The 664131-nt window shown below is 71.5% G+C and carries 647 protein-coding genes, 7 tRNA genes, 8 pseudogenes and 1 riboswitch (1 of these 663 only partly in view); of the genes and pseudogenes, 263 read left to right on the top strand and 399 right to left on the bottom strand.

Features of this window, described 5'->3' with window-relative positions:
* Positions 1-732: 732 nt before the first annotated feature.
* The 15 genes from tyrS to infC all read right to left on the bottom strand — a co-directional run bounded on the left by tyrS (position 733) and on the right by infC (position 16966).
* Positions 733-2046: a tyrosine--tRNA ligase gene (gene tyrS / locus HUN58_RS05845; protein WP_058742108.1), complete on the bottom strand. Its 1314-nt coding sequence runs from the start codon at positions 2044-2046 to the stop codon at positions 733-735.
* A 64-nt stretch (positions 2047-2110) separates the two neighbouring features.
* Entirely contained in the window at positions 2111-2791 is a 681-nt protein-coding gene (locus tag HUN58_RS05840; RefSeq protein ID WP_180224672.1) for a DNA-3-methyladenine glycosylase, read from the bottom strand.
* Positions 2788-4236, bottom strand: a complete 1449-nt coding sequence (gene argH / locus HUN58_RS05835; RefSeq protein ID WP_180224671.1) for an argininosuccinate lyase — start codon at positions 4234-4236, stop codon at positions 2788-2790. Before argH ends, HUN58_RS05840 begins: the two co-directional genes overlap by 4 nt.
* Before the next feature lie 75 nt (positions 4237-4311).
* Positions 4312-5487: an argininosuccinate synthase domain-containing protein gene (locus HUN58_RS05830; RefSeq protein WP_180224670.1), complete on the bottom strand. Its 1176-nt coding sequence runs from the start codon at positions 5485-5487 to the stop codon at positions 4312-4314.
* A 70-nt stretch (positions 5488-5557) separates the two neighbouring features.
* Entirely contained in the window at positions 5558-6481 is a 924-nt protein-coding gene (gene argF, locus HUN58_RS05825) for an ornithine carbamoyltransferase (RefSeq protein WP_180224669.1), read from the bottom strand.
* The gene (locus tag HUN58_RS05820; protein ID WP_180224668.1) at positions 6478-7698 is read right to left on the bottom strand and encodes an acetylornithine transaminase; all 1221 of its coding nucleotides are present in this window, start codon (positions 7696-7698) and stop codon (positions 6478-6480) included. The genes argF and HUN58_RS05820 overlap by 4 nt, the downstream gene beginning before the upstream one ends.
* A complete protein-coding gene (argB, locus tag HUN58_RS05815; protein WP_058742102.1) occupies positions 7695-8723 on the bottom strand; it encodes an acetylglutamate kinase in 1029 nt (342 codons plus the stop codon). The genes HUN58_RS05820 and argB overlap by 4 nt, the downstream gene beginning before the upstream one ends.
* Positions 8723-9913 (bottom strand): bifunctional glutamate N-acetyltransferase/amino-acid acetyltransferase ArgJ, encoded by a 1191-nt coding sequence (gene argJ / locus HUN58_RS05810; RefSeq protein ID WP_229666867.1) that lies wholly within the window; start codon positions 9911-9913, stop codon positions 8723-8725. The genes argB and argJ overlap by 1 nt, the downstream gene beginning before the upstream one ends.
* A gap of 5 nt (positions 9914-9918) precedes the next feature.
* A complete protein-coding gene (locus HUN58_RS05805; protein WP_058742101.1) occupies positions 9919-11016 on the bottom strand; it encodes an N-acetyl-gamma-glutamyl-phosphate reductase in 1098 nt (365 codons plus the stop codon).
* A 75-nt stretch (positions 11017-11091) separates the two neighbouring features.
* Positions 11092-13587: a phenylalanine--tRNA ligase subunit beta gene (gene pheT, locus HUN58_RS05800; protein ID WP_180224667.1), complete on the bottom strand. Its 2496-nt coding sequence runs from the start codon at positions 13585-13587 to the stop codon at positions 11092-11094.
* Positions 13587-14627: a phenylalanine--tRNA ligase subunit alpha gene (gene pheS, locus HUN58_RS05795; protein WP_114849564.1), complete on the bottom strand. Its 1041-nt coding sequence runs from the start codon at positions 14625-14627 to the stop codon at positions 13587-13589. Before pheS ends, pheT begins: the two co-directional genes overlap by 1 nt.
* A gap of 70 nt (positions 14628-14697) precedes the next feature.
* The gene (locus HUN58_RS05790; RefSeq protein WP_114849514.1) at positions 14698-15549 is read right to left on the bottom strand and encodes an RNA methyltransferase; all 852 of its coding nucleotides are present in this window, start codon (positions 15547-15549) and stop codon (positions 14698-14700) included.
* Between the two features lie 71 nt (positions 15550-15620).
* Positions 15621-16004: a 50S ribosomal protein L20 gene (gene rplT, locus HUN58_RS05785; protein WP_022908516.1), complete on the bottom strand. Its 384-nt coding sequence runs from the start codon at positions 16002-16004 to the stop codon at positions 15621-15623.
* Positions 16005-16032: 28 nt separating this feature from the next.
* The gene (rpmI, locus tag HUN58_RS05780) at positions 16033-16227 is read right to left on the bottom strand and encodes a 50S ribosomal protein L35 (RefSeq protein WP_022903519.1); all 195 of its coding nucleotides are present in this window, start codon (positions 16225-16227) and stop codon (positions 16033-16035) included.
* Between the two features lie 79 nt (positions 16228-16306).
* Complete coding sequence (infC, locus tag HUN58_RS05775; protein ID WP_083519974.1) at positions 16307-16966, bottom strand: translation initiation factor IF-3; 660 nt, start codon at positions 16964-16966, stop codon at positions 16307-16309.
* A 274-nt stretch (positions 16967-17240) separates the two neighbouring features.
* Between infC and HUN58_RS05770 the strand changes: the two genes are divergently transcribed.
* Positions 17241-17594, top strand: coding sequence for a DUF1844 domain-containing protein (locus HUN58_RS05770; protein WP_058742096.1), 354 nt, complete (start codon positions 17241-17243; stop codon positions 17592-17594).
* A 163-nt stretch (positions 17595-17757) separates the two neighbouring features.
* Here the strand turns inward: HUN58_RS05770 and HUN58_RS05765 are convergent, their stop codons facing one another.
* Entirely contained in the window at positions 17758-19020 is a 1263-nt protein-coding gene (locus HUN58_RS05765) for a phosphotransferase (protein ID WP_180224666.1), read from the bottom strand.
* Positions 19021-19120: 100 nt separating this feature from the next.
* Between HUN58_RS05765 and HUN58_RS05760 the strand changes: the two genes are divergently transcribed.
* Positions 19121-20977, top strand: a complete 1857-nt coding sequence (locus tag HUN58_RS05760; RefSeq protein ID WP_180224665.1) for a glycoside hydrolase family 2 protein — start codon at positions 19121-19123, stop codon at positions 20975-20977.
* 103 nt (positions 20978-21080) lie between these two features.
* Here HUN58_RS05760 and HUN58_RS05755 read toward each other — a convergent pair whose 3' ends face one another.
* Positions 21081-21920 carry an alpha/beta fold hydrolase gene (locus HUN58_RS05755; RefSeq protein WP_058742093.1) on the bottom strand — a complete coding sequence of 280 codons (840 nt, stop codon included), beginning with the start codon at positions 21918-21920 and terminating at the stop codon, positions 21081-21083.
* Between the two features lie 124 nt (positions 21921-22044).
* On the opposite strand from HUN58_RS05755, the gene HUN58_RS05750 reads away from it, so the two are divergent.
* The gene (locus HUN58_RS05750; protein ID WP_180224664.1) at positions 22045-23280 is read left to right on the top strand and encodes a hypothetical protein; all 1236 of its coding nucleotides are present in this window, start codon (positions 22045-22047) and stop codon (positions 23278-23280) included.
* Positions 23281-23456: 176 nt separating this feature from the next.
* Here the strand turns inward: HUN58_RS05750 and HUN58_RS05745 are convergent, their stop codons facing one another.
* Complete coding sequence (locus tag HUN58_RS05745) at positions 23457-24506, bottom strand: amidase domain-containing protein (protein ID WP_114849511.1); 1050 nt, start codon at positions 24504-24506, stop codon at positions 23457-23459.
* A 73-nt stretch (positions 24507-24579) separates the two neighbouring features.
* Here HUN58_RS05745 and HUN58_RS05740 point away from each other — a divergent pair, with 73 nt between their 5' ends.
* On the top strand, positions 24580-24963 hold the full coding sequence (locus HUN58_RS05740; protein WP_180224663.1) for a hypothetical protein: 384 nt from the start codon (positions 24580-24582) through the stop codon (positions 24961-24963).
* 99 nt (positions 24964-25062) lie between these two features.
* Here HUN58_RS05740 and HUN58_RS05735 read toward each other — a convergent pair.
* The 4 genes from HUN58_RS05735 to galU all read right to left on the bottom strand — a co-directional run bounded on the left by HUN58_RS05735 (position 25063) and on the right by galU (position 28089).
* Positions 25063-25135 (bottom strand) — tRNA-Ala (locus HUN58_RS05735).
* An 84-nt stretch (positions 25136-25219) separates the two neighbouring features.
* Entirely contained in the window at positions 25220-26326 is a 1107-nt protein-coding gene (locus tag HUN58_RS05730) for a hypothetical protein (protein ID WP_180224662.1), read from the bottom strand.
* A gap of 119 nt (positions 26327-26445) precedes the next feature.
* Positions 26446-27108, bottom strand: a complete 663-nt coding sequence (locus tag HUN58_RS05725) for a GNAT family N-acetyltransferase (protein ID WP_141862916.1) — start codon at positions 27106-27108, stop codon at positions 26446-26448.
* Between the two features lie 90 nt (positions 27109-27198).
* Positions 27199-28089 (bottom strand): UTP--glucose-1-phosphate uridylyltransferase GalU, encoded by an 891-nt coding sequence (galU, locus tag HUN58_RS05720; protein WP_114849507.1) that lies wholly within the window; start codon positions 28087-28089, stop codon positions 27199-27201.
* Between the two features lie 114 nt (positions 28090-28203).
* On the opposite strand from galU, the gene HUN58_RS05715 reads away from it, so the two are divergent.
* The 3 genes from HUN58_RS05715 to mscL are packed head-to-tail and all read left to right on the top strand — an operon-like array spanning position 28204 to position 29658.
* Positions 28204-28788 carry a 5-formyltetrahydrofolate cyclo-ligase gene (locus HUN58_RS05715; RefSeq protein WP_180224660.1) on the top strand — a complete coding sequence of 195 codons (585 nt, stop codon included), beginning with the start codon at positions 28204-28206 and terminating at the stop codon, positions 28786-28788.
* Position 28789: 1 nt separating this feature from the next.
* The gene (locus tag HUN58_RS05710; protein ID WP_058743107.1) at positions 28790-29101 is read left to right on the top strand and encodes an FmdB family zinc ribbon protein; all 312 of its coding nucleotides are present in this window, start codon (positions 28790-28792) and stop codon (positions 29099-29101) included.
* Positions 29102-29157: 56 nt separating this feature from the next.
* Entirely contained in the window at positions 29158-29658 is a 501-nt protein-coding gene (gene mscL, locus HUN58_RS05705) for a large conductance mechanosensitive channel protein MscL (protein ID WP_058743106.1), read from the top strand.
* Between the two features lie 118 nt (positions 29659-29776).
* Here mscL and HUN58_RS05700 read toward each other — a convergent pair whose 3' ends face one another.
* Positions 29777-30361 carry a CDP-alcohol phosphatidyltransferase family protein gene (locus HUN58_RS05700; RefSeq protein ID WP_114849505.1) on the bottom strand — a complete coding sequence of 195 codons (585 nt, stop codon included), beginning with the start codon at positions 30359-30361 and terminating at the stop codon, positions 29777-29779.
* Between the two features lie 355 nt (positions 30362-30716).
* Positions 30717-34553 carry an ATP-binding protein gene (locus HUN58_RS05695; protein ID WP_180224659.1) on the bottom strand — a complete coding sequence of 1279 codons (3837 nt, stop codon included), beginning with the start codon at positions 34551-34553 and terminating at the stop codon, positions 30717-30719.
* A gap of 138 nt (positions 34554-34691) precedes the next feature.
* Here HUN58_RS05695 and HUN58_RS05690 point away from each other — a divergent pair, with 138 nt between their 5' ends.
* The 3 genes from HUN58_RS05690 to HUN58_RS05680 are packed head-to-tail and all read left to right on the top strand — an operon-like array spanning position 34692 to position 37295.
* Entirely contained in the window at positions 34692-35564 is an 873-nt protein-coding gene (locus tag HUN58_RS05690; protein ID WP_180224658.1) for a CoA ester lyase, read from the top strand.
* Positions 35565-35574: 10 nt separating this feature from the next.
* Positions 35575-36057 (top strand): DUF6264 family protein, encoded by a 483-nt coding sequence (locus tag HUN58_RS05685; protein ID WP_180224657.1) that lies wholly within the window; start codon positions 35575-35577, stop codon positions 36055-36057.
* Complete coding sequence (locus HUN58_RS05680) at positions 36054-37295, top strand: FAD-dependent oxidoreductase (protein ID WP_180224656.1); 1242 nt, start codon at positions 36054-36056, stop codon at positions 37293-37295. The genes HUN58_RS05685 and HUN58_RS05680 overlap by 4 nt, the downstream gene beginning before the upstream one ends.
* Positions 37296-37308: 13 nt before the next feature.
* On the opposite strand, the gene HUN58_RS05675 is transcribed toward HUN58_RS05680, so the two are convergent.
* Complete coding sequence (locus HUN58_RS05675) at positions 37309-38046, bottom strand: hypothetical protein (protein ID WP_141862933.1); 738 nt, start codon at positions 38044-38046, stop codon at positions 37309-37311.
* Between the two features lie 153 nt (positions 38047-38199).
* Between HUN58_RS05675 and HUN58_RS05670 the strand changes: the two genes are divergently transcribed.
* Positions 38200-39075 carry an aldo/keto reductase gene (locus HUN58_RS05670; RefSeq protein WP_141862935.1) on the top strand — a complete coding sequence of 292 codons (876 nt, stop codon included), beginning with the start codon at positions 38200-38202 and terminating at the stop codon, positions 39073-39075.
* Positions 39076-39203: 128 nt separating this feature from the next.
* On the opposite strand, the gene HUN58_RS05665 is transcribed toward HUN58_RS05670, so the two are convergent.
* A complete protein-coding gene (locus HUN58_RS05665) occupies positions 39204-39713 on the bottom strand; it encodes a hypothetical protein (RefSeq protein ID WP_180224655.1) in 510 nt (169 codons plus the stop codon).
* A 109-nt stretch (positions 39714-39822) separates the two neighbouring features.
* On the opposite strand from HUN58_RS05665, the gene HUN58_RS05660 reads away from it, so the two are divergent.
* Positions 39823-40788, top strand: a complete 966-nt coding sequence (locus HUN58_RS05660; RefSeq protein ID WP_141862937.1) for an NAD(P)H-quinone oxidoreductase — start codon at positions 39823-39825, stop codon at positions 40786-40788.
* Positions 40789-40935: 147 nt separating this feature from the next.
* On the opposite strand, the gene HUN58_RS05655 is transcribed toward HUN58_RS05660, so the two are convergent.
* The 6 genes from HUN58_RS05655 to HUN58_RS05630 all read right to left on the bottom strand — a co-directional run bounded on the left by HUN58_RS05655 (position 40936) and on the right by HUN58_RS05630 (position 47208).
* Positions 40936-41697 (bottom strand): amino acid ABC transporter ATP-binding protein, encoded by a 762-nt coding sequence (locus tag HUN58_RS05655; RefSeq protein WP_254631669.1) that lies wholly within the window; start codon positions 41695-41697, stop codon positions 40936-40938.
* A 50-nt stretch (positions 41698-41747) separates the two neighbouring features.
* On the bottom strand, positions 41748-42626 hold the full coding sequence (locus tag HUN58_RS05650) for an amino acid ABC transporter permease (RefSeq protein WP_114849498.1): 879 nt from the start codon (positions 42624-42626) through the stop codon (positions 41748-41750).
* A 4-nt stretch (positions 42627-42630) separates the two neighbouring features.
* On the bottom strand, positions 42631-43452 hold the full coding sequence (locus tag HUN58_RS05645; RefSeq protein WP_114849497.1) for an ABC transporter substrate-binding protein: 822 nt from the start codon (positions 43450-43452) through the stop codon (positions 42631-42633).
* Positions 43453-43584: 132 nt separating this feature from the next.
* Entirely contained in the window at positions 43585-44088 is a 504-nt protein-coding gene (locus tag HUN58_RS05640; RefSeq protein WP_254631627.1) for a cupin domain-containing protein, read from the bottom strand.
* A gap of 49 nt (positions 44089-44137) precedes the next feature.
* Positions 44138-45511: an amidohydrolase family protein gene (locus HUN58_RS05635; protein WP_217488583.1), complete on the bottom strand. Its 1374-nt coding sequence runs from the start codon at positions 45509-45511 to the stop codon at positions 44138-44140.
* Entirely contained in the window at positions 45508-47208 is a 1701-nt protein-coding gene (locus HUN58_RS05630) for an adenosylhomocysteinase (protein WP_180224654.1), read from the bottom strand. Before HUN58_RS05630 ends, HUN58_RS05635 begins: the two co-directional genes overlap by 4 nt.
* 322 nt (positions 47209-47530) lie before the next feature.
* Here HUN58_RS05630 and HUN58_RS05625 point away from each other — a divergent pair, with 322 nt between their 5' ends.
* Positions 47531-48253 carry a hypothetical protein gene (locus HUN58_RS05625; protein ID WP_141862945.1) on the top strand — a complete coding sequence of 241 codons (723 nt, stop codon included), beginning with the start codon at positions 47531-47533 and terminating at the stop codon, positions 48251-48253.
* Between the two features lie 41 nt (positions 48254-48294).
* Here HUN58_RS05625 and HUN58_RS05620 read toward each other — a convergent pair whose 3' ends face one another.
* Entirely contained in the window at positions 48295-49287 is a 993-nt protein-coding gene (locus HUN58_RS05620; RefSeq protein WP_141862947.1) for a PrsW family intramembrane metalloprotease, read from the bottom strand.
* A gap of 73 nt (positions 49288-49360) precedes the next feature.
* Between HUN58_RS05620 and HUN58_RS05615 the strand changes: the two genes are divergently transcribed.
* The 5 genes from HUN58_RS05615 (at position 49361) to HUN58_RS05595 (ending at position 53229) form a co-directional block, all read left to right on the top strand.
* Entirely contained in the window at positions 49361-49624 is a 264-nt protein-coding gene (locus HUN58_RS05615) for a glutaredoxin domain-containing protein (RefSeq protein WP_141862949.1), read from the top strand.
* Positions 49625-49791: 167 nt separating this feature from the next.
* Positions 49792-50781 (top strand): amidohydrolase, encoded by a 990-nt coding sequence (locus HUN58_RS05610; protein WP_217488582.1) that lies wholly within the window; start codon positions 49792-49794, stop codon positions 50779-50781.
* A 48-nt stretch (positions 50782-50829) separates the two neighbouring features.
* Positions 50830-51684, top strand: a complete 855-nt coding sequence (locus HUN58_RS05605) for a fumarylacetoacetate hydrolase family protein (RefSeq protein WP_180224648.1) — start codon at positions 50830-50832, stop codon at positions 51682-51684.
* Positions 51684-52427: an SDR family NAD(P)-dependent oxidoreductase gene (locus tag HUN58_RS05600; RefSeq protein WP_180224647.1), complete on the top strand. Its 744-nt coding sequence runs from the start codon at positions 51684-51686 to the stop codon at positions 52425-52427. Before HUN58_RS05605 ends, HUN58_RS05600 begins: the two co-directional genes overlap by 1 nt.
* A 124-nt stretch (positions 52428-52551) precedes the next feature.
* On the top strand, positions 52552-53229 hold the full coding sequence (locus HUN58_RS05595; RefSeq protein WP_083519733.1) for a FadR/GntR family transcriptional regulator: 678 nt from the start codon (positions 52552-52554) through the stop codon (positions 53227-53229).
* Between the two features lie 139 nt (positions 53230-53368).
* On the opposite strand, the gene HUN58_RS05590 is transcribed toward HUN58_RS05595, so the two are convergent.
* From HUN58_RS05590 to HUN58_RS05555, 8 genes are all read right to left on the bottom strand, one after another.
* Positions 53369-54319, bottom strand: coding sequence for an aldo/keto reductase (locus HUN58_RS05590; protein ID WP_180224646.1), 951 nt, complete (start codon positions 54317-54319; stop codon positions 53369-53371).
* Entirely contained in the window at positions 54316-54636 is a 321-nt protein-coding gene (locus tag HUN58_RS05585; protein WP_058740450.1) for an L-rhamnose mutarotase, read from the bottom strand. Before HUN58_RS05585 ends, HUN58_RS05590 begins: the two co-directional genes overlap by 4 nt.
* Positions 54636-55961 (bottom strand): alpha-L-fucosidase, encoded by a 1326-nt coding sequence (locus HUN58_RS05580; RefSeq protein ID WP_180224645.1) that lies wholly within the window; start codon positions 55959-55961, stop codon positions 54636-54638. The genes HUN58_RS05585 and HUN58_RS05580 overlap by 1 nt, the downstream gene beginning before the upstream one ends.
* Before the next feature lie 52 nt (positions 55962-56013).
* Positions 56014-56931 carry a carbohydrate ABC transporter permease gene (locus HUN58_RS05575; RefSeq protein WP_217488581.1) on the bottom strand — a complete coding sequence of 306 codons (918 nt, stop codon included), beginning with the start codon at positions 56929-56931 and terminating at the stop codon, positions 56014-56016.
* Complete coding sequence (locus tag HUN58_RS05570) at positions 56924-57895, bottom strand: carbohydrate ABC transporter permease (RefSeq protein WP_141862961.1); 972 nt, start codon at positions 57893-57895, stop codon at positions 56924-56926. Before HUN58_RS05570 ends, HUN58_RS05575 begins: the two co-directional genes overlap by 8 nt.
* Positions 57896-58002: 107 nt before the next feature.
* Positions 58003-59238, bottom strand: coding sequence for a sugar ABC transporter substrate-binding protein (locus HUN58_RS05565; RefSeq protein WP_254631626.1), 1236 nt, complete (start codon positions 59236-59238; stop codon positions 58003-58005).
* 75 nt (positions 59239-59313) lie between these two features.
* Positions 59314-60654, bottom strand: coding sequence for an enolase C-terminal domain-like protein (locus HUN58_RS05560; protein WP_180224643.1), 1341 nt, complete (start codon positions 60652-60654; stop codon positions 59314-59316).
* A gap of 210 nt (positions 60655-60864) precedes the next feature.
* Positions 60865-62856 carry an MDR family MFS transporter gene (locus HUN58_RS05555; RefSeq protein WP_180224642.1) on the bottom strand — a complete coding sequence of 664 codons (1992 nt, stop codon included), beginning with the start codon at positions 62854-62856 and terminating at the stop codon, positions 60865-60867.
* A gap of 149 nt (positions 62857-63005) precedes the next feature.
* Here HUN58_RS05555 and HUN58_RS05550 point away from each other — a divergent pair, with 149 nt between their 5' ends.
* A complete protein-coding gene (locus HUN58_RS05550) occupies positions 63006-63461 on the top strand; it encodes a hypothetical protein (RefSeq protein WP_180224641.1) in 456 nt (151 codons plus the stop codon).
* A 94-nt stretch (positions 63462-63555) separates the two neighbouring features.
* Here the strand turns inward: HUN58_RS05550 and nadE are convergent, their stop codons facing one another.
* Positions 63556-64383, bottom strand: a complete 828-nt coding sequence (gene nadE, locus HUN58_RS05545; RefSeq protein WP_058740456.1) for an ammonia-dependent NAD(+) synthetase — start codon at positions 64381-64383, stop codon at positions 63556-63558.
* 436 nt (positions 64384-64819) lie between these two features.
* On the bottom strand, positions 64820-64987 hold the full coding sequence (locus HUN58_RS05540; RefSeq protein ID WP_167510149.1) for a hypothetical protein: 168 nt from the start codon (positions 64985-64987) through the stop codon (positions 64820-64822).
* Between the two features lie 340 nt (positions 64988-65327).
* On the opposite strand from HUN58_RS05540, the gene HUN58_RS05535 reads away from it, so the two are divergent.
* Positions 65328-66482, top strand: coding sequence for an AI-2E family transporter (locus HUN58_RS05535; RefSeq protein ID WP_114849484.1), 1155 nt, complete (start codon positions 65328-65330; stop codon positions 66480-66482).
* Between the two features lie 104 nt (positions 66483-66586).
* Here the strand turns inward: HUN58_RS05535 and argG are convergent, their stop codons facing one another.
* The 5 genes and pseudogenes from argG to HUN58_RS05510 form a co-directional block, all read right to left on the bottom strand.
* Positions 66587-68029: an argininosuccinate synthase gene (gene argG, locus HUN58_RS05530; RefSeq protein ID WP_058740458.1), complete on the bottom strand. Its 1443-nt coding sequence runs from the start codon at positions 68027-68029 to the stop codon at positions 66587-66589.
* An 86-nt stretch (positions 68030-68115) separates the two neighbouring features.
* Positions 68116-68190, bottom strand: a tRNA-Arg gene (locus tag HUN58_RS05525).
* Between the two features lie 13 nt (positions 68191-68203).
* A complete protein-coding gene (locus HUN58_RS05520; protein WP_180224640.1) occupies positions 68204-69307 on the bottom strand; it encodes an epoxide hydrolase family protein in 1104 nt (367 codons plus the stop codon).
* A 240-nt stretch (positions 69308-69547) separates the two neighbouring features.
* Positions 69548-69796: pseudogene (locus HUN58_RS05515) on the bottom strand (HNH endonuclease); the annotation flags it as partial.
* A gap of 60 nt (positions 69797-69856) precedes the next feature.
* Positions 69857-70018 (bottom strand): helix-turn-helix transcriptional regulator, encoded by a 162-nt coding sequence (locus tag HUN58_RS05510; RefSeq protein ID WP_180224639.1) that lies wholly within the window; start codon positions 70016-70018, stop codon positions 69857-69859.
* Between the two features lie 129 nt (positions 70019-70147).
* On the opposite strand from HUN58_RS05510, the gene HUN58_RS05505 reads away from it, so the two are divergent.
* From HUN58_RS05505 to HUN58_RS05470, 8 genes are read left to right on the top strand one after another with little or no spacing between them, the layout of a single operon-like run.
* Complete coding sequence (locus tag HUN58_RS05505; protein ID WP_180224638.1) at positions 70148-70837, top strand: hypothetical protein; 690 nt, start codon at positions 70148-70150, stop codon at positions 70835-70837.
* Positions 70838-70877: 40 nt separating this feature from the next.
* Complete coding sequence (locus HUN58_RS05500) at positions 70878-71465, top strand: hypothetical protein (protein ID WP_208745443.1); 588 nt, start codon at positions 70878-70880, stop codon at positions 71463-71465.
* The gene (locus tag HUN58_RS05495; protein WP_180224636.1) at positions 71458-71775 is read left to right on the top strand and encodes a hypothetical protein; all 318 of its coding nucleotides are present in this window, start codon (positions 71458-71460) and stop codon (positions 71773-71775) included. The genes HUN58_RS05500 and HUN58_RS05495 overlap by 8 nt, the downstream gene beginning before the upstream one ends.
* The gene (locus HUN58_RS05490) at positions 71768-72781 is read left to right on the top strand and encodes a hypothetical protein (RefSeq protein WP_208745442.1); all 1014 of its coding nucleotides are present in this window, start codon (positions 71768-71770) and stop codon (positions 72779-72781) included. The genes HUN58_RS05495 and HUN58_RS05490 overlap by 8 nt, the downstream gene beginning before the upstream one ends.
* Before the next feature lie 13 nt (positions 72782-72794).
* The gene (locus tag HUN58_RS05485; protein ID WP_180224634.1) at positions 72795-73073 is read left to right on the top strand and encodes a hypothetical protein; all 279 of its coding nucleotides are present in this window, start codon (positions 72795-72797) and stop codon (positions 73071-73073) included.
* A gap of 50 nt (positions 73074-73123) precedes the next feature.
* Positions 73124-73975 (top strand): antitoxin VbhA family protein, encoded by an 852-nt coding sequence (locus HUN58_RS05480; RefSeq protein ID WP_180224633.1) that lies wholly within the window; start codon positions 73124-73126, stop codon positions 73973-73975.
* Complete coding sequence (locus tag HUN58_RS05475; protein ID WP_180224632.1) at positions 73972-74217, top strand: hypothetical protein; 246 nt, start codon at positions 73972-73974, stop codon at positions 74215-74217. The genes HUN58_RS05480 and HUN58_RS05475 overlap by 4 nt, the downstream gene beginning before the upstream one ends.
* Entirely contained in the window at positions 74217-75242 is a 1026-nt protein-coding gene (locus HUN58_RS05470) for a hypothetical protein (protein WP_208745441.1), read from the top strand. Before HUN58_RS05475 ends, HUN58_RS05470 begins: the two co-directional genes overlap by 1 nt.
* A 472-nt stretch (positions 75243-75714) precedes the next feature.
* Here the strand turns inward: HUN58_RS05470 and HUN58_RS05465 are convergent, their stop codons facing one another.
* Together HUN58_RS05465 and HUN58_RS05460 are read right to left on the bottom strand one after the other, a co-directional pair.
* Positions 75715-76299 (bottom strand): uracil-DNA glycosylase family protein, encoded by a 585-nt coding sequence (locus HUN58_RS05465; RefSeq protein ID WP_208745440.1) that lies wholly within the window; start codon positions 76297-76299, stop codon positions 75715-75717.
* Positions 76296-77453 carry a TDT family transporter gene (locus HUN58_RS05460; protein WP_208745439.1) on the bottom strand — a complete coding sequence of 386 codons (1158 nt, stop codon included), beginning with the start codon at positions 77451-77453 and terminating at the stop codon, positions 76296-76298. Before HUN58_RS05460 ends, HUN58_RS05465 begins: the two co-directional genes overlap by 4 nt.
* Positions 77454-77523: 70 nt before the next feature.
* On the opposite strand from HUN58_RS05460, the gene HUN58_RS05455 reads away from it, so the two are divergent.
* A complete protein-coding gene (locus HUN58_RS05455) occupies positions 77524-78450 on the top strand; it encodes a LysR family transcriptional regulator (RefSeq protein ID WP_208745438.1) in 927 nt (308 codons plus the stop codon).
* Here HUN58_RS05455 and HUN58_RS05450 read toward each other — a convergent pair.
* The 7 genes and pseudogenes from HUN58_RS05450 to HUN58_RS05420 form a co-directional block, all read right to left on the bottom strand.
* Entirely contained in the window at positions 78435-78572 is a 138-nt protein-coding gene (locus HUN58_RS05450) for a hypothetical protein (protein WP_302694868.1), read from the bottom strand. The two genes, HUN58_RS05455 and HUN58_RS05450, sit on opposite strands and share 16 nt — an antisense overlap.
* 6 nt (positions 78573-78578) lie before the next feature.
* Positions 78579-78731: pseudogene (locus HUN58_RS05445) on the bottom strand (inorganic diphosphatase); the annotation flags it as partial.
* A gap of 47 nt (positions 78732-78778) precedes the next feature.
* Positions 78779-79150, bottom strand: coding sequence for a CrcB family protein (locus tag HUN58_RS05440; RefSeq protein ID WP_208745437.1), 372 nt, complete (start codon positions 79148-79150; stop codon positions 78779-78781).
* Positions 79147-79650, bottom strand: a complete 504-nt coding sequence (locus tag HUN58_RS05435) for a CrcB family protein (protein ID WP_254631625.1) — start codon at positions 79648-79650, stop codon at positions 79147-79149. The genes HUN58_RS05440 and HUN58_RS05435 overlap by 4 nt, the downstream gene beginning before the upstream one ends.
* Positions 79647-80384, bottom strand: a pseudogene (locus HUN58_RS05430) (2,3-bisphosphoglycerate-dependent phosphoglycerate mutase). Before HUN58_RS05430 ends, HUN58_RS05435 begins: the two are co-directional and overlap by 4 nt.
* A 5-nt stretch (positions 80385-80389) precedes the next feature.
* The gene (locus tag HUN58_RS05425) at positions 80390-80893 is read right to left on the bottom strand and encodes a universal stress protein (RefSeq protein WP_208745436.1); all 504 of its coding nucleotides are present in this window, start codon (positions 80891-80893) and stop codon (positions 80390-80392) included.
* A 290-nt stretch (positions 80894-81183) separates the two neighbouring features.
* Positions 81184-81783 (bottom strand): biotin transporter BioY, encoded by a 600-nt coding sequence (locus tag HUN58_RS05420; protein WP_208745435.1) that lies wholly within the window; start codon positions 81781-81783, stop codon positions 81184-81186.
* 270 nt (positions 81784-82053) lie between these two features.
* Here HUN58_RS05420 and HUN58_RS05415 point away from each other — a divergent pair, with 270 nt between their 5' ends.
* The 4 genes from HUN58_RS05415 to atzF all read left to right on the top strand — a co-directional run bounded on the left by HUN58_RS05415 (position 82054) and on the right by atzF (position 90007).
* Positions 82054-83748, top strand: coding sequence for a cytosine permease (locus HUN58_RS05415; protein ID WP_217488580.1), 1695 nt, complete (start codon positions 82054-82056; stop codon positions 83746-83748).
* Positions 83745-84461, top strand: a complete 717-nt coding sequence (locus tag HUN58_RS05410; RefSeq protein ID WP_208745434.1) for a GntR family transcriptional regulator — start codon at positions 83745-83747, stop codon at positions 84459-84461. Before HUN58_RS05415 ends, HUN58_RS05410 begins: the two co-directional genes overlap by 4 nt.
* A gap of 85 nt (positions 84462-84546) precedes the next feature.
* Entirely contained in the window at positions 84547-88215 is a 3669-nt protein-coding gene (uca, locus tag HUN58_RS05405) for an urea carboxylase (RefSeq protein WP_208745433.1), read from the top strand.
* A gap of 31 nt (positions 88216-88246) precedes the next feature.
* On the top strand, positions 88247-90007 hold the full coding sequence (atzF, locus tag HUN58_RS05400; protein ID WP_208745432.1) for an allophanate hydrolase: 1761 nt from the start codon (positions 88247-88249) through the stop codon (positions 90005-90007).
* Positions 90008-90349: 342 nt separating this feature from the next.
* Here the strand turns inward: atzF and HUN58_RS05395 are convergent, their stop codons facing one another.
* The 6 genes from HUN58_RS05395 to HUN58_RS05370 are packed head-to-tail and all read right to left on the bottom strand — an operon-like array spanning position 90350 to position 96254.
* Entirely contained in the window at positions 90350-91189 is an 840-nt protein-coding gene (locus tag HUN58_RS05395) for a DJ-1/PfpI family protein (protein ID WP_208745431.1), read from the bottom strand.
* 41 nt (positions 91190-91230) lie between these two features.
* On the bottom strand, positions 91231-92010 hold the full coding sequence (locus HUN58_RS05390) for an ABC transporter ATP-binding protein (RefSeq protein ID WP_208745430.1): 780 nt from the start codon (positions 92008-92010) through the stop codon (positions 91231-91233).
* Positions 92007-93062: an iron ABC transporter permease gene (locus HUN58_RS05385; RefSeq protein WP_217488579.1), complete on the bottom strand. Its 1056-nt coding sequence runs from the start codon at positions 93060-93062 to the stop codon at positions 92007-92009. Before HUN58_RS05385 ends, HUN58_RS05390 begins: the two co-directional genes overlap by 4 nt.
* Before the next feature lie 8 nt (positions 93063-93070).
* Entirely contained in the window at positions 93071-94099 is a 1029-nt protein-coding gene (locus tag HUN58_RS05380; RefSeq protein ID WP_208745428.1) for an ABC transporter substrate-binding protein, read from the bottom strand.
* A gap of 58 nt (positions 94100-94157) precedes the next feature.
* Positions 94158-95642 (bottom strand): PepSY domain-containing protein, encoded by a 1485-nt coding sequence (locus HUN58_RS05375; protein WP_208745427.1) that lies wholly within the window; start codon positions 95640-95642, stop codon positions 94158-94160.
* A gap of 15 nt (positions 95643-95657) precedes the next feature.
* Positions 95658-96254 (bottom strand): DUF5134 domain-containing protein, encoded by a 597-nt coding sequence (locus HUN58_RS05370; RefSeq protein ID WP_208745426.1) that lies wholly within the window; start codon positions 96252-96254, stop codon positions 95658-95660.
* Positions 96255-96390: 136 nt separating this feature from the next.
* Here HUN58_RS05370 and HUN58_RS05365 point away from each other — a divergent pair, with 136 nt between their 5' ends.
* From HUN58_RS05365 to HUN58_RS05345, 5 genes are read left to right on the top strand one after another with little or no spacing between them, the layout of a single operon-like run.
* A complete protein-coding gene (locus tag HUN58_RS05365) occupies positions 96391-96783 on the top strand; it encodes a BlaI/MecI/CopY family transcriptional regulator (protein WP_208745425.1) in 393 nt (130 codons plus the stop codon).
* 16 nt (positions 96784-96799) lie between these two features.
* Positions 96800-97612: a hypothetical protein gene (locus HUN58_RS05360; RefSeq protein WP_208745424.1), complete on the top strand. Its 813-nt coding sequence runs from the start codon at positions 96800-96802 to the stop codon at positions 97610-97612.
* A gap of 55 nt (positions 97613-97667) precedes the next feature.
* Positions 97668-97877 (top strand): heavy-metal-associated domain-containing protein, encoded by a 210-nt coding sequence (locus HUN58_RS05355; RefSeq protein WP_180224631.1) that lies wholly within the window; start codon positions 97668-97670, stop codon positions 97875-97877.
* Positions 97878-97935: 58 nt separating this feature from the next.
* Positions 97936-99966, top strand: a complete 2031-nt coding sequence (locus HUN58_RS05350) for a cytochrome c oxidase assembly protein (RefSeq protein ID WP_208745423.1) — start codon at positions 97936-97938, stop codon at positions 99964-99966.
* The gene (locus HUN58_RS05345; RefSeq protein ID WP_180224629.1) at positions 99963-102218 is read left to right on the top strand and encodes a cation-translocating P-type ATPase; all 2256 of its coding nucleotides are present in this window, start codon (positions 99963-99965) and stop codon (positions 102216-102218) included. Before HUN58_RS05350 ends, HUN58_RS05345 begins: the two co-directional genes overlap by 4 nt.
* Positions 102219-102264: 46 nt before the next feature.
* Here the strand turns inward: HUN58_RS05345 and HUN58_RS05340 are convergent, their stop codons facing one another.
* The 6 genes and pseudogenes from HUN58_RS05340 to HUN58_RS05315 form a co-directional block, all read right to left on the bottom strand.
* Positions 102265-103185 carry a hypothetical protein gene (locus HUN58_RS05340; RefSeq protein ID WP_180224628.1) on the bottom strand — a complete coding sequence of 307 codons (921 nt, stop codon included), beginning with the start codon at positions 103183-103185 and terminating at the stop codon, positions 102265-102267.
* A gap of 183 nt (positions 103186-103368) precedes the next feature.
* Positions 103369-103941, bottom strand: coding sequence for a recombinase family protein (locus HUN58_RS05335; RefSeq protein WP_114849219.1), 573 nt, complete (start codon positions 103939-103941; stop codon positions 103369-103371).
* 128 nt (positions 103942-104069) lie between these two features.
* Positions 104070-104684 carry a hypothetical protein gene (locus HUN58_RS05330; protein ID WP_180224627.1) on the bottom strand — a complete coding sequence of 205 codons (615 nt, stop codon included), beginning with the start codon at positions 104682-104684 and terminating at the stop codon, positions 104070-104072.
* Positions 104685-104925: 241 nt separating this feature from the next.
* Positions 104926-106088: pseudogene (locus HUN58_RS05325) on the bottom strand (IS3 family transposase).
* 216 nt (positions 106089-106304) lie between these two features.
* Positions 106305-107594 carry a hypothetical protein gene (locus tag HUN58_RS05320; RefSeq protein ID WP_180224626.1) on the bottom strand — a complete coding sequence of 430 codons (1290 nt, stop codon included), beginning with the start codon at positions 107592-107594 and terminating at the stop codon, positions 106305-106307.
* Positions 107595-107796: 202 nt separating this feature from the next.
* Positions 107797-109299 (bottom strand): hypothetical protein, encoded by a 1503-nt coding sequence (locus HUN58_RS05315; protein ID WP_180224625.1) that lies wholly within the window; start codon positions 109297-109299, stop codon positions 107797-107799.
* A gap of 104 nt (positions 109300-109403) precedes the next feature.
* On the opposite strand from HUN58_RS05315, the gene HUN58_RS21010 reads away from it, so the two are divergent.
* Positions 109404-109733: a helix-turn-helix transcriptional regulator gene (locus tag HUN58_RS21010; protein WP_217488578.1), complete on the top strand. Its 330-nt coding sequence runs from the start codon at positions 109404-109406 to the stop codon at positions 109731-109733.
* Here the strand turns inward: HUN58_RS21010 and HUN58_RS05305 are convergent.
* The 6 genes and pseudogenes from HUN58_RS05305 to HUN58_RS05280 form a co-directional block, all read right to left on the bottom strand.
* Positions 109730-112204, bottom strand: a complete 2475-nt coding sequence (locus tag HUN58_RS05305; RefSeq protein WP_180224624.1) for a site-specific integrase — start codon at positions 112202-112204, stop codon at positions 109730-109732. The genes HUN58_RS21010 and HUN58_RS05305 overlap by 4 nt on opposite strands.
* Positions 112205-112206: 2 nt before the next feature.
* Complete coding sequence (locus HUN58_RS05300) at positions 112207-113394, bottom strand: tyrosine-type recombinase/integrase (RefSeq protein ID WP_180224623.1); 1188 nt, start codon at positions 113392-113394, stop codon at positions 112207-112209.
* A gap of 45 nt (positions 113395-113439) precedes the next feature.
* Entirely contained in the window at positions 113440-113958 is a 519-nt protein-coding gene (locus HUN58_RS05295) for an HNH endonuclease (RefSeq protein WP_180224622.1), read from the bottom strand.
* A 77-nt stretch (positions 113959-114035) separates the two neighbouring features.
* Positions 114036-114284, bottom strand: a pseudogene (locus HUN58_RS05290) (HNH endonuclease); the annotation flags it as partial.
* A 377-nt stretch (positions 114285-114661) separates the two neighbouring features.
* Positions 114662-115627, bottom strand: coding sequence for a C40 family peptidase (locus tag HUN58_RS20910; RefSeq protein WP_114849481.1), 966 nt, complete (start codon positions 115625-115627; stop codon positions 114662-114664).
* Between the two features lie 300 nt (positions 115628-115927).
* On the bottom strand, positions 115928-116623 hold the full coding sequence (locus tag HUN58_RS05280) for a metal-dependent transcriptional regulator (protein ID WP_114849480.1): 696 nt from the start codon (positions 116621-116623) through the stop codon (positions 115928-115930).
* A gap of 222 nt (positions 116624-116845) precedes the next feature.
* Between HUN58_RS05280 and serC the strand changes: the two genes are divergently transcribed.
* Positions 116846-117964: a phosphoserine transaminase gene (gene serC / locus HUN58_RS05275; RefSeq protein WP_114849479.1), complete on the top strand. Its 1119-nt coding sequence runs from the start codon at positions 116846-116848 to the stop codon at positions 117962-117964.
* Between the two features lie 128 nt (positions 117965-118092).
* On the opposite strand, the gene HUN58_RS05270 is transcribed toward serC, so the two are convergent.
* The gene (locus HUN58_RS05270; RefSeq protein WP_180224621.1) at positions 118093-118740 is read right to left on the bottom strand and encodes a DUF3027 domain-containing protein; all 648 of its coding nucleotides are present in this window, start codon (positions 118738-118740) and stop codon (positions 118093-118095) included.
* Positions 118740-119117 carry a cold-shock protein gene (locus HUN58_RS05265; protein ID WP_114849477.1) on the bottom strand — a complete coding sequence of 126 codons (378 nt, stop codon included), beginning with the start codon at positions 119115-119117 and terminating at the stop codon, positions 118740-118742. Before HUN58_RS05265 ends, HUN58_RS05270 begins: the two co-directional genes overlap by 1 nt.
* Positions 119118-119172: 55 nt before the next feature.
* On the opposite strand from HUN58_RS05265, the gene HUN58_RS05260 reads away from it, so the two are divergent.
* From HUN58_RS05260 to HUN58_RS05240, 5 genes are all read left to right on the top strand, one after another.
* On the top strand, positions 119173-119472 hold the full coding sequence (locus HUN58_RS05260; protein ID WP_058740465.1) for a hypothetical protein: 300 nt from the start codon (positions 119173-119175) through the stop codon (positions 119470-119472).
* 28 nt (positions 119473-119500) lie between these two features.
* A complete protein-coding gene (locus HUN58_RS05255; protein ID WP_180224620.1) occupies positions 119501-121264 on the top strand; it encodes a helicase-associated domain-containing protein in 1764 nt (587 codons plus the stop codon).
* A 74-nt stretch (positions 121265-121338) separates the two neighbouring features.
* The gene (locus HUN58_RS05250; RefSeq protein ID WP_180224619.1) at positions 121339-123033 is read left to right on the top strand and encodes a DNA repair helicase XPB; all 1695 of its coding nucleotides are present in this window, start codon (positions 121339-121341) and stop codon (positions 123031-123033) included.
* A gap of 55 nt (positions 123034-123088) precedes the next feature.
* A complete protein-coding gene (locus HUN58_RS05245) occupies positions 123089-123784 on the top strand; it encodes a response regulator transcription factor (RefSeq protein WP_058740468.1) in 696 nt (231 codons plus the stop codon).
* A 61-nt stretch (positions 123785-123845) separates the two neighbouring features.
* Positions 123846-125534 (top strand): cell wall metabolism sensor histidine kinase WalK, encoded by a 1689-nt coding sequence (locus tag HUN58_RS05240; RefSeq protein ID WP_114849474.1) that lies wholly within the window; start codon positions 123846-123848, stop codon positions 125532-125534.
* A gap of 134 nt (positions 125535-125668) precedes the next feature.
* Here the strand turns inward: HUN58_RS05240 and HUN58_RS05235 are convergent, their stop codons facing one another.
* From HUN58_RS05235 to HUN58_RS05205, 7 genes are all read right to left on the bottom strand, one after another.
* Positions 125669-126574: a hypothetical protein gene (locus HUN58_RS05235; protein WP_180224617.1), complete on the bottom strand. Its 906-nt coding sequence runs from the start codon at positions 126572-126574 to the stop codon at positions 125669-125671.
* Positions 126575-126840: 266 nt separating this feature from the next.
* On the bottom strand, positions 126841-128460 hold the full coding sequence (gene groL, locus HUN58_RS05230; protein WP_114849472.1) for a chaperonin GroEL: 1620 nt from the start codon (positions 128458-128460) through the stop codon (positions 126841-126843).
* Between the two features lie 265 nt (positions 128461-128725).
* Entirely contained in the window at positions 128726-128929 is a 204-nt protein-coding gene (locus tag HUN58_RS05225) for a cold-shock protein (RefSeq protein ID WP_058740472.1), read from the bottom strand.
* Positions 128930-129121: 192 nt separating this feature from the next.
* Positions 129122-129718: a LytR C-terminal domain-containing protein gene (locus tag HUN58_RS05220; protein WP_180224616.1), complete on the bottom strand. Its 597-nt coding sequence runs from the start codon at positions 129716-129718 to the stop codon at positions 129122-129124.
* Complete coding sequence (locus tag HUN58_RS05215) at positions 129715-130014, bottom strand: DUF3263 domain-containing protein (protein WP_229666864.1); 300 nt, start codon at positions 130012-130014, stop codon at positions 129715-129717. Before HUN58_RS05215 ends, HUN58_RS05220 begins: the two co-directional genes overlap by 4 nt.
* Before the next feature lie 98 nt (positions 130015-130112).
* Entirely contained in the window at positions 130113-131192 is a 1080-nt protein-coding gene (locus HUN58_RS05210) for a DUF2332 family protein (RefSeq protein WP_180224615.1), read from the bottom strand.
* The gene (locus HUN58_RS05205; RefSeq protein WP_180224614.1) at positions 131189-131656 is read right to left on the bottom strand and encodes a GNAT family N-acetyltransferase; all 468 of its coding nucleotides are present in this window, start codon (positions 131654-131656) and stop codon (positions 131189-131191) included. The genes HUN58_RS05210 and HUN58_RS05205 overlap by 4 nt, the downstream gene beginning before the upstream one ends.
* 62 nt (positions 131657-131718) lie before the next feature.
* Between HUN58_RS05205 and msrB the strand changes: the two genes are divergently transcribed.
* The 4 genes from msrB (at position 131719) to HUN58_RS05185 (ending at position 133805) form a co-directional block, all read left to right on the top strand.
* A complete protein-coding gene (msrB, locus tag HUN58_RS05200) occupies positions 131719-132120 on the top strand; it encodes a peptide-methionine (R)-S-oxide reductase MsrB (RefSeq protein ID WP_058740477.1) in 402 nt (133 codons plus the stop codon).
* A gap of 33 nt (positions 132121-132153) precedes the next feature.
* Positions 132154-132226: transfer RNA gene (locus tag HUN58_RS05195), tRNA-Thr, on the top strand.
* Positions 132227-132275: 49 nt separating this feature from the next.
* Positions 132276-133553, top strand: a complete 1278-nt coding sequence (locus HUN58_RS05190; RefSeq protein ID WP_180224613.1) for a DUF2142 domain-containing protein — start codon at positions 132276-132278, stop codon at positions 133551-133553.
* A 15-nt stretch (positions 133554-133568) separates the two neighbouring features.
* Positions 133569-133805 (top strand): hypothetical protein, encoded by a 237-nt coding sequence (locus tag HUN58_RS05185; RefSeq protein WP_180224612.1) that lies wholly within the window; start codon positions 133569-133571, stop codon positions 133803-133805.
* A gap of 264 nt (positions 133806-134069) precedes the next feature.
* Here HUN58_RS05185 and HUN58_RS05180 read toward each other — a convergent pair whose 3' ends face one another.
* Together HUN58_RS05180 and HUN58_RS05175 are read right to left on the bottom strand one after the other, a co-directional pair.
* A complete protein-coding gene (locus tag HUN58_RS05180) occupies positions 134070-135101 on the bottom strand; it encodes an aldo/keto reductase (protein WP_180224611.1) in 1032 nt (343 codons plus the stop codon).
* Between the two features lie 73 nt (positions 135102-135174).
* Positions 135175-135966 carry an alpha/beta fold hydrolase gene (locus HUN58_RS05175; RefSeq protein ID WP_180224610.1) on the bottom strand — a complete coding sequence of 264 codons (792 nt, stop codon included), beginning with the start codon at positions 135964-135966 and terminating at the stop codon, positions 135175-135177.
* Positions 135967-135988: 22 nt separating this feature from the next.
* Between HUN58_RS05175 and HUN58_RS05170 the strand changes: the two genes are divergently transcribed.
* Entirely contained in the window at positions 135989-136771 is a 783-nt protein-coding gene (locus HUN58_RS05170; RefSeq protein ID WP_180226104.1) for an NAD(P)H-hydrate epimerase, read from the top strand.
* A 54-nt stretch (positions 136772-136825) separates the two neighbouring features.
* On the opposite strand, the gene HUN58_RS05165 is transcribed toward HUN58_RS05170, so the two are convergent.
* A complete protein-coding gene (locus HUN58_RS05165) occupies positions 136826-137770 on the bottom strand; it encodes a 2-deoxy-5-keto-D-gluconate 6-phosphate aldolase domain-containing protein (RefSeq protein ID WP_180224609.1) in 945 nt (314 codons plus the stop codon).
* Between the two features lie 60 nt (positions 137771-137830).
* Here HUN58_RS05165 and HUN58_RS05160 point away from each other — a divergent pair, with 60 nt between their 5' ends.
* Positions 137831-138721: a neutral zinc metallopeptidase gene (locus tag HUN58_RS05160; protein WP_114849462.1), complete on the top strand. Its 891-nt coding sequence runs from the start codon at positions 137831-137833 to the stop codon at positions 138719-138721.
* A gap of 28 nt (positions 138722-138749) precedes the next feature.
* Here the strand turns inward: HUN58_RS05160 and HUN58_RS05155 are convergent, their stop codons facing one another.
* On the bottom strand, positions 138750-139679 hold the full coding sequence (locus HUN58_RS05155) for a thioredoxin domain-containing protein (protein ID WP_167510151.1): 930 nt from the start codon (positions 139677-139679) through the stop codon (positions 138750-138752).
* Positions 139680-139927: 248 nt separating this feature from the next.
* On the opposite strand from HUN58_RS05155, the gene HUN58_RS05150 reads away from it, so the two are divergent.
* Positions 139928-141028 carry an ABC transporter ATP-binding protein gene (locus tag HUN58_RS05150; protein ID WP_058740485.1) on the top strand — a complete coding sequence of 367 codons (1101 nt, stop codon included), beginning with the start codon at positions 139928-139930 and terminating at the stop codon, positions 141026-141028.
* Positions 141029-141132: 104 nt separating this feature from the next.
* Positions 141133-142443 (top strand): DUF4032 domain-containing protein, encoded by a 1311-nt coding sequence (locus HUN58_RS05145; protein ID WP_114849460.1) that lies wholly within the window; start codon positions 141133-141135, stop codon positions 142441-142443.
* A gap of 258 nt (positions 142444-142701) precedes the next feature.
* Here HUN58_RS05145 and rlmB read toward each other — a convergent pair whose 3' ends face one another.
* From rlmB to HUN58_RS05125, 4 genes are read right to left on the bottom strand one after another with little or no spacing between them, the layout of a single operon-like run.
* Entirely contained in the window at positions 142702-143712 is a 1011-nt protein-coding gene (rlmB, locus tag HUN58_RS05140) for a 23S rRNA (guanosine(2251)-2'-O)-methyltransferase RlmB (protein ID WP_058740486.1), read from the bottom strand.
* A gap of 28 nt (positions 143713-143740) precedes the next feature.
* On the bottom strand, positions 143741-145150 hold the full coding sequence (cysS, locus tag HUN58_RS05135; RefSeq protein ID WP_114849459.1) for a cysteine--tRNA ligase: 1410 nt from the start codon (positions 145148-145150) through the stop codon (positions 143741-143743).
* A gap of 29 nt (positions 145151-145179) precedes the next feature.
* Positions 145180-146382: a 2-C-methyl-D-erythritol 4-phosphate cytidylyltransferase gene (gene ispD, locus HUN58_RS05130; protein ID WP_167510207.1), complete on the bottom strand. Its 1203-nt coding sequence runs from the start codon at positions 146380-146382 to the stop codon at positions 145180-145182.
* Between the two features lie 13 nt (positions 146383-146395).
* Positions 146396-146878: a CarD family transcriptional regulator gene (locus HUN58_RS05125; protein WP_017888066.1), complete on the bottom strand. Its 483-nt coding sequence runs from the start codon at positions 146876-146878 to the stop codon at positions 146396-146398.
* Positions 146879-147037: 159 nt separating this feature from the next.
* On the opposite strand from HUN58_RS05125, the gene HUN58_RS05120 reads away from it, so the two are divergent.
* A complete protein-coding gene (locus HUN58_RS05120) occupies positions 147038-147643 on the top strand; it encodes a hypothetical protein (protein ID WP_180224608.1) in 606 nt (201 codons plus the stop codon).
* 145 nt (positions 147644-147788) lie between these two features.
* Here HUN58_RS05120 and HUN58_RS05115 read toward each other — a convergent pair whose 3' ends face one another.
* Both HUN58_RS05115 and HUN58_RS05110 read right to left on the bottom strand, forming a co-directional pair.
* Positions 147789-148469, bottom strand: coding sequence for a response regulator transcription factor (locus HUN58_RS05115; protein WP_058741548.1), 681 nt, complete (start codon positions 148467-148469; stop codon positions 147789-147791).
* Entirely contained in the window at positions 148466-149632 is a 1167-nt protein-coding gene (locus HUN58_RS05110; RefSeq protein ID WP_180224607.1) for a cell wall metabolism sensor histidine kinase WalK, read from the bottom strand. Before HUN58_RS05110 ends, HUN58_RS05115 begins: the two co-directional genes overlap by 4 nt.
* 158 nt (positions 149633-149790) lie before the next feature.
* On the opposite strand from HUN58_RS05110, the gene phoU reads away from it, so the two are divergent.
* Positions 149791-150462, top strand: coding sequence for a phosphate signaling complex protein PhoU (phoU, locus tag HUN58_RS05105; protein ID WP_058741550.1), 672 nt, complete (start codon positions 149791-149793; stop codon positions 150460-150462).
* A 127-nt stretch (positions 150463-150589) separates the two neighbouring features.
* Entirely contained in the window at positions 150590-151135 is a 546-nt protein-coding gene (locus tag HUN58_RS05100; RefSeq protein ID WP_114849456.1) for an AAA family ATPase, read from the top strand.
* Positions 151136-151203: 68 nt separating this feature from the next.
* On the opposite strand, the gene HUN58_RS05095 is transcribed toward HUN58_RS05100, so the two are convergent.
* The gene (locus HUN58_RS05095) at positions 151204-151950 is read right to left on the bottom strand and encodes a phosphoglyceromutase (protein WP_058741552.1); all 747 of its coding nucleotides are present in this window, start codon (positions 151948-151950) and stop codon (positions 151204-151206) included.
* Positions 151951-151994: 44 nt separating this feature from the next.
* Between HUN58_RS05095 and HUN58_RS05090 the strand changes: the two genes are divergently transcribed.
* Positions 151995-152768: a class I SAM-dependent methyltransferase gene (locus tag HUN58_RS05090; protein WP_180224606.1), complete on the top strand. Its 774-nt coding sequence runs from the start codon at positions 151995-151997 to the stop codon at positions 152766-152768.
* 24 nt (positions 152769-152792) lie between these two features.
* Here the strand turns inward: HUN58_RS05090 and HUN58_RS05085 are convergent, their stop codons facing one another.
* From HUN58_RS05085 to HUN58_RS05075, 3 genes are all read right to left on the bottom strand, one after another.
* Positions 152793-153857: a folate-binding protein YgfZ gene (locus HUN58_RS05085; protein WP_180224605.1), complete on the bottom strand. Its 1065-nt coding sequence runs from the start codon at positions 153855-153857 to the stop codon at positions 152793-152795.
* Positions 153857-154459 (bottom strand): FABP family protein, encoded by a 603-nt coding sequence (locus HUN58_RS05080; RefSeq protein ID WP_058741555.1) that lies wholly within the window; start codon positions 154457-154459, stop codon positions 153857-153859. The genes HUN58_RS05085 and HUN58_RS05080 overlap by 1 nt, the downstream gene beginning before the upstream one ends.
* A gap of 136 nt (positions 154460-154595) precedes the next feature.
* Positions 154596-154877, bottom strand: coding sequence for a hypothetical protein (locus HUN58_RS05075; RefSeq protein ID WP_141863002.1), 282 nt, complete (start codon positions 154875-154877; stop codon positions 154596-154598).
* Positions 154878-155042: 165 nt separating this feature from the next.
* Between HUN58_RS05075 and HUN58_RS05070 the strand changes: the two genes are divergently transcribed.
* From HUN58_RS05070 to HUN58_RS05060, 3 genes are read left to right on the top strand one after another with little or no spacing between them, the layout of a single operon-like run.
* Complete coding sequence (locus HUN58_RS05070) at positions 155043-155726, top strand: winged helix-turn-helix domain-containing protein (protein WP_058741557.1); 684 nt, start codon at positions 155043-155045, stop codon at positions 155724-155726.
* Positions 155726-156586 carry a mycothiol synthase gene (gene mshD, locus HUN58_RS05065; RefSeq protein ID WP_180224604.1) on the top strand — a complete coding sequence of 287 codons (861 nt, stop codon included), beginning with the start codon at positions 155726-155728 and terminating at the stop codon, positions 156584-156586. The genes HUN58_RS05070 and mshD overlap by 1 nt, the downstream gene beginning before the upstream one ends.
* A 45-nt stretch (positions 156587-156631) precedes the next feature.
* Entirely contained in the window at positions 156632-158638 is a 2007-nt protein-coding gene (locus HUN58_RS05060; protein ID WP_180224603.1) for a serine/threonine-protein kinase, read from the top strand.
* Between the two features lie 154 nt (positions 158639-158792).
* Here the strand turns inward: HUN58_RS05060 and HUN58_RS05055 are convergent, their stop codons facing one another.
* From HUN58_RS05055 to HUN58_RS05045, 3 genes are all read right to left on the bottom strand, one after another.
* Complete coding sequence (locus HUN58_RS05055; protein WP_180224602.1) at positions 158793-163073, bottom strand: FtsK/SpoIIIE domain-containing protein; 4281 nt, start codon at positions 163071-163073, stop codon at positions 158793-158795.
* Positions 163074-163180: 107 nt separating this feature from the next.
* Positions 163181-164635: a hypothetical protein gene (locus HUN58_RS05050; protein ID WP_180224601.1), complete on the bottom strand. Its 1455-nt coding sequence runs from the start codon at positions 164633-164635 to the stop codon at positions 163181-163183.
* On the bottom strand, positions 164632-167388 hold the full coding sequence (locus HUN58_RS05045) for a hypothetical protein (protein ID WP_180224600.1): 2757 nt from the start codon (positions 167386-167388) through the stop codon (positions 164632-164634). The genes HUN58_RS05050 and HUN58_RS05045 overlap by 4 nt, the downstream gene beginning before the upstream one ends.
* Positions 167389-167650: 262 nt before the next feature.
* On the opposite strand from HUN58_RS05045, the gene HUN58_RS05040 reads away from it, so the two are divergent.
* Positions 167651-168616: a hypothetical protein gene (locus tag HUN58_RS05040; protein ID WP_180224599.1), complete on the top strand. Its 966-nt coding sequence runs from the start codon at positions 167651-167653 to the stop codon at positions 168614-168616.
* 634 nt (positions 168617-169250) lie between these two features.
* On the opposite strand, the gene HUN58_RS05035 is transcribed toward HUN58_RS05040, so the two are convergent.
* From HUN58_RS05035 to HUN58_RS05010, 6 genes are all read right to left on the bottom strand, one after another.
* Positions 169251-169541, bottom strand: a complete 291-nt coding sequence (locus HUN58_RS05035) for a hypothetical protein (RefSeq protein WP_180224598.1) — start codon at positions 169539-169541, stop codon at positions 169251-169253.
* Complete coding sequence (locus HUN58_RS05030; RefSeq protein ID WP_180224597.1) at positions 169534-170001, bottom strand: hypothetical protein; 468 nt, start codon at positions 169999-170001, stop codon at positions 169534-169536. The genes HUN58_RS05035 and HUN58_RS05030 overlap by 8 nt, the downstream gene beginning before the upstream one ends.
* Before the next feature lie 289 nt (positions 170002-170290).
* Positions 170291-170743 carry a hypothetical protein gene (locus HUN58_RS05025; protein ID WP_180224596.1) on the bottom strand — a complete coding sequence of 151 codons (453 nt, stop codon included), beginning with the start codon at positions 170741-170743 and terminating at the stop codon, positions 170291-170293.
* Positions 170744-170857: 114 nt separating this feature from the next.
* A complete protein-coding gene (locus HUN58_RS05020) occupies positions 170858-171289 on the bottom strand; it encodes a hypothetical protein (RefSeq protein ID WP_144804009.1) in 432 nt (143 codons plus the stop codon).
* Between the two features lie 23 nt (positions 171290-171312).
* The gene (locus HUN58_RS05015) at positions 171313-176613 is read right to left on the bottom strand and encodes a DUF6531 domain-containing protein (protein ID WP_180224595.1); all 5301 of its coding nucleotides are present in this window, start codon (positions 176611-176613) and stop codon (positions 171313-171315) included.
* 129 nt (positions 176614-176742) lie between these two features.
* Positions 176743-177024 (bottom strand): hypothetical protein, encoded by a 282-nt coding sequence (locus HUN58_RS05010; protein ID WP_058740961.1) that lies wholly within the window; start codon positions 177022-177024, stop codon positions 176743-176745.
* A 263-nt stretch (positions 177025-177287) separates the two neighbouring features.
* Here HUN58_RS05010 and HUN58_RS05005 point away from each other — a divergent pair, with 263 nt between their 5' ends.
* From HUN58_RS05005 to pstB, 6 genes are all read left to right on the top strand, one after another.
* Complete coding sequence (locus tag HUN58_RS05005) at positions 177288-179453, top strand: RNA degradosome polyphosphate kinase (protein ID WP_180224594.1); 2166 nt, start codon at positions 177288-177290, stop codon at positions 179451-179453.
* A complete protein-coding gene (locus HUN58_RS05000; protein ID WP_174777423.1) occupies positions 179450-180397 on the top strand; it encodes an NUDIX domain-containing protein in 948 nt (315 codons plus the stop codon). Before HUN58_RS05005 ends, HUN58_RS05000 begins: the two co-directional genes overlap by 4 nt.
* A 303-nt stretch (positions 180398-180700) precedes the next feature.
* Positions 180701-181813 carry a phosphate ABC transporter substrate-binding protein PstS gene (locus HUN58_RS04995; RefSeq protein ID WP_174777422.1) on the top strand — a complete coding sequence of 371 codons (1113 nt, stop codon included), beginning with the start codon at positions 180701-180703 and terminating at the stop codon, positions 181811-181813.
* A gap of 126 nt (positions 181814-181939) precedes the next feature.
* Positions 181940-182887, top strand: a complete 948-nt coding sequence (gene pstC / locus HUN58_RS04990; RefSeq protein WP_058740965.1) for a phosphate ABC transporter permease subunit PstC — start codon at positions 181940-181942, stop codon at positions 182885-182887.
* Positions 182888-182900: 13 nt separating this feature from the next.
* The gene (gene pstA, locus HUN58_RS04985) at positions 182901-183986 is read left to right on the top strand and encodes a phosphate ABC transporter permease PstA (RefSeq protein ID WP_180224593.1); all 1086 of its coding nucleotides are present in this window, start codon (positions 182901-182903) and stop codon (positions 183984-183986) included.
* A 50-nt stretch (positions 183987-184036) separates the two neighbouring features.
* Positions 184037-184816 (top strand): phosphate ABC transporter ATP-binding protein PstB, encoded by a 780-nt coding sequence (gene pstB, locus HUN58_RS04980; RefSeq protein ID WP_114849437.1) that lies wholly within the window; start codon positions 184037-184039, stop codon positions 184814-184816.
* 159 nt (positions 184817-184975) lie between these two features.
* Here the strand turns inward: pstB and HUN58_RS04975 are convergent, their stop codons facing one another.
* The 3 genes from HUN58_RS04975 to HUN58_RS04965 all read right to left on the bottom strand — a co-directional run bounded on the left by HUN58_RS04975 (position 184976) and on the right by HUN58_RS04965 (position 187640).
* Entirely contained in the window at positions 184976-185872 is an 897-nt protein-coding gene (locus tag HUN58_RS04975) for an anti-sigma factor (protein WP_180224592.1), read from the bottom strand.
* Positions 185869-186468 carry an ECF RNA polymerase sigma factor SigK gene (gene sigK, locus HUN58_RS04970; RefSeq protein ID WP_114849435.1) on the bottom strand — a complete coding sequence of 200 codons (600 nt, stop codon included), beginning with the start codon at positions 186466-186468 and terminating at the stop codon, positions 185869-185871. The genes HUN58_RS04975 and sigK overlap by 4 nt, the downstream gene beginning before the upstream one ends.
* Positions 186469-187010: 542 nt before the next feature.
* Complete coding sequence (locus tag HUN58_RS04965; protein ID WP_114849555.1) at positions 187011-187640, bottom strand: DNA-directed RNA polymerase subunit beta; 630 nt, start codon at positions 187638-187640, stop codon at positions 187011-187013.
* A 127-nt stretch (positions 187641-187767) separates the two neighbouring features.
* Between HUN58_RS04965 and HUN58_RS04960 the strand changes: the two genes are divergently transcribed.
* The 4 genes from HUN58_RS04960 to HUN58_RS04945 all read left to right on the top strand — a co-directional run bounded on the left by HUN58_RS04960 (position 187768) and on the right by HUN58_RS04945 (position 189088).
* Complete coding sequence (locus HUN58_RS04960) at positions 187768-187929, top strand: hypothetical protein (protein WP_167510153.1); 162 nt, start codon at positions 187768-187770, stop codon at positions 187927-187929.
* 56 nt (positions 187930-187985) lie between these two features.
* Positions 187986-188061 (top strand) — tRNA-Lys (locus tag HUN58_RS04955).
* 119 nt (positions 188062-188180) lie between these two features.
* A complete protein-coding gene (locus HUN58_RS04950; RefSeq protein ID WP_058740970.1) occupies positions 188181-188573 on the top strand; it encodes a hypothetical protein in 393 nt (130 codons plus the stop codon).
* 194 nt (positions 188574-188767) lie between these two features.
* The gene (locus HUN58_RS04945) at positions 188768-189088 is read left to right on the top strand and encodes a hypothetical protein (protein ID WP_058740971.1); all 321 of its coding nucleotides are present in this window, start codon (positions 188768-188770) and stop codon (positions 189086-189088) included.
* A gap of 84 nt (positions 189089-189172) precedes the next feature.
* On the opposite strand, the gene HUN58_RS04940 is transcribed toward HUN58_RS04945, so the two are convergent.
* Together HUN58_RS04940 and HUN58_RS04935 are read right to left on the bottom strand one after the other, a co-directional pair.
* Entirely contained in the window at positions 189173-190108 is a 936-nt protein-coding gene (locus HUN58_RS04940; RefSeq protein ID WP_144804003.1) for an aldose 1-epimerase family protein, read from the bottom strand.
* Positions 190105-190959 carry a DeoR/GlpR family DNA-binding transcription regulator gene (locus tag HUN58_RS04935; protein ID WP_114849431.1) on the bottom strand — a complete coding sequence of 285 codons (855 nt, stop codon included), beginning with the start codon at positions 190957-190959 and terminating at the stop codon, positions 190105-190107. Before HUN58_RS04935 ends, HUN58_RS04940 begins: the two co-directional genes overlap by 4 nt.
* Before the next feature lie 64 nt (positions 190960-191023).
* Between HUN58_RS04935 and galT the strand changes: the two genes are divergently transcribed.
* Both galT and galK read left to right on the top strand, forming a co-directional pair.
* On the top strand, positions 191024-192121 hold the full coding sequence (galT, locus tag HUN58_RS04930) for a galactose-1-phosphate uridylyltransferase (protein ID WP_180224591.1): 1098 nt from the start codon (positions 191024-191026) through the stop codon (positions 192119-192121).
* Positions 192118-193254, top strand: a complete 1137-nt coding sequence (gene galK, locus HUN58_RS04925) for a galactokinase (protein WP_180224590.1) — start codon at positions 192118-192120, stop codon at positions 193252-193254. Before galT ends, galK begins: the two co-directional genes overlap by 4 nt.
* A 169-nt stretch (positions 193255-193423) precedes the next feature.
* Here the strand turns inward: galK and HUN58_RS04920 are convergent, their stop codons facing one another.
* Both HUN58_RS04920 and glyA read right to left on the bottom strand, forming a co-directional pair.
* Positions 193424-194362, bottom strand: coding sequence for a tetrahydrofolate dehydrogenase/cyclohydrolase catalytic domain-containing protein (locus tag HUN58_RS04920; RefSeq protein ID WP_254631571.1), 939 nt, complete (start codon positions 194360-194362; stop codon positions 193424-193426).
* A complete protein-coding gene (glyA, locus tag HUN58_RS04915; RefSeq protein ID WP_302691048.1) occupies positions 194359-195642 on the bottom strand; it encodes a serine hydroxymethyltransferase in 1284 nt (427 codons plus the stop codon). The genes HUN58_RS04920 and glyA overlap by 4 nt, the downstream gene beginning before the upstream one ends.
* A gap of 59 nt (positions 195643-195701) precedes the next feature.
* Positions 195702-195787: riboswitch (ZMP/ZTP riboswitch) on the bottom strand.
* A gap of 37 nt (positions 195788-195824) precedes the next feature.
* Between glyA and clpS the strand changes: the two genes are divergently transcribed.
* Together clpS and HUN58_RS04905 are read left to right on the top strand one after the other, a co-directional pair.
* Positions 195825-196124 (top strand): ATP-dependent Clp protease adapter ClpS, encoded by a 300-nt coding sequence (clpS, locus tag HUN58_RS04910; protein WP_180224589.1) that lies wholly within the window; start codon positions 195825-195827, stop codon positions 196122-196124.
* Positions 196121-196597 (top strand): DUF2017 family protein, encoded by a 477-nt coding sequence (locus HUN58_RS04905; RefSeq protein WP_114849427.1) that lies wholly within the window; start codon positions 196121-196123, stop codon positions 196595-196597. The genes clpS and HUN58_RS04905 overlap by 4 nt, the downstream gene beginning before the upstream one ends.
* Before the next feature lie 39 nt (positions 196598-196636).
* On the opposite strand, the gene HUN58_RS04900 is transcribed toward HUN58_RS04905, so the two are convergent.
* Positions 196637-197509 carry an NAD(P)H-binding protein gene (locus HUN58_RS04900; RefSeq protein ID WP_180224588.1) on the bottom strand — a complete coding sequence of 291 codons (873 nt, stop codon included), beginning with the start codon at positions 197507-197509 and terminating at the stop codon, positions 196637-196639.
* Between the two features lie 60 nt (positions 197510-197569).
* Between HUN58_RS04900 and HUN58_RS04895 the strand changes: the two genes are divergently transcribed.
* The 6 genes from HUN58_RS04895 (at position 197570) to nagA (ending at position 202559) form a co-directional block, all read left to right on the top strand.
* Positions 197570-198028: a MarR family winged helix-turn-helix transcriptional regulator gene (locus HUN58_RS04895; protein ID WP_180224587.1), complete on the top strand. Its 459-nt coding sequence runs from the start codon at positions 197570-197572 to the stop codon at positions 198026-198028.
* A gap of 61 nt (positions 198029-198089) precedes the next feature.
* Complete coding sequence (locus HUN58_RS04890; protein ID WP_180224586.1) at positions 198090-198509, top strand: MarR family winged helix-turn-helix transcriptional regulator; 420 nt, start codon at positions 198090-198092, stop codon at positions 198507-198509.
* 87 nt (positions 198510-198596) lie between these two features.
* Positions 198597-199937, top strand: a complete 1341-nt coding sequence (locus HUN58_RS04885) for an MFS transporter (RefSeq protein ID WP_306669579.1) — start codon at positions 198597-198599, stop codon at positions 199935-199937.
* A 130-nt stretch (positions 199938-200067) separates the two neighbouring features.
* The gene (gene purU, locus HUN58_RS04880; protein ID WP_180224584.1) at positions 200068-200958 is read left to right on the top strand and encodes a formyltetrahydrofolate deformylase; all 891 of its coding nucleotides are present in this window, start codon (positions 200068-200070) and stop codon (positions 200956-200958) included.
* Between the two features lie 6 nt (positions 200959-200964).
* Positions 200965-201381, top strand: a complete 417-nt coding sequence (locus HUN58_RS04875) for a YrdB family protein (RefSeq protein ID WP_180224583.1) — start codon at positions 200965-200967, stop codon at positions 201379-201381.
* Positions 201378-202559 (top strand): N-acetylglucosamine-6-phosphate deacetylase, encoded by a 1182-nt coding sequence (gene nagA, locus HUN58_RS04870; RefSeq protein WP_254631624.1) that lies wholly within the window; start codon positions 201378-201380, stop codon positions 202557-202559. Before HUN58_RS04875 ends, nagA begins: the two co-directional genes overlap by 4 nt.
* Positions 202560-202605: 46 nt before the next feature.
* On the opposite strand, the gene HUN58_RS04865 is transcribed toward nagA, so the two are convergent.
* Positions 202606-203436 (bottom strand): helix-turn-helix transcriptional regulator, encoded by an 831-nt coding sequence (locus HUN58_RS04865; RefSeq protein ID WP_114849420.1) that lies wholly within the window; start codon positions 203434-203436, stop codon positions 202606-202608.
* Positions 203437-203560: 124 nt separating this feature from the next.
* Between HUN58_RS04865 and HUN58_RS04860 the strand changes: the two genes are divergently transcribed.
* Both HUN58_RS04860 and HUN58_RS04855 read left to right on the top strand, forming a co-directional pair.
* On the top strand, positions 203561-204499 hold the full coding sequence (locus HUN58_RS04860; protein WP_114849419.1) for an SDR family oxidoreductase: 939 nt from the start codon (positions 203561-203563) through the stop codon (positions 204497-204499).
* A gap of 28 nt (positions 204500-204527) precedes the next feature.
* A complete protein-coding gene (locus HUN58_RS04855) occupies positions 204528-205697 on the top strand; it encodes a MalY/PatB family protein (protein ID WP_114849418.1) in 1170 nt (389 codons plus the stop codon).
* A 39-nt stretch (positions 205698-205736) separates the two neighbouring features.
* Here HUN58_RS04855 and nagB read toward each other — a convergent pair whose 3' ends face one another.
* A complete protein-coding gene (gene nagB / locus HUN58_RS04850; protein ID WP_114849417.1) occupies positions 205737-206522 on the bottom strand; it encodes a glucosamine-6-phosphate deaminase in 786 nt (261 codons plus the stop codon).
* Positions 206523-206580: 58 nt separating this feature from the next.
* Here nagB and HUN58_RS04845 point away from each other — a divergent pair, with 58 nt between their 5' ends.
* Positions 206581-207060 (top strand): NUDIX domain-containing protein, encoded by a 480-nt coding sequence (locus tag HUN58_RS04845; RefSeq protein ID WP_114849416.1) that lies wholly within the window; start codon positions 206581-206583, stop codon positions 207058-207060.
* Positions 207061-207138: 78 nt separating this feature from the next.
* Here HUN58_RS04845 and HUN58_RS04840 read toward each other — a convergent pair whose 3' ends face one another.
* The 4 genes from HUN58_RS04840 to HUN58_RS04825 all read right to left on the bottom strand — a co-directional run bounded on the left by HUN58_RS04840 (position 207139) and on the right by HUN58_RS04825 (position 211247).
* Positions 207139-208209, bottom strand: a complete 1071-nt coding sequence (locus HUN58_RS04840; RefSeq protein ID WP_180224582.1) for an ABC transporter ATP-binding protein — start codon at positions 208207-208209, stop codon at positions 207139-207141.
* Positions 208206-209045 carry an ABC transporter permease gene (locus tag HUN58_RS04835; RefSeq protein WP_229666860.1) on the bottom strand — a complete coding sequence of 280 codons (840 nt, stop codon included), beginning with the start codon at positions 209043-209045 and terminating at the stop codon, positions 208206-208208. Before HUN58_RS04835 ends, HUN58_RS04840 begins: the two co-directional genes overlap by 4 nt.
* 32 nt (positions 209046-209077) lie before the next feature.
* The gene (locus tag HUN58_RS04830) at positions 209078-209872 is read right to left on the bottom strand and encodes an ABC transporter permease subunit (protein ID WP_254631667.1); all 795 of its coding nucleotides are present in this window, start codon (positions 209870-209872) and stop codon (positions 209078-209080) included.
* Between the two features lie 232 nt (positions 209873-210104).
* Positions 210105-211247 carry an ABC transporter substrate-binding protein gene (locus tag HUN58_RS04825; RefSeq protein ID WP_180224581.1) on the bottom strand — a complete coding sequence of 381 codons (1143 nt, stop codon included), beginning with the start codon at positions 211245-211247 and terminating at the stop codon, positions 210105-210107.
* Between the two features lie 349 nt (positions 211248-211596).
* On the opposite strand from HUN58_RS04825, the gene HUN58_RS04820 reads away from it, so the two are divergent.
* Entirely contained in the window at positions 211597-211932 is a 336-nt protein-coding gene (locus HUN58_RS04820; protein ID WP_306669548.1) for a YdeI/OmpD-associated family protein, read from the top strand.
* A gap of 172 nt (positions 211933-212104) precedes the next feature.
* On the opposite strand, the gene HUN58_RS04815 is transcribed toward HUN58_RS04820, so the two are convergent.
* From HUN58_RS04815 to HUN58_RS04775, 9 genes are all read right to left on the bottom strand, one after another.
* Positions 212105-212968 carry an NAD(P)H-hydrate dehydratase gene (locus tag HUN58_RS04815; RefSeq protein ID WP_114849410.1) on the bottom strand — a complete coding sequence of 288 codons (864 nt, stop codon included), beginning with the start codon at positions 212966-212968 and terminating at the stop codon, positions 212105-212107.
* The gene (locus HUN58_RS04810) at positions 212958-213698 is read right to left on the bottom strand and encodes a histidine phosphatase family protein (RefSeq protein ID WP_114849409.1); all 741 of its coding nucleotides are present in this window, start codon (positions 213696-213698) and stop codon (positions 212958-212960) included. The genes HUN58_RS04815 and HUN58_RS04810 overlap by 11 nt, the downstream gene beginning before the upstream one ends.
* A 70-nt stretch (positions 213699-213768) precedes the next feature.
* Positions 213769-214731 (bottom strand): hypothetical protein, encoded by a 963-nt coding sequence (locus HUN58_RS04805; protein ID WP_180224580.1) that lies wholly within the window; start codon positions 214729-214731, stop codon positions 213769-213771.
* A 374-nt stretch (positions 214732-215105) separates the two neighbouring features.
* Entirely contained in the window at positions 215106-218222 is a 3117-nt protein-coding gene (locus tag HUN58_RS04800) for a glycoside hydrolase family 38 C-terminal domain-containing protein (protein WP_180224579.1), read from the bottom strand.
* Between the two features lie 60 nt (positions 218223-218282).
* On the bottom strand, positions 218283-219182 hold the full coding sequence (locus HUN58_RS04795; RefSeq protein WP_180224578.1) for a carbohydrate ABC transporter permease: 900 nt from the start codon (positions 219180-219182) through the stop codon (positions 218283-218285).
* Positions 219183-219184: 2 nt separating this feature from the next.
* Entirely contained in the window at positions 219185-220048 is an 864-nt protein-coding gene (locus tag HUN58_RS04790; RefSeq protein ID WP_229666868.1) for a carbohydrate ABC transporter permease, read from the bottom strand.
* 196 nt (positions 220049-220244) lie between these two features.
* Entirely contained in the window at positions 220245-221606 is a 1362-nt protein-coding gene (locus HUN58_RS04785) for an extracellular solute-binding protein (RefSeq protein WP_114849405.1), read from the bottom strand.
* Between the two features lie 268 nt (positions 221607-221874).
* Entirely contained in the window at positions 221875-222717 is an 843-nt protein-coding gene (locus HUN58_RS04780) for a PhzF family phenazine biosynthesis protein (RefSeq protein ID WP_180224577.1), read from the bottom strand.
* A gap of 93 nt (positions 222718-222810) precedes the next feature.
* Complete coding sequence (locus HUN58_RS04775) at positions 222811-225240, bottom strand: lamin tail domain-containing protein (RefSeq protein WP_180224576.1); 2430 nt, start codon at positions 225238-225240, stop codon at positions 222811-222813.
* 180 nt (positions 225241-225420) lie between these two features.
* Between HUN58_RS04775 and HUN58_RS04770 the strand changes: the two genes are divergently transcribed.
* A complete protein-coding gene (locus HUN58_RS04770; RefSeq protein ID WP_058741254.1) occupies positions 225421-225849 on the top strand; it encodes a hypothetical protein in 429 nt (142 codons plus the stop codon).
* A gap of 144 nt (positions 225850-225993) precedes the next feature.
* Here HUN58_RS04770 and HUN58_RS04765 read toward each other — a convergent pair whose 3' ends face one another.
* A complete protein-coding gene (locus HUN58_RS04765) occupies positions 225994-227244 on the bottom strand; it encodes an ROK family transcriptional regulator (protein ID WP_180224575.1) in 1251 nt (416 codons plus the stop codon).
* A 101-nt stretch (positions 227245-227345) separates the two neighbouring features.
* Here HUN58_RS04765 and HUN58_RS04760 point away from each other — a divergent pair, with 101 nt between their 5' ends.
* Complete coding sequence (locus HUN58_RS04760; RefSeq protein WP_114849402.1) at positions 227346-227801, top strand: GNAT family N-acetyltransferase; 456 nt, start codon at positions 227346-227348, stop codon at positions 227799-227801.
* Positions 227801-228136: an MGMT family protein gene (locus tag HUN58_RS04755; protein WP_114849401.1), complete on the top strand. Its 336-nt coding sequence runs from the start codon at positions 227801-227803 to the stop codon at positions 228134-228136. Before HUN58_RS04760 ends, HUN58_RS04755 begins: the two co-directional genes overlap by 1 nt.
* 1443 nt (positions 228137-229579) lie before the next feature.
* Here HUN58_RS04755 and HUN58_RS04750 read toward each other — a convergent pair.
* The 6 genes from HUN58_RS04750 to sucC form a co-directional block, all read right to left on the bottom strand.
* Positions 229580-231403: an ABC transporter ATP-binding protein gene (locus HUN58_RS04750; protein ID WP_114849398.1), complete on the bottom strand. Its 1824-nt coding sequence runs from the start codon at positions 231401-231403 to the stop codon at positions 229580-229582.
* Between the two features lie 646 nt (positions 231404-232049).
* A complete protein-coding gene (purH, locus tag HUN58_RS04745) occupies positions 232050-233684 on the bottom strand; it encodes a bifunctional phosphoribosylaminoimidazolecarboxamide formyltransferase/IMP cyclohydrolase (RefSeq protein WP_180224572.1) in 1635 nt (544 codons plus the stop codon).
* Entirely contained in the window at positions 233681-234274 is a 594-nt protein-coding gene (purN, locus tag HUN58_RS04740; protein WP_114849396.1) for a phosphoribosylglycinamide formyltransferase, read from the bottom strand. Before purN ends, purH begins: the two co-directional genes overlap by 4 nt.
* A 31-nt stretch (positions 234275-234305) precedes the next feature.
* Positions 234306-236390: a DUF6350 family protein gene (locus tag HUN58_RS20905; protein WP_180224571.1), complete on the bottom strand. Its 2085-nt coding sequence runs from the start codon at positions 236388-236390 to the stop codon at positions 234306-234308.
* 146 nt (positions 236391-236536) lie between these two features.
* Positions 236537-237424, bottom strand: coding sequence for a succinate--CoA ligase subunit alpha (gene sucD / locus HUN58_RS04730; RefSeq protein WP_058741263.1), 888 nt, complete (start codon positions 237422-237424; stop codon positions 236537-236539).
* A 14-nt stretch (positions 237425-237438) separates the two neighbouring features.
* Entirely contained in the window at positions 237439-238608 is a 1170-nt protein-coding gene (sucC, locus tag HUN58_RS04725) for an ADP-forming succinate--CoA ligase subunit beta (protein ID WP_114849394.1), read from the bottom strand.
* 199 nt (positions 238609-238807) lie between these two features.
* Here sucC and HUN58_RS04720 point away from each other — a divergent pair, with 199 nt between their 5' ends.
* The 9 genes from HUN58_RS04720 (at position 238808) to HUN58_RS04680 (ending at position 246507) form a co-directional block, all read left to right on the top strand.
* Positions 238808-240439 carry a RecQ family ATP-dependent DNA helicase gene (locus HUN58_RS04720; RefSeq protein ID WP_180226013.1) on the top strand — a complete coding sequence of 544 codons (1632 nt, stop codon included), beginning with the start codon at positions 238808-238810 and terminating at the stop codon, positions 240437-240439.
* 236 nt (positions 240440-240675) lie between these two features.
* Positions 240676-240969 carry a hypothetical protein gene (locus HUN58_RS04715; RefSeq protein WP_058741266.1) on the top strand — a complete coding sequence of 98 codons (294 nt, stop codon included), beginning with the start codon at positions 240676-240678 and terminating at the stop codon, positions 240967-240969.
* 44 nt (positions 240970-241013) lie between these two features.
* Positions 241014-241382, top strand: a complete 369-nt coding sequence (locus HUN58_RS04710) for a hypothetical protein (RefSeq protein ID WP_180226012.1) — start codon at positions 241014-241016, stop codon at positions 241380-241382.
* Complete coding sequence (locus HUN58_RS04705; RefSeq protein ID WP_180226011.1) at positions 241379-242236, top strand: oxygenase MpaB family protein; 858 nt, start codon at positions 241379-241381, stop codon at positions 242234-242236. The genes HUN58_RS04710 and HUN58_RS04705 overlap by 4 nt, the downstream gene beginning before the upstream one ends.
* Before the next feature lie 27 nt (positions 242237-242263).
* Positions 242264-243100 (top strand): phosphoribosyltransferase family protein, encoded by an 837-nt coding sequence (locus HUN58_RS04700; RefSeq protein ID WP_180226010.1) that lies wholly within the window; start codon positions 242264-242266, stop codon positions 243098-243100.
* A complete protein-coding gene (locus HUN58_RS04695; RefSeq protein WP_180226009.1) occupies positions 243097-244653 on the top strand; it encodes a nicotinate phosphoribosyltransferase in 1557 nt (518 codons plus the stop codon). The genes HUN58_RS04700 and HUN58_RS04695 overlap by 4 nt, the downstream gene beginning before the upstream one ends.
* On the top strand, positions 244650-245303 hold the full coding sequence (locus HUN58_RS04690; RefSeq protein WP_180226008.1) for an NUDIX hydrolase: 654 nt from the start codon (positions 244650-244652) through the stop codon (positions 245301-245303). The genes HUN58_RS04695 and HUN58_RS04690 overlap by 4 nt, the downstream gene beginning before the upstream one ends.
* 18 nt (positions 245304-245321) lie before the next feature.
* Positions 245322-245957: a pyridoxal 5'-phosphate synthase gene (locus tag HUN58_RS04685; protein WP_180226007.1), complete on the top strand. Its 636-nt coding sequence runs from the start codon at positions 245322-245324 to the stop codon at positions 245955-245957.
* A gap of 55 nt (positions 245958-246012) precedes the next feature.
* Complete coding sequence (locus HUN58_RS04680; RefSeq protein ID WP_180226006.1) at positions 246013-246507, top strand: GNAT family N-acetyltransferase; 495 nt, start codon at positions 246013-246015, stop codon at positions 246505-246507.
* Positions 246508-246597: 90 nt separating this feature from the next.
* On the opposite strand, the gene HUN58_RS04675 is transcribed toward HUN58_RS04680, so the two are convergent.
* On the bottom strand, positions 246598-249054 hold the full coding sequence (locus HUN58_RS04675) for an ATP-dependent helicase (RefSeq protein WP_141863105.1): 2457 nt from the start codon (positions 249052-249054) through the stop codon (positions 246598-246600).
* A 126-nt stretch (positions 249055-249180) separates the two neighbouring features.
* Here HUN58_RS04675 and HUN58_RS04670 point away from each other — a divergent pair, with 126 nt between their 5' ends.
* On the top strand, positions 249181-249693 hold the full coding sequence (locus tag HUN58_RS04670) for a hypothetical protein (RefSeq protein ID WP_141863107.1): 513 nt from the start codon (positions 249181-249183) through the stop codon (positions 249691-249693).
* On the opposite strand, the gene HUN58_RS04665 is transcribed toward HUN58_RS04670, so the two are convergent.
* Positions 249667-250680, bottom strand: a complete 1014-nt coding sequence (locus tag HUN58_RS04665) for a glycerophosphodiester phosphodiesterase family protein (RefSeq protein WP_141863109.1) — start codon at positions 250678-250680, stop codon at positions 249667-249669. The two genes, HUN58_RS04670 and HUN58_RS04665, sit on opposite strands and share 27 nt — an antisense overlap.
* Positions 250681-250918: 238 nt before the next feature.
* Here HUN58_RS04665 and HUN58_RS04660 point away from each other — a divergent pair, with 238 nt between their 5' ends.
* Positions 250919-251803, top strand: coding sequence for a Bax inhibitor-1/YccA family protein (locus HUN58_RS04660; RefSeq protein WP_141863111.1), 885 nt, complete (start codon positions 250919-250921; stop codon positions 251801-251803).
* Positions 251804-252039: 236 nt separating this feature from the next.
* On the opposite strand, the gene guaA is transcribed toward HUN58_RS04660, so the two are convergent.
* The 5 genes from guaA to HUN58_RS04635 are packed head-to-tail and all read right to left on the bottom strand — an operon-like array spanning position 252040 to position 256889.
* A complete protein-coding gene (gene guaA / locus HUN58_RS04655; RefSeq protein ID WP_180226005.1) occupies positions 252040-253620 on the bottom strand; it encodes a glutamine-hydrolyzing GMP synthase in 1581 nt (526 codons plus the stop codon).
* On the bottom strand, positions 253617-254063 hold the full coding sequence (locus tag HUN58_RS04650) for a DUF3817 domain-containing protein (RefSeq protein ID WP_022906980.1): 447 nt from the start codon (positions 254061-254063) through the stop codon (positions 253617-253619). The genes guaA and HUN58_RS04650 overlap by 4 nt, the downstream gene beginning before the upstream one ends.
* Before the next feature lie 10 nt (positions 254064-254073).
* Positions 254074-254850 (bottom strand): SURF1 family protein, encoded by a 777-nt coding sequence (locus HUN58_RS04645; RefSeq protein WP_058741279.1) that lies wholly within the window; start codon positions 254848-254850, stop codon positions 254074-254076.
* Positions 254851-254855: 5 nt separating this feature from the next.
* Positions 254856-256355, bottom strand: a complete 1500-nt coding sequence (locus HUN58_RS04640) for a cation:proton antiporter (protein ID WP_180226004.1) — start codon at positions 256353-256355, stop codon at positions 254856-254858.
* A gap of 3 nt (positions 256356-256358) precedes the next feature.
* Positions 256359-256889, bottom strand: a complete 531-nt coding sequence (locus tag HUN58_RS04635) for a cation:proton antiporter regulatory subunit (RefSeq protein WP_180226003.1) — start codon at positions 256887-256889, stop codon at positions 256359-256361.
* A 73-nt stretch (positions 256890-256962) separates the two neighbouring features.
* Between HUN58_RS04635 and HUN58_RS04630 the strand changes: the two genes are divergently transcribed.
* Positions 256963-257469 carry a hypothetical protein gene (locus tag HUN58_RS04630; RefSeq protein ID WP_180226002.1) on the top strand — a complete coding sequence of 169 codons (507 nt, stop codon included), beginning with the start codon at positions 256963-256965 and terminating at the stop codon, positions 257467-257469.
* 55 nt (positions 257470-257524) lie between these two features.
* Here the strand turns inward: HUN58_RS04630 and HUN58_RS04625 are convergent, their stop codons facing one another.
* The 7 genes from HUN58_RS04625 to HUN58_RS04595 form a co-directional block, all read right to left on the bottom strand.
* Complete coding sequence (locus tag HUN58_RS04625; protein WP_180226001.1) at positions 257525-259447, bottom strand: glycerol-3-phosphate dehydrogenase/oxidase; 1923 nt, start codon at positions 259445-259447, stop codon at positions 257525-257527.
* 116 nt (positions 259448-259563) lie between these two features.
* On the bottom strand, positions 259564-260685 hold the full coding sequence (locus HUN58_RS04620; protein ID WP_114849381.1) for a GuaB3 family IMP dehydrogenase-related protein: 1122 nt from the start codon (positions 260683-260685) through the stop codon (positions 259564-259566).
* A gap of 9 nt (positions 260686-260694) precedes the next feature.
* Positions 260695-260901 carry a hypothetical protein gene (locus HUN58_RS04615; RefSeq protein WP_114849380.1) on the bottom strand — a complete coding sequence of 69 codons (207 nt, stop codon included), beginning with the start codon at positions 260899-260901 and terminating at the stop codon, positions 260695-260697.
* A gap of 190 nt (positions 260902-261091) precedes the next feature.
* Positions 261092-261898 carry an ABC transporter ATP-binding protein gene (locus tag HUN58_RS04610; protein WP_229666858.1) on the bottom strand — a complete coding sequence of 269 codons (807 nt, stop codon included), beginning with the start codon at positions 261896-261898 and terminating at the stop codon, positions 261092-261094.
* The gene (locus HUN58_RS04605; RefSeq protein ID WP_180226000.1) at positions 261895-262782 is read right to left on the bottom strand and encodes an ABC transporter ATP-binding protein; all 888 of its coding nucleotides are present in this window, start codon (positions 262780-262782) and stop codon (positions 261895-261897) included. Before HUN58_RS04605 ends, HUN58_RS04610 begins: the two co-directional genes overlap by 4 nt.
* Positions 262775-263761: a branched-chain amino acid ABC transporter permease gene (locus tag HUN58_RS04600; protein WP_114849378.1), complete on the bottom strand. Its 987-nt coding sequence runs from the start codon at positions 263759-263761 to the stop codon at positions 262775-262777. Before HUN58_RS04600 ends, HUN58_RS04605 begins: the two co-directional genes overlap by 8 nt.
* A 12-nt stretch (positions 263762-263773) precedes the next feature.
* Positions 263774-265264, bottom strand: coding sequence for a branched-chain amino acid ABC transporter permease (locus HUN58_RS04595; RefSeq protein WP_254631623.1), 1491 nt, complete (start codon positions 265262-265264; stop codon positions 263774-263776).
* A 353-nt stretch (positions 265265-265617) separates the two neighbouring features.
* Here HUN58_RS04595 and guaB point away from each other — a divergent pair, with 353 nt between their 5' ends.
* The 3 genes from guaB (at position 265618) to HUN58_RS04580 (ending at position 269914) form a co-directional block, all read left to right on the top strand.
* Positions 265618-267120 carry an IMP dehydrogenase gene (guaB, locus tag HUN58_RS04590; protein WP_114849377.1) on the top strand — a complete coding sequence of 501 codons (1503 nt, stop codon included), beginning with the start codon at positions 265618-265620 and terminating at the stop codon, positions 267118-267120.
* 218 nt (positions 267121-267338) lie between these two features.
* Positions 267339-268235, top strand: a complete 897-nt coding sequence (locus HUN58_RS04585; protein ID WP_141863115.1) for a hypothetical protein — start codon at positions 267339-267341, stop codon at positions 268233-268235.
* Between the two features lie 344 nt (positions 268236-268579).
* Positions 268580-269914 (top strand): ABC transporter substrate-binding protein, encoded by a 1335-nt coding sequence (locus tag HUN58_RS04580; RefSeq protein ID WP_180225999.1) that lies wholly within the window; start codon positions 268580-268582, stop codon positions 269912-269914.
* A 236-nt stretch (positions 269915-270150) separates the two neighbouring features.
* Here HUN58_RS04580 and rarD read toward each other — a convergent pair whose 3' ends face one another.
* Both rarD and groES read right to left on the bottom strand, forming a co-directional pair.
* Positions 270151-271113, bottom strand: coding sequence for an EamA family transporter RarD (gene rarD / locus HUN58_RS04575; RefSeq protein WP_180225998.1), 963 nt, complete (start codon positions 271111-271113; stop codon positions 270151-270153).
* Between the two features lie 169 nt (positions 271114-271282).
* The gene (gene groES, locus HUN58_RS04570; RefSeq protein WP_058743061.1) at positions 271283-271579 is read right to left on the bottom strand and encodes a co-chaperone GroES; all 297 of its coding nucleotides are present in this window, start codon (positions 271577-271579) and stop codon (positions 271283-271285) included.
* Between the two features lie 158 nt (positions 271580-271737).
* On the opposite strand from groES, the gene HUN58_RS04565 reads away from it, so the two are divergent.
* Positions 271738-272940 (top strand): class I SAM-dependent methyltransferase, encoded by a 1203-nt coding sequence (locus tag HUN58_RS04565; RefSeq protein ID WP_180225997.1) that lies wholly within the window; start codon positions 271738-271740, stop codon positions 272938-272940.
* Between the two features lie 68 nt (positions 272941-273008).
* On the opposite strand, the gene HUN58_RS04560 is transcribed toward HUN58_RS04565, so the two are convergent.
* The 4 genes from HUN58_RS04560 to tsaB all read right to left on the bottom strand — a co-directional run bounded on the left by HUN58_RS04560 (position 273009) and on the right by tsaB (position 276376).
* On the bottom strand, positions 273009-273713 hold the full coding sequence (locus HUN58_RS04560) for a DUF4190 domain-containing protein (RefSeq protein WP_208745421.1): 705 nt from the start codon (positions 273711-273713) through the stop codon (positions 273009-273011).
* Between the two features lie 116 nt (positions 273714-273829).
* The gene (tsaD, locus tag HUN58_RS04555; protein WP_180226099.1) at positions 273830-274864 is read right to left on the bottom strand and encodes a tRNA (adenosine(37)-N6)-threonylcarbamoyltransferase complex transferase subunit TsaD; all 1035 of its coding nucleotides are present in this window, start codon (positions 274862-274864) and stop codon (positions 273830-273832) included.
* 322 nt (positions 274865-275186) lie between these two features.
* On the bottom strand, positions 275187-275753 hold the full coding sequence (rimI, locus tag HUN58_RS04550) for a ribosomal protein S18-alanine N-acetyltransferase (RefSeq protein ID WP_306669576.1): 567 nt from the start codon (positions 275751-275753) through the stop codon (positions 275187-275189).
* Positions 275750-276376: a tRNA (adenosine(37)-N6)-threonylcarbamoyltransferase complex dimerization subunit type 1 TsaB gene (gene tsaB, locus HUN58_RS04545; protein ID WP_180225996.1), complete on the bottom strand. Its 627-nt coding sequence runs from the start codon at positions 276374-276376 to the stop codon at positions 275750-275752. The genes rimI and tsaB overlap by 4 nt, the downstream gene beginning before the upstream one ends.
* Before the next feature lie 186 nt (positions 276377-276562).
* Here tsaB and HUN58_RS04540 point away from each other — a divergent pair, with 186 nt between their 5' ends.
* Positions 276563-277312 (top strand): glycoside hydrolase family 16 protein, encoded by a 750-nt coding sequence (locus tag HUN58_RS04540; RefSeq protein WP_180225995.1) that lies wholly within the window; start codon positions 276563-276565, stop codon positions 277310-277312.
* 276 nt (positions 277313-277588) lie between these two features.
* Here the strand turns inward: HUN58_RS04540 and tsaE are convergent, their stop codons facing one another.
* From tsaE to glmS, 5 genes are read right to left on the bottom strand one after another with little or no spacing between them, the layout of a single operon-like run.
* Positions 277589-278116 (bottom strand): tRNA (adenosine(37)-N6)-threonylcarbamoyltransferase complex ATPase subunit type 1 TsaE, encoded by a 528-nt coding sequence (gene tsaE, locus HUN58_RS04535; protein WP_254631622.1) that lies wholly within the window; start codon positions 278114-278116, stop codon positions 277589-277591.
* Positions 278113-279324: an alanine racemase gene (gene alr, locus HUN58_RS04530; RefSeq protein ID WP_180225994.1), complete on the bottom strand. Its 1212-nt coding sequence runs from the start codon at positions 279322-279324 to the stop codon at positions 278113-278115. Before alr (HUN58_RS04530) ends, tsaE begins: the two co-directional genes overlap by 4 nt.
* Positions 279321-280424, bottom strand: a complete 1104-nt coding sequence (gene alr / locus HUN58_RS04525; RefSeq protein WP_180225993.1) for an alanine racemase — start codon at positions 280422-280424, stop codon at positions 279321-279323. Before alr (HUN58_RS04525) ends, alr (HUN58_RS04530) begins: the two co-directional genes overlap by 4 nt.
* On the bottom strand, positions 280421-280801 hold the full coding sequence (locus HUN58_RS04520) for a holo-ACP synthase (protein ID WP_058743050.1): 381 nt from the start codon (positions 280799-280801) through the stop codon (positions 280421-280423). Before HUN58_RS04520 ends, alr (HUN58_RS04525) begins: the two co-directional genes overlap by 4 nt.
* A gap of 7 nt (positions 280802-280808) precedes the next feature.
* Entirely contained in the window at positions 280809-282656 is a 1848-nt protein-coding gene (gene glmS, locus HUN58_RS04515) for a glutamine--fructose-6-phosphate transaminase (isomerizing) (RefSeq protein WP_180225992.1), read from the bottom strand.
* Between the two features lie 70 nt (positions 282657-282726).
* On the opposite strand from glmS, the gene HUN58_RS04510 reads away from it, so the two are divergent.
* Together HUN58_RS04510 and coaA are read left to right on the top strand one after the other, a co-directional pair.
* Positions 282727-283212 (top strand): glutathione peroxidase, encoded by a 486-nt coding sequence (locus tag HUN58_RS04510; RefSeq protein WP_180225991.1) that lies wholly within the window; start codon positions 282727-282729, stop codon positions 283210-283212.
* A gap of 181 nt (positions 283213-283393) precedes the next feature.
* Entirely contained in the window at positions 283394-284338 is a 945-nt protein-coding gene (gene coaA / locus HUN58_RS04505) for a type I pantothenate kinase (protein ID WP_058743047.1), read from the top strand.
* A 136-nt stretch (positions 284339-284474) separates the two neighbouring features.
* Here the strand turns inward: coaA and glmM are convergent, their stop codons facing one another.
* The 10 genes from glmM to HUN58_RS04455 all read right to left on the bottom strand — a co-directional run bounded on the left by glmM (position 284475) and on the right by HUN58_RS04455 (position 294449).
* Positions 284475-285845, bottom strand: coding sequence for a phosphoglucosamine mutase (glmM, locus tag HUN58_RS04500; protein ID WP_180225990.1), 1371 nt, complete (start codon positions 285843-285845; stop codon positions 284475-284477).
* A gap of 22 nt (positions 285846-285867) precedes the next feature.
* Positions 285868-286353, bottom strand: a complete 486-nt coding sequence (gene rpsI / locus HUN58_RS04495) for a 30S ribosomal protein S9 (RefSeq protein WP_180225989.1) — start codon at positions 286351-286353, stop codon at positions 285868-285870.
* A gap of 36 nt (positions 286354-286389) precedes the next feature.
* The gene (gene rplM, locus HUN58_RS04490) at positions 286390-286836 is read right to left on the bottom strand and encodes a 50S ribosomal protein L13 (RefSeq protein WP_180225988.1); all 447 of its coding nucleotides are present in this window, start codon (positions 286834-286836) and stop codon (positions 286390-286392) included.
* Between the two features lie 356 nt (positions 286837-287192).
* Complete coding sequence (locus HUN58_RS04485; RefSeq protein ID WP_180225987.1) at positions 287193-290246, bottom strand: ExeM/NucH family extracellular endonuclease; 3054 nt, start codon at positions 290244-290246, stop codon at positions 287193-287195.
* Positions 290247-290352: 106 nt separating this feature from the next.
* Positions 290353-290610, bottom strand: a complete 258-nt coding sequence (locus tag HUN58_RS04480) for a hypothetical protein (protein WP_141863136.1) — start codon at positions 290608-290610, stop codon at positions 290353-290355.
* Positions 290607-291233: a hypothetical protein gene (locus HUN58_RS04475; RefSeq protein WP_180225986.1), complete on the bottom strand. Its 627-nt coding sequence runs from the start codon at positions 291231-291233 to the stop codon at positions 290607-290609. The genes HUN58_RS04480 and HUN58_RS04475 overlap by 4 nt, the downstream gene beginning before the upstream one ends.
* A gap of 80 nt (positions 291234-291313) precedes the next feature.
* A complete protein-coding gene (locus HUN58_RS04470; protein WP_257222209.1) occupies positions 291314-292192 on the bottom strand; it encodes an ABC transporter ATP-binding protein in 879 nt (292 codons plus the stop codon).
* A 62-nt stretch (positions 292193-292254) separates the two neighbouring features.
* Positions 292255-292665, bottom strand: coding sequence for a hypothetical protein (locus HUN58_RS04465; protein ID WP_141863140.1), 411 nt, complete (start codon positions 292663-292665; stop codon positions 292255-292257).
* Positions 292666-292788: 123 nt separating this feature from the next.
* Entirely contained in the window at positions 292789-293535 is a 747-nt protein-coding gene (locus HUN58_RS04460) for an MBL fold metallo-hydrolase (protein WP_141863142.1), read from the bottom strand.
* Complete coding sequence (locus tag HUN58_RS04455) at positions 293532-294449, bottom strand: tRNA pseudouridine(38-40) synthase TruA (protein WP_114849357.1); 918 nt, start codon at positions 294447-294449, stop codon at positions 293532-293534. The genes HUN58_RS04460 and HUN58_RS04455 overlap by 4 nt, the downstream gene beginning before the upstream one ends.
* Before the next feature lie 166 nt (positions 294450-294615).
* Here HUN58_RS04455 and HUN58_RS04450 point away from each other — a divergent pair, with 166 nt between their 5' ends.
* Together HUN58_RS04450 and HUN58_RS04445 are read left to right on the top strand one after the other, a co-directional pair.
* Positions 294616-295617 carry an ATP-binding cassette domain-containing protein gene (locus tag HUN58_RS04450; RefSeq protein WP_180225984.1) on the top strand — a complete coding sequence of 334 codons (1002 nt, stop codon included), beginning with the start codon at positions 294616-294618 and terminating at the stop codon, positions 295615-295617.
* Complete coding sequence (locus tag HUN58_RS04445) at positions 295614-296447, top strand: ABC transporter permease (protein WP_058743221.1); 834 nt, start codon at positions 295614-295616, stop codon at positions 296445-296447. Before HUN58_RS04450 ends, HUN58_RS04445 begins: the two co-directional genes overlap by 4 nt.
* Before the next feature lie 21 nt (positions 296448-296468).
* On the opposite strand, the gene HUN58_RS04440 is transcribed toward HUN58_RS04445, so the two are convergent.
* From HUN58_RS04440 to infA, 8 genes are all read right to left on the bottom strand, one after another.
* Complete coding sequence (locus tag HUN58_RS04440) at positions 296469-299756, bottom strand: BTAD domain-containing putative transcriptional regulator (protein ID WP_114849356.1); 3288 nt, start codon at positions 299754-299756, stop codon at positions 296469-296471.
* 26 nt (positions 299757-299782) lie between these two features.
* Positions 299783-300895 carry an aromatic acid exporter family protein gene (locus HUN58_RS04435; RefSeq protein WP_114849355.1) on the bottom strand — a complete coding sequence of 371 codons (1113 nt, stop codon included), beginning with the start codon at positions 300893-300895 and terminating at the stop codon, positions 299783-299785.
* 160 nt (positions 300896-301055) lie between these two features.
* Positions 301056-301631, bottom strand: coding sequence for a 50S ribosomal protein L17 (gene rplQ / locus HUN58_RS04430; protein ID WP_114849354.1), 576 nt, complete (start codon positions 301629-301631; stop codon positions 301056-301058).
* Between the two features lie 60 nt (positions 301632-301691).
* Entirely contained in the window at positions 301692-302684 is a 993-nt protein-coding gene (locus HUN58_RS04425; RefSeq protein WP_058742348.1) for a DNA-directed RNA polymerase subunit alpha, read from the bottom strand.
* A gap of 206 nt (positions 302685-302890) precedes the next feature.
* On the bottom strand, positions 302891-303289 hold the full coding sequence (rpsK, locus tag HUN58_RS04420) for a 30S ribosomal protein S11 (RefSeq protein WP_017885507.1): 399 nt from the start codon (positions 303287-303289) through the stop codon (positions 302891-302893).
* Positions 303290-303298: 9 nt separating this feature from the next.
* On the bottom strand, positions 303299-303673 hold the full coding sequence (rpsM, locus tag HUN58_RS04415; RefSeq protein WP_058742347.1) for a 30S ribosomal protein S13: 375 nt from the start codon (positions 303671-303673) through the stop codon (positions 303299-303301).
* Between the two features lie 139 nt (positions 303674-303812).
* Positions 303813-303929 (bottom strand): 50S ribosomal protein L36, encoded by a 117-nt coding sequence (gene rpmJ, locus HUN58_RS04410; protein WP_022903266.1) that lies wholly within the window; start codon positions 303927-303929, stop codon positions 303813-303815.
* A 70-nt stretch (positions 303930-303999) separates the two neighbouring features.
* Positions 304000-304221 (bottom strand): translation initiation factor IF-1, encoded by a 222-nt coding sequence (gene infA, locus HUN58_RS04405; RefSeq protein ID WP_017885509.1) that lies wholly within the window; start codon positions 304219-304221, stop codon positions 304000-304002.
* Positions 304222-304524: 303 nt separating this feature from the next.
* Here infA and HUN58_RS04400 point away from each other — a divergent pair, with 303 nt between their 5' ends.
* Positions 304525-305796 carry an LCP family protein gene (locus HUN58_RS04400; protein ID WP_114849353.1) on the top strand — a complete coding sequence of 424 codons (1272 nt, stop codon included), beginning with the start codon at positions 304525-304527 and terminating at the stop codon, positions 305794-305796.
* A gap of 251 nt (positions 305797-306047) precedes the next feature.
* On the opposite strand, the gene map is transcribed toward HUN58_RS04400, so the two are convergent.
* The 43 genes from map to HUN58_RS04185 form a co-directional block, all read right to left on the bottom strand.
* A complete protein-coding gene (gene map, locus HUN58_RS04395; protein WP_257222208.1) occupies positions 306048-306878 on the bottom strand; it encodes a type I methionyl aminopeptidase in 831 nt (276 codons plus the stop codon).
* A 23-nt stretch (positions 306879-306901) separates the two neighbouring features.
* Positions 306902-307492: an adenylate kinase gene (locus tag HUN58_RS04390; RefSeq protein ID WP_058742345.1), complete on the bottom strand. Its 591-nt coding sequence runs from the start codon at positions 307490-307492 to the stop codon at positions 306902-306904.
* Positions 307489-308811: a preprotein translocase subunit SecY gene (secY, locus tag HUN58_RS04385; protein ID WP_058742353.1), complete on the bottom strand. Its 1323-nt coding sequence runs from the start codon at positions 308809-308811 to the stop codon at positions 307489-307491. Before secY ends, HUN58_RS04390 begins: the two co-directional genes overlap by 4 nt.
* 146 nt (positions 308812-308957) lie before the next feature.
* A complete protein-coding gene (gene rplO / locus HUN58_RS04380) occupies positions 308958-309422 on the bottom strand; it encodes a 50S ribosomal protein L15 (protein ID WP_058728270.1) in 465 nt (154 codons plus the stop codon).
* Positions 309419-309604 carry a 50S ribosomal protein L30 gene (gene rpmD, locus HUN58_RS04375; protein WP_031273241.1) on the bottom strand — a complete coding sequence of 62 codons (186 nt, stop codon included), beginning with the start codon at positions 309602-309604 and terminating at the stop codon, positions 309419-309421. The genes rplO and rpmD overlap by 4 nt, the downstream gene beginning before the upstream one ends.
* Positions 309604-310329: a 30S ribosomal protein S5 gene (gene rpsE, locus HUN58_RS04370; RefSeq protein ID WP_180226094.1), complete on the bottom strand. Its 726-nt coding sequence runs from the start codon at positions 310327-310329 to the stop codon at positions 309604-309606. The genes rpmD and rpsE overlap by 1 nt, the downstream gene beginning before the upstream one ends.
* 5 nt (positions 310330-310334) lie before the next feature.
* The gene (gene rplR / locus HUN58_RS04365; RefSeq protein WP_058742351.1) at positions 310335-310706 is read right to left on the bottom strand and encodes a 50S ribosomal protein L18; all 372 of its coding nucleotides are present in this window, start codon (positions 310704-310706) and stop codon (positions 310335-310337) included.
* Positions 310707-310708: 2 nt separating this feature from the next.
* Positions 310709-311245, bottom strand: a complete 537-nt coding sequence (rplF, locus tag HUN58_RS04360) for a 50S ribosomal protein L6 (protein WP_058742344.1) — start codon at positions 311243-311245, stop codon at positions 310709-310711.
* Between the two features lie 6 nt (positions 311246-311251).
* The gene (gene rpsH / locus HUN58_RS04355) at positions 311252-311650 is read right to left on the bottom strand and encodes a 30S ribosomal protein S8 (protein WP_058725384.1); all 399 of its coding nucleotides are present in this window, start codon (positions 311648-311650) and stop codon (positions 311252-311254) included.
* A gap of 154 nt (positions 311651-311804) precedes the next feature.
* Complete coding sequence (rplE, locus tag HUN58_RS04350) at positions 311805-312395, bottom strand: 50S ribosomal protein L5 (protein ID WP_058742343.1); 591 nt, start codon at positions 312393-312395, stop codon at positions 311805-311807.
* Positions 312395-312754, bottom strand: coding sequence for a 50S ribosomal protein L24 (gene rplX / locus HUN58_RS04345; RefSeq protein WP_058742342.1), 360 nt, complete (start codon positions 312752-312754; stop codon positions 312395-312397). Before rplX ends, rplE begins: the two co-directional genes overlap by 1 nt.
* Before the next feature lie 3 nt (positions 312755-312757).
* Positions 312758-313126 (bottom strand): 50S ribosomal protein L14, encoded by a 369-nt coding sequence (rplN, locus tag HUN58_RS04340; protein ID WP_017885523.1) that lies wholly within the window; start codon positions 313124-313126, stop codon positions 312758-312760.
* Between the two features lie 31 nt (positions 313127-313157).
* Positions 313158-313448: a 30S ribosomal protein S17 gene (gene rpsQ, locus HUN58_RS04335; RefSeq protein WP_180225983.1), complete on the bottom strand. Its 291-nt coding sequence runs from the start codon at positions 313446-313448 to the stop codon at positions 313158-313160.
* Complete coding sequence (gene rpmC / locus HUN58_RS20900) at positions 313448-313768, bottom strand: 50S ribosomal protein L29 (RefSeq protein WP_058742341.1); 321 nt, start codon at positions 313766-313768, stop codon at positions 313448-313450. The genes rpsQ and rpmC overlap by 1 nt, the downstream gene beginning before the upstream one ends.
* Complete coding sequence (gene rplP, locus HUN58_RS04325; protein ID WP_022903279.1) at positions 313768-314187, bottom strand: 50S ribosomal protein L16; 420 nt, start codon at positions 314185-314187, stop codon at positions 313768-313770. The genes rpmC and rplP overlap by 1 nt, the downstream gene beginning before the upstream one ends.
* Positions 314188-314189: 2 nt before the next feature.
* Positions 314190-314987, bottom strand: coding sequence for a 30S ribosomal protein S3 (rpsC, locus tag HUN58_RS04320; protein ID WP_058742340.1), 798 nt, complete (start codon positions 314985-314987; stop codon positions 314190-314192).
* Positions 314987-315379, bottom strand: a complete 393-nt coding sequence (gene rplV, locus HUN58_RS04315) for a 50S ribosomal protein L22 (RefSeq protein ID WP_058742339.1) — start codon at positions 315377-315379, stop codon at positions 314987-314989. Before rplV ends, rpsC begins: the two co-directional genes overlap by 1 nt.
* Positions 315380-315404: 25 nt before the next feature.
* A complete protein-coding gene (rpsS, locus tag HUN58_RS04310; RefSeq protein ID WP_017885529.1) occupies positions 315405-315686 on the bottom strand; it encodes a 30S ribosomal protein S19 in 282 nt (93 codons plus the stop codon).
* Positions 315687-315697: 11 nt separating this feature from the next.
* Entirely contained in the window at positions 315698-316537 is an 840-nt protein-coding gene (gene rplB, locus HUN58_RS04305) for a 50S ribosomal protein L2 (RefSeq protein WP_022903282.1), read from the bottom strand.
* A gap of 18 nt (positions 316538-316555) precedes the next feature.
* Entirely contained in the window at positions 316556-316855 is a 300-nt protein-coding gene (rplW, locus tag HUN58_RS04300; RefSeq protein ID WP_058742338.1) for a 50S ribosomal protein L23, read from the bottom strand.
* Positions 316852-317511 (bottom strand): 50S ribosomal protein L4, encoded by a 660-nt coding sequence (gene rplD / locus HUN58_RS04295; protein WP_058742337.1) that lies wholly within the window; start codon positions 317509-317511, stop codon positions 316852-316854. The genes rplW and rplD overlap by 4 nt, the downstream gene beginning before the upstream one ends.
* A gap of 2 nt (positions 317512-317513) precedes the next feature.
* Positions 317514-318167: a 50S ribosomal protein L3 gene (gene rplC / locus HUN58_RS04290; RefSeq protein ID WP_022906340.1), complete on the bottom strand. Its 654-nt coding sequence runs from the start codon at positions 318165-318167 to the stop codon at positions 317514-317516.
* A gap of 13 nt (positions 318168-318180) precedes the next feature.
* Complete coding sequence (rpsJ, locus tag HUN58_RS04285) at positions 318181-318489, bottom strand: 30S ribosomal protein S10 (RefSeq protein ID WP_022903286.1); 309 nt, start codon at positions 318487-318489, stop codon at positions 318181-318183.
* A gap of 517 nt (positions 318490-319006) precedes the next feature.
* A complete protein-coding gene (locus tag HUN58_RS04280) occupies positions 319007-319822 on the bottom strand; it encodes a DarT ssDNA thymidine ADP-ribosyltransferase family protein (RefSeq protein WP_180225982.1) in 816 nt (271 codons plus the stop codon).
* Positions 319823-319935: 113 nt separating this feature from the next.
* Positions 319936-320913, bottom strand: coding sequence for a DNA topoisomerase IB (locus HUN58_RS04275; RefSeq protein ID WP_180225981.1), 978 nt, complete (start codon positions 320911-320913; stop codon positions 319936-319938).
* Between the two features lie 136 nt (positions 320914-321049).
* A complete protein-coding gene (gene tuf, locus HUN58_RS04270) occupies positions 321050-322237 on the bottom strand; it encodes an elongation factor Tu (RefSeq protein WP_058742334.1) in 1188 nt (395 codons plus the stop codon).
* Positions 322238-322374: 137 nt separating this feature from the next.
* A complete protein-coding gene (gene fusA, locus HUN58_RS04265; protein WP_058742333.1) occupies positions 322375-324489 on the bottom strand; it encodes an elongation factor G in 2115 nt (704 codons plus the stop codon).
* A gap of 100 nt (positions 324490-324589) precedes the next feature.
* Positions 324590-325060, bottom strand: coding sequence for a 30S ribosomal protein S7 (rpsG, locus tag HUN58_RS04260; protein WP_058742332.1), 471 nt, complete (start codon positions 325058-325060; stop codon positions 324590-324592).
* A 5-nt stretch (positions 325061-325065) separates the two neighbouring features.
* On the bottom strand, positions 325066-325434 hold the full coding sequence (rpsL, locus tag HUN58_RS04255) for a 30S ribosomal protein S12 (RefSeq protein WP_058728453.1): 369 nt from the start codon (positions 325432-325434) through the stop codon (positions 325066-325068).
* 337 nt (positions 325435-325771) lie between these two features.
* Positions 325772-326902, bottom strand: coding sequence for a hypothetical protein (locus HUN58_RS04250; protein ID WP_114849348.1), 1131 nt, complete (start codon positions 326900-326902; stop codon positions 325772-325774).
* A gap of 115 nt (positions 326903-327017) precedes the next feature.
* A complete protein-coding gene (locus HUN58_RS04245; protein WP_180225980.1) occupies positions 327018-327470 on the bottom strand; it encodes a DUF6121 family protein in 453 nt (150 codons plus the stop codon).
* Between the two features lie 58 nt (positions 327471-327528).
* Positions 327529-328179 (bottom strand): hypothetical protein, encoded by a 651-nt coding sequence (locus HUN58_RS04240; protein ID WP_180225979.1) that lies wholly within the window; start codon positions 328177-328179, stop codon positions 327529-327531.
* A 172-nt stretch (positions 328180-328351) separates the two neighbouring features.
* Positions 328352-329143: a hypothetical protein gene (locus tag HUN58_RS04235; RefSeq protein WP_114849345.1), complete on the bottom strand. Its 792-nt coding sequence runs from the start codon at positions 329141-329143 to the stop codon at positions 328352-328354.
* Positions 329140-329892 carry a hypothetical protein gene (locus HUN58_RS04230; protein WP_180225978.1) on the bottom strand — a complete coding sequence of 251 codons (753 nt, stop codon included), beginning with the start codon at positions 329890-329892 and terminating at the stop codon, positions 329140-329142. Before HUN58_RS04230 ends, HUN58_RS04235 begins: the two co-directional genes overlap by 4 nt.
* Positions 329889-330938: a type IV pilus assembly protein PilM gene (gene pilM / locus HUN58_RS04225; protein ID WP_114849343.1), complete on the bottom strand. Its 1050-nt coding sequence runs from the start codon at positions 330936-330938 to the stop codon at positions 329889-329891. Before pilM ends, HUN58_RS04230 begins: the two co-directional genes overlap by 4 nt.
* Positions 330939-330959: 21 nt before the next feature.
* Positions 330960-331799, bottom strand: coding sequence for an A24 family peptidase (locus tag HUN58_RS04220; RefSeq protein WP_254631621.1), 840 nt, complete (start codon positions 331797-331799; stop codon positions 330960-330962).
* The gene (locus HUN58_RS04215) at positions 331796-333580 is read right to left on the bottom strand and encodes a hypothetical protein (RefSeq protein WP_180225977.1); all 1785 of its coding nucleotides are present in this window, start codon (positions 333578-333580) and stop codon (positions 331796-331798) included. The genes HUN58_RS04220 and HUN58_RS04215 overlap by 4 nt, the downstream gene beginning before the upstream one ends.
* Positions 333577-334275, bottom strand: a complete 699-nt coding sequence (locus HUN58_RS04210) for a type II secretion system protein J (protein WP_058741126.1) — start codon at positions 334273-334275, stop codon at positions 333577-333579. The genes HUN58_RS04215 and HUN58_RS04210 overlap by 4 nt, the downstream gene beginning before the upstream one ends.
* Positions 334272-335654, bottom strand: a complete 1383-nt coding sequence (locus HUN58_RS04205) for a prepilin-type N-terminal cleavage/methylation domain-containing protein (protein WP_180225976.1) — start codon at positions 335652-335654, stop codon at positions 334272-334274. The genes HUN58_RS04210 and HUN58_RS04205 overlap by 4 nt, the downstream gene beginning before the upstream one ends.
* Positions 335655-335724: 70 nt before the next feature.
* Positions 335725-336225 carry a type II secretion system protein gene (locus HUN58_RS20895; RefSeq protein ID WP_208738924.1) on the bottom strand — a complete coding sequence of 167 codons (501 nt, stop codon included), beginning with the start codon at positions 336223-336225 and terminating at the stop codon, positions 335725-335727.
* A 180-nt stretch (positions 336226-336405) separates the two neighbouring features.
* A complete protein-coding gene (locus tag HUN58_RS04195) occupies positions 336406-337629 on the bottom strand; it encodes a type II secretion system F family protein (RefSeq protein WP_180225975.1) in 1224 nt (407 codons plus the stop codon).
* Positions 337629-339311 carry a type IV pilus twitching motility protein PilT gene (locus HUN58_RS04190; protein WP_114849339.1) on the bottom strand — a complete coding sequence of 561 codons (1683 nt, stop codon included), beginning with the start codon at positions 339309-339311 and terminating at the stop codon, positions 337629-337631. The genes HUN58_RS04195 and HUN58_RS04190 overlap by 1 nt, the downstream gene beginning before the upstream one ends.
* A 22-nt stretch (positions 339312-339333) precedes the next feature.
* Positions 339334-341004 (bottom strand): GspE/PulE family protein, encoded by a 1671-nt coding sequence (locus HUN58_RS04185; RefSeq protein ID WP_114849542.1) that lies wholly within the window; start codon positions 341002-341004, stop codon positions 339334-339336.
* Between the two features lie 317 nt (positions 341005-341321).
* On the opposite strand from HUN58_RS04185, the gene HUN58_RS04180 reads away from it, so the two are divergent.
* Entirely contained in the window at positions 341322-341687 is a 366-nt protein-coding gene (locus tag HUN58_RS04180) for a VOC family protein (RefSeq protein ID WP_058741130.1), read from the top strand.
* 157 nt (positions 341688-341844) lie between these two features.
* Here HUN58_RS04180 and HUN58_RS04175 read toward each other — a convergent pair whose 3' ends face one another.
* The 6 genes from HUN58_RS04175 to HUN58_RS04150 all read right to left on the bottom strand — a co-directional run bounded on the left by HUN58_RS04175 (position 341845) and on the right by HUN58_RS04150 (position 352757).
* Complete coding sequence (locus HUN58_RS04175; RefSeq protein WP_058741131.1) at positions 341845-345726, bottom strand: DNA-directed RNA polymerase subunit beta'; 3882 nt, start codon at positions 345724-345726, stop codon at positions 341845-341847.
* A gap of 47 nt (positions 345727-345773) precedes the next feature.
* Complete coding sequence (gene rpoB, locus HUN58_RS04170; protein ID WP_180225974.1) at positions 345774-349262, bottom strand: DNA-directed RNA polymerase subunit beta; 3489 nt, start codon at positions 349260-349262, stop codon at positions 345774-345776.
* Between the two features lie 336 nt (positions 349263-349598).
* Complete coding sequence (locus HUN58_RS04165; protein ID WP_114849337.1) at positions 349599-350144, bottom strand: hypothetical protein; 546 nt, start codon at positions 350142-350144, stop codon at positions 349599-349601.
* Positions 350145-350440: 296 nt separating this feature from the next.
* A complete protein-coding gene (locus HUN58_RS04160; protein ID WP_141859335.1) occupies positions 350441-351094 on the bottom strand; it encodes a response regulator transcription factor in 654 nt (217 codons plus the stop codon).
* Positions 351091-352260 (bottom strand): sensor histidine kinase, encoded by a 1170-nt coding sequence (locus HUN58_RS04155; protein WP_180225551.1) that lies wholly within the window; start codon positions 352258-352260, stop codon positions 351091-351093. The genes HUN58_RS04160 and HUN58_RS04155 overlap by 4 nt, the downstream gene beginning before the upstream one ends.
* On the bottom strand, positions 352257-352757 hold the full coding sequence (locus tag HUN58_RS04150) for a hypothetical protein (RefSeq protein WP_114849334.1): 501 nt from the start codon (positions 352755-352757) through the stop codon (positions 352257-352259). The genes HUN58_RS04155 and HUN58_RS04150 overlap by 4 nt, the downstream gene beginning before the upstream one ends.
* Positions 352758-352889: 132 nt before the next feature.
* Between HUN58_RS04150 and HUN58_RS04145 the strand changes: the two genes are divergently transcribed.
* The 6 genes from HUN58_RS04145 (at position 352890) to HUN58_RS04120 (ending at position 358258) form a co-directional block, all read left to right on the top strand.
* The gene (locus HUN58_RS04145) at positions 352890-353732 is read left to right on the top strand and encodes a spermidine synthase (protein ID WP_180225550.1); all 843 of its coding nucleotides are present in this window, start codon (positions 352890-352892) and stop codon (positions 353730-353732) included.
* 294 nt (positions 353733-354026) lie between these two features.
* A complete protein-coding gene (locus HUN58_RS04140; RefSeq protein WP_141859341.1) occupies positions 354027-354764 on the top strand; it encodes a hypothetical protein in 738 nt (245 codons plus the stop codon).
* A 123-nt stretch (positions 354765-354887) separates the two neighbouring features.
* Positions 354888-355730, top strand: a complete 843-nt coding sequence (locus HUN58_RS04135; protein WP_058742817.1) for a hypothetical protein — start codon at positions 354888-354890, stop codon at positions 355728-355730.
* Positions 355727-356188 carry a SprT-like domain-containing protein gene (locus tag HUN58_RS04130; protein ID WP_180225973.1) on the top strand — a complete coding sequence of 154 codons (462 nt, stop codon included), beginning with the start codon at positions 355727-355729 and terminating at the stop codon, positions 356186-356188. Before HUN58_RS04135 ends, HUN58_RS04130 begins: the two co-directional genes overlap by 4 nt.
* A gap of 47 nt (positions 356189-356235) precedes the next feature.
* A complete protein-coding gene (locus tag HUN58_RS04125) occupies positions 356236-356931 on the top strand; it encodes a CGNR zinc finger domain-containing protein (RefSeq protein ID WP_058742815.1) in 696 nt (231 codons plus the stop codon).
* A gap of 73 nt (positions 356932-357004) precedes the next feature.
* Positions 357005-358258, top strand: coding sequence for an Nramp family divalent metal transporter (locus tag HUN58_RS04120; RefSeq protein ID WP_180225972.1), 1254 nt, complete (start codon positions 357005-357007; stop codon positions 358256-358258).
* Positions 358259-358284: 26 nt separating this feature from the next.
* Here the strand turns inward: HUN58_RS04120 and HUN58_RS04115 are convergent, their stop codons facing one another.
* Both HUN58_RS04115 and HUN58_RS04110 read right to left on the bottom strand, forming a co-directional pair.
* On the bottom strand, positions 358285-358587 hold the full coding sequence (locus HUN58_RS04115; protein WP_058742825.1) for a DUF427 domain-containing protein: 303 nt from the start codon (positions 358585-358587) through the stop codon (positions 358285-358287).
* 50 nt (positions 358588-358637) lie between these two features.
* Complete coding sequence (locus HUN58_RS04110; RefSeq protein WP_175326882.1) at positions 358638-359258, bottom strand: hypothetical protein; 621 nt, start codon at positions 359256-359258, stop codon at positions 358638-358640.
* Between the two features lie 110 nt (positions 359259-359368).
* Here HUN58_RS04110 and HUN58_RS04105 point away from each other — a divergent pair, with 110 nt between their 5' ends.
* The 4 genes from HUN58_RS04105 to HUN58_RS04090 all read left to right on the top strand — a co-directional run bounded on the left by HUN58_RS04105 (position 359369) and on the right by HUN58_RS04090 (position 361650).
* A complete protein-coding gene (locus tag HUN58_RS04105) occupies positions 359369-360001 on the top strand; it encodes a GNAT family N-acetyltransferase (RefSeq protein ID WP_180225971.1) in 633 nt (210 codons plus the stop codon).
* Positions 360002-360070: 69 nt separating this feature from the next.
* Entirely contained in the window at positions 360071-360550 is a 480-nt protein-coding gene (locus HUN58_RS04100; protein ID WP_058742811.1) for a hypothetical protein, read from the top strand.
* Positions 360551-360686: 136 nt separating this feature from the next.
* Positions 360687-361256 (top strand): DUF1684 domain-containing protein, encoded by a 570-nt coding sequence (locus HUN58_RS04095; protein WP_180226093.1) that lies wholly within the window; start codon positions 360687-360689, stop codon positions 361254-361256.
* A 34-nt stretch (positions 361257-361290) separates the two neighbouring features.
* Positions 361291-361650, top strand: coding sequence for a GntR family transcriptional regulator (locus tag HUN58_RS04090; protein WP_229666987.1), 360 nt, complete (start codon positions 361291-361293; stop codon positions 361648-361650).
* A gap of 157 nt (positions 361651-361807) precedes the next feature.
* On the opposite strand, the gene HUN58_RS04085 is transcribed toward HUN58_RS04090, so the two are convergent.
* On the bottom strand, positions 361808-362701 hold the full coding sequence (locus tag HUN58_RS04085; RefSeq protein WP_180225970.1) for an endo alpha-1,4 polygalactosaminidase: 894 nt from the start codon (positions 362699-362701) through the stop codon (positions 361808-361810).
* Between the two features lie 271 nt (positions 362702-362972).
* On the opposite strand from HUN58_RS04085, the gene HUN58_RS04080 reads away from it, so the two are divergent.
* Both HUN58_RS04080 and HUN58_RS04075 read left to right on the top strand, forming a co-directional pair.
* Positions 362973-364595, top strand: coding sequence for a DEAD/DEAH box helicase (locus HUN58_RS04080; RefSeq protein WP_180225969.1), 1623 nt, complete (start codon positions 362973-362975; stop codon positions 364593-364595).
* Between the two features lie 140 nt (positions 364596-364735).
* The gene (locus HUN58_RS04075; protein ID WP_058742809.1) at positions 364736-364939 is read left to right on the top strand and encodes a CsbD family protein; all 204 of its coding nucleotides are present in this window, start codon (positions 364736-364738) and stop codon (positions 364937-364939) included.
* Between the two features lie 120 nt (positions 364940-365059).
* Here HUN58_RS04075 and HUN58_RS04070 read toward each other — a convergent pair whose 3' ends face one another.
* A complete protein-coding gene (locus HUN58_RS04070) occupies positions 365060-365602 on the bottom strand; it encodes an NUDIX hydrolase family protein (RefSeq protein ID WP_058742808.1) in 543 nt (180 codons plus the stop codon).
* Positions 365603-365675: 73 nt separating this feature from the next.
* Between HUN58_RS04070 and HUN58_RS04065 the strand changes: the two genes are divergently transcribed.
* Positions 365676-366296 (top strand): alpha/beta hydrolase, encoded by a 621-nt coding sequence (locus HUN58_RS04065; RefSeq protein ID WP_254631620.1) that lies wholly within the window; start codon positions 365676-365678, stop codon positions 366294-366296.
* Positions 366297-366536: 240 nt separating this feature from the next.
* Here the strand turns inward: HUN58_RS04065 and HUN58_RS04060 are convergent, their stop codons facing one another.
* Entirely contained in the window at positions 366537-367208 is a 672-nt protein-coding gene (locus tag HUN58_RS04060) for a PadR family transcriptional regulator (protein ID WP_254631619.1), read from the bottom strand.
* A gap of 151 nt (positions 367209-367359) precedes the next feature.
* Between HUN58_RS04060 and HUN58_RS04055 the strand changes: the two genes are divergently transcribed.
* Together HUN58_RS04055 and HUN58_RS04050 are read left to right on the top strand one after the other, a co-directional pair.
* Positions 367360-372150, top strand: a complete 4791-nt coding sequence (locus HUN58_RS04055; RefSeq protein WP_180225967.1) for an ATP-dependent helicase — start codon at positions 367360-367362, stop codon at positions 372148-372150.
* A gap of 41 nt (positions 372151-372191) precedes the next feature.
* On the top strand, positions 372192-372971 hold the full coding sequence (locus HUN58_RS04050) for an Fpg/Nei family DNA glycosylase (protein ID WP_180225966.1): 780 nt from the start codon (positions 372192-372194) through the stop codon (positions 372969-372971).
* Between the two features lie 119 nt (positions 372972-373090).
* Here the strand turns inward: HUN58_RS04050 and HUN58_RS04045 are convergent, their stop codons facing one another.
* The 4 genes from HUN58_RS04045 to HUN58_RS04030 all read right to left on the bottom strand — a co-directional run bounded on the left by HUN58_RS04045 (position 373091) and on the right by HUN58_RS04030 (position 379327).
* Entirely contained in the window at positions 373091-375076 is a 1986-nt protein-coding gene (locus tag HUN58_RS04045) for a glycosyl hydrolase (protein ID WP_180225965.1), read from the bottom strand.
* A gap of 75 nt (positions 375077-375151) precedes the next feature.
* Positions 375152-375892, bottom strand: coding sequence for an HlyD family secretion protein (locus tag HUN58_RS04040; protein ID WP_141859364.1), 741 nt, complete (start codon positions 375890-375892; stop codon positions 375152-375154).
* Complete coding sequence (locus HUN58_RS04035; protein WP_254631618.1) at positions 375889-377847, bottom strand: glycosyltransferase family 2 protein; 1959 nt, start codon at positions 377845-377847, stop codon at positions 375889-375891. Before HUN58_RS04035 ends, HUN58_RS04040 begins: the two co-directional genes overlap by 4 nt.
* Positions 377848-378292: 445 nt before the next feature.
* Positions 378293-379327: an aldo/keto reductase gene (locus HUN58_RS04030; RefSeq protein WP_114849323.1), complete on the bottom strand. Its 1035-nt coding sequence runs from the start codon at positions 379325-379327 to the stop codon at positions 378293-378295.
* 151 nt (positions 379328-379478) lie between these two features.
* Between HUN58_RS04030 and HUN58_RS04025 the strand changes: the two genes are divergently transcribed.
* Positions 379479-380024, top strand: coding sequence for a TetR/AcrR family transcriptional regulator (locus HUN58_RS04025; RefSeq protein WP_144803818.1), 546 nt, complete (start codon positions 379479-379481; stop codon positions 380022-380024).
* A 6-nt stretch (positions 380025-380030) separates the two neighbouring features.
* Here the strand turns inward: HUN58_RS04025 and HUN58_RS04020 are convergent, their stop codons facing one another.
* Complete coding sequence (locus tag HUN58_RS04020) at positions 380031-380957, bottom strand: LysR family transcriptional regulator ArgP (protein ID WP_180225963.1); 927 nt, start codon at positions 380955-380957, stop codon at positions 380031-380033.
* A gap of 70 nt (positions 380958-381027) precedes the next feature.
* Here HUN58_RS04020 and HUN58_RS04015 point away from each other — a divergent pair, with 70 nt between their 5' ends.
* Positions 381028-381855, top strand: coding sequence for a LysE family transporter (locus tag HUN58_RS04015; RefSeq protein ID WP_254631617.1), 828 nt, complete (start codon positions 381028-381030; stop codon positions 381853-381855).
* A gap of 134 nt (positions 381856-381989) precedes the next feature.
* Here the strand turns inward: HUN58_RS04015 and HUN58_RS04010 are convergent, their stop codons facing one another.
* The 5 genes from HUN58_RS04010 to HUN58_RS03990 all read right to left on the bottom strand — a co-directional run bounded on the left by HUN58_RS04010 (position 381990) and on the right by HUN58_RS03990 (position 387889).
* Positions 381990-383459 carry an APC family permease gene (locus tag HUN58_RS04010; RefSeq protein WP_058740747.1) on the bottom strand — a complete coding sequence of 490 codons (1470 nt, stop codon included), beginning with the start codon at positions 383457-383459 and terminating at the stop codon, positions 381990-381992.
* Between the two features lie 296 nt (positions 383460-383755).
* Positions 383756-384628, bottom strand: a complete 873-nt coding sequence (locus HUN58_RS04005) for a hypothetical protein (RefSeq protein WP_180225961.1) — start codon at positions 384626-384628, stop codon at positions 383756-383758.
* Positions 384629-384657: 29 nt separating this feature from the next.
* Entirely contained in the window at positions 384658-385653 is a 996-nt protein-coding gene (locus tag HUN58_RS04000) for an alpha/beta fold hydrolase (protein WP_180225960.1), read from the bottom strand.
* Positions 385654-385788: 135 nt separating this feature from the next.
* Entirely contained in the window at positions 385789-386301 is a 513-nt protein-coding gene (locus tag HUN58_RS03995; protein WP_180225959.1) for a methylated-DNA--[protein]-cysteine S-methyltransferase, read from the bottom strand.
* Between the two features lie 19 nt (positions 386302-386320).
* The gene (locus HUN58_RS03990; RefSeq protein ID WP_180225958.1) at positions 386321-387889 is read right to left on the bottom strand and encodes a DNA-3-methyladenine glycosylase 2 family protein; all 1569 of its coding nucleotides are present in this window, start codon (positions 387887-387889) and stop codon (positions 386321-386323) included.
* 105 nt (positions 387890-387994) lie between these two features.
* Here HUN58_RS03990 and HUN58_RS03985 point away from each other — a divergent pair, with 105 nt between their 5' ends.
* Positions 387995-388534, top strand: a complete 540-nt coding sequence (locus tag HUN58_RS03985) for a molybdenum cofactor biosysynthesis protein (protein ID WP_114849315.1) — start codon at positions 387995-387997, stop codon at positions 388532-388534.
* A 17-nt stretch (positions 388535-388551) separates the two neighbouring features.
* Here HUN58_RS03985 and HUN58_RS03980 read toward each other — a convergent pair whose 3' ends face one another.
* The 5 genes from HUN58_RS03980 to folE form a co-directional block, all read right to left on the bottom strand.
* Positions 388552-389097: a type 1 glutamine amidotransferase domain-containing protein gene (locus tag HUN58_RS03980; protein WP_208745419.1), complete on the bottom strand. Its 546-nt coding sequence runs from the start codon at positions 389095-389097 to the stop codon at positions 388552-388554.
* 113 nt (positions 389098-389210) lie between these two features.
* Positions 389211-389864 carry an HAD-IA family hydrolase gene (locus tag HUN58_RS03975; protein WP_254631616.1) on the bottom strand — a complete coding sequence of 218 codons (654 nt, stop codon included), beginning with the start codon at positions 389862-389864 and terminating at the stop codon, positions 389211-389213.
* A gap of 146 nt (positions 389865-390010) precedes the next feature.
* Positions 390011-390754 carry a pyrimidine reductase family protein gene (locus HUN58_RS03970; protein ID WP_229666842.1) on the bottom strand — a complete coding sequence of 248 codons (744 nt, stop codon included), beginning with the start codon at positions 390752-390754 and terminating at the stop codon, positions 390011-390013.
* Complete coding sequence (gene folP / locus HUN58_RS03965) at positions 390751-391689, bottom strand: dihydropteroate synthase (protein ID WP_208745418.1); 939 nt, start codon at positions 391687-391689, stop codon at positions 390751-390753. Before folP ends, HUN58_RS03970 begins: the two co-directional genes overlap by 4 nt.
* On the bottom strand, positions 391686-392309 hold the full coding sequence (gene folE / locus HUN58_RS03960; RefSeq protein WP_114849311.1) for a GTP cyclohydrolase I: 624 nt from the start codon (positions 392307-392309) through the stop codon (positions 391686-391688). Before folE ends, folP begins: the two co-directional genes overlap by 4 nt.
* 150 nt (positions 392310-392459) lie before the next feature.
* Between folE and HUN58_RS03955 the strand changes: the two genes are divergently transcribed.
* Entirely contained in the window at positions 392460-393932 is a 1473-nt protein-coding gene (locus HUN58_RS03955; RefSeq protein ID WP_180225957.1) for an NCS2 family permease, read from the top strand.
* A gap of 160 nt (positions 393933-394092) precedes the next feature.
* Here HUN58_RS03955 and HUN58_RS03950 read toward each other — a convergent pair whose 3' ends face one another.
* The 3 genes from HUN58_RS03950 to HUN58_RS03940 form a co-directional block, all read right to left on the bottom strand.
* Positions 394093-394557 (bottom strand): hypothetical protein, encoded by a 465-nt coding sequence (locus HUN58_RS03950; RefSeq protein WP_058740737.1) that lies wholly within the window; start codon positions 394555-394557, stop codon positions 394093-394095.
* Between the two features lie 166 nt (positions 394558-394723).
* Positions 394724-395998 carry an MFS transporter gene (locus HUN58_RS03945; RefSeq protein WP_180225956.1) on the bottom strand — a complete coding sequence of 425 codons (1275 nt, stop codon included), beginning with the start codon at positions 395996-395998 and terminating at the stop codon, positions 394724-394726.
* Positions 395995-396567 carry a transcriptional regulator gene (locus HUN58_RS03940; protein WP_141859396.1) on the bottom strand — a complete coding sequence of 191 codons (573 nt, stop codon included), beginning with the start codon at positions 396565-396567 and terminating at the stop codon, positions 395995-395997. Before HUN58_RS03940 ends, HUN58_RS03945 begins: the two co-directional genes overlap by 4 nt.
* A gap of 97 nt (positions 396568-396664) precedes the next feature.
* On the opposite strand from HUN58_RS03940, the gene HUN58_RS03935 reads away from it, so the two are divergent.
* On the top strand, positions 396665-397180 hold the full coding sequence (locus tag HUN58_RS03935) for a DUF1697 domain-containing protein (RefSeq protein ID WP_141859399.1): 516 nt from the start codon (positions 396665-396667) through the stop codon (positions 397178-397180).
* A 10-nt stretch (positions 397181-397190) separates the two neighbouring features.
* Here the strand turns inward: HUN58_RS03935 and HUN58_RS03930 are convergent, their stop codons facing one another.
* The 6 genes from HUN58_RS03930 to HUN58_RS03905 all read right to left on the bottom strand — a co-directional run bounded on the left by HUN58_RS03930 (position 397191) and on the right by HUN58_RS03905 (position 405919).
* A complete protein-coding gene (locus tag HUN58_RS03930) occupies positions 397191-397958 on the bottom strand; it encodes an SDR family NAD(P)-dependent oxidoreductase (protein WP_058740730.1) in 768 nt (255 codons plus the stop codon).
* 181 nt (positions 397959-398139) lie between these two features.
* Entirely contained in the window at positions 398140-400650 is a 2511-nt protein-coding gene (locus tag HUN58_RS03925) for a glycoside hydrolase family 65 protein (RefSeq protein WP_058740729.1), read from the bottom strand.
* 65 nt (positions 400651-400715) lie between these two features.
* Complete coding sequence (locus HUN58_RS03920; RefSeq protein WP_114849304.1) at positions 400716-401465, bottom strand: HAD family phosphatase; 750 nt, start codon at positions 401463-401465, stop codon at positions 400716-400718.
* 321 nt (positions 401466-401786) lie between these two features.
* A complete protein-coding gene (locus HUN58_RS03915; RefSeq protein WP_058740726.1) occupies positions 401787-402524 on the bottom strand; it encodes an alpha/beta hydrolase in 738 nt (245 codons plus the stop codon).
* Between the two features lie 2 nt (positions 402525-402526).
* Positions 402527-403687, bottom strand: a complete 1161-nt coding sequence (locus HUN58_RS03910) for a GNAT family N-acetyltransferase (RefSeq protein ID WP_208745417.1) — start codon at positions 403685-403687, stop codon at positions 402527-402529.
* Between the two features lie 153 nt (positions 403688-403840).
* Positions 403841-405919, bottom strand: coding sequence for a glycosyltransferase family 39 protein (locus HUN58_RS03905; protein ID WP_208745416.1), 2079 nt, complete (start codon positions 405917-405919; stop codon positions 403841-403843).
* A gap of 45 nt (positions 405920-405964) precedes the next feature.
* On the opposite strand from HUN58_RS03905, the gene HUN58_RS03900 reads away from it, so the two are divergent.
* Both HUN58_RS03900 and HUN58_RS03895 read left to right on the top strand, forming a co-directional pair.
* Positions 405965-406750 (top strand): hypothetical protein, encoded by a 786-nt coding sequence (locus tag HUN58_RS03900; protein WP_141859413.1) that lies wholly within the window; start codon positions 405965-405967, stop codon positions 406748-406750.
* A 20-nt stretch (positions 406751-406770) separates the two neighbouring features.
* Positions 406771-407163, top strand: a complete 393-nt coding sequence (locus HUN58_RS03895) for a hypothetical protein (protein WP_141859416.1) — start codon at positions 406771-406773, stop codon at positions 407161-407163.
* Between the two features lie 89 nt (positions 407164-407252).
* On the opposite strand, the gene HUN58_RS03890 is transcribed toward HUN58_RS03895, so the two are convergent.
* The 8 genes from HUN58_RS03890 to HUN58_RS03855 form a co-directional block, all read right to left on the bottom strand.
* Entirely contained in the window at positions 407253-407774 is a 522-nt protein-coding gene (locus HUN58_RS03890) for a GNAT family N-acetyltransferase (protein WP_229666843.1), read from the bottom strand.
* Positions 407755-408471, bottom strand: coding sequence for a response regulator (locus HUN58_RS03885; RefSeq protein WP_058740724.1), 717 nt, complete (start codon positions 408469-408471; stop codon positions 407755-407757). The genes HUN58_RS03890 and HUN58_RS03885 overlap by 20 nt, the downstream gene beginning before the upstream one ends.
* Entirely contained in the window at positions 408468-410960 is a 2493-nt protein-coding gene (locus HUN58_RS03880; protein WP_141859418.1) for an ATP-binding protein, read from the bottom strand. The genes HUN58_RS03885 and HUN58_RS03880 overlap by 4 nt, the downstream gene beginning before the upstream one ends.
* 143 nt (positions 410961-411103) lie before the next feature.
* The gene (gene kdpC, locus HUN58_RS03875) at positions 411104-411706 is read right to left on the bottom strand and encodes a potassium-transporting ATPase subunit KdpC (protein WP_114849299.1); all 603 of its coding nucleotides are present in this window, start codon (positions 411704-411706) and stop codon (positions 411104-411106) included.
* Positions 411707-411710: 4 nt separating this feature from the next.
* Positions 411711-413807 carry a potassium-transporting ATPase subunit KdpB gene (gene kdpB, locus HUN58_RS03870; RefSeq protein ID WP_180225954.1) on the bottom strand — a complete coding sequence of 699 codons (2097 nt, stop codon included), beginning with the start codon at positions 413805-413807 and terminating at the stop codon, positions 411711-411713.
* Between the two features lie 29 nt (positions 413808-413836).
* Entirely contained in the window at positions 413837-415528 is a 1692-nt protein-coding gene (gene kdpA / locus HUN58_RS03865) for a potassium-transporting ATPase subunit KdpA (protein WP_141859420.1), read from the bottom strand.
* Positions 415528-415617, bottom strand: coding sequence for a potassium-transporting ATPase subunit F (locus HUN58_RS03860; protein ID WP_058729515.1), 90 nt, complete (start codon positions 415615-415617; stop codon positions 415528-415530). Before HUN58_RS03860 ends, kdpA begins: the two co-directional genes overlap by 1 nt.
* On the bottom strand, positions 415614-415751 hold the full coding sequence (locus HUN58_RS03855) for a hypothetical protein (protein WP_167509948.1): 138 nt from the start codon (positions 415749-415751) through the stop codon (positions 415614-415616). Before HUN58_RS03855 ends, HUN58_RS03860 begins: the two co-directional genes overlap by 4 nt.
* 250 nt (positions 415752-416001) lie before the next feature.
* Here HUN58_RS03855 and HUN58_RS03850 point away from each other — a divergent pair, with 250 nt between their 5' ends.
* Complete coding sequence (locus HUN58_RS03850; RefSeq protein WP_167509949.1) at positions 416002-416976, top strand: Abi family protein; 975 nt, start codon at positions 416002-416004, stop codon at positions 416974-416976.
* Here HUN58_RS03850 and HUN58_RS03845 read toward each other — a convergent pair.
* Positions 416962-417930 carry a YafY family protein gene (locus HUN58_RS03845; protein ID WP_114849533.1) on the bottom strand — a complete coding sequence of 323 codons (969 nt, stop codon included), beginning with the start codon at positions 417928-417930 and terminating at the stop codon, positions 416962-416964. The genes HUN58_RS03850 and HUN58_RS03845 overlap by 15 nt on opposite strands.
* Positions 417931-417992: 62 nt before the next feature.
* Here HUN58_RS03845 and HUN58_RS03840 point away from each other — a divergent pair, with 62 nt between their 5' ends.
* Complete coding sequence (locus HUN58_RS03840) at positions 417993-418412, top strand: VOC family protein (protein ID WP_180225953.1); 420 nt, start codon at positions 417993-417995, stop codon at positions 418410-418412.
* Positions 418413-418558: 146 nt separating this feature from the next.
* Here HUN58_RS03840 and HUN58_RS03835 read toward each other — a convergent pair whose 3' ends face one another.
* Positions 418559-419377 (bottom strand): putative RNA methyltransferase, encoded by an 819-nt coding sequence (locus tag HUN58_RS03835; RefSeq protein WP_208745415.1) that lies wholly within the window; start codon positions 419375-419377, stop codon positions 418559-418561.
* A gap of 35 nt (positions 419378-419412) precedes the next feature.
* Between HUN58_RS03835 and HUN58_RS03830 the strand changes: the two genes are divergently transcribed.
* From HUN58_RS03830 to HUN58_RS03810, 5 genes are all read left to right on the top strand, one after another.
* Entirely contained in the window at positions 419413-420168 is a 756-nt protein-coding gene (locus HUN58_RS03830; RefSeq protein ID WP_114849293.1) for an SDR family NAD(P)-dependent oxidoreductase, read from the top strand.
* Positions 420169-420193: 25 nt separating this feature from the next.
* Positions 420194-420805, top strand: coding sequence for a hypothetical protein (locus HUN58_RS03825; RefSeq protein WP_208745414.1), 612 nt, complete (start codon positions 420194-420196; stop codon positions 420803-420805).
* 82 nt (positions 420806-420887) lie between these two features.
* Entirely contained in the window at positions 420888-421562 is a 675-nt protein-coding gene (locus HUN58_RS03820) for a 4-phosphopantetheinyl transferase (RefSeq protein WP_208745413.1), read from the top strand.
* A 46-nt stretch (positions 421563-421608) separates the two neighbouring features.
* Positions 421609-425004: a thioester reductase domain-containing protein gene (locus HUN58_RS03815; RefSeq protein ID WP_180225951.1), complete on the top strand. Its 3396-nt coding sequence runs from the start codon at positions 421609-421611 to the stop codon at positions 425002-425004.
* A gap of 149 nt (positions 425005-425153) precedes the next feature.
* The gene (locus HUN58_RS03810; protein WP_180225950.1) at positions 425154-426080 is read left to right on the top strand and encodes an aldo/keto reductase family oxidoreductase; all 927 of its coding nucleotides are present in this window, start codon (positions 425154-425156) and stop codon (positions 426078-426080) included.
* Positions 426081-426211: 131 nt separating this feature from the next.
* Here the strand turns inward: HUN58_RS03810 and HUN58_RS03805 are convergent, their stop codons facing one another.
* From HUN58_RS03805 to HUN58_RS03775, 7 genes are all read right to left on the bottom strand, one after another.
* On the bottom strand, positions 426212-426415 hold the full coding sequence (locus tag HUN58_RS03805) for a hypothetical protein (protein WP_141859439.1): 204 nt from the start codon (positions 426413-426415) through the stop codon (positions 426212-426214).
* Between the two features lie 70 nt (positions 426416-426485).
* Positions 426486-426716: a hypothetical protein gene (locus HUN58_RS03800; RefSeq protein ID WP_058740758.1), complete on the bottom strand. Its 231-nt coding sequence runs from the start codon at positions 426714-426716 to the stop codon at positions 426486-426488.
* A 34-nt stretch (positions 426717-426750) separates the two neighbouring features.
* Positions 426751-429939 (bottom strand): GH92 family glycosyl hydrolase, encoded by a 3189-nt coding sequence (locus tag HUN58_RS03795; RefSeq protein WP_254631615.1) that lies wholly within the window; start codon positions 429937-429939, stop codon positions 426751-426753.
* Positions 429940-429991: 52 nt separating this feature from the next.
* Entirely contained in the window at positions 429992-431653 is a 1662-nt protein-coding gene (locus HUN58_RS03790; protein ID WP_180225949.1) for a serine/threonine-protein kinase, read from the bottom strand.
* Positions 431654-431663: 10 nt separating this feature from the next.
* Positions 431664-432554, bottom strand: a complete 891-nt coding sequence (locus HUN58_RS03785) for a phosphatase PAP2 family protein (RefSeq protein WP_180225948.1) — start codon at positions 432552-432554, stop codon at positions 431664-431666.
* A 66-nt stretch (positions 432555-432620) separates the two neighbouring features.
* The gene (locus HUN58_RS03780; protein ID WP_180225946.1) at positions 432621-434306 is read right to left on the bottom strand and encodes a bifunctional 3'-5' exonuclease/DNA polymerase; all 1686 of its coding nucleotides are present in this window, start codon (positions 434304-434306) and stop codon (positions 432621-432623) included.
* Between the two features lie 156 nt (positions 434307-434462).
* Positions 434463-434687 carry a multidrug transporter gene (locus tag HUN58_RS03775; RefSeq protein ID WP_180225945.1) on the bottom strand — a complete coding sequence of 75 codons (225 nt, stop codon included), beginning with the start codon at positions 434685-434687 and terminating at the stop codon, positions 434463-434465.
* 130 nt (positions 434688-434817) lie between these two features.
* On the opposite strand from HUN58_RS03775, the gene HUN58_RS03770 reads away from it, so the two are divergent.
* A complete protein-coding gene (locus HUN58_RS03770; protein WP_180225944.1) occupies positions 434818-435039 on the top strand; it encodes a hypothetical protein in 222 nt (73 codons plus the stop codon).
* Between the two features lie 301 nt (positions 435040-435340).
* Entirely contained in the window at positions 435341-435610 is a 270-nt protein-coding gene (locus tag HUN58_RS03765; protein ID WP_058741314.1) for a GlsB/YeaQ/YmgE family stress response membrane protein, read from the top strand.
* A gap of 95 nt (positions 435611-435705) precedes the next feature.
* On the opposite strand, the gene HUN58_RS03760 is transcribed toward HUN58_RS03765, so the two are convergent.
* A complete protein-coding gene (locus HUN58_RS03760) occupies positions 435706-437079 on the bottom strand; it encodes an L-serine ammonia-lyase (protein WP_180225943.1) in 1374 nt (457 codons plus the stop codon).
* 86 nt (positions 437080-437165) lie between these two features.
* Between HUN58_RS03760 and HUN58_RS03755 the strand changes: the two genes are divergently transcribed.
* A complete protein-coding gene (locus tag HUN58_RS03755) occupies positions 437166-437984 on the top strand; it encodes a shikimate 5-dehydrogenase (protein WP_180225942.1) in 819 nt (272 codons plus the stop codon).
* Between the two features lie 58 nt (positions 437985-438042).
* Here the strand turns inward: HUN58_RS03755 and HUN58_RS03750 are convergent, their stop codons facing one another.
* The 3 genes from HUN58_RS03750 to HUN58_RS03740 are packed head-to-tail and all read right to left on the bottom strand — an operon-like array spanning position 438043 to position 440653.
* Complete coding sequence (locus HUN58_RS03750) at positions 438043-438486, bottom strand: SRPBCC family protein (RefSeq protein ID WP_180225941.1); 444 nt, start codon at positions 438484-438486, stop codon at positions 438043-438045.
* Positions 438487-438488: 2 nt separating this feature from the next.
* Positions 438489-439934 (bottom strand): NAD(P)/FAD-dependent oxidoreductase, encoded by a 1446-nt coding sequence (locus tag HUN58_RS03745; RefSeq protein ID WP_180225940.1) that lies wholly within the window; start codon positions 439932-439934, stop codon positions 438489-438491.
* Between the two features lie 35 nt (positions 439935-439969).
* Positions 439970-440653 (bottom strand): hypothetical protein, encoded by a 684-nt coding sequence (locus HUN58_RS03740; protein ID WP_058741309.1) that lies wholly within the window; start codon positions 440651-440653, stop codon positions 439970-439972.
* Positions 440654-440754: 101 nt separating this feature from the next.
* Here HUN58_RS03740 and HUN58_RS03735 point away from each other — a divergent pair, with 101 nt between their 5' ends.
* A complete protein-coding gene (locus HUN58_RS03735; RefSeq protein WP_114849281.1) occupies positions 440755-441030 on the top strand; it encodes a hypothetical protein in 276 nt (91 codons plus the stop codon).
* Between the two features lie 74 nt (positions 441031-441104).
* On the opposite strand, the gene HUN58_RS03730 is transcribed toward HUN58_RS03735, so the two are convergent.
* The gene (locus tag HUN58_RS03730) at positions 441105-441632 is read right to left on the bottom strand and encodes a GNAT family N-acetyltransferase (RefSeq protein WP_180225939.1); all 528 of its coding nucleotides are present in this window, start codon (positions 441630-441632) and stop codon (positions 441105-441107) included.
* 139 nt (positions 441633-441771) lie between these two features.
* Between HUN58_RS03730 and HUN58_RS20210 the strand changes: the two genes are divergently transcribed.
* Positions 441772-442395 carry a TetR/AcrR family transcriptional regulator gene (locus HUN58_RS20210; protein ID WP_058741306.1) on the top strand — a complete coding sequence of 208 codons (624 nt, stop codon included), beginning with the start codon at positions 441772-441774 and terminating at the stop codon, positions 442393-442395.
* 176 nt (positions 442396-442571) lie between these two features.
* Here HUN58_RS20210 and HUN58_RS03720 read toward each other — a convergent pair whose 3' ends face one another.
* From HUN58_RS03720 to HUN58_RS03685, 8 genes are all read right to left on the bottom strand, one after another.
* Entirely contained in the window at positions 442572-443654 is a 1083-nt protein-coding gene (locus HUN58_RS03720) for a glycine betaine ABC transporter substrate-binding protein (RefSeq protein ID WP_180225938.1), read from the bottom strand.
* The gene (locus tag HUN58_RS03715; protein WP_174777277.1) at positions 443651-444424 is read right to left on the bottom strand and encodes an ABC transporter permease; all 774 of its coding nucleotides are present in this window, start codon (positions 444422-444424) and stop codon (positions 443651-443653) included. Before HUN58_RS03715 ends, HUN58_RS03720 begins: the two co-directional genes overlap by 4 nt.
* Positions 444421-445713, bottom strand: a complete 1293-nt coding sequence (locus HUN58_RS03710; protein WP_114849277.1) for an ABC transporter ATP-binding protein — start codon at positions 445711-445713, stop codon at positions 444421-444423. Before HUN58_RS03710 ends, HUN58_RS03715 begins: the two co-directional genes overlap by 4 nt.
* Positions 445700-446347 (bottom strand): ABC transporter permease, encoded by a 648-nt coding sequence (locus tag HUN58_RS03705; RefSeq protein WP_180225937.1) that lies wholly within the window; start codon positions 446345-446347, stop codon positions 445700-445702. The genes HUN58_RS03710 and HUN58_RS03705 overlap by 14 nt, the downstream gene beginning before the upstream one ends.
* Positions 446348-446553: 206 nt before the next feature.
* The gene (locus tag HUN58_RS03700; protein WP_180225936.1) at positions 446554-447249 is read right to left on the bottom strand and encodes a DinB family protein; all 696 of its coding nucleotides are present in this window, start codon (positions 447247-447249) and stop codon (positions 446554-446556) included.
* On the bottom strand, positions 447246-447869 hold the full coding sequence (locus HUN58_RS03695) for a hypothetical protein (protein ID WP_180225935.1): 624 nt from the start codon (positions 447867-447869) through the stop codon (positions 447246-447248). Before HUN58_RS03695 ends, HUN58_RS03700 begins: the two co-directional genes overlap by 4 nt.
* Before the next feature lie 58 nt (positions 447870-447927).
* Entirely contained in the window at positions 447928-448806 is an 879-nt protein-coding gene (locus HUN58_RS03690) for an aminoglycoside phosphotransferase family protein (RefSeq protein WP_114849273.1), read from the bottom strand.
* 118 nt (positions 448807-448924) lie between these two features.
* Positions 448925-449590 (bottom strand): ScbR family autoregulator-binding transcription factor, encoded by a 666-nt coding sequence (locus HUN58_RS03685; protein WP_083519857.1) that lies wholly within the window; start codon positions 449588-449590, stop codon positions 448925-448927.
* Positions 449591-449670: 80 nt separating this feature from the next.
* Between HUN58_RS03685 and HUN58_RS03680 the strand changes: the two genes are divergently transcribed.
* Positions 449671-450114 (top strand): hypothetical protein, encoded by a 444-nt coding sequence (locus HUN58_RS03680; RefSeq protein ID WP_180225934.1) that lies wholly within the window; start codon positions 449671-449673, stop codon positions 450112-450114.
* Positions 450115-450129: 15 nt separating this feature from the next.
* Here HUN58_RS03680 and HUN58_RS03675 read toward each other — a convergent pair whose 3' ends face one another.
* Together HUN58_RS03675 and HUN58_RS03670 are read right to left on the bottom strand one after the other, a co-directional pair.
* The gene (locus HUN58_RS03675; RefSeq protein WP_180225933.1) at positions 450130-451281 is read right to left on the bottom strand and encodes a GAF domain-containing protein; all 1152 of its coding nucleotides are present in this window, start codon (positions 451279-451281) and stop codon (positions 450130-450132) included.
* Positions 451278-452054: a ThuA domain-containing protein gene (locus HUN58_RS03670; protein WP_180225932.1), complete on the bottom strand. Its 777-nt coding sequence runs from the start codon at positions 452052-452054 to the stop codon at positions 451278-451280. The genes HUN58_RS03675 and HUN58_RS03670 overlap by 4 nt, the downstream gene beginning before the upstream one ends.
* Positions 452055-452115: 61 nt before the next feature.
* Here HUN58_RS03670 and HUN58_RS03665 point away from each other — a divergent pair, with 61 nt between their 5' ends.
* A complete protein-coding gene (locus HUN58_RS03665; protein WP_114849270.1) occupies positions 452116-452571 on the top strand; it encodes a DUF3817 domain-containing protein in 456 nt (151 codons plus the stop codon).
* Positions 452572-452897: 326 nt separating this feature from the next.
* Here the strand turns inward: HUN58_RS03665 and HUN58_RS03660 are convergent, their stop codons facing one another.
* Entirely contained in the window at positions 452898-455108 is a 2211-nt protein-coding gene (locus HUN58_RS03660) for an NADP-dependent isocitrate dehydrogenase (RefSeq protein ID WP_180225930.1), read from the bottom strand.
* A 622-nt stretch (positions 455109-455730) separates the two neighbouring features.
* Positions 455731-456219 carry a hypothetical protein gene (locus tag HUN58_RS03655; RefSeq protein ID WP_114849267.1) on the bottom strand — a complete coding sequence of 163 codons (489 nt, stop codon included), beginning with the start codon at positions 456217-456219 and terminating at the stop codon, positions 455731-455733.
* Positions 456220-456381: 162 nt separating this feature from the next.
* Between HUN58_RS03655 and HUN58_RS03650 the strand changes: the two genes are divergently transcribed.
* The 3 genes from HUN58_RS03650 to HUN58_RS03640 all read left to right on the top strand — a co-directional run bounded on the left by HUN58_RS03650 (position 456382) and on the right by HUN58_RS03640 (position 459971).
* Positions 456382-457461 carry a M23 family metallopeptidase gene (locus HUN58_RS03650; protein ID WP_208745412.1) on the top strand — a complete coding sequence of 360 codons (1080 nt, stop codon included), beginning with the start codon at positions 456382-456384 and terminating at the stop codon, positions 457459-457461.
* A 138-nt stretch (positions 457462-457599) separates the two neighbouring features.
* The gene (locus tag HUN58_RS03645) at positions 457600-458907 is read left to right on the top strand and encodes a hemolysin family protein (RefSeq protein ID WP_208745411.1); all 1308 of its coding nucleotides are present in this window, start codon (positions 457600-457602) and stop codon (positions 458905-458907) included.
* Between the two features lie 149 nt (positions 458908-459056).
* A complete protein-coding gene (locus HUN58_RS03640; RefSeq protein WP_181819176.1) occupies positions 459057-459971 on the top strand; it encodes a helix-turn-helix transcriptional regulator in 915 nt (304 codons plus the stop codon).
* Here the strand turns inward: HUN58_RS03640 and HUN58_RS03635 are convergent.
* On the bottom strand, positions 459968-460195 hold the full coding sequence (locus HUN58_RS03635) for a hypothetical protein (protein ID WP_114849264.1): 228 nt from the start codon (positions 460193-460195) through the stop codon (positions 459968-459970). The genes HUN58_RS03640 and HUN58_RS03635 overlap by 4 nt on opposite strands.
* A gap of 37 nt (positions 460196-460232) precedes the next feature.
* Here HUN58_RS03635 and HUN58_RS03630 point away from each other — a divergent pair, with 37 nt between their 5' ends.
* The 4 genes and pseudogenes from HUN58_RS03630 to uraH all read left to right on the top strand — a co-directional run bounded on the left by HUN58_RS03630 (position 460233) and on the right by uraH (position 462518).
* Positions 460233-460883 (top strand): SAM-dependent methyltransferase, encoded by a 651-nt coding sequence (locus HUN58_RS03630; RefSeq protein WP_208745410.1) that lies wholly within the window; start codon positions 460233-460235, stop codon positions 460881-460883.
* A gap of 181 nt (positions 460884-461064) precedes the next feature.
* Positions 461065-461547 carry an FBP domain-containing protein gene (locus HUN58_RS03625; protein WP_141859471.1) on the top strand — a complete coding sequence of 161 codons (483 nt, stop codon included), beginning with the start codon at positions 461065-461067 and terminating at the stop codon, positions 461545-461547.
* Between the two features lie 173 nt (positions 461548-461720).
* Positions 461721-462179, top strand: a pseudogene (gene uraD, locus HUN58_RS03620) (2-oxo-4-hydroxy-4-carboxy-5-ureidoimidazoline decarboxylase); the annotation flags it as partial.
* 18 nt (positions 462180-462197) lie between these two features.
* Entirely contained in the window at positions 462198-462518 is a 321-nt protein-coding gene (uraH, locus tag HUN58_RS03615; RefSeq protein ID WP_208745717.1) for a hydroxyisourate hydrolase, read from the top strand.
* A gap of 79 nt (positions 462519-462597) precedes the next feature.
* Here uraH and HUN58_RS03610 read toward each other — a convergent pair whose 3' ends face one another.
* Both HUN58_RS03610 and HUN58_RS03605 read right to left on the bottom strand, forming a co-directional pair.
* Entirely contained in the window at positions 462598-463995 is a 1398-nt protein-coding gene (locus HUN58_RS03610; protein ID WP_254631614.1) for a nucleobase:cation symporter-2 family protein, read from the bottom strand.
* A gap of 191 nt (positions 463996-464186) precedes the next feature.
* Positions 464187-465173 (bottom strand): aldo/keto reductase, encoded by a 987-nt coding sequence (locus HUN58_RS03605; RefSeq protein ID WP_141859473.1) that lies wholly within the window; start codon positions 465171-465173, stop codon positions 464187-464189.
* A gap of 97 nt (positions 465174-465270) precedes the next feature.
* Between HUN58_RS03605 and HUN58_RS03600 the strand changes: the two genes are divergently transcribed.
* The 7 genes from HUN58_RS03600 to HUN58_RS03570 all read left to right on the top strand — a co-directional run bounded on the left by HUN58_RS03600 (position 465271) and on the right by HUN58_RS03570 (position 470998).
* Positions 465271-465504, top strand: a complete 234-nt coding sequence (locus tag HUN58_RS03600; protein ID WP_180225929.1) for a hypothetical protein — start codon at positions 465271-465273, stop codon at positions 465502-465504.
* 67 nt (positions 465505-465571) lie between these two features.
* A complete protein-coding gene (locus tag HUN58_RS03595; protein ID WP_114849259.1) occupies positions 465572-466141 on the top strand; it encodes a thioesterase family protein in 570 nt (189 codons plus the stop codon).
* Positions 466142-466150: 9 nt separating this feature from the next.
* On the top strand, positions 466151-467716 hold the full coding sequence (locus HUN58_RS03590) for an FAD-binding oxidoreductase (protein WP_180225928.1): 1566 nt from the start codon (positions 466151-466153) through the stop codon (positions 467714-467716).
* A gap of 21 nt (positions 467717-467737) precedes the next feature.
* Entirely contained in the window at positions 467738-468322 is a 585-nt protein-coding gene (locus HUN58_RS03585; protein ID WP_180225927.1) for a YdeI family protein, read from the top strand.
* Between the two features lie 148 nt (positions 468323-468470).
* A complete protein-coding gene (locus tag HUN58_RS03580; RefSeq protein ID WP_058740627.1) occupies positions 468471-469352 on the top strand; it encodes an aldo/keto reductase in 882 nt (293 codons plus the stop codon).
* Between the two features lie 204 nt (positions 469353-469556).
* The gene (locus tag HUN58_RS03575) at positions 469557-470156 is read left to right on the top strand and encodes an ATP-binding cassette domain-containing protein (RefSeq protein ID WP_180225926.1); all 600 of its coding nucleotides are present in this window, start codon (positions 469557-469559) and stop codon (positions 470154-470156) included.
* Positions 470157-470242: 86 nt separating this feature from the next.
* The gene (locus HUN58_RS03570) at positions 470243-470998 is read left to right on the top strand and encodes an SGNH/GDSL hydrolase family protein (RefSeq protein ID WP_180225925.1); all 756 of its coding nucleotides are present in this window, start codon (positions 470243-470245) and stop codon (positions 470996-470998) included.
* Between the two features lie 43 nt (positions 470999-471041).
* Here HUN58_RS03570 and HUN58_RS03565 read toward each other — a convergent pair whose 3' ends face one another.
* Positions 471042-471707 carry an SDR family NAD(P)-dependent oxidoreductase gene (locus HUN58_RS03565; RefSeq protein WP_141859485.1) on the bottom strand — a complete coding sequence of 222 codons (666 nt, stop codon included), beginning with the start codon at positions 471705-471707 and terminating at the stop codon, positions 471042-471044.
* 133 nt (positions 471708-471840) lie between these two features.
* Between HUN58_RS03565 and HUN58_RS03560 the strand changes: the two genes are divergently transcribed.
* Positions 471841-473046: a sorbosone dehydrogenase family protein gene (locus HUN58_RS03560; RefSeq protein WP_254631613.1), complete on the top strand. Its 1206-nt coding sequence runs from the start codon at positions 471841-471843 to the stop codon at positions 473044-473046.
* Positions 473047-473197: 151 nt separating this feature from the next.
* Here HUN58_RS03560 and HUN58_RS03555 read toward each other — a convergent pair whose 3' ends face one another.
* Both HUN58_RS03555 and HUN58_RS03550 read right to left on the bottom strand, forming a co-directional pair.
* Positions 473198-474169 (bottom strand): NAD(P)-dependent oxidoreductase, encoded by a 972-nt coding sequence (locus tag HUN58_RS03555; RefSeq protein ID WP_114849529.1) that lies wholly within the window; start codon positions 474167-474169, stop codon positions 473198-473200.
* 119 nt (positions 474170-474288) lie between these two features.
* A complete protein-coding gene (locus HUN58_RS03550) occupies positions 474289-474774 on the bottom strand; it encodes a DUF4126 family protein (RefSeq protein ID WP_180225923.1) in 486 nt (161 codons plus the stop codon).
* A 101-nt stretch (positions 474775-474875) separates the two neighbouring features.
* Here HUN58_RS03550 and HUN58_RS03545 point away from each other — a divergent pair, with 101 nt between their 5' ends.
* From HUN58_RS03545 to HUN58_RS03535, 3 genes are all read left to right on the top strand, one after another.
* Positions 474876-476567 carry a BCCT family transporter gene (locus tag HUN58_RS03545; RefSeq protein ID WP_180225922.1) on the top strand — a complete coding sequence of 564 codons (1692 nt, stop codon included), beginning with the start codon at positions 474876-474878 and terminating at the stop codon, positions 476565-476567.
* A gap of 73 nt (positions 476568-476640) precedes the next feature.
* Positions 476641-477282: an SDR family oxidoreductase gene (locus tag HUN58_RS03540; protein ID WP_180225921.1), complete on the top strand. Its 642-nt coding sequence runs from the start codon at positions 476641-476643 to the stop codon at positions 477280-477282.
* Between the two features lie 85 nt (positions 477283-477367).
* Positions 477368-478069 (top strand): alpha/beta hydrolase, encoded by a 702-nt coding sequence (locus tag HUN58_RS03535; protein WP_180225920.1) that lies wholly within the window; start codon positions 477368-477370, stop codon positions 478067-478069.
* A 79-nt stretch (positions 478070-478148) separates the two neighbouring features.
* Here the strand turns inward: HUN58_RS03535 and HUN58_RS03530 are convergent, their stop codons facing one another.
* A complete protein-coding gene (locus HUN58_RS03530) occupies positions 478149-478850 on the bottom strand; it encodes an SDR family oxidoreductase (RefSeq protein WP_180225919.1) in 702 nt (233 codons plus the stop codon).
* A gap of 93 nt (positions 478851-478943) precedes the next feature.
* Here HUN58_RS03530 and HUN58_RS03525 point away from each other — a divergent pair, with 93 nt between their 5' ends.
* Both HUN58_RS03525 and HUN58_RS03520 read left to right on the top strand, forming a co-directional pair.
* Entirely contained in the window at positions 478944-479333 is a 390-nt protein-coding gene (locus tag HUN58_RS03525) for a MerR family transcriptional regulator (protein ID WP_180225918.1), read from the top strand.
* A 137-nt stretch (positions 479334-479470) separates the two neighbouring features.
* Complete coding sequence (locus HUN58_RS03520; RefSeq protein ID WP_180225917.1) at positions 479471-480274, top strand: DNA-formamidopyrimidine glycosylase family protein; 804 nt, start codon at positions 479471-479473, stop codon at positions 480272-480274.
* Positions 480275-480358: 84 nt separating this feature from the next.
* On the opposite strand, the gene HUN58_RS03515 is transcribed toward HUN58_RS03520, so the two are convergent.
* Positions 480359-480883 carry an AAA family ATPase gene (locus tag HUN58_RS03515; RefSeq protein ID WP_114849249.1) on the bottom strand — a complete coding sequence of 175 codons (525 nt, stop codon included), beginning with the start codon at positions 480881-480883 and terminating at the stop codon, positions 480359-480361.
* Positions 480884-480961: 78 nt separating this feature from the next.
* Here HUN58_RS03515 and HUN58_RS03510 point away from each other — a divergent pair, with 78 nt between their 5' ends.
* Complete coding sequence (locus HUN58_RS03510; protein WP_058740639.1) at positions 480962-481363, top strand: arsenate reductase ArsC; 402 nt, start codon at positions 480962-480964, stop codon at positions 481361-481363.
* A gap of 43 nt (positions 481364-481406) precedes the next feature.
* Here the strand turns inward: HUN58_RS03510 and HUN58_RS03505 are convergent, their stop codons facing one another.
* The 8 genes from HUN58_RS03505 to HUN58_RS03470 form a co-directional block, all read right to left on the bottom strand.
* Positions 481407-481793, bottom strand: a complete 387-nt coding sequence (locus HUN58_RS03505; RefSeq protein WP_180225916.1) for a DUF1304 domain-containing protein — start codon at positions 481791-481793, stop codon at positions 481407-481409.
* Positions 481790-482293 (bottom strand): VanZ family protein, encoded by a 504-nt coding sequence (locus tag HUN58_RS03500; protein ID WP_114849247.1) that lies wholly within the window; start codon positions 482291-482293, stop codon positions 481790-481792. The genes HUN58_RS03505 and HUN58_RS03500 overlap by 4 nt, the downstream gene beginning before the upstream one ends.
* Before the next feature lie 3 nt (positions 482294-482296).
* Entirely contained in the window at positions 482297-482914 is a 618-nt protein-coding gene (locus tag HUN58_RS03495; RefSeq protein ID WP_208745716.1) for a CoA pyrophosphatase, read from the bottom strand.
* A 65-nt stretch (positions 482915-482979) separates the two neighbouring features.
* Entirely contained in the window at positions 482980-483609 is a 630-nt protein-coding gene (locus HUN58_RS03490; RefSeq protein ID WP_208745409.1) for a copper resistance CopC family protein, read from the bottom strand.
* A gap of 25 nt (positions 483610-483634) precedes the next feature.
* Positions 483635-484072, bottom strand: coding sequence for an ester cyclase (locus HUN58_RS03485; protein ID WP_208745408.1), 438 nt, complete (start codon positions 484070-484072; stop codon positions 483635-483637).
* 194 nt (positions 484073-484266) lie between these two features.
* Positions 484267-485187, bottom strand: coding sequence for a LamG domain-containing protein (locus HUN58_RS03480; protein ID WP_114849244.1), 921 nt, complete (start codon positions 485185-485187; stop codon positions 484267-484269).
* Positions 485184-486068 carry a S26 family signal peptidase gene (locus HUN58_RS03475; protein ID WP_208745407.1) on the bottom strand — a complete coding sequence of 295 codons (885 nt, stop codon included), beginning with the start codon at positions 486066-486068 and terminating at the stop codon, positions 485184-485186. The genes HUN58_RS03480 and HUN58_RS03475 overlap by 4 nt, the downstream gene beginning before the upstream one ends.
* 286 nt (positions 486069-486354) lie before the next feature.
* A complete protein-coding gene (locus tag HUN58_RS03470) occupies positions 486355-487017 on the bottom strand; it encodes a hypothetical protein (RefSeq protein WP_141859514.1) in 663 nt (220 codons plus the stop codon).
* Positions 487018-487168: 151 nt separating this feature from the next.
* Between HUN58_RS03470 and HUN58_RS03465 the strand changes: the two genes are divergently transcribed.
* The 9 genes from HUN58_RS03465 (at position 487169) to HUN58_RS03430 (ending at position 493218) form a co-directional block, all read left to right on the top strand.
* On the top strand, positions 487169-487615 hold the full coding sequence (locus HUN58_RS03465; protein WP_114849241.1) for a MarR family winged helix-turn-helix transcriptional regulator: 447 nt from the start codon (positions 487169-487171) through the stop codon (positions 487613-487615).
* Between the two features lie 150 nt (positions 487616-487765).
* On the top strand, positions 487766-488695 hold the full coding sequence (locus HUN58_RS03460; RefSeq protein ID WP_180224818.1) for an NADP-dependent oxidoreductase: 930 nt from the start codon (positions 487766-487768) through the stop codon (positions 488693-488695).
* Between the two features lie 7 nt (positions 488696-488702).
* On the top strand, positions 488703-489668 hold the full coding sequence (locus tag HUN58_RS03455) for a helix-turn-helix transcriptional regulator (protein WP_114849239.1): 966 nt from the start codon (positions 488703-488705) through the stop codon (positions 489666-489668).
* A gap of 95 nt (positions 489669-489763) precedes the next feature.
* Positions 489764-490774 carry a heavy metal-binding domain-containing protein gene (locus HUN58_RS03450; RefSeq protein WP_208745406.1) on the top strand — a complete coding sequence of 337 codons (1011 nt, stop codon included), beginning with the start codon at positions 489764-489766 and terminating at the stop codon, positions 490772-490774.
* Positions 490775-490798: 24 nt separating this feature from the next.
* Positions 490799-491302, top strand: coding sequence for a YbjQ family protein (locus HUN58_RS20205; RefSeq protein ID WP_217488576.1), 504 nt, complete (start codon positions 490799-490801; stop codon positions 491300-491302).
* Between the two features lie 50 nt (positions 491303-491352).
* Positions 491353-491616, top strand: a complete 264-nt coding sequence (locus HUN58_RS20200) for a heavy metal-binding domain-containing protein (protein WP_254631612.1) — start codon at positions 491353-491355, stop codon at positions 491614-491616.
* Positions 491613-492455: a hypothetical protein gene (locus HUN58_RS03440; RefSeq protein ID WP_114849236.1), complete on the top strand. Its 843-nt coding sequence runs from the start codon at positions 491613-491615 to the stop codon at positions 492453-492455. The genes HUN58_RS20200 and HUN58_RS03440 overlap by 4 nt, the downstream gene beginning before the upstream one ends.
* Complete coding sequence (locus tag HUN58_RS03435; protein WP_208745405.1) at positions 492452-492664, top strand: hypothetical protein; 213 nt, start codon at positions 492452-492454, stop codon at positions 492662-492664. Before HUN58_RS03440 ends, HUN58_RS03435 begins: the two co-directional genes overlap by 4 nt.
* 53 nt (positions 492665-492717) lie before the next feature.
* A complete protein-coding gene (locus tag HUN58_RS03430; RefSeq protein ID WP_208745404.1) occupies positions 492718-493218 on the top strand; it encodes an RES domain-containing protein in 501 nt (166 codons plus the stop codon).
* Between the two features lie 211 nt (positions 493219-493429).
* Here the strand turns inward: HUN58_RS03430 and HUN58_RS03425 are convergent, their stop codons facing one another.
* The 6 genes from HUN58_RS03425 to HUN58_RS03400 form a co-directional block, all read right to left on the bottom strand.
* The gene (locus HUN58_RS03425; protein WP_141859527.1) at positions 493430-493954 is read right to left on the bottom strand and encodes a hypothetical protein; all 525 of its coding nucleotides are present in this window, start codon (positions 493952-493954) and stop codon (positions 493430-493432) included.
* 2 nt (positions 493955-493956) lie between these two features.
* Positions 493957-494592 carry a zinc ribbon domain-containing protein gene (locus HUN58_RS03420; RefSeq protein WP_141859529.1) on the bottom strand — a complete coding sequence of 212 codons (636 nt, stop codon included), beginning with the start codon at positions 494590-494592 and terminating at the stop codon, positions 493957-493959.
* Positions 494589-495251: a TetR/AcrR family transcriptional regulator gene (locus tag HUN58_RS03415; RefSeq protein ID WP_208745403.1), complete on the bottom strand. Its 663-nt coding sequence runs from the start codon at positions 495249-495251 to the stop codon at positions 494589-494591. Before HUN58_RS03415 ends, HUN58_RS03420 begins: the two co-directional genes overlap by 4 nt.
* An 84-nt stretch (positions 495252-495335) precedes the next feature.
* Positions 495336-496568 carry an MFS transporter gene (locus HUN58_RS03410; RefSeq protein ID WP_141859533.1) on the bottom strand — a complete coding sequence of 411 codons (1233 nt, stop codon included), beginning with the start codon at positions 496566-496568 and terminating at the stop codon, positions 495336-495338.
* Positions 496565-497281 carry a cysteine hydrolase family protein gene (locus HUN58_RS03405; protein WP_141859535.1) on the bottom strand — a complete coding sequence of 239 codons (717 nt, stop codon included), beginning with the start codon at positions 497279-497281 and terminating at the stop codon, positions 496565-496567. The genes HUN58_RS03410 and HUN58_RS03405 overlap by 4 nt, the downstream gene beginning before the upstream one ends.
* Positions 497278-498633 carry a uracil-xanthine permease family protein gene (locus HUN58_RS03400; protein ID WP_208738876.1) on the bottom strand — a complete coding sequence of 452 codons (1356 nt, stop codon included), beginning with the start codon at positions 498631-498633 and terminating at the stop codon, positions 497278-497280. The genes HUN58_RS03405 and HUN58_RS03400 overlap by 4 nt, the downstream gene beginning before the upstream one ends.
* A gap of 207 nt (positions 498634-498840) precedes the next feature.
* On the opposite strand from HUN58_RS03400, the gene HUN58_RS03395 reads away from it, so the two are divergent.
* On the top strand, positions 498841-499476 hold the full coding sequence (locus HUN58_RS03395) for a helix-turn-helix domain-containing protein (RefSeq protein WP_208745402.1): 636 nt from the start codon (positions 498841-498843) through the stop codon (positions 499474-499476).
* Between the two features lie 81 nt (positions 499477-499557).
* Here HUN58_RS03395 and HUN58_RS03390 read toward each other — a convergent pair whose 3' ends face one another.
* Positions 499558-499725, bottom strand: a complete 168-nt coding sequence (locus HUN58_RS03390) for a hypothetical protein (protein ID WP_167509953.1) — start codon at positions 499723-499725, stop codon at positions 499558-499560.
* Positions 499726-500096: 371 nt separating this feature from the next.
* Between HUN58_RS03390 and HUN58_RS03385 the strand changes: the two genes are divergently transcribed.
* A complete protein-coding gene (locus tag HUN58_RS03385; protein WP_141859541.1) occupies positions 500097-500660 on the top strand; it encodes a GNAT family N-acetyltransferase in 564 nt (187 codons plus the stop codon).
* A 659-nt stretch (positions 500661-501319) separates the two neighbouring features.
* On the opposite strand, the gene HUN58_RS03380 is transcribed toward HUN58_RS03385, so the two are convergent.
* Positions 501320-503716 carry a hypothetical protein gene (locus tag HUN58_RS03380; RefSeq protein ID WP_180224822.1) on the bottom strand — a complete coding sequence of 799 codons (2397 nt, stop codon included), beginning with the start codon at positions 503714-503716 and terminating at the stop codon, positions 501320-501322.
* 584 nt (positions 503717-504300) lie between these two features.
* Between HUN58_RS03380 and HUN58_RS03375 the strand changes: the two are divergent.
* The 3 genes and pseudogenes from HUN58_RS03375 to HUN58_RS03365 all read left to right on the top strand — a co-directional run.
* Positions 504301-505308, top strand: a pseudogene (locus tag HUN58_RS03375) (IS30 family transposase); the annotation flags it as partial.
* A 48-nt stretch (positions 505309-505356) separates the two neighbouring features.
* The gene (locus tag HUN58_RS03370) at positions 505357-505935 is read left to right on the top strand and encodes a hypothetical protein (protein WP_180224823.1); all 579 of its coding nucleotides are present in this window, start codon (positions 505357-505359) and stop codon (positions 505933-505935) included.
* An 805-nt stretch (positions 505936-506740) separates the two neighbouring features.
* Positions 506741-507334, top strand: coding sequence for a hypothetical protein (locus HUN58_RS03365; protein ID WP_141859547.1), 594 nt, complete (start codon positions 506741-506743; stop codon positions 507332-507334).
* A 51-nt stretch (positions 507335-507385) separates the two neighbouring features.
* On the opposite strand, the gene HUN58_RS03360 is transcribed toward HUN58_RS03365, so the two are convergent.
* Both HUN58_RS03360 and HUN58_RS21005 read right to left on the bottom strand, forming a co-directional pair.
* Positions 507386-507826 carry a hypothetical protein gene (locus HUN58_RS03360; protein WP_141859549.1) on the bottom strand — a complete coding sequence of 147 codons (441 nt, stop codon included), beginning with the start codon at positions 507824-507826 and terminating at the stop codon, positions 507386-507388.
* A gap of 61 nt (positions 507827-507887) precedes the next feature.
* Positions 507888-508274, bottom strand: a complete 387-nt coding sequence (locus HUN58_RS21005) for an amidohydrolase family protein (protein ID WP_368075799.1) — start codon at positions 508272-508274, stop codon at positions 507888-507890.
* On the opposite strand from HUN58_RS21005, the gene HUN58_RS21000 reads away from it, so the two are divergent.
* The 6 genes from HUN58_RS21000 (at position 508224) to HUN58_RS03330 (ending at position 512787) form a co-directional block, all read left to right on the top strand.
* On the top strand, positions 508224-508508 hold the full coding sequence (locus tag HUN58_RS21000) for a hypothetical protein (RefSeq protein WP_368075798.1): 285 nt from the start codon (positions 508224-508226) through the stop codon (positions 508506-508508). The two genes, HUN58_RS21005 and HUN58_RS21000, sit on opposite strands and share 51 nt — an antisense overlap.
* 326 nt (positions 508509-508834) lie before the next feature.
* Entirely contained in the window at positions 508835-509497 is a 663-nt protein-coding gene (locus HUN58_RS03350; RefSeq protein ID WP_141859553.1) for a hypothetical protein, read from the top strand.
* The gene (locus tag HUN58_RS03345) at positions 509497-509712 is read left to right on the top strand and encodes a helix-turn-helix transcriptional regulator (protein WP_141859555.1); all 216 of its coding nucleotides are present in this window, start codon (positions 509497-509499) and stop codon (positions 509710-509712) included. Before HUN58_RS03350 ends, HUN58_RS03345 begins: the two co-directional genes overlap by 1 nt.
* Before the next feature lie 310 nt (positions 509713-510022).
* Positions 510023-510715: a DUF6766 family protein gene (locus HUN58_RS03340; RefSeq protein ID WP_180224824.1), complete on the top strand. Its 693-nt coding sequence runs from the start codon at positions 510023-510025 to the stop codon at positions 510713-510715.
* A gap of 646 nt (positions 510716-511361) precedes the next feature.
* Entirely contained in the window at positions 511362-512402 is a 1041-nt protein-coding gene (locus tag HUN58_RS03335; RefSeq protein WP_254631611.1) for an alpha-L-arabinofuranosidase C-terminal domain-containing protein, read from the top strand.
* Between the two features lie 244 nt (positions 512403-512646).
* Positions 512647-512787 carry a hypothetical protein gene (locus HUN58_RS03330; RefSeq protein ID WP_208745401.1) on the top strand — a complete coding sequence of 47 codons (141 nt, stop codon included), beginning with the start codon at positions 512647-512649 and terminating at the stop codon, positions 512785-512787.
* Between the two features lie 148 nt (positions 512788-512935).
* On the opposite strand, the gene HUN58_RS03325 is transcribed toward HUN58_RS03330, so the two are convergent.
* Positions 512936-513931 carry an AraC family transcriptional regulator gene (locus HUN58_RS03325; protein WP_141859557.1) on the bottom strand — a complete coding sequence of 332 codons (996 nt, stop codon included), beginning with the start codon at positions 513929-513931 and terminating at the stop codon, positions 512936-512938.
* The gene (locus HUN58_RS03320; protein ID WP_141859559.1) at positions 513928-514146 is read right to left on the bottom strand and encodes a hypothetical protein; all 219 of its coding nucleotides are present in this window, start codon (positions 514144-514146) and stop codon (positions 513928-513930) included. The genes HUN58_RS03325 and HUN58_RS03320 overlap by 4 nt, the downstream gene beginning before the upstream one ends.
* A 238-nt stretch (positions 514147-514384) precedes the next feature.
* Here HUN58_RS03320 and HUN58_RS03315 point away from each other — a divergent pair, with 238 nt between their 5' ends.
* Both HUN58_RS03315 and HUN58_RS03310 read left to right on the top strand, forming a co-directional pair.
* Complete coding sequence (locus tag HUN58_RS03315; protein ID WP_141859561.1) at positions 514385-515062, top strand: GAF and ANTAR domain-containing protein; 678 nt, start codon at positions 514385-514387, stop codon at positions 515060-515062.
* Positions 515059-515799, top strand: a complete 741-nt coding sequence (locus HUN58_RS03310; protein WP_208745400.1) for a GAF and ANTAR domain-containing protein — start codon at positions 515059-515061, stop codon at positions 515797-515799. Before HUN58_RS03315 ends, HUN58_RS03310 begins: the two co-directional genes overlap by 4 nt.
* A 3-nt stretch (positions 515800-515802) precedes the next feature.
* Here the strand turns inward: HUN58_RS03310 and HUN58_RS03305 are convergent, their stop codons facing one another.
* Positions 515803-516105 (bottom strand): GrpB family protein, encoded by a 303-nt coding sequence (locus HUN58_RS03305; RefSeq protein ID WP_141859565.1) that lies wholly within the window; start codon positions 516103-516105, stop codon positions 515803-515805.
* Between HUN58_RS03305 and HUN58_RS03300 the strand changes: the two genes are divergently transcribed.
* Entirely contained in the window at positions 516104-516373 is a 270-nt protein-coding gene (locus tag HUN58_RS03300; RefSeq protein ID WP_141859567.1) for an MFS transporter, read from the top strand. The genes HUN58_RS03305 and HUN58_RS03300 overlap by 2 nt on opposite strands.
* Before the next feature lie 127 nt (positions 516374-516500).
* Here the strand turns inward: HUN58_RS03300 and HUN58_RS03295 are convergent, their stop codons facing one another.
* The 3 genes from HUN58_RS03295 to HUN58_RS03285 form a co-directional block, all read right to left on the bottom strand.
* Positions 516501-516782 carry a hypothetical protein gene (locus tag HUN58_RS03295; protein ID WP_114849217.1) on the bottom strand — a complete coding sequence of 94 codons (282 nt, stop codon included), beginning with the start codon at positions 516780-516782 and terminating at the stop codon, positions 516501-516503.
* Positions 516783-516846: 64 nt separating this feature from the next.
* A complete protein-coding gene (locus tag HUN58_RS03290; RefSeq protein WP_208745399.1) occupies positions 516847-517143 on the bottom strand; it encodes a hypothetical protein in 297 nt (98 codons plus the stop codon).
* 359 nt (positions 517144-517502) lie between these two features.
* Complete coding sequence (locus HUN58_RS03285) at positions 517503-517919, bottom strand: nuclear transport factor 2 family protein (protein WP_022904490.1); 417 nt, start codon at positions 517917-517919, stop codon at positions 517503-517505.
* Here HUN58_RS03285 and HUN58_RS03280 point away from each other — a divergent pair.
* The gene (locus HUN58_RS03280; protein ID WP_208745398.1) at positions 517912-518277 is read left to right on the top strand and encodes a hypothetical protein; all 366 of its coding nucleotides are present in this window, start codon (positions 517912-517914) and stop codon (positions 518275-518277) included. The genes HUN58_RS03285 and HUN58_RS03280 overlap by 8 nt on opposite strands.
* A gap of 114 nt (positions 518278-518391) precedes the next feature.
* Here HUN58_RS03280 and HUN58_RS03275 read toward each other — a convergent pair whose 3' ends face one another.
* The 7 genes from HUN58_RS03275 to HUN58_RS03245 all read right to left on the bottom strand — a co-directional run bounded on the left by HUN58_RS03275 (position 518392) and on the right by HUN58_RS03245 (position 524564).
* The gene (locus HUN58_RS03275; RefSeq protein WP_022906758.1) at positions 518392-518619 is read right to left on the bottom strand and encodes a hypothetical protein; all 228 of its coding nucleotides are present in this window, start codon (positions 518617-518619) and stop codon (positions 518392-518394) included.
* 369 nt (positions 518620-518988) lie between these two features.
* Positions 518989-519510 carry a GNAT family N-acetyltransferase gene (locus HUN58_RS03270; RefSeq protein ID WP_141859571.1) on the bottom strand — a complete coding sequence of 174 codons (522 nt, stop codon included), beginning with the start codon at positions 519508-519510 and terminating at the stop codon, positions 518989-518991.
* The gene (locus HUN58_RS03265) at positions 519507-519902 is read right to left on the bottom strand and encodes a low molecular weight phosphatase family protein (protein ID WP_141859573.1); all 396 of its coding nucleotides are present in this window, start codon (positions 519900-519902) and stop codon (positions 519507-519509) included. The genes HUN58_RS03270 and HUN58_RS03265 overlap by 4 nt, the downstream gene beginning before the upstream one ends.
* A gap of 12 nt (positions 519903-519914) precedes the next feature.
* Positions 519915-521312: an FAD-dependent oxidoreductase gene (locus HUN58_RS03260; RefSeq protein ID WP_180225915.1), complete on the bottom strand. Its 1398-nt coding sequence runs from the start codon at positions 521310-521312 to the stop codon at positions 519915-519917.
* 20 nt (positions 521313-521332) lie between these two features.
* Positions 521333-521749: an arsenate reductase ArsC gene (locus HUN58_RS03255; RefSeq protein ID WP_141863187.1), complete on the bottom strand. Its 417-nt coding sequence runs from the start codon at positions 521747-521749 to the stop codon at positions 521333-521335.
* A gap of 23 nt (positions 521750-521772) precedes the next feature.
* A complete protein-coding gene (locus tag HUN58_RS03250) occupies positions 521773-523176 on the bottom strand; it encodes an arsenic transporter (RefSeq protein WP_180225914.1) in 1404 nt (467 codons plus the stop codon).
* The gene (locus HUN58_RS03245) at positions 523176-524564 is read right to left on the bottom strand and encodes an FAD-dependent oxidoreductase (RefSeq protein ID WP_141859577.1); all 1389 of its coding nucleotides are present in this window, start codon (positions 524562-524564) and stop codon (positions 523176-523178) included. The genes HUN58_RS03250 and HUN58_RS03245 overlap by 1 nt, the downstream gene beginning before the upstream one ends.
* 110 nt (positions 524565-524674) lie before the next feature.
* On the opposite strand from HUN58_RS03245, the gene HUN58_RS03240 reads away from it, so the two are divergent.
* From HUN58_RS03240 to HUN58_RS03230, 3 genes are all read left to right on the top strand, one after another.
* Complete coding sequence (locus HUN58_RS03240) at positions 524675-525031, top strand: helix-turn-helix transcriptional regulator (RefSeq protein ID WP_022906751.1); 357 nt, start codon at positions 524675-524677, stop codon at positions 525029-525031.
* Positions 525032-525082: 51 nt separating this feature from the next.
* Positions 525083-525487, top strand: coding sequence for a hypothetical protein (locus HUN58_RS03235; RefSeq protein WP_180225913.1), 405 nt, complete (start codon positions 525083-525085; stop codon positions 525485-525487).
* A gap of 399 nt (positions 525488-525886) precedes the next feature.
* Positions 525887-526381 (top strand): hypothetical protein, encoded by a 495-nt coding sequence (locus tag HUN58_RS03230; RefSeq protein WP_180225912.1) that lies wholly within the window; start codon positions 525887-525889, stop codon positions 526379-526381.
* A gap of 180 nt (positions 526382-526561) precedes the next feature.
* Here the strand turns inward: HUN58_RS03230 and dnaB are convergent, their stop codons facing one another.
* The 6 genes from dnaB to HUN58_RS03200 form a co-directional block, all read right to left on the bottom strand.
* Positions 526562-527890 (bottom strand): replicative DNA helicase, encoded by a 1329-nt coding sequence (gene dnaB / locus HUN58_RS03225; protein WP_114851329.1) that lies wholly within the window; start codon positions 527888-527890, stop codon positions 526562-526564.
* 632 nt (positions 527891-528522) lie between these two features.
* Positions 528523-528975, bottom strand: a complete 453-nt coding sequence (rplI, locus tag HUN58_RS03220; protein ID WP_058728351.1) for a 50S ribosomal protein L9 — start codon at positions 528973-528975, stop codon at positions 528523-528525.
* Positions 528976-528989: 14 nt separating this feature from the next.
* Positions 528990-529247, bottom strand: coding sequence for a 30S ribosomal protein S18 (gene rpsR / locus HUN58_RS03215; protein WP_017887834.1), 258 nt, complete (start codon positions 529245-529247; stop codon positions 528990-528992).
* A gap of 50 nt (positions 529248-529297) precedes the next feature.
* Positions 529298-529876: a single-stranded DNA-binding protein gene (locus tag HUN58_RS03210; protein ID WP_114851306.1), complete on the bottom strand. Its 579-nt coding sequence runs from the start codon at positions 529874-529876 to the stop codon at positions 529298-529300.
* A 3-nt stretch (positions 529877-529879) separates the two neighbouring features.
* On the bottom strand, positions 529880-530251 hold the full coding sequence (gene rpsF / locus HUN58_RS03205; RefSeq protein ID WP_114851305.1) for a 30S ribosomal protein S6: 372 nt from the start codon (positions 530249-530251) through the stop codon (positions 529880-529882).
* 158 nt (positions 530252-530409) lie between these two features.
* A complete protein-coding gene (locus tag HUN58_RS03200; RefSeq protein ID WP_114851304.1) occupies positions 530410-531846 on the bottom strand; it encodes a CCA tRNA nucleotidyltransferase in 1437 nt (478 codons plus the stop codon).
* A gap of 124 nt (positions 531847-531970) precedes the next feature.
* Between HUN58_RS03200 and HUN58_RS20415 the strand changes: the two genes are divergently transcribed.
* The 6 genes from HUN58_RS20415 (at position 531971) to HUN58_RS03170 (ending at position 540727) form a co-directional block, all read left to right on the top strand.
* Positions 531971-536095, top strand: coding sequence for a DUF6049 family protein (locus HUN58_RS20415; protein ID WP_254631610.1), 4125 nt, complete (start codon positions 531971-531973; stop codon positions 536093-536095).
* Between the two features lie 91 nt (positions 536096-536186).
* Positions 536187-537185, top strand: a complete 999-nt coding sequence (gene trxB / locus HUN58_RS03190) for a thioredoxin-disulfide reductase (RefSeq protein WP_180225911.1) — start codon at positions 536187-536189, stop codon at positions 537183-537185.
* A gap of 59 nt (positions 537186-537244) precedes the next feature.
* The gene (gene trxA, locus HUN58_RS03185; protein ID WP_022832611.1) at positions 537245-537571 is read left to right on the top strand and encodes a thioredoxin; all 327 of its coding nucleotides are present in this window, start codon (positions 537245-537247) and stop codon (positions 537569-537571) included.
* A gap of 203 nt (positions 537572-537774) precedes the next feature.
* Positions 537775-539079, top strand: a complete 1305-nt coding sequence (locus tag HUN58_RS03180; RefSeq protein ID WP_141859623.1) for a PLP-dependent aminotransferase family protein — start codon at positions 537775-537777, stop codon at positions 539077-539079.
* Between the two features lie 40 nt (positions 539080-539119).
* Positions 539120-540082 carry a D-alanine--D-alanine ligase gene (locus HUN58_RS03175; protein WP_180225910.1) on the top strand — a complete coding sequence of 321 codons (963 nt, stop codon included), beginning with the start codon at positions 539120-539122 and terminating at the stop codon, positions 540080-540082.
* A gap of 30 nt (positions 540083-540112) precedes the next feature.
* Positions 540113-540727, top strand: coding sequence for a YdcF family protein (locus HUN58_RS03170; RefSeq protein WP_180225909.1), 615 nt, complete (start codon positions 540113-540115; stop codon positions 540725-540727).
* A gap of 542 nt (positions 540728-541269) precedes the next feature.
* Here HUN58_RS03170 and HUN58_RS03165 read toward each other — a convergent pair.
* The 8 genes from HUN58_RS03165 to rpmH form a co-directional block, all read right to left on the bottom strand.
* Positions 541270-542250 carry a ParB/RepB/Spo0J family partition protein gene (locus tag HUN58_RS03165; RefSeq protein ID WP_114851299.1) on the bottom strand — a complete coding sequence of 327 codons (981 nt, stop codon included), beginning with the start codon at positions 542248-542250 and terminating at the stop codon, positions 541270-541272.
* On the bottom strand, positions 542250-543143 hold the full coding sequence (locus tag HUN58_RS03160; RefSeq protein WP_114851298.1) for a ParA family protein: 894 nt from the start codon (positions 543141-543143) through the stop codon (positions 542250-542252). The genes HUN58_RS03165 and HUN58_RS03160 overlap by 1 nt, the downstream gene beginning before the upstream one ends.
* An 81-nt stretch (positions 543144-543224) precedes the next feature.
* Entirely contained in the window at positions 543225-543872 is a 648-nt protein-coding gene (gene rsmG, locus HUN58_RS03155; RefSeq protein WP_180225908.1) for a 16S rRNA (guanine(527)-N(7))-methyltransferase RsmG, read from the bottom strand.
* Complete coding sequence (locus HUN58_RS03150) at positions 543869-544393, bottom strand: R3H domain-containing nucleic acid-binding protein (RefSeq protein WP_231049759.1); 525 nt, start codon at positions 544391-544393, stop codon at positions 543869-543871. The genes rsmG and HUN58_RS03150 overlap by 4 nt, the downstream gene beginning before the upstream one ends.
* The gene (gene yidC / locus HUN58_RS03145) at positions 544394-545356 is read right to left on the bottom strand and encodes a membrane protein insertase YidC (RefSeq protein ID WP_114851326.1); all 963 of its coding nucleotides are present in this window, start codon (positions 545354-545356) and stop codon (positions 544394-544396) included.
* 8 nt (positions 545357-545364) lie between these two features.
* Complete coding sequence (gene yidD / locus HUN58_RS03140; RefSeq protein WP_180225907.1) at positions 545365-545745, bottom strand: membrane protein insertion efficiency factor YidD; 381 nt, start codon at positions 545743-545745, stop codon at positions 545365-545367.
* Positions 545742-546086, bottom strand: coding sequence for a ribonuclease P protein component (gene rnpA, locus HUN58_RS03135; RefSeq protein ID WP_114851296.1), 345 nt, complete (start codon positions 546084-546086; stop codon positions 545742-545744). The genes yidD and rnpA overlap by 4 nt, the downstream gene beginning before the upstream one ends.
* Positions 546087-546141: 55 nt before the next feature.
* A complete protein-coding gene (gene rpmH, locus HUN58_RS03130; RefSeq protein WP_019181680.1) occupies positions 546142-546279 on the bottom strand; it encodes a 50S ribosomal protein L34 in 138 nt (45 codons plus the stop codon).
* Positions 546280-546855: 576 nt separating this feature from the next.
* On the opposite strand from rpmH, the gene dnaA reads away from it, so the two are divergent.
* The 10 genes from dnaA to HUN58_RS03080 all read left to right on the top strand — a co-directional run bounded on the left by dnaA (position 546856) and on the right by HUN58_RS03080 (position 558369).
* Complete coding sequence (dnaA, locus tag HUN58_RS03125) at positions 546856-548316, top strand: chromosomal replication initiator protein DnaA (RefSeq protein WP_229666935.1); 1461 nt, start codon at positions 546856-546858, stop codon at positions 548314-548316.
* 626 nt (positions 548317-548942) lie between these two features.
* The gene (dnaN, locus tag HUN58_RS03120; RefSeq protein ID WP_058741034.1) at positions 548943-550088 is read left to right on the top strand and encodes a DNA polymerase III subunit beta; all 1146 of its coding nucleotides are present in this window, start codon (positions 548943-548945) and stop codon (positions 550086-550088) included.
* Positions 550089-550157: 69 nt separating this feature from the next.
* Positions 550158-551045 (top strand): phosphogluconate dehydrogenase (NAD(+)-dependent, decarboxylating), encoded by an 888-nt coding sequence (gnd, locus tag HUN58_RS03115; protein ID WP_114851295.1) that lies wholly within the window; start codon positions 550158-550160, stop codon positions 551043-551045.
* A 33-nt stretch (positions 551046-551078) separates the two neighbouring features.
* Complete coding sequence (recF, locus tag HUN58_RS03110; protein WP_180225906.1) at positions 551079-552305, top strand: DNA replication/repair protein RecF; 1227 nt, start codon at positions 551079-551081, stop codon at positions 552303-552305.
* Complete coding sequence (locus tag HUN58_RS03105) at positions 552305-552805, top strand: DUF721 domain-containing protein (RefSeq protein ID WP_058741037.1); 501 nt, start codon at positions 552305-552307, stop codon at positions 552803-552805. Before recF ends, HUN58_RS03105 begins: the two co-directional genes overlap by 1 nt.
* A gap of 133 nt (positions 552806-552938) precedes the next feature.
* Entirely contained in the window at positions 552939-554948 is a 2010-nt protein-coding gene (gene gyrB / locus HUN58_RS03100; protein ID WP_180225905.1) for a DNA topoisomerase (ATP-hydrolyzing) subunit B, read from the top strand.
* Positions 554949-555082: 134 nt separating this feature from the next.
* Positions 555083-557713 (top strand): DNA gyrase subunit A, encoded by a 2631-nt coding sequence (gene gyrA / locus HUN58_RS03095; protein WP_058741038.1) that lies wholly within the window; start codon positions 555083-555085, stop codon positions 557711-557713.
* Complete coding sequence (locus HUN58_RS03090) at positions 557706-558113, top strand: DUF3566 domain-containing protein (protein WP_058741039.1); 408 nt, start codon at positions 557706-557708, stop codon at positions 558111-558113. The genes gyrA and HUN58_RS03090 overlap by 8 nt, the downstream gene beginning before the upstream one ends.
* A 75-nt stretch (positions 558114-558188) precedes the next feature.
* Positions 558189-558265 (top strand) — tRNA-Ile (locus HUN58_RS03085).
* A 31-nt stretch (positions 558266-558296) separates the two neighbouring features.
* Positions 558297-558369, top strand: a tRNA-Ala gene (locus HUN58_RS03080).
* Positions 558370-558675: 306 nt separating this feature from the next.
* Here HUN58_RS03080 and HUN58_RS03075 read toward each other — a convergent pair.
* The gene (locus HUN58_RS03075; protein ID WP_058741040.1) at positions 558676-559251 is read right to left on the bottom strand and encodes a hypothetical protein; all 576 of its coding nucleotides are present in this window, start codon (positions 559249-559251) and stop codon (positions 558676-558678) included.
* A gap of 116 nt (positions 559252-559367) precedes the next feature.
* Here HUN58_RS03075 and HUN58_RS03070 point away from each other — a divergent pair, with 116 nt between their 5' ends.
* The gene (locus HUN58_RS03070) at positions 559368-559907 is read left to right on the top strand and encodes a peptidylprolyl isomerase (RefSeq protein ID WP_058741041.1); all 540 of its coding nucleotides are present in this window, start codon (positions 559368-559370) and stop codon (positions 559905-559907) included.
* Between the two features lie 5 nt (positions 559908-559912).
* Positions 559913-560782 carry a rhomboid family intramembrane serine protease gene (locus HUN58_RS03065; protein WP_114851292.1) on the top strand — a complete coding sequence of 290 codons (870 nt, stop codon included), beginning with the start codon at positions 559913-559915 and terminating at the stop codon, positions 560780-560782.
* Positions 560783-561153: 371 nt separating this feature from the next.
* Here HUN58_RS03065 and HUN58_RS03060 read toward each other — a convergent pair whose 3' ends face one another.
* On the bottom strand, positions 561154-561408 hold the full coding sequence (locus HUN58_RS03060; protein WP_058741043.1) for a cell division protein CrgA: 255 nt from the start codon (positions 561406-561408) through the stop codon (positions 561154-561156).
* Between the two features lie 82 nt (positions 561409-561490).
* Here HUN58_RS03060 and HUN58_RS03055 point away from each other — a divergent pair, with 82 nt between their 5' ends.
* Positions 561491-562135, top strand: a complete 645-nt coding sequence (locus HUN58_RS03055) for an aminodeoxychorismate/anthranilate synthase component II (protein WP_114851291.1) — start codon at positions 561491-561493, stop codon at positions 562133-562135.
* Between the two features lie 335 nt (positions 562136-562470).
* Here the strand turns inward: HUN58_RS03055 and pknB are convergent, their stop codons facing one another.
* From pknB to HUN58_RS03020, 7 genes are all read right to left on the bottom strand, one after another.
* Positions 562471-564264 (bottom strand): Stk1 family PASTA domain-containing Ser/Thr kinase, encoded by a 1794-nt coding sequence (gene pknB / locus HUN58_RS03050; RefSeq protein ID WP_257222173.1) that lies wholly within the window; start codon positions 564262-564264, stop codon positions 562471-562473.
* A gap of 121 nt (positions 564265-564385) precedes the next feature.
* On the bottom strand, positions 564386-566134 hold the full coding sequence (locus tag HUN58_RS03045) for a protein kinase (protein ID WP_114851289.1): 1749 nt from the start codon (positions 566132-566134) through the stop codon (positions 564386-564388).
* The gene (locus HUN58_RS03040; RefSeq protein WP_180225904.1) at positions 566131-567585 is read right to left on the bottom strand and encodes a penicillin-binding protein 2; all 1455 of its coding nucleotides are present in this window, start codon (positions 567583-567585) and stop codon (positions 566131-566133) included. The genes HUN58_RS03045 and HUN58_RS03040 overlap by 4 nt, the downstream gene beginning before the upstream one ends.
* Positions 567582-569018: an FtsW/RodA/SpoVE family cell cycle protein gene (locus HUN58_RS03035; RefSeq protein ID WP_058741047.1), complete on the bottom strand. Its 1437-nt coding sequence runs from the start codon at positions 569016-569018 to the stop codon at positions 567582-567584. Before HUN58_RS03035 ends, HUN58_RS03040 begins: the two co-directional genes overlap by 4 nt.
* Complete coding sequence (locus HUN58_RS03030) at positions 569015-570367, bottom strand: Stp1/IreP family PP2C-type Ser/Thr phosphatase (RefSeq protein WP_058741048.1); 1353 nt, start codon at positions 570365-570367, stop codon at positions 569015-569017. Before HUN58_RS03030 ends, HUN58_RS03035 begins: the two co-directional genes overlap by 4 nt.
* A 7-nt stretch (positions 570368-570374) precedes the next feature.
* On the bottom strand, positions 570375-570932 hold the full coding sequence (locus HUN58_RS03025) for an FHA domain-containing protein (RefSeq protein ID WP_058741049.1): 558 nt from the start codon (positions 570930-570932) through the stop codon (positions 570375-570377).
* Positions 570929-571609: a DUF3662 and FHA domain-containing protein gene (locus HUN58_RS03020; RefSeq protein ID WP_114851288.1), complete on the bottom strand. Its 681-nt coding sequence runs from the start codon at positions 571607-571609 to the stop codon at positions 570929-570931. The genes HUN58_RS03025 and HUN58_RS03020 overlap by 4 nt, the downstream gene beginning before the upstream one ends.
* A gap of 110 nt (positions 571610-571719) precedes the next feature.
* Between HUN58_RS03020 and HUN58_RS03015 the strand changes: the two genes are divergently transcribed.
* A tRNA-Leu gene (locus tag HUN58_RS03015) sits at positions 571720-571806 on the top strand.
* A 226-nt stretch (positions 571807-572032) separates the two neighbouring features.
* On the opposite strand, the gene HUN58_RS03010 is transcribed toward HUN58_RS03015, so the two are convergent.
* Positions 572033-572896 (bottom strand): aminoglycoside phosphotransferase family protein, encoded by an 864-nt coding sequence (locus HUN58_RS03010; protein WP_180225903.1) that lies wholly within the window; start codon positions 572894-572896, stop codon positions 572033-572035.
* Positions 572897-572980: 84 nt separating this feature from the next.
* On the opposite strand from HUN58_RS03010, the gene HUN58_RS03005 reads away from it, so the two are divergent.
* The gene (locus tag HUN58_RS03005; RefSeq protein WP_180225902.1) at positions 572981-573892 is read left to right on the top strand and encodes a GNAT family N-acetyltransferase; all 912 of its coding nucleotides are present in this window, start codon (positions 572981-572983) and stop codon (positions 573890-573892) included.
* Between the two features lie 39 nt (positions 573893-573931).
* On the opposite strand, the gene HUN58_RS03000 is transcribed toward HUN58_RS03005, so the two are convergent.
* From HUN58_RS03000 to HUN58_RS02990, 3 genes are all read right to left on the bottom strand, one after another.
* Entirely contained in the window at positions 573932-574609 is a 678-nt protein-coding gene (locus tag HUN58_RS03000) for a response regulator transcription factor (RefSeq protein ID WP_114851284.1), read from the bottom strand.
* Positions 574606-575865: a sensor histidine kinase gene (locus HUN58_RS02995; RefSeq protein ID WP_254631609.1), complete on the bottom strand. Its 1260-nt coding sequence runs from the start codon at positions 575863-575865 to the stop codon at positions 574606-574608. The genes HUN58_RS03000 and HUN58_RS02995 overlap by 4 nt, the downstream gene beginning before the upstream one ends.
* 663 nt (positions 575866-576528) lie before the next feature.
* On the bottom strand, positions 576529-577212 hold the full coding sequence (locus tag HUN58_RS02990) for an SDR family NAD(P)-dependent oxidoreductase (RefSeq protein ID WP_141859645.1): 684 nt from the start codon (positions 577210-577212) through the stop codon (positions 576529-576531).
* Between the two features lie 66 nt (positions 577213-577278).
* Here HUN58_RS02990 and HUN58_RS02985 point away from each other — a divergent pair.
* Positions 577279-577509: pseudogene (locus HUN58_RS02985) on the top strand (manganese catalase family protein); the annotation flags it as partial.
* A gap of 85 nt (positions 577510-577594) precedes the next feature.
* Here the strand turns inward: HUN58_RS02985 and HUN58_RS02980 are convergent.
* The 3 genes from HUN58_RS02980 to HUN58_RS02970 form a co-directional block, all read right to left on the bottom strand.
* A complete protein-coding gene (locus HUN58_RS02980) occupies positions 577595-577900 on the bottom strand; it encodes a hypothetical protein (RefSeq protein ID WP_141859647.1) in 306 nt (101 codons plus the stop codon).
* A gap of 19 nt (positions 577901-577919) precedes the next feature.
* Entirely contained in the window at positions 577920-578360 is a 441-nt protein-coding gene (locus tag HUN58_RS02975) for an Hsp20/alpha crystallin family protein (RefSeq protein WP_058741058.1), read from the bottom strand.
* Positions 578361-578483: 123 nt separating this feature from the next.
* Positions 578484-578978, bottom strand: coding sequence for a MarR family winged helix-turn-helix transcriptional regulator (locus tag HUN58_RS02970; protein ID WP_141859649.1), 495 nt, complete (start codon positions 578976-578978; stop codon positions 578484-578486).
* A 63-nt stretch (positions 578979-579041) separates the two neighbouring features.
* On the opposite strand from HUN58_RS02970, the gene HUN58_RS02965 reads away from it, so the two are divergent.
* Positions 579042-579569, top strand: coding sequence for a phenolic acid decarboxylase (locus tag HUN58_RS02965; protein ID WP_114851281.1), 528 nt, complete (start codon positions 579042-579044; stop codon positions 579567-579569).
* Positions 579569-580360 (top strand): alpha/beta hydrolase, encoded by a 792-nt coding sequence (locus HUN58_RS02960; protein ID WP_180225901.1) that lies wholly within the window; start codon positions 579569-579571, stop codon positions 580358-580360. Before HUN58_RS02965 ends, HUN58_RS02960 begins: the two co-directional genes overlap by 1 nt.
* A gap of 442 nt (positions 580361-580802) precedes the next feature.
* Here the strand turns inward: HUN58_RS02960 and mgrA are convergent, their stop codons facing one another.
* The 7 genes from mgrA to HUN58_RS02925 form a co-directional block, all read right to left on the bottom strand.
* Positions 580803-581846 (bottom strand): L-glyceraldehyde 3-phosphate reductase, encoded by a 1044-nt coding sequence (gene mgrA / locus HUN58_RS02955; RefSeq protein ID WP_180225900.1) that lies wholly within the window; start codon positions 581844-581846, stop codon positions 580803-580805.
* Between the two features lie 69 nt (positions 581847-581915).
* Positions 581916-582770, bottom strand: coding sequence for a MurR/RpiR family transcriptional regulator (locus HUN58_RS02950; RefSeq protein ID WP_180225899.1), 855 nt, complete (start codon positions 582768-582770; stop codon positions 581916-581918).
* A complete protein-coding gene (phnE, locus tag HUN58_RS02945; RefSeq protein WP_180225898.1) occupies positions 582767-583687 on the bottom strand; it encodes a phosphonate ABC transporter, permease protein PhnE in 921 nt (306 codons plus the stop codon). The genes HUN58_RS02950 and phnE (HUN58_RS02945) overlap by 4 nt, the downstream gene beginning before the upstream one ends.
* Complete coding sequence (gene phnE / locus HUN58_RS02940; RefSeq protein WP_180225897.1) at positions 583684-584523, bottom strand: phosphonate ABC transporter, permease protein PhnE; 840 nt, start codon at positions 584521-584523, stop codon at positions 583684-583686. The genes phnE (HUN58_RS02945) and phnE (HUN58_RS02940) overlap by 4 nt, the downstream gene beginning before the upstream one ends.
* Positions 584520-585341, bottom strand: a complete 822-nt coding sequence (gene phnC, locus HUN58_RS02935; protein WP_180225896.1) for a phosphonate ABC transporter ATP-binding protein — start codon at positions 585339-585341, stop codon at positions 584520-584522. The genes phnE (HUN58_RS02940) and phnC overlap by 4 nt, the downstream gene beginning before the upstream one ends.
* Entirely contained in the window at positions 585341-586366 is a 1026-nt protein-coding gene (gene phnD, locus HUN58_RS02930; protein ID WP_114851274.1) for a phosphate/phosphite/phosphonate ABC transporter substrate-binding protein, read from the bottom strand. The genes phnC and phnD overlap by 1 nt, the downstream gene beginning before the upstream one ends.
* 47 nt (positions 586367-586413) lie before the next feature.
* Positions 586414-587142, bottom strand: coding sequence for an HAD family hydrolase (locus HUN58_RS02925; RefSeq protein WP_180225895.1), 729 nt, complete (start codon positions 587140-587142; stop codon positions 586414-586416).
* Between the two features lie 234 nt (positions 587143-587376).
* Between HUN58_RS02925 and HUN58_RS02920 the strand changes: the two genes are divergently transcribed.
* From HUN58_RS02920 to HUN58_RS02905, 4 genes are all read left to right on the top strand, one after another.
* Complete coding sequence (locus HUN58_RS02920; protein ID WP_058741066.1) at positions 587377-587559, top strand: hypothetical protein; 183 nt, start codon at positions 587377-587379, stop codon at positions 587557-587559.
* A 45-nt stretch (positions 587560-587604) separates the two neighbouring features.
* Positions 587605-588138: a MarR family winged helix-turn-helix transcriptional regulator gene (locus tag HUN58_RS02915; RefSeq protein WP_114851273.1), complete on the top strand. Its 534-nt coding sequence runs from the start codon at positions 587605-587607 to the stop codon at positions 588136-588138.
* Between the two features lie 41 nt (positions 588139-588179).
* Positions 588180-588803: a TetR/AcrR family transcriptional regulator gene (locus tag HUN58_RS02910; protein ID WP_141859667.1), complete on the top strand. Its 624-nt coding sequence runs from the start codon at positions 588180-588182 to the stop codon at positions 588801-588803.
* A gap of 106 nt (positions 588804-588909) precedes the next feature.
* Positions 588910-589713 carry an SDR family oxidoreductase gene (locus tag HUN58_RS02905; RefSeq protein ID WP_180225894.1) on the top strand — a complete coding sequence of 268 codons (804 nt, stop codon included), beginning with the start codon at positions 588910-588912 and terminating at the stop codon, positions 589711-589713.
* Between the two features lie 44 nt (positions 589714-589757).
* Here HUN58_RS02905 and HUN58_RS02900 read toward each other — a convergent pair whose 3' ends face one another.
* From HUN58_RS02900 to HUN58_RS02890, 3 genes are all read right to left on the bottom strand, one after another.
* Positions 589758-590318 carry an MOSC domain-containing protein gene (locus HUN58_RS02900; RefSeq protein WP_141859671.1) on the bottom strand — a complete coding sequence of 187 codons (561 nt, stop codon included), beginning with the start codon at positions 590316-590318 and terminating at the stop codon, positions 589758-589760.
* Positions 590319-590387: 69 nt separating this feature from the next.
* Positions 590388-591503 (bottom strand): Gfo/Idh/MocA family protein, encoded by a 1116-nt coding sequence (locus tag HUN58_RS02895; RefSeq protein WP_180225893.1) that lies wholly within the window; start codon positions 591501-591503, stop codon positions 590388-590390.
* Positions 591500-592315 (bottom strand): sugar phosphate isomerase/epimerase, encoded by an 816-nt coding sequence (locus tag HUN58_RS02890; protein WP_180225892.1) that lies wholly within the window; start codon positions 592313-592315, stop codon positions 591500-591502. The genes HUN58_RS02895 and HUN58_RS02890 overlap by 4 nt, the downstream gene beginning before the upstream one ends.
* A 234-nt stretch (positions 592316-592549) precedes the next feature.
* Here HUN58_RS02890 and HUN58_RS02885 point away from each other — a divergent pair, with 234 nt between their 5' ends.
* The 3 genes from HUN58_RS02885 to HUN58_RS02875 all read left to right on the top strand — a co-directional run bounded on the left by HUN58_RS02885 (position 592550) and on the right by HUN58_RS02875 (position 595926).
* Complete coding sequence (locus HUN58_RS02885; RefSeq protein WP_114851269.1) at positions 592550-593845, top strand: MFS transporter; 1296 nt, start codon at positions 592550-592552, stop codon at positions 593843-593845.
* A gap of 100 nt (positions 593846-593945) precedes the next feature.
* On the top strand, positions 593946-595265 hold the full coding sequence (locus HUN58_RS02880) for a carboxylesterase family protein (RefSeq protein ID WP_180225891.1): 1320 nt from the start codon (positions 593946-593948) through the stop codon (positions 595263-595265).
* An 82-nt stretch (positions 595266-595347) separates the two neighbouring features.
* Positions 595348-595926: a TetR/AcrR family transcriptional regulator gene (locus HUN58_RS02875; RefSeq protein ID WP_114851267.1), complete on the top strand. Its 579-nt coding sequence runs from the start codon at positions 595348-595350 to the stop codon at positions 595924-595926.
* Between the two features lie 90 nt (positions 595927-596016).
* Here the strand turns inward: HUN58_RS02875 and HUN58_RS02870 are convergent, their stop codons facing one another.
* From HUN58_RS02870 to HUN58_RS02860, 3 genes are all read right to left on the bottom strand, one after another.
* Positions 596017-597507 carry a hypothetical protein gene (locus HUN58_RS02870; protein WP_180225890.1) on the bottom strand — a complete coding sequence of 497 codons (1491 nt, stop codon included), beginning with the start codon at positions 597505-597507 and terminating at the stop codon, positions 596017-596019.
* A gap of 66 nt (positions 597508-597573) precedes the next feature.
* Complete coding sequence (locus tag HUN58_RS02865; RefSeq protein ID WP_180225889.1) at positions 597574-598326, bottom strand: DUF4184 family protein; 753 nt, start codon at positions 598324-598326, stop codon at positions 597574-597576.
* A complete protein-coding gene (locus tag HUN58_RS02860) occupies positions 598326-599627 on the bottom strand; it encodes an esterase family protein (RefSeq protein ID WP_180225888.1) in 1302 nt (433 codons plus the stop codon). The genes HUN58_RS02865 and HUN58_RS02860 overlap by 1 nt, the downstream gene beginning before the upstream one ends.
* Positions 599628-599901: 274 nt before the next feature.
* On the opposite strand from HUN58_RS02860, the gene HUN58_RS02855 reads away from it, so the two are divergent.
* Both HUN58_RS02855 and HUN58_RS02850 read left to right on the top strand, forming a co-directional pair.
* Positions 599902-600342, top strand: a complete 441-nt coding sequence (locus HUN58_RS02855) for an NUDIX hydrolase (RefSeq protein ID WP_114851263.1) — start codon at positions 599902-599904, stop codon at positions 600340-600342.
* A gap of 31 nt (positions 600343-600373) precedes the next feature.
* The gene (locus tag HUN58_RS02850; RefSeq protein ID WP_180225887.1) at positions 600374-600715 is read left to right on the top strand and encodes a hypothetical protein; all 342 of its coding nucleotides are present in this window, start codon (positions 600374-600376) and stop codon (positions 600713-600715) included.
* On the opposite strand, the gene HUN58_RS02845 is transcribed toward HUN58_RS02850, so the two are convergent.
* On the bottom strand, positions 600702-601070 hold the full coding sequence (locus tag HUN58_RS02845) for a VOC family protein (protein WP_058741566.1): 369 nt from the start codon (positions 601068-601070) through the stop codon (positions 600702-600704). The two genes, HUN58_RS02850 and HUN58_RS02845, sit on opposite strands and share 14 nt — an antisense overlap.
* Before the next feature lie 70 nt (positions 601071-601140).
* Here HUN58_RS02845 and HUN58_RS02840 point away from each other — a divergent pair, with 70 nt between their 5' ends.
* The 3 genes from HUN58_RS02840 to HUN58_RS02830 are packed head-to-tail and all read left to right on the top strand — an operon-like array spanning position 601141 to position 604434.
* Positions 601141-602880 carry an alkaline phosphatase family protein gene (locus tag HUN58_RS02840; RefSeq protein WP_180225886.1) on the top strand — a complete coding sequence of 580 codons (1740 nt, stop codon included), beginning with the start codon at positions 601141-601143 and terminating at the stop codon, positions 602878-602880.
* Positions 602881-602932: 52 nt separating this feature from the next.
* Positions 602933-603562: a nucleoside/nucleotide kinase family protein gene (locus HUN58_RS02835; protein WP_114851259.1), complete on the top strand. Its 630-nt coding sequence runs from the start codon at positions 602933-602935 to the stop codon at positions 603560-603562.
* Positions 603563-603600: 38 nt separating this feature from the next.
* The gene (locus HUN58_RS02830) at positions 603601-604434 is read left to right on the top strand and encodes an SDR family oxidoreductase (protein ID WP_175325550.1); all 834 of its coding nucleotides are present in this window, start codon (positions 603601-603603) and stop codon (positions 604432-604434) included.
* A 114-nt stretch (positions 604435-604548) separates the two neighbouring features.
* On the opposite strand, the gene HUN58_RS02825 is transcribed toward HUN58_RS02830, so the two are convergent.
* The 4 genes from HUN58_RS02825 to HUN58_RS02810 form a co-directional block, all read right to left on the bottom strand.
* Positions 604549-605799 (bottom strand): CynX/NimT family MFS transporter, encoded by a 1251-nt coding sequence (locus HUN58_RS02825; protein WP_180225885.1) that lies wholly within the window; start codon positions 605797-605799, stop codon positions 604549-604551.
* Entirely contained in the window at positions 605796-606461 is a 666-nt protein-coding gene (locus HUN58_RS02820) for an HAD hydrolase-like protein (protein WP_180225884.1), read from the bottom strand. Before HUN58_RS02820 ends, HUN58_RS02825 begins: the two co-directional genes overlap by 4 nt.
* A gap of 143 nt (positions 606462-606604) precedes the next feature.
* Positions 606605-607300: an endonuclease NucS gene (nucS, locus tag HUN58_RS02815; RefSeq protein ID WP_180225883.1), complete on the bottom strand. Its 696-nt coding sequence runs from the start codon at positions 607298-607300 to the stop codon at positions 606605-606607.
* Positions 607301-607309: 9 nt separating this feature from the next.
* Entirely contained in the window at positions 607310-608716 is a 1407-nt protein-coding gene (locus tag HUN58_RS02810; protein ID WP_254631607.1) for an MFS transporter, read from the bottom strand.
* 84 nt (positions 608717-608800) lie between these two features.
* Between HUN58_RS02810 and HUN58_RS02805 the strand changes: the two genes are divergently transcribed.
* From HUN58_RS02805 to HUN58_RS02775, 7 genes are all read left to right on the top strand, one after another.
* Positions 608801-609952 carry a LacI family DNA-binding transcriptional regulator gene (locus tag HUN58_RS02805; protein WP_114851255.1) on the top strand — a complete coding sequence of 384 codons (1152 nt, stop codon included), beginning with the start codon at positions 608801-608803 and terminating at the stop codon, positions 609950-609952.
* Positions 609953-610024: 72 nt separating this feature from the next.
* Positions 610025-611125 carry an esterase family protein gene (locus HUN58_RS02800; protein WP_147281493.1) on the top strand — a complete coding sequence of 367 codons (1101 nt, stop codon included), beginning with the start codon at positions 610025-610027 and terminating at the stop codon, positions 611123-611125.
* 282 nt (positions 611126-611407) lie between these two features.
* Positions 611408-618235 carry a PA14 domain-containing protein gene (locus HUN58_RS02795; RefSeq protein WP_208745396.1) on the top strand — a complete coding sequence of 2276 codons (6828 nt, stop codon included), beginning with the start codon at positions 611408-611410 and terminating at the stop codon, positions 618233-618235.
* Positions 618229-618612, top strand: a complete 384-nt coding sequence (locus HUN58_RS02790; RefSeq protein ID WP_147281492.1) for a hypothetical protein — start codon at positions 618229-618231, stop codon at positions 618610-618612. The genes HUN58_RS02795 and HUN58_RS02790 overlap by 7 nt, the downstream gene beginning before the upstream one ends.
* A gap of 250 nt (positions 618613-618862) precedes the next feature.
* A complete protein-coding gene (locus tag HUN58_RS02785; protein WP_208745395.1) occupies positions 618863-619351 on the top strand; it encodes a hypothetical protein in 489 nt (162 codons plus the stop codon).
* Between the two features lie 1260 nt (positions 619352-620611).
* Positions 620612-620968, top strand: a complete 357-nt coding sequence (locus HUN58_RS02780; protein WP_208745394.1) for a hypothetical protein — start codon at positions 620612-620614, stop codon at positions 620966-620968.
* Positions 620969-621361: 393 nt separating this feature from the next.
* Entirely contained in the window at positions 621362-621838 is a 477-nt protein-coding gene (locus tag HUN58_RS02775) for a hypothetical protein (RefSeq protein WP_208745393.1), read from the top strand.
* A gap of 13 nt (positions 621839-621851) precedes the next feature.
* Here the strand turns inward: HUN58_RS02775 and HUN58_RS02770 are convergent, their stop codons facing one another.
* Together HUN58_RS02770 and HUN58_RS02765 are read right to left on the bottom strand one after the other, a co-directional pair.
* Positions 621852-623063, bottom strand: coding sequence for a lipopolysaccharide biosynthesis protein (locus HUN58_RS02770; RefSeq protein ID WP_208745392.1), 1212 nt, complete (start codon positions 623061-623063; stop codon positions 621852-621854).
* Positions 623060-624403 (bottom strand): MATE family efflux transporter, encoded by a 1344-nt coding sequence (locus HUN58_RS02765; protein ID WP_208745391.1) that lies wholly within the window; start codon positions 624401-624403, stop codon positions 623060-623062. The genes HUN58_RS02770 and HUN58_RS02765 overlap by 4 nt, the downstream gene beginning before the upstream one ends.
* A 31-nt stretch (positions 624404-624434) precedes the next feature.
* Between HUN58_RS02765 and HUN58_RS02760 the strand changes: the two genes are divergently transcribed.
* Complete coding sequence (locus tag HUN58_RS02760; RefSeq protein WP_058741580.1) at positions 624435-625097, top strand: GAP family protein; 663 nt, start codon at positions 624435-624437, stop codon at positions 625095-625097.
* A 186-nt stretch (positions 625098-625283) separates the two neighbouring features.
* On the opposite strand, the gene HUN58_RS02755 is transcribed toward HUN58_RS02760, so the two are convergent.
* Positions 625284-626621, bottom strand: a complete 1338-nt coding sequence (locus HUN58_RS02755) for a uracil-xanthine permease family protein (protein WP_144803553.1) — start codon at positions 626619-626621, stop codon at positions 625284-625286.
* Positions 626622-626718: 97 nt separating this feature from the next.
* Here HUN58_RS02755 and HUN58_RS02750 point away from each other — a divergent pair, with 97 nt between their 5' ends.
* The gene (locus tag HUN58_RS02750) at positions 626719-628731 is read left to right on the top strand and encodes a M13 family metallopeptidase (RefSeq protein WP_254631606.1); all 2013 of its coding nucleotides are present in this window, start codon (positions 626719-626721) and stop codon (positions 628729-628731) included.
* A complete protein-coding gene (locus HUN58_RS02745; RefSeq protein WP_231049799.1) occupies positions 628731-629690 on the top strand; it encodes a serine hydrolase in 960 nt (319 codons plus the stop codon). The genes HUN58_RS02750 and HUN58_RS02745 overlap by 1 nt, the downstream gene beginning before the upstream one ends.
* A gap of 6 nt (positions 629691-629696) precedes the next feature.
* On the opposite strand, the gene HUN58_RS02740 is transcribed toward HUN58_RS02745, so the two are convergent.
* The gene (locus HUN58_RS02740) at positions 629697-630365 is read right to left on the bottom strand and encodes a DUF4232 domain-containing protein (RefSeq protein WP_180225877.1); all 669 of its coding nucleotides are present in this window, start codon (positions 630363-630365) and stop codon (positions 629697-629699) included.
* A gap of 113 nt (positions 630366-630478) precedes the next feature.
* Here HUN58_RS02740 and HUN58_RS02735 point away from each other — a divergent pair, with 113 nt between their 5' ends.
* Positions 630479-630760 carry a hypothetical protein gene (locus HUN58_RS02735; RefSeq protein WP_144803541.1) on the top strand — a complete coding sequence of 94 codons (282 nt, stop codon included), beginning with the start codon at positions 630479-630481 and terminating at the stop codon, positions 630758-630760.
* An 18-nt stretch (positions 630761-630778) separates the two neighbouring features.
* Here the strand turns inward: HUN58_RS02735 and HUN58_RS02730 are convergent, their stop codons facing one another.
* Together HUN58_RS02730 and HUN58_RS02725 are read right to left on the bottom strand one after the other, a co-directional pair.
* Positions 630779-631183, bottom strand: coding sequence for an NUDIX domain-containing protein (locus HUN58_RS02730; RefSeq protein ID WP_257222231.1), 405 nt, complete (start codon positions 631181-631183; stop codon positions 630779-630781).
* A 23-nt stretch (positions 631184-631206) separates the two neighbouring features.
* A complete protein-coding gene (locus tag HUN58_RS02725) occupies positions 631207-632517 on the bottom strand; it encodes a glutamyl-tRNA reductase (protein ID WP_180225876.1) in 1311 nt (436 codons plus the stop codon).
* A gap of 89 nt (positions 632518-632606) precedes the next feature.
* Between HUN58_RS02725 and hemE the strand changes: the two genes are divergently transcribed.
* From hemE to hemL, 11 genes are all read left to right on the top strand, one after another.
* Entirely contained in the window at positions 632607-633749 is a 1143-nt protein-coding gene (gene hemE, locus HUN58_RS02720) for a uroporphyrinogen decarboxylase (RefSeq protein WP_229666931.1), read from the top strand.
* The gene (locus tag HUN58_RS02715; protein WP_180225875.1) at positions 633746-635074 is read left to right on the top strand and encodes an NAD(P)/FAD-dependent oxidoreductase; all 1329 of its coding nucleotides are present in this window, start codon (positions 633746-633748) and stop codon (positions 635072-635074) included. Before hemE ends, HUN58_RS02715 begins: the two co-directional genes overlap by 4 nt.
* A 98-nt stretch (positions 635075-635172) precedes the next feature.
* Positions 635173-635427 (top strand): hypothetical protein, encoded by a 255-nt coding sequence (locus HUN58_RS02710; RefSeq protein WP_114851235.1) that lies wholly within the window; start codon positions 635173-635175, stop codon positions 635425-635427.
* Entirely contained in the window at positions 635424-635855 is a 432-nt protein-coding gene (locus tag HUN58_RS02705; RefSeq protein ID WP_114851234.1) for a phage holin family protein, read from the top strand. The genes HUN58_RS02710 and HUN58_RS02705 overlap by 4 nt, the downstream gene beginning before the upstream one ends.
* A 38-nt stretch (positions 635856-635893) precedes the next feature.
* On the top strand, positions 635894-636124 hold the full coding sequence (locus tag HUN58_RS02700) for a hypothetical protein (protein WP_114851233.1): 231 nt from the start codon (positions 635894-635896) through the stop codon (positions 636122-636124).
* Between the two features lie 70 nt (positions 636125-636194).
* Positions 636195-636920 (top strand): hydrogen peroxide-dependent heme synthase, encoded by a 726-nt coding sequence (hemQ, locus tag HUN58_RS02695; protein ID WP_058741589.1) that lies wholly within the window; start codon positions 636195-636197, stop codon positions 636918-636920.
* Positions 636917-638155 (top strand): ferrochelatase, encoded by a 1239-nt coding sequence (locus tag HUN58_RS02690; protein ID WP_180225874.1) that lies wholly within the window; start codon positions 636917-636919, stop codon positions 638153-638155. The genes hemQ and HUN58_RS02690 overlap by 4 nt, the downstream gene beginning before the upstream one ends.
* A gap of 62 nt (positions 638156-638217) precedes the next feature.
* Positions 638218-639231, top strand: coding sequence for a hydroxymethylbilane synthase (hemC, locus tag HUN58_RS02685; RefSeq protein ID WP_175325573.1), 1014 nt, complete (start codon positions 638218-638220; stop codon positions 639229-639231).
* A gap of 141 nt (positions 639232-639372) precedes the next feature.
* Positions 639373-640071, top strand: a complete 699-nt coding sequence (locus HUN58_RS02680) for a uroporphyrinogen-III synthase (RefSeq protein WP_175325574.1) — start codon at positions 639373-639375, stop codon at positions 640069-640071.
* Positions 640068-641123, top strand: coding sequence for a porphobilinogen synthase (gene hemB, locus HUN58_RS02675; RefSeq protein ID WP_167509962.1), 1056 nt, complete (start codon positions 640068-640070; stop codon positions 641121-641123). Before HUN58_RS02680 ends, hemB begins: the two co-directional genes overlap by 4 nt.
* The gene (gene hemL / locus HUN58_RS02670) at positions 641120-642490 is read left to right on the top strand and encodes a glutamate-1-semialdehyde 2,1-aminomutase (RefSeq protein ID WP_180225873.1); all 1371 of its coding nucleotides are present in this window, start codon (positions 641120-641122) and stop codon (positions 642488-642490) included. The genes hemB and hemL overlap by 4 nt, the downstream gene beginning before the upstream one ends.
* A gap of 104 nt (positions 642491-642594) precedes the next feature.
* On the opposite strand, the gene HUN58_RS02665 is transcribed toward hemL, so the two are convergent.
* The 4 genes from HUN58_RS02665 to HUN58_RS02650 form a co-directional block, all read right to left on the bottom strand.
* Entirely contained in the window at positions 642595-643380 is a 786-nt protein-coding gene (locus tag HUN58_RS02665) for an ABC transporter ATP-binding protein (protein ID WP_254631604.1), read from the bottom strand.
* A gap of 8 nt (positions 643381-643388) precedes the next feature.
* A complete protein-coding gene (locus HUN58_RS02660; protein WP_180225872.1) occupies positions 643389-644054 on the bottom strand; it encodes a GntR family transcriptional regulator in 666 nt (221 codons plus the stop codon).
* 108 nt (positions 644055-644162) lie between these two features.
* On the bottom strand, positions 644163-645140 hold the full coding sequence (locus HUN58_RS02655) for an MDR family oxidoreductase (RefSeq protein WP_180225871.1): 978 nt from the start codon (positions 645138-645140) through the stop codon (positions 644163-644165).
* A 202-nt stretch (positions 645141-645342) separates the two neighbouring features.
* Positions 645343-646371: a 6-phosphofructokinase gene (locus HUN58_RS02650; RefSeq protein ID WP_058741596.1), complete on the bottom strand. Its 1029-nt coding sequence runs from the start codon at positions 646369-646371 to the stop codon at positions 645343-645345.
* Positions 646372-646444: 73 nt separating this feature from the next.
* Between HUN58_RS02650 and HUN58_RS02645 the strand changes: the two genes are divergently transcribed.
* Both HUN58_RS02645 and HUN58_RS02640 read left to right on the top strand, forming a co-directional pair.
* Positions 646445-647404, top strand: a complete 960-nt coding sequence (locus HUN58_RS02645; RefSeq protein WP_254631603.1) for a DNA-3-methyladenine glycosylase — start codon at positions 646445-646447, stop codon at positions 647402-647404.
* A 263-nt stretch (positions 647405-647667) separates the two neighbouring features.
* Positions 647668-647856 (top strand): zinc transporter permease, encoded by a 189-nt coding sequence (locus HUN58_RS02640; RefSeq protein WP_180225870.1) that lies wholly within the window; start codon positions 647668-647670, stop codon positions 647854-647856.
* Between the two features lie 104 nt (positions 647857-647960).
* Here the strand turns inward: HUN58_RS02640 and HUN58_RS02635 are convergent, their stop codons facing one another.
* Complete coding sequence (locus HUN58_RS02635; protein WP_180225869.1) at positions 647961-648824, bottom strand: NAD-dependent epimerase/dehydratase family protein; 864 nt, start codon at positions 648822-648824, stop codon at positions 647961-647963.
* A gap of 250 nt (positions 648825-649074) precedes the next feature.
* Here HUN58_RS02635 and HUN58_RS02630 point away from each other — a divergent pair, with 250 nt between their 5' ends.
* From HUN58_RS02630 to HUN58_RS02615, 4 genes are all read left to right on the top strand, one after another.
* Positions 649075-649752: a hypothetical protein gene (locus HUN58_RS02630; protein ID WP_141859738.1), complete on the top strand. Its 678-nt coding sequence runs from the start codon at positions 649075-649077 to the stop codon at positions 649750-649752.
* A gap of 163 nt (positions 649753-649915) precedes the next feature.
* Entirely contained in the window at positions 649916-650614 is a 699-nt protein-coding gene (locus HUN58_RS02625; RefSeq protein WP_180225868.1) for a YceI family protein, read from the top strand.
* Between the two features lie 2 nt (positions 650615-650616).
* Entirely contained in the window at positions 650617-651126 is a 510-nt protein-coding gene (locus HUN58_RS02620; protein WP_114850614.1) for a sigma-70 family RNA polymerase sigma factor, read from the top strand.
* Positions 651123-651845 (top strand): anti-sigma factor, encoded by a 723-nt coding sequence (locus tag HUN58_RS02615; RefSeq protein ID WP_180225867.1) that lies wholly within the window; start codon positions 651123-651125, stop codon positions 651843-651845. The genes HUN58_RS02620 and HUN58_RS02615 overlap by 4 nt, the downstream gene beginning before the upstream one ends.
* A gap of 422 nt (positions 651846-652267) precedes the next feature.
* On the opposite strand, the gene HUN58_RS02610 is transcribed toward HUN58_RS02615, so the two are convergent.
* Positions 652268-652744, bottom strand: coding sequence for a MarR family winged helix-turn-helix transcriptional regulator (locus HUN58_RS02610; RefSeq protein ID WP_180225866.1), 477 nt, complete (start codon positions 652742-652744; stop codon positions 652268-652270).
* A gap of 119 nt (positions 652745-652863) precedes the next feature.
* Between HUN58_RS02610 and HUN58_RS02605 the strand changes: the two genes are divergently transcribed.
* Both HUN58_RS02605 and HUN58_RS02600 read left to right on the top strand, forming a co-directional pair.
* Positions 652864-656442: a bifunctional proline dehydrogenase/L-glutamate gamma-semialdehyde dehydrogenase gene (locus HUN58_RS02605; RefSeq protein WP_180225865.1), complete on the top strand. Its 3579-nt coding sequence runs from the start codon at positions 652864-652866 to the stop codon at positions 656440-656442.
* Entirely contained in the window at positions 656435-657190 is a 756-nt protein-coding gene (locus HUN58_RS02600) for a tyrosine-protein phosphatase (protein ID WP_180225864.1), read from the top strand. Before HUN58_RS02605 ends, HUN58_RS02600 begins: the two co-directional genes overlap by 8 nt.
* 51 nt (positions 657191-657241) lie before the next feature.
* On the opposite strand, the gene HUN58_RS02595 is transcribed toward HUN58_RS02600, so the two are convergent.
* The 8 genes from HUN58_RS02595 to HUN58_RS02560 form a co-directional block, all read right to left on the bottom strand.
* On the bottom strand, positions 657242-657448 hold the full coding sequence (locus HUN58_RS02595) for a hypothetical protein (RefSeq protein WP_114850618.1): 207 nt from the start codon (positions 657446-657448) through the stop codon (positions 657242-657244).
* 63 nt (positions 657449-657511) lie between these two features.
* Entirely contained in the window at positions 657512-657805 is a 294-nt protein-coding gene (locus tag HUN58_RS02590; protein ID WP_180225863.1) for a hypothetical protein, read from the bottom strand.
* A 35-nt stretch (positions 657806-657840) separates the two neighbouring features.
* Entirely contained in the window at positions 657841-658836 is a 996-nt protein-coding gene (locus HUN58_RS02585; RefSeq protein ID WP_180225862.1) for an SDR family oxidoreductase, read from the bottom strand.
* Positions 658837-658939: 103 nt separating this feature from the next.
* A complete protein-coding gene (locus tag HUN58_RS02580; protein WP_180225861.1) occupies positions 658940-660214 on the bottom strand; it encodes a phosphatidylserine decarboxylase family protein in 1275 nt (424 codons plus the stop codon).
* Positions 660215-660300: 86 nt separating this feature from the next.
* Positions 660301-661083, bottom strand: coding sequence for a YqjF family protein (locus HUN58_RS02575; protein WP_180225860.1), 783 nt, complete (start codon positions 661081-661083; stop codon positions 660301-660303).
* The gene (locus HUN58_RS02570) at positions 661080-661910 is read right to left on the bottom strand and encodes a nitroreductase family protein (protein WP_174779210.1); all 831 of its coding nucleotides are present in this window, start codon (positions 661908-661910) and stop codon (positions 661080-661082) included. Before HUN58_RS02570 ends, HUN58_RS02575 begins: the two co-directional genes overlap by 4 nt.
* Positions 661911-661913: 3 nt before the next feature.
* On the bottom strand, positions 661914-662297 hold the full coding sequence (locus HUN58_RS02565; protein WP_114850624.1) for a hypothetical protein: 384 nt from the start codon (positions 662295-662297) through the stop codon (positions 661914-661916).
* Positions 662298-662307: 10 nt separating this feature from the next.
* The gene (locus HUN58_RS02560; protein WP_058741615.1) at positions 662308-662745 is read right to left on the bottom strand and encodes an Lrp/AsnC family transcriptional regulator; all 438 of its coding nucleotides are present in this window, start codon (positions 662743-662745) and stop codon (positions 662308-662310) included.
* 235 nt (positions 662746-662980) lie between these two features.
* On the opposite strand from HUN58_RS02560, the gene ddaH reads away from it, so the two are divergent.
* A complete protein-coding gene (gene ddaH / locus HUN58_RS02555) occupies positions 662981-663871 on the top strand; it encodes a dimethylargininase (RefSeq protein WP_180225859.1) in 891 nt (296 codons plus the stop codon).
* A protein-coding gene (rocD, locus tag HUN58_RS02550) for an ornithine--oxo-acid transaminase (RefSeq protein ID WP_180225858.1) crosses the window boundary here: on the top strand, positions 663871-664131 show its start. 960 nt of this gene lie beyond the right edge of the window; only the first 261 of its 1221 coding nucleotides appear in the window; it begins with the start codon at positions 663871-663873; its stop codon lies beyond the right edge, outside the window. Before ddaH ends, rocD begins: the two co-directional genes overlap by 1 nt.

Raw genomic sequence — 664131 nt, 5'->3', positions numbered from 1 at the left:
TCCACCACCAGACCATGCGGCCGGCAGTCATATCCAGTATTAGACGTCGTTTCCAACGCTTATCCCAGAGTCAGGGGCAGGTTACTCACGTGTTACTCACCCGTTCGCCACTAATCCACCCAGCAAGCTGGGCATCATCGTTCGACTTGCATGTGTTAAGCACGCCGCCAGCGTTCGTCCTGAGCCAGGATCAAACTCTCCGTAAAAAAATACAACCAACACCCGAAAGTGTCAGCGAGTTGAAACTGACCGTAAAGACTGTCTACTGACAATCAATTCAATCCAAAAGGAATTGTCTCCGACAACCGTGACCCCAAAAGAGCCACGATCGCACGGGGTCAAAATAATTGGCATTGACAATGTGCACGCTGTTGAGTTCTCAAGGACCAGACGCACCCACCAATCAGCCCGACAAACACCGGACCTCAACAGAGGGGCTTTCGATCTTGGTTGTCACCGGCAACGCGTCGGACCGAGGTCCTGTGGCTCATCCCGTGGGAGAGGGCCGGTGGAGTGTTCATCCTAAGCGTCGAAGCGACCGAGCACAAGACCCGGATCGAACTTCGGTGGAGGATGGCGCCCGCTTGAGGCCGGCAGGCTCTGGGCTCTCGCTCCAGCCGCTCCGCCGCACCTTTGGGGTGACGAGTAAGAACTCTACGCAGGGATCCCGACGAGCGCCAACCGTGTCCGCTCCCGGGCGTGTCGCGTTCTGCAACACGCTCCGGGATCCGATCAGGACAGGGTCACGCCGGCGAGCGTCTTCTTCCCCCGGCGTAGGACGACCACGCCACCGGGGAGCGCGAGCCCGGACAGCGGTGCGGTCGCGTCCTCGGCACGTGCGTTGTTCACGTACACACCGCCCTGGTCGATCGCGCGCCGCGCCTCGCCCAGGGACTTGACGAGTCCGGTCTCCACGAGGGCGCGCGCCACGTCGGCATCGCCCTCCAGCGACGCCGAACCAGGCAGCTCGGCGACCGCGGACCGCAGGGTCTCCGCGTCCAGCGCCGCGAGGTCGCCGTTGCCGAACAGAGCGGCCGAGGCATCGATCGCGGCCTGGGTGGCGTCGTGCCCGTGCACGGTCGCGGTGACGTCGTACGCCAGCGTCCGCTGGGCCTCACGTCGGAAGGGCTCGTCGGCGACGGCACGCTCGAGCCGTTCGATCTCCTCGCGGGACAGGAAGGTGAACTCCCGCAGCCGGGCGATCACGTCTGCGTCCGCGGTGTTGAGCCAGAACTGGTAGAAGGCGTACGGCGACGTCATCTCCGGGTCGAGCCAGATCGCGTTGCCCTCGCTCTTGCCGAACTTCGTGCCGTCGGAGTTCGTGATGAGCGGCGTCCCGATGGCGTGCACCGAGGCACCCTCGGACCGCCGGATCAGCTCCGTGCCCGACGTCAGGTTGCCCCATTGGTCGGAGCCGCCCGTCTGGAGCGTGCACCCGTACTGCCGGTACAGTTCGCGGTAGTCGAGTCCCTGCAGGATCTGGTAGCTGAACTCCGTGTAGCTGATGCCCGCATCGGAGTTCAGGCGCGCCGCGACGGCGTCCTTCTTGAGCATGCTGTTGACGCGGAAGTACTTGCCGACCTCGCGCAGGAAGTCGATCGCCGTCAGCGGCGACGTCCAGTCGAGGTTGTTCACGAGCCGGACGCCGTTGTCGCCGTCCGCGCTGAGGAACCGCGACACCTGCGCCTGCAGCCGCGACACCCAGTCGGCGACGGTCTCACGGGTGTTCAGCGTGCGCTCTGCCGTCGGGCGCGGGTCGCCGATGAGTCCGGTCGACCCGCCGACGAGCGCGAGGGGCCGGTGCCCGGCGAGCTGCAGCCGCCGCATGGTCAGCAGCTGGAGCAGGTTGCCGCAGTGCAGCGACGGGGCGGTCGGGTCGAAGCCGCAGTAGTAGGTGACCGGCTCGCCGTCGAGGGCCTCCTTGAGTGCCGTCTCGTCCGTGGAGACGTGCACCAGACCACGCCAGCGCAGTTCGTCCCACACCGAGGCGAAGGTGGGGTCGTTCCGCTGACGTGTCAGGACATCGTGATCGGTTGCGCTGGACACACGACGATCGTAGCGGCGCGCGGGCGCGCACCGGGATCCGGACTGGAGGCGCGGGGCGGCTCCGTCAGTCGAGGGCACCCTTGTGTCGTCGGTACGCGGACACCGTGGGGTCGCCCGCGAGCCAGAAGCGCCAGGGGAAGGCGGCGCCGCCGGCGACGCCGCCGACGCCCGTCCGCGGCCCGCGCGCGATGCGCGGTCCGGCCGCGCCGGATCCTGCGGACAGGAGCGCGTCGACGACCGCAGCGGGCCCGTCGGCGGTGATCCGCGCCTCCAGGCCGGGTGCCAGGGCGAGCACGTAGGGGCCGGAGCCGTCGAGCAGTGACGTGCCGTCGTCCGTCCCGAGGACCGCGCCGAGCGCGGTGCCGAGGTTGCCGGGGCCACGGGCCAACGCCGTGTCCACCGGGCGGTCACCGCGGCGGCCACGCGCCACCGGCACGCCGTCCACGACCTCGGCGGCCCGCAGGAGCGACCCCGAGGAGGTGCCCTCGGGACCGCTCACGACGTTGACGCACGTGTGGATGCCGTACGAGCGGTAGGCGTAGAGGGTCCCCGGCGAGCCGAACAGGTGGCGGTTGCGCTCGGTCATGCCGCGGTGCCCGTGCGAGCCCGGGTCGGTCGGACCCCAGTACGCCTCGACCTCGGTGATGCGGAGGACGACGCCCTTGCCCGTGATCGTCGCGCCGAGGAGCGCCGGCGCCGAGGTCGGCGCCGGCAGCTCGAGGAGGGCGTGGAGCGGCGAGGTCATCGCGCGAACGGCGCCCCCGCGGCGAGGTCGTGGACGCGCCGGGTCAGCGACGCGAGCTGCTCGGCGACCCGGTCGGTCGCGGTGCCGCCGACGCCGGACCGCGACGCGACGCTGCCCTCGATCGTCAGGACGCCGCGGACCTCGGGCGCGAGGTGCGCGGACACCGCGCGGTACTCGTCGTCGGTCGGCTCGTCGAGCTCGATGCCGCGCTCCTCGCAGTGCCGCACGAGCGCGCCGGAGACCTCGTGCGCGTCGCGGAACGGCACCCCCTGGCGGACGAGCCACTCGGCGACGTCGGTCGCGAGCGAGAAGCCCTGCGGCGCGAGGGCGGCCATGCGGTCGGTGTCGAAGGTCAGCGTCGCGATCATTCCGGTGAACGCGGGGAGCAGGACCTCGAGCTGCGCGACCGAGTCGAACACGGGCTCCTTGTCCTCCTGCAGGTCACGGTTGTACGCGAGCGGCAGGCCCTTCAGCGTCGCGAGCAGCCCGGTGAGGTTGCCGACGAGGCGCCCGGACTTGCCGCGTGCGAGCTCGGCGATGTCCGGGTTCTTCTTCTGCGGCATGATGCTCGACCCGGTCGAGAACGCGTCGTGCAGCCGGACGAACCCGAACTCCTTCGTGTTCCAGAGGATGACCTCTTCCGCCAGGCGGGAGACGTCGATGCCGATCTGCGCGAGCACGAACGCGAACTCGGCGACGACGTCGCGAGCGGCCGTGGCGTCGATCGAGTTGTCCGCCGGGCGGGCGAAGCCGAGCTCGTGCGCGATGGCCGTCGGGTCGAGCCCGAGCGAACTCCCGGCGAGGGCCCCGGCGCCGTACGGGCTGACGCTCGCACGGTCGGCCCAGTCGCGGAGCCGCTCGAGGTCGCGGACGAGCGGCCATGCGTGCGCGAGCAGGTGGTGCGCGAGGAGCACGGGCTGCGCGTGCTGCAGGTGGGTCCGGCCCGGCATGATCGCCCCGGGGTGCTCGTTGGCCTGCTGGCTGAGTGCGTCGACCAGGTCGATCACGAGGTGCCCGATCCGGCGCGCGTGGTCGAGCATGTGCATGCGTCCGAGCGTCGCGATCTGGTCGTTCCGGCTGCGGCCGGCGCGGAGCTTGCCGCCGAGCTCCGGACCGAGGTCGGCGATGAGCAGGCGTTCGAGGGCGCCGTGCACGTCCTCGTCGCCGTCCGCGGGCTGCAGGGAGCCGTCGGCGTGGGCGGTCTCGAGGCGGTCCAGTCCCGCGAGCATCCGCTCGAGTTCGTCCGCGGTCAGGTACCCAGCGGTGTGCAGGGCACGGGCGTGAGCCCGGGACCCGGCGATGTCGTACGGGGCGAGCTGCCAGTCGAACTGCGTCGATCGGGACAGCGCGGCGAGCTCGGCGCTCGGCCCGTCTGCGAAGCGGGCACCCCAGAGGGCGCCCGTGTTGGTGGCGTCGGTCTTGGTCGGCTGGTTCGCGTCGCTCATGTCGTCCTGCGTCGTTCGGTGGTGCGGGGTCTGGAGTGGTCGTGTCGTGCTCTGGCCGGGCGCTGGTCGGGAGGGTCAGTTGGCCCGGTTGCGTCGGGCGGCGGTCCTGCCCGGGCGGGCCCAGGCGTCGGCGAGGCTCGTCGCACCAGGGGCCGCGGCGAGCTCGAAGTCGTAGAGGCTCTGCTCCGAGCGGCGTCCGGTGACCACCGCTCCGCCGCCGTGCAGCCGGAGCCGGACCTCGCCGGAGACGTGCTGCTGGGTCTGCTCCAGGAACGCGTCGAGGCCCCGGCGGAGCCCCGAGTTCCATGCGCCGTCGACGACGAGCCGTGCCCACTCGGCTTCGACACCGCGGGAGAACACGGCGACGTCCCGCTCGAGCGTGAGCCGTTCGAGGTCCCGGTGCGCGACCGTCAGGGCCGTCGCGGCCGGGGTCTCGGCGACGTGCCGGGCCTTGCGGCCGTCACGCAGGTCCACGACCACGTCGTGCCGGCCGATCCCGTGCCGTCCCGCGAGGGCGTCGAGTTCCTGCAGGAGCCGGACGATCCCGAAGCGCTGACCGTCCAGGGCGACGGGGACGCCGTGCTCGAACGTCACGGTGACCCCGTCGGGGTCCGGGACGGTGACGGGGTCCTGCGTGCGCAGCCACCCGGTGTCGGTCGGCGCGGCCCAGGGGTCGTCCGCGGGGTCGGTCGCCGTGCCGGTCGGCGGTCCCGCCGCCGGCCCGGTCGTGCCGGTCGCCGGGACGAGTCGGCCCCACAGGTCCTGCTCCGCCCCCGTCGGGACCGCGTCCGGCGGCACCGGCACGACCTCGAGGTCCGGGTCCACGCCGCCGACCAGGGCGGCGAGGGCCGGCTCGTCCGGGGCGGCCGTCGCGTGTGCGACCAGCCCGGCGCCGAGCTGCCGGGCGGTCGTCACCAGGTGGGCGGCGACGAGGGGCCGTCGGAGCGCGGGGACGAGCGAGCGCCCCGTGTCGAGGGCGTTCGCGCGCAGGGCGGGAACCACGTACCGCTCGGCGTACTCCGTCTTCGCGTCGACGACGATCGCGTCGACGGCTCCGGCCGCTCGGGCGCGGTCCCGCACCTGCTCGACGTCGCGGCTCCGCCCGCCGACGTCGACGACGAGCGCGATGACCTCGCGGTCGGACGGGCCGAGCGCAGTGTGGTCGTCCGCGGGGCCGCTGTGGGCGAGCCGGGCGACGGCCTCGGCGGGATCGACGCCGGCTGAGGCCGCCACGACGATGCGGTCGGTCACGGGGCTCCTTCCGGACGGGCGGGACGGGGTCTGCGGGGCTGGCTCCGCGGGGCTGGTGCCGCGGGGCGGATCAGGCGGCGGCGAGCAGCCAGGCGAGCAGGGCCTTCTGGGCGTGCAGCCGGTTCTCCGCCTCGTCCCAGATGATGCTGCGCGGACCGTCGATGACCTCTGCGGTCACCTCGTACCCACGGTCCGCCGGCAGGCAGTGCATGAAGACGGCGTCGTCCGCGGCGTGCGCGAGCAGTTCGTCGTCCACGCGGTAGCCCGCGAAGGTCTCGAGGCGCGACTGCTTCTCGTCCTCCTTGCCCATCGAGACCCAGGTGTCGGTGACGACGACGTCCGCGCCGGCGACCGCGGCCACCGGATCCGTCACGACGAGGACCGACCCGCCCGTCTCGGCGGCTCGGCGCTCGGCGTCGCTGACGACCACGGCGTCCGGGCTGAAGGCCGCGGGGGCGGCGACGCGGACGTGCATGCCGGCGGTGGCACCCGCGAGCAGGTACGACTGCGCCATGTTGCTCGCGCCGTCGCCGACGAACGCGACCGTCTGTCCGGCCAGGGCACCGCGGTGCTCGCGGATGGTGAGCAGGTCGGCGAGGAGCTGGCACGGGTGGAAGTCGTCGGACAGCGCGTTGACGACGGGCACGCGGGTGCCCTCGGCCATCTCCTCGAGTCCGGACTGGGCGTAGGTGCGCCACACGATCGCCGACACCATGCGCTCGAGCACGCGGGCCGTGTCCGACGGGGTCTCCTTGCCGCCGAGCTGGCTGTTCGCCGTGGTGATCACGAGCGGGCTGCCGCCGAGGTCGGAGATCCCGACGTGGAAGGACACCCGGGTGCGGGTGGACGACTTGTCGAAGATCACCGCGACCGACTGCGGGCCGGCGAGCGGCTTCTCGGCCCAGCGGTCGGCCTTCATGCGGGCGGCCAGGTCGAGGATCGCGGACTGCTCGGCCTGGGTGAGGTCGTCGTCCCGGAGGAAGTGGCGGGTCATGCTGAGGTCTCCTGGGCGGCGGCGGCCGCGAGGCTCTGGCCGAGGATCGACACGAACTCGTCGATCTCGGCGTCGGACACGATGAGCGGCGGCGCGATGCGCAGGCTCGACTCGTTCGGGGCGTTGATGATGAGACCGCGCTCGAGCGCGGCGGCGTTGACGGCGGCGGCGACCGGGGCGGCCAGCCCGACGCCGATGAGCAGGCCCGTCCCGCGGACCTCGTCCACCAGCGGCGAACCGAGGCTCGCGATGCCGGCGCGGATGCGCTCGCCCTTCGTGACGGCACCGGCGACCAGGTCGGCCCGCTCGATCTCCGCGAGGACCGCGTTCGCGACCCGCGTGCCGAGCGGGTTCCCGCCGAAGGTCGACCCGTGCTGCCCGGCGGAGAAGAGCTCCGAGGCCCAGCCGAAGGTGACGAGGGCGCCGATCGGGAAGCCCCCTGCGATGCCCTTGGCGATCGTGACCGCGTCCGGCGTGAACCCGTGGCCCTGGAAGGTGAACCAGTTGCCGGTCCGGCCGACCCCGGTCTGGATCTCGTCGAGGATGAACAGCGCGCCGTGCTCCTCGGTCAGGCGACGGGCCGCGAGCAGGAAGCCCTCGGGCAGGTCCACCACGCCGGCTTCGCCCTTGATCGGCTCGACGATGAGGGCCGCCACGGTGTCGTCGATCGCGGCCTCGAGTGCCTCGACCGTGGAGTCGATGTGGTCCACACCGGCCACCATCGGCAGGAAGTCCCGCTGCAGCGCGGGCTTGCCGGTCAGCGCGAGGGCGCCCATGGTGCGGCCGTGGAAGCCCTGCTTGAGCGCGAGGATGCGGGTCTTGCGCCCGTCGGCGCCCTTGTTCAGGCGCGCGAGCTTGAAGGCGGCCTCGTTCGCCTCGGCCCCGGAGTTGCCGAAGTACACGCGCCCGGCGTCCCCGGCGCCCGTGATGCGCTTGAGGCGCTCGGCGAGTTCGAGCTGCGGCGGGGTCGCGAAGTAGTTGGAGACGTGCACGAGCTTGGCGGCCTGGTCGGCGACCGCCTCGACGAGCGCCGGGTGCGCGTGGCCGAGGGAGTTCACCGCGATGCCGGCGAGGAAGTCCAGGTACTCGTTGCCGTCGACGTCCCAGACACGGCAGCCCTTCCCACGCTCGAGCATGATCTTCGGGGCGGGCAGGGATCGCATGAGCGACGCCCCGAACCGGTCGTTCCAGGTCTGGGTCTGCGTCTCGGTGCTCACTGCTCGTTCCCCTTCTGCGTGGTGTCGGCGTCGGCTGCGTGCCGGCCCGGGTCCGCTGCGGACTCGGGGACCCGTCGGCCGACCTCGGCGTGGGTGTTCTGGTTCTCAGTGCGACGGCTCGGGTCCGGGATGACCTCGGTCCCCGCGCCGCGGAGGGTGAAGACCTCGAGCAGGATCGAGTGCGGGATGCGACCGTCGATGATCGTCGCACCGCCGACACCGCCGACCACGGCGTCCAGGCACGCGGTCATCTTCGGGATCATGCCGGACTCGAGGCTCGGCAGGAGCTCCCGGAGTTCCTCGACCGCGATGAGGTCGATGATCGAGTCCCGGTCCGGCCAGTTGCGGTAGAGGCCGGGAACGTCGGTCAGCATGAGCAGCTTCGCGGCGCCGAGGGCGATCGCGAGTGCGCCGGCCGCGGCGTCGGCGTTCACGTTGAGGGCCTGGTCCGGGTGGGCGTCGTCGATCGCGATGCTCGACACGACCGGGATGCGGCCGGCTTCGATCGCGGCCAGGACGCCGGACGGGTCGACGTGCGTGATGTCGCCGACGTGGCCGAGGTCGAAGTGCTCGCCGTCCACGACGACGCCCTTCTTCTCGCCGGTGAACAGCGAACCGCCGTCACCGAACACCCCGACCGCCAGGCCGTCGCCGTGCTCGTTCATCAGGTCGACGATCTCGCGGTTCACCTCGCCGGCCAGGACCTCGCGGACGACCGTGATCGCCTCGGTGGTCGTGACCCGGTAGCCGCCCCGGAACTCGGACTCGATGCCCTGCTCCTTGAGTGCGGCGGAGATCTGCGGGCCGCCGCCGTGCACCACGACCGGGTGCAGGCCGGCGTACCGGAGGTAGACCATGTCCTCCGCGAACGCGCGCTTCAGGTCGTCGTTCACCATGGCGTTGCCGCCGAACTTCACGACGACCGTCTTGCCGGAGAACCGCTTCAGCCACGGCAGGGACTCGATGAGCGTCGCGGCCTTGACGGCGGCGAGCTCGTGCTCTTCTTCCTTGGTGAGGTCGCTCATCAGCTGGAGTACGCGCTGTTCTCGTGGACGTAGTCGTGCGTCAGGTCGTTCGTCAGGATCGTCGCGGCGTGCGGACCGACCCCGAGCTCGATGAGCACGTGCGTCTCGCGCGGGCTGAGGTCGACCTCGTCGACGGGTCGGTCGGGCGCGCCCGCGTGGCACACCCGGACGCCGTTCATGCTCACATCGACGGCGTACGGGTCGAACTCGGCGTCGGTCGTGCCGATCGCGGCGAGCACCCGCCCCCAGTTGGGGTCGTTGCCGAACACCGCGGCCTTGAACAGGTTGTTCCGGGCGACGCTCCGGCCGACCTCGACCGCGTCGTCCTCGGACACCGCGCCGGTCACCGCGATCGTGATGTCGTGGCTCGCACCCTCGGCGTCCTGCTGGAGCTGGCGGGCGAGGTCCGCGCAGACGGCCGTCAGTGCCTCCTGGAAGTCACCGACCTCCGGGGTGACTCCGCTCGCGCCGGACGACAGCAGCACGACGGTGTCGTTCGTCGACATGCAGCCGTCGGAGTCCACGCGGTCGAAGGTGACGCGGGTCGCGGCGCGCAGGGCGTCGTCGAGCTGGGCCGGGGTCTGCACGGCGTCCGTGGTGATCACCACGAGCATCGTCGCGAGCCCCGGCGCGAGCATCCCCGCACCCTTTGCCATGCCGCCGACGGTCCAGCCGTCCTCGGTCACGACCGACTGCTTCGCGCGGGTGTCGGTCGTCATGATCGCCGCGGCGGCGTCCGGCCCGCCGTCCGCGGACAGCGCGGCAGCTGCGAGGTCGACCCCGCGGAGCACACCGTCGCGGAAGGTCTGGTCGCCGCGGCCGATGAGGCCGGTCGAGCAGACGACGACGTCGCCCGCACCGACGCCGAGGGCGTCGCCGACGGCCTCGGCCGTCAGGTGGGTGGTCTGGAAGCCGAACGGCCCGGTGAAGCAGTTCGCACCGCCGGAGTTCAGCACGACGGCGCGGGCGGTCCCGTCGCCGACGACCTGGCGCGACCAGATCACGGGGTGCGCCTGCGCACGGTTCGTGGTGAACACCGCGGCCACCGCGGCGTCCGGTCCGTCGTTGACGACGAGCGCGACGTCGGGCTTGCCGCTCTCCTTGAGACCGGCGGTCACGCCCGCGGCGCGGAACCCCGCTGCCGCGGTCACGCCCTGGAGGCTCGTGCCTGCGTCGTCCGTCTCGGTCACGTCGGTCACGGTGCGACTCCGTCCACGCTGAGGCCCAGGGTCTCGGGGAAGCCGAGGGCGATGTTCGCGGACTGGACCGCGGCACCGGCGGTCCCCTTCGCGAGGTTGTCGAGGGCCGAGACCGCGACGACGCGGCCGGCGGCCTCGTCGACGGCGAGTCCGACCAGGCAGGTGTTCGCGCCGACGGTGTCGGCCGTCCGCGGGAACTCGCCCTGCGGCAGGAGGTGCACGAACGGCTCGTCCGCGTACGCCTGCTCCCAGGCCAGCCGGACGTCCCGGGCGCTCACGCCGGGCGCGAGCCGGGCCGTCGTCGTCGCGAGGATCCCCCGCGACATCGGGACGAGCACGGGGGTGAACGAGATCGTCACGTCGCCAGCCCCTGCGGCCACCAGGTTCTGCTGGATCTCCGGGATGTGCCGGTGGGTCCCACCGACGGCGTACGCGCTCGCGGAGCCCATGATCTCGGAGGCCAGGTACGTGGTCGCGAGCTTCTTGCCCGCTCCGCTCGGCCCGACGCTGAGCACGGCGACGATGTCGTCCGACTCGACGAGCCCGGCCTGGATGCCCGGCTGGATGCCCAGGGTGACGGCTGTCACGTTGCACCCGGGGACCGCGATGCGCTTCGTCGCGGCGAGCTCGGTGCGCTGGCGCCCGGTGCCGGCGATGTCGTCGACGTCGCGCCACTCCTCCGCCGAACCCGGCGTCGGCGCCGCGTGCAGCAGCTCCGGCAGCCCGTACGTCCACGCGCCGTGGTAGTCGCCGCCGTAGAACGCGTCCCACGCCGCGGGGTCGGTCAGCCGGTGGTCCGCACCGCAGTCCACCACGAGGGTGTCCTCGTCCAGCTCCGCCGTGATCGCCCCGGACTGCCCGTGCGGCAGCGCGAGGAAGACCACGTCGTGCCCGCGCAGGTGCTCCGCGGTCGTCTCGACGAGCGTCAGGTGGGCCAGCGATCGCAGGTGCGGCTGGGTCGCGATGAGCGGCTGACCGGCGTTGGAGTACGCGGTCACCGTCCTGACGTCGAACTCCGGATGGGCGGCGAGCACGCGCAGGAGCTCACCACCCGCGTAGCCGGAGGCTCCCGCCACGGCGACGGATACGGACATGGGTTCCACCTTTGGTCGGACTGGTCGTCGAGGGAGTCGGAGGCGGCGGCCCCGCGCGGTGCTGATCCGTCGGGATCAGTCGCGGAGGGTCGCCCCGAATCGCTCGCCGGCACGTCGGACGGCGCCGTCACGGGCCTCGGAGGCCTCGGCAGCGGTCAGCGTGCGGTCCGTGGCGCGGAAGCGCAGCGCGAACGTCAGGGACTTCTGTCCCTCGTCCACGCCGGTGCCCCGGTAGTCGTCCACGAGCCGAGCATACTCCAGCAGCTCGCCGGCGCCCGAGCGGACCTCGGCGAGGACGTCACCGGCAGGGACGTCCGCGTCGACGACCAGGGAGAGGTCCTGGGTGGCCGCCGGGTACGACACGATCGGTCCGACCGACGCCAGGTCCGGCGCCGCGGCGACGAGGGCGTCGAGGTCGAGCTCGACGACGGCGACGACCCGCGGCAGCACCGCGGCCTCGGTCAGCGCGGGCAGCAGCTCGCCGGCCACGCCGACCACGGTGTCACCGACGAGCAGGGATGCCGCCCGTCCCGGGTGCAGGGACGGGTGCGACGTCTGTGCGACCGAGAGCTCCACACCGCCGACCGCCCAGGCGACCGTGCGGGCGACGTCGAGGGCGTCCGCGATGCCGTACGGCTCGGGCTGCACGCCGGGCTGCTTCACGACGCGGTTGCCCGTGAGCAGGGCCGCGACGTGGAAGGGCTGCGCGGGCAGCGCGGCGTCGAGGGCGGCGAGCACGTCCGCGCCGGGACGGACGGCCCCGGCCGGGACCGTGTCCGTGCCGAGCACCGTGTCGGCCGCCGGCAGGAAGACGCGGGAGGTCTCGTAGAGCGCGACGTCGACGAGTCCGCGGGAGACGTTCCGACGTGCCGCGTCGACGAGGGCGGGGACGGCGCTGCGGCGGAGCAGGTCCTGCTCGCTGTCGAGCGCGTTCGCGAGCACGACGCTCGGACCGCCCGTGCCGTCGATGCCCGGGTACGCGTCCTGCGTGGCGCGGGACACGAACGGCGCGGTCACGACCTCGAACAGACCGGCCGAGGCGAGGGCCGCGGCGACGCGACGACGGGCGCGCTGGTGCGCGGTGAGGCCACGTCCGGGCGGCGCCACCGGGAGCACGCTCGGGATGCGGTCGTACCCGACGATCCGGGCGACCTCCTCGACCAGGGTCGTGTCGTCGGTCAGGTCGGGGCGCCAGCTCGGGGCGGTGACCGCGAGCTGCTCGCCGTCCACCTCGACCGTGGCACCGATCGCGCGGAGGGTGTCGATGACCTCGGCGTCGGTGTACTCCACGCCGATGAGCTCGGCGGGGCGACGGAGCCGCATCGTGACGAGCGGGCGCGGGGTGGTGTCGACGAGCGTCGAGCCCAGGGCGTCCGGGGTACCGCCGGCGAGCTCGACGAGGAGCTCGACCGCGCGGTTCGCGGCGGCCTCGGCCACGAGCGGGTCGACGCCGCGCTCGAAGCGCTTCGAGGCCTCGCTCGGCAGCTTGTGGCGACGGGCCGTGCGCGCGATCGACACCTGGTCGAAGCCGGCGGCCTCGATCAGGACGTCGGTCGTGGTGTCGGAGATCTCGGTCCGCGCGCCGCCCATCACACCGGCGAGACCGACCGGCCCCTGGTCGTCGGTGATGACGAGGTCCTCGGCGTCGAGCGTACGGGTGGTGTCGTCGAGCGTGACGAGCTGCTCCCCCGCGGTCGCACGCCGGACACCGAGTCCGCCCTGCACCTTCGCGAGGTCGTAGCCGTGCAGCGGCTGCCCGAGCTCGAACATGACGTAGTTCGTGATGTCGACCGGCAGCGAGATCGACCGCACACCGGCGAGGGCCAGGCGGGACACCATCCACGCCGGTGTCGTCCGCGCCGGGTCGATACCCCGGACGACGCGCGTCACGAAGGTGTGCGCACCGACGCGGCCGCGGATCGGCGCCCGGTCGTCGATCGTGACCCGGAAGCCCTCGCCGGAACGGGGCGTCACGCGCTCTGCTGGGTCGTGGAAGCTCGCGCCGGTCGCGTGGGCGTACTCGCGGGCGACGCCGCGCAGGCTCATGGCGTAGCCGCGGTCCGGCGTGACGTTGATCTCGACCGCCGCGTCGTCGAGCCCGAGCAGGCCGATAGCGTCCGCACCGACCTCGGGCTCCATGCCGAGGTCGGCGAAGCGCAGGATGCCGTCGTGCTCGTCACCGAGCCCGAGTTCACGGGCCGAGGCGATCATGCCGTCCGACACGTGGCCGTAGGTCTTGCGCGCGGCGATCGGGAACGGTCCGGGCAGGACGGCTCCGGGCAGCGTGACCACGACGAGGTCACCGACGTCGAAGTTGTGCGCGCCGCAGACGATGCCGCGGGGCTCGGGCTCGCCGACGTCCACCTGGCACCAGTTGATGGTCTTGCCGTTCTTCTGCGGCTCCGGCTCGCGCGACAGCACCCGGCCGACCACGACCGGGCCGGTGAGGTCGAAGGTGTGGACCGCTTCTTCCTCGAAGCCGACCGACACCAGCGCGGCGTGGACGTGCTCGAGGCTGACGTCGTCGGGGAGGTCGACGCTCTCGCCGAGCCAACGGACTGGGACGCGCATCAGACCACCGTTCCGAACTGCTGCGAGAAGCGGATGTCGCCCTCGAGGAAGTCACGCATGTCGTTCAGGCCGTTGCGGAACTGCAGCGTCCGCTCGATGCCCATCCCGAACGCGAAGCCCTGGTACTCGTCCGGGTCGATCCCGGCGGCACGCAGGACGTTGGGGTTCACCATGCCGCAGCCGCCCCACTCGACCCAGCGGGCACCGCCCTTGGCGTTCGGCTGCCAGACGTCCATCTCGGCGCTCGGCTCGGTGAACGGGAAGTAGTTCGGGCGCAGGCGGATCTGCGCTTCGTCGCCGAAGACCTGGCGGGCGAAGTGCTCGAGCGTGCCACGGAGGTGCGCCATCGTCAGGCCCCTGTCGATCGCGATGCCCTCGACCTGGGTGAAGACCGGCAGGTGCGTCGCGTCGAGCTCGTCGGCGCGGTAGACGCGTCCGGGGGCGATCACGTACAGCGGCAGCTCGCGGGAGAGCAGCGACCGGACCTGGACGGGCGACGTGTGCGTGCGCATCACGAGGTGCCGGTCGACCGGCTCGACGAAGACGGTGTCCGCCATCGCCCGGGCCGGGTGGTCCTGGTCGAAGTTCAGTGCGTCGAAGTTGAACCACTCGTGCTCGAGCTCGGGACCCTCCGCCACCTCCCACCCCATGCCGACGAAGATGTCGGCGACGGTCTCGTTGAGGAGCGACAGCGGGTGGCGCGAGCCCGGCGTGCGTCGGCTCGGCAGGGCGGTGACGTCGACGCGCTCGGCCTCGAGCCGCGCGTGCTCCTCGGCCTCGGCCAGGACGCTCTCCTGCGCGGCGATCGCCTGGTTCACCTGCCCACGGGCCTGCCCGACGAGCTTGCCGGCCGCGGCCTTCTGCTCCTTCGGGACGCTGCGCATCGCCGCGTTCATCCGTGCGAGCGGGGACTGCTCGCCGGTGTGCTCGGCCCGGGCCTGCTTCAGCTCCGCCACGGTCGTCGCGGCACGGACGGCGGCGAGGGCCTCGTCCACGGCGGCGGCGACGGCCGGTTCGCTGATCTCGAGGTGTTCTGACACGAGGCCCAAGCCTACCGGCCGATGGGATACCGCCGTCCTGTACCGCCCGGACCGTGGACGGACCCCGCGGTCAGGCGCCTGTGGAGGAGGAAGCCGCGGTGCGCTGGGCGAACGCGCTCTCGTACAGGCACACCGACGCGGCGGTCGCCAGGTTCATCGACTCCGCCTTGCCGTAGATCGGGACCTTCACGGCCCGGTCGACCAGGGCCAGGTCCTCGCTGGTCAGCCCGCGGGCCTCGTTCCCGAAGACCCACGCCGTCGGCCCGTCGAGCATCCCGTCCGCCCGGACGTCGGGCAGGTCGTCGCCCGAGACGTCCGCCGCCAGGACCGTGTAGCCGAGGGCCTTCGCGCGGGCGACCGCGTCCTGCAGCGAGACCCCGACCGACACCGGGACGTGGAAGAGCGACCCGGTGGTCGACCGGACGACCTTGGGATTGTACGGGTCGACCGAGCGCCCGGTCAGCACCACGGCGTCTGCGCCCGCGGCGTCCGCGGCGCGGATGATCGTGCCGGCGTTGCCGGGGTCGCGCACCTGCTCCAGGATCGCGACGATCCCCGGGAGCCCGCCACGATCCTCCCGTCCGACCGTGCCGGGGTCGGGGAAGACCTCGCGCACCGACGTCGGGAACTGCTGGCAGACCGCGACGACGCCCTGCGGCGTCACGGTGTCCGCCATCGTGTCGAGCACCTGCTCGGTGACGAACCAGGTGTCGACCGGCGCGTCGTCGAGCGCGTAGCGCGCGGCGGCCGTCGGCGTGACGTACAGCTCGCGGAGGAGCTCGGGACGGTACTCGATCGCCTCGCGCACGGCCTGCGGCCCCTCGAGCAGGAACAGCCCGGTGTCGGCTCGGACGTCCTTCTTCGACAGGGCGGCCACGGCCCGGACGCGGCCGGCCTTCGGGTTCTCGAGGAGATCGCTCACGGACCAAGTGTCGCAGCATGCACGAAGCCCCCGCTCCGTGGACGGAGCGGGGGCTTCGGGAGCTGGCGTGACTACGCGGCCTTCGGGGCCGAGGTGTCGGCCGGCAGGGCCTTCTTGGCGGTCTCGACGAGCGCCGCGAACGTCTCAGGGTTGTTCACCGCGAGGTCCGCGAGGATGCGACGGTCGACCTCGACGCCGGCCAGGCCGAGGCCCTGGATGAGGCGGTTGTACGTCAGGCCGTTCGCACGCGACGCGGCGTTGATGCGCTGGATCCAGAGGCGACGGAACTCGCCCTTCTTCGCGTGACGGTCCCGGTACGCGTAGACGAGGGAGTGGGTGACCTGCTCCTTGGCCTTGCGGTACAGGCGCGAACGCTGGCCGCGGTAGCCCTCGGCGCGCTCGAGGATGACGCGGCGCTTCTTGGCGGCGTTGACCGCTCTCTTTACACGTGCCATGTTTTCGTTCCTTTACGATTCCGCCGGCTCAGTGGCCGAGAAGCTTCTTGACGTTCTTCGCGTCGGCCTTGGCGAGGACCTGGTCCTCGTTGAGGCGGGCCTTGCGCTTGGCGCTCTTGACCTCGAGGTTGTGACGCATACCGGCCTGCTGCTTCATGATCTTGCCGCTGCCGGTGACCTTGAAGCGCTTCTTCGACCCGGAGTGGGTCTTCTGCTTGGGCATCGTGGTGCCTTTCCGTGGGGTGGATGGGTGGGCCGCGTCATCGCGGTTCGGGGAGCGCCGCAGGGGCGATCACCAGGACCTACTCGGCGGGAGCCTCGGCCGGTTCGGACTCGGAGGACCCGGAGGTCTCCTTCCCCTTCGCGGCGTGCTCCGTCGCGCGACGTTCGGCCTTCTGCGCAGCACGCTTGGCGTTCTGCTCGCCCTTGACGTCGGACTTGTTCTTGAGGGGGGCGATGATCATCGTCATGTTGCGGCCGTCCTGGGTCGGACGCGACTCGACGACACCGAACTCGGCGATCTCCTCGGCGAACTTCTGGAGGAGACGGACGCCCTGCTCCGGACGCGACTGCTCGCGACCGCGGAAGAGGATCATGGCCTTCACCTTGTCGCCACCGAGGAGGAAGCCCTCGGCACGCTTGCGCTTCGTCTCGTAGTCGTGCACGTCGATCTTCAGGCGGAACCGGACTTCCTTCAGGTCCGTGTTCACCTGGTTGCGACGGGCTTCCTTGGCCTTCTGCGCAGCCTCGTACTTGAACTTGCCGTAGTCCATGATCTTGGCAACGGGCGGCTTCGAGTTCGGGGCGACCTCGACCAGATCCAGTTCGGCTTCCTGCGCGAGACGCAGGGCCATGGCGATCGGGACAACGCCGACCTGCTCACCCTGGGGGCCGACGAGTCGGACCTCGGGAACGCGGATTCGGTCGTTGGTGCGGGGATCGGTGATGCGGAGCTCCTTCAATCAGGTGGTGGCCGTCCGGGGCTGTTGCCCTGGACGACGGCACGAGAGAGGAGATCTGACGCACGGATCGGAACCCGTTCGGCAGCCGCCCGACGCCGTCCCCTGCGGGACGGCCTGCCAGCGAAGGGCCGGCGGAGCGGTGGGACCCGGTAGCCTTGGTGCACGGCCGCGGGTGGGAGAGACTCCTCTTCTACGACGCCGTTCGACCACCTTGGAACAGGTTCCAGGGCACACGGACAGCATCTGCCGCCGACGAGTCTAGCAGAGGAGCACCGTGACCGACACCCCGCCGAACGAGCCCACCGGGGCCGACGAGGCACGCGACATCGCCGAGGTCCCCGCGGTCGAGCTCATCAACACAGTCGCGGTTCACCTGCTGAGCGCCGCCGCCGTCAAGGTCGGGCTCGCGGACGACCCGCAGGAGCAGACCGACCTGGACGAGGCTCGGAAGCTCATCACCGCCCTGGCCGGCCTCGTCACGGCGGCCGCGACGGAGATCGGCGACCACCACGCCCGTCCGCTGCGCGACGGGCTGCGGTCGCTGCAGCTCGCCTTCCGCGAGGCGTCGGCGATCCCGGACCCGGTCGGCAAGGGCCCCGGCGAGAAGTACACGGGCCCGGTGAACTGACCGGACCACACGACGGACGGGAGGCACGGTGCCAGCTGGCACCGTGCCTCCCGTCCGTCGGTGGGTCGGCCTGGCAGGCAGCGCTGCGCGCGCCCTGCTCCTGTCGAGCAGCGCTGCGCGCGCTCTGCTCCTGTCGAGCAGCGCTGCGCGCGCTCTGCTCCTGTCAAGCAGCGCTGCGCGCTGCGAGCCGCGCGACCGCCGCGAGCGGGATCCCGGCCCAGTCAGGGCGGTTGCGGGTCTCGTAGACGACCTCGTACACGGCCTTGTCGAGCTCGAAGGCGTCGAGCAGCTCCCGGTGCTCCCGCAGGTCCGTCCCGGTCCCCCGCTGGTAGCCGTCGAGGAACGCGGCCCGGGCGGTGTGCGCCCACGCGCCGGCGTCCACGAACGTGGCGTCGTGCGCGAGCGAGCCCGCGACGTAGTCGAACGAGCGGAGCATCCCGGCGACGTCGCGGAGCGTCACGTCGGGCAGGGACCGCTCGGTCAGCGGGCGGAGCGGCTCGCCCTCGAAGTCCAGGAACACCCAGCCGCGGGGCTCCGGCGCGGCGAGGACCTGCCCGAGGTGCAGGTCGCCGTGGATGCGCTGCAGGTCCGGCCACCGCGCGGCCGCGGCGCGCTCGTAGACCGAGCGGACGGCGTCGACGTGGGGTTCCACCGTCGGGGCCTCGCGGACGGCGGCGTCCAGGCGCGCGTGCATCGTCGCGACGGCCGCGGCACGGCGCGCGTCGTCCGCGGGTTCCGTCGGCAGGGCCTGGGCGAGGGCGCGGTGCACCTCGGCGAGGGCCTCCCCCAGCCGCTGCGCGTGGTCGTCCCACGGGGTGCCCTCGCGGGCGTCGGTCAGGGCCACGCGCCAGGCGTCGTCGAGCCCGGGGAGGAACTCCTGCGCGAACGCCAGGTGCCCGGTCGCGGTGCCGTCCGGACGACCGGTGTCCGGCCAGCTCGCCCGGAGCGCGCCGTACACGGTCGGGACGCGCGCGCTGCCGGCCGCCGAGAGCGCGAGCTGCGTCGTCACGTCGGGGTTGTCGCCGTGGTGCAGGACGCGGAAGACCTTGACGATCACCCGCGCGCCGTCGGCGGTGTCGCAGATGACCGAGGTGTTCGACTGCTCGCCGGACAGCACGCGCGATGCCGTGACGCGGCCGATCGGGCGGAGGCTCGCGGGGTCGGCGTCGATGCGCGCGGCGAGCTGCTGCACCCACGCGGTGTCGGTGGTGGCGTCGACCGGGTCGGCGTCCGGTCCGCCGCCGGAGACGGGCACCTGGTACAGGACGGGGCCCGTCGGGGCGTCGTCGAGGACGAGCCGGGTGCCGTCGGTCTGCGCGATGGTGTGCAGCGCCGGGGTGCTGCCCTTCGCGGTGTACCAGCGCTGCCGGGCGATCCAGCCCTCGAGCGTGCGGTCGCTGACCTGGTCGGGTGCCTCGGCGCTCATGGTGTGGACGGTACGCGGCGGTCGCCGTGAAGGCACCCGCAGTGCTCAACAACGATGCACATCGCTTTACAACGATGTACGCGATCGGCAGCATGGACCCATGAGCACGCTCGACGGCACCGTCGCCGCACCCGACCTCCCGCTCGCATCCCGCCAGGACGGCGAGTACCCCCGCCCCCAGCTCCTCCGCGGCGCGTGGGCCGACCTCGACGGGACGTGGTCGTTCCGGAACACCGGCGACGACCCCGCCTGGCGGAACGGCTTCCCCGACGCGCGGGAGATCACCGTGCCGTTCCCGCCGGAGTCCGCGGCGTCCGGCATCGACGAGCCCGGCTTCCACCCCGTCGTCTGGTACGCCAGGACGATCGGTCGCGAGGAGCTCACGGCCGCCGGACTCGGCGCCGACCGGGACCGACTCCTGCTGCACTTGGGTGCCGTCGACCACCGCGCGCGGGTGTGGATCGACGGGCAGTTCATCGGGGAGCACGAGGGCGGCCACACCCCCTTCGTGCTCGACGTGACCGAGGCGCTCGGCAGCACTCCGGACGACGGCACCCCGGACGGCGGGCACCTGCTCGTGGTCCGTGCCGAGGACGACCCGCACGACGTGACGCAGCCCCGCGGCAAGCAAGACTGGCACGAGCACCCGCACGCCATCTGGTACCGCCGGACGACCGGGATCTGGCAGACGGTGTGGCTCGAGGCGGTCCCGTCCCGCTCCGTCGCGGCCCTGCGGTGGACGAACGTCGACCACGCCACCGTGCGCCTGACCGTGCGGCTCCGCGGCGAGCGCCGGACGGACGAGCGGGTCCGGGTCGAGGCCTGGTGGGAGGAGCAGGGCGAGCGGATCGCGCGCGTCGAGACCAGCGTCCCGGCCACGGCGGACGAGGTCGACGTGACCGTGCCGGTCACCCGGCAGACGAACGGGCAGGCGGCGGACGAGCTGACGTGGAGCCCGGAGACCCCGCGGCTCGTGGACGCCACCGTCACGCTGCTGCAGGACGGGGTCACCCCCGTCGACGCCGTGGCGAGCTACTTCGGTGTCCGGACCGTCGGGCTCGACGGCGGCGCGTTCCTGCTCAACGGGCGCGCGTACGACGTCCGGAGCGTCCTGAACCAGGGCTACTGGCCCGAGTCGCACCTCGCCGCCCCGTCCCGCGCGGCACTCCGGCGCGAGGTCGAGCTCATCAAGGAGCTCGGCTTCACCGCGGCCCGGAACCACCAGAAGATCGAGGACCCACGGTTCCTGTACTGGGCCGACCGGCTCGGGCTGCTCGTCTGGGGTGAGGCACCCGGGGCGTACGCGTTCTCCCCGCTCGCGGTGCAGCGCCTCGTGCGGGAGTGGATGGACGCCGTCGAGCGCGACGCCTCGCACCCGTCGATCGTCACGTGGGTGCCCGCGAACGAGAGCTGGGGCGTGCAGCAGATCGCGACCGACCCGGCGCAGCAGGCGTACGCCCGGGCGCTGGCCGACGTCACCCGGGCCCTCGACGCGACCCGGCCGGTCGTCTCCAACGACGGGTGGGAGCACCCCGACTCGGACATCGTCACGGTGCACGACTACGAGGGCGACGGCTCGCGGCTCGCGGCGACCTACGCCGACGACGCCGCCCGGACGGCCCTGCTCGGCGGACGGGGCCCCGCGGACCGGCGGATCCTGGTCGGCGGCGCGGTGGACCGTGGGCAGCCCGTCATGCTGACCGAGTTCGGCGGCGTCGACTACCAGCCGGGGGCGCAGCGGGAGGACGGGTGGGGGTACACCTCGGCCGTCGACGGCGACGACTGGATCGCGCGCATCACGGCGCTCTACGACGGCGTCCGGGCGAGCTCGTTCCTCGCGGGGTCGTGCTGGACGCAGCTCACCGACACCCTGCAGGAGACGAACGGCCTGCTGAACGCCGACCGGACCCCGAAGGTGCCGATCGAGCGCATCCGACGGGCGGTCACGGGCGCCTGACGGAGACTGGCCGCCGTTGATGGAGCAGACGACGTCGGGTACCTGACCGGGACCCGACGTCATCTGCTCCATCGATGCAGCCGGCGGAGACGCCGGGGGCGCCTCAGGAAGCGAGGAAGCGCAGGACCGCCTCGTTCCACTCGTCCTTGTGGGACGCGAGCACCCCGTGCGGGCCGCCCTCGATGACGTGCGTCTGCGCGTCCGGGATCGCCTCGGCGGTGCGCTTCCCAGAGGCCTCGAACGGCACGATCCCGTCCGAGTCGCCGTGGATGACGAGCGTCGGGACGTCGATCTTCGTCAGGTCGTCGCGGAAGTCGGTCGTCGCGAACGCAACGGTGCAGTCGAGCGTGCCCTTCGGCGACGCGAGCTCGGCGATCGCCAGGTCGTACGCGCGCTGGTCGGCGGAGACCACGGGCTCCCCGGACTCCCCCGGCGTGTAGAACATGTCGACGAACTGGTGCAGGAACGCCGGGCGGTCCCCGGTGATGCCGTTCGCGAACCAGTCTGCGAGGTCCTGATCGACGGCCCCGTCCGGGTTGTCGTCCGACTTCCACAGGTACGGCGGCACGGCGCTCGCGAAGACGAGCTTCTTCACCTTCGACGTCCCGTAGGTCGAGACGTAGCGTGCCAGTTCGCCGCCGCCCATCGAGAAGCCGATGAGGGTGACGTCCGACAGGCCGAGCTCGGTGATGAGCTTGTCGAGGTCGGCCGCGAACGTGTCGTAGTCGTAGCCGCCCCACGGCTGCGACGACTGGCCGAAGCCACGGCGGTCGTAGGCGATGACGCGGTGGCCGGCCTCGACGAGTGCGGGGACCTGGCCCTCCCACGAGCGGCCGGAGAGCGGCCAGCCGTGGATGAGGACCACGGGGTCGCCCGTGCCGAGGTCGTCGTAGTGCAGGTCGATGTCGTGGCCGTTCTCGGCGCCGACGGTGATGAAGGGCATGGTGCCTCCTGTCGTTGGTTTCCGTGGAACGTGCTCGATGCAACGCCCGCTCCGCTGACGGAACCTGACCGCGTGCGGTGACCGGACAGCGCACCGGCGCGCGCGGAGGTGGGAGGATCGGGCGGTGACCGACCTGGCGGAGCCGACCCGCGCCTCCCGGCCGGGTCTGCCGACCCGCGTCCGACGCGTGGTGACGGACGGACTGGAGGCGCGGCACAGCGGGTGGACGGCTCCCCTGCTCGTGTGGCTGGCCTCGCGCGTGGTCAGCACCGTCCTGCTGCTCGGCGTCTGGCTGATCGCCACCGCGCAGGGCTGGACGTTCGCGTCCCACCGCCGGGAGGGCACGTTCTGGTCGTTCCTCGGCTCCTGGGACGCGTCCTTCTACCGGACCATCGCGGAACGCGGCTACCCGGCCGTGCTCCCACTCGACCAGGACGGGCACGTGCTCCCGAACGCCTGGGCATTCCTGCCGGTGTTCCCGACGTTCGTACGCGCGGTGCAGCCGCTCGTCGGCGGGTCCTTCTGGGTGGCCGGGGTGCTCGTCGCGACGCTCGCGGGGGCCGGGGCGTGCGTGGTGCTCTACCGGCTCGTCGCGGCGGTCGCCGACGTCGGGCGCGCGCGGTGGGCGACCGCCCTGTTCGCGTTCGGGCCCACCGGGTTCCTGCTCCAGGTGGCCTACGCGGAGAGCACCTTCCTCCTGCTGCTGTTCGGGGCGCTCCTCGCGCTCGTGCGGCGGCGGTACTGGCTCGTGCTGCCGCTCGGGCTCGTGGCGGCGTTCACGAAGCCGGGGGGCCTCGCGCTCGCGGTCGCGCTCGCCGTGCACCTGGTCGTGCGGTGGACACGCGAGCGTCGGGCGCTGCCGGTGCGGGACGCGGTGGCGATCGTCGTCGCGGGGCTCGGGATCGCGGCGGCCGGTCTGGCGTGGCCCGTGGTCGCCTCGGCGGTGACCGGACGACCGGACGCGTACCTGGACACCGAGCTGTCGTGGTGGGTGGGGTTCGTCGGTCGGCAGCACTTCGCACCCCTGACGCCGTGGTTCACGATGGCGGGGACCTGGCTCGGGCCGGCCGGGATCGTCCTGGTGGTCGTCGTGCTCGCCGGGGCCGTCTGGTTCTGGACCCGGCGGGGCGTCCGTGCGCTGGGGGTCGAGGTCGTGTCGTTCACGGCGGCGTACGCGCTGTACCTCGTCGCGGTGTTCCTGCCGCAGCAGAGCCTGCCGCGGCTGCTCATGCCGACGGCTCCGCTCTTCGGGGCGGACGCGTTCACGGCGACGCGGCGGCGGGCGGTGGGGTGGCTCGTGGTCGGGGTGTGCCTGCAGCCGGTGGCCGTGGTGCTGCTGTGGTTCCTCGGGTACCCGTGAGCCGCGGCGGCGCGGGGCAGCGCGGCGGGCGTGCGGGGCGGGCCGCGGCTTGTTCGGCGTGTCTGCGCACAACGGGAAGCACGCCGAACAACTGAGTTCCGTGGCGCGGCGTGCTTCCGGTTGTGCGGGCGCCCGCGGCGGCCCGGCGGCCCGCCCGAACGCGCGCGCGGCGGCGGCTACGCGTCGAACGTGTGGAACCAGGCGGTGCCGCCCGGGTGCTGCACGGTGATCATCTCGTCGAGGTCCCGGTAGGGCCCGTCCTGGTTGTGGCTCGCCGACTTGATGCGGACGGTGCCGTCCGGCTCGGTGAACACCTCGGACACGATCGTCACGTGGTCGGGTGACTGATTCGCGTTCCAGTCGTAGAAGACGATGTCCCCGACCTTGACCTTGCTGCGCTCGTCGAGGGGCCGACGGGTCAGACCGAACGTCGACGCGTTCGCGCTGAGCCACGGGTCCATCGACGGGCAGTAGGTCCACGTCGCACTGTGCTGCGCCCCGCCGTCCCGGTTGTACCAGTCGCTCCGCTGCTGCCATCCACGCGCGATCAGCGTCTGGCTGACGTAGTTCGCGCAGTCACCGCCGATCGGGTTCATGGTGCCGTACTCGGCGGTGTTGTAGTCCTCCCAGTGCGCCATCGCGTACTCGAGTTGCCGGTCCACGTCGGTCAGGGCCGCGTACGTCAGCGAGCTCGTCGCGACGGCGGTCGACGCGTCCGGCACCGGTGCGACGGTCGGGCTCGGCGTCGCGGTGGCGTCGTCCTGCGTCGCCCCCGCCTGACCGTCGTTCGCGGCGCTGCCGTTGCCGTCCGACGAGCGGTTCGCCGACGGCGAAGGCTCGATCGCGGTGGTGAAGAGTGCGACGTCCGCGGCTCCGGCGGTGTACATCGCCTGGTGCGGAACCGTGAAGGTCACCTTGGTCGCCGAGGCCTGCACGTCCCGCGCGGCGACCCCGCCGACCGTGACCCCCCGGACGGCACCGAGGCCGGTCCCCGCGATCGTGACCGTGACCCCGCCGGCGAGCGGCACCTGCGCCGGCTCGAGCGAGGAGGCCGCGGGTGTCGCCGTGCCGGCCGCGCTGCCGGACCCGCCGGACGCACGGCCCGAGGCGGCCCCGGTGGGGTCCGATCCGCCGTCCCCACCACGGGAGCAGGCGGCCACGGCGAGGCCGATGCCGGCGACACCGGCGAGCGAGAGCAGCGAACGACGCGTGAACGAGGAAGACATGACCTGTCCAGGGTAGGCGACGGTGCGGCAGGATCACCCGTAGCAACCCGACCAGCACCGGAAGGATCAGACCATGCCCGAGAGCCACGACTTCTTCGTCGCCGCCGACCCCGAGTCCACCCGAGCCCGCGTCCGCGACGCCCTCGTCCGCGAGGGGTACGCCGTCGTCGACGGTGAGCAGGGCGCCCTGCAGGCCACCCGTGGCAGCCTCGGCCTCACGCTGCTCATCGGCGGCCTCGCGAACGACCGCACGTTCCACACCCGACTCGACGTGCAGGTGATGGTCACGCCCGACGGACGCACGGTCGCCCGCCTGCTCCGCGGTTCCGGCAAGTCCGCGCTGAAGGGCGGCGCGATCGGGATCTCCCGCGGCAACCGCGCGTTCGAGCAGGCAGCGAACGCGATCCACGCCGAGCTCACCCAGGCAGGCATCCTGACGGACAGCATCGCGAGCTGACCCAGCGGCCCGGGGAACACCGCCCAGGAAAGACAGCCCGGGAAACACAGCCCGGGAAACACAGAAGGCCACCCCGCGGGGTGGCCTTCTGCACTCGAGTGGAGCTAAGGGGATTCGAACCCCTGACCTTCTCATTGCGAACGAGACGCGCTACCAACTGCGCCATAGCCCCGAGTGCTCGACCACACTAGCACCACGTCGTCGACGATCCGAAATCGGTCCGACCCGCTCGGGCGTGCCGCGCGGTCGACTCCGGTCAGACCGCGCGACGGCGACGCATGATCGCGTCGAGGTCGGCCTGCTGGAAGCCGTCCTCGTCGAGCACGCCCATGCCCGCCCATCGGCTCGGCGGCGCCGGTTCCGCCACGGGCTCGGCGGTCGGGGCAGCGGCGGTCTCCTGCCCGCGCGGCTCCGGCGCGGGCGCCCGCAGTCCGAGCCGCTCGGCGAGCCGGCCCTGGTCGTGCGCGGAGAGCGAGGCGACCGCTTCCTCGACGTCCGGCCGCATCCGCGACACCCGGGCGAGCGAGGGGTCCGTCTCGGCGGCGCGGATCGCCGCGGCCTCGGCGTCCGCCTCGGCCTTCGCCGCGGCGACGCGCTCCCGCAGCCGCGCGGCGAGCTCCGCGGACGACTCCGGCGAGGGGGTCGGTGCGGCGGGACGCTCGACGTAGAGCGGCTTCGGGACGGCGTCCGGCGGGGTCCAGGTGCGGTCGCGCGCGGGCTCCGTCTGCTGTTCCGTCGGCAGCGGCGGCGCCGGGTCCGTCCACGTGGTCGACGGCCGGGAGGCACGGCGTGCGTCGGCAGCGCCGGCTGCGGCACGCGCCTTCCGCGCCTGGGCGACCTGGTGCAGCTGGGCGAGGACCGCGGCGGAGGCTCCGGCCGCGACGAGTCCGGCGACCGCGACGAGCCATGCGGACGGCGCGGCGACGAGGACGACGAGCGCGACGACGAGGCCGATCGCGCCGAACGTCGTCGCGCCGAGCCGGGACCGTCGCATCCGACGGGCGGTCAGTGCCGGAACGGCCGACACGCGCTCGAGCTGGGGCTGCTGCTCGGCGAGTCGCCGGGTGATCTCACGCTGCCGAGCAGCCTCGTGGGCGCGGACGATCGCGGCGCGCTTCGCTTCCTCGGACCGGGCGACGCGCTGCGCCTCGGCGAGCGACCGGGCGTTCATCTCGACGCGGACCTCGTCCGGCAGCTCGGCGGTCTGGGCGAGGATGCGGAGGGTCTGCTGCAGCCGGATGGCGTTGCGCTCGGTGGCGAGGTACTGGCGTCGGGCGGCCCACGAGGGCATCAGGTAGACGACCCAGAGCACGGCCGCGATGAGCAGGACGATGCCGCCGCCCCAGGAGCCGATACCTGCCATGGGGCAACGGTAGGGGTGCGGGTTCCCCTGGCGGGTGATTGCCGGTCGCGTGTTGCGCGGGTCGCGACGGATCCGGTGGAGGCGGGGCGCGCCTCCCGGCCGTCACTGGATGCGCGCGGTCACTGGATGCGGGGACGGGTGTCGAGCGGCATGGCGGCCTCGTCGCGGGCCGCCAGCGGCACGCTGCCGACGCCGGCCGGGACGCGACCCGCCACCCAGCGGTCGAGGACGCCCTCGCGGACCTCCTCCGCGACGAGGGCGAAGCAGAAGTGGTCGCGCCAGTCGCCGTTGATGTGGATGTAGCGGCGGCGGAGTCCCTCGTACCGGAAGCCGAGCTTCTCGACGACCCGCAGGCTGGGGGCGTTCTCCGGACGGATGCAGATCTCGATGCGGTGGATGCCGACGACCCGGAAGCAGTGGTCGACGGCCATCGCGACGGCGATCGGGGTCACGTTGTGCCCGGCGGCGTCCTCGACGACCCAGTAGCCGATCGACGCGCTCGCGAGGGAGCCGTAGGAGATGCCGGACACGTTGAGCTGGCCGACGAAGCGACCGTCGAGCTCCATCGCGAACGGGAGCCCGAGCCCGGCGCGGGCGTTGGCCTGCAGCGCGCGGATGCTGCCGCGGACGTCCGTCGACACGTGGCCGGACGGGTTCGTGGCCTCCCACGTCCGGAGCCAGCTGCGGTTCGAGGCCAGGGCGACGTCGAGGTCGCGTGTGTCCCGGAGGCGGAGGGGCCGGATGGTGACCCGCCCGTGGGACAGGGTCGGGATCGTCGTCATCGCTGTGGTTCCTCCGGTACCCGGTGGTCGGCCGGGTGGATGCACGAACGGGCCCGGGGGTGACCCCCGGACCCGTTCGCACGGGGTCGGCTATTCGCCCGCGTTGAACTCCTTGAGCCACGACTTGAGGTCGGGGCCGAGGTCATCGCGGTCCGAGGCGAGCTGCACGATCGCCTTGATGTAGTCGAGTTTGTCACCGGTGTCGTACCGACGTCCACGGAACACGACGCCGTACACGCCGCCGGTCCACTCCTCGGCGCCGGCCATCTTCATGAGGGCGTCGGTGAGCTGGATCTCGCCGCCCTTGCCCGGCTCCTGCTTCTCGAGGACGTCGAAGACCTCGGGGCGGATGACGTAGCGGCCGATGATGGCGAGGTTCGAGGGGGCTTCGCCCTGCGGGGGCTTCTCGACCAGGCCGGTGATCTTCACGACGTCGTCGGTGTCGGTCTCCTCGACCGTCGCGATGCCGTACATGTGGGTCTGCGAGGCCGGGACCTCGAGGAGCGCGACGATCGTCGCGTTCTTCTCGCCCTGGACCTCGATCATGCGCTTGAGGAGCGGGTCGCGGGCGTCGATGATGTCGTCACCGAGCAGGACCGCGAACGGCTCGCGCCCGACGTGCATCTTGGCCCGGAGCACCGCGTGGCCGAGGCCGAGCGGGTCGCCCTGGCGGACGTAGTGCATGTCGGCGAGGTCGGTCGACTGGTTGACCTTCTGGAGCTTCTCGTGGTCGCCCTTCTTGCGGAGCGTCTCCTCGAGCTCGGCCACGTGGTCGAAGTGGTTCTCGAGTGCGTTCTTGTTGCGCCCGGTGATCATCAGCACGTCGGTGAGTCCGGCACCGACGGCCTCTTCCACCACGTACTGGATCGCCGGCTTGTCGACGACCGGGAGCATCTCCTTCGGCATCGCCTTGGTCGCGGGGAGGAAGCGCGTGCCCAGGCCTGCGGCCGGGATCACCGCCTTCGAAATCTGGAAGCCCATGCCGAGAACGTATCGGATGGCCCCTGCACGGGGCATGTCGTCACTGCTGGGGACACGGCTTCCCGCGTCGAGCGGCGGGAAGCCGCATCGTGCCCGCTCGCTAGACTCCTCGCCATGACCGCCGACCTCGGGAACGAGAAGCGAGCCCTGCGGGCCGAGCTCCGGCAGCGCCGGCGCACCCGGACCGCGACCGAACGGGACGGCGACAGCCTCGCCCTGACCGCGACCCTGCAGCGCTTCGTCGAGGAACGGCAGGTCCGGTCCCTCGCGCTGTACCTGTCGGCGCCGGACGAGCCCGACGTGCGACCGTTCCTGAACTGGGCGCACGAGCACGGCGTGCGGGTGCTCCTGCCGGTGACCCGCGAGGACGGTCTGCTCGACTGGGCCGTCGGCGACGGAGAGTCCGAGCGCGAGGGCCTGTCCGGCATGCCCGAGGTCGTCGGCGAGGTGCTCTCCCCGCTCGCGCTCGGCGACGTCGACGCGATCCTGACCCCCGCGGCCGCCGTCGGGAAGGACGGCTGCCGGATGGGCTGGGGCCGCGGCTACTACGACAAGACGCTCGGGTCCATGGCGAACCGTCCGCCCGTCTATGCTGTGATCTTCGACGCGGAGTACCTCGACGAGGTCCCGCGCGAGGCCCACGACGAACCCGTCGACGGCATCATCACGCCGTCGCGCATCATCACCTTCCGGAGCTAGGGTGCCCACCTACTCGTACCGCTGCACCGCGTGCGACAACGCCTTCGACGTCAAGCAGTCGTTCTCCGACGCCGCACTCACCGAGTGCCCGGTGTGCGGGGGCGTCCTGCGCAAGGTCTTCTCCCCCGTCGGCGTGACGTTCAACGGCGGCGGCTTCTACCGCACCGACTCGCGGTCGACGCCCTCGTCCGGTGGCTCGTCGTCGGGTGGCTCGTCGTCCGGCGGCTCGTCGTCCGGTGACTCCTCGTCGAGCACGTCGAAGGCCGCACCGAAGAAGACCGAGTCGAAGCCGGCCGCGCCCAGCGCCTCCTGACGAGGACTCGTCCCCATCGGTACGGTGGGGTCTCCTCGACACGGAAGGAGGCCCGCGTGAAGGGCTTCAAGGAGTTCCTGCTCCGCGGGAACGTCATCGACCTGGCCGTCGCGGTCGTCATCGGTGCGGCGTTCACCGCCATCGTGACCGCGATCGTCAACGCCGTCATCAACCCGGCGATCGGCGCGGTCTTCAACGCGTCGAGCCTGGACAAGGCGCTGCCCGTCGCGATCCCGACCGTCTCGGGCGGCGAGGCGGTGATGTACTTCGGCGCGGTGATCGGCGCGGTCATCAACTTCGTCATCGTCGCGGCGGTCGTGTACTTCGCACTCGTGCTCCCGGTGAACCACCTCAAGAAGCTCGCCTTCGAGCGGGTGCAGAAGAACCAGGAGCAGACGCCGCAGGACGTCCCGCCGACGGACGTCGAGGTGCTGCTCGAGATCCGCGACCTGCTGCGCACGCAGAACGGCGCCGCGGTCGGCACGGGTGGCGGGGCGCACGTGGCCCCGTCGACCGCGCCCGAGGGTCCGGGGATCGCCGGCACGACCAAGCTGTAGCGCGCTGGGCGACCGCGGTCGCCCCGCTCCGAACCACGGAACCGACGTCGAACCATGCACGTGTGCTGATTCCACGTCGGTTTCGTGGTTCGATCCGCCCGCGATGGCGGGCGGCGCGTCAGCGCGCGCGGGACTCCGCGCGGTGCTTCGCGGCGAGGGCCCTGGCGTACTGCACGCCCGCGACGACGTGTCCGATCGTCCCCGCCCAGACGAACACGAGCGCGGTGACCCGCACCCAGTCGTGGTCGGCCGCGAACGACGTCGACGAGAACAGCAGCAGCGGCAGGCCGACGAACAGCAGGGCCGAGCGCACCTTGCCGGTCCAGGTGACGTCGAGGTCGGGATCGCCACGGAACCACAGCCCGGACAGCAGCGCCAGCACCGCGTCGACGAGCACGATGATCGCGACGCTCGGCCACGGCAGCAGTCCGACGAGCACGAGCGACAGCACGATCGCGATGATGGCGAGCCGGTCGGCGATCGGGTCGAGGGCCTTGCCGAGCTTCGAACCCTGGTCGAACTTCCGCGCGATGAACCCGTCCGCCCAGTCGCTCACGCCGAGGACGACGAGGGTCACCAGGGCCCAGCCCGAGTGGTGTGCGACGACGAGCCCGATGAACACCGGGATCAGCAGGAAGCGGACCACCGTGATCAGGTTCGGCCACGTCTGCCAGTCGGGGCGCTGCCGCACGGTGTCAGTCATCGCGTCCCAGGCTACCCGTCACCAGTGCGGGGGGACGTCGCGGCGGAGCTGGTCGTCGTTCTCCCCCGTGCGGTGCCGCGGCGGTTCCGGTGCGGGAGCGGGGTCGCTGCCCGGCACCGGCTGGGTGGTGACGCGCCGACGGGGTCGCGCCGTGCCTCCAGGCCTGTCCCCCGTCTCCGGTCCGGCAGCCGCCGGCCGGACGGGAGACGCGGGGTCCGCCGCGTCGTCGGCCCGCGTCCACGTGCCCACCAGCTGGTCCGTGTCGGGCGTCACCGGTCCCGCGGGCCGGTGCGCCCTGCGGCTCATCGGCGGGCGGGGCCCGGAGCGGGCACGCGGGGCGCGAGATCCGACGCGCTCATCGGCGGGCCGGGATCGGCGGGATGCTGATCTCCTGGGTGGCCCCGCGGTCGACGCCGAGCACCGACGCGACCGTGTCCGCGACGCGGTCCGGGTCGGAGAACAGCTGGAAGGCGTGCACACGCACGTAGTGCCAGCCGAGTCGACGGAGCACCTCGGGACGGAGTCGCAGGCTCTCGCGGAGCGACCCGCGGACGAGCGACGCGTCGGTCTCGATCGTGACGCAGACCCCGCCGTGCGCGGCCACCAGGCCGAGCTTCCCGCGGTGCCCGAGCGCCACCGGGATGCCGCGCATCTCGAGGCGTCGCGCCAGGTCGACGAGCAGCGGGTCGGAGTCGTCCGGCACGTACTCGGCCGTGGTGCGCGCGCGGACCTCGGCGAGGATCTCGGCCAGCGCGACGGTGCCGTGCCCCATCCGCTCGGCCTCGATGTCGGACGGCTGGAAGCACGTGACGATGACCATCGAGCGGCGCGCACGGGTCATCGCGACGGCGAGCAGGCGCTCCCCGCCCGGCTTGCCGAGCGCCCCGAAGTCGCGGAGGACCCGGCCGTGCGGCGTCCGCCCGTAGCCGATCGAGAACACGACGCGGTCGCGGCTCTGGGCGACCGACTGCTCGAGCGTCGCGACGATGAACGGCTCGGCCCGGTCGCCGATGACGAACTCGGTGAGGTCCTTGTGTCCCTGCGCGGCCGTCAGGACCGCCTGCTCGACGCGGACGGCGTGCTTCGCGGAGGCCGTGATGACCATGAGCGACTCGGACGGCCGGGTGCGGGCGTGCTCCATGACCAGCCGGACGACGCGGTCCACCTCGGCATCGACGCTCTCGACGGCGCCGGACTCGGGGTCCGGGACCGCCTTGCCGTCGCTGACGTAGTCGATCGCAATCGAGCCGTGCCCGAGGAACGACCCGGCCCACGGCAGCGACTCGATGCGGCCGCCGTAGAAGCGCCGGTTCACGAGCTCGGCGAGGTCCTCGCCGCCGGCGCGGTACGACCGCGTGAGCGACAGGGTCGGCAGCAGCGTGGAGAGCTTCGCCAGCGCGGAGTCGGCGTGCAGGGCGTCGAGCGTGCCCTCGTCCACCTGCAGGGCGCGGTGGTCGGGGTCGACGGCGATCCGGAACGGCGACGGCGTCTGCGTCACCGGGTCGCCGAACGCGACCATCTGCCGGGCGCGACGGATCGCACCGACGGTCTCGGCGATCGTGACGGCGCCGGCGTCGACCAGGATGACCGTGTCGAACGGCATCGTGTCGGCGATCTGCGCGACCTCGTACGGCGATGCGAGCCACACGGGCGCGATCGACCGGGACAGGTGCGGCGCGGAGTCCTGGAGCAGGCGCGAGGTGATCGCGCCCTCCTTGAGCTGGGTGCGGAGTGCGGTCGCCTCTTCCGGCCAGTCGACGAGACCGACCTTCCAGTTCTCGGCGAGCTGCCACGCCAGACCCTGGGACACCCCGGCGGCGTGCGCGTCGTCGACGAGACGGAAGTCCGCCTCGACGCGGTCGAGCATGTCGGTGTTGCCACCGAGCAGCGCCCGGTCGGACTCGAGCATGGTCTCGAGGGCGGACTGCCACCACGCGAGCTCGAGCTCGGCTGGGACCTGGGTGTCCGGGACGTGGCGGTTCGCCAGGTCGGTGATGAGCGGCTCGAGCTGCAGGTCGCGCAGGGTCTGCATGAGCTCGGTGCGCTCCTGCAGGTTGTGCAGGACGTCGGACTCCTCGGCCAGGCGCGCGATCGTGGGGACGAGCTCGTCGATGGGCAGGTTGGCCAGCTGGGTCTCGCGGGATGTGCGGCCGAGCGGCTCGTCCAGGCGCGCGAGGTCCTGCACGACGTTCGAGAAGAGCACCTGGACGTCCCCGATGCCCGTGGGCACCTCGGGGTTCACGCCGGCGGCGACGTACCGCTGCCAGAGCACGCGCTGCTGCTGCACGCGGGTCAGGGCCTCGTGCAGGTCGGACACGTGCACGCCCGGGCGGACGTACTCGCGCGCGAGCTTCTTCAGCCGGCGCCGGTTCGTGGACGACATCGGGGCGCCCTCGCCGCGCGGGGCGGTGGCGGCGACGAGCTCGGCGACCGAGCGGTCGAACACGACGGGCAGGAAGCGGTCGAGCGTGTCCCGGATCTCGGTGAGCAGGCGGAGGTAGATGCCGAGCTCGTTGATGGTCGTGAACTGCCGCATGTGCGTCGAGGCCACGAGGTCCTGCGCGCGCCGGAGCAGCGTCGGCAGCCCGTCGGCGTCGAGGTCCTGCGCGGTGCGGTGCGCCCGCTGCGCCCCGTCGCTCGAGCCGAACTTCGCGCCGTACCAGGGCGAGTCGTCGGGCCCGTAGCGGAACTCGCCGAGGTTCGCCGCGCTGACCATGGTCTCGGCGACGCGCGAACGCCCCTCGACCATGCTCGTCACCGAGGTGGACGACAGGCGCGCGGTCGTCGACGGCGGCACCGGCAGGAGCGAGAGCCGGGACAGCTCGACCAGGCAGTCGAGCACGGAGACGCGGAAGTGCGGGTCGACCCGGGTCAGCGAACCGCGGTAGTCCGTGAGGACCTTGCGGAGCCGGACCAGGGCGTCGTCGACCTCGCGGAGGTTCGGCCTGGACGCCTTCTCGTTCCGGGCGATCGCGCGGACGACGTCACGGCGGAGCGTCGACGGCGTGACGGCGACCCCGGGGAGCTGCACCTCGGCGAAGCGCGCGGCGATCCCCCGCAGGGTCGCGCGGCGCGGGCTGACCACGAGGACGCGTTTGTTCGCCGCGACGAGCCCGCCGAGCGCGTTCACGATGGTCTGCGTGCCGCCGGTGCCGGGGAGGGTCTTCACCACGATCGAGTTGCCGGCCGTGATCTGCGCGATCACGTTCTCCTGCTCGTCGTCGGCGTCGAGCAGGAGCGTGTCGGTCTCGGGGCTGCGCTCGTCCGACGGCGTCTGCTCGACCGGGTGGTACGACTGCTCGACCTGCCACTTGGCGCTCGGGTTGCCGGCGAGGGCGTCGAGGACCGGGTGCGACAGGTCCTCGGTGTCCTCGACCAGGCCGCTCGCGACCTCGGCGAAGGTCGACACGACCAGGCGCGCGTGCACCGAGAAGCCGGGGATGTGCGCGGTCAGGCCGCGGAGCCGGTCGATGACCGGGTTCGGCGTGAACGAGCCGTCCTGCTGCGCGAGCGCGACGAAGGACTGCGCGTCGAGGATGACGCCGTACTGCTCGTGCAGGGCGTCGGCGAGGCCCGGGTTCAGGACGGGTTCGCCGAGCAGACGGACCTCGAAGTCGCGGCCGTGGCGTCGGATGGCCAGCGGGCGGAGGAGCACGGGGCCGCGGAAGTGCTCGTCGGCGTGCGTCCAGTCGGCCATGCCGATGCCGAGCTCGACCGCGTCGATGCCGCGGACCGTGGCGAGCTCGGTGCCCTTCTCCTCGACCCGGGCGGCGGCGACGCGGGCGGCGCGGAGCGCCACCTCGTCGCGGATCAGGCTGGAGAGCAGGGTGGTCTTGCCGGTGATGAACTGCGCGAGGCCACCCGGGTGGGTGGTCGAGAGCTCGATGCGGGTGCGCGGGTGGTCGCTGAAGTGCGTGAGGGGGCTGACGCCGCCGACCCCGGTCAGCTGCTTCCGCCACGCGTCCCACGCGGGTTCCGCGGCGTTGCCGGCCTGGAGGCGCGGATCACCCAGGCTGATCGCCTGCGGACTCGTGAGCTGCAGCTCCGGCCGCAGGGTCCGGTCCGGTTCGTCCGTCACGACGTTCGCTCCCTGCTCCACCTGCTGGTCGTCATGCTCCCCCCGGCCGTCGGCGGGCACGGCGCGGCCGCGCGCGGGGACGTCGCCGTTCGCGTCGCCCTCGTCGTCGGTCACCCTGTCCGCTCGCCACACATCGGACACTGTAGGCGGAAGCGACCGCCCTCTCTGGCAATGAACCGAGGTTTCCGGGATTCCGGGCCGCCCCGGGACGGTCGGGCTCCCCCGCCACCCGCGTGTGGTACCAACGTGGACATGGCCATCGACGACCGCACCACCACGACCACCCCTGCGCCGGACCGGCGTCGATCGGTCCCCGCCGAGATCTCCCGTTCGTGGCTCCTCGTCCCCGGCACCGCCGCCGACCGGTTCGAGCGGGCGCAGCGGTCCCGGGCCGACCAGATCATCCTCGACGTCGAGGACGCGGTCGACCCCGCCGCCAAGCCCGGCGCCCGCCAGACGGTGGCATCGTGGCTCGCCGGCGGCGGCGAGGCCTGGGTGAGGATCAACGACGTCACGACGGACTTCTGGGCGGACGACGTCGAGGAGCTCCGCGGCCTGCCCGGACTGCAGGGCGTCATGCTCGCGAAGACCGAGTCGCCCGCACAGGTCACCGACACGTGGCACCGGCTCGGCGGCCACACGCCCGTGATCGCGCTCGTCGAGTCGGCGCTCGGCATCGAGGAGGCGACGTCGATCGCCCGCGCGCAGGGCGCCTTCCGACTGGCGTTCGGCTCCGGCGACTACCGCCGTGACACCGGCACCTCCGCCGACACGATGGCGATGGCGTACCCGCGCTCCCGGCTCGTCGTGGCGTCCCGCGTCGGCGACCTGCCCGGGCCGATCGACGGCCCGACGGTCGGGTCCGCGCACGCGATCCTGCGTGAGCAGTCGCAGGTGGCGGTGTCCCTCGGCCTGACCGGCAAGCTCTGCCTGGACACCGAGCAGCTCCCGGTCATCAACGAGGTCATCTCCCCCACGCCGACCGACGTGGCCTGGGCGCAGGACTTCCTCGACGACTTCGAGGCCCGGGGCCGGGTGATCCGCGACGGCTCCGACCTGCCGCGACTCGGCCGTGCGCAGAAGATCCAGCGACTCGCCCAGGCGTTCGGGGTCGAGGCGCGGTAGACCGGTCCCCATGACCTGGTCGAACGTGCCCGGCGGTCCGCCGCAGTCCTCGCCCACCGGCGGTCCCCACGACCGCGACGCCCAGCAGCAGGCCGAGTGGGCGCGCGGCGGGACGACGCTGTTCCCCGCCGGGCGCATCGCCGACCGGGTGTCGACCGTGCTCCTGCTCGTGTTCGGCGCAGTGATGACGCTCGTCACGGCGGTCGTCGGCATCATCGCGCTCGTCTCCGCCACCGCCGGGTGCGACGCCGCGACCGGGTGCTCGCCCGGCGGCTACCTCGGCGGGACGGCCATCGCGGTCGGCGGCGCCTTCATCGTCGGCGTCGCGACCGTGGTGCTGACGATCGGCGCCTGGCTCCGGCGGCGCTCGTCGTGGTGGATCGCCGCGATCGGCTTCGTCGTGGCGATCGCCGTGATCACCTGGGGCGGCGTGGTGTTCGCCGACGCGGCGGACGGTGTCGGGACGGCAGGGACCGCGACCGCAGCACCGTGAGGGTCTCGCGGACGTCGGTCGCCGTCGTCGGAGGCGGCCCCGCCGGTGTGGTGCTCGGGCTGCTCGTCGCCCGGGCCGGCGTCGACGTGCGGGTCGTCGAGTCGCATCACGACTTCAACCGCGACTTCCGCGGCGACACCGTGCACGCCTCGACCATCCGACTGCTCGACGAGCTCGGGCTCGGCGACCGGTTCCGGGCGCTCCCACAGTCGCGCCTCGACGACTTCTCGCTGCCCCGGCCGGACGGGTCACGGCTCGTGCTCGGCGAGTTCTCGCGGCTCCGTCCGCCGTACGACCACGTCGCGATGGTGCCGCAGTGGGACCTGCTCGACCTGCTCACCACCGCGGCGCGCCAGGAGCCCTCGTTCACCATCACCATGGGCACCGCGGCCTCCGACCTGATCGTGGAGGACGGGCTGGTCACCGGCGTGCACCTGACGCCGCGCGACGGCGGCGAGCCCGAGGAGCTGCGCGCCGACGTGGTCATCGCGTGCGACGGCCGGAACTCGGTGTTGCGTGCCGCGGCGGGACTGCGTCCGCGACGCTTCCCGGTCGGGTTCGACACGTGGTGGTTCCGGTTGCCTCGGTACGAGGACGACGACGCGACCGCGCTCGTGCCGGCCTTCACCGGTCGAGACGTCCTGCTCGCCTTCCCGCGGCAGGGGTACCACCAGGTCGCGTACTTCGCGCCGAAGGGGTCCGACGCCGCCCTGCGTGCCGCGGGCGTCGAGGCCTTCCGGGCGCGGATCGCGCGGCTGCGACCGGACTTCGCCGACCGGGTGGAGGGCATCCGGTCGATGGACGACGTGCACGTGCTCGACGTCCGGACCGACCGGCTCCGTCGCTGGTGGCGTCCCGGGCTGCTCTGCATCGGCGACGCCGCGCACGCGATGTCCCCGGCCGGCGGGGTCGGCATCAACCTGGCCGTGCAGGACGCGGTCGCGACCGCCACCGCCCTGGTCCCCGCACTCCGGCAGGGGCTGCGCGGCCGGGCCCTCGACCCCGCGCTCCGGGCCGTGCAGCGCCGTCGGACGCCCCCGACCGTCGTGGTGCAGACGGCGCAGCGGTTCCTGCACCGGGTGGTGTTCGAGCGCGCCTTCGCCGGGCGGCTGCAGGGCGGGCCACCGCTCCTGCCCGTGCTGCTCGCCCGGTGGGTGCCCCCGGCGCGGGGCCTCTACGCGCGGGCGGTGGCGTTCGGACCGCTGCCGGAGCACGCCCCCGCCTGGGCACGGCGCTGACCGCCAGGAACGCTCAGGCCGGCAGGGGCTTCTGCCAGCGGTCGATCCGCACCGCGATGCGCTGCGTGGTCTGCCCGTCCCAGTCGGCGTCGAGCCCGTGGTCGACGAGGGCCGCCACGACCGCCGAGGCCGCACTCACGCGGCTGTGCCGGCCCAGGACGGCCCGCCCGTCGGCGGACTGCTCCGCGAGCGCGACGTGGTCCGGCTCGAGGTCGGGCGACGGTCGGAAGGCGCCGTAGGCCAGGTACAGCAGCGCAGTCGGCTCGGCCAGCCGCTCGGCGTCCTGCTGGTGGAAGAACACGTAGGCCCACTCCCGGTGCCCGTCCGGCGCGGTCGGGTCCGGCGTCCGGGCGTCCGCGCACTCGGCGACGCCGTCGGCCTGGTCGACGCCGACCGCCATGCCGGTCACGAAGCCCTGCTCGCGGAGCGTGGCGAAGGCGTCCCGGAGCCGCTCGTACTGTCCGGATCCCGGCTCCCACGCGTGCTGCTCAGTCAGGCGCGCGGCCCAGCGGTCGCGGACGGCCCGCTCGACCACCGGCCGGAGGGTCTCCGGGTCGTCGACCTCGTCCTCGTGCACCTCGACGACCGTCTCGACGACGTCCTCGAACGGGGTGAAGCCGGGCAGGACGAGTGCGTCGATCGTCTCGGCGAGCGCCACGGGGTCGATCGCGACGGGTGCCGGCGCCGGTGCCGGTGTGCTCGTGTCGGGGGTCGCCTCGGAGCGCCGTCGTCGCCACCACCGGAACGCCATGCGCCGATGCTACCGAGCGGCCCCGTGCCCCGGACCCGACCAGACCGGACCGGTCTGGTCGGCGGACGCGAGCCGACCCGTGGGACGGGCACCGTGCCTCCCGGCCGTGCGCACACTGGGCACCCACCCGACGGACGGGCGCATGCTGGCGACATGAAGCAACGAGTCATCGGAGACGTGTCGGTCAGCGCGATCGGACTGGGCGGCATGCCCATGTCCATCGAGGGCCGGCCCGACGAACGGCGGTCCATCGCGACCATCCACGCGGCGCTCGAGGCGGGCGTCACGCTCATCGACACCGCGGATGCCTACCACCTGGCCGGCCACGACGAGGTGGGGCACAACGAGACGCTCATCGCGAAGGCGGTGCGCGAGTTCCACGGCGACACGGACGCCGTGCTCATCGCCACGAAGGGCGGGCACCTGCGCCCCGAGGCGGGGCCGTGGGCGCAGGACGGGCGGCCGGAGTACCTCAAGGAGGCGGCGAAGGCCTCGGCGAAGCGACTCGGCGTCGACGCCGTCGGGCTGTACCAGTTCCACCGGCCGGACCCCGCGGTCCCGTACGCCGACTCGGTCGGCGCGCTCGCCGAGCTGCTCGACGAGGGGGTCATCCGGATGGCGGGGATCTCGAACGCCGACCCGGACCAGATCCGCACGGCGAACGAGGTCCTCGGCGGGCGACTGGCGTCGGTGCAGAACCAGTTCTCGCCCGCGTTCCGGTCGAGTGAGCCCGAGCTGGAGCTGTGCGACGAGCTCGGCATCGCGTTCCTGCCCTGGAGCCCGCTCGGCGGCATCGCGAAGGCCGCGGACCTGGGCACCGCGTACGAGGACTTCGCGGTCATCGCCCGGGAGCGCGGGGTGTCCCCGCAGGTCGTCGCGCTCGCGTGGGAGCTGCGGAAGAGCGACGTCGTCGTGCCGATCCCGGGGGCGTCCCGGCCGCAGTCGATCCTGGACTCGGTCGTCGCGGCGACCGTGAAGCTCCGCGACGAGGACGTCGCCCGGCTCGACGCCGCACGGCCTGCGGCCTGAGGCACGGGCGCTGCGGCGCGCGCGGCGCGAGGTCCTGCGCGGCGCGTCTGCCGCGCTCCCGCTCCCCCGGCGCAGCGACGCCCCGTCCGGCAGTGGTGCCGGGCGGGGCGTCGTCGTGCGGCCCGGGGTCAGGCCGTGCAGACCTTCTGGAACTCGGTGCCCGCGTCCTGGACCTTCTGCGTCGTCGCGGTGAAGGCGGAGAGGTCGGCGGACTTCGGGTCCTTCGCGATCGACTCGATCTGGGTGAGCATCTCGTCGTAGGCGGAGCGGAACGCCTCGGCCTTCGGCTTCACGTCCGTGTTCTGCACGGCGTCGACGCCGTCGGAGAGCGACTGGTCGAACTCCTTGAGCTTCGCGACGGCGGCGTTCGGGTCGGACTGCAGCGCGGAGACCTGGGACTGCAGGCCCTTCGCGGCGTCCTCGACCTTCGACTGGAAGGCGGAGCAGGCCTCGGCCTTCGACTGGGACGACGCCTGCGACGACGCCTTCGGTGCGCTGCTCTGTCCCGTGCTGCCGCTGCCGCTCCCGCTGCTGTTGCCGTTGCCGTTGCCGTTGCCGCCCGATCCGCCGGCCGAGCAGCCGGCGAGCAGTGCGACGGCGAGTGCGGCGGTCGCGAGTGCGGTGGTCTTCCTGGCCATGTGGGTCCCCCTGGAGTCCGTGCCCGCGCCTCGGTCGTGCGCGGGTCGCCGTCGACGGTACATGGCGGACGCACAGGTGGTCGCGGGTCCCGGGGCTAGCGTCGAGGGCATGCAGGCGATCACGGCACACGACGGCGCACCCCGACTCGACGAGCTCCCGGACCCGGTGGCCGGTCCCGGCGAGGTCCTGGTCGAGGTCGCCGCGGCCGGGGTGAACAACGCGGACCTGCAGCAGGTCGCCGGGAACTACCCGCCGCCGCCCGGCGCTTCGGACGTGCTCGGCCTCGAGGTCTCCGGCACCGTCCGTGCCCTGGGCGACGGGGGGACCGGGTTCGCGGTCGGCGACCGGGTCTGTGCCCTGCTGTCCGGCGGCGGGTACGCCTCGCTCGTGGCGGTCCCGGCGGCGCAGGTGCTCCCGGTCCCGGACGGCGTCGACCTGGTCGAGGCCGCGGCGCTGCCCGAGGCGGCGTGCACGGTCTGGTCGAACCTCGGGATGATCGCGGGCCTGCGTGCCGGGCAGACACTCCTGGTGCACGGCGGCACCGGCGGGATGGGCTCGCACGCGGTGCTGCTGGCGAAGGCCATGGGTGTCCGGGTGATCGCGACGAGCGGCGGCGAGCGGAAGGTCCGGGCGTCGCAGGAGCTCGGCGCGGACCTGGTCGTCGACCACCGCACCGAGGACTTCGTCGAGCGGGCCCTGGCGTTCACGGACGGCCGCGGGGTCGACGTCGTGCTCGACGTCGTCGGCGCGGACTACCTGGCGAAGCACCTCGCCGTCCTGGCGCCGAACGGGCACATCGCGGTCATCGCGGCGGGCAGCGGCAGGACGGGCGAGCTCGACTTCGGCGCGATGATGCGGAAGCGCGCGACGATCAGCGCCACGACCCTGCGCGCCCGGCCCCTCGACGAGAAGGCCGCGATCGTCGCCGCGGTCCGGGAGCACGTCTGGCCGCTCGTCGCCGACGGCAGCGTCCGACCCGTCGTGGACAGCGTGCTGCCGCTCGCCGACGCCGCCGAGGCGCACCGCCGGGTGCGCGACGGCGAGGTGGTCGGGAAGGTGCTGCTGCGCCCGTAGCGCCGGCGCCGGCCAGCACCCGGCCCGAGACGCCCCCGCAAGACGCAACGTCGACGGTTGCTCGCAGCGACATACCGCTGCGAGAAACCGCCACCGTTGCGTTTCGCGAAACGCCAGACGCGGGAACGCGAGACGCGGGACGCCGGGTCAGGCGTGGACGCGCGCCAGGAACTCGACGAGGGCGGGGTGCTGCGGGCGGTCGAGCACGTCAGCCGGGGCACCCTGCTCGACGACCTCGCCGCGGTGCAGGAACACGATCCGGTCGGCGACCTTCCGGGCGAACTGCATCTCGTGCGTGGTCATCAGGATCGTCGAACCCTGCTCCTTGAGCTCGCGCACCAGGTCAAGCACCTCGCCCACGAGCTGCGGGTCGAGCGCGCTCGTCACCTCGTCGAGCAGGAGCAGCTCCGGCGAGGTCGCCACCGCACGCACGATCGCGACGCGCTGCTGCTGCCCGCCGGAGAGCCGGTCCGGGTACGCGTCCGCGAAGTCCGACAGTCCGATCCGCTCGAGCAGCCGCCGGGCCGTCGCCTCGGCCTCGGCCCGCGGGACGCCGTGCACCCGACGGGACGCGAGCGTCACGTTGTCGAGGACGCGCATGTGCGGGAACAGGTTGAACTGCTGGAAGACGACGCCGATGCGCGCCCGGGTGGCGTCGACGTCGATGCGCGGGTCGGCGATGTCGGTGCCCTGCAGCAGCACCTCGCCGTCGTCGATGCCCTCGAGCAGGTTCACGATCTTGAGGAGCGTCGACTTCCCGGAGCCGGACGCCCCGATGACGCAGATCACCTCGTGCCGGTGCACGGTCAGGTCGATGCCGCGCAGGACCTCGTGTCCACCGAAGGCCTTGCGCAGGCCGCGCAGTTCCAGGACGGGGACCGACGCGTCGGACGCACCACGTGCCTCCAGGCCGGTGATCGGACGGGAGGCGCGGCCCGCCCCCGCAGCGGATGCTTCGGTCACACGGTCCCTCCGATCTGCTCACGGCGCTGCTGGCGCCGCGCGACCGCGTCGGTGACGCGGATCAGCGGCAGGCTGATCACGACGAACAGGAGTCCGGCGACCAGGTACGGCGTGAAGTTGTAGGCCTCGGCCTGGGCGATCTGCGCGCTGCGGACCGCGTCCACGGCGCCCAGGATCGACACGAGCCCGACGTCCTTCTGCATCGACACGAAGTCGTTCATGAGCGCGGGTGTGACCTTGCGAATCGCCTGCGGCAGCACGACGAGCCGGAGCGTCCCGGCGTGCGACAGCCCGAGCGACCGGGCCGCGAGCCGCTGCGAGGGGTGCACGGCCTCCATGCCGGCGCGCAGGACCTCGGCGACGTACGACGAGTAGGTGAGCACGATCGCGATGGTGCCCCAGACCTCCGGGGGCTGGCGCGGGAAGATGCCGAGCCCGGGGATGCCGAAGCCGACCAGGTACAGCACGATGATGAGCGGCAGGCCGCGGAACAGGTCGGTGTAGGCCGTCGCGAGCATCCGCAGCGGGAAGAACACCGGGTTCCGCAGGCCCCGGACGACCGCGAGCAGCGTCCCGAGCACCGCGACGCCGATGCTCGCGAAGAACAGGATCCGGATGTTCAGCCAGAGGCCGAGCAGGACCTGCGGGAAGACGTCGACGGCGGTCTGCGGGTCGAAGAACGACTGCTGGACGGCGGCCCACCCGGGGGTGTTCACCACGCCGAGCCAGAGCACCACCACGACGACGAGCGTCGAGACGACCGACACCACGACCGAGCGGCGGCCGCGCTGCCGACGGTACAGCCGGCGCTCGGCCTCCACCGGGCTCGGCGCTGGTGTGGCGACCGGGGTGCCGGCGCCTGCGGGGACGGTCACCGGGCTACTTCAGGACGGGGGTGTTCGTCGCCGAGGAGAGCCAGGTCGTCTGCAGCCGCTCGAGCGTGCCGTCGGACTTCAGGGCGGCCAGCGCCTCGTCGACCTTGCTCGTCAGCGCGGAGCCCTTCGGCAGCACGAAGCCGAACTGGTCGCCCGTGCCGTCCTGCGGGAACTGCGCCGAGACCGTGCCGTCGTCGAGCTGGGCGCCCGACATGTAGAACGCAGTCGGCAGGTCGGTGACGATGGCGTCGATCTGCCCGGACTTCAGGGCGAGGACCGCGTCGTCGTTCGAGTTGAACACCTGCGGGGTGACGCCGAGGACGTCCTTGACGCTCTGGATGCTCGTCGACCCGGCGGCGACGCCGATCGTGTCGCCCTTGAGCGCGGCGATCGTGGTGTCCTTCGCGGCCTTCGACTTCGTCGTGGTCACGACGGCCTGGGTGGTCGTGTAGTACGCCGTGGACATGTCGACGGCCTTCTTGCGCTTGGCGTCGATCGAGAACTGCTGGACGTTGAGGTCCCAGTCCTTCGGTCCGGGGGCGATCGCGCTGTCGAAGGTGCTGCGCTTCCAGACCACGTCGCTCTTGCCGTAGCCCATCTCCTTCGCGACGGCGTACGCCACGGCGGCCTCGAAGCCCTTCCCGGACTGCGGGTCGTTGTCCTCGACCCAGGGCGAGTACGCCGGGTCGCCGGTGGCGATCGTGAGCTTGCCCGCGGTGACGTTGCCGTCGGCGGAGCTGCTGCCCCCGGCGGAGCAGGCGGCGAGCGCGAGGGCGGCGACCGCGGCGGTGGCGACTGCGAGGGAGAGACGGCGGGTGCGGGTCACGGGCGGGCCTTCGTCAGGAGGGTCGGGGGCAGGACGCAGTGTACCGGCGGCTGGGATACCAGCGCGACGCCGGCGACGGCCCGTGACACGCGGAGCGGTCGGGACGGGCCGGGCAGGCGGGCGCGGGTCCGCTCAGGCGGGGTCCGCCATCGTGAAGTCGTCGAACGAGAAGCCGGGCGAGACCATGCAGCTCAGGAGCACCTCGCCGCCACTCGGCAGGGTCCGCTGCCAGACCCCGCCGCGGACGAACGCCTGCGCGTCGTGCAGCCGGTGCCGGCCGGCGTCCGGACCGAGCGTGATGCGGTCGCCGGGCTCGGGCTGGTCCCCGCTGCCGCCGAGCTCGAGCACGACGGTGTCGGGACCGTGCCACATCCAGATCTCGTCGCGCGTCACCCGGTGCCAGGCGGACGCCTCACCCGGGGGCAGCAGGAAGTGGATGAGCGTCGCCGCGGGACGCTGCCCGGCGGGGGTGGCGACCTCGGAGGGAGAGGTCCACGTCCGGACGTACCAGCCGCCCTCGGGGTGCGGGTCCATGCCGAGCGCCGCGGCACGCTGGGGCACGTCGAGCCACTCGAGCACGCGGCCGTCGACGGTGCGACGGGGGACCATGCCGGGACGGGGTGCGGTGTCGGTCATCGGGACTCCTCGGGGACGGGGTGGCGGACGAGCGCGCGGACGCGGTCGGTCACGGGACGGGGACGGGGGTGCCGGCGTCGAACGGGTGCAGGACGCCGTCGCTCGCACGGACCACCCCGCGGACGACGGTGGCGACGGCGCGACCGGCACCGTCCTCGACGAGCTCGGCGAGCGCGTCCGGCACGGTGCGAGCGTCGACGTCGAACACGGCCAGGTCGGCCCGCGCCCCGACGGCCAGGTGCCCGGCGCGGTCCGGCCCGACGGCCAGGCCCATCGCGTGCGCGCCGCCGAGGGTCGCGGCGGCCAGGAGCCGCTCGTGCAGGTCGCGGTGGCCGTAGCCCTGGGCGCGGGCGATGCGGTGCAGGGCCGTGACGTCGGCCATCGGGTCGAGCGAGGGCGACGACGAGAGCGAGTCGGTGCCGATCGCGATCGGACTGCCCTCGCGCAGGTAGTCGGCGACCGGGGGCGGGTCGAGTCCGATGACGGCGTTCGAGCGCGGGCAGAGCGCGACCGCGGTGCCGCGTGCCCGGAGCAGTGCCCGGTCGGCGGCGGTCACGTACACGCCGTGCGCGATGTGGCAGTCCGGCCCGAGGACCCCGAGCCGGTCGACGAACGCGGTCGCACTCGCGCCGAACCCGAGCGCGCGCATCGCCCGGAAGGACGGGACGTTCGCCAGGTGCCAGTCGGCGCTGTGTCCGCCCCCGGCCGGTCCGACACCGTCGACGCCCTCGAGCCCGGGGACCGGGCCGAGCGCGGTCCGCTCGCCCTCGAACGCGGCCTCGCCGAGGTGCAGGTGCAGGCGGAGTCCGTGCTGCCGCACGATGTCGGGGAGCTCGAGCAGGGGCGCGACGTCGAGCGAGTACGGCGCGTGCGGGGAGAGTCCGGCGCCGGGCGTGGTCGGGATGCGCGCGAGCTCGTCGAGGACCTGGGCGCGGCCGTGCTCCTGCCACGCCTGGTTCTCCTGGTCCATGACCTCCCAGTAGGTGATCCCGCCGAGGCCGTAGGAGCCGAGGACGGTCGCCGCCTCGATGTCCGTGACGATGTCCGCGATGCTCGTCACACCGGCGAGCATCGAGGCCTCGGCACCGGCGGACGCCTCGGCCCGCCAGTCGTGCGGCAGGGCGTAGTCGACGTTGAACGCGGCGGCCCAGTCCTCGAAGCCCTGGTACTGCCGCTGCCCGACACCCGCCATGCCGGTGTACTGCAGGTGCGAGTGCGCGTTCACGAGCCCGGGCAGCAGGGCACCCCGCCACCGCCGCTCGGTGAACGGCTGGCCGTCGAGCTGGTCGACGACCCAGGAGCGGTCGCCGACGTGCAGGATCCGACCGTCGCGGACCGCCACCGCACCGTCGGCGATCGGCGGCGCGGTCATCGGGACGACCACGCGGGCGGAGTGGACGACGGTCGGGTGCGCGGCGCTCACGGCCGGCCGCCCGCCGACGGGTCGCCGAAGCGGTGGGTGCGGACGTCCGGCTCGCGGTCCGGCAGGTGGCCGGCGGGACGGACGGGAGGATCGGAGCGGCTCCCCCAGGCGGCGAGCGCCGCGCGGGCGGTCGCGTCGTCCACCGCGGGGTCGACCGGCACGACGGCGCGGTCGAGCTCGTCACCGTGCTCGAGGAGCATCCGCACGGCCCCGAGCTGCACCGCGAAGGACAGGTCCATGATCTCGACCGGGTTGCCCTCGGCCGCGCTCGTGTTGACCCCGGCACCCCCGGCCAGGAGCAGCACGTGGTGGCCGTCCGGCCAGGTCAGGCGCTCCACGCCCGGCGCCTCGGGGACACGGGTCGCCCCGGCGGCCAGGGCGTCCTCGACGGCGACCTCGTTGTCGACCCCGCCGGCGACCGACACGACCGCGCCGGCTGCTGCGGCCCGGAGCACCGCGTGGTCGATCGTGTCCGGTACCCCGGTCGCGCTCATCACCAGGTCGGCGTCCCGCACCGCGTCGACGAGCGGCGCCACCGCGGAGCCGGCGAACCGGGCCTGCAGGGCCCGGACCGGGTCGACCTCGGCGACCGTCACCCGGAAGCCGAAGGCGCGGAGTACCTGGGCGACCCCCTCGCCGACGGGACCGGACCCGGCGACGACCGCCGAGCCTCCCGGCCGGACGCGGTGCGCGGACGACGCGAGCCCGTCGACCAGGTCGAGCGTCGCGGCGACTGTGGACTGCCCGGTGCCGTACCGGTTGTCGAAGAAGGTCTTGCTGCGGGCGTCGTTCACGGCGACCACGGGGATGCCGAGCGTGCCGCGCGCCGCCATCGTGCGGAGCGGTCGGAGGCCGCTCGTCGTCTCCTCGGCCGCGCCGAGCATCGTCGGCAGCAGGTCCGGCCGCTCCTGGTGGGCGAGCCGGACGAGGTGCGAGCCGTCGTCGAGCAGGACGTGCGGACGCGTGTCGAGCATCGCGAGCGCGAGGGTCTTCTGCTCGGCGGTCGTCGCCGTGCTCGACGCGTGCACCGGCACACCCGCGTCCCGGAGCGCCTGCGCGACCGCGTCGTCGGTCTCGTCGGCGTGCGCGTAGACGACCACCTCGGCGCCGGCGTCCCGCAGGAGCAGCACGAGGACCGCGGTCTTCGGTTCGAGCACCATCGACACCCCGACCCGGGTGCCGCGGAGCAGGCCGCCGTCCCGGAGCTCGGCGGCGACCGCGCGCGACACCGGCATCGAGCGCCGGGCCCAGCGGATGCGGGCTGCCGCGGCGGGGTCGTCCTCGGGGTCGCGGCCAGTCGAGACGAGGAACACGTCGTCGGACAGCGCCGGGACGGCGAGCACCCCTGGGCGTGCCGGGGCGACCGGGCCGAAGGCGTCCTCGTCGACGGCGGGGACGTACCGGCCGACGTCCACCACGACGAGGGTCGCGCCGCGGGGGCGGTCGGCCTCGCGTTCGACGGCCGCGGTCGACTCGGCGGGGTCCCCGAGGCACCACAGCTGGTCGACGGGCTCATGTGACTCGGCCGGACGGGCGCCGAGTCCGGTCAGCAGGGCGTCGAGCGCGGCGGTGTCGCGGGGGTCGCCACCGACGATGCGGTAGGTGCGGGCGGCGACGAGCAGGTTCGTCGCGGCGGCGAAGCGGCGGACGGCTGCCGAGGCCCACGCGACCCGGGCGGGGTCGGGTCGCTGCGGCATGGGGACATCGTAGGGGGCGGGGGTGGCGGGGCGGGGTGGGGAGTGGCTCGCCCTGGCCAGACCCGCGCGACACGCGCGGCTGGTGTGAATATCTGATTCCTGATGTTTGACGCCGCGGGACCGGTCTTCGATCGTTGAGCGCGGAGGAGATGATGCGCAGAGATCACCGAGGGAAACGGCTCACAGCCGCACTGCTGCTGATGACAGCAGGATTGGCTGCCGTGGGCGCAGCAATGCCAGACCAGGCGATCGTCGCCTGGAGTGCGGCGGTGCTCCTGGCCTCCCTGGCGGCGATCGTGACCCTTGCCATCCACCACAGAAGATGAACACTGCAGCGCTCTCGAAGCGGTTCACGGCCTTCCTCGTCGGGGGTGCCGCGATCGCCATGATCGCGACGACACTGAGTCCGGTCCCAGCCGAGGCAGCGGCCGTCCGAGACCGCGCGGCTGAGATCGCGGACTTCGAGCAAGCCCTCGTCCAGAACCGACTCGACGAGCTCCCCGCGTCAGAACGCGAGGCGGCTGTCCGTCGAGCTGCTCTCGATGATCACCGAACGTCGAGCGGAGCGACGCTCGACGGATCCACCGCGACGGTGCTCGCGAACGGCAGCGGCTCCGTCGTCAGGATCGGCCTGAAGGGGGCAGGGCTGGAGACCATCTCGAGCCGATCCTCCTTCTTCGACGCAGCTGGTCGCTTGACGACCACGGTCGAGTTCGCCTTCCGAGGGGACGGCGAGGGCGGCGGGAGCCTCGAGGTCTGGCAGGACCGCGAACTGCGCTTCTCGAAGTCGATCACCGCTGCGGAGGCAGAGAAGAGCGTCGCGCTCGCCGCACAGCAGTCACGCGCGTCGGCCGGGTTCTGGGCCAGGCTCAACGACTGCCTGAGCAAGCAGAACGTGAACGCCTGGGCCCTCGCCATCCTCGCCGGGGTGTGCGGTGCCGCTTGCATCGTGACCGCCGGCACGGCGTGCGCGGTCTGCATCGGAGCGTCGATCGGCTTCCCGACGGGCGTCGTCGCGAGCTGTGTGGTCCGCGCGAGCCAGTAGCGAGCGCAGGAAGCGGAGGATCGGGCCCCGTGCCGGACGCATCACTGCCCAGGCAGCCGGGGTGGCGTCGACCGCCAATCCCGATCCTCCGCACCCGCGTTGCTGACCGACCATGCCGGCGCGGACGACCGAGACCACGCCACGGCTTCGGGGCTGCCGTCCCGGCGGTGATGGTGCACGAGCACCGCGACGAGGACGACCACGCCGATCAGGGTCACGACGAGCAGCCCGACGACGTACAGCGTCGTCGCGAGCGAGGCGAGCCCGGGCGGCAACGTCCCGGTCTGCGCCGCCGACAGGGGCGTTCCGGTGAACACGAACGCCAGGAGCGTCGACAGGGTGCTGTTGCTGTCCCACAGCCCGTGCAGCACCGAGACGACGACGTACGCGGTCGGGATCCACCACGACCAGCGTAGCTTCGCCCCGCCCCGCGCGGCGCCGAACAGCACCGCCCCGAGGATCGCCGTCCAGAGCACGTGCCCGACCGGTGACAGCACGGCCCGCACGACCTCGGTCTGCAGCAGGGACACCAGGTCAATGCCGCGCTCGGTGATCGCCGCGTTGAAGGCGTAGCCGGCGGACTCGAACGCCGCGAAGCCCGCGCCGATCGTCGCGCCGAGCAGGGCACCCTGGCCGGCGGTCTTCGGGCGGACGCGCCAACCGACGAACAGGAGCAGGACGCCCTTGACGAACTCCTCGACGAAGCCCACGAGGACGTAGATGAAGGCGCCCTGGCGCAGGTCGGCCTCGAGGAGCGAGGCGCCGAGCACGCCGAGGATCCCGCCGACGAAGAACGCGGTGACGAGCTGCATCGTGCTGACGGTCCCGGTCACCCGCTCGATCACGAACAGGACGACCGTGAACGGCACGAGGAAGCTGCCGAGCAGGATGATCGTCGGCACGAGGTTCGTGTTGAGCGTCACCACCGTCACGACGATGGTCACGGCCCAGAGCAGGAAGCCGGCGAGCAGGGTCTTCCACCACCAGCCGTGGCGGTGGTGCGGGTGGACGGCGACGTCCGTCGTCAGGGTCATGCGGCCATCGTGCTCCCGCCGCGCCGCCGATGCCGCGGGAATGTCCGGACCTGTACGGACGTACTGTGTGGACATGACTGACGAGACGTTCGACAAGGTGACGATGTTCGGCGCGGACTGGTGCCGCGACTGCCGGCGGTCGAAGGCGCTGCTCGACCGGCTCGGCGTGGACTACGAGTACGTGGACGTCGAGGCGGACCTGTCGGCGGCCGACCGCGCCGAGGCGATCAGCGGGCGGAAGAACATCCCCGTCGTGGTGCTCCCGAACGGCAAGCACTTCGTGGAGCCGTCGGACGCCGAACTACAGGGCGAGCTCGAGGCGTCCGGGGCGATCTGACGCCGGCCGCGGGGTCTGCGCGGCTCGAGTCTCGCGCTGAGCGACGAGGCCCGGCCGCGCATTCGCGAGACTCGTCGTCCAGCGCGAGACTCGGCCACGCCACCAGCCCGCGGGTCGGGAGCGCGCACCCCCGCGCGGACATCGGATGAATCCGGCAGGATGAGCTCGTGATCATCGACGCTCACCACCACCTCTGGGACCCGTCCGACCGGCCGTACCCCTGGATGGACGACTCGGTCGCCCCGCTCCGCCGCCGCTTCGACACGGACGACCTCAGCGCCCTCACGCGAGCCGCTGGCATCGACCGGACGATCGTCGTGCAGGCGGCGCACGACCCCGGCGAGACCGAGTGGCTCCTGACCCAGCCCAGCCCGGTCGTCGGGGTCGTCGGCTGGGTCGACCTCACGGCACCGGACGTCGCCGACCGACTGGCCGCCCTGGTCGACGGCGCCCGCCCCGGCGGCGTCGGCCCCGGCGGCGCCGGCCCCGGCGCCCGCGGCGCAGACTCCGGCCCCCGCCTGGTCGGCATCCGGCACCAGGCCCACGACGAACCCGACCCCGGCTGGCTCGCCCGCCCCGAGGTGGTCCGCGGTGTCCGTGCCGTCGCCGCCGCCGGACTCGCGTTCGACCTGCTCGTCCGCGCCCGGGAGCAAGCGGCTGCCCTCGCCCTCGTCGACGCCGTCCCCGAGGGGCGCTTCGTCCTCGACCACGCCGGCAAACCGGCCATTGCCGACGAACCGCGCACCACCCGACCGCGCGCCGGCGAACCGTGCGCCGCCGAGCTGCGTGCCGCCTCCGCCCACCCCGACCGCGGCCCCGGCGACCCCGGCCCCGCCGACGCCTGGCGCTCCCGCATGCGCGACCTCGCCGCCCGCCCGAACGTCGTCGTCAAGGCCTCCGGACTCCTCACCGAGGCCGGCCCGGACTGGCGGGAGCGCCCCGTCCACCGGTACATCCGCGAGACCGTCGAGCACTTCGGCCCGGACCGCACGATGTGGGGCTCGGACTGGCCCGTCTCCACCCTGGTCGCCGACCACGCCGCGGTGCTCGCCACCACGCAGGCCGCCCTCGACGACCTCTCCCCCACCGAGCGTGACACCGTGTTCGCCGGCACCGCCACCCGGACGTACCTTGTCGAGCACCCGAGCCAGACATAGGATGTCTGTGCGACGTCCGGTCGCGTACACCCAGAGGAACGGGGAACGATGCAGTTCGCACGACTCGGCCCGACCGGCGAGGAGATCCCGGTGGCCATCGACGAGGACGGCCGGGTCCTCGACCTGCGGAGCCTGACCTCCGACATCACGGGAGCGTTCCTGGCGAGCGACCCCGGCCCCGCGCAGCTCGTCCGGCACGCCCGCGACGCCGGGGACCTGCCCGAGCTCGCCGGCGCGGACACCATGCGCCGCGGCGCCCCGCTCGCCCGCCCGGGCAAGGTCGTCTGCATCGGCCTGAACTACCGGGACCACGCCGCGGAGACGGGCGCCGACATCCCCACCGAGCCGATCGTCTTCATGAAGGACCCGTCGACCGTGGTCGGGCCGGACGACACCGTGCTCGTCCCCCGTGGCAGCGAGAAGACCGACTGGGAGGTCGAGCTCGCCGTCGTCGTCGGGCGGACCGCGCGCTACTGCGTCTCCGCCGCCGACGCCGCAGCGTGCATCGCCGGGTACGCCGTCGCGAACGACGTCTCCGAGCGAGCGTTCCAACTGGAGCGCGGCGGGCAGTGGGACAAGGGGAAGTCCTGCGAGACCTTCAACCCCCTCGGACCCTGGCTCGTCACGGCGGACGCCGTCGACCCCGCCGACCTGCGGATGCGCCTGACCGTGAACGGCGAGGTCCGGCAGGACGGCACCACCGCGGACATGGTCTTCGACCCGGTCGAGGTCGTCCGGTACCTGTCGCAGTTCATGGTCCTCCGCCCCGGCGACGTCATCAACACGGGCACCCCGGCGGGTGTCGCCCTCGGCGGTGGCGCACCGTACCTCCGTCCGGGGGACGTGGTCGAGTGCTCGATCGACGGCCTCGGCACGCAGCGCCAGACGATGGGGGCTGCGTGATGCCCGGGACGCACGAGGGACTCCGCGCCGTCGTCACCGGCGGCGCCTCCGGCATCGGCGCCGCGATCGTCGCAGCACTGCAGGAGCGCGGCGCGACCGTCGTCGTGCTCGACCTGCAGCCGTCCCCGTCGGCGCCGTCCGTCACGTGCGACGTGTCGTCGGACGAGTCCGTCCGGGCCGCCGTGGCGGCGGCCGTCGACCAGCTCGGCGGACTGGACGTGCTCGTCAACAACGCGGGCATCGGCGCGCAGGGCACGGTCGAGGACAACCCGGACGACGAGTGGCGGCGCGTGTACGAGGTCAACGTGCTCGGCGCGGTGCGGCTCTCGCGCGCGTGCCTCCCGCACCTGCGGGCGTCGACGGCAGGGTCGATCGTCAACACCTGCTCGATCGCCGCGACCGCCGGGCTGCCGCAGCGCGCGCTCTACTCGGCCACGAAGGGTGCGATCGCGGCGCTGACGCGCGCGATGGCGGCCGACCACCTCCGCGAGGGCATCCGCGTGAACGCGGTCAACCCGGGCACCGCGGACACCCCGTGGGTCGCCCGACTGCTGTCGACGGCGGCGGACCCCGAGGCGGAGCGTGCCGCGCTCGAGGCACGGCAGCCGCACGGTCGCCTCGTCGCGCCGGAGGAGGTCGCCGAGGCGGTCGCCTACCTGAGCAGCCCCAGCGCGCGGTCGACGACCGGGGTCGACCTCGCGGTCGACGGGGGCATGCAGGCCCTCCGTCTCCGACCCGCGTGACGGCCGGCGCGTGGCGGGCGGGGCCGGCCGGGAGGCACGGGTCGGCTAGATTCGGCGTGTCCGGACGCGTACGCGGTCCGGCCCGTCGACCCGGCGCTGCCGGGCAGCAGCAGGAGGTGGTGACGTGGCGTCGTTGACCGACGATGCGATCGCACGCATCCAGCAGATGATCGTGAGCGGTGAGCTCCGACCGGGGCAGCGCCTCCCTCCGGAGAAGGAACTGAGCGAGTCGCTCGGTCTGTCCCGCAACAGCCTGCGCGAGGCGGTGAAGGCCCTCGAGCTCATCCGCGTGCTCGACGTCCGGCGCGGCGACGGCACGTACGTCACGTCCCTCGAGCCGAACGTGCTGCTCGAGGCCGTGTCGTTCGTCGTCGACATGCACCACGACCGGTCGCTCGTCGACCTGCTCGAGGTCCGGCGCATCCTCGAACCCGCCGCCGCCGTGCTCGCGACCGCCCGCGCGACCGAACAGCAGATCGACGACCTCGCGGTGCTCATGCAGAGCGTCGGTGAGGACACCGGCGTCGAGGACCTCGTCGCCCACGACCTCCACTTCCACTCCACGATCGCCGGCATCGGCGGCAACCGGTACCTGTCCGGCCTGCTCGACGCCCTGTCGAGCAAGACCGTCCGCGTCCGGGTCTGGCGGGGCCTGACGCAGAACGGCTCCGTCCAGCGCACGCTCGACGAGCACGCGGCCATCGTCGAGGCCATCCGTCGCCGCGACCCGCAGCTCGTGCAGTCCCTCGTTGTCGCACACGTCGAGGGCGTCGAGCGCTGGCTCCGCCGCTCGCTCGAGTGACCGGGCCCGTCGCTGCGGAGCCCTCCGGCGCGGTCCGCGCCGCACCCCCGGACGGACATCGCGCCCCGTCTGGTCGGGGTGCGACGTCCGCGGCGGGGTGCGATGCCGGGCGGGCGGCCACGGCCCGCTGCACGCCGGGTCAGGCCGGGAGCAGCGATGCCTCGCGCAGCTCGTCCCACAGCGCCTCAGGCACCGTCGCAGCGGCCCGGGCGGCGTTCTCGCACACCTGGTCCGCCGACTGCGCACCGACCGCCACGGCTCGGACGGCCTCGGCACGACGCGGGAACGCCAGCGCGGCCTCGGGCAGCGTGACCCCGTGCCGTCCGCACACCGCGGCGAGCGCCCGCGCCCGCTCGACCAGCTCGGGCGGGGCCGGGGCGTAGTCGTACGTGGTGTCCGGCGCCGGCAGCGGACGGCTGAGCAGCCCGGAGTTGTAGACCCCGACCGCGACGACGTCCACGCCGGTCTCGGCGCACCGGTCGACCAGCGCGGCGGCGGGCTGTTCGAGCAGTGTGTACCGCCCGGCCAGCATGACGACGTCGCACAGTCCGGTCTCGACGGCGGCCGTCAGCGCAGCCACCGAGTTCGACCCGACGCCGACCGCCCGGACCACGCCCTCGTCCCGCAGCGCGGCGAGCGCCGGCAGCGCCTGGGTCAGCCCGGCCGCCAGGTCGTACACGTCGGGGTCGTGCAGGTACGCGACGTCGACCCGGTCGAGGCCGAGCCGGTCAAGGGACTCGTCGAGCGACCGACGGACCCCGTCGGCGGTCGGGTCCCACTGCCGGACGAGGTCGTTCGGCACCGCGAAGCCGTCGTCGTCGACCCCGTCGCCCGGCCCGGGCACGAGCCGCCGCCCGACCTTCGTCGAGATCGCGTACTCGTCCCGCGGCCGTCCGGCGAGCGCCGCCCCGAGCCGCCGCTCGCTCAGCCCGAGGCCGTAGTGCGGGGCGGTGTCGAAGCCGCGGACGCCGACGTCCCACGCCGCGTCGACGGTCGCGCGGGCGTCGTCGTCGGACACCTCGCGCAGCAGGTTCCCGATGACGGCCCCGCCGAGCCAGAACGGCCCGCGGTCCAGGTCCACGTCGCTCATGCCTGCCCTTCGAGCGTCCACACCAGGGGGACGCCGTCGTCGTTGCCGGAGTAGTCGTCGTCCGCCTCGAGCAGCGGGTTGACCACGGCCTGCCACGCCGCGTTCACGGGGTCGTCGGCGAGGGCCCGTCGCATCGCACGGTAGTCCTCGACCTCGATGAGGTGGACCAGGTCCTGGCCGTCGCGCCAGATGCTCCAGTTCGCGACCCCGGCGGCGCGCAGGCGTTCGGCGAGCTCGGGCGGGATGCTGGCGTGCACCCGCTCGTACTCGGCCTCGTGTCCGGCGCGCAGCCGGGTGCGGGAGAGGATCCGCTGCATCAGTCGCGGAGGAACAGCTCGACGACCGGCACCGCCACGTCGGGGCGGACGATCGGCAGCGTCAGGGTCAGCGTCCCCGCGGGCTGGCCGCCGAGTCCGGTGTTCTGCGCGCGGGTCCCCGGCGGGATCTCGCGGAAGTGCACCTCGGACGCGTCGTTCAGGAGCTGGGCGTACGCCACCTTCCCGGCGAGGTCGGGCAGGTGCACGTGCTCGAACGGCCAGGTGAGCAGGTGCAGGTAGAGCCGGTCGCCCCGCTGCGTGTAGACCGTGCCGGCCGGCGCGCGGTACGACGACGGCCCCGCGCCGTACACCGAGCGGTCGTGCCGGCGCATCCACTCCCCGATGCCCTCGAGCGCCCTCCGCGCCACCCCGTCGAACTCGCCGCGGCCGGTCGGGCCGACGTTGAGCAGCATGTTCCCGTCGTTCGAGACCCCGTCGACGAGCATCCGGACGAGCAGGTCGACGCTCTTGACGGTGAGGTTGTCGCGGTCGTAGCCCCACGAGCCGTTGAGCGTCTGGCACGCCTCCCAGGGCACGGGGACGCCGTCGACCTCCATCGGCTTGTCCGGCTGGTACTGCTCGGGCGTGACGAGGTCGCCGGGGATGTCCAGCCGGTCGTTGACGATGATCCCGGGCTGCAGCCGCTTCGTCAGCGCCATCAGCTCCTCGGAGCCCCAGTCGTCGCGGCCCTTGCCGCCCCATCGGTCCTCGTGGTCGTTGTCACGGTACGAGAAGTCGTAGAACAGGTAGTCGATGCGGCCGTAGCCGGTCAGCAGCTCCTCGACCTGCCCGTGCAGGTACTCGCGGTAGCGGGCCATGTCCCGGCCCTCGTTGAGCCGGGCGATCTCCTCCGGGCTGTCGTCCCGACGAGGGTGCACGCCGTCGATCGTGAAGTCCGGGTGGTGCCAGTCGATGAGCGAGTGGTAGAAGCCGACCCGGAGCCCCTCGGCGCGGACGGCGTCGACGAACTCGCGCACGATGTCCCGTCCGAAGCGGGTGTTCGTGGACTTGTAGTCGGTGAGGGCGGTGTCCCACAGGCAGAATCCCTCGTGGTGCTTCGTGGTGAGCACGACGTACTTCATCCCGGCCTCGCGCGCGCGGCGGGCCCAGTCGGCGGGGTCGAACAGGTCCGGGTCGAAGTGGTCGAAGTACTTCTGGTAGTCCTCGTCGGTGATCCGCTCGAAGTTCTTCACCCACTCGTGGCGGGCCGGGAGCGCGTAGAGGCCCCAGTGGATGAACATGCCGAACCGGTCGTGGCGGAACCACGCGGGCAGACCGGAGGCGTCGGTGTCGGGCTGCGGCTGGGCGGGTGCGGTGATGGTCATGGGACCGGTGTTCCTTTCCGAACGGACGAACTGGTGGATGGACGGGCGCAGGTCACCGGCCGCCGAGGCCGGAGGTGACGATGCCCTTGACGAGGTGCTTCTGCAGCAGGACCAGCAGCACGACCGTCGGCAGCATCGAGATCACCGACGCCGCCATCACCAGGTTCCACTCGGAACCCTGCTGGCCGAAGAACTGCTGGAGCCCGAGCGGGATGGTCCCGTGCGCCTCGACGTCGTTCACGACGACGAGCGGCCACAGGAACGAGTTCCAGTAGGAGATGAACGAGAAGACGGCGAGCACCGCCATGGTCGGCCGCGCGAGCGGGAGCATCACCGAGAAGAACGTGCGGATCGGTCCCGCGCCGTCCACGCGCGCCGCGTCGTCGAGCTCCTGCGGCACGGTCAGGAAGAACTGCCGCACCAGGAACGCGCCGAGGGCCGTGAACGCCCACGGGATGATGAGCGCCTGGAAGGTGTCGACCCACCCGAACCCCTGCATCATCACGTACATCGGGATCACCAGGACGTCCTGCGGGATCATCAGCGTCGCCAGGAACAGCACGAACACCGTGTTCCGCCCGCGCCACCGCAGCCGCGAGAACGCGTAGCCGGACAGGACCGCGACCGTCACGTTGATCGCGGTGCCGGCGACCGCGACCAGGATCCCGTTCAGGATGAACCGCGCGAACGGCAGGTACGTGAACGCCTGGACGTAGTTGTCCCACTCGAGCGAGCGCCCCCAGAGCGTCGGCGGCGCGGTGAACACCTGGTCGGCGGGCTTCAGGCTCGTCGCGACCATGTACACGAGCGGCGAGACGAACAGCAGCGCGACGAGGCAGAGCAGCACGTACCCGACGGCGTGGCGGACCCGGCCGGGGCGCGGCGCCGACTTCGTGCGGGCGACGGCACGGGGGTTGACCGTCCGGTTCGACGTGGTCGCGCCGAGGCGCGAGCGGACCGCTTCACTCATAATGCACCCACCGCTTCTGTCCGAGGAACTGGACGGCCGTGATCCCGAGGATGATGACGAAGAGCACCCAGGCACCGGCGGAGGCGAGGCCGAGCTGCTGGTTCTGGAAGCCCGTGTTGTAGATGTACTGCACCAGGGTCTCCGTCGCGGTGCCCGGTCCGCCCTTGGTCAGGACGAAGGGCTGCGTGAAGACCTGGAACGAGGTGATGAGCGTCATCATCGTCGCGAAGAACACCGACGGCGAGATGAGCGGGAACTTGATCGCCCAGAAGGTCTGCCACGCGTTCGCACCGTCGAGCTGCGACGCCTCGATCTGGTTCTCCGGGACCGCGTCGAGCGCCGCCGAGAAGATCAGCATGTTGTAGCCGAAGCCCTGCCAGACGCTCATCGCGACGATCGCGAGCATCGCCCAGTGCTGGTCGGCCAGGAAGTTCGGCGCGTGCACGCCGATGGTCGACTGCAGCGTCGCGTCGATGGCGCCGTCGGGCTGGTACAGCATCCGCCAGACGACGACGTTCGCGACGATCGGCGTGATGGTCGGGATGAAGAACAGGACGCGGAAGACGTGCCGGCCGGCGATCCGCGGCGTCAGCCAGGCGGCGAGTCCGAGGGAGACGACCAGGTTGAGCGGCACGTAGAGCACCACGAACAGGGTCGTGTTGAGCGCGACGGTGCGGAACACCGGGTCGCTGAACAGGCGGACGTAGTTCTCGACGCCGGCGAACGTGCGTTCGCCGAGCATCGGCCAGTTCATGAAGCTGACGACGAGCGACGCCAGGATCGGGAACGCCGTGAAGACGACGAGCCCGATGGAGTGGGGTGCCGCGAACACGGCGCCCCACCACGAGCGGCGGCCCGTGACGCCCTCGGCGTCGCCGGTGGTCCGGCGCGGCGCGGCCGGGCCGGCCACCGCGGTCGCGACCGCGGGCACGGCCGCGGTGGGTGGGTCCTGGATGGTGGTCATGCGACGACCTCCTCGTCGTTCACGCGGTCCTGGTGGCGGGATGGGGCGGACGGGAGGCACGCGGCGGGGTCGACCCGTGCCTCCAGTCAGTCAGGTGGTGGGCTCGCTCACTGCGAGCCGAGCTGGCCCGAGATGGAGGACATGGTGTCCTTCCCGGAGGCCTGTCCGTTGACCGCCTGCAGGGCGTACTGCGTGAAGAGCTGCGAGAGCTGGTCGCTCTGCTTGTTGCCGAGCAGCGGCGACGACTTCGCCAGCGCGGCCTTGAGCGCCTCCTCGGCGCCCTCGATGCCGGCGCTGGAGTACCACGACGCCTGGGCGGAGGTGCGTCCCGGGAGGGCGCGGCCCTCCTCGGCGAGCGAGGTCAGGACCTTCTCGCTCGTCATCGTCTGGACGGCCTTGAACGCCTGCTCCGGGTACTTGCACTGCTTCGAGATGCCGAAGCCCGAGCCGGCCGCGAAGGTCGACGGGCCGGAGGTACCGCTCGGCAGCGTCGTGACGCCCAGGTCGAACTGCACCTTGGCCTTCTGGCTGATGAGCGACCACGGACCGTCGGTGTACATGGCGACCTTGCCGGCGGCGAAGTCGTTGCTCGACTGGGACGAGTCGGACGACGCCTGCGTGGCGTAGCCCTTCTTCACCAGGCTGCCGAGCCAGTCCAGGCCCTCGGCGAACTTCGCGTCCGTGGCGTCGATCTTCCCGCCCTCGGTGATCACCCGACCGCCGTTGTAGCCGTAGATCATCGACTCGAGGTTCAGGTCGCTGACGGTGGAGCCGAACTCGGTGATGCCCTTCGCCTTGAGCGCGGCGCCGGCGGCCTCGAACTGGTCGACGGTCCAGCCGGGCTTCGGCTCGTCGACGCCGGCCTGCTTGAACAGGTCCCGGTTGTAGAACATCATGATGGGCCCGGTGTCGTACGGCAGCCCGTAGAGCTTGCCGTCCACCTTCATGCCGTCGAGCGCGGTGCTGTCGAACGCGGACAGGTCGAGCCCGTCCTGCTTCGCCAGCTCGTCGAGCGGCAGGAGCGACGAGGTGTAGTTCGCCGCGCGCAGGGACTGCATGCTCACGACGCACTGGGCGCTGCCGCCGCTGAGCTGCGTGCTGAGCTTCGTGAAGTAGTTCTCGAACGGCGCGCCCTGGATCGTCAGGGTGATCCCGTCGTCGCTCTTGACGGTGTCGGCGACCTTCTGCCAGGCGGCCTGGTCCTCCTTCCCGGCGATCCACATGGACCAGGTCAGGGAGTCCTCGGTCTGGCCGCCGCCGGCGCTGCTGCCGGAGGAACAGCCGGTCAGCACGAGGGTCACGGCAGCTGCTGCCGCGAGCCCCGCGATGAAACGTCGTTGCATCGGTGTCTCCACTTCGTCGTGGTGGTGCTGGGGTGTGTCGGGGTTGGTCTGGCGAGTCGGTCTGACGTGTCCGGCTCAGGCGACGCGGATCGTGTCGCGGACCGGGTCGGCGGCCGAGGCCGCCGCCCAGACCGGGCCGTCGGGGTAGGTGTGGGCGTCGAGGGAGTCGGCGAGCATCTCGGTGCCGGCGCCCGGGGCGGTCGGGGGCCAGTAGCGGCCGCCGCGGACGTCGACCGGGGTCACGAAGTGCTCGTGCAGGTGGTCGACGAACTCGATGCAGCGGTCCTCGAGCGCCCCGGAGAGCGCGACCGCGTCGAACATCGACAGGTGCTGCACCGCCTCGCACAGCCCGACGCCGCCCGCGTGGGGGCAGACCCGGACGCCGTGCTTGGCGGCGAGGAGCAGGATCGCGACGTTCTCGTTGACGCCGGCGACCCGGGTGGCGTCGATCTGCAGCACCCGCATCGCGTCCGCCTGGATGAGCTGCTTCGCGATCACGCGGTTCGCCATCTGCTCCCCGGTCGCCACCGGCACCGGGGCGATGCGGCGGGCGATCTCGGCGTGCCCGAGGACGTCGTCCGGACTCGTCGGTTCCTCGACCCAGGCGATGTCGAACTCCCGCAGCCGGTCGATCCACGCGACCGCCTCGTCGACGTCCCACCGCTGGTTCGCGTCGATCGCGATCCGGACGTCCGGGCCGACGACCTGCCGGGCGATGCGGAGACGTCGGACGTCCTCGTCGACGCTGCCGCCGACCTTGAGCTTGATCTGGGTGAAGCCGTCGGCCACCGCCTCGCGGCACAGGCGGGCGAGCTTGTCGTCGTCGTAGCCGAGCCAGCCGGGCGTGGTCGTGTACGCCGGGTAGCCGGACTGCTCGAGCCGGCGTCGGCGTTCCGCACGGAGGGGCTCGGCGGCGCGGAACAGCTCGAGGGCCTCGGCCGGGGTGATCGCGTCGGTCAGGTACCGGAAGTCGACCAGGTCGACCAGGTCCTCCGGCGACATCGATGCCAGGAGCGCCCACAGGGGCAGTCCGGCGCGCTTGGCCTTCAGGTCCCACAGCGCGTTCACCACCGCGCCGATGGCCATGTGCATCACGCCCTTCTCCGGGCCGAGCCACCGCAGCTGCGAGTCGTGCACCATGCTCCGCCACGTGCCGCCCATGTCGGCGAGCAGTGCCTCGGCGTCGCGACCGACGACGTGCCCGCGGAGCGCGGCGATCGCGGCCTCCTGCACCTCGTTGCCCCGACCGATCGTGAACACGAACGCCGAACCGGTCAGGCCGTCGAGGGCGTCCGTGGTGACCTCCACGTACGCCGCGGAGTAGTCGGGGTCGGGGTTCATCGCGTCCGACCCGTCGTGCTCCCGCGAGGTCGGGAACCGGATGTCCCGGACCCGCAGACCGGTGATGCGGCTCATCGTTGCTCCTGCCCGTCCGGTCGCCGTCGACCGAACGAGGACATCGAAACATCGGATGTCTCGGCTGTCAAGAGCCGATCGGCCCGCGTTCTGCGGTCAGGAGCGGCGGAGTCGTCCTACCGGTGACACGGAGAACGCCCCGTGGCGGCTGCCACGGGGCGTTCTGCGGACTGCGTCACCCCGGCGGGCACACACCCGCTCGCGGTCGGGTCAGGCGCGGACCGCCGCCGTCGCGGGGAGGTCCTCTGCCGCACCGGCCCGGTCGGCCTGCTCCTGCAGCGCCGAGCTCTTCCGGAGCGGGGGTGCCTTGAAGAACCAGCTCAGGACGAACGCGAGCAGGATCACCGCGAAGCCGACCCAGTAGACGGTGACCGCCGAGGCGTTGAAGCCCGTCATGAAGGGCTTCGTCAGCGCGGGGTCCGCCCCGTTCAGGAACGAGGTGTCGCTCGTCTCCGCGGTGGCACTCCCGCCCTTGCCGGACCCGGACGAGATCGCGTCCGAGAGCTTCGGCGCGAGCTGGTCGACCCAGTAGGTGCGCTGCGCGGTGTCCGACCAGTCGACCACCAGGCGGTCACCCTGCACGGACGCGTGCGCCTGGTCGGCCGCGGCCGCGAGCGCCTGCTGCTGCACGGCCTCCGGGGCACCGGCGGTCGCCGCGGTCACCTTCGCCGTGGCCTGGTCGAGCCCGGACTGCACCTGCTGCTCGAGCGGGGTGACGATCGGTGTCCACAGCTGGTCCATCACGCCACGGTTGACCTTCGCGCTCGCGACGGTCGGGTTCAGGGCCGCGTCGAGCGCGCCGGTCAGGTTCGCCTTGTCGGCGGTCGCCGCGGTGATGTTCGTCGGCATGAGCGAGAACAGCACGCTGAGGAGCACCGCGGTGCCGAGCGTCCCGCCGATCTGCCGGAAGAAGGTCGCCGACGACGTCGCCACGCCCATGTCGCGCGGCTGGACCGAGTTCTGCGACGCCAGGGTGATGCTCTGCATGAGCTGGCCGAGGCCGAGGCCGATGAGGAACATGCCGATCATCAGGAACCAGAGCGGCTTGTCGATCGTCATGAACGTCAGCACGACGTAACCGGCGGACACCAGCGCGGTCCCGATCACCGGGAACACCCGGTAGCGGCCGGTGCGCGCCACGATCTGGCCCGAGGCGATCGACGCGATCATCAGGCCGCCGATCATCGGCAGGGTCGCGAAGCCGGACTCCGTCGGGGTGAGCCCCGTGACGATCTGCAGGTACAGCGGGATGGTCAGCATGGCGCCGAACATCGCGAAGCCGACCAGGAACCCGAGGACCGTGGCCATCGAGAACGTCCCCGAGCGGAACAGCTTGAGCGGGATGATCGCGTCGTCGCGCATGAGCGTCTCGGCGACCAGGAACGCCACGATCCCGAGCCCGCCGACGACGTAGCAGGCGATGGAGCCAGCGGAGGCCCATCCCCAGGTGCGGCCCTGCTCGGCGACGAGCAGCAGCGGCACGAGCGCCACGATCACTGCGGTCGCGCCCCACCAGTCGATGCGCGGCTTCCGCGCGGCGTCGCCGAACTTCGGCAGGTGCAGGAACGCGATCACCATGAGGAGCGCGCCGATGCCGATCGGGACGTTGACCAGGAACACCCACCGCCACCCGGTGACCCCGAGGATCGAGGACGCACCGGCGAACAGCCCACCGATGAGCGGACCGATGACCGACGAGATGCCGAACACCGCGAGGAAGTAGCCCTGGTACTTCGCACGCTCACGGGGCGCGAGGATGTCGCCCATGATCGCGAGCGGCAGCGACATGAGCGCGCCCGCACCGATGCCCTGGAACGCCCGGAAGGCGGCGAGCATGACCATCGAGGTCGAGAAGGTCGAGAGCAGCGAACCGAGCACGAAGACGCTGATGCCGAAGATGTAGAGCGGTCGGCGGCCGAAAACGTCGGAGAGCTTGCCGTAGATCGGCGTGGTGATCGTCGACGCGATCAGGTAGGCCGTCGTGACCCAGGCCTGCTGGTCGAGCCCGTGCAGGTCGTCACCGATGGTGCGGATCGCGGTGCCGACGATCGTCTGGTCGAGCGAGGACAGGAACATGCCCGCCATCAGCCCGTAGATGACGAGCAGGATCTGGCGGTGGGTCATGATCGGCTTCGCGGGTGCGGGAGCCGTGGCCTCCGGTCGGCCGCGCTGCACCTCGACGGGTGCGGTGGCAGTGGACATCGATCCTCCTGGGACTCTCTCTTGCAGACCGTGCAACTTTACACCCGTGGCACCTTTGCCACCAGCGCAAGGTTGCCCCGTCTGCACGCATCTTCAGGCGTGCGTCGAGTGCGCAGCGCGTCCAGGGTGCGCGGCGTACCGTCCCCGCCATGACCGACGCGAACGAACACCCCCGCCCGGAGGACGACGCCGCACGGCTCGGACTCGTCGTCGTCGGCGAGGCCGCCGCCCTGCACGCCGGGGACGACGGCGCACTCGACGCCAGCGAGGAGAACATCCGCGAGACCGTCGACAGCATGGTCGACGAACCCCTCACGGACCGGCAGGAGCAGGTCGTCGAGCGCCTGGCCTCGGCCGGCGGCACCCTGACGGCCGGCCTGAGCGGCGCGCTCGCGGCGAAGACCGGCAGCAGCGTCGACGACGTGCTCGAGGGCGCGGCCCGGAGCGTCGTCTGGCAGCAGCGCCTCGCCGCCGAGCGGGACGCCGCGGCCACGAGCGCACTGCAGCCGACGGAGGCGGACCCGGGGAAGGACACCGATGCCGGCGAGCGCGAGGACGCCGGGCACCCGCAGCGACGCGACGACGACCCCCGCGACGACGGCTGACCAGCCCGAGCACACGAGGAGGCGCGGTGCGGGACGAACCCGCACCGCGCCTCCTGTCCGTGGCCGCGGTGGTGACCCGGCGCCCTCCTGGTGACTAGGAGCCCTGGCGCCACCACGCGTCGAAGGGCGTCGCCGGGACCTGGCGCTTGTGCTCGGTCGCGCGGTAGCGCGCCTCGATCGCCTCGGCGACCTCGTCCGGGACGTCGTGGCCCTGCAGGTACGCGTCGATCTCGGCGTAGGTCAGGCCGAGGTTCGCTTCGTCCGTCTGGCCGGGCAGGTCGTCGAGCAGGTCGGCCGTCGGCGCCTTCTCGTAGAGTCGCGCGGGCGCCCCGAGGTGCTCGAGCAGCTGCCGCCCCTGGGTCTTCGTGAGGCCCGTCAGCGGGGTGAGGTCCACGCCGCCGTCGCCGTACTTCGTGAAGAAGCCCGTGACCGCCTCGGCCGCGTGGTCCGTGCCCACGACGAGGAGCCCGCGCTGCCCGGCGACCGCGTACTGCGCGACCATCCGCATGCGCGCCTTGACGTTGCCCTTGACGAAGTCGCTCAGCTCGACGCCGGCGGCCGTGGTGTCCTGCACCACCCCGTCGACCCCGTGCTCGATGTTCACGACGATGCCCGGGTCCGCCGCGATGAAGCGGAGGGCGAGCTGCGCGTCGTCCTCGTCGGCCTGCACGCGGTACGGCATGCGCACCGTGACGAACTCGGCCGGGTGCCCGTCAGCGCGCAGGCCCTCGACCGCGAGCTGCGTCAGCCGTCCGGCGAGCGTGGAGTCCTGGCCGCCGCTGACGGCGAGGACGAAGCCCTTCGCACCCGTGGTGGTCAGGTAGTCCCGGAGGAACCCGACGCGTCGGGCGATCTCCTGCTCCGGGTCGATGGTCGGCTGGACGTCGAGGTCCGCGGCGATGGCGGCTTGGAGTTCACGCACCGCTCCAGTATCACGCGCCGGGCCGCGGACGGCACGGATTCACCGCGAGGTCGCGGCTCCTTCCGGGCGGATGGTGTTGTCGTGGTCCGTCCCGATCGCGCAGGTGCAGACCACGCGCAACGTCTCGTCGCCGCGGGTCAGGCGGAAGCGTTCGACGTGGGGCGGGCCGACGTGCCGGTCCAGGGGGTGGGTGTCGTGGTCGTGCACTCGGGTCCTCGCTCTCCGGCGGCCACGGATCGCCCCGTGCCCGCCGCTGATCCGCGCTCCACCGGTGATGTGGAGGCACCTCCGCCGGGCACGCGGAGACATGAGCAATCTACAAGGCTACGCGCGGAACAGCCAGCGAGAGCCACGGACCGCACTGACGGACGGGAGGCACGGTGCCAGCTGGCACCGTGCCTCCCGTCCGTTGGGTGGGCGCGTCGCGACGCGCGGGTCAGACCTGCTCGCCGAGGAAGTCGGCGTACGACGGTTCGTCGTGCTCCGCGCCGGCGGGCGCGGACGCGTCCGAGGCGCCGGCGATCCGCTCGGAGATGATGTCGGCGACCTCCTCCGGGGACCGGAGACCGTGCCGGTGCCAGTCCTCCGGGGCCCGGGGCGTCACGAGAGCCCCAGCAGGACGGTCGTGGCGGACGGGACGACGGGGGTGCGGGTCTGGCCCGCCGAGAAGTCGAGGGGGTGTGCGGTGCACGAGCAGTTCGTGGCGGCCATGGTGACAGCCCTTCATCGAGGAGTTGCAGACCTCGGATCCGACCGGGCCGTCCCGCTGTGCCAGACCTCGCAGACCGCGAGGGCATCGTGACGACGGGACCTGGAGGAGAACCCGGTGACTCCAGGGTAGGAGTGGTGGTGGACCGCGTCCAGGTGGATGCGGTTAGCGGCGACCCCGCCGAGGTGCTGCCGCGCCGGTAGCGTGGTGGCTCCGCACGACCACGAGGAGCCCCATGCCCCTGTTCGGCCGTCCCAGCGACGCCCAGTCCGACGCCGCCCGCCCCGACGCCGCCCCCAGTGTCTTCGCCCGCAGGTGGGCCGACCCGTTCGGCACCCTCGCGACGCGCTGCCTGCAGATCATCGTGGTGCTCGTCGTCGCGATCGGCATCGTCTACGCCGCCGCGACGCTGAGCGTCGTGACCATCCCGGTGCTCCTCGCGCTCATCATCGCGTCGGCCATGCACCCCGTGGTCTCCTGGCTCCGACGCCACAAGGTGCCGTCGGTGCTCGCGACCCTCGCGGTGCTGCTCGGTGTGCTCGTCGTGCTCGGGCTCGTCGGGTGGCTCATCGTCGTCGCCGTGATCGCGCAGTGGCCGGACCTGCAGAAGTCCGCGATCAGCGGCTTCCAGCAGCTCCAGGACGCGGTCGACCACCTGCCCTTCGCGATCTCCGACCAGCAGGTGGACCAAGTCGTCGACGGGGTCCAGGGCTTCCTGACCAGCTCGCAGTTCGGCTCCGGCGCACTCGCGGGCGCCTCGGCCACCGCGAACTTCCTCACCGGCCTCGTGCTGATGATCGTCGTGCTGTTCTTCTTCCTCAAGGACGGTCCGGCGATCTGGGAGTTCCTGCTCCGCCCCTTCACCGGGGCCCGCTACGAGCGGGCGCGCCGCGTGGGCGACCGCGTGGTGCAGACCCTCGGCGGGTACGTCCGCGGCACGGCCAGCGTCGCCGCGGTCGACGCGATCGGTATCGGCGTGGGGCTCGCGATCGTCGGGGTCCCACTGGCGCTCCCCCTCGCCGTCGTCGTGTTCATCACGGCGTTCATCCCGATCGTCGGTGCGACCGCCGCCGGCATCCTCGCCGCCCTGGTGGCCCTGGTGGCGAACGGCCCCGTCGCCGCCCTCGTCGTCGTCGGCATCGTCGTGCTCGTGAACCAGCTCGAGGGCAACCTGCTCCAGCCCGTCCTGATGGGCAAGACGCTCAAGCTGCACGGGCTCGTCATCCTGATCGGCCTGACCGCGGGGACGGTGCTCGCGGGCATCACCGGCGCGATCATCTCGGTGCCGCTGCTCGCCGCGGCCTGGGGTGCCGTGCAGGTGTGGGACGGACCGGGGCAGCCTGCGCTGCCGTGGCGGCAGAAGCGCCCGGAGACCGCCGAGCGGCGGTAGCGCGCCGGCGCGGCACCGACGCCGCCCACGCACCACGAAGGGGAGCCCCCGCACGCCGCGGTGGCTCCCCTTCGACGTGTCCGGCCTCGACCCGACGGGACGGGTCAGTCGGTCCCGGAGTCGAACGCAGCACCCTCGGACGCGGCGTCCGTCGCCCGCCCGAGCGCGTCGTCCGCGTCGGAGGTCACGACCGCGCCGCCGAGGATCTCCTCGGCCTCGCCCGCCTGCAGCTGCCCGACGAGCTCGCCCGTCGCGCCGCCGATCAGACCGGCCGCCGCGTACTGCTCGAGCCGCGCGCGCGAGTCCGCGATGTCGAGGTTCCGCATCGTGAGCTGCCCGATCCGGTCGTCCGGCCCGAAGGCGGCGTCCCCGACGCGCTCCATCGAGAGCTTGTCCGGGTGGTACGACAGCGCGGGCCCGGTCGTGTCGAGGATCGTGTAGTCGTCCCCGCGACGCAGGCGGAGCGTGACCTCGCCGGTGACGGCCGACGCGACCCAGCGCTGCAGCGACTCGCGCAGCATGAGGGACTGCGGGTCGAGCCACCGGCCCTCGTACATCAGACGGCCGAGGCGACGACCCTCGTTGTGGTACGCCGCGACGGTGTCCTCGTTGTGGATCGCGTTGAGGAGCCGCTCGTAGGCGATGTGCAGCAGCGCCATGCCCGGCGCCTCGTAGATGCCGCGGCTCTTCGCCTCGATGATGCGGTTCTCGATCTGGTCGGACGCACCGAGGCCGTGCCGACCACCGATGGCGTTCGCCTCGTACACCAGCGCGACGGCGTCCGGGAACTCGACCCCGTTGATCGCGACCGGGCGGCCGGCCTCGAAGCGGACCGAGACCACCTCGGTCGCGACGTCGACGTCGTCGCGCCAGGCGGCGACGCCCATGATCGGCTCGACGATGTCCAGCCCGCTGGAGAGCTCTTCGAGGCTCTTCGCCTCGTGCGTGGCGCCCCAGATGTTGGCGTCGGTCGAGTACGCCTTCTCGGTGGAGTCGCGGTACGGGAAGCCGCGCGCGACGAGCCACTCGCTCATCTCCTTGCGGCCGCCGAGCTCCTCGACGAACTCGGAGTCGAGCCACGGCTTGTAGACGCGGAGCCGCGGGTTGGCCATCAGGCCGTAGCGGTAGAACCGCTCGATGTCGTTGCCCTTGTAGGTGGAGCCGTCGCCCCAGATGTCGACGCCGTCCTCCTTCATCGCGCGGACGAGCATCGTGCCCGTCACGGCGCGGCCGAGCGGCGTCGTGTTGAAGTACGTCTTGCCGCCCGAGCGGATGTGGAAGGCACCGGTCTGCAGCGCGACGAGGCCCTCTTCGACCAGGGCGCTCTTCGCGTCGACCAGGCGGGCGATCTCCGCGCCGTACTCGTGGGCGCGACCGGGGACGGCGTCGATGTCCGGCTCGTCGTACTGGCCGATGTCGGCCGTGTACGTGCAGGGCACCGCTCCCTTCTCGCGCATCCAGGCGACCGCGCAGGAGGTGTCGAGACCTCCGGAGAACGCGATGCCGACTCGTTCGCCGACGGGGAGACTGCTCAGGACCTTGGACACGGGGACAATCGTACGGGTCCGCCGGGCCGCACTACCGTCCGGGCCGACGGTTGTGGATCGATCGTGTCCTGGTGCTCTGGCGGCCCTGGTGCCCCTGGAGGGACTCGAACCCCCAACCGTTTCCTTAGGACGGAACTGCTCTTCCGTTGAGCTACAGAGGCTGGCTCGTCCACTCTAGCGGCGGTAGGGCTCCAGGAACGTCCGGACCTCGGACACGTACAGCTCCGGCACCTCGACCGTCGCGAAGTGGCCGCCCCGGTCGAGTTCGTGGTGGTACACGAGGTTCGTCGTCCGCTCGAGCCACTCCCGCGGTGCCCGCACGAGGTCCCCCGGGAAGACCGAGAACCCCGACGGCACCTCCACCCGCCGGGCCAGCTGCTCCGCCGGGATCGCCGCGTTCGCGTGGTACATCCGCATGGACGACCCGATCGTCCCGGTCGCCCAGTACTCGGTCAGCAGCGCGAGCACCTCGTCCCGCGTGTACACCGACCACAGGTCCCCGCCGCAGTCGCTCCACGACCGCAGCTTCTCGACGATCCACGCCGCCGTGCCCGCCGGCGAGTCCGTCAACCCCACCGCCGCGGTCTGCGGCTTCGTCCGGTGCAGCATCGCGTAGGCACCCTCGTCGGTCCGCCACCGTGCCGTCTCGTCGACGAAGGCCCGCTCCGTCGGCGAGAGCGCCGAGGCGTCGAGCCCCGGCCACGCCAAGCCGCCGTCGATGCGGTGCACTGCGACGACCCGGTCCGGCTGGTCGAGCGCGAGGTACCGGACCACGTGCGTGCCGATGTCGCCGCCGGACGCCGCGAAGCGCTCGTACCCGAGCGTCGTCATGAGCTCCGCCCACATCCCGGCGACCTGTCGCGCGTCGAGGACCTGCGGCGGCGCGTCCGAGAACCCGTAGCCGGGCATGTCCGGGACGACGACGTCGAAGCCCGCCGCGACGAGCATCGGCAGCACCTTCCGGTACCGCCACCCGGAGTCCGGCCAACCGTGCGCGAGCAGCAGCGGGATCGCGTCGTCCCGTCCGGACCGCGCGTGCAGCACGTGCACCCGGATGCCGTCGACCTCGACCAGACGCGAGGGCAGGGCGGCCAGGGCGGCGCGGTGCGCGTCGAAGTCGAACCCGTCCGCCCAGTACGCCACGAGCGGGCGGAGTTCGTCGAGGTCGACGCCCAGCGACCAGCCGTCCACACCCGTCGCGTCCGGCCAGCGGGTCGCCCGGAGGCGTGCCCGGAGGTCCGCGATGGTGGCGTCGTCGATGTCCGGCGTCTCGCTCATGCAGCGCACGCTACGCCCGCGTGTTCCTTCCCATCACGCTCGCGATCGGAGGACGTTCCGCGCATGATGCGCAGGAACACCTGACCCACCACGCGCGGATCCGCACACCACGCGCGGATCGGCCCACCACGCGCGGATCGGCACACCACGGTCGCCGGGCGCGACCACCGGCGGACGGGAGGCACGTGGCGGCGCCGCACCGTGCCTCCCGTCCGTCCGTGGCTGCGGCAGCAGCCGCCGCTACGCGGCGACCAGGTACTCGTCCCACTCCGACTGCGGCCGCTCGATGCCGCGCACCACCCACGAGGCACCGTGCGGCGCCTTCGGCCGGAACCGGAGTCGCCAGCCCATCTCCTGCGGGGTGCGGTCGCCCTTGGTGTTGTTGCACGCCAGGCAGCAGGCGACGAGGTTCTCCCACGAGTCCTGCCCACCGCGGGACCGCGGCTGCACGTGGTCGATCGTCGTCGCGTGCCGGTCGCAGTACGCGCATTCTCTGAACTAGCAGTTCGTACGAGTCGGAGCGCTCAGGGTTTCCGGCATCCCGGTGCTTCAGGCCTCGTCCAGAAGTCGAACCATCGCAGCGAAGTCTGCGTCGAGAGCAGTTGCCATCCGCCACCAGGACTCGAGCGAGCCGCCACGGTGGCCGCGCAACATCCGAAGCACGGTGAGCCGATGGAGTCCGGTTCGCTCGGCAAGCAGCTCGTAGCTCACGTTGGCATCGACGCGCATCTTGTCGAGTGCGGTGCGGAACGCGTGGAGGTTGGGCTCCCGCGTTACATGCACTCCGCGAACCTTGCAAAGATGCGCCTCTAGCGCAGTATCCAAATGGATACTACTTTGATGAGCATGACACCCGCGCCTCGCACCGGGCCTGGCCGCCCCTCGCGCGCAATCGCCCTCGCTGAGGTCTCGGCCTCCCTCGAAGCCCTCGGGCTTGATCCTGTTCGCGCACTGTCCGACATCGCCGAGCTCCTTCGGCTCTACGGCACCCCGTCCATGCTGTCGTCGATTCACCGGGAACTGATGCTCCAGTGGTTCGGCTCGTCTGACCTGCAGGCAGCTTTCATCGGGTCCGGTCCCCTTCGCCGGGAGGAGCTTGTGGCAGTTGCGGTGAGGATGAGCGCCCTCGACACCGTGACCGCGTATTCGGTCAAAGAGATCGCCGGTCTGCTCGGAGAAACCGAGCAGCAGATTCAACGACTGATCGACGATCGCGAACTGTGGGCATTCGGCCATAAGACGATTCTGATCCCCGCTTGGCAATTCGACGTTGCGGAGGATAGCGCGAGCTTGATCAGCCCCCACTTGAGCACCGTGGTGAGAGCCATCCCCAGGAATGCACCTCCCGCTCTCGTACGCGGCCTAATGACGCTTGATGACCCTCAGCTCAGCAGAAACCACAACACGTCGACTTCTCCTCGCGATTGGCTGCTGAAGGGGTACGGACCGATGCCCGTGGTTGCTTTACTGCTACGGCATCTTGAGGGCAGCGATGACCGCCTGCTGAGCTATCTCTGGGGAGCAGCATGATTTGGGCGCTCGCGAGTGACCGCGCGATAACCACCCTGCAGTGGAGGACATTGTCTCGCAGAACGGGGAGCGAGCTGTGATGAAGAAAAACAGCGACGTCAGTTTGGCGCGAATCCCGTTGTCGAATCTACGCGACCAGGCTCCCCCGGACCTGATCGCGCTTTATGCCGAGGTTCGGGAGGGCCAAGCTCTCATTCCGGGTCTCAAGATGGGTGTCGGCGCCCTCACCGTTGAGCGTTGGAATCCGGCCTGCGCGGCCGCCGGTTGGACGCTCTACGGCGCGGACCTCACCCTCGACATGGGTCACCCGTTCGGGTCGATGTTCTACCGCAATGACGAGGACGGCCGGGTGCTGCGCGTTGGGGTGAAGTGGCATCCGCCGGTGCAGCGGCTCGAGTTCCCGGCCCTGCATCCGTCGAAGCCGGAGCTGACGTCCGACTGCACGGCTGAGGAGGTCGCTGCGGTGGTGTTGGATGCGAGGAGTCGAATCGGGACGCTTGTCGCGGTCAACGCGCAAATCGGGTCGTTCGTCGCCACCGAAGAGTCAGAGAACGCGATCCTCGACGCATCAGGGCTCGGGCTCGAGCGGCTCGCCGAAGACGACCCACGGTTCGCTGGCGATGCCTGAGCGTGGGGCGGCGCTGCGATTCAAGCCGGTGCTGTTGCGGCTGCTGTCGTTGTCGGCGCAGTTCGACGCCGGGATCTGGCCGACGTTGGCCGGAATGACGTTCACGAACTCCACCGGGCCGAAGATCCTGCAGCGGACCGTCAACGTCCGCACCAGCGAAGACGGGTGGGTGTTCACGCTCCTCAACGGGGCGCCGCTGAGGGATCCTGCTGACCCGCTGCTGGAAGCAGCGACTCAGGTGGTGGACGTGCTGTCGAAGCTCCGCGCGGTGGGGCGTGGTCCGGAAGCGGTGGGGCCGGCTGATGTCTGACCGTCAGTGGGTGCAGGACATCCGGCATGAGCAGACGATCCTTTCGTTGCCGTTCGGCCTCGGCTACACGATCGACATCACTCAGACCCTCACCGCCCTCGCCGCTGCCGGGATGCCGGCACGGGTGGAGGCGTTCGACCGGCTCCGCTTCGACGACGGCCGCTCCGCGTTCCTCGCCACCCCAGACCCGACCACCACCATCACCGACAGCGACGGCGGTGAGGGTCGCGTGGATGATGTGATCCTGCTCCCTGGCGGGTCCGAGGGCGGGGTGCTGTCACTGGTGCGCCGATACCCCGACCTGGTGGTCGTGAACGGGAAACGCGGGCGGGTGTGGGCTAACGGGCGGCAGCTGTCCGGCACGACGATGCAACGGGAAGCGACCCCAGGGTGGCGGACCGTCTTCGCGATCGCTCGCAGCATCGTCATGCACGGCGGCGGCACACACGCCATCGCGGACCGCAGCGGGGTTCCCTTCCAGGAGGCGCGCGCCGCCATGCCAGCACTCGGCGTGCACGTCTTCCACACGCCTCTCGGGTGGGAAGCCAGGGACCGACCAGCACTGGTCGACTGGGCACTGGCGGCATACCCGGGTCCTGGCGGGATCCGGACCTGCTGGCGCAGGGACACCACCATCGACCAGCAGGCGGACCAGCTCATCAGCCTCGGCGGAGTGATGTCGGACCGGTGGGCCGCGCAGCAGTCCGGCGTGCTTGTCGCCCCGAACCGGTTGACGGCGTTCTTCGCCCAGCACCCCGACATGGCCGCACTCGGCTACGAGCCAGCGTCGGCGGATGACGCGACGGTGAAAGTCATCGTCCCGCAGGACACCACCGTCCTGACCGGCGCTGAGGGGTGCTGCGCGGACGACTTCATCACCGCGCACGTCCTCTACGAAGACAGTTGGGTGGCTGCGAACACGGATGCGGTGAACGGGCTGCGGCAGCTGCTGCACTTCCGATCAGACCTCGCCCACGACCTCCGCTGGCACCCCGGCGGCAGCTGACAGGAGCGCGCTGATGACCTTGCAGCTGCTGTCGCTGACCTTGGCGTACGACGACACCCGATTCTTCGGGTCCGTCATGTTCACCGACCCCGACCACCCGGACGACAAGCCCGCCGCGGTCCTGGTTGATCACGCGGATGAACCGCCCTGGTTCCGCCTCACAAACGTCGACCCGAGCGGGCAGGACCCGGCGGCGCCGGCGATGGTCGAAGCGGACCGCATCATGCGGTTCCTCCTCCGCTACACACCCGACCGCATCGGCCGTGCCCCCGCCGACTTCCCCCAGCCCTAACCGCTGCGCACACGCCCATCCCCAGGAGGTTCCCGCTGATGATGCGTTTGGTGTCCATGCACCTGTCGAACGACCGGATCCTCTGGGGGCATGTGCTCCTCGAGGACACCGAGAACCCGGACGCGCACCTGGCGCAGATCCTCGTCCGTGCCGTGGATGTCGAGCCGGGGTACGAGCTCTACGACAGGACCAACACGGTCCTGTCGGACCTGACGGTGCCGGCGGTGCGGGAGGCGAACCGGATCGTGCAGACCCTCCTCATCCCCGCCTCCGAAATCGCACGACGGGAGAAGGCCGTCCGAGCGGTGATTCACTCGGGCTACTTGGAAGGGTTCCCGGACGACATGCCGTGGCAGTCGCAGCTGTGGATGTACGCCCGCGGTGAAGTCACCCGCGAACAACTCTCCGCATACGCCGATGAAGGCAGGCAGATCCCCCGCCAACCCGACAACAGCGCGGTCGGTCCGGCGGACGTTTCCGAGGACTGGTGGCAGACCGCGCAAGCCCGGATCCGCCGGAACCTGCTCAACACCACCCTCACCGAGCCGGAAGTCGCTGCGGCCCTGCAGGTCAGCATTGAGGAGGTTGGGGAGCTGTTTGAAGCGAACCGGCTGATGAGCTTCGATCTCGACGGTGAAGAACGCATCCCGGACTGGCAACTCGTCACGCCGGCCCTTCCCGAGTTCGGCGACCCGTCGTCGCTGCTGCCCGGCCTCGACGTCCTCTACGCGGCAGCACCCCAACCGCTCCTTGACGCGGCCGCGATGACCGAGTTCATGACCACGCCCCTGGACTTCCTCACCGTCGACGACCGGGTCCTGACGCCATTGGATTGGATGCGGGAAGGTCGGCCGTTGACGACGATCATCGCCCTGTTCCGCGGACGACGGTGGCGGCCATGACCCGCCGACCGGATCTGTTCCTCCTCAGCGTGGCCTACGACGTCACTGGCGTGCACGGGCACGTGTTCTTCCGCGACCCACCCAGCACCGTCCTGCGGCAGGTCATCATTCGCAGCACCGACATCGGCAACATCTGCGAACCAGCACACGGTGACCCCCGTACCGGGTGGGAACCGTTCCTCGAAGAGACCCGCTGGCTTATCGCCCTCACCCAGCCCGACACCCCAGACAAGCGCAGCTGATGATGCCTGGGCTCGAATGGGTCAACGCCGCATACAGCGGCAGGCCGCAGGTCACGCTGCCGTATGGGCTCGGCGACACCACCGACCTCACCAACACCCTCAGTGTCTTGAAGCTCGCTGGGCTTCGCGCGGTCGTGGAGTCGCACGACACGATCCGCCTCGCCGACGGCCGCCGCGCACGCTTCCCACCCCTCACCCAACGCCCCCGCGACGACGACCCGAGCAACGCGGAACTGCTCCTGCTGGCGCCTAGGACCGTGACTGCGACGCAGATCGCGCTCGCGGAGCAGACCGCGACGGTGCTGCTGGTCGACGTCGACCGGGGCCGCGTCTGGCTCGACGGCGAGCAGGCCCTAGGGACGAAGGATCGATGGAAGGACGCCGCCCCCATCTACGTCACCTTCGCCGTCGCTCGAATGCTCGCCGTCAACGGCGCCACCTTCGAAGGGCTCGTCCGGGCCGGGCTGACTGCAGGCCAGGTGGACGACGCGCTCGCACGCCTCGGGAAACGCGTGCACCGCACGGACGTCGGATGGGAGTCGCGGCAGGTGGGCGGTCTCGTGGACTTCACCATCGCCTGCTACCCCGGACCAGGCGGCGTCAGGACACGGTGGACGTCCGACTTGCCGCTCATCGAACAGGCGGAACGGCTCATCGCAGCTGGCTGCCGAATCTCCGGCCGCGCCATCTCCGACCGCCCCGGCTACCCCGCCATCAGCAAACGCGAGATGCCCTACCGGGTCGTCGCATTCACCGAGCAGGAGGTCGACATGGCCGCGCTCGGCTTCGAACCCGACACGATCGGCTTCGCCGGCACCGAACTCATCCGACCCGCCGACCCCACGATCTTCCTCACCGCCGCCGCTGGATACACGGACCGCACCGATGACATCATCACCGCGAACACGCTCCTCCGCGCCGACTACCGCAACGCGGACGACACGGCCTCGCTCGAAGAGGTCCGGAACCGGTTGCAGTTCCTCGCTGACACCGGCTACGACCTCCGCCACAACCTGCCGGACTGACCGCGGGAGATCGATCAGACCTGGGTCGCACCAACTTGCCGTCGGAGCTTCACCGAACTGCGCCAAACCCAAGCAGCCAGCTTGGTCTCGCCGCAACCTGCTTCCACCCAAACTGCGTCTCGGGTGAAGCGGTACGCCCGGGCGTCACTTCGACGAATCAGCCGGTCCGGCAGCTGGAACCACGCATGCACTGGCAACGGCTCCGGCAGCTCACGCACCTCCACGCCGCGAGCCTCTTCCTCGAGCGAGAACGGCGAGCCGGGCACCCAACGATCCGAACGACGACGACCCACGATGGCGACAGTAGGAGCCGGCACCGACGTTCGCATACGGGGCCCTCAGCGAGAACATCACCGGACTAGTCATCTGAGACAGAAGTAGCTGCGGTAAGAGCAGGACGCGCTGGCGCGTCCGTTGAAGGACCGGCTACCGGTTCACTCGTGCCTTGCCGGTGAAGGCAGCTGAAGCCTCGCTATATCCGACGCGTCCGTGCGGCGAGTCGGAGTGCCTGGACGGAACGTCGGTGCTGTTCCGCGCGGTGGCGGCCGTTGGCGGGAGAGGGGTGTGGTGCCGCGATGACGGGGACGAGTCGGGCGTGCTCGTCCAGGGTGAGGTGTCGCATGACTCCCTCGAGAGCGATGCTCCCGTACGTGACGATCGCCTCGACGGAGGGAAGCGCCCTGAGGAGAACGCCGAGGGCATGTCGTCCCTCGTCGATGTCTGCAGGTCGTCCACGGCCGGGGAGTTCCCACGGGATGAGGTTCCAGCGGAGGTACTCATTGCGTGCAAGTCCGGACTCGATGCGGGCTGCGCGGAACGCGGCCGCGGTCGGCCCCGGGTTGTCCTCGCTGCAGACCGCCGAGTGCGCTGCGGCAATGGTCTGCGGGCCGGGCGACTGCATGAGGACCAGCACTCGGCTAGCCGTGCCGCCGGATCGTGGGTCGAAGCTCGGGACGAACCGTCGCGAGCCGTCGGGTGCGGTGCGCCATGCCTCCGCGAGGACGTTCAGCGATCGAACGTCCGCGACCTCATCCGCGAGTTCGTCAGGGGTGCTCACGCCGGCTGCGGTGGTGCGAGGAGCGTGCCGCGGATGACGGAGCCGTGGAAGGTGCGGACGGCGACGGTGATCCACGCGGTGACGAGGCCGGCGTAGTAGACGACTGCGAGGACGGCGATGACGGTGAGTCCGGAGTGGAGGGCGAGGCCGTTGAGGCCGGTGACGCAGGTGCCGACGGGGAACGTGAACGACCACCAGGTCAGGCTGAACGGCAGGTGCTGCCGGGCGGTTCGGATGGTGATGGCGAGGGCGATGACGGTCCACAGCAGTGCGAACCCGAGCATCGCGAACCCGTACACCAGCGCCACGACGAGGAGCGCGTGCGCGGTGGAGGCATCGACCACGGTTGGCGCGTTCGAGGCGAGGAGGTTCACTGCGGTGATGGACTGCCCGACGGGTCCGAGGACGATCCACAGCGTGGGCACCATCCCGGCGGCGCCGACCTTGTGCTGCGCGAGTCGGTTCCAGATCAGCGTGATCACGACGAGGGACGTGATGAGGCTGAGGCCGAAGAAGCCGTAGCAGGACCATAGGAGGGTCTCGCGCGCCTGCCCGGCGGGGGCGTACGGCAGCAGGAGCGCGCCGGTTGAGGCGGACACCATGGGCGGGACGATCGGCATCAACCAGCCGCCGAACGCGGAGTCGGGCTTGTTCTCGTGACGGGTGAACGCCAGGTACGGCACGAGGACCGCGGTGAGGAGGCCGCCGATGGTGCCGATGGCCCAGAGGACCCAGTCGATGGTGACGGCGGCGGGGAGGCCGATCCAGTCCTTGCCGAGCAGGATGGTGCCGGCGCCGACGGTGAGGAACGCCATGGGCGGTGCGCCGTAGAAGTGCGAGATCACCGGGTTGAGGTGGTGCTTCGCTGCGGTGCTGCGGTAGCGGATCCAGTGCAGGGCCGTCGCGATGGTGAGGGCGACGAGCAGGGCCGCCGCGATCGCCCAGATCACCGTCGCCGCGGTGCGCAGGCCGGGGAACTGCAGCGGCAGTGACGCGGCCGCGACGGCGACGATCCCGGTGCCCATGATCGACGCGAACCAGTTCGGGGTCAGGTTCGACACGATCAGACCAGGCCGCTCCAACTCCCGGAACAACCGCCGGTCTCGCACACCATGCTCGAAGGCCGCGGGCGCGTGGGCGAGGTGAGCGGACATGCACCCATCGTGCGCGTGTGCCTCGTGGTTCGGGAACGGCGGACTCGTTGGCAGGGCACAATGGTTGCTTGTGGCACTGCGGCGGCTGACGGACCGGATCCTGGACCTCGACACCCTCGAGGTCCTCGTCCGCGTCGCGGAGACCGGTTCGTTGACCCGCGCGGCCGAGGTGTTGGGGGTGACACAGCAGGCGGTCTCGGCGCGCTTACGTGCCGCGGAGCAGGCGACCTGTCAGCCGCTGGCGCACCGGACGGCGTCCGGGACCGTGCTGACCGACGCCGGCCGGGTGGTGCTCGGTCTGGCCGTCCCGGTGTTGGAGGCCTCCCGGCGTCTCGAAGCAGGCGTCGCCGCGCTTCGGGAACCGGCGGGATCCCTCGTGGTCGCAGCGTCGCAGACGATCGCCGAACTCCTGCTGCCCGGATGGTTGCTCACCCACCGGGCAGCCACGCCGGATGCGTCGGTGCGGTTGATCGCGGGGAACTCCGCCGACGTGACCGACCTCGTCCGTTCCGGCGCTGCCGACGTCGGGTTCACGGAGACTCCTGCTGCGCCGATTGGCCTCTCATCGCTGGTGGTCGATGAGGACGAACTCGTGGTCGTCGTCGCCCCGCACCATCCGTGGGCAAGTGCTTCGGCCATCACCGCGGATGACCTCGCGGAGACGCCCCTGCTGCTCCGTGAGGAAGGGTCCGGCACCCGCGCCACGGTCGAGGCATGGCTCGACGAGGCGGGCCTGACCCTGGTCCCGCCGGCTGCAGTGCTGGAAACGACCGGCATCATCCGCGCCAACGCTCGAGCGGGCATCGCGCCCGCGGTGATGAGTCTCCGCACCGTCGACACTGACCTCGAAGACGGCGCCCTCGTCCGGGTGCCGCTGCTCGGCCCGCCACTGATCCGGTCGCTGCGTGCGATCTGGTCGGGCCACCCGAGGCCTGCTGTGACGGCGTTCCTGGACACCGCTCGCAGCTCGAGCGTCGGTGGTCAGATCAGTCCGTAGGGCAGATCCGGGTGCTGCTCGGCGATCTCGGTGAGCCGGTTGTACTTCGCGACGCGTTCCCCGCGGGCGGGTGCGCCGGACTTGATCTGCCCGGTGCCGGTTCCGACAACGAGGTCCGCGATGAACGTGTCCGCGAGCGTGTTGTCGATGGAGCCGTAGTCCTGGGGGAACACCATGCTGGTGAACACCGCCCGGTCGAGCCGGATCCGGCCGGTGGTGTGGTCCACTTCGTACTTGTTGCCGCTGCCGCGGGGTATCTCGATCGTGACGTCGAACAGCATCAGCGCCTTCGGTTCTGGAGCGGGTGTGTGGTCAGTGGGCGGGGTGGTCACAGGGTGCCGCCGAGGAGGACGCCGGCGGTCGCGGCGGCGACGGAGACGAGAAGCATCCCGAGACCGTTGATCGCGGCGGCGGTGATGCGGCCGCTGCGGGCGAGGCGGACGGTTTCGAAGCTGGCGGTGCTGAACGTGGTGTACCCGCCCATCACCCCGGTGCCGAGGACCGCGACCGGCACGGCGCCGAGGTGGGTGGCGGTGCCGACGATGAGTCCCAGCAGCAGCGATCCGGTGATGTTGATCGTCAACGTGCCGACGGGGAGCCGGAACTCTCGGCCGGTGTTGATCACCCCGTCGAGGAAGAACCGGCCGGCAGCGCCGGCACCGCCACCGAGGGCGACGGCAAGGATGAGGGCGGCGTTCATGCTTCCTCCGTTCGGGGACGGAACCAGCCGGCGACGACGAGACCGAAGGCGGTCGCGACCGCGCCGGACAGGACGGTGAGGAGCGCGTAGCCGGTGCCGGCGAGGCCGTGCCCGTTCAGGAACAGCGCGGCGGTGGACTCGGCGAGGGTGCTGTAGGTGGTGAACCCGCCGAGGACCCCTGTCCCGAGCAGCAGCCGCAGCACGCGTCGGCGGCCGGCATCGGGCCCGCGGTGCGCGAGCGCTTCCAACAGCACACCGAGGGCCAGCGCGCCGGTGATGTTGATCCAGAAGATCGACCAACTCACCCCGCCATCGGCAGGGAGCAGGCTACTGATGACGTCGCGGAGGGCAGTGCCAGCGGCGCCGCCGAGCGCGACGAGGCCGACGTACCGCCACCGCAGATGCACCAACCGCATCGCTGCTGACGGGTCGGAGACGTCGACGTCCGGGTCAGGAGGGAGCTGGTCGTCGGGCATCGGGGTGTCCGTTCGGGTGGTCATGTTCCGCCTTCTGCCGCGACCAGCGCCGCGGCGTGCTGTGCTGCTACCGGATCCAGGAACGCCCCACCACGCGGAACGAGAGCACCCGTGGCAGCGAGGTGGTACTGCACGGGTTGCCCGGTCGGCAGGTTCAGCTGCTCGAGGTCCGGATCGGTGAGGTCGTCGATGCATGCGCAGAGTGCGCGGAGCGAGTTCCCGTGCGCGACGACGAGGACGCTCCGCCCGGCCCGCAGCATCGGCAGGAGCCGGTCGTGCAGGACGGGGCGGATCCTTTCGATGACGTCCGAGAGTGCCTCGGTGCGTCGGAGGGCACCGGCGGGCAGGCCGCGCAGCGCGGAGCTCGACCGCAGTTCCTCCCATAGCTGCAGCGACATCGGTGGCGGTGTGCCGTTACGGGACCTGCGGAGCCGCATGTACTCGTCGTCACCAAGCGTGTGGCGGGCGTCGGTCTTCGTCATCCCGGTGAGGGCGCCGTAGTTGCGTTCGTTGAGCTGTCACATCGCTTCTGTGGGCAGCTGTGTCCCGAGGGCGTCGCAGACCAGTTCGGCGGTGCGGACGACTCGGCGCAGTGCGGAGGTGACCACGACGTCCGGCGTGATGTGGTTCGACCGGAGGAGCCATCCGGCTGCGGATGCTTGCCGTTCACCGCGGTGCGTGAGCGGGACGTCGAGCAGCCCGGTGAAGATGCCGGCCTTGTTCGCGGTGCTCTCCCCATGCCGCAGGAGCGTCAGCATGCCCGTCACGGGGCAACCGACGGCTGGAGCGCGATGATGCCGACCGGATCGTGCGGGACGACCAGCACCGGCCGGTGCTGCTGATGGGTCAGGTGCGCGGCGACGGACCCGGTGAGCAGTTCCGCCATCCGGCGTCGGCCGGCCTGCGATCCGACGACGATCATCACCGCGTCACGTTCCTCGGCCACCGAAGCGAGTGCGTGACTCGGATCCCCGACGCGGGAGACGATCTCCACGTCAACTGATCGCGCCGCAGCAAGATCGCGGATGACTCGCACGTCATCGTCGGGGAGCCGCTGCGGCTCGCTGTCCGCCGTGTCCGGGTCGATCGGTTCGATGATCTCCGACCCGTCCGCACGGAGCCCCGTCGACAGCAGCGCCGGATCGACGACCACACACACCACTCGGGCGCTGAAGCGTTCAGCGACGGCAGCCGCGACACCGACGACGTCGTGCCCCTGCCCTGGCTGCACACCGACGACAACACCGGCAGTGTTCGATTCGACCATGACATCTCCCTACCTCAGGCGCACAGAAGCGCAACCAGCTGAGATAGGGACTGTTGTCGACGAGTGTCGAGGTTGGGTCCGGCAAGCCCCACTGCCGGGTCCGAAGACACCACCAGTATGCACCCACCACCCCATGCCCGCACCGACGATCTTCCGCACCTCGAGAACCGGTCCGCTTCGTGACGCGGGACGACAAGGAGAGAAGCTTGAAGGGCGACACTGAGCGGAGCTGCTCACACCTCGCGTCTGGCGGTCCGAGTGTCCGGTTGACGACCGGCAGAGCGTCGCGCTCAGTGCCGGTCGCCCTTGGTGAGGCGCCAGGTCAGGGGGAGGAGCCCGGCCGCGAGTGCGGCTTTGAGAGCGTCTCCGATGAGGAACGGGACCAAGCCGGCGGCGAGCACTGCGCTGAGGCTGTGGGGTGCTCCGAGGGCGGAGAGGCTGATCGCGAGCCAGGGGAGTGCGATGGCGTACATGGCGGCGGATCCGAGAGCGAATGCTGCAAGCGATCGCAGGGGCGTGCGATCCCAGCCGCGCTTGGCGAGGTAGCCGATGAGGGTGGCGGCGGCGATGAAGCCGACGAGGTATCCACCGGAGGGCATGGTGAACGGGTTTCCGGAGGTGGCGCCGGTGAAGATGGGGAGGCCGATGGCGCCCAGGAGGAGGTAGAGCGTGGTGGTCGCTGCGGCGCGTCGGGCGCCGAGGGCTGCACCGAGGATGAGGACGGCGAAAGTCTGTCCGGTGATGGGGACGGGCCAGAGCGGGACGGTGAGTTGCGCGGCGGCGGCGAGGAGTCCGGTTCCGCCAATGATGACGGCGGTGTTTGTGATGGCGCCGTGGGCGACGAGGTCGCTGAGTACACGTGGTTGGTAGGTGCTGCTGGGCAAGGTCATGGGAGGCCTCCGGGTGCTGTTGTGGACGGCGGAAGTGCGTCGAGCGTCGCATGGATGCGGCCGGGAGGTTGTACACAACTGTGTATCCGGCGTTGTCGACACAGAAATGTTCGTTGCGGAAAACAAGCCGGAAACATTGGCTAGGCAGGCTCGTTGCCACGCCAGCGACCGACGTGTTGCTGGTGTTGCCCGGCCTGCTCCGATGACGTGGTGGGTGCTGTATCTGGGTCTTCCTGTTCCCCCGTGCACCACCGATCGAAAGGGTTTGCCATGTCGACTGACGTCGAGGCACCTCACGACGGCACCACCACTGCTCCTGGCGCATCTGCGTCGTCTGCGACCCGCGCAGCAACGCGAGAAAGCCTGGAGGACTACACGCTGCGGTTCGCGCCGCGTTCATATCGGAAGTGGGGCGCTGGGGTCGTTGCCACGAGCGCGCTCGGTGGCATCGCCTACCTCGCGGACTTCTCGATCGGCGCGAACGCCGGGATCTCCTACGGCACCACGAACGCGCTGCTGGGGATCCTGGTGGCGGCGGTCATCATCTTCGTCACGGGCATCCCGCTGGCGTACTACGCGGCCCGGTACAACATCGACCTGGACCTCATCACCCGAGGTTCCGGGTTCGGCTACTACGGGTCGGTGATCACCAACGTGATCTTCGCCACGTTCACGTTCATCTTCTTCGCCCTCGAGGGCTCGATCATGGCGCAGGGCCTCGAGCTGGGTCTGCATGTGCCTCGACCGCTCGGGTACGCCGTGTCGACGCTCATCGTGATCCCGTTGGTGATCTACGGCATGAAGGCTTTGTCGAAGCTGCAGGTGTGGACCACCCCGCTGTGGCTGGTGCTGATGGTGGTGCCGCTGGCGTACCTGCTGATCTCCGACCCGTCGTCGCTGTCGACGTTCTTCGCGTACACGGGCAAGGACGGCTCCGGATCCGGGGTGAGCTTCGCGCCCGTGATGCTCGCTGCGGGCGTGTGCTTGTCCCTGATCGCGCAGATCGCGGAGCAGATCGACTACTTGCGCTTCATGCCGCCCCGCACCGACGCGAACCGCCGTTCGTGGTGGCGGGCCGTGATCATCGCAGGCCCGGGCTGGGTGGTGTTCGGCGCGTTGAAGCAGGCGATCGGCCTGTTCATCGCCGTGTACCTGATCGCGACGCTGGACCCGGCTGCGTCGGCGACGGCGAATGAGCCGGTGCACCAGTTCCTCGGCGTCTACGAGCGGATGATGCCGGGTTGGCTCGCGATGACGCTGGCGGTGATCCTGGTGGTGCTGTCGCAGATCAAGATCAACGTCACCAACGCTTACTCCGGCTCGTTGGCGTGGACGAACGCCTTCACCCGCGTCACCCGTACCTACCCGGGCCGGCTGGTGTTCGTGATCGTGAACCTCGTCATCGCGTTGGCGCTGATGGAGCTGAACATGTTCGACTTCCTCAACACCATCCTCGGCTTCTACGCCAACTGCGGCATGGCGTGGATCGTGACCGTCGCAGCAGACATCGGCATCAACAAGTACCTCCTGGGCCTCTCACCGAAGCACCCTGAGTTCCGCCGCGGCATGCTCTACGCGTGGAACCCCGTCGGGGTGGTGTCGCTGCTGCTCGCAGCCGGCGTATCGATCGCGATGTTCTTCGGCGCGTTCGGTGCGGGGATCGCTCCGTTCTCCGCGATCTTCGCCGTCGCGATCCCGATCGTCGCGACACCGTTGATGGCGGTGCTGACGCGCGGCCGGTTCTACCTGCGCCGCACCGATGACGGCATCGACCTGCCGATGCTCGACGCGGACGGGAACCCGTCGGATGTGCTCCTGCGCTGCCACGTCACGGGGCTCGAGTTCGAGCGGCCCGACATGCTCCTCTCTGCCGAGGCCGCTCCGGATGGCTCCAAGCAGTACATCTCGTCGCTGGCGTTGGCGACCGACAAGACCGGCAAGTACGTCCTCCCGGAGCAGCGATGACCGCCGCGGCCGATGGTCGGACGTCGACCGGCCGGACGAAGCGGTCCCGCACCGATGCGGTGTACGAGCACCTCCGGGAGCAGCTGATGAGCGGCCGCTACGCGCCCCGCACCCGGCTCCGAGAAGACGCGATCGCGCACGAGCTGCAGGTCTCACGCACCCCGGTCCGGACGGCACTGTTCATGCTCCGTGCGGACGGGCTGATCGACAACGACGAGTACGGCTACCGAGTCGTCATGCCGGATCTGCACCACCTGACCGAGCTGTATGAGCTGCGCGTCACCATCGAGATGCGCGGCGTGCAACGCACCACCGAGCGCGAGCTCGCTGGCTACGACTTCGCGATGCTGAACGCGGAACTGGACCGCTGGCGGGACCTGCAGCAGGCCCCACCATCGCCGACACCGCAGTTCGTGATGGACGACGAACGGTTCCACGTCACGCTCTGCCGCGCCGCCGGTAACGAAGCCCTCGTTGAAGCGCTCGAGAGCGTCAACCATCGCATCCGCGCGGTCCGCATGTACGACTACGTCACCGAGGACCGCATCACCGCAACCATCGACGAGCACCTCGCCATCGGCGACCTCATCGTCGCCGGACACCTCGAGCAGGCCAAAACCGCGCTGGGGGAGCACATCGGCGACTCGATGGACACCGTCATGGAACGCGCCACCCGCGCAATCACCAACATGGTCACCCGCGGCGTCCTGTAGCCCCTCACCTGCCCGCGCCGGCAGCTTCGCCGGCGCGGGCACCCTCACCGTCGTTCACCCTCCACTCGGGAAGAGCACCATCGTCATGTCTGAGCAGCAGCAGCCCGCGTTCGACAGCGTCCTGATCGCCAACCGCGGCGAGATCGCCCGCCGCATCATCCGCACCGCAAAGCGGATGGGATTGCGCACCATCGCGGTGTACTCCGACGCCGACCGCGCCAGCGCCCACGTCCGCGAAGCCGACGAAGCACACCGGCTCGGCCCGGCAGCACCCGAGCAGAGCTACCTCGACATCGACCGGATCCTCAATGCCGCTCGCGCTTCCGGTGCCGGCGCAATCCACCCTGGCTACGGGTTCCTGTCCGAGAACCCGGACTTCGCTCGCGCCGTCGAGGCGGCAGGATTGGTGTTCATCGGGCCGACGTGGCAGCAGATCGAAGCGTTCGGTCCGAAGCACACCGCGATCGCCATCGCGACCGAAAGCGGCGTGCCATGCGTTCCCGGGTCCGGTCTGGTGGACACCGCCGACGCAGCCGCCGCGGAAGCGGACCGGATCGGCTACCCGGTGATGGTGAAAGCATCCGGCGGTGGTGGCGGCGTTGGGATCTCCACCTGCTGGAACGAGGGTGACCTGCGGGCAGCATTCACGTCCGTGACCAGGCTCGCCGCGGCGAACTTCGCCACGCCGGGTGTGTTCGTGGAGAAGTTCATCGCCCGCGCCCGGCACCTGGAGGTCCAGGTCTTCGGTGACGGCGATGGAACGGTCCGGATCCTCGGCGACCGGGACTGCAGCCTGCAGCGCCGGCACCAGAAAGTCATCGAGGAAGCACCCGCCCCGAACCTGCCCGAACAGGTCCGTACCCTCATGCACGCCAGCGCGACAGCGCTGGCCGAACACGTCGGGTACCGGTCCGCGGGAACGGTTGAGTTCGTCTACGACACCGACACCGACACCGAACAGGTGTACTTCCTCGAACTCAACACCCGCCTGCAGGTCGAGCACCCCGTCACGGAGCAGATCTTCGACGTCGACCTCGTCAAGTGGATGCTCCGCGTCGGGCTCGGCGACACCGGCCCCTCCGGGTTCCTCGCCGCCACCACACCCACCAGCAACGGCCGGCACGCGATCGAAGCGCGCCTCTACGCCGAAGACCCGGTGAAGAACTACCAACCCTCCACCGGGCTGCTCACCCAGGTCCGCTTCCCCGCCACGGACGGCACCGAACGTGGTGACGTGCGCGTCGAGACCGGGGTCGAGACGGGCGACGAGGTGTCCCCGATCTACGACCCGATGCTCGCCAAACTCATCGTCACCGCCGACACCCGCCGGGAAGCGTTCACCGCCCTGCAGCAGGCTCTCGCAGGTACAGAGCTCGCCGGCATCGAAACCAACCTGGGCCTGCTCGATGCGATCTGCGACACCGAAGCTGTCCTCGACGCCGCCCTGACGACCAACCTCCTCCAGGACGTCTCCGACCGCCGGCCCCGCATCGACATCCTTCGCGGCGGCGCGTCGACCACGATCCAGGACTGGCCCGGCCGGATCGGGTACTGGCAGGTCGGTATCAGCCCCGGCGGGCCGATGGATGATCGCTCCTTCCGCGCAGCGAACATCGCTGTCGGGAACCCCGAAGGCGCTCCCGCCCTGGAGTGCACCGTCTCCGGCCCAGCACTGACCTTCACCGAAGACACCGTCATCGCTGTAACCGGCGCCCGCACCGAGGTCACCGTCAACGGTGACCCGGTACCGCAGTGGGAACCGATCACTGTGCCCGCCGGCAGCACGCTCGACATCGGAACCGTCCGCGGAACCGGCGTGCGCACCTACCTCGCCGTCCGCGGCGGTTTCGACGTGCCCACCTACCTCGGCAGCGCCGCCACGTTCACGCAAGGACACTTCGGCGGTCATGGCGGCCGCCCCATCGCCACCGGCGACGTGCTCCGCGCCCGCACCGACACCTCCCTCGAGGCGCCGCGGATCATCGACCCGGCTGACCGGATCAGCACCACCACCAGCTGGGAGCTGCACGTGGCCGAAGGTCCGCAGCCAGCCCCGGAGTACTTCACCGCCGCCGACATGCAGCAGCTCTACGACGCCACCTGGACGGTGCACTTCCACGCCGCCCGCACGGGAGTGCGCCTGACCGGACCCAAGCCCACCTGGGCGCGCAGCGACGGCGGGGAAGCAGGCCTGCACCCCTCGAACCTGCACGACAACGCATACTCCGTCGGCGCCGTCAACTTCACCGGCGACACCCCCTCCATCCTCGGCCCCGACGGCCCCAGCCTCGGCGGGTTCGCCTGCCCCATCACCGTGGTCAGCGCCGACCGATGGAAGCTCGGTCAGCTCCGCCCCGGCGACACCCTCCGCTTCGTTCCCGTCGACACCGCCCAACTGCCGGCGATCGCCGCCGCGAACCGCACCAACACCCGCTTCATCCCAACCGTGACCCGCCGCGACGACGACAACGGTGTCCTCGCCGAGCTGGCCGCCACCGACACCACCCCGCAGGTGGTGTACCGGCGCGGCGGCGACGACAACGTCCTCGTCGAGTACGGTCCGATGACTCTGGACCTCGGGCTCCGGATGCGCATCCACGCCCTCATGCAAGGGCTCCACGAAGCAGCACCGGCAGGCCTGATCGATCAGACCCCCGGCGTCCGATCCCTGCACCTGCACGTCGACCCGGCGGTCCTGCCGATCCGTCGCCTCGTCGACCTGCTCCTCGAGATCGAACAACGACTGCCGGCCACCGGCGACCTGGTGGTACCCAGCCGGGAAGTGCACCTGCCGCTGTCATGGGATGACCCCACCGTCGCCGAAGCGATCAGCCGCTACAGCTCCCTCATCCGCGACGACGCCCCCTGGAACCCGTCGAACATCGAGTTCATCCGCCGCGCCAACGGCCTGGACTCCGTCGACGACGTCCAACGCATCGTCACCGACGCCGAATACATGGTCCTCGGCCTCGGCGACGTGTACCTCGGCGCCCCCGCCGCGGCACCCCTGGACCCCCGACATCGACTGTTGACCACCAAGTACAACCCCGCCCGCACCTGGACAGCAGAAGGCACCGTCGGGATCGGCGGCACCTACATGTGCATCTACGGCATGGACAGCCCCGGCGGCTACCAACTGATCGGCCGCACCATCCCGATCTGGGCAGGCCTACGCGAACGGCGCACCTCCTTCACCGACGGCAACCCGTGGCTGCTGCGGTTCTTCGACCGCATCCGCTTCCACCTCGTCAGCCCCGACGAGCTCACCGACCTGCGCGCCGAAATGGCGGCCGACCGGCTGCAACTCGACATCCGACCCGGCACCTTCTCCCTCCGCGACCACGAACAGTTCCTCACCGACAACGCCGCCGACATTGACACGTTCCGCACCCGCCAGGCAGCCGCGTTCGAAACCGAACGGCTCGCCTGGGAAGCCGCCGGCGAATTCGCGCCGCGAGCCGACACCGCCGCCGCGTCGACCACCACCGATGACGTCTACACCCGCCTCCCCGACGGTGCAACGGTCATCGAAGCGCCTATGGCTGGTGCCGTCTGGAAGGTCGACGTCGCAGCAGACGACGTCCTCGAAGACGGCGCGAACCTCTTGGTGCTCGAAGCGATGAAGATGGAAACCCCCGTCCGAGCCCCACACACGCTGACAGTGCTGGAGCTGCTGGTCACCGCCGGTGACACCGTCGCGGCCGGACAGCCCATCGCTATCGTCACCGCAGCCGACGTTCCCGTCCACGCATAACCACCGGCCAGCGCACCGAAACGGAACCACCATGAGCACCACCACCCCCACGATCGCATCTGACGCTGCGGCGAAGTTCGCGCTGAACCCCGTGGGCCGCGTCGCCGCGGCGTACGACCGCATCGATGACGTCGACCGTCCGGAGATCTGGATCACGCTCCGCACCCGCGACGACGCCCTCGCTCACGCGCAGGCCGTCCAGGAGCGCCTCGACCGGGACGGCCAGGCAGCGGTACCGCTTGCTGGCGTCGTCATCGCGGTGAAGGACAACATCGATGTCGCCGGGCTCCCCACCACCTGCGCTGCTCCCTGGACCAGCGTCGTCCCGGACGTCAGCGCCACCGCGGTCGCCCGGCTCGAGGACGCCGGCGCGATCGTGATCGGGAAAACCAACCTGGACCAGTTCGCCACCGGGTTGGTTGGCACCCGAAGCCCGTATGGTGCTGTCCGGAACGCGATCAACCCGGACCTCGTCTCCGGCGGTTCCAGCTCCGGATCCGCCGTCGCCACCGCGCTCGGCATCGTCGACGCAGCCCTCGGCACCGACACCGCCGGCTCCGGCCGTGTCCCCGCCGCATTCAACCGGCTCGTCGGCATCAAGCCCACCCTCGGGCTCATCCCCGCCCGAGGGATGACTCCCGCAGCACCTTCCTACGACACCGTCACCGTGTTCGCGCCCACGCTCGCTACTGCGGAACAGCTCGCCGCCACCATGGCCGGCGTCGACCCACACGATCCGACCAGCCGCGCATGGGATCCCGCCGCTCCCGCGGCAGCTTCCCCGACACCGCGCCTCGCTGTGCCGCAGGAACAGAACCTCACACCGTTGAGCCCCGCTTGGCGCGCCAGCTACAACCACACGCTCGACGCGCTCCGCGCGGCTGGTGCGGAACTGGTTGCAACGGACATCACTCCGCTGTTGGACGCCGCGAAGCTGCTTTACGACGGAGCACTCGTCGCCGAACGCACCTACGCCATCGGGCACCACCTCGAGGACGCCGACCCGGCACAAGCGGACCCGAGCGTGACCGGAATCGTCCGCGGCGGCGACACCAAGAGTGCCGTCGACCTCATCACCGACCAGCAGACCCTCCGAGAAGCGGCACTTATCGCGAGGACGATGCTCGCCGACGTCGATGCGCTCCTGCTGCCCACAGCGCCCGGACACCCCAGCATCGCCGACGTGCAAGCCGACCCCATCGCCGTGAACTCGTGGGTCGGCACCTACACCAACTTCGTCAACCTCCTCGACCTCGCGGCCCTCGCAGTCCCCGGCGTCGAAGCCGACGGCACCCCCTTCGGTGTGACGTTCGTCGGGCCCGCGTTCTCCGACGCAGCCCTCGCGGATCTTGCCGACCGGCTGCTGCTGCACGAGAACCGAAGTGCGACCGAGTGGGCGCCGCCGACCATCGACGTCGCCGTGTTCGGCGCGCACATGACCGGCCAACCCCTCAACCGGCAGCTCACCGACCTCGGCGCCGTCCACGTCGGCGCAGCAGTCACCGCCCCCACCTACCGGCTGTATGCGCTTGCGACGACGCCAGCGAAGCCCGGCTTGGTTCGCGTCACCGACGCTGACGCCGGCGCCGCCATCACCGGCGAACGCTGGTCGATTGCCGCCGCGAACGTCGGAGCGTTCCTGACCCAGCTCGCCGCGCCGATGACCATCGGCGTCGTTGAACTTGAGACCGGTGACGGCATCCTCGGGTTCCTCTGCGAACCCGCCGCTGTTGCTGGCGCACCCGACATCACCGACACCGGCTCTTGGACGACCTACCTCGCCGAGCAATGACATGTGCGGCCGAAGAGCGCGGCGGCCGCATGAGGGCGTCCGGCAGCCGGCCCATCATTGAAATGTTGCTTCGAGCCTGATTCGACACGAGACTGAGCCAGCTGCTGGACGCCCTGACAACACGCCCGATTGACGACCGAGCGCTGGCGCCTAGGACCGGTTCTGCCGCGGAGTGCCGCCGCTGGCAGAGGCGGCAGCGGTCTCGTCGTCAGACCGCGCTGGCGTTGCCGAGCGTGCGTCGAACGCTTCGCATACCCAGTCGAGGGCGCTCTTCTCGGCTTCTTGCTGATCGTGTGAGTGCATAGTCATACCGTCCGCGGCCCTAGCTGGATGGTCTCTTGGTTACCGCGCTGGTTGTGCGCGGAGTTCTTCCTCGAGCGGGGCGAGGAAGTCGCGGGACAGTTCGGTGAGCGCGGTGCCTGCTTGCTCGGGTGTGCCGGCGGTGAAGGGCGGTTCGGGTGCGTACTCGGCTCCGAGGACGGCGAAGCGCGCGAGTGTGTCGCCGCAGAGGTAGGACACGAGTCGGATCGCGAGGTCCATGCCGGCGGTGACGCCGGCGGCGGTGAGGCGGTTGCCGTCTTCGACGACGCGCTCGTTGACCTCGGTGGCGCCGTATCCGGGGAGGAGGTGCCGGACGGACCAGTGCGAGGTCGCACGGCGGCCGTCGAGGAGTCCGGCTGCTGCGAGGGCGATCGATCCGGAGCAGACGCTGGTGACGTACTCGGCATCATCGCTGAGCCGTCGAAGATCAGCGACGGCGCGGGTGTCGCGGAGGAGGATTCCGGTGTCGCCGCCGGGGACGAGGAGCACCGCGAGCGGCGTCTGGACCGCGGCGAGGGTGACGGTGGGGACGAGGGGCGCGCCGCTGCCGCTGGGCACCGGGTCGAGGGTGTCGCTGGTGGTGGCGAGGTGCACGGTCGCGCCGGTGCCTGCGAGGAAGTGGAACGGCCCGACGACGTCGAGGAGCTCGAACCCCGGGTGGAGGACGATGACGATTGCCTTGTCGGTGGCGAAGCGGACGTCGGGGAGCGCTGCGAGGGAGTGGTGCGCGGCGATCGACCGGTCGATCGCGGCCTGCTTCACCGGGTCGTCGGAAGCGGTGAACAAGGTGCTGGCGCTATCGGCGGGCATGCTCGTGTGCCCGGGCAGGTCGAGTGCGTCGGATTCTGGGGCGTCGTGCATGGTCGGTGCTCCTTAACGTGTGATCTGGTGGCGGAGACGTGTCACTTGTCGGCGTAGACGAGCTGCAGCCGCCCGGTGAGGGGGTTGGTGAGGGTGTCGGCGCGGACGCCGAACACCTGATGCAGCAGCGGCGGCGTGAATACCTCGCTGGGCGTTCCGGCTGCGACGACTCGGCCTCGTTCGAGCATGACGATCTCGTCGCAGTACGCCGCTGCGAGGTTGAGGTCGTGCAACGTCACCAGGGTCGTGATCTGCAGGTTCCGGACGAGGCCGAGCAGCTGCAGCTGGTGGCGAATGTCGAGGTGGTTCGTCGGCTCGTCGAGGACCAGGATCTGCGGCTCCTGCGCCAAGGCACGTGCAAGCTGCACGCGTTGGCGTTCGCCGCCGGAGAGGGTGCTGACGTCGCGGTCCGCGAACCCGGTCACGCCGGCTGCTGCCATGGCCTTGTCGACCGCGTCCCGGTCCTCGGCGTGCCCGCCGCCGAGGAGACGGTTGTGGGGGAGGCGGCCGGTGGCGACGCAGTCGGCGACGGTGAGCTCGAGGTCGGCGGGACTGTCCTGGACGACTGCCGCGGTGACCCGTGCAGCGTCCCGTGCGGGCATCGCCCACACATCGTCGCCGGCGGCACGCACCTGCCCGTCCGCGGGCTGGAGCATCCGGTACACGGTGCGCAGGAGCGTGGATTTGCCGCTGCCGTTGGGCCCGACGAGACCGACGACGTTGCCGCTCGCGCGGAGGGTGACCTGGTCGATGATGCGTGCGCCGGCGAGATTGACGCTGACGCCGTCGATATGCAGCGCGGCGGGCGCGGGCGCGGTCATCGTTCGATCCGTCCGGATCGGCGGAGGAGGAAGAGGAAGAAGGGGGCGCCGACGACTGCGGTGAGGAGCCCTACGGGCACTTCCGTGGGTGCGAGGACGAGGCGGGCGCCGATGTCGACGACGACGAGGAGGAGCCCGCCGGCGACAGCTGAGGCGGGCAGCACCCACCGGTGGTCGGAGCCGATGATCATCCGCACGGCGTGGGGGACGACGAGGCCGACGAAGCCGATCGCCCCGCTGACGGCGACGACGACGCCGACGAGGAGCGACGTGATGACGAACAGGACCAGGCGGATCCGGCCGACGTCGACGCCGAGGCTGGCAGCGGTCTCGTCGCCGGTGAGAAACGCATTAAGGATCGGCGCCATCACCACCAGCGTCACCGTCGACGCGACGACGACGAGGGTCGGGACACCGAGGTCGCTCCACGTCGCGGCGGCGAGGCTCCCGGCAAGCCACGACAGCACCTGACCGACGCCCTGGTTCGTGCCGCTGGAGCGGAGCACGAGGTAGCTCGTGATCGAGCTGAGCAGGTACGACAGCGCGACGCCAGCGAGGACGAGCCGGTTCGGAGTGACCCGGCCGCCCTGCTGCGCGAGGACGAACACCAGCACGGTCGTGATGAACGCACCGACGAACGCCGCGACCGGCGTCGACACCGCAGCGACCGCACCGGTGGAGAGGGTCAGCGCGGCGACTGCGGCTACCGACGCACCGGAGGAGACCCCGAACACGAACGGGTCCGCGAGGGGGTTCCGGACGACGGCTTGGAGCACGGCGCCGGCGACGGCGAGGGCGGCGCCGACGACGAAGCCGAGGAGTGCCCGGGGGAGCCGGAACACCCACACGATCTGATCGTCCAACCCGCCGGTACCCGGCCCGGTCCAGGGCAGCAGGTGCGCGCGGATGACGTCGAGGACGGTCAGCGGTGCAATCCCGACGCTGCCGACGGCGACGGAGAGCACCACCGCGACCACCGACGCGACCAGGAGCACCCCGACGAGCAGCCGCGGACGACGGACGGACCGTGCACGCGGTACCCGGGATGCCACGCCCTGGGTCATGAGGTGGGGACCGGGAGGTCCAGGCCGGGGTGGATGGCGTTGGCGATCTTCGTCAGCCCGACCATGACGGAGATGGATGAGTCGGTCTCCTGCGTCGGGACCTCGCTGATCCGGCCGGCCTTCACAGCGGGCAGGTCGGGGAAGTTCTTCTCCAGGAACGCCTTCTGCGTGGCGAAGTCCTGCCCCGGGAACGTGCCGACGAGGATCACGTCCGCGTTGGAGGCGGCGAAGGCTTCCTTGCTGACGTACACGGAGTCCTTCGCGAAGACGTTCTTCCCGCCGGCGGTGCCGATTAGGTCGTCGTAGATCCCGCCCGCGAGGACGATCACGTGGCCGGTTCCACCGTTGAAGTACGCGGTCTTGACCGTCTGCTTCCCCTTGACCGCGTCGACGACCTTCTGCTCCTCGGCGTTGAGACGGCTGATGACCTGGTCGGCTTTCTTCGACGCGTCGAAGATGGTGCCGTAGTCGCGGAGGGTGGTCTTCACCGAGTCGATGTTCCACGTCTTCGTCGACTGGGAGTCGGTCGACTTGCAGAGGTTTGCGCCGTAGACGGTCGCGCCGGTCTGCTCGAGCTGCTCCACGGAGGTGTAGCCCTGCTTGGTGTCGAACGCGAACCCGTCGAGGACCTGTCCGGTGACGAAGTCGGGCCGCTCACTGAGGAGCACTTCCTTGGATGGGAACCCCATGCTGCTGCCGATCTCCTTGAGCCCCTCCGCCTGCTTCGCGACCGAGTCCGGGTACGGCGCGTACGCGCCCTGCACGGCGACGATCCGGTCCCGCAACCCGAGTGCGAGAAGCGCTTCGGTGTTCGACTGCCACAGGCTCACCACCCGCTTCGGCTCCGAGTCCACGGTGAGCTTCCGACCGCAGTTCTCCACCGTGACCAGGTACCCGGACGACGCGTTCCCGCTCGAGGAGGTGGACGCTGTCGGGGTGCTCGTGCCGGCGCAAGCGGTGGCGAGGAGCAGGAGCGCAGCAGCGGCTCCGGAAGCGGCGGTGAGACGTCGGACGGTCGGGCGCATGCAGCGCTCCTTCGGGCTGGTAATGGTGTCGCCGGCAGGTTGCCAGCAGTGAGGTGGACTACTTGCTGGGTGCAGCAGGCGTGCGCGGGGCGGCGGACCGGCTGGTGATGAGGACGTCGATGACGACGAACGCGAGGAGGGTGACGCCGAGCGCGGGCAGGAACGCACCGATGACGATCGCGCCGACCGCGACGAGCCCGGACCCCCACCACGGCGCCCGTGTCAGCGCACCAGCAGATGGAGCTTTCCCGACGCGCTTGCCGGTGGGGCGGCGCTTCCACCACATGACGTAGCCGAAGACGACCATGGCGGCGATCCCGAGCGCGGTGACGAACAGCAGGATCTGGTTCGGCAGCCCCCACATGGTGCCCATGTGGGTGTCGATGCCCCACCGGGTGAGCTTGGCGGGGATGGAGAAGGTGTCGAAGTTCGTCTCGGACACCACGCTCATGTCCCGCGGGTCGATCGCGACGGAGTTCACCGCGGTCGGGTAGGACCGCTTGATCTCCGCGACCGTCCACGCCTGGTCCGCGGTCGCCGGCGGGGTGATCTGCAGCTGTGAAGAGTGGATGTTCGCGCCCTTCGCCTTCGCCAGGACCTCGTCGAACAGCGCCGGGGTGACGGTCGCCGGTTCCGCGTCGGTCGCTGCGGCGCTGCCGCTCTGGTGGGCGGCGTGCTCGCCGCTAGCAGCTGCCGTGTCGGTGCCGGTGAGGGTGGTGGTCAGGGCGGGGGTGCCCCAGTTGAGGGCGTTGCGGAGCTGGTCGACGTTGCCGCCGCCGTACTGGGACCAGGTGATTCCGGTCGCGGACAGGAACAGTGCGCCGAGGAGCAGCCACACCCCGGTGGAGGCGTGCCAGGAGAAGACCCGGCGGTAGCCGCGGACGCCGCGTGCGGGGCGGACCATGTCGCGCTTGGCGCGCATCTTCCGGATCCGGATCACCCACAGGCCGAGCCCTGCGAGAGCGACGACGCCGAGCCAGGACGCGGCGGTCTCGGAGTAGAGCCGGCCGATGTCGCCGAGGAACAGGGATCGGTGGAACGTGTCGACCCAGGTGCGGAACGGCAATGACCCGGAGGTGCCGTAGACGAGGAGGTCGCCGCGGACCTCGGCAGTGCCGGGGTCGATGAAGATCGCGCGGTTCTGCGAGTCCATCAGCCCCGCTTCGGCGTACATCACCCGGGTCGTGGCGCCCTTCTCGGATGCCGGTCGGACGGCGGCGAGGGTGTCCTCGGGGTGGTGCGTGCTCACGTAGGCCTGCGCGGCGTCGATCTGGTCCGCGAGCGGCTTCGCGGCCGCGGTCGACGGTGTGGTGAGCTCGTGCCGGTACATCCCCTGCTCGATCGTCGGGCCCAGCGCGTAGACGGCGCCGGAGAGCGCGGCGATGAGGATGAACGGTCCGATGAAGAGCCCGGCGTAGAAGTGCAGGCGCAGCAGGAACTGCCCGAACCAGCCACGCTGCGTGTTCCGCGGCGGACGCACGGACGGCGGCAGGCCAGTCTCGGCTGCGGGGGCGGTGGTGAAACGGTTGTCGGTGGCGGTCATGGCTCTTCTTGGTCCTCAGCTCGTGGGGATGAACGCGAGCGCCATGCCGGCACTCATCAGCAGTAGCAGCACGCCGTCCAGGCGTGCCAGGGGGTGTTGTCGAACGCGGGCGGACGCGATCAGCCGCACCAGCATCCAGATGGTCGCGGCCGCGAACAGAGCGACGAGAATCCACGAGATCGGCGTCCACCCGGTCCAGGAGCCGTGCATGCTGTGCCCGCCGGAGCTCATGTCCATCTCCGGCATTGACATCGCCGCCCCGCCGGCCATCGGCAGCATCATCACACCCATGACGACCATCGCCGCCATCATCAGCACGTGGTAGCCCAGCACCAGCCGGCCGGACCCACCGGGACCGTGGTGCTCGTGGCTTCCGTAGCGGCTGCTGCCGAGGGTGAGGACGAGGTAGAACAGCGTCGCAACGGCGAACACGATGATCTGCAGCGTCGGCGGTGCGAACGTCATCCCCCAGGACCACGGCATCGCCAGCATCGCGATGCTCATCAGCACGTGGAGGACATCGCTGACCCGCGATACGCCGGTGCTCCCGTGACGGAACGCGAAGCCGAGGTACCCGAGCGCCGTCACGGTGAACAGCACCGTGAGGAGCACGGACAGCGGCAGGCTGTGTGACACGGAGGGGAACCTCTCATCAAAGCAGGGCAGGCGGCGTCACTCTACAAGTTGTAGAAGCAGGTTTCTACTTTATGTAGAATCGGCGCATGGTCGACACGGTCGGAACGCGCTGATGAGTCCGCGCCGGGCACACGGATCCCTCGAGGCGAGCGTCCTGCAGCTGCTCTGGGCGCAGGATGCTCCGCAGACCGGCCGGCAGATCCGTGACGCTCTCGCCGAAGACGGCGACCCGCTGGCATCCACAACCGTGCTGACAGTCCTCGCCCGGCTCGAGAAGAAAGGCCTCGTCGAGCGGGACCCGGCATCCAAGGCCTACCAGCCGACGCGGGCGGACCCGGCCCGGACGGCGGACTCGATGACAGAAGTCCTCGGCAGGTCCAGCGACCGCTCGGCGGTGCTGCAACGCTTCACCGGCGCGCTCGGCGCGGACGACCTTCAAGTCCTGCGCGCCGCCCTCAGTGGCGCTGGCATGAGCGGCACAGGGGTCGACCGCGCGGAAGCGTGATGGGAAAATCGGTGGCGTGATCACCGTTCTCGCCCTCGTGGTGGTCGCGGTTGTGGTCACCCTGCTTGCGCCAGCGGTCCTCACCCGCGGCACCTGGTGGCTACACCGTCCGCAGCTCGCCCTCCGCCTCTGGTTGAGTGCGTTGATCATCGCCGCGACCTCGTTGCTGCTGAGCGTCGGCATCGCCGCCGTCATCGTCGCAACGAACACGCACAGTCATGGTGTCGGCGCTCCCGCGGCAGGGCTTTTCGCCTGGTGCGGCCTCGGCGTCGCTGGCGGTATCGCCGCGCTCCTCGCCGCGAACGCGGAACCGATCTCTGCCGCGAAGCGACGCACTGACGTCGCTGTGTCGCTCCTCGTCGCCCGCTCGACCGCCCGCACCGAACACATCGGCGGGCAGGAGGTTGCCTACCTGCAGACGGCGGACCCGATTGCCTGCTCCACCGCTGATGGCCGCGTGTTGATTTCCACCGGCGTCGAGGACGCAATGCCCCGCGCGTGTGTTCGCGCCGTGATTGAGCATGAACGTGCGCACGTGCGCGGCCGCCACGGTCTCATCGCCCGGGTCGCAGCGCTGAACGCTGCCGCGTTCCCACGGCTGCGAACGGCGCGGGAGTTCCGCAAGACGGTGGCACTGCTGATCGAACTCGTCGCCGACGACACGGCCGCCCGCGTCTGCGGGCCCGCAACCGTCTGCAACGCGCTGACTCTGATGGACCGCATCGACCCGAACCCCGGCCTTGCGCTCCGCGCCGCGCGGCTCGCCGCATCGCCGGTGAAGAGCTGGCCGCACCGCCGCCACCTCGCACCGGTCCTCCGGTCCCGCTGAACGCGTTGCACGGCCGGGACTCGCATCCTTTTCTACGTTTTGTAGAATGACCGGTATGGAACGCTTCGAGTACCACGTCGTCGGGATGACCTGCGAGCACTGCGAACGCCGCGTCGCCGGCGAACTCGAAGCGATCGCCGGAGTCGAAGCGGTCACCGCTGACGCTTCTACCGGTCTCGTCGTCGTCACCGCGCAGACGCAACCGGACGCTGCCGCGGTCGCCGAAGCCGTCGACGAGGCAGGCTACGAGCTCGCCAGTGCCTGACCATCCGGCCACGCTCCTGCAGCCGAGTCAGAACGTCGCAGTGCGGCGTTCAGTCTCGGTGACGCGCGTCCTGCCGTGGATAGGGGCTGTCGTCGCGGTCGTGATCGTGGTGGTGGCCGTGGATCTGCTCGGTTCCTCGTCGTACGATCGGCTGAGCCGCGGCTACCCCGGCATGCTCACCTCGATGCTGAGTGCCCTGCTGCGTCTGACCGCGGACGTCACGGGCGGCCTCACCGTCGGAGGGCTCTTCGCGGTCGCGTTCCTCACGCCGCGCCGTTCCCGCACGCTCATCGACAACCACCGCGACCTCCGCCTGGTCCGCCCCGCAGCCACCGCGTGGCTGATCGCCGCGGTCCTGCTGGTTCCGGTCGACGCCGCCGATGCCGGCGGGGTGCCGCTGTCGAAGCTCCTCACCCCGGGCGCGATCGGCTACCTCGTGCAGGCGAGCTACCTCCCCGGGGCGTGGATCGTCGTGGCCTGCATCGGGGTGACGATCCTCGTCGCCGCGTACCTCGTCCGCAGCTGGGTCAGCACCCTGCTCCTCACCGGCATCGGAGCAGTCGGCCTCCTCGCACCAGTCCTGGCGACGCAGGTCCTCGTCGGCCCGAACCACGACTTCGGCGGCGACGCCGCCATGTTCGCCACCCCCGCGCTCGGCATCTGGATCGGCGCGACCGCCGCTCTCACCCGCCGCTGGCAGTCGAACCGGCCCGGAACGACGACGATCCGCCGACACCGGATCCTCGCCGTTTCCGCGTGGATCACCTGGACCGCGGGATCGGTGGTCGTCGCCGCCGTCGAACTCGCCGGAACCGCGTTCTGGGCGGCGCCGACCGGGATCCTGTTCGCCGTGCAGCTGCTGCTCGTTGCCCTGGTCGCCGGGCCGATCCTGCTCCGCCGCACCTGGTTCACCACCCGCGCCGCACCCGCCGTGCTTGTGACGGTGCTGATCGTCGCGGTGGGGATCGGCGTCGTGATGGCGCGGATTCCGCCGCCGGTGTACTTCGTCCCAACCGACGGGCAGCAGCTCTTCCTCGGCTACCAGGTCAACACACCCCTCACGCCGATCACGCTGTGGACCGCGGGACGGGTGAACATCCTCTTCCTCGTCATCGCCGTGGCCGGCATCGCCGCCTACGCGGCCGCCGTCATCCGGCTTCGTTGGCGCGGCGACCACTGGTCGAACGGTCGCACCAGCGCGTGGATGCTCGGCTCGGTCTCGGTGATCATCACCACCTCCTCCGGAGTCGGCCCGTACTCGTCGGCGTCGTTCGCGGTGCACATGGGGCTGCACATGAGCCTCAACATGCTCGGCCCGCTGCTGCTCGTCCTCGGCGGCCCCGTCACCCTGTTCCTCCGCGCCACCACCGCCCATCGCCGCGACGCCTTCGCCGGCCCCCACGAGTGGCTCGTGGCACTGACACAGTCGAAGCTGCTGCGGTTCACCTACAACCCGATGTACGTCCTCGCCGTCTTCGTCGGGTCCTACTACGTCATCTACCTCACCCCGTTCTTCGGCTGGGCGATGCGGTACCACTGGGCGCATCAGGCGATGACGCTGCACTACCTCGCCATCGGGTACGTCTTCTATGCCCTCATCATCGGTGTCGACGCCCCACCCCGACCCCTGCCGCACATCGGCAAGCTCGGCCTCGTCCTCGCCGCGATGCCGTTCCACGCGTTCTTCGGTGTCGTCGTGATGACCAGCGACACGCTCCTCGCCGGTACGTACTTCCAGTACCTCGACGTCCCGTGGATCGGCAGCCTCGCCCACGACCAGTACGTTGCGGGCGGCGTCGCCTGGGCCGCCGGCGAGCTGCCGCTCATCGTCGTCGTCATCGCGCTCGTCACCCAGTGGGCGAAGCAAGACACTCGGCAGGCCAAGCGCATCGACCGGCATGCAGACCGGGGCCTTGACGACGACTACGAGCAGTACAACGCCATGCTCAACAAGCTCACCACCCGCGACACCGCTGCCGCGCAGCCGACCGATTCGAACGCTTCGACCGTGCCCGCGCGGGCGATCGATCATGAGGGCGCCGACGACCGGCCGACGCTGACCGTCACTGACCACCGGGAGCAGCCGTGACCACTACCACCCCGTCCCGACCCGACCAGCAGACCGAGCAACGGCTCGAGCTCGACATCGGCGGGATGACCTGCTCCGCCTGCGCCAACGCCATCGAACGCAGACTCAACAAACTCGACGGCATCACCGCCTCCGTGAACTTCGCCACCGAACGCGCCACCGTCGCAGGCCTGGGCCCCGACGACGCCGCCACTGCGATCGCGCAGGTCGAACGCGCCGGCTACACCGCAGCCGTCCACACCCCGGGCGACGACGCCTGGTCCGCCCGAGCCGCAGAAACCCGAACCACGACCCTCCGGCGTCGCCTCGCCGTCGCGGCGCTGCTGACGATCCCGCTGTGCGACATCACGATCATCCTCGCCCTCGTCCCCGCCTGGCGGTTCCCCGGCTGGCAGGCGCTGTGCGTCCTCCTGGCCGTCCCGATCGTCACCTGGGCAGCATGGCCGTTCCACAAGGCCACTCTCCGGGGCCTGCGGCACCGCAGCACCAGTATGGACACCCTCGTCTCCCTCGGCGCCGTCGTGTCCTTCGGCTGGGCGCTCTGGACCCTCCTCGTCGACCCTGCCACCGAACCCGGGTACTGGCTCGGGTTCGGGAAGACCCCCGCCGGTGCGGACTCGATCTACCTCGACGTCGCCGCCGGCATGGTCACCTTCCAACTCGCCGGCCGCTACTTCGAGAGCCGCAGCCGCCGCCGCGCCGCCGACGTCCTCGAAGCCATCGGCGACCTCGGCGTCACCGAAGCGCAACTCCTCACCGACGGAGAAGAACGCACCGTCCCGCTCAGCGCGGTCCGGGTGAAGGACCTCGTCGTCGTCCGACCCGGCGGCCGCATCCCCGTCGACGGCACCGTCACCGACGGCACCGCGACCCTCGACGTCTCCGCGATGACCGGTGAGTCCGTGCCGGTCGAAGCTACCGCCGGCACTGCTGTCGTCGGTGGCACCCTGGTGCAGGGCGGACGGCTGATCGTCCGCGCCGACGCCGTCGGCACCCGTACCCGCCTCGCGCAGATGGCCGCCGTCGCCGACGACGCCCAACGCCGCAAGGCCGCCGTGCAGCGCACCGTCGACCGCGTCACGAGCGTGTTCGTGCCCGTCGTGATCGGCATCGCGGTCCTCGTTGCCGCGGGATGGCTGATCAGCGGCGCGGAAGCCGGGATCGCGATTGCGAACGGCGTCGCCGTTCTCATCATCGCCTGCCCGTGCGCGCTCGGCCTTGCGACCCCGACGGCGCTCATGGTCGGTGTCGGCCGCGGCGGCCAGCTGGGCGTCCTCATCAAGGGCCCCGACGCCCTCGAGGCCAGCGGCCGCATCGACACGGTCGTCCTCGACAAGACTGGCACCCTCACTACCGGCCGGATGACCCTTACCGCGATTGACACGTTCGCCACCGATGCTGACACGGCGCTCTCATTCGCAGGTGCCCTCGAAGTAGCATCGGAGCACCCCATCGCCCGCGCGATCGCCACAGCCGCGAGCACCCGGTTCGGCTCCCTTGAGTCCGTCGCTGACTTCACCGCGCACGCCGGGCTTGGAGCCGCCGGGACGATCGACGGACGCCCGTGCAGCATCGGCCGGGCCGAGCTCCTCGAGCAAGCCGGCGTCACGGTCGACGCCCGAGTCGCCGACGTCGTCGCGGAACAAGAGGCATCGGGTGCCACCGTCGTGCTGCTCGCCGTCGACGGGACCGTGGCAGCCGTCCTCACCGTCCAGGACACTCTGCGCCCCGGGGCGATCGAGGCCGTCACACAGCTGCGCGCCCTCGGCCTCCGCACCGTCCTACTCTCCGGTGACTCCGAGACCACCGCCGCCGCCGTCGGTCGTCAGGTCGGCGTCGACGAGGTCATCGCCCGCGTCCTCCCCGACGAGAAAGCCGAACGCATCGCCCAGCTCCAGGCAGCCGGGCACCACGTTGCGATGGTCGGCGACGGCGTCAACGACTCGGCCGCACTCGCCACCGCAACGCTCGGCGTGGCCGTCGTGCAGGGCACCGACATCGCCATGAAGGCCGCCGACGTCATCATCGTCCGCGAGGACCTCCGCGCCGTCGTCGATGCCGTGCAACTCTCCCGCGCGACCCTCCGCACCATCCGGCTCAACCTCGTCTGGGCGTTCGGCTACAACATCGCCGCCATCCCACTCGCCGCAGCAGGGCTGCTCAACCCGCTCATCGCCGCCGCCGCTATGGCGCTGTCCTCAACCCTGGTGGTCTCGAACAGCCTTCGGCTCCGATCGTTCGGGCGGTCGTAGCTCGCCACCTCAGGGATGGCGCGGCGTCGGTGCCACAACTGGTGCCTCAGGGGCGGAACAGCTTGCGGAACCGCGGCGGGAGCGCCAGCCCGGCCGGCGGCTGCCATCGGAGCGCCGGAACGTTGCCGCGATCGGCTGCGAAGGTGAGCGCTCCGAAGTGCATCATCAAGGCTGCGTCGAGGGCCATGTTTGTCACGGCCGGGTTCACGGTGAACCGAGCTGCGACGACAGGAGAGACGCCGTCGTCGTCTAGCCGTTCCACGGTGGAAAGCATGAGGCTGCGTGACGCCGACGGATGAGTGAGCCCGCTCACGAGCTGCCAGGTACCACGCGCGAGACTGCCTTTCACCCCTGTCGCCGCTGCAGCCTCTCGGATCAACGGGCCAGTTCCGGGGTAGGACTGCTGAAACAGAGACTCCGGGAGACCGTTCTGTGTCGCAACCTCTCGAAGCTGCTTCTTCCGCGCGCGGATCTCGTGCCGGTTGCGCTTCAAGTTCTTGACCTTCGTCCGATGCTCGTCCGTGGTGTCGTCCGGGTCATCTGCCAGTGCAGCGACCGCCGCGGCGTCGTCGTAGTTCACTTCGGACCAGCGACAGATCAGAGAGCGCCGACGGCGTAGTTCAACATCTGCAGGGGCGAGCAGCCACACCGCCTGCGCGGCTGACTCCAGAGCGGTACGCAGCATGGAGTAGTGCGCCGCCATCGGATACTGCAGTCCACCAGTGTCGGGATTGGTCAGCAGCATCCGAGTTGACCGGAGCGCATCAAGGGAGAGCGAGAGTGCATGGCCGAGCAGGTGGGATGTGTGAAACGGGGCCAAGGCCTCGTCATCGGCAGCGAGTGCTGAGCCGGGCGCGGCGAGGTTGTGGTGCATCCGGTCGCCGAACTGCGCTTCAATCGCGCTCACCAATTCGAGCTGCCACTGCGTGCGCTCGTGCGCCTCGGCCTCGTTTGCTTCCGATCTCACGCTTCGACTATGCCGGTGGCCGACGACATCCCTTGATGCAAGGCAGAACGGGTGCCCGTCAGCCGGCCGCTATCCGGACACCCCCTCGCCCTCGATGGAGGGCGCCGAGCACCCTGGAAACGCTTGGGTCCTGCATGTGACTGCTCACGCTGATCTGCGCGGTTCTGATCACGCTCTCTTGCCTCACTCACCCGCGGGTGATGCTGCGCGGAGGTAGGCGTACACCGTCTCTCGGCTGACGCCGTACTCCTTTGCCAGTACCGTCTTCGGTACTCCGGTGCCGGCGCGGTAGATCAGCTCCGCGATCTGCACCGCACCAAGCGATCGCGCCCGGCCGCGATACACGCCACGCTGCTTCGCCAACGCGATGCCCTCGCGTTGGCGTTCGCGGATCAGTTCGCGTTCGAACTCCGCAAACGCACCCATCATGTTCAGCAGCAGGTTCGCCATCGCGCTGTCTTCACCGGTGAAGGTCAGCTGCTCCTTGACGAATTCGACGCGAACCTTCTTCTCCGTCAGCCGGCGCACGACCCGGCGGAGGTCTTCAAGGTTCCGGGCGAGCCGGTCCATGGAGTGCACCAGCACGGTGTCCCCGTCGCGGACGAACCCGATCATCGCGTCGAGCTGCGGCCGGTCGACGTCCTTCCCGGATGCCTTGTCCTCGAACACCCGATCCAGCGCGACGCCGTCGAGCTGCCGCACAGTGCTCTGATCCAATGTGCTCACCCGCACGTACCCGACCCTCTGACCCGACACGGTGCCTCCAACCCACATCTGTCAGGTTAGAGTCTATGAGCCTCGCACGCCTCTGTCAGAGAAGGCCGAATTGGACCCTAGTCGGACGCGCGTCGACCGCTCATGTTGACGTCTAGTTGGGGTGTACCTCAGGTGGGCGATGTCGAAGGCGACGCTGCGTCTTGAGAACCTGCACCATTGAGGTTGACGGTGACGCTTTCACACAGGCGCCCGTCGGCAAAACGATGAACCCAGTGCACCAGTCCTGCGTCGGCGCGGTATGCAATGTCGAGGCGTTCTCCCCCCTCCACGAGGGCGAGAGCGCGAGTCAACGTAGCCATCACCTCCGGGTTGGTGTATGTCGCCGTGGTGAATTCATCTGCACCCACTTGTACGGAAGTGGGCTCGTCGATGTCGGCGAGGAGTGGCCGAACGTCCAGATAGGTACTCACGGCGGATACTTCGTGCCCGTCGAGCTCGATCGTCTCCGAGTCGTACGAGGTGACGAAGACCGATCCGACGACGCGCACGATGTGCCAATCGTCACGATCCCCAGAGCTGGTCGCGGCGATGACGTTGCGGTTTCCGTCAAGAGCGACGGTCCATGTTCCTTCCCGAGGTGCACTACCGGATGGCTCTGCTCCAGGAATCGGGTAGAGGGTCCCAGGGTGACCTTCCACCCGATCCCAGAAAGCAGCGTTGCTGAGCAGCTGGTCCCGCCAGAACCGCATTTCGACCGTTGTGGCGGTGTCGTTGGATGACATGACGCTGCTCCTGTGACGTGCTTCTAACTGCAGGTGATGGTGTTGACGTTGCCCGTCACGTTGCCGTAAGTACGGTTCTTGACCTTGAGGTTCCATGCAACCGGTCGGAAGTGTGCGCTACCTCGGCACTTCGCGTACGTGTGCGCGACGTGATACGCGCCCGCGGTGTACGCCCCACCGTTCGCCGCGACATCCTCGCAGTCGAAGTCGGGACTGCTGCAGGTTCGGTTGACTCGTTCGTTTAGGCCGCGAGTGCGACCTGTGAGTTGATGATCGTCTCGTACTCGATCGGGGTCAACTTCCCCAGACCACGTTGGCGTCGTTTCCGGTGGTAGGTCGCCTCGATCCAGGTGATGATCGCGAGCCGGAGCTCGTCGCGGGTCGCCCAACGCTTCCGGTTGAGGACGTTCTTCTGCAGGAGCGCGAAGAACGATTCCATCGCCGCGTTGTCCGCGCACGCCCCGACCCGACCCATCGATCCAAGCAGCCCGGCATCGACCAAGGCGCGGATGAACTTCTTCGACCGGAACTGACTGCCCCGGTCCGAGTGCACGACCGTCCCGACAGGTCTTCGGCGGTGCACTGCCATCTGCAGAGCCGCGACGGCGAGGGAGGACCGCATCCGATCACCGATCGAGTACCCCACAATCCGCCGCGAGCAGGCGTCCTTTACCGCGCAGAGGTAGAGCTTGCCCTCGCCGGTCGGGTGCTCGGTGATGTCCGCCAGCCACAGCCGGTCCAGATCCGGTGCCGTGAACGCCCGACGGACCCGGTCGTCATGAACCGGTGGCCCGGCCTTGCGGTGCAGGCCCCGCTTCTTCGCGTGCAACGACCACAGCCGCTGCTGCGAGCACAACCGCCACACCCGCCGTTCCGATGCTCGGTGGCCGGCCGCATGAAGGTCGTCCGCGATGAACCGGTACCCGAACGTCGGGTCGTCGCGGTGCGCGTCGATTGCAGCGTCAGTCAGGTGCGCATCGTCCCAGTCGCGCTGCGAGATCGGATCGGCTCGCCACCGATAGAACGCTTGCTTCGAAAAGCCCAACACCCGGCAAGCCACCGCGACCGGGATCCGATCGTCGGCGAGTTCGAGGACCAGCGGGTAGATCATTTTGGGAGCTGAGACTGAGCGAAATACGCGGCCGCCCGGCGGAGGATCTCGTTCTCCTACTCCAGCAGCCGGATCTGTTTCTGCGCTTCCCGAAGCTCGGCTTGCTCGACCGCTGTCACGGACGGGGAGGCTGCGGCACCGGTGCCGTCGTCGCGGTCGGCGAGCCGCAACCAGCGGGCCAGACAGGACTCGGACACACCGAAGTCCTTCGCGACCTGCCGCACCGACGTCTCGCCCTTCCGGGCGACCGCGATCACATCACGGCGGAACTCTTCCGGATACGCCTTCACCATGGCGCACATCCTTCCAGCAGGAGCCAATGCCCCTACCTGTCAGGAGTCAACCAAACCTGCAGCAGTCCCATCGCATTCAAGGAGACATCAGACCGCCGCATTAGCCAAGCTACCGACAGGGGCTCACATGGCGTACTTGCGCAAGGCGTATGTGAATGGGCACCACGGCGAATGAGGCGCACGTCCAGGAGCACCGTTTTCGAGACGAGCAGCTTTTCAGCGATAGGTGAACCGTCCGGTCGCGCCCGTCAGAGCCGCGCGAGCCTCTCGTGGAGTGACGTCGCCGAGGGCGACCCGCTGTCGCAGCGCGAAGAGGTCTCGGGTGTCGATGAAGCAGCCATGGTGATGCTCTGCGAAGGCATCAATGTCATCCTCGCGAGACCCCAGGGCGCGCTCGCGTTGCGCCGGGTCCTCGTTCCGCCAGGCGTTGGCGACGAGCCAAAGCGCGTTCGGCGCCACTCCATGCTCAGTTCCATATCCGATTGCCGCTGCTGTGACTTGCTGCAAATCGTTGGATTTTGCAGCACCGCGATACCCCTTCACCTCCACCAGCGCAGTCCAACCGTCGTGACTAACCCGCAAATCTTCGCGCTTTTTACCCTTTCGTTCAGGCAGCGCGTCCACGTCAACCACCTCGAACCCGAGGAACTGCAAGGCGCCCGCGACAGCACTGACGAGGCTGTCGCCATCATCCGTCAGTAACATGCGCCAGCTCACCCCGAGGGATTCGGCTGCTAGCAACTCTGCTTCAAGCCCCTTTCGGCGGTCCGCGACCTCAGCGAGTCTCTGCTCCTCAGCTTCGTCAGCTTCGCGCAACGTCTGTCGCGCGGCAAGTTCCCCTAGCGAGGACCATCGGGCCGCTCGATGCCACTCTGCATCCAGCGGGAACGTCTCCGCGGCCGATCTTCGCCACCAGCCAAGCGCGAAGCGCACCCAGTCCACCAATCGCGCCCGCGCCGACTGCGGTAGCCACAGTGTGGAGGACGGCCGCCACTCCTCAGGCTGCGACTCGACCAGCGCGGCCAGAATCAACGGGTATTCCAACTGTTCCGTAAGCAGCGGTCTCACTTGAAGGCTCGAGGCGCCAGCGAGTCGGAGGCCTCGGTAGCTCCGAGCCTCCGTGTCAGGTCGGCACGACGCCTCCACCAACGACACGACACCTTCGTCTCGGGCGAACTGACCCACTGCGAAGTCGCGCGCGGGCTTCGGCTGCACCACCACCTGCGTCCGCGGCTCTGCCGAAGAATGAAGCGCTGGGGCGGCGGTACGCAGAGGCGTCGATTCGGGCGGGGCGGGAGCGAAAATCAAACGGCAAGGGAATTCCCAAGCGCGGTCCAGGGCTCCCTCGCCCGAGATCAGGACATCGTGCTCTTCGGTGTGAACCTCGCTCACTGACTGAATCACGCGCACGCTCCCGACGAGCGGCCGAATGGAATCAACCTCGTCCGTGGACAGACCTAAAGCCAGCACACGAGGCACCGGCGCTCCAACGCGATCATCACTCACACGGGCATCATCGCAGCAGCTCGCACTACTGTCACATGTCTCAATAGCCGATTGGCTATCGGACATTGCAGGCACCGGCGAGCACGGTCAGCGCCGGGAGCGCGCGGGCGACCGCTTCGTCCGACGACCGGCGGAGGTCCACCGGCTAGACGCCCAGATCGGCGGGGAGCCGACTGCGAGGGTGCCCGTCATGCCGGAGCGGTCAACGCTCCCGCCGCACCAAGAGCTCCGGATGCGCGAGCACTTCGAGGAGAGCGAGCCACGCGAGGTCGGTGATCCGTGGGTCGAGTGCTCCGGTGTGGGCTGCGAGTAGGGCCCTTGTGCGTGCGGTTGGGGTCTTGTCCATTCCGTGTTGGCTGTTGCGGAGGGCGGCCAACCATTCTCGTGCCGCGGTCGCCAGCGGCACGAAGACGTCGCTGCCGTTCTTGTCGGGCAGCATGACGCCTCCGTCGCGGAGCCGTGACGGTATGAAGAACCCGTCCTGCACGTTGCGGAGCGCTTGCACTGCGGCGCGGGCACGCGGCAGGAGCACGGGTTGCACGTCCACCGGAAGCACCGCTTCGAGGTCAGCAAGCGCAGCTTCCATCTTCGAGAGGGTGGTCGCTCGGTCCCGTGTGAGCGTGCGATTGAGGCCGGCGAGTGAGTCGAGCGTGTGGAAGAGCGCGAGCCGCCGAGCGTGCCCGTCCCGGGAAGATCCGATGACCTGGACGGAGCGGCACAGTTGCTCGAAGGTAAGTAGTCGCTCGATTGCGGACGGCGGGTGGTACTGCCCGTGGACGACGTAGTTCGCTGGCTGCGTGAGGTGCGAGAAGACCAGGTCGAGCCGATCCACCCACCACCGGAGAGCTGCTTTGAACGCCGTGTGCGGGATGTCCCGTACGTCCTGCAACGGCTCGATCTGCGCTGACCGCTCTGACAGCGCGAGAAGGTCCAGGTCGAGCAGCGGGCGAGACTCTACGGCCTTTCCAAAGGTGAACACGAGCACACCGCCCAGCCTGGGCGCGGTTGTCGCCCAGACATGCGGACTGAGGCTCGTGACCAGCGGTTCGAGGTAAGCACCGAGCCCGACGTTGATGTCCTCCATGAGCTTCAACGAGGACGTGAACGTGTCGCCCTCCGCAGTGGGCTCCGGTGGCCGGTCGCCGACGTTGAGCATCGCGCGCGCGACGCCGTACCGTCGGCCGAGACGCTCCGTGGACTCCACGAGATACATCGCTGCGTGGGGGAAGACCACCTCACGAAGTCCAGCGGTCGCTCCAGCAAGGACAGCAGGGAGGTCCTTCGCTTCCTCCGTCCCGACCACTAGGGCCCGGAACCCCGCAAGCGCTTGCACCGCCTCTGTCGGATGGCGTTCGAGAAGCGTCTGCTGCAAGCGGACTGCCCTTTCCCATGAGCCCGGTGCCGGTCCGATCGCGTCGTACTTCGACAGACGCTCGACCACGCGCCGATAGCCACGTTCGTCCGAAGGGTCGTTTTCCAGCCCTAAGCGCGACCACCGGACCAGGTTCGGCTTCGATCCGGCGACACTTTCCTCGTTTCGCCCCACGAAGTCGTCGCCGTCGCGGACGAGTTCCCAGCCAACGAACGCGCCCATGTCATCGGGCACGCCGCCGAGGAACCAGCTCGCGACATGGATAGACACGGGATCCGCGACCAGCCGGTGGAGGTCCTGAACGAACCGTTCGCTTTCAGGAATCGCTGTCACTGATCCGCCCCTTTTGCAAGAACAACCCCTCCCTGCTGCCAAGTCTTCCGGGCAGCGTAGCCGTAGGCACGGACAAGTCGGCCGCGCAGGCTACGATCACGCCTGTGCCCCGTACTCCGCGGAAACGCCCGAATGAACTGACGACGGGCTGGCCGTCGGTCGGGTCGTCTACACCTGCTGGTGAGGCGGCACGCCTGTTCGCCATCGGTCTGCGGGATGCGCTCGGGGCGCAGTCGGTGCGTGCGCTTGGCCGCAAATCCGGTGTTGCCCCCGGCACGATCCGGGGCATCATCGAGGGGCGAACATGGCCTGACCTGGAGACGATCGCGAAGCTCGAGACGACGCTCAGTGCTCCACTCTTCCCGACGTCGGTTCCCGATGGGATTCGGTACCGGGCTCGTTCAGGCAGCGGCGCCTGGTCGGAGCCCGGCTAACCTGCTGTCACGACGCGGAGCTGAGGGAGACCGAGCGAGACCGTAGAAGTGCGGTTCTCCGCGGCGTCCATCTGCCGCAGTTTGTCCTCAGCGCCGATGAGGGTGACTTGCAGGAGCCCGATCTCACCCTTCCAACCGTGTCGCTTCGCGGTCGCGAGGTCAGCCTCGATCGACTTCTTCTTCCGGAGTAGCCGCTTCTTGCGCGCAGGGTTGACTCGGAGCATCGGGCACCGGAGGCACGCGTGCTCATGCTCGCAGGAGGTGCCGAATGCTCTGCCGCAAGATCCCAATTCGAGTTCACGCTCGCCGAAGTCCCGGATGAACGCATCCCACTCGGCGTCGGTCGGTTGTCGGTACTCCTCGCGGGGGCGCTCAGCTCGACGCCGTTCAATGTAGAGCCGATGTTGGGTGAAGACGTCCTCGTCGTAGACCGCGGTGTATCCCAGAGTGGTGTCGAGTGAATCGTGGCCGGCGATCTTCGCTGCGATGTGCACGGGGAGTCCGGACTGCACAATGTCCGTCAGGTACATCCGACGAAAGTCATGCGGCTGGAACCGGATTGGCTTGCCAGTGAGGTCGACGATGCCAGCGAGGTCGGTTGCAATCTCGATCTGCTTCTTGATCCACCCTCTCTTGATGGGTTGCCGCTCTCCGAGGTAATCACGTTGCATCAAGAGCGGCAGGGGCGGGATCGTCACCCGCTCGTGGTAGTCCCACCGATTCAGTAGTGGAACCCGGCCGTCCTCGTCACGGACTCGGTCGAGCACATCTGAGAGGACGTCGGCGAGGTCCGGCGAGATCAGCATCACCCGCTCCTTGTCCGTCTTCGATGGCGCAATCTGAAGCAGGGGTAGGAGTTCTCCGGTCGTCGGCATCTTGAACTGCGAAAGGCTCGTGTGGGTGAGCTCCTCGAGCTCTTCGACGCGGAGCCCGGTCTCCTTGAGGATGCCGACGATAGCCCACTGCCAGAAGGTGATGTCTTCCCAGTGAGACGCATCGAACACCTCACCGGTGTCGTGGCGCTGAACAAGCAGGCCCTTCCCCGTGCTGTGCGCTTGGCGCCCCACAACGGCCGCACCGCGACGACGAACAACGCGGACGCAGGGCACTCCGAGGACGGAGAACTCCTCGTCCACCCCTGCGGTTGAAACCAGGCGGAGCGCTTCGGCGTACCACCCTCGCTGTGTTTCGACCGACTCCGCCAGGGTCTGCAGGTGCGGGAGACGCTCCCGAGTCCGAGCATGGCTACGGGCCTGCTGCTGCTTCATCGTCTTCGCATGCGGGCGCATGTCATCTGAGGTGATGATGTTCTTCGCTGCAAACTGAGCGAATCGTTCGGGTGCTTCGTGTGCCCAGTCGGCGATATCCCAGTAGAAGGCGCGGACTGCCGTGTAGATGCCGGCAACTGATGCGCGCAGCTGTCCTGCTCGCCGATCGGGTGCCTGGATGTACCGCGCTCGCTCCTTCCACTCCGTGACGACCTCAACATTGAGTCGGAGATCGTCGATGGTCGGGTCTATCTCCTGTACGACGCACCAGAAGTTCTTCACAAGCGTCGTGACGAGACCGTTCGTCGTCGAGTAGTTCAGTCCCGAGGCGCGTTGACGGATGTAGAGAACAAGCAGATCCCGGATCTTTCCGGGCTTGATGCCGGTGCGGTCGACTAACTGAGCAATCTCGAGCGGTCCGACCCGGTGGCGGTTGGCCCAGCTCTTACCGTTGTCGGGGAGGAATTGCGCCCAGGTGAGTGCGTCGTATGTGGCGCCTGGTGGGGGCGCTTGCAAGATGCGCGCCCCGACGTTGTACGCCTCTTCCACGTCGTCGAAGGTGACATCGCGCAGGCGCTGATGACCGGTGTGAACCAGGATCCTTCCCAGTTGTGGATAAGCCCACTTCCGGACTTTGTCGGGGTTCTTCGAGCGCCGATGGATGGCGGCGTCCAGCTCAGCCAGCCCATCGGGGTCACGGAGGGAGAAGATGACTTGCGCCGTCTGGTTGAGCGACCCGATGTGCGTGAATAGGAACTCGTACGACGGTCGGACCAGGTCGAGCGCGAAGACGTATGCGAGTCCGGCTGCAGCGATCTGATGTTCGGCAAGTCGCGGGCTATCGCGTCTCTTGAGGGCCGCCAGCCGCTCGAACGGTTCGAGAGCGTCCTCAAGCTTCGACTGCTCCCACCGTTCCTGCCACGTTGCCCCCTCGAACTGCAGGAGGACGTCCAGCGCCTCTTTGAGCCTCAATCGGTGCGTCCGGCTCTGGGCGCCTGCACCGACCCCGGTGTTGAAGTCTGGGGAAGCGAACGCGGCGGTGGCTTCGTCGAGGGTGAGACTGGTTCTTGGCCACGGATGAAGAGATGTGCGCACCGGAACGACGATCTCCAGTGGTGCCTCGTCAGGTACTGGCGTGGTACCCGTGAGGTTGCGCTTTTCCCGGTACGGCCTCAGGCGTTCGTCTTCGATGACGGCGTCCAAGGTCACGGGTTACCGCCGAACAGGTTCCGGAGCGACGCGTCGCTGTACCCCAGGGACGGCTTCGGGGTGATTGTGGGTTCCTTCTTCCGACGGAGGTGATCGGCAGCCGCTTGGAGCACTTCCTCGTCGCGCGGCTCGGTGTAAATCTGCGTCGTCGTGAGGAAGGCGTGCCCGAGGAGGTGTTTCACCTGCGGCAATGACATGTCGGAGTTGTTGGCGAAGTCGTGCGCGGCGGTGTGGCGGAACTGGTGCATCGTGTGATGCGTCCCGTTGCCGGCCTGTGCACGGTTCAGCACCGCGCGGAACGCGTGGTAGGTCAGGGCACGCGGCTCTCCGCGCAGCGTCCTCCAAACCGGCTCGTCATCGGGAAGTGGACTAGTCCCGCGGTACCTGCCCAGCAGGACGAAGGCGTCGGGCGAGGCCGGGAGCCACTGTTCCACGTGCGTCCCCTTCCGAATCACTCGGATGCGTTGGCGACCCCAGTCGACATCCCTTCCTCGGAGGCCCAGCAGTTCGCTGGCTCGCGCGCCGCTGGAGACGAAGAACTCGACGATGGCGAGGTCCCTAACGTGTGAGAGCGACTGGATGAGCGCGGTGACCTGATCATCGGTGAGCGACTTCGGCATCGTCACTGGGATCTTCTGCCGGCCCGACCTTCTACCCGCGCGACGAAATGGCGTCCCAGGAGTGTGATGGGCATGGGGTCGACCTGCCGGCGGCACCGGACTGATGGGACCATCGGCGGTCTCATGGAAGCTGTAGAAACTGGCCAGCACCGCCGCGGCGTGGGTGATTGTGCGCGGCGCAAATCCAGGTGACGACGCCCGGTTGCTTTGCTCCTTGGGCGCTGACTCGCTGGTGCGCCGCCAATCGCCGCCTCGCTTGGGAGGTGTACGCCGCATCCAAAGGATGTAGTCCGAGTATTCCGTCCTCGTTGCGTGGTCCCAAGTAACTCCGATCGCGGAGAGGAATCGCCACCAGCGGAGGAGGTCCTGGGCGTACGAGTAGCAGGTGGCCGTGTCGTTGCCGTCTACGAGCAGATTGCGAAGGTACAGGTCGACGGCTGGGACGCGTGAGCCGGACGCGTCTTTGAAGTTCACGCCAAGTGGGTCCTCGGCGTCGCGCTTGGCGCTGCCGACGCGCGGCAGCACGATGGCCTCGATGTCGCGCACTGGGGCCAGCTCGCTCACCCTTCGCTCCTCATGCTCACGATGTCCACCATGCCGAGTAATCTATTACCCGGCAAGTGGGAGTGTGTACCGATCCCACGGATCGGTGAACTGCATCCACTCCGGTTGACGCCAGCGCTTGCGGATCAGGCTGGCGGTGTTCGGGGCCGGCTCACGCAGGTCGAGAGCGAGCTTCCAGCCGATCTCCTGCAGCAGCCGGTCCGCCTTCTTGTTGTTGCATTGGAAGCACGCGACCACGACGTTGCTCCAGGCGTGCTCGCCGCCGCGCGCGCGTGGCACGACGTGGTCGAGGGTGTCGCCGAAGCCGAGACAGTAAGCGCAGGTGTAGTCGTAAGCCTCGAGCGCGGAGCGCCGAGTGAGGGGCACCGATCGCCGCGGAATGCGTACGAACTGTCGCAGGAGCACGACGGACGGCTCTGCGACCGCGAGCCGCGCGCTGTGCAGCGTGGCTTCGCCGTCGAGGACAACGCTCGCCTTGCCGTTCATCACCAGAGCCAGCGCCCTGCGCGGCGCGACGACAGCGATTGGTTCGTAGCTGGCGTTGAGGACCAGGGTGCGGTTCATGCGGCCACCGCCAGATCGCCCGCCGCACACACAAGAGGCGACCCCTCAAACCTCGATCCGGAAAGTTCAGTCAACAAGCAGCGGTTCGCGTCGCGCCGGAGCACCCCGCGGCGCGAGACGGGCACGAGCCGGGCGTGCGGGATGCGCACGTAGCGGGTGAGGATGATGACGGACGGACGGTCGAACGACGACGTCGACCCGGTGACCGGGTGCTCGGCGTCGGCGGTGACGATGGCGGCCTTCTGGTTCATCACCAGCACGAGGGCCCGTCGGTCAGAGATCACCGCGAGGGGCTCGTAACCGGCGTTGAGGACGAGAGTGCGCATGGGTTCCCTTCCGACGTGCCTGGACGGCTTCCAGGCGCTGCGGGTGCGTCGGACCGAGCGACGCCGACGTGGGACCGCGGTCTGCGACCACGCCCGGAACCACGAAGAGCACCACCCGGATGGGTAGTGCTCTCGTCAGGTCAGGGCGTGATGGTGCACGCAGGGGGCGGTGGACCGTATGTCCACGAGCGCGCGCCGACCCGTGGTGCGGGTCGTGCGGATCGCTGACATGAGGTCTCCCGTGGTCGGGCCGTGTTCGGACCGGTGCAGCATCAGGCTACGTCAGGAACCGGCCCAGCACGAGGGTGTGCGGGCCGGTTTCCGGGAGTGTTCACGGGAACGACACACGGGTCGTCACCGCGGGGGTGGTGCCGGGGTCAGATCCCGAAGCGGACGATGTGGTAGCTGCTCGTCCAGATCGGGCGGATCGACACCTTGCCGCCGGGCTTCGGCGCGTCCATGATCATGCCGTTGCCCATGTAGAAGCCGTCGTGCGAGCCGTCGTTGAAGACGACGACGTCGCCGGGCTGCGCCTGGGACTCGGGGATCGTGGTGCCGGCCGCGTCCTGCAGCGGGACCGAGTGCGCGAGGCTGATGCCGTACTGCGCGTAGACGTACATGACGTAGCCCGAGCAGTCGAAGCCGGACGGGTCCGCGCCGCCGAAGACGTACGGCGTGCCGATGTACTGCTTGGCGGTGGCGACGACGGCCGGCAGCGAGAACGGGGTGTTCGCCGAGGTCGCGGCGATCTGCTCGGCGCTCGGGCCGCTGTACGACGAGTACTGCTTCGCCGTCGCGGCACGGGCGGCCTGCGTCGCCTCGGCCTGCTTCGCTGCCTCGGCGGCGGCGTCCGCTGCGGCCTTCTGCGCGGCCTCCTGGTCGAGGGTCGCCTGCGAGGTCGCGCCGTAGCCGTCGCGGTTGGTGCCGGCGAGGGCGACGGCGTCCGAGACGGAGAACTCCTGCGCCTGGGTCGCACGGACCTCGCGCTGGGCGGTGGCGGCGGCGGAGCCGGTCTGCTGCGTCGCGGCGAACGCCGGGGCGACCGCGACGGTGCCGAACATGCCGCACGCGACGGTGAGGACGACCGGTGCCAGGAAGCGGCGCTTGCGGGCGGTGGCGCTCGCCTTCGTCTTCTCGGCGGCGAGGGCGGCCTGCGCGGCACGACGACCTCCGGGGAGCGGCGCGTCGCGGACCGGGGTCACCTTGCGGACGGTGGAGGTGGTCGCGGGGGCCTGGCGTGCTGCCCGCCGGGTGAGCGGGGCGGCTGCCGTGGGGATGGCGTTCGCGGTGTTCGTCGGGTTCGCGGGGGTCTGGCCGTCCGCGGCGGAACCGGTCTGCGTCAAGGGTGGTGTCTCCGGCGTCTCGTCACCACGGCCGGGCGGGTGTTCCCGGTCGTGCAACCCCATCCGTTCGTCATCGTTTCCGATCGAGGCAGGAGACGGGCGCGAGACGTCCTGCCACGGGTCCTGGGCCTCGTGGGCGACCCGGGACTCGACGAGTGTACGTGGGCGTCGTTACCGTGTCGAGATGAAACGGTGGTTCGGTAACGGAACGATGACGAATCCCTGATCAGGGGCCCGTCACCTGCACGACCTTGTGCGGTTTCTCAGGCTCAGGGGTGCTCGTTGCGAACCGCGGCAGGGTCAGGCGTGCTCGATGTAGACGTGCTGGGCGACCTCGGCCGGGAGCTCGATGCCCGACTCCTCGCCCTCGACCCGGACGGCCACGTAGGCCCCCGCACGCTGGACGCTCGCGACCCGACCCGGCATCACACCGGCGGTCCGCAGCTGGTGCAGGAGCTCCGGTTCGAACTGCACCGGCTCGCCCAGACGGCGGACGACCCCGGTCGCGACGGCGTCGGTGCCCTCGGTCGCGGCGACGATGTTCCGCACGCCGTCGAGGAACCCCGGGGCGGTCGGCCCGCCGATCTCGGCCAGCCCGGGGATCGGGTTGCCGTACGGCGACTCGGTCGGGTTGCCGAGCATCTCGAGCAGGCGGACCTCGACCTGCTCGCTCATCACGTGCTCCCAGCGGCAGGCCTCGTCGTGCACGAACGCCCAGTCGAGCCCGATCACGTCGGACAGCAGGCGTTCGGCGAGCCGGTGCTTCCGCATCACGTGGGTCGCGCGGGAGCGCCCCTCGGTCGTGAGCTCGAGGTGCCGGTCGCCGGAGACGACGACGAGCCCGTCGCGCTCCATCCGGGCGACGGTCTGCGAGACCGTCGGACCCGAGTGACCGAGGCGCTCGGAGATGCGCGCTCGCAGCGGGACGATCCCCTCTTCTTCGAGGTCGAGGATCGTCCGGAGGTACATCTCCGTGGTGTCGACGAGATCGGTCACGGTCCGCCTCTCAGGTCCGGTTCCAGCGCGCCCCACCCTACTTGTTCACGGTGACAGCGACGGACCGACATCCGTCAGGGGACAGACCGTCCCGAGGGATCGTCACGCGCGTCCGGGTCCCGTCCGGCACGCGGCGACGGGCCTGGAGGCATGCCCCACGCCCGCCCCGTCCGGCCGGTGCAGGGTCGGCTGGGCTGGGATACCGCTCGCTAGGATCGCTCCATGGCAGACATCGTCATCCCCGCCGACCTCCTCCCGACCGACGGCCGCTTCGGCTGCGGACCGTCCAAGATCCGCGGCGCGCAGCTCGAGTCCCTCGTGACGCGCGGGGCGACGATCCTCGGCACGTCCCACCGGCAGAAGCCCGTCAAGGACCTCGTCGGCAGCGTCCGGCGCGGCCTCGCCGACCTGTTCCAGCTCCCCGACGGATACGAGGTCGTCCTCGGCAACGGCGGCTCGACCGCGTTCTGGGACGCCGCCGCGTTCGGGCTCGTCGAGCGCCGGGCCGAGAACCTGTCCTTCGGCGAGTTCGGCTCGAAGTTCGCCAAGGCCACCGCAACCCCGTGGCTCGAGGCCCCGCACGTGGTCGAGGCCCCCGGCGGCTCCCTCGCCGCACTCGAGCCGGTCGAGGGCGTCGACCTCTACGCCTACCCGCACAACGAGACGTCCACGGGCGTGATGGCCCCCGTCGTCCGCGCGGCCGGCGACCCCGGTGCCCTGACCGTCGTCGACGCCACGAGCGCCGCCGGCGGTGCGGCCTTCGACGTCAGCGCGACCGACGTCTACTACTTCGCGCCGCAGAAGAACTTCGCCTCGGACGGCGGCCTGTGGCTCGCACTGTTCTCCCCCGCGGCGCTCGAGCGCGTGGAGCGGGTCGCCGCGAGCGACCGCTACGTGCCGGAGTTCCTGTCGCTCAAGAACGCTGTCGACAACTCCCGGCTCGACCAGACGCTGAACACCCCGGCGCTCGCGACCCTGCTCATGCTCGACGACCAGGTCTCCTGGATCAACCAGTCCGGCGGGCTCGCGTGGGCGGACACCCGCACGAAGACGTCGTCCGCGACGATCTACGACTGGGCGGAGTCGGTCGACTACGCGACGCCGTTCGTCACCGACCCCGGGCACCGGTCGCAGGTCGTGGCGACGATCGACCTCGACGACGCGATCGACGCCAAGGCCGTGGCGGCGACGCTCCGCGCGAACGGCATCGTCGACACTGAGCCGTACCGGAAGCTCGGGCGCAACCAGCTCCGCGTCGCGACCTTCACGGCGATCGACCCGGACGACGTCGCCCAGCTCGTCCGCTCGATCGACTTCGTCGTGCAGGCCCTGCGCGGCTGACCCCCGCGGGCCGGCTGGCTCGCAAAACGCAACGAGGGCGGCTCCTCGCAGCGGAACGTCGCTGCGGGAAACCGCCCTCGTTGCGTCTTGCGGAGGCCGGGCCCGGAGGCCGGGCCCGGCGCTCGGCGTCAGGCGTGCCGGTCCGGGTCGACCTCGGTCGGGTCGAGCCGGTCGAGCTCCAGGTCGTCGTCCGGGTCCACGGGGCGGACCCGCGCGGCACGACGTCGGGCGCCACGGGAGCGCAGCGGAGCGGGCTCCTCGTCCTCGTCCTCGTCGTCTTCGTCCGCCGCGTCGACGTCGACCCCGTCGAGCTCGTCGTCGTCGGACTCCTCGAGGTCGTCCTCGTCCTCGTCGCCGAACGCGTCGTCGTCGTCGGACTCGTCGTCGTCCGCCTCGTCGTCGTCCGGGTCCTCGTAGTCCGCGTCCTCGTCGTCGTCGTCCTCGTCGGACTCGTCGTCGTCCTCGTCCGACTCCGCCTCCGCGTCGTCGTGCCCCGCCCGGTACTCGGCGAGCCGCTCGGACCACGGCACCCACTCCGGCGCGAGCAGCGAGCCGTCACCCGGCAGGAGTTCGACCTCGAGCACGGTCGGCTCGTCACCCTCGACCTGCGCGATCGAGACGGTCCAGCGCCAGCCGGGGTACCCGGGCATCCGGTTCGAGAACTGGACCGAGACGACCCCGTCGCCCTCGTCGACCGTGCCGACCGGCTGCCCCACCGTGGACTCCGGCGTGACCTCGAGCAGCGCCTTCCGCGCGAGCTCCGTGACGTCCACCATCAGGCGTCCAGCTGGTCTGCGACGTGGCGCAGGATCGCGGCGATGCGCTCGCCGTTCTTCGGGTAGCGACCGTGCCGGAAGTCGCCGCTGATCCGGTCGAGCTCCTTCACGAGGTCCTCGACGATGACGGCCATGTCGTCGGCCGACCGGCGGGACATCTTCGCGAGGGACGGTGCGGGCTCGAGCAGGCGGGCGGACAGCGCCTGCGAGCCCTTCTTGCCCTGGACGACCCCGTACTCCAGCCGCGTCCCGGGCTTGACCGAGGTGACACCGTCCGGCAGCGAGGACGCGTGCAGGAACACGGATTCACCGTCGTCTCCGGAGATGAACCCGAACCCCTTCTGGTCGTCGTAGAACTTGACCTTGCCGGTGGGCATGCGTGGACTCCTCGTGGTCGTGGAACGGCCGTGGTGCGTCGGATATCCTGGGTCGATGGCCAAGCCGACCCGATCCACCGGGACCCCCCGCGACGCAGCGGACTCCTCGGTGACGTTCAATCGTACCGAACGCGTCCTCGGGTTCATGGTCGGGGGCATCTTCATCGCCGCCTTCCTGTGCATCGCGGCCATGATCGTGATGTGGCTGACCGTCCCGAGCGCCCAGGGTTCGATGCCCTGGCCCGTGATCATGGCGATCCCGCTGATCGGTCTGCCGATCGGGATGGTGCTCGTCTTCGTCCTCCTCGGTCTCACCTGGTCCAAGCGCGCCCGCGAGAACCGGTCGGCACGCTGAGGACCGGCGACGACCGGAGCGGCGGACGATGACGACCACCGCAGACCTCGCCGCACGCCTGCGCGCGACGCCCGACGACGACCTCGAACGACTCGTCGTCGCCCGACGGCTGCCCGCGGCCGTCCTCGCGGACTCCGGTCCGCAGCACGCCGCCGACTTCTTCGACCTCGCCGAGGCGCTGCGGACCGACGACGCCGTCGACGCCGCACTCGAGCACCTGCCCCGTGCCGCGCTGCTCGCGCTGCGGGACGGCGAGGCGGGTGACGCACTCGCCCCCGCCGTGGCGCTCGGCCTGGCGGACGCGTCCGGCGGCGTCGACGACGCGGTCGCGGCCCGCTTGGCCGCCCACCCCGACCTCGTGGCACTGGACCGGACAGGAGGCCCGTCCGGCGTCCGGCGTCCGGGCGACGTCACGCAGGCGGCTGACCCCGACCGCGCGCGCGCCACGGGTGCCGAACGCGCCTTCGCGACGATGACCGTCCTCGCCGAGCTCCTGCGCGCCGTCCGCGCCGGGAGCGTGAAGGAGCTCGTGAAGGGCGGGATCGGGACGCCGCTCGCCAGGACCCTCGGCGAGCGCACCGGCACGGATCCCGAGCTCGTGCCCGACCGGCTCGCGCTCCTCGCCCGCGTCGGGTTCGCCGACCCCGGCGAAGGGCTCTGGCACACCACACCGGCGGGAGACGACTGGCTCGTCGCGCCGTGGCCGGACCGCTGGGTCGGGCTCGCCGGGCGCTGGCGGGACGCCCTCGACCCGGCGGTGCACGACGTGCTCGAGACCGCCGGCGACGACCTGCGCGACCTCGTGGCGCTCGGGCGCTGGGCGTACCCGGCCGGTGCGCGGTGGCTCGACTCGGAGCTCCTCGTCGTGGCCGGCACCGCGGAGTCCATCGGGCTCGCGGTCGACGGTGTGCTCACCCCGACCGGTCGGGCCGTGCTCGACGGGGACGCCGACGCCGCCGCCGCCGACCTGCCGCCCACGGTCGAGGGCGTGTACCTGCAGCACGACCTGACGGTCATCGCTCCCGGGCCGCTCTCCCCCGCCGACGACGCGGCCCTCCGCTCGGTGGCCGACCTCGAGGCCCCGGGGCTCGCGGCCCGGTACCGCGTGTCCGAGGAGTCCGTCCGCCGTGCCCTCCGCGCCGGCAGCACCAAGGACGAGCTCCTCGCGCTGCTGGACCGGCTGTCCGCCACGGGCGTGCCGCAGCCGCTCGGCTACCTCGTCGAGCAGGTCGCCGGACGCGACGGCAGCATCGTCGTCGACGTCGGACCGGGCGGGGTCGGCACCCGGGTGCACGGCACGCCGGACCAGCTCGACCTGGTCGGGGTCGACGCCGAGCTCCGCCAGCTCGCGTGGGAGCGGCCCGACCTGACGACCCTCGTGACCCGGCACCCGGCGCACGTGGTGCACGCGGCGCTCGAGGACCAGCGCTACCCGGCCGTGCTGACGGCCGCAGCCCGCCCCGCGACGCAGGGCGTGCCTCCCGTCCGTCGCCGTGCCGCCGGACGCACGCCGGAACAGGCGGCGCACGCACTCGTCGAGCGGCTGCGGCTGACGACCGAGCGCGGCGAGGCGGAGCCGGAGCAGGAGTGGCTCGGCCGGCAGATCGACCTGGCCGTGCGGGGGAAGACCCCGATCCGGCTGACGGTGCGCATGCCGGACGGATCCGAACGGCCCGTCTCGATCATCCCGACCTCCGTCGCGGCCGGCCGTGTGCGCGGACGGGACACGGCGGTCGACGTCGAACGCACCCTGCCGCTGTCGCTCGTCGTGGCGGTCGAGAGCGAGGCGTGACGCCGAGGGCCGCGACGCGCAGCGTCCGGGCCGGGCACGGCAGCTCGCAGCCGCGACGCCTAGGCTGATCCGTCATGAACGGACCGCTGATCGTGCAGAGCGACCGGACCGTGCTCCTCGAGGTCGCGCACCCCGACGCCGAGGACGCGCGGCACGAGCTCGCCGCCTTCGCCGAGCTCGAACGCGCCCCGGAGCACGTGCACACGTACCGGATCACGCGGCTCGGGCTCTGGAACGCACGGGCGGCGGGGCACGACGCCGAGGCGATGATCGGCACGCTCGAGCGCTTCGCGAAGTTCCCGGTCCCGCAGAGCGTCACGGTGGACATCCGCGACACGGTGTCGCGCTACGGACGGCTCGTGATCCGGCGTGAGGAGCGTCCGGACGCCCCGGTGATCGCGAACTCACCCACCGAGGAGCTCGAGCGCCAGCCCGTGCTGCTCCTGACGGCCGAGGACCCGTCCGTCCTGGCCGAGGTGACCCGTTCGAAGCGGATCAAGCCGCTGCTCGGCGACCAGCGGTCGTCCTCGGAGATCGAGCTGCAGCCGTGGGCACGGGGCCAGGTCAAGCAGGAGCTCGTGAAGCTCGGCTGGCCGGCCGAGGACCTCGCCGGCTACACGCCCGGGCAGCCGCACCCGATCGACCTCGACACCGCGTCGTGGCACATGCGGCCGTACCAGGAGCAGGCGGTCGACACCTTCTTCGCGCAGGGTTCCGGCGTCGTCGTGCTCCCCTGCGGCGCGGGCAAGACGCTGGTCGGTGCCGGTGCGATGGCGACCGTCAAGGCGACGACGCTCATCCTTGTCACGAACACCGTGTCCGCGCGGCAGTGGCGCGACGAGCTCCTCCGCCGGACGAGCCTGACCGCGGACGACATCGGCGAGTACTCGGGCACGTCGAAGGAGATCCGCCCGGTCACCATCGCGACGTACCAGATCCTCACCGCCCGCCGGAAGGGCGAGTACACGCACCTGTCGCTCCTCGACGCCCTCGACTGGGGCCTCATCGTCTACGACGAGGTCCACCTGCTCCCCGCGCCGGTGTTCAAGCTGACGGCGGACCTGCAGGCGCGCCGTCGGCTCGGCCTGACCGCGACGCTCGTGCGCGAGGACGGGCGTGAGAGCGACGTGTTCTCGCTGATCGGGCCGAAGCGCTACGACGCCCCGTGGAAGGAGATCGAGGCGCAGGGCTACATCTCCCCCGCCGCCTGCTACGAGGTCCGGATCGACCTGCCGCACGCCGACCGGTTGGAGTACGCCGCGTCCGGCGACGACGAGCGCTACCGGCTCGCCGCGACGTCACCGGCGAAGACCCCGGTCGTGCGGGAGCTCATCGAGAAGCACCGCGGCGAGCAGATCCTGGTGATCGGGCAGTACATCGACCAGCTCGACGACCTGGCTTCGGCGTTGGATGCCGCCGAGATCACCGGGGCGACGCCCGTCGACGAACGCGAGCGGCTGTTCCAGGCGTTCCGGCAGGGTGACATCGACGTCCTGGTCGTCTCGAAGGTCGCGAACTTCTCCGTCGACCTGCCCGACGCGACCGTGGCGATCCAGGTGTCCGGCTCCTTCGGGTCCCGTCAGGAAGAGGCCCAGCGACTGGGCCGACTCCTGCGCCCGAACAAGGACGGTCTGCCGGCGTCGTTCTACACGCTCGTGACGCGGGACACCGTCGACCAGGACTTCGCGCAGAACCGGCAGCGGTTCCTCGCCGAGCAGGGGTACGCGTACACCATCCTCGACGCCGACCAGGTCCAGGCAGCCGCGTAGCCGGCACACGAGCCGCTCCCAGGAAACCTCTAGGGAACGGTCAGAGGATGTGTCCATGACCGATGGCCCCAAGATCCTGATCGTCGACGACGAACCGAACATCCGCGACCTCCTCACGACCTCGCTGCGTTTCGCCGGGTTCGCCGTCCGTGCGGTCGGCAACGGGGCCCAGGCGATCTCGGCCGTGCTCGAGGAGGAACCCGACCTGATCATCCTCGACGTGATGCTCCCCGACATGAACGGCTTCGGCGTCACCAAGCGCCTCCGTTCCTCGGGCTACACCTCGCCGATCCTGTTCCTCACCGCGAAGGACGACACCGAGGACAAGATCACCGGCCTCACCGTCGGCGGCGACGACTACGTCACGAAGCCGTTCTCACTCGACGAGATCGTCGCGCGCATCAAGGCCATCCTGCGCCGCACGATGAACGACGAAGAGGACGCGATCATCCGCGCGGGCGAGCTCACGATGGACCAGGACACGCACGAGGTCACGATCGGCGACGCGCAGATCGAGCTGTCCCCGACCGAGTTCAAGCTCCTCCGCTACCTCATGCTCAACCCGAACCGGGTGCTGTCGAAGGCGCAGATCCTCGACCACGTGTGGGAGTACGACTTCAACGGCGACGCCGGCATCGTCGAGTCCTACATCTCGTACCTGCGCCGGAAGCTCGACCAGTACTCGAGCGAGCCGATCATCCAGACGAAGCGCGGGTTCGGCTACATGCTGAAGGCGACGAAGGCGTCCTAGGGTCGCTCTCTCGGCGGGCGTCCGGTTCCACCGGACGCCCGCCGCTTATCCTCGGGACAGCATGCACACGCGAATGAGCCGCTGGTGGGACGGGATCTCCCTCCGCACGAAGATCACCGGGATCACGGTGCTGCTCGTCGCGCTCGGGCTCCTCGTCGCCGGACTCGGCACCATGACGGTGCTGTCGACGTACCTGATGTCGCAGCTCGACAACAACGTCAAGCAGACGACGGAGCAGCTCGAGGGCCAGAACATCAGCGACGGCGAGCAGTACTGCAAGCTGTCCGTCGTCCTGTCGCAGAGCGCCTACGTCGCGGCCTACGACTCCCGGGGCGACCAGATCTGCCAGACGAAGGCGTCGAGCCGGCCGGACATCCGCTCGCTCGACTTCTCGGCAGCCGCGCAGAGCTCGCAGCGCTTCTCGCTGTACGACAGCCAGCACAACCACGAGTGGCGTGCGCAGATCATCCCGGCGTCGCTGCAGAACCAGTCGAGCGGCACGTCGGAGACCGGCTACGTGCTCGTCGCGGTGTCGAGCGCGGACACCGACCAGACCATCGCACGGTTCACGGTCATCTTCCTGGGCTTCGGCATCTCGGTGATCCTGCTCGGCGCGATGCTCACCCGGCTCCTCGTCACGGCCACCTTCGACCCGCTCCGCGACGTCGAGGACACCGCCGCCCGGTTCGCCGCCGGCGACTTCAACCAGCGCCTCGAGGCCGACACCCCGAACACCGAGGTCGGACGGCTCAACCGCTCGCTCAACGCGATGCTCGAGCGGATCGACTCGGCGTTCGAGGACCGCGAGCGCACGATCGACCAGATGCGCCGCTTCGTCGGCGATGCCTCGCACGAGCTCCGGACGCCGCTCGTGTCCCTGCGCGGCTACGCCGAGCTGTACCGGATGGGTGCCCTCCGCAAGGAGGAGGACGTGGCGCAGGCCATGGAGCGCATCGAGAAGGAAGCACAGCGGATGGGCCTGCTCGTGCAGGACCTGCTGCAGCTCGCGCGCATCGACGAGTCGAAGCCGCTGGAGCTCGGACCGGTCGACCTCGTCGCGATCGCCCGCGACTCCGCTCTCGACACGATGGCGTCGAACCCGGACCGCGAGATCCAGGTGCTCGTCGAGGACTCCGTCACCGGGGTGAGCGTCGCGCAGCCCGTGCGGCCGACCCTGGCGAAGGGCGACACCGGCGAGGTCCCCGGTTCGCCCCCGTCGGCGAACACCACCGGGCCGATCGCGTTCTCGCGGCAGACCATCGCGCGCCTGCGTGCCCGTCGGACGCGGGCGATGGGCGTCGAAGGCGGCGTGCCCACCGACGAGACCACCCCGCTGCCGACGATCGTGCTGCCGGCCCGCCCACCGATCGTGCTGGCGGAGGAGAACAAGATCCGCCAGGTCGTCACGAACCTGATGGGCAACGCGATGCGCTTCACCGAGCACGACGACCCGATCGAGATCGGCATCGGCGTGGACGACGAGCGCGGGATGGCCCACATCGACGTGATCGACCACGGCGAGGGCATCCCGCCGCAGCTCCGCGACAAGATCTTCCAGCGCTTCTGGCGTGCGGACACCTCGCGTGCCCGGGACACCGGCGGTTCAGGGCTCGGCCTGGCGATCGTCTCCGGCATCGTGCAGGCGCACCACGGCTCGGTCGAGGTCTTCGACACCGAGGGCGGCGGCGCCACCTTCCGCGTCTGGCTCCCCCTGCTCCCCCGCGACTACACCCCGACGCCCACCGCCTGACGCCGCCGCCGGCGCCGGCGCCGCCGCCGGCGCCGCCGCCGGCGCCGGCGCCGGCGCTGGCGCGGCCCGCGCCCCGCGCCGCGCCGGGCGTGCCACATCTGGGCCGCTCGTCGCCGTCGCGCGACCGGAATCGCTCAGCCGGCGGATCGCGTGCGGCGTGTCCTGCCCGCTCGATCGGCGAAGGCACGGCGGAGCCGCTCGAACAGCACCGCCGGACGTGCGACGTCGACCGCGGTCGCGTGGATGACGAGCCATCCGTTGACGGTGAAGCCGTTGCCGCGACGCTGATCTCGGCGCCAGGTGTCCTGATCGCGGTGGTGGTCGCCGTCGTACTCCAGCGCGATGCGGTACTCCGGCCAGGCCATGTCGACGCGGCCGAGGAACGTTCCGTCGCTGTCGAGGACGTCGACGTTCAACTCCGGCTCCGGGAAGCCGGCATCGACCACCCCGAGCCGGAGCCGCGTCTCCATCGCCGACTCGGCACCGGCGCGGATGCGCTCGAGCGCTGCGCGCGCGGTCCGGACGCCGCGGGCCCCGGGCACGATCGACGCGGCGAGGTCGTCGAGGGTCGCCAGGGCTCGGTCGCGACGCACCATGTGGTCGCCGAGCACGACGAGATCCACGGCGGACAGGATGTCAGCGCACTCGAACCAACTCCGAGCCGGGCTGCTGGCCCGTCCGAGCGGGGTGTCGCGGACCTCGGACGTCGGCAGCCGATGGCCGACCACCCCGCGGCGGCGCATGGCGACCGTGCCGTCGGACGAGACGTGGACGACGTCGTCGATGCCGGCTCCGCGAGGGAGCGGCGCGCCCCAGATGCCCGCCGCCGTGGTGTGGCTGAAGCGTTGGCCGTCCCGCAGCACGACCGACAACGCTTCGACCTGCCCGACCTCGGCTCCCGCGGGAGCGCGGACGCCGTGGACCGGGACGACGAGGTCGGTGCGCCGCAAGCGCTCCTTGCCGATGCCCGCTCGGAGCGCGTCCGCGACGGTGAACACGGTCTGGCCGAACGGGACCGGGAGCGCGCGGGGCTTCGACATGCCGACGATCATCGGCCGAGCACTGACACAACCAGCCCCGCGGAGCCGTGACTGTGGAGAACGACGGAGGACGGGCCTCCTGTGCGATGCCATGCGCCCGTCGCGAGCGGGCAGGACATGCCGCGCGCGGGACGCGGTGCGTGCAGAGCCGGTCGCCCCGCGACGTCCAGCGCGACGGAAGTGGCACGCTCGGCGAGACCCGACGCCGCCCGGCACGCAGAAGGGCCCCGCACGCGCAGCGTGCGGGGCCCTTCTGTCAGGACCGCTTAGAAGTCCATGCCACCCGTGGGGTCGCCGGCCGGCATGGCCGGAGCCTTCTCGGGCTTGTCGGCGACGACGGCCTCGGTCGTGAGGAACAGACCGGCGATCGACGCAGCGTTCTGCAGCGCCGAGCGCGTGACCTTGGCCGGGTCGATGATGCCCGCGGCGACGAGGTCGACGTACTCACCGGTCGCGGCGTTGAGGCCGTGACCCGACTCGAGCTCGCGGACCTTCGCGGCGACGACGCCCGGCTCGAGACCGGCGTTCAGCGCGATCTGCTTGAGCGGCGCGTCGATCGCGACGCGGACGATGTTCGCACCGGTCGCCTCGTCACCCTCGAGCTTGAGGGAGTCGAGCACGACGGACGCCTGGATGAGCGCGACGCCACCACCGGCGACGATGCCCTCTTCCACGGCGGCCTTCGCGTTGCGGACGGCGTCCTCGATGCGGTGCTTGCGCTCCTTGAGCTCGACCTCGGTCGCAGCGCCCGCCTTGATGACGGCGACGCCACCGGCGAGCTTCGCAAGGCGCTCCTGGAGCTTCTCGCGGTCGTAGTCGGAGTCGGTCGCCTCGATCTCGCCGCGGATCTGCTTGACGCGGCCGGCGATCTGGTCCTCGTCGCCAGCACCCTCGACGATGGTCGTCTCGTCCTTGGTGATGATGACCTTGCGGGCCTTGCCGAGCAGGTCGAGGGTCGCGTTCTCGAGCTTGAGGCCGACCTCTTCCGAGATGACCTGGCCGCCGGTGAGGATCGCGATGTCCTGCAGCATGGCCTTGCGACGGTCGCCGAAGCCCGGGGCCTTGACGGCGACGGACTTGAAGATGCCGCGGATCTTGTTCACGACGAGGGTCGCGAGGGCTTCGCCGTCGACGTCCTCGGCGATGATGAGGAGCTGCTTGCCCGACTGGATCACCTTGTCGACGACCGGGAGCAGGTCCTTGATGTTGGAGATCTTCGAGTTGACGATGAGGATGTACGGGTCCTCGAAGACGGCTTCCTGGCGCTCCGGGTCCGTGACGAAGTACTGCGACAGGTAGCCCTTGTCGAAGCGCATGCCCTCGGTCAGCTCGAGCTCGGTGCCGAAGGTGTTCGACTCCTCGACGGTGACGACGCCCTCCTTGCCGACCTTGTCGATCGCCTCGGCGATGAGCTCGCCGATGGTGGAGTCAGCGGCGGAGATCGACGCGGTCGCGGCGATCTGCTCCTTGGTCTCGATGTCCTTCGCGTTGGCGAGGAGCTGGTCGGAGACGGCGGCGACGGCCTTCTCGATGCCGCGCTTGAGCGACACGGGGTCGGCACCGGCGGCGACGTTGCGGAGGCCCTCGCGGACGAGCGCCTGAGCGAGGACGGTCGCGGTCGTCGTACCGTCACCGGCGACGTCGTCGGTCTTCTTCGCGACCTCCTTGACGAGCTCCGCACCGATCTTCTCGTACGGGTCGTCGAGTTCGATCTCCTTGGCGATGGAGACACCGTCGTTCGTGATCGTGGGGGCGCCCCACTTCTTCTCGAGGACGACGTTGCGGCCGCGCGGGCCGAGCGTCACCTTCACGGCGTCGGCCAGGGTGTTCAGGCCGCGCTCGAGGCCGCGACGGGCCTCCTCGTTGAAAGCAATGATCTTAGCCATGTGAGTTTCTCGTCCCTCCCGGACGTCGTCATGGGGGTCGTGCTGGCACTCAGCGTGAGCGAGTGCCAACGCCGATTCTGGCACTCGACGAGGTCGAGTGCAACACAGCCGGGAGGCACGGGTCGTCTTCCCAGGACACGCACCGACACGGCACGGTCGCGCCCGGCACGACGAACGCCCTGCACGAGGAACACCCGGCACGAGGAACACCCGGCACGACGAACGCGCCGCCCCCGAGGGGACGGCGCGTTCCGGGTGTCGCGGTTCAGGCGGGGCGGACCGACTCGGCCTGCGGCCCCTTCGCGCCGGTGCCGACGTCGAACGTCACCGCCTGGCCCTCCTCGAGGACCTTGTAGCCCGACATGTCGATCGCCGAGTAGTGCACGAACACGTCCTGGCCCCCTCCATCGACGGTGATGAAGCCGAAGCCCTTCTCGGCGTTGAACCACTTCACGGTTCCGTTGGCCATGATCTCTTGCTCCCTGGTGGTGCTGGTGCAGACGACGGGTCGTCGTTGGTGCGGACGACAGGCCGTCGTCTGGCGATGACTCTGACCGAACAAGCGCGGCGTGGCAAGGGTTGTGACGCCCTTTCACGCCGATTCCGTCAGAATTCAACGTCCCGGAAACACCGCCGTAACGAACCCGGCGCGGGGAGCGCGTCAGCCGGCGTAGTCGGCGCCGAGCACCACGGTCACGTCGGCGTTCGGGAACGCCGCCGACTGCTGCACCGCGGAGACCCCGAGCGCCTGCGCGACGCCCTGCGCCACGGCCGCCTGCGACTCCTGCTGGTAGTACACGATCGTCGCGGTGGTGCCGGTCGTCCCGGCGTCCCCGGTCGAGCGGACCTGCCAGCCGGCGTTCCGCAGCGCGGTCGAGCCCTTCGCCGCGAGCCCGGTGGTCGATGTGCCGTTCAGGACGACGACGCTCGTCGCACCCTGCTCGGCGGGGGTCGCGGCCGTCGGGGCCTGGGTCTCGGACGGCGACGGCGTGGCCTCGCCCGAGGGCGCACCGGTCGCCGGGGCCGAGGCGGACGCGGACGACGACGGAGCCGGCGAGGACGTCGACCCCGGGAACGAGTAGCTGCCGTTGAGGAGCGCGAGCACGAGCACCCCGATGAGCACGAGCACCCCGGTGGCGAGCGCTGCCCAGGCGAACGCGATCCAGCCGCGGCCGCGACGCCGGGCACCGCGGTGCGCCCCGACCCGGGGGCCGTCGGTGACGTCGTCGAACCGGTCTCGCGGGAATCTCTGGGTCATCGTTCCTCTTCACGGGGATCGGTCGTCGTGCCGGGGGCGACGAAGGAGCGCGCCGCGCGGGCACGGGTGCGGGCGTGCCGGAGCCGCTGCAGTCGCGTCACGAGCTGCGGGTCGTACGCGAGCGCCGCCGGCAGGTCGATCACGCGGTTCAGCACCTGGTAGTAGCGCGCCGGCGACATGTCGAACTCGACCCGGATCTCCGCTTCCTTCGTGCGGTCGTGCCGCGCCCGCTCGTGCTCGAAGGCGAGTACGTGCTTGTCGAGCTCGCTGAGCTCGTCGGCGGGGATGGTGGTCACGGCACTTCCGGTCACGGTGGGGTAACGGGTCTCGCACATCGTAGGGGTGGCGGGCACGCCGACCCTGGCACGCGCCTGGACTGTCGCGAAGCCCGCGTTCAGGCTGCGGACGCGCGGAACCACCGCACGCGGACGCCGAACGGGTCGGACACCGCGAGCGCGACGCCGTCGAGCGACAGGGTCGCGAACGCGTCCGGGTCGCCGGGGTCGACGTCGCCGGGCAGGCTGGCGGCCACCCCGCGCAGGATCCCGGTCCGTTCGAGTGCGACCCAGCGCACGCCGCGCTCACGGAGCCGGTCGACGACCCGCTGCCGGTCCGCGCCGGGCACGTAGACGAGCGTCCCGGTCGTCAGGACCACCGGTTCGCAGTCGTCCGGCAGGGCGTCGAGTGCGCGGTCCAGGTCACCGGGCAGGGTGCCCCGGACCCGGACGGGAGGCACGGCGAGCGTCGCGCGCGCCGCCGCACGCATCAGGGCGGTGCGGTCCGTCGCCTCGGGCGGGACGGCCTCGACCAGCCGGTCGAACGCGCCGGGCTCGGCCAGGTCGATCGGGTTCGGGTCGAGGGCCACGCGCGCACCGATCCGGATCGGCGTGGCACGCGGCGCGGGCACGGCACCGGAGACGGCGACCGTCAGGTGGATCGACGGCTCCGCCTCCGCGGTGTGCACCCGCACCCGCTCGTCGCGCACCCCGCCACCGACGTCGCACCCCGTCACACCGGGGTGCGACGCGGGTACCGGCGTGCGACCGGACGCACGCTCGGCAGCGGGCACGTGGTCGAGCGTCACGCGGTCCGGGATCGAGCAGAGTCCGGCGGCGGCACCCGCGTCGACGAGCCCCAGCGGCCGGTCGGTCGCCGCGGCGAGCGCCTGCAGGACGGGGACCACCGGACCGAGGCGACGCGGGTCGTTGGCCTGCACCGTGGCGGCGGCGAGGGCCGCGACCAGGGTGGGGCGTGCCTCCCGGCCGAGCGCGCGCAGCGCACCGGGGTCCGCCGGGTCCGCACCCAGCCGCCGGGCGACCGCGAAGACCAGCTCGGGCTGCCGCTGCTGCGCCGGCACCGCCTCCAGGAGCGCGACCAGGTCGTCGTCCACCGAGCGTGCCCAGGCCGCGTACGACGGTGAGCCCGGGGCGATGCGCTCCGCGTAGGCGGCGTACCGCTCCCGCGTCCCGGTCACGGTCGGTACATGCCGACGTGGCGGATGCCGGCCTCCTCGTACGGGGTGCCGAAGCGGGCGAACCCGTGCCGCTCGTACAGCCCGGCCACGTACTCCTGCGCGTGCAGCACGAACGGCTCGTCGCCGTGGGCGGCGAGCACCGCGCCGACCAGCCGGTCGGCGACGCCCTGCCCGCGGTGGTCCGGGTGCGTCGCGACCCGACCGACGACCCACGCCGGTGCTGCGGCGTCGTCGGGGTGCGGCTCCCCCGCGGCCGGTCGGACGAGCCGGAGGTACCCGACCGGATCGTCGTCCGCTCCGAACCACCAGTGCTCGGTGTCCGGGTGGCGGTCGCGGCCGTCGAAGTCCTCTGCCGTGACCCGCTGTTCGAGCGCGAACACGCGGTTCCGGAGGACGACGATGCCGTACAGTTCGTCCGTCGTCAGACGGTCCCAGCGGGCGTGGCGCACGGAATGCTCGGACATCGTGGCGAGTTTACTGAGGTGGCCGGGCAGCCCGTCGACCCGGCCGGAAGCAGGAGGAACACATGACGTACAACGTCGACAAGTCCGACGCCCAGTGGCGCGAGGAGCTCTCCCCGGACCAGTACGCTGTCCTCCGGCAGGCCGGGACCGAGCGCCCGTGGACCGGTGAGCTGCTCGACGAGGAGCGCGCCGGCGTCTACACGTGTGCGGCCTGCGGAGCGGAGCTGTTCAAGAGCGGCACGAAGTTCGACTCCGGCTGCGGCTGGCCGTCGTTCTACGAGTCGGTGCGCCCCGAGGCCGTCCAGCTCATCGAGGACAAGTCCCTCGGCATGGTCCGCACCGAGGTCCGCTGCGCGAACTGCGGGGGCCACCTGGGGCACGTCTTCCCGGACGGCTTCGGCACCCCGACCGGCGACCGCTACTGCATGAACTCGATCTCGCTCAACTTCGAGGCCGCGGAGTGACCCCCGACGCGCCCCGGTAGAGTGGGCGCGTCAGCCGGCATGGCGCAATTGGTAGCGCACCGTACTTGTAATACGGGGGTTGCGGGTTCGAGTCCCGCTGCCGGCCCTCTCCACCACCTGCGGTTCGGTCGTCCGTGCCTCAGTACAGTTGTCGGGTGAACCGGCCCCGTCTGCTGCTCGTCGCCCTGGTCGCCTGGGTCGGTGTCTTCCTCCTCACCGCGGCGTGGGTGCTCGCGACACCGATCGGCAACGGCCCCGACGAGTCGAACCACTTCGCGAAGGCTGCGGCGACGGTCCGCGGACAGTGGACCGGTGTGCCCACCGGCGCGCAGGGGATCACCACCGTGCGCGTGCCGCAGGCCGTGACGGACCCGCAGGGCGCGGTGCCGTGCGCCGCGCGGGACGCCGCGAAGCCGGCCACGTGCATGCCCGCGTTCTCGACCGCGTCCGGGGACGTCGAGGTCTCGACGGGGGTCGGCGACTACTTCCCCGGCTACTACCTGCTCGTCGGCTGGCCCACGCTCCTGGTCGACGGGGCGCACGGGTACCTGGCGGTGCGGCTCGTGTCCGCGCTGGTCGTCTCCGCGCTCGCCGCGGTGGTGGTCCTGGTCGGGGCGGCGCTCCGGCACCGGCACGCCCTGCCCGCGTGGGCGGCCGTCGCCGTCACCCCGATGACCGTGTACGTCGGGGCGCTCGTCAACCCGAGCTCGGTCGAGATCGCCGGCTGCGCCGCCCTCGCCGCGGTGACCTGGCTCGTGCTCCACGACGGTGCGGGACGGCGGCTGCACTGGTGGCTCGCCCTGCTGGTGGTCTGCGGGGTCGTCGCGGGGTCGATGCGCACGTCGTCGCCCCTCATGGTCGTCGTCGTGGTGGTCGGGGTCCTGCTGACCGACGTCCCCGCCGCGCTCCGGCTCATGCGCCGTCGCTCCGTGCTCACCGCCCTGGGCGCCGCGGTCGTCCTGCTCGTGCCGGCCGTGCTCTGGTCGGCCTTCGTCGCCGGCCCCGCTGGCTACATCCCGTCGTCGCCGGAGCGCTACGGCTTCGTCGAGGGCACGCTGAAGACCCTCGCCCTCACGCCGAAGTGGGGCGAGCAGATGGTCGGCGTGTTCGGCTGGTTCGACACCACCCTGCCCGCGTGGATCGTCACGGCGTGGGCGATGGGGATCGGCCTCGTCGTGTTCGCCGGGCTCGCGGTCCGCCGTCGCGCGCTGCCCGGCACCGTGTTCCTCGTCGCCGCGACGGTGCTCGTGCCCGCCGTGCTGCAGGGCATCGGCGCCGCGGACTACGGGATCATCTGGCAGGGGCGGTACGGGCTGCCGCTGTTCGTCGCGACGCTGATCGTGGTCGGGCTCGCCGCCGACCGGGACGTGCTGCGGACCCGTGCCCTGCGACCGCTCGTCGTCGTGGTGCCGGTCCTCGCCGCGGTGGGGTAGGTCGTCGCGTTCGCGGTGGTGCTCCGGCGCTACGCCGTCGGGGTCTCCGCGCCGTGGAGCGAGGTCCTCGGTGCCCAGGCCTGGCACCCGCCGGGCGGCACGGTGCTGGCGTTCGTCCTGCTGCTCGTCGGCCTCGCGATGGTCGGCGCCGCGCTCGCGGCGACGACGCCGGCGTCCATGGGATCGGTGCTCGCCGGGCGCCGTGCCGGCGGGAAGCCGGCCGTACCGGCCCACCACGCCGCAGCCGACTGAGGCCGCGGTCACGGCGAAGGGCCCGGATGATCACTCATCCGGGCCCTTCGGCGCGTGGAACGCGGATCAGGGGGCGTTCCGGGCGCTCGACGCGGTAACCAGCCGGCCGTGTGACGAGGATGACACCAGAACGGGGGACGTGTCCACAGATCGGCGACTCTTCGCGGCTTCCCGCACGGATGTGCAGGATCCGGCCGCCTCGACTGCGTTCCCGCAGGGAGCCGGCCGGATGCCTGCCGAGTGCCGACCGGTCGCCGAGCCGGGTCAGCGGCCGCCGGTGATCCGGCGCTCGCGCTGCGCGACGCCCGCCGTGCCGTAGGGGTAGTCGTCGACCCGCGGCGCGCTCGCGTCGGTGAGCGCGCGGAGCTCGTCGTCCGTCAGCACGAGGTCGGCCGCACCGAGGTTGTCCTCGAGCTGCGAGACCGTCCGGGCGCCGAGGATGACGCTCGTCACCGCCGGACGGGCGAGCAGCCAGGCCAGGGCGACCTGCGACCTCGAGGCCCCGTGCGCGTCGGCCACGGCGGACACCGCGTCGAGGACCTGCCACGTGCGCTCGTCGCCGTTCCGGGCTTCCCACGCCTCCATGCCGCGCTGGGGGTTCTCGCCGAGTCGGGTCGCGCCGGTGGGGGCCTCGTCGCGCTGGTACTTGCCGGAGAGCCAGCCGCCGGCCAGGGGCGACCACGGCAGCAGGCCGATGCCGGCGTCCAGGCACGCGGGGACGACCTCGTGCTCGATGTCGCGGACGAGCAGGTTGTACTGCGGCTGCAGGGTGACCGGCGGCGCCCAGCCGTGCGCCTTCGCCTCGTACACGGCCTTCGTCACCTGGTAGCCGAGGTAGTTCGAGAAGCCGTACGTGCCGATCTTGCCCGCGGACACGGCGTCGTCGAGGAAGCGCAGGGTCTCCTCGATCGGGGTGAGAGCGTCCCACGCGTGCATCTGGTACAGGTCGATGTGCTCGACGCCGAGCCGCTCGAGCGAGGCGTCGAGGGCGACCCGGAGGTGCCGACGGGACAGGCCGAGGTCGTTCGGACCGTCGCCCTGCGGGAAGCGCCCCTTGGTGGCGAGGACGACCTGCTGCGCCTCGGTCGGGTGCGCGGCGAGCCAACGACCGATGATGCGCTCCGACTCGTCGCCGGAGTACACGTCCGCGGTGTCGACGAGCGTGCCGCCCGCGGCGACGAACGTGTCGAGGATCTGGTGCGAGGTGGGTTCGTCGGCTTCGCTGCCGAACGTCATGGTGCCGAGGGTCAGCGTCGACACCGATGTCCCGCTGTTGCCGAGGAGTCTGTGGTCCATGACCGGGACGCTACGCGCGGGCGTCTGCGTCAGCGAGGACCCACGAGTACCTGTCAGCGCGCGCCGAACGACGTCACTGCGTGGTTCCGCCCCCGAGGAACGCGATCGCCCGCTCGCGGAACGCCCGCGACGTCGGGGCGTTGAAGTGGTTGCGCCCCGGGATCTCGAAGAAGTCCGCGTCCGGTGCCGCCGCCGCGAGCCGCACCGCGTTGTCCTTGATCCCGTCCTCGCTGCCCGCGGCCATCAGGATCGGCTGTGCGGGGGCGTTCTCGGGCGTCGGCTCGATGCTGTCCCGCATCCCCTCGACCATCGCGACGAGGGCCCGCAGGTCGTTCCCCTCCACCCCGGAGGCCATCTGCAGGTACCCGTTCGTGACGCGGTCCTCGATGGGGGTCCCGTCGACGATGTACGCCTTCGCCTGGTCGACGGCCACCCGGCGCATCGGGTCGGCGTCCGGGATGCCGCCGAAGACGGCGCGGGTAACGCGGTCCGGGATCCGCTCGGCGGTGTGCCAACCGACGCGCGCGCCGAGCGAGTACCCGAGGTAGGCGACGTCGGACAGCAGGTAGGTGTCGATGACCGCGGTGACGTCCGCCACGAGCAGGTCCATCGAGTACGCGGACGGGTCGTGCGGCTTCGACGATGCTCCGTGGCCGCGCTGGTCGAGCGCGACGACCCGGTAGCCGGCGCGGACGAGGTCGCGGGTCCAACCGGAGGCGTGCCAGTTGAGCACCGCGCTCGACGCGAAGCCGTGCACCGCGACGACGACGGGGGCGTCCGGGTCGCCGAAGTCGTAGGTGGCGAGCTTCAGCCCGTCCGGGGACATCACGGCACGTGGTCGGGGCGCTTCGGGGACGAGTGACATGGCGCGACCAGGCTACCGGGGCATGGTGGTCGACATGGACGGCTACGGCGGCGATCAGGTCCGGGCGGCGGAGCGGCCGCACCTCGAGGCGGGCGAGCCCCTCATGCAGCGGGCGGCCGACGGCCTCGCCCGGGTCGTGGGCGACCTGCTCGACGACCCCGCGGTCCGTCCGCAGGACGGGCCCGGTTCGGTGCTGGTCCTCGCCGGCAGCGGCGACAACGGCGGTGACGCCCTGTTCGCGGCGGCGCGGCTGGCGTCGGCCGGGAGGCACGTGGCGGTCGTGCGCGTCGGCCGACGTGTGCACGAGGCGGGCCTGGTAGCCGCGCTGGGAGCCGGGGCGCGCCTCCTGGCCGGTCCGACCCCGCCCCGTGGCGGGGTCGCGGCCGCCGGCGCTGCCGACGTGTTGCGGGCGGCGGTCGTGTCGGACGGCGAGCGGCTCGCGGCGCTGACCGCGGAGGCCGCGGAGCGGGCCGACCTGCTGCTCGACGGCGTCCTCGGCATCGGGGTGCGGGGCGCCACCGCGCTGCGTTCCCCCGCCCGCGAGGTCGTCGACGCGGTCCGGGAGCTCGCCCGCGACCAGCGCGCACCGTACGTCGTCGCCGTCGACGTGCCGAGCGGCATCGACGTCGACACGGGCGGCGTGGCCGACGACCACGTGCTGCACGCGGACGTGACGGTGACGTTCGGCGCGGTGAAGGCGGGGCTCCTGCGGGGGCCCGGTGCCACCCTCGCCGGGCGCATCGAGCTCGTGGACGTCGGCATCGGTGACGAGCTCGCGGCCGTGGAGCCCCTCGTCCGGACCTGACCGCCCCGGACCCCGGCCCGGGACCGGGACCGGGACCGGGACGGTGTCGCCGGGTCAGTGCCCGCCGGCGTCCACCCCGTCGACGACGTCCGGTCGCGCCTCGAGCCAGGTGTCGACGAAGTGCCGGTAGTTCGCCGCGATCAGCCGCTCGGCGCCCTCGTGGTCGAGGCCCTCGTGCACGACGTCGTCGAGCGCGTCCTCCCAGTTGCTCCGGCCGATCGCGAACCCGACGAACCCGTCCACCGGGGCCGCCGTCCGGAGCCAGTGGTCGAGCTGCTCCTCCGGGGCGTCCCGGCCGAGCACGATGCACTGCACGCCGTCCCGGCCACCCGCGCGGACGGCCTCGACCACGCGTCGGGCGCCCTCGGAGCGGTCGAGCCCCTCGAGCTTCCACACGTCCGGTTCGACGCCGTGCTCCTGCAGGTACCCGACGACCTCGACGACGAGCCCGGGGCGGACGTCGCGGTCGTAGTCCGTCCCGCCGTCCCGCTGCTGCTCGTCCGTCGCGGGGACGAGGAGCTCGACGAGGAACGGTCGCCCGGCGTCGTGCAGGGTGCGGGACACCGCCGCGAGCCGCTCGGCCTGTGCGGCGCGCTCGTCGGCGTCGAAACCGGGGTTGTCGCGGACGAGCACCTTCACGAAGTCCGGGTCGAACGCGTCGACGTGCGCGACCCAGTCGTCGCCGTACTCCAGCTCGAACCACTCCCGGCCCGACCGCTCGACCGGCATCGCGAGCACCAGCCCGGCCTCCTTGACCAGCCGTGCGACGTCGGCGCCGTAGCGCTCGTCGACGAGGACGCCCGTGCGTGCCCGGGACGCGCCGGCGGCCAGCGCCGCGAGCACACCGCGGTAGACGAGCTGCTTGCCGGCGCGGACCCGCTCGGCGTCGGCCTCGTCGGCCGGCTCACCGGAGTCGTCGCCGTAGGTGTGCTCCAGCAGCGAGGACCGCTGGTCCATCGCGAAGAGGAAGAGGGGGTGCTGTTCGTCGAGGTCGGCCATGCCGGCCATGTTCCTCGCCGTCCCTCCGCGCCGACCCGGCGAGCGGGTACGTTCTGGCGCATGACCTTCAACGACGACTCCAGGCTGTCCGGCGGCAAGGTGCAGCGTCGCGGTCGCGGGGCGGCGATCGGCGGCGGCGCGGTGGGCATCGGCGCGATCGTGGTGTTCCTCGTCGCGCAGTTCACGGGCGTCGACCTCACGCCGTTCCTCGGCGGGGACGGGACCACCCAGATCCAGCAGCAGGGCGACACCGTCGACGCGGCGTCCCGGTGCCGGACCGGCCGCGACGCGAACCTCGACGTGGAGTGCCGGATGGAGGGCGCCGCGGAGTCGCTCGACGCCTACTGGATCCGGGAGTCCCGCGACCTCGGCACGGACTACGCCACCCCGGGCTTCGTGCTCTTCGACGGCTCGACGGGCACCGGGTGCGGGCAGGCGTCCGCCGCGACGGGACCGTTCTACTGCCCGCCGGACCGATCGATCTACCTCGACACCGCGTTCTACGACGACCTGCAGTCCCGCTACGGCTCGTCCGGCGGACCGCTCGCGCAGATGTACGTCGTCGCACACGAGTGGGGCCACCACGTGCAGCAGCTGCAGGGCACGTTCGCGGCGACCGACCGGTCCGGCACCGGAGCGTCGTCGGGGAGCGTCCGCGTCGAGCTGCAGGCGGACTGCTACGCGGGCGCCTGGGTGGGCGCGGCCGCGACGACGAAGGACGCCGACGGGCAGACCTTCTTCGAGCCGATCACGCGCGACCAGATCCGGGACGCCCTGTCGGCCGCGAGCGCGGTCGGCGACGACAGCATCCAGGAGCGGGCCACCGGCAGCGTCGACCCGGACTCGTTCACGCACGGGTCGAGCGCGCAGCGCCAGGCGTGGTTCACGCGCGGGTACGAGCAGGGCGTGACCCGGTGCGACACCTTCAGCGTGCCGGGGTCCGCGCTGTAACGGCTGGCCGGCGCTGCCGGGCGGCCGGCTACTCGGCGGACGGCGTGGCCGACGCGCTCGGCGTCGGCGTCGGCGTGCCCTCGGTCGCCCCCGCGGCGGACACAACGAACGTGCGGAAGTCGTCGTTGGTGATCGGGGAGGTGAGCTCGTACTGCTTGCCGTTCACGAGCACGAGCGGCGTACCGGGGAAGTCCTGCAGGTCCGAACCCGGGACGTCGCCAGCCGTCACCGCGGTCGTCCGCTCGTCGACCCACTTCGCGAAGGTCTGGTCGGCGATGCAGTCCCGGATCGCACCGGCGTCGCGGATCCCGTCCACCCCGGTGACGATGCGCTGCAGCTGTGCGTCGGTGAGCCCCGCGGTGCCCTGCTCCGGCTGGCGGGCGAAGAGCGCCTGGTTCACGGCGTAGAACTGGTCGGGCGAGCGGTCCGCCACGCACGCGGCGGCGTTCGCGGCCCGGAGCGAGTACTTCGTGCCCTGCGACCGGTTCGACAGGGTCGCGATCGGGTGGATGTCGACCGTGGCGGCACCGGACTCGGCGAGGCTCGCGATGTAGTCGCCGTTCGCCTTCTCGAACTGGCCGCACGTCGGGCAGAGGTAGTCGACGTACATCGTGATGCGGACGCTCGGCGCCGCGGTCGCGCTCGGGTCGGCCGACGGCGAGGCGTCCGAGGAAGCGGACGAACCCGACCCCACGGCCTTCAGGTCCTGCCCGATGGTGATGCCGCCCTGCGACATGTTCGCGGGTCCGGGGCCGGCGGGCTGCGTCGAGTCGACGAGCACCAGCGTGACGACGGCCGCCGCCGCGACGAGCACGACGCCCAGGCCGATCTGCAGGCCGAGCCGGGTCCCGCGCTGCCGGCGCTTCTGCTGCGTCCGGATCCGCTGGGCCCGCTGTCGCGCGGCCTCTCGTCGTTCGTTGCGCGCGGCGCGTGCGTCACCCTCGGGGCGGTTGGTCATGCGTCGATGGTCCTCACGTCGATCCTGGTGTCCGCACGGCTTCCCCCGCACGCCGGACGGACCCGCCGATCGTAGTGGTCCTTCCTGGGACCAGCCAACCAGGTCGTCCGGGGCACTGGCGCTGCGGGGGGAACTCGTGTTGTATGAGCATCGATGGTCGACGGCGACCATCCGGGGCCCCATCGGGCAACCGCTTCACAACGGATCGTCCGGCACGTACCTGCCGGTGAAGGAAGGATCGAACGCTCATGGCGTCCGTCACCTACGACAAGGCAACCCGTCTCTACCCCGGAGGCAACCGCCCCGCGGTCGACTCCCTCGACCTGGACATCGCCGACGGCGAGTTCCTCGTCCTCGTCGGCCCCTCCGGCTGCGGCAAGTCGACCTCGCTGCGCATGCTCGCCGGCCTCGAAGAGGTCAACTCCGGTGCGATCCGCATCGGCGAACGCGACGTCACCGACGTCCCGCCGAAGGACCGCGACATCGCGATGGTCTTCCAGAACTACGCGCTGTACCCGCACATGACCGTCGCCGAGAACATGGGCTTCGCGCTCAAGATCGCCGGTGTCGGCAAGGAAGAGCGCGCCACCCGCGTGCAGGAGGCCGCCAAGCTCCTGGACCTCGAGCAGTACCTCGGCCGCAAGCCGAAGGCGCTCTCCGGTGGTCAGCGTCAGCGCGTCGCGATGGGCCGCGCCATCGTCCGTCAGCCGCAGGTGTTCCTCATGGACGAGCCGCTGTCGAACCTCGACGCCAAGCTCCGCGTCCAGACCCGCACGCAGATCGCCTCGCTGCAGCGTCGCCTCGGCGTCACCACGGTCTACGTCACGCACGACCAGACCGAGGCGCTGACCATGGGCGACCGCATCGCGGTGCTCAAGGACGGCATCCTGCAGCAGGTCGGCACCCCGCGCGACCTGTACGAGAAGCCGAACAACGTGTTCGTCGCCGGCTTCATCGGTTCGCCCGCCATGAACCTGCTCCCGGCCGACGTCGTCGAGGGCGGGATCAAGTTCGGCACGCTGAACCACGCGATCGACCGCGACACGCTGTCGAACGCGCGCGCCGGGCAGATCACCGTCGGCATCCGTCCCGAGGACGTCATCGTCTCGACCTCGGGCGAGGGCCTGCCGGTCACGGTCGACGTCGTCGAGGAGCTCGGCGCCGACGGCTACCTGTACGGTCACGCCGACGTGAACGGCCAGCGCGCCGACATCGTCGCCCGTGTCGACGGTCGCTCGCACCCCTCGATCGGTGACACGATCGTGATCGCGCCGAAGCAGGGCCACGTCCACGCCTTCGACACCGAGTCGGGCGAGCGTCTCGACGACAAGGCCGTCGTCAGCGCCTGACGCTGGAACAGCCCGACGGGAGGCGCGGTGCCAGCTGGCACCGCGCCTCCCGTCTGCCAGCCGCGCGTACCAGCAGGAGCCACCCGTACCAACAGGAGCCAACCGTGCCCGACTCCATGTCCATCACCGCAGCCACCGTCGACCCCGGTCTCCTCGACCTGCCGTGGGACCTGCCGCTCGAGGACTGGCCGGACGACGTCATCGTCGCGCTCCCGAAGGGCATCTCGCGGCACCTCGTCCGCTTCGTGCACCTGAGCGGGTACGTGGCCGCCGTGAAGGAGACCGGCGAAGAGGTCGCCCGTGCGGAGTACGAGATGCTCAAGACGCTGCAGCGCATGGACGTGCCGTGTGTGGACCCCGTGGCGGTCATCACGAACCGCGTCGACGAGCACGGCGAGCCGCTGCACCCGGTGCTCGTCACCCGGCACCTGCGCTTCTCGCTGCCGTACCGGGCGCTGTACTCGCAGACCCTCCGCCCGGAGACGGCGACGCGACTCGTCGACGCCCTCGCCCTGCTGCTCGTCCGGCTGCACGTGATCGGCTTCTACTGGGGCGACGTCTCGCTCTCGAACACGCTGTTCCGCCGTGACGCCGGCGCGTTCGCGGCCTACCTGGTCGACGCCGAGACCGGCAAGCTCTACCCCGGCGGACTGTCGAACGGGCAGCGCGAGAACGACCTCGAGGTCGCGCGCGTCAACATCGCGGGCGAGCTGCTCGACCTCGAGGCCGGTGGGCGGCTCGACGAGAACGCCGACGCCGTGGACGTGTCGAACCGCATCGTGGCGCAGTACCGGACGCTCTGGAAGGAGCTCACCGGCACCGAGCAGTTCGACATCAAGGAGCGCTGGCGCATCAACGACCGGGTCGAGCGGCTCAACGCGCTCGGCTTCGACATCGAGGAGCTGTCGATCCACACGACAGAGGGCGGCTCGCAGGTGCGGATCCAGCCCAAGGTCGTGGACGCGGGGCATCACCAGCGCCGGCTGCTCCGCCTGACCGGACTGGACGCGGGCGAGAACCAGGCGCGGCGGCTGCTCAACGACCTCGATGCGTACCGGGCGCGCAACGGCCGGGACCGGCTCGACGAGGAGATGGTGGCGCACGAGTGGGTCTCGCGCGTGTTCGAGCCCGTCGTGCGCTCGATCCCGCGGGACCTGCGCGGACGGCTCGAGCCCGCCGAGGTCTTCCACGAGCTGCTCGAGCACCGCTGGTACATGTCCCAGGAGGAGGAGCGTTCGGTCTCCCTCCCCGAGGCCACGACCGCGTACATCAACGACGTGCTCCGGCACCGCCGCGACGAGCGCCTGCTGATCAACCCGCCGACCTCGTCCATGACGCTGCCGATCCCGGTCGTCGACGACGCAGACGCAGCGTCCGACGAGGAGGACGTCGAGGACTGGCGCGCGAGCGTCTGACGCTGCCGGGTCACGCGCCTTCCGGGGCGCGCCTGGCCCGCTCGCGGCCCGCGAGCGGGCCAGATCTGTCACGTTCGCGGCCCGCAGCCGACACTTGGTGCATGCTCGGCGGACCGCACGCGGCACGTCGTGAACGCTCGCGGCGCGAGACGGGCGGGCGGACGGACAGGAGGCCCGGTGCCGGTCACGTGGACCGGCACCGGGCCTTGCGGTGGTCGCGCTGGTGTGCGCAGCGCTCGTCCGCGCAGCGCTCGTCGCTTACTGGGCGCGTCGGCGCCGGGCGACCTCCCACAGGGTGACGCTCGCGGCGATGCCGGCGTTGAGCGACTCCGTGGCGCTCGAGATCGGGATCGAGACGATCGCGTCGCAGGTCTCGGTGACCAGGCGCGACAGGCCCTTGCCCTCGGACCCGACGACGATCACGATCGGCCGGTCGGCGAGCTCGAGGGCGTCGAGCTCCACGTCACCGTCACCGTCGAGGCCGAGCACGAAGAGGCCCATCGACTTGAGCGACTTCAGGGTCTGCGTCAGGTTCGGCGCCATCGCGACCGGGGTGCGGGCGGCGGCACCGGCGGAGGTCTTCCACGCCGACGCGGTCACCCCGACCGAGCGACGCTGCGGCACGATGACGCCGTGCCCGCCGAACGCCGCAGTCGAGCGGATGATCGCGCCGAGGTTCCGCGGGTCGGTGATGCCGTCGAGCGCCACCATGAGCGGCACCTGATCGCGGGAGAACGCACGCTCGGCCAGGTCCTCGGCGACCGCGTACTCGTACGCCGGCACCTTGAGCGCGACGCCCTGGTGCACGCTGTCGTGCCCGGTGATGCGGTCGAGCTCCGGCCGCATGATCTCCATGATCGGGACACCTCGGTGGTTCGCCAGCGCCAGGATCTCCTTGACGCGGTCGTCGACCTCGATGCGGGCGGCGACGTAGAGCGTCGTCGAGGGCGTCTTCGTGCGCAGGGCCTCGAGCACGGAGTTGCGTCCGGTCACGAGCTCCGAGTCGTCGGTCTTCCGCTGCGGCGGGCGGCCGGTGCGCTGCTGCGGCGAGCTCGAGGCGCCGTGGCGACCCCGAGCGGCCTCGAAGCGCTCCTTGGCGGCCTTGCGCTTGCCGGCGGGGTGGTACGGCCGGTCCTCGGCCTTCGGCGTGGGCTTGCGCCCCTCGAGCGCCTGCGCGCCCTGGCCGCCGGAGCCGACCTGCTTGTTGCCCTTGCGGCCGGAGCGGACGGCGCCGGGCCGGCCCTTCTTGCTCCCCGAGACGTTCTTCATTGCTCTCTCCTGTCCGGCACGGCCGTTGTCAGGCGATGCTCCAGCGTGTTCCTGCTGCGGTGTCCTCGATGGTGATCCCCGCGGCTGCGAGGTCGTCGCGCACGCGGTCCGCCGTGGCGAAGTCCCGTGCGGAACGGGCGTCCGCGCGCTCCTGCACGAGGCGGTCGACGAGCGCGGCGAGCGGTGCGGCCGAGACGTCCTGACCACCACCGGACCAGTGGGCCGCTCGCGGGTCGATGCCGAGGACCTCGACCATCGCGGCCACCTGATGGTACGCGACCCCGAGCGCTTCCGCATCGTCGGCGTCCAGGGCGGCGTTCCCGGCGCGCACGGTGTCGTGCAGCACGGCGAGGGCCTGGGGCACCGAGAGATCGTCGTCCATGGCCGCGGCGAAGGCGTCGGGCACCCCCGCGGCGGTCGTCGCGTGCTGCCCGGTCAGGCGGCCGGCGGCACGGTCGAGGAACCCGGCGATCCGGTCGTACGCCGCCTCGGCCTCGGCCAGGGAGCCCTCGTGGTGGTCGATCGACGAGCGGTAGTGCGCGGCGCCGAGGAAGTACCGGACGACCGCCGGCCGGGCGGCGCCGAGGAAGTCCGCGGCGAAGATCGAGTTGCCGAGCGACTTCGACATCTTCTGCCCGTCGACGGTCACGAGTCCGTTGTGCAGCCAGTACGACGCGAAGCCGTCACCGGCAGCGGTCGACTGCGCGAGCTCGTTCTCGTGGTGCGGGAAGCGCAGGTCGAGCCCGCCGCCGTGCACGTCGAACGCCGGACCGAGGTACCGGCGGGACATCGCGGAGCACTCGATGTGCCACCCTGGCCGACCCGGGCCCCACGGGGAGTCCCACGTCGCGGTCGCCGGCTCGCCGGGCTTCGCTCCCTTCCAGAGCGCGAAGTCCCGCGGGTCCCGCTTGCCGCGCGGGTCGGCGTCGGCGGCGTCCACCATGTCCTCGCGGCGCTGCCGGGTCAGGGCGCCGTAGTCGGCCCAGCTGCCGGTGTCGAAGTAGACGTCGCCGGAGCCGTCCGCGGCGGCGTAGGCGTGCCCGCGCTCGATGAGCCGCTGGATGATGTCGTGCATCTGCGGCACGCTCGCGGTCGCACGGGGTTCGTACGTCGGCGGCAGGATGCCGAGGGCGTCGTACGCCGCGGTGAACTCCCGCTCGACGCGGTACGCCCGGGCGAACCACGGCTCGTCGGTGCCCGCAGCCAGGTCGAGCACCTTGTCGTCGATGTCCGTGACGTTCCGCACGAGGGTGACGTGGTAGCCGCGGTAGGTCAGCCACCGGCGCCAGACGTCGTACACGAGCGCCGAGCGCAGGTGCCCGATGTGGGGCGACGACTGCACCGTCGGACCGCAGACGTACATGCTCACCTGTCCGTCGACCAGCGGGACGAGGTCGACGACGGCTGCGGCGCGGGAGTCGTACAGGCGAACGGTCACCCGTCCAGCCTAGGACGTCGGACGGGCGGTCAGGCGGGGCGCACCACGGCGGTCGCGATCGCGGCGAGCCCCTCGCCGCGTCCGGTCAGCCCGAGCCCGTCGGTCGTCGTGCCGGACACCGCGACGGGTGCCCCGACGACCGCGGCGAGGGCGTCCTGCATCTCGGTCCGCCGTGCCCCGATGCGCGGGCGGTTGCCGATCACCTGCACCGTCACCGAGGTCGGCACGAGACCCGCCGCCGCGAGCAGTTCGACGGCCCCGCGGACGAACACGTCGCCGGACGCACCCGCGTACCGGGGGTCGGAGGTGCCGAACCGACCGCCGATGTCCCCGAGCCCGCCGGCGGAGAGCAGCGCGTCGCAGACGGCGTGCGCCACGGCGTCCCCGTCGCTGTGGCCGGAGAGTCCGGGCTGTCCGGGGAAGTCGAGCAGGCCGACGCGGCAGGGCGATGCGTCGTCGAACGCGTGCACGTCGACGCCGAGCCCGATGCGGACCGTGGGCAGCGCCGAGTCCGCGACGATCGCCTCGGCCCGTGCGAGGTCCCAGCGGGTGGTGATCTTGAACGCGTCGGCGTGCCCGGGGACCGTGCGGACCACGCCGCCCGCCGCACGGAACACCCCGGCGTCGTCGGTCTCGGACCGCTGCGCCGCCGCGTACGCGTCCCGGAGGGCCCGCAGCGGGAACACCTGCGGGGTTTGGACACCGACGAGCGCGGACCGGTCGACCGTCTCGACCACCAGGTCGCCCTCGACCCGCTTGACGGTGTCGGTCACGGGCAGCGCCGGGACGACCCCGTCCCCGGTCGTCTCCGCGCGCTCGAACACGGCGGCGAACTGCGCCGCCGGGGTCAGGCACCGGGCGGCGTCGTGCACGCCCACCCACTCGATGCCGTCGGGCAGCGCGTCGAGCCCGGCCTGCACGGACGCGTGCCGGTCGGCGCCACCGGCGACCACGCTCGTCAGGGCAGCGGCGGGACCCGCGACGGCCGCGACGAGCGCCCGGCACTCGTCCAACCGGGCGGTCGGCGCGACGACGACCACGAAGGTCGGCTCGGCCAGGGTGAACACCGTCCGCACCGCCCGCGTCAGCATGCGCTCGCCGGCGACCGGCACGAAGGCCTTCGCGTCACCGATGCCCAGGCGCGTCCCGGAGCCGGCCGCGACGACGACGACCGCCCTGCTCACCCGGGGTCCGGGGAGCAGGGCGGTCGTGTCGTCGTGCTGTGGCGCCAGGGTGCTGGTCGCGCTAGGAGGCGAGGACCTCGTCGAGGACGGTCGATGCCTTGTCCTCGTCGGTCTTCTCGGCCAGGGCCAGCTCGGAGATCAGGATCTGGCGCGCCTTGGCCAGCATCCGCTTCTCGCCCGCCGAGAGCCCGCGGTCCTGGTCGCGGCGCCAGAGGTCACGGACGACCTCGGACACCTTGATGACGTCACCGGAGGCGAGCTTCTCGAGGTTCGCCTTGTAGCGGCGCGACCAGTTGGTCGGTTCCTCGGTGAACGGCGCCCGGAGGACCTCGAACACCTTGTCGAGTCCTTCCTTACCGATCACGTCGCGGACGCCGACCAGGTCGACGTTGTCCGCCGGGACCTCGATCGTCAGGTCACCCTGCGTGACGCGGAGTTTCAGGTAGACCTTCTCCTCGCCCTTGATGACGCGAGTCTTGACTTCAGAGATGGTTGCCGCCCCGTGGTGGGGGTAGACGACGGTCTCGCCGACCTCGAATTGCATGTATCAGGCTCCGTTCCCAGAACCCCCAGTTTACCACAAGGGCGTTTCGGGTAGTGGGGCCGGGGCGGACCCACACCCGGGTGATCGCTAGGATGGTGCCGGACCGTCCGGTCCACCATCGTGATCTTCCGGAGGAATCTCTTGCGAGCTCGGGTACTCGTGTCCGTCGCCGTTGCGGCAACCATCGCGCTCGGCGCCACCGGCTGCGAGTTCATGTCGCCGGCGCACACGACGGAGATCAAGCAGATCACCGACGGCGTGAACGTCACCACCGGCAAGCTCGACATCCGCAACGCGCTCTTCATCTCCGACCGCGGCGAGGACGCACGCTTCATCGGCACCGTCATCAACACCGACGAGTCCGAGGACATCACGCTCTCGATCGAGCTCGGCGGCGACACCCAGACGGTCGTCGTCCCCGCCGGCAGCCGCCGCGACCTCGGCACGAACACCCCGACGGTGTCGAGCAGCGAGGGCTCGAGCACCCAGGAGGGCAGCGACTCGCAGGGCACCGAGCAGACCGGCGCGAAGGCGGTCGTCTTCGAGGGCGCGGACGCCCGGCCCGGCTCGCTCGTCAAGACCTACTTCTCGTACTCCGGCGCCGAGGGCGTCTCGGCCAGCGTCCCCGTGCTGACCAACGCAATGGAGGAGTACCAGAGCCTCGCACCGTCGCCGAGCCCCACGGGCACCGCGACGCCGGGCGCCGGCACCGAGTCCACCGACGGGGCCACCCCGACCGGCGAGGCCACCAGCTCCGGCAACTGACGCAGCGCGCCAAAGCGAGCGCGCACCAGGCGCGTCAGACTGGAGGCCCGGGGCCGGTTCCGAGAACCGGCACCGGGCCTCCAGTCCGTCCGGACCCGGCCGCGTCGCCGAGGCGACGCGACCAGGAACGGCCGACGGGTCGGGCTCAGCCCTCGATGCGGTAGCCGAGGCCGCGGACGGTGACGAGGATCTCGGGTGTGCTCGGCACGCGCTCGATCTTCGAGCGGATCCGCTTGATGTGCACGTCGAGCGTCTTGGTGTCCCCGAAGTAGTCGGACCCCCACACCCGGTCGATGAGCTGCCCGCGGGTGAGCACACGGCCGGCGTTCCGCAGCAGCAGCTCGAGCAGCTCGAACTCCTTGAGCGGCATCGGCGTCTCGGACCCGTCCACCGACACCGTGTGCCGCTCGACGTCCATCCGGATCCCGCCGACCTGCAGGATCCCGCTGTCGCCCGGGTCGTCCTCGGTCCGACGCCGCAGCACCGCCCGGAGCCGGGCGAGCAGCTCCCGCGTCGAGTACGGCTTCGTCACGTAGTCGTCCGCGCCGAGCTCGAGCCCGACGACGATGTCCACCTCGGAGTCCTTCGCGGTGAGCATGATGATCGGCACGTTCGACCGCGTGCGGATCTGCCGGCAGACCTCGGTGCCGCTGAGGCCCGGGAGCATGAGGTCGAGCAGCACGAGGTCCGGGTTCTCCGCGTCGAACTTCGACAGCGCGGTCACGCCGTCCGCCGCGACGGCGGTCTCGTAGCCCTCCCGCTGCAGGAGGAACTCCAGGGGCTCGCTCAGGGCCGGCTCGTCGTCGACGATGAGGATCTTGGTCACGATGGCTGCTCTTCCAGTTGCTCTTCGAGGGCGGTGGTGAGGTCGGGATCCGCCTCGGGGAGACGGATCGTGAAGGTCGAGCCCTTGCCGGGCTGCGACCAGACGCGCACGTCGCCGCCGTGGTTGCCGACGACGTGCTTGACGATGGCGAGGCCGAGCCCGGTGCCGCCGGTCGCCCGGGAGCGCGCCGGATCGACGCGGTAGAACCGCTCGAACACGCGGTCGAGGTCGGCCTCGGGGATGCCGACGCCCTGGTCGGTCACGGCGATCTCGACGAAGCCCTTCGCCGACCGGACGCCCACGCCGACGCGGGTGTGGTCCGGCGAGTACTTCACGGCGTTGGCGATGAGGTTCGACACCGCGACCTGCAGCAGCCCCGGGTCCCCCATCACGCGGAGCTTCGTGCGCTTCGCACGGACCAGGTCGATGTCCCGGGCGCGCGCGACGACCTCGTTCGCGTCGACGGCGGCCTGCACGATCTTGTCGATCGAGGTCTCCTCGCTGTTCTCCAGCGTGTCCACGGACTGCAGGCGCGAGAGCTCGATGATGTCCTTCGTGAGGGCACCGAGCCGCTCGGACTCGGTCATCAGCTGCCCGGCGAACTTCTTCACGTGCTCGGGGTCGTCCGCGGCGACGACCAGGGTCTCGGCGAGCAGGCCGATCGCGCCGATCGGGGTCTTCAGCTCGTGCGAGATGTTCGCGACGAAGTCCCGTCGGACCTCGTCGATGCGGCGGCTCTCGGTGAGGTCGTCGGCCGTGAGGAGGACGTACCGGTTGCCGAGCTGCGCCGCCCGGAAGCTCAGGTAGCCGATGAGCTCGCCGCTCCGGCCGCGGGGCAGCTCGAGGTCCTCCGACCCCATCTCGCCGCTCCGACGCACCCGGTCCACCAGCTCGACGAGCTCCCGGTGCGCGAGCTTCCGCCGCACCACCAGCCCGACCGTGAGCGCCTGCGGCGAGGCCGCGACGACGGTGTTCGACGGGTCGACCACGACCGCCGGGTTGTGCATCGTCGCGATCACCGCGGCGACGCCGTCCGGCAGGGTCCGCTCCGCGACGTCGGCGGCACGGGCGGTGCGTTCCGCCGTGATGACGAGCACCACGACCCCCGCGCCGAACACCCCACCGAGGAGCATCGAGAGTGGCACGAGCCACACGTTGTCCATGCCGCCAGTGTAGGGACGGACACGTCCGGTTCCGACGCCGTTCACCCCCGGCGACGGTGTTTCCGGGTCCGCTGCGCGAGGTGTTCAGCCGCAGGTCACCGTTCGTTCACCTGCCCTGACGACACTCGACCGGTACGCATCAGAGAGGCACATCCCCCATGCGCGAAGTCTTCCAGCAGGAGCTCCAGGACGTCCAAGAGCGTCTGACCGAGATCGCCGGGCTCGTCGAGTCCGCGATCACCCGCGCGACGCAGGCGTTCAGCGACTCCGACGTCGCCCTCGCGGAGGAGGTGATCGCCGACGACGCCAAGATCGACGCCGCCGCGAACGCCCTCGACGAGGTCGCCATCGACATCCTCGCCCGCCAGGCCCCCGTCGCCCGCGACCTGCGCGTCGTCGTGACCGCGCTGCGCGTCAGCTCGTCGCTCGAGCGCATGGGCGACATGGCCGAGCACATCGCCCAGCTCGCCCGCCAGCGCTTCCCGGAGAAGGTCGTGCCGAAGGGCCTGCGCCCCACCTTCAAGAAGATGGGCGCGCACGACGTCGCGATGGCGCAGAAGCTCACCCGCCTGCTCGCCACCGAGGACATCGCGCTCTCCGCCGAGATCCGCGACGAGGACGACCAGGTCGACGAGCTGCACGCCAGCGTCTTCGACTTCGTGCTCGGCGAGACCTGGAAGGGCAACCCGATCGACACGGTGGACGCCACGCTCGCCTCGCGCTACCACGAGCGCTTCGCGGACCACGCGGTGTCGATCGCGAAGAAGGTGGAGTACCTGGCGACGGGCGACTGGGCCGGCGCCGCGTCGGTGACGGCCTCCCCCGCCTGACCCACCGCTCCCGTCGCGTCGCATCCGCAAGACGCAACGTCGGCGGTTCCTCGCAGCGCCATACCGCTGCGAGGAACCGCCCCTGTTGCGTTTTGCGCTCTGCGCAGGGGGACGGGAGGATCGTGGCATGGCTCAGGTCGCGATCGTCGTCAACGGGATGCCCGGTTCGGGCAAGAGCACGGTGGGGGCGGCCCTCGCCGAGGTGCTCGGCTGTCCCTTCCTGTCGAAGGACCGGATCAAGGAGCCGCTCGCGGACATCGTCGGCCCGATGATCGCCTCGCGTCCGCTCGGCGGGATCGCGATGGACACGATGTGGTCCATGGCGCGGGCCGTCGAGAACGGGGTCGTCCTCGACGCCGTCTGGCTGCCGTCGCGTGACCGGGACCGCCTGGAGGCGGGACTCGCCGCCGCCGCGTCACCGCGCGCCGTCGAGGTGTGGTGCGACGTCGACCGGGCCACCGCCGAGGTCCGGCTGCGCGACCGGTACGACCCGGGAACCCTGCCGGTGCGCCACGAGGTGCACGGCGACCTCGCCGACGTCCTGGCGTTCTGGGACGAGCACGGCGACGCCGGTCCGGTCGCGCTGCCCGGGGTGCCCGTCGTCCGGGTGGACACCGCGCACCCGTACGACGTCGGGGCACTCGTGCAGGAGATCGCGTCGCACTTCGTCTGACCCGCTCGGTCCGTCGCGGACGACGAACGCCCCGCCGGTGACCGGCGGGGCGTCCTGCGTGCGGCTGTCTACTTCTTGGCGCCCTGGGCGGCGACCGCGGCGGCGCCGGCTGCGGCGGCCTCGGGGTCCAGGTAGTACGAGGGCTTCGTCGGACGGAAGTCGTCGTCGAGCTCGTACACGAGCGGGATGCCCGTCGGGATGTTCAGGCCGGCGATGTCGTCGTCGGAGATGCCGTCGAGGTGCTTCACGAGCGCCCGCAGCGAGTTGCCGTGGGCCGTGACGAGGACGGTCTTGCCCGCGCCGAGGTCCTTCGTGATGTCGGACTCCCAGTACGGCAGCAGGCGGTCGATCACGAGCTTGAGCGACTCGGTCCGGGGCAGCTGGTCGCCGAGGTCGGCGTAGCGGCGGTCGCCGGCCTGCGACCACTCGGCGTCGTCGGCGATCGGGGGCGGCGGCACGTCGAACGAGCGGCGCCACTCCATGAACTGCTGCTCGCCGTACTGCTCGAGCGTCTGCGCCTTGTCCTTGCCCTGCAGGTCGCCGTAGTGCCGCTCGTTGAGGCGCCAGTCGCGCTTGACCGGCAGCCACGCGAGGTCGGCCTCGAGCAGGGCGATGTCGGCGGTCTGGATCGCACGGGTCAGGAGCGACGTGTACAGGACGTCCGGCACGATGCCGGACCCGGCGATGAGCTCGCCGGCGCGCTTCGCCTCCTTCTCGCCCAGCTCGCTGAGCCGGACGTCGACCCAACCGGTGAACAGGTTCTTCTGGTTCCAGTCACTGTTGCCGTGACGGAGCAGGACGAGCGTGGAGGTCATGCGCCCGAGTCTACCGAGCGGCGTCGGCCCCGTAGCCTGGTCCCATGCCCATCGGGAACGTCACGCGCGGCACCACCGGGTACAACCGGCTCCGCCGGGTCGACCGGTGGATCGCGTCGCTCCCGGTGCTACGGCGGACGGACGACCCGCTCGTGGCCGACGTCGGGTACGGCGCCCGGCCGACCACGACGCTCGAGCTCCGCGACCGACTGGCCCGGGTCCGTCCGGACGTCGAGGTCACCGGCATCGAGATCGAGCCCGCACGCGTGGCCCTGGCGAACGCCGGCACCCGCGACGGGGTGACCTTCCGGCTCGGCGGGTTCGAGACCCCGACGCCGGGAGACCGCCGCCCGGCAGTGATCCGGGCGTTCAACGTCCTGCGGCAGTACGACGAGTCGGCCGTCGTCGACTCGTGGCGGATCATGCAGGACCGCCTGCAGCCGGGCGGGGCGCTCGTCGAGGGCACCTGCAACGAGGTCGGGCGGGTCGCGTCGTGGGTCGCCCTCGACGAGCACGCGCCGCACACCTTCACGGTGTCGTTGCGGGTCGCCGGCCTCGAGGTGCCGAGCATCGTCGCCGAACGGCTGCCGAAGGCACTCATCCACCGGAACGTCCCCGGGGAGCGGGTGCACGCGTTCCTGCTCGACCTCGACCGCGCGTGGGCGGTGGCCGCGCCGCTCGGCACGTACGGTCCCCGCCAGCGGTGGATCGCCACGGTGCAGGGCGTGCGCGACCGGGGCTGGCCGGTGCTGCACGGGGTGACCCGGTGGCGCCTCGGCGAGCTCAGCGTCCCCTGGTCGGCCGTCGCCCCTGCCTGAGCCCGGGCCGCAGGCCGCCGCCGCTCAGCCGCGCCGGACGGCTCCGAGCCGGGGCAGGCGCGGCACGTTCGCCGTCGCGCCTGCCTCGGGCGGGACGATGGTCTCCTGCGCGGCCGTCACGACCACGTCGTCGACCGTGAGCTCGAGCGTCGCCGCCGGGTCCAGGGAGCGCTTGACGACCGCGAGCCCGATCGGCCCGAGCTCGTGGTGCAGCGCCGCCGCGGTGAGCCGGCCGACGTCCTTCCCGTCGGACACCACGGGGGTGCCGGGCGCGGGGAGCACACCGTCCGACCCGTCGAGGTGCAGCATCACGACGCGGCGCGGCGGGTGCCCGAGGTTGTGGACCTTGGCGACCGTCTCCTGCCCGCGGTAGCAGCCCTTCGACAGGTGGACGGCGGAGCGGAGCCAGTCGAGCTCGTGCGGGATCGTCCGCTCGTCGACGTCGGAGAGCGAGGGACGCCAGGCGGCGATGCGCAGGGCCTCGAGCGCGAGGAGCCCCGCGGCGGGGACGTCGGACGCGGCCGTGTCGGCAGCGGCCTCGGAGGTGACCACGTCGATGCGGAGGGTCCAGTCGGAGGCGGGGTGTGCCTCCAGTGCGGCGTAGCCCCACCCACCGGGCGTGACGGACGCCCACGGGTCGACCCACTCGACCACCGGGTCGGCGACCGCCGACCCCGCGAAGCGGCCCAGCGTGACGAGGTCGGCGGAGCGGTCCGCGACCTCGACGCGGAGCATGAACCGCATGCTGTCGAGCCAGGCTGCCAGCGGTGCGGCGTCGGCCGGCTCGGTGAGGAGCCACGTCGTCCCGCCGTCGTCGACGACCCGCGCGGCGTGCTCGACGCGACCGGACTGGTCGAGCACGAGCGTCTCGGTGGACGTGCCGGGCGCGAGCCCGGTGATCAGCTGCGACGTGATCGAGTTGAGCCAGGTCAGCCGGTCCGGCCCGGTCACCGTGACGATGCCGAGGCCGAGCTCGACCACGGCACGGCCCGCGGCGAGCGCACGCTGCTCGCCCGTGGGGTTGCCGAAGTGCGCGGCGGGACCGGCGTCGGACGCGACGAAGCCGGGTCGCTCGGCGAAGACGGCCATCAGTCGACCTTCGCGAGCTGCCCCGAGGCGTGCGACGTGAGCTGCTGCCCGAGCGCGGCGATGTCCCAGGCCCAGAACAGCTTGCCCTCGACCAAGCCGTACAGCCGGGTGGCCGCGGAGTAGTCCTTCGCGTTCGGCGAGCGCATCACGGCGTCCGTCGCCAGGTCGATGCGGCCCTTCTTGACGCGTCCGACGTAGAGCTCGTTGACGCCCGTCGGGTGGATGATCGCGGCTTCCACGTCGAAGCCGTCGGTGGTGTTGCGGAGCGTCTCGACGCTCTCCACCGTGCTGAACGGGGTCGGCCCGTCACCCATGAGCATCGCGGGACCGCGGTCGCCGGGTTCGTTCGGCCGATCGATCCGCCAGTAGCCCATCTCCGCGGCGAGCGGCGTGTGCTCGTCGTCGAGCAGCCACGTCGTGGAGGAGTAGTTGAGGTACGGCAGGCCGTCGTGGCTGAAGCTCACGCGCTGGCCGAACTCGTACTTCCGGGGCTCGTCCTCGTCGCCCACGGGGTACTCGACGACGCCGGTGCCCTCCCAGACGCCCACGAGCCACGACAGCGGGACGAGTTCGGGCGCCAGGCCCTCCGGCAGTTCGATCAACGCTGACCCTTGAACAGCTTCACGACGACGACGACCGAGATGAACGCGATCGCGAGCGACGCGAGGCCGAGGAGCCCCACGTAGAACAGCTCGAGCGCAAGCAGCGAATCCATGCCGCGAGTCTACGCGGTGGACCTCAGCGCGCCAGGAGCACCACGGCGGTGACGAGCACGACGACGAACGCCCCCGAGGAGGCGATGCTGATCCGCTCGACCAGGCCGTCCTTCGTCGCGGTGATGAGCTGCAGCACGAAGCTGACGAGCACGCACAGCACGAACACGAGGAGCAGCCACGCGAAGGAGTCCTTCTGCGTGAGCGTCAGGACGAGCACGGCGCCGACGACGGCGAGCAGCCAGACGGGCAGCACGGAGGTCAGACGCAGGCGACGCTGGTCGAGGGGCTGGTCCGTCTCGCTCACGCGGACCATCATGGCAGGCGCACGGTGTCCGAGGTCCGGTCGCCGTCCGGCCGGACGGGGGCCGGCTTCGTTGCACGGCGCGGCGTCGCCGTCCGGCCGGACGGGGGCCGGCTTCGCGAGCATCACTAGGATGTGTGCACGACTCCCCCACGCCCTGGAGGTCCTGTGGCCCAGCTCCTGGTACTCACCTCAGCCGCGCCCGGCGACGTCCTGCCGAGTCTCGGTCTCCTGAGCCACCGGATCCGCCACGTGCCCGCCGAGGCGGCGCAGCTGGTCAACGCCCCGCAGAGCGACCTGATGTTCGTGGACGCCCGCACCGACCTGGTCAGCGCGAAGGCCCTGTGCAAGATCCTCGCCACGAGCGGGTCGACGACGCCGATCGTGCTCGTCGTGACCGAGGGCGGCCTGACCGCCGTGAACAACGAGTGGAACGTCGACGACGTCGTGCTCGAGACCGCGGGACCGGCCGAGGTCGACGCCCGCATCCGGCTCACCACAGGGCGCGCCGCCAAGACCCAGACGGGCTCGAAGATCCAGGCCTCCGGCGTCGTCATCGACGAGGCGAGCTACTCCGCCAAGGTCCGGGGCCGGCCGCTCGACCTGACCTTCAAGGAGTTCGAGCTCCTCCGCTTCTTCGCCACGCACCCCTCCCGCGTGTTCACCCGCGAGCAGCTGCTCAGCGAGGTCTGGGGCTACGACTACTTCGGCGGCACCCGCACGGTCGACGTCCACGTCCGGCGACTCCGCGCGAAGCTCGGGGACCTCGAGTCCCTGATCGGCACGGTCCGGAACGTCGGCTACCGCTTCAACGTCTACGACGACGAGGCGGACCGGCTGGCGGGGCAGTAGTGCTCGCGGTCGTCGAGCTCCTGGCCGCGGCGTCCGCCGCCGCCGGTGAGGCCCCGCCCTTCTCCGACCAGACGCTCGTCGACGTGCGCGCGGGGCGCGCGCACGTCGTGGGGGACGAGCGCGGGGTCGCCGTGGTCCGTGACGGCGAGCTGGAGCTCGTGGTCGCACGGGAGGCCCGTGGTCGCGGGATCGGGTCGGCCCTGGTCGCGCAGGTGCTCGCGCCCGGTGACGCCGGTGCCGCCGGCGAGGCCGGCGGCGCGTCCGGGGCCGGTGTCCCGCGGCTCGCGTGGGCGCACGGGGACCACCCCGCTGCCCGGGCACTCGCCCGACGGCACGGGTGGACCGCCGTCCGGACGCTCCTGCAGCTGCGGGCGCCGATCGCCGACGGCCCCGTCGACCCCCGGGTCCCGACGGGCTGGACACTCGAGGCGTTCCGTGCCGGGGACCCCGAGGACGAGTCCGCCTGGCTCGCCCTGAACGCCGCCGCGTTCGCCCACCACCCGGAACAGGGGCGGATGACGCTCGACGACCTCCGTGCCCGCGAGGCCGAGCCGTGGTTCTCCGGCGACGACCTGCTGCTCCTGCGCGACGACGCCGGCGAGCTCGTCGGGTCGTGCTGGCTCAAGGTCGAGGGCGACCTCGGCGAGTTCTACGCCGTGGCCGTCCGTCCCGACCAGCAGGGTCGCGGGATCGGGGGCGTGCTCATGCGCGCCGGTGCCTCGCACCTGACCGGGCGGGGACTGTCCGCGGCGGCGCTCTACGTCGAGGGCGACAACGAGCCGGCACTCGCGCTCTACCGACGGTCGGGTTTCGCACAGCACGCGGTCGACGTCCAGTACGCGGCGGGTCCCGGCCGGTAACATGGCGCGGTCGGCGAGGGGTCGACCGGGGCACTCGGGGGGATCGTGGCGGAGCAGGGCCAGGCACAGTACGGCCGCGGAGAGCCGCTCGGCGCCTCGTACCGACTCGTCGACCTGCTCGGCACGGGTGCCACCGGCGAGGTCTGGCGTGCCGAGCACACCGCCTCGGGCGAGCACGTCGCCGCGAAGCTGCTGCGCGCCGAGCTCGCCGCGGACCCGGCGATCGTCGAACGCTTCGTGCGGGAGCGCACCGTGCTGCTCGGGCTGCAGCACCCCTCGATCGTGCGCGTCCGGGACCTCGTGGTCGAGGGCGACCGGCTCGCGATCGTCATGGACCTGGTCGACGGCGGCTCCGCGCGGGACCTGCTCCGGGCGTCCGGCACGCTGCCGCCCCGCGACGCGCTGACCATCACGGCGGAGTCGCTCGACGCCCTCGCTGCGGCACATGGGCAGGACGTCACGCACCGGGACGTGAAGCCCGACAACCTGCTCCTCGCGACGGCGTGGACCGCGGGTGCGACGGGCGACGTCCGGGTGTCGGACTTCGGCATCGCCTCGGTCGTGGCGGACCGCGAACGCACGACCACCGGGCTCCTCGGCACGCCGCAGTACATGGCACCTGAGTCGATCAGCCAGGGCCGCGCGGGTCCGGCGGCCGACGTGTACGGCGCCGGGGTGATGCTCTACGAGCTCCTCGCCGGCCGCACGCCATTCGCCGGCCCCGGCACCGACTTCGCCGTCGCCTACCGACACGTCACGTCGGACCCGCCCCGCATCGACGTCCCGGACGCACTCTGGACCGCGCTCACGACGCTGCTCGCGAAGGACCCCGGCGCCCGCCCGGCCGCGGCCGACGCCGCCGCGACGCTCCGCCGGCTCGCGCGATCGCTGGCGGAGGCCCCGGCACTCGCCCCGGCCGCTGACCCGGAGTCCTTCAAAGAGATCGAGCGGCCCGCGACCGTCGTCCGCGGCGTCCGACCGGACACGGCGGCGGAAGAGGCCCCGGCGGTCGAGGACGCCTCCCCCGCGCCGGAGCTCGGCCCGGCCGGCTCCCAGACCGTCATCCGCCCGCTCGCCCGGCAGCCGTTGCCCGTCGTCCGCGAACCCGAGGCACCGCCGCGGAGCCGCTGGCAGCGCCCGGACTGGCTGACGAACCGGATGGCGGCGCTCGGTGCCCTCGGTGTGGTCCTCGTCGCCGCGCTCGTCGTGGGCGGGGTCGTGTGGCTCCCCGGGGCGCTGGCAGGTCGGGGCTCCTCGACGCCCGCCGCCACCGCGCAAGCGGGCAGCGCGTACCAGCAGGACCGGCCGCTGCCGACCGGGCTGACCACGACCCGCAAGGCGACGATCGACCCGGAGCGCGGCACGGTCACCCTGTCGATCACCTACGCCGCGCAGTCCGTGGCGCTCCGCGGGCCCCTGCTCGAGGTGGTGCCCGGCGCCAACGCGAAGGCATCGTGCCCCGCGGTGACGTGGACCGGCGAGGGCGTCTCCGCGGCGCGCAACCAGCCGTCGCTGACCGGCGTCGGCACCCCGTGCTCGTGGGCGCTCGACGACGTCGAGGTCCCCGCCGGCCAGGACCTCACCGTGCAGGCCAGTGTCCGGCTCGCCACCGTCCGCGACCAGGCGGCGCTGCAGGAGTGGCTCGACGCCGCCGGCAGTGCGACCACGGCCGCGGTGACCGACCGCGGGGTCACGGGGACCGCGTACCCGGTGCAGCGGCTGCAGGGCGTCGAGGTCCGCACGCCCGACCGCACGGTCAGCCAGACCACGCTCCCGGTGACGCTGGTGCCGGTGTGGCCGAGCGGCGCCGACGACCTCAACCCGCTCTACCGCAGTCCGGCGACCGGGAGCCCGTCGCAGATGCTGACCGACGTCGCCGGCGGCGAGTCGGGTGTGCGGTTCGCCGACGGGTGCTCGGGGGCGCTCGCGGTGTCGTCGGACGGACTGGTCGTGACGGCGCTGTCGGTCGCGCCGTCGTGCACGGTGCGGGCCACGGTGGGGAACTTCACGAACCTCGAGAGCGCGCCGTTCGGGATCACCACGCGGGACTGATCCGTCGCGTTCGATCGCCCGGCGCGCCTGGCCCCTGGGACGGGAGGTGCGTGGCGGGCTGGCGCCGCGCCTCCCGTCCGGCGGTGGCTCCCCGGTACTGGAGGCGCGCGGCGGGCTCGCACCGTGCCTCCCGTCCGGCGGTGGGCCGGGTCGGTCAGGCGCCGGAGGACGCGGTCTGCACGAGGCGGACCGACCCGCCCGACGCGGCGTAGCCGCGACCGGCGCTGAGCGCGACGGGTGCGCGCCGGGGCAGGGTGATGCCGAGGAGCTCGCCGTCGTAGTCGACGTCGGGCTGCAGCAGGACCCCGCAGCGGCTCTTGCGGACCTGCCGCGTCCAGTGGCTGTAGAGCGAGCGGAGGTCCACCGAGCGGCCGGCCGCGACGACGCAGAGGCCCGGTCGTTCCGACGTGAGCAGCGCCGCGATGCCCTGGTCCGCGTCCTCGAACCGTTCGGCGTCGTCGACGAGGAGCAGGACCGGCCCGCGTTCGAGGCGGACTCCGGCGAGGAGTGCGGGCACCTCGTCCACGCCGACGGCGACGCGGTCGAGCGGGGCCTCGGCGAGGGGTGACCGACGGTCGCAGATCCCCCACACGGCGGGACGGACACCCTCGGCGGAGCGGGCGAGGTCGGCGAGGGCGAGGAGCACCGTCGACTTGCCGGACCGCGCGGGGCCGGCGACGAGGACGTGCTCGCCGTCGTAGACCTCGAGGACGGCGGTGCCGAGGTCGTCCTCGGCGATGCCGACGGGGAGGCGCCAGGGCTCGGCGTCGAACCGGGCCGGTTCGGCGAGGTCACCCACACGGACGGCGTCCGGCAGTCGTCCGACGGCGCTGGTCTTGGTGGGCGCGTCCGGCCACGCGGCGGCGACGTCGGCGACGGCCCGGTCGAGCGGCACGGTCGGCGTCGCGACGTGGCTCTGCAGGCGCATCGTCGAGTCGATGAAGCGACCGGGCACGGGTGGCGGGACGTCCTTCGGGCGGACGCCGATCGAGGAGTAGTCGTACGGGTCCGCGAGGCGGAACAGCCACTTCTGGGTAGTGACCTCGTCCATCGCTGACGGCACCGCCTTGGCGCGGGTCGTCGACACGGCGAACGAGATGCCGAGCGCGGGGCCCTCGGCGTAGACGCGGTGCAGTGCGTCGAGGAGCAGCTGCCCCTCGAAGTCCTGGTACTCGTCGCGGAGGGCGGCGAGGCCGTCGATGAGCACGACCGCTCGCCGACCACCGGGGGCGGCCCGTCGGCGCTCGAGGTCCGCGCGGAGGTGGCGGAGGAACCGCGCCTGCAGCTCCCCGGCGCCCGGACCGGAGCCGACGTACGCGGTGGTGTGCGGCAGCCGCGCGAGGGGCGCGAGGTCACCGGCGCCCATGTCGAGGACGAGGAGGTCGAGGTCGGCGGGGTCGTGGGTGGCGGCGAGGCGCAGGGCGAGGCTCGCGAGGGCCGTGCTCGTGCCGCTGCCGGGGATGCCCATGAGCATGAGGTTGCCCTCGTCGAGGTCCCAGCCGGCGGGGACCTGGCGCTGGTGGTCGGGGTCGTCGGCGAGGGCGACGACGACCTGCCGCTCGGGTCGGGTGGTCGCGGTGCTGATGGGCAGCGTGTCGAGGTCGACGCGGTCGCCGAGTGCCTCGGGCCAGATCGGGCGGGGCGGCGCGTACCCGGCGGCGTCGTTCGCGCGCCGGATCGCGTCGATGAGGACGTCGAGGTCGGTCTCGTCCGACGCACTCGGTGCCGGCGTGGGCATCGGCGCCGGGACCCCGAACACGTCGGTCGGGCGCGCCGTCACCGGCTGGTCCTCGCGCTGGTCGCGGGCGCGGCCGGTCACCAGTGCCGTCTGCACCGGCGTGATGTCGTCCTGCCCGAGCTTCACGAAGGCGCGACCGGTCTGCTGGCGGCCGATCGCCGATGCGGCCGGGACGCCGATCACGTTCGTCGAGTCCTCGCGGCTCTGCACGCGCAGGGCGACGCGGAGGTTCGTGTTCGCCAGGATGTCCTCGCTCACGACACCGGCGGGACGCTGCGTCGCGAGCACCATGTGCACGCCGAGCGTGCGGCCGACCGCGGCGATCGCGACGAGGGACGTGAGGACGTCCGGGAACTCCTTCGCGAGCATGGCGAACTCGTCGACCACGAAGAGCAGCCGCGGCATCGGCTCGGTCGGACCCGTGGCGAGGTAGGCGTCGAGGTTGTCGATGTCGGCCCCCGCGGTCGCGAAGACCCGCTGGCGTCGTTCGAGCTCGGCCTCGAGCGCACGGATGGCACGGTCGGCGAGCTGCTCGTCGAGGTTGCTGATGGTGCCGATCGTGTGCGGCAGCCGTTCGCACGCGGCGAAGGCGGCGCCGCCCTTGAAGTCGACGAGCAGGAAGTTCAGGCGGGTCGGGTCGTTCCGGGCGGCGAGGCCGGCGACGAACGACCGGAGGAACTCGCTCTTGCCCGAGCCCGTCGTCCCGCCGACCAGGCCGTGCGGGCCGTCGCGGACGAGGTCGATCTCGAGCACGCCGCCCTCGGACGAGCCGATCGGGGTCGAGACGCCCGTCCGCGCGTCCCACGCCGCGCGGATCGCCTCGGGGCTCGACGGGTCGAACGCGGTGTCGCCGGCCCCGCGGCGCTGAGTCACGGCGAGGAGCTCGGGCAGGCGGACGAGCGCGGGCAGCGAGGCGCCGGGCACGGTGAGCTCGGGGTCGTCGAAGTGCGCCACGGCTCGGGCGGTCCGTTCGGCGGTCCCCGTCGACAGCCCCGCGAGCACGACGTCCTCGACGCGGGTGCGGTCCTCCGGCCGGTACACGGTCGCGGCTGCGTCCGCCGCGACCGTGACGATCGTGGTGCACGCGGCGGGGAGCTGTTGCTCGTTCGTCGCGATGACGATGCCGCTGACGCGCTGCCGACGCTCCCCCGGGCGCAGTGACACCCCTGGGACCGTCCGTCCCTGGCCGAGCAGGTTGCGCGCCGGGGCGTCACGGCCCTCGGTCAGGACCTCGGAGTCGACGACGACGAGCAGGTTCGGCGTGGGCAGCTCGTCGAGCGACTCGCGCAGGCCGCGGAGGACCGCGGCGCTCTGGTCGCGCTGCGCCGACATCCAGCGCGCCCCGGTGCTGCTGCCGGCCACGCGGGTGTGCGGCAGCCAGGAGGCCCAGGACCAGTCCGTCTCGCGGCCGCGGTCGCAGAAGACGCCGACGGTCAGGTCCGCGGGCCCGCAGTGCACGGTCGCCTGGGCGAGCAGGCTGCGCGCGAGGGCGAGGGCGCCGTCACGGTCGCCGACGATCCCGACGACCCCGGCGTCCGACAGGTCGGTCACCACGGGCGCCGCGGTGAGCCGGCTGTCCGCGATCGCGGCCTTGGCCTCGTCCTCGAGCTTCGTGGTCGCGGCGCGCTGGTCGACCTCGGGTCGCCACGGCGCGTCACCCGTGCCGGCGTGCAGGCTGAGGAAGTCGTCGTCGTCCGAGCGGCGCTGCCAGAGCGCGGTCGTGGGCAGTGCGGCGCGCCGGACCACGGTGGCCGGATCGGGGACGAGCTCCTGCCGGCGCGCGGCCTCGACCGCGGCAGCGGCCGTGATCTCGCCGCGGAACGTCTCGACCGCCGCAGCGAAGCGCGTCTCCTCTTCCTTGAGGTTCTTGGCGCGGCGGTGCTTCTGCTCGAACCACATGCCGATCGCCGTCACGGGGCTGAGCAGGGCGAAGAGGGCGAAGCGCGCGTCACCGAGGAGCAGGACCATCGCGCCCGCGAGGACGAGCGGTGCCGCCACCGTGATCCAGCTGAACTTCGACGCGGGTGCGACGTCCTTCCGTGTCGGTGGGACCACCGTCTCGGCGTCACCGACCCGGCCGGGACGCGGCGGACGGTTGAACGGTGCCGTCGCGGCCGGGGTGAGGTTCGGCAGCGATCCGGCCGGCGGCACGGTGGTCTCCGGCAGTTCCGGACGGACCAGCAGCACGGCGCCGCCGACGATGACGCTCGTGGTACCGGTGAGCAGGACGCCCTCGTCGTCGATCCGTTCGCCGGCGATGACCGTCCCGTTCGTCGAGCCGGCGTCGCGCACCCGGAGGCCGTCGCCCTCGCGCTCGACCGTGCAGTGCTCCCACGATGCGCTCTCGGTCGGCAGGACCACGTCGGCCTGCGGCGCTCGCCCCACCACGAGCTTCCGGTTCCGCGGCACGGCGAGGACCAGGCCGGCGTCGAGCCCTCCGGCGAGGGTCACGCTCCAGCCGTCGATCGTGCGCGGGCGTTCCTGCGCCGTGCGGGCGATCCGGGAGCCCTCGAGCAGGACGAGGTCACGGAGCGGGGTGTCCGAGCTGGTGTGGTGGCCGTCGACCGCGAGCGGGGTGGCGGGGTCGAGGACGGTGCCGGTGGTCGCGGCGACGAGCGCGCCGAGGGTGGCCGTCCCCGTCCAACCGTCGACCTCGACGGTCTCACGTCGGTCGTCGAGCTCGATGAGCACCCGCATGCCGTGCCTCTCCGTTCGTGTCGTCGGTCAGCGCTTCGTGTCGTCGGTCAGCGCTTCGTGTGGTTCGTCAGCGGTCCGTGCGGTCGGTCAGCGCTTCGCGGTGGTGGTCAGCGCTCCGTGTCGTCGGCGAACCAGACGAGGGACGGCGATCCGCTGGCGTCCGCGGAGTCGTCCGAGGCCGCCGGTCGGAGGCCGAGGTCCTGCGCGGAAGACGCGAGCACCGAGGCCGGGCTGCGCATCGCCTCCTGCGTGCGGAACACCAGATCGGGTCCGGCGAGCCCGTCACTGCCGGAGAGGTCGAGGGTCGCGAGCGCGTCGGCGACCGCGGACGGCTCGTCGCTCCGGGCCGTCCCGACCGCGCGGACCAGGGCGATGACGGCGTCGTGGCTCCGGGCGTCCGCGACGGGAGCGACGGACGAGAACGGCCGGTCGCCGGTGAGGTTCTTCGCGTCGACGTCGTCCGCGAGGACCCGGAGACCGCCGAGGAAGGCGGACATCGACCGTCCGGTGGCGTCCGGGTGCAGGGCACGGGCGTCGTCGGTCTCGACCCCGACCGTCCGGAAGCCACCGCTCAGGCTGCCGCCGGCCTGGGTCAGCGCGGCCGCGAAGGTCGGGCTCGTGGCGTCCGCGGTGAGGACGATCGGGGCGGTCACGTCCGCGGACTGGAGCGCCGCGACGAGAGCACCCTGTCGTGCCGCCGGGCCGCTGAGCACGACGGCGTCGGAGTCCGCGACGGCCGGGGCGTCGGCGCCGGAGCCGGTCGCGGTGTCGGTGGTCTGCGCGGCGACACCCGTGCGCTCGGCGATCGTGGTCGCGAGCGCGGCCGTGTCGGCGTCGCGGACCGCGTCGACGACGTGCGCGACCTGCAGGCCGGAGGGTGCTCCGCCCCCGAGGTCGACCAGCAGCGGGGACTTCGCGGAGCCGAGTGCCGAGCGCATCGCGGACGCCGTGGAGTCCGTCGAGGGCGCCGTCGACCAGGCGTCGTCCGAGCCGGTCGCGTACGGGGCGACGACCGGGATCCCGGCAGACGCCGCGGCCGCGAACGCGCCGTCCACGTGGCGACCGGACGACGCGACGACGATGCCCGCGACCCCCTGCTCCGCGAGCGTCTCGACCGCGGCACGTGCGCCGTCGGTCGAACCGGCGTCGTCCTGCGCCACGAGCTGGACCGTCGTGCCACCGAGCTGCAGCCGTCGCTGGGCGACGAGGGCACCCTGCGCGGCGTCGGCCCACTCGGAGCCCTCGCCGTCGCCGAGGGTCACGACGACGCCGATCTTCGTGCCGTCGGGGACGTGGGCGACCTGGACCGGTACGGGCGCGGTGGCAGCGACGGCCTCGGCCGGGGTGTCCGCGGCGGAGCGGACGGCGACGACGGCGATCACCACGGCGGCGACGACGAGGACCGCGAGCACGACGAGGAGGATCGTGCGCCGACGACGTCGCGTCGTCCGGTCGTTCACCGGCTGCTCGGCGCCGGACTGCTCGGCGCCGGACGGTTCGGCAGACTGCAGTTCCGGTGCTGGCTGCTGTCCCGGTGCCGGTTGCTCGGTCGTGCGGCTCATCGGTCGGCTCCGATCCGGAAGGCGTAGAGCGTCGTGGCGGTCGCGCCCGACGGCACGTCGAGCCGGAACGCCGGGAGCTTGGCGGCCGCGTCGAGCGACGACCGGAACTGCTGCTGCTGGAGCAGGATGCCGGCGACGTCCTCGGCGCGGACGTTCGCGTAGCCGGCCGCGTTCTGCGACGCCAGGGCGAGCTGGTAGTCGGCGGAGTCGGACTTGGCGGCGCTCGTCGCCATGGCGCCGAGGATGCCGGAACCGTTGACCTTGCGGTCGCCGAGGTCGAGCATCACGCGGTTGAGGTCACCCGTCAGCAGCGTGCTGGCGCCCTGGACGTCCCGGACCGAGGCGCTCGTGCTCGCATCGATGCGCTGGAGGCTCGCGGCCGTCTGGCTGTCCACCGCGGACGCCAGGCTGCTGCTCTGCTGTTCGAGTGCACCCTTCTGCTCGTCGATGGTGCCCTTCGAGTCGCTCGTGACCTCGCTCGAGGTCGTGCGGAGTCCGGCGATCGACTGGTCGAACGCCTGCTCGACGGCCTGCTGGCTCTTCCCGGCGGTGCCGCTGACGTTCCGGACCTGCTCGTCGATGAGGTCCTTGACCTGCTTGCCGGAGTCGTCGGACGCCTTCTTGAACGCCTTTCGGACGGCGTCCTGGAGGTCGCTCTGCTGGTCGCTCACCTGCTTGAGCTGGTCGTTCACGACCGCACCCGACCCGGCGGCGCTCCGCACCAGGCCCTGCAGCTCACGGACCGATCCCTCGACGGAACCACCGTCCTGCGCGACCGCCGTGCGGACCTTCTGCACACCCGGCGCGATCGCATCGACGGCCGTCGCCAGCGAGGTCACCGCGGCACCGAGGCCGGTCGTGGCCCGGGGGTCGGTCTCGGCGACGATCGCGTCCCAGGCCTCGGACTGGGCGGTGAGCCGCTCGTCCATCGGCGTCGAGAACGGGAAGCCAGGGCGGAGCGTCGTCCCGTCGGGCGCTCCGTCGCACGGCGTGGCCGTCAGGTACCCGCGCAGCGCGTCCGCGTCGGTCTGGTCGAGGTCCTTCAGGGCGACGAGCTGGCAGATCCGGTCGGCGAGCGCGCTGTTCTGCGCCTGCATCGACCCGCTCGGGAAGCCGTCCGTGGCGTCTCCGACGGCGCTGCGCGCGGCACGGGCACGGCCGTTGATGCTCGCCACCGACTCCTGGACGGGGCGCACGGCCTGGTCGCTCGTCGCCACGAGCGCATCGAGCTCGTCGAGTGCCTGCCCGACGGCTCCGGTCTCGTCGCTCCCGAGTGCCTTCAGCTCATCGGAGATGGTCTGCAGCTGGTCGTTCAACGCCGTCGACTGCTCGATCGCCTTGTCGGACAGGTCGGGATCCAGCCGCGCCGCCAGCTCCTGCCCCTTGCTGACCAACCCGATCAGCGAGCTGTTGACCGCAGCCGAGGACTCCCAGAGCGCACAGGTCAACGAACCACGATCCTCCTGGCTGGCGCAGCTCGTCGCATCCGGCGCGGCCGGTCCGACGGACGCCGCCAACTGCGTGCTCACCTGCTGCTTGCAGAGCTCGCTCGCCTGCGCGTAGCCCTCGAGCTGGGAGGAGACGCGCAACAGGTTGCCGTAGACGCTGCCACCCACGGCGTCGGTCTTCGGCGCTGCGGCGCAGCCCTGGCCGTCGAGCACCGGTGCGGGCGCCGTCCCGGAGGTGTCGCCGAGCAGCGCATCGAGGCTGCTCGTCGTCTGCTGGAGTTGCTGCAGGACGGTCGACTGAGTCGTCTGCACCGTCGCGCCCAGGTCCCCGTTGAGCGAGCCGAGCTCGCCCGCGAGCGACTGCATCGTGCTCGCGAGGGACGCGCTGCTCTCCTGCAGCCGTTCCGCGGTGCGCACACCGAGCGTCTGGGAGGTGGACTCGAGGTTCGTCCGCACCTCGGTGATGGTCCCGCCGGCTCGGGCCAGGACCTCGTTCACCTGGGCGATGAGGTCGATGGTCCGGCGCTGCAGCGCGAGTTCCGAGTCCGTCTGGGAGCCGAACGCCCCGTTCAGCACGCCCTCGGTCGACAGGTCGGTGGTCAGTCCGGGCTGGGCCGCGACGTCGAACGCGGGGGCCGAGAAGTCCTTGACGTCAGCGACGAGGTGGAGCGTGCTGCTCGCACCCGAGGTCGGCGGCGCGAGGAGCCGCCCCCACTGCACGACGGCGTCACCGTCGGCGTTCGTGCTGACCACGCCGTCGGTCGCGGCACCGCCGTCGACCCCCTGGGTCACGATGCGGTCCGGCGCGACACCCGGCAGGACGGTCGACGCGGCCACGGAGAACGGCGCCCCGACCAGGGCGGGGGTCGTGCGGGACGACCCCGCGACGTCGTAGGTCAGGTTCTTCGACCGGACCGTGAGGTTCTCGATCGTGAGGTCGACCTCGACCCGGCCGGAGTAGCCGTCGAGGTCCGACAGGTCGGTCCCGGAGCGCTTGGTCGTCGTGTACTGCGTCGTGATGCGGAGGGGCAGGTCGCCCGCCGCCTTGGCGACGTCGTGGTCGGTGGTCGTCGACGAGGACCCGTCCGCTCCGACCGCGATCGTCGTGTCGGAGATGGCGCGGACCGAGCCGTTCGGGGTGAGCGTCGTGTCGACGGTCTGCAGCAGCCGGGATGGATCGTCGACCTGCCGTTGGTCGGCGGTGCACCCGGCCAGCGTCAGCGCGACGACGGCCGACACCGCGACCACCCCGGCCAGCCGAGCACCCGGTCGTGCTCCGGTTCCCCCGGCGCGCGTCAGTTCCACGATCGTCCCCCTCAAGAATCGACAGCGCGTCCGATGCTAGTCGCTGAAATACCGTGAGGGTTCGTCCATCCACAGGTCACCGCACCCCCGTTCGGGCCACAGCGCCACGAACCCCAGCTTGACGCATCCCGTGGAATTGATACTCTGCACTTCGTTGATGGGGGGAACGCCGAGTGCTCCAAGCGCTCGGAGTTGCACGATCGGATGACCAGTCCACCCTCACGAGCGGTTGACTGGTCATCCGATCACAGGGGGAACGAACATGTGGATATCAGTCGTGTCCGTCGGCATCGCGTTCGTCGCGGCGATCGGCATCACGTGGGGCGTGACGAGCGCGACGCGTCGGAGCGACCGGCGTCGGCGAGCCCGCGGCGAGAAGCTGCCGACCGAGGGCGGCGCGCTCGTCACCGTGCGCTTGCGCCGTTGGCAGTGGCTGGTGATCAGCGTCCTCGCGATCGTGCTGCTCTTCGTCGGCGGGCTGTTGGGCGTCGTGGTGATCGGACTCGCCGCCGAGGGCGCACCGCCCTCGATGGTCGTCGTGGCGGTGGTCTTCGTCCTCGCCGGCACCGGCGGCATCGTGCTCGCGAGCTCGATGCGGCGGACCCGGATCCTGGCGATGGAGGACCACCTGTTGGTCCGGCAGGGACTGCACGAGGAGCGCCGGGTCGACCTGCGCGAGATCGCCACCCTGGCGCCGCTCGCGAACCGGTACGGCGGGGTCCAGGGGCGCTCGGCAGACGGACGACGGCTGTTCCACGTGATGGGACTGGCGCGGGGGTACGCGGAACTCGACGCGTACCTGCAGGAGCGGGTCGTGCGCGACAGCGCTCCCGCCCCCGCGGCGTTCGGGCCGGACACCCTCCCGGTCCCGCCGTGGCGCGGCGTCTCGGCCAGCGCCGACTGGACGAACGTCCCGCTCAGCCAAGGGGGTCGTCCGCGTCCGGTCATCCGACTGTTCATCGGTGGGGACGTGGTCGTGCTGCACACCTCGGACGTCCGGGCGCTCGTCGACGGCCGGCAGGCGGTGGCCGAGTCCGACTCGCAGCCGCTTGCGTTCCTCGCGAGCCCCGCGCTCGTCGACCCGACGTCGCTCAAGGGTCGACAGGTGGCTGGTCTGCCGCCGGAGAGCCTCGTCCTCCTCCGCGATGCGCAGGAGGTACCGACAGCAGTACTTCGCGACGCTGATGCCCGCACGTTCCGGAAGTGGGTCAGCGGTCTTCCGCGCTGACCATCGGAGGCTGTCCAGCGAGTACCGGCCTGGAGGCACGGTGCGGTCCGCGCGGGCACCGTTTGCGACGCGCGAACGACGCTGCGCGCTTCATGGAAGCGAGGGGCGGACGGACATCACGGCTTGCCCACGCAAGGTTCCTGCCGGCCCGGCGATACTCCTCCCGCCGTGGAACTCCCGAGCGACCCGATGAGGCCCCTGCGAACGAGGCGAGCAGCCACGCCCACCGCGTGCCAGCGAGTTGCGGCGGCGCACCCACGAGCAGCACGACACGACGACGACCACCAGCAGTCCCACGACAGAGAACGACCGTCGTCAACCGCTCCGCGCCCACCAGCCGATCCCCACGCCGTACAGGGCCGCGGCCACGGACACCAAGACCAGTCCGAACGGCATCGGCTGGTGTTCCAGGCTCGAGGTCCGCCACCACGCGATCGCGAGACAGCCAAGAGCCGCGAGGACATCGATGAACAAGGGCCGGGGTCGCGGGGTACGCGGGGTCATCCTCCACCTCCGTTGTTCTGCGGGTTCGTGACTGTTTCGCCCCCGCCGGTCATGAGCCGTCGGACGACCACATCGAAGAGTCCGTGACGGCCGAGGGCCGATGAGATCTCCTTGCCCGGCAGGATCACCCTCACGGCTCGACCTCGTAGGCGTACGCAGTCGGCGACACCCCGAACACTGCGGTCAGCGCGCGCATGTCGTACGAAACGGCGCCAACGGTGAACCGAACGCGATCAGCAGCGGAGAGCTCTTCAGCGATCCTGTCAGCGTTGAACCGATTGACTCCGTCCTGGAGCGGGACCTCACGATCAGCGACCGCGCCGTGCACCAGGGCTCTTTCCGAGGCGAGCACCGCTAGCCGTACCTGGTCATCTTCGACCAATGGGACGTCGTGACGTAGGACGTGTCCGGGCTCAGTCATGGGGCTGAACTTCGATGGACTGATTGATCATCCGAAGCTGATCTCTGAAACGATAAGATGCCGCACCAACGACGAACTCGTATTCACGCCCGGATTGGAATCGTGCTGCAATCTTCAGCGCATTGCCTGAGGTCACGTGTCTTCGGATGAACAGCGTTCCACAATCAGGGGAGTCGATGCGTACTTGATTGTAGGTAGCCCCTACCCCTCGGACCGATCGAGACGAACCATCACCCGATATCGCCGAACGCACCAGGCAATGCACCGTGATCGGTTGTGAAGAATCGTAGGCCTTCAGAGTGATCGGAGCCACGAGAATCACCAAGATGACGAGGGCTGCCCCTAGCAACCAGGATCCGAAGATGATCCTTCTTGCGCGCATCGATCCTCTTGACGGTGCTCCTGTGCCCTCGCTCTCGCTCACACGCAAGCGCACGCCAGTCCCGAATCCCTGGGCCACGGACTGAACATGGCCATCAATGGCATTCGGCTACCCATCGGAGTTCATGCCGTAGTCGACGGCACCGGTATTTGCGCCGGAAGCCACCGATGCCGAGGCAGCTCTTCCTGTTGACGAGAAGACCGTCGGACAAATTCGCCGGACAACAGAATTTGCAGCTCTCCCGTCGAGGGAAGCGAGCGCGGACAGGCCCGCCGCCGCGATGACGCCGACTCCGCTGACTCCGCTGACTCCGCTGACTATTGATGCGTCCACCCCGACCTGCTTCCAGTTCACTTCAAGGTTCACCTCACGCTCGGAAAAAGGAACCAACGACGGGAGCAATCTTGAAGAACTTCAGGAATCCACGTAGTTCGAACGAGCCGCCACCGACCGAGAAGCGGTAGCGTTCGCCCGCTACGACTTCCCCCGCGATGCGGGTCATGTTCGCGCGCGTGACGCCGTCCTGGTACAGCAGATTCCCACAGGAGGTCTTGAACGCGACCTGCGCCTCCGCTCCACCAGCGCCCTTCGTCGAGCGCGAGGATGAGATCTCACCGACAGCGGAGTCGACACGGCACGTCACGTCGATCGAGTGCCCATCATCGTATGTACCGAGGATGGTCGGACCGAAGCCGAATACCATCACCGGCACCCCGACCACGCCGAGAAGGATGAGGACTGCGATCAGCCGGTCCCGCGCAATCTGACCTGGCGTCTTCTTGTCAGCGCTGCTCTTCGTCGCGGCCATGTTGCTGGGCATGGTTCCTCACCCTCTGTGCGCGCCGCCCGCAGGGACGACATCCGGACCTTCGGCTCCCCGCTGACGCCACTCCACGTCGACCGAGAGCTGATGGGATGTCCCTGTCCGGCGGACTCACCCGCGTGGTTCGACCTCGTAGGCGTACGCAGTCGGCGACACCCCGAACACAGCGGTCACCGCGCGCATGTCGTACGACGCGGCGCCGACAGTGAACCGAACGCGATCAGCACCGGAGAGCTCTCCAGCGATCCTGTCAGCGTTGAACCGATTGACTCCGTCCTGCAGCAGGATCTTGCCGCATTGATCGGTCACGACGACCACCTGTGACCCCGACGCTCCGCCGCCCTTGAGGGACCCGCTCGACTCCGAACCGGTGGTTGCGCTTCGGATCCCACAAGAGACCGACATCCGATGACCGTCGTCGTAGACCTTCATACCGAGCGGGATGACGAAGAACAACAGGGCCGGGATGACGATGACGAGCAACAGGATGGCGATCGCGACTACTCGTTTCCTTCGCGTCACGACTGGTTTCCCATCGGCCATGTTCGGAACGTACCTCCTTGCGCTCACCATCTCCGATGAACACCGACTGTGGGACCGTCCCCACCTTGCGCCGCGCCCGTACCGAAGGTCTGGACCAGGTTCTCGATCGACGTGTCGCCACCTGGGCGAATTGCCTCGTTGACGGTGGCGCTGATCCCGCCGACGCCCATCGACACGAGGTTGCCGACAGTCTCCTTGCCGAGCGGCGAGGTGACGCCGAGCCCCTCGGCAAGAGGCCCTGCGGCCCGACCCACCGCGAGACTCGATGCTGCGCCGGTCCCGAAGCCTGTCGCGCCAGCTGTGGCGAATCCGAGCAGGTTCTTGTCGCGGATCTCGTCGTTCACCGCGTAGTCGCCGATGTTGTTGACCGCGCCCGAAGTGCCGGAGGCGATGGCGCCCCGGCCAGCCGAAGAGAACACCTGCGAAGCAACCCCGCGTGCTCCCGACCCGAATGCGACTGAAGCGGCCGGGGCGGCCTTCGCGAGGCCGATCGCGGCGCCTCCGCCTGCGGCACCTGCTGCTCCGCCGATCAGCGTGTCGAGGCCGACCTTGCCCCAGTCGACGTGCCCGTCGTCGCCGCGGTTCTTCTTGATCGACAGGCCGCCCGCGAGCGCTGCTCCCGAGCCAGCAGCCACGGCCAGTGCGACGACCGGCCCGAGCGGAGTGAACATCGCGCCCACGGCGAGTACCACTCCGACGCCGATGGCGATGTTCGAGATGACCTCGGAGTTCTCGTCAGCCCAGTCCCGCAGGTTCGCGAGCGCACCCTGGTTCGCATCCCGGTACGCCTGCAGGTCCGCATCCGTCGCCGGCCGCAGCCCGAGCGGGTCCACCGCATGCACAGGGTCGTTCCCGGCGTAGGAGTACGGGTTCGCCGCCCACGCCGCCCCGAGCACGGGCGCGAGCGGGTCGGTCGACAGGAAGCCCCGCGCCACGGGGTCGTACACCCGCGCTCCGAGCCACTCGAGTCCAGCGATCGACACGCCACCGTCCGCGGTGAGCCCGACGCCTGCGGGGAGCCCCGAACCGCCGACCGCAGCGAGCACCGCCCACGGGTCGTCGGCAGCGGTCGCCCGCGCGCTGCGCCACCCCGCGGTCGTCCAGGCATCGTCGATCGCGACGACCCCGCCCGGCAGGTCCAGGACGCTCGTGCCGCCGAGCGAGACGATCCCCGGCACGCTCGCCGCGGAGTCCCACCACGCCTCGGCACCGCCGACGTCGGCCAGCTCGCCGAGGCCGTCCGTCCAGACGTCGACCCGACCGGTCTCGGCGTAGGCGGGGTCGCGCTCGACGACCTCGGCGAGCGTCCCGAGGTCGGACCACGCGTACTCCACCGTCGAGCCGTCGGGGTCGGTCCGCCGGATGCGTCGACCGAGCCCGTCGTAGCGGTACTCGGTACGGGCATCGTCCTGTTCGGAGGCGACGAGCTCGCCGGCGAGGTCGTACGAGAAGCGCGTCTCGACACCGCCGATCACCTGGCGGACCAGGCGGCCGGCCTCGTACTCCCAGCGTGCGTCACCGGCGGCGACGAGCTGGCCGGCGTCGTCGTAGCGGTGCTCCACCCGCCCGTCCGGGCCGTCGACGGCGGTGATGCGGCCGTCGGCGTCCCGTTCGGTGCGGGTCGTCGTGAGGCCCTCGGGCGAGGTCGCGGTGTGCGCGACGAGGACGCCGCGCTCGTACGACCACGACTGCACGAGGTCGCCGGTGACCGCCTCGACGATCCGACCCGCGGCGTCGTGTCGGAAGGTCGCGGCTCCGAGCCCGTCGCGCTCGAGCGCGGTCGTCCGACCGACCGCGTCGCGGACCCACGTGGTCCGGCGGCCGGACGGGTCGACCCGGGCGACCCGGTGCCCGTCGGCGTCGTACTCCCACCGGATCGCGGCCCCACCGCGACTGCGGCGGACGAGGAGCCCGCGTCGGTCGTACTCGAGCTCGTGGTCGACGGCGCGACCAGCGCCCCGCGTGTGGTCGGTGACGACGACGGTCCGGGCGACCGGGTCACGGTCCACCTCGGTCTGCACCTGACCGTCGACGAGCACCTGGTGCTCACGCCCCGCTGCGTCGTACGTCCAGGCGGTCGTCCGCCCGTCCGGGTCGGTCTGCTCGACCCGCCGGCCCGCCGCGTCACGACGGACGCTGGTGCGCCGGCCGAGCGGATCGGTGACCGCGACGAGGCGGTCGGCGTCGTCGTACTCGCGCCGGGTGACGCCCCCGGCCGGGTCGGTCGTCGCGACCATCCGACCGCGCTCGTCGTACTCGTGGCGGGTGATCCCGCCGAGCCCGTCGACCACCTCGGTGACCTGCCCCGCGACGTCGTAGCGGAACCGACGCCGACCGAAGCGTGCGTCGTGGGCCGAGACGAGCCTCCCGGCCGTGTCCCAACGGAACCGGCTCGTCCCCGCTCCGGGTGTCGTCTGCTCGACCACGCGCCCCACCGGGTCGTACGCGGTCCGGGCGACCTCGCCGGTGGGGAGTGTCCGCGCGACGACCCGGGAGTCGGCGTCGTAGGTCAGCGTGGTGCGCGCACCGGTGGCGTCCACGGCGGCCGACGGCCGCCCGCAGGCGTCGTACTCGTACGACGTGCGCGCGCCGGACGGCGCGATGACCGCGGTGACGCGGCCAGCGAGGTCACGCTCGATCCGCGTCAGCCCACCTTCTCCGTCGACGAGCTCCACCGGGCGTCCGGCCGCGTCGTAGGTGACGAGTTCGGATCCGGCGCCCGGACTGGTCGACTCGACGGGGCGCCCGAACGCGTCGAAGCGCACGGTCGTCGTCGAGAACGCGTCGCGCAGCGTCGCGACACCGGCGGTGGAGTCCCGGCTCACGTCCTGACGGACGCCCGTCGGGTCGACGGTCGCGGTCAGGACGCCGTTCGCGTCGTACTCGTGGCGCCACGTCGCGCCCGTCGGGTCGGTGACGGCCTGGAGGCGCGACAACGCGTCGTGCGCGAACGTCCAGACCGCGTCACCCGGCACGGCGAGCGTCGCCAGGTTGCCCTGGTCGTCGAAGGAGCGGACGACCCGGCGACCGAGCGGGTCCGTGGTCGCGTGGAGCTCGCCGTCGGGGCCGTACCCGAACGCGGTCCGCCCGCCGAGGGGATCGGTGATCGCCGAGATGCGTCCACCGGTGGTGTGCTCGAAGCGCCAGACCGCGCCGTCCGGGTCACGGCGCTCGACCAGCAGGCCGGCGGCGTCGTGGCGGTACTCGGTGCGGGCCCCCGACGGGCTGGTCGCCACGGCCGGACGCCCGGCGGCGTCGCGGTCGATGCGGGCCGTGTCGCCGAGGGCGTTCGTGGTGGCGACGAGTTCGCCGTGCTCGTCGCGCTCGAGGACGAGGACCACGCCGGTCGGGTCAACCACCCGCGTCAGCACGCCGTCCGACCAGGTCAGCTCGGTGCGGCCCCCGACGGGGTCCGTGATGACGGACGGGTCCCGGTCGTCGCCGCGGTACTCGAACGTGACGACGCCGCCGGACTCGGCGACGACGGTCGTGGTCCGGTCCTGGTCGTCGTAGCCGTACGTGAGGTCGCCGCCGGTCGGGGTGACCGTCCGGGTCCGACGCCCACGCTCGTCGTAGGCGTGGACGGTGACCGACCCGTCGCGCTCGGTGACGGAGACGAGGTTCCCGTGCCGGTCGTAGCTCATCGACTGCCGGTGGTCGTCGGAGTCGACCACACCGACGAGCCGACCCCTGGTGTCCGCGATGTAGGAGTTCGACCGCGAGCCGTCGTGGTCGGAGACGACGGTCACCCGACCGGGCAGGTAGGCGAAGCGGACGGCGCGACCGTGCGGGCTCACCTGCTCGACGACGCGGCGGCGCTCGTCGTAGGTGTTCTCGACCTCGACGACCCCGGCGGCACTCGTGACGGTGAGCACGAGGTCGTGGTCGTCCCACCCGTAGCGGCGTGTGCCCACCGCGTCGGTGACCGCGACGAGTCGCCCGCGGTCGTCGTACGAGTACTCGACCCGGCGCCCGTCGGAGCTCCGCGCCACGGCGACTCGGCCAGCCAGGTACTCGACGTCGATCGACCGTCCGCGGTCGTGGACGAGTCGGTTGATGAGCCCGTCGGCGTCCCGCTCGACCCGGACGCCGGTCCCGGGACCGCCGCGCTCGCCCAGCCAGACGCCCGACGGCGTGAAGTCGATCCGCCCGCCACGGTTGTCGCGGACCACGAGCTGGTCGCCCTCTGCCACGAGCCACCGGTTCTCACCGACGCCGCGCTCCCAGCCGTCGGAGGCCCGCGGGAACCGGATCTGCCGCCCGTCCGCGCCGACGAAGGACGCCCCCTCGTCGTCGAGTTCGAGTCGGGTCTCGAGGACCGAGGCCCAACCGGGGCCGAAGAGCCCGACGTGCTCGTCGAGCGAGTTGTACATGCGGGTGAGGGCGAGCGACGCGCTCGCGCCGGTGAAGCCGAGGTCGGTCTCCGGTTCGACGAAGTTCCCGGTCGTCGTGTTCACCGGATCCATCGAGTACCCGGTGGTCGGCTGGGCGCCGTAGGCGGAGGGCGGGTCGAACTGCACGTCGGACCGGGTCGCCGAGACGCCCGCCGCCTGCAGCGCTGCGGCGAGCGCCGAGTCCGCGACGCTCGACACCGCGCCTTCGCCACCGGCAGCGGCGAAGGCGTCGGCGATCGTGGTGGCCCACGTCACGTCCTGGCCGTTCGCCTGCAACCACTGGTCGAACGCGCTGACGAGCCCGGTGGCGTCGATCCGCCCCCAGGAGCAGCGGTCCGCGAAGTCGGCGAGCTTGCCGCGGAGCATCGCGGGCTTGCCCTCGAGGGCCTGGTCGAGTCCCCGGCTGCCGTCGGCGAACGAGCGGAGGTCGGCCGGTCGGGCGGAGGACGTGCCCCCGCCACCACCGCCACCGGAGCCGGGCGACGGGGTCTGTCGCGGGGTCGCGGGGCCGGTCGCGTCGGCGAACCGGGGCGGGTCCTCGTGGTGGACCTCCGGCGGCTGGTCGTTGCCGGTGACCCAGTCCGCGACGACCTCGCCGACCCAGCGGTTCTCGTGGTGCTCGTACCAGTCGCGGGCGGTCTTGCGTCGGGCGTTCTCGCGCTCGGCGGCGGCCTGCATCTTGCCGACCCAGCCGGCCACGGTGCGCAGGTTCGCGGCGATGGCGGAGCCGTCGCTCCTGGCGGTCTGGGCGTTCGCGGCGAAGAGCTCGGAGAAGTGGCCGCGGAACTCCTGGGCGGCGGTGCTGACGTACGACTGGCGGCTGCCGGCCTGCCCCTCGATCGACTCCGCCGCGCCGTTCAGCGCCTGACTCAGCGCGTCGGCCGTGCCGTTGTCGAACTCGACCGGTTCGTTGCCGTGCAGGTCGCCCATGATCCGTCCCCCGATGGTGATCGTGCTGGTCGTGCTGTGCTGGTGGAGCAGATCGAGCTCCGTCCGCGGCCCACCCCGGACCGCGGACGCCCGGTCCGCCGAGGTGGCGGACCGGGCGTCGGGTGGTGGCTACGCGCCGCCGCCCGCGGTGAAGATGTCCTGCGAGATCTTGTCGAGCTGGGTGCGGAGCTGCTCGAGCTCGGTCTTGGCCTTGTCCAGCGCCGCCTTCGTCTCGGGCCAGGTCGAACCGCGGAACGTCGAGGCGAGCGGGCCGTCCCAGACGTTCGAGTCCGACAGGATGCGGCCCTGGGCGTCGAGCTGCGAGATCTGGTCGGTGAACCCACCGTTCACGATCGACTGGATCTGGCGGATGGCGGACTTGGCCTGCTCGGTGGAGAGCACACGCGACATGGTGAACCTCTTTCGTTTCGTAGCTGCACCCCCGCGCAGTGGAATCCCCCCGGAGGCTCTGACGCGGCCCACCATACCCACGAACACCCGACAATGTCACCGTTCGTATTTCGTGACGTTTCCTCCCCCAGTTCGAGGGTCGAGCGATGCTCACTCGCTGGAGCGTTCCCGACGCTCCTCCACAGGGCCGTCGTTCACGCCTGGTTTCCCCAGCGTCCACCGCCCCGCTCCCCCGCGGAGACCCCGGGTGGCAGGATGGCGACATGGACACCGAACCGCAGCTCGACGGCGACTCCGTCGCTCCCGACCTCGACGACTTCGACGAGGTCGTCGAGATCGAGCACGAGTCGCTGCCGTCGGACCGCTACTTCGATCGCGAGCTCAGCTGGCTCCGGTTCAACCAGCGCGTGCTCGAGCTGGGCGAGGACCGGACGCAGCCCCTGCTCGAACGGGCGAACTTCCTGGCGATCTTCGCGTCCAACCTCGACGAGTTCTTCATGGTCCGGGTCGCCGGCCTGAAGCGTCGCATCGACACCGGCATCGCCGTACCGACGAACGTCGGGCGTGCGCCGAGCGACGTGCTGCGGGACATCGCCAAGAAGGCGCACGAGCTGCAGGACCGGCACGCCGACGCGTTCATCAACTCGCTCAAGCCGGACCTGGACGCCGCGGGCATCCACGTCGAGCACTGGTCCGACCTCGACGAGGCCGACCGGCTCCGCATGCGCGAGTACTTCAACGAGCAGATCTTCCCGGTGCTCATGCCGCTCGCGGTCGACCCGGCGCACCCCTTCCCCTACATCTCCGGGCTGTCGCTCAACCTCGCGGTGCGCGTGCGCAACCCGAAGTCGCAGCGGCAGGAGTTCGCGCGCCTCAAGGTCCCGCAGAACTTCTCGCGCTTCATCGCCCTGCCCGACGACGGCAGCGGTCGGATGCGGTTCATCCCGCTCGAGGACCTCATCGCGAACCACCTCGACGACCTGTTCCCGGGGATGGAGGTCCTCGAGCACCACGTCTTCCGCGTGACCCGGAACGAGGACGTCGAGATCGAGGAGGACGAGGCCGAGAACCTCATCCAGGCACTCGAGCGCGAGCTCCTCCGCCGCCGCTTCGGTCCGCCCATCCGTCTCGAGATCACCGAGGACATGGACCCGGTGACCCTCGACCTGCTCGTGCGCGAGCTCGACATCACCGAGCAAGAGGTCTACCGACTGCCGTCTCCGCTCGACCTCGGCGGCCTGTTCGAGATCGCGAAGATCAGCCGGCCGGACCTGCACTACCCCAAGCACGTGCCGACGACCCCGGTGCAGTTCCAGCCGGGCGAACCGAACACCAAGCCCGATCTGTTCCGCGCGATCGGCTCCCGCGACGTGCTCGTGCACCACCCGTACGAGTCCTTCGCCACGAGCGTGCAGGCCTTCCTGGAGCAAGCCGCGGCGGACCCGAACGTCCTCGCCATCAAGCAGACGCTCTACCGCACGTCCGGCGACAGCCCCATCGTCGAGGCCCTGATCGACGCGGCCGCCGCGGGCAAGCAGGTCCTCGCCCTCGTCGAGATCAAGGCGCGCTTCGACGAGCAGAACAACATCGGCTGGGCGCGGAAGCTCGAGAAGGCCGGCGTGCACGTCGTGTACGGCCTGGTCGGGCTCAAGACGCACTCGAAGCTCGTGCTCGTGATCCGGCAGGAGGGCGGCACGCTCCGCCACTACAGCCACATCGGGACGGGCAACTACAACCCGAAGACCTCGCGCATCTACGAGGACATGGGCCTGTTCACCGCGGACGACACCGTCGGCAAGGACCTCACGCGTCTGTTCAACGAGCTGTCGGGCTACGCGATCGAGAAGAAGTTCAAGCGGCTCCTCGTCGCGCCGCTGCACCTGCGGAAGGGCCTGGTGAAGCGGATCCAGGCCGAGGCCGACAACGCCGCGGCCGGCAAGCCCTCCGGCATCCGGATCAAGGTCAACTCGATGGTCGACGAGCAGGTCATCGACGCGCTCTACCTGGCCAGCCAGGCCGGCGTCCCGATCGACGTCTGGGTCCGCGGCATCTGCTCGCTCAAGCCCGGCATCGAGGGCGTCAGCGAGACGATCCGCGTCCGGAGCGTCGTGGGGCGGTACCTCGAGCACTCGCGGGCGTTCGCGTTCCACAACGACGGCGACCCGGTGGTCTTCATCGGCTCGGCCGACATGATGCACCGCAACCTCGACCGCCGTGTCGAGGCCCTGGTGCGCCTGTCCGACCCGGCGCACGTGGCCGAGGTGCAGGAGATGTTCGACCTGGCGATGGCCGAGACGACGAGCTCGTGGCACCTGGAGTCCGACGGCGAGTGGACGCGGCACTCCACCGACCAGGACGGCCGCCCACTCGACGACGTGCAGAATGTCCTCATGCGGAAGATCTCGGCCCGGAAGCGCTCGGCTCGGTGAGCGGCGGCCCCACGGGGCCCGTCGTCGCGGCGGGCGCGGTCGTCTGGCGTGAGCACCGGGGCGTCCCGCTCGTGCTGCTCGTGCACCGCGACCACCACCACGACGTCTCCTTCGCCAAGGGCAAGGTCGACCCGGGCGAGAGCGTCCCGACGACGGCCGTCCGCGAGATCGAGGAGGAGACCGGCTACCGCGTGCACCTCGGCGCTCCCCTGGGCACCGCGGAGTACGTCCTGCCGAGCGGTCGCGACAAGGTCGTGCACTACTGGTCGGCCCGGGTCTCCGGCAAGGAGTACGACCGCGCCGGCACGTTCCGCCCGAACGACGAGGTCGCCGCGATCGAGTGGGTCACGATCGACCAGGCCCGCTCGCGGCTCACCTACGAACGCGACGTCGCTATCCTCGACCGCTTCGCCGACCGCGTGGCGGCCGGCGAACACCGGACGTTCGCCCTCATCGCCCTCCGGCACGCCAAGACCGTCCCGGGTTCGGACTGGGACGGCCCCGACGCGACCCGGCCGCTGCTCCCCGTCGGCCGGAACCAGGCACGGGCCGCCGCGGCACCCGTCGCGGCGTTCGGGCCGAAGAAGATCGTCAGCAGCACGGCTGCCCGGTGCCTCGCGACCGTGGAACCGCTGTCCGCCCGCACGAAGGTGGGCGTCTCGGCGACCCCGGACATCAGCCAGGACGCCCACGACCGCGGCGCCGCAGACGTCAAGGGCGTGGTGCGTCGGCGCCTCGAGAAGGCGAAGTCGACCGTGCTCTGCTCGCACGGCCCCGTCCTGCCGGACATCATCGCGCGCATCGCCGCGTCGACCGCCGGCGAGGACCGTCGGTTCGACCTCCGCCGTGCCGCGATGCTGTCGGTCGGCGACTTCGCCGTGATGCACATCGCGGGCGACCGACTCGTGGCCGTCGAGACGCACCGCAACACCGTCCCGGCCTGACGACGAGTCGGCGCAGCGACCAGCGCCGACCAACCCACCCACGCGACGCCCGTGGCGGCCGCACCCCGCGCCTCCAGGCCGATGCATGCGCATGCGTCCACCCCACGCACGCCGATCCCGATCCTGCACCCGACGCGCGAGCGCCGCACGGCGCCCCGTCGGACACAACCCCTCGTTCACCTCCCGTTCACCAGCGGTCGTGATCCCCGTCACCTCGCGTCCCTACAGTCGCTCCCGGGTCAGCACCGGCCCCCGGGACCAGCAGCGGTCCCAACCTGCACTGACATTCCCGAAGGGACCCCTGTGAACATCAAGCGAATCGGCACGGTCGCGGCGATCGCGGTCGTCGGCGCCGTCGCGCTGTCCTCCTGCGCCTCGAACGAAGGCGGCGCGGGCGCTGGAGCCTCCGCTACGTCGAGCTCCGGCACGGACTACTCGTCGCTGAAGGGCACGCTGACCGGCTCGGGCTCGTCGGCACAGCAGACCGCCGAGGCCACCTGGGCCGCCGGCTTCCAGAACGTCGCCTCCGGCGTCACGGTCAACTACTCGCCCGACGGTTCGGGCGCCGGCCGCAAGAACTTCATCTCGGGTGCCGCGGACTTCGCCGGCTCCGACGCCGCGCTGAAGGACGAGGAGCTCTCGGGCTCGTTCGCCAAGTGCGCCGCGGACTCGAAGGCCATCGACATCCCGGTCTACATCTCCCCGATCGCCATCGCCTACAAGGTCGACGGCGTCAAGGAGCTGACGCTCGACGCGAAGACCATCGCGGGCATCTTCTCCGGCAAGATCACCAAGTGGAACGCCTCCGAGATCGCCGACCTGAACAAGGGCGTCGACCTGCCGGACGCGAACATCACCGTGATCCACCGCTCGGACGACTCCGGCACCACGCAGAACTTCTCGGAGTACGTCTCCGCGAACGCGTCGGACGTCTGGACCGAGGCCCCCAGCCAGACCTTCCCCTACCAGGTCGGCGACAGCGCGAAGGGCACCTCGGGTGTGGCCTCGGCCATGGCGAGCGCCTCGAACGCGATCACCTACATCGACGACTCGGGCGCGGGTGACCTCGACAAGGCCAAGCTCATGGTCGGTTCCACGGCCACCGAGATCTCGGCCGAGGGTGCTGCGAAGGTCGTCGCCGACTCCGACACGGTGTCGGGCCGCTCGGAGAACGACCTCGCGATCAACATCAACCGCAAGGACACCGCCGAGGGTGCGTGGCCGCTGGTCCTCGTCTCCTACGCGATCGCCTGCCAGGAGTACAAGGACGCCGACACCGGCAAGCTCGTGAAGGGCTACCTGGACTACGTCGTCTCGAAGGACGCGCAGGACGCGGCCGCGAAGGAGGCCAAGTCGGCCGCCCTCTCGTCCGACCTGGCGGAGAAGGCCGCGAAGGCCGTCGCCACCATCAAGTAGCACTCCCCGAGCGCCCGGACGCCGATCCCACCCACCTCGATCGGCGTCCGGGCACTCGCCCGTCACGGCAGCACCTCCCCACCTCCCCGCTCCCCCGATCCCGGGTGATCCTCCGACAGGAGTCCCATGACGACCGCACCGGCCCAGCCAGGGGCCACCGTCTCCCCCAAGCCGAAGGCCGTCGTCCGCGTCGGCGACCGGGTCTTCTCCGCCGCCTCCGTCATCGCGGGCAGCCTGATCCTCTTCGTGCTCGTGCTCGTCGCCGCCTTCCTGGTCTGGCAGAGCATCCCCGCCTTCAGCGCCAAGGTCGGCCAGCTGCCGAACAACGCGACGAGCTTCTGGGACTACGTCGGTCCGCTCGTCTTCGGCACCGTCTGGTCCGCGCTCATCGCGCTCGTGATCTCCGTGCCGCTCGCGCTCGGCATCGCACTCTTCATCTCGCACTACGCGCCGCGTCGGGTCGCCCCGGTCCTCGGCTACGTCATCGACCTGCTCGCCGCGGTCCCCTCGGTCGTCTACGGCCTGTGGGGCATCGTCGTGCTGGCGCCGTTCGTGAAGCCCTTCTACGCGTTCCTCAACGAGTACCTCGGCTGGTTCCCGCTGTTCTCCGGCCAGGTGTCCGGCACCGGCCGCACGATCCTGACCGCTTCGATCGTGCTCGCCGTCATGGCGATCCCGATCATGACCGCCGTGATGCGCGAGATCTTCCTGCAGGCGCCGCGCCTCAACGAGGAGGCCGCCCTGGCCCTCGGCGCCACGCGCTGGGAGATGATCCGCCTGTCGGTACTGCCGTTCGCGAAGTCCGGCATCGTCTCGGCGATCATGCTCGGCCTCGGCCGCGCCCTCGGCGAGACGATGGCGATCGCCCTCGTGCTCTCCGTCTCGACGAACGTCACCTTCCAGATGCTGACCTCGCTGAACCCCTCGACGATCGCCGCGAACATCGCGCTGCAGTTCGCCGAGGCCTCGGGTACGGCCCTGAACGCGCTCATCGCGTCCGGCCTGATCCTCTTCGTCATCACCCTGGTCATCAACATGCTGGCGCGCTACATCGTGCGCAAGCGGGTCTCCTGAGAGGTCACGCCCGATGTCCCTCGCCCTCCGTCAGTCCGGCATGGCCGGCAACGTCTACGCCAACGGGAAGCTGCACAAGTCGGTCCCGTGGCTCCTGCTCGTCGGCTCCTGGGTCGCCCTGATCCTGGTCTTCGCGCTCCTCAACGCCGGCGGCGCCGTCAAGGACTTCAACGTCGTCGCGGCGCTGTTCCTCGGCACGGTCCTGTTCGACGTGCTCATCGTCGTCGTCTCCCGCATCGTCGAGGGTGGTCGACAGGCCGTCGACCGGCTCATCACCTCGCTCGTCGTCACGGCCTTCGTGATCGCGGTGCTGCCGCTCGTGTCGCTGCTCTGGACGGTCCTGGCGGACGGCCTGGCCCGCTTCGACGCGCAGTTCTTCTCGTACTCGATGCGCGGCGTGATCTCCGAGGGCGGCGGCGCCGTCCACGCCCTGGTCGGCACGCTCGAGATCACGCTGTTCGCGGCGCTCATCTCGGTCCCGATCGGCCTGCTCACCTCGATCTACCTGGTCGAGTACGGCAAGGGCGCCCTCGCGCGCGGCATCACGTTCTTCGTGGACGTCATGACGGGCATCCCGTCGATCGTCGCCGGTCTGTTCGCCTACTCGCTGTTCGCGCTGTTCCTCGGCCCCGGCGCCCGCTTCGGTCTCGTCGGCTCGGTCGCGCTGAGCGTCCTGATGATCCCGATCGTCGTGCGCTCCACGGAGGAGGTCCTGAAGATCGTCCCGATGGAGCTCCGCGAGGCCTCGTACGCACTCGGCGTCCCGAAGTACCTGACGATCCTCAAGGTCGTGCTCCCCACGAGCCTCGCCGGCATCACGACGGGCGTCATGCTCTCGATCGCCCGCGTCATCGGCGAGACGGCCCCGTTGCTCGTCACCGCCGGGTTCACCGCGAGCATGAACTACGACCTGTTCCGCGACCCGATGATGACGCTGCCGGTGTTCGCGTACACGCAGTACTCGCAGCAGGGTGCCAACCCGGTGCCGTTCGTCGACCGGGCCTGGACCGCGGCGCTGCTGCTCATCCTGATCGTGATGGTGCTCAACCTGCTGGCCCGCTTCATCACCCGCCTCTTCGCTCCCAAGCTCCCCCGCTAGCCCGACCCGGCAGCGACGCGGCAACGACCACCCACCCCGAAGGAAACCACGTGTCCAAGCGCATCGAGGTCGACGGCCTCAACGTCTACTACTCGAAGTTCAAGGCGGTCGAGGGCGTCGACATGACGATCGAGCCCCGCACCGTGACCGCGTTCATCGGTCCGTCCGGCTGCGGCAAGTCCACCTTCCTCCGCACGCTCAACCGCATGCACGAGGTCATCCCCGGTGCGTACGTCGAGGGCTCGGTCAAGGTCGACGGCGACGACCTCTACGGCGCCGGGGTCGACCCCGTGCTCGTCCGCCGCCAGGTCGGCATGGTGTTCCAGCGCCCGAACCCGTTCCCGACGATGTCGATCCGCGACAACGTCCTGGCCGGGGTGAAGCTCAACAACAAGCGGATCTCGAAGTCGGAGGGCGACGAGGTCGTCGAGCGTTCCCTGCAGGGCGCGAACCTGTGGAACGAGGTCAAGGACCGCCTCGAGAAGCCCGGCATGGGCCTGTCCGGTGGGCAGCAGCAGCGGCTCTGCATCGCCCGTGCGATCGCGGTGCAGCCCGACGTGCTCCTGATGGACGAGCCGTGCTCGGCGCTCGACCCGATCTCGACGCTCGCGATCGAGGACCTCATCGAGGAGCTCAAGAAGGACTTCACGATCGTGATCGTGACGCACAACATGCAGCAGGCGTCGCGTGTCAGCGACAAGACCGCGTTCTTCAACATCGCGGGCACGGGCGCGCCCGGCAAGCTCATCGAGTACGACGACACCGCGACGATCTTCTCGAACCCGTCGGTGCAGGCGACCGAGGACTACGTCTCGGGTCGCTTCGGGTGATCCCCACCTGACACACGGCCTGGAGGCCCGGTGCACGTCCGCCACGGACGCGCACCGGGCCTCCTCGGTTGCGCTGGGAACGGTCGCGCCGGTCACGACGGAACCCCGGGACTCGGTCCCGGGGTTCCGTCGTGCGAGGTAGTCGGGCCTGCGAGCTCGCTAGGCCTGGGTGGTCGGCACGGCCATGACCGGTGCCGAGGTCGGCTGGTCGGAACCGCCGGCCGGCTCGACGGTCATGCCGATCGAGTCGCCCTTGCTCAGCGTGCCGTCGAGGACCGCGGTGTGGACACCGTCACGGGCGCCGTCGAGCAGTCCGGCCGGGACGACCTTCGTGCCCTCGGAGCCGATGTACCAGAGCTCGTAGGTCTTGCCCGCCGGGGCCTCCTGGACGCCGTCGAGGATCACGGCGGACTTGCCGACCTCGTGCGACCAGACGACCGTGGCCGATCCGCCGCCGGGCATCTTCGCGGTGGTCCGCTGGAAGTCCGACGCGGCGTAGATCGAGTCGAGCGTGCCGGACGCCTGCGTGGTGCCCGGGCCGGACTGCTCGCCCGTGCCGACGACACCGCCGATGCCCAGGCCGACACCGAGGAACACGACCGCGACGGCAGCCGCGGCACCGAGGGCGGCGGCCGGACGCTGGAACCAGCGTCGGCGAGCCGTGGCGGCGGCGCGGCCCCCTGCGAACCGGGCGTCCGTGGAGTCGGACGCGGTGGAGCCGAGGACCGTGACGGGGGCGGGTCGTGCCTCCCGATCGTCCACCGGTGCGTCGGCGGTGACTGCCGCGCTGTCGACACCGTCTGCCGGAGCAGCGGCGTCTGCCTGCGGCGTCCGCGCGATCTGTGCCATCAGTGAGGCCTTGAGCGACGCGGGCGGCTCGATCGGCTCGACGGCGTACGCGAGCTGCAGCGCGGTCTCGCGCAGCGAGTCGGTCTCGGCCTGCAGTGCCGGCGAGGTGGTCAGGGCGTGGTCGAGCAGCGCGCGCTCCTCGTCCGACAGGGCGTCGAGTGCGTGCGACCCGGTGAGCAGGGCAGGGTCGTCGTGGTGTTCGGTCATGACGTCACCCCCATCTCGTCTCGGAGTCGGATCATCCCGTCACGGAGACGGGTCTTGACGGTGCCGATCGGGACACCGAGCCGTTCGGCCATCTCGCTGTGCGAGTAGCCGCCGTAGTACGCGAGCTGCACAGCCTGGCGCTGGAACTCGGTGAGCTTGCCGAGCGCCCGGCTGACCCGCTCGTGCTCGATGCGGATCTCGACCGATTCGGACACCTGGTCGTACCCGGACTCGAGGTCGCGGATGCCGATCTTGGTGTCGCGGTCGTGCGAGGACTGCGAGGCGCGGACCCGGTCGACCGCGCGACGGTGCGCCATGGTGAGGACCCAGCTGGCCGCCGTGCCCCGGGACCGGTCGAAGCGCGCAGCCTGCTGCCACACCTCGAGGAAGATCTCCTGCGTCACCTCTTCCGACTGCGCACGGTCCCGGAGGAGCCGCGTCACGAGGCCGAGGACCCGTCCGGAAAGCGCGTCGTACAGCTCGGAGAAGGCAGCCTGGTCGCCGTCGGCGACACGAGCGAGCATGTCGTCGGGCGAGGCGGGAGCGGGCTCGGCCGAGCTCCAGGCTTCCGTGTCGCGTTCCACGAGGGCAAGCATTGCAGGTTTCGCCTCCTCTCGGTGCGTTCGTGACCCGCGGTGCCGGTGCTTCACAGGGACCGGTGCGGGAGCGGATCGTCGTCTGGTCGGGTTCCTCGCGGCGGGTCGTGCTCGTGAGCGGGGCCGCACGGCCCGCAGGGAATTGACCGGCGGGTACCGGACCGGGTCGCACGGACCCCGCCGTGACGTCCGCGAGGAGCGTCACACCCTCTGTTCGGCGCGGTCGTCGGAGCGGATTGCCCGGAGTTCGAGGAGCGCTCGGTCGTCGCGCTCCCGCTCCGGCGCACGCGTCGCCCGTCCCGGTGTGCGGGGCACGCCCGGGTGGCGGTCGTGTCCGTCGAGAGTGAACACGGCCTCGTGCTCAGGACGGTTCTCGTAGACTCGGTGTCGCCGGGCCGCAGCAAGCCCCGGGCTCCAAAATTCGCCGCTTCGAGCGGCCTCGCGCCGAGAGGCGCTTCTGCGGCCCGGTCTTCTGCTGTCCGGGGCCGTTCCGGCGCCGTGTGGCGCGGACGCCGCGACTCGTGTCGGTGTGCCGCCGGGTCTCAGTCCAGGCTGTCGCGACGCCAGAGCGCCGCCGCCTCGGTCAGGTCGGCCGCGAGCTCCGTCAGGCGGAGCGCCCGCCGGGTCAGCTCGCTCGAACGGTCGTCGGCGGTCAGGTCGGCGTCGTCCGCCACCGAGGTCGCCCCGGCCGCCGTCAGCCGGCAGAACGCGGCACCACGGTCGAGCGCGACCGCGAGGTCCCCCGTGTACAGGCCGTGCAGGATCCGGTCCGCCAAGGTCAGGATCTCGGCCGGGCCCGTCGGCTGTTCGGCACCCGCGACGGCTTGGTCGATCGTGCCGATCCGCTCCGTGCCGCGCTGGAAGAAGTAGGCGATCTCCTCGGGGTTCTGCCGGATCACCGTGCGGACCAGGTAGATCCGCCAGAGCGCCCCCGGCAGGGTGTGTGCGCCCACCCGTGCCCACAGCTCCGCGATCGCGTCGATGCCGTGCACATCCGTGTAGGTCACGAGGCGCTCGACGACCGCCGGGTCCGGGTCCTGCCGCACACGGTGCAGCAGCGCGTTCGCGGTCTCGTGCGCGACGCGGTTCACCACGGCCGGGTCGTCACCGCCCTGGATCGCGGCGAACTCCTGGTCGGTGAAGTGGACGGGACGGTGGTGATCGCGAGGCACCCGGAGAGTGTAGGCGCGGCCGGTGACGCCCACGAGTGCCGTTCGCCCTGAACGCAACCGGGTCGATCGGCGTACCTTGCTCCGGCGGGGAGGTACCCCTGGTCGGACGTCGGAAAGAGGACCATCCATGAACGCCCTGCTCGTCATCCTGGCCGTGATCGCGGTCATCCTGCTGTTCGTCGGTGGCTTCACCGCGAGCCTGAAGTTCCTGCTCTGGGTGGGCATCGTCCTGTTCGTCGTCGCGCTGGTCCTGTGGCTGCTGCGCACCCTGACCGGTCGGCGCAGCTGACCGGTCCGCCGTCCGTTCCCGAGCAGGGGGTCCTCACGCGCTAGCCTTGCGGGTGAGGGCCTCTAGCTCAGTCGGTAGAGCACCGGACTTTTAATCCGAGGGTCGTGGGTTCGAGCCCCACGGGGCCCACCACCCTCCTGGACCCCGCCTTTTCATCCGAGGGTCGTGGGTTCGAGCCCCACGGGGCCCACCGTGCTCCCGACACCGTCGCTGGAGTCGCCGTCGCTGCCGTCCCCGTCGCGAGGAGTGCCGTGGTCACGCGCAACCGCACAGCTGCGAGCGTCGCGCTCGCGCTCGGGGTGCTCACGTCCGTCGGCCTGAGCGGGTGCACGCAGCCGGACGACGCCGTGCAGGGGGTCGCCCGGGCGGCGTGCGAGCAGCGGATGGGGCCGGCGATCGTCGCCTGGTGGCGGGACCAGTACGACGAGACGCCCTGGAAGGTCGTCGACACGCGTGGCTCAGGGGTCCAGGAGGCGTCGGACAGCTCGTCAGCGGCGACCGTGCTCGACGTCTCCGGCACGTCCTCGGTCCAGCGCGACGAGGTCGGGCAGCGCACGGCGGTCCGGTGGTCCTGCGAGGCGCGGTACTCGAGCGCCGATCCGCAGACCGTGACCGCGACGGTGGAGGAGATCACCCTGCGCTGAGCGCTGAGCGCTGCGGCTAGGCCGCCGTGCGGCTGCCATGGGGTACAACGCGTCCACAGGGTGTTCATGGCGCGTCCTCTGCACAGTTCAGTCGTCGTTCAGCCGATTGTTGGCGGGACGCCGATAGTGTCGTGCCCGGATCCGATCACCGGGTCCTGCAGCACAGCACCACGACAGAACGAACGGGGTACACCGTGACCGAGCCCATCGACGCCACGCAGACCAGCACCACCGGTGACGCGCGCCGCATCGTCGAGCTCGCGGCAGCGACGAACACCAGCATGAGCAACCAGCTCCTGCTCGACACCCTGCGCCGCAACGCGCAGGTCAGCACCCGCCACATCCGTAAGGACTTCATCGAGGTCGCGAACGCGCAGACCGTCCTCGGCTACGTCTGCCGGCAGCGCAAGGACTACGTCGCACTCCGCGGGGACGACCCCGCGTGGGCGCAGGAGGTCGGCCGCTACGGCACCGAGGCACTGGCGGTCGAGGCGCTCCGGATGCGCCGCGCCTGACGCGCCACCCACGACGACGCGACGAAGGCCGCCCCCGCCGGGGCGGCCTTCGTCGTCCGCGTCTGCGCTGGCCCGCCCGCGCCGTCAGGACCAGACGCGGCGGATGCCCCAGGTACCGGTCCACGACTCGTCCGGCTCGAGCCAGCGCAGCCCCTCGCCGGAGTTGAGGGCGTTCGCCGGCGCGGTCATCGGCTCGACCGCGACCGCGAGCCCGGTGCCGTCGCCGCGGGGGAACTCGCGCGAGGTGAACACCTGGACGTAGGGGAACGACGCGTCCTGCCACAGCTCGACCCCGTCGCCCTCGGGGCCGTGCAACGTGGTGCGGCGAACGCCGTCCTGGTCCGGGGTGATGTCCCGGTAGGCGGTGTCGAGGTCGGCGTCCCCGGCCCGCAGCCCGGCGCGCAGGTCGTAGGGCGTGCCCTCGACGGCGACGGTGCCGTCCGGGATCTTCTGCGCGTCCACCGTGAAGGCGGTCGCGGCGTCGAGCGTCACGACGAGGTCCTCGGCTGGGGTGTCGCCCGCCCGCAGGTACGGGTGCGCCCCCACCGCGAACGGCGCCCGGACGCCCGAGCGGTTGACGATCGTGTGCGTCACCCGGATGCCGTCCTCGACGAGCTCGTGGTGCACGCGGGTCTCGAGCGTGAAGGGCCAGCCGTGCTGCGGGTGGACCGTGGCCTGCTGCTCGATCGCCGACTCGGTCTGCGAGACGACGCGGTACGGCGAGAACCGGAGCAGGCCGTGCGAGGCGTTGCCGTACTTCGGCTCCGAGACGTCGAGTTGCTGCCGCTTCCCGTCGAGCTCCCACACGGCGCCGGCGACCCGGTTCGGCCACGGCACGAGCACGATGCCGTCCGCGCCGGGCGGGGCCGAGGTGACGGGGAAGGGCTCGGTCAGGTCGAAGCCAGCGACCCGGAGCTCGCGGATGCCCGCGGCGACCTCGGTGACGACGGCCTCGACGACCCCGTCCTGTCCGGCGTGACGGAGGTGGTACTGCCCCCCGGTGGGTGCTGCTGCGGTCATGCGGTCGCCTTCCTTCCGTCTGGTGCTGCGGTGCCGTCCCCGTCGGCGACGACGACCCGGACGCCCGCCGCCCGGATCGGGGCGACCGCGTCCGCCGTGGTGCCGGCGGTGACGACGACGTCGATGTCCTGGAGCGGACGGACGACACCGAGGTGTACCCGGCCGAACTTCGAGCCGTCCGCCACCACGACGGTACGCCGGGCCGTCGCGGCGAGCATCCGCTTCGCCTCGGTCTCCGGCAGGTTGACGTTCGTCAGACCGTGCTCGACGTCGAGCCCGGTGCCGCCGATGAACGCGACGTCGGCGGCGATCGCGGGCAGCACGGCACCCATGAACGGCGCGACGAGCGAGTGCTGGAGCGGCCGCAGGGTCCCGCCGGTGACGACGACGGTGAACCGCGGCACGGCGGGTTCGAGCGTGAGGGCCGTGGTGAGCGAGTTCGTCACGATCGTCAGGTCGGCCAGGTCCGCCCGCGCCACGAGCGCCGTCGCCACCGCAGCCGGGGTCGTGCCGACGTCGAGCACGACGCACTGGCCGGAGCGGACGAGGTCGGCCGCCGCGCGGCCGATGGCCGCCTTCTCGACCTGGTGCTCGACCGCGGTCTCCTCGAGGGGCCGCTCGCCGGAGGTGACCCCGAGGCGGACGGCACCGCCGCGCACCCGCCGGATCCGTGCCTCCAGTTCGAGCGTGGCGAGGTCCTGGCGGACCGTCACCTCACTCGTGCCCAGGGCCGCGGCCAGGGCGGCGGTCCGGACGAGTCCGGGCGCGCCCTCGACGATGGAGACGATGCGGTCCTGCCGCAGGGGTGCCGGGAGGGCGCCGGCGAGGAAGGACAGATCGTCAGCGCTCACGGTTGCAGTTTCGCGCACTTACGGAGACTTTCGCAACGCTTCGCGGAGGCGCTAGGCTCGTCCGGTGATCACCAAGCGCGTGACGACGCTCGCCGACGGCCGCGAGCTCATCTACTTCGACGACGCCGACACGCAGCTGCCCGCCGAGCGCAGCATCGACGAGCGTGTCCTCGACCCCCGACCCGAGACCGCGCGGATGCGGCAGGACGTCCTGACGGGCGAGTGGGTGTCGATCGCGGCGAGCCGGCAGAACCGAGTGTTCCTGCCGCCCGCCGACCAGGACCCGCTCGCGCCGCAGACGGCCGCGAACCCCTCCGAGATCCCGAGCCGGTACGACGTCGCGGTGTTCGAGAACCGGTCGCCGTCGTTCGGGCCGCTGCTCGAGGCCGAGGACGCCCCCGAGTCGCTCGAGTCGCTGTCCGACGTCGGCCTGAACCGCCAGCTGCGGTCGGTCGGGCGGTGCGAGGTCGTGTGCTTCTCCCCCGAGACGAGCGGCTCGTTCGCATCCATCTCCGAGTCGCGTGCCCGCACCGTGGTCGAGGCGTGGGCGGACCGCACCGCCGCACTCTCGGCCCTGCCCGGCATCCAGCAGGTGTTCCCGTTCGAGAACCGCGGCGAGGCGATCGGCGTCACGCTGCACCACCCGCACGGGCAGATCTACTCGTACCCGTACGTCACCCCGCGCACGCAGCGCCTGCTCGCGTCGATCGAGCGCTTCGGTCCGGACCTGTTCGAGCAGCACCTGGCGAACGAGCGGAGCTCGGATCGCGTCGTGCTGCAGGGCGAGCACTTCACGGCGTTCGTGCCGTTCGCCGCGCGCTGGCCGATCGAGGTCCACATGCTCCCGCACCGGCACGTGCCGGACTTCGCCGGGCTGACCGACGCCGAGAAGGACGAGCTCGCGTCGATGCACCTGCGGCTGACCCGCGGCCTCGACGCGCTGTACGACACCCCCACGCCGTACATCGCCGCCTGGCACCAGGCGCCGGTGCACGTCGCGCGGGACACCGTGCGCCTGATGCTGCAGATCACCTCGCCGCGTCGGGCGACGGACAAGTTGAAGTTCCTGGCCGGCAGCGAAGCCGCCATGGGCGCCTGGATCGGGGACCTCGTGCCCGAGAAGGCGGCCGAGTTCATCCGAGGAGGGATCGAACGCGCATGACGTTCCAGCAGGTCTACGGGTACGAGCCGTCGGTGCGGTACTCCGCGCCGGGTCGGGTCAACCTGATCGGCGAGCACACCGACTACAACGACGGGTACGTCCTGCCCTTCGCGATCGACCGGCGGACCGTCGCGTCGATCGGGCAGCGGGACGACCGTCTGCTCCGGGTCGCGTCGGCGTTCGAGCCCGACGCGGTGCACGAGCTCTCCCTCGACGAGCTCGACCCGTCGCGCATGAGCGGCTGGTCGGCGTACGTCTTCGGCATCGCGTGGGCGCTCCGCGAGCAGGCCGGTGCGGACCTGTCCGGCAAGTCCGGCTTCGACGTCTTCATCGAGTCGGACGTCCCGGTCGGCGCGGGCCTGTCGTCGAGCGCCGCGATCGAGTGCGGCGTGGCGCTGGCGTTCACCGACCTGTGGGACCTCGGCCTCTCACGCAAGCAGCTGGCCCGCGTCGGGCAGTACTCCGAGAACCACGCCGTCGGTGCCCCGACCGGCATCATGGACCAGTCGGCGTCGCTCCTCGGCGAGCAGGACGCGGTCGTGTTCCTGGACTGCCGGACGCTCGACACCGCCGTGGTGGACCTGGCGCTCGAGTCGAACGGCCTCGAGGTCCTGGTGATCGACACCCGCGTGGAGCACGCGCACGCCACCGGCGGCTACAAGGCCCGGCGCGACTCGTGCGAGCGCGGCGCGGCAGCGATGGGCGTCGAGGCGCTGCGCGACGTGTCCGTCGACGACCTGCCCCGTGCGCAGGAGCTGCTCGACGACGAGACCTTCCGTCGCGTCCGCCACATCGTGACCGAGGACCAGCGCGTCCTCGACACGGTGCGCACGCTGCGCGAGCAGGGACCGCGGGCGATCGGGTCGCTGCTCGTCGCCTCGCACGAGTCGATGCGTGACGACTTCGAGATCTCGGTGCCGGAGCTCGACCTGGCGGTCGAGACCGCGATGGCGCACGGTGCGGTCGGCGCGCGGATGACCGGTGGCGGCTTCGGCGGTGCGGCGATCGCGCTGGTCGACCAGGAGGCCCGTGGCACGATCACGGACGCCGTCACGGCCGCCTTCGCCGCGACCGGGTACCGTGAGCCGAACGTGTTCACGGTGCACGCGGCGCAGGGCGCCCGGCGCGACTGACGCGCGGCGGGCGCGGGCGGCGCGGCGCGGGCGGCGCGGCGCGGCGCCCGCGGCGCGGCGATCGCGGCGCGGCGATCGCTTTCGCACAACCAGAAGCAGCTCGCGCCACGGAAATCCGTGGCGCGAGCTGCTTGCGGTTGTGCGAAGGGCCTCGCCGCGGCGGCGCCGGCTAGTGCAGGTGGCGCTCGGCGGCCTCGACGACGTTCTTCATGAGCATCGCCCGGGTCATCGGCCCGACGCCGCCCGGTGTCGGCGAGAGGAACCCCGCGACGGACGCCACCGCGGGGTCGACGTCGCCGTGCAGCTTCGCCTTGCCCGTGTCCTGGTCCACGATGCGGCTGATGCCCACGTCGATCACGGCCGCCCCGGGCTGCACCCAGTCCGGCTGGACGAGCCGGGCGACCCCGGCCGCGGCGACGATGATGTCCGCGCGACGGCACTCGGCGGCGACGTCCTCGGTCAGCGAGTGTGTCAGCGTGGCCGTGGCCTCGAGCCGGGTGAGCAGCAGCCCGAGCGGGCGGCCGACGGTGAGTCCCTGCCCGATGATCGTCACGTGCTGGCCGCGGATCGGGACGTCGTAGGCCTCGAGCATCGCGACGATGCCGCGCGGGGTGCACGGCAGCGGGGCGTCGATCGTGCCCGCACCGCCGGGGACCGCGAGGACGAGCTCCCCGAGGTTCGTCGGGTGCAGGCCGTCGGCGTCCTTCGCCGGGTTCATCAGCTCGAGCATCGGGATCGGGTCGATGCCCTGCGGCAGCGGGAGCTGCACGATGAACGCCGTGACCCGGGGGTCGTCGTTCATCTGCAGGATCGCCGCACGGATGTCGGCGGCACTCGCGGACGAGGGCAGGTCGATGCGGACCGAGTCGAGCCCGATCTGCGCCGAGTCCTTGTGCTTGCCGGCGACGTACGACACCGAGCCCGGGTTCTGCCCGACCATGATCGTGCCGAGACCGGGTCGGAACCCGTGGTCGTGCAGCCGGTCGATCCGGACCTTCAGGTCGTCGAGCGTGCGGGCGGCGAGGGCGGTGCCGTCGATGCGGACGGCACTGCCCTCACCCGCCCAGCGCTCGCGCGGCAGGGGCGCGATCGAGGGCGCGGCGCTCACGCGTACAGCGGGAACGCGTCGGCCAGCGCCTTCACCCGGGCCGAGAGCGCCGCGATGTCCGGGTTCGGCATGAGCGTCAGCGCGATGATGTCCGCGACCTCGGTGAACTCGGCGTCGCCGAACCCGCGGGTCGCCAGCGCCGGGGTGCCGATGCGGACACCGGAGGTGACCATCGGCGGGCGCGGGTCGAACGGCACGGAGTTGCGGTTCACGGTGATGCCGACCTGGTGCAGCAGGTCCTCGGCCTGCTTGCCGTCGACCTCGGACTCGCGCAGGTCGACGAGCACCAGGTGCACGTCGGTGCCGCCGGTGAGGACGTCGATGCCGGCGGCCTTCGCGTCGGCCTGCGTGAGGCGGTCCGCCAGCAGACGGGCACCGCGGAGCGTGCGCTCCTGGCGGTCCTTGAACTCGGGCTGCGCGGCGAGCAGGAACGCGGTGGCCTTGGCGGCGATCACGTGCATGAGCGGACCGCCCTGCTGGCCCGGGAACACGGCCGAGTTGAGCTTCTTGAAGAGCGACTCGTCGTTGGACAGGATGATGCCCGAGCGCGGACCGGCGAGGGTCTTGTGCACGGTCGACGACACGACGTGGGCGTGCGGCAGGGGCGACGGGTGCAGGCCCGCGGCGACGAGGCCCGCGAAGTGCGCCATGTCCACCCAGAGGGTCGCGCCGACCTCGTCCGCGATCTCGCGGAACTTCGCGAAGTCGAGCTGGCGGGGGTAGGCCGACCATCCGGCGATGAGCACCTTGGGCTGGTGCTCGACGGCCTTGGCGCGGATGTCGTCGTAGTCGACCTCGAACGTCTCCGGGTCGACGCCGTACGACACGGCGTTGTAGATGCGGCCGGAGAAGTTGAGCTTCATGCCGTGGGTCAGGTGACCGCCGTGCGCGAGCTCGAGGCCCAGGATGGTGTCCCCGGCGGAGGCGATGGCGTGCAGGACCGCGGCGTTCGCGCTGGCGCCGGAGTGCGGCTGGACGTTCGCGTACTCGGCGCCGAACAGGGCCTTCGCCCGGTCGATGGCGAGCTGCTCGGCGACGTCGACGAACTCGCAGCCGCCGTAGTAGCGCTTGCCCGGGTAGCCCTCGGCGTACTTGTTCGTCAGGACGGACCCCTGCGACTCGAGCACGGCGCGCGGGACGAAGTTCTCGGACGCGATCATCTCGAGGGTGTCGCGCTGGCGGCCGAGCTCCTGCTCGAGCACCTTGGCGATCTCGGGGTCGACCGCGCTGAGCGGGGCGTTGAACGTCGACTGCGTGGACGCAGCGGGCAGATCGGTGATGGACACGGGACTCCTCGTTGTCTGTTCCGTCGCGCGCGTGCACGACGAGGTGGACTGGTGGGCGCGGCCCAGGCGTACGGCCGCGCTCCGTGTCAGGTGTCGCTCCCCGATGGTGACCCATCCAACGCCAGTCGCGACCCGTCGATCGTACCGAGCCGGTCGGTTCGTGTCACCCTTGTCGCATGACCCTGAGCAGCCCGGAGCTCGACGAACGCACCGATCTCCGCGCCCGGTACGACGTGCCGTGGACGACGGTGGTGTGGGACGACCCGGTCAACCTCATGTCCTACGTGACGTACGTCTTCCAGAGCTACTTCGGCTTCAGCCACGACCGCGCGGACCACCTGATGCGCCAGGTGCACGTCGACGGGCGGGCGATCGTCGCGAGCGGCGCGCGCGAGGCGATGGAGCGCCACGTCGAGGCGCTGCACGGCTTCGGCCTGCAGGCCACGGTCGAGCGGGCGCCGGGAGGAGACGCGTGATCCCGTTCGTGCGGCGGCGGGACGGCGTGCACCTCGGCCTGTCCTCCGGCGAGCGCGCCCTGCTCGCGAGCCTGACGGAGCAGCTGCAGCAGGTGCTCGACGGCGACCTGACGGACGACCCGGTCGCGTCGCGGATGTTCCCGGACGCCTACCCGCAGGACCCCGAGGCGAGCGCCGAGTTCGCGCAGTACACGCGGTCGGACCTGCTGGCGCAGAAGACCACGAACGCCGGGGTCGTCCTGGCGTGGGCGACCGGGGCGCGGGACGGCGTGCTCACCCAGGAGGACGAGCAGGCCTGGCTCCGCTGCCTGACCGACCTGCGGCTCACGATCGCGGAGCGGCTCGGCATCGTCGACGCCGCGACCGAGGAGTCGTCGTACACCGGCGACGCCGGTGTCGGTCTGCGGGACGTCTACGACTGGCTCGGGTTCGTGCAGGAACACCTGGTCGCGACGCTCACGTCCGCGCGCTGACGACCGGCCGGGAGGCACGGGGCACGTCCGCCCCGCACCTCACCCGAGCAGGTCGTCGCGGTGGTCGGCCGCCCACGCCCGGAGCGGGCGCGGCGCGGTCCCGGTGATCCGGGCGACGTCGTCGCGCATCACGTCGACGCCGTCGAGACCCCGTCGGAGCACCCGCCCGAACTGCTGGCGGAGGCCCTCGGCCTGCCAGGCGGGCACGCCGCCGGCGCGGACCACGGCGCGGTACACGCGGCTCGGCAGGTGCAGCGGCCGGACGCGTCGCCCGAGGCCGGCGGTCAGCTCGACGGCGATGCCGTGCGCGTCGAGGGACGCCGGGCCGGTGAGCACCGGTTCGGTGCCGTCGTGCCCGTCGGTCGTCAGCACGGTCGCGGCCGTGCGGGCGATGTCGGCGGTGTCGATCCACCCGGCGCGGCCGCGGCCGGTGGTGTGCGGGAACCAGCCGCGACGGATCGCCGGCGCGGAGGGCAGCAGGTTCGTCATGAAGGCCGACGGGTGCAGGATCGTCCACGCCGTCCCGCTCGCGCGGAGCAGCCGGTCCGTGCGCCAGGCCGCCGCGGCCCAGGGCATCGGGGAGTGCTCGGCGGCGTCGCCCCCGGACAGGTGCACGACCCGCGGGACCCCCGCGCACTGGGCCGCCCGGACGCCGGTCGCCCCCTGCTCGGCCTGCCGCTCGCTGACCGGGGTGACGAGGAAGAACCGGTCGACGCCGTCGAGCGCCCGGGTCAGGGCGTCGAGGTCGTCGAGGTCCGCGAGCCGCGCGTCGACGCCCCGTGCACGGAGCCGCTCGGCCTGGTCTTGACGGCGGACGACGGCGCGAACCTGGACACCCTCGGCGTGCAGCAGCTCGAGGGTCTTCCCGCCGACGTCGCCGGTGACCCCGGTGATGGCGATGGTCTCGGTCACGGTGCTCCTCCTTCGGTATCAGTTTCCTGTTACTCGACGGTACGCCGGTACCATCGGTGCGTGTCCAGCGACTTCTCGGTGACCCACGACGACGTGGACGCGATCGCCGCGTGGACGGTCGTCCGTGCCGCGCGCGAGCTCGCCCGCCGCCTCGACGAGGAACTCGCGCCCCTCGGCCTGACCCCCGTCGGCTTCGGCGCACTCGTGCAGCTCGCCGCCGCCGACGAGCTCAACCAGGCCGAGCTCGCGCGGGCGGTGGGGGTCCGCGCGCAGAGCATGGGCAGCCTGGTCGAGTCGCTCGCGACGCGGGGACTCGTGGCGCGCGGTGCTGCACCCGGTCGGGGACGAGCCTCCCGGCTGCACCTGACGGACGCCGGACGCGAGCTGCTCGCCGCGGCCTGGCCACGCGTCCTGGCCAGCAACACGTGGTTCCCCGACGGCGGCGAGTCGGTGGCGCGCGCCCTGCGCCCCTTCACGACCGACGGGACGGTCAGCGGACGGGCGGACGGACTCGCCTGAGCCCCGACAGGACTGCAAGGTAGCCTTGCAAGTTCTCCTGCGGGAGGAGTACCGTTCCGGTGTGGAATCATCCGAGGAGCTCGCCGGCGACCTGCTCACCCTGCACGGACGGATCCGGCGGACCTTGCTCACCGGCAAGGCCGACGAGGTGACCGCCTCGCAGACCGCCGCGCTCGGCCGGCTGCTGCGCCACGGTGAGTCCACCGTCGCCGACCTCGCCCGTGCCGAGGGCGTCCGACCGCAGTCCATGGGCGCGACCGTCCAGGCACTCGTCGACCTCGGACTGGTCGAGCGCCGACCGGACCCGGACGACGGCCGTCGGACGCTCGTCCGCGCGACGGACACCGGCTCCCGCGCCCGCGAGGACGCCTGGGCCACGCGCGCCCGCGTGCTCGCCGACCGGCTCGCGGCGCTGCCGGAGGACGAACGCCGGACCGTCGCCCGCGCGCTCGAGATCCTCACCCCGCTCACCGAAGCCTGACCCGGAAGAAGCCCCACCACGTCCACCTCGACCTCCCCCACGCCCACCGTCGCGTCCCCGGACGGCGGCAGCGGCTTCGGCCCGAAACTGCTGATCCCGGTCCTGGTCGGGCCGCTCCTCAACCCGATCAACACGACGATGGTCTCCGTCGCCCTCGCGCCGATCTCGCGGGACCTCGGCATCGGGGCGTCGCAGGCGATCTGGCTCGTCGCCGCCCTGTACCTGGCGAGCGCGGTCGCCCAGCCCACGATGGGGAAGCTCGCCGACCGGTTCGGGCCGAAGAAGGTCTTCCTGGCCGGGCTCGTCGTCGTCGGCGTCGCCGGGGTCGTGCCCGAGGTCCTGACCGGGTTCGGTGGTGCCGTGACCGCGCGCGTGCTCATCGGCATCGGTACCTCGTCGGCGTACCCGGCGGCGCTCACCACGCTGCGCCAGCACTCCGCACGGATCGGGAAGCCCACACCGCCCCTCGTGCTCGGTGCGCTGTCGATCACCTCGCTCGTGTCCGCCGCAGCCGGACCGCCCCTCGGCGGTGCGCTCATCGCGGCGTTCGGGTGGCACGCGATCTTCCTGGTGAACGTCCCCCTGGCGGCCTTCGGGATCGTCGTCGCGGCGATGTGGCTGCCCTCCGACCGGCTCCGCCCGCAGGACACCGACCGGGTGCCGGTCCGCACCGCGCTCGACCCGGTGGGCATGCTGCTGATGACCGGCGCGGTCTCGGCCCTGCTCGTGTTCCTGCTCGACCTGGCCGCCGGGCTCTGGTGGCTGCTCGCGGTGGCGGTCGTGCTCGTCGTCGCCCTGGTCCGGTGGGAGCTCCGGGCGGCGCAGCCGTTCGTCGACGTCCGGCTGCTTGTCCGGAACGGCGCGCTGTCCCGGACCTACGCGCGGCTGTTCCTGACCTACCTGCTCGCCTACACGATGACCTACGGGTTCTCGCAGTGGGTGCAGGACGTGGCGGGCTACCCGAGCGACGTCGCCGGGTACCTGCAGCTGCCCGCCGCGGTCGTCGCCGGGGTCGTGTCGTTCCTCGTCGCCCGCAAGACCGCGATCCGCGGGCCCCTCGTCGTCGCGGCGCTCACCCCCCTGCTCGGTGCCGGGCTCCTGCTGCTCCTGCACGCCGGGTCGCCCCTCGTGCTGCTGCTCGTGGTGCCGGCACTGTTCGGGGTGCCGCAGGCCCTGGCGTCCGTGTCGAACCAGGCGGCGCTCTACAGGGTCGTGCCGTCGGAGTACATCGGGACGGCCGCCGGGCTGTCGCGGACCAGCATCTACATCGGCGCGATCGCGGCGTCCTCGCTGATCGGCGGCGTGTTCGGACAGGCGCCCACCACGCCGGACCTGCACGTGCTGGCGTGGGTGATGCTCGGGGTCGGCGTGCTCCTCAGCGTGCTGACGCTCGCCGACCGGGCGCTCGCCCGGGCGACCACGCGCTGACGGGGGGCGGCGGAGCGGGCGGGCCACGGGCCTCCCGTCAGTGCGCGGCGGCTGCCCGGCGGCCGTGATGTCCCGACCCGGCGTCCGATACCCGCCGGAACGTGCCCACCCCGGCCGGTAGCCTGTTCCGGTGACCGACCCGACCCCCGCGCACGAGACCCCCGCGCACCAGACCCCGACGCACTGGACCCTCACGCTCGTCTGCGACGACCGTCCCGGGATCGTGCACGCCGTGTCCGGAGCCGTCGTGGCGGCGAACGGCAACATCACCGAGTCGCAGCAGTTCTCGAGCGCCGACACGAACACGTTCTTCATGCGCCTGCAGGTCATGGCCCCCGTCGACCGGGCGGCCTTCGAGCAGGCGCTCGCCCCCGTGGTCGAACGCTACGACGCCCGCGTCCAGCTCGACGTCGTCGGCCGGCCGATGCGCACGCTCGTGCTCGTGTCGAAGGCCGGGCACTGCCTGAACGACCTGCTCTACCGGCAGCGGGGTGGGCAGCTCCCGATCGAGGTCCCGCTCGTCCTGTCGAACCACCCGGAGCTCGCCGGTCTGGCGTCGTTCTACTCCGTCCCGTTCGAGCACCGGCCCGTCACCGACCCGGCCTCGAAGCAGGCGATGGAGCAGCGCATCCTCGACGCCGTCGACGAGCACGACATCGAGCTCGTCGTCCTGGCCCGCTACATGCAGATCCTGTCGCCGGAGCTCTGCGCGGCACTGCAGGGTCGGGCGGTCAACATCCACCACTCGTTCCTGCCCGGCTTCAAGGGGGCGAACCCCTACCGGCAGGCGCACGCCCGCGGCGTCAAGCTCATCGGTGCGACGGCCCACTTCGTGACGAGCGACCTCGACGAAGGCCCGATCATCGAGCAGAACGTGGTCCGGGTCGACCACACCAAGGACCCGTCCGAGCTCGTGTCCATCGGCCAGGACGAGGAGTCCCGCACGCTCACCCAGGCGGTGCGTTGGATCGCCGAGGACCGCGTGCTCCTCGACGGCGCCCGCACGATCATCTTCAAGTAGGACCACATGACGAACGCACCGCAGAGCCCGGTCGACTGGGGCGAGGTCCCGCCGCCCACCGAGCCGGCCGCATCCCGTCGGCCGTCCCCGCCCGTGTCCGCGTGGACCGTGCTGCGGGTGGTCGTGTGCGCGTTCGGCCTGCTGTCCCTGGCGTACTGGGGCTACCTGGCGTGGCCGTTCCCGTTCCCGGGCGTGCTGTTCATGGTCGGGGCGCCGCTGTTCGCCGCGGTCGTGTGGTACCTGTTCCGGTCGCCCCGGTCGCCGATCGACACGGACGTGGTCGGCAAGGTGATCGTCGAGGTCGCACTCGTCATCGCAGCCGGTGCGGCGTGGGTGTCGCTCGGGCACCCGGTGGTCGGACTGGTCTTCATCGTGGTGGCCGCGCTGTCCGGGGTGGTCGCGTTCCGTCGGGAGACGGCGTGAGCGACGTGTCGGGTTCGGGTTCCGTTCCGGGCTCCGGCCTGGAGGCGCGGCGCACCCTGGTCCGCGCCGCACACGTCGTCGACGCGGCCGGGTCCACGGCGGACGGCTGGGTCCTGCTCGCCGGTGCCGTCATCGAGGCGGTCGGCTCCGGCCCCGCAGCACCCGAGGCGACGGAGGTGCTCGACCTCGGTGACGCCGTCCTGACGCCCGGGTTCGTCGACCTGCACGGCCACGGGGGTGCCGGCGCCGCCTACGAGGACGAGGCGTTCGACGCCGCCCTCGCCGTCCACCGCGCACACGGCACGACCCGCTCGGTGCTGTCCCTCGTCGCGAACCCGCTGCCCTCGCTCGTGGCGTCCCTCGAGCGTATCCGAACCGTCGCCGCGACCGACCCGCTCGTCCTCGGTGCCCACCTCGAGGGACCGTTCCTGTCGCCGCACAACAAGGGCGCGCACAACGAGTCGTTCCTGGTCGACCCCACGCCCGACGTCGTCGACGCCCTCCTCGACGCCGGCGCCGGGGTCCTCCGCCAGGTCACCATCGCGCCGGAGCTGCCGGGGGCGATCGACGCCGTCCGCCGGTTCGTCGACGCCGGGGTGGTCGTCGCCGTCGGGCACACCGTCTGCTCGTACGACCAGGCCCGTGCCGCGTTCGACGCGGGCGCCACACTGCTCACCCACGCGTGCAACGCCATGCCGGGGTTGCACCACCGGACGCCGGGCCCGATCGCCGCGGCACTCGAGGACGACCGGGTGACGCTCGAGCTCATCCTCGACGGTGTGCACGTGCACCCCGCGGTCGCCCGGGTCCTGCTCCGCGGGGCACCGGGGCGGGTCGCGCTCATCACGGACGCGATGGCCGCGGCCGGGTCGCCGGACGGCTCGTACGCGCTCGGGTCGCTCAGCGTCGAGGTGGTGGAAGGCGTCGCGCGGGTCGCCGGCACGGACACGATCGCCGGGTCGACGCTGACCCAGGACCGGGCGCTGCGACTCGCCGTGGCGGAAGCAGGGGCGTCGCTGCCCGACGCCGTGGGAGCGCTCACCTCCGTCCCCGCCGCCGCGCTCGGGCTCGGCGACCGGCTGGGTCGGATCGCGCCCGGGTACGCGGCCGACCTCGTGGCGCTGTCACCCGAGCTGCACGTGCAGCGGGTGTGGGGCGCCGGGGAGCACCTGCCCTGACCACACGGCGCTGGCGACCCGGCGCTGACGAGCGGGCGGCGCTCGTTCAGGCGGGTGCGAGGACGGACAGCAGGCGGAGCCGCTCGTGGCTCACCGTCCCCGGTTCCGCCGTGTAGACGAGCAGCACGTGGGCCTGCTCCGGGTCGAGCAGCATCTGGCACTGCAGCTCGAGCCGCCCCACGTCGGGGTGGTCGTAGCGCTTCACCGAACCCGGGACGAGCCCGACCTCCTGCTCGTCCCAGAGCGCCCGGAACTCCTCCGAACGCTCGAGCAGCGCCGTGGCCAACCCGGCCGCGGTCGACCCGGGGCCCCGACGCGCGGCGATCTCGCGGAGCGACGAGACGTAGAGCCGCCCCGTGGCGTCCCGGTCCTCCGGGGGGAACAGGGTGCGGGCGTCCGGGTCGGTGAACCACCGCCAGCCGATCGACCGCGCACGTCCCTGCCGCTCGCGCGCGTCCCCGAACAGCGCCGCCGCCAGGGGGGTCTGCAGCAGGGTCTCGCCGAGCTCCGACACGACCTCGGCCGGGGTGTCGACGAGCCGGTCGAAGATCCGCATCATGCCCGGGCCGACGTGGTCCGTCCCGGCGCCGTGGTCCGGCGGTCGGTGCCCGGCCAGGCGGAACACGTGGTCCCGCTCGGCCCGGCTCAGGTGCAGTCCCTGCGCGATCGCGGCGACCATCTGCTCGGACGGGTGCGGCCCGGTGCCCCGCTCGAGCCGGGCGTAGTAGTCGGCCGACATGTGGCAGAGCGTCGCGACCTCCTCGCGTCGCAGGCCGTCGGTCCGACGGCGCTGGCCCGGCGGCAGGCCGACGTCGGCGGGCTGCAGGGCCGCTCGGCGACGGCGGAGGAAGGCGCCCAGTCCCGGTCGATCGATCACGTGCCCATCATCGCGGGACACGGACCCGGGAGCCACGGTCCGACAGGTCCTGGTTCGACCGGCGGCGCCGCGGCACGCTGGGGACGACCCGGGACGACCGGGGGCCGACGACGAGGAGCACACCGTGCCGAGACGACCGATCGAGATCTCCCTCCCCCGCCTGGACGGGCAGACCGCCGTGGTGACCGGTGCCAGCGACGGGATCGGCCTGGGCATCGCCACCGCCCTCGCCGGAGCCGGTGCGGCGGTCGTCCTGCCGGTCCGGAACACCGCCAAGGGCGAGGCCGCGCGGGCCCAGGTGCTCCGCGAGCACCCCGGTGCCTCGGTGACCCTCGGGACGCTCGACCTGTCGTCGCTCGACTCCGTGCGCGCCTTCGCCCGCTCGATGGTCGACGCGGGGACCCCCGTCGACCTGCTCGTGGGCAACGCGGGCGTGATGACCCCGCCCGAGCGGCAGACCACGCAGGACGGCTTCGAGCTGCAGTTCGGCACGAACCACCTCGGGCACGTCGCCCTGGTCGCCGGGCTCCTCCCCCTGCTGCGCGCGGCGCGCGGCCACGTCGTCTCCCAGATCAGCGTCGCGGCGCGGAGCGGCTCGGTGCACTGGGACGACCCGAACTGGGAGCGCAGCTACCACGGCATGCGTGCCTACCAGCAGTCGAAGGTCGCCTTCGGGCTCTTCGGGCTCGAACTCGCCCGACGCAGCCGCCGGCACGGCTGGGGTGTGACGAGCAACCTCGCGCACCCCGGCGTCGCGCCGACGAGCCTGCTCGCCGCCCGTCCGGAGCTCGGCCGTTCCGGGGACACCGCGTCGGTCCGGGCGATCCGGTGGCTGTCGGCGCGGGGCCTCCTGGTCGGGACCGCGCACACGGCGGGTCTGCCGGCACTGCTCGCGGCGACCGACCCGGCCGGCCGCGACGGCGCGCTCCACGGTCCGCTCGGCCCCGGGAACGTCGGCGGCGCCCCGGGCCGGCACGCGCTCTGGCGACCGCTGCGGAGCGAGGCGGACGCGGCGCGGGTGTGGGACCTGTCCGAGGAACTGACCGGCGCGACGTTCGCCTGACCAGTGCCCGCGGTGCCAGGCTGGGCACATGAGCGTCATGGTCTCGCCGTTCGATGCCCACCGCGACCGCACGAGCGAGAAGTACACCGCGTACCCCGCCGACGTGCTGCCGATGTTCGTCGCCGAGATGGACTCCGTGCCCGCCGAGCCGGTCCGGGACGCCCTCGTGCGGGCCGTCACGAACGGGGACACCGGGTACGTCGGGCACACGCGGGTGCTCCCCGAGGTGTTCGCCGACTTCGCCGGGCGCCGGTGGGGGTGGGAGGTCGACCCGGACCTGGTCCGCACGACGACGGACGTCTCGGTCGCGGCGGTCGAGGTGCTCCGCCGGGTCATCGCCCCCGGTGACCAGGTCGTCGTGATGCCGCCCGTCTACCCGCCGTTCTGGGACTACGTGCGCGAGGCCGGCGGCACCGTCACCGAGGTGCCGCTGCTCCCGCCGGCCGGCGACCCGGACCCGTACGACACGACGGCCGGCTGGCGGATGGACCTGGACGGCATCGCCGCGGCGCTCGCGGCGGGTGCCCGGACGGTCCTGCTCTGCAACCCGCACAACCCCCTCGGCCTCGTGCACGCCCGGGAGGCACTCGTCGCGCTGGCCCGGCTCGCGGCGGAGTGGGACGCCGTGGTGGTGTCCGACGAGATCCACGCGCCGCTCACCCACGCCGACGCGGTGTTCACGCCCTTCCTGACCTGCGGGCCCGAGGCGGTCGAGCACGGGGTCGCCCTGACGAGCGCGAGCAAGGCCTGGAACCTCGCCGGGACGAAGTGCGCGCTCATGGTCGGCGCATCGGACCGTGCCCGCGGGTGGTTCGACGGCCTGCCGGTCGAGGTCGTCGAGCGGACCGGGATCCTCGGCTACACCGCGAGCGTGGCGGCGTTCCACGACGGTGAACCCTGGCTGGCGTCGCTGCTGGCCGAGCTCGCCGCGAACCGACGGGTCCTGGCCGAGGAGCTCGGGACGGCACTGCCCGGTGCCGGGTACCGGCAGCCGCAGGCGTCCTACCTGGCGTGGCTCGACCTGCGGGCGCTGCCGTGGGGCGACGAGCCCGCTCGACTCCTGGTCGACCAGGCGAAGGTGGCGCTGTCGAACGGGCGCGACTTCGGACGCCAGGGCACCGGGCACGCCCGGCTCAACTTCGGCTGCTCCGAGGAGACGCTGCGCGAGGGCCTCGCGCGCCTGTCCGCCGCCCGCTGACCCGAGCCCGGGCCTGGAGCCCGTGCCCGCGCCGGGGCGTCACTCGAACCGCTGCCACTCCGGCTTGTGGTTGTACGTGTACCGGTAGTAGTCGGCGAGCTGCAGGCCGGCCGCCGCTTCCTCGTCGACCACCACGGTGGCGTGCTCGTGCAGCTGCAGCGCCGACCCCGGCACGAACGACGACAGCGGCCCCTCGACCGCCGCGGCGACCGCGTCCGCCTTCGCCGCCCCCTGCGCGACGAGCACGAGCTCGCGCGCCTCGAGGATGGTGCCGAGCCCCTGCGTCATGCAGTGCGTCGGGACGTCGTCGAGCGAGTCGAAGAAGCGCGCGTTGGCCTCGCGCGTGGACGGCGCGAGCGTCTTGATCCGCGTGCGGGACGCGAACGACGAGGTCGGCTCGTTGAACCCGATGTGCCCGTTCGCGCCGATGCCCAGGATCTGCACGTCGACCCCGCCGGCAGCCCGGATGGCGGCGTCGTACTCCTTCGCGGCGAAGGCCAGGTCGGTGGCCCGGCCGTCGGGCACGCGGACGCGCGCGGGGTCGAAGCCGAGGGGCTCGACGACGTCGCGGGCGATCACGGACGCGTACGACTCGGGGTGGTCGAGCGGGATGCCGACGTACTCGTCGAGGGCGAACCCGCGGGCCTGGGCGAACGAGACCTGCCCGTCCTGCACGCGACGGCGCAGGTCGGCGTAGATCCCCTGGGGGCTCGACCCGGTGGCGAGCCCGACGACGGCGGACGGCTTCTCGGCGACGACCGAGGCGATCTTGGCGGCGGCGACGCGACCGACCTCGGCCGGCGAGGACAGGATGATGATCTCCACGCGCCCACCCTACTGGTCATGACCAGTTCGCAACAGGGTTCGTCGGTAGCGTGGGGGCATGCCCACCCCCGAGTACGTCCTGTCCCTGCGCGAGAAGATCGGCACCGACCTGCTCTGGCTGACCGGCGTGACCGCCGTGGTCACCCGTGGCGAGGGCGCCGACCGCGAACTCCTGGTCGTCCGACGTGCCGACACCGGGGCGTACACCCCGGTCACCGGGATCGTCGACCCGGGCGAGGAACCCGCGGTGGCGGCCGAGCGCGAGGTCCTCGAGGAGGCCGACGTCGTCGCGGTCGCCGAACGCCTGGCGTGGGTGCAGGTCCTGCCCGAGATGACGTACCCGAACGGGGACCGTGCGCAGTACCTCGACCTGGTCTTCACGTGCCGGTACGTGTCCGGCACGCCGGCCCCGGCCGACGGCGAGAACACCGAGGCGTTCTGGGCACCGCTCGACGCGCTGCCCGCGATGAGCGCGGACATGCGGGCGCGGGTCGCCGCGGCGCTGTCCGGCGAGCAGGCGGCGCGCTTCGAGCGCTGACGCGCACCGGACGGGAGGCACGGTGCGGGCCCGCCACGCGCCTCCCGTGGACGACGGCGCGGGTCGCGCCCCCGAGGGCTACGCGATCGGGGCGGTCGCGACCGGGGCGCCGAGCAGCCGGAGCGCGACGGCGTCCCCGGCGGTGCGGCGGTCGCCGACCTCGTGCTGGACGGTCACGACGGTGTCGTCGTCGAGCCGGACCGTGGTGCGCCGGATCGACCCGAGGAAGCTCGACGCGACGACGGTGCCGGTGACCCCGTCGGACGCGAAGGCGACGTCCTCCGGCCGGACGTAGGCGAGCACCGGGCCGTCCACCGCCCCGGTGTCGAGCGCCGGCACGCGGAATCCGTACACGAACACGTCGCCGCCGCGCAGGTCCCCGCGGAGCCGGTTCGACTGCCCGACGAAGTCCGCCGTGAACGCCGAGGTGGGGGTGCGGTACAGCTCCTCCGGCGTCCCGACCTGCTCGACGTCCCCGGCGTGCATCACCGCGATCCGGTCGGAGACGGCGAGCGCCTCCTCTTGGTCGTGGGTGACGAACACGGTCGTGATGCCGAGGTCGCTCTGGATGCGGCGGATCTCGTCGCGCAGGGTCACCCGGACCTTGGCGTCCAGGGCGGAGAGCGGCTCGTCGAGCAGCAGGACCCGGGGGCGGGTGACGAGCGCCCGGGCCAGGGCGACGCGCTGCTGCTGGCCACCGGAGAGCTGGTGCGGGTACCGGTCCGCGAACTCGCCGAGGTGCACCATGTCGAGCGCGTCGACGACCTGGGTGCGACGCTCGGCGGCGGGGACCTTCCGCATCTCGAGGCCGAACGCGACGTTCTGGCGCACGGTCATGTGCGGGAACAGCGAGTACTGCTGGAACACCATCCCGATGTCGCGCTGGTTCACCGGGGTCTGCGCGACGTCGATGCCGTCGATGCGGATCGCGCCGGCGTCGATCGCCTCGAGCCCGGCGAGGGCCCGGAGCGCCGTGGTCTTGCCGCAGCCGGACGGGCCGAGGAGCGAGACGAACTCCCCCGGCTCGATGCGGAGGGACAGCCCGGCGAGGGCGCGGTGCGTGCCGTAGTGCTTCTCGACGGCCTCGAGCTCCACGGTCGCGCCCTCGGTGACGAGGGACGACGGGGCGGCGGGCGCGGTGACGGTCATGCGGACTCCTTGGAGCGGGACCGGCGGGACGTCCCGACGCGGCCGATGAGGACGAGCAGCACGAACCCGAACAGCAGTGCGGCGAGCGAGAACACCGCGGCGACGTACGGGTCGGTCCCCTGGACGAGCAGCAGCGCGGTCTGGAAGGTCGTCCGGGACAGGAACGAGGCGAGCGTGTACTCGCCGAGGACGACGGTGATCGTGAGGAAGCACGCGGCCGTGATGCCGCGGCGGAGGTTCGGCAGCAGGATCCGCCACGTCACGGTCCACCACGAGGCACCGAGCGAGCGGGCCGCCTCGGACAGGGTGGTGACGTCGACGGCGGTCAGCGCGGTCGCGATCGGGCGGAACGCGAACGGCAGGGCCACGATCCCGATCGCGAAGGACAGCGTCCACGCGTCCGAGCCGAGGAGCTGCGCGACCACCTGGTACACGGGGATGAACCCGACGACGAGCACGACCAGGGGCACCGTGATCGGGACCAGGCAGACGAACTCGAGCACCCGCCGCAGCCGCGGGTACCGCAGCGCCGTGACGACCTGCGCGGGCAGGAGGACGAACAGCACGATCGCCACCGTGATGACGGCGATGAGCAGGGACGCGGACAGGCCGTCGAACACCGGCTGGTAGGTGCCCGCGTTCGCCGGGTCGAGGATCGCGGCGTAGTGCGCGAGCGTCAGCGACCCGTCGGTGCCCTGCCGGAACGTGAACTGCAGGAGCGCGAGGAGCGGGACGGCGAACACGAGGCCGACCACGCCGAGCACGATCGCAGCGGTGACCCGTGACGGGGCGACGCCGAAGCGGCGGACGCGGGGCGTGCCTCCCGGCCGGGTCACCCGACCACGGGACGGACGCGTGCCGACGGCGGTCACCGCTGCCACCGCGCAGCCCGTCGCTGGAGCAGCGAGTAGGCGCCCATCACGACCGCCATCACGACCACCATGCCGAGGGCGAGCACCCCGGCGACGTTCTGCAGGCCGATGATCGTCTCACTCGTGAGCTGCGCGCGGATCGTCAGCGGGACGATGCCGCCCTGCGAGATGAGCGCCGCGGCGGTCGCGAACGACGAGAACGCGTTCGCGAACAGGAGCAGCAGCGACCCCCAGAAGGCCGGCGCGAGCACGGGCAGGGCGATGCGGCACCAGTACGTGGCGCGGGAGGCGCCCAGCGTGGCCGCGGCCTCGCCCCACTGGGTCTTGACGCCCTCGAGGGCGGGCATGAACGTGAGGACCATGAGGGGCACCTGGAAGTAGACGTACGGCAGGACGAGTCCGGGGACCGTGTACAGGAACGCACCGTTCGCGTTGAGGTCGACGCCCGCCGCGGACACCAACCACGTGGTGACCAGCCCCTGGACGCCGATCGTGGCGATGAACGCGAACGCGAGCATCACGCCGCCGAACTGGGCGAGGACACTCGCGGCGGCGTCGATCATCGAGCGGACCAGGCCGTCCGGTCGGAGCGCGGCGAGCGCCCAGCAGACGAGGGCCCCGATCACGGCGCCGAGCACCGCGGAGACGGCGGACAGGCCGAACGAGCCGCCGAAGGCACGGAGGACGGACGGGTCCGCGAACGCGGCGAGGTTCGCGAGCGTGAACGCGCCGTCGCCCGTGAAGAACCCGCTGCTGACCGCGATGACGGCCGGCACGGCGAGGAACAGCAGGACGTAGACGGCGAAGGGGGTGAGTCCGAGCCAGGCGAGGCCGGGGCCGCGGCGGGCGCGGAGGCCCGCCGCGGCCTTGGTGGTGGTGCGGGTCCCGAGGCCGGCACCGGCGGCGGGGGCGGTGCTCGTGGCGGCCGGGCCCGCGGTGACGGCGGCCGTGCCCACCGTTCCCGGTTCCGGGCCGGGCGTCCCGGTGCTGCGCGCTCCCGCCGCTGGTGCCGTGGTCACGGGACTAGGACCCCATCGTGGCGGACCACTTGGCCGCCAGGACCTTCGCGGCCTCGGTGACCTGCGCGTCCGTCAGCTCGACGTAGTCCTTCGGCATGCCGCCGGCCTGCTCGAGGGCGTCCTTGTCGACCTTGCCGGACTGCTCCATGGCGGCGAGGGTCGACGGGAAGGCACCGGCCTGCAGGTACAGGTTCTGCGCCTCGGGGCTGGCGATGTACTCCTGCCAGAGCCGCGCGGCCGCCGGGTGCGGGGCGTCCTTGTTGATCGCCTGCGAGTAGTACGAGCCGAGGGCCTGGCCCTCGGGCACGACCGTCTTCCAGTTCTCGTTGCCGCTCGCGCCGGCCGCCGGGCCCCACGCGAGGTTGTTGTACGACCACTGGACGACGACCGGGGTCTCACCCGAGGCCACCGTCGCCTGCGAGGGCAGCACGTTCTGGAAGTTGCCGGCCTGCTTGAGCTTGCCGAAGAACTCGACGCCCTTGGTGATGTCGTCCGCGGAACCGCCGTTCTCGAGCGCTGCGAGGTAGACCGCGGAGGCGGCCTGGTTCGCCTGCGTGGGGTCCCCCGCGATCGAGACCTTCCCCTTGTACTCGCTGCCGAGCAGGTCGTTCAGGTCCTTCGGCGCCTGCTTGATCTTCGAGGAGTCGTAGCCGATCGACATCAGGCCCGTGTAGTCACGGGTCCACTTGCCGTCCTTGTCCTTGAGGGTGTCGGGGATGTCCGACCAGTTCGCGACCTTGTAGTCGGTGAGCAGCCCGAGATTCTGCTGCATCACCGCGTTGCCGAGGTCGAGCACGTCGGGGGCGGTGGACTGGCCCTTCTGCGACTTCACCGCGGCGATCTCGTCGGCGCTCGACCCGTTGGGGTTCGCCGAGTTGATCGTGATGCCGGGGTACTTCTTCTCGAAGCCGTCGATGATCTTGCCGTAGTTCGCCCAGGTCGGCGGGAGGGCGATGACGTTGAGCTTGCCCTCGGCCTTCGCGGCCTTGACGAGGGCGTCCATGCCGCCGGCGGACTGGGCGCTCGTCGCGGTCTTCCAGTCGGTGTCGCTCGACGTCGACGCGCTGCTCGTCGCCGAGCAGCCGGCGAGGGTGACGACTGCGGCGGCGGCCAGGGCGAGGCCGGCCAGGGTGCGGGTGTGCTGCACGGGGTGCGCCTTTCGGGTGCTGTGGGGTGGGGTGCTGCGGGTGCGGTTCGGGCGGGCCGGTGGGGGCGGCACCGCGTTCTGGACGATCGTGGACGGGGCCGGTTTCCGAGCAGTGCTGCGGTGGTGAACGGTGGCGGAACAGCGGGTGCGGCTGTACGGTTTCGCTTGTTCGCTTGTTCGCTCGTTCCCTTGTTCGCTCCGGTGGCGCGTCCGCGCTGATGGCGCGTCCTCGGTCTGGAGGCACGGATGCAGTTCACGACGACGGTCCTGCAGGCGCGGAAGACCGCCACCGGGATTGCCCGTCCCGCCGGAGGTCGTCGCAGCGCTCGGCGCCGGGGGTCGACCGGCCGTGGTGGTCACGATCGACGGGGGCTACACCTACCGGTCGACGATCGGGGTCATGGGCGGCCAGTCGCTCGTCCCGCTGTCGGCCGAGCACCGCACCGCCGCGGGGGTGGCTGCCGGGGACACCGTCGAGGTCACGCTCGAGGTCGACACGCTCCCGCGCTCGGTCGAGGTGCCGGACGACCTGGCCTCGGCGTTCGAGGAAGCCGGCGTCCGTGCCGCCTTCGAGACCCTGTCGAACTCACGGCAGCGGGCGCTCGTCGACCCGGTCGTGCAGGCGAAGGCCCCCGAGACCCGCCAGCGCCGCATCGACAGGGCCGTCGAGTCCCTGCGCGGCTGAGCGGGGCCGGGTGCGTGGTCGCCGGGCTGCCGCACCGATCCGCGCGAGGTCGGCCGATCCGCGCGTAGGAGACCGAATCGCTCGTAGGGTGTCGTTCGTTCCTGCCCCCTGTGCGCGGAACGTCCTCCGATGTCGGGTGCGATGGGCTCGAACGCCCGGCGGTTCTGACGGGTCAGCCGCCGAGTTCGACCAGCACGCGCGGGATCTCGGTGAGCAGCTCGCTCGCCAGGTAGCCGAGCGGCCCGACCTGCACGGCGAGACGGTCACCGGCAGCTGCGTGCACGTACGACGCCCATGCCGCTGCCTGCTCGGGTTCCGCCCCACGAGCCAGCAGACCGACCACCACGCCCGACAACACGTCGCCGCTGCCGCTCGTCCCGAGGCCACCGGCACCGGTGCCCTTCGCCCAGACCCGGCCGTCCGGTGCCGCGATCACGTCGGACAGCGCGACGACGGCCCCGAACCGCTCGGCGATCGCACGGGCGTCCGCGGCGTCGTCGTCCCCGCACTCCCGGCCGAGGAGGCGCTCGGCCTCGCCGCTGTTCGGCGTCATCACGAGGCGGCCACGCAGTGGCGCGAGCTGGTCGGCGACGTCCGCTGCGACACCGAGCGCGAAGGCGTCGAGCACGACGTTCGTCTCGGGCCCCACCGCGGCGGCGATCCGCCCCACGAGGTCGCGGGCTCCGTCCGGTTCGTCGAGCCCTGGGCCGACCAGGACCGCGTCCGCGCTGCCGGCGTCGTCCTCGGCGGCGGTCAGCGCTCCGACGGCGATGTGGCCGGCGTCGTCCTCGTCGAGTGGTTGCACCCCGGACTCCGGGACTGCGACGGACACCTCGGCGGCCACGCTCGCCGCCACCGCCAGGGTGAGCCGTCCCGCTCCGACACGCAGCGCGGCGAGCGCCGAGAGCATCGCTGCCCCGGGGGTCCGAGCCGCGCCGCCGATGACCAGGACCTGGCCACGGCCGTACTTGCCCGCACCGGGCTCAGGCAGCGGCCAGTCACGCAGGGCGTTCGGGGTGATCGACTCAGGAGACACGGGTGTCGTCCTTCCGCCCGCTGTGCTCGGTGACCTCGTCGTCGTCGAGGTGCCCGACGGCCGAGAACTCCTCGAGCGTCCACGGGGCCCCGGGGGAGTCCCGCCGGAGTCGTGTGAGCGAGGCGTTCGCCACGGTGTGATCGGCCGCGAACGACATCAGCGCGGGTTCGTCCAGGTCGAGACAGACGGCCACGGTGAGCATGACGACGGCGTCGTGCGCGGCGACGAGCAGTCGTTCGGGTTCGTCGAGCCGGTCGACGTCGTGCAGCAGCGAACGCAAGCGCAGCATGACGTCGATCCACGATTCGCCCCCGGATGGGCGGTGGTAGTACTTGCCGAGCCACTGGCGACGGTGTTCCTCGTCCGGGTAGCGATTGCGGACGCCCTGCGCGGTGAGCAGGTCGAGCACGCCGAGCTCTCGGTCGCGGAGCCGCTCGTCGACCCGCCGACCGGGCTCGTCCAACCCGCCGGCCTGGAGTGCGAGGTCGATCGTCTGCTGAGCGCGCAGGTACGGCGAGACCCAGAGGCGTACCGGGACGTCGTCCACGCCGCGGTCCGCGAGCTCGCGCCCGAGAGCACGTGACTGCTCCCGCCCCAGGGGGCTCAGCGGGACGTCGGCGTCCCGGTGGCCCGCGTCGATCACGTCTGCTCCGTCGGCCTCGGCGCGGGCGGCGGCGACGTTCGCCTCCGACTCCCCGTGGCGCACGAGCCAGATCTCCCTGACAGCCATGGCGTCACGCTAGCCAGGCGCCGCTGTGCTCCCTCACCGCTCCGGGCTCACTCCGCCCACCGATGCTGCGTCAGGCGACACCTCGTGCGCTGCGCACCGGCCGGACCGCGCAGGGGAGGCCCGCTGCACGGAACCGTCTCGTCAGCGCGTCGAGGTCCCACAGGTCGCGCCACTCGATCCGGACGATGCGTCGGACACCCGGCACCGTCAGCAGTGCCTCGTGTCGGCGCTTCTCGTCGATGAACACCTGGTCGGCGGTCCGGCCCGCGAGGAACCGCTCCTGCGTGTACTTCGCTCGGCCGTCCACCTCGACGATGACGCCCTGCTCGGGGAACCAGAAGTCGACCTCGTACCGGCGCCCTCCGACGACGAAGGGTTGCTGGAGCACCGGCTTCGGCAGGCCCATCTCACGGAACACGACCCGTGCCAGTGACTCGGCGGCCGAACCCGACCGCGGGTCGGCGAGCTCGACGGCACGAGTGGCGACGGCACGACCCCGGTCCTTCGCAGTGCCCCCGAGCGCCTGCACGATGCTCGCCCGCTCGACTCCGGCGCGCAGTGCAGCGTCGGCGACCACCACCGCCGTCCGGACGTCGCCGAGCAGGGCGATGTCCGCCACGGTCCTCGCGACGGAGGTGAAGCGCACGCCGCCGTGCTCGACGAGGTGCGCGGACGGGACCGGTCTGGTGTGCAGGACCAGCCCCCGGGTGCCGCTCCGGTAGTGCGACTTCGGGACGGTGAGGTGCACGTCGTCCGGCCACGGACCCGGCAGGGGCAGTCCGTGCACGGCGACGGCCGAAGCATGGGAGCCGACAGCGGCGACGCTCCGTCGTCCCAGGCGGGCGAAGATGCGGGTGACGTACCGCCGGCGCGGACCGGCGGCGTCCCAGTCCGCCCCACGGACGAACGCGTTCGGTCGGACGCGGACGAGACGGTCGGGGCCGTCGGACGCGGCCCGGCGCCGCAACGTGGCGCCGGACCGGCCAGCGTCCTGCAGCGGGCTCGCCCGGAAGATCGCGAGTGGTGTCTCCATACCGACCACGATCACGGTCTGACGACGCTCGTCGGTGAGCGACGGGGCGGGCTGTGGACGCGCCTCCAGGCCGTTGCCTGTGTGGAGGAGTGACGATCGAGCCCATCGCAACCGACCTGGGATGCCGATCCGCGCATGACAGGCAGGAACTTCTGACCTCCTTTGCGCGGATCGTCTCCCGACGAGCGGATCGGCCTCCTACGCGCGGATCGGGACCAGAGCGGATCGGGAGCAGAGCGGATCGGGAGCAGAGCCCACCGGGAGCAGCGCGGATCAGCGGACAGGCGCATCGGGAGCACCCCGACGCAACACGGCGCCGGGCGGGGGCACCCGACCCCGCCCGGCGCCGCGGTCCTGCGCGGCCGGCTCGCCGATCAGCCCCGCCGCACCCGCAGCGTGACGATCTCGAACGGGCGCAGCGTGAGCACGACGGGCTCCCCCGCCTCCCACGTCCCCGACCCGAGCGGCCGCTCGAGCAGGTCCACCGCCTCGACGGCGTCGACGTCGAACCCGAACGACACCCCGACGTCCGCCGCTCGGCCGCCCATCGCCTCGTACAGCCGCACGACGACGTCACCGGAGCGGTCCTCGGCGAGCTTGACCGCCTCGACGAACACCTGCGGCGACGACACCGTCACGAGCGGGTCGACGGTCGCCGACCCGGGCACCGACCGCACCGGCAGGTTGAGCCGGTAGCCGGAGTCCGCCGCGTCGAGCACCGAGGCTCCGACGCGCAGCACCGTGCGGAACACGTGGTGTCCCTGGTCGGCGTGCGGGTCCGGGAACGTCGGCGCGCGGAGCAGGGACTCGCGCACGAGCGTCGTGGTGCCGCCGTCGGCACGGGTGGAGCGGGTGATGTCGTGTCCGTACGTCGAGTCGTTGGCGACCGCGACGCCGAAGCCCGGCTCGGCGACGTGCACCCACCGGTGCGCCGACGTCTCGAACCGCGCCATGTCCCACGACGTGTTCTGGTGGGTCGGCCGGTCGATGTGCCCGAACTGGATCTCGCTCGACGCCGAGGCCGCGCGCACGTCGAGCGGGAACGCGAGCTTGAGGAGCTTCTGCCGCTCGTGCCACTCGACCTCGGTCTCGATGTGCAGCTCGGGCTGGCCCGCCACCGCCGAGTAGCGGGTGGTGACCGACGACGAGCCGAACGGCCGCGTCACCACGAGTGTGGTCCCGTCGACCTCGACGCCCGTCGCGGACAGGACCGTCCCGTTCCGCTGGTAGGCGCGGTCGATGTCCCACGCCTCCCACTGGTTCGGGGTGTCCCGGAACACCGTGTACTGCGCGGCGACGGCGCCCGGCGCGACGGCGTCGCGTCCGGTCGCACGCTCGACGAGCGAGACGACGTGGCCGTCTGCGTCGATGGTCGCCGTGACGACGCCGGTGTCGAAGACGAAACGGTCACCGCTCCGGACGGGGGGCACAGCCTCCGCCGCGGACGACGGGGAACCACCCAGGGCGGTCACCCCACCCGCGGTGACGGGCGAGGCGTTGAAGCGCACGACACCGTCAGCGCCGCCACCGGAAGCGCCGCCGGCCGTTCCGACCTCGGTGGGAGCGTCGAGCAGCGCGCCCACGCCCGCACCTGCCCGCGCTGCGCCGACCCCGGCGAGCGCCGTCGCCCCGCCGCTCGCGAGCGCGGTCGTCGCCGTGCCGATGAGCTCCTCGAGCACCTCGGCGACCCGGGCGTACTCGGCCTCGGCGTTCTCGTAGACCCAAGCGATCGAGGAACCAGGCAGGATGTCGTGGAACTGCTGCAGGAGCACGGTGTGCCAGACCGACTCGAGCTCGTCGTACGGGTACTCGGCGCCGTGCCGGACCGCGGCGGTCGCGGCCCAGAGCTCGGCCTCTCGCAGCAGGTGCTCGGAGCGGCGGTTGCCCTGCTTCGTGCGGATCTGCGACGTGTACGTGCCGCGGTGGAACTCGAGGTACATCTCACCCGACCACACCGCGGGCTCCGGCAGCACGCGCTCGAGCTCCTCGAACACCTGCGCCGGGGTGCCGAGGTCGACCCGGGGCGAGCCGTCCAGGTCGTGCTGCCGGCGGGCCGCGGCGACCATCTCGCGCGTGGGACCACCGCCGCCGTCGCCGAAGCCGTAGAGGAGCATGGAGGTGTTCGCGACGCCCCGCTCCTTGTTCTGACGCTCCCCGCGGTGCAGGTCCTCGGGCGAGACGTCCGAGTTGTAGGTGTCTGCCGGGGGCAGGTGCGTCAGGACGCGCGAGCCGTCGATGCCCTCCCAGTGGAACGAGGTGTGCGGGATGACGTTCGTCTCGTTCCACGAGGGCTTCTGCGTGACGAACCACTTCGAGCCGGCGGCGCGGACGATCTGCGGCAGCGCGCCCGAGTAGCCGAACGAGTCGGGCAGCCAGGCCTCGGGGGTGTCGACGCCGAACTCCTCGAGGAACAGGCGCTTGCCGGCGACGAACTGCCGGGCGAGGGCTTCGCCGCCTGGCAGGTTCGTGTCCGACTCGACCCACATGCCGCCGACCGGGATCCACCGGCCCTCGGCGACGCGCTGCTTGATGCGCTCCCAGATCGACGGGTAGCCGTCGCGGATCCAGGCGTACTGCTGCGCCGAGGAGCACGCGAACGTGAAGTCCGGGTCGCGGTCCATCAGGTCGAGCACGTTCGAGAAGGTGCGCGCGCACTTCCGGATCGTCTCGCGCACCGGCCAGAGCCAGGCGGAGTCGATGTGCGCGTGCCCGACGGCGATCGCGCGCCCGGCCGAGCCCGCGGCGCCGACGGCCAGGAGGGGCGCGAGGACCTCGCGGGTGGCGGCTGCGGTGCCGGCGACGTCGTCGGGGTCGAGGGTGTCCGCCGCGCGTTCGAGTCCGCGCAGGACGTCCGCGCCGCGGGTGCCGTCCGTGGGCAGTTCGGTCATCAGGCCCCGGAGGACCCAGAAGTCCTGCTGCAGCTCCCACACGGTGTCGTCGCGTTCGACGAGCTCGAGTGCCCGCAGGCGGTAGATCGGTTCCGTTCCGGCCGTCGACCGCGATCCGAGCGGGGTCGCGCCCTGGAAGTCGTCGCCGCCGATGTCCGGGTTCGCGGCGGCTTCGACGTACAGCTCGAACGAGCCGTCCGGGCCGGGCTCGACCGGCAGGGTGTCGTTCAGCGGCTCGATGCCCTTGATCGTCGTGCCGTCCGGTCGCCACGCGAGTCCCTCGGCCTGGAAGCCCGGCTGGCGCTTCGAGAAGCCGAGGTCGACGCGGAGCTCGACCGTCGTGCCGGGGTCGGCCCCGAAGTCCGACGGCACGGTGCCGCGGACCCGGAACCAGGTCGTCCCCCACGGCCGGCCGCCCCAGGCGTCACCGACGTGGAACGGCGTGTACTCGGCGGCGACGGCCTCGGCGAAGGGCACGGGCTCGACCGGCACCTGCCAGGCCTCGATCGTGACCGGGGCCGAGCGGCGGAGCACCGCGGGGTCGACGCGGTCCCGGACGAGACGGGCGATGCGGGCTTCGACGAGCGGTTCGTCGTGGTGCATGGAGGTGGTTCCTTTCCAGCAGGGACGGTCGGGCGCGGGGCCCGGAGTGCGTGGGCGCGGTCAGCCCTTGATGCCGCCGGCGAGGGCGTTCGCCCCGCCGAGGCCGCGCGAGACGAGGACGTAGAGGGCGATGACGGGCACGGAGTAGACGATCGAGAACGCGGCGAGCTGCCCGTACGCGACGGCTCCGTTCTGCCCGAAGAAGTTGAAGATGCTCACCGCGGCGGGCACCTTGTCGGGCGAGAGCAGCAGGACGAACGGGACGAAGAAGTTCCCCCACGCCTGGATGAACACGAAGATGAACACGACGGCGATGCCCGGGCGCATGAGCGGGATGACGATCCGCCACAGCGTGGTGAACATCGAGGCGCCGTCGGTCCAGGCGGCCTCCTCGAGGGAGATCGGCACCGAGTCCATGAAGTTCTTCGCCATCCAGATCGCCATCGGCAGGCTCGTGGCGGCGAGGAAGAAGATGCAGCCCCACACGTTGTCGATCAGGTTGAGCGACACGAACAGCGCGTAGACCGGCACCATCATCGCGGTGATGGGCAGGCCGGTGCCGAACAGGATGCTGTACAGGAACGGCTTGTTGACCCGCATCTTGTAGCGGGACAGCGGGTACGCGGCGAGGATCGCGACGACGACCGTGACGACCGCGGTCCCACCGGAGAGCAGCAGGCTGTTGCCGAGCGGGATGAACGACAGCTCGGGCGTGAGCACCTTCGTGAAGTTGTCGAGCGTGAACTGCGTCGGGAGCTTCACGGACAGCGACGCCTGCGTGTCGAACGAGGCGAGCACGAGCCACAGCAGCGGCACCGCGAAGCAGACCGCGATGACGAGCAGCACGACGTTCGACACCCAGCGCATGGTGCGGCCGCGCGGCGAGGTCATGTGCAGCGCACCGGGGGCCGTCACCGAGCGGGTGACATCGGACACGGGACGGTCGGCGGTGAGTGCCATGGTCAGTCCACCTCCGGCTTCAGTGCCTTGATGTAGATGATCGAGAAGACCGCGCCGACCACGAGCAGGATCGTCGCGATCGCGGTCCCGAAGCCGAGCTGCGAGAACTTGAACGCCTCCTGGTACGCCAGGATCGGCAGCGTCGACGAGTTCGTACCGGGGCCGCCGCCCGTCATCACGAAGATGAGCGTGAAGACCGACAGCGTCTGCAGCGTCGTGAGCATGAGGTTCGTCGAGATCGACCGGCGGATGACCGGCAGGGTGATGTAGACGAGTCGCTGCCAGCCGGCCGCGCCGTCCATCTCGGCGGACTCGGTGATCTCCTCGGGGACCTCCTGCACGGCGGCGGAGTAGACGAGCATCGAGAACGCGGTGCCGCGCCAGATGTTCGCGAGGATCACGGCGAGCATCGGGTACGTGTAGAGCCAGTTCGGCCCGCTGATCCCGATCGAGGCCAGGAACGTGTTGAGCGTGCCGGTGTCGTTGAAGAACGCGTACGCCGCGAACGAGGCGACGATCTCCGGCAGGACCCACGCCGCGACGACGAACGTGCCGACGATCGCGCGGACCACCTTGTTCGCGCTGCGCATGAGGAGCGCCAGGCCGAGCCCGAGGACGTTCTGGCCCACGACCGCCGAGGCGAGCAGGAACACGATCGTCAGGACGACGGACTTCGGGAAGTCCGGGTCCTGGAAGAGCTCGACGTAGTTCTGCAGCCCGACGAACTGCTGGTTCGCGGCGCTCGCGCCGGTCAGCGCGGAGTTGGTGAAGGACCCGTAGAACGACGAGATGACGGGGCCGAGCAGGAAGATGACGAGCAGGACGACGGCCGGCAGGAGCGGGACCGCTCGGCTCGCTCTCCGCAGGGAGCGCCGCCGACGCGGCGTCGGCGGATCGGTGCGCTTCGGCGCACCGGGTGCCGACAGCGTCGGCGCGAGGGGGGTGCTGGACACGGGTGGTTGCCTTTCGGGTGCGCCAGAGGGTTCCGAAGGTGGGGAGGGGCGCACTGGAGGCACGGGGCGGTGTGGCGCCGCGCCTCCAGTCCGCCGTGCGGCCGGGTGACTACCCGACGTCGACGGTGTTCTTCTGGCCGACCACCTGTTCGACCGACTGGTCGTAGGCCTTGGCGGCTTCGGCGGGTGTCTGCTGCCCGGTCATGACGGACTCCATCGCGACCTGGATGGCGTTCGAGACCTGCGAGTAGTCGCTCGTCGCGGGGCGGAAGTTGGTGTGCTGCACCAGTCCCGAGAAGAACTTGAACGTCGGGTTGGCGCCGGTGTACTCCGGGTCCTCGGCGACGTCCTTGCGGACCGCGATCTGGCTGTTCTCGGTGTCGTACTTCAGCGAGCCGTCCTTGCTCAGGAAGGTCGAGATGAAGTCGAACGCCGCCTGCGGGTTCTTGGAGTTCTTGCCGACCGCGAGCGTCCAGCCACCGGACATCGAGTTGTAGCCGGGCTCCTGACCGTTCTGCGTCGGGAAGGCCGCCTGACCCATCACGTCGTTCCACTCCTTCCACGGAGCGGTGCCGGACTCGAGCCACGTGCCGGACTGCCACGAGCCGTCGAGGTCGATCGCGAGCTTGCCCTGCGGCAGCCACGTCTGCGCGATCGTCGTGCCGACGTTGGTGTCGAGCGCCTGCTGCGGGGTCGGGCCGAGGCCGCCCTGGTAGACGTCCTTCACGAACTTCAGGGAGTCCTCGAACTGCTTCGAGCCGACGACCCACTTCTTGTCCTTGTAGAGGGTGTTGCCGTCGCCCTCGGCGCCGTACAGGAGCATCTCGAAGCCCTGCATGGTGGACGCTTCGCCCTGCGCCTTGCCGGAGTAGATGTTGAACGGGATGACGCCCGAGTCCTTCTCCTTGATCGTCTTCGCGGCGGCGAGCACGTCGTCCCAGGTCTTGGGCTCCCACGGGACGGGCAGGCCGACCTTCTTGAAGATGTCCTTGTTGTACCAGAGCGCCCGGGTGTCGGTGCCCATCGAGACGCCGTAGATCTTGCCGTCGTCACCCTGGCCGGCCTGCTTGGCGTTGTCGTAGAACTGGTCCCAGTCCTTCCACTTCGCCACGTAGTCGTCGAGGGGCAGCAGGTAGCCGGCCTCGGCGTCGGACTTGATGAGGAAGGTGTCCTCGTACATGACGTCCGGGGCCGTCGCGGGCGCCTTGTTCATGAGCGCGAGCTTCGTGTAGTAGTCGTTGCCCTGGGCCTGGATCGGGACGAGGGTGACCTTCTTGCCCGGGTTCGCCTTCTCGTACTCGGTCTTGACCTCCTTCATCTGCGCATCGAGCTGCTGGAAGGCACCGAACTTCTGGTACGCGATCTTGATGGTGTCGCTCGAGGCAGAGCCCGAGCTGGAACAGCCCGCCAGCCCGACCGCGGCGACTGCCACGGCTGCGAGGCCGGCGATGATTCGGGTGCGGCGTTTCATCGGTGCTCCTTTGCACGGGATGTCCGCGGGCTCCGTCACCCGCGCGCAGGATTAGTACAGCGTGTGGACTTAATCGTGTCAAGCACTTTTCGTCACGGCTCGGTCACGGCATGGGCGCGCGCGAGGTGGAGGCCGATCCGCGCGTGGGAGGCCGATCCGCGCGTCCGAGGCCGATCCGCGCGTCGGAGGGCGGGTGGAACGACCTCCTCCGCGCGGAAGAGCTTCCCATCGCGCCTGCGATGGGAAGGAACGTGCACCCGCACCCGGGTCAGGCGATGGGCGTGGCGCCGCCGATCACCGTGATGCCGCCGGACTCGGGCACGTCGACGAGCAGCACGCTCGGACGCCCGACGTGTCGACCCTGCCGGATCACGACGCGGCTCCCGGGCGACACCGCGCCGATCGCGCGCAGGTAGGCGCCCGTGGACGCCGCCGCGGAACCGGTCGCCGGGTCCTCGGTGATGCGGCCGGCGGGGAACAGGTTGCGCGCCTCGAACGCGAGCGGGCCGGTGCGGTGCAGGACGGTCACGGTGCCCGCCCACCCGTACTCGTGCTTCAGGGCGGCGAGCACCGCGGGGTCGAACCGGAACTGGTGGAACAGGTCCTCGTCGGCCAGGACCACGACCGGGTGCCAGTTGCCGGCGAAGGACTCGAGCACGGGGAAGCCCTCGGCGACGTCACCGTCGACGAGTCCGAGCACGGCGGCGAGCCGCTCCCACCGCACGGGGTCGATCGGCCGGGTGTCGGGTTCGACGCTCGTCATCGCGACCTGCACGCTGCCGTCGGGCGCGGCCGTGGCGTCGACCGCGACGTCCCCGGCAGCGGTGGAGAACACCCGGGCTCCGGTGCCGTCGCGCTCGGCGAGCACGACGGCGGTGGCGACGGTGGCGTGCCCGCAGAAGGGGACCTCGGCGGCCGGCGAGAAGTAGCGCACGCGGGCGCCGTCCGGGGTCCGCGCGACCACGAAGGCGGTCTCGGGGTACCCCACCCGCTGCGCGACGGCGAGCATCTCGTCGTCGGTCATCTCCTCGGCGTCGAGCACGATGCCCGCGGGGTTGCCGCCCCCGGGCTCGGCGGCGAAGGCGGTGTAGCGGAGGACCTCGGTGCGCATCCTCCGACGCTACCGCGCGACCCCGGCGCACCCGGACGCCGACGCCCCCGCCGTCCGGAGGGACGACGGGGCATCGACGAGCGGTCCCGCGGGTCAGGCCTGCGCGACGGCCGACCGGTGACGACGACGGGCCACGAGGACACCGGTCCCGGCCGCCAGGAGCAGGAGCGCCGCAGCGATCCCACCGCCCAGCTCGGCACCGGTGAACGCGAGCGCACCCGTCGCGGGGTCGATCGTCACGGCCGTCCACCCGAGCACCGTGCCGTCGGACGCCGTGACCACGATGCGGTGCTGCCCGGCCGGGACGTCGGCGGGGACGACCACCGTCACGGTGCCGTCCGCGGCGACGACCGGCGTCCCGAGGAGTCGAGGCTCGGAGAACAGCCAGACCGCGACACGCTCACCGGCGTACTGCGCCCCGACGGAGATCGTCGCCGAGGACCCGGCTCGGACCACCGACGGCGCCGACACCGAGCCGCGGTTCCCCTCCGTGAGCGAAGAGGCGTCCGGCGCGACCGGGGCCGCCGGGGTCGTCGGGGTGGTCGGGTTGGTCGGGCCAGGGGCGGTCTGGGTCGGCGTCGGGGTTCCGTCACCCGCTCCCGGCGAAGGCGTGCCGCCGTCACCCGGAGCGGGCGTGCCGCCGTCACCAGGCGCGGGCGTCCCGCCGTCGCCCGGCTCCGTCGACGCGTCGCACGGGTACGTCCCGGTCCGCAGCGAGGACCCGTCCGTGTCGTTGTCGTCGGCGGTGAAGGTCGCCCGGGCGCCGTCCACACAGCGCCCCGAGATCGCGAAGCCCTCGTTGGCGAGCCCTCGGTCGGCGTTCGCCGGCGCCTCGTACAGCGTCGCGAGCGTGAACGCCCCGTCCTGCACGTCGAACAGCGCGGTGCGCCCGGAGCAGGCCTCGTCGCAGACGACCCAGAGCGCGTCGAGCGTGGGGTCGAACTGCACCTCGGCGACGAGGGAGAACGGCGTCGCGATCGTGGCGACGCGCTGGAACGCCCCGTCGTCCATCAGCGCGTAGGCGTAGACGCTCGCGGTGCCCTCGACCCCGACCAGGAAGAGGCCCTCGCCGTGCCTGGGGTACGAGGTGGGCGCGTAGGCCGCACCGGTGTGCTGGTCGACGAACCCGTGTGACGTCAGCCACGCGTCCGGCACCCAGGTCACGCCCTCGAGCCCGGCGTTCGCGCCGAGACCCGGGAAGTCCGCGGCGAGGTTCCACTCGTCCGTCGCGCGCAGCACCGACTCGGAGCCGTCGGCGCTCGCGAAGCGCAGCACCGCGGGGCGGCTCACCTTCGACACGTCGTTGTCGCGCTCGGTCGACACGTAGACCGCGCCGGGGTCGTCGGCCGTGACGGTGACGCCCTCGGCGTCGGGCGTCCCGGTGCCGTCGGCGTACCGCAGGTCGACACCGGCGGCGTTCGTCGGTGCCCAGCCGCCCCGGCCGTCCGGGGCCAGGTGGTAGAGCAGTCCGTCACCGTTCTGCACGGCCCAGAGTTGCCCGTCCGCCGACGTGGCGGAGGGTGCCCAGTCGAGGCCGCTCAGGTCTCCGGTGAAGGTGTCCTCGGCGTCCAGGACGGTCTCGTCCGGGCCGCCGGGCCACGCCTCGGCGGTCACGGACCCGGCGAAGCGGTTCGCCGCGCCCTTCGTCGGCTCGGCGGTCTCGGCGAAGGCACCGGTCCCGTCCGGGTTCCGTCCGTACGTCGTCGCGGCGTGCGCCGTCCAGGAGTACGAGTCCACCGGGACGCCCCGGGGGTCGGACAGCCGGACGGTGTCCGCCTTGCCGAGCCCGAAGCCGAACCGGGCCTCGTCGAGCACCGTGAAGCCATCCGGCGCGACGGTGGTGCCCGCCGGGATCGTCCACGCGTGGTCGTCCTCGCTGTCCCGGAGCACGTACCCGCCGAGGTCGACCGTGGTCGTCCCGACGTTCGTCAGCTCGACCCAGTCGCCCGGGGTGCCGTCCTGCGACTCGACCTCGTTGATGCGGACCGGCGAGGAGCAGTCGTTCGGCTTCCCCTTGGTCGACGCGGTGGTGTCGACGAACGTGCCGGAGCCGTCCGGGCAGCTGCCGTACGTGACGGCCGCGTGCGTGGTCCACGCGTACCGCAGCGTCAGCGCGCCGGCGGTGTCGTAGAGCCGGACCGCGTCGGCGCCGCCGAGTCCGAAGTCGAATCCGGGGCGCGTGGTGGTCTCCTGGTCGACGACGAGGTACCCGCCGGCGGCGATCGTCGACCCCTGCGGCAGCACGTACGCGGCGTGCGACGAGTCGGAGTCGAGGAAGCGCCAGCCGCTCAGGTCGATCGAAGCCGACGAGGTGTTCACCAGCTCGACCCAGTCGGTGTCGTCGGCGTTGGACTCCACCTCGTTGATCGCGAGTCCGGCGACGGGGCCGGTGGCGACGCGGGCGCCGACGGTGGGGTCGTCGTCACCGACCGCGGCGACGGCGGGGGTCGCGGTCAGCACTCCGGCGGCGAGGGCGATGCCCGTCGCGAGGCCGGCGCCGAGCCGCAGGGCAGGGGTGCGCATGCAGGGTCCTTCTCAGGGAGGTCGGGGGACCTGCACGACTGTTCAGCATCTCGGCGTCCGTCCGGTGGCGACCAGGTGAACGACAGGTGTCGCGCCACGGGCGGTGACCGGTGCGGCTTCTCAGGGGACGCCGACAGGATGGAGCGGACCCCGCGAGCGCGCTCGGTCGGAGAGGGAACCGTGACGGACGACACCACCAACACCGCACTGCAGTCGATGATCGACCGCGCAGGACGCATCACCGCCGAGGAGGCCGAGGCCCTCGACGTCGCCTGGAAGGCCGACGAGCAGATCGTGGTGCCGGAGGCGAGCGCGTCGCTCGCGATCCAGGGCGGCGCGGACGGCCGCATGGTGACGAACGCCGACCTGCTCGCCGCGTGGCAGCACGCGCTCGACGCCGCCGGTGCCGCCGGCCGGGTCGACGAGATCGAGGCCGCGCAGGCGGCCGGACGCGCGGTGAAGCACTCCGACGCGCACCTCCGCGACCGCGCCGGGGCCGAGGAGGCCGTCCGGTCCGCGGTCCTCGCCACCGGCGTGCGGGACCTCCTGTCCGACGACGAGTACGACACCCTGACGGCGACCTGGCGCAAGGTGCTCGGCGCGGCCTGACCCACACCCTGACCAGCGGAAGGCGCGCGCCGGACCGGCACCGTGCCTCCCGTCCGCGTCAGCGCCGACCAGGCGTCAGCGCCGACCGGGCGACAGCGCCGACCGGACGACAGCGCCGACCGGACGACAGCGCCGGTTCAGGCGTCAGCGCCGGATCAGGAGCGCACTCGCGCGCGGTGACAGCGCCGCGTCGAGGACCAGGCAGGCCGCGCCGACGGCCGCGACGTCCGCACCCCGACCGCTGTCCTGCACCACCACCGGGTGCTTCGGCACCAGCAGCGGCGACGTGACGACCGCCTGCCGGGCGGCCGGCAGGGCGACGGGCGCGATCCGCGACCAGAACGGACCACCGAACACGACACGGTCGATGTCGAGCAGGTTCACGATGAGCACGACGGCGTTCCCCATCACGGTGCCGGCCTCGGCCGCGAGCGTCACCGCGACCGGGTCGTCCGCGTCGATCGCCTCGCCGAGCGCGGCCCACGCCCGTTGCACCGCGGCGGCGTCGTCCTCGCGCGCGGGATCGCCGAGTGCCAGCCCACGCGAGCGCGCGACCTGCACGAGCCGGTCGGGGGCGACGGCCGCGCCGACCTCGCCCCGGGCACCCGATCCGTCCGGGGTGCCCGCGAGGCCGCCCTGGTCGACCATGATGTGCCCGGCGTCGCCGGCGTTCGAGCCGACCCCGCGCACCGGCTCGTGGTCCACGACGAGTCCGACGCCGAAGCCGGTGCCGAAGTACACGAACGCGAAGTTCCGGGCGGACGACTCCCCCGCCAGGAACATCTCGCCGACGACCGCGGCGGTGACGTCCTTCTCGAGGAGCACCGGGAACCCGGTGGCCTCGGCGAGCGCGTCACGCAGCGGGACGTCACGCCAGCGGGGCAGGAAGGGCGGGTCGAGCACGACGCCCGCGTCCACGTCGATGGGGCCGGGACTCGCGATGCCGACGCCGAGCACCGCCTCGACCGCGATGCCCGCACCCGCGACCAGGCCGTCGATGGCGGTGGCGATGGTGCGGACGACCTCGTCCGGGTCCTCGGCGGACGGCGTCGAGGTCGTCGTCTCGGCGAGCACCGTGCCGGCCAGGTCGAGCAGCACGTACGTGACCACCGCGGGGTCGACGTGCACCCCGACGGCGTACCGGCTCGAGGCCTCGAGCCGCAGGATCGTCCGTGGCTTCCCGCGCCCGGCGACGACCGTGCCGGACTCGACGATCATCCCCGCCTCGATGAGGAACCGGGTGACGTTCGACACGGTCTGCGCGCTGAGGCCGGTGCGGGCGGCCAGCTCCACGCGGCTCAGGCCGTCCGGCGACCGGCGGACCGCGTCGAGCACGACGGTGCGGTTGAACCCGCCGATCGACGGCAGGTTCGCCCCACGCCGGTGCTCCACCATCCCGCGACCATACCGCGCGGTCCGGACGGCGCTGCAACGGACGTGCAACGGTCGTGTCACCGTCCTGGCCCCCGGTCGGGGAGCACCGCTAGCCTGACCCCATGTCCGACCTGCGCCTCGAAGAACTCTCCGCGTCCACCGCCGCCGCAGCGAACTCCCTGACGCTCAAGCCGGGGCAGGAGGAGTTCGTGCAGCCGCAGACGTACGCGGTCGCGGAGTCCGACGTGAAGCCCAGCTCCGCCTGGACCCGCGTCGTCCTCGACGGGGACCGGGTCGTCGGCGTGATCGTCGGCACCTTCGACGAGGACAACGCGGACGAGGAGCTCCGGAGCGCGATCTGGCGCGTGCACGTCGCCGGTGACGCCCAGGGCCGGGGCGTCGGACGCTTCGCGGTGCACGGCCTGGCAGACGAGGCGCGGAGCCGAGGGTTCGAACGCCTGACCGTCGTGTACGAGCCCGGCGGCGAGGTCGGTCCCGAGGCGTTCTTCCGCGCGCTCGGCTTCTCGGTCGTGCGCGAGACGCAGTACGGCGACCACTTCGCCGCGCTGTCCCTGTAGTGCCCTCCGAGCCCGACCCGACGGACTTCGGTGCCGCGGTCGCGCTGGTGGTGCGGTCGATCCCACCCGGTCGGGTGATGACCTACGGAGACGTCGCCGCTGAACTCGGGTCACGTGCACCCCGGGCGGTCGGCAAGGTGATGGCGCACGAGGGCTCGGACCTGCCGTGGTGGCGGGTGGTCCGCTCCGGCGGGCTGCCGCCGGTCCGGCACGAGACCCGCGCGTTCGAGCACTACCGGGCGGAGGGGACGCCGCTCGTGCAGGGCTCCTCGGCCTGGAGGATCGACATGCGCCGTGCGCGCTGGTCCGGCTTCTCCGAGCAGCTGCGAGATTAACTGCATACGACATTTCAGATGTACAACTGAGCGACCTCGTCTCGAAAGGACACCATGCTCAGGAAGAACCACGTCATCGCCACGACCGCCGTCACGGTCGGTCTCCTCTGCGCCGCGGCAGCTCCGGCATCGGCAGCGACGAACGCCTTCGGAACCGCTGCGACCGCCAGCGCGTCCGCCCGTGCCTCGTCGACGATCCCCGGCAGCTCGACCGAACTGCGCTACTTCGGCGGCGTGCCCGTGCTCGACCTCGGCGACTCGCGACTCGCCCTTGCGTCGTCGCGCTCGGTCGTCGTCTCGGGAGTCGCCTCCGCCGCCGGCACCTTCCACCTGTCGGACGGTGACCGTGAGCTCTGCAGCGTCGCCACGCAGGGGCTGGCCTTCGTCTGCGAGATCCCGGACCTCGCGCCGGGGGAACGCGAGCTGCACGCCTTCGTCACGACTCCCGACGGCAGCCGCACCGCCGAGGACGTCGTGCTCCTGCGCGCCCGCGTCGAGAAGCCCAACGTCACCTCCGCCACCCGCCACGGTGACGTCGCCGTGATCGAGGGCACCGCGACCCCCGGCGCGCACATCACCGTCGCGACCCCCTCCGACGACGCCACGGTGGCCGAGGCCGACGCGAACGACGGCACGTTCCGCGTGGAAGCACCGGTGCGACCGGGCAACGCCGACGAGGACGACGCCTTCCGCGTCCGCGCCACGGTCGACCTGCCCGCCGACCAGCAGGGCGACCCCGAGGACTCGCTCGGCACCAGTGCGTGGACCCAGGTCGACGTCGACGACCAGGGCGGGACCCCCGACCCCGGCACCGGCGGCCCGAGCGACGTCGTCACGCCCCCGACCGACGTCGACCCCGGCTTCACCCCGCAGCCCGGCGACGGCGGCGAGACCCCCGACCCCGGCGACGGCGGCGAGGGCGAGACCCCCGCACCGGTCGACCCGATCCAGTGGATCATCCCGACGGATGACGGTGCTGGCTACACCTCGCTGCAGGTCCGCGGGGAACCGGGCACCTCGGTCACGGCGACCACCCCGACGGGCGACACCGTCCGCGGCCGCCTGGACGGCTCGGGCTCCGCACGCCTGCAGCTGCACCTGCCGTCGCAGTTCCGCTGGAGCGTGCAGGTGACGGCCGAGCACGACGGTGCCACGGCCGAGCGCACCGTCGAGGTGGGCACCGGCCCGCGCGCCGACCAGGGCACCCTGGTCGCGACCGCCGTCTCGAAGGGCTACGAATCGCAGATCTGGTTCGCGGGCGCGACCGGCTCCGTCACGATCTCCTACGACGGCCAGACGACCACCGCGTCCGGCAACGAGAGCGGCTGGGGCCGGTACGTCTACGGACCGAAGGCCGGCACCGTCGTGCGACCGGCACCGTGCCTCCCGGCTGGGGGTCGACCACCTGCGGGGTCGCACCCTGCGTGGGATCCGTCTGCTGGCTCATGCCATCGCCTCCTCTCGGGCGGGCGCATCGTCCTCGTCGAGCGAGGAGATGACGTAGCGGTAGTGCTCGTTGGTGGCCATCAGCTCCGAGTGGGTGCCGACGGCGGTGATCCGGCCGTTCTCCATGAGGGCCACGCGGTCGGCGAGGGTCACGGTGGACGGGCGGTGGGCGACGATGAGCGACGTGGTGTCCGCGAGGACCCGGCGGAGCCCGGCCTCGACCCGCGCCTCGGTGTCGACGTCGAGCGCCGACAGCGGGTCGTCGAGCACGAGCACCGACGGCCGCGCCGCGATCGCCCGGGCCAGCGCCAGACGCTGCCGCTGGCCGCCGGAGAGCGACAGGCCCTCCTCCCCGACGCGGGTGTCGACGCCCTCCGGGAGCTCGTCGACGAAGGACGCCTGCGCGATCTCGAGGGCCTCACGCATGATCCGCTCCGCCTCGTCGCCGGACAGGTCCGGGCGACCGAGCAGCACGTTGTCACGCACGCTCGTCGAGAAGAGCGTGGCGTCCTCGAACGCGACGCCGACGTGCCGACGGAGTTCCTCCCGGGTGAGGTCGCGGATGTCGACGCCGTCGATCGTGATCGAGCCGCCGGTCACGTCGTAGAGCCGCGGCACGAGCGAGAGCAGCGTTGTCTTGCCGCACCCGGTCAGGCCGACGAGCGCCATGGTCTCGCCCGGCTGGAGCTCCAGCTGGACGCCGTTCACCAGGTCCGGGAACTGCGCCGGCGAGTCCTGGTAGCGGAAGTGCACGTCGTTGAACGACAGCGCACCGTGCGGCTCGGCGATCGTCCGCGGGTGTTCCGGGTCCTGGATCGTGTTCTCGGAGTCCATCACCTCGAAGAACCGGTCGACCGCCGTGCGGGTGTCGAACGTCATCGAGAGCAGGAAGCCGATCGACTCGATCGGGAACCGCAGCACGGTCGCGGTCGCGAAGAACGCGAAGAGCTGCCCGACGGTGAGCTCGCCCTGCGACGCCAGCCAGATGCCGGCGAGCAGGCAGAGCGCGAAGGCGACGTCCGGCACGAGGAGCAGCCAGAGCCACAGGCCCGCGATCGCCCGGGACTTCTCGATCTCGGTACCGCGCAGCGCCTCGGCCTGCTCGGTGAACTCGTCGAGCTTCGACCGGCCGCGACCGAACGCCTTGAGCACGCGGATGCCGTGCACCGACTGCTCGACGCTCGTCGCGAGGTCGCCGACCTGGTCCTGGGAGCGGCGCGTGATGATCGAGTAGCGGCGCTCGAACAGGATCGCGGTGACCCAGATCGGCACGCACGCGACGAGGAAGACCAGGCCGAGCAGCCAGCCGAAGCTGAACAGCACGACGAAGCCGACCACGATCGTGACGGTGTTCACGACGAGCAGCACCACGCCGAACGCCAGCCAGCGTCGGATGAGCGACAGGTCGGACACCGAGCGGGACAGCAGCTGCCCGGACTCCCAGCGGTCGTGGAACGCGACCGGTAGGTCCTGCAACTTGTTGTAGAGCGCGTTGCGCATGCTCGACTCGATCCGCGTCGAGGGGCGCATCACCATCCGCCGACGGGCGGCGATGAAGAACGCCTCGAGCACACCGAGCGCCAGGACGGCGAGCCCGGCGGGCAGGATGAGGTTCCGGTCGCCGCTCGAGAGCGGACCGTCGACGAGCCCCTGCAGGACGTAGGGGATGGCGAGGGCCACGAGCGAGGCGCCCATCGCGACGGCCATGCCGCCGAGCAGGCGACCGCTGTGCGGTCGGACGTAGGGCCAGATGCGCGCGAGCGCGCGCAGCGTGGAGGGACGGTCGGTGGACGGGCGCGCCTGGTCTGGCGTCTTGGACATGGGTTGCGTCCTCGTGCGTCGTGCCGCGTCCGCCCGGTCTGGTCGCCGCTGCCGCCGACGGGTCACGTCGGTGGGTGGCGGTCCGGCCGGGAGGCACGGTGGGCGTTGCGTGGTGGTCGTCGGCCGGGCGCGTGGTCGCGCGCCGTCGCCGTCACGTCGCGTGACGTCGACCGGGCCGGAGGGCACCGGGGGACGCAGTGGTCCCCCGGGTTCTCAGCGGGTGGTCCGTGCTCGCCGACGGCGGTCGTCGGGCACGGGGCCGTGGGAGGGGCCTGGCTAGACGGCGGCCGCGGCCGGGGTCCGTCGCGGCATGCGCGCGCGGTACCGGGGTCGCGGAGCGGGAGTGGTCCCCACGAGGGACACGAGACCCGTCCGGGCAGCCGTCGCCACTGTGCCGGTCGTCGTGTCCATCGTCACTCCAGTCGTCGTCTTCGTCACCGTTGTGTCCGCGCTGCCGCCGATCCGTCGGGGATCGTCAGCACCTGTTGCGGAGCCTTGCAGACTATTCCCGGGCGGACGTGTTGCGCAACGGATCCGAGGAAGATTCCTGTTGTTGGACGCGGTGTCGATTCCGTCCGAGCGCGTCGGTCGGCGTCGGTCCTCGTCGGCGTTGGTCCGCGTCGGCGTCGGTCCGCGTCAGCGTCGGTCAGTGGAAGAAGTGGCGCTCGCCCGTGAAGTACATGGTCACGCCGGCCGCCTGCGCCGCCGCGATCACCTCGGCGTCGCGGACGCTGCCGCCCGGCTGGGCGACCGCGCGGACCCCGGCGTCGAGCAGCACCTGCAGGCCGTCGGCGAACGGGAAGAAGGCGTCGGACGCGGCGACGCTCCCCGCGGCCCGCTCGCCCGCACGCGTGACGGCGAGGTGGCAGGAGTCGACCCGGTTGACCTGGCCCATCCCGACGCCGACGCTCGCGCCGCGGTCGGCCAGCAGGATGCCGTTCGACTTCACCGCACGGCTGGCCTTCCACGCGAAGGCCAGGTCGGCGAGGGTCGCGTCGTCCGCTGGCTCCCCCGCGACGAGGTCCCACGTGGACTGGTCGAAGCCGGCGAAGCGGTCGGCGTCCTGCACGAGGAAGCCGCCGGAGATCTGCTTCACCTCGTGCTCGGCGAGCGCGAAGTCCGCCGGCAGCGTGAGCAGGCGGATGTTCTTCTTCTGCGACAGGATCTCGAGGGCCTCGGGGTCGAAGCCGGGGGCCACGACGACCTCGGTGAAGATGTCCTTGACCGTCTCGGCCATCTGCTTCGTCACCGGGCGGTTCGCCGCGATCACACCGCCGAACGCCGACAGCGGGTCGCACGCGTGGGCCGCCGCGTGCGCCGAGGCGATCGGGTCGAGGGCGTCGGCCGGGGCGATCGCGATGCCGCACGGGTTAGCGTGCTTGATGATCGCGACGGCGGGGGTGTCGAAGTCGTACGCGGCCCGGACGGCGGCGTCGGCGTCGACGTAGTTGTTGTACGACATCTCCTTGCCGTGCAGCTGGGTCGCCTGGGCGATGCCCGTGCCGTCGGGGGTCGTGTACAGCGCGGCCGCCTGGTGGGCGTTCTCGCCGTAGCGGAGGGTCGCACGGAGCTCGGCCTGCAGCCGGAGCTCGTCGTCGAACGTGCCGGGGGTCACGACGTCGCCGTCGACCGTCGGTGCCGCGGCCTGCTCGACCACGTCGGTCGCGAAGTACGACGCCACGGCGGTGTCGTAGGCGGCGGTGTGGGCGAAGGCCTGCGCGGCGAGGCGCTTCCGGAGCTCGAGCGTCGTCCCGCCGGCGCGGACGGCCTCGACGACCTCGGCGTACGAGGACGGCGAGACGACGATCGCCACGTTCGGGTGGTTCTTCGCGGACGCCCGGACCATCGCGGGGCCGCCGATGTCGACGTTCTCGACGACCGTGGCCGCGTCGGCGCCGCAGGCCACCGTCTCGACGAAGGGGTACAGGTTCACGACGACGAGCTCGAACGGCGCGATGCCGAGGTCCCCGAGCTGCTGCTCGTGCGACGCGAGGCGCAGGTCGGCGAGGAGTCCCGCGTGCACGGCCGGGTGCAGGGTCTTGACGCGGCCGTCGAGCGACTCCGGGAACCCGGTCACGCTCGACACGTCGGTCACGGCGTACCCGGCGTCGCGGATCGTCTGCGCGGTGCTGCCCGTAGAGACGAGCTCCACACCGGCGTCGGCGAGGGCCTCGGCGAGCTCGAGCAGGCCGCTCTTGTCGCTCACCGAGACGAGCGCGCGCCGCACGGGGACGACGTCGCGGTGGCGGTAGAGGCTGGGGTCGGCGGCGTGCACGCTCATGCGCTCGGGGTGCCCTTCAGGTCGGTGGTGCCGTTGGCGATGTCGAGGATCGTCTGGATGAGGAGTCGGCGTTCGACCGGCTTGATGCGGTCGTGCAGCGTCGACTCGGTGTCGCCCGGCAGCACCGGGATGCGCTCCTGGGCGAGGATCGGCCCGGTGTCGACGCCGTCGTCGACCTGGATCACGCTCGCGCCGGTCTGGTCGACCCCGGCCGCGAGCGCGTCCCGGACGCCGTGCGCCCCGGGGAACTCGGGCAGGTACGCCGGGTGGGTGTTGATGATGGCGGGGGCGAACTCCGACACGACCTGGTGCGGGAGCAGGCGCATGAGGCCGGACAGCACGAGCAGGTCGGGCGACCACGGGCGGATCTGGGCGGCCAGTTCGGCGCCCCAGTCCTGGCGCGTGGCGAAGCGGGAGAACGGGACCGTGAAGGTCGGGATGCCGAACTCCTCGCCGAGCCCCAGGCCCTCGGCGTCGCGGTCGGCCCCGATCGCGACGACGCGTGCGGGGTACTCGGCATCGGTGGTCGCCTGGAGCAGTGCCCGCAGGTTCGACCCGGTACCGGAGATCAGGACGACCAGTTCGAGCACGGGGACCAGCCTAGCGGCGGTGCGCGGCGGACTACGCGTCGTGCTTCGGACGGCGCCACCAGGGCAGCTCGTCCTCGGCGATCTGGTCGGTCGTGTCCCAGCGCGGAGGGCGGGCCGACCGCGCAGGCTCCGCGGTGTCGGCCGATCCCGTGGCGCCCACGTCGGTGCCCGTGACGTCGGTGCCGGTCAGGTCGGTGCCGGTGTCGTCGTGCCGGCTGGCGACGAACTCCTCGGTGCTCCACGGGAACGCGGGCTGCTGCTCGGTGCCCGGCGCGTGCGGGAGCGGTTCGTCCCCGGGGCCCCCGGGGCGGTCGGCGTCCGAACCCGTGACGCGGTCACGCAGGTCCCCGGCACGGCTCCGGACGCCGTCGGCGGCGCCCCGGAGTCGGTCGCGCAGGCTGCTCACACCGCCGCGGGACGGCACGGTCGCCCCCTGCGACGACGGAGCGGGCTCGATGCGCTCCGCCGCGACGGCGTCCGTGCGCGCCCAGGCCGGGAGCGGCACCGCGTCGGACTCCGGCTCGGGCCCCGGCGACGGCTCCCGTGACGGAGACGGAGACGGAGACGGTGCCGGTGCCGGTGCCGGTGCCGGTGCCGGTGCCGGTGCCGGTGCCGGTGCCGGAGTCGGAGCCGGTACCGGCGTCGGCTCGTCCGCCGGTGCCGGGTCGTCGTGGATCGGCTCGGTCGGGTGGTCGTCCGCCGCGGCACGGGTGGCGGCGTCGTGCGCCTCGTGCACCACGAACCGGTGCGACTGCGTGGACCGTCCGCCGCCGGCGTCGTCGAGGGCCGCGAGGAGCGAGCCGGCACGCGCATCGTCAGCGGCGTCGGCACCGGTCCCGTCGGTCGGGACGTCGTCGTCCGCCTCGTGCCAGCGCTCCCGGCCCCAGCCGCGCTCGGGCAGCCGGACGAGGTCGCTGCCGATCGCGAGCGCGACGACCGCGGGCACGCCGACCTCGAGGGCCGCGAACAGCCCGACGACGAGTCCGTCCGGACCCGCCTGTGCGAGACGACCCGGCCCGAACGACCCGGCGGTCAGCCCGGTGGCCACTCCGGTCAGCAGCCCGGCGACCACGCCGGTCGCCACCCCGGCGAGCGCCCGGTGCAGCGCGGAGTCGTCGGCGCCGAGCGCCCGCACGAGCCGCGGCCGGAGCAGACCGCCGACGACGAACCCGGCCACGACGGGCACGAGCACCCAGAGCAGACCGAAGGTGTGGCCGGCCGCGGGGAGCGCGCCGAACACGGGCAGGCCCGGGATCGGGCCGAGCACGGTGCCGATCGGGGAGACGCTCGAGCCGGTGCCGATCGCGAAGCCGGGTCCGACGAGCCACGCGGTGGCCCAGCCGACCAGGTCGGGCACGAACGCGAGCTGCCCGACGGTGAGCGCGATGCCGCCGACGACCCCCGCGTGCGAGCGCTCGTACAGGGCGATGACGTCGGCGAACGAGGCGAGCAGGACCAGCCCGACCACGAGCGCCGCGACGGCGACGACCACGGCGGTGGCGGCCGTGCCCGCGCGGAGCCCGAACCCGGCGAGCATGCGCCACCGCCCGGGGATGCGGTCGACGAGCGCGAGCACCCGACGGGCCAGGGGGTCCGCCGGCAGCCCGCGGCGCACGCGGCAGACCTCGGACGTCACGAGGGCGGGGACGGCGAACCACAGCGCGGGCAGCACGACGGCCTGCCAGACGGTGGGGTCGGTGGCCGCGGAGCGGGAGGACAGTGCGACAGCGAGCCCGAGGGCCGCGACGACCCCGGTGCCGACGAGCAGGCCCGTCGTCCGGTGCTCGGTCTCGGCGAACCGTCGTCCGGCCCGACCGCCGAGCCAGGCGGTCACGACCGCGAACCCGAGCGCCGCGAGGGTCACGTGGATGGGGGCGGCGGCGCCGTCCACCCCGGACGCGCCGGCCACCGCGGAACCGAGCCGGAAGGTCACGTCGACACCGTGGCCGACGAGCCAGACGCTGCCGGTCGCCTTCCAGAAGACGTCCCAGTCGACCTGCAGGCCGTACTCGAAACCCCAGAGGAGCGTCAGCGGGACGAGCGCGATGCCGATGCCCACGCCGACCGTCACGATCGCCTCGACGGCGGCCAGCAGTGCGGTTCCCAGGCGGTTCATCCGGGCCAGGGTACGTGCCGCCCGGGCCGGCGCGGGCGAGCCGCGCGGTGCCGGTGGACATCCACGCGACCACGGACGCAACGGGAGGCACGGTGCGGGCCCGCACCGTGCCTCCCGTCCGTCCTGGGGTCGGGTGACCGGACCGCCTACGAGGCGGCGACCACCTCGCGCAGCAGCGCGGCCGTCTCGGACGGGGTCTTGCCGACCTTCACGCCCGCGGCCTCGAGGGCCTGCTTCTTCGCCTCGGCCGTGCCCGCGGAACCGGACACGATGGCGCCCGCGTGGCCCATCGTCTTGCCCTCGGGCGCGGTGAAGCCCGCGACGTAGCCGACGACCGGCTTCGTGACGTGCGCCTTGATGTAGTCGGCCGCGCGCTCCTCGGCGTCGCCGCCGATCTCGCCGATCATGACGATCGCGGTGGTCTCCGGGTCGGCCTCGAACGCGGCGAGCGCGTCGATGTGCGTCGTCCCGATGACCGGGTCGCCGCCGATGCCGATGGCGGTCGAGAAGCCCAGGTCACGCAGCTCGTACATCATCTGGTAGGTCAGGGTGCCGGACTTCGACACGAGCCCGATCGGACCCTTGCCGGTGATCGTGGCCGGCGTGATGCCGACGAGCGACTCCCCGGGGGTGATGATGCCGGGGCAGTTCGGGCCGATGATGCGGGTCTTGCCGCCGAGGGCCTTGGCGTGCGCCCAGAACGCGGCGGAGTCCTGCACCGGGATGCCCTCGGTGATGACGACGACGAGCGGGATCTCGGCGTCGATGGCCTCCATCACGGCGTCCTTCGCGAACGCCGGCGGGACGAACACGATCGAGACGTCGGCACCCGTGGTGTCGATGGCCTCGCGCACCGAGCCGAACACGGGCAGCTCGACGTCGCCGTGCGTGACGGTCGTGCCGGCCTTGCGGGCGTTCACGCCGCCGACGACGTTCGTGCCGGCCTTGAGCATCAGCGCGGTGTGCTTCGTGCCCTCGCCGCCGGTGATGCCCTGGACGATGACCTTCGAGTCCTTGTTGAGGAAGATCGACATTGCTCTGGTGCTCCTTACGCCGCGGCCGCGGCGAGCTCGGCGGCCTGCTCGGCCGCATCGTCCATGGTCGCGGCGACGGTGACCAGCGGGTGCGCGGCCTCCGCCAGGATCCGACGGCCCTCGTCCACGTTGTTGCCGTCCAGGCGCACGACGAGCGGCTTCGTGGCCGCGTCGCCGAGGATGCCGAGCGCGGCGACGATGCCGTTCGCGACGGCGTCGCAGGCGGTGATGCCGCCGAAGACGTTCACGAACACGCTCTTGACCTGCGGGTCGCCGAGGATGACGTCGAGGCCGTTCGCCATGACCTCGGCCGAAGCGCCGCCGCCGATGTCGAGGAAGTTGGCGGGCTTCACGCCGCCGTGGCGCTCACCGGCGTAGGCGACGACGTCGAGGGTCGACATGACGAGCCCCGCGCCGTTGCCGATCACGCCGACCTGGCCGTCGAGCTTGACGTAGTTCAGGCCGTGGGCCTTCGCCTTGGCCTCGAGCGGGTCCTCGCTCGCGGTGTCCTCGAGCTGCGCGTGCTCCTGGTGCCGGAAGTCGGCGTTCTCGTCGAGCGAGACCTTGCCGTCGAGCGCCAGGATCTGGCCGTCGCCCGTGCGGACGAGGGGGTTGACCTCGACCAGGGTGGCGTCCTCGCCGGCGAAGACGTCGTAGAGCTTCACGAAGACGTCGGCGACCTGGTCCTGCAGCTCCGCCGGGAAGTTCGCCTGACGGGCGATGTCGAGCGCGGCTTCCTTGTTGATCCCGGTCAACGGGTTGACCTCGACCCGGGCGAGCGCCTCGGGCTTCTCGACCGCGAGCTGCTCGATCTCCATGCCGCCCTCGACGCTGACGAGGGACAGGTACGAGCGGTTCGCCCGGTCGAGCAGCACGGAGAAGTAGAACTCCTCGGCGATGTCGGCGCCCTGGGCGACCATCACCCGCTGGACGGTGTGGCCCTTGATGTCGAGGCCGAGGATCGCCTGCGCGTGCTCGTAGGCCTGGTCCGGGGTCTTCGCGACCTTGACGCCGCCGGCCTTGCCGCGGCCGCCGACCTTCACCTGGGCCTTGACGACGACCACGCCGCCGATCTTCTCGGCCGCTGCCTTCGCCTCCTCAGGGGTGTCGGCGATGATGCCCTGCAGCACAGGGACGCCGTAGGACTCGAAGAGGTCCCTGGCCTGGTACTCGAAAAGATCCACGCTGTTCTTCTTCCCGCACGGTTCGTGCGATCGGCATCGGTCATCGGGTCGCGCACTCAACGTCGAGGGTCGCTCGATGTCGAGACAACGGCCGCGACCACCCTACTGCCGCAGCGTGGACACCCGGTGCGCGGATCCGGATGGCCGCGACGCGCCACGCGGGGAGGACCTCCAGCCGCCCCCGGGCACGGTGGCTCCGATGGACACCGCACTCCGTACCCGCGCCGCCGACGTCTTCGGCTGGGACCTCCGTGACGCCCAGGCCACGGTCATCGACGCCGTCCTGGCCGGCCGCGACGCCCTCGCCCTGATGCCGACCGGGTCGGGGAAGTCCGCGATCTACCAGGTCGCCGGGCTCGCACTCGACGGGCTCGTCGTCGTGGTCTCCCCGCTCGTGGCCCTGCAGGAGGACCAGGTCGTCGGACTGCAGCGGCACCCGGACGCCCAGCGTGCCGTGGCCGTGAACGCGACGACGCGGGCCGCCGAGGTCGAGGACGCGTGGGACGCGATCGCCGCCGGGGACGTCCGCTACGTGTTCCTCGCGCCGGAGCAGCTCGCGAAGGACGACGTGGTCGAGCGACTGGCCGCGGCGGGCGTGTCCCTGCTCGCCGTCGACGAGGCGCACTGCGTGTCCTCGTGGGGGCACGACTTCCGCCCCGCGTACCTGGCCCTCGGCGAGGCTGCGGAGCGCCTCGGCCGTCCGCCGGTCCTCGCCCTCACCGCGACGGGCTCGGCCCCGGTCCGCGAGGACGTCGTCGCGCGCCTCGGCATGCGCGACCCGCTCGTGCTGTCCGCGGGGTTCGACCGCCCGGGCATCCGCATCGAGGTCGAGCGCTACGCCGACGCCGACGAGAAGCGCGCGGCCGTGGTCGAGCAGGCCGCAGCCGCGACCGGCACCGGCATCGTCTACGTCGCGACCCGGAAGGAGACCGACGAGTACGCCGACGCCCTCCGCGCCCGCGGCAAGGACGCCCGGCCGTACCACGCGGGCATGCGGGTCCGGGACCGCGACGCCGTGCTGCACGCCTTCCACGACGGCGAGGTGGACGTGGTCGTCGCGACGAGCGCCTTCGGCATGGGCATCGACAAGCCGGACGTCCGCTTCGTGCTGCACGCCGACGTCGCCGAGTCCGTGGACGCGCACTACCAGGAGATCGGCCGTGCGGGACGGGACGGCGCCCCGGCGACCGCGACCCTGCACTACCGCGCCGAGGACCTGGGCCTCCGCCGGTTCTTCGCGACCGGCACCCCGAAGCCCGCGTCGCTCCGCGCCGTGTTCGACGCGGTCCCCGAGGACGGGTCGATCGCCCGGTCGGCCCTCGCCGACGCGTCCGGCCTGTCGACCCGGACCGCGGGCCGTGCGGTGAACACCCTCGTCGAGGCGGGCGTGCTCGACGACGGCGCGGACGGGATCGTCCGCGCTGCCGACGCACCGCACTCGGCCGCCGAGGCCGCGAAGCGCGCGTCCACCCGCGCCGAGGAGCGCGAGCAGGTCGAGCAGTCCCGGATCGCGATGATGCGACGGTTCGCCGAGACCACCGGCTGCCGCCGCCAGTTCCTGCTCGGCTACTTCGGCGGCGAGCTCGCCGAGCCCTGCGGGAACTGCGACACCTGCACGTCGGGCAGCGCCTACGAGCAGGGGGCGCACGGCGCCGACGGTGCGCACGACGACGTCTGGCCGCCGGAGTCGGCGGTCGAGCACGCGCAGTGGGGCCACGGCACCGTCATGAGCACCGAGGACGACCGGGTGACCGTCTTCTTCGAGTCGGCCGGGTACAAGACGCTGGCCCTGGCCGACGTCGAGGAGCGGCACCTGCTCGAGCGGGTCTGAACCCGGGACGCCGAGCACAGGGGGAAGGCGCGGTCGCTCGACCACCCGTCGGCGACCGCGCTCCACTCCCCCGAGCACGGCGAGTGTGCCCCGCGTCCGTGTCCCGGAGGTGTCCGCCGGGTGAACGCGACGCGAAGCCGGGCCCCGAGTGCGCATCCCGGACGCCCCGTCAGGCGTCCGGCGTACACAGGAGGACCACCGAACGCGCCCGATCGGGCGAACGACAAGGAGCCACCATGAGCGACCCCGGCATCAGCCCCGTCGACGACTTCGACGCCCAGGAGCGCCGCGCCGACGACGTGGACCGCGAGCACGTCGGGCCGTACGAGGTCGACGAGTCCGAGGAGTCCCTGGAGACCGTCACGAACGACGCCGTCGCGGGCGAGACCGTCGAGCCGCAGGTCGGCGACGGCTCGGACGACGGCCCCACGGGCGGCGCCCCGCGCGAGGGCTCCCCGGACCTCTGGGAGCACGACGAGGACGAGGACCGTCCGGACCTCGGCGGCGACCTCGGCACGAAGCCGCTCTGACGCAGCACGGCACCGACGGAGCACGGGACGGTAGGTTGCCGCCCGTGCTCCGTCGTGTCCGTGCCGCCGTCCGCCGCGTCCCTGCGGTCGCGAGGCTGCTCGCCGTCGCCGCGCTCCTGCTGGTGGCCGCCGGCGCGCACACGCTCGTCCACGGGGACGGCCCGGCCACGTGGGTGGCGCTCACCGTCGCCGGGATCGTGATCGCCCTCCTGACCGGCTGCCCGACCCGCACCTGGCCGCTCCCTGCCGTCTGGCTCTTCGCTGCCCTGCTCGCGTCTGCTTCCGCCACCGGCGACGCCGTCGCCGCCCGCGTCGCCGCGGCGGCGGTCGCCGGTGGCGTCGGTCTCGTCGCCGCCGTCCTCCTGGACGTGGTCCCGGTGCTGCGGGCGCGCGGGCGCGGGTCCGCGACGTGACCGGTCGACGGCCTGGAGGCACGGCACACGACCGGTGGCGTGCCTCCCGTCCGACACCCGGCCGGGTCGCGGACCGTGCCCTGCGGGACTGGCTGGCCGACAGCACGCCCGTCGCGGCCGGCGGCCGCGCCATCCTGCTGCAGATCGCGGACCCGGTCGTCGCAGCGGGGGTCCGACGGCACTCGGACTTCGCGCGGCGACCGCAGCAGCGGCTCGCCCACACCCTGATGTTCGTCTCCGCCGTCGTGATCGGCACGGACGCCGACGCCGCCGTGGCGACCGCCTTCGTCGAGCACGCGCACCGGCCCGTCGCCGGCGCGGACGACGTCGAGCGCCAGCTGTGGGTCGCGGCGACGCTCTTCGACTCCGCACGTCGCGCCCACGAGCTGTTCGGCGACCCGCCCGGTCCGGACCGGGCCGAGGACGTGCTCGCGGCCTACGCGCCGATCGCGACCGCGTTGCGGGTGCCAGCAACGGATTGGTTCCGCGACGTCGCCGACTTCGACCGGTACTGGGCCGCGACGCTGCCGACGCTCACCGTCACCGACGACGCCAGGGGCATCGTCCGGGACCTCCTCCACCCGCGCTTCGCCCCGGCGTGGGTGCGGGCCGCGATGCCGCTCGTGCGGACCGTCACGGTCGGGATGCTGCCCGATGCTCTCCGCGCCGCGTACGGGTTCCCCTGGGGGCCGCGCGAACAGCGGCGCTTCCGACGGGCCGTCCGGCTCGTCCGGGGTGTGCGCCGCATGGTGCCGGCGGCACTCCTGCGGCTCCCGGGGCCCCTGCTGCTGCGCGCGATGCACCGGACGGCCGCCCGGTACCTCGCGGTACGGCCGGACCAGTTCTTGTCCTAGCGACAATTACCGTGGTACGGTCGGGTCATGGCAGTCGAACTCAGCACCTGGGACGCCCAGGGCACACCGACGACACCGACGTTCTCCACCATGCGGTTCCCCGCCGGTGAAGCCCACGTCAAGGTCGTGGACGACGCCGACGCGGGGGCGACCACCGAGATCGCGACCCTGCGCGGCACCAACGGGGACGACCTCGTCATGCTCGGCATGTGGGCTGACGCGGTCCGGCAGCGCGGCAGCAGGTCCGTCGCCCTCGTCCCGTACCTGCCCGGAGCCCGCCAGGACCGCGGGCTCCCCTTCGGCGCGAAGGTCTACGCGGACGTCCTCAACGGCTTCCACATCGACCAGGTGATCGCCTTCGACCCGCACTCCCCCGTGATCGTCGACCTCGTCGACAACCTCACGGTGGTCACGAGCGAGCAGGTCGTCCGCGATGCCGTGCTCGACGTCGAAGGGGACGCGTACACGGGGATCATCGCGCCGGACAAGGGTGCGGTCGCCCGTGCCACCGCGGTCGCCGAGTCCTGCGGGCTGCCGCTGTACCGCGCCGAGAAGCACCGCAACCCGGACACCGGCAAGCTCGACGGCTTCACGTGCGAGCCACTCCCGGCGGACGGCCGGTTCCTGGTCGTCGACGACATCTGCGACGGCGGCGGCACGTTCACGGGCCTCGCCGGCTCGACCGGCCTGCCGAAGGAGCGCCTGGGCCTCTGGGTCTCACACGGGGTGTTCTCCGGCCGGGCTCCGCAGCTCGCCGAGCACTTCGGCGAGATCGTCACGACCGACAGCTACCCGGCCCAGAACGCCGTCCCCGGTCTCCGGACCGTCCCGCTCAGCCCCTACCTCACGAAGGAGATCCGATGACCACCACGACGACGGGCCTCGAGCCCCGCACCACCACCGCGAGCCCGATCGCCCCGCTGCTCGCCGTCGACGGCTACAAGCACTCGCACCGGCAGGTCTACCCGCAGGGCACGACCCGGATCCTGATCAACTGGACGAACCGCTCGAACGCGCACATGCCCGAGTCGACGCACGCCGTGGTCTTCGGGCTGCAGGCCTTCGTGCAGCGGCACCTCGTCGAGGCGTGGGAGCCGTTCTTCGCCGCCGACGAGGACACCGTCGCCGACCTGTTCGAGCAGGCGCTGCAGGGCTACTTCGGCCCGAACCACATCGGGGTCGACCACGTCCGCGCCCTGCACCGCCTCGGGTACCTGCCGCTCGAGATCCGCGCCCTCCCCGAGGGCACCCTCGCGCCGATCGGCGTCGCCACCCTGACGGTCGAGAACACCGTCGACGAGTTCTTCTGGCTGCCGAACTACATCGAGACCGCACTGTCCGCCTCGATCTGGCACCCGTCCACCGTCGCGACGAAGGCCCTGGCCTACCGCGACCTCATGGAGGAGTGGGCCGAACGGACCGGCGCCGACCCGGCGAGCATCGACTTCGCCGCGCACGACTTCTCGTTCCGCGGGCAATCGAGCATCGAGTCCGCAGCCGCCGGCGGTGCCGGGCACCTGCTCTCGTTCCTCGGCACCGACTCGATGCCCTCGCTCGACTTCATCGACCGCTACTACCCCGGCGACAACGGCTGGGTCGCGGCGAGCGTGCCCGCCACCGAGCACAGCGTGATGTGCGTCCGGGGCGCCGACGGCGAGCTCGAGACCTTCGAGCAGATCCTCGATGTCTACCCGACGGGCATCGTCTCGGCGGTGAGCGACGGCTTCGACCTGTTCAAGGTCATCACCGAGACGCTCCCGCAGCTCAAGGACCGCATCACGGCCCGCGACGGCAAGCTCGTCATCCGCCCGGACTCGGGCGACCCGGTCGACATCGTCACCGGCACGGTGCACAGCGTCCCGCGGGACGAACTCCTCCGCGACGGCCGCACCCACGAGGAGAAGGGCGTCGTCGAGCTCCTCGACGAGCTGTTCGGCCACACCGTCAACGCGAAGGGCTTCAAGGTCCTCGACCAGCACATCGGCGTGATCTACGGCGACAGCATCACGCTCGACCGTGCGCACCGCATCTACGAGCGCCTGGCCGCCAAGGGCTACGCGAGCGACAACATCGTGCTCGGCATCGGCTCGTACACGTACCAGTACATGACCCGCGACAACCTCGGCAGCGCGGTGAAGGCCACGTGGGCGCTCGTCGACGGCCAGCCGGTCGACATCCAGAAGGACCCGAAGACCGGCAGCGGCAAGAAGAGCGCGAAGGGCCGCATCGCGCTGCACCGCGACGCGGACGGCGAGATCCGCCAGACCGACCAGGCCACGCCCGAGGACGAGGCCACGAGCCTCCTCCAGCCGGTCTGGGTCGACGGCCGCTTCCAGGTCCACCAGTCCTTCGCGGACGTCCGACAGGTGCTCCGCACCGAGCGGGCGGCCCGGGCCGCCCGCCGGGCGACGGTGTGACCGACGCCGCCACGGTGGCCCGCGACCAACCGCTCATCGCGATCGACGTCGTCCCGGTGTCGTTCACGACGGCGGACGGTCTGCGGGTCGCCACCGCGCGGCGGGCACACGACCCGTTCGCCGGCCTGGAGGCACTCCCCGGCGTGCTCCTGGACGCTGCGGAACGCCTCGTGGACGGCGCGCGACGCGCACTGCGGACCAAGACCGGGATCGACACGGCTGCGGTCCGGCACCTCGCGCAGGTCGGTGCGTTCGACGGACCGTCCCGCGACCCGCGGGACACCGCGATCAGCATCGCGTTCCTGGCGGTCGTCGACCCGGGGGTGGACGCACCGTCCGCGGTCTGGCGGCGACCCGACCAGGGTGACCCGCGCCTCCCGTTCGACCACGACGCGATCGTCCGGACGGCCGTCGACCAGGTGCGGACCCGGCTGTGGCGCGACATCCCGCTGACACGCGCCCTGCTCGGCGAGGTGTTCCCGACGTCCGCGGCGGCGCGGCTGCACGCGGCGTTGCACGGCAGCGCACCAGACGCCGGCAACCTCAACCGCTCCCTGCGGACGAACCCGGCGCTCGTGCGGACCACCGCACCCACGACGGCGGGCACGCGGAGCGGACGTCCCCCGGCGACCTGGACGTGGGCGGGCTGAGCGCGGTTGGCTGGGGCCATGTCCGCTTCGCTGTCCGGTGACGACTCCCTGCACCTGCCCGAGTTCGACGCGCCGCCGTCGTCCCCGATCGACCTGGCCCGGCGGTGGCTCGACGACGCCACATCGCGCGACGTGTCCGAGCCGATGTCGATGACCCTCGCGACGGCGGGGGCGGACGGCCGGGTGAGCGCCCGCACGGTCGACGTGAAACGGCTCGAGGACCGCGGGCTCGTGTTCGGCACCTCGACGCTCAGTCCCAAGGGGCGGCAGCTCGCCGAGAACCCGCACGCCGCGCTCCAGGTGTACTGGCGCGAGACGATGCAGCAGCTCCGGTTCGAGGGCCGGGCGGTGCAGCTCTCCGACGACGAGTCCGACGCGCTGTTCGCCGACCGCTCGCCGAAGTCCCGCGCCGCGACCGCGATCGCCGACCAGTCCGCCGTGCTCGAGCCCCGGACCCTGCAGGACCTGATCGACGACGCGAACGTGCTCCTGTCCCAGACCGACGACGCCGTCCCGCGCCCGGAGGGGTGGGTTGCGTGGCGGCTCGAGCCCGAGGTCGTGGAGTTCTGGCACGGCAGCCGCGACCGGATGCACCGGCGGCTGCAGTACGTCCGCGCGGGCGAGGGCTGGGACGCGGCGCGGCTGCAGCCGTAGCGGGGGCGCTCGTGCTCTGCCTGTTGCCGTCCGCAGAGCGCGGTAGCGTCGGTGGATGGGGAACGCAGGCGCAGTGACCGTCCGACCGGCCGGGGCAGGGGACGCCCGGGCGATCGCCGAGGTGCACGTGCGGGCCTGGCAGGAGGCGTACGCGCACCTGCTGCCCGCGGCGTACCTCGCCGCGCTCGACGTCGACGCCCGGGCGGCCCGCTGGGAGGGACTGGTGGTCGAGCCGGGCCTGACCGTCGTGGTCGCCGAGTGCGACGGCGCCGTCGTCGGGTGGGCCTCCGCCGGCCCCGGGCGCGAGGAGCCCGCGGTGCGGGACCGGGAACTCGAGGGGATCTACGTCCTCGCGGCCCACCACGCGTCCGGCGCCGGGCAGGCGTTGCTCGACGCCGCGGTCGGTGCCGAGCCGGCGTTCCTCTGGGTCGCGGAGGGCAACCCGCGCGCCGAGGCCTTCTCCCGCCGGAACGGCTTCGAGCGGGACGGCGGAGCGAAGCACGTGCCGATCGGGCCGAACGGCATGGACGCGGTCCGGATGGTGCGCTGACACGCGGTCCGCGCGGTCCGTGTGGTCAGCGCCGGCCTCGTCCGGGCCGAGCGCCTCGGGTCGAGCTCCCCGGAGCGGTGCGCCTCGGCGTCAGAGCTTCTCGATGGGCGCGATCTTGATCAGGAGCTTCTTGCGCCCCGCGGAGTCGAACGCGATCTCCGCGATGCGCTTCGCGCCCTGGCCCGTGACCGCGGACACCGTGCCCTGACCGAAGTCGACGTGCGAGATCCGGTCGCCAGGGGCGAGCTCCATGTCACCGTTGTCCCGGACCTGCCCGGACACCCGGTTCGCCCACTCCGTCTTGGGACGGGTCTTCGCCGCAGCCGCCGCACGGTCGTACGACCCGCCGCCGAAGCCGCCACCACCGCGGTAGCCGCCCCCGCCGGACGGACCGCCGCCGAGCCCACCGCCGCGCCGGGCGTTGAGGGCCCGGGGCTCGGTGCCACCGCGGCTGTTCGCCATGCCGGGCGACTGCTTCCACTCGATGAGCCCCTCGGGGATCTCCTGCAGGAAGCGGGACGGCATCGCCACGTTGACGTCGCCGAACTGCGCGCGGGTCATCGCCAGGGACAGGAAGAGGGACTTCTTGGCCCGGGTGATGCCGACGTAGAACAGTCGGCGCTCCTCGCTCGGACCACCCGGTTCGTTCGCCGACATCCGGTGCGGGAGCAGGTCTTCCTCGACGCCGGTGAGGAACACCGCGTCGTACTCCAGGCCCTTCGCCGTGTGCAGCGTCATGAGCGACACCGTGCCCGACGAGTCGTCGAGCTCGTCCGCCGCGGCGACCAGGGACACCTCGGTCAGGAAGTCGGACAGCGTGCCTTCGGGGTTGTTCTTCTGGAACTCCCGCGTCACGGCCACGAGCTCGTCGATGTTGTCCGCGCGCGCGGCATCCTGGGCGTCGGGCGACTTCCGCAGGTTCTCGAGCAGCCCGGAGCCGTCGAGCAGCTGCGTCAGGGTGTCCACGACCGGCTGCGTCGCCGCGCGCGAGGCCACGTCGTCCAGCAGCGCCGCGAAGGACGTGATCGCGGTCCGCACCTTCGGGCCGAACCCGAGCTCGTCCGCGTGCCGCAGGGCGTCGCGCATCGAGGTCTCGTGCTCGTCGGCGTACCGCTGCAGCGCCGTCTCGGTCACCGCACCGATGCCGCGCTTCGGCACGTTGAGGATGCGGCGGAGCGAGAGCGGGTCGGCCGGGTTGGCGACGGTGATCAGGTACGCCATCGCGTCCTTGATCTCGGCGCGCTCGTAGAACTTGGTGCCGCCCAGCACCCGGTACGGGATCGCCGCGCGGATGAAGATCTCCTCGAGCGCACGGGTCTGCGAGTTCGTGCGGTAGAAGACGGCCATGTCGCGGTAGGACGTACCGTCGTCGTGCAGCCGCTGGATCTCGTCCGCGACGAACTGGGCCTCGTCGTGACCGGTGTAGCCCGTGAACCCGATGATCTTGTCGCCGGCGCCGACGTCGGTGAACAGGTTCTTGGCCTGCCGGTCGAAGTTGTTCGCGATGACGGCGTTCGCGGCGTCGAGGATGGTCTGCGTCGACCGGTAGTTCTGCTCGAGCAGGATGACCTTCGAGTTCGGGAAGTCCCGCTCGAACTCGACGATGTTGCGGATGTCGGCCCCGCGGAACGCGTAGATCGACTGGTCCGAGTCGCCGACGACCGTCAGGGACGCCGGGGCGATCGACCCGTCGGCCTCCCGCATGCGCTCGACGTGCTGGCCGGCGTCCTCGAGCTTGTCCACCTGCTCGACGGGCACCGGACGCGTGAGCTCACGGATGAGGGCGTACTGCGCGTGGTTCGTGTCCTGGTACTCGTCGACCAGTACGAACCGGAAGCGTCGCTGGTACAGCGCGGCGACCTCGGGGAACGCCCGGAACAGGAACACCGTCTGCCCGATGAGGTCGTCGAAGTCGAACGCGTTCGCCCGCCGCAGCTCGTTCGTGTACCGGCGGAACACCTCGGTGAACATGACCTCTTGCGGGTCGTTCGCGTTGATGTTGCGCGCGTACGTGTCGATGTCCTGCAGCTCGTTCTTGAGCTTCGAGATCTTCGACGCCGCAGCCCCGACGGTCAGCCCGAGCGAGTCCGCCTCGAGCTCCTTGATGATCCGCTTGAGGAGCGCGCGGGAGTCAGCGGAGTCGTAGATGGTGAACGACTGCGGGAACCCGAACCGCTCCGCTTCGCGACGGAGGATCCGCACGCACGCCGAGTGGAACGTCGAGATCCACATGCCCTCGGCAGCCTGCCCGACGAGGGCCTGCACGCGCTCGCGCATCTCAGCCGCGGCCTTGTTCGTGAACGTGATCGCGAGGATCTGCGACGGCCACGCCTCGCGGTTCGCCAGGAGCAGGGCGATGCGCCGCGTGAGCACACTGGTCTTGCCGGAGCCGGCGCCCGCCACGATGAGCAGGGACTCGCCGCGGTACTCGACGGCTTCCTTCTGCTGGGGGTTGAGACCCGCGGTGAAGGGGTCGTCGTACCCGCCGGCGCGGTGGCCCGCGTCCGGCTCGGGGGACTGGTCGAAGGGCTCGAGCACGATCGTCATGACCGGGTCAGTCTAGGCGCGCCCTCCGACAGCCGCAGCGGGCCGCGACCACGAGCTGTGGGCCGCGGGACACAGCTCGGTCCGCGAGGAGCCGGGCGTGCCGCGCGCACGTCCAGGCTGTGGGGCATGAGGACGTGGACCGTGTGGGACGCCGTGGCGCTCGTCGAGCGGAGCTGGTGCTGGATGGTCTTCGTCACCATGCCGGTGACGATCGTCGTCGCGCTGGCCGCTTCCCTGCTGGTCGACGGCCGCCCCCTCGGACCGGAGCAGGTGGCCGCCGCCGGGCTCCTCGGCCTGATCGTCGCCGTGGCGTCGGGGGTGGTGTCGGTCGGCGGCGGGATCGTGGCACTGCCGTGCACGTGGTTGCTCGGCTGGGCGCTCACCCGGCGCGCGCTCCCCCGAGGCGTGCACGTCGTCGCACACGCCGTGCTCGCCGGTGCCCTCGGGACGCTCTGCGTCGTCGTGCCGAGCGCGTCCTGGGGCTCGCCGCTGTGGGCTCCGCTCCCGGCCTTCGCCGCGGTCGTCGGGGTCGCAGCGAGTACCGCAGCCGCGATCGCCGCGCGGCGCACTGGGCTTCCGGCCGACATCGAGCCCGCAGCGGAGCCCGACGTCTCAGTCCGCGCTGCCGCCGACGAGTGACCGGGCCCGCACCGCGAGGTCCGGGTGGTCCGCGAACACGCCGTCGACGCCGGTCCGCAGCACCGAGGTGAACCAGCGCTCCCAGTCCCCGTGGGCGGCGACGTCCCCGCCCCGACGGAGCGGCGCCGGCAGGAACCGGTTCTCCGGCCGCAGGGTCCAGGTGTAGACCGCGAGCCCCGCCGCGTGCGCCCGGTCGACGATCGCGCTCCGCACCGGTCGGGGGTCGTCCACGGCCGCGGTGTCGGTCCCCGCCATCAGGGTCTTCAGGTCGACGCTGATCCCGTGGAACTCCGCGGCGAAGCCGGCCAGGGCCTCGTCGGTCCGCTCGGACGCCCACGACGGAGCCACCGACCCGTGGGCGGCGACCTCGTCCGCGGCGCTGCCACGAGCCTCCTGGAGGTACACGAGCCGGCCACCCGTCCTCCGCGCGCCGAGCTGCCGGAGCACCGTCTTCTCGAACGACTCGACCGTCAGGCGGTCGTCGCCGCGCCAGCCGGCGGCCCCGAGTGCGTCGTCGAGCAGCTGCGCCATCGGGAGGCCGGCCTGCTCGAAGAAGGTGGCGTGCTTCACCTCGGCGACGAGCCCGACCGGCCGCGGTGCCGCGTCGAGGATGCCGAGCAGGTCCTCGAGCCGGAGCACGCCCTCCTGCCCGTCGTACGCCGCGGACGCGGGCCGCAGGGCCGGGAGGCGCTCGCGGACCCGGAGCGTGCGGAGCTCGTCCCACGTGAAGTCCTCGGTGAACCACCCGGTGACGACCTGTCCGTCGACGGTCTTCGACGTCCGCAGGTGCGCGAACTCGGGACGGTCCGCGACGTCGGTCGTGCCGGACACCTCGTTCTCGTGGCGCAGCACGAGCACGCCGTCCCGCGTCGGCACGAGGTCCGGCTCGATGGCGTCGGCACCGAGTTCGACGGCGAGCTCGTAGGCGCTCCGGGAGTGCTCGGGCCGGTGGCCGGACGCACCGCGGTGGGCGATCACACGGGTCATGCGCCGAACCGTACCGCCCCGCCGTGACCGGGCGGTGTCGCGCGACGGGACACTGCTGCGAGCCGTCGCAGGTGATCGGCGATCACTCGGCCGGCTCGGGGTGCGCTCGCAGACCACCCCCATAGTCTTCGGGTGTCGGGCCCGTCAGGACCCGCTTCCGCTCGCCGCGAATCCTCAGCCTTCCGCGGCGCAGCGCCTCTAGGCTGAGAGGACTCGAATCTCCAAGGAAGAGGACACCATGGCCTTCAAGCCCGGTTTCGACCAGTCCCCCGCCTTCAACGACCAGGGGCGTGGCGCCTGGGGCGTCAGCGGCGCTGGTCAGCAGCAGGCGGGCTGGGGACAGACCCCGAAGCAGGGGCAGTACCCGCAGCAGGGCGGCATGACGCCCGAGCAGCTGCAGTACATGTACGACCGCCCGTCGGCGAACACCGTCGACACGGACCGGATGTCGTACGAGGACACCATCGTCAAGACGCTCCTGGCGTTCGGCGTGCTCCTCGTCGGCGCGGTCGCCGGGTGGAACCTGCCCCCGATCGTCTGGATCGTCGGCGCGATCGTGGGCTTCGTGCTCGCGCTCGTGAACACCTTCAAGAAGAAGCCTTCGCCGGGACTGGTCCTGACGTACGCGTTCTTCGAGGGGCTGTTCGTCGGTGGTATCTCGAACTACTTCCAGACGGCGTTCCCGCAGGCCGACGGCATCGTTGCGCAGGCGGTCTTCGGCACCCTCGGTGTCTTCGCCGTTACGCTGCTCTTGTTCCTCTCGGGCAAGGTCCGTGCGACGCCCAAGCTGACCCGTTTCTTCCTCATCGCGATGGTCGGGTACATGGCGTTCTCGCTCGTGAACCTCGTCCTGATGTGGACCGGTGTCACGCAGACCGCCTTCGGGCTCATGGGAACGACGATCTTCGGCATTCCGCTCGGCGTCCTGATCGGCGTGTTCGTGGTGCTCATGGCGGCGTACTCGCTGATCCTCGACTTCGACCAGATCAAGACCGGTGTCCAGCGCGGCGCCCCGAAGATCTACGCGTGGACGGCGGCGTTCGGGCTCATCGTCACCCTGGTGTGGCTGTACCTCGAGATCCTGCGCATCCTCGCCATCATCGCGAGCAGCCAGCGCAACTAGCGCTCCGCTCGACCTCGACCGAAGGGCCCCGGCACCGCCGGGGCCCTTCGGCGTTCCCCGGGACGGGGCGGGAGCCCGTCAGCGTGCAGGACATGCCGCGTGCGTGTCGTCGTGTGTGCGCTTCCGGTCGCCGGCGCGCCTCGAGCGTGACAGAAGTGGCACGGTCGGCGGCCCACCCGCACGCACGAGGGCCCGGCACGCAGCGCGCACCGGGCCCTCGGCAGGTCAGGGAGGGGTCACTCCCACTCGATCGTCCCCGGCGGCTTCGACGTGACGTCGAGCACGACCCGGTTGACGTCGGGCACCTCGTTCGTGATGCGGTTCGAGATCTTCGCGAGGGTGTCGTACGGCAGGCGCGTCCAGTCCGCGGTCATGGCGTCCTCGGACGAGACCGGACGGAGCACGATCGGGTGGCCGTAGGTACGGCCGTCGCCCTGGACGCCCACGGAGCGGACGTCGGCGAGCAGGACGACTGGGCACTGCCAGATCTCCTCGTCGAGGCCGGCCGCGGTGAGTTCCTCGCGCGCGATCTTGTCCGCGGCACGGAGCAGGTCCAGCCGCTCCGCGGTGACCTCGCCCACGATGCGGATGCCGAGCCCCGGGCCGGGGAACGGCTGGCGGCCGACGATGACCTCGGGGAGCCCGAGCTCGCGACCGACCGCACGGACCTCGTCCTTGAACAGGGTGCGCAGCGGCTCGACGAGCTCGAAGGTCATGTCCTCCGGCAGCCCACCGACGTTGTGGTGCGACTTGATGTTCGCCGTGCCCGAACCGCCGCCGGACTCGACGACGTCGGGGTAGAGCGTGCCCTGCACGAGGAACTTGACCTCGCCGGCCTCGTCGTCTCCGCGCGCCTCGAGCACGAGGGCCTCGGCCGCCGCCTCGAACGTGCGGATGAACTCGCGGCCGATGATCTTGCGCTTCTGCTCCGGGTCGCTCACACCGGCCAGGGCGTCGAGGAACTGCTGCTCCGCGTCGACCGTGACGAGCCGGACACCGGTCGAGGCGACGTAGTCCTCTTCCACCTGCTTGCGCTCGTCGGCGCGCAGGAGCCCGTGGTCGACGAAGACGCACGTGAGCTGGTCGCCGACGGCCTTGTGCACCAGGGCCGCGGCCACGGCGGAGTCGACGCCGCCGGAGAGCCCGGCGATGACCCGTGCGGAGCCGACCTGCTCCCGGATGCGGGCGACCTGCTCCTCGATGACGTTGTTCGAGTTCCAGTCGCCGGGGAGCCCGGCGGCACGGTGCAGGAAGTTCTCGAGGACGGCCTGGCCGAACGCGGAGTGCTTGACCTCGGGGTGCCACTGCACGCCGTAGAGCTTGCGCTCGTCGGACGCGAACGCGGCGACCGGGGTCGAGGCGCTCGACGCGAGGACCTCGAAGCCCTCCGGCGCCTTCGCCACGGAGTCGCCGTGCGACATCCACGTGACCTGGGACGCCGGCTGGTCGCCGAGCAGGACGCTGTCGGTCCCGGACACGGTGACGTCGGTCGCGCCGTACTCGCGCTGGCCGGTCTGGGCGACCTCGCCACCGAGCGACTTCGCCATGGCCTGGAAGCCGTAGCAGATGCCGAGCACGGGGACACCGAGGTCGAGGATCTCGCCGTCGAGCGCCGGAGCGCCTTCCTCGTAGACGGACGAGGGGCCGCCGGAGAGCACGATGGCCGCCGGGTCCTTCGCCTTGACCTCGTCCGCGGTGATGGAGTGCGGGACGATCTCGCTGTAGACGTTCGCTTCGCGCACGCGTCGGGCGATCAGCTGCGCGTACTGCGCACCGAAGTCGACGACGAGGACGGGTCGCTGGTCGGTCTCGCTCACCGAGCGGCCTCCTTCTCACGCTGCTGGGCAGCGGTCAGCTCGTGGTAGGTGTCCATGGCCTTCTGCTGCATGCGGTGCTCGACCACGAAGGACATGAACGGGATGATGCCGCCGAGGGCGATGAGCAGGAAGCGCGACGGCTTCCAGCGCATGATGCTCCAGAGGCGGAAGTCCGTGAACAGGTAGAGGACGTACAGCCAGCCGTGCGCGATGAGGATCGCGATCGACAGGTTGAACGTGCCCGGTGCTTCGCCGGCCGTGCCGTTCGGCACGAAGAACGGCCCGTTGCCGAGCTGCATCTCGAGCTGCAGCGGCGTGTACTTGATGATCACCTCGATGACGAGGGCCAGCAGCAGCACACCGGTGATGTACGCCGAGACGCGGTACCACTTGACGGCTCCCGGGATCTTCGGGATGTCGCGGGTTCGGACGGTCAGAGCCATGGCCTCGATCCTACCGGTGCGCCGGAGCGGGCTCGGTGGCCGCTGCGGCGTCCTGAGCGTCCTCCTGCTCACGTTCCCAGGCGTCCTTCACGAAGCGGTACCAGAGGAACACGGCGAAGCCGGCGAAGACGACCCACTCGATCGCGTAGAACAGGTTGAGCCAGTCGAACTGGACCTCGCGCGTGGGGGCCCGGTCGGCGATGGTGCCGAGGTCGGCCGCCTTCGCGGTGCTGCCGTCGGCGACGACGTAGCCGATGTACATCCGGTCGTCGAACGCCTTCCACGTGTTCACGAACCGTGCCGGCGCCACCGCCGAGAACTCGCCCTTGGTGTACGCGTCCTGGTCGGGCGACTCGGCCGGGTAGTAGCGGCCCTCGACCGTGAGCTCGGCGCCGTCGGCCACGCGCTCCCCGCCGGCCTCGGCCGCGCGACGCTCGTCCGCCCACCCGATCACGACGGGCACGCTCGCGCCGCTCGCCGCGTCGACCAGGTGGCCGACGGTCTGGTACGTCCCGCCGCCGGAGCGGCCGGTCAACAGCGTGGTGTCACCGGCGACGAAGCGACCGGTGACGCTGACCTTCTGCCCGGCGATCGTCTCCGACGCGGCCTGCCCCGGCTGGGTCACGTCCTGCAGCGGCTTCTGCGTCTCGGTGGTCTCCGGCAGGGGCGTGCCGTTCGCGATGCTCCGCTCGAGCTGCCACTTGCCCAGCCCGGCGAACACCCCCGCGAGCACGAGCGCCAGCACGAGCAGCGCGATCCACTTCGGTCGTCGGGCAACGGCCCACATCTGTATCAGTACTCCGGGTCACGCTGGCGGGCCGGGCGCTTCGGGCGCTCGGTGGGGACGTCGACCGGCGACGTGACGGGGTCGCTCGTGGCCGGGTCGGACGCTCCATTGTCGCGCTCTTCCCTACCGGCCGCCTCCACGAGGGCGAACTCCTCCGCGAACTGCCGGTCGCGTTCGGCACGACGGGCCGCGGCGGCCGCGTCCTGGTCGGCGACGCCGGCCTCGGCCGCGGTGTCGATCGCCGCGTCGAGCGACGGTCCCGCCGGGATCCCGGCAGCCGAGCCGCGCGCCCCGGAGCCGCCGAGCCGCGCGCGCAGGCGCTGGCGCAGCCGCGCCACACGGGCGGGGCGCACCACGAGGCGGCCGATCCGGTCCGAGTTCACGGCGAGCAGCGGCCCCAGGACGGCCATGACGAGGACGTAGAGGCCCGCGAACGCGGTGATCCGCTCCTCCAGGCCGGCGGCAGCCGAGAGCGTCGCGAGGATCAGCGCGAACTCGCCACGGTTCACCAGGATGACCGCGGTGTTGATCCCCTGCTGGACGTTGAACCCGTTCATCCGGGCGACGATCTGCCCCGCGACCGCGTTGAGCACGACCGTCATGCCGATGGCGCCGAGGACGGGCCAGAGCACCTCACCGAAGGTGGACACGTCGAGGCCGAGCCCGAAGTTCACGAAGAAGAAGGCCGCGAACACGTCGCGCATCGGCAGGGCGAGCTGCTCGATGCGGTCCCGGTAGCGGGTCGCGCCGCAGAGCAGGCCGATCACGAACGCACCGATCGCGTCCGTCACGCCGAGCAGGTCGCCGATGCCGCCGAACATCACGGCGAGGCCGAAGAACAGCACGGTGAACAGCTCGTCGTCGCGGGTCGCGAAGATCTTCGACACCCACTTGCCGGCGAACCGGGCGAGCGTGAACATCACGACGAGGAACCCGAACGCGAGTCCGAGCTTGCCGACCACGCCCCAGACGTTCGTGTCGCCGGAGAGCACCACGGAGACGATCGCCAGGTAGATGGCGATGAAGACGTCCTCGATCACGGTGACGCCGAGGATCATCGGCGTCTCGTCGTTCGCCAGTCGCCGCAGCTCGATGAGGAGCTTCGTCACGATCGCACTCGACGACGTCGCCGTCATGCCCGCGATGATCAGGGCTTCTCGGGTGCCCCAGCCGAGCGAGAACCCGAAGGCGAACCCGATGCCCATGTTGATGGCGACGTAGGTGCCACCGGAGACCAGGAGCTTCCCGGCGTTGCCGTAGAACTCCTCCTGGTCGAACTCCAACCCCAGGTTGAAGAGCAGGAGCACGAGTCCGAACGTCGCGATCAGTTCGATCGTGTGGGACTCGACGCTCAGCCCGATCCACGGGGTGTGCGGGCTCGCGATGAGCCCGACGACCATGTAGATCGGGATGGCGGGCAGACCGATGGTCTTGCCCAGGCGTCCGAGGACGTAGGCGATGATGAACAGGCCGCCGATGGTCAGCAGCTCACCACCCAGGTGCACCGGCTAGCTCCCGGGCGGCGCCTCGGCGGCCGAGGCCGCCAGCTGTCCGCTGCGGTAGAAGGAGAACGCCTTCGCGACCTTCTCGGGAGCACCCGCGACGACGATGGTGTCACCGGGGAACACGACGAAGTCGGAGGAGGGCGCGGGGTTCGCGCTGTCGCCGCGGACGACCGCGACGACGGTGAGGCCGATGAAGCCGGAGTCGTGCAGGTCGCCGAGGGGCTTGCCGGCGATCGCGTCGTCGTAGTCCACGCTGAACCAGTCGATCGACAGGCCCGGGATCTCGTCGAGCTTGTCGAGGCCCTCGGTGATCCGGGTGCCGCCGAGCAGTTCGGCGAGGGTGTGCGCCTCGTCCTCGCTCAGGCGCAGTGAGACCTTCTCGGACTTGTCCGCGCCGTCCGAGACGTCGGCGAACGAGATGAGGTCGGAGTGCCCCGACCGGTGCGTGATGACCCCGCACTTGCCACCGTCGTCGGTGTAGAAGCTGTGCAGCACGCCGACTCCGGGGAGTTTGACGCGATGGACGTCGACCATGATGGCTCCCTTGGTGAGTACCCCGATGATAACCACCGGCTGGTTCCCGGCATTCCGGCCGTAGGGTGCGGGGATGGGGTGGACTCGGACGGCGTGGACGCGGGTGACGGCCGTCGGCGGGATGGTGCTCGTGGTCGCCTACGCGGCGCTGCTCGCGGTGCACGCCCTGGTGCTCGATCCGCTCGCCGCCGTGCCGGGTCGGTCGCTCCGCTCGATCTACGCGGGCGTCGACGCGATCGGGCTCAGCACGACCCAGGACGTCGTCGGCGTGCTCGTGAGCGCCGGCACCGGGGTCGCCATGGCGGTCGGCGTCGCGGTCGTGGGGCTCCGGCAGCGGATGCCGCTCCCGATCGTCGCGGTCTGCCACCTCGCGCTGCTCGCGTTCGGTGCAGCGGCCGTGTTCCAGAGCGGGTTCTTCCTGGGGATGGACGTCGCCGACGCGTTCGGGGTCTCCGGCGCGGTGCACGCGTGGTCCGGGAAGGTGCTCTTCACCGTGAGCGTGGTCGCGCTCGCGGGCATCCCGGTGGTGCTCGTCGCGACGGCGGTGCGGACCGTGCGCCGGTCGCGGACCGCAGGCTGACGACGGACGGGAGGCGCGTGGCGGGCCCGCCACGCGCCTCCCGTCCGCCTTGTGCTTACTTCGGTTCGCTCGTCTTCTCGCCGACGACCTGCTCGTCCGACGCCTTCGCGCCCTCGGCGCCGCTCGACCGGCCACCGCCCACGACCACGTCGTCCTCGTCGAAGCCGAACGCGATGTCCGGCGCCTCGAGCCGCACGCGGTCCGCGGACTCGTCGTCGGGCTGCAGCTGCGACTGGCGCTCCGCGGCCACGCGCTTCAGGTAGTTCGCGACCTCGTTCTCGGTCGTCTCCTGGTCCCAGCCGAGCACGTCGGCCATGAGCTTCGCCGCGACCGGCGCCGCCGACTCGCCGCGGTCCCACGCCTCGATCGAGATGCGGGTGCGGCGGGCGAGGACGTCCTCCAGGTGCAGGGCGCCCTCGTGCGAGGCCGCGTAGACCACCTCGGCGCCGATGTAGTCATCGGCCTGGGGCAGCGGCTCGCCGAGGGACGGGTCCTGCTTCACGAGCGCCAGGACCTCGGTCGCGAGCGTGCCGTACCGGTTGAGCAGGTGCTCGATGCGGACCTTGTGCAGCCCGTACGACCGGGCGGTGCGGCCGCGTCGGTTCCAGGCCGCCGGGTAGCCCTCGGCACCGACGAGCGGGATGTCCTCGGTCGTCGACGCCGGGATCTTGCCGTCCATCGCGGCGACGGCCTCGTCGATGGCGTCCTTGCCCATCACGCGGTAGGTCGTCCACTTGCCGCCGGCCACGACGACGAGCCCGGGGACGGTGTGCGCGACGACGTGCTCGCGGCTGAGCTGCGAGGTCTGGTCGGACTCCCCCGCCAGGAGCGGCCGGAGCCCGGCGTAGACGCCCTCGACGTCCTCGCGGGTGAGCGGGACCGCGAGCACCTTGTTGACGTGCTCGAGGATGTAGTCGATGTCCGCCGCGGTGGCCGCGGGGTGCGCCTTGTCGAGGTTCCAGTCGGTGTCCGTCGTGCCCACGAGCCAGTGCCGGCCCCACGGGATGACGAACAGCACGCTCTTCTCGGTGCGCAGGATCATGCCGGTGTTCGACTGGAAGCGGTCCCGCGGGATCACCAGGTGCACGCCCTTCGACGCCCGCACCTTGAACTGCCCGCGCGTGCCGATCATCGCCTGGGTGTCGTCGGTCCAGACGCCCGTGGCGTTGACGACCTGCTTCGCCCGGATGTCGAACTTCTCGCCGGTCTGGATGTCGTGCGCGTGCGCCCCGACGACCCGCTCCCCGACCTTGATGAACCCCTCGATCCGGACCCGGCTGGCCGCGAGCGCCCCGTACGAGGCGGCGGTCCGGACGAGCGACGCGACGTAGCGGGCGTCGTCGACCTGCGCGTCGTAGTAGGTCATGCCGCCGATGAAGGCGTCCTTCTTCAGGCCGGGCATGTTCCGGAGGACCTGCTTGCGGCTGAGGTGCCGGTGGTGCGGGACCCCCGGGGGACGACCACCTGACCAGCTGAAGACGTCGTACATCGCCATGCCGATGCCGATGTAGAAGCGTTCCCACACGCGGTGGTTGAGCGGGTAGAGGAAGCGGACCGGCTTCACCAGGTGCGGGGCGATGCGCTGCAGGAGCAGGCCGCGCTCGATCAGGGCCTCGCGGACGAGCGCGAAGTTGAGCTGCTCGAGGTAGCGGATACCGCCGTGCACGAGCTTCGACGAGCGGCTCGACGTGCCGGATCCCCAGTCGCGGGCCTCGACGATCCCGACGCTCAGCCCGCGGGTCACCGCGTCGAGCGCGCTGCCGCCACCGACGATGCCGCCGCCGACGACCAGGACGTCGAGCTCCTTGGTCTTCAGCGCCTCGATCGTCGCCGCGCGTTCGTCCGGCCCGAGCTTCGCGGTCGGGTCGAACCCGACGCCGCCGCTCGACGGCACGCCCCGCCCGGGAGCGGCGTTCGTCCCGTCCGGTCCGGGGCCCGTGCTGGTGCCGGTGCTCGTGCTGGTGGGTGCCTTCGCCATCGTCGCCTCCGTGCGGGTCCACGCCCGGAGCCGGCCTCCGCGCGCGTGCTGCGCCGGACCAGGCCCGGCACGGTCGGCGCCGGGACGTCACCCGTGCAGGGGCACGGGAACCGCCGTCACTGTCGGTGGTACGGCGCCACGACCACTTCTACTCGCTGGAACTCCTTGACGTCGGAGTATCCGGTGGTGGCCATCGACCGACGCAGGGCGCCGACCAGGTTGGCGCGGCCGTCCCACGACGGGGTCGGGCCGTTCAGGACGTTCTCGAGCGGGGCTATCTGGCCGACCTCGACCCGGCGGCCGCGGGGCAGCTCCGGGTGGTGCGCCTCGGCACCCCAGTGGAAGCCGCCGCCGGGGGCCTCGGTCGCGCGGGCCAGGGCGGTGCCGAGCATGACCGCGTCGGCGCCGACCGCGATGGCCTTGACGATGTCGCCGGCCGTGTCGAGGCCGCCGTCCGCGATGACGTGCACGTACCGGCCGCCGGACTCGTCCATGTAGTCGCGACGGGCGCCGGCGACGTCCGCGACCGCGGTGGCCATCGGCGCGTGGATGCCGAGCGCCGCACGGGTGGTCGACGCCGCACCGCCGCCGAAGCCGACGAGGACGCCCGCGGCGCCGGTGCGCATCAGGTGCAGCGCCGACGTGTACGTCGAGGCACCGCCGACGATCACCGGGACGTCGAGCTCGTAGATGAACTTCTTGAGGTTGAGCGGCTCCTGGTTCTGGGAGACGTGCTCGGCGGAGACCGTGGTGCCGCGGATGACGAACAGATCGACCCCGGCGTCGACGACGGTCTGCGAGAACTCCTGCGTGCGCTGCGGGCTGAGCGACCCGGCGACCGGGACCCCGGCGGCGCGGATCTCGGCCAGGCGCGCGGTGATCAGCTCGGCCTTGACCGGCTCCGAGTAGATCTCCTGCATGCGACGGGTGACGTTGCCGTCGGTGAGGGTCTTGATCTCCTCGTAGAACGGCGTCGGGTCCTCGTAGCGGGTCCAGAGGCCCTCGAGGTCGAGCACGCCGAGGATCCCGAGCTTGCCCATCTGGATGACCGTCGCCGGCGAGGACACGGAGTCCATCGGCGCGGACAGGATCGGCGACGCGAACGTGAACGCGTCGATCGACCACTGCACGCTCACGTCGTGCGGGTCGCGGGTGCGCCGCGAGGGGACCACCGCGATGTCGTCGAACGCGTACGCCCGATGGCCGCGCTTGCCTGCACCGATCTCGACTTCAGTCACCGGGCAAGCCTAGCGGGCGGTCCCGTCCCGCGGGCGGGTGCGTCGGGCCCGCCGGTTCCGCAGCACCCGCAGGACGAGCCCGAGCAGGAGCGCGAGCACGACGAGCACGACGAGGAGCACCGCGGCGACCTTCACGAGCAGGGCGGCGCCGACGAAGAGCGCGGCGAAGACCACCCAAACGAGGGCGTCGAGCACGAGGGGGCCGGAGGTGCGCACCCGCGTCACGCTAGCCGAGTGGCGGGGGCGGGTCGTGCCTCCAGGCCGGTTCCGCACCACGCGCCCGGCGGGACGGCGCGTGTGACCGGACCGGTTCGTGGAACGGGGCCGCGCGGCGCGACAGCAGCCAGCGCGACCCCGTCCGGGACGGGTACCACCCCCACAGCGGTACCCGTGTGTCGACGTGACGCTAGCGCGCCTCGTCGACGTCCTTGGCGAGCGTCCCCAGGTAGAGCTCGATGACCTTCGGGTCGTCGGCGAGCTCCCGCCCGGTGCCCGAGTACGCGTTCCGCCCCTGGTCGAGCACGTACCCACGATCGCAGATCTGCAGACAGCGTCGCGCGTTCTGCTCGACCATGATGATCGACACCCCGGCCTTGTTGATCCTGCGGGTGCGGATGAAGGTCTCGTCCTGGCGCACCGGCGACAGTCCCGCGGAGGGCTCGTCGAGCAGCAGCACCTTCGGGTCCATCATCAGGGCACGCGCCATCGCGACGGACTGCCGCTCACCACCGGACAGGGACCCCGCCCGCTGCGTGCGACGCTGGCCGAGGACGGGGAACAGGTCGTAGATGACCTCGAGCCGCTCCGCGAACTTCTTCGGGCGCAGGTACAGGCCCATCTGCAGGTTCTCCTCGATGGAGAGCGAGGGGAAGACGTTGTTCGTCTGGGGGACGAAGCCGACGCCGGCCTGCACGAGCTTGTTCGCCCGGAGGTTCGTGATGTCCTCGCCCTGCAGCGTGACCGATCCTTCGCGGATGGACACGAGACCGAACAGCGCCTTGAGGAGCGTCGACTTCCCGGCGCCGTTCGGGCCGATGATGCCGATGAGCTCGCCCGGGTAGCAGTCCAGGTCGCAGCCGTTGAGGATGTTCACGCCGGGCAGGTAGCCGGCGACGAGGTTCTTGGCGCTGAGGACCGGCTCGCGGTCCAGGGTGGCCACCGGAGACGGACCGGAGGCGCGGCTCGCGTCGGCTGCGTTCGTTGCGTCGGTCATCGGGTCGCCTCCTGCTCGTCTTCTTCCTTGACCTCTTCGGCGAGTTCCTCGTAGGTCTCCTCGGTGAGGAGCGCGTCGTCGCCCAGGTCCGTGTCGTGGTGCGCACCGAGGTACGCGTCGATGACCGCGCGGTCGTCCATCACGGTGTCGGCCGGCCCCTCGGCGACGACCTTGCCCTCGGCCATCACCACGACCCAGTCCGAGATGTGCCGGACCATGTGCATGTCGTGCTCGACGAACAGCACGGTCATGCCGTCGTCGCGCAGGGACTTGATGTGCCCGAGCAGCGACTGGGTCAGCGCCGGGTTCACGCCGGCCATCGGCTCGTCGAGCATGATCATCGTCGGGTCGGACATCAGCGCCCGGGCCATCTCGAGCAGCTTCCGCTGGCCGCCGGAGAGGGACCCCGCGTAGTCGTCCTTCTTCTCGAGCAGCTTGAACCGGGCGAGCAGGTCCTCGGCCTTGGCGGTGATCTCCTGCTCGCGCTTAGACCAGAGCGGCTTGACGAGGGCGGCGAAGAAGTTCTCGCCGGGCTGGTCGCGGGCGCCGAGCAGCATGTTCTGCATGACGGTGAGGCGGCTCAGCGCCTTCGTCAGCTGGAACGTGCGGACCATGCCCTTGTTCGCGATGTGGGTCGCGCTGGTCTTCTGCAGGGTCGCGCCGTCGAACGTCGTGCGGGCGCCGGGGCTCGGCTTGTCGAACCCGGTGAGCAGGTTGAAGAAGGTCGTCTTCCCGGCACCGTTCGGGCCGATCAGCGCCGTGATGGTGCCGCGCTGCACCTCGAGGTGGTCGACGTCGACCGCGGTCATGCCGCCGAAGTGGCGGGTGACCGTGTCGACCGTGAGGATCGGGTCGGTCTTGCTGTGGGCGTACGGCTCAGACACTGAACGTCAGCTCCTTCTTGTTGCCGAGGAGTCCCTGTGGACGGAACACGATGAGGAGCATGAGCGCGACGCCGACGAGCACGTAGGAGAACTGTTCGGCCTGCTGGGCGTTCATGATCGAGTCGGGGATGAAGTCCCCCGCGAGGGTCCGGATGAACAGGCGGACCACGAAGAAGAGCACGGCCCCGAGGACCGGACCGAAGACCGTCGCCGCACCGCCGAGGATGAGCGCCGTCCAGATGAAGAAGGTCATCGACCGACCCATCGCGTCCGGCTGCACCGAACTCGGCAGGACGTAGATGACCCCGGCGAGTGCACCGAGCGCGCCACCGAACACGAGCGCCTGCATCTTGTACGAGTAGACGTTCTTGCCGAGGGAGCGGACGGCGTCCTCGTCCTCGCGGATGGCCTTCACGACACGGCCCCACGGGCTGCGCATGAGCAGGAACAGCACCAGGGTGAACAGGGCGACGAGGCCCCAGGCCGCGATGCGGATCCACCAGCCGTTGACGCCGTTGTTCGAGTACGTGAACCACAGGATGCTCGTGGTGCCGTCGGGCAGCGGGCTGAGCGCGTTGAACGGGTCGCGGTACGCCGAGCCGGCGATGCCGTTCGAGCCGCCGGTCGTGGTGGTCAGCAGGCTCGAGCGGCCGACCATGCGGATGATCTCGGCGCCGGAGATCGTCACGATCGCCAGGTAGTCGCCGCGCAACCGCAGGGTCGGGATGCCGAGGATCACCGCGAAGACGATCGCGACGGCGAGCGCCACCAGCACGGCGACGACGAAGGGCAGGCCGTTCGTGATCGAGATCGCGAAGCCGTAGGCGCCGAGCAGCAGGAACGCCGCCTGGCCCATGTTGATCAGGCCGGTGAGGCCGAAGTGCACGTTCAGGCCGATCGCGGCCAGGGCGAACGCCGCCGTGGTGGGGGCGAGGGCCTCCTGCGTCAGCGAGCTGAGCAGGTTCAGGATGTAGTCCATGTCGCAGCTCCCTTAGCCGATGCGCTCGGCGCGACCGAAGATGCCCTGCGGCCGGAACAGCAGGATGAGGATGAGGATGACGAGCGCCGTGGCGTACTTGAAGTCGCCGGGGAGCACGAGGTTGGTGAGCTCGACGACGACGCCGATGATCATCGAGCCGACGAGGGCGCCGTACGCGGTGCCGAGGCCGCCGAGCGTGACCGACGCGAACATGAGCAGGAGCAGCTGGAGACCGGTCTGCCAGTTCACGCCGTTCAGCACGAGGCCGAGCATCACGCCGGACAGGCCCGCCAGACCGGCGGCGAGCGTCCACACGAACCGGATCACCCGGTCGACGTCGATGCCGGACGCCGCGGCGAGCGCCGGGTTGTCCGAGACCGCGCGGGTGGCCCGGCCGAAGCGGGTCTTCGCGAGGAAGAGTCCGGTGCCGACGAGCACGACGAGCGCGATCGCCATCGCGACGTAGGACTGCACCGTCAGGGTGAGTCCGGCGAACGTGACCGTCTCCGGGTTGCCCTGCTGGATGCGGACCGTCGAGGCACCGAAGAAGTACTGGAACGCGTACTGGGCGGCGATCGACAGACCGATCGTCACGATCATGAGCTGCGTCAGGCTGATCCGCTTGCGGCGCAGTGGCTTCCAGATCGCGGCGTCCTGCAGGTAGCCGGTGGCCGCGCAGAGCAGCGTGACCACGATCCCGGTCACCCAGATGTTCCACCCGAGCTGGTTCGCGAAGACGTAGGCGAGCAGACCGCCGAGGGTCACCTGCTCGCCGTGCGAGAAGCTCGACAGGCCGGTCGTGCCGTAGATCAGCGAGAGGCCGACGGACGCGAGGGCGATGAGCAGGCCGAGCCGGATGCCGGAGGCGAGCTGCTGCCAGGCCCGGGCGAACGTCAGGCTCGACGAGTCGGTGTCGGTCGTCGCGCCCTGCTGGTCGGAGAGCTGGAAGATCTGCCCGACGTTGGCGTTCAGCGTGGCGTTGACCTTGCGGTCGGCGTCCGCGGCGTTCGTCAGGTACTGGCCCTTCGGCAGCGATCCCTGGTCGACGCTCACCGTGTACTGGCCGGCCGTCGTCACGCTCACGGACCAGCGGCCGGTGTCGTCGGTGGACGCGGTCTGCGCGAAGCCGCCGGGGCCGGTCACGTCGACGTCGATGCCCTTCGCGGGCTTCCGCTCGGAGTCGAGGATGGTGCCCCGGATGCAGCCGTTGGTGGGGCTCACGGCGCAGGGCCCGGTGCTGGCCGGGGCGCTCGCTGGGGCGCTGGCCGGGCTGCTGCTGCTGGCGGTGACGCTGCCGGCGGTGACGCTGCTGGCGGTGACGCTGCTAGTGCTGCTGGTGGTGCTCGTCGCCGCCTCCGCCGCGGGCGACACTGCCCAGTCGACGGCGAAGGTGGCGAGGAAGGCGAGGAAGAGCACGGCGGCGAGGACCAGGCGACTGCGACCTGGAGCCCCGCGGCGGAGCCGGCGCATGAGCGCTGACCCCGGGGGAGTGATGGAACCCACGGATGAGCCTCTCGTTCGGATAGTCGAGGACCCTAGGGATTTTTTGTGTCCCCCGTGTTTCCGTCACGTCTCCTGCACAAATCGTGCTGCTTTCGTGACCGATGCCCTGTCGATCCGCACCAATCCGCCCGTCCGGCCGGTACAGGATTCTCAGGAACCGTTTCGCGCGTCACGGACACGGCCGGGCGCGGCCCCGCTCACCGGCACCGTGCGGCCTGCTCGCCGGCGCCGTGCGGCCTGCCCGCCGTGGGCCGTCGGAATGGCACGTGTACCGCGCGCGTTACCATGGCCCATCGGGAACCCGACGACGCGCCCCGGTGCCCACCACTTCACCTCGCCCACGAAGGGGACCCATGGACCAGCCGGATCCGTTCGGATTCATCGGACTCACGTACGACGACGTCATGCTCCTGCCGGGGCACACCGACGTCATCCCGAGCGAGGCGTCCACGACGTCCCGGCTCACCAAGCGCATCTCGGTCAACGTCCCGCTGCTGTCCGCAGCGATGGACACCGTGACCGAGGCCCGGATGGCGATCGCGATGGCTCGTCAGGGCGGCATCGGCATCCTGCACCGCAACATGTCGATCGAGGACCAGGCGGCGTACGTCGACAAGGTCAAGCGCTCCGAGTCCGGCATGATCACGAACCCGGTCACCACGACCCCGGACGCGACCGTCGCCGACGTCGACGCGATCTGCGGCCAGTTCCGTGTCTCCGGCCTCCCGGTCGTCGAGTCGGACGGCACGCTCGTCGGCATCATCACGAACCGGGACATGCGCTTCGTCGCCCCGTTCGAGATGGCCTCCACGCTCGTCCGCGACGTCATGACCAAGGCGCCGCTCGTCACCGCGCTCGAGGGCATCGACCCCGAGGACGCCGTGGCGATCTTCGCGCAGCACAAGATCGAGAAGCTCCCGCTGGTGGACGCCGACGGCAAGCTCCGCGGCCTCATCACCGTCAAGGACTTCGACAAGAGCGAGAAGTACCCGGACGCCACGAAGGACGACGAGGGCCGCCTGCGGGTGGGCGCGGCCATCGGCTTCTTCGGTGACGCCTGGCAGCGCGCCGAGGCCCTGCGCGACGCGGGCGTCGACGTGCTCGTGGTCGACACCGCGAACGGCGAGAGCGAGGGCGTCCTCGACATGGTCCGTCGCCTGAAGGCGGACGCCTCGTTCGCCGGCATCGACGTGATCGGCGGCAACGTCGCGACGCGGCAGGGTGCGCAGGCGCTCATCGACGCGGGTGTCGACGCGGTCAAGGTCGGCGTCGGCCCCGGTTCGATCTGCACCACGCGCGTCGTCGCGGGTGTCGGCGTGCCGCAGGTCACCGCCGTGTACGAGGCGTCGCTCGCCGCGCGGGAGGCCGGCGTGCCGGTCATCGCCGACGGCGGCCTGCAGTACTCGGGCGACATCGCCAAGGCCCTGGTCGCGGGTGCGGACACCGTGATGCTCGGCTCGCTCCTCGCCGGCACCGACGAGTCCCCCGGCGACCTGGTGTTCGTCGGCGGCAAGCAGTACAAGGCCTACCGCGGGATGGGCTCCCTCGGCGCCCTGCAGACGCGCGGCGAGAAGACCTCGTACTCGAAGGACCGCTACTTCCAGGCCGACGTCCCCTCGGACGAGAAGCTCATCCCCGAGGGCATCGAGGGCCAGGTCCCCTACCGCGGCTCCGTGGCGAACGCCGTCTACCAGCTCGTCGGCGGCCTGCGTCAGTCGATGTTCTACGTCGGCGGCCGCACCGTGCCCGAGCTCAAGGCCCGCGGCAAGTTCGTCCGCATCACGGCCGCGGGGCTCAAGGAGTCGCACCCCCACGACATCAAGATGGTCGTCGAGGCCCCGAACTACCGCGGCTGACCCCGGCCCGGCCCGGCCCGGCTCGACCGCTTCTGCACGAGACGCCCCCGAACGCGCGAGACGCCCCCGAATCCGGGGGCGTCTCGTCTGTTCGGGGGCGTCTCATCGTCACCAGGCCGTGTTGCGTCGTCCTCCACCACCCCACCTGGACGGGAGGCGCTCCACAGGTCCGTCCCGTTCGCCACCGACCGACGTGTGGTCGCGTCAGTGTGGTCGCCATGACATCGATCCCCACCTTCCGGCCCGGCCGACCGGTGGTCGTGCGCCGTCCCGCTGACCTGGCAGACCCGGTCCGGCTGTTCCACGGCGCAGCTGTCGAGCGCCGGGAGTGGGAGGCCCTGGACGCGCTCGGGCGACGGCAGTTGGTCGTGCGGTCCCGCATCGCTGCCCTGCAACGCCGCGTGGTCGCATCCCATCGGTCCGCCGGGGCACTCTGGGGGCTTCCAGAACTCGGTCGGTGGGACTCGCGGCTGCACGTCGTCGACCCGGGCATCGCCAAGACCCACGTCGGGCGCGGCGTCGTCCGACACGCGGGTCAGATCGCCTCGGACGAGATCGCCGAGCTCTCGGGGACGCCCGTGACGTCCCTGCTGCGGACCGTGACCGACATCGCGCACACCGTTCCGCTCCGGCACGGTGTCGTCGTCCTCGACCACGTCCTGCACACCGGGCACATGGACCGTCCGGCACTGCAGCGAGCGTTCGACCAGCGCGCGGGTCGGCGCGGCAACCGCGTGGCGAGGTCTGCACTGGACCTGGCCGACGCCGCGTCGGAGTCGCCCGGTGAGTCGAGCAGCCGTGTCACCATGCGGGACCTCCGTGTCCCACCACCGATCCTGCAGCAGGAGTTCGCGACGGACGCCGGACGTTTCCGGGTCGACTTCTGGTGGCCGGACGTCGGGGTCGTCGGCGAGTTCGACGGTCGCGTCAAGTACGACGACCGGGACGTGCTGTGGGCCGAGAAGCGACGGGAGGACGCGCTGCGACGACTCCCCCAGGTGTCCGGCTTCGCGCGGTGGGGCATGCGCGAGGCAGGCGACCCCGTCCTCCTCGCCCACGTGCTCCTGGCAGCGGGCGTGCCGCTCGGACGCGGGTGGGCGGCGCGGCCCAGGTGACGCCCGGGAGACGCCCGGGAGACGCCCCGCGGTGCTCGAGACGCCCCCAGATGCTCGAGACGCCTGCGCCCAAGGCGGCGTCTCGGCGGGAAGGAGGCGTCTCGACGGGAAGGCGGCGTCTCGGAAGGACCGCTCCACAGGCTCGCGACCGTCCGGACGGACTCCTCATCAGGGGTTCCGGTGCAGCCGTACAGATGAGTCACGGGTCTGTAACGAAACGTCCAGGGGAGGTCGACGGACACACACGCGAAACACATCGGCCCTAGTTTTCTCGGCAACCCACGCGGAGGTGCGGCACTCGACCCGATGTCGGACGCCTCACGCGCAGAGAAAGGGCTCCACGGATGACCAGAACCACCCGTGCCACCACGGCACTGGCAGTGGCGGGAGCGGCAGCGCTCCTCCTCGCCGCGTGTTCCACCACCGGCAGCGCCGGGACCGACTCCTCCGCCTCGGCGAGCGGCGCGAAGAAGGACCCGGCCGCGAGCTGCAAGGCGCCCGACACCCCGGGCACCGACGCGCTCAAGATCGGCACGATCCTGCCCCTCACCGGCACCCTGTCGTACCTGAACCCCCCGGCCGAGTCCGGTGTGGGCCTGGCCGTCGAGGACATCAACGCCGCGGGCGGCGTGCTCGACAAGGACGTCAGCATCGACCCGGCGACGGACTCCGGCGACAGCAACGACATGACCGTGTCGAGCTCGGCGGCGACGAAGCTCGTGAACGCCAAGGTCCCGGTCGCGATCGGCGCCGAGTCCTCGAGCGTCACGCTCAACGTCATCGACCAGCTGACGAGCAACTGCATCGTCGAGATCTCGCCCGCGAACACGGCGACCTCGCTCTCCGGCTACTCGTCGTACTACTACCGGACCGCTCCGCCGGACTCGGTGCAGGGCTCGGCGCTCGGCCAGCTCGTCACGGGTGACGGCAACGCCAAGGTCGCGTTCCTGGTCTTCAACGACACGTACGGCACGGGTCTCCGCGACACCGTTCAGAAGGCGATCGAGGCCTCTGGTGGTCAGGTCGTGTACGGCGGCAAGGGCAAGGGTCAGGAGTTCCCGCCCGGACAGACGACGTTCTCGTCCGAGGTCACCGCGGCGCTCGCCACGAAGCCGGACGCCATCGTCGTGCTCGCCTTCGACGAGACGAAGTCGATCATCCCCGAGCTCAAGTCGCAGAACGCGGACATGGCGAAGATCTACATGTCCGACGGCAACACCGCGGACTACTCGAAGGACTTCGACAAGGGCACCCTCGAGGGCGCTCAGGGCACCATCCCCGGCGCGAGCCCGAAGGACGAGCTGAAGCAGCGCCTGTCGGACTACTACCAGAAGACCGCCGGCAAGCCGCTCTCGGACTACTCGTACGCGGCCGAGTCCTACGACACCACGACGCTCGCCGCACTCGCCGCGGTGAAGGGCAAGGGCACCGACTCCGGCACCATCCAGAAGAACATGGCCGCGGTGTCCGGCGCCGACGGCGGGACCGAGTGCACCACCTTCGCCGACTGCAAGAAGCTGCTCGACGAGGGCAAGGACATCCACTACACCGGTCCGTCCGGCATCGGTCCGTTCGACTCGAAGAACGACCCGTCGAGCGCCTACATCGGCATCTACAAGTTCGACGGTGACAACAAGCCCGTGTACCAGAGCGCCATCCAGGGCTCGGTCTCGAAGTAGGCACGAACCACCCCGCACCACACGTCGGCCCCGGATCTCATCGAGATCCGGGGCCGACGTGCGTGCCGCCGACGGTCGCGCGCTCGCCCTGTCGGCGCGAGACTCGTTTCCTCGGACGGTTTCGCGGCATCGACGCCGCGGATGTGTCCGCATGGGCGAGACTCGGCGCCGCGGGCGGGCGGCACCAGCTCCGGCAGGCGCGCAGGCGGCCGGCCTGGAGGCACGGGTCGGGCCCGTCAGACCGGCTCGGCCGCCGTGGGTGCGAGCGTCCGGCGCCGCGCTGCCCGGGCCGCCGCGAAGCTGTCGACCGTGAGCACGACGAGCGCCACCCACACGATCCCGAAGCCGATCCAGCGCGCCGGCGGCATCGCCTCGTGCTGCACGACGACCCCGACGAGCAGCTGCATCACCGGTGCGAGGTACTGCGTCAACCCGAGCGTGGACAGGCTCACCCGCCGCGCCGAGGACGCGAAGAGCAGCAGTGGCACGGCCGTCGCGGGCCCGGTCAGCACCGTGACGAGGACGTGCGGCCAGCCCTCGCTCGTGAAGGTCACCCCACCGTCGAGGCCGGTGACCCCGAGCACGACGAGCACGCCCACGGCGATCGGCAGGAGCCAGAGCGTCTCGATCGTCAGCCCGCTCAACGCGTCGATCGTCCCGCCGACGCGCTTCTTCACCAGCCCGTACAACCCGAACGAGAACGCCAGCGTCAGCGAGATCCACGGGACCTGGCCGTAGCCGACGGCGATGACGACGACCGCCACGATGCTGATGCCGACCGCGGCCCACTGCGCCGCACGGAGCCGTTCGCGGAGCACCACGATCCCGAGGGCGATCGTCACGAGCGGGTTGATGAAGTACCCGAGGGCGGCTTCGACCGTGTGGCCCGTCGTCGTCGCGGCGACGTACACGGTCCAGTTCACCAGGATGAGGACGGCCGCGATGCCCATCACGAGCATCACCCGGCGCTGGGCCAGCAGGGAGCGGGTGCGGAGCCACGAGCGGGTGACGGCGATCGCGACGGCACAGAAGACCAGCCCGAAGACGATCCGCCACGCGACGATCTCGAACGCGCCGGCGGGGGCCATCGCCGCGAAGAGCAACGGCATGAGTCCCCACAGCCCATACGCGACGATCGCCTGGACGACACCGACGGATGCCTCGGAACGGGCGGGGCGCGTCGGGGTCGGTTCACTCACGGAACCATCCTAGGAAGCCGGAGCGACGCGGCGGACCGGCACCGTGCCTCCCGGCCGGAAGGCGCACGGACGCGAGCCGGACGCGATCCGCACGCCCGCCGGACGCGTGCCGCACGCACGAACGCCCCGCCGGCCGGAGCCGAGCGGGGCGTTCGTCAGGAGCTGGGTGTCAGCGCTCGATGACCGCGAGGACGTCGCGAGCCGAGAGGACCAGCAGGTCCTCGCCCGAGTACTTGACCTCGGTGCCGCCGTACTTCGAGTAGATGACCTTGTCGCCGACGGCGACGTCGAGCGGCACGCGGTTGCCGTTGTCGTCGATGCGACCGGGGCCCACGGCGACGACCTCGCCCTCCTGGGGCTTCTCCTTCGCGGTGTCCGGGATGACCAGGCCGGAAGCAGTGGTCTGCTCCGCCTCGACCTGGCGGATGACGATGCGATCCTCGAGCGGCTTGATGGTGACGGCCACGGTGACCTCTTCTTTCTCGGTACTGACTCGGTACAGATGGGAACCGGTTGGCACTACGCACAGGAGAGTGCCAACGCGAGTCTAGGGACAGTCTGGCACTCGGTCAATCCGAGTGCCAGGCGGCTCCGGCCCTCTCGGCGACCTGGGAGGATCGAGGCGTGGACGCCGCCGATCTCGCACAGCTGCTGACCCCCGAGGGGATGGCCCTGCTCGACCGTACCCCCGGCATCTCCGACGGCGGCGAGATCGTCCGCGTCGTCTCCCGGCTCCGCGCCGAGGGCCACGACCCGGGGCTCGTCGCCGCCGTGCTCACCCAGGCGCGACTGCGACAGCGGGCCCGCGGCAAGTTCGGCGACTTCGCCGGGCGCATGCTCTTCACCGAGGCCGGACTCGAGCAGGCGACCCGGCTGCAGGTCGCCGCGTTGCACGCCGGACGCTTCGTCGGCGCCGGACTCACGCGGGTCGCCGACCTCGGCTGCGGGATCGGCGGCGACGCGCTGGCGATGGCCGCGCTCGACCTCGACGTCACCGCCGTCGACCGTGACGAGGTCACGGCTGCCGTCGCGACGCACAACCTCGCGCCGTGGCCGAACGCCCGGGTGGAGCTCGGCGACGCGGCCGGGTTCGACCTCGGTCGGGTGGACGGCGTGTGGATGGACCCGGCTCGTCGGACCGCCGGGCACGCGAACACCCGACGGCTGGCGGACCCGGACGACTGGTCGCCGTCGCTCGACACGGTCTTCGCGGCCGCGACGACCACCCCGACGGGCGTCAAGCTCGGGCCGGGGATCGACCGCGACCTCATCCCGGACACGCTCGAGGCGCAGTGGGTCTCCGTCGACCGCGAGGTCGTCGAGCTCGTGCTCTGGTCCGGTCCCCTCGCCCGCCCGGGCATCCGACGTGCCGCGACGGTCATCGGCGCACACGGCACCGCGGAGCTGACCGCGCCCGGGGACACCGAGGACGTCGAGGTCGGCCCCGTCGGCGACTACCTGTACGAGCCGGACGGCGCGGTGATCCGCGCGCGGCTGATCGGGGACCTCGTCCGGTCGCTCGACGGGCGGATGCTGTCCGACGGCATCGCCTACGTGACCTCGGACCGTCCGGTGGCGACGCCGTTCGCGCAGGGCTTCCGGGTGCTCGACACGATGCCGCTCGACGTGAAGCAGCTCGCGGCACGCCTGGCGGCGGAGGACGTGGGCACCGTCGAGATCAAGAAGCGCGGCGTGGACGTCGACCCGGCGCAGTTCCGGAAGCGGCTGCGGCTGCGGGGCCGGCGCGCGGTCACGCTCGTGCTCACCCGCCTGGAGGGACGGCACACGGCGATCCTGTGCGAGCGGCTCGTCGACGTGGCTGGCTGAGCACGCCACGGACGAGGACGGGCCCCGCGCGGTTGCGCGGGGCCCGTCGTCGTGGTCGTCCGGGTTCGTCAGCCGACGAAGGCGCCGGAGTCGTAGCCGTAGGGGTCGGAGTACGAGCTGCTGAAGCCGGCGAAGACCACGAGCGCGATGATCCACAGGATCCAGAAGCCGGTCATCACCCAACCGGCGATGATGCCGGTCAGGGCGAGGGCACGGCCGCCCTCACCGTTCTGCTTGATCTTGCCGAGGGCGATGTGGCCGAGGATCGCACCGGCGGGGCCGAGCAGGATCGCCATGAAGAAGAGCGGGATCGCCCCGAGGCCGAACACGATCGAGAGCACCGCGAGGGTGTTCGTCTTCGGGCGCTGCGCGTACGGCTGGTACCCGGTGGAGGCGTAGGACGCCGCGTACGGGTTCGACTGCTGCTGCGGCTGGGCGTACGGGTTGCTGGGCTGCTGACCGTACTGGCCGCCCTGCTGCTGGCTGTACTGGCCGCCGGACGGCTGCTGGTAGGGGTTCGACTGCTGCTGCGGCTGCGCGTACGGGTTCGACTGCTGCTGGTGCGGTGCCGCGTACGGGTTCGACTGCTGCTGCGGCTGGCCGTACGGGTCCTGCTGCTGGCCGGGTGCCGAGTACGGGTACTGCGGAGCCGACCGGGGCGCGGACTGCGGCGGCTGGGACCCGGACGCGCTCGACGTCGGGTCCGAGGACCCGGTCGAGTTCGACGCGTTCGACGACTCGTCCGGCTTCGGCCACTGGTTCTGATCGGACACCGGTCCACCCCTCTCGGCGCCTGGTCGGTCGACGCCCGACCTGAATCCTCCCACAAGGACCCGCGGCGGGTTCAGCGCCCCGGGCTGCCCGGCCCTCCGTCGGACCGGGACGGGCGTCAGACCTGGACGGTCGTCACCGGCAGCGTCGAGTCCGCGGCGAACCCGAGGTCGCTCGGCGCGTGCCCCTCGGCGACGAGCCGCGCGCCGACCGCCGCGATCATCGCGCCGTTGTCGGTGCACAGATCGAACGGCGGGATGCGCAGCGCGACCCCGGCGGCCGCGCACCGCTCCTCGGCGACGGCCCGCAGCCGCGCGTTCGCGACGACGCCACCGCCGAGCAGCAGTCGGTCGACTCCGGTGTCCCGGCACGCGGCGAGCGCCTTCGTCAGGAGCACGTCGACCACGGCCTCCCGGAAGCTCGCGGCGACGTCGGCGACCGGCACCTCGCGGCCCTCGTCGCGGCACTTCTCGACCCAGCGTGCGACGGCGGTCTTCAGTCCGGAGAACGAGAAGTCGTATCGGTGTGCCGCCATGTCCTTCGGCAGCGTCAGGCCCCGGGGGAACCGGATGGCCGTCGGGTCGCCGTCGGCCGCGGCGCGGTCGATCTGCGGGCCGCCGGGGTACGGCAGCCCGAGGAGCCGTGCGACCTTGTCGAACGCCTCGCCCGCGGCGTCGTCGATCGTCTCGCCGAGCAGCTCGACGTCGCCGACCAGGTCGCGGACGAGCAGCAGCGACGTGTGCCCGCCGGAGACCAGGAGCGCGACGGTCGGCAGCTCGATCGCGGAGTCGTCGGCCCGGAGCACGTCCGCTCCGACGTGCCCGACGAGGTGGTTCACGCCGTACAGCGGCTTGCCGGTGGCGACCGCGAGGGCCTTCGCCGCCCCGACGCCCACCATGAGGGCACCCGCGAGGCCCGGGCCGGCGGTGACCGCGACGGCGTCGAGCTCGTCGAGCGTGACGTCCGCGCGCCGGAGCGCTTCATGCAGGGTCGGGGTCATCGCCTCGAGGTGCGCACGGGCCGCGACCTCCGGGACGACCCCGCCGTACCGGGCGTGCTCCTCCATGCTCGACGCGATGACGTTCGCGAGCAGGGTGGTCCCGCGGACGATGCCCACGCCGGTCTCGTCGCAGCTCGTCTCGATGCCGAGCACCAGGGGACCCGACCCCGGTGCAGTGTCGTCATCCGTGGCGCAGCTCGTCTCGATGCCGAGCACCAGGGGACCCGACCCCGGTGCAGTGTCGTCATCCGTGGCGCAGCTCGTCTCGATGCCGAGCACCAGGGGACCCGACCCCGGTGCAGTGTCGTCATCCGTGGCGCAGCTCGTCTCGATGCCGAGCACCAGGGGACCCGACCCCGGTGCAGTGTCGTCATCCGTGGCGCAGCTCGTCTCGATGCCGAGCACCAGGGGACCCGACCCCGGTGCTGTGTCGTCATCCGTGGCGCAGCTCGTCTCGATGCCGAGCACCAGGGGTTCAGTCGCGCTCACCGAGGGTCTCCTGTCCGATGGGTCCGATGCCGGTCGAGGGAGTCGTCGCCGCGCGCTGCGGGAGCGTCGCCCGCATCACCCACGCGTCGACGCCGTCCGGCTGGTAGTAGCGGGGGCGCACCGCGATCTGCTCGAAGCCGGCGGCCGTGTACATGGACTGCGCCACGGGGTTGTCGGCGCGGACCTCGAGGAAGACCTCGTGCACGCCGCGACGCCGGGCCTCGTCGAGCAGTTCGGTGAAGAGCACCTTCCCGAGGCCCCTCCCCCGGTACTCGGCCGCGACCGCGATGGTCTGCACGTCCGCGACGGGGTTCCCCGCCAACGACGACAGTCCCGCGTAGCCGACGACGGACGGAGCCCCGATGACGGTGGGCGCCCCGCTGTCGGTGGTCTCGAGCACGACGTAGTACCCGTGCGGGGACCACAGCTCGCCGGCCATCTGCGCCGCCGACCAGGCATCGGTCGGGAACGAGGCGTGCTCGAGCCACATCACGTCGTCGAGGTCCTGCGGGACCGCCCGGCGCAACCGCAGCCCGTCGGGCAGCTCGCTCACCGGACCACCCGCTTGGGCGCTCCCGGCATCGTCACGTCGGGGTCGCGCAGGTAGAGCGCGGTGTCGTCCGCGAAGGACGCGCCGGACGCGAGCCGGTCCGCGGCGAGTGCCCCGAGCCTCCAGGCCGGGATGGTCGCGACCGTCACGCGGTCCCAGCCCACCGCGTCCGGACGGGCGGCACGGATCGCATCGTCAAGGTCCGCGGGCTTCGCGAGACCAGGACCCGCGACCCGCGTGCCGGTCTGGTCGTACGCGCTCCAGTAGACCTCGCGGCGGCGCGCGTCCGTGAGGACGACGAACGGACCGTCGGCCGCCTGGTCGGCGGCCACCGCGTCGTGGCTGACGAAGGGCAGGACGGGGACGCCGCGTGCCGCGGCGAAGGTGCGGGCGGCGGCGATGCCGACGCGGAGGCCGGTGAAGGGGCCGGGGCCCATGCCGGCGACGACGCCGGTCACGTCGGCGCCGGTGATGCCGGCCTCGGCGAGGACCTCGGCCAGGAACGGGCCGACCACCTCGGCGTGCCGACGGGAGTCGTCGGTGCTGCGCTCGGCGACCGCGCGCCCGGTGGCGGGGTCGACGACGGCGACGGAGGTACCGGCGGACGTGTCGATGGCGAGGAGCACCCGTCCATCGTATGCGTCCGGCGGCCGGTCACCCGAAGTGCGGACAGCGGGCGTTCTGCCCCTGCACTGGGGCATCCCCGACCGCTTGCAGCCGACGTTCGGAAGCCGACAATCCACGGTGCAGGCCGTTCGGGTCGGTCTGCACGGTGCGGGCCCAGGGACGGTCCGCGCCCGAGGGAGCAGCACATGCAGCGCACCACCAGGGCGTCCGTCGCGACGGTCCTCCTCTCCGCGGTCCTCGTCGCCGCGCCGCTCACCACCGGGTCCGTCGCCCAGGCAGGGACACCGGCCAAGCCGACCGGGACGTTCACGCAGACGTTCCGCGAGGACTTCAGCACTCCGGCGACCGCCGACGGCCCGTTCGCGAAGCGGTACACGAACGCCTGGCAGCCCTACCCGGACGGGATGGGCGACGGCAAGTACTGGTCCGGCTCGCAGGTCAGCGCGCACGACGGGGTGCTCGACGTCACCCTGGACGGCAAGCGCGGCGCCGCCGGCACGTTCGGGACGCAGCGCGGCGCCTGGGACTACGTCGGCGGGACCTTCACCGTGCGGGCGCGGGCGACGGGTGGCGACGGGAACGGGGCGGCCTTCATCGTCTGGCCGAAGTCGAACGTGTGGGCGGACGGCGAGATGGACTTCCCCGAGGGGAACTTCGACCAGGTGCCGTACGCGTTCCACCACTCGATGACGCCCGGCAAGGAGGCGTCGGCGGTCGCCGTCTCGACCAAGGCGTCGTGGCGCGACTGGCACACGTACTCGGTGCAGTGGATCCCGGGCCGATCGGTGACGTACTCGATGGACGGCCGGGTCCTGCAGACCGTGACCCGCGACGTGGCGACCACCCCGCACCGCTTCATGTTCCAGACCGGGAACTGGGGGAAGAAGGGGCACCTGTACATCGACTGGGTGACGATCGCCTCCTGGAAGCCCTGAGCCCGGCGGCGCTCCCGGAGGTTGCACCCCGTCGTCGCATCGACGAGGATGCTGTCCGGTGATGTTCCAGCGGACGCCGAACCCGGAGCACCACGGGAGGGGGTGCGGCCGTGGTCGTGGATGCTCGAGGGGACCCGGGGCAGTGGCGTCTGAGGGGGCACACGCCGCCGGCGGAACTGGCTGCGATGGTCGAGGCCCGGCTCGGGTGGCTGTCGGTCGACGACCCGACCGACGCGGACTTCTTCTTCGATCCGCTCGACGGCTCGGTCGGCGAGGTCAGAGCGCGACGTCGGCCCAGCGCGGGCCGGTCGCGGTGACGATGACCCGACGCGGCTCGTCGGGGACGTCGTCCGGGTCGAGCGGCGCCGCCGACGCGGCGCGCTCCGGATCGACGGTGTCGCCGCCGGTCGCCCGGACGATCTCGACGTCGAGCACGTCGTCCGAGATCCCGTCGACGAACCCGCGACCCCACTCGACGACGACGATCGCGCCGTCCCAGTCGAGGTCGAGGTCGTCGAGCTCGACCGGGTCGGACAGCCGGTAGGCGTCGACGTGCACCAGGTCCGGGCCGGCCGTCGTCGGGTGGGTCCTGGCGAGCACGAACGTCGGGCTCGACACCTGCCCCCGGGCTCCGAGCGCGGCGCCGAGGCCCCGCGTCATCGTGGTCTTCCCGGCGCCGAGCGGCCCGGTCAGGACGACGAGGTCCCCCGCGCGCAGGACCCCGGCGAGCCGGGCACCGAGCGCGGACATCTCGTCGGTCGTCGACACCGTGGTGTCGAGCAGCACCCGGGGCGCGGCGCTCACGCGTGCGTCCCGTGCGCCTGGTGGTCGCCGCGGTGGTGGTCGCGGTGGTGGTGGTCGCCGCGGAGCCACGAGCCGACGCGGCCCTCGACCTCGTGGCCGACGTACTCGCGGGGCACGCGGGCGCCGATGCGGCACGTGACCTCCTCGCCGATGCTGTCGACCGCCGCCCCGAACTCCAGGACCGTCATCTCACCGTGCTCACCCGTCCCGAACAGCACGACGGGGTCTCCGACCCGGACCTCGTCGTCGCCGACGTCGACCAGGAACTGGTCCATCGCGACCCGGCCGGCGATCGGGTACCGGCGGCCGCCGATCGACACCTCGACGCGCCCCTGCGCCCGGCGCGGCACACCGTCCGCGTAGCCGACGGGCACCAGCGCGAGGGTCGTCTCCCTGGTCGTGCGGTACGTGTAGTCGTAGGAGACCCCGGTGTCGACCGGGACCCGCTTGGTCTTCGCGACCGAGGCCGTCAGGGTCATCACGGGCTCGAGCCCGAGGTCCGCCGCGGAGACGCCGTCCGCCCCGGGCATCCCGAACAGGTTCGCCCCCATCCGGACCATGTCCTTCCGGAACTCCTTGCGCTCGAGGCCGGCGAGCGACGCGGCGACGTGCTCCATCGGGACGTCGAGCCCGAGGTCATCGGCCTGCTCGACCGCGGCGTCGAACAGCGCGACCGCGGCGCTGTCGTCGTCGTCCGAGGACTCGGCGAGGTGCGTGTAGGCGGCGACGACCTCGATACGTCCGGCGCGCTGCGCGTCGACCGCCAGCGCGACGAGGTCGGGCCAGGTCTCCGCGGTCGCACCGTCGCGGTGCAGACCGGTGTCGACGCCGAGGTGCACACGCGCGGGTCGCTGGTCGACGGCGTCGACGACGCGCTGCAGCTCGGCGGCGTTCGAGACGCCGAGGTCCACCGCGGAGTCGATCGCGTCGCGGAAGTCGAGCGCCGGGTCGTGCTGCCACGTGAACAGCCGGACGTCCTCGCCGACGCCGATCGCCCGCAGGCGCAGCGCGGCGGGGACCGTGAGCACACCGATCCACCGGACCCCGGCGTCCACTGCGGCGAGCGCGATCGGCTCGAGACCGTGGCCGTACGCGTCGGCCTTCATGATCGCCATGACCTCGACCGGGTCCATCCACTCCCGGACCAGGTCGAGGTTCGACCGGTAGGCGTCGAGGTCGATCCGGGCCCGGCGCAGCGGCGCGTTCACGTCGTCCTCCGTTCCACGCTGCGGCCGACCCGGGCGGCCACCTCGTAGTTGATGGTGCCGATCGCGTCCGCCCACTCCTCGATCGCGGGGTCGCCGTCGGCCGGGTCGCCCCAGAGCACGACCTCGTCGCCCACCTGCACGTCCGCGTCGCCGACGTCGATGTGCATCGCGTTCATCGCGACCCGTCCGACGACCGGGAACCGCCGGTCGCCGATCCGCACCGAGACGTGTCCGCCGGACGCCCGGTCGAAGCCGTCGGCGTACCCGAGTCCGATCACCGCCAGGCGGGTGTCGTGCTCGGCACGCCAGGTGTAGCCGTAGCTGACGCCCTCGCCCGCACGCACCGGCACCGTGCGGAGCACCGAGGCCGTCACGCGCATCGCGGGCCGGAGCCCGAGGTCGGCGGACGAACGGTCGGCGAACGGGCTCAGCCCGTACAGCGCGAGCCCGACCCGTGCGGCGTCCCGTCGGGTCTCCGGCACCGCGATGCTCGCCGCGCTCGCGGCGAGGTGCACGACCTCCGGCACGACGCCGTTCGCGGCGAGACCGTCGAGCGCCCGCTGGAACGCGGCGTCCTGGTCGAGGTCGTCCGCGCGGGACGCGTTCGACAGGTGCGACATGAGGCCCTCGACCCGGGTCCGGCCACCGCCGCGGGCGATCCGACCGGCCGTCGCGAACAGCTCGGCCCACTCGGACTCCACCGCGCCGTTGCGGCTCAGGCCGGTGTCGACACAGAGGTGCACGACCGGGACCTCGGCGTCGGCGGCCGCGGCGAGCTGGTCGACGCTCGACACCGCGGGCGTGACGTCGTACCGGGCGGCGCGGCGGAAGTCCTCGTCCGGGGCGTGCAGCCACGCGAGGATCCGGACTCCCTCGTCGATGCCGGCCTGCCGGAGCGCGATGCCCTCGTCGAGGTCGGCGACGCCGAGCCACTCCGCGCCGGCGTCCACGAAGGCCCGGGCGGCGTCGACGGCGCCGTGGCCGTAGCCGTTCGCCTTGACGACCGCGATGACGCCGGACGGGGCCACCCGTTCGGCGACCGTCGCGTAGTTGGCGATCAGTGCCTCCCGGTCGACCGTGATGCCGGTGAACGCACTCACACCCTGTCCCCTGCCCCTTCGATGACCACGAACGCCGTGGCGATCCCACCATCGTGCGACAGCGACAGGTGCACGCTCGACACCCCGCGCCGGTCGGCGACGTCCTGCGCCCCGCTCCGGAGCGTCAGCGACGGGTTCCGCTGGTCGTCGGAGACGACCTCGAGGTCCTGCCAGCTGAGCCCGGCGCTCGACCCGAAGGCCTTGATGAGCGCCTCCTTCGCGGCGAACCGGGCCGCGAGCGACGCACTCGGCCGCGGTTCGCCGTCGCGCAGGAGCTCCGACGGGGTGAACAGCCGCGTGCGCATCGCCGGAGTCCGGTCGAGCACCCGCTCGAACCGGTCCAGGTCGACGACGTCCACCCCGATGCCGATGATCATCGTGCGACTACTCGACGGTGACCGACTTCGCGAGGTTGCGCGGCTGGTCGACGTCGAGGCCCTTGGCCGCGGCGAGCTCCATGCCGAACATGTGCAGCGGCGCGACGGCGAGGAGCGGCTCGAAGAGCGGCGTCGCGAGCGGGATCCGCAGGACCTCGTCCGCGAAGGGGAGCACGGCGGCGTCGCCTTCCTCGGCGATCGCGATCACCCGGGCGCCGCGGGCGCGGATCTCCTGGATGTTCGAGACGACCTTCGGGTGCAGGGACCGCTGGTCTCGGGGGGACGGCACGATGACGAAGACGATCTGACCGGGCTCGATCAGGGCGATCGGACCGTGCTTGAGCTCGCCGGCGGCGAAGCCCTCGGCGTGGATGTACGCGAGCTCCTTGAGCTTCAGCGCGCCCTCGAGCGCGATCGGGTAGCCGACGTGCCGGCCGAGGAACAGCACGCTGCGGGTGTCCGCCATCCACTTCGCCAGCTCGCTGACCCCGGCGGCGTCGTCGATGGTCTGCTGCAGCTTCGGCGCGAGCCCCTCGAGCTCGGCGACCTGCTCCGCGATCTGCTCGGCCGTCAGCGTCCCGCGCAGGGTCGCCAGGTGCAGCCCGAGCAGGTAGAGCGCGACGCCCTGGGCGATGAACGCCTTCGTCGAGGCCACCGCGACCTCGGGCCCGGCGTGCGTGTAGATCACCGCGTCGGACTCGCGCGGGATGGTGGCGCCCTGGGTGTTGCAGATCGACAGGACCTGCGCGCCCTGCTCCCGCGCGTACTTCACGGCCATGAGCGTGTCCATGGTCTCGCCGGACTGGCTGATCGAGACGACCAGGGTGCGCTCGTCGAGGACCGGGTCGCGGTACCGGAACTCGTGGGCGAGCTCGACCTCGACCGGGACGCGGGCCCACTGCTCGATGGCGTACTTGCCGAGGATGCCGGCGTAGGCGGCGGTGCCGCAGGCGATGACGATGACGCGGTCGACGGTGGCCAGGCGGTCCGCGATCGGGTCGAGGTCGGTGAGCGTCACCGCGCCGTCGTGCACGCGGCCGAGGATCGTCTTCGCGACGGCCTCGGGCTCCTCGCTGATCTCCTTCGCCATGAAGGACGACCAGCCGCCCTTGTCGGCGGCGGAGGCGTCCCAGCTGACCTCGAACTCCTCCGGGGCGGCCGGGGTGCCGTCGAAGTGCACGACCTCGACGCCCTCCGGACGGATCGTGGCGATCTCGTCCTGGCCGATCGCGAGGGCACGCTGCGTGTACGCGACGAACGCCGCGACGTCGGAGCCCATGAAGTTCTCGCCGTCGCCGAGCCCCACCACGAGCGGCGAGTTCCGGCGGGCGCCGACGACGACGCCGGGCTGGTCGGCGTGCACGACGAGGAGCGTGAACGCACCCTCGAGCCGCTGCACGACCTGCTGCATGGCGGTGGTCAGGTCACCGGTCTCGCGGTAAGCCCGGCCGACCAGGTGCGCGGCGACCTCGGTGTCGGTCTCGCTCGTGAACGTGACGCCCTCGGCCAGGAGCTCGTCCTTCAGCGGGGCGAAGTTCTCGATGATGCCGTTGTGGATGAGCGCGAGCTTGCCGCCGTCCGCCAGGTGCGGGTGCGCGTTGCCGTCGGTCGGGCCGCCGTGCGTCGCCCAGCGGGTGTGCCCGATGCCCGTGCCGCCGTCCGCGATCGGGTGCTCGGCGAGCTCGTCGACGAGGGCCTGCAGCTTGCCGGCCTTCTTCGCGGAGGCCAGGTCGTGCGACCCGTCGACGACCGCGATCCCGGCCGAGTCGTAGCCGCGGTACTCGAGACGACGGAGACCGCCGAGGAGGACCTCCTGGCTGCTCTTGGTGCCGACGTAGCCCACGATTCCACACATGCGACCGATCCTACGGTCTGCCTGGGGAGCAACCCTGCACGCTCGCAGGACTGGGGATACCGTTTGGACCATGGGACGTTTCGACGACATCGCGATCACGACGCTGCACGGTGAGCAGACCACGTTCGGGCAGTTCGCGGACAAGGCCGTGCTCGTGGTGAACGTCGCGTCCCGCTGCGGGCTCGCACCGCAGTACGAACAGCTCGAGGCACTGCAGCGGCAGTACGGGCCGCGCGGCTTCACGGTGCTCGGCTTCCCGAGCAACCAGTTCCTGCAGGAGCTCGGCTCGTCCGAGGCGATCGACGAGTACTGCTCCACGACCTGGGGCGTCACGTTCCCGATGTCCGAGAAGGTCAAGGTGAACGGCAAGGGAGCACACCTGCTCTACCAGGCGCTCAAGGAGACCCCCGACGCGTCCGGCAAGGCCGGCCGGGTCAGCTGGAACTTCGAGAAGTTCCTGGTCGCGCCGGACGGCACGGTCACCCGGTTCCGTCCCACGACGAAGCCGGACGCCCCCGAGGTCGTCGCCGCCATCGAGGCGGCCCTGCCCGCCTGACGCACCCTGCCCGCCTGACGGGCCCTGCCCGCCTGGCGGGCCCGGTCCCGTCCGGTCCGGTCCGGTCCGCTCGACCGGCGCGCGTCCGCCGGACGCGCACCGCCACACCGGACGGGAGGCACGGATCACGTGGGCCGGTCGGCTGACGTGATCCGCGCCTCCCGTCGGTACGCTCGTGCCCATGCCGATCCCGGAAGCCACCGTCGCGCACCCGACCCCGTTCGTGGAGATCCCGCGCGACGAGTGGTCGCAGCTCGCGCCGAAGGAGCACCTGTCGCTCACCGAGACCGAGATCGTGCAGCTGCGCGGCCTCGGGGACCGGCTCGACATCCGCGAGGTGCAGGACGTGTACCTGCCACTGTCCCGGCTGCTGACGCTCTACGCGGCCGGCGCACGGAACCTGCACGCCGAGACCAGCCGGTTCCTGGGCGAACGCGCCGGACGCACGCCCTTCGTGATCGGGGTCGCGGGGTCCGTCGCGGTCGGCAAGTCCACCGTCGCCCGCCTGCTGCGCGAGCTGACGAAGCGCTGGCCGGACACCCCGCGCGTCGAGCTCGTGACGACGGACGGGTTCCTGTACCCGAACGCCGAGCTCGAGCGCCGCGGGATCATGGACCGCAAGGGCTTCCCGGAGTCGTACGACCGGCGGGCGCTGCTGCGCTTCGTGAGCCAGGTGAAGAGCGGCGCGGCAGAGGTGCGGGCGCCGTACTACTCGCACCTGGTCTACGACATCGTGCCCGACGCCGAGATCGTGGTGCGGCAGCCGGACGTCCTCATCGTCGAGGGGCTGAACGTGCTCGCGCCGCCGGTGCACGGGCGGCTCGCCCTGTCCGACCTGTTCGACTTCACGATCTACGTCGATGCGAAGACCCGGGACATCGAGTCCTGGTACGTCGACCGCTTCCTGGCCCTGCAGGAGCAGGCGTTCTCGAGCCCGGACTCGTTCTTCCACCGGTTCGCCTCGCTGTCCCGCGAGGACGCCGTGCGCACGGCGACCGAGGTCTGGCGGGCGATCAACGAGCCGAACCTGCTCGAGAACGTGCTGCCGACCCGCTCCCGGGCGACCCTGGTGCTCCGCAAGGGCGCGAACCACGAGGTGTCGTCGGTGTTGCTCCGCAAGATCTGACGCAGTGCGTCGGCGCGCCGCCGTGGTCCTCCGCACAACCGAGAGCACCCCGCGCCACGCAATCACGTGGTTCGGGGTGCGTTCGGTTGTGCGGAAGCAGCCCGCGCCGCCAGCCGTCGATGCCGGAGCGCGGCGCCTACGCCGCGATCGTCAGCCGGTCGGACACGACGGCCGCCAGTTCCTCGGCGACGCGCTGGGCCTCGTCCTGCGAGGCAGCCTCGACCATCACGCGCACCACGGGCTCGGTGCCCGACGGGCGGAGCAGCACGCGCCCGGCGTCCCCGAGTGCGGCAGAGGCGGCGGTCACCGCGTCCTGCACGCCCTGGTCGTCGAGCCCGTGGCGGTCGACCCCGCGGACGTTGAGCAGCACCTGCGGGAAGACCGTCATGCACGACGCGAGCTCCTGCAGCGTCTTGCCCGTGCGGGCCATCTCCGCGACGAGGTGCAGCCCCGTCAGGACACCGTCCCCGGTGGTCGCGTGGTCGCTGAAGATGATGTGCCCGGACTGCTCGCCGCCGAGCGAGAACCCGCCCTCGGTCATCTTCTCGAGCACGTAGCGGTCGCCCACGCCGGTCTCGAGCACCGTGATGCCCGCGTCCGCCATGGCCCGCTTGAGCCCGAGATTCGACATGACGGTGGCCACGAGCGTGTCGGACGCCAGCAGCCCCCGCTCCTGCAGGGACAGCGCGAGGATCGCCATGATCTGGTCGCCGTCGATCGCGTTGCCGGCGGCGTCGACCGCGAGGCACCGGTCGGCGTCGCCGTCGTGCGCGATGCCGACGTCCGCCTCGGCTTCGAGGACCGCGGCGGCGAGGTTGTCGATGTGCGTCGAGCCCACGCCGTCGTTGATGTTCATGCCGTCCGGGTCGGCACCGATGAGCGTCACCCGGGCACCGGCGTTGACGAACACCTCGGGCGAGACGCCGGCGGCGGCACCGTTCGCGCAGTCGAGCACGACGTGGATGCCGTCGAGCCGGTGCGGGAGCGTGCCGAGCAGGTGCACGACGTAACGGTCCTCGGCGTCGGCGAAGCGCGTGATCCGGCCGACGTCGCCGCCGGTCGGGGTCGGTGCGGACTGGTCGTGCATGGCCGCCTCGATGCGGTCCTCGACCTCGTCCGGGAGCTTCCGGCCGCCCGTGGCGAAGAACTTGATCCCGTTGTCCGGCGCCGGGTTGTGCGACGCGGAGATCATCACGCCGAAGTCGGCGTCGATGTCGGCGACCAGGAAGGCCGCCGCGGGGGTGGGGATGACCCCGGCGTCGAGCACGTCGACGCCGGCGGAGGCGAGCCCGGCCGCGACCGCGGCACCGAGGAACTCGCCGGAGACGCGCGGGTCGCGCGCCAGGACCGCGCGCGGGCGCGGTCGACCGGACGCCCGGCGGGCGTCCGCATGGTGTCCGTGCGTGAGCACGGCCGCGCTGGCCTGGGCGAGACCCAGAGCCAGCGCGGCCGTCAGCTCGCCGTTGGCGAGTCCACGAACACCGTCGGTACCGAACAGACGCGGCATTGCGATCGGGTTCGCCAGGCGACTAGCGCTTCGAGAACTGCGACGCCTTGCGGGCCTTCTTGAGACCGGCCTTCTTGCGCTCGATGACGCGGGCGTCACGGGTGAGGAAGCCGGCCTTCTTGAGGGTGGCGCGGTTGTTCTCGCGGTCGATCTCGTTCAGCGCACGCGCGATGGCGAGGCGGAGCGCACCGGCCTGACCCGAGGGGCCACCACCGGTGATGCGGGCGGTGACGTCGTAGGCGCCGAGGAGCTCGAGCACCTTGAACGGGTCGTTGATGAGCTGCTGGTGCAGCTTGTTCGGGAAGTAGTCCTCGAGCGTGCGGCCGTTCACCGTGAAGGTGCCGCCACCGGGGACGAGGCGGACGCGCGCGATGGCCTCCTTGCGGCGCCCGACGGCACCGCCCGAGACGTTGAGGATCTGGCGGGGAGCGGACTCGGACGCGACGGGCGCGCTCTCGGTCGTGAAGCTCTCCGGGGTCTGGTCGAGGGAGTCAGCGATCTGTGCCATGAGTTGTATCAGTCCTTGAAGTCGTCGTGGCCGGAACTACTGTGCGACCTGGTCGAAGGTGTACGCCTTGGGCTGCTGCGCGGCGTGCGGGTGCTCCGCGCCGGCGTAGACCTTCAGCTTCTTGAGCTGCTCACGGCCGAGGGTGTTCTTCGGCAGCATGCCGCGGATCGCCTTCTCGACGGCGCGGGTCGGGTGCTTCTCGAGCATCTCCGGGTAGGAGGTCGCGGTGAGGCCGCCCGGGTAGCCCGAGTGACGGTAGTAGACCTTCTTCGCGAGCTTGGAGCCGGTGAGGGCGACCTTGTCCGCGTTGATGATGATGACGTGGTCACCCATGTCCATGTGCTGGGCGAAGGTGGCCTTGTGCTTGCCGCGCAGGAGCGCCGCGGCGTGGGTGGCGAGGCGGCCGAGGACGACGTCGGTCGCGTCGATGACGATCCAGTCGTGCTGGACGTCTGCCGGCTTCGGGGAGAACGTACGAGTCACAGGAGTGCTGCTTTCGTGTCGAGGTGAGGAGTCCGTGAATCCCGCTCCGGTGGGTGTTCCTCGTGCGATGCACGCGGAACTGCCCGGTGGAGGGCTCATCTGACTGTCCGGCGCACGGGGCGCACAGACCAAGGAAAGAGCCTACCGGACCGGCCTCCCGCTGGTCAAACGCGACCGGCTCGGTCCGGGTGGCCGTTTCGCGCGTAGGAGGTCGAAACGCGCGTAGGAGGCCCGAACTTCTGACCACCTACGCGCGATTCGGCTTCCCACCGCACGCGCCATGGGTCGGAACGCGCGTTCACGGCGGACGGGAGGCACGGTGTCAGCTGGCACCGTGCCTCCCGTCCGGCCTCTGGTTACGCGACGCGGGCGCGGCGGCGGCGTGCCACCAGCACACCCGCACCCGCAGCGAGGAGCAGCAGCGCCGCGGCGATGCCACCCGTCAGGTCGGCACCCGTGAACGCGAGCGCACCCGTCACCGGGTCGATGGTGATCGTCGTCCAGCCGATCAGCGACCCGTCAGCAGCCGTGACCACGGTGCGGTGGGGCCCAGCCGGCGCATCCGCGGGAATCGTCACCCGCACCGTCCCGTCAGCCGCGACCGTCACCGTGCCCAGCAACGTCGGCGTCGAGAACATCCACACGTTCACCCGCTGCCCCGCGTACTGCGTGCCGACACCGATCGTGATCGTCTCACCCGCACGAGCCGACGACGGCGCCGTGACCGTTCCGCGGTTCGCATCCGTCAGGGACGACTCCGACGGAGCGACCGGCGTCGAATCAGCACCCGGGGTCGGCGCGGGCGTCTGACCGGCACCCGGAGCCGTACCAGGGTCGGTCGGGTCGGTCGGATCGGTGCCCGGGTCCGTGGGGTCCGTGCCCGGGTCCGTCGGGGTGCTGTCGCCGGTCAGGTCGAAGCCGACCAGGATCGGGTCGTGGTCGCTCGCCCGGTAGACGTCGTCGGTGTACAGGTTCGTCGCGTTGTAGTTGTAGCGGCTGTACTCCAGGGCCACTGACTCGACCGAGTTGATGTTCCAGATGTCCACACCCGTCACCGTCGCGAGTGCCGCCGGCGAGGCGAGCACGTGGTCGAGCGACCCGCTCAGGCCGCTGAACACGTACGACCACTCCGACGAGTCGAGCGCCGGCCCGAGGTCGGTGTAGCCAGCCTCGTCGAGGACGACCATCGGGTCCTCCTGGCTGTAGGCGTTGAAGTCGCCCAGCATGAACACCTTGTCGGTGCCGTACTGCGTCTGCATCTTTGCGGAGAACGCGGCGAGCGCCGTCGCCTGCTTCACGCGGTCCGCGTTCGACGCCCCCTGGCCGTCGCCCTGGTCAGCGTTCTCGCCGGTGCCGGACCCCTTCGACTTGAAGTGGTTCGCGATCACGAGGAATTCGTCGTCCGCCGTGCCCCCGACCGGACGGAACGCGTCCGCGACGGGCTGACGGGCGTTCGTGAACGCCGGGTCGATGAGGATCGTCGACTCACCCGTGGGTGCGACGCGGTCCTTCTTGTAGATGAGTGCCAGGCGGATGACGTCCTCGCTCGCGGGGAGCGTCTTCGGCGACTTCACGTACGCCCAGGTGTCGGCACCGGTCGCGGCGTTGAGCGCCCCGACGAGGGTGGCGACGGCGGCGTCACGGTCCTGGCCGAACTCGGCGGAGTTCTCGATCTCCTCGAGCGAGACGACGTCGGCCCCGAGACCGTTGATCGCCTTGACGATCTTGACCTGCTGGCGCTCGAAGTCCTCTTGCTCGGCGGCGCCACGGGCGTTGCAGCCGGAGTTCACCGTGACGGGGTCGCCGTCGCGGTCCGTGTAGTACGAGCAGCCGGTGAGCTGGTCGCCCGTCGTCGGGAAGTAGTTGAGGACGTTGAAACCGGCGAGCTTGAGGTCGCCGCCGACGTCCTGGGGCTTCGTCGTGCGGACGTTCGAGAACGTCGCGGGCAGGTCGGTCTTCGCCGTAGCCCCGGTGATCGGCGACGTCGGCTGGAACTTCCACGAGTCGTTGCGGTAGTCGAGGACGACGGGCTTCGTGAAGGTCGCCGCTGCTCCGACGGTGACGGGCCCCTGCGTCAGCCAGGACACCGGGATCGACTTGTTCGCCTGGGTCAGGAAGTTCGTGCTGCCACCGTCGTCGAGGGTGACCTTGCGGGCGGCGTTGTCGGCCTCCACCGCCTTGGCCGCTGCGCTGCCCGGTCGGGCGACCTCGGTGGGCTGGATCAGCCGCTTCGTACCAGACGCCAGGACGACCTCGCCGTACTGGTTCGTCGTGTAGTTGTCGGCGACGGTGTAGTCGCCCTGCGGCGCGACAAGCATGCTCTCGAGCGACTCGCGCTGCGCGTCCGAGGACGGGAACGCGACGGTGGCGGCCTGCGGTGCCGGCACGGTCTCGGTGAGCTTCGTCATGCCGCCGGCGGCGACGTTCAGCTCGGTGAGGCCGTAGTACTCGCTCACCGAACCGGTGAGTTGGACGTAGTCGCCCGCTGCGACCTGGGACGCGGTGGCCGAGGAGAACACGAAGACGCCGTCGGACGCGGTGTGCGTGCCGAAGTCGATCGCACCGCCGGTGTCGGGGGTCTGCACGGTGTAGCCGTTGAACCCACCGGTGGCGTACACGGCGGTGACGACCCCCTTCGTGACGACGGACTTGCCGACGTACGGCGAGGTGTCCGTCGTGCCCTGCAGCTGCGCGATGGTGACGGCCTCGGCAGGAGCACCGGGGTCCGTCGGGTCGGTCGGGTCGGTCGGGTCCGTCGGCGCCGTCTCATCGGCGGCGTTCGTCGGCGTGAGTGTCGTCGTGACGGAGAAGTCCGCCGCGTTGTCGTCGCTGTCGACCGTGCCCTGGCGAACCAATCCGTTCGGGACGGTGTTTCCGCCGTCGACCGTGCGCACGTGCCCCTCGAAGGTGTTCGACGCACCGTAGCCGAGGAGGTCCACGACCCCCGCGGTGCCCGCCGCGATCGCGCCGGTCGGCAGGGTGAGCGCCTTGGACTGGTCGGACAGGACCAGCGTGCCCGTGGTGCCCGAGGCGTTCAGGGTCGCGGTGTCGTCCGCGGCAGGCAGGTCAGCACCCGTCGCGCCGTTGCCCGCCATCGTGACGAGGAACGTCCCGTTCGCGGGGACGGTGCCCTCGAGGCCGCTCGTGCTGAACGCCGCCGAGCCGGTCGCCGAGCGGTACTGCAGCGACCAGCCGTCGACCGAGACCGGAGCGTCGGTCGGGTTCGCGATCTCGACGAACTTCTTGTTGAAGAGGGCGTTCGCGCTGCCGCCCTTCAGGTAGGCCTCGGCGATGACGAGACCCGTGCCGGCGGTGTTCGCACTGGCGACGGAGACGGAGGCGAGTGGCGCTGCGAGGAGTGTCGCGGCCACCGTGGCGCACAGCAGAGTGCGGCCGACGATCTTGGGCATGCTGACCTTCGGGTCGGAGACGTGGATGGTCAGACCGTACAGACCTGCAGAGTCCCTCAGGTTGCGCCCAGGTAAATGATTGCGCTCGACAACATCGTCGTCGGCCTCACTTCCCGGTGAGGAGGCGCAGCACCATCACGCCCGTGGTCAGCACGTACCAGCCCGCGAGGTTACCGCGCTTCTTCGCGAGTACCAGCGACGGTGTGGCTGCCGCGCCGGCCACGGCGAGTGCGATCCAGCGGATCACCGGATCCTGCCCGGCCACCCCGACTGTGAAGAGGGCCACCGTGGCGACGACGACGAGGAGGACCGTGATCGATCGACGAGCTCGACCGACTTTCTCCGCTGACGGTGCGCCCGTCACGTCGCTACCCGCCGCGCCCTGATCCATCCTGCCGTGATCGGCAGTACGACCCAGATCAGGCCCGAACTGACCGTTGGGAGCGCAGATGCCTCTCCCGTCAGCCCGCTCTGCAGCGTCCCGAACCGTACGTACGCCGTCCACGTGCCGAGGAAGCCGAGAACGATGTCGACCACGAGCATCACGACGAGGACACTGACCAGGCCAAGGGCCAGCGACCGCAGCGACGCTCCCAGTCCGAAACCGAACGCCGCCGACGAATAGGACAGCGCAGCGACCTGCACGACCGGCTGGCCGACGTCCCACGAAGCCACGTGGCCCCCGATGAGGATCGCGACACCGGTGCCGACGAAGCCGCACATGACGGTGAACAGGACGACCGCGGAGATGATCACCGCGCAGGCAGCCGAACGGGCAGCGAAGATCGAGTCACGCGTCAGGCCAGCGAGGATACCGTCCCGTTCCCCGCCGCGAGCCGCATCGCCCACGCCGACGACGACCCCCACGATCGAAGCCGCCAACGCCGCAGGAAGACCTGCGGTGACGATGACCTCACCGACGTCGAAGTTCGCGGACCTCGAGACAAGTGAGACGCTGAACGCGCAGCAGGCGACGACGAGCGCCACCAGTACGCCGAAGCCCGCCGCTGCACCGGCCGTGTCGAGTCGCTTCCGCACCTCGAGGGTCGTGATCGTCACGAACGAGGTCATCGTGCTCCCTCTGATTCGAACTCTGCCGAAGCGACTTCGCCGTAGAGACTCTCGAGCACCCTGCCCGATACCCCGACTCTGGTCACGTCCAAGCCGATCGACACTGCTACTCGGACGGTGTCCGGGGCGGTCCCCTCTACGTGCACCACACGACCGCGCATCGTCGCCGGAACGCCGCGATCCGACATAGCCGCAAGGAGTCGGGCCGGCTCATCGACCTCGATGTCACATCCCCGGGCCGCCGTGTCGGCGATCGATTCGACACAGACGATCTCGCCTCGGCTCACGATGATCGCGTCGTCGATCATCGTCTCGAGCTCGCCGAGCAGGTGGCTGGACACGACCACGGTCGCCCCTGCCTGTCGGAGATCCGAGACGACGCCACGCATCCACTCGATGCCGTCGGGGTCGAGACCGTTCATCGGCTCGTCCAGCAGCACGAGCATCGGCGATCCGAGCAACGCGACGCCGATCGAGAGTCGCATCCGCATCCCGAGCGAGAGCGCTGCGACCCGGCGTCTCAGGACGGCCCCGAGTCCGACCCGCACGGCCATCGACTCGGCCTCGTCCGGAGTACGTCCCACGAGTCGAGATCGGAGCAGAAGTGTCTCCCGGACCGTTCGCCCTCGGTGCATGTCGACATCTCCGAACACTGCGCCGATCGGCTCGCCACGCTGCCACGGAACATCACGGACGGTCCCCCGGTCTGGCCGCACGAGCCCCGCGAGGACCGCGAGGAGTGAGGACTTTCCAGCACCGTTGGGTCCGATCAACCCGTACACGCGCCCAGCCTCCAGTTGGATCGAGGCATCGTGGATACGAGGTCGAGCCCGGCCTCGGCCGCGCAGCCAGACGCTCTGGAGTTCGAGCACCATTGGTTCCTCTCGACGTCGCCGGGCGGACCGGCGGTGGACCGGTCCACCCGGCGATGTACAGATCATCCGAAGAAGTAGTTCCACAGCGCCGAGAACATCTCCTGGATGCTCATCTGGGCGATCGCGTTGATCCCGGCTCGGATCCATCCGGCAAGGCCGTTCCACCAGTTCTTGAAGGCGTTCAAGCCGTTCTTCAGCGCCGTCTTGAGCGCCGGGATGACGGATGAGGCGTTGTTCTTCAGCCAGTCGACGATCGGTTTGATCGGGATGCCATCGGTCGATGAGCCGCCGGACGAAGCGATGACGCCCCCGTGTCGCGGCACGGGAAGCGACGCGGCCGGTGCGGAGGACGCTACCGCGCTTACCGAGGAGGCATGGACGGGCTGCGCAGAGGCTGCGGTCGCGCCAACGGTGCTGAGCATCGCCCCGGTGACGATCGCTCCGACGATCCCCACAGTGCGGATCTTGTTCATGGTGATTCCCCAATCATTGTGCGGCGTCGTCGCCGCATGAACCACCCTATCGGTACTTCAGTATGAAATACCAGACACCAGAAGGCCTTTCACCTACCGGAACATGTCGGCCCGATGTCTCGATCACGACCCGACCGGCACCCACTCCCGCCCGACCCGGTGCACCGCCGGCCCGTGCCCCGGCAACACGATCTCGGGGATCGGCAGCGCCCGAGCGGACTCGAGCGCCACGCCGAGGTCCGCCGTGAAGAACGGCGTGATCATCCGCGGCCGCGGGGTCCACGACGCCGGCTGCGTGTCGTGCCGCGAGACGACGGCGTCCCCCGTGACGATCGCGTCCGCGGCCGGCAGGAGGTACGCGGTGGACCCGTCGGTGTGCCCGGTCGCGGGGAACGGCGTGATCGCCCGCCCCTCGAAGTCCGCTCCCGTGAAGGCCCGGACGCTCGGCACCGTGGTCGGCCGGAGCGCGTCGGACCGGATCGCGCGGGCGAGCCACCGGAGCACCCGCGGCGACGCCAGCCGGCCGCCGATCTCCGCCGTCGTGACCTGCTGCCGCGAGGGTCCACGCACGTTCGACACCTCGTCCGCGTGCGCCAGGACCTCGACGTGCGGGTGCCGCTCGAGGATGCCCGGGATCCCACCGACGTGGTCGACGTGCCCGTGGGTGACGTACACACGCCGCAGGTCGGCGAGGTCGTGCCCGGCCCAGCGCACGGTCTCGAGCACGAGGTCGCTGTCCGCCGGGTAGCCCGCGTCGATGAGGGCGACGCCGTCCTCCTCCGCGAGCACGACCCAGTTCGAGACCGGCCCCTCGACGAAGACGACCCCGGGGGCGACGGAGACGACGGACCGGGGTTCGCGGGAGCTCATGCCCCGACGGTACCGGCGTCCGGCTCGTCGTCCGTCCGCCGCGCACGCGTCTGCGACGCGCGGGCCGCGAGTTCGTCGTCGGCCGGGTACCCGACCTCGGTCAGGGTGAGTCCGACGGCGGGCGCGACCGCGAAGGCGCTGGTCCGCTGCTCGGCGACCCGGAGTTCCTCGAGCCGGTCCGGGCCGAAGCGGCCCTCCCCCACGGCGATGGTCGCGCCGACCATCGCGCGCACCATGGAGTGACAGAAGGCGTCGGCCTGGAGGCGCGCCACCAGCACGCCGTCCGGCTCGCGGTCCCAGCGGAACTCCTGCAGCGTCCGGATCGTGGTCGCGCCCTCGCGCGGCTTGCAGAAGGTCGCGAAGTCGTGCAGCCCGAGCAGCGTCAGCGCACCGCGCTCCATCGCCACCGGGTCCAGCCGCGTCGGGTGCCAGAGCGTGTGCCCCCGACGACGCGGATCGCGACCGGCCGCGGCGTCCGCGACCCGGTACTCGTAGCGCCGCCAGAGCGGGGAGAACCGGGCGTCGAACCCGTCCGGCGCGACCGACGCCCGCGTCACCACGACGTCCCCGGTGCGCCCGGCGAGCCCGTTCAGCCGCTTGACGAGCCCGTCGAGCGACGTCCGCGGCGGCCCGTCCGGTGCCGACCGGCGGGGTCGGGTCAGCGCGCCCCACTGCTCCGCCGACAGGTCCAGGTGCGCGACCTGTCCGGTCGCGTGCACCCCCGCGTCGGTGCGTCCCGCGACTGTCAGGAGCGGCGGCTCGCCCCACCGGGTGAACACCGTCGCGAGCGCGTCCTCGAGTGCCCCCTGCACGGTCCGCAGGCCCGGCTGCCGAGCCCACCCCGAGAACGCGGCCCCGTCGTACGCGACGTCCAGACGCACACGCACCGCTCCCGAACCGACCGTCTCGTCCACGCGAGCGAGCGTACCGGGGGCGGGGCGCGCCTCCCGTCCGGCGGTCGCCGTGCCGCGCGACTGTACGCCGGTGTCAGCGCGTGTCAACCCGTGTCAGTGCCGCGTCAGTGGCGCGTGAGTGCCCGTCGGCACGATCGACACCGACATCGACGAAAGGACCATCCCGATGACCACCACCCCCCTCGCGGTCGAGGCAACCGGCCTCGTCAAGACCTTCGGGTCGAACCGCGCCGTGGACGGCGTCGACCTCCGTGTGGAGGCCGGGACCGTCTACGGCGTGCTCGGGCCGAACGGCGCCGGCAAGACGACCACCATCTCGATGCTCGCGACCCTGCTCAAGCCGGACGGCGGCGAGGCCCGCGTCTTCGGCCACGACGTCCGCCGCGAGCCGCAGACCGTCCGCTCCCTGATCGGCGTGACGGGGCAGTACGCGAGCGTCGACGAGACCCTCAGCGCCACCGAGAACCTCGTCATCTTCGCGCGGCTGCTCGGCCTGTCCCGCGGCGACGCGAAGCGCAAGGCGACCGAGCTGCTCGAGCGGTTCGGCCTGACCGAGGCGGCCTCCCGTCCCCTCAAGGCGTTCTCCGGCGGCATGCGTCGTCGCCTCGACCTGGCGGCGAGCCTGATCGCGCAGCCGCCGCTGATCTTCCTCGACGAGCCGACCACGGGGCTCGACCCGCGGACCCGCGCGCAGATGTGGGACACGATCCGGGAGCTCGTCGCGACCGGGTCGACCGTGCTGCTCACGACGCAGTACCTCGACGAGGCCGACCAGCTCGCCGACCGCATCGCCGTGATCGACCACGGCCGCGTCGTCGCCGAGGGCACCGCCGACGACCTGAAGTCCTCGGTCGGCACGGCCTCGCTGCAGCTGCGCCTGGCGGACGCCGACCCGGAGTCCCTCGCGACGGCGGCCACGCTCGTCGAGCGGGTGCTCGGCACGCCGGCCGTGGTCAGCCCGGAGGGCGCGCGCCTGACCGCACCGATGACGGCGCCCGACCGCGTCACCGACCTGCTCGTGTCGTTCCGCGACGCGGGTGTCTCCCTCGCCGAGATGAGCGTGCAGAAGCCGACGCTCGACGAGGTGTTCCTCACCATCACCGGTTCGCCGTCGTCCCCGGACGACCAGGCCGAGACCGAGCGCGCGCTCGAAGGGAGCCTCGCATGACCACCGTCCTCGAACCCACCACCACCGCCGCACCCCGGGTCACCCCGCGTCCGGGTGTCGGTGGCTCCGGCCTCGCCGCCACGGTCCGTCAGTCGTTCACGATGGCGTACCGCGGCCTCGTCAAGATCCGTCGGACGCCCGAGCAGCTGTTCGACGTGACGCTCATGCCGATCGTCTTCACCGTGATGTTCACGTACATCTTCGGCGGGGCGATCTCCGGCGACGTCGGCAGCTACCTGCCCGTGATCATCCCCGGCATCCTCGTGCAGACGGCGATCACGTCGTCGGTCGTCACCGGTGTCCAGCTCCGCGAGGACATGGACAAGGGCGTCTTCGACCGCTTCCGCTCCCTGCCGATCGCCCGCATCGCCCCGTTGGCCGGTGCCCTCCTCGCCGACACCGTCCGGTACGCGATCGCCACGACGATCACCTTCGTGGTCGGCATCGTGATGGGCCTGCGCCCGGCCGGCGGCCTCGGTGCGGTGCTGCTCGCCGCCCTGCTGGTGATCGTGGTCGCGTGGGCGATCAGCTGGGTCTTCGCGTACTTCGGCGTCATCGCCCGCACCGCGTCGAGCGTGTCCGGCATCGCGAACCTCGTGCTCTTCCCGCTGACGTTCCTGTCGAACGCGTTCGTCCCGACGAACACGCTCCCCGCGTGGCTCCGGTGGTTCACCGAGGTCAACCCGGTCTCGCACCTCATCACGGCGGTCCGCGACCTGGTGAACCACGGCACCGTCAGCGGCGACCTGTGGCTGAGCCTGCTCGGCGCCGCGGTCATCGTCGCGGTGTTCGCGCCGCTGACGGTCCGCGCGTACATGCGGAAGGCCTGAGGCCCCGCTGCGCGGTGCGCCTCACCCCTCGACGCGGAGCTCCTCGAGGAGCGCCCGCGTCCGCACGACGACCTCGTCCGGGCCCCAGCCGGACGAGGTCGTCTCGGCGTCCGCCAGTGCCTGCTCGCCCACACCGGCGACCAGGAGCGGCCGGACCCGTGCGTGCGCGAGGACGGCGTAGTCCTGCCGGGTGCCGACCCGCGTGGCGACCGCCCAGCAGCGGGCCGCGTCCGCCGTGCGGCCGTCCCGCAGCAGCGCGATCGCCAGGCCGAGCATGGCGGTCCCGACGACCGGCATGTCGAGCCACGCGGACCGCAGGCGCAGCTGGACGAGGGCCCCGGTCCGCAGACGGCGTGCGACGTCGCGTTCGCCGGCCGGGAGGCGCGTGGCGGCACCGTCGGACCGGTTCGCGTCCGCGGCGCGGTCGGGTCCACCACTTCCGCGGTCGCGTTCGGGTTCCTGCTCGCGTTCGTGCTCGCGGTCACGTGCTCGTTCGTGTTCGTCGACGGCGGCGATGCGGGCCGCGCCGGCCATCAGTCGCCAGTGCACCGCGCGGGTGCGGGGGTCCCGCAGCAGGTCCCACGCCGCGGTGTACGCCGCGGCCGCCCGGTCCGGGTCGCCCGCCCACCGCGCGCACTCGGCGTCGATCGCGAGCGCGAGCACCCCCACCTGCGCCGCACCGTCCTGCGGCCCACCCCGGAGCGTCACCGGACGCAGGCGCAGGTCCTCGGCGATCGTGCGGGCCCGGTGCAGGTCGCCGGTGGCGGCCGAGGCGAGCCCGACCGTCCAGCTGATCTCGTACAGGTCGTCGTCGGCGCCGAACCGCTCGAGCTGCTCGCGGGCCGCCTCGGCGGTGGCGAGGGCCTCGGCGTACCGGCCGCCCTGGGCGTGCAGCTGCGTGAGCGTCACCGCCGCCGAGCCGCTCGTCCACGCGTCCCCGGTCACGGCCGACAGCTCGGCGGCGCGTCGGGCGTACCGGAAGGCCGCCTCCGGTTCCCCGGCGTTCTCGGCGAGCGGTGCACTGAGCATGTGCGCGAGGCAGGCCACCCCGGGGTCGCGGTCCTCCCGCAGGCGCACGAGGAGGGCCGTCCCCTCGGCCGGTCGGCCGAGTGACAGGAGCAGGTCGGTCTCGGCGTCGAGCACCGGGAGCCCCGTCGTGCCGGTCCGTCGCAGCCGTCGGAGCGTCGAGATCGCTCGCGCGCTCGTCCGCAGGTCCCCGAACGCCGCCGAGGCGCCGCAGAGCACGAGCGAGACGACCGTCGCCGCGCGGGCGTCCGACGCGACGGGTCGGTCGCGGAGCAGGGCCACGACGTCCGGGGCGGCGGCGACGACCTCGCCGTGGGTACCGCGGAACGTCCAGTACCCGGCGAGCGCCGCGAACACGTGCGCGACCGTCGGGACGTCGTCGTCCCGGAGCGCCCACCGGAGCAGCGTCACGAGGTTCTCGGCCTCCCGCCGGACCTCCCGGAACGCGACGAGCTGCGCGGGACCGGAGGTGGCGAACAGGTTCCGCGCCGCCGAGAACCCGCGACCCCAGGACGTCATCGCGGCGCGGACCTCGTCGATCGCGCCACGGTCGGTCAGCCGTGCGGCCCCGAACTCGCGGACGGTCTCGAGCAGCCGGTAGCGCACCGGCTCCCCCTCGGTCTCGACGAGCTGCACGAGGGACTGCTCGACGAGCTCGGCGAGGTCGTCGAACGCCACGAGGTCGTCCCCGCCCGGCGCCACGGCCTGGACGGCGTCGACGGGGACCCCGTCCGGGAAGAGCGCGAGCCGGGTCAGGAGCTCCTGCGCCCCGGGGTCGAGGAGCCGCCAGCTCCACTCGATCACCGCGAGCAGCGTGCGGTGCCGTTCGGGGGCGCTGCGGTCACCGCCGCGCAGCAGGGCGAACCGGTCGTCGAGCCGTCGTTCGACCTCCTCGACGCTCATGCCGCGGACGCGCGCGGCGGCGAGCTCGATCGCGAGCGGGGACCCGTCCAGCCGCGTGCAGATGCGCCGGACCGCGTCGACCGGCAGCACCGCTCCGGGGCGGGCCGCGCGGGCACGGTCCGTGAAGAGCCGGACGGCAGCCCCGTCCTCGGCGACGGGGAGCGGGGCGAGGGGGGCCACGACCTCGCCGGCGACGGCGAGCGGTGCGCGCGAGGTCGCGAGCACCCGGAGCGACGGCGCCGCCGCGAGCAGCTCGGCGGTCTGCCGTGCGACCCCGGCGACGAGGTGCTCGCAGTTGTCGAGCACGAGCACGGTCGGCCCGTCGTCGAGCACCCCGACGACGCGGCTGCGCAGGTCCGTGGCGACGGCGTCCCGGATCGACCGCGCCGAGCGCACCTCGGCGATCCCGAGCAGCGCGGCGAGCGCCGGCAGCAGGTCGTCGGCGTCGGTCAGCGGGGCGAGCTCGCACACCACGACCGCCGTCGTCGCGGGGAGTCCCGCCGCGACGGCCTGCGCGAGCCGGGTCTTGCCGAGACCACCGGCACCGAGCACCGTGACGAGCCGGTGGTGCGCCAGCAGGTCCGTGACGGCGGCGAGGTCGGCCTCGCGCCCGACCAGGGCGTTCGGCGCGGCCCGGAGGCCGATCCGTCGCGCGGCACCTGCGGTCGGGACTGAGCGGCGGAGCAGGTCGGCGTTCAGTCGCACGAGCTCGGCGGAGGGATCGGCCCCGAGCTCCTCGACCAGCCGGTCCCGGTGCGCCGCGAACACCGCGAGCGCCTCGGTCACCCGGCCGTCCGCGGCGAGGGCGTGCATGCACCCGGCCACCGCCACCTCGTCGAAGGGGTCCGCGGTGGTCTCGGCGAGCCAGACCGCGGCGGCCTCGGCGGTGTCACCGGCGTCGAGCAGGAGCCCCGCGAGCCGTCGTCGGAGCGCACGACGCGCCGCGGCCGCACGCTCGGCGAGCTCCTCGCCCGCAGTTCCCTCGACGTCCGATCCCGGGTCGCCGCGCCAGGCATCGAGCGCCGCACGGACGGCGGCCGCGTCGTCGCTCGCGGCCGCACGCTCGGCGCGGAGGAGGTCGACGTCGCCGTCGTCGCCGCCACCGAGCGCGTACCCGGTGCTCGTCGAGACGACCAGGCCGTCCGCCACGCTCCGGCGGAGCCGGGACACGAGCGTCTGCAGGGCCGCACGGGCGCCCCGGGGACGCTCCTCCGGCCACAGCTCGTCGATGAGCGCCTCGGTCGTCAGGGTCTGCCCCCGGGCGAGCACCAGCGCGACGAGGAACACCCGCGCGAGCGCACCCGGCACGGCCGTCGGCACCCCGGACCGATCGGCGACCGACACGGGCCCGAGCACGCTGATCCGGCAGTCGTTCGGCACGGTCGGAGTCTACGGAGCCGGTGCCGTCACCGCTTCCGGCCGAACGGTCCCGTCTTCGTGTCGACGTCCTCGGTCGCGCGCTTCTCCGACTCGAGCACCCCGCGCAGGGCGATGATCGCACTCGAGGTGACGGTCACGTGCGAGGGGTTCGAGCGACTGGCGTCGAGCGCCTCCTCGAGCCGCGCGATCGCACGGTCACCCTCGTCCTCCGGGCACTCGCCGCGCACCACGCAGGCGACCTGGCGGAGCGCCGCCGCGAACGGTCCGGCGAACGCCGGGTCCGGGCGCCCGAGGCTGTCCGCGACCGGACCGGAACTGGCCACGAGTTCGGTGAGGTCCGTCGTGTACCAAGCGGCTCGTTCCAGGGCACGGAACCGAGCGCCGTCGGTGGCGAGCCGGGCCCGCGAGCCGCGGAGGGCCGAGCGCGGGTTCATCCGGCGACTCTCCTGCGCGACCGACACCCGGTCCCGCACGTCCGCGATCGCCCGGTCGAGCTTCGCCTGCTGCCGGTCCCACGCGTGCACGTCGGGTTCGCCCTCGTCGAGGACGTCGGCGAGGTCGTCCAGGTGCTCCGCCAGGACCCCGTTCACCTGGTCGATGCGCCGTTCCGCGTCCCAGAAGTGCAGCGGCGGCACGATCACGAAGTTCACCGCGAGGCCGATGGCGATCCCGATGCCCATCTGCACGACGTACGCGAACGAGTAGTTCTCGGCGTTGCCCCCGCCGACGAGCAGCACGAAGAGCGCCGCCATCGGCACCCACGAGTACCCCTCGCCGAGGATCCGGAACCCGCTCACGAGCACCCCGAGCCCGACCACGAGCGCGACGGCGATCACCCCCGGGTCGCCGACGAGCATCGTGAACCCGGCGATGAGGATCCCGAGCGTGATCCCCACGAGCGTCTGCACCCCCGCACGGATGCCGGCGAACACGGTCGTCCGCATCGCGACGATGGCCCCGAGCGGCGCGTAGTACGGGTACTCGGCGGCCACCCCGGGGGCGTACTTCGCCAGCGTCCACGCGATCACGGCCGCGAGCGCGGCCTTCGCCGCGAGCAGCAGCCGCGGCTGCGTCCCCGAGTCGCGGCTCCACTGCCACACGCGGCGCCCCGCGCCGGTGATCCGCTCTGCTCGTGCCATGACGCGGCCACGGTACGTGCGGGGTGCTGTGAAGCCGTCCGGACGGGAGGCACGTGGCGGGCTCGCCCCGTGCCTCCCGTCCGCCCTGCTGTCACCCCCGGAACGCGAGGAAGCCCCCGCGACGTGCGTCGCGGGGGCTTCCTCGGTGTGGTGCGGTGCCCTACTTGGTGTCGTCAGCCTCGGCGTCGTCGCCCTTGGCGGCGGCGTCGTCCTCGACCTCGGCAGCAGCCTCGGTCTCGTTCTCGGTCTCGACCGGGGCCGACTCCTCGGTGGTCTCGGTCTCCTCGACCGGGGCCTCCTCGGCGGGGGTCTCGGCAGCGGCCGGCGCGGCAGCAGCCGGGGCGGCGTCGCGCTTGACCGGGGCGGGCTTGCCCGAGACCGGCTCGAGCACGAGCTCGATCGAGGCGAGCGGCGCGTTGTCACCCTTGCGGAAGCCGAGCTTCGTGATGCGGGTGTAGCCGCCCTGACGGTCCTCGACCTGCGGGGCGATCTCGGTGAACAGCGTGTGCACGACGGACTTGTCGCGCAGGATGCTGATCACGCGACGACGCGCGTGCAGGTCGCCACGCTTCGCGAACGTGATGAGACGCTCGGCGACGGGACGCAGGCGCTTGGCCTTCGTCTCGGTGGTCGTGATGCGACCGTGCGTGAACAGGGCGTTGGCGAGGTTGCTCAGCAGCAGGCGCTCGTGGGCGGGACCGCCACCGAGGCGGGGGCCCTTGGTGGGCTTCGGCATGTCAGTTCTCCAGTGGTGAAAGTGGTGCGCGCGTCAGCGCGCGTGCGCGTTCGCGCGAGGTCAGTTGGACTCGTCCTCGTCGTACCCGCTGTAGAAGTGGGCGCCGTCGAATCCGGGGACGGTGTCCTTGAGGGACAGGCCGAGCTCGGTGAGCTTGTCCTTGACCTCGTCCACCGACTTCTGACCGAAGTTGCGGATGTTCATGAGCTGCGTCTCCGACAGGGCGACGAGCTCGGACACCGTGTTGATGCCCTCCCGCTTGAGGCAGTTGTAGCTGCGGACCGACAGGTCGAGGTCCTCGATCGGGGTCTGCAGCTCGTTCGAGAGCACCGCGTCGACCGGCGCGGGGCCGATCTCGATGCCCTCGGCCGCCGTGTTCAGCTCGCGAGCGAGACCGAACAGCTCGACCAGCGTGCGGCCGGCCGACGCGATGGCGTCGCGCGGCGAGATCGCCGGCTTCGTCTCGACGTCGACGACCAGGCGGTCGAAGTCCGTGCGCTCACCGGCACGCGTCGCCTCGACGCGGTAGGTGACCTTGAGGACCGGCGAGTAGATCGAGTCGATCGGGATCTGACCGGCCTCGCTGAACTCGGAACGGTTCTGCGTGGCCGACACGTAGCCACGGCCACGCTCGATCGTCAGCTCGAGCTCGAACCGCGCGGTGTCGTTCAGGGTCGCGATGACGAGGTCCGGGTTGTGGATCTCGACACCGGCCGGAGCGGAGATGTCCGCGGCGGTGACCTGACCGGCACCCTGCTTGCGCAGGTACGCGGTGATCGGCTCGTCGTGCTCCGAGGAGACGACGAGGCTCTTGATGTTGAGGATGATCTCGGTGACGTCTTCCTTGACACCGGGCACGGTGCTGAACTCGTGGAGGACACCGTCGATGCGGATGCTGGTGACGGCCGCGCCGGGGATCGAGGAGAGGAGCGTGCGGCGCAGCGAGTTGCCGAGGGTGTAACCGAAGCCCGGCTCGAGCGGCTCGATGACGAAGCGCGAGCGGTACTCGGAGATCGACTCCTCGGTCAGGGTGGGGCGCTGTGCAATGAGCACTGTGGGATTCCTTTCGGCGGAGTGTCCGCTATATGACACTCGGCGGTACGACGGGGCCGACCGGGCCCCGACGGGTCTGTTGAGTTGTGATCACGCGCACGGTCGGGCCGGGAGGGCCCGGCGTGTGCGATCGAACGACCAGGAATGGCCGGCCCCGCTCGCTCCCGTTGCGGGCACGAGCGGGGGACGGCCGGTTGCTCCTCGCGTCAGACGCGGCGGCGCTTCGGCGGACGGCAGCCGTTGTGCGCCTGGGGGGTGACGTCGTTGATCGAGCCGACCTCGAGGCCAGCGGCCTGGAGCGAGCGGATCGCGGTCTCGCGACCCGAGCCCGGGCCCTTGACGAAGACGTCGACCTTCTTGACACCGTGCTCCTGCGCCTGACGGGCAGCGGACTCGGCGGCGAGCTGCGCCGCGAACGGCGTCGACTTGCGCGAACCCTTGAAGCCCACGGCACCCGAGGACGCCCAGCTGAGGACGGCACCCGACGGGTCGGTGATGCTGACGATGGTGTTGTTGAACGTGCTCTTGATGTGGGCCTGGCCCACGGCGACGTTCTTCTTCTCCTTGCGACGCGGCTTGCGCGCGGCAGTCTTGGGGGTAGCCATGATGATCTCCTATCGGGCCTTCTTCTTGCCTGCCACGGTGCGCTTCGGTCCCTTGCGGGTACGCGCGTTGGTCTTGGTGCGCTGACCGCGCACCGGGAGACCACGACGGTGGCGGAGACCCTCGTAGCTACCGATCTCGACCTTGCGGCGGATGTCGGCGGCGACCTCGCGGCGGAGGTCACCCTCCACCTTGTAGTTGCCCTCGATGAAGTCACGGAGGGCGACGAGCTGGTCGTCGGTCAGGTCCTTGACGCGGATGTCACCGGAGATACCGGTCTCGGCGAGTGCCTGGACCGCGCGGGTACGGCCGACGCCGTAGATGTACGTGAGTGCGATCTCCACGCGCTTCTCGCGCGGGATGTCGACGCCTGCTAGACGTGCCATGTGCTGGCTGCTCCTGTTGTCGATGGAGGTGTGGCGCAGTACCGGTGCCCGGGCCTCCGCCCCGAGGTGTCCCCCGTGGCCGGAGCCGCGGGATCTGGTACTGCGTGTTCAGTGTTGAGTTGTGGGTCCTGCTGGGAGCTCAGCCCTGGCGCTGCTTGTGGCGCGGGTTGCTCTTGCAGATCACCATGACGCGGCCCTTCCGGCGGATCACTCGGCAGTGCTCGCAGATGGGCTTGACGCTGGGGTTGACCTTCATGGTTGTTTCCTCGTGCTCGCTGGCTTCGTGCCCGGCGGGTTCGCCGAGCCGTTCCTTTCCAGCTCGCGGATCACTTGTAGCGGTAGACGATCCGGCCGCGGGTCAGGTCGTACGGGCTCAGCTCCACGATCACGCGGTCCTCGGGGAGGATGCGGATGTAGTGCTGGCGCATCTTCCCGGAGATGTGCGCGAGGACCTTGTGTCCGTTGGTCAGCTCAACGCGGAACATCGCGTTGGGCAGAGCTTCGAGCACCGAGCCCTCGATCTCGATGACGCCGTCTTTCTTGGCCATAGCCTCACTGTCGCTTGGTTGGATGAACCGGTGTGATCCCCGAGCCGGTCTGCGGGTCGGGCGCCACGCCGCTGGGCATGGCACACCAAAGATCAACCTTATGTGATAGACCCGCGATTGCCAAGTGCAGCACGTCGGGCCCGCATGCACGGACCCCACGAGTGGGGCTTCCGCTGGCTCCCTGAGCGTTCCACAGTGGTTTGACGGTCCGCTCCGGGGTCCCCACGACGGTCCCGACCGTAGCCTGGCCGACGACCCGGTCGCGCGGCCGCTGCCGACGCCGGACCACCGAACGGAGACCACGTGCCGAACGCGCCCCGCCGCCCCCTCGCCAGCCACGGACGCCTGCCGCGCCGTCGCGGGTGGGCGACCGCTGCCACCGTCGTCGCCTCGGCCCTGGCGGTGGTGCTCGTGAGCGGGACGAGCGTGGCGGCGATCGCGGGAGCGCAGCTCGCCACCGCGCCGCACACCGTGCAGCTGAGCAAGGACGACCAGAACACCGCGAAGGCCGCCGACATCACCGCGATCAAGGGCGGCGCGAACATCCTGCTCATCGGCAGCGACACCCGGATCGGGCAGTTCGACTCGGACGAGGACGTCGAGGGCGCCCGGAACGACGTCACGATCCTCGTCCACATCTCGCAGGACCACCAGCAGCTCACCGCCGTCAGCTTCCCGCGCGACCTGAAGGTGCCGATCCCGGCGTGCACGAACCCCCAGACCGGGACGACCTACCCCGCGGCGAGCAGTGAGCTCATCAACGAGTCGCTCGGTCACGGCGGCGTCTCGTGCGTGGTCGACACGGTGGAGAACCTGACCGGCCTGACCATCCCGTACGCCGGCCTCATCACGTTCGACGGCGTCATCGAGATGTCGAACGCGCTCGGCGGCGTCGACGTCTGCGTCGCGAAGCCGATCGACGACACCTACACCGGGCTGCAGCTCTCCGCCGGCCAGCACACCCTCGCCGGCCAGGACGCGCTCGCGTTCCTCCGCAGCCGGCACGGTGTCGGCGACGGCAGTGACCTCGCCCGGATCAGTTCGCAGCAGGTCTTCCTGTCCGCGCTCCTGCGCAAGGTGACCTCGGACGGCACGCTCTCGAACCCGATCCTGCTCTACAAGCTCGCCGGGGCGGCCCTGTCGAACATGACCCTGTCCGACGGCCTCGCGCAGACACGCACCCTCGTCGGCCTCGCCTCGACCCTTCGCGGCATGAGCACGTCGAACATGCTGTTCGTGCAGTACCCCGTCGTCGACGACCCGGCGGACACCGCGCACGTGCTCGTGTCGGAGGGGCCCGCCCACGCGCTCAACGTCGCGCTGCAGCAGGACCAGAAGACCTCGCTGACCGACTCGACCACGGGCCGCGCGTCCGCCGAGTCCCCCGACGCGGGCGGGACCCCGGCAGCCGGTTCGACGCCCACAGCGACCGAGGCCCCGGCGACCGGAGCACCGGCAACGGGCGGGACATCGACGGGCGGGACCGCCGCGACCGCGACGCCGAGTGCGACGCCGCTGCCCTCGAGCATCACCGGGCAGAGCGCCTCCGAGCAGACCTGCTCGGTCGGCAACTGACCGCGCCGCGCCTGCGCCCGATGGCCGGGCGCTCGCGGCCGGGCCGGCGCACCCGAGTCTCGCGCTGGCGGACGTGACTCGCCTCCCGGAGCGCGAGTCGTGTCCGTCGGGCCGGCTCGCTCACCGCTCACCGCATACCGCCCACCGCGCCCGCGGACGCCGGAGCGGGCCGTGTGCGGACCGCAGCGGGCGCGCGTCGGGTGAGGCGTGCCTCCAGGCCGTCGCCGGACCGGAGTCGGCGGCGAGCCGCGCTACGGGACGGGGACCGGCGTCACGCCGAGCGGCTCGAGACCGGCCGCACCGCCGTCCGAGGCCGTCGTGACCCAGATGCCGTCCGCGTGCACCGCGACCGTGTGCTCCCAGTGCGCCGCGTCCGAGCCGTCGAGCGTACGGATCGTCCAGTCGTCGTCGTCCGTCGAGCTGTCGATCGTGCCGGCGGTGACCATCGGCTCGATCGCGACCACGAGCCCGGGCCGGACCGCCGGACCCGCGCCGCGGACCCGGTAGTTGAACACGGGCGGGTCCTCGTGCATGGACCGGCCGATGCCGTGCCCGGTGAAGTCCTCGATGATGCCCCAGGCGCCGGTCTCGTCGATGGCGTCCTCGATGACGGCGCCCACCTCGTTGAGGTTCCGGGCGTGCGCGAGGGCCGCGATCCCGTGCCAGAGCGCACGCTCCGTCGTGTCGCAGAGCGTCTGCCGCGCCGCCGTGCGCGCCGCGTCGCCGCCGGGCACCACGAGCGTGAACGCGCTGTCGCCGTTCCACCCGTCGACCTCGGCGCCGGCGTCCACCGACACGATGTCGCCGGGCTGGAGCACGCGCTCCCCCGGGATGCCGTGGACGACCTCGTCGTTGACCGAGACGCAGAGCGTGTGTCGGTACCCCGGCACGAGCTGGAAGTTCGGGACGCCGCCGCCGTCCCGGATGGTGCGCTCGGCGATCGCGTCGAGCTCACCGGTCGTGATGCCGGGACGGGTCGCCGCGCGGACGGCCGACAGGGCCGCCTCGGTCAGCAGACCGGGGCGCACCATCGCCCGGAGTTCGTCCGGGGTCTTGTAGATCGACGGCTTGCGACGACGCACGAGGGTGGTCAGACTCCCGCGGGTCAGACGCCGGCGCCGAGGCCGCGCGAGACGAGCGCGGACTGGATGCGGTCGCCGACCTCGTCGATGCCACCGAGGCCGTCCACCTCGACCACGAGACCGCGGTCGGCGTAGGTCGCCACGATCGGGGCGGTCTCGTTCGTGTAGACCTCCTGCCGACGGCGGATGGTCTCCTCGTTGTCGTCGCTGCGGCCCTGGTCCTCGGCGCGCTTGAGCAGCCGGCCCACGAGCTCGTCCTGGTCCGCGACGAGCTGCACGACCGCGTCGATCCCGGTGCCCTGCTCGGCGAGCAGCGCGTCGAGGTACGCGACCTGGCCGACCGTGCGGGGGTACCCGTCGAGCAGGAAGCCCTGCTCGGCGTCGGACTCGGACAGCCGGGACTTCACGAGTTCGTTGGTCAGCTCGTCCGGGACGTAGTTGCCCGCGTCCATGATCGCCTTCGCCTGCACACCGAGCGGCGTGCCCTCGGAGACGTTCTTGCGGAAGATGTCACCCGTCGAGATCGCGGGGATGCCGAACGACTCGGCGATGCGACCGGCCTGGGTGCCCTTCCCGGCTCCGGGAGGTCCGACGATGATGAGGCGTGCGCTCAACGGAGAAGCCCTTCGTAGTGACGTTGCTGCAGCTGCGAGTCGATCTGCTTCACGGTCTCGAGACCGACACCCACGATGATGAGGATGCTCGCGCCGCCGAACGGGAAGTTCTGGTTCGCGCCGAACAGCGCCAGTGCTGCCAGCGGGATGAGCGCGATGAGACCGAGGTAGAGCGAGCCGGGCAACGTCACCCGGGTCAGGACGAAGTCGAGGTACTCGGCCGTCGGACGGCCGGCCCGGATGCCCGGGATGAAGCCGCCGTACTTCTTCATGTTGTCGGCGACCTCTTCGGGGTTGAAGGTGATCGCGACGTAGAAGTACGTGAAGCCGACGATGAGCAGGAAGTACAGGACCATGTAGAACCAGTTGTCACCCGAGGTCAGGTTGTTCTGGATCCAGGTCACCCAGGCCGCCGGCTCGGAGCCGTCGGACGGCTGGTTGAACTGCGCGACCAGGGCCGGCAGGTACAGGAGCGACGAGGCGAAGATGACGGGCACGACGCCGGCCATGTTCACCTTGATCGGGATGTAGGTGTTGTTGCCGCCGTAGGTGCGTCGACCGACCATGCGCTTGGCGTACTGGACGGGGATGCGTCGCTGCGACTGCTCGACGAACACGACGGCCATCATGATGACCAGTCCGACGAGGATGACGAACAGGAACAGCTCGAACGACTGCGACTGCTCGATCGCCCAGAGCGCGGACGGGAACTGCGCCGCGATCGACGTGAAGATGAGGAGCGACATGCCGTTGCCGATGCCGCGCTCGGTGACGAGCTCGCCCATCCACATGATGAGGCCGGTACCGGCGGTCAGCGTGACGACCATCAGCATGATCGCGTACCAGCTGTCGTTCGAGATGATCGACGAGCAGGAGGCCGAGGCGTTCGTGCCGAACAGGGCACCTGAGCGGGCGACCGTGATGAGCGTCGTGGACTGCAGCACGCCGAGCGCGATGGTGAGGTAGCGCGTGTACTGCGTCAGCTTCGCCTGGCCGGACTGGCCCTCCTTGTAGAGGGCGTCGAAGTGCGGGATCACGACGCGCAGCAGCTGCACGATGATCGACGACGTGATGTACGGCATGATGCCGAGCGCGAAGACCGAGAGCTTCAGCAGCGCGCCACCGGAGAACAGGTTGATCAGGTCGTAGAGCCCGCCGGAGGACGAGGCGCTCGCGAGGCAGCTCTGCACCGAGGCGTAGTCGACGAACGGTGCGGGGATGTACGACCCCAGGCGGAACAGCGCGATGATCGCGAGGGTGAAGCCGATCTTCTTGCGAAGATCTGGGGTGCGCATGATGCGCGCGACCGCTCTGAACACGAGGACTCCGAACTTCTGGGACCGCACGGCCCGAGCGGGCTCGTCACGGTTCGGTCGGCAGCGCCGACCCGGCCGTCGGACGACGGCCACTGTCAAGGAAACCGTAACGGCGGCCCGTGCGCAAACGCACGGGCCGCCGACGGGGGTTACTGGGAGACGGTGCCGCCAGCAGCCACGATCTTCTCGGCGGCGGACGCCGAGACCTTGTCGACCGAGACCGTGAGCTTCACGCTGATGTCACCCTGACCGAGAACCTTGACCTTCTCGTTCTTGCGGACGGCGCCCTTGGCGACCAGGTCCGCGACGGTGACGTCGCCACCGTTGGGGTAGAGCTCCGCGATCTTGTCCAGGTTCACGACCTGGTACTCGACGCGGAACGGGTTCTTGAACCCGCGGAGCTTCGGGGTGCGCATGTGCAGCGGCATCTGCCCACCCTCGAAGCCGACCTTGACCTGGTAGCGGGCCTTCTGACCCTTGGTGCCACGGCCGGCGGTCTTGCCCTTCGAGCCCTCACCGCGACCCACACGGGTGCGGTCCTTCTTGGCGCCCGCAGCGGGGCGGAGGTGGTGCAGCTTCAGCACCTGCACGCGCTCGTTCTTCTCGTCGCTCATGCGTCGACCTCCTCGACCTTCACGAGGTGCGCGACCGTCGCGATGTACCCGCGGTTCTGGGCGTTGTCCTCACGCAGGACCGTACGGCCGATGCGCTTGAGGCCCAGGCTGCGCAGGGTGTCGCGCTGGTACTGCTTCTCGCTGATAACGGACTTCGTCTGCGTGATCTTCAGCATCGCCATCACGCACCTGCCTTCTCGGTCGCGGCACGCAGGGCCGCGGCCTCGGCGTGGAGCAGACGAGCCGGGACGACCCGGTCGACGTCGAGGCCACGACGGCTCGCGACGGCGCGGGGCTCCTCGAGCTGCTGCAGCGCCTCGACGGTCGCGTGCACGATGTTGATGGTGTTCGACGAACCGAGCGACTTGCTCAGGACGTCGTGGATGCCGGCGCACTCGAGCACGGCGCGGACCGGACCACCGGCGATGACACCGGTACCGGCAGCGGCCGGACGCAGCAGGACGACACCGGCAGCGGCCTCACCCTGCACCGGGTGCGGGATGGTGTTGCCGACGCGGGGGACGCGGAAGAAGTTCTTCTTCGCCTCCTCGACGCCCTTCGAGATCGCGGTCGGGACTTCCTTCGCCTTGCCGTAGCCGACACCGACGAGGCCGTTGCCGTCACCGACGACGACGAGCGCCGTGAAGCTGAAGCGACGACCACCCTTGACGACCTTCGAGACGCGGTTGATGGTCACCACGCGCTCGAGGAACTGGCTGTCGCCACCGCGGTTGTTGCGGTCACGACCCTGCTGACGGTCACGCCCGCCGCCACGAGGGCCGCGCTGGTCGGCGTTGTCGCGGTTGTTGGACGCAGAGCCCGCGGCGGTCTCGACCGGACGCTCGGCGACCGCAGCAGCGTCGGCTGCCGGGGCCTTGGTCTCGGCCGCTTCGTTGTTGTTCGCGATGTCGCTCACAGGTTCAGCCCTCCTTCACGGGCACCATCGGCGATCGCGGCGACGCGACCGGCGTACTTGCTACCACCGCGGTCGAAGACCACGGCCTCGACGCCGGCGGCCTTCGCGCGCTCGGCGAGGAGCTCGCCGACGCGACGGGCCTTGGCCGTCTTGTCGCCGTCGAACGAACGGAGGTCGGCCTCCATCGTCGAGGCGCTGGCCAGCGTGTGGCCCTGCGCGTCGTCGATGACCTGGACGAACACGTGACGCGACGACCGGAAGACAGCGAGACGCGGACGCGACTCGGTGCCGGTGATCTTCTTGCGGAGACGGTTGTGACGGCGCGCCTTGGCGGCCGACTTGCTCTTTCCTCGGATACCGAGAGCCATGATCACTTACCTGACTTTCCGGCCTTGCGGCGCACGATCTCGCCGGCGTAGCGGACACCCTTGCCCTTGTAGGGCTCGGGCTTGCGCAGCTTGCGGATGTTGGCAGCCACCTCGCCGACGGCCTGCTTGTCGATGCCCGACACGGTGAGCTTGTTGTTGCCCTCGACGGCGAAGCTGATGCCCGCCGGCGGCTCGACCGTGATGGGGTGGGAGTACCCGAGCGCGAACTCGACGTTGCTGCCCTTGGCCTGCACGCGGTAACCGGTGCCGACGACCTCGAGGCCCTTGGAGTAGCCCTGGGTCACGCCGAGGATGTTGTTCGCGATGAGGGTGCGGGTCAGGCCGTGCAGGGCACGGGACTCACGCTCGTCGTCCGGGCGGGTGACGAGGACCTGGTTCTCCTCGACCTTGGCCTGGATGGGCTCGGCAACGGTGAGCGCGAGCTCACCCTTGGGGCCCTTGACCGCCACGGTCTGGCCGTCGATGGAGACGGTGACGCCGGCGGGGATGTCGATGGGGAGACGTCCGATTCGAGACATTGTCGATCACCACACGTAGGCGAGGACTTCCCCACCCACGCCCTTCTGCTCGGCTTCACGGTCGGTGAGCAGTCCCGAGGAGGTCGAGAGGATCGCCACGCCGAGGCCACCGAGGACCTGGGGGATCTCCGTCGACTTCGCGTAGACCCGGAGACCGGGCTTCGAGACGCGCTTGATGCCGGCGATCGAACGCTCGCGCTCGGGGCCGTACTTGAGGTCGATCGTGAGGGTCTGGCCCACGCGGGCGTCCTCGATCTTCCACTCGCTGATGTAACCCTCGCGCTTGAGGATCTCGGCGATGTTCTTCTTCAGCTTGGAGCTGGGAAGCGAGACGGCGTCGTGGTGCGCCGAGTTCGCGTTCCGCAATCTGGTCAGCATGTCTGCGACCGGATCGGTCATCGTCATGATGGTCGTCCATTCTTCGCCTGGTTTCGACACCCGTTCCACGAATGCCGACCTGAGCGATCGGGGTGATCCCGGAGCGGTTCCCCGGGATCGGTGTGTTCAAGGGTGCGGGCCGGAGGACGTGAATCCTCCGGCCCGCACCGCCCGAAGTATCTTAGACCGTCTGCTCGGCAGAACGGAACGGGAACCCGAGCTGGCGGAGCAGCGCGCGGCCCTCGTCGTCCGTCTTCGCGGTGGTCACGACGGTGATGTCGAAGCCACGCACGCGGTCGATGCGGTCCTGGTCGATCTCGTGGAACATCGACTGCTCCGTGAGACCGAACGTGTAGTTGCCGTTGCCGTCGAACTGCTTGTCGCTGAGTCCGCGGAAGTCGCGGATGCGGGGCAGGGCGAGGGTGACGAGGCGGTCGATGAACTCCCACGCGCGGTCACCGCGGAGGGTGACGTGCGCGCCGATGGCCTGGCCCTCACGCAGCTTGAACTGTGCGATGGACTTGCGGGCCTTGGTCACGACCGGCTTCTGACCCGTGATCGCCGTGAGGTCCTTGACGGCCCCCTCGATGATCTTCGAGTCGCGAGCCGCCTCGCCGACGCCCGTGTTCACGACGACCTTGACCAGGCCGGGGACCTGGTTGACGTTCGCGTACCCGAACTGCTCGGTGAGGGCAGCCTTGATCTCGTTCTTGTACTTCTGCTTGAGGCGCGGCTCGACCTTGGTCTCCGGCGCGGCAGTCGTGTCGGTCATCAGAGCTTCTCACCCGACTTCTTGGCGTAGCGGACGCGGACGGTCTTGGTGACGCCGTCCTTCTCCACCTGTTCGGTACGGAAACCGACGCGGGTCGGCTTCTTGGTCTTCGGGTCGACGATCGCGACGTTCGAGACGTGGATCGGAGCCTCGTGCTGCTCGATGCCACCGGTCTTCGACCCGCGCTGCGTCTGGCCGACGCGGACGTGCTTCGTGACGAAGTTCACGCCCTCGACGACGACCCGGTTCTTGTCCTTGAGGACCTCGATGACCTTGCCCTGCTTGCCACGGTCGCCGCCACGCTCCTGCTTGGCGCCCGTGATGACCTGGACGAGGTCACCCTTCTTGATGTTCGCCATGGCTTACAGCACCTCCGGCGCGAGCGAGATGATCTTCATGAACTTCTTGTCACGGAGCTCACGACCGACCGGACCGAAGATGCGCGTACCGCGCGGGTCGCCGTCGGCCTTGAGGATCACTGCCGCGTTCTCGTCGAACTTGATGTAGGAGCCGTCCTGGCGACGGGTCTCCTTCTTGGTGCGAACGATGACCGCCTTGACGACGTCACCCTTCTTCACGTTGCCGCCGGGGATGGCGTCCTTCACCGTGGCGACGATGACGTCACCGAGACCGGCGTAGCGACGACCCGAGCCACCGAGCACGCGGATGGTCAAGATCTCCTTGGCACCCGTGTTGTCCGCGACCTTCAGGCGGGATTCCTGCTGAATCACTGCTGTCTCCTATTCCGAAGCAGGCCGGGGCCTACTTGGCCTTCTCGAGGATCTCGACCAGGCGCCAGCGCTTGGAGGCGCTGAGGGGACGGGTCTCGCTGATCACGACGAGGTCGCCGACACCCGCGGTGCCGAGCTCGTCGTGGGCCTTCACCTTGGACGTGCGGCGGATGATCTTGCCGTAGAGCGCGTGCTTCACGCGGTCCTCGACCTCGACCTCGACCACGATGGTCTTGTCCATCTTGTCGCTCGTCACGTAGCCGCGACGCGTCTTGCGGTAGCCGCGGGTCGAGGCGGCGGAGTTCTTCTCTTCGTTCGCCATCAGTTCTCCTCGGCGGTAGCGGCCTCGGTCGACTCGGCGGCCTTGTCAGCCTTCTTCGTCGTCTTCTTGGCCTTGGTGGCGGTCTCGACGGGCGCGGGGGTGGCACGGATGCCGAGCTCGCGCTCGCGGAGGACGGTGTAGATGCGTGCGATGTCGCGCTTGACGGCACGGAGACGACCGTGGCTCTCCAGCTGGCCGGTGGCCGACTGGAAGCGGAGGTTGAAGAGTTCCTCCTTGGCCTTCTTGAGCTCGTCAGCGAGACGCTCGTTCTCGAACGTGTCGAGCTCCGTCGGACGGAGCTCCTTGGAACCGATCGCCATTACGCGTCGCCCTCCTCGCGCTTGATGATGCGTGCCTTGAGGGGCAGCTTGTGGATTGCACGGGTCAGCGCCTCGCGGGCGATGTCCTCGTTGACGCCGGAGAGCTCGAAGAGCACACGACCCGGCTTGACGTTGGCGACCCACCACTCGGGCGAGCCCTTACCGGAACCCATGCGGGTCTCAGCCGGCTTCTTGGTCAGCGGACGGTCCGGGTAGATGTTGATCCACACCTTGCCGCCACGCTTGATGTGACGCGTCATGGCGATACGAGCGGACTCGATCTGCCGGTTCGTCACGTAGGCCGGGGTGAGGGCCTGGATACCGAAGTCGCCGAAGCTGACCTTGGTACCGCCGGTGGCCTGACCCGAACGCTTCGGGTGGTGCTGCTTGCGGTGCTTGACTCGACGGGGAATAAGCATGGTTACGCCTCAACTCCTGCGCCGGCCGGCGCGTCCTGCGGGGCCTGCTGCTGACGGCCGCCACGGTCGCCGCCACGGCGGTCGCCGCGCTCGCCACGGGGGCCGCCACGACGCTCCGGGCGCGACGAACGCTGGTTCGCCTGCTCGCGAGCGAGCTCCTTGTTCGTGATGTCGCCCTTGTAGATCCAGACCTTCACGCCGATGCGGCCGAAGGTGGTCCGAGCCTCGTAGAAGCCGTAGTCGATGTTCGCGCGGAGCGTGTGCAGGGGCACGCGGCCCTCGCGGTAGAACTCCGAGCGGGACATCTCGGCGCCGCCGAGGCGGCCCGACACCTGGATCCGGACACCCTTGGCGCCGGCGCGCTGTGCACCCTGCAGGCCCTTGCGCATGGCGCGTCGGAACGCGACACGGGCGGAGAGCTGCTCGGCGATGCCCTGCGCGACGAGCTGGGCCTCGGTCTCGGGGTTCTTGACCTCGAGGATGTTGAGCTGGATCTGCTTCTTGGTGAGCTTCTCCAGCTCGCTGCGGACGCGCTCCGCCTCGGCGCCGCGGCGGCCGATGACGATGCCCGGACGCGCCGTGTGGATGTCCACGCGGACGCGATCGCGGGTGCGCTCGAGCTCGATGCGGGCGACACCGGCGCGGTCGAGGGTCTTCTTCAGGTACTCGCGCACCTTGATGTCCTCGGCCACGTAGTCGGCGTAGCGCTGCCCGGCCTTCGTGCTGTCGGTGAACCAGTGCGAGACGTGGTCCGTCGTGATCCCGAGACGGAAACCGTACGGGTTGACCTTCTGGCCCATTAGTTGCTCGCCTTCTTGCTCGTGGCGGCAGCCTCGACCTCATCCGGCGTCGCGAGGACGACCGTGATGTGGGAGGTGCGCTTGTTGATCCGGAAGGCGCGGCCCTGGGCGCGCGGCTGGAACCGCTTCAGGGTCGTTCCCTCGTCGACGAAGACGCGGCTCACGTAGAGGTCGCGCTCGTCCAGGAAGCTGTTCGTCGAGTCCGCCTTCACCCGGGCGTTCGCGATCGCCGAGGCGACCAGCTTGTACACGGGCTCCGAAGCGGCCTGCGGGGCGAACTTCAGGATGGCGAGCGCCTCGTGGGCCTGCTTGCCGCGGATCAGCTCGATGACGCGACGGGCCTTCTGAGGCGTGACGCGGATGTGTCGCACGCGTGCGATCGACTCCACCATTTCGTTCCTCCTCTGCGTCCCCGCGTTAGCGGCGACGGCCCTTCTTGTCGTCCTTCACGTGACCACGGAAGGTGCGGGTCGGCGCGAACTCGCCGAGCTTGTGACCGACCATCGACTCGGTGACGAACACCGGGATGTGCTTGCGGCCGTCGTGCACGGCGATCGTGTGCCCGAGCATGTTCGGGACGATCATCGAGCGACGCGACCACGTGCGGATCACGTTCTTGGTGTTGGCCTCGTTCTGCGTGACGACCTTGCGGAGCAGGTGCTCGTCGACGAAGGGGCCCTTCTTCAGACTGCGTGGCATCTTCTGAACTCCTACTTGCGCTTCTTGCCGGCGTTACGGCGACGGACGATGAGCTTGTCGCTCGGCTTGTTCGGCTTGCGCGTGCGACCCTCGGCCTGGCCCCAGGGGCTGACGGGGTGACGACCACCGGACGTCTTGCCCTCACCACCACCGTGCGGGTGGTCGACCGGGTTCATCGCGACACCACGCACGGTCGGACGGACGCCCTTCCAGCGCATGCGGCCGGCCTTGCCCCAGTTGATGTTGGACTGCTCGGCGTTGCCGACCTCGCCGATGGTGGCGCGGCAGCGGGCGTCGACGTTGCGGACCTCGCCCGACGGCAGACGGAGCTGCGCGTAGGGGCCGTCCTTGGCGACGAGACGCACCGAGGCACCGGCGGACCGGGCCATCTTCGCGCCGCCACCGGGACGGAGCTCGATCGCGTGGATCACGGTACCGACCGGGATGTTGCGCAGCGGCAGGTTGTTGCCGGGCTTGATGTCCGCGCCGGGACCCTGCTCGACGACGTCGCCCTGCTTGAGCTTGTTCGGCGCGATGATGTAGCGCTTCGTGCCGTCCACGTAGTGCAGGAGCGCGATGCGCGCCGTGCGGTTCGGGTCGTACTCGATGTGCGCGACCTTGGCGTCGACGCCGTCCTTGTCGTGACGACGGAAGTCGATCACGCGGTACTGGCGCTTGTGGCCACCACCGATGTGACGGGTCGTGATGCGGCCGGAGCTGTTGCGGCCACCGGTCTTCGGCAGCGGACGAAGCAGCGACTTCTCCGGCGTCGAACGGGTGATCTCAGCGAAGTCGGCGACCGACGAGCCGCGACGACCAGGGGTCGTCGGCTTGTAGTTACGAATAGCCATGATTTATCCCTCTGGTCCTCAGCCGACAGCCGTGAAGATGTCGATCGAACCGGACTTGAGCGTCACGATGGCACGCTTGGTGTCCTTGCGCTTGCCCAGGCCGAACTTCGTGCGACGGGTCTTGCCCGGACGGTTCAGCGTGTTGATGCTCGCGACCTTGACGTCGAAGATCTTCTCGATGGCGAGCTTGATCTCGGTCTTGTTCGAACGGGGGTCCACGATGAACGTGTACTTGCCCTGGTCGATCAGGCCGTAGCTCTTCTCCGAGACGACCGGCGAGATGATGATGTCGCGCGGGTCCTTGTTGAAGCCGCTCATGCGGAGATCTCCTTCGCGGTCTTCGACGCGATGAATGCGTCGAGGGCGCTCTTGCTGAAGACGAGGGCGTCGGCCTTGAGCACGTCGTAGGCGTTGAGCTGGCCGTACGAGAGCGCGTGGACGTTCGGCAGGTTGCGGACGGACTTGAGCGTGAGCTCGTCGTCCGACTCGAGCACGACGAGCACGTTCTTGACGGGCGCGACCTTCTCGATGAGCGTGCGGGCGGTCTTGGTCGACGGCGTCTCAGCCGCGACGAAGCCCTCCACAGCGGAGATGCGGCCACCGCGGGCGCGGTCCGAGAGCGAGCCGAGCAGAGCAGCGGCGATCATCTTCTTCGGGGTGCGCTGCGAGTAGTCGCGCGGGGTCGGTCCGTGGACGACGCCACCGCCGGTGTGCTCCGGTGCGCGGACCGAACCCTGACGGGAGCGGCCGGTGCCCTTCTGCTTGAACGGCTTGCGACCAGCACCGCGGACCTCGCCGCGGTTCTTGGTCTTGTGGGTGCCCTGACGCGCGGCTGCGAGCTGCGCGGTGACGACCTGGTGGATCAGCGGGACGTTCGTCTCGACGTCGAAGAGCTCGGCGGGCAGCTCGATGCTGCCGGCGACGGCTCCGGTCGCGTCGAGGACGTCGATCGTGGTTGCGGTCTCGGTGGCCATGATCACTTACCCTTCACGGCGGTACGGACGAAGACGGAGCGGCCACGAGCACCGGGGACGGCGCCCTTGACGAGCAGCAGACCCTTCTCGGCGTCGACGGCGTGCACCGTGAGGTTGAGGACGGTCACGCGCTCGCCACCCATGCGACCAGCCATGCGCATGCCCTTGAAGACACGCGACGGGGTCGACGAGGCGCCGATCGAACCGGGCTTGCGGTGGTTGCGGTGCGCACCGTGCGAAGCGGACACACCGGCGAAGCCGTGGCGCTTCATGACACCGGCGAAGCCCTTGCCCTTCGACGTCCCGACGACGTCGACCTTCTGGCCGGCCTCGAAGGTGTCGACGGTGAGCTCCTGGCCGAGCGAGTACTCGGCGGAGTCGTTGGTGCGGATCTCGGTGAGGGTGCGACGCGGGGTCACACCAGCAGCCTCGAAGTGGCCGGCAGCCGGCTTGTTGACCTTGCGCGGGTCGATCGCACCGGCGGCGATCTGGATCGCCTCGTAGCCGTCGCGCTCGACGTTGCGGATCTGGGTGACCACGTTCGGGCCGACCTCGATCACGGTGACGGGGATGAACTTGTTGTTCTCGTCCCACACCTGGGTCATCCCGAGCTTCTTGCCGAGGAGGCCCTTGACGGTCTTGGTTGAGTTCGCCATCAGTCCAGCCCCCTTACAGCTTGATCTCGATGTTGACGTCCGCCGGGAGGTCGAGTCGCATGAGCGAGTCGACGGCCTTCGGCGTCGGGTCGACGATGTCGATGACCCGCTTGTGCGTGCGCTTCTCGAAGTGCTCGCGCGAGTCCTTGTACTTGTGGGGCGAACGGATCACGGTGACCACGTTCTTCTCGGTGGGGAGCGGCACCGGGCCGACCACGGTCGCACCGGCACGGGTCACCGTGTCGACGATCTTCCGGGCCGACGTGTCGATGACCTCGTGGTCGTACGACTTGAGCCGGATGCGGATCTTCTGTCCCGCCATGTGTCTCTTGTCCTCTCTGCGCCGCGCACCCTCGGGCCGCCTGACGCCGCCGTGCCGTGCATTCCTGCAGGGCTTGGCTGTTTTCCTGAACCAACCGGCCGCATCCGCTGGGGATGACCGCTGTTCTCCTGTCAACCGCGCAGGGCGACCGGGGCCGTCCAGCGTGGGCATGTCGCTTCCCCGGCGCCGTGGCACAGCAGTGCCGCACACCGTGGTGGGGATTCGATCGTGTTCTGCTGCCTGCGGCCCAACCCAGCTCCGCTGGACGGAGGGGTTGTGCACTGCCAGAGCAGTGATCCTGCGCGCGCGAACGCCCGCGGAATTCGGAACCGGACAAGTCTCGCACAGGCACGCCAAGCGTGCAACCCGGGCGTGTCGCGAATTCGTGGCGTGTCGCGGCCGGCTCACGGGCCCGGATCCGCGGGCTTCGGACCGGCCTGGAGGATCGGATCACCCCCGTCACGCAGCGCACCCTCCCGACGTGGTCGGGAGGGTGCGTCAGAGGTACTCCGGACGCCTACTCGGCGGCGACCACGGGCGGCACGAACCACGGCGGGAACACCGCGACGCGGGGCGCGCGGCCCCCCTGCTCGGCCAGGAGCGTCTTGACCTGCTGGCGGACGCGGTCGTTCGGGACGCCGATCACGGCGACCGAGGACAGCGGCACGCGCGGCCCGGCGAGCAGTTCGAGGCCGTGCATCTCCGGGTCGGTGAAGTCCGTGCGGCGGATGAGGTTCGTCGCGGCCGCGGGGCCGACGGCGAACCGGACGTCCTCGGCGTCGGCGTCCTGGTCGGCGACGATCACCGAGGCGCCGAAGGCGGAGACGGGCACGACGAGGACGACGTACTCGACGGCACGCGTGCGTCGGGCGGCGTCGGACCACCGCTCCCCCTCGGCGCCGCGGCGGAGCTCGTCCCACCGCGTGGCGTCGGGCGAGAGCGAGAACGTCACGTGCCCGGACACCGGACCGCCGTCCGGCGCGGATGCGTGCGCGCGTGCGGCGCGGGTGGCCGGGGAGCTGACGTCGACCGCGGGTGTCGCGGCGTCGGAGGCGAGGATCGCGCCCTCGGCGATGATCGACGCGAGGTTGTCGACGTGGGTGGCGTGGTGGGCCCGGAGCGACGCGAAGTCACGGGGTTCCGGCAGCTCGGGCGCCGCGGGCGACCGCAGCGAGGAGGAGCCGCGCGCGGGCGCCGGGGTGGATCGGAGGTCAGTGGTGATGCGGGTCCGGCGGGGCGCCGGCGTGGTGGGGACCGCCGGCGTCTCGCGCTGGCGGGGGGAGCAGATGTCGCAGAGCTCGGTGGGGAAACCGTGGATGCACTCGTCGGTCACGACTGGGGAGGGTCCTTCCGTGCCCGTGTGGGGGTGGTCGGGCACGGTGTCCAACCGTACGTCATGATCCGGCGCGCGTGGTCACCGCCCGTCGTCGTCAGGGCGGGACGGCGTCACTGGCGGTAGAGCAGGGCGCGCACCTCGGACTCCGCTGCGTGCAGCCGCGCCGGGTCGATGGTCTCGCCGTGCTCGTAGGCGTCGAGCAGCCGCGGGTCGATGTAGCTCTGCCGGCACACGGTCGGGGTGTTGCCGAGTTCCTCGCTGGCGGCCTTCACCGCGTGCGACACCGCCTTCTTCCGCTTCGCCTGGCTGGGCTGCGTGCCGGTCTTCGCCAGGTCGACCGCCGCCGCCACGGTCCCGTGCAGGGTCCGGAAGTCCTTCGCGGTGAACGCGTCGCCGGCTCGCTCCTTGACGTACTCGTTGATGTCCTCGGCGGCGAGCGGCTCCCACTCGGCCCCGCGACGCTCCCGGAAGGCCAGCAGCCGGGCGTTCGCCCCGCGGCGGTTCATGCCGGCGATCACCCGTGCCAGGTCGGCGTCGTGGATCGTCGAGGACCACTCCTGCCCGCTCTTGCCCGGGAAGTCGAGCTCGATGTCGTTCCCCGAGACGTGCGCGTGCGCGCACAGGAGCGTCGACAGCCCGCGGCTCCCGTGCTCGGTCGCGTAGCGCTCCGAGCCCACCCGGAGCGATCCCTGGTCGAGCATCCGGAACGCCGCGGCCAGTGCGCGTCGACGGTCGGGCTCCGGTCGGCGGAGGTCCTGCGTCACCATCCGACGCGCGCCGGGCAGCGACTCCGCCAGCGCGAGGGCCCGGTCGTACTTGATCCGGTCCATCCGCTCCCGCCACGACGGGTGGTACATGTACTGCCGGCGACCGGCTCCGTCGATGCCCGTCGCGAGGACGTGCCCGTTCTCGTACGGCGAGATCCAGACGTCGTCCCACGCCGGCGGGATCACGAGGTCCTCGAGCCGCTGGCGCACCTCGGGGTCGGTGACGGTGTTGCCGTCCGGGTCGCGGTACGAGAAGCCGCGGCCGCTGCGGACACGGTGGTAGCCGCGGCCGTTGGTCGCGGATCGGCGGAGACGGGTCACCGCACCGATGCAACACGTGCACGCCTGGGACGGACCACGGACAGCGACCGCCCTACGAGCAGATGCCGCCGGAACGACGAAGCGGGGCCGGACCCGAAGGCCCGACCCCGCTTGCGCAGTACTCCATTGGACGGAGTTACTTGATGATCTCCTCGACCGTACCGGCGCCGACCGTACGACCACCCTCACGGATGGCGAAGCGGAGGCCGGCCTCCATGGCGATCGGCTGGATCAGCTCGACGGTCATGGAGACGGTGTCGCCGGGCATGACCATCTCGGTGCCCTCGGGCAGCGTGATGACGCCGGTGACGTCCGTGGTGCGGAAGTAGAACTGCGGACGGTAGTTCGCGTAGAACGGGTTGTGACGGCCGCCCTCGTCCTTGGTCAGGATGTAGGCGTTCGCCTTGAAGTCCGTGTGCGGCGTGACCGAACCCGGCTTGACGACGACCTGACCGCGCTCCACGTCCTCGCGCTTGAGGCCACGGATGAGCAGACCGGTGTTGTCACCGGCCTCGGCCTTGTCGAGCAGCTTGCGGAACATCTCGATGCCCGTGACCGTGGTCTTCTGCGTCGGGCGGATGCCGACGATCTCGACCTCGGAGTTGAGGTCGAGCGTGCCACGCTCGACACGACCGGTGACGACGGTGCCACGACCGGTGATCGTGAAGACGTCCTCGATCGGCATGAGGAACGGCTGGTCGGTGGCGCGCACCGGGTCCGGGACGTTCTCGTCGACGGCGGCCATCAGGTCCTGGACGGACTTGACCCACTTCTCGTCGCCCTCGAGCGCCTTGAGTGCCGAGACCTGCACGACGGGGGCGTCCTCGTCGAACTCCTGCGAGCCGAGGAGCTCACGGACCTCGAGCTCGACGAGCTCCAGGATCTCCTCGTCGTCCACCATGTCGGACTTGTTCAGCGCGACGACGATGTAGGGGACGCCGACCTGGCGGGCGAGCAGCACGTGCTCACGCGTCTGGGGCATCGGGCCGTCGGTGGCGGCGACCACGAGGATGGCGCCGTCCATCTGCGCCGCACCCGTGATCATGTTCTTCACGTAGTCAGCGTGACCCGGAGCGTCGACGTGAGCGTAGTGACGCTTCTCCGTCTGGTACTCGACGTGGGAGATGTTGATCGTGATGCCGCGGTCGCGCTCCTCGGGAGCGCTGTCGATCTGTGCGAAGTCACGGGCCTCGTTGAGGTCCGGGTACTGGTCGTGCAGAACCTTGGTGATCGCCGCCGTGAGCGTGGTCTTGCCGTGGTCGACGTGACCGATGGTTCCGATGTTGACGTGCGGCTTGGTCCGCTCGAACTTGGCCTTGGCCACTGTGGGTCCTCCTCAGGACTCGGAGAGCAAGCCCCCGGTCGCAAGACCGTTGGCGTGCAGGGTGTGTGTCATTACTGTACTTGGTGGCGAGGGGCCCGTCGCCGGGCACCCTCGCCTGTGGAGAGAACGCCGGAGCGTTACTCTCCGCTGTTCTTCGCGATGATCTCCTCGGCGACCTTGGCCGGGACCTGGCTGTAGGTCTCGAAGGTCATCGAGTAGACCGCACGACCAGAGGTCTTGGACCGCAGGTCCCCGACGTAGCCGAACATCTCGGACAGCGGAACGCTCGCGCGGACCACCTTGACGCCCGAGGCGTCCTCCATCGAGGCGATCTGGCCACGACGGGAGTTGAGGTCACCGATGACGTCGCCCATGTACTCCTCCGGAGTACGCACCTCGACGGCCATGATCGGCTCGAGGATGGCGGGGCCGGCCTTGCGGGCGGCCTCCTTGTAGGCGATGGAACCGGCGATCTTGAACGCCATCTCGGACGAGTCGACGTCGTGCGCCGCGCCGTCCTTGAGGATGGCCTTCACGCCGACGGTCGGGTACCCGGCCAGGATGCCGACCTGCATGGCGTCCTGGATACCGGCGTCGACCGAGGGGATGTACTCACGCGGGACGCGACCACCGGTGACGGCGTTCTCGAACTCGTAGACCTTCTCGGCCGTGACTTCCATCGGCTCGAGGGCGATCTGCACCTTCGCGAACTGGCCGGAACCACCGGTCTGCTTCTTGTGCGTGTAGTCGTAGCGCTCGACGACCTTGGTCAGGGTCTCGCGGTACGCGACCTGCGGCTTGCCGACGCTGGCCTCGACCTTGAACTCGCGCTTCATGCGGTCGACGAGGATGTCGAGGTGGAGCTCGCCCATGCCCTTGATCGTCGTCTGACCGGTCTCGGCGTTGAGCTCGACGCGGAACGTCGGGTCCTCTTCGGCGAGCTTCTGGATGGCCGTGGAGAGCTTCTCCTGGTCGGCCTTCGTGTTCGGCTCGATGGCGACCTCGATGACCGGCTCCGGGAACGTCATCGACTCGAGGACGACCTGGTTGGTCGGGTCGCACAGGGTGTCACCGGTGGTGGTGTCCTTGAGGCCGATGACCGCGTAGATGTGCCCGGCGGTGACGTTGTCGACCGGGTTCTCCTTGTTGGAGTGCATCTGGAAGATCTTGCCGATGCGCTCCTTCTTGCCCTTGGTCGAGTTGACGACCTGGGCACCGGACTCGATCGAGCCGGAGTACACGCGGACGTAGGTCAGACGACCGAAGAACGGGTGCACCGCGACCTTGAACGCCAGGGCCGAGAACGGCTCGGTGGCGTCGGGCTTGCGGATGATCTCCTTCTCTTCGTCCTTGACGTCGTGACCGATCATCGGCGGCACGTCGAGCGGGGACGGGAGGTAGTCGATGACCGCGTCGAGCATCGGCTGGACACCGCGGTTCTTGAAGGCCGAACCACAGAGGACCGGGTAGACCTCGGAGGCGATCGTGAGCTTGCGGATCGCGCCCTTGATCTCGGCCTTGGTGAGCTCCTCGCCACCGAAGAACTTCTCGAGCAGGGCGTCGTCGGTCTCGGCGACGCGCTCGATCAGCTTCGCGCGGTACTCCTCGGCCCGGGCCTGGAGGTCCGCGGGGATCTCCTGGACCTCGTACTGGGCACCCATGGTGACGTCACCCTTGGCATCGCCCGGCCAGACCTTGGCGTGCATCTCGATGAGGTCGACGACGCCGACGAAGTCGTTCTCGGCACCGATCGGGAGCTGGAGCACGAGGGGCTCAGCACCGAGGCGGTTGATGATCGTGTCGACGGTGAAGTAGAAGTCCGCGCCGAGCTTGTCCATCTTGTTGACGAAGCAGATGCGGGGGACGTCGTACTTGTCCGCCTGACGCCACACGGTCTCGGACTGGGGCTCGACGCCCTCCTTGCCGTCGAAGACGGCGACGGCACCGTCGAGGACGCGGAGCGAACGCTCCACCTCGACCGTGAAGTCCACGTGACCGGGGGTGTCGATGATGTTGATCTGGTTGTTGTCCCAGAAGCAGGTCGTCGCGGCCGACGTGATGGTGATGCCGCGCTCCTGTTCCTGCGCCATCCAGTCCATCGTCGCGGCGCCGTCGTGGACCTCACCGATCTTGTGCGTGATGCCCGTGTAGAACAGGATGCGCTCGGTCGTCGTGGTCTTGCCGGCATCGATGTGCGCCATGATGCCGATGTTGCGGACCTTGTTCAGGTCGGTGAGCACGTCCTGTGCCACAGGTTCCTCCGGAAGAGTTGTAGGAGAGGTTGGCGTCCGGGAAGGGCGCCGGGGTTCTTGACCGCCGACGCCCTCCCGGTGCCGGGACTACCGGCCGGACTTACCAGCGGTAGTGGGCGAAGGCCTTGTTCGACTCGGCCATCTTGTGCGTGTCCTCACGGCGCTTCACCGCGGCACCGAGACCGTTCGACGCGTCGAGGATCTCGTTCATGAGACGCTCGGTCATCGTCTTCTCGCGACGGGCCTTGGCGTACGAGGTGAGCCAGCGGAGCGCGAGGGTGTTCGCGCGGTGCGGCTTGACCTCGACCGGCACCTGGTAGGTCGAGCCACCGACGCGGCGGCTGCGGACCTCGAGGGTCGGACGGACGTTGTCGAGCGCCTTCTTCAGCGTCGCGACGGCATCCTGCTGGTTCTTGGCGGTGACGCCCTCGAGTGCATCGTAGACGATGCGCTCGGCGAGGCCCTTCTTGCCGTCCAGGAGGATCTTGTTGACGAGCTGCGACACGATCGGCGCGCCGTACACCGGGTCGGCGACGACGGGACGCTTCGGGGCGGGACCCTTGCGAGGCATCTAACTCAACCCTTCTTCGCGCCGTAGCGGCTGCGGGCCTGCTTACGGTTCTTGACGGCCTGGGTGTCCAGGGCACCGCGGATGATCTTGTAGCGCACGCCGGGGAGGTCCTTCACACGACCGCCGCGGACGAGCACCATCGAGTGCTCCTGCAGGTTGTGGCCCTCACCGGGGATGTAGGCCGTGACCTCGGTGCCGTTCGAGAGCTTGACACGAGCGACCTTGCGCAGGGCCGAGTTCGGCTTCTTGGGGGTGGTGGTGTAGACGCGGGTGCAGACACCACGCTGCTGGGGGTTCGCCTTCAGTGCCGGCGCCTTGGTCTTGACGACCTTCGGCGTGCGGCCCTTGCGAACGAGCTGCTGGATGGTAGGCAACTGTTCTCCTGGTTCTTCGCTCGTGCTCTGGCCAGCGCGTTCCGCTGGCTTCCTCATCCCACGCCGATCGCCGCCTGACGGCGGAGGAAGCGGGGATGGATGTCCGAGCCGGCGATGCCGACCCGGGATTTCGGGCGCGCCCGAGGGCGCACACCCAGGAGAGCCTACCCGCGCGGTCGGGCGAAATCAATCCGGGCGCGTCGTGGCGCGCACCACCTGCGCGCCGGAGCGGGTACGGTCGGTCGGTTGCCCGCCCGACGGCGGAGGCGAGCCGATCGGCGGGGGTGGGTCACGCCTCCAGGCCGAGGACCCGACCACCCGGCGGACGGGCGTCGGGTCAGGAGCCGGAGTCCGACGAACCGTTGCCGACGGCCGAGACGAACGTCGCCCCCTGGTCGGTGAAGCCCGTGATGTAGCCGCTCGCGTTGACGTTCATCGGCCCCGCCGAGGCCGTGCCGGTGCCGGCGGAGTTCGAGATGTCCGCCGTGAACTTCGCGCGCCCGTTGGTGGTGGTCGAGACCAGCCATCCGCGGGAGACCCAGTCACTGACCGCGACGACCGGACGGGACTCGAGCGTCCACTTCTGGTTCGTGTACGTGTAGGCCGGGTCCTCGCCGTAGGCGTAGAAGCTGCACCCGGGCGGCGCCGTCTCGGTCGAGGCGATGCAGCCGTCGACCCACTTGTCGACCGCGTCCTTCGCGGCCTGCTGGCCGGCGTCGGTGAGGGTCGTCTGCAGCGTGACCGGCACCGATCCCCCGGCACCGCCGAAGCCCGACACGGTCGTGCGCTGGGCGTCCGCGGTGAACCACTTGCCGCCGTCGACGGCGATCGAGTACTCCCCCGGCAGGGCCTTGAGCGTCGCGATGCCGTCCTTCGACGTCGTGATCTCCTGGTCGGCGACGCGGACCGCGGTGCCGCTGGGGCCGCTCACCGCCACCTGCACCTGTCCGAGGCGGGGCGCCTCGAGATCCCAGACCGGGAAGACGCCCCAGTCGGTGCCCGTCTTGTCGAGCGTGAACGTCGCGGCGACGTCCCGGCCGCCCTGCTTCAGGTAGGCGCGGACCCGGGCGGTGTCGCCCGCGGTGTCGGTCGCGGCGATCCGGTAGCCGGTGACCCGCCCGGAGGCCTTGGCGTACGCGGCGTCGGTGAGGAGCACGTCGTCCTTGCCGTGCTCGATGCCCGCTGCCGAGAGGGCGTCGTCCACACGACCGGCGGTCAGGTCGTCGAGGAAGGCGCGGACCGGTCGGTCGGGCGAGTGCGAGGAGGTGCCGACGGAGAAGCCGACGACCCCGGCGACGGCCAGCAGCACGATCGCGGCCCCACCGGCGATGATGCTGATGAGCGGACCGCGGCCGAGTCGCCGCCGAGGCGGCACCGGTCGGGGCGCGACCGGCTGCTCGAGCGTGCCCCGGATCGTGTCGACGTGCGGTGTCGCGGCCCAGTCGGCCACCTGTCGCTCCTCGGTCATGCGTCCCCCGTCGTGCCTGGTGCGCGCGTGCCTGGTGCGTGCGTGCTCCGGGATCCTACCGCCGGGAGACGACGTCGGACCGGGCTGCGGTCCCCGCGCACCCTGTCCTCGCCCGTCAGCGGTGGTCGTGGTCCGCCGGCGCCTGCTGGGGTGCGGAGCGGGTCTGGTGTCGTGCGGCCGCGATGCCGCCGACGACGCAGAGCAGCGCCACGACGACCGAGCCGACGACGAAGGGGCTCAGCGCCGAGCCAGCAGGGAACACGAGGAGCTCGGTCGCGTCACCGCGGACGAGGGAGTAGCCGACCGAACCGACCGCGAGCATCACGAGGTACGTCGCCGCTGCGGCCACGAGTCCGGTGACGCCGGGGTTGCCCTCGCGGATGCCGGCGGCCGTCGTCACGAAGACCACCACGCCGGCCCCGAGGACCATCGCCGGGCCCAGGTACGCGGTCGCGTCCGGTTGGGGGATCGCCTCGACGTCGGCGAGCAGGGCCTCGAAGCCCGTCACCGCGATGACGAGCGCGATGAAGAGGACCGACGTCATCGTCGCGATCAGCCACCGGGACATGGGGCGATCGTACCGCCGGGCCGCCCACGGGGGCGTCCGGCTGCGCGATCGGGCCGGGTCAGGTGCGGCTGGGCTGCTCGGCCGGCGTCGGCTCGTGTGCCGTGTCGTCCTGCTCCTGTGCCGCTTCGTCCTGCGCCGCCCGGTCCTCTGCCGTCCGGTCGTTCGTCGCCTGGTCCTGCGCCGCCTGCTCGTTCGCTGCGGCGACGAGGGCGAGCGCGATGGTCGCGGTGATCACCGGGATGGACCCGGTGATCGGCACGGTGGGTGCGGACCCGGTCTGGAGGCGCGGCTCGGCCGCGGGGAGCGGTCCGGTCTGGAGGCGCGGCTCGGCCCGGGCGGGCGCGAGCGGCTCCGCCTCGTGGTCGCGGAGCGCGGGTCCGACGACCGGCAGGACCGCGGTCGTCGTCGGCGGCTCCGCGTGCAGGACTGCGGGCCCGACAGCGGTCCGGCCGGCACGCACCCGGGCTCGGCGCGCGCGACCCATCCGGACCAGCACGACGACCGCGACGACGGCCCAGATGCCGTTCACGATGGTCGACGGGATCGCGTGGTGGGCGGCGACGTTGATCGCCACCGACAGTCCTCCGACGAGGTTGAACACCTGGTACAGCGGCCCGTTGGGGATCTTCCCGAGCGAGAACAACAGGTAACCAGCGAGGACGGTTACGGCTCCGAACCAGCCGAGGAACTCCACGATTCCGACCAACACGCGCGACTCCGGGCACGACGAGGAACGGCCGTCCAGAGGCGACCGTCCGAGAGGGGGGTGAGCAGTCGCGAGTGCGACGTCGGGAGCATCGTAGGCACACCGACGGGTGTCGCGGAAGTGGGTGCGGCGTGGCGTGGCGCACCCACTTCGCGGGGTGGGTTCCCAGGCGGTGTCAGCCGGCGGGGGTGGCGGTGGCGGAGGGGGTCGCGGCGGGGGTCGCGGACGCGTTCTCGGTCGCCTGCGACACCTGGGCGGCCTTCGCATCGGCGAGGACGTACACGAACCCCGAGAGAGTCCAGGTGGTCCCGCCTGCGGTCGGGGCAGCGGACGCGTCGGCCGCGGTCTCCTGCTTCTGCGAGGTGATGCCGTTGACGAGGAACAGGCGCTCTCCGCTCTGCACGCCCTTGGTGAACTGCAGCGCCTGCGCGAACGACCCCGAGACGTCGATGCTCACCGCGATGGTCGAGAAGTTGGCGCCGGTGATGCGGCTGTCCGTCTTCGTCGCCGGGGCCACGGGCGACGTCGGCGCAGCGGCCGTCGGCTCGCCGCTGGGCGCCGAGGTCGCGCTCGTGCCGGTGGACGCAGGTACTCCACCGGTCGTCCCGGTCGACGCCGGCGGTGCGTACGCGGCCGCCCACGCGGTCGTGATGCCCGTCACCGTGACGCCGGACGAGGACGCGACCGCGTCGATCTCCTTGTAGAAGGCTGCGGTGGCGGGGGTCGACGGGACGGAGGCCTCGAGCGTCGCGAGCTCCTGCTGCTTGCTCGGGAGCTCCTTCGACTGCTCCGCGAGTCGGGCGAGTTCGCTCCGGTAGGTCTCGTTGGTCGCCTCGATGGACGCCTGCTGCTGCCGGTTCGCCGCGGCGGCGGCCAGCTGCGGTTGCACACCGAGGAAGAACCCGCCGACGAGGACGACGCTGCCGATGACGAGTGCCACGACGAGGTGGAGCCGGTTCCTGGTCACTTCGATCGCTCCTCGTACTTGCCGTCGTAGGCGGCTTCGTTCACGTGCACGGTCATGTTCACCGTGTAGTGGCCGTCCTCGTCGACACGTGACACGGCGTTCGCGTTCGCGTCGACGAACCCCTTCAGCCCACGCACGCGGTCCAGCCAGTCCGGGATCGAGGGCAGCAACGGGCTGTCCGCGTCGAAGGTGACCGTGGCGATCCGGACACCCTGCAGCGGGGCGTCCGCCTGTGTGTACGGCGCGAGCGGCGACGCCGAGTCGACGGTCACCCCGGTGATGGCCACACCGGCGGGCAGCGAGTCCTGGGCGCTCTGCAGGTACGCAGCCCAGTCGATCTCCGTCGCTCCGCCGACCGCCTGCGCCGAACGGACGAGGTCGGAGCGCCCCTCGACGTCGCGGACGTTCGAGTACTGTCCCTGCTGCTGCAGCAGCGCGGTGCCCTCGCTCTGGGCCGTCCGGAGCTGGCTGGCCGAGGACATCTGGTCCAGCGCCGTCATCCCGCTCCCGACGAGCACGACCGAGGCGACCACGGCCACCCCGAACCAGACCCGGCGGACGACGACGCGCTGGCGACGGTCGACGAGCACCTCGGTGGGGAGGAGGTCGACCCGGGGCGAGCCACCGACGACGAGGTCCCGGGGGGCCCGGCGGTTCTGCTGCCTCGAGCGCTGCTCGTGGTCGGACACGAGCTTGGCGGCCGACGAGGTCGGTCGGACTCCGCGGAGCCGTTCCATCGTGCCGGTCATGCTGCTCGTCCTCCCGCGGCGAGGCCCCAGGCCACCGCCATCGACTGCCCGCGTTCGGCCACGACCTCCGGCGCGATGCTCCGCGCCCAGTGGACGCCCGCGAAGGGGTCTCCCACGACGGTCGGGACGCCGGTCGTCTCGGCCAGGGCCTCGCCGAAGCCCGGCAGGCCGCTGCCCGCCCCGGCGAGGACGAGCCGTGCGATCGGCGCGCCGTCGCCCTTCGTGTTCACGAAGTAGTTCAGCGTGTTGCGGATGCTCGCGATGAGCTCGTTCGTGGCTTCGCGGACGACCGCGGCGGCGCGGACGTCGTCGGCGGTCTGCGCCCGCGCCCCGGTGCCGATCCAGCGCTTCACGACCTCGGCCTGCTCGAGGGAGATCTCGAGCCGCACGGCGATCTGCTTCGTGACCTCGTCGCCGCCGGTCGGGATGATCCGGACGAAGTGCGGGACCCCGTGCCGGGCGATGACCACGGTGGTGGCGTTGCCGCCGAGCTCGACGATGGCGGCGGCCGGGACGTCGGCGGGTGCGAGCACGCGGCTGAGGGCGAACGGGATCAGGTCGACGCCGACCGGGTGGAGACCGGCGAGCTGGACGGCTCGGACGTTGGCGAGCACGGCGTCCTTGATGGCGGCCACGAGCAGGCCGTGCACGACGGGTCCGCCCTCGCCGCTGCCCTCGGCGATCGGGTAGAAGTCGAGGATGGCCTCGCCCACCGGGACCGGGAGGAGGTCCTGGACCTGGAACGGGAGCGACTCACGGATCTGTGCCAGCGGCGCCTTGGGGACGGTGAGGTCCCGCGAGAGCACCCGCTGGTTGCCCATGCCGAGCGCGACGTCCTTGGTCCGGAAACGTCCGACGGCCCACAGCTCCCGGAGCGCGGCGGCGACGGTGTTCGGCTCGAGGACCTCACCGCGACTGGTCGACCCGATCGGCAGCGGGACCTCTGCGATGCGGAGGATGGACGGGGCGTTCCCACGGGTCCGCGCGACCTCGACGGCACGGATGGACGTGCTGCCGATGTCGATCCCGACGACGTTCTTCGCCATTGCTCGTTCTTCCGCTCGTGATCAGGTGAGGCCGATGAGGCCGAGGTACGCGTTCCACAGCGGCGTGCCGAGGAGGATGCCGAGCCATGCCCCGCCGAGCATCCAGGGCCCGAACGGGATGCCGCTCCCGCGCGGTGCGCGACGGGTCACGAGCAGGCCGATGGCGAACGTAGCGCCGAGGGCGAACCCCCCGAAAGCTCCCACTGCGAGGGGTCCCCATCCGAGGTACGCCAGCACGAGGCCGAGGACGCCCGCGAGCTTCACGTCACCCATGCCCATCCCGCCCGGGACGACCACAGCGAGGGCGAGGTACAGGACGAACATGATCGCTGCGCCGCCGACGGCCCGCAGGAGTGCGCCCCAGTCCCCCGTCGTCGCGGAGGTCGTCGCGAGCAGGAGCCCGAGCACCGGGTACGCGGGGAGCACGATCGCGTCGGGCAGCCGGTGCGTGTCGAGGTCGATCAGTGCCAACGAGATCGACACGGCCATCAGGTACAGCAGCCCGACGAGCAGCACCAGGGTCGGACCCGCGAGCGCTGCGTGCACCACCCCGGATGCGAGGACGCCGCCGGTGACCAGCGCGAACGACGCGCTCGTGCCCGCCTCGACGAGCGGGTACCGCGCCGAGATGCGCGAGCCGCAGTCGCGACAGGCACCACGGAGGACGATCCACGAGAGCACCGGGACGTTGTCGAACGCGCGGATCTCGGCTCGGCACGCCGGGCACGCGCTCGCGGGCCGCACGACCGACAGCCCGGCCGGGACGCGGTGCACCACGACGTTGAGGAACGAGCCGACGAGCAGTCCGAGGACCGCCGCGAGGCACACGATGGTCGGCGCGAGGGGTTGCAGGGTGTTCACACGCACACCCCCGCTCGCTGGACGCACGCACCGGACACCGCGTACGCGGCGGAGACCTCACCCATCGTCGTGACGCCGTACGTCGTCGTCACCGGGTTGAGGAAGCTCGGCGGCGCCGAGTGCTGCAGCCGCGCGTCGTAGGAGTAGGCCTTCCGGTACCCGCTCGACCCGGAGCGCACGACGCCGCGGAACTTCTGCGCGATCGCTCCGTAGATCGTGAGGGTGCCGCGGTCGCCGCCGTACGCGTAGTTCTGGACCTGGAAGGTGTGCGCCGCCGAGATGATGGCCGCGTCGATCTCGCGACCGGTGTCCCCGAGCATCGAGGTCACGCACGTGCTCCGTCCGCACGCCGAGTTCTGCACGGGGTTCCAGACCATGACGGCGTTGGTGGCGGTGAGTCCGAGCATGTCGGAGCCGCGGTCCTCGTAGGTGGTGTCGCCCGTCACGTAGAGGTAGTTCTCGGCGGCCACGGTCACCTGCCCGTCGACGACGCCGTGCACGAACGCATCGCCGGACCGGGAACCGTAGCTGCACGGGGACGAGCTCAGTTGCACCTCGCCGGTGCGCGGGTACCCGACCCCGTTGCCCTGGTTGCAGGTGTCCGGCAGCGCGGTCGTCGAGGACGCGTTCACGTCGCCCGCCTGGGGCACGTTCTGGACGTAGACGAGGTTGTTCGCCGGGACCGGGACGGTCGCGCCGGCGCTCGAGCCGAGCGCACCGGTACCGGTGCCGGGCTTGCCGCACGCCGCCGGCGCGGTGCCCTGCAGGGGGTTCGTCGCGTCGGTCCGCGTCATCTTCGACCACGGTGAGCGCACGGTCATGGTGCCGTCCGCGTTGAAGGTGATGTCCGTCGGCCCGGTGTACATGCAGCCGGGCGTGCGGGTCGCCGATGCGACGGTGTTGTACTGGGTGGCGGACTTCTGCTGCGCGTTCGTCGACGGCATGCCGATCGTCGACGTGAAGGCGGGTTGGGTCACGCCGGCGGGGAAGGACTGCCCGGAACACGACACGCCGTTCGAGTCCACCGGGTTGTACCGGAGGCCGCTGGTCGGGTTCGACGTCGTGATCTGCTTCGTGAAGCTCGCCTGGCAGATGCGCATCGTGTCGTTCGAGTGCGCGGGACCGTCGATGGTGTCCCCGCCGGAGAAGGCGATCTCGCCGCACTGGTTGCCGTTCCGGATCGCGGGACGTCCCTCCCACGCGTGCTTGACGCACGTCTGCGGGACCCCGGTGAGCACCGGGTCCTGGATCTCGTAGTCGGTGAAGTACAGGAAGTCGATGAAGCCCTGCTGGCGGATGCTCGCCACGACGGACCGGACGGCGGAGCCGACCTTCCCCGTGGCCCGGATCCGGATGCTCCCCGTGTCGAGGTACTTCGAGGCGTCGACCTCGTACCGGTATGCGGAGCGACCGTCGCCTCCCGGGACCGTCGCCCAGGTGCCGGTCGCACCGGTACCGAACGCGGGGTTGCTGGCGAGCCCCGTGGGGAGCGTCAGTGCCGTGCTCGTCGAGGAGAAGGGCGCGGCGGGGTTCCCGTACTGGGTGTACCCGGTGTCGTTCGAGAGCCGCGCCTCGTAGTCCTGGACCCCGGCGTAGGCAGCACTGAGCGCGGCGTTCCAGTCGGAGTCGGACGAGGACTTCTTGATCCCGGCGACGGCGACCGTGGTCGCGGTCGCGATCATGAACACCACGACCGTCCCGAAGATGATGGCGATCGCGAGGGCCATGCCTCGCTCGTCGCGGAGCGCGTCGAGGTGCAGTGCGCGTCGGAGGCGGATCACGACTGGTCCCCTGTCGGGTCGAGGAGGTTCGGCAGACCGATGGTGTTCCGGAGGGTCGTGCCGTTCTGCAGGGTGCTCGCGGACGACGACACCCGGAGCGTGACGCGGACGAACGCGATCTGACCCAGCTGGGCCGCGGAGAGGAGACCGGTCGACGGATCGGGGGTCAGGGCAGCGCCGGAGAGCTGCAGGTACTCGAACACCGGAGTGGCCCCGGCGGCCGGGACCTCGATCGACGAGGTGATCGTCGTCGTCGTGCCGGATCCGGGGAACGTGTAGTAGGCGTTGTCGGTCGTGACCCCGGGGACGATCTGCTCGGTCAGTGTGCCCGACGAGCCGACCGTGAAGCGGACCTGCTGGGGCGCCGCGGTCCGCCCGGTCGCGACCAGGGTCGTGAACTGCACCGTGTTCGTGCCCGCGACGGCGAAGGCCGGGGCGTCGCTCGTCCCGAGACGCGGGTTGTCCGCGGCGGAACGCACCTTGCGGACGACCTCGTTCATGGCGGTCGACGCGGCCCGACCGTTCTGGTCACGCGCCGCCGCGAACGTCGTCGCCGTGGTGATCGAGTAGAAGGTGCCGCCGACGATCGCGAGCAGGACGGCGAAGAGACCCATCGCGATGAGGAGCTCCACGAGGGTCAACCCGCGGTCGTCGCGGCGGACGCGGTCGAGGACCGTGCGCGCGAGGCGGTTCACGGCGCGACCCTGGGGTCGAGGGTCACGGACCCGGTGTTCAGGAGGACCCCGAGGAGCCCCTTCGCGGTCACGTTCCGCGGCAGTGAGGTCGCATCCTTCTGGGCCGTCACCGACCAGGTCCCGTACGGCAGCGCGAGGGTGACGTCGGTCGTGCCGGACGTGCCCGACGCCGCGCGGGCGAACGTGTAGCGCTGGGTCACCCGGCAGCCGGGATCGCCGTTCGCCGGTGCGGCCGTCGTCGCGGTCAGGACCGTGTCCGACCGGTCGATCGTCACCGTGACGGCACCGGTGGCGACCGGCGCGGTGAGCTGGTCCTTCGAGACCGCCGGTGTCGGGGTCTTGCCGATCCGTCCGTCGGACGCCTTCGGCCAGGCGGTCGGGTCGGTCGACAGGCAACTGCTCGCGTTGACGGTACCGTCACCGTTCGTCGTGTTCGAGTCGTAGATGCCCGGGTACACGACGTAGCCCGAGGGGATCGGGCTGAGGTACTGCGTCGCGGGCGTCCCGGTCAGCCGGGCGACCCCGTAGGTCGACACGAACGAGGTCGTGAGGTTCGTCGGCAGCATCGCACCCGGGGTGTTGCTCGCGTACTGCATCGCGACGGCGATCGCCGGGTCGTACGTGAAGGACGCGCCACCGGACTGCCCGGCCTTGACGACGACGGTCTTCGTCGGGGCGGCCTGCTGGTCCTGGTCCCGGTACTGCGCCCCACCCGGACCGCCGAGCGTGACCGTGTAGGTGCCGGGGACGACCTTGATGGCGACGGTGCACCCGTCGGCGTTCGTCACCGTCGGCTGGGTCGCGAGCGCGAGCGCGGTGTTGCCGGGCACGTCGGCGAGCGGCGTCGGGACGACGGACACGGGGACGCCCGCGGTCCCACCGCTCCCGGTGATCGACTGCACCTGCACGAGGATCGTGCCGAGGGTCGGGTCGTTGATCTTGGTGGACGGCGAGAAGACGGTCTCCTGCTTGACCGGAGCCGCCGAGCCCATGCCGGGCCACGTGACCGTGATGTGCACGTTGAGGAACAGGAGCTGCGCGGTGGTGCCCGCGGCGGACGCGGAGCAGCGGTTGGTGGTGCCGTCGGTGTACTGCCAGTCGAGGGTCCGACGCACCGTGTAGGTACGCCCGTCGACCTGCGGCGTCTCGGTGCTGCCGGCCATGCCGGTGATGTTCGTCTGCGCCTGGATGCGAGCCGTGTCGATCGCACCGGCGGCGAGGTTCACGGCCTGCGCGCGGGCGGAGTTGTCCGAGGTGATGCGCATCACGGAGGCGATGCCGACGAGGGCCCCGGCGATGATGATGCCGAAGACGGTGATGGCCACGATGACCTCGACGAGCGTGAAGCCCGCGTCGCGCGGTCGTTCCTGCGTGCGCATCACGGTCTCCTTCCCGGTTCGACGCGCGGACGGGGGCCGAGCGGATCGCTCGACCCCCGTGCAACGGGTGTTACGGCGTGACGGTCGCGTTCGCGGCCGAGAACGAGGTGCCGGAGCAGCTGCCGGCCTTGACGCCGGCGGTCTCGGTCGCGGCGAAGGACTTGCCGGTCGAGCTGATGCCCATCACGCAGAACGACGTCCCCGAGCCGGAGTAGACCAGCTGCGCTTCGGCGTCGCTCCAGGTCGCGCCGGCGGCCGACCACGACTGGCCGCCGGTCACGCCCGCAGCGTTGAGCCCGGAGGCCGCCTTCGTGGACAGGTTGCCGGGCAGCGTGTTGCTGTTCTGGGTCGAGATGCTCACGACCGCCGTCTTGAGGTTCGACACGTCGTTCTGCACACCCGAGTCACGCGCGTTGTTCTGCACGCCGAGGTACACCGGGATGGCGATCGCGGCGAGGATGCCGATGATGATCACGACCACCAGGAGCTCGATGAGCGTGAAGCCCTTGTCGGACTCCTTGGCGATCTCGTTGCGGCGAGCGTTGAGCTTGCCCAGCAGCGCGAAGTACATGGTTGTTCCATTCTTCCAAGAATGCATTCGGGTGGGTGGGGGCTGTGCTGCCGCCGCCGTCAAGCGTATGGACGGCACTTTCTGTGCATAATCCCGAGAACGGGGGGTGGAACGGCAGCAAATTACCCCCACTACCGGGGTCAGCTCGTGACCAAACCACCCCTGAACGGGGCATACGCGTCAGTGGATGAGCGAGGAGATCTTGAAGATCGGCAGGTACAGCGCGATGATCATGCCGCCGACCACGACACCCAAGAATGCGATCAACAATGGCTCGATCAATGCGGTCAACGCCTCGGTCGTGGATTCCACCTCGTTGTCGTAGAAGACCGCGATCTTCTCCAGCATCACCTCGAGGGAACCGGCGTCCTCGCCGACCGCGACCATCTGCGAGACCATCTCCGGGAACACGCTCTCGCGCGCCAGGGGTTCAGCGATCGACTCGCCCTTCCGGACCGCTTCGGCGACCCGCTCCAGCGCGCGCTGGACCGTGAAGTTGTTCGAGACCTCGCCGACGATCTGCAGCGCCTGCAGGATCGGCACGCCGGCGCTGATCATGTTCGAGAGGTTCCGGGCGAAGCGTGCGATGACGATCTTGCGGTTGAGCGCGCCGAAGACCGGGAGCTTCAGTCGCAGCGGGTCGACGACGGCGCGGACGGCATCGGTGTGCTGCTTCGCGCGCCACCAGAACCAGCCGGCGACGACCGCGGCGACGAGGATCGGCCCGACCCACACCATCGCGTTCGAGGCGTAGACGAGCAGCAGCGTCGGCAGCGGCAACTGCCCCCCGAGCGACGCGAACATCTTCTGGAAGATCGGCACGATGAAGACGAGCATCACCACGACCGCGACCAGCGACATCACGAGGACCACGACGGGGTAGGTCATCGCGGACTTGATCGTCGAACGGAGCTTGTGCTCCTTCTCGAAGTTCGTCGCGATCGAGTCCATCGCCTGGTCCAGGAAGCCGCCGGTCTCCCCCGCCCGGATCATGTTGATCATGATCGGCGGGAAGTCCACCGGGTACTTGCCGACCGCGTCCGAGAACGAGACGCCGCGTTCGACGTCGTCACGCACCTTGCCGAGGATCTCCTTGAGCTTCTTGCTCTCGGTCTGGTCGGCGAGGATCGTGAGGGCCCGGAGCAGGGAGAGCCCCGAGGACAGCATCGTCGAGGCCTGCCGCGACATGATCGCGAGCTCCTTCAGCCCGACGCCTCGCTCGAACCCCGGGATCTTGATCTCCGTCTGCAGCCCGGTGCCCGGCTTCGCCTCGGTGATCGCGATCGGCGAGACGCCCATCCCCCGGAGTCGCTGGACGACGGCACCCTCGGACGCGGCGTCGAGCCGTCCCTTGACGAGCTTCCCGCTGCCGTCCCGTCCCCGGTAGTCGTACGCGAGCGACATCAGTGGCCCCCCGAGAACTTGTCGCCGAAGTCGATCTCCGAGGCGGCGATCGCCGCCGCGGACGAGTCAGACGGCGACTCGACGCGCTGCACGAGGCGGTCGAAGCCGTCCTCGTCCTGCACCTTCTCCATCGCGGCGGCCCGGGTGATGGTGCCGACGTTGACGAGTTCGGCGAGGTCCTGGTCCATGGTGTGCATGCCGCTGTCCCGCCCGGCCTGCATGGCCGAGGTGATCTGGTAGGTCTTGCCCTCGCGGACCAGGTTGGCGATGGCCGGGGTGGTCCGCATGATCTCGGTGGCGACGACGCGGCCGGAGCCGTTGGCCTTCGGCACGAGCGTCTGGCAGACGACGCCCTCGAGCGTCGCCGCGAGCTGCGTGCGGATCTGGCCCTGCTGGTGCGGCGGGAAGACGTCGATGACGCGGTCGATCGTGCCGGGGGCGCTCTGCGTGTGCAGGGTGGCGAACACCAGGTGTCCGGTCTCGGCGGCGGTCAGCGCGACGGAGATGGTCTCGAGGTCGCGGAGCTCGCCGATCAGGATGACGTCGGGGTCCTGCCGGAGGACGTGCTTCAGCGCGGCGGCGAAGGAGTGCGTGTCGGCACCGACCTCGCGCTGGTTGATGATCGCCTTCTTGTGGTCGTGCATGAACTCGATGGGGTCCTCGACCGTCACGATGTGGTCGGCGCGGGTCTCGTTGACCAGGTCGATGAGCGCCGCGAGGGTCGTCGACTTGCCGGAGCCGGTCGGTCCGGTGACGAGCACGAGGCCGCGCGGGAGCCTCGCGAACGCGCCGACGTGGTCGGGGATGCCGAGCTGCTTGAGCGTCTTGATCTGCGTGGGGATGATGCGGAAGGCCGCGCCCCAGTTGCCCCGCTGCTGGTAGTAGTTCACGCGGAACCGGTACTCCGGCGACAGCGAGTACGCGAAGTCGAGCTCCTGCTCGTGGTCGAACTGGCCGGCCTGCTCGGGGGTCAGGAGCGTCTTCAGCGCCGCGATCACCTTGTTGCGGGACCACGGTCCGCCGGGCACGGCGGGGCGGAGCGACCCGTCGACGCGGACCGTCGGTGGCGCGTCCGCGGTGACGTGCAGGTCGGAGGCGTCCTGGTACACCACCTGCGCGAGCGCGGTCACGAGGTCGGCGTCGGCGACCTCGCGCGCGTGGCGGGTGAAGCCGATCTCGGTGTGCGCGACACCGCCGACGGCCGCCTGGTGCGCGACGGCGACGGGCGCGGCCGGGAGGATCGTGGTCGCTTCCGCGGGCACCACCGGCAGGTGTTGGGTCACCGCGTCGGGGTAGCCGTACGACGCCGTCGAGGCGGGCACGGCCGCCGGCGGGGTCGCCGGCGCGGCATGGGGCTGCGCCGGCGGCACCGCGGCGGGACCTCCGACGAGCGAGCTCGGCCCCGGGGCAGCGGCCGCGCCGCCGCCGGTGCTCCCGGGCACGTACCAGGGCTGCTCGTCCGACGGGTGGAGCTCTGCGGACAGGTCGTACACCGCTCCGCCCGCGATCGGGGCCGCGGACGCGACGACGTCGGGCGACGTCGGGGTCCACGCGGCCGCCTCCGCCGCCGCGGCGGCGAGGCGTGCGGCACGGCGGCCGCCGACCTCGTTGCCCGGCTGCCCGGGGTGCCAGCCGGCGACGGGGTCGTCGCCCGCCTCGATGTCGTACACGGATTCGTCCATCGTCCTGTCGTCCCTGCTCCGCCTACGCGACAACGCGGAGGATCTCGTCGACGCTCGTCATCCCGCGCTTGACCTTCTCCCACCCGTCCTGACGGAGCGTCAGCATGCCCTGCTGCTGCGCGACCCGGCTGATCTCGGCGCTCGACGCCCGCGCGACCGCGAGCCGCTCGATCTCCTCGGTGACGGTCATGACCTCGTGCAGGGCGATGCGGCCCCGGTACCCGGTGTTCGAACACACGGCGCACCCGACCGGCCCGAAGAACTCCGGCACGGTGTCGCCGTCCGCCGCGAGGAACCCGAGCGCCTGCAGCTGCGCCGGCGCGTACTGCGCGGGCGCCTTGCAGCGGTCGCAGAGCCGGCGGGCGAGACGCTGTGCGACCACGGAGTCGAGCGCCGACCCGACCAGGAACGGCTCGATGTCCATCTCGGTGAGCCGCGTGACGGCCGACGGGGCGTCGTTCGTGTGCAGCGTCGAGAGCACGAGGTGCCCGGTCAGCGACGCCTCGATCGCGATCTGCGCCGTCTCGTGGTCACGGATCTCGCCGAGGAGCACCACGTCCGGGTCGGAACGCAGGATCGACCGCAGCGCCGAGGCGAAGGTCAGTCCGGCCTTCGGGTTGACCTGCACCTGGTTGATGCCGGCCATCCGGTACTCGACCGGGTCCTCGACCGTGATGACGTTGATCTCCGGACGGGCGACCGCGTTCAGGGTCGTGTACAGCGTGGTCGACTTGCCCGAGCCGGTGGGCCCGGTGACCAGGATCATGCCGTACGGCTTCGAGTAGGACCGCTGGTACGCCGCGAAGTTCTGCTCGAGCAGGTTGAGGTCGGTCAGGGTCATCGACGTGTTCGTGTTGTCGAGGATCCGCATGACGACCTTCTCGCCCCACACCGTGGGGAGCGTCGCCACGCGCAGGTCGATCTGCCGGCCGCCGTGCCGCACCGACATCCGGCCGTCCTGCGGCTTCCGCCGCTCGGCGATGTCGATGTCGCTCATGATCTTCAGCCGGCTGATGACGCCGTTCTGGATGTTCTTCGGCGCCGGTGCCATCTCGTGCAGCACGCCGTCGATGCGGTAGCGCACCCGGACCTCGTGCTCCCCCGGCTCGATGTGGATGTCCGAGGCGTGGTCCTGGATCGCCTGGGACACGAGCAGGTTCACGAACCGGACGATCGGGACGTCGTCGAGCGCACCGTCGGTCAGGTCCACCTGCTGGTTCGCCTGCGCGGACGCTTCTTCCTCGAGGGACGAGGTCAGGTCGTTCAGCTCGTCGTCGGCGCGCAGGTAGCGGTCGAGCGCCGACTGCAGCTCGCGCTCGTCGACCTGCAGCGGCTTCACGGTCCGGCCGGACGCGGTCCGAGCGTCGTCGATCGCGAGCACGTTCGTCGGGTTGACCATCGCGAGCACGAGGGTCTCGCCCTCGAACCCGATGCCGAGCACGCCGTGCCGCCGGCAGAGCGCCGCGGGGAGCATCGACACCGCGGTGCCGTCGACCGGGTAGTCGGTGAGCGGGACCGTGCGGGAGTTGTGCGACGCGGCGCGGGCGGTGATGTACTGCGCCTCGCTCACGACGCCCTGGTCGACGAGCGCGCGGATGGACCGTTCGTCGATCTCCTCGTCTCCGGTCATGGAGTCGAGGTGTTCGATCGGCAGGGCGCCGTTGAGGATGAGGATCTCGGAGAGCGTGGCCATGTGCCCCGGGAACTCCTTCGGGTCGAGCTCGGGTTCGGGTGTCGGCGCAGCGACGTCGCGGCGCTCGTCCACGCTAGAGCCGCGGAACGCGGGGACCGCAGTCCCACAACGAGGGGGCGACGGGGTGTCCGGTGGCCCCAGAGCAGGGGTGCCGGGTGCTGTCGGGTGACGTCCATGCGTCGATCCTGCGGTGGCGGACCACGCGACGCGGACCCACGCCTGCGGTCTGTGGACGGACAGCGCCGAGCGTTCCGCTGTGGAGGAACGTTCAGCGTCCGACCCTCGACGCGGACCGGACCCGCGGGACATGATGAGACATGGACATCACGAGCGTGACCGTGGGGTTGCCCGTCAGCGACGTCGAGGCGTCCTGCCTCTGGTACGGCGCCGTGTTCCAACGCACCGATCCCGACCTCGAGCCGGAGGACGGCGTCGTCGAGTACGAGATCGGCGGCATCTGGCTGCAGTTGTACGCCGCCGCGGACGCCGAGCAGCGCCCCGCGACCGTCCGCTTCGGCGTCGACGACGTCCGCGCGCAGCACGCGCGCATCGGGTCCCTCGGGATCGACGTCGGCCCGGTCGAGTGCGTCGACGGTGCCGTCGACTGGTTCGACGTCCGCGACCCCGACGGGAACGTGCTCAGCCTGTACTCGCTCGTCGACGAGAAGGGCCGGACGGCCTGACCGGCGGACTGGAGGATCGTGGCGGGGCCCGCCACGATCCTCCAGTCCGGCTCCCGATCCGACGACGAGACTCCCGGTCCGACAACGAGGAAGGCCCCCGCATCCGAGGATGCGGGGGCCTTCCGGGTTCAGCTCAGACTCAGTTGGCTGTGCCTGTTCAGTTGTAGGTGCCCGGCGTGAAGTCGTCCGACGAGAAGCTGTCGAAGTCGACGAAGCTCAGGTCGGCGTCCGAGAACGAGGAGTCGTCGGCGAAGATGCGGTTGGGGTACCGCTCCGCCTTGGCTTCCTCGGTCGCGGCGACGTCCACGTCACGGTACCGGCTGAGGCCCGTCCCGGCGGGGATGAGCTTACCGATGATGACGTTCTCCTTGAGGCCGACGAGGTGGTCCTGCTTGCCCTCCATGGCCGCCTGCGTGAGGACGCGGGTGGTCTCCTGGAAGGACGCGGCGGACAGCCACGACTCGGTCGCGAGGGACGCCTTCGTGATGCCCATGACCTCCTGGCGAGCCGAGGCGGTCTTGCGACCCTCCTGCAGCGCCGCACGGTTCAGCGCGTTGTAGCGCGACCGGTCGACGAGCTCACCCGGCAGCAGGTCGGTGTCGCCGTGGTCGACGACGGTGACCTTGCGGAGCATCTGACGGACGATGACCTCGATGTGCTTGTCGTGGATCGGCACGCCCTGCGAGCCGTACACGTCCTGCACACCGTTGACGAGGTGCTTCTGGACCTCGCGCACACCCTTGACCCGGAGGACCTCCTTCGGGTCCACCGTGCCGGCGATGAACTGCTCGCCGAGCTCGACGTGCTGGCCGTCCTCGATGAGGAGGGTGGCACGCTTGAGCACCGGGTAGATGAACGGTTCGTCGCCGTTGTCCGGCGTGAGGATGATCCGACGACCCTTGTCCGTGTCCTCGATCGTGACGCGGCCGGGGGCCTCGGCGATCGGGGACGCGCCCTTCGGGGTGCGGGCCTCGAAGAGCTCCGTCACGCGGGGCAGACCCTGCGTGATGTCGTCGGCCGAGGCCGAACCACCCGTGTGGAAGGTACGCATCGTCAGCTGGGTACCGGGCTCACCGATGGACTGGGCGGCGATGATGCCGACCGCCTCGCCGATGTCGACGAGGTTGCCCGTGGCGAGCGAACGGCCGTAGCACTTCGCGCAGACACCGACGGCGGACTCGCAGGTCAGGACCGAGCGCACCTTGATGCTCTCGACACCGGCCTCGAGCAGCGTGTCCAGCAGGACGTCGCCGACGTCCGAACCGGCCTCGGCCACCACGGTGCCGTTCGCGTCCACGGCCTCGACGGCCAGGGTGCGCGAGTACACCGTGTTCTCGACGCGCGGGTCGCGGACGAGCTTGCCGTCCTCGCCCTTGGTCGCGATCGGCAGCTCGAGGCCACGGGTCGTGCCGCAGTCGTCCTCACGGATGATGACGTCCTGCGAGACGTCGACGAGACGACGCGTCAGGTAGCCCGAGTCGGCGGTACGGAGAGCCGTGTCCGCCAGGCCCTTGCGCGCACCGTGCGTGGCGATGAAGTACTCCGCCACGGTCAGGCCCTCGCGGTACGAGTTGATGATCGGGCGGGCGATGATCTCACCCTTCGGGTTGTTCACCAGACCACGCATACCGGCGATGTTGCGCACCTGCAGCCAGTTACCACGAGCACCCGACGACACCATGCGGTTGATGGTGTTGTCGATCGGGAAGTTGTCGCGCATCTCCTGCGCGATCTCGTTCGTGGCCTCGGTCCAGATCTTGATCAGGTCGGCGCGGCGCTCCGCGTCGGTGATCAGACCCTTGTCGAACTCGCCCTGGACCTTGGCGGCCTGGACCTCGTAGCCCGCGATGATCTCCTTCTTGCGCGGCGGCGTGACGACGTCGGAGAGCGCGACGGTCACACCGGAGCGCGTGCCCCAGTAGAAGCCCGCGTCCTTGATCCGGTCCAGCGCGGCGGCCGTCTCGGTCTTGGAGTAGCGCTCGGCGAGGTCGTTGACGATCGCGGAGAGGGTGCCCTTGTCGGTGACGCGCTGCACGAACGGGTAGTCCGCCGGCAGGGTCTCGTTGAAGAGCGCGCGGCCCAGCGTGGTCTCGAGGAGGATCGACTGACCCACCTCGTAGCCCTCGGGAGCCTCGCCCTCGGCGAAGTGGACACCCGACATGCGGATCTTCACCATCGCGTTGAGGTCCAGCGTGTTCTGGTCCTTCGCCATGATCGCCTCGGCGACCGAGGAGAACGAACGGCCCTCACCGACGGCGCCCTCGCGGACGGTCGTCAGGTGGTGCAGACCGATGATCATGTCCTGTGCGGGCAGGGTCACCGGACGGCCGTCCGACGGCTTGAGGATGTTGTTCGAGGCGAGCATCAGGATGCGGGCCTCGGCCTGGGCCTCGACCGACAGCGGCAGGTGCACGGCCATCTGGTCACCGTCGAAGTCCGCGTTGAACGCAGCACACACGAGCGGGTGGAGCTGGATGGCCTTGCCCTCGACGAGCTGCGGCTCGAACGCCTGGATGCCCAGACGGTGCAGCGTCGGCGCACGGTTCAGCAGCACGGGGCGCTCGCGGATGATCTCCTCGAGCACGTCCCACACCTGCGGACGCGAACGCTCGACCATGCGCTTGGCCGACTTGATGTTCTGCGCGTGCGACAGGTCGATCAGGCGCTTGATGACGAACGGCTTGAACAGCTCGAGCGCCATCTGCTTCGGCAGACCGCACTGGTGCAGCTTGAGCTGCGGGCCGACGATGATGACCGAACGGCCCGAGTAGTCGACGCGCTTGCCGAGCAGGTTCTGGCGGAATCGACCCTGCTTGCCCTTGAGCATGTCGCTCAGGGACTTCAGGGCGCGGTTGCCGGTACCCGTGACGGGACGACCACGACGACCGTTGTCGAACAGCGCGTCGACCGCTTCCTGCAGCATGCGCTTCTCGTTGTTAACGATGATCTCGGGGGCACCGAGGTCGAGCAGGCGGCGGAGACGGTTGTTGCGGTTGATCACACGACGGTAGAGGTCGTTGAGGTCCGACGTGGCGAAGCGGCCACCGTCGAGCTGCACCATCGGGCGGAGCTCCGGCGGGATGACCGGCACGACGTCGAGCACCATCGCGGCCGGCGAGTTGCCGGTGGCGAGGAAGGAGCTGACGACGCGCAGACGCTTGATCGCGCGGATCTTCTTCTGGCCCTTGCCCTCGGCGATCTGCAGGCGCAGCGCCTCGGCCTCGGCGGCCAGGTCGAACGCCTCGAGCCGCAGCTTGATCGCCTCGGCGCCCATGTAGGCGTCGAAGTAGATCCCGAAGCGGTCCTGGAGCTCGTGGAAGACGGCGTCCTCGGGCTTGAGGTCGCCCACCTTGAGGTTGCGGAAGTCCTCCCACACGCGCTCGAGGCGGGTGATGTCCTCGTCGAAGGACTTGCGGACCTGGGACATCTCCTTCTCGGCGGTGTCCTTGGTCCGGCGCTTCACGTCGGCCTTGGCGCCCTCTTCCTCGAGCGCTGCGAGGTCGTCCTCGAGCTTCTTGAGGCGGTCGGCGATGATCGAGTCGCGCTGACCCTCGAGGTTCTTGATCTCGAGGCGCATCTCGTTCTCGAGACCGGGCATGTCGGCGTGACGGCCCTCTTCATCGATGTCGATGATCATGTACGCCGCGAAGTAGATGACCTTCTCGAGGTCCTTCGGCGCCATGTCGAGGAGGTACCCGAGGCGCGACGGGACGCCCTTGAAGTACCAGATGTGCGTGACGGGGGCGGCGAGCTCGATGTGGCCCATGCGCTCACGACGGACCGAGGACTTGGTGACCTCGACGCCGCAGCGCTCGCACACGATGCCCTTGAAGCGCACGCGCTTGTACTTGCCGCAGGCGCACTCCCAGTCCCGGGACGGACCGAAGATCTGCTCGCCGAACAGACCGTCCTTCTCGGGCTTCAGGGTGCGGTAGTTGATGGTCTCCGGCTTCTTGACCTCGCCGTACGACCACTGACGGATGTCCTCGGCGGTCGCGAGACCGATCCGGATGGCGTCAAAGGAAGTTGCTTCGAGCAATGTTCTTCTCTCTTGCTGAGTTCGAGACGTGTCGGTGCGGGCGGGGATCAGATGTCGTCGACGGAGGACGACTCGAACCGCGAGGAGATGTTGATGCCGAGCTCTTCAGCGGCACGGAAGACCTCGTCGTCCGTGTCGCGGAGGCTGACCGCCTGGCCGTCGGCCGAGAGGACCTCGACGTTCAGGCAGAGCGACTGCATCTCCTTCATGAGGACCTTGAACGACTCGGGGATGCCCGGCTCCTGGATGTTCTCGCCCTTGACGATCGCCTCGTAGACCTTCACGCGGCCGAGGATGTCGTCGGACTTGATCGTCAGGAGCTCCTGGAGGGCGTAGGCGGCGCCGTACGCTTCGAGCGCCCACACCTCCATCTCACCGAATCGCTGGCCACCGAACTGCGCCTTACCACCCAGCGGCTGCTGCGTGATCATCGAGTACGGACCGGTCGAACGGGCGTGGATCTTGTCGTCGACCAGGTGGTGCAGCTTGAGGATGTACATGTAGCCGACCGAGACGGGCTCCGGGAACGGCTCGCCGGAGCGGCCGTCGAAGAGCTGCGCCTTGCCGGAGGAGCCGATCAGGCGCTCCCCGTCGCGGTTCGGGAGCGTGGAGTCGAGGAGGCCCTCGATCTCGCGCTCGTACGCACCGTCGAACACCGGGGTGGCGACCTTCGTGCCGGGCTCCGCGTGGCGGGCGGCCTCGGGGAGGGCGGACGCCCACTCCTGGATGCCCTCGACGTTCCAGCCCTGCTTCGCGAGCCACCCGAGGTGGATCTCGAGGACCTGGCCGAAGTTCATGCGGCCGGGGACGCCGAGCGGGTTGAGCACGATGTCGACCGGGGTGCCGTCCGCCAGGAACGGCATGTCCTCGACCGGCAGGATCGTCGAGATGACGCCCTTGTTGCCGTGACGGCCGGCGAGCTTGTCACCGGCGGTGATCTTGCGCTTCTGGGCGATGTAGACGACCACGCGCTGGTTCACGCCGGAGCCGAGCTCGTCGTCACCGTCCTGTGCGTCGAAGACCTTGACGCCGATGATCGTGCCCTCTTCACCGTGGGGCACCTTCAGCGAAGTGTCGCGCACCTCGCGCGACTTCTCGTTGAAGATCGCGCGGAGCAGGCGCTCCTCGGCGGAGAGCTCGGTCTCGCCCTTCGGCGTGACCTTGCCGACCAGGATGTCGCCGGGGCGGACCTCGGCACCGATGCGGATGATGCCGCGCTCGTCGAGGTCGGCCAGGAGGTCCGGGCTGACGTTCGGCAGGTCGCGGGTGATCTCTTCCTTGCCGAGCTTGGTGTCGCGGGCGTCGACCTCGTACTCCTCGATGTGGATCGAGGAGAGCGTGTCGTCCTTCACGAGGTTCTGCGACAGGATCATCGCGTCCTCGTAGTTGTAGCCCTCCCACGGCATGAACGCGACGAGGAGGTTCTTGCCGAGCGCGAGCTCGCCGTTCTCCGTCGCGGGGCCGTCGGCGATGACCTCGCCCTGCTCCACGCGCTCGCCTGCGGAGACGATGACGCGGTGGTTGTAGCTCGTGCCCTGGTTCGAGCGGTCGAACTTGCGCAGGTAGTAGGTCTGCGTGCCGCCCTCGTCGAGCTGCAGGGTCACGGCGTCGGCCGAGACCTCGGAGACCACACCGGCCTTGTCGGCGGTGACGACGTCACCGGCGTCGATGGCGGTGTAGCCCTCCATGCCGGTGCCGACGAGCGGCGACTCGGAACGCAGGAGCGGCACGGCCTGGCGCTGCATGTTCGCACCCATGAGGGCGCGGTTCGCGTCGTCGTGCTCGAGGAACGGGATGAGCGAGGTCGCGACCGACACCATCTGGCGCGGCGAGACGTCCATGTAGTCGACCTCGTCCTTGCCGACGAGCTCGACCTCGCCGCCCTTCTTCCGCACGAGGACCTTGTCGTCCGCGAAGTGGAAGGAGTCGGTGAGCGGCGCGTTGGCCTGGGCGACGACGAAGTCGTCCTCTTCCGATGCCGTCAGGTAGTCGATCTGGGTGGTGACCTGACCGTTCACGACCCGGCGGTAGGGCGTCTCGATGAAGCCGAACGAGTTGATCCGACCGAAGGACGCGAGCGAGCCGATCAGGCCGATGTTCGGGCCTTCCGGGGTCTCGATCGGGCACATGCGGCCGTAGTGCGACGGGTGGACGTCGCGGACCTCGACGCCGGCACGCTCACGGGACAGACCACCCGGGCCGAGGGCCGACAGGCGACGCTTGTGCGTCAGACCCGCGAGCGGGTTGTTCTGGTCCATGAACTGCGACAGCTGGGACGTCCCGAAGAACTCCTTGATCGCAGCCACGACGGGACGCACGTTGATGAGCGTCTGCGGCGTGATGGCCTCGATGTCCTGCGTGGTCATGCGCTCGCGGACGACGCGCTCCATGCGGGACAGACCCGTGCGGACCTGGTTCTGGATGAGCTCGCCCACCGCGCGGATGCGACGGTTGCCGAAGTGGTCGATGTCGTCCACGTCGAGGCGGAGCTGGACGGGCTCGCCGTCGCGGACACCGTCGAGCGTGGTCTTCTCGGCGTGCAGCGAGACGAGGTACTTGATCGTGCGGACGATGTCCTGCACGGAGAGCACCGAGTCCGACAGCGGCGCGTCGATGCCGAGCTTGCGGTCGAGCTTGTAGCGACCGACCTTGGCCAGGTCGTAGCGCTTCGGGTTGAAGTAGAAGTTGTCGAGGAGCGCACGCGCGGCCTCGGCGGCGACCTGCTCGCCCGGACCCAGCTTGCGGTAGATGTCCTTGAGCGCCTCTTCCTTCGTCAGGACGGCGTCCTTCTCGAGCGTCGACTCGATCGAGGCGAAGCCCTGGAACTCCTCCATGATCTCCTCGCTCGTCAGGCCGAGGGCCTTGAGGAAGACGGTCACGGACTGCTTGCGCTTGCGGTCGATGCGCACGCCCACCTGGTCGCGCTTGTCGATCTCGAACTCGAGCCAGGCACCGCGCGAGGGGATGATGCGCGCGGAGTAGATGTCCTTGTCGGACGTCTTCTCCTGCTGGCGCTCGAAGTACACGCCCGGCGAGCGGACGAGCTGCGAGACGACGACGCGCTCGGTGCCGTTGATGATGAACGTGCCGCGCTCGGTCATGAGCGGGAAGTCGCCCATGAAGACGGTCTGCGTCTTGATCTCACCGGTCATGTGGTTCATGAACTCGGCGTTGACGTAGAGCGGAGCGGCGTAGGTCTTGCCGCGCTCCTTGCACTCGTCGATGGAGTACTTCGGGTCCTCGAGCTCCGGGGACGTGAACGAGAGCTGCATCGTCTCGCCGAGGTCCTCGATCGGGGAGATCTCCTCGAAGATCTCCTCGAGGCCGGAGTGCAGTGCGAGGTCGGTGCGACCCTGCTCCTGTCCCTCGGCGAGGCGGGCCTTCCAGACGTCGTTGCCGACGAGCCAGTCGAAGCTCTCCGTCTGGAGTGCGAGCAGATCAGGGACCGTGAGCGTGTCCGTGATCTTGGCGAACGAGAGTCGCGAGTGGTTGCGACCGTTCTTGGGGTTGGTGGATGCGTTGGGCGCAGCAGCCAAGGGTGTGACCTCCGGTAGGCCCCGTCGGGCCGGTACTGACGAGCAGCACGTAGGTGAGTGGATTGATCGCTCGGCGCGACCCCGGGACCGACACACGGTGCACAGCCGGACGAGCGTCCGGTTGGACTTGTGCGAAGATCGGTGAGCGGGACCCGCCGCCATATACGGGACCGGCTGCACCAGGGCGCGTGTTCGACCGCAATATGACGACACACGAATGCCAGGGAGCGCGAACTGCAATCATAGGTCGCCCTGACCCGCGCTGTCCAGTCCTGGCTTGACCGGATTCGTCGCAGGCGTGTATAAGGCGCCGGCCACCCGGCGCCGGGACCGATCTCAGTCGTCGAGCGCGTGCAGGACGCGCTCCGGCTCCTCGGCCCGCACGAACGTCACGCGGCCGCGGTCGTCCGTGATGCGCACGCCCCGTCCCGGCGTCAGGATGAGGGCACGGACGCCCCGTCGGACGCGCAGGCCGAGCCCGCCGTACGTGGCCGCGTCCGCCTCGACGACCGCGACGTCGGCGATCCGCCGGCGGTCGATCCGGCGTGCGGGGAGCGGCCGGAAACGCAGCACGACGTCGGTGTCGGTCACCGCGATGCGCGTCCGCGCGAGGAGCAGCAGGGCACCGCCGACGAGCGCCACGACACCGGGCACCAGGAGCGCGACCTCCGGTGCGTCTCCGGGCCAGCCGAGCACGGCCGCGGTCAGCGCACCGCCGCCGAGCAGCAGGACCGCGCCGAGCGCGCGCATCCAGGTGGGTGCCGATTCGCCGTCGGCGGCCACGGGCGCGTGGGTGGCGGTCGGCCGGGAGGCACGGGTCGTCCGGGTGGGTCGGGTCGCCTCGGCGGGGCGGAACGTCGGGACGCTCACGGTGTCGGTCACGGGGTACTCCTGCGGGTGGGGCCGGTCGCGTGCCGCGCAGGGGGAGGTCGGCGCACGCGTGGGGCGGTGCGCCGTCGCACGTCGAGGGGGCGGCGCACGCATGGCGCACGCCGGCGGCGCGGGGAGGGCCGGTCCGTGCGGCACCCGCGTGGGGAGGGTGGCGTGCGGTGGGGGTCCTGGCCGCGTCGTGGTCACGTCGACAGGCGGATTGCTCGACACCTGTCGGGTGACGACCGGGTGAACGGTACGTGACGACCCTTGACGTCGGCTGGGTCGGCCGTGGCGTCGCGCCGGGGTCAGCGCAGGACGAGGGCGACGGCCTCCGCGCGGGTGCGGACGCCGAGCTTCGCGAAGACCTGGTTGACGTAGGACTTCACGGTGGGGACGGTCAGGAACAGCTCGGCGGCGATCTCCGGGTTCGTCCGACCGGCCGCGATGCGCTCGAGCACGTCGGCCTCGCGCGGGGTCAGCTCCGGGAAGCGGTCCCGCAGCGGGGTCGGCGCGGTCGGGGACGGGGCGGTCGGGGACAGGGCGGCGAGCTGGGCGACGAGGCGCGCGCCGACCTCGGCGTCGAAGGTGGCCTGCCCGGTCGCGACCGCCCGGATCGCCGTCGCGAGCTCCGCGCGCCCGGCGTCCTTCGTCAGGTACCCGCGCGCACCGGCGCGGAGCGCGCCGACGATGGAGTCGTCGTCGGCGTAGGTGGTCAGGACGAGCACCGCGACGCCCGGGTGCGACCGGGCGATCGACGCCGTCGCGGTCGGGCCGTCCGTCCCGGGCATCCGCAGGTCCATGAGCACGACGTCCGGCGGGTCGGCCGCGACCATCGCGATCGCCTCGGCGCCGTCCGCCGCCTCGCCCACCACCTGCAGGTCGGGGACGAGCGACAGCACCGTCACCAGCCCGTCCCGCACGATCGCCTGGTCGTCCACCACGAGCACCCGGATCGTCACGCGGTCACCGCCGGCACCCGCATCGCGACGACGAACTCGGGACCAGCCGTACCGGCCTCGACCCCCGAGTCGTCGCCGAGTTCGGCGAAGCGCTCCCGCATCCCGGCGAGCCCGTGCCCGTCGCCGGGACCACCCGCTCCACCGGCGGGGTCGAGGGGGTTCGTCACGGTCACCCGCACGGCGGAGCCGTCCCGGTCGACCGACAGCACCACGGGACGACCGGGGGCGTGCCTGCGGGCGTTGCTCAGTGCCTCCCGGACGGCCGCGACCACGACGTGCCGGTGGGCCGCGTCGACGGCGGTGAGCGCCTGGTCGCCGTGCGTGGTGAGGGTCCCGCCGAAGGAGCGGTGCGCCGCGACCAGCGCGGACAGATCCGTCGGCTGCTCCGGGGCGGGCGGGACGGTGTCGTCGCGCAGCGCGTGCACGGCCCGCCGCGCCTCGGCGAGTCCGCTCGCGGCGAGGGCGCGGGCGGCTCCGGCGCGGCGGGTGGCCTCGTCGACGCGGCCGGCCTCGAGCAGGGCCTCCACCGCGTCGAGCTGGAGCACGAGCCCGCCGAGGGAGTGCGCGAGCACGTCGTGCACGTCCCGCGCGGTGCGCGCCCGGTCCGCCAGGAGCTGGGCGCGCTGCTGCTCGGCCTCGGCTTGACGGGTGCGCTCCTCGGCGATCCGGAGCTGCCGGCGGCTGAAGCCGACCACGGCGGCGAGCAGCACGCCCGCGCCGGTGCCGAGGACGACCGAGACCGGGGCGGCGAGTGCCGCGGCGGTCCCCGCGACGAGGACCACGGCGACGACCGCCGCGAGCGGACCGGCCCACACCGGCTGCAGGCGGCTCGCGCCGATCACGACGACGGCCACCAGCGGGATCGCGACCATCACGGTGCGCGAGGGGACGACGACCGCGGAGCCGGCGACGACCATGACCCAGGTCGCCACGAGGAGCACCCGCTCGGTCCGGGCGACGACCCGCAGCAGCCACGCGGCGAGCGCCACCACCCCGAGGGTCCACACCCACGCGGCGGCTCCGTCGTCGAGCACGGCGCGGACGAACCAGTACCCGACGACCACGATGCCGGACAGGTTGAGGACGCGGGTGAGCGCGGAGCCGGACCGGCCCCGCACGGGGTCGGTCCGGGCGGCGGTCCTCGAGGGTCCGGGTCCGGCGGTCACCGGACCATCATGCCGCGGGCGGCACGCGGGATCCGCTGATCGACGACCAGGGCACGGGCGGCCCGGTTGAGCGCGAGGACCAGGAGGATCGCACCCGTGGAGGTCAGCAGGTGCGCGCCGAGGTGGCCGCCGAGCACGTCGAGACCGACCCGGACGACGATGAGCAGCAGCCAGAGCCCTGCCCCGGCCCAGCCCGTGCGGGCCTGCAGGGTGCGACCCTCGTCGTCGGGCGCCCCGGCGGTCCGGAAGCGCGTCATGCCGCCCATCGCCAGACCGGCGGCGACGCTCACGAGAGCCTCGATGCCCAGGAACAGCACGTCGAGCGTCGTCACCGCGGCGGCGGACTGCGCGAGCACCACGATCCCGACGACGCCGAGGACGAGCGGCGTCCGCCAGACCCGGGCAGGGTCGAGGTACTGCCAGGTGGCCTGGCGGTAGGCGAGGAACCCGACGAGGGCGAGGCCGATGACGATGTTCGCGAGGAGCTGGACGGACACGGTGTCCCCTTCCGGTGGTCGACCGGCGGGGGTCCCCGACCGGTGACACCAGCCTCGCGAGCGCACGGCGTCGGGCACACCACCCGTGGGTGGTGGTCCGGGTGGGGGTCGGCGGTGGTGTTCCATGGGGGCATGGCAGATGCGTTCGACGGGTTCCGGATCGGTGCTGGGTGGGCCTCGGTCGAGCCGGACCGGCACCGCCCGGGGTCCTTCACGCTCGTCGTCGACGGGACGCCGCAGTCGCACGTCGACCTCGAGGACCCGACGCACCTGGCCTTCGAGTACATCCGGCGGATCGGGCACGCGATCGACCTGCTCCCCGGTGGGCCGATCACGGCGCTGCACCTCGGCGCGGGCGCCCTGACGCTCCCCCGGTACGTCGCGGTGACCCGGCCGGGGTCCCGGCAGCAGGTCGTCGAGCTCGAGCGGGACCTGGTGGACCACGTCCGCGAGGCCCTGCCGTTCCCCCGAGGGGCGTCGATCCGGGTCCGGTACGGCGACGCCCGCGAGGTCCTCGGCAAGCTGCCCGCCGGGCTCCGCGGCACCGTGGACCTCGCGGTCGTCGACGTCTTCGGCGGCTCGCGGATCCCGGCGCACGTGACGAGCGTCGAGTTCTACCGGTCGGTCGCCGAGTTCCTGTCGCCCATCGGGATCGTCGCGGTGAACGTCGCGGACGGCGCCGGGCTGGCCTTCGCCCGGGGGCAGGCGGCGACCCTGCAGGCGGTGCTGCCCTCGGTGGCGGCCGTCGCGGACACCGGGATGCTCAAGGGCCGGCGGTTCGGGAACATCGTGCTGCTCGGGTCGCCGTCCGACCTGCCCGTGGCCGACATGCCCCGCCTCTACTCGTCCGACCCGCTGCCGTCGAAGGTCGTGCACGGGGCCGAGCTCCGGGCGTTCACGGCGGGGGCGCCGGTCGTCACGGACCAGACGGCGGTGGCGTCGCCGGAGCCGAACCGGAGCGTGTTCGGGGGCTGACGCCGGGCGGGCGCGCGGGGCGGGGCGGGCGCGGCCACGATCCTCCAGGCCGGGGCGGCGGATGCCGCTGCGGCGGGTGGCGGTGCAGCGGGTGCCGCTGTCGTGCGTCACCGCCGCTGTCGTACGACGTCCGCGATGACGCGCGAGCCGCACGCGCGCGACCGGTACCGGCCGGTCCACCCGGGGGACACGGTCCGCGCGTCCGGTCGGGCGGATCCGGTCGCGGGCGGACGTCGGCTGCCAGGATGGGGGACACGACCGCGCAGCAGCGCGACCGAGCAAGGGAGTCCCCTGATGACGAACGACGACCGGAGCAACGAGGACCGGACGGGTGACGGCCGCGCACCGAGCTGGGGCGAGGCACCGCAGCACGGGTCGGCCGACCGCGCCGGGGACCTGCCCCGCCACGGCGAGCGCGACGACGCCCCGCGGTACGGGCAGCGCAGCGACGAGCGAGCGGACGCTCCGCGGTACGGCGAGCGGTCCGATGCGCCGCGATGGGGCGAGCAGCACGGCGACCGTGACGGCCGCCCGGCCGACTCCCCCACGTGGGGCGAGCAGCACGGGTCGCACCAGCCCTACGCCGCCGCGGCCGCACCGACGAGCGCGAACGCCCCGGCGTGGCAGTCCTACGACGAGCCGAAGCGCAAGAAGAAGACCGCCGGCGTCGTCGCGTTCGTGGTCGCGATCGTCGCACTCGTCGTCGGCGTGATCGGTGGGTTCCTGTTCGGGTCCGCCATCGCGACCAGCCAGGCCTTCGAGGAGGTCCTGCGGAACGGCGGCGACGCCAACGCGCTCGGCCCCGACGCGTTCCGCGACCTGCAGGGCAACGCGAGCATCATCGCGGCGGCGCTCCTGTTCGTCCTCGGCACCGTGCTCGGTCTGTGGGCGATCATCCAGGCGATCGTCGCGATGGCGACCGGGCGTGGCCGCGTCTGGGGTGTGCTCGCCCTCGTGATCGCCGTCGTCGGCGTGTTCGCCTTCGTCGTCACGTACTCCGTCGTCGCCGGTGCCTCGGTGATGGGTGGCTGAGCTTCCCTGGTCTCCGGACCGACGGCCCGTCCTGCACCCGCAGGGCGGGCCGTCGTCGTGTCTCGTGCCCCCCGTGCGCGTGGCACCGCCCGCTCAGGGGGTGCCGCGGCTACCCTCGAACCGATGTCCCTCCCGCCCGACGACCGCCAGCAGCCCGACCGCGCCGACAGCGCCCGGGAGCCCCGCCATGCCGCTCCGGTGACCGCCGGTGTCAGCCCGGGGAGCACCTTCGCGCCGATCAGCCTGCGCCCCGCCGTCGACGCCGAGGCCGTGCAGCAGCGCCTGCGTGACCTCGGGCAGAGCCGCAGCACCGAGGCGCTCGCCGAGCGTGCCGAGCTCCTCCGGCTGCTCGGGCGGCTCGACGAGTCCCTCGTGGTCGCGGAGGAGGTCTTCCGGCTGACGATGTTCACCGGGGAGCGGTCCGACAAGGTCGCCTCGCGGATCCGTCGCGCCCACGTGCTGCACGACCTCGGGCGGTACGAGCGTGCCGCGTCCGAGGCCGCCATGGCCCGGGACACCGCCAGGACCGAGGAGTGGCCGGAGCTCGAGGGCGCCGCCGCCGAGCTCGAGGGCTGGTCGCTGTTCGAGCTCTCGCGGTTCGACGAGGCCCGGTCCGCACTGTCCCGGGCGTACCAGGCGTTCCGGCAGGCCGGTGCCCCGTCCGAGCGCACCGACGCCCTGCAGACGGCGATCGAGGCGGCGCTCCGCGCGGTCGCCGCGCAGCCGCGTGAGCAGACGGAGCAGCCCCGCACGGCCCGCGAGGTCGCCGCACGCCGGGCCGAGGACGAGACGCCCACCACGCGCGTCGCCGAGCCCGTGAAGCAGGTTCCCCCGGTGCGCCGCCGGGTGCTCGGCGCTCCCGACGCCGCCCGGACCGACGCCGACGACATCTGGGGCCGGATCGCCGCGAAGGCCGCGCAGAAGGGCCAGGCACCGCGGGACGACCGCGGCGACGACCTGCGGTGACCGCGCCCGACGTCGTCCGACGGCGAGCGGAGGAGCTCATCGCCGCCCACCTCGGGCACGGCACGTGGACGTTCGCGTTCGACCACGCGAAGACCCGGGCCGGACAGTGCGACTTCGGCCGGCACCGCATCACCGTGAGCCGGCACATCGCCGCGCGGGCGTCGGACGCCGACGTCGAGCAGGTCCTGCTCCACGAGGTCGCGCACGCCCTGGCGGGACCCCGGGCCGGGCACGGCCCCACCTGGCGCCGGACGGCCGCCGGCATCGGGTACACCGGATCGCGGCTGTACGCCGGGCCCGTGGCCTCGGAACTCGCGCCGTGGGTCGGCACCTGCCCCGCCGGGCACGAACACTTCCGGTACCGCACCCCCACCCGGCCGCTCGCGTGCGCGACGTGCTCCCGGCGGTTCGACCCGCGGAACCTCATCACCTGGGAGCGCCGCGCGGCTACCGCATGATCGGGTCCACCGGTGGAGGCGCGCCGGGGAGCCGTTAGCCTGGACGGATGCACACGGGGCAGCACATCCGGACGGACAGCGGGTCGTCGTGGTTCTTCGACGCCGGACGGATCGCCCTGGACTTCGCGCACACCGGCGGCTTCGCGGACGACCCCGACGCCCGGCGCCCCCGTGCCCGGCTCGGCGAGCTGCTCGTGACCCCGGCCGACCTGGACGAGTGGCTCGGCGACCACACCGAGCCGATCGACGTCGGCGCGACCGCGCGGGAGCTGCAGGACGCCCGGGCACTCCGGGCCGCGATCGGCCGCCTCGCGGTCGCCGCCGCTCCGGCCCCCGCGTCCACCGCCGCCGAGCGGACCGCGATCGGCGCCGGCCTCCGCGCGGGCACCGGTCGGACCCGTCCGGCCCCGGACGACATCGACACCGTGAACCTGTTCGCCGCGCTGCCCGACGTGCCGCCGAGCCTGCCCGGCGGGCGTCGTCGCGCCGGCGCGAACCGGGTCCGACTGGCGCAGGCGCTGTCGAGCGTCGCGCGGGACGCGGTCGCCCTGTTCACCGAGGTGGGCTTCGACGACCTCGCGGCGGACGGGCAGGCCACCCGGCTGAGCCGGTGCTCGGCCGACGACTGCGGCCTGGTCTTCTACGACTCCTCGCGCGGCGGGACCCGGCGCTGGTGCTCGATGCAGCGGTGCGGCAACCGGGCGAAGGTGCGGGCGCACCGGGCACGGCGCGCGGCGGCCTGACCCGGCCCGAGCCACCAGAACGCAGTCCGAACAAAAAGATTCGGCATGCCGAATCCTCTGGCATGCTGGGGGCATGTCCGACGTCTCGACCCCGCCGCGTGCCGCTGAGCGCACGCCCGCGAAGCGCGCCGCCGGCCTGACGCTGCTCGGCCCCGCGTTCGTCGCCGCCATCGCCTACGTCGACCCCGGCAACGTCGCAGCGAACCTCACGGCCGGGGCGCAGTACGGCTACCTGCTGCTCTGGGTGCTCGTCGCCGCGAACGCGAGTGCCGTCGTCGTGCAGTACCTGTCCGCGAAGCTCGGCGTCGTGACCGGGCGATCCCTCCCGGAGCACCTGGGCCTCCGGATGCGCCGCACCCCTCGGCTGCTGTTCTGGGCCCAGGCCGAGGTCGTCGCCGCCGCGACCGACGTGGCCGAGGTGATCGGTGGGGCACTCGCCCTGCACCTGCTCTTCGGGCTGCCGCTCGTCGCCGGCGGGCTCGTCACCGGGATCGTGTCGATGCTCATCCTGACGCTGCACAGCCGCCGCGGCACCCGCACCTTCGAGGCCGTCGTCACGACGATGCTCGCGATCCTGACGGTCGGCTTCTGCGCCGGGCTGCTCGTCGCGCCGGTGTCCCCGACGGAGCTGCTCGGCGGGCTCGTCCCGCGCTTCGAGGGCTCCGGCTCGGTGCTGCTCGCGGCGTCGATGCTCGGCGCGACCGTGATGCCGCACGCCGTGTACCTGCACTCGGCCCTCGCCCGGGACCGCCACGGCGACGTCCCGGCCGGACCCGAGCGTCGCCGGGTGCTCGTCGCGACGCGGTGGGACGTCGCCCTCGCGCTCGTGGTGGCCGGCGGCGTGAACATCTGCATGCTCGTCCTCGCCGCGGCGACGCTGCCGGGGGTCGCCGGCACCGACACCATCCCCGGTGCACAGCGGGCGATCGAGACGAACGTCGGTCCGGTCGTCGGCGTGCTGTTCGCGGTCGGACTCCTGGCGTCCGGGTTGGCCTCGACCTCGGTCGGCTGCATGGCCGGTGCCGAGATCATGCACGGACTGCTGCACGTCCGCGTGCCGCTCCTGGTCCGTCGGCTCGTGACGCTGGTGCCCGCGCTCGTCCTGCTCGCGGCGGGGGTGGACCCGACGATGCTGCTCGTGGTGAGCCAGGTCGTCCTGAGCTTCGGCATCGCGTTCGCGATCGTGCCCCTGGTCGTCTACACCTCGCGGCGGAGCGTCATGGGGGCCGACGTCAACGCCGTGGCGACCCGCGTCGTCGCGGCGGTCATCGCGCTCGTGATCGTGGCCCTGAACGTGACACTGGTCGCGCTCACCGTCACCGGCTGAGCGCGACCAGCGGGTCGGCAGTGGCGTCAGTCGACGACGCGGACGTCCTTCCAGAACGCGTAGTACCCGGAGTAGTCCTTGCCGACGCGGTCGAAGGACGACGGGATCGGCGTCGGGTACGACCAGGCCCGGTCCGGGAGCGGCTGCCCGTCCACGGTGACCGTGTAGTACTGCGTGTCGCCCTTCCACGGGCAGTGGTACTGGGTGTCGCTCTCGCTGAAGAACTCGGGCTTCACGCTCGACGGCGGGAAGTACCAGTTCCCCTCGATCTGGATGAGGTCCTCCTGCGGGGCCTCCGCGATCACGGTGTCGCCGACGACTGCCTTCATGACGTGCTCCTCCACTCACGGCGCCCGGTCGACGCCTGCGATCGGGAACGCTACGCGCGCGGACCCGATTCCCGCTGCGCGGCCGGTCGCAGCGTGACGAGGTCCGGCCCGGCGGCGAGCGCCGTCCGCACGTCCTCCGGGTCCAGGACCGCGGCCCCCTCGGCCGCGCTGACGAGGTGCCGGACCGCTCGGCGCAGTCCCGTGAACGCGGCACACGCGGCGGCGGCCTCCGGTGAGGTGTGGTCGATGCCGACCGCGACGAGGGCGTCGACCACGGCACCGGCGGCCAGCAGGTCCTCGACGGCCTGGTCGGGTGCATCAGCGCGGTCCGCCGTCTCGCCCGCGTCGTCGGCGGCGTCGGGATGCGCGTGCGTGCGCCCGGCGGCGACGATCGCGACCACGCACCGGTCACCACGCTCGGCCTGGAGGCGCGTCACGCGTTCCGCGACGGCGGTCGCGTCGCCGAGGTGGCCGAGCACGACCTCTGGGCCGTCCGGCACGCCCGTCACCGCGGCGCGCAGGGCGCGCAGCCGGTCGACGGGTGCGGTGCCGCGGCGGTCCGGGAGGACGTCCACCCAGACGACGAGGTGCGCGTCCCGGGCGATGCGCTCGGCGCCGGGCGTCCCCCACGCGAACCGGACCTGGTACTGCTCCTGCATGCGTGCTGCCACCCGCGACACGATAGCGGCCGCGGTCCGGCTGTCCGTTCCCACAGGCCCGGTCTCCACAGGTGCGGTCGAGCAGCCTCGGCACCCATCGCCCGACCGTAGGATCGGTGACCATGGAGATCGCCACCGTCCCCACCCTGCAAGGCGACCGCGTCACCCTCGAGCCCCTCGAGGCCGAGCACGCGGAGGACCTGCGGACGGCGGTCTCGGACGGCGACCTCTGGCGCACCTGGTACACGTCGGTGCCCGCCCCCGACGCGGTCGACGCCGAGATCGAGCGTCGTCTCGCCGAGCACGCCGCGGGGCGGATGCTGCCCTTCGCCGTGCGGGACCGGCCGACCGGGCGCGTGGTCGGGGCGACGACCTTCATGAACGTCGACACCGTGAACCGCCGGGTCGAGATCGGCCACACGTTCCTGGCCCGGGCGGCCCAGCGCACCGGGATCAACACCGAGGCGAAGCTACTCCTGCTCTCGCACGCGTTCGACGCCTGGCAGTGCATCGCGGTGGAGTTCCGCACGCACTGGCACAACCACCAGTCACGCGCGGCGATCGCCTCGCTCGGAGCGAAGCAGGACGGCGTCCTCCGCAGCCACTCGATCGGTCGCGACGGCACGCTCCGCGACACCGTGGTGTTCTCGATCACCGCGGCCGAGTGGCCGACCGTGCGCCTCGCCCTGTCCGAGCGGCTGCGCACCCGGGACCGTGCCGAGGGCTCGCGTCGCCGCGCTGCCCGACACGCCTGACCCCGGCTCCCCGAAGGCCGGTGCCGGCCCGACCCCGGCGTCCCAGCGTCGCCGCGTACCGTCACCGGCATGCACGTCGGTCTCCGCATCGTCCTCGACGCCCCGGTCGACGCCGTCCGCGACGCCCTGCTGTCGCCGTCGGTGATGGTCGCCGTCACGAAGCCGTTCCTGGTCTACCGGTCGCGCGCGGCTGGTGGGTTCCCGGAGCGCTGGACCCCGGGCAGGGCCGAGCCGATCACGGCCGCGGCGTTCGGCGTCGTGCCGAGCGGGGACACGCACGTCGACATCGACCTGTACGAGGTCCAGGGCGTCCCGGTGCAGCGGGACAACGGCGGCGGCGTGTCCGGACTGTTCGGCCGGATGGACATGGCACACCGGATGGCCACGGTCGACCTCGGCGACGGCCGGACCCTGCTGCTCGACCGCCTGACCTACCGGATGCGTCCGGCGATCCTCGGGCTCGCGCTCTGGCCGGGCATGTGGGTGATCTGGCAGTGGCGGGCGCTCCGGATGCGACAGCTCGCACCGACCTGGCGGGCCCCGCGCTGACGATCGCCGCCCGAGGTCGCCGCGGCGCTGGCACCGTCGACGGACCGCGGCGTACGCTCGACCCGTGAGCCAGACGCAGGAGCCGAGGGCCCGTGACCGCGTGCACAGCACGCTGGCCACCGTGGACTGGCGGCGGATGACCTTCGACCTCTACCGGCGGGTCCGCGCCACCTCGGACCCGGAGACCGCGCACGCGATGTGGCGGGAGACCCGGGACGCCATGTTCGGCGAGCACCCGGCGAGTCCGCTGCTGGACGAGGACGCCCGCGACTTCGAGGCCCTGCCCGTGCCGGACTACGACCCCGAGTGGCGCTTCCGGGCCCGCATCGAGCCCGCCGAGGAACTGGCGATGGACGTCGAGACGGGGACGGACGGCACGGTGCACTTCGACCGGCTCGGCGTCGTCCGGCTCCCCGGCATCGGGTCGCTCGACGTGTGGTCGCACGGCGGCTACGCGGGCGGTGTGTTCGTCCCGGTCAAGGACGCGAGCGCCGGTCGTGCGCGCGGGACCTACGGCGGCGGCCGGTACCTGCTCGACACGATCAAGGGCGCCGACCTCGGGGGCGACGACGGCGAGCTCGTGCTCGACTTCAACTTCGCGTACAACCCCTCGTGCGCGTACGACCCGGCGTGGGCGTGCCCGCTCGCGCCGCCCGGGAACACCGTCGCCGTGCCGATTACGGTCGGCGAGCAGTACGACTTCTGACCGAACGCAGGGACGGGACGCAAGGGTGGAGCGCATGACGGGACTCGTGGCCCTGGACGCCGGCGGCCGGGTGCCGCCGTTCGAGCAGGTGCGGTCGCAGATCGCGGCCCAGATCGGGGCCGGCTACCTGGTGGACGGCGAGCGGCTGCCGAGTGTCCGGGCGCTGGCCGAGGAGCTCGGGCTGGCCTCCGGGACCGTCGCCCGGGCGTACCAGATGCTCGAGGAGGCGGGTCTCGTGCACACCGCTCGCGGCGCCGGGACCCGGGTGGTGCGCCCGGCGGCCGTGCCGGACAGCGTCGCCGAGGCCGCACGCGCCCTCGTGGCCGCGGCGCGCGAGGCGGGCCTGTCCGCCGACCAGGCGGCAGTCGCCCTGCGCGAGGCCTGGCCCGCCTGACGCGACCGGTCCGCGCGACCCGGCCCCGATCCTCCCGGCCGTCACCCGCACTCCCGACCGCGGAACGCAACCTCGGCGGATTCTCGCAGCGACATCGCGCTGCGCCGAACCGCCGACGTTGCGTCTTGCGGGACGGAAGCGGACGGGACCGGCGCGGTCAGCAGTGCTCGAAGACGTACGCGTCGTCGTCGGGGGTGACCAGGTCGCGGTCCCGCAGGATCGTCATCGGCGGACGGTCGCGCATCGCGCACACCGACGACCACGACCGGTCGAGTGTGTCCGCGTACTCGACGTCGAGCACGCGGTCCCCGTAGGCCGCCGTGTACGCGCCGCACTCCTGGTACTGGACGCACTCCTCGGCGACGACGAAGTCGAAGCCCGTCGCCGTGCGGCCAGACGTCCCGAGCTGCGGGGTGTTCTTCTGCCCGACCGCCAGGCCGTGCTCGTGCCCGAGCCGCACGAGCGCCGACGCCAGCGCGAGGTTGTCCGCCCGCGTCAGGCGCTTCCCGGAGCGGGTCCACGAGTCGAGGTTGTCGTACTCGACGGCGTCGAACCCGCGGTCGGCACACCGCGCGACGTCACGCCGCAGGACGCCCACGACCTCGGCACGCTTCGCGGCGGTGGTGGTGTCGAGGAGCACCTCGTCCGGCCAGCCGGGGTCCGACACGGGCTCGCCGTCGTCGTCGCGGAGGACCGCGTCCGGGTGGTCGGACAGCCAGGCGTCGGTCTCGTCGGGCTGGGTCTGGAAGCCGTTCACGTAGCAGATCGAGTACGTGCCGGCCGCCGGGTGCGCGGTGCTGTCGCGCTCGACGATCGTCACGCCGGCCGGGGGCGCGTAGGGACCGCCGAGCTGGTAGTCCGGCAGTCCGGACACCGGGAAGGCCCAGACCGCCGCGGACCCGATGGGAGCCGGGGCCCGACCGATGGGCGCGGTCGCGGTCGGGGCACCACCGCCCGCACAGGCCGCCGCACCGAGGGAGACGAGGACGGCAGTCACCACCGCGGAGACGGCGGCCTTGGTCGGGGTCAGCGGGGTCCTGCGGGGGCGCACTCCGGGATCATCGCACGCGCTCGGCGAACGGCCATCCCCGCGATCACGGGTCGCCCGCTATGCTGGGGGTACTCGAGGCGCCGATCGCCTCGTGCGTCGTACGGACGCCCCGGACTCCCGACCCTCATCCGGTCGATGATCACGCACCGTCACATCCGGTGCCAGGCTCTCTGCTGCGGCGACCGCGTCAGCCACGCTGATGCGGGGATCCCGCCCGCGCGCCGACCACGAGCGCGCCCACGGCCGGCACGTGCCGGCCCGAAAGGTCACCATGACCGCATCCCCCTCCTCCGTCCGTTTCTCCGACCTGGGCGTCCCGGCGCCGATGGTCGACGTCCTCGTCCAGCAGGGCAAGGAGACGGCGTTCCCGATCCAGGTCGACACGCTCCCCGACTCCCTGCGGGGCAAGGACGTGCTCGGCCGCGGCCGCACCGGTTCCGGCAAGACGATCGCGTTCGCGATCCCGCTCGCCGCACGCCTGGCGGCCTCGCCCCGCAAGCGTCGCGCCGGTCGCCCCCGTGCGCTCGTGCTCGCCCCGACGCGGGAGCTCGCGACGCAGATCGACGCGACCCTCGCCCCGCTGGCGAAGGCGATGGGCCTGAACACCACCACGATCTTCGGCGGTGTCGGCCAGGGCCGGCAGGTCGACGCGCTCCGCGGTGGCGTCGACGTCGTCGTCGCCTGCCCGGGTCGCCTCGCCGACCTCATGCAGCAGGGCCACGTGCACCTGGACGGCATCGAGGTCACCGTCCTCGACGAGGCCGACCACATGGCCGACATGGGCTTCCTGCCCGGCGTGACGAAGATCATGCAGGCGACGCCGGAGCAGGGGCAGCGCCTGCTGTTCTCGGCGACGCTCGACAACGGCGTGGACAAGCTCGTCAAGAAGTTCCTGCACAGCCCGGTCATGCACTCCGTCGACGACGAGACCAGCCCGGTCGAGGCGATGACCCACCACCTGTTCGAGGTCGCCGACGCCGACGCGAAGAAGGACCTCGTCCGCACGCTCGCCTCGGGCACCGGTCGCCGCATCCTCTTCATGCGCACCAAGCACCACGCCAAGCGCCTCGCGAAGCAGCTGACCAGCCAGGGCATCCCGGCCGTCGACCTGCAGGGCAACCTGTCGCAGGGCGCCCGGGAGCGGAACCTCGCGAAGTTCTCCTCCGGCGAGGCGCTCGTGCTCGTCGCCACCGACGTCGCCGCCCGTGGCGTGCACGTCGACCACGTCGAGCTCGTCGTGCACGTCGACCCGCCGACCGAGCACAAGGCGTACCTGCACCGCTCGGGCCGCACCGCGCGTGCCGGCTCCTCCGGTGACGTCGTGACCGTGACGCTGCCGGCCGAGCGCCGCGACGTCGCGCAGATGATGCGCGCCGCCGCGATCTCGGTGAAGCCGCAGCAGGTGACGGCGACGTCCCCCGCGGTGACCGAGCTCGTCGGCGAGGTCGCACCGATCCGGCACGTCGAGGAGCAGCCGGTCCAGCAGCAGCAGCGCCAGCGCGCGCCGCGTGCCGAGTCGGCCGGCTCCGGCAGCGAGGGCGGCGGTCGTCGCCGTGGTCGCGGCGGACGGTCGGGAGGCGCGGCCCAGCCCGCCTCGACCGGTGCGTCCGGCACGTCGGGCCGGTCCGGCAACGGGCGCGGCGGCCGGTCGACCTCGGGTCGCGGTGCCGCCGCGGCTCCGGCGAGCGCGGCCCCGGCGACCGGTGGACAGCGTCGCGGCGGCTCAGGCCGTCGTGCCTCGAGCGACGTCGTGCGCGGCGGGTCGAGCGCCGTGTGGTCGTCCGAGGGCGGGTACGTCGGTGGGCGCAGCGCCGGCTCGGAGTCGGGCGGCGCGCGGCGTCGCAGCGGCTCGCGTCGGGCCTCGCGTCCGGCGGGGTCGGCCGACCGCCACTGAGCTGACCGCCGCTGACTGACTCCTTCGGTCCGAACCTGGACGCCGGGTGCGAGCCCGGTCGTCCGGCGGCGTAGGTTCTCCTGCACCGGACGCCGCGCGAGCGGCTGACGGGGAATCGTCCGTCGTTGGAAGGAGACCGTATGGCTGGCAGCGAAGACAACAACCACACCGGCGAGAAGCTCGTCGGCAAGGTCAAGGAGGGCCTCGGCAACCTGACCGGCAACGACAAGCTGAAGGCCGAGGGTCAGACCGACCAGGCCAAGGCGTCGGCCAAGCAGGGCGTCGACGACGTCAAGGACGCGGCGCACGGCGTCGCGGACAGCCTCCGCAACGACAAGCACTGAAGCCGGTCCCAGCGACCGCGCTGCGAAGCCCCCGGAACCGATCGGTCCCGGGGGCTTCGTCGTCTGCGGGCGCGGTGGGCGGTCGCCGCGGCGGGTGGACGCTGCCGCGGACGTACTCCGCTAGTGCAGGGCTCCGACGGACGCCAGGCCCGCACGGAGCAGGGCGCCGCGGCCGCCCTCCATCTCCTCGGCGACGGCATCGGAGGCCGCCTCGATCGGGCTCATCCACGTGAGCTCGAGGGCGTCCTGACGCGGCTCGCACGTCCCCGTCACGGGCACGACGTACGCCAGGGAGATCGCGTGCTGCCGCTCGTCGGTGAAGACCGAGGCGCCGGGGAGCGGGAAGTACTCGGCGACCGTGAAGGGCGTCGGGCTCGCGGGGAGCTGCGGGAACGCCATCGGACCGAGGTCCTTCTCGAGGTGCCGGAACAGCGCGGTCCGGATCGACTCGCCGAACATCACGCGGCCGGAGACGAGCGTCCGGGCGATCGACCCGCTCGGCGAGACGCGCAGCAGCACGCCCACCTCGGTCACGACGCCGAGGCCGTCGGTGCGGACGGGCAGCGCCTCGACGTAGCAGATCGGCAGGCGACGGCGGATGTTCGCGAGCTCCTCGTCGGACAGCCAGCCGGAGTCGGGGTCGGGGGTGCGCAGCGAGGCCATGCACCGTGTCTACCAGTCGCCCCGGCGAGTTCGGCGCACGGCGCGGTCGCTGTGGACGGCTAGCGTCGTCCACGTGATCGATGCGGACGTCGTGCAGTGGACCCGGCCGGCCGACGAGCGGGCGGGGACGCCGCTGCTCGTCCTGCTGCACGGGGTGGGATCGAACGAGCGGGACCTGCTCGGGATCGCGCCCGCGCTCCCACCGGCGTGGACGGCCGCGTCGCTGCGCGCCCCGATGCCGTGGGGTCCCGGGTTCTCCTGGTACCCGCTCGGGACGCCGGGGTCCCCCGCGGTCGGTCCGGTGGACGATGCCGTCGACGGGGTCCTCGCATGGATCGACGACGTCGCGGCCGACCACCCGCGCATCGGACTGCTCGGGTTCTCACAGGGTGGCTCGATGGCGCTGCAGCTGCTGCGCGCCCGACCGGGGGCGTTCGCGTTCGCGGTGTCGCTGTCCGGCTTCGTCGTGCCGGGGGTCGCGGACTCCCGGGACGAGGCGGTGGCGACGGTGCACCCCCGGGTGTTCCTGGGGCACGGCGACCTGGACCCGGTGATCCCGGCGGAGGCGACCGCACGTACGCAGGCCTGGGCGGCAGCGCACACGGACGTCACGGACCGCACGTACGCGGGGCTGCCGCACGCGGTGTCGGCGGAGGAGCTCGCCGACGTCGCCGCCTTCGTCGACGCCGACTGACGCACGCCGCGGAGGATCGGCGGACGTCCCGAGCCCGTCCGCTCCGTCGGCTCCGTTCGCTCCGTCCGCTCCGTCGATGGAGCAGCCGACGTCGGATCGCCTCCGTGCACGCGACGGGTTCTGCTCCATCGACGGGGCGGGGCGACGGGGGGGGTGGGGCGACGGGAGACGGCCGGGAGGCACGTGGCGGGCCCGCCACGTGCCTCCCGACCGTCGTCGTGTCGCGTCGGACGCGAGCCGCTAGTCCGCCAGGATCTGCAGCAGGTCCTTGCGGAGCTGGTCGATCTTCGCGGTGGCCGCCTTCGTCTGCTCGTCGGTCGCGTTCGACCGGTACACGTGCAGCACGCCCATGGTCTTCCGGAGTGCTTCGACGAACTCACGCTGCGTGTCCGGCATGCCCGGGGCTGCGTCGAACGCCGCGGCGATCTCGTCCGACTTGGACGCGGCCTCGGCCCTGCCCGCCTCGGTGAGCTCGAACAGCGTCTTGCGCCCGTCGCCGGTCGAGACGACGAGGTCCTCGTCGACGAGCTGCTGGAGCGTCGGGTAGACCGAGCCGGGGCTCGGCTTCCAGGCGCCGCCGGTGCGCTCGGCGATGGTCTTGATCACGGCGTAGCCGTTCTGCGGGCCCTCGGCGAGGAGGCCGAGGATCGCGAGACGGACGTCGCCGCGACGACGGCGTTCGCGGCCGAAACCGGGGCCGCCGCCGAACCCTGGACCGAAGCCCGGGCCGAAGCCGCGTCCGCCGGACCCGGGGCCGAAGCCGCCGCGTCCGCCGTGGTCGTGATCACCGCGGTCGCGGCCGGGGAAGCCGTGCCCGTGGTGTTGCCGCGCGCCGCCGAAGCGGGGGCCGCGCGGACCGGTGCCGCGCTGGTCGCGGCGGTCGTGCATCTGGTCGTCGTGCATGGTGCGCATGAGGACTCCTTCTCTGTGTCGGGTGAAGCGGGCTCGCGATCCGTTGTGTGCGTGTCGCGATGCGTCGACGATAGATCGCTAACTATCGGGATGTCAAGCATCGATCTTCCTCGGCCCGCTGTCGGTGGCCGCGGGCAGGATGGGACGGACCATGACGGACGTCCTCGAGCGCTTCTCCCCCGCGACCGCGGAGTGGTTCCGCGGCGCGTTCGCCGCACCGACCGCCGCGCAGGCCGGCGCCTGGGACGCCGTGTCGACCGGGCAGCACGCGCTGGTGATCGCCCCGACCGGGTCCGGCAAGACCCTGGCGTCGTTCCTGTGGTCGATCGACCGGCTCATCAGCGCGACGGACCGTCCGCCCGCCAAGCAGCGCACGCGGGTGCTCTACGTCTCGCCGCTCAAGGCCCTCGGGGTCGACGTCGAGCGGAACCTCCGCAGTCCGCTGGTCGGCATCACGCAGACGGCCCGGCGGCTCGGGACGGAGCCGCCCGAGGTCACCGTCGGGGTCCGGAGCGGGGACACTCCGTCCGCCGACCGGCAGCGCCTGCTCCGCCAGCCGCCGGACATCCTCATCACGACGCCCGAGTCGCTGTACCTCATGCTCACCTCCGCGGCGCGCGAGACCCTGGTGAACGTCGACACCGTGATCGTGGACGAGGTGCACGCGGTCGCGTCCTCGAAGCGCGGGGCACACCTCGCCGTGTCGCTCGAGCGGCTCGACGACCTGCTCGACGAGCCCGTGCAGCGCATCGGTCTGTCCGCCACCGTGCGGCCCGCGGAAGAAGTCGCTCGGTTCCTCGGCGGCCGGGCACCCGTCACGATCATCGCGCCGCCCGCGCAGAAGACCTTCGACCTGCGGGTCGTCGTGCCGGTCGACGACATGACCGAGCTCGGCGCACCCCCGGTCGGAGCCGACGCCACCGAGTCGCCGACGAACGGCTCGATCTGGCCCCACGTCGAGGAACGGGTCGTCGACCTGGTCGAGGAGCACCGGTCGACGATCGTGTTCGCGAACTCCCGACGACTCGCCGAACGCCTGACCGCGCGGTTGAACGAGATCCACGAGGAACGGGTGCTGGCGGCGCGGGACGTCCGCGAACCGGCGGCCGTCGGTGCTGCCGGCACTGGGTCCGGACCGGGCGGTGCTGGGGCCGGGCCGGTCACGCAGTCTCCCGGCCGTGCATCTGCGCACGCCCCCGTCGCGCAGCCGAAGCGGCCGCCGGCGCAGGTGATCGGGCAGTCCGGGCAGACGGACGGCGGCGGGTCCGACCCGGCGGTCCCGGTGCTCGCCCGGGCGCACCACGGCTCGGTGTCGAAGGACCAGCGCGCGATCATCGAGGACGACCTGAAGTCCGGGCGCCTGCGCTGCGTCGTCGCGACGAGCTCGCTCGAGCTCGGCATCGACATGGGCGAGGTCGACCTCGTCGTGCAGGTCGAGGCCCCGCCGTCCGTGGCGAGCGGTCTGCAGCGTGTCGGCCGCGCGGGACACCAGGTCGGGGAGATCTCCCGCGGTGTGCTGTTCCCGAAGCACCGCGCCGACCTGGTCAACAGCGCGGTCACCGTCGAGCGCATGGTCTCCGGGCAGATCGAGTCGATCTCGGTCCCCGCGAACCCCCTCGACGTCCTCGCCCAGCACACCGTCGCCGCCGGAGCGATCGACACCGTCGACGTCGAGCACTGGTTCGAGCTCGTCCGGCGGAGTGCCCCCTTCAGCTCGTTGCCGCGCTCCGCGTTCGAGGCGACGCTCGACCTGGTGACCGGGCGCTACCCGAGCGACGAGTTCGCAGAGCTCCGGCCGCGCCTGGTGTGGGACCGCGTGCACGGCACCCTGACCGGGCGACCGGGGGCGCAGCGGCTCGCGGTCACGAGCGGCGGCACGATCCCCGACCGCGGCATGTTCGGCGTGTTCATGGTCGGCGAGAAGGCGTCCCGCGTCGGCGAGCTCGACGAGGAGATGGTCTACGAGTCCCGGGTCGGCGACGTGTTCGCCCTCGGTGCGACGAGCTGGCGCATCGAGGAGATCACCCACGACCGGGTGCTCGTCAGCCCGGCGTTCGGGCAGCCGGGACGCGTCCCGTTCTGGAAGGGCGACGGCATCGGCCGGCCCGCGGAGCTCGGCAAGGCCACTGGTGCGTTCGTCCGCGAGGTCGAGGGCGCCTCGGACGAGGACGCCCGTGCCCGGGTGGCCGCCGGTGGGCTGGACGACCGCGCCGTCACGAACCTGCTGACCTTCCTCCGCGAGCAGCGCGAGGCCACCGGACACGTCCCGAACGACACGACCCTGGTGGTCGAGCGGTTCCGTGACGAGCTCGGCGACTGGCGGCTCATCCTGCACTCGCCGTACGGCATGCAGGTGCACGCCCCGTGGGCCCTGGCCGTGGGCGCCCGGCTCCGCGAACGGCACGGGATCGACGGCGACGCGATGGCCGCCGACGACGGGATCGTCGTCCGGATCCCGGAGACCGACGCCGAGCCGCCGGGGGCCGACCTGTTCGTGTTCGAGCGCGACGACCTCGAAGCCGTCGTGACGGACGAGGTCGGCGGCTCCGCGCTGTTCGCCGCGCGGTTCCGCGAGTGCGCCGCGCGCGCCCTGCTGCTGCCGCGCCGGAACCCCGGGCAGCGGTCACCGCTCTGGCAGCAGCGGCAGCGCGCCTCGCAGCTGCTCGAGGTCGCGCAGAAGTACCCGACGTTCCCGATCGTCCTCGAGACCGTGCGAGAGGTCCTGCAGGACGTGTACGACGTCCCCGCGCTGCTCGGCATCGCGGACCAGATCGGCGAGCGCCGCATCCGCCTGGTCGAGCGTGAGACCGAGCAGCCGTCACCGTTCGCCCGGTCGATCCTGTTCGGGTACGTCGCGGCGTTCATGTACGAGGGCGACTCCCCGCTCGCCGAGCGCCGAGCCGCGGCGCTGTCGCTCGACTCGACGCTGCTCGGCGAGCTGCTCGGGCGCGCCGAGCTCCGGGAGCTGCTCGACCCCGAGGTGATCGCCTCCGTCGAACGCGACCTGCAGCGGCTGTCGCCCGACCGTCGTGCGCGGGACGCCGAGGGCATCGTCGACGTGCTCCGGCTCGTCGGGGCGCTCGACCTGCCGGAGCTGACGGCGCGCAGCTGGCTCGCGGACGCGGCCGACCAGCAGGCGGCGGAAGCCACGGTGCGGACCGCCCTCGACTCGCTCGAACGCGACCGGCGGGTGCTCTCCTTCAGCCAGGCCGGGACGACCCGCTGGGCGGTGATCGAGGACGCCTCGCGCCTGCGGGACGCCCTCGGGGTCCCGCTGCCGATCGGCGTCCCGACCGCGTTCGTCGAGCCCGTCGCCGACCCCCTCGGCGACCTGGTCGGCCGGTACGCGCGGTCGCACGGACCGTTCTCGTTGCAGGACGCCGCCGGACGCCTCGGGCTCGGTGTCGCGGTCGTCCAGGACACCCTGCGCCGACTCGTCGCCGACCGCCGGGTCGTCGAGGGCGAGTTCCGGCCGGACCGACAGGGCGCGGAGTGGTGCGAGGCCGAGGTGCTCCGCCGCATCCGCACGAAGTCGCTCGCGGCCCTGCGGCACGAGGTCGAGCCGGTGTCGCCGGACACCCTCGCGCGGTTCCTGCCCGCGTGGCAGCACGTGCACATCCCGGGGACCCGCGGTGGGCTGCGCGGCGTGGACGGTGTCCTGCAGGTGATCGACCAGCTCGCCGGCGTCGCCCTGCCCGCGAGCGCGTGGGAGACCCTCGTGCTGCCCGCCCGGGTCAGCGACTACTCGACGAGCATGCTCGACGAGCTCACCGCCACGGGCGAGGTCCTGTGGTCCGGTGGTGGCACGCTCCCCGGCAACGACGGGTGGGTCCGACTCCACCTGGCGGACACGGCGGAGACGACGCTCGCCGAGCCCTCGGGCGACGAGACCACCGAGCTGCAACGCGACGTGCTCGGCGCACTCGCCGGCGGCGGCGCGTACTTCTTCCGGCAGCTCGGCCAGGCGGTCGGCAGCACGGACGACACCGCCCTGGCGACGGCGCTGTGGGACCTCGTCTGGGCCGGACAGATCACGAACGACACCTTCGCGCCGCTCCGCGCGATGCTCGGCGGGAAGGCGAAGAGCACGAGTGCGCCGCGCTCCCGGCCGTACCGCGGCCGGCGACGCCCGACGCTCCCGACGCAGTCCGGTCCGCCTTCGGTCGGCGGCCGGTGGTCGCTGCTGCCGCTCGCGGAGTCCGACGGCACCGTCCGCGCCGCCGCGACCGCGGAGCAGCTGCTCGAGCGGTACGGCGTCGTGACCCGTGGCGCCGTGCAGGTCGAGGGCGTGCGGGGCGGGTTCGCCGGCGTGTACCGGGTGCTCAGTCGGTTCGAAGAGTCCGGTCGGGCCCGCCGCGGGTACTTCGTCGAGGGACTCGGAGCGGCGCAGTTCGCGACGAGCCCCACGGTCGACCGGCTCCGGACGTACGCGCGGGACCTGGACGACGACGAGCGCGCCGACGCCGACCGGGAGCGCCAGGCGTTGACCCTCGCCGCGACCGACCCCGCGAACCCGTACGGTGCGGCGCTGCCGTGGCCGTCCGACGGCGACCCGGCGGACACCGCCGTGGACGCAGGGGACGGCACCGATACCGGAACGGCGGCGGTCGCCCGCACGAGCACCGCGGACGTCTCGGCCGCCGGCACGGGCAGGGCCCGCGGGCACCGTCCCGGACGGAAGGCCGGCGCCCTGGTCACGACCGTCGACGGCCGCCTGGTGGTCTACGTCGAACGGGGCGGGAAGTCCGTCCTGACGTTCACCGACGACCCGGCGGACCTGCTCGCGGCCGCACGGTCCATCGCCGCGGTGGTGCGCTCGGGGCTCCGGAGGCTCGCGGTCGAGCGGGTGGACGGGGAGTTCGTCCTCGAGAGCCCGCTCGGCAGCGCCCTGCGCGAGGCGGGCTTCACGGCGACGCCGCAGGGGGTGCGGCTCCGTGTCTGAGCCGAGCACGACCTGCGCGACTCGGAGCGGGACGGTGCGCCGTGCCCGAGGGTGACACCGTCTTCCGGGCTGCCCGCCGACTGCACACCGCCCTCGCCGGCAAGGTCCTGACCCGCTCCGACTTCCGGGTGCCCGCGTTCGCGACGCTCGACCTGGTCGGCCGGACCGTCGACGAGGTCGTCCCGCGCGGCAAGCACCTGCTCCACCGGATCGGCGACCTGACCGTGCACTCGCACCTCAAGATGGAGGGCCGGTGGGACGTCTACGCCCCGGGTGAGCGCTGGCGACGACCGGCGCACCAGGCACGCGTGGTGCTCGACGCCGAGGACGTGTCCACCGTGGGCTTCACCCTCGGGGTGCTCGAGGTGGTTCCTCGCGACCAGGAGTCCGAGGTCGTCGGACACCTGGGTCCGGACCTGCTCGGCCCGGACTGGGACGCCGACCGGGCGCTCGCGAACCTCACGGCCGAACCGGACCGCCCCGTCGGACTGGCGTTGCTCGACCAACGGGTGCTCGCGGGCCTGGGCAACGTGTACCGGAACGAGCTGTGCTTCCTGCGCGGTGTGCTGCCGACGCGGCCGGTCGGGCAGGTGCAGGACCCGGCGCGGACGATCGCGCTCGCGAGCCGGCTCATCCTGGCGAACCGCGACCGCAACGCCCGCGTGACGACGGGTGTCGACCGCCCGGGTCGGCGCTTCTGGGTGTACGGACGGGCCGGCAAGCCCTGCCTGCGGTGCGGGACGCCGATCCGGCACGGGGAACTCGGCGACTCCGAGCTGACCCTGCGCGACACCTACTGGTGCCCACGCTGCCAGACGTAGCCGGAGCGGTCGGCAGCACCGGCCCGAGCCGGCCCGCACGGGCAGCGCCTGTCCACACGGGCCGAGCCGGCCCGCACGGGTAGCACCGGCCCGAGCGGGCCCGTCGCGTCACGTCAGTGTCACGTCCGCGTCATGATCCACGCGTACAGGTACGACCGCGAGTTCGCCGCGTCGACGACCGCGTCCGGCAACCGCTTCGCGTCCGCGAGCGCCGCCGCCGCGTCCGACTTCCCGCCGAGCGCCCGGTACATGAGCAGGTAGTCGCCGAACTGCACGTCGTAGCGGCCGTCCGGCACCGCCTCGTCGAGGACCCGCTGGATCTGCGCCCGACCACCGGCGCCGGCGTACTCCCCCGCCATCGCCGGCATCGGGATGAGCTCGATCCCCGCCGGAGCCGCCGCCGCGGCGCTGAACCACGTCGCGTGGTCGCGCTTGCCGCCCCAGTTCAGGGACACCACCCGGTGCGTGAAGCCCGGGAAGGCGGACAGGTCCGGGTCGAGGACGTCGCGCTGCGCCGACGCCGCCTCGTTCGACAGCAGCCAGGTGCCGACCGAGCGCAGGGACGCCGACCCGGACACCGTGCCCCAGCGGGCGACGCCGTTCCAGGCGGACACCGCCTCGGACGCGGACTCCTGGTTGTTGCCGTCCGCGAAGGGCGAGTACCCCGATGCCCACGAGTGCTGCGCGTACGGGTCGTAGACGCGGAGCGCCGGGAACGACGTCGTCCGCGTCGGCGAGGCGATGTCCGCCGCGACCAGGTCGGCGACTGTCCGCCACCGGGACACGAGCGCGTCGTCCCCGTCCGCGACCATCGCCGCCGCGGACAGCAGGTAGCCGTAGTGGAAGTGGTGGTCGTTGAACTCGTCGGACCCGAAGGACGGCTGCTGCCCGACGAGCCCGTGCACGGTCGGGTCGTACCGGAAGCACCGGGCGCTGCGGTCGCCGCAGCCGGACGCGTCGAACCACTGGTCGAGCTCGCTGACGATCGACGACTTCAGCGCCGCCGCTTGGTCGTCGAGACCGAGCCCGACCGCGAGCCGGTACAGCGTCGCGACGCGGTACAGGTCCTTGCCGCCGCCGTAGGTGTCGGCGGCGTACGACGACGGGTCGACCCCGGCGGCGTCCTCGCGGACCTGGTCGGCGAGCGTCGAGCGGTCCGCCGCGGAGAGCCCGGACAGGTCGAGACGGTCGTCGGGTTGCACGGTCTCCGCCGCGAACCGGAGCACGGTCCCGGTGCAGACCGGGGCGGGCCCGGTGATGGTCGCGACCTCCAGCCCGGTGCACGACAGGCCGGACGTGCCCTGACCGGCCTGCGGGACGAGGACGCCCGCACCGCCGCCGAAGTCGTAGCCGAGCATGGTGCGCTGCGTGGACCGGGTCGCGCTGCGTTCGAGGGTCGTGCCGGCGAGGGGCCGCGCGGCCGCGACGAGCCGTGCGACCTGGGACGCGCTCGCCCCGTCCGGGGTCGGCAGCAGGACGACCGAGCCGCCCTTCCGCAGCGCGATCCCGGAGCTGTCGACGGTGCCGTCGCGGACGACGACCTGCCAGGTGCGGCCGCCGCCGGTCATGGTCGCGGTGCCGTCACCGGTGCGGGTGAGCGGCGTGGTGGCGCGGAGCTGCCCGTCGCGTGCGGCCGTGTAGGTCACGAGCGGTGAGCCCTCGGCGACGACGGAGTGGCCGAGCACGGTGTCGCCGTCGCGGTGTTCGACGGTCACCGACACCGCGTCGTACGCCGACACCAGGGTGCTCGTCGCGCCGAGGTCGAAGCCGACCTGCGGTACGGCGCCGCCCGCGATGGTCTTCTCGGTCGCGGTGACGTCCGGCAGCCCGGCGGCGAACCCGCCGCTGGTGACCTGCCACGAGATCGGTGACGGGAACACCGGCTGCGGTGCCGCGCCGAACACGAGCCCGGAGAACCACCGGTTCGTCGGGGGCAACAGCCCGTCCGCCAGGCGCATCGTCCCCGCGGTGGAGGACGTGACGTCACCCAGGGCGGCGACCGCGCGCGCCTGGGCCGCCGCGTCGGTGGCAGAGGCCGACGGGGTCGGGTGATCCGTGCCTCCCGGCCCGGTGCACGCGGTGACCAGGAGGGTGACGGCCGTCACCAGGGTGACCAGCAGGACCGGACGGGAGGCACGGGTCGGGCCCGCCCCGTCGGTCCGGGACGCGGGGCGCACCGGCTACAGCCCGATCTGGCGGGAGAAGTCCCGGACCATGTCCGTGACCCCGGCGAGCTCGCCGTCGTCCTGCAGGTGCAGCGTCGCGTCGACGGGCGTGCCGGGGCTCGTGATCCCCGAGGACGGCGAGGCGGACAGCTCGCGGCTCTCCACGTCGACGGTGGTCTTCGCCTGGCCGTCGGCGTTCGTCTCGACGCTGACGCTCTTGACGCGACCCGTGACGGTGCGGTCGTCGGGCAGGCGGAGCTCGACCTCGGCGCCGTTGCGGATGCGGCCGTAGTCGCGGGGCGTGACGGTGAAGTTCGACGTCACGAACAGGCTGTCCGCCTTGTGGATCGTGCCGAGCTCGGAACCGGCCTGCACGTAGCCGCCGGTCTTCACGTCGATCTTCGCGATCGTGCCGGAGACCTCGGCCTTGAACGTGATGAGCCCGTCCTCGCCGATGTCGTAGGCGCTCGTCTGGGTGTCCGCCCCGACGACGCCCTTCCGGATGTCCTGTGCGAGCTGCAGGCTCTGCACCTGGATCAGCTTCGCGCCCTTCTGGACGGTGTCGCCCTCCTCGACGTACTCCTGCGTCACGGTGCCGCCGTAGTCGGTGCCCACGGCGTACTCCTGCGCGGCGATCGCGGCGGAGGTGCTGGCGACGGCGCTCTGCCGCTGGTTGAAGACCAGCGTGCAGGCGGCGACGACCACCAGGACGACCAGCAGGCCGCCGAAGAGTCGGAGTCGGTTGGTCCAGGTCATGCGCGGTGTCCGTCCTGCGTCGCGACGCCGGCGATCGCGGCGCGCTGGGGTTCGAGGGTGTCGGGTCGGACGACGGTCGTCCGGATCGGGCTGGCGGGGGTCTGCGCCAGCGGGAGGGCCGGGCGGGCGACGCCGCCGCGGGCGCGCTCGCGGTCGGCGACGCGGTTCCGGGCCTGCTCGCGGAACGCGGCGACGATGAAGGCGAGGAACACGAGGGTGTTCGTGATGTTCCAGGCCGTGGCGAGCGTGAGCTGTCCGTTGTGCAGGTCGCGCCAGACGGCGACCACGCTCGTCAGCGACAGGAAGACGAACACCAGGACCTGCGGCACGATGAAGTTGAACGGCGACGGGGTCCGGCCGCGGTTCGCGCCGGTGACGTGCCAGGCCTGCTCCTTGCCGCAGAGCACGTTCCAGAGCGCGCTCGCGTAGATCGGGAACGACACCGCCGCGAGCAGCAGCGTCTCGTACCGGAACGACCCGAGGGCGTAGAACGCGAGCAGCACCTGCATCAGGTAGAAGCCGAGGTAGAACAGCACCCACTCGCCCGGGCCGATCGACAGGTTCATCGGGCGCAGGTCGAAGAAGATCTCGAGCGGCGGCACGAGGAGCAGCAGCCCGGGGACGATGCCCGTCAGGTAGAAGCTCGCCGTGACCAGGTACTGCAGCCGCTGGTCCATCGACAGCCGGTGCTTCGGGTTGAACGGGAAGTGCGTGAGCAGGATCTCGAACCCGCCGGTGGCCCAGCGGAGCTGCTGCTTCGTGAAGCCCTCGATGGTCTCCGGGGCGTCACCGACGGCCAGGGTCATCGGGATGAAGACGGACTTCCACCCGCGCTCGTGGAGCATCAGGCTGGTCCAGACGTCCTCGGACTTCGAGTCGGTGTGGATGCCGCCGACCTCGTCGATCGCGCTGCGGCGGAAGACGACGTTCGTGCCGACGCAGAACGCCGCGTTGAAGCGGTTCCGACCGGGCTGGATGAACTTGTAGAACACGGTCTGCATGTAGCCGGCGCCACGGGACACCAGGTTGTGCAGGTTGCCGTAGGTCTGCGGCGTCTGCACGAACGCGATGCCGTCGTCCGCGAAGAACGGGACGGTCTCGAACAGGAAGTCGGGCTTCGGCACGAAGTCGGCGTCGAACACCGCGAAGTAGTCGCCCTTCGCGAGGGTCAGGGCGTGGTTGATGTTGCCGGCCTTCGCGCCGTGCGAGGACAGGCGGCGGACGTAGCGGGCGCCGAGCTCGGCGGCGAGCGCCTGTACCTCGTCGCTCCGGCCGTCGTCGAGCACCCACGTGCGGTGCTCGCCGCGCATCGCGAGGGCGGCCTGCACGGTCGCGGCGATCTTCGACAGCTCCTCGCCGTAGACCGTGATGAACACGTCGACCTCGACCCGGCGGCCGCGGACGTGCATCGGCCAGCGGTGCGGCTGGTCGGTCAGGCCGTCGCGGGCGACGGTGTCGCGGTCGAACAGCGTGTCCTGGGTGTGGTGGAACGCGAAGTCGCGGGGGTCGGCGCCGCCGGACAGGATCGTCCACATCGACAGCAGGGCCTGGCCGACGAGGACGCTCTCCGCGACGATCACCAGGCCGTACGGCAGGAAGTCGCCGCGGTTGGCGGGGTCGAGCAGGAACACCGCGTACGCCATCACGCCGAGCGTCGCCACGAGCACGATGAGCACCATGACCGGGCTGTGCGCGCGGCTCTCGGAGCGGGGTCGCACGTGCGGGACCGCTTCGCCCTGGGCGCGCCGGCGGACCCGGTCACGGGGCGTGCTGGACAGGAACGGAGCACCCGTCGTGCGCGACTGGTTCGGCGCGGCGGTCGCGCCCACACTCGGGGCCGCGGCCGTGTCCGTGGGTTCGCCGACGTCGGGCGATCGCGGGGGCGAGTTCCGCCGGTACGGCGGGTTCGGCACCGCGTCCGGGCGCGGGCGGCGGAGGTCCGTGGGTGCGGACATGGCGGTTCTCCTGTCGGGTCGGGAGAGACTCGCGACCGGCAGGCGGGGACGCCGACGGTACGCGAGACGGGCGTCGGCGACTGTGGCGACATGGGTTCGGTACCAGGACTCGGGATCCGGCACCGGGGGACGGCGTCCGAGGGTGCGGACGCGCTGTTCGGTGTGTCGAGAGCGGTCGTGCGGCGACGGCCCGTCGCCGTCGGTCTGGTCGACACTACGAGCCGGTCGGCCGCGCCGTGTGTCCGACGGGTGAACTCGGCACCGGAGCGCCGATCCTTGCGGTTTCCCGCATTCCCGCACGCCCCGGCGCCGGGCGCGCGTGTCGGGGCGGGGCGGCGTTTCGCGGCGGCGCGTTCCGCGAAACGCAACGTCGGCGGATCCTCGCAGCGGTATCGCGCTGCGAGCAACCGCCGACGTTGCGTCTTGCGAGGGGGGGAGGGAGGGGTCAGGCGGCGGAGCGTTCGGCGAGCGGGCGGCGCCGGAGTTCCTGCCGGGTGATCGCCGGCGGCTCGTACTGCTGGTCGAGCCGGGAGACGTCGGCTCCGGGCGGGACGATCGCGTCGATGCGGTCGAGGACCTCGTCGGACAGTGCGACGTCGGCCGCGGCGAGCAGGTCGTCGAGTTGCTCCGTCGAGCGCGGGCCGATCAGCGCGCTCGTCACCCCGGGGTGGGCGATCGCGAACGCCAGCGCCAGGTGCGTCATCGGGATGCCGGTGTCCTCGGACAGCGCCGCCACCTGCTCCACGGCGTCGATCCGGCGCGCGTCCTGGTTGTGCCGGAACATCCCGACGCGGGCGAGGTCGCTCTGCTGCCCCTTCCGGAAGCGTCCGGTCAGCATGCCGCCGGCGAGCGGGCTCCACACCAGCGCGCCCATCCCGTACCGCTGGGCGACGGGCAGCACCTCGCGCTCGATGCCGCGGTTGAGGATCGAGTAGGTCGGCTGCTCGGAGCGGAAGCGCTCGAGGCCGCGGCGCTCCGAGGTCCACTGTGCCTCGACCTGCATCGACGCCGGGAAGTCCGAGCTGCCGATCGCCCGGACCTTGCCGCTCCGCACGAGGTCGGTGAGGGCGGACAGGGTCTCCTCGAGGTCGACGGTGTCGTCCGGGCGGTGCGCCTGGTAGAGGTCGATGTGGTCGGTCTGCAGGCGGCGGAGCGAGTCCTCGACCGCGCGGGTGATCCAGCGTCGGGAGTTGCCGCGCCGGTTGGGGTCGTCGCCCATGGGGCCGTTGAACTTCGTCGCGAGCACGACGTCGTCCCGGCGGCCCGCGATCGCCTTGCCGATCAGCGTCTCGGACCCGCCCTGTGAGTAGCGGTCCGCGGTGTCGATGAGGTTGATGCCGGCGTCGAGGGCGCGGTGGACGATGCGGATCGAGTCCTGCTCGTCGCCGTTGCCGATCCGGCCGTCCGTGCCGAGCATCATCGCGCCGAGTGCGAAGGGGCTGACCTGGATGCCGGTGCGGCCGAGGGTGCGGTACTGCATGGGAGTGCCTCCTGTCCGTGGCGCCCGGTGCTCCCGTGCCGTATCGTGGACGGAACCGGAACGCTCTTCCGGAACCATACGGAACGCTGTTCCGTTTCCGCAAGCCCCGCGCGGTCCGACCGCGCAACCCGACCCACCGACCGGAGGCCCCGTGCGCGCCGACGCCCGTCGCAACCTCGACGCCCTCGTGGACACCGCCCGTGCGGTCTTCGCCGAGCAGGGCGTCGACGCCCCCGCCCGGGTGGTCGCCGAACGCGCCGGGGTCGGTGTGGGCACGCTCTACCGGCACTTCCCCCAGCGGTCCGACCTGGTCGTCGCGGTGTTCCGGCAGGCCGTCGAGGACTGCGCGGACGCTGCCGCGGAACTCAGCGCCGTCCACGAGCCGGACGAGGCGCTCGCCCGGTGGCTGCAGCGCTTCACCGGGTTCGTCGCCACGAAGCGCGGTCTCGCGGCCGCCCTGCAGTCCGGGGACCCGGCGTTCGAGGGCCTGCACCCGTGGTTCATCGACCGGCTCGGCGGCGCGTTGACCGGGCTGCTCGACGCCGCCTCGGCCGCTGGAACCATCCGGAGCGACCTCGACGCGACCCAGCTGCTCCGCGCGGTCGCCGACCTGTGCCACGGCGCACCCACCGTCGAGCAGAGCCAGCACCTGGTCGGCCTGCTCGTCGACGGGCTCCGCTGGCGTGCGACCGCCTGAGCCCCGTCAGGCGGGCTGGTGCAGCCACTCCCGCGCGGTCGTCCGCACCGCGTCCGTCACGCGCTCGAGCAACGGGGACGCCAGGTTCCACCGCTGCCACCAGAGCGCCACGTCGGCGCGCCGGCCCGGGGTGAGCTCGACGAGCGAGCCCTCCCGCAGACCCTGCAGGCACTGCGCCTCCGGGAGCATCCCCCAGCCGAACCCGAGCGTCACCGCGCGGGCGAAGTCGGCCGAGGTCGGGACGAAGTGGCGCGGACCGCCGGGGGCGTGCCCGAGGACCCGGCGGAGGTACCCCTGCTGCAGGTCGTCGTCGCGGTCGTAGTCGACGAGCGGGACCCGGTCGAGCCGGTCGGTCATCCGTCGCTCGGTGTCCGCGCCGTCCAGGTACCGGGCGACGAAGGCCGGGGACGCCACGGCGCGGTACCGGTCGACGCCGAGCAGCACGGACGAGCAGCCCTGGACCGGGTCGGCCTCGGCGGTGACCGCCGCCATCACGGTGCCGGCACGCAGGAGCTCGGCGGTGCGGTCCTGGTCCTCGCGGTGTAGGTCGAACACCACCTCGGTGTCCGCACGGACGAGGGCGAGCGCGTCGAGGAACCACGTGCCGAGGGAGTCGGCGTTCACGGCGAGGGCGACGGAGGGGACCACCGGCAGCGCTGCGTCCCCGTCGGGACCCACTCCGAGCGCCCGTGCGGTCTCGTCGTCGAGCAGCCGCGCCTGACGCGCGTGTCGGAGGACGACCTCGCCGTCGGCGGTCGGCGCCACCGGGGTCGTCCGCTGGAGCAGGACCCGCCCGAGCTGCTGCTCCATCGCCTTGATCCGCTGCGACACCGCGGACGGGGTGATCGACAGCGCCCGGGCCGCGGCGTCGAGGGTGCCGTGGTCGACCGCGGCGAGCAGGGTCTCGAGGTGGTCGCGCTGCAGCCGGAGCATGCAGCTGAGCTTACGGTGCCGAAGGAACGTGAGCTGGCCTGCAGGTCGCGGCGGCCCTAGCGTCGGACGGGTGGACGCGCTCCTCCCCTTGCTCGCCGGCCTCGGCACCGGACTCGCGCTGATCGTGGCGATCGGCGTCCAGAACACCTACCTGCTCCGGTTGGCGGTGACCGCGTCGGTCCGGGTGGTCGCGGCCTCCGTCGTGGTGTGCGCGGTGTCGGACGCGGTGCTCATCCTGGCGGGCGTCCTCGGCGTCGGGGTGGTCGTCGAGCGCTTCCCCGTCGCGGTCGTCGTCATCCGCTTCGTCGGGGCGGCGTTCCTGCTGGCCTACGGGGCCCTCGCGGCGAAGCGCGCGCTGCGGCCGTCCGGGGACGCGATGCGCGTCGAGCAGGCAGCGGACGACGACGGGGTGCCGGCACCGGCAGCGGCACCCGCCGGGCAGACCCGGACCAGCATCCCGGCGCCCAGCGCGCCGGCGCCCAGCACGACTGCGCCCAGCACGCCCGCGACCAGCGCGTCGGCGACCAGCCCGACGGCCGAGCCGGCGGGGCGGACGGGGGTCGTGCCTCCCGGCCGGGGTGGGGTGACCACGCGCCCGGCCGCACCGACGATGCGGGCCGCGGTCCTGACCATGCTCGTGTTCACGTGGGCGAACCCGCACGTGTACCTCGACACGCTCGTGTTCCTCGGGTCGGTGGCGAACCAGCAGGGCGTCGACGACCGCTGGTGGTGGACGATCGGGGCCGTGGCGGCGAGCTGCCTGTGGTTCGGTGCGCTCGGGTTCGGCGGGCGGCTGCTGCGGCCGCTGTTCGCCCGGCCGCTCACCTGGCGTGTGTTCGACGGGCTGGTCGCCGTCGTGATGCTGTCGTTCGGCGTCGCGCTGGCCGTCGGCGCGTAGCGCGCGGCGGGGCGGCGCGGTGACGCCGTGTCGTGCGCCCGCACAACCGAAAGCACTCCGCGCCACGGAAACCCGTGGCGCGGAGTGCTTCGCGTTGCGCCGAGGACGAGTCGCAGCCGCTCCGACCGTCGGGCCTACTGCAGGCCCTTGCCCACCCGGCTGTGCCGACGGCTGTACCCGAAGTAGATCGCGAAGCCGATCGCCAGCCACACGATGAACCGCAGCCACGTCTCGACCTCGAGGTTGAGCATGAGCCAGAAGCACAGCACCGCCGAGATGATCGGGAGCACCGGCGACCACGGCACCCGGAAGGCGCGGGGCGCGTCCGGACGGGTCTTGCGGAGCACCACGATGCCGATCGACACGAGGACGAAGGCGGAGAGCGTGCCGATGTTGATCATGCCCTCGAGACGCTCGACCGCGGTGAACCCGGCGATGAACGCCACGACCACGCCCGCGACGACCTGCACCCGGACCGGGGTCTGCGTCTTCGGGTTCGTCTTCGAGAACCAGCGGGGCAGCAGGCCGTCACGGCTCATCGAGAACACGATGCGCGACAGGCCGAGCAGCAGCACCATCACGACGGTGGTGAGGCCGATCAGCGAACCGATGGCGATGATCCCCGCCGCCCACGGCAGGCCCACGATGTCGAAGGCCGAGGCGAGGGACGGGGCGTCCTCCTCCGCGAGGCGCCGGTACGAGACCATGCCGGTGATGACGATGCTGACGCCGACGTAGAGCAGCGTGACGATGCCGAGCCCGATGAAGATGCCGCGGGGCAGGGTCTTCTGCGGGTTCTCGGTCTCCTCGGCGCTCGTCGCGACGACGTCGAAGCCGATGAAAGCGAAGAACACGAGCGAGGCCGCAGCGAGCAGGCCGAACACCCCGTACTGCGCGGGCGCGGAGCCCGTGACGAAGGACACGAGCGACTGCGTCAGGACGCCGCCCTCGGCACCCTTGGTCGGCTCGGCCGGCGGGACGAAGGGCGCGAAGTTCGCGGCCTTGACGAAGAACGCCCCGGCGACGATGACGAAGACGACGATCGCGACCTTGATGACCGTGATGACCGCGGACACCCGACTCGACAGGCGCGTGCCGAACGCCAGCAGCACGGTGAACAGGCCGACGATGAGCACCGGACCCCACGTGAAGCCGATCGGGCCGAGCTGGATCGTGTCGGGCAGGTCGATGCCGAACACCCCGAACGCGGTGCTGAGGTAGATCCCCCAGTACTTCGCGATGACGGCGCTCGCGGTGAGGGTCTCGAGGATCAGGTCCCACCCGACGATCCAGGCGAGGAGCTCGCCCATCGTCGCGTAGGTGAACGTGTAGGCCGAGCCGGCGACCGGGATCGTCGACGCGAACTCGGCGTAGCACATGATCGCCAGGCCGCACGTGACGGCGGCGAGCAGGAACGAGATGATGACGCTCGGTCCGGCGAAGTTGGCGGCGGCGTTCGCGCCGACGGAGAAGATGCCGGCGCCGACCGCGACCGCGATGCCCATCGCGGCGATGTCGAACGTCTTGAGGGACCGTTTGAGTGACCGGCCCTGCTCCTCGGAGTCGGCCAGCGAGGCCTCGATCGACTTGGTGCGGAGTGCCATGGGGGGTTCCCGTCATCGGTCTGGCGGTGGACCCCGGAAGGGTACTGGTGTACCACCCCGGTCCGCAAACGGTGCGGGCGGCGCGGGGCGGGGCTCGGGCCGCAACGGCGGGACGCCCCCGGCCGGCGAGACGCCGCCGTGCCGGCGAGACGCCGCGGGACGGGACGGTGTCTCGGCTCGAGCGGGGCGTATCGCGTGGACGACGGCCTCTCGGCCGGGAGGCACGGGGCCGGGTGCGCGCGTCGGCCGCGGCGCCGATTCCGGGACGGGTCGGGCGGCGCCGGTCGCGGGGCGGGTCAGGCGGTGCGGCGCCAGTCCGCGAGGAAGCGTGCGCCCGCCTCGTCGTGGATGATCCCGTCCGGAGCGGTGAGCACCGGGTACGGCGTCGCGGGGACCCCGTCAGCGGGTCGGACGTCGACGTGGGCGACGTCGTGGCCGTTCGCGTGCAGCCAGTCCGCCATCGCGTAGTCGCTGCGCGAGTCCCCGACCGTGCGCCAGGTGACCGGCAGCTCGCCGTCCGCCGACAGCAGCTCGAGCGACCGCTCCGCGCCGAGGTCCTTGCCGGACCGGTCCGACTCGACGTCGGTCGAGATGATCGTCGGGTCGATGCGCCACTGCACGGCACCGTCGGCGTCCGGCCGGACGTCGTCGAGGCGGCGCACGCCGAGGCCCCGACGCACGAGCGCCGCCATCGCCTGCGCGTCGAAGTCGGCCTGGCGTTCCAGGTAGGTCGCGTTCGGCACCTCGACGCGCTGCTCGATCGACACCATCGCGCGCTTCGTCTCGTCGAAGAAGACCAGGTCGGCGTACTCGGCCCGGACGAGCTCGCGCATCTCGTCCGCGAAGTCGTGTGGGAGCGCGAGGTCCTCGGCGACCGTCAGCTCGCCCGTGCCGCCGTCGTACTGCGGTCCGATGGAGCACCAGACGGCGCCCTTCTCGCACACGGCGTGCACCCGGGTGCCCTCGGCCAGACCGCCGGCGAGCAGCGGACCGACGACCTCCTGCCGGATGAAGGCGTCGCTCCGACCGGTGTTGAAGACGATCGGGATGCCCTCGGCGGCGAGGGCGACGAGGTCCTCGACGATGGACGGGATCGCGATGGTCCGGGTCACCGGGCTGGCGATCGGTCCGTCGACGTCGAGCAGCAGGCCGAGGCGGGGAGCAGTCACCGCACCATCCTCTCGCAGCAGCCGGTCGGTCAGTGCGCGTCGGTGTCCCCTGGATCGACGCTCGGTGCGTCGACTCCCGTGAACCGGTCGACCAGGTGCCCGAGGACCACGGGGTCGGGCACGTGTCCCTGTCCCGGGACGACGAGGGACCGCGAACCCGGTACGGCCTCGGCGAGCGCCGCAGCCGCTGCACGCATCCACTCGACCCCGGCGTCCCCCGCGGCGACGAGCACCGGGACGCCCACCGCTTCGGCGACGCGCTGCGGGACCGCCAGTCCGCCGAGGACCCGGACGTCGCGGGAGAGCACGTGCGCATCGGCGAGGAGGGCCCTCCATAGCCGCGGTCGGAGTCGTGCGGCGGTGACCTGGCCCATCGGCAGGCCGAGGACCTGGGCGAGGAACGCCCGCACCGCCTGCGCGCGGTGGCCCGCGGCGACGTGCTCGTCGAGGACGTCCGCGAGCAGGACGTCGTCGGCGTGCGGGTCGACGGTCGCGCGGTACGGCGGTTCCCAGAGCACCGCGCGTCGGAGCGGGACGCCGGCCGCGAGTCCACGGAGGACGAGGCCCGCACCGACACACGTGCCGAGCGCGTCGACGGGACCGGGGACCGAGGCGACGACCGCCGCCATGTCCTCGATCTCGCGCTCGATCGACCACGGGGCGGTGTCCCCGCTCGCGCCCCGGCCGCGCCGGTCGTACGTGACGACCCGGTAGCGGTCGCGGAGTGCCCGGACGAGCCGGTCCACCGTCGGCGTGCCGTGGTGGTCGAAGGCGCCGCCGACGACGAGCAGGGTCGGACCGGAGCCGGCCTCGGAGACGGCGAGCGGCGTGCCGTCCGCCGAGTGCACGATCCGGTCGAGGTGCCCGACCGAGAAGTGTCCGGACGAGGGCTGTCCGGCCGAGGGCTGCCCGGGCGAGAGGTGCCCGGCCGGGAGCGGGGCCGGCGCGATGGCGCTCCCCGGGACGCCGGGCGCTCCGGGAGGCCCCGCCGCGTGCTCGGGGGTGCGGGGACGATCGTCGTGCATGGGTGTCCTCGGGGTGGTGCGACGGCGCTGCGTCGGGTCCTCGGGACGGACCGTGCTGGTGTCGGTACCGAGAGCATGGCAGGCGCCCCGGTCCGCGTCACCACCCGCAAGCAGGGGGAGGACGGCCAGTACCCGTCACACCAGCGCCGTCGCGCCCACCGACTCCCGCTCGAGCAGGGACCGCTTGACGTCGAGGCCCCACGCGAACCCGCCGAGGGTGCCGTCCGACCGGAGGACCCGGTGACAGGGCACGAACAGCGCCGGGGCGTTCCGTGCGCACACGCTCGCGGCAGCTCGGATCGCGTCGGGCCGACCCATGGCGCTCGCGAGTTCGGTGTAGGTGAGCACCGACCCGGCCGGGATCGCCCGGAGCTGTCGCCACCCCTCGGCGAAGAGGTCCGTGCCGAACTGCCGCACGGGCACCTGCATGGCGTGCTCGACCTGCCCGTCGTAGAAGGCGTCGACCGCCTCGGCAGCGCTGACCGCGCCGTCGACCACGCGCTCGGGTCGGTGTCGGTCGGCCAGCCGGGCGACGATGCGCTCGGCGTCGTCGGTCCACCCCGAGGCGAGCACGCGGCCCTCCGAGTCCTCGAGCACGGTGAAGGGCCCGTCTGGCGTGTCCAGCGTCTGGATGATTGCGTCGGTCATCGATCGTCCTCCTCGTTGATCAGCTTCGTTGGGCGGCTGAGGCGGCGGCGGCCCGCGCGCTCGTCTCGGCGACGGCGGCCGCCCGGTCGACGATCGGCCGCCAGCAGTGCATCGTCAGGTAGCTCCGCCACGGCGCCACCTGCTCCGACCGTACGGAGAGCTCGCGCGCCGCACCGGGCAGTCCGAGTTCCTGTGCACCGTTCCGCACGGCGAGGTCGCTGTGGAGGAACACGTCGGGGTGGTGCCGGACCCGCAGTGCCACGTAGTCGGCGGTCCAGGGGCCGATGCCCTTCACCGCGAGGAGTCCGCCCCGGAGCTCGTCGAGGGACTGCACGGCATCGACGATGAGCGTGCCGACCGCGAGTGCCTCGGCCACGCGGATGATGGTGTCCACGCGCGCCGCCGGGCCCCGGAGGACCTCGCGACCGCGCTCCGCGATCACTGCAGCCGTCGGGAACAGTCGACCGCCCGGCACCAGGTCGTCGGGCACCGGTGCGCCGAGCGCGGCCACGAGCCGGGTCTGCGCCGTGCGTGCGGCGGCGACCGACACCTGCTGGCCGATGAGGGTTCGGAACAGGACCTCGTCCGCGTCGGCGTGCCCGGGCAGCCGGATCCCCGGGACACGGGCCACCGCGGGTGCGAGCTCCGGGACGGCCGCGAGGACCGCGTCCACCGCCTCCGGATCGGCGTCGAGGTCGAACAGCGAGCGCACCCGCGCGACGAGCGTCGGCAGGTCGGACAGGGTGGTCAGCCGCACCCGCAGGTCGATGCCGGTCCGACCGGCTGCGGAGCCGGCCGTCCGCGTGGCGGAGGCCGACGCCGTGAAGCGAGCCGGGCCTCCTGGCAGGTCGACCAGCCGCCCGTACGAGGTGACCCGCCCTGAGTCGTCCCGCTCCACCTGCTCGAGCCCGGCGAGTGCGTGGAGCGCGTGCCAGTCGAGCAGGCCCTGGGCGTCGAACGGGGCGCGGGCCGGCAGGTGCACGTGCAGCCAGCCGTCCTCGACCGAGCGGAGCACGCGGCGGGCCCGGAGTTCCGACGGGGTGACGGCGAAGACCTCGCGGATGGTGTCGTTGAACTGCCGGACGCTCGCGAAGCCCGCCGCGAAGGCGACGTCCGCCACGGACAGGTCGGACGAGGTGAGCAGCGCGCGGGCGGTCTGCGCGCGGTGTGCCCGGCTGAGCGCCTTCGGTCCCGCACCGAGCTCGGCCGTCATGATGCGACCGAGCTGCCGTTCCGAGTAGCCGACCCGAGCGGCGAGGCCGGGGACGCCCTCGCGCTCCACCACCCCGTCGAGCACGAGCCGCATCGCCCGGCCGGCGACGTCTTCGCGCAGGTCCCACTCGGGGCTGCCCGGGGTCGCCTCGGGCAGGCACCGCTTGCACGCGCGGAACCCGGCGAGGTGCGCCGCGGCGCTGGTGCGGAAGAAGGTGACCCCGGACGCGCGCGGCGTTCGGGCGGGGCAGGACGGTCGGCAGTAGATGCCCGTCGAGTGCACGGCGGTGACGAACTGACCGTCGAACCGCGCGTCGCGGGAGGCGACGACGCGGTAGCGCTCGGCGTGCAGGGTGTCGTCCGCGGTGCTGGTCATGCGGCAACCCTGACACGGGCCGGCGACAGTGACCGGCGGGAATCGGACACGGCAGCGGCGGCATCCGGGGCGGCTCGCCACGGCCGCTACGACTACGGTGGGCGCGTGGCCGAGGACCTGCGCGTCGAGACCCCCGTGGAGGTCGTCCTGCTCCTCGCGTCACCCCGCCACCGATACGAGGGGCGCCCGGTGGACGGTGCGCTACCGGCCGACGGACCCGAGCTGCGCGACCGGATCGAGCTGCGGGCGGGACTCGGCATCGTCGGCGACCGGTACTACGCCGCCCGGGCCCACGTGCACGCCACCGTGACGGTCATCGGTGTCGAGGGGCTCGAGGAGGTCTCTCGCTCCCTCGGCGCGGCGGTGGACCCGGCGGCGACCCGACGGAACGTGGTGCTCCGCGGCGCGGACGTCGAGGCGCTGCGCGGGGAGCCGTTCTCGCTCCAGGTCCCCGGCGAGGAGCCCGTGCTGTTCCGCGGGTACCGCCCGGCGAACCCGTGCGCCTGGATGGACCACGAGGTCGCACCGGGGGCGTTCCGTGCGATGCGGGGTCGGGGCGGGGTCCGGTGCGACCCGGAGTCCGACGGGGTGCTGACCCTCGGACCCGCGGTGCTCCGGACGACCCGCCCCGTGCCGCTGCCCTGAACCGCGCGCTGGCGGCGTCAGGCGGTGAGCGCCTGCTCGATCGCGTCGACGAACGCGGGCAGGTCGTCGGGGTTCCGCGAGGTGATGAGGCCGCCGTCGACCTGGACCTCCTGGTCGACCCACTCCGCACCGGCGTTCCGCACGTCGGTCTGGAGCGACGGGAACGAGGTGATCGTCTTGCCGGAGACCACGCCCGCCTCGATGAGCGTCCACGGGCCGTGGCAGATCGCCGCGACGGGCTTGCCGGCCTCGGCGAACGCCTTGACGAGGGCGACCGCGTCCTTGTCCTGGCGGATGGTGTCGGCGTTGATCGTGCCGCCGGGGACGACGAGCGCGTCGTAGTCGCCTGCTCCGCTGACACTGCCGATGGTGGTGTCGACGGACACCGACTTGCCCGGGTCCTTGTCGCCGACGAGGGTCTCGATCGAGCCCGACTCCTGCGCGGCGACGGTCACGTCCGCACCGCGCTCACGGAGTTGGTCGGTGGGGACGACGATCTCGTCCTGCTCCACACCGTAGTTCGTCGCGATGACGAGGATCTTCTTGCCGTCGAGGGCTGCCATGGTCGCTCCTTCCGGGCCGGGATCGTCCGGCCGCACCTGCGGTCGAGGGTCCTGACCGCAACGACCACCGTCGTCGGGGAGCGCTGGACGCGTTCGCAGTCCGGAGCCGACGTTCAGCCGCGGACGCGGAAAGCGGCCCCTTCACGCTCGACCGCGAGCCCGTCGTACCCCGCGATGCGCGGCAGCCCCTCGGTCACCGGCGCCGAGAGGGTCCCGACGACGACCGTGGTGGCGCCCGACGCGAGCGCTGCCTCGACCCCGGCGGGGGCGTCCTCGAACGCCAGGCACCGCTCGGCGGGGAGCCCGAGCAGGGCGGCACCGCGCAGGTACCCCTCGGGGTGCGGCTTGCTCCGCTCGGCGTCCTCCGACGGCACGAGGGCGTCGGGCACGGGGACCCCGGCCGCGACCATGCGCTTCACGGCGAGGTCACGCGGGGCACTCGTCACGAGCGCGATCGGGACCCCCGCGTCGAGCAGGCGCCGGACGAAGGCGGCGGCGCCGGGGACCTCGACGATGCCGTCGGTGGAGTCGATCTCGGCGGCGATCATGGTCGCGACGATCTCGTGCTGGTCCTCCGGCGACAGGTGCGGCAGGAAGCGCTGCACGGTGTCGATCGTCTGCCGACCGTGCGAGAAGCCGAGGATCTCGGCCGGGTCGAGTCCGTGCTGGTCGCCGAACCTCGTCCACGCGGCCTCGACCACCGTGGTCGAGTCGACGAGCGTCCCGTCCATGTCGAACAGCACCCCGGACACCACGACGTCGATCACACCGTCGACCCTAGCCGCGCCGAGACTCGGCCCGGCGGACGAGACTCGCGTCCCGGAGCGCGAGTCGCGTCCACCAGCGCGAGACTCGGCGCCACGCGAGACGCCCCCGCGAGACGCCCCGCCGCCCCGGCGCGCGCCGTCCCGCGTCAGCCCCGCGCCCGCACCCACCGCGTCAGCAGCACCCCGCCGTCGCCGAGCAGCACGTGCGCCGGCCGCATCCGCCGCAGCTCCGGCGAGGACCCGGTCGCGATCCGCGGCCCCTCCCCGCCCTCGAGCGACGGGTCGATCGTCAGCGTCAGCTCGTCCACCGCGTCGGCCGCCACGAGCGCCCCGAGGAACGACGGCCCGCCCTCGCAGTGGATCCGGTCCAGCCCCCGCGCGGCCAGGGCGTCCCGCAGCGCATCCACGTCCACAGCGGTGGAGCCGCACTCCACCACGTCCGCGACGGACGCCAGGGCCTTCCCGGACGACGACGCGGCTCCCGATCCGGAGGTCAGCACGATCGGCCGCACCGGCGCCTCGGTGAAGACCCGCGACGACGCGTCCATCGACGCCGAGTTCGTCACGATCGCGAAGACCGGGTGGTCGGGCATCCCGTGCGCCCGGCGCCACGCCACGTCGGCGTCGTGCAGCACCATCGGGCCGTACTCCTCGTCGCGCACGGTCCCCGCGGCGACCAGCACCACGTCGGCGGTCCGGCGGAGCAGGTCGAACACCCGCAGGTCGTCGTCCCCGCCGAGCGAAGCAGTGCGGCCCGAGGCGGAGGCCGACCCGTCGAGCGTCGCCACGAAGTTCACGCGCAGCCACGGTCCCTCGGGCACGGAGGCGGTGTAGAGCTCGAGCAGGTCGTCGTCGGACAGGTCCGCGACGGACGGGGGCAGGACGGTCACGTGTTGTGCCTCGCTTCCACGGGTTCGCGCCAGCCGAGGACCGCCTCGACCATGCGCATGGCGTCGACGCTCTCGACCACGTCGTGCATCCGGACGATCCGGGCGCCGAGCATCGCGCTGACGGTGGCCGCGGCGAGCGACCCCGGCAGGCGCTCACCACGGGGGCGTCCGAGGGACTCGCCCACGAAGTCCTTGTTCGACACCGCGGCGAGCACCGGGTAGCCGAGCGCGACGACCTCGGGCAGGCGCCGCGTGACCTCGAGCGTGTGCACGGTGTTCTTGTTGAGGTCGTGCCCCGGGTCGACGATGATCCGCGACTCGGGGATGCCCGCGGCGAGTGCCCGGTCCACGCGCTCCTGCAGGAACGTCACCACCGAGGCGGTCACGTCCGCGTACGTCGGCGGCTCCGGCAGGTGCTGCCGGGGCGGGGCGGTCGAGTGCGTGATGACGATGGTCGCGTCGGAGTCCGCGACGACGGACGCCATCCGCGGGTCGGAGAGTCCGGTGGTGTCGTTGACGACGCTGGCGCCGGCCGCGATCGTCGCCGCCGCGACCTCGGGTCGGAAGGTGTCGACCGAGATGACGACGTCGGACTGCTGCGCGAGCTGGGACACGACCGGCAGGACGCGGTCGAGCTCGTCCGCGGCGGACAGCTCGGGTCCGGGAGCGAACTTCACGCCGCCGATGTCGACCCAGTCGGCACCCTGGTCGGCGGCGCGCACCGCCGCCTCGACGGCCCGGTCGAGCGCGAAGGTCGCGCCCTTGTCGTGGAACGAGTCCGGCGTGCGGTTGACGATCGCCATGACGGCGACGCGGTGGTCGAAGTCGAAGGTGCGGCGGCCGATGGTGCGGATCGGGTCGCGCAGGTCCGGCACCACCCAGCCGGGTGCGGTGGACACGGCCGGGAGGCTCGTGGCCGGCTGCTCGGTCGTCATGCGTCCGCCCCGTGGTCGTTCCCGGTACCCGCGGCAGCGCCGAGGCCCGCGCCGATGAGCGCGATCGCCTCGGCACGGCCCGCGGCCTCGGCGAGGCTGCCGGTCGCCGCGACGGTCACCGTCGACGACCCCGACTGCCGTTCGCCCCGCGCGGTGACGCACTGGTGCCGGGCGTCGAGCACGACGAGCACGCCCGCGGCGTCGAGTCCCTCGGCCACGGCCGCCGCGACCTGCTCGCCGAGCCGCTCCTGCAGCTGCGGGCGCGAGGCCACGGCGTCGAGGACGCGGGACAGGGTGCCGAGGCCGATGAGCTGCTCCCCCGGCGCGTACGCCAGGTGCGCGACCCCGATGAAGGGCAGCAGGTGGTGCTCGCACATCGAGCGGAACCGGACCTCGCGGACGACCACGAGCTGGCCGCGCTCGCCGTCCTCGGAGTGCACGGCGCCGTCCCGGGCGATCGCGGTCGCGTCGACCCCGATGCCGGCGAAGAACTCGGCGTAGGAGTCGGCGACGCGGGCCGGCGTCCGCTCGAGCTCGGGGCGGTCGGGGTCGTCGCCCACGGCGAGGAGGAGCTCGCGCACGGCGGCTTCGATGCGCGCGCGGTCCAGACGTTCGTTCACCTGTTCATCCAACACCGTGTCTGGCCGCAGAACGCGACCCGGCACCCGGGGTGCCGTACCCCGTCCAGGTGGGGCGCGCCTCCCGGCCGGATCGGTGACCGCCGTACCAGCGCGACCCGCCGCACTCCCAGCGTTCTGTAAACTCCTTCGGTGAGCGCCCAGCAGACCGACACCCCGCCCCGGAACCGCTTCGCATCCGGCCTCGACCGCTTCTTCTCGATCACGCAGCGCGGGTCGAGCATCCCCCGCGAGGTCCGTGGTGGCCTCGTCTCGTTCGTGACGATGGCGTACATCGTCATCCTCAACCCGCTCATCCTCGGCGGGTTCAGCCAGGACCAGGCACCGCACGACGTCCTCGGTGGCTGGCTGCAGAACGCCCAGGTCGCCGCGGCCACCGGCCTCGTGGCCGGGGTCATGACGATCGCGATGGGACTCGTCGCGAACCTGCCGTTCGGCATCGCAGCGGGGCTCGGGATCAACTCGTTCCTCGCCGTGAGCGTCGTGCACCAGGTGACGTGGGCCGAGGCGATGGGCCTGGTCGTCATCAACGGCGTGGTGATCGTCATCCTGGCGCTGACCGGCATCCGGACGATGATCTTCACGGCGGTGCCCGCGCAGCTCAAGGCCGCGATCACGGTCGGCATCGGCCTGTTCATCGCCTTCATCGGGCTCGTCGACTCGGGCTTCGTGCGCACCACGAAGAACGCGTCGCCGCCGCTGCAGCTCGGCGAGGACGGCTCCGTCGCGGCCCTGCCGACGATCGTGTTCCTGATCGGCCTGGTCGTCATCGGCACGCTCATGGCGCGCAAGGTCAAGGGTGCGCTGCTCATCGGCATCATCGGCACGACGATCGTCGCGATCATCCTGCAGGCGATCTTCAAGGTCCCGACCTCGGTGGACTCGCCGACCGGCTGGAACCTCAACGCACCGGGGCTGCCGAGTGCGTTCTTCGCGCTGCCGGACCTGTCGCTCGTCGGGCACGCGGACGTGTTCGGGGCGTTCACCCGCATCGGTCCGGTCGCCGCGTCGATGCTCGTCTTCACGCTCGTGTTCACGAACTTCTTCGACGCCATGGGCACGATGACCGGGTTGGCGAAGGCCGCCGGGGTCGCGAAGCCCGACGGAACCTTCCCGCGCCTGAAGTCCGCGCTCGTCGTCGAGGGTGCCGGGGCGATCGCCGGCGGTGGTGCCTCGGTGTCGTCGAACACGGTGTTCATCGACTCCGCGTCGGGCATCGGCGAGGGCGCCCGCACGGGCATGGCCTCGGTCGTGACGGGGCTGCTGTTCCTGGCGTCGATGTTCCTCACGCCGCTGACCCAGGTCGTGCCGCTCGAGGTCGCGGCCGCCGGACTCGTCGTCGTGGGTGCGCTCATGGTGGCGCAGGTGAAGGACATCGAATGGACGGACTTCGGGGCGGCGCTGCCGGCGTTCCTGACGATCGTCGTGATGCCGCTGACGTACTCGATCGCGAACGGCATCGGCGCGGGCTTCATCAGCTGGGTGCTCATCAAGCTGCTGTCCGGCCGCGGGCGCGAGGTCTCGTGGCTGCTCTCCGTCGTCGCCGCGGGCTTCCTGCTGTACTTCGCGCGCGGCCCGCTCGAGGCCCTGCTCGGGGTGGGGTAGCGGGGCCGGCTCGCCGGTTCGTCCCGGCTCGTTCCCGCAAGACGCAACGTGGGCGGTTCCTCGCAGCGACATTCCGCTGCGCGGAGCCGCCCACGTTGCGTTTCGCGAAGAGACCGTCCGGCAGGCCGGCAGTCCGGCAGGCCGGACTGGAGGCTCGGGGTCAGTCCCGCAGGTCCGCCGGCTTGGCCTCGTGGCGGCGCCGGCCGTCCGTGCGCCGGTCCTCCTTCATGCTCGCTTCGTACAGGTGGCGCTTCCCACCGACGAGCTGGTCGCGAGCGGTCTGCTCGAGCTCCTTGGCGAGCGCGTAGTAGTTGTCGTCGTAGTCCTCGACGATCTGGAACGTCCACCGCCCGTCGATGACGTTCCGCCCCACCAGCTCGGTGTCGATCCGCTCCGCGAGCTCGGTGTGACCCGCCTTCCGGAGCTGCTCGACCGCGTCCCCGAGGTTGAGGTCCGCCGTCCCCGTCAGCCGGTGGAACCCGTAGAGCAGGCCACGGGCGTGCTCGAGCACCTCGAGGGCGGCCGACAGCGTGCCGAGGGCCTCGACGGTCGCCTCCGACACCCCCTCCGGCACCTGGTGTGCGTCGTCGGGACCCTGGCCGTCGTCGTGTCGCTCGTCAGTCATGCACCCCGTCTACCGGAGCGGTGCTCGGGGCACTCCGAGCGGGTCGGCGCCCGGTGGTGCGGAGTGCTCCCGCACAACCGGAAGCACGCCGCGCCGCGGGAGTCCGTGGTGCGCCGTGCTTCCGGTTGTGCGGAGCGCAGCCGGCCCGGCACAGCCCCGCTCCGCCTCACGCCGACGGAGTCGAGACCGGCACCGGCAGCCGCGCTGGGGGCTCGGCCGCACGCCGCTCCATCAACCGCCACGACCCCCCGAGCAACGGCGACAGCGTGACCACCGTGTAGACCACCGCCACGATCCCGAACGTCGCCGTCACGCCGATGCCGTCCGCCGCGATCCCGCCGACGAGCCCGCCGAGGGGGATGCCCGCCCACGACCCCGCGGACAGCAACCCGAACACCCGGGCCCGCATCGGCGCCGGGATCCGCTCGAGCTCGACCGCGCCGAGGATGGGGTTCAGCGCCCCGGCCGCGAACCCGGACAGCACGCACGCACCGAGCACCCACGGCAGCCCGAGCCCGAGTGCCGGCACCACGAGCGACGGACCGCCGGCGAGCACGAAGCAGACCACGAAGGTGATCCGGCGCGGCACCCGGTGCGCCACGTACCCGAACGCGAGCGACCCGAGGAACGCCGCCCCGCCGAAGGTCCCGCTGACGATGCCGAGCGACTGCGCGCCGTCGAGCACCCGGTCGGCGTAGAGCGGGAGCAGCGCCGTGGACCGCGCGGCGTCGAGCAGGTTCGTCACGAGCACGAGCGCGATCACGAGCCGGAACAGCGGGTCCCGCACGCAGAACTGCAACCCGGCCCCGAGGTCCCGCCAGTAGCCCGCGGACGGCTCGGCCGGCGCCGCGTCCGGCGCCGGGTGCACCGTCGCACCGCGGAGCGTCAGCACCGCGAGCACCGCCGCCGCCGCGAAGACCGACGCGGTGACCGCCAGCGCAGGCAGCGGTCCGACGGCGCCGACGAGCAGTCCGGCAGCGGGCGCACCGAGCAGCACGGAGAACCGGACGGACGCCTCGAAGTGCCCGACCGCCCGTTCGAGCGGGATGCCCGCGGCCGTCGCGAGCCCCGGCAGGAGCACCCGCCGCCCGGACTCCCCCGGAGTGTCGAACAACCCGCCGAGGAACACGAGCACGAGCAGTCCCCATGACGGCAGCCCGACCGTCCCGGCCAGGAGGGGGATCGCGGCGAGGGTCACCGCGCTGACGAGGTCCGACACCACGCTCGACCGGACGAACCCGAACCGCTCCACGAGCACGCCGCCGAACGCCCCGCCGAGCACGATCGGCACCGTCGCCGCGAACGCCGCGATGCCGACGTCGGTCGCGGACCCACCGCGCGAGAGCACCACGAACGGCACCGCGATGGTCGTCGCGACGTTGCCCGTGCGCGAGACGACCTGCACCGCGAGGAGCGACCGCAGCCGCCACCGCGCGTTCACGGCCGTGCCGACCGGTAGCTCTGCACGACCGCCGTCACACGCTCGGAGCCGTCGCCCGCCACGTGGTCGACACTGACGGCCTCCCACCGGTCGAGCACGCCCTGCAGCTCGGCGCCGAGGTCCCGCAGTTCGTCCACCGTCAGCCGGAGCACCCGGTCGCCGCTGTTCGAGGCCGCGACCCACTCGCGGCCGAGTGCCGGGACGTGGTCGATGAACGCCCGGTACTCGTCGGCGTAGGCCTGGGCGACGGTGTGGTCGAGCGCCGTGGCCGCGAGCATCCGGTCGGGGTCGTCGAACGCGTCGGCGAGGTTCCACGACGTGTGCTGCGCCGTGGCCCGCCACCAACGCTCACGTCGGTCGGTGCCGAGTTCCGGAGCGGGCTCGATGAAGCCGGCGGTCGCGAGTCGTCCGCAGTGGTAGCTGATCGTCCCGGGCGCCTCGTCCACCTGCTCCCCGAGCATCGCGGCGGTCTGCGGACCGCCGGAGCGCAGCAGCCCGACGATGCGCAGCCGGGTCGGGTGGGCGAGCGCCCGCATGTGGGCTGCGTCGTCGAGTCGCTGGACGTCCATGACTCGACGATAGATCCACAAGAATCGTTGCGCAACACTTCTTGTGGATCGGACTGGAGGATCGCCCCGCGTCGGTCGCGCGCGCTACGGTGCCGACATGGCCAGGTGGGTCGCGCTGCTGCGCGGGGTGAACGTCAACGGGATCACGATCCGGAGCGCGGAGCTCGCGGCGCTGTTCCGCGAGCTCGGGTACGAGGATGTGCGCACCGTGCTCGCGTCGGGCAACGTCGTGTTCACGGCGGACGGGGACGCTGCCACGGTCACGGGCGCCGTCGAGCAGGCCTTGCGCGACCGGTTCGGCTACGACGCCTGGATCGTGCTCGTCCCGCACGGTCGGCTCGCCGCGATCGTCGACGACTTCCCGTTCCCGTCCGGTCCCGACCGGCACGACTACGTGGTGTTCGGTTCAGCGGCCCCGGCGCTCGACGCCCTGCTCGTGGACCTGATCGTCGACGAGTCGACGGAGCGGGTCGCGCGGGGTGACGGCGTCGTGTACTGGTCGTGCCCGAAGGGCTCCAGCACCGACACCGCGTTCGCGAAGCGGGCCGCCGCCGCACGCTTCAAGCGCACGACGACGACCCGCAACACGAACACCCTCCGGAAGCTCCTGTGACCCGCCGCGGTCAGGACTGCGCGGGCTGCCCGTTGCTCGCGGTCGTGCCACCGTCGACGGGCAGCACGGCTCCCGTGACGTAGCTCGCGGCGTCGCTCGCCAGGAACAGGATCACGGCGGCGACCTCCTCGGGCCGCCCACCGCGACCGAGCGACACCCGCTCGGCGAACGCGTGCTGGAGTTCCTCGTCCTCCGCCTGCTGCTGGGTCATGTCCGTCCAGACGAGCCCGGGCGCGACGGCGTTCACCCGCACGCCGAACTGCCCGTTGTCGAGCGCAGCAGCCTTCGTGAAGTTCGTCACGCCGCCCTTCGCCGCGTTGTACGGGCTCATCCGCCAGTCCGCGTCCGTCCCGGACACCGACGAGGTGTTGACGACGGACCCCTTCGTCTCACGGAGGAACGGCAGCGCCGCACGGGTGCCGTAGAACACGCTCGACAGATCCGTGTCGATGACCCGGCGCCACTCGTCCGGCTCGATGTCGGTGATGTCGCCCGAGGTGAAGGTCCCCGCGTTGTTCACGAGGACGTCGACCCGGTCCCAGCGGTCGACCGCTGCAGAAACGATCGTCTCCCACGCTGCCGGGTCGGCCACGTCGGCGCGCACGGCGACCGCGCGGCCCGTGGGCAGCGAGTCGGCGACGGCCCGGACCTTCTCCTCGACGCTGTCCACCAGGAGCACGGCGGCGCCCTCGTCGACGAAGGCGCGCGCGGTGGCCTCCCCGATCCCCGATCCCGCTCCGGTGACGATCGCGACCTTGCCCGCGAACCGCTCGTCCATGTGTGTCTCCTCTCGTTGCACGGTCAGTGCCGCAGGAGACGCCGTCGGCCCGGGCGGGCACGGGGGACCACGGTGCCCGGGACCGGCTGGGGGCGTTGCCAGCCGGACCGGACGGACGAGGCACGGTGCGGGACGGACCCGCACCGCGCCTCCGGCCCGGCCGCCGTCGTACCGACCGCCGTCAGGCGGTGGTCTCGTCGATCTCGAACGCGCGGTCGAGCGAGATGGTCGGGATCGACGCGGTGATGACCGAGCCGTCCGCGCGCAACGTGCCCTGGATGTCGCTGGTCGTCGGCGCGTGCCCGCTCATCCGCGGCCCGTGGTGCGGCAGCGGGACGACGGTCGGCTCGCCGGCCGGGACCTCCCACTGCTGGTTGTGCACCCACGCGGTGAAGCCGTCGCCGGTCTCGACCGTGAAGGTCATCTGCTCTTCCTCGAGGTCGACGCGGATCCGAGAGCCGTGCACCGTCAAGCGGTAGGTCAGGCGGTCCCAGTCCTTCGGCAGGCGCGGGTTGAACGACATCCGTCCGCCGTGGTCGCGCATGCCGCCGAAGCCGTTGACGAGCGCACCCCAGATGCCACCCGTCGAGGCGATGTGCACACCGTCCGCGGTGTTGCCGTGCAGGTCGGCGAGGTCGACGTACAGCGCCGTCTGGAAGTACTGCGCCGCCAGGTCGTGGTAGCCGACCTCGGCCGCCATGATCGACTGGACGACCGCGGACAGGGTCGAGTCGCCGGTCGTCAGGGCGTCGTAGTAGTCGAAGTCCCGGCGCTTCTCGGCCGCGGTGAACTCGTGACCCTGCAGGAACAGCGCGAGCACGACGTCCGCCTGCTTGAGCACCTGGAACCGGTAGATCACCAGCGGGTGGTAGTGCAGCAGCAGGGGGCGCTTGGAGTCGGGCGTGTTCTCGAGGTCCCAGAGCTCCTTGTCGAGGAACTGGGCGTCCTGGGGGTGGATGCCGCGGTGCGGGTCGAACGGGATCTCCATCGACTCGGCGGCGTGCTCCCACTCGACGACCTCGGCCGGGTCGAGGCCGGTGCGCCGGACCATGCGGCCGTACTCCTCCGGGTCGTCGACGGCGAGCTCGTGGCAGGCGTTGACGGCGAACCACAGGTTCGCCCGGGCCATGACGTTCGTGTAGAGGTTGTCGTCGACGACCGTCGTGTACTCGTCCGGCCCGGTGACGCCGTCGATGTGGAACTTCTTGTCGCCGTTCGAACGCCAGAAGCCCAGGTCCGCCCACAGCCGTGCGGTCTCGACCAGGATGTCGATCGCTCCGCGCTTGAGGAAGTCGCGGTCCCCCGAGGCGCGCACGTACTGCATGAGCGCGTGGGCGATGTCCGCGTCGATGTGGTACTGCGCGGTCCCCGCGGCGTAGTACGCCGAGGACTCCTCGCCGTTGATCGTCCGCCACGGGAACAGGGCCCCGCGCTGGTTCAGCTCGCGGGCCCGGGAGCGGGCGGCGTCGAGCATGTTGTAGCGGAAGCGCAGCGCGTTCCGGGCGGCGATCGGTGCCGTGTACGACAGGAACGGCAGGACGTAGATCTCCATGTCCCAGAAGTAGTGCCCGCCGTACCCGGACCCGGTGACGCCCTTCGCCGCGATGCCGTGCCCGTCGGTCCGAGCGGTCGCCTGCGCGAGCATGAACAGGTTCCAGCGGACGGCCTGTTGGATCTCCGGCTGCCCGGGGATCTCGACGTCGCTGCGGGTCCAGTAGTCGTCCATCCAGGCGCGCTGCTTGTCGAACGTCTGGTCGACCGTCTCGGCGCGGGCCCGGTCGAGCGTCCGGTCGCAGCGGTCGCCGAGTTCACGCGCCGGCACGCCGCGGGACGTGTGGTAGACGAGGTGCTTCACCAGCCGCGTCGGGACGCCCCGGCGTGCCTGCACCCGGTAGACGTGCTTGGCGAGGTCGTCCTCGATCGAGGAGCTCTCGTCCCAGTGGTTGTCGGTCTCCAGGTGGTGCTCGACCCCGACGCAGATGGTCATGCCCGAGCTCGCGGCCTGGTAGCCCAGCAGGGATCGGCCGGCGGTGCTGCGCTTGAGCTTCGGCTCGAGCACGCGCTCGGTGAACGCCTCGGCCTTGCGCGGGTCGAAGGCGTTCGCCGCGGCGCGCATGCCCGCGTGGTACTCGTCCTGGACGTCCTGGCGGTTCAGGATCTGGCTCGACAGCAGGAGCGAGGCGTCCGCGTCGAGCACGGTCACCTCGTAGTCGATGACCGCCAGGTGCCGGTCGGTGAAGGACACCAGCCGGCGGGAGCGGATGAGCACCCGCTTGCCGGACGGCGTCGACCACTCCGTCTCGCGGTACAGGTACCCGCCGCGGAAGTCGAGGCGCCGGGTGTGCCGCAGGATGTCGGCCTCGGCCAGGACGAGCGGCTCGTCGTCGACGTAGAGCCGGATCACCTTCGCGTCCGGTGCGTTGATGATGGTCTGCCCGGTCTTGGCGAAGCCGAACGCGTCCTCGGCGTGCCGGATCGGCCACGTCTCGTGGAAGCCGTTGACGTACGTGCCGTACTGGACGCCGCCGCGGCCCTCGTCGAGGTTGCCGCGGAGGCCCAGGTACCCGTTGCCGACGGCGAAGTTCGTCTCCGCGACGCCCTGCTCGTCGGGGGCGTACTCGGTCTCGACGAGCGCCCACTCGTCCACCGGGTAGCGGACGCGGTCCAGGGGATCGGAGGTGATGGGGTTCATGCAGTGTGCTCCGTGGGATGGAGTGCGGGGTGGGGTGAGGGGGGTGTCGCGATGGGGTCGCGTGGTCAGGCGGGGAGCTGGTCGACGAGCTCGTCGAGGTCGCTGACGACGACGTCGGCGCCGTGCGCGCGGAGGGCGTCCGCGCCGGCGCCGCGGTCGACGCCGACGACCAGGCCGAAGGCACCGTTCCGGCCGGCTTCGACGCCGCTCGTGGCGTCCTCGACCACGACGCACTCGGCGGCGGTCCGTCCGAGGCGCTCCGCGGCGTCGAGGTACGTGTCCGGCGCGGGCTTGCCGGCGAGGCCGTCCTGCCGCGCGACGAGCCCGTCGACGACGACCGGGAAGCGGTCGAGGATGCCCGCCGTGCGGAGCACCTGGGTGGCGTTCGCGGAGCTCGACACCACGGCGACCTGCACCCCGGCGTCGATCGCGGCGGTGAGGAAGCGCAGGGAGCCCGGGTACGGCTCGACGCCGTGCTCGGTCAGCTCGGCGGTGAACTCGGCGTTCTTGCGGTTGCCGAGCCCGCACACCGTGTCGGCGTCGGGGGCGTCGTCCGGGGTGCCCTCGGGCAGCTCGATCCCGCGCGAGGCGAGCAACGAGCGAACCCCGTCGTAGCGGGGCTTGCCGTCGATCGAGTCGAAGTAGTCCTGCTCGGTGTACGGCGCGACACCGTGTGCATCGAGGTACGGGGTGAACAGCCGACTCCAGGCACGCATGTGCACGTCGGCCGTCGGCGTGAGGACGCCGTCGAGGTCGAACAGGAGCGCTCGCGTGTCGGCGAGTCGCACGGGGGTGCGCCGGTCCGGCATCGTCATCGGGGATCCTCTGCTCGCGGTGGTCGGTTCGGCTCGGATCGAGTCTAGGACCGCTCCAGCCCGGACACCCAGGCTCGCCGGGGAGGTGTGGAGAACCATTCACCGGGGCGCCCTTCCGCGCGTGGCGTGCCGTTCCGCGCATGGTGCGCCCGTCCGCACGTCGGACGTCGTTCCTTCCGTCCCCCGACGCGCGGATCGGTCTTCGATGTCGGGTGCGATGGGCAGGAACGCGCACCCGGGTGCGTGGACGACGGACGGGAGGCACGGTGTCCGCTGGCACCGTGCCTCCCGTCCGTCAGCCGGTCACCGCCTGCGGTCTCGTCAGCGCAGGGTGCGTCCGCGCAGGGTGCCCACCCAGTCCTCGATCGCCGCGCTGATCTGGGTTCGCGCCTCGGCACGCGAGATCGTCGCTGACCGGTCGCCGGGCTGGTCGCCGTAGGCGCCGAAGTCGGCGTGGTTCGCGCCCTGGACCTCGACCATCCGTGCGGTGGTGGGCAGCTGGTCGCGCGCAGCGGCGACCTTGTCCGGCGTCGACAGCCCGTCCCGCGACCCGGAGACGCTGAGGACGTCGATGTACGAGCGGGCGATGTCGTTCGCGCAGTAGCTGCCGAGGAGCAGCAGGCCGTCGGCGTCCTGCGCGAGCTGGCACGCACGGACACCGCCGAGGGAGTGCCCGCCGACGGCCCACGTCGTGACGCGCGGGGCGTGCGCCTCGAACGTCGCGAGCGGGCGGGTGTCGAAGAAGGCCAGGTTCAGCGTCGGCTTCGTGATGACGACCGTCGTCCCCGCGGCGACGACCTGCCGGAACGTCGCCATGTACGCGTACGGGTCGACCTTCGCGCCGGGGATGAACACGATGCCGGTCCCGTCCGCGGTGCCGGTCGGGGTCATCAGCACGGCGTCGCCGACGTCGCGGACCGCCACGCGGTCGTCGCGCCACACCTGCAGCGCAGCGCTCCGGGTGCCCTGCATGACGGTGTTCGCGTACACGAGGAACACCACCGCGAGCAGCACGACGACGGCCAGGGTCCAGGCGGTCCACCTGCGGGCACGGTGCATGGTCAGTCCTCCTCCGGCCGGTGGGCCGTGGCGGTCAACCAGCGCTCGTCGGCGCCGGGACGGGTGGTCTCGCGGACGGTGACCCCGCGCCAGCCGGCGGCGGTGACCACGGCGGCGAGGGCGTCCTCGGTCCAGTAGGTGAACCAGCGGGGATCGTCGAGCTTGCGGTCGCTCCACCCGTCGCCGTCGCCGCGCTTGACCGTGGCGGCGAGGACGCCGCCGGGGCGGACCGCGCGGCGGGCGCGGTCGAGCACGGGGCGGGTGTCGTCCCGGTCCACGTGCAGCAGGACGGCGTTCGCGAACACGGCGTCGTACGGGCCGCGCCAGGGCGTCGGGCACCCGCCCGCGTCGCGAGGGCCGTCGTCGTCTCGGACGTCGAGCAGGCGCGCGTCGTGTCCGGCCGCCCGGAGACGGTCGACGAAGGCGGCGGCGCCGTCGGTGCGCTCGACGCTGAGACCTGCGGCCTCGAGGGCGTCCGCGTCCCGACCCGGGCCGGACCCGAGCTCGAGCACCTGCGACCCCGTGGGGACCAGGGCCAGCAGGTCGTCGACGAGGCCCGCGCGGTGGTCGTCGGTGCGCTCGGCGTAGCGATCGGCTCCGCGTTCGTAGGCGATCAGGGTGCGCTCGGCTGCGAGCTCGCGGACCATCACGAGCTCGTGCCGTCCGTCCGGGAGTTCGTCGCCCGGAGCATCGGTCAGGGTGAAGCCGGCGCGCTCGTAGGTCCGTCGGGCGCGGTGGTTGTCGGGCATCACGGAGAGCTCGAGGCGAGCGGCACCGTGCTCGGCCATCGCTCGGGCGACGGCGTCGATGAGCCGACGGGCGACGCCGTGGCCGCGGGCCTCCGGGGCGACCCACATCGAGGTGAGTTCGGCGACCGCGGGGTCCTCTGCGGACGGGACGCCGGTCGCCATCCCGACGGGGCGGCCGGGCGAAGGGTCGGGCGTGCGCTGCGGTGCCTGCTCGGGTGACCGGTCGTGCTCGATCGCGAGCAGGTCGACCGCGCCCGGCAGCGACAGTCGGCCGCGCCAGCGGGCCTCGGGGGCGTCCTGCCAGTCGGCGAGCCGGGAGCCGAAGGCCTCCGGGGCGTCGGTGAGGGCGGCGAGCCGGACGGGGCGCCACGTGGCCCAGTCGTCGGCCGTCACGCGGCGGAGCTCGATCGTCACGGCTCGACGGTACCGCCCGCCACCGCCGCGCCGCCGCACCGTCCTGGATGCCCCGGGCCGTGGTGGAGCAGAAGACGTCGGGTGAGCCCGGGGCGACCCGACGTCTTCTGCTCCACCGATCAGGCCGCGCGGGACCCGGGCGGCCCGTCGGGGTCAGGAGGCCGGCGTGAGGTCGTACATCGTGACGCCGTCGACCGTCTCGGCCTCGTAGTGCGCGGCGACCCACTCGGCGATCTGCTCGGCGGCGTCGCTCCCGCTGCTGTTCGCGCTCCCGGTGCCCGAGCTACCGCCGACGAACCAGTGGATCTTGCCCGCCGCGACGAGCCGCTGGAACTCCGCCAGGGTCGGGGCGGGATCGGTGCCGTTGTAGCCACCGATCGCCATCACCGGATCGCCCGTCGCGAGTTGGTAGCTGGCGGCGCTGTTCGACCCGACCGTCGCGGCCGCCCACGTGTAGTCGTCGGCGTCGGCGCTCAGGGCGGAGACCACGGCGTCCGACACCGCGGTGGACCCGCCGAGCAGGTTCATCCCCCCGCTCGTCGTGCCACCGGGTCGGCCACCGGCTGCCTGGCCGCCAGCCGCCTGGCCGTCGGTCTGGCTGCCAGGAACGCCACCGGCCGCCTGGCCACCCGGACCACCGGTGCCCGCCGGCGCACCCTGGCCACCGGGTCCGCCCTGGCCACCGGGGGCACCGCCGCGGCCGCCGCCGAAGCCACCCGACGAGACACTCGGCCCGGCCGTCGGGAGCGCCCCGGTGTGCCCGACCGTGGTGGTCTGCACCGAGAACGCCGTCGGGCCGAGCAGCGCCGCGACGAGCACGGTGGCGACCGTGGCACCCGCGAGACCCCTGCCCCGCGGCGGCAGCAGGACGAGCACCGCCCCGGCGAGCGCCGCGGCGACGACCACCCACCGGATCCAGGGCTGCCACGACGACGCCTGGGACAGCAGGGCGAACGACCACGCTCCGGAGAGCGCGACGACGGCCGCGGCGACCATGCGCCAGGCGAGCTCGCTCCGGCGCTGCCAGAGCAGTCCCGCGCCGATGCCGACCAGTCCGGCGATGTACGGCGCGAGGGCCACCGTGTAGTACGGGTGGAAGATCCCGCCCATGAAGCTGAACACCAGGCCCGTGACGAGCAGGGACCCGCCCAGCACGAGCACGGTCGCGAGCCGCGGGTCGGTCCGCCGCCGGATCCCGACCGCGACGAGGGCGACCACGAGCAGGGCGAGCGCGGTCGGCAGGAGCCAGGTGACCTGCGTGCCGAACTCCGAGCCGAACAGCCGCGTCAGCCCGGTCGACCCCCACGACCCAGCGCCGGTGGTTCCGCCGGGGACGACGCTGCCGGTCTCGTCGCCCGTGACCCGACCGAGGCCGTTGTAGCCGAAGGTCAGCTCGAGGAAGCTGTTCGTCTGCGACCCGCCGACGTACGGCCGGGCCGATGCCGGCACGAGCTCGACGATCGCGACCCACCACCCGGCGGACACCACGACGGCGAGCGCCGCGGCGAGCAGGTGCCCGATCCGCCGGAGGACCGGCCGGGGCGACGCGACGAGGTACACACCGACGAGCGGTGGGAGCACGAGGAACGCCTGCAGCTGCTTCGTCAGGAACCCGAGCCCGACGAGCACCCCGGCCCAGACCACCCAGCGCATCCGACCCGACTCGACCCCGCGCAGGGTCAGGGCGATCGCGCCGACGGTCAGCAGCACGAGCAGCGCGTCGGGGTTGTCGTAGCGGAACATCAGCGTCGCCACCGGCGTCGTGGCGAGCACCGCCCCGGCGACGAGCGCGGCCCCGGCCGAGAACCGCCGCCGGACGATCCGGTACAGGACCGCGACCGACGCGACACCCATCAGCGCCTGCGGCACGAGGACCGCCCAGGAGTTCAGTCCGAACAGCCGCACCGAGATGCCGATCACCCACAGGAACGCCGGAGGCTTGTCGACGGTGATCGCGTTCGCGGCGTCGGAGGACCCGTAGAAGAACGCCTCCCAGCTCTGGCTGCCCGCCTGGACGGCCGCGGTGTAGAACGCGTTCGCCCAGCCGTTCACGCTGAGGTTCACGACGTAGAGCACACCCGTCGCCAACAGCAGGCCGAGGAACGCCGGACGCTCCCACCGTGCGGCGTCGGCCCGGCCCCGGACGAGACCGGCCAGGCGGTCCCGGACGCCGTGGGGACGGGTGGGAGGTGGGAGCAGGCGCGGTCGCTCGGCGGGGATCGTCTCGGTCATGCCCCGAGCGTGCGGCGCACAGGTTCGCGGACGCCCGCTGCTGCCTTGGACGCGCCTAAGGGATCGCCGGGCACGCGCAGCGGGCACACACGCAGCTGCGGGGCCGCCGTTGACATTCCAGATACCAGTCGTCAGGCTGGGGTCGTCGGCAACGAGGCCGACCCGACCAATGGCCAGCAGGCCGAAGAAAAGGCTGACATGAGTCGCTCACGTCCTTCGCTCCTCACCAGCGTCTTCGCGATCACTGCCGCGATCATCGCAACGTCCCTGATGGCAGCACCCGCGAACGCCGCACCGAGCCGGATCGCACCGGCAGAGGAGGACCGCATCCGCGCGACCATCCGAGAAGCCGGGCTCTCGACGTCGATCGAGGACCGCTTGATCAGCAAGCTCCGTGCCGGCGACTCCCTCGACTCGGAGCTCAGCTCGTCGGTGCCGATCTCTTCTGTCGAGACACAGGAAGCGGCTGGCATGGTCACGACGCGGACCTACGAAGATGGATCCATCCGGACGACGGTCGAACTCAGCCAGTCCACGACCGGACCGTCGAACCGTGTCTACGTGGCTCACCCGACGCTCGAGTGCAACTTGATCCACTGCACGCTCATCTACTCCAAGGCCGACACCGCCTACATGGCGACTGGCTCCTTCGCAACGGTCTCGGCGATCATCGCGGCCGCCTGCGGGCCGGCAGCATGGGCTTGCGGCATCGCCACCGGGATCGTGGTCGACATGACCAAGCGAGCGCACAACGCAGGCAGGTGCATCGCGCTCCAGAAGGTCATCTCCGCAGGCCCGCCCTACCCGGTGATCGTCAACTGCCGGAAGTAGGGAACGGGAGCAGGCTCACCATGTCGAATCAGCAAGTCGTGCCACCCACCCGCCTGGGATTGACGCTGAGCATCGCCGGGTTCGGCGTTGCCGTCGCCGTGACCGCGCTCGACGTTGCCCGGGATGCCCTCGGAACGCCCTACAGCCTCGCCTGGGTGATCCTCGTGATCCTCATGGTGTACCCACCGCGGCTGATCAGGCCCGGCAACAACTGGGCCCGGTCCCGCTGCCGAAGAGTCCCGGCAGCGCTCATGTACGGCGCCGGGGCCGCGACAGCGCTCGGAGGAGCGACCTGGGCAGTGTCCGCGGGGCCATCGATCGCCGTCGGCACCGGGCTCGCCACCCTCGCGATCGCTGCTGCCGCGGCGACTCTGCCGGCCGTCGCTCCAGCCCGCCGCCGATCACCGCGGTAGGGCCTCCCCAGCTGATCACCACGTCACCGACGCCGAGAACCACGAGCAGGTGCCCTCCGACCCGAGGGCACCTGCTCCACGATCGGGCATCAAGACACGACTCCGGCCGGGCACGAGCTGCACCGAAAGACCTCCCGCCGCCCCAGCGGGCGACTCCACGCCACCTCGCGCCCGAGCTGTCCGCTCGCACGGAACAGCTCGACCTGGGTCGCACCCGCGAGCACGGTGGCGAGCTCCTCGCGGTCGGCGGGCGCGAACCCGAGCCCCTGCCAGAACGGGCCGGACCGGCGGCTGAACAGCCACGCACGCCGCGCGCCCGCTGCCGCCGCGGCCGTCATCACGAACCGCGCCAGCGCCGTCCCCGTTCCGGCGCCGCGGAGCGCCGGACCGACGGCGACGCTGCGGAGGAGGACGTGCCTCCCGTTCGACCCCGTCTCGGACCCGGTGGAGGCGATGACGGAGCCGGCCGCGTCCCGGACCACCCACAGGCGGACCGCTGGTTCGGCGAGCCCGGCGACCATCAGGTCGCACGCGGTCAGGAAGGCGTGGAGGTCCGGGACGTCGGCGGCGCCGACGCGCGTCGGGCGCAGTTCAGGACGGAAGGCCCCCACCTCCGTTCGGCGCGAACCGGTACCCCATCCCCGACTCCGTCACCAGGTACCGCGGGTGCGACGGCTCCGGCTCGAGCTTCCGCCGCAGCTGCGCCATGTAGAGGCGCAGGTACCCGGAGTCGTTCCCGTGCGTCGGACCCCACACCTCGGTCAGGAGCATCTCGCGGGTCATGAGCCGCCCGGGGTTCGTCACGAGCACCTCGAGGAGCCGCCACTCGGTCGGCGTCAGCCGGATCGCTGGGCCGGACGGCGGGGTGACCTGCTTCGCGACGAGGTCCACCACGAGCTCCCCGATCACCACGGTCGGGGTCGCACCGGCGGTCGCCGCGGCGGTGGCCTGCCGGCGGCCGAGGGCCCGGAGGCGGGCGAGCAGCTCGTCCATCTGGAAGGGCTTCGTCACGTAGTCGTCGGCGCCGGCGTCGAGTGCGTCGACCTTGTCGGACGAGTCCGTCCGCCCGGAGAGCACGAGGACGGGCACCTGGGACCAGGCGCGGATGCCCTCGAGCACGCCGATGCCGTCGAGCCGCGGCATGCCGAGGTCGAGCATCACGATGTCCGGGCGCTCGGTGATCACGGCGTCGATCGCGGCACGGCCGTCGCGGGCGGTCGCGACCTCGTACCCGCGGGCGGCGAGCGTCACGGAGAGCGCACGGACGAGCTGCGCGTCGTCGTCCGCGATGAGGACCTTGGTGCTCACTTGACATCCACTCCCAGGTGTCCGGCGATCGGCAGCCGCACGACGACGGTCAGGCCCCCGCCGGGGGTGTCGTCGACCTCGATCGTGCCGCCCATGCCCTCGGTGAACCCGCGTGCGAGCGCGAGTCCCAGCCCGAGGCCGGTCTCGTTGTCGGTGTCCCCGAGCCGCTGGAACGGCTGGAAGACGTCGTCGCGTCGGTCCTCGGGGATGCCGGGTCCGCGGTCGGCGACACGGAGTTCGACCCCGCCACCGAAGGCGCTCGCGGCGACGCGGACCCGGGTGCCGTCCGGCGCGTAGCGGCTCGCGTTCGCGAGCAGGTTCACGACGACGCGCTGCAGCAGCACGGGGTCGGCGAGGACGGGCGGCAGGTCGCCCGGCAGGTCGAGGTCGACGTCGTCCGGTCCGAGCTCGAGTTCGTCGAGGGCGGGTGCGACGACCGTCTCGAGGGCGGTCGGCAGCGGCGTGACGGCGAGCACCCCGGCCTGCACGCGGCTCACGTCGAGCAGGTCGGCCAGCAGACCGGCGAGTTGGCGCAGGCTCTCGTCGGCGGTGGTGAGCAGGGCCTCCCGGTCGGCCGGGGACAGTTCGATGTCGGCGGCGTGCAGCGTCTGCACGGCCGCCGACGCGGCCGCGATCGGCCGCCGCACGTCGTGGCCGACGGCCGCGAGGATGGCGCTCCGTACCCGGTCCGCGGCCGCGATGCGCTCCGCGTCGACCGCGGTGCGGGTCAGCTCGCGGTGCTCGACGGCGGCGTCGAGCTGCTGCTCGACGACCCGCAGCAGTCGGCGCTGGGTCGGGTCGTCGGGGGCACCGGAGAACTCCAGGACGGCACCGGACGGGAGGCTCGTGGTCGCGTCCGGCGCGCCCGCGAACGTGCCCGACGTGGCCGGGACCTCGTCGCCCTGCCGGATCCGCACGCCGGTGAACCCGAACGCCTCGCGCGTCCGGTCGAGGAGCGCCTGCAGGGCGTCGTCGCCGCGGAGGACGCTGCCGGCGATCCCGACGAGGAGCCCCGACTCGGCCGCCGCCCGACGGGCCGCACGGCTCCGGCGCGCGGACCGGTCGACCACGAAGCTGACGAGCACGGCGCTGATCACGTACATCACGAGGGCCACGAGGTGCCACGGCTGCTGAACGGTGACCTGGTAGAGGGGTTGCACGAAGAAGAAGTCGAGGCTCAGCCCGGACAGCACCGCGGCGAAGACGGCGGGCCACATCCCCCCGACCAGGGCCACGACGAGCACGAGCAGCTGGTACGCGAGCACGTCCACCGTGATGGAGTCCGGGTCGTTCGTGCGCGACAGGAGCCAGGTGAGGAGCGGCCCGACCGTGAGCGACAGCACGAACGCCGCGGCGATCCGGGCCCGGGACAGGCTGCCGCCGAGCTTCGGCAGTGCGAACCCGCCGCCGGCCCGTTCGTGCGTGACGACGTGCACGTCGATGTCGCCGGACTCCTGGATGACCGTGTTGCCGATGCCGGGGCCGGTGATGGCGGCGGCCAGCCGTGTGCGCCGACTGACGCCGATGACGATCTGGGTCGCGTCGATCGACTTCGCGAAGCGGACCAGGGTGGTCGGCACGTCGTCGCCGACGACCTGGTGGTACGTCCCCCCGAGCTGTTCGAGCAGGGTGCGCTGCTTGCCGAGGGCGCCCGGGTGCCGGACGCGGAGCCCGTCGTTCGTCGTGACGTGCACGGCCGCGAGCTCGCCGCCGGCGCTGCGGGCCGCGATGCGGGCACCGCGGCGCAGCAGGGTCTCGCCCTCGGGCCCGCCGGTCAGGGCGACGAGCACGCGCTCGCGGGTCTCCCAGCGGTGGTCGATGCCGTGCTCGGCGCGGTAGGCCTTGAGCGCGTCGTCGACCTCGTCGGCGAGCCAGAGCAGGGCGATCTCGCGCAGGGCGGTGAGGTTGCCGAGTCGGAAGTAGTTCGACAGGGCCGCGTCGATACGGGCGGCCGGGTAGACCAGCCCGTCCGACAGCCGCTCGCGCAGGGACGCCGGGGCGAGGTCCACGACCTCGATCTGGTCGGCGGCGCGGACCACGGCGTCCGGGACGGTCTCGCGCTGCACCGTGCCGGTGATCTCGCGGACGACGTCGCCGAGGGACTGCATGTGCTGGATGTTCACGGTCGAGATGACGCTGATGCCCGCGGCGAGGAGCGCCTCGACGTCCTGCCACCGCTTCTCGTTCTGGCTGCCGGGGGCGTTCGTGTGCGCGAGCTCGTCGACCAGGGCGACGTCGGGGGCCCTGGCGACGACGGCGTCGAGGTCCATGTCGTCGAGGGACACCCCGCGGTGCTCGACGATCCGGCGCGGGACGACCTCGAGCCCGTCGACCAGGGCGGCGGTGGCGGCACGCTCGTGGGTCTCGACGACGGCGACCACCACGTCGCGGCCCTCGGCCTGCATGCGGTGCCCCTCCTCGAGCATCGTGAACGTCTTGCCGACGCCGGGGGCCGCGCCGAGCAGGACCCGCAGTTTGCCTCGCTTCACGGGGTCATCCTCTCGCTGTTCGGTGCGTGCTCCGCTGTGCGGTGCGTCCTTCGTGGAACGCACCCCGGTCCGGACACCGCACCCCGACACTGCGGGGTGCGACGTCCGGACCGGGGTGCGACGCACGGTGCCATCGGGAACGCTCAGCGCGTCGCGGCGAGCGCCAGGTTCAGCTCGAGCACGTTGACGACGGGCTCGCCGAGGAACCCGAGCTGCCGGGACTCGGTGTGGTCGTCGACGAGCTTGCGGACGGCGTCGGCGGACAGGCCGCGGGCCGAGGCCACCCGGGACACCTGCTGGAGCGCGTACTCCGGGCTGATGTCGGGGTCGAGCCCGGAGCCGGACGCCGTGACCGCGTCGGCGGGGACGTCCGCGGCGGACACCCCGTCGGCCTTCGCCAGCGCGGCGCGGCGCTCCTCGACGGCCTTCGTCAGGTCGGGGTTCGACGGGCCGAGGTTCGAGCCGGACGAGGCGTTCGCGTCGTAGCCCTTCTCGCCCGCGGCGCTCGGACGCGACTGGAACCACCGGTCGGCGTCCTTGCCGTCGAACGACTGCCCGATGAGGGACGAGCCGACGACCTTGCCCGACGAGTCGGTGACCATCGAGCCGTTCGCCTGGTCGTGGAAGGCGGCCTGGCCGACGCCCCACACCGCGAGCGGGTAGGCGACGCCGAGGACGACGGTGGACAGGAGGGTGAGGCGGATCGCCACGCCCGTGGAGCGGAAGGTGGACCGTACGGATGCCATTGGACTAGAACCCCGGGATGAGACCGACGACGAGGTCGATCAGCTTGATGCCGACGAAGGGGACGATGACGCCGCCGAGCCCGTAGACGAGCAGGTTGCGTCCGAGGACGGACGACGCGGAGGCCGCCCGGTAGCGCACGCCCCGCAGGGAGAGCGGGATGAGCGCCACGATGACGAGGGCGTTGAAGACGACCGCGGACAGGATCGCGGACGACGGGCTGTGCAGCCCCATGATGTTGAGCGCCGCGAGGCCGGGGAACGCCGCCTGGAACATGGCCGGGATGATCGCGAAGTACTTCGCGACGTCGTTGGCGATGGAGAAGGTGGTGAGCGCGCCGCGGGTGATGAGCAGCTGCTTGCCGATCCGGACGATGTCGATGAGCTTCGTCGGGTCGGAGTCGAGGTCGACCATGTTGCCGGCCTCCTTCGCGGCGGTGGTGCCGGTGTTCATCGCCACGCCGACGTCCGCCTGCGCCAGGGCGGGGGCGTCGTTCGTGCCGTCACCGGTCATCGCGACGAGGTTGCCGCCCTCCTGCTCGCGCTTGATGAGCGCGAGCTTGTCCTCCGGGGTGGCCTCGGCGAGGAAGTCGTCGACACCGGCCTCGGCGGCGATCGCCTTCGCGGTGCGCGGGTTGTCGCCGGTGATCATCACCGTGCGGATGCCCATGCTCCGGAGCTCGGCGAACCGGGCGGCCATGCCGTCCTTGACGACGTCCTTCAGGTGTACGACGCCGAGCAGGGCGACGGCGCCGGACGCGTCCCGGCGTCCGACGACGAGCGGCGTCCCGCCCTGGTCGGAGATCTCGGCGACGGTGGCGTCCACCGCGGCCACGACCGCGGGGTCGCCGTCCCCGGCCCAGGCGAGCACGGCGGCCGCGGCACCCTTGCGGATCTGCGCGCCGTCGGCCAGGTCGAGGCCGGACATGCGGGTCTGCGCGGTGAACGGCACCTCGGTCGCCCCGGCGGGGTTGCCCGGCGTGACACCGTCGGCCGCTGCGAGCGTCACGATCGAGCGTCCCTCGGGGGTGCTGTCCGCGGCGCTCGACAGCGCGGCGGCCTCGAGCAGCGTGCGCTCGGGCACCCCGGGGACCGGCACCACGCGCGAGGCCTGGCGGTTGCCGTACGTGATCGTGCCGGTCTTGTCGAGCAGCAGGGTCGTGATGTCACCGGCGGCCTCGACCGCACGGCCGGACATCGCCAGGACGTTGTGCTGCACGAGCCGGTCCATGCCGGCGATGCCGATCGCGGAGAGCAGCGCGCCGATGGTGGTCGGGATGAGGCAGACGAGCAGCGCGATGAGCACCGGCACGCTGACGGTCGCGCCGACGAGGCCCGCGATGGGCTGCATCGTCAGGCAGACGATCACGAACACGATCGACAGCGACGCGAGCAGGATGTTCAGCGCGATCTCGTTCGGCGTCTTCTGCCGCGCAGCACCCTCGACCAGGCGGATCATCCGGTCGATGAACGTCTCGCCGGGGGTCGAGGTGATCCGCACGACGATCCGGTCGGACAGCACCCGGGTGCCGCCCGTCACGGCGCTGCGGTCACCGCCGGACTCGCGGATGACGGGCGCGGACTCACCGGTGACGGCCGACTCGTCGACGCTCGCGATGCCGTCGACGACGTCGCCGTCACCGGGGACGACCTCGCCGGCCACGACGACCACGACGTCCCCCTTGGCGAGGTCGACGGAGGCGAGCTCCTCGGTCTCGGCGTGCAGGGCGGCGGGGTCGCCGGTCGCGTCGTACCCACGGACGCGCTGCGCGCTCGTGGTGGACCGGGTCTTCCGCAGGGTGTCGGCCTGGGCCTTGCCACGGCCCTCGGCCACGGCCTCGGCCAGGTTGGCGAAGACGACGGTCAGCCAGAGCCAGACCGCGATCGCGGCGGTGAAGACGGACGGCTCGACGAAGGCGGTCACCGTGGTGAGCGCGGCACCGACCTCGACGATGAACATGACGGGGTTGCGCCACATCAGGCGCGGGTCCAGCTTGCGCAGGGCACCCGGGAGGCCCGCCGCCAGTTGTCGGGGTCCGAAGGCGGACGAGGTGGTCGGCCTGGAGGCGGTGGTCGTCTCCGGCGCGTCGGTCGCGGTGGTCATTGCAGTGTCCTTGGACATCGGCTGGGCTTTCATCGGGCGAGTGCTTCTGCGAGTGGTCCGAGGGCGAGGACCGGGAAGTAGGTCAGGGCGGTGACGATCACCGCGACGGCACCGAGCAGGCCGACGAACAGCGGTCGGTGCGTCGGCAGCGTGCCGCTGGTCTCGGGCACCTTGTCCTGGGCGGCGAGCGACCCGGCGAGCGCCAGGACGAGCGCGATCGGGATGAACCGACCGAGCAGCATCACGACGCCGAGCGCGGAGTTCATCCACGTCGTGTTCGCGGTCAGGCCGCCGAACGCCGAGCCGTTGTTGTTCGCGCCCGAGGTGAAGGCGTACAGCAGCTCGGACAGCCCGTGGTTGCCCGGGTTGAAGATGCTCGTGCCGAGGACCTGCTCACGGACGCCGGGGATCGCCAGGGACAGTCCGGTGCCGAGCAGCGCGAGGGTCGGCGTGACGAGGATGTAGAGCGCCGCGAAGGTCATCTCACGGGCACGGATCTTCTTGCCGAGGTACTCCGGGGTGCGTCCGACGAGCAGCCCACCGATGAACACCGTGATGACCGCGAGCACGAGCATGCCGTACAGGCCGGAGCCCACGCCGCCGGGGCTGATCTCGCCGAGCATCATGTTGAGGAGCGCCATCATGCCGCCGATCGGCGTGAAGCTGTCGAACATGCCGCTCACGGCGCCCGTCGACGTGGCGGTGGAGGTCGTCCCGAAGAGGGTCGTGCCGAGGATGCCGAAGCGCATCTCCTTGCCCTCCATCGCGGCACCGGCCGCCTGGGTCGCGGTCCCGCCGCCGGCGAGCTCGGCGATCGACATCACCGAGAGCGACACGAGGAAGATCGCGCCCATCACGGCGAGGATCGCGTAGCCCTGGCGGTCGTCGCCCACCAGTCGCCCGAAGGTGCGCGGCAGCGAGAAGGGGATGACGAGCATGAGGAAGACCTCGACGAGGCTCGTCCACGCCTGCGGGTTCTCGAACGGGTGCGCCGAGTTCGCGTTGAAGTAGCCGCCACCGTTCGTGCCGAGCTCCTTGATCGCCTCCTGCGACGCGACGAAGCCGTCCGGGATGTGCTGCGTGCCTCCGGCGAGGGTGGTGACGTCGATCCCGGAACCCCAGGACTGCACGACGCCGCCCGCGATGAGCACGATCGCGAACACGAACGCGCCGGGCAGCAGCAGGCGACCGGTGCCGCGCACCACGTCGACCCAGACGTTGCCGAGCGTGCCCGACTTCCGGCGGGCGAACCCGCGGACCAGGGCGACGGCGACCGCGAGGCCGACCGCTGCGGACAGGAAGTTCTGCACCGCGAGGCCCGCCATCTGCACCGAGAAGCCGAGGGTGGCCTCGGGTGAGTAGGACTGCCAGTTCGTGTTCGTGACGAAGGACGCCGCCGTGTTGAAGGCGAGCGACGGCCCGACGTTCGGCAGCCCGAGGTCGCCCGGCAGCACGACCTGGATGCGCTGCAGCAGGTAGACGACGAACACCCCGACGACGCTGAAGAGCAGCACGCCGCGCAGGTACGCGGGCCAGGACTGCTCGGCGTCGGGGTCGACCCCGATCACCCGGTACACCCCGCGCTCGACGCGGGTGTGCTTCGTCGGGGTGTACACGTGCGCCATCCAGTCGCCGACCGGACGGTAGGCGACGACGAGGAGCAGGACGAGGGTCGCGACCTGGGCGATGCCGGCCCACGTGTCGACCGTGGAGCCCGCCATCAGAAGCGCTCCGGGTGGACCAGGGCCCACACCAGGTAGACGACCGATGCGATGCCGAGGACGGCTGCGGCGATGGTGACGACGATCACAGCCGCTCCACCCCCTTGGCGATGAGTGCCACCACGCCGAACACGGCGAGGACACCGGCGACGACGAAGACGTCGAACACGAGGGACTCCAGGGTTGCTGCGGGGTCCGAGCCGGGCGGTTCGGGCCGCACCACGTGTGGTGCGGAACCGATGCTGGATCCGGTGACGCACCTCCAGGTCGGTCCTAACGGGATCCTGACGGCCTGCTGACGGACGCATGCGCCGCCCTAACGCCCGTCGCGGCGCGAGCCGCGGTGGTTCCCCCCGTTGCCGAGGTGGAGCCGCGCTGGTACCGTTGCAGCATCATGATCGGCCCGCTCGCCTCACGGCTCGGGCCGATTTTCTCGTACCGGGGGAGACGAGCTGCCGTACACGAAGCCGTGGTTGTCGATCGACGACCAGATCGCGACCCTGCGCGGACGCGGGCTCTCGATCGCTGACCCGGACCGCGCGGCGGCCGTCCTCGCCGAGGTCGGCTACTACCGACTGACGGGCTACCTCTACCCGTTCCGCGTGTCCCGCAGTGTGACCGACGAACACGGACGCGCGGCGACACTCGTCGAGGAGCGGTTCCGTCCGACGGCGGCTTTCGACGACGCGTGTGCGCTGATCGTCTTCGACCGCGCCCTGCGTCTGCTCGTGCTCGAGGCGGTGGAGCGGGTGGAGGTCGCGGTCCGCACCCGGCTGGCGCACGTCCTCGGCCGGGTCGCACCGTTCGCGCACGAAGACCGGTCGGTCTTCAGCACGGCCTTCACCGCACCACGTCCGGGCACTGACCCGCGCAGCGAACACCAGCGGTGGCTGGAACGGCTCGACGAACGATGCGCGCGGTCGGACGAGTCGTTCGTCGCGCACTTCCGCGAGCGGTACGACGGCCACATGCCGATCTGGGTCGTCGTGGAGCTGCTCGAACTGGGGCAGGTGTGCCGCCTGTACAGCGGTCTCCGGAACGACCTCGCCACCGAGGTCGCGGCGGCGTTCTCGGTGCCGACCAAGCAACTGATGCGGAGCTGGCTCGCGTCCGTGAACTACGTCCGGAACGTCGCGGCGCACCACGCCCGGCTGTTCAACCGCAAGCTCGTCGCCGCACCGAAACGACCGAATGCGACGCAGGTCCCCACACTCGCGCACCTCGGATCCGGAGCCGCACCCAAGCGGTTCGGGGTCTACGAGGTCCTCGCGGTGCTCGCGCACCTGCTCGAGTCCGTCCCGTCCGACGGTGACTGGCAGCGGCGCACCGCGGCGCTGCTGGCTGACTTCCCGCAGATCGACGGCATCGACGTCCGGTCGACCGGTGCCGACCCGGCCTGGCTCAGCGAACCGCTTTGGAACGGCCCTCGGCGATCAGGGACGAACTGACGGGGGTCGATCGCCGACGGCCTCCTGCAGCCGACCCGCGAGCGCGGCGACCGCGTCGCGGAGCGCGTCCGGCCCCTCGACCTGGAAGGGCACGGTGGACGCGGCGAACGCACCCGCGAGTCCGTCCCAGGACCACGACCCGCGGGTGACCCGGCTGCGGCCGTCACCGAGCGCCTCGACGACGGCGTCCTCCGGCAGGAACGGGGCGATCCGCGCCGCGTCCTCGGCGCGCACCAGCACGGAACCCGTGCACGGCCAGACGTCGTCGCGGTCCGAGCCCCGGAACCGCGCCGACACGAACGCGGCGGCGTCCCCGCCCGGCACCGGACGCGGGGTGAACGGGAGTCGGGTCGGCATCCGCGGCGCGATCCGGTCGACGCGGTAGGTCCGCCAGTCGTCGCGCTCGGGCTCCCACGCGAGCAGGTACCAGCGGCCACTCCGCGCGACGACCGCGTGCGGCTCGACCCGGTGCAGGGTGTCGCGCTCGCCGTAGCCGAAGCGCAGGACCTCGTGGCGGTGCACGGCGGCGCTCACGGCGACCAGCACCTCCGGGTCCGCACGCGTCGTGCCGGGTGCGGTGACGGCGTCGACGAGGTCCACACGGTTCCGGAGGTGCTCCGGCATGACCTGTCGGACGGTGGTGAGCGCACGGGCGGCGGCCTCGGCGATGTCGGCGCCGGACGCGGGCGCCACGGCGAGGGCGAGGGCGACCGCGACGGCCTGCTCGTCGTCGAAGAGCAGCGGCGGCAGGTCGGACCCGGCGCCCAGGCGGTACCCGCCCGCCGGCCCGCGCACGGCCTCGACCCGGTAGCCGAGGTCGCGGAGCCGGTCGACGTCGCGGCGCAGGGTCCGCGGGCTGACGGCCAGTCGGGTCGCGAGTTCGTCGCCCGGCCACTCGCGGTGCACCTGCAGCAGGGAGAGCAGCGCGAGCATGCGCGAGGACGGATCGGCCATGTCCACGATCATGCCCCGAGAAGCAGTCACGATCTGACCGCAATGCCCGACATCCTCGTCCCATGAGCATCGAGATCACGACCCACATCAACTTCGACGGACAGGCCCTCGAGGCCCTCGACTTCTGGGCGGCTGCCTTCGGCGGCACCGTGCAGGCGACCACCTACGGCCAGATGGGCGCGTCGCAGGACCCGGCCTGGGCCGACCGGATCGTCTTCGGACAGGTCACCACCGAGGCCGGCTTCCGCATCATGGCGTTCGACGTCTGGCCGGACCAGCCGTACGACCAGGGCACGAACGGCTTCTACGTCTTCGTGCACGGCGACGACGCGGACGAGGTCACCCGGTACTGGGACGGGCTGTCCGATGGCGCCGAGGTGCGGCAGCCGCTCGGGCCGTCGCCGTGGGCGCCGCTCGCCGGTCAGCTGCGCGACCGGTTCGGGGTCGTGTGGCAGCTGGACGTGGCGGCGCTGCAGGGCTGAGGCACGGCGCGGGTGCGTCGGCGCTGCCGCGTCAGCGCTGCCGCGTCAGCCTCGTCGATGGAGCAGGAGACGTCGGGTCCGTCCCGGGCGACCCGACGTCTTCTGCTCCACGAACGCACGGGCACCGCACCAGACGCGCGGCGCCCTCAGCCCACCGGCGTCCAGGTACTCACCGTCACCGCCGCCGTGACGGTCGCCGACCCGAAGGTCCGCTCCGGGTCCACGTGGTGGTGACCCGGCCCCATGTGCACCACGTCGTGCACGTCCTCCGCGGTCAGCTCCATCGTCCACGTCAGGTCGTTCGAGCTCCGCAGCACGAACGACGGCGTCAGCGAGTCGTGCAGCCGCCGCTCCTTCTCCGGGTCCACCGCGATCGTCGCCTCGGCGAGCTCCGCCAGGTGGCCGGTCCGCGGGGTCACCACCGCCAGGGCCCCCGCCGGGTGCAGCACCCGCGCGTACTCCCGCTGGTTGCGTGGCGCGAAGACGTCCAGCACGACCGCGGCCACGTCGTCGACGGCCGGGAGGCGCTCGGTCACGTCCCCGACGACGGCTCCCGCCCGCGGGTGGATGCGCGCGGCACGACGGATCGCCACGGCGGACAGGTCCAGCGCGACGCCGAGGCGGTCGGCCGCGGCCCCGGTCTCGAGGGCGTGGGCCAGGTACGTGCCGGGCCCGGACCCGACGTCGAGCACGACGCCGGGCGCCGTCGTCTCGGCGACCACCGCGGCGAGCGCCCGCTCCACCGGGGCGTAGTGCCCGCGGCCGAGGAAGCGCAGCCGGGCGTCGACCATCGCGGGCGTGTCCGCGGTCAGTGCGCGGCGCTTCGCGGGCAGCAGCGTCAGGTGGCCCTGCTTCGCCTCGTCGTACCGGTGTCCGGTCGTGCACCCCACCGAGCCGTCGGCGACGCGGGCGAGCGGCTCGGCGCAGACGGGGCAGGCGAGCACGGGGAGCAGGTCGTCGCGCACCCCCACAGCGTACGCAGCCTCGCTACCCTGGCCCGATGTCGCTCGAGCAGCTCTTCGGTCTGGACGGACGTCGCACCCTGGTGACCGGCGGGAGCTCCGGCATCGGGCGGGCGATCGCGGAGGCACTGGCGGACGCCGGGGCGCACGTGGTGGTCGCAGCCCGGACACGCTCCACCATCGACGAGACCGTCGCCGCGATCGAGCACGCGGGCGGATCCGCCACGGGTCTCGTCGCGGACCTGTCGACCCGGGGCGGCGCCCACGCCCTGGCCGATGCCGTCGGTGAGGTCGACGTCCTGGTCAACTCGGCGGGGATCAACCTGCGCCCGCCGATGCCGGAGCTCGACGAGGCCACCTGGGACGCGACGATGGCCGTGAACCTGGATGCACCGTTCGTCCTCGGGCAGCGGCTCGCGCCGGGCATGGCGGCACGCGGGTACGGCCGGATCATCGGCATCAGCTCGCAGCAGGCCCACCGACCGTTCGCCGCGAGCGGCGCGTACGGGGTCTCCAAGGCCGCCCTGGAGGCGCTGGTCCGGTCGCAGGCAGAGGCCTGGTCGGGCCGTGGGGTCACCGCCAACGTCCTGGTGCCGGGTTTCGTGCAGACCGCGCTGAACCGACGGCTCTCCGCCGATCCGGAACGGGTCGCCGCGCTCGCGGCCCGCACGCTCGTCGGCCGGAACGGCGAGGCCTCGGACTTCGCGGCCGCGGCGGTCTTCCTCGCCGGGCCCGGGTCCGCCTACGTCACGGGACAGTCGATCGCGGTCGACGGCGGGTTCTCGGTGCACTGAGGCGACGGCTCGGTAGCGTCGGTCCATGGCCGTCATCCACCGCGCGACACTCCGACCGTCCAAGGCCGAGGCCCTCGCCGCCTGGCTCCCGGGCCAGCCGTGGAGCGGCCTGACGGCGGGCGATCCCGTCGAGGTCGTGACGCGCTTCCGCTTCGACGACCCCGCGGGCGAGGTCGGCGTCGAGGTGCTCCTCGTGCAGACCCCGGACGGCCGGCTCCTGCACACGCCGCTGACGTACCGCGGAGCGCCGCTCGACGCTGCTCGGGCGCACCTCGTCACCGAGATGGACCACTCCGTGCTCGGTCGCCGCTGGGTGTACGACGCCGCCGGTGACCCGGTCTACGCCGACGTCGTGCGGCGCGCGATCGCGACGGGCGGCCACGAGGCCGAGCTCGAGCGAGCCGACGGCACCGGACACTTCGACAAGGAGGGAACGGCGCACGGCAGCGGCACGGCGGCGGTCTCCCCCACGGTGACGACGGTCGCGGCGCACACCGACGGCACCGAGACGACCGTCCGGACCGACCACGGCGACCTCGTGGTGCTCCGGGTCGTCGGTCTCCCGGTCCCAGAAGGCGAGACCTTGACCGCGGCGTGGGGCGACCGGCACGCGGTCGTCGCGGTGCTGCCCGCCTGACCGACGTCGCGGACGCTCCCCGACCCCGCCGGCAGCGTGCCCCGTTCGGGGGACTCCGAGGGAACCGGCGTCTGATTGCAATGTGCAACTTCGACGGAGGTCCCCCTGGTCGGCGCTCCTGCCCGCCTCGGTGGTCGTCGCGACCGCGACGCAGGACCTCGAGGGGACCCTCGCCGACGACGAGGCGGCCGCGGTCGCAGGAGCGCTGCCCGCCCGCCGAGCGGAGTTCCTGACCGGACGGCTGCTCGCCCGCCGCGCCCTGGCGGCGACCGGGATCCGCGCGGGGACCCTGCCGGTCGCGCGGGACGGCGCGCCCGTCTGGCCCGAGGGGGTCGTCGGCACGATCACGCACTGCACCGGACTCCGCGCGTGCGCCGTCGGACGCCGCGACGAGCACGCCGGCATCGGCATCGACGCGACCCCGGCGGCACCGCTGCCCGCGGGGGTGCTCGCACGCATCGCGGACCTGGACAGCACGCCGGTCACGGCCGGTCTGCGTGCGCTGCGCCGGATCGGGGTTGAGAGTCCGGACAGCGTGCTGCTCGCCGCGTCCGAGGCGGTCGCGAAGGCGCGGACCGCGGCGCACGGCGGCTGGTTCGGCATCGACGGCGCGACCGTCGAGCTGCACCGGGACGGCAGCTTCACCGCGACCGAGCGCCGGGGGCCGGCGTTCACCGCGACGGGGCACTGGGCGGTGGACCGGGGGGCGGCGCTGGCGGGGGCGGCGCTGGCGGGGGCAGCGCTCCACGAGCGCTGAGACGGACGCGCAGGGGCGCGCCCGAGGAACGACGAAGGGACGAACGATGGACCAGCACCACGACGACACGTCGGTCGAGGCGGTGTTCGCGCAGCACGCGGACCACACCGCACTGCGGCACCGGGACGGCACGACCGTCACCGACACGAGCTTCCGGGAGCTCTGGGACCGCGCCGGGTCGGTCGCGGCCGTCCTGGGCGAGACCGTCTCGGCGGGCGACCGGGTCGCGCTGCTCGGCGCCGCGACCGCCGACGTCGTGACGCTCGAGCTCGCGGCCTGGATCCTCGGCGCGGTGACCGTGCCGCTGCAGACCAGCGCGCCGGTGTCGGCACTCCGGGCGATCGTCGACGAGACCGAGCCGGTGTGGCTCGGCGTCGCGGCCGAGCACCTGCCGACGGCCCGGGCGGTGCTCGCGACGTCGGACGCCGCGGTGCGGACCGTGCTGCTGGACGCCGGCGACGAGGACGGGGACCAAGGCCTGCCGACGCTCGGCGCGCTCGTCGGCCGGGGCACCGACCTGTCCCGCCCGACGCCGTGGCACCCGGCTGCGGGCGAGGACCCGCTCGCGCTCCTGCTCTACACCTCCGGGAGCACCGGCACCCCGAAGGGCGCGATGTACACGCGGGCCATGGTCGAACGGCTGTGGCACGCGCTGCGGCCCGACCGCCCTACCCCGGACACCACTGCCGCCCCGACCGCCGACGTCGTCGGGTACGCCTACCTGCCGATGAGCCACCTCACCGGACGCGCCGCCGTGCTCGCCACGCTCGGCCGCGGCGGGACCCTGGCGCTCGCGACGTCCACCGACCTGTCGACCCTGTTCGAGGACCTCCGGGTGTACGCCCCGACCGAACTCGTCCTCGTGCCCCGCGTGGCCGAGATGATCCGGCAGGAGGGCGAGCGCGAGGAACAGCGCCGCCTGGCCGAGGCGGATGCGACCGACCCGGCCGCCGTCCGCGCCGCCGTGCAGGCCGACCTGCGCGTCCGAGCGCTCGGCGGACGGATCCGGCAGGCGATCTGCGCGAGCGCACCCCTGACCCCCGAGCTCCGCGCGTACGTCGAGGACTGCCTCGGGACGACCCTGCACGACCTCTACGGCTCGACCGAGGCCGGCAGCATCCTGCGCGACGGGGTCGTCCAGCAGCCGCCGGTCACCGAGCACAAGCTCGTCGACGTCCCCGAACTCGGCTACCGGACCACCGACCGACCCCACCCGCGCGGCGAGCTGCTCGTGAAGAGCACGGCCGTGATCCCCGGGTACTTCCGCCGCCCGGACGTCACCGCCGCGGTCTTCGACGAGGACGGCTTCTACCGCACCGGCGACGTGATGGCGCAGACCGGGCCGGACACGTACGTGTACCTCGACCGGCGGAACAACGTGATCAAGCTCTCGCAGGGCGAGTTCGTCGCCGTCGCCGCGCTCGAGGCGACCTACGGCGGCACGCCCGAGGTCCGCCAGGTCGCCCTGCACGGGGACAGCCGGCACGCGTTCCTGCTCGCCGTGGTCGTCCCCACCGACCCGGCGGCGACCGAGCGCGACGTCCTCGCCGCCCTGCAGCGCACCGCGCGGGAGCACGGACTCGCCCCGTACGAGGTGCCCCGCGGCGTGATCGTCGAGCCGGACCCCTTCACGGTCGAGAACGGCATGCTCTCCGACGCCCGGAAGCTCCTGCGCCCGCGCTTCACCGAGCGCTACGGCGAGCGCTTCGCCGCGGTGTACGACGCCGTCGACGCGCAGCAGAGCGGCACCCTCGTCGCGGCCCTCCGCGAGCACGTGGCCGACGAGCCGGTCGTCGACACCGTGGTCCGTGCGGCGCAGGAGTTCCTGCACGCCGAGGTGTCCCCCGAGACCGCCGCGGCCGCACGCTTCTCGGACCTCGGCGGCGACTCGCTCTCCGCCCTGACCTTCTCGGGGATCCTCGAGGACGTGTTCGACGCCGAGGTCCCCGTCGGCGTGATCACCGACCCGACGAACGACCTCGCCGCCGTCGCCGCGTTCGTCGAGCGGTCCGCCGCCGACGACCGACCGTCCGTCGCGCGCGTGCACGGCGCCGACCCGACGGTGCTGCGCTCGGCGGACCTGCGCCTCGACCGGCTGCTCGGCACCGTCCCCGAACCGGTCGGGCGGCCCACGGCGAGCCGGGCAGCAGCGGACCCGGCAGCGGACCGGGCAGCTGCCGCCGGCACCGACGCGGGGCCCCGCACGGTCCTGCTCACCGGCGGCAACGGCTACCTCGGACGCTTCACGGTCATCGACTGGCTCGAGCGGCTCGCCCCCGTCGGCGGCACCCTGGTCTGCCTGGTCCGCGGTGCCGACGACGCGGACGCCCGACGGCGCCTCGAGGCCGCGTTCGCCGCCGACCCCGCCTTCGTCGCGCGGCTCGGCGAGCTCGACGGCGCGCTCGAGGTGGTCGCCGGTGACGTCAGCGAGCACCTGCTCGGCCTCGACGAGGCCCGGTGGCGGGACCTCGCCGCCCGCGTGGACCTCGTCGCGCACGCCGCGGCCCTCGTGAACCACGTGCTGCCGTACTCCGCGCTGTTCGGCCCGAACGTGGTCGGCACCGCCGAGGTCCTGCGCCTCGCGATCGCCGCCGGGAGCGTCCCGGTCACGTTCGTGTCGAGCGTCGCCGTCGCCGGCGGTGCCCGACCGAGCACCACCGAGGACGTCGCACCCGACGCCCCGGCTGCGCTCGACGAACGGGCGGACATCCGCACGACGATCCCGGAGTGGACGGTCGCGGACGAGTACGCGAACGGCTACGGCGCGAGCAAGTGGGCGAGCGAGGTGCTGCTCCGCGAGGCGCACGAGCACCACGGCGTCCCCGTCGCCGTGTTCCGCTCCGACATGGTCCTGGCGCACCCCCGCTGGCGCGGCCAGGTGAACCTGCCCGACGTGTTCACGCGGCTGGTCTGGAGCGTGCTCGCGACGGGCCTCGCGCCGGCGTCGTTCGTGCAGCGCGCACCGGACGGCTCACGGCAGCGGTCGCACTACGACGGGCTACCAGCGGACTTCACGGCCGCCGCGATCGACGCGATCGGCGCGGCGGTCACCTCGGGCCACCACACCTACAACGTCGTGAACCCGCACGACGACGGCGTCTCGCTCGACACCTTCGTCGACTGGTTGATCGAGGACGGCCACCCGGTCGAGCGGATCGCGGACCACGCCGAGTGGGTCACGCGGTTCCGGGAGGCCCTGACGGCCCTGCCGGACGAGGACCGCGCCCGATCGGTGCTGCCGCTGATGCACGCGTTCGCCGTCCCGGAGGCACCGCACGCCGGCTCCGCGATCCCCGCCGACGGCTTCGCCGCCGCGGTCCGCCGGGTCCGACCGCTCGGCTCCCCGACGATCCCGTCGCTCGACCACGCGCTCATCGCGAAGGTCGCGGACGACCTCGCGTTCCTGGGGCTGCTCACGCCGACGCGCGTCGGCGCGCGCTGACGGGCCGCACCCCCACCGGACGGGAGGCGCGGTGCCGACCCGGCACGCGCCTCCCGTCCGTCGCCTGGTCGCGTCGGACGCGACCGGCACCGCCGACGGGCACCCGCAGGGCCTGCCTGCGGAGCGGGTCGGCTGGCAGGATCGAGCACGTGAAGACACTGGAGTTGCCACAGACCGACCTCACCGCGTCCGACGTCGTCGTCGGGCTCATGCGGATCAACGACATGAGCGACGAGGACATCCGGTCGCTGTACACGGCCTCGCGGGACGCGGGCGTCACGATGTTCGACCACGCCGCGATCTACGGCGGCTGGCACGGGTGCGAGGCCCGCTTCGGCGAGGCCGTCACGCTGTCGTCCTCGGAGCGCGAGGCGATCCAGCTGCAGACCAAGGTCGGCATCCGGCAGGGGTACTTCGACTTCTCGTACGAGCACGTCATCGAGTCGGTGCACGAGTCGCTCGAGGCGCTTCGGACGGACTACGTCGACGTCCTGCTGCTGCACCGGCCCGACGCCCTGGTCGAGCCCGAGGAGGTCGCCCGCGCCTTCGACGAGCTGCACGCCGCCGGCAAGGTGCACCACTTCGGCGTCTCGAACCACACGCCCGGTCAGGTCGACCTGCTCCGCCAGCACGTCCGGCAGCCGCTGGCGTTCAACCAGGTGCAGCTGAGCATCACGCACGCGAACGTCATCGCGCAGGGGGTCGCGGCCAACATGGGCGGCCTCGACCAGTCCATCGACCGGGACAACGACATCCTGAACCACGCACGGATGACCGGCGTGACCCTGCAGGCCTGGTCGCCGTTCCAGAAGGGGTTCTTCGACGGCGTGTTCCTGGGCGACCGGGAGCAGTACGCCGAGCTGAACGACGTGCTCGACGAGGTCGCGGCCGCGCACGGGGTGACCCCGACGGGCATCGCCGTGGCGTGGATCACCCGACACCCCGCGCACTTCCAGGTGGTGCTCGGCACGACGAACCCGCAGCGCGTCCAGGAGGCCGCTGCCGGGTCGGACGTCGTGCTCTCCCGCGAGGAGTGGTACCGGATCTTCACCGCCGCGGGACACACCGTCCCCTGAGCGCGCCCGGGCGTCGGCGGCGCTCGGCACAACCGGGAGCACGCCGAACCGCGGAATCCCGTGGCGCGGCGTGCTCCCGGTTGTGCGGGAGCACGCCGAACCACCCGGCGGCCGGGGCCCCCGCGCCCGGCTCAGTCCGCGTCGCGGGGCGCGCTCGGCACGGCGACGTCCACCGGTGACACCCGGGTCGGGTCGGCGGACGCACCACCGACCACGTCGAACGAGATCCCGAGCGCAGCCGCCGTCTCGGCGTCGAGCTCCAGCCCGTCCTCGTCCACCTGGTCCTCGGGGATCGCGCGACCCTGCGACGGGTCGAACGAGTTCGCAATCGACATGCCGGAGAGCATGCCCGCCGCGCTTGGCAATCCGCGGGGAGCACGCGGTGGGGACTCAGAGGTCCCCTACTCAGAGGTCGTCGGGGTGCAGCCGCTCACCCGCCTGCGGGCGTCGGAACACCGGGCCGCCGCCGGCCTCGTCCTCCTCGTGGTGGTCGACCGGCCCGCGGGTGGGATCGGCCGCATCCGGACCGACGTCGGCCCCGCGGTCCTCCTCCACCTCGAGTTCGGTCGCGTCCGAACCGTCCACGGGGAGGTCGGCGCCTGGCTGTTCCGGATCGAACGGTGCACTCATCGACATGGTCGCAGCATGCTCCGGGCGGGTGGACGGCGCATCAACGCTGTCCGTCCGCCGCGACGAGCTCGAGCTGCGTCAGGCGCAGGTCGGTCACCGCGGTGAACCGGAACGACGTGCCGACGCCCTGCAACCGGAACACCCGGGTCTGCCCCGGCCACGCGAACGCGGCGTCCCGCACCGACGCCCGGGCCTCGCCGAGCGACACGTCCCACGAGTACGACCCCGGCTCCGCCACCGTGACGGTGTACAGCGACGCGGGCACCTCCGGCACCGCGAACGCGATCCCGGACCCTGCGGCGAGCGCCGTCACGGTCCGCCCGGTGTCGTCCGCCAACGCGGCAGCAGCCCCGGACACCGGCGCACCAGCAGCCCCGGTCACGCCGCCGGGCAGCAGGTCCCACGGCACGTCCCGGTACCCGTGCACCTCGGACGCGGAGAGCGGCCGGGTGTCCGCCGCCCACCCGGTGGGCTCGCCGGACAGCGTGAACACGATCCGCGACGCCCCGACCACGACCGCGTGCGGGATGCTCACGGACGTCCACGGTTCGCCGTCGACCGTCACCGACGCGACGTAGGGGCCCGACGAGTCACCCGCGACCTCGATCACGGTCGGCGATCCACCCGACGCCCCACCGGCGGGCCGCAGCACCGTCCGCCGGACCGACGGCGGCACGAGCACGTACGCCCCGGTCGACGGCGTGAGCGGGTACAGCCCGATCGTCGCGAGGACGTACCAGGCGCTCATCTCGCCGTTGTCCTCGTCGCCCGGGTACCCCTGCCCGAGGTCCGACCCGACGAACAGCCGCTCCAGGCACTCCCGGACGACGCGGTGCGCCAGGTCGTGGCGCCCGGTGGCCATCGGGAAGAACGGGATGTGGTGCGCCGGCTGGTTCGACAGCCCGAGCATGCCCATCCGGACGTCGCGCGCCTCGGTCATCTCGTGGATCGCGAAGCCGTAGGACCCCGAGTGCACGGTCGCGCCGGTCTCCGGGGTCGCGAAGAACCGGTCGATCGCCGCGTCGAAGCGCTCGGGGCCGCCGTGCAGGTCGACGACGCCCGCCGGGTCGTGGGGTGCGGTGAACGCCGTTCCGTAGGCGTTGGTCTCGGTGTAGTCGTCGCCCCAGTCGCGCGGGTCGAACTCCGTCCCCACCCGCCACGAGCCGTCGGGGTCGCGGCCGACGAAGAACCCGCGCTCGGCGTCGAACACGTTCCGGTACTGCAGCGAGCGGCGCGCGAACCACTCCGCCTCGGCCTCGTACCGGGCCAGGTCGTCCGCGGTCGTCGCCCGCGATGCGAGCAGGCCCGCCATCACCGCGAGACCCCAGTCGTTGATCGCCGCGTCGAGGGTCCAGCTCATGCCCTCGTGCGTCGCCGTGTCGACGTGGCCGCGGAACACGGCCGGGAGGATCCCCTTCCGCCCGACGCGCTCGTCCCGTGCCGGGACGGTCGCGTTCCGCAGCGCGCTCCGGTAGGCGGTCGCCAGGTCGAAGCCGGTGACGCCCTTCACGGCGAGGTCCGCGAAGACCGTGTCGCTCGTGGTGCCGGTCATGCAGTCCTCGGCGCCGGGGGCACTCCACCGCGGCGTCCACCCGCCGTCCCGGAAGTGGCCGACGACCCCCTCGGCGAGCGCACCCGCCCGGTCCGGGGTGAGGAGCGCGAGGAGCGGCCAGGCGGTCCGGTAGGTGTCCCAGAACCCGTTCACGGTGCTGAGGGTGCCCTCGACGACCTCGGGGCCCGGGGCGTCGCGGATCGGCGCGGCGAGGACGTCGCCGTACGGGGAGCGGTACCGCGGGACGCCGTCTCGTGCGGTCTCCCCCGCGGTGAGCGGGAACAGGAAGAGCCGGTACAGGCCGGAGTACAGCGAGACGAGCTGGTCCGGTGTCGCTCCCTCGACCTCGAGCGTGCCGAGGGCGGCGGTCCAGGCGGCCTCGGCCCGCACGCACATCGTGTCGACGTCCCCGGCGGCACGGGCGTTCGCGCGGGCGTCCTGGATCGAGACCGTCGAGATGCCGAGCACCACGTCGGTGTGCCCCGCGGCGGCGCCGTCGACCTGCACCCAGCCGCGGAGCATGCCGTCCCGGACGACCGTGCGGTCCGCGGTGGCTCCGGCGATCCGGACGTGCACGTGGTGCGGCGGGGTGCCGGGCCGGTCGTCGAGCAGGCACTCCACCACGGCCGTGCCGTCGACGATCGCCACCGAGACGTCGTCGACGCGGCCGTGGTGGTCGAGGACGACGGCCCGGGTGCCGGTGAACCGGAACCCCAGGGCGAACTCCCCCGCGGTCATCGTCGCGGTGACGCCCTGGTCGAGGGCGACGCGGTAGCGGTGCGGCCCGTCCTGCTCGTCGTCGTGGTCGAAGCCCAGCGCCCGGGCGGTCCGGTCAACGTCCGGCTCGTCGAGCGGGGACGGCATGAGCTGGAACACCCCGCGGTCGGCCATCCAGGGCGACGGCAGGTGGCTCGTGGCGAAGCCCTGCAGCGCGGACCGGACGCGGCCGTCCGGCTCCGTCCGGGCGTGCTCCTGGTACGCGTACGGCCAGTGTCTGCTCGACGCGTCGGTCATCGGCAGGCCGAGCACCCCGCCGTGCGGCACCCCGACGACCGGTGCGGTGTTGCCGCGCGAGGACCGCGACGACGACTGCGTGCCGCGGGTCGTGCGGACGTGGTCGATCAGCCGTGCCGGCTCCGGGCGCGCCGGTCCGATCCGGACCGCGTCGAACCAACCGCGCAGCGCCGGGCGCTCCCCGTCGTCGTCCGCAGCCGGTCCGGCGGCGCCGAGCCGTGCCTCCAGGCGGTCCACGACGGCACCGGCGAACGGCGTGAGGTCGACCGCGCGACGGTTCCACTGGTCGACCCACTGCGTCTTCGCCGCCGCCTGGGCCGCGGGCGTCAGGCCGGCGCCGTACTGGTCGTGGGCGGTGTCGCTCAGCCGTCGGCCGTCGGTCAGGACGACGTCGAGGTCGGCGGCCGTCGCGTCCCAGAAGTGCGCGAGGTCCGCCTCGTCGGGTTCGTCGTGACCGGCCGGCAGGGTGCGCTCGGGGAACCAGACCCACGACAGCTCGTCTCCGGGTGCGATCGCCCGTCCGGCGAAGCCGGGCAGGACCCCCTCGACCGTCGTCTCCCCCGCCGGGCGTTCGAGCAGCCAGGCCTCGGCCGAGTCCCAACCGACCCCGTCCCGGGCCGCCACCGCCGTCGTCGGGCCACCGCTCCGTCGCAGTTCACGCACCCGACGACCCTATTTCCTCCAGGGTGTCGACGAAACCCCCGCGCAGCCGCCGTCAGCCGACGGTCGGCGTGGTCGGCAGGGTCTCGCCGACCGTCGTGTCGGCCGGGTCCTTCTTGTCCTTGCCCTTGCCGTTGTCGTTCCCCGGCCCACTGTTGCTGCCGGGGCCGGCGTTGCCCTGATCGGTACCGCCCTGCGGGGACTGGACCGGGTTCGAGGCGGGCCCGCCCGGCTGGGGTCCGACGGTCGGGTCGTCCGCCGGCGAGCTCGGCTGCTGCTCGGGCTCGCTCGGCTGTTCCTGGGGCTGGCTCGGCTGCTGCTCCGGCTCGCCGGACTGCTCCTGCGACGGCTCGCTGCTCGGTTCCTCGGCCGGTTCGCTCGACTGCTGGGTCGGCTGGCCGGACTCCGTCGGCGCCGGCGTGCTCGAGCCACCGCTCAGGGCGATGACCGCGACGACGATGCCGGCGAGCACCAGGATGCCGATGACCACCGCCGCGATGACCGGCCCGCGACGGCGTCGCCCGTCATCGTCCGTCCGCCGGGCGGCCCCGCCGCCGCCGCCCGCGCCGGACCCTGCGGCGGCACCGCCTGCCGCAGCACCGCCGGCTGCCGCCGCCCCGGCCGCACCGGCACCCGCACCGCCGCGCTGGGCTCCGAGCACGGTCGTCGCGACGTCGTCCTGCCCCGCTGCGCGACCGGGCTGCCCGAGCACGGCCGTCCGGTCGTACGCCTGCGTGGGCGCTTCCGTGCCGCCCGTCGGCATCGCCTGCGTCGCCTGGTCGCCGTGCGCTGCGTCCGGGGCCCCGGCGCCGAGGAAGGCACCGGCGGCACCCGCGGCCGCCCCCGCTGCGCCACCGGCCGCGCGGGTCATCGTCCCGGGTCCGGCGGGCAGCAGCTGCGTGGCCGGCGCGGCGTCGTCCCGGCCCAGGGAGCGGAGTCGCTGCGCGGCCTCGGCGGCGCTCGGTCGGTCGGCGGGGTCCTGCGCCGTCATCACGTGCAGCAGGGTCCGCCAGGCCGTCGGCAGGTGCTGGTCGATCTCCGGGCCGCGGGCGAGTCGCGCGGTCGCCGACTCCACCGCGCTGCCGGGGAACGGCCGCTTCCCGGTCAGGCACTCGAGCAGCACGAGGCCGAGCGCGTAGACGTCGGCCTTGCCGGTGACCTCGTGGCCCGTGACCTGCTCCGGCGAGATGTAGGCGGCGGTGCCCATCACGGTGCCGGCGCCGGTCACCCGGGCGGCGTCACGGAGCAGGGCGATCCCGAAGTCGGCGAGCTTCACGTGCTCGCCGTCGCTCTCGAGCAGGACGTTCGCGGGCTTCACGTCGCGGTGCACGATGCCCTGCGCGTGGACCGCCGCGAGCCCGTCGGCGACCTGCGCACCGAGGCGCGCGGTGGTCGCCGGGTCGAGCACGCCCTCGTGCAGACGGGTGGCGAGGTCGCTCCCGGGGACGAGCTCCATCACCAGGTAGGAGTCGCCCTCGTCGTCGTCGAGCGCCGCGTCGTAGAGCGTGACGAGCGCGGGGCTGCGGAGCGCCGCGAGCGTGTGGATCTCGGCCTCGGCGCGGGCGCGCTCCCCGTGGTCGACGGCACCGATGCGGAAGACCTTGACCGCCACCTCGCGGCCGAGCTGCTCGTCCACCGCCCGGTAGACGGAGGCCATGCCACCGTGTCCGAGCGTCCCGGTGACGCGGTACCGACCGCCGAAGACCCGTTCTGCCATGCCCCGGAACCTACCGTGACGACCTGACCGGGGACGACCCGCGGACCGGGTCGGCACCGCGGCGCAGGGCCGTCAGGTACAGCCGGTGGGCGGTGATCACGATCGCCAGCCAGGCCGCTCCGAGGGCCCACGCCGCCAGGACATCGGTGGTCCAGTGGTGGCCGAGGAAGACCCGCGAGACGCCGATCGACAGCACGAAGAGGGTGCCGACGACGATCGTCCACACTCGGGTCACGGTGCGGGTCTGGCGCAGGATGAGCAGGTACACGATCGTGCCGACGACCACGGTGGCGTTGAGCGTGTGACCGGACGGGAACGAGGGCGAGTGCTCGTACGGCGGCACCGCGTCGGCGAGCGGCGGACGGGCCCGGCCGATCAGGTCCTTGCCCGCGATGGTCATGAGGAGCGATCCGCCGCTCGCCGCGACGAGCAGCACGAGCGGCGTCCAGGCGCGCCGCTGGACCGTGAAGCCGACCAGGAACAGCACGGCGACGATCGGCATCCCGACCGTGCCGGCGATGTCGGTCCACCACGTGACGAGCCGGTCGGCCGTCGGGGAGCGCATCGTGAGCATCCAGTCGAGCACCGGACGGTCGAGCACGGCGACGTCGTCGTGCTCGCGGACGGCGTCGTAGACCTCGGACGTCGCCCAGGTCGCCGTGACCGCGATCCCGATGCCGACCAGGAGCGTCAGGACCAGGAGCGGCAGCGCCCCGTACCGTCGGCCGAGCGCCGCCCAGACCTCGGCGACGGCGTGCCCGGCGCGGGACCGCCACGAGGTCAGGTCGACGTCACCGACGTGCCGGTCCTGCGGGGCGGCGGCGCGCTCGGCGTCGACGACCCGGCGCGCGACGGCGTCGGCGGTGCCCTCCGGCTCCTCGTGGTCTCGCTGCTGCTGCATCGACCCACCCTGCCCGCCCGCACCTGCGAGCGCACGGCCGCGGGTGGCGCCGGCCGCGCGCGGCCGTCAGTCCTTCGCTGCCCCGTAGTCGCGGACGGTCGACACCGTGAGCGGGAACACCACGGGGAAGTCCCGGAACAGCAGGCGTCCGGCGTCCACCGCGGCGGCTCGGACCTGCTCGGCCACCCACTCGGCGTGCTCGACCGGGGTGTGCACGACGAGCTCGTCGTGCACGAAGAACACCAGGTGCGGCCCGTCGGTGACCGGCCCCGGGAACCGCGTCAGGAGCCGGGTGCGCAGGGACCCCATCCACGCGAGCGCCCACTCCGCCGCCGTGCCCTGCACGACGAAGTTCCGGGTGAACCGCCCCCAGCTCCGCGCCCGCGACTCGACGGCCCGCTGCTGCGCCGGGGTGCCGTCCACCGACCACGCCCGTGCCCGCGCAGCCGCGGCCGCCGCGTCCGGCACGGGCGAGGTCCGTCCGAGCAGGGTCGTCACCGGCTCACCGCGCTCCCCCGCCCGGGCCGCCCGGTCGACCAGTCCGAGCGCCGCCGGGAACGCCCGCGCCAGCCGGGGCACGAGCCGGCCGCCGTCGCCCTGCGTCGCGCCGTACATCGCACCGAGCATCGCGCCCTTCGCCTGCTGCCGGGTCTCGACCGCACCCGAGGCCACCACGCCGTCGTACAGGTCGCGGCCGTCCCCCGCCGCCGCCATCGCCCGGTCACCGGACATCGCCGCGAGGACCCGCGGCTCGAGCTGCGCCGCGTCGGCGACCACGAACGTCCAGCCCTCGTCCGCGACGACCGCGGACCGGACCGTCCTCGGGAGCTGCATGGCGCCGCCGCCGTCCGCCGCCCAGCGCCCGGTCACCACGCCGCCGACCAGGTACTTCGGGTGGAACCGCCCGTCCTGCACCCACTCGTCGAGCCACGTCCACCCGTTCGCCGTCATCAGCCGCGACAGCTTCTTGTACTCGAGCAGCGGCGCGATGACCGGGTGCTCGAGCTCCTGCAGCTCCCACTTGCGCGTGCTCGCGACCATCAGGCCCGCCGCACGGAGGGACCGCAGCACGTCGGTCGGCGAGTCCGGGTTGAGCGTCGGGTCCGCCAGGTGCCCGCGGATCACGACGGCCAGCTCCTCGAGCCGACGGGGTCGGACGCCCGACGGGACCCGCGGGCCGAGCGCGTCCTCGAGCAGCCGCGCGTGCACGTCCGCCCGCCACGGCAGCCCGGCGTGCAGGATCTCGGCGGCGACCAGCGCACCGGCCGACTCCGCGGTGGTCAGCAGCCGCATGGCACCGGGCGCGGTGGAGGTCACGACCGCGTCGAGCTGCGCGCGCAGCTCGGCCACCGGGTCGGCCGCGTCGTCGGCCGGTGCGACCGTGAACAGCGCGTCGTCGAAGACCGACGCCTGCGTCGGTCGGGTGACCCGTGCCTCCTGGCCGGGGTCGTCCCACGTGTCGGGCGGGGCCGCCGCGAGCGCGGTGCCCCGAGTCGCGAGCGCGCCGCGCAGGATGCGGCGCACGAGGCGCAGGTCGGTGCAGCGGCCGACGCGGCCGCCGGTCCGCAGGACGGCCGGGTACCAGCGTGCGGTGTCGTCCCAGACCCATCGGACGTCCGGTCCGTCGTGTGCCGCGACGAAGGCCGGGAGGCGCGGCTCGTCCAGGCGCGTCGGCTCGCCCGCCGACGCCCCCGCGTCGGTCAGGGGCGTCGCGGTGACGCCGCCGTCGACGCGGTGGAGGACCAGGTGCACCCCACGATCATGCCGCGCACCACCGTCCTCGCCCGCCGGGCGCGCTCGCTGCCGCTGCCGTTCCGCGAAACGCAACGGCGGCGGTTCCTCGCAGCGGTACTGCGTTGCGAGCAACCGCTCCCGTTGCGTCTTGCGAGGCTCGGACCCGCGATCGGGTCAGGCGTCGGTGCGGGGATCCGACGCGTCGGCGTCGCCGGGACGCACCGCGGCGGTGTCGGCGACGTCGATCCGGACGTCTCCGTCCTCGGCCCGTGAGACGGCGACCCGCGGATCGGCGTCGTGCGCGTCGGAGCCCGACATCCGGCGGAGGGTGTCCTGGCGCCGCTCCTCGAAGCTCATGTCGACGCCGTCGTCCAGGTGGTCACGGTCGGGCTCGCTCATGGCCCGGACGCTACCCGCCAGCCGCCGACCGCCCTCCGATCCCAGGGCGACCGGGCGCGGGGCAGCCGCGTGCAGGTGAGCCGCGCTCGTCGATTGGGTGCGTGAAGTGGACAGCCGCCATGATGTCCGGATGGCAACGAACACCGCGCGACCGCTCGGCTGGCGGCCGGTGGACCCGGACGAAGTGCCGATCCACGCCGTGGTCCGCTACCGGGACCGCGGGCGGACGGTCGCGGGCACCGCGGTGGACGTCCTCGACGCCGGCGACCGCCCCTCGCTCATCGTCCGCGCCGACGACGGGCAGCACCACGTCGCTCCGGGGTCGACCCGCCTGGAGATGCTCGAGGAGTGACTCCGAGGAGCCACACGGGAATGGTCCAGGAAACGCACACCAGCACGTGCTGGGAACCCGTGGAGCAGGCCAGGAGTACAAGTAGTTAGTCAAACTACTGAAACGACCGGAGGACAGGCGATGCGTTCCGAACACCTCCCCACCGAGCCGATCGACATGGCTGCGCTCCTGCGTGCCCAGACGTCGTCGGCTCCGGGCAACGAGCCGCTCGTCCCCGCGGTCGACCTCGCGTCCTGACGCACCCCGGGTCGGATCCTCCGGCCCACGACGCAACACCCCCCACGTCTGAAAGGACATCACCATGAGCTTCCTCGGCTTCATCCTCCTCGGCCTCATCGCCGGTGCCATCGCCAAGCTGATCCTCCCGGGTCGTCAGGGCGGCGGCTGGCTGGCCACCCTCGTGCTCGGCGTGATCGGTGCCCTCATCGGCGGCTGGATCGGCGGCGCAGTCTTCGGCGTCGGGTACAACGGCTTCTTCAGCATCCAGTCGTGGATCATCGCGATCCTGGGCGCGCTCGTCGTGCTCGTCATCTGGGGCCTCATCACGGGCCGTCGCGGCAGCCGCGCCTGACCGCGGCAGGACCGTCGAACGCCCCCTCCGGCAACGGTGGGGGCGTTCGTGCGTCCGGACCCAGCAGGGCAGCAGGGCGGCAGCGCGGCAGCGCGTCAGCAGAGCGGGACGTTCACCGCGAGCCCGCCCATCGCGGTCTCCTTGTACTTCGTCGACATGTCCGCGCCGGTCTGCCGCATGGTCTCGACGACCTGGTCGAGCGAGACGTGGTGCACGCCGTCGCCCCGCAGGGCCATCCGCGCCGCGTTGATCGCCTTGTTCGCCGCGATGGCGTTCCGCTCGATGCACGGGATCTGCACGAGCCCGCCGATCGGGTCGCAGGTCAGCCCGAGGTTGTGCTCCATGGCGATCTCGGCCGCGTTCTCGACCTGCTCGGGCGTCCCACCGAGCACCTCGGCGAGCCCGGCGGCCGCCATCGACGCCGCGGAACCGACCTCGCCCTGGCACCCGACCTCGGCGCCGGAGATCGACGCCCGCTCCTTGTAGATCGAGCCGATCGCCCCGGCGGTCAGCAGGAAGCGGACCACCGCGTCGTCGCGGTCGTCCGGGGCGACCTCGGACACGTACGTGAGCGCGTAGTACAGCACCGCGGGGATGATCCCGGCGGCACCGTTCGTCGGCGCCGTGACGACCCGGCCGCCGGTGGCGTTCTCCTCGTTGACCGCCATCGCCGTCAGGTTGACCCACTCCATCGCGAACAGCGGGTCGTGGTGCGGGTCGTCGCGGGTGAGCTGCTCGTACCAGTTCGCGGCGCGCCGACGGACGGTCAGCCCGCCCGGCAGGGTCCCGGTGCGGCGGATGCTCCGGTCGACGCTCGCGCGCATCACGTCGTGCACGTGCAGGAGTCCCGCCCGGACCTGCTCCTCGGTGCGCGAGGCGGTCTCGTTCGCCATCGCGATGCCGCTGACGGGCAGGCCGGTCGCGGCGCAGGCGGCGAGCAGCTCGGCGCCGCTCGAGAACGCGTGGGGCACGGCGTCGTCGACGGGGATGGCGGCCTCGGCCACGGCGCCCTCGGTGTCGCTCGTGACGAACCCGCCGCCGATCGAGTAGTACGTCTCCTCGCAGAGCACGGTGCCCGCGGCGTCGCGGGCACCCAGGCGCATCGCGTTGGGGTGTCGCGGCAGCATGGTGAGCGGGTGCAGCACGATGTCGGCCTGCCGGAAGGGCACGGTCGGTCCCCCGGCCAGCGGCAGCTCCCCCGTCCGCTCGAGCTCGGCCAGCGCGGCCGCCATCGCGTCCGGGTCGACCGTCTCCGGGTCGGAGCCCATCAGGCCGGCGAGGACCGCACCGAGCGTGCCGTGTCCCTGCCCCGTGGACGCGAGCGAGCCGTACAGGTGGACGTCGAGCGTCGCCACGGGTGCCCCGGCCAGCCGGGCCGCGAAGGCCGCTCCGGCACGCATCGGCCCGACGGTGTGGGAACTCGACGGGCCGATCCCGACGCTGAACAGATCGAAGACGGAGACCGGCACCCCGCCACACTAACCCGTCCGGACGGGCAGGCGGTCAGCGCACAGAGTGGACCGCTCCATCGGCATGTCCGTGGGACACTCGACCCATGCCCATCCTCAATAAGGACATGCAGGTCTGCATCTCGCTGGCCGCACGACCGAGCAACATCGGCACCCGCTTCCACAACTTCCTCTACGACGAGCTCGGCCTGAACTTCGCCTACAAGGCCTTCACGACGACGGACCTGCCCGGCGCCGTGACCGGCATCCGTGCGCTCGGCATCCGCGGCTGCTCGGTGTCGATGCCCTTCAAGGAGGCGGTCATCCCCCTCGTCGACGTCGTCGAGCCCTCGGCCGAAGCGATCCGGTCCGTCAACACCGTGGTGAACGACGACGGTGTGCTCACCGCCTCGAACACCGACTACGAGGCCGTCGCGTCCCTGCTCGACACCCACGGCGTCGACCGCGCATCCCGCGTGGTGCTCCGCGGCTCCGGGGGCATGGCGAAGGCCGTCACGGCGGCGTTCCGCGGCGCGGGCTTCGAGCGCCTGACGGTCGTCGCGCGCAACACCGAGGCCGGTCCCGCCCTCGCCGAGCAGTACGGCTTCGACTGGGTCGCGTCCGAGCAGCAGGCGCCGGAGGCCGACGTCCTGGTGAACGTCACGCCGCTCGGCATGCGCGGCGACGAGCAGGACGTGCTCGCCTTCGAGCAGGACCGGATCGACGCGGCGACGACCGTCTTCGACGTCGTCGCCTTCCCCTCCGAGACGCCGCTGGTGCGTGCCGGACGCGCGGCCGGCAAGCAGGTCGTCACCGGGGCCGAGGTCATCGCGCTCCAGGCGGCCCGCCAGTTCGAGCGGTACACGGGGGTCGCCCTGACGGACGACCAGGTGCGGCGGGCGAGCGCCTTCAGTCGCGAAGGGTGACCCGATGACGGCCTGGAGGATCGGGGCGGGCCCCGCCACGGTCCTCCAGGCCGTCACGTCACCCGTTCCGCGAGCGGCCCTCCGCGACCCAGCGGAGCCGCCGGATGCTCTCGTTGTTCCGGAACCAGATGCCGGGCTGCGCGATGAACCCCGGGACGAGCGCCCCGGGACCGCGGACCGGGTCCTCCCGCAGGGTGACCCGGCAGCCGCGCGGGTGGTCCTCGACCGTGACCTCGACGCGGGCCTCGCCCACGGGCCAGCCCTTCGCCTGGATCACCAGGCGGCGCGGCTCGTCGACCTCGAGGACGGTCGTCGTGTCGTTGATCAGGAACGGCCAGATGCCGAACGAGTGGTGCAGCTCGGTGCCGACCGCGGGCCAGCCCGGGTCCTGGCCGCGCATGCGCGAGGCGCCGACCACCCAGGTCGGGTAGAGCCAGCCGTCGCGGAGCACGTCGAAGACGTCCTCCGGGCTGCAGCGCAGGTTCCTGACGTTCTTGGCCATGGTCACTCCTCCGGTGCGAGGTCGACGTGCTCGGACAGACCGAACGTGTGCCGCAGCACGCTCCGGGCGGCGTGCCACCCCGCCATGCCGTGCACGCCGGGCCCGGGGGCGGCCGCCTCCGAGCACAGGTACATGCCGCCGCCCATCCGCCACGGGTCGCTCGACAGGACGGGGCGCTTCACGAGCTGCCAGAAGCTCGCGGCGCCGGCGGCGATGTCCCCGCCGACGTAGTTCGGGTTGTACTCGGCCATCTGCACGGCGGTCCGGCTGGCCGACTGCAGGATCGTGTCGCGGAACCCCGGCGCGAACCGCTCGACCTGCCGTACCACGGCCTCGGTCGGGTCGACGTCCGAGCCCGCGGGCACGTGCGCGTACGCCCAGAAGACGTGCTTGCCGCGCGGCGCCCGACCGGGGTCGACCACCGTCGGCTCGCTCCCGAGGACGTACGGTCGGTCCGCGTGCCGGCCGTGCGCCACGGCGTGCTCGGCGGCCGCGATCTCCGACCGGGTCCCACCGATGTGGACCGTCCCGGCCTTCCGGAGCTCCGCGTTCGTCCACGGCACCGGGTCCGACAGGGCGAAGTCGACCTTGGCCGCCGCGTTCCCGAACCGGAAGCGCCGCAGTGCCCCGCGCTTCGGCGTCGGGATCTGCTTCCCGGCGATCCGCAGCATGCCCGGCACGCTCGTGTCGAAGAGCACCGCCTTGGCCGGGGTGAGGTCGCCGAGGGACCGGATCTCCCGTCCGGTCTCGATCCGCCCGCCGTGTGCGAGCAGGTCCGCGGCGAGCGCGTCGACGATCGCCTGGCTGCCGCCGATCGGCACCGGCCAGCCCCGGGCGTGCGCGTACGAGCCGAGCGACAGGGCCGCGGCCGCGGTGGACAGCGACGGCATGTGCTGGATCGAGTGCGCGGCGACGCCGGACACCATCGCGGGGGCGACCTGCTCGCGGAAGCGCACGTTCCAGGCCGCGGAGCCCTGCTCGAGGGCCCGGAGTCCGAAGCGCAGCACGGTGAGGGGGTGCCGCGGGACGTGGAGCAGGGCGTCGGTGGCGAAGTCCGCGACCCGGTCGGCGCTGCGTGCGAGCGGCGCCATGAGGTTCCGGAACGCCGGGCCGTCGAGCCCGAGGGCCGCCGCCGTCCGGTCGATGTCCTGGTACGCGATGCCGGCGTCGCCGCGGTCGAGCGGGTGCCCGTACTGCACCTCGGGCAGCCGGAGCTCGATGCGGTCCTCCATGCGGAACAGCCGGAAGAACTCGGACTGCAGCGCCATCGGGTGCACGGCGGAGCAGACGTCGTGGTGGAAGCCCGGCAGCGTGAGCTCGGCCGTCCGGGCGCCGCCGCCGATCGTGTCGTTCCGCTCGACGACCTCGACCGACAGGCCCGCGCGTGCGAGCGTCACCGCCGCCGCGAGTCCGTTCGGTCCGGCTCCGACGACCACCGCATCCACCATGGGTCGAGCCTAGGGACCGGTGGCCTCGGGTGCGGTCAGGGGCGAGCGGCGTCCGCGTCGGCCGGGTCGGTGCCCTCGTCGGGGGCGTCGAGGTCGTCCGGCTCGTCGGCGTCCGCCGGGGTCGTCGCGGGCGACTCCCCCACCGGGTGCTCGGCGAGCAGCGCCGCGAAGTCCTCGTCGAGCATCTGCTGCACGCGCTCGTCCCGGCCGACCTCGTAGCCCTCGGTCGGACGCTGCGCCCACCCGAGCCGCCCGACGACGGTCGTGCCGATGTCGTCCCACGCCCGTGCTCGCGCCTGCAGGACGATCCCGTCGACGAAGCCCTGGTCGTCCCGGCGGCGGTCGAGCATCGTCGCGAGCTGCTCGTACGTGGCCTCACGGGTGCGGAGCTTCAGGTCGTCGCCGCGCTTGTAGTCGTGCTGGTGCCGCGACCGGCCCTTCTGCTTGCTCGAGGTCGCGCGGATCTCCCGCATCCGGGCGGCGTCCCCGCGTTCTTCCTCGGCCATGCGGTGGAGTTCCTCGCGCGTGGCCTCGGCAATCACGGCGTGGTCGAAGTACCCCTGGTCACGCAGGGAGTTCGTGATGATCCGGTTCGCCACGGCGACCACGATCGCGGCCTTCGCGATGAGGAACCCCTCGTCCACGGCACGCTTCAACTCCACCTGGCTCACGGGGCGGTCGCGCACGTCGTGCTTGTTGCGTCGTCCGAACAGGGCCATGCTCCGACGATACCGGCGCTCGGCCGTCCGTCCGCAGGGGGACCCGGGGATCACACCGCGGAGGGACGCACGACCGTCGGCGGTTCCCTACCGTCGAGGACATGGACACCACGCCGCACTCCCCCCGCACCGGTCTCGGAACCGCGAGCCTCGTCCTCGGCATCTGCTCGCTCCTGGCCGGCTGGACGTTCCTCGCCCCGGTCGTCGGGCTCTGCCTGGGCATCGCGTCGCGGAGTCGGGAACCCCTGGCCCGCGGACGCGCCGGGTGGGGCATCCTGCTCAACCTCGTCGCGCTCGCGGTCTGGGTCCTGCTCCTCGTGCTCCTGGTGGTCGGCGGCGCCTTCGCGGTGTGGACCGGGGCGACCCAGGGCCGCTGATCCGGCACGCGCGCAGGCCCCTCCGCTCGAGCCCGCGCAGCCACGCAGCCACGCAGCCACGCAGCCACGCAGCGTCAGAACACCAGGCCGTACACCGCGACGTCGATCCGCCGAGGACCGAGCGGCAACGCGCTCCGCAGGGTCCCCTCGTGCACGAAGCCGAGGCGTTCCGCGAGCGCTCGGCTCCGGACGTTGTCGACGCCGGTCCGGATCTCCACCCGCGCCGCCCGGCGTTCGCGGGCGACCCCCACGAGCACGGACGCAGCACGCCGCACGATCCCCCGGCCCTCGAAGTCGGCATCGATCCAGTAGCCGAGCGACGCCTGCCCGAGGTACGGGTCGACCGCCAGGGACGCCACCCCGACGACGCGCTCCGCCGACCGGACGACGCACGGCACCGCCCGGTCCATGGCGTACTGCCCGAGCAGCTGCTCGGTGTACCGCAGCATGTCGTCGCGGCTCGTCGGCGCCCACGCCCACGGCTCGGCGGTCCGGAGCCGGTCGAGGTTCGCCTGCACCAGCTCGTGCACGGCGTCGACCGTGGTCAGGTCGCGGAGCGTGAGCGTGTACCCGTCCCCGAGGTCCCGTCCGGATGCCGCCACGCGTCCGACACTATGCACGCGTCGCCCCGCCGTCCGGTCCGGATCGCGACGGACGGGCCGCGCTCCGGAGAACACCCTGCGTCCCTGCAAGTTTGCACACACTGTACTTCTGCAGCCCGCCGACGGTTACAGTCGAGCCATGTCCGACACCGCGCCCGTGCCCACGATGGGCCTGCGCGACCGCAAGCGCCTCGAGACCCGCCGCCGCATCGCCGGGGCGGCCCGGTCCCTCGCCCTCGAGCACGACCTCGACCGCACCACGATCGAGCAGATCGCCGCGCGCGCGGACGTCTCGCCGCGCACCTTCTTCAACTATTTCGAGAGCAAGGAGGACGCGGTCCTCGGGCACACCGAGCTCGACCTGTCCCCGGAGACCCTCGACGCGCACCTGCAGGCCGTGGCCGGGCGTCCGGTGGTCGAGGCGGTCGTGGACCTGGCGTTCCTGGTGTTCGGCGACTCGTTCGGCGACGAGTCCGAGCGCGTCGACCGCAAGGAGGTCGTCGTCCGCTTCCCCCAGCTCATGCGCCGGCAGGTCGCCCGGATGACCCTGGTGGCCGAGGCGATGACCGGGGCCGTCCGCACGATCCTCGCGCGCGACCCGGCCTGGGGTCCGGACGCGGCGACGCCCGAGGCCGCCGAGATGCTCCTCGGCATGTGCATGACCGGGCTCCGCAGTGCCGCGAAGGGTGACGGGTCGGACCCCGCCGACGTGCGCGCGCGCCTGGTGGCGACCATCCGCGACACCGCGACCCGCCTGGCCTGACCGGCCCCGTGCCTCCAGTCCGTCCGTCGGCACCCGCCGCATCCCGTGGGTGAGCAGAAGACGTCGGGTCTCCTTCGAGGACCCGACGTCTTCTGCTCACCCACGCGAACCCGCGAACCCGCGAACCCGCGCGCCCCCGCACCGGCGCCCGCGCACCGGCGCCCGCGCGCAGCCCGCTACGGCTTCGTGATGAAGCCCTCCCGCACCATCCAGTCGAACGCCACGTCCGCGGGCTCCCGCCCCTCGACGTCGACCTGCCGGTTCAGCTCCTGCAGCACGGCGTCCGTCAGCTTCGGCGAGATCTGGTCGTACACGTCGCGGAGCTGCGGGTACTCGCGCAGCGTCGCCGAGTCGATCACGGGAGCCACGTTGTACGCCGGGAAGAACCCGCGGTCGTCCTCGAGCACGGTCAGCCCGAGCGACTTGATGCGCCCGTCCGTCGTGAACACCTCGCCGAAGTTGCACTTGCCCCGGTCGGTCGCCGTGTAGACGGTCCCGGTGTCGAGGATGCTGACGTTCGAGGTCGGCACGCCGTTCTCCCCCGAACCGCCGAGCTCCAGCCCGTACTTCTCGAGCATCGGCTTGAAGCCGTCCGCACGCGAGTTGAACTCCGACTCCACGCAGAACGTGCGCTGGTCGAGCGGCAGCTTCGTGATGTCCGACAGGGTCTGCACGTCGCCGAGCTCGGACACGGCCTCGTCCCGGACCGCGAACGCGTACGTGTTGTTCATCGGCGCCGGCTCGAGCCAGGTCAGCCCGTTGCCCGCGTCCTCCTGCTTGACCGCCTGCCACTGCTCGGTCTTGTCCGGGATCCCCTGCTCGTGGCCCATGAAGGTCAGCCAGGCGGTGCCCGTGTACTCGTACGTGAAGTCCGCACCGTGCGAGGTCATCAGCTCGCGCACCGCGACCGATCCCGGCACGTTCGTCTCGTCCGTGACGTCGAACCCGGCGGCCTTCGCGGCGAGCACCGCGATCTTGCCGAGCACGAGCTGCTCGGTGAAGTTCTTCGACGTCACCGTCAGGTGCGCGTCGTCGGGCAGGTCGTCGATCCGCTGGATCGAGCCGGGTGCGGCACCGGGGACGAAGGACGCGGCGGGCTGCAGGCCGCAGCCGGTCAGGGCGAGGGCGCTCGCCCCCGCCACGGCGGCGGCGGTCAGGACGCGGCGACGGACCGACGGACGGGAGGCACGGGGTGCGCCCGCAGCGTCGGCTCGGCTCGAGCTGCGGCTCGAGCTGCGGGTCGGGCTGTCGGGGGTCATCGGAGTCCCTTCGGTCGCGCGACCGTCTCGACGACACGGCCGATCCAGTCGATGGTGAGGGCGAGGAGCGCCACGAGGAGCGCTCCGGAGACGAGCACCTTCGGCAGGAACAGGTTCACGCCCGTCGTGATGAGCAGGCCGAGGCCACCGGCGCCGACGAAGGTCGCCAGGCTCGCGGTGCCGACGAGCAGCACGAGCGCCGTGCGGATGCCGGAGAGCATCACCGGCACGGCCAGCGGCAGCTCGACCTTGAGCAGGACGGCGAAGGCGCTCATGCCCATGCCCCGCCCGGCCTCGACGAGCCGCTCGTCGACGCTCTGCACGCCGAGCATCGTGTTCCGGAGCACCGGCAAGATCGCGTAGAGCACGAGGGCGACGACCGCGGACCAGCTGTTCAGTCCGAGCCACGCCGCGAGCAGCACGATGAGCCCGACCGCGGGGGCCGCCTGACCGAAGTTCGCGACGGCGATCACGGCCGTGCTCGCTCGACGGAACGGCCCGCGGGTGAGCAGCACGCCGAGCGGGATGCCGATCACGAGCACGAGCACCGTCGCCTGCAGGGTGAGCACGAGGTGCTGCCCGGTCAGGTCCAGGATGCCGCTCGGGTTGAGCGTCGAGCGCTCGGTCGCCGTCAGGTCCGCCGTGGCGAGCCAGACGACGAACCCGGCGAGGACGACCAGGATCGCGATCGGCTGGACGAGCAGGCCCTTCCACGGGGTGCGCTCGGCGGTCCCGGCGCCCGTGGCCGGGCCGGTGGCGACCGCGGTCACAGTTCCTCCCCGGAGGCAGCGATGGTCGGCGCTGCCGGCGAGGACGGCAGGGTCTCGATCGGGTTCGTGTTCGTGCCGACCGGGGCGTACGCCTGGTCGGACGCGGCGGCCGCGCGGGACCGGGTGATGGCGTCCATCACGGTCTCGACGGTGATGACGCCGCGGAAGGACTCGCCGCGACCGGTGACGAGCGCCGCACCGGCACTCGACACGAGCATGGTGTCGAGTGCGTCGTTGAGCGTCGCGGCCTCGCCCACGACGGGCAGGTCGGGCTCGATCCCCTCGGGCACCCGGGTCAGGCGCTCGAGCTGGCGGCGGGTCGGCCACCCCACCGGACGCTGGCGCCGGTCGACGACGACGGCGTGCTGGTGCCCGCCGGCCTCGTCCATCCGCTGCAGCACGGCCTTCGTCTCCTCGCCGGCCGAGCAGGTCACCGCGGGGGCGAGCTCGACGTCGCGGACGCGGTTCAGCGTCAGCTGCTTGAGCCCGGCGCCCGAGCCGATGAAGTTCTCGACGAACTCGTTGGCCGGTTCCGCGAGGATCCGCTCCGGGGTGTCGTACTGCACGATGTGCGCGCCCTCGGTGAAGATCACGATCCAGTCACCGAGCTTCACGGCCTCGTCGAAGTCGTGCGTGACGATGACGATCGTCTTGTGCAGCTCCTCCTGGATGCGCAGGAGCTCGTCCTGCAGGCGCTGCCGGGTGATCGGGTCGACGGCACCGAAGGGCTCGTCCATGAGCAGGACGGGCGGGTCCGCGGCGAGCGCTCGGGCGACGCCCACGCGCTGCTGCTGGCCGCCGGAGAGCTCGCGGGGGAAGCGGTCGCGGTAGGTGTCCGGGTCGAGCGAGACGAGGTCGAGCAGCTCGTCGACGCGCGCCGCGATCTTCTCCTTCGACCAGCCGAGCATCTTCGGCACGATCGCGATGTTCGCGGCGACCGTCATGTGCGGGAAGAGTCCCCCGGCCTGGATGACGTAGCCCATGCGGCGGCGGAGCTCGTCGCCGTCGATGCTCGTGACGTCCTCGTCGCCGACGACGATGCGGCCCTCGGTCGGCTCGATGAGCCGGTTGATCATCTTGAGGGTCGTGGTCTTGCCGCAGCCGGACGGGCCGACGAGCATGACGACCTTGCCGGCCGGGATCTCGAGCGTGATGCCGTCGACGGCGGGCTTCTGCTGGCCCGGGTAGCGCTTGGTGACCTCGTCGAGCAGGATGCTCCGGCCGGTCACGTCCCCCTCGGGCGCGGTGCCGGATGCGTGGTCGGTGGTGGCGTGGTCAGTGCTGGACACGGATACCTCTCGAGGTGGTCAGGCGGCCGAGGCCGATGAGGAGCAGGTCGAGGACGAGGGCGAGCAGGACGACCCCGATGACCCCGATGACGACCGAGTTCAGGGCGTTCGCCCCGCCGAGGCGGGAGAGGCCCGAGAAGATGAAGCCGCCGAGTCCGGGGCCGAGTGCGTAGGCGGCGATCGCGGCGATGCCCATCACCATCTGCGCGGAGACCCGCACGCCGCTGAGGATGATCGGCCACGCCATCGGGAGCTCGACCTGCACGAGCGTGCGGATCCGGCTCATCCCGATGCCGCGGGCGGACTCCACCACGGTCGGCGGGATCTCGGCGAGCCCGACGACGGCGTTCCGCAGGATCGGCAGCGTGGCGAAGAAGACGACCGTGACGACGGAGGGCACGACGCCAAACCCGAGCGGCACGATGAGCAGGCCGATGACGGCGAAGGACGGCAGCGTGAGGCCGATCGCCGAGATCGCGTTGGCGGCCGAGCTGAGCCGTGGACTGCGGTACACGAGCGTGGCGAGCACCACGGCGATGAGCGTCGCGAGCACCGTGCACTGGACCACCAGCGAGAAGTGCTGCCACGACGAGAACCAGATCTGGTCCCATCGCTCCGAGACGTACTGGAACACGGGTGGGCACCCCTCCCTGTCGGCCGAACGCCCCACTCGACGGGGCACGAACCCGTCCGACCGTACGCAGGACACCCCGTACTTGTACAACGGCAAAGGTTCGGAACAGGACGTTCCTGGGCGTTCGCCCAGACGAGAACCCCTGGTCAGGACGTACCCCTCGGTGTCAACCTGGGAGAGTGGTAACGATACCGAACGACCCTCGGCTATCGGTCGGACCGCGGCAACCCGGACCGCTGGGCGATGTCGACCAGGTGCGCCCGCCACGTCGCCCACTCGTCGGGCGTCTTCGCGGCGAGGTTGCCGTCCCCGTCGCCGGCCAGACCGTCGAGCATCTCGCGGACGATGTCGGCGTGCCCCGCGTGCCGGGCGGTCTCGTACGCCATGTGCACGAGGATCCGGTGGAGCGTGACCTCGCGGCGGTCCTCCGGCCACCACGGGACGACCCCGCGGGCGTCGAGGTCGAGCGCCGCGATCGTCGCGTCGGCGTGCGCGGCGCTCCGGTGGTGGAACGCGACGACGTCGGCCATCGACTCGTCGAGCGACGCGTACATGTCGGCGCCGTCCCACGAGTCGAGCCAGGCCGGGGCGTCCGGCAGCGGCCGGTCGAACACGAGCCCGAGGTACCCGGCCTGCACGCCCGCGACGTGCTTGACCAGGCCGAGCACGTTCGTCCCGGTCGGGGTCAGCGGCCACCGGGCCTGCCGCTCGGCGAGCCCGTCGAGCTTCGCGAGCAGCGCGGCGCGGTGCTTCTGCAGGTACCGGTGCAGCGTCTCCTTGACCATCGCCGCGTCCGTCGTGGGCGTGGTGCCCTCGGCGGACAGCGACGACAGGCCGGTCGCGGCGATCGACGCCGTCGGCTGGGCGGGGGCGACCTCGGGGACCGGATCGGCACTCGTCATGTCGCCGATGCTGCCACCCGTCGGGCCTGCACGCGCTCCGACTCGTGCACCGCGACGCGTTCCGCGGTCAGGAGCAGCGACGCGACCTCGGCGGCCGTGCGCGTCGGGGCGTCGTTCCAGCTCGTCAGGTCGCGGACCCGGGCCATCCGCAGGTCCGGTGCGGGACACCAGGCGACCGTCTGTCCCTCGTCACGGGCCAGTGCGTGCCAGACCAGGTCGAGCGCCCGCTGCACCGGCTGCGAGTGCACCGCCTGCGGACCACCGGCGGCGGAGACGACCGCGCCGACCAGGCACGCGGCGACGAGCGGCCGGCCCTGGACGTCCATCGCCGCGGCACTCGAGGCCTTGCGGACCCGTCCGTGCTCGTCGAGGTACGCGAACCACGCGTGCTGGGTCCAGCCGCGCTCGACGACCTCGCGCGCGGTGGTGAGCAGGCGCTGCAGGTCGTCGAGCTCCCGGAGGTGCTCGACGATCCGTCGGTCGCGCGCCGCGGCTCGGCGGACCGCCCAGCGGTCGAGGAGTGCACGGAGTCCGTGCCGCGGACGATCTGCGGCGGGGGCGGACGGGGCGGGGGAGGCGTCGGTGTCGACGTCGTGCGGGACGCGGAACTCGAGGGTCATCAGGCCCCTCCGATCTCCAGTGCACGGACAGGTGAGGGAACGATAAGCCCGTGCGACCTCAGTCGTCCAGCACCGCGTCGATGGCCCGTGCCGCGACCGTCCGCAAGGCGTGTTCGTCGCTCGTGGCGAGCGCCGAGGCGATGGCGACCGCCCACCCCCGGGCGCGCGTCCAGGTGGCGTCGTCGGCCGCGACGGCCGTCGTGAAGGTGCGCCGCGCCTCCCGGTCGAGCGTCAGCCAGCGGGTCGCGAGGTCCACGGCGGGGTCGCCCGCGGTCACGTCGCCGAAGTCGACGACCGCCGCCAGGCGGCGTGCGCCGTCGGCGTCGTCGGTCACGAGCAGGTTGCAGGGGTGCAGGTCGCCGTGCACCCAGACGGGAGGCCCGTGGTGCGCGGGTGCGGCCACCGCGGTCCGCCAGGCCTCGCCCAAGGCCAAGGCCCGCGGCACGCCGGGTCCGTCCAGGCGCGCGCGGACCGCCGCGTCGCGGGTCGCGAGGGGCACCGCACGGACCGGGTTCACGGGCGCGTCCGCCGGTGCGGGGACGTGCAGCAGCTGGACGAACGCGGCGAGCGCCCGGGCGACCCGCTCGCCCTGCGCGACCGGTCCGGCCGGGGTGCCCGCGAACCAGGGGACGACGCTCCACGACCACGGGTAGCCGAGCGCGGGGCGGCCGGTGCGCACGGGCGCCGGGACCGGGACGACGTCCGCGACGAGCGCCGCGAGGTCCGGCAGCCAGCGCTGCTCGTGCTCGACGAGGACGGCTGCGGCGGCGCGGCGGGGGAGTCGCACCGCCAGGTCGTCCCCGGCACGCACGAGCACGTTGTCCCAGCCGTTCGCGGCGACCCGCAGCGGCAGGTCCGCGAGGTCGGGGTGCTGGTCCCGGAGCAGGGCCGCCACGAGTGCGACGTCGACGTCGTGTTCGGCGGGCGGAGTGGGCATCCGGTCACGGTAGTGGAACGATCCTCGATTCCCCGTGAACGGGGGATCGAGCGGAAACGTACTCCTTGGTATCCTCACACCCAGACGACGTGGGTGTCCCTGGGGGGACCCGCGTCGCTCAGTCGGCCGGGGCGGGGTCCGGCGCGATGATCGCGACGAGGCGGGGGATCGCCGGGCGGGTCTGCTCCGTGACGATCCCGGAGAGCAGGACCGACCAGAGTTCGCGGAGCCGCTCGTACAGGTCCGCGCGGTCGTGCAGCAGGTCCGACACCATCTGCACCCCGGTGTACGCGGGGCTGATCACGCGCCCGACGAGCTCCGGGTCCCACGACGGGTCGACCTCGCCAGCGTCGATCGCCCGGCGGACGACGGTCGCGGTGTGGTGCATCCAGTCCGTGTAGGGGTCGCGCCGGGGGACGTCGACCGCGTGCTCGTCGGTCGACAGTCGGATGCCGGCGGACACGACGACCTCGCGGACCATCTGCGTCGCGACGCTCTGCGACATCCACATGAGCGACTCGAGCGGTGTGGTGCCGCGGAGCGCCGCCTGCTCGGCGTACCGACGCGAGACCTCGTGCTGCTCGGCGATCACGGCGCCGGCGATGTCGGCCTTCGAGCGGAAGTGGAAGTACAGCGCGCCCTTGGTCAGCCCGGCGCGCTCGGCCACCCCGTCCATCGACGCCCCGCGGTACCCGCGCTCGTCGAACTCGCCGGCGGCCGCCCGGATGAGGGCCGCCCGGGTCGCCACCGCACGCTGCTGCCGAACCCTGCCGTCCTGCGCCATGCAGTCGATCGTAGCGACGCGGGGCGTGTGCTCCGGGGTCCTCAGGGGACCCCCCGGCGCACTGTCGTACGGTGACCGGCATGGAGCGATGGCGGAGCCCACGGACCTGGGCACGAGCGGGTCGGTGGCTGCTGCTGCCGATCGCCGTGCTCGACTGGGTCGCGCTGGCCCCCCAGCCCGTCGTCGTGATCGCGTTCCTGATCGCCGTCGTCGGCTTCGCCGGGATGGCCGCCGCGCTCGTCGTCCGGATGCTGCACCGGTCCCGGGCCGCGATGGCGGGCCTCGGGGTCGTGCTGCTGCTCGGCGGGCTCGTGGTCCTCGGGCTCGACCCGTTCCCGGGCACCGTGCCGACGCTCGACCAGTGGTGGCCGGACGCGATCACGCAGCCGCAGGTCGTCGGCAGCGCGTACTGGAAGACCGCGGGACTCGGCGTCGAGCTCGCCGGGTTCGCGCTGCTCGGCACGCTCCTGGTCGTCACGCTCACGGGCGGCCCGGACCGCGCCCGGCGCAGCACCGTCCGCTGACGGATCCGGCGCGCGTCAGGTCCGGCGGACCTGCACGACCGCGAGGTCCCGTCCGGCACCGTCCACCGGCAGCAGGGCGCGCAGGTGTCCGAGCAGGTCGTCCGGGTGCGCGGCCACCACGTCGCCGAAGCCCTCGACGTCCGTCACCCCGGCGAGCGCGAGCGCCCCGGCCGTCAGCAGCACGACGCGGTCCCCGTGCCCGAGTTCGGTCGACCCCGCGGTGCGCCGGTGCCCGGTGCGCTGCATGCCGAACGGTCGGTCCGTCGAGCGGATCGGCGTCACCGACCCGTCCGTGCGCGCGAGCAGCGCGAGCCCGTGGCCCGCGTCCGCCCACGTGACGCGGCCGTCCGTCGGGTCGAGCCGCACGTGCAGCAGTGACCCGACGGCCCCCGCAGCCGACAGGTCGGGGGTGAGCTGTGCCTCCAGGCCGGTGATCGCCGCGTCCACCGCGACGTCCGTGCGGGCGACGACCGCGGCGCGTGCCGAGGCTGCGAGGAGCGCCGCGGCGCGACCGGCGGCGGCCACCGAGCCGACCGTCGCGTGCAGCGCACCGTCGGACGCGACCCGCCAGTCGACGAGGTCCCCGCCGCGTTCGTGCGGGACGACCAGTCCGTCCACGGTCCCGCCGGGCAGCACGAGCGGCTCCGGCAGCAGCCCCGTGAGCACCCGCTGGACCCGCGCGCGTTCGATCGAGTGGACGAGCTCGCGCTCCGCCCAGCGCGCGAGGTCACGGAGCAGGGCGACGTCCGCGGCGGAGAACTCACGCGGCTGCGCGTCCATCACGCACAGGGTGCCGACCCGGGTGCCGTCGAGCGTGCTGAGCGGCGCGCCCGCGTAGAAGCGGATGCCGTGCTCGGCGACCGCGGCGGTGTGGGCGAAGCGCGGGTCGAGCGCCGTGTCGGGGATCACCATCGGCTCGGGCGTGAGCACCGTCGTCGCGCAGAACTGCTCGCTCGCCGGGACGCTCGTCCCCTGGTGCCACCCGAAGGTCGACTGCGTCGTGACGACGTCGTGGTGGACGAGGTTGAGGAACGTCAGGGGCACGCCGAACGCCTCGTGCGTCATCCGGGTGATGCGGTCGAACCGCTCCTCCGGACCCGCGCCGAGGACGTCGAGCGCCTCGATGACGGCGGTGCGCCGGTCCGCACCGTCGAGCTGGTCGGTCACCCCTCCGTTGTACCCGCTCCACCGGCGAGGAACCAGTCCCGCGGGTGGGGGTCCGCGCTGAGCGTCCGGCGCGCCGAGGTCGGGGTGGCCCAGGCAGCGGCGTTCCCGAGCACCCGCTGGACGTCCGGGTGGTGGTAGACGGGGTACTCCTGGTCGCCGGGCGAGAAGTAGAAGACCCGGCCGAGGCCACGACGGTAGGCGACGCCGGACCGGAACACCTCGCCGCCGGCGAAGGTCGAGAGGAAGACCTCCTCGTCGGGGCGCGGGATGTCGAAGTACTCGCCGTACATCTCCTGGCGGTCGATGACGATCGGGTGCGGGACGCCGGCGGCGATCGGGTGCTCCGGCGCGATCGTCCAGACGAGCTCGCGCTCCCCGTCGTTCCGCCACTTCAAGGAGCACGTCGTGCCCATCAGGCGGGTGAACGGCTTCGAGTAGTGCCCGGAGTGCAGCACCACGAGCCCCATGCCCGCGTGCACCGCCTCGACCACGCGGTCGACGACCTCGTCCGCGACCTGGTCGTGGGCGACGTGGCCCCACCAGAACAGGACGTCGGTGGACGCCAGGCGCTCCGCGGTCAGGCCGTGCTCGGGTTCCTGCAGCGTCGCGGTCGCGACCTCGGCGGTCGGGTGCTGCTCGCGCAGGGCGGCGGCGATCACGGTGTGCATGCCGTCCGGGTAGTGCCCGAGCACGGTCTCGTCACCGCGGCTCTCGTGCACGTTCTCGTTCCAGACGACGATGTTCAGGGGACGGTTCTCGGTCGGCGCTGACATGTCCCCGACGCTACCGTGCCCATGTCGGCGGTCTCCCCGGTTCGTGCACGAGCATGTCGGCATGACTCCCCGATCCCTGTTCCGTGCCGCCGCGGTGGCCGAACTCGTGACCTGGACGCTGCTCATCGCCGGGATGGTCCTGAAGTACGGGCTGGACGCCGGCGACTGGGGAGTGCGGATCGGCGGGAGCGTGCACGGCTTCGTGTTCCTGGCGTACCTGGTCGTGACGACGGTCGTCGCGGTGAACCAGCGCTGGTCGGCGGGGGCGCTCGTGCTCGGGTGGGCGAGTGCGGTCGTGCCCTACGCCACGGTGCCGTTCGAGGTCGCGGTCGCCCGGCGCGGGATGCTCGAGGGCCCCTGGCGCCGCTCACCGGACGGGCGCTCGGGCGTGTGGGACCGCCTGCTGTTCTTCGTGGTGCGCCGGCCCGCGGTGGCGGCGGGCATCGGGGTCGTCGCGGTGGCGCTCGTGTTCTCGGGGCTGCTGGTGGTCGGGCCGCCGGTGCCGTCCCGGGGCTGAGGCGCGGGCACGCGGGCGCGGCGCGCGCAGGCACGCACGCCCGAGCGGGCACGGGCGGGCAGGCGCACGAGCGGGCGGGCGCACGAGCGGGCGGGAGCGGGCGGGCGCACGAGTGGGCGGGCGCGGGCGGGCGCACAAGTGGGCACGACATGCCGCTCATGTCCGCGGCGCGAGCCATTTCTGTCACGCTCGGCCCCGAGCGTGACAGAAATGGCCCGCTCAGCGGGCCAGCGGGCCAGCGGGCCAGCTGAGCAGCGCGGGCGCACAGACGGACGGGAGGCACGGTGCCAGCTGGCACCGTGCCTCCCGTCCGTCCCGGCGCGCGTCTACAGCGCGGCCAGCGCCTCGTTGAGCGTCGCCGACGGGCGCATCACGGCGCTCGTCTTGGCGTCGTCCGGCCGGTAGTACCCGCCGATGTCGGCGGGCTTGCCCTGGACGGCCACGAGTTCGTCGACGATGGTCTGCTCGTGCTCGTCGAGCGTCGCCGCGAGGCCCTGGAACGCCGCTGCGAGTTCGGCGTCCTCGGTCTGGCGGGCGAGCTCGTCAGCCCAGTACTTCGCCAGGTAAAAGTGGCTGCCGCGGTTGTCGATCGTGCCGATCTTGCGGCCCGGAGACTTGTTCTCGTCGAGGAACGTGCCCGTGGCGCGGTCGAGCGTGTCCGCGAGGACCTTCGCCCGCGCGTTGCCCGTCACACCCGCGAGGTGCTCGAACGACACCGCGAGCGCGAGGAACTCACCGAGGGAGTCCCAGCGCAGGTAGTCCTGCTCGACGAGCTGCTGCACGTGCTTCGGGGCCGAGCCGCCGGCACCGGTCTCGAACAACCCGCCGCCACCGAGCAGCGGGACGACCGAGAGCATCTTCGCCGAGGTGCCGAGCTCCATGATCGGGAACAGGTCGGTGAGGTAGTCGCGGAGGACGTTGCCCGTGACCGAGATGATGTCCTCGCCGCGACGGATGCGCTCGAGCGAGAAGCGCATCGCGTCCTCGGGCGACATGACCTCGATCTGCAGGCCGTCGGTGTCGTGGTCGCCGAGGTACGTGCGGACGAGCCCGATCAGGTTGGCGTCGTGCGCACGGGTCTCGTCGAGCCAGAACACGGCGGGCGAACCCGTGGCGCGGGCACGCGTGACCGCGAGCTTCACCCAGTCGCGGATCGCCACGTCCTTGGTCTGGCACGCGCGCCAGATGTCGCCCTGCTCGACCTCGTGCTCGATGACGGTCTCGCCGCCGCTCGTGACCACGCGGACGCGACCGGCACCGGGGACCTCGAAGGTCTTGTCGTGCGAGCCGTACTCCTCGGCCTTCTGCGCCATGAGCCCGACGTTCGGCACCGATCCCATGGTCGACGGGTCGAAGGCGCCGTTCGCGCGGCAGTCCTCGATGACGGCCTGGTAGATGCCGGCGTAGCTCGAGTCGGGGATGACCGCGAGGGTGTCGTGCTCCTCGCCGTCCGGGCCCCACATGTGGCCGGAGGTGCGGATCATCGCCGGCATCGAGGCGTCGACGATGACGTCGCTCGGGACGTGCAGGTTCGTGATGCCCTTGTCCGAGTCGACCATCGCGAGCTCGGGGCCGGCGTCGATGCCGTCCGCGAACGCCTGCTTGATCGCTGCGCCGTTCGGCACGCTGTCCAGCCCGGCGAGGATCGAGCCGAGGCCGTCGTTCGGATTCAGCCCGGCGGCGGCGAGGTCGGCCCCGAACCGCTCGAACACGGACGGGAAGAACGCCCGGATGACGTGGCCGAAGATGATCGGGTCGGAGACCTTCATCATCGTGGCCTTGAGGTGCACGGAGAACAGGACGCCCTGCTCCTGCGCGGCGGCGATCTGGTCACGGAGGAACGCCTCGAGCGCCCGGACGTGCAGCACCGTGCCGTCGACGACCTCGCCGGCGAGGACGGGGATCGACTGCTTCAGGACCGTGGTCTCGCCGTCCTGGCCGACGAACTCGATGGTCAGGGTGTCGTCGGCGGGGGCGATCCACGACTGCTCGTTCGAGCGGAAGTCGTCCACGCCCATCGTCACGACGTTCGTCTTCGAGTCGGCGCTCCACGCACCCATGCGGTGCGGGTGCTTCCGGGCGTAGTTCTTCACCGACAGCGGCGCGCGACGGTCCGAGTTGCCCTCGCGGAGCACCGGGTTGACGGCACTGCCCTTGACGCGGTCGTAGCGGGCGCGGACGTCGCGCTCCTCGTCCGTGGTGGGCTCGTCCGGGTAGGCGGGTAGGTCGTAGCCCTGCGCCTGCAGTTCCTTGATCGCGGCCTTGAGCTGCGGGATCGACGCCGAGATGTTCGGCAGCTTGATGATGTTCGCCTCGGGTGTCTTCGCGAGTTCGCCGAGCTCGGCCAGGGCGTCGTCCAGGCGCTGCTCGTCACTGAGGCGCTCGGGGAACTGGGCGATGATCCGGCCGGACAGCGAGATGTCCCGCGTCTCGACGTCGACGCCGGCCGTGCGGGCGAACGCCTCGACGACCGGGAGGAACGAGTGGGTCGCGAGGAACGGTGCCTCGTCGGTGAGGGTGTAGATGATCTTGGCCATGCTGGCGGGTACTCCCTTGTTCAACCGTCGGTACGTCCACGCTACTCGGGGTGCGGGATGTCTCGACATCAAGATACCTGGTCCGGCGCGTCTGCGACAGGCGTCCGGCTCGCCCCCGGCAGACGTCCAGCGGATGTCCGGGAGGCACATTGAACGCTCTTGGGAATGTCGCGTTCCATGGTCTCCCGCAGGACCGACAGGAGCGCGACATGGGCAGGGCACGACGGACGCCGGCCGACTTCGGGTGGACCGCTGACGACCTGCGGTCGACCTACGCGGTGGACGGCAGCGGTCCGCACCGGTAAGCACCGGACGGCGCCGGGCCGTTCTCCTACGACCCCGACGGATCCGGACCGTGGCTCGTCGGACCGGAGCCGCGTGGCGGGGCAGCCCGCTTCGCCCCGCGCTCTCGCCGATCCGGGTCGCGCCTCCGTCGACTCGGGACGACCGTGACGGCCGGCGCGCTCGCGCTCGTCGTGGCCGTGGGGAGCGTCGCCCTCGTGGCGCACCATGCTCCTCCACACCCGGGGGTGCAGGCGTCAGGCGTCCACAGCTCGGCGGACGACGCCCCCTGAACCGGAGCGGCGCGCCAGCTTGGACGCATGACCGAGCGAGTGGCAGATCAGGCGGTGATCCGGAAGACCCGGACGCCCGACGCACGCAGGCCCGCGACGCCCAGGCGGTCCCGCAGGTTCCGGAAGGGGCGCTTGAAGCCCGACGACGCCGACGCGGCGCCGATCTGGTGCAGCACCTCGGACGTCAGGGTCCGCTCGACCTTCGGCGCCAGCCGGGTCACCCCGGAGACGGTGATCACGACGCGGACCGCGTTCGGCGCGAGCAGCGGCGCGATGAGCTCGGCGGCCTCGTGCGCACGGTGGAACGCGGGGTCCTCGCCGGGACGGCGGATCGCGATGACGGCGAGCTCGGCCTCGGCGGAGCAGTGCGGATCGGGCAGGTCGTCCACGCCGACGACGCGCATCCGGGTGGCGTCCACCCCGGCCCGCACGGCCGCGGCGCGGAGCACCGGGAGCAGCTCCTGGGAACCCGCGAGCACGACCTCGGCGGTCGCGAGGTCGATCGGTTCGTGTCGCTCCCGCGGCGTTCGGGCCATGGCGCAGGTCCTTCCGGTCGCTGGACTCGGACACTACCGATCCCGCCCCCAGCCGGCACGCAGCGCACGGATCGGATCAGGAGCCTCCCAGCCGTTCGGTAACGGGAAGATCACGACGAGGCCTGTACAAAGCGACAGACTCGTGCAGAATGGTGGGCGGCCATGACGACGACACACGACCACGACCAGCAGCAGCCGGGGACCCCGGTCGTGCACCTGTCCCGTCGCGCTGCCCTCGAGGCCGAGCGCGCCGCGGCCCGGAAGCCCGCACGCCGCCCCCGCTCCGCCCGCCCCCGCATCACGCACACCGACGCTCCCGGCGCCCCCGTTGCCTCCGCTCGGGCGGTCACGACCGCCGCTCCCGCAGCTGCGACACCCGCCTCGACCGCTGCGGCCCCCGCCCCGACGGCTGCGACCCCCGCACCGACCACGAAGCGCGCGGGTGAGCGCACCGCCGCCGCCCGCGTCGCCACCGAGCACGTGGACGCCCGGATCACCAAGGTCGTCCGCCGCCGGAGCTCTGCGCCGGTGCAGGCCGTCCCCCGTGCCTCCCGCCCGATCCGCAGCCACCGCGCCAGCCGCATCACGCTCACCAGTGCGGCAGCGGCCCTCGCGATGTTCGCCGCGTCGGCGATGCCGGCGCACGCGAGCGTCGGGTCCTCGACCGCGACGTCGACCATCGCGCCGATCATCCGCACGCAGGACTACGCGGTGACCCAGGCCGTCGCTGCGAACGGTCTCGACCGTGACGGGTTCACCGTCGGCGGCGGCACGGCCGGTTCACCCGGCACGTCGGTGTCCTACGGCGGCGAGGTCCGGTCGCCGTTCCCCGGTCCGGTGCGGATGAGCTCGGGCTTCGGGTACCGCTCCGCCCCGTGCGGCGCCTGCTCGTCCCTGCACCAGGGGCTCGACTTCAACCCGGGCATGGGGGCGCCGATCGGAGCCGTCGCCGCGGGCAAGGTCCGGGTCTCCGGTACGTACTTCTCGTACGGCACGGCGGTCATCATCGACCACGTCATCGACGGCCGGAAGGTCGCGACGCTGTACGGGCACATGATCCCGGGCTCGTCGCCGCTCAAGGCAGGCGACACGGTCGAGGCGGGGGAGTTCATCGGCAAGGTCGGGTCCTCCGGGGTCTCGACCGGGGCGCATCTGCACCTCGAGGTCCTGATGGACGGCGTCACCCCGATCGACCCCGAAGCGTGGCTCGAAGCCCGGATCGGCCGCTCCCTGACGACCTGAGGTCGGGCCGCACCCCGCATGCACAGCACTCGTGCAGCACCGGTGCGGTGACGTCCCAGTGATCCTGTGCAGGATCACAGCCATGGACGATCACCACAGACCGCCCGCCCGTCGTCGACCCACCGAGGTGTCCCGCTGATGGGCACCGACACCTGGATCGCCTTCGGGCTCGTCATCCTCTTCGTGCTCGTCGGCGGCGTGTTCGCCGCCGCCGAGATCGCCCTCGTCTCGCTCCGTGAGTCCCAGCTGCAGCAACTCGAACGCCGTGGCTCCCGCGGGGCCCGGGTCGCCGCGCTCGGCCGGGACCCGAACCGGTTCCTGTCCGCCGTGCAGATCGGCGTCACGGTGGCGGGGTTCTTCTCGGCCGCCTACGGTGCGTCGTCGATCGCCCCGGACGTGGCCCCGCTGCTGATGGGGATCGGGCTCGACCGGGGCGCCGCCGAGGCGATCGCCCTCGTGCTGATGACCCTCGTCATCGCGTACCTGTCGCTCGTGTTCGGCGAGCTCGTCCCGAAGCGGCTCGCCCTGCAGCGCGCCGAGGGCTTCTCGATGGCCGTCGCCCCGACGCTCGACCGCTTCGCGACCGCCATGCGCCCGGTCATCTGGGTGCTGTCGAAGACCACGAACGCCGTCGTCCGGCTGCTCGGCGGCGACCCGGACGCCCGCAGTGAGTCGATGAGCACCGAGGAGCTCCGCGGCCTGGTCGAGGACCACGACGCCATCGACGCACAGGGACGCCGGATCGCCCGGAGCGCCCTCGACGCCGGCGACCGGATCCTCCGCGAGTCGATGCGCCCCTGGTACGACGTCTCGACGATCGACGCCGCGATGACGATCGCCGACGCCACGGACCACGCCATCGAGGTCGGCCACACCCGGTACCTCGTGACCGCGGGCTCCCGCGACGACGTCGCCGGCTTCGTGCACCTCCGCGACCTCCTGCGCCCCGCCGACCCGACCGCGTCGGTCGCCACGCTCGTGCGGCCGGTGCTCGCCCTGCCGGAGACGAAGTCGCTCTCCGGCGCGATCGCCGACATGCGGACCGACGGACACCAGATCGCCCTCGTCGTGGACGAGTACGGCGGCAGCTCCGGCATGGTCACGCTCGAGGCGTTGCTCGAGGACCTCGTCGGTCGCATCCGGGACGAATGGGACACGGTCGAGTACGACGAGCCCGCGGCCGAGACCGACGGCATCGACGGCGCGACGGTGCTCGAGGACCTCGCCGCCGACGGTGGCCCGGAGCTGCCCGACGGCGACTACGAGACCGTCGGCGGGCTCGTGCAGGTCCGCCTCGACCGGGTGCCCCGCGTCGGTGACGTCGTCGAGGCCGGGGACCACCGGCTCGAGGTCAGCGCCATGGACGGTCACCGTGTCGCGCGAGTGCGGATCACCCCCCGCGTGCCCGCGCCGGCAGAGCCGCCCGCCCCGGTCGCCCAGGTCTGACCCACCGGACGGGAGGCGCGGTGCCAGCCCGCACCGTGCCTCCAGTCCGCCTGTCGGTCACCCCGCGACGGTCGCGAGCCGTCCCGACGGGCGTCACCGGCACTGGCGGTACCTGTCTCGGGGCCGGTCCCGCGACGTAGGCTCGCTGCATGGGCATCGACGTGCGCAACGAGATCCGTGACTTCCTGTCCTCACGGCGAGCGCGACTCACTCCGGACCTGGTCGGCATGCCGTCGTTCGGCGGTGGGGTCCGACGCGTGCCGGGACTGCGGCGGCACGAGGTCGCCATGCTCGCGGGGGTGAGCGTCGACTACTACACGCGACTCGAACGCGGCTCGTTGAAGGGCGTCTCGGACAGCGTGCTCGAGGGCCTCGCCGGAGCGCTGCAGCTCGACGAGGACGAGCGCGTGCACCTGTTCGACCTCGCGCGACTGGCGAACGCCGGCGTGAAGGTCATGCACCGGAACGTCCCGACCCGGGTGCGTCCGGGTGTGCAGCGGCTGCTCGACGCGATCACCGGTGCGCCCGCGTGGGTGCGGAACGAGCGCGGGGACGTCGTCGCCACGAACGAGCTGGGCCGGGCGCTGTACGCCCCGATGTTCGCCGGACCCGGGCGTCCGGTGAACACCGCGCGCTTCACGTTCCTCGACCCGGCGGCTCGCGAGTTCTTCCCGGACTGGGCGGCGACGGCACGCGACGCCGTGGCAGTGCTCCGTGCGGCTGCCGTCGCGAACCCGTGCGAGCCCGGCCTGGTGACCCTGGTCGGCGAGCTGTCCACGCGGAGCGAGGAGTTCCGCACGTGGTGGGCGGCGCACGACGTACGCCTGCACCGACGCGGGAAGAAGCGGATCGCGCACCCGATCGTCGGGGAGCTCGAACTCGACTTCGAGGCGCTCGAGCTCGTCGCGGACCCCGGTCTGACGATGTTCTCGTACTCGGCCGAGCCCGGGAGCGAGTCCGAGCGGTCGCTGGCGCTGCTCGGGACCTGGGCCGCGACGGAGCGGGCGGAGCAGTACGCCGCGGTGCGTGCCGGTGACGCCGAGGGTGACCGGGGCGACCGCTAGTCGGTGGAGTCGTCCGTGTCGGTGCCGCGCGCAGGACCGTCGAAGGCCCGCTTGCTCGCCTTGTACCGGAGCCGCTCGATGCGCAGGTCGCGCTCGATCGCGGACAGGCGGAGCACCTTGATCGCGGCGAACACGAGCACGATGAGTGCGATCGTCAGCACGGCGAGTGCCACGACCACGAGCAGGTAGACGATGCTGACGACGGCGAATCCCCCGGAGATCATGCAGCGACGGTAGCAGCGCCCCACGTAGGGTGGCGTCGTGATCGGCGCAGCCTCCGACCGGGACCGCCGTCCCGAGCCCGTGTTCGCCCGGGCCGTGCGCGCCGCCGTCGGCCCCGCACGCACGGTGCTCGCGCTCGACGGGACGCCGTACGCCCCGGCCGACCGCGAGGTCGTCAGCGTGGGCCTCGACGGTCCGCTGCCGTCGGCGGACGCGGCGGTGGTCGCGCTGTCCCCGGGTGTGTGGCCCGCGGTGCAGGCACGACTCGCAGAGATCCGCCGTGCCGTCACGGGCCCGGTCGTCGTGCTGACGGTCGACCCCGAGCGCGTGCAGGACCACTGGCTGATCGAGTACGCCCCCGCCGTGAGCGCCGCGTGGGCCGAGGGGTACCCGGGACTCGACCGCCTGGCCGCAGCGCTCGGCGGAACGGTCGAGAGCACGCGGCTGCCGGTCCCGTTCACGTGTGTCGAGGGGTTCCCCGAGGGGTTCTACGCCCGACCGGAACGGCTGCTGGACCCGGGCACGCGTGCGGCCGACCCGGCGTGGGACGCTCTCGACGACCTCACCGCCCGCCGGTCGGTCGCCGCGCTGCGCGCCGCGCTCGAGACGGGCGAGTGGGACCGACGGCACGGACACCTGCGGCGCCAGCCGACGTACGACGGGTCCGTCGTGCTCCTGCGCTCGGCTTGACACCGCGTCGTAGGGTGGAACCGTGAGTCAGCAGGAGGTGGTCGGCGCGCTGAGCGCCGGCATCAGGGCGTGACGCCCCCGGCTGTGCCCCTCGGCACGGCCGCCGTCGTCGATCCCTGACCATCCCTCCGCCCGTGCGGCGCTTCCCCTGCGCCCGGGCACTTCCGAAAGCGACCACACCGTGCTGCCCATCAGCGAGAAGACCCTGCGTTCCTCCTTCGTCAACGCCTCCCGCAAGGAGGTCGGGGACGTCACCCTGCCCACCGACTTCGAGACGCTGGAGTGGGAGTCGCTCAACTTCCTCGGCTGGCGCGACCCGAAGACCTCCCGGCGCGCGTACGCCGTCGTGCCCACGCTCGAGGGCGACCTCGTCGGGATCCTGTTCCGGCAGGCCGAGGCTTCGCCGCGCTCCCGGGCGCAGTGCTCGTGGTGCCAGGACGTCAAGCTGCCGAACGACGTCGTGTTCTACGCCGCCAAGCGATCCGGGAAGGCCGGTCGGAACGGGAACACCGTCGGGACCCTGGTGTGCCAGGACTTCCAGTGCTCGCGGAACGTCCGGCGACCGCTGCCCCCGGCGTACGAGGGCTTCGACGTCGAGGGCGCCCGGCTCCGGCGCATCGAGGACCTCCAGCTCCGCGTCGCGTCCTTTGCCGCCGAGCTGTGAGCTCGGGCCCGGGCCCCGGCCTGCTGGGTCGCGCTGGCTTCCGCAAAACGCAACGGGAGCGGCTTCTCGCAGCGGTATGTCGCTGCGAGGAACCGCCGACCTTGCGTTTTGCGGAAGGAAGGTGGGGGCGGCGCCGAAACGCGGCGGTAACGGACGGTCCCTAGGGTGACCGGATGGACCTTCGTGACTTCGACACCGCCCCGGCCGCCGACGCCCGGGACGTCGCCCTGCACTGGGCTGCCGTTCCTGCGTGGGCCGACGCCCTGGTCGCCGGGCGGCCGTACCGCTCCGTCGCCGCCCTGGCCTCGGCCGCGGCGACGGCCGCCGAGCAGTGGGGCGCGGACGAGCTCGACGCGGCTCTCGCACACCACCCCCGCATCGGCGAGCGCACCACCGAGGCGTCCTCGGCGCGCGAGCAGGGGGCGATGGCGACCGCGGCGGACGACGTCACGGCGGCGATCGCGCGGGGGAACGCCGACTACGAGGAACGGTTCGGACGGGTGTTCCTGGTCCGTGCCGCCGGTCGGACCCCGGATGAGCTGCTGGCCGAGCTCGAGCGCCGGCTCGGCAACGACGCCGGGGCCGAGGTCGGCGAGGCAGCTGCCGCCCTGGCCGACATCGCACAGCACCGGATCCGCGCGACCTTCGGCGTGCCGCACCTGACCACGCACGTCCTCGACGCAGGATCCGGTCGCCCGGCGGCGGGGGTCGGCGTGACCCTGCGGACCGCGGCGGGCGAGGTGCTCGCGTCGGGGGAGACCGACGCCGACGGTCGGACCGGGCTCGGGCCGGACGTGCTGCCCCGCGGCGACCTGGAGCTCCGCTTCGACACCGGGGCGTACCACCGCGCGTCGGGGACGCCCACGTTCCACCCGTACGTCGTCGTGGCGTTCAGCGTCACCGGGACGGGACACCTGCACGTGCCGCTCCTGCTCAGCCCCTTCGCGTACAGCACGTACCGCGGCAGCTGACCCGCGGGCGCGGCCCGGCCAGAGCGGCCCGAGACTCAGCAGCGCGGGCGCACCGCCGCGGGCGCGGCGCCCGCCCCGCCTACACCCGCGGCGGCACCGCGATCGGCGCCGTCGACCGCATCGCGTCGTACGACCCCACCGCCGGGTCGTCGCCGTACCGCTCCCGGACGCTCCGCGACCCGAGCAGCAGGTTGAGCAGGATCGCCGCGACCGCACCGGCCGAGATGCCCGAGTCGAACACGAGCGTGAACCGCGTCGGGAACGCCGCGTAGATCGACGGCGCGACGGTCGGCAGCAGCGCGATCCCGAGCGGGAGTGCCACGACGAGCACGTTCCGGTTGTCGAACCGCACCTTCGACAGCGTCCTGATGCCCGAAGCCGCGACCATGCCGAACAGCGCCACCCCGGCACCGCCGAGGACCGCGTGCGGGATCGCCTCGACGACCGCCGCGACCTTCGGCACCAGGCCGAGCACGACGAGGATCCCGCCCGCGGCGGTGGCGACGTACCGGGAGCGCACGCCGGTCAGCGCGACCAGGCCGACGTTCTGCGCGAACGCCGTGTACGGGAACGTGTTGAACACCCCGCCGACGACCGTGCCGAGCCCGTCCGCCCGCAGTCCGTCCGCGAGGGTGCGCTTCGACACCGGTCGGCCGACGACCTCGCCGACGGCCACCATGTCGCCCGTGGTCTCGGTCATGATCACGAGCCCGACGACGAGCATCGACACGATCGACGCGAGGTCGAACGTCGGCAGGCCGAAGTGGAACGGCGTGACGACCGCGAACCAGGCGGCGTCGCCGATCCCGGACCCGTCCACCATGCCCGGGACGAACAGCGCCACGACCGTGCCCAGGAGCAGCGCGGCGAGCACCGACACGCGCGCGAGTCCGCGCGGCGCGAAGCGTTCCACGAGGACGATCGCCAGGAGCACCCCGGCGGCGAAGGCGACGTCGAGCGGACGGGCGGCCCCGTCCTTCCCGCCCTCGGTCACCCAGCCGGCGGCGACGCTCATCAGGGACAGGCCGATGATCAGGATGACGGTGCCGGTGACGATCGGCGGGAACAACCGGACGAGCTGCGAGAACCACGGGGCGACGACGACCATGAACACGCCGCACGCGATGGTCGCGCCGTACACCGCCGTGATGCCGTGCTCGGTCCCGATCGCGATCATCGGGCCGACCGCGGCGAAGGTGACGCCCTGCACGAGGGGCAGCCGGACCCCGAAGCGCCAGAAGCCGACGGACTGCACGATCGTCGCGAGGCCGGCCACGAACAGGTCGGCGCTGATCAGGAACGCCAGGTCGGCCCGGTCGAAGCCGAGTGCACCGCCGACGATGAGCGGCACGGCGATCGCCCCCGCGTACATCGCGAGGACGTGCTGCAGCCCGAGCGGCAGCAGCCGGGCGAGCGGCGGGACGGTGTCGACGCCGTCCTCGCGACGGGCGTCGGTCGTCTGGTTCGTGTCGGTCACGGGTGCCCCCTCGGCGTCGTCGGACTCGTCTCCTCGGACGCTACGGAGCGGGTGTTTCCGTGCCGTGTCGGCGGTGGGTCGCCCGGATCACGCGACCGCGCGCCGGAACGCGCGTTCCACAGATGGGGACGGAACGGACGGGAGGCCCGTGGCGGATCCGCCACGGGCCTCCCGTCCGTCCTGTGGTCGCGTCAGCGACCGATGCTCGACATGTCGGGGTAGCGGTCGCCGGTCGGGACCGGCAGCGAGGACAGGCGCTGCAGCTGGGACTCCGAGAGGGTCAGGTCGGCGGCGCCGACGTTCTCCTCGAGGCGGGAGACCCGCTTCGTTCCGGGGATCGGGACGACGTCGGTGCCCTGGGCGAGGAGCCACGCGAGCGCGACCTGCGCCGGGGTGCCACCGACCTCGGACGCGACGGCCTTGACCTCGTCGACGATGCGGACGTTCTGCTCGAACGCTTCCTGCTGGAAGCGGGGGTTGTCGCGGCGGAAGTCGTCGGCGTCCAGGTCCGACGGCTTCGTGATCGCACCGGTCAGGAAGCCGCGGCCGAGGGGCGAGTACGCGACCAGGCCGATGCCGAGCTCGCGGAGCGTGCCGAGCACGTCGTCCTCGGGGTCGCGGGTCCACAGCGAGTACTCGCTCTGGACAGCCGTCACCGGGTGCACGGCGTGGGCCTTGCGGATGGTCTCGGACCCTGCCTCGGACAGGCCGTAGTGGCGGATCTTGCCCTCCTGCACGAAGCCGGCGAGCTGGCCGACGACGTCCTCGATCGGGACCTCCGGGTCGACGCGGTGCTGGTACCAGAGGTCGATGTGGTCGGTACCCAGGCGGCGGAGCGAGCCCTCGAGCGCCTCGCGGACGGACTCCGGTGCGCTCGTGAGCTTGCGGTCGGTGCTCGGCTGGGTCTCGCCGGGGACGTGCTCGACGAGACCGAACTTCGTGGCGAGCACGACGTCGTCGCGGCGACCCTGCAGGGCCTTCCCGACGAGGACCTCGTTCGTGTACGGGCCGTACATCTCGGCGGTGTCGATCAGGGTGACGCCGAGGTCGATCGCGCGGTGGATGGTGCGGATCGACTCGTCGTCGTCGGTGCCGGCGCCCGTGTAGAAGGCGCTCATGCCCATGGTGCCGAGGCCGACGGCGCCGACCTCCAGGTCTGCGAGCGTGTGTGTCTGCATGGGTGCAGGTCTACTCCTGCCGACCCCCTGTGCGGGAGGCACCGACGGGGCTAGGCTGCGGGGACGGACAGGGTCCGTGCGACCGGAGGGGGACACCGTGGTGGTCATCGGGATCGTCATCGGGGTGGCCGTGGCCATCGCCGCGCTGCTCGTCGTGCTCGAGCTGCAGAACGTGCGCCGTCGGCGGAGGCTCGCGCACCTGGAGCCGGTCGACCCGCGCGTCGGGGAGCGGGCCATGTCCCAGGCCTCGGCGGCGCACGCGATCGTGGAGGGACAGGCCAAGTCCGCGCACCCGGGCATCAGCGGCGCCGGGGGCGGCCCGCTCGGCTGAGCCAGCTCGTCCCACGCGTCCTGGCCGGTCTGTCGTGTCGGCGCCGGGCTGTGGTTCGATCGTGCCCGTGAACCTGTACCTGCGGCTGTTCCTGCTGACCGTGCGCATCCGTCTCGCGGGACTCCGCTCGGGCCGACGGCCGTCGCTCTGGGACGAGGGACGGACGCCGTTCCGGGTCGCGCTCACCGACCTCGACCCCCTGCGGCACGTGAACAACGGCAAGTACCTGTCGATGCTCGACCTCGGCCGGTACGACCTGCTCACGCGGTCCGGCTTCTGGCACGAGGCCTCGAGGCGCGGCTGGTACGCCGTGGTCGCGGCGCAGACGATCACCTACAAGCGGTCGCTGACGCTGGGGCAGCGCTTCACCCTCGTCACCCGGGTGCTCGGCGTCGACGACCGCGCCGTGTACATCGAGCAGACCTTCGAGCGGCGGGGATCGGTCGTCGCGCGGGCGGTCGTGCAGGCCCGGTTCCTCCGTCGGACCGGCGGCACGGTCACGCCCGAGGACCTCGTCGCCGCGGCCGGCGGGGCGCCGCGGGACCTCACCCTGCCCGACTGGGTGCACGCGTGGGCGGACGCGGTGCGGATCAGCAGCGCGGCGCCGACCCGCACGGCCCGGGGCGCCTCGGCGTAGGAAGGTCGGGTGCAGGAGCGACGGGGGAGCGGGACGCCGGGTCGACGTACGGTGCTGGCCGGCGGGGTCGGACTCGGTCTGGTCGGGGTGCTCGCCGCGTGCTCGCGGCCGGGGCCGGCACCGAGCCCGTCCGCATCCGGGTCCGCGTCGTCCTCGGGCGCACCGTCCACGCCGACCCCGCCGACCCCGACCGCCGCCGGAGGGCCGGACTCGTGGGACGCCCTGGCCGCGGCCGTCACCGGGACGCTCCTGCGCTCCGGGTCGTCCGGGTGGGACGCCGCACGGAAGCTGCAGAACCCCCGCTACGACGACGCCGACCCGCAGGCGGTGCTCCGCGTCGCGGGCGTCCCCGACGTGCAGGCCGCGCTCGCCTTCGCCCGGAACACCCGCACGCCGGTCGCGCTCCGGGCCGGCGGGCACTCGTACACGGGCTGGTCCGCCGGCGGTGCGCCCGGGACCGACGTCCCGCGCTCGCTCGTGGTCAGCACGCAGGACCTGGACAGCGTCCGCGTCGACGGGGACACCGCGACGATCGGTCCGGGAGCCCGGCTGGCCGACGGGTACGCAGCCTTGGCACGGGCCGGGCGGGCGATCGGCGCCGGGTCGTGCCCGACCGTCGGCATCGGCGGACTGACGCTCGGCGGCGGGGTGGGCGTCCTGGTCCGGTCGTTCGGCTTGACGTGCGACCAGCTCACGGGGGTGACGCTCGTGACGCCCGACGGCGCCGTGCACCAGGTCTCGGCGACCGCCGAGCCGGACCTGTTCTGGGCGTGCCGGGGCGGTGGCGGCGGGACGGTCGGTGTCGTCACGTCGATGACCTTCCGGACGCAGCCGGCCCCTAACGTGCTGTTGTTCAGCATCGTGTTCCCCTGGTCCGCAGCAGCCGCGGTGGTGCGGGCGTGGCAGGACTGGGCGCCGGTCGCCGACCCGCAGCTCTGGTCGACCCTGAAGCTCCTGAACGGCACCAGGCACACCGCACCGACGGTCACCGTCACCGGCGTGTGGACCGGCGCGAAGACCGGGGCGGACGCCTCCGTCGACGGGTTCATCGCCGCCACCGGGGCCACCCCGACGTCGCACACCGCCGACGAGCTGTCCTACGGTGACGCGATGGTGCGGCTCGCCGGGGCGCCGCAGCGCGTGTCCGAGGCCGCGACGTCGTCCATCGGCGGCCGGAAGCTCACCGACGCCCAGGTCGACGTGCTCGTCCGACGGGCCGCGGCGGCCGGGGACGTCGCCGGGAACCGGGAGGGCGGGGTCTCGCTCGACGCGCTCGGCGGCGTCGTGGCCGACGTCGGGCGGACGGACTCGGCGTTCCCGTGGCGGGACGCCCTGATGACCGTGCAGTACACGGCGGTGTTCGCCGACGGCGCGGACCCGGCACCGTTCGACGCGTACGTCCGTGACTTCCGGCAGGCGATGACCCCGGCGTGGGGTGACGGCGCGTACGCGAACTACTGCGACGCGGCGATCACCGACCCCACGGCGTACTTCGACGTGAACACCTCGCGGCTGCACCGGATCGCGGAGCAGGCGGACCCGGGCGGGGTGTTCGACCAGCCGCACTGGGTGTGACCGCCGTCCTACGATGACCGGATGGACGACGAGGACCTGGTGCTCCCGGACGCCGCCGCGTGGCGGTCGTGGCTCGACGAGCACGAGGACGACCCGGACGGCGTCTGGCTCGTGCTCGCGAAGAAGGGCACGGCCGAACCGACGACGCTGACGTACGACCAGGCCCTCGACGAGGCGCTCTGCTCCGGGTGGATCGACGGGCAGAAGCGCGGGCGGGACGCCGGGACCTTCCGGCAGCGCTTCACCCCACGTCGCCGCGCCTCGCTCTGGTCGCAGCGCAACATCGGCCTCGTGGCGGCCCTGACCGAGTCCGGTCGCATGCGCCCCCGCGGGCAGGCCGAGATCGACCGCGCCCGGGCCGACGGCCGGTGGGACCGGGCCTACGCCGGCGCCGCGACCGTCACCGTGCCGGACGACCTCCGTGCGGCCCTCGACGCCGAGCCCACCGCGGCCGCCCTGTTCGCCGATCTCGACGCCACGAACCGGTACGCCGTGCTGCACCGGGTGGTGACGGCGCCGAGCGACACGGCGCGGGCGAACCGCATCGCGAAGCTCGTCGGCGGGCTGTCCCGCGGCGAGACCCCGTACCCGCGTCCGTCCCGCTGACCGGTGTCGCAGCCCCGAGTCTCGCCGTCGGCGACACGACTCGGGTCCCGGCACCCGGAACTCGTCGCCCAGCCCGAGACTCGGGCCAGGCCGGGCGCGGGGGACACCGGCTCAGGGACGGGACACGGTCACGGCGTAGACCGGGGACATGACCACCGGTACCGACACCACGAACCGTCCTGCCGCCGCCTCGGGCACGTTCCGCATCGGCGGCGACCTCGAGGTCCACCGCCTCGGCTACGGCACCATGCAGCTCACCGGACCCGGCGTCTGGGGCCCGCCGAAGGACCACGACGAGGCGATCCGCGTCCTCAAGCGCGCCGTCGAGCTCGGCGTCGACTTCTTCGACACCGCCGACTCCTACGGTCCCTACGTCGCCGAGGACCTGCTCCGCGAGGCGTTGCACCCGTACGGCGACGACGTCGTCATCGCGACGAAGGCCGGTCTCACCCGCACCGGCCCGAACGAGTGGCCGCCGGTCGGCCGCCCGGAGTACCTGCGCCAGGAGGCCGAGATGAGCCTCCGCCGCCTCGGCCTCGAGCGCATCGACCTGTTCCAGCTGCACCGCATCGACCCGAAGGTCCCGCTCGAGGACCAGGTCGGCGAGCTGAAGAAGCTCCAGGACGAGGGCAAGATCCGGCACATCGGCCTGTCCGAGGTGTCGGTCGACGAGGTCAAGGCCGCACAGGAGGTCGCGACGATCGTCTCCGTCCAGAACCTCTACAACCTGCAGAAGCGCGACGCCGAGGAGCTCCTCGACTGGTCCGAGCAGCAGGGCATCGGCTTCATCCCGTGGTTCCCGCTCGCGACCGGCGGCCTGACGGGCGAGGACTCCCCGCTGACCGAGATCGCTGAGCGCAAGGGCGCGACCCCGGCGCAGCTCGCACTGGCGTGGCTGCTCAAGCGCTCGCCGGTCATGCTGCCGATCCCCGGGACGTCGAGCGTCGACCACCTCGAGGACAACCTGCAGGGCGCGACGATCGAGCTCACCGACGACGAGTTCGCGGAGCTGTCGAAGCTGCACGGCTGAGCGGGCGGGTCGCGGACGCGACCACCCACCGGACGGGAGGCGCGGTGCCAGCTGGCACCGCGCCTCCCGTCCGTTGCATCACGACTCGGCAACGGCGCTCGCGTGCGGACGCGGGGCCGGTGCACACTGGTCGCGTCCGTTGGACAGAACCGGGGGGACGACGTGGGGGCACAGGGTGCGGCGACGGAGCATGCCGGCAGCGGCATGTTCGTCGGGACGGGGCGGCGGCAGACCGCGACGATCGTCGCGGTGACCACCCATGGTGGTTCTGTCCTGCGAGTCGACGCGGGTGAGGTGGTCGCCATCACGGGGCACGGCGCTTCCGCGGTGATGACGTCGGTCCGGAACGCGCCGCGCATCGGCGACCGCACGCTCGACGGTCTGGCCGTCGCCGAGGCGACGGCGCTCCGACGACGGCTGGTCGGGACGGTGTGCACCGACCACCGCCTCGTCCCGTCGCTGACGGTGCTCGAGAACACCGCGCTGCCCCTCGAGCTCGACGGATGGGACACCCACGAAGCGATCGCCGCTGCGACGACCGCCCTCGCCCGGGTCGGGGTGACCGCTCCCTCGGACACGCTCCCCGACGACCTGACCGCGGCCGAGCAGCGGCTCGTCACCGTCGCGCGGAGCATCGCCGGGTCGCCGGTGCTCGTGCTCGCCGACGAACCGCGGGACGCGACCGTCGTACGATTGCTCCGTCGCCTGGCCGGGGACGGCGCCGGTGTGCTCGTCAGCACCACCGCGGCCGCGCGACCGACCTGGGCCGACCGCCTCGTCGAGACGCCGGCCGCGATCCTGTGAACGGCAGCGAGGACCCTCAGCCAGAACGCGCGTTCCCCAGCTCGGGGGACTGGCCCGCACCCCGATCACCGGAGAAGCTCGTACCCGTGTCCCGCACCCGCCGGCTCGTCCTCGTGGCGAGCATCGTCTCCGCAGCCTGCCTCGTCACCGCAGGCGTCCTCGTCACCACCACGCCGCGCACCGCGAGCGCCGAGGACCGCCCCGTGGCGGCCGTCGCCGAACACCGCGCCGGTACCGCGCTGCCGGACCCGCGGACGCCCGACCAGTTCGTGACCGGTGCGCTCGACACCCCCGCACTGCCGGGAGCGGTGCCGTTCGCCTACGCGGGCGACTCGATCACGGCACGGCCGGACTCCTGGCTGCACCAGCTCGAGACCGACGACGAGCTGCACGCCGTCGGCGGCTACGCGCACAGCGGGTACCGCGCCGACCAGGTGCTGCAGCAGATCGGTCCCGTGCCGAGCGCCCGGGTCCTGGTCGTCGAGGTCGGCACGAACGACGTCAACCAGGCCGTCCCGACCGCGACGACGATCGCGAACGTCGGGGCGATCGTCCGGAAGGTCGGGGCGCAGCGCGTCCTGGTCGTCGCCGGGCCGCCGTCGGACTGGACCCACAGCCGGTGGGGCGCCGACCGTCGGACCGGTCAGATCGTGCTCACCGACGCCCTGCGCACCGACGCGGCGGAGCACGGGTGGGCGTTCGTCGACCCGTTCACGGCGCTGCGTGCCGCCGACGGCGCGTACAAGCCGGGCACGTCGCCGGACGGCATCCACCCGACGGCCGAGGCGAACCAGGGCGTCGCGCGGGCGATGGCCGCCGCCATCACCCGCACCGCCGCCTGACCCGGAGTCACCGTTCGGACGGGAGTCACCGTCCGGCCCGGGGTCACTCGGGCAGGGGTTCCGCGTACGTCCGGAAGTCGCCGCGCTCGGAGTGGATCGTCCAGAGCTGCTCGGCGACGGCCGCCGACGAGTGCGCGTCCTGCCCGTCGTCGATGCCGAACGGGATGATGAGCTGGCCGACGTGCACGTGCTCCTCGGCCACGGCGTCGTGCAGGAGCTGCGCGTAGGCGCTCTCGCCCGCGAAGGCGACGGACGTGCCGGTCACGCGGGCGCCCGGACGGACCGCGCTGCCCCCGTTGACGAACAGGATCGTGCCGGTGCCGAGCGCGCGCATGCCGGGGAGCACCTGACGGACGGCGTTCACCGAGCCGTAGACCGAGAACTCGACCGGGCCGACCAGGTCCTCGGCGGTCGTCTCGAGGACCGGTCGCATGTACTCCTTCGCCGGCAGCGGGCTGTACTGCAGGACCTCGATCGGGCCGAGCTGCTCCGTGGCCGCCTCGAGCGCGGCACGGAGCGAGTCCCCGTCCCGGACGTTCGCGGCGAAGCCCTTCGCGGTCACGCCGGACTCGCCGAGCTGTGCCGCGAGGGAGTCGAGACGGTCCTGGTTGCGCGAGATCAGGGCGACGGCGAAGCCCTCGCGTCCGAAGCGCTCGGCGACCGCGGCGCCGAGGCCCTTGCCGGCGCCGACGATGGCGATGGTGGTCATGGGTGGTCCTTCCGGAGGTGGTGTGCGCCCGACGGTAGGCCGACGTCCCGCGTCCTGGGAGGCACGGCCAGGAACCCTCAGGGCTTTCCCGCCTGCGTCGTGTGGACTCGGGGGACGAACCGGGAGGATCACCGTGGACACCACCCGCAGCACCCGCACGACCCGCAGCGCTCGCTCCGCCGGAGGCCGCGCCGGACGTGAGTCCGGACGTCGGTCCGTCGGCCGTGCCCATCGGTCGTGGTCCGCGGTCGGGCTGGTGGCGGCTGCGGCCCTGGCGCTCGTCGCCTGCTCGGACGGCGACCCCGACGGCACCGGTGGGACCGGCACGTCCGGCTCGAGCAGCGCCCCGTCCCGGACCAGCCCGGCGACCGCGGCGGCGACGACCGAGGTCGTGACCGGACTCGACGCTCCGTGGTCGGTCGTCCCCGTCGGCGACTCCGGCGACGCGCTCATCAGCGAGCGCGACTCCGCCCGGGTGCTCGAACTGCGGGCGGACGGCTCCACCCGCGATGTCGGCACCGTCCCCGGCGTCCGGCACGGCGGCGAAGGGGGACTGCTCGGGCTCGCCCTGCACGACGGCGACCTGTTCGTCTACTCGACCGCCGACGACGGCAACCGCGTGCAGCGCTTCTCGCTGACCGGCGACACCGGCTCGTACCGGCTCGGCGACGCCACCACCGTGCTCGACGGCCTGCCCCGGAACACGTTCCACGACGGTGGCCGGATCGCGTTCGGCCCGGACGGCATGCTCTACGTGAGCGTCGGGGACGCCGGGGACCGACCGGCTGCGCAGGACCGGGACTCCCTCGCCGGCAAGATCCTCCGCGTGACGCCGGACGGAACGGTGCCGGACGACAACCCGTTCCCGGGCTCACCGGTGTGGTCGCTCGGCCACCGCAACGTGCAGGGCATGGGCTGGGCGGCCGACGGCACGATGTTCGCCGCGGAGTTCGGGCAGGACGCCTGGGACGAGCTCAACGTCGTCGTCGCGGGGGAGAACCACGGCTGGCCCGAGGTCGAGGGCGTCGGCGGCGAGGACCGCGGCTTCGTCGACCCCGTGCAGCAGTGGGCCACCGACGACGCGTCGCCGAGCGGCCTCGCCGTGATCGGAGACACCGTGTACGTCGCGAACCTGCGCGGCGAGTCCGTCCGGGCCGTGCCGGTCGCCGAACCCACGACGTCGACGGTGTCCTTCGCCGGCGAGTTCGGGCGGATCCGCACGGTGCTCGCCGGTCCCGACGACACGCTCTGGTTCGTCACGAACAACACCGACGGCCGCGGCGACCCGCGGGACGGCGACGACCGCATCCTCTCGGTGCCGCTCCGCGAGCTCGACTGACGCAATCCGGCCAGCCCGACCGCCGTCGGGTGCGCAACTTCGCCGACGATGGAGCAGACGACGTCGGGCGCGCCCGGGCGACCCGACGTCTTCTGCTCCACCACGGGAGGAGTACCCGACGTCTTCTGCTCCGCCACGGCAGGAGCCGACGTCAGACCGTGGTGCCCGCTCCGACCTCGAGCCCACCGTGCTCGACCTGCCACCGCAGCGCGTCCCGCACCGTCTCCGAGGCCGTCCACGCCGGCGCGTAGCCGAGCACCCGCTCCGCCTCGGCGGTGCTGAACACCTGGCTGCGCGACAGGTGCTGCCAGCTCGCGTCGGCGTGCTCGGGAGTCGTGGTCTCGCGGAACCGGTCCCACGAGACGGACTCGAGCCGTGCCTCCCGGCCTCCCCACGACGCGACCAGCTGGGCGTACCCGCGCACGGTGAGCGCGGTCGGAGCCGTCGCGAAGAAGGCGCCGCCGGACGCGGCGTCACGCTGCTCGACCGCCAGCTGGAACAGCTGGGCGACGTCGTCGGCGTGCACGTGGGCCATCGCCTCCGCACCGAGGCCTGGCACCTCGACGGTCTCGCCCCGGGTCAGTCTCGTGACGACGGACGGGTCGAGGTTGCCGAGCGGGCCGATCGGCATCCACCCCGGTCCGCTGATGTGCCCTGGGTGGACGGACGTCGTGACGACACCACCAGAGGCGGTTTCTTCCTGCAGGAGCCGTGCGATCGCGTCCTTCTGGACGCCGTACTCGCCGAACGGCGGGGTCATCGTCGCCTCGGTGATCGGCAGGACGTGCGAGACGCCGGCCCGCCAGATCGAGCCGCAGTGCACCAGGTGCGTGCTGCTGCCGCGCAGCGCGCGGACGAGCTGTTCGGCGCTCTCGACGGTGAAGCAGACGAGGTCGACGACGGCGTCCGCGGCGAGCGCCGCGACCCGGTCGCCGAAGGTGCCGTCGCGGTCCTCCTGCTCCCGGTCCGCGACGACGCGCTCGACGCGCGTCCACTCCGGGGCGTCGGCGTACGGGGTGCTGGTGCCCCGCGACACGGCCACGACGTCGTGGCCGGCGCGGACGAGACGGGGGACGAGGAACGTGCCGATGTGGCCGGTGGCCCCGATGACGACGATGCGCATGGTGCTCACGCTAGGCGCGTCGCGTCGGCCCCGACAGGCCCTGTCCGTGCCCCACGGGACGGACGGGAGGCGCGGGGCGGGGTCCGCCACGCGCCTCCCGACCGACGGGCGAGCAGCGTTCAGGCGCTGCGGACGGCCCGGACCGAGCCGGCGATGACGGCGGCGTCCTCGGCGAGCGCGCCGACGGCGTCCGGCAGACCGGCGCCGCTGAGCGACTTCCGGGCGGCCCATCCGACGAAGCTGCCGACGACCGCGCCGATGCCGCCGAGGACCGCACCCTCGAGGCGCAGGTCGCGACGGCCGGTGGTGCCGAGCGCGGCACCGGCGAACGCGCCGGCGGCGATGCGGCCGACCAGCCCCATCGGGGAGATGCGGGCGGGAGCCTTCGGGGACTTGTCGCCGATGAGCTCACCGATCGCGGACGCGACGAGGAGACCGCGGCCGAGGGGCGTGCTGAACGCCTTCCACTGCTGCCAGTCACCCTTGACGGCCCTGTTGTCGTGGTTCAGGGCGAGGACGGCCAGCGGGGTGCTGCTCCGTCCGCCGCTCAGGACCCCGAGGGCGAGGCTCCGGACGAGGGTGTGCTGCTCGTGCTGCTTGCTCATGACGCTCCTGTCGTGTCCCGTCGGACGGTACTCGCGCGTCGCCGCGCGTTCGTTCCCTGTGCATCCAGACAGGGAGCAGGCCGGGCGGGCACGATGGGCCGATGGCAACGACGAGACCACCCGCCGCTGACCCCGCGACCACCACGCCGCCGCCGACCGGGGTCGCCCGGTGGGTGTTCTGGCCCGCCGCCGTGCTCGTGCTCGGGTTCGTGGGATGGACGCTCGTCGCTCCCGCATCGGCCGAGGCGGTGTTCGCCACCCTGCAGCGCGGCATCGTCCGGAACTTCAGCTGGTACTACGTCCTCGCCGCGGCGTTCTTCGTCGCGTTCGCGCTCTTCGTCGGCTTCAGCCGGTTCGGGGACATCAAGCTCGGCAAGGACCGGGACGAACCGGAGTTCTCGACCCGGTCGTGGTTCTCGCTGCTCTTCGCGGCGGGGATGGGCATCGGACTCGTGTTCTACGGCGTCTCGGAGCCGCTCAGCCACTTCGCCTCGCCGCGCCCCGGGGTCTCCGGGTCGGAACAGCACCTGGCACAGGAGGCCATGACGCAGACCTTCCTGCACTGGGGGCTGCACGCCTGGGCGATCTACGTCGTGCTCGGGATGGCCCTGGCCTACGCGATCCACCGCCGCGGCCGTCCGGTGTCGATCCGGTGGGCGCTCGAGCCGCTCCTCGGTCGACGGGTACGCGGCGGCTGGGGCAACGTCATCGACGTCGTCGCACTCATCGGCACGCTGTTCGGCGTCGCGACGTCGCTCGGCCTCGGCGTGCTGCAGATCGGCGCCGGGCTCGAGAGCGCCGGCATCGCGGAGAGCACCACCGTCAGCCAGATCGCGATCATCGCCGTGATCACCGCCCTGACGATCGTCTCGCTCGTCACCGGGGTGGCGAAGGGCATGAAGATCCTGTCCAACCTCAACCTGCTGCTCGCCGCCGCGCTCCTGGTCTTCGTGCTCGTCGTCGGACCGACGCAGTACCTGCTCCGCGACTTCGTGCAGTCCATCGGCGCGTACCTGCAGAACGTCGTCGGGCTGTCCTTCAACGTCACCGCGCAGCAGGGCTCCGCGGGCGAGGAGTGGCAGGGCGCCTGGACGACGTTCTACTGGGGCTGGTGGATGTCGTGGGCGCCGTTCGTCGGCATCTTCATCGCCCGGGTGTCGAAGGGCCGGACGGTCCGTGAGTTCGTGTTCGGCGTCCTGCTCGTCCCGACGCTCCTGACCTTCCTGTGGTTCGCGGTGATGGGCGGCGCGGCCATCCACCGCGAGGTCTCCGGTGCCGGTGGACTCGTCGGTGCGGACGGCTCCGTCGACGTCGAGGGGTCGCTCTTCACGCTGCTCCGCGACCTGCCGGCCGGGGTCGTCCTGACGTTCGGGGCGATCATCCTGATCGGGATCTTCTTCGTGACCTCGTCGGACTCCGGGTCGCTCGTGATGGCGATGATCGCGTCGGGCGGGCAGCTCGAGCCACGGAACCGGCTGCGCGTGTTCTTCGCGCTCGTGACGGCGTTGCTCGCGGTGGCGCTGCTCCTGACCGGTGGGCTCGACGCGCTCAAGACGGCGGCGATCACGACCGCGCTGCCCTTCAGCGTCGTGCTCCTGCTGACGTGCTGGTCGCTCGTGATCGCGTTCCGGCGGGAGCGACGCGTGTACGACCGGGCGGAGCGCGAGGTCCTGCTCGAACGCATCGGCGAGCACTACGGGCTCGAGGTCGAGGCGCCGAGCGAACGGACCCCGGCGGCCGGGCCGTGGTCGTCGGTCCGTCGGCGCCTGCGGCGGCGCACCTCCACCGACTGACGACGGGGCGCGCGGCCTGCGGGGGACCACGCGGTGCGGGTCGCTCGGAGCCGGTCCGCGTACCGTCCGCGGCATGAGCGACATCATCCTGTTCGGCGGCCACGGCAAGGTCGCCCTCCTCGCGACCCGCATCCTCACCGACCGGGGCCACCGCGTCACCTCCGTCATCCGCAACCCGGAGCAGGAGGACGACGTCCGTGCCCACGGCGGGGAACCCCGCGTCGCCGACGTGCAGCAGCAGTCCCTCACCGACCTCGAGGACCTGGTCCGCGGGCACGACGCCGTCCTCTGGTCGGCCGGAGCCGGTGGCGGTTCGGTCGACCGGACGTGGGCGATCGACCGGGACGCCGCGGTGCTCTCGGTGCAGGCCGCGGCACGCGCCGGGGTCGACCGGTACGTGATGGTCTCGTGGTCCGGGTCGCAGCTCGACCACGGGATCCCGCAGGACCAGGACTTCTTCGCGTACGCCCAGTCGAAGATGATCGCCGACGCCGTGCTGCGCGACTCCGACCTGCAGTGGACCGTGGTGGCGCCGAGCACGCTGACCGACGACGAGTCCACGGGCCGGGTCGACTGGGACGGTTCGTCGTCGCAGGTGGCACGCGCGGACGTCGCGCACGTGGTGGCGGACGTGCTCGAGGACCCCTCGACGGCCGGTCGGACGATCCGCTTCAACGGCGGCGCGACCCCGATCGCGGACTTCCTGCGCGGCTGACGGGGTCGACGGGGTCGACCCCCGCTCGGTCGCTGTCAGCGAACGGACCGGACGACGGCCGAGGCGGGTGCCTACCTTCGGCTCCATGACCGCGACCGTCGTCTTCGTCCACGGTGCCCTCGTCCGCGACGGTGCATGGTGGTGGCAGCCCACCGCCGACCTGCTCCTCGAGCGCACCGGGGCTGCGAGCGTCACCGTCGCCCTGCCGTCCTGCGGCGAGGTGCCCGGCACCCCCGACGGCGACCTGGCCACCGACGCCGCCGCCCTCCGCGCCGTGCTCGACGCCCACCGCGACGTCGTCCTCGTGGGGCACTCGTACGGCGGGACGGTCATCGCCGAGGCCGGCACCCACCCGGCCGTCCGGCACGTCGTCCTCGTGTCGAGCTACACGCCACCGGTCGGGGCGACGCAGGGCTCGATCATGGGCGCGGAGCCCGATCCGGTGACGATCCGTGTCGATGACGGCCGCATCGCCCTCGACGGGTACGACGTCGACACGTTCGGCGCACGCTTCCTGCAGGACGGGGACACGGCGACCCAGCGCGAGGCGTTCGCCCGGACCACGACCCAGGCGGCCGCCGCCTTCGGGACGCCGACCACCCGGACCGGTTGGGCGGACGTCCCCTCGACGGCGGTCGTGTGCACCGAGGACCGAAGCACCACCCCCGGGCTGCAGCGCGAGCACGCCGCCCGGGCCTCGGACGTGGTCGAGCTCCCGACCGGGCACCACCCGTTCGTCACCCGTCCCGATCTGGTCGTCGACGTGCTCGCACCGCTGGTGGCCTGACTCCGCGGTGCCGGAAGCGGTGCCGGAGGCACCGCCGGCCGACGGGGGCTCGGCCGGGCGGGGCTCGGCCGGCTCGTGCTCAGGCGAACTGCTGGTAGAACGCCTCCGGCTCGTGCTGCAGTGACGCCTTGACGCCCCGGCTCCACTCGTCGACCAGGACCTCGGCGACGCCGCGCTCGACCCCGTCCAGGGACGCCCGTGCGACCTCGGCCGGGTCGATCATGGGCCCCTCGTACCCGGCCATGATGTCGGTGTCCGCCGCCCCGAGGTGCAGCCCCTGCACGGTGACGCCCGAGCCGGCGAGCTCGAGTCGGACGGCGTTGGTGAGGTTCCACTCCGCGGCCTTCGCGGCCGCGTACGCCCCGGACCCCGGGTACACGAACCACGACAGGGCGGACAGCACGTTGACGATCGCCCCGCCGCCGTTCCGCTCCACCACCGGCGCGAACGCCCGCAGCACCGAGAGCGTGCCCCAGTAGTGCGTGTCCATCTCGCGGCGGGCGTCGGCGAGGTCCCCGCGCAGCAGCGACCCTGTCGTGGCGATGCCCGCGTTGTTCACGAGCAGGGTGACGTCCGGGGCCGCAGCGGCCGCGGCGGCGACCGATGCCTCGTCGGTGATGTCGAGCGGCAGCACCTCGACGCCCGGGACGTCGACCAGCTCGGGGCGGCGGGCGGTCGCGTAGACCTTGGCCGCGCCGCGCTCGAGCAGCTGTTCGATGAAGCGGCGGCCGATGCCCCGGTTCGAGCCCGTGACGAGTGCGACGGATCCGGCGATGTCCATGGTGTCCTCCTGCCGGGCGGGCACTTCCCGCGGCGGCTCGGCTACGCTAAGACCTCACATCAGTGTCAGGTGCAAGCCCGGATCGGAGAAGACGTGCGCATCGGTGACCTCGCGGCGGCGACCGGGGTGAGCGTCCGCTCCCTGCGGTACTACGAGGAGCAGGGCCTGCTGACCGCGGTCCGCACGGCGGGCGGTCAGCGCACCTACACGGAGTCGTCGATCGACCGGGTGCGCCTGGTCCAGCAGCTGTTCGCCGCCGGCCTGCCCAGCCGGACCGTGGTGCAGCTACTGCCCTGCGTCGACGCGGGGCGGGCGACGCCGGAGACCTTCGCCCTGCTCGTCGCCGAGCGGGACCGGATCACGGCGCAGCTCGCCGAGCTCGAGGCCGCGCGCGCCCGGTTGGACGAGGTCATCGCGATCACCGAGCACCCCACCCCGGAGCACTGCCCGGCACTCCGGACCCCGCAGACCACCGCCGCCTGAGACCCGCCGCCGTCTCGGTGGAGCAGAAGACGTCGGGCGCCGGTCGAGCACCCGACGTCTTCTGCTCCATCACGGGCAGGACGAACCGACCCACCGCACGCGGTCCCGGTGTCGGCGGCCGGGACTACCGTCGCCGCATGCCCGAGGGTGATTCCGTCCACCGACTCGCGGCACGCCTCCGCGCGGTCGACGGCGCCCGTGTCCGCTCGGGCGAGCTCCGCGGGGGCGACGCGACCGGCACCCCGCTGACCGGCCGCCGGATCACCGGGCACACGACCCACGGCAAGCACCTGCTCACCCGGTTCGACGACGGCACCACGCTGCACACCCACATGCGGATGACCGGTTCGTGGACCGTGACCGCCGCAGGGCGCCGACTCCCCGTGCACGCCGCGCAGCAGGCCCGGGTGCGGATGGCCCTCGAGGACGGCCGGACCGTCTGGGGCCTCGACCTGCCCGTGGTCGAGCTGCTGCCCACCCGCGACGAGCACCGCGCGGTCGGGCACCTCGGCCCGGACCTGCTCCACGACGACCTCGACCGCGCCGAGGCCGTCCGCCGCCTGACCGCCGATCCGGGCCTGCCGGTGCGCCGTGCCCTGCTCGACCAACGTCGGGTCGCCGGACTCGGGAACCTCTGGGCGAACGAGCTCGGCTTCGTCCGGGGCCTGCACCCGGACCGCCCGATCGGCACCGTCGACGTCCCGACGCTGGTGGACACGGCGCAGCGGATGCTCCGGCACTCGGCGACGGTCCCGGACGCGTACCAGGTGACGACCGGTGTCCTCCGCCGCGGCGAGCGGCACTGGGTGGTCGGCCGGGCGGGACGACCGTGCCTCCGCTGCGGGACGAGCGTCCGGGCACGGGACGACGTCGAGGTGGTCGGCTCCCCACCGCGGCGGGTGTGGTGGTGCCCACGCTGCCAGCCGGCCGTGTCCACCTGACCGGCTCCGATCCTCCAGGCCGACGGCCGGACCGACGGCCGGATCGACGGACCGACGGGTCAGCCGCCGGATCAGCCCACCGGCTCAGCCCGCCGCGACGCTGCGCGCGATCTCGCGCGCGACCTCCTCCGGTGCGCGCCCCACCGTCGACACGACCTGGGCCGCGTCGTGCAGCCAGGTGCGCGCCGCCTCGGCGTACGGCGCGAGCCGGCTCATCCGGAAGAGCGAGTAGCCCACGACGGTGTCGCCCTCGATCCGCGCCCGCAGCGTGTCCTGGTCGGCGTCGAGGACCACGTGCCGGACCGGCACCCGACGCGCCGCGAACCCGTCCGCGATCTCCCGCCAGTACGCCTCGACCAGGACCGTCTGCGGCAGCACGAGCGTGCCCCCGACGTGGTCCAGCAGCCGGGTCGCGGTCTCGACGACGAGCGGTCGCCACGGGGCCCAGTGCTGGAAGTCACCGTGGTCGGGCAGCGGCGGCCGCACGTCCATCAGGACCTCGCCGATCTTCTCCGGGTCGAGCACGCGCGCGTCCGGCAGGAGCGGCTGCAGCAGCCGCGCCGTCGTGGTCTTGCCCGCCCCGTGGGTGCCGTTGATCCAGACGATCACGTCGCGGACGCTACCGCACCCTCCTGCCGGGAGGCACGGCGCACCCCCGCCCCGCCGCTTCCGCGGCAGGATGGTCACGTGACCGACACCAAGCCCGCCGTCCTGTTCGTCTGCGTCCACAATGCGGGCCGCTCCCAGATGGCCGCCGGGTGGTTGCGGCACCTGGCGGGCGACCGGGTGGACGTGTTCTCGGCCGGGTCGGAGCCCGCGGACCGGCTGAACCCCGTCGCCGTGCAGGCGATGGCGGAGCAGGGCATCGACATCGCCGGGGCCGAGCCGGCGGTCCTGACGACCGACGCCGTGCGGCAGGCGGACGTCGTCGTGACGATGGGGTGCGGGGACGCGTGCCCGGTGTTCCCCGGGAAGCGCTACGAGGACTGGGCGCTCACCGACCCCGCCGGGCTGCCGCTCGAGCAGGTGCGCCCGGTACGGGACGAGATCCGGGGCCGGGTCGAGGCGCTGCTCGCGTCGCTGGACTGAGCGGGGGCGCCCGGGCTGCGCTCGTGCTCCTGGCTGCGCTCGTTCAGACGAGTGCGGCGACGCCGAGCGACAGCAGCGCGAGGAGCGGGAAGGCCCCCTGGGTGCTCGCCGCGCGGCGCTTCGAGGCGTCGCTCGCGAACAGCACCAGGGCGGCCCCGAGCATGCTCGCGGTGCCCGCGACCACGAGCGTGAGACCGACCGCGGTGCCGCCGGCGGCGACCACGACGACGCCGACGATCGCGAGCACCGCGAGGAACAGGTTGTAGAAGCCCTGGTTGTGCGCGAGCTGCCGGGTGGCCTGGGCTTCCTCGGCGGTCGTGCCGAAGGTGTTCCGGGCGCGGGGCGTGGTCCAGAGGACGGACTCGAGCGCGAAGATGTACACGTGCAGGAGCGCTGCGAGGGCGGCGAACACGAGCGCGACGACGGTCATGCCACGACCCTACGACCACGGGCGCACCGGCGGCGGACCACGGTCAGAGCGGCGAACGCGAGGAGGCCGCCGACCACGGCACCGATGGTGTTCGTGACCCAGTCGCCGGTGTCGCACGCCCGGCCGATGCCGAGCACGACGGCCTGCAGCGCCTCGATGCCAGCGGACAGTCCGCTCGCCGCCGCCACGGCCACCAGCGGGTGCCGCCAGCGGATCCCGGCCAGGAACGCCGGCGGCACGAACAGCAGCACGTTCGCGACGGACTCCGCGGCGGTTGGCGACAGGTACGGCAGCCCCACCGAGCACGTCGCCGCCGGCGAGGGGTCACCGTCCGGGTACAGCGTCAGCCCGAGCACCGCCAGCGTCGCGAGCACGAGCAGCACCGTCGTTGTCCGCGGCGTCCGCGCGAGCAGCACTCCGACGAACGGTGCGACGACCACCACCGCGACCAGGACGACGAAGGCCGCCCACGGCACGCCGGCGAGCACGGTCGACAGCACGGGTCAGCGCTCCGTCGGCAGCGGCAGCTCGCGTGACCGGTCCCACGGCTCGGTCCAGCCGAGGCGGTCGAACAGCCCGTCGAGCAGCATCGCGGTGAAGCCCCACAGCGTGTGGACGCCCTGCTCCGAGTGCACCGCGAACGCCGGCCCGCGCCACTCCCGGCCGTCGCGGCGCAGGACCGTCACCCCGCGGACCGCCGGGTCGAGCAGGTCGGCGACGGGCGTCCGGAAGACCGCTGCGGACTCCCGTTCATCGACGACCCGCACCGTTGACGGTGCGCGCCACCAGCCGAGCACCGGCCGCACCAGGTGGTTCGAGTGCGCGAGCGGGACGGCGGGCAGGGTCCCGAGGACCTCGACGCCCGCCGGGTCGAGCCCGGTCTCCTCGCGGGCTTCGCGCAGTGCCGCTGCAGGGGCGTCCGCGTCGCCGGGGTCGAGCCGTCCGCCGGGGAAGGCGACCTCGCCGGGGTGCGATCGGAGCGTCGAAGCACGGGCGAGCAGCAGGACGTCGAGGTCCCGGTGCACGGCCTCGGCCCGCGCCGGACGGGTGCTCGGGACGTGGTCGAGTTCGCCGAAGAGCATGAGCACGGCCGCTGCGCGCGGGTCGGCCGTCGTCGGCATGACCGGGGCGATCGGGGCCGGGTCCGCAGCGAGGGCGGCGAGCGCGGCGCGGGCGGCGGCTGCCGTCACCGGTCGTCCTCGGCGGTGAGCGCCGGGCCGCGCCGGCGCTGCACCAGGCGGGTGACGAGCACGGCGAGCAGGGCGACGACGACGAGTCCGGCGAGCAGCCAGATCGTCGTGGCGGCGCCGTGCTGGTGCGCCGCGGGGGCCTGCGCCTCCGCGACCTCCGTGGCGGTGGCCGACGGTGACGGGCCGACGGCGGGAGTACCGGCCGTGGCCGACGAAGACGGCGCCGACGCGGACGGCGCCGGCGCCGTCGCCCCGGTCGACGTGAAGGCGTACTCGCCCGAGATCGGGTGCCCGTCGACGGACACGCTCCGCCAGCGCACCTGGTACGCCCCGGCGTCCGTCAGGTCCACCGCGGTGCCGATGGTGTTCCCGTCGGTGCTGACGTCCCCCCGCGCGTGCTCGCTGCCGCCGGCGTCGGTCACGCTGATCACGATCCCGCTCTGCAGGCCGGACAGCGGCGGCTCCGACAGGGTCAGGGTCACCCGGTCCAGGTCGCCGGACACGGACGCGTCCGCCGCGGGGTCCGAGGACACCAGGACGTCGTGCGCCGACGCGGGTCCCGCGCCGAGCACCACCGGCAGGGTCGCAGCGACGAGGACGGAGGCGAGGAGGACCCGGAGACGCACGAGCGCGAGCGTACCCGAGTGCTCGTCAGTCCTTGCTGACGAACTGCACGTCGGACGCTCCGAGCTGCAGCTGCTCCTCGATGCCCTGCTGGTCCGTCGAGCCCCACCGCTCCGCGATGCGACCGTCGACGAACTTCGACACCTGGATGCCGCGGACCTCGAAGGAGCGGCCGGTCGGCTCGTGCCCCTGGAACGGTCCGGTGTGGGTCCCGCGGATCGTGAAGACCGCGGTCACGAAGTCGTCGGTCACGACGAGCGGGTCGGCCTCGAGCGTGACGTCGGGGAAGGCGGTCGTGAACTCCTGCCAGAAGTCGACGATCCCCTGCAGGCCAGGCGCCTGACCCGGCGCGGGATCGTGGTCGACGACGTCCTCGTGCCACGCCTCGGCCATGCGGCCCCAGTCACGTGCCTCGAGGATGCCCCCGAGCGTCTCCTGCGTGGCGTTGTTCGCTTCCTTGCTCATGGGTGGTTCCTCCGTGTGGATCGGTGAGGTTCCTTGGTACGCGCGCCGCCCCGGAGGACACGGAGCGTCCGCGGGACGGCTGTCCGGTCGGCGCACCGGCCCACGGTGGTGCGCGACGGACGGACGGGAGGCGCGTGGCGGGCCGGCCACGCGCCTCCCGTCCGGTCGCGGCCCGGTCGGCGAACGCCGCGGTGTCAGCGTCCGGCTGCCGCGTGCGCGGCGACCTGCGCCGCGGTCAGCTCCGTGCCGTAGACGGCGGCGAAGCGCATCGAACCGGTGAAGGAGTAGTTGGACGGCGAACCGGGCCAGTACGCGATCGTGTCGTACCCGATCTTGAAGTACCCGGTGGCGTTCTCGGGCTGGGTGTAGGCGGCGTTCGACGCGACGAGCGATCCGTCCAGGTACAGCCGCATCCCGTTCCCGGGCGACATCGTCGACACGACGTGGTGCCACGCGCCGTCGGTGACGGTCTGCGGCGACGTGATCGTCTGCGTCGTCCCGTTGTAGGCGCCGAAGACCAGCTGCCCTGACGGGTTGATCCAGGTCTGGCGGTCGTGCTGGCCGGAGGTCCCGGTCTGGCTGCTGCCGAAGCCGATGAGCAGGCCGCCGGCGACCGTGGTGCGGAACCAGACCTCCTCGCTGAAGGTCGTCGGGTTGGTGTACGCGCGGGGCGTCGACACGAAGCTCGTCGAGCCGTTGAGCACGTACGCGGTCCCGGTGTCCCGGACGCACCCGTTCGGGTTCGGCGTCGCCGCGACCATGCTGCCCTGGTAGGTGCCGTTCGCGGCCTTGCCGGACGCGTCGGCCGCGGTCCGGGACCCGGAGACCTCACCGAGCCGGTAGGCGAAGAGCGCACCGGAGGCGTCCGCGCTGACCGCACCGGCGCAGGTGAAGTACGGCGCCGTGCCCGCGGTGTTCGTGGAGTCCGTGACGACCGCGCTGTACGCCGAGCGGGTCGGCGCGAACTGGTTGAGGAGCACCACGGCTGCGAGCGCCACCACGAGCAGCACCGCGACGAGTCGGCCGTCGCGCAGGCGCCGGAGCGCGGGCTGGCGCAGCCGCAGGAGCGCGAGCGGGCGACGGCGGACGCGCGGGAGGGCGTGCAGGCCCGTCATGATGCACGCACCGTCTCGACGCGGCCGACGGCCAGGCAGAGGACGAGCGGGACCAGGCACACGGCGATGAGCGCGGCCCAGCCGACCGGGTCGAGGTCGATGTTCGACGTCATCTGGTAGTGCCCGTTCTCTGTGAGCTCGTGGATGACCACGCGGCCGACCTGCCCGTCGACGAGGTGCAGGGTGTTGCCGCCGTGCGCCTCGACCCGGACGGGGAAGACACCGGAGGAGACGATGGTCGCCTCGACCCCGGCGGGGCTGGACGTGTTCGTGATCGTCGTCACGTTGACGAAGGGCTTGAGGACGAACGCCGCGTACGACGCGGTGAGCGCGCCGCCGGCGATGCGCAGGCTGCTCCGGGTGACCCGGTCGGTGAAGACGCTCGTGACGGTCCACACGAGCAGGGTGCCGATGAGCAGGATCGGCGCGGCGCGGAAGAGCCAACCGAGGTGCGGGACGAGGAGCGCCGGCGAGCCGATCACGTCGGCCTGGCCGAGCGTCCACGGGTCGGTCGCGCCGTTGATGTCGCCGCGGGTGTGGAGCCCGCCGTGGGCGTCGATCGCGATGATGCGGTGCGTGTAGACGACGCCCCGGTTCGCCGCGGTCTCGAAGGACACGACGTCCCCGACGCGCAGGGTCGAGACGTCCACCGGCAGGTCGAGCACGAGGGTGCCGACCGGGGCGGCCTCGCCCATGGAGGGGGTCTCGACGACGAACCAGCGACCGCCGGCGGCGAGGAACAGGACCGCGGCGCCGAGCAACAGGGCCGCGACGACCGCGACCGTCCATGCGGCGACCGTCTCCGAGCGGCTGGTCTGCCGACCGCGCAGGAACGGGCGGTCGAGCGTTCCGCTGAGCGGGAGGGCTGCGGTCTGGCTCATGCGCTGCTCCGATCGGACGAGACGTGGCGTGACGTGGTGCGAGGTGGCGTGGTGTCACGCGGCGGTGGTGGACGGGGGAGGCGGTGCCCGACCGGATGGGGGGATCGGTCGGACACCGCCGGGGGTGGGTCCCGGTGGGGGACCGGGAGGCCGGTCGCGGCGCCGGGTGTCGTGCGCCGCTCCCGGGGGTCGGGATGCTGGTCGGGTCGGAGCTGCGATCTGGTCGGGCCGGGGACCAGGCCCGGGCCCGGGCCCGGGATCAGGGCGGGACCGGACCGGAGCCGGATCAGGCCGTGAACGTCCAGGTCATCGGGACGGACGCCGCGAGGCCCTGGTAGGTGTTGCCGGCGCTGCTGTCGAGCGTGACGGCGAAGTTGAACGGCACCGCGGCACCGGCGGCGGGGGCCGGCGGCATCGTGAAGGCGGAGGCGGCCGCGCCCTTGAAGCTGGCGAGGGTGCCGCTGAAGACGGTGGTCGAGCCCGAGGTGATGACGAGGTTCATCTTGGCGCAGAGGTCGGTCGCGGTGCCGTTCTGCGCGCCGTTGTTCGACTGCGTGCAGGTCGCGCCCGGGGTGAGCGTGAAGGTTGCCGCGTTCGCGGTGCCGGTGTTCTTGATCGAGATCGCGGTGTTGACGGTGTTGCCCGGCGTCATCGTCGTGCTGCCGCCGAACTTGTTGATCGTCGAGCAGGTCGCGGCGTTGGTGGACACCGAGCCGCCGTCGGTGCTGAGACACGTGACGGTGGCTCCGGCGTTCTGCTCCTGCATGACGAGCGTGCCGGACGCGGCGGAGTTGCCGCTGTTCGTGATGCTCGCGGCGAACCCGGAGAGGGTGCCGGTGAGCGAGAGGGAGAGCAGGACGGCGGCGAAGATGCCAGCGACGAGGGCCACGGGGGCGAAACGGACCCGCTTCATCGCGGAGGTGCGGAGCTTGGACACGGTGTACCTCATCGGTTCGGTTGGTGTTCGGAAGAAGGTGAAGCACGTGGTTCGGGCCGACTTGCTTCACTCATCAAGATAATCAACCATTGACCAACTTGGCCAGTCGTACACTTACCCCAGAGCGGGGGACGCCGTCCCCCTCCGACGAGACGAGACCCGAGTGGCACCCTCCACGGACGCCGACCTGATGGCCGCCTTCGCCGCCGTCGTCCGCGCGAACACGAGCCTGGTCGGCGAGCTGAGCGCACGCGCGGGGATCCACGAGAACGCCCTGCGGGCGCTCGTGCTCGTCAGCGACACGGGGTACTCGACCCCGACCGAGGTCGCGGGCTACCTCGGGCTCACGTCCGGTGCGGTGACGAACATGATCGACCGGATGAGCGCGGCCGGGCTGGTCGAGCGCGCACCGAACCCCTCGGACCGGCGCGGGTCGCTCCTGCGGCTGCTCCCCGACGGCGAGGCCGTCGTCGACGACTACCGAGCGCGCTACGGCGCGATGCTCCGCACCGTCGACGGATCACACGGCGGCGAGCTCCACCAGGTCCTCAACGACCTGGCGACCGGCCTGTACGACCAGGCGGCTCACGCGATGGGTGACCGCGGGTAGGCGGTCCGGTCCAGGTCCGTACGGGAGGCGCTTGGCGGCATCGCCTCGCGCCTCCCGTCCTTTTTGGTCACCTGTTGCTTCGAACTCGAAGCAGGTGTACCGTCATCGTCAGATGCTTCGAAATCGAAGCACACGACGGAAGGCACCACCATGAAGGCAGTCCGGTTCCACGAGGTCGGCGGACCCGAGGTCCTGCGGATCGAGGACGTCCCCGTCCCGCAGCCCGCCGCGGGCGAGGTCCGCGTGCAGGTCGCAGCATCGGCGTACAACGCCGCGGACAACGGCATGCGGGGCGGGTTCCTCCCGATCCCCGTCGTCCTGCCGCACGTCCCCGGCTACGACGTCTCGGGCACGGTCGACGCGCTCGGCGACGGCGTCACCGGGCTCACCGTCGGCGACGCGGTCGTCGGGTTCCTCCCGATGGAGCGCGACGGCGGTGCCGCGGAGTACGTCGTCGCCCCGGCCGAGGCCCTGGTCCCCGCCCCGACCAGCATCCCGCTCGTCGACGCCGCGGCCCTGCCGTCCGTTGCACTCACCGCGTGGCAGGCCCTCGTCGACGACGGGCACGTCACGGCCGGACAGCGCCTGCTCGTCGTCGGTGCCGGCGGGGTCGTCGGCAAGTACGCGGTCCGGCTCGCGAAGCGCCTCGGGGCGCACGTCGTCGCGACCGCGAGCCCGCGGAGCGGAGCGGCCGTCCGCGCCGCCGGCGCCGACCAGGTCGTCGACCACACCACCACCGACCTGCACGACGCGGTCGACCGACCGGTGGACGTGCTCCTCAACCTCGCGCCGATCGACCCGCAGGACTTCGCGGCGCTCGTCGCGCTCGTCCGCGACGGCGGCACCGTCGTCAGCACCACGGCGTTCATGGCCACCCCGGGCGACGACACCCGCGACGTCCGCGCGGCGACGGTGTTCGTCCGGCCGGACCGCGGTCGCCTGACCGAGCTGGTGTCCCTCGTCGACGCCGGGGAGCTCGACGTCGAGGTCACGCGGCGCATCCCGCTCGACGAACTCCCGGCCCTGCACGCCGAGGGCGCCGCGGGTCGGATCGCGGGCAAGGTCGTCGTGCTGTCATGATGCCGTCATGTCCACGATGCCGGAGCAGGGGGAGCCCCGGTCCTTCCGTCGCTTCCACGTCGAGGCGATCAGCGAGGACCGCGGGGACGAGCTCGACGGCATCTACGGGATCAGCGGCGGGGTCGACAGTGCGCTCGAGACCTTCCGCTACGTCGGGGCGGGCGACGCCGACGTGTCCATGCGGGGCGCCGAGGTCGAGGGGACCCGGGCCGGACGCATGGACGCTCGCGCCGAGCACATCGTGTTCTGGATCGGCGACGGCAGCGCCGTGGTGGAGGACCTGGGCGACGGGTCCCGGCTCCACCCCGTCCCCGGACACCCCTACGTGCTCTCCGCCTCGTCGTCGTACGCGTTCGAGACCGACACCCGCAAGATCACGATCCTCCACCTGTCCGACCGGGTGCTCCGGGCAGCGCTCGCCCGCCGCGGCCGGTTCGTCCGGGGCCCGCTCGTGTTCGGCCAGCAGCCGGACATCGAGGTCGCCCTCGGACCGCTCCGGGCGATCATCCGGACCCGGGCGCCCCAGGTCATGGACGGCCGCATCGACGAGGACCAGCGCCTCGCCCTGAACGCCGAGATCGCCGACGCGGTCATCGACGCCTTCCCCCTCGTCGACGCCGAGGAGCCCGAGCCCACCACGAGTGCCGCGCGGGCCGCCGCCTGGCTGCGCGACCACGCACAGCAGGCGGTGACGCTGCGGGACGTCGCGGACGCCGTCGGCCTCAGCGAACGCGGGGTGCAGAGCGCGATGCGTCGGGCCTACGGGGAGTCCCCGATGGAACGGCTCCGGGCCGAGCGCCTCGAGGGAGCCCACCGCGACCTCGTGGCGGGGGGCGAGGGCGTCCGGGTCGCGGAGACCGCCCGGCGGTGGCACCTGACGCACCTCGGTCGGTTCGCGGCCTCGTACGCCGAGCGCTACGGCGAGCAGCCGAGCGAGACCCTGCGCCGGGCCCGACAGCGCAGCGCCGACTGAGACTGTCGACAGGCACCGACTGACCCGGCCCCGGCGGTGCCAGGCTGAGCGGCGTGCGGCATCCGACGCACGACGGCCTCCCGGGGGTGGTGCGCATGGCGACCTGGTCCGACGGTCTCCCACCGGCCGCGCACGCCCGCGCCGCCCGCCAGCGGGAGAGCGGTGTCGCCGGCTCGCTGCTGTCCGCTCCCGGTGCCGCGGCGATCGGTTCCGTCGCCCTGCAGCCCGTCGGCGAGGTCTTCGGGTCCCTGGTCGTGCAGCTCGGCTGGGCCGGCGGCGGCTGCGGCATCTGGGCGACGGCGTCCCCGTTCGGCCCCGGCAGCGGGAGCGGGATGGGCGCCCTCGGCCGCGGGATGCTCGGCGGCTGGACGTCGCCGGTCCTCACCACGGGTGGCCGTGGTGGGCGGAACGCGGGCTTCGGCGCCTACGTGCAGGCCTTCGCGCGGGCGTGGCACGGTGCTCACGACCGGATGGTGGCCGAGGCCGGGCTGCTGGCGGCCGACGGGGTCGTCGGCGTGCAGGTCCGGCGCCGCCGGCTCGACGGGCAGATCTGGGAGTTCACCGCCGTCGGCACCGCCGTCCGGACGCTCGACACGTCCGTCAGCCCACGAACCGGAGGACCCGGCGCGCGGACCGGAGCACCCGGTCCGTGGACCGCCGGCTTCTCGGCCGAGCACACCACGGCCCTGCTGCAGTCCGGGTACGTCCCGCGCGGCATGGCCCTCTGGCTCTCGGTGTCGACGAAGCACGAGGACGCGCTCCTGCAGCAGCAGCGCTCGACGTGGGCCGGCAACACCGAGGTCGACGGCCTGACCCACCTGCTCGAGGCCGCCCGGGACGACGCCCGACAGCAGCTCAGCCGTCGCGCGGGCACCCTCCGCGCCTCGGACCTGGTCGTCACCGGCAGCTCGATCGGCGAGTTCGAGACCTCGTGCGGGGACGAGGTCGACCTGCACGCCGAGGCGCTGTTCATCGGCACGGCGATCGCGCCCGGGCCGATGCACGCGTTCCGCGACCGCTCCGCGCAGGCCGTCACCCGGCGCGACGTCACGTCCGTCATCCCGCTGACCGACCCTGGCGTCCGCTCCGCATCCCGACACCGCTGAACCCGACCCACGAGAGGCCCGACCATGAGCACCCCAGACCTCGGCAGCGTGCCGCTCCCCGCGGACGCCACCGCCCGGCTCGCCGACGGCGCGGGACGGCTCTTCACCTCGGACCTGTCCGTGAACGAGTTCCTGCTCGTCCGCCAGGCCGGCTTCCGCCCGGTCGGCCTCGTCCTGGGCTCGAGCGTGTACCACGTGGGCATCCAGACCGGGCGCTGGACCAAGAACATGGAGCTCGACAAGCTCAGCCAGGCGATGTACCACGCCCGCGAGCTCGCGATGACCCGGATGGAGGCCGAGGCCGACCGGCTCGGCGCGGACGGCATCGTCGGGGTCCGGCTCGAGATCGAGTTCAAGGAGTACGGCAACGACCTCGCCGAGTTCATCGCCGTCGGCACCGCCGTCGTCGCGGACGCCCCGCCGCCCACGGGCACGTGGCGGAACGCGAAGCGCCTGCCGTTCACGTCCGACCTGTCCGGGCAGGACTTCTGGACGCTGATCCAGGCCGGCTACGCCCGCTCGGCCTGACGATGGGCACCTGCGTCTACCACATCGCCCACCGCGGGATGATGGCGTCGATGACGACCTTCGGGATGAACACCGAGATCCCGCAGTACACCGAGGCGCTCTACGACGCGCGGGAGCTCGCGATGGGCCGGATGCAGAGCGAGGCCGAGCACCTGGCCGCCGAGGGCATCGTCGGCGTGCAGCTCCTGTCGCTCCCGCACCGCTGGGGTGGCCACACGACAGAGTTCTTCGCGATCGGCACCGCGGTGCGCTCGCTCCGTCCCGACCACGTCATCGAGACCCCCACGCTCGTGCTGCCCCTCACCGATCGATGACCGACGGACCGATCGCACCCCTCGATGCCGGTGACGACCCGCAGGCGCTGCTCGACGGACTCGCCACCGCAGCCGTCCGTGCCCTGCCGCCGGCGGTCGTCGACCAGGTCCTGGCGGTCGATCGCAGCCGATCGCTCGGCGACCGCCTGGCCGGCCGACCCGGCGCCGTCCGCTCGCTCCGCCTGACGGGCGCGAGCGAGACGCTCACCCTGCAGCTCGACGGCCGACGACTCGTCACCGAGGCCGCCCAGGTGTCCAGCGGGGTCACCATCGCCCGGCGGCAGCCGCCCCTCGGGGCCTGGCTCGGCCTGTTCGCGGGTGAGGTCGCGGCGGTCGCCGCGGACGCGGCCGGCGACACGGCGGCGGTCGCCGCATCACTCGGGAGGCTCGGCATCCGGACCGTCGACGCGTTCCGTGTCGCGGATGCGGACGTCCCACGCGGACTGGCCGCGCTGTCGGCGGCGGCCGCCACGCGCCTCCCGGCCGATGCCGCGACCACCGTGGGCCGCATCGTGGAGCTGCTCTCCGACGCGCTGGCGCGCGTCGCCGGTGACCTGGCGAGCGACGCGGAGGTCGTCGTCACGCGCACCGCGACCGTCTACCTGCCGGACACGCTCCGGGCGTACGCGGCGCTGCCCGCGGACTGGGCGGCGACCCACCGGCTGTCCGACGGGTCCACCCCGCTCGAGGCGCTTCGGCGGCAGCTCGACGCGCTCGAGGCCGCTGCCCGGGGGATGCGCGATGCGGCCGTCGGGCGGGACGCGGCGGCGGTCGTGGTGAACGGGCGGTTCCTGGCGGACCGGTTCCGGGCTGCGGACCAGGGGTTGGAGCTGCGGTGAGCGGGGACGACCTGCGACGGGTCGGGGAGCGGACCTGGACCGTGCGCTACCGGATCCCGCTCGCCGTCGTGACCGGGCTCCTGGCGGCGTGCTGCTTCGTCGCCCTGATCGCCGGGGGATCCGTCGGGGCGTGGGCCGGCGGGAGCGGGCTCGTCGTGCTGGTCGTGTGGGTCGTCGTGTTCCGGGTGCTGTACCGGCGCGGGTACTGACGCAGCCGCTACCGTCGGAGCATGCCGTCCGCGCCCGCTGCCGAGGTCCCGCGATGACGAGCGATGTGCCGTGGGCTCTCGGATCCGCGGTCCGGGGGACGTTCCACCGCGCGGTCGACCCGCGGTTCCGCGATTCCGTGCTCGCCGGGTCCCGCCTGCCCGGCCGGTACTCGCGTGCGGACGAACCGACCCTCTACCTGAGTTCCTCGGTCGACGGGGTCGAGGCGGCGATGATCGCGCACCGGGACGCCCGGACGCCGGAGCCTGCGATCGTCGCGGTCGACGTCGAGGCGACCCGGATCGTCGACCTGCGGGATCCGCTGGTGCTCGCGCAGCTAGGGATCGACCTCGCCGACGCGACCGCGCCGTGGCAGGAGGTCGTCGCCGCAGGGGGAGTGCCCTCGTCGTGGTCGGTCCGTGACCGCCTGGTCGAGGCCGGAGCCCACGGCCAGATCGACCCGTCCCGGAAGCGACCAGGGCTCTGGCACCTGGTGTTGTTCCGCTGGAACGAGCCCGGGGCGCCGACCGTGCGATTGCTGACCGAGGACGGCTGAAGCAGCCGAACGGCGTGAAGTGGTGGAGCGCTCCGGAAATCGAACCAGACGAGGTCCCCCGATAGGGACGCGCCCCTCGTACGTCATGAACAGTACCGGAACGATCGGGGCGGAGCTGGTGACCGCCCGTGTGACGGTGCCGGGAGCTGATGCCTCTCGAAGGAAGGGACTGGGATCGGAGCCAGAACCGGGGGCGTCGACCGGTCCCGCTTCACTGTGTCGTCATGCACGTCTGCAGCACCCACGCCAGGAACGCCCGGTACTCGGCGTCGCTCGCGGCGGCCCGCATCGCGTCGGACTGCAGGAACCGCGGATCGGTCCCGACGTCGGACACCTTGCTCTCGGGCGGGAAGGTCCGGAGGATCGCGACCGTCTCGTCGGCCGCAGCGGCGAACTTCTCGGCTCCGGCGGAGACATCGGAAGCGGCACCGGGGACCGGGAGGAGCGCCCGGGTCGCCTCGGCCTGCCGCTGTCGAGCCGTGATGTCCCCGGCGACGTCGCCCTGAACGGCCTCGGCTGCCGCGGCGTTCGCGGCGCAGAAGGACGCGACGCGCTCGTCGTCCGGCGCGGCCGTGGGCGAGGACGCAGCGGACGAGGACGTGGACGACGCACTCGTCGAGGCGCCGTGCGTGGTGCCGGCGGTCGGCCCGTCACCCGCACCAGTCCCGGCGCACCCCGAGAGCCCGATGACCAGAGCAACCGAGACGACGAGCAGGCTCCCGGTCCGCAGAGCCATCGTCAGGCAGCCGTCCCGCACTCCGCGCAGAACCGCGCGTTCGGCGCCAGGTCGGTGCCGCAGCCGGAGCACGCGCGGGTGGTCATCAGGGACGCACCACACTCGACACAGAACTTCCCGCCGCGGGACTGCGCACCGCACGACGGGCACCGCGGCTGCGCCTGCTGCGACAGCGGGGTACTCCCGACCAGGTCGACGGACTCGAGCCGCTGCTGCATCTGGCTCCGTCGGGCCTCCGCCTGCAGCCGGGCGAGCTCCTCGACGACGACCGGCGAGCACCGGACGCACTGCCCGACGTCGGTGTTCCAGCAGCCGTCGCCGCAGACCCAGTCACCGCAGCCGCGGCACTGGTGGAAGCGGGGCGCGATCTCGGCGGTCGCCGTGCGGAGCGCCGCGTCCTTCGCCGGTGAGTTCGTCCCGCGGTCGAGCAGCCGGTCCGCCATGTAGCCCGCCTGGGCGAGTGGGCCGCCCAGGAACCCGCTGAGTCCGCGGGCGAGCTTCTGTCCGGTCGAGCGAAGGTCACGCTGGAAGGCGGACCGGAAGCCGTTGCCGCAGCGCTCGCAGCGGAACTCGAACTGGAAGCCGTCCTCGTTGGAGAGGTCGGTGACGTTGTCGGTGAACGGGACGTGTTCGGTCATCTCGGTCCTGCTTCAGTCGGTGGACGGGTGGGGACGGTCGGTGCGGTCGGTGCGGTCGGTGCCGTCGGTGCGGTCGGTGCCGTCGGTGCGGTCGGTGCGGTCGGTGCGGTCGGTGCGGTCGGTGCGGTCGGGCCGAGGATCGCCGCGACGACGGCCAGGACGTCGGCGTCCTCGGATGAGCCGGCGGCGTCCATCAGGAGCAGGTTGTTGATGAGCATCCCGCGGCTGAGGAACGCAGCGGTCTCCGGCACCGTCGCACCGGAGGCCCGTACGGCCGCGGTGATCTCCCGGAACAGGCGCCGCGCCTCCTCGGCGATCGCGGGTTCCGCCGGTGCCGCGGAGAACGCGTGGGCGTGCACGAGCACGGCCGACAGGTCCGTGCGGACGAGCCGCATGTACGCCGCGCCCAGCCGTGCCGGGTCGAATCCGTCACGACCGGCGGCGCGGAACGCGGCCACGATGCGCGCACCGGCGTGCGCGTGTGCACGGAGGAACAGCTCCCGCTTCGAGCCGAAGGCCTGGATGACGTACGGCTGCGAGACGCCCATCTCCGCAGCGACTTGTGCGGTGGTCGTGCCGAAGTACCCACGAGCGGCGAACGCCGACACCGCGGCGGCGAGCAGTTCGTCGTTCCGAGCAGGGAGACGCCGCGCGTTCATGCTGGGGCGGCCCTCCCGTCGGGTTATCGGTCGATAACACGATGGCAGAACGGACGCGCGCTGTCGAGGGGTCCGACCGACCGGCTACCGTCCTGCGCCCCGGAGGCCCGAGCCGGGCCGCAGCACCAGGACCGTCCCGACACCGGCGAGGACGACAGTGAACCCGACGATCACGACGGTCTGCGGCACGACGCCGAGGAGCGACCCCACCGCGACGACGGGCACCGCGAGCCCGAGGTACGCGCAGGTGAACGTGTCGGATGCGGCGGCACCACGCCGGTCCGGGCTCGCGTTCCGCAGCGCGGACCCGAGCGCGCGGCTGAACACGATCCCCGCGCCGGCACCGGCGATCGCGGCCCCGACGGCGAACGTGGCGGTACCGGCGACCGTCCCCGGGACCGTCGCGGTCGACACCGCGACCAGGACGAAACCGGTCACCACGAGCGGGAACGCCCACCGGCCGCGTTCGGACAGCACGGTGGCCCCGACCGCACCGGCGAGGAACGGCAGGGCGGCGACCACACCGACCTCCGTCACGCTCGGCTGACGGTCGCCGCCGGCGAGCAGGTGCGGCGTCAACGCGCCGAAGCAACCGGTGACGGCGAAGGCCGCGCACGCGCCGAGACGATCAGGCCACCGCGGGACGCGTGACCGCGTGCCAGCACCCGACGTCGGCTGCGGTCCGCCGTGTGCCGCCTCCGGCACGACCGGACGGGAGGCACGGGGTGCGAGCAGGGCGGCGCTCGTCGTCAGGACGGTCGCCACCACGACGTACAGCGCCCACCGCGGGAGCGCGCCGGTCCCGACCAGGAGCGCCGCTGCCGCGGGGCCGAGGGCCAGACCGGCCATCGCGAGCCCCGGCGTCACGGTCGCCCAGAACCGGACGTGCCGCCCGGCTCCGCGGGCTCGGTCGGTGACGAAGGTGACCGCGCTCGCGGCGGCGATGCCCACACCGAGGCCGCTCAGCAGCCGACCGACGACGAAGGCGGGCAGACCGGGGACGACCGCGAGCACGACGGCTGCCGCGGCCCCGAGCAGCGCGGCGACGACGATGCGACCGCGGACCGGCCAGCGTGCGCAGCGCCGCGTGCGGACGATCGACAGCCCGACCACGGCGCCCAGGGCGAAGACCGCGAAGAGCACCGTGGTGCCGGTCTCGTCGATGTCGAACGCGCGTGCGTACGCCGGGTAGAGCGGCGTGGGCACGGTCGCCAGTGCCATCGTGCCGACCGTGACGACCGCGGCGGGCACGGGGGACGCCCCGCGGACGGTCCGACCGGTCGTCGGGAGGGCTGTCTGCTCCTCGGTCGTCGTCACGCGGTCAGGTGCCCGGGGCTGCCCACCGTCGCGGACGTCCACGCAGCGAGGAGCTCGGCTGACTCGGTCACCACACCCAGGTGCAGCGACACCATCGACAGCGCCGCGCGCTCGAGCCCCTCGTCGGTCCCGCGCACCAGGTCCGACGGCACGGACACGCGGTACCCCAGGTTCGACGCGTCGAACGCGCTGTTGAGCACGCAGCAGTCGGCCATGATCCCGTCGAGGACCACCGCTCGGACGCCCATCTGACGGAGCAGGAAGTCGAGGTCGGTCGGGTAGAACGCGGAGAGGCGCTTCTTGCCGGTCACGACCTCGTCCTGCGGCTCGACCTCGGTGACGAACCGGGTCCACCGGCTCCCGGCGAGTGCGTGGTCCGCCGCGCCGGGGATCGGACCGACGTGCTGCGGGAAGGTCGTCCGCCACGCGCTGTCCGACGTCCCACCGACGTCGTCGATGCCGGAGGCGCGGAGCTCGGACCGGACGTGCACGACCGGGATGCCGAGCGCGCGGGCCGCACGGTGGAAGTCGTCGATCGGTCCGACGATCGCACGGCCGCGGGGAGCTGGGCACGGGCACGCCGGGTCCTCGGACAGGTGTCCCTCGTGCATGTCGATCGAAACGATCGCGGTGTGGGTGGGGTCGAACCAGTCGCGGAGCGGCCCCTGCGGGTCGGCTGTGCGCTGGGTGCCGTGGACGGTGATCGTGGTCATGCGGGGGTGTTCCCTTCGGTGCGGGGGACGAGCGGGGTGACGACCCGGCGGGGCTGACCCCGACGAGCGAGGAGTGGTCGCAGCCCGTGGTTCACCGCCCCGTGCAGCCCGAGCAGCAGGAACATGCCCATCATCATCGGGCTGGTCACGACCGTGGCGACCGAGGACGGCAGCGCCGACGAGATCGCGGTCGGGATGAACTGCGCGCCGAGGGCGACGATGAACGCGGTGGCGCCGACGGCGAGGTTCAGGTCGTCCCAGCGCACCGCGGCGAGCATCTGGATGCCGCTGACCGCGATGATCCCGAACAGGATCGTCGTCGCCGCGGACAGGACCGGCCCGGAGATCCCCGCCAGGAACAGGCTGACCGGGGGGAAGAAGGCCAGGGCGACGGCGACGCCCCCGGCGGTCATCGTGACGAACCGGCTGCCGATGCCGGAGACCCGGACGATGCCGGCGTTCTCCGGGTACGACGTCGTGCCGATCCCACCGAAGAGCGCTCCCAGGACCGTGCCGGCGAACTCGGCGAACAACCCGCGGTTCACCCGGGCGGTGTCGACGGTCTCACCGCCCCAGCTGGCGATCATCGTGTACATCCCCATCGACTCGGTGCCGGCCTGCAGGAACGCGACGAGCATCAGGACCACGACGGGCAGGGAGACCCCGAAGCCGTACGGCAGCAGGTGCGGCGCCCCGACCAGGGGCGCAGCCGACAGGTCGGGGAACGACCACTGCCCCACCAGGAGCGCGACGATGCTTCCGCCGACGATCCCCCAGAAGATCGCACCCCGCTTGAGGATCCCGGTGCCGACGACCAGGCACAGCAGGACGATCAGCCCGGTGGCGACCGTCACGACGAGCGCGAGCACACCGTAGGACGGCGTCCCGGCCGTGCCGAACCAGCCGCCCGCTCCGATGGACGCGAGCTGCGCCCCGATGATGACGAACAGCGTGCCGAGGACGATGGGCGAGGAGACGAAGGCGCTGACGTGCCCGAACAGCCCGAAGCGCTTGAGGGGGACGGTGAGCAGCATGAAGACGAGTCCCGCGACCGCCATCGACCCGAAGGCCGTCCCGAGTCCGTACGCGGCGCCCGACGAGATGATCGCGACCATGAACGCCGCCGTCGGGCCCTGCACGATGGGGAGCTTCAGCACGCGGCTGGACTGCAGGATCGTCACGACGCCGGTGAGCAGGAAGCACGCCTGGATCATCAGGGCGACCTCGTCGGACGACAGCTTCAGCGCGCTGCCGATCACGTTCGGGAAGACCCAGATGCCGGTCAGGGCGAGCAGGTGCTGGACGGCGAAGAGCGCGGTGCGTCCGGCGGGCAGTCGCTCACCGAATCCCACGGAGAGCACGGTGGGCGCGGGCGCGCTGGTGGGCGGGGACGGGGGAGCGGCATGGGTGGTCATCAGGTGTCCTCTGCGGATCGGGATCGAGCAGGGTGTTTCACTCTGATGCGAAAAGTTACATTCACATTGTTGCAGCTGTGTTTCCGTGTGTGAACACTGGCGCACCCGTCGCTCGACGGGCGCCACGCCGACGATGATGGGTGCATGCAGGCATCGACCCCGACCAGCGCGGACGCGACCGCCACCAGTGCCGGTCCGGACGCGGCCCCGGTGCCGGACGGCGACGACCTCGACGCGGTCGTGGCCGGCATCGGCGAGCGGATCCGGGCCCTGCGGCAGAAGAACGAACTCACGCTCCAGGACCTCGCCGAGCGCACGTCGTTGAGCCTGTCGATGCTCAGCACCGTCGAGCGCGGTCGGACCACCGCGTCGCTCGGGACCCTGCACGCCATCGCACGCGCCCTCGGGGTCCAGATCACGACGCTCTTCGCGCAGAGCGGCGCGGACGACTCACCGATCGTCGAGTTCCGCGACCAGATCCGGGACGTCACCGACGGTGGTCTGCACCGGCGGACCGCCGCGTACCGGGCCGACCTCGGCATCGAGGTCTACGTCGACGACTTCGACCCGCACACCTCGCACGCCCGGACGCCGTCCCAGCACCCGGGCGACGAGATCGGGGTCGTGCTCGAGGGTGAGCTCGAGCTGCAGCTCGGCGGCGAGATCTTCTCCGCCGCCGCCGGGGACGTCGCCCAGTTCAGTGCCCGTCGGGCGCACCTCGTGAGCAACGTGTCCGATCGGCCCGCCCGGGCGGTGTGGATCAACCTCCGCCGGCTCTGACCCGTCGCCTCGGGCGGGCACTCCGGAGCGACCCGTGCGTGGGGAGGACGGACTGCGCGCCGACCGGCCGGGGTGCCCCGGTCACCAGGCGAGCTGCGTGTCGTCCTCGAAGACCGCGCCGGTGGCGCCGTCCGCGGGCAGGGTCGCGAGTCGTACCGCCACAGCCGCACCTTCGTCGGGTGTGCGAGTGCCGCGGAAGTCGTTGAAGTCGGTGGCGACGTGGCCGGGGGCGGCGCCGTTGATCTTCAACGTGGTGTCTGCGAACTCGCGCTGAATGCTCCTGACGATGACCTGAACGGCCTGAGCCCAGCAGCAGCCCTTCGGAACGAGCGAGCTGAGGACGTGATTCGTTCGGCCGGCCAGTCGGCGTTCCGTCGCGCCGAATGAAGGCCGACGAGCAGGCTGACTCAGCTGCTTGGCCGTCTCGCTAAGCGGACCTTCACCGGAACCTATTCCGGACCACTCATCCGGACAGTGCGACGGCGCAGTCGTTCAAAGACCTCGTCCTCACTGCCGAGCGTCCGGTTGACGACCGTCTAACGGACGCGGCATTCGTGTTCCCCGACTGGCTATCGAGGGCGCTCCTAGCGCTGGTGCGCTCAGCCGAGGAGAGTGGGCGGATGCGCTCGATCGTCACCGACAGACTGATTCTTCGACCTTGGGAGGAAGGCGACGCCGACTTTCTGTTCGACCTCGAATCACGCTGGGAGACCGTGAGGTACTTGGGCGCTGATCCCACGCCAATGCGGAGCAAGAGCGAGGCGGTCGCCTCGATTCAGCGACGGCGGGCACTCGACCACCCGGTGCACGGGATCTGGGCGATCGCGCGCCGAGACTCGAACGCGCTTGCGGGCAACCTCTTACTGAAGCCTGCACACCTCTCGGCTGGAGCTTCTGGCGAACGTCCCGTCGAAATTGGCTGGCACCTGCATCCGAGCGCTCAGTCGCTCGGGTTCGCGACGGAGGCCGCCGCCGGCGCCCTCACGGACGCAGCCAGTCGGGGGCTTGCTTCCGTGCTGGCGGTCACTGACCCGAGGAACAGTGCCTCGCACCGGGTATGCCGTCGCCTTGGATTCGCCGAGGAAGGGATCACGAGCCGTTTCTATGACAGCCCGCAGCTCGTCTTCTCTCGTGTTCTGTCGGGGGACACACCCCCAACTCCCGCAAGCCACACCGTCCGGTAGCCGATCGGCTATCGGACGCCGATCCGAGCGCGCCTGTGGTCGCGGACGACACTATCCACTTCGCACTCGCGAGCCGTGTTGGTCTTGTCTCGTGACCGACCACCACGCCGCGAGAGTCACCGAACTCGTGCGAGACATGGCTGCGAGCCGGTCAACGCGGGTCTGCTCTGGGAGAGTGGACCACACGTCGAGGCATCTCGCAGCCGTAGGGTTGCAAAGGGCGAACCTCACACAAACCTGACCGTGTAGAACTCATCCGCCGCTCGCGGCAGAGGTCGTCGCCACCTTGCGTGAGAATTCAGGGCAGGACCCGGCAAGCGCTCCGAGTCCCGCCCTAATTATGCACGCATAACTCAGTGCGATTAATTGCTACCGCGCTTCACCGAACCCAAATTTGCTCTCTTGGATAAAGGTGGTGAAATTATCAGTAAAAGAGCGAATCCAATCGGAGTCCTTCTGGCCCCTCACCATCCCGAGCAGAAACTCCTCGCCCAATACAACAATCTTGAGGAAATCCGAGTCAGATACTTCTGCGTCCGCCGGCCGCCGGCGCCCATCCGCGTCGACGAACTCCAGCTCCGAGCTCGCCAATTCATTCTCACGCAGAAGTCCCCCGATAAGGCTGCGAGTAAGGTCTTCTGCGTGACCGATTGTAGTCATCAGCGGGTCCGATTTGTCACGATAAAGATGCCAGAGCAGTCCACCCATGCAGTACCGGGACGGCCCGCAACAGTTTTGCGGAAGGAAATGTAGTCATAATAACTGATCTGGTGACCCACTTGGATGTTTGACATTACGCCATGGAACCAGTACGTGCAATAATACTCATCATGGGGGGAACCCTTCGCGGACGTTCGTGAAGTGTGATCCCACCACTGCATCCCGGTTTCGTGCGTTTTTGATGTTGCGCCCGAGCAGAAAATAACACTCGCACGGAAGCCCCATTTGACCCGAGGAGCTCCGCAGTCTCGCCGAAGAGAAAGTTCGCCGTTGAACGTGGAGTAGTTGTAGTCCTTGTTACACCGCAGACCCTCGCCTACTGGCCCGGGAACGGATGCGGTATGCATCAGGCGCGTCGTAGAGGCCAGCTGCACGGAGGGTGAAATCGTCGAGCGCCGGAAGGTCGCAGTACTAGGCGAGGCGGTATCGTCGCCGTCCGTCGGTGCGGGGTAGCTGTCGGCGTCCGCGGGAGCGCCGCCTTGGTCCGGCGCCGAAGAGTCGGTCGTGAAGGAACTCAGCGCCGTCGTGAGCTGCCCCTGCTGACCGTCGAGCGTTGCTGTCGCCTGTGCTGACCAATAGTACGTCTTGTTAGCGCTGAGAAGGCCGGCTGGCAGATCCCACCCACCCTGCAGCCCATCCTGGCTTGCGATGGGCGCGGCCGTAGTGTCCAGGGTGTCCCAAATTTTGTAAACGTACGTTGCATCGTTCGGGATTGTCGAGTCCTCGGTCCAGATTCTGAGCGACGGTGCTGCCGATGACGTTGAGCCATCTTCGGGCGTCACCTGGTAGGAGGAGGTTGTCCAGTCACCGAAAGTGGCGAACCAGGCTCCCGACATGACAGTGCCATCAGCTTGGTCTCTGTTCACCGAAATGAGGTGCCGGCCTGGTGTATCCGGGACGTGGACGGGGATGGAGGTTTTAGTCGTCTCAGAGAGCGCGACATTTACTGGGTCGTTTTGATCCAGCATCAGCGTGATGGATTCACCCGAACGGTCAGCAGGCGTAGCGGTGATAGTGCAATCAACACCCCCTGATGGAATTGTCTTCAGCCAGGCACCGGGCGCGATTGAGCCACACTGAATCACCGCCGGGGAGGGGTTTGAGTACCACCCCTGTACGTCAAATACGTAGTTGGTGGCGTCCGCGACATTGTTGAGGGACACCTTCCCATTTGCGCCGAGAGGCACGGTGATGGTGTTGGTGCGGATGGTCGTCTCGTCGAAGTTGATCGAGGTCGTGCTCGGGCGAGTGGTGCCATCGGCCCAGACAGTGGCGTTTCCGTTTCCGGCGGTGCTCTTGAGCGAGGTGAGGGTCAGCACGACAGCGTTGATGCCCGATCCCATGACAGGCACGCCCGCTTTGCCCGCGATCTGGATCGAACGCGTCTCGTTCTTGCCCATGACCGTGTTCCCGCTCGTGCGAGTGTCGTAGGCCCGCCCAGCACCAGGGGTGAAGACGGCGCCACCCCTACCAGCGGCAGTGAAGTATCCCTGGACCTCGAGGACGAGGTCGGCGGTGCTGTCCTGGTTGAACACGGTCAGCTTCCCAGCGGAGGACAGCTTGACCTGCGCCTGCATCGACGTCGCAACGCCACCGCCGGCGTAGTTGAACGAGTTCGGCGGACGGGTGCTGCCAGTCGGGTATGGGGTGAAGTAGCCAGAGGTGCTGCCGGTGTTCGCGGCGATCATGTTGACGATGACGGCTGAGGCATCCTTCGGAACACCGGCGACACCACCGACCTGCAGATCCACCGTCTTCCCCGACGTCAGTGCCGCCTTGGGGGCGCCGGTGCCGTTGCGGGTGTCGACGATGCGGGAGCCGTTCATTGGGACGAAGCCGCCCGGTGCGGTGCCATCGGTGTTCGCCGTGTAGTAGCCCTGCACGTCCAGCAGGAGCCGAGCGTTCGTCTCCGCTGACACCTGGATGGTGCCGTCACTGTTGACGGCTAGGACGGCAGAGAAGGAGGTGTTCTGGTTGTTCTCGCCTCCGTAGATCCCCATCGTCGTGCTCGGCTTGTCCGCGTTCGGACGGCCGGTCAGGAGGCCCTGCTTCGAGATCCCGATCAGCGTCGCGACGACGGATACGGCGCCAGCGGAACCGTCGGAGGGTACCCCGCCCTTGCCTGCGACCTGGACGGTCTTCCACTGCTTGCCGGTCATCGCGCTATCGACGATGCGCGCCCCAGCAACCGGAACGAAGACGCCACCAGTACCGGTGTCGCTCAGCGCCTGAGCTGGCGTCGCGGCCAGGAAAGAGCCCAAGAGTGCCAGTGCAGCCAAAGCCGCGATGACAACACTGCGCTGTCGGACGTGTGGAGAGTGCAGCCAGCTGTGCACGAGACTCCCTAAGTCAGGTGACAACACGGGTTGCTGTCAACTTGCGCAGCGTAGGAGGCGTTCGGCGGAATCGAGATGTGCCCTGTTTAGGTCACAGATGAGAAACCCCCGGTCAGGTCCGGTAGTGCCGCGGTGGGCTGAGCCTTACTTCATACAAGGTCATCCGGCAGGCCGACCGCAGTAGCCGCCCGGACACCCGCCAGACAGACGCACCACTCAGGGGCAGTGCGCAACGGGCACAACCCAGCGCCGGCTGCGCTCGACCTAGCCCGACACGGACCGTCACCAGAACGACGACACAAAGCGAAGCTGCTCACACCGGGGGAGTAGCGCAGCTCCTCGAGCGTCCGGTAGCCGATCCTTGGGTTCAGCTGGTCGTTGCAACACCACCGTGAATCGGAGTGTTGCAGATGGGATCGAGGCTGGAGCAGCGTGCCCGGGAGGCGCGGTTCTGGGAGCTACTCGGACAGGACATGAGCAGGCCCGCTGCTTGCGATGCTGTCGGCGTGCATCCGCGTCAGGGTTACCGATGGTTCAAAGCCGCTCGCGGGAAGAACCCATTCGAGCGCGCCGCCCGGTCGGGCCGGTACTTGAGCGAGGGGGAACGGCTCCAGATCGCTGACCTCCGCCTCGGCGGCGCAAGCGTCCGCATGATCGCGGCTGAGCTCGGTCGGTCACCATCGACCATCAGCAGGGAGCTCACCCGGAACAGCTCAAGGGGCGGCGCTTACCGTCCCTATGCCGCCCAACAGCGGTGCCGGGAGCGAGCGCGGCGACCCAAGCCCCGGAAGTTGGACCGGGTCGAGCTTGCCCTGCAGGTGGAGTTGCGGTTGGTGCGGAACTGGTCCCCGGAGCAGATCCGTGATGACCTGGCCCGGTCCTTCCCTGACCGGCCGGAGATGCACGTGTCGCACGAGACGATCTACCAGTCCCTGTTCGTCCAGGGCCGAGGGCACCTGCGCGCTGACCTGCACAAACACCTCCGCACCGGTCGCGCGATCCGTCGGCATCGGGGTGAGCCGCGGCGGGCGTCGTGGTCGAAGATCCGGGACATGGTCCTGATCAGCGAACGCCCCGCTGAAGCCGACGATCGTGCCGTCCCCGGCCACTGGGAAGGGGACCTCATCGTCGGGATCAACGCCCGCAGCGCGATCGGCACCCTCGTCGAACGCACCACCCGCTACGTGATGCTGCTCCACCTCCCGGACGGACACAGCGCCGACGCCGTCCGTGACGCGATGATCCCCACCATTCAAACGCTGCCCGAGCATCTGCGTCGGTCGTTGACGTGGGATCAGGGCACGGAACTTGCCCGACACAAAGACATCACCCTCGCCACGGACCTCGCGATCTACTTCTGCGACCCCCACAAACCGTGGCAGCGCGGCTCGAACGAGAACACCAATGGCCTGCTCCGGCAGTACTTCCCGAAGTCCACCGACCTCAGCGTCCACAGCCCGGAACGGCTCCTCGAAGTCGCCACCGAACTCAACGGACGCCCCCGCAAAACCCTCGACCACCGCACCCCGGCAGAAGCCTTCGAACAGCTACTCTCGAACCCGAAACACCCACCCGTTGCAACGCTCCCTTGAAATTGGCGATCGGCCACCGAGACGCAGCCCGACGCGCCACACTGGGGTGTGCGTTTCGACACCGTGCTCACTCAAGCCGACGTTCCGGTTCTCCAGTCAGAGGTTGCTGCGCTTCGGCGCCCGGCGCGTCGGCTCGCGCGCGGCGTGACCTCGCCCCGCGACGGCTCGGCGCGGCCGCGGCAGTTCCAGGTGGTGGTTGATGAGCGTGACCAGAGTTGGACGTTCGACCTGCAGGGCGACAGTCACCGCGACCGGTACGCGGAGGGCGTCCTCCACACGGTCGACGGGCCGGCGGAGGTCAACTTCTCCCGCAGCGGCGCGGTCGCTCCACCTGTTCGACTGCTGACACCGGAACTCCTCCTCCTGTGGGGATCGCCCGCGAGCTTCGCCCCGGTCATCGTGCAACGGATCCGCGGGCACTGGCTGCTCGTGACGTTCGAGCACGAGCACGACCCTGCGCACCGCATGACGTTGGTGGTCGACGAACGGGACGGTATTGCGCACCGCTCGTACGGCACGAGCGAGGTCATGATGCTTACAGAGGTTCGGGTAATGAACGACGACGAGCCGCTGCCACCGCGCCCCCGGTTCTCTCGGCTCAACGAGTGGCCTGTAATCCAGTACTGACGGCGTGATCGACGTCTCGCCACCTGACCGGCCCACCGAGCGACGAACTGCCGGCCATGGGCGCCGACGCTCGCGGCGCACACCGCTTCGGTCATTTAATGCCAGGTCGCTCTGTCTTAGGTTTGCGGGCGACCGTCATCTCGGATTCCGGACCCCGGCAGAAGTCTTCGAGCAACTACTGTCAGACCCAAAACAACCACCCGTTGCAACGACCCCTTGAAACCACCATCGGCTATCGGACGGCTGATGGAGCGGGCATCCGGTGAACGCTCATCGGAGGGGCTACGTGTCGGATTGGCCGCTTTGAGTGCGGGGCCTTCGGCCTATGCGAGCTATCGCAACGAGCGCGCCGATGGCCACCGCGAGCAGGACGGCGCCAACGACTAGGCCGAGGACTGCGTTTTCCCGGTGGTTCACCGAGAGCCCAACGGCCCCGAGGAACAGCCCCCATTCCAGTGAACAAGATCACACAGAACCCGACGAAAATCCATTGAGCCCGCGCACTTGCGCTTCCGCCCCTCTGCCGAGCAAGAACAAGCGTCGACACGTACGCGGGGAGAATGAACCCCGCGATCGGGAAGTACCAACTCAGTGCCAGGAGTGCGAAGCCGCTGGCAAGGAGACCCGTCATCCACGGCACCCACCAGCGAGCACCAACCACCTGCTTCGTGGCGTCGTCTGAAGCTGGTTCCACAGCTAGAGCGTATGTCGTAGGTACCCACGATGCCCGTTGGCCGATCCGTCACCGGACGGTTGCTCGCCTAGAGTTATAAGACTCCGAAACTCCGGGTGCGAGGATCACACCATGCCCGTTCGGTCTCTCGACAAGCTCGAAGACGCCACCTTCGACGTCACCGCCGCAAGAGTCGTCAGCGGAGAGTTCATGCTGCACAGGTCCGTCGTCGAGCACGACACGAGCGCCGGGACAGTTCGACTTCCCGTCACGCTGACCGTGCCCGATGCGGTGAGCGTCGTCGTTGATGTCGCCGACGGAATAGGCGAACTCATCCTCGAGACCGTCGACGTGACCGCGTCGGCGGTGACGCTCCAAGGCGTCAGCCCGTGCACGGTCGTCGTGACCACGGCCGTGCAGAGCCAGGTACTGCTTGACGTCAGCACGACTCCTGTCGCGGTCCGCCGTTGGTGGCGATGGCGGCCGTGGGACGGAACCACGCCGGTCATCCTCGACCACCGCGCCGTGTCGAGACGCCTCCGGGAGAACGCTTGCCCCGCGTGTACACACCCGTGGGACGAACACCCCACCGAACGAGACACGACTGGCGCGACGTGCGGCGAATGCGACTACGAGCTGGAGCACGGCGAACTCCCTCGCGGCCGGGCGGTCTGCACGGCGCAGATACCGCAGCAACTCATCGAGCCAGAGCCATCCGATCTGTGATGCGAGCTTCATCGCAGGACGGACGTGCCAACTGCCCCGTTGAGCGATCGGCTATCGTGCGCTCCTCGCTCGCTTCCACTCGGCTAGATCGAGAAAGTGAAAGTGAGTCCCGTACTCGTTCGGGCTCTCCGCGGGGTCGACCCGCTCGACGCTGAACAGCACGCCGTGCAGCAAGAACGTCCCGCCCGCGAGTTCCTCAAACCCATCCGCCTCGAACGGGAACCCGTCACTGATGCCGTAGCTCAGCGCCCCATCCGGCCAAGCGAGGTGAGTGTCGAAGTCCCAGAAGTCGACGTACCAGTCACCGACGAGCCGGGGCCGGACCCACCGCCTGTTCCACCATGGCCCTTCCACCTCGTACGCGTGATCGGGGCGCACGGACAGATAGCCAGCGAGATCAGATGGAGCATCTGGAAGGTGGAGCTTGTACAGCCCTGCCTCGACATTCGTGGGTAGCGACGGTGCGGGCTCCTTGGATGGACAGAACAACACGCTCGAAGAGTATCCGTCGTCGTAGCGAGCAGCTCTCGCTGCCGTCTCAGTGGACGATTGGCTATCGAGACCCCTCCTGGTGGTTCAGCACTTCGCCGGCGAGGATGCTGACGGTCGGGTGGGCGCCGGCGAGTGCTTCGTCGGGGGCGTGGTGCAGGTCGACCGGGTAGACGGCGAAGTCTGCTGGTGCTCCGACGGTGATCTTTCCTGTCAGGTCGTGTCCGAGGAGCTCCGCGCCGGCGCGTGTGTAGAGCTCGAGCGCCTCGTCTCTGGTGCATGCGTGCTCTGCGCCGAGGATCCCGAGCGTCGTACGTCGGGTCGCGCGGACGATGCCGTTCGATCCGCCGGCGAGCAGGCCGACGGGCGCTCTCGCGTGCGAACGCTGCTCGAGACGTACATGGCCAGCGCCGCAGAGGACGGTGCGCTGCGTGCTGCACTGCGGGGCCACGCAACAGAACTCGGCAACGAGGTCCGCCTCGCGATCGAGGAGTCGGAGGGGCCGATCGACACCCTCATCGCCGCCGACCATGCCGAGGGGTCGGTCCGTGATGACTTCTCGTTCGCCGACTTTCGAGCAGTCTGTGCCGCAGTCGTATCCGTCATGACCCCGCCCGCACCCACAGACGCATGGCATCGGGTTCTCACCCTGGTGCTTACCGGGCTCCGGCCACCGTCTCACTGATCCTCAGCTCGCGCCAGCTTCCTACGCCAGCCCCTGAACCTGGGGTGTCAGACACGGTTTCCAACCTGTCCGGTAGGGGATCGGCTATCGAGACGGGCTGCGGGGTCGACCTGAGTGTCTCGATGTCGCGGCAAGAAGTGGTTGCGCTGCCGCGAGTGGAAGGGTGAGCAGGCCCAAGACCAGCCAGGTTCCGGCGACGTCGAGGTGGGCGAGGAGTTGCGTCCCGACGATGGCGCCGAGCGCCGCTACGATGCCCCAACTCACGCCGTACACCGACATGTAGCGGCCGCGTCCGCCTGCATAACGAAATTCGTTATGCTGTCGACATGTCACTTCCAGATGAGCGAGCAACTGCGCTCCGCCAGAAGAGTTCGATCAGCTTCGTGTTCGTCGTGTCCCTCGGCACGATCGTCGTCTCCGCCGTGCGTGCGTGGTTCATCGTCGCTGGGATGGTCGACCAGCTTGCGCACCGCGCAACCGGCATCGATTGGACCTGGTCGCTGGAGTCCCCGATCCACCAGTCGGCGATTGAGACTGATGGGGCAGAGGTTGTCGCCGGGACAGCGCCGGCGGTCACGGAAATGATCGGACGAGTACGCGACCTCCCGGCGGCCACGATTGTGTTCCACAGCCTTGGCGAACTCACCGCGGTCCTCACCACCGCGGGTATTGCAGTGTGTCTGCTGCTCGTCACGCGCAGCATCGGCAGCGGGCGTCCATTCGCGCGCGCCTGCTCGCGCGCCCTTGTCACCCTCGCCGTGATTGTGGCCGTCGGCTTCGAAGCCGCCGCGATCCTCGAGCTGGTGAGCCAGTTGACCCAACCGGACATCGCCGTTGCGCTGCCGGACTTCACCGGAACATACATCGGTCATGCTCCCCAGCTCGGAGCACCGTTCTGGCCGATTTTCGCCGCCGCAGGTCTTGCAGCACTCGCTGCCGTGTTCCGGACGGCTGCCGGATATCGGGATGACGCATCTGGGCTGGTCTGATGGCGATCGCCTGCCGGCTCGACGAACTCCTCACCATCCGCGGTATGACACTCGTAGAGCTTTCGGAGCACGTCGGCGTCAGCACCGTCAACCTGTCGATCCTGAAGAACGGACACGCGAAGGCCGTCCGGTTCAGCACGCTCGAAGCGATCTGCATCGCTCTCGAGTGTCAGGTCGGTGAGCTGCTCATTCAGGTACCAGACGCCGCAGCATGAGCTGTCGTGTTGTCTCAGTAGTGGATCGGCTATCGGGCACAGGAGTGGCGATTTCTGCTCGTTGCGCTGGCGCTAGCAAGCCGTGGTGCTGGGCTGAAGTTGCCCGTACGCCGCATCCTCTACTGGTTCAAACCACTCCGTTCGGACGTCTTTGCCGGGGGTGACGAACGCGATGTGGGAGAACCAGGTGTCGGCTTTCGCGCCGTGCCAGTGTCGTGTGCCCGCGCGCACCGTGTCCCCTCCTGCACCGACGATCGGGCCGACCGCAGTACGGTCGGGCCCGTCCGGACGACGACGGGAGGCCGAGCTGATGAGTGTGCTGCTCCGGGATCGACCCGGCGAATGGACGTGGGCCCGCCGGAACGGACTGTTCCTCGCGAACGCCATCGTCTTCCTGCTGTGCTTCGTCGGCATGGTGCTCGCGGGGTGGCGGGTGTCCGTGCACGACGCGCTGCTGCACCGTCAGGCGGTCGAGTCGCTGTGGGGGTTCCTCACGAGCGGCGACTTCGCCGAGGCGACGTTCGAGAACTGGGAGAGCGAGTTCCTCCAGATGGGGTCCTACGTGGTGCTCACGACGTTCCTCTTCCAGAAGGGGTCGAGCGAGTCGAAGCCGCTCGACGACGACGCACCGCAGGACGCCGATCCCCGGGAGCAATCGGGCGAACACCGCGCTCCGTGGCCGGTCCGTCGCGGCGGCGTGGCGCTCGTGCTGTACGAGAACTCGCTGCTGCTGCTCTTCGCCGTGCTCTTCGTCGGCAGCATCGTCGGGCACATCATCGGCGGTGCCGCTGCGTACAACGAGGAGCAGGTCGAGCACGGCGGCGCGGTCGTGACCGGCTGGCAGTACCTCGGAACGTCGCAGTTCTGGTTCGAGTCGATGCAGAACTGGCAGTCCGAGTTCCTCGTCATCACGGTGATGGTGGTCGCGACGGTCTGGCTGCGCCAGCGGGGTTCGAGCCAGTCCAAGCCGGTAGCGGCCCCCGACACCCAGACCGGCGACTGACCTGGCTCGGTACCGCCGCCGCCGCACCAGCCGGGCCCGCGGTCAGTCCGCCAGCAGGAACGCCGCGAACCGGTCGATCGTGCGCAGGGCCTCGGCGGTGCCGTCGTCGTTGAGATGTCCGTGGAAGGTCCCCGGCTCGACCGCGTACACCACCGGTACCCCGGCGGCACGCAGCTCCCGGTGAACGCCGCGCCGCTCGCCCGCAGGTCGTCACGCTCGGAGTCGACGATGCAGGTCGGCGTTTGTCCACCGAACCCGCGTACGGAGACTTCTTCCGCCCCACTGAGCACAAGCTCGACGACGGACGGCCGACCAGCGCTGGTCGGCCGTTCGTCGTCTCAGTGGGCTATCGCTAACCAAGACGGCGACGTTGATCTGTGGACATGAACGCTGCTAGCGATCGACGACTGGTCCGATGAGGGGAAGGTGGCAACGATGCCGTTCACCGCCCCTCGTGGACTGTTCCCCACGAAGCCTGCGCCCGAGCTTGTCGGACCGCGGCCGATCCCTCCCGGAGTCATGGCAACGCAGCACTGAGCTGACCAGCAAGGGTCAGCCTTCCTCGCCGCGAGCGTTCTGCTCGCGTGCTTCTGCATGCCCGCGCCGTCGCCCAGCGGCGGCGCGCTGACTTCACGGGAACATCTCCATGCTCTTCGCCCCTGCCCGATTCCGGGCTTCACTCGCGAACCTGCGCGAACACCGCTTCGTCACGTTCGCGGTGCTGACCGACACCATCGGCGCCGGCCTCACGCTGCCGCTGACGATCGTCTACTTCACCATCACCACCGACGTGCCCCTGGCGGTCATCGGTGTCCTCTCGACCGTCGCATCACTAGTCGCCCTCCCCATCGGACTCGTCGGCGGGCTCCTCGAGCAGGCGTACGACGATGTCGACTACATCTCCGCCCACGCCTACTACGAGGAAGAGGGCGACCTGTCCTCGTTCCTGGCCTCCGGCGTGAACATGGACCACTTCATCGACACCGTGACGACCGCGGCCGACCACGTCAAGGCGCACAAGAAGTCCGACAAGCGGATCGACATCTCGTTCGACGAATGGAACGTCTGGTCGCTCAGCAAGTGGAACGAGCAGCAGAAGACGTTCGAGCTGCAGGACTGGCCGGTCGCGCCGCGCCTGCTCGAGGACGTCTACACCGTCGCGGACGCGGTCGTCGTCGGCGGCCTCCTCATCACGCTGCTCCGCCACGCCGACCGCGTCGCGTCGGCGAGCCTCGCGCAGCTCGTCAACGTGATCGGCCCGATCATGACCGAGCCCGGCGGGCCGGCCTGGCGCCAGACCACGTTCTTCCCGTTCTCGCTCACGTCGCGCCTGGCGAACGGCACGTCGCTGCAGGTCAAGGCCTCCGGCGACACCGTCGACGGCGGCAAGCACGGCGAGGTCCCGGTCGTCGACTCGGCCGCCACGGTCGAGGACGGCAAGGCGGCCGTGTTCCTCGTGAACCGCCACCAGACCGAGACCACCACGGTCACGATCGACCTGGCCGGCCTGCAGGTCGACGGTGACGTCCGTGCCGAGGGCGTCTGGGACGACGACGTGCACGCCGTCAACGACCTCGCGAACCGCGAGCGCGTCGGCCTGCGGACGAACGACACGGTCCGCCGCGACGGCGACACCATCACCATCGAGCTGCCGCCGGTCTCCTGGACCGCGGTGTCGATCGGTTGAGCTCCGCCGGCTCCGGCCGGCGGTCGAGCGCCTCGGCGAGCGCCTCGGTGAGCGTCGAGTGAGCACGGGAGGGCGTCGGTCCGCGTGAGCGGGTCGGCGCCCTCCCGCTGTCCGTCGGACCGCTCGCGATCCGGCACGGGACGGACGGGAGGATCGTGGCGGGGCCGCCACGATCCTCCCGTGGCGTTGTCCGGTCCCCGCACCGGGCCCCGCGCACACGGCGGACGTGCCTACAGTGCGGGGCATGACGGGGACGGAGGAGCCGGACGGAGCGGGACAGCTCGGGCCGTTCCAGGACGACTTCGTCGCGTCGATGGCGACCTGGACACCGCCGGAGGACGCCGGTCCCGAGCCCGGTTCGTCCGCAGGACGAAAGATCCGGTGACCGGCGGTTGACGTCTGCCGTCGGTCCGGTCATCCTCGGAGCACGGCAGCGTTGCGGTGGTGGATCAGGCCCCCGTGACGCGGGATCGGTGCCTGTTCGGGTCAGGTCGCCCCGGTGACCGCGACCGACCGGGTCGCGGTCACCGCCGTCACCGCCGCAGCGTCTGTCGCGGGTACTCGCCGACCGCGCGGAGGTACTCGCCCGCGAACCGGCCGAGGTGTGCGAAGCCCCACCGCCGGGCGACCTCCTGCACGCTCGTCGTCGCCGGGTCCGACCGTCGGAGTTCGATGCGCACCCGCTCGAGACGGACGCGGCGCACGTAGTTCATCGGGGTCGTGTCGAGGTCCCGCTGGAACGCCTCCTGCACCGCGCGGATGCTGAGGCCGGCGGCGTCCGCGATGTCGGCGACGGAGAGCGGACGGTTGAGGTGCTCGTGCACGAACTCCACCGCTGCCCGCAGACGGGCCTTCCGGGGCAGGAGCACGACCGCCGGCAGCTCGGGCGCCGCCGGGGGGTACAGGTCGAGGAAGGCCGAGGCGGCCTCGCGCGTGAGCGTGTGCCAGAGGAGCGTTCCGACGCCGTGCCGGAGCTCCTGCGCGAGGAGCGTCATCTGCCGGCGCCAGCGCGCGACAGCCTCGGCGTCGAGCTCGCGGAGGTGGTCGAGCGCGAGGTCCGTCACCTGCCCGGTGTGGAACCGCTCCGCGGACACCTCGTGCACGAGGTCGCGGGACAGGTGCACGAGCCGCTGGTCGTAGTCCTCGTACGCGAACACGAACTCGCGGTCGCTCGGGAACAGCATCGGCGTGCCGATGCGCATCGGGACGCCGTCCTGGCGGACGTCCGGCACCCCCGTCCCCTCGGTGAGCCACTGCACGACGTAGTCGTCGGTGTGCGGGATCGCGCCGCGGATGGCCCCGGTGATCCGGGACCGTCGGAGGGTGACGGCGGCGTCGCCGACCGCGGTGTAGCGGTAGGTGAACGGCTGCTCGGTGGCGTGGGCGGACCAGCCCCGGCCGCCGTACAGGCCCCCGACCTCGTGGACGACGCCCTCCGGCTGCGTCCCGGCGGCCTCGAGCCGGACAGCGTGGGGTGTGGGCGTCCCGTCCGCCGGGACGGGACGTGCTCCGGCGTCGACGGCGGTCATCGTGTCGCCTCGAAGAAGTCGGCGTACGAGGGCTCGGAGCCGGAGCCGGCGGCCCGGAGCCGCACCACGGCGGCGAGTGCGGACGGATCGGCGAGACCGGCCCGCCGTCGCCACTCGGCCGCCGTCACCGGTAGCGCATCGGGCCGGATCGGCGGTGCGTAGGTCGTGCGGGTCTTCGGCCCGCGGCCGAGGACGTCGGTCGCGGTGTGCATCATCTGGACCACCCCTGCATGGCTCGGAGGACGTGTGGACGTTCCGGCTGCCGGGGTCTGGGGCTGCTCGTCGCCACCGTAGGACACGGGCGCTCGACGTGTCGACAGTTCGGGCTCCGTGACCGGGCGGACGATCCAGGTTGCGCGGCCGACGTCGTCCTCCGGGCGGCGCGTGGCGAGGTCCGGGGGTCGGTCGCTACCGTGGGGCGACCGACCGACGTGCGACGAGAGGACCGACGGGGTGACGCACACCGCTGACGACCTCGCCGCTCCGTACACGGTGCTCCCGGTCGACGGTGTGGCGATCTCCACGCTGGCGTCCCCGCTCGGTGCCGAGACCGTGGCAGCGAGCAACGCGTTCGCCGCGCGGCTCGACGAGATCCAGCTCGACCTGGGCGAGGGGCCGATCTGGCAGGCGGTCCGGGACCGGCACCCGGTGCTCCGTCCCGAGCTCGGTGCCACCGGTCCGGACGAGTGGCCCACCGCGCTTGCGGCGCTCCGTGCGGCCGGGACCGGCGCGGTGTACGCCTTCCCGATGCACGTCGGTACCCTCACCGTCGGGACCGTCGGCCTCTACGCCACCCTCGGTTCGACGCTCTCCACGGCGGACGCGCCGGGCATCGAAGGACTCGCCGGGCGCACCGCCCGACTCGTCCTCGCGCGCGGCCTGCAGCGGGCGGTCGACGAACGACCGGGGGAGTGGTCCTCGGGACCGTGGTCCCGCCGCGAGGTCCACCAGGCGGCCGGCATGGTCGCCGCGCAGACGGGGACCACCCCGGACGACGCGCTGCTGCTCCTCCGGGCGTCCGCCTTCGCGAGCGGGCAGAGTGTCCTGCAGGTGTCCGCGCGGGTCCTCGAACGCGAGATCGACTTCGGTGATCCGTCGGGAACGGACGCACCGGGAAGGAACACGCCATGACCGAGGACCGAGAGCGTCGGCTCATCGACGCCTTCCTCACGGCCACGGGCACGCTCGTCGGCGACTACGACGTGGTCGAGATGCTGCAGACGCTGATCGACGACATCCAGGAGCTGTTCGACGTCGACGCGGTCGGCATCATGCTCGCGAACCAGCAGCAGGAGCTCGAGGTCGTGGTCTCGACGAGCGAGGCGAGCGCCCTGCTCGGCGTCCTGCAGCTCGAGGCCGGCGAGGGACCGTGCGTCGAGTCCTACGAGACCGGTCGGACCGTCTGGGTCGCGGACCGCGAGGACATGCGCCGCCGGTGGGCACGGTTCGCCGAGGAGTCGGAACGCGCCGGGTTCGCCTCGGTGCACTCGGTCCCGCTGCGCAGTCGGGAGGCCGTGCTCGGCTCGATGAACCTGTTCCGCATCGAGCCGGGGCGCCTCAACGAGCAGGACGCGGTGGCGACGCGGGCGCTGACGGACGTCGCGACGATCAGCATCCTGCAGCAGCGCGACGCGGACCAGGCCGCCCGGACGCAGCAGCAGCTGCAGCAGGCGTTGGACAGCCGGGTCGCGATCGAGCAGGCCAAGGGCTTCCTGGCGCACACGCACCGCGTCGACCTCGACACCGCGTTCGCGATGCTGCGTGCGCACGCCCGGTCGCACGGGCTGCTGCTGCAGGACGTCGCCCGCGCCGTGACCGAGCGACGGCTGGACCTCGCGCAACCGGAGTCGGCGGACACCCGCCGCTGACGATCACCGGGTCCGTGCCGCCCGGGCGCGGTCCTTGATCGCCTCGATCACCTCGGTCTTGGCATCGGCGTACGCGTTCATGTCGTCCCAGCTGCGGGTCATCAGCGTCCGCTTGACGTCCTCGTACCGCTGGCGGTCCGCGGCGTCCCGGCGGAGGTGGTCCCGGAGCAGCAGGTACGCGTCGAGCGCGGGCGCGCCGTGCTCGTACACGTGGACGTGCACGTCCCGCTCCGGGGTCCGGACGAGCCGGTGCCCGGGCTCGCGGACGCGCAGCTCGTAGCCGGCGGCCAGGAGCGGCTCGGACATGATCTACCTGCCCGCGGCGAACGCGGTCATGGCCGAAGCTCCGCACCCGCGAATTCGCGGTCGAGCAATCGGGGTGTTCCAGACCGCGAGCTCAATCGGCATGGCGTTGTTCCCGCTCACCCTGGGCCTGTTGGACTCACGAACGCCGTGGCTGCTGTGGCTCATCGCTACATGCGTGTTCGTCGCTGCCGCGTGGGCCTGGCGCGAAGCAGTACGAGGCCTGCCGCAACGAGTGCGAGTTGCCGAGCTGACTGACGTCGACGCGTGAGAGGCGCTTGGCCGGACCTAACCGAGTCCGGCCAAGCACCGTCTCGATAGCCGATCGGCTACCGAGACAACGGTCCGCCTTCGCTGACCGAGCTCAAGATGAGAACCGGCGGGCACACTGGCACGTCCTAGGACTCCCGCCCGGCGACGTTCGTTTCCCAGTGTGCGAACACGATTGAGTCGCCCAGACCCAGTTCCCGAGCAATCGCCCCGGCCAGACGCTCACCCTTGAGTCGCTGCTCATCGCAAGTCCGTGTATCGGGCCAGCCAGTCTCGTAGGAGTACAGCGAATTGAATGTGGCAGCCCATTGGCGAATGTCTGCCTCGAGCCACGCCGGTAGCTGCGGCTCCCCATCCGGCGCTCCGCCGTCGTCCCGCCAGAGCGGCCAGTCGGCGCTGTAGTCGTTCATGAGTCGATAGCGCACCTTCACAGGATCGCACGGGCGCCTGCAACATGTCCCGATGGCGGATCGGCTACCGGTCTGCCGAACGCTGCTCGCCCTCGGGCAGAAGATGCCCGATGGCTCGTAGGACGTCGCCCAGCCAAACGAGTTCCCAGTTCAACGTCCGGTCGGCGGCCGGCGCTGACGTCAGGTTGTCCCACGACTCGGTCAGCTGCCCGATCGTGGCCTCGGGTGGATTGCTCGACACGTCGTACAGGCCCGGAGCGGGCAACGAGTAGAAGTAGTCCTCACGCAGCACGACCGACTCCCCGTTCGCATGTTCGACGTGCTGAAGGATCCGATCGAACACGAGACGGAGATCAGTCACCGGGATCTGAAGACCGTTCCACTCAGGCATCCCACGAACATGGCGCAGAGGGGCTGTCTCGTCAACCGATCGTTCATCGGACGGAGGGCGGAAGTTCGGCGCGATCCGCCCAAAGAACGAGTCCTCCTTTAGGCGGAACGGCGTGCCATCGGCCGTTGCGACGCTTCGTGCCGCCGTACCGTGATCCCATGAGGAAACGGTTGCTCGTGTTCAGCCCCCCTGCCGGCGCGCTCGTGTTGTTGGCCGCCTGGTGGGTCACCCAGCGAGCTGGCGTCGTGGATGTAGTCCCGACGCGGGACGACACTTTCCTGACGAACCCGTACGCAGTGCTCGTGATGATCGGGTAGTCGCTCGCTGCTTCATGAACGGGGGTTACCGCCGGCCTGTTGGGCTTCCCAAGCAGTTCGAATGGGATCGGTGTCGTACACGATGTGCAGGTGTTGAATCCGGGCTTCCAGGTCTAGCTCGGCGACGTCAACCACGGAGAACGGTGCAGGGGTGCCGTCCGAGAGCGTCCAATCGAAGTCGAACCAGAACGCAACAGTCGGAGCCGAGTCGTCTGTGCTGACCAAGGTTCGGCGGAGCGTGAGGACGGATGCGGCCGTGTCGGCGAACAATGTCGGGTAGAAGTCGCGGGCGGGCTGCTCCCCGTAAAGCGGTGAGCTCACAATCGCGTCCGGCGTGAACAGGGCGAGCACCGCGTCTACGTCGGCTGATCCGAGAGCTGCGAGGTATGCATCGACGAGCTGTGTGAGGGTCGTTGCGGGGATGGTCATCAGTTATCGCTTTCGGAGGGGTTCGGCCCACAGCAGCTCGGGCCGGGCGACATTCACCAGCTTCCCATCACCAAAGGCGGAAGACGAACTTGGCTCGCTGGGTCCGGTTGACGACCGGCTATCGGTCGCGGGAGCGGCGCTCGGCTCGAACTCGACGTCGCGCGTCCTGCTGATCCGGCAGCGGGTTTCAGCCCATGCTCCCGCGGGCCGCGAGGAAGACGAGCACGGCGACGATAACCAGTACCACCGGCGCAAGGAACTGCAGATTCAGCATCGCTGCCCCTATCGATCGGTCGTGCCGTTTCAGACGTGGGTGGGGCATGGCGAGCAGTTGGCGACAGAGGTGCCGTCCGGTTGACAATCGGCTATTGAGACGACAGGGTGTCGTGTTGAGTCTCGTAGAAGGCACCTCTATCGATACGGGGGAGGGCAGAGCTCTCCTTCCCGAATGAGGGCTCTCGTTTTTCGGCGGCTACTTGTTCCCGAGACGGGCTCGCCGCAGTTCTGCGACGATGCGTGCCCGCTCGGGGTCCTTGGCCAGCGTGCGGTCGTCGATGACGTCCACGACGTGCTTAACCAGCTCCGTGACCTGCTTGCGCAGGAGGAAGCCGAGCACGGGGAGGACGACCGCGATGATGCCGGTCAGGGTGGTGCCGCCGAAGGCCGTCAGCATGTCCACCGTGGTGTCGGTGATGGGCATGTTGCCTCCTTCGGGTTTGGCCGTGTGGCCAGCCCGCTCGTCGTGAGCGGGGGTCTAGAGCGTCGGAAGCCGACGCGAGCGCCCGGTAGGCGCTTAGTACCCCTATGCGCCGAGCGGTCGGCTTGCTGGGTGCTCGCGCGTTGAGGGCATGGAAAAGGCCGGCCCTGACGGGTCCGGCCTGTTCGTGTTGCTCGGGTGCTGCGCTGAGGGCAGAGTCGTTCCGAGCGGTTCCAGCCTACGGTTCGGGCCGGACATGACGAAAGCCAGTCCGATGGACTGGCTTTTTGCGCGCACTAATGACGCATGCCACAGCATAGCGGGTTTTGGAACGTACCTGCAAGCGTGCGGATCGGGGCGTGCCGCTCCTGCTCAGGAACCGGCGCGCGGGCTTCGGCGTTCGACGAGGACGTTGTCGCGCCACTGCCCGGTCCACGGCCCGAACGTCATGAGGCCGATGCGTTCTCGGGTGCCGAGTTCGCGGAACCCGTGGCGGCCGTGGAGGGCTCGGGAGGCGGTGTTCTCGGGGAAGATCCCGGACTGGATGGTCCAGATCCCAGCGGCCTCCGTCGACGCAATGAGCGCGTCGAGGAGCAGGTGTCCGACGCCGCGGCCGCGCGCTGTGGCGGCGACGTACACCGAGTGCTCGACGACGCCCCGATACACCGGCCGGGTGGAGGTCGGGGAGACCGCCACCCAGCCGAGGACCTCGTCGCCGTCGACGGCGACGAACCGGTGCTCGGGCAGCTTGCCGGCGTCGAATGCTTCCCAGCTTGGCGGTTCCGCCTCGAACGTTGCGTTTCCGGTTGCGATGCCCTCTCGGTAGATCGTCTCGACACTGGGCCAGTCGGCGGCGGTCATCGGCCGAACGGTGACCGGGGTGTTGTCGGTCATGGGTGCAGGAGCTCGTCCTGGATGCGGGCGGCGACGGCGTTGCGCATGGGGCGGACGTCGTCGGGGGACCAGGAGTCCGGGTCCGGGAACGACCACTGCAACACCTTCCCGCGAGGTGTCGCGGGCAGGTCGAGGCCGGGCTTCATCAGCACGACGACGTCGGCCTGATCCAGCAGTTCTGGGGTGACCTTCCGCGGGGTTCGGTTGCTGATGTCGAGGCCGAGTTCCGCGACGGTCGCGGCGATCGACGGGTTCACCTCGTCAGCGGGAGCGATGCCGGCGGAGGTGGCGATGTAGCGGTCTGGGGTTGCGAGTTCGAGGAGGGCTGCGCCGAGTTGGGAGCGGCCGGCGTTGTGCTTGCAGATGAACAGCACGGTGGGCTTGTCGGTCATGTGGGGTCCGGTTCAGTTCGTGCAGCAGGAGCTGCTGGCGGGCGGAGCGGCCGGGGCGGGTGCGGCGCAGCACGACGACCCCTCGGACACTGCGGTCGTCGTGGGGACGTCGCAGGAGGATGAGCCGCCGATGTCGGTTGTGCAGACGCCGGTCTCGGGGAGGACGAGCTGCACGTCGCGGGCGGCCTGGTGGTCGCTGGCGAGTTCCGCGGCGATGGAGCGGACCTGCTCGTAGCCGGTGAGGAGCAGGAACGTGGGGGCGCGGCCGTAGGACTTCATCCCGGCGATGAAGAAGTTCGGTTCCGGGTGCGCCAGCTCCGCGACACCGTGCGGGGGGACGGACCCGCAGGAGTGCAGGTTCGGGTCGATCAGTGGCGCGAGCGCGCGGGGTGCTTCGACAATGTCGTCGAGGCCCAAGCGGATCTCGCGGAGCATGTCGAGGTCGGGCCGGAACCCGGTGGCGTTCACCACAACGTCGACCGTGACGGTGAACGGATCCCCGGCACGGCGGCCGGTGACGGTGACCTGGTCGCCGTTCGGGCGGACGTCGTCGATCTCGAATGAGGCAAGCTGCTCGATGTGCCCGGACTCGACGAGGCCGTGCACGTTCGAGCCGAGCTGCCCGCGTGCGGCGAGCCCGTCGGCAGCGTCCGCGCCGAGGCGGGCGGTGCCGGCGTTTCGGATCGCCCACAGCAGCGTCGTGCCGGGTTCGTCCTTGGCGAGGGCGGCGAGCTTGATGAGCGTATTCGCGGCCGAGTGGCCGGCGCCGACGACGAGGACCCGCTTCCCGGCGAATCGTGCCCGGTCCGCGCCGAGCACGTCGGGGAGGGCGTGCACGATGCGGTCGCCGAGGTTCGCGGCGGGTGCGAGGCCGGCGGCGGTGAGCGGATTCGGGGACGTGTACGTGCCGGACGTGTCGACGACCGCGCGGGCGGTGACGTCCTCGACGCCGTCGCTCGTGTGGAGGCGAAGGAGGAACGGGGTGTCGGCGCGGCCGGCGGAACGGGTGCGGTCCATGCCCTGCCGGGACACCGCCTCCACGTGGACCCCGTACCGGATCGCCGGTGCCAGCTCCGGCGTCTGGGCGAGGGGTTCGAGGTACTGGGCGACGAGGTCGTGCCCAGTCGGCAGCGACGACCGGCGGGGCACGGTCCAGCCGGTGGGTTCGAGGAGGCGGCGGGCGGCGTCATTGATGACGTACCGCCACGGGGAGAACAGCCTGGTGTGCCCCCACGCCCGGACGGACGTGCCGACCTGGTCGCCGGCTTCGTAGACGACGGCGGGCAGGCCCTGCTCGAGCAGGTGCGCGGCGGCTGCGAGCCCGACGGGGCCGGCGCCGATGACGGCGACGGGCAGCCCGGTCAAGCGGTCCGCGTCGGCCCGGGGTGGGACGGTGAGGGTGAGCGTCATGGGGGTGGTCCTTCCGGTGGTTAGGCGGATGCTTCGGTGGGCAGCAGCTCGGCCAGGAGCGCTTGCACGCGGGTCTTGATCTCGTCGCGGATCGGGCGGACGTCGTCGATGCCCTTCCCGGCGGGGTCGGTGAGGTCCCAGTCCTCGTACCGCTTGCCGGGGAAGATCGGGCACGCGTCGCCGCAGCCCATGGTGATGACGGCGTCGGAGTCGCGGACGGCGTCGGTGGTGAGGATCTTCGGCCGATTCGCGGCGATGTCGATGCCGTCCTCCGCCATTGCTTCGATCGCGACGGGGTTGATCTGGTCCTTCGGCTCACTGCCCGCGGAGAGGACCTGCACGCGGTCGCCGCCGAGGGCCTGGGCGTAGCCGGCGGCCATCTGGGAGCGGCCGGCGTTGTGGACGCAGACGAACAGGATCGTGGGGGTCGCGGTCATGGCGGTGCTTTCGGTTCGGGCGGTCATCGGATGAGGGTGAGCCAGCCGGCGAGGGCTGTCAGGGTGACGGCGAGGACGGGGACGGTCAGCACGATGCCGGTGCGGAAGTACTGCCCCCAGCCGATGTGGATGCCCTTCCGATCGAGCACGTGCAACCACAGCAGCGTTGCCAACGACCCGATCGGTGTGATCTTCGGGCCGAGGTCGGAGCCGATGACGTTGGCGTAGATCATCACTTCGTGGGTCAGGCCGGTCGCTCCGGCTCCGCCGATCGCGAGGGCGGCGATGAGGACGGTCGGCATGTTGTTCATCAGCGACGCGAGGATCGCGATCACGAACCCGACCCCGAGCGCGGTGACGAGGACCCCGTGGTCCCCGAACACATCGAACAGCTTCGCGAGGTAGTCGGTGAGGCCCTGGTTCTGCAGCCCGTACACGACGAGGTACATGCCGATCGAGAACAGCACGATCTGCCACGGCGCCTCCCGGATCGTCTTCCACACCGGAATCACCCGCCCCGACCCGCCACCGGTGCCACCACTGCCGCCGGTGACGGCGGCGGTGCCGCCGGTCGTGACGAGGACCGGGGACGCAGCCTGACGGGCGAAGAGGAACGCGGGTTGCCGGGCAGCAACGAGAACGATCACGACCGCGCCGACACCCGCGACCGCGGCGAGGGGCACCCCGAGCGGGTCGGCGGCGAAGTAGCCGACCAGCAGCACGGCGAGGACCACCCATCCGGCGCGGAACGTCGCCCGGTCCTTCACCGCGGCGGCCGGACGGGTGAGAGCGAGAACGTCGTACCGCTTCGGGATCGACCGGCCGAAGTACGCCAGCAGCATCCCGAGGGACGCCAGCACGGACACGATGCCGACGGGCACCATGACGGCGGCGTACTCGGTGAACCCGAGGCCGAAGTAGTCGGCGGAGACGATGTTGACCAGGTTCGACACCACCAGCGGCAGGCTGCCGGTGTCGGCGATGAACCCGGTGGCGAGGATGAACCCCAGCGCCGCCTTCGCCGGCATGTTCAACGCGCGGAGCATCCCGACGACGATCGGAGTGAGGATCAGCGCGGCCCCGTCGTTGGCGAACACGGCCGCGATGACCGCGCCGAGGCCGACGATCAGCACGAACAGCAGCCGACCGTTCCCACGACCCCACCGGGCCACGTGGAGCGCTGCCCACTCGAAGAAGCCGGCCTCGTCGAGGATCAACGAGATCAGCACCACCGCGACGAACGTCAGCGTCGCGTTCCACACGATCCCGACCACCGTCGGCACGTCCCCGAGCCCGACGACCGTGGTCGCGAGGGCGACGACCGCGCCGATGAGGGCGGTGTAGCCGATCGGGAAGCCCTTGGGCTGCCAGATCACCACCACGAGCGTCGCGACGAAGATCGCCGCGGCGACGACCGCCAGCACCATCAGACGCCCACCCCGGCCTGGTTCGCTGCCGCGGCGGCGCGCTCCCAGCCCTGCGCGGCGACCTGCACGGCATCCCACGGGGACCCGAGCGGTGGCGTGTAGCTGAGGTCCAAGTCGATCACGTCGTCCACCGAGAGGCCGGCGTGGAGGGCGGTGGCGTACGTGTCGATGCGCTTACTGATCTCCGCAGACCGTTCCCCGACGATCTGCGCGCCGAGGAGCCGGCCGGACGTGTGGTCGCCGGTGACGCTGATCGTCAGTGGCACCGCGCCTGGGTAGTACCGCTTGTGGTCATCCGCGACCGTGACACGGGTCAGTGGGGACACGTCGAGCGCAGCGGTCTCGTGGTGGCGGAGACCGGTGCGGGCGGCGACGAGGTCGAACACCTTCACCACCTGCGTCCCCACCGAACCGGCGAAGGTCCGGGACCCGCCGAGCATGTTCTCCCCGGCGACACGGCCCTGCTTGTGCGCCGTCGTCCCGAGCGGCAGCCACGTCGTCCCGAGCAGCCGGTGATGCGTCACGACGCAGTCGCCCGCAGCCCACACGTGCGGCACCCCGGTGCGCATCTGCTCGTCGACGACGATCGCGCCGGCCTGCCCGAGCTGCGCACCCGCTGCGGTCGCGAGGTCCGTCACCGGCCGCACGCCGACGCAGACCACCACGAGCGCGAACGTGCCCTCTTCATCCCGAGCGGCTGTCGCCGTCGTCACCCGCCACTGCCCGCCTCTGGTTGGGGTGATGCCGGTGACGGTCCCCCCGGTCAGCACGGTTGCGCCGTGTCGGCGGACCTCCGCGGTGGCCAGGGACCCGAGTTCCGGATCGAGGGTGGAGAGCACTTCCGGGCCGCGCTGGATCAACGTCGTGTCGAACCCGCGGGCGACGAGTCCCTCGGTCATTTCGAGGCCGATGTAGCCGGCGCCAACGACCGCGACGCGGCTGCCGGTAGGCAGCAGCTCCAGGGCAGCGACGACCTGCTCGGCGTCGGTCATCGAGTGCAGCAGGTGAATCCCGGGCTCACCGAACGGGATCCCGGCCGGGCGGACCGGCTCAGCGCCAGTCCCGATCAGCAGCTCGTCGTACGGCAGCTCTTCCTCACCGCCATGTCCGGTGACCGTGAGGCGGCGACGGTCCACGTCGACCGCAGAGGCCCATGTGGAGGAGCGGACGGTCATGCCGGCGGCTTCGAGATCGGCGCGGGTGCGGTGCGCGAGGGACGCTTCCGTGACGACGTCGCCCGAGACCCAGTAGGGGATGCCGCAGATCGAGAAGTTCGGAAACTCGTCCGCAAGGACCACGGTCACATCGGTCGACGGGTCCAGCTCACGGGCGCGCAGCGCCGCGGCGATGCCAGCGTCGCTGCCGCCAACGGCAACAAGGTGAGTCATCGTGGTCGGTCCTTCACAGATCAGCGGGAGACAAGCAACGACATCGAAGCATGTCGATATCGATGAAGGCAAATATAGACGTGTGTCGAAGTCCGTGGGATGATGGTGTGATGACGACGATCGAGCTGCTCCCCATCCAGGACGTCACCGCGTGCTGCTCGCCCGTCACGACCGAAGCGATGACGCAGGAGTCCGCGGAGGTCCTGGCGAAGTCGTTGAAGGCGATCGCAGATCCCGCGCGTTTGCGGTTGATCTCGATGGTCGCCGCGCACGAGGGCGCGGAAGCGTGCGTCTGTGACCTGCAGGAACCGCTCGGCCTGTCCCAGCCGACCGTGTCGCACCACCTCAAGGTGCTCGTCGACGCCGGCATCCTGCACCGCGAAAAGCGCGGCACCTGGGCCTACTTCTCCCTCATCCCCGGCGCGCTCGAGTCCGTCGCCGCTCTGCTGACCTCGCCCACACGCTGAGACGACGGAACTTCCCTCGCGGCGAAGCCTCCGCACGGTGAGGATGAAGACATGACCGACGAGCAGGAACCGAATCCGATTGCGGACGCCCGTGCACAGATCCGCTGGATGATGGAGCAGCAACGCAAGCAGCCGAAGGTGTTCACCGAGGTGAAGGACAGGGACCTCGTCACCTTGATGGACCGGTTCGCTGGATCGCTCGAGTTCAACTCGATGCTCGTTGCTTCGCAGCTGATCGCGGAGGTCAGCCGACGACAACTGTGGGCCGCCGTTGTCGAGCGGCACACTGCCATGCTTGCTTTGGGGCACCCTGACCAGGACCGAGCGACGCTTCGAGATCGTGCGCAGCTGGAGCTGGACCACTTCCGGAACGAGCACTTCCCGGTCGACCCCGACATCTTCGGCGATGACGAAGTAAAAGCAGAGGCGGCCTGGAACGGCTACGTCCAATTCTGATCGCACGATCCGGTGCAGCGGTTCTGCAGGATGGGTCCGCAGTGGCGATCATTAGTGACGTGCCCGTCTACAGATACGGCCCGATGAGTCAGCGATCAGCTCGGAGTCGCGGGAGGTTCGCGTGACAACGGGAGTGCTCGAGATCCGCTATCAGTGGCCAGTGCACCAGGTCGACCACTCTGCGGTCCGCCGTCACTTCAACGCTCCGCGCTTGACCGTCACCGGTGAAGAGAAGGGGCCAGAAACATTGCGGTTCCAGCCCGATTCGTCCCGACCGGCCACTCTCACATGGGTCCTTGGGGATCGAGGCACGTGGACGATCGAGCCAGCCGGTGACACGCTGCCGGGCCCGAGGAGGCATGGGACCACTGGCAGAAGCAGGCGGACAGGGCGCTGTGGATGTTCCGCGGCGACCTGGGGAGCCGACGTAAACGTCACTCGGTCGTTGACGCCCTGCTCACCGGTGAGGTCCTGATTTACGCGGCGCACGGAAACACGATCATGCGGTACCCCCATGAACCGATCCCCGACGAGACGCCGCAACCCGACGGCTACGCCGCATGCTCGACCGGAAAGGCGTGGGCTGACAACTGGCAGTTCGACTTCGAGTTCCTGTCCGGCGAAGAGGACGAGTGGGTTGGCCTGATCTGGCAAGCAGACGAACGTCGCTGGTTGGATGCTCGCACCTACGAACCGGTCGACGGAGACGAATATCCCGAGCTGATCAGCTTCGCCGAGCAGGATCTTCAGCGCATCCACCGCGCTGAACAGATCGCAGATGAATGGTACGAGGCGTACCTACTGGTACTCATCAACCTGTTCCCCGACCGAGTCAGCATCGAGCATCGACGGCGGGCAGTTCGGCGGGACGACCTGAGCTCCGGGCTCGCTTAATTCAGAGTAGGGGTGCACGACTCCTCGCGGGCACCGAGGTTGGGAGCGGTCACGACGCCACCGCGTCGTCACTCAGGTCTGAGGGAGACCGACAGGACTGCCAAATAAGGTGTCCACCTCCGTATTTCAGGACAGGTTGTGTGGCAGTTGGACAACTTAGTTGGCGGACGACAACAACACTCACTGCGGCATGTCCACGAACCGAGAGAACATCCCGTGGAACGCCACCGTGATCGTGTCCGTCGGCCCGTTGCGGTGCTTCGCCACGATGAGATCCGCCTCACCCTGCCGCGGGTTGTCCTTCTCGTACGCCGACTCACGGTGGAGCAGGATCACCATGTCGGCGTCCTGCTCGATCGACCCGGACTCACGCAGGTCCGAGATCATCGGCTTCTTGTCCGCACGCTGCTCGGGACCACGGTTCAACTGCGACAGTGCGATGACCGGCACGCCGAGCTCCTTCGCCATGAGCTTCAGCGCACGCGAGAACTCCGAGACCTCCTGCTGACGGCTCTCGACCTTCTTGCCCGAGGTCATCAGCTGCAGGTAGTCGATGACGACGAGCTTCAGGTTGTGCTGCTGCTTGAGCCGGCGGCACTTCGCCCGGATCTCGACGAGGGTCATGTTGGGGGAGTCGTCGATGAAGAACGGGGCGTCGTTGATCCGCCCGCGGGTCTGCGCGATGGTCGTCCAGTCGCGGGAGTCCACGGTGCCCTTGCGCATGTTCTGCAGCGGCACGCTCGACTCGGCGGAGAGCAGACGCATCGCGATCTCGGCGCGACCCATCTCGAGCGAGAAGAACGCGGCCGTCTGGTCGTGCTTGAGCGCGGCCGCACGGCACAGGTCGAGTGCGAGCGTCGACTTGCCGAGTGCGGGTCGTGCGGCGACGATGATGAGCTGCCCGGGGTGGAAGCCGTTCGTCAGGGCGTCGAGCCCGCTGAACCCAGTCGGGACGCCGGTCATCTGCCCGTCGCGGCCCTTCGCGGCCTCGATCTCGTCGATCGCGGCGCCGATGGCGTCGGTGAGCGGGACGTAGTCCTCGGTCTGCACGCCGCCGGCGACGTTGTAGACCTCGGCCTGCGCGCTGTTGACGAGGTCGGTGACCTCGCCCTCGGACGCGTAGCCCATCTGCACGATCCGGGTCCCGGCGTCGACCAGGCGGCGCAGGACGGCCTTCTCGGCGACGATCGCGGCGTAGTACCCGGCGTTCGCCGCGGTCGGCACCATGCTCGTGACGCTGTGCAGGTACTCGGCGCCGCCGGCGCGGGACAGCAGACCGGTCTTCGTCAGCTCGTCGGTGACGGCGATGACGTCGGTGGGCTCGCCGTGCGAGTACAGCGACAGGATCGCGTCGAAGATGACCTCGTGCTTCGGGATGTAGAAGTCGACCCCGCGAGCGGTCTCGATGACGTCGGCGACGGCGTCCTTCGACAGCAGCATGCCGCCGATCGTCGACTGCTCGGCGAGCAGGTCGTGCGGCGGCGTCCGCTCCGTCCCACGGTCGGCCATGTCCTGCGGGGACGGATCGAGGTGCGCGATCGACACACGGACTCCCTGTTGGTCTGCGACGGTTCGGGACGGTGCCCGCCCCACTGGTTTCCTACCCCGAGCGACCGACATCCCCCGGGATCGCCGAGTCGCTGGGCCAAGCTACGGGGACAGAGTTATCCCCAGCAAACAGCCCTGTGGACAACTCTGTGGAAACGGTGGCGAACACGCCGGAAGTTCGTGTGGACAACTGTGGACAGACGTGGGGATAAGTGCGCACCCGAACGCATGTTCGACGGATTGACCTGGGATTTCCTGTTCCACACCGTGTGTGGACAAGTGGGGTTCAAGTACACGTTGAAGGTTGCTCTGCACCCCGCTTCGGGTGTGCAGAACGACTTGACAACGGGCCACCTGTGGGCAGCGTTCTCGGGCTGCTCCCAGCATCCGCAGCAGCGCCTGAACGGTAACCCGTCAGCCCAGCGCGAGCCACGGGACGGACGCACCGCGCGCCTCCAGGCCGGAACGCCGGAAGCGGGACCCCGGAACCCGGAAGCCAGCCAGCCGAACCGACGACCGACGCGACCCGGAGCAGACACGACGAAGGGCGGGCCCCCTCACGGGGACCCGCCCTTCGACGGTTGGTGCGTGCCTTACTTGGCGGCGACGACCTGCAGGGAGATCACCGCGGTGATGTCCTCGCGCAGACGCACGGTCGCCTCGTGGTCACCGACGGTCTTGATGGTCGCGGGGACCTCGACCTTGCGCTTGTCCAGCGAACCGACGCCCTGCGCCTGCACGGCGTCAGCGACGTCCGCGGGACGCACGGAGCCGAACAGACGACCGTCCTTGCCGGCCTTGACGGTCAGCTTGATGGTCGCGTTCTCGAGCTTCATCTTGAGGTCCTGGGCCTCTTCGATGGTGGCGAGCTCGCGAGCGGCACGGGCCGCACGGATCGACTCGACCTGCTTCTCGCCGCCCTTGGACCACGCGACAGCGAAGCCCTGGGGGATGAGGTAGTTGCGGGCGTAGCCGTTCTTGACGTCGACGACGTCACCGGCAGAACCGAGGCCGGAGACCTCGTGGGTGAGGATGAGCTTCGACATGTGAACTCCTCCGATCAGCGGCCGGAGCCGGCGTAGGGGAGGAGCGCCATCTCACGGGCGTTCTTCACGGCACGGGCGATGAGGCGCTGCTCCTGGACGGAGACGCCGGTGATGCGACGGGCGCGGATCTTGCCACGCTCCGAGATGAACTTGCGCAGGGTCGCGACGTCCTTGTAGTCGATGACGCCGACCTTGATCGACTTCGCGGGAGCGGCGTTCTTGCCACCCTTGCCGCGAGGCTTCCGGCGGTCGCCGGTGCTCTTTCCAGCCATTGTGATTCCTTAGAGAAGAAGAAGTTGTGTGTCCGTCAGACCGCTGAGGATCAGAACGGGGTCTCGTCGTCGTACGAGCCACCGGGGGTGCTCCACACGTCGTTCGACTGTGCGTTGCCACCCTGCTGGCCGCCCTGGGGCGACCACGGTGCGTCCGACTGACCGCCGCCGTTGTTGTTGCCGTTCCAGCCGCCGCCGTTGCCGCCCTGGCCACCACCGGAGGCATTGCCGCCCCCGACCTGGCCACGACCGCCGCCGGAGCCACCCGCAGCGCGGGTGACCTGTGCGGTCGCGTAGCGGAGCGACGGGCCGATCTCGTCGACCTCGAGCTCGATGCTCGTGCGCTGCTGGCCCTCACGGTCCTGGTAGGAGCGCTGACGGAGACGGCCCTGCGCCATGACGCGCATGCCCTTCGTCAGCGAGCCCGCCACGTGCTCGGCGAACTCGCGCCACACGCTCGCACGGAGGAACAGCGCGTCGCCGTCCTTCCACTCGTTCGCCTGACGGTCGAACGTGCGAGGGGTGGATGCGATGGTGAAGTTCGCCACCGCGAGCCCGTTCTGCGTGTAGCGCAGCTCGGGATCCGCGGTGAGGTTGCCCACCACCGTGATGACGGTTTCGCCGGCCATGACTTACTCGGCGCTCGCGGTCGCGTTGGCGGCCTTGCGGGCCGCGCGGGCCTCGTCGCGCTGCTTCTGCGCGGCGACCTGGGCGATCGCCTCTTCGGCGCGGAGGACCTTCGTGCGGAGCACGGCCTCGGAGAGGCCGAGCTGACGGTCGAGCTCCTTGGCGGCCTCGGGGGTCGAGGTGAAGTCGACGACGGCGTAGATGCCCTCGGACTTCTTCGCGATCTCGTAGGCCAGGCGACGACGGCCCCAGACGTCCACGTTGTCGACGGAGCCACCGTCGTTGCGGATGACCGCGAGGAACTTGTCCAGGCTGGGAGCGACGGTGCGCTCGTCGATCTCGGGGTCGAGGATCGCCATCAGTTCGTACTGGTGCATGCGGAACCCACCTCCTTTGGTCTCGGCGGCTCCGGGCGGTTCCCGGAGCAGGAGGGTTGATGCATGTGTCCGGACACGCAGGAGCGCGCGGACAACCCCACAAGCCTAGCCCACGGCCTGGAGGCGCGCCACCGGCTGTGCAGAACTGCTCGCCCCCGTCAGGCGGTCGCGTCGCGGTCGGCCCACCAGGCGCGCAGGCGCGCTTCCGCCTCGTCCGAGCCGAGGGGCCCCTCGTCCATCCGGAGCTCGAGCAGGTACCGGTAGGCCTCGCCCACCGCGCGCCCGGGTCGGATGTCGAGGATCCGCATGATGTCGTCGCCCGTCAGGTCCGGACGGATGGAGTCGAGCTCCTCTTGTTCGGCCAGCGCCGCGATGCGCTGCTCGAGGTCGTCGTACGCGAACCCGAGCCGGTCGGCCTTCCGCCGGTTCCGGGTGGTGACGTCCGAGCGGGTGAGTTCGTGCAGCCGTTCGAGGAGGGGACCGGCGTCGCGGACGTACCGCCGCACGGCCGAGTCGGTCCACGCACCCTCGGTGTAGCCGAAGAACCGCAGGTGCAGCTCGACCAGGCGCGCGACGGCGGCGATGGTGTCGTTGTCGAACCGGAGCGCCCGGAGCCGCTTCTTCACGAGCTTCGAGCCGACCAGGTCGTGGTGGTGGAAGCTCACGGCGCCGCCGGGTTCGAGCTTCCGGGTCGCGGGCTTGCCGATGTCGTGCAGGAGCGCCGCGAGCCGGAGCACGGTGTCCGGGGCCTCGCCCGCGTGCCGCTCGGCCTCGTACCCGATCGCCTGGGTCAGGACCGTCAGCGAGTGCTCGTAGACGTCCTTGTGGTGGTGGTGCTCGTCGATCTCCAGGCGCATCGCCGGCAGCTCGGGCAGGAACCGCTCGGCCAGCCCGGTGTCGACGAGCAGCCGGATCCCGGGGACCGGGTCGGCGGTGTCCAGGAGCTTCACGAGCTCGTCCCGCACGCGCTCGGCGGAGACGATCTCGATCGAGTCGGCCAGGTCGGTCATCGCCTGCTGGACCTCGTCCGAGACGGTGAAGCCGAGCTGCGCCGTGAACCGTGCCGCCCGCATCATCCGCAGCGGGTCGTCGCGGAACGACACCTCCGCCGTCTGGGGGGTGTGCAGGCGCTCGGCGAGCAGGTCCTCGACCCCGCCGTGCACGTCGACGAGCTCGCGCTGGGGGAGTCGGAGCGCCATCGCGTTGACCGTGAAGTCGCGGCGGAGCAGGTCGTCCTCGATGGTGTCGCCGAACGCCACCTCGGGCTTCCGGGTCTCGCCGTCGTAGACGTCGCTGCGGTAGGTCGTGATCTCGACCTGCTCGCCCCGGATCCGGGCGGCGATCGTGCCGAACTGGCGTCCGACGTCCCACGTGGCGCTCGCGATCGGCTCCACGATGCGGAGCGTCTCGTCCGGGGTCGCGTCGGTGGTGAAGTCGAGGTCGGTCACCGGGCGCCCCAGGAACGCGTCCCGGACGGGCCCCCCGACGAGCGCGAGTTCGTGCCCGGCCTCGGCGAAGGCGTGCGCGAGGACGGCGACGGGCTCGGTGGCGGCGAGTGCGTCGAGACGTTCGACGGCCTGGGCGACGGAGTGCATGACGGTCCTCATCCTCCCAGATGCGTGCTCGCGAGTTCTGCACAACCCCGGTGCGCACGGGATCGTCATGGCTCAGCCCTCGTACACTCGTGCTCGGCCGGAACCGACCCCCTGGTCCTCCTGTATGCACATCCTCCGCTCCACGCTCGCCGCCGCCGCGACGGCCCTCGTCGCCGTCGGCGTCGTCGTCACGCCCCTCGCGACCGACGGTGCAGGGGCGGCCACCGCCCAGCCCGTCACGACCCGGACGGCCCACCCGGCCGCCGCGGACGCCGGGAAGACCACCGTCAGCGTCTCGCCCGCCAACCGCGGGATCGTCCAGCGCGACCAGGACCTCGAGCTCACGGTGACCGTCACGAACGACACCGACACCGAGGTCCCCGCGGGCACCGCCGAGCTCGACATCTTCCGGTCGGTGAGCACGCGGGACGTCCTGTCCGACTGGCTCGCCGACACCACCACGACCGGTTACCTCGGCGCCCCGATGGACTCGGTTGACGTCCCGGCCGTCCCGGCGCACCGATCCGTGACGCAGACGGTGACGATCGTCCCCGGCAACGTCGGCCTCGGCGGGTACACCTCGTTCGGCGCCCGACGCATCGCCGCGGACTACACCGCGGGCAGCACCTCGGCCGTCGCCCGCTCCGCGATCACCTGGTACCCGGACTTCGAGCAGACGCCGGTCGGTGTCTCCGTCGCGATGCCCGTCACGGTCCCGCGGACGACCGACGGGGTCCTCACCGCGAGCGAACTGGCCGCCGCGACCGCCGTCGACGGCACGCTCACCCAGCAGCTCGACGCCGCCCAGGACCACAACGTCACCCTCGCGGTCGACCCGCGGATCATCGCGTCGATCCGGCTCCTCGGCGAGAACGCGCCGACGTCGGCCGCGACCTGGCTCCAGCGCCTCGAGTCCCTGCGCAACGAGAAGTTCGCCCTCGCCTACGCGGACGCCGACGTCAGCGGCCTGCGCCAGGCGGGCGCCGACGGGACCCCGGGTGTGGTCTCCCTCGACCAAGAGGTCGAGGAGGAGAACTTCCCCGGCGCCGTCACCGCGAGCCCGACCCCCACGGCCACCGACGGTGCCACGCCCGACACCACGCCCGGTGCCACCTCGCCGAACACCCCGACCCCGACACCGACGGACACCGTGACCCCGGGCACCGAGCCGACCGGTACGGCCACCGACGGTGCCGCCGGTACGCCGACGCTCCCCACGACCCGGTCGCTCCTCGACTTCCCGTGGTCGATGTCCGGCATGTCCTGGCCGGTCGAGGGCACCGTCGCCCAGGACGATCTCGCGGCCCTCGCGGCCTCGGGCACCGAGACGACGATCGTGTCGAGCGGCAACACCTCAGCCGGCGCGGACACCACCATCGCCGCCTCCGAGCGGATCGGCGACCAGCACGTGCTCGTCGCCGACCAGGGCGCGTCCGCCCTGCTGCGCGACGCCGCGACGGCGAAGGACGAGCAGACCTGGTCGACCGACATGGCCGAGCTGACCGCCACCCTGGCGACCGCCGCCCGGTCCGGCACCGCGACGAGTCCGGTCCTCCTGACGCTCGGTCGCGAGTGGCCGACCGACTCCGACCGGCTCTCCCGCGCGCTCGACGCCCTCGAGAGCACCGCGTGGGTGTCGCCGTCCGACCTCTCCAGCGCTGCCGCGGCCTCCGCCGGGTCGCTGACCCTGGCGTCCTCGTCCGCCGGCGACGACCGCGTCGACCAGCTGCGCCGACTCGTGGACGGTGAGCGCGAGGTGTCGTCGTTCTCCACAGCACTCGACGCACCCGCGGACATCACAGCCCCCGCGCGCCTGTCGCTGCTCGCGCTGTCCTCGAACGCGTGGCGCGGTGACACCGGGGACCTCACCGTCGCGATCGACCGGCAGCTGAGCCGCTGGACGAAGCAGACCTCGGCCGTCAGCATCCCGAACTCCAGCTCGCTGACGCTCCTCGGCGACCGCTCCTCGCTCCCGATCTCGGTGCGCAACCGATCCGACTACCCGGTGACCGTGCGGCTGAGCGTCCAGCCGTCGAGCTCGGCGCTCCGCGTCGTGAAGAACGACATCGAGGTCAAGGTCCAGGCGCAGTCCTCGACCCGGACCACCGTCCCCGTGCAGTCCGTGGCGAACGGCAAGGTCTCGCTGACCATGTCGCTGCAGAGCCCCACGGGCGTGACGATCTCCGAGCCGTCCACGGTCGAGCTCAACGTCCAGGCGCAGTGGGAGACGGTCATCACGGCCGTCGCCGCCGTCGGCCTCGTCGGCATCTTCGGCTTCGGCATCTTCCGCAGCATCCGCAAGCGGATCCGTCGCCGGAACGGCGAGGTCGACGACGACGAGGAGGACGACCCGAACCGCCCGCTCGCGGTCCAGCCGGCAGGGCCCGGTGCGCCGGGCCGGCCTGGAGGCACGTCAGCCGCCGCGCAGGCGGCCGCGGCCCCCGCCGTGGTCGGGTCCACCACGTCGCTGCGCGACCCCCTGCCGGAGCCGGAGGCACCCACCGGGGTCGACCCGCGCCTCCAGGCCGACGCGTCGCACCGATCCGCCGCGCCCACCGAACCCGAGGAGCCGACCATCAGCACCCAGCAGCAGCCCGTCGTCGACGCGGAGCCCGGCGCCGAGCGCAGTCTCGGCCGGGCGAGCGCGATGCTCGCGGCGGGCACGATGCTGTCCCGGGTCCTCGGCTTCGCGAAGACCTTCGTGCTCGCGTTCGCGATCGGCCAGGCCAACTCGCCGGGAGCCGACGCGTTCGCCCTGGCGAACCAGCTGCCGAACAACATCTACGCGCTCATCGCGGGTGGTCTGCTGTCCGCCGTGCTCATCCCGCAGATCGTCCGCTCGATGCAGCAGAGCTCGGACGGCGGCACCGCCTACGTGAACAAGATCGTGACGCTCGGCACCACGGTCTTCGTCGTGATCACCGTGCTCGCGACCCTGCTCGCGCCGCTGCTCGTCTGGGTCTACAGCCAGCAGTCCTCGGACGAGGGCAAGGGCTTCACGGCCGCGCAGACCGACCTCGCGGTGGCCTTCGCCTTCTGGTGCCTGCCGCAGATCCTCTTCTACGCGCTGTACTCGCTCCTCGGCGAGGTCCTCAACGCCAAGCAGGTGTTCGGGCCCTTCACCTGGGCACCACTGATCAACAACGTCATCGCGATCGCCGGCCTGTTCGTCTTCATCGCGATGTTCGGCGGCCAGGACGTCAACGCCGCCACCGACGCGTGGACCCCGGCGAAGATCGCGGTGCTCGCAGGCAGCGCGTCCCTCGGAGTCTTCGCGCAGGCGGCGTTCCTGCCCTTCTTCTGGCGCCGTGCCGGCCTGACCTTCCGCCCGGACTTCCGGTGGCGCGGGGTGGGGCTCAAGTCGACGGGGACGGCCGCGGGCTGGCTCTTCGCCATGATCCTCGTGACCCAGCTCGCCGGCATCGTGCAGTCCCGCGTTGCCTCGCTCGGCACCGGCTCCGCGGGCAACGCGGTACTGCAGAACGCGTGGCTGCTCTTCATGCTCCCGCACTCGATCATCGCCGTGTCGATCGCGACGGCGTACTTCACGCGGATGAGCCACGACGCGGGTCGGGGCGACCTCGACGCGGTCCGCCGGAACCTGTCGCTGTCGCTGCGGATCGTCGGGCTCTTCACGGTGTTCGCCTCGGTCGCGCTCATCGTCGTCGCCGTGCCGTTCGGCCGCATGTTCGACAACACGTACGACGGGGCGCTCGTGATCGGCTCCGTGCTGCTCGCCTACATGCCGGGTCTCGTGCTGTTCAGCATGCTCTTCATCATCCAGCGGGTCTTCTGGGCGATGCACGACCACCGCACGCCGTTCCTCATGCAGTGCATCCAGTCCGTGCTGTTCGTCATCGGTGCCCTCGCCGTGGCCACCCTGCCCGGCGACGTCATCGGCGTCTCGATCGCGGCCTGCACGACCCTCGCCGGCACGGCCCAGACGATCGTCGCCCTGGTGCTCGTCCGGAAGCGGCTCGGCGGCATCGAAGGACCGGTCGTCACCCGTTCGCACGTGCAGTTCGTCATCGCGGCGCTCATCGCCGGCGTGGCCGGACTGCTGGTCGTGAACTTCTTCGGGGCGTTCTCCGCCGACGGCTTCGCGATGTCGGACGCCACCGGCGCCCTCGTCACGATCGTCCTCACCGGCGCCGTCATGGCGGTCGTGTACTTCGGCGCCCTGGTGGTCGCGAAGAACGGCGAGATCCAGAACGCCGTGGGCATCCTCCGATCCAAGCTCGGTCGCTGACGCCCGTCCGGTCGGCGCACCCGGCTGCCGTGGAATGCCACGCCGGTAGCATGTGTTGACCCGGTCAGTACGCAACGGAAGGGCACCAGGCATGCGCCAGCTCATCATCATCGGTTCCGGTCCTGCCGGGTTCACCGCCGGCATCTACGCCGCGCGCGCCGAGCTCAAGCCGCTCATCGTCGCCTCGAGCGTCGAGACCGGTGGCGAGCTCACCAAGACCACCGAGGTCGAGAACTTCCCTGGTTTCCCGGAGGGCATCCAGGGCCCCGACCTCATGATCAAGATGCAGGAGCAGGCCGAGAAGTTCGGTGCCGAGGTCCTGTACGACGACGCGGTGTCCGTCGACCTGACCGGCGAGGTCAAGAAGGTCACCGTCGGCTCCGGCGAGACGTTCGAGGCCCTCGCGGTCATCTACGCCACGGGGTCGGCCTACCGCCACCTCGGGCTCGCCGACGAGGAGCGCCTGTCCGGTCACGGCGTCAGCTGGTGCGCGACGTGCGACGGCTTCTTCTTCCGCCAGAAGAACATCGCCGTCGTCGGCGGCGGTGACTCCGCGATGGAAGAGGCCACGTTCCTCACCCGCTTCGCCGACAAGGTGACGGTCATCCACCGCAAGGACTCGCTGCGTGCGTCCAAGATCATGCAGGACCGCGCGATGAACGACCCGAAGATCGAGTTCGCGTGGAACAAGGAGGTCACGGGCATCCAGGGCGACACGGCCGTCACCGGCGTCACGCTCACGGACACCGTGACGGGCGAGGAGTCCGAGCTCGCGCTCGACGGGCTCTTCATCGCGATCGGCAACGACCCGCGCACCCACCTGATCCACGGGCAGATCGACCTCGCGCCGGAGGGCACCATCGCCGTCCAGGGTCGTTCGTCCAAGACGAACCTGCCGGGTGTCTTCGCCGCGGGTGACGTCATCGACCCGACGTACCGCCAGGCGATCACGGCCGCAGGTTCGGGCACGGTCGCGGCGCTCGACGCCGAGAAGTACCTCGCGGAGCTCGACGACGCACTGACCGATCGGGCCGAGGGCCGCACGCCCTCCGAGCCCGCGATGGTCGACGTCGAGGCAGCGCGGGCCTGACGCACGGAATACTGCAGCGGCCATCCCGTTGTAACCACAGAACTCTCGAAGGAGCACACATGTCGAACGCCAAGGCCGTCACCGACGCCACCTTCTCGGACGAGGTCCTCAAGTCCGACAAGACCATCCTGGTCGACTTCTGGGCGGAGTGGTGCGGCCCGTGTCGCGCGGTCTCGCCGATCCTCGACCAGATCGCCGCGGAGCACGCCGACAAGATCGAGATCGTCAAGCTCAACGTCGACGACAACCCGCAGTCGGCCATGAACTACCAGATCACGTCGATCCCGGCGATGAAGGTGTTCAAGGGCGGCGAGGTCGTCAAGACCGTCATCGGCGCCAAGCCGAAGCCGGCGCTCGAGGCCGACCTCGCCGAGTTCCTGGCGTAGGTCCGACCGCACCGTCGAACGGCCCCGTCCTCCACACGGAGGGCGGGGCCGTCGTCGTTCCGCGAGGAGCGCCGCGGCGGCGTTCCGGGGTGCGCGCTGCGCGTTCGCGGGCCACAGCTTCAGGATCGGCCCCCACCTCCCACCGGGGATCCGGCAACGGATGTCGTAGTGTGGCGGGAATGTCCCACTGAACGGAGCACACGATGACGAACGGCAACAGCCTCGACCCCTGGTACGACTCCTACGCCCAGCGCACCGCCGGGCTGAGCGCCTCCGAGGTCCGAGCCCTGTTCGCCGTCGCGTCGCGGCCCGAGGTGGTCTCGCTCGCCGGCGGCATGCCGTACGTCTCGGCGCTCCCGCGCGAGCTCGTCACGGGTTCCCTGGACCGCGTGATGGCCGAGGACGCCGCGATGGCGCTGCAGTACGGCGGCGGCCAGGGCCTCCGCTCCCTGCGCGAGCACATCGTCGACGTGATGAGCCTCGAGGGCATCCGTGCGAGCGCCGAGGACGTCGTCGTCACCACGGGGTCGCAGCACGCGCTCGACCTCGTCACGCGGCTGTTCATCGATCCGGGCGACGTCGTGCTGGCCGAGTCCCCGTCCTACGTCGGCGCGATCGGCGTCTTCCGGTCGTACCAGGCCCAGACCGTCCACGTGGCGACCGACGAACACGGCCTGGTGCCCGGGGCCCTGCGCGAGGCCATCGCGAACCTGCGGGCGCAGGGGAAGCGCATCAAGTTCCTCTACACGATCCCGAACTTCCACAACCCCGCCGGTGTCACCATGAGCCGCGAGCGCCGGATCGAGGTGCTCGACATCTGCCGGTCGAACGGCATCCTGGTGCTCGAGGACAACCCGTACGGGCTGCTCTGGTTCGACGAGCCCGCGCCGCAGGCCATCCGCTCGATCGATGAAGAGGGCGTGGTGTACCTCGGCTCCTTCTCGAAGACCCTCGCGCCGGGCTTCCGCGTCGGCTGGGCCCTCGCACCGCATGCCATCCGCGAGAAGCTCGTCCTCGCGAACGAGTCCGCCGTGCTCGCGCCGAACTCGTTCGGCCAGTACGTCGTGAACGCCTACCTCGACGCCGCGGACTGGAAGGGCCAGGTCGACACCTTCCGAGGCCTCTACGCCGAGCGCCGCGACGCGATGATGTCCGCGCTGGGGGAGTTCCTGCCCGACCTCTCCTGGACCCGCCCGAACGGCGGCTTCTTCGTCTGGCTGACCCTGCCCGAGCACCTCGACTCGAAGGGGATGCTCCCGCGCGCCGTGAAGGAGCTCGTGGCCTACACCCCGGGAACAGCGTTCTACGCCGACGGCCGCGGTGGTGGCAACATCCGGTTGTCGTTCTGCTACCCGACGCCCGAGCAGATCCGCGTCGGGGTCAAGCGTCTCGCCACGGTGATCAACGACGAGCTCGAGCTGCTCGAGACGTTCGGCTCCGCGACCCGTCCGATCACGACCGTCCGCGAGTCGAACTCGGTCGTCGCGCCGCCGCCGAACGTGTCCTGACCAGCGCTTTCCGCACAATCACAGCAAAGGGATCCCTCGCATGGCCGACCTCACCCGTCGTCACGTCGTCGTCGTCGCCGGAGGGATCTCGCACGAGCGGGACGTCTCCCTGCGGTCCGGTCGTCGGGTCGCGGACTCGCTGACCGGCTACGGCTGGCAGGTCGACCTCCGCGACGCCGACGGCTCGCTCCTGCCCGCCCTGCGCGAGGAGCGACCGGACGTCGTGTGGCCGGCTCTGCACGGTGCGTCCGGAGAGGACGGCGCGCTCCGAGGCGTGCTGGAGGCCCTGGACATCCCGTTCGTGGGCTCACGCGCTACCTCGGCCCGCCTGGCGTGGGACAAGCCCACCTCGTCCGCGCTGGTCGCCCGAGCTGGCGTGCACACACCGCGGTCGGTGACCCTGTCCCACGACGTCTTCCGCGAGCTCGGCGCCGTCGGGCTCCTCGAAGCCATCGCAGGGGAGCACCACGTCCCGCTCGCCGTGAAGCCGGCACGCGGCGGCAGCGCGCAGGGCGTCACCCTCGTCGAGGACGTCGCCGACCTGCCGCGCGCAATGGTCACGGCCTACACGTACTGCGGGGACGTCGTGGTCGAGCAGCTGATCCGGGGGACCGAGGTCGCCGTCGGGATCATCGACACCGGGGACGGTCCCGTCGCGCTGTCGGCGGTCGAGATCGTCCCGCGCAACGGGCCGTACGGCTTCGAGGCCCGTTACAACGCCGGTGAGACGACGTTCTACACCCCCGCCAGACTCTCTGACGCCTTCGCCGCGGCCGCCGCGGAGGCAGCCATCGCAGCACACGTCGCACTCGGCCTGCGGCACCTCTCTCGCGTCGACCTCATCATCGACGCCGCCGGGACGCCCTGGTTCCTCGAGGCGAACGTCCTTCCCGGCCTCACCGAGACCTCCCTCGTCCCGCAGGCGCTGAGCGCGTCCGGGTTCGACCTCGGTTGGACCTACGCCGAGCTGGCCGAGCAGGCCATCCGCGACCACCGCGCCTGAGTCCTCGTGCGTGTTCCACGTGGAACATCGATGGTGTTGCCTGTCCTCGGTTCCGCGGTCGTGGTGCTGGTCGCATGTCCTGCTTGGGGTGAGGCGGTCCACTTCGGTGCGAGTGCCGCAAGCCGACGGCACCGCGCAGGTCTTTCATGCAGGGGGCGAGACGTCGCCATAGTGGTCCTGGGGTTCAGCAACCGGGCCTCGCAGCCGAACCTTGTGAACCGGTGGCGTGCCCGGATCGCCGTCCGGACCGCACGCTTACTCGTCCGCCGCGGTGCGCGGTCGGTTCGGATCATCTGCTGCGGTGGCCCCGTGATGGGTCCCGTGCCGGAGGCGCAGCACCTCGCCGCCGCGCTCCGGCACGCTGGGTGGCACGGCCAGACCGTCCTCGAGGGACACAGCCGCTCGACGTGGGAGAACATCGCCAATGTCCGGCCGCTCCTCCGCTGGGATGAACTCGTCGCCCTCTGTTCGAACGATCTGCACGTCGTGAAGGCGCGGCTGTACTTCGCGCGCCAGGACCCCGATGTCGTCGAGCGTCTGATCGGATCCGCGAACTACCGCGCGGGGGAGATGGTGCTGGCCAAGCCGCTGTTCGCCGCGGTCGGCCTGCACAAGCTTCGCGCGCTGCGGCCGCACCGTCACTGATGAGATCCTCGGCGATCAGGACTCGCGATGTTCCACGTGGAACGTCCATCACCGAGCCAGCGGCTGTTGGCTCACACAAATGAGGCTGCGCGCCTCTCCTCGGCGATCAGGACTCGCGATGTTCCACGTGGAACGTCCACCACAGAGCCAGCGGCTGTTGGCTCACACACATGAGGCTGCGCGCCTCTTCTCGGCGAAGGCGGGCCGGGGGCCCTGGCTCCGACGTCTGCGTTTGCCAACGGTCGAGGTTCTCCCACCGCGAGGCAGTCGACCTACAGCACCGGGGCCTCGACCGGTACCAACTTTCGCTCGCTGCAGCCGGTTCGCTCCCGGTTCGCACCCCCGATGCACGTGCAGCAGCAGCGATTCCACTCGAAGACCATGTTCCACGTGGAACACGCGTCGCCGCCGAGCGCGCCTCATGGCGGATACAAGCCTGCCGGCCTCCTGCGCGCCATCGAGCGTCGCGCTGCTCTGGAGATACCCGCACGGCCAGAACGGTCGCCAGCGGCCCGTCAGAGGCTCGGGGGACAGCCAGAAGGTCAGCCTGCGATGTCCTGGACCCCGAGCTCGCCCAGGATCCGGTTCAGGTCGTCTCCGTTGGCGAAGTCGATGGTCACCGAGCTCTTCCGCGCACCGACGGCGATCTTGACCCGCGTGTTCAAGCGATCGCCGAGCCGCTCCGCGAGATCGTTGAAGTGCGCCTGCCGCTTCGAGGGCTCCGGCTTGACCTTCGCCGGCGCCTTCGTCGCAAGCTGCTGGGCGATCGCCTCGGCAGCACGCACGGACAGGTCCTCGTTCACGATCTTCTCGGCGAGGTACTCCATCGCCTCGGCGTCCGGCGCTGCGAGGATCGCCCGCGCGTGTCCCGCCGAGAGCACTCCTGCGGCAACGCGGCGCTGCACCGGAGAGGGCAGACGCAGCAACCGGATCGTGTTCGTGATCTGCGGACGCGACCGCCCGATGCGCTGCGCGAGCTGCTCCTGCGTGATCCCGAAGTCTGCGAGCAGCTGCTGGTACGCCGAGGCCTCCTCGAGCGGGTTGAGCTGGGCGCGGTGCAGGTTCTCCAGCAACGCGTCGCGGAGCATCGCGTCATCGGGGGTGTCCTTGACGATCGCGGGGATCGTCGAGAGCCCGAGCTCCTTCGTGGCACGCAGTCGGCGCTCGCCCATGATGAGCTCGTACTGCGGGTCCGTGCCCGTTGCACCGGGGATGGGACGCACCACGATGGGCTGCAGGACGCCGATCTCCCGGATCGAGTGCACGAGCTCCTGGAGCTCCTCTTCGCGGAACTCCTTGCGCGGCTGCTGCGCGTTCGGCACGACATCGAGCGGGTTGAGGTTCGCCAGCCGCGCGCCGGGCACGGCCACCAGATCCTCGGCGGTCTGCCCGGACGGCGACGGAGCCGACGCCGGCGATCCGCCGGTCGGGAAGAACACGTCGACGGGACGGTCCTGCTGCTCATTGGCCGTGGGGATCAGGGCGCCGATCCCGCGGCCGAGGCCGGTTCGCTTGGGTGCCATCAGTCCTGCGCTCCTCGTGCTGCGATCTCGGCGGCTGCCTCCAGGTAGGAGAGCGACCCGGATGAGTTGACGTCGTACGAGACGACGCTCTGCCCGTAGCTCGGCGCCTCGCTCACCCGCACAGAACGGGGGATCATCGCCTGCAGGACCTGGTCCCCGAAGTGCTCGCGAACATCGGCGGCCACCTGGTTGGACAGGTTCGTCCGGCCGTCGTACATCGTGAGCAGGATCGTCGAGACGCGCAGGTTCGGGTTGAGGTGCCGCTCGATCAGCTCGATGTTCCGCAGGAGCTGGCTCAACCCCTCGAGGGCGTAGTACTCGGTCTGGATCGGGATGAGCACTTCCTGCGCTGCCACGAAGGCGTTGATCGTCAGGAGCCCCAGCGACGGCGGGCAGTCGATGAAGACGTAGTGGTACGGCTCGTCCAGCGACGACAAGTACTGGTCCAGCGCGGTGCGGAGCCGCTGCTCACGCGCGACGAGGGAGACGAGCTCGATCTCGGCGCCGGCGAGGTGGATCGTCGCCGGTACACACCACAGCGTCTCCGACTCGGGGGAGCGCTGCACGGTGTCCGCGATCGGCGCCTCGTCGACGATGACGTCGTAGATGCTCGCGACCTCGGCCTGGTGATCCACGCCGAGCGCGGTCGAGGCATTGCCCTGCGGGTCCAGGTCGATCACCAGGACGCGAGCTCCACCGTGCGCCAGAGCCGCCGCCAGGTTGACCGTCGTCGTCGTCTTGCCGACGCCGCCCTTCTGGTTCGACACCGTGAAGATCCGGGTCTTTGCCGGCAGCGGGAACTGCTGCGTCGCGATCGCACGACGGCGCCGGTTGAGATCAGCGATTTCCCGCGCAAGGGGAGTCGACGCGTCGTAGTCGGTCGATGAACTCAACGAAGACCTCTTCCCCGGTGCAGTGTTTCACGTGGAACGTCGAGCCCGCGAAATCCGGTACCACCGGTCCGAGCGACAGCGTCAGTCAACTGTAGCCCGGAAGACGCGCGTGGTCTCCTCGACCACACCGACTCCGAGCTCGAGGACCTCGACGTTCTCCAGACGCTTCCGGAGGATCACCTTCCGCGCCTTCTCGATCTCCTCGTCGACTCGCGCACCCTTCATCAGGATGAGCTGACCGCCGGAGCGGACGAGCGGGACGGTGATCGGGATGAGCTTCGACAGCGCGCTGACGGCACGAGCGGTGACCTGATCGACGACGATGTCATCAGCCACGTCCTCAGCTCGGCCTCGGACGACCGTGACGTTGTCGAGTCCAAGCCGCGCGGCCTCACTCGTCAACCAATCACACCGGCGCTCCATGGGCTCGATGAGCGTGAACGAGACGTCCGGCCGAGCGATCGCGAGGACCAGGCCGGGGAGTCCGGCACCTGAGCCGACGTCGGCGACCCGGCCCCGATCCTCCAGGAGGGGTGCCAGCAGCGCAGAATTGAGGATGTGTCGCGTCCAGAGCCGAGGCAGCTCGAGCGGGCCGATGAGGCCGAGCTCCTCGCCACGACGGGCGAGCTCTCTCGTGAACGACCGGGCCAGCTCGAGCCGCTCACCGAACAGCGTTGCCGCAGCAGCGGGCTCCTGCTCGAGCTCCGGCGCCTCGGTGGCGTCCGTCATCGGGTGACGACCGTGTGGCGGTCCCGGCCCTCACCCTCGGACTCCGAGTGGAAGCCCTTCTCGGCGACCAGGTCGTGCACCAGCTTGCGCTCGTAGGACGACATCGGGGGGAGCGCGGCGGTCGGAGCGCCGGCCTCGATCCGCTCGACGGCGGTGTCGACCAGGCGCTGGAGTTCGGTCGCCCGTGCGTCCCGCGAACCCCCGACGTCCAGGATGAGGCGGCTGAACTCGCCCGTCTCGGCCTGCACGGCGATGCGCGTGAGTTCCTGCAGCGCCGACACCGTGTCCGGCTTGGAGAGGACGCGCAGGGCCCCACCCTCATCGCTCACCGACAGGTACACGCGCCCGGCACGCTCCTCGATCTCGATGTCGCCGTCGAGGTCGCAGATGTCGAGGAGTTCCTCGATGTAGTCCGCGGCGATGTCCGCCTCGTCACGGGCGTCGTCGTCGACGCCGTCCTGCTCGACGGAGGTGTCGTCGGCAGTGTCCTGCTCGACGGGGGCGATGTCCTGCTCGGTCACTTACTTCTTCCCGTTCTTCTTGGAGCGGTTCTTGCCGACCGGCTGCTGACGCTGGGTGGTCACACGGACCGGCTCGACCTCGATGGCCGACGCGCCCGCACCGGCCTCGGCGAGGACCGGGGTGCCACGGCGCTGCGCCTTCTTCGCCAGGCGGGCCTCACGCGCGAGCGCGGCCTCGGAGCCCGGCGTGGGCATGCTGCGGATGACGAAGTACTGCTGCGCCATCGTCCAGATGTTCGAGGCGAGCCAGTAGAACATGACGCCGAGGGGGAAGCTCAGTCCCGAGATCACGAAGATGAGCGGGAGGATGTACAGCATCATCTTCTGCTGGCGGTACATCGGCGACGCCTTGGTCTCCGGCGACATGTTCTTGGCGACGAGCTGCAGCTGCGTGATGAACTGCGAGACCGTCATCACGACGATCATGAAGCCCGCGATGACCCGGACCTCCCACCCGGAGGCGTTCGTGAAGGTCTCGTGCAGAGGAGCGCCGAACAGGGCGGCGTTGCCGAAGTCCTGCGCCAGGGTGTTCGTGAGCAGGCCGATGCCCGTCTTGTTGATCTGCGCCTCGTGCAGCACCGAGTACAGCGAGAAGAAGATCGGCATCTGGATGAGCAGCGGCAGGCAGGAGCTCAGCGGGTTCGTCCCGGTCTCCTTGTAGAGCGCCATGGTCTCGCGGCTCATGGCCTCGCGCGAGAACTGGTCCTTCTTGCCCTTGTACTTGTCCTGGATCTTCTTGAGCTGCGGCGCGACCTCGAGCATGCGGCGCTGCGACTTGATCTGCCGCACGAAGATCGGGATCAGCGCGGCACGGACCACGAAGGTCAGGAAGATGATCGACAGCACCCACGTGAGGCCCGCGGACGGGTCCATCCCGAGGTTCTCGAAGATCCAGTGGAAGGCCACGAGGATCGCCGACACCACCCACTTGAGGGGCCAGAGGATCGTTCCGATGAAGTCCATGAGGACGGTCACGCCTTTCGAGTGCGCTGGGGGAGCAGGTCCGGGAGCACGCCGGCTCGGGGGGACTGCGACTGCTGCGGGGTCGGCGCGAGCACGAACCCGAACCGGTTGACGAGGTAAGGACGACGGCGCTCGCGCACGTCGTCGATGCCGCCGGCAGCCCAGGGGTTGCAGCGGGCGATCCGCCAGGCGCCCATCGCAGAACCGCGGACGACGCCGTACTGCTGGATGGCCTCGAGCGCGTAGCGCGAGCACGACGGGTGGTAGCGGCAGACGTTCCCGTACAGCGGGGAGATCACCGCGCGGTAGACACGGAGCACGACGACGCACGCGTTGCGCGGGAGCAACGCGACGGCCCAGGCCAAGCGGGTCCACAGGGTGCGGTTCATGCTGCCTTCTCGAGTCCGCGCGCGAACGAGCGCGAAACGTCTCCGAGCAGGGTAGGCCATGCCGCCTGCGCTGCGGCTGGCAAGGCCCTGATCACCACGTCGCAGTCCGTCGGGGTCCCGGCGAGCAGGTCGTGCGCGATCGCCTTGAGCCGTCGGCGCACCGTGTTGCGCGTGACCGCGTTGCCCACGGTCTTCGCCACGATGAAGCCGAAGCGGGTCGGGGCTCCGTCGGACCGTCGGACAACGGATACGACGACGTGCGCCGTGGCGCTCCTGCGACCACGACGCACGACGGTCCGGTAGTCGTCACCCCGCACGATGCGGTTGGCGCGTGCCAACACGATCGCTACCGGGTTCCCGACCGGGACCGGACCAGCTCGACCAGGCGGAGCCTGATCAGGCGCTGAGCTCGGTGCGGCCCTTGGAACGGCGCGCGGCGAGGATGGCGCGGCCGGCACGGGTGCGCATGCGGGCGCGGAAGCCGTGCTTCTTGGCGCGGCGGCGGTTGTTCGGCTGGAAGGTGCGCTTGCTCATGATGATCTCCACACGGCTGCGCTCGAGGACTGGCTCAGCGCGAGCCGACACGTATGTCTGGACAGCCGCTCGACAGGATCGAACAGCACGATGGGCGCGACCGAATGGCCGCAGTCAACTGGTTAACGGTACGTGACAGCGGCGAGCAGGTCAAACGGTCCCGGGGAGCCCGTCGGACGGGGCGCGCGCACGATCATCATCCACATTGGGGAAAACGTGCGTTCGGTGCCATTCACTCGGACCCTTTACAGTGGTGTGATCGATCGGCCCGTTCCGCGGAGCGACGGGGGAGTCACCTCTCCGCCCGCCACCGGACCGACGTGGACAGGACTGTGGACAACCCTGTGGATCACCGCCGCGGGGCGACAGTGGTCCGGGCCCGACGGTGCCGCTCGGACACGACCGCCCGAGCACGCCGGCAGGCGACGGGGCCAGCAGCGTCAGACGACCGAGCGAGGCCAGACGACCGGGCGCAGCCAGCCGCGGCGGCCGCGGCACAGCGACCACCTGACCACCTGACCACCGAAGACCCGACCACACCACGACAGCGAAGCAGGAGACGAGCGCGACATGACGATGCCGGCCGATCCCGTCGAGGACCTCTGGTCCTCCGTCCTGGGCCTCCTGTCGGAGGACGACCGCATCACGCCGCAGCTGCACGGCTTCCTCAACCTGGTCGAACCGAAGGGCGTCCTCGCCGGCACCCTCTACCTCGAGGTCCCGAACGACCTGACCCGCGGGATGCTCGAACAGCGCATCCGGATCCCGATCACCGAGGCCGTCTCGCGCGTCGGTGACGACTCGGTTGCGAACTTCGCCATCACGGTCAACCCGGACATGGCGTCGGAGCCCCGGGTGGACACCGTCGTGCCGAGCCACGTCCCGGAGTACGCCGAGCCCGTGCAGCAACCGGTCGAGCAGAGCGCCGCGCCCCGCCAGTACATCGAGGCGCCGTTCGTCCCGAGCCAGATCGACGCCCCGGGAACCAGCGGTCGCCCGGAGTCGCGGCTCAACCCGAAGTACAACTTCGACAACTTCGTCATCGGCTCCTCGAACCGCTTCGCGCACGCCGCAGCGGTCGCGGTCGCCGAGGCCCCCGCGAAGGCGTACAACCCGCTCTTCATCTACGGCGACTCCGGCCTCGGCAAGACGCACCTGCTGCACGCGATCGGCCACTACGCCGAGAGCCTCTACCCCGGGATCCGGGTGCGGTACGTGTCGAGCGAGGAGTTCACGAACGACTTCATCAACTCGATCGCGAACAACCGCTCGAACCAGTTCCAGCAGCGGTACCGCGACATCGACATCCTGCTGATCGACGACATCCAGTTCCTGCAGGGCAAGGACTCCACGCAGGAGGCCTTCTTCCACACGTTCAACACGCTGCACGACCACAACAAGCAGGTCGTCATCACGTCGGACGTCGCGCCGAAGCACCTGACCGGGTTCGAGGACCGGATGCGCTCGCGCTTCGAGTGGGGCCTCATCACCGACGTGCAGGCCCCGGACCTGGAGACGCGCATCGCGATCCTCCGGAAGAAGGCGCAGTCCGACCACCTGCAGGTGCCGGACGACATCCTCGAGTTCATGGCCTCGAAGGTGTCGAGCAACATCCGGGAGCTCGAGGGGACGCTCATCCGCGTCACGGCCTTCGCGAGCCTCAACCGGACGGCCGTCGACATGGCCCTGGTGCAGACGGTCCTGAAGGACCTCATCACGCTCGACGACGACAACGTGATCGCGCCGACGGACATCATCAACCACACCGCGGAGTACTTCAAGCTCTCCGTGGACGACCTCTACGGGTCCTCCCGCTCGCAGGCGATCGCGACGGCTCGGCAGATCGCGATGTACCTCTGCCGCGAGATGACGAGCCTGTCGCTGCCGAAGATCGGCCAGCTGTTCGGCAACCGCGACCACACGACCGTGATGTACGCGAACAAGAAGATCACCGAGCTCATGAAGGAGCGTCGGTCGATCTACAACCAGGTCACCGAACTGACCAGCCGCATCAAGCAGGACCGCCGCTACCGCTGACGCAGATCACCGAGACAGCACCACCGACGCCTGCGAAGGAGCGTCGGTCGATCTCCAACCAGGTCACCGAACTGACCAGCCGCATCAAGCAGGACCGCCGCTACCGCTGATCCGCACCGGCATCCGTGCCGTCGACGCGAGCCTCCGGGCTCGCGTCCGTCGTCGCGCCAGCCTCCGTGATCGCAGGAAGGGCGGCCTGGAGGCACGGATCACCATCCCGGATCAGCCCGCCCGAGCGATGATCCACCATCTGAGACGGTTCCATGCGCCGAGATTCACACAGTGTGGAAAGCCTGTGGATAACTGTGGAGGACACGCGGTCGCGTTGTTCACAGATCTGACCCCGCCTGTGGAGACTGGGGATGGAAGCGGATAGATGAGATTTGTTCATCCAGACGCCGCCAACACGCGACTCACAACTCACACGTGTGTAGTTCCCTGTGGAGAAGCGGGATGCACAGAGTTATCCACACTGTGCACAGGCGTTAACACCATTGATCCTGGTTAACGATCTGGTTGGAGGGGCCAACCTTGTGGACGGCGGGATGACAAGAAATCCGGCGCTCCTCCCGCTGTGCCACAATGGGGCGGCCGGACAGTCCAACCGATCGACAGGGGTCCCAGCTGTGAAGTTCGAGGTCAACCGGGACGTCTTCTCCGAAGCCGTCTCCTTCGCGGTGAAGCTCCTCCCACAGCGCACGACCCTCCCGATCCTGTCCGGTGTCCTCATCCACGCCGAAGGCGACCGTCTCACGCTGTCGTCCTTCGACTACGAGGTCTCGGCGCAGACGTCCATCACGGCGCAGATCGACGACCCGGGCACGGTCCTGGTCTCCGGCCGCCTGCTCAACGACATCGCGAGCCGACTGCCGAACGCCCCGGTGACCTTCACGACCGAGGACACCAAGATCTCGGTCACCTGCGGTTCGGCGCACTTCACGCTGCTGTCCATGCCGGTCGAGGAGTACCCGACGCTCCCGGAGATCGGCGAGCAGACCGGCGTGATCCCCGGCGACGCGTTCTCCGAGGCCGTCTCCCAGGTCGCCGTCGCCGCGAGCCGTGACGACGTCACCCCGGTCATCACCGGCGTGCAGCTCGAGGTCGGGGACAACGACCTCTCGCTCACGGCGACCGACCGGTACCGCGTCGCGATCCGCACGATCGCGTGGGACTCCGGCCGCGTCGGCTCCGAGCCGCTGCACGCCCTCGTCCCGGCCCGCACCCTGCAGGAAGTCGGCCGCACCTTCGGGTCGGCGTCCACCGTCTCGGTCTCGATCTCGGGCAGCTCGGACCGCGAGCTCATCGCGTTCCACGCCGACGACAAGACCGTCACCTCCCTGCTCATCAAGGGCAACTACCCGCCGGTCCGCCGGCTCTTCCCCGACACGGTCCAGGACCACGCGGTGATCAACACCGCGGAACTGGTCGAGGCCGTCCGACGGGTCTCCCTCGTCCTGGAGCGCGAAGCGGCGCTCCGGTTCTCCTTCTCGGTCGACGGGCTCACGCTCGAGGCGATCGGTTCCGAACAAGCGCAGGCGTCAGAGTCGATCAGTGCGTTGCTGACCGGTGAGGAAACGGTGGTCTCGCTGAAGCCCGCCTTCCTCCTGGACGGGTTGAACGCGGTGCACTCCGAGTTCGTCCGCATCTCCTTCACCAAGACGGAGAACCCCAACAAGCCGGGTCCGGTGCTCATCACCGGGCAGACCTCGCAAGAGGCCCCGGCCACGGACGGATACCGGTACCTGCTGCAGCCCAATCTCCTGCTGCGGTGAGCGCAACAGCCGTACCACTGCGCTGACGTGCTCGACGCACCAGCGCGACGACGAATAGAAGAGGAAATCATGCACATCGGTCTTGTCGGCCTCGGTCGCATGGGCAACAACATGCGTGCCCGTCTCCGCAACGCAGGCATCGAGGTCACCGGGTACGACGCGAACCCCGCCGTCTCCGACGTCGCCGACCTCGGCGCACTCGCCGCCGCACTGCCCGAGGGCAAGAAGCTCGTGTGGGTCATGGTCCCGCACGGCAAGATCACCGACGACGTCATCACGGACCTTGCCGAGGTCCTCAGCCCCGGTGACCTGGTCATCGACGGCGGCAACTCGAAGTGGCTCGACGACGAGGTGCACGCGAAGCAGCTCGACGCCAAGGGCATCCGCTACATGGACGCCGGTGTCTCCGGTGGCGTCTGGGGCAAGGACAACGGCTACGGCCTCATGGTGGGCGGCGCGGCCGAGGACGTCGAGTTCGCCATGCCGGTCTTCGACGCGCTCCGCCCCGAGGGCCCGCGCGAAGAGGGCTTCTCGCACGCCGGCGGTGTCGGCGCCGGGCACTACGCCAAGATGGTCCACAACGGCATCGAGTACGCGATCATGCAGGCCTACGGCGAGGGCTACGAGCTCCTCGAGGCCAAGGACATCGTCCACGACGTCCCCGCGGTCTTCGCCGGGTGGCAGCGCGGTACGGTCGTCCGTTCCTGGCTGCTCGACCTGCTCGTGCTCGCCATCAACGAGGACCCGAAGCTCGACGAGCTCGAGGGCTACGTCGACGACTCCGGCGAGGGCCGTTGGACCCTCGAAGAGGCGATCGAGCTCGCGGTGCCGATGCCCGCGCTCTCGGCGGCCATGTTCGCCCGCTTCGTCTCGCGTCAGGGCAGCCAGTCCCCGACGATGAAGGCCGTCGCGGCGCTCCGCAACCAGTTCGGCGGCCACGCCGTCAAGAAGGCGTAGTTCAGGTAACCACCTGAGCTCGTCTCGGCCCGCGTGCACGTCGACCACCTGCAACTCACCGACTTCCGGAACTACCGGGAGGCGGAGGTCGACCTCGTACGCGGGCCGAACCTGTTCGTCGGACGGAACGGCCAGGGCAAGACGAACCTGGTCGAGGCGATCGGGTACCTGTCCACCCTCGGGTCGCACCGGGTCCCGACCGACGCCGCCCTCGTCCGGCAGGGCTGCGATGCCGCGATCGTCCGCGCGCGCCTCGCCCACGAGGACCGCAGCATCCTCGCCGAGGTGCAGATCAACCGCACCGGCTCGAACCGGGCGCAGGTGAACCGCGCCGCGATCAAGCCCCGCGAGCTCCCGCGCTACTGCACGAGCGTGCTGTTCGCCCCCGAGGACCTCGCCCTCGTCCGCGGCGAACCCTCTGGTCGGCGCCGGATGCTCGACGAGCTCCTCGGCCAGATCGCCCCGCGCATGCAGGGCGTGCTCGCCGACTACGACCGGACGCTCCGCCAGCGCAACACCCTGCTGAAGTCCGCGCGGGCCACCGGGTCACGGTCCGGGTCGCTCGCGACGCTCGACGTCTGGGACGAACGCCTCGTCGCGTTCGGCGCCGAGATCATCGCCGCACGCGACCACCTGACCCGGCGACTCGCCCCCTTCGTCACCGAGGCCTACGCGACCGTCGCCGGTGAACGCCACGAGGCGAGCATCGCCGGCGTCCTGAGCGTGCGCGGCGGCGACCCCGAGGACGCGGCGGCGACCGATCCCGTGCTCGGCACCCCGGACGAGCCGGTCTCGGTCACCGCGGCGGCCGATGCCTTCCGGGCCGCCCTCGAGCGGCGTCGACGGGACGAACTCGACCGCGGACTCACCCTCGTCGGGCCGCACCGCGACGACGTCCTGTTCCAGCTGAACGGGTTACCTGCGCGTGGTTACGCCTCACACGGGGAATCGTGGTCCTTCGCACTGGCCGTCCAGCTCGCCAGTGCCGCCGTGCTCCGGGCGGAGTCCTCGCTGGGGGACCCGATCATCATCCTGGACGACGTGTTCGCCGAACTCGACGAGTCCCGCAGGGAGCGCCTGGCCGGCGCGGTCGCCGACTACGAGCAGGTGCTCATCACCGCGGCCGTGTTCGGCGACGTGCCGGAGCAGCTCGCGGCACACACCGTCCGGATCGAGGCGGGCACCATCGTGACCGACGGGGCGGACGCGAGCCGTGCCTCCAGTCCGACCGCCCCGAGCACGACGGTCGACGGCGTCTGATGCCGAAGCCCGTCAAGCCCACCGAGCCCGCCCGGGTCTACCGCCACCTGCGCGCGGTCTACGGCGACCCGTCGCTCCGCACCGTCGACGCCCGCCGCCGGCGGGCACGCGAACTCGACGCCGACACCGTCCCGTACGGCAAGGGGCGCGAGCCCCGCGGCCTGGGCGACGTCGTCGGCTCGCTGGCCGCCGAGCTCGGCTGGACCGAACCCCTCGCCCGCTCCGAGCTCTTCGTGGACTGGCCCGCCGTGGTCGGCGACGAGCTCGCGAAGCACTCCCGGCCCATGACCATCGACGACGGCGCACTCGTCATCCGCTGCGACTCGACGGCGTGGGCGACGCAGCTCCGGCTGATGCGGTCGACCATCACGACGACCATCGCCGAGCGGCACCCGGAGGCGGGCGTGCAGTCCATCCGGGTTTCCGGGCCGGACGTCCCCACGTGGAAACGCGGTCCCAGGACCGTTCAGGGGCGCGGCCCCCGCGACACCTACGGCTAGCCAGACGAAATCGTCCTCAGGGACGAAAAAAGCCCGTCTGGAGGCCGGATACGCCCTCGAGGAGGGGGTCCCTGCGGTAGACTGGGGAGTGCAGTGTGCGGGTGTTCCGCGCGCAGGCAGGAGCACCTACGACATGGCAGCAGAATCTGACGACGACCGGACGATCCCGCAGGGCGAGACCGAACAGGCTCCGCAGTCGGAACCATCGTACGGCGCAGATCAGATCCAGGTGCTCGAGGGGCTCGAAGCCGTCCGCAAGCGCCCCGGCATGTACATCGGTTCGACGGGCCCGCGCGGTCTGCACCACCTCGTGCAGGAGATCGTCGACAACTCCGTCGACGAGGCCCTCGCGGGCTACTGCGACACGATCGACGTCACCATCCGCGAGGACGGTGGCGTCCGCGTCGTCGACAACGGCCGCGGCATCCCGGTCGACGTGCACGCGGCCGAGGGCGTCTCGACGCTCCAGGTCGTGCTGACCGTCCTGCACGCCGGCGGCAAGTTCGGCGGCGGCGGGTACGCGGTCTCCGGTGGTCTGCACGGCGTCGGCTCCTCGGTCGTGAACGCGCTCAGCTCCGAGCTCGACGTCGAGGTCCGGCGACAGGGTCACGTGTGGCGCCAGAGCTACACCGACGGCGTGCCCGTGGCCCCGGTGTCGCAGGACGAAGCCACGGACGAGACCGGCACCACGATCACCTTCTGGCCGAACGCCGACATCTTCGAGACCGTCGAGTTCGACTACGGAACGCTCCGCACGCGCTTCCAGCAGATGGCCTTCCTCAACAAGGGCCTGCGGATCAGCCTGCGCGACGAGCGCACCCCGGACGAAGGCGAGGAGTCGCGCAAGGACTCCTTCCGGTACGAGCGCGGCCTGCCGGACTACGTCGAGTACCTGAACTCGCAGAAGAAGGCCGACCTGGTCCACCCGGACGTCATCGCCATCGAGGCCGAGGACACCGACCGCAAGATCGCGCTCGAGCTCGCGATGCAGTGGAACACCTCGTACCAGGAGAGCGTCCACACCTTCGCGAACACGATCAACACGCACGAGGGTGGTACCCACGAAGAGGGCTTCCGCGCCGCGCTGACCTCGCTGGTGAACCGCTACGCGCGCGAGGCCAAGATCATCAAGGAGAAGGACGACAACCTCACGGGTGACGACATCCGCGAAGGCCTGACGGCCGTCATCTCCGTGAAGCTCGGCGAGCCGCAGTTCGAGGGCCAGACGAAGACGAAGCTCGGCAACACCGAGGCGAAGTCCTTCGTCCAGCGGGTCGTCGGCACCGAGCTCGCCGACTGGTTCGACCGCAACCCCACGCAGGCGCGCGACGTCATCCGCAAGGCGATCCAGGCCTCGCAGGCGCGCATCGCCGCCCGCAAGGCGCGTGAGACCACCCGCCGCAAGGGGCTGCTCGAGTCGGGCGGCATGCCCGGCAAGCTCAAGGACTGCCAGTCGAAGGACCCGACGGTCTCCGAGATCTTCATGGTCGAGGGCGACTCGGCCGGCGGCTCGGCGGTCCAGGGGCGCAACCCCATGACCCAGGCGATCCTCCCGCTGCGCGGGAAGATCCTGAACGTCGAGAAGGCCCGGCTCGACCGCGCGCTCGCGAACCAGGAGATCCAGTCGATGATCACGGCGTTCGGCGCCGGCATCGGTGAGGACTTCGACCCGGACAAGGCCCGGTACCACAAGATCGTGCTGATGGCCGATGCCGACGTCGACGGCCAGCACATCACGACGCTGCTGCTCACGCTGCTGTTCCGCTACATGCGGCCGCTCATCGAGCGCGGCTACGTGTACCTCGCGCAGCCGCCGCTGTACCGCCTGAAGTGGTCGAACTCGGCGCACGAGTACGTGTTCAGCGACCGGGAGCGCGACGCGCTGATGACCGCCGGCCTGGCCGCCGGCAAGCGCATCCCCAAGGACAACGGGATCCAGCGTTACAAGGGTCTGGGCGAGATGGACTACAAGGAGCTGTGGGACACCACGATGAACCCGGACACCCGGACGCTCCTGCAGGTCACGCTCGAGGACGCGGCGGCGGTGGACAGCGTCTTCGCGACGCTCATGGGCGAGGACGTCGAGTCGCGTCGCCAGTTCATCCAGCAGAACGCCAAGGACGTCCGGTTCTTGGACATCTGAACAGGCTCGACATCTGATCCCGGCCTGGAGGCGCGGTGCCAGCCGCGTCGACCAGTCCCGACCACCTGTGGTCGCGCCCGGCGCGACCGACGGAACCCCTGCCTCCAGGCAGTGCAGAAAGGTGACCAGGCCACATGGCTGACGACAACGAGACGAACGACGAGCAGCCCGAGATCGTGCACGGCGACTCCGGCGACATCGTCGTCTCCGGTGACCGCATCTCGCAGGTCGACCTGCAGCTCGAGATGCAGCGGTCGTACCTCGACTACGCGATGTCCGTCATCGTCGGACGCGCCCTGCCCGAGGTCCGCGACGGCCTGAAGCCGGTGCACCGTCGCGTGATCTACGCGATGTTCGACGGCGGCTACCGCCCGGACCGCGCGTTCTCGAAGTGCTCGCGCGTCGTCGGCGACGTGATGGGGCAGTTCCACCCGCATGGTGACAGCGCCATCTACGACGCCCTCGTGCGCCTGGTGCAGCCGTGGTCGCTCCGGTACCCGCTCGCGCTCGGCCAGGGCAACTTCGGCTCGCCGGGCAACGACGGCGCCGCCGCCCCGCGGTACACCGAGACCAAGATGGCGCCGCTCGCCATGGAGATGGTCCGGGACATCGACGAGGACACCGTCGACTTCCAGGACAACTACGACGGCCGCACCCAGGAGCCGTCGATCCTGCCGGCGCGCTTCCCGAACCTGCTCGTCAACGGGTCGGTCGGCATCGCGGTCGGCATGGCGACGAACATCCCGCCGCACAACCTGCGCGAGGTGGCCGCCGGCGCCCAGTGGGCACTCGAGCACCCGGACGCCACCCGCGAGGAACTCCTCGGGGCGCTCATGCAGCGGATCAAGGGTCCGGACTTCCCGACCGGCGCCCAGATCCTCGGCACCAAGGGCATCCAGGACGCCTACCGGACCGGTCGTGGCTCGATCACGATGCGCGCGGTCGTCAACGTCGAGGAGATCCAGGGCCGCACGTGCCTGGTCGTCACCGAGCTGCCGTACCAGGTGAACCCGGACAACCTCGCGATCAAGATCGCCGAGGGCGTGAAGGACGGCAAGCTCGCCGGCATCGCGGACATCCGCGACGAGACCTCCGGCCGCACCGGCCAGCGCCTGGTGATCGTGCTGAAGCGCGACGCCGTGGCGAAGGTCGTGCTGAACAACCTGTACAAGCACACGCAGCTGCAGGAGAACTTCGGCGCGAACATGCTCGCGATCGTCGACGGGGTCCCCCGCACCCTGGCGCTCGACGGGTTCATCTCGGCGTGGGTCGACCACCAGATCGACGTCATCGTGCGTCGGACCCAGTACCGCCTGCGCGAGGCCGAGAAGCGTGCGCACATCCTGCGGGGCTACCTCGCCGCGCTCGACGCCCTCGACGAGGTCATCGCGCTCATCCGCCGCTCGCCCGACGTCGAGGAAGCCCGCACCGGGCTGATGGACCTGCTCAGCGTCGACGAGATCCAGGCGCGCGCGATCCTCGAGCTGCAGCTCCGTCGCCTGGCCGCCCTCGAGCGCCAGAAGATCCACGACGAGGCCGACGAGCTCGAGCGGAGGATCGCCGACTTCCAGGACATCCTGGCGTCGGAGACCCGCCAGCGCACGATCATCGGCGAGGAACTGGCCGAGATCGTCGACCGCTTCGGTGACGACCGCCGCAGCGAGATCCTGCTCGGGTACGACGGCGACATGTCCATCGAGGACCTCATCCCCGAAGAGGAGATGGTCGTCACCATCACCCGCGGCGGCTACGTCAAGCGCACGCGGAGCGACAACTACCGCTCGCAGCACCGCGGCGGCCGCGGCGTGAAGGGCGCCCAGCTCCGCGCGGACGACATCGTCGAGCACTTCTTCGTCACGACGACGCACCACTGGTTGCTGTTCCTGACCGACCAGGGTCGCGTCTACCGGGCGAAGGCGTACGAACTGCAAGAGGGCGGCCGCGACGCCAAGGGCCAGCACGTCGCCAACCTGCTCGCGATGCAGCCCGACGAGCAGATCCAGCAGGTGCTCGACATCCGCGACTACGAGGCCGCGCAGTACCTCGTGCTCGCCACGTCGCAGGGCCTCGTGAAGAAGACCGCGCTGACCGAGTACGACACGAACCGCACCGGCGGCATCATCGCGATCAACCTGCGTGAGGGCGACAAGCTCGTCCAGGCGCTGCTCGTCGACGAGACCGACGACCTGCTCCTCGTGTCGAAGCACGGCATGTCGCTGCGCTTCACCGCGACGAACGACACCCTCCGCCCGATGGGGCGGTCGACCTCCGGTGTGAAGGGGATGTCCTTCCGCGACGACGACGCGCTGCTCGCGGCTCGGGTCGTCTCGGACGACGGCTACGTCTGGGTGATGACCGAGGGCGGCTACGCCAAGCGCACCGGTGTCGACCAGTACCGGGTCCAGGGCCGCGGCGGTCTCGGCATCAAGGTCGCCAAGTTGGCGGCCGACCGGGGCGACCTCGTGGGCGCTCTCATCGTCGGTGAGGACGACGAGGTGCTCGTCGTGCTGCAATCGGGCAAGGTGGTAAGGTCTGCCGTGTCCGAGGTGCCCGCCAAGGGTCGCGACACGATGGGTGTGGTCTTCGCGAGGTTCGCGGAGAACGACCGGATCATCGCGGTGGCCCGGAACAGTGAGCGGAACCTGGACGACCAGGACGACGCCGAGATCGAGCCCGCGGGCCCGGTGGAGACGGTCAGCCCTGACGAAGCGGCCCCCGAACCGACCGAGACCGTGGCCGGAGAGGACCAGTCAACCAATGAGTAGTGTCGCCGAGAAGCTCCAGAAGAAGGCGAAGCGGCCCGTCGGCACCCGTCAGGTGCGGCTGCGGCTCGTGTACCTCGACTTCTGGTCGATGGTGAAGCTGTCCTTCCTCATCGCCCTGGCCGGGTCCATCGTGATCGTCGTGGCCACGGCGCTGGTGTGGGTCATCCTGAACCAGACGGGCGTGTTCACCCAGGTGGACTCCCTGCTGAAGGACGTCACCGGGCAGAACAACTACTCGATCATGGACCAGTTCTCGCTGGGCCAGGTGCTCGGGTTCTCCGTCGTGGTGGGCATCCTCAACGTGGTCGTCGGCACCGTGCTCGGCGCGATCGTGAGCGTCCTCTACAACCTCAGTGTGCGGATCACCGGCGGCCTGCTCGTCGGCTTCACGAACAACTGACACACCCGGCCGGATGGCATCCGCCGCTCGATTTCGCACTTCGGGATCGGTACGGTAGGCTTTCATCCGGTCTGAGGGGCTATAGCTCAGGCGGTTAGAGCGCTTCGCTGATAACGAAGAGGTCCAAGGTTCAAGTCCTTGTAGCCCCACCATCCACTCCCCGTCCAGTACGCTGGACGCTCCGGGGCCTTAGCTCAGTTGGTAGAGCGCCTGCTTTGCAAGCAGGATGTCAGGAGTTCGATTCTCCTAGGCTCCACTCGCAGAAGCCCCTGGTCGCCACTTCATGGCTTCCCAGGGGCTTCGTTCTGTGCTTGTCAGCGCCTCCGGCGCGCCGCTCCGCGATGGGAGCGTCCCGCGCGCGCGGCACGCTCGGGTGTCCTCGTCGAGGTTCCGAAATTGCGGCATCTCGGGGTCGCCGCGGGCTCTGATTGGCACCCCGGTGCGCTTCGTGCGGAGTGTTGCGGCACTTCGACGTGGCGCGCTCGGGGGTGTTGCGGACCCGTCGGCGGGGACGACGAAGGGCCCCGGCGTGCGCCGGGGCCCTTCGTACGAACCGAGGAGGTCAGGCGGCGGGCTTCTCCGCCGTGTCCGCGTCGTCGGCGACCCAGAGGTCGTCGTCCGCGCGGAGCGTCTGGTACGCAGCGTAGGCCGCACCGGCGACCGCGACGACACCGACCACGATCAGGGCGACCCCACCGAAGCCGAGGCCCTTCTTCTGGTGTCCGGGCGTGTACTTCGCGGCGGCCTTCTTGGCCTTCTTGCCCTTCTTCTGGGCGTCCTTCACGATCTTCTTGACGCGCGGGTCCTTCGCGAGGTCCTTCACGCTGAGGACCGAGCCGGCAGTCGCGACCAGGCCGGGGACGACCTCGGTCTGGAAGCGGTGCGAGGCGTTCTGCGCGGCAGAGGTCGCAGCGTGCACGCTCGTGGCGACCGCGGGACGGATCCCGTTGTCGATCGCGTTCTGCACGCGGGGCGCGATGTCCTTGCGGGCTGCGTCGGCAGCGTGCGAGCGGGCCTCGGCGAGGATCGCGTTCGCATGCTCGAGGACCTTGCGCTGCTCGCCGAGGAGCGAGGCGGTCTTGCCCTTGAGCTTCTTGATCTGCTTCCGACGCTTGCGCGGGATCTCGATCGTCGTCATCTGGTACCTCCATCGGATCGGCGTGTCCCCATCCTGCCACCGCGACGCCTGACAGGTCACGGAGCCTCTGCTGTGTGATCCGTGTCACCGCCAGCCGTACATGCGAGAATCGGAACATGTCTCTGCACACCGCTGTCGCAACGATCCACACGAACAAGGGCGACATCCGCGTCAACCTGTTCGGCAACCACGCCCCGAAGACCGTCAAGAACTTCGTCGACCTCGCGACGGGCAAGCAGGAGTGGACGCACCCCGGCACCGGCAAGGTCTCCACCGACAAGCTCTACGACGGTGTCGTCTTCCACCGCATCATCAAGGACTTCATGATCCAGGGCGGCGACCCGCTCGGTCAGGGCATCGGCGGCCCCGGCTACCGGTTCGACGACGAGATCCACCCCGAGCTGACCTTCCAGGAGCCGTACATCCTCGCGATGGCGAACGCCGGCATCCAGGGTGGCCGCGGCACGAACGGCTCGCAGTTCTTCATCACGACCGTTGCCACCCCGTGGCTGCAGGGCAAGCACACCATCTTCGGTGAGGTCGCGGACGACGAGTCCCGCGCCGTCGTCGACGCGATCGAGGGCGTCGCCACCGACGGTCGCGACAAGCCCGTCGAGGACGTCGTCATCCAGAGCATCGACGTCGAGGACGTCTGAGCTCGGTGACGGACCAGGCCGCGAACCGCGCCGACTACTGCTACCGGCACCCGGACCGGCAGAGCTTCATCCTGTGCCAGCGGTGCGGGCGGACGGTCTGCACCGAGTGCCAGACGCCGGCAGCGGTCGGCGTGCACTGCCCGGAGTGCGTGCGTGAGCAGCGCGCGGCCTACACGGCGAACCGACGTGCGTCGGGGGCGGCGAGCGGCCTGACGGTCGCCCGCCGCCGCTTCGCCATGCTCGACCAGAAGGCCACCGTCGTCATCATCGCGGTGTCGGTGGTCATCTGGCTGCTCGACCAGATCACCGGTCGGTTCTTCACGACGTGGTTCGCGTACTACACGCCCCTCGTCGGCACGCAGCCGTGGCGGATCGTCACAGGGCTGTTCGTCCACTCCTCGATCCTGCACATCGCCTTCAACATGTTCGCGGTGTACATCTTCGGCCGGATCCTCGAGAACCTGCTCGGGACGTGGCGCTTCCTCGCGCTGTACTTCCTCGCGGGCCTCGGCGGCGACGTCGCAGTGTCGTTCCTGACTCCCGGGACGCCGGTGGTCGGGGCGTCCGGCGCGATCTTCGGTCTGTTCGCGGCGTTCTTCATCATCCAGCGCAGCCTCGGCTACAACGCCGTCCAGCTGCTCGTCGTGATGGGGTTGAACCTGCTCGTCGGCTTCCTGCCCGGGACGAACATCTCGTGGCAGGCACACGTCGGTGGAATCGTGATCGGCTTCCTGACCGGGCTCGTGTTCGCGCGGACGCGGAACGTCAAGCAGCGCGGGCTGCAGATCGGCCTGCTCGTCGCCGAGGCGGTCGTCCTGCTCGGCGCCATCGCGGCGGCCTACGTCGCCATCGGCGGGTACGGCCTGCTCCGCTGAGTCGCACCCGTCCGAACCGCCTGACGCCCCGTCGCACCCCCTGGTGCGGCGGGGCGTTCGCCGTACTGACCGTCGCGGAGCGGCTTTTCCACACGACCGGCGCGATTTTTCCACAGCTGTGGACAAGTCGGTGAGTTACACGCGTGTGATTATCCCCACTGTGGAATCAGGTGTGGATAACTCGGGGATCGTGGTGTGGATGTCCGTGTGGAAAGTGTGGAGAACTGTGGAGAAGGGGCTGCTCGATGTGGAGAGCGCGTCCTCGGGCCCGCTCCGCCTGTGGACAGGACGTGGCAAGCCGAGGGCTGGACGAACGACGACGCCCGCCGGACCGTGCAGGGTCCGACGGGCGTCGTGTACGGGTGGGGTGACTAGCGCCAGCGGGTGGTCATCAGGAAGCCGACGAACATGATTCCGAACCCGATGAGGATGTTCCACGAACCAAGGGACGGCACCGGCAGGGTCGTGTTCGAGATGTAGAAGACGATGACCCAGGCGAGCCCGACGAGCATGAACCCGAACATGACGGGCTTGAACCACACGGGGTTGGGCTGGTCCCCCGCCGTGTCGACCGAGTCGGCTCGGGTCCTCCGGGCGGGCTTGGTGCGGTCCTTGTCCTTGGCCATGGCCGGTATCCTACCGTGACCGCGTGTGTGGGAAGACCCTCAGGAGCCCGCGCACATCCTCCACGAGTACGGTGATCCGACCATGACCAAGATCCTCGTCGTCGACAACTACGACAGCTTCGTCTACACGCTGAACGGCTACGTGCAGCAGCTCGGAGCGGAGACCGACGTCGTCCGCAACGACGCCTTCCCGGAGTCCGAGATCGCCGAGCGCATCGCGGACTACGACGGCGTTCTGCTCTCCCCGGGTCCCGGCACCCCCGCGGACGCAGGCGTCTCGATCCCGACCGTCCGGGCGGCGATCGCTGCCGACAAGCCGTTGCTCGGTGTGTGCCTCGGACATCAGGCCATCGCGGAGGCCCTCGGTGCGACGGTGACCCACGCCGAAGAACTCATGCACGGCAAGACCTCGCAGGTCGACCACGACGACAGCATGCTCTTCGCCGGCGTCCCGCACCCGTTCACGGCCACCCGGTACCACTCGCTCGCGATCGTCGACGGCACCGTGCCCGACGAACTCACCGTCACGGCGCGAACCGGTGGCGGCGTCATCATGGGCGTGCAGCACCGCGAGGCCCCCGTGTACGGCGTGCAGTTCCATCCCGAGTCCGTGCTCACCGAAGGCGGCTACCGGATGGTGGGCAACTGGCTCGAGACCACCGGCCTGCACGGGGCTGCCGAGCGGGCTGCCGACCTGACCCCTCTCATCGCGACGCCGCGTGCCTGAGCCGGCCGCGCCAGCGGAGCCGGCCTGACCGAGCGGGACCGGCGGAGCAGCCCAGCCCGCGAGGAGTGCAGACGCCAGGGCCCTGACGCATGCCGGGGCGCTGACGCATGCCGGGGCGCTGACGCATGCCGGGGCGCTGACGCATGCCGGGGCGCTGACGCATGCCGGGGCGCTGACGCCAGCAGGAGTACCGGTATCGACCGGTCCGCTGACGTGAGCCTGCCCGCAGACGTGAGCAGGAACACCAGCGTGGGCCAGCGCGCCGACGCGCCCACGATCCTCCAGACCGGCGAGCCGACACCGCGCCGGACGCGAGCCCAGCGAGGCGCTGCGGTCTAGAGGCCGCTGGAACCCGAGGCCGGTGCGCCCGTGGCGGGCGCGGACGGCTGCTGGGTGGGCTTCTGTGCAGAGGCCGCGCAGTACGTGAGCACGATCGTGCTGCCCTGCGCGACGTCGCCGGCGGGCGCGCTCTGCTGCAGCACCGTGCCGCCGGTGCACGAGTACGCCGGGGCGGGCTGCACCGTCAGACCGAGCTGTGCCAGGGTCGCGTTCGCCGTCTGGAACGGCTGCTGCGTGACGTTCGGCAGCTGGACCTTGCCGTTCGAGACGGTGAGGTTGACGACCGAACCCTTGGCGAGCTGCGTGGCGGACCCGGGGTCAGAGCTCATCACGGTGCCCTCGGGCACGTCGGGCGAGTAGTCGGTGTTGATCGCGCCGACCTGGAGGCCGGCAGCCTCGAGTGCCTGTTGTGCGGCGTCCTGGGTCTGCCCGGCGGTGTCCGGTACCGCAACCTGCTCCGGCCCGAGCGACACCACGACCCGGATGCTCTGGTTGCGCGCAACGTTCGTGCCCGAGCCCGGCTCGGTGCGGATGACGGTGTCCTTCGGGACACTGTCGGAGTTCTCGCCGACCTCGACCGGGCTGAGGTCGCGCTTGTCGAGGTCCGACTTCGCGGAGTCCCACGTCGCGCCGACCACGTTCGGGACGGAGACCGACGACGAGACCGGCGCCTTGCCGGGCTGCAGGTTCGCGACGAAGAAGCCGACGCCGACGATCACGGCGACCGTCAGGATGATGCCGAGCCAGATCCACGCGACCGGGGGACGGTTCTGTGTGCGCTGCGGGCGGTGCTCCGCCGTGTCGTCGTCGAGCTCGCGGAAGGCGACCGCCGGGTTGGAGGTCGTCCGCGGGTTGACGCCGAAGAGCATCGTCGATGCGTCGTTGGCGGCGTTCTGCGCCAGCTTCCGGGTCGATGTCGGGACCTTGCCCTGCGCTGCCTGCTGCAGGTCGGTTCGGAACTCGGCCGCGTTCTGGAAGCGTCGCGTCCGGTCCTTCACCAGGGCGTGCAGGGTCACCGCGTCGAGCGCCGGTGAGACGTCGGCCGAGATCGTCGACGGCGCGACGGGCTGCTCGCTGACGTGCTGGTAGGCGACGGCGACCGGGGAGTCCCCGACGAAGGGCGGGCGGCCGGTGAGGAGCTCGAAGAGCACGACACCGGTGGAGTAGATGTCGGTGCGGGCGTCGACGGTCTCGCCGCGCGCCTGCTCCGGGGAGAAGTACGAGGCGGTCCCGAGGATCGACGTGGTCTGCGCCACCGTGGCCGACGTGTCCGTGATCGCGCGGGCGATCCCGAAGTCCATGACCTTGACCTGGCCGGTGTTCGTGACCATGACGTTCGCGGGCTTGATGTCCCGGTGCACGACGCCCGCGCGGTGCGAGTACTCGAGGGCGGTCAGGATGCCCTCGGTGATGCGGATCGCCTCGTCCGGAGCGATGGGCCCGTCGGCGACGATGTCGGAGAGCGCACGGCCCTCGACGTACTCCATGACGATGTAGGGGACCTGCACCTCGGCGCCGGAGTGCTCGGCGACGGTCTCTTCGCCGGCGTCGTAGACACGGACGATCGTCGGGTGCGCCATGCGTGCGGCCGCCTGGGCTTCCTGTCGGAAGCGGATGCGGAAGGACGGGTCGTTCGCGAGGCTCGGCTTGAGGAGCTTCACCGCGACCTTGCGGCCGAGACGGGTGTCGTTGCCGACGTGCACCGTCGCCATGCCGCCGCGACCGATGACGTCACCGATCCCGTAGCGGTTGGCGAGGAGCGTGATCCCCGCGGTCACACCTTCTGGCACGTACTCCTCCGAATGTCCGTCCGGGACAGTGTACGGCAGCACTTCCTGGCGGGAGGCTGGTGACGGGGACCTCCGGACAACCGTTACGCAACGGTGTCGGAAGCCCCCGTCCGGGTGGCGATCAGCCGTTCGACGAGCCGTTCCCGTTGCCGTTGCCGGTGCCGTTCCCGTTGCCGGTGGGCGTCGGGGAGGGCGTGACCGTCCACGTCGCGGTGGCGGGGTCCGAGTCCTCGGAGGCGGCGAGGCTCCCGCACGTCACGTTGTACGTGAAGGTGACGTCGTCGCCGGCGGCGTCCGCCTGGATCGTGACCGCCGTCGAGCTCGTGTCGCCGGAGGTCGCGCCGGAGGCGTCCTTCCCGCCGGTGACCTTCCACGAGTACTTCGACACCGAGTAGCCGTCCGGGCAGGTCGCGGCGGACCAGCTGAACGTGACCGAGCCGCTGCTCGAGACCGGGCCCGCCGTGGGGGTGTTCGGCTTGTTCGCCGTCGGCGGGGTCGTGTACTGCGTGACCGTGATGGTCGTGCCCTCGACGACGCTGCCGGTCGGCGTCAGGTCGGCGACGGTGTTCGCCTGGTCGGCGGTCGGTGCCGGGCTGCCGTCCTGGACGTCGACGACGAAGCCCAGCCCCTCGAGCGCCGAGCGCACCTGGTCCGTCGGCTGCCCGACGTACTGCGACTTGTCGAGGAACTGGCGCACCTGGGTCGGGCTGGGCGTCGGGGTGTTGCTCGGCTTCGGGGTCGACTGGGTGGCGGTCGCCGACGGCGTCGGGTCCGCGGAGCCGCCGTTGTTCAGCGCGAGGGCTGCGATGACGCCCGCGATCACCAGGACCGCGAGGGCACCGACGAGCCACCAGATCCAGGCGCGCTTCTTCTTCGGTTCCTCGTCCTCGGGCGTCACGGGCGAGCCGGGCGTCCGCGGCGGACCGCTCAGTGAACCGGCCTGGGTGCCGATGAGCGCCGTCGCCTGGTCGTCGCCCTGGCCCTGCGGCGGGTTGAACGCCACCGTACCGGCACCGCCGATCGCGGGCACCGCGACCGTGGCCGCGGCGACGTCCCCGCGGCGCAGCGCCTGTGCCGCACGTGCCAGGTTCGCGGCGGTCGCGGGACGGTCGGCCGGCTTCTTCGCGATGCAGGACAGCACGAGGGCGGCGACGGGCTCCGGCACGTCCGACGGCAGCGCAGGCGGCTGCTCGTTGATGTGCGCCATCGCGATGGCGACCTGCGACTCGCCCGTGAACGGACGGCGACCGGCGAGGGCCTCGTACGCCACGATGCCGAGCGAGTAGACGTCCGTCGAGGGCGACGCGGGGTGACCGCTCGCCTGCTCGGGCGACAGGTACTGGACCGTGCCCATCACCTGGCCGGTCGCGGTGAGCGGGACCTGGTCGGCGATGCGGGCGATGCCGAAGTCGGTGATCTTGACGCGACCGTCCGGCGTGATGAGCAGGTTGCCGGGCTTGATGTCGCGGTGCACGAGCCCGACCGCGTGCGCGGCCTGGAGCGCGTTCGCCGTCTGCGCGACGATGTCGAGCACCTTGTCGACGGGGAGCGTGTGCTCGCGCTCGATCATCGTGGACAGGGCTTCGCCGGGGACGAGCTCCATCACGAGGTAGGCGCTGCCGTCCTCTTCGCCGTAGTCGAAGACGTTCGCGATGCCCTCGTGGTTGACGAGCGCAGCGTGCCGGGCCTCGGCGCGGAAGCGCTCGAGGAAGCCCGGGTCACCGAGGTACTCGTCCTTGAGGATCTTGAGTGCGACGGTCCGCCCGATGACCAGGTCGGTGGCCTGCCAGACCTCGCCCATGCCGCCGATCGCGACGCGGGAGGAGAGCTGGTACCGCCCACCGAAGGTGAGTCCGCTGGTGGGTCTCATTTGTTCAGCACCGCCTCCATGACTTTCTTCGCGACCGGGGCCGCGACCGTGTTGCCGACGCCGGACTGCCCGAGCCCGCCGCCGTTGCCGACGACGACCGCGACGGCCACCTCCGGGTCCTTCGCGGGGGCGAACCCCGTGAACCAGAGCGTGTACGGGCTGCCCGTACCGCCCTCTGCCGTGCCGGTCTTCCCTGCGACGTCGACACCGTCGATCTTGGCATTGGTGCCGGTCCCGGCGTTCACGACGCTCTGCATCGCCTCGGTCAGGTCGGCCGACTCCGAGGCGGACAGCGGGTCGCTGTACTGCTTCGGCGAGAAGGACTCGACGGTCTTGAGGTCGCTCGTCGTGATCGAGTCGACGAGGGACGGCTGCATGACCTTGCCGCCGTTCGCGATCCCGGCGGAGACCATCGCCATCTGCAGCGGCGAGACGCGCACGCTGGCCTGGCCGAAGGCGCTCAGCATGAGCTGGGCGGTCGAGTCGACGTCCGGGTACTGGCTCGCGGTCGCCTTCATCGGGACCTCGATCTGGTCGCCGAAGCCGTACTCGTCGGCCATCGACTTGATCTCGTCGTACCCGAGCTTCTGCCCGAGCTCGGCGAACGGGATGTTGCAGGAGTACTGGATGGCGGTCCGCAGCTTGACGGTGTCGCCGCCACCGCAGGAACCGCCCTCGGCGTTGTTGATGTACGTGCTCGTGCCCGGCAGCTGCAGCCGCGACGGGTTCGGGAACTCGGAGTCGAGGTCGTACTTGCCGTCCTTGAGCGCGGCCGAGGCGACGACGAGCTTGAACACCGATCCCGGCGTGTACAGGTCGCCGCCGATGGCGCGGTTCTGCAGCGGCGTCGGGCTCTGTGCCAGCAGCGCGTCGTACTGCTGCTTGACGGCCGCGGTGTCGTGCGAGGTCAGCGCGTTCGGGTCGTAGTCGGGCTTGGACACCATCGCGAGGATCTTGCCGGTCTTCGGCTGGATGGCCACGACCGCGCCGGTGTTCTGCCCGAGGGCGTCGTACGCGGCCTGCTGCACGTCGGGGTCGATCGTCAGGTTGACGTTGTCGCCCTGGACGTCCTGGCCGGTCAGGATCGCGTTGAGGTTCTGGAAGAACGACGCGTCGGAGTTGCCGAACAGGACGGCGTTCTCGGCGCTCTCGATGCCGGCGTTGCCCTGGCCGATCGTGAAGTACCCGGTGACGGCCGAGTAGAGCGCGCCGTTCGTGTACTTGCGCTGGTACTGGTACTGGTCGTCCGACGGGGTCGACTCGGCGATCGGGCTGCCGTTCACGAGGATGGCGCCGCGCTTCGTCGAGTAGCTGTCGAGGATGGTGCGGGAGTTGCGTGCGTCGGCGCGCAGGGAGTCGGACGCGAAGAACTGGATGGACGTCGTCGACACGAAGAGCGCGACGAACATGAGCACGATCACGGTCGAGACGCCGCGGAGCTGTCGGTTCACCGGCTGGCCTCCTTCCTGCGCGCGGCCTTCCCCCGCGGTGCGGGGATCGCACCCTGCTGGACGCGCTGTTCGGCGGGGATGGCGTCGGTCAGTCGCAGCAGCATCGCGGCGATGATCCAGTTGGCGATGAGGGAGGAGCCACCAGCGGCCATGAACGGTGTCGTCAGGCCGGTGACGGGGATGATCCGGGTGATGCCGCCGACGACGACGAACACCTGCAGCGCGATCGTGAAGCCGAAGCCCACACCGAGCAGCTTGCCGAAGTCGTCCTGCGCCATGAACGCGACCCGGAGGCCTCGGGACGCCAGGACGATGAACAGCGCCAGGATCGCGAAGACGCCGATCAGGCCGAGTTCCTCGCCGAGGGACGCGACGATGTAGTCGGCGTTCGCGACCGGGGTGATGTACGGGCGGCCCTGACCGAGCCCGGTGCCCGTTATGCCGCCGTTCGCGAAGCCGAACAGGCCCTGCACGAGCTGGTAGCTGCCCTGCGTCGCGCGGTCGTAGATCGTCTGGTCGAACGGGTCGAGCCACTGCTCGAAGCGGCCGCGCACGTACACGAGCGCCGCCTGCGCCACGATCGCGCCGCCGACGAAGAGCGTCAGGCCGATGGCGACCCAGCTGAGCCGGCCGGTGGCGACGTAGATCATCACCAGGAACAGCCCGAAGTAGAGCAGTGCGGTGCCGAGGTCGCGCTGGAAGACGAGGACCGCCATCGCGGCGCCCCACATCACCAGGATCGGACCGAGGTCCCGGGCACGCGGGAAGGTCATGCCGAGGAACTTCCGACCGACGATCGACAGCGAGTCGCGGGCCGTGACGAGGTAGCCGGCGAAGAACAGCGCCATCGTGATCTTGGCGAGCTCGCCCGGCTGGAACGAGAACGGGCCGATGCGGATCCAGACCCGGGCGCCGCCGATGTTCTCGCCGATCCCGGGCAGCATCGGCATGAGCAGCAGGAAGATCGTCAGCGCCATGAAGATGTAGCGGTAGCGCTGCAGGAAGCGGTGGTTCCGGACCACGACGACGGTGATCGTCGCGAGCACCATCGCGAGCATCGTCCAGACGATCTGCTTCACGCCGATCGCGTCCCAGCCGGTCAGGCCGTTGTGGACGTCGATCCGGTAGATCTCGGCGATGCCGATGCCGTTGAGCACGAGCGCGACCGGCAGGACGAACGGGTCGGCGTTCTTCGCGACGACCCGCAGCACGACGTGCATGACGAGCGCGAGCCCGAGGATGCCCGCGCCGACCCAGAGCACGCCGGTGTCGAAGAGCCGACCCTTCGTGCCGAGCTGCACGAGGACCATCGCCCCGGCGCAGATGCCGCAGGCGATGACGAGCAGCACGAGCTCCAGGTTGCGGGCGCGGGCCGGCTCACGCAGCTTGATCGTGATCGCCTGCGTGAAGGACTGGGAGGTCGTGGCGCTCATCCGCCGGACCCCGGGGTCGGGGACGCCGTCGGCGTGGGCGACGCCGTGGACGTCGGCGACGGCGATGCGCCGTCCCCGCCGGTCCCGGCCTGGTCCTGCCCGGTCTCGGCGGCCTTGCGCAGGCGCTCGACGATCTCGCGGGCGTCGTCGAGCGACGTGGCGTTGATCGTCGAGCGGACGTTCTCGCGGGTGTACTCGGGCAGGGAGCGGACCGAGATGTCGCTGTCCTCGTAGACGTCCGACAGCGCGATCGGACCGATCGACTGCTGGACGCCCTTGTAGATCGCGACGGTGCCGCGGTCGCTGCCCACGTAGTAGTGCGCCTGGATGATCCGCCAGCCCAGGAAGACCGCGCCGACGAGGAGCGCGACGGCGGCGACGAGCGCGACCGTCCAGGCGATCCGGCGACGGACACGACGACGGCGGTCCTCGGCGATGAGCTCCGCGAAGTACTGGTCGGACTCGGGCTCGAAGTGCGAGTCCTCCGGCGCGGTGGAGACCTTGAGCGGGTGCAGCAGGATCGTGGGGAGGCGGATCGGCTTGCGGCCGGTCGCCGCCTCGAACGTCAGCGGCGCGGCGGCGGACCCGACGGTCGTGGCGGCGTCGTCGGAGTCGTCGACCTCGGCGTCGGTGACGTCCATCACGACGACCGTCACGTTGTCCGGGGCGCCGTGGTCGAGCGTCTCCTTGACGAGCCGCTGCGTGACCTGGTTCGCGTCCATCGTCGACGCGAGCGCGTGGCGGATGCGCTCCTCGGCGAGGTACGACGACAGGCCGTCGGAGCAGAGCAGCCAGCGGTCGCCCGGCTGGATGTCCATCACGGCCGTGTCGACCTCGGGCGCGGCGTCGACGTCACCGAGCACGCGCATGAGGACCGAGCGGCGCGGGTGCACGGCGGCTTCCTCGGGCGTGATCCGTCCGCTGTCGACGAGTCGCTGGACGAACGTGTGGTCCGAGGTGATCTGCTGCAGCTCCCCGTCGCGCATGCGGTAGATGCGGGAGTCGCCGATGTGCGCGATCGCGATCTGGTCGCCGACCCGGATGAGCGCGGACACCGTGGTGCCCATGCCCGTGAGCTCCTGGTGCTCGAAGACGGTCTCGGTGATGAGCTGGTTCGCCGCTATGAGCGCCGACTGCAGCGCGAACTCGGCGTCGTGCGCCGAGGGGAACTCGCGGTCCACCTCGCGGATGCGCCGGATCGCGATCGCCGAGGCGACGTCGCCGCCGGCGTGCCCGCCCATGCCGTCCGCGACCGCGAACAGGTGGGCGCCGGCGTAGCCGGAGTCCTGGTTGTTGGCGCGGATGCGCCCGACGTGGGACACAGCGGCGCTCAGCGTGCGAGCCGTCATGTCCGCGTTACCGCCGCAGCTCGAACGTCGTCGTCCCGATGGTGATCGGCGTCCGCTCCCCGACGGTGACGGGGGCGGTCACCTTCTGCCCGTCGACGAAGGTGCCGTTCGTGGAGTCGAGGTCGGTGAGGACCCAGCCGGAAGCGCGGAGCTCGAGGCGGGCGTGGTTGGTCGAGGTGTAGTCGTCGCGGATCACGACGTTCGACTCGCTCGAGCGCCCGATCGTGATGGGCCCGCCGCCGAGCGGCATCTCCATGCCCTCGCGGGAGCCCTCGGTGATGACGAGTCGCGTGGCCACCCCGGTTGCGGTGGCCTGCGTCGGTCCCGGGGACTGGCCGATGAGTTCCGTGAACGCCCCGGCTGATGCGGACGCGGCCGCGGGGGCCGCCGTCGGTATCGCGGGGGTCGTCGGACCGGAGGCACCGGCCTTGGGATCGGTCGGGATGGTGCGGACGCGCTGGCCGAACAGGTCGCTCCGCAGGGCGAAGACGATCACGAACACGAACAGCCAGAGCACCGCGAGGAACGCGAAGCGCAGGACGAGCAGGGTCAGCCCTGTGGTCATCGAGCACCTCCGTCGTTCTCGGGGATCACCCGGAACACCATACGGGTACGACCGATCTCGATCGTGGAGTCCGGTTCGACGATCGCCTGCTGGAAGCGTTCGCCGTTCAGCTTCGACCCGTTCGTGGAGCCGAGGTCGTTGGCCTGCGCGTGCTTGCCGTCCCAGACGATCTCGACGTGCTTGCGGCTCGTGCCGGTGTCCGCGACCGTGATGTCGGCGTCCGTCCCGCGACCGATGACGGTCCGGCCCCGGTGCAGCTTGTGTCGCTGCGACCCGATGTCGAGGACGGCGACCCAGGCGACGTCCCGCTGCACGGTCGACGAGTCGATCTGCAGGATGCCGGTCGACAGCGTGCCGTCCTGCTGCAGTCGGATGGTCACCGGACCGGAGAACGAGTAGTTCTGCGCGACGGCGTGCTGCTGCACCATCTGGGACAGCTCGTCGATGAGCGGACGCCCGATGTCGTGCATGCGCGTGTGGTCCGGCGGCGCGAGGCGCACCGTGAACTCGTTCGGCACGAGGATGCGCTCCCGCGAGACCACGGCGGCCTTCGTGTCGAGCTCGCGCCGGAGGGCACTGGAGATCTCGACGGGCTGCACGCCGGAGCGGAAGGTCTTCGCGAAGGCGCCGTTCACGGCGCGCTCCAACCCTCGCTCGAAGCTGTCCAGCAGGCCCATGTGTCTCCAGTGTCGTCGGTCAGGGACCCCTGCATGGTAGTGGTTGGCCCCGGTGCGCGTCTGAACGTGGTCACGGAGGCACTCCGCAACGTGCTAGTGTTGCCGGGCTGGCGCGAGTGGCGGAATTGGTAGACGCGCACGGTTCAGGTCCGTGTGCTGGAAACGGCGTGGGGGTTCAAGTCCCCCCTCGCGCACCACGCAGGAGAAGGCCCCCGGAGGAATCCGGGGGCCTTCTCGCATTCCCGGGGACAACTGGCGCGCAGGTGATCGCGAGCCGGCCACGGCGTGACGGCAGCGACGCGGCGGGCGCACCACGCGCCTCCTGGCCGGCGGTCCGTCGGCGCGCGCGTCCCCCGGACTGGAGGCGCGGATCCCGTCCGTCGCGCCGCGCGCGACCGTCGTCCGGTCACCGTCCGCATTCGCTCACCACCGGACGTCGGTGAAGGCGGCGAGGGCATCGGTGAGCATGTCGTGTCCCTGTTGCTCGAACCGGCGGTCGCCGACCCCGTGCGCCCACACCGCGGTGCCGACCGCCTCGCGGAGCTGCAGCCAGCGCCAGGCGTCGGGGGTCCGCGGGTCGTCGCCGTAGCCGTCGAGGAAGGCCTGCTCGAGCGCCGGGTCGTGCTGCCAGTGCTGGACGGCGACGCGCGTGCAGTCGGCCATCGCCGGGCGGAACGCGAACCGGCCGAAGTCGATCGCCCGGAGCCGGCCGGCGTCGACGATCCAGTTCCGCGCCTGCCAGTCGCCGTGGGTCGGGACGAGGACCACCGGGCCGACGGGGTGGTGGGCGAGCAGGGTTCGGAGCCGATCGACCCGGTCGGCGGGGATGTCGTGCGGGTGGTCGAGGAGACCCGTCGTCTTCGCATGCTCTCGCTCGAGCCACGTCGCGTCGGGCCGGGACGCCTGATCGTGGAGTCGCCGAAGGAGCTGCCCGGCCTGCCGGTGCACCGCCGGGTCGTGCTCGTCGGGGGGGCCGAGGGCGAGACGCCCGGGCACCCGCTCGAGCACGAGGACCCGTGCGACTTCGTCGGCGGCGCGGAGCCGCCCGGCGTCACCGTGGGCCACGAGGGCGGCCGTCCACCCGCGGTGTGCCTCGAGCTCGCGTGGGAAGTGCGTGTTGTCGGGGCCCGACGCCTTGACCGTCCACTCCGATCCAGCGGCCCGGACGTGCAGCACGACCGTGTCGAGCAGCCCCCACGACTCGTCGGCGACGACCTCGGCGTCGGGCAGCACCCGCCGGACCGCCTCGCGCTGTCCCGGCGTCAGCCGGGTTCGTTCCCACCCCATGTCGGCACGGTAGCCGCTCGGATCGGCCCCGTCACGCGGGGCAACGATGCCTGTGGACAGCCGCACCGGGCGGAGGATGTGTGGATGACGACCACCGCCGACACCGCCCTGCCCGTCCGTCCAGGGGAGCTCCCGATCGCACGCCCGTCGGACGTCACGGCCGTGGTCGACCGGGCCCGCGATCGCTTCGCGGTGGGGGTGCTCGCCGACACGACCGGGTGGACCGGAGCCGAGCGCACACTCCTGGCCGACCTGGGGTTCCGGGACGACGACCGCGGTGCAGACCTGTGGGCCCTCGACCTGTCCCGGGCCGCGGACGGCACCCCGACGCGCGTCCTCGACAACCCGGCGCTCGCGGCGCTCGACTCCCACCACGCGCGGTTCGCCGAGTGGCGCGGGAGGATCGTCCGGTACCTGCCGGACGTGTCCGTGTGGATCGGCATCCCCGCCCGGGCGACACCGGACGACTGGGAGGACGTCCGGGTGCTCGCCGGCTCGGGTGCCGTGGTGCGGGTCGGACTGGACGACGTCACGCCGGCGGGGTGGCTGCCCGTCGAGAGCGCCGGCGGCGTGCAGCTCACAGGGGAGTCGGTGGCAGGAGAACCCGACGACGAGGCCGTCGTGCTGACGCCGGACGACGTGCCGGAGATGACCGCCCTGGTCGAGCGGACGAAGCCCGGACCGTTCCGGCCGCGGACGATCGAGCTCGGGACCTACCTGGGCATCCGTCGCGGCGGGCGGCTCGTCGCGATGGCCGGTGAGCGGCTGCACCCGCCGGGGTGGACCGAGATCAGCGCCGTCTGCACGGACCCCGAGCACCGCGGGCAGGGGTTCGGTCGACGGCTGGTGCTCGCGGTGGCGCACGGCATACGGGCCCGAGGTGAGGTGCCGCTCATGCACGCGGCCGCGGGCAACACCGGGGCGATCGGCCTGTACGAGCACCTCGGCTTCCGGCAGCGGGAGCGCGGCGCGCTGCGGTTCGTGCAGGTCCCCTGACCGGCGCCGACCGGTCCCCGGCCACCGGCGTGCTCCGGGTCAGGGCTCGCGTGCCCCGGCGAGCCCGTGGTCGTGCGCGTACACGACGAGCTGCACACGGTCGCGCAGAGCGAGCTTGCCGAGGATGCTCGAGATCTGCGTCTTCACGGTGGACTCGGTCACGAACTCCTTCGCGGCGATCTCGGCGTTCGACAGCCCGCGGGACGCCCACCCGAACACGATCCGCTCCCGGTCCGTCAGGGTCTGGAACGCCGGCGGCTGCGGTGCCGGGGCGCGCTCGACGTCGGCGCCGAACAGCTGCGTCAGGTCGTTCGGTGCGATGACCGAGCTGCCCTCGTGCACGGCGCGGACGGCGGCGAACAGGAAGGGCGGGGTGGTGTCCTTGAGCAGGAACCCGCTCGCGCCGAGGCGGATCGCGGTCGCCGCTGCGGGGTCGAGGCCGAACGTGGTGAGCACGATCACCCGGGGGAGCGGCGCACCGACCGGCCCGTCGTCCGCGAACAGCCGCCGGACCGTCTCGACACCGTCGACCCCGGCCATCCGCATGTCGAGCAGCACGACGTCGGGGCGGAGCTCGGGGATCGCGGCGAGGGCCTCGGCGCCGTCGGAGGCCTCGCCGACGACGACCATGTCCTCCTGGGCGTCGAGCACCACCCGGAGCCCGGCGCGGAACAGTGCCTGGTCGTCGGTGAGCAGGATGCGGATCGGGTCGGTCATCGGTTCGTCCCCCCTCGGACGTCGAACGGGATGCGTGCTCGTGCGGTGAACACGTCGTCGAGCACGGCGGCGTCGAACGAGCCGCCGATCGTGGTGAGTCGGGTCTGCATGCCGGTGAGCCCCCGGCCCGAGCCCCGCGGGTGCGCCGCGAGCTCGTCGATCCCCAGGCCGTCGCCGACGGGCAGGGCGGCTCGGGGCACGGCGTTCTCGACCTCGAGCACGAGGTCGGCGGAGCGCCAGGTCTCCCGGACCTCGACGGCGCCGCCGGGGACCCCGTGCCGGAGCGCGTTCGTCAGCATCTCCTGCAGCACCCGTCTGGCAGCGGTCCCGTGCACGGCCCCGAGTGGTCGGGCGGTCCCGCGGACGGCGTGCTCGACGTCGACGCCGGCGTCCCGGATGCCCCGGACGATCTCCTCGAACGAGGTCGGGTCGGCGGTGGCGTCGGAGCCGTCGATGTGCCCGAGGACCTGACGCACCTCGGTCAGGGAGCTCCGGGCGGTGCTCGCGATCGTGGCGCTGACCTCGCGGATGCGGGCCTCGTCGTCGAGGAACGGCACCGAGTCGGCCTGGGCGATGATCACCGCGAGGGAGTGGCCGACGACGTCGTGGACGTCGCGGGCGATGTCGGCGCGGATGCGCTCGGCCTCGGCCTCGTCGACCGCGCGCGTGGCGACGGCCTCGGCGCGGTTCGCCACCGCCTCCGCCCGGGAGGCGGCTGCCTCGGCGTCGACGCGACGGACGGACTCGGCGTTCTGCGACCGGACGGCCCGGGTCGCGAGTCCGGATGCCCAGACCGCGACGAGCGCGAGGGTCGGAGCGGCGAGCACGAGGACCGCCTGGTCCATGGGCCCGCTGTTCAGCAGGAGCGCGTAGCGGTAACCGGTCCTGGAGAGGTACATCGCGGCGGTCGCTCCGGCCACCACCGCGAGCAGACCGGCGAGGACGACCTCGAGCCGCGTGCCGACGATCGCGACGCTGCCGATCACGACGAACAGGGCGAGGTCCACGAGGGAGGGGCGCTCGCCGCCGAGCACCTGCACCACCCCGAGGGCGACCGCGGCGAGCATCGCGCCGGACGGCGAGAACCGTCGGACGGCGATCGCGGCGGTGGCGGTCGCGACGGCGGGCAGGCTCGCGTGCTCGAGTTCGAGGTCGATCGGGGCGAGGAACACCAGCGCCGCCAGGAGCGCCCAGGTGACGTCGGCGACGACACTGCGGAGGGGCAGCGGTCTGGTGAACCCGCGCCCGTCCCTCACGGGTCGATCATCGCACGACGGCCGGGCGCGGCGGCCGTCACGGGACGGGCGACATCGCCACGAGGGCGGCGGCGGTGACCGCGACGATGGCGGCGCAGGTCACGAGGGTGGCGATCACGTGCTTGGTCGAGCTCTCCATGGCACCCAGGTTCCCGTGGTGGATGCCCCTCCGGCATCGTGCGGAGGGACGAACGGCCTCGTCCGCGAGGACGAAGCGCGCACCGGTCGAGGACCGTGTCGACTGCTCGGAACGTCCGGCCGGCACGAGGACCGTGGCATCATCGCGACGTGACGACCGGTGCATCCTCCGAGGTCGGTTCGCGCGTGCTTCGCCGCCGCCTCCGGGAGACGAGTTGCCCGACGTGCGGGCATCCGTGGGAGGAGCACCCGGGTGCTCCGACGTCGACGAGCGCGGTCTGCGACGAGTGCGTGTTCGACCGCGACCACGGGCAGGCCGAACCCGGGGCGACGCTGTGCCGTGCTGTCGTCCCTGCGGAGCTGTTCCGACGTGCGCAGCCGGAGCCGATCCGCCCCAGGACCTGGCGGGACCGCTTCATGCGGGTCGCCGCTCGAGTGGTCGAGGCTGTCCTGGACGCGTGGCCGTGACGGACGGGAGGCGCGTGGTCGCGCGACCACGTGCCTCCCGTCCGTCCCGTGGTCCGTCTAGATGGTGAGCTGCCCGCGCACGCGGTGCGCGATCGACACGGACTCACCGCTCACCGCAGACCGCGGTGAGGCGAGGAACGCGACCAGGTCCGCGATCTGCTGCGGGCTCGACTCCCCGCCGGCCCCCTGCCGCACCTCGGCGGCGGGCTCGTCCGTCACCGTGCCGGGGTTCACGACGTTCACCGCGACGCCGGATCCCGCGACCTGGTCGGCGAGGTTCTTCGCGATGATGCTCGTCGCCGCGTTCCGCAGCGAGGTCGTGATGTTCCCCGCGAGGTAGGCGTTCTGCCCGCTGATGACGACGACGCGGCCGGAGCCGGCGCGCTGCTGGTGGGGGAGCACGGCGTTCGCCACCCGGAGGAACCCGAGCGCCTTGCCGTCGATCGCAGCTGCGACCTGCTCCGGGTCCGACGCCTTCTCGGGGTCGAGGGTGCCGGCGGCGGGCGCTGCCGTGACGACGAGCACGTCGATGCGGCCGTGCTGTTCGAGCACGCGGGCGACCCCCGCGTCGATGGAGTCCTGCGACGCGGTGTCGATCGTGACGGCGCCCGGGCCGTCGGCGCTGCGGGAGGCGACGACGACGGTCGCGCCCTCGCGGCGGAGGGTCTCCGCGACGACGGCGCCGATGTAGCCCTGGCCGCCGACGACGAGCGCGACACGGCCGGTGAGTTCGAGGTCCATGACGGCCACGGTAGGCCGCACTGCCGACGCCGTCCGCGCGATCCGGCCACCGCCCCCGCGCGATCCAGCCTCCAGTACCTCAACTTCTCCGACGGCGCCGCGGCCGCGGACGGGCCCTGGGCGAGCGGCCCCTGGTTCGACGGCAAGGGCGGGTACTCGTACCACGACGGCCCGACGTCCTCTTTACCGATGCCGCCGCCGACGCACCCCGACGTGCGGTTCTCCGGCACGACCGAGCTGCCGAACGTGGTCGAGAAGACCGCGGGGCTCGTGCAGGACACGCTCCACGAGGAGTGATCCTCACGCCGGTCGCGGGGCGCGACCGGCAGACGGACGGGAGGCGCGGTGCCGGCTGGCACCGCGCCTCCCGTCCGTCATCCACTCAGCCCGGCAGGGTGGTGATGCTCGTCGTGTCGTCCTCGTGTTCCCGCGGCGGGCGGGTGAGGCCGGTGTACGCGCGAGCTGCCGCCCACCCGGCGACGACCGCGACCGTCCCTGCTGCGGCGGCGATCCACGGGAGCAGCCAGGAGCCGGTCCAGGCCTGCGGGGCGAGGAGCCACGCGAGGAAGCTCCCGACGGTGCCGCCGGTGGCTCCGAGGAGTGCCGCGGTGCGACGGTCGAGGGCCGTCGCGGTGAGGGCTGCCGTCAGGACGCCGACGGCGAGGAGCGCGTTGCCGAGTGCTGCCATCGCTGCCGTGCCCTCCCGGTCACTCGCCCCTCGAGCCGACGGCGAGCTGCTGGGCGCCGCCTCCGGTCGACACCTGGATCTTGCGGGGCTTCGCGGACTCCTTGACCGGGATGGTCACGCTCAGGACGCCGTTGTCGTAGGCGGCGCTGATGCGCTCGGCGTCCAGGTGGTCACCGAGCGTGAGCTGCCGCACGAAGGTGCCGGGCTGGCGCTCGCGCGTGATCCACTGCGAGCCCTCGGGCGCGCCGAGCGTGCGCTCGGCGCGGATGGTCAGGACGGAACCGTCCACGTCCACGTCCACCGAGCCCGGGTCGATGCCCGGCAGGTCGACGTCGAGGACGTAGTGGTCACCGCTGCGGTAGAGGTCCATGGGCATCGACCGGGGTGCACCGGCGCCGGCTCCGAGCAGGGAGCCTGCGAGTCGGTCGAGCTCGCGGAACGGGTCGAACTGCATCGTCATCGAGATCAACTCCTTCGTGGTCCTCGTTGAGTCCCCTCGACTCAACTGGCGTCCGTTTTAGCACTCTTGCCTCAGGAGTGCCAAAGGATCGCTTCGAGGTTGCTGAGGGTCGCGTGGTGCCGGTCAGGGCGCCGGCGGCGGGGTGATCCCGCGGTGCAGGCGCTCGAGCGCGGGGAGTGCCGCGGCGAGGGCGTGCACGTCCTCCGCGGACAGGTGCCCGAGGGCGTCGACGAGCACCGAGGTCGCCGCGTCGTCGTACGTGCGGAGGCGGTCGACCGCGAGCGGGGTCAGGTGCACGGTGGTGCGGCGACCGTCGCCCCCGACCAGTCGACGCTCGACGAGTCCGGACTGCTCCATCGCGGACACGAGGTTGCTCACCGTCGATCGGGCGAGGCCGAGGCGGGTCGCGAGGGCCGAGGGGGCGGCACCCGGAGCGTCCGCGCCCGGAGCTGCAGCGGCTCCGGCAGCCAGGGCGCGGAGCACCTCGACCTGCGCGTCCGGGATGTCGGGCAGGTCCGCCACGGCGCGGGAGGTCCGCAGCAGGGTCCGGCGGAACGGACCGATCCGGTCGCTCAGTCGTCGGGCGATCCGAGCGGTCTCGTCGCCTGTACCCGTCATGCTCGGCAACCTACCAGCAAGTTTTGTTTGCAACAAAACTACTTCAGGAGCAAACTCGAGGACATGGACACCACCACCTCGGTCGAGCACCCGGAACCGCCCCAGGACCTCTCCGGCATCGTCGGACACCGGTTCATCTACACGTACGCCAACGGCTGGCAGTACGAGATGTACGTCAAGAACGCCACGACCATCGACTACCGGATCCACACCGGGCACGTCGGCGGCCGGTGGGTGAAGGACCAGACGGTCGACCTCGTCGCCCTCGCGCCGGGCGTCTACAAGGTCTCGTGGAACGAGCCCACCGGCACGAGCGTCGTCGTCAACGTGCTGCCCGAGCAGCGCGTGCTGCACGGCACGATCTTCTTCCCGCGCTGGATCGAGCTCGACGGCTCGAAGACCGTGCTGTTCCAGAACGACCACCTGGACGAGATGCAGCGCTACCGCGACGAGGGCCCCACGTACCCGATCTACGTCGTGCCGGAGTTCGCCCACATCACCCGGTTCGAGCACGTCGGCGAGGACGACGAGACCGTCGTCGACACCGCTCCCGGCGACCTGCCGGCCGGCTGGGCGGACCGGACGAACTGATGGGCGCCGTGCCGATGCACGGGACGGACCCCCGCACCACCCCGACGACCCTGGAGCACCGTGGTCGCACGATCCGCGGCTGGCAGTGGGAACCGCAGGACGGCGCCGCCCCGGACGCCCCCGTCGTGCTCCTCGTGCACGGGTTCAGCGACAGTGCCCTCGGCGGGCACCAGCTGTTCGTGCAGACCGCCCGACACCTCGTCGCCCGCGGCGCCCTCGTCCGGAGCCACGACCGGCTCGGCCAGGGTGCCAGCGACGGCGAGTTCGCGGACATCACCCTCCGCGACGAGGTGGAACAGGTCGTCGCGATGGTCCGCGCCGCGGACCGGGGGCAGGGCGTGCACGTCGTGGCGCACAGCCTGGGCGCCGTGGAGTCGGCGCTCGCCGCAGCCCGGGTGCCGGAGGCCGTCCGGACCCTGACCCTGTGGTCACCAGCCGGCGTCGTGGTCGACGACATCACCGTGCACGACGCGATCCAGGGGCAGCCCCTCGCCCCGGCGCGCGAACAGGGGTGGTTCGACTTCGGCGGGATGGTGCTCGGGACGGCGTTCATCGCGGACGTCCGGGACGGGCTCGACGTGTACGGCCCTGCCGCCGGGTACACCGGTCCGGCCGACGTCGTGCACGGCACCGAGGACGCGATCGTCCCGGTGTCGTACGGCCGCCGCTACGCCGAGCTCCTGCCCGGGGCGACGCTCACGGTCGTCGACGGCGCGGACCACGGCTGGTCGGCGGTGCCGTTCCGGCAGCGGCTCCTGGCGCTGCTCGACGAGCGCCTCGGCCTGGCCTGACGTCCCCGGGGCCCTCTGACTCAGGAGACCGGAGCGGCCCGTACCCGATCGGGTACGGGCCGCCGAGCCTACTGGCCCTTCCGCCACAGGTCGTGCAGGAGCCGGACCAGGGTCACGAGCAAGCTCGCGATCCCCAGCCACGGCACCTGACGCCTGCGGTCGGGCTCGGTGTCCTTCGACATCGAGACCACCTTCCGTGTCAGCGCCGGCGGACACGAGGAGCGGAAGCGGCCGAGGGCTGCACACGCGGGCGGACCTGCGTATGCTGGTCCCGAGCAAGTGAACTCGGGGGCGATCGTGCGCCCTCGGCCTTCCACTCGGAGGGCAACCCGGAGCCCATCACCGTTGCCGCGGTGGTGGGCTTCAGTCTTGCCCGCAGGACGACCCGGCGAACCGCCCCATTGATGTGTAGCGTACCGGGCTGCTGCGCCCGGGCGAGCGGTCAGCTCACCTGGCCCGAGCGGGCGCCCGACCACAGGTCGACGTCGAGCACGCCGACGGAGTGCTCGTCGATCGACGCCAGCTCGTCGGCGGTGAACGACAGGTTGCCGAGCGCCGCGACGTTCTGCTCGAGCTGCTCGACGCGGGAGGCGCCGATCACGAGCGAGGTCACCCGTTCGTCGCGGAGCGCCCACGCCAGGGCGAGCTGCGCCAGGCTCTGCCCGCGGGCCTCGGCGATGCCGTTCAGCGCGCGCAGGTGCTCGACGACCTCCGGGGTCAGGGAGCCGGCGTCGAGGGACTTGCCCGCCGCGGCGCGCGAGTCCTCGGGGACGCCGTCCAGGTAGCGCCCGGTGAGCAGGCCCTGGGCGAGCGCGGTGAACCCGATCACGCCGAAGCCGAGGTCGCCGGCGGCGTCGAGCAGGCCCTCGTCCTCGATCCAGCGGTTGAGCATCGAGTACGAGGGCTGGTGGATGAGGAGCGGCGTCCCGAGGTCACGGAGGATCTCGGCGGCCCGGCGGGAGCGCTCGGCGTCGTACGACGAGATGCCGACGTACAGCGCCTTGCCCTGCTGGACCGCGGTGTGCAGGGCGCCCATCGTCTCCTCGAGCGGGGTCGAGGCGTCGAGCCGGTGCGAGTAGAAGACGTCGACGTAGTCCAGGCCCGTCCGATGCAGCGACTGGTCGAGCGAGGCGAGCACGTACTTCCGCGACCCGCCGCCCTGGCCGTAGGGGCCTGGCCACATGTCCCAGCCCGCCTTGGTCGAGATGACCATCTCGTCGCGGTAGGGGCGGAAGTCCTCGCGCATGAGTCGGCCGAAGTTCAGCTCGGCGGCGCCGTAGGGCGGGCCGTAGTTGTTCGCGAGGTCGTGGTGCGTGATGCCGAGGTCGAACGCCCGGCGGCTGATGGCCCGCTGCGTCTCGAACGGCTTGTCGTCGCCGAAGTTGTGCCAGTAGCCCAGCGAGAGCAGTGGCAGGTCGAGGCCGGAGCGGCCCGTCCGGCGGTAGGGCATGGAGTCGTAGCGGTCGTCCGCGGCGATGTAGGACATGGGTCCCATCCTGGCCCGACGTGCCCGGATGCGGCCCGACGTGCCGGACGCGGCCCGGTGCGCTCGGCGTCAGTCGGACAGGTTCGCGCTGATCGCGTCGAGCGCCAGTGCCTTCGCCCGCATCGCCACGTCCCCGAGCCGGTCCGCCGTCGCCGCGACGAGCCCCTCGACGAGGATCGCCTGCGGCAACCGCGACGCCAGGGTCAGCTCGTCGCGGAACGTCAGGTCCGGCATCGTCACGACGAGGGCGACCGTGGCGGCCTGCGCGATCGGGCTCCGGCCGAACGCGGTCACGGCGACGACGTCCGCCCCGGCCGCGGTGGCGGCGGCGACTGTCCGGAGCGTCAGCGCGTTCGCCCCGCTCCCGCTCACCACGAGGAGCAGGTCCCCGGGCTCGAGGAGCCGCGCGCTGATCTGCTGTCCGATGACGTCGGACTGCGCCTCGGCGGGGCGACCGATGCTCGTCAGCCGGGCGGCGGCGTCCTGCGCGAGCGGCGCGGACAGGCCGTTGCCCACGATGACGACCCGGCGCCCGTCGGCGAGCAGGGTGACCGCACGGTCGAGCGCCCCGCCGTCGAGGAGCGCCGTCATGTCGTGCACCCGCTCGGCGAGCTGCGTGAACGTCGCGGTGACGATACCGGCGGCACCGTCCGGCGTCGCCCCCGTCGCACGCACCGGAGCGGCTGCGGCGTCCCGCGCGAGCAGGACCCGGAGCTGCTGGTACCCGGAGTACCCGAGGCTCTGGCACGTCCTGACCACCGTCGCGCGCGACGCCCCGGCGGCGTCAGCGACCTGCTGCGCGCTCAGCTCGACGATCTCGGCGGAGCGCTCGAGCAGCACGGCCGCGACGGTCTGCTCGGTCGGCAGCAGGGACGGCATGAGGCTCCGGATGGTGGCGATGACCGCGCCCGGCTGGTCGTTCACGGCTCGACCCTACGGGTCCGGCGCGTCCCGTGACCCCGACGGATCGTCCCGAGGAGCGGGAAGCCCCACCGCCCGGTGATGATCCGGGTGCGGACCGCGCCGCTGAGCTGGTCGATCGCCATCGTCACGACGACGACCACCAGGAGGAGCATCCCGACGACGTCCCACACGCGGAACTGCACGTTGTCGACGAGCATCTTGCCGATGCCGCCGGCACCGATGAGCCCGAGGATCGCCGACGCCCGGACGTTGATCTCGAAGCGGTACAGCCAGAACGCGAGCACGTCGGGTCGGGCGCTCGGCCACACGCCCCACCGCATCACCTGCCACCGCGAGGCCCCCACGGCCGTCGTCGCCTCGACCGGCCCGCGGTCGACGGACTCGAACGCCTCGTAGCCCCACTTGCCGAGCGTGCCGACGGACCCGATCGCGATCGCCAGCGCCCCGGTCCACGCGGTCAGGCCGGTGACGGACAGCATCAGGACGGCGATGACGACCTCGGGCACCGCCCGCAGCACCGCGAAGACCGCACGGAGCGGGACCCGGACGACCGCGGGCGCGAGCCGGTCGGTCGCGAGCAGGGACAGCGGCAGCGAGACGACGGCACCGAGCACCGTGCCGAACCACGCCATCGCGACGGACAGCAGGGTGGCGGACAGGGCGTCCGGCAGTGCCGACCACGCCGGGGGCAGGAACATCAGCCCGAGCAGGTGCGCGGACTTCGCGGGCAGCGCCGGCAGGGCGCCCCAGTCGAGGTCGACCCCCCACGAGGCGGCGGCGACGACCGCGACGACGGCGACCGCGACGAGCGCCCGGCCGACCCGACGAGGACGGGTCGGGCGCGCGGTGGTGGGGCGTGCCTCCCGGCCGGTGCCGGAGCCGGGGCGTGTCGGGGCCGGGCCGACGGCGACGCTCATCGGAGGAGCCGCTTCCTGGTGACGGAGCTGAGGAGCTCGAGCAGGACGACGAGCGCGAGGACCTCCAGGATGACGGTGCTCAGGTAGTGGTACTGGTAGAACGTCCGCACCTTGTCGATGAGCATGCCGAGCCCGCCGGCGCCGACCAGGCCGATGACGGTGGACGCGCGGATGTTGAGCTCCAGGACGTAGACGACCTGCGACACGGCGGACGGGGCGACCTCGGGGAGCACCGCGGCGCGGTCCGCGCGGAACCAGGTGGCACCGGCCGCCAGGGCGGCCTCCTGTCCGCCGCGGTCGACACCGTCGAGTGCCTCGGACACGAGCTTCACGAGGATCCCGACGTTGAACAGCACCAGCGCGAGGACACCGGACAGCGCACCCGTCCCGACGACCGTCACGAACAGCGACGCGAACAGCAGGTCCGGCACGCTGCGGACGACGTTCATGACGAGACGGACGGCCGCCAGGACGGGTCCGTTCGGGTTCGTTGCGCGCGACGCCGCGAAGGACAGGGGGATCGCGACGGCCGTGCTGACGGCCGTCGCGACGACGGCCATCTGCACGGTCTGCAGGAGCGCGGGGAGCGTCTCCGGGATGAACGAGTAGTCCGGCTGCACCAGCTGGACCAGGGTGGCGGACGCGTTCCGCGCGTTGGTCACGAGGGCTGCGACGTCGATCTGCACGGCGATCGCGGACCACACGGTGATCGCGGCGACGACCGCCACGACGGCGAGCGTGCGTCCGAGGGTGCGTGGCCGGCGGGGACGGCCCGTGCCGTCGGCCTGGAGGCGCGGGGTGCGTCCGCCGGACCGCGTCGCGTCCGCCGTCGTCACAGCTGCACCGACGACGCGTCGAGGACGTCCTCGGCGGTGAGGGACCGGCCGTAGATCGCCTCGAACACCGACTCGTCGGCGTCGGCCCCGGGGCCGTCGTAGACGACCTCGCCGGCGCGGAGCCCGACGAGCCGGGTGCCGTACCGACGGGCGAGGTCGAGGAAGTGCAGGTTCACGACGACCGTGATGCCGAGCTCGGCGTTGATCCGCTGCAGGTCGCGCATCACGACGTGCGAGGTCGGCGGGTCGAGCGAGGCGACCGGCTCATCCGCCAGGACCACCCGCGGCCGCTGCGCGAGGGTCCGGGCGATCGCGACGCGCTGCTGCTGCCCGCCGGACAGCTCGGCGGCGCCCACGTACGCCTTCTGCACGATCTCGACCCGCTCGAGGGCCTGCATCGCGAGCTCGACGTCGTCCCGGTGCCACGCGCCGAGGAGCGACCGCCAGGCCGAGGTGTGGTGCAGCCGGCCCATGAGCACGTTGTTCAGGACGGTGGTCCGCTTGGCGAGGTTGAACCCCTGGAAGACCATGCCGACGTCCGCGCGCAGGTCCCGGAGCGCCCGACCGCGGAGGCCGTCCACGCGGGTGTCGCCGACGGTGATCTCGCCGGAGGTGATCGGGACGAGCCCGTTGATCGTGCGGATGAGCGTCGACTTGCCGGCGCCCGACAGACCCACGACGGCGACCATCTCGCCGGGGGCGATGTCGAGGTCGATGCCGCGCAGGCCGTGGTGGCCGTTCGGGTAGGTGACGCCGACGTCGGAGAAGCGGATGCCGGCACCTCCCCGCTCGCTGTGGGTCCGGTCGGGCGTCGTCATCAGCCGAGCCCGATGGTCGCGGCGGTCTGCTGCGTCTTCGTCAGCGCCTCCGGGTCGGCGTCGGTCAGCCCGGTGATCTGGTAGATCGCGGTGAGCGCCTGCTTGCCCTCCGCGGTGCCGGCGTAGTCCTTCATGGCCGTCGTGATCTTCTGCTGCCACTGCTTGCTCAGGCCGGAGGACAGCGAGACGCCGTCGTTCGGGATCTCGTCGGTCAGCGCGAACACGACGACCTTCTTCCCGACGTCGGGGGTGTCCGTCGCGACGACGCTGCGGGCGTCCCAGTAGCTCGTGCCGACCTCGGTGTCGCCGTTGTACACGGACAGGACGCTCGCGTCGTTCGCGGTGACCTGGGTGACCGAGACGTCCTTGTCGACGTCGAGGCCGGCGGCCTTCATCGCGGCGACCGGGAAGATGTAGCCGGCGGGCGAGGCGGCCTGCAGGAGCGAGATCTTCGCACCCTTGAGCTTCTTCAGCGCGTCGAGCCCGGCGGGACCCGTGCCCGACTGGGTGCCGTTGCAGTACAGCATCCCGTTCGTGCCGGCGACGGGCGTGTCCGAGCAGTACTTGTCGGGGTCGTTCGTGAAGAACTGCGCGGCGTAGCTGTGCTTGCCGTTCCGCTCGGTCTGCAGGGCCGGGACCGCGCCGTACTTGTCGCACGCCTGGCTCATCTGCAGGCTCGGGAGCATGCCGATCTGGGCCTGGTCGCTGCCGATCGCCTCCACCGACGCCTGGTAGTCCTGGGTGATGACGCCCTTCACGGGGATGCCGAGGCGCTTCGTGAGGGCCTCCTCGAGGGGCTTCACGGTCTCGACGAGCTTCTTCGCGTCGCCGGACGGCACGAGTGCCAGCGTGAGGGACTTCGGCGCGGCGGCCGAGTCGTCGGAGCGGCCGGTGCACGCGGCCGCGGCGGTGCCGGAGGATCCGGCGGAGGCGGTCTGCTGCGAGGCACCGCAGCCGGAGAGCGCCAGCGTGGCGAGGAGGGCGACGCCGGTGGCGGTCGCGAGCGTGGTCGTGCGGAGGGGCATGACGATTCCGTTCTGGTGTGGGGCTGAGCGGGTGTGGTGTGGTGCGGTCAGGAGCCGGCGGGTACGGGGACCGCGGCGGGGTCCCGGGCCCACGCGACGATGTCGGCGTAGAGCTCGGGGAACGTCGGGGCGACCAGGTCGGCGGGTCCGGCGGCGTGCCCGAACCGGTCGATCAGGGCGGTCCGGCACCCGGCGGCGCGGGGCGCGGCGAGGTCGTTCGCCCAGATGTCGCCGACGGACAGCAGGTCGCCCGGGCGACGGTCCTCGAGCAGTCGGGGGAGCAGGAGGTCCCAGCCCCCGGGCTTCCGGGCCTCGGCGTGCACGGCGTCGACGACCTCGGTGAGTCCGAGGACGGCGAGCGTCTCGAGCACGCCGTCGAGTGGGGCGTTCGTCACGAGCACCCGGTCCGCGTGCGCGCCGACCTCGGCGAGGTGTGCGGCGAGTCCCTCGGGGGCGCTGACGGCGAGGCGTCCGTCCGCGAGGGCCGACCGGCTGCGGCGGTACGCGTCCTCGAGCAGTGGTGCGGCGGTGGGGTCGGCGGCGACGGTGAGCTCGGCGACGGCCTCGTACCCGTCCGCCCACGCAGGAGCGTCCGGCGCACCGTCGAGGAAGGCGCGGAGGCCGACCCGGACCGTGTCGGCAGCGCGCTCCTGACCGCGTCCCCGGAGCGCGGTCGCGACCTCGTCCGCGTACGCCCACACCGGGGCGTCGCCCGTGCACACCGTGCCGTCGAAGTCGAGGACGAGCACGGGGCGGGGGGTGGTGGCGGAGGACACATCGGGCAGCGTAGGGCCGGATGGACGATCGGTTCACGAGTTTTGACGACTGTGAAACATGCGTTCACGAGGTGTTCACAGACGGCTGCGGTCGTCGCTGTCGCCGCTGGTGGCGTCGCTGCTCCCGCGCGGAATGTACAGAAATCGAACAGTTCGTTGCACAAGTAGTTCGCGTCGTGAAACAGTTCTCGCGTCCGGACGAGGACGACCACGACACGGGAAGGCGGGATCACAATGCACAGCACGTACACCGGGATGCCGCACACCACACGAGCCGGCGCGACGCACACCCGCGTCGGTCTGACCGACCCCGCGGTCATCGACGCCTACGTCGAGCGCCGGATCCAGGACCCGTCGCTCCTGTCGCGCCGCTCCGAACCGTCGTACGCTGACTTCTTCACGGCCACCGCGGTCTGACCCGCCGCGTCGGCCGACCACCCGACAGAGAGACCGCACGAGCCGATGCCGCTGACCGTCGTCCGCCGAGAGCACACGCACCTCTACGCCCGAGAGCCCCGTTCGCGTGCGGCCAAGGTCGCCGTGGACGCCCTCCTCCGGCTCCAGCACGCCGAGGAGCAGCAGCTCGAGCAGGCGCGGACCGAGAGCGGCCTGACGAAGAACGAGTTCCTGGCCGTCCGCTACCTGCTCCAGGCGCACCGCGACGGACGGTCGATGGGACCGAAGGACCTCGCGGTCATGCTCAGCGTCTCGAACGCGTCGGTCACGAAGATCGTCGACGGACTCGTCGCGAAGGGCGACCTGGTCCGTGCGCCGCACCCCACGGACCGCCGGGCCCAGGTGCTCGAGCCGACGGTGCAGGCCGCCGCGAAGATCGACTCGTCGTACGCGCGGTTCCACGAGGCCGTGGTCGAGGTGATGGACCACCTGTCGAGCGAGGACAACGCCGTGCTCACCCGGTGCCTCGACCAGATCACCGACGCCCTGGTCGGCGGGCGGCCGACACCGGTCGACGAGTACACGGTCGACCCCGCCTGACCCGGGGTGGCGCGAAAACCTTCCAGCGGTAAGTTGGGGGGATGACGCACGAGGTCGACGAGGACGCGACCCCACCCCGACGCGGTGGGTACCGCAAGGGTGCCGAGCGACGTGCGCAGATCCTCGACGAGATGATCCGGATGGTCGCCGAGCAGGGCGTCGACGCATCGTCCCTGCGCTCCGTCGCCGATGCGCTCGGCATCACGCACGCCGCACTCCGGCACTACTTCCCGAGCCGCGACGACCTGCTGCTCGCGGTGTACCGGGAGCACGAGGTCCGCGAGCAGGGAGCTCCCGACCGGCTGAAGTCGGCGATCGGCGACATGCGGGAGAGCGCCTCGCGCAACCGCGGGGTGCCGGGGCTCGTGCAGCTCTACACGACCCTCGCGGCCGACGCCGTGCAGGAGGGGCACCCGACGACGCGGGACTTCATGCGGGAGCGGTTCACGCGGCTCCGGGCAGACCTGGCGGAGCTCATCGCGGCGGACCAGGCTGCCGGGCGGATCCGGGCGGACCTGGACCCGGTCGACCTGGCGAGCCTGAGCATCGCGGCGTCCGACGGGCTGCAGGTGCAGTGGTTGCTCGACCCCGAGGCTGTGGACGGCGAGCGGGTGCTGCGGCTGCTCGAGTCGATCGTCCCGCCCGGAGCGCAGCCCGCCCCGTAGACCGTCACCCCGGTCGCGTGGCCGGGCCACGGGCGGACGGGAGGCACGTGCCCGGCCCGCCCCGCGCCTCCCGTCCGGGCGCACCCACCGGGTGTACCCATGGAGCATGCCCCGATCTCGCAGCCCCTTCCACGGCCTCCGTGCCCTCGTCACCGGCGCGAGCGGCGGGATCGGCGAGGAGCTCGCACTCGGCCTGGCCGCCGCCGGTGCCGACGTCGTGCTCGTCGCCCGGTCCGCCGACCGGCTGGACGCGCTCGCGTCCCGGATCCGCACGGAGCACGGCGTCGAGGCGACCACGGTGCCCGCTGACCTGGCGCAGGCGGACGGCGTCGACCGGGTCGTGGCGGCGCTCGCCGACGTGCGGGTCGACGTCCTCGTGGCGAACGCCGGGGTCGGTGACCACGGCGCGTTCGTCGACGCCACCGACGAGCGGCTCCGCACCCAGGTCGACCTGAACTGCACGGCCGTCGTCCGGCTCGTGCACGCGTTCCTGCCGCCGATGCTCGCGCGCCGGGTCGGCGGGGTGATGACCGTCGCGTCGACCGCCGCGTTCCAGCCGACCCCGTCGATGGCGGTCTACGGCGCGACGAAGGCGTTCGTGCTCTCGTTCACCGAGGCGCTCTGGCAGGAGTCCCGCGGGTCCGGCGTGCGCATCCTGGCGCTCTGCCCGGGACCGACGTCGACCGGGTTCTTCGACGCGGCGACGCGCGGCGGCGCCCAGGGACGGTTCCTCGAACGGGGCCGGCAGACGGCGGCGCAGGTCGCGGCGGTCGGGCTCCGGGCGTTCGGTCGCGCCGGCGGTCCGACGGTGGTCTCCGGCGGGGCGAACGCGGCGGTGGCGAACGTGCATCGGTTCGTCCCGCGGTCCCTGATGGCGAAGATGTCGGCGATCGCGATGTCCGGCGACTGACCCCTTCCGGACGACGTGACCGCCCGCCCGCGTCGACGGCGGGATCAGACCGGCTGCAGCGGCTCCTGGTCGCCCTCGGGCAGCTCGACGACGACGGGGTCACCGGCACGCACGACGCCGCCCGCGATCACGACGCCCATCACGCCGCCCTTCCGCTCGACCGTGCCGTCCTCGGCCCGTCCGAGTACCCGGCGGAGCAGTCCCGGGTCGTGGTCGTTGATCTGCTGGCAGGGGTTGCGCAGTCCGGTCACCCGCACCCGGGCGTCCGCGCCGAGGTGCAGGACCGTGCCGGTCGGCAGCCCGAGCAGGTCGACGCCGCGGGTGGTCACGTTCTCGCCGAGCTCCCCGGGTGCCACGTGGTGCCCGGTCGGCTCGAGCTCGTCGAACAGCTCGGCGTGCACGAGGTGCACCTGCCGGAGGTTCGGCTGCGAGGGGTCCCGCGCCACCCGGGAGCGGTGCTGCACGGTGGTGCCGGCGTGCGCGTCCCCCTCGATGCCCCAGCCGGCGACGAGGACGACCTCGTCGACGACGGGCTTGCTGAAGCGGTGCTCGTCGTCCCTGCTCACCGCGACGACGTGTGGTCCCTCGTGCTGTTCCCCGGTCACGGTCCCATCCTGGCGCACGGACGGCCGGCCCCGACAGGGGACCGGCCGTCGTGGTGGTGCGGGTGGTGCCTAGGCGTCCACCGAGGCGGTGAGGACCGCGGCGGCGGGGTCGAAGTCCTCGGGCAGCGGTGCGACCCGCTCGACGGACGACTCGATCGTGACGGCGAACCCGGACTCGGCGGCGTCGCGGATGCCGAGCAGCACGTCGAGCACGTGCAGCGCGACCTCGCCCGAGGCACGCTCGGGGCGATCCTCGGCGATCGCGCGGGCGAGCTCGACGACGCCGGTGCCCCGGCCCCAGGTGGAGCCGACGGCCTCGAGCGTCTCCGGCTCCTCCTGCCCGTAGCGCCAGAGCTGCGAGGAGCCCTCGAACGTGTTCGGGTCGGGGAGCGAGATGGTGCCGAGCGTGCCGTTGATCTCGACGAAGCCCATACGGGGGAGCGCGTGCTGGAACGAGAACGTCGACTGGGCGGACTGCCCGCCGGCGAACTCGATGAGCGCGGCGTGGTGCGTGGGGACCTCGACCGGGAACGTCTCGCCGGCACGGTCACCGGACGCGATGGTGCGGCGGTCGAGCGACTTCGACGAGACGGCCTGCACGCGCGACGCGGCGCCGAAGGCGTGCACGAGCGTGGTGACGTAGTACGGGCCCATGTCGAACAGCGGGCCGGCGCCCTTCGCGAACAGGAAGTCCGGGTTCGGGTGCCACGCCTCGGGTCCCGGCACGTGGAACAGCGTCGTCGCGGTGAGCGGCTCGCCGATGTCGCCGCGGGCGATGGCCCGGAGCGCCGTCTGGATGCCGGCGCCGAGCACGGTGTCCGGCGCCGTCGCGACGCGCAGCCCCTTCGCCTTCGCCGATGCCAGGACCGCGGCGGCCGAGTCGTGGTCGGTCGCGATCGGCTTCTCGCTCCAGACGTGCTTGCCGGCGTCGATGATCTGCTGGTCGACCTCGGCGTGCGCCGCCGGGATCGTCAGGTTGATCACGATCGAGACGTCGTCGCGTGCCAGGAGCTCCTCGACGGTGCCCGACGCGGCGACGCCGTAGGCCTCCGCCTGGGCGGCGGCGCGGTCGAGCAGCACGTCGGCGACGAAGCGGACCTCGACGTCGGCGAACTGCGTCAGGTTCTCGAGGTACTGGGTCGAGATGTTGCCGGCACCGATGATGCCGATCCCGACGCGGCTCACGCGGCGCTCCCGGCGGTGTCGTTCGCCTTCAGCCACTCGAGCGACTCGGTGATGCCCTGGAAGACGTCGCCGGAGTAGGCGTCGAACTCGACGACGCGGATCGCCTGCGGCGCGGCGGCGAGGATGCCCGCGACGTCGACGTCACCCTGGCCGGCGGGGGTCTGGTTCTCGAAGGCGCGCTGCAGGGCCTCGGGCACGACGAGGGCGCTCTCCGACGACGGCAGCGCGGTGAGGATGTCACCGTCGACCTTGCCGTCCTTGACGTGGATCGCGACGACGCGGTCCCCGAGCGAGCGGAGCACGGCCGGGGCGTCCGCGCCGCCGACGGTCGCCCAGAAGGTGTCGACCTCGAGCACGGTCTCCGGCGCGAGCTGCGACACGAAGTGCTCGTAGACGCTCTTGCCGTCGACCTTGTTCGTGAACTCCCACTGGTGGTTGTGGTAGCCGAACTTGAGGCCACGCGACGCGGCCTCGGCGGTCAGGACGTTGACACGCTCGGCGATCTTCGCGACGTCGTCGGCGGTCTGCCAGCGGTCGGTCGGGATGAACGGGTCGATGACTGTCTGGATGCCGAGGCGCTCGGCGGCGTCCCAGATCGGGGCGGTGTCCTCGGCGTCGATCACGGCGACGTGGCCGGACGGGGCCGTGAGGCCCGTGGCGGCGAAGGCCTTCTCGAGGTCCGCGGCACGCTCGACGAACGCGTACGGCTCGACGTTCTCGTAACCGATCTCGCGCACCCGGGCGATGGCCTTGTCGAGGTCTTCGGCGATGGCGTCGCGCAGCGAGTAGAGCTGCACAGAGGTGATGGGCATGGCAGAGGGCTCCTTCGATCCTGTCTGGGTGTCGCGGCATCGGATGTCGCAGCCCGTCGAGGAGCGATGCTCCCCGGCGAGACCGATCCCGACGCTACCCCAAAAACCACCCGCTGTGTAGTTTTCCTCGGACGGTGCCTCAGACGCTGGGCAACAAGCCGACACGTGTCGTTGTATGCTCATCGACGTAAAACCTTGTAGGACAAGGTTTTTGCATCGACTCAAGGAGGCGTCATGAGCACACCCGAACCCAGCGGCCCGGCCCTGTTGGACCCGGACGAGGGCATCACCCAACCGGTCAGCACGATGCGGGTGGGGATCGGCTACCAGATCGCGCTGTTCCTCGGGCAGTTCGGCCTCTTCGTCGCGCTCATGGCCCCGGTCTACGTCAGCATGCAGCTCAAGGCGCAGGCCCTGGTGGGCGAGGACGCCGCCACCGTGATCGGCTCCGTCCTGCCGATCGGCGCGTTCGGCGCGCTCCTCATGAACCCGCTCGCGGGTGCCCTGTCCGACCGCACCCGCACGCGCTGGGGTCGTCGCCGGCCGTGGCTCGTCGGTGGCGTGGTCCTGTTCGCGGTCGCCCTCGTCTGGATCGCCTACGCGCCCGACGTCCTCAACCTGACGCTCGGCTGGCTGCTCGCGCAGATCGCCGCGAACGCGACGCTCGCCACGCTCCTCGCGAGCTTCGCGGACAACGTGCCCCAGGTGCAGCGCGGCCGGTCGTCGAGCATCATCGCGCTCGCCCAGAACACCGCCGTGCTCGCCGGCACCTACCTGTCGGTGTTCTTCGTCGCGAACCTGCCGGTGCTGTTCATCGCGCCCGGCATCCTGGCGATCTTCCTCGTCCTCGTCTACGCGTTCGTCGCGCGGGACGACCTGCCGACGTACCCGCTCAAGAAGTTCACCTGGCTCAACCTGGTGTCGTCCTTCTGGACGAACCCGATCAAGAACCCGGACTTCGCGTTCGCGTGGTGGTCGCGGTTCCTCATCATCCTCGCGACGTTCATGTTCACGACCTACCGGCTGCTCTACATGCAGGAGCACCTGGGCATCGCGGACGCGAAGGCCGCGACGGAGGCCGTCGCCTTCGGCGTGCTGCTCTACACGGTCGCCCTGCTCGTCAGCGCGGCGCTCTCCGGCTGGGCCTCGGACCGGCTCGGTCGCCGCAAGGTGTTCGTCGGCGGGTCGACGGCGCTGTTCGCGGTCGGGCTGGTCGTGCTCGCGCACGCCGAGACCGTCACCGGCTTCTACGTCGCCGAGGTCGTCATGGGCTTCGCGTACGGCATCTACTCGGCCATCGACACGGCCCTGGTCGTGGACGTCCTGCCGAACGCGGACCGTCCCGGCAAGGACCTCGGGGTGATCAACATCGCGAACGCGCTGCCGCAGTCGCTCGCCCCGGCGATCTCGCTGTTCTTCCTGTCGATCGGCAGCACGCACGCCGACAACTACACGCTCATGTGCTGGGCCGCCGGAGCCGTCGCCCTGCTGGGCGCGCTGGTGGTCATCCCGATCAAGCGGGTCCGGTAGCGCCCCTCGCGACACGCGACCACCCCGCGGACGGGAGGCACGGTGCCAGCAGGCACCGTGCCTCCCGTCCGTCTCCCGGTCACGTCGGTAGCGTGAGCCGGTGCCGTCTCCCGCAACACGCTCCTTCGACCCCCCTGCCGGACCGCTCACCGCCGTCGTCGACGGCGACGTCACCCGCGCGCTCGGCATCCCCTACGCGCGAGCCGAGCGCTTCGCGGCGCCGGAGCCGGTCCCGGCGACCACCGAGCCGTACCCGGCGACCACGCCCGCGCCCGTCGCGCCGCAGCGGAGCTCGCCGGCCGTCGACCAGCTGCTGCCGCCGATGGACCTGCAGGTGGACGAGCACTGCCAGCGCCTGAGCGTCACGGTGCCGAGCGACGCCCGACCCGACGAGCGACTCCCCGTGATGGTGTGGATCCACGGCGGGTCGTACGTGATCGGCGGCGGTGACCTGCCCATCCACGACCCCCGCGACCTGGTGACCGAACAGCGCGTCGTCGTGGTGACGGTGACCTACCGGCTCGGCGTCCTCGGGTTCCTCGGCGACGGCGAGACCGTCCCCGCGAACCTCGGGCTGCTCGACCTGGTCGCCGCCCTGCGGTGGGTGCACGAGAACATCGCGGCGTTCGGCGGCGACCCGGACACCGTGACGGTGTTCGGGCAGTCCGCCGGTGGCGACGCGACCGCGCACCTGATGATCAGCGAGGGCGCACGCGGGCTGTTCCGACGGGCGATCGTGCAGAGCGCCCCGCTCGGGCTGTCCCGCGGTCGCGCGCGCATGACCCGGGCGGTGCTCCGGGCCGTCGGGACCGTCGGGCCGGACACCCCCCTCGACGAGGTGCTCGACCGACAGGTCCGCGGCGAACGGGCCGGCGGGGTCTTCGGCCTGGCCGGGGCGATGCCGTTCGGGACGCAGTACGGCCACGCGCCGCTGCCCGCCGAACGCGACACGGACCGGGCGTGGCGGGCGGTCGCGCCCGAGGTCGACGTCCTCGTCGGCGCCGGGTCCGACGAGACCGGCATGTACGTGCCGATGATCCCCGGCGTCCGGACGCTCGCACGGTGGCGGCCCGCGCGGTCGCTGCTGCGGTGGCTCGTCGTCCGACCGCTGTCCGAGGTCGTCTACGGCCGGGACGTCCGCCGGTTCGCGGCACGGCACCGGGCCGCCGGTGGGAACGCCGTCGCGTACCGACTGCTCCGCGGGGCCACGGCCACGCCGACCGGGGCCGTGCACATGAGCGACGTGCCGATGCTGCTCGGCGGGCGGGAGGCCTGGGTGGGCAGCCGCTTCGTGCCGGAGCGGGACTGGCCGGAGGTCGATCGTCGCGGGCGGGCGCTCCGTGCGGTGTGGGCGGAGTTCGCCCGGACCGGGCGGGTGACGGCGGCCGACGACGAGACGATCGCGTTCGACCGCGGGTAGGCGGAGCCGTCCGGTGCTGCCTGCTCGGTCCGCCCCCGAACGGGCGGTCGCGTCCCGGGCCGACCGTGGGCAGGATCGACGCATGTCCGCTGACCTCCGCGCCCGCATCGTCACGGCCGCGGTCGACGCCTTCCGCACCACCGACTTCCACGCCGTCGGTCCCGACGAGGTCGCCTGTCACGCGGGTGTCGACGTCGCCGAGGTGCACCGGGCCTTCCCCACGTGGGACCTGCTCGTCGTCGCGGTCGTCGACCGCTGGGCCGCCGCCACCGAACGGGCGCTGTGGCCGGTGGCCGAGCAGGAGGGCGCCGTCGCCTACCTGCGCGCGCGGCTCGAGGCCGGGCAGCGCGAGCCAGGACTCGTGCGGCTCCGGATCGCGCTGCTGAGCGCCGCCTCCGGTCCCCGGCACCCGGCGTCGGGGTGGTTCCGGACGCAGTACACGCGGTCGTTCGAGGACGTCACGCTCGCGCTGGTGCGCGACGTGGTCGCCGGCCGGGAGGCACGTGGTGCGTCCCCGAGACACGCTGCGGAACAGCTCGTGGCGCTCTACGAGGGGCTGCAGCTGCAGGCGATGCTGCGCGAGGACGCCGACCTGCTCGGCGGGTGGGACCGGGCGGTCGCGCGGATGCGGGCCGGGTGGGCGGTCGACGTCGCGGCGTGAGGACCCCGTGTCGCGGCGTCGGTGCGGGCGCCGGGCCTGCTGGCACCGGGCCGGGGGGCGTCAGGCCTGCGGGCGTCAGGCCTGCTGGTGTCAGGCCGAGAAGGCCCGGACCAGGTGCGGTGGCGTCGCCCGCACGACGGCGTCGACCATGCGACGGCCGCGCCACCACTCGTCTGCACGGAGGTGCAGGGTGTTGCCGGCCCCGTCGACCACCGTCACGCCGAGGTCGCCGCGGCGGCCCACGACCGCGGCCTCGGCGAGGTCGACCATCCGCGCCGGCAGCCCGCGCGGTCGCAGCGTGACCCGGGTGCCGTCGACCTCGAGGTGCGCGTCGGCGAACGCGGGCAGGAGCGCGGTGCGGTGGACGCTCCGTCCAGCACCCGGACGCGGGGGGAACCACACCCGCTCGGGGGCCGGCACACCCGGCGCAGCGTCGACGTGGTCCAGGCCGTGTCGCTCCGCCAGGGCGGCGAAGTCGGCGTCGGCGTCCTGGTCGACGCACACGACGAGGGTCCCGAGCGCGTCCGCGAGGGCGCTCCGGAGGTTGCTGAGCTCGGCCGGGGTGACCGGACCGTCCACCGGCTGAGGAGTCGGCAGGCCGCGGAGCCGCATGAGCACCTCGGCCGAGACCCGGAGGTCCGCGCGGAACGCCGCATCGGTCGCGTTGACCGCGCGGGCCGCGTCGATGCGCGCGGTCGTCGACGTGCTCGGCCCGCTCGCCGCCAGGCGTCGGAGGGTCTCGACGACGACCGTCGCCGCCGCCTCGGTGTCCGCCTCGACCGGGTCCGCGGTGACGACGACCACGGAGCGCTCGCCGTCGAGCGCGACCGAGTGGGAGTCGATCGCGTACGCGACGCCGGCCTCCATCCGGAGCGCGTCGAACACCTCGTGCTCGAGGACGGCCTCGAGCAGCGGCGCGACGCGGGCCGGGACGACGACCGACGCTGCGATGCCACCGAGCGGGGACTCCACGAGGGCACCCGTCCGCATCGGGCCCGTCCACGGCTGCAGCGGTGCGGCCGGCGGTCCGGGCGGCAGCGCGAGGTCGACGGTGGCGGGCGGCACGGCTCCGCCGGCGACCGACACGATGGCGTTCCCGGCGACGAGGTGGTGCTCCACCCAGCGCCGGACCTCGGCAGGCGTGATCCCCGCGACGGGAGCGGCACCGGCACCCGATCGCCCCGGCCCGGCGGGACCGAAACGCGCGGTGTGCACGGACGGGACCATCTCGTCGGCGCGGAGGGGGTCCTCGCGGGCGACGATCCGGCGCTCGCGCTCGACGGTCTCCTCCGACACGTCGAGCACGGCCCGGACGGCAGCGGCGAGACCACGCACCAGGTCCAGGGCCTCCTCCGTGGTGGTCGTCACGACCTCGAACACGGTGATCCGGTCCTGGGTGACGGCGTTGTGCGGCGCGGCGATCGGGAGCGCGGCACGGACGACCAGGTGCTCGACGAGGTGTGCGACTCCGGCGAGCAACACGGGTTCGTCACACGTCCCGGCCCCGAACACGAGCCGCGCCGTGACGGGTCCGATGGTCGGTGCGTGGACGATCGGGACGGGGTGGGTCTGCTCGGGCACACGCCATGCTGGCACGCACCCGACGGCTCGCCCGCTCCCCAGTCCGGGGGAGCGATCGGGGAGCGGTCAGGGTGCCGTCCGGTCGCGGTGACGGACCGCGAGCAGGACGACGGCGCCGCACACGAGTCCGAGCGCGACGAAGACGGGGACGCGGAACGACAGTGCGACGACGACGCCCCCGGCACCGCCGCCCTGCAGCAGGACCTTCCCCGCCTGGGCCGCCGTCGCCAGGAGCACGACCGCCGCGACCACGACGACCACCACCCGTTCGGCCCGGCTGGGCAGGGCCGTGGGCACCGGAGCGGTCCGCCGCCACCAGACCGCCGCCGCCACGAGCAGGGCGGCGAGTCCGAGCACGCTTGAGGCGTCCTGCAGGAAGAACGGCAGCCAGTACCCGCCGATCGACGTCTCGCGGAGCGCCGGCCACGCCTGGACGACGAAGCCGTGTCCGTGCGTGAAGCCGTCCCACACCACGTGCGTCACGCTGCCGACGACGCACGCGAGCACGACGACCAGCACCGTGCGGACGTCGAGCGTCGGGCGCGACCACCAGGTGCGGGGCACGCGGTCGCGCACGCCCGGCACGACCGGTGCCCAGGCCGGACGGACCAGGAACCACCACGTGGCGAGCACCACGAGGGACACCGCGAGGTCGATCGTCGGGATGCCCCACCAGGAGTGTGCCGCCTCGTACGGCGGGAGGACCGGCGCGAAGAGCACGGCGTCGGGTGCCATCGACCCGACGGCGACCGCGGCGACCGGGACCGGCAGGCGCCGGGCGGCCAGGGCGACGACCGCGTGGCTGACGGTGAACGGCATCAGCGGGCCAGGTGGGTCCGCCGCATGAACCACTCGACGCCCTCGGCCAGGGCGGTCCCCGCGGTGTGCCAGTCGTGCCCGCCGTCCTCGACCAGGCGCTGGGTCACAGCGACGCCGGCGGCCCGTGCGGCCTGCGCGACGACCGGCACGATCGGCCCGTACCGGCTGTCGTCCGCCCCCGCCGCGATGAAGGCGGCGGACGCGGTGTAGGGCGCCCGGTCGGCCAGGATCCGGAGCGGCTGCGCGGCCTCGTACGCCGCTCGGTCGCCCTTGAAACCCCGCTTGATGGTGTCACCTTCGTCGCCGAGCGTCGGCCCGCGCTGCCCGGAGACGTCGATCCACGAGCTGAACCGGTCGGGGAAGGTCGCCCCGAGCTGGAGCGCACAGGTGCCGCCCTGCGAGAAGCCCGCGATCGCCCAGTCCGACGCGCGGGTCGACGCGTGCAGGTTCGCCCTCACCCACGTCGGCACATCCTGGGTCAGGTAGGTCGCGCTGTTGCCGAGCGGGCCGTCCAGGCACATCGGGTTGTTCGACGCCGCCTCGAGCTGGTCGGGCATGACGACGATCGGGGCCAGCCCGTGGTGCCGCGCCGCGATCCGGTCGAGCCGCTCGACCATCCGGCCGGCCTCGATGATGTTCGCGGGAGCCGCACCGGGGCCCTGCCCGGACAGCATCACGACGACCGGCAGCTCCGGGGCGTGGTCGACGAGCGCGGCCGGGGGCAGGTACACGATCGCCGGGCGGGCCCGGAAGTGCGAGACGTCCCCGGGGATGCGGACCGATCCGTAGCGGCCGTGCTCCGGCAGGTCGGCCGGGGCGTGCCAGTCGGCGGCGTCGATCGTCCCCGACCGCGGCGCGGGGTCGTCGGGCAGTCGGAGCGGCGGCACGTGCGACTCGCCCAGGGCGTCCGCGACCGTCGGGAACAGTCCGGCGTCGCGGTTGATCGCGAGCGCGCCGGACAGGACCGCAAGCGGCACGAGCACCACGGCGAGCACCCGGACGACGAGCCGCCCGCGCGCCCGGGTCCCGGCTCGGACGAGCCCGACGACGGCGACCCCGACGAGCGCGCAGACCACCCCGGTCCAGATCCGGTCGACCCACGTCGGCGCGATGCCGAGCACGTCGAGGACGTCGCCGAACAACCACGACAGCAGCGCCCCGGCCAGTGCCCCGGCGACGAGGGCGATCGCGAACGGCCGCCAGGACCGCCGCAGCAGGAAGACCACCCCGAGGGCGACGAGCACCGTGACGGCGTAGAGGGGCAGCAGCAGGTGCGCGGAGAGCAGCGGGAGGGTCGTCATCGGGTCGTCCGGTGGGTCGGGAGGCTCCACGCGGCGCCGACACGGCGGACCGCGGGATCGGCGGGGTCACCGGCACCGTAGCGACCCGAGGTGTCCCGAAGGGCACCGGACGCCCGGTCTGCGGCGGCTTCGCGGCTGATCCTGAGTCATCCCGCACCCTGCGTGGTCGGCCGACGGTGGTGCGCTGGCCGGGCGGCCACGACGGAACGTCCCCGCGGGCGATGCGGCGGCGCGTCCCGCTCCGGCTGTCCGGGGTCGGTGGCACAGTCGGCAGATGGAGTACACCGACTACGACACCCGGCTCGCCGCCTACGGCGTGGTCACCGACGGCGACCGCGTGCTCCTCGCCCGGCTCCGGGTGCCCGAGGCCGGGACGTGGACGCTCCCCGGCGGCGGTGTCGAGTTCGACGAGACCGTCGAGCAGGCCGTCGTCCGCGAGATCCACGAGGAGACCGGCTACCACGCCGAGTGCGGCGCCCTGCTCGGGATCCGGCACCACATCGTGCCGAAGGAGCGTCGGTTCCACGACACCGGGCGTCCGATGAAGGCCGTGCAGGTCGTATTCCGGGCGACGATCACGGGTGGGGAGCTCCGCAACGAGACCGACGGGACGACGGACGAGGCCGCCTGGGTCCCGATCGCCGACCTCCCGCACCGGCGGCACGGCCTGGTCGTCCCGATCGCACTGGGGTGGGCCGGAGCACTGCTCCGGTAGCGTTCGGGCACGGCGACCGAGGGGAGCGGACGTGCGCGGCGCAGCCACCGACCTGTCCGCCCGGCTCTGGGCCGAGCGGGCGCTCCTCGGGCAGCTCCGGGACGCCGTCGACGACCCTGCCCGGTCCGTGCTGCTCGATCGGCTCGGCGCGGTCCGGCTCGAGCGGGACGTCCTCGTGCACGCCGTCGCCGAGCAGTGGGGAGCGCCGGGACGCGACCACACGCTGCCGGCGCTGCTCGACGTCGCCCCGGTGCCGTGGGACCTGCTGCTGCCCGACCACCTCGCCGCGATCACCGCCCTGCACGACGAGGTCGATGCCGTCCTGCCGCCCGGCCCGGTCCGCGAGCGGTGGGACCGCGTCACTGCTCGATGACGCTCAGCACGTTCCCCGACGGGTCGGTGAACCACGCGATGAGCGGCCCGCCCTGCCGGTTCACCCCGCGCTCGTCCGTCACCCCGTCGTACTGCAGGAACCGGACCCCGGCCGCCGCGAGCTCGTCGACCGCGGCGTCGACGTCGGGCACCGGGAAGTTGAGGACGGTGAACGACGCAGGCTCGTGGGCAGGCCCCTTCGGGTAGACGAGCACGCCGTGCCCGTCGCCGAGGTGGAGCGTGAGCATCCCGTGCTCCTCGCTGACCGGGACGCCGAGCACGCCCTCGTAGAACGCCCGGGCCTCGGGCACGTCCCGGACCGAGAACCCGCTGAACGCCGTCGTCGCATCGACCATGCGCCCAGGCAACCACCGCGACCACCGCCGCGCATCGCGGACGCGCACGCTCCGGTGGTAGGAACGTCGCATGGCAGCAGGGAACCGCGACGACCCGGACGACGCCCGTACGAGCCGTCGGGCGTTCCTCCGCCGTGCGGGCATCGGTGCCGCAGGTGCCGCCGTCGGTGCGGGTGCGGTCGGCGCCGGCGTGGCCGCCGCCCGGGGCACCGACGCCGCGCGCTACGGGTTCGCCCCGCTCCCCGAGCGCGCCGAGCCCGGGTTCGACCACGTCGTCGTGCTCATGTTCGAGAACCGGAGCTTCGACCACGTGCTCGGCCGGCTGTACACCGACGCCGAGCTCCGACCCGGTCAGTCGTTCGCCGGACTGCAGCGGGGGACCCACGAGAACACCGCCCCGGACGGCACGGTCGTCGCCGCGCACGTCTACGAGGGCAGCACCGACGTCGTGATGAGCCAGCCGGACCCCGATCCGGGGGAGTTCTACCCGCACGTCAACACGCAGTGGTTCGGCACGGTCGATCCGCCCGGCAACGCCGACCCCGGGCGGAACGGCTACGCGGCCCCGTACAACGCCCCGGCGGACACGAGCCGCCCGACCATGTCCGGCTTCGTCCGGGACTACGTCGTGAACTACCGGCTCGAGCGCGGTGTCGAGCCGACCCGGGACGAGTACGAGCGCGTGATGGGCGGCTTCTCGCCCGCGATGCTCCCGGTGTTCTCGACCCTGGCGAAGTCCTTCGCCGTCTACGACCACTGGTTCTGCGCCGTCCCCTCGCAGACGTTCTGCAACCGCTCGTTCCTCCACGCGAGCACCTCGCACGGGTTCGTCACGAACGGGCAGCCGGACGGCCCCGCGAAGTGGCTCGACGCCCCGGACGTCCCGACGCTGTTCACCCGGCTCGAGGACGCGGGCAAGCGCTGGCGCGTGTACTTCGACGCCGACCAGGTCGTCTCGCTCACCGGTTTCCTGCACGCGCCGTCGATCGAGCGGTACTGGAGGACGAACTTCCGGAGCATGGCGCAGTTCCACGAGGACGCGGCGAACGGCACACTGCCCGACTACGCCTTCGTCGAGCCGCGGATGATGTTCGACCACAACGACATGCACCCGCCGGTCTCGCGTCCGAAGGTCGTCGCGGAACCGGACGGCGCGACGTTCGACAGTGCGATGAGCGACGTCCGCGCCGCCGAGGCCCTGCTCGCCGAGGTCTACGGCGCGATCCGGGACGCTCGCTCGTCGAACGGGTCGAACGCGGTGAACACGGCGCTCGTGGTGACGTTCGACGAGCACGGCGGCATCTACGACCACGTCCCGCCGCCCACCGCCACACCGCCGTCCGGTGATCCCGAGCCGGGGGAGATGGGCTTCGGCTTCGACCGGCTCGGCGGCCGGGTCCCGACCTTCGTGGTCTCGGCGTACACCGACCCGGGCACGATCGTGAACGCCACGATGCACCACGGGTCGATCGCGCACACCCTGTGCCAGCAGCACGGTCTCGAGCCCCTCACCCACCGGGACGCCGAGGCCGAGGGGATCCACAACGTCCTGAACCGCACGGTGCCCCGACAGCCGCAGCTCTGGCCCGAGGTCACCCCGCCCTACGTGCCCACCAACCCCGAGGCCGCCGCCCGCCGACGTCGACCGCGCGGCGCCGAGCGCGACCGGCCGATCACGGCGCCGGCGAAGGGGCTGCTCGGACTGCTCCTCGCCCGCTACGAACCGGAGGCGCCCGTGCCGGAGACCTTCGGGGACGCCTACGACGTGCTGACGAAGCACGGCATGGGCCTGTTCGGCGACCGTGACTGACCGCGCGCCGCGAGCACTGACCGTGGCGACGCACGGCTGCGATGATGACCACGTGACGAACCCCGACGCCGCCGTCGCCCACGCCGTGACGCTCGCCGCCGCACCCGGCCGGGTCGTCCTCGGGATCGTCGGCGCCCCCGGAGCCGGCAAGTCGACGCTCGCCCGCCGGGTCGTCTCGGCCGTCGACGCCGCGCACGGCCCGGGCACCGCCGTGCAGGTGCCGATGGACGGCTTCCACCTGGCGAACGCCGCGCTCGACGCCCTCGGCCGGCACGACCGCAAGGGCGCGATCGACACCTTCGACGCGCACGGCTACGTCGCCCTGGTGCGCCGACTCGTCGCCGCCGACGAGGACGTCGTCTGGGCGCCGGACTTCGACCGCCGCGTCGACGAGCCGGTCGCCGGCAGCATCGCCGTCCCGCGCGCCACCCGGCTCGTCGTCACCGAGGGCAACTACCTGCTCGACGACCAGGCACCGTGGACCGCGCTGCGGACCCTGCTCACCGAGACCTGGGCGGTCGTCGTCGACGACGACGTCCGCGTCGACCGCCTCGTCGGACGACACGTGCGGCACGGACGCGACCGCGCGGCAGCCCGCGCCTGGGCGCTCGAGGTCGACGGCGTGAACGCCGCGAGGGTCGCGGCGACGCTGCCACGCGCCTCCAGGACGGTGCGGACCTGAGTCCGGCACCCACGACCACCGACACGACGGGAGCGACCATGACCATCGCCATCACCGGGGCCACCGGCAACATCGGGGGCGCGGTCGCCCGCGCGCTCGCCGCGGCGGGCACGCCGTTCCGGATGCTCGTCCGCGACCCGTCGCGCGCACCGGAGCTGCCCGGCGCCGAGGTCGCCGTCGCGTCCTTCGCGGACGTCGACGCGTCGCGCCGGGCCCTCGAGGGCGTCGACCTGCTGCTCATGGTGTCCGGCGCCGAGGCCGAGGACCGGCTCGCCCAGCACCGCGCCTTCGTCGGCGCGGCCGCGACGGCGGGCGTGCAGCACGTCGTCTACACGTCGTTCGCCGGTGCCGCGGCCGACGCGACCTTCACCCTGGGTCGCGACCACTGGGCCACGGAGCAGGCGATCCGCGCGACCTCGATGGCGCACACGTTCCTGCGCGACTCGTTCTACCTGGACTTCGTCGAGGACCTGGTCGGCGAGGACGGCGTGATCCGCGGTCCGGCCGGCGACGGTGCGATGGCGGCGGTGGCGCGCGCGGACGTCGCCCGAGTCGCGACCGAGGTGCTGCTGCACCCGTCGGCGCACCTCGACCGCACCTACGACCTGACCGGGCCGGTCGCGATCACCCTGGCCGAGGCCGCGGCGATCGTCTCCGAGGTCCGCGGACGCCCGGTCAGCTACCACGAGGAGACCCTGGACGAGGCGTACGCGTCGCGGGCGAAGTGGCAGCCGGAGCCGTGGCAGGCGGACGCGTGGGTGAGCACGTACACGGCGATCGCGGAGGGTGTGCTCGCGCCGGTCTCCGGGGACGTCGAGCGGGTCACCGGCCGGCGGCCGATGACGCTGCGCGAGGTGCTCGAGGCGCGCTGACGCGGTCCCGGGCGCGGCTGCGGTTCCGACCCGACAGTTGCTGCTCCATGGACGCGTCAGGTCGGCCGGGAGGCACGTGGTGCGTCCGGCGCGACGGCTCCCGTCCGGCGCGGGTCAGGTCACGCGACGGGCGGCGAGGGTGCCGATCACCCCGAGGGTCAGCACCGCCACCAGCACGACGAGGAGCGGCGCCGTCCAGTCCCCGGTCGCACCGTGCAGGCTCCCGGCGACGAGCGGCCCGGCCGAGCCGATCAGGTAGCCGCCGCCCTGCACGAACGCGGACATCCGGCGGGCGTCGTCGTCGCTCGTGACGATCCGCACGATGATGATGAAGATCACGGTGATGCCGCCGCCCTGCGCCGCCCCGCCGAGGACCGACCAGAGCAGCCAGAGCTGCGGCGCGAACAGCAGCCCGAGCGGCATCGCGAGCCAGAGCGTGCCGACGAGGGCGACGATCGCCCGCGGCCGCCAGCGCGTCGCGAGCACCGGGACCCCGAGTGCCCCGACGACCGCGAGGATCTGGAACACCGACGAGCTCGCGCCGGACGACTCCGCCGAGAACCCGATCTCGTCGTGCAGGAGCGTCGGGATCCACGCGGTCAGCGCGTAGTACGAGAACGCCTGTCCACCGAAGGCGAGCGTCAGCCCCCAGGTGATCAGCCGTCGAGCGGGTCGGACGGTCGGAGCGCCGCTCGTCGACACCGTGCGGATCGACCCCGTCTCGGTGAGCAGCTCGACGGGCCCGGTCGCGGGCACCGGCTCGGTGCGCTCCGGTCGGAGCCAGGCCGCGCGGGTGCCGACGGCGTACGTCCACCCCGCGGCGGCGACCACCGCGAACACGGCCCACACCGCGATGGCGACCGGCCAGCCCCAGGCGGCGGCGATCGGTGCGGTGCCGAGCGACGTGATCATCGACCCGACGTTGAGCGCCGACGTGTACACGCCCGTGACCAGGCCGACGCGCTCCGGGGAGGTGTCCCGCCGGATGACGACGGGCACAACGACGTTGCCGATCGTGATGCCGATGCCGATCACCGCCGTGCCGACGAGCAGCGCCGTCGCCGAGGGCACCGAGCGGAGCACCGTGCCCGCGAGGACGATCACGAGCGACAGGGACACCGCGCGCTCGGGGTCGGCCTTGGCGATCACCCAGCTGGCGAACGGCGTCGCGAGCGAGAAGCACAGGACGGGGATGGTCGTCAGCAGGCCGGCGACCGTCGCGGTCAGCCCGAGGTCGACACGGACGTCGCCGATCACCGGCGCGGGGGCGACGATCAGCCCGCGGAAGTTCAGTGCGATCAGCACGATCGCGGCGGGCAGCACCCAGGCCGCGCCGCGGAGCCCCCGACGGGCCGCGGTCGTCACGCGGCGTCCGGCAGCAGGATCGGCAGCAGGTCGAGCGGGGTGGCGGCCCGTGCGACGGTGCCCGTGGCCTCGGCCGGGGAGCCGTAGCCCCACTCGGCGAAGACCACGGGGACGCCGTTCGCCGCGGCACCCTCGACGTCGTGCAGGCGGTCGCCGACGAGGACGGGCCGGCTCACGTCGAAGCCGCGGGCGTCCAGGCGGCGGAGGGCCTCGGCGACGACGTCGGCCTTGGCGCTCCGGACCTCGTCGTCGCTCGCGCCCGTGATGACGTCGATGTCCCCGGTGAGCCCGTAGTGCTCGAGGATGTACGTCGCCGGGGTCTCGGGCTTGCTCGTGGCCGTCGAGATCGGCAGTCCGGCCTGGTGCAGGGTCCGCAGCACGACGTCGATGCCGGGGAACATCGCCGAGTCGAGCGCCCCGTGCGACAGGTAGTGCTCGCGGTAGACGGCGAGCGTGTGCTCCGCCTGCGCCTCGTCCATCCCCATCGCCGTCTTGAAGGTGTCCATGATCGGCGGGCCGACGAACGACATGAGCGTCTCGTGGTCCGGGACGGGCACGCCGACCGTGCGGAAGGTGTGCGTCATGCTCTCGAGGATCCCCGGAGCGGAGTCGCTGATGGTGCCGTCGAGGTCGAACAGGATGGCGGTGAAGGGGCGCGTCATGTCCTGCCCAGCCTAGTCGGCGTGTCGGGGGCGACCCGTGCCTCCAGGCCGGTGCCCGCACCGACGACGGACGGCAGCCGTCCCGACGACGGGCGCGAGCCGTCCCGATGACGGACGTGGGCCGCGGCGCCCGGTCGCTCCGCTCAGAACAGGCGCGTGTGCCCGCCCTCGATGCCGCGCATCGCGTCGTAGTCGAGCACGAGGACGCGGATCCCGCGGTCCTCGGCGAGGGTGCGCGCCTGCGGTGCCACCGTCTGCGCCGCCAGGACGCCCTGCACCGGCCGCAGCAGCGGGTCGCGGTTCATGAGCTCGAGGTACCGGGTGAGCTGCTCGACCGCGTCGATGTTCGCGTTGCGCTTCATCTCGACGGCCACGCTCGCGCCCGCGTCGTCACGGGCCAGGATGTCCACCGGTCCGATCGCGGTCATGTACTCGCGGCGGACGAGCGTGTGGCCGTCGCCGAGCAGTTCGATCTGCTCCGCGAGGAGCTGCTGCAGGTGCGCCTCGACCCCGTCCTTCACGAGCCCGGGGTCGACGCCCAGGTCGTGCGACTCGTCCGCGAGGACCTCGTACAGGCTGACGATCAGCTTGTCCTGCGTCTTCTTCTGCGTCACCGTCCACACATGGGTGATGCCGGCGGAGGCCTGCTCCTCGTCCGGCTCGCCGATCTCGATCGAGCACGGCGGGCTCATCCAGTTGAGCGGCTTGTAGCTGCCGCCGTCCGAGTGGACGAGCAGCGAGCCGTCCGCCTTGAGCATGAGCAGACGGGTCGCGAGCGGCAGGTGGGCCGACAGGCGTCCGGCGTAGTCGACGGAGCAGCGGGCGATGACGAGACGCACCCGGCGATCCTAACGGTGGTCGCGCGTCGCGCTCTCCGCCCGGTCGGCGGTCGGTGCGGCGGCTTCCGTCGCGGGGGTAAGCGTGCGGGCTTCCGTTCCGGGGGTGGGCGTTCCGGCCTGGAGGCGCGGGTCGTCCCCGTCGTCCCCGCTGCGGCCCGTCGTGCGGTCACGCCCGGCCGACTGCGCACGTCGGCGGCGCAGCGTCTCGGCCGCGGTGCCCGTCTCGCGTGCTGCCCCGGACGCCAGGCCCGCGCCGATGATGAACACGAAGACCACGAGCAGCGCACCGAGCAGGCCGATGTGCTCGCCGAGGAACCCGATGAGCGGCGGACCGGCGAGGAACGCCACGTACCCGATCGTCGCCACGGCGCTGACCTTGAGCGCGGCCGAGCGTGGGTCGTCGGCCGCGGCGGACATGCCCATCGGGAACCCGAGGCTCGCGCCGAGGCCCCAGAGCACGACCCCGACGATCGCGATCGGGATGACGTCGACGAAGATGAGCAGCCCGAGACCGACCACGGCGACGGCGGCGCTCACGCGGAGCACGGGCACGCGGCCGAAGCGGTCGATGAGCGGGCTGCCGGCGATGCGCCCTGCGGTCATCGCGGCGAGGAACACAGTCAGCACGGCGGAGCCCGCGGCGTTGTCGAGGCCGTGGCCGTCGATCATCGCGAGCGGCAGCCAGTCGTTCGCGGACCCCTCGGCCAGCGCCATGCCGAGCACGATCACGCCGATCAGCAGGGTCGACGGCTGTGCCCAGACCTGCCAGCGGGTGAGCTGCACGGGGGTCGGGCTCGTCGCGGTCGACGTGTGCTCCTCGAACCGGTGCTCGTCGCCGAAGCGCGACGCGGCCGCGAGCATGACCACGCACGTGACGATGCCGAGGACGGCGAAGTGCAGCACGACGGGCACCTCGAGCGCCTCGGTCAACGCCCCGAGCCCGGCGCCGGCGAGCGTGCCGACGCTGAACGCCGCGTGGAAGAGCGGCATGATCGTCCGCCCGCCGGCCTTCTCGGCGGCGGCACCGGACACGTTCATGGACACGTCGACCAGGCCGTTGCCGAAGCCGAACGCGATGAGACCGACCCAGATGGCGGCGAAGCCCCACCCGTACGTGACCGCGAAGCCGGCGAAGGTCAGCCCGACGGCCAGGCAGACCGAGGCCACTTGGACCCCGCGGCGCGCACCGAGCTTCGACACGATGTGCCCGGCGAACGTCAGGCCGCCGATCGAGCCCACCGCCATGCCGAGGACGAGCAGGCCCATCTCGAGGGTCGTCGCGCCGAGGGAGTCGCGGACGCTCGGGATGCGGCCGAGCCAGGTCGCGATCGCCAGGCCCGACAGCGTGAAGGCCACGAAGACCGCGACGATCCAGACGCGGGTGGTCGGGGCGGTGCGGGCGGACGTCGTCGTCATGTCGGGCTTTCCGGGTCGGTGCTGGTGCGTGTCGCGGTGGTGTCGAATCGATTCGACCCTGTTCGGTGACTACGCTAACGGGCGATGGACGAACCGGCAACAGGACCCGGCGCGACCGGGACCGGAGCGTCCCGGACCGGCGCCGACGGTGGGGCGAGCCGTGGGCCCCGCCCGACCCTCGCCGCCGTCGCCCGCGCGGCCGGGGTCGCCCCGTCCACGGCGTCGCTCGCCTTCAGCGGTGCCGGACCGGTCTCCGAGGACGCGAAGGCCCGCGTGCTCGCCGCGGCCGCCGAGCTCGGCTACGGCGGACCGGACCCGCGGGCGCGCTCGCTGCGCCGCGGTCGGTCCGGGGTGATCGGCGTCGTGATGGACGAGCGCCTGAGCGACGCGTTCCGCGATCCCGTGAACGTCCTGACCCTGGACGGCATCGCCGAGGTCGCCGGCGAGGCGGGGGCGTCGCTGCTGCTCGTCCGGAGCCCGCTCGACGACGAACGCGGCACCGGCCCGATCGTCGACGCGCCGATGGACGCCGTGGTCCTGGTCGGTTGCAACGTCCGGATCGACCCCGCCGTCGCCGTGCTCCGTCGCCGGCAGATCCCGGTCGTGGCGATCGAGGCGGACGAGATCGAGGGTGCGGTCCCGATCCACCTCGACAACCGCGAGGCCTCGCGCCGAGCCGCCGCGTTCCTCCGCGACCTCGGGCACACCGCCGTGACCATCGTGACGCTGCCCCTCGACGGGAGCCGCCGTCGCGGGCTCGTCGACCCCGCCCGCGAGGCCGAGGGCGTCGCCCACACCACGCTCGAGCGGCTCCGTGGGGTCCGCGGCGTGTACGGGGACGCCCCCGCGGTGGAGGCCGCCGGCAGCTCGGTCGAGGAGGGCCGCATCGCCGGGCAGTCCCTGTTCGCCGGCGCAGCCTCCGGGGCCGCGATCCCGACCGCGGTGGTGGCGCAGAGCGACCTGCTCGCCGTCGGGGTGATCTCGGCCGCACTCGACGCCGGACTCCGTGTGCCGGAGGACGTCAGCGTCGTCGGCTTCGACGGCATCACGGTCGACGACAGCCTGCTCCACCGCTCGCCGATCCGGCAGCTCACCACGCTCGTGCAGCCCTTCGAGCAGAAGGGCCGTGCCGCGGCCCGGGCCGCGCTCGCGATGCTCGAGGGCGGCGAGCCGCGTCCGGCGGCGTTCCGGTCCGAGCTGCGGATCGGCGACACGGCCGGCCCCGCTCGGAGCTGACTGGGGAATCCCTCAGCACCGCGGGCACGATGTCGGCCGTGCCGTCGGGTGACGGCCCGTACGCTCAGCGCCGTGCAGCACGCTCGACGCCCCGGCAGGACGGTCTGGACCGTGCTCGTCGTGGTCCTGGCCCTGACCGTCGTGAACGTCGGGGTCGGCGCGACCTGGTGGAGCCGGGCGTCGGCCGACCCCACCGCCGCGGTCACGGTGACGGCCACGCCCACTCCGGCCGTCACGCCCACACCGACCGTCCTCCCCGACCCGGCGGGGTCCGACGGCATCCCCCTCGCCGAGCACCCGTCGGCGTCACAGGGCCCGGCGACCCTGGACCTGGCGCACACCTGGGCCCCGCGGACGGACCTGCCGACCGCCGGGCGTCTCCTGCACGTGACCATCCCGGCGACGCGGTCGCACTTCACCGCCCGGCCCGGGCTGCTCTGGTTGCCGCCCGCCGCCCTGGTGCCGGACCCGCCGGCGCTCCCGGTGGTGGTCCTGCTCCCCGGTCAGTCCCGCGGCTCCGGCCCCGAGGACCTGGAGACGGGCGGGCACCTCACCGAGACGATGGACGCGGTCGCAGCGCTGCACGCCGGGCTCGCGCCGATCGTCGTCGTGCCGGACCAGCTCGGCCCGGACTCCGGCAACCCGATGTGCGTCGACGGCCCGCTCGGCAACAGCCGCACGTACCTGGAGCAGGACGTCCCGGCGTGGATCACGTCGCACCTCCGCGTCCAGACGGGGGCGTCCGCGTGGACGATCGGCGGGTTCTCGCAGGGCGGCACGTGCGCGATCCAGCTCGGCGCCGGCGACCCCGGGCGCTTCGGCAACATCATCGACGTGTCCGGGGAGCTCGGCCCGACGCTCGGCAGCCCCGGGGAGTCGATCGCCCGCGGCTTCTCCGGCGACGCCGCCGCGTACCGCGCGGCCCAGCCGGAGGCCCTGCTCGCCGCACACGGTCCGTACCGCGACAGCTCGGCGTTCTTCACCGCGGCGCAGCTCGACGGGCGGTACGGGCCCGCGATGCCCGTCGTCGCCGCGCACGCCGCAGCTGCGGGCATGCACGTCACCACGTGGGTGGTCCCCGGCGTGAAGCACAACTGGCTCGCTGCGCGGGCGGCGATCGCGGCGGGGATGGCGTGGCTCGTACCGAGGATCGGGCTGGCCCCCGGTCCGTGACCCCGGCGCCGGGACTGCGCGCACGAGCAGCGCAGTCTGAGTGGAGCTTCAGTCTGCGGTCGTACCCCGAAACCGGTACCGCGGTGGTAGTGCTCGCGGTTCTGCTGTTTGTCCGCACGGCGCGGTGCGGCTTCGGCGTACCCCGGTCGTTCCACCGTCCCCGAACGGGGGGCAGAACCGATGGATCAGCTGAGCGCGACTGTCCTTACGCTCAGTCTCCGTGCTCCCGTGGGGGAGCGGAGGTGACCGGTCCTGGGCCGGTCGGAGCAGTAGGGGAGTCCCATGAGGGGACGAGTCGCGCGGGCCGGAGTGCTCGCATCGGTGATCACCACGATCGCGTTGGTCGCTGAGGTCCTGGTCGCGGTGCCGGCGCAGGCGGCGGAGGTCGACGACCGGCCGGTGACCTCGTTGCCGGCGGTGACCTCGGACGCGGTCCCCGCTCCGACGCCGACTGTCCCGGACGGGGTCGTCGACGCTCCGAAGATCGCCTACGACCAGGCGCCCACGGCGACCGCGGACGACCGGACGAAAGCACTCGGCGGCGACCTGCAGCCTGCTGCGCCGGATTCGCCGTTCGATCCGGACACGTCGAAGCTCGTCGGGCGATCGACGTTCAAGGACACCTACGAGAACACCGACGGTTCGAAGACCGCGGTCATCTCGCAGGTCCCGCAGAACATCAAGGACGACCGGGGCAAGTGGGTCCCGGTGAACACGGACGTGGACGTGACGTCGGCGGGGACCGGTGTCGTCGACGACCACCCACTGGACCCGGTGTTCGCGGACAACGCGTCGGGCTCGGACGTCCTGACGATGCACCACGACGGGTTCACGCTCGCGTACTCGCTCGAGGACGCGGCGGACAGCTCGCTGTCGCACACGAACAAGGGCGGCGCGGGTGACGAGGTCACCTACCGTGACGTCTTCCCGGACACGGACCTGCACTACACGGTGACGAACGGGACCGTGAAGGAGGAGCTCGTCCTGGCGGAGCTGCCGACGAAGGCGCGGGACTCGTGGACGTGGCACGTGCGCGGCAAGGGCCTCGCAGCCACCACGGAGGACGACGGCACGATGGTGTTCCGGTCGGACTCGGGAACGGTCGAGTTCGCGGTTCCGCAGCCGCAGATGTGGGACTCGTCCGGCGTCGAGAACGTGCGTGAGCCGGCATCGACCGCTGTCGCGACGACGCTGGCGGAGGACGGTGACGGCTGGACGATCACGATGGCCCCGAGCCGGACGTGGTTGGAGGACCCGGCACGGGTGTTCCCGGTGCACGTCGACCCGACGTCGGCCACGTCCTGGTCGAACGACCAGCACGCGTACAAGTCGGACGGCGCTTCGATCACCGACGGCGTCATCCGTATCGGGAATGCCCGGGACGGCGGCGACAAGTACTGGCGGACGGTCGCGCACTTCAACTACGAGCAGTTCTTCGGCAAGCAGATCATCAACGCACGCGTCGACGGCTACCTGCACGACGCTGGGACGACGACGTCGTACGCCGGGTCTGTCAGCCAGGCGACGAGCTTCGGCTACGGCGGTGTGGGGCAGCAGATGAGTGTCTGGCCGATCAGCGATGCCGGATCGGCGGGCGACAGCGGGGTCGCAGACTCGGTCGCCTCGTGGGTCCGCTCGCAGACCAAGGGCGTGTACTTCATGCTGCGCGGTCAGGAGACGCCGGGTGCGTACACCTACAAGACCATCGATGCTGCGCTGATCGTCGACTACAAGGATCTGCCGACGGCTGGTGGATCGATCGCACCCTCGCCCGCGAACGGCAAACGGGGGCCGCTGGCTCCGAAGCTCGCGATCTCGGGAACTGACCCCGAGAAGACGGGTTTGGACTACGCGTACCACGTCAGCACGAACAGCAACCCCGACGTCGGCACGGTGTGGGACTCGGGCTGGGGTGCGCAGACCGTCCAGGTCCCGTGGGGGACCTTGAAGCCGGGTACGAAGTACTACTGGAAGGGCTTCATCCGCGACGGCTACAACGGCGTGCACGGCACGTCGACGAGGTCCGAGTCGTCGGTGTTCTCCTTCACCACCAACAACGCGCCGGTGTCCAGTCAGGCGGGATCATCACCGACCGACGACACCGTCTCGACGACCCTCACTCCCGAGCTGACGGTCCCGGCGATCTCGGACGCCGAGGTCGATCCGTTCAAGGTCAACTTCACGGTCGCGACCGGATCGGATGCGAGCTCGGGCACCGTGGTGTCCTCCGGTTGGTTCACCCCGACGGCCGGTCAGCCGATCACCTGGAAGGTGCCGGCGAACAGCCTGCACGATGGTGGCGCGTACTCTTGGACCGTCCGAACGGACGACACCTACGACAAGCCTCCGGTCAACTGGGTGAGCAGCTTCACCGTGAACCAGCGCATCGGCGAGGCAGGCCCCGCGCCGACGGACACCGCTGGCCCGGTGACGGTGAACCTCGCCAACGGCAACGTCGGCATGCGGTTCTCCTCACCGACCGTGTCGACCCTGGGCGGCGCCATGGGGATGGCGTTCAGCTACAACTCGCAGCAGGCTTCGTTCGGTGGGCTGACCGGGTCGTACTTCGACGACACCCCCGCATCCGGCGCAGCACCGGACTACTCGTTCACGGGCAAGACGCCCGTGCTCGTGCGGAACGACCCGTCGCCGACGTTCAACTGGGGGCAGGGCTCCCCGGCTCCGTCCGTCCCGAAGGACGACTTCCTGGTCCGGTGGACCGGGTACATGACCGTCCCGTCCAGTGTCCTCGATGCCAGCGGGAAGCTGACCTTCTCCGTCGCGCACGACGACGGCGCACGCCTCTGGGTCAACAACACGAAGATCCTCGACAAGTGGTCCGTGTCGAATGCGGAGGACACATCGTCCGCGATCGCGCCCGGCACGAAGGCGGTCCCGTTCCAGCTCGAGTACTTCGACCACACCGGCGGCGCGAGCGTCGCGCTCTCCTACCTCGGTCCTGACGGCAAGCCGAAGCCCGTCCTGTCGGACTGGTTCTCCCGTCAGGTCGAATCGATGCCCGCAGGGTGGTCGTCGTCGACGGCGCTCGAGGGCGATGCCGGTGACTGGGCGAGCGTTCGCGTCGCCGACAACACGGTGGTGCTGACCGACACGACCGGGACAGCGCACACCTACACCCGGACCGGTGGGTCGGGCTCGGCCACCGGGTACAAGCCGCCGGCGGGTGAGTACGGCCAGGTCGCGCTCGACCAGTCCGGGCAGGTCACCTTCACCGACGACGACGGCACCGTCACCGTCTTCAACGCCTCCGGCCGCGTGTCCACCGTCACGAGTGCCGGGGACGCGATCAAGCGGGCGACGCCGTTCTCGACCTACCGCGGCGGCACCGGGATGATCGACCGGCTCACGGACCCGCTGTCGAAGAAGTCCGACGGCTCCTACGGCCGTCAGATCCGCTTCGCCTACGCCGGTGACAAGGCCACCGACGTCGGCCTGAGCGCCGCCGACACCGACTCCAGCGGACTGGCGTGCCCTGTCCCGACCGGTTTCGGCCAGGTGCCGGCGAACATGCTCTGCCGCATCGTCTACCCGGACCACGCCGCCGGGAAGCAGGACACCACGCAGCTCTTCTACGACACCAACGGCAACCTGTCGCGGATCCTCGACCCCGGCAACGAGCAGACCGACTTCGGCTACGACGCCGGCAAGCTGACGCTCCTGCGTGACGCGACCGCGAACGACTGGCTGGCTGCCGACAGCAGCCGCGCCATCGACCAGAACACGGCCACGACCATCACCTACCAGGACGGGAAGGCCACCTCCGTGACGCTGCCCGCCCCGGACGGGGTGACCAGCGCCTCCCGACCGGCGAAGACCTACACGTACGGAACCGGAACGTCCTTCGTCGACGTGCCCGCGCTGGGACTGCCGAGCGGCACCCACGCGACCACCGTGACCTACGACGCCGCGTGGCGGCAGCTGACCACCACGAGCCCGTCCGGGCTGACGGCGTCGCAGAAGTGGGCCGAGCCGGACAAGGTGATCTCCTCCACCGACCCGCAGGGTCGGAAGACGACGACGATCTACAACCAGCAGGACCGTCCGACCGACAGCTACGGGCCCGCGCCGGCGTCGTGCTTCCCGGACGACCAACAGCCCACCGACGCATGCCGCCCGACCACTGCGCACTCCAGCACCGGATACGACCAGGACGCGAGCGGTAATCCGCTCCGCGGTCTGAACGCGACCTGGTACGACAACGACCGCCTCGCGGGAGCGCCCAAGTCCTACGGGCTCGGTGTCGGGAACAGTGACGGCTCGATCAACCAGACCTGGGCCAAGGGCAGCCCGGCAGCAGCCGGCGCCGGCTTCACGACCGACAACTTCTCCGTCCGCCTGACCGGGCTGATCACGATCCCGGACACCAGCGCGTACCCGGCGAAGGCGGACTACACGTTCCTGACCAAGTCCGACGACGGCGCCCAGCTCTGGGTTGACGACGTACCGCTCATCGACGACTGGGGCCCCCACTCCGCGACGGAGACCGCAGCAAACCAGAAGGTGACCCTCTCGAGAGGGCAGTCGGTCAAGATCCGTCTGCAGTACCGCGAGGTCACCGTCGACGCATCCCTGGCGCTCGAGTGGAAGATCAACGGCGGCACCACGACGGTGATCCCGGGAACCGCGTTGACGCCCGACTACGGCCTGGCCACGACGTCGAAGACGGACGATCAGGCGCCGACCGGTGTCGCTGCCATCTCGGCACCGCAGATCAGTGGTTCCACGTCCGCGACGGTGTTCGACAAGCCGTGGCTCGGGATGTCCACCGCAACGATCACCGACCCGTCAGGACTCGCGTTGAAGGAGACGGCGAGCTACGAGCCCCAGAACTCCGGCTACCTCCGCCAGCTCACGCGCACCCTGCCGGCCCAGGCAGCTGCAGCTTCGACGAACGCGTACTTCGGTGACACGGAAACGATCAAGGCCGCGTACGGCACCACGGACGGGCAGATCTGCGGCGTGGACGTGTCGACGCCGCAGTACGGACAGCTGAAGACCACCACCGGAGCCACCCCGGCGACCGGGAGCGCGGTCACGACCTCGTACCTCTACGACATCTGGGGTCGTACCGCGGGCACCAAGCAGTCCGGGGACGACGACTGGTCCTGCACCGTCTACGACGCCCGTGGACGCGTGGTGAAGGACACCACTTCGGCGTTCAGCGGTCAGCCCGGAACCACCGAGACGACGTCGTTCTCAGCGGACGGTCTGACCACCGTGGTGACCGACGACAGCGTCGCCGGGTCCCCGAACGGGTCCAAGATCACCACCGTGTCGAACCTCCTCGGCCAGGTCACGAAGTACGTCGACGTGTGGGGCACGACGACGACCACGTCCTACGACCAGGCGGGCCGCGTCACCTCGACGCTGGCGGTGACGGCGGACGGTGTGCAGCACTCGACGGGGCAGTCGTACGACATCGACTCGAAGGTGACGCAGTTCACCGCTGACGGCAAGGTCGTCGCCGTACCCACGTATCAGCAGGGTGACGTCACGTCGGTCTCGTACCCGTCCGGGGACGGCAACGCCGGCAACGGCACGTCCGCGACGGTGACCAAGGACGGCGCTGGGCAGCTGACCGGATTGGCGTGGTCGTTCCCGAACAACCAGCCGCAGCTCACCGACCAGGTCGTCCGGTCTCAGTCCGGTGACGTCCTCCAGGACACCACTACGCTCGGTGGAACCTCGAACACGTCGACGTACTCCTACGACACGGCCGGACGGCTCGTGGCTGCGGCCATCCCCAGGCACCAGATGACGTACGGGTTCGGTCAGGCCGCGTGCGCGCAGGCGGGTGCGGTCGCTGCGGCGGGGAAGAACGGGAACCGGACGTCTTCGTCGGATCAGCTCCTCGACGCTTCCGGGAACCCGGTAGGCGCGGCGGCGCAGGTCGCGTCCTGCTACGACGCAGCGGACCGGTTGCTCGGGACGACGGTGACGAACCCGGTTGCCGGAGCAACGCCGGTGAACCAGTCGCTGACGGCTTCGCAGCTGGTGTACGACGCGCACGGGAACACGACCACCCTGGCGGACGAGACGCTCGTGTACGACGGGCAAGACCGGCATGTGCAGACCGTCCTCGACGACGGGTCGAAGGTCACGTACGTGCGTGACGCGGCGAACCGCATTGTGCAGCGCACCGAACAGGCAGCGGACGGAACGAAGACGGTGACCCGGTACGGATTCACCGGTGACGGCGACACCCCGGACTTCGTCTACGACGGCTCATCGAAGCTGACCGAGTGGGACCTTCCGCTCGCGGGTGGCGTCACGGTCGAGCTCCGCGGGACGAGCGCCGTGTGGTCGTACCCGAACATCCACGGCGACATCATCGCCACGGCTGATGCCGCCGGGCAGCTCGCAGGCACGACACTGCCGGTGTACGAACCGTTCGGTCAGGTTATGGACCCGACCACCGGACTGTTCGGGACCGTGCCGGCCAACCAGTCCGGGCCGGACACGCAGCAAGGCAACGCGGACTACGGCTGGCTCGGGCAGCACCAGAAACTCACCGAACACCTCGGGTCCATTGCCACGATCGAAATGGGGGCACGGCAGTACGTCGCTGCGCTGGGGCGGTTCCTGCAGGTCGACCCTGTGGAGGGCGGCACCGACAACGCCTACGCGTACGTCAACGACCCAATCAACGCATTCGATCTGAGCGGACAGTACTCTTGGAAGCAGTTCGGCAAGGATGCCCTGAAATGGGGGAAGCGAGCACTTGATAACTCAACTGTTCGCACGATCGCTATAGGCCTAGTGCTCGCCGTCGCCTGCACGAACCCGTTCAGTTGCATCGCACTCGGTGCGGCGCTTGGAGCAGGGCTGGGGGCGTTGAATTGGCGCGTGAACCACCACAGAGACCCAATTGGAAGGCACATCGCGCTTGGGGCAGTCGAAGGTGCAGGTGCAGCATTCAAGGGAGTGGCAAATGCGAAGGTTGCCCGTGCGTTGAAACTTCGAAATGTTCGCGGCGCGTTCGGAATTAGGGCGACTCGTTCGTCGGCGCGCACCAAAACTTGGTTGGGAACATCTGCGCTCATTCGCAGGGCACACGCAACCCAGCGTGCGGCAAGGAGAAAATGGTGAAGAAGGTTCCGGTATCTCGACTCGAGGTAATCGGCTGGATAGTTGCTGCGACTGATGCCGGCATTGTCGCAATGGTCGGCATCGAGAGGGTAACTGACTCGAAGATCATGCTATCTATAGTGATTATTCTGGGTCTCATGTCGCTGGTCCTGTTTATTGGTAACGGAGTGGTTGTCAACGCTCGCCGCAGTAACACGTCGCGTGAAGAGGCGGGGGCATCACAAGGCAAGCATTCGGCTGCGATCACGAGGTCAGGAAGGCTCTACGATTACGTACTTGGATTGATAAATCCTACGGATCAAGGGGTGATCTATCTGATCTATGGGAGTGTGGCGTTGATCGGTATCCTGATTGTCCTTTCTTTCGTTTTCCAATAAGGTCCCACCATGCTGTTTCGCGAAACTGAAACATTCATCGCAGCATTCGAGGGGCAGCCCGGTGAGGCTGTGACGGGGCGGGAAGGGGAGGGCGTTGTCGACGGATCGGCGCCTCGACCTGGTCCCGCATCCACGAGAGACGACGGAATCCCGAGCTGCAACCTTGTAAAGACTCCGAAGCGTCCCTCTGACGTACCGGCAGTGGCCCCGCCTCAAGCACACCGGGCGACAGTTCGAACGAGTTGAACCGATGGAGAAGGTAATGCGACGCGTCGCTCACTCAGGCAACACCGCCCGATGGATTGCGTTGCCGCTCTACTCAACTACGTTGTCCGTCATCCTTCTGAATCTCCTCAGTGGCACCGCGGTGCCGCGCACTCTTCCGGCCGGGATGATCCTCGGTGTTGTGGTGTCCGCCATGGGGTATTTCCTGATGAGGAGCCTGTTCATGGGTATCTACATCAACGGGCAGGTCCTTGTTGTTCGGAGCTGGTTCCGTACATCACGATGGAATCGTGCTGCGATAACGAGTTACCGGGTCGTGAGTTACGAAGGCTTCTTGAACGCCGGGAACCTCGACGGAAGTGGCCGATTCCTCAAGGTGATGGCTTTCGGCATCAGGGATGACGAGGGGTCAGTCCGCTTGCGCCGTCCATTGGGGACGTTGTGCGGCCCAACCCGTGCCGCACAGCAGACAAGGGAGATCTCTGCTTGGCTGGAGGGTGCCGCGCATGCGTGACGACCAGGATCAAGCCCGAGAGACCAGTGAGGGTCGAGGTTGGCGGGGTTCGTCTGTGCCGGGCGACCGGCCGAGAAGGCCTGGTCTGCGGAGTTGTTGAGGTCGTCGTGGACGCCGCAGCGCTGAGCTATGGGGACGCGGATTGGCATGAGGGCAGCGTTGGGTCGAGGCACTTCGAAATTGCCACTGAAGAATGGAAGGGGGTGGTATCGGGTTTCGCGCTCCGGCCACTTGGCATACAGGGCGCCTGTTAAGCACGCCGGTGTGTGGAAATCGAACATCATGTCAGGGAGGAATGGTTATGGACAGGGTGCCCAGATGCGCAACGTGCACGTGATGCACGGGACTCGGAGATTTTTTTGAGTAGCTTCGCGAGTTCGTCGATGCTGAGTGAGTGGCCTGACGGCGTTGTTGTCGCACAGGACGAAAGTGGCCCCTTTCGGGGCCACTGGGTGGTCGTTGAAGCCGTCGATTCCATGTGTGGGGATGCGGATCCGGAACACTATCGCGTGATCGCGGTAGACCTGCCTATATCGCTCGACAACGGGGCCCCGATCTTGCTCCCTGCTGAGCATTCTCCTCAGGCGGATGGCAGCGCAGACGTCCTTCAGATCATGCGGAGAGATCTCCCTCTTCGTTGGTCCGTAGAGGCGAATGACATAGAACGGGCGTACAAGTGGCTCGCCGACATGGACGAGCGGATACGCGCCAGTCTTCCTCGCAAGGACCGGCGATTTCTCAAGTATCTGAGGAAGCACTTCAGCCCCCCGAAGCGGATGCCGTGAGTACAGTGATCATGCGGTCGGCAGGTCACTATCCGCAGTGCTACCAAGAGCGTGCTTAGGAATGCTACAACGCGCAGGGAAAAGGAGAGCGTTCGCGTAGGTTTGTGAACAATGGTTCTGCGCGCCGCGAGCACCGCGTTCGACAAGATGTGCGTTGATAGCGCTGAGGACTCTGCCAACTCATGTGAGTTCGGCACTGTGCAACGGGAGGAGTGCGGGTGACTGCCGGCGACGAGCAGCGTCCAGGAGCGTTCGCCCCGTTCGGCGCGGGGTCGTGGCGGCCGCCGTCGGATTCCCGGTCCTCGTCCTCAGCGAGCTACGCGATCTCGCCACGGACCCGATCGATGCGGCGGTCTCCCTCGCCGTCGTGTTCGGCGCGCCCGTCGCCGTGGTGTTGCTCGGTCTCCTCTCCGCTGTCGCGCGGCGGCGGGGACGGCGCCTCCGGGAGGCGCATCCTGGGGCAGCGTTGGTGCACGTGATCGTGACGCCCGAGGTGCGGCGGCGACTCCGGCTCGAGGACGAGCTGCGGCGCTTGTACACCGCGACGCTCCTGTTCGAGCCCGATCGGACCTCGCTGTGGCGCGGCGGATCCCGCCCGGTCCTCGTCGTCGAGTCGCACGGCGAGGACCTCATGCCGCGGGCGACCTCGGTGCGCCACGCGGCGAACCGCGTCGCTGCGGTCGAACTCGTGTTCCGGCAGTGCGTGCTCACCGTGCCGGTGGCGCACAGCACCAGTGTGTTCAACGTGCCCGACGGACGGGACGCCGTCGACCGGCTCTGCCGCTCGATCGAACAGGATCGCGGTCCAGGCGAACCAGAAAGACGAAGATAGCGCGCCGAGTTTCGCCAAGGATGTATCTTATGCCGGATGTTTTCCGGGAGTTGAGAAGCGCAAGGCCTTGATTCCTCGGCCCGCGGCCGGAATCATCCCCTTGGGGCTGAGTACCACGTTGGATCACACTTCCGGGGGTGCTGCTCGCAGGTGGTCAAGAAGCCTGTCGCGCCCAGTGCTCTCGATGATTGCTCCCCCGATGCCGTCGGTCTCCGCGACGACCGCCCGCTCCGCTCGTGGATGACCAGGATGCGCCCTCCGCACCATCGAGGGTCCCCTCGGCCGCCGATGAAGCGGACCCGTCGCGGGGATGACCGACGGTCGTCCCGTCGGCCGACCCCGTCGAGACCGCGGGCGGACGATCCCCGGGCGCCGACCGGACAGGCTCGGAGCATGAGCACCAGCACCAGCACCAGCACCAGCACCAGCACCAGCACGCGCACCACCGTCCGTCGTTCCACCGCCCTCGTCGCCGCAGCCGCCTCCATCGGGCTCCTGACCGGCTGCAGCGTCGTCCACCAGCAGCTGGGCGACGCGTGGGCCGTGACGTACGAGGTCACCGTCGACCAGCCCGTCGGCGCGACGCTCGCGGACGTCCACGTCGAGGGCGCCGACGGCCGCGGGGACGCGCCCCGCAAGGTCGACCTCGGCGACCGGAGGACCCGGAAGGCGTCGGACGACGGGTCGCGTTGGACTCGGGAGCTCGTCGTGCTCGCGGAGGACCGGGCCTCGGTCCGGGCGACGCCCGCCGCCGGGGCGACCGCCACCTGCCGGATCCTGCTCGACGGCGGGCGCGAGATCGCCTCCGACACCTCGAGTGCGCCGGGCGAGCCGGTGCGGTGCTCGGCGACCACGCCGACGTTCGACTGACGGGCAGCCGTGCTCAGCGCCGCCGCAACCCGAGTCCGAGCACCGCGACCAGGTTCACCGCGCTGCCGACCAGGAACCCGGTCGTCCCACCCGCGACCCCGGCGACCGGCGCGAGCACGGCCATCAGCACCGCACCCACGACGAACCCCGCGACCGAGGCCAGCGCCACCGCCCGCGACCGACCGGCCGCGAGCAGGAGCGCCGCCGGGACGAGCCCGACCGTGAACACCCACACGCCGACCATCAGGTACCGCAGGTCCGCCACGGCTGCCGCCCCCTCGGCCGGGTAGACGATCGGCAGGAACCACCCGGCGAGCAGTGCGACGAGTCCGAACACGACCGCGGTCCCGCCCGCGAAGCCCCCGACGAGCAGGGCAGCACCGCGGGAGCGCAGCGACCCGCCGTCCGTCCGGTGCGCGAAGGCCGGGACGAGCACCTGCCCCAGGGCCTGCCCGAGCATCGAGGCGGGCGTCGCGAGCGTGAACGCGGCGGCGTAGACCCCGGCCTCGCGCGCGGAGACGCTCACCTGCGCCGCGATCATCGTCAGCTGGAGCAGGCCGTTCGCGGTGGTCACGGCCAGGACGTTCCACAGCGCGAAGCCGAGCACCCCGGTCGTCGGCTCCGGCGGACCGGCGGCTCGGTTGCCCCTCGGCCAGCACGCCACCGCGAACACCGTGTAGCCGACGGCCAGGGGGAGCAGCACGAGGGCCTCGAGCCGGGCGACGCAGACGGCCACGAGCAGCCCGAGCGCGAGCACGCTCGTGACGGTGTCCCACAGCGCGGTCAGTGGCGCACGACCGTACCCGAGCTGCGCACCCCGCGCGTGGCAGTAGAGCCCGTACGCCACCACCACCGCGACACCGCCGACGACGGTCCACGGCCCGTTGCCCCACTCGATCGCGATCGGCGCGGTCAGCGCGGCGAGCACGACGCTCGACACCGCCGTCGCAGCCCCGAGCAGTCGGTTCACCGCGGCGTCCGACCGGCCGGCCCGGAGCGCGACCGCGAGGTACCGCGAGGCCGTGTTCCCCGCCGCGTTCGGCCAGAGCAGCGCCGCGAAGACCGACAGGGACAGCAGGGCCGTCGCGTGCCCGAGGGTCTCGGTGCCGAACACCCGGCCGACGACGACCGTGACCAGGAGCTTCGCGACCCCCTGCACCCCGATGCCGACCGTCGCGAGCACCGCGGAGGACGCGACCGCGGTCCCTTCCCCGGAGCGCGTCACCGGGCCAGCGCCTGTTCGATCCAGCCTCGTCGGTGCGCCCGGAGCCCGAGCGTCACCGCCCGGACCCCGATGTACCCGAGCGCGAACGCCGCCCAGAGTCCCGCGAGCGTGCCGCCCGCCCACCAGAGGAGCGGCAGGTACACGACCAGGTTCACCCCGCCGGCGATCGCCAGGTACCGGGCGTCACCCGCGCCGATGAGCACGCCGTCGAGCACGAAGACGTAGCCCGCGACGGGCATCCCGACGGCGATGAGGACGAGCACGAGCGGCAGGGCGTCCCGGACCGCGGCGGAGTCGGAGAACACCGGTCCGAGCAGGCCGCTCACCGCGACGGTCACGAGCCCGAGGAGCACACCCCCGGCGATGCCGAGCAGCACCAGCCGCCGGGTGACGAGCCGCACCCGGTCGGGGTCGCGCGCGCCGAGGCCGTGCCCGACGAGGGCCTGCCCGGCGATGGCGAGGGCGTCCAGCGCGAACGCCAGGGTCGAGAAGACGGTGAGCCCGACCTGCGTCGTCGCGAGCCCGGTGGTCCCGAGCGCCGCCGCGGTCCCGACGGTCGCGAGCATCGCGACCCGCAGCGAGGCGGTCCGGAGGAACAGCCACGCCCCCGACCGCAGCGCGTGTGCGACGCCGGACGCTCCCGGCCGCAGCGGCGCCCCGGACGCCCGGGCTGCGCGGACCGCGATGCCGACGTAGACCGCCGCCATGGCCCACTGCACGATGACGGTGCCGGCCGCCGAGCCCTCGACGCCCCAATCCGCGCCGTAGATGAGCACGGCGTTGAGCAGCCCGTTCGCCACGAAGCCGACGGTCGCGACGACGAGCGGTGTCCTGGTGTCCTGCAGACCGCGCAGCAGTCCGGTCGAGGCGGTCACGACGAGGATCCCGGGCAGGCCGATCAGCGACACCGTCAGGTACGCCGTCGCCGCCGCCGACACCGCGGGCGAGGCGCCGAACAGGTCGACGAGCGGCCCGGCCAGCGGCCACCCGACGAGCGCGAGCACGACGCCGAGCGCGAGCGCGAGCCACATCCCGTCGATGCCGGCGTGCACCGCGCCGCGACGGTCCCCACCACCGAGGGCCCGGGCGACGGCCGGGGTCGTCGAGTACGCCAGGAAGACGAGGAGTCCCGTCACGGTCTGCAGCACGGCGCCCGCCAGGCCGACCGAGGCGAGGGACGTCGCCCCGAGGTGCCCGACGAGCGCGGTGTCCGTCAGCAGGAAGAGCGGCTCGACGACGAGCGCCCCGAGGGCGGGCACCGCGAGCCGGACGATGTCCCGGTCGACCCCGCGCTGCTCGGAGCGAGCAGGGCGCTCGGCGGACGCGGGAGGACGGGGCACCGCACCATTCTGGTGGCGGTACGCTCCGACCGTGGACCTGACCGCCCTCGTGCCCGGTGCCGTCGGGATCGCCCTGAGCCCCCTGCCGATCGCGTCGGTCGTCTTCCTGCTCGGGCACCGCCGCGGGTACGGACCCGCGATCGCCTGCGTGGTCGGGTGGGCGACGGCGGTGGCCGTGGCGCTCGTGGTCGCGGTCCTCGTCGGCGAGCGGCTCCCGCTCGAGACCGCCGGCGGGTCGTCGGTGCAGGCCGTCGTGGCGCTCGCCGCCGCCGCGGTGCTCGCCGGACTCGCCGTCTGGCAGTGGACGACACGGCGCCTGCCCGACGGGCGTCCGTCGAGTGCCCGGTGGTCGGACGCCGTCGAGCGGCTCGGCACCGGTCACGGCTTCGGCCTCGGCCTGCTCCTGTTCTGCAACCCCAAGGCGCTCGTGCTCGCGCTCACCGCGGGACTGGCGTTCGGCGACGCTGACCCCGCGCCGGGGCAGGCCGTCGTGGCGGCCGTGCTGTTCGTGGTCGTCGCCGCCTCGACGGTCGCTGCGCCGGTGGTCGTCGCCGCTGCGGCCGGTCCGCGTGCGCACCGACCCCTGTCCGCCCTGCGGGTGGGCATCGAGCGGTGGGGCACCGTCGGCCTGGTGGTGGTGCTCGTCGTGCTGGCGGTGGTCCAGCTGGTGGTCGGCCTCACCGGCCTCCGCTGACCCGGCCGGTCCCGCCCGAGGTCGCTCGGTGGAGCAGGAGACGTCGGGTCCGTCCCGACCACCCGACGTCGTCTGCTCCATCGACGACGGGGCGGGGACGCCCCAGTGGGCTGACGGGCTGGCGGGACGCCGGACGGGAGGATCGTGGCGGGCTGGCCACGATCCTCCCGTCCGGTGGTCCGTGCGTCAGTCCGCGCGCGGCTCCGCCGGGACCGCACCGGTCGCGGCGTGCGCCGCGTCCGAGGCCTTCGGCGCGACCTGTTCCGTGCCGCGTGCCCGGCCGACCAGGTCCATCAGGTGGTAGACGACGATCGCCGCGACGGTGCCGACGATGATGCCGCCGAAGGTGGCGCCACCGAACGAGAACGTGAAGTCGGCGATGCCCATGATCAGGGCGATGCCCGCGGTCAGCTGGTTCTTCGGCTTGGCGAAGTCCACCTTGTTCTCGACCCAGATGCGGATGCCGATGACGCCGATCAGGCCGTACAGCGCCGTGGTCGCACCGCCGAGCACGCCGGCCGGGACCGACGAGATGACCATCCCGACCTTCGGCGACAGCCCGAGCAGGATCGCGACGATGCCCGCGACCCAGTACGCGGCGGTGGAGAAGACCCGCGTGGCGGCCATGACGCCGATGTTCTCGCCGTAGGTCGTCGTGGCCGAACCGCCTCCGACGCCGGCGAGCACCGTCGAGAGGCCGTCCGCCATGAGCGCGCGTCCGGTCAGCGGCGTGAGGTCGCGGCCGGTCAGCTGCCCGACGCCCTTCACGTGACCGACGTTCTCGGCCACGAGCGCGAGGACGACGGGCACGAAGCCCAGGTACACGGCGAGCTGCCCGGGGTCGAAGGCCGGCGCGGTGAAGGTCGGCAGGCCGACCCAGGGGACCTCGGACACCTTCGACAGGTCGACCTGCCCGGACAGTGCGGCCACGACGTAGCCGACGACGACACCGATCACGATGGACAGGCGGCCGACGAGCCCCTTGAACAGGACGGTCACCAGGATGATCGCCGCGAGGGTGACCACCGCGGTCAGGGGTGCCTTCGTGAAGTTGTCGCGGGCGGCCGGCGCCAGGTTGAACCCGATCAGGGCGACGATCGCACCGGAGACCACGGGCGGCATGAGCCGGTCGATCCAACCCGCGCCGGCCAGGTGCACCACGAGGCCGACGAGCGCGAGCAGGGCGCCGACGACGATGATGCCGGACAGGGCGAGGGGGATGCCGCCGATCTTCGTCGCGGCCGCGATCGGCGCGATGAAGGCGAACGACGAGCCGAGGTAGCTCGGCAGCCGGTTGCCCGTGACGAGCAGGAACAGGAGGGTCCCGACACCGCTGAAGAGCAGCGTGGTGGACGGCGGGAAGCCGGTCAGCAGCGGGACCAGGAAGGTCGCGCCGAACATCGCGACGACGTGCTGGACGCCGAGGCCGATCGTCCGCCCCCAGCTCAGGCGCTCGTCCGGCGCAACGATCGTCGAGGCGGAGACGGTCGCGCCGTCCCCGTGCAGCTTCCAGCCGAGTCCCATGCGATGACCGTACCGGGCCGCCGGCACCCTGTGGGGTCGTCCACAGGGGTGGCCACCGACCGGGTGCCGAGCCGGTGGTGGTGGCTATCGTGGACGCATGACGGACGTCGCACCCACGCCAGGGAACCCGAGCACGGGGACCACGCAGACCTCGGGAGCCCTCGGCTCCGGGATCACGACCGACGAGCTCGACCCCGCGGTCCGACCGCAGGACGACCTGTACCGGCACGTGAACGGCTCGTGGATCGACGCGACGCCCATCCCCGACGACAAGGCGCGGTACGGCTCGTTCACGGTGCTGGCCGAGGCCGCCGAGGAAGCCGTCCGCGCGATCGTCGAGCGCTCCCAGCAGGCCGCTCCGGGGACCGAGGAGCGGAAGGTCGGGGACCTCTACACGTCCTTCACCGACGAGCAGCACCTGGAGTCGCTCGGCACGGAGCCGATCGAGCCCCTGCTCGCCGAGGTCGACGCGGTCGACTCCGTCGAGGACGTCGTCCGCATGGTCGGCCGCTTCGAACGGCTCGGGCTTCCCGGGTTCCTGCAGCTCTTCGTCGACAACGACCCGGGCGACCCCGAGTCGTACGTGGTGTTCCTCGAACAGTCCGGCCTCGGGCTGCCCGACGAGTCGTACTACCGCGAGGACCGGTTCGCCGACATCCGCGCGAAGTACCGCGAGTTCGTCGCCGCGATGTTCCCGCTCGCGGGCTTCGACGACGCGGCCGAGCGGACCGACCACGTGATCGCGCTCGAGACGGCGCTCGCCGCGGCGCACTGGGACAACGTGACGACCCGCGACAGCCAGAAGACCTACAACAAGATGCCCTGGGCGGAGATCGCCGGACTCGCCCACGGTGTCGACCTGCAGCACTGGTGGGAAGCGATCGACGCCCCGGCCGGCGCCTTCGAGACGGTCGTCGTGCGGGAGCCCTCGTTCATCACGGGGCTGGTCGCGCTCCTGCACCGCGAGCCGGTCGAGGCATGGAAGGACTGGCTCCGCTGGCAGGTCGTCCGAGGATCCGCGGCCTACCTGACGAGCGCGCTGTCCGCGACGAACTTCTCGTTCTACGGCACGGCCCTCACCGGTGCGCCGAAGCAGCGCGAGCGCTGGAAGCGCGGCGTCTCCCTGGTCGAGGGTGCGATGGGCGAGGCCGTCGGGCGGATCTACGTGCAGGAGCACTTCGACGAGACGTCCAAGGCGAAGATGGACGACCTCGTCGCCAACCTGGTCGAGGCCTACCGCCAGAGCATCACCGCGCTCGACTGGATGACCGACGAGACCCGCGCCCGGGCGCTCGACAAGCTCGACAAGTTCACGCCGAAGATCGGCTACCCGGTGAAGTGGCGCGACTACTCGGCGCTGGCCGTCGACCCGACCGACCTGCTCGGCAACGTCCGCGCGGTCGCGTCCTTCCAGGTGGACCGCGAGCTCGGCAAGATCGGTCAGCCGATCGACCGCGACGAGTGGTTCATGACCCCGCAGACCATCAACGCGTACTACAACCCGGGCTTCAACGAGATCGTGTTCCCCGCGGCGATCCTGCAGTTCCCGTTCTTCGACGCGGGCCGCGACGCCGCCGCGAACTACGGCGCGATCGGCGCCGTCATCGGGCACGAGATCGGGCACGGCTTCGACGACCAGGGCTCGCAGTACGACGGTGACGGCCGCCTGCAGAACTGGTGGACCGAGGCCGACCGTGCCGCGTTCGAGGACCGCACGAAGGCACTCATCGCGCAGTACGACGCCCTCGTCCCGACCGAGGTCCCGGACGGCCACGTCAACGGCGCGCTCACCATCGGCGAGAACATCGGCGACCTCGGCGGTCTGTCGATCGCGTGGAAGGCGTACCTGCTGTCCCTCGACGGCCAGGAGCCGCCCGTGGTCGACGGCCTCAGCGGCGCCGAGCGGTTCTTCCTCAGCTGGGCCCAGGCCTGGCGGATGGCCATCCGCCCGGAAGAGGCAGCACGCCTGCTCTCGATCGACCCGCACTCGCCGACGGAGTTCCGCTGCAACCAGGTCGTGCGGAACATCGACGGCTTCTACGAGGCCTTCGGCGTGACCGAGCAGGACGCCATGTACCTCGACCCGGCAGAGCGCGTCGCGATCTGGTGATGACCGAACCGGACGCGTCCGCGTCCTCCGAACCGGGTTCCACCCGCCGTCCGCGGCGTCGACAGCACGTCGACGCCGCGGACGGCGTCCGTGCGCGCGGACGGCACCGCGGCGGTGCGGACGAGCGGTTCACGGCCGGCCTGGAGGCACTGGGTGCGTTGGCCCGGGACGGTGCGTCCGTCAGTGCGTCCGTCATCGACACCTCGACCGGCAGGGCCCTGCTGGCGGTGGACGACACGCTCGTGCAGCCCGTCGCGAGCCTCGGACGCGTCCTGCTCCTCATCGAGACGGCCGCGCAGCTCGAGGACGGTCGCCTGCACGGGGACCGGTTGCAGCGCATGGCGCGGGACACGGCGACGGGTGCCGGCCTGTGGCAGTTCCTGCAGGAACCGACCATGCAGGTCCCCGACCTCGCGACGCTCGTCGGTGCGACGGCCGACTCCTGGGCGATGAACGCGCTGCTCTCCACGGTCGGCATCGACGCCGTGCGGGAGCGTGCGGAGGCGCTCGGGATCGAGCGGACCGCCCTGATCGACCGCGTCCGGGACCGCCGCGGGCCGGACGACGCCCCGGACGCCTCGGTGGCCCCCACCGGCGAGCTCGCCTGGCTGATGCGGGGCCTGGCGCTCGGCGAGGTCGTCGACGAGGCCGTGTCGAACCGGGTGCTCGGCTGGCTGTCCCTGGCGAGCGACCTGTCCCTCGTCGCGGGCTCGTTCGGTCTCGACCCCCTGGCGCACCGGGCGCTCGACCACGGTCTGCAGGCGGTCGTCGTGACGGGGTCGTCGACGGGGGTGCGGGCGGAGGCCGGGATCCTCCGCGGGCCGGGGTCGTCGGTGAGCTACGCCGTCACGGTGACCTTCGACGACGCCTCGCTCCAGCGACGCCTCGGGGTGGTGGAGGCGCTCCGGACACTCGGTACCGAGGTGCTCGAGGTGGTGCACGCCCCGTCCTACCGCTGATCGCGGTCAGTCGGTCGCCTGCCCCTCGGGCACGAGCCCCTGCACGTCGAGCAGGGCCGCGCCCGACTCGGCGCAGGCGGTGTAGCCCGACGCGCGGATGAACAGGGACTCCGTCGACCCCGGCGGGTAGACGCGGAAGCCGTCCGCGGCGACCGGCGAGCAGGCGGCGTTCGAGAAGTTCTGCGCGTTCGCGATCTTCAGCGGAGCCACCGCGGTCTGTCCCGGTCCGAGGGTCACGGTCGGGTGCGCCGACGATCGGTCCTGCGTCGCGGCGGCACCGATCTGCGTCCCGTCGCCGTCCCCGACGAACGAGACACCGGGCCAGCCCTGGAGCGTGCACGTCGTCGAGCCGGTGTTCCGCAGGGTCAGGTGGATGATCGTGCTCCCCGCGGCGCCACCGCTGCCGGCCTCGGTCCCGCCGGCGAGCGAGGAGACCGTGCAGGTCGTCCCGGAACCGTCGGCCGCGCCCCCGGTCCCGGTCGGCGTGGCACCGGGCGACGGTGCCGCCTGGCCGGCGGCGGACGGCGTCCCGGACGCGGAGGACCCGGGCGTGGCCGACGCGGTGACCGTCCTGGTCACCGACGGAGCCGGCCCCGACGAGCACCCGGCGAGGACGACCACGGCGAGCAGGCCCGTGGCGGTGGACACGACGATCGTCTTCACGTTCCGCTGCATGCTGCAACGCAACACCCGGCCCGGGGGACGGGTCTCGGCGCACGCCCAGCCGCGCCGAGCATGCTCGCGACGACGAGGCACCAGCCACGCCACACGAGCGACGGAGGTCGGACATGGCAGGCAAGCACGAACAGGCACGCGGCGACGAGGGCCGCGCGGACGGCGTCGAGCCCCGCGCCGGAGCGTTCGTCGACAGCGACATCCCCGGCGACGAGCACGTCACGTCGAACGAGCCCGCCGGCGAGTTCGTGTCGAGCGACATCCCCGGCGAGACCCGACCCGAGGGGGCCGGCGACGGCCGCGACGAGGGCGAGTACGTCGAGTCGGACATCCCGGGCGAGGCCGAGCCGACCCTGGGCGAGGCCGCGGGGCACTACACCGACAAGGACCAGTAGCCCGCAGCCTGGTCGGGCTCAGTCGACCAGACCGGCGGCGACCAGCCGGCGGAGCGTCTCGACGCCCGCCGGCGGGCACCGGTCCGCGTCCCCGGACGTGACCCACTCGACCTCGTCCACCTCTGCGGAGGCGACCGGCGAGGCGGTGTCCGACGCGCCTCCCGGTCGGACCAGGAAGAGCGCCATCGCGACGATCGTCCCTGGAGCCTGTCCGTGCGCCGGTTCCGTGACCGTCCCGAAGGGCTCGACGTCGGCGGCGGTGAGCCGCACCGCGATCTCCTCGTCGGCCTCGCGCAGCGCGGCCTGGACGTCGGTCTCGTGCGGCTCCGCCTTGCCGCCGGGCAGGTAGAGGACGTCGCGTCCGCGCGCACGCACCATCAGGACGCGCCGGTCGCGGACCAGCAGGAGGGCGCTGACACGCAGCGTCGGGGGACCGGTTTGGAGGCTCAGCTCGCGTCCGCCGCGTCGGTCCGGTCCGCGACGGGTGCGGTCCGGTCGGCCAGCGGGACGACGGGGGACGGCAGCTCGGCCTCGGGTTCGGGGTGGACGCCGTAGAGGGCGTCGAGGGCGCCGACGAACTCCTCGCCGCGCCCGGCACGGCCGAGTTCGCGGGCGCGGACGGACGGGCGGTGCAGCAGGACGCCGACGAGGTGCCGGAGTGCGCGCTCGGTCTGCTCGACGGACTCCGGGTCGGCGTCACGGCGCTTCGCCCGCTCGATCTCGTCGTCGAGGATGTCGAAGACGTGCTTCCGGAACGCGACGAGCGCCGGGGTCGTGGACTGCTCGAGCGCCTGGGCACGGAAGCGCGACACGGCGTCGTCCACCATCTGGCGCGCCTCGGACTCGGCGTTCAGCTCGGCGATCGGCGCGTGGATGCTGATCGTCTCGAGGTCGAGGAGCTCGACGCCGTCGACGTCCGCGGCGTCGGGGTCGACGTTGCGGGGGAGCCCGAGGTCGATGACGATCCGGCGCTGTCCGTCGTCGAGGTCGGCCGGTTCGACGACCGGGACCTCGCTCGAGGTGCACGTGATGACGACGTCGCTCGACGCGATCGCCCCGCGCAGGTCGGTGGCGGCGACGAGGTCGTGCTTGGCGGCGAACCACGGCGCGCGACCGGACGGCGAGAAGACCTGGATGTTCGCGGCACCGCGGTCGCGCAGCGCGGCGATCGTCGTGGCGGCGTAGCTGCCGGTGCCGACGAGCAGCACGCGGGTGTGCGCCCAGTCGGTGATGCGCGAGGAGGCGAGCTCGAGGCCGAGGCGGACGAGCGAGCGTCCGGCGGCGCCGATGCGGGTGCGGGTCTTGACGCCGCGGGAGGTGTGCGCGGCTTCCTGGAAGAGCCGCTCGAGCTCGGAGGTCGTGGTGCCGTTCGCGCGGGCGTCCTCGAGCGCGCGTCGGACCTGGCCGGAGATCTCGGTCTCGCCGACGACGACGGACTCCAGCCCGCTCGACACGGCGAACAGGTGCTGCACGACGTCCCCGCCGCCCAGGACCTGGACGGACTCGGCGACCTCGGCGGGCACGAGGTCGCTCGCGGTCGCGACGGCGTCGACGGTGGCCGACACGGCGGAGTCGCGGTCGCCGCCCGCGATGTCGAGGTAGGCCTCGAAGCGGTTGCAGGTGGCGAGGACGACGGCTCCGTCGAGCACGTCGGAGTCCGTCACCAGACGGCTCGCGGCGGTCGGTGCGCCGATGCTCAGTCGCTCCAGGAGATCGAAGCTGGCGTTGCGGTGCGACGCCGTGAGACAGATGAGCACGTCTTCCATCGTAACCCGCGATCGCTGCGCGGGCTGTTCGCTGACCGCGTGCTCATGGACAGCCCCGCGACCGATGGGAGAATCGTCCGGTGACCGACGCCACCACCCCTGCGCTGCCCGACTCCCACCCGCTCGTGACCGGTCGGACCTCGGGGTCGCCGCTCGTCCGGGCGCTCCGTGGGGACCGGCCGGAGACGCTCCCGGTGTGGTTCATGCGGCAGGCCGGTCGGTCGCTGCCCGAGTACCGGGAGCTGCGGGTCGGCACCGCGATGCTCGACGCGTGCCTCGACCCGGCGCTCGCGTCCGAGATCACCCTGCAGCCCGTGCGCCGCCACGGTGTGGACGCCGGCATCTTCTTCAGCGACATCGTCGTGCCGATCAAGCTCGCGGGCGTCGACGTCGAGATCGTCCCCGGTCGCGGTCCGGTGCTCGGGTCGCCGATCCGCACCGCGGCCGACGTGGACGCCCTCGAGCCGCTCGACCCGGCGGCGCTCGCACCGATCACCGAGGCCGTGCAGCGGACCGTGGCGGAGCTCGGCGAGAAGCCCCTCATCGGGTTCGCCGGGGCGCCCTTCACGCTCGCCGCCTACCTGGTCGAGGGCGGCCCGTCGAAGGACCACATCCGCGCCCGCACGATGATGCACGCCGAGCCCGAGACCTGGGCCCGCCTGCTCGACTGGGCAGCGGGCGTCTCCGGGGCGTTCCTCCGGGCGCAGGTCACCGCCGGGGCGTCCGCCGCGCAGCTGTTCGACTCGTGGGTCGGTTCGCTCTCGCGTGCGGACTACGTCGCCTCGGTCGCACCGCACTCCGCCACGGCCCTGGCACACGTGGCCGACCTCGGGGTCCCGCGGATCCACTTCGGCGTCGGCAGCGGCGAGGTCCTGCACGAGATGACGACGATGGGCGACCCTGCGGACACGCTCGCGGTGGACGCGGTCGGCGTCGACTGGCGCGTGCCCCTGGACGAGGCCGTCCGCCGCGTCGGCCCCGGTGTGACCGTGCAGGGCAACGTCGACCCCGCGATGCTGGCGGCCCCGTGGCCGGTGCTCGAGGCCCACGTGCGCGACGTCGTCCGCCGCGGCGGGGCGGCCCGGTCGCACGTCGTGAACCTCGGGCACGGTGTCCCGCCGGAGACCGACCCGACCGTGCTGACCCGCGTCGTCGAGCTGGTCCACTCGCTCGGGAGCGGCGCGGCCGACGGCGCTGGTGACGGCGAGGAGACCGCCGCGTGACCGACGTCGTCGTGGTCGGCGGCGGGGTCGCTGGCCTGGTCGCCGCCCGGGACCTCGCGAAGGGCGGCGCGCACGTGGTGCTCGTCGAGGCGGGGGACCGACTGGGCGGGATGCTCCGCAGGCACACGGTCGCGGGACTCGACCTCGACATGGGCGCGGAGTCGTTCGCGACCCGGACCGACGCCGTCGCGCGGCTCGCGACCGAGCTCGGCCTGGGCAACGACGTCGTGACGCCCGACCCCCGCGGCGCCTGGCTGATGACCCGCGACGGCCGCACGGCCCCGATCCCGCAGACCGGGTTCCTCGGCATCCCCGGGACCCCGATGGCCGCCGACGTCACCGCGGTGATCGGCCAGGGCGGGGGCTTCCGCGCGCAGATGGACTCGCTGCTGCCGTCCCCGGTGGGCGCGAAGGCGACGTCGCTCGGCGCCCTCGTCCGGAAGCGCATGGGCGAGCGCGTGCTCGACGACCTGGTGGTGCCGGTCGCGGGCGGCGTGTACTCGACCCACCCGGACCAGCTCGACCCCGACCGCGTCGCCCCCGGGCTCCGAGCGGCTCTGCAGCGCGAGGGGTCCCTCGCCCGCGCCGTGCTGGCCCTGCGCTCCCGTGCCGCCGCCGGCTCCGCGGTCCAGGGCATCCGCGGCGGCATCGTCCGGCTCGTCGACGAACTCGTGGCGGACACCGAGACGTACGGCGTCGAGGTCCGGATGCGCACACGGGCGACCGCGGTCGAGCGGCACGCGGTCGAGGTCGTCACCGCCCGCGGCACCCGCGAGCGGATCCCGGCGCAGGTCGTGCTGTCGTCCACCGCCGACCCGATGCGTACCGCCGCTCCCGACCGCACCGGCATCGAGCTCGTCACGCTCGTCGTCGACCAGCCCGAGCTCGACGCCGCGCCGCGCGGCACCGGGATGCTCGTGCACCCGGAGGCCGACGGCGTCAGCGCGAAGGCCCTGACGCACGCGACCGCGAAGTGGCGGTGGCTCGCCGAGGCAGCCGGCGGGCGCCACGTCCTGCGCCTCAGCTACGCGACCGCACCGCACGACGACGCGACGGACCCGGCGGGCGTGGCCACGAGCCTCCCGGTCGATCCGGACGACGCGGTCGGGACCCGCGCCACCCGCGACGCCACCGCCCTGCTCGGCGTGCCGGTGACCCCGGACCGGGTGGCCGGCGCGGCCCGCGTCCGCTGGTACGGGCCGGACCTGACGGCGGCCGGTCTGGCCGAGGGTGTCGAGGGCATCGGCGAGGCCTCGAGCGGCCGCGGACTCGCGGGCATCGTGGCGGCGGCCCGGGCGTCCGCTGAGCGCGTCCTGGGATCCTGAGCGGACCGGGGACCCCCCGAGGGCTACTGTGGTGGGACGCCGGACGTATTCCGTTCGGCGCATGACCACCGCACACCGAAACCACGGAGGATTCGCACATGCGAGGCAAGCTCCTGTTCGTCGCCGGCGCCGCACTCGGGTACGTCCTGGGATCGCGAGCCGGACGGGCGCGGTACGAGCAGATCAAGACCGTCAGCGGCAAGATCTGGAACAGCAACGGCGTCCAGAAGGGCGTGCACGTCGCCGAGGACTTCATCCAGGACAAGACCCCGGACGTCGCCGAGTTCGTCGGCGAGCAGACGAAGAAGGTCGTCCGCAAGGTCGGTCAGAAGAAGGACGCCCGCACCTCATGAGCGACACCCGCTCCCGTGGGTCCCGCTCGCTGTTCGGTCTGGTCGGGGACGTCCCGAAGCTCGTCAAGAACCTGGTCAAGGGCGAGATCGACCTGCTCAAGGCCGAGCTCATCGGCAAGGCGAAGATCATCGGCCTCGCCGCCGGGCTGCTCATCGGCGCCCTGGTCGTCCTGCTCTACGCGATCGGCGTCCTGCTCACAGCGGCCGTGATGGGCCTGGCCGTCGTGATGCCGGCGTGGCTCGCCGCGCTGATCGTCGCCGTCGTCATGCTGATCGTCGCCGGGATCCTCGGCCTGATCGGGTGGAAGCGCTTCCAGAAGGCGTTGCCGCTCACCCCGAAGCGCACGATCGACAGCGTCAAGGACGACATCAACGCGGTGAAGGGCATGGGTAACAAGCCCTCGAGCCGACCCGGCATCCGGTCCTGACGAGCACGACCGCGACCAGCACCCCCGACGGAGGAACCGTGACGGACCAGCACGACGACCTGGCGAAGCGCGTCCAGGCGGACCGCGACCAGCTCTTCGAGACCCTCGACGCGATCGAGGACAAGCTCAACGTCCCGAAGCAGCTCGGCATCGCGGCGTCGAAGGTCAAGCGGGGGATCGACGAGAAGCCCGTGCCCTACCTGGCGGGGCTCGCAGCCGGTGTGGCAGTGGTCGGGAGTATCGTCGTAGCGGTGCTCCGACGGCGGTAGACCGCCCCATCGGTGGTCCTCCGGACGCGGCGCGCAGCCACGACCCAGGCAACCGACAGGACGAGGACCCATGAGCTCCGACGTGCAGTCCCCCGCACACGAGACAGACCCTTCCTCGGGCATCGACCCGAACCTCTTGACGGCGTACGCCCTGTGGGCGGTCTTCCGCCGGCCGCTCGGCCCGGTCCACCGTCCGGGTGACGACGCCGTCGCCGAACTCGACGCAGTGGTGGCCGCTGCTGCCGAGCGCGGTGTCACGATCCGCGGGTTCTACGACGTGTCCGGTTTCCGCGCGGACGCCGACGTCATGATCTGGCTGCACGGTGACGACGCCCAGGCGATCCAGGCGGTCCTGCGCGAGGTCCGTCGCACGGGGCTGTTCCAGGACGCCGAGCCGGTCTGGCACGTCATGGCCATGCACCGCGAAGCCGAGTTCAACAAGCGCCACACCCCCGCGTTCCTGCGTGGCAAGGACCCCGAGGCCTGGATCACGGTGTACCCGTTCGTCCGGTCGTTCGAGTGGTACCTCCTGCCGGAGGAGGAGCGCTCGAAGATGCTCCGCGACCACGGCATCGCCGGCGCGAAGTACCGCCGGGTGCTCACCAACACCATCGCGACGTTCGCCCTGAGCGACTACGAGTGGATCCTGCCGCTCGAGAGCCCGGAGCTCGTCGACCTCGTGGACCTGATGCGCGACCTGCGCTACACCGAGGCGCGCCTGCACGTGCGCGAAGAGGTCCCCTTCTTCACCGGTCGTCGGGTGACGACCGCCGAACTGCCGGAGGTGCTGTCGTGACCGACACCAGTCAGATCTCGAACGGGCGGGGCACGGTCCTCGCCGCGACGCCCGCCGCGGCCGACGGCCCCGAGCACGTCGAGGTCCCGACCGCGTACGACGCGATCCTGCTGGCCGGCTTCGGTGGTCCCGAGGGCCAGGACGACGTCATCCCGTTCCTCCGCAACGTCACCCGCGGCCGCGGGATCCCGGACGAGCGGCTGGAGGAGGTCGCGCACCACTACCGGCACTTCGGCGGTGTCAGCCCGATCAACGCGCAGAACCGTGCCCTCAAGGCGGCGCTCGAGGCCGAGCTCGCGCAGCGCGGCATCGACCTGCCCGTGCTGTGGGGCAACCGGAACTGGGCGCCCTACCTCGAAGAGGCCTTCACCGAGGCCGCCGACAAGGGCTTCACGAAGCTCATCGCGATCGCCACGAGCGCCTACTCGTCGTTCTCGAGCTGCCGCCAGTACCGCGAGGACTACGCCCGCGTGCTCACCGAGACCGGTCTGATCGACACGATCCAGGTCGACAAGGTCCGCCAGTTCTTCGACCACCCGGGCTTCGTCCGGCCGTTCGTCGACGGCGTCCGCGACGGCATGGCCCGCGCGATCGCCGAGAACGACGGACTCGACGTCGCCACCGAGCTGCACGTCCTGTTCTCGACGCACTCCATCCCGTCCTCGGACGCCGCGAAGTCCGGCCCGGACTTCCGCGGGTTCGACGACCACGGCGCGTACGAGGCGCAGCACCTCGCCGTGGCCGAGGTCGTCCTCGAGCAGGCGTGGAACGAACTGCTCGAGCAGCCCGAGCACGCGCACCTGCGTGGCACGTCGAAGCCGGCCTGGAAGCTCGTCTACCAGTCGCGCTCCGGCCCCCCGTCGCAGCCGTGGCTCGAGCCCGACATCAACGACTACATGAACGACGAGCTCCAGGGCGGCCCGACCCGCGCCGTGCTCATCGTTCCGCTCGGCTTCGTGAGCGACCACATGGAGGTCATGTGGGACCTCGACGAAGAGGCCACCGAGACCGCCGGTGAGCTCGGCTTCTGGTCGCTCCGCACGCAGACGCCCGGTGTCGACCCGGCGTACGTGTCCGGCCTGGTCGACCTCGTGCTCGAGCGCGTCAACGGCACGCCGACGAGCGAGCGCCCGCACCTGACCGACATCGGCCCCTGGTACGACGTGTGCCGTCCGGGCTGCTGCGAGAACGTCCGCGCCGGGTTCAAGCCCGCGGCGGCCGGCGTCGCACCGTGACGGACGCGGACAGCGCGCCGACGACGACCGACGGCTCGGCAGCGTCCGACGGCCCCGCCCCGATCCGGCTCGGCACCCGCGCCAGCCGGCTCGCGGTCGCGCAGTCGCAGGACGTCGCCGACCGGCTGGCGAAGGCCGCCGGTCGGCCCGTCGAGCTCGTCACGGTGACGAGCGAGGGCGACACGAACCGTGCGTCGCTCGCGAGCCTCGGCGGCACGGGCGTGTTCGCCAGTGCCCTGCGCGAGGCGCTCGTCGCGGGCGAGGTCGACGTGCTCGTGCACTCGCTCAAGGACCTCCCGACGGCGCCCTACGACGGCCTGACGATCGCGTCGGTGCCGAAGCGTGCGGACGCCCGTGACGTCCTGGTCGCCCGGAACGCCGCGACGATCGACACCCTGCCCGAGGGCGCGAAGGTCGGCACGGGCTCGCCCCGCCGGGTCGCGCAGCTCCGGGCGAAGCGGCCGGACCTGGACGTCGTGGACATCCGCGGGAACATCGACACCCGGCTCGGCCGGGTCGAGGACGACCTCGACGCGGTCGTGCTCGCCGCCGCCGGTCTCGGTCGGATCGACCGGCTGGACGCCGCGACGGAGCTCCTCGACCTCGGCTTCTGGCCGAGTGCGCCCGGACAGGGTGCGCTGGCGGTCGAGATCCGGACGGAGGTGTTGACCAGCACGGCGAAGACGGACAAGAACCTGCTCGCCGCACTCCGGAAGCTCGACCACGCCCCGACGCGCCTGACGGTGACGGCGGAGCGCGAGGTCCTCGCGAAGCTCGAGGCCGGCTGCTCCGCCCCGATCGGTGCGACGGCGGTCGTGGACGCCGAGCTGCTGCTCGTCTCCGCGACGGTCTACCGCCCGGACGGGTCCGAGTACCGCACGGCGTCGCACGCCGCCCACCTCGACGGCTCGGCGCAGGACCGGCTGGACGAGGCCCTCGCGGTCGCCGGTCGCGTCGCCGCGGAGCTGCTCGAGAACGGTGCGGCCGAGCTGGCCGACCTCGCCTCGTCCGTTTCACGGGAGCCGGCCGACGGCGACCACTCGGCCGGGCCCGGCCTGGCCACCCCCGCGGAGTAGGCGGTCAGCACGGACGACAGCACCCCCGTCGCGGACGAGGCACGGCCCCCGGTCGTCCTCGTCCCGCGCGGGGGCGCGTGGGGCGACCAGGTCGCCGCAGCGGCCCGTGCACGCGGGCTCGAGCCCGTCGTCGTCCCGCTCATCACGGACGCACCGCCGGCGGACCCGGCAGCCCTCGACGCGGCCCTCGCCCGCCTCGGGGCGGATCCGGACAGGAGGCTCGGCGCGCGGCCCGCGGACCGCACCGGTCACGACGGGGTCGCGCCCGGTGCCCCGTGGCTCGTGGTGACCAGTGCGACGGCCGTCCGTGTGGTCGCCGGACGCACCATGCGCCTCCCGGCCGGGGTGGCCGTGGCCTGCGTCGGCGAGGCGACCGCCCGCGCCGCCCGCGAGGCCGGCTGGCCCGTCGACCTGGTGCCGGACGACGAGTCCGCCGCGGGGCTGGTGGCCGCACTGCCGGACACCGCCGGGCCGGTCCTGTTCCCGCGTTCCGAGATCGCCGCACCCACGGTCGTCGACGGACTGCGGGCCCGCGGCATCGACGTGTCGGACGTGGTCGCGTACCGTACCGTGGGGACGGGCGACGACCCGGTCGTGCTCGTCCCGCCACCCGACGCCGTGCTCGTGACGAGCGGGAGCGTCGCCCAGCAGGTCGTCCGCCGGATGACCCCCCTCGATCCCCGCACGCTCGTCGCGTGCATCGGACCCGCCACCGCAGACGCCGCCCGTGCAGCCGGGCTGCCCGTGCACGTCGTCGCCCGCGGTCGGTCCGCAGCAGCCCTCCTCGACGCCGTCGTCGAGACCCTCCACCCGAACCCCAGAACAGGAAGGTCATCGTGACCGGACGCTTCCCGCAGGTCCGCCCCCGTCGGCTGCGCGCCACCCCCGCCATGCGACGACTCGTCGCCGAGACCCGGCTCCACCCCGCCGAGCTCGTGCTGCCGATGTTCATCCGCGAGGGCACGACGTCGGCGATCCCGATCTCGAGCATGCCGGGCGTGCAGCAGCACTCCCTCGACTCGTTCCGCCGCGCGCTGCACGAGGCCGCGGAGCAGGGCGTCGGCGGCGTGAACCTGTTCGGTGTGCCGACGACGAAGGACGCCGAGGGGTCCGGCGCGACCGACCCCGACGGCATCCTCAACGTCGCGATCCGCATCGCGAAGGAAGAGGTGGGCGACGCGCTCGTCGTGCAGTCCGACCTGTGCCTCGACGAGTTCACCGACCACGGCCACTGCGGTGTGCTCGCGGCCGACGGCTCCGTCGACAACGACGCGACACTCCTGCGCTACCGCGACATGGCGGTGGCCCAGGCCGAGGCCGGCGCCGAGCTCGTCTGCATGAGCGGCATGATGGACGGCCAGATCGCCGCCGCCCGCGACGCCCTCGACACCGCCGGGCACAGCGGCACCGCGCTCCTGGCGTACTCGGCGAAGTACGCGAGCGCGTTCTACGGGCCCTTCCGCGAGGCCGTGGCGTCGACCCTGCAGGGCGACCGCCGGACCTACCAGATCGACGCCGCCGACGGTCGGCAGGGGCTCCGCGAGGTCCTGCTCGACATCGAGGAGGGCGCTGACGTCGTCATGGTGAAGCCCGCGATGAGCTACCTCGACGTGCTCGCCCGCACCGCCGACGTCTCCGAGGTCCCCGTGTGGGCGTACCAGATCTCCGGCGAGTACGCGATGATCACGGCAGCCGCCCAGAACGGGTGGATCGACCGCGACGCCGCGGCGATGGAGGCCCTCGTCGGCATCAAGCGTGCCGGTGCCGACGCGATCCTCACCTACTTCGCGGTGGACGTCGCGCGCCAGCTCAACCAGGAGGCCGGCCTGCGCACGACCGGCAGCACCGCGGCGGTGTCCGGCGTCGCCTCGACCGGGAAGGCCCCCGAATGACCACCACGACGGCGACCACGGCAGCGCAGTCCGGAGCGAACGGCCAGCTCTTCGCTCGTGCCAAGAACAGCATCCCCGGCGGCGTGAACTCGCCCGTCCGCGCGTACGGCTCCGTCGGGGGCACCCCGCGCTTCCTGACCGCCGCGAAGGGCGCCTACGTCACCGACGCCGAGGGGCGCGAGTACGTCGACCTCGTCGCGTCGTGGGGCCCGGCGATCCTCGGGCACGCGCACCCCGGCACGGTCGAGGCCGTGCAGCAGGCGGCGTCCCGCGGGCTGTCGTTCGGGGCGTCCACCCCGGGGGAGACCGAGCTCGCCGAGCTCGTCAAGCAGCGGGTGCAGGTCGACGGCGACGGGCCGATCGAGAAGCTCCGCATGGTGTCCACGGGCACCGAGGCGACGATGACCGCCATCCGTCTGGCGCGCGGGTACACCGGCCGCGACCTCCTCGTGAAGTTCGCCGGGCACTACCACGGGCACTCGGACTCCCTGCTCGCCGAGGCGGGCTCGGGCGTCGCGACGCTCGCGCTCCCCGGCAGCGCGGGCATCACCGCGGAGACCGCCGCGCAGACCCTCGTGCTGCCGTACAACGACCTGGACGCCGTGCGCCGTGCGTTCGACGAGCACTCCGAGCGCATCGCCGCCGTGATCGTCGAGGCCGCCGCCGCGAACATGGGCGTCCTCGCCCCGGAGCGCGGCTTCAACCGGGCGCTCGCGCAGATCACGAAGGCGAACGGCGCGCTGCTGATCGTCGACGAGGTCCTCACCGGCTTCCGGGTCGGCCCCGCCGGCTGGTGGGGACTCGAGGCGTCCAACACCGTGCCGGACGGCATCGGGTGGAAGCCGGACCTCGTCACGTTCGGCAAGGTCATCGGCGGGGGCATGCCCCTCGCGGCCCTCGGCGGCCGTCGGGAGGTCATGGACTTCCTCGCCCCGCTCGGCCCCGTGTACCAGGCGGGCACGCTGTCCGGGAACCCGCTCGCCGTCGCCGCCGGCACCGCGACGCTCCGGGCCGCGACGCCCGAGGTGTACGCGCACCTGGACCGGACCGCGGCGACGATCGCCGAGGCCACGAGCGCCGCGCTGTCCGCCGAGGGGGTGGCGCACACCGTGCAGCACGCGGGGAACCTGTTCTCGTTCGCGTTCCTGGACGAGGCGCCGCGGAACTACGACGACGTCCGGGCGCAGGAGGCCTTCCGGTACGCGCCGTTCTTCCACGCGATGCTCGACGCCGGCGTGACCCTGCCGCCGAGCGTGTTCGAGGCGTGGTTCGTCACGGCCGCGCACGACGACCGTGCCGTCAGCCGCGTACTCGAGGCGCTGCCGGCAGCGGCGAAGGCGGCCGCTGCCGCGACGGCTCCCGCGTAGCCCCTCTCTCGCAGAACGCAACGTCGGCGGTTCCTCGCAGCGCCGTACCGCTGCGCGGCCTCGCCGACGTTGCGTTTCGCGGGGCACCGGGGCGGGATCGGTGGTCAGGCCGCCCGGCGTGCGTGCCAGCGGCCCTCGGTCCGCACCACGGCGAGCGGGAAGTCGAAGGCGTGCGAGACCGCAGAGGACGTGATGACCCGGTCGGCGGGACCCTGCGCCACGACGGCCCCGTCCCGGAGCAGCATCGCGTGCGAGGTCGACGTCGGCAGGTCCTCGAGGTGGTGGGTGACCATCACGCTGCCGAGGTCGGGACGCCGGAGTCGGAGCGCGTCGACGGTGTCGAGCAGGTGCTCCCGTGCGGCGACGTCGAGTCCCGTGGCCGGCTCGTCGAGGAGCAGCAGGCGGGGCTCGGACATCAGCGCGCGGGCGATCAGGGCACGACCGCGCTCGCCCTGGGACAGGACGGGCCAGGCGGCGTCGACCCGCGCCTCCAGGCCGACGTCCGCGACGTGACCCCGCGCGGTGGCGAGCTGCTGGGCGGTGGGTGACCACCGCATCATCAGGTCGGTCGTCCCGGTGACGCCGGTGAGCACGACCTCGAGCACGGTCAGCGGTGACGTCACCCGGTGTCGGGGGTCGACGTGCCCGATGTGCTCGCGGAGCTCCCGGACGTCGACGCGCCCGAGCCGTCGGCCGAGCACGTCGACGGTGCCCGCGGAGGGGTGGCTCGTCGCACCGAGGACCGCGAGGAGCGTCGACTTGCCCGCGCCGTTCGGCCCGAGCAGCGCCCAGTGCTCGCCGCTCCGGACCGTCAGGTCGACGTCGTGGAGCAGGTCGCGGCCGGAGCGCGTGACGCGCAGACCGGTGGCGTGGAGGAGGGCGTCGGTCACGCCCTCCATCATGCCGGGGTGCGGACCTCGCGCAGGTGGGCGAACAGCGCCGTGCCGAGGGCCCGGATGACCGCGCCGGCGCCGTCGCCGTCCTTCGAGCGGACCGCGGCGGCGAGGGTGTCGATGCCCGAGCCGGCGTCCCAGAACATGAACTGCGGCTCGGTGAGCATGACGAACTGGGTGCGGACGATGAGCGACTCGCCGAGCTGCCCCATGAGCGCGTTGCCGGTGTTCGCCACGAAGAAGCGCAGGAGCTCGTCGAGGGTCGCGAAGACCTTCGGGTCCTCGGCGGCGGCGCGGCGGGCCAGCTCGTCGAGGAGCTTCAGGGCCTTCTTCGACGCGGCGTCGTCGAGGCGGGGGACCGCCCAGCGTGCGGCGAGCTCGGCGTAGCCGTAGTACAGCTGCAGCGCGTCGTCGAACTGCTCGCGGGTCGGCGAGGCGACGCGGGTGTAGCGGTTCGCCTCCATCTCCACCAGGCCGTAGTCGACGAGCTTCGCGATGGCCTCGCGGATGGGGGTGCGGCTGACGCCGAGCCAGGAGACCAGCTCGTCGTCGTTCAGGCGCTCGCCGGCCTGCAGGGTGCCGTCCTGGATCGCGGCGAGCATCTTCTCGAGCACGACGTCCCGCAGGAGCTTGCGGGGCGAGTTGTCGACGGTCGACTTGGGGACGGGCATGGTGCTCCTCACGGGTCCGGTGTGTGCCGTGTACCAAACCTAGCGTGTCAGTGCGCAAGCGTTTGGCAAATCACCCGCGAGCCGAATCGACGCGCGCCCCGCCGCTGCTCAGGCGCGGAGGTCGACGACCGTCCGGCCGTGCACCCGCCCGGCGACGACGTCCGCGCCGACGCCGATCGCGTGCTCGAGGTCGACCGTTCGTGTGACGTCCGCCAGGAGCGCTGGGTCGAGGTCGGTCGCGAGCCGGTCCCACGCCCGCTGCCGCAGGGGCAGCGGGGCCTCGACGGAGTTGATGCCGAGGAGCGACACCGCGCGGAGGATGAAGGGCATCACGGTCGTCGGAAGCGCCGAGTCCTGCGCCAGGCCGCACGCCGTGACCGCGCCGCCCCACCGGGTCGCGGCGAGGACGTTCGCCAGGGTCGCGCCGCCGACGCTGTCCACCGCGCCCGCCCACGTCGCCCGCTGCAGGGGCTTGCCGAGCGCGGCGAGCGTGCTCCGGTCGACGACCTCGGTCGCACCGAGCCTGCGGAGCGAGGCCTCGTTCGTCGTGCGCCCCGTCGAGGCGGTGACCCGGTACCCACGCGCCGCGAGCAGCGCGATCGCGACCGTGCCGACCCCGCCCGAGGCGCCGGTGACCAGGACCGGGTCGTCGTCCGGCGCGACCAGACGCTCGAGGGCGAGGACCGACAGCATCGCCGTGAAGCCCGCCGTGCCGATCGCGGCGGCGTAGGAGTCCTCGATGCCGTCCGGCAGCACGACGAGGGCGCCGCTCGGGACGACCGCGTGCTCGGCCCAGCCGCCGTGCCGCGTCTCGCCGAGGCCCGCGCCGTTGCACACGACCCGGTCGCCGATCGCGACGTCGTGCACCCCGGGGCCGAGCGCGGACACCGTGCCGACGACGTCGATGCCCGGGACGAGCGGGTCGACCCGGGCGACGCCGGGGTTGCCGGCGAGGGCGAGGCCGTCCTTGTAGTTGACGCTCGAGTACGTGACGTCGACGAGGGCCTCGCCCTCGTCGGGTTCGGGCACGTCGACCTGCGTGACGGCGGGCGGGGTGGAACGGGAGACGAGGACTGCGCGCGTCATGCGTCGGACGCTACCCCGATCCTCCAGTCCGTCGTCCCGGCCGATCGCCCGTCGTTCCGGCCCATCACCCGTCGTTCCGGCCCATCGCGTCCGCGATGGGAGGACGTTCCGCGCGTGGTGGGCCGGAAGGAACGCCCCACCATGCGCGGATCGGCCTCCTCCGCGCAGATCGGCACCCCACGCGCGGAACGGCACCCGCCGCTCACCCGAACAGGATCGCGGCCTCGTCGTAGCGGTCCTGCGGCACCGTCTTGAGCTCCCCGAGCGCGTCCTCGAACGAGACGTGCACGATGTCCGTCCCCTGCAGCGCGACCATCCGGCCCCAGCGACCCTCGACGACGGAGTCGATCGCCGCGAGCCCGAGCCGGGTCGACAGCACCCGGTCGTACGCGGTCGGCGTCCCGCCGCGCTGGATGTGCCCGAGCGTCGTCGCCCGCGTCTCGATGCCCGTCAGCTCCTCGATCATCGGCGCGAGGCGCTCCCCGATGCCGCCGAGCCGCGGCCGCCCGAACGCGTCGAGCCCGCGCTCGGTGTGCGCGTTGTCCTCGTGGTCGGGGACGAAGCCCTCGGCGACCACGACGAGCGGGGCGCGGCCACGGTCGTAGGCCGACCGCACCCACTCGGCGATCTGTTCCATGCTCGTCTTCTGCTCCGGGATGAGGATCGCGTGTGCGCCGGCGGCCATCCCGGAGTGCAGCGCGATCCATCCGACGTGGCGGCCCATCACCTCGGCGACCATGCAGCGGGAGTGCGACTCGCCGGTGGTGCGCAGGCGGTCCATCGCCTCGGTCGCGATCGCGACGGCCGTGTCGAAGCCGAACGTGTAGTCGGTCGCGCCGAGGTCGTTGTCGACGGTCTTCGGGACGCCCACGATCTTGAGCCCCGCGTCGGTCAGGCGCTTCGCGGCCGCGAGGGTGCCCTCACCGCCGATCGCGACGATCGCGTCGATGCCGTGCCGCTCGAGCGTCGCCGTGATGTTCTCGACGCCGCCGTTCGGCCCCTCGAACGGGTTCGTCCGGCTTGTGCCGAGGATGGTCCCGCCCTGCTTCGCGATGCCCTGGATGTCCTTGCGCCCGAGCGGCACGATGTCGCCGTCGACGACGCCCCGCCAGCCGTCGCGGAACCCCACGAACTCGTGTCCGTGGATCGCGATGCCTTTGAGCACGATGCCGCGGATGACCGCGTTCAGGCCGGGGCAGTCGCCTCCGGAGGTGAGGATGCCGATGCGCATGGAGACTCCCTTGTCGGGTGGTGCGGGGACGGTCCCATCATGTCCGACGGTGGTGTGGCATTACCATCCCCGTGTGTCCCTGCCGTCTCCCGTCGCCGTCGCCCCGTCGGCTGCGGCCGGTCGCGTGGACACGGTCTACCGGCCTGGAGGCGCGTTGGACGTCCGCGCGACCCTCCGGCCCCTGCAGCGCGGCTCCGGCGACCCCGCCTTCCAGGTGGTCGGCGCCGACACGTGGCTCGCCCTGCGCACGCCGACCGGCGCGGCCTCGGTGCTCGTCCGGCGGGCGGGCGCGGACGCCGTCGCGGTGTCGGCGTGGGGCGACGGCGCCGGGTGGGCGGTCGAGCACGCCCCGGACCTGCTCGGCCGCGGCGACGACTGGTCCGACCTGGACGTACGGGCGCACCCCTTCCTGGCCGAGGCGCGCCACCGCCAACCGGGGCTCCGCCTGCTCCGCACGAACACGGTCGTCGCGATGCTCGTGCCGGCGGTCATGGAGCAGAAGGTGACCTCGCGCCAGGCCTGGCGCGCCTGGCGGTACCTGCTGCGGCGATTCGGTGAACCCGCACCCGGGCCGGCGCCCGACGGCATGTTCGTGCAGCCGACCGCGGAGCAGTGGGCCCGGATCCCGAGCTGGGAGTGGCACCGGGCCGGCATCGAACCCGGTCGGTCGGCGACCGTGATGCGGGCGATGCGGGTCGCCCCGGCGCTCGAGCGGACCCTCGGGCTCGGCCGTGGGGGAGCGGTCGTGGCCGAGCGGCTGCAGTCGGTGCCCGGGATCGGCCGGTGGACCGCTGCCGAGACCGCGCAGCGTGCGCACGGCGACCCGGACTCGCCGAGTGTCGGGGACTACCACGTGCCGGCGCTCGTCGGGTGGGCGCTCACCGGGGCGCCGGTGGACGACGACGGGATGCTCGAGCTCCTCGAACCCTGGCGGGGGCACCGGGAGCGGGTCGTGCGGTTGATCGGGGGCTCGGGCTTCCGGAAGCCGGCGTTCGGGCCGCGCATGACGATCCAGGACCACCGGTTCCACTGAGTGGCCGGGCGGCTGCACCTGGGGGGCAGTGTGCGGGGCGGGCGGGTGGTGCGCGGAGCGGGCGCGTGGTGCGCGGAGCGGGCGCGTGGGCGCTGTGCGGTGCGTCGCGAGCGGGCACGACACCCCGCGCGCGTCCCGCCGAGTGGGTGCAACACGTCGCCGCAGGCCGCCGGGCGTCCCAGATGTGGCCCGCTCGCGGACCGGGCGGACGGAGGTGAGCGCGCGGCGTAGCATCCAGTTGAGAACCGATCTCAGGAGGAATCATGACCGATCCGAACACCACGCCCGCAGCCGAGGGTGACGAGCACCGCGTCGCCGAGCACGACGTCGCCGAGCACGACCACGAGCAGGACGGCGGTGAGCACGAGACCGTCGAGCACGGCGACCACGTCGACTTCGTGCACGACGGCCACCGTCATGCTCGTCACGAGGACCACTACGACGAGCACTGATCGCCCGCGCAGGACGTGACGGACGGCAGGCTTGTGGCGGAGTCGCCACGGGCCTCCCGTCCGTCACCGCGACCGGACGAGCGCGAGGCGACCACGGCGTCGGGTCAGGGGTGCCGCACGCCCTCGCCCGTGAGCACCGCGCGGTACCCCTCGCGGAAGGTCGGGTACCGCGGTTCCCACCCCGTCGACCGCAGGAGCGCGTTCGACAGCCGCTTGTCGCCGCCCGCCTGCCGCCCGGACGCCTCGGCGCGCGGCGGCTCCGGCTTGCCGAGCTCGCCGGCCAGGAACACGAGCACGTCGTCGAGCCGGACCGGTTCGTCGTCCGTCCCCAGGTAGGTCGGCGCCGGATCCGGGACGGTCGCCAGGTGCACGAGCGCCGCGGCGGCGTCGTCCCGGTGGATCCGGTTCGTGTGCGGTGAGCCGCCCGCGACGGGGGCCAGCCGGGCGGAGCCGTCCCGCACCTGGTCGATCAACCGTTCCCGCCCGGGGCCGTAGATCCCGGAGAGCCGCACGAGCACGGCGTCCGGGCGTCGGGCGCGCAGCAGCTCCTCGGCCTCGAGCAGCACACCAGCGGTCGGCGTCGCCGCACGTGCCGGGGTCTCCTCGGTGACCTCGCCGCCGTCGGACTCGTCGTACACCGCGGTCGAGGACACCACGACCAACCGCGGCGAGGCCCCGGACGCGTCGACGCCGTCGAGCACGTTCCGCAGACCGTCCACGTAGGTCGCGCGGTACTCGTCGACGTCACGGGAACCCGCGGCGAACGTCACCACGACGACCGCGGTGTCCGGGTCGACGGTCGGCACGGCACGACGCAGGTCGATGCTCCGACTGATGATCGGCTCCGGGACGCGTTCGGCCCGGCGTCGGAGCCCGACCACCCTGTACCCCTGTTCCGCGAAGCGGAGTCCGGCCTCGGTCCCGAGGTCCCCGCACCCGGCGATGACGGCGGTCTTCGTGTGCTGCACACCTCGACCCTGCCACGGAGACCGTGCCGGCGGTGTCGCGACGCTTCGTCCCCCGATTTGGTAACAGAACGATAACGTCGCTGAATCCGGCCAAACCGATCTCCGTAGGCTCCCGAATCAGATGCAACAGCCGGGAAAATCCCGGAGCGCTCACCAGTCGCAGACAGCTGGTTCTCCACCCCTGTCCGGGGTGTGTTCGGCGCGCATACAGGGAAATCGCGCCGAGCGCGACCACGAAAGGAACGAACTCATGCGTAAGAGCCTGAAGACCTCGATCACCCTCGCCACCACGGGCGCCCTCGTGCTGGGCGGTGCTGCGTTCGGTGTGTCCGCCGCGCAGGCCGACGGCACCGTCCACACCGTCTCCTCGTCCTCGTCGAAGATCCCCGGCCCGGTCGCGTCGGTGCCGGAGGTCAAGGGCGGCAACACCGCCGTCGCGCTGGACAAGGGCTTCACCGACGCGCTGACCTCGCTGGGCCTGACCCCGGGTGTGTCGGGCAACGCGAAGCTGGAGAACGGGTCGGTGTCGTTCCCGATCACGGCCGGTTCGGTGACGTACTGGTCGCCGGACGGCAACTACCGCCCGTACGTGCAGGGGCTGCTGGACCACGACGACTCGGGCCTGACGCTCAAGGCCGGTGACACGACGGTGACGCTGGAGAACTTCGTGGTGAACCCGGGTTCGTCCAAGCTCTACGGTGACGTCCTGGTCAACGGCCAGGTCGCCGCGTCCAACGCGTACCTGTTCTCGCTGCACGGTGGCACGCTCAAGCCGCTGCAGCTCGAGGGTGACAACGCGATCCTGACCGGCACCACGGTCCACGTCTCCGACGACGCCGCGAAGCTGCTCAACAGCACCTTCAAGACCGACGCGGTCAAGGGTGGTCTCCTCGTCGGGACCGCGACCATCACCGCACAGATCAAGTAACACCCCCGCGGAACACCACCGCACCGCACCGCACCACACGAACGGCGTCGCCCCACCCGGGACGGCGCCGTTCGCGCGCCCGGAGCAGCGACCGCCGCCCCGGCGGACGCAAACTGCTCCGACGAGATCTGAACGATCCGGTGCCCCGTCTCGTCGTCGAGGTATGGGACTCCGCACACGTACGAAGGTCATCATCGGCATCGCCTCGGGCGTCGTCGTCATCGGGGCCGCCGCCGCGATCGCCGGCCCGGTCATCTACGCGGACACGGTCAACGGCCAGGCCGCCGCCGCACCCTCCCTCAGCGCGAGCGCGTCCGGCGCCGCCGGGTCGCTCACCGCGAGCGAGGCGAACGGCACCTGGACGAGCAAGGGCACGTCGTACGCGGGCTACCGCGTGCACGAGGTCCTGCAGGGGAATGATGTGAACGTGGTCGGTCGCACGAAGGACGTCGAGGGCACGGCGGAGGTCGCCGGCGGTTCCCTCACGAAGGCCGAGGTCACCGTGCAGGTCGGCAAGATCAGCACGCCGGAGGCCGCCCGCGACGCGTACTTCCGCGACAAGGCGCTGGAGACCGCCAAGTTCCCCACCGCGACGTTCACGCTCACCCAGCCCGTCGACGTCTCGAAGGCGCTCGACGGCACCGCCCAGGACGTGACCCTCACCGGCACGATGGACCTGCACGGCGTCGAGAAGCCCGTCAGCGCCGACGCGCAGGTCGCCGTCGGCCAGGGCGGCACCGTCCAGGTCGTCGGCAGCGTGCCGATCACCTTCGCCGACTACGGCGTCCAGGCCCCGTCGCTCGGGTTCGTCACCGTCGACGACAAGGGTTCCGTCGAGTTCTCCCTCGACCTGAGGAAGTGACGATGACGGGCCGTCCCGCTGACGAACTGCTGGCGACGCTGCACCGTGAGCACGGTGACGCACTCACGCGGTACGTCCGGCACCTGACGCGGGACGGCTCGATCGTCGAGGACGTCGTCCAGGAGACCATGGTCCGCGCGTGGCAGCGTCCGGCCGTCCTCGAGCTCGCGCCGGACAGCGCACGCGCCTGGCTCTTCACGGTCGCCCGCAACCTGGTCGTCGACGACGCCCGCTCCGCCCGCAACCGACGCGAGCAGGGCTCCGAACACCCGGTCGACCGTGCCGAGGCCGACCGCACCGACGCCGTCCTCGACCGCATCGTGGTCGCCGACGCACTGGCATCGCTGAGTGCCGAGCACCGCCGCGTGGTGGTCGACGCCTACTGGTTGGGGCACACGGTCCCCGAGATCGCCCGACGACACGACATCCCCGAGGGCACCGCGAAGTCGCGGCTGCACTACGGGCTGCGAGCCCTCCGGCTCGCCCTGCAGGAACGAGGAGTGACCCGATGAGCGTGGACCCGACCGCGCACGACCGCTACGCCGAGTGGGACGCCGCCTACGTGCTGGGCTCCCTGCCCGCCGACGAGCGGCTGGAGTACGAGCGGCACCTGGAGTCGTGCCCCCGCTGCACCGCAGCGGTCGCCGAGCTGGTCGGTCTGCCCGGCCTGCTGGGCAAGTTGCCCGCCGACCAGGCGATCGAGATCGCCGACCCGGACGGGAGGCACGACACCGGTTCCGCGGGCACCCTCGCCTCCGTCGCGCACCGCGTCCGGCACCGTCGCCGTCGCCGCCGGGTCTGGGTCGCGGCCACCGCGGGGCTCGCGGTCGTCGCCGCCGTGCTCGGCGGGCTCGCCGTCGGCACGGCCGGGGAGCGCGGTACCGTCCAGGCCGGTGCGTCGCCGACCGCCGCCGGCCCGGGGGACCGCTACACGATGACCGGCTCGCAGGGTCTCGACGTCGACCTCGCGGTCAGCGGGGAGCAGTGGGGCACGCGCTTCGACTGGGGGTGCTCGTACGGCGGCAAGCAGTGGTCGTCGGACGGCTCGGTGATGTACGACCTCGTGGTGGTCCGCACCGACGGCACCGTGCAGACCGTGGCGTCGTGGTCGGCCGCCGGCGCCGAGGCCCGCGGGCTCTCCGCCTCGACCGACATCCCCCGCGACGAGATCGCGACCGTCGAGGTCCGGCTCCGCGGGGAGTCCGGCGTCCTGGCCGACGTGCACCTCTGACGGATCGCGGGCCTCCCCGGCTGCGCCGGGGAGGCCCGCGATCGAGCGGGTCGTCGTTGCTAGCGGGCCCGATCTCCGTGTCGGCGCGCGTGACGCAGTCGCGCGACCGTGCCGACGGAGATCCCGCTCAGTCCGACGGCGACCCCGGAGGCGAGGACACCGAGTGGGCGGGCAGGGGTGTCGAGCGTGGCAGCGAACATCGCTGAGCTCGAGGCGAGGAGGAAGCCCGCTACCGTGATCGAGAACGTGAGATCGGTCAGGATCTTCACTGCTGCTCTGCCCTCACGCGCAGCGCGGAACGACACGGGCAACTCCTTCGCTGGTGAACCGGAGTGCGCTGGACTCCGCGATCACGACGGTAGTGGTTGACTCGTAGAACTGCAGTACTGATGTGCAAACCGCCGGAGCGTTCGTCGTGCCGTTCAATCGGCGGCGGGGCCCTCGTGGTCGTCTGGGCCGACGGCCTCGTCCAGGCGCGCACTGACCGACCGCAGCGTGTCCGCATCCGTCCCCACGGGCCTCCAGAACAGTTCCTCGAGCGCGCCCGTGTGCGCGCGGATCCCGGCGAGGACCGCGCGCCGCCCGTCCGGCGTCATCTCCACCCAGCTGCCGCGCCCGTCCTGCGGGCAGTCGGCGCGGACGACCAGACCGCGCGCGACCATGCGCGTCACCTGGTGGCTGACGCGCGACTTCTCCCAGCCGATGCCCGCCGAGATGTCGCGGACCCGCAGGCGGTGCTCGGGATCGCGGTGCAGGCCGATCAGGATCTCGAACTCGGGGACGGAGATCCCCGCCCCCTCCTGCACCGCCCGGTCGAGGGCCCGGTCGAGCCGTCGCCAGGCGTCGTGGTACGCGTCCCAGGTGGCCCAGTCGTGGTCACCGCTGCCCTCCGTCGACATGCCGCTCAGCGTATCCACCGGCGCGTCGGCGTCCACCAGGATCATCCGTCCGGACGACCTCCACGGCACGTCCAGCACGCTCCGAGGTGGCGTCGGCGGCTCGGCATACGATCAGGGGCATGCCGAGCGCGCGACTGCAGGACTGCACCGACGACGCCGTCGCCCTGGTGCGACGGTGGACGGCGGCGTCCGCGGGACGCAAGCCCGACGCCGGCGCAGCCCGACTGGCCCAGGTGCTCCGGGACGAGCAGGGCCTCGCCTTCACGCGCGGGTTCCTCGACCGGGTGGTCCGGCCGGAGGACCCGCGGGTCGCGGCACGGGTGCTCGAGCAGGTCAGCCAGGACGTGCCGGAGGACCTGGCCTGGTACCTCCGCGGCGCGGTGACCCTCGGTGGCGGCTTCGCGACCATGGCGCCGTGGGCCGTGGTGCCGACCGCGCGCCGGATCCTGCGTCGCGTCGCCGGACACCTCGTCGTCGACGCGACCCCCGCCAAGCTCGGGTCCGCCCTGGCGAAGGTCGGCGGCGCGGGCACCCTGGTCGAGGTCGACCTGCTCGGCGACGCCGTCCTCGGCAGCGCCGAGAGCGACCGACGGCTGCAGGCGACCGTGGAGCTGCTCGAACGACCGGACGTGGACCGCGTGGCGGTCTCGCTGCGCAGCGTCGTGCCGCAGCTCGCGCCGTGGGCCCCCGACCGGACCGTCGAGCGCGCGGTCGACCGGCTCGTGCCGCTGTTCCGGGCGGCTGCCGCTCCGATGGCGCTCGGTCGGCCCGCCGGCGCGGTCACCCTGCAGGCCGGCCTGCACGCCGACCAGGCCCTGACGATCGCGGTGTTCCGGGCGCTGCTCGACCGCGACGAGTTCACCGGGCTGCAGGCCGGGATCACGCTCCAGGCCGCCCTGCCGGACACCGCGGCGGCCCTCGACGACCTGACGACGTGGGCGCAGGAGCGTCGGGCACGCGGTGGCGCGCCCGTCACGGTGCGGCTCGTCAAGGGCGCCGAACTCCCCACCGAACGGGTCGAGTCCGTCCTGCGCGGCTGGCCGCTCGCCACGTGGGGATCCAAGCGCGAGACCGACACCGCGTACCTCCGGCTGCTCGACGCCGCCCTGACGCCGGAGCGGATCGACGCCGTGCGGGTCGAGGTCGGCAGTCACAACCTGTTCGACCTCGCGACCGCGTGGGTGCTCGCCGGCCGGCGCGGGGTGGCCGACGGGGTCCGGGTCGCGATGCTGCTCGGGATGGGCACGGGCACGACCGACGCCGTGCGCCAGGACGTCGGGCCGATCGTGCTCGGCGTGCCGGTCGTGCAGCCGGACCACTTCGACGCGGCCATCGGGTACCTGGCCCGACGCCTGCAGGAGAACGCCGGTCCCGAGTACTTCGTCGCCGCGATCGGCGCCGGGCCGGTCGACCCCGACGCGCTGGAGCAGCAGGCCGCGCGGCACCGCGAGGCCCTCGACGCCCTCGACGAGCCGGTGCCCGCGACCCACCGCACCCAGGACCGCCGACAGCCCCTGGGCAGCCCGACGATCCGGACGGCCTTCGAGAACGCTGCCGACACCGATCCCTCGACCCCGGGCAACCGCGCGTGGGCCGCCGACGTCCTGAGCCGGGTGCCGTCGTCGCGGCTCGGGGTGCAGACCCTGCGCGGCGCCCGGACCGCCGACCGGTCGAAGCTCGAGCGGATCGTCGCGCGCACCGCGCAGGCCGGCGTGAACTGGGGTCGCCAGGATCCAGGGGACCGCGCCGAACTCCTCGACCTGATCGGCCACGAGCTCGCGTCCCATCGTGCGGACCTGGTCGAGGTGCTCGTCGCCGAGACCGGCAAGACCCTGACCGAGGCGGACACCGAGGTCACCCGGGCGGTCGACCTCGCCCACCACGCGGCGGACCGGGCACGGCACCTCGCCGGGCTCGACGGTGACGGCGCCCGCTTCGTGCCCCCGCGCCTGACCGTCGTCGTCCCGAGCTGGACCGCGCCCGTCGCGATCGCCGCCGCCGGCATCACGGCCGCGCTGGCCGCGGGCAGCGGTGTCGTCCTCAAGCCCTCGCCGCGAGCCGGACGCTCCGGCGCGGTGCTCGCCGACGTGCTCTGGGACGCCGGGGTCCCGCACTCCCTGCTGCAGCTCGTCGACCTCGACGTCGACCAGCTCGGCCGTGACCTCGTGGCGCACCCGACCGTCGACCGCGTGCTCCTGACGGGGACGACCGACACCGCGCGCTCGTTCCGCTGGTGGCGGGCGGGTCTGCCGCTCACCGCGGCGACGAGCAGCCGGAACACCGTCGTCGTGACGCCGAGCGCCGACCTCGACCAGGCGGCCCAGGACGTCGTGCACTCCGCGTTCGGCCAGGCGGGCCAGGACCGCGCCACCGCGCCCCTCGTCGTGCTCGTCGGCTCCGTCGTCGAGAGCGAGCGGTTCCGCCGACAGCTCGTCGACGCCACCCGGACGCTCCGGGTCGCGTGGCCGCACGACCCCACCGCCCAGGTCGGTCCGCTCGTCTCGGAGCCGAGCGGTGCGGTGCTCCGCGCGCTCACCGAGCTCGGACCGGGCGAGTCGTGGCTCGTGCAGCCCGCCCCGCTCGACGACACCGGGCGGCTCTGGTCGCCGGGCATCCGCGACGGGGTCCGTCCGGGCAGCGCCTTCCACCACGACGTGGCCGCGGCGCCCGTCCTGGGGATCCTGCACGTCGAGACCCTCGAGCAGGCGATCGCGGTGCAGAACGGCCCCGACTCCGGGCTCGTCGCCGGGCTCCACTCGCTGGACGTCGACGAGGTCGGCACCTGGGTGGCGTCGGTCCAGGCCGGCGAACTCGTCGTCAACCGTCGGACCACCGGTGCCGTCGTGGGTCGGCGTCCGACCGGCGGCTGGAAGGCCTCGTCGGTCGGTCCCGGCGCCCAGACCGGCGGTCCGCTCGACGTCGCGACGCTCGGCCGGTGGGAGTCCGTCCCGCGCAGCGTGCACAAGAGCATCCAGCTCACCGGGCTGCCGTCGCGCGTGACGGCCCTCATCGAGGCGGCCCGCAGCGGCCTGTCGTTCGAGGAGTTCGACCACGTCCGCGCCGGCGCCCTGAGCGACGTCCGCGCCCGTCAGTCGCTGTACGGCCGCTCGCAGGACCCGGCCGGCCTCGGCGTCGAGCGGAACGTCCACCGCTGGCGTCCCCGGTCGGTCGTCGTCCGGCACGCCGAGGGTGCTCCGACGGGTGCCCTGGTCCGGACGCTCGTCGCCGCGACCTCGGCGCGCGCCCACGTCCTGCTGAGCACGGCACGTCCCCTGCCCGGCCCCCTCACCCAGCTGCTCGCCGGACCCCGGTCACCGCTCGACGTCGTCGACCACCTCGTCGAGTCCGACGAGGACTTCCTGGGCCGTGCGGCGTCCGGCGCCGTCTTCCGCAGCGACTGGAGCACGGGCGACGAGCCGCAGGACGCGCTCGAGGCCGTGCTCGCCCAGACCGAGGGCCAGGAACGCCCGACGACCGCGGCGTTCGGCGGCCCGGGCGCCCGCATCCGGATCGTCGGGGGCGATCCCCTCGCGCTCGAGGAAGCCCTCGGCGCGAGCGTGGACGTCGATGTGGTGGACGCCCCGGTCGTCGAGTCCGGCGTCGTCGAGATGCTGCACTACCTGCGGGAGCAGTCGATCGCGATCACCGCGCACCGCTTCGGCGACGTCGACCCGGCCTTCGCGGCGCTCCGTGTCTAACGCGTCCGGACCCGCCCGGCCCGGGAACCTGCGCCGGCTCGTCGCCGACGGTCTCGTGAACGCCCGCGACCTCGGCGGCCTGCCGCGACGGGACGGCACGACGACCCCGACCGGCCGCGTGTTCCGGTCCGAGAACGTCGACCGGCTGACGGCGGAGGGCTGGCGCGCGGTGCACGACGCCGGGATCCGGACGATCGTCGACCTCCGGGCGCCCGACGAGCGTGCACGGGACGAGCGCCCGCGGCCGTCCTGGGTCACGACGGTCGCGATCGACCACGACGGTCGCGACGACGCCCCGGCGTTCTGGGACCGCTACTGGGAGAACGGTCTCGTCGCGACGCCGCTGTACTACGGTGCGCACCTCCGCGAGCTGCCCGGGCGCACCGGGGCCGCCCTCGCCGCGATCGCGGACGCGGGCCCGGGTGGCGTGCTGTTCCACTGCGCCGCCGGCCGGGACCGCACGGGCGTGGTCGCGCTCGCCCTCCTGACGATCGCCGACGTCGAGCCCGAGGCGATCGTCGCCGACCACCTGGTCAGCGTCACGGACCTCGCCGCCCTGTGGGCGACGCTCGGGGTGCCGGACCAACAGGTGCGCATCGACGCGCTCTGCGCGGAGCACGGCACGACGTCCGCCGACGCGTTCCGCGCGGCACTGGCGGCGTTCGACGTCGACGGGTTCGTCGCGTCGTCAGGACTCGACGACGACCGACTGGAGGCCCTGCGCACGTTCCGCGCGCGCGTCACGTGAGCCGTGCCTCCAGTCCGGAACACGCGGCCGGAGCGCGACGGACGCGCGCCGTCAGTCTTCCGTGGCTGCGCCGTCCTCGTCCTCGACGCCGGTCTCGTCCATCCGGTCGCGGAGGTGGTCGGCCATCGCGCCGGCGCCCTCGCCGTGGTGGTCGTGGTCGACCTGCTCGATCAGCCCGCGCAGCTTCTCGTGGTTCGTGGCCTCGTTCGCGCCGTCCATCACCGGTTCGGTCTGGACGCCCTCGTCGTGGTTGCTCATGCCCCGGACGCTACGCCGTGCCCTCGTGCGCGAGCGTGGCCCTGTGCGGAAGGCGCGCTGCCGTCAGCGGCGTCCGCGTCCGACCGACGCGACCTCCGCGACCGCGAGCAGCACCGCGAGCACGGCCTGACCGAGGGCGAACCGGCGGAACCGGGGGAGCAGGAGCAGCGGGAGCATCGTGGCGCCGTGCAGGACGTCCACGACGGCACCGGCGGTGTGGGCGTCGGCCGTGCCGATCCGTGCGGTGACGGCCGCCTGCCCGGTCTGTCGGACGGCGAGCACCCCGTGCAGGACCCGGTGCGGCGCACCGCGTCGTCCCGCGAGCACCAGGTGCGCGACGCCGACGCCTGCGCGCACGACCTCGACTCCCCGACCGTCCCGTGCCGACCGGCTCATCGACGACGTCCGGCCGCGAGGGCGACCGCCCCGGCGATCCCGAGCGCGGCACCGAGCAGGCCGTTGCCGAGCCGGCGGTGCTCCACCCACCAGGTCTGCGGCGACCACGCGTGCGCGGAGTCGTCGAACACCCCGTGCGCGCCGTGGTCACCCGGGACCGGCTCGTACAGGTTGACCCCGATCTGGTTCCCGTCCTTCTGCGGCGCCTGCTGCCCCGAGACGAGGGTCTTCGCCGCGTACCAGTCGGCGAAGCGCCCGCTGATCCGGTTGCCGAGGATCGTGTAGACCGTCGACTCGCCCACCCAGGTCCGTCGGCGGGGCCGCTCGGCGACCGTGGCGATCGCGCGGGCGCCGACCTCCGGCTGGTAGGTCGGTGCGACCGGCTGCGCCAGGTGCGGCAGCGTCGACTGCACCCACTGGAACTGGATCGTGTTGAGCGCAGGCATGTCCACGCGGGACACCGCCACCTTGCTGCCCTGCTGCTCGAGCTCGGACACCACCGACTCGGTGAACCCGACGATCGCGTGCTTCGCCCCGCAGTAGGCGGCCTGCAGCGGGATGCCGCGGAAGCCCAGCGCCGAGCCGACCTGCACGACGTGTCCGCGGTCGCGGGGCACCATGCGACGCAGCGCTGCGCGGGTGCCGTTCACGAACCCGAGGTAGGTGACGTGCAGGGCGCGCTCGAAGTCCTCGGCCGCGGTGTCCAGGAACTTCCCGAACACCCCGACCATGACGCCGTTCACCCACAGGTCGATCGGCCCGAGCTCCTGCTCGACCCGGTCCGCGGCGTCCTCGACGGCCTGCCGGTCGGACACGTCGGCGACGAGCGCCAGGCCCCGACGACCGGCGGCCTCGACCTCGGCGACCGCGGCCTCGACCCCGTCGCGTCCACGGGCCAGGACGGCGACGTCCCACCCGCGTGCCGCGAGTTCCCGGACGGTCGCCCGTCCCAGTCCCGCCGATCCTCCGGTCACCACAGCCACACGCGTCATGCTCCCCTTGTACGCACCGCGCAACGGGGGACCACCCAGGGGCCGTACCCCGGTGGGGACCGGACCGGAGCGACTCTCCGTCCGCGCGGCGCCGGGCCGGGCGCTACTGCTCGTCCGTGCGCCGCGTGGCCGTCGCCAGGTGGGACCGCACGTGCAGCAGGGCGGGTTCCTCGTCGGGGGCCTGCGGGACCGCGCCGAGCGAGAACGACTCGACGACGCCGGGGCCGAAGAGCACGCAGACGCTCGACCCGCCGAACCGGAACCACCCGAGCTCGTCGCCCTTGCCGACGTGCGCGCCCTCCTCGACGCCCTCGCCGATCACGCACGAGGACACGTCGGACATCCCGACGAACACCACCGCGACGGTCCCGATCGCCGCGTCGTCCGCCTCGACGAGCACGATCGCCCGGGTCGCCACGTGCGCGAGGTACCCCTGCGACCGCTGCGGCTCCTCGGCGTCGGTGCCCTGCGAGTCGGCCTCGGAGTAGTAGGTGCCCGGCTCGACCCAGGCGCGCACGATCGTCCCCGCCACCGGGCTGTGCCAGCGGTGGTACTCGAGCGCGCTGAGGAACGCCTGCCACACGGTGCCGTCGACGAACAGGTCGACGGACTCGTCGCCGGCGAGCAGCTCCTCGACGGAGTACGGCTCGGCCTTGATCCAGAAGTCGTCACGGCGGTGGACACCGCTCGCGATCCGGTACGGCGTCGCCTCGCACGGGCTGACCACGACGGCGTCGTCGTCCGGTGCCGCGACGGGACGTGCACCCTCCTTGAACTCCCGCGTGAAGAACGCGTTCCACGACGGGAAGCCCCAGTGCTCGGCGTCGGGGTCGTGCACGAACTGGTCCATGCCGAGGGCCCGCCGTGCGGAGTCGTTCAACCACCCCGAGGGCTCGTCGACCAGGACGAGGAGCGAGCTCTCGCTGTCCAGGAACGTGCACCAGCCCTGCAGGATGCCGCGGATCGCCGCGTTGACCCGCGGGTCCCGGTAGAAGGCGAAGCCGGCCGGCGTGGCCTTCGTCCAGTCGAGCACGCCGTCGAGGGGCGTCATCACCATCTGCTCGTCGCTGTACTCCGGCGCCGTCGTCACGACGTCGTCGACGAGCATGAGCAGCTCGTCGAAGCTCCGAAGGTGTCGTTCCCGGTACGCGCGGCCCTGCGGCACCTGCGCGATCATCTCGGACGCCTGCATGCGCAGCAGCGGGTCGCCCTCGACCAGGTCCCGCAGCGCGGCGACGGCCGGGTGCAGGACCCGGTCGGGGTCGCGTTCGTCCAGCCGCTCGCGGCGGCCGCGGAGCCACCCCTCGAGCCCGGACTGGTCCTGCGGGAGCCACCCCGCCCGGCGTCGGACGTCCTGCTGGTGCGCGCTGTCGTTCACCGGTCGGAGGCTACTCACGCCCGCCGGGCGGTCTGCTCAGCACGGCGCGATCCGTCAGCGCGGTCCGCTCGGTGCGGCGCGGCCCGTCAGCGGCCCCGGCCGAACCGGGTCGTCACGCCGGGGGAGTACAGCACCGAGTCCGGCTCGAGCCCGGTGAGCCCGAACGGCAGTCCCGCCGCGGCGACCAGGTCGTCCCGGAGCGTCCGGAGCATCGCCCGGTGCAGCGGCCACGGCTCGTGCTCGTTCGGCCAGTACCGGGTCGCCCCCGCCCGACGCACGTGCATGCCCCAGCGCGCCGTCAGGAAGGTCTCGAGGGCGGTCGGCTCCGCCACGGCATCGCCGACCTCGACCTCGAACAGCGACCGCAGGTGCGTCCCGTGCCGCCGCATCGCGTAGCCGACGCGTCCGCCACCGGTCCGCACCTCGGCGCGCGCCCACCAGTACGGCAGCGCCGTCGCGACGCGCGCGCCGACCGTCGGCAGGAGCTTCCCCGCGTCGAGCGACAGGAACGCGACCCCGCGTCGGCCCTGGTCGTCGCGCGTGTAGACGCGGACATTCACCTCGACGAAGTCACCGACGCTGCCGGCCCGCCCGAGCGGTCCGAGCGGCGGGAAGCGGGTGTCGGTGAACCGGAAGCCGATCAGACCCACCCACGTGGTCGTGCCGTCGTCGGTGCCGTCGAGCGCCATCGTGTCCGGCCGCGCACCCGCCGGCAGCAGCGGTGCGACCGCCGACACGTCGACCCGCCAGTGCACGAACACGACGTCGAGCCAGTCCTGCGAGATCCACGGTCGCCCCCGCAGGGCCGGTGCGACCGAGGCGACGGCCTGGAGGCCCGGCTCCGCCCCGGCGGACCGGCCGGCGGTCACGAGTCGCTCCCGTCCACGGCGGTGGTCGCCACGGGAGCGTCGTCCCACCCCTGCTGCGGGGTGTCGCAGGTCCCGCGGAACACGTACTGCGAGGCGCGCTTCCGTTCGCTCGACGTCCAGTCGATGGCGGGGCGACGGCGTTCGGGAGGCAGGTACCCGATCCGGTAGACGGCCATCAGCTCGAGCGAATCCGGCACGTGCAGGAGCCCCTCGATCTCCGCCCACGCGCCGGGGGTCTCCATCGGGAACGACACGAACTGGATCCCGAGGCCGAGCTCGGTCGTCGCGAGCCAGACGTTCTCCATCGCCGCGCCCATGCTGAACACCGAGTAGAAGCCGGACAGCTCCTCCTTCCGGTACTCGTGGCGGTCGAGCAGCACGCCGAGCAGCAGCGGCGACCCCGCGACGAGCCGGCGGTTCTCCTCACCCAGGGTGTGCGGGACCCGGAGCGTGTTCATGAGCAGTTGCCCGCGCTTCGTGAACACCTGCTTCGTGAAGGGCTTGAGCGGTCCGGGGAGCTTGTCGAAGAGCATGCCGTCGCGGCGCTCGTCCATCTCGGCCTGCGAGAACCGGAAGTACGGCCGGTACCGCTCGAAGAACGTCCCCTCGGCCATCGTGCGGGTCATCGAGCGCCCGCTGATCTCGGCGATGCGCTCGATCGTCGGGCGCTCCTCGACCAGGACGAACCGCCACGGCTGGCTGTTCAGCTGCGAGGGGGCCCGTCCGGCGAGCTCCATGAGCAGCCGCTGGTGCTCCTCGGACACAGGGTCGGGCAGGAACGCCCCGTTCGTCGTGCGCCGGCGGCGGATCGCCTCGAACAGCTCCACGGATCACCCTCCTGGTCGCCCGCGTGCGAGCAGCGCCCCCAGGTAGGACGGTGCCGCGGCGACCGCGACTCTCCAGTGTGCTCGCGAGCGCGGGTTCGTGCGCGGGGCGACGGCGAGCGGGACGAGTGCCGGGAGCAGGAACAGCGCCGAGCGGTCCCGGGTCCACACCGGGGTCGTCGCGGCGACGCCAGTCAGCGTCGCGGTGGCGACGAACAGCCCGTGGTGCACGACCCGCAGCTTCTTCGTCCGGATGACGCGGACGGCGACCGCCGTGCCCCACAGGCAGTTGGCCAGGTACGCGACCGACGCAGCGGCGACCAGGTGACGGGCCGCCGTCGACGTGCCGGACGCAGCCCCGTGCCTCCCGGCCGTCGTCCCACGTCCCACGGACGCGACCCTACGCGGACTCGCGGCTGACGAGCTTCGAGAGGACGATCGCACTGCGGGTGTGGTCGACCTGCGGTGCGAGGCGGACGCGGTCGAGCGCCAGCTCGAGGGCCGACAGGTCCCGCGACCGCATGTGCACCACGGCGTCGGCGCTGCCCGTGACGGTCCCGGCGTCGACGACCTCGGGCACGGTGTCGAGCAGCGTGCGGAGCTCGTCGGGGGAGACCGTGCCGCGGCAGTAGAGCTCGACCCAGGCCTCGGTCCCGCGGTCCTCCACCGCGGGGTCGACCTTGATCGTGAAGCCCTGGATCACCCCGTCCGCGACGAGCCGGTCCACCCGGCGCTTCACGGCGGAGGCCGAGAGTCCGACCACCGACCCGATGTCGCCGTACCCGGCGCGGGCGTTCTCCCGGAGCTGGTCCAGGATGCGGTGGTCGAGCGTATCCATGTTCGTCAATCGTACGCGCGGTTCTTGCGAGTCCGGTGGGTCCGACGCAGGAATCGTGCGTCACCCGAACGGGTGCCACGGCGTGATCGAACCGTTGCTGCACCGCGTGGACGGTTCGTGCAAGGATCGAGCCGGCGTCGACCTGGTCCGCTGCGGTGAGTGAGCCTGCGTCTCGCCGGAGTGCTTCACCCGTGGTGGTTCCTGGCAGGCTCGGGCCCCGGTCCCAGGAGGACTGATGTCGAACACCGCAACCGAACCGCAGGCAGCACCGGCCCGTGTCGCCACGAAGCGCACGATCCTGATGTGCAAGCCGACGCACTACACGGTCAGCTACCGGATCAACCCGTGGATGCACCCGGAGGAGCCGACCGACACGTCGAAGGCCGTCGAGCAGTGGCAGTCCCTCGTCGACGTCTACGAGCAGCTCGGCTTCGACATCTCGTACATCGAGCCGATCGAGGGCCTGCCGGACATGGTCTACGCGGCGAACGGCGGCTTCGTGCTCGACGGCGTCGCGTACGGCGCGAAGTTCCAGTACCCCGAGCGCCAGCCCGAGGGCCCCGCGTACATGGACTGGTTCCGCGACGCCGGCCTGCGCGTCGCCGAGCCCGTCGAGACGAACGAGGGCGAGGGGGACTTCCTGCTCATCGACGACGTCATCCTCGCCGGCACGGGCTTCCGGTCGGACAGCAGCTCGCACGAGGAGATCGCGAAGGTCTACGGCCGACAGGTCATCACGCTGAAGCTCGTGAACCCGAACTTCTACCACCTGGACACCGCGATCGCGATCCTCGACCCGGTGCCGGACGCCTCCGGCCGCTCGAACATCGCGTACCTGGAGAGCGCGTTCGACGAGCCCTCGCTGGCGATCCTGCGCGAGCGGTTCCCCGACGCGATCATCGCGACCGAGGAGGACGCCGCGATCCTCGGGCTGAACTCGTACTCCGACGGCTACAACGTCGTGATCGCCTCGCGCGCCACGACCTTCGCCGAGCAGCTCCGCGAGAAGGGCTACAACCCGATCGGCGTCGACCTGTCCGAGCTCCTGCTCGGCGGCGGCGGCGTGAAGTGCTGCACGCTCGACCTGCACCCCGTCGGCACCGACACCTCCGTCGCGCGGTCCTGATGCACACCGCGACGGGGACCAAAACCTCGGCCGCGCTCGCCGTCGAGGACCGCTCCCTCGCCCACAACTACAGCCCGCTCCCGGTCGTCATCGCGTCCGGCGACGGTGCGTGGGTGACGGACGTCGACGGCAAGCGCTACCTGGACGGGCTCGCCGCGTACTCCGCGGTGAACTTCGGCCACGGCAACCCGCGGCTGCTCGACGCCGCCCGGGCCCAGCTCGACCGGGTGACCCTGACGAGCCGTGCCTTCGTGAACGAC

It is taken from the genome of Curtobacterium sp. Csp1, assembly GCF_013347185.1.
This window is presented reverse-complemented; position numbering and strand designations above follow the sequence as displayed.

Bases quoted from the DNA above. Each gene is read 5' to 3' on its own strand.
- HUN58_RS05840 (WP_180224672.1), bottom strand. From the start codon at position 2,791: ATGACCTCGCCGCTCCACGCCCTCCTCGAGCTGCCGGCGCCGACCTCG.
- argH (WP_180224671.1), bottom strand. From the start codon at position 4,236: ATGAGCGACGCGAACCAGCCGACCAAGACCGACGCCACCAACACGGGC.
- argF (WP_180224669.1), bottom strand. From the start codon at position 6,481: ATGACCCGCCACTTCCTCCGGGACGACGACCTCACCCAGGCCGAGCAG.
- argB (WP_058742102.1), bottom strand. From the start codon at position 8,723: ATGAGCGACCTCACCAAGGAAGAAGAGCACGAGCTCGCCGCCGTCAAG.
- HUN58_RS05805 (WP_058742101.1), bottom strand. From the start codon at position 11,016: ATGTCCGTATCCGTCGCCGTGGCGGGAGCCTCCGGCTACGCGGGTGGT.
- pheT (WP_180224667.1), bottom strand. From the start codon at position 13,587: ATGCGCGTCCCAGTCCGTTGGCTCGGCGAGAGCGTCGACCTCCCCGAC.
- rplT (WP_022908516.1), bottom strand. From the start codon at position 16,004: ATGGCACGTGTAAAGAGAGCGGTCAACGCCGCCAAGAAGCGCCGCGTC.
- rpmI (WP_022903519.1), bottom strand. From the start codon at position 16,227: ATGCCCAAGCAGAAGACCCACTCCGGGTCGAAGAAGCGCTTCAAGGTC.
- HUN58_RS05765 (WP_180224666.1), bottom strand. From the start codon at position 19,020: ATGAGCGCCGAGGCACCCGACCAGGTCAGCGACCGCACGCTCGAGGGC.
- HUN58_RS05760 (WP_180224665.1), top strand. From the start codon at position 19,121: ATGAGCACGCTCGACGGCACCGTCGCCGCACCCGACCTCCCGCTCGCA.
- HUN58_RS05755 (WP_058742093.1), bottom strand. From the start codon at position 21,920: ATGCCCTTCATCACCGTCGGCGCCGAGAACGGCCACGACATCGACCTG.
- HUN58_RS05745 (WP_114849511.1), bottom strand. From the start codon at position 24,506: ATGTCTTCCTCGTTCACGCGTCGTTCGCTGCTCTCGCTCGCCGGTGTC.
- HUN58_RS05740 (WP_180224663.1), top strand. From the start codon at position 24,580: ATGCCCGAGAGCCACGACTTCTTCGTCGCCGCCGACCCCGAGTCCACC.
- HUN58_RS05730 (WP_180224662.1), bottom strand. From the start codon at position 26,326: ATGGCAGGTATCGGCTCCTGGGGCGGCGGCATCGTCCTGCTCATCGCG.
- HUN58_RS05725 (WP_141862916.1), bottom strand. From the start codon at position 27,108: ATGACGACGATCCCGACCCTGTCCCACGGGCGGGTCACCATCCGGCCC.
- galU (WP_114849507.1), bottom strand. From the start codon at position 28,089: ATGGGCTTCCAGATTTCGAAGGCGGTGATCCCGGCCGCAGGCCTGGGC.
- HUN58_RS05715 (WP_180224660.1), top strand. From the start codon at position 28,204: ATGACCGCCGACCTCGGGAACGAGAAGCGAGCCCTGCGGGCCGAGCTC.
- HUN58_RS05700 (WP_114849505.1), bottom strand. From the start codon at position 30,361: ATGACTGACACCGTGCGGCAGCGCCCCGACTGGCAGACGTGGCCGAAC.
- HUN58_RS05690 (WP_180224658.1), top strand. From the start codon at position 34,692: ATGGCCATCGACGACCGCACCACCACGACCACCCCTGCGCCGGACCGG.
- HUN58_RS05685 (WP_180224657.1), top strand. From the start codon at position 35,575: ATGACCTGGTCGAACGTGCCCGGCGGTCCGCCGCAGTCCTCGCCCACC.
- HUN58_RS05675 (WP_141862933.1), bottom strand. From the start codon at position 38,046: ATGGCGTTCCGGTGGTGGCGACGACGGCGCTCCGAGGCGACCCCCGAC.
- HUN58_RS05670 (WP_141862935.1), top strand. From the start codon at position 38,200: ATGAAGCAACGAGTCATCGGAGACGTGTCGGTCAGCGCGATCGGACTG.
- HUN58_RS05665 (WP_180224655.1), bottom strand. From the start codon at position 39,713: ATGGCCAGGAAGACCACCGCACTCGCGACCGCCGCACTCGCCGTCGCA.
- HUN58_RS05660 (WP_141862937.1), top strand. From the start codon at position 39,823: ATGCAGGCGATCACGGCACACGACGGCGCACCCCGACTCGACGAGCTC.
- HUN58_RS05640 (WP_254631627.1), bottom strand. From the start codon at position 44,088: ATGACCGACACCGCACCCCGTCCCGGCATGGTCCCCCGTCGCACCGTC.
- HUN58_RS05630 (WP_180224654.1), bottom strand. From the start codon at position 47,208: ATGCCGCAGCGACCCGACCCCGCCCGGGTCGCGTGGGCCTCGGCAGCC.
- HUN58_RS05625 (WP_141862945.1), top strand. From the start codon at position 47,531: ATGAACACTGCAGCGCTCTCGAAGCGGTTCACGGCCTTCCTCGTCGGG.
- HUN58_RS05620 (WP_141862947.1), bottom strand. From the start codon at position 49,287: ATGACCCTGACGACGGACGTCGCCGTCCACCCGCACCACCGCCACGGC.
- HUN58_RS05615 (WP_141862949.1), top strand. From the start codon at position 49,361: ATGACTGACGAGACGTTCGACAAGGTGACGATGTTCGGCGCGGACTGG.
- HUN58_RS05605 (WP_180224648.1), top strand. From the start codon at position 50,830: ATGCAGTTCGCACGACTCGGCCCGACCGGCGAGGAGATCCCGGTGGCC.
- HUN58_RS05600 (WP_180224647.1), top strand. From the start codon at position 51,684: ATGCCCGGGACGCACGAGGGACTCCGCGCCGTCGTCACCGGCGGCGCC.
- HUN58_RS05590 (WP_180224646.1), bottom strand. From the start codon at position 54,319: ATGAGCGACGTGGACCTGGACCGCGGGCCGTTCTGGCTCGGCGGGGCC.
- HUN58_RS05585 (WP_058740450.1), bottom strand. From the start codon at position 54,636: ATGCAGCGGATCCTCTCCCGCACCCGGCTGCGCGCCGGACACGAGGCC.
- HUN58_RS05580 (WP_180224645.1), bottom strand. From the start codon at position 55,961: ATGACCATCACCGCACCCGCCCAGCCGCAGCCCGACACCGACGCCTCC.
- HUN58_RS05575 (WP_217488581.1), bottom strand. From the start codon at position 56,931: ATGAGTGAAGCGGTCCGCTCGCGCCTCGGCGCGACCACGTCGAACCGG.
- HUN58_RS05570 (WP_141862961.1), bottom strand. From the start codon at position 57,895: ATGACCACCATCCAGGACCCACCCACCGCGGCCGTGCCCGCGGTCGCG.
- HUN58_RS05565 (WP_254631626.1), bottom strand. From the start codon at position 59,238: ATGCAACGACGTTTCATCGCGGGGCTCGCGGCAGCAGCTGCCGTGACC.
- HUN58_RS05560 (WP_180224643.1), bottom strand. From the start codon at position 60,654: ATGAGCCGCATCACCGGTCTGCGGGTCCGGGACATCCGGTTCCCGACC.
- HUN58_RS05555 (WP_180224642.1), bottom strand. From the start codon at position 62,856: ATGTCCACTGCCACCGCACCCGTCGAGGTGCAGCGCGGCCGACCGGAG.
- HUN58_RS05550 (WP_180224641.1), top strand. From the start codon at position 63,006: ATGACCGACGCGAACGAACACCCCCGCCCGGAGGACGACGCCGCACGG.
- HUN58_RS05535 (WP_114849484.1), top strand. From the start codon at position 65,328: ATGCCCCTGTTCGGCCGTCCCAGCGACGCCCAGTCCGACGCCGCCCGC.
- HUN58_RS05520 (WP_180224640.1), bottom strand. From the start codon at position 69,307: ATGAGCGAGACGCCGGACATCGACGACGCCACCATCGCGGACCTCCGG.
- HUN58_RS05505 (WP_180224638.1), top strand. From the start codon at position 70,148: ATGAGCATGACACCCGCGCCTCGCACCGGGCCTGGCCGCCCCTCGCGC.
- HUN58_RS05495 (WP_180224636.1), top strand. From the start codon at position 71,458: ATGCCTGAGCGTGGGGCGGCGCTGCGATTCAAGCCGGTGCTGTTGCGG.
- HUN58_RS05490 (WP_208745442.1), top strand. From the start codon at position 71,768: ATGTCTGACCGTCAGTGGGTGCAGGACATCCGGCATGAGCAGACGATC.
- HUN58_RS05485 (WP_180224634.1), top strand. From the start codon at position 72,795: ATGACCTTGCAGCTGCTGTCGCTGACCTTGGCGTACGACGACACCCGA.
- HUN58_RS05475 (WP_180224632.1), top strand. From the start codon at position 73,972: ATGACCCGCCGACCGGATCTGTTCCTCCTCAGCGTGGCCTACGACGTC.
- HUN58_RS05470 (WP_208745441.1), top strand. From the start codon at position 74,217: ATGATGCCTGGGCTCGAATGGGTCAACGCCGCATACAGCGGCAGGCCG.
- HUN58_RS05460 (WP_208745439.1), bottom strand. From the start codon at position 77,453: ATGTCCGCTCACCTCGCCCACGCGCCCGCGGCCTTCGAGCATGGTGTG.
- HUN58_RS05440 (WP_208745437.1), bottom strand. From the start codon at position 79,150: ATGAACGCCGCCCTCATCCTTGCCGTCGCCCTCGGTGGCGGTGCCGGC.
- HUN58_RS05435 (WP_254631625.1), bottom strand. From the start codon at position 79,650: ATGACCACCCGAACGGACACCCCGATGCCCGACGACCAGCTCCCTCCT.
- HUN58_RS05425 (WP_208745436.1), bottom strand. From the start codon at position 80,893: ATGGTCGAATCGAACACTGCCGGTGTTGTCGTCGGTGTGCAGCCAGGG.
- HUN58_RS05420 (WP_208745435.1), bottom strand. From the start codon at position 81,783: ATGACCTTGCCCAGCAGCACCTACCAACCACGTGTACTCAGCGACCTC.
- HUN58_RS05415 (WP_217488580.1), top strand. From the start codon at position 82,054: ATGTCGACTGACGTCGAGGCACCTCACGACGGCACCACCACTGCTCCT.
- HUN58_RS05410 (WP_208745434.1), top strand. From the start codon at position 83,745: ATGACCGCCGCGGCCGATGGTCGGACGTCGACCGGCCGGACGAAGCGG.
- uca (WP_208745433.1), top strand. From the start codon at position 84,547: ATGTCTGAGCAGCAGCAGCCCGCGTTCGACAGCGTCCTGATCGCCAAC.
- atzF (WP_208745432.1), top strand. From the start codon at position 88,247: ATGAGCACCACCACCCCCACGATCGCATCTGACGCTGCGGCGAAGTTC.
- HUN58_RS05395 (WP_208745431.1), bottom strand. From the start codon at position 91,189: ATGCACGACGCCCCAGAATCCGACGCACTCGACCTGCCCGGGCACACG.
- HUN58_RS05390 (WP_208745430.1), bottom strand. From the start codon at position 92,010: ATGACCGCGCCCGCGCCCGCCGCGCTGCATATCGACGGCGTCAGCGTC.
- HUN58_RS05380 (WP_208745428.1), bottom strand. From the start codon at position 94,099: ATGCGCCCGACCGTCCGACGTCTCACCGCCGCTTCCGGAGCCGCTGCT.
- HUN58_RS05375 (WP_208745427.1), bottom strand. From the start codon at position 95,642: ATGACCGCCACCGACAACCGTTTCACCACCGCCCCCGCAGCCGAGACT.
- HUN58_RS05365 (WP_208745425.1), top strand. From the start codon at position 96,391: ATGAGTCCGCGCCGGGCACACGGATCCCTCGAGGCGAGCGTCCTGCAG.
- HUN58_RS05355 (WP_180224631.1), top strand. From the start codon at position 97,668: ATGGAACGCTTCGAGTACCACGTCGTCGGGATGACCTGCGAGCACTGC.
- HUN58_RS05330 (WP_180224627.1), bottom strand. From the start codon at position 104,684: ATGTCATCCAACGACACCGCCACAACGGTCGAAATGCGGTTCTGGCGG.
- HUN58_RS05295 (WP_180224622.1), bottom strand. From the start codon at position 113,958: ATGAACCGCACCCTGGTCCTCAACGCCAGCTACGAACCAATCGCTGTC.
- serC (WP_114849479.1), top strand. From the start codon at position 116,846: ATGGCAGACATCGTCATCCCCGCCGACCTCCTCCCGACCGACGGCCGC.
- HUN58_RS05270 (WP_180224621.1), bottom strand. From the start codon at position 118,740: ATGGTGGACGTCACGGAGCTCGCGCGGAAGGCGCTGCTCGAGGTCACG.
- HUN58_RS05265 (WP_114849477.1), bottom strand. From the start codon at position 119,117: ATGCCCACCGGCAAGGTCAAGTTCTACGACGACCAGAAGGGGTTCGGG.
- HUN58_RS05260 (WP_058740465.1), top strand. From the start codon at position 119,173: ATGGCCAAGCCGACCCGATCCACCGGGACCCCCCGCGACGCAGCGGAC.
- HUN58_RS05255 (WP_180224620.1), top strand. From the start codon at position 119,501: ATGACGACCACCGCAGACCTCGCCGCACGCCTGCGCGCGACGCCCGAC.
- HUN58_RS05250 (WP_180224619.1), top strand. From the start codon at position 121,339: ATGAACGGACCGCTGATCGTGCAGAGCGACCGGACCGTGCTCCTCGAG.
- HUN58_RS05245 (WP_058740468.1), top strand. From the start codon at position 123,089: ATGACCGATGGCCCCAAGATCCTGATCGTCGACGACGAACCGAACATC.
- HUN58_RS05240 (WP_114849474.1), top strand. From the start codon at position 123,846: ATGCACACGCGAATGAGCCGCTGGTGGGACGGGATCTCCCTCCGCACG.
- HUN58_RS05235 (WP_180224617.1), bottom strand. From the start codon at position 126,574: ATGTCGAAGCCCCGCGCGCTCCCGGTCCCGTTCGGCCAGACCGTGTTC.
- groL (WP_114849472.1), bottom strand. From the start codon at position 128,460: ATGGCTAAGATCATTGCTTTCAACGAGGAGGCCCGTCGCGGCCTCGAG.
- HUN58_RS05225 (WP_058740472.1), bottom strand. From the start codon at position 128,929: ATGGCCAACGGAACCGTGAAGTGGTTCAACGCCGAGAAGGGCTTCGGC.
- HUN58_RS05220 (WP_180224616.1), bottom strand. From the start codon at position 129,718: ATGACCCAGAGATTCCCGCGAGACCGGTTCGACGACGTCACCGACGGC.
- HUN58_RS05205 (WP_180224614.1), bottom strand. From the start codon at position 131,656: ATGTCCGAGCATTCCGTGCGCCACGCCCGCTGGGACCGTCTGACGACG.
- msrB (WP_058740477.1), top strand. From the start codon at position 131,719: ATGACGTACAACGTCGACAAGTCCGACGCCCAGTGGCGCGAGGAGCTC.
- HUN58_RS05180 (WP_180224611.1), bottom strand. From the start codon at position 135,101: ATGGACCACAGACTCCTCGGCAACAGCGGGACATCGGTGTCGACGCTG.
- HUN58_RS05175 (WP_180224610.1), bottom strand. From the start codon at position 135,966: ATGTCACTCGTCCCCGAAGCGCCCCGACCACGTGCCGTGATGTCCCCG.
- HUN58_RS05170 (WP_180226104.1), top strand. From the start codon at position 135,989: ATGGTGGTCGACATGGACGGCTACGGCGGCGATCAGGTCCGGGCGGCG.
- HUN58_RS05165 (WP_180224609.1), bottom strand. From the start codon at position 137,770: ATGGCCGACCTCGACGAACAGCACCCCCTCTTCCTCTTCGCGATGGAC.
- HUN58_RS05160 (WP_114849462.1), top strand. From the start codon at position 137,831: ATGACCTTCAACGACGACTCCAGGCTGTCCGGCGGCAAGGTGCAGCGT.
- HUN58_RS05155 (WP_167510151.1), bottom strand. From the start codon at position 139,679: ATGACCAACCGCCCCGAGGGTGACGCACGCGCCGCGCGCAACGAACGA.
- HUN58_RS05150 (WP_058740485.1), top strand. From the start codon at position 139,928: ATGGCGTCCGTCACCTACGACAAGGCAACCCGTCTCTACCCCGGAGGC.
- rlmB (WP_058740486.1), bottom strand. From the start codon at position 143,712: ATGAAGAACGTCTCGGGGAGCAAGAAGGGCCGGCCCGGCGCCGTCCGC.
- HUN58_RS05125 (WP_017888066.1), bottom strand. From the start codon at position 146,878: ATGCAATTCGAGGTCGGCGAGACCGTCGTCTACCCCCACCACGGGGCG.
- HUN58_RS05110 (WP_180224607.1), bottom strand. From the start codon at position 149,632: ATGGACAACGTGTGGCTCGTGCCACTCTCGATGCTCCTCGGTGGGGTG.
- phoU (WP_058741550.1), top strand. From the start codon at position 149,791: ATGCGCGAAGTCTTCCAGCAGGAGCTCCAGGACGTCCAAGAGCGTCTG.
- HUN58_RS05100 (WP_114849456.1), top strand. From the start codon at position 150,590: ATGGCTCAGGTCGCGATCGTCGTCAACGGGATGCCCGGTTCGGGCAAG.
- HUN58_RS05095 (WP_058741552.1), bottom strand. From the start codon at position 151,950: ATGACCTCCACGCTCGTCCTGCTCCGTCACGGCAACAGTGACTGGAAC.
- HUN58_RS05090 (WP_180224606.1), top strand. From the start codon at position 151,995: ATGCCCATCGGGAACGTCACGCGCGGCACCACCGGGTACAACCGGCTC.
- HUN58_RS05085 (WP_180224605.1), bottom strand. From the start codon at position 153,857: ATGGCCGTCTTCGCCGAGCGACCCGGCTTCGTCGCGTCCGACGCCGGT.
- HUN58_RS05055 (WP_180224602.1), bottom strand. From the start codon at position 163,073: ATGCGGGTGCTCATCGAGCTCGACGACCGACGTGAGACCGTCGAGGTC.
- HUN58_RS05050 (WP_180224601.1), bottom strand. From the start codon at position 164,635: ATGAGCCGCACGACCGAGCAACCGGCACCGGGACAGCAGCCAGCACCG.
- HUN58_RS05040 (WP_180224599.1), top strand. From the start codon at position 167,651: ATGTGGATATCAGTCGTGTCCGTCGGCATCGCGTTCGTCGCGGCGATC.
- HUN58_RS05035 (WP_180224598.1), bottom strand. From the start codon at position 169,541: ATGACTGAGCCCGGACACGTCCTACGTCACGACGTCCCATTGGTCGAA.
- HUN58_RS05025 (WP_180224596.1), bottom strand. From the start codon at position 170,743: ATGCCCAGCAACATGGCCGCGACGAAGAGCAGCGCTGACAAGAAGACG.
- HUN58_RS05020 (WP_144804009.1), bottom strand. From the start codon at position 171,289: ATGGCCGATGGGAAACCAGTCGTGACGCGAAGGAAACGAGTAGTCGCG.
- HUN58_RS05015 (WP_180224595.1), bottom strand. From the start codon at position 176,613: ATGGGCGACCTGCACGGCAACGAACCGGTCGAGTTCGACAACGGCACG.
- HUN58_RS05010 (WP_058740961.1), bottom strand. From the start codon at position 177,024: ATGTCGCGTGTGCTCTCCACCGAGCAGGCCAAGTCCGCCATCCGCCAG.
- HUN58_RS05005 (WP_180224594.1), top strand. From the start codon at position 177,288: ATGGACACCGAACCGCAGCTCGACGGCGACTCCGTCGCTCCCGACCTC.
- pstC (WP_058740965.1), top strand. From the start codon at position 181,940: ATGACGACCGCACCGGCCCAGCCAGGGGCCACCGTCTCCCCCAAGCCG.
- pstA (WP_180224593.1), top strand. From the start codon at position 182,901: ATGTCCCTCGCCCTCCGTCAGTCCGGCATGGCCGGCAACGTCTACGCC.
- HUN58_RS04975 (WP_180224592.1), bottom strand. From the start codon at position 185,872: ATGACCGAACACCACGACGACCCTGCCCTGCTCACCGGGTCGCACGCA.
- sigK (WP_114849435.1), bottom strand. From the start codon at position 186,468: ATGCTTGCCCTCGTGGAACGCGACACGGAAGCCTGGAGCTCGGCCGAG.
- HUN58_RS04960 (WP_167510153.1), top strand. From the start codon at position 187,768: ATGAACGCCCTGCTCGTCATCCTGGCCGTGATCGCGGTCATCCTGCTG.
- HUN58_RS04940 (WP_144804003.1), bottom strand. From the start codon at position 190,108: ATGACCGCAGCAGCACCCACCGGGGGGCAGTACCACCTCCGTCACGCC.
- galK (WP_180224590.1), top strand. From the start codon at position 192,118: ATGACGTTCCAGCAGGTCTACGGGTACGAGCCGTCGGTGCGGTACTCC.
- clpS (WP_180224589.1), top strand. From the start codon at position 195,825: ATGACCCTGAGCAGCCCGGAGCTCGACGAACGCACCGATCTCCGCGCC.
- HUN58_RS04875 (WP_180224583.1), top strand. From the start codon at position 200,965: ATGACGAACGCACCGCAGAGCCCGGTCGACTGGGGCGAGGTCCCGCCG.
- HUN58_RS04855 (WP_114849418.1), top strand. From the start codon at position 204,528: ATGAGCGTCATGGTCTCGCCGTTCGATGCCCACCGCGACCGCACGAGC.
- HUN58_RS04845 (WP_114849416.1), top strand. From the start codon at position 206,581: ATGCCCACCCCCGAGTACGTCCTGTCCCTGCGCGAGAAGATCGGCACC.
- HUN58_RS04840 (WP_180224582.1), bottom strand. From the start codon at position 208,209: ATGACCGTCACCGCGCCCGCCGCCCCGTCGTCCCTCGTCACCGAGGGC.
- HUN58_RS04810 (WP_114849409.1), bottom strand. From the start codon at position 213,698: ATGGCTGTCAGGGAGATCTGGCTCGTGCGCCACGGGGAGTCGGAGGCG.
- HUN58_RS04805 (WP_180224580.1), bottom strand. From the start codon at position 214,731: ATGGAGACACCACTCGCGATCTTCCGGGCGAGCCCGCTGCAGGACGCT.
- HUN58_RS04800 (WP_180224579.1), bottom strand. From the start codon at position 218,222: ATGCACCACGACGAACCGCTCGTCGAAGCCCGCATCGCCCGTCTCGTC.
- HUN58_RS04795 (WP_180224578.1), bottom strand. From the start codon at position 219,182: ATGGCACTCACCGCCGACCGTCCCGTGTCCGATGTCACCCGCTCGGTG.
- HUN58_RS04785 (WP_114849405.1), bottom strand. From the start codon at position 221,606: ATGAAACGCCGCACCCGAATCATCGCCGGCCTCGCAGCCGTGGCAGTC.
- HUN58_RS04780 (WP_180224577.1), bottom strand. From the start codon at position 222,717: ATGCGCACCGAGGTCCTCCGCTACACCGCCTTCGCCGCCGAGCCCGGG.
- HUN58_RS04775 (WP_180224576.1), bottom strand. From the start codon at position 225,240: ATGCGCACCCCTGCCCTGCGGCTCGGCGCCGGCCTCGCGACGGGCATC.
- HUN58_RS04765 (WP_180224575.1), bottom strand. From the start codon at position 227,244: ATGGTGGAGCACCGGCGTGGGGCGAACCTGCCGTCGATCGGCGGGTTC.
- HUN58_RS04760 (WP_114849402.1), top strand. From the start codon at position 227,346: ATGTCCGACCTGCGCCTCGAAGAACTCTCCGCGTCCACCGCCGCCGCA.
- HUN58_RS04750 (WP_114849398.1), bottom strand. From the start codon at position 231,403: ATGTCCAAGACGCCAGACCAGGCGCGCCCGTCCACCGACCGTCCCTCC.
- purH (WP_180224572.1), bottom strand. From the start codon at position 233,684: ATGAGCGTGCACGCCGCCGACCCCAGCCTCTACCGCCACCGCGACGTC.
- HUN58_RS20905 (WP_180224571.1), bottom strand. From the start codon at position 236,390: ATGAACCGCCTGGGAACCGCACTGCTGGCCGCCGTCGAGGCGATCGTG.
- sucD (WP_058741263.1), bottom strand. From the start codon at position 237,424: ATGTCGATCTTCCTCAACAAGGACTCGAAGGTCATCGTCCAGGGCATC.
- HUN58_RS04720 (WP_180226013.1), top strand. From the start codon at position 238,808: ATGGACACCGCACTCCGTACCCGCGCCGCCGACGTCTTCGGCTGGGAC.
- HUN58_RS04715 (WP_058741266.1), top strand. From the start codon at position 240,676: ATGAGCGACCCCGGCATCAGCCCCGTCGACGACTTCGACGCCCAGGAG.
- HUN58_RS04700 (WP_180226010.1), top strand. From the start codon at position 242,264: ATGGCAGTCGAACTCAGCACCTGGGACGCCCAGGGCACACCGACGACA.
- HUN58_RS04695 (WP_180226009.1), top strand. From the start codon at position 243,097: ATGACCACCACGACGACGGGCCTCGAGCCCCGCACCACCACCGCGAGC.
- HUN58_RS04685 (WP_180226007.1), top strand. From the start codon at position 245,322: ATGTCCGCTTCGCTGTCCGGTGACGACTCCCTGCACCTGCCCGAGTTC.
- HUN58_RS04680 (WP_180226006.1), top strand. From the start codon at position 246,013: ATGGGGAACGCAGGCGCAGTGACCGTCCGACCGGCCGGGGCAGGGGAC.
- HUN58_RS04675 (WP_141863105.1), bottom strand. From the start codon at position 249,054: ATGACGATCGTGCTCGAGCCCTTCGACCAGTCCCCCGAGCCGGACGCG.
- HUN58_RS04670 (WP_141863107.1), top strand. From the start codon at position 249,181: ATGAGGACGTGGACCGTGTGGGACGCCGTGGCGCTCGTCGAGCGGAGC.
- HUN58_RS04665 (WP_141863109.1), bottom strand. From the start codon at position 250,680: ATGACCCGTGTGATCGCCCACCGCGGTGCGTCCGGCCACCGGCCCGAG.
- HUN58_RS04660 (WP_141863111.1), top strand. From the start codon at position 250,919: ATGGCCTTCAAGCCCGGTTTCGACCAGTCCCCCGCCTTCAACGACCAG.
- HUN58_RS04650 (WP_022906980.1), bottom strand. From the start codon at position 254,063: ATGGCTCTGACCGTCCGAACCCGCGACATCCCGAAGATCCCGGGAGCC.
- HUN58_RS04645 (WP_058741279.1), bottom strand. From the start codon at position 254,850: ATGTGGGCCGTTGCCCGACGACCGAAGTGGATCGCGCTGCTCGTGCTG.
- HUN58_RS04635 (WP_180226003.1), bottom strand. From the start codon at position 256,889: ATGGTCGACGTCCATCGCGTCAAACTCCCCGGAGTCGGCGTGCTGCAC.
- HUN58_RS04630 (WP_180226002.1), top strand. From the start codon at position 256,963: ATGGGGTGGACTCGGACGGCGTGGACGCGGGTGACGGCCGTCGGCGGG.
- HUN58_RS04625 (WP_180226001.1), bottom strand. From the start codon at position 259,447: ATGGCGAAGGCACCCACCAGCACGAGCACCGGCACCAGCACGGGCCCC.
- HUN58_RS04610 (WP_229666858.1), bottom strand. From the start codon at position 261,898: ATGACCGACGCAACGAACGCAGCCGACGCGAGCCGCGCCTCCGGTCCG.
- HUN58_RS04600 (WP_114849378.1), bottom strand. From the start codon at position 263,761: ATGGACTACATCCTGAACCTGCTCAGCTCGCTGACGCAGGAGGCCCTC.
- guaB (WP_114849377.1), top strand. From the start codon at position 265,618: ATGGACCAGCCGGATCCGTTCGGATTCATCGGACTCACGTACGACGAC.
- HUN58_RS04585 (WP_141863115.1), top strand. From the start codon at position 267,339: ATGACATCGATCCCCACCTTCCGGCCCGGCCGACCGGTGGTCGTGCGC.
- HUN58_RS04580 (WP_180225999.1), top strand. From the start codon at position 268,580: ATGACCAGAACCACCCGTGCCACCACGGCACTGGCAGTGGCGGGAGCG.
- HUN58_RS04540 (WP_180225995.1), top strand. From the start codon at position 276,563: ATGCAGCGCACCACCAGGGCGTCCGTCGCGACGGTCCTCCTCTCCGCG.
- HUN58_RS04520 (WP_058743050.1), bottom strand. From the start codon at position 280,801: ATGATCATCGGCATCGGGGTGGACGTCGTCGACCTGGACCGGTTCGAG.
- glmS (WP_180225992.1), bottom strand. From the start codon at position 282,656: ATGTGTGGAATCGTGGGCTACGTCGGCACCAAGAGCAGCCAGGAGGTC.
- HUN58_RS04510 (WP_180225991.1), top strand. From the start codon at position 282,727: ATGGGACGTTTCGACGACATCGCGATCACGACGCTGCACGGTGAGCAG.
- coaA (WP_058743047.1), top strand. From the start codon at position 283,394: ATGCCGATCCCGGAAGCCACCGTCGCGCACCCGACCCCGTTCGTGGAG.
- glmM (WP_180225990.1), bottom strand. From the start codon at position 285,845: ATGCCGCGTCTGTTCGGTACCGACGGTGTTCGTGGACTCGCCAACGGC.
- rpsI (WP_180225989.1), bottom strand. From the start codon at position 286,353: ATGGCACAGATCGCTGACTCCCTCGACCAGACCCCGGAGAGCTTCACG.
- HUN58_RS04485 (WP_180225987.1), bottom strand. From the start codon at position 290,246: ATGCCCAAGATCGTCGGCCGCACTCTGCTGTGCGCCACGGTGGCCGCG.
- HUN58_RS04470 (WP_257222209.1), bottom strand. From the start codon at position 292,192: ATGGTGCTCGAACTCCAGAGCGTCTGGCTGCGCGGCCGAGGCCGGGCT.
- HUN58_RS04465 (WP_141863140.1), bottom strand. From the start codon at position 292,665: ATGAACAAGATCCGCACTGTGGGGATCGTCGGAGCGATCGTCACCGGG.
- HUN58_RS04460 (WP_141863142.1), bottom strand. From the start codon at position 293,535: ATGAGCTCCCGCGAACCCCGGTCCGTCGTCTCCGTCGCCCCCGGGGTC.
- HUN58_RS04450 (WP_180225984.1), top strand. From the start codon at position 294,616: ATGACCACCACCCCCCTCGCGGTCGAGGCAACCGGCCTCGTCAAGACC.
- HUN58_RS04445 (WP_058743221.1), top strand. From the start codon at position 295,614: ATGACCACCGTCCTCGAACCCACCACCACCGCCGCACCCCGGGTCACC.
- HUN58_RS04435 (WP_114849355.1), bottom strand. From the start codon at position 300,895: ATGGCACGAGCAGAGCGGATCACCGGCGCGGGGCGCCGCGTGTGGCAG.
- rplQ (WP_114849354.1), bottom strand. From the start codon at position 301,631: ATGCCGAAGCCCACCAAGGGCCCCCGCCTCGGTGGCGGTCCCGCCCAC.
- rpsK (WP_017885507.1), bottom strand. From the start codon at position 303,289: ATGGCTACCCCCAAGACTGCCGCGCGCAAGCCGCGTCGCAAGGAGAAG.
- rpsM (WP_058742347.1), bottom strand. From the start codon at position 303,673: ATGGCACGTCTAGCAGGCGTCGACATCCCGCGCGAGAAGCGCGTGGAG.
- rpmJ (WP_022903266.1), bottom strand. From the start codon at position 303,929: ATGAAGGTCAACCCCAGCGTCAAGCCCATCTGCGAGCACTGCCGAGTG.
- infA (WP_017885509.1), bottom strand. From the start codon at position 304,221: ATGGCCAAGAAAGACGGCGTCATCGAGATCGAGGGCTCGGTGCTCGAA.
- rplO (WP_058728270.1), bottom strand. From the start codon at position 309,422: ATGAGCGACGAGAAGAACGAGCGCGTGCAGGTGCTGAAGCTGCACCAC.
- rpmD (WP_031273241.1), bottom strand. From the start codon at position 309,604: ATGGCGATGCTGAAGATCACGCAGACGAAGTCCGTTATCAGCGAGAAG.
- rplR (WP_058742351.1), bottom strand. From the start codon at position 310,706: ATGGCTCTCGGTATCCGAGGAAAGAGCAAGTCGGCCGCCAAGGCGCGC.
- rplF (WP_058742344.1), bottom strand. From the start codon at position 311,245: ATGTCTCGAATCGGACGTCTCCCCATCGACATCCCCGCCGGCGTCACC.
- rpsH (WP_058725384.1), bottom strand. From the start codon at position 311,650: ATGACGATGACCGATCCGGTCGCAGACATGCTGACCAGATTGCGGAAC.
- rplE (WP_058742343.1), bottom strand. From the start codon at position 312,395: ATGACCGACACGACTGCCGCGCCGGAGACCAAGGTCGAGCCGCGCCTC.
- rplX (WP_058742342.1), bottom strand. From the start codon at position 312,754: ATGGCGAACATCAAGAAGGGTGACCTCGTCCAGGTCATCACGGGCGCC.
- rpsQ (WP_180225983.1), bottom strand. From the start codon at position 313,448: ATGGCGAACGAAGAGAAGAACTCCGCCGCCTCGACCCGCGGCTACCGC.
- rpmC (WP_058742341.1), bottom strand. From the start codon at position 313,768: ATGGCGATCGGTTCCAAGGAGCTCCGTCCGACGGAGCTCGACACGTTC.
- rplP (WP_022903279.1), bottom strand. From the start codon at position 314,187: ATGCTTATTCCCCGTCGAGTCAAGCACCGCAAGCAGCACCACCCGAAG.
- rpsC (WP_058742340.1), bottom strand. From the start codon at position 314,987: ATGGGCCAGAAGGTCAACCCGTACGGTTTCCGTCTCGGGATCACGACG.
- rplV (WP_058742339.1), bottom strand. From the start codon at position 315,379: ATGGTGGAGTCGATCGCACGCGTGCGACACATCCGCGTCACGCCTCAG.
- rpsS (WP_017885529.1), bottom strand. From the start codon at position 315,686: ATGCCACGCAGTCTGAAGAAGGGCCCCTTCGTCGACGAGCACCTGCTC.
- rplB (WP_022903282.1), bottom strand. From the start codon at position 316,537: ATGGCTATTCGTAACTACAAGCCGACGACCCCTGGTCGTCGCGGCTCG.
- rplW (WP_058742338.1), bottom strand. From the start codon at position 316,855: ATGAGCGGCTTCAACAAGGACCCGCGCGACATCATCATCTCGCCGGTC.
- rplD (WP_058742337.1), bottom strand. From the start codon at position 317,511: ATGGCCACCGAGACCGCAACCACGATCGACGTCCTCGACGCGACCGGA.
- rplC (WP_022906340.1), bottom strand. From the start codon at position 318,167: ATGGCGAACTCAACCAAGACCGTCAAGGGCCTCCTCGGCAAGAAGCTC.
- rpsJ (WP_022903286.1), bottom strand. From the start codon at position 318,489: ATGGCGGGACAGAAGATCCGCATCCGGCTCAAGTCGTACGACCACGAG.
- rpsG (WP_058742332.1), bottom strand. From the start codon at position 325,060: ATGCCTCGCAAGGGTCCCGCCCCGAAGCGTCCCGTCGTCGCCGACCCG.
- HUN58_RS04250 (WP_114849348.1), bottom strand. From the start codon at position 326,902: ATGACCGAGGAGCGACAGGTGGCCGACTGGGCCGCGACACCGCACGTC.
- HUN58_RS04245 (WP_180225980.1), bottom strand. From the start codon at position 327,470: ATGTCCCGGTGGCTGATCGCGACGATGACGTCGGTCCTCTTCATCGCG.
- HUN58_RS04230 (WP_180225978.1), bottom strand. From the start codon at position 329,892: ATGACCGGCACGATGGAACGGCTCCGCGGAGTCCGACCGACCTCGTCG.
- pilM (WP_114849343.1), bottom strand. From the start codon at position 330,938: ATGGCGAAGAACGTCGTCGGGATCGACATCGGCAGCACGTCCATCCGT.
- HUN58_RS04205 (WP_180225976.1), bottom strand. From the start codon at position 335,654: ATGCGCACGCAGGAACGACCGCGCGACGCGGGCTTCACGCTCGTCGAG.
- HUN58_RS20895 (WP_208738924.1), bottom strand. From the start codon at position 336,225: ATGTACTTCGCGCTGCTGGGCAAGCTCAACGCTCGCCGCAACGAGATC.
- HUN58_RS04195 (WP_180225975.1), bottom strand. From the start codon at position 337,629: ATGTCGCTCGCGTACGACTACCGGGGACGGGACGGCAGCGGGAAGCTC.
- HUN58_RS04190 (WP_114849339.1), bottom strand. From the start codon at position 339,311: ATGGACGAATCCGTGTACGACATCGAGGCGGGCGACGACCCCGTCGCC.
- HUN58_RS04185 (WP_114849542.1), bottom strand. From the start codon at position 341,004: ATGGCCACGCTCTCCGAGATCCTCATCCTCAACGGCGCCCTGCCGATC.
- HUN58_RS04180 (WP_058741130.1), top strand. From the start codon at position 341,322: ATGGACATCACGAGCGTGACCGTGGGGTTGCCCGTCAGCGACGTCGAG.
- HUN58_RS04145 (WP_180225550.1), top strand. From the start codon at position 352,890: ATGGCAGATGCGTTCGACGGGTTCCGGATCGGTGCTGGGTGGGCCTCG.
- HUN58_RS04140 (WP_141859341.1), top strand. From the start codon at position 354,027: ATGACGAACGACGACCGGAGCAACGAGGACCGGACGGGTGACGGCCGC.
- HUN58_RS04135 (WP_058742817.1), top strand. From the start codon at position 354,888: ATGTCCCTCCCGCCCGACGACCGCCAGCAGCCCGACCGCGCCGACAGC.
- HUN58_RS04125 (WP_058742815.1), top strand. From the start codon at position 356,236: ATGCACACGGGGCAGCACATCCGGACGGACAGCGGGTCGTCGTGGTTC.
- HUN58_RS04120 (WP_180225972.1), top strand. From the start codon at position 357,005: ATGTCCGACGTCTCGACCCCGCCGCGTGCCGCTGAGCGCACGCCCGCG.
- HUN58_RS04115 (WP_058742825.1), bottom strand. From the start codon at position 358,587: ATGAAGGCAGTCGTCGGCGACACCGTGATCGCGGAGGCCCCGCAGGAG.
- HUN58_RS04105 (WP_180225971.1), top strand. From the start codon at position 359,369: ATGGAGATCGCCACCGTCCCCACCCTGCAAGGCGACCGCGTCACCCTC.
- HUN58_RS04100 (WP_058742811.1), top strand. From the start codon at position 360,071: ATGCACGTCGGTCTCCGCATCGTCCTCGACGCCCCGGTCGACGCCGTC.
- HUN58_RS04095 (WP_180226093.1), top strand. From the start codon at position 360,687: ATGACCTTCGACCTCTACCGGCGGGTCCGCGCCACCTCGGACCCGGAG.
- HUN58_RS04090 (WP_229666987.1), top strand. From the start codon at position 361,291: ATGACGGGACTCGTGGCCCTGGACGCCGGCGGCCGGGTGCCGCCGTTC.
- HUN58_RS04080 (WP_180225969.1), top strand. From the start codon at position 362,973: ATGACCGCATCCCCCTCCTCCGTCCGTTTCTCCGACCTGGGCGTCCCG.
- HUN58_RS04075 (WP_058742809.1), top strand. From the start codon at position 364,736: ATGGCTGGCAGCGAAGACAACAACCACACCGGCGAGAAGCTCGTCGGC.
- HUN58_RS04070 (WP_058742808.1), bottom strand. From the start codon at position 365,602: ATGGCCTCGCTGCGCACCCCCGACCCCGACTCCGGCTGGCTGTCCGAC.
- HUN58_RS04060 (WP_254631619.1), bottom strand. From the start codon at position 367,208: ATGCGCACCATGCACGACGACCAGATGCACGACCGCCGCGACCAGCGC.
- HUN58_RS04055 (WP_180225967.1), top strand. From the start codon at position 367,360: ATGACGGACGTCCTCGAGCGCTTCTCCCCCGCGACCGCGGAGTGGTTC.
- HUN58_RS04040 (WP_141859364.1), bottom strand. From the start codon at position 375,892: ATGACCTGGACCAACCGACTCCGACTCTTCGGCGGCCTGCTGGTCGTC.
- HUN58_RS04035 (WP_254631618.1), bottom strand. From the start codon at position 377,847: ATGTCCGCACCCACGGACCTCCGCCGCCCGCGCCCGGACGCGGTGCCG.
- HUN58_RS04030 (WP_114849323.1), bottom strand. From the start codon at position 379,327: ATGCAGTACCGCACCCTCGGCCGCACCGGCATCCAGGTCAGCCCCTTC.
- HUN58_RS04020 (WP_180225963.1), bottom strand. From the start codon at position 380,957: ATGCTCCGGCTGCAGCGCGACCACCTCGAGACCCTGCTCGCCGCGGTC.
- HUN58_RS04010 (WP_058740747.1), bottom strand. From the start codon at position 383,459: ATGGCACTCCGCACCAAGTCGATCGAGGCCTCGCTGGCCGACTCCGAG.
- HUN58_RS04000 (WP_180225960.1), bottom strand. From the start codon at position 385,653: ATGCACGACGATCGTCCCCGCACCCCCGAGCACGCGGCGGGGCCTCCC.
- HUN58_RS03995 (WP_180225959.1), bottom strand. From the start codon at position 386,301: ATGACCGACGCAATCATCCAGACGCTGGACACGCCAGACGGGCCCTTC.
- HUN58_RS03990 (WP_180225958.1), bottom strand. From the start codon at position 387,889: ATGACCAGCACCGCGGACGACACCCTGCACGCCGAGCGCTACCGCGTC.
- HUN58_RS03980 (WP_208745419.1), bottom strand. From the start codon at position 389,097: ATGGCAGCCCTCGACGGCAAGAAGATCCTCGTCATCGCGACGAACTAC.
- folP (WP_208745418.1), bottom strand. From the start codon at position 391,689: ATGACGACCGAGCAGCCGGCCACGAGCCTCCCGGCCGTGTCCACCGCA.
- HUN58_RS03950 (WP_058740737.1), bottom strand. From the start codon at position 394,557: ATGACTGACGAGCGACACGACGACGGCCAGGGTCCCGACGACGCACAC.
- HUN58_RS03940 (WP_141859396.1), bottom strand. From the start codon at position 396,567: ATGGACGTCCAGCGACTCGACGACGCAGCCCACATGCGGGCGCTCGCC.
- HUN58_RS03935 (WP_141859399.1), top strand. From the start codon at position 396,665: ATGGCCAGGTGGGTCGCGCTGCTGCGCGGGGTGAACGTCAACGGGATC.
- HUN58_RS03930 (WP_058740730.1), bottom strand. From the start codon at position 397,958: ATGGACGAGCGGTTCGCGGGCAAGGTCGCGATCGTCACCGGAGCGGGA.
- HUN58_RS03925 (WP_058740729.1), bottom strand. From the start codon at position 400,650: ATGAACCCCATCACCTCCGATCCCCTGGACCGCGTCCGCTACCCGGTG.
- HUN58_RS03920 (WP_114849304.1), bottom strand. From the start codon at position 401,465: ATGACGATGCCGGACCGGCGCACCCCCGTGCGACTCGCCGACACGCGA.
- HUN58_RS03915 (WP_058740726.1), bottom strand. From the start codon at position 402,524: ATGCACCGTGCCCGCAGGTGGACCGCCTGGACCCTGGCCGTCGTCGTG.
- HUN58_RS03905 (WP_208745416.1), bottom strand. From the start codon at position 405,919: ATGACCGAGACGATCCCCGCCGAGCGACCGCGCCTGCTCCCACCTCCC.
- HUN58_RS03895 (WP_141859416.1), top strand. From the start codon at position 406,771: ATGTCGAATCAGCAAGTCGTGCCACCCACCCGCCTGGGATTGACGCTG.
- kdpC (WP_114849299.1), bottom strand. From the start codon at position 411,706: ATGGCATCCGTACGGTCCACCTTCCGCTCCACGGGCGTGGCGATCCGC.
- kdpB (WP_180225954.1), bottom strand. From the start codon at position 413,807: ATGACCACCGCGACCGACGCGCCGGAGACGACCACCGCCTCCAGGCCG.
- kdpA (WP_141859420.1), bottom strand. From the start codon at position 415,528: ATGGCGGGCTCCACGGTCGACACGTGGGCCGGCATCGCCCAGGTCGCG.
- HUN58_RS03845 (WP_114849533.1), bottom strand. From the start codon at position 417,930: ATGGCCGATCCGTCCTCGCGCATGCTCGCGCTGCTCTCCCTGCTGCAG.
- HUN58_RS03840 (WP_180225953.1), top strand. From the start codon at position 417,993: ATGAGCATCGAGATCACGACCCACATCAACTTCGACGGACAGGCCCTC.
- HUN58_RS03830 (WP_114849293.1), top strand. From the start codon at position 419,413: ATGTCGCTCGAGCAGCTCTTCGGTCTGGACGGACGTCGCACCCTGGTG.
- HUN58_RS03825 (WP_208745414.1), top strand. From the start codon at position 420,194: ATGGCCGTCATCCACCGCGCGACACTCCGACCGTCCAAGGCCGAGGCC.
- HUN58_RS03815 (WP_180225951.1), top strand. From the start codon at position 421,609: ATGGACCAGCACCACGACGACACGTCGGTCGAGGCGGTGTTCGCGCAG.
- HUN58_RS03805 (WP_141859439.1), bottom strand. From the start codon at position 426,415: ATGTCGATTGCGAACTCGTTCGACCCGTCGCAGGGTCGCGCGATCCCC.
- HUN58_RS03800 (WP_058740758.1), bottom strand. From the start codon at position 426,716: ATGTCGATGAGTGCACCGTTCGATCCGGAACAGCCAGGCGCCGACCTC.
- HUN58_RS03790 (WP_180225949.1), bottom strand. From the start codon at position 431,653: ATGGCAGAACGGGTCTTCGGCGGTCGGTACCGCGTCACCGGGACGCTC.
- HUN58_RS03785 (WP_180225948.1), bottom strand. From the start codon at position 432,554: ATGCAGCAGCAGCGAGACCACGAGGAGCCGGAGGGCACCGCCGACGCC.
- HUN58_RS03775 (WP_180225945.1), bottom strand. From the start codon at position 434,687: ATGAGCGAGCCCGACCGTGACCACCTGGACGACGGCGTCGACATGAGC.
- HUN58_RS03770 (WP_180225944.1), top strand. From the start codon at position 434,818: ATGGCAACGAACACCGCGCGACCGCTCGGCTGGCGGCCGGTGGACCCG.
- HUN58_RS03765 (WP_058741314.1), top strand. From the start codon at position 435,341: ATGAGCTTCCTCGGCTTCATCCTCCTCGGCCTCATCGCCGGTGCCATC.
- HUN58_RS03755 (WP_180225942.1), top strand. From the start codon at position 437,166: ATGCCCATCCTCAATAAGGACATGCAGGTCTGCATCTCGCTGGCCGCA.
- HUN58_RS03750 (WP_180225941.1), bottom strand. From the start codon at position 438,486: ATGGCCAAGAACGTCAGGAACCTGCGCTGCAGCCCGGAGGACGTCTTC.
- HUN58_RS03745 (WP_180225940.1), bottom strand. From the start codon at position 439,934: ATGGTGGATGCGGTGGTCGTCGGAGCCGGACCGAACGGACTCGCGGCG.
- HUN58_RS03740 (WP_058741309.1), bottom strand. From the start codon at position 440,653: ATGGCCCTGTTCGGACGACGCAACAAGCACGACGTGCGCGACCGCCCC.
- HUN58_RS03735 (WP_114849281.1), top strand. From the start codon at position 440,755: ATGGACACCACGCCGCACTCCCCCCGCACCGGTCTCGGAACCGCGAGC.
- HUN58_RS20210 (WP_058741306.1), top strand. From the start codon at position 441,772: ATGTCCGACACCGCGCCCGTGCCCACGATGGGCCTGCGCGACCGCAAG.
- HUN58_RS03720 (WP_180225938.1), bottom strand. From the start codon at position 443,654: ATGACCCCCGACAGCCCGACCCGCAGCTCGAGCCGCAGCTCGAGCCGA.
- HUN58_RS03700 (WP_180225936.1), bottom strand. From the start codon at position 447,249: ATGACGAGTGCCGATCCGGTCCCCGAGGTCGCCCCCGCCCAGCCGACG.
- HUN58_RS03695 (WP_180225935.1), bottom strand. From the start codon at position 447,869: ATGACCCTCGAGTTCCGCGTCCCGCACGACGTCGACACCGACGCCTCC.
- HUN58_RS03690 (WP_114849273.1), bottom strand. From the start codon at position 448,806: ATGCCCACTCCGCCCGCCGAACACGACGTCGACGTCGCACTCGTGGCG.
- HUN58_RS03685 (WP_083519857.1), bottom strand. From the start codon at position 449,590: ATGGCGCAGGACGGCAGGGTTCGGCAGCAGCGTGCGGTGGCGACCCGG.
- HUN58_RS03680 (WP_180225934.1), top strand. From the start codon at position 449,671: ATGGAGCGATGGCGGAGCCCACGGACCTGGGCACGAGCGGGTCGGTGG.
- HUN58_RS03670 (WP_180225932.1), bottom strand. From the start codon at position 452,054: ATGTCAGCGCCGACCGAGAACCGTCCCCTGAACATCGTCGTCTGGAAC.
- HUN58_RS03665 (WP_114849270.1), top strand. From the start codon at position 452,116: ATGACTCCCCGATCCCTGTTCCGTGCCGCCGCGGTGGCCGAACTCGTG.
- HUN58_RS03660 (WP_180225930.1), bottom strand. From the start codon at position 455,108: ATGGCCAAGATCATCTACACCCTCACCGACGAGGCACCGTTCCTCGCG.
- HUN58_RS03655 (WP_114849267.1), bottom strand. From the start codon at position 456,219: ATGGCCCGAACGCCGCGGGAGCGACACGAACCGATCGACCTCGCGACC.
- HUN58_RS03650 (WP_208745412.1), top strand. From the start codon at position 456,382: ATGACGACGACACACGACCACGACCAGCAGCAGCCGGGGACCCCGGTC.
- HUN58_RS03645 (WP_208745411.1), top strand. From the start codon at position 457,600: ATGGGCACCGACACCTGGATCGCCTTCGGGCTCGTCATCCTCTTCGTG.
- HUN58_RS03640 (WP_181819176.1), top strand. From the start codon at position 459,057: ATGGGCATCGACGTGCGCAACGAGATCCGTGACTTCCTGTCCTCACGG.
- HUN58_RS03635 (WP_114849264.1), bottom strand. From the start codon at position 460,195: ATGATCTCCGGGGGATTCGCCGTCGTCAGCATCGTCTACCTGCTCGTG.
- HUN58_RS03605 (WP_141859473.1), bottom strand. From the start codon at position 465,173: ATGCAGACACACACGCTCGCAGACCTGGAGGTCGGCGCCGTCGGCCTC.
- HUN58_RS03585 (WP_180225927.1), top strand. From the start codon at position 467,738: ATGGACGACGAGGACCTGGTGCTCCCGGACGCCGCCGCGTGGCGGTCG.
- HUN58_RS03580 (WP_058740627.1), top strand. From the start codon at position 468,471: ATGACCACCGGTACCGACACCACGAACCGTCCTGCCGCCGCCTCGGGC.
- HUN58_RS03575 (WP_180225926.1), top strand. From the start codon at position 469,557: ATGTTCGTCGGGACGGGGCGGCGGCAGACCGCGACGATCGTCGCGGTG.
- HUN58_RS03565 (WP_141859485.1), bottom strand. From the start codon at position 471,707: ATGACCACCATCGCCATCGTCGGCGCCGGCAAGGGCCTCGGCGCCGCG.
- HUN58_RS03555 (WP_114849529.1), bottom strand. From the start codon at position 474,169: ATGCGCATCGTCGTCATCGGGGCCACCGGCCACATCGGCACGTTCCTC.
- HUN58_RS03550 (WP_180225923.1), bottom strand. From the start codon at position 474,774: ATGAGCAAGCAGCACGAGCAGCACACCCTCGTCCGGAGCCTCGCCCTC.
- HUN58_RS03545 (WP_180225922.1), top strand. From the start codon at position 474,876: ATGGCAACGACGAGACCACCCGCCGCTGACCCCGCGACCACCACGCCG.
- HUN58_RS03540 (WP_180225921.1), top strand. From the start codon at position 476,641: ATGAGCGACATCATCCTGTTCGGCGGCCACGGCAAGGTCGCCCTCCTC.
- HUN58_RS03535 (WP_180225920.1), top strand. From the start codon at position 477,368: ATGACCGCGACCGTCGTCTTCGTCCACGGTGCCCTCGTCCGCGACGGT.
- HUN58_RS03530 (WP_180225919.1), bottom strand. From the start codon at position 478,850: ATGGACATCGCCGGATCCGTCGCACTCGTCACGGGCTCGAACCGGGGC.
- HUN58_RS03520 (WP_180225917.1), top strand. From the start codon at position 479,471: ATGCCCGAGGGTGATTCCGTCCACCGACTCGCGGCACGCCTCCGCGCG.
- HUN58_RS03505 (WP_180225916.1), bottom strand. From the start codon at position 481,793: ATGACCGTCGTCGCGCTCGTGTTCGCCGCCCTCGCAGCGCTCCTGCAC.
- HUN58_RS03495 (WP_208745716.1), bottom strand. From the start codon at position 482,914: ATGCCGACGACGGCCGACCCGCGCGCAGCGGCCGTGCTCATGCTCTTC.
- HUN58_RS03485 (WP_208745408.1), bottom strand. From the start codon at position 484,072: ATGAGCAAGGAAGCGAACAACGCCACGCAGGAGACGCTCGGGGGCATC.
- HUN58_RS03480 (WP_114849244.1), bottom strand. From the start codon at position 485,187: ATGACGGGCCTGCACGCCCTCCCGCGCGTCCGCCGTCGCCCGCTCGCG.
- HUN58_RS03475 (WP_208745407.1), bottom strand. From the start codon at position 486,068: ATGAGCCAGACCGCAGCCCTCCCGCTCAGCGGAACGCTCGACCGCCCG.
- HUN58_RS03470 (WP_141859514.1), bottom strand. From the start codon at position 487,017: ATGAGGTACACCGTGTCCAAGCTCCGCACCTCCGCGATGAAGCGGGTC.
- HUN58_RS03460 (WP_180224818.1), top strand. From the start codon at position 487,766: ATGAAGGCAGTCCGGTTCCACGAGGTCGGCGGACCCGAGGTCCTGCGG.
- HUN58_RS03455 (WP_114849239.1), top strand. From the start codon at position 488,703: ATGTCCACGATGCCGGAGCAGGGGGAGCCCCGGTCCTTCCGTCGCTTC.
- HUN58_RS03450 (WP_208745406.1), top strand. From the start codon at position 489,764: ATGGCGACCTGGTCCGACGGTCTCCCACCGGCCGCGCACGCCCGCGCC.
- HUN58_RS20205 (WP_217488576.1), top strand. From the start codon at position 490,799: ATGAGCACCCCAGACCTCGGCAGCGTGCCGCTCCCCGCGGACGCCACC.
- HUN58_RS20200 (WP_254631612.1), top strand. From the start codon at position 491,353: ATGACGACCTTCGGGATGAACACCGAGATCCCGCAGTACACCGAGGCG.
- HUN58_RS03440 (WP_114849236.1), top strand. From the start codon at position 491,613: ATGACCGACGGACCGATCGCACCCCTCGATGCCGGTGACGACCCGCAG.
- HUN58_RS03430 (WP_208745404.1), top strand. From the start codon at position 492,718: ATGACGAGCGATGTGCCGTGGGCTCTCGGATCCGCGGTCCGGGGGACG.
- HUN58_RS03425 (WP_141859527.1), bottom strand. From the start codon at position 493,954: ATGGCTCTGCGGACCGGGAGCCTGCTCGTCGTCTCGGTTGCTCTGGTC.
- HUN58_RS03420 (WP_141859529.1), bottom strand. From the start codon at position 494,592: ATGACCGAACACGTCCCGTTCACCGACAACGTCACCGACCTCTCCAAC.
- HUN58_RS03415 (WP_208745403.1), bottom strand. From the start codon at position 495,251: ATGAACGCGCGGCGTCTCCCTGCTCGGAACGACGAACTGCTCGCCGCC.
- HUN58_RS03405 (WP_141859535.1), bottom strand. From the start codon at position 497,281: ATGACCACGATCACCGTCCACGGCACCCAGCGCACAGCCGACCCGCAG.
- HUN58_RS03395 (WP_208745402.1), top strand. From the start codon at position 498,841: ATGCAGGCATCGACCCCGACCAGCGCGGACGCGACCGCCACCAGTGCC.
- HUN58_RS03385 (WP_141859541.1), top strand. From the start codon at position 500,097: ATGCGCTCGATCGTCACCGACAGACTGATTCTTCGACCTTGGGAGGAA.
- HUN58_RS03365 (WP_141859547.1), top strand. From the start codon at position 506,741: ATGCCCGTTCGGTCTCTCGACAAGCTCGAAGACGCCACCTTCGACGTC.
- HUN58_RS21000 (WP_368075798.1), top strand. From the start codon at position 508,224: ATGGCCAGCGCCGCAGAGGACGGTGCGCTGCGTGCTGCACTGCGGGGC.
- HUN58_RS03350 (WP_141859553.1), top strand. From the start codon at position 508,835: ATGTCACTTCCAGATGAGCGAGCAACTGCGCTCCGCCAGAAGAGTTCG.
- HUN58_RS03345 (WP_141859555.1), top strand. From the start codon at position 509,497: ATGGCGATCGCCTGCCGGCTCGACGAACTCCTCACCATCCGCGGTATG.
- HUN58_RS03340 (WP_180224824.1), top strand. From the start codon at position 510,023: ATGAGTGTGCTGCTCCGGGATCGACCCGGCGAATGGACGTGGGCCCGC.
- HUN58_RS03335 (WP_254631611.1), top strand. From the start codon at position 511,362: ATGCTCTTCGCCCCTGCCCGATTCCGGGCTTCACTCGCGAACCTGCGC.
- HUN58_RS03330 (WP_208745401.1), top strand. From the start codon at position 512,647: ATGACGGGGACGGAGGAGCCGGACGGAGCGGGACAGCTCGGGCCGTTC.
- HUN58_RS03325 (WP_141859557.1), bottom strand. From the start codon at position 513,931: ATGACCGCCGTCGACGCCGGAGCACGTCCCGTCCCGGCGGACGGGACG.
- HUN58_RS03320 (WP_141859559.1), bottom strand. From the start codon at position 514,146: ATGATGCACACCGCGACCGACGTCCTCGGCCGCGGGCCGAAGACCCGC.
- HUN58_RS03310 (WP_208745400.1), top strand. From the start codon at position 515,059: ATGACCGAGGACCGAGAGCGTCGGCTCATCGACGCCTTCCTCACGGCC.
- HUN58_RS03300 (WP_141859567.1), top strand. From the start codon at position 516,104: ATGATCTACCTGCCCGCGGCGAACGCGGTCATGGCCGAAGCTCCGCAC.
- HUN58_RS03305 (WP_141859565.1), bottom strand. From the start codon at position 516,105: ATGTCCGAGCCGCTCCTGGCCGCCGGCTACGAGCTGCGCGTCCGCGAG.
- HUN58_RS03295 (WP_114849217.1), bottom strand. From the start codon at position 516,782: ATGAACGACTACAGCGCCGACTGGCCGCTCTGGCGGGACGACGGCGGA.
- HUN58_RS03280 (WP_208745398.1), top strand. From the start codon at position 517,912: ATGGTCATCAGTTATCGCTTTCGGAGGGGTTCGGCCCACAGCAGCTCG.
- HUN58_RS03285 (WP_022904490.1), bottom strand. From the start codon at position 517,919: ATGACCATCCCCGCAACGACCCTCACACAGCTCGTCGATGCATACCTC.
- HUN58_RS03275 (WP_022906758.1), bottom strand. From the start codon at position 518,619: ATGCCCATCACCGACACCACGGTGGACATGCTGACGGCCTTCGGCGGC.
- HUN58_RS03270 (WP_141859571.1), bottom strand. From the start codon at position 519,510: ATGACCGACAACACCCCGGTCACCGTTCGGCCGATGACCGCCGCCGAC.
- HUN58_RS03265 (WP_141859573.1), bottom strand. From the start codon at position 519,902: ATGACCGACAAGCCCACCGTGCTGTTCATCTGCAAGCACAACGCCGGC.
- HUN58_RS03260 (WP_180225915.1), bottom strand. From the start codon at position 521,312: ATGACGCTCACCCTCACCGTCCCACCCCGGGCCGACGCGGACCGCTTG.
- HUN58_RS03255 (WP_141863187.1), bottom strand. From the start codon at position 521,749: ATGACCGCGACCCCCACGATCCTGTTCGTCTGCGTCCACAACGCCGGC.
- HUN58_RS03250 (WP_180225914.1), bottom strand. From the start codon at position 523,176: ATGGTGCTGGCGGTCGTCGCCGCGGCGATCTTCGTCGCGACGCTCGTG.
- HUN58_RS03245 (WP_141859577.1), bottom strand. From the start codon at position 524,564: ATGACTCACCTTGTTGCCGTTGGCGGCAGCGACGCTGGCATCGCCGCG.
- HUN58_RS03240 (WP_022906751.1), top strand. From the start codon at position 524,675: ATGACGACGATCGAGCTGCTCCCCATCCAGGACGTCACCGCGTGCTGC.
- HUN58_RS03235 (WP_180225913.1), top strand. From the start codon at position 525,083: ATGACCGACGAGCAGGAACCGAATCCGATTGCGGACGCCCGTGCACAG.
- HUN58_RS03230 (WP_180225912.1), top strand. From the start codon at position 525,887: ATGTTCCGCGGCGACCTGGGGAGCCGACGTAAACGTCACTCGGTCGTT.
- dnaB (WP_114851329.1), bottom strand. From the start codon at position 527,890: ATGGCCGACCGTGGGACGGAGCGGACGCCGCCGCACGACCTGCTCGCC.
- rplI (WP_058728351.1), bottom strand. From the start codon at position 528,975: ATGTCGAAGCTCATCCTCACCCACGAGGTCTCCGGCCTCGGTTCTGCC.
- rpsR (WP_017887834.1), bottom strand. From the start codon at position 529,247: ATGGCTGGAAAGAGCACCGGCGACCGCCGGAAGCCTCGCGGCAAGGGT.
- HUN58_RS03210 (WP_114851306.1), bottom strand. From the start codon at position 529,876: ATGGCCGGCGAAACCGTCATCACGGTGGTGGGCAACCTCACCGCGGAT.
- rpsF (WP_114851305.1), bottom strand. From the start codon at position 530,251: ATGCACCAGTACGAACTGATGGCGATCCTCGACCCCGAGATCGACGAG.
- HUN58_RS03200 (WP_114851304.1), bottom strand. From the start codon at position 531,846: ATGCACTCCGTCGCCCAGGCCGTCGAACGTCTCGACGCACTCGCCGCC.
- HUN58_RS20415 (WP_254631610.1), top strand. From the start codon at position 531,971: ATGCACATCCTCCGCTCCACGCTCGCCGCCGCCGCGACGGCCCTCGTC.
- trxB (WP_180225911.1), top strand. From the start codon at position 536,187: ATGCGCCAGCTCATCATCATCGGTTCCGGTCCTGCCGGGTTCACCGCC.
- trxA (WP_022832611.1), top strand. From the start codon at position 537,245: ATGTCGAACGCCAAGGCCGTCACCGACGCCACCTTCTCGGACGAGGTC.
- HUN58_RS03180 (WP_141859623.1), top strand. From the start codon at position 537,775: ATGACGAACGGCAACAGCCTCGACCCCTGGTACGACTCCTACGCCCAG.
- HUN58_RS03175 (WP_180225910.1), top strand. From the start codon at position 539,120: ATGGCCGACCTCACCCGTCGTCACGTCGTCGTCGTCGCCGGAGGGATC.
- HUN58_RS03170 (WP_180225909.1), top strand. From the start codon at position 540,113: ATGGTGTTGCCTGTCCTCGGTTCCGCGGTCGTGGTGCTGGTCGCATGT.
- HUN58_RS03165 (WP_114851299.1), bottom strand. From the start codon at position 542,250: ATGGCACCCAAGCGAACCGGCCTCGGCCGCGGGATCGGCGCCCTGATC.
- rsmG (WP_180225908.1), bottom strand. From the start codon at position 543,872: ATGACGGACGCCACCGAGGCGCCGGAGCTCGAGCAGGAGCCCGCTGCT.
- yidC (WP_114851326.1), bottom strand. From the start codon at position 545,356: ATGGACTTCATCGGAACGATCCTCTGGCCCCTCAAGTGGGTGGTGTCG.
- yidD (WP_180225907.1), bottom strand. From the start codon at position 545,745: ATGAACCGCACCCTGTGGACCCGCTTGGCCTGGGCCGTCGCGTTGCTC.
- rpmH (WP_019181680.1), bottom strand. From the start codon at position 546,279: ATGAGCAAGCGCACCTTCCAGCCGAACAACCGCCGCCGCGCCAAGAAG.
- dnaA (WP_229666935.1), top strand. From the start codon at position 546,856: ATGCCGGCCGATCCCGTCGAGGACCTCTGGTCCTCCGTCCTGGGCCTC.
- gnd (WP_114851295.1), top strand. From the start codon at position 550,158: ATGCACATCGGTCTTGTCGGCCTCGGTCGCATGGGCAACAACATGCGT.
- HUN58_RS03105 (WP_058741037.1), top strand. From the start codon at position 552,305: ATGCCGAAGCCCGTCAAGCCCACCGAGCCCGCCCGGGTCTACCGCCAC.
- gyrB (WP_180225905.1), top strand. From the start codon at position 552,939: ATGGCAGCAGAATCTGACGACGACCGGACGATCCCGCAGGGCGAGACC.
- gyrA (WP_058741038.1), top strand. From the start codon at position 555,083: ATGGCTGACGACAACGAGACGAACGACGAGCAGCCCGAGATCGTGCAC.
- HUN58_RS03090 (WP_058741039.1), top strand. From the start codon at position 557,706: ATGAGTAGTGTCGCCGAGAAGCTCCAGAAGAAGGCGAAGCGGCCCGTC.
- HUN58_RS03075 (WP_058741040.1), bottom strand. From the start codon at position 559,251: ATGACGACGATCGAGATCCCGCGCAAGCGTCGGAAGCAGATCAAGAAG.
- HUN58_RS03070 (WP_058741041.1), top strand. From the start codon at position 559,368: ATGTCTCTGCACACCGCTGTCGCAACGATCCACACGAACAAGGGCGAC.
- HUN58_RS03060 (WP_058741043.1), bottom strand. From the start codon at position 561,408: ATGGCCAAGGACAAGGACCGCACCAAGCCCGCCCGGAGGACCCGAGCC.
- HUN58_RS03055 (WP_114851291.1), top strand. From the start codon at position 561,491: ATGACCAAGATCCTCGTCGTCGACAACTACGACAGCTTCGTCTACACG.
- HUN58_RS03045 (WP_114851289.1), bottom strand. From the start codon at position 566,134: ATGAGACCCACCAGCGGACTCACCTTCGGTGGGCGGTACCAGCTCTCC.
- HUN58_RS03035 (WP_058741047.1), bottom strand. From the start codon at position 569,018: ATGAGCGCCACGACCTCCCAGTCCTTCACGCAGGCGATCACGATCAAG.
- HUN58_RS03030 (WP_058741048.1), bottom strand. From the start codon at position 570,367: ATGACGGCTCGCACGCTGAGCGCCGCTGTGTCCCACGTCGGGCGCATC.
- HUN58_RS03025 (WP_058741049.1), bottom strand. From the start codon at position 570,932: ATGACCACAGGGCTGACCCTGCTCGTCCTGCGCTTCGCGTTCCTCGCG.
- HUN58_RS03020 (WP_114851288.1), bottom strand. From the start codon at position 571,609: ATGGGCCTGCTGGACAGCTTCGAGCGAGGGTTGGAGCGCGCCGTGAAC.
- HUN58_RS03010 (WP_180225903.1), bottom strand. From the start codon at position 572,896: ATGGGGTGGGAACGAACCCGGCTGACGCCGGGACAGCGCGAGGCGGTC.
- HUN58_RS03005 (WP_180225902.1), top strand. From the start codon at position 572,981: ATGACGACCACCGCCGACACCGCCCTGCCCGTCCGTCCAGGGGAGCTC.
- HUN58_RS03000 (WP_114851284.1), bottom strand. From the start codon at position 574,609: ATGACCGACCCGATCCGCATCCTGCTCACCGACGACCAGGCACTGTTC.
- HUN58_RS02990 (WP_141859645.1), bottom strand. From the start codon at position 577,212: ATGGACCTCGAACTCACCGGCCGTGTCGCGCTCGTCGTCGGCGGCCAG.
- HUN58_RS02980 (WP_141859647.1), bottom strand. From the start codon at position 577,900: ATGGCAGCACTCGGCAACGCGCTCCTCGCCGTCGGCGTCCTGACGGCA.
- HUN58_RS02975 (WP_058741058.1), bottom strand. From the start codon at position 578,360: ATGACGATGCAGTTCGACCCGTTCCGCGAGCTCGACCGACTCGCAGGC.
- HUN58_RS02970 (WP_141859649.1), bottom strand. From the start codon at position 578,978: ATGACGGGTACAGGCGACGAGACCGCTCGGATCGCCCGACGACTGAGC.
- HUN58_RS02965 (WP_114851281.1), top strand. From the start codon at position 579,042: ATGGACACCACCACCTCGGTCGAGCACCCGGAACCGCCCCAGGACCTC.
- HUN58_RS02960 (WP_180225901.1), top strand. From the start codon at position 579,569: ATGGGCGCCGTGCCGATGCACGGGACGGACCCCCGCACCACCCCGACG.
- mgrA (WP_180225900.1), bottom strand. From the start codon at position 581,846: ATGTCCTACATCGCCGCGGACGACCGCTACGACTCCATGCCCTACCGC.
- phnE (WP_180225898.1), bottom strand. From the start codon at position 583,687: ATGAGCGTCGCCGTCGGCCCGGCCCCGACACGCCCCGGCTCCGGCACC.
- phnC (WP_180225896.1), bottom strand. From the start codon at position 585,341: ATGACGACGCCCGACCGGACCCACAGCGAGCGGGGAGGTGCCGGCATC.
- phnD (WP_114851274.1), bottom strand. From the start codon at position 586,366: ATGCCCCTCCGCACGACCACGCTCGCGACCGCCACCGGCGTCGCCCTC.
- HUN58_RS02920 (WP_058741066.1), top strand. From the start codon at position 587,377: ATGCACAGCACGTACACCGGGATGCCGCACACCACACGAGCCGGCGCG.
- HUN58_RS02915 (WP_114851273.1), top strand. From the start codon at position 587,605: ATGCCGCTGACCGTCGTCCGCCGAGAGCACACGCACCTCTACGCCCGA.
- HUN58_RS02910 (WP_141859667.1), top strand. From the start codon at position 588,180: ATGACGCACGAGGTCGACGAGGACGCGACCCCACCCCGACGCGGTGGG.
- HUN58_RS02905 (WP_180225894.1), top strand. From the start codon at position 588,910: ATGCCCCGATCTCGCAGCCCCTTCCACGGCCTCCGTGCCCTCGTCACC.
- HUN58_RS02890 (WP_180225892.1), bottom strand. From the start codon at position 592,315: ATGCCCATCACCTCTGTGCAGCTCTACTCGCTGCGCGACGCCATCGCC.
- HUN58_RS02885 (WP_114851269.1), top strand. From the start codon at position 592,550: ATGAGCACACCCGAACCCAGCGGCCCGGCCCTGTTGGACCCGGACGAG.
- HUN58_RS02875 (WP_114851267.1), top strand. From the start codon at position 595,348: ATGTCCGCTGACCTCCGCGCCCGCATCGTCACGGCCGCGGTCGACGCC.
- HUN58_RS02865 (WP_180225889.1), bottom strand. From the start codon at position 598,326: ATGCCGTTCACCGTCAGCCACGCGGTCGTCGCCCTGGCCGCCCGGCGC.
- HUN58_RS02860 (WP_180225888.1), bottom strand. From the start codon at position 599,627: ATGACGACCCTCCCGCTGCTCTCCGCGCACCTGCTGCTGCCCCTCTAC.
- HUN58_RS02855 (WP_114851263.1), top strand. From the start codon at position 599,902: ATGGAGTACACCGACTACGACACCCGGCTCGCCGCCTACGGCGTGGTC.
- HUN58_RS02845 (WP_058741566.1), bottom strand. From the start codon at position 601,070: ATGGTCGATGCGACGACGGCGTTCAGCGGGTTCTCGGTCCGGGACGTG.
- HUN58_RS02840 (WP_180225886.1), top strand. From the start codon at position 601,141: ATGGCAGCAGGGAACCGCGACGACCCGGACGACGCCCGTACGAGCCGT.
- HUN58_RS02830 (WP_175325550.1), top strand. From the start codon at position 603,601: ATGACCATCGCCATCACCGGGGCCACCGGCAACATCGGGGGCGCGGTC.
- HUN58_RS02820 (WP_180225884.1), bottom strand. From the start codon at position 606,461: ATGACGCGCCCCTTCACCGCCATCCTGTTCGACCTCGACGGCACCATC.
- HUN58_RS02810 (WP_254631607.1), bottom strand. From the start codon at position 608,716: ATGACGACGACGTCCGCCCGCACCGCCCCGACCACCCGCGTCTGGATC.
- HUN58_RS02805 (WP_114851255.1), top strand. From the start codon at position 608,801: ATGGACGAACCGGCAACAGGACCCGGCGCGACCGGGACCGGAGCGTCC.
- HUN58_RS02795 (WP_208745396.1), top strand. From the start codon at position 611,408: ATGAGGGGACGAGTCGCGCGGGCCGGAGTGCTCGCATCGGTGATCACC.
- HUN58_RS02790 (WP_147281492.1), top strand. From the start codon at position 618,229: ATGGTGAAGAAGGTTCCGGTATCTCGACTCGAGGTAATCGGCTGGATA.
- HUN58_RS02785 (WP_208745395.1), top strand. From the start codon at position 618,863: ATGGAGAAGGTAATGCGACGCGTCGCTCACTCAGGCAACACCGCCCGA.
- HUN58_RS02775 (WP_208745393.1), top strand. From the start codon at position 621,362: ATGAGCACCAGCACCAGCACCAGCACCAGCACCAGCACCAGCACGCGC.
- HUN58_RS02755 (WP_144803553.1), bottom strand. From the start codon at position 626,621: ATGGGACTCGGCTGGAAGCTGCACGGGGACGGCGCGACCGTCTCCGCC.
- HUN58_RS02750 (WP_254631606.1), top strand. From the start codon at position 626,719: ATGACGGACGTCGCACCCACGCCAGGGAACCCGAGCACGGGGACCACG.
- HUN58_RS02745 (WP_231049799.1), top strand. From the start codon at position 628,731: ATGACCGAACCGGACGCGTCCGCGTCCTCCGAACCGGGTTCCACCCGC.
- HUN58_RS02740 (WP_180225877.1), bottom strand. From the start codon at position 630,365: ATGCAGCGGAACGTGAAGACGATCGTCGTGTCCACCGCCACGGGCCTG.
- HUN58_RS02735 (WP_144803541.1), top strand. From the start codon at position 630,479: ATGGCAGGCAAGCACGAACAGGCACGCGGCGACGAGGGCCGCGCGGAC.
- HUN58_RS02710 (WP_114851235.1), top strand. From the start codon at position 635,173: ATGCGAGGCAAGCTCCTGTTCGTCGCCGGCGCCGCACTCGGGTACGTC.
- HUN58_RS02705 (WP_114851234.1), top strand. From the start codon at position 635,424: ATGAGCGACACCCGCTCCCGTGGGTCCCGCTCGCTGTTCGGTCTGGTC.
- hemQ (WP_058741589.1), top strand. From the start codon at position 636,195: ATGAGCTCCGACGTGCAGTCCCCCGCACACGAGACAGACCCTTCCTCG.
- hemL (WP_180225873.1), top strand. From the start codon at position 641,120: ATGACCACCACGACGGCGACCACGGCAGCGCAGTCCGGAGCGAACGGC.
- HUN58_RS02660 (WP_180225872.1), bottom strand. From the start codon at position 644,054: ATGCCCGTCCCCAAGTCGACCGTCGACAACTCGCCCCGCAAGCTCCTG.
- HUN58_RS02655 (WP_180225871.1), bottom strand. From the start codon at position 645,140: ATGACGCGCGCAGTCCTCGTCTCCCGTTCCACCCCGCCCGCCGTCACG.
- HUN58_RS02650 (WP_058741596.1), bottom strand. From the start codon at position 646,371: ATGCGCATCGGCATCCTCACCTCCGGAGGCGACTGCCCCGGCCTGAAC.
- HUN58_RS02640 (WP_180225870.1), top strand. From the start codon at position 647,668: ATGACCGATCCGAACACCACGCCCGCAGCCGAGGGTGACGAGCACCGC.
- HUN58_RS02630 (WP_141859738.1), top strand. From the start codon at position 649,075: ATGCGTAAGAGCCTGAAGACCTCGATCACCCTCGCCACCACGGGCGCC.
- HUN58_RS02625 (WP_180225868.1), top strand. From the start codon at position 649,916: ATGGGACTCCGCACACGTACGAAGGTCATCATCGGCATCGCCTCGGGC.
- HUN58_RS02620 (WP_114850614.1), top strand. From the start codon at position 650,617: ATGACGGGCCGTCCCGCTGACGAACTGCTGGCGACGCTGCACCGTGAG.
- HUN58_RS02615 (WP_180225867.1), top strand. From the start codon at position 651,123: ATGAGCGTGGACCCGACCGCGCACGACCGCTACGCCGAGTGGGACGCC.
- HUN58_RS02610 (WP_180225866.1), bottom strand. From the start codon at position 652,744: ATGTCGACGGAGGGCAGCGGTGACCACGACTGGGCCACCTGGGACGCG.
- HUN58_RS02605 (WP_180225865.1), top strand. From the start codon at position 652,864: ATGCCGAGCGCGCGACTGCAGGACTGCACCGACGACGCCGTCGCCCTG.
- HUN58_RS02595 (WP_114850618.1), bottom strand. From the start codon at position 657,448: ATGAGCAACCACGACGAGGGCGTCCAGACCGAACCGGTGATGGACGGC.
- HUN58_RS02585 (WP_180225862.1), bottom strand. From the start codon at position 658,836: ATGACGCGTGTGGCTGTGGTGACCGGAGGATCGGCGGGACTGGGACGG.
- HUN58_RS02560 (WP_058741615.1), bottom strand. From the start codon at position 662,745: ATGGATACGCTCGACCACCGCATCCTGGACCAGCTCCGGGAGAACGCC.
- ddaH (WP_180225859.1), top strand. From the start codon at position 662,981: ATGTCGAACACCGCAACCGAACCGCAGGCAGCACCGGCCCGTGTCGCC.